Consider the following 922,746-nt stretch of genomic DNA (forward strand, 5'->3'; position numbering starts at 1 on the left):
TTTCTCCCGCTACGATGCCTTCGTCTTTCCCACGCTGGGAGAGAACTTCGGATTCGTCATCGCCGAAAGCCTGTCCGCCTCCTGTCCGGTGATCTGCTCGGATGAAACGCCCTGGACTGATGTTCTCAACGACGGAGGAGGCCTGGTCCTCGACGAACTCGCTCCCGCCGACCTGGCAAAGGAACTCGATCGCTTCGCGGCCATGACACCGAGCGAGCGCCTTGACGCACGCGAGCGAGCTGGAGACGCCTACCGGGCGTGGCGGCGGGCTGTCGGCAACGACAACCTGCTGGACCGGGTACGGACACACGGATTGATTCCGTCGGGTGCGGGTGTGTGACCCACCGGCCGCACCGGGTCGGGGGAGGAGATCCCTCGTGACGTGGGACGGGGAGTGGGCGGGATTCCAGCGATCGGCAAGGCCGCCCCTGGGCAGGTGTGCGGACGATTCGACCCGCCGCTGGGAGAAGACCAGCGCAGCCAGGTGCCACCGCGACAACGGTCGCTACCAGGCGCCCGTGACGCCGGGTTGCGGGACCTACGGTATGCCCCTCCACGCCGTCCTCCGACCAGCGGAAGCGGCAAGTCAGGGTAAAACTCGCCTTTCCCGATCGGTGGTTTCCGGAAAAAGCCGCATATCGGCCATAATGCCACCTAAGCTGTCAGAGCGCATCCGCCAGGCACGCGAGGCAGGGGCAGGCGCTGCGGCCACGGCCGCCCCTGGTCCAGGTCCACCGCAGCGCGGCCGGTGCGCCGCTGCTCGGATCCAGAACCCGGGCACTGGCTCTGTTCTCTCTGAACCATCTGTCGAAGGGCTGCCGCCGAGGCGGCAGCACACGTCGTAAAGGACCAGGCTTTGAAGATCACCGTTATCGGCTCCGGGCATCTCGGAGCCCCCCACGCTGCCGGCATGGCAGACATCGGCCACGACGTCGTCGGTGTCGACATCGACCTGGCGAAAGTCGCTGCCCTCAATGCCGGGCGAGGCTGGTTTCACGAACCCGAACTCGACGACCTGCTGTCCCGCAACATCGGCACCGGAAGACTTCGGTTCACCACCGACCTCACCGACGCCGCGGCGCACGGCGAGGTGCACTTCCTGGCTGTCGGTACCCCGTCCGGTCCCGACGGCTCCTACGACCTGTCCCAACTCACCGCAGCCGTCAGCGCGCTCGCTCCGCATCTGCGCCGTCCATGCCTGATCGTCGGCAAGTCCACCGTGTCACCCGGCACCGCCCGCGCCGTGGAGGCCCTGGCCCGCCGGCTCGCTCCGGCCGGCGACGCGGTCGAGGTGGCCTGGAACCCCGAGTTCCTCCGCGAAGGCACCGCCGTCGCCGACACCCTTACGCCCGACCGGATCGTCATCGGCGTCAGCTCCGCGGAAGCCGAAAAGTCCCTCCGGGCGCTCTACGCGCCGATCATCAAGAGCCACGGATGCCCCCTTGTCGTCACCGACCTCGCCACCGCGGAAATGGTCAAGGCCACCGCCAACGCCTACCTCGCCACCCGGATCAGCTTCATCAACGCTGTCGCCGAGATGAGCGCCGCCATCGGCGCCAACGTCACCGACCTCGTCGAAGCCATCGGCTACGACACCCGCATCGGGCATCACTACCTTCAGCCCGGCCTCGGCTTCGGCGGTGGCTGCCTCCCCAAAGACCTGCACGCCTTCACCCACCAGGCCGACAACACCGGCAGCACCGAAGCCGCCGCGCTGCTGCGCGCCGTCGACACCGTCAACCGGCACCGGCGCCACCGGGCCGTCGAACTCGCCCGCGCGGTCCTCGACGGAAAACTTGCCGGCCGCCGCGTCGCCGTCTGGGGTGCCGCGTTCAAAGCCGGCGTCGATGACGTACGCGATTCACCCGGCCTGGACGTCGCCGTACGACTCCACCAGGCCGGCGCCCACGTCGCCGTCTACGACCCCCAAGGCATGGCCCAAGCCCGCCACACCGCCCCGGCACTCAGCTACGCGCCCACCGCTGCCGATGCCGCCCAAGACGCCGACCTCGTCCTCGTCACCACCGGTTGGCCCGAGTTCCGCAGCCTCGACCCGTATGCCATCGGCGACAGGACCGCCGTCCGCCGGATCATCGACACTCAGGGGGTGATCGTCGCGGCTCGATGGCGCGCCGCCGGTTGGAGCGTCACCGACATCAGCTTCCGACCCGCCTCTCAACAGGCGCAGCGAAGCCCGGCCTGCCAGCTCGTCTGAAGGAACGGCGGCCCGAAGCCTCCGCCGTCGACGTCCCCTCGTTCGCACGCGTCAGGCGGTGTCGACGTCGGCGGCGAGCCCGATTCACCTGCGGCCACAACGGACCGTGCGACGGACGCCCGGCGCATACCAGGGGTTGCGCACCGGCCGCATCAAGATTGACCGAGTTGTTGGTCCAAATATGGCATAGCAGGCTAATCACCTCATTATAGTTTCTATACATCGGTCGGCATGAGGTCTGCCGTCCGTTCTGTTTCGCGCCGCGCCCAGGGCAGGAGTCGTGTGATCTTCGCGTTCCAGTCTGGTTCACTGCCGATCCCGGCTGCCGTCCGCCAGACCGTCGCCCGGTACGACGCCTTCGTTCCTCCCGTCCTCGGTGAGGGCCTCGGACCCGCCACCGCGGAGAGCAGCGCGCGGGCTGGCTGCTCTCTGCCGATGTGGAGCGAACCATGACCACACTCACCCGGGGCGCGCGACGGGCGAAGACGTCCAACGGAGTGCGACTTGCCGTTGTCGCCACGTCGACGTTCAACGTCGTCTCGACCGGGACTGCCGGTATAGCGGGCATCGTCATCGCGCGGTCGCTGGGGCCGAGCGTCAGGGGCGAGTACGCGGCCATCATGGCCTGGTTCGTGCTCCTGCTGGTGGTCGGCGGGCTCGGCCAGTCAGCGGCGACGACGTTCTTTGTCGCCCGCGATCCCGGTCGGGCTCCCGAGTACGTGGCCGTGTCCCGGAGCATTGTGGTCGTTTCCGGGGCGGTGACACTCGCCGTCGGGATGATCGCCGCCCCGCTGCTCGGTTCGGACAGCGGGACCGTGGTGTGGGCCTACCGGCTGATGTTCGCCACCTGCCTGGCCGCGTTCGTGGGTCTCAGTTACACGTTCGCGCTCCAGGGGTCGAGCATCGGTCGGTGGAATCTGACGCGGATCTCCCAGCCGGTCGGGTACCTGGTAGTGGTCGTCGCGCTACACGCCACCGGCCAGCTCACCCTGATCACCGTGTTGGCGGCATTCTCCGCCACGACGGTGGCCCAGACGGTGCTGGCCTACGGGTTGTGCGCACGCGGCCGGCTCACCGGGGGTCGGCCGAGTCTCGTCCTGGTCCGTCCGATGGCGCGTTACGGTGTCGGGCAGCTCGCGGCCACGATACCGCTGGTGGTGATCGCCCGGCTCGACCAGTTGGCCCTTTCGGTCACCGACGACCCGTCCGCGCTCGGCAACTACGCGGTGGCTGCCTCGCTGACCGCACTCGCCGTCCCGGTCGCGGCGGGGCTGGGCTATGTCGCGTTCCCCCGAATCGCCGCGCAGCGAGGTCCGCGGTCGGCGACGACGCGGCTGCAGTGGCGGGCCGTGGCCGTGAGCGGTGCCATCGCCGTCGCGCTGATGCTCCCGCTGGCCGCGCTCGCGCCCTGGCTGGTCCCGACGGTGTTCGGTCCGGGTTTCGACAACGCCGTCGTGCTGGTGGTCCTGCTGGCCCCGGGCGGCGTCTTCATGGCTTGCCAGCAGGTGTGCGCGGACCTCCTTCGTGGACACGGCCGGCCGCTCGCCGCCGGGCGGGCCCAGGCGGTCGCCGCCGGGGTGATGGTCGTACTGCTCGGCACGCTGATGCCGGTCCTGGGTCCGCCGGGCGCTGCCCTGGCCTCCAGCATCTCGACGGGCGTGGCGTTCCTGCTGCTTCTCCGCGCGCTGAGCCGCGCCCTGGCTGCGGACGAACCGAAAGAGTCGGTGCCATGATTGTCTTCGTTGTCGGGTGTCCGAGCCCGTACACACTCCCGTGCTCAACCGGCTGCACGACGAACTCGGTGGAGAGCTGTCAGTCTGCTACCTCTGCGGTACCGACACCTCGCACGGCTGGGGCGAGATTGCCGCGACGCACCGCTACGTCGCGCTCGACCGTCCCGGCGGACGGGCCGCGTTCGCGCGCGCACTGCTGTCGTCGAGGCTGCGAACCGTCTGCGTGTACGGGTACCGGGGCGGGGCCCGGGTGGTGGCGGCGAACGTCGCCCGGCTCCGTGGCGTCCCGCTGGTGTTGCGGGGAGCGGCCGATGTCCGTACCGAGTGGTCGCGGCGGGCGTTTCTCCGGCTCGTCAAACGCTGGTATCTGCGGGCGCTCCTGGGACAACCGGAGCTGTGGACCAACGGGTCGGCGAACACCGCGTACTGGAATCTGCTCGGCCTGCAACGCCACCACACCATTCCATACGCGCTACAGCGCCTGCCGGGGGGCGAGTCCGGCGCGGCGGCGCTGCGCGCCGAGTTGGGGTCGCGGATCGTCTCGTCTTCACCTTCGTGGGCAGGCTCGAACCGGTCGAGGCAGTCACCGACCTGCTGCGGGCATATGACATCGTGCGGGCCGATCCACCGGCGCTCGCCGCCGCCATGCTCGCCGAGTACCGTCAGGGACCGCGCCGGGCCCGCGCCTGCAATGTGCGGACACCGCCCGGGACATGGCGGAACGGCTACGCGAACTCGCCCGATGCAACGTCGAGACGGTCAGGGCTTGATGAAGATCGCCGTGTCCCAGACGCCGGAACAGGTCCAGATGTGCCTCCACTGCCCGACGGCGCGGGCCACCTCCGCCCACACCTGACTCGCCGGCCCCTGTGCCGGCCTTCTCGCCCCCGGAGAGCGGGAGAGCGACGGGAGGAACCTCTCGACGTTGTCGACGATGAGTAGACCACCCGGGCGGAGCTTGCCGAGAGAGAGCTGGGCGCAGGCGTCGCGGTAGATTCCGTCGACGAGCGCGAAGTCGAGGCTGCTGTCGTCGAAGCGCAGCAGCGTTCGGACGTACTCGCTCTCGGCACCCCGGTCGAACGGCACGTCCGGTGCCGCGAACAGATGGTCGACGTTGTGGACGCCCTGCGCCTTCAACCTCGCGGAGACCGTGCCGTGCCACACGTCGTCGTGCTCCACGCTGGTCAGGTGCCGCACCCGTTGCGACAGCCACAGGGTACTGCGGCCAGAACCGAACTCCACGCCCTGGTCGCTCGGGCGCAGCATGGTGGAGAGGATCTGCGTGGCCTGCGGGGTGAGCCATGGCGCATCGGGATGGCTGCGGCTGTAGCGCAGCTCGCGCGTGCGGTCGAGGAAATAGCGGGGGGTCCAGTGGCCAAAGCTGCGCATCTGTCCTCCGGTCACCGGTACTCGGGCAGGACGGCGAACATGTCCCGCGAACTGACGCCCGACACCTCCGTGTCCCGGAGCACGCCGAGGTGGTCCGGACGGGCGAACTGATAGCCGTACCCGGCGAGGATGGCGGCGACGGGGCCGCGGTCCTCACCCAGCACGGACCTGCTCCTGGCGTTCCATTCGATCTGCAGCACGCCGATGCGCCGTTGCTCCAGTGCCCGACGGGCGCCGTCGAGAACCAGCCGCTCGGCGCCCTCGACGTCGATCTTCACCCCGACCGCGAACCGGCTGCCGAGAATGTTGTCCAGGGTGTCGACCTCGATCGTGTCGCCCACCGCCCCCGGTTCGAGTCGGAGGTGGTTGGTGGTGTCTTCCCCGGTACTCAGCGTGCATTGGCCCGGGTGGTCCGCCAGCCCACACTCCCGCACCGTGATGGCGAATTCGTTGAGCCTGACGTTGGCGTGGAGCCGCCGTACCGCCTCCGGAGAGGGTTCGATCGCGATGACCTCGGCGCCGCAGTCGCCGGCCCACAGGGCGTAGGCGCCGACGTTGCTGCCGACGTCGACGAACAGGTCGCCGGGCCGGAGGATGCGTCGCCACGCCTGCATTTCGTTCCAGTCCGGAGGGTTGGCGTACACCACCTTCGACGCCGCCGCGCAGTGCAGCTCGGCCCACATCCGGCCGCTGCGACCCACGGTTGTCAGTGTCCGCAGGCCGATCCGCCCGCGGAGCTGGAAGCGGGCCGCTCGAGTGATGCTGCTGAGCTGCCGGCCACGGTTGGCCGGATGCGTCCAGGCGTAGGTGAGTACCTGCCGGATCTGCCGAACGGCAGTGTCGGGCCGGACCATTCAATTCTCCTGTCGGTAATCAGGAACCACACAACGATGAGCACCGCGAGCCGCATGCCGGCACGTACGGTGAAGGTGAAGGTGCCCCAGACCAGGTCGGGCAGGCCCGCGGCGATGATGACCGCGGTGGCGTACGCCAGAAGCGCGTGCCGGCCCATGAGCGGGCGGGCTGAGGCCCGGGCCAGGAAATGGTCGGCCGCCCGCACGACGAACCCCACGACGGGCACCATGAGCACCAAGCCGACGAGGCCGAAGTTGTAGAGCCACTCGCCCTGGAACAGCGCCGCGTCGGAGTGGCCGCTGTTCGCTAGCTCGGGGTGCAGGATCGGCACCAACTCCGCACCGAAGCCCGACGGCTTGGTCGGCCAGACGGCGCGCGGGACGAGCGAGACCGCCGCTGCCCAGAAGGTGTGGCCCCAGGCGTGGGCAAGGAAACCGGCATCATTGTGACTCAGCAGGTCGCCGAAGCTGCCCAACGGACTCGCCACGGACTCGAGCCCGGTGCCGGTGATCTGTGCACCTGGATGATTCGCCCGCACCGCGTCCATGCGCATGTTGGCCATCATCAACAGGATCGGTACCGAGCCGGGGATGACCAGGGCCTTCACCAGTCGGGTCCGCGTTCGCCGTGCTATCACGATCAGCAGGGCGAAGCCCAGCGAACCGAGCATCAGCCGACCGTAGCTGTTGGAGGTGACCACCGAGAGCGCGAACCCTCCCGCCGCCAGCAGACAGCCGAGCAGCGGCGGCCGGCGCTCGTCGCCCAGAAGGCCGATCGCGACCAGCAGCGCGCCGACGAAAACGGCGGCCTGGCTCAGGTGGCGCAGCGACCCGAGAAACTCGAGCGAGGCGACTGCGGCACCACAGGCGACAAGGATTCCGATCCAGGTGAGCCGGTGCAGGAACGCCGGATCGACAGGACGTGGCCCGGACGGCTCCGGCGGCGGCTCCTTTGTCCAGAACAGCAGCCAGGTGGTCACATGGCCGAAGTAGCACAGCACCAGCGCACGCAGCAGGGACTCCTCGTCGGTGCTGCCGGAGAGCAGGTACAGCCCGGCGAACCCGACGAAGAGAGCGAACGCGAAGTTGTAGATGCCGACCGCGCTGACGGTGGTTCCACCGTGGCGCCAGTAGACCCACAGCCCGAAGAGCAGGGCGGCACTGGAGAGTACGAAGATCGCGCGGGTGTGGCCGACCGCCGGTACGTCCGAGTCGAGCAACACGCCGAGAAGCCCGAAAAGGTACCATCCGGCCCCCGCTGCCGCGACCCGGAATACCGTGCGCTTCCGGTCCGGGCTCTCCGCTGGAGGGGGTGTGCCGGCCGTCGCGATGGCGAGGGCAGGCCGGGACCCGGGACGGCGGAGCCCGATGTGGACGGTCACCCGGCCAGTACTCCGTGTCGGACGACCGGCAGCGCACCGTCGGCGTGCGCCGCGACCACGACGGCGTCGGTGACCGCCGCCGGCACGAGCGGCCTGGCCTTGATGATCACGTCGAGCATGCTGCGAATCCCTCCAACCCGGATAACGAACCAGCGAAGCACCGAGTCAGCATAGAGCGTGCTTTCCGAACGATAAGGAGATATACGAAAAACCGCCTGTGAGTGGCTATGCCGGAGCTGAGCCGACAAAGCGCCCGGTGGGAGCGAGGCGAATGCGCGCCGGATCCGTGACCGTCTCACCTTCACCAGAACGTGACACTGTATGGTTTGCGATCTGGCCGGCGATCCGGTGCTGGCGTGCCGAGATGTCGAGGGTGGTATGGAGTTCTTGGGTAGTCCCGAGCTGTGGGTCGCGTTCGCGACGCTGCTGCTGCTGGAGGTCGTGCTGGGCATCGACAACGTGGTGTTCATCTCGATCCTGGCCGGTCGGCTGCCCGAGCACCAGCAGGCGCGCGCCCGCACCATCGGCCTGTCGCTGGCCCTGGTGACCCGGCTGCTGCTGCTGGCGTCACTGTCCTGGGTGATCGGGCTGACCGCGCCGCTGTTCACGGTCTTCGGGCAGGAAATCTCCGGCCGTGACCTGATCCTGTTGCTGGGCGGGTTGTTCCTGCTCGGCAAGGCCACCTACGAGATACACGAGCATCTAGAGGGCGCCGAACACGGTCGCTCAGCCCGGGGCACGTCGTCGTTCGCGGCGGTGATCGTCCAGATCCTCATCCTCGACATCGTCTTCTCCCTCGACTCCGTGATCACCGCAGTCGGCATGGTGGACCAGTTGTTCATCATGGTGGCGGCCGTCGTGGTCGCAATGGTGATCATGTTGGTCTCGGCCGGCACCGTCAGCCGATTCGTCAACACGCATCCGACGGTCAAGATGCTGGCCCTGTCGTTCCTGCTGCTCATCGGCGCCAGCCTGATCGCCGAGGGCTTCGACCAGCACATCCCCAAGGGATACGTGTACGGCCCGATCGCGTTCTCCATCTTCGTCGAGTTCCTCAACCTGCGGGTACGGGCCCGTCAGCAGCGGAGCGCGGCGCAGCCCGTGCACCTGCACCCCACCTACGTCAAGTCACCCGAGACCGAGACCTCGACCGCCTCGGGCGACTGAGGCTGGTCCCCGTAGTCGCCCGTCGACCATCTGACCGGCGGTGGCCCCCCGACCGGAGGCAGGGACAGCCGTGGACGCGTCGCCTGGTCGGCGGGGCCTGGGACCGGCCGTCGGGTCGGCCGCGCGGATGTCGTCGGGCCGTAACACCTGCCGCTGTACAGTTTCCGCAGGATCCGGACGAGGCAGGGAGGTGGACCGTCGACGCGACCTTGTTGCGGATCGGGGAGGTCGCCGCTCAAGCCGGCGTCTCGCCGCGCACCGTCGACTTCTACACCAGTCTCGACCTCATCGCCCCGGCTGCCCGTTCCGGCGGGAACTACCGGCTCTACGACCCTGAGGTGATCGAGCGGATCACCACGATCCGTGCTCTGGAGGCTCACGGTGTGCCGTTGCAGGAGATCGCGGCGGCGCTGCGTCAGCCCGTAGCCGACGACCTCGACGCCAGGCTCGACCAACTCGACAACGCCCTGCATGCCCTGCAGGCCGCCGCGCGACACAGTGACGAACACGCCCACGGCCTGCTCACCGCGATCACGACCCGCGCCCACGCCCTCATCGCGACCGCCCTCGACCTCACCGCCGGGCTACCCCCGCCGGCCTGACCGTCCCGTCGACCGCACGGCGGAGCAGCCGGCGGTTCATCGGGCCGGCGGCGGTCGTGGCGGCGCGAGCGGCCCACGACGAACCCTGGTCGCTCGGCCCGACAGGCAGAGATCCGGAACGCCCACCGGAAACCCGGTGAAACCTTGGTGGACACCGCACTAGCGTGGGGCGATGAACCTCGATCCGGTGATGCACAACCGGGCCGCGTGGGACCGGCAGGTCGACAAGGGCAACGAATGGTCGCGTCCGGTCTCCGCCGCGACGATCGCCAGGGCGCGGGCCGGCGACTGGTCGGTCGTACTCATCGGCTATCAGCCCGTCGACCGGGCCTGGTTTCCGGCTGACCTCACCGGCGTGGACGTGCTGTGCCTGGCGTCCGGTGGCGGTCAGCAGGGTCCGACGCTCGCCGCCGCCGGTGCCCGGGTCACCGTCTTCGACAACTCGCGCCGCCAGCTCGAACAGGACGAGATGGTGGCCCACCGGGACGGCCTGGAGTTGCGGACGGTCCTCGGCGACATGCGCGACCTGTCGGTCTTCGCCGACTCCGCCTTCGATCTCGTCTTCAATCCCGTCTCGAACCTGTTCGTGCCCGACCTCGCTCCGGTGTGGCGGGAGTGTTTTCGGGTGTTGCGCCCGGGCGGTGCGCTGCTCTGCGGTTTCGTCAACCCTGACGTCTTCCTCTTCGACCACGAGGCGTTGGACGAGCGCGGCGAACTGGTGGTGCGCCACCGGCTCCCGTACAGCGACCTCACACACGTCCCGGCGGAGGAACGCGCGCGGTTGTGGGGTGCCGACGCACCGCTGGAGTACAGCCACACGCTGGCCGAGCAGATCGGAGGTCAGCTCGCCGCCGGCTTCGCCGTCGTCGGGTTCGCGGAAGCGCCGCACCACTCCGACGCCACCGCCGGCTGGCTGCCCGGCTACTTCGCGACCCGGGCGGTCAAGCCACCCCGATAGTTCCCCCTTCGACGTGCGGGCCGCCGGCCGGACCTGCGGTGCCGGCCCGGCGCTGGCCGGGTGACTTCGAGGCGTGCGAGACTGGCGGCGCAGGTCATCGGGGGGACGGGATGCCGCTGAAGAACGAGGACCGGCCGTCGGACTCGCCGTACGTCCATCGCGTGTGGCGCAGCCAGGCGTCCGGGGTCGCGCGGATGACCTCGATCGCCACCTCGAACTGGGAGCTGGTGTTCTGGGAGCAGCACGGCCGCGTCCACGCCGCGGTACGCGGTCCGGAGACCACGGTTTCGAGCGTCGAGGTGCCGGACGGGTCGGCGTCCTTCGGGATCACGTTCGCGCACGGCAGTTCGATGCCGCACCTGCCCGCGGCGCGGCTGGTCGACTCCGCCCTGGAGAGCCCGCACGCGACCGCGACCACGTTCCGGCTGCGCGGCGAGGAGTGGCCCATCCCCGACTTCGAGAGTGCGGAGCAGTTCGTCGCCCGGCTGGTGCGGGAGGGCGTGGTCGTGCGGGATCCGCTCGTCGACGAGGTCGTGGCCGGCGGGATGCCGGAGCTCGGCACGAGGTCGGTGCAGCGCCGCGTCGCCGCGGCCACCGGGCTCACCCAGGGCGGCATCCGGCAGATCGAGCGCGCCCGGCAGGCCGCGATCCTGCTCGGCGAGGGCGTCGTACCGCTCGAGGTCGTCAACCGGCTCGGCTACTACGACCAGCCGCACCTCGCCCGCTCGCTCCAGCGTTTCATCGGCCGTACCGCGACCGAACTGCGCCGGCCGGACGCGGTCGCGCAGCCCCTGTCGCTTCTGTACAAGATCGGCGACCCCGCCGGTTCCTAGCCTGGATGCGACGCGGCACCGCGCCGCCGCGGGGGACATCCCCGCACCGCTACCGGCTACCAGGAAGGCACTCCAGTTGACCTCCTCCACCGCCCTAAAGGGCGGGGATTCCCTTGGTCGCCCTTGGGTTTTCCTGCTTCAACACCGACCGCCTCGTCCGGGCGTCCGCCCGTTGAGGTCTTACACCGGCTCCACAGGCCGTAACGGAGAGCCCCTCCGCCAGAATGTTGGGGGCCGCGTTGACGTCACGGTCGTGGATAGTGCCACATCGGCAGGTCCACGTCCGCACGTCCAGCAGCATCCGCTCAGCGAGAACACCACACGTCGAGCAGAGCTTGGACGACGGGAACCAACGGTCCACCACGACCAGGTCCCGGCCGTACCAGTCGGCTTTGTATTCGAGCATGGTGCGGAACTGCCGCCAGCCGGCGTCGCTGATGGCGCGGGCCAGAGGGCGGTTTTTGACCATGTTACGCACGGTCAGGTCCTCGATCACGATCGTTTGGTTCTCACGAACGAGTCGAGTGGTCAGTTTGTGCAGGTGGTCCCGACGCCGGTCGGTGATCCGAGCATAAATCCGGGCCACCTTCAACCGGGCCTTGGCCCGATTCAGCGACCCCTTCTCCTTGCGGGCGAGTTGGCGCTGGGCGCGGGCCAGGGCGGACCGGTCCCTGCGTTCGTGACGCGGGTTGGTGACCTTCTCACCGGTACTCAACGTGAGCAGGCTGTCGAGTCCGGCGTCCACCCCGACGGCCGTGTTGGCGGCCGGGGGCGATTCGATCGCATCGTCACAGGGCAGGGACACGAACCAGCGTCCCGCCGCGTCCTGCGACACCGTCACCGTGGACGGCGACGCACCCTTGGGCAACGGCCGCGACCACACGACGAACGCGCCTTGAAGATGCCGAAGGGCCTGCTGCAATGGCACCGACGACACCTCGTTGAGGAACGCCAGTTCCTCGGTCTTCTTCCACGCCGTGAGCATCGCACTGGTCGCGTTGTAGGTGATCCGTTCCCGCCGCAGGACCCACGCCTCGGTGCGGGCCTGCAGGGCCAGGTTGTAGACCTTCCGGACGCATCCGAACGTGCGCGACAGCTCCACTGCCTGCGCCTCGGTCGGGTAGAAGCGGTACTTGAACGCCCGCTTCACCGCCCTGGACACGGCTCACACGTTAACGCACCAGCCGGTAAGCCCTGCGGTGACGCGCGGGTAGACGCCCATCCGCCCTGGCGGCGGATCGGCTATCCCTGCCCTGCTGCCCGGGTCCTCTCCGGCCTGCAGGCCGGAGAATCCACGGAAGGAATCCGATGACCGAGAACGCCCGCGCGGCCGTGGTGTCCGCCGACGGCACCGTGATCGCGTTCAGCGCGTGGGGCCGGGGCGAGCCGCTGATCATCATCGACGGCGCGACCGCCTACCCCGCGATCAACCCGCTCGACGAGGAGATCGGCCGGCTGCTCGGCGACGAGTTCCGGACCTATGCCTACGACCGTCGCGGCCGGGGCGAGAGCACGGACACCGCGCCGTACGCGGTGTCGCGCGAGATCGAGGACCTCGCCGCGCTCATCACGGTCGCCGGGGCACCGGCGACCGTGTTCGGCTGGTCGTCCGGCGCGGTCCTCGCGCTCGACGCGGCGGCGGCCGGACTGCCGATCAGCCGGCTCGTGCTTTTCGAGCCGCCGTTCGTGGTCGACGACAGCCGTCCGCCGCTGCCGACGGACTACGTGCGGCGCCTCGATGACGCCGTCGCCGACGGCCGGCCCGGCGACGCCGCCGAGCTGTTCCTGACCGCCGCGGCAGGGATGCCCGCCGGGGCCGTCGAGGGGATCCGGCAGAGCGACTTCTGGCCGGTCATGGAGGCGGTGGCGCCGACGATCGCCTACGACGGCCGGATCATCGGAACCACCATGTCGGGGGCGCCGCTGCCCCGCGACCGCTGGGCCGCGGTCAGCGTGCCCACGCTCGTGCTGCACGGCACCGGGACGTTCCCGTTCATCGTCGCCGCCGCCCACGCGCTCGCCGAACTGCTGCCGACCGCGACCCTGCGGGCCGTCGAGGGCGAGCAGCACAGCGCGCCCGCCGATGTACTCGCCGCCGCGCTGCGCGACTTCGCCCACGCCCGCTGACCGACCGCAGAAAGGACCAGACATGGGAAGGATCGTGGTCACCGAGTTCATCTCGCTCGACGGCGTCGTGGAGGCGCCCGGCGGGGAGGACTTCAAGTACCCGAACTGGAGCTTCGAGTTCGACCGCGGCGAGGAGGGCGAGCGGTTCAAGGTCGCCGAGGCGCTCGGTGCCGAGGCGTTGCTGCTCGGCCGGCGTACCTACCAGGGGTTCGCCTCGGCCTGGCCCCAGTACGAGGGCGAACTCGCCGACAAGTACAACGGCATGCCCAAGTACCTCGTCTCGCGCACCCTCACCGACCCCACCTGGAACAACACCCGGGTCCTCTCGGGCGGGCTGGTCGACGAGGTGACCCGGCTCAGGGACGAGGTGACCGGCGACATCTCGGTCGCCGGCAGCATCCAACTCGTCCAGGGGCTGCTCGAACACGACCTCGTCGACGAACTCCACCTGATGATGTTCCCGGTCCTCCTCGGCACCGGGCGGCGACTGTTCGGAGAGACCTCGGACAGGTCGACGTGGAAGCTGACTGACTCGATCACGGTCGGCGAGGGCGTACTCATCACGACCCTCCAGCGGGCTCGGTGACCGTCCGGCGCGCTCGCTCGTTCGCCATGACGGGGTGGTCACCGCGTTTGGCCGGTCGCGCAACGGGTAGCCCGGCGGCGCCGCGTGGCGATCCCGCTATCGTCAGCACGCGTTCCCCACGCTGCCGGGAGGCCGAGATGACCGTCGCGATGCCCGCGATCACGTTGCCGTCGGGCCGGACGATGCCGGTGCTCGGTCAGGGGACGTGGTATCTGGGGGAGAGCCCGGGGAAGCGGCGGGACGAGATCGCGGCGCTGCGTACCGGGCTGGATCTCGGGATGACGATGATCGACACCGCCGAGATGTACGGCAGCGGCTCCTCGGAGGAACTGGTCGGTGCGGCCATCGCCGGGCGCCGCCACGAGATCTTCCTGGTCGACAAGGTGCTGCCGGCGAACGCCACCCGGCAGGGCACGGTACAGGCGTGCCGCCGCAGCCTGCGCCGGCTCGGTACCGACCACATCGACCTCTACCTGCTGCACTGGCGCGGCAGCCATCCGCTGGCCGAGACGGTCGAGGCGTTCGCCGAGCTGGTGGAGGCGGGTGACATCGGGCAGTGGGGGGTGAGCAACTTCGACCTGTCGGATATGGTCGACCTGATGGACGCCGGCGGGGACTCCTGCGCGGCCAACCAGATCCTCTACAACCTGACCCGGCGCGGCCCGGAGTACGACCTGCTGCCGTGGCTGCGCGAGCGCGGGATCCCGGTGATGGCGTACTCGCCGATCGAGCAGGGTCGGTTGTTGGGTGATGCCCAGCTCTCCGAGGTCGCGGCCCGGCACCAGGGCACGCCGGCGCAGGTGGCGCTGGCCTGGGTGTTGCGGCAGGACGCGGTGGCCGCCATTCCCCGGTCGTCGGATCCGGGGCACACCCGGGAGAACGCCGGGGCCCTGGAACTGCGCCTCGGCGAGGAGGACCTGGCCGTACTCGACACGGTCTTCCCACCGCCGGGCGGCCCGCAGCCGCTGGAGATGCTCTAGCCTTCCCCGGCGTCCGGTCCGGCCGGGCAGGGGCCGGACCGGGGCGGAGCCGCCGTGCTCAGTGCTTCCACTGGGCCGAGCCGGCGTCCCAATCGGTGTACGTGTAGGGGTTGTCCCGCACCTTCGTCTCCGGGACGTCCGGGTTCATGCCCTTCGCCCAGGCGTCCTGACCCATCGACTCGACCAGGTACTCGACGGTCCGCTCCACCTCGCGCCGCGCCCGGCCGAGGTCGACGCCGACCAGCCGGTGCTGGTGCTTGACGAGCCGGCCGTCGACCAGGACGGTGTGCACGTCGCCGCGCTGCGCCTGGAAGGCCACGTGGCCGTACGGGTTGAGGATCGGGAACATCACCGGCGAGTCGTCGTTCTTGATCAGTACGATGTCCGCCTTCTTGCCCGGTGCCAGGCTGCCCACCCGGTCGTCCAGGCCGAGGGCGCGGCTGCCGCCCCGGGTGGCCCACTCGACCACCTGCTCGGCGCGCAGGTGGCAGTGCGTGACGGTGTCCTGCCGACCGTGCGCCTCCAGGTGTTCCCGGGAGCGGTCCGCGCCCAGCGTGGCGCGCATGGCGGTGAACAGGTCACCGCTCCACCAGACGCTGGTGTCCATGGAGAGCGAGACCGGGATGTCGTGGTGGCGCAGTTGCCAGGTGGGCGGGTAGCCCTGGCCGGCGCTCTGCTCGCTCTCGGTGGAGACCGAGACCGAGCCGCCGGTGGCGGCGATCCGGTTGTACGAGTCCCGGGTCAGCGTGGCCGCGTGCACGTAGACGGTGGCCGGGGTCATGAAGCCGTTCTCGTGCATCAGCCGGATGCCGTCGTCGTTGGTGGCACCCCAGACCCCGGCGTGGGTGGTGACCGGTACGCCGAGATCGCGGGCGACCTCGAAGGCGGCCCGCTCCGGGAAGGCGGGGTCGCCGGTGACGTCGAAGGCCATCTGAAAGCCGAGCATGTCGCCCTTGCCGGCGATCCGGCGCTCGACGAAGTCACGGAACTCCGGGCTGGCCGCCCACTCCCACGGCCCCTGCTGGATGTTCCCGTACGCCAGGACGAAGCGGCCGGGCACCGCCTCCAGGGCGTCGACCGCGGCGTCCGCGTGCTGCGGGGTCTGCAACCCGTGCGACCAGTCGACGGTGGTGGTGACCCCGGCGTCGATCGCCTCGATGGCGGCGAGCAGGTTGCCGGCGTAGATGTCCTCGGGCCGGAAGAGCTTGCCGGATTCCAGGTAGTACCAGACGAAGTACTGGGTCAGCGTCCAGTCGGCGCCGTAGCCGCGCATCGCGGTCTGCCACATGTGCCGGTGGGTGTCGATCATCCCGGGCATCACGATGCCGCCGCTGGCGTCGATCTCCAGTGCGCCCTCGGGGGCGGTCAGCCCGACACCCACCTCGGCGATGCGGTCGCCGACCACCAGCACGTCGCCGCCGGCCAGCACGGTGTGCGCGTCGTCCATGGTCAGCACCAGCCCGTCGCGCAGCAGCACCGGGCGGTCGGACTCGGTCGTGGCCATCGCCAACTCCTATCGGCGGAGTGATCTACGCGGACGATCGTCCGTATAGCGGGCGCAAACAAGTGGCGCAATTATTGTCCCGGTGTTTCGTGCCTGTCAACGAGCAGCAGTCCGGCTCCGCAGGGCCGGGCTGAGCGGCGCTGACGATCTGCTCGGCGTAGGGTCGGAATACCGGGCGGGTTGCCCTGTTCGGTCGCCCGGCGGGCGGTTGACAGCGATGGCGGGCGCGAACAGACTGTCGGCGACGGACAAACGTCCGCGAGACGGACGGAGGCAGGAGCATGGCGGATCAGCCGGGTACCGGTGACACGCCGGGACCGCTGGCCGGACTGGTGGTGGCGGACTTCTCCCGAATCCTCGCCGGGCCGTACGCCACGATGCTGTTGGCGGACCTCGGCGCCGACGTGATCAAGGTGGAGGGGCCGGCCGGGGACGACACCCGGACCTGGATGCCACCGGTCCGGGACGGGGTGGCCACCTACTACCTCGGGATCAACCGGAACAAGCGGTCGATCGCGCTCGACCTGCGGTCACCGGGGGACCTCGCCGTGGCACACGCCCTTGCTGCCCGCGCCGACGTGATGATCGAGAACTTCAAGCCCGGTGGCATGCGGCGGTTCGGTCTCGACTACGAGTCGGTGGCGGCGGAGAATCCCGGCGTCGTCTACGCCTCGATCAGCGGCTTCGGCACCGGCGCCGGCGCCTCGCTGCCCGGCTACGACCTGATGGTGCAGGCGATCTCCGGGCTGATGAGCCTCACCGGCGACCCGGAGGGCTCGCCGTACCGGGCCGGCATCTCGGTCTTCGACGTGATGGCCGGGATGCACGCCAACATCGGCATCCTGGCCGCGCTGCACCACCGGGCGGCCAGCGGCCGGGGCCAGCACGTCGAGGTCAACCTGCTCTCCTCGGCGCTGTCCGGGCTGGTCAACCACAGCAGCGGCTACGTCGCCGGCGGGGTGGTGCCGTACCGGATGGGCAACGCGCACCCCAGCCTCTTCCCGTACGAGCCGCTGCCCACCGCCGACGGCGAACTGATCGTCATCGCCGGCAACGACGGGCAGTTCCACAAGCTCTGCGAGGTACTCGGCCTCCCGGAACTGGTCGACGACCCCCGGTTCGGGCGCAACCAGGACCGCACCGCCAACCGCGAGGAACTGCGCCCGCTGCTGGTCGAACGGCTGCGTACCCGGACCCGGGACGAGTGGTTCGCCGACCTGATCGCCGCCGGGGTGGCGTGCGCGCCGATCAACACCATCGACCGGGGGGTCGCGTTCGCCGAACAGCTCGGGCTCGACCCGGTGGTGACGGTGGGGGAGGGCGCCGACGCGGTGCCGATGGTCCGCAACCCGATCACCTTCTCCGCGACCCGTCCCCGGTACGACCTGCCCCCACCAGGGCTCGACGAGCACGGCGAGGAGATCCGCGCGTGGCTGACCAAGAACTGAGCTTCCCCACCTCGCTCGGCACCTCCGACGCCGACACCATCCGGCTGCTCGGCCACGACCTGGCCGGCGAGCTGATCGGCAAGGTGGGCTTCGGCGAACTCGCCTTCTGGCTGGTGGCCGGGCGCCGCCCCAGCCCGGCCCAGGTACGCGTCTTCGAGGCGGTCCTCGTCGCGCTCGCCGACCACGGCTTCACCCCGACCGCGATCGCCGCCCGGGTCACGTACCAGAGCGCACCCGAGGCGTTGCAGGGGGCGCTCGCCGCCGGCCTGCTCGGCGGCGGCTCCCGGTTCCTCGGCGTCACCGAGGACAGCGGCCGGTTCCTCGCCGACACCCTGGCCGAGCTGACCGAGGCGCCGACCGACGACGCCGGCTGGGACGACCTCGCCCTGGCCGCCGTCACCCGGGCCCGCGCCGAGCGCCGGCTGGTGCCCGGACTCGGGCACCCGGTGCACAAGGTGCGCGACCCGCGTACCCCGGTGCTGATCGCACTCGCCGAGCGGGAGGGGCTGCGTGGCCCGCACCTGCGGCTGTTCGAGGCGATCGGCCGGGTCCATCCGCGGGTGCTCGGCCGTACCCTGCCGTTGAACGGTGCCGGGGTCTGCGGCGCCGCCCTGGCCGACCTCGGGCTGCCGCCGGAGCTGCTGCGCGGCTTCGCACTGCTGGCCCGGGCCGCCGGGCTCCTGGGCCACCTGGCCGAGGAGCGCCGCACCGGCATCGGGATGGAGATCTACCGCACCGTCGACCGCAACGCCCGCTACACACCCCCCGACCCCGCCTGAGAGGAGCCGCGATGGCCACCATCGCCGCGGTGATCGCCTCCACCCACCATCCGTTCTACTACCGGGCCAGCACCGCACAGGGCGAGGACCGGCCGCCGTTCGCGGACGAGTGGGTACGCAAGATCCTGGCCTTCCGGGAGACGCTCACCCGGGCCAACCCCGACGTGCTGGTGATGGTCGGCTCCGACCACTTCCACCAGCTCTGGCTGGACAACATGCCGCAGTTCCTGGTCGGCAAGGCCCCGTTCTACGACGCGAACTGGTACAACGAGGAACGCGAGTTCGGCCTGCCCCGGATGCTGCTGCGGGGTCAGGAGGAGCTGTCGGCACACCTGCTGCGCGAGGGCCTGGACGCCGGCTTCGACCTGGCGTTCAGCAACGAACTGCGGATCGACCACAGCATCACCTGCCCGATCATCACGCTGCGCCCCGAGGCGGACCTGCCGATCGTGCCGATCTACACCAACATCTTCGCGCCGCCACTGCCGCAGCCGAAGCGGTTCGTGCAGCTCGGCCAGACCATCCGGGAACTGGTCGAGTCGTGGCCGAGCCACCTGCGGGTGGCGATCATCGGCACCGGCCACCTGTCGCTGGAACTCGGCGGCCCCCGCCAGTTCGGCCCGCACGGCCCCGATCCGGAATTCGACCGGAAGGCGGTGGAGTGGATCGCCACCGGCGACCTGGAGCGCTGCCTCGCCGAGGTGACCCTGGAGAGCCTGCACTCGCCGGGCAACGCCACCCACGGCTTCATGGACTTCATGCTGATGATGGGGGTGGCCGGGGCGGGCGCCAAGGCGGACCACGTCGACACCCTCGACCTGTTCCACACCATGGAGGCGTACTTCACCTGGTATCCGAACGGCGTACCGGGCGGGGCGGGGGTGGCGGCGTGAGCAAGTATCTGCTGAACAAGTTCCTCTACACCGTGGACCGGGATCCCGAGCTGGTCGAGCGGTACCGCGACGACCCGCGGGGCATGGTCGCCTGGTGGGAGGCGGAACGGGCCAACGCGGTGCTGAACTGCCACACCGGCGAGGCGAGCACCTGGTTGCGCTTCGACGACGCCGAGCGGGAGGCGCTGGCCAGCCACGACTACGTCAAACTCTTCGAGCTGGGCGCGCACCCGTTCCTGACCCTGACCCTGTTCATCGCGATGTTCGAGCGGGACCACGCCGAACCGCTCGGCTTCCAGAAGCAGTACGCGGCCCGGCTGGCGCACTTCGCGCTGCCGTACCCGGACATCGCCACCTGAGCCGCGGTGCCGCCACCGCCGCCGGTCGGGTCAGTGCCGGACGGCGGTGGCGGCGTCGGCCGTCCCGGCCACCTCGACCTGCGGCCGGGACTGCCAGCGGGCCCAGTCCGCGCTGATCGCGCTGGCCGCCCTGATCAGTTGAGGCAGGTGCTGCTCGACCAGGACCTTGACGCTGGTCTCGGCCGAGTTGACGGTGACGTTCATCGCGGCCCGCACCGCGCCCTGGCCGTCCCGGATCGGCACGGCCACCGAGCGGATGCCCGGGGCGAGTTCGTCGTCGGCGAGCGCCCAGCCCCGGGCCCGGACCTCCCGCAGCATGGCATCCAGCGCGGTCCGGCTGTGCCGGACCTTCGGCTGGACCCCGGAACGGCTGGGCTGGGCCAGTGCCGTGCCGAGCGCGTCCGGGTCGAGCGCGGCGAGCAGCACCTTGCCCTGCGAGGTCACGCTCGCCGGAAACCGGGTGCCGATCTGCACCCGGAGCGCGATGATCTTCGGTACCGCGACCCGGGCCATGTAGACGATGTCCGAGCCGTCGAGCTGGGCCATCGAGCTGGACTCCCCGGTGGCGGCGACCAGGTCCTGCATGTGCGGGCGGGCGATGTCCCACAGCGAGAGCGCTCCGACGTACGCCATGCCGAGCTCCAGCACCCGTGGCGTGAGTTCGTAGCTGCCGGCGTCGGCGCGGACGTAGCCGAGTTCCTCCAGGGTGAGCAGGAAGCGTCGGGCGGTGGGCCGGGCCAGTCCGGCCGCGGTGGCGACCTCGCTGAGGGTCAGTCGGGGATGGTCGGCATGGAAGACGGTGATCACCTTCAGCCCCCGGGCCAGGGCCTCGATGAAGTCCGGTCCTTCGCCACGCTGTGCCATCGTCCGCCTCTATCCGTCGTCGCCGTCTCGGTCCCGCCGCCCGGGTCGCCGTACTGGTCGGCGGGCGAGCGCCCACCAGTTCACCATGTGCCGAACCGGGTCGCCGGACGGTGCCCCCGGCCGTGTCCAGGGCGGACCGGGGCCGTCCCGGGTGCCGTCGGGGTCCGGGCCACCGGTCGATTCCGGACCTCGGCTTGGCCAGCCTGGTGCGACCCCTGGTGGTGTGGCGGCCGAGCTCGTCCAATCGGACGACCGTCGGTGGCTGGCTGCCCGCACCATCTGACCGTCAAGCGAACACCAGTCCGGGCTCAGGCGCAAATGTTTCCTGCTTGAGTCTTGACATCTCCCAGGCACGGGCGGAGATTGTGATGTGCGCCGCGTCCGTGTAGCGGACGGTCGTCCGCAAAACTGGATGCTAAGGGCTCAGTCCTCGGAGGAGAGAGTTATGGCGCCGTCGGCCGCAGCTACAGATCCCGCACCCACCGGTCCCGCCCCGATCCGGCGGCCCGCCGCCCGCGCCGCCCGGTCGGCTCCCATTGCCCGGACCGCCCGGTCGGCTCCCATCGCCCGCACCGTCCGGCCGCCCTTCGTCGCCCGGACCGTCCGGCCGTTCGGGCCGGGTTCGGCAGGTGCGGCGTGAACCTCGGACTGCTCCTGCTCCGCCTGCTCCTCGCGGCGCTGCTCTTCGGGCACGCCAGCCAGAAGCTCTTCGGCTGGTTCCGTGGCCAGGGCCCCACCGGCACCGGCGCCACCTTCCACACCTGGGGCTTCCGGCCCGGCCGGCAGATGGCCCTGCTCGCCGGCCTGGCCGAGCTGGCCGGCGCGGCGCTGATCGCGCTGGGCCTGGCCACCCCGCTCGGCGCGGCGATCGTGCTCGGCACGATGGTGGTGGCCGCCTCGGTCAACCTGCCGAACGGGCTCTGGGCGCACCTCGGCGGCTACGAGGTCGCCTTCGTCTACGGCGCGCTGGCCGTCGTGCTGGCGTACACCGGGCCGGGCGCCTGGTCCCTCGACCACCTGGTCGGGCTGGACGGGTTCGCCGGCTACGGCTGGGGCACTCTCGCCCTGGCCGTCGGGCTGCTCGGCAGCGTACCGCCGTTGCTGCGGCGGCGACGTGCCCTCGCCGCCGGCGACTGACCCGCCGCCCGCGAACGCCGGCCCGCACCACCGGCACAGGGCGGGACTCGCGGCCCTACCGACCTCCGCATCCTCCACCGGACCCGCTGGTCCCCCCACCGGCCCGTCCGCCGACACCGATACCGCCGCCGTGCCGCTGGCCGCCCCGACCGTGGGCCACCGGCGCCGCATCCGAGAGGTGACCCCCGCTGATGAGCGACGAGGAACGACGAGGAGTGTCCCGGCGTTCGGTGCTGCGGGGCGGTGCCGCCGCCGGCACCGCCACGGCGGTCGGCGCCGGCATCGCGGCGGCGCCGGCCGGTGCCACCGGACCCGACCGGGACCAGACGATCCGGGCCGACCTGGTGCTGCACAACGGCCGCATCCACACCATGGACCGGCGCGACCGGGTGGTCAGCGTACTGGCCATCCGGGACGGCCGGATCGTCTATGCCGGCAACGACGCCCGGGCCGCCCGGCACGGCTTCGAGGGCCGGCCCCGCACCATCGACCTGCGCGGCCGCACGGCGGTGCCCGGCCTGATCGACTGTCACAACCACATCGTGCTGATGGGCAACCGGCCGGGGCACCACACGCCGCTGGAGAACGCCTACTCCATCGCTGATGTGCGGTCCAGCTACCGGGACCGGGCCCGCCGGGTGCCGCGCGGCGAGTTCATCACCACCATCGGCGGCTTCCATCCCCACCAGTTCACCGAGGTACGGCTGCCGACCCTGGCCGAGCTGGACGAGGCGCTGCCGCACCACCCGGCGTACCTGTCGGTCGGCTTCGCCGGACCCTCGGTGACCAACAGCCTCGGCCGGCGGTTCTTCGAGGCGGCCGAGATCCCGGTGACGGTCGGGGCGGACGGCGCGATCGCCGGCGGTACCGAGACCGGTAAGGCGACCCTGGCGCTGCGGCGTACCCTCACCGCCGCGCAGCGCGAGCGCGGGGTGCTCGACGCGATGGCGTACGCGGCCAGCCTCGGCGTCACCACCCACCTCGACCAGGGCGCGTTCCAGGCCACCGGCACCCCGGCCGACGGTGCGGCGCACGAGGACAACCACTCGATGCACCTGCCGTTCCCCCACGTCTACGCCCAGGGCCGGGGCATCGTCCGGCTGCGCATCAACTACCTGCACCAGGACACCGACCCCGCCGTACCGGAGTTGACGGCGCGGCTGCGCCACACGTACCCGTTCTTCGGCGACGACATGGCCCGGACCGGCGCCATCGGCGAGTTCATCACGGCCAGCTACTCCGGCGGCCCGGTCTTCCTGGAGGCCGCCCGGCGCAGCGCCCGGGCCGGCTGGCGGATCGAGGTGCACTCGCTGACCGGTACCGACTTCCAGACCCAGATCCAGGCGTTCGAGACGGTGCACGCCGAGACCCCGATCTCCGACCTGCGCTGGGTCGTCGCGCACGTCCCCCGGATCACCCCGGACTACCTCCAGCGGCTGCGGGCGGTCGGCGGCGGGGTCAACCTGACCGGCTGGCAGTACCTGGCCGGCACCGGCCCGGCGGCCGGCCCGCCGTTCCGGACGATCCTGGACAGCGGCATCCCGGCCGGGATGAGTTCGGACGGCATGCAGATCGCGCCGATGAATCCGTGGATCCACGCCTACTACGCGGTGACCGGGAAGAACGCCCGCGGGCAGATGATCAACGCCGGGCAGCAGATCAGCCGGCAGGAACTGCTCACCCTCTACACCCGGGCCAACCAGTGGTTCCTCGGCGGGCCGGACGAACACCTGCTCGGCTCGCTGGAGGTGGGCCGGCTCGGTGACGTCGTGGTGCTCGACGACGACTACTTCACCGTCCCGGTCGAGCGACTGCGGCGGCTGCGCGCGGACCTCACCGTCGTCGGGGGCGCGGTGGTGCACGACGCCGACGACCCGCACTGACCCGCAGCGTGCGCCCCGAAGACCAATCCGACAGCGACGAAAGGTACCCGACAATGCGCAGGCGCTCCCTCGCCGCCGTCGCCACCGTCCTGGCGCTCGGCGTGGCGGCCACCGGATGCGGCAACGGCTCCGGTTCCGGCTCCACCGACGACCCGATCGTGGTCGGCTCCACCCTCTCCCTGACCGGCGCCTTCGCCGCGACCGGGCAGATCCACAAGATCGCCGGTGAGGCGTACGTCGCGCGGCTGAACGCCGCCGGTGGACTGCTCGGTCGTAAGGTCGAGTGGAAGGTGGTCGACGACCAGTCCGACCAGTCCAAGGTCAGCCAGCTCTACGAGCGGCTGATCAGCCAGGACCGGGTCGACCTGATCATCGGCCCGTACGCCACCCCGAACATCCTCTCCGCGATGGCGGTCGCCCAGCGGCACGGGTACGTGATGCCGCAGCACACCGCCGTGCTGGCGCCCCAGCTCAGCTACGAGTGCCAGTTCCCGGCCTGGTCGATCGGCCCCACCCCGAACCGGTTCATCCCGACCCAGCTCTTCGACGCGCTGGCCGGTCAACCTGGGCCGCCGAAGACCGTCGCCGTGCTGACCAGCCAGAGCGGATCGGCCGCCTTCGTCTCCGACGGTTACGGCGCGGACAAGTCCGGCGCGCTGAGCATCGCCCGGGAGCGTGGTCTGGACGTGGTGGTCGACGTGCACTACCCGCCGACGACCACCGACTGGGCGCCGATCGCCGCCCAGGTCCGGGACGCCGATCCCGACCTGGTGATCAACAACGGGCTCGGCGTGGACGCGGTGAACATCCTCCAGGCGATGGCGCAGCTCAACTACCGGCCGAAGCGGATGTTCAGCCTCTTCCCGGCGCCCGGACCGCTGCTCGACCTCGGCGAGGTTTCCGAGGGGGTGTTGTCGGTGTCGATGTTCGAGCCGAACAAGCCGACCCTGGACCGGCTCGGCCCGGCGGCCACCGAGATCGTGAACGACTTCACCTCGCGGGCCAAGGCGGCCGGGCTGCCGTACACGGTCTTCGAGACCCAGGCCGCCGCCTCGTGGAACGCGTGGGAGATCCTGGCCGCCGCGGTCAGGGACACCGGCGGGACCGACCACAAGAAGATGTGCGACTCGCTGCACGGCAAGGGTGCCGACACCACGTTCAGCGGGCACCTGGCCTTCGACCCGAAGGCGCAGAACTTCTGGCCGACCACCCAGGCCATCAAGCAGATCCAGCAGGGTGACTGGGTCATGGTGTGGCCGGCCGACCGGGCCGCCGCACCGCTCGCCCCCGCCCGCCGCTGACCGCGCGTCCGGGCCCCGGCGCCCCCGTCCGGGCCCGGACGCGCCACCCCTGACCGTCCACCCCTGACCGTCCATCCCGGACCGTCCATCCCAGACCATCGATCCCTGACCGCCCGTCGCGCCGCTCGGCCCCGCCGCCCGGTGGCCCCGCCGACCCGACCAGACCCGAGGCGATGTCCCGTATGAACGTCCTCCAGGCCGCCCTCACCGGAGCGCTGATCGGTGGCCTCTATGCCCTGATGGCTACCGGCCTCTCCGTCACCTGGGGGGTGCTGCGCGTCATCAACCTGGCCCACTTCGGCCTGATCCTGATCGGTGCGTACCTCACCTTCCAGATCGCCACCTCGTGGCGGCTCGACCCGATCCTGACGCTGGTGGTGACGGTGCCGCTGATGTTCGTGGCCGGCGCCGCGATCCAGTGGCTCTTCGACCGGCTCCGGCTGAGCGAGTTCAACTCGCTGCTGGTCAGCTTCGGGCTGCTGAGCATCACCATCCAGGTGGTCAGCAACGTCTGGAGCGCCGACTTCCAGCGGATGCCGGCCGAGGTCAACCCGTACGCCACCGGCTCGGTCTCCCTCGGCCGGCTGGTCTTCCCGGTCACCACCCTGCTGGCGTTCGGCCTCGCCCTGCTGGTGGTGGTCGGCGCGCACCTGGTGCTGCGGCGTACCTTCGCCGGCCGGGCGATGCGGGCGATCGCCCAGGACCGGGCGGTCGCCGGTGCCTTCGGGGTCGACCACCGCCGGCTCAGCGTCCTGCTCGGCGGGGTGGTCGGCGCCACGGCCGCGCTGGCCGGCATGGTCTTCGCACTCTCCAACGCGCTCACCCCGGAGACCGCGTACGAGTGGTTCGGCACCGTCTTCGCGGTGGTGATCCTCGGCGGGATCGGCGAGGTGGTCGGTACCTTCGCCTCCGGCATCCTCGTCGGAGTGCTCTCCGGCGTCGTCTCCGCGGTCTGGTCCCCGGCCACCGCGCCGTTCGTACTCTTCTCGGCGATCATCCTGGCCCTGCTGCTGCGCCCGCAGGGACTCTTCGTGGCCGGAGGTGTCCGGTGATCCGCCGTGGTGGGGTCGGGCTGCTGGTGGCGTTCCTGGTGCTGGCCGCCGTCGGCGCCTCCGCCGACCAACTCGGGATCGCGTCGTTCTATCTGGTGCTGCTCGGCTCGATCTGCTTCTGGATCGCCCAGGCGACCAGTTGGAACCTACTCAGTGGATACAGCGGCTACTTCAGTTTCGGCCAGGCCGCGTACGTCGGGGTCGGCGCCTACACCGCCGCCGTGCTCAGCGGGCGGCACGGCGTCGACTTCTTCCTCACCCTGCCGCTCGCGGCGGTGCTCTCCGGACTGCTCGCCCTCGGGGTCGGTGCGGTGGCGTTCCGGCTGGGCTCGCTGCGGGGCGAGATCTTCGCGCTGCTAACCCTCGCCGTGCCGTTCATCCTGGCCGCGTTCGCCCGGATCAACCGGTCGATCGACGGGGGACAGGGGGCGAGTGTCCCGGTCCCCGAGCTACCGGGGCTGGTCGGCTCGTTCCAGCAGTTCCAGTTCCTGCTGGCGCTGCTGATCGCGACCATCGCGGTGGCGGTCGCGTACGTCGTCCAGCACACCCGGTCCGGTTCCGCGCTCGCGGCGATCCGGGACGCCGAGGACGTCGCCGAGGTGACCGGGGTGGCGACGTTCCGCTACAAGATGCTGGCGATGCTGCTCAGCGGCGTACTCGGCGGGGTGGCGGGCAGCGTCTACGCGCTACAGATCGGCTTCGTCACCGTCGAGAGCGTCTTCGGGCTGACCATCCCGCTCTTCGTGATCGTGATGGGGGTGCTGGGCGGCCGGAGTCACTGGCTCGGTCCGGTGATCGGCGCGGTGCTGATCGTCACCCTCCAGGACCGGCTCTCCTCGTACGGCCTGGACGCGTACAACATGATCATTCTCGGTGGCATCCTCGCCCTGCTGGTCGCGCTCGCCCCCGACGGCCTGTACGCGCGGCTGCGGGCCCGCCCGCTGGTCGCGCTCGGCACCCTGGTCGGGGTGAGCGGCGCCCTCGCGGTGCTCCGGGTCTGGGGCGAACTGCTGGACTGGCTGGTCGTCGGGATGCTCGCCGCCAGCCTGGTCGCCATCGTGCTCGGCTCGCCCCGGGTCTCCGCCCGACTGGGACTGCGCCCACCCGGCCACCGGACCCGGACGGCAACCCCGTCCGCTGCGACCGATGCCGCTGCGGCCGACACTGCCGTGACCGGTGCGGCTGCGGCGGGCGCCGTTCCGTCCGCTGCGACTGCGGCCGAGACTGCGTCGAGCGACGACGCCGCGTCGGATGGGGCTCGGATCGACGACGTCGCGCCGGATGGGGCTCGGATCGACGACGCCGCGCCGGACGGGGCTCGGATCGACGACGTCTCGCCGGATGCCGGCGCGCCGGAGGCCGCGCCGGGCCACGCCGCCGCGACCCGCCTTCCCACTGTCCTTCAGACCCGTACGGCCCCGATCCGGGTCACCGGCCCGCGAGGGGGCGGGCCCGGTGCGGTGCTGGTCGAATGCCGCGGGGTGGCCAGGTACTTTGGCGGGGTGCACGCGCTGGAGGAGGTGACCCTGGACATCCGGGAGGGCGAACTGGTCGGTCTCGTCGGCCCCAACGGCTCCGGCAAGACCACGCTGGTCAACCTGCTCTCCGGCACGATCCGGCCGACCCGGGGCACGATCCGGATCGGCGGGCAGGACATCACCCGACTGGCGCCGCACCGGATCGCCCACGTCGGGATGGCCCGGACTTACCAGATCCCCCGCCCGTTCGACTCGATGACCGTCCGGGACAACGTGGCGATGGCCATCATGTTCGGGCGTACGCCGATGTCGCTGCGCCGGGCCCGGCCGATCGCCGAGCGGCACCTCGGCACGGTCGCGCTCGGGCACCTGGCCGACGCGTACCCGAGCAGCCTCAACCTGCACCAGCGGCAACTGCTGGAGATGGCCCGGGCCGTCGCCGCCAACCCCCGGGTGCTGTTGCTGGACGAGGCGCTGGCCGGACTCAACCCGGCCGAGGTGGACAACGCGGTGCGGGTGGTCCGGCGCATCCACGACAGCGGCATCACGATCGTGATCGTCGAGCACCTGCTACGGGTACTCAACCAGCTCGCGACCCGGCTCGTGGTACTCGATCGCGGTAGCTGCCTGGCCGACGGCGATCCGCAGACCGTGCTGAACGATCCGGCCGTGGTCCGCGCCTACCTGGGAAGGCAAGCCCATGTCTGAGCCGTTGTTGCGGGTGCGGAACCTCGACGTGCGGTACGGCGACGCGCAGGCGCTCTGGGACGTCGCCGTCGAGGTGCGCGCGGGGGAGACGGTCTGTGTCGTCGGCCCGAACGGCGCCGGAAAGTCCACTCTGGTCAACGCGGTCGCCGGGATCCATCCGGCGCACCGGGGGGAGATCAGCGTCGGCGGTACCGACATCACCCGGCTGCGCGGCCACCGGGTCTGCACGCACGGGGTGGCGGTCGTCCCGGAGGGACGGCGGATCTTTCCCCGGATGTCCGTGCTGGACAACCTCATGCTCGGCGCGTACCGGCGAGGTGCCCGCCGGGAGTACCGGGTCACCCTGGCCGAGGTCTACGAGATCTTTCCCCGGCTCGCCGAACGCGCAGGCCAGCTCGCCGGCAGCCTGAGCGGGGGAGAGCAGCAGATGCTCGCGATCGGCCGGGCGCTGATGGCCCGGCCGCGCCTGCTGCTGCTCGACGAGCCGTCGCTGGGGCTCGCGCCGGTCCGGGTTGACGAGGTGTACGACGCCATCGTCCGGATCAACGCGGGCGGGGTGAGTGTGCTCGTGGTGGAGCAGGACGTGCAGCGGGCCCTCGACGTGGCCAGCCGGGCGTACCTGCTTGGCGAGGGGCGGGTGGTGCTGAGCGGCCCGGCCGACGAGTTGCGGGACAGTGCCGAGGTACGGCGCAGCGTACTCGGCTTGTGAGCGGGACGGGCTACGGCGCGACAGGACCGGATCGAACAGGCCGGTGATCGCAGGTGCGGCAATGGCGAGACACACTCGACCAGCAGGCTCGCACGGTGCTCGCCATGTACACTGCTCCCAGCCCTCGAACCAGCCGCGCACCACCTCTCGGCACACCACTGCGGAGGCATGATCTTGCGGATGAAAGTGAAGGAAATCGGCGTACTTGATCTTTAGGCCCGCAGGTCAAGAAGCCTGCTCCCCGCGCACGCGGGGGTGATCCCTAGACCTGAGAAATAGCGGCACGGGCCGCCGCCTGCTCCCCGCGCACGCGGGGGTGATCCACCCCCGCCGGAGTCCCTCCAGACGATGTTGGCCTGCTCCCCGCGCACGCGGGGGTGATCCCGCAGCCAACAAGGGCGACCTACACCAGGGCCCCTGCTCCCCGCGCACGCGGGGGTGATCCCGCGCTCTACAAGCGGATCAAGGGCAACAAGGGCTGCTCCCCGCGCACGCGGGGGTGATCCCCGGCCCGACAATTAACCAGGCTCGGAAGGAAACTGCTCCCCGCGCACGCGGGGGTGATCCCGCGGTTCTGCACGGGAACACGGCACAGGTTGACTGCTCCCCGCGCACGCGGGGGTGATCCCAGCCGCGCGTACCTATCGGACTCGGCCGGCACCTGCTCCCCGCGCACGCGGGGGTGATCCGTTCGACGGCCGAGCCAGCAAACCGGCTGTCGACTGCTCCCCGCGCACGCGGGGGTGATCCCCCGGTCGGCCGGGGCTGGTTGGCCCGCTCCGCCTGCTCCCCGCGCACGCGGGGGTGATCCGAGATCCGGCCAGACGTCAGCCCGAATCGGGACCTGCTCCCCGCGCACGCGGGGGTGATCCGACTGCAACTCCGTGACGGCGTCGGCGGTCGCACGCCGGGCCTGCTCCCCGCGCACGCGGGGGTGATCCCAGGTCCAGGATGTCGGCGGTCACGAACCCGTCCTGCTCCCCGCGCACGCGGGGGTGATCCCTCGGACAAGTTCACGTACAAGATCCGGCACGTCTGCTCCCCGCGCACGCGGGGGTGATCCTCGCCGGGCCAGCTGGAGCACCCAGTCGGCGAGCTGCTCCCCGCGCACGCGGGGGTGATCCGATCTTCGGCCGTGAGCCGGCGCTCGTCATCGGCTGCTCCCCGCGCACGCGGGGGTGATCCTGCAATCCCTGTACCGGGAGTTGGACCGGCCCACCAACCTGCTCCCCGCGCACGCGGGGGTGATCCCGCGGCACTCGGCGTCGAGTCCGGCCCGCTCACCTGCTCCCCGCGCACGCGGGGGTGATCCCCAGCGCTCCAGGTCGTCGCGGGTGACCTCGCCCTGCTCCCCGCGCACGCGGGGGTGATCCGCTCAGGACGTCGCACGCGACGCCGACTTTCGCCTGCTCCCCGCGCACGCGGGGGTGATCCGGAGGGATCGCGTATGCGATTGCTGTCCGCACATCTGCTCCCCGCGCACGCGGGGGTGATCCCCCGTCGGGCAGGATCGTGGATCCGGAGCCCCGCTGCTCCCCGCGCACTCGGGGGTGATCCTGGGTACGCGTACTTATTTGATTGGCGTGACTACTGCTCCCCGCGCACGCGGGGGTGATCCCGTTGCGGTCGGGCTTCCGGGTGCAGGCGTTAACTGCTCCCCGCGCACGCGGGGGTGATCCCCCCACCCCCAACCCGCGCCCGCTGTTCGAGCTCTGCTCCCCGCGCACGCGGGGGTGATCCCTGAAGGCCGTGGCCCTGCACGGTGGCAGCCTCCTGCTCCCCGCGCACGCGGGGGTGATCCGTACGGGATCGCGATCCACAACACGGCGAACGACTGCTCCCCGCGCACGCGGGGGTGATCCGCAGGTGGACCGGATCGACCGCTACTTCCTCGACTGCTCCCCGCGCACGCGGGGGTGATCCCGTAGTAGCCGAGCTTGCCGCCGGCCGGAACCTCTGCTCCCCGCGCACGCGGGGGTGATCCTCCGTGGCCGTAGCCGGCCATGGCCATCGGAGTCTGCTCCCCGCGCACGCGGGGGTGATCCCCGCGCGCCGGCTACCGCCATGGCGAGGTGCTGCTGCTCCCCGCGCACGCGGGGGTGATCCCAGGAACTCGACGCGGTCTCCCGGGTACGGCCGCTGCTCCCCGCGCACGCGGGGGTGATCCCTACGACGAGCTGGGGCACACCGCCATCTCCCCCTGCTCCCCGCGCACGCGGGGGTGATCCTCGGTCTCGTGCCCGGACTGACTGAACAGGTCCCTGCTCCCCGCGCACGCGGGGGTGATCCACGGGCAACCGAGATCGTGGCGGCGTACACCGGCTGCTCCCCGCGCACGCGGGGGTGATCCCCGCGACGATATCGACGCGCGGCTCGACCACGTCTCCCCGCGCACGCGGGGGTGATCCGCAGGACCTCGCGTAGGTGGCCACAGAGATCCCCTGCTCCCCGCGCACGCGGGGGTGATCCGTGGGCCGACAACAGCCCGAACCCGGAGGTGATCTGCTCCCCGCGCACGCGGGGGTGATCCGCGGCGATCCGCTCTTGGCGGTCGGCGAGGATCCTGCTCCCCGCGCACGCGGGGTGATCCCCGGCGGCCGGTGAACCTCGCTCAGCGCGTATACTGCTCCCCGCGCACGCGGGGGTGATCCCTGGCGGTGTGCTCCTTGACCACCCGGATCCGGCTGCTCCCCGCGCACGCGGGGATGATCCCGGACGGACCAGGCTGTGGCGAATGAACGACTACTGCTCCCCGCGCATGCGGGGATGATCCTCGATCGGTTGAGACAGACGGGAAGCGTGATGACTGCTCCCCGCGCATGCGGGGATGATCCCCAGCGTGACCCGGCAGCTAGCGACGACCCATCCTGCTCCCCGCGCACGCGGGGATGATTCCTTGGCCGCGATCATTGCGGCGCGATTCCCGGCTGCTCCCCGCGTACGCGGGGATGATCCGCAGATCAAGGTGTGGGACCTGCCCCGGGCCGCCTGCTCCCGCGCACGCGGGGATGATCCCGATCAGGGCGGCGTCCTCACGGCGGATCAGCACTGCTCCCCGCGCACGCGGGAGTGATCCGCGGGGGCGGACGGGCCGGTCGGAGAACAGGGCCTGCTCCCCGCGTACCCGGGGGTGATCCGGACACGATGGACAGCGGCGTGGACTGATGGATCTGCTCCCCGCGTACGCGGGGGTGAACCAAGATGGCGACGAGCGCCGTTGGTACACCTGTCTGCTCCCCACACACGCGGGGTGATCCTGAGGTGATGATGTGGGCAAACGCAGCCATCGCCTGCTTCCCGCATGCGGGGATGATCCACGTTGGGGCGCCGCTCCGGTAGTCATCCACTCCCCGCTCCCCGTCCGGGGGCGATCCACTGTGGCCGCCGCCAGCAGCGGACGGCGCGCCTGTGCTGAGCTGGACGCCGTCACCGCGACGTGGTCGAGGTGCGCGCTCGGCACAAGGACGGGCATCAAGGATGGGACGATGGCGGAGGATGCCGAGTGGCTGGCTGCGGCCCTGCCGGAGGCGGCCAGGTTGCCAGCCACGATGTCCGCCCCGTGCCGGCGTGGGCGCGACAGTGATTCTTGGCAGTACCAGCGGTGTACCGTCCAAGGTGGGTGGGCGCCGGAGTAGTGGATGGCGCCCCGCCGCCCAGACCGCTAGCTGGGAGACGCGATGCAGACCACTATCGGCGAGCACCTCGCCCGGATCCGCCGCCGGGCCGAGCTGACCCAGGAGCAACTGGCTGAGGCGTCCAGCGTCTCCGTCGAGACCATCCGCGCCCTGGAACAGGGCAAGCGGGCGTCTGCCCGGATGGCGACCCTGGCTCGGCTGGCTCGGGCGCTGGGCGTACCCACGTCGGCTCTGCTTGGCAGTGCCGCGCGGGCTGCCGCGCTCCGTGAGCCGGGTGCCCGTCCGCTGGGTTTGGTCGAGATCCGGCGGGCGCTTACTCCGGTACGAGGGCTGGATGGGCAGCCGGTCGATGACCAGGCCGAGCGCCGGCCGCCGTCCGCTGCCGGACTGCTGGCATCCATCCGGGAGACCGGCCGGCTCTACCACGCCAACGACTACGCCGCGATGCTCACTGTGCTGCCCGGTCTGCTCGGCGAGGCTGGCGCGCTCGTCGCCAGCACGGACGGCGAGGCGCAGGCCGAGGCGTACGGGCTGCATGCTTACGCCCACGGGCTGGCGGGTCGGCTGATGATGCAGCTCCGTCAGAGCGACCTCGCGCATGTTGCGCTCGCTGCGGCCGTTGACTCTGCCGCGCAGTCCGGCGACCGGGTGATCGGGGCGACGGTGGTCCGTTCCCTGTGCCGTTTACTGCTGCGGCAAGGGCGTGTCGTCGAGGCCGAGCGGCTGGCGGTCCGGACGGCCGACGCGGTCGAGCCCCGCATGTCCCGAGCGCGGCCGGAGGAGTTGGCGGTCTGGGGCGATCTGCTGGTCAGCGCCGCTGCGGCGGCTGTCCGGGACAACCGGGACGACGATGCCCGTGAGCAACTTGATCTGGCGGAATCGGCGGCAGTTCGGCTTCGCGGCCGGCACCACGATTTGCTCAACGTCGCCTGCACGGACCTGTCGGTGGCGTCGGTGGCGATGATGCGGGTCGAGGTGGCGGCGGTCGCCGGCCAGCCGGATCGGGCCCTGTCCCTGTCGACCGGAATGCAGCCGTCCCCGATTGTCGCGCCGTCGTCGTACCAGCGGCACCGGCTCGACGTGGCGTCGGCGTACGTGCAGACCGGCCGGTACGGTGACGCGACCGACGTGCTGGTGGACCTGCGGGACCGTGCGCCGGCGTGGCTGCGGCATCAGCGGTACGCCCGCGACATCGTGACCGACCTGGCGGTGGCTCGGCGTCGGGCGATGACGAAGGAGTTGGCAGAGCTGGCCGATCTGGTCGGTTGCTGATAGTGGAACCGGTGGCGATTATCGCGGACTGCTCCCCGCGCACGCGGGGGTGATCCGGTGGTCCACTCCTCGGGGGTGTAGAACTGTGTCTGCTCCCCGCGCACGTGGGGGTGATCCCGAGACGCAGCGCGTGCGTGACCGGCACTGCGACTGCTCCCCGCGCACGCGGGGGTGATCCCAGTTCCAGGCTCTTGGCGCGAAGACCGCGCACCTGCTCCCCGCGTACGCGGGGGTGATCCTGAACAGGCCACCGGCTACTCCTTCCCCTCGGCCTGCTCCCCGCGCACGCGGGAGTGATCCCGAATCCACCATCCGCTGTTGGATTGGGCGCGCGGATGCCGCACCCGTACCGGCGATAGGCATTTGGATACAGCCCGGGCCCGTGGTCCCGGCCGGTCGTGCTGCTCGGAAGGCTCCACTCCGTGCACGCGTGGATGCGAATCAGCCTTTCGGCTCTCGAGAGGTTCCCGGACGCGACGCCCGCCCCACGCGTGGGCGCGACAGCAATCCCACCGGTGTACCGTCCAACGTGGTGGGCGCCGGAGTAGTGGATGGCGCCCCGCCGCCCAGACCGCTAGCTGGGAGACGCGATGCAGACCACTATCGGCGAGCACCTCGCCCGGATCCGCCGCCGGGCCGAGTTGACCCAGGAGCAACTGGCTGAGGCGTCCAGCGTCTCCGTCGAGACCATCCGCGCCCTGGAACAGGGCAAGCGGGCGTCTGCCCGGATGGCGACCCTGGCTCGGCTGGCCCGGGCGCTGGGCGTACCCACGTCGGCTCTGCTTGGCAGTGCCGCGCGGGCTGCCGCGCTCCGCGAGCCGGGTGCCCGTCCGCTGGGTTTGGTCGAGATCCGGCGGGCGCTTACTCCGGTACGAGGGCTGGATGGGCAGCCGGTCGATGACCAGGCCGAGCGTCGGCCGCCGTCCGCTGCCGGACTGCTGGCATCGATTCGGGAGACCGGCCGGCTCTACCACGCCAACGACTACGCCGCGGCACTGACCGCGATGCCCGCCCTACTGGCCGAGGCGCGGGCGCTGGTCACCGCGACCGACGGCGACGCGCAGGCCGAGGCGTATGGGCTGCATGCCCACGCCCACCAGCTTGCCGGCCGGCTGATGATCCAGCTTCGCCAGAGCGACCTTGCGCATGTCGCGCTCATCGCCGCTGTCGACTCCGCTACCCAGTCCGGCGAGCCAGTGATTGGCGCGACCGCGATCCGATCGCTGTGCTGGTTGCTGGTTCGGCAGGCTCGGGTGGTGGAGGCTGAACGGCTCGCAGTCCGGACCGCCGACGCGGTCGAGCCTCGGCTGTCCCGGGCCCAGCCGGCGGAGTTGGCCGTGTGGGGCGACCTGCTGGTTCGGGCGGCTTCTGCGGCGGCCCGCGACAACCGGGACGACGACAGCGCGGAGATGCTCGACCTCGCCGAAGCGGCTGCGGTGCGGCTCGGCGGCCGGCGACACGAGCTGGTCGACCTTGCAGGCACCGAGTTGTCGGTGACAACAGTGGCGATGATGCGTGTGGAGACCGCAGTACTCGCCGGGGACGCCGGCCGGGCATTAAGACTGGCCGCCGAGGTGGAGCCATCGGCGTCGGTGACGCCGTCGTCGTACCAGAGGCACCGGCTCGACGTGGCGTCGGCGTACGTGCAGACCGGTCAGTACGGTGACGCGACCGACGTGCTGGTGGACCTGCGGGACCGTGCGCCGGCGTGGCTGCGGCACCAGCGGTACGCCCGCGACATCGTGACCGACCTGGCGGCGGCTCGGCGTCGGGCGATGACGAAGGAGTTGGCAGAGCTGGCCGATCTGGTCGGTTGCTGATACCGGTACGTCTCGTACTACTCGCCGCGCCGCTTTGTCCTTCTGGTACGCCACCAACCTTCACCCTACGTAGTCGTGGGTGCACCCTCAGGGCAGGGACGCTGACCGTGTTGTACGGCCATCCGGTGTCCCGGCCGGTCGGGCCAGCCATCCCCCGTGGGTGGCCCGACCGGCGTCCGCCATCCGCCCATCTGAGCGGCGCTCCGTGACCTGTGCTCCGGGACGTCGTGGCGCGTAGGGAGCCCGCCGTGGACCAGGAACAGATCCAGGAACAGATCCGGGAGCAGATCCAGGAACAGACCCAGCAGCAGATCGACGAGCAGATCGCGGCCCAGCATCTCGCCGGCGAGCGGTGCGAGGAGTGCGCGCCCCGGGGTGGCTGTATGCGGATGCTGGCCGTGTGGCGCCGACGTGAGGCCCGAGCCGACCTCGCTGCGGCTTTCGCCGTGCGGACCGAGGTGACGGGGTGGTGATCCGCATGGTGCGGCGTTGGCTGGCCGTTGAGTGGCCGGTGCCGGTGGAGTGCGCGTTCGCTCGGCTCGTCCTCGGCACGCACGCGTTGCGGGAGTGCGGCTGGTGTGGGCCGGACGGCTGCCCGCTCTGGTCGTGGGCGGTCGAGGCGCACCGGCGGGAGCACGCGGTGCGGGTGCTGCTGGGCGGGACGCTGCCGGCGGCGGTGACGGCCGGAGATGTCCGCGCGGCGCTGGACCGGCTGTCGTGAACGGGCCGGAGGGTGCGCCGGGGCTGGCGGTCGACTGGGCGTGGGCGTCGATCGTCGCGCATGCCCAGGGGGAGCACTGTGGTGGCTGTCGGGACAGGTGGTGTCCCACGGTCGAGTGGGCCTTGTGGCTGGTGATCACGGATCGGCTGGTGTCGCCGGACCCGGAGCGACGGCGGCTCGTCACGGTGATGGCGCGGCAGGTGATGTTGGCGCACTGGCCACGGACGGTGGACGGCTGCCGGCCGTGCGGGTTGCCGGACTGTGGGCGGATCCAGTTGGCGGCGACGTGGCTCGAGGTCGTCGGAGATCCGGCGGTGCCGGACAGTGTTTCACTCCTGCGGCCGTCGGCGACACCGAGCGTGGAGGAGCTGCGCCGGATCACCGGTATGGACTGAGGTGGAGACGTGGTGGGGCGCTGCATCCGCCGGGGTGGGCTCAAGCAGGGGTTGCCGGTGCCGAAAGGCCGAGGTCGCCACCGGTGAGACCGTCGGCGATCTCGCGGGCCAGCACGGCTCCGCTTGCCGCAGCCCGTTCGAGCATGGTCCGAAACTCGACGAGCTGGCGGAAAGCTTGCCCGTACGCCCGCTGTTGATCCAACGGCATCACCGGGATGGTGAGTCGCCTGATGTCGATGCGCAGGGCGCCGTTGCCGGTGCTGGAGGCTCGACCGGCGATCCGTAGGTTGTCGGTCCGGGAGATGACACCGGCGACGAACCATGGATCGAAGCGGGCCGTGTCGACGCGTACCAGTTGAGTGCCGGGCCCGAGTTCGGCGCCGACCTGTTCCGCGGTGGCCACTCGGGCGTTGATCTTGTGGCCGACGGCGGGGACGAGGATGTCACCGGCGCACACTCGCGATTCCGGCTCGTCGTTGGTGATGCGGGTGACCGAGCCGGTGGCCGGGCCGCCGGAGAGGATGTCGGCGGCGGTCAACACGGTGGCGCTGGTCGACCGGCTACGGGAGGCGCCGCGCTGGACGGTGATGCTGCCGGATCGGATCAGGTCGGCGATGTCGGCTTGGGGGGCTTCGCGTAGTGGTGCTGTCTCCACCTCGCGTACGGCGGGCAGGCTGCGCCGCAGGTGGTCGAGAAGTTGCTCGAATTCGCCGATCCTGGCGATCGTCTGGGCCGGGCTGGCGGCGAGTTCACCGGCCCGTGGCAGGTGTCGTTGCGGTGTCACGTCGACCTGGTCGTCGAGCATCTCGATGGCGGGTACGGTGCGGTGCACACCGGGTAGTTCCGCGTAGCGATCGGTTCGGTAGGCAGCCCACGCGGTGCCGACGATCTCGGCGAGGGGCCGGCTCGCGGATGCCGTCGTGGCGTCGACTACGAGCAGTTCTCCGGAGTGTGGCTGCTGGGGATCGGGCTGGCTGAGCACCCAGACGTGCAGTCCGATTCCGGTCGGCGGCATCAGGCCGGCGGGGAGGGCGATGACCGCGCGGAGGGCCCCGTGGCGGATCAGTTCGGCGCGGACCCGGCGGCCCGCGGGACGCGATGCGGCAGACGGCGGCATGAGTACCACGGCGGTGCCGGCGGGGGCGAGGTGGGACAGGGCGTGTTGCACCCAGGCGAGTTCGGGTTCGGTACGCGGAGGTAGCCCGTAGGTCCAGCGTGGATCATAGGCGAGGCGGTCGTGACCCCAGTCGTGGATGCCGAACGGAAAGTTCGCCACGACGACGTCGGCCCGCAGCTCGGGCAGGGCGTCGCCGAGCAGGCTGTCACCGACGTGCACGACAGGTGGCTCCGCGTCGTGCCCGGCCTGTCGGGCACGCAGGTGCACGAACCATAGCCGTAGCAGGGTGATCAAGGCGTACTGCGGGTTCAGCTCCTGGGCATAGCAGCGGGTGACCCTGCCGTTGTGCAGGGCGCGGTCGGCGGCCATCCGCAGGATCGAGCCGGTGCCGCTGGTGAAGTCGAAGGTGCGGGCTCCGATGCCGGCGAGAGTGACCATCACGTCGGCGACGCTGGTCGGTGTCCCGGCGAGACCGGACAGCGAGTGTGCCGAGGTAACGTACTGGCTGTGCAGGTACTCGAAGGCCGCCTCGTCGCCCTGTTCGGCGCCGAGCTGGTCGACCGTACGTAACACCGTGCTGAGCTGCGCGTTCCACTGCTTCGGCAACACGTCTCCGACCAGCTTGCCCAGGTTGGCGTCGAGTGTGCGCAAGCGGGTGACGAGCTGTTTCGGAGTCGGCAGAGTGTCGCCGGCGGTCTCGGCCTGGCCGGCGCGGACCAGCAGGTATGCCCCGGCGATGCCGAGCACGTCGTTGATCTGCGACGCCGGCTGATAGCTCTCGATGTGTCGCCAGGCCCACTGCTCGGTGCCGGCCTGGTGCAGCCGGCCGTGTCGCCGTAGCCAGTCCACTATCTCCCGTGCGTCGAACGACGGACTTGTCGGGGTGCCGCCCACCGGTGTCGGGAAGTCTGCATACCGGCGACGCCAGTTGCTCACCGCTGCCCTGCCGACGTTGGCCAGTCGCGCGATGCCGCTGGCGGTCAGGGTGGCCTCGCTGGGGGCCATGCTCGGCTCTCTCGTCACGCGTGAACACTAGCATGAGGGAAACTCTTGTGCACATAGTTCACATCGCCTAACGTGCTTTGTGACGCCGATTCACAAGCATTCCTGGAGGGCCGATGTCACGTCGAGGACGCAGTACCACCATCGGAAAGATCGCGAAGCTCTATCAGGACCGCCGAGTGTCCGAGATGCGGATGCTCGGCGAGTTGCTGCGGCAGGAGCAGCGCGCCAAGCCCGACCGGGCGCAGGGCAGCACGCCCGACAAGGAGTTGTCGCCGTCCGACGTGCGGGAGAGCACACCAGCCCGCTGACCTCACGACAATCCATCCCCCACGATCGAAGGAGGACCATGAACACCCTTGCTCGTACCAACGTCGCCAACCATCGAGTCTCCGTGCTTCCCGCCGATCACGTACGCATCTCGTGGTGCGTGGCGCTACGGCTCCGGCCGTGCGGCCATCACGTCACCCCAGGCGTACGCGCGAGTGCGCCTTGACCCCGCCGTCGGTGCCGCCATCGCGGCGGCCTATGCGGCGGCGCCCGTCCGGGACGAGCGGGCCTTCGCCGCGTACGCCGCGTTCTGTCGAGAGACGGTGCGGCAGTACCACTTCCTGGTGGGACGGGTGGAGTTCGGCGGCCTGGGCGTCACCGTGCGGATCGTTGACGAGGACCCGTATCCGGATGTCGAGTCGATGGTGAGCGACGTACGGCAGCGCCGGCTGAAGGTCTGGGCCAGTGCGGCCAGCGGCAACCCGCATCCGTACCTCAGCGACGGCGAGAACGACATGTTCCGCGCGGTCCACGACGTCTTCGGGCACGCGGCGAGCGGGCGCGGCTTCGACCGGCACGGAGAGGAGGCGGCGTGGTTGAAGCACAGCACCATGTACTCGCGGCTCGCCGGTCGTGCCATGACGACCGAGACGCGTGGGCAGACCTGTGCCCGGATCTTCCTCTCCAGGGGAGGCGGCTTTTCAATGCAGAAGGCGGCGCTGCTGCCCCGGAGGTTCAGCGACTCCCGTCGGGCGTGGATCGAGGCGGCGGGGGTGACGCCGGCCGTCCCGACCTGAGCTGTTCGATCTCCTGGCGCAGCTCCAGCACTGCGGCATGCTCCGGCCCGTCGATCCGGATCCGGTCCTGTAACAGTTTCTGGAACTGCCGCGACGCCCGGTCGTACTCGCCGAGCGCGACGTGGGCGCGAGCGGCACGCAGTAGGAAGTCGAACACCCGAGGCTCGTCGTCCCCGTCACGTTCGGCGAGATGGGCGGCGAGCTGCCTCCAGCGGCGTGCGGCGGCTCGGAACTCGCCGGCGGCGTAGAGCTGCTCCGCATACAGGGCGCCCGGCTCCACGTCCAGTTCGGTCTGTTCGGTGGTCGCGATCGTGGGGCGAGTCTGTGGCGGTACTCGCCCCACGATCGCGGCATACATCTGCACCGCCGCCGCAGCGTCGGTGACTACTCCGGGAAGCGGCGGCAGATCGTGGCAGAACGGGACCAGCGCCGGGTAGACGTCGGCGGCATCGGATGGTCGGTCCTCGGGGCTGGTCGCCAACAGCGTGTGCACCAGGTCGTCGAGCGCCGCAGGCACATCCGGGCGCAGTTCGGCGGGGCGTGGTGGGGGATCGTCCAGCTGGTGTCGCAGCGTCGTCGTGGTGGTCACGTCGTCGAACGGCGGGCGGCCGGTGAGCAGATCGAAGAGCGTGGCGCCCAGACCGTACAGGTCGGTGCGGTGGTCGGCGGGCTTGCCGAGGACCTGTTCGGGGGCCATGTAGCCCACGGTGCCGAGGCTCTGCCCGGTCTGGGTGATCCGCGAGTAGCGGTCGTCGTCGTGCAGGACAGCCAGGCCGAAGTCGAGCACCTTCACCGCGCCGCTCTTGTCCAGCATGACGTTGCTCGGCTTGATGTCCCGGTGCACCAGGCCGAGCTGCCTAGCGGCGAGCAGGACGCCACAGATCTGCGCTCCGATGGCCGCGACCCATCCGATCGGCAGGGGTGCGTGCTCCGCGACCAGGTCGGTGAGGGTGATGCCGTCGATCCTCTGAAGTACGACGTACGGCTGGCCGCCGTGCTCGCCGAGGTCGTGGATCGCGGGTACACCGGGATGGTCGAGCCGTGCGGTCAGCAGTGCCTCGCGGCGGAACCGGCGTACCAGATCCAGGTCCAACATGGCGGCGTTGACGAACTTCACCACGACGGGTCGGTCGAGCAATGTGTCCTGTGCGGGCCAGACCTCACCCATTCCCTTGTGCGCCAACGGGAACCGGCCCAGCTTGTATCGGTCTTTGAGGCTCGTGCCGGGGACCACCGGCCCAGCATAACGGCCGACCGGGCACCGCCGGACACCTCAGGCCGGGTTCGGCGTGGCTTGTTCGGTGAACATGCGCAACGAAGAGATACTTGCAAGCGATGTTCACAAGATGTTTGAATAGGCGCCGGGCGCGAACGCCCTTCGCGGGGGCGGCCCGGTTCATGCTGCGCGATCCGTGCGGCCGAGCGTGTCCGGCTCATGACAGTTCCGCGAAGACGCCCTGATTTACGTCCAAGCGCCGCTGATGGGGGATGGTATGGCTGAGTTGGCCATCGGCCGGGCATTCCTGCCCGCCTATGCCAGGCTGCAACGCCGGGTGCAGCGCGCCGTCGACGCCGCCATCGGGAAGTTCGCCGAGCACACCCACGCGGGGCTGCACCTGGAGAAGCTGACCGGCGCATGCGACCCGAACATCCGGACGATCCGTGTCGACCAGTTCTATCGCGGGGTCGTGCTCTCCCTCGGCCAGGAGAAGTACGCCCTCCTCGACGTCCTGCCGCACGACGACGCCATCGCCTTCGCGGTGAGCCGCCGGTTCACCGTCAACCAGACGCTCGGCGTACTGGAGATGCGTGACCAGGCGGGCATCGAGGAGTTCGCGCGTACCGCGCCGCCGGACCCGCGCGGCGGCGGGCTATTCGACCGGATCTCGACCGCCGACTTCGTACGGCTCGGCGTGGACGAGGACCTGGTGCCACTGTTGCGCGTCATCGCCACCGACCAGCAGTTGGAGAGTCTCGCCGGGCGCCTGCCCGAGACGCAGCTCGACATCCTCCGTGGACTGGCCAGCGGATTGCCCGTGGCCGAGGTCTGGGCGGAGATGGCCGACCGGATCGTGTCGGGGAAGGTGGACACCGACGACCTGCTGACCGCGGCACGCCGTACGCCCGAGCGGATCACCTTCGTCTCCGGTCCGGTCGAACTCGCTGCCATCCTCGCCTACCCGTTCGACCTGTGGCGCACCTTCCTGCACCCGACGCAACGCGACATCGCCTACCGCGACACCTACAGCGGCCCGGCGCTGGTGACCGGCAGCGCTGGTACCGGAAAGACGGTTACCGGACTGCACCGGGCGGTGTTCCTCGCGAAGCGCCTGCCGGACGGGCAGAAGGTCCTGCTGACCACCTTCACCCGTGCACTCGCCGACGCCCTGACCAAGCAGCTGTGCCGGCTCGCCACGGACCCGGCAGTGCGGGCCCGTATCGATGTGATCAGCATCGACAGGCTGGCCTACGAGATCGTCGCCCGGAGCAGCGGAAGGGTCGGCGTCGCTGAGAGCGAGGTTGTCGACCAGTTGTGGGAGGCCGCCGCGAAAAACGGCCCCACCTTCGTCAACCGGGCCGGCCAGGTCACCACCTACAGCGCCGCCTTTCTCAAGCACGAGTGGGAGCAGGTGGTACTGGCTCAGCAGCTGGCCACCCTGGATGCGTACCGCGAGGCACCCCGCAAGGGCCGGGGCGCGGGTCTGCGTGCGGCCCAACGCGAGCAGGTGTGGACCGCACTCGACGGTGTGGTACGGGAGCTGGCAAAACGGCGCCTGCGTACCCACACCCAGCTCGCCGACGACGCGGCCGCGATCCTGCGCCGCTCGCCGGCGCCGTACCAGCACGTCGTCGTCGACGAAGGGCAGGACCTGCACCCGGCGCAGTGGCGCCTGCTGCGGGCGCTCGTCGCGCCGGGGCCGAACGACCTGTTCCTGCTCGCCGACCCCTACCAGCGCATCTACGACAGTCAGGTGTCACTGGCCCAGCTCGGCATCGAGGTTCGTGGCCGCACCCGACGCCTCACCGTCAACTACCGCACCACCCACGAGATCCTGGATCTGTCGGTCAAGGTACTGGGTGGCGATCCCGCCATCGGCCTGGACGGCGAGGGCGACACGTTGCGCGGCTACCGCTCGATCACGCGTGGTGGCGTACCCGAACTCGCCGCCCACGGCGACCGCGACGGCGAGTGCGACGCCCTGGTCGAGCGGGTGGGGACCTGGCTGGAGCAGGGGGTCGAGCCGCACGCCGTCGGCGTGGCGGTCCGCACCGGACAGCTCGTCAAGACAGTCAGCAAGATCTTGAGCGATGCCCACATCGACGTCGCCGACGACAAGCGGGGCACTGACGGGGTTCGGGTGGCGACCATGCACCGCATGAAGGGGCTGGAGTTCCAGTGCCTCGCGGTCGTCGGGCTGGACGCGGGTGTGCTGCCGGCACCGCACGCGCTGACTCCGGCGGCCGAGGACCCGCACGCGCACCGGCAGGACATGCAGCGCGAGCGCTGCCTGCTCTTCGTCGCCCTGACCCGAGCCCGCGACGTGCTCTACCTGTCGCACAGCGGCACGCCGAGCCCGCTGCTGCCGGTGAGCCAATGAACGCCCGAACCGGTGGGACCGGTGGCGCCGGCGGGCCCAAGCTCGGCGATGCCGCGCGCTCCGTCTGGGGCAAGACCGACCGCAGGGGCATCTCGCCGGTCGGTTGGCTGCCGCTGTGGCGGCACCTGGCCGACACCGCCGACGTCGCCGGATCGCTCTGGGACCACTGGCTGAGCCGGGCAGTCCGGCACCGCATCGCCGACGAGCTGCCCGGCGGTGACGCGGACGGTCGCATCCTGACCGTCTGGATCGCCGGGGTGCACGACATCGGCAAGGCCACGCCGGCCTTCGCACACCAGGCGTACGACCTGGCACGGCGGATGCGGGACCACGGGCTCACGTACCAGCCGGACCTGATCCGCGCCGACCGCAGGTACGCCCCGCACGCCACCGCCGGGCACCTGGTGCTGGCGAACTGGTTGCAGGGGCAGGAGTGGCTCGACCCGCATCCGGTCGCCGTCATCGTCGGCGGTCACCACGGTGTCCCGCCGACCGACGAGGGCCTTCGGGACGCCCAGGTGCGTCCGCATCTACTCGGCGACGCGGCCTGGCGGCAGGTGCAGCAGGAGCTGCTGACCTGGATGGCGGAGCGGTCCGGCGCGGCCGAGCGGCTCCCCGGGTGGAGCGACGTCGCGCTCTCCCAGCCCGTGCAGGCCGTCCTCACCGGGCTCGTCATCGTCGCCGACTGGATCGCCAGCAACGAGGAGTTCTTCCCGTACATCCTGGACAGCACGGACGCCGATCGGCTGCACGCCGGCTGGGAGCTGCTGGACCTACCCGTACCCTGGCAGCCCGCCGTGGCGCCGCCGAGCCTGGAGGACCTGTTCGGGGCGCGCTTCACGCTGCCCGCCGGTGCGGTGCCGCGTCCGGTGCAGCGTACGGTCGCCGAGCTGGCCGCGACCATGCCGCTGCCCGGCATGATGATCGTCGAGGCGGCGATGGGGGAGGGGAAGACCGAGGCGGCCCTGGCAGCGGTGGAGATCATCGCTCGCCGTAGCGGGCTCTCCGGCTGCTACCTGGCGCTGCCCACCCGGGCGACCAGCGACGCGATGTACGGGCGGATGCTCTCCTGGCTGCGCCGGCTGCCCGACGCGCAGGTCGGCCGGGGCGCCCGCGACGTGCGGCTGGCCCACGGCAAGGCAGCGCTCAACCCCGAGTACGACCAGCTACGCAGGACACTGCTGCCCAGCGGCATCGCCGAGGACGCGGGCGGTACCGACATCGGTGTGCACGCCTGGCTCGCCGGGTCGAAACGGACCCTGCTCTCCAGCTTCGTCGTCGGCACGATCGACCAGCTGCTCTTCGCCGCGCTGCGCAGCAAGCACCTGGTACTGCGCCACCTCGGCCTCGCCGGCAAGGTCGTGATGATCGACGAGGCACACGCATACGACGTCTACATGGGACGGTTCCTGGACCGGGCGCTGGAGTGGCTCGGCGCATACGGCGTGCCGGTCGTCGTACTCTCGGCGACCCTGCCGGCGCAGCGCCGGGCCGAGCTGATGGCGGCGTACGACGCGGGCCGGCTCGGACCCCTGCCCAAGCTCACCTGGCGCGACCGGGGCAAGCCGAAGATCGACCCGTACGCCCCGCTCCGGACCGACCTGCGATACCCGCTGGTCACGGTCTCCACCGCTGAGCGCGGCGCTACCGCCGTCAGCTCTGCCGACTCCGGACGAGGCGGCGAGGTGACTCTGCGCCGCCTGCCCGACGAGTTGCCCGCACTGGTGGAGCTGCTACGCGACCAGTTGACCGACGGCGGCTGCGCGCTCGTGATCCGCAACACCGTGGCCCGGGTGCAGGAGACCGCTGCTGCGCTGCGTGCCGCCCTCGGCCCCGACACCCCGGTCTCGGTGGCGCACTCCCGGTTCATGGCCGTCGACCGTGCCGCGAAGGACGGCTGGCTGCGCGACACGTTCGGGCCACCCGGCACCGGTGTCCGCCCGCACCGGCACGTGGTGGTGGCCAGCCAGGTCGCCGAACAGTCGCTGGACATCGACTTCGACCTGCTGGTCACCGACCTTGCCCCGGTCGACCTCGTGCTGCAACGCATTGGCCGGCTGCACCGCCATCCGCGCCCCGACCGCCCCGCCCGGCTCGCGACACCCACCTGTTGGATCACCGGCGCCGACTGGACGACCGAACCACCACAGCCGGTCAGCGGCTCCCGCCGGGTCTACCAACCGGCCACACTGCTGCGCAGCGCCGCCGTGCTGCTGCCACACCTGGACGGCACCCCGCTGCGGCTGCCGGCCGACATCGCCCCGCTCACCCAGACCGCCTACGCCGACACGGCGCTCGGCCCGCCGTCCTGGCAGTCCGCGATGGTCGAGGCGGAGGCGAAGCAGCGCGACGAGATCACCACCAAGGAGCTGAAGGCCGACGGCTTCCGGCTGGCCGGCGTCGCCGAGCCCGGGGTACCGCTGATCGGCTGGCTCTCCGGTGGCGTCGGTAACGCGGACGACCGCGTGGCGCAGGGCCACGTCCGCGACACCGACGCCGACTCCCTGGAGGTCCTACTCCTGGTACGCACACCGGACGGCTTGATCCTCCCGCCGTGGATCGACCGGGGCGGAACCCCGGTGCCGACCGGTAGCCTCCCGGGCTGGCCGTTGCCCCGGCTGATCGCGCGCTGCACCCTACCGCTGCCACGTGCGATGACCGCTGCCGACGAGATCGACGACGTCATCACCGAGCTGGAGCGGCGTACCGACCTCACCGCATGGCAGGACAGCCCCTGGCTGGCCGGCGAACTCGTGCTCGACATCGATGAGGACGGGCGCGCCACGGTGGCCGGCTTCGACCTGCACTACGACCCGGACGAGGGACTGCGCGTCAGCCGCGCCGCCACCTGAGTCCACCCCGATCCCAGAAGGAGGTGCTGCCGGTGACCGGCTCACCGCACCCCGCCGAGTTCTCGCTGGTCGACGAGGCGTGGATTCCGGTGCTGGACACCGCCGGTCAGCGCCGGGACGTGTCGCTGCTCGGGCTCTTCGCGCAGGCCGGCGACCTACGGATGATCGCCTGTGAACTGCCCACCCAGTCCTTCGCCATCCTGCGGCTGGCGCTGGCGATCCTGCACCGCACCACCGGTGGCCCACCCGGCGAGGCCGCCTGGCGGACGCTGTGGCGGGACCGGAAGCTGCCGACCGCCGACCTCGCCGACTACCTCGGCGAGTTCCGCGACCGGTTCGACCTGCTGCACCCGAAGCACCCGTTCTACCAGGTCGCCGACCTGCACGCGGCGAAGAGCAACACGTACGGGCTGGAGCGGCTCATCGCCGACGTGCCGAACGGCATGCCCTTCCTGACGACCCGTGCCGGGTCGGGCATGGAGTCGATCACACCCGCCGAGGCGGCCCGCTGGCTCGTGCACTGCCAGGCGTACGACCCGTCCGGCATCAAGACGGGGGCGGTCGGCGATCCACAGGTCAAGAACGGCAAGGGCTACCCGATGGGCCCCGGCTCGGTCGGTTTGTTGGGCGGCGTCCACCTGGAGGGCGCGACGCTGCTGGAGACCCTGCTGCTCAACCTGGTGCCGATCGCGCCCGGCTGGCAGGTGGCCGACGAGCGGGACCTGCCGGTGTGGGAACGCGAGCCGCAGACGGCCGTCGAGGAAGCCGGTTCGACGCGTGGCCCGTACGGGCTGCTCAGCCTCTACACCTGGCAGTCCCGGCGGATACGGCTCTTCGGCGATGCCGGCGGCATCACCGGCGCCATGATCGCCAATGGTGACCGGCTCGACTGGCAAGACCGGCACCTGCTGGAGCCGATGAGCGTCTGGGGACGCAGCGGACCGCGCGAAACCAAACAGAAGCAGACCCCCATCTACCTGCCCCGACCGCACGACCACGGCCGGGCCCTGTGGCGAGGACTTCAGAGCCTGCTGCCGGCGCCGCCGTCGTCCGGCAGCGAAGCGCCGCAACGGCTGTCCCCGATGGTCGTGCAGTGGCTGGCCCGGCTGACCGTCACCGGTGTGGTCGGAGCGGACTTCCAGGCCCGTACCCGGGCCACGAGCGTCACCTACGGCACCCAGCAGGCGGTCGTGGACGAGGTGTTCAGCGACGCGCTGACGATGAACGTCCTGCTGCTGGTCGAAGACTCGGCGCTGCGCGCGACGGCCGTCGACGCCGCCGGTGACGCCGAGGCTGCGGTGAAGGTGCTGCGCCGGCTCGCCGACAACCTGGCCCGCGCCGCCGGTAGCCGCGACACCGACAGTGGCGACGCCGACCGGGCGGCCGAACGCGGGTACGCGCTGCTCGATGGCGCCTTCCGCGACTGGCTGGCCCGGCTCGGCCCGGAGAGTGACCCGGTGGCCGAACGAGCGGCGTGGCAGCGGCTGGTCTGGCGGGCCATTCGCCGGATCGGGGACACCCTGGTCGCCGCCGCTGGCCCGAAGGCGTGGATCGGCCGTGCCGGCACCGACCACGCCGGCAGGGAAGTGCACTACTCCAGTTCGCAGGCCGAGGCGTGGTTCTACGTCGGCCTGGCCAGGGTGCTGCCGATGGCGGCCGAGTCTGCGCGACAGAGGCAGGAGGAATCAGCATGACCGTGGTGGAAGCCGACCAGCCGGCCAGCCCGGCCCGGCGGTCGAGGAGCCGGCGGCGCAAAGACCTTGGCGAGTACGTCGCCGGGACGATCGCCGGCCTGCAAGCGCGGGTGTTGCGCACCGTGCCACAGCCTGAGGCCGTCAGCGCGCTGGCCCGGCTGCGGCGGGGCATCGGACGGATCCCGGGCTTCGACTACACGCTGGAACCGTATCTACAGGTGCCGGAGCGGCTGCTGGGCCGCCGGGCCGCCGACGACGCCGAGGCGACGGACGCCGAGTACGCCGTGCACGACGCGGTGACTCTGTACGCACTACACCAGCAGTCACAGCGGGAGCGGATGCACGTCGAGGGACGCGGGCTGGGGCAGGCCCTGTCCGAACTCGTCCACAAGTCCACCGGGCCGGACGGGGTGCGACGCCGCTTCGCCGCGCTCGGCACCGCCAGCTCCTACCAGGAGAGCATCTACCACCTGCGCAGCATGGTCACGATGCTGCGCGGGCACCAGATCCCACTCGACTACGGCCTGCTCGCCGACGACCTGGCGATCCTGCGCCGGGCGGACGGTCGTTCCAAGGTCCAGGCGATCTGGGGCCGGGAGTTCTTCCGCAGCCGGCCCAGCACTGACGTCCTCTCTCCCGCCGATGTCGACGTCCCCGCCACCGAACTTCCCGAGGAGGAGCCATCATGAGCCGCACCATCATCGACGTCTACGCACTTCAGACAGTGCCGCCGAGCAATCTCAACCGGGACGACACCGGCTCGCCGAAGACCGCCGTCTACGGCGGGGTACGCCGGGCGCGGGTTTCCAGCCAGGCATGGAAGCGGGCGATCCGGCTGGCCTTCGCCGATCTGCTCGACCGCTCCCAGCTCGGCGAGCGGACCAAGCGGGTCGGCGAGTCGCTCGCGGCCCGGATCAAGGCCCTCGACCCGAGCATCACCGGGGAGGAGGCGTCGGCGCTGGCCGCCGAGGTCTTCGTGGCGGGCGGCCTCGCCAAGGCCGACAAGAAGAAGGGCGAGCTGAAGGACGTCGAGTCCGGTTACCTGCTATTTCTGAGCCACCGGCAGTTGGACAACCTCGCCGCCGCCGCGCTGGAGGCGTCTCGCAGCGGCGCCAGCCTCGACAAGGCCCGGTTCAAGGAGCTGGCCAACACGGAGCACTCGGTCGACGTCGCGATGTTCGGCCGGATGGTGGCCGACATGACCGACATCAACGTCGACGCCGCCTGCCAGGTCTCGCACGCCATCAGCGTGCACGCCGTCGACAACGAGTTCGACTACTTCACCGCTGTCGACGACCGGAAGGAGGATGCCGCGGAAACCGGTGCCGGCATGATCGGGACCATCGAGTTCAACTCGTCCACGCTGTACCGGTACGCGACGGTCGACGTCGACGCGCTGCACCGTACCCTCGGCGACGCGGGCGCGACCCGGGCCGCCGTCGAAGCCTTCCTGACCGCGTTCGCCCGCAGCATGCCGACGGGGAAGCAGAACACCTTCGCGCACCGTACGCTGCCCGATGCCGTGCTGGTGCGGCTGCGCGACACCCAGCCGATCAACCTGGTCGGGGCCTTCGAGACGGCGATCCAGGAGACGCACGCCGCCGGGCGGGTCGAGCTGGCGGCGGCCGCACTGGCGAAGCACACCGTGGCCGTCGAGAACGCCTACGGGGAGCGACCGGTCGGCAGTTGGGTCACCCAGGTCGGCGAGAAGACCGCGGTACTGGCCGACCTCGGCAAGGCGGTCAGCTTCGGCGAGCTGGTCACCGGGGTAGGGGAGCAGGTCACCGTCGCGCTCGGGCAGCCGGCATGAGTGTGTTGCTGTTGCGGCTGGCCGGCCCGCTCCAGTCGTGGGGCTCGTCGAGCCGCTTCGCCCGCCGGGGTACCGAGATCGCGCCCACCAAGAGCGGGGTGATCGGCATGCTCGCTGCAGCCAAGGGCGTCCGACGCACCGAGCCGCTCACCGACCTGCTCGGCCTGGAATTCGGGGTACGGCTGGACCAGCCCGGGCAGATCCTGCGCGACTTCCAGACCGCCCGAACTCTCGACGGTCGCCACAGCGCACCGCTGACCTACCGCTTCTATCTCTCCGACGCAGCCTTCCTCGGCGCCGTCAGCGGCGAAGAGGAACTGCTGCACGGCCTGGCAGAGGCGCTGGACCGGCCCCGATTCCCGCTCTACCTCGGGCGGCGGTCATGCCCTCCGGTCGGGCCGATCAGTCTCGGCGTACACGATGAAACGCTTGACGACGCGCTGGCGGAATGGCCGTGGCTCGCCGCTGAGTGGTACCGCAGGCGAGCGTCCCGCATGGTCCGGTTGGAGGTCATCCGGGACGCCCGTCCGGGCGAGCCGGTGACCGAGACCGTGCCCGACGAGCCGGTCAGCTTCGACCCCGCGCATCGGCAGCACACCTGGCGATCGGTGCTGCGTCGGCACGTCGATGTCGCCAACGACCTCGCCGAGCGGGCCGGTGTCGCCGAGCACGACCCGTTGAGCCTGCTGGGAGGCTGAGCATGTTCCTGACCCGATTCCAGATCAACCCGGCCCGGCGGAACGCGCGGAAGCTGCTCTCCTCACCGCACGTCATGCACGCGGCAGTCCGCGCGGCCTTCCCCGTCGCCGAGGACTACGAGCGCGCCGGCACCCGTACGCTGTGGCGGCTCGACACCCCGGCCACCGCGACCGTCCACCTCTTCATCGTCAGCCCGGGGCGGCCGGATCTCACCCACCTGATCGAACAGGCCGGCTGGCCCACCGCCGAGACCGAGCCCTGGGTGACCCGGGACTACGACGGGTTGCTCGGCTCGCTGCACCCCGGACAGCAATGGGCGTTCCGGCTCACCGCCAACCCGACGCACAGCGGGCGGAAGACCGCCGACGCCAAGGAGACGCAGCGCTTCGGCCGGCTGCGCGAGCCCGAGCAGGTCGACTGGCTGGCCGACCGGGCCGAGCGGTACGGTTTCGCCCTGGCCAGCCAGCACGACGGACTTCCCAACCTGCGGCTGCACCGACGCTACACCCAAACCTTCAAGCGCGGCTTGGGTACCGTCACCCTCACCACGGCAACGTACGACGGCATTCTCCAGATCACCGATGCGGACGCCTTCCGGCGGGCGTTGACCGGCGGGATAGGGCACGCCAAGGCGTACGGCTGCGGCCTGCTCACCCTCGCCCCCGTTCCTGCCGCCGCCGCTCCGTGAAGATCCCGGGGGTCCCACCGGCGGAACTTTCGGACCTGAACCGCGCCCAGGATCGGCTCAGCTTCGTCTACCTCGAACGCTGCGTCATCCACCGCGACAGCAACGCGATCACCGCCACCGATGACAAAGGCGTCGTCCACATTCCGGCCGCAACCCTCGGCGTCCTGATGCTCGGACCCGGCACCAGCATCACCCAACAGGCGATGATGCTCCTCGCCGACAACGGCGCCACCGCGGTCTGGGTCGGCGAGCAGGGCGTCCGCTACTACGCACACGGACGCCCGCTCGCCCGATCCAGCCGGCTACTCGTCGCCCAGGCCACCGCCGTCGCACACCGCGACCGGCGGCTCCACGTGGCGCGCGAAATGTATCGGATGCGCTTCCCCGGCGAGGACACCAGCACCCTCACCATGCAGCAACTCCGTGGCAAGGAAGGAGCCCGGGTACGTCGCTGCTACCGCGAGCTGCCAAGCGCACCGGCGTGACTTGGAACAATCGCGAGTACAACCCGGACGACTTCGACGGCGGCGACGCCGTCAACCAGGCGCTCTCTGCCGCACACGCCTGCCTGTACGGCATCGTGCACGCCGTTATCGTCGCCGTCGGCGCCTCACCCGGCCTCGGTTTCGTCCACACCGGCCACGACCGGTCCTTCGTCTACGACATCGCCGACCTCTACAAGGCCGACATCACCATCCCGGTCGCCTTCGACATTGCCGCCAGCGGATCCACCGACATCGGCCCGGACACGCGCCGTGCGGTACGTGACCGGGTCCACGGCGGCGCCCTCCTCGACCGCTGCGTACGCGATATCCGGACTCTGCTGCTGGGCGCCGCTCCTGCCGGTCCTATCGACGAGGAGTGGCTCGACGAGGAGGCGCACGGCGGCACCGTACGCCTATGGGACGAGGGCGGCTACGAGCTTGCCGGCGGGCGGAACTACGGCGAGGAGGTCGACTTCTGATGACCGTCATCATCCTCACCGCCTGCCCCGAAGGGCTACGCGGCCACCTCACGCAGTGGCTGCTGGAGATCTCCGCCGGGGTATACGTGGGACACGTCAACAGCCGGATCCGGCATCGGTTGTGGGTCAAGGTCGTCGAGATGGCCGGACCGGGACGGGCGCTGCTCGTCTACCAACAGCCGGGGGAGCAGCGGTTGTGCTTCGACGTACACGACCACCACTGGCAGCCGGTCGATTTCGACGGGATTACCCTGATCCGCCGCCCCACCCAGCGAAGCACCTTCAACCCCGCTCTGCCCCGGGGATGGAGCAAGGCATCGAAGCGCCGTCGCTTCGGACGGCGCGGCCCGGCGGGTAGAGATACCACGGTGGCCAGCCCGAGAGAAAGTGAAGAAAAATCCGGAAGTTGATCTCTAGGAGCCCAGGTCAAGAAGCGTGCTCCCCGCGCACGCGGGGATGATCCCGCCAGTCACCGACGGCACGCCCGGCACCCGGGGTGCTCCCCGCGCACGCGGGGATGATCCCATGGCTGATGGGCTCTCAGGGGCGGGAGACGCGTGCTCCCCGCGCACGCGGGGATGATCCGCGGAACTCGACACGGCGCGGAAGGCGCTTAGCCTGCTCCCCGCGCACGCGGGGATGATCCCGGGCCGGTAAAGCCACCCGCACCGGGGTACGGCTGCTCCCCGCGCACGCGGGGATGATCCGGACTGCCATGCCCGGGGACCGTCGACGTCCAGCTGCTCCCCGCGCACGCGGGGATGATCCGTTGCGTGCCCATCCGCTCATCCGGATGCTCCGCTGCTCCCCGCGCACGCGGGGATGATCCGCAAACACAAGAAATAGAACAAGGGGGAAGGGATGACCTGCTCCCCGCGCACGCGGGGATGATCCCTCTGGCTCGCCAGCATGGACGGCCACTACAGCCTGCTCCCCGCGCACGCGGGGATGATCCGACTTCCTAGCCTTAAGACCACTATTCCCGGTGCTGCTCCCCGCGCACGCGGGGATGATCCCGCTTCCCGTAGCAGCGGAGTCGCCAGCTCCATCTGCTCCCCGCGCACGCGGGGATGATCCGGCGACGGCGTCCCCTACAACGCGACCATCGACCTGCTCCCCGCGCACGCGGGGATGATCCGTGCCCCGCGTTCCGCTCCGACCACGTTGGGCCCTGCTCCCCGCGCACGCGGGGATGATCCGTTGCTCGCACCGTGCCAGTTCTGCACTGTGCCCTGCTCCCCGCGCACGCGGGGATGATCCCCCCGCCGGCGTACGGCTCAGGCCGGCCGGCGACTGCTCCCCGCGCACGCGGGGATGATCCCTGAGCATCCCGGGAGCCCGGTGGAGTGAACGGCTGCTCCCCGCGCACGCGGGGATGATCCGTTGACCAGGGTGGCCCCGGCAAGGTCGACATCCTGCTCCCCGCGCACGCGGGGATGATCCGGTGGTGCCGGCCGCGTCAGCCGGCGGCGAGACCTGCTCCCCGCGCACGCGGGGATGATCCCTGCTCGGGCACGCCTCCCTGGACTCGACCCGGCTGCTCCCCGCGCACGCGGGGATGATCCGTGTCGGCTTTCCGGCCCGGCTGACCGCATGTGCTGCTCCCCGCGCACGCGGGGATGATCCGATGGTCTGCGTCGTGTACACCCAGCATGTGGCCTGCTCCCCGCGCACGCGGGGATGATCCCGCGTCGAGCGTGGACTGCTGCGACGCCAGAACCTGCTCCCCGCGCACGCGGGGATGATCCGGTCGATCTGTGGGCCGGCCGGTCGGCGGGGGCCTGCTCCCCGCGCACGCGGGGATGATCCCCTCCGACCATCACCCGCCCCGATGGGATCGGACTGCTCCCCGCGCACGCGGGGATGATCCCAGGGCTTCAGCGTTCTCGAACTCCATGTCGCCCTGCTCCCCGCGCACGCGGGGATGATCCGGGTCTGCAACATGTACACCCTGCCGAGGTCGTCTGCTCCCCGCGCACGCGGGGATGATCCCGGCGAACTCGTCGACTCGGCAACGTGGACCGACTGCTCCCCGCGCACGCGGGGATGATCCCCAGCTGGGGACCGCGATGAACAACCTGACGCCCTGCTCCCCGCGCACGCGGGGATGATCCCCAGCTGGGGACCGCGATGAACAACCTGACGCCCTGCTCCCCGCGCACGCGGGGATGATCCCCAGCTGGGGACCGCGATGAACAACCTGACGCCCTGCTCCCCGCGCACGCGGGGATGATCCCGGGTTCCGACCGACGACCAGGATCCGGCGCACCTGCTCCCCGCGCACGCGGGTATGATCCGGTTGCGAAGGTCGCCCGGCGCAACGTCGGCAACTGCTTCCCGCGCACGCGGGGATGATCCCGCCATGCGGATGTTCCTGTCCGGCGACGCCGACTGCTCCCCGCGCACGCGGGGATGATCCCGGCATCGTCAGAAGGTTCGCCACAACATCAGGCTGCTCCCCGCGCAGGCGGGGATGATCCGCGCCCCGCCTCGGATCATCCGGTAGGCGGGGCCTGCTCCCCGCGGACGCGGGGATGATCCCAACCACGCTGTCGCGGTCGAGATCACCGGAGTCTGCTCCCCGCGCACGCGGGGATGATCCGTGGCGGAAGCCGCGTCGGATCTTCGTCAACAGCTGCTCCCCGCGCACGCGGGGATGATCCAGGCGTACGCACTGGCTACCGCGAGGAACTTCACTGCTCCCCGCGCACGCGGGGATGATCCCGCGCCGCACTGGCGGTCGCCCGAGGCGCAGGCCTGCTCCCCGTGCACGCGGGGATGATCCCGCCATGCCCTGCGTCACCAGCAGGACCAGGAACCTGCTCCCCGCGCACGCGGGGATGATCCCACCAACCCCACCTGACCCAGCGGCGTCCCCTGCTGCTGTCCGCGCACGCGGGGATGATCCGCGCGAGGCGACCGTCACCGGGAAGGGCGGCAACTGCTCCCCGCGCACGCGGGGATGATCCCCAGGGAGGACAGCATGATCGACGTCCATGTCGCTGCTTCCCGCGCGCGGGGGGATGATCCCCCATCACTGGACCCGGAGTACGTCGCACGGCTCTGCTCCCCGCGTACACGGGGGTGATCCGATTTAGGATGGTGACGGTCGGTATATGTGGCACCGCTCCCCACGCAGGCGGGGATGATCCCCGTTTTCTCGATATCGACACGACTGACCCGGCCTGCCGCCCGCGCACGCGGGGCTGACCTGGAGTCCGCTGTGCTCGACAAGGTCTGCTCCCTGCGACGCGGGGATGATCCGCAGGCGACCGCGTATAACGAGAACGCGACCGGCTGCTTGCCGCGCATGTGGGGGTGATCCTCGGAGGGATCTTAAACTGGTATGTACCTATGTTTCCGTCCGCGGGCGCGGGACTGATCCCGACCTGGTCCCACTCCTCTGTGGACCGCTGCTCCCCGTGCACGTGAGAGTGATCGCCTGGCACTCTCAGCTCCGGAAGCCGAGAAGCGCAACCCTCCTCTCCGCGCGGGTGATCGGGCCACCGCCAACGCTGGCCGTGCGTCGGGATCGCTGTCCTGGCCCACCGACCGCACGGGTCGGCAGGTGCGCTCGCCCGAGCGGAACCTGATGAGGAAACCGGCGTGCGTCGCGTAGCCAATGCCGGATAGTCGTACGAGCGCTAGGAACGCCGCCCACCCCGGACCGGGGAGGCGATCCGGGGCGGGCGTGGGGTGATGAGGCAGGTCAGCGGTGGCGAGGGAGCCAGTACAGGATCTGTCCGGTGATCAGCGCGGGATGGGTGTCTGGGAGTTCCTCCAGTGCGCGGGCCAGGTGCGCGCCGAGGTAGACCATCAGCCCCACCCGGTTACCCCGGAAAGAGGTCAGGAGTGCCAGGCGGGCCTGCCGACACGGCCAAGGGTCGGCGCAGGCGTGGCAGGCGTACGACCGCGTCGGGAGATGGTGGCCGCTCCGGGCGTGCTTCCGCCGTATGTGCCGATACCAACGCTCCTGTGGGCCGATCACCGGTCATACCCGTTCACCATGCCGAGCGCGGCGCTCCTGCGCCGGGGGGGAGTCCCCCTGCGCGCCCGTTCGCCAGATGTGGGCGGGTCGATGCGTCCCAGTTGGGTCGCTGGTTGGTTATCAGTGCCCGGGCCGGCAGGGGAGGGGCGTCCGGCGCCAGTGCCCGGATTTCGGCTCGCTCCCTTTCGGTCAGTTCGACCGGTGGCGTCGCGCGGGCGGCGACCCGGGCCCCCGGCGAGCCAGCCGTGGCACGGGTGACGGCTCGTAGGGCATGGGTAGGCGTCCGACCGAGTCCGGACAGCGCCAGCGGAAGCCGCAGCGACAGTACCGCCAGAGCCGCCACCACGCGCGGCCATGGCGGGATGTGGCCTTACGGCTGAGCTTCATGATGCCTCCCGTCGGCGGCGTGAATGTGGACGGGGCGGCGCCGGGCTCCGATACACGGGCGCCGCCCTGTGGGCACCTCTCCCGAAATGGAGATACAGGCCCGGTCGGGGTGCTTGTTGAGATCGTGCGCCCTGTGACGAGATAATCACACCGCGCTTCAGTTCGTACTTCAGACGTACGTCACGTCCGCTTTGGAGGCGGCATGAATCGAGAGCTTCAGCGAGCCATGGTCGAGAGCAGCCAAACCGCCGAGTCATTGGCAGGTCAGATCGGAGTTGACCCGAAGACGGCGGCACGGTGGGTAACGCATGGACGGATACCGCAGACACGACATCGGTCCAAGGTTGCTGAGCTGGTCGGCCGAGACGTAGTGGACCTTTGGCCGGACGTTTTGAAGAGGCGGGAGCCCGTTTGGCTGCGCGGATGGATCGAATGGGAGCGTGAGGCAACCGCCCTGCGGTGGTACGAACTGGCATGGGTGCCGGGCCTCCTCCAGACGGAGGCGTATGCGCGAGCAACTCTTGCGGGCGAGTCGCTGACGGCTGAGGAGACCGACAGGCTCGTCTCCTCCCGTGTCAGTCGGCAAGCCATCCTCCATCGCGACCGGCCGCCGCTCTTCGTCGCGGTCATGGACGAGTCGGTCCTTCACCGGCACGTCAACGGCAACAAGGCACTGATGCGCGAGCAGGTCGAGCGGATCATCGCCTGTGCCGACCTGCCGACCGTTCAGGTCCATATCGTGCCGACCAGCGTCGGGATGTATCCAGGACTCGGCGGGCCGTTCATCCTCGCCGACCTTCCCGACGGCGTCCGTGCCGCCCATGTCGACAGTCAGGTCCGCGCACAGATCGTGGATGGCGCGGCCGACATTGCTACCCTTGGACAACGCTGGGAACGCATCCGGGGGAAGGCACTCTCGGAGGAGCAGTCCCTGAACCTTCTTGGGGAAGTGGCAAGATCATGGACGTGACCAAGGCTCGGTGGCGCAAGAGCACGCGTAGCGGCAACAACGGCGGTTCCTGCGTGGAAGTCGCCGACAACCTGCCCGGTGTCGTCCTGGTTCGCGACAGCAAGGACCGCAACGGCGGCAGCCTTACGTTCGACCCGGTGGCATGGCGGTCGTTCGTGGACGACGTGGCCCGGCGCCAGTAGCCGAGCCTAAACCTTTACCGCGTCTTGCCTGCCAGCCCCGGAATAATGATCTTGCCGGCCCTAGTGAACAAAATCGGCGTACTTGATCTATAGAGCCGCAGGTCAGGAAGTCTGCTCCCCGCGCACGCGGGGGTGATCCCAGTCCGGCGGACTCAACATCACGGTAGAGGCTCTGCTCCCCGCGCACGCGGGGGTGATCCTACCATCCTATAGCTTAGAATGCATACTCTTACCTGCTCCCCGTGCACGCGGGGGTGATCCCCGGCGTCTCCCCGTGGCTCGTCGCGGCCGGTACTGCTCCCCGCGCACGCGGGGGTGATCCCGATCACGGTCCGCCGGACAGGATGCAGGACACCTGCTCCCCGCGCACGCGGGGGTGATCCCGGTGGCAAGACGTGTCGGTGCTGCGGAGCAACCTGCTCCCCGCGCACGCGGGGGTGATCCCTCCGTACAGTAGTTGTACGAAGGTTCGTACAACTGCTCCCCGCGCACGCGGGGGTGATCCGACGCTCGCGGCGGCACTCGCGGCCGGCGGGTTCTGCTCCCCGCGCACGCGGGGGTGATCCGTACGTCCAGCCGACCGCCGACGCGCTCGGCCCCTGCTCCCCGCGCACGCGGGGGTGATCCCCCGGCCGGCTCCCCGGCGAGGACGCCGCCGCCCTGCTCCCCGCGCACGCGGGGGTGATCCGTGTTGGCAGTATTCGCGGACCCGACCGATGCGCTGCTCCCCGCGCACGCGGGGGTGATCCGGGTAAACCGTGCCCTGAGCTACGGCGCGTATTCTGCTCCCCGCGCACGCGGGGGTGATCCGTTAGATTTCCGATCGATGGTCGATCCTGAGACCTGCTCCCCGCGCACGCGGGGGTGATCCCTACCTCCACACGCTGGCCCACATCGCCGCCGCCTGCTCCCCGCGCACGCGGGGGTGATCCGGATGTCCGCCGCTGGCATCGCACCGCGCAAACCTGCTCCCCGCGCACGCGGGGGTGATCCGCGCAATGAGCGTTTCCGGACGCTGGTTCCGGTCTGCTCCCCGCGCACGCGGGGTGATCCCGTGAACGTCCAGTGCGTCCGGCGCGGTGCCCCCTGCTCCCCGCGCACGCGGGGGTGATCCCATGGTTCGCGTACAGGATTGAGCCGGCCCCGACTGCTCCCCGCGCACGCGGGGGTGATCCCGTGTCGAGCGTCTACGGTGGCGTAACGGGTTTCTGCTCCCCGCGCACGCGGGGGTGATCCCACGCTCGGCTCTTGCCTGTTCCTGCCGGACCGCTGCTCCCCGCGCACGCGGGGGTGATCCGCTCCGTCCGGTATGCGGCCGAGCCGATCGGCACTGCTCCCCGCGCACGCGGGGGTGATCCCGACGCCACCAAGAGCGAACCCAGGTCCGAACCCTGCTCCCCGCGCACGCGGGGTTGACCCCGAGACGCACCACTGGGTGGCCGGCAACAAGGGCTGCTCCCCGCGCGCAAGCGGGGGTGATCACCGGCCGAACTCGCCCAGACCGGGCTGCCCGGCTCGGAGTGCTGGAAACCCGGTATCGGGACCGGTCGGAGTCCAGTACACATGGAGGATGACCGAGGTGGCGCTGCCCGGCGGTCACACCACGGGTGCCGTACTGATCGATGACGTCGTACACAAGCCGGCCTCGACCTGGACGTCGACAGTGCATGCGTTGTTGCGGTACCTGGAGGATGCCGGTTTCGACGGCGCTCCACGGGCGCTCGGCTTCGACGACCAGGGTCGCGAGATGCTCAGCTACCTGCGCGGCGACACCGTCGGCGACCGGACGCCGTGGCCCGACTGGGTGTTCGCGGAGTCGACCCTGGTCCAGGTCGGCCAATGGCTGCGACGGCTTCACGACGTGACGGTGGGTTTCGGTCCACCGGCGGACGAGAGGTGGTTCATCGGCGACGCGGTGCGGCCGGGGCTGGTGGTGGGGCATCAGGATGCGGCGCCGTACAACGCGGTGGTGGACGGCGGCCGGCTGGTCGGTTTCTGCGACTGGGGTGCGGCCGGTCCGTCGACGCGGGAGTTCGACCTGGCGCTGTCGGCGCTCTGGTGGGTGCCGTTCTGCCCGCCGAACGCGGTTGCGCCGTTGGGCTTCGATCCCTCCGAGGACCGGTCCCGCCGCCTCCACCTCCTGCTCGACGCCTACGGCTACGACGCGGACCGGCGGGAGTTCGGCGCCGTGGTCGTGCACCGCGCCCGGCGGCAGGCTGCCGCCATCCGCCGGATGGCCGACGGCGGGGATCCGGCCGCGACCCGGTTGCTGTTCGTCGCGGACTACTTCGAGTCGGCCGCCGCCGACGTCGAGGCGCTGCCGAACGAGTTCTGGGCGTACTGACCCCGGAGCGGCATCCGCCGTGCCGAGCCTTATGCACCAACCGAGTCTCCCCAGCGATGGTGTTTGTCCGGCCTCTTCGTCGACTGGAGGTACACCCTTTCAATCACCCGCCGTCCTGCCCGGTCATCCTGCTTCGTCGGCGGGCGGCGGCTTCGCGACCACGTCGGGGACCGTCGACCCCAGGCGCAGGCCGTGGTCAGTGCGTCCGGCGGCGCAGCAGGTACGTGTCCATGATCCAGCCCTTGCGCTCCCGCGCGGCCCGGCGTACCTCGACGATCCGTGGCCCGGCCTCGGCGAGCGGGCCGGCGACCAGGATCTCGTCCGGGGTACCGAGGTAGGCACCCCAGTAGATCTCCACGTCCGGCTCGGTGACCCGGGTGAACGTGCAGTGCGCGTCGAGCATCACCACCAGGTCGTCCACTCCGGACGGCCAGCCCTGGGCCAGCAGCCGGCCGGTGGTGACCTGGAACGGCCGGCCGACCCGGTTCAGCCCGATCCGGTGCCGGGCGGCCAGCGTGGCGACGCTGCTCACCCCGGGGATCACCGTGTAGTCGAACTCGACCGTCCCGTCGGCCAGCATCTCCTCGATGACGCCGAACGTGCTGTCGTAGAGCGCCGGATCCCCCCAGACCAGGAAAGCGGCGCAGCCGTCGGCCGGTACCTCGTCGCGGACCAGCGCTCGCAGCAGTTCGGCCCGGCGGCGGCGCCACGCGTCCACCGCGTCCACGTAGGCCGGCGCGGTCCGGTCCCGGTCCGGATCCCGCAGCTCCACCACCCGGTGGCCGGGCTTCGTCGGGTGCCGGCGCAGGATTTCCTGGCGCAGCCCGAGCAGGTCCTGCTTGGCGGCACCCTTGTCCAGCACGAAGAAGACGTCGACCTCGGCGATCGCCCGGACCGCCTCCAGGGTCAACTGGTCCGGGTCACCCGCCCCGATGCCGATGACCAGGATTTTCCGCATGACCGCCGTCCCTAGAGTTTCGCCGACCGGTCCCGGCCGGCCGAGTAGAGGTAGCTGTCCGGGAAACCCTCGGCCGCCAGTACCCGGCCGACGACGATCACGGCGGTCCGGCGTACCCGGGCCTGTTCGACCTGGTCGGCGATGTCGGCCAGGGTGCCGCGCAGCACCAGCTCGTCGGGGCGACTGGCCCGGGCGACGACCGCGACCGGGCAGTCGGCGCCGTAGTGCGGGACGAGCTGCTCGACCAGCTCCCGGGTCCGGCCGACGGCCAGGTGCAGTACCAGGGTCGCCCGGCTGGCGCCGAGTACCACGAGGTCCTCGCTGTCCGGCATCGCCGTCGACCGGGCGCGGGCCCGGGTGAGGATGACCGTCTGCCCGACCGTCGGCACGGTCAGCTCCCGGCCCAGCGTCGCGGCGGCGGCCGCGAAGGCCGGTACGCCGGGCACGATCTCGTACGGCACGCCCGCCTCGTCGAGCCGGCGCAACTGCTCGGCCACCGCACTGTAGATCGACGGGTCGCCGGAGCAGAGCCGGGCCACCTCCCGGCCGGCCCGGTGTGCGTCGACCATCCGGGCCACGATCTCGTCCAGGGTGAGGTCGGCGGTGTCCACCAGTTCCGTATCCGCTGCACACGATTCGAGCAGCTCCGCCGGGACCAGGCTGCCGGCGTAGAGGCAGAGCTGGGCGCGGGCCAGCACCCGCTGCCCGCGTACCGTGATCAGGTCGGCGGCGCCCGGTCCGGCGCCGATGAAGGTCACCGGCACGGCTTGACCACAGCCCACTGCACCAGGGCCCGGGCCGGCTTCCACGCCGTGAAGCCGCCGAGCGGCGCGGCCCGCTCCACGCCGAGCCGGGTCAGGTCGCCGCCGAGTCGCTCGGCACGGATGGTCAACTCGCGTTCCCCCTCGATCGTCACCGCGTGCGCGACCAGCCGGCCGCCAGGGGCGAGCGCCGCCCAGCACGCGTCCAGGACACCCTCGGCGGCCAGCCCGCCGCCGACGAAGACGGCGTCCGGGGTCGGCAGCCCGGCCAGTACCGCCGGTGCCCGGCCGACCACCACCTCCAGCTCCGGCACCCCGAGCGCCGACGCGTTGCCGGCGATCCGCTCGGCCCGGTCCGCCCTCGCCTCGACCGCCACCGCTCGGCAGGTCGGCTCGGTCCGCAGCCATTCGATGCCGATGCTGCCCGAACCCGCGCCGACGTCCCAGAGCAACTCGTCGGGTGCCGGGGCGAGCCGGGCCAGCGCCAGCGCCCTCGCCTCCCGTTTGGTCAACGCCCCGTCGTGGGCGTACGCCTCGTCCGGCAGGCCCGGCAGCGTCGACCGGAGTACGGCGTCCGGTCCGGCCGTGGCGTGCACCGCGACGACGTTCAACGGGTCGACCGGCAGATGCGGCCAGTCCTGGGCGGTCCCGTCGCGGCGGCGCTCCTGCCCGGTGCCGAGCTGCTCCAGTACGGTCAGCGGGCTTGCTCCGTAGCCGGCGTCGGTGAGCAGGCCGGCCAGGGCCGACGGTGTCGACGCGTCCGCGCTGAGCAGCAGGATCCGCCGGCCGGGGGCGAGCACCCGGCGTACCCGGGCCAGGTCGCGGCCGACCGCGCTGACCACGCTGACCCGCTCGACCGGCCAGCCGAGCCGGGCGCAGGCCAGGCTGATCGAGGACGGGTGCGGGAGTACCTCCACCCGGTCGGGGCCGACCAGTTCGACGATCCGCGCCCCGATCCCGAACCACATCGGATCGCCGCTGGCCAGCACGGCGAGCCGGCAGTCGGCGTACGCGTCGAGCACGCCGGGCAGCGCCGGCAGCAGCGGGCTCGGCCAGCTCACCCGCTGCGCCGGCAGTTCCGCAGGGAGCAGGTCGAGCTGCCGGCCGCCGCCGAGCACGACCTCGGCCGTCCGTAACGCCCGCCGGCCGGCCTCGCCGAGCCCGGCCCAACCGTCCGCGCCGATGCCGACCACGGTCAGCCCAGGTCTGGCACTCGTCGCGGTCACGAGCCGGAACGTTAGCCGACCCGCCGGCGCCGGCGCCCCGCCGGGTGAGCCGCGTCATCGTCAGGACGTGCCGTGCGCTCTGCTGCCGCCGATGCCCCCCCGGGTGAGCCGCGTCATCGCAGGTCGACCAGGTCGGTACCCGATTGCCGCGATCCGGGGTCGAGCCGGTCGGCGTGCCCTGTGCCCCGCTGCCGCCGATGCGCATTCGGGCGGGCAACGTCGTCGCGGAGCTGCCTGCACCGCACCGCCGCCGATGCCCGGTCGGCCGGGTTGTGCCATCATCGGCGGCGACGGTGCGGCGAGGAACGCCGGTGGGTCGGTCCAGCAGGGCCGGCGACTCCGGGGCGGTCCCGCCACTGTGACCGGCCGACGGCCGGGAGCCAGACACTCGCCCCCGTCCTGGGCCGGCCCTCCGGGCGGCCCGGTACCGGACCGGTCGCGGGCGTGGACACCCGCGAGGCAGGAGGTTGGCCCCGTGCGGTCGTACCCGTTCTCCGCCGTCGTCGGAATGGACGACATGGCACTCGCGCTCACCCTCAGCGCCGTCTCGCCGGCCATCGGCGGAGTGCTGATCCGGGGCGAGAAGGGGACCGCGAAGTCCACCGTGGTCCGGGCGCTGACCGCACTGCTGCCACCGGTGACCGTCGTCACCGGCTGCCGGTTCTCCTGCGACCCGGCCACACCCGACCCGGACTGCCCGGACGGGCCGCACGATCCGGCGGCGCCGTCGGCGACCCGGCCGGCCCGGCTCGTCGAGCTGCCGGTCGGCGCGACCGAGGACCGGGTACTCGGCGCCCTGCACCTGGAACGGGCACTGCGCGACGGCGTCACCGCGTACGAGCCGGGGCTGCTCGCCTCGGCGCACCGTGGGCTGCTCTACGTCGACGAGGTCAACCTGCTGCACGACCACCTGGTCGACGTGCTGCTGGACGCGGCGGCGATGGGCCGGGCCACCGTGGAACGGGAGGGCGTCTCGATCGCGCACGCCGCCCGGTTCGTCCTGGTCGGCACGATGAACCCGGAGGAGGGCGAACTCCGCCCGCAACTGCTGGACCGGTTCGGCCTGACCGTCGAGGTGGCGGCCAGCCGTGACCCGGCGGTACGCGCCGAGGTGACCCGGCGGCGGCTCGGCTACGAGGCCGACCCGGACGGGTTCGCCGGACGGTACGCGGCGGCGGACGCCGAGCGCGCCGCCCGGATCGCGCAGGCCCGTCGACTGCTCCCCGAGGTACGGCTCGACGACGACACCCTGCACCGGATCGCCATCGTCTGCGCCTCGTTCGAGGTCGACGGCATGCGCGCCGACCTGGTGACCGCGCGTACCGCGATGGCGCACGCCGCCTGGTGCGGGCGTACCACGGTCAGCGGAGTGGACGTCCGCGTCGCCGCCCGGCTGGCGCTGCCGCACCGGCGTCGGCGCGACCCGTTCGACCCGCCCGGCATCGAGCAGGAGCGGCTCGACCAGGCGCTCGCCGAGGCCGGCCTCGACCAGCCCGCCGAGCCGCCCCCGGACGGTGGCCCGCCGCCGCAGGGGCCCGGCCCGGACGAGCCCGACCCGGGTGGCCCGGGCGGTGCACCGCAGCCCGACGACACCGGCCCGGAACCCGGGACCCCGCCGGCCACCGGTCCCGCCGCCGAACCCGACGCCCCGCCGGACGGCGCGGCGAACGGGGCCGGAGACGGCGCCGGACCGGAGCAGCCGGACCGGGTCGGGGTGCCGGCCGCGCCGCTCGGCTCGGCGGAACCGGACGGGGCGGGTACCAGCGCGGCCGGCGGGAGCCGGATGCTCGCCGCCGAGCGGCCGTACCGGGCCCGGCTGCTGGTCGTACCGGGGGTCGGGGCGGGGGTCGCCGGGCGCAGGTCACCGGCGGTCACCACCATCGGGCAGACGATCCGGACCAGGCCGTCCGGGGTCACCGCGGGCAACCGGCCGCACCTGGTCGCCACGCTCTGGGCGGCCGCACCGCACCAGCGGGCGCGCGGCCGGCGCGGCACCGGGCTGGAGTTGCGGCCGCAGGACGTCCGGGTGCCGGTCCGGCAGGGCCGGGAGGGCAACCTGATCCTGTTCTGCGTCGACGCCTCCGGCTCGATGGCGGCGCGGCAGCGGATGCGGGAGGTGAAGACCGCCGTACTGTCGCTGCTGCTCGACGCCTACCAGCGGCGCGACAAGGTCGGTCTGGTCACCTTCCGGGGCGGCGGCGCCGAACTCGCGCTGCCACCGACGTCCAGTGTGGACATCGCCGCCACCCGGCTCGCCGAGCTGCCGACCGGGGGCCGTACCCCGCTGGCCGAGGGACTGCTCCGGGCCGGTGCCGTGCTCCGGGTGGAACGGATCCGGGACCCACGCCGCCGCCCGCTGCTGGTGGTACTGACCGACGGCCGGGCCACCGCCGGCCCGGACGCGGTGCTCCGCTCCCGGTACGCCGCCCGGCTGCTCGCCGGCAACGGCGTCCGCTCGGTGGTGGTCGACTGCGAGGCGGGACGGATCCGGCTCGGCCTCGCCGCCGAACTGGCCGGGGCACTCGGTGCCGAACACCTGCCGCTGGAGCAGGTCGCCGCCGGCACCCTGACCGGCGCGGTGCGGCTCCGCACCGGCGTGCGTACCCGAAGCGGCGCCGGCGCGGAGGCCACCGCCGGCAGCGGCGGGATCGGCCGGAGTGGCTCCGGACCGCGCACCGGATCGGCCCGGGAAAGCGCCGGAGCGGGCCGGGGGAGCGCCGGAGCGGGCCGGGGGAGGGCCGCCTGATGCCGCAGGGACAGCCGGAGACGGTACCCGCCGACGGGCTGACCACCCGGCAGCGCCGCAACCGGCCGCTGCTGATGGTGCACACCGGCGCGATGAAGGGCAAGTCGACGGCGGCGTTCGGGCTGGCCATGCGGGGCTGGCACCAGGGCTGGTCGATCGCGGTCTTCCAGTTCGTCAAGTCGGCCCGCTGGCGGGTCGGCGAGGAATCCGCGCTGCTCGCGCTCGGCAGGCTGCACGAGCAGACCGGCGAGGGGGGCCCGGTGCAGTGGCACAAGATGGGCGCCGGCTGGAGCTGGAGCCGCCGGTCCGGCACCGAGGCCGACCACGCCGCCGACGCCCTGGAAGGCTGGCGCGAGATCCGGCGCCGGATCGCCGAGCAGCGGCACCGGCTCTACGTGCTCGACGAGTTCACGTACCCGATGAAGTGGGGCTGGGTGGACGTCGATGAGGTGGTCGACACCCTGCGGAACCGGCCCGGCCACCAGCACGTGGTCATCACTGGCCGGGACGCCGACGCCCGGCTGGTCGAGGCCGCCGACCTGGTGGTCGAGATGACCAAGGTGAAGCACCCGATGGACGCCGGCCAGAAGGGACAGCGGGGGATCGAGTGGTAACCCGGCTGCCCCGGGTGGTGATCGCGGCGCCCGCCTCCGGGCAGGGCAAGACCACGGTGGCGACCGGGCTGATGGCGGCACTGCGCGACCGGGGCCTGGCGGTCAGCGGCCACAAGGTCGGCCCCGACTACATCGACCCCGGGTACCACGCGGTCGCGACCGGCCGGCCGGGCCGCAACCTCGACCCGCACCTGCAGGGCGAGGAGCGGATCGTCCCGCTACTACGCCACGGCGCGACGGTGCCGGTGCCGGCCGACGTCGTGGTGATCGAAGGCGTGATGGGGCTGCACGACGGCGCCATCGGCCGGGAGGGGTTCGCCTCCACCGCGCATGTCGCCCGGTTGACCCGCAGTCCGGTGCTGCTGGTGGTCGACGTTTCCGGCGCCTCCCGCAGCATCGGCGCGCTGGTGCACGGCTTCGCCGGCTACGACCCGGAGCTGACCATCGCCGGGGTGATCCTGAACAAGGTCGGCTCACCGACCCACGAGGCGGAGGTGCGGCAGGCGGTCGCTCGGACCGGGGTACCGGTGTTCGGGGCGCTGCGCCGGGACGCGTCCCTGGACACCCCGAGCCGGCACCTCGGGCTCGTGCCGGCCGCCGAGCGTGCGGCCGAGGCCCGGCGTACCGTCGACGCGCTCGCCGGGCAGCTCGGCCGGGCGGTGGACCTGGACGCGGTGCTCGCCGTCGCCCGCCAGGCACCGGAACTGCCCACCGGGTGGTGGCGACCGGACGAGGAACTGCCCCGGCTGGCCCCGGTGACGGTCGCGGTCGCCGGTGGTGCGGCGTTCACCTTCCGGTACGCCGAGACCGACGAACTCCTCGCGGCTGCCGGCGTCCGGGTCGTACCCGTCGATCCGCTGCGCGACGAGGAGTTGCCGCCGGACTGCGCGGGGCTCTACCTCGGCGGCGGCTTCCCCGAGGTCTACGCGGCCGAACTCTCCGCCAACGCCCGACTGCGTGGCGCGGTCGCCCGGGCGGCCCGGGCCGGGATGCCGGTGGTGGCCGAGTGCGCCGGGCTGCTCTACCTGTGCCGGGACCTCGACGACCACCCGATGACCGGAGTGCTGGCCGCCTCGGCCCGGATGACCGGCCGGCTCACCCTCGGCTACCGGGAGGCGGTCGCGACCGGCACCAGCCTGCTGACCGACCCGGGAACGGCGGTGACCGGGCACGAGTTCCACCGCACCCAGGTCGAGTACGGTGCCGGCCGGGTGCCGGCGTGGCGGTTCCGGCCCCGGCCGTCCCGCCCGCACGGGCTCGACGCGACGGTCGAGGAGGGCGTGGTCGACCGCAACCTGCACGCCTCCTACCTGCACGTGCACTGGGCCGGGCATCCGGCGCTGGCCGCCCGGTTCGGCACGGCGGCGGCCCGGTACGCCGGAGCGCCGGCCCCGGTGTGGCCGGCGGCCCGGTAGGCCCAGAGCACGCCCCGACCCACCCCCGGCTGATCTGCTCAGCAGGATTGTTGATCAGCGCACCGCCCCGGCTGATAACGCCTATCGTTCGTGCCCTTTCCGAATGCCAACGTGTGGTGCGACAGATGGCTGGCGATGAATTCCAGCGGGAATCTCCCTCGCCTATTGACCTATTCGGCGGACGGCTCGACGTGACGGCCGCCCTGACCGTGGTACGCGACCCATCGCCGATGCGGAGTATGGTCGTAGATGTGGCGAAGTCGGGTGGTTGGTGGTCGTCCATGAGGCGGCGCCCGATCCGGAACCTCGTCTGGGCGGTCTCCGGGTTCGGCCAGCGTCCTGAACACCCGGCCCAGCGGTCCGCGCGAGCACTCCTGGCGGACCAGGGTGACATGACGCCAACCCAGACCGCTCATCATTTGCGCGAGGTGGCGCAGTGGATGGAGCAGGCGGCCGAGAAGACGGCCACGAGAGCACGCGCGATCGAGGCCAAGTACGGCGAGGTGTTCCGGACCGCCCACACGATCTCCGGTGAGTACTACCAGCCGTACCTGGACTACCGGTCCGCGCCCGAGGAGGTCGCCACCGCCCTCCGGCTGCGCAGCCGGGCCCTTGCCCTGGCCCGTACCTACGACCGCCGGGCCAGGAGGCAGGCGCGGTTGGGTGCCCGGGCCGACCTGGCGGTGCTGCACGAGCGCGGCGACACCGCCGGCCTGCTGAAGGCGCTGGGCCACCGCAACCAGGACACCCGGCTGCGCGCCCTCTGGTTTCTGGCCGACCTGCGCCATGACGCTGCCGTGCAGCCGTTGATCGGCCTGCTCGACGATCCCGCGCTGACCGAGCAGGCGGCCAGGGCGCTCGGCCACATCGGCGACCCACGCGCCGTGGAACCGCTGATGTCCCTTGCCCAGCAGACGGGCGGTGCCGGCGATACCGCCGTCATCGCGCTCGGGAACATCGGTGATCCGCGAGCGACCGACGTCCTGCTCAACCGCCTGGCCAACCCCGCCGACTTCACCCTCAACACCGTAGCCAGAGCGCTTGGAAAGCTCGGCGACCCGCGGGCGGTGGAACCCATGCGCGCCGTCCTGAGCCGCCTCCGAGCCACCAGGCAGGAGAACGACGTAGGCAAACGCCTCCAGGCACTCTTCTGCAAATCCATCGAGGACGCGATCGATGAGATCGTCCGCGCGAACGGCCCCCGAGTCGGTGACGATCCTTCCTGAGAAGATCCCTACCGGAGCCTGCCGCGACGCCCGCCGGGCCGGAGTCGTGCTGGGTGCCTGGTGTCCCTTCCCCTGAGTTCAGGCATTGAGGTATGCGAGGACGGCGAGGACTCGGCGGTTGTCGTCGTCGGAGGGCGGCATATCTAGTTTGGTGAGGATGTTGTTGATGTGCTTGCTCACGGCTTTCTCGGTGATGCGGAGCTTGGCCGCGATCGCGGCGTTGGAGCGGCCTTCGGCCATCACGCCGAGCACCTCGCGTTCTCGGGCGGTGAGTACCGCGAGTGGCTCCCGGCGGGCGAGCAGTTGCGAGATCACTTCGGGGTCCATGGCGGTGCCGCCGTCGGCGACCCGGCGGACGGCGGCGACGAACTCGCCGACGTCCGACACGCGATCCTTGAGCAGGTAGCCGACACCGCCGTGCGGGGTGCTGAGCAGTTCGCGGGCGTAGAGGGGCTCGACGTGCTGGGAGAGCATGAGGACGGACAGGCCGGGGATCTGGGCGCGGGCCGCGATCGCGGCTTGCAGACCTTCGTCGGTGAATGTCGGGGGAAGGCGGACGTCGATGACCGCCACTTGTGGCTTGTGTGTGATCAGGGCGGGCAGCAGCGCTGGGCCGCTGTCGACCGCTGCGACGACGTCGAAGTCGAAGGCCTGCAGGAGGCGGGTCAGTCCGTCACGGAGGAGGGCATGGTCCTCGGCGATGACAATGCGCACGGCAGCTCCATGGTGATGACGGTGGGTCCCCCGGGCGGGCTCGACAGCGTGATCGTGCCATCGAACGCGGCGAGGCGGCGTTCGATGCCGCGCAGACCGGTGCCGGAGGCGGCGTCTGCACCTCCTGTGCCGTCGTCCGTGACGACCATCGTCAGTACTCCGTCGGTATGCCGTAACGACACCGATCCGGTGCGCGCGCGGCTGTGCCGGATCATGTTGGTCAGCGTCTCGGCGACGGCGAAGTACGCCGCGGACTCCACGGGTGTGTCGGGCCGGCCAGAAAGGGCGGCGTCGACCGTGATCGGGATCGGCAGGCTGAGCGCCAACGCCCGGACCGCGCCGTCGAGGCCGCGTTCGGCGAGTACCGGCGGGTGAATGCCGCGGACCAGGTGCCGCAGCTCGACGAGCGCTGTTCCGCTGGACTCACGCGCTTCGGCGAGCAGTTCGTGGGCCGCCACCGGGTTCCGGTCGATCAGTTCGTCGGCCAGACCGATCATCATGCCCAGCGAGACGAGGCGGGCCTGGACGCCGTCGTGCAGGTCGCGTTCGATGCGGCGCAGCTCCGCCGCCTGGGCATCCACGGTGTCAGCACGCGTCACCGTCAGCTGGGTGACGCGCAGCCGGAGTTCGGCAGCCCTGGTCGGCGCGAGGAAGAGCCGGGCGAAGTATGCGTCGACGCGACCCAGCCACGGCGCGGCCCACAGGCCGCCGGCGAGGATGACGGCGCCCTGCGGCAGACAGAGCAGTCCCTCACCGAACGTGTCGATGGACCAGATGGCGCCGTAGCCGTACCAGCCGGTGCCGAGCCAGACCCACAACGGTGTCAGGGTCAGACCCGCGAGCCCGTACAACGGCACGACCACACAGATCGTCCCGAGCGTGAACCCGACGATCGCGCCGGGCACGAGCCAGGCAAGATCGCGCCAGGTGGCCGGGTCGGTCACGATCCACCGGAAGCGCTGCCAGCCACCGGCCACGGCCCCATCCGGGGGCGGGTGGTACGGGCGTGTCACAAGGACACCGGTCCGTGAGGCACGTCTGCGTTCGAGATCAGCACGCATCCGGACCAGCGTCATCGTCCAGGGCACCAGCGCCAGACCGAGGAACGGCACCGGCGTCAGGGCCAACACGACAACGGACACGGCGAGCAGCGGTAGGTTGGTGAACGCCAGACCGATCCCGGCCATGCCGGACAGCACGGAGCGCGTACCGCTCCGGGCCCACCGGCCCAACCCTTCGCCAGTCGCGGCCGCGTTCACAGGTCATATTGTGCCCGCGGACTCATGGCTCAATCGTGGTGCTAGCACCTCCGCGATGGAGGACGTAGCGCTCCTGACGACGCGGCATCGAGCGGGTTTGATAGAAACATGACGATCACCATGACGCCGTCGCGGACAACGACCGGCAGCGACTTCGCCGTCCTGTCCCGGCGGATCAGCGGCGAAGGACTGATGCAGCGCCGACCCGCCTACTACGTCGTCCGACTGACTGTCGTCACGCTCATGTTCATCGGCGGTTGGACCGCGTTCTTCATCATCGGCTCATCCTGGTGGCAGTTGGTGACGGCCGCGTTCCTCGCCGTCACGTTCACCCAGGTCGCGCTCGTGGCGCATGATCTGGCGCACCGCCAGGTGTTCCGTACCAAACGTCCCGGGGAATTCGCCGGACGGCTGGCCGGAAACCTCGGGGTCGGGATGAGCTACGGCTGGTGGATGGAGAAGCACACCCGTCACCACAACAATCCCAACCATGACGACCTCGACCCGGACGTCGCGCCCGAGGTGCTCATCTGGGCCACGAAGTCGGCCCTCGGCCGGCGCGGGCTGAAGGGTTTCATCACCCGGCATCAGGCTGCGCTGTTCTTCCCGCTTCTCACCCTGCTCGCCGCCGACCTGAAGGTGTCCAGCATCAAGGCGTTGCGCAACGGCACCGTGAAGCGCCCCGGCCTGGAAACCACGCTGCTGATCCTGCACGCCGTCGGCTACCTCTCGGCACTGCTGATCGTTCTCTCGCCGCTGCAGGCCCTTGCCTTCCTGCTGGTACACCAAGCGCTGTTCGGCGTCTACCTCGGCATGACATTCGCACCGAACCACAAGGGCATGCCGCACCCGACCGGCGACGAGGACTACCTGCGTAAGCAGGTACTGACCTCCCGCAACGTCCGCGGCGGCTGGCTGACCGACACGGCGCTGGGCGGCCTGAACTACCAGATCGAGCACCACCTCTTCCCCGGCATGCCGACCCCCAACCTGCGCAAGGCCCAGCCGATCGTGCAGGCGTACTGTGCCGAGATCGGTGTCGCCTACGAACAGACCAGCCTCATCACCTCCTACCGGCAAGCCCTGCGACACCTGCACGAGGTGGGCGCACCGGCCCGCGCCGAACACGCGGCACGCTGAGCCAGGATTGCGTGTAGCCTTCGGGGTAGCCGCGCCGCACGGACGTGCGCAGCTTGTCGAGCCTGCAACGGTCCCGGTATTCGACAGGGTCGTTGCGTCCCGGCCTACGGTCCAGTCCTCGCCCGCCCTTCAAGCGATTCCTGTCTGAGTTGAGCTGGAGGAGCACGATGGCTCCCAACCTTTCGCCCGTGACCGCGCTCGCACAGCTACCCATCGACACACGTTATCCACAGCCAGCGACAGCCCGGCTCGGTGTGGCCGGAGAGATCGACCTGGCAACCGCGCCGGTGCTCCGCGACAAGCTGCTCACCCTGTTGCGGGATCAGACTCCCGCAGTCCTCATCGTGGACCTCGCCGGGGTTACGTTCCTGGACTGCGCCGGCATCGGCGCGCTCGTCGGCGTGCGCAACGCCGCTGGCGAGGCCGGATGCGAGCTGCGAGTCACCGATCCGCAGCCCTTCGTCCGCCGCGTCCTGGAGGTGAGCGGGTTGCTCGGAGTCCTCACCGTCTCCACCGATCAGCCGCGGCGCCTTCGCCCAAGATCGAAATATCCGTTCGGGACGAGGTCCGCCGCTGCGATCGCGGCGGAGCCACCCGGCGTGGTGGTTGCCGCCTGACCGCGACCCGCTACCTGGGCATCCGATTCCGTCCCGCCAGCCCAGCGCAAGGTGACGAACGGTCAAGGACTCACCCGGAGCCCTCCAGGTCGCCCTCGACCCGGAGGTAGGTTTCCCGCAGCGCCGCCATCGTCGCCGGGTCGGGTTTCGCCCACAGTCCCCGGTCGGCCGCCTCGGAGAGCCGTTCGATGATGTTCCGCAGCGCCCACGGATTGGACCGGCGCAGGAACTCCTGGTTCTCGGCGTCGAGGGCGTACGTCCGCGCCAGGTCCTCGTACATCCAGTCGGCGACGACCCCGGCCGTGGCGTCGTAGCCGAAGAGGTAGTCGACGGTGGCGGCCAGCTCGAACGCGCCCTTGTAGCCGTGCCGGCGCATCGCCGCCAGCCAGCGCGGATTCACCACCCGGGCCCGGAACACCCGGGCGGTCTCCTCGGTCAGCGACCGGGTCCGCACCGCGTCCGGGGTGGTGCTGTCCCCGATGTACGCCCGGGGCGCCTGCCCGGTCAGCGCCCGCACCGTGGCGATCATCCCGCCGTGGTACTGGAAGTAGTCGTCGGAGTCGGCGATGTCGTGTTCCCGGGTGTCGGTGTTCTTCGCCGCCACCGCGATCCGCCGGTACGCGTCCTCCATCTCCTCCCGGGCCGGCCGCCCGTCCAGCCCGCGCCCGTAGGCGAAGCCGCCCCAGACGGTGTAGACCTCGGCCAGGTCGGCGTCGTCCCGCCAGTTCCCGCTGTCGATCAGCGGCAGCAGCCCGGCCCCGTACGCGCCCGGCTTGGAGCCGAAGATCCGGCTCGTCGCCCTGCGCTCGTCTCCGTGCCGGGCGGCGTCGGCCCGGACGTGGGCCCGCAGGAAGTTCTGCTCGTCCGGCTCGTCAAGCCCGGCCACCGCCCGGATCGCGTCGTCGAGCAGCAGCACCACGTGCGGGAACGCGTCCCGGAAGAAGCCGCTGATCCGCACCGTCACGTCGATGCGCGGCCGGCCCAGCTCGGCCAGCGGGACGATCTCGAAGCCGTTGACCCGGCGGGACGCCTCGTCCCAGGTCGGTGTCACGCCGATCAGCGCCAGCACCTCGGCCACGTCGTCCCCGGCGGTCCGCATCGCCGAGGTGCCCCAGGCGGAGAGCCCGACCGAGCGCGGCCACTCGCCGGTGTCCCGCCGGTACCGCTCGACCAGCGAGGTCGCCATCGCCTGCCCGGTGGCGTACGCCAACCGGCTCGGGATCGCCTTCGGGTCCACGGTGTAGAAGTTCCGGCCGGTCGGCAGCACGTTGACCAGTCCGCGCAGCGGCGACCCGCTCGGCCCGGCCGGCACGTACCCGCCGTCGAGGGCGTGCAGCAGGTGGGTCAGCTCGTCGGTGGTCCGGGCCAGCCGGGGTACCACCTCGGTGACGGCGAACTCCAGCACCGGGCGTACCGCCGCGGCGCGCGGATCGTCGGCGCCGAGCACGTCGTGCAGCACGACGGGTACCGCCTCGACCGCCCAGTCCCGGGCCTCCATCGCCTCGACCAGGGCCCGGGCCACCGCCTCGACCCGGTCGACCTCTGCGGTGCCCTGCTGGTCGCCGCCCTCGGCCAGCCCGAGTGCGGCCCGGAGCCCGTCCACGGCGCCGGCCCGGCCGCCCCAGACCTGCCGGGCGCGCAGGATCGCCAGCACCAGATTGATCCGGGCCGCGCCGGTCGGTGGCTCGCCGAGCACGTGCAGGCCGTCCCGGATCTGCGCGTCCTTCACCTCGCAGAGCCAGCCGTCCACGTGCAGCAGGAACTCGTCGAACTCGGCGTCGTGCGGGCGTTGCTCCAGCCCCAGGTCGTGGTCGAGCCGGGCGGCCTGGATCAGCGTCCAGATCTGTCCCCGGATCGCCGGCAGCTTGGCCGGGTCCATCGCGGCGATGTTGGCGTACTCGTCGAGGAGCTGCTCCAGCCGGGCGATGTCGCCGTAGCTCTCCGCCCGGGCCATCGGCGGCACCAGGTGGTCGACGATCACCGCGTGCGCCCGCCGCTTCGCCTGCGCTCCCTCGCCGGGATCGTTGACCAGGAACGGATAGACCAGCGGCAGCGAGCCGAGTACCGCGTCCGGGCCGCAGGAGGCGGAGAGCCCGACGGTCTTGCCGGGCAGCCACTCCAGCGAGCCGTGCTTGCCCAGGTGCACCACGGCGTGCGTGCCGAACTCCTCGTCCAGCCACCGGTACGCGGCCAGGTAGTGGTGTGTCGGCGGCAGGTCGGGGTCGTGGTAGATGGCGACCGGATTCTCGCCGAAGCCACGCGGCGGCTGGATCATCAGCACCACGTTGCCGGCCCGCAGGCAGGCGAGCACGATCTCGCCGTCCGGGTCCCGGGAGGTGTCGACGTAGAGCTGCCCGGGTGGCGGCCCCCAGTGTGCGACCATCGATTCGCGCAGCTCCGTCGGCAGTGCGTCGAAAGAGGGCCGGTAGCGGGACAGCGGGATCCGTACCGGGTTGGCGGCGAGCTGTTCCTCGGTGAGGAACTCCTGGTCCTGGCCACCGGCCGCGATCAGCGCGTGAATCAGCCGGTCGCCGTCCGGCAGCCCGGCGTCGGGGGAGCCGGCGGTCACCGGGCCCACCCCCGGCAGCGCGTCCGGGCCGTCGACCGGGCCGACGTCGTAGCCGAGGTCCCGCATCGTCCGGAGCAGGCGTACCGCGCTGGCCGGGGTGTCCAGCCCGACCGCGTTGCCGACCCGGGCGTGCTTGGTCGGATAGGCCGACAGCACCAGGGCGATCCGGCGCTGCTCGGCCGGGGTGTGCCGGAGCCGGGCCAGCCGGACGGCGGTGCCGGCGACCCGGGCGGCCCGCTCCGGGTCCGCCACGTAGCGGGGCAGCCCGTCGGTGTCGGTCTCCTTGAACGAGAACGGCACGGTGATCAACCGACCGTCGAACTCCGGCACCGCGACCTGGGTCGCCGCGTCCAGCGGGGAGAGGCCGTCGGCACTGTCCGACCAGGACGCCCGGGTCGAGGTGAGGCAGAGCGCCTGGAGGATCGGCACGTCGAGCGCGGCCAGCGCGCCGACGTCCCAGGACTCCTCGGTGCCGCCGGCGGCGGCGTCCGCCGGGCGGGTGCCGCCGGCCGCCAGCACCGTGACCAGCAGCGCGTCGGCCGCACCGAGCGTCGCCAGCAGCTCCGGTTCCGGGGTACGCAGGCTGGCGCAGAAGACCGGCAGCGGCTGGCCGCCCGCCTCCTCGACCGCCTCGGCCAGCGCGTCGACGAAGCCGGTGTTCCCGCTGAGCTGGTGCGCCCGGTAGTAGAGGATGCCGACCACCGGCCCGGTCGCCGGGCGGGGCGGGCGGGGCCGGACGCCCCAGTTCGGCTGCGCGACCGGCGGGGCGAAGCCGTGCCCGGTCAGCAGCACCGTGTCGGAGAGGAAGGCGTGCAGCTCGCGCAGGTTCTCCGGCCCGCCCTGGGCCAGGTAGGCGTGCGCCTGCGCGGCGGTGCCGGCCGGCACCGTGGACCGGGCCATCAGGTCGGCGTCCGGGGTCTGTTCGCCGCCGAGCGCCACCACCGGCCGGGTGCCGGCGCACAACGTGGCCAGCCCGTCGGCCCACATCCGGGCGCCGCCGAGGATCCGCACCACCACCAGGTCGACGCCGTCGACCAGGTCGGTCAGCTCGGCCAGGTCGATCCGGGCCGGGTTCGCCAGCCGGTACGCCGCGCCGCTGGCCCGGGCGGAGAGCAGGTCCGTGTCCGAAGTGGACAAGAGCAGGATGGTGGCAGCGTCCGCCGCAGGCATGGGTGGCTCCTCCCCGGGTCCGCGCCCGTGGTCGTGGTCCGTGTGACGGTGGTCCGGAGTGTCTGGCTCCCGACCCGTACGCAGGTCGGTGACAGTGGCGGGACCGCCCCGGACTCGCACCGGGTTCCTCCGGGTCCACCGCGTGATGCATTTCTCGCCGCCGGCGGGCGCCGAGGACCACGACTCTACGATGAGCCCGTGTCCGTCCTCGCCACCCCGTCCCCCCGGCCGCCGGAGGACCGCTGTCCCGGTGCGCTGCGGGCACACCAGGCCGCCGACGGGCTGCTGGTGCGGGTGCGGCTGCCCGGCGGTCAACTGCGCCCCACCCAACTGCGCGTCCTCGCCGATCTCGCCCGGATCGAGTCCGACGGCGCGCTGGAGCTGACCTCCCGGGGCAACCTCCAACTCCGCCGCCTCGCCGACGACGTCGCGGTACGCCGGGTCGCCGACCGCATCGCCGACGCCGGCCTGCTGCCCACCGCCACCCACGAGCGGGTACGCAACCTGCTGGCCTCCCCGCTGAGCGGGCGGGACCGGGCCGGGCGGCTCGACGTACGCCCGCTGGTGCGGGACCTCGACGCGGCGCTGCGCGGCGCCGCCGACCTGGCGTCGCTCAGCGGCCGGTTCCTGTTCGCCCTCGACGACGGCCGGCACGACGTCGCCGCCCTCGGTGCCGACCTGTGCTGGACCGGTGGCTCGCAGACCCTCTGGCTGGCCGGCACCGACACCGGGCTGCGGGCCGGCCCGGACGACGTCGTCGAGCTGCTGATCGCGGCCGCCCGCGCCTTCCTGCGGGTCCGGGGTGAGCGCCCGGACCTGTGGCGGCTGGCGGACCTGCCGGACGGGCCAGCCCGGGTGACCGCCGCGCTCGGCCGCCCCACCGCCGCGCTCGGCCGCCCCACCGCCGAGGTCGCGGCCCCGACCGGGATGTCCGGTGCCGCTCCGGCGCCGTTCTCCGCTGCGGTCGCGGTCCCGACCGGGAGGTGCGGTGGCACCCCGGCACCGCTGGTGGGCGTCCACCCGGACGGTGTGTTGGTGGCCGGGGTCCGGCTCGGCCGGTTGACCGCCGACCAGGCCCACCTGCTGGCCGACCTCGCCGGCACGGACGAGATCATCGTCACCCCGTGGCGCAGCCTGGTGCTCGACACCGGCGGACCCGATATCGTCGGCCGGCTGGCCACGGCCGGGCTGCTGGTCGACCCGGCCTCGCCCTGGCTCGGCGTGACCGCCTGCACCGGTCGACCCGGCTGCGCCAGCGCCCTCGCCGACGTGCGGGGGGACGTCACCGAGGCGCTGGCCGACGCCGGCCCGATGGGCCGGGCGGCGCTTCCGGTGCACGTGGTCGGCTGCGAGCGCCGCTGCGGCCGACCGGCCGGACCGGCCGTACTGGTGGTCGCCACCGGCACCGGATACCGGATCGAGGCCGGCGGCACCAGCCGACCGGGCACCCCGGCGGCCGCCCTGGTCGCACGGGCAGAAAGGCAGAAGTGAGCTACGAGTACATCCGCGACGGTGCGGAGATCTACCGGCGGTCGTTCGCGACCATCCGGGCCGAGGCCGATCTCTCCGGGCTGCCGCCGGAGATCGCGCCGGTGGTGGTCCGGATGATCCACGCCAGCGGCAGCGTCGACCTGACCGACGACGTCGAGGTCGCACCCGACCTGGTCCGCGCCGGTCGGACCGCGCTGCGGGCCGGCGCGCCGGTCCTCTGCGACGCGGTGATGGTGGCCGCCGGCATCACCCGGGCCCGGCTGCCCCGCGACAACGAGGTGCTCTGCACGCTGCGCGACCCCGAGGTGCCCGAGCTCGCGCGCCGGCTCGGCACCACCCGCAGCGCCGCCGCCCTCGAATTGTGGCGGGACCGGCTCGACGGCGCCGTGGTGGCGATCGGCAACGCCCCCACCGCGCTGTTCCGGCTGCTGGAGATGATCGACGAGGGGGCCGCCCGACCGGCGGCGATCGTCGGCGTACCGGTGGGGTTCATCGGGGCGGCCGAGTCGAAGCAGGCGCTGGCCGGGCACGACGCCGGCATTCCGTACCTGGTGGTGCACGGTCGGCGCGGCGGCAGCGCCATCACCGCCGCCGCCGTCAACGCGATCGCGAGCGAGGTCGAATGAGCGCGACCGAGCCCGGCGGCGCGTCGGTGGGGCCGGCGCGGGTCGGCGCTGGCGGCGGTGAGCGGACGGCCGGCGCGGCCGGCGGCGGTGGGTCGGCTGCGGCCGGCGGTGGTGGGTCGGTGGCGATCGGCGGCGGTGGGTCGGCTGCGGCCGGCGGCCGGCGGCCGGGCACGCTGCGTGGCGTCGGCGTCGGTCCGGGCGATCCCGAACTGGTGACGGTGAAGGCGGCCCGGCTGATCGGCGCCGCCGACGTGATCGCCTACTACTCGGCCCGGCACGGCCGGAGCATCGCCCGGTCCATCGCCGAGCCCTACTTCCGGGACGGCCAACTGACCGAGCCGCTGGTCTATCCGGTCACCACCGAGACCACCGACCATCCGGGCGGCTACGAGGCGGCGATCACCGAGTTCTACGACGCCAGCGCCGAGCGGCTGGCAGCGCACCTGTCGGCCGGTCGGGACGTGGTGGTGATCTGCGCGGGCGACCCGATGTTCTACGGCTCCTACATGTACCTGCACGAGCGGCTGGCGCACCGGTTTCCCGCCGAGGTGGTACCCGGAGTCACCTCGATCAGCGCCGCCACCGCCGTACTGGGCAGGCCGCTGGTCGAGCGGGACGAGGTGCTCACCGTACTGCCCGGCACGCTGCCAGCCGACGAGTTGACCCGCCGGCTGGCCGACACCGACGCCGCCGCCGTACTCAAACTGGGGCGGACGTTTCCGCGGGTACGGTCGGCGTTCGCCGATGCCGGACGGCTGGCCGACGCCTGGTACGTCGAGCGGGCCACCACCGCCACCGGCCGGGAACTGCCGCTGGCCGAGGTCGACCCGGACGGGGTGCCGTACTTCTCCCTCGCCGTGCTGACCAGTCCCACCGGCGACGCGGTCGCGGCCGGCGTCGGCGCGACACCCGGCGTGGCGGCGTCGACCGCCCCGACGCCGGTGACCGAGGGCGGGGCGGTGGCCGAGGGCGGGGCGGTGGCCGGCAGGGTGACCGTGGTCGGCCTCGGCCCCGCCGGCAGCGGCTGGCTCACCCCCGAGACCAGTCAGGCGCTGCGCGAGGCGGAACACCTGGTCGGCTACGGCCCGTACGTCGACCGGGTGCCGCACCGTCCCGGACAGCACCGGCACACCTCCGGCAACCAGGTCGAGATCGAGCGGGCCCGGCACGCCCTGGAGCTCGCCCTGGCCGGCGCCCGGGTGGCGGTGGTCTCCTCCGGCGACCCGGGGGTCTTCGCGATGGCCACGGCGGTGCTGGAGGTCGCCACCACCGACGAGCGGTTCGGCGCCGTGCCGGTACGGGTGCTGCCCGGGCTGACCGCGGCGCAGGCCGCGGCGAGCCGGATCGGTGCCCCGCTCGGCCACGACTTCGCGGTGCTCTCGCTCTCGGACCGGTTGAAGCCCTGGGCCGTGATCGAGCAGCGGTTGGCCGGCGCGGCCGCCGCCGACCTGGTGCTGGCGCTCTACAACCCGGCCTCGGCCAGCCGCCGGTGGCAGGTCGAGGCGGCCCAGAAGGTGCTGCTCCGGCACCGGAGCGCGGACACTCCGGTGGTGATCGCCCGGGACGTGGGCCGCCCGGGGGAGCGGATCACCGTGGTCCCGCTGACCGAACTCGATCCGTCCGATGTGGACATGCGCTGCCTGCTGATCGTCGGCTCGTCCACCACTCGGACGAACCGGCGGGCGGACGGTTCGACCGTGGTCTGGACGCCCCGGACCTATCCCGGCTGACGGTCCCGGCCACCGCCGTACCCGCGGCGCCACGGGTACGGCGGCGGCCCAGCCTCACGGCAGCGCGGTCTCCAGCCAGGCCAGCGCCGCAGCCACCTCGGTGGCCGTCGCCGGCAGGGCGATCGGCGCCGGTCGCTCCACCAGCACCACCGGCAGCCCCAGCTCGCGGGCGGCGACCAGCTTCGCCATCGTGTACGTCCCACCGCTGTCCTTGCTGACCAGCACGTCGATCCGGTGCGCCGTCAGCAGTTCCCGCTCGGTCGCCACCTGGTACGGCCCACGGTCGCGCAGCACCGTCACGTTCTCCGGCAACGGGATCGTCGGCTCGTCGACCACCCGGACCAGCAGCCAGGTGCCGGTCAGGTGCAGGAACGCGCCCAGTCCCTGCCGGCCGGTGGTGACGAAGGCCCGGCGGCCCAGCCGGGGCACCAGCTCGGCGGCGGCGGCGAGATCGGGCACCCGGTGCCACCGGTCCCCGGGACCCGCCGTCCAGCCGGGACGCTCCAACCGCAGGTACGATACTCCGGTCGCCTCGGCCGCCCGGACCGCCGACGACCTGATCCGTGCCGCGTACGGGTGTGTGGCGTCGACGAGCACGTCGACCCGGTGCTCGGCCAGCCAACGGGTGAGTCCGGCCGGTCCGCCGAACCCGCCGATCCGCACCTCGCCGACCGGCAGCCGGGGATCGGCGACCCGGCCGGCCAGCGAGGAGACCACCACGGTGTCGGGACGCCCGACCAGTGCGGCGGCCAGTTCCCGCGCCTCGGCGGTGCCGCCGAGCAGCAGCACCCGGGTCGTCACGGCGCGACCGTAACGGCCGGCTCCGGCCGGGACAACCCGGCGGCCGTCGGGTGGTGACCTCCGACACCCGAGTGGCCGGCACCGACCCGCCACCCGCCGGTCGCCGGAGCGGGTTCCCCGGCCGGTGGACCCGGCGGTGCGGCGTACCGGGCCGGTCCCGGCCCCCGCCGCCCGACCGGTGTCCCGGTTGACCGGCAGGTACCGCCCGGCTACGGTCGACTGGCCATCTGCGGCGGTACGAGGGAAGCCGGTGAAAGTCCGGCGCGGTCGCGCCACTGTGAGCGGTCCCGACCCCGGTCGGGTCCCGCGAGCCAGGACGCTCGGTCGTCGCAGCCTGTCGATGGGGACGCGTCATCCCCGAGGAGGTCTCACGCGCATGTCCAGCCCTGTCCCGGCCCGTCCGCTCAGTCACCCGGTCGTCTCCGCCCGGCTACTGTGGACGGCCCTCGCCGTCGTGGCCCTGCTCGCCCTGCTGACCTACCTGGTCGCGTTCGACCAGGGGGCCGTCTCGCGCAGCGGCACGTACCTGCACGAGCTGATGCACGACGGCCGGCACCTGCTCGGCGTACCCTGCCACTGATCGACGTCCCGCCGTGCCGACGTTCCTGTCCGTACTGCTGCGTGGCCTGCTCGCAGGCCTGGTCGCCGGTCTGATCGCCGGGACCTTCGCCTACCTGGTCGGCGAGCCGCGGATCGACGCCGCGATCGCGATCGAGGAACAGGCGACCCACTCCGCACCCGAGGTCGGGGCCGACCACCACGCCGAGGAACTGGTCGGTCGCGACGGTCAGCGCGCCGGGCTGTTCCTGGCCACCGGGCTGTTCGGCGCCGCGATGGGCGGCCTGCTCGCCACCGGGTACGTCCTGCTACGCCGTCGACTCCGCACCTCCGACGACGGCCGGGCGGCGCTGCTGCTGGCCGGCGCGGCGCTGCTCGGCGCGGTCGTCGTACCGTTCGGCAAGTATCCGGCGAACCCGCCGGCGGTCGGCAATCCGGCCACCATCGACCAGCGGACCGGCAGCTACCTGCTGCTGGTGCTGCTCGGCCTGGTGGCCGTCTGGGCCGGGGCCCTGGCACACCGCTCGATATCCCCGCATGGCTCGGAGGCACTGCGGGCCGCAGCGGGGTTCGGCGCGTTTCTGCTGGTCACGATGGTCGCCTACACCGTGCTGCCGTCGTTCGCGGAGGTGCCGGACGACTTCCCGGCGACCCTGCTGTGGGAGTTCCGGCTCGCCTCCCTGGGCACCCAGGTGGTGCTCTGGACCGGGATCGGCCTGTTCTTCGCCGTGCTGCTCGGCAGGCGGGGCCGGGACCGGCAGCCGTCCGTCGACAGTGGATCCGAGCGGTCCGCCGAGACGCCGGACGGTGCCGAGGCCCCGGCCGGACGGTGAGCCCGACCAGCCTGCACCTGGTCGCGCACGCCCACACCGCCGCGCTGCGGCGGGCGGTGTTCGGCGGTGGCGACGACAGCCTGGATCCCGCCGGCCTGGCGGCGGCCCGCGCGCTGGCCCGCACCGGGCCGGGTCGGCGCGGGCCGTTCGGCCGGATCGACGCCTGCTTCAGTACTCCCGCCGAGGCGGGCCGGCAGACCGCGTACGCGCTCGGCCTGCAGCCCACCGCCGTGCCCGCGCTGGCCGACTGCGACTACGGCCGGTGGACCGGGGTGCCGCTGGCCGAGGTCGGCGCCCGGGAGCCCGACGCGCTGCGGGACTGGCTCGGTATGCCGGACGTCGCCCCGCACGGCGGCGAGTCCGTCGAGGCGCTGCTCGACCGGGTCGACCGATGGCTGACCGGGCAGCGCGACCGCGGTGGGCGGATCGTCGCCGTCACCCATCCGGCGGTGGTCCGGGCCGCGCTGGTCCGGGCGCTGCGACTGCCGGCCGCCACCTTCTGGCGGCTGGATGTGGCGCCGCTGGCGGTGGTCCGGCTGACCGGGCGCGGACCGGGCTGGCAGCTCCGGATTGGCGCCCCGCCCCACGCCGCCGAGGCTGACGGCGCCGACCCGGAATAGCCGGCGGGCCGACCTGGTTCCCCAGGTATATTTGACGCGTCAACGAGATGGGGGACGGTCGTGCGGGCACAGCGGTGCGGCCTGACCCGCCGGCGCGCCCCGGCGGCCCCGTTTTCGGCGCCGCGCTGCGCCGTCCCGAGTTCGAAACGGCCGTCCGCGCCGTACTCCGATAGCGCGACCCGGAACGGCCCGGTCGGGACTATCAGGTGTGTTCCCGCGACCGGTCGGCACCACCGGCTACCGCGATGGCCAGCCCGTCGAGCCGGTCCCGGTCGCCGATCACCTCGATGGTGCGGATCCGCCCCGCCTCGACGGTGAGGCGCAGCGCGGCCATCAGCCGACCGCGCGGGGCGATCACGATCCCCGGAGTGCCGTCGACCCAGGCGGTGCCGCCCATCCGGGCCCGGGCGGCGAAGTGCCGGGTCTCCTCGGCCACTGCCTGAGCCCCGCGCAGGTCGGTCGGCATTCCGGCGGGCAGCAGCACCGGATCGGCCCGGCGTACGACGTCGGGTGCCAGCAGGTCGAGCAGGGTCTCCAGGTCACCGCCCCGGGACGCGGCGAGGAAGGCCGCCACGAGCGGAAGATGCCGGGCGGCGAGCCGCCGCTGCTGCGGGGCGGGGCCGTGCACCCGGTCCCGGGCCCGACTGGCGAGCTTCTTCGCCGCCACCGGTGAGCGGTCCAGCACCCGACCCACCTCCTCGAACGGTACCGAGAAGAGGTCGTGCAGCACGAAGGCGACCCGCTGCGCCGGTGAGAGCCGGTCCAGCACGACCAGCAGCGCCAGCCCGACCGACTCGGCGAGCAGCACCTCCTCCTCCGCCGTCCGGGCCGGGGAGGCCACCGGAGTCGTGTCCGGCAACTCCGGCTCGGGGAGGGCGACCTCGGCCCGGCGGCGCCGGGCGCGCAGCATGTCCAGGCACTCCCGGGCGGTGACGGTGGTCAGCCAGCCGGTCGGGTTGCGCACCTCACGCAGGTCGGCCTGGCTGGCCTTCAACCATGCCTGCTGCACGGCGTCCTCCGCGTCGGACAGCGAACCGAGCAGGCGGTAGGCGACCGCCCGCAGGTGTTGCCGGTCGCGGGCGAACCGGTCGGCGAGGAATTGGCCGGCGAGAAATTGGTCGGCGCTCACGGGTCACCTTCTCCAGGCATCAGACGTCATGGGGGTGACCAGCCCGAGACGACCGTACCCGCCGAGCCGAGGAGAGCGACCCTGTGAGAGTACCGACGATGCCCCGTGTCATCCGCCCGGGCCGACCGGCCGGAGGTGCGCGGTGCTGACCGCGTACGTCGTGGTGGCCGCCCTGACCATTGTGGCCTGCGCCTGGAGCGCCGCCGCCGACCTGGCCCGGACCGAGTTCGTGCTCGCCAACTCCGCCGCGGTGGGCGTGCCACCGTCCTGGCTGCCGCCGCTCGCCGCACTCAAGGCCGCCGGAGCGGCCGGCCTGCTCCTCGGCCTGCTCGGGGTGCCGGTGGTCGGGCTCGCCGCCGCGATCGGCCTGGTGCTCTTCTTCGTCGGAGCGGTGACCGTGCACCTGCGGGCCCGGGTCTTCCGCACGCTGGGCTACGCCGGCGGCTTCCTGGCGCTCGCCGTCGCCTGCCTGGTGCTGGAGGTCGCCGTCGCGCGGTGACGGTACCGCCGACCGGGACGGGGCGACCGCCTTGACAAGCCTGCCGGGGATCCAGAATTCTCAGTGGATTGTATCGTTTCAGCCCGGTCGTAGATCGTCCCACCCGGTGGATCGGGTCGTACCCACATTGGAGACCCATGAGATTTCGAACCAGGCGAGGCCGGCCGGTCGCCGTACTGTCGCGGGCGCTCGTCGCCGGCCTCTCGGTGACCGCGTTGCTGGTCGGCGCTCCGACGCCGGTCTCCGCCCAGCCGGGCGGCGCCGGAGAGCACGGACCCCGCCTCGAACGCCTCGACCGCGGGCTCGTCGCGGTCGCCACCGCCGACGGGGTGTTCCTGAGCTGGCGGCTGCTCGGCGCCGAGGCGACCGGGCGGGGGCGCACCGGCCTGACCGGTGCCGACTTCGCCGTCTACCGGGACGGGCGACGGATCGGCACCGTCACCGACAGCACCAACTATCTCGACCGGGCCGGCACCGCCACCGCCGCCTACCAGGTCGCGGCGGTGGTCCGGGGCCGGACCGGCGCCCGGGGCGCACCGGTGACGGCGTGGGCCGACGGCCATCGCGACCTGCCGCTGCGCAAGCCGGCCGACGGGGTGACCCCGACCGGTGAGGCGTACACCTACTCGGCGTCCGACCTGAGCGTCGGCGACGTCGACGGCGACGGGCAGTACGAGTACGTCGTCAAGTGGGACCCGTCGAACTCCAAGGACGTCTCCCAGGTCGGTTACACCGGGGAGGTCTACCTCGACACCTACGAACTCGACGGCACCCTGCTGCACCGGGTCTCGCTCGGCGTCAACATCCGGGCCGGGGCGCACTACACGCAGTTCCTGGTCTACGACTTCGACGGCGACAACCGCGCCGAGATGATGCTCAAGACCGCCCCCGGCAGCAAGGTCACCCGGTACGACCGGAGCGGCCGGGTCGTCTCCGAGCGGTACGTCACGATGCCCCGCGAGGACGTTCGGGCCGGCTACGCGCACACCGACGACTACCGGCTGAGCCCGGAGACGTACCGGCAGAAGCTCGTCGACCTCTTCCTCGGCTGGCACCGGCACCCGGAGGTGGTGGCCGGGCGCTGGCCGGCGACCCTGGAACAGGCCTTCGGCATCGCCCCGACGTACACCTATCCACTGTCCCGGGCCGACGCCGAGGCGCTGGTCGACCACTTCGTCGACGTCTACGCCCCGGCCCGGAGTACCCGCAACGCGCTGCGGGCGTTCCAGGGCTTCATCGTGGACGGGCCGGAATACCTGACCGTCTTCGACGGCGCCACCGGCCGCGAGTTGCAGACCGTGCACTACAAGCCCGGCCGGCACGACGACGGGCTGATGTGGGGCGACTACGCGATGAGCCGGATCGAGCCGGGCAACCGGGTCGACCGGTTCCTCGCCGGGGTCGCCTATCTGGACGGCCGGCACCCGTCGGCGATCTTCGCCCGGGGCTACTACACCCGGGCCACGCTGGTCGCCTACCGCTGGGACGGCCGGCGGCTGCGCGAGGACTGGTACGTCGACAGCGGTTGGGTGCCGATGACCAACCCGTTCAACGACAGCCCACACGGCCGGGAGGGCACCGACCCGGAGTACGGCACCCTGACCACCCAGGGTGCGCACTCGCTCAGCGTCGCCGACGTGGACGCGGACGGCAAGCAGGAGGTCGTCTACGGCGGTGCCACCATCGACCACGACGGCAGCCTGCTCTACAGCTCCTACGGCGTCCTGCCGCCCGGCAGCGCCAACCCGGGTGCGCGGGCGAAGGTCGGGCACGGCGACGCCATGCACGTCACCGACATCGACCCGGCCCGCCCCGGGCTGGAGATCTTCATGGTGCACGAGGGCGCGACCGGTGCGCCGTACGGCTACGCGCTGCGGGACGCCCGCACCGGCGAGGTGATCTACGGCGGCTACACCGGGGTGGACACCGGGCGTGGCATGGTCGGCGACGTCGTCCCCGCCGAGCCGGGCCTGGAAACCTGGGCGACGGTCGTCGGCGGCCAGCCGGACGGGCCGGGGCTGCGTACCGCCGACGGGGACCTGCTCGGCACCGTGATCCCCGGCACCAACCAGAGCATCCGGTGGGCGGCCGACATGACCACCCAGATCGTCAACGGCGCGGGTGAGGTGACCCCGAGCATCGACGACTGGCAGCGGGGCCGGCTGCTCACCGCCGAGGGCACCCGGACCAACAACGGGACGAAGGGCAACCCGGGACTGGTCGCCGACGTCCTCGGCGACTGGCGCGAGGAGTTGCTGACCCGCACCGTGGACAGTTCGGCGATCCGGATCTACCTGAGTACCGAGCTGACCGACCGCAAGCTCTACACGCTGATGCACGATCCGCAGTACCGGGTCGAGGTGGCCCGGCAGCAGACGACCTACAACCAGCCGTCGTACCCGAGCTTCTATCTCGGCTCGGACATCAACTGGTCCCGGGTGCCGCTGCCGGGACGCTGAGCGGCGGCGGTCCACCCGGCCGGCCCGGGACGGGACCCGGCGCTCCACCCGGAGCGCCGGGTCCCGCCGTTCCCGGCAAACCCCCGGACCACCGCCGGGGCCGGGGAACCAGGTGCCGGGGGCGCGGCTCGTCCCCGGTGGAGGTGGTCAACGATGCGACCCGCCGCATGCTCGCCGCCGTCGCCGTGACCCTGGTCGGGCTGGCCGGCACCCTGCTGCTCGCCCCGACACCCGCCCGGGCCGGCAACTGGGCGGTCACCGTGCGCTGCCGTGCGCCGCACCCAGCGCGTACCCGACCAGCACGACCCAGCTTGCCGCGTCCCCGGCCGCCGACACGGTGGCCCCGATCCACACCCTCCGGAACGCGGCGTTGCCCAGCGGGGAGCCGCTCTTGTCGATCACCCGTGCATGCCTCAGCGGAGCCGCCGGCCGGCGCTGGCGGATTTCGGCCGACTCAGTCCGGGTCGGGTAGCAGCCCCTGCTCACGCAGTTGCTGGCAGTGCAGCTCCGGCGGCGGCTCCGGATCCCAGTCCGAGGGGCGGGGGCCCTCCGGGCCGTCCGGGCCGACCCGGACGAACCGCTCCACCCGGGTCACCCGGCAGCGAACGCCCCGGATCTCGAACTCGTCCGTACGGGGAGCCTCGAACTCCTCCAGCGCCCGGGTGTACGCGGCCCGGATCTCCTCCAGCGACGCGTCCTCGTGCGGCACGATGTCACTGAACCGGAAGGCCGCCGAGTCGCGGGCGGCCTGCGGCGTCGGGTACGTGGTGAACGACCGGGGTTGCCAGCTCCCGTGCACGTACTCGCCGATGGTGAAGCCGACCGGCAGCAGCACCACGTTCGGATGGGTGGCCAGCGCCCGGCGGGAGTCGGCCCGGACGTCGTCGGGGACGATGCCGGCCTTGTAGTACGCGGGGACCATCTCGATCCGCAACAGGCCGTCGGCGAGACCGGTGCTCGCGGCCGGGTCGATGACGAAGCCCTCCTCCTGGCACCGCACGCCGCGCGTCTTGCCCGGCGGGTACGGGTCCGGGTCGGTGGGCCGGGGTGGTTCGGGTCCGTCCGGTCCCATCCGGATGAACGGCTGGGCGCGGATGATCCGGTATCGACGGTCGTGCACGGTGAGGTCGTCGACCACCTCCCAGTCGAGCAGCCGGATCGCCTCCTGGTACTCCCGCCGTTCGGCCGCGTGCCCGGGGTCCTGCGGTGTCTCGCTCAGCAACCGCCGGAAGTACGAGCCGAGGGCGTCCCGGCTGCCCTGTGGCTGGTCGCCGCTGAGGCTGAGGATCCGCCACCGGCCCGCCACCTCCTCGGCGTAGCCGAAGACCGGTGCGCCCCACATCAACTTCGGATAGGCGAGCGACCGGCGCCGGGCGTCGTCCTCGGAGACCGCCGACACCGGATCGTTCCGTTGCGCTATCCGGATCAGCAGATGATCCGGCACCTGCCTACCGTGATGAGTCATGCACGCAGTGTGCCCCGGTCATATGCGATGCGCAGCCCTCCGCACCCGGGCAATGTTGGTACAGATACCACCGCCGACGCGTGGGAGCGCGGCCGCCGACAGGGCGGGCGGAGGGCCTGTACGGACGGGCTTTCCGGGGGCCGCGCCCGGCGCCGCCCGGCTGCCCCAGGACGGCGGGACGCCGGTGGCGATCTGGCCGCCCGTCTGAACTACTGTCGACGGCGGCCGAAATTGTCCTAGGACGCTCTACGCGGAGTACGCCCGGTCACCCGGCCGAGGCCGGGGACATCCCTTCGGGGGGAACACGGATGTAGCGCATCGACCGACTTCGTAGGCTCATCCCAGCGGGTCGAACGGGGAGGAGACCGACATGTCCAGAAAGCTCAGTCGAGGCGCCCGGCGCTTGGTGGTCAGCACGCTGGTGGCCGCGATGCTCGGCGTCGCCGTGGCGCCGGCGGCGCCCGCCTCGGCGTCCATCCACAGTGAACAGTGGTTGCGGACCGGTGTGACCGACCTGCACGCCCTCGGCATCACCGGGGTGCAGGGCCTGGCCCGGGACGGCGTACGCGACAGCTATGCCCGGGCTGGCATCGCAGACCTGGCCACGGATGCGCCGGTACCCCGGGACGGGTACTTCCGGATGGGGAGCAACACCAAGACCTTCGCCGCGGTACTCGTGTTGCAACTTGTCGGCGAGGGGCGGCTCCGGCTCGACGACACCGTCGACCGCTGGCTGCCCGGTGTGGTGGCCGGCAACGGCAACGACGGCCGGCGGATCACCGTCCGGCAGCTCCTGCAGCACACCAGCGGCCTCTACAACTACACTCGCGACCTGCCCGGTCTCTCCTCCGCCGAGGGGTACGCCCGGCACCGGTTCGACCACTACGAGCCCGAGGAGCTGGTGGCGCTCGCCATGGCGCACCCGCCGATGTTCGCTCCCGGTACGAGCTGGGACTACTCGAACACCAACTACATCCTGGCCGGGATGCTGATCGAGCGGGTGACCGGGCGGAGCTGGGCGGCCGAACTGCGGGACCGGATCCTGCGGCCGCTGCGGCTGACCGAGACCTCCACGCCGGGGGACCGGGCGCACCTGCCCGGGCCGCACGCCAGGGGCTACCAGCAGTGGGAGCCGGGTGGGCCGCTGGACGACACCACCCTGTTCAACACCACCATGGCCTACACGGCCGGCGACCTGGTCAGTACCCCCTCCGACCTGGTCCGGTTCTGGCAGGCACTGCAACAGGGCCGGCTGCTCGCCCCGGCCCAACTGGCCGAGATGCGGCGTACCGTGCTCGCCGAGACCTTCCAGGACTTCCTGCCGGGCGCCCGCTACGGGCTCGGCATCATGTGGGCTCCGAACGCCTGCGGCGGCTACTGGAGCCACGGCGGCGACGTGCCCGGGATGAGCACCGTCAACGGTGTCACCACCGACGGCCGGCGGGCGATCGTGCTCTCCCTGACCACCCAGTTGGCCGGGGACGAGGCCGCGCTGGCCGTGCTGCGCCGCGCGGACGGGATCGTGGCGGACGCGCTCTGCGGCAGCGCGGGGTAGCCGCGCCGCGACCGCGCCGGTAGCCGGCGTGCCCACCCGCCCCGTGACCACCGGTCACGGGGCGGGTGGCCGCGTGTCCGGCCGGGGCTGGTCTGCCGAGGCGGCATCGATCGGGGTGGAAGCGTTGACGTGCCGATAGCACGCCGGTAACCTTTGGCCAACCTCCTGCAAAAACAGAACAGATCGATGCTCTGTTTACCACTGCCAAGCGGAACTTCCGTACATGCTGCTCCGCCCCGCTGGTGGTGCTCCTCGGTCCCGAGAGGCCGGCACCACTTCCACCGCGCTGACCCCGGCAACCGATCCGGCCGCCCCCCCGTTCCGCGCACGGCCGGTCTGCCGCCTACCCCCGCCGCCGCGACCGTGGCCCCCCCGCCACCGGCGCGGAACCGTCCCTCAGCGAAAAGGACAGTGATGAGACGCTCCGATCTGGTCCCGACGACGGCGACGACGGTCGCCGCCGCCGTGATCGCCACCCTGGGGTTGTGGGTGCCCGCCGCGCACGCGGCCGGCGCAGCACAGCCCGACCGCCAACAGACCGTCGCGGCCGACCCGGTCAGCCGGCCGGACCTGGCCGCCGCCCTGGCCGAGGTCAATCTCGCCCAGGGCCGCCCCACCCAGGCCAGCGGCCACGCCGACGTCTACGACTCGTCCCGGGCCGTCGACGGTAACCAGGGCAGCTACTGGGAGAGCGTCAACAATGCCTTTCCGGAGTGGATCCAGGTCGACCTCGGCTCGGCGGTCCCGGTCAACCGGGTCGTCCTGAAGCTGCCGACCGCCGGCTGGGGCACCCGTACCCAGACGCTGAGCGTGCAGGGCAGCACCAACGGATCGTCCTTCGGCGACCTGGCCGCGTCCCGGACGTACACCTTCAACCCGGCGGTCGACGGTAACTCGGTGACGATCACCTTCGGGCAGAGCAGCACCCGCTACGTCCGGATCACCATCACCGCGAACAGCGGCTGGCCGGCCGGCCAGGTCTCCGAGCTGGAGGTCTACGGCCCGGACGGCGGCGGTGGCACCGACACCACCCCGCCGAGCGTGCCCGGCACCCTCTCCTACACCCAGTCCGGCACGACGATCGCGCTGAACTGGGGCGCCTCGACCGACAACACCGGCGGCAGCGGCCTGGCCGGCTACAACGTCTACCGCAACGGCGCGCAGGTGGCGTCGCTCGGCGCCGTGACCAGCTTCAGCGACACCCAGCCGACCGACACCACCGTGTCGTACTTCGTCCGGGCCCGGGACGTGGCGGGGAACCTCTCCGGGAACAGCAACACCGTCACCCGGACCGGTACCCAGCCGCCCGGCTGCACCAACGTCGCTCGGGGCAAGCCGGTCACCGCCAGCGGTTCCACCTTCAGCTTCGTACCGGCGAACGCCGTCGACGGGTCGCTCGGCACGTACTGGGAGGGGGCACCGAGCTATCCGCAGACCCTGACGGTGGCGCTCGGCGCCAACCACGCGATCACGGCGGTGCAGGTCAAGCTGAACCCGGATCCGGCCTGGGGCACCCGTACCCAGAACTTCCAGGTCCTCGGCCGAGACCAGGCCGCGACCACCTACACCAGCCTGGTGCCGGCGGCGAGCTACCAGTTCGTGCAGGGCAGCAACGTGGTGGTGGTCCCGGTCAGCGCGACCACGGCGGACGTGCAGCTCCGGTTCAACTCCAACACCGGCGCCCCGTCCGGCCAGGTCGCCGAGCTGGAGGTCTGCGGCACGCCCGCGCCCAACCCGGACCTGGTGGTCACCTCGGCCACCTGGACGCCGGCCGCGCCGACCGAGACCACCCCGGTCACCCTCTCGGCCACGGTCCGCAACAACGGCTCGGCGGCGGCCGCCGCGACCACGGTCAACGTCAGCCTCGGCGGCACGGTCGCCGGCAGCGCCCCGGTGCCCGCACTGGCCGCCGGTGCCTCGGCCACCGTCACGGTGAGCGCCGGTACCCGGCCGATGGGCAGCTACCCGGTCGTCGCGGTGGTCGACCCGACCAACACGATCGTCGAGCAGAACGACGCCAACAACAGCTTCACCGCACCGTCGCCGCTGGTCGTCGACCAAGCCCCCGGCCCGGACCTCCAGGTGACCGGCATCGCCTCGAACCCGCCGAACCCGGCGGTCGGGGCCGCGGTGACCTTCACGGTGTCGGTGCACAACCGGGGTACCGCCGCGACCGGCGCGACCACGGTCACCCGGGTCACTGTCGGCGGCACCACGCTGAACACCAACACCCCGTCGATCGCGGCGGGTGCGACCAGCACCGTGGCGATCAGCGGTAGCTGGACCGCCACCAGCGGCGGGGCCACCATCACCGCCACCGCGGACGCGACCGGTGTGGTCGCGGAGACGAACGAGGGCAACAACGTACGCACCCAGTCGATCGTCGTCGGGCGCGGTGCCGCCGTGCCGTACGTGTCGTACGAGGCGGAGGCCGGCCGTTACCAGGGCACCCTGCTGGAGGCCGACCCGCTGCGCACCTTCGGGCACACCAACTTCGCCACCGAGTCCTCGGGGCGCAGGTCGGTCCGGCTGAACAGCACCGGCCAGTTCGTCGAGTTCACCTCGACCAACGCGGCGAACTCGATCGTGGTGCGCAACTCCATCCCGGACGCACCGGGCGGCGGCGGCATCGAGGCCACCATCAGCCTGTACGTCAACGACACCTTCCTGCGCAAGCTGACCCTCTCCTCCCGGCACAGCTGGCTGTACGGCAACACCGACGACCCGGAGGGGCTGTCGAACAGCCCGGGCGGCGACGCCCGGCGGCTCTTCGACGAGGCGAACGCGCTGCTGGCCCAGTCGTACCCGGCCGGTACCCGGTTCCGGCTCCAGCGGGACAGCGGTGACACGGCGGCGTTCTACATCATCGACCTGGTCGACCTGGAACAGGTCGCCCCCGCCGCCAGCCAGCCGGCGGGCTGCACCTCGATCACCCAGTACGGCGCGGTGCCGAACGACGGGCTCGACGACACCGCCGCGATCCAGCGGGCGGTCACCGACGACCAGAACGGTGTGATCGGCTGTGTCTGGATCCCGCCGGGGCAGTGGCGCCAGGAGCAGAAGATCCTCACCGACGACCCGCTGGACCGGGGCCAGTGGAACCAGGTAGGGATCAGCAACGTCACGATCCGGGGCGCCGGGATGTGGCATTCGCAGCTCTACACGCTGACCGAGCCGCACCTGGTAGTGGGCGGGATCAACCACCCGCACGAGGGCAACTTCGGCTTCGACATCGACGCCAACACCCAGATCTCCGACATCGCCATCTTCGGCTCGGGCCGGATCCGGGGTGGGCCGGGCGGCGCCGAGGGTGGCGTCGGGCTCAACGGCCGGTTCGGCGAGGGCACCCGGATCAGCAACGTCTGGATCGAGCACGCCAACGTCGGGGTCTGGGTCGGCCGGGACTACGACAACATCCCGGCGCTCTGGGGACCCGGCGACGGGCTGGAGTTCACCGGGATGCGGATCCGCAACACGTACGCCGACGGGATCAACTTCACCAACGGCACCCGGAACTCGCGGGTCTTCAACTCGTCGTTCCGGAACACCGGTGACGACGCCCTGGCGGTCTGGGCCAGCCGCTACGTCCGGGACACCTCGGTCGACATCGGCCACGACAACGCCTTCGTCAACAACACGATCCAGCTCCCGTGGCGGGCCAACGGCATCGCGGTCTACGGCGGCTACGGCAACCGGATCGAGAACAACCTGATCTACGACACGATGAACTACCCGGGGATCATGCTGGCCACCGACCACGACCCGCTGCCGTTCTCCGGGCAGACGCTGATCGCCAACAACGGCCTCTACCGCACCGGTGGCGCCTTCTGGGGCGAGCAGCAGAAGTTCGGCGCGATCACGCTGTTCCCGGCGACCCGGGACATCACCGGGGTCACCATCCGGGACACCGAGATCGTCGACTCGACGTACGACGGTATCCAGTTCAAGACCGGTGGCGGCAACATGCCGGGCGTCGTGATCAGTAACGTCCGGATCGACCGGTCCAACAACGGCGCCGGCATCCTGGCGATGAACGGGGCACGCGGCAGCGCGACGCTGTCGAACGTGACCATCACCAACTCGGCCACCGGCAACATCGTGGTCGAGCCGGGGTCGAGCTTCACCATCACCGGTGGGCAGCCGGCCGTCCGGCAACCGCGCAAACCGGCCGTCGACTGACCGTTCTTTTGAGGCATCAGGACCGGGCCTGACCGGCCACGGGCGTGCTCCCGGGTACCAGCACCGGGTGCCGGCCGTGGCCGGTCGGCGTCGCCGGGGCGTCGCGTTCCACCGGACCGGCGGCGGGTCCGCGTCCGCACTCCGGGCCGGTCGGCCGCGCCGTAACCTGGGCGGGTGATCAGCACCCTGGCCGTGCAGAACTACCGGTCGCTGCGCAGCCTGGTCGTGGAGCTGGGCCGGCTCACGGTGGTGACCGGGGCGAACGGCACCGGCAAGTCGAGCCTGTACCGGGCGTTGCGGCTGCTGGCCGACTCGGCCCGCAACGGGGCGGTCGCGGCGCTGGCCCGGGAGGGCGGGCTGCCGTCGACGCTGTGGGCGGGGCCGGAGACGATCGGCCGGGCGGTCCGGGCCGGCGAGCATCCGGTGCAGGGCACGGTCCGGCGCGGCCCGATCAGCCTGCGCCTCGGCTTCGCCGGGGCCGATTTCGGGTACGCCGTCGACTTCGGGCTTCCCCCGCCGTCGAAGAACTCGCTCTTCACGTTGGACCCGGAGATCAAGCGGGAGGCGGTCTGGGCCGGGCCGTTGCTGCGCCCGTCGGCGTTGCTGGCCGAGCGCTCCGGTACCGCGCTGCGGATCCGCGACGCCCGCTCGTGGCGGGCGGTACCGGACGCGGTGCACCCGTTCGACAGCATGCTCAGCGAGTACACCGATCCGCAGCGCGCCCCGGAGCTGCTCACCGTACGCGAACGGATCCGGTCCTGGCGTTTCTACGACCATCTGCGTACCGACGCGGCCGCACCGGCCCGGCAGCCGCAGGTCGGTACCCGGACCCCGGTGCTCGGTCCGGACGGCGCGGACCTGGCCGCCGCATTGCAGACGATCCGGGAGACCGGTGACCCCGACGCGCTGGCATCCGCCGTCGACGCCGCGTTTCCCGGCAGCGAGCTGGCGATCGGCATCGAGGCCGGCCGGTTCGAGGTGCGGCTGCGCCAGCCGGGCCTGCTGCGGCCGCTGGGCGCCGCCGAACTCTCCGACGGCACGCTGCGGTATCTGCTCTGGGTCGCCGCGCTGCTCAGTCCACGCCCGCCGGCGCTGCTGGTGCTCAACGAGCCGGAGACGAGCCTGCATCCCGAACTGTTGCGACCGCTGGCCGGGCTGATCGTGGCCGGCTCGGCGCGTACCCAGGTGGTGGTGGTCAGCCACGCCCGGGCGCTGACCGGCGCGCTGGAGCGCGACGCGGCGGAGCTGACCACGGTCGAGCTGGTGAAGGAGTTCGGCGAGACCCGGGTGGCCGGACAGGGCCGCCTGGACGAGCCGGCCTGGCAGTGGCCGAAGCGATAGCGCGTTGGCCCCTGACCCTCGCGGGCCTTCCCGGCCGCCGCGTCGCCCCGGATGCCCAGCGGCGCCGCCGTCTGGAGCGTCACCGCCGTCCGGTGCGCGCCCGGTCCGACCTCGCCGGCTGGTGCGGCCGCTGGTCCGACCTTGCCGCCGGCTGGTGCGGGCACTATGTCGTGCGCTTATCATAAGAGTTAGTCGATGTGTTCGACGAGCGTCACCCGTAGGCCGGGGTCCGCCGGGTGCCGGCCACGAAGGGTCTAGAGTTTCGCCGTGAAGCGCACCTCCAGGGACATCCGGATCGCCAACCGCTTCGAGGTGCTGCGACGGATCATCGGTGCGCCGATGGTGTCGCGGCAGCAGATCGCCCACGACACGGGGCTCAGCCTCGCCACCGCGGCGAACCTGATCGGTGAGCTGCTGGAGCTGGGGCTGCTGGTCGAGGTGGGTTACCAGGACTCCGGTGGCGGCCGGCCCCGGGGCGTGGTCTCGGTCAACCCGGCCGGCGGCGCGCTGGTCGGCATCGACGTGGCCGAGACGTACGTGCACGTCGACCTCTTCGACGCCGGGTTGGGAGTGCTGGCCAGCGTCGAGGAGGAACTGCACCCGACGGAGAACCGGCCCGAGCAGGTGGTGGCGCACATCGCCTCGGCGGTCGGCGCGGCGTTCGCCTCGGCCGGCGTCGACCCGGAGCGGGTGCTCGGGGTCGGGGTCAGCGTGCCGGGTCAGGTCGACCGCGAGGGCGGGGTCTCGGTGTACGCCCCGAACTGGGACTGGCACGACGTACCGCTGCGCAACCTGCTGGCCGGTTCGCTGGATCTGCCGCTCTATCTGGACAACCCGCTGCGTGCCTGCGTGGTCGCCGAGCTGTGGTTCGGGGCCGGCCGGGGGCGCGACGACGTGGTGGTGGTCAACCTCGGCACCGGGGTCGGCGCCGGGCTGGCCTTCGGCGGCGCGCTCTACCGGGGCGCGACCAACAGCGCGGGGGAGTGGGGGCACACCACGCTGGTGGTCGACGGGCGGCTCTGCCACTGCGGCAGTCGCGGCTGCGTCGAGACGTACGTCGGCGCCCCCGGCATCATGCAGACGCTGCGCGACCTGGCGCCGAACAGTCCACTGCTGCACCCCGAGGACCAGACCGCGACCATCGAGGCGCTCGCCGCCGGGGTGGCCGCCGGAGACCCGGTGGCCGCCAAGGTGGTCACCGAGACCGCCCGCTATCTCGGCGTCGCGGTCGCCGACCTGGTCAACCTGGTCAACCCGGAGGTGATCGTGCTCAGCAGCTGGGTCGCCGCCCGGCTCGGCGAGGCGCTGCTCTCCGAGGTCCGGGCGGTGGTGGCCCAGCACGCGCTGAGCCGGCCGCTCGCCGCGACCGAGATCACGCTGTGCCGGATCCCCGGCAACCCGGTCAGCCTCGGCGCGGCGACCTTCGCCCTGAAACGGTTCCTCGCCGGCATCGGCACCACCGCCGGGGGCCTCATCCGGCAACGCTGACGTCTCCGCCCGCCGTACCCGTCCCGAGGGTCGGGGTCCCGTCGCGGGTCGACGACGACAAGTGCCTGGAGCCCCACCAGCAGGGCGGGATGCCGCTCAGCCCGTACGGAGCACGGCGAAGCCGCGTGGTGGGATCCGGACGCCATCCGGCAGCGGGTCGGCGCCGCGCAGCACGCGGCCGTCGACGGTCACCTCGACCGGGTCGTCGGTGTCGTTGGCCAGGAAGGTGTAGCCGCGGCCGTCGGGATGCCGGCGCCGGACCGCCTCGATCCCGGGCGGCGGAGCGGCCAGCACCGGCACCACGCCGGCCTCGGCGGCCAGCCCGGTCAGCAACCGCCCGAGGTCGGCGTCGGCCAGGTGGGTGCCGAGGTAGTAGGCGCTGCCCCGGCCGTGCCGCCGGCGGGTCAGCGCCGGCCCGCCGGCCAGCGGTCCACCGGCGTACCTCAGCAGCACCTCCGCCGCCTCCGCCGTGGCGAGTTCGGTCCACAGTCGACCGAAGGTGCCGTCGTCGAGCGGCACCCGCTGCCCGGCGTCGAGCGGGAAGAACTCCTCGACCCGCACGCCGAGCAGTTCGCCCCAGGCGCCGTACCCGCCGAGCCGGATCCGGTCGTCGGAGTCGACCGCACCGGCGTACGGCCCGATCAGCACGGTGCCGCCGTCGGCGACGTACCGGGTCAGGTTGCCGGCGTCGGCGTCGCTGACCAGGTGTAGCGCCGGGACCAGCACCAGCCGGTACCGGCGCAGGTCGCCGCCGGGCCGGGCGAAGTCGCAGGTGACGGTGGCGGTACGCAGCACCCGGTGCCACTGTTCGAGCAGCGCCACCGGTTCGGCGTCCACGCTCGGCTGGCTCGGGTGCTGCTGCGCCCAGATGCTCGGCCAGTCGAGCAGTACGGCGACGTCGGCCACCACCTCGCTGCCGACGATCTCGGCCAGCTCGTCGAGTTCGGCGCCGAGCGCGACCACCTCGCGCCACACCTTGGTGTCGGTACCGGCGTGCGGCACCATTCCGGAGTGCCACTTTTCGGCGCCGGACCGGGAGGCCCGCCACTGGAAGTAGAGCACCGAGTCGGCGCCCCGGGCGACGTGCGCGAGCGAGTCCCGGCGCAGCCGTCCGGGCGGCTTGGCGAGGTTGCGCGGTTGCCAGTTCACGGCGCTGGTGGCGTGCTCCATCAGCGCCCACGGCCGGCCGCCGGCCAGCGACCGGGCCAGGTCGGCGATGAACGCCAGGTCGGCGTACGGGTCGGCGCGGTCGGCGCTCAGGTAGTGGTCCATGGCGACCAGGTCGACCTCGCCGGCCCAGGCCCAGAAGTCCACACTCCACCGGTCGACCAGGAAGTTCGTCGTCACCGGCACGCCGGGACTGAGCCGGCGCAGTACGGCGCGTTCGGCCCGGTAGCAGTCGAGCAGTTCGGCGGAGGAGAAGCGGTGGAAGTCGAGCTGCTGGGTGGGGTTGGTGAAGCTTGGGGTCTGCCGGGGCGGCAGGATCTGCGCCCAGTCGGTGTAGTGCTGCGACCAGAACGCGGTGCCCCAGGCGGTGTTGAGCGCGTCCAGGGTGGCGTAGCGGTCGCGCAGCCAGGTCCGGAACGCCTCGGCCGAGGTGTCGCACCAGCAGCGGGCGACGTGGCAGCCGTACTCGTTGTTGACGTGCCACATCGCCAGCGCGGGGTGGCCGGCGTAGCGGGCGGCGAGCCGTTCGACCAGGGCCACCGCCGCTGCCCGGTACGCCGGTGAGCTGGGGCAGTACGCCTGCCGGCTGCCGTACCAGAGCCGGTTGCCGTCCGGGCCGACCGGCAGCGACTCCGGGTGGGCGTGGCTGAACCACGGCGGCGGGGCGGCGGTGGCGGTGGCCAGGTCGGCGGCGATGCCGTGCCGGGCGAGCAGGTCGAGCAGCCGGTCGAGCCAGTCGAAGTCGTAGTGGCCCGGTGCGGTCTCCAACATCGCCCAGCCGAAGACCCCGACGGTGACCAGGCCGACCCGGGCCTGTTTCATCAGCCGGACGTCCTCGGCCCACGTCTGTTCCGGCCACTGCTCGGCGTTGTAGTCGCCGCCGAAGGCGAGGCCGGGCAGGGCCGGGAGATCGAAGGCCATGACCAGATCGTCCGACCTGGACGAGCCGGGCGTCAACCGACCACAGAGCCTTATTCTTTGTCCTTGACGAAGTAGTTTCAGAACCCTAGGCTACGGCTCACCCCAGCGACGCCATCCACCGACTCCGATGCACGCGGCCGCTGTCGGCGCGCGAGAAGGAAGGCTGCACCATGAGCGGTCCCCATCCCGGCCTGTCCCGACGGCGCTTTCTCGGCGGCTCGCTGCTGGTCGTCGGCGGCGCCGTGCTGCCCGCCTGCCAGTCCGACCCGATCGGCGGCAGCGCGGGATCGGCCAAGGTCACCCTCAACCACTGGTACCACGAGTACGGCGAGCAGGGCACCCGGGAGGCCGCACTGCGCTACGCCGCCGACTACACCAAGCAGAACCCGGACGTCGCGGTCAAGGTGACTTGGGTGCCGGGCGACTACAAGACGAAGTGGCAGTCGTCGGTGCTCACCCCGGAGGGCCCCGACGTGTACGAGATCAACGAGGTCACCCCGGACATGGTGGCGCAGCAGCAGGTCACCGCCCTCGACGACATCCTCGGGTCGGCCAAGGCGGAACTCAACCCGCACGCGCTCAGCCCGCTGACCCACGGCGGCAAGGCGTACGGCGTACCGATGATCATCGACGTGATGCTGCTCTACTACCGCAAGAGCCTGCTCGCCGCCGCCGGAGTCGCGGCACCGGCCACCCTGACCGAACTGGTCGGCGCGGCCAAGGCGCTCACCAAGGGCAAGACCAAGGGCATCTTCGTCGGCAACGACGGGCTCGCCGGCATGCGCATCCCGCTGTCGTTCTCGGTCGGACAGAGCCTGCTCACCGACCGCAGGGTCAGCTACGCCACCCCGGAGATCGCCGACGCCTTCGCCGTCGCCCGCCGGATGTTCACCGACAAGTCGATGCTGCTCGGCTACGCCACCGAGTGGTACGACCCGGGCGCCCTCATCACCGGCGCCACCGCGATCGCCTGGGGCGGACTCTGGGCGCTGCCCCGGATCAGCAAGGAACTCGGCGACGACTTCGACCTCGTACCGTGGCCGGCGCACGGCCCGACCGGCAAGCCGGTGGTGATCCTCGGCGGCTGGTCCCAGGTGGTCAACGGCAAGAGCAAGCACGTCGCCGAGGCGAAGAAGTACGTGCAGTGGCTCTGGCTACAGAACAACGAGGTGCAGCAGGACTGGGCGCTCAGCTACGGCTTCCACGTCCCGCCCCGGGCCGGACTGGCCGCCCAGGCCGAGCCGTTGCGGACCGGGCCGGCGAAGAAGGTCGTGGACCTGCTCAACCAGTACGGCACCCGGACCACCGCACTGTGGGCGCCGACGGTCAGCAAGCCGTACGACGACGCCGCCTCCGACATCATCCGCAAGAACGCCGATCCGCTGGCGACGTTGACCGCCGCGGCGGGCCGTTCCCAGGAGGCGCTCGACAAGCTGCCCACGGTCTGAGGCCGAGGTGTCCGTGCGTACCGGTCCGCCGGAGACCGCCCCCGGCCCGGCGGTCCGGCCGGCACCCGCGCCGCCGGGGCGCCGCCGGGTGGACTGGTCGGCCTGGCGGGCCTTCGCCCTGCTGACCGCGCCGCTGCTGGTCGGGCTGCTGCTCTTCAAGTACGTCGCGATGGGCTGGGGACTGCTGCTCAGCTTCAGCAACGCCCGGGGCACCATCGCGCTCGGCGACTGGGCGGGGCTGGCGAACTACCGGACCCTCTTCGGCGATCCGCGGTTCCGGACCTCGCTGTCGATGATCGTGGTCTTCACGCTGGTGATCGTGCCGCTCACCTTCGCGATCGCGCTCGGGCTGGCCGTACTGGTCAACCGGCTGCGCCGGGGCCGGGCGCTGTTCCGGACCACCTTCTTCCTGCCGGCCGCCGTCTCCTACGTGGTCGCCTCGCTGATCTGGAAGATGAGCCTGTTCAGCGGCGTACCGTCCAGCGCGGCCAACTCGCTGGCCGCGCTCTTCGGCCAGGAGCCGACCGCGTGGATCGCCACCGTGGACCCGCCGTTGTACTGGGTCGTGCTGATCACCGTCCGGCTCTGGTTGCAGATCGGCCTCTACATGATCCTGTTCCTGGCCGGGATGCAGGAGATCCCCGGCGAGCTGTACGAGGCCGCCCAGGTCGACGGCGCGGCGGGCCAGTGGCGGCTGTTCCGGCACATCACCTTCCCGCTGCTGCGCAACACCTCGGTCGCGGTGACCCTGCTGCTGGTGATCGCGGCGTTCCAGGCGTTCGACGAGTTCTACAACCTGCTCAGTACCGGCCTGGCCGGCGCGCCCGGTCCGGACGGCCGCCCGCCGCTGGTCTACCTCTACGACGTCTCGCTGGTCCAGCAGGACTACGGCCTCGGCTCGGCGGGCGCGTTCGTGGTCACCCTGCTGATCGTGCTGGTGACCCTGGCGCAGGGCCGGCTGGTCGGATTCGGCCGGAGGGACGGCGCATGAGCGACGACCGCCTTCCGCGCCGCCGCACCGCCCGACCGACCGGCCGGGCCCGGATCGGCAGCTACCTGGCGGCCGTCGTCTTCGCGGTGCCGTTCCTGCTCCCGTTCTATCTGCTGCTGCGCAACTCGCTGATGACCCAGGCCGAACTCGGGGCCCTGGAGTGGCGCTGGTGGCCGGAGCGGATCAGTTTCACCGGCTTCACCGACGCGTTCGACAACAGCACCGCGCCGCTGGGCCGGGCACTGCTCAACTCGGCGCTGGTCGCGATCGTCTCGGCCCCGGTCGCCACGCTGCTCGCCTCGATGGCCGGATATGCGGTCGCCCGGATCCGGGTCGCCGCGGCACGGCCGGTCTTCCTGCTGATCGTCGCGACAATGATGGTGCCCGGCGCGGCCACCTTCGTGCCGACCTTCGTGGTGGTCGGTTCGCTGGGCGGGGTGAACACCCTGTGGGGGCTGATCGTGCCGGGACTGTTCAACGCCCTCGCGGTGCTGCTGTTCCGCGGCTTCTACCTGCGTTTCCCGCAGGAGATCGAGGATGCGGGCCGGATCGACGGCCTCGGCCACCTCGGGGTCTACCTGCGGCTCGCGCTGCCCAACTCGGCGGGCCTGCTCGCCGCGCTCGGCGTGCTCTCCTTCATCGAGCACTGGAACTCGTTCCTCTGGCCGTTGGTGATCGGGCAGGATCCGGCGCTCTGGACCGTCCAGGTGGCGATGTCGACCAACCTCACCGCACAGGCGATCAACCTGCCGGCGCTGTTCGCCAGCGCGGTCGTCTCGGTCGTCCCGCTGGCCCTGGTCTTCCTGGCCGCCCAGCGCTGGATCGTGCGCGGCATCATGGCGACCGGGATCAAGGGCTGACCCACGCCCCGCCGCAGGCGCGCCCGGTCCAGGGTCGTCGGTCGCCTCCGCTGCCATGGGGATCGCCATCACTTCGATGTCCGGAAATGTGTGACGCCACGCCATGTCGGCGGTTCGTCCCAGGGTCGTAACGTCGCGGCAACTTCAGCGTGATCCAGCCCACACCACCGCCGGAGGCCCACCATGCGCCACAGACCCGTCCTGGCCCGCCTCGTGCGGGCCGCCCTCGTGCCCGTACTGGCCGCGGTGGGCGTACTCGCCGTCGCCGGGCCCGCCGGAGCCGCCACCTTCGGCCAGGTGACCGGCTTCGGCTCCAACCCCGGCAACCTCACCATGTACGCCTACCGGCCGGACAACCTGCCCGGCAACGCCCCGGCCGTGGTGCTGCTGCACGGCTGCGCCCAGAACGCCAACGGCTACTTCAGCAACTCCGGCTGGCGCAAGTACGCCGACCAGTGGGGATTCGCGCTGATCGTGCCGGAGCAGAAGTCGGCGAACAACTCCACCTCCTGCTTCAACTGGTTCGAGCCGGGTGACACCGCCCGGGGCCAGGGCGAGGCGCTCTCCATCAAGCAGATGGTCGACCACGCCCGGAGCACCTTCGGCCTCGCCGCCAACCGGGTGTACGTCAGCGGGCTCTCCGCCGGCGGGGCGATGGCCGCGGCGATGCTCGCCAGCTATCCGGACACCTTCGCGGCCGGCTCGATCGTCGCCGGCATCCCCTACCGCTGCGCCACCAGCATGGTCAACGCGTTCAGTTGCATGAACCCGGGTGTCGACCGGAGCCCGGCGCAGTGGGGCGACCTGGTCCGCAACGCGTATCCGGGCTACTCCGGCGCCCGGCCGAAGGTCGCGATCTGGCACGGCACCGCCGACTACACCGTCGGCACCGCCAACAGCGCCGAGTCCCGCGACCAGTGGACCAACGTGCTCGGCGTGTCGCAGACCCCGACCAGCACCTCCAGCCTGCCCGGCGGCACCCTGGAGACCTACGGCGCCGACCAGGTACGCCTCTACCGGGTCGCCGGCATGGGGCACGGCACCCCGGTCGACCCGGGGTCCGGGGCCGAGCAGTGCGGCACCGCCGCCGCGTACTTCCTGGACACCATCTGCTCGGCGTACCGGGACGCGCTCTTCTTCGGCCTCGGCACCGGCACCGACCCCGGTGACCCGGGTGACCCGGGTGACCCGGGAGACCCCGGCGATCCCGGTGACCCGGGCGAGGATCCGGTCTGCGTCACCGCCAGCAACTACGCCCACGTCCAGGCGGGCCGCGCCTACCAGTCCGGCGGGTACGCCTACGCGCTCGGCTCGGGCGCCCGGATGGGCCTCTACAACGTCTTCGCCACCACCACCCTCCAGCAGACCGGCCCCGCCCACTGGGTGATCGGCTGCTGAACGGGCGTGGCCGGTGCCGTCCCCGGGGCCGGCCACCCGGTGGCTCCGGCCGTCCCGACGCGTCCGGAGCCACCGGGCCGGTGACTCAGCCGGCCCGGTCGCCCTTGCCCAGCTCCTGGATCAGGTTGACCAGGTTGCCGTTCGGGTCGTGCAGGTGGACCACCTGTTGGCGGGGCAGGTCGGGGGTGGCGATGATCGGCTGCACGGTTGTCACAGCAGCCTCCTCGGATGCCGTCATACCACTGTCGTCAAGGGGTACGGGCCGGGGGCCGGAACTCATCGGTCTGCCGGCCGCAGCTCGTCCGGCCGCCCGAAGAGGGTGACCAGCCGATCGGCGTCGAGGAACGTGGTGACACCGGCCACCAGGCCGTCAACCACGTCGAGCAGGACCAGCCCGAACGGCAGATAGCCGCCATCGGGGGCCGGCCGGAGCTGCCAGAACGCCGGGGACCCGTTCGCCGCGACCGGGACGAGGCGGGCACCCGCGCACGACGCGTCCGGATCCAGCAGTGCCAGCCGGATCTGGTCCCGGCCCCGCAACCAGAACCGGAACGGCGGCATCGACATCGTGGCGTCCTCGTGCAGCAGTGCCACCAGCGCCTCGACGTCGTGGCGCTCGAACGCGTCGCAGTACCGGGCGAGCAGGTCGCGCTGGGTCCGGTCGGCCGGTCGGAACGGTTCGCCGGGAGCCTGGTCGACCGTCCGTAGCGTCGTCCGGGCCCGCTGCAACGCGCTGGTCACCGACGCCACCGTCGTCTCCAGCAACTCGGCGACCTCCTCGGCCCGCCAGCACAGCACATCGCGCAGGATCAGCACTGCCCGCTGCCGGGCTGGCAGATGCTGCAACGCGGCGACGAACGCCAGCCGGATCGTCTCCCGGCGTACCGCGAGTTCCCCCGGATCGCCGTGCATCGGCAGTGCCGCGCCGTCCGGGACCGGCTGGACGAAGGTCCACTCCGGTGCCGGCGCGCCGATGCCCGGCCCGTCGGCGGCCGCGCCGAGGTCCATGGCCAGCGCCCGACGCTGCACGCTGCGGAGCATGTCCAGGCAGATGTTCGTCGCGATGCGGTAGAGCCAGGTCCGCAGCGAGCCGCGCCGCTCGTCGTACCGGTCGAACGACCGCCAGGCCCGGACCAGCGTCTCCTGGACGGCGTCCTCGGCCTCGAACCCGGAACCGAGCATCCGGTAGCAGTAACCGGTCAGCTCGGTCCGGAACGGCTCCAACCGGGACGTCTCCGCGTCCAGGCCGGATGTGCCCACGGTCGTTTCCACCACCCGTCCGACCCTACCCAGCCCGACCGGCAGCGCCGTGACCACGGATCCGGCCGGGGACCGATGAGTTTCCGGCGCCCACCCCGTATCTCCGGGTAGGGCCGCCCCGGGGCCGGTGGCGGCCGGACAGGAGAACAGTCGATGAACGAAGATCATTTGTGGGCCGAGCTGCGGGCGGAACGCCGGGAACAGGTGGAACTGCTCGCCGCACTCCGCCCGGAGCAGTGGGACGCAGCCACGCTCTGCGAGGGCTGGCGGGTACGCGAGGTCGTCGCACACACCACGCTGCCGTTCCGGAGCTCGTTCGGGCGTACCGTCGTGGAACTGCTCAAGGCCCGGGGAAGCATCGACCGGATGGCCGACCGGTGCGCCCGGCCGACGCCGCCGACCTTTCCGCCGAGCGCCTCCTCGGGACGTTGCGGGACAACATCGGGCACCGCTGGACACCACCGGGTGGCGGCGTGCACGGCGCACTCTCGCACGACGTGATCCACGGACTGGACATCACCGTCGGGCTCGGACTGGATCGCCGGGTGCCACCGGACCGGGTCGGCCTCGTGCTGTCCCGGATGAAACCGAGGAGCGTCGCGTACTTCGGGGTGGACCTCTCCGGGATCGCGCTGCACGCCACCGATCTCGACTGGAGCTACGGCACCGGTAGCCCCCTCCGGGGCCTCGCCCAGGACCTGCTGCTGGTGATCTGCGGGCGTCGGCTGCCCCTCGGCCGGCTCCACGGTGAGGCGGCCGCCCGGTTCTCCGGGCGTCCCGCGCCCGGCTGACCCGCCCCGCCGGCACCGCCGCCCGGGCAGCGCCGCACGACGGCCGGGCCCGCCGTGCCTGGCGGAGGGATCAAGCCTGACCGCCCGGAGCCAGGCACGGCAGGCCCGGCCCACACCCGGATCGCCGCGATGCCGCCGCCATCGCGCTCACCGCCGCGGTCGTCGTCGACGTGGTCGCCGCCGTCGCAGGTCGTCGCTGCCATCGACCAGGGGGCCACCAGCAGCGAATCGGCCCGGCACCGAGCGTCCAGGGCCGCCAGGCGGTCGCTGTTGCGACGGGTTGGCACCTGCTTCGTTGTCGCGTGCGTACATGAGCACGTAACCTCGGCGGAGGCGGTCGCGTCGAGGGCCGCCACCACGGCCGGCCAGCCGGTCCGACAGGGAGGGGCAGCGGCGCATGAGCGACAGCCACGACCACGGTCCCCGACACGAGCACCCGCACCCCCCGCACCGCCACCAGCAGCGCCTCGGGCAGCACCCGCATCGCCACGACCACGGTCACGGCCCGTCCGGGCACCACCCGCGCGAGCCCGATCCCGCGGGCCGGTGGCACAGACTGCGGCACCGTCTCGGGCACCTGCTCACCCCGCACTCGCACGACACCGCCGACAAGGTCGACACCGCGCTGGAGACCTCCCGGGCCGGCCTGCGGGCACTGTGGATCTCGCTGGCCGTCCTCGGTGCCACCGCCGGCTTGCAGGCGCTCGTGGTGGCACTGTCCGGTTCGGTGGCGCTGCTCGGCGACACCCTGCACAACGTCGCCGACGCGCTGACCGCGGTGCCCCTCGGCATCGCTTTCCTGCTCGGCCGGCGGGCCGCGACCCGGGCATACACCTACGGCTACGGCCGGGCCGAGGACCTCGCCGGAATCGCCATCGTCGTGACCATCGCCGCCTCGGCCGCCTTCGCCGGCTACGAGGCCGTCCGCAGACTGCTGGACCCGCAGGACGTCCGGCACCTGCCGTACGTCGCCGCCGCCGCGCTCGTCGGCTTCCTCGGCAACGAACTGGTCGCCCGGTACCGGATCGCCGTCGGACGGCGGATCGGTTCCGCCGCCCTGGTCGCGGACGGACTGCACGCCCGCGCGGACGGGTTCACCTCGCTGGCGGTGCTGCTCGGCGCCGGTGGGGCCGCGCTGGGCTGGCGGTGGGCGGACCCGGCGGTCGGACTGCTGATCACCGCCGCGATTCTGCTGGTACTGAAGGACGCCGCGCGGGAGGTCTACCGGCGGCTGATGGACGCCGTCGATCCGGATCTGGTCGACCGGGCCGAGGCGACCCTGCGGGCCGTGCCCGGTGTCCGGGAGGTGACCGGGGTACGGCTGCGCTGGATCGGCCACCGGATGCACGCCGAGGCCACCCTCGTGGTCGACGCCGAGCTGACCCTGCTCCAGGCTCACGAGGTTGCCGCCGACGCCGAACACCAGCTCAGCCACGCGGTACCACGACTGCGCAGTGCCACCGTGCACACCGACCCGGCCAGCCACCCCGGCGACCATCATCACGCCGAGCTGTCGCACCGGCGGCGGAGTCGGGGCGCGGACCGGCCCGAACCGCTGACCCCCGAGGTCACCGCCTCGGCGGACCGGTCGTGACGGCGGTCCGAGCTCGCTGATCCAGCCGGCGGGGCAAGCCGCGGAGCGCGGACAGCCGGTCGAGGGCGGCGGCGGAACGTGGCCCGCGGGCCAGACGCCGGCCGCGGCCGCCGGGCGGGTCGGCCGGCCGGGACGGCGGGAGTCAGGACGGCCGGGGACGGCGGAGTCAGGCTGGCCGGTCGAGGGGGGCCAACTGGTCCCGGGACTCGGCCGCCTCGGGCACCCCGAGCATCCGGTAGAGGGCGTAGGCCGAGTTCCAGTGTGTCTCGGCGCGCCCGCCGTCACCGGCCGCCTGGTACGCCCGGCCCAGCCCGGCGTGCGCCCGGGCCTGCTCGTACGCGTCCCCGATCTCGGTGGCCAGGCTGAGCGCGGTGCTGTGCTGCGTCCGGGCCGGGCCGAGCCGCCCCAGCAGGTGCAGCGTCTCGCCGAGACTGTTGGTGGACGAGGCTTCGCCGGCCCGCTCACCGACCCGGCGCAGCAACCTGAGCGCCTGCTCCACGAGATCCAGCGCGGACTCGTGGTCGCCCTGCCGCAGGCGTACCCGGCCGAGGCCGTCCAGCGCGAGCGCCTTGCCGGCCTGGTCGCCGACCGCCTCGAACAGGGCCAGTGCCCGCCGGTGCCGGCCGGCGGCGGCGAGCAGCCGTCCGCCGCGCAGGTGCAGGTCACCGAGGCTGGTCAGCGCGTACGCCTCGCCGGTCGCGTCCGCGATCCGTCGGCAGAGCACGGCGGCGGTACGCAGGTGCACCCCCGCCTCGCGGTAGTTGCCCTGCCGCAGCAGTACGTGCCCGAGGTTGCCGCCGGCCCGGGCCTCGCCGGCCGGGTCACCGGCCCGCCGGCAGAGCAGCAGCGCGGCGCGCAGCGCCTCGGCGGCCTCGTCGTACCGGCCCTGGCGCTGCTGGACGTGGCCGAGGTTGCCCAGCGCCCGTGCCTCACCGGCGCTGTCGCCGTTCTCCCGGCTCAGCGCCACCGCCTCGCGCAGCCGGGCGATCGACGGGGCGTACCGGCCCTGCTGGGCGTACATCACGGCGAGTCCGGTCAGCAGGTGCGCCTCGGTGACCCGGTCGCCGGCCTCCCGGGCCGCGGCCAGGGCATGCGTGTGCATCCGTTCTGCCTCGGCGAAGTATCCGCCGCTCTCCAGATAGCGCAGCAGGGTCAGGGTCAGCCGTACCGCATGTGCCGACCGGCCGCGTTCGGCGGCCCGGACCGCCGTGGCCACCAGGGTCGGCCGTTCGGCGTCCAGCCACTCCCGGGCGGCCTGCGGGTCCGGCATCGGCGGCGGCGGGACCGGTGGCCGGTGGACCGGCGCCCGGCGGTGCCGCTCCGCCGGATAGAGCGTGTCGATCGCCGCCGTCGCGGCGGCCAGTTCGTAGTCGAAGAGGCGGTCCAGGGCAGCGTCGGCGGTCGAGGCCGGCTCGTCGGCCGCGCAGCGTTCGGCCGCGTAGGCCCGGAGCAGGTCGTGGAAGGTGTACCGGTGGTTGCCGGCCGGCTGCACGAGGTTCGCCCGGGCGAGCGTGTCGAGCAGGTGCCGGGCCGGCTCCGGCCCGGTGTCGAAGAGCGCCGCGGCGGCGTACCGGTCGATGTCCGGTCCGGGATGCGGACCCAGCATCCGGAAGGCGCGTGCGGCGGCGGGCGGTAGTTGCTGGTACGACCAGGACAGCACGGCCCGTACCCCGGTGCGCGGGTCGCCGCCGGCGTCGAGCAGCCGAAGCCGGTGCTGCTGGTCGGCGAGTTCGGCGACGAGTACCGCCAGTGGTGCGGTGGGTCGGGTGAGCACGAGTTCGGCGGCGACCCGCAGGGCCAGCGGCAGGTGGGCGCAGCGCTCGGCGAGCGCGGCGGCGGCCGCGGGTTCCCGGGCGACCCGTTCGCCGAGGGTGCGCCAGAGCAGTTCGACCGAGTCGGCGCTGGAGAGCAGGCCGAGTTCGATCCGCTCGGCGCCGTCCCGGGCGACCAGCCCGGCGAGGCTGTCCCGGCTGGTGACCAGTGCCGCGCAGGAGGAACTGCCCGGCAGCAGCGGGCGGACCTGCTCCACCGACGCCGCGTTGTCCAGCACGATCAGCATCCGCCGGCCGTCCAGTTCGCTGCGGTACCGTGCCGCGCACTCGTCGAGTCCGAACGGCACCTCGGTGCCGGGTACGCCGAGCGCGCGGAGAAACCCGGCCAGCGCCTCCTGCGGCGGCATCGGCCGGTCGACGTCGTAGCCGCGCAGGTTGACGTAGAGCTGCCCGTCGGGGAACCGGTGCCGGGCGTGGTGCCCCCAGCGCAGTGCGAGGGCGGTCTTGCCGACTCCGGCGGTGCCGGCGAGCACGACGACGGGGACGGTGGACGGCGCCGGCCCGCCGTGCTGCCCGGACCGCACCAGCAGCCTGTCCAGGGTGGAGAGCTCGGCCGAGCGGCCGCTGAATCCGGGTACGTCGGCGGGCAGTTGCGCGGGGGCGGCCGGCGGGTCGTCCGGCCCGGTGCGGCCGCCGGTCGCGATGGCCGGTGTCGCCGTCGGGGGCTCGGCGGCCCGCAGCGCGTCCCGGTAGGCGGTGGCGAGTTCGGGGCCGGGTTCGACCCCCAACTCCTCGACGAGCCGCTCCCGGGTCTGGCGGTAGAGCGCGACCGCCCGGTCCCGGCGCCCCAGCGCGTGGTAGGCCCGGATCAGCAGTCCCTGGGTGGTCTCGTCCAGCGGGCTGCTCGCGGCCACCTCCTCCAGCGCCGGCAGCACGTCGGCGGCCCTGCCGATGGCGATCATGACCTCGCCGTACCGGCGTACCGCCGCCCGGCGCTCTTCGGCCAGCGCGACGACCTTCGGATGCCCGGCGAGCGAGGGGACGTCGACCAGTGGCGCGGCGCGCCACAGCGCGAGTGCCCGCTGCCAGAGCCGGACCGAACCGGTCAGGTCGGCCCGGCGGTGCGCCTCGGCCGCCGCCCCGGCGAGTTCACGGAACACGCAGACGTCGAGGTTGCGGGCCGGTACGCCGACGGCGTACCCGTCGCCGACCCGGGGCAGGACGGCGCTCGCGGTGTGCGTCCGCCGGTCGGGTTCGAGCAGTCGACGGAGGTTCTTGACGTGTGTCTGGATCACGTTGGTGGCGGTGGGTGGCGGCTGACTGTCGTCCCAGAGCGCGTCGATGATCTCGGCCCGGGGGATCGGCCGGCCGGCGGCCAGGGCCAGCAGGCCGAGTACGGCCCGTTGGCCGGGCGAGGAGAAGGCGATCTGGTACTCACCGCGCCAGGCGCGTACCGAGCCGAGGACCTCCAGCCGTACCGTGTCGGCGCCCCCGTCGCCGGAGTCCCCGAAAGCGCCGACACCGTATGCGCTCTCGCGAGCTACGACCATCCCGCCCCCATGCCTAACAGGGTGGCGTGCGGGTGAAACCGTGGCAAGGGGCTCGATACCGGTAGCGGTCATCCGACATTCCGGCAGCCGCGGGCGTCCATGCGTCCGGCGCCCTGGGAGAAGGGGCTGCGGAGTGGCCGGTCCGCCGTACCGGCCATCCGATGTTCAGCGGTAGACGCGTACGTAGTCGACGAGCATCCGGGACGGGAACGGCGTACTCGGGTCGACCGGTCCGGGGAAGTCACCGCCGACGGCGAGGTTGAGGATCAGATAGAAGGGGTGGTCGAAGACCCACGGGCCACGGGTCGACTCCACCGTCTCCTTGCTGGCGTAGAAGACCGTCTGGCCGTCCACCTTGAACGTGATGCCCCGGCTGTCCCACTCCGCGGCCCAGACGTGGAAGCCACCGGCGAAGTCGACCCCGCCCGGCGCCGGGTACTTCTGCCCGTAGCCGCCACCGCCGTTGTACTGCGGTGCGTGCAGCGTCGAGTAGCCCTCCAGGGTGTTCCGGCCGAGCACCTCCATGATGTCGATCTCCCCGTTGTACGGCCACGGCCGTCCGGTGAGGAAGTCGGCGCCCATCATCCAGAACGCCGGCCAGAGGCCGTTGCCCTTCGGCACCTGGATCCGGGCCTCGATCCGGCCGTACTGGACGTGGAACTTGTTGCCGGTGTTCATCCGGTGCGAGGTGTAGTCGCGCCCGCCGGCGGTCTCCCGGCGGGCCTCGATCACCAGAGCGCCGGTGCCGTTCATCGAGGCGTTGTCGTTGTTCGTGTAGTACTGGATCTCGTTGTTCTGCCCGGTGCCGGGATCGATCGTCCACTTGGCCGGGTCGGGCTTGCTGCCGGCGGCACCGTTGAACTCGTCGCTCCAGACCAGGTTGTTGGCCGGGAACGTCGGGTCGGGCGGCATCGCCGGTGGTGCCGTCGGGTTGCCACCGGTGCCGTAGACCTTGAACTCGTAGAGCGAGTAGCCGTACGGGCCGACCCGGGCGGTGCCGTACATCCGGACGTACCGGCCGGTGCCGGTGACGTTCAGCGTCTCCTTGAAGCCCCGGCCACTGCTGGTGGAGTAGATCGGGGTCCAGGTGCTGGCGTTCGCCGAGACCTGGATCTGGTAGGAGGTGGCGTAGGCCGGGTCCCACTGCAACACCACCTGGGTGATGGTGGCGGTGGCGCCCAGGTCGACGTAGATCCAGCCCGGGTCGACCCATCCGGTGGTGGTGCTGGTGGCCCACCGGCTGGCCGGGTCGTTGTCGAAGGCCCGCGCGGGCACGCATTCGAAGCAGGTGCCGTCGTTCTGGTTGCTGGAGGCCACCGCCGGCTTCTGGTACGACAGCAGCACGCTGCCGCCCGGCGGCGGGGTGGTGGTCGGCGGGGGAGTGGTGGTCGGCGGGGTCGTCGGCCCGCTGCCGGTGCGCACCGCGAACTCCCACAGCGAGTAGCCCCACGCGGTCGCCCGGGCGGTGCCGTACATCCGGACGTACCGGCCGGTGCCGGTGACGGTCAGGTCCTGCGTCCCGCCCGTGCCGGTGGTGCTGGTGTGCACGGTGGTCCAGGTCGAGCCGTCGGTCGAGGTCTGGATCTGGAACGCGGTGGCGTACGCCGTTTCCCAGACCAGGGTGACCCCGCAGATCGACTGGGTGCTGCCGAGGTCGACCCGGAGCCACTGCGGGTCGGCGGCGGCGCTGGCCCACCGGGTACCGGTGTTGCCGTCGACCGCGGCGGAGGCCGGATAGGCGGCGGACTCGACCGAGGAGGCGGTGGCCGGCCGGCCCTGCGCGGGGTTGCCGGTGCCGCAGGCGCTGGTGCCGGTCTCGCCGTACACCTGGAACTCCCAGAGCGACACCCCGTACGCGGTGCCCCGCTGGGTCGCGTTCAGCCGGACGTACCGCCCGCTGCCGGTGACGCTGATCTCCTGGTTGCCGCCGGTGCCGGTGCTGGTGCTGTGCACGGTCGTCCAGGTCGAGCCGTTGGTCGAGGTCTCGATCGTGAAGGCGCGGGCGTAGGCGCCCTCCCAGCTCAGCAGGACCCGGCTGACCGGGGTGACGGTGCCGAGGTCGACCTGCAACCACTGCGGGTCGGCGAATCCGCTGGACCAGCGGGTTCCGGTGTTGCCGTCGACCGCGGCGGAGGCCGGATAGGCGGCGGACTCGACCGAGGAGGCGGTGGCCGGCCGGCCCTGCGAGAGTAGGGTCTCGGCCGCCCCGGCGGACGTACCGGAGATGGCGAGGTAGCCGGCGAGCAGGGCCGGGATCGCGACGACCGACCCGGCGAGCGGACGCCAGCGGCGTGGCCGGGGTGGTCGGCGGCGGGGTGGGGACAGAGCGCTGTCCATCAGTGCTCCCTGAGGTGAGGCCCGCGTCGGTTTCGGGCCGGTCGCGGGCTGATGACAATCGGATGGGAGAGCGCTCTCTCGGATACTCTGAATGAATCAGGGATTGCTGTCAATGTGGGGCGGTCCGGGGGGCCAGCTCCGGCTGGATGCCGCCCTGAGTCGCGTGAGCCGCCGTACGTCCGGCCACTCTCCGGCGAGCTGCACAGCGTGACGTTCTCCCGACCGGCGCCCGGCTCTGGTCGATCCGGCGGCACGGGTGACGCTCACTGAGGGGATCCGGCGCACCGTCGACGTGGTACTTCGCGGCGAAGGAGCGGGCGAAGGCATCGACGCCCTTGATTCGACCGCGCCACTCTGGATAGGGTCCAGATACCGGCCGGTCACCTACCGCCGAACGGCCGGTGAACGTCGTCCAGGACGAGAGTTCGGCCACCCGCCCAGCCTGCGGGGCCGCCTCCGGAAGGCGTTCGGCGAACGGGGGTTCCATGGTGGGCAATGCTGCGCGCCATCCGGTGCCCGATGGGTCCGGTCGGCGCCACCGCCGTGCGGGCGATCCTCCGACTCCCTGACATCCGGTCTCGTCCGGCCGATCCGCCGCTGCCTGAACGGGGGTGCAACGATCTCTGCCGAGTCGTCCCGCGACGTGAAAGTCTCCGTCATCCTACCCACCTACAACCGCTGTGACCTGCTGGCCGAGGCCCTGCGGGGCCTTGCCCGACAGAGCCTGCCGACGGAGGAGTTCGAGGTCATCGTCGCCGACGACGGCTCCTCCGACGCGACCGCCGCCGTCGTCAAGTCCTTCTCCGACCGGCTGCGACTGCGCTACCACTTCCAGCAGGACCACGGGTTCCGGGTCGCCGCCGCCCGCAACGCCGGTGCCCGGCTGGCCAGCGCACCGATCCTGGTGTTCCTGGACACCGGCGCGCTGGTCGGGCCGGACTACCTCCGCGAACACCTCGCGGCGCACGGCGACGGCTCCGCGCGCCGTGCGGTGATCGGCTACGCGTACGCGTACCGGCCCGAGGACCCGACGCCCGGCCTGGCGGAGATGGTCGGGCGGCTGCTGCCCGAGCGGGTCCTGGCGGCGTACGCGAACGACCCGTCCATCTTCGACATCCGGCACGGCGCCTTCCTCCGGTGCGGCTTCGATCCCGGACGTCTGGTGGTGCCGTGGATCCTCCTGTGGGCCACGAACTGCTCCATCCGTACCGAGGACTACTGGGCCGTCGGCGGCTTCGACGAGGACTTCCAGCGCTGGGGCGTCGAGGACATGGAGATCGGCCTACGCCTGCACCGCCGGGGGGTGGAGTTCGTGGTCAGCCGCTCCGCCTGGGTCATCGAGGCACCGCACGACCGGGACTGGGAGGGCAACCGGCAGGGCAACCACCACAACATCGGGGTCCTGCTCGGCAAGCACCCCGAACCGGTCGCCGAGATCGGCTGGTCCTTGATCACCAAGGACCTGTACTGGCCGTGGGAGGACGACTACCAGGCGCTGCTGGACTGGACGGCCCGGGCCCGGGACCTCGACGTCACCGCGGAGCTGCGCGAGGCGGCGGCGGGACTGCGCCCCGGTGAGCGGGTGGCGGTCTTCGGCTCCGGGGGCAGCGTGCCCGCGGAGCTCTCCTCGGCGGTACTGGTGGACTTCGACGAGGAGCTGCTGCGGCAGGCACTCACCGGAGGCGGCCGGGTCGGCCACCACGCGATCGGCGTGCGGACACCGCTGCCGGAGCAGTCGGTGGACGTCGTGCTGATGACGTCCCGGCTGACCGGGCTCTGGGACCGGTGGAACCTCGATCTCGTGGCCGAGGCCCGGCGGGTCGGCCGCGAGATCCGTGCCTTCGGGTTCGGGCTTTGACCGGCGTACGGGTGGACCCCGGGACGGCGCTGGCGATCGGCGGTGGCCCCGCCGTACGCGGTCCGGAACGGGCGTGGCCCGACTGGCCCGTACCGGCACCGGCCGCCGAGAGCCACCTCGCCGAGGTCCTGCACGGGGGGCGTTGGGCGATCACCAGTCCACGCCGTGGCGAGCTCTTCGAACGCAGGTTCGCCCGGATGTTCGCCGAGTACGTCGGCACCCGGCACTGCGTACCGACCGACCACGGTTCGAGTGCCCTGGTGATCGCCCTGGAGTCACTGGGCCTGGCGTACGGCGACCCGGTCCTGGTGCCGGCGCTCACCTGGACCGCCTGCGCCACCGCCGTGCTGCGGGCCGGCCTGCTGCCGGTACTCGCGGACGTCGACCCGGAGACCGGCTGCCTGGACGTGTCGGCGCTGCGCGCCGACGACGACGTACGGGCGGTCGTCGCGGTGCACTGGGCGTGCGCGATGGCCGACATCCCGGCGATCGAGGAGTTCGCCTCGGCCCGGGGGATCGAGGTGGTCGAGGACGCGGCGCAGGCGCACGGGGCCCGCTGGCTCGGCCGCCCGGCCGGCTCGCTCGGCCGGCTGGGTTGCTTCAGCATGCAGCACTCGAAGGTGCTCACCTGCGGCGAGGGCGGTGCGGTCGTCACCGACGACGATGCGCTGCTGACCCGGCTGGAGGAACTGCGCGCCGACTCGCGGAGCTGGCGGGACGACGCCCGCCCCGGCGAGCTGGACCTGCGGGAGAGCGCCACGGTGATGGGCGCGAACTTCTGCCTCAGCGAGTTCGGTGCCGCCCTGCTCTGCGCCCAACTGCCGGAGCTCGACGCGCAGAACACCGTCCGGGAGCGGAACTACGAGCGGCTCCGCGAACTGCTCGCCGACGTACCGGGGGTCCGGTTGCTCGCCCGACGGCCGGAACAGGACCGGATCTCGCTCTACGAGGTGCCGGTGGTCTTCGACCCGCTGCCCCCGCACCGGGACAACTCCTGGGTGGCGGCGGCCCTCACCGCGGAGGTCGGGATGCGGGCCTATCCGCCCCGGGTGCCGTTGCAGCGCAGCCCACTGCTGCGTCCGTGGACCAAGCCGGCGCTGGCACCGCTCTCCGAGCGCTTCGTGGCCCGGCACCGGGACCGGGTCTTCCCCGGTGCGGACCATCTCGCCCGGCACGCGGTGCTGCTGCACCACAGCGCGTTCCTGGGCCCGGAGAGCGACATGCTCGACCTGGCGCGGGGTATCGCCAAGGTCGCCGGACACCTTGCGGAAGGCGGCCGGGAATGACGACCGAGGAGGTGGACCGGCCGCCGGAGGCGGATGTCGGAACGGTCACCCCGGGTGTCTCGGTGGTCGTACCGGTGCTGGGCCGGGTCGACGAGACGGCCCGGCTGCTCGCCAGCCTGGCCGTCGCCGCCGCCCGGTGCCCGGAACCCGTCGACGTCGTGGTCGTGGACGACTCGACGCCGGACGACGCGCGGGCACACCGGGCCACCTGCGCCCGGCACGGTGCCCGGTACGTCCGCGGCCCCCGGCACGTCGGGGCGAAGCGGAACCTCGGGGTGTCGCACGCGCGGCACGACCTGCTGCTCTTCACCGACTCGGACTGCCGGGTCTCGCCCGAGCTGTTGCGCAGGTACGTGACCGGCATCCGGCGGGCCCCGGCAGAGGTGGCCGGGATCGCCGGCCCGACCCTGGTGGAGGAGAGCCGGACGGCGGTGTTCCGGATCATGCGGCGCTCGCACCTGCTCAACGGGGACCTGGAGATGCCCCGGGCCGGTCGGTCGCTGCCGTGGGCCACGACCAGCAACCTGTTGCTGCGGCGCGACGCCTTCCGCGCGGTCGGCGGATTCGTCGAGAAGTCCCTCACCGTGGTGGCGGGCGAGGACGTCGACCTGGGGCTCCGGCTGACGGGGCGGGGCTTCACCATCCGCGCCGACCCGGAAGCGACGGTGACGCACGACCGGATGAGCAGCGATTCCGTCCGGTCCGTCTGGCGCCGGTTGTTCGGCTACGGACGCTCGGAGCAGTGGCTCGCCACTCTCCACCCGCAGCGGCGTACGGCGCGGTGCAACCCGGTGGCCGTGCTCGGGCTGGCCGGCGGCGTGGCGGTGGCGACGCTGGGTCGTACCCGGGGGCGCAGCGCCCTGCTCGTGCCGCTGACCGCCGGAGTGGGGCTCGGGCTGCGGGCCTGGCGGCGCCGCCGGCGGGGCGACTCGGCGCGCGGTGTCGCGGACGCGGTCGCCTGCGCCGCACTGGAGTACGCGTTCGATGTCGGTGCGGTGGTGGCCGCCGTGCAACTCCGCCGGCCGGACCTGCTGTTCGCCGGCTTCCGCTCCACGGGCGGCGACGCCGATGAATGAGCGACGGGGAGGCAGCACCGTGCAGGTCGCGGACGTGCGGTTCGGCGAGCGCGGCACCAGTTATCTGTACGGCGTCGACTGCGTCGACCAGATCGTCGAGGCGGTCGCCCGGCTGGCCGGGGGCGCCGAGTCGGTGGTCTTCGTCGTCGACCGACAGGTGCTGGCACACGCCGAACCGGTGCTGGCCGGGCTGGGGCGGCGGATGGCGGTGCACCGCTTCGTGCTCGATGCGGCGGAGCGGCGCAAGCGGCTCTCCGTCGTCGAAACCATTCTTGAGTACGCGGTCGATCGGGGCGCCGACCGCCGCTCGCTGATGGTCGCGATGGGCGGCGGGCTGACCGGAAACATCGCCGGGCTGGCCGCCGCCCTGCTCTTCCGGGGTATCCGGCTCGTCCACCTGCCGACCACCCCGGTCGCCGCCTTCGACTCGGTGCTGTCCCAGAAGCAGGCGGTCAACCTGAGCGCCGGGAAGAACCTCGGCGGGACCTACCTGCCGCCGTCGCTGATCGGCTGTGACCTGACCTGGCTCACCTCCATTCCGCGCGGTGACCTGTTGACCGGGGTCGCCGAGATGGCGAAGAACGTGCTGGCGATGGTTCCGCACGAGGAGCCGACCTTCCTCCGCGCGGTGGCCGGACTGGAGCAGCGGTCGGTCGACTCGTTCGTCGCGCTGTGCCGGCTCGGCATCAAGGCGAAGCTGCCGATGCTCGTCCGGGACCCACGGGAGCGGGGCGAGGCGGTGATCTTCGAGTACGGCCACACCGTGGGGCACGCGCTGGAGATCGTGACCGACGGCGACTTCAGCCACGGTGAGGCGATCGCCTGGGGGATGCTGGTCGCGGCGGAGGCGAGCGCCATGCTCGGCTATCTGGACCGGGGCGAGGTGGACCGCCATCACCGGCTGCTGGCGCGGCTGCGGCTGCCGCCGCCGGCCGGCAGGCTGGGACCGGTGGACCGGACGGTGCTGCGGACGGTGCTGCGGGGCGACAACAAGCGGGGCTACCTCGCCTGCGACGCGGGGGATATCCCGATGGTGCTGCTGGCCGCTCCGGGCGTACCGGTGACGCAGGCGAGCGGCCAGCCGCTCAGCGCGGTGCCGGAGAAGATCGTGCTGGCCGCGTACGACCGGGTGGCGGAGGGGCGGGGGAGGTCGGATGGCTGAGCCGGCGCCGGTCATCCCCGGCGCGACCGTGTCGATGCGCGCGATCGGCGCGCTGGCCGCGCTCTCCGTCTCGGCGTTCTGCTACGTCGCGATGGAGACCCTGCCGATCGGCATCCTCACGCTGGTCTCCGCCGACCTGGAGGTGTCGCTGTCGCAGACCGGGCTGCTGGTCACCGGGTACGCGGTCGCCGTCGCGGTCGTCTCGGTGCCGCTGACGTACGTCACCGCCCGCATCCCGCGCCGACGCCTGCTGGCCGGGCTGCTGGCCGTGCTGGTACTCGCCACGGTCTTCTCCGCGACCGCCCAGGAGTACGAGGTGCTCTTCGCCGCCAGGGTGGTGGTCGCGTTCACCCAGGCGCTGTTCTGGGCGGTGGTGGCGCCGGCGGCGGCGGGGATGTTCCCGGTGCACGTACGCGGCAGGGTCACCTCCGTCGTCTTCGCCGGTGCCTCGCTGGGGCCGATGCTGGGGGTACCGGCCGGCACCTGGGTCGGCCAGCAGGCGGGCTGGCGGGCCGCCTTCCTCATGCTGGCCGGGCTCGCGCTGCTCGCGTTCGTGGCGATCGTGCTGCTCATGCCGTCGGTCCCGGTCGGTCAGACGCACGCCGCGACCGGGACCAGCCCGGATGCCCGCCGGTACTGGATCGTGGTCGTCGCCACCGTGCTCTCGGTCGGCGGCCTGTTCACGGCCTTCACCTACACCGCCGTCTTCCTGACCGAGGTCAGCGGGTTCGCACCGGCGGCCGTCGGGGGGCTGCTGCTGGTCCGGGGCTTGGCGGACTTCGCCGGCATCGCGGCCGGCGGCATCCTCAGCGACCGCCGGCAGCGGCTCGCCATGGTGTCGTCGGTGTCACTGCTGGCGCTCGCCCTGGTCGGCATGTTCCTGCTGGCAGAGGTGGCGCTGGTGGCCGCCGCCCTGCTGGCCGTTTCGGGGTTCGCCATGGGTGCGCTGACGCCGGCCCTGCAGAACCGGGTGCTGGAGGTCGCCCCGGGCAGCTCCGACCTGGCCGCGGCCGGCAACTCCGCCGCCTACAACGTGGGCATCGCCGGCGGATCGCTGCTCGGCGCCGGCATCCTGCCCACGCTGGGCGTACGGGGCACCGCACTGGTCGGCGGCGTACTGGTCGCCGCCGCGCTCGCCATCCTGCTGGCCGAGCCACTGGTCGCGGCCGACCGCCGGGCGCCGGTGGCCGGAGCCGAACCGGCACGGGCGGAACTCTGACCGGTCCGGCCGGCGTACCCGCCGCGGGGCTCGTACCCGTCCGGCGGACCCACCCATACCCATCCAACGAACCGGGAGCGCAGTCCTTGACGCAGAACGCCGAATGGCAGACCGGGTCCGAGCCCGCGGAGTGGACCTGGGACGAACCCGACCCCGGCTGGCACGCGCCGTGCCGCCGGCTGGAAGCGACCGGGCTGACATCGCCGTTGGACCGGGCCGACCTGGCGGGTATCGGAGTGACCGGCATCCAGTTCGGCTCGTGGGACGGGCGGGACCCGGGCTGCCTCAACACCGACGTGATCGGGCTGGTGGACGGGGACACCCGGACCGAGCCGGGCCAGGTGTACAGAGTGGACGGATGCGCGTACTTCGTGCGGCTGGACGCCCGCGACCCGCTGCCGCTGGCGGACGGCTGCGTGGACTGGGCGTACGCCGAGCACTTCATCGAGCACCTGACCCTGGCCGAGGGCATCGGCTGGCTGCGCGAGGTGCGGCGGATCCTCGCCGTCGGCGGATGGCTCCGGCTGACAACGCCGGACCTGCACCGGTACGTGGCCGGATACCTCGACGACGGCGCCGACGGGTTCTTCGCCCGGCACCGGCGCCGGCTGATGAGCCTCGGCGCGAAGCCCGGGGACCTTCCGGAGCGGAAGGCGTTCATGGTCAACCAGATCTTCCAGTTCCACGGGCACAAGTGGATCTACGACCTGGACGAGTTGCGCCACGCCCTCGGCGCCGCGGGCTTCGACCCGGACGCGATCTCGGTCCGGTCGTTCGGTCGCAGCGCCCTGCCGCACCTCGCGGCGTTGGATCGGGCCGTCCGCAACGACGAGACGATGTACGTCGATGTCCGCCGGACGGTCACCGCCGACCCACCGGATCAGTGACAGGCGGGTAGGGCGCGACAGTGTTAAGACTCTTTACAGTACGCCTGCCGGGTCCTTATCATTCGGCGAACGTTCTTTCGTCGATGTCCCAGATCCGTGGCGATCGACCGCCGTCCGTGCCCGCGCCATCCCGGGCCACCGGGACGAGCCGGTGCCTGGCGGGCGGCCGCCCCAGCCGGAGCAGGAGAGCGTGACAATGAATGGTTCGCTGCAGAGGTCTGACCGGTCGGCATCACCCAGCCACAGGCGTACCGCCCGGCACGGGCCGACCCGGCTCGGCCGGGCCGCCCTCGGCATCACCCTCGTGGTCTCCAGCGTCGCGCTGGCCGGTCAGCTCGGCACCCCGGCGGCCCGGGCGGCCGCCGTGCGGAGCGGGGCGGCCCAGGTCGTCCCGGTACCGGCCAGCGCGGTCCCGGTACCGGGGGAGACCTTCACGCTCGCTCCGCAGAGCCGGATCGTGGTCGCGCCCGACGGCGGCGCGGAGACCACCGGAGTCGCCGACGGGCTGGCGGCGCTGCTGCGGCCGTCCACCGGCTATCCGCTACCGGTCACCGCTGCCGCCCCCCGCCCCGGCGACATCGCGCTGCGCCTGGTGGCCGCCGCCGAACTCGGCGACGAGGGATACCGGCTCGACGTCACCGCCGCCGGGGTACGCCTGTCGGCGGCCCGCCCGGCCGGCCTCTTCTACGGCGTGCAGACGCTGCGGCAGTTGCTTCCGCCGTGGATCGAGAGCCGGACGGCCCGACCCGGACCGTGGACGGTCTCCGGAGTCCGGATCGAGGACGTCCCCCGGTACGGCTACCGGGGCGTGATGCTCGACATCGCCCGGCACTTCCAGCCGCCGGCCGTGGTCAAGCGGCTGATCGACCAGGCCGCGGCCTACAAGATCAACACGTTGCACCTGCACGTCGGCGACGACCAGGGCTTCCGGATCGCGATCGACGGCCGCCCGGAACTCACCGAGATCGGGGCGCAGTTCTCCATCAACAACGACCCGGGCGGCCACTGGACCCAGGCCGAGTACGTCGACGTCGTCAACTACGCGGCGGAACGCTTCATGACCGTCATCCCCGAGGTCGACACACCCGGGCACACCAATGCGATCATCATGTCGTACGCCGGCCCGGAGGCGGACCCGGTGCTGCCGGACGTCAACTGCAGCAACCGTACGCCCCCGGTCTGGAACCTCACCGGGGCCGTCGGCTACAGCGCGCTCTGCCCGGAGAGCCCGAACACCTGGGCCATCCTCACCGACATCGTCGCGCAGCTCAGCGCGCTGACCCCCGGCCCGTACTACCACTTCGGCGGCGACGAGGTGCCGGCGTCCATACTCTCGCACGAGCGCTTCGTCGACTTCGTCGACCGCATGGCCGACCTGGTCGCAGCGCACGGCAAGACCGGGATCGGCTGGGCCGAGATCTCGCAGGCGAACTTCGACCGGCCCGGCGCGGCCCCGGCGGTCGCCCAGTTCTGGAACAACGGCAACCCGGCCGGTGCCGGCGGCGACACGGCCCGGCGGGCCGTGCAGAAGGGTATGAAGGTCGTCATGTCGCCGGCCAACCACACCTATCTGGACATGCGGCAGTTCCCCGGCAGCCCGCTCGGGCTCGGCTGGGCCGGCACCCTGGACGTGTCACACTTCTACCACTGGTCCGGCACCAGCAGCGACCCGGGCAGCTACATCCCGGCCCGCACCGTGAACGGCCAGACCCTGCCGGCGGTGACCGACGCGCACATCCTCGGCGTCGAGGCGCCGATCTGGTCCGAGACGCTGCTCACCGGCGCCGACATCGAGTTCCAGGCGTTCCCCCGGCTGCCGGCGACAGCGGAGATCGGCTGGTCGCCGAACGTCCACCCGGAGCGCAACCTGGCCTCCTTCGTCGACCGGGTGGCCGGGCACGGCCTGCGCTGGCAACTCCAGGGCCAGAACTTCCACCCGTCCCCGCAGGTGCCGTGGCGGGTCGACGTGGCGGCGCCGGACGTGCACGGCGACACGCGTACCGTCGGCGGCGCGCTCGCCTCGATCTCCGCGCCGGGGGTCGCGCCCGACCAGGTGACCGCGACCGTCGACTGGGGCGACGGCAGCAGCTCCCCGGCCACGGTCAGCGGTACGGCCGGCACCGTCACCAGGGTCAACGGCCTCTACACCGCCACCGCCAGCCACCGGTACGCCCGGGACGGCGTCTACCGGGCCACCGTCACCGCGACCCGGCCGGGCGGCGCCACCAGCAGCGCCGGGTTCACTGTCACCGTCGACACCTGCACCAGCCGGTTGTCCGGCCAGCACCGTGGGCCGCTGGTGGTCGGGGCCGGGGTGACCTGCCTGGCCGGCGCCACCGTCACCGGCCCGGTGACCGTCCGCCCGGGCGGCTCGCTGATCGCCACCGCGGCGTCGGTCCGGGGGCCGGTGCAGGCCACCGGCGCGACCACCCTCGAACTGCTCGGCGGCTCGGTCGCCGGCCCGGTGACCGTCACCGGCACCACCGGACAACTCGGCATCGAGGGCGTACGGGTCGGCGGCCCGCTCGTGGTCACCGGCACCGGCACCGGCCCGGCGCCGGTGATCGCCGGCAACACCATCGGCGGTCCGCTGGTCTGCACCGGCAACACCCCGGAACCGGTGGACAACGGCGTACCCAACACGGTGCGTGGCCCGGTCACCGGGCAGTGCCGGGACCTCTGACCGGATCCCGGCCTCCGGGAACGAGAATCCCGGGGGCCGGGCCGGTGGCGGAGACCACCGCCGGCACCCTCGACCGCGCCGTGGGCCGTGCTATCCGCCTCCCGGGCTGACCAGGCCGGTCTCGTAGGCGACGACGACGGCTTGGACGCGGTCGCGGAGCCCGAGTTTGCCGAGGATGCGGGCGACGTGGGTTTTGACGGTCGCTTCGGAGAGGTGGAGGCGGGCGGCGAGTTCGGCGTTGCTCAGGCCCTGCGCCAGCAGCCGCAGCACCTCAAGCTCGCGCGGCGTCAGCGTGGAGAGGTCGCGGTGCGGTGCGGCGGGGTCGGCGCTGCGACTGGCGAACCGCTCGACGAGCCGCCGGGTGATGGTGGGGGCCAGCAGCGCGTCGCCGGACCGGACCATCCGGACGGCGGCGACCAGATGTTCCGGAGTGACGTCCTTGAGCAGGAATCCGCTGGCGCCGGCGGAGAGCGCCGCGTAGACGTAGTGGTCGAGATCGAAGGTGGTCAGGATGATCACGCGTGGGTCGCCGGTGGCACCGGTGAGGATCCGCCGGGTGGCTTCCAGCCCGTCCATCTCCGGCATCCGGACATCCATCAGGACGACGTCCGGCAGGGTACGCCGGACCGCGTCGACGGCCTCGGCACCGTTGGTCACCTCGGCGACCACGTCGATGCCGTCGGCGGTCAGGATCATCCGGAAGCCGGTACGGACCAGCGCCTGGTCGTCCGCGACGACGACCCGCAGCGGTGCGGTCATGGCGCCTCCAGCGGGATTCGTGCGGTGACCTGGTAGCCCCCGCGCAGGCGTGGCCCGGTGCGCAGGGTACCGCCGTAGACCGCCAGCCGCTCACGCAGACCGATCAGGCCGTGCCCGTTGCCGGTGGTGGCCGCGACACCGGGGAGGCCGCCGGTGTCGGTGGCCTCGACCCGGAGCTGCTCGGTGCCGTACTCCACCAGGACGGTCGCGCTCGCCCCGGTGGCGTGTTTGACCGTGTTGGTCAGCGCCTCCTGGACCACCCGGTAGGCGGTCAGCTCGATTCCCGGCAGCAGCGGACGGGGTTGGCCGGACACGGTCAGCTCGACCGGTGTCCCGGCGTCGCGCACCCGCTGCACCAGTGCTTCCAGCCGGTCGAGGCCCGGCTGTGGGGTCAGGCCGCCCGTGCCGGCCGGGTCACCGCCGTCGCTGTCCATGGTGAGCAGCCCCATGACGTGGCGCAGTTCGGCCATCGCGGCCCGACCGCCGGCCTCGACGGAGAGCAGCGCGTCGTGGGCCTGGTCAGGGCTGGTCCGCATGACCTTGCGGGCCGCTCCGGCCTGGATGACCATGACGCTCACGTTGTGGGTCACCACGTCGTGCAGTTCCCGGGCGATGCGGGCGCGCTCGTGCTCGGCGGCGCGGCGCAGCGCCTCGGCCTGCTCGTGTTCGAGTCTGGACAGCCGGGCACGATCCTCGTCGGCCCGCCGTTTCCATTGGCGCAGGCCGTTGGCCGCGAGGACGATCGGGATCAGGATCAGGAACGGGACGGCATTGTCCGGGACGGTGGGCACCGCCGACTCCCGGATCTGGGTGTAGAGGAACGCCGCCACGGGCAGGCTCGCCAGCGCCGGCACCCGGTACGGGCTGTACACGGCGGCCGTGTAGGCGGCGATGACGCAGGCGTAGAAGGAGACCCGCAACGCGGCGTTGTAGTCGCTGGCCAGCGGAGCCGTGACGAGGACGGTCCACAGCGCCGCGAGCGGATAGCGGCGGCGGAACACCAACGGCAGCACCACCACGGCGAGCATGACGACCGTCCAGCCGACCTCGTAGTCCTCGATCGGCAGGAACGGGTCCGGCATTGGCGGGCGCGGGGCCCGGGGCGGGTCGGGGTCCAGCGGCGACATCGGGTCCCGCGGTGGGATCGGCTCGGCCAGGTCCTGGTTGTCGAAGCTGGCCGAGGATGCCCGGTGTTCCACGTCCTGCTGGCCGTCGCCCTCGACGATCGCGGCGAGCAGGAGGCCCAGCGCCACGATGACGTCGAACGCCCAGCCGCGCCACGAGAGTGTCGGCAGCGGGCCGGACGGGCGCAGCAGCAGCCGGAGCCGGGCCCACAGCCGGCCGGCCATCGCCCCCTTCATCACCAGGTCATTCTCGCCCACCGTTCCCGGCCCGCGACATCCGCCGGGCTAACCACCCGGGCTACCTCGATGGACTACGCCGCAGGGATGACCCCGATCCGTCTCATCCCGGGGCGGTACCGGATTTGACTCCGGTGGCCGACGCCCGCGGTCCCGGTGCGGACCTAGCTTCGAGCGGCCAAAGCTGCACGAATCAGAAGGAGATCCGCCATGGGCGCACCGGTGATCGAGTTGAACGACGTGAGCCGCAGGTACGACGGGGGGCCACCGGCGCTGGACGCCGTGTCGCTGCGGATCGCGGCCGGGGAGTCGGTCGCGGTCCTGGGGCCGTCCGGCAGCGGCAAGTCCACGCTGCTGAACCTGGTCGCCGGGCTGGACCGGCCGAGCGGCGGCACGGTGACCGTGGCCGGTGTCCGCGTCGACGAGTTGGGTGAGGCCGGCTCCGCCCGGTACCGGCGAGCGAAGATCGGCATGGTGTTCCAGTTCTTCAACCTGCTCGACGACCTGACCGTCGCCGACAACGTCATGCTGCCGGCGCAGTTGGCCGGGATGGCCCGTGGCACCGCCCGGCGCCGCGCCATGGAGCTGCTCGGCATGCTCGGCGTCGACCGGCACGCCGCCGCCTACCCGGGTCGGCTCTCCGGCGGGGAGCGGCAGCGCGTCGCGGTGGCCAGAGCCCTGGTCAACCGACCGGCGCTGCTGCTCGCCGACGAACCGACCGGCGCGCTGGACACCGCCTCCGGCGAGGAGGTCCGGCGCCTGCTGGGCGACCTGCACGCCGAGGGCCAGACCATCGTCCTGGTCACCCACGACCTGGCTCTGGCGCAGTCGTGCGCGACCCGCACCGTCCGGCTCGTCGACGGCCGGGTCGCCGCCGACAGCACGATGGAGCCGGTCCGATGAGTGCGCTGGGCGGGGTGGTCCGGTCCGGCGTGGGGCGTCGCCGGGTGCAGACGGTGGTGGTCGGGCTGGTGGTGATGATCGCGGTGACCGCCGCCGTACTCGGCGGGTCGCTGATGGTGGCCTCCACGGCACCCTTCGATCGGGCGTTCGCCCAGCAGAACGGCGCGCACCTGACCGTACAGTTCGACGGGGCCAGGGCCACGGCGGCGCAACTGTCGGCGTCCGCGCGAGCCGCCGGGGTCGCGGCGGCGGCCGGCCCGTTCCCGACCGCGACGATCACCCCGGCCACCGATCGCGGCGGGCCGGAGCGGCCGATCACGGTGGTCGGGCGGGCCGGTCCGGGTGGACCGGTCGACGCCGTCACGGTGACCGAGGGGCGGTGGGCGACCGCCCCCGGCGAGATCGTGATGCACGCCGACCACCGGCTCCCGAGGAGCCTCCAGCCGCAGGTGGGTGACGCGCTGCCGCTGTCGAGCCCGGCAGGCGGCCCGAGCCTGACGGTGGTCGGCGTGGCCCGGTCGGTCAGCGAGACCGCCGGCGGCTGGGTGGCACCGGAGCAGGTCGCGGCGCTGACCGCTCCGGGGGCGACCGCCGGGTACCAGATGCTCTACCGCCTGGCCGCGAGCGACACCGCCGCCCAGATCGACTCGGGCCGCGCCGCGATCGAGGCGAGCGTGCCCACAGGGGCGTTCACCGGAGCACGGTCCTGGCTCACCACCAGGACCAACAGCGCCGGCAGCACGCTGCTGTTCGTGCCGTTCCTCATCGCGTTCGGGGTGCTGGGCGTACTCATGGCGGTCCTGATCATCGGCAACGTCATCGCCGGGGCGGTCAGCACCGGAACACACCGGATCGGCATCCTCAAGGCCCTCGGGTTCACCCCGCACCAGGTGGTCCGGGCGTACACGGTGCAAGCGCTGATCCCCGCAGTGGTCGGCGCCGTGCTCGGCGTCGTGGCCGGCAACCTGCTGGTCGTCCCGGTCCTGGCGCAGACCAACGAGGTCTACGGCACCACGGACACCGGCGTCACCCCATCGGTCAACCTCCTGGTGCTGGCCGGGGCGCTGACCCTGGTCACGGCGACCGCCTGGGCGGCGGCGTCCCGGGCCGGCAGGTTGCGCACCGTCGAGGTGCTCGCCGTCGGCCGCACCCCCGGCCCGGGCCGGGGTCAGTGGGCCGCCCGGCTGGCCGCCCGACTCCCGCTGCCCCGACCGGTGACCCTCGGGCTGGCCCAGCCGTTCGCCAGGGTGCTCCGGACGGCCACCATCGTCGCGGCGATCGCGTTCGGGGCCGCAGCCGCGACCTTCGCCGTCGGGCTGGGCGCCTCGTTGAACGAGGTCCAGGCCACGGAGAGCCATGGCGACGTCGTCATCCACCCGGGCCGCGCGATCTCCGGGCCGCCACCCGAGGGCGCCCCGCCGGAGCCCCCGAGAGTCGCCCTTGGGCCGCCGCCGTCACCGGACCCCGTGGCCGTGGTCGCGGCTATCACCGCACAGCCCGGCACCGGCCGGTACAGCGGCGTGGCGCACACCGAGGTGACCACGCCGGGACTCACCAGTGCGCTGAACGTCCTCGCCTTCACCGGCGACGGCCACGCCGACAGCTACCAGATGATCTCCGGTAGCTGGTTCGGCCAACCCGGGGAGATCGTGGTTTCCCGACCGTTCCTGACCGCCACCGACACCCGGGTCGGCGACAGCATCGTCCTGACCGACCACGGCAGGCGGATCGACGCCCGGATCGTCGGCGAGGTCTTCAACATCGAGTCCAGGGGCATGCAGGTGCTCACCGCCGCCGCGACACTCGCGGCCAGCCAACCGGACCTGCGGCCCCAGGAATACCACATCACGCTCACCCCCGGCACCGACCCGGCCGGGTACGTCAAGGCGCTGAACGCCGCGCTGGCGTCGGTGGAAGCCACCGCGGAGGTCGTCGAACAGGAGGCGGACGAGATCCTGCTGATCATCAACACGCTGACCGGCCTGCTCACCCTGATGCTGGGCACCGTGGCCGCGCTGGGCGTACTCAACATGGTCGTGCTGGAGACCCGGGAACGCGTCCACGATCTCGGGGTGCACAAGGCCCTGGGGATGACCCCGCGGCAGACCATCATGATGGTCATCGCCTCGGTCGTCGTCACGGGGCTGATCGGCGGCGCCGTCGGCGTACCCGTCGGCGTTGTCATGCAGAGGGTGATCGTGGCCGAGATGGGCAATGCCGCAGGGTTCCACCTGCCCGCCTCGGTCATCGACATCTACCACCCCGCCGAGCTGGTGCTCTTCGGCCTCGGCGGCCTGCTCATCGCCGTGCTCGGCGCGCTGCTGCCCGCCGGCTGGGCCGCACGCACCCGCACCGCCACCGCACTACGCACCGAATAGCCCGGACCCGCGCCGGGCAGACCAGAACCTGCACCCGGACAGCCCGAGCCCGCGCCCGGACAGCCCCGCGGCTTCACCTGGCACGGCAGGGGGGTCCGGTCCGCCCGCCGGGGTGCCGCCCGCGTCGTGACCGCGCGGCGCACCCCGGCAGGCGCGTCGCATCCGTCGACGTGGCGGGCGACCGCCCGGGCGGCGTCAGCCGGGCGCCGGCCCGGTCGAGTCGCGGATCACCAGCGTGTGTCCGGTCGGCCGGCGCCGTGGTCGCTTCGACCGCGGCTTGAGGGCCAGCTCCAGGGCCATCCGGCCCATGTCGGTCATCGGCAGCCGGACGGTGGTGAGACCGGGCGCGAGGTCCGCGGCGACCGAGACGTCGTTGAACCCGACCACCGAGACCCGCTCCGGTACGCCGACCCGGTGCGCCCGCAGCGTCGAGAGCACCCCGATCGCCATCGAGTCGTTCAGCGCCACGATCGCGGTCGTGTCGGGATGTTCCCGCAGGATCCGTTCGGCCGCGATCCGGCCCCCGTCCCGGGTGAAGTCGGTGTGCACGATCGGCAGCTCGTCGAGGGTCAGCCCGTGCCGGCGCAGCGCGGCCGCCACTCCGGCGAGCCGGTCGATCACGGTGGTGAGTCCACCGGTCGCGGCGGCGACCGCGATCCGGCGGTGGCCCAGCGCCAGCAGGTGCTCGCCGAGGGCACGCCCGCCGGCCTCGTTGTCGGGCAGTACCGCGTCCACCCCGAGGGGATGCCGGCCGATCACCGCGACCCGCCCGCCCAGGTTCTGGTACGCCGCCAGTTCGCGCCGCGCCTCGGCCTGGACCCGTGGGTCGTCGTAGCCCGAGCCGGCGATCAGGACGATGCCGACCCGCTGGGCGATGAGGTGCCGCAACTGCCGCAGCTCGTGCTCGGGGTCGCGGCCGGAGTGGCAGATCTGCACCAGCAGGCCCTGTTCGTCGGCGATCTGGATGACCCCGCCGGCTATCTCCGAGAAGTAGGGGTCGTCGACCTGGTGCACGACGAGTCCGACGGTCGAGCTGACGCCGCCGGCCAGGGTGCGGGCGTACGGGTTGGCCACGTACCCGAGTTCCCGGGAGACCTGCCGGACCCGGTCGGCGACCTGCGGGCTGACGCCGTCCCGACCGGCGAGCGCCCGGGAGGCGGTTGCCAGCGACACACCGGCCCGTTCGGCGACGTCGACGAGGCGCAGCCGCCCGCCAGGCTTCGGCATCGGTAACTCCCGGGAAACATCAACGACCGTAGCGGCAACTATTGCAAGTGATGCAGGCCACAGCCTATGGTACGAAAGCGCTTCCGTAAGCGCTTTCGTTACCTCTGCGAAGGAGCGTCAGGAATGACATCCCGAGCGACACGCGGACGATGGGCAACGGCCGTCGGCGCGGCGGTGGCACTTCTGCTGGCGGGCTGTGGCGACGACGGCGGGTCGGGCTCCTCCGACGATCCGATCGTGGTGGGGATCTCGCTCCCGCTGACCGGGGACTTCTCCGAGCCCGGCAAGGGTGTGCAACGCGGCTACGAGGCCTGGGCCAAGATCACTAACGACAAGGGTGGCCTGCTCGGCCGGCAGGTCGAGCTGAAGATTCTCGACGACCAGTCCAACGCCGACCGGGTGGTGGCCGACTACGAGCAGTTGATCGGCCAGGACAACGTGGACATCGTGGTGGGTCCCTTCTCGACCCGCCTCGTCGTCCCGGCCGCCCGGGTGGCCGAGGAGTACGGCATGCTCTTCGTGGAGCCGGCCGGTGCGGCGAAGGAGGTCTTCACGCAGGGCTTCAAGAACCTGTTCTACGCGGCACCGGCGGTCGCCGACGACCACTACAACCACCTCGCCGAATACCTGCTGGGCCTGCCGCCCGGGCAGCGACCGACCACCGTCGCGTACGCCGCCATGGACGACCCGTTCGCACAGGGCACCGCGTACGGGCTGAAGGCGAAGCTGGAGGCGGGCGGGGTGCGTACCGTCGTGAACGAGGTGTACCCGCCGAACACCACCGACTTCGGCACCATCGCCGCCAAGATCGCGGCCTCCAGGGCGGACATGGTGGTGGGCGGCTCGCAGTACCAGGACGGCGTGAACCTCATCGTCGCCCTGCAACAGCTCAACTACCAGCCCAAGCTGGCGGCCTTCTCGACCGCGCCGACCAGCCCCGAGTTCGCCGCCGCGATCGGCAACAAGACCGAGGGCATCCTGGCGCCGACCGGCTACACCCAGAAGGCGCCCTATCCGAGCAACGTCGAGTTCGTGCAGAAGTACACCGAGCAGTTCGGCTCACCGCCGGAGGAGGACGAGGCGAACGCGTACACCACCGGCCAGGTGGTGGCGGCCGCCGTCACTGCCGTCGGCTGCGCCGAGCAGGGGGAGTGCCAACAGAAGCTGGTCGACTGGATCCGCGGCAACAAGGTGGAGACCGTCGTCGGGCCCCTCACCTGGGACGCCACCGGCAAGCCGCAGGGCGCGCACATGATCCAGCAGTGGGTCGGCGGGCAGATCCAGATCGTCCTGCCCACCGAGGCGAAGGAAGTCGACATCGTCTACCCGAAGCCGGCCTGGTGAGGTAACGGATGCCGTCCGGCGCCCTGCTCTTCCAGAGCGTCATCCTGGGCCTGCTGCTGGGTGGGTTGTACGCCCTCCTGGCAGCGGGCCTGACGCTCTACTTCGGCATCATGCGGGTGGTGATGATCGCCCACTCGGCGTTCCTCATCCTCGCCGCCTACCTCGCCTGGTGGTCGCACGCCAGGCTGGGCGTCGATCCGCTGCTGTCGATGGTCGTCACCGTCCCGCTCTTCTTCGGCCTCGGCGTGCTGCTCCAGCGGCTGCTGCTGGCCCGGCTGCGCCCGGTGACCCTGACCATGATGTCGGTGCTGCTCACCTTCGCGATCGCCGTGCTGATCGAGGGGCTGCTCGGCTACGCCTTCAGCGGCACCCAGCGACGGGTCCAGCTCGGGTACGGCTCGGCCAGCCTCGGCCTCTTCGGCGCCCGGATCGCGGTGGTCAAGCTGATCGCGTTCGGGCTCGCCGCCGTCGCACTGCTGACGCTGTACCTGCTGCTCAAGCGGACCAGGTTCGGCTGGGCGCTGCGCGCGACGATCCAGCACCGGGACGCCGCCCGGCTGATCGGGATCGACACCGACCGGATCGCCGGCTTCGGCTTCGGCGTCGGGCTGGCCACCGCCGCCGTCGGCGGTACGGCGCTGGCCCTGGACACCACCATCTACCCGTCGCTGCACTGGCACTGGATCGGTCCACTGATGGCGATCATCGTGGTCGGCGGGCTGGGCAGCGTACCAGGGGCGGCGATCGCCGCGATGCTGCTCGGGCTGATGCAGAGCCTGTTGCAGATCCCGCTCGGCACCACCTGGGCCCAGACCATCTTCTATCTCGCGCTCTTCGCGACGCTGGCGTTCCGCCCGCAGGGATTCTTCGGAGGCCGGCTTGCCCAGCGCTTCTGACCTTCCCACGACGGCAGCGGCGCCGGAGGCCGGGCCGGCCGGGTCGACACCCGGAAACCGGACGGCCGAGCTGCTCCGGGTGGCCGCCATCCTGGCCGTCGCCGCCGCCGTGCTCTCGTTTCCGTCCTGGGCGCCGAACCCGTACATCCTGTCGGCCGGCGTCGTCGTGTTGAACTACGCGGTGCTGTCGACGTCGTGGAACTTCGTCGGCGGGTTCACCGGGTACATCTCGCTCGGGCACGGCGCACTGGCCGGGCTCGGCGGGTACGCCACCGGCCTGCTCGTGGTCCGGGCCGGACTGCCGAGCTTCGTCGCGCTCGCCGCGGCGACGCTGCTGGTGGCGGCGTTCGCGGTCCCGGTCGGGTACGCCGCGCTGCGGGTGCGCGGGGCGTCGTTCGTGATCGTGTCGATCGCGCTGGTGCTGATCCTGCTGCTGGTCTTCCAGAGCTGGGCGTCGTTCACCGGCGGGTCGCGCGGACTGGTCGTGCCGCGCCCGTTCCCGGGGCTGCTCCGGCCCGAGCACCACCGGGTCTTCTTCTATCTCTTCGCCGCCCTGCTCGCGGTCGCGTTGCTGGTCTGGTGGCTGGTCGACCGGTCCCGCTTCGGGCTCGGCCTCAAGGCGATCCGCGAGGACGAGGACAAGGCGGAGTCGCTGGGCACCCCGACCTTCGGGTACAAGCTGGTGGTCTTCGTGGTGTCGGCCGGCTTCACCGGCCTGGCCGGCGGCCTCTACGCGCTCTGGTTCGGCGACCTCGACCCGGTCTTCCAGTTCTCCATCCTGACCGGTTCCTACCTGGTGCTGATGGCGCTGCTCGGCGGGGTACGCCAGCTCTTCGGCCCGCTGGTCGGCGCGCTCGTCGTCGGGATCGGACTGGAGTACTTCAAGGTGGAGTTCGGCAACAGCCCGCTGCATCTGGTCGCCACCGGTCTGTTGCTGGCCCTGGTGGTGATGTTCATGCCGGACGGGGTGCTGCCGGCGGTGGGCGCACTGGTCGACCGGTTCCTGCGGCCGGCGCAGAGTTCGATCCGCGAGGTGACCGCGGCCGAGTTGCATGACCGGGACGCCACCCGACCAGACGGTGGCCTGGCGGTCGACCCGCCGGCCGGGGTGCCCGTCGGCGCCCCCGACGGACGGTCGGCGGAGGAGCGGTCGTGACCGGGCAGCCGAGCGGGCCGACCGGCCCGGCGACAGGTGGCACACGCAGCCCGGCGCAGACCGGGACGGGCAGCCTGGCGACGACCGGGCTGACCAAGGCGTTCGGCGGGGTGACCGCGCTGGACGCGGCCACCGTGACGTTCCGGCACGGGCAGGTCAACGCGCTGATCGGGCCGAACGGCTCCGGCAAGACGACGTTCTTCAACTGCGTCACCGGGATGATCCGGCCGGACAGCGGGCGGACGTCGTACCGGGGCGAGGAGATCACCCGGCGCAGCCCGCACGCGATCGCCCGGGCCGGCATCGGGCGTACCTTCCAGCTCTGCCGGGTCTTCCCCCGGATGTCGGCCCTGGACAACGTCCTCGCGGCGGCCCGACCCGACGGGTTCTGGAGCCAGTTGCGGGGCGCCCGGCGCCGCGTCGAGCTGGACCGGGCCCGGGGCTGGCTGACCCGGCTCGGCATCGAGCACCTGGCCGACGTCGAGGCCCGGAACATGTCCTGGGGGCAGCAGAAGCTGCTGGAACTCGCCGGGGTGCTGATGAGCGGTCCGGAGACCGTGCTGCTGGACGAGCCGGCCGGCGGGGTCAACCCGGCCCTGCTGGACCGGATCGGCGCCCTGGTGCGCGAGCTCAACGCCGAGGGGAGGACCTTCGTGATCGTCGAGCACAACATGGACCTGGTGATGAGCATCAGCGACCACGTCGTGGTGTTCGACCGGGGACGGCCGATCGCCGAGGGGCCGCCGTCGGTGATCCGCTCCGACGAGCGGGTGCTGGGGGCGTACCTTGGCGTCTGAGATCGAACTCGTCGACGTCCAGGCCGGGTACGGGCGGGCGGCCCCGGTGCTGCGCGGGCTCTCCGTCTCGGTCGAGCCCGGCACCGTCGTCTGCCTCGTCGGTCCCAACGGTGCCGGCAAGTCGACGGTGCTCAAGGTGGCCAGCGGGCTGCTCAAGCCACGGTCCGGCCGGATCCTCGTCGGCGGGGTCGACGTGACCGGCCACGGGCCGCAGCGGATGCTCGCCGCCGGGGTGGCGCACGTGCTCCAGGGGCACAGCGTCTTCCGGGAGATGACGGTGGCGGAGAACGTGCTGCTCGGCGGCTACACCCTGCGGGACTCCTCGCTGCTGGCACGGCGGGCCGACTTCGTCCGGGACCTCTTCCCGGTGGTCGGGCAGCGCTGGGACACCCTCGCCGGACTGCTCTCCGGCGGACAGCAGAAACAGGTCGAGTTCGCCCGGTCGCTGATGGTCGAGCCCCGGGTGGTGCTGCTCGACGAGCCGTCGATGGGGCTGGACCCGAAGGCGACCAGCACGGTCTTCGAGCAGGTCGTCCGGATGCGCGACGCCGGCACGGCGGTGCTGCTGGTCGAGCAGAACGCCCGCCGGGCGCTGGAGACCGCCGACCTCGGCTGCGTGCTCGACCTCGGTCGGGTACACATCTCCGGCCCGGCGGCCGAGTTGCTGGCCGACCCGAAGCTCGGCGACCTCTATCTCGGCGGCCGGCCCGGCGAGACGCCACCCGCCGCCGGCACGGCGGCCCGGGCCTCCACCGACCAGGCGGGTGACGACGGCACCCGCGAGCACACCGGGTAGTGCCGCGCCGGGTCGACCCGCCCGGCGCCACCTCGCCGCGACGCACAGAGAGGTGTACGCGATGCCGAGACCGAGACTGCGACACGCCGTCGTCGCCACCACCGCCGCCGCCCTGGCCGGGCTGCTCGCGACGACCGGTACGGCGACACCGGCCCAGGGACACGGCGACCGCCACCGCGCCGTCCACCCCGAACTGCGGCACCGGCTGGTCGCGCACTACGACTTCGACCACCCGCTGCGCGGCGACCCCGCCCGGGAACGCGACCTGGGCCGCTCCGGCACCACGCTCGACCTGGTCAACGGGGGCGCCGCGATGCGGGTGCCGGACCGGGCCCACCGGGGCAGCGGCCGGGCGGTGCAGACCGGGCAGGTCGATCCGGGGGTGGCCGGCAACGACGACTGGAAGGCCGGCGTCTACGCGCCGACCGGGCTGCCCAGCCTGCACGCCTTCAACGGCGCGGCCGGGGCGAGCGTGCTCGGCTGGTTCAAGATGCTCGGCGACGGGCCGGCGCCCAACTCCAACACCGCCGACCCCGGCGACCGGTTCAACGCGATCGGCCTGGCCGGGGTACTCACCGGCGACTCCGACGGGCATGCCGTGCGGGCGCTGCTCGAACTCATCACCGTCGACGGTGAACTGCGGCTGGTCGCCCTCGGCCGGCGGCTGGACGGCGGCGAGTCGCAGACCTTCGCCGCGGCCGCGGACTGGCGGACCCTGCTGCCGGTCGGTGAGTGGGTCTTCCTCGCCGCCACCTTCGACTTCACCGACGGCAGCATGGCGCTCTATCGCAACGGCCGGCCGCTGGACGGCTTCTACACCCGGCCCGACGACCCGTGGCAGGTCGCCGGGCCGGGCCGGCACCGCGCCACCGCCACCGATCCCCGAGGCATCAAGATCGGCGGCAGTTTCCCGCAGGACACCCGGGAGCAGAACCCCTGCGACTGCCGGATGGACTCGCTGATGTTCCTCGACCGGGTCGTCCCGGCCCGCCAGGTCGAGAAGCAGTACCGCCACGTGACCGGAGGACGTTGACCACCACCCACCCAAGTCCCGTCCCGAGAACGGAGTGACCCCGCGTGCGTACTCCCACCCGTCGCCTCCGCAGACCCCTCGCCACCGCCTCGCTCAGCGCCGCAGCCCTCGTACTCTCCACCCTGGTCGGGGCAGCGCCGGCCCGGGCCGCCGACGCGGTCTACGACCCCGTACCGGAACAGCAGATCCAGTCGCACCTCGGGCTGGTGCTCACCGAGTACGCGGCGTTCCCGAAGTCGGAGCCGACGCCGGCACCCACCGACCCGCGCCTGATGCGACAGGCGCGGATCAACACCATCATGGAGCTGCCGGACGGATCGGGCCGGCGGGCGGTACCCGACCTGAACGGCAGCCTCTATCTCGTGCAGGACGGCGTGCCGCACGTCTACCTGGACGTGGCCGGCACCTTCGCGCCGCGCTTCTTCTCCGGCCAGGGGCTCGGCCAGGGCTTCGGATACGTCGCCTTCCACCCTGACTTCGGCCGCAACGGCAGGTTCTACACCGTGCACACCGAGTCGGCCTCGTCCACTCCGGTGGTGCCGGACTACAGCCAGCCCAACACCGGCTACCACGGCATCATCACCGAGTGGACCGCCACCGACCCGGCCGCCGACACCTTCGCCGGCAGCCGCCGGGAGGTGCTGCGGATCGGGTTCGGCGGCCGGGTGCACGGCATCCAGGAGATCAACTTCGATCCGACCGCCCGGCGGGGCGACGCCGACTACGGGCTGCTCTACATCGCGGCCGGCGACGGCGGCGTCGGCGTGCGCAACACCGACCCGCAGAACATGGCGATGCCGCACGGCAAGCTGCTCCGGATCGACCCGGCCGGCAGCAACGCGCCGAACGGGCGGTACGGCATCCCGCCGTCGAACCCGTTCGTCGGCCAGGCCGGCGCGCTCGGTGAGATCTACGCGGTCGGGATGCGTGACCCGCACCGGTTCAGTTGGGACCGGGAGACCGGCAGGATGTATCTCGGGCACATCGGGGAGCACGCCATCGAGGCGATCTACGAGGTGCGGGCCGGCGACAACTTCGGCTGGAGCGAGCGCGAGGGCGCCTTCGTCTTCGACAAGACGTCGACGAACCCGTGTGACCGGATCTTCCCGCTGCCGCCCGACGACGCCAGCTACGGCTACACGTACCCGGTCGCCGCGTACGACCACGAACCCGCGCCGGGCTGGAACTGCACCTCGGACATTGGTGTGGCGGTGGCCGGCGGCTTCGTCTACCGGGGCCGGGACGTGCCGGCGCTGCGCGGCAAGTACGTCTTCGGCGACCTCGTCGACGGCCGGGTGCTCTACACCGAGGTCGACCAGATGCGGCGGGGCCGGGACCTGGCGCCGATCCATCGGCTGGCCCTCTTCGACGCGGCCGGTACTCCGGTGCGGATGCAGGATCTCTCCGGTCCCGGGGCGCCCGGCGACCCCAACCGGGTGGACCTGCGGTTCGGCACCGACGCCCAGGGTGAGCTGTACATCCTGGCCAAGGCGAACGGGAAGATCTGGAAGGTCACCGGCACCCGGGAGTACGCCGGTGGACGGGTCGGCACCACGAAGGTCCGGGACACCATGCGCCCGGGCAACTGGCGCCCGGTCACCCCGGAGAACTGGCGGTTCACCGGCAGCCAGGTGATCCTCGCCGAGGCCGGTACGCAGCGTCCCGGCCCGCGCCGCCCGTTCGAGTACTCGGTGCTGACCGCCGGGCCCGAACTCGGCGCGGTGGAGATCAACGCAGAGGTACGGCTCGACACGCCGGTCGAGGAGACCAACCGGGACGTGATCATTGTCTTCGGCTGGAAGTCCGACACCGAGTTCTACTATGCGCACCTCTCGACCGACAACACGATCTATCCGCACAACGGCATTTTCAAGGTCGACAACGCCGACCGGGAGCGGATCGACTACCAGTGGAACGGGCGGTCCGAAGGGGCGGCCCCGGCCATCACCGACGACCGCTGGCACCGGGTACGCCTGGTCCACCAGCCGGCGACCGGTGAGATCGCGGTCTATCTCGACGGTTCCCGGGATCCCCTGATGACCGCCGCCGACACCACCTTCAGCGCCGGCCGGGTCGGCTTCGGCTCGTTCGACAACATCGGCCGGATGCGCGACCTGACCGTCCGGGGCACACCCGCCTGACCCGTGCCCGCAGCGGGCTCCCTCCTGCCGTCGCCGGGTGGTGGGAGGGGCCCGCGTCCGCCGGGAGTTATTCGCCGCTCACTCGACCAGCAGCGGCAGCAGGCTGAGCGAGTTGACCGCCGTGTGCAGTGCGAAGAGGGCCCAGATGTTGCGGTAGCGAGCCCACAGGTAACCGGCGAGGAGGCCGAAACCGCCGTTCCAGGCGAGCATCACCGCGACCATCTCCCACAGTGGACCGTCCCCGATCCGGTGCACGTGCATGGCGGCGAAGAGCAGCGAGGTGGCGACGATGGCGGACCAGCGTCCGTACAACGCCTCCAGCCGGGTCTGCAACAGGGCCCGGTAGAAGATCTCCTCGGCGAGGCTCGCGGTGACGAAGGTCAGCAGCGTGGCGGCGAGCAGGTAGAGCCGGTCGTACCGGCGGTAGCCGGACATGTCCTGGCTGCCGGCGAGCGGGCTGTAGTAGAGCAGGTAGGCCCAGCCGAGCAGGGCGGGCAGCGGCCCGAGCCAGTACCACCGGGTCGGCACGGCCCGCCGGTGTGCCCGGCCGCCCCGCCAGTCGGTCGGCCAGTACCGCAGCACCAGGGCGGCGCCGCCGAAGAAGAGGACGAGCTTGATCGGGGCGTACCAGATGCCGGGGTCGACGGCGAGCACCACGGCGGGCAGCAGCAGGGCGATCCCGATCAGCCCGATGGCCTGCCGGCGGAGCGCGGGCCGCTCGGCGGCCCCGGCCGCCGGCAGGGCCGGCAGCCGGAGCGGGACCAGCCGGACCAGCAGCAGCCCGACCAGGGTGGCGGCGACGATCCCGGCCAGCGGCTTGGCCGGCGCCTCGGCATCGGCGGAGGTACGCACCTCCGCTCCGCGCAACAGCGCCAGTGCCACCGGGGCGGCGATGAGTAGGGCCAGGCCGACGCCGGTCGAGATCCGTCTCCGCATGGTGCCAGCGTGCTGACCGGAATCGGGCATCTCGTCGCCCGGCGTGACGATTCGTCGGTACATCCTTCGGTCGATGGCGCCGGTCCGGCGGGGGCCGGGCCAGCCCGGAGCAGAAAATGTCGCAGGTGCCGACGACAATGGCGCGGGCTTCGGCTCCGGGTTCCAGGTCCGGCGGTAACGGGTCGGCGGGTTCCGGGCCGTGACATCATCGAGCGGTCGCGACACGGGGGAGGACGAGGCGATGGAGGGCGCCACGGGGGAGGGCCGACCGGGCTGGCTGCGCGGGCCGCTGCGCCCGTTCCGCAACGGGCAGTACCAGCTCCTCGCCGCTGCCCTGACGATGTCGCTGTTCGCCGCCGGGGTGTGGATGATCGCCGTCGTCTGGCAGGTCATCGAGATGGACGGCGGCCCCGGCGAGTTGTCCTTCGTCTCCGCCGCGATGGCCGCCGGCATGCTGGCCACCACGCTGCTCGGCGGGGTACTGGCGGACCGGATCCCACAACGCCGCATCCTGCTGGCGGTTGCCGGTGGCCGGGCGGTCGCCACCGGCCTGGTCTCGGTGCTGGCGCTGACCGACCAACTGCGCCTGTGGCAGCTCGCGGCGGTGGCGCTGTTGATCGGGGTCGGAAACGGCTTTCACTATCCGGCCTACTCCGCGCTGCTGCCGTCGATCCTGCCGCCCGACGACCTGATGCCGGCCAACGGTGTCGAGGGGATGCTCCGCCCGACGATCATGCAGGCCGCCGGTCCCGCGCTGGCCAGCGTGCTGATCGCCGTCTGGTCGCCCGGCGTCGCGCTGCTGGTGGTGACCGTGCTGGAGGTCGCCGGTGTGGCGTTCCTACAGGCCCTGCGCCGGGTGCCGCTGCGGCACGACCAGGCGGTACCGGCGGCCCATCCGATCCGTTCGGCCCTGATCGACCTGCGTGACGGCTTCGCCTATATGGGCCGTACGCCGTGGCTGCTCGCCACGCTCCTCTACGCGTCCCTGCTCATCCTGCTGATTATGGGGCCCATCGAGGTGCTGGTCCCGTTCGTGATCAAGGATCAGGCCGGCGGCGGCCCCGGGGACCACGCGTTGGTGATGGCGGCGTTCGGCATCGGTGGCGCGATCGGCTCGCTGGGGATGGCCGCGTTCCGGATGCCCCGGCGTTACCTGACCATCATGAACCTCTTCTGGGGCCTGGGTTGCCTGCCGCTGGCCGTGGTCGGCGTCGCCGGCCAGGTCTGGCTGATCGCCGTGGCGGTCTTCGCGGTCGGGATCTGCTTCTCGGCCCCGATGGTCATCTGGGGCACCCTGCTCCAGCGGCGCGTCCCACCGCACATGCTGGGTCGGGTCTCCAGCCTCGACTTCTTCGTCTCGCTGGTCTTCATGCCGCTGTCGATGGCCATCGCCGGCCCGGTCAGCACCGGCATCGGCCTCGGTACGACGTTCGCGCTCGCCGGCCTGCTGCCGGCCGCGGTCGCCATCCTCGCGATCGTGCTGGCCCGGATGCCGCAGGACGAACTGGCGCACCCGCTCGACCTACCAGCGGAGGGGACCGGCTCGGCGCAGCGACCGGAGGAGCCGGTCGGACCCGTCGCCGTGGAGCCGGCCGCCCGCGCCTGAGCCGTGCCGTCTCCGGGCCAGCCTCGGCGGCGATTCACCCGGGCAGGCGCGCTGCCCGCCCCACCCGGGTCATCCCGCCCCGCCCCGGCCCGCCCCGGGCGGGGCGTCACCCCGACCAGACCCCGGTCGCGGCGGCGTCCCGGGCGAAGTCGCGGAAGTCCCGGGGCTGGCGACCGAGCGCCCGGCGGACCCCGTCGGCCAGGTGGGCGTTGCGGCCGTCCAGCACCTCCACGAAGAGGTACGTCAGCAGCGCGGAGACGTCCGCCGGCAACTTCTGCTCCGCCAGCACGGCGGCGTACTCCTCGACCGGGATCGTCCGGAACCGGATGTCCCGGCCGGCCGCCTCGGCGATCTCGCCGACCGCCTCGGCGAAGGTCAACAGCCGGGGGCCGGTCAGCTCGTAGAGCTGGCCGACGTGCCCGTCCCCGGTCAGCGCCGCCTCCGCCACCTCGGCGATGTCGTCGGCGTCAACGAAGGGCTCGCCGACGTCACCGACCGGCAGCACCAGTTCGCCGTCGCGCAGCGGCGCCAGCAACTGGCCTTCGCTGAAGTTCTGGTTGAACCAGCTCGCCCGCAGGATCGTCCACTCCGCAGCCGAGTCCTGGACCGCCTGCTCGGCCAGTTGCGCCTCCTCCTCGCCACGGCCGGAGAGCAGGACCAGCCGGCGTACGCCGCCGCGTACCGCGAGTTCGGTGAAGGACCGGACGGTCTCGGCGGCTCCCGGCACCGCGAGATCGGGATAGAAGGACAGGTAGGCGGCGGAGACCCCACGGATCGCACCGGCCCAGGTGGCCCGGTCCCACCAGTCGAACGGCGGTCGGCCGGAGCGGGAGCCGAGCCGGACCGGTACGCCCCGCGCGGTGAGCCGTTCCGCGACGCGGCGCCCGGTCTTGCCGGTGCCGCCGAGGACCAGGGTCAGGGCTGTCGTCTCGAATTCGTTCTGCGTCATGACCGCAAGTCAAGCCGGGCTGGCTGCGACTTCCCATAGCCGAGAATCGCATTTCCATGCGCCAGCGTCTAACCTGGCGGCGTGGATGCGCTGACCGGACTCCTCGACGGCCCCCGGGCCCGGGGCGCCTTCCTGCTCCGTTCGGTGCTCGAACCGCCCTGGTCGCTGCGGATCCAGGATCAGGCACCGCTGACCGTGGTGGTGATGGTCCGGGGCGCCGCCGTCGTGCTGCCCGACACCGGGGAGCACCGGTCCCTCCAGGTGGGGGAGGTGGCGGTGATGCGCGGCCCGGACCCGTACACCGTCGCCGACGATCCGGCGACCGCGCCGCAGGTGGTGATCCATCCCGGGCAGCGCTGCACGACGGTGCACGGCGAGAGCCTGAGCCAGGCCATGGACCTGGGCGTCCGGACCTGGGGCAACCACCCGGACGGCTCGACGGTGCTGCTCACCGGCACCTACCAGTTGGACGGCGAGATCGGTCGGCGCCTGCTCGCCGCCCTGCCGCCCCTGCTGGTGCTGCCCGAGCACGGGCGGCTGGCTCCGCTGGTGCGGCTGATCGGCGACGAGATCGTCAAGGACGAGCCCGGTCAGGAGGCGATCCTGGATCGGCTCCTCGACCTGCTGCTGGTCACGGCCCTGCGCACCTGGTTCGCCCGGGCCGAGGCCGACGCGCCGGCCTGGTACCGGGCGTACACCGATCCGGTGGTGGGGCGGGCGTTGCGGATGCTGCACCACAATCCCGCGCACGGCTGGACGGTGGCGTCGCTGGCGGCCGCGACCGGAGTCTCCCGGGCCGGGTTGTCCCGCCGGTTCACCGAGCTGGTCGGCGAACCACCGATGACCTACCTGACCGGCTGGCGGCTGGCGCTCGCGGCCGACCTGCTGCGTGAGCCGGACAGCACCGTCGCGTCGGTGGCCCGACAGGTCGGCTACGGCAGCCCGTTCGCGCTGAGTACGGCCTTCAAGCGGGAACGGGGCGTCAGCCCGCACCAGTACCGGATCGGCGCGTCGCGCGGATAGCGGAGGCGGCGCACGCGGAGCTTGCCGGAAGGCACGTCAAGCTTGCTGCCACACCCCCGGCGGTCGGCCGTCAGCGGTCGTCGCGCCGGTCGTCGAACGGGTCGTGGCCGAGCAGTTCGAGGAACGCCTCCCGGACGTCGATCCGGATCGACTCGCCGCGCGCGGCATGGTCCCGGATGTGCTGGAACAGCGGCGTCAGCCGGCGGAGCTCGTCGGCGGAGACGATGGCCACCAGCGGGATGTGGTCGTGGCCGCGGTCGATCTCGATGCTGACGATGCCGGCCGCGGGGATCGCCGAGAACCGGAACGGGCCGAGTCGGTCCACCGTCACCGTGGGCGTACCGGTGCCGCCACCGGTACGTGCCGCCCGCAGCGCGATGATCCGTTCGAGCTGGTACTGCGCCAGTTCCCGGAGTGTCGTCGACTTCTCCGGATCGTCGCGGATCGCCCGCAGCCGGCGCTCCACGTCGTCGAGTTCGGCCGAACCGTCGTCTTCCGGCGAGCCTCGCATCACCGAAGGTTATCGATCCGCCCGGTGCGGCTGTCGCACACGAGGTGCGAAAGGCGTCTCTCCGGTGCGGGGGCCGGCACCGCGGAGCGTGGTCTGCGGTCAGAGCGCCGCCACGATGCGGTCGGTGGTGATCGGCAGGTCGCGTACCCGGACCGAGATCGCGTCCGCGACGGCGTTGGCGACGGCGGCCGCCGTCGGACCCTGGGCCGCCTCGCCGGCGCCGACCGACGGCTCCGCCGGGCGATCCACCAGGTGTACGTCGACCTGCGGCACCTCGCTGAACCGCAGGATCGGATAGCTCTCCCAGTCCGCGCTGGTAACCCGCCAGCGGTCGAACCGGACCCGTTCCTTCAGTGTCCAACTGGTGGCCTGGACCGCGCCGCCCTCGATCTGGTTGCGTACCCCGTCGGGGTTGACCACCCGCCCCACGTCGACGACCAGCGTCAGCCGGCGCACCCGTACCTCGTGCTCGGCCTGCACCTCGGCCAGCACCGCGCAGTACGCGCCCCGGTCCTTGTAGCGGGCGAAGCCGATGCCGTACCCGACGTTCTCCTCGGTGCCGCGCCGCTGCCAGCCGCCGAGGTCGGCGGCGATCGAGACCACCTCCCGGGCCCGGGGGTCGGCGAGCTGGGCCAGCCGGTACGCCACCGGGTCCGCCCCGGCCGACAGGGCCAGTTCGTCCATGAAGGACTCGATGGCGAAGACGTTGGTGAACGCGCCCAGCGACCGTAGCGACGAGGAGCGCAGCGCGGTCCGCAGCGCCCGGTGGCCGTGGATCCGGCGCTCCGGGAAGGTGTAGATCGGCCAGGCGTTGCGGGTCGTCCCGCCACCGCCCCAGGCCGGTGGATCGGCCGCCGGTGGCGTCGGGCGGGACCGGTCCCGGTGGGTGGCGGCGAGCAGCCCCGGGCTGCCGGCGTAACCGGGCCGGGCGGTGTGCCCCTGGCTCCACACGTCGTAGGACCAGGTCAGCACCGTACCGTCGGCGGCGACGCCGGCCTCCACCTCGGCCACCATCGCCGAGCCGAAGGGCGCCCAGGTCAGCTCGTCGCGGCGGCTCCACCGTACGTGCACCGGCCGCCCGGGGACGGCCCGGGCGAGCAGTACGGCGTCGAAGGCGGCGTCGTCCGCGCCGTTGTGGCCGTAGCTGCCGGCGCTCTCGACGTGTCGCACGTCGACCCGGTCGGCGTCGAGTCCCAAGGCGGTGCCGATCGCCCGTCCCAGCTCGTGGATGCCCTGGCTGTGGCTCCAGACGCTGACCGCGGAACCGTCCTCGGTCCAGCGGGCGGCGCCGCAGCTCGGCGCCATCGACGCGTGGGCCAGGAATGGCCGGCTGTAGGTCGCGCGCAACCGCCGGACCACCTGCCCGGTGCCAGCGTCCGGCACGGCGTCCGGTGCTGCCTCGTCGGCACCGTCCACCCGCCCGGCGGGGCGGGTCGGCTTCGGCAGTTCGACCGGGCCAGAACCCCCGGTCAGGCCGGACCGACCTGTCGCGCCGGGTCGAGCCGGATCGCCAGGCTGACCGGCGGCGGGCTGGCCCGCCGGCCCGGGACGGCCCGGTTCGGGTACCGGGATCGACTCGGCCGGCCCGTCCCGGAGGAAGCCGGAGATGTCCTCCTCGTCGGGCAGAGTCGGCTCCTCGTGCCAGCGCGCCGTGGCGGCCAGTGCCGAGGCGGCCCGCTCGGCGTTCTCCTCGCCCTCGGCGACCACGCCGAGGAAGTCGCCGTCCCGGACCACCGCCTGCACCCCGGGCAGGACCCGCGCGGCGGCGGTGTCGACCTCGACCAGGGTCGCCGCCGGTGACGGTGGCCGGACCACCCGGCCGGAGAGCTGCCCGGGCAGTGCGAGGTCCTGGATGAAGCGGGGCCGGCCGGAGACCTTGTCGGGCAGGTCCAGCCGGGGCACGCTGGTGCCCACCCAGCGCGCCTGGTGCCTCGGCTTCGGCCGGACCGCCCCGGTCGCCTCGCGGTCGAGGTCGACCCGCTCGGACAGTTCGCCGTACGACGTGTGTCGCGAGCCGTCGGCATCGGTGATCACTCCGTTGTGGACGGCGACGGTGTCCGGGTCGAGGGCCAGGGTCGCCACGGCCTCGGCGACGAACAGCGCCCGTACCTCGGCACACACCTGGCGGACCGCGGCGCCGGAGTCGGCGACGGAGAGGCTGCCGGCGGTCAGCCCCTCGTCCGGGCCCTCGGCGGTACTGGCCGCCGCCATCGTGACGGCGGCGAGGTCGACGTCGAGTTCGTCGGCGGCGAGCTGGGCGAGCGCGGTGAGGATGCCCTGCCCGAGTTCCACCTTGCCGACCCGGACCGTAACGGTGCCGTCCCGGCGTACCGTTATCCAGCGGGCGAGCCGGGGGTTGCCGACCACGCCCCGGGGCAGCGGCGGCGCGGCCGGGGCGGGGTCCCGGCGGTCGACGCTCACCGCTCGACCGTCCTTCCGAAGCCGCCGGCACCGGCGTCGGTGTCGGCCTCGGTGGCGCTCGCCCCGCTCCTGGCATCGCTCGTGCTGGCACCGCTCGTGTCGGTGTCGGTGTCGCCAGCGCCGGTGCTGCCTTCGCCGGTGTCACCTGCGCCGTACCGCCCGGCCCGGACCACGGCCCGGACCATCCGCCGCTGTGCGCCGCACCGGCACAGGTGCCGGTCGAGCGCGGCGGCCACCGTCGACTCGTCCGGCTGTGGATGGTCGGCGAGCAGCGCCGCCGCACTGACCAGGATCCCCGAGACGCAGTAGCCGCACTGTGCGGCCTGCTCGTCGAGGAACGCCCGCTGGACCGGATGCGGTACGTCGCCGTCGGCGAGCCCCTCGACCGTGGTGACCGTCCGGCCGGCGGCCGACCAGAGCGGGATGTCGCAGGAGGGTGCGGGCCGGCCGTCCAGCAGGACGAAGCAGGCGCCGCAGAGGCCCAGGCCGCAACCGAACCGCGCGCCCTTGAGGCCGAGCACCTCCCGCAGCACGTGCAGCAGGGTGCTGTCGGCGTCGGCGTCGACCTGCCGCCGTTCGCCGTTGACGGTCAACTCGAATGTCTGTTCCATGCCCCAGGCTTCCCGGCCACGCCCCCGCGACGATGATCCACAATCGGCTGGAGCAGCCTTGCCTACGTCGGGTCCGGCGTCAACCCGATGGGTCTGGTGTGGATTCCGTGGTGTGCGGCAGCGTGCCGGCGCCGCCCGCCCGCGCGGTTCGGCGGAACCCGCCGGGAGCCGAGCCGTACGCCCGCTTGAACGCGTGCGCGAAGGCGAACTCCGAGGTGTAGCCCACCTGCCGGGCAACCGTGGCCAGCGGTGCGTCACCGTCCCGGAGCAGCCGGGCGGCGAGTGTCATCCGCCACCAGGTCAGGTACGGCACGTGCTGGTCGGGCGGGTCGAGAGTTTCGCCGAGGCCGGGCTCGGCGCGGCGTTGAGCGTGCCGCTTCCGCCGGAGGCCATCGACGCCCTGCCCGAGGGGCCGGACGAGGAGGGGCGCCGTGGCCAGCGGTTCAGCTACCTGGTCGACGCCGTCGGTGCCGACGGGCGCCGGGTCCGGGGCGTCGTGCGGGGGAGCGACACCTACGGCAGTACGGCGATCATCGCCGTCGAGGCGGCCTGCCGGCTCGTCGCGGACGGCGCCCGGCCCGGGGTACTCGCCCCGGCACAGGCGTACGACGCCCGCGACTTCCTCGACTTCCTCGCCCGGTACGGGATCCGGTGGTGGATCGGCGAGGCCGACGGGTGAGCCGGGTCAGTCGCCGGCCCCGGCCGCCGGGGCGGTCGCGGTGGCGCGCCGGAACCGCTCGCTCCACTCCCGGAGCTGGTCGGTCAGCTCGGGCGGGGAGAGCACCTCGAATTCCGCGCCGAGCGAGCCGAGCGCCATCACCGGCCAGTCCAGCGTGTCGGTGGTCATCACCATCCGGCAGTGCCGCTCGTCGACGTACTCGATGGTGGCCCAGCGGGCCAGGCGCTCCTCGACGGTGGCCAGCGGCGCCCGCACCAGCACCTCCACCCGGTACGGCGCGGGCAGGTTCTCGATCCCGGCCCGGACGAACGCGGCGGCGTCCTCGGCGGGCAGTTGCCGGGGGTGGAACCGGGCCCCGGTGCCGCGTGGATCGTTCAGCCGGTCGAGCCGGAAGCTGCGCCAGTCATGCCGAATCAGGTCGTAGCCGACCAGATACCAGCGCCGGCCGAGTGAGACCAGCCGGTACGGCTCGACGTGCCGCTCGGTCCGCTGCCCGTCCCGCGCGGTGTAGTCGAAGCGCAGGCGTTCGGTGTCCCGGCAGGACTGGGCGACGGTGGTGAGGACCGCCGCCTCGACGGTCGGCCCGCCGCCGTCGCCCCAGAACGCCGGTACGGTCATCGCGCGCAGCGCGTCGACCCGGCGCCGCAGCCGGGCCGGCATCACCTGTACCACCTTGGTGAAGGCCCGGATCGACGACTCCTGGATGCCGGCGACCGCACCGTGCGCGGCCGCCTGCAACCCGACCGCGAGCGCGACCGCCTCCTCGTCGTCGACCACCAGCGGGGGTAGCGCGGCGCCCGGGGCGAGTTGGTAGCCGCCGTCGACGCCGCGGTGCGCCTCGACCGGATAGCCCAGTTCGCGCAGCCGGTCGACGTCGCGGCGGAGGGTGCGGACCGAGACGCCGAGCCGGTCGGCGAGTTCGGTGCCGGGCCAGTATCGGTGGGTCTGCAACAGGGAGAGCAGGCGGAGGGTCCGGGAGCTGGTGTTCGCCATGCCGGCAAGTCTGCCCGACATTCAGGCCAGAAACTGGCCGCTATGCCACCTAGCGTTCGGGACATGAGACAACCGACCCTCCGACCGGGGAGCAACGAATGATCGACGCCCGCTCGCTCACCCGGGACTTCGTGGTGAGCCGCGCCCAGACCGTGCACGCCGTCCGGGGCGTCAGCCTGCGGATCGAACCCGGCGAACTGGTCGCGCTGCTCGGTCCGAACGGCGCCGGCAAGACGACCACGATGCGGATGCTCACCACGCTGATCGCGCCGACCTCCGGTACCGCCACCGTCGCCGGCCACGACGTCGTCCGCGAACCCGGCCAGGTCCGCCGGCACATCGGGTACGTCGGCCAGGGCAACGGGGCAGGGCACACCCAGCGGGTCGGCGACGAACTGCGTACCCAGGGCGCGATCTACGGCCTGGACCGGCGTGCCGCCCGGCGGCGGGCCGACGACCTGCTGGAAGCCCTCGACCTCACCGATCTCGCCAACCGGAAGGTCTCGGCCCTCTCCGGCGGGCAGCGGCGCCGGCTCGACGTGGCGATGGGCCTGGTCCACGCGCCGTCCCTGCTCTTCCTCGACGAGCCCTCCACCGGGCTGGACCCGCAGAACCGGGCCAACCTGTGGGACCACATCCTGCGGATGCGTGCCGAGGCCGCGATGACGGTGGTGCTCAGCACGCACTACCTGGACGAGGCGGACTCGATGGCCGAACGGGTCGTGATCGTCGACCACGGTGAGATCATCGCCGACGATTCGGCGGCGGCGCTGAAGGCGAAGCTCGCCGGGGACCGGATCGTGGTCACCGCCGCCGGGGACGACGCCCGACCGCTGGCCCGGCTCGTCGACCGGCTACCCGGCGCCCGGGACGTGGTCTGTGCCGGTTCACGGGTCGAGGCGCACGTCGCCGACGGGCCGGCGGCGCTGCCGGAACTGCTCCGGGCCGCGGTCGAGGCCGGGGTACGGGTCGGCACCGCCCAGGCGTACCAGCCCACCCTCGACGACGTGTTCCTCACCCTCACCGGCCGCAGCCTGCGCGAGGCCGAGCAGGAGACCCCGACCGCGCAGGGCAGCCCGCAGGACCCGCAGACCCGGAAGGACGTTCCGTGACCACCATCAGCGCCACCGCCCCGTCCCCGACCCCGGTTCCGGCGGGCGGCCGGAGCGGTCCGCTCGGCCTGCTCCGCGACATCGGCATCGTGCTGACCCGCGAACTGCGCCCGCTGCGGTACGACCCGTTCTCGGTCATCTTCGGCATGGTGCAGCCGCTGGTCTTCCTCGGCCTGTTCGGGCCGCTGCTGGTCGGCTCGCTCGGCAGCCAGGCCGGTACGACCCTCGGCGCGGGTGGGGTGTGGCAGTGGTTCGTACCGGCCATCCTGGTGATGACCGCCCTGTTCGGCACCTCGGCCACCGGGGCCAACCTGCTGTTCGAGTTCCAGACCGGTGCACACGAACGGATGCTGGTCGCCCCGTTGTCCCGGTCGTCGCTGCTGGTCGGCCGCGCGCTGAAGGAGATGGTGCCGCTGGCCGGACAGGCGGTGATCATCGTCGCGGTGATGATCCCGTTCGGCTTCCGGCTCTATCCGGTCGGCGCGCTGGTCGGGTTGGCGCTGCTCGCGGTCTTCGGCGTCGGGCTCGGCGCGCTGAGCTACTCGCTCGCGATCGCCGTACGCAAGCAGGACTGGATGTTCTGGGCCGTGCAGCAGACCCTGATCTTCCCGCTGATGCTGCTCTCCGGGATCCTGCTGCCGTTGGAGACCGGTCCGGGGTGGATGCGGGTCGCGGCGCACGTCAACCCGTTGGCCTATCTCGTCGACGCCGAGCGCGCCCTGTTCGCCGGTGAGATCGGCTCCACGACCGTGCTCTGGGGCTGGGTCGCGGCGCTGGTCACCGCCGCTCTCGGCCTGACCGTCGGGGTACGGGCGATGGCCCGCAGCGCCGCCTGAACCGGTGGCCCGCCGGGGCGGGACGGCGCGGGTCCGTCCCGCCCCGGCATCGGCTGGAGCGTCAGTTCGCCCGGTGCGACACGGGTCGCGGGCGGACATCGGCGCTGAGCTGGGCGTACGCGCTCGCCCGAACCCGGTGGCGGAAAATGTCGCCGCGGCCGTCTATCTTCTCGGGGCATCGAACGAGAAGGGCGGGGTCGTGGGAACGATCGAAGTCGGGTGGGAGCGGCGCAGCGTCGCCCGGGTGTTGCCGGCGGTACAGCCCCGAAAGCTGGCGAAGGTGCCCTTCGTCGAGCTGGCGGACGGGCGGTTGCAGGGCGTCGTGTCGAGCGGTTCGGACATCGAACGGGTCTACGTCTCGTCGATCGCCGCCGGCAGCCACGCCTTCAACTGCAGCACCAACAACAACCGCCCGTGCGGCGGGTTGCGCGGCGCGCCCTGCAAACACCTGCACGCACTGCTGGACGAGGCCACCCTGCAGTACGGCGTCGAGCGGGTCGCCCGCTACCTGCGGATCGACGTGGCCGACGGGGACTCCATCGGTGCCGACCTGGCGGACCGGCTGGACGGCAGCCACGAGCCGACACCGGCGGCGGTGGTCTTCAGCCGCTTCCTGCGGCACCTGGCCTACCTGGAGGTGCCGGACAGCATCGAGCCGCTGCCCGAACTGCACTGGTTTCCGGCGATGGGGACGGTCGACTGATGCTCGCTACCCAACTGGCCGTGCTCGACGATGTCGAGCCCGGGATCGAAGAGGCGCTCGACCTGGTCGGCGGCTTCGACGACGGCTTCACCCACGGCTTCGCCCGACTGGGTGAGCAGCCCAGGGCGGCGCTGGCCGCGCTGGCCGACGCCCTCGCGGTGACCCCGCTCGGTGACCGGGTGCACGAGGCCGTGGAGAAGGTGGTCGCGGGGTCACTCGCCGACGAGCACCTGACTGCGCTGGCCGGCGGGCGGACGGCACTGCTCGGCGCGGTGCACGACGCGCTGCTCGCCCGGCTGGACACCGCACTCGGCCGGTCCCGGGCGAGCTGGGAGGCAGCCGCGCCGGCCGATCCCACGCCGTCGGCGCCGGACAACGTGCTGGCCGGGTGCCGGTCGTGGCTTCGCGAGCTGGCCATCGCGGGCTGGCGCGGCGTCGACCACGACCTGGTCGCCGCCTCCGCGCAGACCCTGGACGCGGCGCTGGCCGTGCCGTCGCTCCGCCGGCTGGCGGTGCTCCTCGACGGACTGGCGGCCGAGCTGCGCGGCTGCTGCCCGGTGGCGACGATGGACCGGCTCCCGGCCCGGCGCTGGGCCGACCTCTGGACCCGGGCCCTGCTGCTGGCCCAGCCCGGCGGCCGGCCGGACGCCCCGGCCGCCGTCACCGTGGTCTCCGGCCGGCTGCTACCGCTCGGGGCGGACGTGCACGAGCACGGCACCGCGATCCAGGTGCAGGTGCACGGCGTGCTCGAACCGGCCGGTGGCGCCCCGCCCCGGCTGGTCCGGGCCAGCGTCTCGGCCGCGAAGGTGGAGACCATCGTCGGCCCGGCGGTCTGGCGACTGCTCGCCGGTCATCCGGTGCTGCTCGGCGCGCTCGCCCAGCGGCACGCCTTGGAGATCACCGACCTGCCGCTGCTGCCCGGTGGTGACCTGCTCTGGCGGGACGGCCAGGCCCGGCCGGCGGAGCCGGCCGACCCGTTCGCCACCGCCCGGCTGCGGCTGCCCGAGGCGATCGCACCGGCGGCCCCACCGCTGGACCGCCATCCGGTACGCATCGCCGAACCCGTCCTGCTGGAGGGCTACTCGGCCACCGCCGACGATCGGGGCGGGCTCGTCCTGGAACTCGGCGGGCAGTCCCTACCGGTCGACGTGTCCCGGCTGCCGGCCTGCGCGCCGCTCACCCCGGAACTGGTGGCCAAGTCGTCGGCCTGCCTCGGTCTGCTCCGCTGGGATGCCGGCCGCTGGCTGCTGCAACCGCTCGCCGTGCGATACACCGTGAAACGCGCGACGGCGGAGGCGCACACCGGAGACTGGGCGCTCGGCCCCACCGATCCCAAGGCGGTCAAGGCCGAGGCGAGGTCCGGCGACGCGGTGGCCGTACTCCGCGAGCGGGCAGGACGGTTGCTGCGTCGATGAACGAGCACAGTGGACAGCCGAGCAGCGCGACCCTTTCGCATGAGAACCGGCGACAGGTGCTCTACTGGCGCCTGCTGGCCCGGCTGTTCGACGCGGACGAGCAGCCGGCGCTGGAGTCGGCCAGCGTGGCGATCGTCGACGACCTCGGCCTGCCGGCGGCACTGCTGGATCCGGCGGTCTCGGTGGACACCATCGTGCAGCGCTTTCCCGATCTGGCCGCCGACCTGCGGGACCTGATGGCGCCGCCGTCCGCCGACGCAGCCAGCGATCCCGAGTCACCGGGCGAGGCCGGCCCGATCGAGCGGGTCGGCACCGCCGAGGTACGCCGGGCCGCCCTGGTGTCGAAGCTGCTGCTCAACATCTTCGCGACCGGTTCGGGCAACGTCACCGCCACCCAGTTGGCCCGCTGGCAGTCCGATGCCGGTTGGTTCGAGCAGGCACTCGGACTGGAGCCGGGGCAACTGCGCGGCGGCCGGGCCGGCGCCGGGGGCGGCCCCGGCGTGGGCACCGAGCCCGGCAACGGTGAGCTGGCCGGCGTACTGGCCGGGATCGAGGGCGACCTGGTGCGCCGGATGCAGTTGCGCGAGGTACTCGGCAACAGCGCCCTGGCCAGCAAGTTGACCCCGAGCATGTCGCTGATCGAGCAACTCCTGCGCGACAAGCACAACCTGTCGGGCGTGGCGCTGGCCAACGCCAAGGCGCTGATCCGGCGCTTCGTCGACGAGGTCGCCGAGGTGCTGCGTACCCAGGTGCAGCAGACGAGTGTCGGCACCATCGACCGCTCGGTGCCGCCGAAGCGGGTGTTCCGCAACCTCGACCTGGAACGCACCATCTGGAAGAACCTCACCAACTGGAGCCCGGAGGACCAGCGGCTCTACGTCGACCGGCTCTACTACCGGCAGACCGCCCGGCGGACCACCCCGGCCCGGTTGATCGTGGTGGTCGACCAGTCCGGGTCGATGGTGGACGCGATGGTGAACTGCACCATCCTGGCCTCGATCTTCGCCGGGCTGCCCAAGGTCGACGTGCACCTGGTGGCGTACGACACCCGAGCGCTGGACCTGACGCCGTGGGTGCACGACCCGTTCGAGGTGCTGCTGCGCACCAAGTTGGGGGGCGGGACCGACGGCACAGCCGCCCTCACCCTGGTCCGGCCGAAGATCGCCGAGCCCCGCAACACCGTGGTCGTCTGGATCTCCGACTACTACGAGTCGGATCCGCAGGGCGTCTTCGACGGCCTGGCGGCGATGCACCGCAGCGGCGTCCGGGTGATCCCGGTCGGCTCGGTCAGCAGCGGCGGCCAGCAGAGCGTGAACCCGTGGTTCCGGCAGCGTTTCAAGGATCTCGGCGCGCCGGTCCTCTCCGGCCACATCCGCAAGCTCGTTTTCGAACTCAAGAATTTCCTCAGCTAGGAGACCCCCCGAATGACCGACATGTTGCGTGCCCCCGCCGAGGTGAAGTACGCCGAGGAACTCGACTGGCTGGAGTCGGTCGACGACGGCCCCAAGCCGTTCTCCTGGCGGCTCAGCCCGCGGATGGTCCGGCTCTTCGTGCTCGGCTCCGAGCGGGCCGACGGCCTCGACCGGGAGATCTCGCAGAAGTGGTTCGGCGACCGGAGTTTCGTCGAGCGCAGCATCGTGACCCTCGCGTCGGACCGGGGCCTGCTGCTGATCGGCGACCCCGGCACCGGCAAGAGCTGGCTCGCCGAGTTGCTCGCCGCCGCGATCTGCCGCAACTCGACCCTGGTGGTGCAGGGCACCGCCGGCACCACCGAGGACCACATCAAATACTCGTGGAACGTCTCGATGGTGATCGCCCGGGGCCAGTCCCGGGAGTCGATGATCCCGTCACCGATCATGACGGCGATGGAGAAGGGCGTGATCGGACGGTTCGAGGAGCTGACCCGGTCGACCAGCGACGTGCAGGACGCGCTGATCTCCATCCTCTCCGAGAAGTACGTCTCCATTCCCGAACTCGACGACGACAACATCGTCTTCGCCCAGCCGGGCTTCTCGATCATCGCCACCGCGAACAGCCGGGACCGGGGCGTGAACGACCTCTCCTCGGCACTCAAGCGCCGGTTCAACTTCGTCCGCATCCCGGTCGTGACGAACAAGCGCAGCGAGGCCGAGATCGTCCGGTTCCGTACCACCGAACTGCTGCGCCGGCACCGGATCGAGCTGGACGTGCCGCCGACGCTGCTGGACATCCTGTTGCAGAGCTTCGCGGACCTGCGGGCGGCGGCGGCCGCGGCCGGCAGTGACGACGAGAAGCTGGAGTCGGCGCTCTCCACCGCCGAACAAATCGGGGTACTGGAGGACGCGATCCTGCACAGTCACTTCTTCGGCGACCGTACCCTGCGGGCCGCGACGCTGGCCGGCTCGCTGGTCGGCTCGCTGGCCCGGCGTACCCCGGAGGACCTGGCGATCCTGAACAAGTACTGGCACGGTGTGGTCGAGCCGCGCAGCAAGTCCGACGGCGGGTCGTGGCCGGAGTTCCTCCAGGGCGGTCGTGAGGCGATCGCGACCCTGTCATGAGCATCGAAGTAGACGGGTCCCGGGCCGGGGCTCCGGACCGGTCGGCGGGGACGTTCACCCCGCTGCGCTCGCAGCTACAGGCCGCGGCGACCGCGTTCGGCGGTGGTCCGGACGCGGTGGCCGAGATCCTCACCGGCATCGTCGACGACGTCGACCGGGCGCTGGGGGAGGAGCTGGAGATCTTCCCGGTCTGCCACCACTCACCCGCCTCCGCGCTGGCGATGGCCCGACGGCTGCGGGAGAAGCAGCCCGCGGTGATCTATCTGGAGTTGTGCGAGGACCTGCGACCGCTGCTGGAGGAGTTGCGCAACTGCAAACTGCCGGTGGCGTTGCAGGCGTTCGCCTCCGAGCTCGACGGCTTCCCGTCGGCCTGGGCACCGCTCAACATCGTCGCCCCGATCAGCGAGGCGTCGGCGGAATACCAGGCCATCGCGTACGCGCTGGACAACCCGGAGGTCGAACTGGTCCTGGTGGACCGCTCGGCGGACCACGTCTTCCAGTGGACACCCACCGAGTCGTCCGATCCGGCGGCCGACGCCGGCCCGGAGCCGGCCGACGCCGCCCCGGACGACGCCGGCGGGCAGCCGCCGGAGGAGGCGGCCCTGCACGGCGAGGCGGTCGGGATCGGCATCGGTGACCTGCGTCCCCGGTTCGCCGAACTCCGGTCCTACCTCTTGCACCACGGCAAGGTGCGGCACTGGTCCGAGTGGTGGGACCAGTACGTGGAGCAGCCCCTCGCCGACGCCGACTACGACACGTACCGGCAGGTGATGGTGTTGATCGGCAGCCTGTTCCGGCGGCTGCGTCCACCGGCCGGCCCCGGTCACGACGACCGCGACGAGGACCGAGAGCGCTACATGTGGACCCGGATGCGCCAGCACATGGCGGCCACCGGCGTCGACCGGTCGCGCTGCCTGTACGTCTGTGGCGCCTTCCACGCGGCCAGCCCGGTCGAGGAGTTCGGCACCGCACCCGGCACACCCGACTGGGAGATCAGCCCCCGCACCGGCACCCGGTGGCTGTACGGGCTCATCCCGTCCAGCCACTCGGCGATCGAGCGGCAGTTCGACCTCGCCCCCGGGTCGGTCTCGATCGCCCAGGCCGGCTGGGCCAAGGCGGTCGGCCGGGGCGGCGTCACGCCGTACCACCTGGCCGGGCAGGTGGCGGGCCGCAAGCGGGGCAGGGCGAAGAAGCAGGTTCCGGCACCGGCGGCACCGGCGCCGGTCACCGACCGGCTCTCGGGGTTCCTGTCCCGACCACCGGTGCTGGACGACGTCGACGAGGCGGAGCTGCTCGGCTGGTGCGTCGACATCGTGCGGCTGGCCCGCCGCAACGGCTACCTGGCCAGCACCGCCGACGCGATCGCGGTCTTCGAGACCTCGATCCTGCTGGCCGGGATCCGCAACCGGGCCCGACCGACGCCCTACGACTTCGCCGACGCGGCGGTCACCTGCATCGAGAAGGACGTGGTCCCCGGCCGGCGGGACGTACGCCGGCTCTGCGACATCCTGCTCGGCGGCGACCGGATCGGCCAGGTCGGGTACGATGCCCTGCCGCCGCTGGCCCGGGACGTCTTCGACCGGCTGGCGCCGCTGGGGCTCGCCCTGGAGACCCGCACCATCCAGCGGGCCCTGCTGGACCTGACCGCCCGCCCGGAGCTGGCGTCCTGCTCGGACCTGCTCTGGGTGCTGCACCGGCTGCTCCCGGACGGAGTCGTCCGCCCGATCATGGGGGAGCGGCGGCTCGGGGAACGCTCCATCCAGGAGAGCTGGGATCTGGGCCTGGGCCGGCACCAGCGCGCGGTGATCGAGCTGGGATACGAGGGCATCACCGTCGAGCAGGTGCTGGAGAAGCGGCTGCGCCGCTCGGTCTGGGCGCCGGACGCGACCGCCGCGGCGGCGCTGGCGGCGGTGGAGGACGCGATCCTGTTCCTGCCCAGCCGGCGGTTCGTCGACGAACTCGGTGCGCGGGCGGTCGAACTGCTCTCCGCCGAGCGGACCGTGGACGACGCGCCGGAGGTGCTGCGCCGGATCCGCCGGCTGCTGGCGCACTACCGGAACACCGAGCCGGAACTGCCGGCCTGGTGCGAGTCCTTCGTCACCACCGGGTACGCGCACTACTGCACCCTGCTGCCGACGGCGTTCGTGGACGACGAGATTGGGGTACGCCAGGTCGGTGCGATGCTCGGCTTCCTCTTCTCCATGGAGAGCCTGGCGTTGTCCCTCGGTTGCGACCGTGCCCAACTGGAACTGGCGGTGCGGCAGTCGCATCCGGAGGCTCCGGCGAAGGTGGCGCTGCTCTGGGCCGCCCAGTCCCAACTGGGGCTGCTCACCGTGGCACAGCTCCGGGCACGGTGTGCCGAGCTGTTGACGAATCCGTTGGTCGTCCCGGCGTTCCCGCACTATCTGAGCGGCTTCGTGCAGGCGCTGGAGCCGGTGCCGTCGCTGGCCTCGTTCGTCGTGGAGATGATCTCCGAGGCGTTCGCCCAGCTGCCGGATCCGGTGCTGCTGCCCTGGCTGCCCAAGCTGATCACGACGTTGCGGGAGCAGGCACGGGAGCTCGTTCCGCTGCTGGTCAGGGAGGCCGGACGAACGTTCCCGGGCAGTCTCGCCGCGCTCGACGCGTGGGTGCCGCCGTGGTCGACCGACCCGACCGCGCCCGCCTCGGCGCTGCCGGGCGACGGGGCGGGCGGTACCCCGGTGTCGTCCTGCGGGCCAGCGGTCGGGTTGCTGCGTGACCATCCGGCCACCTGCGACGCCGTTGCCGAGCTGTTCGGTTGCGATACCGGCTGGCAGCCGGCGGGGCCTCCGGCGGGCGGGTCACGGTCGAGCGAGGCGGCGGTGCTGCTGGACACGCATCCGGCGACCACGTCCGCCGTCGCCGAGCTGCTCGCCGGGACGGCCGGCTCCCGGTGAACCGGTGAACCGGGGCCGGTGCCGGTGCCGGAGGACGTGATATCGGTGGTCGATGCGGCCGCTGTAGAAGCCAGCCGATCGAACGGGCGGTGACGATAGCCGCTTCGATCTCCTGTCGGCTGCAGCGGCCGCGAAAAGGCCCAGTGCCAACAGCGGCCACCGCCTCGATGTGGTGAACACCGCCACCGGCAGGGCGACGAGGGGCGCGGCCTCTACCGAGCTGGTACTCCGACGACCGCGCCCGTACGCGCGGCCCGCGTGATCCCCCAGTCGTACAGCGCCTGAAGCACCGGTGCCAGGCTGAGACCCTCCTCGGTCAGCCGGTACTCCACGTGCGGCGGGTTCGTGCCGTGGTCGTCGCGGGCGACGAGTCCGTCGGCCTCCAACTCGCGTAGCCGCTGGGTCAGCATCTTCTCGCTCACCCCGGGCATTCGGCGGCGTAGCTCGCCGTACCGGTGTACGCCCTCCTTGAGATGGGCCAGGATCACCGGTCGCCATTTGGCGCCGATGACATCGACGGCGAGTTCCACCGGGCAGCCGTATCGTTTGCGCGTCGAAGGGCCCGTCGAAGCACGCACCGAATGGTGCGTACTTGTCCTTTCCGGGTCCGGATGCTGGGCTCTGTTCATGGTGATTGAGTACATCAGGTACCGCGTACCGCCGGAGCGGGTGGGCGGGTTCGAGGCGGCGTACGAGCGGGCCGCCGAGATTTTGCGGACGGCGCCGCAGTGCGTGGACTACGAGCTGAGCCGCTGTCTGGATGATCCCGCCTGCTATGTGCTGCGGATCAGGTGGACGTCGACGGACGACCACCTGCGTGAGTTCCGGGGCGGCCCGCTGTTTCCGAAGTTCCTCGCCGAGATCAGGCCGTATGTCGAGGACATCGAGGAGATGCGGCACTACAGCGGTACCGCGGTCGTCGGCTCCGGTGGCGCCGCCCCCTCCGTACCGCCGTCGCTGTACGAGTGGGCCGGCGGCTCGGACGTGTTCGCGAAACTGTGCGACGCCTTCTATCGGCTGGTCCGCGCCGACGAACTGCTCGCGCCGATGTTCGCGCGGATGGACCCTGAGCACCCCCGGTACGTGGCGCTGTGGCTTGCCGAGGTCTTCGGGGGACCGACCGCCTACACCGAGGGACGCGGCGGCTACCGCCACATGCTCGGCAAACACCTCGGCAGGGCGATCAGCGAGGTACAACGCCGACGGTGGGTCAACCTGATGATGGACGCCGCCGACGAGGTCGGCCTCCCGGACGATCCGGAGTTCCGTGCGGCCTTCGCCAGCTACCTGGAGTGGGGTACCCGGCTGGCACTACAGAACTCCCAACTCGATGCGGACCCGGTCCGGGAGGCACCGGTACCACGTTGGGGCTGGGGCGTGGCCCCGCCGTACCAGGGCTGAGTCGTGCCGCTGGCTCTGGTGGGCGCGCTCGTCGTCGTCCGCCTCGACGACATCGCCGCACTGTTTCTGCCCGCCACCGTCTCGCCAGGAGCGTGACGACCGGTCCACCGCCATGCCGTCGACCTGGTCGCCGCCTGCGGATCAGCGGCACAGGTCGACGGCATGGCGTCGAAGTGCGGTGGTTACGGTCAGCCCGGCAGGGTCAGCTGCGCCGGGGTCGACCGCTGGGTGGTGGTGCCGTCGCCGAGCTGTCCCGACGTGTTGTTCCCCCAGCACCACAGGCTGCCGTCGCTGCGGACCCCGCAGCTGTGATAGCTGCCGACGACGGCGCTGGTCCAGGTGGTGGCGGTGCCGACCCGGGTGGGGGCGAACCGGTGGGTGGTGGTGCCGTCGCCGAGCTGTCCGGCCGTGTTGTTGCCCCAGCACCACAGGCTGCCGTCGGTGCGGACCGCGCACGGCGCGTCGTTGCTCGTGTTGACCCGGGCCCAGGTGGTGGCGGTGCCGGCCTGGACCGGGCTGGTCCGGTAGGGGCCGGTGACCCCGAGCTGTCCGTACCCGTTCTCACCCCAGCACCAGAGGGTGCCATCGGCGCGGACCGCGCAGGTGAAGGTGTATCCGGCTGTCACCCCGGTCCACGTCGAGGTGCCGACCTGGGTCGGAGTCGTCCGGTAGCTCAGGGTGCCGAGACCGAGCTGTCCACTCGAACTGTCACCCCAGCACCACAGGGTGCCGTCGGTGCGGACGGCGCAGCTGTGCCCGCGGCCGGTCGTGACACTCGCCCAGTTGGTCGCCGTGCCGACCTGCATCGGGGTGGTCGTGCTGGAGACGGAGGAGCCGACACCCAGCTCCCCGTTGCGGTTGATCCCCCAGCACCACAGGGTGCCGTCGGTCCGGACGGCGCAGGTGTGACTGGTGCTGGCGCTGACACTGGCCCAGGTGGTGGCGGTGCCGATGCGTACCGGGGTGTTCCGGTTCGTGGTGGTGCCGTCGCCGAGCTGGCCGTCGATGTTGCGGCCCCAGCACCACAGCGTCCCGTCCGTCTGTACCGCGCAGGTGTAACTGTGGCCAGCGTCGATACTGGCCCAGGTGGTGGCGGTGCCGATGCGTACCGGGGTGTTCCGGCTCGTGGTGGTGCCGTCGCCGAGCTGGCCGCTGTAGTTGCCGCCCCAGCACCAGAGCGTTCCGTCGGTACCGATCGCACAGGTCTGCGCGTAACCTGCGGCGACGCTGGAGACCGCCGGGGCGGCGAGCGAGGCGTTCAGCGGGCCAGGCTCGGCCGGACGGACCCCTGCGGCGGCCGCGCCTACTGTCACTCCGATGGCGAGCGCGGCGATTCCGGTGGATATCGCCGCCCCGGTGATGATGGTTCTCGTCGCACGCCGCCATCGAGTCCATGCCCGACCATCATGATCTTTGCTCACGTACTGCTCTCCCTTGACGATGTCGGTGCCTGGGACGGTGGAGGCGGCATTGCCCTGGTGGGTCGGCAGCGACTCACCAATTCATAGCATCGATCTTCGTCATTGACTAGAGACAATGTTGAATCCCTGGAGCAGTTCTGTGGGATATGGAGCCGCAGGTCGGCATTTTCCCCTATTCGTCCGCTGATCGGACACTCAGGTCGGCGGCCGTTCGGCCGGCCTCGGCGAACGCAGCTCAGCTCACGTCGCGTCGCCTCCGGCCGCCCCGCCGGAGCGGGCCGGCACCGCCCCGGCCGCCGGGTGAGCGACCGGGACGTCGTGGACCGGGCGGTCAGAGGGTGCGGGTCGAGGTCTTGACTCCCGCGACGAAGGAAGACCAGGTGTACGGCGGGAAGGTGAGCACCGGTCCGCCGGGATCCTTGCTGTCGCGTACGGCGACGACGCCGACCAGGTTGTCAGCGACCTCGACACACTCGCCACCGTTGTCGCCGCTGCGCGTGCTCTTGCGCCACGTGGCGCCGGTCAGGTTAGCCATGATGGACCTCCGCAGCGATCTTCTCGATCATGTGTATTGATTGTCCCTCATCCAGTGCAAGAGCGGTCAGCCCGCTCCAGACGGTTTCGTAGGCGGCCAACTCGCTTGGCCGATCAAGATAGAGAGCCCCGGTCAGTGACTCGCAGTAGATGACTGGCGGCTCCGGGGTGTTTCGATTGCCGGCTGGGAAGTTCAGCATCACAAAGGTGCCGGCGACGGCGCCATGATGCAGCCCGATGGCCAGCGGCAACACGCGGATAGAGACGTTGGGTCGAGCGTCGACCCTGAGTAGGTGGCGAAGCTGAGCTGCCATCGTTTCGCGGCTGCCGACGATCCGCAACAGGGCAGCCTCGTGGATGATCAGCTCCACCCTGGGTGGAGATGGCAGGCGGCGGTTTAGCAGGGACTGTCGTTGCAGTCGAACCTCAACGGCCCGGTCTAGCTCCTCCTGACTGATCATCTGCTGATGTTGATAGACCGCCAGCGCGTACTCTCTCGTCTGGAGCATGCCCGGCACCATCGCGTCGTAGAAGAAGCGCAGTCGCGAGGAGGCGGACTCCAGGCCGACGTACAACTCGAACCACTCCGGGATGGCGTCGCCGTACGCGTGCCACCAGCCCTTCGCCTTGGTCTGGCTGGCCAGCCCGACCAGCGCGGTGACCAGGTCCGGCCGCACGTCGTAGAGCGCGCACATCGCCTTGACGTCAAGCCCCCGGACCACCCCGAGTCCACTTTCGATCCGCCAGATCTTCTGTCGGCTGCACTCCAGGGCGTCGGCCGTCGCGTCCAGGGTCACGCCGGCCTCGGTACGCAGTTGCTTGAGGGTGCGCCCGAGTTGGCGGCGGGGCACGGTCGAGCCCATGTCCTCGGTCATGTGATCACTTCCCACGGTCGATTCTGCAACATCCTGCCGCCTCCGGTGAAACGTCTATCTGTTTCCCACAAATAAGTCAATGGCTGCCGACTGTTTCTCGCGAGAATTGGTTGCCAGCCACACCGCACAGGCTACAAGATGGCGTGCGAAAGACGACCGTCCAAACAGTCTCTCGCATCGGCTACCGTGCCGGTCGACAAATCATCGGCGAAAGGATGCTGCTGTCGTGCGCGCAATTGTCTGTCACATCCACTCCGCCCGCCGCCACCGCAGTGACCGACATGGACAGGCGGAGAACCGGTCCGCTCGGGATGTACGACGATGACCCGGCCGAGCACCGACGACCGGGCCCTCGTCACCACCTGCCCGAGCTGCGACGGGCTGACCTTCATCCTCACCGCCTGCGCCTGTCTGGAGTACGGCGATCGGCTCCTGGTCACCGACGAGCCGGCGCCCCGACGGCCGTACCGGGATTGCCGGGTCTGTCGCGGCCTCGGCCGGGTCGGCCGTCCCTGCCAGCGGTGCGGGCAGCGCGGGGAGCGGCGGGCGCAGCTCGTGCTGACGGTGGCCAACCTGGACACCGGTGAGGTCGCCTCGGCCAGCGTCGTCCCGGGCGCGGTCACGCCCCGCCCGGCGCCCGACGGCGGCTGGCAGTTGCCGCTGTCGCCCCTGGTCGGCGAGCTGGCCGAGGCCGTCGGCGCGGCCACCTGGGCAAGCTGTTCCGGCGGCGCGGTCACCTGGACGAGCTACTCCCTTGGCGTGAGCACCCGGTCGAGCTGTTCCGGGCGGCCGGCCGCAGCCCTCGCGGTGCGGCTGCCCGACGAGTGGAGCCCCGAGCTTCCCGACGACCAGCGGTCGGCATTGCAGAGCCGGGCCATCGCCGGCTATCCCGGCGAGAGCTGGCAGGTGTTCCTCGGTCGCAGCGTCGCCCCACCGCCGGTCGCCCCGCAGCGGCGACTCGACCAGCTCCGCGCCCTCGCCGACCGGCTCTGTCTCGACCTTGTGCTGGAGGCTCGTCGGCTCTGCCACGACGACCTGCTCTGGGACGTCCGGTTCGACCTGCCCGGAGCGGCGGTGCCGGCGAACCTGCGGGGCAGCGCCGCCAGTCTGGCCGACGCGCTCGGCGACGTCACCGTGGCGTACGCGATCTCCGGGCTCGCGGCGCGCGGGATGGCCGCGCCCGCCCGCTATCTCGTCCCGACCGCCGACCCGGCCCCGGGTCCGGCCCGCGACCTGGCCCAGATCGAGCGTCGGGTCATCGCCGACTGCACCGACCTGCGCAGCGGAGAGTCGCTGCCCGGCGCGTGCGCGATCTGGCGGGACGGGCACTGGTGGCACAGCAGCCTGCGGGTCGCCGGTCACCGCGATCGGTTGGTCGAGCGGGAGACCGGACAACTCGTACACCGGCGCACGGAACTGCTGCGGCGGGGCTGGGAACCGCCCGACCCGGCCCGGTTGGGTGACACGATCCCGTGCACCCCCTGCCCGGACTGCGAACCGGCCGAGGGCCAGCGGGTCTGTCCGTGCGCCGTCGATGCCGCCGCCGATCCGGACTGTGCCGGCTGCGGCGGCAGCGGCCTGCGTAGCGGGGTGTCGAGCTGCCACACCTGCCGGGGCAGTCGCCGGAGCTATCAGGGACTTGTCGTCACCCTCACCGATCTGGCCGACCAGGTCACCCACCTGACCTGGCGGGCTGGGGATGTCGCACCCGCGTCGCCGGTCGGACTCCGCGCCGACGGCACCCCGGTGGTCCAGCTTCCCGACCGGTTCCGGCTGGCCGGCCATGCCGCCGCTTTCGGCGTACGGCCGGATGACCTCACCGAGGCCGACGGCGGCTGGCCGGTCGATCACGAACTGTGCCGTGGGATGGTCTCCGGTGAGGTGACCGGGGTCGAGCCGTTGACCCGCTATCTCGCCCAGGCTGGCCGGGGCAGACCCGGCGCTCGGCTGATCGTGTCGGCCGCACCACCCGAGGTGCCGGCACTGCCGCAGTTGATCCGGCTCGCCCACGGCCTCGGCCTGGCGGTGGAGGTCTCGGTACGCGACGACCGGTCGCCCGCCGACAACCCGCTCCGGACCCAGGGCCTCTGCTGGCGCGCCGAGATCACCGTTGCCGACCCGGCGCGGGCGGCAGCGGCCGAGGTCGTCTTCCCGAGCCGGCCGACCCTGGCCGGCGCGATCGCCTACGCCCTCGACTACCTGCCGAGCGTGCTGGCCGAGGCGGTACCGGACGAACCGACCCGACCGATCGCGACGCCGTGCTCCGGAATGTCGGAGCCGATCGCCGATCCGGAGCCGATGCTCCGCCGGCTCGGCGCGGACCATCCCGGGCGGTGGGTCACGGTCCGCTTCGGTCCGGCCGGCTCCCGGATCGAGGTGCCAGAGCAGATCGACCCGCGAGAGTGACTACTCGGCAGGCGCGGCCTGCTCCGAGGAGCCGACCTCGGACGGGCACGCCCTGCTCCGATCTCGACAACGGAGCGATCCTCGTGACATCGTCGGTGTCCGCCACCATCCGGGCTCCGGGGACGAGACGGAGAGACGATGTCTGCGCTGAGGTTCCTCGCTCGCCGTCGGCGTACCGCTGACCGCACCGTCCACACCGGCCGGCTCGACCGAGGGCGCTGGTCGAGCCCGCAGGTCGGGACGGGTCGGGTGGCGAGCAGGCCCCGCAGCCACCGGGGTGTCACCGCCGGGCTCGGAATCGCCCTGACCGTCGTCCTCACCGCAGGTGTGGCGACACCGGCCGCCGCCTGGACCGGCGGCACCGGGCAGCGGCTCGACATCGAGATCCTCTCCAGCCGGCCGGACCAGGTCAGTGGTGGCGACGCACTCGTCCGGGTCACGCTCGGTGGCCGGGTCGACCCGGGTACGGTCCGGGTCACCCGCAACGGCACCGACGTCACCCGCGCGCTCCAGGTCGACGGCCGCTCGCTGCGCGGCGTGGTCGACGGGCTCCGGGACGGCGCCAACCTGCTCCGGGCGAGCGCCCGGTCGGCCCGTACCGCGACGCTTGCCGTCCGCAACCATCCCGTCTCCGGTCCGATCTTCTCCGGGCCGCCGCAGTACCCGTTCCTCTGCCGCACCGAGCAGAACGGGCTCGGCGCACCGCTGGTGGACAACCAGGACGGGCAGGGCATGCGGGTACGCGGCCCGGACGGCGAGGTCGTCGGCTGGAGCCGGGACTGTGCCGCCCCGACCGTCACCGACCGGCTCTACCGGGCCACCGACGGCACGTTCAAGCCGATGCCCTCGGACGGCACCCGGCCGGCCGACCTGACCACCACCCGTACCCTGGACGGCCGGACCGTCGACTACGTCGTACGCCGGGAGCGCGGCACCATCAACCGGTTCGTCTACTCGATCGCCGTGCTGGAGGCGAACTGGAACCGGCGGGTCATCTACCGCTTCGACGGCGGGGTGGCGATCGGACACGACCAGGGGCGGCTCCCGGGTGGGCACCTTTACCACGAGGGACTCTCGCTCGGCTACGCCGTCCTCTACTCCACCGGCACCCGCACCGCCACCCACTACAACCTGGTGCTCGGTGGCGAGACCGCGCTGATGCTGAAGGAACACTTCGTCGAGGAGTACGGCGTCCCGCTCTACACCGTCGGGGTCGGCGGTTCCGGTGGCGGCATCCAGCAGTACGTCTACGGCCAGAACTACGGCAACCGGGTGATCGACGCGGCGATACCGCAGTACTCGTACCCGGACATGGCCACCCAGACCATCCACGTCGGCGACTGCGAGCTGCTCGAGTACTACATGGACGTCACCGATCGGGCGAACCCGAAGTGGCGGGACTGGGAGAACCGGACCTGGCTGATCGGCATGAACGCCAGCGCGACGGTGCCGAACCCGTACCTCGGGGGTGCGCCCGGCTCCACCGAGTGCATCGAGGGCTGGCGCGGGCTGACCCCGCTGGCGCTGAACCCGCGCTGGTCGCCCGGTGACCCGCTCTGGGCCCAGATGGACCCGCCGGGTGTCGCGGAGACGGTGCAGTGGTCGCACTGGGGCGACCTGGTCAACATCTACGGCACCGGCCCGGACGGGTACGCCCGATCCACCTGGGACAACGTCGGCGTCCAGTACGGGTTGTCGGCGCTGACCTCGGGTCGGATCACCCCGGCCGAGTTCCTCGACCTGAACGCCCGGGTCGGCTCCTGGAAACCGCAGTCGGAGATGGTGCAGGAGGGCTGCCCGTTCACCCCGGCGGCCTGTGCCGACCCGGCCCAGTTCGACCCGTGGTCGTCCCGGAACATGCGACTGTCGCCGGACGGCGGCCGGACACCGGCACCGCGTACCACGGGGGACCGGCAGGCGATCCGAGCCGCGTACGAGTCGGGGATCGTCTTCACCGGCGACATCGACATCCCGATCATCGACTGGCGGCACTACCTCGAAGACCAGTTGGACATGCACAACTCGCACCAGTCCTTCGCGTCCCGGCAGCGGATGCGCGAGTACGACCGGAACGCCGGCAACCAGGTCATCTGGTTCACCGACGCCCGGCCGGCCGAGGCGTTCGACCAGACTCCAGAGGCGCTGGCGGTGATCGACGACTGGATGGCCAACCTGCGTACCCGGCCGTGGCGGGGTGTGCAGGGCAACAAGCCGGCGCTGGCCGTGGACCGCTGCTTCAGCACCACCGGTACGGAGATCGCCCGGGGCGACCACGTCTGGGACGGCATCCTCGACAACCGACCCGACGGCGCCTGCACCCGGGAGTTCCCGCTCTACGGCACGTCGCGCACCGTCGCCGGTGGTCCGATCGAGGGCGGCGTCTACGCCTGCGACCGGCAGCCGGTCCGGGTGGCGATCGCCCGGGGACTCTACGGGTCGTGGCGCCCGACCGACGCCGAGCGGCGGCGCCTCGAACAGATCTTCCCGACCGGGGTCTGCGACTACCGCTGACCCGGAACCCCACGCCCCGCGCCTGCCGGCCGACGGCACGCCGCGACTCCCTCGGCGCCGCGCCCGGCCCGGCGGTCGGAAAATCGCTCGTGGATGTGTCCTTCGTCGAAACGCAATCATGTATCAGGGCGCCCAGTCGTCCGTACTGCAACCATTGAGTCGGCAATCCAACCAATTGATATCGCTGCCAATCGCCGCCGTGTCCCGGACGCCGTTCTCCGGTTGGACGTACAGACATCTGACACTCCCGGTCCTGGTTGGCGGCTGCGGTCGACCAGGTCATCGGGCACGGCGCAGAAGGAGCGATGACGGTGCGCGGAGCGGCGGGCGCGGATGAGAAGCAGATATTCGAGCGTCGAGAATCGGCGGTGCGGAGCTATTGCCGCCAATTCGACTGCGTATTCGACACGGCGGAGGGAAGCGTGGTCCGGGACGTCACCGGCCGCGAGTACCTCGATTTCGTCGCCGGTGCCGGTTCGCTGAACTACGGGCACAACGACCCTGACATGCGGGACGCGCTGATCGCCCATCTGGAACAGCGCGGGATGTCGCACTGCCTCGACCTGTCCAGCTCGACCAAGGGTGCGTTCCTCACCGCGTTCGAGTCGTTGGTGCTGCTGCCCCGGGGGCTGGACTACCGGGTGCAGTTCACCGGCCCGACCGGGGCGAACGCTGTCGAGGCGGCGCTCAAGCTGGCCCGCAAGGTGACCGGGCGGACCAACGTGGTCGCCTTCACCAACGGCTTCCACGGCGTCTCGCTGGGCGCGCTGGCGGCGACCGGGAACCGGCACCACCGGGTCGGCCCGGAGCTTCCGCTGCCCGGGGTGACCCGGATGCCGTACGACGGATACCAGGGCGCCGGGATCGACACCGCCGACCTGCTGGCGCGGATGCTGCCGGACCCGTCCAGCGGGCTGGACGCGCCCGCCGCGATCCTGCTGGAGACCGTGCAGGGCGAGGGCGGCCTGAACGTCGCCTCGGCCGGCTGGCTGCGGCGGATCGCCGAGTTGGCCCGCAGCAGCGGTGCGCTGCTGGTGGTCGACGACGTGCAGGCGGGGTGCGGTCGTACCGGCACGTTCTTCAGCTTCGAGCCGTACGGGATCGTTCCGGACCTGGTCGTGCTCTCGAAGTCGATTTCCGGGTTCGGCCTGCCGATGGCGCTGCTACTGATCCGTCCCGAGTACGACCTCTGGCAGCCCGGCGAGCACAACGGCACGTTCCGTGGCAACGCGCACGCCTTCGTCACCGCGCGGGTGGCACTGACGAAGTTCTGGTCCGGTGACGACTTCACCGCCGACGTGGCGCGCCGTGCCGACCTGCTCGCGCGCCGGCTGGCCGAGGTGGCCGACGCCGTGCCGGGCGCGGTGGTGAAGGGACGCGGGATGATGCGTGGCGTCGACGTCGGCTCGGGGGAGCTGGCCTCGGCCATCAGCCAGCGCTGCTTCGCGGACGGCCTGATGCTGGAGACCGCCGGCTCGCACGACCAGGTGGTCAAAGTGCTGGCGCCGCTCACCACTCCGGACGAGCTGCTCGACAACGGCCTCGACATCCTGCTGGCGGCGGCCCGCGCCACCGCGCCGGCGGAGCCGGCCGCCGGATCGGACCAGGAAGACCGAGCGGAGCCGGCCGTCGGGTCGGAGCGGGACGACCAGGCGGAGCCGGCCGTCGGGTCGGAGCGGGACGTGTGGGGCTCCTCCGGCCTGGTGCCGGCGTGACCGGGCCGGCCCCGGTGGCGCCGGGTGCCGCTCCCGCCGTCGCGCCCCGCACCCCGGTCCCGGCCACCCGGCCCGGCGCCGGCCTGGTGCTGACCGCGCCGGGCGCGGACAACCGGGTCCGCTGGCGACCGGGTGACCGCCTGCACCACCTCTTCGAGCAGCGCTGTGACCGCTTCGCCGCCGAGGGTGATCCCGGGCACCTCGCCGTGGATGACGGCGGGCGCCGGCTGACCTTCGCCGAACTCGACGCCCGGGCCAACCAGTTCGGCCGGCTTCTGCTGGCCCGGGGCGTGCGACCGGGCGACCGGGTCGGGTTGCTCCTGGACCGGTCGGCCTTCGCCTATCTGGCCATGCTTGCGGTCTCCAAGATCCACGCGGTGTACGTCCCGGTGGACGCCAACTTCCCGGCGGACCGGATCGGCTTCGTCGTCGCCGACGCGGGAGTCGGGACGATCGTCACGCTCTCGACGCTGGCCGACCGGGTCGACGGCGTCACCGGCACGGTGATCCGGATCGACACCGACCCGGACCTCGACCGGTACCCCCACCACCGGATCGCGCCGGACGAACGCGGGCCGGCCTCGGGCGACCTGGCGTATCTCATCTACACCTCCGGCAGTACCGGTCGGCCCAAGGGCGTCGCCATCGACCAGGCGAACATCTGCAACTTCGTCCGGGTGGCCGTGGAGTGCTACGGGCTGCGCCCGGACGACCGCGTCTACCAGGGGATGACGATCGCCTTCGACTTCTCGGTCGAGGAGATCTGGGTGCCGCTGGTCTCCGGCGCGACGCTGGTGCCGAGTACCGCGCCCGGGGCGCTGGTCGGCAGCGACCTGGCCGGCTTCCTCACCCGGCAGCGGGTCACCGCACTCTGCTGCGTACCGACGCTGCTGGCGACGATCGAGGAGGAGCTGCCGGAGCTGCGGTTCGTGCTGGTCTCCGGCGAGGCATGTCCGGCGCATTTGGTGGAGCGGTGGCACCGGCCGGGCCGTACGCTGCTCAACGTCTACGGCCCGACCGAAACGTCCGTCACCGCCACCTGGACCCGGCTGGAGCCGGACCGGCCGGTGACGATCGGGGTGCCGCTGCCGACGTACTCGGTGGTGATCCTGGATTCCGACCACCGGGTCCTGCCGGCCGGCCAGACCGGAGAGATCGGCATCGCCGGGGTCGGCCTCTCACCGGGGTACGTCAACCGGCCCGACCTGACCGCCCGGGCCTTCATCCCGGACCAGGTAGGTATCCCGGGCAATCCCTCGGGACGGATCTACCGGACCGGTGACCTCGGCCGGATCAGCTCGGACGGGCAGCTCGAGTATCTGGGCCGGATCGACAGCCAGGTCAAGGTGCGCGGGTACCGGATCGAGCTGACCGAGATCGAGTCGGTGCTGCTGCGGCTGCCGGAGGTGGCCCAGGCGGCGGTGACGACGTACCAGCCGGAGCCCGGGGTCGTCGAACTCGCCGCCTTCTACACCCGGCGGGCCGGTGCGGCGGCGCTGGACAGCGCGGCGGCACTGGCCGCGCTGCGGACCCGGCTGCCGGGCTACATGGTCCCGGCCTATCTGGAGGAACTGCCGGAGCTGCCGACGCTGCCCAGCGACAAGGTGGACCGCAAGCGCCTGCCAGCCCCGTCCGGGCCGCGTGCGCTGCCGGCGACGCCGGTGGTCGCCCCGGTCGGGCCGACCGAGGGCGCGCTCGCGGAACTCCTCGCCGACCTGCTGCGGGTGGACCGGGTCTCGGTCCGGGACGACTTCTTCGCCGACCTCGGCGCCGACTCGCTGGTGATGTCCCGGTACTGCACCCGGCTTCGGGAACGGCTCCGTGCCGACGTCTCGATCAAGGACGTGTACCTGCATCCGACCGTCCGCGCCCTGGCCACCGTCGTCGGGGCGGACACCCCGGCGACACCACCCGAACCGCCGCGCCCGGCGCACCGGGTGCCGAGCAACCTTGAGTGGTACGGCTGCGGGGTGCTGCAGACCCTCTTCGGGCTGGGCTACCTCGTGCTGCTCGCCGCCGTGGCGCTCGCCGGGTACACCTGGATCACCGACGGCGCCGGCGCGGTCGACGTCGCGCTGCGGTCGCTGAGCTTCGGGGCGGCCTGGTTCGTCGTGCTGGCGGTGCTGCCGGTGGCGCTGAAGTGGCTGCTGGTCGGGCGGTGGCGGCCCGGCACCTTTCCGATCTGGGGGCTGCGCTACCTCCGCTTCTGGGTCGTCAAGCGGATGATCCGGGCCAACCCGCTGGTGCTCTTCGTCGGATCGCCGGTCTACAACCTCTACCTGCGCGCGCTGGGCGCGAAGATCGGCCCGGGTGCCCTGGTGCTGTCCCGGTCGGTGCCGGTCTGCACCGACCTGATCGAGATCGGCGCCGGGTCGGTCGTCGGCCGGGGCGCGAGTTTCCTCGGCTACCGGGCCGAGGCCGGCTGGATCACCACCGGCCCGGTCCGGCTCGGCCGGAACGTCCAGGTCGGCGAGGGCAGCGTGCTCGACCTCGACACCGTACTCGGCGACGGCGCGCATCTCGGGCACGCCTCGTCGCCGCGTGCCGGGCAGGTGGTACCGGCCGGAGCGCGGTTCCACGGGTCGCCGGCGGTGCCCGGCGGGAGCGGCAACCCGGTGGCGGAGCCCCGGCACTGCTCGGCGGTGCGCCGGGGCGGCTACGGCACCGCCCAGCTCCTCGGCCGGGTAGTGGTCGACACCCAGGTGCTGGTCGTACTCGCCGCCGTGGCCTTCGCGCTGGACATCAGTACGGTCTCCGGGTCGTTGCTGATGTTCGTCGGTGGCATCCTGCTCGGCGCGCTGCTGGTGCTCGCCGTGCCCCGGCTGGCGAACCTCTTCCTCGCCGCCGACCGGTCGTATCCGCTCTACGGCTGGCGGTGGATCTGCTTCCAGACGGTCTCCCGGTTCAGCAACGTCCCGTACTTCAACCTCCTCTTCGGAGACAGCTCGTACGTGATCGGCTACCTCCGGGCGATCGGCTGGCGGTTCCGGCAGGTACGGCAGACCGGCTCGAACTTCGGCTGCGGGCAGCGGCACGACACGCCGTTCCTCTGCGACGTGCGCGGCGGGGTGCTGGTCTCCGACGGGCTGTCGATGGGCAACGCCCGGTACTCACACACCTCGTTCGCGCTGTCCCGGGTCACCATCGGCGCGGAGAACTTCCTCGGCAACCGGGTCGTCTTCCCGGCCGGGGCGCGGGTCGGCGACAACTGCCTGCTGGCGACGAAGGTGATGGTACCGGTCGACGGCCCCGTCCGGTCCGGCGTCGGGCTGCTGGGCTCCCCGCCGTTCGAGATCCCCCGGTCGGTACGCCGGGACGCCGGCTTCGACGACCTGAGGGCCGGGGACGGGTTCCGCCGCCGGCTGTCCCGGAAGAACCGCTCGAACCTGCGCACCATGGGCTGGTACCTGCTCAGCGGCTGGCTGCTCTTCTACCTCTCGATCCAGACCGTGGTCCGGGTCGAGAGCATCCACGACGGCGCCCGGCCGAACCTGGTCACGTTCAGCGCCGGGCTTCTGCTCGCCCTGCTGCTGATCGTCGGCTACTCGGCCCTGCTGGACTGGCTCTGCCTCGGTTTCCGCCGGCTGCGCCCGTTGCGCTGTTCGATCTACGACCCCCGGTACTGGCGGCACGAGCGCTACTGGAAGCTCACCGGGGTCGGGCACCTCGGCCTGTTCAACGGCACCCCGCTCAAGCCGCTGCTGCTGCGCCTGCACGGCGTACGGGTCGGCCGGCGGGTCTTCGACGACGGCTGCGGGATACCGGAGCGGACCCTGGTGCGGATCGGTGACCACTGCACGCTGAGCGAGGGGTCGACGCTGCACTCCCACTCGCTGGAGGACGGCACGTTCAAGACGGACCGGATCCGGCTCGGTCGCGGCTGTTCGGTCGGCACCGGCGCGCTGGTGCACTACGGCGTCGAGCTGGCCGACGCGGTGGTGGTGGCTCCCGACTCGTTCGTGATGAAGGGCAGCAGCCTGCCGGCCGGCACCGTCTGGCGGGGCAACCCGGCCCGCCAGGTGTCGGGGCCGGGCGCCGCCCCGATCGGCGGTCGGCCGGCGGAGTAGCCGGGACGCCGACCGGCCACGGAGGACGGACCGTGGCCGGCGTCCTGGCCGGAGTCTGGCGTCCTGGCCGGAGTCTGGCGCGGAGCCCTGGTCGGAGCGCGTTTGACAGCCGATACATAACGGTTAAGCTATAACCGTTATCTATCGGCCGGCAGGGCTCGTGCCACGGGTGGCCGGCACCGCCACCAGGGGAGGGACGACCCATGACCGAGCACGCCGTCCGGCCCGCCGCGACCGCCGCGCCGCCGGACGTATCCGGAAGGACCGTGACCGACGGCGGCGGGCGTCGCTCGCTCGCGCCAATCGCCTGGCGACCGCTCGGCGCCGTCGCCGGCCTGGTCGCCGCGTTGCTGCTGGCCACCAATGGCGGCTACGGCTACCACCGCGACGAGCTCTACTTCCTGATGCTCCGTCCCGATTGGGGCTACCGGGACCAGCCGCCGCTCACTCCGGCGATCGCCCGGCTGGCCGACACGCTCTTCGGCGGCTCGCTCTGGGGCCTGCGGGTGCCGGCCACCCTCTTCGTGCTGGCGGCGCTGCTACTGGCCGCCCTGCTCGCCCGGGAACTCGGCGGCGGCGCACTCGCCCAGACCCTCGCCGCGTTCGGCCTGGGCACCGGGGCGACCACGCTGATCTTCGGGCACGTGCTGCTGACCGCCGGCTTCGACCTGGTGGTCTGGCTCGGCATCGTGCTCTGCGCCGCCCGGGCACTGCTGCGCGACCAGCCGCGCTGGTGGCTGGCGGCCGGAGCCGTACTCGGGATCGGGCTCTACAACAAACTGCTCGTGGTGCTGCTGCTGATCGGGCTCGGTGCCGGCCTGCTGGCGGTGGGACCGCGCCGGATCCTGGCCGGTCGCTGGCTCTGGGCAGGTGTCGCACTCGCCCTGCTGATCGGCGCGCCCAACCTGGTCTACCAACTCACCCACGAGCTGCCCCAGGCCGACATGGCCACGGCGCTCGCCGACGACAGGGGTGCCGAGTCGCGGAGCACGTTCGTGCCCTTCCAGTTCCTGCTGATCGGACCACCGCTGGCAGCGGTCTGGATCGCCGGCCTGGTCGGGCTGCTGCGTCGCCGACCGTGGCGGCCGGTACGCGCACTCGCCGTGGCGTACCTGGTGGTCTGCGTACTGGTGCTGGTGTCGGGCGGTCAGCACTACTACTCGTACGGGCTGCTCGGCGCGCTCTTCGCCGCCGGCTGTGTGGTGCTGGCCGACTGGCTGCGGCGGGGGCGACGGCGGCTGCGCGCGACCGTGGTCGGCACGGCATACCTGGTCAACGCGCTGGCGAGCGCGGTAATGGCACTGCCGCTGCTCCCGGTCGAGGTGCTCGGGGACTCGCCGGTGCCCGGGATCAACGTCACCGCCGCCGACTCGGTCGGCTGGCCCCGCTACGTCGACCAGGTGGTCCGGGCGTACGACGAACTCCCGCCCGCCGACCGGGCCGCGGCGGTCGTGCTGACCGCCAACTACGGCGAGGCCGGCGCCCTCAGCCGGCTCGGCGCCGACCGGCTTCCCCCGATCTACAGTGGACACAACGAACTGGGCTACTACGGCCCGCCGCCGGAGTCGGCGACGGTGCTGGTGGGAGTCGGGGTGGGCGAGGTGGGCGAACTCCGCCGATACTTCGGCGAGTGCCGGATCGCCGGACGGCTCGACAACGGAGTCGGGGTCGACAACGAGGAGCAGGGCGTGCCGATCGTGGTGTGCCAGGACCGCCGGCTGGCCTGGGCCGAGCTGTGGCCCCGGATCCGGCACTTCGACTGACCGTGAGCATGGCGGGGGTCGGTTCGTCGGTGCTGACCTGATCTGCCGGCAGTAGTGGGTGTGACCCTTGGCCTGACTGGCCTCGTGCCTTCGAGCTGACGTGTCCGCCCGCTGCTGCCGGCGCCGGCCCGGGGCTGACACGGGACAGTGCCCCGGCGGCCGTTCTGGTTTGATACGGCGGTAGCGGTGCGGATGGCACCGCACCGTCACGTGCCGGTCGTTTGTCGCGAAATCATCCCGTCCCGAGGGCAACCGATGACCGGCAGGCTGCGTCGTGTCAGATGTCGGTCCGGGATTAGGACAGTGAGGGGTACCGGTGCGAAGGCGACTACCGAACCTTTTTCCACCTCCCCTTGCGGTCCGCAGTGGCCGCAGGTGGAGGCTGGGACGCGCGCGCCACGCTGTCCAGGTTGGAATAGGTTGGCTGCTGCGCTCGTGCGTGCTCGTGGTGCTCGTCGGTGCGGGCGCCGCCTGCAGCGAGTCCGATCCGGAGGCCCAGACCCCCGGTCTGGCGGCCCGGGGCACCACCATGACCACGGCGAAGCCGGCCCGGCAGGATCTCGACAACCGGGTCAGCCTGGCCGGCAAGGTCACCATGAACCCGGTATTCGGGGTGGTGGCCCCGGTCGCCGGGCAGATCCGCTACCGCGACGTCGAGCCGCCGGAGAGCCCGCCGAGCAAGGCGACGCGGGTGGCCAGCATCTGGGCGAAGGGCAGATCCCACCGGGTCGACGTACCGGCCGGTGCCGTCTTCGCCGGCCGGCTGGTGGACGACCGGTCCACCGTCGCCGCCGGGATGCCGGTGGTGTCGGCGAAGCGGATCGGGTACGCGCTGGTCGCGGAGATCGACGGGGCTCAGGCGTACCAGATCTCGGACTCGCTGGCGACCGTGCAGGCCCAGATCAAGAACGGCCCCGGCCCGTTCGCCTGCAAAGTCCTCGGCACCATCGCCGCGCTGCCGGCCGGGACGATCCCGGACCCGCCGGCACCGGAACCGTCAACCGGCCCGTCGACCGGCCCCGAGGCGCCCCCGGTCGTGCCGGTCGGCCCGCCACCGGATCCCCGGCAGCCGGTCCAGCCGTCCGAGCCGACCGGCATGCGGGTGGTCTGCACGGCGCCGTCCAACGTCAAACTGATCAACGGTGCCACCGCCACCCTCGAGGTGGTCACCGCCCGGGCCAGGAACGCGCTGGTGCTCCCGGTCGAGGCGGTTGCCGGCGGTCAGGGCCGCGGCAAGGTGGACGTGGTCGGCCCGGACGGCAACCGGGAGACCCGGGACGTGGTGCTCGGGCTCAGCGACGGCAAGGTCGTGCAGATCACGTCCGGGCTGACCGGTGAGGAGACGGTCGCCGTACCCGGCCCCGACCTGCCGCCGGCCAAACCGGCGCAGCCGGGTGGCCCCGCCGACCCGATGGGCGGGAAATGACGGCGCTGCTGGAGCTGCACGGCATCACCAAGACGCTGAAGGGACAGCAAACGCCACGGACCATCCTCGACGGCGTCGACCTGACCGTCGAGAGTGGAGAGAGCGTGGCGATCCTCGGCCGGTCCGGCTCCGGCAAGAGCACCCTGCTCAGCCTGATCGGCCTCTTCGACCGCCCGGACGGCGGCCGCTACCTGCTCGGTGGCCGGGACATCACCCGGCTGCCCGAACGCCGGGCCGCGGCCCTGCGCAGCGCCGAGTTCGGCTTCGTCTTCCAGCGGTTCTTCCTGCTGGGGCACCTCACCGCCGCGCAGAACGTGGCGATGGCCCTGGTCAACGGGCAGGGCTGGCTGTCCCGCGGCAAGCGCCGGGCCCGCACCATGGCCGCACTCGACCAGGTCGGCATCGCCCACCTCGCGAAGCACCGTCCGGCCCGGCTCTCCGGCGGCGAACAGCAGCGGGTGGCGGTGGCCCGGGCCCTGGTCCGGGAACCACGCCTGCTGCTGGCCGACGAGCCGACCGGCGCGCTGGACACCGAGACCGGCAACCTGGTGATCGAGGTGATGCGCTCGGCCACCGAACGGGGCTGCGGGCTGATCCTGGTCACCCACGACCGGGACCACGCCAACAAGATGCGCCGGGTGTTGCGGCTCAGCGACGGGGTGCTCAACCCCGTGCCCACCACCCCGGACGAGGGGTGGACGCCGGAGTCCGCCACGCCCGGGTCCGCCACGCCCTGGACCGATCCGGCCGAGGCGACGCAGGCCGCCCCGTCCGGGACCGCTCCGATCGGCGAGTTGGACGGGGCGACCCGGTGATCCGGCTCTCCGGGCGGTTCCGGTCCGCGCTGATCATCGGCGTCCAGGGCATCCGGGCCCGCAAGATGCGTACCTTCCTGTCGATGGTCAGCCTCTTCCTCGGCGTACTGGCCGTGGTGGTGGTGCAGGCCGGAGCCGAGACCCTCGAACGGGCCCAACTGGCCAACCTCGCGCTACAGGTGGGCAAGGACGGCACCCGCCAGGCGTACCTGCCGGCAAGTCCGGAGAGCGTCCAGGTCAGCACGGACACCCTGGCGAACCGGCCGGACGCGGTGGCGATCTCCACCCGGCGGGCGGTCGTCGGCGAGCCGGGAGTTGCCCCGATCAACCCCGGCGGAGCCCCGTTCGACCAGCCCGGCGGCTACGGTGGCCCGGGCGGCCCGATGTACTGCGACCAGTACGGCTGCCGGCCGATTTTGCCCGGCGGTGACGCGGGGACACCCGTACCGGGTCAGGCGATCGAGCTGACCCTGAACACGCTGACCGGCGACATCCGCCAGTTCAAGCCGTTCCGGAGGGTCTCCGGGCAGTGGCTGGACTTCACCTCGGCGCCGTCCCTGGCGCCCCGGCTGGTGCTCAATCTGGAGGCGGCGAAGGGCTTCAACCGGCACCAGGTACCGGCCGAGATGCGCATCGACGGGGCGACCGCCAACCCGACGCCCCGGATCGTCGGCGTGGTCGACGACGGCAACCCGCAACCGGTCGCCTACTCCCGGGCCGACGAACTGGCGAACTGGTTGTCCCCGGCGACCGGCCCCAGCGAATTCGGTCCCGGACTCCAGGTGATGATGGCTCCGACGGCGGGCGAGCTGGAACGGCTGCTGGTGCTCCGGCTGACCGCGACCGGAATACCGGCGGACCAGATCCACTTCGAGACGATCCAGGCCCGCAAGGAGATCGCCCGGGACCTGGCGTTGATCCGCTGGATCTTCCTCGGCATGGCGAGCCTGGTCCTGCTGATCGGGGTCGCCGGCATCCTCAACGTCGGGCTGGCGACCGTGGGGGAACGGGTCGAGGAGTTCGCGCTGCGCCGGGCGGTCGGCACCTCGCGGCTGCTGCTGGCCGGCATCGTCCTCGCCGAGACCCTGCTCACCGGCCTGCTCACCGCGGCCGCCGCGATCGGGGCGTCCGCGCTCGCCCTGAGCGTGGCCGGTACCCTCTTCGCCGACCAGGCGCCGTTCCTCGAAGACATGGTGTTCCCGTGGCGCGCGGGAGTCGCCGGCGTCGTCGCCGGCCTGGTGGCCGGGCTGCTCGGCGGACTCATCCCGGCCATCCGGGCCGCCCGCATCCCGATCGCGACCGTCATGCGCGCCTGACCGGCGGTACCCCCTTCGGCACGTCCGACCCGATCTCGTCCGTCGCGCGCCGCCGTGTCGGCTTCTGCGCGCTGCCCGCGGAAGTGACCGGGAGATACCTTCCGGTCGGCCGCATGCTTGGCGACCGGCCGGGAACGGCACACGCACCGGCACCGGGTCATCCGGGCCGGCTCGGCGGGACGACTCGGCAGCGAGGGTGGTGGGGGATGAGCGCGAAGAGGCGACCGGTGGACGAGGACCCGGGCGGGCAGCTCCAGCCGGACGACGCGGACGGCGTTCCGGCCGCCCTGGACGGGCAGAACCGTGGTCCGCAGTCGGTCGGGCCGTGGGGGACCACCGGCGGCACCGAGGATCGGGACGCCCCGTGGGGCGCCGCCGAGGACTCACCGCTGGACGAGGGTAGCGAGGAGGCCGGCCTGCCACCCGCGCGACGCGGCGAACGGCGGGCCGACGCGCAGCCGCCCCAACCGTGGGCGCAGGGCGCCGGCAAACACGGGTTCGGCCCGGTCGAGCCGACCCGTACCCCGGAGGCGGGACCGGGCGGCGCCCCGTCCGATCCCGGGCCGGGACGCCGGTTGTTTCCCGACGACACCGCGCTCGACGACCTCCGCAACAACCCGCTGGAGGAGCAGACCGGGATGCACTCCGAAGGCGTCAGCCGGCACGAGTAAGCGCTCACCCCCTGGACGTGACGCCCCGACCACCGCGCTCGACCGGAGGATCAGGGCGTGGCCGAGGGATCGGCGAGTGCCAGGGCCTGGCTGGGGCAGATGCGGATCGCCTCGCGTACCCGGCCGATCGTCTCCGCGTCCTCCGGGTCGCTCCGGAGGACGATCACGGTGCCGTCGTCGTCGCGCTGGTCGAACACCGTGGGCTCGGTGAGTACGCACTGGCCGGCGCCGACGCAGCGGTCGAGATCAGCCGTTATCCGCATCGCGTCTCCTACCAGGTGACCGGGAGGGAGTGCAGGCCGTAGACGGTGGAGTCGTCCTTGAACGACAGCTCGTCGGTCGGCGCGGCCAGCCTGAGGCCGGGAATGCGGGTGAAGAGGGTGTCGAAGACGATCTGGAGTTCGACCCGGGCGAGATTCTGTCCCAGGCACTGGTGGGCGCCGAAGCCGAACGCGATGTGGTGTCGGGCGGCGCGTTCGATGTCGAAGGTGTCGCCGTCGGTGAACGCGGCCGGGTCGCGGTTCGCCACGTTGCCGAGCGTGACGACGCCCTCGCCGGCGCGGATCAGTACCCCGCCGATCTCGACGTCCTGCACCGCGATCCGGGAGGTGACGTACTCGGCGATCGTGAAGTACCGGAGCAGTTCCTCGACGATCTGCGGCGTACTGGCCGGGTCTCTCCGCAGCGCGGCCAGCGCCTCCGGCCGCTCCAGCAGCGTCATCGTGCCGAGGGAGATCATGTTCCCGGTGGTCTCGTGCCCGGCCAGCAGCAGCAGGAACCCCAGACCGGCCAGATCCTCGTGATCGGCCCCCTTGGCCAGTTGCCGGCTCAGCAGGTCGTCCCCGGGCGTCTTCGCCTTCTCCGCGATCAGCGTGGCCATGTAGTCGCGGATCTCCTTGGCCGCGGCGAAGCGCTCCTGGGCCGGGGTCGACCGGAGCAGCAGGTTGGCCGAGCGGTCCTGGAAGAAGTCGTGGTCGGCGTACGGCACGCCGAGCAGTTCGCAGATGACCAGGGACGGCACCGGCAGGGCCAGCGCCGCAACGAGGTCGGCCGGACGTGGCCCGGCGAGGACGGCGTCGACGCAGTCGTCGACGATCTGCTGGATGCGCGGGCGCAGCGCGTTCATCCGCTTGATGGTGAACTCGCCGACGACGGCGCGGCGGGCCTCACCGTGTTCCGGCGGGTCGAGCCCGATCAGCAGCGGCCGCTCGTCGGCACGGCGCTGCTGACCGGGGGGCTGCAACGGATATCCCTCGCGATAGCGGTCGGAGCTGAACCGTGGATCTGTGAGCATGGTGCGGATGTCTTCGAGGCGGCTCAGCGCCCATGCGGTGGAGCCGTCCGGGAGGGTCACCCGGGCCACCGGCTCCTCCCGTTGCAGCCGCAGGTGTTCGGCGGGTGGCGCGTACGGGCAGGTGCGCTTGAGGGGAAGTACCGGAGAAGCGGCCATCGTGTCCTCTCCCATCGCCAGGGATGATCAAGCATACGAAGTTGCTCTCGCCGAACCGAGCGTACCGTCATCCGGAAGTCCCGCCGTCCACGTTGGTGGCCCGGCGCCGCCGGTCCGGCTCAGCCGGCTCCGGTCATGGTGACGATGAGGTTGCCGTACTTGCCGCGGTCCAGGTGGCGGTGTGCCTGTGTGATCCGCTCCAGCGGGTAGCGGTCCGCGATGACCGGCCGGAGCGTGCCGGCCTCCGCCAGCTCCCGCACGAGCTGCAGGTCGCGAGCCTTGTCCGCCGCCTTCCGCAGCCCGGTGAACGCGACGACCGCCTTCTTCCTGCCGAACGCCGCGGTCCACGGCATCTGGACCAGCAGGCCCAGCGACGGCACCGGGCTCAGATAGCGTCCGGCGGGGTTGAGCACCCGGCGGCAGCGCCCGAACGAACTGGTGCCGGCCACGTCGAAGACGACGTCGTAGGTCTGGCCGGCGCGGGTGAAGTCCTCCCTGGTGTAGTCGAGGACCGTGTCGGCGCCGAGCTCGCGTACCAGGTCGAGGTGGGGTGTGCTGCACACCCCGGTGACCCGGGCGCCGAAGTGTCGGCCGAGTTGCACGGCCGCGCTGCCGACACTTCCGGAGGCGCCATTGACCAGGAGTGTCTGGCCGGGGCGCAGTCGGGCCCGGTCCCGCAGGAACGCCAGCGCGGTGCCGTCGGCCAGGGCGACCGCCTCGGCGAAGTCGAGATTGGCCGGCTTGGGCGCGAGGGCACCGTCCTGGTGGACGCGGACGTACTCGGCGTGCGCGCCGAAGTCGGGCCCGGTGATCCCGACGACCTCGTCGCCGACCCGCAGTCGGGTCACGCCCGGCCCGACCGCCTCGACCACACCGGCGAACTCGGAGCCCAACACCGTCCACTTCGGTCGGCGGAGCCCGAAGAAGAGCCGGGAGAAGCCCGGCGAGCCGCGCCGGGCGGTGCCGTCGGTCACGCTGACCGTCGCGGCGTACACCCGGACGAGGACGTCCTCCTCGCCGGGAACGGGTGTCGGGACCTCCTCGACCCGGACGAGGTCGGCGGGACCGTACGTCCGGTACACGGCTGCTCTCATGGCTGCTTACCTCCGGTGTCGGGGTACTGGAAGACCTCTTCGAGCGGCACCGCGAAGACGTGGGCGATCTGGAACGCCATCTCCAGTGACGGCGAGTACCGGCCCTGCTCGATCGCGATGATCGTCTGGCGGGTCACCCCGATCCGCTCGGCGAGCTGGGCCTGCGTCATTTCGCCGGCGGCGAAGCGCAGGGCGCGGATCGAGTTGGTGACCCTGGTGGGCTTGACCACGGCTACATGCCCCTGCGGTAGGCGCGGAGCTTGACCACCGACCCGACCACCGCGGAGGCGACGAAGCCGAGGTAGAGCACGTTCGCGATCCAGAAGTGCTCGGCCTCGAACAGCGCCAGGCCGAGCGCCGCGAGCGCGGCGGCCATCAGCAGCCGCTGCCCGATGCGGTCGCCGAGCCAGTGGATCTCCCTGTCCCGGACGTCGCCGGAGTGGCTCTCGCTCGGGCGGGCGATCTCGACCGCGATGCGGACCACCATCGACGCCACGATCGAGACGCCGATGGCCAGCAGCAGCGTCGACACGTATGTCACCGCGGACACCGGTGTGCCGGCCAGCCGGCCCAGCACCACCGCGAGATAGCCGAGATAGACGGTCACCGCGACCACCAGGTCGACCCAGGTGCCCTTCTCCTCGTACGACATCCTCGCCACCTTCGAGAGGTAAAGAATCTTTGACATGTCGAAGAGTAAAGAACGGCAGACACCATGTCAAGTTTTCTAGACACGACGGGATCGGGTGCGCAGCTCCCCGGCCCGCCGGTGCGTCAGCTTTCGGCGGGCAGCAACCGCAGCCGGCTCGCGGCGTCACCCCAGATCGAGTACCCGTCGACGTACGGCCGCAGCAGCGCCGTCAGTTCCGGATCCCCTCGGCCGTTGAGGTCGTCCGAGGCGATCCGTCGAGCCGTCCCGGCGAGGAAGTCGGCGACCTGCACCCGGGGATCGAGATGCGACTCGGCGAACCTCAGGCCGGTCAACCGGCCGCTCGGGGCGTACCGGAGCAACGCCGGGTCCGGCTTGCCGAACAGTTCCCGCAACTGCGCCACGGACTCGGCGGTCAGCGCGGTCTGGATGTCGTGGACGATCGACACCGGACGGTCCGCCACGCTCCAGTACGAGACCGCCCGGACCAGTGCCGGCAGGATCGGGTTCAGCGCCGGAACCGCCCTCGGATCGGCGTGCAACCGTGCCACCAGAGACTCCAACCGTGGCCGGGCCGCCCTGAGCGGCTCGAGGATCTCGCCGACCGGCCCTGCCGGACCACTCGCCCCGACCATCTCGACCAGCTCGAAGAACGAGTCGACCGAGACCCGTACGCCGCGCCGGTTCCTCGGCCGCAGCAGATAGTTGAACGAGCCCAGCAGCGCGGTCCAGCGCTGCGGCCCGAGCGCGGCCGGACCCTCCCGGTGCAGGGCACGCGCCAGGGCCGTCGCCCGGTGGCCCTGGTGCAGCCCGAGGCTCGCCTCGTAGCCGAGGTCGTCGACCAGCAGGTTGACGAGCTTGCCGACGACGAAGAACGTCTTCTCGGTCAGGTGCACCCGGGCGTACCCGGACAGCGGCCCCTCGGCACCGAGCAACCAGACGAGCACCCGGCGGTGCTTCTCCCGCAGCAGGTGACCGGCCTTGTATTCGGTGGCCGGCGAGCGGATCCGGTCCCGCAACTCCAGGACACAGGTCGTCGCCGTCTCGGTGTCCAGTTCCGTGCTGGCGTGCGCGAAGACGTCGGTGACCCCGCCGACCAGCCGTTCGCCCTCCGAGCCGGATTCGTCGCAGGCGATCTCAAGGGGTTGGTCGGCCGTGTCTGACCCTGCCATCCGGCCTCTCCGTCCCGGTCGTTCCGCCCGGCCACCCGACCCCGCGCCGGTCGACTCGCCCAGCTCGCGCAGATCCAGCCTGCTGATCCGGGCCGAGTCCGGCAAGCGGAATTTCAGGCCGGCACCGCGACCGCCGGCAGCCGCACCGGTCACGGACGGGCCCGGCCCGCGACCGCCCGCGCTCGTCCCGTCGGCCGGCGGCCGTCCGGCTCCGCGTGGCGTGCCGGCCCATCCCGCCGCGCCCCACCGGTGCGGGCCGCCGCGACACCTCTCTCACCGGAGGGCCGTCGCTGGTCGACCCGAGCCATCGACTTTGGTTCAGATGAATTCGCCCAACGGCCGTTCCGGTCACCGGCGCCCACCCGGAACTGTGGCATGGGAAGGCGCGCCGCCCGGCCCGAGACGTGCACCCGGGTCCTCCCGGTGCGGTGACAGTCCCGGGGCCGAGCAGCGTGGAAGCCGTGATGGCGAGCAGCGAGGAGCCGCAGATGCCCGACCCCCGAGTCGTTCCGGCCGATGTCCCGGCGACACCAGCCGGCCCGGACACGAGCGTCCCGGGCCCGCCCCCGTCCCGGTGGCGCCGGATCGGCCCGGTCGTCGCGCTCTGGCTGCTCGCCCCGTGGGCGGCGGAGTGCGCGTGGGGCGGCTTCACCGTCGACGACTACCCGCTGGTCCTGGTCTTCCTGGGGCCGCTCTACGGCTCGGCCGCGCTGCTCATCCGGGAGACCGCCCGGCGGACCGGTGGCGGGTGGCCGGCGATCGTGCTGCTCGGCGCGGCGTTCGGGATGATCCAGGCCGGGCTGGTCGACCAGTCGCTGTTCAACGACGCCTTCCTGGACGAGACCGAGTTCGCCGACGCGGCCGCCGTCGCGCGGGCGACGATGGTACCGGGGCTCGGGTTCAGCGCCCAGAACGCGCTCGGGTATCTCGGCGGGCACGTCGTACTGAGCATCTGCGTTCCGATCGTGATCGTAGAGTCGTTCGTCCGGCCGGCCCGGCGCGCCGAGCCGTGGCTGGGCCGGTTCGGTCTGCTGGTCGCCGGGGTCCTCTACCTGCTCGGCAGCCTGCTGGTCTTCTCCGACGACGGCGGCCGGAAGGGCTTTTTGGCCAGCCCGCTCCAGCTGTCGTTCGCGGCGTTGACGGCGCTCGCCCTGACCGGCGCCGCTCTGCTGCCCAGGTGGCGGCGCGGACGTCGACCGGGCGGGCCCAACGCCCCGGCGGTCGCCCGAGCGCCGCATCCGATCTGGGCCGGGCTGGTGGTGTCCGGTGCCCGGCTCGCCGCCGACCCCGTGCCGAACTGGATCGGCGTCGCGATCGGAGCGGCGGCCAGTACGATCGCCGCAGTGCTGATCGTGCGGTGGTCCCGGCGTACCGGCTGGGGGCAGCGGCATGTCCTGGCCGCCTGGGGGGCCGGGCTGGTGGTGGCGGCGGCCGGGGCGTACGTGGTACCGAGCTACGCGGCCGCGTCGCCGACCCAGGCACTGGTCGCCGACCTCACGGTCAGTCTGCTCACGCTCGCGCTGCTCGGCGGGGCCTTCTGGCGGCTGCGTGCCGAACGGCCCGGCACGTCCGCACCGTTGCCCGGCAGTGCCTCAGCGGGTAGCGGCCGGTTGGTGTAGACGGTGATGCCGTAGCCGGTGCCGTGCCGGACCCAGCCCACCGCGTCGTAGAAGGCGGTGGTGCCGGCGACCTGCGGGACGGTCAGCAGCCACGCCGGCCGGTCACCGGTCAGCGCGGCCAGCAGCCGCCGGCCGAGCCCGCCCCTCCGGACCGCCGGATGGACGGCCAGCTCGGCGACCTCCAGCCAGTCGGAGAGCGTCTCGGCGGCCGGTCCGAGCAGCCGGCGTACCTGCCCGTAGGCGCGGTCGCCGGGGAACGGCGTCGGGGTGGTCAGCCCGACCGCGAACCCGGGAACGGCCCGGTCCGGGCGACCGGTTCCGACGGTCCCGCCGTCGTCGGCCAGGACGGCGGCGAAGCCCGGCTTCCCGGCCCAGTCGGTCAGCAGCTCACCGAACCGGGCGGCCCGCTCGGGGGAGTCGTTCCACGGCGGCGCGCAGAACACCGCCGCGTACGTCTCGACCAGCCGGTCGTGCAGGGCGAGCGCCTCCGGCCCGGTCAGCCGCCGCAGTGCGGGTACACCGGTGCGCTCCGGTCGGGTCACCCGGCCGACCGGTGGGCCCGGACCAGGGTGTCGATCGCCTCCCGGTCGGCGTCGACGACCGGGCGGCGTACCCGCTCGGCCCGGTCCACCGACAGGCCCGGCAGCCGGGCCGTGATCCCCTCCGGGCTGTACAGCACGGCCGGGTCCTGCGGCCCGCCGACGCCGTCCCGCAGATTCTCCACGTCGTGCCCGACCACCAGCAGCACCCCGCCCGGGGCGAGGGCCCGGGCGGCCCGGTCCAGCACGGTGCCGAGCTGCTCGGACGGCAGTTGCAGGTACGCCACCAGCACCAGGTCGAACCGGTCCGGCTCCGGAACGTGGTCGAGCAGGTCCGCGATGACCCACTCCACCTCGACGCCCGCCGCCTCGGCGAGGGTGCGTCCCTTGGCGATCGCGACGGCGGAGAAGTCCACGGCGCTGACCTGCCAGCCCCGGCTGGCCAGCCAGATCGCGTTGCGGCCCTCACCGGCGGCGAGGTCGACGGCCCGGCCCGGTGGCAGATCGGCCAGCTCGGCGTCGACGAACCGGTTGGGTTCGGCGCTCCAGAGCAGCTCCGTCGCGGCGTAGCGGCGGTCCCAGTCCGAGGCGTCCACGATCCGGCAGCCTACCCGCCGCCGGTGACGCTGCGAGCCGGATCGTCGATCAGGTCTTCCGGAGAGCCCGACCGGACGGGGCCGCCCGAAGCCGGAGGTGAGCACGGGGGCGCCTTCCCAGACATTTGCGGCCATGAAGCAGAACGTTCAGCAGCCTAGATCGGAAGGAGGTTTACAGCTTTGAAAAGTTTCGATAGCTTGACCATAACTTTCGGTTCGGCGGCCAAAAGTTGCCAGGAGACAGTTCGGGCGAGGTCGCGGCGCTCTGCGACTCCTCGCCGGCCCCGTCGCTTTGGCCTGCGCCGGGTAGACCGATGGGAGATCCATGCTGGACATGCGATTCCTCCGCGCCGGCCCCGGCCCGGTCGAACCCCGACCGGCCGTCACATCGCCACCGCCGTACCGCCGCCGGCGAGGACGGCGCCCCGGCCTGCGCCTGCTGCCGAGACCGGCCCGCTGTCGAAGAGGGGCCCGGTGTTGAGGAGGATCGGAACAATGGGTAAGCACAGCATCGACCGCCGCGCATTCCTGCGCGGGCTCGCCGGCACCACCGTCGCGGTCGGCGCCGCGACCCTGACCGAGGTGCCGGCCGTGGCCGCCCCGGATGGTCGGGGCGGCGGCGGTCGGCTCATCCCGAAGGAACGGACCGGCATCCAGCTCTACAGCGTGCGTGACAAGATCGCCGAGTACGGCTTCGCCCGGGTCTTCGAGGAACTGTCCCGGATCGGCTACCGCGAGGTCGAGTTCGCCGGTTACACCCAGGGCAGCGTGGGCGCCATCACCCCGCAGCAGATCCGGCGGCTGCTCGACTGCAACGGGTTGCGCGCCTCCGGCAGCCACCGGGGGCTGGGCGACTTCCGGAACAACCTCGACCAGGAACTGGACATCGCCCGTACCCTCGGCATGCGCTACCTCGGCACCGCGCAGGCACCGACCGAGGACCGCACGGTCGACGGTTACAAGGCGGCGGCCGAGGAGTTCAACGGCTGGGGTGCGCGGGCCGCCCGTTGGGGCATCACCATGTACCAGCACAACCACACCATCGAGTTCAGTTTCGCCACCGACCAGCCGTCGGTACGCCTGTACGACGTCTTTCTGGAGCACACCGACCCCCGAGTGGTGGCGCTGGAGATGGACATCCTGTGGGCGTACGGCGGGGCGCGCAAGTACCCCGGGTTCCGGCCGATCGACTACGTGAACGCCCACCCGCACCGCTATCCGCTCTTCCACGTCAAGGACGGGGTACCGCTGCCGGACCCGCAGCAGGGCAACTCGTACGCGGACGTGGAGTTCGGGCTCGGCGAGATCCCGTTCGCCGAGTTCTTCGCGGCGCTGCGCGGGCACGGCCGGCACGGATACCTCTGGGAGCAGGACACCGCGCCGGCCGTACAGCCGAATCCGCCCGGCTCGCTCGGTGCGGCCGAACGCAGCTACCGGCGCATGCGTGCGCTGCGGAGGAAGCGCTGAGCGAGTTGGTGGACGCCGTCGGGGTCGGTGCGCCGCACCGGCTCCGGCGGTCCGGCTCCGGCGGTCGATCCGGTCGGGGCGACGGACCGGTGCTGGCGCGGTGCCGGGCCGAGCTGACCGGGGGATGACCCTCGTGGCCCCGGCTCAGCTCGATGCCCGGGGCAGAAGGGCGTAGACGTCGCCGGATCGACCCAGCGGGCGGAAGCGTTCGAGCAGTCCTGTCAGGTCGGCGGCGTCCAGCCAGCGCTCGCTGGCGAACCGCATCGTCTCGATGGGCGAGTAGTTGTAGCGGTACCCGCCGGCCGTCGTACCCAGCCGGTCCACGATGTCGAGTGCGGTGAGCGCGGCATCGTGTGCCGACGGGAGGTACTCGAACGACAGCGCGGGCAACGGTCGGCTGAGCCCGGCGAGCACGTTCGGCTCGAAACCCTCGACGTCGATCTTGCAGAACGCCGGTACGCCGTACGCCGCGATGAGCTCGTCGAGGGTCGTCACGTCGACCTTCACCGCGCGGTCCCACCGCACCTGCTCGAAGCTGCGGTCCCTCGTCACCGACCGGATCCAGTCCGCCGACATCGTCGAGACCGTCGGGGTGGCGGTGGAGAGTGCCATCGTCGCCCGACCCGGTCGAGCGCCGAGCGCCGCCGGCACGATGCTGACCCTCCGGTCCCGCCGGAAGCCCCAGCGCAGGACGCGCAGGCAGTCTGGCTGCGGCTCGACGGCGACAACCCGGGCGCCCAGCCGCCGCCAGATGCGTACCCGACCGCCCACGTGCGCCCCGATGTCGAATCCGACATCCCCCGGCCGGAGGAACTGGCCGTAGAGTCGTGCGGCCCGGCGCTGGGTGACCGGTCGGCAGTGGTAGAGCAGCAGGGACCGGGCGATACCTCTGGCCCGGGTGAACATGGTCTCAACGTAACAGCGGCGATTGCTCCCCGCCCGCCAACGGGACGCCGGTCAGGCCCAGGTGAGGCGCTGGCGCAGCAGCGACTGCTCGGCGGGGTTGGCGGTCAGTGCCAGGGCGCGCTCGTCGGCGGCGCGGGCCTCGTCCGGACGGCCCAGGTCGCGCAGCAACTCGGCCCGGGTGGCGTGCGGCAGGTGGTAGCCGTCCAGCGGGCCTGCGCGGGGTTGGCGGCGCTCGGCAGGTACGCCTCTGAACAGCAGGTACACCACGGCCAGGACCTCGGCGAGGCGCTCGCCGAGCTCGTCGTCGGCCGGAATCCGGTACGGGATGCCCACGTCGGCGATCTTGCGTTTCGCCCGGGTGATCCGCTGGCCCACCGAGGCAGCGCCGCCGGCTTTCGGTTGGGGTGATGATCGCGGGTTCGGTAGGGTGGGAGCCGGTGTGCCGGGAAGTCTGGTCGGCGGTTCATTCGTCGACCCCACCGGAGGCACCGTGATGGCCACCCCTGGCAGCCGCACGCCGAGCCTGTTCTCCCGGGGGAGTTGGCCCGAGGTCCGCCGGGTCGGTGACATCCTGCGTACCGAGACCGTCGGCGGGGTGTTGCTGCTGATCGCCGCCGTACTCGCGCTGGCCTGGGCGAATTCGCCGTGGTCCGAGGCGTACCGGTCACTCGGCGACTTCACGATCGGTCCGGCCGCCCTGCACCTGGACCTCTCCCTGGCGACCTGGGCGGCCGACGGCCTGCTGGCGATTTTCTTCTTCGTCGCCGGGCTGGAGCTCAAACGCGAGTTCGTCGCCGGGGACCTGCGGGAACCCCGCCGGGCGATGCTGCCGGTCGCGGCCGCCCTCGGCGGCATGACGGTGCCGGCCCTGATCTACACGGCGTTCAACCTCCGGGCCGGGGACGGGGCGCTGGCCGGTTGGGCGATCCCGACCGCCACCGACATCGCGTTCGCCCTCGCCGTACTCGGGGTGATCAACACCCACCTGCCGGCGGCGATGCGCACGTTCCTGCTCACCCTCGCGGTCGTCGACGACCTGCTGGCAATCGTGATCATCGCGGTGTTCTACACCAGCGCCCTGCACTTCGGCTGGCTGCTGCTGGCGCTGGTCCCGCTGGCACTGTTCGGCCTGCTGGTCCAGCGGCGGGTGCGGTCCTGGTGGCTGCTGCTGCCGCTGGCCGCGGTGGCGTGGGCACTGGTGCACGCCTCCGGGGTGCACGCCACGGTCGCCGGGGTCGCGCTCGCGTTCACCGTGCCGGTGTCCCGGCGCACGCCGGGGCCCGGCCCGGGGCTGGCCGAGCACTTCGAGCACCGGTTCCGGCCGCTGTCCGCCGGGGTCGCGGTGCCGGTCTTCGCGTTCTTCGCCGCCGGGGTGTCGGTGGTCGGCGCGGGCGGCCTGGGTGCGTCGCTCACCGACTCGGTCGCCGTCGGGGTGGTGGTCGGGCTGGTCGTGGGCAAGGCCGTCGGGGTCTTCGGGGCGACCTGGCTGGTGCAGCGGTTCACCCGGGCCCGGCTCGCCGAAGGACTCGGCTGGTGGGACGTGTTCGGGCTGGCGCTGCTGGCCGGGATCGGCTTCACCGTGTCACTGCTGATCGGCGAGCTGGCGTTCGGCGCCGGCAGCGAACGCGACGACCACACCAAGATCGGCGTACTGCTCGGCTCGCTGCTATCGGCACTGCTCGCCGCGGTCGTGCTGCGCGCCCGTAACCGGCACTACCAGGGGATCTGCATGGTCGAGGAGCGCGACAGCGACGCCGACGGGGTGCCGGACGTCTACGAGGAAGAGGACCAGAGCACCCGGGGATGAGCCGGGTACCGGCTGCTGGTCGGTCTCTGCGACCCGCCGGGCCCGGCCGCCGTCGGCGGTCGGCTCCTCCGGCGGTCCACATCGGCGAGGTACGCTCCGCCGTGGTGTGCTGGGAACGAGCTGACTACGGCGGGAGGTCCGGCGCCAGTGCGGCGGCCAGCCGGTCGAGCCAGGGCGCCGGATCGGCCCCGGCCGGCGGATGCGCGCCGGGCAGGGCCGACCAGTCGACCGTCCAGCCCCGGACCGCCGCCGGCCGCAGCAGGTCCGGGTCGGGGATCCGGCGCAGCAGCGTACGGAGCAACCGGGCCGGCAGGCGTACCCCGGGCAGTTCGGCGAGCAGCACCGCGTCGTAGAGGTCCTTTCCGGCCGACAGCCCGTCGGTCGCCTGGTCGATGCAGAGCCACTGGAGTTTCCAGGCCAGCGAGAGCTCCGGCGTCGCCGCCCACACCACCGTCGGCGGGTCGGTCCCGTCCCGCCGGGGCACCGCGAGCAGCCGGGGCGGCTCGGGCAGCCGCTCGTCGTACGCGAAATCGAGCTGTACCGTGCCGGAGAGCGCGTCGCCGACCCGCCAGGGCACGAGGAGACGGCTCCCGCCGCCGCCCTCCTCGGCGAAGTCGCGGTATCCCGAGTCGTACGAGTAGCCCCGGGTGTCGTCCTCGATGATCGCGTCCGGGTCGATGCGGAGGTCGCCGCCCGCATCGGGATGCCGGCGCAGCAGTTCGACGACGTCCTGGTGCGGACTGGGCAGCAGCGCGGTCTCCGCGGCCTCGACCCAGTGCAGCCCCTCCGGGGGCAGCCGCGCCGGCAGCCCACCGGTGTCGAAGTCCTCGAACATCCAGGGCTCGTCCGGGGGTACCCCGTGCACCGCCTCCGGCCAGAGCCGGACCGGGTCGAGGCGGTCGATGTAGGGGTGCGGGTGCAGGTCGTCGAGCGGGATCGCTGCGCCCGGCCGGACCACCCAGTCGAGGTCGCCGGGCTCGCGTGCCCGGTCACCCACCCACGACCGCATGGTCATGCTGCCGCGCAGTACCAGGGCATCGCCGCAGGGTGCCGCCGCGACCAGCGCCAGTATGTGATCGAGCACGGCACGCCGGGCCGCCCGCTCGTCGGGCGACCCGACTCCGGCCCCCGCTGGGCTGTCCACGCCGGGCAGGCTACCGGGCCGGTACGACGGGCACGTCCCGCCCGGGCGTAGGCCGCCGGCGAGCGGCGTCAGGCCGGGCGGCGACCGGGCCGGTCGGTCAGGGCGCGGAGCCGGTCGTCGAGGGCGTCGAGATCCGGTACGAACCAGACGTGGTCCGCCTTGTTGGACTCCTCGACCAGGGCGCGCAACGCCGAACTGGTCGCGAGCTGCGCGGAGATGTCGCCGACCACCACCAGCCGCAGCCGGTAGTTGACGAACTTCTGCATGACCTCTCCGGCGAAGCGGGTGCCGAGGGAGAAGAAGCTCGCGTCCAGCCGGCTCGCCGGCACCGCCACCACCGTGGCGCCGAGGAAGGCCGCGCCGATCAGGTCCAGTGCGTCCTGCTCGGTGGCGATCGGCGGGCCGCCCGGGTCGCAGACCAGCACCGACACCCCGGCCCGGTCCTGGATCTCGTCAGGCATCCGCCACCTCCCCGCTGAGCAGGCCGTTGTCGCCGTGAAGCACGGCGTCGAGCAGGTGCAGCAGCTCGGCGGTGGCGGCGGCGTCACCGAGTATCACGATCTTCATTCGGCCTCGTTCCTCGTCGTGGACGGTCTGCACCCGCAGCGGGCGCCCGGGGTCGTGGTGGGTGTTCGCCCCGGCGAGCAGGAAGGTGCCGAGCCGGTCGGCTCCGGACCGGTCGATGCCGTCGATCTGCACGATGCTCGACACCTCCACCGCAGCGGGGCCGCCGGGCCGGGGCGGGCCGGTGCCGGTCAGCGCGTCGAGGTCGGCCCGGGCGATCCGGTACTGCTTGCCGATCCGTACCGCCCGGAGCCGGCCCGAGCGGATGTAGCCACGCACGGTCCGGACGTGCAGGCCGAGCCGGTCAGCCACCTGCTCGACCGAATACATCTCGTTACCCATCAGCATCTAACCTACCCAAGATAGGGTCTGATAGGGAACTTTGTTGGCACCGTCACTCGTGCGGTGCGTTCCATCGGGTGCTCGGACCGCCGCGCCGACGCCGGTCCGGCGACGGGGAGCCGGGGCGCGGCGCGGCGGCACCCGGGCGTGATGTCGATCGCGGCCGATACCTGCCGGCAACGGGCGGGCAAAACGCGGGAAACCCATGGCCCTTACGTTTCGATGCGACTCATCCACTGAGGCGCGCCTAGGGTTCCGTCGCCCCGGACAGGGGCGGGACTGGTCCGAGAGGCGCAGGCGGGGCCGGCGGCGCGGTCGGCGCCGTTCCACGGCGGGACAAAAGCCCGGGAGACAGCCACACCCGGCTGTTCCCGGCCGGGCGACCTTTCCCGGAGGTGCCCATGGGTTTCGCACACGATCAACATCCGCATGGCCGCTCGGACGACCGTCCGGGTGAGCCCGACCCGCTGCTGCACGACAACTACGGTCCGGAGGCCCGCTACGCGGTGCGGCGGGAGGCGGAGCTGCCGACCACCCGGTGGGAGGCCGAGGTCGAGCGCGGCCTGCGGCTCGGACTGCCCGGCGCCGACTCGATCGTGGACCGCCGGATCCCCACCTTCTCCCGTGGCGAGCTACCGCACTTCGCCGGCATCAACACCTTTCTCAAGGCGCCGTACGTCGAGGACGTCACCATCTGTGGCGAGTACGACGTGGCCGTGCTCGGCGCCCCGTTCGACGGCGGTACGACGTACCGGCCCGGGACCCGGTTCGGGCCGCAGGGCATCCGGAAGATCTCCGCGCTGTACGGGCCGTACAGCTTCGAACTCGGCGTCGACCTGCGGGAGTCGATCACGATCGCCGACCTCGGTGACGTCTTCACCATCCCCGGCAACATCGAGAAGACCTTCGACCAGATCTCCAAGGCGGTCAGCCACGTCTACGCCTCGGGTGCCTTCCCGGTGGTGCTCGGCGGCGACCACTCGATCGGCTACCCGACCGTACGCGGCGTCGCCGAGCACCTGGACGGCAACCTGGGCATCATCCACTTCGACCGGCACGTCGACACCCAGGAGACCGATCTCGACGAGCGGATGCACACCACCCCGTGGTTCCACGCCACCGACATCCCGAACGTGCCGCCGAAGAACCTGGTGCAGATCGGCATCGGCGGCTGGCAGGCGCCCCGGCCCGGGGTGAAGGTCGGCCGGGAGCGCGGCACCACCATCATGACCGTCACCGACTGCGTCGAGATGGGGATCGAGGCCGCCGCCCAGAAGGCCCTGGAGGTCGCCTGGGACGGTGCGGAGGCGGTCTGGCTCTCCTTCGACGTCGACTGCCTCGACGCCGCGTTCGTCCCCGGCACCGGCTGGCCCGAGCCGGGCGGCTTCCTGCCCCGCGAGGTCCTCAAGTTCATCCAACTCATCGCCGAGCGGCCGCTCGCCGGCATCGAGGTGGTCGAGTGCTCCCCGCCGTACGACAACGCGGAGATCACCTCGCTCATCGCCACCCGGGTCATCTGCGACACCCTGGGCTGCCTCGTGCGCGCCGGCCACCTCCCCGGGAGGAAGTCATGAGAAGACGCCCGCTGACCCGGCTGTTGGCGGTGGCTGCCTGCACCGCCCTGCTCGGCGCGACGGCCGGCTGCGGTGACGGCGGCGACTCCGGCGCCGCCGGGTCGACGACGGTACGCCTCGGCTTCAGCGCCTGGCCGGGCTGGTTCCCCTGGCAGGTCGCCCAGGAGAAGGGGCTGTTCGAGGCGAACGGCGTCGACGTCGAACTGACCTGGTTCGACAGCTACACCGACAGCCTCCAGGCGCTGAGCACCGGCAACCTCGACGCCAACAGCCAGACCCTGAACGACACCCTCACCTCGGTCAGCGGCGGGGCGAAGCAGACCATCGTGCTGGTCAACGACAACTCGACCGGCAACGACCAGATCATCGCGGCGCCCGGCATCGACGACATGGCCGGGCTGCGCGGCAGGAAGGTCGCGGTGGAGCAGGGCACCGTCGACCACTACCTGCTGCTCCTCGCCCTCGAAAAGGCGGGACTGGCCGAGGAGGACATCACCCTGACCCCGCTGCTGACCGACGCCGCGGCGGCGGCCTTCGTGGCCGGGCAGGTCGACGCGGTCGGGGCGTTCGCGCCGTTCACCACCACCGCGCTGGGCCGGGCGGGGAGCCGGGCCATCGCCACCTCGAAGGACTTCCCGGGAGCGATCCCGGACCACCTCGCCTTCGACAGCGGCTACCTGCGGGACCATCCGGAGCAGGTGCAGAAGGTGGTGCAGACCTGGTTCGACACCCTGGAGTGGATCGCGGCCAACGAGGCCGAGGCGGTGGCGATCATGGCCCGTCGGGGCGGGGTGAGCGAGGCCGACTACCGGACGTACAACGCCGGCACCACGATCTTCACCCGAGAGCAGAACATCGCCGCGTTCACCCCGGGCGGGGACCCGACCCACCTGGACTTCCAGGCCAACCGGATCGCCGAGTTCCTGGTCCGTACCGAGCTGGCTCCGGGCAAGCCGTCGCTGGACGGGTTGCTCGACTCGACGTTCGTGCGCGCGGTGACCTGATGGAGCGCCTGGTCAGCCCCGACACCCCCGAGCGGACGACGGCACAGCGCCCGCCGACCGCCCGGCAACTCTTCGGATCGCTGCCCCGGCGGCGCCCGGCCCGGCCGCCGGGCAGGGTGCTGGCGTTGCGTACGCCGCTGTCGGGCCGGACCCGAACCGTCCTGGTGCTCGCCTCGGTCGCGCTGCCGCTGCTGACCTGGCTGCTGCTCGGCGCGACCGGGGCGGTCGACCCCCGGTTCCTGCCACCGCCGGGTGCGGTCTGGTCGGCCGGGGTCGAGATGGCCGGCACTGGGGAGCTGTTCACCGACGCCTGGGCCACCGTCCGGCGGATCCTCTACGGGTACGGGCTCGGCGTGGCCGTGGCGGTACCGCTCGGGGTGGCGATGGGCAGTTTCGCGGCGGCCCGGTCCGCCCTGGAGCCGGTCAGCGGACTGCTGCGCTATCTGCCGGCGGCGGCGTTCACCCCGTTGCTGCTGATCTGGCTCGGCATCGGCGAGGCGCCGAAGATCGCTCTGATCTTCATCGGCACCGTCTTCTTCAACATGCTGATGGTCGCCGACGCGGTCCGGCAGGTGCCGATCGACCTGGTCAACGTCTCGTACACGCTCGGTGCCCGGGGCGGTGAGGTGCTGCGCAAGGTGATCCTGCCGTACGCGCTGCCTGGGATCGTCGACGCGGTACGGGTGAACTTCGCCGCCGCCTGGGGCCTGGTGGTGGTCGCCGAGCTGGTGAACAGCCAGGAGGGTCTGGGCAAGCGGATCCTGCTCGCCCAGCGGTTCACCCAGACCGACAAGATCTTCGCCATCCTGGTGGTGATCGGGCTGATCGGGGTGACCGCCGACGTCGTACTCCGGATCACCCGGGACCGGCTCGGGCGGTGGGTGCCGTGACGGCCGGGCTGCTCGAACTTGTCGGCGTCGACCGGGTGTTCCGGCGGCACGGCCGGGACGTCCCCGCGCTGACCGACGTCCACCTGCGGATTGCCCGTACCTCCTTCGTCTGCGTCGTCGGCGCCAGCGGCTCCGGCAAGTCCACCCTGCTCTCCCTGGTCGCCGGCCTCGACCGGCCGTCGAGCGGGGAGATCCTGCTCGACGGCAACCCGGTGCGCGGGCCCGGCCCGGACCGGGGCCTGGTGTCGCAGAGCGGCGCGGTCTATCCGTGGCGGACGGTCGAGCGCAACGTCGCCTTCGGCCTGGAACTGCTCCGGATCGACCGGGCGGAGCGGGCCCGCCGGGTCGCCTGGTATCTGGAGGAGACCGGCCTGACCACACTCCGCTCGGCGCTGCCGAAGCAGCTCTCCGGCGGGCAGCGGCAGCGGGTGGCCATCGCCCGGGCACTGGCCTGCGAGCCGGACGTGCTGCTGCTCGACGAGCCGTTCGGCGCGCTGGACGTGCAGACCAAGGAGGACATGCAGCTCTTCATCCGGCGGGTGTGGCGGGACACCGGCACCACCGTGCTGATGGTCACGCACGATGTGGAGGAGGCGGTCTTCCTCGGGCAGCGGGTGGTGGTGCTGGCCAGCGACCCGGGCCGGGTCGCCGCCGACATCACGCTGGACCTGCCGGACGATCGGGATCTCGGCCTCAAGCGGACGCCGGAGTTCCTGACCCTGCGGGCCCGGGTCGAGGACCTGGTCCGGACGTTCCACCACACACCGTGAAACTCGACTACTCCTGATCATGAGGGGGTGAGGACGAGGCTCGCGGTGCGGTTGCGGGCCGGCTCCCGGAACGGGCCCTCGGACTGGTCGGCGGAGCGCAGGGTGAAAGCGGTCAGTGGCAGGTCGCCGGCCTCCGCCAGCTCCCGCGCCGCGACCCGGGCCCGGCTCAGCGCCGTACCCGAGCCGCCGCTGGTGCGTCCGCCCGGCACCGGCACGCTGTGCCCGACCACGGTGACCGTCACGTCGAGGTCGGGCAGGCGGCGGCCGACGGCGGCGAGCATCTCGGCACCGTTCGCGGTCAGCCAGGCGTCGCGGCTGAACAGGCCCTTCCGGAAATAGACCTCCACCGTGTCCGGGCGGCGCTGCACCACCACGCCGGGCAGGGTGACGCCGCGGGCAATAGCGTCGAGCCGGGCGGCCAACGCCTGGGCGGCGGCCGCCCGATCCGCCTCGATCTGCTGGAGCCGGCCCTGCAACTCCGCGGCACGGCGCCGCTCCGCGTCCAATGCCGCGGTGTCCGGCGTGGAGGCGGCCACCGACGCGACGGGCTTCGCGGGCGGCGGGGCTGACAGCGACGGGAGCACGATCGCGGTACCGGCGGCGACCGCGACCACCACCACCCCGGCCGCCGCGAGGCCCACCCGCGGCGCGACCGGACGCGGCCGGCGATCACCGGCGAGGATGGCGGCGACCGCCCGCCGGCCCGCAGCGGCGCCCTCGTGGCCCGGGTCGATCGCCTGGACCGCCGCCCAGGACGCGTCCGCCTCCTGCCAGCGTCCTTGCTGGGCGCGGATCCGGGCGAGCAGGTCGAGGGCGGCCGGCTCGGCGCCGTCCAACGCGGCGAGAGTCTGGGCCGCACCGTCCAGGTCGCCGCGCCGGGCGGCGGCCATGGCCCGGCTCAGCGTCAGGTCGGTACCCAGGTCCGGCGCGGTCACCGGCCGACCAGCCCGATGATCTTCGGCTGCTCCTCGCGCGGCAGCAGCCGGACGAGCCGCGAGTTGACCGCGTCGAGCGCGGGTTCGTCACCAGCGGCCAGCGCTTCCTTGCCTTCCCGGACGAGCTTGCGGGCCTCACCGGACGGCTGCATCCGGCCCTGCTGCTCGCACAGCGCGTAGAACAGGCGTACCGACCAGCCCGGCTGCCGCCGTTCGAGCTCGATGAGGAACTCGGTGACCCGCTCGGTCTCCGCCTTGATCCGCGCCGAGCTGCCGCTGTCGATGGCCTCGTTCGCGCGCCGCTGGAACTCGGCGAGCGCCGACCGGTCGGCGGGGTGCCCCACCTCGGATACCAGCCGGCCGGTTTCGGCGAGCAGGTCACGCAGCTCCCGTACCAGCGCTGGTTGGTCGGCGGCCTCCTCGATGTCGTCGAGCTGCGCCTGCACCTCGCGCAGCCGGTCTTCGGCCGTGGCGGCCGCGCCCGCGTCCACGGCGGCGGCCCGGACCTGTTCCCGCGCGGTGGTCAGGGTGCCCTCGTCGTCGAGCCGCCGCAACCGGTCGCGTACCTCCGGTACCTCCGACGCGTGCGACTCGTGCAGCGCGGCCATCCGCTGCTCGGCCTCGGCCAGCGCGGACGCCAGCTCGTCCGGCTGCGGCGTGCGCACCTCGTCGAGGTTGATCTCCGCCTCGAACTGGGCCTGGATCAGCGGCACGTCGGCGACGACGGTGACGAGGCTGGAGGCGTCCACCTCGAACGTCACCTCGACCTCGGTTCCGGCGGGCAGGTCGATCCGCACGTCCAGCGGGCGGATCTCCAGCATGCCGACCGGGCGGTTGCGGTCGGCGCGGCCCCGTTCGCCCTGCACCACCGGGATCCGGACCACGGCCTCGGCGTCCGAGCGGCGCAGCGCCGCGGCGGTGCGGAACACCTCGCGTGCTCGGGTCGGCAGCGTCGCGCCCTTGCGCAGCAGTGGCGCGAACGCGCGGTCGGCGAGCTGGATGCCGAGCGAGTGGGTCAGCCGGGCACCGCCGAACTCGACCTCCCGGTGCGTGATGGACAGCGAGTCGGGCGACACCTTCTGCGGTACGCCGGACCCGTCCGTGAGTTCCACCGTGAACCGCGAGGTCCGGTGTGGATCGATGGCGACCTCGGTCAGGAAGGCACCCTCGGCGTTCAGCACGACCCGTCCGGTGCGGAACGGCGGCTGCCCGTCCGGGTTGCTGAGCGTCACGCCGTACCCGGTCCAGTCCACCGGTGCGGTGCCGTGCACCTTGCCAGCGACCACGGGTGTGGTGGTCGTGACGCTCGGCTCGTACGCGAGTTGGAGGGCGAACTCGCCGGCGGCCGGTTGGAACGACGGTGGGTCGGGGCGCCGGACGGTACTGGCGAAGATGGCGGCACCGCGGGCGACCACGGTGGTCGGATCCAGGCTGGTGTCGAGCGCGATGCCGAGGCCGTCGCGGCCGTCGGCGAGGCGCTCCCGCAGTCCGGGCGCGAGGGTGGTGCCGCCGACGAGCAGCAGCCGGTCGATGTCGTCCGCACTCAACCCACTGTCGGCGAGCGCGGTGCGGCACAGGTTTGTCGCCCGGGCGTAGAACGGCTCGGCGACCCGGTCGAGCTCGTCCCGCCGGAGCGTGTACTCGAACGTCTCGATGTCACCTCCGCTGACCGTCAGGTCCACCACCAGGTCGATCGCGTCCCGGCGGGAGAGCTGGATCTTGCCCTCCTCGGCGAGCCACTTCAGCTTGGCGAAGTTCAGCCGCCATTCCGGGTTCTCGCGGTGGAAGTCGGCGAAGCCGAACTCGGCCGCGGCGGCCGGGGCCAGGATCCGCTCCACCACCGCCCAGTCGATGAGCTTGCCGCCCAGGTACGGGTCGCCGGCGTGGTTCAGCACCCGCAGGTCGCCGTCCCGCTTGCTCACGACCGCCGCGTCGAACGTGCCGCCGCCGAAGTCGAACACCATCCAGTAGGCCCGGTCGTCCGCGTCGTGGAAGCCGTACGCGAAGGCTGCCGCGGTGGGCTCCTGGACGAGCGGGCACGCGGCGCTGAGCCCGGCGAGCGCCGCCGCCTCCAGCGTTGCCTTGTTCTGGTTGAGCGAGAACGCGGCTGGCACGGTGATGACCGCCGCCTCCGGCGGGCTGCCGCTGTGGTGCGCGGCGTCCGCCCGCAGCGACTTGAGCACCTCGGCGGAGAGCTGCGGCGGCGTCAGCGTGCTGCCGGCCTTGCCGAACCGCTTGCCGGCGTCGGCCAGTCCCATCTCCAGCTTGAACTCGGCGGCCGCGTTTTCCGGGTCACTCTGTACCCGTTCGCGTGCGCGGCGTCCGACGTGCACGACCCCGGGCTTCGGGATCCACACCGCCGACGGGGTGAAGTCCCAGCCGTCGTTGTTCTTGATGACGGCGACGCTGCCGTCCTCCTCCACCACCGCGATCGCGCTGTTGGTGGTGCCGAGGTCGATGCCGAAGTCGATGGTGTCACGCATGCTCGTTCCTTCCGTCAACCTGCTGAGTGGGAGTACCGACGATGACCTGTCCCATCTGGATGAGGCGGCCGTGCAGATAGACGGACGGCCGTACGGTCTCGATGACGGTCTCGGTGCTCAGGGCCGGGTTCTCCTGGTACACCAGGACTTCGAGCTCCCGCCCCGGGTTGAAGACGTCGCCGTCGTGGTCCTGGACGACCAGGCCGGCGTCGGCCAGCGCCTCGGTGGAGGTGCGCAGATACCGGGTGGCCTGGCGGTCGCGGGGCGAGGGCCGCTCGCCGGCCGGGGCGAGCTTTCGCTGGGCCCGCCACAGGTTCGTGACGGCCGTCGCGAGTGCCGCCCCGTCCGGCTGCGCGGGTGGCGCTTCCTTCTCGTCCGGCTGCGCGGGCGGCGCTTCCTTCTCGTCCGGTTGCGCGGGTGGCGCTTCCTTCTCGTCCGGCTTCGCGTTCCGGACCGCCGTCAGCAGATCCTCCAGCCGGGCCCGCTGGGGCTCCGTCCACATCGGAGGCGCAATCCGGAACTCCCGATGATGCCGGCGCTGGCGAAGCTCCTCGCGCAGTCGGGTCATGCGTTTCACATCGTCACCCCTCGTCGCCACAGGTTCAACTTGGGCAGGTAGCGGGCGCGCAGGCCCGGCGACAGTTCGAGCGCCTCCGCCATCAGGCCCGCCGCCCGGTCGAGCTGGCCGGCGTGCCGGGCCAGTGCCAGCGCCTGCTCGGCAAGCCGCAGGGCCCGGGCGTCGGGCGGCTCTTCCCGGCTGCGGGCGGAGTTGCCGCCAAGGCGCCGGCTGCGCAGTCTGGCGGCCAACACGCCGGCGGAGGCCGGCCGATCGGCCGGGTCAACCTCCAGTGTGGACAGCAAGATCTGGTCCAGCTCCGGGTCCACCTCGGGGTGGTACCGGCTGGGCGGCAGCGGCACCCGCGCGAACCGACCCGGCGAGTACGACGACAGCGGCCCACCGTCGTCGTAGGGCAGGCGGTTGGTCAACAGCAGGTACACGATCGTGCCCACCGACCACACGTCGCTGGCCCGCGAGTACCCCTCGCGGCGCAGCACCTCCGGCGCCATGAAGGCGAACGTGCCCTGGGCGCTGGCCAGCATCGTGAACGGGTCGGCGCGCTTGGCGAGCCCGAAGTCGCTGATCCGGATCCGCAGGCCGCTGCCGTCGTATCCGACGAGGATGTTCGCCAGCGTGAGGTCGCGGTGCAGGATCGGCGGGTCCTGTTCGTGCGCGGCGGTCAGGCCGGAGGCGATCTGTTCGGCCGCCTCGACCGCCAGCGCCACCGGCATCGTGGGCGCGTGCGCGCGGATCAGCCGTTCGAGGCTGCCCCCGGCCACGTACTCCATGGTGAAAAATCCCCGGACGCCCTGCGGGGTACGCACGGTGCCGGCGTCGAACACCCGCACGATGTTCGGATGGCCCAATGTGGACAGCAGCCGGGCCTCCTCCAGCAGGGTACGGGTCTCGTCGAGGGAGGCGACCCGCTTGAAGACCTTCATGGCCTGCCAGCCGAGGTACTCGTGGCGTACCCGGTGCACCTCGGCGAACGCGCCCTCACCGAGCAACCGGTCCACCACGAGCGTTTCGGTGACGCGGTCGCCGCTCTCCAGCAGACTCACGAGTCTTCCTTGGGATCTTTGACGATGAGCCGGTACCCGATGCCGGTGATGGTCTCCAGGATGCGCGGCACGGACGGATCCGACTCGATGGCGCGGCGCACCGCGCGTACGACGCCGGCCAGGTCGGCACGGGTGTAGGCGCGGCCCGCCGGCCACTCCTCCCGTGGGCCCCAGAGCGCGGTGATGAGCTCCTCGTGCCCGCACGCGACCGCCGCACCGGCGCTGCTGCGACCCACCATGTACCGCAAAAGCTGGTGGCCCTGTGGCCGCAGCCCGCTGACCGGGGTCTCACCGCTCTCGTCGATCCGGTACGCCCGCGCGGCTACCCAGTCGTACCGCAGGCACGGCCCGCGGTTCGGCACCGCTGGCGCCGGCTCGAACGGCGCGGCCTGCGTGGTGTGCGGGTCGAGCAGCGTCAGCTCCCAGTACAGCGGTTCGCCGTCCGGGGACATGTCGCCGAGGATCAGCAGCGCGTCGCCGTGCCGCAGGCGGCAGCTTCCCACCAGGCGTTCGGTGCGTCCGCTCAGGGAACGGAGCAGCGTGCCGTTGACGCTCGCGTTGTCGGTGACCGTCCAGCCGCCGTCGCGTGAGTCCAGTGTGCAGTGCAGGCGGCCGACCCAGCGCTGCGGGTCCGGCTCCAGGACCACGTCCGGCGTGTGGTCCGCCGCCGTACGCCCGACCGTGATGGGCCCGTCCGTCAGCTCCACGCCCCGGACCCTCCCCTCCGGGGAGGTGACGCGCAACGTCACGCTCGCGCCCGTGCGGGCTTCCGCACCCACCGTCGACTCCTTGTGCGGCACCATGCCGGCCTACCGGGCTCGCCCGTCGAAGGGCTGGTCGTCCTTGCGGTGTGCCACGCAGGCCGCGTACATCCGCTGCTGACTCTGCTCGGTCCACCAATCGGAGCGGACCGGCGTGACCGTGAACGTGCTGGGCACCCGAAGCTGGCTCGCGAGCTGCTGGCACGCCCGGCCCGCCTCCTCCGCCAGCCGCACCCGGGCGGCGTCCTCGGTGAGCCGTGGCCCGGGCGGGGGCCAGTTCAGGGCCTGGTAGCCGAGGATCTCGGCCCAGTGGGGATTGTCGCATCGCACGATCGGCCACACGTTGTCCGCCCCGTCCGGCTCCTGCTTGAGTTCCACACAGTATCCGGCCGGCGCGTTGTGGTCCCGGCCCTGGCGGGACGTCACCGGCCGCGGTACGGCGAGCTGGGCCCCGGTCTGTTGCGAGGCCGCCAGGAACGACCAACGCTCGCCGTCGGCACGCACCACCAGGCACGTCGCGTAGTTGGACACCGAGTCTGGACTGACGACGACGTCCGGGGCGGGGAGGACGACCTCGGTGGTGTACGGATCCGACGACAGTCCGAAGTGGATCGCCTGCTCCCCACAGCTGAAGCGCGCGAGTCCGGCCAGGTAGTCGTAGTCCGCGCCGGGCCAGGACGAGATTGCCTCCCGCAGTCCCAGATAGGCGATCACCTCGCCGGCGTGTTCCTGCCCGCAGGGCACGGTCGTCACCGCCGTGTCGCCGTCGCGCCAGTCGTTCGCGTCCCGGACACAGATGATTTCCTGCGAGACGTCGCCATAGTCGACCGGGTGGATGTCGACCGATTCCGTCCCCGCGTCGGTCACGGCGTTGACGATGAGCACGAGCGCCACCACCACGACCGCGCAGAGAGCGAGGACACCGAGCACCCGGAGCCGCTGCCGCCGCGCCTCGTACTCCTCCCAGTCAGACAGTCGGATCGGCGTGCGGTACCGGAGCGGTCGGCTGGGTGTGTCGTATGAGACCGGCGCGCCGGCCTCCAGATCGGACAGCATGTCGCGGATGGCCACCGCGAGCGCTTCGTCGGTGACCTCGGCGAGGATGCCGCGCAGGAACCTCGCGGCCTCGTACCGCCCGCGGGTCCGGCGGATCTCGTCGACCCTGAACCGGAACTGGTTGAGCGCTCCGTCCGCCTCGTCGAAGCCACGCAGGTTCTCCCGGACCCGGCGCCGGGTCTCCGGGTCGGTGGCGAGCTTCTCCGCCTCCGCCAGCCAGCCCTTTACCTTGCCCTTGTACTGTCCGGTGGCCCGGTGCCGGGCGAGTGCGCAGTTGTTGAGCAGCACCGCGACCTTGTCCCGGACGGCGTCCGTCCGGCGGTGCTCGTCGCGCGGCGCCAACCCCTCCAGCCGGGCCAGCAACGGCTTCACCCGCGCGCGCATCTCGGTCACGATCTCGTCGGCGTCACCCGACTCCAGCCGGCTGTGCAGGTCCCGGACGGCGGACTCCAGCTCCGCATACAGCGGCTCGGCGGCTTCCTCGATCAGCCGGTCGCGTTCCCGGGCGGGCACCGGCCACTCACCCAGGTTCTTCCGCAGCGGAGCGGGATAGGCGGCGGACGCCGCCAGCCGCAGGAGTGGGCGCACCAACGCCACCGGCAACTCCGCGCGCAGCGCCTCCACGGCGGACGCGTCGAGCTGCCTGTCGTCGAGCCGCTCCACCCGGTGGTGCAGGTGCCGCCAGAACGACGCCGACCGGAGCGTCTTCGTCCAGGCCGTCGCCGCCGCCGTCCACTGACCCGGTAGCCCGCCGGCGATGGTCGCGGCCAGCAGGTCGGCCGGCTCCACGTCGAGCGCCGCGGCGTGTGCCCGCACCGCGGCGTCGTGGTCGTAGTGCACACCCGCCGGGCACTCGCACCCGTCCGGCGTACCCCACACGGCGAACACCTCGTGCACCAGGCGGCGGCGCGGATCGCCCAACACCCCGTCGAACGCGGCGCGTACCTCCTCGGTGGTTGCCGAGGAACCCTGCCAGCCCACGTCCGCGCCGACCCGCAGCGCCGCCGTCAACTGCTGCTGCCGCGCTCGTGCGGTGCGCCGGTCCACATCCACCGGCAGGCCGGTGACCCGGAAGGCGTTGCGCCGGTACAGGTCCGGCCCGGCCATTTCCCGCAGGCTGGCGACCGCCACCTCACTCACTCGTGCTCCCCAGGACGACATCGTTCAGGACTCGGATCGGCTCGGCTCTGCTCTCAGGATCGTCGCGTCGCGCGCCGCGCACCACGGCAGACAGTTGGAAACCAGATGTACGGCCTAGGGCAGATCACCACGGATCGGATCCTCGCCGACGCGCTTCAGGTAGTCACCCGGATTGGTGATCGGCCGGCCGTCGTCCCGGTACTTCTGCCGAACCCGTTCCAGGTGGGTCTTCACCGTGCTCTTCTCGATGCCGAGCCGCCGCGCGATGGCGGCGTGCGTCATGCCCTCCGCCACCCCCAGCAGGATCTGCCGTTCCCGAGGTGTCAGCGACGGACCGCGGCGGTCGTCGTCGCTCAGCAGGAACGCGTGCTCCGGCGACGTTGGCGTCTCGCCGCGGTGCACGGCCCGGATCGTGTCCGCCAGATCGTTGAGATCGCGTTCCTTGGGGATGTAGGCCACCGCGCCGGCCTCGGTCGCGGAGACCACCCAGCGGCGGTCCTTCACCACCGAAATGACGATCACCTGGCGGCCGGTGGCGGTCAGTTGCGCGACGTTGTGCGCCGGGTCGGTGAAGTTGCCCAGGTCGAGATCGAGTAGCACGATCGCCGGAGCGTCGGGTCCGGCAAGGTACTCGTCGACGGACGCGGCCATCGCCGTCAAGCGGATGTCGGGCGTGCTGCCGAACCAGTTCGCGAACGACTGGAGCAGCATCTTCTCGTCGTCGATGGCGCCGATGGTTATGACGGTTTCCATGTGATCTCCACGGTGGTGCCCTCGCCGGGCGTACTGGTGATGTCGCACTGGCCGCCGGCCTCGACCACGCGGTGCCGGATCGAGCCCAGCAGGCCGTACCCGCTCCGCGTGGCCGCGGGCACGAAGCCGGCGCCCCGGTCGACGACCGTGACGCGTACCCCGCCGGCGTCGTCGCCTCGGGTCGTCAGCCACGCCTGCCCGGTGCCCGCGTGCTTGCGGGCGTTGTTGAGCGCCTCCCGGGTCGCGCCGAGCAGCGCCTCGGTGACGTGACCGGGCACGCCCGTCGGCAGTTCCGCCGCGTTGTGGTCGATCCGCAGCCCGAGAGCCGCCAGGTCACGCATGACACGCCCGAGCCCGGCGCCGAGGTCCGTCGACATCGCGTCGTCCGACCCGGTGATCAGGGAGCGCAGGTACCGCGCGTCGCGCTCGCACTGGCTGCGGAACCGCTCGGTGTTGAGGTCGATCTGCCCCATCGCGCCCACGGTCAGCGTGGACAGCACCGTGTCGTGCAGGTTCCGGTACTGCCGCCGCCGCTCCCAGTCCCGGGCCTCGACCGACGCCATCCGGGCGGCCGCGTCGGCCGCCTGGCGCTGGGCCGCCAGCGCGGCCGCGTGGGCCTCGTCCGCGGCGCGCGCCGACGAGCGTACCCAGGCCGCGGCGAATCCGGCGGCGACGGTGAACAGGACGAGCGAGCCGATGTTGCCGGTCACGGACGCGAGGAGCGACGGGTCGGCGGCGAGATCCCGCCACACGCCGGCGAGGTAGCAGCCGGACAGCAGCAGGATCGACGGTCCGGCCAGCCAGCGTGGGCTGAACACGACGGCGAGCACGCCGGCCGCGTTCGCTGGCCCGACGGTCCAGTTCGCCCACCCGATCGCGTGGCCGGGCGCGGTCAACCGGCCGATGACCACGAGCGCGACCCCGATGAGCAGGACGTCGGCGACGACGGCGAGCGACGTGATGCGCCGCCCGCGCAGCGCGGCTCCGTAGAGCACCAGCGACCACACGGCGGCCACGGCGTAGAGGCCGAACACGACGCCCGGCCGCAGGTATGCCGACCGGTCGGTGGAGACGGCGGCCGCCCCGGCCGTGGCGTACTGCGCGAGCCGGAGCGCCCCGAACCCGCGGACCAGCACGCGTTCGGCTTGTTCCCGCCCGTTGACCTCCGACACGCTCCCAAGATTTCAAACCCCGGCGATACGCGGAAGTCCGCTCTGCGGCGGACTCCCACGATCAGGACGGTGTCCGGCTAGGAGGGCACCGCCGGCAGGTCCAACGCCGCGACGGCACCGCCGTGCAGGCTGCCCAGCCAGACGGTGGCGCCGTGCCGGCGTACCCCGGTGACCATCGAGAAGCCCGGGACGCATGCCTGGAGGTCGTACCGGACCCGGCCCTCGGCGTCCACCGCCTGCACCCAGGCGGTGTCCGCCGGCTTCGGTTGCAGGAAGTCCGGCAGCGCCCAGACCGCCCGCCGCACGGCGGGATGCCACGGCGAGACCCGGTCCAGCAGCGCGTTCCGGGGCGAGCCCATCGCGATCCAGAGCAGCCCGTCGTCGTCGGGGGCGAGGTTGTCGGGGAAGCCCGGCAGGTTGTCGGCCAGCCGGTCCACCTCTCCGGTACGCGGCCCGGTCAGCCACACCCGGGTCAGCCGGTACGCCCCGGTCTCGGCCACCACCACATACGACTCGTCGGCCGCCAGCGCCACCCCGTTGGCGAACTGGAGCCCGGTCAGCACCTCCTCGGTACGCCCGTCCGGACGCCACCGGAGCAGGCGTCCGGTGCCGGAGTGTTCCAGCAGGTCGGCCTTCCAGTGCGCCAGGGCGAAGCGCTGGGACGAGTCGCTGAACCAGATCGACCCGTCGCCGGCCACCGCCGCGTTGTTGCAGAGCCGCAGCGGTGCCGACCCGACCGGCGTGCCGGCGGCGACGAGGGTGCTGACCCGGGCGGTGTCGGGATCGACCCGGAGCAGTCCACGCCCGGCGTCGCAGACCACCAGCCGGTCGTCACGGTCCACCTCGACGCCGAGCGGCCGGCCGCCGGTCTCGGCGACCACCCGTGGCCCGGTGCCGTCCGTCGACAGCCGCACCAGCCGGCCGTCGGCGAGCCCGGTGTAGACCCGGCCGGCGGAGTCGACCGCGACGTCCTCCGGCCCCTGGCCGGGCAGGGCGTGCAGGCGTACCGGTGGCATCGGGTCGGTGCCGCTGTGCTGACGGGCCCGGGCCGGTGCCCGCTCCGGTCGCCACACGACGGGATCGATCCGGGGTCTGGCCATGGCCCATGGTATCCATCCGGATCGCTGCCCGCGCCGGTCCGGCCACGTCCACCCTGGACAGCTCCGGGCGGGTCGGCTTGACGGCTGCCGCCGGGCAACGATATAAACCATCTGGTTATAGAACTGAGAGGTTACGAAAGATGAGTGCGGACCTGCTCGACGCGACCTTCGCGGCCCTGTCCGACCCGACCCGGCGGGCGATCCTCGCCCGGCTGGCCACCGGCGAGGCCAGCGTCACCGAGCTGGCCGCGCCGTTCGCGATGAGCCAACCCGCCGTCTCCAAGCACCTCAAGGTGCTGGAGCGCGCCGGGCTCGTCTCCCGGGGCCGGGACGCGCAACGCCGGCCGTGCCGGTTGGAGGCCCGGCCACTCAAAGCCGCCCTGGACTGGCTGGAGAACTACCGCGACTACTGGGCCGAGAGCTACCAGCGGCTCGACGGCCTGCTCGCCGAACTCCAGGCCGAGGGCGGCGAGGGGCGGTGACCAGCGGCGACCGGGAGCTGACCGTGACCGCCCCGACCGACCGGGAGATCGTGCTCAGCCGCGCCTTCGACGCCCCGGCCGGGCTGGTCTTCGACGCGCTGACCCGTCCCGACCTGCTCCGCCGCTGGTTCGGCGCGCGGGGCTGGCAGCTCGTCGACTGCCAGGTGGACCTGCGGGTCGGCGGCGCGTGGCGGTTTGTCTCCCGGGGCCCGGGCGGCGAGGAGATGGCGCACGGCGGGATCTACCAGGTGGTCGAGCCGGCCCGGCGGCTGGTCTACACCGAGCGGTACGACGACCAGTCGTACCCGGGCGACACCCTGATCAGCCATCGGCTCGCCGAACGGGCCGGAGTGACCACCCTGACCAGCACGATCCGCTACGCCACGCCCGAAGGCCGGGACCGGGTGCTCCGCTATCCGATGCGGCGCGGCGTGACCGAGGGCTACCGCCGGCTCGACGACCTGCTCGCGGAGCGGACCGCGGCCCGCTGACCGCGAGGACCGCCGGTCCCCGGCACCGGCCGGACACCGATGTCGACACACACAGAGAGGCAGTCACCGTGAACTGGACCCTGGAAGTGGTGATCGTCCCCGTCTCCGACGTGGACCGGGCCAAGACCTTCTACGCCGACCAGCTCGGCTTCCACGTCGACCACGACACCCGGCCCGGCGACGGGGTGCGCATCGTCCAGCTCACCCCGCCGGGCTCGGGCTGCTCGATCGTGATCGGCACCGGCGCCGTGCCGGACATGCCGCCCGGCTCGCTGCGCGGGCTGCAACTCGTCGTCGCCGACCTGGCCAAGGCGCGCGCCCAGCTCGTCGAGCGGGGCGTCGAGGTGAGCGAGATCCAGGTCCTCGGCGAGAATCCGGGGCCCGTCGACAACCCGCTGGACAACGTCGGATTCGTCTTCTTCAGCGATCCGGACGGCAACGGCTGGGCCGTGCAGCAGATCTCCTCCCGGGCTTAGCGACCAAAGATCGTCAGCCGCAATGCGAGCGTACGCGTGCGTGACGGCACACGCTTCTCTGGCGCGAGTCGGCGCTCGGGCGCGCCGCCTGATCGGTCGCTCCGGGTCCCTGACTGGCGATGGCCTCCTCGAAGGAGGGGGCCACCGCCAGCGGGGTTTGTCGCAGGCAGGCTGCGTACCCGAGTAGGTCTTACCCGAGTAGGTCGCGGCGCCGTACCCCGGCGAGCCCGATCCCGACGAGTACTGCCGCGATCAGGGTGAGGGTGGCCAAGGTTAGCGGGCTCGGAGGCCCGTGGAAGGGCAGCACGTGGGCGAACGGGGAGAACGTCGTGAACGTCCATTCGGGCCAGCCCAGATGCTGCCCGAGTTCCACGAGTAGGACGGCGATCAGCGCGCCCCAGCCCACCACGGCGGCACCGCGGTGCAGCAGCCCGAAGCTGGCGACGGTGATGCCGACCATCACCCACACGGCGGGGATCAGGCTCAGGGTGGTGGTGACCATACTGCCGAGTTCGCCGCTGCCCAGCCCGAAGCACAGTCCGAGGATCAGTTGGAGTACGGCGGGGATTGCCAGGGCGATCAGCAGGTGGCTGAGGGCCCAGCGGGTCCGGTCCACGGGAGCGGACAGCAGCGTTTCGGCGTGCCCGACGTTCTCCTCCTGGCCGAGGCGTAGCACTGTCATGATCGCGTAGATGGTGATGGGGAAGCCCATGGCGAAGGCGATGTAGGCGAAGAACGCGTCGCCCGGGTTCGAGGTGCCCATCGCGTCGGCCCATTCCCGCATCCGTGCGCTGCCGGCGTACTCCTCCATCGCATCTGCTCCCACGAACCCCGTGGGCAGTGCGATGGCGATGGCGGCGACCGTCCACACCAGTGCCATCGAGCGGTGCAACCGCCAGGCCAGGCCGAACGGTCCGCTCAGGCTCCTGGCGGCTCTGGCCGGCCCGGGACGTGTTGCCAACAGTCCGGCGCCCAGATCTCTGCGCGCCGAGAGCGCGTAGGCGATCCTGACGAGCGCCACCACCAGCGCGACGACGAGAAGGAACGTCCACCAGCGCTCGTCCGCAAACGGCCGGCTACGTTGCAACCAAGCGTTGGGCACCAACCATCCGAGCCGCCGGACGGCATCGTCGCCCATGTCGAACGCGCCCCGGAGGAAGTGCATCCCCATGAACAGCGCGAACGCGCTCGCCCCCGCCGCGCGGGAACTCTCGGTCAACTGGGCGACCACGGCGGCCAGGGCGGCCGCGAGCCAGACCGCACCCGCGACGACCAGGCCGAACGCGATCGAGCCGGCGTCGGGCAGGCCGGCACCGCGGAGGCCCGCGGCCGACAGCACACCGAGGATCGCGCCCGCTCCGAGTACCACGATCAGCGCCGCGGTGAGCTGCGCGTGACGGCCGACAGCGGCCGAGCCGACGAGTTCCCTGCGGCCGGACTGCTCCTCGCCACGGGTGTGCCGAACCAGGAAGACCGCGGCACCGAGTGCGGCGACGACCGTGGCGCCACCGATGGTCTCCTGCGCGACCAGCGCGGCGGCGGTGTCGTCGTACGCCGGACCCTGGAACAACTTGAACATGGGGACTTCCGCCATGACGTCCCGGTAGCGCTCCTCGCGGGCAGCCGCGTCAGGATAGATCGATTCCATCGAACTCGCCCGGCTGGTCACCAGGCCCAGGGTCAGCGCCATCCAGACGGGCAGCCACACCCGGTCGCGGCGCAGGATCAGCCGGATCAGGACAGGAGTTCCCGCCGTGGCCATTCTCGGGGAGCGGGCCGGACGGTTCGCACGACGGGGGACGAGGGCCACGCTCATCGGACCCCCGTCCTCTCCTGCTCGTCACTGGTCTCTGCCGTGTCCTGGTAGTGGCGTATGAACAGCTCTTCCAGGGTCGGCGGCTGGATGGCGATGTCGCGCAGTCCGAGCGAACCGAGATGTGCGACGACGGTGCCGATGTGTTCCCGGTCGACCTCGCACCGCACCCGATGATCCTCGATCCGCAGCTCGTGGAGGCCCGGCAGAGTGGCCAGGCCCGTCGGCGGACCCGTGACGTCGGCGGTGACCGACGAGCGGGTCAGGTGCCTCAGCTCGGCGAGTGTTCCGGCCTCGACGATCCGGCCGTCCCGGATGATGCTCACCCGGTCGCACAGCGCCTCCACCTCCGAGAGGATGTGGCTGGAGAGCAGCACCGTTCGGCCGCGGCGGCGTTCCTCCTCGACGCACTCGCGGAACACCGCCTCCATCAGCGGGTCGAGGCCGGACGTCGGCTCGTCCAGCAGCAGCAGTTCCACGTCGGAGGCGAGCGCCGCGATCAGCGCGACCTTCTGCCGGTTGCCCTTGGAGTAGGTACGCGCCCTCTTCCTGGGGTCCAGCCGGAACCGCTCGATCAGCTCGTCACGGCGTCGCTGCTCGGCACAGCCGCGCAGGCGCCCCATCAGATCGATCACCTCGCCGCCGCTCAGGCTCGGCCAGAGGGTGACATCGCCGGGTACGTACGCGAGCCTGCGATGCAGGTCGACCGCGTCCTGCCAGGGGTCCTTCCCCAACAGTCGAGCCGTGCCGGCGTCAGCCTGGAGGAACCCGAGCAGGATGCGCAGGGTGGTGGTCTTGCCGGCGCCGTTCGGGCCGAGGAACCCGTGCACCTCTCCCGTGCTGACGTTCAGGTCCACGCCTTGCAGCGCCCGCGATCGCCCGAAGCTCTTCACCAGACCGGCGATCCTGATCGCCTCACTCATCGGCGTCTCCGTTCGTGGGAAGAGAGTTGTGCGGCTGCTTGACGACCGCGTCCCGGATGCCCTCGCCCACGCTGGAGCTGGCGAATTCCCCCACGCTGGCGTAGATGTCGAGCATCGCCGTGGCGACGCGGCTGGAGTTCTCGGGGCTGAGCACGTTCGCACCCATGCGCTGGGACAGGTGGTCGTGCAGGACGATGGTCGACAGGTGCATCGCCGCCATCACCGTCGCGGCATCGCGCACCCTGCTCGATCCCGGTGGAAAGCGGTCGGGCCAGAGTCTGCTCAGGAAGTCCTCCGAGACCGAAGCGCCGGTCGCGAAGAGGGCCGACGCGGCGGGCGTCCTCTCGACCATGGCTCGCGCGATGTAGCGAAGGATCAGCGGGCTTCTGGCGAACAACTCGCCCATGAAGTCGGCGTTGGTGATCTCGCCGCTGATCACGCCGAACTTGTCGAGTCCGTCGAACGCCCCCAGCACGTACTCGTCACAGACCCGTTGCAGGTCGTCCTTGGAGCCGAAATGGTGCTGCAGCAAGCCAGGTGACACGCCTGCGGCCTCCGCGATGCTCTTGATCGTCGCGGCCCTGAACCCTCGCTCGGCAAACTGCGTCAGCGCCGCGTCCCGGATCCGTGCGCGAGCGGTCAGATCCTCCGGTGGCCGGTCGCCCCAACCAGAAACTGGACTCATGACCAGGATGCTATACGTTCATATTGGAAAGTGGAAGATCGTATGGCGTCGCCGTCGGCCGCGCTCCACGTCACCAGCCCATTGACCTCCGGGCACGACTCCCGCCAGCACTGGATGCCCGGTCAGACGTCGGGCGGCGGCGATGTTGGCGACGCCGGCAGTCCGGGGCCGCGTTCGGACATACTCACCACAGCCAGCTTGAACAGCGGCCCACCGCCCTCACCACGCGCCATTGGGGATAGCCGGCCACACCTCGGATGTCGGTACGCCCGCGTAGCATCCGCTGCCGTGACCGCCGTCCAGACGTACCGGTATCTCGGCCCCTCCGCGCTCCGACCCGATGGTCTAGCCCTACAGACCAGTGGCGGGCCGGTGGCCCAACCCCCGGTTCTTCTCCGGGTTCCTGACCACGCCCCGGGCGGCCGCCGCCGGCCTGCTCGCGGTGGCCGAGGTCGCCCGCAGCCGCTACTACCGGCCGGCCGACCCGGCCAGCCTCGACCCGGTGGTGACGGGCAGTCGCGACCGGCTGCGCTTCGAGTCCTTCTCCGGCTGCTGCGGGGTTCGGGCAGTTGCCGCTGTAGTAAGTGATAGAATGCAATGGTGAACTTGAAAGAGTGGGCGAAGCGGGAAGGAGTCCACCCGGTCACGGCGTATCGCTGGTTCCGGGAGGGCAAGCTGCCCGTGCCCGCTCGACGAGTCGGCGGCCTGATCCTGGTAGAGCAGCACGCCGAGGCGTCGTCACCAGAAACCACAGTGGTGTACGGCCGCGTGTCGTGTGCCGATCAGAAGGCCGACTTGGATCGACAGGTCGCCCGGGTAACCGCATGGGCGACTGGGCGGAACCTCGTTGTGTCCCGAGTCGTTACCGAGGTCGGGTCCGCGCTCAACGGACGCCGCAAGAAGTTCCTGGCGTTGCTGCGTGACCCGACCGTCACGACGATCGTGGTCGAACACCGGGACCGGTTCGCCCGTTTCGGCGGCGAGTACGTCGAAGCCGCGCTGGCCGCCCAAGGCAGGCGGCTTCTGGTGGTCGACCCGGCCGAGGTGGACGACCCGGCCGGGGTGGACGACGACCTTGTGCGTGACATGACCGAGATCCTGACGTCGCTGTGCGCTCGTCTGTATGGACGGCGCTGTGCTGCGGACCGAGCCCGCCGCGCCGTCGAAGCGGCCACCGAGGGCGACCCGGCATGAAGACGATTCAGGCGTACCGGTTCGCCTTGGACCTCACCCCGACCCAAGAGCGTGCGGTACTCGCGCACGCCGGGGCGGCACGGTTGGCGTACAACTGGGCGTTGGCTCGGGTGAAGGCGGTCATGGACCAGCGCGCGGCGCAGCGTACCTACGGTGTGCCGGATGGTCAGCTCACCCCGGCGGTCGGGTGGTCGTTGCCCGCGTTGCGCCGGGAGTGGAACGCCGCGAAGGGTGGTGTGGCGCCGTGGTGGCGGGAGTGTTCGAAGGAGGCATTCAACACCGGCCTGGACGCGCTCGCCCGCGCGTTGAAGAACTGGGCCGACTCCCGCGCCGGTAAACGTGCTGGCCGTCCGGTCGGGTTTCCTCGGTTCAAGTTCCGACGCCGCACCACACCGTCCGTGCGGTTCACCACCGGCACGATCCGGGTCGAGCCCGACCGCATGCACGTGACGCTACCCAGGCTGGGCCGATTGAAGCTGCACGAGTCCGCTCGGAAACTCGCACGCCGCCTCGACGCCGGCACCGCCCGGATCATGTCCGCGACCGTCCGGCGCGACGGTGGCCGCTGGCACGTCTCGTTCACCGTCGAGGTCGAACGCGCCGACCAGGTACCGGCCAAGCCCACGTCTGTGGTCGGCGTGGACGTCGGCGTCACGCACCTTGCGGTGTTGTCCACCGGTGAACTGGTGGACAACCCGCGCCACCTCGTTGCCTCGCAGGCCCGGCTAGATGCCTGGGGAAGAGCGCTGTCGCGTAAGAGCGGCCCCGACCGGCGTACCGGACGCCGCCCATCGAAGCGGTGGGAACGGGCGTCCGCGCGGCTTGGTCGTGCGCACGCCCGGGTCGCTCAGCTGCGCCGCGACGGCCTGCACAAGCTCACCACCCGGCTCACTCGTGAGCACGGCACGGTCGTGGTCGAAGACCTCAACGTGGCCGGGATGCTGCGTAACCGGCGGCTGGCCCGGCATATCGCTGACGCCGGATTCGCCGAGATCCGCCGTCAACTCGCTTACAAGACCTCATGGAACGGTGGCCGACTGATCGTGGCCGACCGTTGGTATCCGTCCTCGAAGACCTGCTCGGGCTGCGGCGCGGTGAAAGCCAAGCTGGCCCTGTCCGAGCGTGAGTACGACTGTGAGGCGTGTGGGCTGGTCCTGGACCGGGACCTCAACGCCGCACGCAACCTGGCCGCTGTTGCGGCCGAGTTCGACACCGCCGGGAGTGGCCCGGTGGCAGCACGTGGAGCCGACCGTAAGACCCGTGCACGCGGGCTGGCGGCTGTGAAGCGTGAACCCGGCACGGCGTCCGCCGGTCAGACCGGGACCGTCCCACCGCAAGGCGGGACTACTAATCACGTGCTCACTAAAGTGCACTGAAAGGTAACGGCTGGTCGCCGCGTACGCGCCGAACGACATCGCCGGCACCGCCGACCAGGACCTCCGGGGCGGTGCCGAGATACTGCCGCTGCTCGCCGAGAGCACCGGGGACGGCGGGATGGCGCTCGACCTGGCCCTGGCGTACGGGCTCGGCGCCCGGCACCGGGCCGACCGGGTCGCCGCGGTCGACGCCCTGCTGGCGCTCGCCGCCGCAGGTGAGTTGGATGCCGCCTCCGTGGGTCGGCAACTCGGGGAGCTGGCGTCGGGCGGGATGGTGACCCTGACCCGGACGGTCGAGCCGCTCCGGGATCTGGCCCTGGCCGGTGCCCGACTCAGCACCTGGCGGCTGCTCGCCGCCGCCCTGCCGGCCCTGCTGACCGCGCCGAAGCCGCGCTCCGGCGTATCCGACCTGCTGACCCTGGCGGCGGAGACGGCGACCGCCACCGGCGTCCCGATCGCCGTCCCCGGGCTGGCCGAGGTGGCCGCCCGCCGGGGGTCGAGCCGGCTGTCGACCGAGGCCCGCCGCCTCGTCGCCGCGCTCGACCACCCGGCCGCCGCGGTGACCGGATAGCGCCGCCGCCGCTGAACCTTTGGCAACCCCCCATGCGGTCCGTCGTGCCGCAGGTGGAGGTCCCGGCGCCCGCGCCGCGCGGTTCAGGGTGACATAGGTTCACCGGGTGCCGACTACGCCGGGCCGGCGGGTACCGGCGGCAGCCCGGCGGTCGCGGCCCGTAGCTGCGACTCGGAGAGTTCGTGGTCGGCGAGGTCGCCGGCGAGGTAGGCGCCGTAGGCGGCGAGGTCCAGGTGCCCGTGCCCGCACAACGCGGTCAGGATCACCTTCTCCTCGCCGGTCTCCTTGCACCGCAACGCCTCCTCGATGCAGGCGGCCAGCGCGTGGGTGGGTTCGGGGGCCGGCACGATCCCTTCGGTACGCGCGAACCGCACGCCCGCCTCGAAGCACTCCCGTTGGCCCTTTGCCACCGCCTCGATCAACCCCAGCTCGTAGACGTGCGAGATCAGCGGTGACATCCCGTGGTAGCGCAGCCCGCCGGCGTGGATCGGGTCGGGGATGAAATCGTGTCCGAGAGTGTGCATCTTCATCAGCGGGGTCATCCCGGCGGTGTCGCCGAAGTCGTACGCGTAGACGCCCCGGGTCAACGACGGACAGCTCGCCGGCTCGACGGCCCGGATGGTCACCTCCAGCCGGCCGGCCAGCTTCTCCCGGAGGAACGGGAACGCGAGCCCGCCGAAGTTGGAGCCGCCGCCGGTGCAGCCGACGATCAGGTCCGGCGTCAACCCGACCTTGCCGAACTGGGCGAGCGCCTCCTCGCCGATCACCGTCTGGTGCAGCAGTACGTGGTTGAGCACGCTGCCCAACGCGTAGTTGGTGTCCGGGCTGCCGGCGGCCACCTCGACCGCCTCGGAGATCGCGATGCCCAGCGAGCCGGGTGAGTCGGGCTGCTTGGCCAGCACGGCCCGGCCGGCCGCGGTGAGCTCGGACGGCGACGGGTGGATGACTCCGCCGAACGTCTCGATCATGATCTTCCGGTACGGCTTCTGGTCGTACGAGGCGCGCACCTGCCACACCTCGCAGTCCAGGCCGTACTGCGAGCAGGCGAAGGCGAGCGCGGTTCCCCACTGGCCGGCACCGGTCTCGGTGGTCAGCCGGCGGACTCCCGCCACCGCGTTGTAGTACGCCTGCGGCACCGCCGTGTTCGGCTTGTGCGACCCGGCCGGCGACACGCCCTCGTACTTGTAGAAGATCTTGGCCGGGGTGCCGAGCGCCCGCTCCAGCCGGTGCGCCCGGTACAACGGGGACGGCCGCCAGAGCCGGTAGACGTCCAGTACGTCTTCGGGAATGTCCACGTAGCGCTCGGCGGTGACCTCCTGCTCGATCAGCGCCGTCGGGAAGAGCGGCGCCAGGTCGTCCGGGCCGACCGGCGCCAGCGTGCCCGGGTGCAGCACCGGCGGCGGCGCGGCGGGCAGGTCGGCCACGACGTTGTACCAGCGACGTGGCATCTCCGACTCGTCCAGCAGAATCTTGCTCGGCTCACCCATGGGCACGAATTGAACCGGCCCGAGGCGGTGATGTCCACGGTTGTCGTGCCGTCCCGGCAGTGTCGGGCGGGTCGCCGGCGACCGCCGGGATCCGGCCGACGAGGCCTCGCCGGACCTGCGGCCGATCCCGCCGGCCCACCGTGCCCGGGTGTCAGAGCCGGGCCGGGCCGTACGGGACCTGGCCGGTGCCGAGCCGTCGCAGCCGGGTGCGCACCCGGTCGGCGTCCGGGTGGTGGAGGTCGTCGAAGATCTCCACGGCCTCCCGCCAGGTGTGGCGGGCAATCTCCACTCCACCGTCGGAATACCGCGCATCGCCGAGCCGGACGAGCGTGTCGGCGGTGGCGGGGCGGTTGCCGAGGCTGCGGAACAGCTCCAGGGCCCGGCGGTAGCAGGCGATCGCCTCGGTGAGCTGGCCGAGGTGCCGGTGGGCGTACCCGAGGCTGTTCCAGGTGTGCGCCTCGGCGGGCCGGTCGCCCTGCTCCTGCTGCTCCGCCAGGGCCAGATAGCAGGAGGTGAGGGCGGACTCGTACTCGCCGAGCTGGGCCCGGCACCACCCCACCGAGCTGAGCGCCCGGGCCTGCCCGATCCGGTGTCCCGCCGCCCGGAACAGCTCCAGCGCCTGCTCGGCGTGCCGCAGCGAGTCGCGGTACCGGGACTGCTGCTCGGCGACCAGGGCCAGGTTGTGCTGCACCTGTGCCTGGCCGACGGGGTCGTCCAGCTCCGCGAAGAGCGCGAGGGCCTGCCGCAGGTGTGAGTGACTGTCGTCGTGCCGGCCGAGCCGCAGGTAGGCGATCCCGAGGTAGCGCAGCGCGTACGCCTGGTCGGGCCGGTCGCCGAGCCGGCGCACCGCGGCCAGCGCGCCCTCCAGTACGGCCACCAGGTCGGGCCAGTGGCCGTGCTCGTCGAGGAAGGGTGCGAACGTCCAGGCGAGGGTCCAGGCGTGCGGGAAGTCCACCGGGGAGTTCTCGCCGAGCAGGGCGAGCAGTACCGGTTGCTCGGTGCCGAACCAGGCTCGCGCCTGTTCGGGGCTCTGGAACGTCTCGACGGTCACCCCCGGCTCGGCCGGGGCGGCGCCGATCTCGTCTCGGTGCGGGTGGGTCAGTCGGGCGGCGGCGTACGCGGTGTGCAGGTAGTGGTCGAGCAGCCGGCGTACGGCCTGCTGCCGCCCCGGCTGGGTCTCCCGGTCGCGCGCCAGCTCGCCGGCGTAGGCACGGAGCAGGTCGTGGCAGCCGTACCGGCCGGGGGAGCGTTCGACCAGCAGACTCGCCCGGGCCAGCTCGGCCAGGGCCGGGCGCGCCTGCCCGAGCGGCACCCCGAGCAGGCTGGCCGCGGCGGCGACACCGATCTCCGGCCCCGGGTGCAGCCCGAAGAGCTGGAACAGGCGCGCCGCTCCCGCCGAGAGGGTGTGGTAGGAGCCGGCGAAGACGGCCCGCACGTCCGTACCCGGATCACCGTCGCCGAACCCGTCGAGCCGGCCGTCGGGCCGGCGCAGTTCCTCGGCCAGGGCCCGAAGTGGAAACCCGGGACGGGTGGCGCTCCGGGCGGCCACCAGGGCAAGCGCCAGCGGCAGCCGGGAGCAGCGGGAAATGATCTCGTCGACCGAGTCCGGCTCGGCGGCTACCCGGTCCGCTCCGATCCGCCGGGCCAGCAGGTGCCGGGCCTCGGCGACCGGCGGCAGGTCGAGGGCGAGCGGCTCGGCGCCCACCGCGGCCACCAGACCGGACAACCAGTTGCGGCTGGTCACGATGACCCCGCAGCCGGGGGAGCCGGGCAGCAGCGGCTGGACCTGTGCGGTGTCGCCGGCGTTGTCCAGCAGTACCAGCATCCGCCGGCCGGCGACCAGGCTGCGGTACAGCGCCGCCTGCTCGGCCAGGTCCGCCGGTACGTGCTGCGGTGGAACCCCGAGCGCGCCCAGGAAACTGCGGATCGCCTGGTCCGGCCGTGGTGGGGCCGATCCGGCCGGATCGAAGCCGCGCAGGTTGACGTACAACTGGCCGTCGGGGAAGCGTGCGGCCCGGAGGTGCGCCCACCGCACCGCCAGGGCGGTCTTGCCGACCCCTGCGGTTCCGGAGATCACCGCGACCGGAGGCCCCGGCGGCGAGTCGCCGGTCGGCAACAGGATGGCGTCGAGCCGGTCGAGTTCGGCGGTCCGGCCGACGAAGACCGGCAGGTTGAGCGGCAGTTGCGCCGGCACCACCGGCTGGGCCGCCGGGACGTCGGGATGCGTCCCGGACTGGTCGTCGGCCGGCGGCTCCGCCTGGTCGTCGTCGCCGTGCTCACGGTCCAGCACCGGATCGCCCCGCAGGATGGCCCGGGCCAGTTCGCTGAGCTGGGCCCCCGGGTCCAGGCCCAGCTCGTCCGCGAGCCGCCGCCGGGTCCGGTGGTACGTCTGGAGCGCGTCCTGGCGCCGCCCGGTGCGGTACAGCGCGACCATCAGGTGACCGGCGAGGGTCTCGTCCGACGGGTCGCGTTCGACCAGCTCGGTCAGCTCGCTGAGCAACTCCTCGTGAGCGCCGAGCGCCAGGTCCGTCTCGATCCGCAGCAGCATCGCCGAGCCGCGCAGCCGCTCCAGTCCGGCGCAGACCCGCTCCCGCAGCGGTTCCGGGGCGTCGGCCAGCGGTGTACCGCGCCAGAGGCCGAGCGCCTCGCGGAGCAGGTCGGCCCGGCCGACCCCGGTCAACGAACGCGCCCGCTCGACCAGCCGGGTGAACCGGTGCGCGTCCACCGCCTCGGCGTCAATCTCGATCGCGTACCCGTCGCCGCGCCGGACCAGTGCCTCGCCGCTGCCGTCTCCGGGGGCGTTGAGCGCGGTGCGCAGCCGGGAGACGTACGTGCTCAGCACGGCCGGAGCGGTGTCGGGCGGGTCACCGTCCCAGAGCAGGTCGACCAGGCGGTGGATCGGCACCGGGCGGCCCGCCTCCAGGAGCAGCAGCCCGAGCAGGCAGCGTTCCCGGCGCCGACCCACGGCCACCGGCGCCCCGCGGTGTTCGGCCCGCACCGGACCGAGGATCCGAAAATTCATCATTGTGCTCAACAATCCCTGTGTATCAGACAGAAGCGTCTGGTGTATGTCGGCCATCTAGGGCCCACAGGGTCGACAACTGGTGGGGTCCGTTGGTTGCGGGCACGCCCGAACTACTTCCCGGACGGACGGCGTCGCTGGCCGCACCGCATGCGTGGGGCGGCCGGCGGGCTTCCGCACCCGACCGGGGCTGATTCCTGGTCCTCGCCGTATCCTTCGGTCCGGCGCGGTGCCGGTGGCAGCGGGACCGGGCCGACGGGTTGACGCGCACCCTCGGGAGGCGAGCTGGCGGCCACCGGGCGGGGTGTGGCGCCTCCGGCAGAGCTGCGCCAGGCCGGTCGGATGTCGGGCCACGCCGTGGGAGTCGGCCCGGGTCGGGCCGATCAGCCGCCGACCGTTGAACCTTTCAGCCTGAACCGCGTGCTCACGCACCGCGTCCGACCGTGTGGTCCGCCGGGCGCGAGGGGAGGTGGGGGGACTGCACCCGCACCGGCGGCAGGTACCCGCGCTGCGACGGCCGGGCAGGGCGGCCAACCTGATCGCTGTCGGCGAGGTGGCCGCGCACGTGCTCCGGTTCGGCGTTCGGCCTTCGGGCCGGCGTCCGTGCTGCGGTCCCGGCGGTCAGCCGGGCCGGACGGGCTGTTCGGGCCGGTGGCAGTGTGCGCAGTGCCGGTCGTCCGCCAGCACCGACGGCAGCCACTGCGGTGCCGAGCCGAGCCGGGGATCACGGTTGAGGATGGCCCGGTGCAGGGCGATCAGCTCCGGTCCGGGCTCCACGCCCAGTTGCTCGCGCAGGGCCTCGCGAGCGCGTCCGTACGCGGCCAGCGCCGGTGCCACGTCACCGCGCCGGTACAGCGCCACCATGAGCTGCGCCCACAGCGTCTCCCGGGTGGGATAGGCCAGGGTCAGCCGGCGCAGGTCGCTGACGAGTTCCTCGCTGCCGCCGAGGCCGAGACGTGCCCGCAGATGGCATTCGATCGCTAGCTGCCGCGACTCGTCGAGAGCGCTGAGCCGGGCGGCCAGGGCCGGGCTGCGGGGTACGTCGCTGGCGGCGTCACCGCGCCACAGCGCCAGCGCCGCCGCCAACTGCGTCGCGGCCCGGGCCGGGTCACCAGCGGTGAGCGCCGTACGCCCCAGCCGTAGCCGTTCGGCGAACACCTGTAGATCCAGCTCCTCCGGGCCGACCCGGAGCAGGTAACCGCCGCTGGTGGTGGCCAGCCGGCTCCGGCCGGCCTCCGGCGAGCCGCCCAGCGAGGTACGGAGTCGGGTCGCGTAGGTGCGCAGGTTGGCGATGGCCGACACCGGCGGCGGACCCTCCCAGAGCAGTTCGATGAGGTGGTCGAGGGAGACCGGTCGGTTCGGCTCCAGCAGCAGGGCGGTGAGCAATGTTCGTGGCCGGACGCCGTTCACCCGTACCGGCCGGCCGTCCCGCCACACGCGGACGGGACCGAGTAGGGCGAAGCGCAGCCGAAGGCCGCCTGTGGGTGGCGGTGACATGCGGACCAGCCTGAGCCATTGGACTTTCCACCCACCTTCCGCCGGCCTTCCGGCCGTACCGCCGAGCCCCGGGATGACGGCGGGCCGGGCGGACTCCGGGCAACCGGTCGTCCGCCCGGCACCGCCGGTACCCCGGTCAGTCCTTCGGGCTGCCCTTGGGGGCGGTGTCCCACTCCGGGTTGCCCAGGGTGGTGACCCAGGTCCGTACCTTGGCCACGTCGGCCGGCGCGAAGGCGAGGCTCAGCATCAGCAGCAGTCGCGCCTTCTGCGGCAGCAGGTCGTCCCCGGCGATGATCGGCGAGGTGGTGCTGCCGCCGTAGACGGAGCCGGAGCCGGTCCGGGTGGTGCTGACGAAGACGACCCCCAACGCCCCAGCGGCGCTCCGGGCGCTGCTCTGCGCCGAGGAGATGCCGCCGGCGCCGGTGCCGGCGGTGACGATGCCCTTCACCCCGGCGTCCGCGAAGGCGGTGATCGCCTCCCCACCGGCCTGCTGGTAGCCGTAGACCACCTCGACCCGGGGCACCGCGGTGGGGGCGACCTTGGACAGGTCGAACGGGGTCAACCAGCGCTGCTTCGCGTCGCAGTCCTCGACCCGGGCCGGTGCCCGGCCGACCTTGATGTTCGGCCCGTCGACCCAGCCCAGTACGCCGAGTTCCCGGGACTGGAAGGTGTCCATCCGGTAGGAACTGGTCTTGGTGACGTCCCGGGCGGCGTGGAACTCGTCGCCGAGCAGCAGCACCGTGCCGTAGCAGTAGGTGGACTGGCTGGCCGCCAGCACGATCGAGTTGTACAGGTTGGCGGGACCGTCGGCGCCGATCACCTGCGGCCCGTCCGGGGTGACCGCCGCCCACGGTCGCATGGCGCCGGTGAGCACCACCGGCTTGCGGCTCTGCACGGTCAGGTCCAGCCAGTACGCGAACTCCTCCATGGTGTCGGTGCCGCTGGTCACCACCACCGCGTCGGACTTCCGCAGTGCCGCCTCGACGGCCAGGGTGAGGGCGTGGAACTCGGCGATGGTGTAGCCGCCGGAGCCCTTGTTGCCGAACTGCACCGTCGAGACGTCGGCGATCTGGCCGATCTCCGGCTGGAGCCGGGCCACCAGGTCGCTGATGGCGATCCGGCCGGACTGGTAGTCGGTGAAGCTGCTCCGGGAGGTGGCGACGCCGGAGATGGTGCCGCCGGTGCCGATCACGGTGACCCGGGGCTTCTTCGCCTTGGCCCCGGCCACCGCCTGGGCGTACGCGACGCTGCGGATCTCGGTCGGTCCGGTGACCCCGGAGACGGTGCCACTGATCGGGGGCAGCGCCACGGCCGCCGGTGCGGGGGAGCGGTTGACGACGGAGACGACCGTGGCGGTGAGTGCCGCGGTGAGGACCGGAACCAGTACGGCGGCCAGGCGCCGAGGTGTCGGCCGGAACCGACCCGGAAGGCTGGACAATGCGACCTCCAGTTGGGGGATGGGGGTAACGGGCATCGTGCGAGCTCCGGTTTTCCTCGGCGTTACAAGATCATTTCCCGTCGCCGCCTTTCGGAACGCGCCCGATCCATAGCCGCTATTCGATCTATTTTCGGAGTGGAAGCTGCCGGTTTGGCCGCCTTCGGGCCGAGGCTCGACCAGTCTGGCTGTGACGAGCGGCACAATCGCCTCCGGACAGTGAACCCGGGCGGTCCGGTGGGCTACCCAGGACGGGATGGATGACGTCGACCACGGGCTGCTGCACCGGGTGGCCGCCGGGGATCAGCGGGCTTTCGAGGAGCTGTACGCCCGGCACGGCCAGCCGCTGCTGGCGTACGCCGAGGGCCTGCTCGGCGACCGTGGCCGGGCCGAGGAGGCGCTCCAGGACACCTTCCTGGCCACCTGGCGGGGCGCCGGCTCGTTCGAGGGGCGGTCCACGGTGCGTACCTGGCTGTTCGGCATCTGCCGGCGGCAGGCACTGAGCCGGATGGCCGGACGCCGGCCGGCGCCGCTGCCGATGGAGGCCGCTGCCGAGGTGCCGGCCGGCGAGCCCGGTCCGGAGGCGGTGGCCCTGGCCCGGGCCGACGCCCGGGCGGTGGCCGCCGCCCTGGCCGAGCTGGCCCCGGCGCACCGGGAGGTGCTGGACCTGGCCTTCGGCGCCGGCCTTGCGCACGCCGAGATCGCCGAGGTGCTCGGCATTCCGGTCGGCACCGTGAAAAGCCGGCTGTTCCACGCCCGGGCCGGGCTGGCCCGGGCACTGCCCGAAGCGGCGGCGGTCGGGGTTTCCGGACGGGAGGCGGGACGATGACCCACCCGAGTGAGCTGCTGGCAAGGTTCGCCGCCGGCACCCTGTCGGCCGACCGGGCCGACCGGGTGGCTCGGCACGTCGCCGACTGCCCCGGCTGCGCCGCCGAACTGACCGCCTGGCGGCGGGTGGCCGGCGCCGTCGGTGACCGGGTCGCGGCGGTCGCCCCGCCGCCGCCCGGACTGCTCGGCGCCGTGCTGTCCCGGCTGGCGCCGTCCCGGGCCGCCGCACCGGTCGTACCCCGGTATGCGGCTCCGCTCGGCGGCGCCGCCGCGCGCCGGGCGGTGCGGATCCTGGCCGCCCAGCGACGCCTGGTCGACCGGCGGGTCTGGCCGGTCGCCGCCGTGGTGCTGGCGGCCGGCACCGCTCTCGCCGGCTGGGCGCCACCGGGACTGTCCGAGCAGGTCCTGGCCATCGTGGTACCCCTGGTCGCGGCGCTGGGCGTGGCCGGTGCCTGCGGCAGCGGCACGGACGAGGCCGGCGAGCTGGTCGCGGCGAGCCTGACCGGGGTACGCGCGGTGCTGCTGGCCCGGCTCACCCTGGTGCTCGGCGCGATCTTCGGTGCCGCCTCGGTCGCCTCCCTCGGGCTGGTCTGGTTCGACGCCGGTGCACCGGTGGGGCTCTTCGCCGCCTGGCTCGGGCCGATGGCGCTGCTCTCGGCGGTCAGCTTCACGCTGTCGGTGCTGTGGCGGCCGGCGGTCGGGATCGGGGTCGCGATGGGCCTCTGGGTGCTCCGGCTGCTCGCCGGCTCCAATGCCCTGGACGGGACGGTGGACCGGCTGGTCGAGGCGCTGTGGCGGACCAGCGGGCCGCTGCTGTTGCTGGCGGCGCTGCTGATGGCCGGCACGGTCGTACTCTTGCCGCGCTTGCCGGCCGGAGTCGGACGCCGCGCCTACGGCCGGTGACCGGCGCCGGATGTGGCCCGGGTCACCGGCCGTACCGGTGAACCCCAGCGGCTCGCCGGCCCACCCAGTTGTGTGATGGCCCAATATTCCTGGCATATTCCACTGCGGCGGGCCGGGTCCCGCCACCTGTGGCGGTACGAGGCGCGGCGCGCCGGCTGGGCGGCCGGCGTCGCGCCACCGGCGACGCTGCTGGTCGCGGTGGCGATGGCCCTGCTCGCCGGCAACGGCGGGGCCGGGCGGCGGCAGGTCGGCGACCTGCTGCTCACCGGAGTGGAAGCCCTGCTGCCGCTGGCGGTGGCGATGACCGCGGTGACCCTGGTGGCCCGGGACGGCTGCCGGGAGCTGCAACTCGCCCTCCCCACCCGGTACGCCCGCACCCTCGGCCGCCGGCTCGGGGTGCTGGCGCTGGCCGCCGCGCTCTCCGCGCTGGTCTACTCGGCCGGGCTCGGTCTCTCCGGCTGGTGGATCGGGCCGGACCCGCTCGCCTCGCCGCTGGTCTGGGCCCCACCGACGATCTGGCTCACCGCCCTGGCGGTGCTGCTGGCGGTACTCGCCCGCAGCGTCGTGATGGCCACCAGTGCGGTCGCCGGGCTGTGGCTGTGCGAGCAGGTCTTCGCGTCCCTGCTGGTCGGCCACGACTGGACCCGCCCGCTCTTCCTGTTCACCACCAGCCGGCTCGGGACCGGGGAGGGCTGGCTGACGAACCGGCTGGTGCTGACCCTCACCGGGTTGCTGCTCGCCGCCGCGGTCGCGCTGCTGCTGCGCCGGCCCCATCTGCTGTTGTCCGAGGAGGAGGAGTGAGCGGCATGTCGGAACTGCTCGCGGTCGGCCGGTACGAGTTCCGGATGCAGGCCCGCAAGCGGTCGCTGTGGCTGACGACGCTGGTCCTGGCGACGGTGATGGCGCTGTTCCAGGGTCCGCGCGGGCCCCGCTACCTGCCGGCGGACGCGACGGCACCGGAGGTGATGGCCGGCTGGGCGTTGATCTTCGGCATCGTGGTGCCGCTCGGCTTCGGCATGGTGCTGGCGGACCGGCTGGTCCGGGACCGCCGGCTCGGCACCGCCGCCCTGCTGGAGAGCCTGCCGGTCCGGCCGGGTCTGCTGCTGGCCGGGAAGTACCTCGGCGGGCTCGCCGCGACCGGGCTGCCGGCGCTGCTGGCGATGCTGGTCGCCGGTGGCTACGAGACCGTGCACCGGGGCGAGCCGCTGATGCTCGGCTGGGCGGTACTGGCGTTCGCCGTGGTCATGCTGCCCGGGTTCGCCTTCGTCGCCGGGTTCGCCCTGACCTGCCCGCTGGCCATCTCCGCGCCGCTGTTCCGGGTGCTCTTCGTCGGGTACTGGTTCTGGGGCAACATGCTCGCCCCCGACTTCCTGCCGTCGCTGACCGGCACGCTGGTCACGCCGATCGGTGACTATCCGGCGAGTTGGCTCTCGGGCGAGCTGGCGTTCTTTGCCGGCGCACCCGGCTGGCTCTCCTTCCTGCGCCCCGAACCCGGCGCCGGCAGCGCGCTGCTCAGCGTCGCCCTACTCGTCCTGCTCGGCCTGCTGCCCCTGCTGGTCGCGCACACCGTCCTGTCCCGCCGCCGGCACGCCGCCTGACGCGTCTTGAGAAAGGCTCACTTCGTATGGACATCCAGACCACCGGTCTGACCCGCCGGTTCGGCAGGGTCACCGCGCTGCACTCGGTCGACCTGGCCATCCCGGGCGGCATGTACGGGCTGCTCGGCGCGAACGGTGCCGGTAAGACCACGCTGATGCGGATTCTGGCCGGGGTGCTGCCGCCCAGCGGCGGGCAGGTGCGGGTCGGCGGTCACGACCTGTCCACCGGGGCCGGCCGCCTGGCGGTGCAGCGTCGGCTCGGCTACCTGCCGCAGGACCTCGGTCTCTATCCCGACCTGTCGCCACGGGAGTTCCTGGACTACGTCGGGCTGCTCAAGGGGCTCGACGACACCCGGGCCCGGCGGCGGCAGGTCGACGAGCTGCTGGAGCTGGTGGCGTTGACCGAGGTGGCTGGGCGGCGGATGAAGGGCTTCTCCGGTGGGATGCGGCGGCGGGTCGGTATCGCGCAGGCGTTGCTCGGTGATCCTGCGCTGATCGTGGTGGACGAGCCGACCGCCGGGCTGGACCCGGAGGAGCGGGTGCGGTTCCGGACCCTGCTGGCCGGGCTGGCCGGGAACCGTACGGTGTTGCTGAGTACGCACATCGTGGAGGACGTGGCGCAGACCTGCCAGCACGCCGCGGTGATGGCGGGCGGCCGGGTGGTGTACACGGGGATGGTCACCGACCTGGTCCGGATCGGCGAGGGCGCCACCTGGGAGGTGACCAGCTCCGGCCCGGCGCCGGCGACCGGGGTGGTGGTCTCGGCGATCAGCCGGACCGACGGTACCCACTACCGGGTGGTCAGCCCGACCCGGCCGAGCCCGGACGCGCTGCCGGTGGCACCGTCGCTTGAGGACGGTTACGTCGCCCTGATGCAGCGTTCTGCCAGGCTGCCACAGACAAGCAGGTAAGCACCGACCAGAACAGCGCCTCGATCATCAGATTGGCTGGTCGATCACTGGTGTATGTAGGTAGCGCGCTGTTCCGTCAACGGTGGCAGCCAGTGCCTGCTCAAGGCGTTTCCAAATGTATGGTCTGAGCATCGTTGCCGCTTGTGTCAACGAGTAGAAGCGGAACGCTCTGATCTCCGGATTTGCTGCACGGAGCGGATCGATCTGTCGGCTATCGAGGATGCCACCGTCGAAGACGAACATGAGGCTGTCGTCCCAGGGGCCGTGCGGTGCAACCCAGTCGACCACCAGCATCGGCCCGAGCGAGAGTTCGAGACCCAACTCCTCACGTAGTTCGCGCTCAGCGGCCTGGCGCGGCGGTTCGTTGTGTTCGGCCATGCCCCCGGGAAGGTCCCAGTCTGGCTTGTAGCTTGGGTCCACCAGTAGGATCTCGCCCCGGTCGTTCCGAATGAGAGCATCCGCGCCGACGCGCTTGCGAGCCTGCTTGGCGTTGCCTTCGGCGAGATACTCATGCCAAGCCGCGCGGTCGCGCTCGTAGAGCGGTCGTTCGTTGCTGGTCATAGTGGTCGATGGGCTGCTGGTGGCTCATGCAAGGCACCGGTGGCCCCGATCCAGTCCCGGTCGACCACCGCCTGGTCAAGCCGCTCGATCACTTCGGAAATCTCTCTCCATCCCTCGGAGTAGGACCGGAGCAGCAACGCGACATGCTTGAGTTGGTCAACGAGTACGGCTGAGCCGAGGCTTGTGGTGTACGCGAGTACCTCGCGGATCAGGGCACACGCCTCCTCCGGCCGTCGCTGACCGAGTAGCGCGGTAGCAAGCGTGAGTTCGGCGAAGGCACGGCTACGCACCCGACCAGGCTCACGGCCCGCGAGGGCCCGGTCCACCTGCCTGCCTACCTCAGCGAGGTCGCCTACTCGGAGAAAGCACCACGCTGTCTCGGAGGCGAGTGATGCCTCGTCGAATGGGCTGAGCCACTGCGAGTCGGAGACACACTTGCGCTGGAATGCGATCTCGGCAGCCGTGATTGCCGCGACCGCCTCGACCGGGCGTCCGCTTGCGGCCAACCCGCATGCGCGTACCGCATGCAGTCGAGCCTCAAGTGGGCCATGCGGAGGACCGCTCGAGAGATGTGCTAATCCTGCGTCGGCATGCGTCACCGCATCGCGCGCATTGCCGTGCTGGCGGGCGAAATGGCTGAGGCTCGCGCAGACCTGTGCGGCTAGCTGGGTATCGCCGCTGGCAGCAACGATGGCGCTGGCCTGGGACAGATGTCGATAGGCCGTCATCTTGGCGCCGCTCTCCAGCGCCATCCAGCCGGCCATCTCAGCGAGGCAGGCTACCGGTGCTGATGCCGAGGACGTCTGTGGGCTGGCATCACTCGATGGCGGTGCGCATGGGTACTGAGCGAGATGGGTCGCGACGGTTGCGTACAGATGGGCGCCGCCGAGCTGTCGATCAGCATGACGGAGCGCGTGCATGAAGGGGAGCGCGATGTCGTCAGCTCGGGGCCGCGCCTGTGGCTGTCCGGTGCTGGGCAGCGCGAACCACAGCATCTCGGCAGGCATGCCGAGGAGGAGCGCCCAGTCGACCAGCCGATCGAGGTCGCGTAACCCTGGCCCGTTCTCCAAGCGGCTGAGCTGAGTCTGCGTCTGGCTCATCCATCCGGCCACGAGATCCTGGGACAGCGGCCGTGGACCGTGGTGAGGATGGTGTCGGTATGCCCTGATCACATGGCCGATATGGCGCTCGGCAAAGGCGTCCCGTAGCTCTCTGGCCTGCCAGAACTCGGGCGGCAACGACGGCGGCGCGAAGAGGGAGCTGCTGGTCTGGCTGCTGCACCGCCTACATGATCCGGTGCGGTTGTCTTTCGCCAATCGGGCACCACACCTGCCGCAGGCTGGCGGGGATGTGCGGGACATGTCAGGACTCCCACGTGGGTTGCCAGTTGAGCGTCGGGCAGATGCTGACGAGGTTATCGAACCAATGCGCTTTGCGTATATATCCCACCAACGTTGCGTCATTCTGGCCAGGCCTAATCCCGTACACGATCCACCCACGGCCCGGGGCGGGTGCTGTGGCCAACGGTTTCCGCCATGCCGGCGTGGCGGGATGCCGACCCCGCCCGCCTCGGTGCCGATCCAGTCGACAGGTTCGAGCGACGTCGGGAGGGCACAGGTGTCTTGGTCTGCGGGAGCCGCCCGGAGGGCGGGGTGGGGTGGTGTTGCGGTTGGGGCGCTGGTGGGCGTACCCGATCAGGCTGGTGGTGGTCGGCGGTGAGCGCGGTGTATCCGAGGCTGACCTCGACGGAGATCCGGTCGGTCCGGTTCGGGCGGGGGCCGTGGCGGCGCGGGTTGGACCCGGACGAGGTGTACGGGTTCCTGGCCCGGTTGGCCGACGAGGTGGACCTGCTGCGGCGCGACGTCCGGGTGGCTCGCGCTGACGCGGACCGGGTCAAGGCGGCGTTGCGGAGCTGGCAGACGCGTAACGCCCGGCTGGCCGACAGCCGGTGGCGGGGTGGTCGGCGGTGACGGATCAACCGCTCGGGCGGCCGTCTGCGGCCGTCGAGGTCTCCGACGAGATGGCGGCGCACTTCCGGGACACGATGCTGGCTCACGCCAACGATCCCGACCTCGGGGTCTGCGTGCGGTGTGGGCGGAGCCGGTGCGACGAGTGGCGGTGGGCCTACGAGCGGCTGGTCCTGGCCGGCCGGCTCGCCGACCTGCCGAAATCCGCCAGGCCGGACGATGGTGGCGCGTCCTCGGGCGATGCGGGAGCCGCCGGGTGATGGTGGCGGTGGTGTGGGGGCCGGGCAGGTGGCGGGCGGTGAGCGATATCGCCCAGCTGGACACTCTGCTGGCCGGCCTGGCGGTCACCTCGCGCGGGCCGCACGTGGTCGGGCTGTATCCGCCGAGGTTCCTGGAGCCGGGTTCCCGGCTGGGCGCGCCGCCGGCCCTGCCGTCGTTGCAACTCGGGCTCGGGCATCCGGTGCGGGGGTTGCTCTACTGGGCCGGGCCGACCGGCAGTCTGGGCTACGAGCCGGAGTTGCCCCCGTGGCCGGCCGGGGTCGAAAGGATCGAGTTCGACTACGGCGGCGAACCGATCGCCTGCGGTCCGAAGCTGGCCAGCGTGACCCCGGGCGCAGTTCGCGACGCCGCCCTGGAGTACGCGACCACCGGCGCCCGCCCGACCAGGGTCCGCTGGCGCGACAGTTAGCCCGGCAGTGTCACTCGGGCACCCCCGCCCGCTCTGAACACGGCGGCGAGGCCGCAGCAGAGCGCGAGTCCGCCGGCGACGACGCCGATGCGCACCCAGGGTACGTCGTCGGCGCGCATCGCACCGATGGAGACGCTGGCGGCGAGGCTTACCGCGCTCAGCACGGAAGTCACGATCCGGACGGCGCGATCACCCGGAGAGCTGAGTGACCACCAGACGACCGTCCCGGTCAGCGAGGCAGCGAAGAAGAGCGCGGAGAAACCGATCAGGGGGATGGCGAGCCGCCACCGGTTCCAAGTGCTCACTGATCCTCTTCGGTGCCGTTGCCTGAGGTCGCCTCGTCGACGATATCCGCGTCTCCGAGGTCGCGTATCCGTTGGGGGCCTGGCGCTCGATGGCGTCCCGCTCGTCGGCGGGCAGCTCACGAAGCGTCTTGAGTGCTTGATCGAATGCCGGGCCGAGCGCCTGGCCGTGCCAGGAGTGGGCGGCTGCGGCACGCATGCCCGCGTCGCCGTTGAGCACGGCACGGGCGAAGGAGCCGACGGGGTCCTCAGCATTCCTTGTCGCGGCGAGCTTCGCGAGGACGGCGCGCGCCAGCGGCTGCTGGGCGAGCTCGTCACGGTACGGCTCGGTCATCTTGCTCCCTCATTAGCGGCAAATACACCTAGGTCACTGCCCGGTCACGGCATGTGGTCGAGGTGCGGCCGGCCACGTCTGATTCCACTGCGCGGATGCGCCGCTGGTCAGGTCCAGGGATCGTCGGCCGTAACCGACTCGGCATCCGGGTCCGTGGCCTGCTCGTCCCAGTTGGGCACCGTCGCTTGAGGACGGGTACGTCGCCCTGATGCGGCGCTGACCCAGGTGACGCCGTCCGGGCCGATATCCGAGGCGGCGACAGGGTCGCCGCCATAGGATCTGGGCCGTGCCCCAACTCGTGATCCTCACCGGCCCGATCGCGGCGGGCAAGAACACCGTCGCGGACAGGCTCACCGAACACCTGACCGGGCGTGGCCGCACCGTCGTGGTCGCCGACGTCGATGACGTCGCGGCGATGGTCGGCCCGCCCGGGGCGGGCCGGGCCGACCTGTGGTTCGCGGCCCACGAGGCACACGGTGCGCTCGTCGGCCAGTGGATGCGCTCGAACGTCGAGTATGTCGTCGCGGTCGGACCATTCCACACCGACCAGGAAAAGGCGGCGCTCACCCGCCCGCTCCCGGACGGTGCGGCCGTGCTCTGGGTCGTCATCGACGCTGCGGTATCCGTGACGTTCGCGCGCGCACAGGCCGATCCAGCACGGGGGCTGTCGCGCGAGCCGGGGTTCCACCACCGCGCACACCGCCGCTTCCGCGAGTGGCTGCCGACGATTCCCGCCGACCAGACCTTCGACTCGGAGAAGCTGGACGCAGAGCAGATCGCGTCCGCGATCGCGGAGACCCTGGGCGTTCGATAGCCGTACCCATTCCGAACCGCTCGGCAGCCTGCTCCGATGCTGCCCTACCGGCAGAAGGCCATCGACAAGGCCCATGCCCGGATCCGGTACGGTCAGGGTGGGCGAGGGTGATCTTGCGGTGGTGCGTGTCGGGTCGTCGGGTTGGCACACCCGGCAGAGTACGGAGGCTCACTCTGCCGGGCGAGGTTGTGGGTTACCGTCGGGACGCTCGGGCGAGCGGTTCCCCCGAAGGGAGGGTCTGTGACGCTGGAACAGGGGTCGGTCTTCGCCGGGTACTCCGTCGAGCGGCTCATCGGGTCAGGTGGCACGGGCGAGGTGTACGCGGCGCGGCACCCACGGCTGTCGCGCAGCGATGCGCTCAAGGTTCTGGCTGCGGACCGCGATGGTGGGTCCGGTTACCGGCAGCGGTTCGAGCAGACGGTGGACGCGGTCGCCCGACTGCGGCATCCGAACATCGTGGCAGTCCACGACCGTGGTGAGTTCGACGGGCGACTGTGGCTCGCGATGGATCTCGTCGACGGCCCATCGCTGGCGGAGACACTCCGCGGTTCGCCTGCGGGACTTCCCGCCGCGCAGGTCAGCCACGCCGCCGTGGCGGTGGCCGGCGCGCTGGACTACGCCCACGGTTGCGGTGTGCTCCATCGGGACGTCAAACCCGCCAATATGCTGACCAGCTCCCAGGGGCAGGTCGCGCTGACCGATTTCGGTATCTCGCGGTTGGCGCATGACGAGGCGAGCCCGGCGGGCGCCGGGGTGACGCTCGATACGGTGCGCTACTCCTCTCCCGAGCAGCTTCAGGGCGGCCACCTCGACGGGCGCGCTGACCAGTACTCCCTGGCGTGTACGGTGTTCCGCCTGCTCACCGGTCACGATCCGTACGAGAACGCCAATCCGGTGGCCGTCATCGCCGCACATCTGGGACAGCCGGTGCCGTCCGTTCGACAGTTTCATCCGCACCTGGCTCCCGGGGTCGACGCGGTCCTCGGGCGGGCCATGGCCAAAGACCCGCGGCATCGCTACTCGTCCTGCGGCGAGTTCGCCAACGCACTCTCGGCGAGCCTCGCCACCAGCATTCCCGCCCCCGCGGTGACCACGCGACAACGACCGGCCGAACCGGTGCCGGCCGCGCCCCCACCCGTGCCCGCCTACCAACCGGGTCAGCCGGTCCCGCCGAGTTCTCCGGGACGTACCCGGTGGGCAATCATCGCCGCGGCGCTGGTGGCTTGCGTTGTCCTGGTGGTGGCGGGGGTGTTTGTCGTCACCAGGCTGACCGGCCCGAAGGACCTGGTGGCATGGGACGACACCCTGTATCCACAGGAGATCCCGTCGATCTTCCGCGTGTCGTTGCGCGACGAACTCCTTGATTTGGGGTTCCGCCCGCCGAAGCCGGTGTGGACGACCCCGATCAGGGGTGGCAACACCAACGTCGTCGGCGGCGACTCCGCCATCGTCATGCTCCAGTTCGGCACGTACCTGCTCGGCCTCGACATGCGTACGGGTGCGCAACGCTGGCCCTACATCGATCTGCATGACGCCGCCGCGTCGTGTGCTGTCCGGGAGAACCGGATCGGGTGTGTGGCGCCCGCCGGCAGCGGGTCGGACTCCACGGTCTTCATCCTCGACACCGGCAGTGGCAAGATCCTGAAAACCGTGAAGGTGCCCAACAAGGAGCTGCATTCGATAGAGGTAGCCGGCGATCGCTTCGTCGCCACGACGGGAGGGCTCGACCAGAAGGGCGGGTTTGCCGTCGGATACACCACCGAAGGCGACCAGGTCTGGACACGCGAGGGGCACGACGACATGTACGTGGCGGCCAGCCAGAGGATACTGGTCGACACCGCCTACGACGCCGACGAGGTCGTGTTCGTCAGCACGACGGATGGCCGTGAGGTGCTTCGGTCCACTCGGGTCAGCGAGAGACGCGATCTGAACTGGAACATCTTTCGGGGTGGCATCGCGATCCAGAATCAGGACTGGACCGGTACGGACATCTACGATCTGGACGGGGAGAAGCAGTCGTCCGTGGCGGGCTGGGAGCCGGCGCGTTACCAGAACCGCTATGCGCCGATCTCGCCGCTGCCACTGCTCGCCCGGCTCGGCGAGAGGGCTCCGCACTACCCGGACGAGCATACGCTCGCCGGAGCAAATCCAAAGACCGGACACCTGCTGTGGCGGATATCCGGGCCGGAGTTGTCGACGCAGATCGCGACGGTGGGCGAACACCTCATCGTGGAGGTCGCCGACCCGGACACGCCTCGTGACTCCACGGGCCTTCCGGAGCCGACCGGCGCGCAATTCGTCCGCGTGTACAACTGCATTACCGGCGAACCCATGTCGTCGCCGATCGACATGACGAGGAACACCGCGGTGGAGCCGTATTGGATCGAGTCGGACGGCTTACGGCTCGTCTACACCTATATCGAAGACAAACCGCAATTACCGTATCTCACGGTCGGATACGACATAGCGTCCGGGAAGAAGGCCTGGGAGTTGCCGCTGAAGGAGCGCCCCGAATACATCGGTGGCGGTATCGTCGCCGCCAGCGGCGCCGAGGCCGTCAGTCTCTTCAGGTGACGTCCAGGGCCCTGGCCGAGGCGGTACCGAGGTCAGCGGCAACGGTCGTTCGATAGCCAGGTGTGGCCGGGACCGCCGTATGCGGTCAGCGACCGGTGGAGCCGTCGAGCTGTTCGCGGAGGATGTCGGCGTGGCCGGCGTGCCGCCCGGTTTCTTCGATCATGTGTGTCAGGACCCACCGCATCGACGGCGCGAATCCGCGACCGGGAGGCCGGGGCGCAGGGAGCGTCAGGTCCGCGCAGGTTTCGATGGTCTTGTTCGCGCGTTCGATGGTTCTCCGGTATTCGGCGACCAGGCCGTCGACCGTCTCGTCGGGGGTGGGTTGCATGGTGCGGCGCAGGTTGCCGATCGGTTCGGCGAGGAAATAGAACCGCTCGACGCAGGTCAGATGCTTGATCAGCCCGAGGAGGTTGGTGCCGGAGGGTACGCCGCTGGTGCGGACCTGTGGTTCGGGTACGTCGGCGACCTTGTCCACGATCGCGTTTCGCAGATAGTTGAGGAATCCCAGCAGGGTGGCCTTCTCGTCGGCGCCGGTCGATGGCGGGCCGGTGTCCTTCGCCCGTGGCCTGCGTCTGTGCGGTCGGTCGGTCGGCATCGAGTTTCTCCGGTGTGTGCTTCGGTGGGTGTTTCATTCGCCGGTGCGTTGGATGAGCAGGACGTTGTCGGTGACTGTGGCGGTCTGGCCGCCGGGGCCGGTGGCCCGGCGTCGTGGCATGTCGGCGCGCAGGACGGGCCACTGCTCGGGGTCGAGATCGAGATCGGCGGCGACCTCACCGGGGGTGGGGTAGTGAGCGTGGGGGTCTTGGTTCCACGACCAGGGCGCGGTGGAGCCGTGGTCGACGATCAGGAACAGACCGCCGGGGCGCAGGGCACGCGTGGCGGTGCGCAGTATCCGGCTGCGGTCCAGCGGGAAGGGGGTGTGGAAGTACTGCGCGGAGATGAGGTCGAACGTTCCGGTCGGGAAGCTTCGGGTCAGCTCGTGCTGTTCGGCGGTGACGTACCTGCCGATGCCGAGCTGGTCGGCGCGGGCACGTACCTGTTCGACGGCGGTGTGGGAGATGTCCACGGCGGTGACCTGCCAGCCGTGCTGGGCGAGCCATATGGTGTCGCCGCCGGCGCCGCAGCCCAGATCCAGGGCTGCGCCGGGGCGTAGTGGTGCGGCGGTCTCGACGAGCAGGGGGTTGGCGCGTCCGCCCCAGGTCCGCCGGCTGCGGTAGTGCTTCTCCCAGAACGACTCGGCTTCGGTCTGCGGCTGCCGGTCGGGTTCGCGCGCGGTCACCGGGTTCCTCCGTCAGGGAGGAAGCCCAGCAGTCGAGCGGTGCCGAACGCCGGGGGCAGCCAGTGGCCGGACGCGGATACTTCGACGGCTCGCACGATGCGCAACCACTGTGATCCGGTCATCGACATTCCGGTTGTTGTGACCATCGGCTTGTCACCTCCGCGACCAGCGTTGCCGCAGCCTTCCGGAGTTGCAAGAAAAGTTGCGGATCCGCATCATGGGTTCCGTGGGGAGAGCGGAAGAAGACGTACTCGCCGGAGTCGGGCCGCGGCTGCATGCGCTGCGCCGGGCGCGGGGCGCCACGTTGGCGGACCTGGCCACCGAGACCGGTCTGACGGCCAGCACCCTGTCGCGGCTCGAGAACGGCAAACTCCGCCCCACCCTGGAGCAGCTACTCCCGCTGGCCCGGGCGCACGGCGTCCCGCTCGACGATCTGGTCGCGGCACCGCCCACCGGCGACCCCCGCATCCACCTGCGGCCCGTGCGCCGGTCCGGGTTGACCGTGGTACCCCTGACCAGGCGGGCCGGGGGCATCCAGGCGTACAAGGTGATCTATCCGCCCGCCGGTCGAGCCCCCACGATGAACCTACAGACCCACGACGGGTACGAATGGTTCTACGTCCTCAACGGGCATGTCCGGTTCGTGCTCGACGAACAGGAATTCCACCTCGGCCCCGGCGAAGCCGCCGAATTCGACACCCGAACACCCCACTGGATCGGCAGCGCCGACACCCAACCCGCAGAACTGCTCACCCTCTTCGGCCCACAAGGCGAACGCGCCCACCTGTCACCACACAAGCAATAGCCCGCTGGGACGCGACGCGATCATCCCGGGTAGTCCGTTACGTCGCGCCGATGCGGCGAGTGGCCGTACCGTCCCAAACAGGTCGTGATCGACTCGTGGCGCCGGACGTCGCCCGTCGGGCGACGCTGTCCACCGCAGCTGCGATCTGCCAACCGGACAACACCGTGTGATGACTCGCACTCCGTCACTGGCTACGGCCGGCAAGCCCGTACATCGTCGTGGCGAGCAGCCGGGCGGCCAGGTCGGGGGCGTCGACTGACCGTTCGGCCGCCCACGCAAGTCCGAGGGCGAGCGCGATGACCTCGCTGACGGTCACATCGGATCGGACCGAGCCGGCTGCTTGCGCACGTTCCAGCAGCCGCCCGCCCGCCAAGCGCATCTGGGCGCAGGAGGCATGCAGGCCCGATTCCTCGTTCGCCAGGGCATTCATGATCGACTCCGGCAGGCCCTGATACGTGGCCGATCCGGCAACCAGTTCTTTGAGCCACGTCAGGAGTGCGTCGCCCGGCGCGGGTGAGGCGAGCAGGCCGTTGGCTCGAGCGTGCAGTGCGTCGAAGTTCTCGTTCAGCAGGGCTTCGAGCAGTGCCTCACGAGTGTGGAAGTGGCGATAGAGCGTCCCGATGCCCACACCCGCGCGACGGGCTATGTCACGCAGCGAAGCGTCCGTGCCGTGCTCGGCGATGACCTCCCTCGCCGCAGCCAGGAGCAGGTCACGGTTTCTGCGTGCATCGGCACGAGTCGTCTGCGACAAGATCAGCACCTCACTCAAAGCGGAGCAGCGCTCCTTGACGATCGGAGCAGTGCTCCGTATAGTCGGTATCCTACCGGAGCGGTGCTCCGGTAGCGAGTGAGTCATCGTCCTGTTTCTGGAAGAGTCATGAACCCCACAAGAAAAATTGTCCTCGTCACCGGGGCCACCGGTCAGCAGGGCGGCACCACCGCCCGGCACCTCCGCGCTGGCGGATGGCGGGTGAGAGCGCTGGTGCGCGATCCGGCCAGCTCGGCCGCCCAGGAGGCTGGCCGGGATCGGTGCTGAGCTGGTTCGCGGCGACATGGACGACCGCAAGTCCCTGGATGCCGCTGTCCGCGACGTGTACGGAGTGTTCAGCGTCCAGCCTGCCCTCATCCCGCCGGATTTCGCCGAGAACGAGCTGCAGCGGGGGCTGAATGTCGCAGAAGCCGCCCATCAAGCGGGCGTGCAGCACCTCGTCTACTCGTCCGTGGGCAGCGCCGACCGGGACACCGGCATCCCGCACTGGGACATCAAGTGGCAGATCGAGCAGCACATCCGCGCTCAGGGTGTTCCCGCCACGATTCTCCGTCCGGTCATGTTCATGGAAAATCATGCCGACCCGACGTACGGCCTGACCGGGGAGCATGCGCTCATCCGGGCGATCCCTTCCAACGCCACCGTTCAGCTCATCGCCCTCAGCGACATCGGCGCGTTCGCCGCCCTCGCCTTCGGCGACCCTGAGCGCTACCTGGGCAAGGCGATCGAGCTGGCCGGTGACGAGCTGACCGTCGATCAGATGGTGAGTGCCATCAGCCGGGCAACCGGCCGTACGGTGCCGCTTTTCCCCAGTCACAGGGAGCCTGCCGCCCAGACCGGAGTCGCCGGTGAAGCAGCGGAGAAATTCTCCTACTGCGGCTGGCAGGCGGACATCCCGGCTCTGCGGGCACAGCATCCGGCCCTGATGGACTTCGAGACCTGGCTGGCACGGGAAGGCAAATCCATGATCGAGGCACTGCTCGACCGCACGGAAACCCGCTGAACGCCACCGTAGGCCGCAGAACGGCGACTCACAGCAAATCCTCGCCGACCGTGTTCTAGGACACCTGTGGCTCTGGCACCCGACGCCGGGGACGAGCGTTCCGCACCGGCGGCGGGGCATCGCTCTGCAAGTTCCCGACTCACGCAATGAACCTTTTTCAACCTGGACCGTGTGGCGCTTACGCACCGCGTCCGACCTTGCGGTCCGTCGGACCGCAAGGGGAGGTTGAAAAAGGTTCAATGGCCGCACCATTCGGGGCTCAGGTCCAGTCTCCGTACCGGATCCGCTCGGCGGCACCACCTCGTAAACCAATGACAGGAAGGACAGGAAGCATGCGCGCGATCATTGTCGCCCGGCCAGGAGAGGCAAATGGGTTCGGAGTAGAGCACCTTCCCGATCCCGAACCTGCCGCCGGGCAGGTCCGGATCAGGATGGCGGGGGCCGCAGTCAACCCGGCCGACCTTCATGTCATCGACGGCTGGGGCGGCGAGGTGACGCGAGTTTCCCCTGAGCATCGCCTGGGGGTGGGATTGGACGTGGCAGGCGTCGTCGACATGACAGCTCCTGACGTCCACGATCTCTCCGTCGGCACGCCCGTGGCGGCCTTGACTTTTCCACATGCCTCCCACTCCGCCGCCGGAGCAGCAGCCGAGTACGTGATCGTGCCGGCGGTGGACGCGGCACCAGTGCCCGACGGGGTCGATCTGCTGGACGCAGCCACGGTTCCACTCAATTCGCTGACCGCCGGCCAGCTTCTTGCCCGGGTCGGCCCCTCCCGCGGCAGGCGCCTGCTGGTCACGGGCGCGGCCGGAGGAGTCGGCGGTTATGCGGTCGCCCTCGCGGCACTTGCCGGCTGGGCTGTCACGGGCCTGGCCCGCAGCTCCGACGCTGATTTCCTGACTCGGGCCGGGGCGGCGGAGACGATCACCAGCCTCGAGGGAGCCGCAGGCTTCGACGCGGTGCTGGATGCTGCCCGGCTGAATGATGCGGCCCTACGAGCTGTCCGTGACAACGGAATCTACGTAGGAGTCTTTCCCGGTCTCGAGCCGAAGCCCGAGCGCGGCATCACCATCACCAGCGGAGTCGTGGTCCCCGACGGTCATCGGCTGCGCGAGATCCTGGCTCTGACCGCCCAGGGACGACTCGAGGCCCGCCGCGCCGGCGCTGTGCCGCTGGAGAAAGCTGCGCAGGCTTACCAAGCTCTCCGCGATGGCGGACAGCGCGGCCGGTGGGTGCTGACCCCGTGACATCCCTACCATCGTGCTGCGGGCGGCGCCCTTACTGGATCGTCAAATCCCGAGCTGCCGCCTGCAAGGCACCCCAGGGAAAGAGCTCGGCGGATGTCGGGCCCTGATTGGGCGAGGGCAGTGGGTACAGGTCGGGGTCCAGCAGGATCCTGACGCCCCACGAGCGCAGCCGGGCCACCGCCTCTACGAAGGCTGGGTGCCTTGCGAGGGCGGTGTTTGCCGTGGGAACGGCGATGATCGGGACGCCGAGGCCGATCGCCTCGTTAAGGAGGCCCAGAGCCAAGGTGTCGCTGCTGCCGTATGCCAACTTGTTTATGGTGTTGAAGGTGGCCGGAGCAATGACCATGGCGTCAGCAGGTGGCAGGACATCGGGCTCGTCTGGTTGCTTGTGGTCGAATCGAACGGGGTGACCGGTCTGCGCGGCCAACGCGCTGGTGTTCATGAACTTCAGCGCTGACGGCGTGGCGATGACACATACATCCCAGTCCAGATCCTGGCAGTGTGTGATGAAGGGGGCGAGGTCGCCTGCTGGCCGACCCCCGCAGGCGATGACATACAGCACTGGCTTGCCTGCCACATCGACCACCAATCTTCCTATTCCCTAACGGCTGTCCGTGTGATCAGGCCGCGTATGCCCGCGCTGGAACCCTATGTCGACCTGAACCGCGCGGCGGGTGCGCCCCGACATCCACCTGTGGCCACGACAGACCGCGAGGGGAGGTCGAGAAAGGTTCCGTCGACAGGGCTCGGAACGTCGGGAGCGCACAGATGTCGGCGGTTGCGGGAGCCGCCCGGAGGGCGGGGCGGGGCGGTGGTGCGCCTGGGGAGCTGGTGGGCGTACCCGGATCGGATGGTGGTCCGGCGGCGGGTGCGGTCTATCCGAGGTTGACCTCGGCGGAGATCCGGTCCGTACGATCCGGGCGGGGTCCGTGGCGGCGCGGGCTGACCCGGACGAGGTGTACGGGTTGCTGGCCCGGCCGGCCGACGAGGTCGACCTGACCGGCCACCGGATCGGCCACCACCAGCCGTTCGCGTTCGGCGAGTGGTGCTGTTCGTGCTGCACCACCGCGTCAAGCGGGACGCCGGCAACGACGAGCCCGCCGCCGGCACCTGGCCGGGGGCGGGCTCGCGGCGTGTGTCGGCTCCGGGTCAGCCGTGGGTACGGCACTGTTCGGGAGAGGAAGCCTCAGGAGAGGAAGGAACCGTACCGGCCGTTGAGGATCCTGTCCTTCTGCGCCTGGCTGAAGTGGGTGTTCGGGTAGTTGTAGAAGGACGCCGACATCGGTGTGCCGTCGGTGTAGGTGGAGTCCGGCAGGCCCAGGGCGTGGCCGAGTTCGTGCACCATGCCGCCGTACCAGCGATTCATGTTTCCGTTGATGCCCGCCGCGCCGTCCGCGTCGTGGCCGCTGAGGATGACCCAGCCGTTGCCGCCGCCGCCTCCGGCGCCCTCGCCCTCCGCGCTGATCTCGCCGACGTTGATCCAGCGGCTGTCCGGTGCGCCCAGGCCGAACTTGCGCCTGAGTTCGGCCTGCATGTTGCACACGGTCCACCAGTACTTGTCCCCGCACGCCGGAGTGTTCTCGTACCACGTGCGTAGCTGGTCTCCGTCGACGACCTCCACGACCGGGTCGTTCAGCCGGAACGTCCGGCCCAGCTCCTGCCGGTAGTACCGTTGCGCCTCGCGCATCACGTGCGCGATGCCGTCCGGGTAGCGCTGGTCGTACGCCACGTCGGCGGGCTTGAGCCAGAAGACCCGTACGGTCCCGTTCGGCGGGGCGGCGGAGGCGGCCGGCGGGGCGACGGTGGCCCCGGTGAGGACCGTCGCGACCAGCACGCCCATCGCCATGCCGGCGCGCCAGCCACGCCATCTCGACCGTGTCGGTGGCCGCTTCAGTTCGGTTCTCATTCCTCGTCCTTCCGTTGGCCAGGGCCGGAGCCGGTGGAGGCGGGCGGTGGAACGTGCGCCGCACAGCGCAGCCGACCCTCCGGCATCGTGGGGACCCCGTCGGCCGGCGCCGGTAGCGAAACGGTCCAAGTAGGACGGTCACCGATCGCGTCGTCCGGGCGGCGAGAGCGGCGTCGGCATTCCGGCCGCAGGGTCACTTGGTCTCACCGCCCACCCTGCCGGACGAAAACCTTTTCGGCAACACTTCGACAAAGATCTATGTGAGGAAATCCTCTGGAACATGCGATCTCTCCATGGCGGGGCCTGCGGGTCCACCGAAGGGATCGTTCCGGGCGGCCTCGCCGAAAATGTTTCGGCAACGGATGCCGGGTCGACCGGCGAAGCCGCGGACGGGCACCGGTAGCGGTGGCCGACTGCCGGCCGGGTAGGGCCTGCCCCCTCACGGACGCGGTGGTCAGCAAGATTTCCCGGCCCCGCCAACGCTCCTAGCGTTGTTGGCGACCTCGAACACCGGGGCGTCGACCGCAGTGGAGCGGCGTCGCCAACACCAGAACGGGAGCACCCGCCAGATGGCCGAACACCGCCGTAGAGATCTGCTCCGCGCCACCGCGATCGCCGCGGTCGCCACCGGAGTGGTCGCCCAGCAGGTTCACCGGCCGGCACCCGCCGTCGCCGCTCCGGCCGACGGCTGCCCGCCACCGCTGGGGCCGGTCGCGGTGGGCCCGGACGATCCGCGTTACGCGGATCTGGTCCGCCGGGGCAACCGGCGCTTCGTCGGCGCCCCCGACCAGGTCCGGGTGGTCGGCTCGACCGAACAGGTCCGGGCCGCGGTGCAGGCTGGAGTGCGGGCCGGCCAGCGGATCGCGGTACGCAGCGGCGGGCACTGCTTCGAGGACTTCGTCGACAATCCACAGGTCCGGATGGTCATTGACCTGTCCGGGATGACCGGCGTCTACTACGACCCGCTGCGGTCCGCGTTCGCGGTCGAGGCGGGCGCCACCCTGGGCGAGGTGTATCGCCGCCTCTATCTCGGCTGGGGCGTGACCCTACCCGGCGGTTCGTGCCCCGGAGTAGGCGCCGGTGGGCATGTCGCCGGAGGCGGGTACGGGCCGCTGTCCCGGCTGCACGGCCTGGTCGTCGACCACCTCTACGCCGTCGAGGTCGTCACGGTGGACCAGTCGGGTACGGCCCGTACCGTGGTCGCCACCCGTGACCGGGACGACCCCAACCGGGAACTGTGGTGGGCGCACACCGGTGGCGGGGGCGGCAACTTCGGAGTCGTCACCCGGTACTGGTTCCGCTCGCCCGGGGCGACCGGCGACGACCCGAGCCGGCTGCTGCCCCGGCCGCCCGCATCCGTGCTGACCTTCACGGTCCAGTGGCCGTGGCAGGGCATGGACGAGCGGGGATTCGCCAGACTGGTGCGCAACTTCGGCGACTGGTGCACGCGGCACCGTACTCCCGGCACCCCGCAGGCCCGGCTGTACGGCGAACTGTTGCTGTCCCGCCGGCCGGCCGGCAACCACACGCTGATCGGCCAGGTCGCCGGCGGCGCCGACGGCGCCCGGTTGCTGGACGAGCACGTCGCCGTGCTGGGCGCGGGGGTCGGCGTCGCGCCGGTCCGTAGCCAGGAGGTCCTGCCGTGGCTGGCCACGGCGCTGAGGGGCAACGGCGACGACGGCAAGCAGTGGCGGCTCAAGACCAAGGCGGGCTACCTCCGCCGGGGGCTCACCGACCGGCAGATCGCCGCCGCATACCATCACCTGACCCGGGCCGACTACGACAACCCGGTCGGGTCGCTGAGTCTCAACACCTACGGCGGGCAGATCAACACCGTACCGCCGGCGGCGACCGCCACCGCGCAGCGCGACTCGGTGATCAAGCTGTTCTACCTCGCGGGCTGGGCCGATCCGGCCGAGGATGCCCGGCACCTGGCGTGGATCCGCGAGTTCTACCGCGACGTGTACGCGGACACCGGCGGAGTGCCGGTGCCGGGTGACGTCAACGACGGCTCCTACATCAACTATCCGGACGTCGACCTCGCCGACCCGGCCTGGAACACCTCCGGCGTGCCGTGGCACTCGCTGTACTACGGGGCCAACTATCCCCGGCTGCAACGGGCGAAGGCGCGCTGGGATCCCCAGGACGTGTTCCGGCACGGCCTCTCCGTCCAACCAGGCTGACCACCCCCCCCGCCGCCCCTGCTCGACGCCGGGACCGGAAGCCACGGGTACATCAGGACGGCGGGGACTACGGGTGGCCCGTCGGCAGACCGGCCCCGGGGCTGCCACGGTCGAGCTTGCCGCGGACCGTCTCGGCCTCGGGGCGGCCCAGCCGGTCGAGGATGGCCAGCGCCGCCCGCCAGGCCAGGCGGGCATCGGGTACGGCCCCGGCGGCGTACTGCGCGTCGCCGAGGCGATGCAGGGATTCCGCCTCCTGGGTCCACTGTCCGAGTTCCCGGCACAGCTCGACCGCCTGCCGCAGGTAGCCGATCGCCGAAACGTGGTCGCCGAGCAGGTGGTGGGCGTAGCCGAGGCTGTCCAGGGCGCTGGCCTCGCCGCCCCGGTTGCCGTTCTTCCGGTGCAGCAGGAGGGCCTGTTCGCAGTGCTCGATCGCCTCCTCGTACCGGCCGAGCAACGCCTGGCACCAGCCGACCGAGTTGAGCGCGCTGGCCTGGCCATCCAGGTGCCCCACCTGCTGGAAGAGCTGCAACGCCCGCAGATCGCTGCGAAGCGCGCCGGCCGGGTCGCCCTGCCGTTCGGCCAGCCAGCCCAGGCTGCGGTGGGTGAACGCCTCGCCGACCGTGTCACCGAGTTCGCCGAAGAGATCCAGCGCGCGCCGGTACGCCACCCGCGCGTCGTCGTGGCGCTGCAACCGCACGTACGCGGCACCGAGGAGGCGGTGGGCGTGCGCCTGGGCGGACCGGTCACCGAGGCGGTCGAGCGCCGGCAGCACCCGCCCGACGCTGGCCAACCAGTCGTCCCAGTGCCCCCGGTGGTCGAAGAAGTTCACCAGGGTCCAGGCGAGTTGCCAGGCGGGCGCGTCGAATCCGGTGTCGACCGCCCGCGCGACCACGTCCAGCAGTACGGCGTGCTCGGCGGCGAACCAGGCCAGCGCCGAGTGCTGGTCGGCGAGCTGCTCGGGGACCACCCCGGCGCGGGGCGGCGCGACGGCGATCGGGTCCCGCTGCGGCCAAATCAGCCGGTCGGCGGCGCGGGCCGTGTGCAGGTAGTGGTCGAGCAGTCGGCGTTCGGCGGCCTGTCGTTCGTGCTCCGGGTCCTCGCTGGCCAGCTCGATGGCGTACGCCCGCAACAGATCGTGCCAGGCGTACCGGCCGGGTGACACCTCGGCGACCAGGTGCGCGGCGGCCAGCTCGGTGAGGACCGGGCGGAGCCGGTCGGCCGGCTCGGCGGCGAGGCTGGCCGCCGCCGGCACGGTGATGCTGGGGCCGGGCGGCAGGGCGAGCAGCCGGAACAGTCGAGCCGCCGCCGGGCTGAGGGTGTGGTAGGACCAGGAGAAGACGGTACGGATGTTGGTGGCCGGGGTGGCAGCGCGGAACCCGTCCAGGCCATGGTCGGCCTGGCGTAGCTCGTCGGCGAACGATTCGAGCGGGAAGCGCGGGTTGCCGGCCGCCCGGGCGGCCACGATCGCCAGTGCCAGCGGGAGCCGGCTGCACCGGCTGACGATTTCCGCCACCGCCTCCGGTTCGTCGGCCACCCTCTCGTCGCCGAGGCGGCGGGCCAGCAACTGCCGGGCCTCCGTCTCGGAGAGCAGATCCAGGCCGAGCGGATGCGCTCCCTCGGTGGTGACCAGGTCGGCGAGCTGGTTGCGGCTGGTGACGAGTACGGCGCAGCCCGGCGATCCGACCAGTAGCGGGCGTACCTGGTCGGCGTCGCGGGCGTTGTCCAGCACCACCAGCACCCGCCGGCCGGCCAGCCTCGCCCGGTACAGGCCGGCCTGGGCCGCCTCGGTGACGGGGTACTGCTGCTGGGGTATCCCGAGCGCGTCGAGGAAACCCCGGATCGCCTCACCGGGGCCGAGCGCCGGGCCGGTCTGGTCGAAACCGCGCAGGTTGACGTACAGCTGGCCGTCGGGAAACCGGTCCGCCACCGCGTGCCCGGCCCGGATCGCCAGGCTGGACTTGCCCACCCCCGGCGGCCCGGTGATCACCATCGTCTCGGCCCGGTCGGCCAGGTCGTCGAGCCGCCGCCGGATGTCGGCCAACTCCGCCGCGCGGCCGACAAAGCGTGCCGGATCCGGCGGCAGCAGGTGCGGCGCGACCGGCCCGGCGGGGATCGGCTCGCCGGTGCCGGTGCCGGTGCCGGTGCCGTTGGCGTTGGCGTTGGCGTTGGCGGTGGGGGTGCCGGTGGCGGTGGCGGTGGGGGTGCCGGTGGCGGTGGCGGTGGGGGTGGGGGTGCCGTTGGCGGTGGGGGTGGCGGTGGCGCTTGTGGCGGTGGAGCTGGCGGTGCTGGTCGCGGGTTGGGTTGGGTCGGTCGGAGGGCGGGTGGTGGCGGCGGGCATGGGTCCGGGGACGGCTTCGCCCGGCCCGGCCGTGACGGCGCCGGTCGCTCGGGGCGGCGGACCGTGCAGCGGGACGTCGCGACGCAGGATCCGGCGCTGCAACTCCTGGAGGTCGGGGGTGTCGATGCCTCGCTGGCGCAGCAGGACCTGGCCGGCCCGGCAGAGCTGGGCGGCCTCGTCCACCCGTTGCTCGGCATAGAGGGCGACGGCGAGGAGCCGGCGCAGCCCCTCGTCGTACGGCTCCTCGGCCACCACACCGGAGAGCGCGATGATCACCTCGCTGTACCGGCCGAGCGAGGCGAGCGCCTCGGCATGGGCGAGCCGGGCCGAGCGGTGCAGCGCGGTGAGCCGGGCCGTCTCGTTCAGTGCGAACGGGCGGTCGGCCACGTCGGCGAAGGCCGGTCCACGCCAGAGTCCCAGGGCGTCGTGCAATACGGCGACGGCCTGGCCCGTCTCCTCGGCGTCGAGCGTCTGCAGCAGGCGGCGGGCCCGCGCGTACTCCTGCTCGAACCGGTGTGCGTCGATCTGTTCCGGAGCCAGCTCCAGCCGGTATCCCCGGCCGGAGGGGTTACCGGCGCCACTGATGAGGTCGGCGGCGCCGGGGGAGTCCGGTTGCAGCGCCCGGCGCAGGTGCGACACGTGACTGCGCAGCGTGGCGGGGCCGCCGGGCGGGACCGCATCGCCCCAGAGCAGTTCCACCATCCGGCTGGCCGGCACGCACGTACCCCGGTTGACCAGCAGGATCGACAGCACCTCGACCTGTCGCGGGCCCAATCGGACCGGGACGCCGGCGCGGAGCACCTGCACCGGCCCCAGCACCGAAACCATCAGCATTCCGACCTCGCACTTCGACGGTTTCGCAGCCACGGCAGTGGAAGATGTTGATGTTACCCGGGGGGCTCTCCACGTTCCTTCCACGCTTCCTCCACCGCGGCCATGTGATCCTGAGTAGACGGTGCTCCACGGCAACCGGGGGAGGGAGCGGTCGCGATGGAACTCGCGGTCGGACCGTTGGGGCCGTTGGACATCCGTCAGGACGGGGAGCCGGTCGCGGCGCCGGTCGGCAACCGGTGCCGGATCCTCGTCCTGATGCTGCTCGACGGCGGCGCCGTGTCGCGCAGCAGGATGGCGGCCGAACTGTGGGGACCGGAGGCGCCCCGGTCGGCCCCGGCCAACCTGCGCAGCTACCTGTCCGGGTTGCGGGCATGGCTGGCCGACCGCGCCGACCTGATACGTGACGGCTCCGGATGGCAGCTCGTCCCGCCGTCCCGGGTGCGGCTCACCGTCGATGTGGAGGAGTACGCGGACGTGCTGGTCAAGCGCGGGGAGTACGAAGCGGCCCAGGCGATGCTGCACGAGTTTCTCGGCGACCATCCGCATCGGGAGCGGGCCTGGGGACAGCTCATGGTGGCCTGCTACCGCAGCGGAGACCTGGCGGGGGCGCTCGACGCGTACCGGAGGGCCCGGGTCGCGCTGATCACCGGGTACGGGATCGAGCCGGGCGCCGAACTGGCCACCCTGCACCGCGCGATCCTGCAACGGAAGCTACCCGTCGAGGTGACCGGGTATCCGCCGGAGGCGCTGCCGCACCGGCACCTGCTGCGCCCGCCGGCCCGGATCGTACGCCGGCCGGAGGCCGCCGGGTTCGCCGAGCGGGGGTGACCCAGCCGGGCCCGGTACGCCGGACCGAGCCGACAGAGCGGGTGCCGCGCGCCCGGCCGCCCCGCCGCTTCCTGGGCGGCAGCGGGCACGACAGCCGCCGGTCAGGTCCCGCCACCCGGGTGCGGTGCGCTCGGACGACCGCCGCGGCCCCGGGGCGTCTCGGGCACCCAGGGCGGCTCGTCGGGCAGGGTCACGGTGAAGCTGATCCAACCGTGCTCCCATTGACGGGCACCCGCACCGCCCAAGCGCCCGATCAGGGCCCTGGCCCAACTGCCGGTCGGAGTGGCGGGCAGCTCGTCCACGGGGACACCATCGACGTCCGCCGGCCGGTCCTCGAAGCGGGGAACCGTCGGGCGTCTGCCATGCGGCGGGTGCGGTTGTGCGTCACTGCCAACCGCGACGAAGACCACCGGGCGCACCTTGGCCCCGAAGCTGTCGGACCAGACCGACTGGGACGCCGTCACGACGAGGCGGGTCAGTTGCTCGCCGTCGTCCCAGCCGATCATGAATTGCCACTCGAAGACGCCGTCGAACGCCCGAGGGCCCGTGCGATCGGACTGAGCCTCGAACATCTCGCGGATCACGTTCCGCAGGAATGACGCCGCCCTCTCCGGGAGCACGGGCTACCCCTCTCCGTGTCGAACTCAGCCGGTAGCGAACCCACCCGTCGACATCGCCTGAGCCGAACGGTCAGGAGTCCTGGCCGAGCCGCGCGCCTGGAGACGGTTCGTACGGGGGGTACCCGAGAACCTCGACGAGGTCACCCACCTCCGCGGCGAAGGCCTCGTAGACGTCGTCGTCGAAGTGATTACGCCAATCGCCGGACTTTCCCTTGCGGTAGTGGGAAACCGACCCGGGTGCCTCGACGCGACGCCGCATGGTCGAGAAGCTGTATCGGGACACCAGGGCGGCGAGCTCGGACGGCGGGATGGGAATCCCGCAGTGGCGCATCAGCCGACCCACTTCCTCCAGCTGCTGTTCCCCGGTCAAGTCCTCGTACCGGAACAGGCCGATGGCTTCCGTCTTCGGAGCGGTCGCCCACGACCGAAGCGACCGGAAGGTGCCCTTCGCGGCGAGATGATCGATCACATGAAGCAGGCCCTCCTTGAACGGCTTCTCCTGCAGCACTTTCCGCACCTGCAAAACGTCGCCCATGGCGGTGTGCGAACTCCGATAGGAGAAGTAACCCGAAACGACGATGTCGCGCGGGTCGCGGAGGACGAAGAACGCCCGATAGGGGTCGGGCTTGGGAAGGTTCATGAAGCCTTTGTAGGAGATGAAGAGGGACGAGACCACGCGGTTGGGCGGCAGGGCCTCCGGGTAACGCCACTTGTAGGGGCGCGGATCGTAGGGGAGTAGTCCGGAATAGCGGTAGACGACGGGATCGCTGAACAAAGCTTTGACCCACTGGCTCGCCGTCTTGCGGATCGTGCAGTGGTAGATGTTTCCAAATTCGCTTCGCGACTCTACCGGAACCGAGATTCGCAGTCTGGTGTTGTGGGTCTCAGACATCACTCGTCGCGCCACTACACGCAGTGAGTTGGGCGTGTGGTGCTTGGTGAACGTAACGGCGCGTTTCATCATCGGCAAATCCTCTCCGTACCTGGGCGATGGGGGAACGCGGCAGGACAGTCGGGGACACCTATTGGGGTGGTCCGGGGTCGGGGCACGATCCAGCCTACGAGGCTACATCGAATGACGTTCGGGCCGCGTACCGGCCGGATGTCGATCGGCTCCGCGCGCTCGGCAGGCGCCCTCATCGGGCAACAGCGGCAGTGCGATCCTGGTTGGATGGTCGCCTGGCTGCCCGTACCGCTCGACGCCGGTCGGGTGGTTCTCCGCCGGACCGCTCCGGAAGATCTGGCCGGGCTGGTCGGGCTCTTCTCGGACGGCGAGGTTCGCCGTTTCCTCGGCGGGGCGCTCGATCAGGCGAGCGCAGCGGCGGTGCGCCGGTGCGGCCTGGCTCGGCCGGGAGCAGTGGGGACGGTGGATCCAGCTCGGAATGGTCGTACGCGCGTGCTACAAACCGGCGCAGCAGTTCTCACGGGAGGGGACCGACCATGAACGTGCGCGACGCCGCCAAACGGTGGGCGACCGTCTGGGCCCAGGGCTGGCCGGCGAAGGATGTCGACGGGATCGTCGGTCTACAGGCCGAGGACGGCGAACACTGGGCGTCGATGTTCCGTCCCTACCGTGGCCGTGCCGGACTACGCAGCTACGTCCAGGAGTGCTTCGACGAGGAGACCCGGCCGGCCGAGGTCTGGTTCGGTGAACCGCGGGTCGACGGCGATCTGGCGTCCGTGGAGTACTGGGCGGTGACCTATCCGGACGGTGAGCCACTCACCATTTCCGGCTGCACCCTGCTGCGCTTCGACGAAGCGGGCCTGGTCGCCGAAGCCCGCGACTACTCGCACGTCAAGCAGGGACGCCTACTCCCGCCCGAGGGCCTGTTCGGGTAGGTCCCACCGGGCGCCAGCCGCCGGAGACCTGCCCGATCGACGTCCGCCCTTCGGCTGGGGTGCTGTGGCGACGTCAGGCGGTCGGCGGGCGGGTGTGGGGAAGGCGACGTCAGGCGGTCGGCGGGCGGGTGTGGGTGAACAGGCCGCTGTAGGCGTTCAGCGCAGGCTGGCCGCCCAGGTGGGCATAGAGGACGGTGGCCTGCTCCGGGATTTCGCCGCTGGTGACGAGGTCGATCAAACCGGCCATCGACTTGCCCTCGTAGACGGGGTCGATGATCATGCCCTCGAGGCGGCCGGTCAGCAGGATCGCCTCCAGGGTCGACTCCACCGGGATCCCGTACCGGTCGCCGGCCCATCCGGCCAGGACTGTGATCTCGTCGTCGCGTAGCGGCCGGGCGACGCCGATCAGTTCGGCCGTGGCTGTGGCGATCCGGGTGACCTGGGCGCGGGTCTCCTCGATTTTCGCGCTTGCGTCGATCCCGATGACCCGGCGTCGCCGACCACCGGCCTCCTCCAGGGCGGCGAACCCGGCGATCATGCCAGCCTGGGTCGAGCCGGTGACCGAGCAGACCACGACGGTGTCGAAGAAGACCCCAAGTTCGCGTTCCTGCTGCTCGACCTCGTACGCCCAGTTCGCGAATCCGAGGCCGCCGAGCCGGTGGTCGGAGGCGCCCGCCGGAATCGGGTACGGCGTACCGGCACGTTTCCGCACGTCCTCGATGGCGCGGATCCACGAGTCCTTGAACCCGATGCCGAATCCGGCCGGGTCGAGCCGGACCTCGGCGCCCATGATGCGGCTCAGCATGATGTTGCCGACCCGGTCGCTGACGCTGTCGGGCCAGTCGACCCAGTTCTCCTGCACCAGCACCGCCTTCAGACCCAGCGAGGCGGCGACGGCGGCGACCTGGCGCGTGTGGTTGGACTGGTATCCGCCGATCGACACCAGCGTGTCGGCGCCCTGCGCCAGTATGTCCGGGACGAGGTACTCCAGCTTGCGGGTCTTGTTGCCGCCGTAGGCGAGTCCCGCGTTGCAATCCTCCCGCTTGGCCCAGATCGAGGCGCCGCCGAGGTGGGCGGTCAGTCGCGGCAGCGGGTGGACCGGGCTCGGCCCGAAGGTCAGCCGGTGGCGTGGGAAGTCGGAGAGGGCCACGATCACTCCTCGGCGGTCGGTAGGGTGCGCCAGGTGTCGAAGGCGACCGCTGCCGCCCGGTCCGCGTCCCCGGCGGCGCAGAGCCGGATCAGCTCGTCGTGCCGGGCCAGCGAGGCGCGTCCGGCCAGCGAGGAGAAGCGCAGCCGTTCGGCTCGCCGCAGCACCGGGGTGAACTGTTCGAGGACTGCGGCCAGCGCCCGGTTCGCGGCCACGGTCACCGGGATGGCGTGCAGCTCGTCGTCGGCGCGCAACGCGGCCTCGACGTCGCCCTGCCCTATCGCGGCACCGAACCGGCGGTTCGCCTCCTGCATCGCCTCAAGGTCGGCGTGACTGAGGCTTCCCACCGCCTCCCGTACGGCCAGCTCGTGCATTGCCGCGACCACGTCGCGGGCGTCGCGCACGTCACGCAGGTTCAGCGAGCTCACCGTCGTGGAGCGCCCCGGCCGGGCCACCACCAGACCGGCCTCGGCCAGCCGCAACAACGCCTCTCGGACGGGGGTACGGCTGACGCCGAGCCAGGCCGCCAGCTCCACGTCGCGCAGCTGCTCGCCGGGCGCGAGGCTGCCGTCGACGATGACGTCCCGGAGGCGGTGATAGACGTCGTCGCGTAGCAGGCGTCGGTCGATCGCCGGCGCGTTCTCGGGGACGGGCATGCAATATATTGCACACACCCCAGGTGATCGGGCAAGCCCGCGCGTTCAGTGCACCCACGCCTTGGTGAACTCCAAGAAGAGATTCACATCCCTGGATGTACCTTGTAGGATCATCGCGCGAGCCACCGAGCCACCGAGCCAGCGCAGACAGCACCTCCGTCTTGTCTGCGTTTCCGAGATTCTTCATGTTGGTCGGCGCGTGTTTCCTCGTGGGCCAGGGCATCCCGTCGAGCGACACAGGCGTCGGCGGAATGCTGGAGCACTGATGAAAGCCTCACGAACAGCCCGCCATCTGATATTCGCCGCGGTCGCCGTCCTCGTCACCGGGCTCACGATGGTCGTCGTCAACCAGGCCAGCCCGGCCTCGGCGCACGGGTCGGTCACCAACCCGCCGTCGCGGAACTACGGATGCTGGGAGCGCTGGGGTGACGACCACCTCAACCCCAACATGGCACAGACCGACCCGATGTGTGCCCAGGCCTGGCAGGCGAACCCCAACACGATGTGGAACTGGAACGGCCTGTTCCGGGAGAACGTCGGCGGCAACCACCAGGCCGCCGTCCCGGACGGGCAGCTCTGCAGCGGCGGCCGCACCCAGGGCGGGCTGTACGCCTCGCTGGACGCGGTCGGCGCATGGGTCGCCAAGCCGATGCCGAACAACTTCACGCTGACGCTGACCGACGGGGCCCGGCACGGTGCCGACTACCTGCTGATCTACATCACCAAGCAGGGCTTCGACCCGAGCACCCAGCCGCTCACCTGGGGCAGCCTGGACCTGGTGCTGCGCACCGACAGCTACCCGACCACCGGGCTGTACGAGGCCCAGGTGAACGCGGGCAACCGCACCGGGCGGCACGTCGTCTACACGATCTGGCAGGCGAGCCACCTCGACCAGCCGTACTACCTGTGCAGTGACGTGATCTTCGGCGGTGGCGGCAACCCGACCACCCCGCCGCCGACCACCCCGCCGCCGACCACCCCGCCGCCGGCCGGCAACGGTGCCTGCACCGCGACGTACGCGAAGACGAACGAGTGGGCCGGTGGCTTCGGCGCCCAGGTCACGGTGCGGGCCGGCAACGCCGCGATCTCCGGCTGGACGGTGAGCTGGACCTGGCCCAACAGCCAGAGCATCACCAGTTCGTGGAACGCGTCGATAACCTCGAACGGGTCGTCGGTCACCGCCGCGAACGCCAGTCACAACGGCGCGTTGAGCGCCAACGGCAGCACCAGCTTCGGGTTCAACGGTTCCTGGAGCGGCACGAACACCGCGCCGACCCTGACCTGCACGGCCAGGTAGCAGCAGTCGCGACGGGGATGGCGCCGGTCGGTGCCATCCCCGTCGGGCGTCTTCGCCGCCGGCGGCGGTCCGGCGGGCAGCCGCAGGTCGGGGCGGACCGGTCGACGGGGTCGTGCCGGTCCGGTGGCTCCGGACGGTCAGCGCGAGTAGTACTCGACGATCAGTTGCTCGTCGCAGATGACAGGTATCTCGGCGCGGGCGGGCAGCCGGTTGAGGTGGGCGGTCAGGCCCGACAGGTTGACGTCGAGGTACGGCGCGGGGCGTGCCGGGGCGTGTGCGCCGGCGGCGGCGGCGAGGAACGGCGCCTTGTGGCGGCTGCGTTCGGCGATCACGATGGTGTCGCCGGGCCGCAGCCGGGCCGATGGTCGGTCGACGCGCCGGCCGTTGACCGTGACGTGCTGGTGGGTGACCGTCTGGCGGGCCTGGTAGATGGTGCGGGCGAAGCCGGCCCGCAGGACCAGTGCGTCGAGCCGGGTCTCCAGGTCGATCAGGAGTTCTTCACCGGTCTTGCCGGGTCGGTGCACCGCGCGGTCGAACGCGCGTCGCAACTGCCCCTCGCGCAGGTCGTACTGCGCTTTGAGTCGCTGCTTCTCCAGCAGCCGGACCTTGTAGTCGCTCTCCTTGCGCCGAGCCCGGCCGTGTTGCCCTGGCGGGAAGGGGCGGTTTTCGAAGTAGCGCACGCACTTGGGCGTGAGGGGGATGCCGAGGGCGCGGGAGCGCCTGACCTTCGGGCGTGCCTGGTTCATCCATCACCTCTTGATGTGTAAGGTGAGGCTAACCTAACTGGAGGCGTTCATGTCTGGCAACCAGCTCGCTCCCGTACTGGCCGGCTCCCCGGCCGAACGCCTGCGCTCGCTGCTCGTCGCGGCGAAGTCGCTGAGCCTGCACACGCCCGGACACCGGGCGGACCTGGTCGGCCGGCACCGCCTGCCGGCCGGGCGGTTGATCGTCGAGTTGCCCGCGGTGAGCTGCCTCGCCCGGCACCTGCGGCAGTCGGGCGAGCTGGTGGCACTGGTCGAGGTGACCGATCTGGCGCCCGTCCGGGTGCGTGACCGGGTCCGGGCCCGGGCGACTCTCACCGGCTGGTTGACCGTCGCCGACGGCGTCGCCGACGCCGATGCGGAGCTGCCGGCCGTACTGGAGCTGGCAACGGCCGAACTGGTCACCGCCGGTACCACCGCGTCGATCGATCCGGCGGCGTTCGCCGTCGCCCGCCCGGATCCGCTGGCCGACAGTGAAGCCGAGCTGCTCTGCCACCTCAACGACCACCATCCCGAGACGGTCGCGCGGCTGTCCAGGCTGGTACCGCCGGGCCGGCTCCACGGGGTACGCCAGATCCGTCCGCTGGCGCTGGACCGGTTCGGCATCGTGCTCCGGCTGGAACATCCCAACCATGACTCCGACATCCGGCTCTGCTTTCCGGTGCCGCTGCGCGACGGTGACCACCTGGCGGACGCGGTCCAGGCGATGCTGGACGGCGGCCGCCTCCGGCGGCTCGCCCACCGGGGCGACCGCGATGCTGGCCCGTGGGTCAGCTGACCATCCGGTCGCACAACCGCCACAGTCGATCTGCCTGCTCCGGGTCGATCGCGTGGTGGGCGACGGACGAGGCGAGCTCCGCTTCGTCCGTGGGCTGGACGGTGACCGGCGTGGCCTCCGCACAGTCGTTGAAGTAGCGGCCGGTCACCTGGGACAGCAGCGGTGAGGTGGCGAGCATGACGGAGGTGGCCGCTCCCTGCTGGGGGCTCTTCTGCAGATCGGCGGGAACTCCGAGGTCACCGCCGATGTACTGCTGCAGGCCGGTGGCGATCGCCCCCGGGTTGAGGGCATTGGCCGTTATCCCCAGCCCGACCCAGCGACTGGCCGCACCCACGGCGAAGAGCGCCACGGCGGTCTTCGCCTGCCCGTACGCCAGTTGGGGGTGATACGGGCGGGAGAGGTAGTGGATGTCGGTGAAAACGACGGGGGAGAGGTGGTGGGCACTCGAACTGACCGACACGATCCGGGCGCCTTCGGCCCGGGCCAGAGCGTCACGCAGCCCGACGGCGAGCAGATGGTGGCCCAGGTGGTTGACGGCGAACTGCTCCTCCCAGCCCTGCGCGGTCCGGCGCAGCTCGGGCAGTGCCATCACACCGGCGTTGTTGACCAGGATGTGCAGCGGTCCCTCCCACTCGTCGACGAAGGTCCGGATGGACGAGACATCGGTCAGTTCGAGGCGGGCGACCCGTACCTCGGGGTTTCCGGTCGACCCGACGATGTCGGCCACTGCCTGGCGGGCGTTGTCGTCCCGGGCGGTCACCGTCACCTGCGCGCCCGCGCTGGCCAGTGCCCGCGCCGTCTCCAGACCGATGCCCGAGACGCCTCCGGTGACGATGGCTCGGCGTCCGGACAGGTCGATCCCGTCGATGACCTCCGCGGCGGTGGAGTGCCGCCCGTACGGTGTGACGATCCGTTCCATGATCCGTCTCTCGGTTGGTTCGGTACTGGGAGGGTCCGCCCGGAAACCGCCCGTACCTGCCGCAGCGCGCCCGCAGTGCGGTGCGCGGCAGGCGACCACCGTCGCGACCTGCGATGAAGGGCCGATTCCGATCGCTGCCACTCTTCGCTCCCCATGATCGTCTGCCCTACCGGCCCGGCATTCCCGCCAGAGGGCACTTCAAGCGCTCGCCGACAGGCCATGGTGGGAAACACCGCAGCTCCGGCGGCGGGTCGGTGGCAGGGTGCCGGTTCAGGCACAGGCACCGGAGAGCATGATTCGAGTCGGAATCAGAACGTCGTAGCGGTACGCCGTATATGCCGGATCCAGCCGCTGTATCCCGAGTTCCTCCCTATCGTGGCACTGTGGTGGCCGGCAGACTGAACCGTCTTCAACCTCCCCTTGTGGCGCGGTGGCCCGCAGGGTCGGACGCGGTACGTCAGCGTCGCGCGGTGCAGGCTGACAAGGGTTCACTGCCCGGGCGGCGGTGGTGATCACCCGGCGTGTCGGCAGAGTTCGCGGCGCCCTGGTCGAACGGTGGCGCCAACTGCGGGCGGTCGAGGTGGTGGTGGCGCAGAGCGCCGTGTCGGCGGCGCTGGCCTGGTTCCTGGCCGCCGAGCTGATCGGCAACCCGCAGCCGGTGTTCGCCCCGATCGCGGCCATGGTCACCCTCGGGATATCGGCCGGTCAGCGCCTGCGCCGGGCGGTGGAGCTGGTGTTGGGCGTGACGGCCGGTATCGCGGTCGGCGACGGGCTCATCTATGTGATCGGGACGGGATCGTGGCAGATCGGCGTGGGGGCCGCCCTGGCCATGACGGTAACGATTCTGGCCGGTGGATCGGCGGGGATAGTGTCCCAGGCCGCCACCTCGTCGGTACTGGTGGCCACGTTGCGACCGCCGACGGAGGGCATCTACTTCACCCGTCTGGTCGACGCGTTGATCGGCGGCGCCGTAGCGCTGGCGGTGATGGCCCTGCTGCTGCCGGTGAACCCGGTGACCGTGGTGTCGCGGGTCGCTCGACCGGCTCTCAACGTACTCGTCGAGGGACTCACGGTGACCGCCCGGGGCCTTGCGGAGCGCGATCAGGATCCCGTGCAGGAGGCGCTGGCGGCGCTGACGCGTGGTGAGGAGAAGCTCGACGAGTTCTACGAGGTGCTGCCCCAGGGGCGGGAGGCCGCCACCATCGCGCCGCTGCGCTGGCGGTCCCGTGCCGCGTTGCAGCAGTACGTGAAGGCTGCGGAGTACATCGAGCGCGCCGTCCGTAACGCCCGGGTGCTGACCCGGCGGGCGGTGACCCTGCTGCGCGACGACGAACCGGCGCCGAAGGAACTCGTGGCTTCACTCTGTGGTCTGGCGGAGGCGGCGAAGGTGGTGCAGCGCGATCTTCGCCGCGGTTCGATGCCGAAGGGGGCCGTGGAACTGGTGTGCCACGCCGTGGAACAGGCGAGCGCCGCCTACCGGCAGGGTCTGGGCTTCTCCGGCAGTGTGGTGGTCGCGCAGGTCCGCGCCATCGCCACCGACCTGCTCGGAACGACCGGGCTACCGCATGACGAGGCGGAGCAGGAGGTGCGCCGGGCCGGAGGTACGCCGGGGGACAGCTTCGAGGCCGTGGACGAGCCCCGGGGTGGAGTGGATCGTCGGGGCCGTCCGAGGCGTCCGGGCGGCGACGGGACCTCCTGACAGTGCCGGTCCGGGTGGACGGGCCACGGCGACCGAGCCCCGACCGGCACCTTGTCGGTCGGCGAAAGCCTGTGCGCCGCAGGCTGTCAGTCCCGACAGCAGGAGCAGTCCGGTGGGCAACCGCACGCGTCGTCGGCGGTCGTGGCGGCGGACCGCTCGGTGGCCGGGGACGCGGTCAGCGGGACGGCGCAGCAGGTGTCGCCGCGCCATGCCTCGCGCCCCTCCCGGACCGCGACGGCCGCGATGACCAGCGCGGTGACCGGGTCGGCCCAGGACCAGCCGAACAGGCTGTTGAGGCCGAGCCCGACCAGTAGTACCGCCGACAGGTAGGTGCAGAGCAGGGTCTGCTTGGAGTCGGCGACCGCCGAGCGGGAGCCGAGTTCGCGGCCGGCGCGACGCTGCGCGTACGACAGCAGCGGCATGACCGCCAGTGACAGCGCGGCCAGCCCGAGACCGACGGTGGAGTGTGCGGCCTCGGCGCCGCCGACGAGGGCGCGTACCGACTCGACCGTCACGTAGCCGGCGAGGGCGAAGAACGAGACCGCGATGATCCGCAACGCGATCCTCTCCCGGGACTGCGGGTCGCGGCCGGCGAACTGCCAGGCCACGGCCGCCGCCGAGGAAACCTCGATCACCGAGTCCAGACCGAATCCGATCAGGGCGGTCGACGAGGCGAGGGTGCCGGCGGTGATCGCCACCGCCGCCTCGACGGCGTTGTAGGTGATCGTCGCCGCGACCAGCAGCCGGATCCGTCGAGCGAGCAGGGCGCGGCGGGCCGGCGCCGGCCCGGGCGGTTCGAGCCGCAGCGGCGCGGCCATCAGCAGCAACCCTTCGTCGTGGCGTCGGGACAGGCGGCCGGATCCACCGCCAGCACCAGGCCGAGCAGATCGCCCAGCGCGTGCGCCATCCGGGCATCGACCAGCTCGTAGCGGGTCCGGCGACCCTCCGGTACGGCCACCACCAGGCCGCAGCCGCGCAGGCAGCCGAGATGGTTCGACAGGTTCTGCCGGGTGGTGCCCAGCAACTCGGCCAGCTCGGCCGGGTAGCCGGGCCCGTCCCGCAGGGCCAACAACAGTCGCGCCCGCGTCGGGTCCGACAGCGCGTGACCGAACCGGGCCAGTACCTCGCCGTGCGTCAGCGTCTCCATCCCGCGATAGTACATCCAACGCTGTACTGTCTGTTCCCCGGGGAGGCTATCCGCTGGGTGAATGCCGGAGGTACCCGCCGTGGCGGCCGGGTGTCCACTTGGCGCCATGTCGCCTCTGCGGCACCGCAGGTTGCTGACCAAGGAAATGCTCCGGCCACAGACTCCGACTGTCGCCGTTGACGGCGTCTTCGCGAGAGTCGAAGGAGACCCCGCCATGTCATCTCCGCTGCGTCGTACCGCTGCCGTTCTGGCCGCCGTACTCGCACTCACCGCCGCCGGGCCACCACCGGCGACCGCCGCGCCTCCGTCGACCGTACCCCCGGTCACCGGGTCGCTGGCCGCGCTCGGTGCGGCCGCCGCCGGGTCGCGGGTCACCCTGATCACCGGCGACGTCGTCGAGGTCTCGCCGGCCGGCGCCGGTCGGTACGCGGCCTCGGTCCGCCCGGCGGCCGGACGGGAACGGATCACCTTCCACACCATCGAGGTGGACGGCGGGCTGCGGGTACTGCCCAGCGACGTCGTGCCGTACGTCTCGGCGGGCACTCTGGACGCGGACCTGTTCGACGTCGAGGAGTTGATCGCCGACGGGTACGCGGACGGCGCCGCGGCCAGCCTGCCGCTGATCGTCCGCTACCAGAACCCCGCCGCCGGCGCCCGCACCCTGGCCGGTACGACGAACACCCGGCCGCTGAGCAGCATCGGCGGCGCCGCGCTGGCGGCCGGGAAGGACTCGCTGGCCGGCTTCTGGCAGGCGGTCAGCCCGGCCGCCCCGGCCGGCTCGGCCCGCTCCGCCGGCACACCCGCGCTCGGCGCCGGGATCAGCCAGATCTGGCTGGACGGCCGGGTCCGGCCGGTGCTGGACCGCAGCGTCGCCCAGATCGGCGCCCCGGCCGCCTGGCAGGCGGGCCTGGACGGTTCCGGAGTGAAGGTGGCGGTGCTGGACACCGGGGTCGACCAGACCCACCCGGACCTGACCGGCAAGGTGACGGCGCAGAACTTCACCAGCAGCCCGGACGCCACCGACCAGCACGGACACGGTACGCACGTCGCGGCGACCGTGGCCGGCACCGGCGCCGGATCCGGCGGTACCCGCAAGGGGGTGGCCCCCGGCGCGAGCCTGCTGGCCGGCAAGGTGCTCGGTGACGACGGCGTCGGCTACGACTCCTGGATCATCGCCGGGATGGAGTGGGCCGCCGAGCAGGGCGCGGCGGTGGTCAACATGAGCCTCGGCGGCGGGCCGACCGACGGCACCGACCCGCTCAGCCAGGCGCTGGACCGGATCACCGCCGACACCGGCACCCTCTTCGTGGTGGCCGCCGGCAACGAGGGCGCCAACTACACCGTCGGTACGCCCGGCGCGGCCCGGTCCGCGCTGACCGTCGGCGCGGTGGACCGCGACGAGTCGCTGGCCGACTTCTCCAGCCGGGGCCCCCGGCTCGGGGACGAGGGACTGAAGCCGGAGATCACCGCCCCGGGGGTGGGCATCGTGGCCGCCCGCGCCGCCGGCACCGGCATGGGCACCCCGGTCGACGACCGGTACACCGCCGCCTCCGGCACCTCGATGGCGACGCCGCACGTGGCGGGTGCGGCCGCGCTGCTGGCCCAGGCCCATCCGGAGTGGTCGCCGGCGCGGCTGAAGGACGCGCTGGTCAGCACCGCCCGGACGAACCCGGAGCTGTCGGTGTTCGACCAGGGCACCGGCCGGGTGGACGTCGCCCGCGCGGCCAGCCAGCGGGTATACGCCAGCAGCCAGGTCGACTTCGGCCTGCACACCGACCCGGACACCGCCGCCACCGCCCGGGCGGGTGCGGCTGCGGTGCCGGTCGGCAAGGTCGTCACGTACACCAACGCCGGGCCGGCGCCGGTCACCCTCAGCCTCGCCGTCGAGGTGGCGAACGTCGCCACCGACGTGCCCGAGACCGATGCCGTGACGACCGGTTCCGGTACGGTCACCGTGCCGGCCGGAGGGTCGGTCGAGGTACCCGTCACCGTCGACCTGGCGAAGCTGGACCGGGGACTCTTCGGCGGCTGGATCACCGCGACCGGGCCGGGCGGCGTGCTCGTCAGCACGGCGGTGGGGGTGAGCCTGGACGGCCCCCGGCACAAGGTCACCCTTCGCGCGGTCGGCCGGGCCGGCCAGCCGGTGGCGGTGCCGGTCATCGCCCTGATGGGCGACAACTACCGCTGGGACAACCTGAACTTCCTGTGGGAGGGTGAGAGCAGAACCATCGAGGTCGGCGAGGGTAACTACCTGCTGCACGCGCTGATCGAGGACGGCGGCGTACTCGACGAGCAGGCCACCCTGATCACTGATCCGGAACTGCGCGTCGACCGGGACATCGAGGTGCTGCTCGACGCCCGCAAGGGCACCCCGATCCGGATCGAGACGCCCCGGCCGGCCGAGCAGCAGGCCGTGCTGAGCTACTACTCGCACCGGGTCACCGGCACCGGTCGGCAGATCAGCCACGGCACCATGCACTTCAGCACGATCCAGCAGGTAAACGTCACCCCGACCGGCAAGCTGACCAGTGGGCAGTACGAGTTCTCGTCCCGGTGGCAGCTCGTCGCGCCGATGGTGCGCGCGGAGGTCGCCGGGGTCTCCGGTCCGTTCGACATCAACCTGACCGGGCAGTCCCCGGCGTACGACGGCACCCGTCGGTTCCCCCTCGTCCACGCCGGCCGGGGCACCCCGGAGGAACTGGCCGAGGCGAAGGTGCGCGGCGCGGCGGTACTCATCGAGTCCAGCAACGAACCGGGCGGGGAGGACGCGCCGAGCGAGAGCGAGGTGACCGCGGCGGCGGCCCGGGCCGGCGCGGCGCTGACCCTGATGGTGCGCCCGGCGGACTGGTCGGCGTGGACGGTGTGGCGGCCCCTCGGCGACCGGGAGCCGATCCCGATGCTGGCGGTGGCGCACGACGACGGCCAGCGGCTGATCGCCCGGGCACAGCAGGGACGGGCGACGCTGGACCTCACCCTGACCACCTCCAGCCCCTATCTCTACGACGTGCAGCACGTGGAGCGGAACCGGATCCCGGATCGGATCGTCTACCGGGTGACCCCGACCAACTCGACACGGATCACCACCCGGTACGCCGACAACGGCGGATTCCCCTGGGCGAAGGAGCAGCGGTTCGGATGGCGCCCCTGGCAGACCTATGCATGGAACGACACGTCCCGGTTCGTGGCCACCCCGAAGGAGCGCGAGGAGTGGGTGACCACCGGCGACTCGGTCTGGCAGCACCGGGTGAGCCACGAGTGGCCGTGGAACGAGATGGGCCCGCTCGCCAGCGGGATGGCCGAGCGGCCGACCAGCTACCGTGCCCGTAGGGCCGAGGAGACCTGGCTCGCTCCGGTGGTCCGCCCGGCCTCGCCGCGCGGGATACCGGAGCTGGTCTCCACCCGCACCGGGAACACTCTCGCCCTGCGGGTGCCGGAGTTCGTCGACGCCGAAGGCCACTACACGATCGGCGAGACGTCCCGGGTGGGTGCCACGCTGTGGCGCGACGGGAAGCTGCTGGCCGAGCTGCCCGACGCCCGGCAGGACGTGCCCACCACCGGGCCCGAGGCCGGCTACCGGCTGGCCCTGACCACCGAGCGCGGTGGCGAGGAGTGGGTCTGGGGCACCCGTACCGAGACGGTGTGGGAGTTCCGTTCCGGGCAGCGGTCCGGCGACGAGGCCCGGCCCCTGCCGCTGTTGCAGGTCGACTACGCCGCGCCGGTGGACCTGACCGGGCGGGCCAGCGGCCGGCCGCACACCGTCGGGCTGCACGTCCGGCACCAGGACGGTCACGCCACCGCGAGCGGGACCAGGCTGACCGCCGAGGTCTCCTTCGACGAGGGCGCCACCTGGCGGTCGGTCCGGGTGACCGGGTACGGCAACGCCTACCAGGCGAGCGTTCCGGCCCGAAAGGGCACGGTGTCGCTGCGGGTCCGGGCCACCGACCGGTCCGGCAGCGCGGTCACCCAGACCGTGATCCGGGCGTACGGGCTGCGCTGAGCGGCCTCCGGGCGGGACGGCGCACCGCTGCCGTCCCGCCCGGACCGGCGCACCGCTGCCGTCCCGCCTGGGTTGGTGTCGGTCGCTGCCGTCCCGCCCGGACCGGCGTGGCTGTCACCGCACCAAGGGTGCCGTCCGCTCCGTCAGAGCCAGCCCCGGCGGGCGGCCTGGAAGGCCAGCCCGGTGCGGGTGTCCACCCCGGCCAGCGCCATCAACCGCTCCAGCCGACGCTGCACGGTCCGCCGGCTGACGCCGAGCTGCGACGCGATCGACTTGTCGGGAAAGCCGGCCACGAACAGCGACAGCAGGAACCGCTCGCCGTCGTCCAGCGCATCGTCGGGGGCCGCGTCGGCCAGTCCGCCGCGATCGGCGTCCCAGCGGATCGGGGTCGCCCGGTCCCAGTGGCTCTCGAAGAGCGCCAGCAGCGCGTCCAGCAGCTCACTGCGCCGGATAAGTGCGGCGGTCGGCTCCCCGACGTCGCGCTCGTCGTCCGGTACCAGCGGGCAGATCGCGGTCGACCGGTCGGCGATGGCGATCCGGACCGGCAACGTCGGCAGGGTACGCGCCTCCTCCCCGGCGCGGACACTCTCCGCGATGCTCTCCAGTTCGCCGGGTGACTCCAGTAGCGCCCGTTCGTAGATCGCCCGGTAGCGGACCCCACGGGCCAGCGCCCCGGACTCCTCGGCGTTCTCCGAGCCGGACATGGCCAGCGGGTTGGCCCGGCAGAACCAGAGGATCTCCTCACGGGCCGAGTCCTGCAGGTCGCGCAGCCGGTCACGCAACGCACCCGCGCCGACCACCACCTCCACCAGATGGTCGGCGTTGCGGCGCCGGGCGCTGGTCCGGTACTCCTCGGTCAGCGCGGCCACCGCCTGCCGGGCGTTCTCCAGCGACTCCTGCCGGCGCAGCAGGGTGTTGCCCAGCGCGACGTCCGGCGGCAGCGGCTCGAAGACCGGGTCCGGCCCGGGGCGTGCCATGGCCAGCCCCTTGCTCCGCAGGCCCTCCAACACCGCGCCGGCCTCGTCGAGTGGTACGTCGACCAGCCTGGCGAGGTCGGCGGGTCGGGCCGCGGAGAGGCGCAGCAGCAGCCGGTACGCCTGCTCCTCCTGCGGTCGCAGCAGCCCGGTGTCGTCGAACATGCCCGCCTCCCCGTACTCCCCGCCGACTGCGAAGACTCTACGAAGCGGACGGCATCGCCCGCGCGCGGCCAGGGCTGCTGTCGGGGTGGCTGCCGTGGCGGTGCCGGCCGGGCCGGCAGGGGAACGCCTCGGACGGACGATCGACGGAACGGCAGGGGCATCCACCGGGCCGCCGCCCTCGCCCCGCAGCACAGTCTCGTACCGAGCCGCCTACCGCACATCCCCGGCCTGGAGATGGCCGCCCGGTACGTACCCGGACACGACGAATCGGCCCAAGGTGTTGATCTCCGCCGATCTGGAGGGCGTCTCCGGGATCGTGCACCCCACCGAGACGAATCCGGGCGGCTACGACTACGAACGCGGACGGGCGCTGATGACGGCCGAGGTGAACGCGGCGATTGCCGGGGTGCTGGACGCCGAGCCCGACGCCGAGGTCTCCGTCGCGGACTCGCACGGCCCGTTCCGCAACCTGCTGCCCGAGGACATCGACCGGCGCGCCCGGCTGATCCGGGGCAGGCCCCGCCCGCTGGGCATGGTGGCCGGGCTCGAAGCCGGGGCGGAGGCGCTGCTCTTCGTCGGGTACCACGCCCGCGCCGGTGCCGGGCCGGCCGTGCTGGCGCACACGATCAGCGACGCCGTACTCGACCTGCGGCTCGACGGGAGGTCAGTGGGGGAGATCGGGCTCAACGCTGCCGTGGCCGGTCACTACGGAGTACCGGTGGTGCTGCTCAGCGGGGACGACGCGGCCTGCGCCGAGCTTCGGGACCTGGTGCCGGAGGCGGTGACCGTCGAGGTCAAGCAGGCGCTCGGCCAGGCGGCGGCGGAGACACTGCACCCCCGGGAGGCCCGGGACCGGATTCGCCTGGGCGCCGCCGAGGCGGTCCGGGGACGCCGGCAGGTCCGCCCCGTCGCGACCCCCACTCCGGTACGGATCGAGCTCGACCTGTACGGTCCGTACACCGTCGACCTCGCCACCCTGGTGCCCGGCGTCACCCGGGCGGCCGGCGCCCGCACGCTCGCCTTCACCGGTCGTGACATGGCCGAGGCGTACCGGCTCGTCCAGCTCCTGGTGCAGCTCGCCCAGATCAAGCCCGGCTGATCCGTTCCCGTTCCGAGCAGCGGTGACCGGTCGGACTCCGGTACCTGTTGCCGAACACGCCCGGCTCGCTTGGATCAGCGGTGCCTCACCCCGCGGACCGGCCCGCCGCCAGCTCCGCCAGCAGCTTCTCCACCCGGGTGCGGATCTCGTCGCGGATCGGCCGGACCGCATCGACGCCCTGGCCGGCAGGGTCGTCGAGCTGCCAGTCCTCGTAACGCTTGCCGGGGAAGACGGGGCAGGCGTCGCCGCAGCCCATGGTGATGATCACGTCGGAGGTCTCGGCCGTCTCCCAGTCCAGCAGCTTCGGGACCTGGGTGGTGATGTCGATGCCGACCTCGCGCATCACCTCGGCGGCGGCGGGGTTGACCCGGTCGGCGGGTGCCGAGCCGGCGGACCGTACCTCGACGGTGTCGCCGGCGAGGTGGCGTAGCCAGCCGGCGGCCATCTGGGAACGGCCGGCGTTGTGCACGCAGACGAACAGGACGCTGGGCTTGTCGGACATGATCGCTTCCTTCGAGGTTGGGCGGGGCGGGCGCGCCGGAGGCATTCCGCTGCCGGCTGGGCCGGTGTCCCGGGCGGCGGTGACGCGTTCAGGCAGCCCGGGCAGCCGCCGGTCGAGCAGCGAGCTGCGGAACCGGGGCCGGTAGGGCTGGTTGACGTGCCGGCCGAACGGCCCGGGCCAGGGCTGGTTGTCGGCCCTCGTCAGCCGGACGCCGTGCGCCTGATCCGGCACGGCGTCGTCGGCGGCTCGGGGTGAGCAGCTCACGACGGGCTTCCCGGGGCGGTGCGGAACAGCCGCCGTCGCAGGGCGAGACTGACGTAGACCAGCGCGACGAGGACGGGTACCTCGATCAGCGGTCCGACCACGCCGGCGAGGGCCTGGCCGCTGGTGACGCCGAAGGTGCCGATCGCCACGGCGATGGCCAGTTCGAAGTTGTTGCCGGCGGCGGTGAACGCCAGCGTCGTCGTCCGTTCGTAGCCGAGCCCGATCGCCCGGCCGAGGGCGTAGGAGCCGGCCCACATGACCGCGAAGTAGGCCAGCAACGGCACCGCGATCAGCGCGACGTCCCACGGCTGGCTGGTGATCGCTGCACCTTGCAGCGCGAACAGGATGACGATGGTGAACAGCAGTCCGTACAGGGCGATCGGACCGATCCTCGGCAGGAACGTGTCCTCGTACCAGACGCGGCCCCTGCGGCGCTCACCGACGCGGCGGGTGAGGTATCCGGCGAGCAGCGGGATGCCGAGGAAGATCAGTACATTGCCGGCGATGTCCCAGCCGGAGACCTGCAACGCCGCTCCGGACAGGCCGAGCCAGTCCGGCAGCACCGACAGGTAGAACCAGCCGAGAATGCCGAAGGCGAGGACCTGGAAGACGGAGTTGAGGGCGACGAGGACGGCGGCGGCCTCCCGGTCGCCACAGGCGAGGTCGTTCCAGATGATCACCATGGCGATGCACCGGGCCAGGCCGACGATGATCAGGCCGGTGCGGTACTCGGCGTGGTCGGCCAGGAAGATCCAGGCCAGGGCGAACATGACCGCCGGGCCGACCAGCCAGTTCAGCACGAGGGAGGAGATCAGCAGGCGGCGGTCGCCGGTGACGGTGTCGAGCCGGTCGTAGCGGACCTTCGCCAGCACCGGGTACATCATGACCAGCAGCCCGATGGCGATCGGTAGGGAGATGCCGCCGATCTCGACCGCTTCCAGCGTGGTGTCGAATCCGGGGATCGCCCGACCGAGCAGCAGCCCGGCGACCATCGCCAGGCCGATCCACAGTGGCAGGAAGCGGTCGAGACGGGACAGCCGGGCGACAACCGCGGGTGCCGGTTCGGTGGTGCCGGTGATGGTGGCCATCAGCACTCCCGGCGCGATCCGGCGTTGGCCCGGGCCCGGGCGGCGAGGTCGGTGAGCTGGACGGCGGCGGCTTCCAGGGCGTCGGGCAGCAACCGGTAGTAGGTGAATCGGCCGTGCGGTTCGGCGACGACGAGGCCGGCGTCGCGCAGTTGCCGAAGGTGCCCGGAGACGTTGGGCTGCTTCGCGCCGGTGTCGGCGACCAGGTGGCAGGTGCACGCCGGCCCCTGGGCGAGGAGGTCGACGATCTGCGCCCGGAGTGGGTCGGCCAGAAGTTTGATCACATCAGGCGCGTCTGATATCAGCACGCCCTGATGTAACCATCCGAGGCCATCCCTCGTCCAGCAAGCTCAGGTGAACATCGGATGTACCAGGCGGCACTGGCCAACTCCAGCGACGGCCGGGGTGCCCGTTCAGGCGTTCGCCGGGCTCCCGACTCCGAGGAGGCTGGCGAGCTGGCGCATGATGCCCGGCCGGGCGCGGTAGTAGACCCAGGTGCCCCGACGCTCGGCGTCGACGAGGCCGGCCTCCCGCAGCGTCTTGAGGTGGTGGGAGATCGTCGGCCCGGACAGGTCGAACGCCGGGGTGAGATCGCAGACGCAGGTCTCCCCGGCCGGTGCCGAGGCGATCATCGACATCAGTTGGAGGCGCACCGGATCGCCGAGCGCCTTGAAGGCCGGGGCGAGTGCGCTGGCGGTCTCCGCCGGAATCCGCTGTTCGGTTATCGGCGGGCAGCACGGCACCCCGGTGTTGAGGTCGGTCAGGCTGAGCGCCAGCGACTGCTTCGACATACGTCTAGGTTGACAGGTATCGAATCAGCGTGCAAATCTCTGATTCGAAGAACGTCAAGACAGCTCCGTCGCGGGGAGACGCCGATGCTCCACCTGTTCCGCCGCCGCTCCCCGGAGACGGAAGTCCGGTTCTGTGACGGCTGCGCCGAGGTCACCACCGCCGACCAGCGCGCCCGCCGCCGCTACGAGGAGTGCGGGTGGCGAAGGTGGGTGGCGGAGTCGCGTCAACCAACCCAGATCGGGCGAAGGCAGGCCCCGACCTGCTATTTCGAGCATTCTCAAGATAGGGAGTTGTGATGGGTGACCGACTGGAACATCTGCCGGTAGCGGTGCTCGGCGCCGGGCCCGTCGGCCTGGCCGCCGCCGCCCACCTGCACGAGCGCGGACTGCCGTTCACCGTTCTCGAGGCCGGTGACGGCCCTGCCGCGGCCGTCACCCAGTGGGGGCACGTACGGCTCTTCTCGCCCTGGCGGTACAACATCGACCAGGCTGCCGCCCGGATGCTGCGCGACGCCGGCTGGGTCGAACCCGATCCCGAGATCCTGCCGACCGGCGCACAGCTCGTCACCGAATACCTCCAGCCGCTGGCGGACCTTCCCGGGCTCAAGCCGAACATCCGGTACCGATCCCGGGTCACCGCGGTGACCCGGCTCGGCGTGGACCGGCTCCGCTCCGCCGGCCGGGAGGGTGCGCCGATCCTGATCCGGCTCGGCTCCGGCGAGGACCTGCTCGCCCGGGCGGTCGTCGACGCCACCGGCACCTGGGCGACGCCGAACGTCCTCGGCGCCTCCGGCATCCCCGCGCACGGCGAGACCGATGCGGCCGCGTTCATCGAACACGCCCTACCCGACGTCCTGGGTGTCGACCGGGACCGGTTCGCCGGCCGGCACACCCTCGTCGTCGGCGCCGGCCACTCCGCCGCGAACACCCTGCTCGCCCTCGCCGACCTCGCCACACGGGCCGCCGGGACGAGGGTCGGCTGGGCGATCCGGGCCGGTAGCCCGGCCCGCAGCTACGGCGGGGAGAGCGCCGACGCCCTGCCGGCGCGCGGCGCCCTCGGCACCCGGCTGCGTGAGCATGTCGAAGCGGGCCGGATCGAACTGGTCACCGGATTCTCCGTGCACCGGCTCGTCCCGACGCCCGACGGGCGGGTCGAGGTCTCCGACGGAACCCGTACGCTCGCCGTGCACCGGATCGTCTCGGCGACCGGGTTCCGGCCCGACCACTCGATCAGCACCGAGCTACGTCTCGACCTGGACCCGATCCTGGGCTCCACCCGGGCCCTCGCCCCGCTGATCGATCCCAACCGGCACTCCTGTGGGACGGTGCCGCCACACGGCGTCGACGAACTCGCCCACCCGGAACCGGGCTACTACGCGATCGGGGTCAAGAGCTACGGCCGCGCCCCGACGTTCCTGATGGCCACCGGCTACGAGCAGGCCCGCTCCGTCGTCGCCGCCCTCGCCGGGGACTGGAGGGCGGCCCGGGACGTCCAACTCGACCTACCGGAAACCGGGGTCTGCAACAGCAACCCGATCGTCGACGACGACACCGTCGGCGCGGGCGGCTGCTGCGGCACCCCGACCGCCGACGTCGCCCCGGTCAGCAGCCCACGCGGACTCGCCACCGGCATCTCGGGCGGCCTGATCGCCGCGCCCCTGCCCCTGGTCGAGGTCTCCGCCGCACCCGGCACGGAGGCCGCCGGCGGCTGCTGCGCCGGCTGAAAGCCGTGGTCCTCGGCGCCGCCGTAGCTCCTTGGCTGAGCGCCGGCTGGCGCAGCTCTGCCGTCGGCTGAGCGCCTGCTGGCGCGGCTCCGCACGCCCGAACCGGTGCGCGGACCGTGCCAGCAGATCATCCAGCTCGACTCGCCACCTCCGATATCACCAGGCCCAGGTGTCGGGGCTGGTGTTGGTCACCAGAACGCCGATGCCGTAGTCGCTGATAACCACGGCGGTGTAGCGGTCTTTGTCGTACACGTTGAGTTTGTATTTGTCGCCCTTCTCCGACCACTGCCAGTAGTCGTTCACGCCGGACTGCGGCGAGATGGACTGTTGCCGGGACATGGCGGCGGGTGCCAGGCCGTCCACGTCCAGGCTCTCGGACCTGCTGCCGCCGGTCCAGGTGACATTGCCGGTCAGCGTCTCGCTGGAGACGTTGACCACGAAGAAGTCAAACGACCCGCTGCCTGCCATAGGGCCCTTGTCCGCACCCTCGGATTCCTTCAATCTCTTGATCCCCCGTCTCGGACCCGGCGCCAACCGATCGGGCACCAGATCAGAATAGGGTGATAAAAGCGCGTTTTAGGGTGAAAGTAGACGCCTGGCAGGCGGCCAGGTCGTCGCTTGCGCGTCACGGCTCGGAATCAAGGCCCTGCCTGGTCGATGTCGATCAGGCCGGGCACGGCCCGGCGTGGTCGGCCCAACTCCCTGCCCTGAAGGTCGAGGGGCGCCAGCGCGTCACCGTCCGGCGCGACCGGGTCCACCCCGATGCGGTCGGGCCGCCGCCGGGACGCCGGCCTGGGATCGGTCCGAGGCCGGTGGCGGTGACCCGACCTGCGTACCGCGGCCTGCCAGCGGCGTCCCGACACCAGCTCGGCCAGCAAGGGGAGCGGTTCCGCCGTGCGGATCGCTGCTGGCCGGGTCAGCCCCGCAGTTGCTGGGTGATCGTGCGGTCGGTGATCTGGGTGTCCTTCGCCAGCATGAGCGCCTTGCTGAGGATGACGGCGAGCACCCGGTCGCCCTCGAACGGGAGGAAGACGTCGCCGGTCGAGGAGCTGGCCGTCTGCTTCGGCACGATGCAGAGGTATTGGTCGTTCGGGCTCATCAGGATATTGCCCGAACCCAGGTGGATCTTGTAGGTGCGCAGGTCGCCCCGGACCACGAGGAAACGGCCCTCGACCTTCGCCCGGTCGGCGATGGCCAGCCGGGGGACGAGGCGTTCGAGCATCTCCCGGCGGGTCTGCGCGGTGCCGCTGAGCTCGCCGAAGCTGTAGGACGCCCAGTACTCGCGGAACCGCCCTCCGGGACCACCGTCCTGCCAGGTGGGGTCGTTGCCGACGCTGGCGACGCCGACGAAGAGGTCGACGTCGCGCAGCACCTCGCTGAGCACCAGCGGCGGGATCTCGGCCAGCGGCACCGGGTCGGTCGGCTGCGCGTCCTGGGACACCCACTGCTCGTAGCCGCCGCCACCGGCGTGCGCGTAGTGCTCGGGCGCGCCGATCGGATAGAACCGGACCTGGTCGGTGGCGATCCGCAGGTATGCCCCCGACTCGGTGGTGTCGACCTCCCAGTCGTCGCCGATGCCCTCGATCCAGAACTCCGCGCGCAGTCCCCACTGCGGCAGCTCGCGGGTGGCCGGCTCGTAGGCGTCGTCGACCATCATCCGCAGCTTGTTGCGCCATCCCCGAGCCGCGGTCAGGGCGTGGAACTGGTGCTGGCGCAGGACGTGCGCCGCGTACCGGTTGGAATAGACCCGGGTGTTCTCCTCGGCTGCGGTCAGCAGGTAGACCTCGCGGTGTGCCTGCTTGAACGGCTGGGTCACCTGCTTGGCCTCCAGCCATGCGCGCCAGGCGAGCACCTCGGCCACCTCGCGGCCGATCGGGTGCCACAGCCGGACCGTCTCGCCGGCCGTGATCTCCTTCTCCTCGTGGGTATGCAGAGCACCGTCAGCGAAGGCGCAGGGCACGTCGTCGACGAGCCAGATCAGCCGGCGGGCCAGCGTACCGAGCAGGGGGTGGTCGAGGTAGCGGGCGCGCCAGGCGTCGAACGGCCAGACCCGCTGGGCGAGGAACTGGCGGTCGAGGCGTTCCGTCTGGGCCGAGAGCATCTTCTCGACGTCCTTCACGGCAGCCTTGAAGTCGGCGAGTTGCTCGGGGTGGGCGGACCGCACCGAGGCCGGGATCGACTTGACGATCTTCCCGGTGCTGTTGCGCCAGGTGACAGTGACCGTTCCGGAGGTGGCGTCCAGCGTCGCTGACGCGTCGCCGAAGTGTTCGACCCGCCGGCCCACCTCGGTCAGCCCGTACGCCGGTACGGCGAGTTCCTCGACCTCGTCCCGGGTCAGGCCCAGCGCCGCCGCTCGGGCGTCGAGGGCCGCGTTCAGCTCCTTGAGCGTGCCCTTGAACGTGACCCGGGCGGCGAGCCGGGCGATCTGGGCGAGCGCCTCCTCGGTCGGCACCCGCGACAACGCGTACACGGCGGCGTTGGCGATCTTGGGGCTGCGCGGGCCGAGCCCGGCGACCTTGCGCAGCGCCGTCTCGACGAGCGCGCCGAGCGTCCGTGGGGTCTCGGGGTGGCCGGGCAGGAAGGAGGTCATCCAGACCAGTCCGCGCAGCGGTGTGGTGTTGAACTGGTCGAAGGCCTCGTTGACGTCGTGCTCCCAGCGTGTGCGGTTGAGCCGGATGGTGCGCGGCTGCCCGACCAGGGCGAGCCAGCTCCGCAGCCGGTCACCCGGCTCGGGCAGCTCGTCGAGCAGCCTGCGGGCGGCCGTCTCCCACTTCTGCGACGGTTTGGCGCTCGTCGCGGTGGCCGCGTGCCGGAACAGCTCGTGCCAGCGACGGGCCTCGTCCGGATCGAGCGACGCGACATCGGCCAGGGCGCGGTCGGCCCACGTCTCGCCCGGGCTCAATGCCGGTGTGTCGAGCCTGTCCAGCAACGGCTTGAGTGCGCCGGCCGAGCCCCAGTAGCCGTGCGCGACGGTGCGGCGCATCGTGGCGACGACCTCCGGTGGCAGCGGCCGTCCGGCGTCGAGCAGGAGTTCGGCCATCTGCCGCAGCTCCTCGCCGTCGAAGTAGGCGGTGTGCCGGGCGGCGAAGCCGAGCGCGACGGCGGCCGAATCCGGTGTCGAGGTCTTGCTGTAGGGCCTGACCAGGATCTCCAACAGTTCGTTGGTGACCCGGCGATGGTCGGTCTCGGTGACCCGGCAACACCGGTCGAGGATCGCCATCAGCAGCTCGGGCTTGCGCTCGGGTGCGACGAGCCCGAGCGCGTCGGTCACGTGCCGGCTCTCGTGACCCCAGTGACCGGTGTAGACGGCGGCGTAGGCCAGGGCCTCGTCGGCGAGGCCCTGGACGTCGCCGCGCCGGGCGAGCTCCGCCATCCGATCGCCGTATTCGGGAAAGAGCACCGGGGTCGGCATCAGCCACCCACCAGCGGTACCAGCTTGAGGAAGGTGATCCGGGTGCCTCGGGTCAACTCCACGACCGCGTCCAGCTCGTCGACCTGCCGGTCGTCGACGAGGACGATGAAACCGTTGCGGGAGAACGCCTCCAGCGCGCGGTCGGCCTGTTCCTGCGGGTCGATCCGGCGCGGCTGCCTGAGCTTGAATCCGTTGAGTGTCCGCTCGGTGCCGGTCGGCTGCACCAGCCCGCGGAAGACGTCGCCGCCCTTCGCGTTGTGCTCGGCGACCTCCTGGAAGACGCGGCGGCGGATCACCTCCCGCACCGGCAGGCGTTCCTCGAAGATCTCCAGATGCCATGCGGTGCTGCGCTCGCCCGCGGTCGTCTCGTCGACGAAACTCACCATCGCCATGGCGTCGCAGTCTAGGGTCGCCCCCCGACACGGAGTCGGCCGTGGCGCCGCAGGATCGGATCCGGTGGCCGTTCCGGCACCCCGGCACGGTCTCGGGTCGGCACCGAAGCCCTGTCCGTGCGGGCCGCCCCACCTGCCGGTCGGGCGGTCAGGTGAGGACGTTCGGCGGGGGGACGAGCCGGCGGAAGGACTCGGCCGCCCGTCCGATGTCCACCCAGGCGTCGCGCAGCACCGGCTCGCCGTGGCCGGGCAGCAGTACGTCGACCTCGCGCCCGGCCAATGCGCTGACCGTCTCGGCGTACCGGTCGAGCCGGCAGTCGGGGAGCGCCTGGAGACTCACCCGCCCGCCGGCGAAGAGGCAGTCACCGCTGAACAGGATGCTCCGGCCGGCGCGGCGGACCAGTACGACGAGGTGGCCGTCGCAGTGGCCGGGCGCGTCGAGGATCTCGACGTCCAGGCCGCCGGCCCGGACGACGTCGCCACCGGCCAGTACCCGATCCACTGTGGCCGGTGAGAGCCGGTAGTCGGGCGGGTAGATCCCGACGGCGCGGGCCGCCGCCAGCGAGGTGCGCGACTCGTCGGCGGTGGCCAGCGCCGCCGCCGTCTCGGCGCTGGCCAGCACGGGCAGCCCGGCGGCCCGGATCGCGGCGGCGCCACCGGCGTGGTCGGCGTGGTAGTGCGTGACGATGGCGCCGCTCAGGGCGGCCGGGTCGCAGACCTCGGCGACGGCGGCCAGCCACGCCCGGGCGCCCAGTCCGGTGCCGGTGTCGACCAGGACGCCGCCGCTGCCGTCCCAGATCAAGTAGCAGTGGCAGTCGTGCGGGTCGGTGAGCGCCTCGGGGTGGCTCCCGCTGCCGACCAGCCAGACGGAATCGAACAGGTGCACGGCGCCCATCGCGGTCAACCCGCCGGCGTCGGTTCGCGCCGTACGGCCACGACGTCGACCTCGATCAGGATCCCGGCGAGCGTGCTGCCGACGGTGGTGCGTACCGGATAGGGCGGCCGGAAGCGGTTGGCGTACACCTCGTTGTAAGCGGCGAAGTCGCGGTCGAGGTGTTGCAGGTGCACGGTGGCCTTCACGACGTCGCGCAGGCCCAGCCCGACGGTGCGCAGCGCGCCCTCGACGTTGTCGAGCACCTGCGCGGTCTGCGCGGTGATGCCCTCCGGGACGGTGCCGGTGGCCGGGTCCTGCGGTCCGAAGCCGGCCGTCCAGACCAGGGTGCCGGTGTCGACGACGTGACTGTACGGTCCGGCCGGTTCGGGCAGGTCGGGGCTGGTGTGGGCGGTCCACGTCATGCGTCGGTCTCCTTCGGTTCGGTGCTGGGGCGGTGCAGGTCGGACATGACCTCGTAGCGGTCGTGGCGGTAGCGGGACCGGGAGCGCTGCGCCGGCCGGCGGTTGGGGTCGTAGAAGACGTCGACGATCTCCAGCGCCGGGGCGTGCTCTGGCAGGCCGAGCAGTTGGGCGTCGCGGGACGGCGCGGGCACCGCGCGCACCCGGCGGCGGGCCGCCGCCATCACGACGCCCGCCTTCGCCAGCACCTCGTGCAGCGACCCCTCCAGTTCGGCGGCCTCAAGGACGCGCTGGAACCGGGCGGGGAGGTGGGCGTCCTCCAGGCACATCGGCTCGTCGTCGGCGAACCGCAGCCGTTCCAGCCGGATGACCGGGCTGTCGACCTCGACCCCGAGGTCGAGGGCGACCTCGGGGGAGGCGGGGACCTCCTCGATCGCCACCAGACGGCTGCTCGGCCGCAGTCCCCGGGAGCGCATGTCCTCGGTGAAGGAGGTCAGGTGGGGCCCCATGGCCACGGTGGGTCGGCGGACGAACGTGCCGAGGCCGGGGACGCGTTCCACCCGCCCGTCGGTGGCCAGTGCGTCGAGTGCCTGCCGGACCGTCATCCGGCTGACCTCGAAGCGCACGGCGAGATCCTTCTCCGAGGGCAGCCGGGACCCCACCGGCAGGTTCCGGCACTGCTCGCGGAGAGCGTTCGTGATCGCGACGTGTTTCGGCGTTGACATGAAGTGAGCATCCCGTATCTCCGGCTGGCGGCCGTACCCGGCCAGGTCCGGTCCAGACCCGGGGGCTCCCTTGCTCTTGACTGGTCTAGACCGCCTCGGTATGGTCCGGAACATTATTCCAACACCGCTCGGTCCGTCTAGTCCGCAGCGTCGCCGTCAGCCGCACGAAGAGTCGTGACGATCCGGAAGCTCGCGGAACACCTGAAGGCCGTGAGAGGAGTACCACCTCATGAGGTACGGGAAGTTCAAGCGGCTGACCGCCGTGGCCGTGGTTGCGGTGGCCGGCCTGTCGGTCGCCGCCTGTGGCGGCTCGAGTGGGCCAGCCGGCGACGACAAGACCCTGACCCTGTGGCACATGGAGCAGCCGCCGAACCGGGTCGCGGAGTTCCAGAAGTTGATCGACGGCTACAACGCCACCAACCCGGAGTACAAGGTCCAGGCGCAGGTCCAGGACTGGAACCAGATCTACACGAAGATTTCGGGCGCGGTGCAGTCGAAGACGCAGCCCGACATCCTTTTCACCATCCCGGACTTCACCACCTACGTACGCCCGCTCGGCGCGGTCCGGCCGGTCACCCGGCTGGTGGAGGAGCTCGACAAGGCGCACACCTTCCAGGAGGCGGCCAAGGCCCCCTACCGCGACGACGACCAGTACTGGGCCGTTCCGCTCTACGGCATGGTGCAGATGCTCTGGTACCGCAAGGACCTGTTGGCCAAGGCGGGCATCGCCGAACCGCCGAAGACCACCAGCGAGTTGCTGGCGGACGCCCAGAAGCTCACCACCGGCAACCAGAAGGGCATCGCGTTGCCGGCCGGCAAGAACCTCGCCACCGACCAGGTGCTCTACAGCCTGATGCTGACCGGCGGCGCGGGCAACTTCTTCACCCCCTCCGGTGAGGTCAACTTCAACACCCCGGAGACCGTCCGGGCAATCACCCTCTACCGGGACCTGCTCAAGCAGTCGCCGTCGGACAGCGGCAACTACTCCTGGGGTGAGCCGCAGGCGGCGTTCAACAGCGGCGCGGCGGCGATGGCGATCGAGAAGGGGCAGTACCTGGCCCCGTTCGAGCAGGAGTCCGGGCGCCCCGCGAGCGACCTGGGCTGCGCCCCGATCCCGGTGGCCGACTCCGGCGGCAAGCCGGGCAGCATCTACTACTCCAACGCCGCGATGGTGATGTCCAGCGACGACGCCAAGGCCGCCGGTGCCGAGGCTTTCCTGAAGTACGTCCTCCAGCCGGAGAACTACGGCACGCTGCTCAACGCCGAGCCGGGCCTGTTCCTGCCGTTGACCGCCGACGGTGCCACAGCCGAGTCCTGGACCAGCAACGAGGTCGTGCAGAAGTACCGGGGCTGCGTCGACGCCATGCTCGAACAGTCGAAGACGGGCGCCCTGTTCGGCTTCGTCGACGGCCAGTACGTCGACTCCGTCGGCAAGATCTCCGGGCAGAACGTGCTGGCCCAGGTCGTGCAGCGGGTCTACAGCGGCGGCGAGTCGCCGGAGGCGGCGGTCAAGTGGGGTGACGAGCAGATGCGTGCGGCGGTCGCCAAGTGAACCTTTTTCAACCTGAACCGCGCGGCGCTCACGCACCGCGTCCGACCCTGCGCCGTCGAACCGAAAGGGGAGGTTGAGGTTCAGTGAGCAGCCGCAACGCGGTACCGGGTACCGGGGAGGCCATCCCCGGTACCCGGGCCGCCGGGCAGCCGGCGACGGCGCGCCGCCGTCGCCGGCCCTGGCACACCCACCTGCTCGGGTACGGCCTCGTCGCGCCGCTGGTGCTGGTGATGCTCGGCGTGATCGGCTACCCGCTGCTGAACACCGTGCTGCTCAGCCTCCAGGACCAGGGGGTGGTCGGCAGCAGCTCGACCTTCGTCGGCCTCGACAACTACACCGAGGCGTTCGCCGACGGCGCGTTCTGGGCCTCGGTCGGGCGGTCCGGGATCTGGCTGGCCGGCAACCTCCTGGTGCAGACGATCATCGCCTTCGGCACCGCGCTGCTGATCGGCCGCTCCGGGCGCTGGGCCCGGGCCTCCCGGACCTGGGTACTCATCCCCTGGGTGATCCCCACCGTCGCGGTCGCGGTGATCTGGCAGTGGCTCAGCAACAGCAACTACGGCATCGTGCCGAAGCTCGGTGCCGCGGTCGGCATCGACGGGCTGGGCAGCCCGTTCGGCGACAGTGCCCTGGCGATGCCGGCGCTGATCCTGATGAACAGCTGGCACTGGTTCCCGCTCGGCGCGGTCGTCATCTTCGGCGCGCTGCGGACGATCCCCGGCGAGATCTACGAGGCCGCCCGGGTGGACGGCGCCGACGCCTGGCGGATCTTCTGGCGGATCACGTTCCCGCTGCTCCAGCCGGTGCTCTTCGCGCTCGGGCTGGTCGGTTCGCTCTGGTCGTTCAACATCGTCGACTCGATCTACCTGGTCACCAAGGGCGGGCCCGCCGACGCGACCACGACTGCCCCGATCTTCATCTACAACAAGGCGTTCAACCAGTTCCAGGCGAGCGATGCCGCCGCCGTCAGCGTCATCACGATCATCCTGCTGGCCGCCGTCGCCTTCTTCTACATCCGCGTCGCGAAGCCGAAGGAGGACCTGTGACATCCCCGCTGTCCGTGACGTCCCGGCTGCCGTGGGCGCGGCTGCCGCGCCTCGTCACCTGGGTCGTGCTCACCGCCATCGTGCTCGGGCCGCTCTACTGGATCACGATCTCGGCGTTCAAGGACCGCGAGGAGATCCTGCGTACGACGCCGACGCTGTTCCCGACGGATCCGACGCTGGAGAACTTCCGGCAGCTCTTCACCGCGACGGACTATCCCAGCTACCTCACCAACAGCTTCGTGATCGCGTTGTCCACCGCGCTGTTCACCGTGCTGGTGTCGTTCGCGGCGGCGTACGGGCTCTACCGGCTGCGCATTCCGGGCGGCAACAAGCTGGCCGGGGCGATCCTGGTGGCGTACATGATTCCCGGGACCCTGCTGCTGGTGCCGCTCTACCAGGCGTTCGCCGCGGTGGAGCTGATCGACACCAGGAACGCGCTGGTGATCGTGAACGTCGCGTTCACCGCGCCGTTCTGCACCTGGCTGCTGCGCGGCTTCTTCTTCGCGATCCCCCGGGACATCGACGAGGCCGCCGCCGTCGACGGGGCCGGTCCGGTCCGGATGATGCTGCGGATCGTCCTTCCGCTGCTCGCACCGGGCATCTCCACGGTCGCCGTCTACGCCTTCGTCTTCTCCTGGACCGAGTTCGTGTTCGCCTCGCAGCTCATCGTCAGCGACCAGCTCAAGACCCTGCCCATCGGGCTGAGCGCGATCATGGGCCAGTACACCGTGAACTGGGGGCTGTTGATGGCCGGTACGGTCTGCACGGTCATTCCGGCCATCGTCCCGTTCCTCTTCGCCGGTCGCTACTTCGTCGGCGGGCTGACGGCGGGAGCGGTCAAGTGAACCTTTTTCAACCTGAACCGCGCGGCGCTCACGCACCACATCCGGCCTTAAGGTCCGGCGGACCGCAAGGGGAGGTTGAAAAAGGTTCAGTGAGCGGATCGGCGCCCGCCGGGCGCGCGACCTGGTCGCCGTCGGACGTGACCGCCACCGGGTACGCGGCACGCATCCAGCAGGTCCTCGGCCGCGCCCTGGCCGAGGAACTGCCGGCGGTGCGCCGGGCCGCGGAGCTGGTCGCCCGGTCGTGGACCGCGAAGGGCCTCTGCTACGTCTTCGGCAGCGGCCATTCGCACATCTTCGGGGAGGAGGCGTTCTACCGGGCCGGCGGCGCGGTGCGGGTCTGCCCGATCCTCAAGCCGGCGCACATGCTGCACGAGGGTGCGGTCCGCAGCACCGTGCTGGAACGGGAGCACGGCCACGCCGAGTCGGTGCTGTCGGGTTACCGGCTCGACGGCGACCGTGACGTCCTGCTGATCGCGTCCAACTCGGGCGCGAACCCGCTGCCCGTCGAGGTCGGGCAGGCGGCGAAGGCGCGCGGCCTGCCGCTGATCGCGATCACCTCCCGGCGGTACGCCGCGTCGATCGACCGGCCCGGCCCACGGCTGCACGACATCGCCGACGTGGTCGTCGACAACCACTGCCCGCCCGGCGACGCGCTCGTCGAGCTGGGCCCCGGGCTGCCGTCCGCCGGACCGTCGTCCAGTGTGGTCGGTCTCGCCCTGCTCGACGCGATCATCGTCGAGGCGCTCGGCATCCAGATCCGCCATGGCGAGACGCCGGAGGTGTTCATGAGCGCGAACATGCCCGGCGCCGCCGAGCACAACACCGAGGCGGCCCGCCGGATGTCCGACCTCGTCCCGCACCTGTAGCTAGTCGGCGCACCTGTAGCCCTGTCCCGCATCTGTAGCTCGTCGCACACCTGTCGAAGGGAGACCAACGGTGAAGATCAGTTTTGAGGTCTGGCCGAACATGCCCTGGGGCCGGCTGGAGGCGGCCGGTCCGGCCTGGAACTCCTGGGGGGACAAGCCGGCGACCTGGTGCGTGGAGCAGACCGCCAAGTACGGCTACGACGGCGTCGATTTCATCTTCGCGAAGCTGCTGGAGGTGCCGAAGGCCGAGTACGACCAGCAACTCCTGGACGTGCGCGCCACGGCGGAGCGGGTCGGCATCGACATCGGCTACCTCGGCCACCACACCACGTTCGTCAGCCCCCGGGAGTTCGACCGGGAGCGCGGCATCGAGTCGTTCAAGAAGGCCCTGGACGCGGCGGCCGTACTCGGCGCGAAGTCGGTCTGCACGCTGATCGGCGACGGCTACTACGACCCGCCGCTGAACGTGCTGCTCAGCCGCAAGGACGCCTGGCGGCAGTGCCGGGAGGCGATCACCGAGGTGGCCGCACACGCCTCCGGGCTCGGGCTCAACGTCAGCATCGAACTGTTGCAGGGCACCATCCTCAACCGGGTGGAGCTGATCGAGCGGATGTTCGACGAGGTCGGCGCGAGCAACCTGCGGATGACGATGGACACCGGCGCGTTCTACGTCGCGGTGAAGCCGTTCATGAACGTCAAGCAGGCGATCAAGCGACTCGGCCCGTACATCGACATCGTGCAGATCAAGGACGAGGTGGGGCTGCCGACGATCGTGCACTGCAACCACATCTGGTTCGGCGGCGGGCTGGTCGACTTCCGGGAGACGTACGAGGCGCTCGCGGAGATCAACTTCGACGGGTACGTCAGCGTCGAGTGGGAGGGTTGGCAGGTCGGCGGCACCATCGGGGTCGGCGAGCCGGCCGGAGTGGGCCTCGCCGACTTCGACCGGGTCGCCGAGGAGTCCCTGGAGTACCTGATGGAGTTCGGTTTCGTCCCCCGGCGCAGCCGTTGACCGCCGCCGTGTCCGGCGGTCCCCTGCTGGTCGGAGTCGACCTCGGTACCACCGGGGTGAAGGTGCTGGTGGTCGACTCCGGGACCGGCGCCACGGCGGCCCGGACCTACCGCGACTACCCGTCCGACACCAGCCGGCCGGGGCGGCACGAGCAGGACCCGGCCGACTGGTGGCGCGCGGCGGCCGGCGCGGTGCGGGAGGCGCTGGCCGGGTTCGACCCCGGGGCGGTGGCCGGGGTCGGGCTGAGCGGCCACATGCACGCGGTGGCGCTCTTCGACGACCGGGACCGGCCGGTACGCCCGGCGATGACCTGGGCGGACCGCCGGGCCGTCGCCGAGGTGCGGGAACTGCGCGAGCACGGCGACCTCTTCGGCGAACTGACCGGCAACCCGGTGGTGGAGGCGTTCAGCGCCGCCAAGCTCGCCTGGCTGGTCCGGCACGAACCCGAGGCGGTACGCCGGGCCGTCCGGATGGTCCAGCCCAAGGACGTGCTGCGGCACCACCTCACCGGCGACTGGGGCAGCGACCCCACCGACGCCGCCGGCACCCTGCTCTACGACGTCATCCGGCGGCGCTGGGAGCCGCGGCTGTGGGCCCGCTGCGGGGCCGACGAGCGGCTGGCGCCCCGGGTGCAGGGCTCGGCGGAGATCGTCGGGGCGGTCCGACCCGAGGCGGCCGAGGCGACCGGGCTGCGCGCCGGTACCCCGGTGGTGGCCGGCGGCGGCGACGTCTCCTGCGCGGCACTCGGGGCCGGGGCGGTCGCCGACGGTCGGGTCTACGTCAACGTCGGCACCGCCGCCCAGATCGTCACCCCGGTGCCGGAGCCGCGGGCCGGCGTCGACCGGTTCGTCTTCGCCCGGGCCGGCGAGGACGGCTTCCTCGGCATGGTCTCCTCGTACGCGGCCGGGCTGGCGATCCGCTGGGCCGAGCGGAACCTGCTCGCCAGCGGCACCCCGCAGGTGCCGGACGGCACGGCGGACCGGCTGGCCCGGGGGAGTGGCCCCGGCGCCGGTGGACTGACCTTCCTGCCGTACCTGCTCGGCGCCAGCGCCCCGATCCACGATCCGGCGGTCCGGGCCGCGCTGCTCGGCGCCGCGCCGGAACACGGACCCGCCGACGTCGCCCGCGCCGTACTCGAAGGCGTCGCCTACGCCTGCGCGGCGGCGGTGGAGCAACTCCTCGACGGCGCGGGCGCCGCGACCGAGATCCGGGTCGGTGGCGGGGTGACCCGATCGGCGGTGTGGTGCGAGGCGTTCGCCGCCGTGTGCGACGCACCCGTGCGACGGCTGCGCCAGGACGCCTCGCCGCGCGGCGCCGTCGCGCTGGCCGGGATCGGGGCCGGAGTCTGGCCGGACGTCGCCGCCGCCTGCGCAGCGCTGGACGACAGCGAGCCGCTGACCGCCCCGGCCGAGCACCGGCCCGGCTACCGGCGGGCCCGCCGGCGCTACACCGCCGTCGCGGCGGCCGTCGCCGAACTGCACCGCGACCCGGCCCTCACCGGCGGGGGTGCGGGATGAACCTCTCGCCACCTGAACCGCGCGGCGCTCACGCACCGCGTCCGACCCTGCGGTCCAGCGGACCGCGGGGGGAGGCGGAAAAGGGTTCGATGATCGGGCGGATCGACCCGGACGCGGTGCTGGCGGAGGCCGCCCGGCTGATCGCGATCGAGGGCCACCAGGACCATCCCGGGCAGGAGCGCGCGGTCGCCGACTACCTCGCCGACCGGCTGCGCGGCTGTGCGGCCGAGGTCGAGACCCAGCCGGTGGAGCGCGACCGGGCCAACGTGATCGCCCGGGTGCGCGGCAGCCGGCCGGGCCCGACGCTGATGCTCAACGCGCATCTGGACACCGTGCCGCCCTACGGCATGCCGGACGCGCTGCTGCCCAGGGTCTCCGACGGCCGGCTGTGGGGCCGGGGCGCCGTCGACATGAAGGGTGCCCTGGCGGCGATGATCGCCGTTGTCGAACTGCTCGCCGCGCCGGACGTCACGTTCGACGGCGAACTGCTGCTGACCGCCGTCGCCGGGGAGGAGAACGGCAGCCCCGGGATGCGGGCGCTGGTCGGGGCCGGCGTCCGCGCCGACTTCGCGATCGTGGGCGAGCCGACGATGCTGCGGGTCGGGCGGGCGCACAAGGGCGCGATGTGGGCCCAGGCGACGTTCCGGGGTGTCGCCACGCACGGCAGCGTGCCGCAGGACGGGGTCAACGCCGTCTACCACGCGGCCCGGTTCATCGCCGCGGTCGAGCGGGACCTGGTACCCGCACTCGACCGGCGCCGCCATCCACTGCTCGGCCCGGCGACCGTCAACGTCGGGGTGGTAGCCGGCGGGGACCGCCCGCCGATGGTCCCGGCGTCCTGCGTCGTCCAGCTCGACCGGCGGTGGCTGCCGTCGGAACGGCACGACGAGGTGCTGGCCGAGCTGCGCGCGGTCGTGGCGGAGTTGAGTCAGGCGGACCCCCGGGTGGATGCCACGGTCGAGGAGATGGCCGGTACGGCGACCTTCGTGCACGCCCCGCTCGACTGCCCGGCCGACGACCCGTACCTGCGGATGCTCTGCGCTGTCGCCGCGGACCCGGAGCCGGTCGGGTTGCAGTTCTGGACGGACGCCGCCCTGCTCGCCGCCACCGGCACCCCGGCGGCGGTCTGCGGACCGGGCGACATCGCCCAGGCACACTCCCTGGCCGAGTGGGTGCTCGTCGACCAGTTGCGCGGTGCGGCCGAGGTCTATCGTGCTATGGCGCAGCGGATGCTGTCGGTGCGCCGGCTGGACGCCGAGGCCGAGATGAGGGCATGAAGATGGCCAACAACGAACGGAAGCCCGACGGCCTGCGGGCGGTCGAGCGGACCGTCGCGGTGCTCCGGGCGCTCGCGGAGAGCCCGCCGGGTGCCTCGCTGACCGAACTCGTCAAGGCGACGGAGATTCCGGCGACCACCCTGCACCGGATGCTCGGTGTGCTGCGCGGCACCGCGCTGGTCCGCGAGACGGTCGACGGCCGGTACGCGCTGGCCGCCGGCACGATGACGCTGGCCCGCTCCTATCTCGACGGACTCGACCTGCGCCAGGAGGCGCTGGGGGTGATGCGACCGCTCTCCGCCCAGACCGGCGAGACCTGCCACCTCGGCGTGCTCGCCCTGGTACACGTCGTCTACATCGAGAAGATCGACAGCCCGTCCCCGGTGCGGATGTACAGCCGGGTCGGCCAGACCAACCCGGCGCTGACCACCGCGATCGGTCGGGCCATCCTCGCCCACTCACCGGCGCACGTCCTCGACGAGGTGATCGAGGCGCACGGGCGGCTCTCCGGCGAACCCGTGGTCCGCGCCGACATCGACGCGCTGCTGGCCGGCGTACGGGCCGACGGCTACGCCCGCGACCTGCAGGAGAGTGAACTCGGCATCTGCTGCGTCGCGGCCCCGGTCTTCGACCACACCGGGCACGTCGTCGCCGGGCTGGGCATCTCGGCCCCGGCCACCCGGTTCGACGCCGAGGCCGCCGGCCGGCTCGGCCCGCAGGTCCGGGCCGCCGCCGCGGACCTCTCCGGCCAGCTCGGCTGGAGCGGTGCGCCCACCCGCGCCATCACCGAGCCGCAGACCGGTGCGCCGGCGCGCGGCGTTGCCGACCCCGAGAGCGGTTCGTCCACTCGCGACGTCGCCGGCCCGCAGGCCGGTTCGGGCGGCCGGACGCCGGAGCCGCGTTCCCTGCCGGCTGCGGCGCGCTCGCTACCGACGGCGGCGCGATGAGGGACTTCACCGTCGCGTGTGTCCGGTGCCGGCAGAGCACGGAATTCCCCGCCTACCGCTGCCGGAGCTGCGGGTCACCGCTCGTGCTCGACCTGAACCCGGTCTCCGCCGAGGAGTGCCGGCGCACCGCCGGAAGCGGACTGTGGCGGTACGCCGGCATGCTGCCCCGGACGACGCACGCCGTCACCCTCGGCGAGGGCGCGACACCACTGCTGCCGCTGCGGTACGGCGGTGTCGACGCCCACGTCAAGCTGGAGTCGCTGAACCCGTCCCTCTCCTTCAAGGACCGGGCGATGGCGCTCGCCGCGTCCGCCGCCCTCGACCGGGGACTGGACGGTCTCGTCCTGGCCTCGACCGGCAACGCTGCCGTATCGGCCGCCACCTATGCCGCAGCGGCGGGACTACGCTGCCGGATCTTCTGCGCCACCGGCTCGAACGCGGGGGCGAAGCTGGCGACCGCCCGGGCGCACGGTGCCGAGGTGGAACTGGTCGACGGCCACTACAGCGACGCGTACGCCGCCGCGACCCGCGCCGAGGGGGAGGGCTGGCTCAACGTCACCACCACCTACCGGAACCCGCTGCTGACCGAGGCGTACCGGCCGATCGCGGCCGAACTCGTCGAGGACCTCGGCGCCGTACCGGACGTGCTGGTCGTACCGGTCGGTGCGGGCCCGCTGCTGCGCGGCATCTGGCTCGGCTTCACGGATCTGCGGGACGCGGGCCTGACCAGTACCCTGCCCCGGATGGTCGGGGTGCAGGCCCAGGCATGCGCTCCGCTGGCCCGCGCCTGGGACGCGGCGGACTGGGAGTCGTCGCTGCGCGAGCCCGTCGTGGTCGCCCCGACCGCCGCGACCGCCATCGCCGACGCGCTGCGCGGCTACGAGGATGAGGGCCTGCTGACCCTGGCCGCCGCTCGGGACAGTGGCGGCGCGATCGTCGCCGTCGACGAGCCGGCCATCGCCTCGGCAGCCCGTGATCTGGCCCGGCACGGGCTGTTCGTGGAGCCGGCGGCGGCCGCCGCGGTGGCGGCCCTGCACACCTCCGCCGTCCCCGCGCGGTCGCGCGCCGTCGCCGTGCTCACCGGCCACGGCGCCAAAGAGCCCTCCACCTTCACCGTCCCCGGCGGGCACGGCGCCAGGGAAACCTGCACTGTCGCCGTGCCCGCCGGCCGGGGTGCGCAGGCACCCCCGGCTCTCGCGGTGCCCACCGGCCGGAGTGCGAACACACCGTCCATCCCCGGGAGGGAATCGCCATGACCGGACCGACCGTGGTGATCGCCGGAGTGGGGCGGTTCGGGGCCCTGCACGCCCGGGTCTGGGCCGAGGCCGGCGCCCGGATCGTCGGTCTGGTGGACCCGGACACCGCCCGGCTCGCCGAGGTGGCCCGGGCGCACGGCGTCGAGGCGACCGACACCGACCTCGCCCCGCTGCTCGACCGGGTCCGCCCGGAGGTCGTGCTGATCGCCTCCGACGAGGCCTCACACGTCGGGCTGGCCGTGACCGCCCTGGCGGCGGGCAGCCACGTCTTCGTCGAGAAGCCGCTGGCCCTGTCGGCCGCCGACGCGTGGCGGATCGCCGACACCGCCGAGGCCCACCAGCGGCAGGTCGTGGCGGGGCACATCTCCCGGTTCACCGCACCGATGGCCCGGATGCGGGCCGGCATCGAACGGGGCGCCGTCGGCAGATTGTGCGCGCTGCGGCTGCGCCGGGACTTCAGCCGCGCCTGGTTCCTCAGTTTCGGTGACCGGGTGCATCCGGTCTGGGAGTCCTGCATCCACGACATCGACCTGGCGATCTCGTTCGCCCGTACCCCGGTACGCCGGGTCGTGGCGATGCGCAGCGGCGCGGCCGGTGACGCGGCGCCCAGTGTGGTCAGCGCCCTCCTCGAATTCGACAACGGGGTGATCGCGACGGTCGAGTCCGCCTGGCTGGTGCCGGCGACCGCGCCCGGCACCCTGGACGACGGTCCGTTGACCCTGGACGGGGCCATCGTGGGCGAGGTCGAGGTGTTGGGCCTGGACGGGATACTCAAGCAGCGGCTGGTCAGCGACGCGCTGGTGGAGTGGACCCGGGCCGGGGTCCAGATTCCGGACCTGTCGCTGTGGCCGGAGGAGGACGGTGTGGTCGGCGGGGCGTTGCGCCGCGAGGTGGGGTACGCCCTCGCGGTGTTCACCGGCCGGCGCGAGCCGGACGTCATGCCGGTCGAGGAGGCGTGCTGGGGCGTCGCGGCGGCCGAAGCCGTCGTCGAGTCGCTGCGTACCGGCGCGCCGGTGGAGCCTAGGCGGCGCTGACCCGGGTGCGAGTGGCCCGCCAGTAGCCGCAGAACATGATGTTCTCCTTCGGCACGCCGGTGCTGACCCAGTGCCGGCGCAGCCCGGTGGCGAGCCCCTGTTCGCCGGCCACCCAGCCGTAGTACGGCGAGTCGGCCGCCGGCAGGTCCCGGGCCGCGGCGAGCGCGAGCGTCCCGGGTACGCCGGGCCGGTCGCCGCGGACCAGCCAGCTCAGCTCGACGCCGGGCGGCGCGGAGAGGGGCTGCCGGTCCGCCTCGGCGGGGACCTCGATGACGGCGTGTCCCCGGGTGTGCGGCGGGAGCGAGGCGAGCACGCCGGCGACCGCCGGTAGGGCGCTCTCGTCGGCGACCAGGCGCACCTGGTCGACCGGCGCGGGCGGATTGAACCCGATGCCCTCGTCCAGGATGGCCACCGGGTCACCGGGGCGGCAGGTCTGCGCCCAGGTGGCGGCCGGACCCGCGCCCGGGTCGCCGGCCGTACCGTGGATGACGAAGTCGACGTCGAGTTCCGGTCCGCTGCCCGGTTCGTTGCGGTAGCCGCGCACCGTGTAGTTGCGCAGCACCGGCCGGGACGACTTGGCGATGGTGAGGAACCGCAGGTACGCGAGGGTGTTCAGCCGGTCCGGCAGTTTGCCGAGCGAGTCGTCGGCGACCGGGATGAACAGCCGGAACCACTGGTCGAATCCCATCGGACGGAACCGTCCGGCGTCCTGCTCGCCGAGGGTCACCCGCTGGAAGTGCGGCGAGATCCGCTCACTGCGCAACACCCGCAGGTGGAGCAGCTCGGACACCTCCGGCTTGACCCTGGTCGCGTTCAGGTTCGTCCTGGCCATCTTCCCCTCGCCTCCGGTCTCCGGTTCGTAGTCGGGTACTTCCAGTGGTCGTCGCGGCACGCTCGGCGCCGGGATCCGGGCGAGCTGGAGCGGTTGGCGCGGCGCAGCGGGCGCGCCCTCAGACGGGTACCACCATCGGGGTGCCGGCGATCGGGTCGGGCACGATCATGCAGTCGAGCCCGAAGACCTTCTCGACCAGTTCGGCGCTGACCACGTCGGTCGGGGCGCCTTCGGCGACGATCGCGCCGTCCGACATCGCGATGACGTGGTCGCAGAACCGACAGGCGAGGTTGAGGTCGTGCAGGACGACGACGATGGTCTTGCCGGACTCGGCGTTCAGCTTGCGGAGCAGCCGCAGCAGTTCGACCTGGTGGTTGATGTCCAGAAAGGTGGTGGGCTCGTCGAGCAGCAGCAGGTCGGTCTCCTGGGCCAGGGCCATGGCGACCCAGACACGCTGGCGCTGACCGCCGGAGAGGTCCCGGATCGGACGGTCGATCAGGTCCGCGGTGCCGGTGGCGTCGAGCGCCCGGGTGACCGCCTCGTGGTCGCGGTCGGTCCAGCGCCGGAACCAGCCCTGGTGCGGGTAGCGGCCCCGGGAGACGAGGTCGGCGACGGTGATGCCGTCGGGCGCGACCGGGGTCTGCGGGAGCAGCCCCAGCACCTTCGCCACGTCGAGGGTGCGCAGGTCGGCGACGGCCCGGCCGTCGAGGTAGACGGCGCCGCCGCGGGCCGGTAGCAGCCGGGCCAGACCGCGTAGCAGGGTGGACTTGCCGCAGGCGTTGGCGCCGACGATCGCGGTGATCCGGCCGTCCAGCACCGTGACGTCGAGGTTGGCGACGACGGTCCGGTTGTCGTATCCGAGGGTCAGGTCCTCGGCGCGCAGTCGGGTCATCCACCCACTCCTTGCCGGTTCGTGGTGGCCAGCAGCCACAGCAGATAGGGAGCACCGACCGCGCCGGTCACCACGCCGGTGGGCAGCGGTGTCGGCAGCAGGTGCACGGCGACGAGATCGGCGGTGAGCAGCAGCGCGGCGCCGACCAGCGCGGCAGGCAGGATCCCGCCGGTGGCCGGGCCGAGCAGGCGGTTGGCGATCGGGCCGGCGACGAGGGCCACGAAGGCGATGGGACCGGCCACCGAGACCGCCAGGGCGACCAGCACGATGGCGGTGGCGAGCAGGCCGGCCCGGCTGAGGTCGGGCCGGGTGCCCAGGGTACGGGCGGCGTCGTCGCCGAGTTCGAGGGCCCGCAACGGTCGCTGGAGCAGTACCGCGACGGGGAGCAGGACGAGCAGGGCACCGGCGAGCAGGCGCAGTTCGTCGGTGCTGGCCTGCCCGACGGAGCCGGTCAGCCAGTGCATCGCCTGGCGGGCCTCGAAGAGCCGGGCCCGGCTGAGCACGTAGCCGATGAGACCGTCGAAGAAGACCGACGCGCCGATGCCGATCAGGATGAAGCGGTAGCCGGTGACCCCGTCGCGCCAGGCCAGCAGATACATGAGCAGGCCGGCGAGGATCGCGCCGCCGAGGGCGAGCCCGCTGACGGCGAGCCCGCCGGCCTGGAGCAGCACGATCCCGGTGACGGCGGCGAGCCCGGCTCCGGAGGTGATGCCGACGAAGTCCGGCGAGGCGAGCGGGTTGCGCAGTAGTTGCTGGAAGATCGTCCCGGAGGCGCCGAGTGCGAGCCCGACCGTCAGGGCGGAGGCGGCGGTCGGCAGCCGCAGGCCGCGCACGACGAAGTCGACGCTGGGGTTGTCGCGCAGGTGCAGTACCGAGGCGACGACCTCACCGGCGCCGAGCCGGAAGCTGCCCACCATCATGGTCAGGACGAAGAGCGCGGCCACGGCCACGGCCAGGGCGCAGGTCACGGCGGTGGAGCGGGCCCGGCGCCGCCGCCGGTTGCCGCGCAGCGCCGAGCCTGCCCCGGTACCGGTCGGTGCGGTGGTCGGGTGGGTCGTCGTCGTGGTCATCCGCTCACACCTCCGAGAGCCGGCCGTACCGGACGATGGTCACGAACGCGGGCGCGCCCAGCACGCCGAGCACCACCCCGACCTGGAGTTCGTCGGGGGCGGCCACGACCCGGCCGAGCACGTCGGCGAGGAGCAGCGCGATCGGCGCCAGCACCATCGAGTACGGCAGGATCCACCGGTAGTCGGGACCGCAGATGAGCCGGGCCACGTGCGGTACGACGAGTCCGACGAAGACGATCGGCCCGCAGGCGGCGGTGGCGGCGCCGGCGAGTACCGCGACCACGGCGAAGGCGGCCGTGCGGGTCCGGGTGACGTGCTGGCCGAGGCCGCGTGCGGTGTCCTCGCCGAGCGCGAGGCCGTTGAGGGCACGCCCGAAGCCGAGTGACGCGGCCAGGCCGAGCAGCAGGAACGGCGCGACCCCGGTCAGGATCGGGGTGTACCGGCCGGCGAGCGAGCCGACCTGCCAGAACCGCAGTTCGTTGAGCGCGTCCACGTTCGTCATCACCATCCCGGTGGTGACCGAGACGAGGCCGGCGGTGACCGCCGCTCCGGCCAGGGCCAGCTTGACCGGCGTGGCGCCCTCCCGGCCCAGTGACGCGATCGCGTACACCAGCACGAGCGCGGCGATCGCTCCGGCGAAGGCGAACCAGATGTAGACACCGACGCCGCGTACCCCGAGCACCGTGATGGCGAAGACGACCAGGACGGCGGCACCGGAGTTGATGCCCATGATCCCGGCATCGGCGAGCGGGTTGCGGGTGACGCCCTGCAGGATCGCCCCGGCGACGCCGAGCGCGGCGCCGACCAGGATGCCGAGCAGGGTACGGGGGACCCGCAGCTCCAGCGTGACCGTGCTGGCGATCGACCCGTCGTCGCCCAGGTTGCCGAGGGCGCGCAGCACCTCGGAGAGCCCGATGGAGCGCGAGCCCATCGTCACGCTCAGGAACGCGACGGCGACGAGGAGCAGGCAGAGCGCGGCGAGCCCGGGCCAGAGAGCCGAGGCCCGCCGCCCGCCGCGTCCCGGGGCGCGCGTCGGGACGCGGCTAGCTGCCGACATTCGGATCCGCGGCCTTGACCGCCTCGGTCAGCTTGGTCAGTTCGGTGGCGAAGTCGCCGTAGGTGTGCAGCCAGAATGCCGGCCAGGAGACGGTCGCGCCGGCCTTGGCCGCCTTGATCTTGAACCAGGTCGGCTGCTTCTTGCCCCACTCCGCGTTGGCGGTGGGGGTGAAGGAGCGGCCGTCCCACAGGATCAGGTCCGGCTGGTACTTGTCCGCGTTCTCCCAGCTCAGGTTCTCCCAGTACGGGAAGCCGGGGTCCGGGCTACCCGGGTTGATCACTTTCAGTCCCCAGCCCTGCAGGTCCAGCAGCTCGGGCGCGTACTCGGGGTTGGCCACGTACACCTTGTCGTCGGCGGGCGACATCGCCGCGACGGTCAGCCCGGGCTTGCCGGCGGTCGCGGCCTTGAAGGCGGTGACCGCCTCCTCGAAGCGCTTCTTGTGCGCCGCGATCTCCGGCTTGTCCACGTCGGCCCCGAGGCTCTCGGCGAGATCCTCGTACCCCTCGGCCAGCGCGACGATCGACTTGCCCTGGCTGACACCGACGACGGGGGCCAGTTCGGCGAGCTTCTTGCTCTTCTCGTCGACGCCTTCCTCCAGGCCGCTGTGCGCCTTCTCCGCCGGCCACCAGTCGCCGACGATGAGGTCCGGGCGCAGCGCGGCGGCCTTCTCGACGTCGATCTTCCCCCACTCCTCGCCGAGGATCTCGATCCCCGCCAGGTCGAGGTTGCGCAGGTTGGGGTCGGTCTTGACCGACTCGTCGGCGAAGATGCCGACCGGCTTGATGCCGAAGGACATCAGCGCGGCCGCCTCACCCGCGTGCGCGATGATCCGGGTGGGGGTCTTGTCCGCCTTCACGACCTGGCCGGAGCCGTCGGTGAAGGACCAGGGACCGCCGGCGGCGGGGGTGTCGGCGGTGTCGGAGTCGCTGCCGCAGCCGGCGAGCACGACGCTCAACGCGGTCACGGCCAGGACCGGACGCCATGCGCGCATGGTGGTGGTTTCCGTTCTCTCGGGTTCGACCGAGCCTCGGCGGCTCGGTGGTTAGGTTAGGCTAAGCACAGCAGTACCTCTTGGCTAGCCGACATGATCCGACTCACCCGAAGATCCAGGTCCCGGCAGGCTGCTCGGACGAGGTGCCGGACGCCCTAAGGCCGTCCGGGCCGGTCGCCGACTCCGCTGGCTACGGCATTCCCCGGGGCGTCGGCAGGTGAGCTACGCCGGCTTGACTTGATCAAAGGTTGGCTAACCGCCCGGATGCTGCCGGTCGTCGCGCTGGTCGGGGCGATCCTGGTCAGCCTGGCCGGCACGCTCGGTCGGACGCCCATCGCACCCGCGCAGATCCCGGCCGGCCTGGTCACGGCCATGGTCGGTGCGCCGTACTTCGCCTGGCTGCTCTGGCGTTTCCCGCGCCGTGACGCCGGCCGCACGATGACGCACCCGGTACGGGCGGCCCGGGGGAGAGAGGCCGGTTGCCGCCGGTACCCCTGACCGGAAACCGGCACGGCAGATAACCCGATCCCGCGGACCGGGACGCCGCCTCGACACGTCCCGGCCCGCAGGGCCTCGACGACCGCCCCGGCTGGTGGGCGCCGGCACCGGACCTGCGCCCACCTCCGCTGGTCAGGGTCGTCAGTTGCGGGTGCGGCCGAGGTAGAGGTTGCGGGCGCGGTAGAGGGTTTCGGCGGTCGGCCCGGGTGAGCCGGAGGAGCCTTCCATCTGGAGGTTGATGATCAGCCACATCGGTTTGCCGACGAAGTGGGATCCGCGGTGCTGGCCTTTCCACTGGCCGTCAAGGTAGTAGTGGATGTCGACGTCGGTCGTGTTGACCTTGGTGATCCAGACCCGGTATTCGTGCCACGCGGCTGGGTTCGACACCGCGACGATGGTGTTGTCCCATGCCCCGTCGTAGGTGTTGAACCAGTTGCGGGCGTCGCCCTTGTACTCCAGGATGTCGCTTTCCGGTGGCCAGCTGTTGGCTCCGGTGAGCCAGAACGCCGGCCAGGTGCCGCGGGTCGACGGTGCCTGGAATTCGCCTCTGACCTCGTAGTTGGGAAACTGGTCGTTGACGAGTACCTGGTCTTTGGCGTGGATGGCGCCGGAGTGGTAGCGGATCGGCAGGTGTGGGTCGGCCGAGCTGGTTCCTTCGTCCCAGGTGATGCGGGTGGCTTTGATGTTGAGCTGTCCGCTGGGGGAGAGGTAGACGTGGTTGTTGTCGGTGGCGCTGGCGTACATGCGGGCGCTGCCGTTGTGGTCGGAGCCCCAGGGGTAGCGGAAGTTCCATTCGGCGATGAGCGCGTCGCGGTTGGCGAACGATGACCCGTTGATGAGTGTCTCCCAGGTGGCCGCCCGGGCAGGCGGTTGGGCGAGCACCATGGTGCCGGCGAGCAGGATGGTGAGGGCGAGGCCGCCGCGGACGGTCCGGATCATTGCCACCACCTCGGTGATTCTGGTCCGGTACGCCACAGTGGCCGGCCCGGTTCGGTGGTCGCCGGTGCCGGGGGCGCGGCGTTGCGTGGGCAGACGGGTCTTGTTTCGATCATTGCTTCTCCGCCTTTCTGTGGTCGGGTGGCCGAGGGCCTTCTGGTGCCGTCCTGGCGCATCCCCGGCCCGGCCCTCCCGCGGTGGCACCGGCCTCCGGCTGGCTGCCCCTCCGGACCGCGGGTGTTGACGGTCCGGCAACACCTTGGTAATCGAGCGTGCACCGGCACACCAGATCCTGAACCGATTCAACCATGGAGATACATAAATGAACATCACTGGCTGTGTCGACATGTGTGATCGGCGCTGGAATCATTTGCCCGGCTCGGGATCGATGTGACGGAGTCGATCAATAGCTGGCCGCCGAAGCCCATGCTTGACGGTCGGCGTCGCCGGCCCTAGCGGGCGGACCCTTCCTCGGTAACACCGCCGTAACAGGGAGTACCGATCTCCCTCGTGGGGCGGGCCGGTGCCCGGCCGGTGCCGTCGCTGTCCCGGCTCGATAGCCGGGCGGCGAGGTGGACGTGTTCAGGTGCGCTGCGGCGCGGTCGTCGGTGGGTCGAGCGCGGCGCGCAGGCTGAACCGGCTGTTGGCCCACACGACGTACAGCAGCGGCGTCGCCGCCGCCAGGCCGAGCGCGATCGCGGGCCGGGCCACGAAGAGCTGCGTCAGCAGTGCGAGGACCAGCAGTGACGCGGCGCTGAAGTACCAGCGACGTACCGCGAGGTACCCGCAGGCGCGGGCACGTCGCGAAGCCGCGCGGCGGGCCGCGCGGCCATGGTCACCAGCCCCAGTGGCGCGGTGGCGGCGGCGAGTACGGTGAGCATGGCCAGGATCGGCAGCAACCGGCGAGGCCGAGTGTCAGCGCCGTCGCGGCGCCGATGACAGCCGGTACTGCGGCCTTCATCCCTTCCTCCTTATGTGAGGGGCCCGGGCGGGCCCGTACTGCTAGCAGGTCGCCTGACGGCGGGCCTGGCCCGTCCCGTGTCCAGGCGGGTCGTCGTGCTGGCCCCGTCCGGCCAGTCCACCCCCACGTGGAGGCCGTCGGCGTCTTCGTCCAGCACGACCTGACACGGCTGCCTGGGAGTCGAGGCCGCGAACTCCTCGGACAGTTCGACGAGGGTGGCGATCCACTCCCCTGGCTGGACGGGGTGGTCCAGCCAGGGCACGACCAGCCCGCCGGCCAGGGGCCCGCCGTGCGTGACGGTGGTGGCGCCGGCCGTTCCGCCGCCATGGACTGTCTCGAGCCAGCTGATCAGGCCGGCCCCGGTCACGGTCGCGACATTGCCGCCGAAGGCGGCCGTCGCATCACCGGCAAGGGCCCAGCCGCCGATCCGCAGCCGCAGCGCAGCCGCCTCGACGCCGTCGGCGAGGCCGTCGACGCGGGTCAGGCGTAGCTCCCAGGGGCCGCGAACCAGCGAGTACACGGTGAGGTGCCCGGCCGGTCGGGACTGGCCCGTGCGGCCGCCGCCGTGGTCACGTTGGCCCGGAGCTGGGTCGACCCAGTGGGCGAGCGCGCGCGACCCGGCCACGCCGACGCCGTTGCCGTCGACCTGCTGGGTCAGTAGGCGCATGCCGGCGCGGTGGGTGGCCCGGCCCGCGCCGTCGACGAGGGTGACGGACTGGTCGAGCGGATTGACCCAGCCGCTCTCGTCAAGGACCGGGCTGGTGGCGGTGGAGTAACCGAGTCGGGCGTAGAGCGGGGAGTCGCAGACCGTCGCGCCGTCCAGCGCGTGGTCGGTGCCGTGGTTGACGACGCGGACGATTCCGTCGGCGCGGGTGGCCGAGACCAGCCAGCCCGGCGCGCGTATGGCCCGTACCGCGTCGTGCTCCTCGACCGGAAGCGGCCGCTCGGGCTCCGTCCACACCGGATGGTCGGCGGGCAGTGCGATGCCGAGCAGGCCCTTGCTGGCCCAGTACGGCGAGCCGGGGCCGGAGTATGCCTGGGCCAGCCGCGGCCACGGCCCGTGCCAGCCGAGAGTGAGCAGGCCACGCTCGTCCGGGGCGCCGCGGTCGACGAAGTGGCGCACGATGCCGGTGGCGGCGCGGCGCAACTGGCCGAGGCTGACCGAGGGCACGCGGGCGATCGTGCCGACCCAGAACGGCGCTGCGGCGGCGAACCGGTAGATCAGGCTCCGCCCCTGGATCAGCGGCGACCCGTCGGCGCCCACGAGGGCGACCGCGTCCCGCAGGAACCGGTCGAGGCCGGCCACATCCCGCTCGCGGCGCTCCGCGGCCAGGTCCGCCGCGCCGGCCATCCGGGCCCACAACGTCGGATACAGGTGCAGGGCCCACCCCACGTAGTGGTCGTAGGCGCGCTCCGGCCCGTCGGACATCCAGCCGTCGGCGCGGGCGAATCCGTCGTGGGTGGCCAGATCCTCGGCCATCTCGTCGAGCGCGTGTGGCCCGCCCACCGAGCGCAGGAACGTCTGCACAACCAGCCGGAACCAGACCCAGTTGATCCGCGGGTAGGTGTGGTCGCCGACCGCCGGAGCGAGGTAGTCCACCACCCGCTCCCGCACCGCGGACGGCAGCCGGTCCCAGATCCACGGGCGGGTCATGTCCAGGATCAGGGCGATCGAGGCGGCCTCCACCTTCGCCTGGGGGTGCTCGTCCAGCCGCACCCAGCGCTCCGGTGAGGCCGGATCGGTGCCGGCGGCGATGCCGGTCGCGTACCGGTCGACGAGGTCGTCCACGCCAACCCCGCGGGCACCGGCGATGCGGAAACCAGCCAGCAGAAATGTGCGGGCGAATCCCTCCAGGCCGTCGACGGCCCGGCCGTAACCGCCCTCCGGGCCGGGAAAGGTGACGAGAGCTTGTCCGGGCGACGTGAACGGCTGGGCGGCGGCGAGAATCCGGTCGGCGAGGGCCAACCAGTCATTGCGGCGCCAGCTTGCGGCCATCCCGGCGCCCGAGCGTCTCCCCGGTGCCGTCTGGCCGGTGGTGTCGGAGATCATCCGCGGTCCTGTTGCATCGATCCACCTCCATGGCACGTGGCGACTGGATGTCGCCCGCACATGTACCGGCAACGGCCGGGTTTCCGAAGTACAGGGCTCAGCACAGAGTGAGTCGATGACGCTATCAAACCGGGATGACCATCTTCGATCAGAAGAGCGCATGCGTCGCGTGCTCTCGTGCCGGCTCGGACCGCCTCGCCCCCATGCGCGGGCCCGCTCCGCTGTGCGGCGGCGCCTGCGCGACGCCCAATGAGGAAACCGGTCTCCGGGCTCGGCGGCACCGGCAGCGAAGTTCCGATCGACCTCGAAACGTCGAAGACCATCGATGCCGCCGCGGGTAGGGCACGCAAAGCCCAACCTGGCCACCTCGCACGTCGACGGCTGACCGGCGCATCAGCCCAGGCGTTGAAGACGGCGGCGGGCGTCCTCGGCCGCCGGGTCACCCAGATCGTCGTAGATCTGCGCCGCCCGCCGCCACGCGGCCGCCGCCCCGGGCAGGTCGGCAATCGCTTCCCGCGTGTCGCCGAGCCGGATGAGCGTTTCGGCCTCGTGGTACCGGTCCGCGGAGTCGCGGAATAGCTGGATCGCCTGTTCGTAGCAGCTCAGGGCCCGGCCGTGTTCGCCGAGGCGGTCGTACGCGAAGCCGAGGCTGTCCAGTGTCGCCGCCTGGCCGTTGCGGTCGCCGCTGCGTTCCTGCTGGGCGAGGGCCTCCATGCAGCTCGCGATGGCCCCGGCGTAGTCGCCCCTGCTGGCGTACAACCAGCCGATCGCGTTCAGCGTCCGGGCTTCCCCGGAGCGGTTGCCGGCTAGCCGGTAGAGCCGGAGCGCTTCGCGGGCATGCGCGAGCGCCTCGTCCAGCCGGCCGAGCAGGTAGCAGAGTTCGCAATAGTTGTGCAGGGTCTGGGCCTGGCCGGTCGGATCGCCGAGGCGTTCGTGCAGATCGAGGGCGCGCCTCAGCCGGTACTCGGCGGTGTCGTGCTGGCCGAGTCGAGTGAACGCGCGGGCCAGCAGCCGGTTGGCTGCGGCCTGCCCGGCGACGTCGTCGATCTTTTCCGCGGCTGTGAGTGCGACCTGCTGGACAGCGAGTTGGTCCTGCCAGAGGCCGCGCGGTGCAAGGAACGCGTTCAGCGTCCAGGCGATCTGCCAGGCGTACGCGTCGAATCCGGTCTCGGCGGCCTGGGAGACCAGGCGTAGCAGTACGCGGTGCTCGGCGGTGAACCAGGCGAGCGCGGTGTCGTGATCCGTCGCCGGGCTGCTCAGGTGGGTCGGCAGCGCTGGCAACGGATCGATGGGCGCCCATTGCGGCTGGAGCAGCAAGGCGGCTGGATAGGCGTTGTGTAGATAGTGGTCGTACAACCGGTGCCGGGCGGCCAGCCGTTCGTCGGCGTGTTCCGACGACTGTGCAAGCTCGGCCGCGTAGCTTCGAAGGAGGTCGTGGAAGGCATACCGGCCTGGCACGTGTTCTGTCAACAGGTGGAGCCGGGTCAGCTCGCGCAGCGGCGGTACGACGGCCGGCACGGTCGCCCCGGCGAGTGCGGCGGCGGTATCGGGGGTCAGGTCGGGGCCGGGATGCAGCCCCAGCAACCTGAACAGTCGTGCCGCGTCCCGGCTCAGAGCCAGGTATGACCAGGAGAAAACACGCCGAGCATCCCCGTCGGCCAGGGCGTCCAGTCTCGCTTCGGCCGAACGCAGCTCGGCGGCGAAGGCGTCGAGTGGGAACGAGGGGTGCGTGGCGACGCGGGCCGCCACCATCGACAGGGCGAGTGGAAGTCGACCGGTGGCGGCGATGATGCCGGCGACCGCGGCCGGTTCGGCGGCGAGTCGGTTGGAGCCGAGCCGGCCGGCCAGCAGGCTCATCGACTCCTCGGTGGTGAGCACGTCCAGCGTCAGGGGTACGGCGCCCTCCGCGGCGACCAGGCCGCTGAGCCGATCGCGGCTGGTGACCACGACCGCGCAACCGCCGGCACCGGGCAGCAGGGGGCGTACCTGGGCGGAGTCGCGTGCGTTGTCGAGCACCACGAGCATCCGGCGAGAGGACAGCAGGCCACGGTAGAGCCCGGTACGGGTCTCTACACTCGACGGAATCTTGGCCTGGGGCACGCCGAGGGCCTCGAGGAGGCCGAGCAGGGCATCGGCCGGGGACACCACGTCGGCTTCGTCGTACCCGCGAAGGTTCACGTAGAGCTGGCCGTCGGGGAAGTGCCCGACCACCCGGTGTGCCCAGTGCAGCGCCAGGGCGGTCTTACCGACCCCGGCCATGCCGGACACCGCGGAGATGACCACCGTCGGCTGCTCTTGTGCCCCCTCGTCGAGGAGCGCGTCGAGGCTGGCGAGCTCGACGCTGCGGCCGACGAATCCCGGCACCGCGAGAGGCAGTTGCTCGGGACGTCCGCTGAGCGGGTCCGACAGTGCGACGTCGCGTACCGGCTTGTCCGGACCGGTCGCCGGTGCCGCAGCCAGGTTCGGGCGGTGGTGCAGGATGTCGTTGTGCAACTGGGTTAGCTGCGGCGCCGGGTCCAGACCGGTCTGCTCGGCCAGCACATGCCGGGCCTGCCGGAAGGCGTCCAGCGCGCCGGCCACATCGCCGATGCGGTACAGGCCGAGCATCAGCTGACCCCACGCCCGTTGCCGCAGCGGTTGCCGGTCGAGAAGGGCACGTAGCCGGTGGACCACCTCGGCCGCCGAGCCGAGCGCCAACATCGCCTCGGCGTAGTCCTCCTCGGCGACCATTCGCCGTTCCTCCAACTGTTCGACCCGCCGGGCCAGCAGTGGATGCAGCGGCAGATCGGACAGCGCCGCCCCACGCCACATGCCGACGGCGGCGGCGAGCTCGGCCTCGGCCCGGGCCGGGTCTCCGGCGGCGAGAGCGTCCCGGCCACGGGACGCGGCCGCGTCGAACCGGTCCAGATCCCGCTCCTCGGACCCCACCCGGACCCGATAGCCACCAGCCGCGGCGGAAATCCCCTCCCAGGACTCGCCGCCACCCAGCGAACGCCGTAACCCCCGCACGTAGGTACGCAGGTTTGCCGCCGCTGACGGGGGTGGCTGGTCGGCCCACAACACCGCGGCCAGCTCATCGGTGCCGACAACTTCATTGGGCCGCAACAGCAGGGCCGCCAGCAGCAGACGTTGCTTCACCGAGCCCAGCGGAACCGGCCGACCCTCGCGGGAGACCGTCAGCGGGCCAAGAAGGTCAAAACGCAAGGAGCACCGTCCCGTTAGAGTTTCTGGCAAGATGATCTGTGGGGTTCCGTCTCTAGCGGACGATGGTCTGCGATCTTCCGTCGTGAGGCGGGGTAAGCAGCCGCCGTGGATCGTGCCGGACGGGCTGCGGCAGCGCATCGAGCGGTTGCTGCCGAAGCCCGAACGCAACCCACGGTATCCAGGCCGTAAGCCGATTCCGACCGGCAGGTGCCGGGCGGGATCGTGTTCGTGTCGCACGCCGGAATCCAGTGGGAGTTCCTGCCTCAGCGGTTGGGGTTCGGGTCCGGGCGGCCAGCCCCGGCCCAAGAGCGGACCGAGCCCGGTTGACCGTGCCCGGCCGGGTTCGAAGCACCACGTCCGGACCGAGGGCGCCGCTGTCCCGCTGGTGGATCGCCCGTCGCGGCCAACCCCACCGCTCCGGGCTGGCCGGGTACATCCACGAAGTCTTCCTCGCCCTCGCCACCTGCATCATCACCTACTGACACGTCACGCGACTGTGTTAGGACCTCTTGTAGCCGCCGAGGACCGGGATTGGGTTCGACGGCACCACGAGCCGAAGCGCAGATTCCGGACCGGTTGAGTGCCTGGACATGGCGCCCGCTGTCCGTTTCGAGCCTTGGGCCGGCGTCATCGCGTGCGTAGCGCTGCCGCCCGAATGATGACCGCTATCCGTGGCCGATGTACGCCGCCCGGAGGAATCCACCGGTCCTGCCGGCGAAGCACGTCGTGGCGGAAAAGGTCGTGGTGGACGGGGACCTCCAGGGGCCGTACATGTCGTAGTTCGGCAGGTTATAGACCCGGCCCGGGTTGCACCTCAGAACAAGACGGTACGCACCCTGCCCCGCGGTGCAACGGGCCATCCGGCTGTCGACCGTGCCAGTCGGGTGCGGCAGAATGGAGCAGTTCGAGGCGTAGGCACTGGCCGGCGAAGGCGCAGCCAGGATCAGCACGGCCGCTGATGCCACCGATACCAGGCCTGCGGCTACCCTGCGTCCAATGGACGTCGACCGTGTCTCCACACGGGCTTCCTTCCGCTCTGGATGATCGCCGCGACGCTCGCTGACGAACCGTCGACCCAGCCATCCCATTGCATCCCCGATAGGCCGACAACCCAACGAATCCGCAGAAATCTGAGGATGCCCGGCCCGTCACCGGGGTGGCCAGCCAGGGCAGGCAGGCACCGGCCAGGTGGCAGGCGACGAAGACCCGGGGGAGGCTGGTGTCTCGGCCGTAGGCCGCTGATGATCGGATGCGGTGTCCTGTGCCGTCCCCTCGCCAAGATCGATGCGCTGGGCTGGAAGGCGATCGCCGGCTCGCGCTACTGCCCCGGTGCCTGGCCGACTCCGGCGGGTGGTGGCCGATTCGCTGGCAGCTCCCCTACACCTTCGCTCGCCGAGCAGGCCGGACTCTTCCACGGCGGGCCGCAGCCACCGATGCCTGCTGGCCGAGCTCTGCCCGGCCTGCCAGCGCACCCCCGGTAGCCGGATCTCCGAACGATCCGGTGGCCCGGCTGGGTCATCCGGTTCCTGCCGCTGCGCGGCGCGCACACCGATGATCTGGCCGTCGACATCCCCAGCGCGCTGCTGATCCCCGGCAACCCGGCCAGCAACCTGCACGTCGCCGGCGAACTCGACCCTAGGCGGAACCACCTCAGCAGGCCCGGCATCGACGAGCCACTGATCTGGAACCCGCTGCATCGAATCTTGCCGGGCTTCACCTGACCGGGGCGAGAAGCGAGCCACATCGACATGTACGCGTTGCAGCAGTTGGTCATCGTCGGCGGGCGGGGTGGGTGTGCCGGTGATCTTGTTACCGGCATGAATGCCTGGTGTGGCTCGTCGAATCGCCTGCCGCTGATGCCGCTGGTTGGGACAGTAGGTGGGTGAGGGGTGGCAGTGGGGAGATGGCCTCGGATGGCGCGTTCGGGTCCGGTGGACGGGTCGAGGCCGCGAAGCATGGCGGGGTGACGCGCTCGGAGTTCTTCCTCGATCTGGTCTTCGTGTTCGCCTTCTTCAACGTCACCCATCTGATGTCGCAACGATCAGCCACGGAGGCGTTGCTTCACGGAGGGTTGGTGGTGCTGCTCCTGTGGCGCAGTTGGGTCGGGTACGCCTGGGTCGGGAACCTGGTCCGGCTCGACCGCAACGGGCTGCCGGTCGTCGTGTTCGCGACGGCTACCACGATTCTGCTCGTGGCGGTCGCGATTCCGGAGGTGTTCATCGGTCATTCTTCTGGCTTGACCGGCCCCCTCGTGTTCGTCGTCGGCTTCCTGGCGGCCCGCGTCGTATCCATATTGATCATCTCTGCTGCGAGACGAGGCGCGCAGAGATCGTCCGCTGCGGCCCGACGCGCATGGCTGCCGCTGGCCGGTAGCCTGCCGCTACTGCTGTCTGCCGTCTTGCTGCCCGCTCACCTGCCGCCCGGACGGGGCGCGGAGATTCTTCAGCTTCTGCTTTTCGCGGTCGCGATCGTCATCGACTATCTGGGGCTGCGGGCGCCGGGAGTCGGGACGTGGCAGGTGACGTCGGCTCGGCACTGGGCCGAGCGGCACAACCTGATAATGCTGATCGCGCTCGGCGAGACGATCATCTCGATCGGAACGAGTCGAGGACTCGTCGGCGACGATCCCATTACCGGATCGGTGCTCGCCGGGTCGGTGCTCGCTCTTGTCGTGGTGGTGTTCCTGTGGTGGGCGTACTTCGACATCGCGGCGCCCGCCGGGGAGGTCGCGTTGAAGTCCACCCCACGGCGCGAACGGTCACGTCGGGCCCGAGATGCCTACACGCTGTTGCATCTGCCGATGGTCGCCGGGCTCATCCTGGTGGCGTTCGGGTTCAAGAAGGCGCTGGGCGGAACGCCGGCCGGTCACACCGAGCGGTGGGGCGTGACGGACCTGATGGCCCTCTACGGCGGCGTGGTCCTGTACCTGATCGGGTTGGTGGCGTTCGAGTGGCGCACCGTCCGGCGGATCGGTCGCGGACCCGTGTTCGGTCTTGTCCTCGTGGCGGTGCTGGCGGCACCGGCTCGCTACCTGACAGCGCTGGAGTCGCTCACACTCCTGGCCGTCGCTCTGTTCTGTGTGGTGGTCGCCCATCTGACAGTGCTACGACACCGGCACCGCGAGCTACATCGCGCCGTCGCGCCGACAGTCGGTCGGGAGGTCGACGCCACCCCAGAGGAACTCTTCCTGGATCTGGTCTTCGTGTACGCATTCCTCCAGGTCACCGTGCTGATGACCCGACATCCGTCGGTGCCCGGAGTGATCCTGGGACTGGCCGTCCTGGCGCTGCTGTGGTGGTCGTGGGTCAACTACACCTGGCTCACCACGACGATCCGCGGTCCGGAGAACAACCTGCGACTGCGTCTGGTCGTACTGGCCGCGGTGGCGCTGATCCTCACGCTCGGCGTCGCCGCACCCCAGACGTTCAGCCACGTGTCCGGAGGATTGCCCGCGCCGCTGATCGTCGTCACCTCGTACGGGGCGGTGCGCCTGCTCCACCTGGCGTCGTTTTGGTGGGTGCTCCGCCATGACGTCGCCCTCCGTGCCATCGTCGTTCGCGCGGCCGTACCGACCGGAGTAGGGATCGCCCTGCTGCTGTCGGCAGTGTCGATCGCCCTGGCCACCGGCGACCCGCTCACACCTTTCACCGCAGTGTGCTGGGCCGCCGCCATCGCCATCGACGTGGGCGGCGGATACCTCATCGGATCCCGCAGCTGGCGACTGCGCTCCGTCAGCCGATGGATGGGCCGCTACAACCTGATAATTCTCATCGCGCTCGGCCAGGCCGTCATCTCTACCGGTATCGCCGCCAGCGGCCCGCACATCTCGATACCCACATTCGTCGCGGTCGCGCTCAGCGCCACCCTGTTGTCCGCGATGTGGTGGACCTACGTCGGCACCGACATCGTCATCGGCCAGCGGTTCACCGAACTCGCCCAAAGTCACCAAAGAGGTGCGTTAGCCCGAGACGCCTACGCATACCTCCATCTGTTCCTTGTCATCGGCCTCGTTCTGGTCGCCTTCGGGTTGCGCACGACCTTGCCGCAGCAGGGACGGAACTCCGCCTCGCTCGCCATGTTCGGACAGGCCACCCTCACCTGCGGAATCATCGTCTACCTCTTGGCCGACCATTTCGTCTGGCAGCGCGCCCGCCGCCGGATCGCTCGCCGACGTGCGGCGAACCTGGTCGTCGCCGCGCTCGCCCCGGCAACCGTACTTCTGCCGATTCTGTGGGCGTTGGCCGCGCTCGCGTCGGCGCTGTTCGCCGCGCACCTGCTCGGACGCACGGCAACCCCACCGCTGGACACGGTACTCGACCATCGGACATGAAGAAGGGTTCTAACGACTTCTGGGAGTGAGCCGGAGTAATGGTCGAGACCTGCGGATCGGCGTGACTCAAGCCGGTCGAGCAGCTTCAACGGCATTCCGATACTGCTCCTCGGATCCGGTCACCAGCCCTCGAGCGTACGCCGCGACGCCCAGGCCCGTGGCGGTGCCGCTGGTTTCTGCCGTGAGTCGTGGACGGTGGGCCTCGGCAGCATTGCCTCCTGAGGGGCATTCCAGGGGGCTATCGTGACCCCATACCCTGGTGCCGGATTCAAGGGGCTTCCTTCGCCAGTTCGGCGATCCGGGCCCAGGCCGGTGAGGCAGCGCCGGCCGCCGCGCCGGCCAGCCGGGTGATTGTCGGGTTGGGCGGCGGTCCGGCTTCGGCTTCTTCTCCGGCGTACCAGCGCCGGGTGCGTTCGGCCAGCGCGGGGAGGCGCGGATCGTCCGGTGACCAGTCGAAGGCGGCGTCGTAGTCGAGATACAGCGCGGCGAACTCGGGATCGGTGATCGCCGCCACTTTGTCGGCGATCCAGGCCGCCGCCTGCTGCGGCGCCACCGACTGGAGCAGGATCCACAGGTCGCGCTCGAGTAGTACGCTGCGCTCGCTGACCCCTATCTGGCGTAGCCGCTCCAGATAGCCGGCGACCTCTGCCGAGACGAACAAGCGGTCCCCGCTGTGGAGTTGAGCGATTCGCTGCCGGATCCGGCGGATCTCCTCGGCTCGCTTCCGCAGATTCCGGTCGATCTCGTCGAGGGCCGCGGCGAACCGCTCCGGGCCGGCCCCGAGTAGTTCCTTGATCCGGGCCAGCGGCACCCCGGCCTCAACCAGTGTCCTGATCTTGACGAGCTGGATCGCGTGCTCGGCGTCGTACCTCCGGTAACCAGATGAGTCGCGTGGCGGCTCGGGCAGCAGGCCCCGGTCGTGGTAGACCCGTACCGCCTTGATCGTCACGCCGGCGTAGTCGGCGAGCTGGCCGATGGTGAGCAGGTGCCGCTCGCCGGCCAGCTCATCGCTCATGCACCGCATCGTGTCAGACGGACGAACGCCGGGACATCCGACCGCCGGCGCACCGGTACGCCGCCCCACCGTGGTAGGACACCAGATAGTGCGACGGCAGCCCCTCCAGCGGGAGCCCAGCCGGGGCGAAGAGATCCTTCCCGACCGGCACGTAACGCAGCGGCGGCGCCGTGAACGAGCCACCAACAAAGCCGGTGAAGATCCGCTCCTGCACCTCGTCTGCCGGCTCGTAGGTCACCTGCTCCTCCAGCCCGCCGTCCACAACGCGTACGTCGACCCGGAGCTGGTTCGAGCGGTACGTCCCCGCGTACGGCTGAAGATCGATCGCCTCGGGCGCGTAGGCCGGCGTCGGCACCGTGCCGAACAGCCCGGCGAGCCAGCGCAGCAACTCGTCGTGCAGCGCAAGCGCCCGCGGATCGTTGCCGTACGCGGCGAACACCAGGTCGTGCTCCGGCATGACGACCAACAGCGCCACCCCGCCGGGCGAGGCCCCGGACATGCTCAGCACTGTCGTGCCGCCGAGTGAGTGCACCAGCCAGCCGAGGCCAACGGGCGAGGTGTTCGGCGTACCCGGATCGTGCGTGACCGACTGCATGCGTGCGACCGACCTCGCCGAGAGCACCCGCGTGCCCGACGGCGCCAAGCCGTCGCCGAGATGGACCCGCCCGAAGGCGAGCAGGTCGTCGATGGTGCCGATCGGCGTACCGCCCGCCGGTCCCCACGTCTGCGGCAGCATGAACATGCTGGTCGGCCGGATGCCACCGCTGGTCGGATCGGGGAAGTGCCCGATCGCGGTGGAGCGCAGGATGGCCCGCTCGGCGGAGGTGCAGGCACCGGCCATCCCCGCGGCCGCGAAGACGTCACGCTCGAGCAGTTCGGGGTACGGCCGGCCGGTCACCACTTCTAGCAGCCGGCCGGCGACGATCATGCCGCCGTTGGAGTAGCTGATGTATTCGCCCGGCTCGAAGAGAACGCCACACTCGCGGCCGAGCCGCTCAAGGTAGATCTTGAGGGCGTCGCGGCCGACCGCGTCGGGAAAGAACAGGTCGGCGTCGATGCCGCTGGTGTGGGTGACGAGGTGGCGGACGCGGATCTTCTCGGCCGCGTCGGGTGTAGCGAGCCGGAACTCCGGCAGGTAGTCAACGACCGGCGCGTCGAGGCTGAGAGCGCCCCGCTCGACCTGCTGAAGCACCAGCGTCGTTGTCATGATTTTGGTGATGGACCCGAACAGGAAATTGGTGTCCTCGCTCATCGGCACTCCGGTGGCGGCGTTCGCCACACCGTGAGCGACCACGGCCTGCTCTCCGGCGTGATAGATGCCGGCGAGGAATCCGGGAACCTGGGTCGCCTCGCAAAAATTGGCGGCCCGCTTGCTGATGTGTGCGATCTCGTTCATGTCATCGATCCTCGAACCCTGCCCCTGGGGCAAGGTCAAGCCCCATCTACCGGGCGATGCTCGCCGCCTCCCGCAAGCACAACCGCCGGCTGGCCTCCGAGGTGATCGGCGAACTCGTCGTCACTTCCCGGACCCGCCACACCCCGGCCTCAACACCCCCCGCCGCGACCACTTGGCACAGCGGGGTGCCAGAGGTGCGCACCCGATCAGGCCAGGGCGACGGGGCGCTACCCGCCGGCCGCCAACGCGAGGAGCCGTACCCGTGCGACCGCCACGACAGCGTTTTGGGCGCTACCGCGATTCCCACCGGCAAGGGCTGGCCTCTCCCACCGGTAAGGCTGTCTTGCCGCCGTGTCGACGCCTTGATCCCGCGCCTTAGCGTGGCAAGGTGCAGCACCCCGAGTGACACCGCCGTCCGAGATGAGCCGCCGGCTCACGTTCCTGTTCGCGGTTGCGGCGGGAGCGGCCATCGGGAACATGTACTGGGCGCAGCCGCTGCTCGGCTTTATCGCAGGCGATCTACGCGCCACGACCGCGACGGCCGGTTGGCTCGTCACCGCGACGCAGGTCGGGTACGTCGTCGGTGTGCTACTGCCCGTGCCGCTCGGCGACGTCGTCGACCGCCGCCGGTTCGTCCCGGTGATGCTGCTGACGTCGGCCGCCGCGCGCCGGCCGGCAGCGGACCCGTTCCGGCCACCACCAGCCGTGGCGGACGGCGTCCCGCGGTCACTCGGGCGACCTGTCCGAGGCGTCGTTCGTCGATCACCAGGACCGCCGGTGCGCAGTCGGCGAGCAGGGCCGCCAGCTCGCCCTCGGTGCAGTGTGGATTGAGTGGGACGCCGACAGCCGTGGCCCGGACCGCCGCGAAGAGCACCTCCACCAGGTCGACACCGCTGTCGAGGCAGAACGCCACCCGGGCGCCACGTTCGATGCCGAGACCGGCGCCGAGACGCGCCGTACGCCGCTTCAACTCGCCCCACGTCACGGCGCGCCGGTCGTCTGCGTACGCCGTCCGGTCTCCGTACCGCCGGGCGTTGTCCCGCAACAACAGCGGGATCGGCTTGATCACGTCCCGCTCGCCGGTCGGCGTGTCCCTTTGCCCTTCGACGTCCCAGACACCCCGTATAGTCCTGATCCTCGCATTTGGACGCCAGGGCCGACAGCACAGTGCCGCCGAGGTCGGTGACGGCCTCCCCGATGATGGTGATCGCTGCCGCGCTCGCGGCGCGCCTCTCGGTGCGGACGGCTACGGCCTCGTGCGCCGGGCGGTACGGAAGGTCACCCGCCCCCGCCGGACCGGCTCATCCGATCGGGCATACGCCTCTCGTCCGGTCTGTCTTCGACCAGCTCGCCGGTGGCGTGATGGCGGACGGGTATCGGATCGATGAGTTCGCCGACGAACTCGCCGTTGACGTGGTCGACGAAGCCGATGAGAGCCCATCCTCCGTCGAGGTCGGGGACCAGCCGGGGGGCGTACAGGTGTGGGTGCGGAAACGGTTGTGCTGACGCGATGTCCCAGGGGCCGTTGATGGTGGGGCCGGTGGCGGTCCAGATTCGGTGCTCGCCGCGCTCCGCGGTTGCCACCGCGTTGGTGCAGAACAGCAGGAGGGGCTGGCCGTCGACGACCGCGACCTGGGGAACCTCGAGGTGCCCGAATCCGGCTGGGGCGGACAGCGGCGGCTGGACGGTCCAGTTGACCAGGTCATCGGAGGTCGCGTGGCCGATGACGCCGCGCTCGGCCGCCGTCCCGTGGTTGGCCCGGGCGGTGATGAGCATGTGCCAGCCGGTGCCGGTGGGGTCGGGGAAGACCCAGGGATCGCGCCAGGCCTGTTCGTACCACTGGCTCGGGTCGAGGAGTTCGTACCAGGTCGGGTCGGCCTCGACGAGGGGAGCCGTGCCGTGCCGGTGCCAGGTGGTCATGTCGTCGGAGACGGCCAGGCCGATGCGTTGGACCAGCCCATCCTCGGCGCGGCTGACCCCGGTGTAGAACAGGTACCACCGGCCGTCCGGTCCCCGTACGGTGCTTCCGGTCCAGGTGGCCAGGTCGTCCCAAGCAGGTGCGTCGGCGGGGACGAGCGCGTCGGCGACCAGGCGCCATGATCGCAGGTCGGTGGAGATGGCGTGGCCGATGGCGGCGCGCAGGTGGCGGCGGTGTGGGTCGAGCAGGGCACGGGAGGCGCGCAGGAAGAACGCGTGCCGCAGCCCAGCGTCGTCCTGCACGTACCAGCTGTCCCACACCCAGTGGTCTGGCAGACGTAGCATGGCCGGAAAGTTAGCAGATAAATCGGTTTAGCTAGAGAGCGCCGTGGCTCGGCCCGGTGCGTACGGCTTACGACGCGGGCGCGGCGATGGAGCCGCGTCGGCGCAGCGGCATGGGGACGAGGATCGGTTCCGTGGTACGGCCGTCGAGGAGGATTTCCACCGCGCGGCGCCCCATCTGTTCGTGTGGCAGGGCGGCGGTGGACAGGCCGGGGCGCAGCCAGGTGGCGATGGGGTCGTCGTCGAAGGAGACGACGGAGATGTCGGTGGGAACGGCCAGCCCGGCCTCGCCGAGTGCCTGGTAGGCGCCGAAGGCCAGCCGGTCGTTCATGCAGATCACCGCGCTCGGGCGTGTCGGCTTGCTCAGGAGACCGCGCATGGCGGCATAGCCGTGTTCGGGTAGCCAGTCGGTGCAGAATGCCTCGGCGAGCAGGGTGGCGCCGGCGGCCGACAGGGTGTCCCGGATTCCGCGCAGGCGCGCCCGCGCGGCGAGGGAGACCTCGGGGTCACGCTCCTTGAGCCGGGCACGGCCGATGAGCGCGATCCGGTCACGGTGGCCCTGTTCGAGAAGTGCGGTGGTGACGGTTCGACCGGCTCGCTCGTCGTCGGGCAGCACGCAGGGCAGGGTCTCCGGGCTGGTGGCGTTGAGCAGCACCACGGGACCGCTCCCGATGGCCGGCGGCACTGCCAGCCGTCGGGTCGCCATCGCCGCGTAGATGACCCCGTCGACCTGGCGGTCGAGCATCGCCTCGATGGCGTACTGCTCGAACGCCGCATCGCCTTGCGTCTCGGCGATGAGCAGCACGTGGTCGCGTTCGCGGGCTGCGTCCAGCGCGCCGCGGATGAGGCCGCCGGCGAACCGGGTGGTGGCGACGATGTCGGAGACGAACGCGATGGTGGCCGTCTTGCGGGTACGCAGGCTGCGCGCGGCGACGTTGGGCCGGTAGCCGAGCTCCTCCGCGGCCGCGAAGACGCGCTGGTGCGCTTCGGCGGAGAGTCGGGTGCCCTCCCGCCCGTTGAGCACCATCGACGCGGCGGTCTTGGACAGCCCGGCGCGCCGCGCGACATCGGCCAGGGTTGCTCTGGTGCGGCCCATCGGTCCTCCGATCGAGGCGGTTGATCCGACACCGCCCCCGCCCATCATGCTGCGTCGGCGGACGGTGTCCAGTGTCGGCCGTCGGCCCGGTTGTCTGAACCAGCGGCTCCGAGCCGTTGCGGCTTGTCCTTGACAGCTCCGCGCCCCGCGTCCATGCTCTGCTAAATCAGTTTAGCTCAGGTTGTGCTCCAGGGGAGGCACCCCACGCTCCCTCACCTGGAGAGAGGACATGGTTGGTACTGCGCGCCTGGGTCACGGTCTCGCTCGCGACGTGAACCAGATGGCGGCCCCTCAAGCTGTCGTCGCGGGTCCGATGGAACTTGCCACGACAACCGCTGGCCGGCGAGGCGCGCGCGGAGGAGTCAAGGAGCCGTAGGAATGTACGGATTTTCGACGAAGTACTCGCGGCGCAGGCTGGTGTTGCTTGCTTCGCTACTGACTGCCGCTGTGACGGCTACTGCTTGTGGTGCTCCTGGCGCAGATCAGGAATCCTCGGGTGATTCCGCCGCACCGGTCCGCACCGAGCTGGGAACCGAGCCGATCACTCTGGAGATGTACGCGGAGACCGGCTTCCCACTGGCGAAGGCGCTGGCCGACGAGTTCACCAAGCAGCACCCGAACGTGACGTTCAACGTCCGGGAGGACCAGTTCACGGTGATCGTGGAGAACGCCCCCCGGGTGCTGGCCTCGGACAAGGCGCCGGACATCATTCGGCTGCCCACCATGGTCGACCTGGTCAAGGACGGGCTGCTGAAGAATCTGGACCCCTACTTCACCGCGTACGGCTGGGATGCGTTCCCTGCCTCGCAGCTTGTGCAGTTGCGTGTCGCCGAGGGAGGTCGTCCGCGCGGCACCGGTTCGCTGTACGGGATGGGACTCGGCTACAGCGTGACCGGAGTGTTCTACAACAAGACCCTGGCCGAGCGGGTCGGCATGACCCAGCCGCCGGCCACCATCGCCGAGTTCGAGGAGCTGCTGGCCAAGGCCAAGACCGCCGGTGTGCAACCGATCATGCAGTTCAACAAGAACACCGCCGGAATCAACTTCCCCCACCAGGCGCTGCAGAACCAGTTCGGGGACCCCGCCCAGATCGCCGACTGGATCTTCCAGAAGCCGGGCGCGACGTTTGACACGCCGGCCGCGCTGAAAGCCACCCAGGGCATCCAACGGTGGGCGCGGGCCGGGTACTTCCCGAAGGACGCGAACGCCCTGGACTACACCGCGATGATGGGTGAGTTCCAGAAGGGCAACGGCCTGTTCATGTTCAACGGTGACTGGGAGTCGGGCAACCTCGACAAGTCGATGAGCGGGAACGTGGGCTTCTTCCTGTTCCCCACCGAGTCCGGCGGTGGCAAGCACGTGGCGATGTCCGCGCCCAACACCTTCGGCGTCGGCGCGAAGGCCAAGAACCCGGACGCCGCCGCCTTCTTCCTCAACTGGGTCCACACCAACGCCAAGGCCCGGGAGATCTCGGTGACCGTCGGCGGCTCCCACCCTGGCGGCCCGTCCGGCCTGGCTGTCCCGGCCGTTGCCGAGGGAAGCGTGTTGGCCCAGACGCTCAAGGCGTCGCAGCAACTCGGGGCGGAGAACGGGGCGGTGGATTTCACCGCGAACGCCACCGGTGGCATCTTCGCGGCGGCGATCACCCCCGAGATGCAGAAGCTGGTGGCCGGCCAGCAGACCCCGGAGGGGTACGTGAAGGCGGTCCAGGCCGAGTACGAGAAGGAACTGTCCCGATGACGTCTGCCGCTGGCAGCGCCCGGACCAGTCGGGCGGGGTTGTCGGACCGCCCGTCGCTCGTGCGGCCCCACCGACGTCGGTGGGGCCGCACGGCCCGGTGGAGCGGCTGGCTGTACGTGCTGCCCGCCATGATCATGTACGCCGTCTTCGTCCTGCGCCCCCTCGCGTTGACATTCCAGTACTCGCTCTACCACTGGAACGGTATCGGCGTGGCCCGGTGGGCGGGCCTGGACAACTACCTCACGGTGTTCACTGACAGTGATCTGTTGAAGATCATCTCGAACGCATTCGTTCTGATCATCTTCTTCAGCCTCGTCCCGGTCACGCTCGGCCTGCTGGTCGCCAGCCTCGTCCGACGGATCAGTGCGGGCCCGTTCGGCACCGCCGTGCGTACCATCCTGTTCCTGCCGCAGGTGATCCCCCTGGTAGCGGCCGGTATCGCGTGGAGCTGGCTGCTGTCGTCGAACGGCCTGGTCAACCAGGCGCTCCGCGCGGTCGGCCTGGGCGGGCTCGCCCGCGCCTGGCTCGGCGACTTCGACACGGCGTTGCCCGCTGTCGGGGTCATCGGCGCATGGGTCCTGCTCGGCCTCTGCACGATCCTGATGGTTACCGGTATGAGCAAGATCGACCCAGCGCTGTACGAAGCGGCCCGCATCGACGGCGCCGGACCGGTACGCGAGTTCCTCGCCGTCACGCTGCCCGGCCTGCGACACGAGATCGGGGTGTGCCTCACCGTGACCGTGATCGCGGCCCTGGCCAGCTTCGACATCGTCTACATCTCCACCAGTGGCGGCCCGGGCCTGCAAACCACCGTGCCGGGTCTGGAGATCTACCGGCTCGCGTTCTCTCAGCGCCAGGTCGGGCTCGCCTCGGCGCTGGCCGTCGTGCTCATGATGCTGGTGCTGGCGTGTGTACTGCCGATCCAGCGGTTGACTCGGGAGGACAAGGGATGAACCTGAGTCGACGCGAGTGGCTGACCGGTCGCGTCTTCCTGATCGCGCTGGTCCTCGTCACACTCCTGCCGTTCGTGAGCATGCTGTCGGCGGCGTTGCAGCCCCGCGGCACGGTACCCAACGGGCTGGCGTGGCCGTCGGATCCGCAGTGGGGGAACTTCGTCGACGCGTTCACCGTCGCGAACATGGCCGCGCTGCTGCGCTCCAGCCTGCTGATCGTGGTCGGGGTCGTACCGATCTCCGTGGTGATCGCCACCATGGCCGGGTTCGGGCTCGGTCAGCTCCGGGTCCCCGGCGGCAGGTTCGCCTTCGGTCTCCTCCTGCTCGGCCTGACCCTTCCCTTCGAAGCGGTGATCACCCCGATCTACTACCAGATGCGAGACCTCGGCCTGCTCAACACGCGTTGGGCGATCATTCTGCCGCTCATCGCGCTCTACATGCCGTTCGCGGTGTTCTGGATGCGGGCGCACTTCAGCAACGTGCCGACCGAACTCTCCGAGGCGGCACGGATGGACGGCAGCAGCACCTGGCAACTGTTCTGGCGGATCCAGGTGCCGCTCGCGCGGCCGGCGATCGCGTCCCTGACGATCCTGTTGTTCCTGTGGACCTGGAACCAGTTCCTGCTCGCCATCGTGCTCGTCGACGACGCCACCAAACGTACCATGGCCGGTGCCCTCGGCGCGTTCCAGGGCCAGTGGGGCACCGACCTGGTGCTGCTGTGCGCCGGATCGCTGCTCATCCTCACCCCGACCCTCATCGTGTTCCTGATCTTCCAGCGCCAGTTCATCAAGGCGCTGCTCCAGGGATCCGTGAAGGGATAGCCGTTGACGACACGTCCGCGGCTCCGCGGCGACGTCAGGACGGCTTCGGTCGGGTGGCGGACGTGCTCGTCGACAACTTCACAGATCGGCTTTGGGTGCCCGTCGTGTTTGCACCGGCGAGTGGCCCGTCCTCGGCAGAGCAGGACGGGCCGACCGGGTACTACGCCGACGGTTTCGTCTGGCCCAGCAGCCAGCGTAGGATCCCGCGATCCTCGTACGTCGGTCCGAACGCCGCGTGGTAGTCCGGCAGCGAGAAGGCCTCGTCCTCGTACTCGGTGTAGCGCACGAGAGCGGCCGCCTGCTCCGGGGTCTTCCCCCGCCCCGTGTACGCGTCGCGCAACGCCGCGGCAGAGTTGCGCGCTCCCGAGACGTTGAGCAGGTGGTCGTGGACGCCGTGCGTGATCCAGAGCGGAATCTCGGCGTTCGCGATCGCGGCCGCCTGCTCCGCGCTGACCTGAAAACCACCGGTGAGCAAGCCGGCGGCGAACAGCTCCGGACGTTTCGCGAATGCCTCCCACAGCAGTCTGGAGCCGTAGGAGACGGTCGTCGCGTACACCCGTCGGGTGTCCACGCCGAAGTCGCGGACGAACTGGTCGAGCAGCTTGACCAGCAGGTCGGCCTCGGTAGCGGCACCGACCCGCTGGTTCTGCGGAGCCAGGACGATCACGTCCTCACTGCTGCCGGTCCAGCTCGGCTGTAGCCACGCGGTCGCGGGGATGTCGGCGGCGATCTGGACTCCCAGGTTGTCTCCGTCCCAGCCCATGCCGTGACCGGGCAGGACAACGACGAGTGGATATCTTCTGCCGGCCTGGTAGTCCTTCGGCAGGTGGTAGTGGTAGGGCAGCACCATCCCGCCGCTCAGGAACGAGCCGTACGTGAACTCGTCGACGAGTAGGTTGACCGGCTTCCCGGTGACGCCGAGAGAGCGGTGCGGCGCGGCTTTGGCGAGCACCGGACCCTTACCCGACCCGTGCCCCGGTTGGCCGTGGACGTCCTTCCGCTGCACCACCCGAGTCGGGAGTTCAGGATTCACCTTCACGGTACAGAGGAAGGTCGGGCACTTGGAGACGATGACCGTCCAGCCGCCGGGGTCGGCGGGATTCAGCTCGACGATGACGTACCTGCCCGGCACCGATCGGCGGTCCGGGCGGGTCGTCGGTGCGCTGTTGGTGTAGGTGTGGGTTACGGTCCGGTCGGCCAGCTTCGGGAGGTCCTCGATGGGGTTGAACCGGAAGTTGTAGATCGTGTCCGACACTCCGAACGTCGTCTTGTCCACCGTGCGTGGGTTGACCGTCGCGCCGTACTCGACCGCCACCGCGGACACCTTCTGCCCGTATGTGTAGACCGTGGTGATCGGCGTGACGCTCCGGACACCCTTCTCCGAGGTGCTCGGGTCACCCAGGCTTCCGTACGCCGTACCCGTAGCGGCGAGCGTCAGCACGGAGACGAGCGTGCCGACCACCCCTTTTCGTAGCTTCATCCAGATCCCTTCCTCCCGGACGCGGCCGCCCGGCCAGCGCAGCCGGCCCGAACACACCGCCCGCGCCCGGCGGCTGTCCGGAAAGCGTTCGGCTAAATTGATTTAGCAGGAGAATGCGCCCCGCCCAATGCCATGTCAAGACGTAGGGACGGCATGGTCCTGAAACCTGGGATTCATTCCGGCCGTCGGCCTGTTCTCCGGTCGGGGGAGCGATGGCTGGTCGCGTTCGGCCGGCGAGACCGCGGCGCCCGCGTGACGCGTACGTCGCCGCCGGAGTCGATCCCGCTGGAGCGGCGGACCTGATCCGCTACCCGGAGTTCCTGAAGCGTACGCCCAGCCGGACTACCACGCGGCCGTCGGCCCGGCGTACGAGGACTCGTCGATCCTCCGGTGGCTCCTCGCGCGATAGCAGACTGGTCCGGTGTGGAGGAGCGGAGCGCGCTCCTCCACACCGGACTCGTCTAGCTACCGACCCTGTCGCCGATGGCGCGGGCTGCCTCCGATCTCACCGGCCCGGGTGCCCGGCCGTCGCGGATGGTTCAGGTGTTGCGGACGAGCCGCCAGCGGTTGTCGGCGCTGCCGTTGTCGGGGTCCTGCACGGCTTGCGCTCCCCAGGCGGTGGAGCCGTTGAGGATGCCGAGCAGCTTGCCGCTGTGCACGTTGCGGATCTTGTAGGTCCCGTCGCCCTGTTCCAGGAGCGTCCACAGGTGGTCGGCGGTACCGTTGTCGGACCATTGCAGGACGCGGGCGTTGTCGGCGGTGGACATGTCCTGCACACCGAGCACCTTGCCGCTGTTGGCGTTGCGTAGCTTGATGGCGCTGCCCTCGGTGACGACCACCCAGTTGTGGTCGGCGGTGCCGGTGTCGCCCCACTGGACGGCGAGTCCGCCGTCGGCGGTGGACATGTCCTGGATGCCGAGGACCAGGCCCGTGCCGACGTTGACCAGCCGATGGCTGGCAGCAGCGGGGTCGCCGCCGTTGGTGCTCCAGTAAACCGTGTAGTTGTGCCCGTGCGCGTCGTAGAAGGGACCCAGGTTGACCGTGCCGCCGTTCGCGGCGGCGGTGAAGGCCAGCGACGTGCCGCTGGTCCGGGTGACCGACGAGACGGTGAGTGCCGGCAGGGCGTTCAGGGCGGTGTTGCCGTAGTTCCCGGAGAGCACGACCGGGCCGTAGGTGACCGCGGCGACATTCGGGTTGTCGTTGGCGGCCTGCATGATGACCCGCATGGGCAGGCGGACGGTGATGGTGTCACCCGCGGACCAGGTGCGGGTGATGGTGGCGTAGCTTCCCGGGGTGGTGGCGATGCTCTGCACCGTGCCGTTGACACTGATCGTCGCACCGGTGGTCCAGGCCGGGATCCGTACCCGGATGCTCCACGAACCGCTCATCGTGCCGGACAGGGTGAGGGTGCTGGTGTCGCTGACCGGGTAGCTGGTGGTCTGGGTCACGGTGATACCGCGCTGGGCCCAGTTGAGTACCGATGGCATGAACAGGTTCACGGACAGCGTGGTGCCGTTGTGGAAGTAGATGGAGTCCATCAGCGCCGTGTTGACCTCGATACCGGTGCCCTGGCAGCACCAGAAGGAGTTGTAGTCGGTGCTCCAGGTGCCGCCGCCCCACGCCGGACCCACGCCACGTCGGCCGCCCGGGTTGAGCGGGGTGAAGTAGGTGATGTGCCCGTGGCTGTCGGCCGGATTCTGCGCCCCGATGATGTGGTTGAGCAGGGCCCGCTCGTAGAAGTCGAAGTACGCCGCCCGGTTGGGGTCCAGCAGCCACAGCTCCCGGGTCAGCTTGAGCATGTTGTAGGTGTTGCAGTGCTCGCAGGTGTCCTGGCGGAGGTACCCGGCGATGGCGTTCGGTGGGCGGAAGTGCTCGGCCTGGCTGTTGCCGCCGATCACGTACGTGTGCGCGCCGACGCAGATGTTCCAGGCGTTGCCGGCGATGTCCCGGTAGCGGGTGGTGCCGGTGGCCTTGTACTCCCGGGCGGCGCCCACCCACTTCGGGACCTGCGTGTTGGCGTGCAGCCCGTTGAGCTGGTCGGAGTTGGCCGCCAACGGGTTGAACACGGCGGCGTGGTCGAACCGTTGCGCCGTGGTCAGCCAACGGCCGTCGCCGGTCTGCTGGTAGATGTCGGTGAGTACGGCGTTCATCCCGCCGAACTCGGTGCCGAGCATGTTCTGCATCTGGCTGGAGGTCAGCCGGCCGGTGCGCCAGTCGACCCACCCGGCGAGCGCCAGCAGCACGTCGCGGGCCTGGTTGTTGCCGAGGTGGCGCCACACGTCGAGCAGGCCGGCCAGGGTCTTGTGGATGACGTAGTACGGCACGTTGCCGTTGCTCAACGTGCGCGCCTCGAGGGCGGTGAAGTCCGCTTCGGGGAAACCGGAGAGGTAACCGGTGTTGAAGCCGGCGGCGCCGTTGTTGGCCTGACACTTGGCGAGTTCGGCCACCATGTAGTTGGCCTTGTCCCGGCAGGTGGTGTCGCCGAGCACGGCGTACGCCTGCGCCCAGGCGGTCAGGAAGTGCCCCTGCATGTGCGTGCGGAAGGGAAACGACGGTGCGTCCCAGCCGCCGTTCGAGGCGGCGCCGTTGGTGGACAACCGGTGGTTGGCCCGGAAGTTGTAGAGCAGCCGATCGACGTTGACGAAACGCAGGTAGCTCATCGTCCTGTTCTGGTTGTCCAGCCATCGGCTGTCGGTCAGCCGTACCTGGCCCAGCTCGAACGGGTACGCGGAGACCCCGATGTCCGGCCGGACCGGGGGGAGCGCGGCGGCTGCCCGGGCACCAGCGATCGCCGGCCCGGCGGCTGTGGCGACAGTGGCGGTACCGGCGGCTGTCGCGACGGTGGCGGCGCCGGCGGCCTGCAACAGCCGGCGCCGGCTCATGGGGGGTAACGGCATGGTGGTTCTCCTGTAGCGCGGAGTGGCCGGCCGGGCGGGACGGCGGCCACTGGTCGGTCAGGGCGGGCGGGGAGCCGGGCCGGGCGGCAGATGCCCCGGCCCGGCGGTGGTGCCTACGAGGTGACGCGGAAGGTGGCGTCCTGCCGATCCGCCGCGCTGGAACTCGCGCTGAGCGGGTCGATGCGCAGCAGGTAGCCGGCGTGCCGAAGGTAACGGTCGGGCACGTTGTACGAGCGGAACGACGACCACGAGTTGTCGGCCAGCCCCGCGGTGCGGTAGAAGGTGGCGTCGGCGCGGAAGGTCGAGCTGTTGTCGTTAGGGTCGAGCCGTGCAACGTAGCCGCTGTGCCGGATGTAGTGGCCGGGGCGGTTCACCGACTCGAAGGAGACGCCGGCCGAGTCGGCGAGGCCGGGGACCGTCCGCCACATCTGGTCCTGGTACGGCTCGAACGGGTACGGGTCGATCCGGACCGCGTTGTTGGCGTGCCGTACGAAGTAGTCGGGGAAGTTGGAGGACTTCAGCCGGACCCAGTTCGGGGTACCCCAGCGGCTGACCGCAGCGTTGTATTCGGCGTCGGTGATCCCGGCGATCGAGCCGTGCTTGGAGTTCAGCGGCGGGGTGTAGTCGCGCTGGTTCAGCACCGACCACGAGTTGCCGCCGACGTTGCTGGTGGACCATAGGTACATGTCGTTGTTGACCGGGGAGAACGAGTCACCCCACAGCCACCAGGCGCCGCCGTCGTTGCGCGGGACCAGGTGCGCTCCCTCGATGGCGTTGCCCTGCCGCAGGCCGCTGGTGTAGGTGGTGAAGCTGTTCGGCGCGCCGGTGCTGGACCGCGCCCCGTACAGGTTCCCGTTCGAGAGGTTCTTGTAGAACAGGTACGTGACGCCGCCGCTGACCCGGATGTCCGCGTCGAGAATGGGGAATCCCGGGCTGAAGTAGGTCTGCGGCCCGCTGACGGTGCGGAAGTCGGAGGTGTAGTTCACCAGGAACAGGTCCGTGGTGGTGTTGGCCGAGTAGACGATGGCGTACTGGCCGCGCCCCGCGTCCCAGAAGACCGTGGGCGCCCAGGTGTGGACGTTGGTGTATGTGTGCATGCGGAGCCGCCGGTACCCGGTGAAGCTCGTCAGGTCCGTCGAGTCGTACACGTGTAGGTACTGGCTGTTGCGGTCGAAGTTGGTGCCGTACAGGTCGGTCGCGACCACCACGAAGGTGCCGTCCTGCTTGCGGAAGATGTAGGGGTCGCGCAGACCCAGGTCGCCAGCGGTCGGCGTGACGACCGGATTGTTCTGGTTCAGCGGGGTCCAGGTGAGCCCGTCCCGGCTCACCGCGACGTGCAGGCCGTAGTTGGCGCCGCTCTGGTTCGGCGACTCGGTGAAGTAGGTCATGGCGTAGCCGGTGTATGTCGCGGCCAGCGCGGCTCTGGGGCTGACGGCCAGACCGGTCGCGGTGAGTGCCGTGGAGGCGAGGGCCCCCAGGGTGAACTCTCGTCGGGTTATCGCCACGATGTTGACCTTTCTGACCACCTGGCGTGCGGTCGAACGTGGGGCGGCAGCGGTGGAGACCCTTCCTCGTTGCCCGAACCTGTCGTCGCGGGCAGGCGTCGGACCGAGCGGGTCTCAAGGCGCTTCCGGAGCCCACGGAAGCGCTAGGCGTTGTCCGGGCGGCCGGCGAACCGGCGGTGCCGTCAGGGACCGCTCAGACCGACGTTGTTACCTGACCGGTAGCGGACGGGCAAACGTCGGTGATGTCATACGCAGGCATCGATGTGAGCGGTAACATACCTCCTCCGGTAGCGCGCCCGCAAGCCTGCCGTTGCCGGTACGACACACGACCGAAGTCCGGGCGAAAAGGTAGAAGTATGATCACGTTCCCGTCTGGTGGCCGTATCCCGCCCCCGTATGGGCCGGCGGGAGCGCTCGCCCCCAGGAGGCGGTAGTGGGCGATGGCAACGGCGGCAGAAAGCGATTGCCTGGCTGTATCGATCGTGCAGCGCCGTCACAACTTGACGGCGAGCATGTTATCGCTCACAGTCGATGGGCGAGGGCGACGTGAAAGGCGGCTCACCGGGCGGGCCACCTCGTCGTACCTCCGCTCGGGGCGTGCGTCAGGGCATCCGCACACCCTGTGAGCGTTCTACATCAGCCGGTGGGGCGGGCCGCTCCCGTGCGCTGCGGTGTACCCACCGGTCGGGCGGTCAGCCCGAGTATCGCCAATTGGAGGGGATCATGGGTATTTTAGGCGGGTTTTCACGGCCTGCGCCGCCGCGGTCGAGGTGGTTGCCGCGGGTTGTCGCGGCGGTGGCGGTGGCGGTGTTGGTGGGCAGTGGTGCCGCGGCGGTGGGTTCGGTGCCGGCCGCTGCGGCGACGGTGGACACCAGTGCCTGGTACGTGTTGGTCAACCGGAACAGTGGCAAGGCGTTGGACGTTTACAACCTGGCCACCAGCGATGGTGCGCGGATCACGCAGTGGACGCGGAATGACGGTAACCAGCAGCAGTGGCAGTTCGTGGACTCCGGTGGTGGTTACTACCGGTTGAAGTCGCGGCACTCGGGCAAGGTCCTGGATGTGTCCAACTTCTCCACCGCGAACGGTGCCAGCATTGTGCAGTGGGCTGATCACAACGGGACCAACCAGCAGTTCCGGTTGGCTGACTCGGATGGCGGTTACGTGCGGTTGGTCAACCGGAACAGTAACCGGGTGGTGGAGGTGCAGAACGCCTCGACAGCCGACGGCGGAAACGTGGTGCAGTACGACGACTGGAACGGTGCCAACCAGCAGTGGCAGCTCGTCCGCGTCAACGGCGGCGGCGACCCCACCACACCGCCGCCCAGCGGCTCGTACACGAACCCGGTGGTGTGGCAGGACTTCGCCGATGTCGAGGTCATCCGGGTGAACGACGCCTACTACATGACGGCCTCGACCATGCACTACTCCCCGGGCGCGCCGATCCTGCGTTCGTACGACCTGGTGAACTGGGAGTTCGCCGGCCACTCGGTGCCGAGCCTGGCCGAGTTCGAGAACAACGCCTACAGCCTGACCGGCGGGCGGGCGTACGTGCGGGGTATCTGGGCCTCCACCCTCGGCCACCGGCGCAGCAACAACACCTTCTACTGGATCGGCTGTACCGAGTTCAACCGTACCTACGTCTACACCGCCAGCACGGCGGAGGGTCCCTGGACGAAGCGTTCCCGGATCAACAACTGCTACTACGACGCCGGCCTGCTCGTCGACGACAACGACACCATGTACGTCGCGTACGGCAACGGTACGATCAGCGTCGCGCAGCTCTCCGCCGACGGCCTGTCCCAGGTCCGCGCGCAGCAGGTGTTCCAGACCCCGTCGAGCGTCGGCACCCTGGAGGGCGCCCGATTCTACAAGCGCAACGGCAGCTACTACATCTGGCTCACCCGCCCCGCCAACGGCCAGTACGTCCTCAAGGCCGACAACCCGTGGGGCCCGTACGAGATGCGCCAGGTGCTGCTCAACATGCCAGGTCCGATCTCCGGTGGCGGCGTGCCCCACCAGGGCGGCCTCGTCCAGACCCAGACCGGCGCCTGGTACTACATGAGCTTCGTCGACGCCTACCCCGGCGGCCGGGTCCCCGCTCTCGCCCCGATCACCTGGAGCGGTGACGGCTGGCCCAGCATCCAGACCGTCAACGGCGGCTGGGGCGTCAGCTACCCCAACCCGCTGCCCACCCGGCAGGTCAAACCTCTCACCGGTTCCGACACCTTCACTGGTACGACCCTCGGTCCGCAGTACGAGTGGAACCACGTCCCCGACAACACCCGCTGGTCGCTCAACAACGGCCTGCGCCTACAGACCGCCACCGTCACCAACGACCTCTACAGCGCCCGTAACACCCTGACCCACCGCATCCAGGGACCATCCTCGACCGCCACCATCGAGCTGGACTACTCCACGATGCGCGACGGCGACCGGACCGGCCTGGCCATGCTCCGGGACCAGTCAGCCTGGATCGGTGTCAAACGCGACAACGGCACCACCCGGGTGGTGATGACCGACGGCCTCACCATGGACAGCAGTTGGAACACCACTGGCACCGGCACCGAACGCGCGTCCGCCGCCGTCTCCGGCGGCCGGATCTGGCTACGCGTCAACGCCGACATCCGACCCGGCAGCGGTCGGCAGGCCCGCTTCTCCTACAGCACCAACGGCACCAACTTCACCAGCCTCGGGTCGGCCTTCACCCTCAACAACGCCTGGCAGTTCTTCATGGGCTACCGCTTCGGCATCTTCAACCACGCCACCCAGTCACTCGGCGGCTCGGTCACCGTAAGCCGATTCGACCTCACCACCCCGTGATGGTTACCGCGCGAGTCCGGTCCGGCATCACCCCGACCCGTACCCCCGGCTGACCCGTACGGGTCCGTCGACCGGCGGGTCGTCCGACGCGGGACCCCGGTCACCTCGACCGGGGTTACCCGGCGGCGACACTCACCTGAGACAGCCGGTCGCGGACGGCCGGTACGACCCTGTGCGGCAGGAGGGGCACCACGAGCGGCACGGCGAGCGATGCCCGGCCCACGGCTACCACCTGTCGGCCGCCGGAGGGCAGGCCGGGGATAGCTTCCGGAGACAGGCCCTCGGATCCACAGAGCTTCAGCGGAAGGGTCTGGGGTGGGGCCCGGTCGGGCTCCACCCCAGGTCTCCGCTGACGGTCAGGCGAGGGCGCAGGCCGCGCCGTTGAGAGTGAATGAGGTTGGCCTGGAGGTGTTGCCGGTGTGGGTGGCCTGGAAGCCGATGCTGACCGATGCGTTGGGTGCGATGGAGGCGTTGTAGGAAACGTTCCTGGCCGTCACCTGTCCGGAGGCCGGTGAGTAGCTGGCGTTCCAGCTTGAGGTGATGACCTGCCCGCTCGGCAGGGCGAAGACGAGAGACCAGCCGTTGACCGCCGTGGTGCTGGTGTTGGTGATGGTGATGCTCTCGGTCAGGCCCGTGTTCCAGGCATTTATCGTGCTGGTGACTCGGCACTGGCCGGTGGAAGGCGTCGGTGTTGTCGGGCCCGGTGTCGGGGTGCTTGGGTCCGGTGTCGGGGTGCTCGGGCCCGGCGTCGGCGTGCTTGGGAACTGTGTGAAGAACGTCCACGTCTCTTGGGGAAGCCAGGCCGTGTTGGAGCCGGCGTCCTGCGGAGTGGGGGTGTGGCCTCCGTCGAACGCGTACCAGGCAACCGGGTGCCCGGCCGAGCATCCCGAGTAGTGGAACTCCGTGTGCGTGCCGCTGCCCTGCGCCGGCTCGGGCGGGCTTGCCGCAGTGCAGCCGTTGTTCCTGACGAACCTGTCGCGCATCGATCGTCCGCCGGAGATGCTGAGCACGTTGTCACTGAGACCGTGCGCCTGAAGGTAAGCGATGGGCTGGGTGCCGCCATTGCACCCGCTGATCACGCCACCGGCGTAGATCGCGACGGCGCGGAAGACGTTTGCCCGGGCACACGCCAGCGCATAGCTCATACCGCCGCCGTAGCTGAAACCCAGGGAGTACAACTGCGTCGTGTCGACGCAGAGGGCATTCTCGATGGTTCTGATCATGTCGTCGGTGAAGGTCACATCCTCACCGCCGGAGTTGGCCCAGCCATTGTTGAGGCCCTCGGGTGCGACGAAGATCGTGCTGTTGTTCGCCAGTGGCAGGAGGCCGTAGTAGCTCTGGCTCACCACCGAGTTGGCGTTGCCGCCCAGCCAGTGGAATCCGAAGACCAGCCGGTAGAGGCGGTTGTTGTCGTAGTTGTCGGGAACCCTCAGCACGAAGCTCCGGGTTTTTCCGCCGCTCTGTATCGAATGCGTGCCGCTCGTCAGCGTTGGTGCCCTACCGCATCCGGCGGTGGCCGCGAGGATGCCTGCTCCGGTGCCCGACCCGGCTGCGCGCGCGTCGTGCGGCGTGGCGGCACCGGACGGCATCGCGGTCGCTACCAACATCGCGGCGCCCGCAGCGGCTGCGGCGGCCGACAGCGCCAGCATCGTCGGGCGATGTCTGCGCCCTGCTCTCCCAATCAACGTTCCTCCTTCAGGTTGCGCCATCAGCACCCAGGCATATCGACCGGCCGGGGTCCGCGTGGCCGATGTCGGCCGCGCACCGATGGCGGTATCCGCTGGCGTGGCACCGGCACAGTTGCGTCCGACGGCTCGGGTGGGTGTGAGCCACAGTGCGGGATGCCCTTTACGGTCCCCCGTTCGTGAGACAAGGCAGCGCACCCACCGAGCCCAAGGCCAACCACTCCGATGCCATCGATGATGGTCAGTAAATATAGGAGACGGTATGACGACCGTCAATGGAAATGCCAAGCATTCGATAGTGGGGCAGTCAGGGCCTGCCCGTCGGTCCTGCCGTGCGGGGGCGGCGGTGCTGTCCGGCCGTTCTCGATCTACATACTGCTCCCCTGTCGGTGTGGATCCGTCCGGCCGCGGCGGCCACCGGGACCGGTGTGGCCGCGGCTCGGCGGGCTCGGTGGGCAGGGCGACGGGCGGGACCCGGCACCCTGCCCTGAGGTTTGCGCTGTGCGGCGCCTGGTGGGACAACGCACCCTCGCCCGCACTCGCACCCATGCTTCGCAAGCACTTCGCCCCCGTCGGGTGGCGGCGAACTCGGGTTCGCCAACCGCCTCCACGATGCGGGCGGGCCGATGGGTTCCGAGGGCGGTCACCCGGAAGGGCGATCCCGCTGCGAACTCAAAGACACTTTATTGACGACCGTCAGCCAAGTTGCTAGCTTGATTCAATGATGACTATCAATGAAAGGAGCGGGCGCCGACTCCGGGTGGCACTCGTCGCGTTGGCTTCCACCGCGCTCGCGGCGACCGCCGGGATCGTGCTCGCTTCGCCGGCCACGGCGGCGTCCCTGGTCGAGGTGACCAGCTTCGGTGACAACCCGGGCGGCATGCGGATGCACGTGTACGTGCCTGACTCCCGTCCCGCCAACCCGCCGATCGTGGTGGCGATGCACGGCTGCGGCGGCTCGGGTCCAGGCTTCTACTCGGGCAGCGAGTTCGCCTCGCAGGCTGACCGGTACGGGTTTATCGTGATCTACCCGACCGCGACCCAGCAGGCGGGCTTCGGCAACTGCTTCGACGTCTGGTCGGCGGCGTCCAAGCGCCGGGGCGGCGGGAGCGACCCGGTGTCGATCGTGTCGATGGTGACGTACGTCCAGCGGCAGTACGGCGGTGACCCGAACCGGGTCTACGCGACCGGTAGTTCGTCCGGCGGCATGATGACCAACGCCATGCTCGCGCTCTACCCGGACGTCTTCAAGGCGGGTGCGGCGTTCATGGGGGTGCCGTTCAACTGCTTCGCCAACGCGGCCGACTTCCCGCCGCAGAACAGCCAGTGTGTCAACGGGCGGATGGACCGGACGCCGCAGCAGTGGGGCGACGCCGTGCGCCAGGCGTATCCCGGCTACACCGGTGCCCGCCCGCCTATCCAGTTGTGGCACGGCACCAACGACACGCTCGTGCCGTTCCAACTGCTTCAGGAGGCGGTCGACCAGTGGACCAACGTACACGGCCTGAGTCTCACGCCGACCTCCACGGACACGCCCCAGGCGAACTGGAACCGGCGGCGCTGGACCAGCGGCGGTGTCACGCTGCTTGAGGCGATCAGTGTCAACGGTGCCGGCCACAGCCTGCCGATGAGTGGCATGGCACAGGCGGCGGTGCAGTTCTTCGGCCTCGCCGGCGGAACGCCGACCCCGAACCCGACCACCGGCACGCCCACATCCTCGCCGAGCGTGCCGCCGACGACCACTCCACCGCCGTCCGCAGGTGCCTGCCGGGTCGGCTACACGGCCAATAGCTGGACCGGCGGCTTCACCGCCAGCGTGACGGTCGCCAACACTTCGACCACCGCCGTCAACGGCTGGACTGTGCAGTGGAACTGGCCGGGCAACCAGCAGGTGACGAACGCCTGGAACGCCACGGTCAGCCAGTCCGGCGCGCAGGTGACGGCTCGCAACGTCTCGTACAACGCCGCGATCGGAGTCGGGGCGAGCGTGACGTTCGGCGTCCAGGGCACCTACAGCGGAGCGAACCAGGCGCCGACCCAGTTCACGCTCAACGGCGCGGTGTGCAGCCAGTGACGGCGCAGACAGTGTCGGCGGCAACGCCCACTGTCACATGACGCAGGGCCGGGCGAGTTCGACCAGGCCGGCGCCGAGCACCACGGCGCCGGCCCGGTCCACGCTCTCGAACCGGTATCCGTGACCGTCTGCCCAGACCCGTGTGGTGAGGGCGTCACCGGGCGCGACCGGCCGGGTGAAGCGGCAGCTCAGCCGCGCCGGCTCGGCCCCGCCGGCGAGCACGGTGTGGCCGGCGACGGCGAGACTGGCCAAACCGTGCACGATGACGCCGGGCAGCCCGGCGCCGCGGGCGAACGTGTCGTCGAGGTGGATCGGGTTGCGGTCGCCGGAGGCGTCGGCGTAGCGACGCGGCAGGTCGAGCGGCAGAGGTGCGGTCGCGGTACGCAGCGGCGGGCCGCTGGGCGCGTCGGCCGGCAGGGCGGGGGAGGGCGCGCCCAGCCGCAGGTCGGTCGGTACGCCGCGGTAGAACTCGGTGACGTACTGCTCGTTCAGGAGCGCCCCGTGGGCGTCGTACGTCTGCACCCCGATGGTGGCGACCGTGCCGCTGCGCTTGCCGTGCAGCCCGAGCACGGCGGCGCGGACGGTGACCGTCTCGCCGACCGGCAGCCGGCGGTGGAAGAAGATGTCCTGCTGGCCGTGCACGACCCTGGCGCGCAGCTCGGTGGGGGCGGCGGTGTCGGCGACCATGAGGACCAGGTCCATGGCGGGGACGACGGCGTAGACCGGGGAAGGCCCGCCGACGGCGTCGGCGTAGGCAGCGACGCCGACCGGGGTGACATCGAACGGGCGTGGCTCGCTCCAGCGGCCGACGACGGATTCGTCGAACGACGTCATCAGTCGGTCACCTCCAACACCACGGCGCCGGCGGTGTCACCGGCCGCGCATCCGGTGAACAGGCCGCGTCCGCCGCCCCGGGCGTGCAGCGCGGCGACGAGCTCGGCGATCGCACGCAGGCCGGTGGGCCCCTGCGGGTGCCCGTAGACCAGGCTGCAGCCGTACGGGTTCATCCGGTCCAGCGCGAAGCCGGTCTGCCGGGCGAAGTAGAGGTCGTTGACGGCGAACGGGTTGTGCGTGGTCACCACGTCGATGCCGGTGATGTCGAGGCCGGCGGCGGTGAGCGCGGTGCGGGCGGCCGGCAGTGGCGCCCGGGGCATCCGGGCTCGGTCGGTGCGGGCGAAGCCGGTCGCGAGCAGTCGTGCGATCCCGGTACCGCCGCTGAGTTCGCGGGCCCGGTCGACCGTGCTGAGCACCGCTCCGGCGGTGCCGTCGCCGGGATGGGTCTGCGACCCGTACGTCACGACGCCGTCCGGCCGGACGGGGGAGAGCGCGGCGAGCCCGTCGGCCGTAGTGTCGTGCACGCCGTGGTCGTCGTCGACCACCACGCCGCCGCGCCGGCCCGGCACGTGCACCTCCACCAGATAACCGGAGCGCCGGGCGGCGGATGACCGGTACTGCTCGTGGCGCAGCAGCGTGACAGCGTCGATCTCGGCGCGGGAGTAACCCTCCTCGGCGGCCACGTGCTCGGCGGTGTCGAGCATGGACTGGCCGGTGTTGGGGTCGTGCCGCATCGGGTCCAGCACCCAGTGCTCGGTCCGGGGCGCCGCGCCCGGGCTGCGCTGGGCCGACCAGACCAGCAGCGGGCCGTTGCTCGTGCGGTCGGCGGCCAGCGCGAGCACGGTACGGTGGGCGTCGAGTTCGACCTGGACGGCGGCGGACTGCACCACCGCCACCGAGGTGGCGCAGGCCTGAGCGATGGTCGGACCGGTGACGGTGTCGAGCCCGAGCCGCGGGGTGATGGTGGTGACGCCGTAGAAGGATGCCGGCTGCGGCACGGTGGTGCCGAAGGCGACCTGGCTGATCTCGGAGGTCGGCATCCCGCCCCTGGTCAGCGCCCGGCCGGTCACGTCGACCGCCAGGTCCACGCTGGACATCTCGGCGAGCGGACCCTGCCAGCGGCAGAACGGCGAGGACCAGACCAGGTTGACTGGCATCGCCACGTCGGAGAGCCGCATCACCGGTTCCTGGCGAGGTCGGCGGGTTGTCTGGCGGGTGGCATCTCAGCTCATCCCTTCGGCCTGCCCACCGGCGACGGTGAGTACCTGGCCGTGGACGAAGTTCGACCACGGCGAACAGAGCAGGAAGATCCCGCCGGCCGCCTCCGCCGGGGTGGCGGGCCGGCCCAGCGGGATGCGCGCCGCGGCCTGTTCCCGCACGGCGCCGGGGATGCCCAGCGGGATCCGGTGGTCACCGTGGTCGAAGGTGCCGGCCTCGGCGGCGTCGGCGGTCAGCCGGGTCTGTACGAAGCCGAACGCCACCGCGTTGACGTTGATCTTCAACGGGCCCCACTCCTTGGCGAGCGTCCTGGTGAGGCCGATCAGCGCCGCCTTGGCGGCGGCGTAGTTGGCCTGGCCGACGTTGCCCATCGTGCCGGCGATCGAGGTCACGTTGACCACCTTGCGGAAGACCTCGCCACCCTCTGCGGCGTCGCGCTTGGCGGCCTCGCGCAGCACTGGCGCGGCGGCGCGCAGCAGCCGGAACGGCGCCGTGAGGTGGATGTCGAGCATGGCGGTGAGCTGCTCGTCGGTCATCTTGTGGAAGATGCCGTCCCAGGTGTAGCCGGCATTGTTGACCACGATGTCGAGCCGCCCGTACTCGTCCACCGCGCGGGCGACGACCTTGGCCGGCGCCGTCGGCGCGGTCAGGTCGGCCGCGACCGCTACGCCGCGACCGCCGAGTGACTCGACGGTGCGGGCGAGGGCGTCGCCGTCCAGGTCGGCGCAGACCACCCGGGCACCGTGCTCGGCGAGCAGTTCCGCGGTCGCCCTGCCGATCCCGCGCGCCGCGCCGGTGACCACCGCGACCCGGTCCGCCAACAATCCGCTCATGCCGGCACTCCGCTTCGCTCCGTGCCGTCATGAGGCACCGTCGCACTGAGCTGGCCGATTCGCTCGCTCCGCTCGCTCATGCCGGCACTCCGCTTCGCTCCGTGCCGTCATGAGGCACCGTCGCACTGAGCTGGCCGATTCGCTCGCTCCGCTCGCTCATGCCGGCACTCCGCTTCGCTCCGTGCCGTCATGAGGCACCGTCGCACTGAGCTGGCCGATTCGCTCGCTCCGCTCGCTCATGGCTGTCCTTCCCGCGTCGCCGGGGCGAGCTCCGCCGCCAGCACGTCCTGCCAGGTCCGGCGGGCCGTCAACTTGTCGAACTTGCCGGTCGCCGTCGTCGGCAGCGTGTCGACGAACCGGACGATGTCGGGCAGCCACCAGCTCACCACTCGGGGGCGCAGGTGCGCGACGAGCGCGTCGGCGGTGACCTCGGCGCACGCGACGACGAGCGCGGCGGGCCGTTCGCCCCAGGTCGGATGCGGTACGGCGATGACCATGGCCTGGGCCACCGCCGGGTGATCCATGAGGTGGTTCTCCAGTTCGATCGAGCTGATCCATTCGCCGCCCGACTTGACCAGATCCTTGGCGCGGTCGAGCAGGCGGAGGTAGCCGTCGCCGTCGACGGTGCCGATGTCGCCGGTGCGCAGCCAGCCGTCCCGGAACCGGGCGGTGTTGGCGTCGTCCTCCGGCTGGTGGTACGACTCGGTGACCCACGGCCCGCGTACCTCGATCTCACCGGCGGACCGCCCGTCGTGCGGCAGCACCACGCCGTCCGGGTCGACCACCCGCAGCTCTACCCCGGCGGTTGGCACCCCCTGGGTGGCGTGCAGCGCCTGCCGGAATTGCTCCGGCCGATCCTCCAGGTGCCGGCGGACCATGGTCAGGTTGCCGGACGGCGACATCTCGGTCATGCCCCAGCCCTGCCGCATCGCGACGCCGCGCCGCTGGTAGCGCTGGATCAGCTCCAGCGGGATCGCCGAACCGCCGCAGAGGATCCGGTCCAGGCTGGCCAGGTCGTCCGGGCCCGGTGCGAGCTGGTCGACGGCGAGCCAGAAGGTTGGCACCCCGGCCGCGACGGTCACCCGCTCGTCCCGGACGAGGCGTACGACGGTGGCCGGGCTGGTGTCGGAACCGGCGAGGACCAGACCGGCTCCGGCCAGCGCCGCCGAGTACGGCATGCCCCAGGACAGGGCGTGGAAGAGCGGGGTCAGCGGGAGCACGATGTCGCGTTCCCGGATGGCGAACGAGTCGACGAACAGGCCGCTCATCGCGTGCAGGGCCAGTGACCGGTGCGAGTACACCACGCCCTTCGGACGGCCGGTGGTGCCACCGGTGTAGCAGAGGCACGCCGCGCTCCACTCGTCCACCTCCGCCGGCTCGTCCTCCGGCGCGCTCGCCAGGAGCTGCTCGTAGTCGGTCGCGTCGGCGAAGTCCGGATGCGGTGCGCTGCCGTCCGGCAGCACGACGTAGTGCCGGACGCCGGGGAGCCGGCTCCGGATCGGCGCGAACTGTCCCGTCAGGGACGCCGTCACGAAAATCATCCGGTCCTCGGCGTGCGCGGCGATCGCCGCCACCTGGTCCGGGTGCAGGCGGGTATTCAGTGGTTGCAGCACCGCTCCGGCCAGTGGCACGCCGTAACACAACTCCAGGTGGGGTAGTCCGTTGCAGGCGTACGTGCCGACCCGGTCGCCCGGGCGGACACCGAGCGCGGCCAGCGCGTTGGCCAGCCGGTGTGCCCGACTGGCCAGCTCGGGCCAGCCGCACTCCGCCCGGCCGGCCTCGGTGTATCCGACCAGCCGGGCGTGCGGGCCCATCGCGGTGGCCCGGCGCAGCATCATCCCGACGGACAGCGGCATCGAGCCCATGGTGCTCCGCATGCCTCAGCCCTCCGCCGCCCCGGTCCCGGTCAGCAGCGCGCGGAGCCGATCCGGCCACGGACTGCTCAGGCCCGTGTCGGCATCGATCCACACCACGGTCAGCGTCCCCCGGGCCAGCGTCGTGCCGTCCCGGGCCACCGTGAAGGCGTAGCGCAGCGAGGCGCGCCCGACGTGTTCCACCGCCAGGGTGGTCTCGGCGATCTCGCCGAAGTGCAGGGCTGCCAGGTAGTCGACCGTGAGGTTCACCCGGGGCATCCAGCGGGCGTCCGCCGCCGTGACGCCGAGCTGGTCCTGCAGCTCCTTCTCGGCGCTCTCAACGAACCGCAGGACCACCCCGTAGTGCCACCGGTCCGCCGGGTCGGTGTCCGACCACTCGAGACGACGGCGCACGACGATCGACGCTGGCTCGGCCATCCGGTCTCCCCGCTGGTCCCTGTAGCTGCTGTCGCCCGATGCAAACGCGTGGCCCGACGTCCTCGAGCCTGGACCGAGTCTGACTATCTACGTGCCTAGCGTCAAGACTAGTGTCATGTATCGCCCGTCCGGCTGGTGTGGGTGCGCACCAGCGCGGCGAGGACGGGGTCGTGCCCGGCGACCACCTGGACCACGCGCTGTTCGGCCAGTCCGGTCAGGCCGTCGTACAGCTCGACGAAGAGCGCCCGGGCCGCCGCCCGGGGCCAGTGCGCCGGAAGCAGCTCGGTCGGCAGCTCCGGGTCGAGGCTCGGCATGGTGCGCCAGTCGTCCATCAGGGCGGTCCGCGCGACGAGGGCCTCGGCGGTACCGATCCGGCCGGTGCGCCACCGTCGCCGGACCGGCTCGTACGCGGCGAGGATCCGCTCGTACTCGGCCCGCAGGGCGGCCAGGTCCCAGGCGTTGATGGGATGGCCGCCGGTCGGCCCGCCGTCGGCCAGCTCGGCGGTGAAGACGGTGGCCCGGTCGATGTCGAGCTCGGCGAGGATCGCCGTCACCTCGGTCACTCGTTCGTGCGGCGAGACCCAGAGCCCGTCGTAGAGCGGCGCGAAGCCGTGCCAGCCGAGCCGGGTGCGCAGGGCGTGCCGCCGGGACCTGTCGTCCTCGGGCACCGAGAACGCGGCCACGGTCCACCGGCCGGTCCAGGGTGTCCGCTCGGTGCCGAATGACAGGATGTGGCCACGACCCTCGGCGAGCACCCCGGCGGCCCGCTCGCTGAGGGCGTACGAGGTGCGTCGGCCGGACTTCGACTGCTCCAGCAGCCCGCGCCGGGCCAGCCGGCTCAGCGCGGCGCGGGCGCTGACCTCGGTGATATCGAACTCGCCGAGCAGTGCGACCAGGGCCGCCGAGGGCAGCGGGGCGCGCTGGCCATACCAGTAGTCGCCGAGCAACGTCAACAGCAGGTGTTGCGGGCTGCCGCCGGCCTGCACGCGCGGCAGGTCGGCCGGGGGCGACGCGGACTGCATCGACATGCGGCAGACTCTACAGATTCCGCATCGTCCGACAGCCGGTCAGCCTGCTTCGACCGACGCCGAGCGTCCGGCGGGCCGGATCCCCGTGCTGCTCGCCGTCGCCTGCCCCGGCGACGCGGATCGCCGGGTGGAACCGGTCGGCGGAGGCGAGAGGCGCGCCGTCTCGGAACGAGAACGTTAGGCATGAATGTTGACCGGCGTGCGATAGATGTCTAGCGTCTCCGTGACAGGGCTTTCCCTCGCGGTGGGAGGCAATCGTGCGACGAACCGCCGTATCCGCCGTCGCGCTCGTCGTGGCGGTCGCCACGGCCGGCTGCGGCGGCGACTCATCCACCGGAGACGGTGCCGGCCCGATCAGGGTCGGCCAGATCGTCTCCCTGACCGGCAACTACGCACCGCTCGGCACGGAGAACGAGAAGTCCGTGGCGCTCGCGGTCGAGCAGATCAACGCGGCCGGCGGGGTGCTCGGCCGCACGGTGGAGCTGATCGTCCGCGACGACAAGAGCCAGCCCGACCAGTCGGTGCTGGCCTTCAACGACCTGCGCAGCCGCGAGGTCGCCGCCGTGATCGGCTCACCCTTCTCCAACTCCGCGCTGGCCACCATCCCGCTGGTCGACCGGGAGAAGATCCCGTACATCTCGCTCACCCCGGCCGACGAGCAGGTCGACCCGGTGCACCCGTACGTCTTCGTCGTGCCGGCCACCTCGGCGACCTATGCGGACCGGATCCTGCAGTACCTCAAGGCGCAGGACATCACCAGGATCGCCGTCGCGTACGACGGCCGCAGCTCGTACGCCAAGGCTGGCTTCGACGGCACCCGGGAGAAGGCGCCCGGTCACGGCGTCACCCTCACCGCCAGCCCGGAATTCCAGACCACCACCACCGAGTTCTCGGCTGTCTTCAACCAGGTCCGCTCCTCGGGGGCGCAGGCGCTCGTCGTCTGGGCCACCGGCGCTCCCGGCGTGGCGCTGGCCAAGCAGTACGCCACCGCCGGGCTCGACGTGCCGGTGGTCTTCACCGGAGCACAGGCCAGCAAGCTCTGGCTGGACCCGGTCGGCCCGGCCGCCGAGGGCGCGGTGGTGGCCAGCTCGATCGGCGTGGTCGGCGACACCCTCCCCGACGGCGAGCAGAAGCAGGCGATCGACGAGCTGGCCGGTGCGTTCCGCGGCAAGTACGGATACCCGCCACCCCAGTTCGCCCAAGACGGCTACAGCGGGATGCGGCTGCTCGTCGCCGCGATCGAGAAGGCCGGCGGCACCGACCGGGAAAAGATTCGGGACGCTCTGGAAGGGCTGACGGTGACGACTCCGAACGGCACCTACACCTACAGTGCCACCGACCACGCCGGCCTCAAGGCCGACTACATTTCCGTCAACACGGTGCGGGGCGGCGCGTTCGTCCCCACCGACTGGGCGCGGGAGCAGCTCGCCGCGGTGGCGGGCAAGTGACCGAGCCGCTGCTGCGGGTCGCCGGTGTGTCGCACGCCTTCGGCGGGGTGTACGCCGTGCGAGAGGTCGACATCGACGTCGCGCGCGGAGAACTGCGGGCCGTCATCGGGCCGAACGGCGCCGGCAAGTCCACCCTGTTCAACCTGGTCGGCGGTCAGCTGGCACTGCGTACCGGCGCGATCGTGCTCGCCGGCACGCGCGTCGACCGGCTTCCGGCCCACCGTCGGGCCCGGCTCGGGATCGGTGTCGTCTTCCAGAGCGCCCGGATCTTCCGCGGCATGACGGCGCTGGAGAACGCGATGGTTGGCGCGCACGCCGTCACCGGAGGCGGCTTTGTCGGCGCCGTGTTCCGACTGCCGGTGCACCGCCGGGAGGAGCGGGAGATCCGCCAGCGCGCCCGGGAGGCGTTGGCCCGGGTCGGCCTCGCCGGCTGGGCCGACCGGCCGGCGGAGTCGCTGCCGCTGGGGCAGCAGCGCGCGCTCCAGGTGGCCCGCGCGCTCTGCGGCCGACCCCGCCTGCTCCTGCTCGACGAGCCCGCGGCCGGCCTGCGCGCGGCCGAGCGGGACGCACTGGCCCGACTCTTCGAGGAGTTGAAGGCGAGCGGCCTGACGATGGTGATCATCGAGCACGATGTCGCCTTCGTGACCCGGCTGGCCGACCGGGTCACCGTGCTCGACCTCGGCCGCGTGATCGCCGAGGGCACCCCCGCCGCGATCCGGGCCGATCCGGCGGTCGTCGCCGCGTACCTCGGGACAGGGGCGCCCGCGTGATCGACGTCGTCGACCTCACCGTCCGGTACGGCGTCGCGGTCGCGCTGCACGCGGTCAACCTCACCGTGGCGGACGGGGAGATGGTGGCGCTGATCGGCCCCAACGGCGCGGGAAAGTCCACACTGGTCAACACGCTCTCCGGGATCCAGCGGCCGGCCGGTGGCACGGTGACGATCTCCGGCCGGCTGGCCCATGTGCCGGAGGGACGCCAGGTCTTTCCCGATCTGACCGTCGACGACAACCTCCGGCTCGGCGGCTGGCGCATCCGCAACCGCGACACCGGCCCGATCTACGAGATCCTGCCCGGCCTGACCCCGCTGCGTCGCCGCCGCGCCGGTCAGCTCTCCGGCGGGGAACAGCAGATGGTGGCCGTCGGTCGGGCGCTGATGGCCCGGCCGGACGTGCTGGCGGTCGACGAGCTCTCCCTCGGCCTCGCCCCGCTCGTCGTCGCCGACCTGGTGCGGCACCTGCGGGAGCTGAACGCCGAACACGGTCTCGCCGTGCTCCTCATCGAACAGAACGCCCGACTCGCCCTCGACCTGTGCAGCCGGGGATACGTGCTGGAGGCGGGGCGGGTCGTCGCCGCCGGGACCGCGGCGGAACTGGCCGCCAGCCCACGGGTGGCCGACGCCTATCTGGGAGTGGCCGGGTGAGGGAGTTCCTCCAGTACCTGATCACCGGCGTCGGCGGCGGATGCGCGTTCGCGCTGGTCGGCAGCGGTCTCGTCGTCGTCCACCGGGTCACCCGGGTGGTCAACTTCGCCCAGGGTTCGTTCGCGGTGATCGCCGCGATGACCGCGTCGACACTGCTGGCCAGCGGGCTTCCGCACGGCCTGGCCGAGGTGTCCGCCGTGGCGGTCGGGGCCGGTGCCGGGCTGCTCGTCGGGCTGGTCGCGATCGGCAGGCCGGGTACGCCGCCCGGCGCGTCACTGATCATCACGCTCGGGCTGGCCGTTTTCGCGTACGCGGTCGAGGTGCTGATCTGGGGTGACCAGCCTCGGTCGTTCGCCGGTGTACCCGGCTCGGTCGAGTTCGGTGGCGTCCGCTTCCAGGCGCATTACCTGCTCATCATCGGCGCGACTGCCGTCGTCTTCGCCGGCACGGCCGCGCTGTTCGCGCGCACCGACATCGGCCGGGCGCTGTCGGCCTGCGCGTCCAACCCGTACGCCGCGAAGGTCGTCGGCATCGACGTCGTCCGGATGGGGCTGCTGGCCTTCGGCATCGGCGGTGCGCTCGGCGGGCTCGCAGGAGTGCTCGTCACGCCGATCCAGCTCGTCACCTTCGACTACGACGTCACGCTGATCGTCGGTGGCTTCGCTGCCGCCGTCTTCGGCGGGCTGATGCGGCCGTTGCACACCCTCGTCGGTGGACTGCTGCTGGGCGTGGCCCAGTCCTTCGTCGCTGGTTACGCCAATGCCGCGTACCAGATGGAGGTGGCGCTGGTGCTGCTGCTCGCCGTGATGATGAGGCAGGCCGCGCGGGCGCCGGTGGCCGAGCAGGAGCCGGCCTGATGGCGCGGCGGGCGCCGGCGGTGGCGGTGGCGGCGGGCACGCTCGCCCTGCCGCCGCTGCTGTCCGGCAGCCACCTGACCGTCTACATCCTGCTCGGCCTCGCCGTGATGGTCACCGTCGGGCTGTCGTTGCTGATGGGGTACGCCGGCCAGATCTCCCTCGGACAGGCGTCCTTCTACGCGATCGGCGGCTACACGGCCGGTCTGCTCAGCGTGCACAGCCTGCCACCGGCGCTCGGCCTGCTCGCCGCACCACTGGTCTCCGCCGCGTTCGCGGTCGTCGTGGGGGTACCGCTGCTGCGGCTGCGCGGTCACCACCTCGCCTTCGCCACCCTCGCCATGCAACTGATCCTGCTGTCCCTGGTCGCCCGGGCCGACTGGGCGGGCGGTGCCATCGGACTGCAGGGCATCCCACGGCTGTCGGTCGGCGGCTACGAGTTCGCCGACGACATCTCCTACGCCTACCTGGTCTGGGCCGCCGTCGTGCTCACGCTGCTGGTGGCCCGCAACATCGTCGCCTCCCGCCCCGGCCGTGGCCTGCACGCCCTGGCCAGCAGCGAGACCGCCGCGGCGGCCTGCGGCGTGCCGGTAGGGCGCTACCGGCTCACCGTCTTCGCGCTCTCCGCCGCGTTCGCCGGCCTGGCCGGCGGCATCTACGCCTTCTATCTCGGCTACCTCGCGCCGGGCTCGTTCCCGGTGCTGCTCTCCATCGAGTACGTGGTGATGGCCGTCGTCGGCGGGCTCGGCACCCTGTGGGGCGCCCTCGTCGGCGCCACCGCGATCATCCTGCTCGTCCAGGTACTCAACACGCTCGGCACCCAGCCCGGCATGCCCGGCTACGCGCCGAGCGTGCTGTCCTACGCCGTCTACGCGGTCCTGCTCGTGCTGGTCGTGATGTTCCTGCCGCACGGCATCGTGCCTGCGGTACGCGACCGGTTGACCCGCAGGACGTCGCGCGGCACCGGGTAGCCCGGCGGCCGTCATGCCGCTGCCGGGACCGGCCCCGGTCCGCCCTGCGGGTCGGCCGTGGCTACGGGCTGGCGCAGCTGAGTGACGGGGTCGGCGGTGTCCCGCCGCCGAGGAAGCCGAAGGTGGTGGAGCCGGACGCCGGCAGCGAGCCGTTGTACGGGGCGTTCCGCACCGAGACTGTCGAGCCGCTGACGCTCAGTGTACCGTTCCAGACCTGACTGACGGTCTGGCCGCTGCCCAGGATCCACCGGACGGTCCACCCGCTGATCGCCGAGCCGCCCGCCGTCACCGTGATCTCACCCTGGTAGCCGCCCTGCCACGAGTTGGCCGTACGGTAGGTCGCGGCGCATGCGGCGGCGGCCGGCGGGGTGGTGTTCGGCGGGGGAGTCGGGGTGTTCGAGGGTCCGGCGGAGGGGGTGCCGGTCGGCGGTGTGGTCGGGGCGGTCGGTGGCAGGAACGGGCAGGTGCCGCGGTATGTGACCACCCCGGTCGAGTCCAGCAGCGGGCAGAGGAACTGGCTGTACCGGGTGTCGTTGTCGAGGAACAGCTTGACGAACGGCAGCATCGTCCGGATCATCACGGCGTTCGACCGGCCGACCGGGAAAAGATGGTCGGCGCCGGCGATCTCCAGGTACGCGCTCTCCGTGGCGGCCGGCAGACTGCCGTAGAGGCCGTTGAGGTAGGTCGGGGTGACCACGGTGTCGCCCTGCCCGGCGAAGACCATTGTCGGAACCCGGTCGTTGGCCAGGTTGGACGACGGCAGGTACGGCGCGATCCCGACCGCGGCCTTCAACGACGGGCGCCGGATGGCCGCGTTGAGGGCGCCTCCGCCGCCCATGGAGTGGCCGGAGACCGCGAGCCGGTTGGGGTCGACCCGGTCACGCACCGGACTCTGTTGTGTGAGGTAGTCCAGCGCGGCGAGCAACTGGGTGCCCCTGGCGACGTCGAAGTCGTTGCGGCTGTTGGTCTCGATGCCGATCACGACGAACCCGTGGGACGCGAGCCACGGCCCCATCCAGGCGAGTTCGGCGGAGAACAGCGCGGTGTAGCCCGGCGAGATGGCGATCGCACCGAAGGTCCCCTGGCTGGTGTCCGTGGGGTAGTAGATCGCGCCGCCGGCGAAGCCGTACCCGGCCGGGACGCCGACCGACGCGGTGGCGAAGGGGCCGGTCACCGCCGCGACGCTGGCCCGGGTGGGATCCGGACCCCGCTGGTACGGGTTGTCGGCGGCTGACGCCGAGCCGGCCGTCACCGCCACCGTGGAGACCATCCCGAGGGCTACCGCCACCCCGGCCGTGACGAGCGTGAGCAGTCGGCCTCGGGCCCAGGGTGCCGCCCGGCGGACCTTGCTACCCCCGGAAGGGAACGGTCCAAACGTCTGTCCTCGCACTGTCGATGCCTCCTTGCTGGGTGGGCTGGTGTGGGCATGCCTGGCCCTGGGGCGGCCGGCCCCATCGACGACGAGTGGAGACCCTGTGCTGGCCTCTGGCAGCTCGATCGTCGATGGGGCTGTCCCACGGAGGGTGGCGGAGCCGGTCAGCGGGCGGAACTGGTCCGGGTCAGCAGGTCGGTGAACGTTCGGAGTCGACACCCGTCGGGACGGGTCCGGGAGACCATGCTGATCCTCCGGCGGTGGGCGGGAAGTCGCGACGTCATGCCCGGGTCCACCGTTGGTTGGCGTCGCCGTGGCAGGACCAGACGATCACGGCGGTGCCGTTGGCGGTGCCGGCGTTGTCGGCGTCCAGGCAGAGCGAGGGGAACCGGACGCTGCTGACGGTGCCGTTGCCGTTCTGGACCCACTGCTGGTTGGTGCCGCCGTTGCAGTCCCAGATCTGCACCCGCGTGCCGGCAGCGGCGTCCAGCGGGATGTCCAGGCACTTGCCGAGCAGTTGGAGGGCCTGGCCGGACTGGGTGAACTGCTGGTTGGCCCCACTGTGGCAGTCCCAGATCAGCGTGCCGGTGCCGTTGGCCGTGTTGCCGTTGTCGAGATCCAGGCACCGGCCACTGGCCTCGCCGCGCAGCCGGAAGGTCGTCGGCGGGTTGGTGATACCGCCGCCACTGACCCGGTACACGACGGTGCCGTGTGCGGGCACGCTGGCCGAGATCGTACCGGTGCTGCTCGAGGTGGCGTTGGTCCAGGTGTCACGCAGCGTGAACGAGCTGCCGGTCTTGCCGATCGCCGCCGCGGTCGTGGAGATCGTCGTGGTGGCACCGCCCTGGTTGAACAGCGCCACTGCCACGTCACCGTTGGACAGGCGCTTGGCCAGCACCCGCCGGGTGCCGTCGAAGGACACCTGGACCGCCTGGAGGGCCAGCGAGTCCTGGTTGATCGCGATGAGGTTCTGGTTCTTCATGATGGCCTGGGTGCTCGCGTTCATGCTCCGCACGTCGTTGCCGGCGATCAGCGGGGACGCCATCATCGCCCACAGCGCGAAGTGGCTGTGCATCTCCGTGTCGGTCATGCCGCCCCGGCCGACCTCCATCATGTCCGGGTCGTTGAACGCACCCGGCCCGGCGTAGTGGGCCAGCGGCACGGTGACGTTGACGATGTTCTGGATGCCCATCGGGTACCCGTTGCTCTGGCCGGTGTCCCACGCGTTGGTGATGTCCTCGGTGGTGCGCCACATGTTGGCCACGTCGCCCCAGTTGCGCATGGGCCCGGTCTTGGCGTGGATGCTGTTCGGGTTGATGCTGTACACGATCGGCCGGCCCGTGGCGGCCAGCGCGTCGCGCATGACGGCGAAGGTGCGTACCTGGTCGTCGATGGTGCCGGTGGGTGAGCACCAGTCGTACTTCAGGTAGTCCACGCCCCAGGCGGCGAACTGGCGGGCGTCCTGGGCCTCGTGCCCCTGGGCGCCGGTCGCCCCCGGGTAGCTGCCGAAGTACTGGGCGCAGGTGCGGTCCAGCGGCGCCTGGTAGATGCCGAAGAGCAGACCTCGGGCGTGCAGGTAGTCTCCGAGCGCCTTCATCCCGCTCGGAAACCGGGACGGGTTGGCCTGTAGGTTGCCCTGCGCGTCCCGGGTCGAGTTCATCCAGCAGTCGTCGACCACGACGTACTTGTAGCCCAGGTCCCGCATGCCGGAGCTGACGATGGCATCGGCCATCTGCCGGATCAACGTCTCGTTGATGTTGCAGCCGAAGGTGTTCCAGCTGTTCCAACCCATCGGCGGGGTCCGGGCCACCCCGTTGTTCAGGGCCTGTGCCGGTCGCGGCGAGGCGGTGGGCTCGACGACGGCCAGTCCCACCGCCACCAGAGCTGTGGTCAGCACAGCCAACAACCTCGTACCTGCGTTCATTGAGCCTCCAGCGGTCTACAGGGGACGGGCGGCAACGCACGTCCCGGAACAAGGCCGGTCGGACTTCGCAACCGGGCCGGTTCTGGGGTCGGGGAATTGCCGCCCCCGTACCACTCGGGCGAAGTCGCACCCGCGCACCCGGTCGGCGTGACGCCGGGTAGGGTCTATGGGCGAATATCGATGTGAGCGGTAACATACGCTGCCGTGCTAGGAAACGCAAGGTGGAATCTCGGCGCGGCGGATACCGTGTTGAGCAGCCTGACGAGGTCACCGGACCGTCTCCACCGTCTCCTTCCGTCGTGGTTCCCGGGCGAATCACGAATCGTGCTCGATTGGCACAACTCCCGTCGCCGGGTTGACGTCCGACGGGCGGTGGCTGTCGCCGAAACGGCTCCGCCCCGCCCGGCCATCGTCCGTGGGCTAGCCATCGCCAGACCTACGCGGCGGCCCCTCGGCGACGCACGACCTGGACCGTGTGTGGCCGGCTCCCATAACAAGAAGTTGCTGTGATGTTTTTCTTCCCGCACTTCGTCGTGACCATCGGGAAAGTGTTATGAACCGGGCTCGTCGAAAGTCCGGGCTCCGGAGTGGATTCTGTATTGATCAGGTTTCGCGTACGCACACCCGCGCACCTCTTGAAGGCGATGAAACAATCTGGCAATCTTCCCTACACCGATGTGAGCGCTGCTCCCCCTTCCCGCCTATGGGCTTGGGGCCTAGATGGCTATGTATGTTAACGCTAACATCCTTGGTAGGTAGGCGGCGGTTGTGAGGGAGGACCGATGAAGTGTCCGTCGTCGGCCACGCCGGTAGCGCGGGTGAGGCGACTGGTGGTTGCCTCGCTGTCGCCACGGAGCTTCGAGGTCGCTGTCTGGGCGGGCCACGACCGGTCGTCCCAGGGGGGTGTTCGATGATCGTTAGGAGTGGGATGCGGATCCCTGCGTCTGTGGTGCGGGTGGTGGCGTCGATGTCCGGCGGGTCGTCGCCGGCGGGTCGGCTCGACGGGGCGGGGTTGGCGGCGTTGGCCGGCGTGGCAAGGGTGGACGCGCGCGGCCGGAGCCAGGTCGAGGCGCGGCCAGGGCGACTGCCCGGGTCGGTCGTCGGCACCGGATTCCTGAAACTCGCCGGCGTACTCCGCCGGGCGGGAGCGAGGGTGCTGCCCGAGGGTTCGGGCCGGCGCGGCCCCTCGCTCGCCCTGGTGGGCGTGCTGCTGTGCGCCGGCCTCCTCTCCGTCGGAGGCCATGCGAACGCCGGTGTCGCCTGGTCGCCCGAGCCGGGGTACACGTCGACCGACATCGGCGACGGCAGGTATTCGGTTCCGCTGCTTCGCTCCGACGTTCCGGACATCAGTGTGGAGCGCGTCCCGGCGGCCGAGAACGACGAGGGTCGGGACATCTACTACATGATCAGTACGACGATGCACCTGAGTCCGGGTGCGCCGATCATGAAGTCCTACGATCTCGTGAACTGGTCGATCGTCAACTACGTGTTCGATCGGGCGAGCATCGGAGATTCCTTCTCGCTGCGCAACGGCCAGAACTCGTACGGCCAGGGCCAGTGGGCGTCGTCACTGCGCTATCGCAACGGCGTGTTCTACGTGGCCTTCAACACCAACAACCTCGGCGGCGCGTACATCTACCACACGGATGACATCGAGGATGGCGCGTGGCAGCGCACCGCTCTGGGGCGCGGTCTCCATGACCCGTCGCTCTTCTTCGACATCGACGGCACGCCGTACGTCTTCTACGGTTCCGGCGGCACCAGCGCGGTGCGTCTCAACACCGACCTGACCGCCATCGCGCAGGACTATCCGAACATCTTCACGGCCAACGACTACGCGGGCCAGCCGTTCATCGGTGGCCTGTTCGAAGGAGCGCAGTTCTACCACATCGACGGCTACTACTACGCGGTCATCATCACCTGGCCGCCGGGGCAGGGACGTCAGGTGGTCATGTTTCGCTCGCCACACCTGCTCGGCCGCTACACGTCGCCGGGTGGTGTGAACAGCTACGAGGCGCGTGGGGTGCTCAACTCGAACGGGTTCGCGCAGGGCAGCCTCGTGCCGATCTCGCGCGAGGGTGGCGGAACCGACTGGTACGGCATGTTCTTCCGCGACACGTTCCCGGTCGGACGTATCCCGGCGCTCATTCCCGCCAGGTGGCAGGACGGGTGGCCGACCTTCGGCAACAACGGGGTCGTGCCCGTGGACGGACTGTTCGACAAGCCGATCGACCTGCGCCCGGCAGAGGACCTCGTCGAGCGTCAGCGGAGCATCGTCGCCTCGGACGACTTCTCCAACGACGCGCCGCACAAGGCGTACATGGACGAGGAGTGGACGATCCCGAAGCCGCCGGACATCGACGAGTCGCTCATCGGTGTCGAGTTGCTGGAGAACCCCGGTTTCGAATCCGGGGCAGTCGGCCCGTGGGCCGCGCAGTTCGGCGCGACGCTCGGCTTGGACGAGACCGACCCGGCCGCCGGATCGGCGGCGTTGCGGGTGAGCGACCGCACGGTCAACGGCTCCGGCCCGAACCAGTTCGTGAACGGGAAGCTGCAGCACGGCGTGACCTACACCGTGTCGGCGAAGGTCAAGTACGCGTCAGGGCCGAGTAGTGTGCGGTTCAACCTCGCCGCGGACTGGGGCTCGGGCGTGCAGGTGATGGCGTCCGGAAGTGTGCCGGTGGGGCAGTGGACGACGGTGTCGGGCCAGTACACCGTCCCGACGACGGCGAACCTCGACAACGCCAAGTTCGCCGTGGAGACTCCGTGGGCGAACCCGCAACCGCCGTCGTCGAGTGTCGAATACCTGATCGACGATGTCTCGATCATCGGACAGCCGGTGACGGCCGAGCAGCCGGCCGAGGAGGAAATCGTCTCCAACGGGTCGCGGCTGGACATGGCGTGGCAGTGGAACCACGCGCCCGACAACCGGTACTGGTCGCTCACCGACCGGGACGGCTGGCTGCGGCTGACCACCGGCAAGGTGGTCACCGGCCGGTACGTATACACAAAGCTGTCCAACCGGTCCGAGCTGGCCTGGTTCGAGGAAGCCAGGAACACCCTGTCGCAGCGTACCTTCGGGCCGCGGCAGTCGGTCGAGACCAAGATGGACATTTCTGGCATGAAGAACGGCGACGTCGCGGGCCTGGCGGCCTACAACCGTGGATTCTCGTACGTCGCGGTCAAGCGCGTCGGCGACGCGAACACGCTTGGCGTGGTCAACCGGGGGCAGCCCTTCGCGGTGGACCTCGACCAGGCGACGCTCGAGAACTTCCTACCGGGCACGACGGTGCCGCTGGGAGACGCGACCGAGGTGTACGTGAAGGCGGATCTCGACTTCGCGTCGCCAGCGGGGCAGCTCTGGACGACGTTCTACTACAGCCTCGACGGACTGACGTGGCGCCAACTGGGCGGCCGCGTCGGCCCCCAGACGCTGGATGGGAGCCTCGCGCACTTCATGGGACATCGGGTCGGCCTGTTCAACTACGCGACGCTGGCGACGGGCGGGCGGGTCGACTTCGACTACTACCTGCTCAGCGACACGCTGACCGCGCAGGGCCAAGCGCTGGACAGGAACGACCTCGACGCGGCTGTCGCGCACGCGGAGGCGCTCCGCGAGGCCGACTACCCAGCGGACGCCTGGGCCGCGATGCAGACCGCCCTCGCCGCCGCGTTGACGGCGCGCGCCGGTGAGTTCGGCACCCAGAACCAGATCGACGCGCCGGAGCGGGCACTCAGCTATCAGCTGGCCCGGCTCGGCATGCTCAGGGCCGCTCCCGGGTTGCCTGTCACGGTGACCGTGCAGGCGAGGTGTCTCGCCGGTAGGGCGTACGTCGCCGTGCAGGCGCGCAACGACCACGACAGGCCGGTGGACATCGTGCTGGAGACCGGGTACGGCATGCGGTCGTTCGTCGATGTCGTGCCGGGTGCGAGCGCCTACCAGGCGTTCGGTACCCGGGCGACCTCGGTCACGGCCGGATCGGCGACCGTCCGGGTCACCGGGAGTGTCGCCGGCGAGGACGTGACGACCGTTCGGACCGGAGAACATCCCGGCGTCGACTGCGCCGGATAGCCGGCCGCGACGGCGGACGGTTGCGGCCGGCTCCGGTCACCGCCGCGCCTCGACCCTGCCCTACGCCGGTGACGAGTGCCCCGATCCCCGTCCAGGCCCGCACCCCACCGGTCCGGGGTGACTGAGAGTCCAGATGCCAGTCAGAGATCAAGGAAGGTGTCACTTGAAACAGCGCTCGCGAGGGGCGGTGCGTCGACGGTTCGCCGCGATCACCACCATCGGCGTCGTGCTGGCCGCAGGACTGGTCACCACGCCGGTGCCGGTACAGGCCGCCGAACAGAATCTCATCCTGAACGGCGGGTTCGAGGAGGGTCTCGCCAACTGGTTCGTCAACAACGGCAACGCGAACGACAGCGCCACCCTCGCGCCTACCACGGACGCCTATTCCGGTGCGGGCGCCGCGCTCGTCAGCAACCGGGTGACCACCGGATCCGGCCCGATGCAGGACCTCAGCGGCAAGGTGCAGGCAGGACAGACATACAGCCTCACCGCCCGCCTGAAGTACGCGAACCCGGACTCGCCCGAGACGAAGCAGTTCTTCGCCACGATGCACTACGGCGGTGGTACCTACACCAACCTGGTGAGCGTGGTGGCGACGCGCGGCCAGTGGGCGCAGTTCAGCGGGACGTTCACGATCCCGGCCGGACAGAGTGTGTCGACGGCGCGCCTCTTCTTCGAGACGCCGTGGACGAGCGCTCCTTCCTCGGATCCTCACCTCCACCTGATGGACTTCACGCTCGACGACGTGTCGGTGATCGGCGCTCCGCCGCCTCCGACGCCGTCGAAGACCATCGAGGTCGTCGGTAAGCTGCCCGGAGAGCACAACCCCCTGATCGGGCACAAGTTCGGTGCCGACGGGTTCGGGTTCGTGCACGGCGGCCGGGTGTACATGTACCTGACCAACGACACCCAGGGTTATGCGCCCGACCCGGTCACCGGCATCTCACCACAGATCAACTACGGCGACATCAACCGGATCACGGTGATCTCCTCCGAGGACCTCGTGAACTGGACGGATCACGGTGAGGTTCAGGTCGCTGGACCGAACGGCGTGGCGCCGTTCACCAACAATTCCTGGGCGCCTGGCATGGCCAGGCACGTCGTGGACGGGGAGGAGAAGTTCTTCCTGTACTACGCCAACGGTGGCGGTTCGAGCAATGTGATCACAGGCGAGTCGCCGCTCGGTCCGTGGGCCAGCGAGCGCACGAGCACTTTGATCAACGGCGGTACCCCCGGTGCCGAGGATGTCGCGTGGAAGTTCGACCCCGCGCCGCTCGTGGACGACGACGGCGAGGAGTACCTCTACTTCGGGGGCGGTCCCGCGTCGACGAGCATGCCGCCGGCCGAGCGCTTCAACAACCCGAAGAACCTCCGGGCGATCGAACTCGGCGACGACATGGTCTCCACCGAGGGGTCGGCGGTGGTAGTCGACGCCCCGGTCGCCTTCGAGGCGGGCCATGTCTTCAAGCGCGAGGGCAGGTACTACTTCTCGTACTCCTCGCACTTCGGCGGGAACGACTTCGGCGGCAACCAGACGCCACTGCCCGGCTACCCCGGCGGCGGTCAGATCGGTTACATGATCTCCGACGACCCGATGTCGTGGCCGAAGGAAACCTACGCGGGCGTGCTCTTCCCGAACCAGTCACAGTTCTTCGGCGCCGGCACCGGTGGCAACAACCACCAGTCGGTGTTCGAGTTCGAGGGCAAGTACTACTTCACGTACCACGCCCCGACGCTGAACAAGCGCATCAACGGGAACACCACCCAGGGCTACCGCAGCCCGCACATCCAGGAGCTGACCTTCAACCCGGACGGCACCATCCAGCAGGTCGTGGGCACGTACGGCGGTGTGGACCAGGTCAGGAACTTCGACCCGTTCCGGGTGTTCGAGGCGGAGACCCTCGGCTGGAGCAAGGGCATCGCGACCGCGAAGGTCGACGGCGGGTCGACCCAGTTCGGTGCGGAGGCGCCGAACCTGGTGGTCCGGGACGTCGACGACGGCGACTGGACGGCGCTGTCCTCCGTGGACTTCGGTGACGGTGGTGCCCGGAGCGTGACGGCGAAGGTGCGCGCGCTGGCCGCGGGCGCCCGGATCGAGGTGCGGCTGGATACTCTCGCAGGTCCTGTGGTCGGCACCGTCCCGGCCGGCACGCCGACCGCGCAGTGGGCCGAGGTGACCGCCGAGCTCGAAGGCGTCAGCGGCGTGCACGACGTCTACTTCACCTACCACGGCCCGGCCGGTGAGGATCTTTTCGAGATCGACTCCTGGTCCTTCGCGGCGACGGGTACCCAGCCCGAGCTGCCCGTCACGGCCACCGTGCAGGCACGATGCCTCGCCGGTAGGGCGTACGTCGCCGTGCAGGCCCGCAACGACCACGACGGGCCGGTGGACATCGCCCTGGAGACCGCGCACGGCGCGCGGTCGTTCGCCGATGTCGCGCCGGGCGCGAACGCCTACCAGGCGTTCGGCACGCGGGCGACCTCGGTCGCGGCCGGGTCGGCGACCGTCCGGGTCACCGGGAGCGTCGACGGCGAGGACGTGACGACCGAGCGAACCGTGGAACACCCCGGCGTCGACTGCACCGGATGACCCTGACCGCCCCCGACCAACCACCTCGCCGGCAACAACAGCTTGACAACGGAGGAGCGAATGAAGATACGGAAACGGCGGCACCTGCTCGCGGCCTGCGCCGCCGGCGCCGCCCTGGCCGGAGCGACGGCGTTGCCGCCGCCTGCCGCGGCCGAGCCTGGTGACGACACCGACGTGCAGGTGACGGTCGATATCGACGAGATTCACGAACCGGGCGTGCTCGCCATGTCCATCGCGGGCAACGCTGTCGCGCTGTCCGAGAACGGCTCGACCCTGCTGGTCCGCCAGTTCGTCGGCACCCTGCCCACCGTGACGGTTACCGACACCCGCAACCCGGACGAGGTGCCCGAGGGCGCCGCCTGGGCGGTACTGGGCAGCGCGACCGATTTTGTCGGTGCGGCTGGTCAAGCACCGATCAGCGCCGGCCACCTGGGCTGGAAGCCGCGCCTGCTCGACGGTGGCGACACCGGCCTGGTCGCCGAAGGTGATGAGGTCGTGACCGTCCTCGACGAGGAGACCCAGCCCGGCAACAACGTCGGTCTGGTCGACCAGGAGTTGCTGGTGTCGACCTTCGACTCCGGAGCCGTAGCCGGTGATGCGTACTCGGTCAACGCCGACCTGTACCTGCGCACTCCGGCGGATGTCGCCGCCGGCGAGTACGCCTCAACGCTCACCCTCTCACTGTTCGAGTAGTGGCTGGGCGGGGCCCGCGCGGGCCCCGCCCAGATCCACCGAAGGGGCTGCTCCGGATGACCACCCCGCTACGCCGGGCGCTGACGGTACTCATCGTCGCGACCCTTGCCGCCCCGGTCACCCCGGCCGTCGCGGCGGAACCGGGCACCACCGTCACCTGGACGGTCCAGCCGGCCGATCCGAGCGGGCCAGACGGCCGTCGGTGGATCGAACTCACCCTCGATCCGGGGCAGGTGGTGACCGAGCACCTGGCGGTACGGAACTTCAGCTCCGCGGTCGTCGTCTTCTCCCTGACGTCCGCCGACGGCTACCTCACGGACAAGGGGCGCTTCAACATGCTCCCGTCCGGCCAGGCTTCGGTGGCCGGCGGCACGTGGATCGACGTACAGCAGGCGGTGACGGTCGGGCCGAACGAGACGAAGGTGGTGCCGTTCACGATCACCGTGCCGCAGGACGCCACGCCCGGGGACCACCCGGCCGGCATCGCCGCGTCGGTCATCAGTACCGGCGGCACGGTCAACGTCGAGAGCCGGGTCGGGTTCCGGGTCATGATGCGGGCCAGCGGCACGGTCCGGGCAACCGTGGCGGTCAAGGACCTCACCGCCAGGTACACACCGTCGTGGAATCCCTTTCGGGGCGGCACGATCCGGGTCCGATACCTCCTGTCGAACGACGGCAACGTCCGGACGAGCGGCACGAGCCGCCTGGCGGTGACCGAGCTGTTCGGCCTGACCGGCCAGCACTCGACCGCCGACGTCGAGGAGATGCTCCCGGGCGGCAGCCGGCTGGTCGAGTCTCGCCTCCACCCTGTCTGGGCACTCGGGCAGCTACGGACGACCATTGCCATGACCCCCGAACCTCTCGGCAGCGACCAGTCCGGCGCCGAGATCCACCAGACCCGGGCCTCCGTGACGACCTGGGCCTTGCCCTGGTCGCAACTCGCGCTGCTGCTACTGCTGGGCGTACTCGTCATCGGGTTCCGAACCTCGGCTCGGCGCCGCCGTCGCCGGTTGACCCAACTGCTCGCCCGTGCCCGGGAAGAAGGCCGGGCGGAGAGCCGGGCGCGCTCGTAGCCGGCGCCTCCGCCCGGCGCCGGCCCGGTAACCCGGCCGGGGAGACGGATTGACATGAGTCGTTTGACGTATGACGATGTGAGCGCTAACTTTTCAGGCGCGGGTCAGGTGGCTGCCGGGAGCCCTGACGCACCGCCGCGATTCGCGCGGACTCGCCGCATCGCCGGCTCATGGCAGGGCCGGACGTCCGGGGGTGGCGGCCGCGCGGATGCCGCGGATCACCTCACGTGCCGACGCCACCACCGGACGCCGGCACCACCCCCCTGGGTGCACGCGTCCGTTCTGCTCGCGTGCGACCCCGACCGAAGGAGCGGATATGAAGGCCACCGGTGAGGCTCGTCCCGCCTCTCCACAGAGACATCGCTGGCGGTCAGGGCTGGCCGTCGCGGCGGCGGCCGTCGTCGCGGCCGGGACGCTCGTCGCGGTGAACGCCGCGCCCGCGTCGGCGGCGACCGTGGACACCAACGCCTGGTACGTCCTGGTGAACCGGAACAGCGGCAAGGCACTGGACCTGTACGCCTCGGCCACCAACGACGGCGCGCGGATCAGCCAGTGGACGCGGAACAACGGCGCGAACCAGCAGTGGCAGTTCGTGGACTCGGGCGGCGGCTACTACCGGCTGAAGTCCCGGCACTCCGGCAAGGTCCTCGACGTGCACAACTGGTCGACCGCCGACGGCGGTGCGATCGTGCAGTGGTCCGACCTCAACGCGACGAACCAACAGTTCCGGCTGGCCGACTCCGACGGGGGGCACGTGCGGTTGATCAGCCGGCACAGCGGCAAGGTCGTCGAGGTGCAGGGCGCATCCTCGGCGGACGGCGGGAACGTCGTGCAGTACTCCGACTGGAACGGCGCGAACCAGCAGTGGCAGCTGGCCCGCGTCGACGGCGGCGAGCCGCCGCCGGGTGGCACCGGCTGTGGCAAGGCCCCGACGCTGTCCAGCGGCACGTACACGATCCAGAGCAACGGCAAGAGCCGGTCCTTCATCCTGCGGATGCCGGCAAACTACAACAACAGCAACCCCTACCGGCTGATCTTCGCATTCCACTGGCGGGGCGGCACCATGCAGGACATCTCCTCGGGCGGCACCAGTGGGGCCGCCTGGTCCTACTACGGCCAGCAGGAGCAGTCGAACAACAGCGCGATCCTGGTCGCGCCGCAGGGGCTCGGCAACGGTTGGGGCAATGCCGGCGGCGAGGACGTGACATTCGTCGACGACATGATCCAGCGGATCGAGAGTGACCTCTGCGTCAACCCGAGGCAGCGCTTCGCGCTCGGCTTCAGCTGGGGCGGCGGCATGAGCTACGCGCTCGCCTGCGCCCGGGCGAACGTGTTCCGGGCCGTCGCGGTCATCGCTGGAGCGCAGATCAGCGGGTGTAGCGGCGGTACCCAGCCGATCGCGTACTTCGGGCTGCACGGCATCTCGGACAACGTCCTCAACATCTCCCAGGGGCGGTCGCTGCGGGACACGTTCGTCCGGAACAACGGTTGCACCGCCCAGAGCCCGCCGGAGCCGGGGGCGGGCAGCCGGACGCACGTCACCACCACCTACTCGGGATGCCGGTCCGGCTACCCCGTGCAGTGGGCCGCGTTCGACAACGGACACATGCCCGGTCCGGTGGACGGGAGCTATGCCGAGAGCGGCGTCACCACCTGGACCAAGGGTGAGATCTGGCGGTTCTTCGCGCAGTTCTCCTGAACAGCTCGGCAGACCTGACGGGCGGGCTCGTGGCGAGCAGGGGGTGCCGGCACCCGCTGCGGACCGGGAGCCCGTCCGTTCGGCGATATGTCACCGCTGGAGGCGGCTCGGCTTGCCCGGTCCGCTGCGGCGGACGAGCCAGGCCTCGGTGATGTGGGTGAACATTGCCTCGGCGGCGCCGTCCGGGTCGTGGGCGGCGATGCGTTCGTAGATGCGCCGGTGCCCGCGGTTGGACGCTACGCACAGCGAACGTTCGGTCCGGCCCATGTACCGGGAGGTGTTGACGACCTGACTCTCCAGCGCGCGTACGACACCACGGGCGATGCGGTTGCCGGACGCCTGCATGATCGTGTCGTGGAAGGCGCGATCATGTTCGTGGTAGGTGACGTGGTCGTCGACGAGTTCGTCCATCCGCTTCACCTGACCGCGTAACCGCTCGATGGTCTCCTGGTCCGCCAGTCGGGCGGCGACGTTCGCCATGTCGGACTCGAGCACCCGCCGGGTGACGACGAGATCGTCGAGGATGGCGAGGCTGTCGTCCTCGGCGATGGTGGCCGCGAGGACGAGTTCGTCGAGCATGTCCCACGACGACGGCGGGGTGACCATGGTGCCGGCGCCCTGGCGGACCTGTACCAGCCCCTTCTCCTGAAGGATCTTCACCGCTTCCCGGACGACGGTCCGGCTCACGGAGAAGGTCTCGCAGAGCACCGGCTCGGGCGGGAGCGACGTCCCGGACGGGTGCGTCCCGCGGACGATCCGCTCCACCAGCTCGGCGGTGACGGCCCGGGCGAGGTTGGTCGGTCGTCGCGTCCAGGCCGGGGGCGCTGCAGCATTCAAGGCGGTCTCCTGCGATCGCGTCATGTCCCCTCCGGGTGGCTCGCCGCGCTGTTAGCCCGGTGTCCGTGGTCAGTGTACGGCCGACCGTTGACGGGCAGACATCATACGAGTTACGTTTCCGCGTAATGATGACGCCTGACGGTCGGTTCGCCGGCCACCCCTCATTCAAAGGGTGACAACGATGAAACAGCGAGCAATGTGGCCGGCCGTCCTCGTTGTGGGACTGGCGCTGGCCGGCTGTGGAAGTGCCACAGGGTCGGACTCGTCGCAGGGCGGGTCGGAGGGCAAGCTGGTGGTGTGGGACTGGAAGTCTGGCGAGGCTTCCGCCGCACCCTACATCGAGAAGGCGAAGGCGGACTTCGCGAAGAAGCATCCGGACGTGACGGTCGAGTTCGTCGCGCAGCCCTTCGACCAGTACTACACGCTGCTCGGTGCGGCGATCCAGTCCGGCAAGGGCCCGGACGTCATCCTGTTCAACGGAGGCGGTCAGATCCGTGACCGGGTGGACGCGCTGGTGCCGCTGGACGAGTACGTGGCCGAGGACAAGCAGCGGCTGGCCGGTTGGGACGCGTTCACCAAGGACGGCAAGATCTACGCCGGCCCGGTGACGTTGCAGGGGCACCCCATCTACTACAACAAGGCGCTCTACCAGAAGGCCGGGCTCGATCCGGCGAGTCCGGCCACCACCTGGAGCGAGTTCGTCGCCGACTGCGCCGCCATCGCCAAGGCCGGCGCCAAGTGCTTCGCCCTCGGCAACAAGGAGGGTGCCGGCATCCAGTTCTGGCTCTCGGGCCTGGCGTCGGGCATCCTCACCGCACCGGAGTACGACAACTGGGTCGCCGGGAAGCGCGACTGGACCTCGCCCAACGTCAAGCGGGTCTTCCAGCTCTGGAAGGAGGCCGGCGACGCGGGTCTGAACAACGACGGGGCCAACTCGACCGCGATGTTCAACGACTCGTTCGCGCTCTTCCAGTCCGGCAAGGCCGCCCACGTCATCGGGCTGATGTCGGACGTGGGGCACTGGAAGGACTTCAACGAGTTCCTGACGGCCGACAAGCTCGGCGTCATGGACGCCCCGGTCGTCACCGCCGGGACCACCCCGAGCCTGCCCTACGACGGCGGTATCGGCTACGGGGTCGCCAAGTGGACGAAGGACCCGAAGGTGGCCGCCGACCTGGTGCGGGCGCTGACCTCGACCGACGCGTTGAAGGCATTCTACGCCGGCGCCGGTGCGATCGCCGCCGACACCACGATCGACGTGTCGCAGGGCGGCCCGGCCGTTGCCACGATCGTCTCCGAGATCAAGGGCGGCAAGCCCGCCCTGCACGTGGCGCTCTCCTCGAAGACCCTGGACCTGATGGGTCGGCTCTCCCAGCAACTCCTCAGCGGCTCGATCACCGTCGATGAGGTGGTGAAGCAGCTGGCCGCTTCCGACCAGGCGGGCTGAACCCGTGCCGATCGGAAATGTACCGCCGTCGGTCCGTCCGGCCCAGGCCGGACGGACCGACGGGGCGGCGGCCGGGTCCGCCACCCGGCGCGGCAGCGCTCGTACCCGGCGTGCCGGTGGCTTGCGGTCCGAACGCTTGGCTCCGTACGTCCTGGTGGCCCCGGCCGTCCTGATCATCGTGGTGCTGCGGCTCTACCCGCTGCTGCTCGGGGTCAACTTCTCCTTCACCGGCGACGGTGAGCGGAACGGGGTGGCGGTCGGTCTCGACAACTACCTGGAACTGCTCCGGGATCCGCTGTTCCGGACCGCGCTGGGCAACGTGGGACTGCTGGTGCTGCTGCTTCCGGTGGCGGTGGCGATCCCCGGGCTGCTCGCGACGTTCATCTACCTCCGGGTACCCGGTCACCGGCTCTACCGCGGTGTCTACTTCTTTCCCGCAGTGCTCTCCCCGGTCATCGTCGGCGCGATCTTCAACCTCCTGCTCGCCTTCGACGGCCCGGTCAACGCCGTTCTCGGGTCGGTCGGCGTCGGTCCCGTGGACTGGCTCGGCAACCCGGACGTCGCGATGTTCATGGTGGTCGGCGTGCATGTCTGGGCGACCTTCGGGATGGGCCTGGTGGTGTTCCTCGCCGGCTTCGCCACCCTGGACTCCGCGCTCCTGGACGCGGCCCGGGTGGACGGGGCGTCGCTACCCAAGGTCATCTGGCACGTGATCGTCCCGGGCCTGTCCCGCACCATCCAGTTCGTCTTCGTGACCACGATGATCGGGATGCTGACCTCCATGTTCGGCCTGCTCTACGTCATGACCAGCGGTGGCCCGGAGGGGTCGACATACCTGCCGGAGTACTACATCTGGATCCAGCAGGGACAGATGAACCGGCCGGCCCTCGCGTCGGCCGCGTCGACGGTCCTCTTCGTGATCATGATCGTCGTGGGGCTGCTGCAGATCAAGCTGCTCAAGCGGGCGGCGAGGGAGGCCTGATGTCCCGCATCCGTCTGGGCCGGTGGCTGGTCGCCATCCCGATGGCACTGCTCGCGCTGGCGACGGTCTACCCCCTGCTGTTCACCGCCAACGTCGCGATGAAGACCCGGCGTGACTACATCCTCGACCGGTTCTCCCTGACCGACGCGCTGCGCTGGGAGAACATCAGCACGGCCTGGAACAGCGTCGGCATGGGCCGGTACTTCGTCAACTCCCTGATCGTGGTGACGTCGTCGGTGCTCCTGCTGCTGCTGTTCGGCTCGATGGCCGGCTTCGCCCTGAGCCAGTTGCGGTTCCGCGGTTCGACGGCGCTGTTCCTGGGCTGCCTCGCGGGACTCTTCGTGCCGTTCCAGGTGATCATGGTGCCGCTCGCCCGGATCATGGCGGACGGTGGCCTCATCGACACGTACCCCGGGCTGGTCCTCGTCTACGTGGCCCAGTTCCTGCCCTTCACCGTCTTCCTGATGACGAGCTACTACAAGAGCATCCCGCCGGAGATCGTCGACGCGGCCAGGATCGACGGCAACAGCGTGTACGGCGTGTACCGGCGGATCATGCTGCCCCTGGGCACCCCGGCGCTGCTGTCGGTCGGCATCCTCGACGCCCTGTTCTGCTGGAACGACGTCCTCATGTCGCTGGTGATGATGCCCTCGGCCGACCACCGGACCCTCATGGTCGGCGTGACCTCGTTGCGGGGGCAGTACTCCGACGACATCCCCACCTTCGCCTCCGGGGTCCTGATCGCCGCTGTTCCCGTCCTGGTGGTCTACCTGTTCCTCCAGCGCCAGATCGCCGACGGCGTCGCCGCCGGCTCCACGAAGGGCTGACATGCGGATCACCGGATATCGGACACTCACCACTGTTCAGGAATGGGGGCGGCCCGTCGGCGACGCCAACGGCGTCTTCGCCGACGGGGTGGTCCCGGTGTCGATCGTCATCGTCGAGACCGACGAGGGCATCTCGGGGGTCGGCCTCGGGCCGCACGTGGAGATCGAGCGGATCTTCGCGGCCATCGACGGCGAAGACCCGCGCGCCGTGACGACCCTCTACGACCGCATGCTGCGGCACACCTTCAAGGCGGGCCACGCGGGCCCGGTGTTCGGCACCATCGGCGCGCTCGACACCGCCCTGTGGGACATCAAGGCACAGGCGGCCGGCGAGCCACTGTGGCGGCTGTTGGGCGGACGTGACCGGCGGATCCCCGCCTACGCATCCGGCCTGGACATCGGGCTGACCGACGACGAACTCGTCTCGACCTACGAGGTCTACGCCCGGTACGGCCTGCGGGCCGCCAAGGTCAAGGGCGGCCTCGACATCGAGCGCGACCGGCACCGCCTCTGCCTGGTGGGGGAGGTGCTGACCGAGGCCGGGCACGGCCTGCGGCCGGGTCTGATGCTCGACGTGAACGAGGCCTGGACCCGCAAGCAGGCCGTCCGGCACGTCTGCGAGCTCGAACGCACCCTCGACCTCATCTGGATCGAGGAGCCGGTCCGGCGCTGGGACGCCGAGGGCCACGCCGCGGTCGGCCGGGGCATCCGTGCGTCGGTCGCCACCGGGGAGAACCTCACCGGGCTCGAGCAGTACCGCCCGCTGATCGCCGCCGGTGCGGTCGACATCGTGCAGATGGCTGCCGTCTGGGGGGTCACCCATTTCCTGCGGGCGTCCGCCCTGGCACACGCCCACGACCTGCCGGTCAGCCCGATCGGTAACAGCCCGGTCGGGCTGCTGCACGCCGCGACCTCGGTGCCGAACCACCTGACCAGCGAGTTGCAGGACCTAACGCCACCGGTCGGCGTCTCCATCGACCTGCACGTCGAGGACGGTGCCTTCGTGCTCGGTGACTCGCCCGGCCTGGGCGTCCGGGTCGACGAGGACCGGATCCGAGCCACCACCCGGCGCCCGGAGGCGCCGATGTCCGAGGGCCCGCACGTCCGGCCGGAGCGGGCCGGACGGCGACTGCTGGCCGGGGTCGACGGCATCGCCCCCGCACCGGAGTTCGCCGGCGCGCCGCTGCACCGCCACAACGACGTGTCGCCCACCGCACGCCACTGACCAGCACCGGGTCCGCGTACCGAAGGACATCCGCGTGCTCAATCGCCCGTACCACCCATCACCAACGTCAGCGTGAGCTGAGCCAGCAAGGGGAGGTCCTGGGTGCACCGCCACGGCGGCGCATCCACGAGCAATGCCCGGTCGGGACGACCGACGTACCGGCCGCCGAGACGGAGGATCGATGAAGGCAGTGGTCTACCGGGGAGCCCGCCAGCTCGGGATCGAGGAACGCGACCCGGAACCGCCGGGTCGTGGTCAGGTGCGGATCGCGGTGGCCTACACCGGGATCTGCGGTACCGACCTGCACATCTACCACGGGGACATGGATGCCCGGATCGGCGCCTCGGCGATCATCGGACACGAGATGTCCGGGCGGATCGCGGCCGTCGGAGCGGAGACCACCGGCTGGTCCGTCGGCCAGGCCGTCACCGTGATGCCGACCCGATCGTGCGGGGAGTGCGCCGCCTGCCGGCGCGGCAATTCCCATATCTGCCACGCCATGAACTTCCTCGGCATCGACTCGCCGGGCGCCATGCAGTCGTCCTGGAACGTCCCGGCGGACCTGGTCCTGCCGCTGCCCGAGGAACTGCCGCTCGACCACGCGGCGCTCGTCGAACCGGTCGCGGTCGCGGTGCATGACGTCCGGCGGGGAAACGTGACCGCCGACGACCAGGTGGTCGTGATCGGCGGCGGGCCGGTCGGGGTACTGATCGCCACCGTTGCGCGGGGCTGCGGCGCGCGGGTGCTGCTCGTCGAGCCGGATCCGTTCCGGCGTGCCGCCGCGGGCGGGATGGGGATCGAGGCCGTCGACCCGGGGACGACCGACGTCGTGGCGCTGGTAAACGACCGCACCGACGGCGCGGGCGCCGACATCGCCTTCGAGGTCTCCGGCTCCGCGGCCGGCGTCGCTACGGCGGTGGACGTGCTGACCACCCGCGGCCGGCTGGTGATGGTGGCGATCCACCCCCGGCCCCGGGAGGTCAACCTGCACCGGTTCTTCTGGCGCGAGCTGGAGCTGCTCGGCGCCCGCCTGTACCAACGGGGCGACATGGCGGAGGCGATCCGGTTGGTCGCGTCCGGCGCGATTCCGGCGGAACGGCTCATCTCCCGGGTCGAGCGCGTCGAAGCCGTGAACGCCGCGTTCACGGCCCTGGAGGGCGGCGGCGTGCTGAAGGTGCTGCTTGACTGGCGGGAGGACAACCGGTGACCACCTTGTTCGACCTGTCCGGCCGGACTGCCGTCGTGACCGGCGCCCGGCGCGGCATCGGCCTGGCCATGGCCGAGGCGCTGGCCCTGGCCGGCGCCGACGTCGTCGGCGTCTCCGCCCAACTGGAACCGGACGGCAGCGAGGTGGGACGCCGGGTACGGGCGGCCGGCCGCCGGTTCACCGCACTGCGGGCCGATCTCGCCGACCGGGCGGCGGTGCACCGGTTGGCCCGGGACCTCACCGCGCTCGGGCCGATCGACATCCTGGTGAACAACGGCGGCACGATCGCCCGTACCCCGGCCGCGGATCACCCGGACGAGATGTGGGACCACGTCATCGAGGTGAACCTGACGAGCCAGTTCGTGCTGAGCCGGGAGATCGGCCGGACGATGGTCGAGCGCGGTCGAGGGAAGGTCATCTTCACCGCGTCGCTGCTGAGTTTCCAGGGTGGCATCACCGTTCCCGGCTACGCCGCGTCGAAGTCGGGCGTGGCCGGGCTGACCAAGGCGCTGGCGAACGAGTGGGCGCCCCGTGGGGTGAACGTCAACGCCATCGCACCCGGTTACATCGCCACCGACAACACCCGGGCGCTCCGCGACGACCCCGACCGTGACCGGGCCATTCTCGCCCGGATTCCGGCGGGCCGCTGGGGTCGCGCCGACGACCTCGGCGGCGCCACCGTGTTCCTGGCGTCGGCGGCGTCGGACTACGTCAACGGGATCGTGTTGCCCGTCGACGGCGGCTGGCTGGGCCGATGACGGGCGGTCAGGTGCCGGGACACCCCGGCATCATCGACGCGCACCACCACCTCTGGGTCCGGGCCCGGCATCCGCAGCCGTGGATCGACCCGGTGGCCATGGCGGCCATCGACGCCGACTTCGAACCTGTCGACCTCGCCCCGCTGGCCGAGAGCGCCGGGGTCACCGGGACGGTCGTGGTGCAGTCCATCGCGTCGGAGGCGGAGACGGAGGACCTGCTGGATCTCGCGGCCGACAGCACACTCGTCCGGGGGGTCGTCGGTTGGGTGGACCTGACCGCGGACGACGCCGCCGACCGCATCGACCGGCTGCGGGCGGGACGGGGCGGGGACCGGCTCGTCGGCATCCGCCACCTCGTCCAGGGGGAAACCGACCCGGCGTACCTGGACCGTCCGGACGTGCGCCGGGGGATCGCGGCGGTGGCCGCCGCCGGCCTGGCGTTCGATCTGCTGGTCCGCCGGCACCAGCTACCCATGGCCGCGCGTCTGGCGCACGACCTGCCCGAGGTGCGGTTCGTCCTCGACCACCTGGGCAAGCCCACACTTGGCGGGCCGGAACTGGCGGACTGGGCCCGGGACCTGCGGACGCTGGCCGCCGCGCCGAACACGACGGCGAAGCTCTCCGGCCTGGTGACCGAGGTACGACGGTCGCCTTGGACGCCGGAGGATCTTCGACCGGCCGTGGACGGCGCTCTCGACGCGTTCGGGCCGGACCGGCTGATGTTCGGCTCGGACTGGCCGGTGTGCCTGCTCGCCACCTCGTACCGGCGGTGGGTCGAGGTCCTGGCGGAGTTGCTGGGCGACCTCGGCGCAGCCGACCGGGCGCTGATCTGGGAGCAGACGGCGCGGCGGGTCTACCGGCTGGGGGCGTCGTGAGGACGCTCGCACTGCCGCGCCGCCCGGGGGTACGGCTGACCGAATTGGGTTTCGGCGCTTCCCAGGGCGGCAACCTGTACCGGGCGACCACGGACGAGGAGTTCGCCACAGCGGTCGACACCGCGTGGGACGCGGGAGTCCGGTACTACGACACCGCGCCGCACTACGGACTCGGGCTGTCCGAGCGACGGCTCGGTGCCGCGCTGCGGCACAGACCGCGCGACGAGTACGTGGTGTCGACGAAGGTGGGCCGCCTACTCGTACCCACGCCGGAGGACGCGCACCGGCGTGACCCCGAGGGGTTCGACGTCGCCGCGAGCCACCGACGGGTGTGGGACTTCAGTCGTGACGGTGTCCGCCGGTCAATCGAGGCGAGCCTGGACCGTACCGGCCTGGGCCGGATCGACGTCGTCTACCTCCATGACCCCGACGAGCACTGGGAGCAGGCCGCGACCGAGGCCGTACCCGCCCTGGTCGAGCTGCGCGATCAGGGCGTCGTACGCGCCATCGGGGCCGGAATGAACCAGTCGGCGATGTTGGCCCGGTTCGTGCGGGAGACCGACATCGACGTGGTGATGTGCGCAGGGCGGTACACGCTGCTGGAGCAGGGCGCGGCCGATGACCTGCTGCCCGCCGCCGCGAACGGTGGGGTGGGCGTGGTGATCGCGGGCGTCTACAACTCAGGGCTGCTGTCCCGGGACCGGCCACCGGTCGACGCGCGCTATGACTACCGGCAGGCCCCGCCGGAGGTGGTCGGGCGGGCCCGGCGGATCGCCGAGGTCTGCGAGACGTACGGCGTCACCCTGCCGCAGGCGGCGCTCGCCTTCGTCCGCCGGCATCCGGCCGTGGTCTCGACGGTGGTCGGTGTGCGCAACGGACCTCAGGTGACCGAGGCCGCGCGACGGTCGGCGGCCACCGTGCCGGACGAACTCTGGGACGCGTTGGCGGCAGCCGGCCTGCTCGCCGCGCCGCAACCCGGGTAGGGCGGCCCGGCCCGTCCCGGTCGACGCCGAGGTCCCGGTCGGGACCGGCTCCGTGTTGTCGGATGCCGGTCCCGACCGGACCGTCACTGCTCACCGCGGCAGCCGCGGTCCCGTCACGCCGGGGTGAACCGCCACTGCTGGTTGGTGCTGCCGAGGCAGTTCCACTGCAACAGCCGGGCTCCGTCGCTGGTGGCGCCGCCGTTGACGTCCACGCAGTGCCCGCTGGGCACGCTCTTCACCGTGTACACCCCGGAGGTTCCGGTGGGCGTGGCGGTGAACTTCTGCTGGTTGCCGTTGTTGCAGGTGGCCTGCTGGAGGAAGGCTCCCGGCGCGGTGGAGCCGCCGGTCACCTCGACGCACTTGCCGCTGTGCACCGCCTTCAGGTAGACCGCACCACCACCGGCGTCGACGGCCTGCCACTTCTGGTTGTTGCCGCCGGTGGCCGCCCACTGGTGGATCTGGGCACCGTCGGCGGTGGAGACGCCGCTGACGTCCATCAGCTTGCCGCTGTGCTGCGCGGTGAGCGTCCAGGTCCGGCCCGCTACGCCGTCGGTGCTGGGTACGCCGACGCCGGTGCCGCCGAAGGTGAACGAGTCGAGGTCGAACCAGTTGTTCGTGCTGCCCTTGAACACCAGGTAGAGCGTATGGGTTCCGGCGAGGGCGGCCACGTTCACCGCCGGCGTGGACTGGTAGTTGTCCCAGCCGCCGGTGCTGGGCACCGGGGTGGTGGCCAGCAGCGTGCCGGTCGGCGAGCCTGCGCGCAGCTCGATGGAGCCGCCGCCGGACGGCGACGACAGCCGGTAGCTGACGTTCGTGATGCCCGACAGGCTCATCGGGTTGAACGCCACCCAGTCGTTGTTGGAGATGTCGCCGACCCGCTTGGCGCTCTCCGCGCCGGCCTGGTCGACGACCCGGGTGCCGGACTGGCTGGTGTAGTACTCGGCCTGCTTGTGCTTGGGCTGCAGGAGAACCTTGGCGTAGCCGGTGAGCGGCGCCGCGCCACCGGTTCCGCCGTTGTCGGTGTACCGGGCGTTGAGGACGTAGTACAGGTTTGCGCCGTCGGGATGGCCGCCCAGCAGTTCGGTGGCGATGGTGCCCGAGCAGCCCGGGTAGTCGGTGGTCTCGTGCTCGTGGTCGTCGTGGCCGAGGGCCGGTTTGACGAACACCTTGGTGCAGTCGATGGTCCCGCCGTCCGGATCCGAGACGGTGACCGTGTACGAGACGCGGTCGCCGAAGTTGAGCATGCCACCGTTGGTCGGGACGGTGATGGTGACCACCGGTGCGGAGTTGCCGACGGTGATCTGCACGTTGGCGAAGGCGGTCTTGCCGGTGTTGTCGGTGACCTTCAGCTGTGCGGTGTAGTTGCCGTTGGTGGTGTAAGTGTGTGACGGGTTGGCCGCCGTGGAGGTGGCGCCGTCGCCGAAGGTCCACTGGTAGCTGAGGGTGTTGCCCGGGTCGGGGTCGGTCGTGCCGGCGCTGCTGAACTGCACGGTCAGCGGCGCGTTTCCACTGGTGGGCGTGCCGGTGGCCTTGACGACCGGTGACCGCCCGCCCTGGATGTAGTCGATGCGGTAGAGCCCGGAGTCGTTGTTGCCGCCCCCGAAGTTGGAGCCCCACTCCAGCAGGTAGAGCGAGCCGTCCGGGCCGAACTCCATGTCCATCGGCTTGATGAAGTTGCCGGCGGGCAGGAACGGGTTGGTTCGGGTGACGGCCGTCGCGGAGTCGAAGTGGACTTCCTTGATGTAGTTACGGGTCCACTCGTAGAAGAAGTGCACGCCGTCGTAGTAGGGCGGGAACTTCGTCGCGGACGGGTTCGCCGCGTCGTAGCGGTAGACCGGTCCACCCATCGGGCCCGAGCCGCCGGAGCCGAGCTCCGGGAACGTCGGTGAAGTGCCGTAGCCGTACCACATGTTCGGGGCGACGATCGGCTTGAGGCTGGTCAGACCGGTGTTGTTGGGCGAGTTGTTCACCGGCGCGGAGCAGTTGAACTTCGCGCCGACGACGCCGGTGTCCGGGTTGTACGGGGCGTAGGGCTGGTTGTCGCCGTGGCAGAACGGCCAGCCGTAGTTGCCAGCGGACTTGATCACGTTGAGTTCGACGAGCCCTTCCGGGCCGCGGTTGGTGGTGGGGGGATTCCGGTCGGGCCCGTAGTCGGCCAGGTAGACCCAGCCGTTGGCCGGGTCGATCGAGAAGCGGAACGGGTTGCGGAAGCCCATCGCGTAGATCTCCGGCCGGGTCTGCGCCGTTCCCTGTGGATAGAGATTGCCCGCCGGGACGGTGTAGCCGCCGCTGGCCGAGGGCCGGATCCGCAGGAGCTTGCCTCGCAGGTCGTTGGTGTTGCCGGCGGTCCGGGCGGCGTCGAGGTTGGCCTTGCCGGACCGCCAGTCCAGCGGAGCGTAGCCCTGCCAGTTGGGGTCGAGGTTCGGCGGCGTGTCGTCGCCGGTGCCGATGTAGAGGTTCCCGTCCGGGCCGAACTCGAGGTATCCGCCGGTGTGCCCGGGCTCCGGGAACGTACGGTCGCGGTACGCGGGGATGTCGATGATCCGGACCTCGCTGGAGAGGTTCAGCGTGTCGCCGGTGAGCGTGTAGCGGGAGACCCGGTTGACGTCGGTCGTGCTGCTCGCCGGCGAGTGGTACAGGTACACGTAACCGTTGCTGGCGAAGTTCGGGTCGAGCGCCATTCCGGTGAGGCCGTCCTCGCCGCCGGTGTAGACGCTGAGCGTGCCGGCGGTGACGGTGGTGTTGGTGGACGGCTTGAAGATCTTCAGTTGCCCGCCCCGCTGGACGTAGAGCACCCGTCCGTCGGGTGCCACCGCCAGCGCCATCGGGTCGACGGTGTTGTCGTCGAGGGCACGCTTCTCGAAGTTGCCCCAGACGGTGCCGCCGCAGTCGCCGGGCTCGTTGCCGGCGGCCCACTTGACGCCGCCGAGGACGTGGTTGCGGAAATTGGTCTCGCTGTAGGACTCGGCGGCGTGCCCCATCGCGGTGGCCCAGACCCGGCCGCCGCTGACGTTGCGGCACCAGGAGATCGGATGGTCCGGACCCATCGCCCGGGAGCCGGGGTTGTACGTGCGTTCGTCGGCGGTCACCAGGACATGGACGTCGCCGCGCGGGTTCTTGTCGAAGTTGTACCACTCCTCGCTGCGGTTCCAGCGGTCCGGGAGGCTGGCCGTCGAGGGGTGTTTCTTGTCGGCGACGATGGCGGTGCCGGGTAACACGCCGGGGGAGTGCTCCGGCATGTGGGCACCGGCGTTCACGGTCTGGTCCCACCACGGGTACTCGCCCTCGATGCCCATGTCCGTGGCGTTGTGCACGGCGACGATGCCCTTGCCGCCGGCGAGGAACCCCTCCACCGCCTGGCGCTGGGCCGCCGAGGTCCACACCATGCCCGAGGTCTGGAACATGATGAGGACGTCGAAGGTCGCGAGATTGGCCGGGGTGAAGACGTTCGAGTCCTCGCTGTGCACCAGTTCGAAGTTGTTCGCCGCCGCCTGCTGCTGGAACATCGAGATCCCGGCGGGGATCGAGTCGTGCCGGTAGCCGGTGGTCTTGGTGAACAGCAGGGCGCGGAAGGCGGGAGCCGCCGACGCCGGGGGAACGAGCGCGAGCGACAGTAACAGGCCGGCGAGCACTCCTATGATCAATGTGTTGCGACGCATGCCGTCTCCTAGTTCGGGCGGGCGAGGGTGTTGCGGCCACGGGCCCGGCGGCGCGTCAGGTTGTGCCTGGCCACGCGTAGGGGCACGGGTGTGCTGGTCGGTCGTCGTGCCGTCCGCCGCAACGGCAGTCAGCCCCGCAGGACATCACACAACGTGACGTAGGGAGTGTCCTCGTCCCGTGTCTGCAAGGTGTCGGGATGCGGGCTCTACATCAACGATCATCGATGTCTGCACGTGCATCTCACGTCGTCCCGAGGTGGGGGCGGCCGTGTCTGGCCCCTCGGTCCGGCGCCGCTGCCGATCGAGTGGCGGGCCCGGCAGTCGCCTCAGGTCGAGGATTGCGGAGCCGCATCCAAACATCTATCTTCATACGTGTGATGTTTCGCTCGTGTCAAGCGAATGTTTGCAACGCACGAACGTAAGCCCCCCACGCCGCGCCCGAAAGTTCGTCTTCGCCCGAGCAAACGACTCGGCGCGCGGTGAACGAATACGTCGTTGACTACTATCTGTAAGGGCCTTTTCCGATGTCAGATCCACGACCGGCGCCGCTGCTCGCCCTGCGCGGCATCGGTAAGTCCTTCCTCGGGGTACGCGTCCTCGACGGTGTCGACCTCGACGTCCTGCCGGGCGAGGTGCACGCCGTCGTCGGCGAGAACGGCGCCGGGAAGTCCACCCTCATGAAGATCGTCTCGGGCGGCTACGTCCCGGACGAGGGCAGCATCGAGTTCGCCGGTGAGCCACGCGCGTTCCGTGGTCCGCGCGACGCGCAGCGGGCCGGCATCGGCATCATCCACCAGGAGTTCAACCTGCTGCCGGAGCGCACCGTCGCGGAGAACGTGTACCTGGGCCATGAGCCGGTACGCCGCGGGCTCGTAGACCGCCGGGAGATGCTGCGCCGCACCGGGCAGCTGCTCACCTCGATCGGGGAGACCGCGCTGCCGCCCGACGCCCGGGTGGGACGTCTCGGCGTCGCGCAGCAACAGGTCGTCGAGATCGCCAAGGCGCTCGCTCTCGACGCGCGGCTGCTCATCATGGACGAGCCCACCGCGGCGCTGGCCGACCACGAGGTCGAGCTGCTGTACGGGCTGGTACGCCGGCTCCAGGAGCGGGGCATCGGCCTGCTGTACGTCTCGCACCGGCTCGCCGAGGTCTTCGACCTGTCCGGTCGGATCACGGTCCTGAAGGACGGCCGCCGGGTGACCACCGTGCGGACCGCGGACACCACCGCCGACGAGCTGGTGCGGCACATGGTCGGCCGGGAACTGTCCAGCTACTACCCGGACCGGGCCGGTCCCGAGGACCGGGGTCCGGTCCGGCTCACCGTCCGGGCCGGCGGAAACGGCAAGCTGCGCGGCGTGGACCTGGAACTGCGCGCGGGTGAGGTGCTCGGCGTCGGCGGCCTCCAGGGTGCCGGGCGGTCGGCGCTGGCCCGTGCGCTCTTCGGGGTGGCCCCGTTCACGACCGGCGAGGTCACGCTCGACGGCACACCGGTCCGACTGCGCTCGCCGCGCGCCGCGATGCGGGCCGGCATCGCCTACGTCACCGAGGACCGCAAGGGCGAGGGCATCGTCGCCCGGCAGTCCGTACTCGACAACGCACTACTGGCCAGCCGGGCGGTCTTCGCGGCCCGGGCCGGCCGCGCCGCCCGGACCGTGCGGGTCCGCGAGCTGCTCGCCGCGGTGGAGGTCCGGGCCGTCGACGACGACCAGGAGATCCGCTTCCTCTCCGGCGGCAACCAGCAGAAGGTCGTGCTGGCCCGGTGGCTCGCGCTCAACCCGCGGATCCTGCTCTTCGACGAGCCGACCCGGGGCATCGACGTCGGGGCGAAGGCGGCCATCCACGATCTCGTCCGCCGCCTCGCCCGCGACGGGGCGGCGGTTCTGATGATCTCGTCCGACCTGCCGGAGCTGCTGGGAATGAGTGACCGGATCGTGGTGCTGCGCGACGGCCGCGTCGCGGGCGAGTTGCCCGCCGGCGCGACCGAGGAGGACGTCCTCGCCCTGGCGGTCGGGACCGTGCGGGAGGCGGCCGCGTGAGCGTGAGGAGTGAGCCGGGTTTGCGAGCCCCGCAGTCGCGAACAGAGGCGGTCCAGTGAGCGTGAGGAGTGAGCCGGGTTTGCGAGCCCCGCAGTCGCGAACAGAGGCGGCCCAGTGAGTGGCCTTCCGCTCCTGCCGGCCCGGCGGCCCGTACCGGGTGTGTTCGTGGCACTGACCCTCGTCCTCGCGATCGGCTGGCTGGTCGTGATGATCGACGGCGGCCAGCTGTTCAACCAGTCGACGACGGTGAGCCTGCTGCACGTCGCCGCCGGGCTCGGGCTCGTCGCCGTGGGCCAGACCCTGGTCATCCTCGGCGGCTCGCTCGACCTGTCCGTGGCGTACGTGATCAGCCTCAGTACCCTGGTCGCGGCCGAGACGATGGATGGCCGCAGCGGCGCGCTGCTGCCGGGGGTCGGCCTGGCGCTCACCGTCAGCGCCGGCATCGGGCTGCTCAACGGGCTGCTCGTCACCAAACTACGGATCAACCCGTTCATCGCGACCCTCGGCGTCGGGCTGCTGCTCAAGGGGTACCTCGACAACGGTTACGACGGCCCTGCCGGCACCACCGCCCCCGCCCTCGTGCAGTCCCTCGGATACCAGCGCGTCGGTCCGGTACCGCTCTCCTTCCTGCTGCTGGTCGCCGTCACCGGGGCGGCCTGGTTTGCGCTCTCGCGGACCCGGTTCGGCCACCACCTGGTCGCGGTCGGCGGTGACCCGGAGGTCGCCCGGCTCTCCGGCGTCCGCAACGACCGGATCCTCGTCACCGCCCACGTGCTCTGCGCGCTCTGCGCCGGGCTCGCCGGGATCTACCTCGCCAGCCGGCTCGGCTCGGGTGCGCCCCGGGTCGGCACCGAGGGTCTCTACGACCTGGAGTCGATCGCCGCGGTGGTGATCGGCGGCACCGCTCTGGCCGGCGGACGCGGCGGTGTCATCGGCACCGTCGGCGGGGTGCTGCTGCTCGCCAGCATCGACGCCATCTTCAACCAGCTCGAGGTGGACGCCTTCTTCAAGCAGGTGATCCGCGGTGCCGTCATCATCGCCGCGGTCGCCGTCTACGCCCGCCGGGCCCTGCGGAAGGCGGACTCCTAGCCATGCAGACCGTCCAACGCCCCCCGCTCCCGCTGCGGATCCTGCGGTCCCGCGCCGGTGGCGTCCTGCCGATCCTCACGATCCTCGCGGTGCTGCTGGTGCTCGTCGCCGTCCGGCAGCCCGACTTCCTGGCCCCGCCGTCGCTGATGTCGTTCCTCGGCCGCTCGGCGCCGATCATCCTGCTCGCCGCCGGCCAGTACTTCGTGATCGTCTCCGGCGAGTTCGACCTCTCCGTCGGCTCCCTGGTCACCGCCCAGGTCGTCGTCGCCGCCCGGCTCATCGACAGCGACCCGTCCCGAACCTGGCCGGTGGTACTGGTGCTGCTCGGCGGTGGCGCGTTCGTCGGGCTGGTCAACGGTCTGGTCACGACGCGGCTGCGGGTGCCCTCGTTCATCACCACCCTCGGCATGTTCCTGATCCTCGTCGGCGCGGTGTACCTCTGGTCCGACGGCGCTCCGAAGGGCGGGCTCTCCGAGGAGTTCCGCCGGTTCGGCCGGCGCGCGTTCGAGGACGTACCGGTGCTCGGCCGTCTGCCGTACGCCCTGGTCGTCCTGCTGGTCCTCGCGGTGCTGGCCGTGCTGCTGATGCGTTCCGACTTCGGCCGCACCCTGGTCGCCGTCGGCGACAACCCGCGCACGGCCGAGCTGAGCGGGGTGCGGGTCTGGCGTACCCGGACCGCTGCCTTCGTCCTCAGCGGACTCGCGGCGGCGGTCGCGGCGATCCTCCTCGGCGGCTACAGCGGCGTCTCGTTCCAGGCCGGCGCCGGCCTGGAGTTCGGGGCGATCACCGCGGTCGTCCTCGGCGGCGTAGCGCTGGGTGGCGGTCGCGGTTCGGTGGTCGGCGCGATGCTCGGCGCGTTGACCCTCGAACTGCTCTTCGCCCTCATGAACTTCTACGGCGTCTCCGGCGCCCTCAGATCGACCGTCCAGGGCGCGATCATCCTGTGCGCCGTGGCGGTCTCGGCTTTGCGTTTCTCGTCCAGATAGGGGATTTCCAGTGAAACGTCATTTGGCGGCCGTGGTAGCGGTCACCCTGCTCTCGCTCGTCGGCTGCGCCACCGACGAGCCAGCCGCGACCCCGTCGGGCACCTCCACCGGCGCCACCGGGTCGGGCACGGGGGAGCAGTCGAAGTTCTTCGTGCAGGCCGACTACGACAACGAACTTGCACTGCTCGCCGCCACCCCGACCGGCCCGGCCGACAAGCCGTGGGAGCAGGCGCTCAACCCGACGATGGTGGACACCGCAAAGTTCAAGAAGCCCGGCCCGTACAAGATCTGCTTCTCCAATGCCGCACTGAACAACCCGTGGCGACAGGTCGGGTTCAAGACCATGCAGGCCGAGGTCGAGGCGCAGCGGGGCCGGATCAAGGAGTTCGTCCACGTCGACGCCGAGGGCAAGGACCAGAAGCAGATCGCGGACATCAACGACCTGCTCGGCAAGGGCTGCGACGCGCTCATCGTCTCGCCGAACACCACCGCCACGCTCACCCCGGCCGTCGAGGCGGCCTGCCGTGCCGGCCTGCCGGTCGTCGTCTTCGACCGTGGCGTCAACACGAAGTGCCCGGTGACGTTCATCAACCCCGTCGGCGGGTACGGGTTCGGCCACGTCGGCGCCGAGTTCGTCAGCCAGCAGATGAAGCCCGGCGGCAAGCTGCTCGCCCTGCGGATCCTGCCCGGGGTCGACGTGCTGGAGACCCGCTGGTCCGCCGCGAAGGTCGCCTTCGACAAGGCGAAGGTCGACGTCGTCGGCGTCGAGTTCACCGACGGTGACCCGGCCAAGACCAAGAAGATCGTCGACGACTACCTCCAGCGGCACGGCACGATCGACGGCGTCTGGATGGATGCCGGTGCGGTCGCGGTGGCGGCGGTCGAGGCATTCCAGGACGCGGGCAAGCCGGTGCCGCCGATCAACGGCGAGGACCAGCTCGACTTCCTGAAGATCTGGAAGGACAAGAACCTCACCGCGATCGCACCGACCTACCCGACCTACCAGTGGCGTACGCCCGTCATCGCCGCGCTGCGGATCCTCGACGGCCAACAGGTGTCCAGCCCGTGGAAACTGCCCCAGCCGACAGTCACCCGGGAGAACCTGGACCGCTATCTCGACCCGGACATGCCGCCGCTGCACTACGCCATGTGTGGCTGCACCGACCTGCCCGGTTATCCGCAGCGCTGGAAGTAGGCTCCGTTGCACGCCATCGGTGTCAATCCCTGGGTGTGGGCCTCGCCGGTCGACGACGAGGCGCTGGCCGAGCTGATTCCACGGATCGCCGCGTTTGGCTTCGACGCGGTCGAGCTGCCGATCGAGCAACCCGGCGACTGGGATCCGGTCCGCACCCGGGACCTGCTGGCAAAGCACGACCTGGCTGTGGCCGGCGTCTGCGCGGTCACCCCACCCGGGCGTGACCTCGTGGACGCCGCCCCGGCCGTCGTCGATGCGACGGTGGCGTACCTGAAGGGCTGTGTGGACAGCGCGGCCGTCGTGGGTGCACCGTGCGTCGGAGGACCGGTCTACGCCGCGGTGGGCCGGACCTGGCGGATGAGCCCGACGGCCCGGGCGGCCTGTTACGCGGACTTCCGTCGGGCGTTGGCGCCGGTCGCTGAGCACGCCGGGGAGCGGGGCGTCTCCATCGGTGTGGAGGCGCTCAACCGCTACGAGACGAGCGTCGCCAACACCGTCGAGCAGACGCTGGAGCTGCTCGACGGCTTGCCGCCGAACGTCGGGATCATGATCGACACGTACCACATGAACATCGAGGAGGCCGACCCGTACGCGGCCGTCGTCCTGGCCGGCCCGTACATCAAGCATGTCCAGGTCAGTGGCACCGACCGGGGCGCTCCCGGTGCGGACCATCTCGACTGGCCCCGCTTCTTCGCCGCGTTGGACGCCACCGGTTACCGGGGGGCGGTCTGTATCGAGTCGTTCACGGCTGAGAACGAGACCATCGCCACCGCCGCGTCGATCTGGCGTCCGCTCGCCCCGTCACAGGATCGGCTCGCCCAGGACGGCCTGACCTATCTCCGGCGGATCCTCCGCTGACCCGCCGGCTCTCGCGCTCGCCGACGCCGTGCCGTGGACCGTTGGTCCGGCGGACGCCACCCGGGGACGGCCGCTCCGGGTGGTCCGATCGATTCTTGCAAAAGACATCATTCGTATGATGAACTTCTAGCAGTCGAGTTCACTGGTGTCGCCTCCGCGGCGCGGCGGTCCGTTCCCGGCCCGGCCGCCCGGCCGCGCCTGCTGCCGGTGGCGACTCGTGCTCAGCGCCGACACCCGCGCAGCGTCGAACAGTCACATCTGGACCATCGGCCACACCGCACCACCCCCATTCAGGTAAGGAGACCTCCCGTGTCCGTACCCTCAGTTCCCGCTGCCCGGCGGCGGGTGCTGGTCGGAGCCGCGGCGGCGTTGGCCACCGTGGCCACCGCGACCGTGGTGGCCACCTCGGCCGTCCCCGCGCTCGCGGCCACCACCACCCTGTACGCCTCCCCATCGGGCAGCGGCACCGCGTGCACCGTCGCCGCGCCGTGTTCCCTGACCGGGGCGCAGACCGCGGTCCGATCCCGCACCGGTTCGATGTCCGGCGACATCGTGGTCGAGCTGGCTGACGGGGTGTACCGGCTCAGCTCCCCGCTTCGGCTGACGGCCGCCGACTCCGGCACGAACGGCTACCGGGTGACGTGGCAGGCGGCCCCGTCGGCCCGTCCCGTGATCAGCGGTGCCCGGGCGGTCACCGGCTGGTCCGTCGTCGACGCCGGGCGGAACATCTGGCGGGCCAATGTCGGCGCCGGTGTCGACAGCCGGCAGCTCTACGTCAACGGCGCCGTCGCCACCCGGGCCCGCACCCAGGTCAACCGGGCCGATTTCACCGCGGACAGCACCGGCATGAGGTTCACCAACAGCGCGTTGGGCTATCTGAACAACCTGGCCAACGAGAACCGGATCCAGATGGAGAGCGTCAACTCGTTCACCGATCGGTACGTCTCGGTGCAGAGCATCGGTGGAAACCTGATCACGATGCAGCAGCCGGGTTGGAGCAACAACAACTTCGGGTACGACACCTTCACCAGCCCGCACCGGGCGGGTCCGCTCTACCTGAGCAACGCCTACGAGTTCCTGGACGCGCCCGGGGAGTGGTATCTCGATCCGACGAGCGGTGCCCTGTCCTACATCCCACTCGCCGGCCAGAACATGAGCAACGTCAGTGTGGAACTGCCGACACTCCAGTCCCTGCTGAACATCGGGGGCAGCTACGACGCACCCGCCCACCACATGACCTTCAGCGGGATCACGTTCACCGGAACGAGCTGGCTCGGGCCCAGCAGCAACCAGGGCTACGTGGACCAGCAGACCGGCGCCTACATCGCGGGCAACTGGAGCTGGCCGAGCTTCACCTCCTGCCACAACGGCTGTCCGCAGTTCGAAGCCACCCGGCCGAACTGGCTCCAGTCGCCCGCCGCCGTGCAGGTCTCGGCCGCCAACAACATCACCTTCACCGACTCCCAGTTCGTCAACCTCGGGCAGACGGCCGTCGGCATCGGCAACGACCCCAGCGCCCACGCTAGCGGGGTCGGGCTCGGCGCCAGCAACATCACCATCACCAGGTCCGAGATCGCCCGCAACTCGGCCGGCGGCATCGTCGTCGGCGGCGTGCGCGCGGACGCGCACCACCCCAGCGACCAGCGGATGGTCAACCGGGACATCACCATCAGCAACAACCGGCTCCACGATCTCGGCATAGAACACCGGGGCATCGTGTCGGTGCTGACCACCTACGTCACCAACGCCACCGTCTCGCACAACGAGGTCTACAACATGCCGTACACCGGCATGTCGATCGGGTACGGCTGGGGCTCCAACGACGCCGGGGGCAGCGACCACTACGCCGACCGCGGCCTGTACAACTACCAGCCGCGCTACACCACGGCCACCACCGCGTCCAACAACCGGCTCGTCGGCAACTATGTGCACGACGTCATGCAGCAGATGAACGACGGCGGCTGCATCTACACGCTGTCGGCCAACCCGGGCGGGCTGATCAGCGACAACTACTGCCTGCGGACCAACGGCTACTTCGGGATCTACTTCGACGAGGGCTCCCGCTACTACACCGCCCGCAACAACGTCTTCTCCGCCACCGGCACCTGGGCCACCGCCAACTACTGGTTCGCCGAGAACATGGGCAACTTCACCGTCACCAACAACTGGTCGACCAACGGCAGCACCAACGTCACCAACGGCGACCGGGGCAACGTCGTCTCCGGCAACGTCACCGTGACCAACGGCAACTGGCCCTCCGGCGCCCAGGCCGTAATGACGGCGGCCGGGCCGCAGAGCGGCAGTGGGCAGCAGAACGTGCAGATCGTCGGGGGTCAGTCCGGCCGCTGCCTCGAGATCGGCGGATCGAGTACGACCAACGGCACCCAGGCGCAGCTTTGGGACTGCCACGGCGGGACGAACCAGCGGTGGACGTACACCGCGGGCAAGCAGCTGACGGTGTACGGCAACAAATGCCTGGACGCCAACGGCCAGGGCACTGCCAACGGCACCCTGGCGATCATCTGGGACTGCAACGGCCAGGTCAACCAGCAGTGGAACGTCAACGCCGATGGCACCGTCACCGGCGCGCAGTCCGGGCTGTGCCTCGACGCGAGCGGCTCTGGCACCGCGAACGGCACGAAGGTCCACCTCTGGGCCTGCCACGGCGGCACCAACCAGCAGTGGAACCTGCGTAGCTGACACCAGAGGGTGGGTGGGGCCGGGCCGGGGGCGCGGTCCCACCCACCGGCTTCCTCCGGTGGCGGCTACCTGCGGCGCGGGCCGACCCAAGGGAGCCTCGCGATGCACGAACAAAGTGGATTTTGTCGCTCGCGGGTGGACCTGACCGGGACCTCGCCAACGGGTGTAGGGAGTATGCCAGCCAGCGGGGTTGACGAGACGAACCTGGTCGTGGCCGCACGGGCCGGCGATTCCCGGGCGCTCGACGAACTCTTCGCGGCGTACCTGCCGCTTGTGTACAGCATCGTGCGCCGAGCCTTGGGCGAGCTGTCCGATGTCGACGACGTCGTGCAGGACATCATGTTGCGCGCCCTGCGGGAGCTGCGGGCGCTGCGCTCTCCGGAAAGCTTCCGGCCGTGGTTGGTGACGATCGCGACGCGCCAGGTCAGTACCCACCGGGACCGGCGGCAGGCCGACGCCGAACGGACCGGGCCCCTCGCCGAGGTGACGGAGACGCCGGATGCCGACGCGGAGGGACTGGCCCTGCTCCGCGTGGAGCTTTCCCGCCAGCGGGGGCAGGTGCTACGCGCCAGTTCCTGGCTCGACCGGCACGATCGGAGGCTGCTGTCGCTGTGGTGGCTGGAGACCGCAGGGCTGCTGACCAGGACCGTCCTTGCCGCAACACTGGCAACAAGCGTGGCTCACGCCGGCGTACGCGTCCAGCGCATGCGCAACCGGCTGGAGCTGAGCCGCTCACTCGTCGCCGCGCTGGAAGCGCGGCCCAGGTGCGCACAGCTCAGCGTCGCGCTGGAGGAGTGGGACGGCGTACCGAGCCCGCTGTGGCGTAAACGCATCACGCGGCACACCCGGTCCTGTCCGGTCTGCCCGCGTCGTGGGCAACCGGTTCCCCTCGAGCGGCTGATCGTTGGCCTCGCACTGCTTCCCGTCCCGCTGGCGCTGTCGGCCCTGGTGCTCTGCCCGGCGGATGGGGCCCGCCCGCGGGGGCGGCGGGCCCCGGTCGCCGGTCGGCGATAGTTGACGGCGGTGATGTTGGCCTGCACGGCATCCCCGGTCCTGTTCGTCGGACAGCCGGCAACCATGGCACCGTCGTAGAAGGTGCCGGCGCTGCGGTTCGCTTCTCCGTTGGGTCGCAGCAGTCTCCGCCGCTGCCCGGGACGATGGCGTCGCGCTTCTTCATGGGGCTTGACCTGAACCCGGGTACCGCTGCCGGGTCGACCCGGCCGACGGCTGTGGCTTCGTCCGGACGGTTCCTCGCGGCCCCGGCCCTATCGTCGGAGTAGGTGCCGCCTGGCGTATCGCTACGAGGGGCAAGCCGCGACCATATGCCACCGGTACTCATAACAGGAAACTGCTGTTGTTTTACGCCTCCACCATGTGAACTCTGCGATCGGAAAAGTGTTATTGACGGTGCTGGTCAATAGTCCACACCTGTTGTGAACTGCGCGGTCGTCGGATTTCGCGTAGGCCTCCCGAGTACCTCTTGAAGGATGCAAAACAATCTGGCAATCTCCATACATCGATGTGAGCGCTCTTCTGTCGCCTGGTCTTGGCGCCTCGGACTAGGAGAGTAGAGAGTGTTAGCGCTAACAGACGGGCTGCCGAGTCGCAAGGGAGGATCGATGGGGTACGTGTCATTGAACCTTTTTCAACCTCCCCTTGCGGTCGCACGAACCGCAAGGTCGGACGCGGTGCGTGAGCGCCGCGCGGTTCAGGTTGAAGAAGGTTCACTGGTCACGTCCCCGGCGGCGCGAGGTCCGGCTTACGCCTGGCGCCGCCGCCGGTCTCGCCTGAGGAACGCATCGGCGGCGGACCCGACCGACCTGGCGAACTCACCCTCCGGCCCCGCCGCGCTGGGCCCAACCCCTTCAGGTGGCGACGGACCCCCGCCCCGGTAACGATGTCGAAAGGTTACTGACCGATGAACGAGCTCGGATACCCGACCAGACCTCCCGGGCGACGGTGGTGGACGAGAGCGGTCCTGTCGCTGCTGGCGACCGGGTTGTTCGGGGCCGGCATGGCACTGCAGATCGCCGGTCCCGCCAGTGCCGGCACCACCTTGGGTGCCTCGGCGGCAGAGAAGGGCCGCTACTTCGGCGCGGCCGTCGCGGCCGGCAGGATGGGCGACAACACGTACATGACCATCCTGAACCGCGAGTTCAACAGCGTCACCGCCGAGAACGAGATGAAGTGGGACGCGACCGAGCCGCAACAGGGCCGGTTCAGCTACACGAACGCGGACCGGATCGTCAACCACGCCCGGTCGCGGGGCATGTCCGTGCGGGGTCACACCTTGTTGTGGCACGCACAGCAGCCGGGGTGGGCAGAGGGCATGTCCGGCAGCGCGCTGCGCAACGCCGCGATGAACCACGTCACCCAGGTCGCCACCTACTTCCGGGGGAAGATCCACTCCTGGGACGTGGTGAACGAGGCGTTCGCCGACGGCGGCAGTGGCGGACGGCGGGACTCGAACCTGCAGCGCACCGGGAACGACTGGATCGAGGCGGCCTTCCGCGCCGCGGACGCCGCCGACCCGGGCGCCAAACTCTGCTACAACGACTACAACACCGACGGGATCAACGCGAAGTCCACCGGCATCTACAACATGGTGCGCGACTTCAAGGCCCGTGGCGTTCCGATCGACTGCGTCGGCTTCCAGTCGCACCTGAGCAACTCGGTGCCCGGTGACTACCAGGCCAACCTGCAACGCTTCGCCGACCTCGGCGTCGACGTGCAGATCACCGAGCTGGACATCTCCGGCTCCAACCAGGCCGCCGTCTACGGCACCGTCACCCGAGCCTGCCTCGCCGTGGCCCGCTGCACCGGCATCACCGTCTGGGGTATCCGCGACACCGACTCCTGGCGCACCGGGCAGAACCCGCTGCTCTTCGACGGCAACGGCAACAAGAAGCCTGCCTACGACACGGTCCTCGCCGCCCTCAACAGCGGCAGCGTCCCCAACCCGGGGCAGGTCGACACGACGGCCTGGTACGTGCTGGTGAACCGCAACAGCGGCAAGGCGGTGGACGTCTACAACCAGGCCACGAACGACGGGGCGCGGATCACCCAGTGGGCGCGCAACGACGGTGCGTGGCAGCAGTGGCAGTTCGTGGACTCCGGTGGAGGCTACTACCGGCTGAAGTCCCGGCACTCGGGCAAGGTGCTCGACGTCACCAACGCGTCCATGGCGGACGGTGCCGCGGTCGTGCAGTGGGCTGATCACAACGGAGCGAACCAGCAGTTCCGGCTCGCCGACTCGGCCGGCGGCTACCTCCGCCTGATCAACCGCAACAGCGGCAAGGCCCTGGAGGTGCAGAACGCGGATGTCAACGACGGCGGGAACGTCGTGCAGTACACCGACTGGGGCGGCAACAACCAGCAGTGGCAACTGGTACGTGCCGGATAGGCGGACTGCCAGGACAGGGCAGAGCCAGGCACGCCTCGCAGCCTCGTACGGCAACTCCGCCTGTTGCCGGTCTGCACCGGGCAGGGCCGGAGCGCGGACTCCAGGCACGGCCGGCAGCGGCATCAACGCCGACATGTCCGCTGCCGCCGTGACCTTGGAGGGCCGGCGCGGAGAGGGCAAGCTCCGCGCCGGCCCAGCCGGCGACCACCACCTGCGACGAATCGACCGCGCTTGAGGCGAGCGTGGTTCCCGAGGAGGTAACCATGAAATCCGCAATTTCCGGCCGTGTCGCGGTCAGGCGCGGCGCGGCCTTGATGTCCGCGCTGCTGTGCCTCGCGGTGTTGCCTGGGGTGGCCCGGGCGGACAACCCCATCGTGCAGACCATCTACACGGCCGATCCGGCGCCACTGGTACACAACGGCCGGGTGTACCTCTACACCGGTCACGACGAGGACGGCTCGACCTACTTCACCATGCGCGAGTGGCGGGTCTGGTCGTCGGCGGACATGGTGAACTGGACCGACCACGGCTCTCCGATGAGTCTGGCCACCTTCAGTTGGGCCAGCGCCGACGCGTGGGCTGGGCACACCATCTACCGCAACGGCAAGTTCTACTGGTACGTGCCGGTCAAGAACCGGGCGACCGGCCGGATGGCCATCGGGGTCGGTGTGTCGGAGAGCCCCACCGGGCCGTTCCGAGACGCGCTCGGTCGTCCACTCGTGGAGAACGGGGAGATCGACCCGGCCGCTTTCATCGATGACAACGGGCAGGCGTACCTGTACTGGGGCAACCCCAATCTGTGGTACGTGCGGTTGAACGCCGACATGATCTCGTTCTCGGGCGGCGCGACGCAGATCCCGCTGACGGCGGCGGGATTCGGCGCCCGTAGCGGGAACGCGAGTCGCCCGACCCTCTACGAGGAGGCGCCCTGGGTCTACAAGCGGAACGGGCTGTACTACAACGTCTTCGCGGCGGAGTGCTGCTCGGAGTTCATCGGTTACTCGACGGCCCCTGGGCCGACCGGGCCGTGGACCTACCGTGGGACGGTCATGCCCCGGCAGGGTGGGAGTTTCACCAACCACGCCGGCGTCATCGACTTCAACGGCGGCTCGTACTTCTTCTACCACAACGGTGCTCTGCCGGGCGGCGGCGGCTTCACGCGATCCGTGGCGGTGGAGAGGTTCCACTACAACTCCGACGGCACGATCCCGACGATCAACATGACCGCGACGGGAGCTCCGCAGGTCGGGACGCTGAACCCCTACGTTCGGCAGGAGGCCGAGACGATCGCCTGGGAGACCGGTGTGGAAACCGAGCCCGCCAGCGAAGGGGGCATGAACGTCGGCTGGATCGAGAACGCGGACTGGATCAAGGTCAAGGGTGTGGCCTTCGGCGCCGGCGCCGGCTCCTTCAGCGCCCGAGTGGCCTCGGCAACCAGCGGCGGCCGCATCGAGCTGCGGCTGGGCGGTACCAACGGCACTCTCGTGGGCACCTGCACCGTGCCGGGTACCGGAGGCTGGCAGACCTGGACGACCGTCACCTGCCCGGTAAGCGGCGCGGCCGGCACCCACGACCTGTACCTGCGGTTCGTCGGCGGCAGCGGCTACCTGCTCAACATCGACTGGTGGCAGTTCCAGCAACGGTAGTGAGTTGGCGCCGACCACGGCAACACGGGCGACAACAACCTCGCCCGCGACGCCGTCAGCGCACCGTCGATCCCTGGTCCGGCCGTCGCAGTCACGGCAATGCTCGTACTGACGGCGGCCGGCACGGCGCTGACCGGCGGCTTCAGGAGTACTGTGGCGGCTGCGGAGGTCGCCGTCGCCGGCGCGCCACCTGGCACCACGTTTCCCGCAACGCCGATCGGGAGCGATCGCAATCCCACCTCGGCGGTACGCACCGCCGTACCCTGGCTTCAACCTCCCCCTGCGGTCCGGCGGACCGCAAGGTCGGACGCGGTGCGTGAGCGCCGCGCGATCCAGGTTGAAAGGTTCAGTGTCGGTGTCGATGAACTCGTGGACCGGTGGTTTCGTGGCCACGGTACGGGTGACCGCCGGTCCGGCCGGCACCAGGGGAGTGGACGGCCACCGAGTTCGGGTTCCTTGGTCAGCCTTTGAACGCACCTTCCATGATTCCCTGCACCAGGCGCCGCCCGACGAAGACGAACAACACCAGCAGCGGCAGCGTGGCCAGGAACGAGCCCGACATGGCCAGGCCCAGGTCGATGTCCCGGCTGTTCTGCAGGGCCTTGATGGCGATCTGGACGGTGTACCGCTCCGGGGACTTCAACACGATGAACGGCCACAGGAAGTCGTTCCAGGCGTTGACGAACCCGAACAGTCCGAGGACGAATGCCGCCGGGCGGACCAGCGGGAACGCGATGCGCCAGAAGATCTGCCAGGTCGTCGCGCCGTCCACCCGGGCGGCGTGCAACAGGTCGTCGTCGATGATGCTGCTCATGTGTTGCCGCATCCAAAAGATGCCGAAGGCGCTCACCAGCCCGGGGACGATCAGGGCCTGCAGGGTGTCCACCCAACCGAGTTGCGACATGATGAGGTACTGCGGGATGACGGCCAGCTGGGCCGGTACGGTCATGGTCAACACGACGATGAGGAACAGCGTGTTGCGGCCCGGGAAGTGCAGCTTGGCGAAGGCGAAGCCGGCCAGCGCGCACAGCACCGCCTGGCCCACGCCGATTGCGGTGGAGACGATCAGGCTGTTGGCGAGTGCCCGCACGAACGGCACGGTGTCGAAGACCAGATTCGCCAGGTACAGGAAATTGCCGCCGGGCAGGACGTGTGGTGGAAGGCTGGTCGCGGTGGCCGTGTCCGTCGTGGACACCACGAACATCCAGTAGAGCGGGAACACGCTGAGGAACACCATGACGCCGAGCGCCGCGTACGCCACGAACGGGACCCGGTTGACGCTGCGTCGGCGGTGCGGTGCCCGTTCGGTGGTCGACAATGTGGATGCGGGGTTCATGGGCGCTCCGAGCGGGTCCGGGTGACCAACAGGTAGTTGATCGCGGCGACAATCACGACCATGACGAACAGCGCGACGGCGATCGCCGCGCCATAGCCGAAGTGGAACCGGCCGAATCCCTGCTCGTAGAGGAAGAGGGTGAGGGTCTGGCACTGCCGTGCCGCTCCACAGGTAAGTCCACCCACCGGGTTGACCAGCAGTGGCTCGGTGAAGATCTGCAGCCCACCGATCGTCGACGTGACGACGGTGAACACGATGATCGGCCGCAGAGCGGGGATGGTGATGTGGCGGAACTGCTGCCAGCCGTTGGCGCCGTCCACGGCGGCGGCCTCGAACAGCTCGCGGGGAACTGCCTGAAGCGAGGCGAGATACAGCAAGGTGTTGTATCCGGTCCACCGCCAGGCGACCATCGCGGCGATCATGAGGTGGCTACCCCACACCGACGCCGTGAAATCGACGTGCTCGAAGCCCAGCAGTTCGAGAAACCAATTGAGCATGCCGTAGTCGCGGTCGAAGAGTTGGGCGAAGACGATGGTCGTCGCCGCCACGGAGGTGATGTAGGGAACGAGCACCGACATCCGGAACAGCGTGGCCGCCCGCAGCCGTACGTGGTTGAGCAGGTGCGCCACGCCGAGCCCGAGCAGCAACTGCGGAACCGTCGACAGGACCCAGATGCTGAACGTGTTGCGCATCGCGCCCCAGAACCGGGGGTCATCGACGAGCTGAGAAAAGTTGGCCAGCCCCACGAAGTGCCGTTCGCCGATGGGGTCCCAGTCAAACAGGGCGACATAGAACGTGAACAGCAGCGGGAAGAGACCGAAGACGAAGAAGATCAGGAAGAACGGCGCCACATAGGCGTAGGGCGCCAGTCGCTCGCGCAAGCCCTGCTGGACGTGCCGGTACCGGGTTGGCCGTGAGGTGGCCTCCGCGGCCGTGGCCGGGCTGAGCGTGGTGGTCACAGCGGTTACCTTCCCGACGTGCGGCGGTCGGCTCGGCGCCGACCGCCGCGCACCAGTCGTCCGTTCAGCCGCGGAGGGCATTCTTGACGTTGGTCAGCGCGGTGTTCCACGCGTTGGCCGGGTCGACCTTGCCCTGCTCGACGCTGGTGAGGGTGTTGAGCAGTTCGGATCCGATGGCGGCGTCGTCGGGACCGATATAGAACGGCTTGATGTTCACGACGGACTGGGTGTAGATCTTGCCGATCGGTGCGCCGGAGAAGAACGGGTCGGTCTTGCCGATGAGCTGCGCGTCGGAGTAGACGGACGGTGTCGTGGGCAGTGACCCCTGCGACAGGAAGTGGGCGAGCTGTCCGGCCGGTGACTGCATCTCGGCGATGTAGGCCCACGCTGCCTTCGGATTCTTGGCACGCTTGGGGATGGCGAGATAGCTACCGCCCCAGTTGCCCGAGCCACCGGGGATGGTGGCGATATCCCACTTGCCGGCGGTACCGGGCGCGTTGGTGCGGATGGAGGTCAGCATCCACGACGGCGCGGACACGACGGCGAAGTCACCCTTGCTCATGCCCGCTGTCCACCCGGTCGAGAACGTGCTCTGCTTGGCGGAGATGCCTGTCGCGGAGACCTTCAGCGTCAGGTCGAATGCGGCCTTGACCTGTGGGTTCCGGTCGTACGACAGCTTGTGGCCCGCGTCGTAGTAGCGCTCTGTGCCCTGGTTGACCGCCTGGAAGAAGATGCTCGTCGGCGTGTTGTCCAGGAATGGCTTGCCGGTCGCCTGGACGTACTGCTTGCCGACCTCCGTGAACGCGTCCCAGTTCGGCCACAGCTTGGATACCTGGTCCCGATCGGTGGGCAGACCGGCAGCTTGGAACAGGTCCTTGCGGTACGCGATCGCCATGCCGCCGACGTCGGTCGGTATCCCGACCACCTTGCCGTCCTCGGTCATCGACTGCTTCATCACCCAGTCGAGGTAGTCACCCTTCATCTTGTCGGCGCCGAGAGTGGAAAGGTCCACGAAGTTCTCCGGGGACTGCATGAACTTCGGCAGGTCGTCACCCTGGATCAGCACGAGGTCGGGCACCTTGCCGCCGGCCAGTGCCGCGGTGAGCGCCTGGGCGGTCTCGCTCGTGCTGCCCACCTCGGTGAGCTTGATGGGCACGTCCGGGTGTGCTTTCGTGTAGGCCTCGACGTCGGCCTTCTGGTTGATCCCGGTGAACGACCAGAACTCGAACCCAGACGAACCGGAGTCGCCGTCCGATCCTCCCGAACAGCCGGAAACCAGCATCACGGCTGCGGCGAAGACGGCTGCGGTGGTGATGACGCGCTTCACGCGGCCCTCCATACGGTGTGCGGTCCGGCGGTCTGGCGTGACCGCAATGAACCAGGTGAATCAGCTACCGGCCGGTACATCGCCTGGCGGAGATGATGACTTGCCCACCTGCGACTCGGGTGCGAGCCACGGCCCCATCGGCATGGCGTTCGCGACGAAGCCGAATTCAAGACTTCGATTGATATCGATCTATTTCGTATGACGTATGAGGATACTCACCACCACACACATCGTCAACGACCTGCCAGTGCTGAGGCTAGATTTCAGTCGTGACCTGCGACGTCAGTAGCCTGCTCGGCCCTTCGCCGGCACCGGCGTCCGGGCAGCCCTGGGCGGCCTAACGCTCCCCGGCCCCTCGCTCGGAGATCAGGACGGTCTCGCTCTCTGCGTGACCCGGGCGGGCTCGGCCTTGCGCCGAGCCCGCCGCTCCAGTTCCGCCCCATCCTGATCGCGAACCGTGACAACGCTCACCCGAATCGGCCTGCGCCGTTGTCGGTGGACGTCAGGAACACCCGAGCCGGACCTGGGTGTCACGCGCCGCTAGCGCTGTAGTGTCAGCAGGCCCGGCCGGTAGGGCAGCAGGCCGTAGTCGCCGCCGGAGTTGGGGGAACGGCCCTGGTAGAGCAGTTGCAGGTTGCAGGGGTCGACGGTCATGGTCTGATCGGCGTTGCTGCGGATCAACTCGCCGTGGCTGATGTCGTTGGTCCAGGTGGCGCCGCTGTTGGCCTTGCCAGCGAAGGGGTTGCTCTCGGTCGCGGCCTGCGGGGTCCACGAACCGTTCAGGCTGGTGGCTGTGAACGAGCGGAAGTAGCGCCCCTGCGAGCCGATCGCCTCGACGAGCATGAGGTACCGGTTCTGACCCTGGAGCTTGTAGACCTGAACTCCTTCGAACAGGTTGTTCGTCGAGTCACTCATGATCACCGTCGACGAGGAGCCGAAGCTTCCCGGGAAGTTCCCGATCGGCATGCTGGCCCGGTAGATCCGGCCGTTGTCCCCGGCGAAGAACAGGTACATGTTCGAGCTGTCGCCGATGACCGCCTGGTCGATGGGACCCGTACCGGAGTCGGAGATGCTTCCGGAGAAGAGCGTCTGCGGCGACGACCAGCCGTTCGCGTTGGTGGGGTCGCTCGACGTCCGGTAGGAGAAGGCGGGCCCGCCCCACTGATAGGCCAGTACCCAGATGTTCCGCGGGGCGAAGTAGAAGAGCGATGGCGCAACAGTGGACGAGGACATCGCGTTCTGACTGGCCGAGCCCATCTCGGACCAGTTCGAGAAGAGGCCGAAGTTCATCGAGCCCCAGGTCGTTCCCGTGTCGTGCGTCGTGGCGTACACGAGGTGCCTGCCGTTGTAGGGGGCGTAGGTGAAGTCCTTGAGCGAGACCCACCCCGACCTCGGGGTCGCCAGTTGGCCCGTCGATGACCAGCGGTACGACGACGGAAGATTGCACGTGCCGGTCGGCGGCGGTGTGGTCGGGTTGCCGCCACCGTCGACGCGGACGAGTTGCCACTGCTGGTTGTTGCCGTTCCAGTCGTCGTACTGCACGATGTTTCCGCCGTCGGTGGTCGAGGCGCCCTGTACCTCCACCACCTTGTTGCTGTTCCGGTTGATCAACCGGACGTAGCCACCGTCGGAGTCGGCCAACCGGAACTGCTGGTTGGCTCCGTTGCCGTCGCTCCACTGCACGATGCTGGCACCGTTGGCGGTCGACCAGTTGTAGACGTCCAGCACCTTGCCGGAGAGCCGCGACCGCAACCGGTAGTAGCCGCTGCCCGAGTCCACGAACTGCCACTGCTGCTGGTTGCCGTTGTTCCGCGCCCACTGCACGATCCGGGCACCGTCATTCGTGGCCAGGTTGTACACGTCCAGCGCCTTGCCACTGTTGCGGTTGATCAAGACATACCATGCGTTCGTGTCGACTGTCGCCGCGGCGGCGGGTGTGGACAGCACCACCGCGGCGGCACCACCGAGCACCACCGCCGCCACGCCAGCGGCGACGACCCGCGTCAACCACCCACGCCGCCGCGACGGCGGCACGCTCGATGGAGACCCACCAGAGACGAACATGATCCTCCTCCAATGACCAAGAGCCGACCGGTCTACCCCGAAGATGGATGTGCCGCCACACATGACCGGCGCGTGCCTCGAAATGTGCGCGCCAACTGGCGTCCGCGCGCCGTCACGCACGCCTGATCCAAGGGCCGACGAAGCAGGCTCGCCCGGTAAGCCACAGGCGTCGTCGTCCCTGACCATCGACTGTGAGCGATAACATGACGTTCGTCAAGTCGTAACGCCCCCGCGTTCACCGGCCGGGTGGCGCACCACAGCCACCGGACAAAGAGGTACACGGGCATGCGGACGCGAAACCCGACCAATGCGGAGTCCGCCTCGGGCAGGACTTTCGACGGGTGCGGTTCATAACACTTTCTCGACGCCTGTGACGCGAAGTGACGAAGAGCAGAACATCACAGCAGTTTTCTGTTACGAGAACCGGTGACGCGCAGTCGCGGGCCGCCCCACCTGCTGAGCGTCCGGTGCGTACGCCCGAGCGACGGCCAGCCCACCGACGGCGGCGGGGCCTGGCCGGAGCCGTTTCGACGAAAGCCGCTGCCGGCGGACGGCCAACTCGGCGACAGGAGCTGTTCGGCCCGGGCAGGATTCGTGGTTCACGCCGGACGCCGCAACGGAGAAGATACGGTCGAGCGCGATTCCGGTGACCCATGTCGGAGGTACCCATTATCCGACTCTCCAGAAATGCCATCCTGCGGTTCATGGCGCGACCCAGGATGTTATCGTTCACATCGAGATCGGCCTATGGGTGGGCCCGACCCGGCGCGACGCCGGCTGCGGGTGCACGGCGCGGCTTTGCCCGAGTGGAAGGGGACGGCAACCTCCCGGGTCAGGAGCCGGCCCGGTTCTCCGCCCCGGTTGCGACGTCCAATGGCCAGTTCGATCAGGTTGAAGATCTGTGGGCAGCTCGAGGCGGGCCAGGGACAGCCTAGTTTTCATCGTGCCGCGGCCGGTTGGTCGTCCGGCACGCCCCGTAGGAGCGTTCCGCGGTCTCCGCTGGTCCATCACCGCCTTCACCCTGGCGAGGGCCCGGCCGCAGCTCGCCAACGCCGCCCGAGGCGGCGAGCGTCCAGACCGCGCCGACCCGAGGATCACACGGGTCGCCGTTACCTGCCTGGGTCGCGCAGGTAGCGCAGCACCTCGGCCACCGAGTCACCGCCTACCAGCTCGATCACCCGCATACCCGCGCCGCCTCCCGGGTTGTCGATCTCCGCCGACCAGCGGTACCGGCCGGCGGGTCCGCGTCAAGATCACACAGCTCGGCCGCGGGGCGGCGGGCGGCCGGCCCGTCAGCCGGTCGAGTCGGCGTATGATGGCCGCCGACCGCTCCGAGCTGCCCCGACCTCGCCGAATTCCGGAGCGGACGAGCCCGGGAACAGACAGGAGGCCGGCGAATTGAGTCAGTGCTGCGGCCCGCCCAGAGAGCCCGGTCAGCCGGCGCTGGCCACGGTCGACCTCGACGTGCCGCGGCGGGACCCCGGCCAGGTGGCGAGGGGCATGATCGCGATACCGGCCGGGTCGTTCTGGATGGGCGGCGACGATGCGGACGCGTTCCCCGCGGATGGGGAGGGCCCGGTGCGCGAGGTGCAGGTGTCGGCCTTCCGGATCGACCCGAAGGCGGTGACCAACGCCGCCTTCGCCGCGTTCGTGAAGGCCACCGGCTATCTGACGGAGGCCGAGCGGTTCGGCTGGTCGTTCGTGTTCCACAAGTTCGTGGCCGAGCCGGCCCGGGGCGCGGTGCTGGACGCCCGGGTCCCGGGAGCGCCCTGGTGGCTGGGTGTAGAGGGGGCGGACTGGCGGCACCCGGAGGGCCCCGGTTCGCACGTGGGCCAACGCGGGAACCACCCGGTGGTGCACGTCTCGTGGGCCGACGCGACGGCGTACGCCACCTGGGCCGGAAAGCGGCTGCCCACCGAGGCGGAGTGGGAGAAGGCCGCTCGCGGCGGCCTGGACCGCAAGCGGTACCCGTGGGGGGACGAGTTCACTCCGCGCGGGCAGCATCGGTGCAACACCTGGCAGGGGCGGTTTCCGGCCAGTAACACCGGCGAGGACGGCCACCTCGGCACTGGGCCGGTGAACGCCTACCGCCCGAACGCATTCGGCCTCTACAACATGTCCGGCAACGTGTGGGAGTGGTGTGCGGACTGGTTCAGCGTCGACTGGCACGCCGCGCCGTCGGAGGCCACCCGGGTCGATCCCCAGGGACCGCCCACCGGTGACAGCCGGGTGATGCGCGGCGGCTCCTACCTGTGCCACGTCTCCTACTGCAACCGGTACCGGGTAGCTGCCCGCACCCACAACACTCCGGACAGTGCCAGTGGCCACCTCGGCTTCCGGTGCGCCATCGACGAACCGGACGCCCAGCCCAGGGGGTGAAGTCCAGGTTCTACCAGTCCCGGCACTGCCCGGTGACGGCGCCGGACACCCTGTCGGGCGCCCCGCTGGCACCGGGGGCGGGCCCGTTCCGGCCTCGGGCCGGGCTACGAGCGCTCATCCCGCCAGCCTGGCGGGCTGGATGACCGGGGCCGGCTTGCCGGCGGCGAGGATGAATTCGGTCGGCTGCTGGCGGAGCTGATCGGCGATCGACGCGTGCGACGGTTGGCCGGCCGGGGCGGTCGGGGAACGCGTCGGTCGGGCGGGTTCCACTGGTGTTCTCCCGTCGTACGGGGTGTTACGGGCTGAGTACGGCTAACGGTTCCGGCTGCCGGTTGAGTTCGGGTATCAGCGCCTTGGTGTCGTCGAGCCAGCGCGACAGCGGTTCGCGTAGCCGGGCGGCGACCTCGGGGCGCCGGGCAGCGAGATCGATCTGCTTGGCGGGGTCGCCAAGGATGTCGTGCGGCCGGGTGGGATCGCCTTCGAACGACGCGATCAGTTTCCACCGGCCGTCCCGGATCGCGGCCGACGGACACCCGACCTGGTTGCTGTAGTGCGGGTAGTGCCAGAAAAGCGGGCCGCGTGCGAACGGCTCGCCGCGCCAGGCCGGTCCGAAGTCCACACCGTCGATGTGCTGCTCCCGTATGGGGGGCAGGCCGGTGGCGGCCAGCACCGCCGGGTAGAAATCGGACCCGTCACCGGCTCGCTGATCCGCGTACCGGCGGCCACCACCCCGGGCAAGATGACGATGGTGTCCCCGGCGTCGCCGGTGCGGTCGAGGGCGTCGAGCAGCCGGCCGATGTCGCTGTCGAGGTTCTCCACCAGGACGTGGAAACTCGGCCCCACGGCCGTACCGCGTGCGGACCTCTCTGGACGGCAGGCGGTGGACGACCGTGCGGTCCGAAGTGGCTGCACCGAAGTCAGACAACATCCCGGCGGTCACGCCGACGCGGGCGCGCTATGTGCGGCTACGCGTCACCCAGGGGTGGTACCCCAGCCAGCCTGGTCACAACACTCGACTGGCCGAGTTCGCCGGCTACCCGGACCCGGCCATCGAGCGGGGAGGTCGACGTTGACTCTCGCCACAAGACCCCGCTGCACCCTGGCTGCGGCCTGCACCGTCGTCGCGTTCGCGTCGGTCGCCGGGGAGGTGCCGCGCGACAAGCCGTTGGACGAGGTACCGGCCTCGCGGAACGGCGCGGACATCACCGGCTCCTTCCGGGCCGACGCGGACGCACACACTTTCACCGGCCTGGTCGACCGGCTCCGCCCGGAGACGATCGCCCCGGTTGCCGCAACCCGGTGCCCCGGCATCGGAGTGGTTGGTCGAGCTGCCCCTGTCCGTCAGTATGGCGATCCCGGCACGTTGAGTTCGACCTGGTACAGACCGAAGTTGCCCCACGTTCCGGAGGTAATGAACAGGGTCCGGCCGTCGGGGCCGCCGAACGCGGCGTTGGTGGTGTTCCGGCCTGCGGAGATCGTGCCCAGCTTTTCGCCGGTGGGTGCGAAGACGTGGATCCGGCCGTCGTTGTAGGACGCCCAGTAGATGTTGCCGGCGCAGTCCACCGTGGCGCCGTCCGGGCCGGCCAGGCTCGCGAACACGGTGCGTTCGCTAGCGCTGCCGTCCGGCAGCAGGTCGTACCTGAAGATGGTGTTGTCGGCGTTGCCGCCTACGTAGAGGGTCGTCTCGTCCGGCGACAGCACGACGCCGTTGGGCTGGGCCACGGTGCCGTCGACGAGGAACACCTCACCGTCGTTCACCCGGAAGACCCCTGTCATCCCGGCCAGTTCGTCCGGCCGGTTGCCGCGTTGGAAGTTCGGGTCGGTGACATAGATGGTCCCGTCGGCGCGGACTGTGAGGTCGTTCGGGGAGTTGAACCGTCGTCCCTGGAAGCCGCTCGCCAGTAGGCTGCGGCTTCTGTCGGACAACAGGTATGACGACACGCTGCGCTGGTCGTGCGTGGCGGCGACGATTCGGGTGCCGTCTCCGGTCAGGGCCAGCCCGTTGCTGCCGGCGTTCTCGAGGAACACGTCGAACGTGGCCGGCGGAGTGAACCGGCGGATCGTTGAAGGCTGCACGTTCTCCGGGCCCGTACCGCCGCGCAGGTCGGAGAGGAGCAGTTGGCCCGACCCGGCGAGCCAGACCGGTCCCTCCAGGAAACTGAAGCCGCCGCTGATCCTCGTGGCCGCTACGGTGGCGGCGGGCAGCGGTGACGGGTAAGAGGCGCCCGGGGTGCAGGGACCAGTCGGGCCAGCGAGGACTTTGGCCGGGTCGCCGGCGCTCACGGTGTCACCGGCATCCGCCGGGTCACGGGTGACCGTGGTGCTGATGGTCAGGGCCGTCAGCAGCGTCAGGGCGCCGGCCAGGGCGGCGCGGGCAGATCGTCGGGGCATTGGTCGATTCCAATCAGGGGGTGGGACCTGTCAGGGGTGGGACCTGCTCTTTCGTAGGGCCGGCGCGGACTCCAGCGTCCGGCCGGTGGGTCGCGGTGTAGCAGGTAGCCGTCGTGCGCGCGGTGATCAGTTGGGCCTTCGCGGCGCCGTCCGACCGGCTGGCAAAGGTGTACGTGCGGTTGCGCACCGTCTGCGGGATCACCACGCTCACCGTGCTCACCGAGTCCAACGGTCCCTGGGTCAAGGTACGGGTCAATGCCGTTCTCCGGTGCGGACCGCCCACCGCCAGCGGCGCTGGCCCGCCGCGGTCAGCGCGAGCGTGAACATGCCCGACCGGGTCCATCAGCGTGCACGCATGGTGCCTCCCCGCGAGCCACGTCTATCGACATCTATGTATACACGATGCCATCGGGGGTGGTGCACGGCCCCGCTGCGCAGAAGCGTCGGCATGGCTGCCAGATCGTTGAACAATATCGATATGCCGCTTCGCCACGGCCACCGCCCGCCAGCTCGGGGCAGTGCGGAGTTGTCACGAAGGCTGTGACCTGGCAACGGAGGCGGCGAGGTCACGCAACGCCACCTTCGAGAACTTGCCCGTCGCGGTCCTGGGGATCTCGTCGATGACTACGAGAAGCTGGATGAGATCCGTCGGGGTCATTGCCGGACCCGGAAGCATGAGCTCGGCCCCGGCGAGCACCGCCGCGTAGGGCAGCCCCCAGGCGTTGACGTGGAACATCGGCACCACGGGCATGACGACATCCCGCTCCGAGTTGGCGAAGCTGTCGACGCCCAGCAGCAGCATCGCGTGTAGGACGATGGAGCGATGGCTGTAGAGCACGCCCCTCGGTCGCCCGGTCGTGCCGGAGGTGTAGCACAGGCGCGCGGCGTCGTTCTCGTCAACGCGCGTTGCCGCTGCCGGTTCGAGGGTGTCCCCGCCGTCGGCGTATGACGAATCCTTCGTCAGGCGGAGACGGCCTCACCGGTCGGTCGTCGACCCGAGATGGACGCGCTGATCGTCCGCGTCGAGCACCAGGCTCGCCGGCCACTGGTCCCAGGTGCGACCGAGTCCGCGATGCTGCGGTGATCCCTTGTTGACGAATTTCCGGATGCTGGCGATCATCAGGTCCGACAACCTCAGTCGCCCGGGCTGGTTCTGCTGGCTGAAGGCGTACGAGAACACGTTGCGCCCGAAGTTGCGGAACACGAAGGGCAGGTCGATCGCGTGTACCGCGCCGTACACCTGGTCGAATGGCGCGGGCTCTTGATTCCAGTCGAACCTGTAGTGATAGAGCGATCGATTCCCGCTGCGAGCCAACGCGTTCAGTGAGTCCCGGTTGATGCCGGTGAAGACGGACTCGGTAAGTGCCGCAGCAGCATCGTTCCAGCCCTCGGGCTTGTCTACCGGAAGGTATTCGTCCCTGAGTAGATCGGAGGTGGTCAGGGTGCCGGGGTTATCGGGATCGAACAGGTACTGAACGGTGAACCTATCGTAGTCACTCGGCTTGTGCGCGCCGATGGAACTGCCGAACAGCTTCCCTTCCTCGAGGGTGTTCCCGGCGAGTACGGGCACATCGCGATCCACCCCGGACTCGAGCACTGCGTACGGGTCCGACGGGATCACCGCGCCGTCGGCGATGACCGCCGGCGTTGCGTCGAGTTGGTGCCTGACGAGCACCCGCACCAGGTCGTCGGCGGAGAGCGAACGAAGCAGATCGATGTCGCTCTTGCTCGAAGAGGGGTGGTCGCTCTTCACGGCCTGCATGACGCGGTCAGCGTAAGCCCTCGCGTTGGCCACACTTCGGGTGCTCAGGCCGCCGCTGAGTGGGATTGCCTTGTCGACCATCCCTCGCGCCAGCGGGGACACGAGCAGGGACCAGACGTTTACCGCACCCGCCGACTGGCCCATGACGCTGATGTTGTCGGGGTCGCCACCGAACTTCCGGGCGTTCTGGTCGATGAACCGGAGTGCATCGACAAGGTCGAGAGTGCCGAAGTTGCCGGACGCCGACAGGGGGTCGCCGTCCCCTAGCCCTTCGGCGCTCAGCCAGCCGAAGATCCCCACCCGGTAGTTGACGGTGACGACCACCGCCCCGGCCCGCCTGGCCAGCTCTCGCCCGTCGTACATCGGATCCGCCGAATAGCCGACGACATTGCTTCCGCCGTGGATGAAGAACACGACGGGCAGGTTGCGCTGTGACGTCGACGGACGGAAGACATTCAGTGTCAGGCAGTCCTCCTCGCCGACGGGCTGCCGCAGTCCATCGCGTACGGCCAGGTCGTAGAACGGCCCGTTCGGGGACGGGCTGAAGAACCGTCCCGGCTGTGTGCACCCCGACCCGTACTGCTGGGCGCGCCGGACATCTGCCCAGGGCTGGTGGGGCTTCGGCGGCCGCCATCGGAGATCGCCCACCGGCGGCGCGGCGTATGGGATTCCCAGCCACGAGTACGTCCCGCTCGACCGGCCCTCGTCTCGCCCGACGATCGGACCCAGCGTCGTCCGGACGAGGGTCGGCTCCTTTCCATGCTGGACGGCGTCGGCGGACGCACGGGCGAACGGCATGGCGGTCAGGACCGCGGTCACAAGGACGACGCCGAGGATCGGACGGAGTGGAGACGACCTTGCGCGACGGCGCTTGGCCGGTTCACGGACGATGACGGCCCCGGACGGCACAGCAGGCATGGGCACTGCCTCCTTGGGTTCGTACCTGGCACGCAGTGTCGTTGAGCCGCGCTATCAGTGCCACCACGTGCCACCAACTGTCGCATGTATCTCTTCCGCCGTGCAAGAGCGCAGCTGCTTGCCTGCCCAGGCCGTCGGCCCCGCTCCGCGCTGAACCGGTCGTGGCGTCCGCGGCGCAGGGCCACGCTGCTCCCTGGTCGGGCGGCCTGGCGGCTGGCGCGCAGGTCGGCCTCGTCCACGCGGGCAGCCTGACCGCGGAGCCGGCGGCGAACGCGGCGGGTACGCCTTCCCCGTGCGGCAGGCTCGCCACATAGCTGGACGGCGGCGCACAGCCGTGAGTCGCCGTCGGCCAGGCATCGCCCTGGTTCTCCGGCACCTCGACGTTTCCTCTGCTCGGCCCTTGCGGGCGCTTGTGACGCATGGCACAGTAGTGGCACTCAGTGCCGTCTATGAACGCCCTGGCGGCACAGCGTGCTCAGGCAGGAGGTCCGCAATGAGCCACGTGCGGCGAGTTCGTGGGAGATTGAGCCGAATCCCTGCCGGGCTGGTGCTCGGCACCGCGTTGATGAGCGCGACGGCGGTCCTCGGGCCTGCGCCTGCCGCCGCGGTGGGTGTGACCCCCAGATGCGCGGAGTTGGCGGGGAGAGTGATCCCGGCGTCGGCAATCAGTTTGCCGACCAATGGCGGCCGCGTCGAGTCGGCATCCCTGGTAACCCAGATTGTGAGTGGCGAGACCATCGAGTACTGCAGCGTCGGCGCAGCGCTCTTTCCGATCGATCCCTCCGCGCCGGACATCAGGCTGCAAATCGGCATGCCTGTCGGCTGGAACCGCAACGCAATGATGTTTGGCGGCGGCGGATACAACGGAACAATTCCCAGCCTCGCGCAGAACGTGCCATTCGGCCGTGCCGATCAACCGACGCCTCTGGCTCGCAGGTATGTCACGTTCGCAAGTGACTCCGGCCACCAGGCAGGTCCCGCGGGGTCCCTGGACGGGTCCTTCGGCATGAACGACGAGGCACTTCGGAATTTCGCCGCCGGCGATGCGCTCAAGAAGACCCGCGATGCCGCCATGTACCTCATCCGGCATAGCTACGGTGCAGAGCCCAGTCGAGCGTACTTTGCGGGCGGCTCGACAGGCGGCCGTGAGGCTCTTGTCGTCGCGCAACGGTGGCCGGACGCCTTTGATGGCATCATCTCCGCCTACCCTGCTTGGAATAACACGGCCGAAGTCCTCCATCTTGGATACCTTGCGCGAGTGATGTCCCGTCCTGGCGCATTCCCCGGGCCCGAGAAGCAGACCCTTCTCTACAACAGCGTCATGGAGGCATGCGACGGGCGGGACGGTCTCGAGGACAAGGTCATCTCGAACCTCGACGGCTGCGACTTCGACCCCCGAGTGCTCCGCTGCCCCCAAGGTGCCGATGCTGGGCCGACATGTCTCTCCGATCCGCAGATCACGTCGGTGATTGCCGCATCCACGCCGTTCAGTTGGCCGTACCGAATCGCCAGTGGTGAGCGGTACTATCCTGGCTTTCCTCTCCTTTCGGGTGCTGACATGAGAACGCCGATTCTTGGCTTCGGCACCTCCGCGCCCGCCAACCCCATGCCGGTGACAAGTGGATATGGGTCCCAGTACTGGGACCAGTGGGTGAAATACTTCCTGACCAGGGACGCCGGCTACAACTCGCTCGACATCGACCCTCGGCGACCTGGGAAATGGCTTCTCCGGATCAGTTACCTTTCCACCATCCAAGATCGCAATAACTCGGACCTTCGGCCCTTTGCGCGCTCCAGCGGAAGGCTGCTTCTGCTCCACGGTTCCGCGGACGAGTTGGTCTCCCATCGCTCCACGAACGACTATTACCGGCGAGTGCTTGACACGGTAGGGCCACGGCAGGCACAAGAATTCATGCGATATTATCTCGTGCCGGGTGCGAATCACGCCAACTTCGGCGCGCCCGCATTTGCCGCCAACTGGGACTCGCTCTCCGTTCTCGAACGCTGGGTCGAGGAAGGACGGCCGCCTGTCAAGCCGGTGGTTGAAGACGGCACGAGCGGCAGAACACGCCCGCTCTGCGAGTACCCGCGCTGGCCGAAGTACCGCTCGGGTGATCCCGACAGTGCCCAAAGCTTCGTGTGTTCGCGTTGACGTCACCCGACCACGCGCCGTGGCTGTGAAGGACGCGGGTCCGATCGGGCACGGCGCGACCGGTCGCATCGCGTTCGGGTGCCGCGATCGCGCTCCGCGTCGTCCGCTCGCGCTACTGCTCCGAGCCGTGCGAGGAAGGCATTGTCACACCATCGACGAGACGAGTTGGGCGGGCGGGGTCAACCCCAGGCGTCGATGCCGCTCGCCAGTGAACCTTTCAACCTCCCCTCGCGGTCCGTCGGAGCCGAAGGCAAGGGTCGGGGCGCTGGCGCCGCGCGGTTCAGGTGGAGAGGGTTCGGTGACCAGCCGCGGGACAGAGCCGCGCGAACCTGTGCGACTGAGAAGGGACTGACATGCCTCGACCGCTAGCGCTGCTCCTCGCCCAAGGGAGTGCAGCCGAGCTGACAACAGTCGCGAGTGCTTGCGCCCAGCTACCTGTCAGACAGGCGCAGGAGGCTGGTTCGGCAGTGTTCCGACGGACCACGGTTCAGGGCATCTCCGCTGCCGTGCGTCCGGCATGCACCACCGTTGGTTTCCGGCGTGTGGCACCCACGACGTGCCCCACCGCGGGTGTCCGGAGCCCGCAGATCACCCGGGGTCCGCAGGTCACCTGGAAGGAATCGGTGTGACGACAAGCGGTCGGGTGGCGCTGCGCACGCAGGCCCTGACGAAGGTGTTCCGCGGCTTCCGCGCGGTCGACTCGGTGGACCTGGAGGTTCGTGAGGGCAGCGTGCACGCGCTTGTGGGTCCCAACGGTGCGGGGAAAACCACGCTGTTCAACCTCTTGACCGGCTTCGTGTCCCCGACGTCCGGGGCGATCACGGTGTTCGACGAGGACGTCACCGGCCAACAGCCCGAGCAGGTGGCGCGCCGTGGTGTGGCCAGGTCGTTCCAGATCACCAGCCTCTTCGAGACCCTGACGAGCCGCGAGCACGTGGAGCTCGCTCTCCAGGGGCTCACCAGGCAGGGGTTCCGGTTCTGGCGGTCCGAGAAGCTACTCGGCAGGAATCGCGCCCGTGTGGACGAACTGCTCGCCCAGGTGGGACTGATGCCGCTGGCGGAGAAGCCGGTCGGGCTGCTCGCCTACGGGCAGAAGCGCGCGCTGGAGCTGGCACTGGTGCTGGCGCTGGACCCACGGGTGATGCTCCTCGACGAGCCGACGGCCGGGATGGGGATCGAGGACGTCGACCGCACCATCACGCTGGTCCGTCGCATCGCGGCCGGTCGCACGGTGGTGTTCGTCGACCACAACATGCACGTGGTCGGCAGCCTGGCCGACCGGGTGACGGTGATGCAGCAGGGCAGGGTCCTGGCGGAGGGTGCCTACGACGAGGTCCGCAACGACGAACGGGTGATCACCGCTTACCTGGGCGAGGCCGACCATGCTTGAGGTCACCGGTCTGAAGGCGTGGTATGGCGAGGCGCAGGCGCTGCACGAGGTGAGCATGCGGGTAGGCGAGGGCGAGGTCGTCACCCTGGTCGGACGCAACGGCGCCGGCAAGACCACCCTGGTGCGGTGTTTGATCGGCCTACATCGGCAGGTCGGCGGCACCGTCTCCTTCCTCGGCCGCGACGTCACCCGCATGCCAGCCCACCAGAGGGCCCGCGCCGGCATGGGCTGGGTCCAGGACGACCGCGGCATCTATGCGAGCCTCACCGTCGAGGAGAACCTGCTGCTTCCGCCCAAGGTCTCCGACCGGGCATGGACACTGGAGCGAGTCTACGAAGCATTCCCGGTGCTCGCCGACCGCCGCAAGGCGCCGGGCACCACGCTGTCGGGCGGGGAGCAGCAGATGCTGGCCATCGCCAGGGCGCTTCGGACCGGTGCCCGTCTGCTGCTGATGGACGAGCCCTCCGAGGGCTTGGCCCCGGTGGTCGTGGCCCGGATCCGGGCGATCATCCACCAGATCAAGGCCACCGGCGTCGGCGTGCTGCTTATCGAACAGAACGTCAAGTTCGCAGCCACCGTGGCTGACCGGCACTACCTACTCAGCCAGGGCCGCATCGTCGAGACCCTCGACAACTCCGACTTCCAACGGCGCGAGGGCGAGCTGCTCAAGCACCTCGGCATCTGATCGGTCGACCAGGCGACGCGACACATCGGACACGACACGAGGAGAGCCACCATGAAGGGCAAGCGAATTCGGGCCGGTGCCGCGACCATGACGGGAGTACTGCTCCTCGGCGCCTGCGGTGGCGGCGGCCCCGGGGGATCGGGTGGTGATTTCACGGACGGCAAGCTGGTTCTCGCGGTGCTCAACGACCAGTCCGGCGTCTACAAGGACGCGTCGGGACCCAACACCGTCAAGGCGGTCAAGATGGCGGTGGCCGACTACCAGAAGAAGTACGGCGACAAGGCGGTCGTCGACGACATCGAGGTGACGTCAACCGACCACCAGAACAAGCCGGACATCGCCAACACCAAGGCTCAGGAGCTGTACGAGCGCGGGGGTGCGGACGTCATCCTCGACGTGCCGACCTCGTCTGCGGCTCTGGCCGTCGCCAACCAGGCGAAGAACCACAAGAAGCTCTTTCTCGACGTGAGCGCGGCAACCACCGAACTGACCGGCGCGCAGTGCAACAAGTACACCTTCCAGTGGGCGTACAACACCTACATGCTCGCCAACGGCACCGGCACCACCGTCACGCAGAACGGCGACAAGAACTGGCACATCATCTACCCCGACTACCAGTTCGGCCAGGACATGACCAAGTCCTTCACCGAAGCGATCAAGAAGGCTGGCGGCACGGTGCAGGGCACCATCCCGACGCCGTTTCCGAACGACAACTTCGCGACCTTCCTCACCAAGGCCGGCAGCACCAATCCCGACGTGATCGGTACGATGCAGGCGGGCGGTGACCTGATCAACGTGGTCAAGCAGTTCAACGAGTCGGGGTTGAAGGATAAGGGCATCGATTTGGCCGTTGGGCTGATGCTCATCACCGATATCCACTCGTTGGGCGTCGACCAGTTCGCCGGCACGTTGTTCACCGACGCCTGGTACTGGAACATGGACGACGAGTCGCGCGCGTGGGCGGACCGGTTCCGCGATGAGACGGGGACCCGCCCGACCTTCGAACATGCTGGCAACTATTCCGCGGCGCTGCAGTACCTGGAGGCGGTCCAGGAGGCCGGCACCGACGACGCCGACGCGGTCGTCGGCAAGCTTGAGGGCAAGAAGATCAACGACGTGTTTCTGCGCAACGGCGAGATCCGGGCCAAGGACCACCTCGTTGTCCATGACGCGTACCTGGCCCGCGTCAAGGAGCCGTCGCAGGTGAAGGAGGAGTGGGACTACGAGGAAATCGTGACCACCATCCCCGCGGCGAAGGCATTCCCTCCCGCCGAGGCGTCCAACTGCCCGAAGTGAGCGGGTGGTCCGGTTTTACAAGCCTCGGGCGCCCCTCGGCGCCCAGGGTCAGCACCGGGGAAAGGAACCCATGAACGCAGTGCTGCAGTACGCCGTCCAGGGCCTGGCGGCCGGCAGCTTCTACGCGCTGGCCGCCCTGGGACTGGCGATCATCTTCGGTGTCCTGGGCGTGGTGAACTTCGCCCACGGCGCGTTCTACATGCTCGGCGCGGTCACCTCAGCCGTCCTGCTCGACACCCTCGGTCTCACCCTGTGGTGGTCGCTGCTGGCGGTGCCGGTGCTGATGTTTGTCTTCGGCGTCGTGGTGGAGCGGTTGCTCGTGCAGTGGCTGCTCCGGCTCGACCCCCTCTACAACTTCCTGCTCACCTTCGGCCTCACGCTGATCCTCGTCGAGTTGGTCAAGCAGAGGTACGGAGTCTCCGGACTGCCGTACAAGCCGCCGGACGCGCTTCAGGGACGCGTCGACCTAGCCGGCGTCGTGCTGCCGCGCTACCAACTGTTCGTCTTCCTGTTCTCCGTGGCCATCTGTGTGCTCGTCTGGCTGGTGATGACGCGGACCAGGGTTGGCATGATCGTCCGGGCGTCAACCGAGAAGCCCGAGCTTGCCCGTGCCCTGGGCATCAACGTGGGCCGCTGGGTGACTCCGGTCTTCGGCTTCGGCGTCGCGCTCGCTGGCCTGGCCGGCGTGCTCGCCGCGCCGTTCCGCGCGATCACGGCCGACATGGGCAACAACTTCGCGATCATCCTCTTCGCGGTCGTGGTCATCGGGGGACTCGGGTCGATCGTCGGCGCCGTGGTCGCGGGGTTCATGGTGGGCCTGGTGGAGGCGTTCGGTCAGGCCTACGCCCCGACGTTCGCGCAGATCCTGATCTTCGTCCTGATGGCCCTGATCATCCTGGTCCGCCCCGCCGGGTTGTTCGGACGCAAGGAGGCGACGGCATGACCCAGTCCGTGGTTACCCCGGCCCCGGTCACCGAGGCGCACGCCGCCATCGCAGGGGGCGGCTCGAGGCGATGGGTCCTGTTGGTGGCCGGCCTGGTGGCAGCGCTGGCGCTGCCATGGTTCGTCTATCCGCCGGTAGCGATGGACATCGTGGCGATGGCGCTGTTCGCGATCGCCCTGGACATCCTGCTCGGCTACACCGGGCTGCTGTCCTTCGGACACGCTGCGTTCTGGGGCAGCTCGGCGTACGTGACGGGCCTGATCGCCACGCACTACGGTGTGCCGTTTCCGGTGGCCGTCCTCGGCGGCGCACTGTTCGCGATGGTCCTCGCCCTCCCCGTCGGCTATCTGTCGGTGCGCCGGTCCGGGATCTACTTCGCGATGGTGACCCTCGCCTTCGGACAACTGGTCTACTTCATCGGGTACCAGTGGAGCGACCTGACCGGTGGCGAGAACGGGCTGCAAGGCGTGCCCCGGTCGTTTTTCGGCATCGAGCTGGTGGAGACCGAGTCGTTCTACTTCTACTATGCGGCATTGCCGATCCTCCTGCTCGGCATGTGGGCAGCCTGGCGGATCGTGCACTCACCGTTCGGACGGGTCCTGGTGTCGATCCGCGACAACACCCAGCGAGCGCGGGCGCTCGGCTACGAAGTGGAGAAGTACAAGGTCATCGCCTTCGTGCTTTCCGCCGGACTGACCGGCCTGGCCGGCGGCACGTTCGCCATCAACCACGGCTTCGTGGCGCTGACCGAGCTGCACTGGAGCACCTCCGGCGAAGTCGTGCTGATGACGGTGCTGGGCGGCATCGGCACGCTGTGGGGAGGGGCCCTGGGTGCGTTCCTGGCCGTGATGCTCGCCGACTACCTCGCCTCGTCCGGTTTCGACGGCATCGACCTGGTTACCGGCTCGGTCTTCGTCCTCGTGGTGCTGCTGTTCCGCCGTGGAATCTGGGGGACCGTTCGTCACCAATGGCTGGCCTGGCAGCAGCGCCGTACGTCGTCGCGCCGCACTTCGGCCAGTGCTGGCTCGGCGAGGCGCAGGCCGTGAGCCGCCGCGAGCGCAGCGCAGGGTTATAGAGTTCGGCAAACCTCACGATGCGCGGGAGCTGAACTTCGCGCAACACCACGTCAGGAGAGGGCACCTGTCGGTGACTTCGCGGAGAATACTCGAGACCAAGTATCGGATCTCGGAAACGGCGATGGCCTTGTTCCTTGAGGAGGGGTACGCAAACGTTACTGTCGAAGCCGTTGCGGAGGCATCGAGCGTGTCTCGTCGTACCGTTTTCCGGCACTTCGAGAGCAAGGACGAACTCGCGTTTCCGGATCACACCGAACGCCTCGGGCTCGTCGAGCGATGCCTTGTCGAGTCCGCTCCTGGTACGGACCCGGTAGAGGCCGTCATCGCGGCCACCGAGGAGTCACTGCGCGATTTCCTCAGCCGGCCCGAGCTCGTCCTCCGGCGATACAAACTGACGCGCGTCGTCCCCGAGTTACGGAAGCGGGAGGTCATCGAACATGAGCGATACGTGACGCTCACACGCTCGTTCCTGCGGGATCATCTTCCGGCCGACGCCCCGTCCTTCCAGTCGATGGCCCTTGCGGCCCTCATCGACGCGATCCACCGGTCCGCGCTCGGAAACTGGGTACGCAGCGGAGGCGCGACCGACGCCGCCGCCGAGTTGGATGCGGGCATGGAATGGATCCGTCGCCTCATGGTCCACCAGTCGACATTCTCCACCTCTCCGCTGCTCCTCGCGTTGCTCCCTGACACGCCGCAAACCCGCCGCGTCTTGACCTCGTTGAGAGACGCGGCGGAGGAACTGCTTTAGCCAGGCGGATAGGATCATGAATGGTCCTTTTTCGACCCCCCTTGCGGTCCGGCGGACCGCAAGGTCGGACGCGGTGCGTGAGCGCCGCGCGGTCCAGGTTGAAAAAGGTTCAATGGGTACCGCGTGACCCATGCCTGGAAGGACGCCCGGGTTACCGAGATCTGGGCAGGCCGAACGAAACCCATGAAAGAGCTCATCGGCCGTTGTCAAGGCCCGTGAGGAGGAGCAGGAGTTGCCGAATCTGACGTTCGACTTCGCGGGGAGAACCGCGATCGTGACCGGAGCGGCGCGCGGGCTCGGATTCGAGTTCGCCCGCCTTTTCCACGAGTCCGGGGCGAAGGTGTTCCTGGTTGACGCCGACGCCGACGCGGTCGCGCTGGCGGCGGACGAGGTGGGCGCGGTCGGGGTCGCCTGCGACGTCACCAGCACCGAGGCCGTTGAGGCCCTGGTGAACCGGGTGGTCACGGCGGCCGGCCGGCTGGACATCGTCGTCAACAACGCCGGCATCCTCCGGGACCGTCGACTCTGGAAGCTGTCGGACCAGGACTGGGCTGAGGTGCTCGACGTCCACCTGGGCGGAACGTTCCGGCTGACCCGTGCCGCCGTTCCGGTGTTCCGGGAGCAGCGGTACGGCCGCGTCATCAACGTGACCTCGTACACGGGTCTGCGCGGCAACATCGGGCAGGCAAACTACGGTGCAGCCAAGGCCGGGATCATCGGCTTCACCAAGACCGTGGCCAAGGAACTCGCGGCGTTCGGCGTCACCGTCAACGCCATTTCGCCCAACGCCGAGACGCGGATGATCGGCTCGATTCCCGAGGAGAAGCGTCAGGAACTTGCCGCCGCCATCCCGCTCGGCCGGTTCGCGGCGCCCAGCGAAATGGCTGCGGCCACGGCGTTCCTCGCCTCCGAAGAGGCCGGATACATCACCGGAGTTGTCCTTCCCGTGGACGGAGGAATCTCGATATGACCAGCCCGGACCAGCGGATCGTGATCGTCGACGGCGCCCCTACCCCGACCGGCAACTACGGCGGGGTGTTCAAGGACCCGCCCGCTCACGAACTGGGTGCCGTTGCCGACAGGGCGGCACTGACGCGCTCGGCGGTGCCGGCCGACGCCATCGAGGAGGTCGTGATGGGCTGCATCGGCCAGGTCGGGCCCGACGCCTACAACGCTCGTCGGGTGGCCATCGCCGCCGGACTGCCGGTCTCCACACCCGCCTACACCGTCAACCGGCTGTGCGGTTCCGGACTCCAGGCCATCTGGTCGGCGGCCATGGAGATGCGCTGGAATGGCCTCGACTTCGCTCTCGCCGGCGGTGACGAGTCCATGACCCGGATGCCCTTCTACGACTTCGAGGCGTACGCGATTCTGGATGGCACGCTGATTCCGATCGACCGCGTCGCCGACCAGAAGCCGTACTACTCCGGCAAGCACAAGCGGCACGGGTGACCGTGCAGGTCGTCGCCGATGCTGCCGGCCGGCTCGTCCGGGCCTCGCCGGCACTGCCGGGCTCGGCGCACGACCTTACCGCCGCCCGCATACACGGCATCAGCGACGCGCTGACCAGCGCGGACGTGATGACCTTCGCCGACAAGGGCTGCCAGGGCGCACGGGCAGCGTGCGCACGCCGTTCAAGCGGCGCCGCTTCCGACCGAAGCTGTCGTGCCGGCAGAAGGCAGTGAGCCGGGCGCATGCGAAATCCGTGCCCGCGGCGAACGCGCCATCGCCACGCTCAGGACCTGGAAAATCCTGGCCAAGCTACGCAGCTGCCCACGCTGACCACTGCGATCGTGCAGGCCCTCCTCGTCCTGCACCACGTCGAAGCGAACCGCTATGCAGGATGAAAGTGGTTTTACGATCATCGCATGATCGATACTGAGGTGACGGTGCGTCGGGCCTCCGACGCGGATGCGCCCGCCCTGGCCGGGCTGCGCTGGCGGCGGGCGATCCAGGAGCGCGGCTACCAGGGCGACAACCTGGACGAGTTCGTCGCGACGCTCGGCGATTGGATGCGCGGCCACCCCGAGCACCGGGCGTTCGTGGCCGAGGCCGCCGGAGAGGCGATCGGGATGGCCTGGCTGGCAGTACTCGACCGTGTGCCCACGGCAAACAAGTACGCCCGGCGCGGCGGCGACGTGCAGTCCGTGTTCGTCGTCCCTGAGCTGCGCGACCGCCGGGTCGGCGCGCTGCTGATGTCGGCCGTGCTGAACGAGGCCCGTCGCCTGGAACTGGAGCACGTGACGGTGCACTCCAGCACCCGGGCGGTGCCTTTTTACGAGCGCAACGGCTGGGGTCACGATCCCGAGTGGCTCAGCTGGGCCTCTGAGGCGTAGAGCCGCCGCCCGTGCCGGCCCACCCAATCGGCCCCCGGTACATCGGGTCGCTGGCCCGACGCAGCGCGTCCCGCGGGTCGGCGTCGTGCGGCGGCAGTGCGATGCCAAGCTACGCAGCTGCCCACGCCGAGCCACTGGACACCGACCCTTCCGCCCAGCAGGACCCCTCCGCCTCGGAGGTTCCGGCGGGGCGCCACGAGGACCCGGAAGCCGACCTGGACGACCTGTCCGCGAAGCTCCGGGCGGAGAACGGCGCCCTTCTCGGTGGGATGTCGGACGAGGAACTGCGGCGCGGCGTCCGGGTCGGCAAGAAGAACATCGAGATCAAACGGCAGCACCGGCTCGGTGTGTTCGAACGGGACCTGCTGCTCTTCGTCGCGGAGGACGCCCGGGCGCGCAACTCCGGCGGCCACCTCTGGGAGCCGTACGCGCGGCAAGATCACCGAGGTCGATCTGCCCTGTACCCATACCAACAGGGTGCACCGACATGCTGGGCCGGGTCTGGGCGGCCATCGCCGCCTGGCTGCAAGCTTGACGACCCGCGATCTAACCGTTAGTGAGCGTTTTAGATGTGGGTTACTCGGGTGTGTTGAAGGTACGGCGGGGTTGGCGGGTGGCGGGTCCGCTGCGGGTGAGGCGGTTGAGCATGCCGGTGATCGCGGCCCAGCGGATCATGTGTTCAGCGGTGGCGGGATCGGTCTCGTAGTCGCGGGCCAGGCGGCGGTGCAGCATCAACCAGCCCAGGGTCCTCTCCACCACCCACCTGCGCGGATGCACGGCGAAACCCTTCTGGTCGGCGGGCTTACGCACGATCTCCACCGTGGTGCTCAAGGCGTTCTTGGCCCAGTCGACGAACCGGCCGGCGAACCCCTGGTCGGCGAAGACGTGCCGGATCGGGGTGGTCGCGTACGCGGCGAGCAGCGCTGCTTTGCCGCCGTCGCGGTCCTGCCAGCAGGCGGCCAGGACCCAGACGGTGACCAGCAGGCCGAGGGTGTCGGTGACGATGAACCGCTTCCTGCCGTTGATCTTCTTGTTCGCGTCGTAGCCGCGACTGTCCGCGGGGACGGTGTCCGCGGCTTTCACACTCTGCGAGTCGATGATCCCCGCCGTCGGCTCCGCCTCGCGGTCGTGGGCGAGGCGGACCTGCTCGCGCAGCTCGGTGAGGATCCGTTCGGTCACACCCCGCTTGTTCAGGCGTTTGAAGTGCCCGTACACCGTCTGCCACGGTGGGAAGTCCGTCGGCAGGTACCGCCACGGGCAGCCGGTACGCAGCACGTACAGGATCGCGTCGATGACCGCCCGGCGGGGATGCTTCTCCGGCCTGCCCATCCACTTCTGGCCAGGCAACATCGCCTCGACGATCTCCCACTGGGCGTCAGTCAGGTCAGACGGGTACCGCCGCACTCGCTCCATACCCGACTACCGAGCCACTCACCCTCATCGATCGGACCCACTGTGCGACACGCCCGACCAACACACATCTAAAACGCTCACTTAGACCTGCGGTATAACGGTTATAGGGGGCCCGATGCAGCAGGAAGTAGTGCTGGCCATGCTGGCCAAGGAGCCCTCGTATGCCTACCAGTTGGGGGCCCGGCTGCGAGACGCGCTCGGCCCGCTCGGTGACGCGATGAACGCCGGGCAGGTCTACGTCACGCTGACCCGGCTGGAGAAGGCCGGCCTGCTGGAGGTCGAGCGGCCCGCCGACGCCCGCGACCGGACAGAGCGCAAGAGGTATGCGCTGACCGCCGACGGCCAGCAGCGGGTGGCCGAGTGGATCACCGAGGTGAGCTGGCCGAAACCGAACCTCGCCGAGTTCCACCTCAAGCTGGTCGCGGCCGCGTCGGCCGGGCTGGCGGATCCGATCACCATCGTCGACGCCCAGCGCCGCGAGTTGCTGCGCCGGCTGCGCGACGCCCAGCGCGCCGCCATGGCCGAGCCGGATTACTCGGACGCCGCGCTGTTGCTGGAAGGCGTCGTGCTCCGGCTCCAGGCGGACCTGCGCTGGCTCGAGGCATGTGAGAAGAACTGGACCCACCGAAGGAGTGGATCGTGAGCGACGCCGCCGACACGCCTGTGCTTCGCGCCCGCGGGGTGCAGAAGGAGTACGGCAAGGGGGAAGGACTGGTGCGCGCCGTCGACGGGGTCGATCTCGACATCGCCGCCGGAGAGACGGTGGCGATCATGGGGCCGAGCGGCTGCGGGAAGTCCACCCTTCTGCACCTGCTCGGCGGGCTGGACCGGCCCTCGGCCGGCGAGGTGTTGCTCAGCGGCCGCCGCATCGACAACATCAGCGAGAAGGCCCTGGCCCGGATGCGACGGACCGACATCGGCTTCGTGTTCCAGTCCTTCCATCTGATGGAGGAACTCACCGCCGTGGAGAACGTCGAGCTGTCGGCGCTGCTGGCCGGGCGCTCACCGCGGGCCGCCAGACGGCGCGCGGAGGAACTGCTCGAGCAGGTCGGGCTCACCGGCCGGGCGCGATTCCTGCCCTCCCAGCTCTCCGGTGGCCAGCGGCAGCGGGTCGCGGTCGCCCGGGCGCTGAGCAACGAACCACTGGTCGTGTTCGCCGACGAACCGACCGGCAACCTGGACAGTGCCGCCACCCTGGACGTCCTGCAACTCTTCGAGGGACTGCACGGCTCCGGTCAGACGCTGGTGATCGTCACGCACGACGCGCGGATCGCGGCCACCGCGGACCGGATGATCTCGATGCGCGACGGCGTGTTCGTGGACGAGACCAGGTTGACCGGTGGCACCACCGGCGAACTCCGCGCCTTCGCCGGGCTGGAGGACTGAGCCGATGGGCCGCATTCTGCTCGTGGTCCGCCTCGCCGTGCGCGACCTCCGCCGGCGCCGCACCGAGGCCGCGCTGCTCCTGCTCGCCATCCTGGCAGCCACCACGACGTTGACGCTCGCGCTCGTCCTCGGTGACGCGGCCCGCGACCCGTACGAGAGCACCCGGAAGGCGACCAACGGACCCGACGTGGTCGCCAACGGCCAGACCGCCGGGCTTCCCCGGCTCGAAAGCCTGACCACCGCGGCCGGAGTCACCGACCACAGCGGACCGTTCCCGGTCACCTCCGGGAAGCTCCAGGCAGCCGACCGCACCTCCGACGTGCAGATCGTGGGCCGCGATGCGGCGCCCGCGTCGGTCGATCGGCCCGAGGTGACGCAGGGCAGCTGGGTCAGCGACGGCGGCGTGGTGATGGAAGCCGCCTTCGCCAGCGCGCTCGAGGTACGCGTCGGTGACTCGGTCACCCTGGCCGACCGGTCGTTCAAGGTCGTCGGGTTCGCGGTCACCGCCGCCATGCCGCCCTATCCGGGGTCGTCCTGCATCGTCGTCAAACCCGGTTGCGTCAACGGCGTCATCACCGAGGGCCAGACGCTGCCAGCGGGATTGCTGCACAATCCCGGGCTGGTCTGGCTCACCCAGGCGGACGTCCGGAGCATCGCCCCGGATCCGAACTCCCTCTCCTACGTGTTGAACCTGAAACTCGCCGATCCGAACGGGGCCCAGGCGTTCATCGACGCGAACTCCGGCGGACCGGGCCGCGCCGCCGCCATGCAGAGCTGGCAGGACATCCTCACGGACGCCATCGAGCTGGCCAGAGACTCTCAGATCCTGCTGCTGATCGGTACCTGGCTGCTCGGCCTGCTCGCCGTGGCGAGTCTCTCGGTGCTGGTCGGCGGTCGGATGGCCGATCAGACCAGGCGTGTCGGGCTGCTGAAGGCGGTCGGCGGCACACCGAGCCTGGTCGCCGCCGTCCTGCTCGCCGAGTATGTCCTCGTGGCCCTCGTCGCGGCCGTGGGCGGGCTGGCGATCGGCACGCTGACCGCGCCGTTGCTGACCGAGTCCAGCGCTGGCCTCGTCGGCAGCGCGGGTACGCCACCGATCACCATGGCCAGGGTCATCGTGGTGACCGCCGTGGCACTCGCCGTCGCGGTGGTCGCGACCGCTGTGCCGGCCGTGCGTGCCGCCCGCTCCAGCACCGTCAACGCGCTGGCCGACGCCGCCCGCCCGCCCCAGCGGATGGGCTGGCTCATCGCGATCTCGGCGCGACTGCCCGTCCCGCTGCTCCTCGCCCTGCGGGTCGCCGCCCGCCGGCCGCGCCGGGTCGTGCTGGGGGTGGCCAGCATCGCGGTCACCGTCAGCGGCATCTACGTCCTGCTGGTGCTCAACGCCTTCCTCGCCACCCAACCACTCACCGGCGGTTACGGCGAGAGCCAGGTGCGGGTACTGCGCCACGTGCTGCTCACCTGGACGGTCATCCTGCTCACCCTGGCGGCGGTCAACGCGATCGTCATCACCTGGGCGACCGTGCTCGACAACCGGCACTCCTCGGCGCTGGCGCGTGCCCTCGGCGCGACTCCCAGCGAAGTGACCGGCGCACTGGCCGCCGCGCAGGTACTGCCGGCGTTCGTCGGTGCCGTCCTGGGCGTCTTCCCGGGAGGCTTCGCACTGTTCGCCGCCATCAACGGGATCACCGGCGGCGACAGCGACAGGGCCACGCTTCCCTCGCTGTGGCAGCTGGCCGTCCTGGTGCTGGCGACCCTGCTCGTGATGGCGGCACTCACCGCCGTTCCCGCCCGCCTCGGCGGCCGCAGGCCGGTGACCGACACGCTGTGAGGGGGTCCGCCGTACAAATGCGGACACCTACCAGCTGAAGCAGATCGACGAGTTCCTGGGCTGGTGCTCCGACAACGGCATTACCGCCGAGCATCTGTTCAACAAGCGAGAGTGGACCTGGTAGCGCACCGAGATGCCCTACCTGAACACGAACGGCATCCGGCTCGCCTACCAGCGCTCCGGTCAGGGGATCCCGTCCTTCTGATCATGGGTACGGGGGCGGCCGGCCATGTCTGGAGCCTGCACCAGACTCCGGCGCTGCAACGGGCGGGATACCCGACGGTCACCTTCAACAACCGTGGCATCCCCCTCGGACGCCCCCACGGGCAGGTACTCGCTTGAGGACATGGTCGCCGACACCAGGGACTCATCGAAGCGTTGGACCTGGCTCCGTGCCGAATCGTCGGTACCTCCATGGGGCGCACTCGTCGCGCAGGAGCTGGCGATCGGCTGGCTGCGGCTGGTGCGGTGCGCGGTCCTGATCGCCACCCGGGCCAGTTCGGACGCCATCCGGCGGGCACAGGTGGCGGCCGACCAGGCGCTGTTGGAGGCGGCGTCCGGGTACCGCGTAAGTACGACGCCTGCGTTTGCTGCATCGCAACGTGGGTCAGCTCATCCTGCTGGCCGGCACGCTCGACGACGTCGTCGGACGGTTCCTGCTGTCGATGGTCTCGGCGGCCGCCGTCAAGGGCGTCAGCGCCGGACAGATTTCGCTCTCCCTGCTGTACCTGGTCGGCTTCGTCGTCTTCGCCGTCCTGCTCGGCCGACCGGTGGTACGCACGCCGGGTCATGACGATCGCGGACCGGTCGGACGACGGCGGCCCGAGCGTCTCCGCGGCCGTCGTCGTGATCCTGCTGGGCGCGGTGTGCACCCACGCCCTGGGCATGGAGCCGGTCTTCGGCGCGTTCGTCGCCGGTTATCCTGATCGGCCTGCCGGGCGCTGCCAACCAGATCAAGCCGGCATCGTTGCGTACGATCGTCACTGCGGTGCTCGCCCCGCTCTTCCTGGCCACCGCCGGACTGCGGATGGACCTCACCGCACTCGTGGACCCGACCGTCGCACTCGCCGCACTGGCGGTGCTGATCACCGCCATCCTCGGCAAGTTCGCCGGCGCGTCCCTCGGTGCCCGGCTCCCGGCTCAGCCGCTGGGAAGGCATGGCAACCGGCGCCGGTATGAACGCCCGTGGCGTGGTCGAGGTCATCATCGCACTGACCGGCCTGCGACTCGGTGTGCTCAACACGGGTTGCGGTGGCGCGTGGTCGGCCGACAAGCTCGGCGTCGGCTCTACCGAGCAGGTATCGCGGTGATGTTCACGCTCGCACGGGACGAGGTCGAGGCTTCGACGCGGCCACTCAGCCGCCGGCGGTGTACCCGTTCTGGCACCGGATCGCCCTGGCCACCAACCGGCGCGACCCCGCCGAAGCCCCGTTCTCGACGGCTACCGTGCGGCGATGAGCTCGAGCAGCATCGCCTGACCGGGATTGAGCAGGGGAAGCGGCACGCCTTCCCGGGTCAGGACCCGGCCGGACAGCACGATGCCACGCTCTGCGCGCGAAAACCAGCCGGGGTCGGCGACCTGGTGCCGTGCGGCCGGTCCCGTCTCCGGACGCGTGCGCAGCAGGTAGTGCCGATCCGGGTCCAGTCCCGGCAGCGCCGACCGCGCCGTATGCGCGGCCGGGCTGGTGTGCAGGCGGACCCAGGCGAAGACCGCGTGCGCCGCGTCGTCGCTGACCACACCGTGCAGGAGCGCGCCGGCGTCGACGTGGTCCGCGCGGACCGTGCGGCCGCTGTGCAGCAACGGGCGGAGCTCCTTGTAGAGCCGCGCCCAGCGGGCCAGGCCATCCAGCTCGGCCGGCCCGCATGACGTGAGGTCCCACTCGATGCCGGCGTGCCCGAACAACGCGGTGACGAGGCGGAACGACAGCGCGGTTGACCGTTGGGTGGTGTGCGCCCGCATCGGGCCGACGTGGGTACCGAGTAGCTCGGGCGGCAGCAGCGTCTGCGTCCACCGCTGGATCAGCTGACGCTCGATCGGATCGTTGGTGTCGGAGACCCAGACCCGGTGGGTGCGCGACATGATCCCGAGGTCCGCCCGGGCACCGCCGCTGGCGCAGCTCTCGATTTCGAGTGCCGGGTGCCGGGCGCGGAGCTGGTCCAGGAGTCGGTACACGGCCAGCGTGTGCTCGTGGACGCGCGGCGCCCCGGCGGCGCCGCGCGCGGCGTGCAGGTCGCGGTTGTGGTCCCACTTGATGAAGTCCACGGCGCAGTCGGTGACGACCGCGTCGATGCGGTCGAGCAGGTAGGCGGCCACGGCGGGCTGGGAGAGGTCCAGGGCGAACTGGTGGCGCCAGCGCAGGTCCGGCAGTTCGCCGAGCAGCCACTCCGGATGGGCACGGGCGAGGTCGGAGTCGGGGTTGACCATCTCGGGCTCGAACCACAGGCCGAACTGCATCCCCAGCTCGTGTACCCGGTCGCTGAGGCCGCGCAGCCCGTGCGGCCACACGGTCTCGTCCACAGACCAGTCGCCCAGCCCGGCCGTGTCGTCGCGACGTCCCCGAAACCAACCGTCGTCCAGGACGAACCGCTCGACCCCGATGTCGGCGGCCCGCTTGGCCAGCTCGGTCAGCCGCTCCAGGTCGTGCTCGAAGTAGACCGCCTCCCAGGTGTTGAGCACGAGCGGGCGTGGTGTCGAGGGGTGCGCGGGCAGCGCGCGGACGGACCGGTGGATGCGGTCGGTGACGCCGTCGATGCCGCGGTCGCCCCAGGCGAACAGGACCTCCGGGCTCTGGTACGCCTCGCCGGGCCCCAGCAGGATCTCGCCGAGGTCGAGCAGCTCGCCGCCACCGATAACGGCCGAGTGGACGCCGGCGCCTTCGGGGAGGCGTTCGACGATCTGTTCCTGGTTTCCGCTCCACGCGATGTGCGCCGCCCAGATCTCGCCGGACCGGAAGGAGAAGCCGGGGGTGCCGGCGAGGGTGAGGAACGCGGAGTCATGGCCGGGCCGGCCGCGGCGCGAGGAGCGTGTCCAGGTGCCGTCGCCGATCCGACGGCGCTGCGGATGCCGTTCGCCGCTCCAGCGCCCGGTGAAGTCGAGCACCTCCGTCGCGCGCGCCGGCAGCGGCAGGAGCAGCCGCAGCGCGCTCACGGTGAGTTCCTGGCCGGCGGTCGCGTTTCGGATGACCGCCGTGGCGTGCAGCACTCCGGCGGCGTCGAGGCGGTATTCGTAGGTGATCTCGGCCTGCCGCTCCCGGTCGGACAGGACGAACCGGGCGCTGGTCGGCTCGGCCGTCGTCTCGACGAGGGTCAGCGGCCCGCCACTGGCCCGCCCGACCTGCAACTCAACAGCGGCGGTTCCGGACCAGCCGTGCTGCCGGCTGGCGGCGATCGAGAAGGAGCGCGGCGCGTCCAGGGAGCTGTTGAGCACGGCGGGCGTACCGGTCGTGAGCAGGCCCTGCACGTCCGCGTCGCCGTCGAGGGCGGCCCCCCAGTGCGCGACTGCGGGAAGACCCCAGCGGTCCGGAGCCAGCAGCAGGCTGACGCCGCCGCCGCGTAGGTGGACCCATTCGGTTGAGGAGCTCGCCATGAACATCCACTATTCCTTGACGACGTTAACTATGTTTCTTGACAGTGTTAAGTAATGATGCCTAGGCTCCGCCGTGAGTGCAAATCAAGGCCAGTTCGGCCGGCATAGGAGCCTGACGACCCCGATGGATCTTCATCAGCCTGTAGACATCTCCCCCGACGCGACGACGTCGCTCGGTGGTCTCGCGATTACGCTCCGGCCGGCCGGAGACCATCTCACGCTCGAGGCGAGCCATCGCGGCCGGGCGGTGTTCGCGCGCGTGGAGCTCGGGATCACCGTCGACGGTGTGCGGCTCGGTCCCCACTCGGCGGTCGTCGACGTGTCCCGCCGCCGGGTGCGCGAGACCTACCGCAAGTACACCGGCAAGGTCGTCGGCACCCTGGACGTCGACCACCAGGAGACCGCGTACACGCTGCGGGACCCGGGCGGGCGCCGGTGGGGTCTGGTCGTACGGGTAGCCCGGGACGGGTTCGCGTTCCGGTACGTCGTGCCCGAGGCGGGCGTCCTTGGCGCGGAGCTGACCCGGTACGTGCCGCACGGCGCCGGCCGCGCCTGGCCACTGGAGTACCAGACCTGGTACGAGACTCCTCGCTTCGGCAGCGACCTGGACCACCTCGCGGACGGCGACTACGGGTTCCCGCTGCTGCTGACGGCCACGCCGGAGTCCTTCGTGCTGATCAGCGAGTCAGACATCGACGGCCGCAGCTCGGGGGCGCACGTGCGCTACACCGGCGGCGCCTTCGCGCTGGTCACCGCCGACGACACCGCCGAGGTCGAGGCTGGGCATGCCACGCCGTGGCGGGTCGCGATCGTCGGCGACCTCGCCGAGATCGTCGCGTCTCACCTGGTCGAGGATCTGGCACCAGCCGCCACCGGGCACCTCACCCTGCCGCGGCCCGGCCGGGCAGCCTGGTCCTGGTGGTCCAGCCAGTACTCCGGCGCCTACCTCGACGACCAGAAACGGTTCACCGACTTCGCCGCCGAGCAGGGCTGGGAGCACCTGCTCGTCGACTGTGGCTGGGACCCGACGTGGGTGCCGGAGCTCGTCTCCTACGCCAGCGCCCGGGGCGTACAGGTACATCTGTGGAGCTCGTGGAAGGACCTCGACGGGCCGGAAGCCCTCGCGAAGCTCGCCTTGTGGCGGTCCTGGGGAGTCGCCGGGATCAAGGTCGACTTCATGGAGTCCGAGTCACGCGAGCGCTACCGGTGGTATGACGCGATCATTGCGGAGACCGCTCGCGTCGGCCTCGTCGTCAACTTCCACGGCTCGGTCATCCCCCGCGGCTGGGCAAGGACCCATCCGCACGTGGTCAGCTACGAGGGGATCCGCGGCGCCGAGTACTACGTCTTCTACCAGGAGCCGCTGACCGCCGCGCACAACGTGATCCAGCCGTTCACCCGCAACGTCGTCGGCGCGATGGACTACACGCCGGTGGCGTTCAGCGCGCCGCGGCGGGAGACCAGCGACGCCCACGAGCTTGCGCTCGCCGTCGTCTACGAGTCCGGCATCACCCATTTCGCCGACGACCCGGGGGAGTACACCAAGCGTCCGGCGGCGGCCACGTTCCTCGCCGAGCTCGCGCCGGCCTGGGAGGAGGTGCGCCTGCTCGACGGGCACCCGGACCGGCGCGCGGTCATCGCCCGTCGCGGCGGCGACCGCTGGTTCGTCGGCGCGATCAGCGCGACCGGCCCGGAGCGGGTCACCCTCTCGGTGGCCAGCCTTGTCGACGGCCCGGCCGACGTCCTGCTCGTCACCGACGACGGCACCGGAGGGCTGGCGGAGACGATCCTGCGACAGGTGACCGAGCCGATCCCGGTCGACCTCGCGCGCAACGGCGGCTACGCCGCGATCGTGGCACCCGCGGGCGCGCCGCTGGTCCGCGCCGCTGCCAACCCCAGGTACGCGCTGCCGCGCATCGAGCCCGCGGTAAGCGTCGTCGGTGACGACGGGACGGCGGTCCTCGACGCCGATCCCCGCGCGACCCTGCGCCTTGCCCCCGGATGGACCGCCGTCCCGGGCGCCCATCGCGGGCAGTGGACGGTCCGGGCCCCGGCCGGGGTCCGCCCCGGTGACCGGGTCGTCGTCGCTGCCGAGATCCCCGGTGCCGACGGCGTACCGGCGGTCGCGCACGCCCAGGTCGTCGCGCCGCTGTCGCCGGGAAGCCATCCGCTGTCCACCATGCCGTTTCTGCGCTGCCGCAACGAGGTCGGCCCGGTCGAGCGCAACGCGGCCAACGGCGGCGGCGACCCCCGCGACGGCGGTCCACTCACCGTCGCCGGCGTCGTCCACGAGGAAGGGCTGGGCGTCAGTCAGCGCTCCGCTGTGGAGTTCGCACTCGCCGGCGGCCCGCGCCTGCTGACCGGTGCCGTGGGCGTCGACGACGAGACCCCGGACGCCACCGTGGTCGCGCGCATCCTCGTCGATGGGGTCGAGCGCCACAGGTTCGCGCTCCACGGCGGCGAGGCGCCCGTCGCGTTCGAGGTCACGGTCGAGGGCGCGGCAACGCTCGAGCTGCGTACCGAGCCCGGACCGGACGGTGTCGAGGCGCACGTCGACTGGCTGCGGCCACAGCTCGTGGTCTAAGCGAAGGACGCCAGAGTTTCCCCGGCACCCACGGAGCCGGGTCTCGATAGAGGAAGAGGTAACCCGATGAGGAAATGGCTGGCGGCCGCACTGGCCGCGGCGCTTCTGGCCGGATGCTCGTCCGAAAGCGGCGACGACGGCCCGGTCACGCTGACGTACGCGGTGTGGGGCCAGAACGACGCCATGCAGCAGCTCGTCGACGCGTTCGAGGCGAAGCATCCGGACATCCAGGTCGAGCTCCAGGTCAACCCGTGGACCGACTACTGGACCAAGCTCCAGGTCGCCGCTCAGGGCAGCACCGCCCCCGACGCGTTCTGGATGCTCGGCGACCGCTTTCAGACGTACGCGTCGAACGGGCAGCTACTGCCGCTCGACGACGCCATCGAAAAGGCGAACGTCGACCTGGGCGTGTATCCGAAGGTACTCGTCGACCTGTTCACTTTGAACGGCAAGCACTACGGGTTGCCCAAGGACTTCGACACGATCGGGCTCTGGTACAACAAGGAGCTCTTCGACGCCGCCAGCGTCAAGTACCCCACCCCGGAGTGGACCTGGGCCGACGTCCAGGCGGCCGCAGCGAAGCTGACCAACAAGAACACCGGCGTGTACGGCATCGCGGCGCCGTTCAACCGCCAGGAAGGCTTCTACAACACCATCGCGCAGGCCGGCGGGTACGTCGTCTCTCCCGACGGCAAGAAGTCCGGCTACGACGACCCGAAGACCCAGGCCGGCATCCAGTACTGGATCGACTTCGTCCAGAAGGGACAGTCGCCGACGCCGCAGCAGTTCGCCGACACCGACGCGACCGCCCAGTTCGAGAACGGCAAGGTGGCGATGTACTACGGCGGCTCGTTCTACGCGACTCGCTTCTACGAGAACGCCGCGCTCCGCTCGAAGATCGACGTCACCGCTCTGCCGAAGGGCGAGAAGCGCGCCACCGTCATCAACGGCATCCAGAACGTCGGGTATGCCAAGTCCAAGCACCCGGAGCAGCTGCGCGAGCTGCTGCTGTTCCTCGGCAGCGAGGAGGCCGCGAAGATCCAGGGTGACACCGGCGCGGTGATCCCGGCGTACCGGAACACCCAGCAGGCGTGGGTCGACTCGATGCCGGAGTTCAACCTCAAGGCGTTCCTGGACCAGGTGCCGGACAGCGTGGTCTACCCGGTCTCGGCGAACACGGCCGTCTGGAACGAGTTCGAGGAAACCCACCTCACGCCCGCCTGGGAGGGCAAGCAGACGGTGCAGCAGGCGGCCAACAGCCTGGCCGCCGAGATGAACGAAGCGCTCGCCAAGGAATGACCGTCACGACCAGCGGGCGTGGCGCCGCCAGGCGTCCCGCCCGCCCTCACCGCAGAGCCGCGTGGATCGGCCTGGCCTACGTCGCGCCGGCGCTGGCCGGGCTGCTCGCGCTCTACATCGTGCCGCTGTTGAACACGTTCTACCTGAGCCTGTCCGAGACCGGACCGTTCGGCGGCAGCACGTTCACCGGCCTCGACAATTACCGGGAGCTGGCCGGCGACGGCGAGTTCTGGCGCGCGCTGCGCAACAGCGCCGTCTACACGGTGATCGTGCTGCTCGGCATCCCGATCGCCGTCGTCGTCGCCACGCTCATCCACTCGGTCCGCCGCTTCGGCAACCTCTACCGCGTGCTGTTCTTCCTGCCCGTGGTCACGCTGCCGGTCGCCATCGGCATGGTGTGGCGGTACATCTACAACGGCGAGTTCGGGGTGCTCAACCAGGCGCTCGGCCTGGTCGGCATCGACGGACCGAACTGGGTCGCCGACCCGGACGTGGCGATCTACGCGGTGTCCGTGGTGGGCATCTGGATGAGTCTGGGCACCAATATCATCATCCTCGGCGCGGGCCTGCGCGGCATCCCGAAGGAGTTGCTGGAGGCGTCCGCCATGGACGGAGCCGGTCGGGTGCGGCAGTTCTTCTCAGTCACGCTGCCGCTGCTGTCGCCGAGCATCTTCTTCGTCTCCATCCTGTCGGTCATCTCGTCCCTGCAGATGTTCGACCTCATCTACGTGATGATCGGCCGTGGCTCCACCGCGGAGATCGGGACGCAGACCGTCGTGTACCGGTTCTTCCAGAAGGCCTTCGTCGAGTACGACCAGGGCTACGGCGCGGCCAACGCGATCGTCCTGCTGATGCTCATCATGGCGATCACCGCCATCCAGTTCCGGCTCCAGAGGAAGTGGGTCTTCTATGGCTGAGAACGCCGTGCGCCGCCGCCGCGACCCGTGGGTCGTCCACGTGCTACTCGCGCTCGCGGCCGCCGTGATGGTCTTCCCGTTCGTCTGGCAGGTGCTGACGGCCTTCAAGACGGTCCCGGAGTCGCGGGCCGTACCTCCGGTGTTCGTGCCGTCCGGGTGGCAGGTCGAGGCGTTCACCCGCTTCTTCGACACGCTGCCGGTCGGCGGGCTCTTCGTCGTCTCGATCGCCGCGCTGGTGCTGCGCGTCGCCGGGCAGGTGCTGGTCTCGGCCCTCGCAGCGTACGGGTTCGCCCGCTTCGACTTCCCCGGCAGGAACGTCCTCTTCGCGCTGTTCCTGATCATGTTGATGGCGCCCAGCCAGCTGTTCCTCATCGCCCAGTTCGACCTGATGAAGGACCTGAAACTGCTGGACACGCTGCCGGCGATCGCGATCCCGGGCTTGTTCTCGGCGTTCGGCACGTTCCTGCTCCGGCAAGCGTTCCTCGGCATACCGGCGGAGTTCGAGGAGGCGGCGCGGCTCGACGGCGCCAACTCGTTCCAGATCTTCTGGCGCATCATGCTGCCCATGGCCGGGCCGACGCTCGCCGCGCTGGCCCTGCTCACGTCGCTGTATTCGTGGAACGACCTGCTCTGGCCACTCGTGGTCACCTCGTCGAAGGAGAACATGACCCTTCCGGTCGGCCTGGCCAACCTCCAGGGCCAGTACGCGACCGACTATCCGACACTCATGGCAGGATCCTTTCTCGTGTCACTGCCGTTGATCGTCCTGTTCCTCGCGCTGCAACGGCAGTTCTTTGCCGGCATCGCATCGAGTGGCCTCAAGGGATGAAGGACTTCGCGCGTATCCCGGTCAGTTCGCCGGCGTCCGTCGCGGTGTTCCGCCGCATCCTCACGCACGGGCCGGTGGGGCGGGTCGACATTGCCCGCACCACCGGGCTGTCCCAGGCGGCGGTCACCAAGGCCGTCACCCCGCTGATCGCCGCCGGGTTCGTCGTCGAGGCCGAGCAGCCCCGGCCCGAGGCCGGCGTCGGTCGGCCCATCAACCCGCTCGCCGTCTCGCGCGACCGGGCGTTCATCGCCGGCGTCAAGATAACCGCCGAACGCAGCTACGCGGTCCTTACCAACCTGGGCGCCGATCCGATCGCCCACGTCGAGGTCGCGAACGCCAGCTCCGACCTGGCCGACGTGCTGACCGCGGTGGAGCGGCTCATCCAGCAGCTACGCGCCCACTCGCCCGGTGGCCGCCTCGACGGCATCGGCGTCGCCGTCTCCGGAGACGTCGACCGCACCACTGGCACCGTGCGCGACTCCCCACTGCTCGGCTGGCGCAACGTACAGCTCAAGGAGCGCATCGAGGCCCTCACCAGCACGCCCGTTACGGTCGAGAACGACGTCCGCGCGCTGACCGTCACCGAGATCCTCTTCGGCGCTGGCCGCGACGCCACCTCGCTGGCCGTCGTGACGATCGGCGCCGGCATCGGCTGCGGCCTGTTCCTCAACGGGCGCATCGTGCAAGGCACGCACGGCGTCTCCGGCGAGATCGGACATCTCCCGCTCGCATCCGAGGCCCTCGTCTGCAGCTGCGGTCGGCGGGGATGTGTCGAGACGGTCGCCTCGACCCAGGCCATCGTCGACCGGGTCCGGTCCGTCAGCGGTCGCGCCGACCTGACCATCGACGACGTCTTCGCGCTCGCCCACGACGGCGACAAGGCGGCGGTGGAGGCTTTCGCGGCCGCCGGCAGCACGATCGGCGCGGCGCTGGCCGCCCTGGTCAACCTCGTCGGCCCAGAGCTGGTCATCATCGCCGGCGAAGGCGTCACCGAGTACGACCTGTACGCCGACCGCCTCCGCAGCACCTTCGGCGAGCACGCGTTCGGTGCGGCCATCGACTGCGAGATCGTGCTCACCGCACACACGTTCCACGACTGGGCCCGGGGCGCCGCCGCCTGCGTCATCGAGGAAATGGCGGCCGGCTCGCTCTGACACCGCTCCTTGCGGCGCACCGCGAGCCGGTTTCGCCCGACGCTCTACGCCGTACTCCGTGGACTTCAACGTCTACTCCTCCGTCTGGCCGGCGCCTGCCCCAGCTCTCCTCTGCTCGATCGGGGCCGGCCGTGCCAGGCCTGCGTCGAGGGTGGTCCGCTCCAGGCGGCGCGGCGCCGCTGCAAGGACGGGTCGCTGTCCCGCAGCGGGCTGCTCGCGGCCGAGTCCTGGCCGCACCGCACCGTCAAGGCGTACGACCCGGTTCGGCTGTTCGTCAGCCCGAGTCGGTTCCTCGCCGACGTGCTGCGTCGCGCTGGCGTCTGTCCGGACCGGCTGCGCGTGCTGAACCACTTCGTCGATCTGGACGCCGAGGCCGGTCCGGCACCCTCCGACGGGACGGGGCCGATCGCCGCGGCCGGCGGGGACCGGTACCACCCCGGGACCGGCCCGGCCGACCGGTCCGGCGGCGTCGTACCCGACCGGCCCGGTGGTGATGGACGCGTTCGGGCAGGCCAAGCTGCGGCACCCGGCCGGCCAGTGGCTCGACGTACGGTACGAGGATCTCCTCGCCGCGCCGCGCGAACAGGTCGGCCGGATGCTCGACTTCCTCGGCAGGCGGCCAGCCGGGTTGCGGCGATACACCCGTACGCCTGGACGTGAGCACTGCTTTCCTGGCAATGCTCTTGTCCCTTCACTCTTTCAGACGGTGCGCGGCTTCTCAGGGCTCGTAGTCGGCCTCGCTGTACCCGTGCGCCTCCAGCACGGCGAGTAGTAGTTCATGCCACGCCTTCTCGTCGCTGTCGCGCCAGCGGTGCTTCCGCGGGCACTGCCAACTGGGCGGCTCGTCCCCGACGATGCAGCCGCCGAGTGCAATCTCCCCGTGGTCGGCGGCATCACGCGCTTCCGGAACCGGCAGGCCAAACAGCAGCGGCACACCCGGCGCACCGCACTCAGGGCAGGTGGAGATCACGTCGAGAGGGTATTGGGCCGTACCTCTTCTGTCGCCACCCGGTCGCAGGGCCGCTCGGGGAGGACGGCAGGCGGCGGTCCCGCGGACGCCGCCCTACCCCGGCGCCCCGCCACGATGTGACACGTCGTTCGAGCCGGCGTCGAACGGCCGACCAGTTCGACACTCCCAACCGGGCGGGGCGGTCAGCGAAGATTTCAGTCGCGGGCCACGGCGTAGCCGAGGATCACGGCAGCAGACACGACGATGTGGCCTGGGGCGAGGTCCTGGGCTGTGGTGGCGGCAGCCTCGGCGTGGCTGCGGTAGCGGGCAGTGCCGGGCTGTTCCGGGTCGACGTCCTCGACGTGCAGGACCGCGCCGACGCGGACGCCGGCCGCTTCGGCGTAAAGGTCGGCCTTCGCGCGGGCTGCGGCGACCGCCTTGCGCCGGGCCTCGGCCCGCAGTTCGCGCTTGGCGACGACATCGAAGTCGACGCCCTCGATCTCGTTGGCGCCGGCCGCGACGACATCGACGAGCAGCGGCTCAACGTCGTCCAGCGCGCGAGACTCGACCGCGAAGGCAGCTTGGCACTGGTAGCCGACGAACTTGCGGGTGCCGTCCACGTACTCGGTAGCGGTCTTCAGGTCCAACCGCGAGCCCTCGACCGCCGCGTCGCTGATCCCGTGCGCCCGTAGCGCGCCACGCACGGCCCGTACGGCGGCGCGGGCCGCTTCGAACGCGGCGTTCGGGGTTTGCTCCACACGCACGACCTTGAACCGCACCCGTACGAGTTCCGGGACGGCTTTCACACTCGCCGCGCCGAACGCGGTGATCCCCCATGGGCGTTCCACCATCTGCATGATTGCCGATCCAACCAGATCGTCCGCGCCGCGTCGCACCGGCAGTGGACGTCCTGGTAAACCGTGGACGTCCTGGTAGACGGTGGCCCGGCCTGGTAGACGGTGGCCTGACCGAACCCACAACCCGTCACCGTCGAGGTTGCCGAGACCGAGCGCCACAGCGGCTAGAAAGGTACCGCCGGCATCCCACGAACGGGCGGCGATGAGGTCCTTGCGAGCGGGGACGGTCATCCGCAACGTGACTGTCGCGGGAGAGTCGAGGTGAGGGGACGCAAGCGGTGGTGATCGGTGCGGACGGTGTCGGCCAGGACGTCGGCGTCGAAGCGGTCGTCCTTGTTACCGGCTGCGCCGTAGCGGCGGCGCAGGTGCTTGATCTGTTGCGGGGCAATCACGAAGACCGTGCGCCCTGCCTCGAGGAGGGCCTCGAGGAGGGCCCGTCGGGGCGTTCGATACCGACCTCGAGTACACCGGTCTGCTGCAGGCAGTGCAGCAGCTTCCGCAGCCCGGTAGCGGTGTGCTCGACGATCATCCGTTCAACCTCGACACCGTCGGGGCCAACAATCGCGAGGGCGTGTTCGGTGCTGGCCCAGTCGGCGCCCGTGGTTGGTCGACGCATCGGGGGGTCGTGTTCGACACTTATGGTGTTTTTCTTGCTGTTGCAGCAGCAGGTGGGCACCTGGTGGTCTCAGGACGCGGAAGCCGATCGCTCACTGATCGGCGCTCGACGGCGCTTAGCCCTGTCGCCAGTCATACGTGTCCTGGGATCACCGGGCCCCGCGGAACTCATGCCGGACCTCTCACGGGTCAAGCGCGCAATGCGGTGGCCCGGTGGGGACCAGGTGCGCCGACGACCCGACACCGCCGGCACCAGACACGGTGCCCGACGAGACCGCCGACAGGAAGAGTCTGCGCAGTGAGCGTGTACCTGATCCCGCGGTCTTGGCGACCGTGATCTGTTGGCCGCTTAGCGGGTCGGGATGCTCGGCACATCGTCGCGTTGTCTTCCGGTGGTGGGCGGCTCGGATTTCCGACGCGCGGTGCTGATGGCGGGGTGTGCGGTCAGTTCCATCCTGTGGCGTTGCAGGACACCGTGTGGCAGTCCTCGCAGATGAAAAGGCTGCGCCAGCCGTCGCCGTACTCGCGGATCCGGTTCTCGACCGAGACGACGTGGAACATCAACCGTCCGCAGGAGGGGCAGGACGGATTCGCGTAGAGCCCGATCGGTGGACCGCCGGCAGTGCCGACGAGGCCCGGCGTGAGCTGGATGTGGCCGTTGCAGTAGACGAGGTCCGCGTCGTAGGGCCGCAGTTCCACCGAGGCCAGCCCAAAGCCGGGGACCTCCAGCGAGCGATAGGTCTCCTCTTCCTCGGCGGCGGGCGGCTGGTCGAACGTGACGGCCGCGCTGCGGTAGCGGCCGTAGTCGTCGATGCCTGCGTGGAGAGTCCACATGCAGGTAGCTCGTGTTCCGACGAGGTGGACACGGTTGGCCGGCCAGGGTGGCAGGCCCGGCACGTCTGCGTGGCGCAATGACAGGTAGTGCCAGGAGATCGGGGTGGCCGAGGGGTTCTGCGCTACCTCTTCGACCGGCAGCCCTACCGGGTGATCCACGGCAGCGAGTTTTCCCGGTTCGTTGATCGGCTGCAGCCACACCGCGCGCCGCTGTGGCGAGAACCGGTACTGTGCTGGTCCGGTGGCGGGCACCCAAATTCCGGAGAGCTCATACTCCTCGCGATCTCCGCCGTTGCGCACGTCCTCCGCGACCGCGGTCAGGGCGGCAGCGGTGCCGATCGCGGCGAGTGCCCACGCGTCACCGAACGACCGGTCACTACGTAGCCTTTGCGCCAGGTGCTCCACGCATTGAACCTTTTTCAACCTGGACCGCGCGGCGCTCCCGCACCGCGTCCGACCTTGCGGTCCGCCGGACCGCAAGGGGAGTTGGAAAGGTTCAATCACCACCGATCCCACACCGCGACCGGCGGCCGGTCACCCATCACCAGGTTGACCAACCTCCCTGGGCAGTACACCTAGGCGGGGACGACACGATCTGGCCGGTCGTGGAGGTCCTGGAACAGGCCGCCTTCGACCAGCGCCCCTTTTGACGTCGGCGTCATCAACGTCCACTCCGCCAACCCGGCCGGCGCCGCGAAGATCGCACAGGTCCTACGGCACTGGGGGTATCGCGTCCGCGTCGCGTCGGGCTCCACGGACGTCGGCTATCTCGACGGCCCCGCGTGAGCTGACCGGCTCGAACGCGCCGCCCGACGGCTGTCACACTCGGACGGCGGCAGATGCGGATGCGATTCCGGCCGCGCGGCGAGACTGGACCGGGGTCACAGTTGCCAGGTGCTATTCGCCTTCCAGCCGACCAGAGTTGCCGCGGAATGGCCGTCCTCCGTCGGTCGTCGGTAAGGCTGCGATTCTCGCAGCCCAGCGGTCGACGTAGGTCTTCATCCCGTCGGCATTGCGCGGAATGCTCAACCAGTCCCAGGCAGCGTCGCGAATCTCCCGTTGGGCGATCATCTCGGTGCCATCGTCGTAGTGGAACGGGTAGCCGTCGACGATGTCCGACAAGTCTGCATAGATGCTGTACAGCGCGCCGGCATTCCCCACGTCGTCCGTGAGGAGCAGCTCGACCAGCGCACACTTCAGCTCCTCGACGACCCCCACCGGATCTTCTCTGCCCTTCAGCACTCGATGCATGTATCCATCGATGAGGTCGATCACAGCAGTCAAGGAAGACGATACGGCGTCGGTCACCCTCCCATGGTCGCTTGCCGTGTCACCCGCGCCGCTCCTGACCCCGGCAGCGCGCAACGTTCCAGGGCCACGATGCCGCGAAGAGACGAAAAGATTGAGTGGCACTCTCGTCGGCAACGTCGTACGCGCGGTATGCGTCCGATGTGACGTCGGATGCCTGCTGCCATGCAGGCGGCGGTGTCGGGCTGTGCGGATGCAGCGGCGGCATTCTGGTCCCGCGAACGGCGGTGGAGGTGCTTCAGTGAACCTTTTTCAACCTGGACCGCGGCGCTCACGCACCGCGTCCGACCTTGCGGTCCGCCGGACCGCATGGGGATTGAAAAGGGTTCAGTGGTGTGTGAGTGAGTGTTTGAGAAGGGCTATGCGGGCTGCTGGCGGTAGGTACGGCGTTGTTGGCGGGTGGTGGATGCGCCTCGGTGAGGCGGCGGGTCATGGTGTTGATCGCGGCCCAGCGGATCATCGCCTCCGAGGTGGCGGGGTCGCGTTCGTAGTCGCGGGCGAGTCGGCGGTGGGCGGTGAGTCAGGCGAAGGTCCGTTCGACCGGCCATCGTCGGGGGATCAGGACGAAGCCTTTCTGGCCGGTTGGTTTGCGGATGATGTGCAGGGTGGTGGTCAGGATTCGGGTGGCCCAGTCGACGAGGCGGCCGGCGAAGCCGGCGTCGGCGAGGACGTACCGGACCGGTGTGGTGAGGTAGAGGCTGAGCGGGGTGGTCTTGGCGCCGTCGCGGTCCTGGACGCTGGCGGCGCAGACCATGACGACGAGGATGAGTCCGAGGGTGTCGGTGACGATGAACCTCTTGCGGCCGTTGATTTTCTTGCCGGCGTCGTAGCCCCGGCTGTCGCGGCCGACGGTGTCGGCGGCCTTGACGCTCTGGGAGTCGATGATCCCGGCGGACGGCTGTCGGTTGCGGCCCTGCTGCACACGGACCTGTTCGCGGAGCCGGTCGAGGATGTGCTGCGTGACCTCCTCCTGTTCCCAGCGGACGAAGTGCCAGTAGACGGTCTGCCATGGCGGGAAGTCGGCCGGGAGTTGCCGCCAGGAGCAGCCGGTACGCACGACGTAGAGGATCGCGTCCACGATCGCCCGACGGGAGTGCTTCTCCGGCCGGACGCCAGGCCGTGGTGGTGGGAGCAGCCCGGCGATGTGACGCCACTCGGCGGTGGTCAGATCGGAGGGATACCGACGCTTACGGGGCATGCCAAGGGCAACGAGGCATCCACGGTCATCGGCCGCACGCCGAGTCCGACGTACCCCTCTTCAAAGACTCACTCAGTACCATGACGCCGTGGCAGACCCCCAATCCCGAGGCGACATCCGCCCGCCCGGCATCAACGCCGACGAGCGAACCACGCTGACGGCGTTCCTCGACTACCTACGCGAGGCGGTGGCGGCCAAGGTGGCCGGCGTCCCTGACGAACAGGCCCGCAGGCCGGGGGTTGCTTCCGGTACGAGTCTGCTCTGGCTGGTGAAGCACCTCACCGCCACCGAGCTCAACTGGTTTGTGTGGGCGTACGCCGGTGAGGATGTGCCGAAGTGGGACGACCAGGCGCCGGCCACTGAACCCGCAGCCGAGCTGCTCGCCGCGTACCGGGCAGCGGTGGACCGCAGCAACGCGATTCTCGCCGCCTGTACCGACCTGGACCGACCAGGCATCCGGTCCCTTCGGGAGACCACGCCGCCGTCCATGCGCTGGCTGCTCGTACACATGATCGAGGAGACCGCGCGGCATGCCGGGCACGCCGACATCCTGCGCGAGCAATTCGACGGGGCGGTGGGCCGGTAGAACTAGGGCGTGTCTCGTGGATCTGTTGGGGATGAGGGTGTAACACGTTTGTCGTGTCTGGACGGTTCGAGCTCACCGACGCCGAGTGGGAACTGCTCAAGCCCCTGCTGCCTGCAGATCCGCCGCGTGGTGGCCGGTGGCGTGATCACCGTACGACGATCTCTGGAGTCTTGTTCCGGGAACGGACCGGCATCACCTGGCGGGACCTGCCCGCCCGGTTCGGCCCGTGGAAGACCGTCTACCAGCGCAAACGTCGCTGGACCCTCGACGGGACCTGGGCGAGGATCTGCGACGCGCTGCGTACCGACTGCGATGCCGAAGAGGGCGATGACTGGACCCTCGGCGTGGACTCGACCGTGGTCCGGGCGCATCAGCACGCCGCTGGTGCTCGCCGTGACCTGCCCAGAGAGCTGTCCGAGCAGGCCGGCGATGGCAAAGGGGGCGGACGGGATCGGGCGAATCGGGTGATCGTGAGGCGCTCGGCCGGTCCCGCGGCGGACTGAGCACGAAGCTGCACCTGGCCGCCGACCGCCGGTGCCGGCCGATCAGCCGGACGCTGACCGCTGGGCAGCGCCACGACAGCGTCGGGTTCGCCAAGGTCATGGACGGCATCCGCATCCGGCGCCGGGTGGGCCGGCCTCGCGCTCGGCCGGGCCGGCTGCTTGCCGACAAGGCGTACACGAACAAGAAGATCCGGGCTGAGCTGCGTCGGCGCCGGATCACGGCGGTGATCCCGGAGAAGAAGGACCAGGTCGCCGCGCGGGTGTCCAAGGGCAGCCGCGGTGGGCGCCCGCCCGCCTTCGACCGTGAGCTGTACAAACAGCGCAATGTCGTCGAACGGGCAATCAACAAGCTCAAGCAGTTCCGGGCCGTGGCCACCCGCTACGACAAGAGAGACTTCATGTACCAGGCCGCCGTCGACGTCGCCACGATGAAGATCTGGCTACGCGACCTCGCCCGAGATCCACGAGACACGGCCTAGTAGGACTTTGTTAGGTCGTTGTGGTGTGTCGCTTGTAGGTGTCTGCTGGTGATGCTTGGCTGGCGGGTGTGGATAAGGGTGGGCTAGCGCGGGTCCGGGATCAGCTGCAGGAGTTCGCCTCGGGGGTGTTCGCCGGGTTGTCTCGGGTGGATCAGCGCGAGACGGGTGTGCGGTATCTGCGCGGGTTGATGCTGGATGGGCGTCGTAAGTCGATGCAGCCGATGGCGGCTCGTCTCGGGGTGGATCATCAGCAGTTGCAACAGTTCCTGACATCGTCGACGTGGGACGTGGTCGGTGTGCGACGGCGAGTAGCGAGGACCGCCGTGCAGGTGGTGGCGCCGAGGGTGTGGGTCGTCGACGACACCGGGTTCGCCAAGGACGGGCCAGCATCGGCGTGTGTCGCCCGGCAGTACTCCGGGACGCTCGGCAAGGTCGGCAACTGCCAGATCGCCGTCAGTGTGCACGCGGCCTCCGATGTCGCGTCGGCGGTGCTGGACTGGCGGTTGTTCGTCCCGGAGTCCTGGGATGAGACCTGCGTGCCGGATGAGGCCGGGAAAGTCGCCAACACTCACGCCCGTCGACTGCGCCGGCAGCCAGTCACCCTGGACGAAGCGGGGAAGAAGAAGCCTCACCTGCGCAAAGAGGCGCCGCGCGAGGAACAGATCGCGCAGATCCTGCGCCGCAGGGCGGCGTCGAAGGTGCCCGACGGCGAACGCTACCGGCCGAAATGGCTGATGGCCTTGGAGATGATCGACGAACTGGCCGGCTGGGACCTGTATCCGCCGTTACTGACCGCCGATGCCGGGTACGGCCAGGTCGCCGAGTTCCGGCAAGGCCTGACCGACCGCGGCATCGCCTACATCGTGGCCACCACCTCGAGCACGACCGCCCAGCCCGGCCATGCCGAACCTGTCGAGGTCGCCTACGCCGGAGTCGGGAAACATCCCACGCCGCGATATCCGCATCCGGCCCGCAGTATCAAAGACCTCGCCCTCGACCACGGCGCTGAGCGCGCCGTACTCGTGCACTGGCGGCAACGACTACCCGCAGCTGACAGCGCGGACGACCGACCCGCCGACACGCTGTCCGGACACTTCTTCGCCCTGCGGATCCGCCCCGCCGGCAGAACCGTCCGAGAAGGCCTTCCCCAGCACGGCGACGGCGTCCTGCCCGACTGCTGGCTGCTCGTGCAATGGCCACCCGGCCACGACGAACCCACCGACTACTGGCTGTCCGACCTGCCCACCGACACCACCCTCAGCGACCTGGTCCACCTGGCGAAAAGCCGCTGGCGCATCGAACACGACTACCGCGAACTCAAAACCGGCCTCGGACTCGACCACTTCGAAGGCCGCTCCTGGATCGGCTGGCACCGCCACGTCACCCTGGCCAGCGCCGCCCAGTTGTTCCTCACCCAGACGCGGCTAACCGACCCAAAAGCAACCGGGCGGCCCTGAGCCTCTACGCCGTCCTACGGCACCTGCAATACCAACTCGCCACCTGGCTCGGCTTCTGCCCACACTGCCACCAACCCGTACCGACCTAACAAAGTCCTACTAGATCAGTGCATCCGCTCTTGGCGAGCCCATACAGGCATCAACTTGCCCCCACGGCGTGCGCTACTCAGTAGTGAGCGAGGACCTGCGCGACAGGGTGGCCGAGAAGATCAGCCACCCTGGCAAGTTCCTCGGCATCGAGTTCGTAGTTCGCCCGAGTCGGGTTCATGGCACTTACTTCGAACCGCGCAAAGCCAATCGGCTCCTCGTAGCGCAGGCTATCCAGCGTGACCACGGCACAGCAGCAGGGCACTGTCACGTCCAAGTGGTCGAAGCTCTGGCCAACTTCCCTGACCAGCTCGCCGAGCCATGGCAAGCCGATATCGCCGTCGCAGCGTGGGCACGTGATCTGGGTGGTGTACTCGCCGGCGTCGATCAGGGTCACCCGGTCGTAGAACTTCGGCCTCACATCTTCGACAGCGTCACCGAGCCCTGAGAACAAGCTCGCCACGTAGGCAACGGCAGCGGCTGCGGCCTCGGGCGTGGGCTGCCAGCCCGGGTCGGTTGGGATCAACCGAATGCATCCATCGCTCACAGTGTTCAGGATGCCCGGTGCCGTTGAGGCATGATCAGTCGGGTAGTCGCTCGCCTGCACGCTCATCGGCAAGTTCCGGACGTCGGCGACGTCGGAGGTCGGCCACGGGGCGTGACGGCTCCGGCTGGTGGTGGCGCACGTGTCGTCGGCGCCTGATCCGGATGCGGTCGGCTGCCATCGCCTGGGAGGTAGCGGTGCCGGCGTCGGTCAAGGCCGATTGCCAGGCAGTTGACGGTAGTGTCGGTGGCGCCGGTAGGGCGCTCCGACTAGGAGCCGGGTGGCGAGGTCCCAGACATGCACGCTGCTGTCCTCACCGGCTGACGACCACGACGTGACGACCGTCGAGTTCGGTCAGCTTCACATCGAGTACTGCGCCGCGATGATCTCGATCTTGCGTTGCGGTGGGCGGTGCGGCAGCTTCATCAGACAGCTCCGCTCGCCAGGAGCCGCCGACCTGTCGGGCGCGTCCTCGCAGCGGTCTTGACCGCCTGTCCTTGGGCCTGTTGGATTATCATCGGGCGATGAACGATTCAGGTCTGGGCGCGCCGCAGACGCTACTGGCCAATGTCTTCACATTGGGCGTTCGTGATCTGGGGCGGCAGCGCGACTTCTATCGGTCCCTCGGATTTCCGCAGGTTGTCGACGATGCCGACTTCGCCGCCTTCCAGCTGCACGGAGCAGTCCTAGCGTTGTTCCCGGCGGAGAAGCTCGCCGCCGATGGACGCGGCGACCAGGAACTCGGCCGCGGCGGTATCCGGTTCACCATTGGCATCGTCGTGCGTCAGGCGGCCGAAGTCGATCGCCTTGCGGATCAGTTCGGAGCTGCCGGAGGGCGCATCACGAAGAAACCGACGAATGCTGAGTTCTTTCCTGGCCGGTCCGCGTACGTCGCCGATCCGGAAGACAACTTCTTCGAGATCGTGTGGGCCGAACCAGACAATGCCATCGTGGCGGCGGCGTACCGAGCAGCGCGTCTCACGCCGCCGGCCAGACAGTAGAGGCTGAGGCCGGAGCCCTTCGGCAAGTCAGGACGACGCCCGCCATGACGGCGCGCGCTCGACGGCATGACCGTGCGCCACACGCCAGCCGGAGCCGTCACTCTGTATGACTTGTAGGCGACGGTGTCACCGCGCCCGTTCGGCGGCAGATCCGTGCACCGGATATTCGGGGCCGTGATACCGGCTTCTGCTGTTCCGACCTTCGACGCTGCGGACATCTACGGTAAATGTCGGAGGTGCCCGTTACGGTGCCGCCGTGATCAAGGGATGGGATGCGATCGACTGGGCGGACTATGAGGGTGCCTACGGACCGGCGACCGAGACACCCGACATCCTCCGGGCCATCGCGTCGACGGACCCGCAGACCGCAGCCGACGGCCGGTTCGAGTTCTATTCCAGCCTTCACCACCAGGGCACCGTCTACCCGGCGACTGTCCTTGTGGTGCCGTTTCTCGTGGAGTTGGCCGGTCGGCCCGGCGTCCACGGCCGAGCCGACCTGCTGTCCAGCATCGGGCAGCTGTGTGATCCGGACCAGACCAACGGGGAAGCGCAGCCGTCCGTCCACGCCGCTGTCGCCGCCCTGAGCGACACGCTGCTACCCGGCCTCGACGACCCGGATCCGCAGGTCAGAGAGGCCACCGCCTACGCCCTCGCCCGCAGCGGTCCACACCGTGCGGCGGCACTGCGGGCATGCTGGGCGGTGGAGGCCACGCCGACGGTCCGGGCCTCGCTGCTGCTCGGCATGGTGCTTCACGAGACGGCCCCGTCGGCCGATCTGCTGCGCGCGGCCCTGGCGGAGCCGTTTCCCGTGCCGCAGGCGGCGGCGTTCGCCTTCGCGAGGGCCGGGCTACCAATGGGCGCCGACGATGTGAAGGCGGTGGCGGCGGCATGCGACCACGGCGAGTTCTGGCGAGGACCGTGGCAGGAAGAGGTGGCGGGACAGCCGCCGCGGGACCTCACGCGGCTGCTCGATGCCGACAGCGTCGCAGCGCTGACCGACGCGCTGCTCGCCCGATCTGCCCCGTCCGCTCGACATGGTGCCGCCGTCGGCCTGGAGCATCGGTTCAGGGTGTCGCGATCCGCGTCAACCGCGCTGATGGACCAGCTCGCGCGGCTGCTGGCCGATCCGGACGACAAGGTTCGCGCGGCCGCGGTCGACGCGGTCGATGCGGCCGGCTTTTCCGCGGCGGCGGTCGCCGATCGCCTGGCCACGATCGCCGGCGACGCGGCCACGGCCGCAACGGCCGACGAGCGGGGCCGTTGGGCAGCGGAAACCGCACTCACCGTCCTTGTTCGGCTCGGTGACCCCCGCTGGAAGGAACCGGCCATGGCCGTCTGGTCGACCGGCCGCGACCCGTATGCCGTCGACCTATTCGAAGATCACCCACCGGCCTTCGACCAGGATGTTCTTGCCATGGTCCGGCGACGCCTGACCGTGCACTGCACCACGCCCCGCAACGAGCGGCACAGCCTCCTGACCGCCGCCACGGCGGATGGGCCCCCCAATGCGCCGATCGACCTGGTTCAGCTTCTGCACACGTGGGGACCGGCAGCCAGTGACGCGGTTCCGGAGATCCTCGCCGCGTACGAACACGCATCCGGTGTTGCAGCAGGTGCCCTGGCGGCGATCGGACCGGCAGCGCTACCGGCCGTGCCGGCGCTGCGCGACCGCGCCGTCGACGGTGACATCCGCGCAGGACACGCCGTCTGGCGCCTTACTGGCGACGCCGCCCCACTTGTCGGCGCCGTCGTCACCCACCTCACGCGGTACCGTCACGGCCTCGCATGGGACCTTCGGCTCGCCGCTGACGCCGGGACCGACCTGGCACCTTTGGTACCCCACCTGCGGGCTTGGTTGGCCGACACGACGCGTACCGATCCTCACGAACGGATCGCACTCGCCGAGATGCTGTGGCGCGCCACCGGCGACCCAGCGCAGGCGTTGCCGACCGTGGCCGCCGTTCTCGACAGCGACCGGGGCAGCGACGCCGCCGCCCGACTCGCCGCAGCCCTTGCCCCGGCCGGCGCGAACCTCGCCCCCGGCCTGTGGCACCTGCTCACCAGCGGCAACTGGTGGAGCAAGCCGGACGCGGCACGCGCACTGTGGCGACTCGGCACGCCCCCAGGCGAACTGGTCGAGGCGTTGCTGGCGGCAATCGCGAAATCCGATGGCCGGCCCGACGCGGTGACGCTGCTCGTCGACATGCGTGCGGTCACGGCCGTACCCGGCCTCGTCGAGCTAGCCGAGCGCGACGAACGGGTGGTCCGCCACGGCAACGCGGATTACGTCTGGCGGGACGACACGCTGCGTCGTCACCTCCGGACAGCTGTCACCGTCCTCACAACCTGACAGGGAAACGGCTGGGCTTCCCCCTGAGATGTGGACACCCTGAAACTGGACGTTGGTCCAGAGGAAGGGGTGTCCCCGTTGGGGCGTCCATCGAAGTACACGGAAGAGTTCCAGCGTGACGCGGTTGACCTGGTCCGTTCGTCGGGTCGGCCGATCAACCAGGTCGCCCGCGAGTTGGGGATGAGTCACGAGACGCTGCGGAACTGGGTCCGTAAGCAGGAGCGGCAAACCGGCACGGGTCCGGCATCGGGTGGGGACGCTCTGTCGGTGGCGGACAAGGACGCGGAGATCGCCCGGCTGCGGCGTGAGGTGGCTGAGCTGCGGCAGGAGAAGGAGATCCTGCGCAAGGCAGCCGCGTATTTCGCGAAGGAGATGGATCGGTGACCAGCCGCTTCCGGTTCATCTCCACCCACCGCGCCACCTGGAGCGTCAAGCGGCTGTGCCGGATCCTGGCCGTGTCCCGCTCCGGGTTCTACCGCTGGGCCGCCAGCGAACCCGCACGGCAGGCCCGCGCCGCCGCCGAGGACGCCCTCGCCGAGCAGATCAGGATCATCCACGCCGACTCCGGTGGCGCCTATGGGTCCCCGAGGGTGACCGTCGAGCTGCGCGACCGGGGTGTGCGGGTCAACCGCAAGCGAGTCGAGCGGATCATGCGGCAGCGGGAGATCGTGGGCCGGCACCTACGCCGCCGCAAACGCACCACGATCCCGGATCCGGCCGCCCCGCCGGCGCCGGACCTGATCGGCCGGGACTTCACCGCCACGACACCGGACCAGCGGTGGTGCGGCGACATCACCTACCTCCGCGTCGGCGGCGGCTGGCTCTACCTGGCCACCGTCATCGACATCGCCACCCGCCGCCTGATCGGCTGGTCGATCAACACCCACATGCGCACCAGCCTGATCATCGACGCCCTGGACGCCGCAGTCGCCGCCCGGAGCGGCCGAGTCGACGGCGTGATTTTCCACTCGGACAGGGGCGCCCAATACGTCAGCCGCGACTTCGCCGACGCCTGCCAACGGCACGGCATCCGCCGCTCGATGGGGCGGATCGGATCCTCGTACGACAACGCCCTGGCCGAGGCGTTCTTCGCCACCCTCAAACGAGAGTTGGATGTCGACCACCACCGCTGGACCACCGAACCCGACGCCCGCCGCGACGTGTTCCGGTGGATCGCCTTCTACAACCACCGGCGCCGCCACTCCGCACTCGGCTACCTCAGCCCCGCCGACTACGAACAAACCCTCACACCGGCTACCCTGCAACAGATCGCGGCATAACCCGGTGTCCACATCCCGGGGGGAACCTCAGTCGGCCCCCGGCCGTTAGCTGGACAGCGAACCGTCGGGCGGGACAGATGTCGAACGACGAGGTGGCTTTCGCCGCGCCCGCCAGTACCGGAAGACTCGGGCACGGTTTGCTGGGCTGACAAGCACGACATCTTCCGAGCCGCCGCGACTGTCGTTGAGCTACACCCGGCGCTGTTCCACGGTCTGCAGGTCGCGTTCTGGTGTCATGCCAGTTCGGCGGACCGTGGCATGTCGAGGAGAGGGCGGGATACCCTGCCTGCGGTGCCTCGAAACGCGTGACCGGAGGAGTCGATGCTGGGATGACGGCAGGGCGACCGATGCCCACCCAGGACGACGTGCTCGGGTACTTCAACACGCTGTCGAACTGGGGACGGTGGGGCGACGACGACGAGCTCGGGACTCTGAACCACATTACCGACGACGTCCGGCTGGCGGCGGCGCGGGCCGTGCGCCACGGCAGGAGCGTGTCGTGCGCATGGGAGGTTGCCGTACCGGAAGAGATGGAGCGGTCGACGACGACGTGCCCGTGCGCCGCCGACATGCCGGGTGCCGAGGACATGCCGCTGCCCGGATTCCGCGCCGATCGGCGCTGGGGCTTTTCGTCCGAGCGGCTCGGCATCACGTTCCACGGCAACACCGTCACCCACGTCGACTCGCCGTGCCACATCTTCTGGGACGGCATGATGTACAACGGGCGGTCGCACTCGTTGGTCGACGCCGCGACGGGATCGGGGTGGGCGGCCGTCACGGCGGCGGCGAACGGGATCATCACGCGTGGTGTCCTGCTGGACATTGCGAGGGTCCGTGATGTGCCGTGGTTGGAACCGGGGCAGGCCGTGTTTCCCGACGATCTCGAGGAGGCCGAGCGTCGGCAGGGTGTGCGGGTGCGATCCGGCGATGCGGTACTGCTGCGGACCGGCCATGGCCGCGTCCGGCACGAGGCCGGTACGGCCAGCGGTTTCACGCAGGCCGGCTGGCACGCGTCCTGCCTGCCGTGGCTGCATGAACGGGAGGTCGCGCTGATCGGCGCTGACACCCCCCAGGACGTTCAGCCGTCGGGGTACGAAGAGGTGTTGATGCCGCTTCACGCCGTCAGCCTCGTCGCGATGGGTCTGTGGCTGCTCGACAACTGCGACCTGGAGGTGTGCGCGACGACGGCTGCCGAGCTCGGCCAGTGGGACTTCCACCTCGCGGTCGCGCCGGTCCGCTTCGCCGGTACGTCCGGCAGCCCGGTCAACCCGATCGCCACATTCTGACCTGAGTGGGCTCAAATTAGTGCGCACTTCCTGTATCCGGTGCCTGGCCTGGAGACCGGCACCAGCGCCCGGCTCGTAGCCGGAATGGTCGGCCTTTTCCGCGTCCCTGCCTTGCCGTCAGGTCGGCGGAGCGGCTTCGGAGAGCAGATGGACCAGCGACGTGGCTACCGTAGCGAGAACCTGTTCTTGATGGTGTTCGGTAAGCCCGCTCAGTGGTCGCCCAGCGTCGTTGAACGCTTGGAACTGACCAATTTCTGAATAGGGGAAGTAGCTTGGCTTGATTATCAAGGGAAGGACTTGGCATCCATCCAGGCGTGCCGCCTCCAGCAGGTTCGGCAACTCGACCTCCTGCACGAAGGATGACGCGAAGAAATCGGCCGTTACGATCAGGATCGCTGCCCTGGCGCGAGAGAGCGCCGCTTCCAGTTCCTCTCGCCACAGCTCACCCGGGTTGAGTCGGGTGTCTGCCCACACGTCAACGATTCCCTTGCGGATCAGTGGACTCAAATGTATTTTGAGTCGATCCAGCCAGTCGGCGTCCCGATGACTATAACTAATAAACACTTGATTGCGTCGCCCGAGGGTTCTCTTGCCTACCGCCCGGGCAAGTTCATCGCGCCGCTGCTGCCGCAGGTAGATCAAGAACTGCGGGTCTTCCACAACCAACTGCCGCGAGCGCACGTCAAGGTAGAGGTGCTCACCCAAGACTTCGTCATCGAAGCCGACAGGGAACCTCTGGAGTAGGTGGGCCTCGATCGCGATCGTCAACTCAGGTTGATGACCGGCCACTTCGTCGAGGTGCAACACCCCATCAGTTGAACTCAACCTCAGCAGCAACTCTATACATGCCTGATGCCGTTCGCCGTCCAGAGACGCGAACGCCTCAACCGCCTTCTGATACTTCATGCGCAACGCAAATTCGAGGTGACTTAGTGCGTCCTCGAGACCGTGGACGACACGAGTGGGCGTCGGCTGAGTTTCGACGATGTCATTCTGCGTTGCCAGGAACCAGCACAGCATCTGAGCAGTACTTAAGCTGCCCCCCGCCAATTCGACGATCCGCTCCGCCTCGTCAAAAGAGACATTCAGTGCCGCCTCGCCCTTGCGGATCATACGTAAGACGAGATCCCCTCCCACTTTACGCAGGACGAAAAGCTGGATCCGGGTGGCCAGATCGGACGCAACGTCGACCAAACGACGACCGGTTCCTGGAATCCCCGCAATGATCAGTCGATGATCGGCTGACTCCTCGTCAGCGAGGAGTTTGAGGTAGTGAGTCAGAGATGCTTGCACTTCGGGAGACAGTCGATGAAAGTCATCAACCGCCACAATGCCCGACCCCAACATCGCCGGCAGTGCGCGTATTCGTTCGAGGTCGTCTCGTTTCCGGGCGCTCAGTACGACGATTTCGCGACCTTGGGCACGTTCCATCTGAACTGCCTGCTGCAAATAGGTGCTCTTGCCGGTCCCGGATGGTCCCTCGATCACGATCCCTAGACCGGGTTGCCGCAGCGCCATGCGGAACAGCGAGAAGTCCGAAGGCTCCACAAAGGTCACCGTGGGTGTGCCACTCCGTTTGAAGACGTCGTTGAGCTGGTAGGTGGGGATGGCTTCACCCCTACTGGTCGACCTTGTCTCAGACTTCTCGCCTTCATGAGCCTCCGTCATCGCACCTCCAGCGTGCTGAGCCGAGCGGGCGCCGCTGGGTCGTGTGGCCGGCTCATTTTCGAGGTCTGGTAAATCGTCGGGGTCGGCGTCGGGTAGCCAGGTGAGTACCTGACCGGCTCGGCGTCGGAAGCCGGGATCCGGGTCGTCGCGGGCCAGTTCGGTGAGGAGTTCTCGGGTCTGGTGGTCGTCGCCGAAGTGGGTGCCGAGGGCTTGCACGGTGGCGGCCCGTACCGACCAGTCCTGGTCGCGTAGCCGTTCCACGAAGAGGGTACGGACTTCGGGATGTTCGGCGAGGCGTTCGCCGAGTACTCGGAGTGCCTCGCGGCGTACTTGTACGTCCTTGTCGTTGCCGGCCCGTTCGATCAGCAGTTCGCGTACGGCCCGGTCGGCGCCGAAGTGTTCGCCGAGGATGCGTACGGCCACGGTGCGGATCTGTGGGTCCTCGCCGGTGGCCCGGGCCATCAGGACTTCGCACTGCTCGACGTCGGTGCCGAGCCGGGTGGCGAGTTCGACGGCGGCTTCGTGTACGAGTTCGGCGTCGGGGTCGTGCCGGATTCGTTCCAGTAGTGCCTCTCGGACGTCGGCGTCGATGCCGAGCCGCTGTACCAGTAGGCGTACGGCGGCGAGCCGGAGCCGGGCGTTGCTGTCGTCGTGTACTCGTCCGGTGAGTAGGTCGTGTACGTCGTCGCGGGACGCGCCGCGTTCTACCACTGCTGTGGCGGCGAGGGCGAAGACGGCGGCGTCCGGGTCGTGGTGTGCCCGGTCGACCAGTACGTGGTGGACCTGTTCGGATAGTTGCGGCTCTCGGGTCAGTGCGCGGAGTGCGGCGAGCCGTACCTCGGCGTCGGGGTCGTTGCGGGCTCGGTCGAGGATCACTTCCCGGGTGGCGGGATCGCGGCGTGCGGTGTCGGCGAGGGCGTTGACGGCGGCGAGGCGGACGGTCGCGTCGGAGTCGTCTCGGGCGAGCCCGGCGAGTACCTCGGAGACGGCGGAGTCCATTCCGACTCGCTCGATCAGGGCTCGGGCGGCGACCAGCCGGATCCGGGCGTCCCGGTCTCGTAGGGCGAGTTCGCCGAGTGCGGCGCCGACCGAGGCTTCGGCGCCGATGTCGTCGGTCAGGGCTCGGGCGGCGAGCAGGCGTACGTCGGCGTCCCGGTCGTGGCGGGCGGTGGTGACCAGCAGCTCGATCAGCGCGGGGTCCCGCTCGAAGGACTCCACCAGGATGCGGAGCGCGGTTCGGCGGACAATCGCGTCGGAATCGACGCGGGCGCGACTGACCAGCATGTCCCGCACGATGCCGGTATCCGGAGGCTGCCAATGGAGCAGGGCGCGCGCGGCGACCCGCAGCACCCCTGGGTCAGGGTCCGAGCGGACCCGATCGATGAGCAGGGCGCGAACCCCCCGGTCGGCGGCGAGTCGGTCGCCGAGAATACGAACGCAAATACGGCGGGCAGCGGGCTCAGTGTCGTCTCGGGCCCGTTCGATGAGCAGGTCGCGGACCTGGCCGGTAGCGCCGAAGCGTCCCATCAGGACCTGGGCGGCGGTACGGGTCACCTCGGCGTCGGGGTCGGTACGCAGGCAATCGACGAGCACTCTGCGGAATTCCTCGTCTCCGACGTAGCCGCCAAGAGCCTGGACGGCGCTCAGGCGTACGCTGGCGTGCCCGTCGGCGCGGGCCCGCTCCCGTAGAAGTTCCCGGACGTGGGGTTCGTCACGGAAGCGTTCGCTGAGGGCCTGTACCGCGGCGAGCCGCACCCCGGCGTACCCGTCCGCGCGGACCCGGTCGACGAGCACGTCCAGAACCTCGGGGCCAAACCGCTCGCCGAGGGCCTGCACCGCCGCCAGCCGCACCCCGGCATGGATGTCGGAGCGGGCGCGTTTGGCCAGGACGCCCAGCACCCGCGATGCCGCAGCCTGATGCGCCGGGCTGTCGACCGCCGCAGTGGCGACCTGGGCGGCCTCGGCCAGGCCGGCGACCGAGGCGTAGGAGGCGGGGCTGTCGTCCATGGTGGCGAGCACGTCGTCGAAGAGGTCGTCGATCCGTTCGGCCGGGGTGGAGAGCATCGCGGCCAGCCGGGCGGCGTGGGTGGAGACCGGGTGCCAGACGATCCGGACGCCCCGGCGGCGGTACCAGGAGAGGTAGATCTTGCGGCCGGGCCAGTTCGGCCCGATCGCCTTGGCGGCCGGCAGGATCTCCTCGTCGATCAGCCGGGCGGTCTCCCGGTCGTCGATCGAGACGCAGTGCTCCAGCAGCAGGATGAGCTGCCGCAGCAGTGTCTCCGCCGGCTTGGCGGCGGCGCTGTGCAGGTTGCGGACCTCGGCCAGGCACTGCACGGCCAGCGCCAGGTTCCACGGCGGCGGGGCGAAGTCGGCCGGCGGCCAGGGCTGGTTGACCTCGGTGGTGAGCAACTGGATGAGCTGCGCGGTGTGGTTCTGGTGCAGCGCGCCGGCGAGCAGCCGGAGCACCTCCCGCCAGGACAGGTCGGCCCAGTGCTGCCGGAAGAGGTCCTTGAGCTGCTCGAAGGAGAGCACCTGGTCGTGTTGGAACTTGGCCAGGATGGCGTCGGCGCAGAAGAACTCCAGGAAGGTGCGGTGCACGAAGCCGTAGACCTGCGGACCGTACCGGCTGAGGATGAAGTTCCGATCCCGAAACTCATTGACCATCTCCCCGGCGATCACCCCTGCAGTCACGCGGTCCCGCTGGTAGCGCTCGACCAGGTACTGCTCGAAGACCTCGGATAGCTCCGCGCCACTGATATGGTTCACGGCGCTCCCGCGGTCGGCCGACTGCATCCGGTACGCCAGCCGGCGCAGCAGCTCCTTCTTGTCCTCCGGGTCCAGGAAGCCGGCGGCCGGGGATTCCTCCCGCAGGTGCCGGTCGGTGTCCCACTGCGCCACCAGCACGGTGGCGGCGTGGTCGTAGAGCTTCCAGCGCTCCCGGGGCAGCGGCTGGTGCTTGCCGATGATCGCCAGGATGGTCAGCAGCAGCGGGTTGCCGGCGAGTTCCCGGATCGCGTGCGAGTGCCGCATCGCGTCCAGCAGCCGGGCCCGCTGGGCGTGCGCGTCCTCCGGCCGGTCCCGGATCGCCAGCCGGTACCAGCTCGACAGGAAGTCGCCGGTCTGCTCCTCGTCCAGGTCCTGCAACGTGTAGTGCACGAACCCGACACTGGTCAGGATCCGCCGCGAGTAGCCGATGATCCGGGACGTGACGATCATCCGTACCTGCGGGTGGTTGGCGGCGAAACCGGCGATCTGCCGGGCCACCTCCTCCCGGCGGTGCCGGTCGAACACCTCGTCCAGGCCATCCAGGACCATCACCGCCCGGCCGCCGACCCCGAGGTGCCGCAACAGCGCGCTCCGCTCGATGCCGAGCCCATCGGTGCTGGCCCGGTGGTCGAGATAGTCGACGAAGTTCTCGCACTTGCCCTCGGCGGCCAGGGTGATGAACGAGCGCAACTCGATCAGCAGCGGCAGGTGGTCGGCGAGCGCGGTCAGCCGGTCGTCGACCGGCCCGCCGGTGAGGCTGAGCGTCACGTACCGGGCAACGGTCGACTTGCCCGAGCCGGGATCGCCGAGCAGCACGATCGCCCGCTGCTCCGGCGCGCCGAGTACGTCGAAGAGCCGCTGCAGCGGCTTCGCCCGGTACGACTCGTGCAACTGCACCAGCTCCCGGGGGTCCACCTCCTCCGGCACGTCCTCGGTGCCGATCCGCCCCTCGGACTGCATCCGCCGCAGCCACTCCCGGGGCAGCTCGGCCGGGGGCGGATCCTCGCGTACCCACTGCTCGACGAAGACCGACATCAACTGGATCCGGAGGTAGTCCTCGGTCTGCTCCGGGGTCAACGCGTCCAGGTCCAGCACCCCGTAGTGCTGCCGCAACCGGAGCAGGTACTGCTTGAGCGTGTCCCGGCTCGGCGTGTGGACGCCCCCGGCGTCGGTGAGGAAGTTCGCCACCGCCGCGGTCACCATCGCGGCCAGGGCGGCCGGATCCCGGAAGGTGCTGCACATGTGCCGGTCGGCCAACTCCGCCCGGAGCGCCTCGATCCGCTCCGCGTCCCGGCCCCGGTCGACGAAACTGCGCGGCCAGGGCGCCTCCTCGTCCAACAGGAAGATCAGACACGGCTTGCCGCCGGTCAGCGCCTCCCGGTATTCCAGCTCGGTGATCGAGCGGTCGTAGCCGGCCGGGATGAAGCCGTACCGCCAGGCGAAGATACCGACGTAGACGTCACACTCGGCGACGTCGGCCAGGCAGCGTTCGAGCGGGCGCCGGTCCTCGGCCACGTACGACTCCATGGCCATGTCCTCGACCCGCAGCCGGCGCAGCGCCAGCTGGACGGCGGCCCGGCACTCCTGGAGATCCCGGAAAGTGGCCGAGACGTAGACCTTGGTCACGGCGGCTCCTAGGGGACGGCGTGAGCGACTACAGAAGGTAGCAGAATCAGACAATACGTGGTTAGCCCTGCTCTTTCACGATGCGTGAGTAGTGGTTGATGTCGATGCCATGGGCACGCAGCGAACGGAGGCGGGTCAGGAACTCCCTGGTGCAGCCGGCGGCCCACGCCGGTGCCCTCCCGTTGTCCTGAAGCCGGCCGCCGGATCCGCCCGCCGGCTTCAGGGCTAACCCGGATGGCTGGTCCGGCCCCAGGACGGACCCTGGGGCCATGAGCGGGATCGAAGAGAAGTACCAGGAACTGCTGCATCCGGGCTGGGGGCCGGCCGTGCCGCTGCCGGTCGTACCCCTGCCCGTCCCCGGCACCCACGGACGCTTCTTCGGGTACGTGCTGTCCACCGGCGTCGCGGTCACGATCTACGAGCACCCGGACACCGGCACGTTCGAGGTGCACGGGGCGATCCTGGCCCGCTACCTCGAGCTCGGCGGCCCGCTGGCCCTCGGTTTCCCGGTCAGCGACGAGGTCGACGACGTCGTCGGCGGGCAGCCGGTAGGCCGGGTGAGCCACTTCCAGCACGGTTCGATCTTCTACCACAACGGCACCCTGGTGGAGCTGAGGGCGCTCAGCGCCCCCGGCGCGGCGTTCGAGATCGTCGACGGCATCGACGTCTCCTATGCCCAGGGGAACATCGACTGGCCGGCCGTCGGCCAGGCCGGTCTCGGCTTCGCCTACATCAAGGCCACCGAGGGCGACAACCACACCGACAACCAGTTCGCCCACAACTGGGCTGGCAGCGCCGGCCGCGTGCCGCGCGGCGCCTACCACTACTTCCATGCCCGCACGACGCCCGACGCGACCCGCGCCCAGGCCGACCACTTCAGCAACGTCGTGACGGCGGCGGGCGGCGGCGCCGAGCTGCCGCCGGCAGTCGACGTCGAGACGCTGCCGTACGGGGTGACCGCGGAGCAAGCCGTGGCGTCGCTCCAGTTCTTCATCAGCATCGTGTGGCAGGCGACCGGACAGCGTCCGCTGATCTACACGTACCCGTCGTTCTGGACCAGCCAGATGCGCGGGAACGCCGCCTTCGACGGTAAGCACCACCTGTGGATCGCGAGCTACGGCCGGCCGCTGGGCCACGGCGCCCACGCCACCCGGCCCAACGGCCCGCTGCTGCCGCGCGGCTGGTCGGACTACTCGGTCTGGCAGCACGCCATCGGCGCCGGCATCCCCGGCATCCCCGGCATCGCCGGCCTCGTGGACCGCAACACGGTCGCGGTGCCCGGCGGCCAGAGCCTCGTCGACTTTCTGCACTGACGGGAGACACCATGGACACCTTCCTCGGCCAGCCGATCACCGGCGGCGTCAACGCGACCATGGCTCAGGTCCTCGCCGCGGTGGAGGACGACCTGTGGCGCACGTGGAAGGCCTCGCCGGACGAAGGGGACTTCCACACCTGGGCCGGCTTGGTCGAGCCGAGCATCGGCACCCGGCCCGGCGACGGCCGCCACGCCACCGGCGCGGCCGTCGATCTCAACGTGACCGAGTGCCCGTACATCGTCACGCGCACCGGTGAGACGTACGGCGGCGAGGCGGCCGCGCACGACCAGCAGGAAATGCGCCGGCGGGTGGTCGAGGTCTACGACCGGGCGGTCGCGTTCTTCACGGTCAGCGGCCGGCGATCCGACACCAGCATCCGGGTCAACGACACGATCGAGGTCACGTACGACCGGTTCCGCGAGCTGTCCGACGCGCTGGTGTTCTACCTGTCCTGGGCGGTCTCGGCCGCTCACGTACGGGTGAACCGGCCACCCATCGCCGACGCGCATGCCCTGCCCGACGGCCATCCGGCGCTGCGCGCGATCCCCGCACCCGAGCTGGCCCAGCCGGCCGACGCCGCCATCCCGGCGATCGAGTTCCTCTACGCCGACGAGTTCTGGGCCCAGAACCACCAAGGCTGGCCGTACGGGCCGGAGCAGCAGTACTGGCAGATGCTGCGCGACTACGAGACCGTGCGCACTCCGCTGCTCCACGGCAACCCGGCCCAGCCGATCACGGCGACGCGCAACCCGGCCCACGGGTTCCTCCAGCTCCGTAAGGAGCTGGTGTGCTCACTGATCCATGTGGGTGACGCGATCATCGGCACCCGCCGGATGCGGTGGGGCGCCAGCGACTTCGGCGCTCGGGAGAGCGGCGACGTCATGCACTTCGACTTGGGATAGCGCTGAAGGGAGAAAGGTGATGACCGACAGGAAGACCATCGACGAACGACTGGACGTGGCCCGTACGGTCGGGCTCGTGGCCGAGCTGCGGGCGGCTGTCCCGGTTCTCGGCGGATCGGCCGACGACCGGGCCGCGGCGCGCGAACGGCTGGGCCACACCCTGGACGACTACGTGGCGGCCACCACACGGCTGGCCGACGTACTGTCCGACCGGGCCGACGAGGTGCGGTCCAAGCTGGACGCATTGCAGGAGAAGCGCACCGCCCTCGGCGAGCCGGACGCCGCCCACGCGTTCGAGAACGCGATGGTGCAGATCCGCACGCTGATCGACCAGACCACCGACGGCGACGTCGCCGCGTTTGCCAAGCTGATCGCCGGCCGGGTGGCGACGGCCGCGACTCAGCTGCGGACCGAGACAGAAGGGAAGGGCGGGCAATGATCACCGTGGTCGACCGATTTGGACAGGCCATCGGCTACATCGACGAAGCCGCGATCCTGCCGGAAGGCGGCGGCGACGGCACCGGCGGCGTGGGACTGCTGGAGGGGCTACTCGTCGTCGGACTGGCGATGCTGGCGCTCTAACGGCCGATGGTGCAAGGGGTGGCACCGGCGCCATGCTGGTGCCACCACGCCACGAGAGGATCCGCGATGACCATCGAATGGCTGCCCCAGGGAGCCGTCTCCCCGGTCGTCGCCGGCCGCGACGGCTGGTTCCGGCCGGACGAGCTCCTGGTCGGGGTGGAGGTCGAACCCCATCTGCCCGACCTGCTGGCCGCCGCGGACGTGTCGGCCGAGCCGTACGTACCCGGCCACACGCCTTGGCGGGACCGGGTGGCCGGGCCCGACTACGGCGACGTCAACGAGCGTCTGGCCGCGGCCGAGGCTCACCAGCGGCTGTGGACGGTAACCGACCGTCGCGGCCGCGACCTGCCCGACCTGGCGGCCGCGTTGCGAGCGCGCGGGGCCAGTGTCCAGCTCAACCACGTGTTCGTCGGCGAAGACTGGTACCACGGCGGCCCCGGCGACCGGCCGCGGCCGGTGCCACCGCCGACGCACTGGCCGCTCGCCCCAGGAGAGGCGAACGGCGCGGCGCACGTGGCGGTCCTCGACACCGCGATGCCACCGCAGTGGCGTGAGCTACCCGGTGGCCTGCGGGCGCTCGTCGTCGAGCGGTTCCCGGTGCCGGACCGGATCGGCAACCCACTGGACGAGAACGAGGACGGGCGGCTGGACCGGCAGGCCGGGCACGGCTTCTTCATCTGCGGCCTGGTCGGCCGGGTCGCACCGGCGGCGGGCGTCGCGGTCTCCACCGTGTTGCACGCCAGCGGCGAAGGTGACGAGGCACGGATCGCGCTGGCCCTGCTGGAGGAGGCGACCGCACCCATCGTCAACCTCTCGCTGGGCGGCTACACCGAAGGCGACACCCCACCGGCGGCGCTGATCGCGGCCGTGCGCCGGATCCTCGCCGCCGGCCGGGTCGTGGTGGCGGCGGCCGGCAACGACGGCGAGGGCGCCGAGCGCGCCGAGCGGCCGTTCTGGCCGGCTGCCATCAAGGGCGTGGTCGCGGTTGGCGCCTATCAGACGGTCGAGGGCGGGCCGGCGCCGGCGCCGTTCACCAACCGGGGGCCGTGGGTCGACGTGTACGCGCCAGGCGTCCGGCTGTGCAGCGCCTACGTCGACGGGCACGAGGACGAGGCCGGGTCGGCCTTCACCGGCTGGGCCAGTTGGAGCGGTACGTCGTTCGCTGCACCCCTGTTCGCGGCCGAGCTGGCCCGGCGGTTGATCGCCGACCCCGCCGGTGGCACCGCGGCCGCGCACCGCGACCGGCTGCTGGCCGAGCTGCCGTCGGTGCCGTGGCCCGGCTTCACCGGCCGGTTGCTGCCGGCCGGCGACATCGAGAGCACCTGGTAGTCAGCCGCCGAGGCAGACGAAGCTCGCCGCCGCGGCGAAGGCGGCGTGGTCTGGACCGGCGCCGGCCCGGGCGGCGGCCAGTGCGGCGGCCGGGCGTTGCCCCGACCGCAGGCACCGGTGGAAGTCGCGCATCAGCGGCTCCGTCGCCCCGTCGGCCACCGGCAGGACGGTCGCGACGACCGATCGCGTGCCGAGCGCGAGCAGGGCCGACGCCAAGCCGAGCAGCTCGTCGCCGGCCCGCACGGCGGCGACGCCGGACTGGCAGGCCGGCAGTACGACCGTGTCTGGTGCCGTGGCCAGCCGCTCGAGGTCGTAAACGGTCAGTGGGCCGTCGGCCAACGTCAGGGCCGACAGCAGCGGGTTGTCCACGCGCAGAACACCGTGGGCAGCAACGTGGGCGAGCGCAGCGCCGTCCATTCCGGACAGCACCGACTCGACCGTCGCCGCGCCGTCGAGCAGGGCCGTACCGCCGGCCAGACCCGCTACCTCCTGGCGGGCGCCGGGCAGCCCCGGACCGGCGGCGAAGAGCCGGTGTCCGGGGCGCACGGACCGGCGCTCGGCCCGCAGCCAGGCGGCCGCCGACGGAGCCAGCGTCACCGGCCGCCCCGACACGCTGGGGAGCAGCCCCCACGGCACGGCGTGCAGCAGGCCGGTAGGTACGACGACCAGCGGCCGGTCGCCGACCGCACGCCGCAGCGGGGCCAGGAGCAGCCGGTCGAGCGCTAGGCCGGCCGCCTCGGCCAGGTGCCGCATGCGGTCGGCGGCCGCCGGCGGCCCGAGGCCGAGGGCGAGCCGGCGCAGCGTGAAGTGGGACGCCTCCAGCGGCGCGGTCACCACCGCGGCCGGGCCCAACCGGTGCAGCGTGCAGCGTCGGCCCGCAAGAGAGACCGCCAGCAGCTCGTCGCGATGGCGGACGTACGCCACGAGTGCCCGCTCGCCCAGCTCCGCCGCCAGCGCGGCCGGGTCGGGGGGAAGGTCCACCGGCCGGTGCAGCGGTCCGCCGGCCGTGCGGCTGATCCGCACCACCCGGCTCTCGGCGGCCGCCCGCGCCGCCGCGGTGGGGCCGGCCGGGCCCGCCTCGGCCGCGAGCCGGCGCAGGTCGGCCAGTGCCGCGGCGAGCTCCGGGTCGTCCGGCGGACGGACCGGACGCAGCCGCAGCGCTCGCGCCCGCGACCGTTCGGCCCAGACGAGCACCGCCCGCGCCGGGCCGGAGGCCACCACCAGGTCGAGCCCGTCGGCGGCCAGCGTATGACCGAGCCCGGCCACGTGGGCCCGCATGTCGGTCGCCCCGAGTACCGCCTGGGCGTCGTCGAGTTGGCGCAGGCCGGCCCGGAGCGCGCTCAGGGCGCCGGGCCGGTCGCCGGCGGCCCGGCGCCGGTCGGCTTCGGCGTGCCACCAGCGCACCCGCAGGTCCAGGGGCGCGGTTGCCCGCCGTGGCCGGACGCGCCGGAGCTGGGCAGCGGCCGCCGCGGGGTCGCCGGCGCCGAGCGCGAACCGGGCCGCCACGACCCGCGCGTCCTGCTCGGCGCCGCGCCAGCCGGCCGCGGCCAGCGCCTCGGCGCAGGCCAGTGCGTCGCGCAGGCCGGCCCGGGGCCGGGCCGACGCCGCGCGCAGCGCGGCGAGCCGGGCCAGCAGGGCCCAGCCGTCGCGGCCCTGGCGGGCGAACGCCCGGCCGGCCGCGCGGGCCTGCGCCACCGCCTCGGCCGGACGGCCGTCGGCCACGGCCGCCTCGGCCAGCAGCAGCCGCGCCTCGGCCAGATCGGTCGCGTGCCCGCTGGCCCGCAGGGCCGCCACCGCCCGGACGGCCGAGGCGTTCGCCTCGGCGGTCAGCCCCACCGACATGAGCACCTGGCTGCGGTTGAGCCACAGCTGCGGCCGCGGCGTGCCGGCCCGGGCGTGTGCCGCCTCGGCCCGGTCGAAGCCGGCCAGCGCGGCCGGTACGTCGCCGCGGTGGGCGGCCACCGTGGCCCGGTTCCACTCGGCGTCCGCCGCGAAGCGGTGCAGACCCAGCTCGGTGTAGAGGGCCGCGGCCCGCACCAGGTCGGCGTCGGCCGCCTCCAGCGTGCCGCGATGTTTGTGCAGCAGGCCGCGGTTGTTGAGGGCCCGCGCCTCCCACAGTGTGTCGCCGGCCGACCGCAGGGCAGGCAGCGCGGCGGCGTACCCGGACAGGGCCTCGGCCAGCCGCCCGGTCCGCTGCAGGATCAAGGCCCGCTGAGCCGCCAGCCGCACGGCCGGCAGCCCGTCGAGCGCGGCGGCGGCTCGGTCGGCCTCGGCCAGCGCCGCCCGCAGCCGGCCCCGGTCGACCAGCACGAATGCGAGACTCATCCGCGCCTCCGCCGCGGCGTCGGCGACGGGCCCGGCGCTACGCACGGCGACCCGGAGGCGGCGCTCGGCCGCAGCCGGATCGCCCAGCTCGCGCAGCGCGAGCGCGGCCGCCCGGTGGGCCCGGGAGACGGCCGCGCGATCTGCCCCGTCGGCCCGTACGGCCGCGTCCGCCGTCTCCAGCGCGCGGCGGGGATCCGCGCCGACCAGATCCAGCGCGCGAGCGGCGAGCGCGGCGGCAGCCGACACGTTACGGCGCGATCCAGCCGGTCGAGATACCGCCGGCCGGCCGGCCCGGCAGTCGCACCCGCAGCGGCCCGTCCGGCAGATCGGCCACCGTGAACCAGCCGGCTTCGTCGAGCGGGGCGGCGTGCGGGCCATCGCTCGCGTCGACGACGGCCTCGCTCGCGTCGACGACGGCCTCGCTCGCGTCGACGACGGCCTCGCTCGCGTCGACGACGGCCTCGCTCGCGGTGCTGGCGACCAGGCCGCGCACCGCCAGGCGGCCGGCGGTGCGTTGGATCTGGAGGTCGATCGTCGTGTCGGCGTGGGCGAAGGACAGGAGCCGGGGCTGGTCGTCGCCGCGGACCACCTGCACGGCGGTGTCGAGCGCGGAGTCGGCCAGCAGGGCGGCAAGCTGGTCGTCGAGCCTGCGGGTCGACAGCGCGTGCCGCGCGCTCGCCACGACGAGTTCGGGCGGCGGGTCGGCGGCCGCGGCGACCCGGGTCAGCTCGGCCAGCAGCTCGTCATCCGTCACGGCGGTCTCCTATGGCCAGTTGCGTTTCGGCCAGCGCGCGGCGCAACGCGGCCAGGCAGCGTTGCCGGGCCGGGCCGATGCTGCCGATCGGCATGTCGAGGGCGGCCGACACGTCGGCGTAGGCCGGCGGCGGCACCGCCATCAGCACGCGCAGCAACTGCTGGCATCGGCCCGACAGCGTGTGCAGGGCCCGCCAGAGGCCGGCGTCGCGCTCCACCCGCAGCATCCGGGCGTCGACGGGCGGGCCCGGGTCGGGCACGGAGGCGAGCCAGTCGTCGACCGCCGCCGGCCGCTCCCGCCGGCGCCGCAGTAACTGCAGACACTCGCGGCGGACGGTCGTGGCCAGCCACGCCCCGAGCCGGTCCGGGTCGACGACGTCGTCGAGGTGTTCGACCAGGCGCAGCCAGGTGAGCTGCACGACGTCGGCCGCGTCGGCCGCGTCGAGCCGGAAGCCGCGCGCCACGGACCACAGCAGACCGGTGTACCGGTCCACGATGGCATCCCAGGCCCGCTGGTCACCGCTACGAGCCGCCGCTAGGACCTCGGCCTCCATCGCTCACCTCCACGGCTTGCTTACCAGATACCTGCGACGGCGCCCCTGATCCGTCCGGTCCGTCTCGGCGATTGGAAAAAGACCGCCGCTCGACGGATCAGGCGCGCACCGGGCCGCATCTACTTGGCGTACCGACGTGGGAGGAAGAGCATGCGTACGGACCTGCACCAGGCGGCCCGCCCGGCCGCGACCCGCATCATCCTGGCCGGCACCGGTCTGGCCGGCGAGGCACTCGCCGCGGCGCTGCGCGGATCCGGCTGCACCGTCCGTCTCGTGACGCCGACCCTGGCCGCTCTCGATGCCGTCATGCGCCGGGTGGCGGCCGACGTCGTGGTCGTCGACCGGCGCGGCGCGGCGGCGGAACACATGACCGACACGCTCGTCGGGCTGCGCCGCACGCACCGGCTGGTCGTGCTGGCCGACCGCACCGACGAGCACCTGCTTGCGGCCCTGCTCGCGACCGGCGCCGACGGCCTTGGCTACCTCGTCGAGGAGGACGTCATCGGGCTGCCGGCGTTCGTCGCCGCGGTCCGCGCCGTCGCGGCCGGTCGCAGCGCGGTGGCGTCGAGTCTGCGGGCCCGGTGCGCCAACGCCGGACCACCGCCGGCGTGGCGCGATCCGGTCACCGCGCTGAGCGACCGCGAGCGCGAGGTGCTCGAGCTGATGGCCGCCGGCCGGTCCAACCAAGGCATCGGCGAGCGGCTGTTCCTCACCCCGAAGACCGTCGAGTCGCATATCCGCAGCATATTCGCGCGGCTTGATCTCGAACCGGCACCCGGCGACCACCGGCGGGTCCTCGCCGTGCTCACGTACCTCCACCGCGCGGCCACCGCCGCGGGCTGACTCCCAAGGAGTGGCTGACATGTCTGACGAATGGTTCTCGCGGCTCGGGTCGTCCGACGCCGCCGGTGCCAACGCGGCCGGCGACCTGTGGATCGCGCCGTCGCTCCTCGCGCTGGTCGAGCCCGACGTGGCCTGGCTGGGGCTGCGGGAGCTGCATCACGCGGCGATCGGCACCGAGGGGTTCCGTTACGTGACCGACGCCGGCACGCTCTGGCCGGACGACGCGTTCACCGCGTACAGCAACGGGCTGTCGGCGGTGCTGGGCCAGATCGGCGTGACCTCTCCGGCCGTCGGCAACCACCTGCTCGGCTCGATCTGTGACACCGTCGACCTGTACGGCGGCTTCGACGGGCTCGAGTCGGCCGCCGCCGCGGCGTTCCAGTCCGCATCGCGGCTGGGCGGCGTGACGGCGGAAATGGACCAGTTCCAGTGGCTGGCGTGCGAACAGGACCCCACACGCCCCACGGCCGGCTCGGAGCCATCGTTGCGGTAGCCATACGGGGTCGACGAGTCGAACGAGACCGGGGCCGCCGGCGGCGAGGCGGCGCGTCTCGAAGCCCAGCGTCAGCGCCAGCTCTCGATTCGTTCGAGGTCGTCCACGCCTCCGCCGAACGCAACAGAGCCCTCCTGGCCAGGCTGGCCGGCGCCGGCCCAACCTGCCAAACCCCGCGCACGTGGGCCGGCGGACTCCGACGACAATCCCCTCTCGCGGGAAGGGAAGCCGGCGATCACGCCATGTTGCCAGCCGAGCGTCTGCGGTCAGGCGGGGACGACGACTCCTTCGTCGATCAGCTCGCGTACGAGCCGGCGGGCCCGGTCAAGACCGATCGAGGCGCGGAGTTCCTCGACCGCGACCACGGTGCCGGGGTGGTCGATCATCTGCATGATCGTCTCGGTGACCGGATCGGGAAGGTGAAGGTCGTGGTCGCCGAGATGCAGGACGGTGCCGTCCACGCCCTTGGTGCTCGCCAGGACCGTGCCCGGTACGTACGTCACCACCTCGACGTCGTGGCTGAGCGCGCCCACGGCAGAGCTGACGGCGGGGCGGCGCGGCCCTGACAGAGTGCGCAGCGCACTGGCGCGCAGCGACTGCGCGAGGCGCTCGACGTCGAGGTCGGCCAGCCATCGCGTGAAGCGCTCGGTGACCTCGCCCGCGGCGCTGTCGATGCCGTGGGCGATGAGCCCGGGCGGGAGCGAGGTGCGGAACTCGGGATCCTCGGCCGCGAGGTCCAGGAGCCGTTCGAGCAGCCAATGCCGGGTGAGCTGGAGTACGCCCACACTGATGTGCAAGGAGGCGCCTTCTTCGGCGTACCCGTTGTGAATCCAGCCCCGGGGCACCCAGAGCACGTCGCCGGGTGCGAGGCGGACCCGCAGGAACGGGTCCCCCTGTTCAAACCGGGTCCGCTCGGCGGGTGGAACCCGGACGCGCCCCCAGCGGTGCCGGGGTAGCGGGTCCGGCAGAAATGGCTGGTGCAGTTCCCAGGTCTTGTGCCCCACGGTCTGCACGATGAACACCGCCTCGGTGTCCCAGTGGTGCGCGAAACCCTGACTGCTCGGCGGGGTGAGAAAGGCGTGCGCATACAGCGGGTGACCGAGTTCGGCCGACAGCAGCCGACAGAACCGACTGAGCGGTTGCCAGCTGCGGTGCAGACCCATGAGTAGGAGAGTGTGCCCGGCGCGTAGGTGCGCGCCGACCCGGCGGGCGTCGACAGCTCCGGCAGCGTCCGGAAACGCCGCTAGGTCGGCGCTGACGAGGCTGCCCGGCTTCGCCATCACGTTGTTCTTGGTCATCGTCACCGACGACGCGGGGAGGCCCTGGTCGCTTATCAGCCGGTCGACGTCCTCGACGTCGAGGAGCGCGGCCAGCGCGACCGGGTCGCCATGATGGACCTCGGGCGTCTGGGGCCATTGTTCGATGAAATTCTCCGGCCGGGCCGTAAGGCACTCCAGCGCGCTGTTCATGCCACCTCCGCAAGAATGACTCGTGTCTTGCCCGCTCGCCATCATGTGATGATCTCGCTGGTCGCGCAAGGGCGGGGACCGGTGTAGCAGGACTACGCCTTTGGGTGCACGCCGTCGTAACAGAATGGCTGATACCTTCGTCGAATACCGCTGGCGAAATTTCTGCGCCTTCCCATTGTTGATTTCCTTGGCTTACCGTGCTCAACGGAAGATCTTCCGGTCATGCGAATTTCAAGCAAAGGAGAAAGGTGTGAATACTTCGGACGATCTCGACTTCGACCTGCAGGACCTGCCGATGGACGTGTTCGACCTGGCCGAAAGCGGACTCACGATCGAGTCGCTGACGGCGGGTCACGGCATGCCCGAGCACGGCGCGTCGCTGCCCTTCTGCTCGTGCAGCGCGAGCTGCAGCTGCTGCCCGAGCAGCAGTAGCTGACCTTGTTTACGGCTGTGCCGCCGGTCGGCGACCGGCGGCACAGCCCTTGGCCGGGAGGGGCTATGGGCGCAAGCGTTGGCACGATGACGGACGAGGGCGTGGTCCTCTCGAGTGGCGCACGTGTGGACTCGCCTCCGATCCTGCGCCTTGCGGGGTTGCCTGCGGCGACTCTGGGCCGGCTGCGCCTGGTGGAGTCGTTCCGGCGCGCCGAGGAACAGGCGCGGTTGCGGCGGTGGCTGGTCCTGGAGGGACACGCGCTGTCGGACGCCCTGTTCACCGAGATCGGGGCGCTCGAACACACCGCCCTGAAGCCGAGGCTGGTCGGTTTGCGCAGGGCGGTCTACCGATCGAGGCGGCCACGCGACGAGGAGTGGAACGAGGCGATCGCGGGGCTGCTCGCCTCCGACGTCGCCGAGCGGATCTCCGCCTGGCTGTCGAAACTGGACACCCTGGATCGGAGCGTCGCCGAATTGCCGACGATCCTCGCCGCCGAGATCAGTGACCGGGAGCGGGTTCTGCGCGATGTGGCCGGGAATCCCGGTTTCCGTCGAGCGCTGTCACAGGCCAGCCCCGCGCTGCATGTGGAACTTGCCAAATGGCTGGCGGATCCGGCGCACCGGCCGAGGGCTCAGAGCATGGCCCGGCTCGCGAAGTACGTGGGCCGGGCGGCGGCAAAGACCAGTCCGTACAGCACCTTCACCGTCACTGGCCTGGGTGTCTGGGTGGATGGCTCGGCACCGGAGGTGTTCGCCGCCAAGCCACCGATCAGCGGGGTCCTAGAACTGGACGGCTTCCTGCTGCAGAGCATGATTCGGGCCCTACGCGACACTCCCGTGCTGAGAGCATCGCTGCGGGTGCGGGCGAACCCGAGTGTGACCAGGTCGCAAGGAAAGATCACCTTCTCCGGGCTGCCGCCCCGCGAGCCGATCGTGACCATGGCGGAGACCCCCGCGATCCGCGCCTGCCTGCGCACCCTGGAGGAGGATCCGCCGTGCACGCTGAGCGGGCTACAGGAACGGCTCGCCTCCGGCGCCAGGGCGCGCGACGGCGTTCGGCCGTTCCTGGACGCGCTGGTGCGGGCAGGCCTGCTGATTCTTGAGCCGCCGGTCACGGATCAGGCCCTCGATCCGCTGTCGGACCTGATCGCCTGGGTCACCGCACACGGTGGCGAGGAGCTTGTTGACGTCGCGGTACTGCTCGACCGGCTGCGCACGGAGGCCACCATGCCGGTGCCGGTGGAGGACGTCGACGCGCACTGCGCCCGCCAGGACCGCCTGCGTGACGCGATCGCCGGCATCGTCACGCGCCTCGGGCTTCCCTTCCAGCCGGTGGCCGAAATGAGCAAGGCCGTCTTCCACGAGAACGCGGTGTTCCGTGAGTCGCCGGTCGAATGCTCGACCGGGCGCTGGCGTCCGGCACTGGAGGACCTCGACGCCGTACGGCGGTGGCTGGCGATCTTCGACCCGGCGCTACCGCTGCGGCTCGCACTGGGCGACTACTTCCGGGAACGCTTCGGCTCGGACGCCCAGGTCTCGATCCTGGAACTGTGCCGAGCGGTCCACGAGGAGATCGCGCGCGAGGATCGGGCCGGCGGATCCCCCTCCGGGCAGGAGGTGGCGCGGTTCCTGCGCGCGTCGCCGCTGGCCAACAGCACCGCCCTGGTCGCCAGTCCGCTGAGCAGGTTGCGGGAACTCGGCCGGATACAGGAGGCCGCCCGGCGCGGCGTGCTTGGTCCCCCGGAGCCTGACGGCGTCATCCGCACCGCGGTCGCGGAGCTGCGGGCCATGGCGGCCGGCTGGCCGGAGTGGGTCACTCCTCCGGGGTCGCTGGGCTGCTACGTGCAGGTGATCGAGAGAGGACCACAGCTTGCGCTCGCGCTGAACGTGGCGCACTCGGGGTACGGGCGGGGGCGCAGCCGTACGACGCGGTTCACCACGCTGGCCGGAGGGACGGTCCCGCCCGGCCGGGCCTGGCACGCCGAGCCCGGCGAGAAGATCTTCGCGGAGTTGAGCGGGACCTTCTCGTCGGCGTTGAACGTCCGTACCTCCAGCACCGATCACGAGATCGACTATCCGTTCACCGTCACCGGTCGGCCCGCCTCCGAGCGGCTGCCGCTCGGGGATCTGACGGTGGTCCAGGATCCGAGGACCGGTCTGGCGAACATCGTCTCGACCCGGCTGCGAAAGCAGGTCGTGCCGCTGCATCTGGGAATGATGGCCGACGTCCTGCTGCCGCCCATCGCCCAATTCCTGAGCTGGTCCTTCGGAGTGACCTACTACCTGCACCCCAGTTTCTCGCCGCTGGCGACCGATGCCGATCTGGCACCCCCCGATTCCCTCACCACCCAACCCCGGGTGGAGACCGGCCGGGTCGTACTGCGTCGGGCGCGGTGGCGGGTGCCCACCGCACAGGTGCCCGCTCGCCAGAAGGCAGAGACCGATGCCGACTATCTGGTGCGTCTGGTCGGTTGGCTTCACGCGCATGGAATCCCGGACCGCTGCTATGTCCGCATGTGGAACGACGGGCTCTGGGGCAACGATCCGGCAGACGACAAGTGGGGCAAGTGGGTGATGGATAAGTCTCGCAAACCCGTCTATATCGACTTCGCAAACTGGCATTTGCTCGCGGTTTTCGAACGGATGCTGCGGGCACCGGGACCGGTCATGGTGTTCGAGGAGGCGCTGCCCGCGCCGGGCGACGCCACGGGACTCGCCGATGAGCCGGCCGCCGCCGAGTACCTCATCGAGATTTCGGACCGAGGGTGAGATGGAAGAGACCAACTGGGTCAGCGCCCACGCCTTCTACCAGGGAGACCAAGACCACCTGCTGGTCAACGCGGTCGATCCGCTGGTGACGGAGCTGATGTCCGGCGGCCGGGCACGTGGATGGTTTTACCTGCGGTACTGGGATGGCGGCCCGCATGTCCGGTTGCGCGTGCTACCGGCCGCCGGCGCCGACTCCGACGAGATCAGGGAAACTGTCGACAGGCGATTGGCAGCCTACTTCCGGGACAATCCCTCCACGCCGGTGATGACCGAGAACGCCTACGCGGAGAGCGCGGCCATGCTGGCGGAATGGGAGCAGACCGAGCCGCTCTTCAGGTCACTGCAACCCAACGACTCGGTCGTCCACGTCCCCTATCGCCGGGAGCACAATCGCTACGGCTACGGCGCCGCGATCGAGGCGGTGGAACGGCATTTCGTCCAGTCCAGCACTGTGGCGATGAGGCTGCTGAGGCAGGGGGCCTCGCCACGGGAGCGGTCGACCGCCGCGTACGCCATGATCCTCATCGCCTGGCTGAGCTGTGAACCGGATCCCGTACGACTACGGAACCGGATCGACTTCGGACGCGGGTACCAGGGCCGGGTGGCGCCCTTTGATCTGCCGCAGCCCTCGGCACAGCAGCTCGGCACGGCGGTGTCCGTGGCCCGGAAGATGCGGGCGCTGGTGGCGGCCAGCGCGCGGCACACCGACGCGGGAACACTGGCCAGCTGGGCCCGGTCGGTCGCGGTGCTGCGTGACGCGCTTGAGGACCAGCTGACCATGGGCACGCTGGACCCCCCGGATTCGGGCTGGGAGGGACCCGGGGGCATCGTCACCGCCGGACCGGACACCTCGGTCCTGACCATCATCGACATCTGCGCGCACCTGGTCTGCAACCGGCTCGCCGTCTCCCTCCCGGCGGAGATCTCACTGCGCCAGCTCGCCGGGGCGGCGATGTCGGCGCTCGCCGAGGGGAACTGAACCATGCGATGGCACTGTTTTCAGATTTACTACCACGCCGAGGAGAAGGATCGGCTCATCCTGGACGCGATCCGTCCGGTGGCGCGGCGGCTCGGCGGCCAGGTCGAGTCCGTCTACTACCTGCGGCACTGGATCCGCGGTCCGCACGTGCGGCTCTACGTCCGCTGCGAGCAGGACGTACTGGAAACGCTCGTCCGTCCGGCGGTCGAGGAGCTGGTCGGTCGCTTCCTGGCCGAGTCGCCCTCCACCGTCCGACTGGATCCGCAGGAACACCTGCCGATGCACCGGCGCCTGGCCGAGCTGGAGTCGGAGAGCGGGGACCTGCTCCCGTGGTATCCGGACAACTCAATCCAGTTCACCACCGAAGCGGACCCCCCGCCGTCCGAGGCGACATCCGCCGGTCTACTGGCGGATTTCTACTCGGACACCACCGAGCTCGCCTTCCGGATGACCGAGGACATCGCCTCCGGCGCACAGCGGCTGGGGATCGCGTTCAATCTCATGATCGCCACGGCGCACTCCCTGTCGGGGGTCGGGCTCGCCCGCGGAAGCATCTCCTTCCGCTCGCACGCCGAGGCGTTCCTGCACGGATTCCCGGAGGGCGAGGGCCTGCGCGGCGCCTGGGACGAGCACTACCGCCGCAGCGCCTCGGCCCTGGGCGGACGCCTTCGGGCCCTGGTCTCCGAGCTGGACGGCGCGACGTCGGCCGTACCGTACGTCCGTGACTGGCTCGACGCCCTCCATCCGTACCGGGATCGGGCCAGTCGGCTGGTCGGCTCCGGGCTGCTGACGGAGAAGGCCCCGCCGCCCGGCGCCAACATCGTCGACCTGACGCAGGTCAGTCCGTTCCATCGGGAACTGTTCGCCAGCAGCGCCTGGCAGGAGCAGACCGAGGCCACCGAGTGGTTCCTGAGCTACAAACTGGTGCTCAACTACACCTACCTGCACCTGACCCGGCTGGGCGTCAGCCCGGTCGAACGGTTCCTGCTGTGCCACCTGGCCGCTTGTGCGGTGGAGCAGGCGCACGGAATGTCGGCGGTGGAGCTGATCAGGACTCTCGCCGACCCGTCGATGGCTGGCGCGGAGGCGGCGCGATGATCGAGTCGTTGGAAACCGCAGCGATCACCGAACGCCTCTCGCTGGTTTCCGGCGTCTACAGCGTGATCAGCGAGGATGGCCGGCTGCAACTGCTGGCCGGCTCTCGGGCCGAGACGTTCGGCGCCGCAGAGACGTGGAAGCGCGACCTTCTCCAACAGCTCGCCACGGTACCGTGTCCGGCCCGGGAACTGGCGGTGCAGGGAGATGCCGCCGGCTTCCTGGCGGCGCTGCGCGCGGGAGGATGGCTGCAAATCGAGGTCGGCCGGGAGGCAGGACGGTCGTACAGCATCGAGCCGACCAGGCGCCCGGCCGCCGCGTCGCCGCCGATGCCCGACGCCCTCCTGCTGTCGCGGTTCGCGGTCGTGCACCGGGAACGAGACGGGCGGGACCTGGTCATCGAGTCGCCACTGGCCGGGGCCCGAGTCCACGTCCATGACCCCGCATTGTTCGCCCTGCTGACGGGGGAGACGCCCACGCTGATCGGTCCGGCAGAGGCGTCGCGGGTTCTCGCCGACAGGTTCCTGCACGACCTCTACCGGTGCGGACTGGCGGTACCCGCGGCCAGCGCCGAGGACGAGGCGTTCCACCTCCGCCAGTGGAGCGCTCATGAGCTGTGGTTTCACCAGCGCAGTCGGATCGGGCACCGGGACCGGCTGGGCAGCGGGTACGGCCGCACCCGCTGGGCCGATGGACTGTTCGAACCGTTGCCCGCCCGGCACGAGCCCTATCCAGGACCTGTCGTCACACTGCCCACCCCCGACCTGGAGCGGCTGCGGCGCCTCGATCCTCCGCTCGCCGCGGTCATGGAGGATCGCCGCTCCATCCGTGCCCATGACGATGACGCGCCGATCACGCTGGAACAGCTCGGTGAGTTCCTCTACCGGTGCGCGCGGATGCGGGTCGACTCCGGTCCCGAGGGCGAGCGGCAACTCGGTCGGCCGTATCCGTCCGGCGGGTCAGTGTACGAACTGGAGTTGTATCCCGTCGTACGCCTGGCCTCTGGGCTACCGGCCGGGGTGTACCACTACGACGATCACGACCACGCGCTCCGGCTGGTCCAGGGCCCCGGGCCTGGCATGGCCCGGCTGATCGCCGCGGCCCGCCGCGGCACGTTCGAACAGTTGATCCCGCAGGTACTGATCGTCGTGGCGGCTCGTTTCGGGCGGCTGGCATGGACCTACGAGCAGATGCCGTACTCGCTGGTTCTCAAACACGTCGGCGTGCTCTACCAGACGATGTACCTCGCCGCCACGGCCATGGGTCTGGCTGCCTGCGGGCTCGGCGGCGGCGATCGCGAGACGCTCAACGAGGTGACGGGCGTCGGCTACACGGCCGAGAGCGCCGTGGGCGAATTCCTGCTCGGCAGCCGCCCCGCCACGCGATGAACGGAAGACCGGAGACGATGGGCCTACTGTTGCGTCCCGACACCTACTACACCAGCTCGGAAGGCGGACTGTACCTGCTGACCTACGAGGGTCCGGTCATCGTGGGCGGCGAATCGGCACATCCCCTGCTGGCCCGGCTGGCGCCCTATCTGGATGGCCGCTACTCCCTGACCGACCTGACCGCGAACCTGACCGGCCAGCGGCGGGACATGGTGCGGCAGCTGATCGGCGTGCTCATCGCGAAGGGTGCGATCACCCCAGATGGCGAGGCGCCGTCCGGAAGTCCTGAGCAGGTCGACGGCTACCACAATGAAATCTCCTTCCTCAGCTACCTCACAGACTCCGCGCTCCAGACGTTCCAGGACTACCGCGCCGAGACGGTCGCGGTGGTCGGGCAGGCGGATCTGGTGCCCGCCGTGGCCGCTGCCGCACTCCGCTCGGGACTGGCACAGGTTCGCATGGTGACGCGGAAAGAGGTCGGATGGGACGTCATGCTGACCGAGGCCGAGCGTGGCCGCCGCGACCCGGGGCAGCACATCAGCCGTACCCCACTGGACGCCGAAGCGGACGCGGACGCCATTGCGGCGGCGCTGCACGGCGCGGGCCTCGTCCTGCACGTCCGCGACCGCCCGACGGTCGACCAGGTGCGGCTGCTGGAACAGGTCTGCGCGGCCTCGCACACCGACCTCCTGCAGGCGCTTCTGCTGGAGGACACCGTCTGGTTCCTGTCCTCCGGCCCACGCGCGGGAGCCGGCGCGCGATGGCCGTCCGTCGCGCGTCGGCGCCTCGCGCGCCACGCCGCCGTCGATGGAGCGGCCTGGCGGGAGCAGGCGGGCAGCGCGGCCCGCTCCGTTGCCGCCGCCCAACTGGTGTTCCGGGCGTTCCGAACGGTTACCGGAGCGGCCCGGCCGGAACCGGCGGGGATTGTGCGTCTCGACCAGACCACCCTCAGCAGTGCGGTCCACGCCGCCGTGCCGCATCCCTTCGAAGCGGAGGCCGAGGCGCCGACCGCCGCGTCGCTACTCGGGCGCATCGAGGAACGCCGCGCCGCCGCGCCCCTCGACCAGGAGACCTTCTCCCGGCGCGCCGCCCGCTGCATGGACGATCGGCTGGGGGTCTTCGGGCGACCCGTGGAAGGCGACCTCGGCCAGCTTCCCCTGCACGTGTGCCAGATTGAGGTGTCGGATCCGGTAGGGCTGTCCGGTCAGTGCCCCGACCCACTACGCGTCTTCGGCACCGGCCTGGACTTCGCTTCCGCCCGCCTCGCCGCCGGGCTCAACGCGTTCTCGGCCTACGGGTCGCTCATGCTCGACCCGCGCCGGCTGGTCGGCATCGACCACGAGCCGGTCTTCGCTCCGGACGTGGACCCGGATCTGGCCCTGCTCGACGACCGTTTGCGTGCCGGCTACCTGCAGGGCTGCACGCTCACCGACGGCCGGATTCGCCTCGTGCCGGTGTCGCGGGCCTTCCCGGCGCTGCGCCCGGCCCATCGAGCTCGACCGGTCCCGCCCGGGATTGCCTCGGCGTACAGTTGGCAGGAGGCCGTGACGGCCGGCACCCTCGCGCAGGTCAGGCGGTTGACCCTCGGCGAGATGACCGCAGCCCGGCGACCGTTTCCCCGAATCGACATGGACGCCGTTCCCCTTGATCCGGTCGGGACGCGCTACCGCGGGATCCTGGCGGCCGTGCCCGAGGAGGTCGTCGTTCAGGACATCACGGGAACGCTCTCGGTGCCGACCGTGTTCTGCCGGGTAGGCCGCGAGGCGCGGGGTTGCGCCAGCGGTCTGTCGATGGCCGAGGCGCTTCGCGACGCCCTTGCCGAGGCGGTCGTGTCCTACCAGTCGTTGCTGCACGGCCAGCCCGCCTACGCGCCACCATCGATTCCCGCGCCGTCGATTCCCGCGCCCGCGTCCTCGCACGGCGAGGCCCGCCGGAAATCCGGCTCCGATCCGCTGGACCTCGACGCCGTCGTGGCCATCCTGACGGCACATGGCCGGGAGCCCGTGGTCGTACCGCTCGACCACGATCCGGAAGTGAGCGCGGTGATGCCCAACACCGTGCACATGGTGGTGGCCCGTGGTTGAGGTCAGACTGTTCGGTACGGGCACCCTCGCCGACGCCATCGCCCGCGGCATCGGCCGGCCCGGCGACGTGATTGGAACGGCCGAATGCCGCCCCGTTGCCGGGGCTGCCGGAGGGATACCGGGCGGCACCGCGTCGGCGACCGCCGAGACCGTCATCGTGACCGCGACCGACGCCTGGGACATCGGCGACCGTGCGGCGGTACGCGCCGCGAGCACCGAACAGCGGCTGTCCTGGCTGCCGGTATACACGGAGCTGGGCCGGGTGGTGATCGGGCCCCTGGAACGCGCGGGTGAGCCTGGCTGCGTGGACTGTGCGGAACTGCGGCGCCGGCGCAACCGCCTGCATTCCCGCGCACATGAGGCCGTGATCGCCGAGAACCGCCCGATGTTGAGTACCCGGGCCTCCGCGTGGCTCACCGGCCTGGCCGCCGATGTCGTCGCCGCACTCGTCAACGACGAGATCGCGCGGCTGAACCGGGATCCGTCCGCGCCGCGGACACGATGCGCTCTGATCTGTCTCGATCTGAAGACCCTGGAGGTGACCCGCCACCCGTTCCTGCCCGATCCGACCTGCCTGGTCTGCGCGGACCTCCCGGAAGACAGCGCCGCGACGGCCGGAATCGTGCTGCAACCCCGCGGGAAGAGCGCCCCCGACCGCTACCGGACCCGGACACTGGCCGAGCACCAGGATTCGCTGGTCGCCACCTACGTGGACCCCGAGTGCGGGCTCATCAGACTGCTGGCCCGGGACAACAACGCGGGTTCGGTCGTGGCGGCGGCCTGGATGGGACTGTGGGACGGCGCGACGGAGGGCGGCTACGGACGGACCCGCAGCTACCGGTCCAGCGAGCTGGTCTCGATCTTGGAGGCGCTGGAGCGGCACGGCGGAATGCAGCCGGGGGGCAAGCGGACGACGGTGCACGGCAGTTACGCCGATCTGCGCGATCGAGCCCTCGACCCCAGGGAACTCGGCCTGTATCCACCGGACCGCTATCGCATCGAGGGATTCCGCTACCGACCGTTCGACGTCGACCAACGGTACCGCTGGGTGTGGGGACAGTCGTTTCGGCGCGATGAACCGATCCTGGTGCCCGAGGCCTACGCCTACTACCGCATCCATCGCTCCGACAACGAACCGGCGCCCTTCGTGTACGAGATCTCCAACGGCTGCGCGCTGGGCGGATGTCTGGAAGAGGCGATACTCCACGGCATTCTCGAGATCGCCGAGCGGGACGCGTTCCTGATGACGTGGTACGCCCGTATGACGGTGCCGTCGATCGACCTGCGCTCTTCTCGCCGCCGGATGGTTCCCCTGATCGCCGAGGCGATCGAGGCGGAGACCGGCTATACGGTCAAGGCTTTCGACATCACCCTTGAACAGGGCGTTCCCTGCGTCTGGGCGATGGCGGTGGACCCGTCCGACGACGACGAACGACCCAAGGTGGTCTGCGCCGCCGGCTGCCACCTTGATCCGGAAACCGCGGCCGAGAACGCGTTGAGCGAACTGGGGTCGATACTGGTCGACCTCATGCGCCGCTACCCGGGACAGCGGGACCACGCCGAACGGATGGTGCAGGACGCGTCGCTGGTGACGGAGATGGCACACCACTCGCTGCTGTACGGCACGCGTGCCGCCTTTGCGCGCTTCGACTTCCTGATGCGCTCGTCGCGTTCCGTGACCTTCTCCGAGATGAGACAGCCCGAGGGGTTCCGGAACGCCGATCTCCGCGACGACCTCCAGGAACTGATCCGTCGCTATCTCGACGAGGGCATGGACGTGATCGTCGTCGACCAGACCACGCCCGAACAACGCGTACAAGGGCTCTCCTGCGCCAAGGTGATCATCCCCGGAACTCTGCCGATGACCTTTGGCCACGCCCTGCGCCGCGTGGACGGGATACCTCGGCTCTACGAGATACCGCACCGGCTCGGATATCGCGGGCGACGCCTGGAGCCCTCGGACATCAATCCGCACCCTCACCCGTTTCCGTGAGAAGCCCCTCGTGATCAAGGAGCCTTCCAGGATGTACCTGCAGTTCGTTCTCTGGGATCTGAGCAAGTCGAACGTCTCCGTCGAGGACCTGCGCGGTTACCTCCGTGATTACGCCGTCGAGGCGTACTCCCAGTTACCGGGGATGCGGCTGAAGATGTGGTTCGCCAACCCCGACCGCCAGGTGTGGGGCGCGGTCTACCTGTGGGACGGAGCCGAATACATGGACGGCCCGGCACAGGTGAGCCGAGCCGTCGAGCTGATCGGGTACCCGCCAACCTCGGTGAGCGTCTTCGAGTTGGAGGCCGCTGCGGAGGGCAACAGCGCCTACGACGGTCTCATGACCCTCGGCCGGGCCTTCGGCTGAGCCCGTCAACCCGGGTAGTCGTTCACGTCCTACCCGTGTGGTCATGGTGGCGGGCAGCAAGGCGAGACCGAGGGCAACGATACCGGCGCGGAAACGCGCCGCTCGCCAGGACCATCACGATCATGGTGGAAACGATTCACTGAGCCTTTTTCAACCTGGACCGCGCGGCGCTTACGCACCGCGTCCGACCGTGCGGTCCGTCGGACCGCACGGGGAGGTTGAAAAAGGTTCACTCTGGAGGTCCAGCGCGCCGGTTGCCGCCTGTCCCCAGCTCGAGCAGGCCGCGACCGAACGCCTTCCGGATAGCCTGGACGCGTGACGTGACGTCGAGCTTGGCGTAGACATTCGTCAAGTGTCGCTTGACCGTCGTCTCGGTGATGAACAGCTGCTCGGAGATGCGCCGATTGCTCATGCCCGCGGCCACCAGCCGCATGATCTCAATTTCCCGGTTCGTCAACGGACCAGGGGCCGCTGTGGCCGGCCGCAGCTTGCGTAGCTCGCCGACGGGGGCCGAGAGGATGAAGCGATCCTCCTTCCGGTGCACAGCGTGAATGACGCAGACCAGTTCGTCCAGTTGCACGCCCTTGGCGAGACAGGCATGCACGCCCGAGGTGAGCACCTTCCACAGGAAGAGATGATCGGTGGAATCGGTCAGGACGACGATCTTCGAGCCGGGCCGCTCGTCAAGGATGGACGAGACCAACGTGTCGGGGAAGTCGTTACTGGCGTCGGTGATCAGAATCGTGGTGTGCGACGCCTCCCCGGCGAGAAGCGGGGGCGCGGTGACGGACGGGCGGCGGTCGTACACAAAAAAATTTGGCACCTTTCTGAGCAACTCGGTGAGGCCGTGCTGAAGCAGCGGCGTTTCGGTCACGATCTCCATCGTCATCTGCTGTGGGCAACGCAGGAAAACATCTCGCGAGTCCGCGCCCGAATTCTCCAAAGTCAACATTGTGCTCCCCGTATAATGTGCCGACCGAGGACTTGGTCTGGCGGCCCGCGACGGGCGATGGCCCGCATGACCGCCGCAGAGCCCTTCGACGGCTAGTGGAGGTCCATTCGGCGAAGCATGGCCATGGCGTCGTCGCGCTTGGCGTCCGGGGCATCCGTGTCGAGGAACTCCCGTAACGCCACCAACTCCGTGTCGCTGAGCTCCTCCCGCACGACCGGTAGCCGCAGAATCCCGGCATAGGTGCGGTCTGGGAAGTAGAGCGCCTTGGCCGCCGTCAGCAGGGTCGCGGCGCTATCCGAGGAGATCACTCCGCCGTCCACCGCCGCGGCGATCGCTACCCGAATGTTGACCATCGGCTCGCACAGGGCGCGCAGCGAATCCGGGTCGAAGGTGATCGCCACCTCGTCGTCGGCGTCGATCGTGCCTGACCGGTACAGCTCGAAGACCTGTCCGACCCCCACCATGCCCTCCGTGGCCAGTTCGGCAGCGCGCAGAGCCCCCATGCTTGAGGAACCGAACACCTGCACCGGCTCAGGATGCCGGTCAATGGCCCGTAGTACCTCCTTAGGGGAGATCATCAGCCCCTGCAGGAACTGGCCGTCCACGATGCCGATGTGGGTTGGCGGTTCCGGCTCGGCGAGCAGGATGTCGATGTCCCCACGCTTGACCGGAGGGCGCACTTCCACCGGCGCGAGTTCGGCGATCGTGGCCGCGTCGATGCTGGGCCCGGCGAAGACGACGGCGCGGGTCATCGTCCGGCTCCGGCAGCCTGGGTCGCCCGTTCACGCGGCTTCGCCACCAGCTTCAGCGCCTCGTTCCAGCGTGCGTTCGCCCGCTGACCGAGCCTGCTCTGATCGATCGCCCAGGACTCGAGCCCTGGAACGATCACCCGGACCACGTGCACCGGGAAGCCCGGCGGCGTGCGGTCGACCACGATCACCCTCTCCAGTCCCTCGTCCCGCAGCCGTCCGAGCATCAGCCGGATGTCGGCCATGACGTCGTCGTTCGGGAAGCTACGCACATCGCCGAAGCGCACCGGTGAATCGGACTCCCGCCATGGCCACACCGAGGGGTCCACCTTCCCACCGCGGGATACGTGGTGGCTCCAGTTGTCGACCTCGGCCGTGGGCAGACTGATGTCCTCGCGCATCCCCTGGATGTCCACGGCCCGGCTCTGGGCGAGTTCGGTCAGCGCTCGGATGACCGCGACTTCGGCGTCGGGATGCGTCCCGTACCCGGAGTGACTGGGAGAAAAGGTCTCGGCCAAAGACTCGCTGACCACGGCGGCAAAGGTCGGAATTCCTACCGAGGAGGTGATGTCTCTGATGATCAGCGATATTCCCGCCCCCTGGATCCGCTCGGCGAACCAGCGTGCCGACTCGGGAAGAGTTGTCAGATCCACACTTGGGGTGCTGTCCTCCAGCGAGGTCACCGCGCCCGAAGGTGTGGACGCGCCGAGCTTGTTCCGCATCATGTGGGTGAGGCGGTTGCTGACCAGATCCGCCAACGTCAGGGCATCGCGTTCGATGACCTCGCAGAGAGCGTGGCAGATGGCCTCCTCGAGCGAGTTGCCCGATGCCAGCCCGTTACTGGTATTGATGGCGAAGCACTGGACCTCGTGGAAGCGGATGTAATAGCCGGCCAGGCAGAGCGGCACGTAGACCGGCTCATCGCGTAGCAGGTCGTAGCCTTGCGTCCACGAGATCGGCACGTCCGGACGGTAGGCGTGGCCTGGCGCGAGGTTGTGGTCCGCAGGGTTCAGCACCGGCTGCCCGGTGGCGTCCAGATCGGTGTACGAGGCGATGCGATCTGCCGTCCTGGGCTGCCAGGCCGCGAAACGCTCCACCGCCTCCATAATCGCCGATGCCTTTGCGTCGTCGTGGGTGCGTCCCTTGCCGTTATAGACCGAGAGCAGGTCATGGGATCGCGGCACGATGGCGTTGTAGACGGGAATGCCGATGCGGTCCAGCCACGTGATGTCGGCGACCCGGGATACTCCAACGGTCCGTAATAGGGGAGTGACGCGCTCAAGGGTCTGGAGCGTGGGAACCTCGCGGGTGGGCCCAATCTTGGGGACGCGCTCGCGCAGCTTCAACGGACCACCACCGTCGGTCTGACGGGTGCGGCAATAACGGTGAAGCTGAAAAGGTGGCCGGGTTCACGCATCTATCAAGCTCTCCTCTCCGTAAGGACGTGGCTGATTCAGATTGCGTCGCACGCTTCTTTAAATTTCGAATGGACGAACTCCGGCCGGAGCATATTGCAGATGTTACGGTGGAGACCATAAACGATCATGATACACAACCACATATACCGCTGATACATACGATGTCTGGCAGGCGTCACCATGACCGTGGCCAGGCCCGAGTGAACGGCGGTCGGCGATAGTCTGTCCGGCAGGACGCGAATCGCACAGATTTCGCTTGGTTGACCGCGTTTCCGGGCGACCCCGGCCGGTATCGACCCCACTCCTTCATGGATGACACAGGGCTACTCATGCCGCCGTCTGTACGTGCTCGTCAACCCAAAGGCGATCACGTTCGGTAGCTGACCACTGGGCTGAGCGGTATCCCGAACCGCCGGGGAAGATCCGCTCCCGTGCCTCGTCGAGGAACTGGCGCTCACGCTCGCAGTGGATCCCGGCAGCGGCAGATCCCGTAAGATCGCCTTCGGAAACCCCTGGTCATGGCCGTGGCAGACTGGTCGGACCAGCTGGACGGGTGTCGGGGAGTGGCTAGAGATGATCGAAATCCGTAGCTTCGCGGAAACGGACCGCGCCGCGCTGCGTGAGCTGTTCGGCCGGGCGGGCGAGGGCTCTCCGTCTTCCTTGTTGTGGGGGCACGAAGCGTCGGAGGCCACCATGTACCTGGAACCGTACATGAGCCAGGAACCAGACTCGTTGTTTGTTGCCGTGACCGGTGGCCATGTCGTCGGCTACCTGGCAGGGTGCCTAGACAGCTCGACCTTTCCCAGCGAGAAAAAACGCATGGAGAAGGCGATCGTGAAGTATCGGCTGGTATTCCGACCCAAGCCCGCGGCCTTCTTCGCTCGCGGCATGGTCGACATGGCGTCGGCCGCGATCCGGCGAAAGCCCACCGCAAGGGGCTTCGACGATGCCCGTTGGCCGGCCCATCTGCACATCAACGTGACGCCCCTGGCGCGGGGAACCGGCGCCGCCGACGGCCTGATGGAGCGATGGTTCGATCGACTCATCCAGACCGGCTCATCCGGGTGCTATCTGCAGACCTTGGCCGAGAACACGCGTGCGGTGCGGTTCTTCGAACGCGTCGGCTTCGCCAAACATGGTCCGACTCCATTGGTCCCCGGTGCCAGGCAGGGCGGCAGGCAACTCCACCAGCAGACGATGGTCTGGCAGCCGTGACTGCCGCGGTCGCAAGAAGTCACCGTAGGATCGCTGCGCTCGGCGACGGTGAGGACGGTGCCGGGCCGAGTCGTTGCCGGGCCTGCCGCCGGGCGCTGCCGGACGGGGCGGTGACGGGTAGGGCGGGCAGACCGGCGACGAGTTTCGACCCCACCTGTCGGTAGCCGAGATCGGCGAACCAGCAGCCGGCCAGCAGCAGGTACACCACGCCCCGGGCTGGCAGCAACCGGATCCGTTGCTGGGTACGCCGGGTCGCGGCCAGTATCTCGTCGACATCAACCACCCCTTGACCAGCCACGCCCACGCCTAACTCGCGTTCCTGCTCGGAGGGGCCGGCGAGCAGGGCCTCCAGGAGCGCTGCCGGTGCGGAGGGGGTCGGGACCTGGCGGGTCACTACGACGAGCCGGTCGTCGCGGACGTAGTGGAGCCGCTCGCCCACCGCACCGGTCGGCGATGCGGTGGGTGCCGTCACGGGCGGAAACCCACCTGCTGAGGGCTCGACCGGGCGGGGGACCGGGTCCGGTCGCACGCCGCACCCGGCTAGCGTCACGAGCGCGACCATGCCCTCCATCTCCGCGATCGACGTCCAAGTGAACACCGCACTTCATGCTGACGATCTTCTATGGAATGTGCGGAACCAAACTGGTGTTTCCGCCGACTATCTCCCTGGTGTGTCGTGACGGCTGGAGAGGGTGGGCTGGTGGAACGCAGACGTTTCATGGTCGGGGTCGGCGCGGTGGCGGCTGGCGTGGGAATGGCCGCCGGCCCAGGGATGGCCCGGGCGTCGGGGCCGTTGCGGGTGCAGATCGTGATGTTCGACGGCGTGGAGGAACAGGACTTCGCCGGACCGTACGAGGTCTTCTCGCTGGCCGGTCGTCTGTCCGGTGGCGAGATCCAGGTCTCCTACGTGACCGGCGGGCGGCCGCGTACGGTGACGGCGGCGTTCGGCACGAGGGTAGCGGTGGAGCGGGGCTGGTCCCCCGAGACCGCTGACCTCCTCGTGGTGCCCGGCGGTGGTTTCGGCCGGCCGGAGGAACCGGGTATCTGGCCCGAGATCAACAAGGGTGATCTGCCGCGCAAGCTGGCTGCCGCCCGACGTCCGGGGCTGACGATCGCATCGCTGTGCACCGGCGCGATCATCCTTGCCGCCGCGGGCCTCACCGCCGGCCGGCCGTGCACCACCCATGGAGGCGCGAAGGCCGAGCTGGCCGCGCGTGGCGGGCTGGTGAAGAACGCTCGGGTCGTCGACGACGGCGATCTGGTGACGGCCGCAGGCATCACGTCCGGCCTGGAGCTTGCCCTGCACCTGGTGCGGCGAGAGGTGAGCGCCGACGTGGCCACCCGTACCGAAGGCGTACTGGAGTACGAAGCCCGCGGCACCGTCTGGACCATCTGACCGCCAACCTCCTGGAGGCCCTCGTGTCGACTACCGCGACACCGTCATCGGAGCCGGAAACCCCGATCGCACCGCCCGCCGCCGCCAGCACGCCGCCGGGTGCACCGGCCGCGCGCCGGCGGTCGATCGGACCGCTGGTGCTGCGGCTGCACTTCTACGCCGGAGTCCTGATCGCGCCGTTCCTGGTCGTGGCCGCGCTGACCGGCCTGGCGTTCGTGTTCACACCACAACTGGACACCCTGGTCTACGGACCCGAGCTGCGCGTCGACGCAGGCGGCGCACCCGCCCGCCCGCTGGCCGAGCAGGTAGTCGCGGCCCGCGCCGCCCATCCAGACGGTGACCTGGCGTCGGTGATCCCGCCGGTGGCGGCGACCGACACCACGAAGGTGGTCTTCAACCTGCCGCACCTGGGAGAGAAGCAGCACACGGTGTACGTGGACCCGTACACGAACGAGGTGCGCGGCACCCTGACCACCTGGTTCGGGGAGACGCCGCTGATGACGTGGCTGGACGACCTGCACCGCAACCTGCACCTGGGTGTGGTGGGGCGGCACTATTCCGAGCTGGCGGCGAGTTGGCTGTGGGTGGTCGTCCTGGGTGGCCTGGTCCTATGGCTGCGCCGGCAGTGGACCGGCCGACGCAAGCTGCGTCGCACCGTCCTGCCCGACCTTGCCGCGAATCCAGGTGTGCGCCGTACCCGCAGCTGGCACGCGGCCACCGGGATATGGCTCGCGATCGGGCTGCTTGCGCTATCCGCGACCGGGTTGACGTGGTCGCGCTATGCCGGCGGGAATTTCGACATCGTCCAGAACGAGCTCAACGCGCACAGCCCCACCCTGGAGACCGCTCTGCCCGGCGCCGCCCCGGCTGCTGGCGCCGACAGCGGCGGGCATCACGGCGGCGGCACGACGACCGGAGATTACGACCCGACCGATGTCGACAGGGTCGCGTTGATCGCCCGCGAGGCTGGCGTGGACGGGAAGGTGATTGTCTCGCCGCCCGCAGGGCCGGGCACGGCGTGGGTGGTGGCGCAGGACGACCCCTCCTGGCCGTACGGCTGGGACCGCGTTGCCGTCGACCCGGCCACCGGCAGCATCGTGGCGCGCTCCGACTTCGCCGACTGGCCGCTGCTGGCGCAGCTGTCCAAGCTGGGCGTCGCGTTCCACATGGGTTTCCTGTTCGGGATCGTCAACCAGATCCTGCTGGCCGCGCTCGCCGTCGGGCTGCTGTGCGTGATCGTGTGGGGGTACCGGATGTGGTGGCAGCGCCGCCCCACCCGCGCCGACCGGCGTGCGCCGCTGGGCGCCCCGCCCGGTCGTGGCGCCTGGCGGCAGGCGCATCCGCTGGCGGTGATCGTCGTGCTTGCGATTGCGGTCGCGGTGGGCTGGGCGTTGCCGATGCTCGGTGTCACCCTCGGTGCGTTCCTCGTCATCGACCTGGTCCTCGGCGTGGTCCAACGCCGGCGGGCGCGGCGGGTGGTACCGACATCGCCCGCACCCGTCCGGAGCTGATGGCCGGCCGGCATCGGTCTGCCGGTCGGCCCGACTCCGCACCCAAGGTACTGGCCGGATCGGTCGCGGTACCGCCTGTACGGCAGGGCGGCCCAACACGGAGTTCCAGAGGGTCCCGGTGCCCGGGTCGTACGCGGAGCCTTACCGGCGCCGGACGACGACGCAGACCGGGTGTCGCGGCCGCGGGAGTGAGGGAACAGGTGGCAGTTTCGATCCATTGGGTGCCGCGGCGCCCGTGGGACATGCGGGGGATGAGGGTCGCGGCACGATGACCGGCATGAACGGCGATGCGACCGTCACCGAGTTGGCGCTGGCCGCGGGCCGTGGCGACCGGGAGGCGGCTGCGGCGTTCGTGGCCGCGACCCAGCGGGACGTGTGGCGGTTCTTGGCCCACCTGTCCAGTCCCGCCGAGGCGGACGACCTGACGCAGGAGACCTACCTGAGGGCGCTGCGCAGCCTGCCGAAGTTCGCCGGCCGCTCGTCGGCCGCCACCTGGCTGTTCACCATCGCTCGCCGGGTCGTGGTCGACCAGGTCCGCGCCGCGGCGGCCCGGCCCCGGCTGGTCGCGGGCGGCGACTGGCAGAGGGCCGCCGATACCGGCCGGGCTGGTGGGGCCGGGCGGTTCGAGGAAGGCGTGGTATTGCGCCACCTACTGGATGGTCTGTCAGCGGAGCGGCGGGAGGCGTTCGTGACCACCCAGGTTCTCGGGCTCTCGTACGAGGAGGCCGCCCGGGTATGTGACTGCCCGGTGGGCACGATCCGGTCCCGGGTCGCCCGGGCGCGGGAGGACCTGGTCGCCGCGATGGCCGAGCCGCCCCGCAGGCTTCGGGCCGTCTGACGTCAGGCGGCCCGGCGTTCGTCGGCCCGGCGTTCGTCGGCCCGGCGTTCGTCGGCCCGGGCGTGTGCCGTTCCCGTCGCCGGGTCTGGCCGGAGATCGGCCGCAGGTGTGGCACCGGTGGCTCGGGGGCGAAGGTGACCGGCCACCACCGGTGGCGGTCCTGTCGATCGCGGGTGGTGCGCCGGACGAGCGGCGGCAACCCCGGGAACCACCACGGACGGCTCCGTCCCGGCCCTGGGCAGCGCCACGATCGCCGACGGGTAGCACGCCGACCCGTCCGTCGACGTACCCAGCGCGCCCACAAGCCCCGTTAGCGGATCACCCCTGGTTCCCTCTCACCGCTCTCGCGCCTGTCGCCCCACCCGCCACGGCAGACGGACGGCAGGAGGGTCCGCACCGCCGAGCCCCGGGTTTGTTGGCCCGGACCCTGACCGGCTCGGCCAAGCGGATCAACGGGCCGGAACCAACCACCGATCCACGACGACCAGTAGTAGAACGAGAAGCGAGAACCGGAGGAAATGCAGATGCGCAGGTCGGTATCACCCGGCGTACGCCGCTGGGCGGTCAGGTTCGCTGTCACCGTGGCGGCGGTGCTCGCCGCGACAGGCTGCGGCGGAACCGCAGACACCCCAGGGGCCGCGCCCAGCCCGGCCCCGTCGGCGACCACCGACAGCGCCGTGTTCATGGTGCGGGACCCGTGGATCAAGGCGGCCGACAAGGGTATGACGGCGGCCTTCGGGACCCTGGTCAACAACACCGCCAGCGATGTCACCATCACCGGTGTGAGCACCAGTGTCTCACCGATGGAGCTGCACGAGATGACGATGAAAGACGGCAAGATGGTGATGCAGCCCAAGACCGGCGGGATCACGATCAAGGCCGGCGGCAGCCATGTGCTGGAGCCCGGCGGCGACCATCTGATGCTGATGGAGCTGAGCAAGCCGGTCCGGGCCGGTGACGAGCTGACCTTCACTCTCACCTTCGCCGACGGGACGACCACCGGGTTCACCGCGGTGGCCAAGCCGTTCACCGGCGCCGAGGAGAGCTACGACCCGAGTTCGGGCATGCCGATGACCCCCGGGCAGCAGATGACGATGAGCCCGGCGCCGTGACCGAACCTGCCGAAACCCGCACGGTGAGCCGGCGGCGCCTGCTCACTGGCGGTGCCCTGGGAGTCGGTGGCGCGGTCGCCGGGGCGGCGGCGGGTGTCGCCGCGACCGCCGCCGGCCGGCAGCCACCGGCACCGGCACCGGTCGACCCGGGCGCCGCCACCGCCGTCGGTACGGATGTCGAGCCGTTCCACGGCGCGCGGCAGGCCGGTATCGCCACGGACCCGCAGGCGCACGCGGCATTCGTCGCCTTCACCCTGCACCGGGGAGTCGACCGGGCGGCGCTGGGCCGGCTGATGCGGCTGCTCACCGACGACGCTGCCCGGCTGACCCAGGGACGGGCGCCGCTGGCCGACACCGAACCGGAACTCGCCGTACTGCCGGCCCGGCTCACCATCACCTTCGGGTTCGGCCCCGGCCTGTACGTGGCGGCCGGCCGGGAAGACCGTCGGCCGCCGTCCGTCGCCGAACTGCCGGTCTTCGAGATCGACCGGCTGCAACCGGCCTGGTCCGGTGGTGACCTGCTGGTGCAGATCTGCGCCGACGATCCGCTGACGGTCACGCACGCACAGCGGATGCTGGTCAAGGACGCCCGTCCGTTCGCCGCCGTCCGCTGGGTGCAGCGCGGCTTCCGGCGCAGTCGTGGTGCGCAGGCCGACGGGCACACCCAGCGCAACGTCATGGGCCAGCTCGACGGCACCGCCAACCCCCGCCCCGGCAGCGCCGCCTTCGAGCAGTCGGTATGGGTCGGCGACGGCCCGGACTGGCTGCGCGATGGCAGCACCCTGGTGCTGCGGCGGATCCGGGCCGAGTTGGAGACCTGGGACAAGCTCGGCCGGGCCGACAAGGAACTCGCGGTCGGCCGGCGCCTGGACACCGGCGCGCCGCTGAGCGGCCGGCATGAGCAGGATGAGCCCGACTTCTCGGCCGTGAACGAGGCAGGGCTGCCAATCATGCCGGACTTCGCGCACGTGACCCGGGCCCGGGTGATGGACGACCGGCTCAAGATCCTGCGCCGGCCGTACAACTACGACGGGGTGCCGGACGCCGCCGGGCGGGCCGACAGCGGCCTGATCTTCGCCGCCTACCAGGCCGACATCGAACGGCAGTACCTGCCGATCCAGCGCCGGCTCGCCGAGCGGGACCTGCTCAACGACTGGATCACCCCGATCGGCTCCGCGGTCTTCGCGATCCCACCCGGCTGCGAGCCCGGTGGCTGGATCGGCGAACAGGTGCTGGGGTGACCGGCGCGATGCCGAGCAACGACGAGGAAGGACGGCCGATGCGAGGCGTCGGATGGCGGCTGGTGGCGTTGGCCGTACTCACGGTCACCGGCGCAGTGGCGGGCGGGCTGCTGGCAGCCCGCCCGGCGGCTGCGCACGCCCAACTGCTGGGCAGCGATCCCGGGGCCGACTCGACCGTGACCACACAACTCGACGAGATCACGCTCACCTTCAACGAACTGGTCCGGGGAAACTTCAGTACCGTGGTGGTCACCGGTCCGGACGGGGTCCGGCACGGCGCCGGCCAGCCACGCGCGGTCGACAAGCGGGTACACCTGCCCGTCGAGCCGGTACGGTCCGGAAGCTACCGCGTCGCGTACCGGGTGGTCTCCGCCGACGGGCACCCGATCCAGGGACAGTTCCGGTTCACCGTCGCGCTGGCTCCGGCACTGGAGCCGACCGGCGCCCCGGCCGGCCCGCCGGCAACCTCCGACGGCCCGTCCGCGTCGCCGGCCGCCGGGGTGCCGACTGCGGATCCCGGCGCCGGAGCCGGGCTGTGGGGGGCCGGTGCGGCCGGGCTCGGCGTTGCGCTGGTCGGCGCCGGGTTCGTCCTGGTGCGCCGACGGCGCCGGACCTCGGCGCGGTGAGTGCCGGATCGCGGCAGAGCACGGCCACCTCCGGTCTGTCGGTCTCCCGCCCGGCCCGCAGACACGGCTGGCTGCCCGCCGGTGCCGGGCTGGCCGGGCTCGGCGTGCTCTTGCTCGCGCTCGCCGCCGGAGACGGTCTCAACGCCACCATGATCACCGGCCTGCCCGACCCGGGCCCGGTCACCCGCTACGCCCTGCCGATGGTCCGGCTGCTGGGCGACGCGCTGGCCACCCTCACCGTCGGGCTGGCGGTGACCGCCGCGTTCCTGCTACCCGGCGACGGCCCCAGCGTCTCCGCACCGGGGTACCTGCTGCTGCGTCGGGTCACCGCGCTGGCCGCCGGCTGGGCGGCCACCGCCCTCGTCTTGATCGTGCTGACCGTCTCGGACCTGCTCGGCGCCCCGTCATCGCAACTCGGTGCCGCGACCGTGGTCAGCTTCGCCACCTCGATCTCCCAGGGACAGGCCCTGCTGCTCCAAGCCGGGCTGGCCGGGCTGGTCGCGGTACTGGCCTGGACCGGCGTGTCCCGGACGACCGCCGCGACCACCGCCGGATTCGCCCTGGTGGCGGTACTGCCGCCCGCGTTCACCGGGCACGCCGCCGGCGCCGGCAACCACCAAGTCGCGGTGACCAGCCTGGCGCTGCACATCCTCGCCGCCACCGTCTGGGTCGGTGGGCTGGCCGCGCTGCTGGTGGTGCGCCGTCACCGGCTGCTCGCCGACGCCGCCGCCCGGTACAGCCGGCTCGCCTTGGCCTGCTGCGTCGGGGTCGTACTCAGCGGCCTGACCAACGCCTGGGTACGCCTCGGCGCCTGGGACCAGCTCTGGCAGTCCCGCTACGGCTGGCTGATCCTCGGCAAACTCGCCGCCCTGCTGGCGCTCGGCGGGCTCGGCGCGGCACACCGCCGCCGTACGCTCCCCGCGCTGCGCGCCGGAGAACGCGCCGCGTTCGTCAGGCTCGCCGCCGGGGAACTGGTGGTCTTCGCCGCCACCTTCGGCCTCGCGGTGGCGCTGTCGCGCAGCCCTACCCCGATCCCGACCGACCCGGTCGACGCGGACCCGCTCGTCGAACTGCTCGGCTTCACCCCACCCGCCCCGCCCACCCCGGGCCGGCTGCTCGGCGACCCGCTGCCGGACATGTTCTTCCTCACCGGCTGCGCCCTCGCGGTGGCCGGATATCTCGCCGGGGTATGGCGGCTGCACCGCGCCGGACACCGCTGGCCGCCTACCCGCACCGCGAGCTGGCTGGCCGGAATGCTGCTACTCGTCGCGGTCACCAACCTCGGCATCGCCCGCTACGCCTACGTGCTGTTCAGCGCGCACATGGTCCAGCACATGGTGCTGTCGATGGCGGTGCCGATCCTGCTCGTCTGCGGCGCCCCGATCACCCTGGCGTTACGGGCGCTGCGCCGGCCCACCGACCGGCAGATGCGCGGCGCCCGGGAATGGCTGCTACTGCTGATCCACAGTCGACCGCTCCGGCTGCTGACCCACCCGCTGATCGCTCTCGGCATCTACAGCGCCAGTCTCTTCGGCCTGTACTTCAGCGACCTGCTCGGCACCCTGATGCGCTACCACCTCGGCCACCTGGCCATGCTGACCCACTTCGTCGCCACCGGATACCTGCTCTTCTGGGTACTCATCGGCGTCGACCCGGGACGGCCACGACTCGCCCCACCCCTGCTGGTGATCATCCACTTCGCGGCCATGATGGCCCACGGCTTCTTCGGCCTGGTCCTGATGCAGTCGAGCACCGTCATCGCCCCGGACTGGTACACCGCCGTGCACCCCGACTGGGCATCCTCCCTGCTGGTCGACCAGCGCCTCGGCGCCGGCATCGCCTGGGCCTTCGGTGAACTCCCGGCCGCCATCGTCATGATCATCCTGCTCCGCCAGTGGGCCCGTGCCGACCAGCGTGAACAGGTCCGACTCGACCGGGCCGCCGACCGGGCGGACGCCACCGGAGAGGAGGACGACCTGGCCCGCTACAACGCCTTCCTCCGCGCCGCCGCCCGCGGCTCCCACGGCAGTCGCGCCGACGACCGGTACGCTGCCACCACCCGGGACGAGGAGTAGGCAGACCTCGCCCCGCTCCCGCCTGGCTGGTCTGGGCCTGTCGGGCGGCGTCGGCGAGCAGTCCCGGCGCCAACTGCTGGCGTTCCGGTCCCGGGGGAGAAGCCGGCCGCCGTGATTACCTTTCCGGTCTCGACCACCCGCTACGGCACGGCGGCGGCACCGAATTCCGAGGACACCACGCTCACCGGCACCCGGCACGACGAGTCCGGTACGGGTGCCATCGTCCAGGTGTGCCGGGCTACGGCGCACTCCGTGATTGACGGTTACGCCGTTTCGGCTGTTGACGACGCCCGATCGCGCGCCTGCGGTACCTCGGAATGAGCCGGCAGGTCAGTCGGTGCCGGCCTCCATCGCGGCGTGGTCGAGCAGCTTGTCGACGTCGGAGACCTCGCCACGGGAGGCGATCGCCTCGGCGCCGCCCTCGGGCATCGCGCCGATCAGCCCGGTCGAGGTCGGCTGGGCCGTACCGAGCAGCGCCGGGTGCGGACTGCCCCCGACCATGCCGAGTCGGGCGTACTGCTCGAGCTTGGCACGCGAGTCGGCGATATCGAGGTTGCGCATGGTGAGCTGGCCGATCCGGTCGACCGGGCCGAAGGCGGAGGCCTCCGTCCGCTCCATCGACAGTTTGTCCGGGTGGTAGCTGAACGCCGGGCCGGAGGTGTCCAGGACCGAATAGTCCTCGCCGCGTCGCAGGCGCAGGGTCACCTCGCCGGTGACCGCCGTACCGACCCAGCGTTGCAGCGACTCGCGCAGCATCAACGCCTGCGGGTCCAGCCAGCGGCCCTCGTACAGCAGCCGGCCGAGCTTCCGTCCCTCGGTGTGGTAGCTGGCCAGGGTGTCCTCGTTGTGGATCGCGTTGACCAGCCGCTCGTACGCCGCGTGCAGCAACGCCATGCCGGGCGCCTCGTAGATGCCCCGGCTCTTGGCCTCGATGACCCGGTTCTCGATCTGGTCGGACATGCCCAGGCCGTGCCGGCCGCCGATGGCGTTGGCCTCCAGCACCAGGTCGATGGCGGAGGCGAACTCCTTGCCGTTGACGGTTACCGGCCTACCCTGCGCGAACCCGATGGTGACGTCCTCGGGGACGATCTCCACCGCCGGGTCCCAGAACCGCACACCCATGATCGGATCGACGATCTCGATCCCGGCGTCGAGGTGCTCCAGAGTCTTGGCCTCGTGTGTCGCGCCCCAGAGGTTGGCGTCGGTCGAGTACGCCCGCTCCACGCTGTCTCGGTAGGGCAGGCCGTGGGCGAGCAGCCACTCCGACATCTCCTTACGGCCGCCGAGCTCACCGACGAAGTCGGCGTCCAGCCACGGCTTGTAGATCCGTAGCGAGGGGTTGGCGAGCAGGCCGTACCGGTAGAACCGCTCGATGTCGTTGCCCTTGAAGGTGGAGCCGTCCCCCCAGATCTGCACGCCATCCTCAAGCATCGCGCGCACCAGCAGGGTGCCGGTGACGGCGCGGCCGAGGGGCGTGGTGTTGAAGTAGGTACGGCCACCGGACCGGATGTGGAAGGCGCCGCAGGCCAGGGCGGCCAGCCCCTCCTCGACCAGCGCAGCCCGGCAGTCGACCAGCCGGGCGACCTCCGCGCCGTACGCCATCGCGCGCCCCGGCACCGATTCGATGTCGGGCTCGTCGTACTGGCCGACGTCGGCGGTGTACGTGCAGGGCACTGCGCCCCTGTCACGCATCCACGCGACCGCTACCGAGGTGTCGAGGCCCCCGGAGAAGGCGATCCCGACACGTTCACCGACAGGCAGGGAGGTGAGTACCTTGGACACGATCAACAGTATATGCACAGTCTCGCATGATCATGCATCCGGGGGTACTGCTCCGGAGCGTCCGTGGCGGACAGGACGGCGTGAGATCCCGATCAACCCGACCGGACAGTCGGGCGATAGGGGAGTGCGGGCACGCGCAGGAGCCAGGTCGTTACAGCCGGCGATTGACCGGTCCGCCACAGGTCGGGAACATGACGTGCCCTCTCTGGTTAACATCCCACGTTGGACGTAGGATGTTGCGTCACAACCTCCTCTTGGCAGGAAGGGCGACGACATGCAGGCTGGTCATCCTCCGCAGGGTCGTATCGGGCGCCTCCGGTGCCGGCGGGCGGGTGCCGTGTCGGTCCTCGCCGGCCTGCTCCTCAGCGGATTCGGCGCCCCGGCGGGCGCGGTCCCGGAAGGCCGGCTCGTCGCCGGCGCGATCGGCGACAACGCGCCGTTCGTGGCCGAGCAGGTGCTCTACAAGCAGGGCGACTTCGGCTACGCATGCTTCCGGATTCCCGCTGTGGTGCGGGCGACGAACGGCATGCTCCTGGCGTTCGCCGAGGGGCGGGTCAAGGACTGTGGCGACGACGAGGACATCGACCTCGTGCTGCGCCGCTCCGCCGACGGCGGTCGGACGTGGGGGCCGCTCCAGGTGGTCTCCGAGGGCAACGGCACCACCCACGGCAACCCGGTGCCGATCGTCGACGAGCGTACCGGCCGGGTGGTGCTGGTGAGCACGCACAACGGCGCGGAGCCGTGTCCGAACGGCTGCGACCGGGATCCCTGGGTGCAGCACAGCGACGACCACGGGGCGACCTGGACGGCTGCCCGGGAGATGACCGAGGGCAAGCGTCCGGAGTGGAACTTCTGGTACGCCACCGGCCCGATGCACGGCATCCAGCTCGAGCACGGCCCGCACGCCGGGCGGCTGGTCGTCGGGGCGAGCTTCGAGAGCTGGGACCGGGTCGGCGCGCACGTCTACGGCTCGCACCTGCTCTACAGCGACGACAGCGGACTGACCTGGAACATCGGCGCGGAGACCTCCCGCGACGACGGTACGGTCATCGCCCAGGAGCTCACCGTCGTCGAGCTCACCGACGGGCGGATCTACGCGTCGGCCCGCGAACGCGGCACTGACCGCGGCAACCGGGCGTACGCGATCAGCAGCGACAGCGGCGAGACCTGGGACGCGCCGTTCCGTACCGTGCCGGCGCTGGCGACGACGGACGTGCAGGCAGCGCTGCTGCGGTTCGACGGCGACCGCATCCTCTACTCCTCGCCGATGCACCCCGGCGCCCGGGAGGCGATGGGGATCCGTTCCTCCTACGACGAGGGGCGCAGGTTCGAGACCTGGGACCAGGGCAAGGTCTTCTACTGGGGCCCGTCGGCATACTCGGACATGGTGCGCCTGGACGGTGACGAGGCGGCGCTGATGTACGAGGCCGGCACCGTCACGCCGTACGAGCAGATCCGGTTCGCGCGGTTCAACGAGGCGTACCTGGATACCCCGAACGGCGTCCCGCCCGGCATCCCCGGACCGCCGGCACCCGGGCCGACCACCCCGGACGAATCGCCGTACCGCAACGAGGCGTACGTCCGTGGCGGTGCGCAGACCACCGACGGGCGGTTCGGCAACGGGCTGAGCCTGGACCGGGTCGACGACCGGGTGGAGGTGGAGTTCGACGACTCGATCGACCTCGGCGGGCAGGACTTCACGCTGACCTCCTGGATCCGGTACTCGGACCGGACCGGCGCGCACGCGATCCTCTGGTTCCACCGGGTGGACCGGGGCACCAACCCGCCGGCGCTGTGGCTGCGGGCCGAACCGGCCAGCAACCGCATCCGGGCGATCCTCGCGGTCGACCGGTTCGACGTCACCGTGCAGTCGCAGAGCGCGTACAACGACGGGCAGTGGCACTTCGTGGTGCTGCAACGGGCGCGCGGCGAGCTCCGGCTGCTGGTGGACGGCGTCCAGGTCTCGTCGGCGCCGGCACCGGCCGGCTCGCTGACCCTCGGCAAGGAGTTCGGCACCGGCGGGCTGCACATCGGGCAGCGGATCGACGGCGTGGACCGCTTCCGGGGCACGCTGGACGAGGTACGCGTCTACCGGCGCGCCCTCACCGACACCGAGCTGGACCTGGTCCAGCGGCGGAACCTCCCGGTCGGTGGCAAGCTCGGGCTGCGCCTTCCGTTCGACAGGGTCACCTGAGCGACCCGGGATCGCGTGGCGATGGCGCTCACACCGCCGTGGGCGCCATCGCCCCGCCTCGACGGCGTCCGGAAACCGGTCATGGACCGTCCGAACGGCGAGGACGTCCTACCTCATGCTCCGCCCGTGACAGATTCCACGGTACGAAGATCGAAGGGGAAACCCGTCCGATGACCATGCCCAACAAGATCATGTTTGGTGGCGACTACAACCCCGAGCAGTGGACCGAGGACGTCTGGGTCGAGGACATGAAGCTGATGGTCGACACCGGCGTCTCGCTCGTCTCGGTCGGCATCTTCTCCTGGGCGAGCGTCGAGCCGCGCCCCGGCGAGTACGACTTCGGCTGGTTCGACCGGGTGATGGACGGCCTCGCCGACGCCGGAATCGGCGCCAGCCTCGCCACCATGACCGCCTCGCCGCCGCCCTGGCTCGCCCGGCTCCACCCGGAGACGCTGCCCGAACGGGTCGACGGCGTCCGGCTGTGGCCCGGCGGCCGGCAGCAGTACTGCCCGTCCAGCCCGATCTACCGGCGGTACGCGGGCCGGCTGGTCGAGCGGCTCGCCGGCCGGTACGCCGGGCACCCGGCGCTGCGGATGTGGCACATCGGCAACGAGTACGGCTGCCACGTGCGGGCCTGTTACTGCGACGTGTCGGCCACCGACTTCCGCGACTGGCTGCGCGACCGGTACGGCGACCTCGACACGCTCAACGAGGCGTGGTCCACCACGTTCTGGTCCCAGCGGTACGGCGACTGGGCGGAGGTACTGCCGCCGCGTACCGCGCCCACCTTCGCCAACCCGGCACAGAAGCTGGACTTCGCCCGGTTCAGCAACGACGCGATCCTCGCCTGCTATCTGGCCGAGCGCGACGTGGTCCGGCGGCACACCCCGGAGACTCCGGTGACCACGAACTTCATCGGCCTGGTGCACAAGCCGATCGACTCGTACCGGTGGGCCGCCGAGCAGGACGTGGTCAGCCTGGACAGCTACCCGGACCCGTTCGACCCGCGGGCGCACACGGCGGCCGCCTTCGGCTACGACCTGGTCCGCTCGGCCCGCGGCGGGCAGCCGTGGCTGCTGATGGAGCAGGCGCCCGGCGCGGTGAACTGGCGGGTGCGCAACGCCCCCAAGGGCCCCGGACTGATGCGCCTGTGGAGTTGGCAGGCGGTGGCACAGGGCGCCGACGCGGTGCTCTTCTTCCAGTGGCGGCAGGCGGTCGGCGGCGCCGAGAAGTTCCACTCGGCGATGGTGCCGCACGGCGGGACGCGGACCCGTACGCACCAGGAGATTCGGGCGCTCGGCCGGGAGCTGGCCCAGGTCGGCGAGCTGGCCGGCACGCGGGTCCGGGCCGAGGTCGCGCTGGTGCACGACTGGGCCAACTGGTGGGCGCTGGAGTCCGACGCCCACCCGGCCGCGCTGGACCTGCTGGAAACGGCGCAGGCGCACTACGACCCGCTCTTCGACGCGCACGTCAGCTGCGACGTGGTGCCGCCGACCGCGGACCTCTCCGGATACCGGCTGGTCGTCGTGCCGAACCTCTACCTGATGTCCGCCGAGGTCGCGCAGCGGCTGCGCCGGTACGTCGACGGTGGCGGGCACCTGGTCGTGTCGTTCTTCACCGGCATCGTGGACGAGTGCGACCGGGCGTACCAGGGCGGCTACCCGGCGCCGCTGCGTGACGTGCTGGGGTTGCGGGTGGACGAGTTCTGGCCACTGCCCGCGGACGGCACCGTCGCGCTGGAGTTCGGCGCGCGGCAGCACACCGGCACGGTCTGGTCGGAGTGGGTCGAGCTTGAGGGAGCGGAGGCGGTCGCGACCTTTGCCGGCGGGGAGCTGGCCGGCCGGCCAGCGGTCACCCGGTACCGGTACGGCGCCGGGGTGGCCTGGTATCTCGCGACCCGCCCGGAGCCGGTGATGATGCGGGCGGTGCTGGACCGCGCCCGCGCCGAGGCCGGGGCGGCGCCGGTGCTGCCCGACCTGCCGGACGGGTTGCAGGCGGTGGTCCGGCACGGCGACGACCGGTCGTACCTGCTGCTGCTCAACCACGGTGCCGAGCCGGTGACGGTACCGCTTCCCCGCCCGGCGGTAGACCTGCTCGGCGAACGTGACCGGACGGTCGACACGGTGACCGTCGCGCCGCGCGGCGTGGCGGTACTCCGGTCCTGAGAGGACGCTGGTGCCCCGCCCGCCCCGGTGGTGGGGCGGGGCACTACGCCTCCGGGAAGAGTTCGGGCAGCCGCTCCCGGGCCAGCGGTCGCAGCCGCTCGGCGAGTGCGGGATCGACCGAGCCGTACGGCCAGCGGACCCGGGTGCCGATGTCGGCCCAGTCGCCGACGTGGGCGAGGAACTTGTCGAGCGCGGAGTTGGCGTACCCCCCGCGCTGGAGCGGCTGGACGTGTTCGGTGAAGAACGCGTGGATCCGGCGCTCCACGTCGAGCGCGGCGACCGGTCGCTCGGCCATCATCCGTTGCCACGCCATCGCCCCGGCCGGGCTGAGTGCGGCGATGTTCGAGTACGAGCCGGCGGCGCCGTGCCGGCGGCCGGTCGCCAGGTCGTGGCCGGCGACGAAGATCGCGATCCCGGCCGCGTCCCGCCGCATCCGGGCGTACCATTCGGCGTCGCCGCCGGCGACCTTGATCCCGATGAGCGTGCGGACCTCGCGGCGGATCACCGGGTACAGCTCGGCCGGCACCTGGGTCTTGGCGTGCGGCGGGTTGTAGAGCACCAGCGGCACCGGGTCGGCGACGGCCGCGACCCGGGCCAGGAACCGCAGCACCTCGCTGCCCGACATCGGCAGCCAGTCCGGCAGCGTCACCTGGATCGCACCGGGCCGGAGCGTACGGGCCCGGGCGACCCGGGCCAGGCAGGTCTGTGCGCTCATGTGGCTGGCCCCGATCTGGAACGGCACGCCGCGCCGCTCGCAGCGCCGCGCCAGCAGCTCGTTGACCCGGTCGTACTCGTCCTCGCCGAGGGTGTGGAACTCGCCGGCGGTGCCGTGCGCGTACAGGCCGTCGAGCCCGGCGGCGACGAGGATGTCCAGGGCCGGGTCGAGACGCGCCCAGTCGATCGACTCGTCGGCGCGGATGGGGAGCAGTATCGTACCCCAGGTGCCGCCAAGCGTCTCCGACGTCAGTATCTCCACGATGCCGCTCTCCCTGGTCGACGAGACGTCCTATGTTCGCCCCGGATCGGCGGCGAGCGGGCAGGCAAGCGGCCGAGCGGGCAGGTGAGCCAGGTACGTCCGGCTGATTTCCATCCGGTACGGGCGGTGCCGCCGGTGTTACTTCCCGCACCGCCTGGCCTTCCGGGTTCGAGAGGTGGGATGTTATGACCCGAGGTTTCGACGAGCCTGGAGGCAGCATGCGTACGCGTAACGGTGGGTCGCTACAGGAGCGCATCGTCGCCCTGATCCACGAGCGCCGTCTGGCTCCCGGCGCGCCGATGCCGACCGAGCCGCAGCTGATGGACCTGCTCGGGGCGAGCCGCAACAGCGTGCGCGAGGCGGTGCGGGCCCTGCAGGCACTGGGCATCGTCGAGATCCGGCACGGCTACGGCACGTTCGTCGGTCAGGCGTCACTCGACGTGCTCACCCCGTCGCTGGCGTTCCGGGTGCGCTCCGGACCGGGCGGCGGGATCCGCGCGCTGCACGACCTGGTCGAGGTCCGTGAGCTGATCGAGACCGGGCTGATCGGCCAGGTGGCGCAGATCGTCAGCGGTCCCCGGATCGCCGCGCTGGACGCCCTGGTCACCGCCATGGACCGGGACCTGGAGGCCGACCGGGCGTTCCACTCGCTGCTCTACGAGTCGTGCGGCAACGAGCTGGTGCTCCAGCTGATCGGCCTGTTCTGGGACGTCTACCACCAGGTCGAGCCGGCGCTCGGTCCGCCGGAGGAGCGGACCGCGGAGATCGTGGTCAACCACCGCCGGATCGTGGCGGCGCTGCGCGCCCGGGACCCGGAGGCCGCCCGGGAGGCGATGCGGCTGCACTTCCGCGACGTGAAGGCACGCATCGCGCGGGCGGAGGCCCGGCCGGTCGAGGCGCTGACCGAGCCGGCCTGACCCCCGCCGGGTGGGCGGCCGGGCCCGGTCACACCAGGCCGGCGGCGGCAAGGTACTCCTTGACCCGGGCGACCTCGTCGGGGTTCAACGGGATCTGCGGCAGCGCCGTGGTCGGGTGCGCGATGATGCCGCGCAGGTGCAGCGCGGCCTTGAAGGCGCCCAGCGCCGAGGAGCTCATACCGATCCGGCCGGCGCCGACGTTTACGAGCTGGAACAGGCGCAGCAGGCGCTCCTGCTCGGAGCGGGCCGCCTCCCAGTCCCCCTTGCCCGCCGCCCGGAACAGCCTCGCGTACCCGTGCGGGTCGACGTTGCCAAGGCCCGGCACGACACCGTCGGCTCCCATCCACAGCGCCGAGTCGACGGTCAGTTCGGAGCCGGTCAGCACGCTGAACGCGCCGATTTCCGGGCGGTCCCGGCGCCCGAGGATCACCCCGCGCAGCCCGGCCTCGTCACCGCTGGAGTCCTTGACCCCGGCGAGCGTCCCCTCGGCGGCCAGCTCCAGCACCAGGTCGGTGCCGAGCTTGCTGTGTACCGAGACGGGCAGGTCGTACGCGTACAGCGGAAGTCCGCCGCGGGCCGCGATGGTCCGGAAGTGCAGGGCGATCTCGTCCGGGTGGGTCCGGGTGTAGAAGGGCGCGGTCGCCACCAGGCCGTCCGCGCCCGCCTCGGCCGCCACCCGGGCGTGGTCCAGCACCCGCAGCGCGGTCGTGTCGATGACGCCGGCCAACACCGGGACCTGCCCGGCGACGTGCCCGATCACCGTCTCCAGCACGACCTTGCGGTGACCGTCCGGCAGGTACGCGACCTCGGAGGTGGAGCCCAGCACGAAGAGCCCGTCCACACCGCCGGCCAGCAGATGGTCCACCAACCGGGCCAGCGACCCGGTGTCGACGTCGAGGTCCGGGGTCAACGGGGTGGACACCGGGGGGATGACGCCGGTGAGGGCGCTGGCGGTGGTCATGGGCGCTCCTGTGCTTGGCTGATCAGTTCGAGGTCGCTCGCCCCGTCCAGTACGGGGTGATGGCATCGGAACAGGTGGTCGTCGGGCCGGTCGGTGCTGGTCTGTACCGGCGGCATCGCCGAGGCGCAGACCTCGTCCGCCTTCCAGCAGCGGGTCCGGAAGGGGCACCCGCTCGGCGGCCGGGTCGCCGACGGCACCGGGCCGACCAGCGGGATCGGGTCGATCGGGGAGAGCAGCCCGGGCGTGGCGGAGAAGAGCGCCCGGGTGTACGGGTGCCGGGCGTGCTGCGGTACCGCCTGCGCGGGCGTCTGCTCCACGATTCGCCCCAGGTACATCGTGACCACCCGGTCGCTCATCCGGCGGACGGTCTGGATGTCGTGCGAGACGAAGACCAGTGCCAGGCCGAGCCGGTCCTTCAGGTCCAGCAGCAGGTTGAGGATCTGCGCCCGGACCGAGACGTCCAGCGCGCTGGTCGGCTCGTCGGCGATGAGCAGCTCCGGTTGCAGCGCGAGTGCCCGGGCGATCGCCACCCGCTGCCGCTGGCCGCCGGAGAGCTGGCTGGGCAGCAGGTCGGCCGCGCTGGACGGGAGGCCGACCAGGTCGAGCAGCTCGCGGACCCGCTCGTCGCGCTCCCGGCGGGTGCCTCGGCGGTGGACGTCCAGCGGGTCGCGCAGGATCGTCCGGACCGGCAGCCGGCGGTTCAGCGCGGTGGACGGATCCTGGAAGACCATCCCGGTGGTCGATCCGATCACGGACCGGCGCCGGGAGGTCGCCATCGACCAGACGTCCTCGCCGCGGAACGACACCGCGCCGTCGGTCGGCCGCTGCAGTCCGACCAGTACCCGGGCCAGAGTGGACTTGCCGCAGCCCGACTCGCCGACCACCCCCACCGTCTCGCCAGCGGCGATGGTCAGGTCGGCGCCGGTGAGCGCGTAGACCCGGTCCCGGGAGAAGATCCCGCCGGACCGCGCCCGGTGCACCACGTGTACGTCGTGCAGCTCCAGCAGGGTCGCCGCCATCAGCGTGCCTCCGTTCCGACGGCCACCGGCGTCGCGATCTCGATCGCCGGATGGTGGCAGGCGACCGCGTGCCCGTGCACCGCACCGGTAAGCCGTGGCGCCTCGGTACGGCAGATCTCGGTGGCCATCGGGCAGCGGTCGGCGAATCGGCAGCCGGCCGGGAAGTCGGCCGGGGAGGGGACGACCCCGCGGATCTGAGTGAGCCGCCGCGCACCCGCCTCCAGCGAGAGCACCGAGCCCAGCAGCCCGCGGGCGTAGTGGTGGGCCGGAGCGCCGACCAGCGCCGCGGTGACGCCGGTCTCGACGATCTGCCCGCCGTACATCACCACCACCCGGTCGGTGACGTCGGCAACCAGGGCCAGGTCGTGGGAGACCAGGATGAGCGCGAACCCGAGTTCGGCGCGGAGCCGCAGCAGCAGCTCGATCACCTGCGCCTGTACCGTCACGTCCAGCGCCGTGGTCGGCTCGTCGGCGACGATCAGCTTCGGGTCCCGGGACAGGGCCATCGCGATGAGCACCCGCTGCCGCTGCCCTCCGGAAAGCTCGTGCGGGTACGCCGAGAGGGTCCGGGCCGGGTCCAGCCCGACCATCTCCAGCAGCTCGGTCGGGGTACGCCGGCCACCGCGCCGGACGACCTGCTTGAGCTGCGCCTTGATGGTCATCGCGGGGTTCAGCGAGGAGAGCGCGTCCTGGTAGACCATCGCCATGTCGTGTCCCATCAGCCGCCGGCGGGCCGAGCGGGACAGCTTCAGCAGATCCTTGCCGTCGAACCGGATCTCGCCGCCGATCCGGGCGCCCCTCGGCTGCAACCCCATGATGGTCAGCGCGGTCAGCGACTTGCCGCAGCCCGACTCGCCGACCAGGCCGAGTACCTCGCCCGGCCGGACGTCGAACGAGATGCCGGCCACGATGTCCACCCCGGCGTGCCGGCCCTCGAAGCCGATGGCCAACTCCTTCACCTGGAGCATCGGCGGACCGGACGGGAGCGGCCGGGCGCGTTCGGCCAGCCGCCGCGCCGCCTCGGCCAGGCCGGGCAGCTCGGTGAGCTCGCCGGACCCGGGGGCGGCCTGCTCCCACGCGTCGCCCTCGGCGGGCTTCTTCGCGCCGGGCACCCGCCGGGCCGTCGGTGCCGCCCAGGCGTCGGAGACCCCCTCGGAGAGGATGTTCAGTGCGAGGACGGTGACCAGGATCAGCAGGCCCGGGAAGACGGTGGCCCACCAGCCGCCGAGTAGCACCATGTTCTTGCCGTCGGCGATGACGCTGCCCCAGGACGGGTCCGGCGGCCGGACCCCGGCGCCGATGAACGAGAGCGACGCCTCGAAGACGATCGCGTCCGCGACCATCACCGTGCAGAACACCAGCACCGGCGCGGCGCAGTTGATCGCCACGTGCCGGATCACGATGTACGGCGTGCGGGCGCCGATGACCTTCTCGGCGTCCACGTAGTCCTCGCCGTACTGGGCCAGCACGTTGGCCCGGACCACCCGGGTCACCGAGGGCATGTAGAGGAACGCGATCGCGAGCACGAGCACCTGGATGCCGCCGCCGAAGACCGCCACCAGCACGGCGGCCAGCGCGATGCCGGGGAAGGCCATGATGACGTCGAGCGTCCGCATGACCCCCTCGTCGACCCACTTGCGGGAGGTGGCCGCGACGGCACCGAGCACCGCGCCGACGACCAGGGCCAGGGCGGTCGCACCCAGGCCGATGATCAGCGACCACCGCGCCCCGTACAGCAGCCGGCTGAGGATGTCCCGGTTGGCGCTGTCCAGCCCCATCCAGTGCTCCGCCGACGGGGCCCCGTCGGCGGTGGCCGCCTGTTCCAGCGGCGAGTACGGCGCCAGCAGCGGGGCGAAGAGCGCGGCGAGCGCGATGAGGAGGACGACGCCGAGCGAGATCCAGGCCGGTGCGGAGAGCCGCTTGAAGTTGATGCCCGGCCGGGCGAGACGTCTCGTCAGTCCTGGTCGCATCAGGCTGCGCTCCGAAGTCGCGGGTTGACCAGTAGATAGAGGATGTCGACGACCAGGTTGACCACCACGAACCCGGTCGCGATCGTCAGCACCACGCCCTGGACCACGGCCGGGTCCCCGTTGGTGACACCGTCGATCATCAGCTTGCCCATGCCGGGCAGGGAGAAGATGGTCTCGATGACCACCGCGCCACCGAGCAGGTAGCCGACCCGCAGACCTAGCACGGTCAACGGGTTGATCAACGCGTTGCGCAGCACGTTCCGGCCCACCACGACGATCGGCGGCAGACCGCTGCCGATGGCGGTCCGGACGTAGTCCCGGTCCAGTTCCTCGACCATCGACGTCCGGACGATCCGGGTCAGTTGGGCCGCGACCGGCAGCGACAACGACAGGGCAGGCAGGGTCATCGACCGCAGCCACCCGCTGACCGAGTCGGCGGGGTTGACGTAGCCGCCGGTCGGAAAGAGGCCCTGCTCCACGGCGAGGTACTGGATCATCAGCAGGGCCAGCCAGAACGCCGGGGCGGCCACCCCGCCGAGCGACACGACCCGGATGAGCTGGTCGGGCCAGCGGTCCCGGAAGATCGCCGCGGTGACCCCGAAGACCAGCGCGGTGAGTACGCCGACCAGCAGGCCCAGGAAGGTGAGCTGGAGGGTCAGCGGCAGCGCGGTCAGCACCGAATCCAGTACCGGCGCGTTGGTGAGCACGCTGGTGCCCAGGTCACCCTGTGCCAGATCGGCGACGAACCGCACGTACCGCAGCGGCAGCGGATCCAGCAGGCCGTTCTCGACCTGGAACTGGTGGATCTGCTCGGGGGTGGGGTTGGCGCCCGCGAAGTAGGCGTACTCCGGCTTGTTCTGCGAGAACCGCATGACGATGAAGACGAAGAGGATCACGCCAAGCAGGAGCGGGATCAGGATGAGTATGCGGCGGACCAGCATTCTGGCGATCGCTGCCACGGTCGGACTCCTCGGCGATGAGTGCCGCGGCCGGCGGGGGGACGCCGGCCGCGGCACTGGCGATCAGCGGCGCTGTGCCTGTAGCAGGTTGAACCCCGGGTACGGCTGCGGGCGGATCCCGGAGATCTTCTTCGGGTCCCACGCGGTCATCAGCTCGGTGTGCACCACCGGGTAGAGCACCGCCTGCTCGGCGACCATGTCCAGGTACTGGCGGGTCAGGGCGAGCTTCCTCGCCTCGTCCGGCTCCCGGATCGCCTGGTCCATCAGGTCGAAGATGCTCTTCGCCGCCGGGCTGGTGTCCCACCGGGTGTACTTCATCCAGGTGCCGCCCGAGGTGTAGTTGTAGCGCAGGATCAGGTCGGCGTCGATGCCGAACTGGTTGGGGTTGGAGGCGGCGGCGACCACCTGGTAGTCCTGCGACTGGTCCATCTTGGTGAACAGCGCGCTGGTGTCCTGCGGCTGGAGCGTCGTCTTGACCCCGATCGCGTTCCAGGAGTTCGCGACGGTCGGCAGGCAGTCGCTGATCCAGCTCACGTTGACCGCCATCAGGGTGACCGACAGGTTGGTGACGCCGGCGGCGGCAAGCAGCGACCTGGCCTTGTCCGGGTCGTAGTTGTAGACGGTCTTCGCCCTGGCGTAGGACGGGTTCTGCTCGTTGAGGAAGCTGGTGGCCGCCGTACCGTGCCCTTTGAGCGCGACCTCGATCATCTTGCCGGTGTCGATGGCGTAGAGCAGCGCCTGCCGTACCCGTACGTCGTCGAACGGCTTGGCGCCGGTGTTGAACATCAGGAACATGTGGTTCATGCCCTTGCCGCCCTCGACGGTCAGTCCGGAGTCCTTCAGTTGGGCGATGTTGGCGTAGGGGATGTTGTCGGCGATCTGCGCCTCGGCATGTGCGCCGGAGATCTTCGCGACCCTGGCGGCGGCATCCACGATGGACAGCCAGTTCATCTTCTTGAACTGGGCCTTGCGCGGGCCGTTGTAGTCGGCGAACGCCTCGAAGGTGGTGTTCGACTTCGGGTTGTGCGCGGTCATCCGGTACGGGCCGGAGCCGACCGCCTTGCCGCCCTTGGCCGCGTCCCAGCCGCCGGGCGCACCGAAGACGTGCTTCGGCATGATCTTGGCGATGGCGAGGCGCTTGAGGGCGTCCGGGAAGGGAAAGTTGAAGACCACCTCGACGGTGGTGTCGTCGACCTTCCTGACCTCCTTGAGCCAGGCGCCGAAGAAGCTGTAGAGCAGCACCTTCGCCTGGGGGTCGAGGATCCGCTGGAAGGTGAAGACGACGTCGTCGACGGTGACCGGCTGCCCGTCGTGCCACTTCGCACCCTGACGCAGGGTGAGCTTCCACGAGGTCGCCGCCGGGTCGGCGGGCAACGCGGTGGCGAGCGCCGGGTACGGCTCGCGGGTGATCGGGTCGGTCTCCACGAGACCCTCGTAGATGTGCCCGATCGCGGCCATGGAGAAGGCCGAGGCCGTCATGGTCGGGTCCCAGCTCTGGTCGTTGCCGTACCCGATCACGGCGGTGACCAGGTCTTTGTCGTTAGCGGCGCCGACCGAACCGGTCGAGGCGGGGCCGGACTCGCAGGCGGAGACAGTGGCCGCGATGGTCGCCGCCGCGCTTAGCGCTCCGCTGTAACGCAGGAAGTCGCGACGGCTGAAGACGGGCCGAGATACCGGGGCGCTCACGGTGCCTCCTACAAGGCGTCGGCAGTTATGTGTGCGATGGAAGTTGGACGTCCCACATCCCATGTTGGCATTAGACTGGAGGCTAGAGGTCGATCAGTGTGCGGGTCAAGAGAGGGTTACCTGGAGATGTCAGCACGGTTTCGCCATGATCGGCAGGCGGTCACAGCGGCGTCACGACCTGCCGCCGAACATCGTCGTAGGACGTCCAGTCCGGATACGGCCCCGATCCGCCAGGCCAGCCGGCGTCGCCTCGGCGGGACGCCATGACCGACCGCCCGACCCAGCGGGAGCGCGCCGCGCCCGACCGCCGGGCCCGACCCCGGCTGAGCCGCGCGGTCGAGGTCCAGGAGGCGGTCAAGGACCTCATCCTCGAACGCCGGCTCGCGGCCGGGGACCCGCTGCCCACCGAGTCGGAGCTGATGAAGGACCTGCGGATCAGCCGCAACTCCGTGCGGGAGGCACTCAAGGCGCTGCAGGCCGTCGGCATCGTGGACATCCGGCACGGCTTCGGGATGTTCGTCGGCCGGATGTCGCTCACCGGCTTCGTCGACGAACTGGCGTTCCACAGCCGGATCACCCTGCAGGACGGGCGCAACGACCTCGGCTATCTGACCGAGATCCGCGAGGTCCTGGAGAGCGGGCTGGTCCAGCGGCTGATCGACCGGCCGCAGGAGCTCGATCTGGCGCCGGTCGCCGAGGTGACCGAGCGGATGGAGGCGGAGGCGCTGGCCGGCATCGTCTCGCCGGAGACGGACCGGCTCTTCCACGAACTGCTCTACCGGCCGCTGGGCAACCCGCTGGTCGGCCGCCTGCTCGGCGCGTTCTGGGAGGTCTTCTACCAGCTCCGCGGCGAGCTGGGGACCCCGGACGAGACGCCGGCCGACGTCGCGCGCCGGCACCGCGACATCTACACCGCGATCGCCGCCGGGGACAAGGCGGCCGCCGTCGCCGCGATGCACGCCCACTTCGACGGGGTACGTGGCAAGCTCGCCCGCCTCAACCAGCCGACCGACGATCCGGTGGCTGAAGCTCAGTAAGCTCCGTTCCATGGGCCACGGTCAACCTCCGTCAGTACCGGCCGGGACGCCACCGGCGGGCCTGCCCGGCCCGTCGCCCGGCAGGCGAAAGGTCGTCGCGGTGCTCGTGGCGGGCGGGCTGGCCCTGGCCGTTCTCTGCGGTGCCGGGATCGCGCTGCTGACCGTCGTGGTCCGTGATCGGATCTCCGACGTCCCGCGCGGCAGCACCACGATCACCGTGGAGGCGATCGCCCCCGTCGCCGACGACGCGCTCGAACGGACCAGGCGGGCACTCGCCGGCCGGGCCGAGGCCGCTGGGTTGGCCGATCCGTCGGTGCAGCGGTCCGGCGACCGCAGGATCGTGGTGCGGGTGGCCGGTGCCCACCAGGAGGAGAAACTGCGCGCCCTGGTGGCCGTCGGCGAACTCGAGTTCCGTCGCGTACTCGCCACCACCACGCAGCGATCCGACGCCTCGGCCGCCGGCACCCCGCCGGTGCCGGGCCCGCAGACCGCACCGCCGCCCAGCCGGGACCAGGTGATCACCAAGCTCGGTCGGGCGTACGAGGTCGCCCAGTCGCTCGTCCGGGATCGGCCCGCTCCGGAACAGATCGATCCGGTGACGCGGGAGGCGCTCACCCCCTTCGAGGCGCTCTCCGGCGCCGAGGTCGCGGTGCTGCCGCCCGAGGTGGGATATGTGGTCCCGACGGTGACTTGTGCGCAGTTGCTGGCACGCCCGGTCGACGTGGTCACCGCGCCCGGCGAACGGACCGCCACCTGCGACCGGGCCGAACCACCGAGTAGGTATCTGCTCGACTCCGCCGCTGTGTCGGCGGCGGACATCAGCAAGGCGACGGCGACCCTGGAGACACATGGTCAGTGGGTGGTGACGATCGGCTTCACGTCGGTCGGGCAGCAGCGGTTCACCGAGCTGACCAGGACGGCGTCAGGTGCCGGGGACGGCGCGAACCAGGTGGCCATCGTCGTGGACGACGTGGTGGTCTCCGCGCCGACGATCCAGACCGTACTCACCGGCGACGCCCAGATCGTCGGGAACTTCACCCGGTCGACGGCGGAGGCGCTGGTGAGCCAACTGCGCTCGGGGCCGCTTCCCGTCGCGCTGAGGGTTGTCGACCTGACCAGCGATCCGGGCTAGCCAGCATGAGGTGGCCGGCTCCAGTTCCGCCCAGTAGCCGATCTCGTGGGTCTTCCACGCCGAGCCGGGGGAGCCACACCGGAAGGAGCCGGTTGCCACGGGGAACGACGAAGCCCTCCGGCACCGAGCACGAAGCCCGGCGCCGGGGGCGCGTCGTACCGCGGGCCCGCGATGAACCTTTTTCAACCTCCCCTTGCGGTCCGACGGACCGCAAGGTCGGACGCGGTGCGTAAGCGCCGCGCGGTCCAGGTTGAAAAAGGTTCAATCAGGTGGAGGCGACCGTTGGACGGGCGGGCCTGACCGTTGCTGGGTGGTACCGGTGTTGCGAAGCCGCCGTCGGCGGCCATTCCGGGAGTGCTGGTTCGTTCAACAGGTGCGGCGTGGGGCCGATTCATAGTCCCCAGCCGTACCGGACGCGGTCACGGCCGGACGCATTGCGGACCGTCAGGTTGAGATTGGTGCCGCTGCCGCTCAGGGCGAACATCGAGTAATGGTCGTAGCCGAGGCTTCCGGTGGGCTTGCCGCCGAGCGCGGGCCAGTAGGTGCCGCCCATCTGATTGTCACGCATGACCTGTGTGATGGCGCGAATGTGACGCACGAAGTTGTCGGTGCTGCTCGCGTTGGCGTAGTCGAGGCCGGTGGACATCGGCGCGCCGTACTCGGTCACGACCGCGCGGGAGGCGCAGTTCCCGAGGCGGGTCTGAATGTGGCTTCGGAAGGCGTCGTACGTCATCGCGCCGTAGAAGAAGGCGTAGTGGTGGAAGGACAGCAACGTTCCGCTGAAGCGGCTGTCGTTGCAGACGTCCCGTAGGTCTTGGCTGTAGCCGGTGCCGCCGATGAGCGTCCGGCCGGGCACCGCCGAGTAGTGGTAGCTGAGCCAGTTCGCCGCGACGTTGCGCCAGTCCGCCGAGCTGTAGCCGTGGGGCTCGTTCATCGGCTCGAAGTAGACGTTGGTATTGGAGCCGTAGGTGCTGGTCACGCGGGACCACATCGTGTTCCACGCAGCGATGTTCGTGATCCTGCCGCCGGAGGCGGCGCCGTCCTCCCAATAGGCGAGGATGACCTTGAACCCGCGGGCGGTGGCGGCATCGATGGCGCCCCGGTAGTTGTTCCACCATGTCGTGCCGACGGTGTGGGTGTTGATGGGCAGCCGGACGGTGTTGACCCCCATCGCCGCCATGTCGTCGTAGAGGGCGTTGGCCTTGGCGCGCACAGTCGCGTTGCTGTCGGACTGGCTCAGGCCTTGGACGACGAGCGGGCCGGTGCTGAAGTTGTCACCCAGCACGGCCCAGTTCATGCCTCTGAACTGGTTGGTGGCCGCACTGGCCGGTGATGCGCCGCTGACGGCGGCGACCGGAATCAGCGTCACCGCGGCCAGAGCGCCGATGAGGATGCGACCCAGTGAACCTTTTTCAACCTGGACCGCGCGGCGCTCACGCACCGCGTCCGACCTTGCGGTCCGCCGGACCGCAAGGGGAGGTTGAAAAAGGTTCAGTGATCGCCGACGGGACGTCGATACCTCATCATGTCGAGTGTTGTTCATGGTTTCGACCGATCTGATGGCCTGTTGGATCGCCAAGGTCTCGTCCTTCCTCACGGGGATCCTGTTGCCAAGTACGGCGGATCCGTGCCGTCCTGCTTGTGCGTGGCTGCCCGCTCGGTGTGCGCCGGTGCGCCGACTCGGACTGGCGGCGACCGTGCCGGCGGCCGCGACGCCCCAGCAACATGTGTTTAATCCAATGTGAACTGTCGCGCCATTTATCGAACCAACGGTCAGAAACTGACATAGACGAACATGCGATGGGTGGGGCGATTCCCCGGCTTTACCTCAGGTCACGGCCCCGTGGCAGTCGGCGTTGCGTTCGTGGCGCCCGTGGCGGCCAGGGTTCGTCGCCGTGGGCACCCGGACCGCCCGTCCAGGGGTCACGACTGGGTGCGTGTCCATTGTTGGTTGGTGCCGTTGCCGCAGGTGTATTGGGTGATGTCGGTGCCGTCGGTGGTGCCGGCGCTGACCACGTCGAGGCATTTGCCGCTGTGTCGGGCTCGTAGTTGGTGGTAGTTGCCGGTGGTGATCCATTGCCACTGTTGGTTGGTGCCGTTGCCGCAGGTGTACTGGACGATGTTCGCGTTGTCGGCGGTGGAGGCGGAGGCGACGTCGAGGCATTTGCCGCTGTTTTGGTTGATGATCCGGTAGTAGCCGTTGCCGGCGTCCTGGAATTCCCATTTCTGGTTTCCGCCGCCGTTCCAGCCGTATTGCTTGACCTCTGCGCTGTTGGCGGTGGAGTTGCTTACCACGTCCATGACTTTGCCGCTGTGCCGGGCGGTGATGCGGTAGTAGGGCGGTGACTGGCCGGTGATGGTGCCGGTGTCGGTGTCGATGGTGATCGACGGGTACCAGGTGAGGCTCATGCTGGTGGTGGAGGGGAAGGTGATCGGTAGCCAGACGTACTGGGAGTCGTTGACCGGTCCGTTCCAGGCGCCGGCCCAGCGGTCGCCCATGTAGAGGTAGCTGGTGGTGGTGGTGCCTTGGATCGGGAGGACGAACGTGGGCTGGGATCGGAACGTGGTGGAGTCGCCGACGTTGGTCCAGCCGGTCCATGGGCCGGAGATGCTCGGCGCGGTGGCGTACCGGGCCTGGTTGGGGTTCCAGCCGGTGGCTGCTGAGGTGAGGAGGAAGTAGGTGTTGCCCCGCTTGAACATCGCGGGTGCTTCACGGTGAGCGTCGTTCCAGAAGTTGCCGACCAGGCTGGACACGCTGAGGAAGTCGGCGGTGAGTCGGTAGATGTGTAGGTCGTAGTTTTCGTCGGCGGCGGAGATCATGTAGGCGGTGCCGTTGTCGTTGTAGAGGGTGATGTCTCGGGACATGTGTTGTCCGAGTGGTCGGAAGCTGCCGTGGTAGGTGTAGGTGCCGTCGATGGTGGTCGAGGAGGCGACGGCGGCGCGGGCTTCGCTGTAGTTGGATCCGTTCTCCTTGTGCATCCACATCACGTACCGGCCGGTGCTGGTGTTGTAGATGACCTTCGGTCGTTCGATGTTGGCGACCTGGAGTTCGGTTGCGGATGACTGGGTGAGGACGTTGTTGCGGAATTCCCAGTCGCGTAGGTTCGTGGAGCGGTAGACGGAGACCGCGCGGAAGGTGTTGTCCGGGTTGCGGTTTTCGCCGAACCAGTAGTAGTGGTTGCCGACCTTGAGTACGCCGCCGCCGTGGGCCTGTAGCGGGTTGCCGCTGGTGTCTGTGAACTGCGTGCCGTTGGTGATGGTGACCGGTGTCGCCTGGGCGGGCGTGCCTGTCCCGGTCACCACGGTCATGACCGCTGCCGCGGTGACGGCGAGTGACATTCCGAGCGATAGGAAACACCTGCTCCGTCTCACTTTGTGTCCCTTCTGTTTGGTTTCTGTGGTCGGGTGGCCGAGGGCCTTCTGGTGCCGTCCTGGCGCATCCCCGGCCCTGACCCTCCGGCGGTGGCACCGGCCTCCGGCTGGCTGCCCCTCCGGACCGCGGGTGTTGACGGTCCGGCAACACCTTGGTAATCGAGCGTGCACCGGCACACCAGATCCTGAACCGATTTATCCATGGAAGTTGATAAATGAACGTCGGTGGTTGCCGCGACGTGTGTTGCTGGTACTAGGATTCTTTGCCCAGCTCAGGGGCGTGGCTGGAGGCCCTCCAATAGATTGTGGACTATGTCTTCCCTGGGCGGTCGGCGTCGTTGCGGGCACGTGGCGGCGGTGTCAGCACGGCGCGCCGGCTCGCGGATCGGCCACCAAACCGACTCGGATCGTCCTCCGGGGACGGTCGCCTCGTCGGTCCGTCCGGGCCTGCGTCGCCCCGAACGACGGCGGCCCGTCGTTTTGAGCAGGACCTCGATGGGGCATATCCGTCAGTCAGCGGAAGGGAGCGGACGAGATGAGTGACCTCACCCGGGACGGCCCGGCTGGTCCCGCGCAGGCGTCGACCGCCGAACTGGTCCGCCAAGCCGCCGAGCAGATCTCGCGCCTGGTCCGGGACGAGCTGGCGCTGACCAAGGCGGAGATGACCGAGAAGGGTCAGAGAGCGGGCCTCGGTGCCGGCCTGTTCGGCGGCGGCGGGCTGGTCGCCCTGTACGGGGTGGCGGCGCTGCTGGCCAGCGTCATCCTCGCGATGGTCGAGGCGATGCCCGGCTGGCTGGCCGCGTTGATCGTGTCCGTGGTGCTCTTCGCCGCCGCCGCCGGGCTGGCCCTCGTGGGCCGCCGGCAGGTGCGGCAGGCCAGCCCTCCGGTCCCCGAGGAAGCGGTCCGCAGCGTCAGGGCCGACATCGATGAGATGAAGGAGAGGGCACACCGATGAGCACGAGTACCGGTAAGAGCGGGCATACCCGCACCACGGCCACAGGCGTGCCGGCTGTACCGCCGACGGACGACCCGGACGTGATCCGTGCCGACATCGCCCAGACCCGGGCCGAGCTGGGCGACACCGTCGAGCATCTGGCGGAGCGGGCGGACGTCAAGACCCGTGCCAAGGAAAAGGTCGCCGAGGTCAAGGGCCAAGCCGGGCAGGTCAAGGACCGAGCGGCGGATACCGCCCAGGCGGCCGCGGCGGGCGCGAAGGACGCCGTCCAGGTCACCGCCGTGCGGGCTAAGGAGGCCACCCGGCGCACCGTCGGAAAGGCGCGACAGCGGCCGGCGCAGTACGTCGGCGTGCTGGCCGGGCTCGTCACCGCCCTGGCAGCGGTGCTGCTGGTGCGCCGCCGCCGCGCGGCCAAGGGTGCCCGGCTGCGGCGGTGGTGGTCGCGGTAGAGGCAGCCCGCTACGAGACCTGAGAGGCAGGCTCCGCGATGGTGGACAACAGCACCGACCGCGCCTATCGCGACCACCAGACCGCCGACGGCGAACCGACCGGCGGGGGTCGGGGCGCGTCGGCGCCGCAGGCCGGCTCGCACGGGGCGGGACAGGCTCCGGACCAGCCCACCAAGCTCGGTGTACGGGGCTGGTGGGGCGTCCTGCGGCGTACCGTGCGCGAGTTCGGCGACGATCGCCTGACCGACTGGGCCGCCGCGCTCACCTACTACGCGGTGCTGTCGATCTTCCCCGGCCTGCTGGTCCTGGTCTCGGTGCTCGGCCTGATCGGCGACTCGGTACTTCAACCGCTGATCGACGACATGGGCAGGATCGCGCCCGGCCCGGTCGGCGAGATCCTGAAGACCGGGGCGCGCAACCTCATCGAGGCGCAGGGCACGGCCGGACTGTTCGCCGTCATCGGCCTGGTCGTCGCGCTGTGGTCCGCGTCCGGGTACATCGCCGCGTTCATGCGCGCGTCCAACGCCATCTACGACGTACCCGAGGGCCGCCCGATCTGGAAGACCCTGCCGATCCGGGTCGCGGTCACCATCGTGGTCGGGATCCTGCTGGCGGTCAGCGCTCTGACGGTCGTCTTCACCGGCAAGCTCGCCGAGTGGGTCGGTGACGCCCTGGGCGCGGGCTCGGCGCTGATCACCGGCTGGAACGTCGCCAAATGGCCGATCCTGGTGGTGCTGGTCAGCCTGATGTTCGCCATCCTGTACTGGGCCGCGCCCAACGCCCGCCAAGGCGGCTTCCGGTGGATCACCCCCGGCGGGCTGGTGGCCGTCGTCGTCTGGATCATCGCCTCGGCCGGGTTCGCGTTCTACGTCGCCAACTTCGGCACCTACAACAAGACCTACGGCACCCTGGGTGGCGTCGTCATCTTCTTCGTCTGGCTGTGGATTTCCAACCTGGCGGTGCTGCTCGGCGCCGAATTCGACGCCGAACTGCACCGTGGCCGCGCCATTGCCGGCGGGCACCCTGAGGACGAGGAGCCGTTCGTCGAACTCCGCGACACCAGGAAGATCAAGAAAGGCAGAGACAGGGGTCTGGCCTGATCGGCCGGCGTTGAGTGGTGGTTGTAGGTTCACCCCATGGTGTCGAGCCCGGCGCACCGTCCGTTGATCTTTCTCGACGTGGACGGACCACTGATCCCGTTGGTCGCACGGCCCGCCAACCCTGGACGTCCCGCACGCCCCGCCGGGTCGAGTCCACCCGACACAACGGGGAACCCGCTCCTTGACCGGCTCCGTCCGGAGGATGGGCGGATGCTCCTGGAGTTGGGATGCCAGCTGGTCTGGGCGACGACGTGGATGGCGGACGCCAACGACGTTATCTCGCCGCGGATCGGCCTCCCGGAACTGCCGGTCGTGGAATGGCCCGACTCGGACGACGAGCCGCGGGCCGGCCTGCACTGGAAGACGATGTACCTGACCCGGTGGGCAGCCGGACGTCCGTTCGTCTGGCTGGACGACGAGATAACCGACGCCGACCGGAGATGGGTCTCGACCGAGCATCCATCGCGGGCCCTGCTGCATCGCATCGACCCCTACATCGGCTTGACCGGGGCAGACCTCGCACTGGTTCGCCGATGGCTCGCGGAGTGACGACAGACCTTCGGTTTCGTCCTGGCAGGCCATGGGAACGAGGTAGGCATGCATCCGCACCAGCCGGCCGTGCCCGGCATGCCGACCGAGCCGCTGCCCATCGCCCAGGTCAACCCGGGAATGTCGGTGGTGGACGCCGCAGGCGAAGCCGTCGGGACGGTCTCCGCCGTGCAGCAGCCCGGCACCGACGTGCGGCCGGATGCGCCAGCCGGCGAGGCGGAACGCCTGATGGCGACCGGATATCTGCGGGTCGATGTCGCCGGGCTGATGGCCGGTGACGCCTACCTCGGCGGCGACCAGGTTGCCGACGTGTCGGAGGCCGATCCGGGCGTGGTGACGCTCACGGTACTGCGCGGTGCACTGGCTCGGGCAACCTGACGTCCGAGGTCAGAACGTGTGCCGGTAGAGGGAGCAACCCCGGCACACGTCGGGTGGGTCGTCGCCGGAGAGACGCCGGCGGAACTCGCGGTACGCATCGCCGTACCAGATCTGGGAGAAGCTCTGCTCGGCCAACCGTCCCAGCGACACCCGGTCGTCGCCCATCACCATGCAACAGGGCTGTAGCACGCCGGTGCTGGTGACGTAGGCCGCCTCCCAGGGCCAGGAGCAGCCCCGGCCGTCGGGCACCCCGGTCACCGGTGGCGTGCCCGGGCGCGGCAGACGCAACCGTACCCGGTGGTCCCGCGCCACCCGCCTCGCCTCGTCGAAGACGGCGGCCGCCCGGTCGCCGTCCTGCCCGGTCCACAGCGCCTGCTCCGCAGTGAACCGGCGGATCTCGTGGTAGCGGCCGGTCGGGTCGGTGTCCGAGAAGCTGTGCGACAGGTTCTGCACGTGCAACTCGTCCACGCCGAGGCGGCCGAGCAGGCGCACCAGGTCGGGTAGTTCGGCGACGTTGTCGCGCATCGCGACGAAGACCACCCGGACCCACGGGGTGCTGCTGCCGGCAGCGCGTCTGGCCCGGACGAGCCCGGCGAGGTTCGAGACGACGGTGTCGAAGTCAGCCGTGTCGCGGACGGCCTGGTAGGTGGTTGCCGATGCGCCGTCGAGCGAGACATGGAGCCAGTCGACCCCGCTGTCCACCAGCTCTTCGGCCCGGTGGCGGTTGAGCAGGGTGGCGTTGGTGTTGAACCCGACGACGATCCGCCGAGCGACCGCCGCCATGATCATCTCCATCAGGTACGGCGACAGGAGCGGCTCGCCGAGTCCCTGGAGGGTCAGCCGGTTCAGAGTGGGCACCTGGTCCAGGATCCGGTGGAACAGCTCCGGCCGCATGGCACCGGCGAGCTTGTTCACCGGCGGCCGGTACCGCACCAGGCACATGACGCAGCGCAGGTTGCATGCCGAGGTGATCTCGAGCTGCACGTGCGCCGGCAACGGCGGGTGCAGAGCGTCGGCCGGCATTTTCTCCGATGCCCCATATCTATCCGAGCAAACCTGCCTGCCCCGCGCACGGTCGAGCATGATCGCGCTCGGACGGCCAGCGCGGCGGTTGGGTCGATCTTCGGCGGCATGACCAGCACTGAACCTTTTTCAACCTGAACCGCGCGGCGCTCGCGCACCGCGTCTGACCTTGCGGTCCACCGCACCGCAAGGGGAGGTTGAAAAAGGTTCACTCTGTGTGGTGGTGGCGATCCGAGACGTACGGGAGTCGGAACCGGTGTGACTGGCCGGAGCGCCGGGGTAGGGGTATCCGGAAAGACCGATGAGAGAAGAGGTTGTCATGGATGTGCAGTTCCTGCGTCCGCTCTTCGACCGCCGGGGACCGTGGGCGTCCGTCTACCTGGACGCGACCCGGTCCGTCGAGAACGCCGACCGCCAGGTCGATCTGCGGTGGCGCGCGCTCCGCGACCGGCTGGCTGGTCAGGGCGCCGACGAGGGCACCCTGAACGCCATCGACAGCGCCCTCCGGGACCAGCCGAACCAACCCGGCCAGTACGGGTTGGCGGTGTTCGCCCAGGCCGGCGAGATTGTCATGGTCGAGCCGCTGCCGGCAGCTCCGCCCAGCGACGAGGCCCGTTACGAGGCGCTGCCCCACGCGATGCCGCTGCTCGCCCAGCGGGGCGAGGAGGTGTCCTACGTCCGGGTGCTCGCCGACCGTACCGGAGCTGACCTTGAGGGGCTCGCGGTCGGCAGGGCGCCTCGGCGCCGTACCGTCGAGGGCGGCGAAGATTTTCCACTGCGCAAGGTGCGGGTCGGCGGGTGGTCGCACCGCCGGTACCAACGGGCTGCCGAGGAGTCCTGGGAGCGCAACGCGGGGGACATGGCCGCCGCCGCGGTCGACCTGGCCGAGTCCGTCGGTGCCGAGGTGATCGTCCTCGGCGGGGACGTGCGGGCAGTGCAGACGTTCGTCGAACAACTACCCAAGCGCTGGCAGGACAGGGTGGTACGGACCGACGCCGGCTCGCGGCGTGCCGGAGCCGACCACGACGCCTTGGACGACGTGACGGTCCAGGCCATCGCAGACGTGGCGGCTCGCCATGTCCGGGAGACGATCGACCGGTATCGGGCCCAGCGCGGTGACCACGCCGCGGCCACCGGCCTCGTCGACCTGGTCTCCACGCTCCAGCGCGGACAGGTCGACACCGTACTGCTGGTCAACGACTCGTCCTCCACGGACACCCTCTGGATCGGCCCTGACGACCCGAGCCTGATCGCGGTGGACGAGGAGACGCTGCGCGACGCCGGCGTCCAGGAACCGCAGAAGGTACGCGCAGACGCCGCGCTGCTGCGGGCGATCGTCGGCACCGGAGCCCGTCTCGTCCTGGTCGGTCCCGGCGAGGCCCCGCTGGAACACGGCGTCGGCGCTGTCCTGCGCTACGCCGACGCCAGCACCGCCGCCTCCTCGTGAGATCCGGCCTCCTCCGGCGGCGGCCGGATCCCACAGCCGGCCGCCGCCGCGAACTCCTGCCCCGGTGTCAGGCGAACGGCCCGGTGCGGCCGCCGAGGTGCGGGTGGAGCGGCTCGCCGGGCTGGGAGGTTCCAGCGCTGGACCGGGTGCTGCTGCCGCGCGTCGGCCCTGGACGACGTGCTGGCGTGCGCCTACGTGCCACCGGGGCGGGCCGGTCGCCGGGTCAACGACTACGGCAGTAGCCGAGGCGGTGGTCCGCGTGGCGGGTGGCCCAGACGACGACGACCAGCGCCACCGCCCATAGTGGATAGTTCATCGCGATCTTCGAGGCCGTCAGCCAGCCGACCTCGTTCTGCGCGTAGAGCCGCTGCAACACGATGAACCGGGCCGCGAACACGGCCGCGAGCACAGCGGTGGCGATGTCGTACCGTCGCAGCGACGGACGGTCCCGGCGCCACCACAAGCCGACCCCCTGCATGGCGCTCCAGAGCACGCCGACCAGCGGCCGGCGTAGCACGATCGAGATGACCAGGGCGACGGACGCCAGGAAGTACCACCAGATGTCGGCCAGGAAGAAGTCCCGAGCCTCTCCGCTGCGTGCGGCGAGGATCCCGGAGATCGCCACGCCGACGAACCCGCCGAATGCCGGACGCAGCGGCTGGCGACGCAGCACACGCACCAGGGTGACGAGCACACCGGTGCCGACGGCGATGGCTATCGCCGGGTACAGGCCCCACCACGAGTTGCTGATCACCAGCACCGTGGGTGGCAGGGACGACTGGATCAGCCCGGTCAGGCCGCCGGTACGCTCCCACACCGTTGTCGTCGCCGCCTTCGGAGCGGGGCGGTCGCTGTCTGTGTTGTTGTCGGACGGCATCGGGCTCCCCTTCCCTGAGCCTTTTTCCACCTCCCCTTGCGGTCCGACGGGCCGCAAGGTCGGACGCGGTGCGTAGGCGCCGCGCGGTCCAGGTCGAAAAAGGTTCACTGTGGATGTGTCTGACTCGCGGCTGCGGCGCGATTTCCCTGCTCGATCGACCGCCTCGCCCGTGCCGGGTCGTCGCCGTAGCCGATCAGCAGCCGGAAGGTCATGTCGTCGAGGACGAACCGCGCCTGCTCGTCCGGCAGGAGCTCGGCGACCGTCATGGTGACCATGCCGTGTCGCATGCTCCATATCTGGGCCGCCCAGACCGGGACCAGAGACGCATGCGCAGCCGGGAAGCGACCAGCGGTCACGCATCGGCGTATCACCGCGACCAGCCGCTCGTAGGTCGCGGCGCCGAGGTTGTCGTCCTCCGGTGGGGGGTCGAGGAACATCGCCCGGTACAGGTGATGGTTTGCCACGCCGCTGGCGAAGAAGACCGCGCCGGCCGCGACGAGGTCGGCGACCGGGTCGTCCGAGGCCGGCACCGCGTCGAGTCGCGCGTCGAGGCGGCCGAACGCCTCCTCCCGGACCGCCCGCCGAACCTCGGCCATGCTCTGGAACCGGCTGAAGACGGCCATCGTCGAGGAGCCGATCTCCGCCGCCAACCGGCGGCTGGTCAGCGCGGCGGGACCCTCCTGGGCCAGCACCCGCGCGGCCGCTTCGACCAGCATCGTACGCACCCTGGGATCGGCCGGTCGAGGACTCATACCCGCAGCATACCATTGTTATATAACGTCGGTACAAGAACCTTGGGGCGACTTTTACTCATTCCTCCGAAAGTTTCGATGGCTTGATCCAAAGTGGTACGGTCAGCGACCTATCTTTTGTGCTGCGAGATCGATCCGACCGGTTCATCGGAAGGAAGCTGCCCGACCGCTGTCCTACCGGATCCGCACTCATCAGGAGGAACCGTGACCGCTCCGAACCGACGGCACCCGCGCGGTCGAGCCGCGCTCGCGGGTGCCGCTCTGGCGATCCTTTCTGCCGCCGCCACCGTCACCCCGGCCATGGCCGCGCCCGTCGCCGCCGACATCCCGCCACAGGAACCCGGCGTCACCCTGCGCTCCTTCGACATGGGCGTCCCGCTGTCGGCGCTGTGCACCCTCAAACCGGCCCAGACCCCGAACGTCGACAAGCTCATGCCGCAGATCAACTGGTCCACCACCGACGAGTTCGGCCTCTCCGACCGGTTCATCAGTCATGCCGTCGCCAACCTCGCCGCGCCCGTCGACGGCAGCTACACGTTCCGGCTCACCAGTGACGACGGATCACGGCTGACCATTGGCGACCAGGTTGTCGTCGACCACGACGGTCTGCACGGCGAGACCTCCGCGGAAGGGTCCGTCACCCTGAGTGCCGGCCCGCACCCGTTGTTCGTCGAGTTCTTCGACAACGGCGGCGGCCAGGTACTGCGGCTCGAGTGGCGCGTCCCCGGCACCGACCACTTCGAGCTCGTGCCGACCTCCGCGCTGAGCACCGACGCGGGCGTCGTGCGTGTCACGGCGCCGGGGTGGAAGTACTGCGAGGGCGCCACCGACTCGGCCGGCGACGGCCTGCCCCTCGACCGGGTGCACCCCGGCTACACCCTTACCGACCTGCGTCCACAGGGGGTCCAGCCACAGGTCACCGGCATGGCCTTCATGCCCGACGGCGACCTGGTGATCTCGACCTGGGGCGGCACCGACAACGCGACCGGCGAGGTCTACGTGGTCGAGGGCGCCACCGGCCGGACCGGCCCCGAGCAGGTGACCTACCGCAAGTTCGCGGAAGGGCTGCGCGAACCCCAGGGCGTTGCCGTGGTCGGCGGCACGGTGTACGTCAGCCAGAAGCACGAGCTGACGGCCCTGCGCGACACCGACGGCGACGGCGCCGCGGACAGCCGCCGGACGGTCGCCACCTGGCCGTGGGGCGGCAACTTCCACGAATTCGCGTTCGGCCTGCTCTATCGGGACGGATACTTCTACCTCAACCTGTCGGTCGCCATCAACCTGGGTGGCGCCACCACGGTTCCTCAGCCCGCGCCGAACCGGGGTACCTCGATCAAGGTGAACGCCAGGACCGGGAAGATCACGTACGTCGCCGGAGGGCTGCGTACCCCCAACGGAATCGGCTGGGGCCCCCGGGGCGAGGTCTTCGTCACCGACAACCAGGGAGGCTGGCTACCCGCGTCCAAGCTGGTCGAGATCAAGCAGGGCGGGTTCTACAACCACTACACCACCCCGGCCGGCCCGTTCGACGACGAGCCGGTGACGCGTCCCATCGTCTGGCTTCCGCAGAACGAGATCGCCAACTCGCCATCCACCCCGGTGCTGCTGCGGCAGGGGCCGTACCAGGGGCAGCTGGTCGTCGGCGACGTGACCTACGGCGGCCTGCAGCGCGTGTTCCTCGAGAAGATCGAGGGCCAGTACCAGGGCGCGGTGTTCCGGCACACGCAGGGCTTGGAGTCCGGCGTCAACGAGGTGGCCCTCGGCCCCGACGGCGCGATCTACGTGGGCGGCCTGGGCGCTGGCGGCAACTGGGGCCAGGAGGGCAAGCTCACCTACGGCCTGCAGAAGCTGACGCCCAACCGCAGCTCGGTGTTCGAGGTCAAGCAGATGCGCGCGTCGCATGTCGGGTTCGAGCTGGAGTACACCGAGCCGCTGTCGACCGAGACCGCGCAGGAACTCGCGGATGCCTACCAGGTGACGCAGTGGCGCTACGGTGCGACGAGCCAGTACGGCGGGCCCAAGCTGGAGCTGGAGACGCTCGACGTCACCAGGGCCGAGCTGTCGCGGGACCGCCGTACCGTCAAGCTCAAGATCCCGGGCCTGAAGGAGAACCGCGTGGTGCACGTGCGCTCACCTCGCCCGTTCAGCTCCGCCGACGGCGAGGAGCTGTGGAACACTGAGGCCTGGTACACGCTCAACGAGATTCCGGGTCGCGTGGTGCAGCCGCAGACGTTCTTCGAGGCCGAGGAGGGCCGGACCGCCGGTGTCGGCATGGCGACCGACCACGCCGGCTACTCCGGTGCGGGCTTCGCCGCCGGGTTCGCCCAGGACGGCTCGTCGACCAGGATCGCCGTCGACGTCCCGGCGAGCGGGACGTACGACCTGGCGATGCGCTACAGCAACGGCCCGAACCCCTACTCCGGCGAGAAGCAGCTCAGTCTGTACGTCAACGGCGAACGGGTGGAGCAGACGGTCTTTCCCTCCACCGTGACCTGGAAGGAGTGGGGCACGGTCACCACGAGCGTGCGCCTGGGCAAGGGCCGTAACGTGATCGAATACCGTAAGGAGGCCACGGACTCCGGACACGTGAACCTCGACGTGCTCGCCGTCCGGCCGCACGGCAAGCGCATCACCTTGTTCAACGGCCGTGAGCTCACCGAATGGCAGCACAGCGACGGGCGTGAACCAGAGTGGACGGTCGCCGACGGTGCCATGACGGTGCGCAACGGAGACCTGCGTACGGTGCAGGCCTTCGGCGACTTCCGCCTGCACGTCGAGTTCAACCTGCCGCTGTACCCGCCGGACGTGACCGGCCAGGCGCGCGCCAACAGCGGCGTGTACCTGCAGGACCGCTACGAGATCCAGGTGCTGGACTCGTTCGGCATCGACCCGCCGCAGACCAACGACTCCGCAGCCATATACCTGCAGAAGGCTCCCGACGTGAACGCGGCGCTGCCGCCCCAGCGCTGGCAGACGTACGACATCGTCTACCGGCAGGCCCGCTACGACGCGGCCGGCAACAAGGTCGAGAACGCGCGCGTCACCCTGGTCTGGAACGGTGTCACGGTGCACGACGACGTCGAGATCCTCGGCCCCACCGGCGGCAGCCGGCCCGAGGGTCCGGCCTCGGGCGCCATCCGGCTGCAGGACCACGGCAACCCGGTCCAGTACCGCAACATCTGGGTCGAGCCGCTCGACCAGTAGCAACGCCTGCGGCCACAACGTGGGCGGCCGGGACTGGTTCGCCAGTCCCGGCCGCCCACGTCTGCTGCGGGCCGGGCTGCCGATGCCTACCTGCCGGGTGTCGGGGTCGGACCGGTGCTCTCGCCCGGAACGCCCAACGGGACGATCGTGCAACGTTCCTCGTCGAGCGGAACGATGTTGACCTGCGTGGCGGCCACCTCGTCGCTGCTGTCCATGGCATACGCGGTCAGCGCCAACCGCTCGTCCGTATCCAGCCGGCCGGGATGGACGATGAAGCCGTACCCGTTGCTGTCCAGGCCCTTTTCGGACATGGAGAAGTCAGTACGTATGGTCTGCTGCGCGCAGACCGTGCCGGCAGCCGCCGGCCGGCCACCCGGCTGATGGCACGCCTTTCACGTTCGCCGCAGATCAGCCAGGAGGACGTTCCGGGCGATGCCGTACGTCCAGGCCCGGACGGTTCCTCTCGTTGGCCGGTAGCGGGGGGCGCCATCGATGGCGGCCAGGAACACGTCGGCGGTCAGGTCCGCGACCCGCTCCGGCTCCCGAACCCGCCGGGCCAGGTAGTTCTGCACGATGTCGAAATGCGCCCGGTAGTACGCCCGGTCGGACGAACCGCAAGGTCGGACGCGGTGCGTGAGCGCCGCGCGGTTCAGGTTGAAAGGTCCAATGACGGTGCCCCCAGCGCGCCAGGTCGGCGTGCTGGGGGCCAGGGCTCGGGCTCGAAGTAGGGCGAGGTGGGGAACGCTCGTCGGTGTCCGGGCCGTCTCCGGCCGCATGGCGTCGATCGACACCATGCGGCCGGGAAGAACGGGTCAGACTCCCAACGAGCGCAGTTGGGGTAGCGCGGACAAGGCCGTGGGTCGGCTGGTGTTGCGGGTGGCGGAGTTCTCGGCCTGGGCGCGGACGGGTTCGGCCGGGGCGGTGACCCACTGGGACTGGCCCCAGTCGCCGTTATAGGCGGTGCACTCCCACCACTTCTCGCGCGGCAAGCCCGGCTCCTTGAGGCCCTTCTTCACACAGTTCGTCGGGGTGAGCTTGGCGACGACCGCCTCGTAGCTGCGGATCTGGTCCTGGATGACCAGGTTGATGCCGTTGGGCAGGCCGGCGCGGCCCCGAGCGGCGATCACGATGGCGAACAGTGCGGGCAGGACGTGACCGATGTTGTCGACCGCCTGCGGGGTCTGGACGGTGCTGACGTACGCGGTCGCCAGCGTCGCGCAGCCCGTCGCGTTCTGCGCCCAGAGCTGCCGCACCGTGTTCGACATGTTCTCGATGTCGGCGAACTCGATGGTGTGCTGGCGGGCGCAGGCCTGCACCTCGGCGCTGGCGATCAGGTCGGTGTGGGCGATGATGTCGTTCTTCGCGGCTTCGACGGCAGCGACGATCTGCTGGACCGCCGCCTTCAGCGAGGCGTCCTCGGAGCCGCCGCCGGACAGCAGGTGCCCGGCGACCGCGACGACGAGGCTGGTCCAGTCGAAGACCATGGCCCGCACGTCACCGGTGCGCGGCGCGGCCTGGGCCGGTACGGCGGGGACCACCGTGACCGCGACGGCCAGGCCGGCGGCGATCAGGCAGTTGCGCAGTCGTTTCCTCACGTTGCTCTCCTACTGTCCCTGTCCGGCGAGGATGTGTTTGGCCGCCGCCCAGCTGGAGTTCTTGGCGGCTTCGAGCTTGAGGTTCTCCAGGTTGACCGGCCCGCTGTGCCAGGTGTCGCCGACCTTGTGGTCGACGGCGTAGGCCGTCTGGCCGTTGGCCGCCGTGCACTCGTGACGGACGTAGATCCGGCCCGGAATGGGTTCGGGGTCGCTGACCCGGGTGCACGTCGGTTCCAGGTCGGCCACGATCTTCTGGTTGAGCTGGCGGTACACGGCCGCGATGTCGCCGAGCCCGCCGGTCCAGCCGGCATCGGTGCGGGTGGCCAGCAGGATCGGGTAGAGCACCTGTGCGCCGAGGCCGATCTGGTCCTTGGCCTTCTTTCCGACCGCCCCATACTTGTTGCTCGCGTTCTGCGCGTAGCGGCCGACCTCCATGGCGAACATCTCCAGGACGATCTCGTTGTCCCGGAAGTTGTGGTAGTCAAGCATGTCGATCTTGACCGAGTCGGCGTGCCCCAGCACCTCGGCCGCCTCGATGCCGTCGATGTGCTCGTTCACCTCGTTGTGTAGACCGGTGAGCGCGCCGGTCACGATCCGGACGAACTCGACGATCTGTTCCGGCGTCGCGCTGCCCGAGCGGTAGATGTTCCAGGCGATCAGGGACGCGTCCACGATCGGGCCGCTGATGCCGTCGGCGTTGGCTCGGGCCGGTTGCGCGGTCCCGGCCAGCAACATTGCGAGCGCGACGGCCGGCGCCGCGATGCCACGTAAGAGTTTCCTCCACATGGCGCAGAGTGTCTCGGCACCGGACGGGGCGCGTCTTCGTGAGCCGAGCGCAAGTCCGTGGGGACGTTTGTCAGTCCGCGTAGTGCGCCACAGCGAGCGTGCGCGCTACCGTCGCACTCAGCAGCCGGACCCCGACGGTCGAGCCGGGATCGATGCCGGTGACCTCGCGCACGCGGCGCAGCCGGTAGTCCAGCGTGCGCGGGTGGATGTGCAGCGCGGTGGCGGTGCTCGTCCGGTTCATGTCGTTGGCGTAATAGGCGCGCAGCGTCGCCACCAGGTCCGGGCCGGTGGACAGCGCCTTCGCGTAGCTGCGCAGCCACCCGTCGAGTGCCGGCGTGCGCGCCACCGCCATCTCCACGAACAGGTCCGCGATCTCCGGCAACCGGTCCGGACGGTCCTGCGGCGGCGCCACCCGGCTCGCCTCGCGGGCCCACGCCAGCGCCTCGGCCAGTCCGCCCACCACGCCCTCCGCCGAACCCACCCCGCAGGGCTGGCCGATCAGCGCCGTCGCATGGCGTACCCGCTGAAGGATCCTTGCTTTTGGCGTACTGCCGGGTGTGAGCACCGCGAGCTCGTCGGCGGCGAGCCAGGTCACCGGGATCCGGTCGGCGGCGAACGCGGCGACCACCTCGGACTGCGTCTCCGGAGCCGCCGGCTGCGCCATTCTCAAGATCGAAATGTGGTACCGCCCGGCGAGGCGCAGGTCGGCGACGAACGGCTCCACCGGCTCGTCGGCGAGCAGGGTGCGGGCCAGGATCTCCAGCCGCGTCGACAACATCCGCGCGGTACCCACGCCACGGGTGTAGCCGCGCAGGTAGGCGCTTCGAGCCCGGACGCCCTGGGTACCGAGCCAGCCGACCATCCGCAGCAGGTCGGTGACGTCCTCGGGGCGGGCCAGATCGTGCACCTCCCGCACCATCATCGCGGTGTGCAGGCCGAGTACCTGCTGCTGCGAGGGCACCGACAGTCCCACCTCGGCCCGCTGGCGGCCGACCGCGGCGATGCCCACCAGGTCCTCCTGGGTCAGCGGCAGCTCGGCCGCGGCGAGGACGAGCGAGCGGCGCCGGATGAACACCGCGAAGTCGTACATCCCGATGCGGTCGTCGACGCCGGGCGACATCGCCTGGTACTCACTGACCTCGTTGGTGTACGTCTCGACCGCGTGCCGCGCGTTGACCTCGACCCGTTCGCGCAGGGCGTTGAACAGTGCACTCATCGGTGTGCTTCCTCTCCGTCGCAGATGCTTCGGAGCAGTGGCGGTTGCGGATGGGTCGCCACGTCATCGACCGTAACAGATACGGAGTGCTCGCTCGCCCTCGCGGGTGAAGCGCCTGGCCGAGCCAGGCGCTTCGGACCCGAGCGGGTTTACCGGCAGGATGCGCAGGTCCGGGTACACCTCGTCGTCGGGCGTCGAGTCGGCGTCGCCGAAGACCGGTGACCGACCTTCGGAGGCTCTGGATCCTCCGGAGATAGTTTGCTCTCTAAACTATTGACAAGCTGCATACATCGATGTGAATCTCTGTTTCAGGGCACCGCCGCCGGAGCCGGGTGGTTGGTGCGGGAGCGCCGGGCAGCCTCCCGCGTACTCGCTCGTGCAATCGACGTCTGGGGATTCCCATGTCTTCACTCGCCCAACAACTCAACCCGGCCCGGCGTCGCGCCGCGATGGTCCTGCGGCTCGTCGCTCTCGCGGTGGCCGGGGCCGTCGCGCTCACCGTGGCCCTGGTGGTCACGCAGGACACCGCGAGTGCCCACGGTTCGACGATCAACCCGGCCTCGCGCAACTACGGCTGCTGGAAGCGCTGGGGCAGTGACTTCCAGAACCCGGCGATGGCCACCCAGGACCCGATGTGCTGGCAGGCCTGGCAGGCCGACCCGAACGCCATGTGGAACTGGAACGGCCTGTACCGCGACGGCGTCGCCGGCAACCACCAGGCCGCCGTGCCGAACGGACAACTGTGCAGCGCCGGGCAGACCGGCGGCATCCGGTACGCCGCGCTGGACAACCCGGGTAACTGGCAGGCCACGAGCGTCGGCGCCAACTTCGGTGTCAAGGTCCACGACCAGGCGCTGCACGGGGCGGACTACTTCCGGATCTACGTCACCCGGCAGGGGTTCAACCCGCTCACCCAGCGGCTGGGCTGGAACAACCTCGAACTGGTCCGGGAAACCGGCCGGTACGCGCCGGGTGCCGGCACCCGGGAGAACGACCCGGTGCTGAACGGCGTCTCCAACACGATCAACGTCAGCGCGCCGGGGCGCAGCGGTCGGCACATCGTCTACACCATCTGGAAGGCCAGCCACTCCGACCAGACCTACTACTGGTGCGCCGACGTCAACTTCTGAGCCGGGAACCGGTGGCCGGCCGCCCGCCGTCCTCCGGCTCGGGCTGCTCGCCCGGCGGGAGCAACGGGGCACCGACCAGAGCCGCACCGCGGCCTGATCATTGAACCTTTTTCAACCTGGACCGCGCGGCGCTCACGCACCGCGGCCGACCTTGCGTCCGCCGGACCGCAAGGGGAGGTTGAAAAAGGTTCATTCCGCGATGGTCAGGCACGGGCCGGGTCCGCGCCGCGCGTGGGCCCGGCCCGTGCTCCGCCGGGTGACTGGTCGGGTCGACACGCACCGAGGCACGCGACGAAAGCACCATGCCGACGACGCTATGCACCGGCCGAGGCTGCCGCCATGAGGTGGACCGCCGACCGCAACGGCAAAACCCCACCAGTAGGGTGCGGAAAACCACACCCGTAGCCGGTTCCTATGATCGCCGTCCAGACGTACCCCTCACACTGCGGGAGCGATCTGATCATGGAGCCGATCACTGGCTGGGAACCCACCGTCGCGGGCATCCTGCGCCTGCCGTCCGGGCGCCTGGTGCGTGGCCGTGGCCTGCGCCGGCCCCTGCCGGCGGGGCCGCCGCCAACCTTGGGCGTGTACCTGTTGGGTCGCACGCCACCGCCGGTCGGGTGGGAGAGCCGGTGGTTGCGCTGGCCCGACTTCTGGCTGCCCAGCGACCGTCAGCAGGCGGCGAGGACGCTGCGCGAGGCGTGGGAGCGCGCCGCGACCGAGCGCGTCGAGGTGGCCTGTGGCGGCGGGCGCGGGCGCACCGGTACCGCGCTGGCCTGCCTCGCCGTGCTCGACGGGGTACCGGCGGACGAGGCGGTCGGGTTCGTCCGGCGGCACTACGACAAGCACGCCGTCGAGACACCCTGGCAGCGGCGGTACGTCCAGCGCTTCGCCGTCGCCGCTATGCCGTGACGCTCCGATTGCTCCCGGACCAGCGCGTCGCGCCCGGCCCGCAGCCACGTCTCGACGGGTAGGCGGCAGTCCTCGGTCACCCAGGCCGGGCCGGGGCACGGCGGCCGGAGACGGTGACACCGAACTGACCGATCCTCGCCGACCACCGGTACCCTCGCCTGCCGCGGAACCGCGTCCGTACACTCCCGGGGTGACCCCGTCCTCTCCCGGCACCGCCGACCAGGTTTCTCCAGACGGCCCGCGCTCCGGCATACGCCCGGCCTGGCTGCTGATCGGGCCCGCACTCGCCGCCTCGCTGGGTGCCTTCCTGCTCACCCTCACCGTCGGGCCGGAATGGGCCGCGATGCGGCGGGACATGGATCTGCCGGCCTCGGCGATCTTCTGGGTCTTCGTCGCCTACCTGTTGCCGGCGCTACTGGCGGTTCCGGTCGGCGCTCTGCTCGGCCGACGGTGGCCGACTGCCGTCGGATTGCCCGCGATCGCCCTGATGGTTCCCGGATCGGTGCTGATCACGTTGGCCTCGGGGAGCGGCTCGCTGCTGCTCGGCCGCGCGGTGGCCGGGTTCGGGGCCGGTCTGGCCTGGGGCGTGACGGCCGTGCTGATCGCGCAGGCGGGCCCACGGCGTGTGTGGGCGGCGCCGCTCGTCGCCGGCGCGGTGGTGCTGGGGCTGGGTTTCGGACCCGTGGCTGGAGCGCTGTTGGCGCGGACGCTCAGTTGGCGGTGGTCTTTCATGCTGGCCGTGCCGTTCGGGGTGGTGGTGTTGCTGGTGATCGCGGTGAGCGGGATCATCATGCTGATACGGCGCGCGTCCACGCCGACTCAGCCACCGGCCGCACCGCTGGCCTGAACCACAGCCGTACCCCGGGACGCCGTCTCAGGGCGGGCGCTAACGATGCAGCAGTGCGGCGGCTCCGTCCGCCACCGCTCTGGCCAGCTCCTCCAGACGGCACCGCGCCGTTTCGGCATCGTCGGCGAGTACCACGATGTCCACCCGCCCGGAGGACGCGAGATGACCCACGTTGTGCACGAGCAGATCACCGCGCCCGGTGGACGGATTCCATAGCCTGTCATCCAATCGTTCGATCAGGACGTGGAACGGTACCGCGCGAAGCTCTGGGTGCCGCAGGAAGCCGAAGGCGTACGGTAGTTGCCCGTGGTGAGGAAAGAGGCGGTCCACCATGGAGCTCAGCACCGAGCCGCCGCTCCACCTGGCGTTGCAGTCGACGACCCGAACGTCCGCGTCCGCGAAGGACCGGCCGGTAACGATGAAGTCGAACGAGAGCCGCCCGACATATCCCAGTCCTTGCAGGAGTACCGCGATCGTCGAAGCCTGGCGGCGCAGGCGGCGCACGATCTCGTGCGGAAGAGTGCCGGCGACGCCGCCACCGAACTGGGACCGTTCGGGATCCGTGAAAAGCTGATCGATGACGCGGCCGCAGATCGGTGCCGCTGCTTCCCCCGGGGGGATCCTGACCTCGATGCTGGGTGAGGCGATTGTTTCCTCCCAGCCGGTCACCAGCACCGGAGAACCGTCGCGCAGATCCAGGTCGCGGTACACGTCGGCGGCCCAGTCGGCGAGAGCCTTGCGGTTGAGTCGACGCAGGGCGTCGGTGGCGAAGAAGCGCATTCCCAGGCCGCCGGCCGAATCTGGTATCCGTACGGCGAGCTTGGACGAGCGCCGGGAGATTTCCTGGACTGCGGCCGGGAACTCGGCGAAGCGTCGTGTCACCCGCAGCCGGGGGATCGCCTCGGCGCCGAGCAGCTCCGCGGCCGTGCTGAGGAACCAGGACTTGTCATTTGCCAGCCGGCACAACCGGGGCGGCGGTCCGAGCACCGGCACCGGCCGGTGCGCCGCCCGGGACAGCCGCTCGGCGAGCTGCCATGCCGCTTCGCACGCGTGGTAGGGATGCAGATAGGCGCCACGGCGAGCGGCTTCGACCAGGGCGGCCGACGTACGGCTGTCGTTCCAGGCCGCCGTGCACAGGTCCGCTCCGGAGTCGGGATGGAGCCATACCGGGTCACCCAGTCGAAGACGGCCTGAGTAATACTCGTCGAAACCGGATGGCGGACGTGGCCGACAGACGATGACGTCGCCGTCTCCGGCGCGCAGCCGGGCTCTCAGTTGAAACCCGTCGGGATATGAAATCTGACTCATGAGCCGGATCGCGCTGTAATCATCGAACAGGACAGCCGGCCCGACCGAGGCCCACGTCCCGTGATCTGCCGTCGCTTCTTTCTGCGCGCGTAGTTCCGGATCGCTGTGGAGAATCTCCGCTGCCATCTGCCGAGCCTTGCGCCGTTGCTCCGGTGTCGGATCAGCCGGTTCCTGCCGCTGCGGAGCTGTTCCTTCGCGGGGTTGCGATGACCGCATCTGATCCTCATCTCGCCCGGTGCGTTGAAGAGAAGGGATTTCCTCGTGTCCCGATCTTCCCGTACGGTCCCGTCGGGTCGATGGTAGAGGAATCCGTCGATACCTGCGGGTAGGGATGTTGCTGCGGTAACGCCCACGGCGTCCGGCGGCGGCACGGTCGCCGCCGTCCGTCGTACGCTGCACTGACCGTGCCGGCATCGACGCGCTCGTGACCGACGTCTTACCTGGGCGAGAGGCTGATTACGTGGGAACACCAGCACGCAGCATGCCTGTCGTCGGCGTGCTCGCCTGTAGCAACCAGAGCGCCACCGGCACTACCTACTCCCGGGTCAACAGGACCGTCGTCAGTCAACTCGCCCGGCACGCCGGCGTTGCCAGTGTGTTGATTCCGGCGGCCGAGCCGGACCTCGCCGGCGCCGTCCTGTCCGTCCTCGACGGCCTCGTGCTGCCCGGTGGCCCTACCTTCGTGCACCCAGCCGGTTACGACGCAGCCGTGCCGGTCCAGCCGAGCCGCGAGTACGACCGCGCCCGCGATGCCGTCGCCGGTGCGCTGCTCGCCGCCGCCGCGCACCTGCCCGATCTGCCGGTGCTCGGAAGCTGCCGGGGGATGCAGGAGATCGCCGTGCACAGCGGCGGACAACTGCGCGACACCGATCCCACCGACAGCCACCGGCGGCTACCGGATGACAACGGCGACAGGTGGGGCCCGGCCCACCCGGTCACCCTCACCCCCGGCGGCCTGCTGGCCGACCTGCCCGGTCTGCCACCCGGCGATCAGTTCCTGGTCAACTCCCAACACTCGCAGGTCGTCGCCCGGCTGCCAGACACCGTCGACATCGAAGCGATCGCGCCCGACGGTGCGGTCGAAGCCATCAGCATCGACCGGCCATACCGGTTCGTACTCGGCGTTCAATGGCACTTTGAACAGCACACCGCCGGCAGCCCGCTGGACCTGGCCGTCCTGGCCGAGTTCGGCCGGCGATGCCGGACCCGGCACGGCGGCAGGCCCGCAGGCTGATCCGGCCTGCCGCCCACCCTGACGCCGTGCTGGTGGCGGTGCTGGTCGCCGCCGAGGTCCCACGATTCCCCGGAGTGGCGGTTACCTGGCGCCGGTTGGCCCGGGCCGAACGACAGGTGCCTGCTGCCGGGTGCGCCAGCGCCACCCTCATGGTCAATTGCGACCGGTCACCACGAGCCCGGTGGGCCGGCATCGCGATCAACTACTCAGCTCCGGGGGAGCCTCGACGAGGATCTGCCGGCGGCCGGTGTCGTCTTGCGCCGGGGATGCGTCGAGGCGATATCATGTGCCAGCGTACGCATTCTCGGCTCCCCGAGCGCTGACGACGATGGTGCGGGCTTCGCCTTTGGGACACAATATGTTGGACTCGGAGTCGGCGTGAAGAGACAACCGGCACTCGCGCTGTATCTCAACGTCGCGCTGATATTGGCGACGAGCCTGCTCGGTCTGATCGGCAACTATCTGACCAGCCTGAGTGAACCGCCCACCTATCTGCGGTTGCTCCAGTCCGTGGCGATTCCGGCGTTCATCGCCATCGTGGTGCTACTCATCATCGGACAAATCGTTCTCCACGTCGTGACGAATCCGAAGGCGAAGCGCTCCGACTGGGATCCGCAGCGGCCGCCGTACCCCGGTCTGGAGCCCTACCGGGAGGAGGACTCCGCCGTCTTCTTCGGCCGGGACCAGCAGGTCTCGGACATCGTCCGGCGGATGCTCACCGCCTCGGCCGAGCCCCGGGAACGGCTGCTGGTGGTGGTGGGCGCATCCGGCAGCGGAAAGTCCTCGCTGGTGCAGGCGGGGGTCGTCCCGACGCTCAAGACACGGCGGTGGATCCCCCTGGCCACGGTCAACCCGGGCAGCGCGCCGGTGGGAAACCTGGCCAACGCCATCGCCGAGGCCCTCCCGGAGCCCATCGCCGCGCCGGTCATCGTCCGGGCGATGCGGCAGGATCCGGCCAGCGCGACGAACTACCTTGCCGAGATCCGTCGAGGACATCGACGCAGGTTCGGCCACCTCCTCCTGGTGATCGACCAGTTGGAGGAGCTGTACACGCTCGCCGGCGAGAGCGACCGGCAACTCTTCCTCGATGTCGTCGAGCGCCTGCTGCACGCCGACTCCCGGTTGTCGGTGATCGCCAGCATGCGCATCGAATACCTGACGCAGTTCCTCGACAGCGACAAGGCGGCGCTGTTCCAGAATCCGGTCGCGATCGGTGCCATCAAAACGGAGTACCTCAGCACGATCATCGAGGAGCCGGCCCGGATCGCCGGCCTGACGTTCGAGGCGAACGTCGTCAACCGGATCACCGCCGACGTCGGCACGACCGACGCGTTGCCGCTGCTGGCGTACCTGCTACAGGAACTCTTCTTCGAGGCCCGGCCTGGCGCCACGGTGAGTATGCACGCGTACCTCGCCACCGGCGGGGTCGGTGGCGCGCTCACCCGGCAGGCGGATCAGGCCGTCACCGAACTGCGCGGGGAAGGTGGCATCGCCCCGATCCTGACGACTCTGCTCCGGTTCGTCTCGCTCGACTCCAGCGAGGCGACCAAGCGGCCGGTACGGCTGCGGGAACTGAGCCCCGAGCAGCGCCGCATCGTCGCCGCGTTCGTGGACGCGAGGCTGCTGGTCAGCAAGATGCAGGACGGCGAACCGGTCGTCGAGGTGGCGCACGAGGCGCTGTTCCGGCTCTGGGCGCCGCTGCGGCAGGAGGTCGAGACACGGGCCGAGCACCTGCGTCGGCGTTCCGAGTTGGAGCGGTGGGCGGCCGACTGGCAGCACTCCGGGCGCAGCGACGACTACCTGCTGACCGGGCAGCGGCTGATCCTGGCCGAGCAGTGGCTCGTCGGCCTGGAGGCGCTCGGCCAGGCGAGTGACGTGGTCCGGGCCCTGATCCAGCAGTCGAAGCGCCGGGACATCGCCTTCCTGCGCCGCGTGTCGGAGAACATCGGCCGGTACGTCCTCGCCAACGCGGAGCGGTTCCCGGAGCTGTCGATCCTGCTGTCGATCGCGGCGATCGCCGAGGCGCCCGTCACCCCCCTGATCGAACGCGCCCTGATGTCCGCGCTCGCCTTCAGCCACCTGCGCCGGGTGTTCGCGGGACACACCGATACCGTTCGGGCGATCGCCTGGTCCCCGGACGGCCGCCTGATCGCCACCGGCTCCCGGGACAGGTCCACCCGGGTCTGGGATCCGGACTCCGGCCGGACGGTCGCCGAGTTCACCGGGCACGACGCCATGGTGGAGGCCATCGCCTGGGCGCCCGACTCGCGCCGGGTCGCCAGCGGTGCCCGGGACCGTACGGTGAAGCTGTGGCGGGTGGGCGCGGACGAGTCACCGCCGACCCTCTACGGCGCCGGCGACATGGTCCGAGGCGTGGCCTGGTCGCCGGACGGCGAGTACGTCGCCGCGGGCGCACAGGATCACCACATCCACGTGTGGCGGACGGACACCGGCGAACAGACCGCCACGCTGCGCGGGCACACCGGCGATGTCTACGGTCTCTCCTGGTCGCCGAAGGGCACGCTGCTCGCCTCGGCCTCGCACGACCGCACCGCCATCGTCTGGGACCTCACCGCCGGCCAGCAGCAGACGGTGCTGCGGGGGCACACCGACTTCATCGAGGGCCTGGCCTGGTGCCCGGAAGGACGGCGGCTCGCCACGGCCTCCGGCGACCAGACGATCCGGATCTGGGACGTCGCCGACGGCCGCCAACTGCTGCTGATCCGCGGGCACACCGACTTCGTCTGGGACGTGTCCTGGTCGCCCGACGGGCGGTCGCTCGCCTCCGCCTCCAGCGACCGCACCGTACGGATCTGGGACGTCAGCGACGCCCGGGAGATCGCGACCCTGCGCGGGCACGAGGACGCCGTGTGGGGCGTGGCCTGGTCGCCCGACGGTACCGCGCTCGCCTCCGCCTCCAGCGACCGCACCGCCCGGGTCTGGTCGGTACTGCCGCACGGCGCCGAACGGCAGTCGTTCACCGGGCACACCGGCGGGCTCCGCGCGGCGGTGTGGGCGCCGGACGGGGCCCGGATCGCGACCGCCTCGGACGACGGATCGGTCCGGGTCTGGAGCGTGGCGTCCGGAGTGGCCAGCACCTTCACCGGGCACACCGGAACCGTCTGGGGCGTGGCCTGGGCTCCCGACGGTCAGCGCCTCGGCTCGTGCTCGAACGACGGCTCGGTGCAACTGTGGCGCCCGGGTGGCGTCGAGCCGTACCTCCGGCTGGACGAGGAGACGATCTGCGAGGGTCTGATGTGGGCCCCGGACAACACGCGGATCGCCACGGCCTGCCGGGACGGCACGACCTCGATCTGGAACGCCACCACCGGACGCCGGCTGCTGCAACTGCGCGGCCACACCGACTGGGTGGTACGCCTCGCCTGGTCGCCGAGTGGGCGCATGATCGCCACGACCTCGGACGACCGTACCGCCCGGGTCTGGGACAGCTCCACCGGTGAGGAGATCGCCGTCCTCCGCGGGCACCACAACTGGGTGGACGGCGTCGCCTGGTCACCGGACGAACAGTTCGTCGTCACCTGCTCGGCCGACTGGACCTCCCGAATCTGGGATCCCCGGACCGGTCGGCACGTCCGGACGCTCGAAGGCCACGAGGGGCGGGTACGGGCCGTTGCCTGGTCGCCGACCGGTGACCAGATCGCCACCGGCTCCTACGACCGCACCGTACGGGTGTGGAGCGCGCAGCACGACACGGAGCCGCAGGTCGTCGGCGTACACGTGGACCGGGTGACGTCGGTGGCGTGGTCGACCGACGCGGGGACGCTGCTCACCGCGTCGCTGGACAAGTCGGCCCGGCTCTGGCCGGTCCAGCCCGACCTCGACGACCTTCGGAGCCGGGCCCGCCATCGGGTGTTCCGGGAGCTGTCCGCAGCCGAGCGGCAGTCGCACATGCTTCCGCTGCCGGACGACCTGTCCGCGCAGCACTGAGCCCCTCAGCGCCGGTCGCGCTCGCTGTGCCGGGTCAGCCGCAGGACGGAGTCCAGCAGGACGGCGGCGGCGCCGGGGTCACGGGTGTCGACCACCGGCACGGCGTGGTGATCTCCCTCGTGGAACGGCTTGCGCCCGAATACCGAGAACCCGGCCAGCGTGGCCGGGATGCCGACCCGGCGGCCGAGGTCCGCGATCGTCTGGAGTTCGTCGGTCACCGGTGGGACCGGGAGGCCGGGAAACATCGCCCGGACCTGACGATCGGTGTCGTGGCACATGACGATCGCATCGGGGGCGGCCCCGTAGAGGAGATTGACCGCGTTGCCGCCGTAGACGCGGTGCAGGGTCGACGCCTGTCCCTCGACGACGACGAGTTCGTGCCCGGCGCTGGCCAGGCGGTGTACGGCATGCTGTACGGCGCCGGTGATGAAGTCCGCGAAGATGCGGTCGACCTGCACCACCGCGTCGGCACCGCACATGGCCGCGATCTGCCCGGTCGCCAGGAAGGCACTGCGCATGCCCCGGGAGAGCGCCTCCCGGTGTACGGCCAGGGCGGTCGTCATCTTTCCGACCGCGCAGTCGGTGCCGGTCGTCAGCAGCACGGTGGCGTCGACCGACAGGCCGGCCGACAACGTTTCCCGGGGGCCGTCGCCCCTGATGTCGACCAGTTCGACACCGGCGGCGGCGGCCAACCGGACCAGCTCGGGATCGTCGTTCAGCCGGGCGTGGGTGCTGCAGATGACGTTGAGCCCGTGCCCGACCGCGTCGACGACGAAGGCTCTCAGCCGGGCGGGGACGACGGTGTAGGCGTCCATCGAGTTGACGCCGATCACCACGCTGCGGGCACCAGCACCTCGGGCCGCGGTGAGATCCGGCAGCACGGGCACCCCGAGCGGTCCGACGCCGAGGACCTCGCCGGCATCGGCACCGGCATGACGCGCGTCGACCACGCAGGCGACCGTCCAGCGGGCACCGGTCAGGATCAGGCCGGATGCCGTCTTGGTGCCGGGCAGGCCCAGCCGACCATCGGTCCACACGGCGACGGGATCCAGGTCGGACGAGTTCGCTCCCACGTTCTCAGCGGGTGCTTCCATGCGCTCGAACGCCCTCCCAGCTCGTCTTCAACCTCGGCTGCCCACCCTGGAGTGCCGTGTCATCGAGCCCACTGCCCGACAACGGCACAGACCTTTCGAACGCTCGGTGTCATGTCGGGTCGGCACCGTGCCGAGCGCGAAGTGGCCGGCACCTGTCCTACCATAGACCGGCGGCGATGCAGGCGAGCGCCGCGTCCAGCACCGGCGGTGCTCCGATCGGGGACATGGCAGAGCTGCCACCCAGTCCTGGCAGCGTGGCGAAGGAGCATTCGACAATGGATCGGCTCGTGGCAGTCTTCGGCGTCGGCCTGGTCGAGGCGGACACGCCGATCGTGCACGCCGACGATCCGGGATTGCTGCGCGGCGACGGGGCGTTCGAGGCGTGGCTCCTCGCCGCCGGAGCGCCCGTACTGCTGCCCGCCCACCTGAACCGGCTGTACCGGTCGGCAACGAGCCTGGAGCTGTCGCTGCCGGAACCCGACGCACTGCGTACCTTCGTCCTCGACGTGGCAGCGGCCTGGCCCCGCGACGTCGAGGCCGTCCAACGCCTGGTGTGTACGCGGGGACGGGTCGGCACCGGCCGCCCCACCATCTTCACCACCGTGGAGCCCGTGCCGCCGTGGACGTCGCTCAACCGGCAGCGCGGCCTTCGTCTCGTTACCGGCACCGTCGGGTTCCCGGTCCATGAACGCGGGAATGCGCCGTGGCTGCTGGGCGGCGTGAAGTCCCTGTCCTACGCCGTGCACACCGCGAGCCAGCGGTGGGCAGCCAACCGGGGTGCTCAGGAGATGCTCTGGCTCAGTTCCGACGGTTACGCACTGGAGTGCCCCAGCTTCAACCTGGTCTGGATCCGGTCCTCGACGATGTTCACCGTGCCGGGCTGGTCCGGCATCGTCGCCGGTACGACGGAGGGCGCGCTCATCACCCAGGCACACCTGCTCGGCCTGGCCACCGACGAGGCCCTGGTGACCCCGGAGGAGTTGCTGCGCGCGGACGGCGTGTGGCTGACCGGATCGCTGAGCGGAATCCTGGCCGCCACCGAACTCGACGGACGCCCGCTGACCCGATCTCCCCTGCTCGGCGAGGCCAGGCGGCTGATCGGCTATCCGGAGACCTGACGGGAACCGTCCGAGGTCAGAGCACCGGTTCGACGGTGCGGATCTCCTCGGCGAGCAGGTACTCGTGGGGGTCCAGGCCCAACTCGACGCGCTCCGGCGAGCGCCAGTAGTCGGCGTTGGCCTCCTCGAACGACTGCGGGCCGGGGTGCGACACGACCCAGATGTGCTGCTGACGCTCGGCATCGACCCAGGACCCCGAGATCTCGAAGCCGAAGCGTCGGCGCAGTGGCACGACGAGCGTCCGCCACGCCTCCACCCACGCGTCGAGCCGCCCCGGTCGGGCGGTGTAGATCCGCAATTGCGTCGTCACGTCCCACCGCCGCCTCGGCAACCACAACGGAACTCGGGGCCTGACAATACGCCGACTCGGGGTACGGCGCAGCTGAGGTCTGTCGACGCCCGCAGCCGGCCATGTGCCTGGGCGGTACGCGGAGGGCGCGTTCACCGGCGGCGAGCAGGTCCTGTTCGAGGGACGGGGCGGGTGGTGGCAGGCGTCGATGGCCCAGCCGAGGCATGCTGGCGGCGCCCTTGCCCCCGGGAATGGTCCGCAGCGTCGGCGCCACGGTCGTGGCCGGTAGCTCGGCGCGACAGCGGGCACCGGCGCGCCGGTCGTCGAGACGACGCTGCGGGCGCCACCCGGCCGATGATGTCAGGACAACGCCCATGGTGAGCGGAGAATGAGCAGGGATGATCGGCCACACACCTGGAACGGTCGTGCTGACCGGAGGGACCAGCGGGATCGGCGCGGCGACAGCACTGCGCATCGCCAGATCGGCCCGGTGCCTGTTCGTGCACGGTCCGGAGCCGCATTCGGCGGTACAGTCGCTGGTCGAGCGAATCCGTGCCGCCGGGCGGGCCGAGGTGGTTTACGCGCAGGCCGACTTCGATCGACTCGACGACGTCGTGGCGCTGGCCCGGCAGGTGGCGAGCGCCACCGACCAGGTCGATCTGCTGATCAACAACGCGGGTCGTCCCGGTGCGGAGAGCCGCCGGTGCAGCGCGGACGGCTACGAGGCGACGCTGCAGACCAACTATCTGGCGGCCGTGTTACTCACCGAACGGCTCGTACCACGGATGCCCGCGACGGGCCGGGTGGTGCACGTGTCCTCCGCGACCCATCTCTCCGCCCACCTCGACCTCGACGACCTGCAGTTCCAACACGGCTACCAGCCGGCTGCCGCGTACGCGCGGTCCAAGCTCGCGCTGGTCGCCCACGCCGTTCGCCAGTCCGGGCACTACCGGCCCGGGATCGTCAGCGTCCATCCGGGGGTCATCGACACCCGGCTGCTGCACGCGATGTTCGCGGTCCAGGGCAAGGACGCGTCGTACGGGGCCGCGAACGTCATCCACGCCGCCAGTGACCCCGGCGTGCCGAGCGGGGCCTATCTGGACGAGAACCGGGTGGACGAACCGGCCGGACAGGTCCGCACGGCGAGCTTTCGAGACGATCTCTACCAGCGCACCATGGTTCTGCTCGACCCCTGGCTCGACGGCTCTAGGGCCTGGTCGGACCCGGCGTAGGTACTGCCGCATCGGCTGCGTGGCGGGCCGGAAGGACGGATCCTGCTGTGCGTGGCGGAGTAGTACGCCGTCGAGCCGGCCGGCACCTACCCGGTGCCGGCCGGTCCTGACGTGATGTCGTTTCCGTCACCGGTGAGGATGCACACCACATCGGAACCCGGTGAACGTCGGCGGGCGTTAGTAGGTGAAGGTCCAGAGGAAGTAGAAGCCGGGGCCGGTGGGGCCGTACTGGCGGTACTCGCAGTAGTACCAGCTCCACAGGCCGGTCTGGACACCTTCGCTGCCGTAGCTGTTGCAGAACTGGCCGTCGGAGTAGACACCACGCAGGGTGCCGCCCGGCGGGTCCGCAGCCGCCGGAGCGGCGCCGATCCCGAGCAGCCCGCCCAGTGCGAGCGCCAGCGCCGCTACCAGGGTCGCCCGTCTGCGTCCGCGCATGAGACTCCTTCCGTTACCGTCCACAGTGCAGAGCGACTCCCCGTCGAGCCGGCGCCCGGGACATCGAAGTTCGTAAAAGTCAGGCTCACATGGGAATGCATGATCCGGCTCACGACAACGGGTGATGATGTGGCGACGATCCGTCAGCGCGGTCTCCGTCGAACGGGCATCCGCCCTGACGGCGTGGGGGTCGGCCCCGGGCGGCCCCGGCGCGTCCGGCGGTCGCATCGACATGCCGACACACTCACGTCGGTACTTCCGGGCGCCTTCGCGTCGCGGCGTCGCCGTCGCGTACCGCGACGTCCGGCTGGCGGCGGTTGGGCGCGCAGAATTGGTGCGAGGAGGGCCTTGTGGAGATTCGGTTCGACGTCGGCGACGAGCGTGGTCGGGTGTGGGTGGAGGTGGTACCCAACACCGACCCGGTAGCCGTCGGTAAGAGCGAGCGGGACCTGGGCATGCCGGTGTGTACTGCCTCCGTCGAGTTCAGTGCCCGCGGCTACCGGTCGCTGCTGGGCTGGGTGCAGTTGGTTCGGGAGCCGAGTGCGGCGGACCGGTTCGAGGTCGACCCGTTCGACCTGTTCGCCGATTCCAGCGCACCGTTTGCCTGGTACGGGGTCCGGCCGGTGTTGTTCGACGCTCCCTCCCGGTGGCGTACCGGTACCGTGCAGTGGCAGGCACACAGCTTTTTGACGATCGGTCCCTGGGACGGCGACCGGCGGCTCGTTGTCCCCCTGGTCGGGTTCGCCTGGGGCTACCGCCAGGATTCGCACGGTGAGCTTCACCTGTCGCCGCTGCGCCTGCTCGGACCGGCCGACTGGAACGGCCACCGTCCTTACCTGGCCGAGCGGTACCCGACCTGGACGTTCGACGACGGCGGTCCGCTCGCGCGACGCCCCGGCACACCGCGTACTGGCGGTGAGAAGATCATCGCGGATGGTGGTACCTGATCGACGGAAAGATCCTGAGCGCCGAGGTGCGGTCGGTGGTCCCGCCCACCGCCGGAGCGGGTCTGATCGCGTTCCTGGTCGCGTACCGGCCGTCACCGCCTTCCTGGCTGCCCCGATCCTGGTGCTCCTCGCCGGAAACCTGGGCAGCGAAGCGGTAGGGCGGCGCCGGCGTCGCCGTCCCGGCCGGCCGGGCAGCCCCGCACGCTGGGTATCCGACAGACCGGATCCCAACCCCCAGGGCGACGCTACGATTTTCTCGACGCCGGGCAGAACCGCAGGCCAGCCTCCGGGATCGGGATTTGGAACGGTAAAGCGAGCGCCGCACGCACCTGGAAACTGGTTCGGCTCACTTTGTGCAATCGGAACGGATCAGTTCGGGTGCGCATGACGTATTTGCGGAGTCGGTCGGTTCTTGCCCGGCCACGTATCTATCGTTGATCATTTGATCCGGTCGGGGGAAGGGATCGTGCGCATGGCATGCGCGTTGAACCTTTTTCAACCTGGACCGCGCGGCGCTCACGCGCCGCGTCCGACCTTGCGGTCCGCCGGACCGCAAGGGGAGGTTGAAAAAGGTTCATTGTGGACACGGTCCATCGGAACGCCGCGTACCGGCCGTCCAGGCTGCGTTCAGTCACGATCCAGTCGCGCCTGGCATTGTCGGCCAATCCAACGACATTGAGTGAGTACTCGTGATGCTGGTACGGGATCCGAATGCGGAATCTCTGCACGGCAAGATCCAGCCAAGGGCTGAGCCGGAACGGATTCTCCACTGCGGAGGCGAAAGGGATCCGGCGCGTTCGTCGCGCAGGCCCGGTACGTGGCGCGTTCGCCACCGGTCACCGACTTGACCGCAATTCGGGTAAGTCGCCCGAAGTTTCTTCCAACGATCAGGGAATATTCGTGGACGGCGTAGCCGAACCGAATTTCCCGAACGGCACAGTCGACATCTGGCGAGATGTCGGTGTCCGCGGCAGGGAGGGGGCAATCCGTGGACCGCATCCGGACACCACTGGTCGCACGATCCGGCCTGGTCCAGCAGATCATTACCGCGCTGACCACCGACCGGGGGGCCGTACTGGTGGGGCAGCGGGGGACCGGCCGTACGACTCTCGTCGAGATAGTGACCCGGCAACTGTCGACCGACCGCTACGCCGTGACCCGTACCACCGCCACCGAGGCGGGACGTCCGATTCCGTTCGGACCGTTCTGCCAGCTGTTTCCGGTCACCGGTGACCCCGTCCTCGTCCCGGGCAGGATCCGCGCCGAGCTGGTGCGACGTGGACGATCGCGTACGCCCCTGCTGGTCGTCGAGGACGCGCACTGGATGGACGACCGGTCGGCGAGTACCCTGCTCGGCCTCGCGCACGACAGTCACATCCGGTTGATGGTCACCACCCGGGCCGACGTGGCGACGCCCGACGCCGTCGTGGCGCTGTGGAAGGACCGGCATCTGCGTCGGGTCGACCTGCCACCGCTGGACCCGGCGGAGACGGCGACGCTGATGCAGGCGATGCTCGGTCACGCGGTCGCCTCGACCACCGTGCAGCTGGTCTACCAGTGGACCGGCGGCAACCCGCGCCTGGCGACCGAGCTGGTCCGGCACGGCACCGCCACCGGCCGCCTGGTCCGCGACCGGGGCCTGTGGTGGTGGCGTGGTCCGCTCAGCGTGCCACCGCATCTGGTCGAGCTGTTCCTGCCCGAACCCAACCGGCTCACCCCGACCCACCGGGACGCGCTGGCCGCGCTCGCCGTGAGCGATGACCTGCCGATCGAGCTGATCGACCGGGTCGCCCCGGATGCCGTCGAGGAACTGGAGGATCTGGACCTGTTGCGGACCACGGACACCGAGGACGGGGTGTCCGTGGGATTCAGCCATCCGTTGCTGCAGGCGATCGCCTGGGCACAGGTGTCACCGGCCCGGCGGCGCCGGGCCGCGTCGGCGCTCGTCGAGGCGGCGCGCGAGGTCGGTGGTACGGCACCGGATCCGGTCACGGTCGCCCGCTGGCAGGTGGCCGTGGGTGGGCCGGTCACCGCGGCGGTGTTGACGGATGCCGCCCGCCGGATACGGCCGCACGATCCGGAGCAGGCGCTCCGGCTGGCGCGGATCGCGTTCGGCCGGGACCGGTCCGCACGCGCCACGGTCGTGCTGGCCGACGCGCTCGCCGAGCTGGGTACCGGACGCGAGGCGCAGTCGATACTTCACCAGGCGACCGCGTCCGACCGTTCGGCCGCCGGACGCATCGTGCTCTCGGCGGCGCTCGCCCTGCACCGCTGTGTGACCGAGCGTGACCCGGCGTCGGCCCACGCCGACCTGCGGGCGCTGCGCGCCGTCGCGTCGCCGGACGCACCCGAGGTCGACGTCGTGGACGGCGCCGACGCGCTGGTCCTGCTGGTCGGTCAGCGCCCGACCGAGGCCATCCGGGTCGCCGACAGGCTGCTGCGCCGGCTGCCCGGCGCCGGGTCGGCCGGCGGCTCTGCCGCACTGCGGTGCCGGATCGCCCGTACCGTGGCGCTGGCCCTCGTCGGCCGCACCGACGAGGCGGCCGCCGCCGGCGCGGCGGTGCTGGCCGATGCCGGCGGCGGCGCCGGGGCCCCGGACACGGCGGGTCTGGCCGCGGCGGCCCTGTCCCTGATCGGGCTGTGGCGGGACGGCAGCGCGTCGCTGCCGGTCACCGATCCGATCCTCGGGCGCTGGCCGAGGCCACCGGGGACGGTACCCGGAACCCGGCTACGTGCCGTCGACTGGCCGCTGCTGGTCGGGTACGCGCGGCTGCTCCGTTCCGAGTACCCCGCCGCGATCGAGCCGCTGCGCGAGGCGCTGGCGCAACAGGCCGTCGGTTTCCGGCCGTTCCGGTCGGAGGCGTCGGCGTGGCTCGCCGTGTCGCTCGCCGCGGCCGGGCAGCCGCACGACGCGCAGCGGGTGCTGGACGTGTACCCGCCGGACCGGCTGGCGGTGCTGCCGGGCCTGCGGCCGTGGGCGGACGGGGCGGTCGCTGCTGCCCGCGGCGACACCCGGTCCGCCGGGCGGCGCCTGGAGGAAGCGGTCGCGGCGGCACACACGGCGGGTTGCTGGAGCGTCGAGCTGCAGTATCTGACCTGGGCGGCGCGGCTGCCGCCGGCCGACCAGCCGGTCGGGCTGGCCGACCGGGTCGCCCGCTGTCTCCGGTACGTGGACGCGAGGCGGCTGGTGACCGAGGCGCGCGGCGAACTGGCGCTGCTCAACCGCGACCGGGCGGGCCTGCTCGAACACGCCACCGGGCTCGCCGAGATGAGGCTGCACCGGCCGGCGTGGCGGCTGGCCGAGGCCGCCATCAGGGTGTCGTCCGGGCGCGACCAGGACTACGCCCGGGCCGTCGCGCTGGCCGGTCGGCTCCGTGGCGCCCTCGGCCTGCCCGCACCGAACCTCGCGTCGCCGACCCTGACGGCCCGGGAGAACGAGGTCGCGGCTCTCGCCGCCACCGGCCTGCCCAATCGGGAGATCGCAACCCGGCTGGTCGTGTCGGCCAGGACCGTCGAGAGCCACCTGGCCCGGGTGTACCGGAAACTCGGCATCGGTTCCCGTCGTGAGCTGCGGGCGGACTGGTTCAGCCGGGCGGCGGAGGGCGGGTCGGGCTCGCCGGCCACCCCGGACACCTACCTGGTCTGACCCGAGCCCGCCCCGACCCCGCCCCGGGTCGCCGCCGCAGCCGACTCCAGGACCGTCGGGCCGGCGACGTACGCGGCGGCGTGCAGCGCGTACATCTCCGCGTAGCGGCCGGCCCGGTCGACCAGCTCGGCGTGCGGGCCGTACTCGACTATCCGGCCCTCGTGCAGGACCACGATCAGGTCCGCGTCGCGCACCGTGGTGAGCCGGTGCGACACCACGACGGTGATCGGCGCGTCGGCGGCCGATCCGCCCGGCGAGAGGTACCTGCGCAGCAGTTCGGCCTCGCTGTCCGGGTCGAGGCTTGCCGCCGGCTCGTCGAGCAGCACCACCGCGGGCGCGGTCCGCATCCGGCCCCGGGCGAGCGCGAGCTTCTGCCACTGGCCGGACGACAGGTCGGTACCGTCCGGAAACGTCCGGCCGAGCCGGCTGTCGAGGCCGGCGGGCAACGCTGCCACCATGGTGGCAGCGCCCGCCGCTTCCAGCGCGCTGCCCACCGCCTCCCGGTCGTCGATCGCGCTGAGCCGGCCGACACCGACCGACTCCCTGGCCAGCAGCTCGAATCGGCAGAAGTCCTGGAAGACCGCGGTGACCCGGCTCCGCCACAGCTCCGGATCCACCTGCGCCAGATCCTGCCCGCCGAACGTGATGCGCCCGGTCGACGGCGGGTAGAGGCCGGCCAGCAGCGCGACCAGGGTGGACTTGCCGGCACCGTTGTCACCGACGACCGCGACGGTGGCGCCGGCCGGCAGCCGGAGGTCGATCGGGCCCAGCGCCGGAGTCGCCTCGCCGGGGTACCGGAAGCTGACACCGTCGAGGACGAGGTCGCCGCGCTCGGGCAGGTCCCGGCTCCGCCCGACGGTGGCTCCGGCGTGCGGGTATCCGGCCAGTCGCTGGTAGAGCGCGACGGTGTGCAGCGAACGACGCAGCCATCCGATCAGGAAGCTCAGTCCGGTGGTGGCGCCGACCAGCCGGGTGCCGAGCAGCAGCACCAGGACGGCCTCCCCGGCCGACGCGGTGCCGGAGAGCACGGACCGGGTGACGATGTACAACCCACCGACGAGCGCGACGCAGAACAGCAGCCAACCGGCCGCCACCGCGACCGCGCCGCGCGCCCGGGCGGCTTCCCTGCGGCGCGCCGAGACGGCGAAGGCCTCCCGGTGCCGGGCGGCGATCTCGCCGCCCAGCCGGTACAGCCGGACCTCGGGGGCGGCGGCCGGATCGGTGGCCAGGGTCAGCAGCGCCGCGCGTTGGCGGTCGGCCTCGGCGCCGGCCACCTCGGCCGCGGCGACGATGCCTGCCTGCCAGCGAATGGCGAGGGCCAGCGGCACGATGAACACCGGCAGCAGGGCCAGCACCGGACTGACGACGGCCATCAGGGCCACCGCGCCGACGAACCGGGCCAGCAGGCCGGCGTTCTCCACCAGCGCCGCGAACGCACCGCCGAACTCGGTGCGGCGCTGCCGTACCAGCTCGGCCGTGTCGAGGAACTCGGGGTCGTGGTAGTGGCTGACGTGGGCGGGACCGGAGCACAACGCCATCAGACGGCGGTCGAACTCGAGCCCGACCCGCTGCTGGAGCACCTGCCGGAGGTCGGTGGCGACCGCGCTCGCCTGGTGCACGAAGACGGTGACGAGGACGAGGACGAGACCGCCGGTCAGCGCCTCGGTGACCTGCCGGGCGACCGCGCCGTCGACCATGCTGCGCAGCCCCAGTGCCTGCGCCGCCGCGACGATGTTGAACAGCGGGACGAAGATCATGACCAGTACCGCGCGTCGCGGGTCCGCCCGGACCGCGACGCCCACCACCAGGCGGGCGGCGCTCAACCAGCTACCCACGACGGCCTCCTGCCGGATCGGTGAAGGGCGCGGACTGCACCCGGAACATCTGGGCGTACCGGCCGTCGGCCGCGAGCAACTCGTGGTGGCTGCCGTACTCGCTCACCCGGCCGCCCCGTACCACCGCGATCCGCTCGGCCAGCCGGACGGTGGCGAACCGGTGTGACACCAGGATCGTGGTGATGCCGGCGGTGATCTCCAGGAACCGTGCGTAGAGTTCGTACTCCGCCTCGATGTCCAGGTGCGCGGTGGGTTCGTCCAGGATGAGGAGCCTGGCGCCCTGCCGCACCGCGTAGAGCGCCCGGCTCAGCGCCAGCCGCTGCCACTGTCCGCCGGACAGCTCGGTCCCGCCGGTGTAGGCGCTGGTCAGCGGGGTGTCCCAGCCGTCCGCCAGCCCCTGCTCCACGCCGAGGAAGCCACCGAGCCGGGCGGCCTCGACCACCGCCTCCCTGGTGCCGGCCGCCTCGACGGCGCCGAAGGCGATGTTGTCGCGTACCGAGAACGGGTACCGGCCGAAGTCCTGGAACACGACCGCCAGTTGCCGGCGCCAACTCGCGAGATCGTAGTCGTGCAGGTTCCGCCCGTCGACGAGGATCCGGCCGGCGTCCGGCCGGTAGAGCCCGGCCAGCAGCTTGGTGATGGTGCTCTTGCCGGCGCCGTTGTCCCCGACGATCGCCAGCGAGGACCCGGCCGGGATGACCAGGTCCAGGTCGTCGAGGACGGCGCGGGCGTCGCCGGGATATCCGAAGGAGACCCGCTCGAAGCGGATCTCCCGGTGCGGCAGCCCGGTCGCGGCCTGCCCGGCGACGGCGGGCCGCTGGCCTCCCAGCGCACTCACGGCGAGCGCCGGCGGTACCGCCGCACTGGCCAGGTGCAGCCGCCGTTGCAGGTCGCCGGTGAACCCCAGGGCGAACAGACCCAGTAGCGCCTGGAGGGCGATGGTCAGGTGTCCGACCGACGGGTCGCCGGTGCTGGCCCCGTACGCCAGCGGTACCACCACGGCGACGTGTGCCGCCAGCAGCAGCCCGCTCGCCGCCAGGTGCCGCCGGCCGTCGGTGGTCTTGCGGCGCATCTCGATGATGCCGTCCCACCATTCCCGGGTGAAGCGTTCGGCGAGCCACTGGTGCAGGCCGAACAGGCGTAGCTCCTTGGCCGACGGCGCGCTCACCGTGATGTCGCGCAGGTACGCCGCGTGCCGTAGCTGAACGGTTCGCGCGGTGTTGGCGACGACGGCGCGGGCCATCTCCTTCTCCTGCCAGCGGCCGGTGACGACCCAGGCGGCACCGAGTACGACCGGCATCCACCACTGCCCGGCCCAGCCGAGCAGGACCGCGGAGGCCAACCCGGTGAGCCGGAGCGGGACCAGCGCGGCCAGCGCGTTGACGGCCTGTCCCGGGGCGTGGCCGCCGATCCCGACCCCGCGCGCCTGCTCGATCTGGTCGGCGACGTCCGGATCGTCCAGGTGCGCGACCCCGGCGGGGCGCAGTGCGCCCTCGACGGTGCGCTGCGCCAGGCTGCCGTCGACCGCGGTACTCAGCTTCGCGGTGACCATCGCGCGGATCGGCTCCAGGGCGATGTCCAGGACGAGGGCCAGCCCCAGGAGGGTGAGCCCCAACCACGCCGCCCGGGACGCCGCCGGACCACCGCCGGCGGTCAGCGCCGTGACCAGTCGGCCGATCGCCAGCGGCAGCAGCACGACGCCCGCGACCTGTCCGGCGACGAGCGCGGCGAGCAGCGCGGTGAGCGGGGCGTTGACCCGCGGCAGCTCGCGGACGAGCGCCGACACACTGCCGGGGCGGCGGGTCACGCCGGCTGTCGGTGAGGTCGACACGGGCACACTCCTTGCGACGTCGACGGGTTCGGTCCAGCGCCGCGGTGGCCACCCGCGCGGGGTGGCCACCGCCATCAGGCACCTGGCCCCTTACGAGGCGTCGACCGGCGGGTAAGCGCGCATGATCCACCTCCTCTGCTGGCGACGGACAGTGCACCGTGGCGGCCGCCACGCCAGAACGCTAGGTGCCACGGCGCACCGGGGAATCGGTAGTCGGGTACGCAACCGCCGTGCCGGCGCCACCGAGGGCCGGCCGGTACGCGTACGCCGTCGGGGGCCGGACCTGCGTATCCGGTGGTCCCGCTTGCGTATCCGTCGCCGATGTCCCGGGCGGTTCGCCGCCCATACAGTTCCGGCGACCGCACTGCCGATTCCTTCGGGAGACCCGTCTCATGAATGTCGACGCAGGTCCCAACGTCCTCATCTGGGACGTCACCTTCGCCTGTCCACTGCGCTGCTCGCACTGCTACACAGAGTCGGGCCGGCGGCGTCCGCAGAATCTCAGCCACGAGGAGATGCTGAAGGTGGCGGACGCGCTCATCACCTTCCGGCCGATCATGATCACGCTCTGCGGGGGTGAACCGCTCACCGTGCCGCGCATCGTGGAGGTGGTGGAACGGTTCGCCGCGGCGGGCGTACGGGTCTTCCTGTACACCAGTGGTTGGTCACTGCCCGAGCGGACGGTCCGGGACCTGGCCGGCATGGTCGCCAAGATGGTGGTCAGCGTCGACGGTGCCACGGCCGAGGTGCACGACCGGATCCGTGGCCGCGCCGGCTCCTTCGACCGGGCCATGGCCGCACTGGCACTGCTCGACGCGGAGAGCGCCCGGCGTGTCGCCGCGGGGGAGTCCCCGCTGCGGTACGGCATCGACAACGTGGTGGTCCGCAGCAACTACCACCAGCTCGATGAGATGTGCAGCTCCGTCGTGCCGAGATTCCCGCACCTGAGCGAGGTGGCGTTCGGTGCGGTGGTGCCCACCGGCCTGGCCAGCCGGGTGTCGTACGGCGAGCACGAGATGCTGACCGACGAGCAGGTCGCGGCACTGGTCGACGAGGGGACGAGGCAGCGGCTCCAGCAGGCCGTGCCGGCCTCGGTCACCGTCACCACCACGGACAACTTCGGCGTGCAGATGCACCCCGACTACATCGCCAGCCACCCCGACTTCCGTCCGCTGGAGATCGAACCGGACGGCGAGGTGCGGGCGATGCCGATCTACGAGGGCACCGTCGGCAGCCTGCTGACCGAGGACCCCTTCGTGCTCTGGGAACGCGCCCGCAGCCGGTGGCACGACCCCTTCGTGCTGGAGTGCCTGCGCGCAATCCGCACCAGGACGGACTGGGCCGAGGCGGTGCGCCGGATCGACTACCGGTTCGGCTCGGACGAGGTCCGCGCCCGGATCGACCGCCGCCCGGTCTTCGATCCGGACCAGCCGCAGCGGCGGCTCGCGCTGCGACCGGTCCGCGGCTGAGTCCTCGCCCTCGCGAAGGCGCCGGGGCCGGGGCCGGACGGGCCGGCCCCGGGCCGTGACGTGTCCGTCAGGAGGTGGCGATCCTGACCGCACCGACGTCGTCGGCGCTGGCCGGCGGGGCGCCGAACCGGGCTCAGGATCTGGCGACCCGGCGGGGGTGCCCGGAAATCGGCCGACTCCCCGCCGCTCGCCTCAGGACGCCGGCGTCGCGGTGATGCAGGTGAGCACCCGGCCCTGCCCACGGACCTCCATCGAGCTGGTGGTGGTGAACCCCTGGGCGCGGAGCAGCCGCTCGGTCGAGGTGAGGTTTGCCCCGGGGTGCACGGAGCTGGGCCGCTCGCCGAACACGTAGAGCCGCCCGCCGGGAACCAGCAGGTTGCGCATCCGATGGATCTGCCGCGTCGCCGCACCCAGCCAGAACAGGTTGACGTTCACGGCGAAGATCTTGGTGAAGTACCGGGTCGGGAGGTCCGCCGACTCGAACTCGGCGAGTCGGATCTCGGCCCTGCCCGAGCGGATGTGGCTCGCGTTACGTTCGGTCGCGAGCCGGGTCATCGTCGCCGCGCGATCGATCGCGACGATCCGGCCGGTGACGAGCCGGCTGGCGACCAGGGAGACGGCCACTCCGCGCCCGCACCCGATCTCCAACAGGCGGTCGTGCGGGGCGACAGCCATCGTCTCCACTGCCCAACGCTGCCGGTAGGTGGCCGCGAGGGCCTGGGCCGACGCGTCTGGCAACGGGACGGGGTCACCGGCGAGGAGACCCGGATCGCGGGTCGGGAGGGTACATCTCACAACGTCACTCGCCGGTCCGGGTTCTGCTCACACACCCGATTTCACCTCTCTGGATCGCCGGATGCACCGTGTCCTCGGTCACGTGGGGCCGGGCCGAGCATCCGGGCAGGACATCGCCGGGCGCGCCGAGCGGATGGCGCCGGGGTGCGTCAGGCCGGCTACGAGCTGCGGCGGGCCCCGTTAGCCCTGCGGAGCTGGGCCGCGCGTCGGCGGGAACGCTGGGCGTAAGAGTTCCCCCGGTTGACTAAGGGTTCCCCTGGTCGATTACGAGTTCCCCCGGTCGACGAACAGAAACTGGCCAACCAACGGCAGGCCGCTGGCCGCCCACGGGCGTCCGGGCACCGACCACCGGCGATCCACTCGATTTCGGGTGAACCCGGATTGAAGGGGCGATATCAGTCGCGCAGGGTGATGTGGTGCTTGTCCGCCAAGGTTTCTCGACGTCGGGCACGTCGTCCGGCTTGGGCGGCGAGACGGGCCAGCCGAACCGCGGTCACCGGGACGTCGGCCGGCGGAGAATGGCGCGGTCGGCAGCGGGTTCCTCGGTGTGGTCCCGGACCGGCCGCACCGGCCGGCGGCCGCGAGCGCCCCCTTCCCAACCCGCACCACGTTCTCGAGGTTCGCCAGGAACCCGCCGGTCCGGTACGCGAACTGGGTCGCCCGCTTCGCGCGGGAGGCGGCCGCGCCGTAGCCGCCGATGCCGCCGGCGACGGTCGTGATGGTCGCGCCGGTCGCCGGGGATCTGCCCGCAGTCGACCGCCGTGCCGTCCGGCGCGTCGGTCAGCCGACCGAGCGCGTCCAGCTCCACAGAAAAGGCCGCCATGGCTTCTCCCCCACCAGTGTCGACAGCACGCTGTGCCGCCGGTCCGGCAGCTCGCCTGTCAGCGAGCGTCGCAACGTGGCGCTGCCCGCCGGGGCGAGGCCGCGGCTGGTCGCGATGTGCTGAGCCGGCGTGGGGTAGAACCATGCAGGAGGAGCTGCCCAGATTGCGCCCAGACCCTGCACAGTCGCCGCCAGGGAAACGTTCCGGGTCGAGCAGCGCGACCTGCGGTTGACCCCGGACACGCCTTCGGGGAGGACCAGGGCGTTCCCGGGTATGTCGGCCGTCCCCCACCTCGCCCAGCCGGCTTTGCGAATCCGGTCTTATCCGTCCTAACTATCGCAGATACTCCATCCCGTACGGCATTTCCGGGCAGGGGAGCGGGGGAGACGTGAGTCGAGACGACGGAATCGGGGGCGCCATGGGTCCGCCCGCACCGAGCGGGGCCACCCAGATCCAGCTGACGCTGACCGTGAACGGCGCCGACCACGGGCTGCGGCTCGACAACCGGAGCACCCTGCTCGACGCGCTCCGTGACGACCTGGGCCTGGTGGGCACGAAGAAGGGCTGTGACCAGGGTGCCTGTGGGGCGTGCACGGTGTTGCTCGACGGCCGGCGGGTGCTCGCCTGCCTCACCCTCGCCGCCCAGTGCGAGGGCCGGCAGGTGACCACGATCGAGGGCTTGGCCGGTGACGGGCGGCATCCCCTGCAGGAGGCGTTCCTGCGCCACGACGGGTTCCAGTGCGGGTACTGCACTCCCGGTCAGATCATGTCGGCGGTCGCCCTGCTCCGCGAGGGGCGCGCGGGTTCCGACGAGGAGATCCGCGAGTTCATGAGCGGCAACATCTGCCGCTGCGGCGCGTACCCGAACATCCTCGCAGCCATCCGCGAGGTCGCCCGCGCGGGGGTGGCGTAGCCGTGCGGGCCTTCGAGTATCTGCGCCCCGACGACGTGGGTGCCGCGGTGGCGCTGGTCAGCGCCGACCCCGCGGCCCAGTTCCTCGCCGGCGGCACCACCCAGGTCGACCTGATGCTCAAGGACGGCATTCTCGATCCCGAGCGGCTGGTCGACATCACCCGGCTGCCGCTCAACGGGATCACCGCCGACGACCGGACGCTGCGGGTCGGCGCGCTGACCACCATGGAGGAGATGGCCGCCGACCCGACGGTGGCCCGGCGTCTCCCGCTGGTCCGCACGGCGTTGCTCGCCGGGGCGTCGCCGCAGTTGCGCAACATGGCGACGATCGGCGGGAACCTCCTGCAACGGACCCGCTGCCGCTACTTCCGGGATCCGACCGTGCCGGACTGCAACAAGCGGCGGCCGTCGTCGGGCTGCGCCGCCATCACGGGTGCGGCGGCCCGGATGCACGCCATCCTGGGGGCGGGCGAGAGCTGTATCGCGTTGCACGCCTCGGACCTCTGTGTACCGCTGGTGGCGCTGGACGCGGTGGTGCAGGTACGCGGTGTCGACGGCGAGCGGGAGATCCCGCTGACCGAGTTCTACGTGCTGCCGGGCGACCGGCCGGACATCGAGACGGTGCTGCGCCACGGTGACCTGGTGACGGGGGTTTCGGTGCCGCTGCTGCCGCCGGCAGCCCGGTCGGGCTACCTCAAGGTGCGCGACCGTGCCTCGTACGAGTTCGCCCTCGTCTCGGTCGCCGCCGTGCTCGTGGTCGAGGACGGCATGATCACCGAGGCCCGGGTCGGCCTCGGTGGGGTGGGGACGGTTCCCTGGCGGGCCTGGGCCGCCGAGCGGGTGCTGACCGGCGCCCCGGCTGTCGCCGAGACGTTCCGGTCGGCGGCGGCCGCCGAACTCCAGGAACCGTTCGTCGTGCCGGGCACGGCGTTCAAGCCGGAGCTGGCCCGGCGGACGATCGTGCGGGCGCTGGAGACCGTCGCGGGGTACCAGCCGTGACCATGACCGAGCCGACCACGTTCGTCGGGGCCGGTGTCGACCGGGTGGACGGGCCGCTGAAGGTGGCAGGCGCGGCGGCGTACCCGTCCGACGTCAGTTATCCCGGGATGGTCCACGCCGCACCGGTGCGCAGCACCATCGCCGCCGGCCGGATCAGCAGCATCGACACCACCACCGCCGAAGCCATGCCCGGAGTCCTGGCGGTGCTCACCCACCACAACGCCGCACGGCTCAACCGGGGACCGGAGAACAACCTCGGACCGACCCCGCCCCCGCCGCTGCAGGACGACCGGATCCTGCACAACGGGCAGTACGTGGCGGTGGTGGTCGCCGAGCGGCCGTACCAGGCAGCGGCGGCGGCCCGTGCCGTCACCGTCGGCTACGAGCGCGCCGACCCGGTGCTGGAGATCGACGACCCGCGCGGTGAACTGCGTACGAACCCGTTCGACACCGACGCCGAGCGGGGCGACGTCGCCACCGCGCTCGGCTCCGCCGAGGTCGTGCACGAGGCGACCTACAGCACGGCGGAGAACACCAACAACCCGTTGGGGCCCTTCGCGACAGTGGCGGCCTGGGACGGCGACCAGGTCACGGTCCACGACTCGACCCAGTGGACCTCGAACGTGCGGACCACCGTGGCCGAGGTGTTCGGGCTGCCGGAGCCGGCGGTCCGGGTGTACGCGAAGTACGTCGGCGGCGGCTTCGGATCCGGTCTGCGGGTGTGGCAACACGTGATCCTGGCGGTGCTTGCCGCCCGTACGGTGGGCCGGCCGGTGAAGCTGGTGCTCTCCCGTCCGGAGATGTTCACCGGTGTCGGGCACCGGCCCAACACGGTGCAGACGATCAGGCTCGGCGCCCGCCGGACCGGTGAGCTGGTCGCGATCGACCACGAGTCCGTGCAGACCGTGGCGATGGGGGACGAGAACATGGAGCCGGTGGCGTCGGTCAGCGGCAACTCGTACGCCTGCCCGAACGTGGCGCACCGGGACCGGCAGCGGCGGCTGCACATCCCCTGTCCCGGCTCGATGCGGGCACCCGGCGAGGCCCAGGGCAACTTCGCGCTGGAGTCGGCGCTCGACGAACTCTCCTACCGGCTGAACCTGGACCCGCTGACGCTGCGGATGCGCAACTACGCCGACACGCAGCCGCAGTACGGCCTGCCGTGGTCGAGCAAGGCGCTGCGCGAGTGCTACGAGGTGGGGGCGGAGCGGTTCGGCTGGTCCCGCCGGGAGCCCGGGGTCGGCGCGATGCGGGACGGCCGGTGGCTGGTCGGGTACGGGATGGCCGGGGTGAGCTACCTGTGGTGGCAGGTGCGCTGCGAGGCCCGGGTCAGCATCGGCCGGGACGGCACCGCCTACCTGAGCAGTGCCGCCACCGACATCGGCACCGGCACCTATACCGTGATGTGGCAGCTCTCGGCGGAGCTGCTCGGGCTGGAGTTGGCGCAGGTCCGGTTCGACCTGGGCGACTCGGAGATGCCCTGGTCGCCGCAGGCGGGCGGGTCGGGGCTGACCGGCGCGCTCGGCAACGCCGTGTATGCCAGCTGCCGTGAGCTGATCCGGCGGTTCCTCGACACCGTCGCGGACGATCCCGAGTCGCCACTGCGCGGCTGCACGATCGACGACGTCGCGGTCAGCGGCGGGCGCATCCACCACCGTGCCAACCCCGGGCAGGGCGAGAGCTACCTCGCGATCCTCGCCCGACACGGGCTCGACGAGCTGACCGCCCAGGCGGCGAGCGCCCCGCCCGAGGCGCAGCAGGTGGGGATGGCGCCGGCCGGCGCGTTCGGGGCGAAGTTCGTCGAGGTGCACGTCGACCCGGATCTGGGACTGTTGCGGATTCCCCGGGTGGTCTCGGTGATAGACGGGGGCCGGATCCTCAACGAGAAGCTGGCCCGTAGCCAGATCATCGGCGGGATCGTCGGCGGAATCGGCCAGGCGTTGTTCGAGGAGACCCGCACCGACGCCCGGACCGGCCGGATCGCCAACGCCAACCTCGGCGACTACCTCGTCCCGGTGCAAGCGGACATCGGCGAGGTGGACGTGGTCTTCGTCGGCGCACCGGACCGGCTGACCCCGGTCGGCACCAAAGGGGTCGGCGAGGTCGGGCTGCCCGGCGTACCCGCCGCGATCGCCAACGCGGTCTACCACGCCACCGGCAGACGCATCCGTTCCCTGCCCATCACCATCGACCAACTCCTCTGAGAGCCACGCCGAGCTGGTCTGACCGGCCCCGTTCGGGCGGCCGGCGTCAGTCGCGCACGGTGATGTTGTGCCGGTCGGCCAGGTTCTGCTCGAAGTCGGCCACGTCGGAGGCGTACCGCGCCATCCACTCGTCCGAGAGGATCTCGGGGTTCTCACTTACCTGGCTCATGAGGGCCGCCATCCGTTCGCCGTAGGCCATCGAGCGGGCGGCCCCGGTGAGCGTGATGTTGCCGGCGAGTACGTCCCGGGCCATGTCCCGCAGCACGTCGTCGTCGCCGTTCTCGGCCAGCCACTCCAGGCTGGCGTGGGTCAGCTCGTCGTCGATCTGCTGCCGGGTCATCTCGACCGGTCGCCCGTCGCCGACCGCACTCCAGTGCTGTTCGTCGGTCATTTCGGCGCCACCGGTCCGATGAAGTCGGGGTCGCCCGGTTTGGGCTTCGGCGGAGGGACGACCGGCCCGACGAAGCCGGGCTCGCCGGGCCGCACCCTCGGGTCGTGCGCGTCGCCGGGTCCGGCCGGTGCCACCGGACCGACGAAATCAGGGTCGCCCGGCTTGGGTGGCAGGACGGGACCGACGAATCCGCGGTCCCCGGGGCGTGGACTGGCGGAGTACGGCGAGGTGGGCAGCGCGATCTTCGGTGCGGTCCCCGGACCGGCCACACCCGCGGTCGCGGCGAGCGCCCCCTTCCCGACCTTCACCACGTTCTCGAGGTTCGCCAGGAGCTTGCCGGTCTGGTACGCGAGCTGGGTCGCCTGCTTCGCGCTGTACGCGGCGGCACCGTAGCCGATGATGCCGCCGACGACGGTCGTGATGGTCGCGGTCCCGGCCGCCACCTTCACGGTGATCTCGATCAGCTTGTCGATCAGGGTCGACAGGGCCACTCCGAGCGCGTCGAAGATCTCCCACGCCTGGCGGGCGAGTTCCCGATAGGTCCTGGCGACGTGCTGGTACTGCGCGCTCCGCTCGGAGACGGCCCTGCCGAGCACCACGAGATGGTCGCGCGCGCGGTCGGCGGCGTTGCCCGTCCAGATCGCGGGAACGTCATGGGCGAACCAGACCAGGTTGTCGCCGAGGATGTCCATCGCGGCCGCGCACTTGTCCATGGTGTCCGCCGCTTCGACCAGACCGTCCCAGTCGCCGCTGGCGCGCTTGAGGACGAACTCGAAGATGTCGTAGCCGAACAGTTGGTGCACCAGCCCACGGATGTTACCGGTGATGCTGACGCTGTCCGTCATGGCGTTGTACTTGTACTTGTAGTCCACCTGGGTGTGCGGCTCGTTGCGGGTCAGCCGGCCCTCGGCGGTCTGCCTGGTGGTGAAGAGCGCGTTCCCGCCCCGCGGTCTCGGCGCGTTCTGGAAGTACCGGGCCGCGTTGCCGCCCAACCCGTCGAGCATCCCGTCGAGGCGCTGGGCCTGCTGCTGATCGGTGTCGCCGTACTGCTTGGCGGCTCTGCTGACTCCGATGGCGCTCTCGTTCAACAGCCGGGAGACGTGGCGGGGCAACGCCTGTGCCCAGGTGTAGGTGTTCTCGAGTTCGGTCTTGAGATCGCCGAGCAGGCCGACGCCGCCCGCCACCTTGCCGTTCTCGCGGGCGTGCCACTCGATCTGTCCGCAGTCGACCGCCGCGTCGTCCAGCGCGTCGCTCAACCGCCTGAGCCCGACCAGTTCGACGGAGAAGTTCGCCATGACTCTCCGATCAGTGTCGACGGCACCGCGTGCCGCCGGTGTCCGATCCCTCGCCCGCCAGCGGGGCGTTGCAGCGTGGCGCGGCCCGCCGGGACGAGTGGGTGGCTGGCCGTAGGTGATGAGCCAGCGTGGGAGGAACTCTGCATGAGGGTGCGCCCAGATCCCGCCCAGATCCCGCCCACAGTCCGCCGCCAGATCCGCCGGCAGGGTGCGTCGGTGGGGACCCTCCGCCTCGGGGAGCCGTGCACGGGCCGGCCGGACTGGATGCGCGGAGGTGGTCGCGACGGCTCGGGCACCAGGTTGGGTACGGGCATCGTCCCGGTCCACCGACGGGGATGAATCGGGATTGACGGATGATACGTACTCATAGGAAGTTGCTGATCTTCGGTGTCAGGCGGAGCCGGGCCGGGTAGGAGCGCCGCTATGCGCGTACTCGGGATCAACGCGATCTTCCATGACCCGGCGGCCGCACTGGTCGTGGACGGCACGGTGCGGGCCGCCGCCGAGGAGGAGCGGTTCAGCCGGCGCAAGCACGGAAAGCGACCGGTGCCCTTCTCCGCGTGGGAACTCCCGGAACTCTCCGCCGCCTGGTGCCTGCGGCAGGCCGGCCTCGACCCGGCCAGCCTGGACGCGGTGGCGTACTCGTTCGACCCCGGCCTGTGCCGGGACGCGGCCGAGCTCGGTCTGGCGGACCCGTGGGACTGGCTGCGGGTCGAGTACGCCACACGAGCGCCGCAGTTCCTCGCCGAGGTGCTGCCCGGCCTCGACCCGGAGATCGTGCGGTTCGTGCCGCACCACGTCGCGCACGCGGCCTCGGCCGGCCTGGCCGCGCCCCCGGACCCGGCCGGCCCGACCAGCGCGGCGGTACTCGTGCTCGACGGGCGGGGCGAGACCGCCAGCCACCTCGGCGGGGTGTATCGGGAGGACCGGCTGCGGCAGCTCGCCGCCCAGCAGTTGCCGCACTCGTTGGGCCTGCTCTACGAGGACCTCACCCGGCACCTCGGCTTCCTGCACTCCAGCGACGAATACAAGGTGATGGCCCTCGCCTCGTACGGCCAGCCCCGCCACCTCGGGCTGTTGCGCGACATGGTCCGCGCCACCGACGACGGCGGCTTCACCGTCGAGCGGATCGACTGGGCCTCGCTCGCCAAGGCACGCGCCGCCGACGGGGAGATGACCGGCGAACACGCCGACCTGGCGGCCAGCGTGCAGGCCCGGCTGGAGGAGGTGATCCTCGACCTGGCCCGCTGGCTGTACGAGGCGGCCGACGGTCCGGCCACCCTGACCATGGCCGGCGGGGTCGCGCTGAACTGCGTGGCCAACGCCCGCATCGCCGCCGAGGGGCCCTACCAGCGGGTGTGGGTGCAGCCGGCGGCCGGTGACGCGGGGACCGCACTCGGCGCGGCGCTGCACCTGGCCAGCGTGCTCGGCGACACCACCACCCCGATGCCCGGCGTCGACCTCGGCCGGGGCTGGACCGACGAGGAACTGGAGGCCGAGCTGCGCCGCGCGGCGCTGCCGTACCGGCGACCGGACTCGATCGCCGCCGAGGCGGCCCGGGTACTGGCCGGCAACGGCGTCGTCGCCTGGTTCCAGGGGGGCAGCGAGTACGGGCCGCGGGCCCTCGGGCACCGTTCGCTGCTGGCCCACCCCGGCGACCCGGACACCACCCGCCGGATGAACGACGTCAAGGGTCGCGAGCAGTTCCGCCCGATCGCCCCGATGGTCCGCGCCGAACGGGCCGCCGAGATCTTCTCCGGCGTGCTACCCAGCCCGTACATGCTCTTCGTACACCGGGTCGCACCGGCGTGGCGGGACCGGATCCCGGCGGTGGTGCACGTCGACGGCACCGCCCGGGTGCAGACCGTCGACCCGGAGACCGAACCGCTGGTGGCGCAGATGCTGGCCGAGTTCGAGCGGCTCACCGGCCTGCCCGTGGTGGTCAACACCTCGCTCAACACCGCCGGCCGGCCGATGGTCGACACCCCGCGCGAGGCGATGGAACTGTTCGGCTCCGCACCGGTCGACCTGCTCGCCATCGGCCCGTACGCCGTGCACCGCGGCGACCTCGGAGCACAGCGGTGATCAGCGTCGTCGTGCCGACCCTCGGCCGGGACAGCCTGACCGACCTGCTCGCCACCCTCGCCCAGCAGGTGCACGACCGGCCGGAACTCGAGATTCTCCTGGTCGACGACCGGCCCGCCGGCGGTGCCGAGCTGGCCGTACCGGGGGCCCTCGCGCCGTACACCAAGGTGCTGCGTGGACGCGGTGCCGGCCCGGCGTCGGCCCGCAACCTCGGCTGGCAGGCGGCCCGGCATCCCTGGGTGGCGTTCCTGGACGACGACGTGCTGCCGGCACCGGACTGGCTGGACCGGCTCCGGGCCGACCTCGCCGTGCCGGACCGGGTCGGCGGGGTGCAGGGTGTCGTACGCGTGCCGCTGCCGTCCGATCGCCCGCCGACCGACTGGGAACGGGTGACCGCGGGCCTCGCCGACGGCGAATGGATCACCGCGGACATGGCCTACCGGCGAGCCGCGCTGGCCGCCGTCGGCGGCTTCGACGAACGGTTCCCCCGGGCCTACCGGGAGGACGCGGAGCTGGCCCACCGGGTGCGGCTGGCGGGCTGGCGGCTGCTCCGGGGTACCCGGACGGTCGTCCACCCGGTGCGGCCGGAGAGCCGCTGGATCAGCCTGCGCGCCCAGCGGGGCAACGCCGACGACGCCCTGCTGCGCCGGCTCTACGGTCCGACCTGGCGTACCGACCTGGGCGTGCCGGCGGGACGACGCCACCAGCACGTGACGCTCACCGGCGCTGCGGTGCTGACCGCCGTCGCCCTGGCCGGCGCGGTGGCCACCCGCCGGTCCCGGGCCGGCCGCCCGTTCGCCGCCACCGCGGCCCTGGCCGGTGCGGCCTGGCTGTCCGGTACCGCCCGGTTCGGGTATGCGCGGATCGCGCCGGGGCCGGGTACCCGCTCGGAGGTCACCACGATGCTGGTGACCAGCGCCGTCATTCCGCCGCTCGCCGTCGCCCACTGGGTGCGGGGCTGGTGGCGCAACCGGAACGAGACGCCGCGCCCGGTCCGGCGGTACCCGGGGGAGCTGCGATGACCGGGCGGGAAAGCCGGCCACGTCCCCTGTTCGACGCCGTCCTGCTCGACCGGGACGGAACCCTGATCGAGGACGTGCCCTACAACGGGGACCCGGAGAAGGTACGTCCGATGCCCGGCGCCCGGGAGGCGCTGGCCCGGCTGCGCGCCGCCGGGCTGCGACTCGGCGTGGTCACCAACCAGTCCGGGCTGGCCCGTGGCCTGTTCACCGCCGCCGAGATGGCCGCGGTCAACGCCCGGGTCGAGGAACTGCTGGGCCCGTTCGACACCTGGCAGATCTGCCCGCACGGCGACGGTGACGGCTGCCGGTGCCGCAAACCCGCACCGGGGCTCGTCGAGGCTGCCGCCCGGGCGCTCGGCACCGATCCGCGCCGCTGCGCGGTGATCGGCGACATCGGCCGGGACATGACCGCCGCCACCGCGGCCGGCGCCACCGGCATCCTGGTACCCACGCCGGTGACCCGCCCCGAGGAGGTCGTGGCCGCCTCGGCGGTCGCCGCCGACCTCGCCGACGCGGTCGACCAACTGCTTCGCCGCCAGACACTGAACCTGCCGGGAAGAGGTTCACCAGTGCGCGCCGAACCGGCCACCGGCCGGCTGCATCTGGGAGCAGGACACCGCGCCGGCCGTACAGCCGAATCCGCGTCGACGGCCGCGCGGCGGGCCGGCGGGCGACCCGGCACGGTGCTGGTGGCGCGCAGCGACTCGGCCGGGGATGTCCTGGTCACCGGGCCGGCGATCCGGGCGGTCGCCGCCGGGGCGGACCGGGTCGTCCTGCTCTGCGGGCCCCGGGGCCGGGCCGCCGCGCGGCTGCTGCCCGGCGTCGACGAGCTGATCGAGTGGCCACTGCCCTGGATCGACCCGGCACCCGCCCCGGTGCGGCCGGAAGCGATGCGCGAGCTGACCGCCCGGCTCGCCGCCGTCGACGCGGACCAGGCGCTGATCTTCACCTCGTTCCACCAGTCCGCCCTGCCCTTGGCCCTGCTGCTGCGGATGGCCGGGGTACCCCTGGTCGGCGCGATCGGTGACGACTATCCGGGCAGCCTGCTGGACCTGCGCCACCGGGTGCCGGCCGGGGTGCCCGAGCCGGAGCGGGCGCTGTCGCTGGCCGCCGCCGCCGGCTTCGAGCTGCCGGCCGGCGACGAGCCCACGCTGCGGCTGCGGGCCGACGCGCTGCCCGCGCGACCGCCCGTGGACGTCCGGACCGGCGACGTGGTCGTGCACCCCGGTGCGTCGGTGCCGGCCCGGGCCTGCCCGCCGGGGCGGTGCGCCGACATCGTCGCCGCGCTCACCCGTGCCGGTCACCGGGTGCTGGTCACCGGCGGCCCGGGCGAGCGGGACCTGACCGCGCAGGTGGCGGCGGCCGGCGGCGGCATCGACCTCGGCGGCCGTACCTCGCTGAGCGAACTGGCCGCGATCCTGACCCGCGCGGCCTGCGTCGTGGTCGGCAACACGGGCCCGGCGCACCTGGCCGCGGCGGTCGGCACACCGGTGGTCAGCCTGTTCGCACCCACCGTCCCCTTCGAGCAGTGGGCACCCTACCGGGTACCGGTGGTACGCCTCGGCGATGCCGGCGCGGGCTGCCGGGACAGCCGCGCCAGCGTCTGCCCGCTGCCCGGTCACCCCTGTCTGGCCGGTGTTGACGCGGCCGAGGTGGTGGCCGCCGTCGACCTGCTGGTCACCCGGCCACTGCCCCCGGCACCGCCGGCCGGGTCCGGACACCCGGCCGGGTTCCACGGCACGACACCAGGAGGAGCACGGTGAACATCCTGCTGTGGCACGTGCACGGCTCGTGGACCACCGCGTTCGTCCAGGGCAAGCACCGCTACCTGGTCCCGGTCACGCCGGATCGGGGGCCGTACGGCCTCGGCCGGGCCCGGACGTACGACTGGCCGGAAACGGTGCACGAGATCGCTCCGGAGCGGCTCGCCGCCGAGCCGGTCGACCTGGTGATCGCGCAGCGGCCGGAGGAACTGGAGCTGGCCGAGAAGTGGCTGGGCCGGCGCCCCGGCCGGGACCTGCCGGCGATCTACGTCGAACACAACACCCCGAAGGGCGACGTACCGAACACCCGGCACCCGATGGCCGACCGCGACGACCTGCGCGTCGCCCACGTCACCCACTTCAACGCCCTGTTCTGGGACACCGGCGCCACCCGCACCACCGTCGTCGAGCACGGCATCGTCCCACCACGGGTCCGGTACGACGGCAGCCTCGACCGGCTGGCGGTGGTGACCAACGAACCGGTCCGTCGCTGGCGGGTCACCGGCACCGACCTGTTTCCACACTTCGCCACGGTCGCCCCGCTGGACGTCTTCGGCATGGGCGTCGACGGGCTTCCCGAGGCGATCGGCCTGCCCGGCGACCGCCTCGGCACCTACGACCTGCCCCAGGCACGGTTGCACGAGCAGCTCGCTCGACGGCGGGCCTACCTGCACCTGTGCCGCTGGACATCGCTCGGGCTCAGCCTCCTGGAGGCGATGACGATCGGCATGCCGGTCGTCGTGCTGGCCACCACGGAGGCGGTCGCCGCCGTACCGCCCGAGGCGGGCGTCCTCGCCAGCAACCTCGACACCCTGCGGGACGCCGCCGCGTGGTTGATCGCCGATCCGACCGCCGCGCGGGCGATGGGTGAGCGTGCCCGGCAGGCCGCCACCACCCGCTACGGTCTCGACCGGTTCGTCGCGGACTGGGACCGACTGCTTCAGGAGGAGCAATGCGCATCGCGATGATCTCCGAACACGCCAGTCCGCTCGCCGAACTCGGCGGCCCGGACGCCGGCGGACAGAACACCCATGTGGCCGAACTCGCCGCCGCCCTGGCCGACCAGGGACATGACGTGCACGTCTACACCCGGCGAGACCAGCCGCACCAGAGCCCGGTGGTGCCGATGCGGGACGGGGTCAGCGTGCTGCACGTGCCGGCCGGCCCACCCGAGCCGGTGCCAAAGGACGAGCTGCTGCCGTACATGACCGACTTCGGCCGGTGGCTCACCCGGCACTGGCAGGACGGACTGTGGCGCCCGGACGTGGCCCACGCGCACTTCTGGATGAGCGGCCTCGCCACGCTCGCCGCCGCCCGGCAGACCGGGGTGCCGGTGGTGCAGACCTACCACGCCCTCGGCACCGTCAAGCGCCGCCACCAGGGCCTGGCCGACACCAGCCCGCCGCAGCGGATCAGGTACGAGCGGATGCTCGGCCGGGCGGTCGACCGGGTCATCGCGCAGTGCCGCGACGAGCTGGCCGAACTGATCCGGATGGGCGTGCCGCAGTCCACCATCACCGTCGTCCCCTCCGGGGTCAACCTGCGCATCTTCACCCGGGACGGTCCCGCCGCCGGCCGCGACCCGGGCCGGCCCCGGCTGCTGGGCGTCGGCCGGCTGGTCGAACGCAAGGGCTTCCAGGACGTCCTCCGGGCCCTGCGGATGGTGCCCGAGGCCGAGTACGTGCTGATCGGTGGCCCCCCGGCGGCGCGGCTCGCCGGGGACGGGTTCGCCAACCGGCTACGCGCGCTGGCCGAGTCGGAGGGGGTCGCCGACCGGGTACACCTGGTCGGGTCGGTACCCCGCGACGAGATGCCGCGGTGGTACCGGTCGGCCGACCTCCTCGTCACCACACCCTGGTACGAACCGTTCGGGTTGACTCCGCTGGAGGCGATGGCCTGCGGGGTACCGGTACTCGGCACCGCCGTCGGCGGCCTGGTCGACACGGTCGTGCCCGGTCTCACCGGCGACCTCGTACCGCCCCGTGACCCGGAGACGTTGGGAGCGGTGTTGCGGCATCTCCTCGCCGACCCGCAGCGGCGGCACCGCTACGGTCTCGCCGCCGTCGACCGGATCCGTACCGGCTATTCGTGGAGCCGGACCGCGGCCCGGCTCGGTGCCGTCTACACCGCCGTGTGCGGCACCCCCCAGACCAGCGGGGCGGTGGCGTGATGTCCGAGCAACTGCTGCTCGACGCGCACCTGACCCAGCTGTCCCGAGCCATGCCGGGCTACCGGGACGCCGCCCGGCGCCTCGGCCGGTGGGGCGCCCATCTCGCCCGGATCCTGTCCGACGGCGGCCGTCTGCTCGCCGCAGGCAACGGCGGCAGCGCCGCCGAGGCCCAGCACCTCACCGCCGAGCTGGTCGGCAAGCTCCGCGACGACCGCGTACCGCTCTCCGCGATCGCGCTGACCGCCGAGACCTCCTCGCTGACCGCGATCGGCAACGACTACGGCTTCGCCGAGGTGTTCGCCCGGCAGGTACGGGCACACGGTCGCCCCGGCGACGTGCTGTTGCTGATGTCGACCAGCGGTCGCAGTGAGAACCTGCTCGCGGCGGCCCACGCCGGCCGGTACGCCGGGCTGACCTGCTGGGCGTTCACCGGACCGGCGCCCAACCCGCTGGCCGACGCCTGCACCGAGGCCCTGGCGGTGCCGTCCCCCGAACCACAGGTGGTGCAGGAACTGCACCTGGTCTCCACCCACCTGCTCTGCTCGTACGTCGACCAGGCCATGCCCCGACTGCGGCCCGCCGGCCCGGGCCGGCCACCCGGCGCCCGGGACGGCTCGGCGCCACCGCCCAGACCGCACAACGGGCGCGGACCGTCCACCCCCCGACGGCTGCTCAGCGTGCTCTCCGGCGAGGAGGCGCGTTCATGAGTGAACGGAGCGAGCGAATCAGTCAGCTCAGTGCCGGTGTGCCTCATGACGGCGCGGAGCGAAGCGGAGTGCTGGTATGAGTAGGCCGCTTGTCGTGGTCGGGGACACCCTGCTGGACCGGGACGTCGACGGCCGGGTCGACCGGCTCTGCCCGGACGCCCCGGTGCCGGTCCTGGACGAGGAAACCGCCACCTACCGGCCGGGCGGTGCCGGACTCGCCGCCCTGCTCGCCGCCGCCGACGGGCGGGACGTCGCGCTGATCACCGCGCTGGCCGACGACCCGGCCGCGGCTCGACTGACCGGGCTGCTCACGGGCGCCGGCGTGCGGCTCTACCCGCTGCCGCTGTCCGGCGCCACTCCGGAGAAGATCCGGCTGCGGGCCGGCGGCCGGACCCTGCTCCGGCTGGACCGGGGCGGTGCCGCCCCACCGCCGGGCGAACCGCCGGCCGCCGCGCTGGAGGTCCTGGCCGAGGCGGGAGCCATCCTGGTCAGCGACTACGGACGCGGCGTGGCCGGACTGTCGGCGATGCGCCAGGCGCTCGCCGGGAGCACCGGGCCGGTGGTCTGGGACCCGCATCCGCGCGGACCGGCGGCCGTTCCGGGTTGCCGTCTCGTGACGCCGAACGAGGGGGAGCTGTTCCGGCTCACCGGTGACGCGGTCACCGGGCCGCGCCTGTCCGGGCTGGCCCGGGCGGCCCGGGTGCTGCGGGACCGATGGCGCGCCGCCGCGGTCGCGGTCACGATGGGCGGGGACGGCAGCCTGCTCTGCCACAACGGCGGGGCCCCGCTGGTCGTACCGGGGCCGGTGAGCGCGGCCGGCGACACCTGCGGCGCCGGTGACCGGTTCGCCGTCGCCGCCGTCGCCGCGCTGGCCGACGGGGCGCTGCTGTCGGAAGCGGTGCAGGAGGCGGTCCGGCTCGCCTCGACCTATGTCGCGGAAGGCGGCGCAGCCACGCTATCCGGCGCGGCCGCCGGAGGCGGGCCGGGCGCCGCCGCCACGGGTGACCGCGATCGTCCAGCCGGCACAGCCGGAGCCGACGGCGGCGGGCGGGAGGCCGCCTCCGCCGTCCTGACGCGGGTACGCGCGAACGGCGGGACGGTGGTCGCCACCGGCGGTTGTTTCGACCTCCTGCACGCCGGTCACCTGGCCACCCTGCAGGCCGCCCGACGGCTCGGCGACTGTCTCGTCGTCTGCCTCAACTCCGACCGCAGCGTCGCCGAGCTGAAGGGGCCCGGGCGGCCACTCACCCCGCAGGCCGATCGGGCCCGGCTGCTGGCCGCGCTGGACTGCGTCGACGCCGTCGTGGTCTTCGACGAGTCGACACCGCACGCGGTGCTCTCCTGGCTCCGTCCGGACATCTGGGTCAAGGGCGGCGACTACGCCCGTGGCGCCGACCCCGACCACCCCGACCTGCCCGAAGCCGAGCAGGTACGGCGCTGGGGCGGGCAGACCGTGCTCGTTCCCTACCTCGACGGGCGCTCCACCTCCGGCACCATCGCCGCCGTCCGGGCCGGCGGCCGTCAACTCGCGGAAGGACGACGATGAACAAGCTGAGCGGCAAGGCGATCCTGGTCACCGGCGGCGCCAGCGGACTCGGCGCCGCCGTGGTGACCGCGGTGCAGAAGGCGGGCGGGCGGCCGTACGTGCTGGACCGGCAGGCACCGGCCGACGAGGTGCCCTGGATCCAGTGCGACCTCGCCGACACCCGCGCCGCCGAGCGGGCCACCCGGCAACTCGCCGAGCAGGCCGGCGGGCTCGACGGCGTGGTCACCGCGGCCGGCACCGACACGCCCGGGCGGCTGGCCGACGTACCCGCCGAGATCTGGGAACGGGTCGTCACGGTCGACCTGTTCGCCACCGCCGCGGTCGTCCGTGCCGCGCTGCCCGCGCTGGAACGCTCGCACGGCACGGTCGTCACCGTCGCCTCCACCCTCGGCGTCAAGGCGGTCAGCGACGCCACCGCCTACTGCGCCGCGAAGTTCGGCGTCGTCGGCTTCACCCGCGCACTCGCCGCCGAACTGGCCGGCACGGTCGGCGTCACCCTGCTCATCCCGGGCGGCATGCGCACCGCGTTCTTCGACGGCCGCGACGAGCAGTACCGCCCCGGCGCGGACGCGATACTCAACGATCCCGGCCACGTCGCCGACGCGGTACTCTTCGCGCTCTCCCAACCGCCGGGCTGCGCCGTACGGGAGCTGGTGGTCTGCGCCGACCGGGAGAGCTCGTACCCGTGATCCTCGCGCTGCGCGCCCTCGGCATCGGCGACCTCGCCACCGCCGTACCGGCCCTTCGGGCGCTGCGGGCCGCCGTCGGCGGAGACCGGTTGGCGTTGGCCGCACCGCGCTGGCTCGCGCCCCTGGTCGACCTGATCGGCGGCATCGACGAGCAGATCGACGTCGACGGGCTGGGGCCGTACCGGTGGCCGCCGCTGGCGCCGGGATGGGCGGTGAACCTGCACGGGCGCGGCCCGCAGTCGCACCGGTTGCTGCGCACCGCCCAGCCCCGGCACCTGATCGCGTACGCCTGCGCCGAGGCCGGACACCACGTCGGCCCGGTGTGGCGACCCGACGAGCACGAGGTGCACCGCTGGTGCCGCCTGCTCGACTGGTACGGCATCGCCACCGACCCGGATGAGCTGGCGCTGCACCGGCCGACGCCGGGCGATCTCCCGGTCGGGGTCAGCATCGTGCACCCCGGTGCGAAGGCTGCCGGGCGGCGCTGGCCGGCCGACCGGTTCGCCGCCGTGGCTCGGGAACTGGCGCGGCGGGGACACCGGGTCGTGGTTACCGGCGCACCCGGCGAGCGTGGCCTCGCCGAGGAGGTCGCCGCCCGGGCCGGACTGCCCGGTTCCGCCGTGCTGGCCGGGCGCACCGACGTCGGTGAGCTGGCCGCGCTGGTCGCGTACGGCCGGCTGGTGGTCGCCGGTGACACCGGCATCGGCCACCTCGCCACCGGCTACGGCACCCCGTCGGTCCTGCTCTTCGGCCCGGTGCCGCCGGCGCTGTGGGGACCGCCGGTCGACCGGCCCTGGCACCGTGCCCTCTGGGCCGGCCCGGCGGTGGGGTGGCGGCATCCGCCCGCCGTGCCCGCTGCCCGGCGGCCGGATCCCGGCGCGTCGGGGCGACCGGAACCTGTGCACCAGTGGGGGAGACGACCGGCGGAGGCCGGGCCGCATCCGGCATTGGCGGCACTTGGCGTGCCGGATGTCCTGGCGGCGGTGGAGGAGGTCGAGCGGGCGGGACGCGGGGCGGTCACCGCGCGCTGACGGACCGGGTCGGCCGGCTCGCCGGCGGCGGACCGTGGGCCGGGCCATCGGTGGCGGACCCGTGGCATGCTTTCGCGTTCACTGGCTGCCGCGCGAGCGGCCCGCCTCCGTCGCGGTCCGGCGGCCCGCCTCCGTCGCGGTCCGGCGGCCCGCCTCCGTCGCGGTCCGGCGGCCCGCCTCCGTCGCGGTCCGGCGGTCGGGCCGGCGACGTGGGCGCCATCGGCGTGGGTCGATGCGGTCGGCTGGCCCGCGCTCCGGCCCGGTTTCGGAGTTCGCCGCCGTGGCGGCCTGTCGGTGCGACATCATGGCCGAAGCGGACCTTGGTTGCGGTGCGGGGCAGGGGCGGCGAGGGTGATTGCGAGGTGGCCGGGTGCGGGACGTGACGGCGGCGCCGCCGCTCACCGGTTTCGAACCGTCGGGCCTGGCCGAGGTCGTGTGGGACAACGCCCGGCAGGATCCGGAGGCTGTGCAGTTCGTGCGCCCGGATCCGGATCCTCGCTCGTGGCCGGCGCAGGGGCCCGGCAGCGACGGGGCCGTGTCGGTGTCCTGCCGGCAGTTCCGCGATGACGTGCAGGGGCTCGCGCGGGGGCTCATCGCGGCGGGGGTCGGGCCCGGCGATCGGGTCGCGTTGATGAGCCGTACCCGCTATGAGTGGACGCTGGTCGACTACGCGCTGTGGTCGATCGGGGCGGTCACGGTCCCGGTGTACGAGACTTCCAGTCCGGAGCAGCTCGGATGGATGCTGTCCGATTCCGGCGCGGTGGGATGCGTCGTGGAGACTGCCGAGCACGCCGCGATGCTCGCCGACCTCCGCGGAGACCTGCCGGCGTTGCGGCAGGCCTGGCGGATCGACTCCGGTGACCTGATCGAGCTGGTCGCGCGTGGCCGCGCCGTCGACGACGCGCAGCTGGAAACGCGTCGTCGGGCGGTCACCGCCGCAGATGTGGCGACGATCGTCTACACCAGCGGTACGACCGGACGGCCCAAGGGATGTGTGCTGACGCACCGCAACATCTCCTGCGACGTGGCCGGCGCGACCGCGGTGCTGTCGCAGTTGCTGCATCCGGGCGCGGCGACGGTGCTGTTCCTGCCGCTCGCCCACGCGTTCCCCCGGCTGATCCAGGTCGGCATGGTGCGTACCCGGGCCACCTTGGTACACAGCGCCGACACCGCCGGAGTGCTCGATCAACTGCGCCGGTATCGTCCGACGTTCATTCTCGCGGTGCCCCGGGTGTTCGAGAAGATGTACGCCCGGGCCCGGCAGACGGCCGACGACGCCCACCGCGGATGGTTGTTCAGCGCGGCAGACGCCGTTGCCGTCCGGCACAGCCGCGCGGTGCAGACCCAGCGCGGCCCGGGGCCGCTGCTGCGGCTGGCCCGCCTGGTGTTCGACGCCCTGGTGTACCGCAAGCTACGCGCCACCCTCGGTGGGCGTTGCCGGATGGCGATCGTCGGCGGTGCCCCGCTCGGCGAGCGGTTGGGCCACTTCTACCGGGGCGCCGGCGTGACGGTGCTGGAGGGGTACGGATTGACCGAGACGTCGCCCGCGCTGACGGTGAACCTACCGTCGGCGATCCGGATCGGCACCGTGGGGCGCCCGCTCCCCGGCGTGGAGATCCGCATCGCCGACGACGGCGAGGTTCTCGCCCGCGGCGAGGTGGTCTTCGCCGGCTACTGGAACAACGCCGATGCGACCCGCGACACCTTCAGCGACGGCTGGCTGCGTACCGGCGATCTGGGCAGTATTGATGACGATCGCTACCTGAGTATCACCGGACGCAAGAAGGAAATCCTCGTCACCGCCGCCGGGAAGAACCTCGCCCCGGAGCCGGTCGAAGAGAAGATCCGGCAACACCCTCTCGTCAGCCAGTGCATGCTCCTCGGCGACGATCGTCCCTACGTCGCCGCACTCGTCACCATCGACCCGCAGGCATGGCCGCGTTGGCGCGCCACACACGGCCGCCCCGACAGATCCGTCGCCGACATGCGTGACGACCCGAAACTCCGGCGCGAGATCCAGGCTGCGGTCGACCGGGCCAACGAGACAGTTTCGCGGGCGGAACAGGTGAAGACCTTCCGCATCCTGCCCCGGGAGTTCACCGAAGCCGACGGCGAACTCACCCCCACCCTGAAGATCAAACGCGAAGTGGTGGAGGACCGCTACGCGGCAGATGTCGAGGCGCTGTACCGGGGTCACTGACCCCGTCGGGCAGCCCGGCATCTGTTACCGCGCGACCTCGGCGAGCATGCCCGGCCCTGCGGCACCGGCTCGGACGGGCCCGCCGTCCCCTCGCCCTCGACCGGGTGCACGCGACGAGCAGACAGGCGCCGGACTTCATCCCCCGCCGCCGGGCGCCGGGTCGTCGTGGTTGCGCACCATCGCGGCGAAGGCGGCGTGCAGCGCGGCCACGAACTCGCTCGCGGTGTGGGCCAGTGTCTCGTCGAGCAGAATGCCCACGTTCGTCGTGTCGCCCCAGCGCAGCACACCGACGCCGATCGGCACGCCGTCGGCCAGTGCGACGACCGGGGTGACGGCGCGTACGGGCGCGCCGGCCAGCCGCTGCGGACACGGCGAGCGCTCGCTCAGGTAGGAGACGATGACATTGAGGAAGCGGCGGCTGTAGACCCGGCGGGCCAGGGCGCCGTGGACCGGTGCCGGCAGTGCACCCATGGCCCGCATGACGAGCGTGGCGGCGATCGGCTGTCCGCTCGCCACACTGCTCCGCAACCGGTCGCTTACCTCGGCCAGACGCCGCAGCGGTGGCAGCGGCCCGACCGGCAGGTCGAGGGCGATCGCCCCGGTCCAGTTTCCGTGGGTCCGCGAGCGGTTCCGCGGATCCATGGAGACCGCGAACATGGCTCGCAGGCCGGTCGGGGCCGCCGTCGGGCGGTAGGTGTTCCCGAGCGCGTCGGCCAGCAGCGCGCACACCAGCTCGCTGACGTGCGCGCCGTTTGCCCGCGCCGTTCGACGCAGTTCCTCGCTGGGCAGGGTGGTCGCGACAAAGACCCGACCCGGAGTGCGGAGCGGACGGTTGACGGGCGTACGGGGAGCCCGCCCGGCCACGGCCAGTCGCGCCAGTCCGCGCATCGCGCCGAGAGTACGCCGGCTGCCCGTCCTGGCCGCCCCGAACAGTGCCGACCCGGGGTGCCGGATCCGGGGCCGGCGACTCGGCCCGGGGGGTTCGCCGTGGACGTCCGCCCCGGGGGCCGGATCGAACAGGCGCTGCACCGTACCGATCACGGACAGGCCGTCACCGAGGCTGTGGTGCAGCTTTACCGCGAGCCGGGTACGGCCGCCGGGCAAGCCGGTGACCAGGAGCATCTGCCACAACGGTCGGTGCATCGGGAGCGGCTGCGACCAGAAGAGGTCGATCGCCGAGTCGGCGGCGCTCTCCCCGGAGCCGGCCGGCAGGTGGTGCTCGTCCACGTGGTCCGCCGGATCGACGCAGGGGTCGACGACCCAGCCGGGCCGCCGCCACCGGCCGCGCTCCGACAGCCGGCGGCGCAATGTGGTGATCGCGGGCAGCCTCTGGGCCAGCAGGTCGATGATCTCGTCGCGTTCGACGGGACGACCGTCCGGCAACGGGTCGAGTTCGATTACCGCGCCGATCTGTTGCGCGACCGTCGGGGACTGGACGTGCAGGAAGAAGGCGTCCTGGGCGCGAAGCGGCCAGCTTGGCGGCCGTCGGGGTCGGCGCCGCCGCGAGTCCGCGGTCCCGGGGCCGAGCCCGGCGGCCGGTGACGTCCGCACGGCCGGTACCGGGGTCGAGGAGGGCGCGGGCGGTGCCGGGGTCGACGGCGGCGGGGTCGAGGCAGCCAGGGCGAGTAGGCCGAACTCGGCCAGGCAACCCCCACCGTCGAGCCCTTGCTGCGGGCGGGGCGAGGACGCGCGTTGCGCCGCCAGCCGAACCCGCCGCAGCAGGTCGGGCAGGTCCTCGGAGGTCTCGGTCAGCCCGCAGGCCGTCATCAGCGCGGCATTCGCGGCACCGTGTGCGGCGATGGGACGGTACATCAGCATCGGGGTACCGGTCGCCCACGCCTCCAGCGCGGTCGCGCCGCCGGCGTTGGTCACCAACAGGTCGGCGGCGCGCAACAGGGCAGGCATGTCGTCGACCCAGCCGAGCACCATGAGCCGGTCTGCCGGTGCCCCCAGCCGGCTGAGCCGGTCGACGAGCTGCCGGTTGTGCCCGCACACCACGACCACCTGCACCGGGCCGGCGAGCGTGGCCAGGCCCCGGACCGCCTCCTCCACCGCTCCGAAGCCGAAGGAGCCGCAGGCGACCACGACGACGTACCGGGAGGCGTCCAGCCCGAACCGGTGCCGGGCGGCGGCCTGGTCACCGGGGCGGAAGCGTTTCAGTACCGGCGGTGGGCAGACGGCGATCGGTGCCCCGGGTGCGGCGGCGTCCGCCAGCGGTACCGCCTGCGGGTGGACCACCAGGTTCAGGTCGAGCTGCGGATAGACCCAGAACGGGTGCGGGGCGAAATCCGACACCCAGGCCCCGATGGGTACCCCGAGCCCGCGGTGGCGACGCAGCCAGGCCAGCCCAGCACTGCCCAGCGGGTACGTGGAGATGACGAGGTCGGGGTCGAAGGACTCGATCCGGGGACCGAGCCGGCGCCCCGCCCAGGCCCCGGTGAACGCCTTCGACGCCCGAGCCAGCCAGGGGTACCGCCACAGCGAGCGGAAGAAGAACTCGTACAGCCAGGGGGTCAGCTCCACGTTGGTGACGTAGACGCGGCGGAAGGCCGCCCCCACGCCGGGCCCCATCACGTCGAGGGTGTCCAGCCACCGCACCGTGCTGCCCGGCCACAACTCCAGAATCCGCTCCTGTAGCGCCCGGCCGGTCGCGTCGTGGCCACCGCCGATGTCGGCCGAGACCACCAGTACCCGACGCGGGGTCATTCCCGGGACGGGCGGGGTCGACGGCGGGTCCGGCAGCCGACGGCTGACCACGCCACGGAGTGCGCTGCCACCTCCATCAGTCATGCCGTCTCCTCGTTGAGCGGCCCCGGGCCGACCGCCCCCGATCCGGGTCAGCGGTGCGGATCGCCCTGGGCGCGGCGGGACTTCCGTCGTCCATGCTCAGATTGTCATGACGGGGACGGACCGGTCTGCCAGACCTGGTTGAGCGAGAAAGCCAGGCTCGGCGCCTGCCAGGCGGCACCGGCGGCGCGCAGCGCCCGGTACCCGCCGTCCCCGCCCGGATCGGGTGAGCGGCCGTCGAGAAACGCGATCAGGAGCCGCTGCGTCCTCGCCCTGCCGTAGTCCATGGCGTGGCGCTCGGGAACGATGACGACCGGGATCCGCGGGTCGGGGCCTGGCGGGTTCGTGATGGCGTCGACCAGGGGCAGGAACGCGATCATCCGTACGTCGGCCACCGGCTGGAGCATCCGGTCCCGGTACCGCGGCGCCTCGTCCAGCAGTGACCGGGCGAAGGGGTTGTCGCTGCCGAGGTCCGAGCCGCCGGTCGTGGCGACCACCCCGAAGATGATCCGCAACTGCCACCCGGTCGCGATGCCCCACCCGGCCGGTGCCCGGGCCGGCGGATAGTAGACGCGGGCGGGCTGCGGAAGTGGGCTCAGCAGGGCGACGGCGTCGACGTCGGGGTGCGGGTCGTCGTCCAGGTAGGCGCGCACCACCAGGGTCCCCTCGCTGTGCGCGAGCAGCGCCACCGGCCGGTCGGTCCGCCGCCGTACCTCGATCACCTGGGCGGCGAGGAGTTTCGCGCTGCGGGTGAGCGGCTGGTGCGTGTCGGCGGGGGAGTAGGGCAACGGCTGGCCCTGCCGGTCGAGCCCGGCATAGGAGAACCTGCGTACCGGCAGCGATGCCCGGCCCGCCGGGTCGGGGAGGTGTCCGGTCGAGCCGTCGTAGCGGGAGTCGTACCCGCCGACGTACAGCAGCGCCTGCTCCGGCGCGACGTCACCGTCCCGCTGCACCAACGGCGGTGGCGGCCGGGCCGCGGCACGGGAGCCCGACCGGGCCAGCAGCCCGCTGCCGGCGAGGGCGAGCAGTAGCAGCACCACGGCGGCCGGTACCGTCGGCAGCCGCGGCAGGCGCGATCGGCCCAGCACCGCGCTTCTGACCAGCGCCTGCCACAGCGGTGCGTTGACCGCGCCCGCGGCGGCGGCCAACGGCACCGCCGCCCAACCGGGGGCGAGGCCGACGGCCAGGGCCCCGACGGTGAGCGCCCCGAACGTGGCCGCCGCCCAGAGCACCGCCCCCGGCGGCGGCAGCCCACGCCACCACGCTCCCGTCATCGGCCCCCGTTGCAGCAGCAGGGCCAGGACGAGCAGCGCGAGCACCGCACCGATCGAGAACCACGACAGCGCGGTGGCACCGGCGGCCACGGTGATCGACGTCCACGGCGCGAGCGCGAACGCGGTCACCGCGGTGACGGCCAGACCGGTACGGATCAGCCGGCGTACCGGTGGACGGGGTCGTTCCGGCGGCCACGCGACGATCACGATCGCGACCGTGAGCAGCGTCCGGACCACGATCGCGGCGAGCAGCGCGACGGCGAAGGTGAGCCACGAGTCGTGGTACACGAAAACCCAGCGCAGATCGTGGAAGACGCCGAACGGGTTGGCCGCGGCGGCCTGTGGGGCCATCCCGAGCGCGGACCGGTTCGCGGTCCAGCCGAGGAGCGCCGCCTCGACCGCGGCGGGACCAGCGGTCAGGGCGAGCAGGAGCGGCACCCGACTCCGTAACCCGCGCCGCCCGACGCCGCTCGCCTCGACCACTCGCTCACGTCCGTTCCACCCCACGCCTCCGCCCGGCGTGCCGGCTACCCGCGGCCGGGACGGGTAAACCCGGCGCCGGCCGTGCCGGTCGTGCGAAGGTTTGCCGGCGCTGCGACAGGGAACGCCCCGGGGCGGCCAGCCCGGCGCCGGCGGCTCCGGTTGGGTAGGCGTCGTCAGCCGGCCCGGACCATGGCGTGGACACCGGCCGAGGAGACGCGATGCCCGGACCTACCCGCCGGTGAACCAGGGCGCGCAGCTGGCGCTCGGTACGACGCTCGCGGTGGCCGCCGCCGCCGCGTTCGGCACGTCGTCGGTCCTCCAGTACCGGGCGAACCAGGGGGTACCGCAGGAGCGGGTGGCCCGACCGAAGCTGCTGTGGCGGCTGCTGCACCGGCGCAACTGGCGGTGGTCCGTCCTGCTGGCAGCGGCGGCCTTCGGCCTACAGGCGGCAGCACTCACCCTCGTTCCGTTGATCCTGGTGCAATCGGTCCTGGTGACCGGCCTGCTGTGGTATGTCCTCCTGCTCGCCGCAGTGGAACGCCACCGCCCGGACGGACCCATCGTGCTGGAGTCGCTCCTCTGCCTCGTCGGCCTCTCCGCGTTCCTGCTGATCGCCGCTCCTGCCGCGAACCGCGGCCGGGGCCTGGACTCGATCCAGGACGGGGCGTGGCTGGCGGCCGGTCTCGTCGGGGCCGTCGCCGGCTGCCTGCTGCTCGCCGCCCGACTGGGTCGCCGGTGGCGCCCACTTCCTCTGGCGGCCGCCGCCGGCACCTGCTACGGCGTCACGGCCGGTCTGATCAGCAGCCTCGCGCACACCTTCGACGACGGACCCGTCGCCGTGCTGGGGCACTGGCAGACGTACGGCATCGTGGTGCTCGGCCCGGTCGGCGTGCTGCTGAGCCAGAACGCGTACCAGGCGGGGCCCCTCGGCGCGCCGGCACTGGCGACGTTCACCGTCACGGATCCCCTGGTCTCCATGGCGGTCGGGCTGCTCTGGCTGGACGAGCGGATCCGGACCGGCGCCTGGAGCCTGCTCGGCGAGCTCGCCGCGCTCGGCGGACTCGTCGTAGGCGTCTTCCTGCTCGCCCGACGTGCCCCGCGGGCGAATGATCGCGCCGCGGCCGCGCGGGGGTCGCCGGAGGCCGTGGACGCCGGCCCGGGGGAGAGCCCGGGCGCACCGAACGGGGACGTCACCGGCGCCGGTGACCGGGAACGGCGGGCCGGAGAGTAGTCCTCCGTCGGACCGGACCAGCCGAGCGGGCCGCAGCCCCTCCGGGGGCTCTGCCTCGGCGTGGCCGCCGGTCTCACCCGGCTACCGCCGTCGCCGCGCTGTGCCCGGGGTGAGGGCCACCCCCGGCGGGACGGCTCAGGTGCGACTCGATGGCCTCGATGACGCGGGGACGGAGGTCGGCCGCGCGGATGACGGCATCGACGGAGCCGACCTCGACCGCGCGCTGGATGTTGTGCACGCGATCGAACTCTGCCGCCACCTCGCCGAGCTTCTCCGTCCGGACCGACGTGCGGAGCTCGTCGAGTTCCGCGGTCAACGCGGCGCGGTCGGCACCGGAGGCGGACGCGACCCGGGCCTCCAGGTCCCGTACCCGCGGGTCGGCGGCGGTGCGGGCGTCGACGTCGCCGGCGAACACCACGGCGGCGGCCGGAGCGCCGCCGAGCACCGAGGCGAACGAGCCTTCCAGGGCCAGCACGGTCATCTCGGGGTTCAGCGCCTTCGAGAAGACCACGAACGCGCCGCCGTGGTATCGCGAGATCACGCAGAACACGATCGGTCCGCGGAAGTTGACGATCGCCCGGCCGATCTCGGCGCCGTACTCCAGTTGCAGCTTCCGCATCGACTCGGGCGAGCCGTCGAAGCCGGAGAGGTTCGCCAGCACCACCAGCGGGCGGTTGCCGCTGGCCGCGTTGATCGCCCGCGCGGCCTTCTTCGAGGACGCCGGGAACAGCGTGCCCGCGGTGTAGGTGTCCGGGCCGTCGGTGGGCGGGAAGCCGCGCCGCGGCACGGTCCGGGACTCGATGCCGAGCAGGCACACCGGGATGCCACCGAGATGCACGTCCTGTACCACCGCGGTCTCCGCGTCCGCCATGCCCGCCCAGCGTTCCAGCACGGGGTGGTCCTGGTCGGCCAGCGCCCGCATCACGGTGCGGATGTCGAACGGCTTCTTGCGGTCCGGGTTGGCCGCCGCCGAGAAGATCTCGCCGACCGTGCCGAAGTCGCTGCCGGGTACGGCATGCGGGAAGTCGGAGATGTCGCGGTCGGTGGGGTCGGTGGTGGTCGCTCGGCGCGGCGCCGCCTCGCCCGGGGCGACGTAGGTGTGCTCGTAGTGCGACATCAGCACGTCCCGGGCGGCGGTGAGGTTCGGCGCCCAGTACTGCGCCTGTCCGTTCGGGCCCATCACCCGGTCGTAGCCGCCGATGCCGAAGTTGTCCTCGGCGGAGACACCGCCGGAGAAGTCGAGGGCCTGCTTGCCGGTGAGCACCATCGCCGAGTCCGGCGTCATCACCAGGATGCCCCTGGTGTGCATGAGCATCGTCGCCTCGGCGTTCCAGTACGGCTGCGCACCGACGTTGATGCCGGTGACGACGATGTTGATCTCACCGCCCTGCTGGGTGAACTCGACGATCCGCTTGAGCGCGGCCGCCACCCAGTCCATGTTCTCGGTGCCCGACGTCATGGAGATCCGGGCGCCGGAGGAGAGCGTGTACCACTCCAGCGGCACCCGCATCCGCTCGGCCAGGTCCAGCGCGGCGATCACGCGACGGCACTCCGGCTCCGACAGCGCACCCAGCGACTTGGTGGGGTCGCCGAGCAGCACGACCCGGGTGACGCCCTGCGGGTGCCGTGCGGTCGGCGTGCTGACCACGCCGGCGACGATCGCCGCGGCGTTGCGCCCCTTCGGCCGGTCGACCGGCACCAGCGTGTGGTCGCCGTCGAGGTCGTACTCGACGAAGTCGCCGAGCAGGCCGGTCAGCTCGTACGGGTACACCGTGTTGCGGCTGCTTGCCCGCAGCACCTTCAGCCGGTAGTCGTCGAGCGGTTCGACCGGCTCGACCGGCGGCTCCCCGACGGTCAGCTCGGCACCGCCGGTGACGTCGAAGGAGATCCGTACGGCGATCTTGGTCAGCTCGCCGGTCCGGCGGTCGCGCTGCCGCGCGATGAACAGGATCTCCTCCAGCCCGGCGCCCGCGGTCGTCGGGCGTACCCGCCCGGCGATCATCTCCATCTCCTCGCGGGTCAGGTCGCTCGGCGGCCAGACGTAGATCACGATCCGGTTGGTGTTGAAGCGGGTCTTCGACGGCCGCCGCGACTGTGCGCGGCGGATCGAGTCGAGGCAGGCCGCCACGGTGTCCTCGGTCGTCGGCAGCGCGACCAGCCGGCCGTCGTGCTCGCGCAGCTCGGTCAGGTCGCGGACCTGCGCGAACGCGACGAGACGCTGGTCGGACGGGTTCTCCCGGGCCACGCACTGGAAGAGGTAGACCTCCTCGTCCGACGACGGCAGTCGGGTCAGGTCGAACTTGTGCAGCCGCTCCAGCTGCATCCGCTGCGCGATGTACGGGTGCAGGCCGCGGATCAGCCGGTCTTCGGTCATCCCGCTACTCGACGGCCGGAACGTGAAGTGGTGGTGCATCACCGCCCCGCGCCGCCCCGCCACGGTGGTGGTGAGCCGGCGAACCTGTGGCGGCAGCGGGTGCGCGCCGATGACCTTGAGCAGTTCGGCGACCATCGCGTCGAAGTCCTCCGGCTGGTGCTCCCAGCCGAGGTAGAGGTCGGCGTCGACGGCGTCCCCGCCGGCCGCCAGTTCGGCGAGCCCGCGCAGGGCGCCACCGAGCGCGTCGAAGCGCACCGCGGTGGAGACCAGGCGCGAACCCGCGCGTTCGGCGACCACGAACGTACAGCCCGCGACCTCGCGGGTGTTGACGCCGGTGAGCCCCTTGTTGCCGTAGTAGCGCCGGGTCAGCACCTCCAGCATGACCGCGTGGTCGAGGTGGTCGCGGTGGAGCCGCCGGCCGAGCAGCCGTACCAGTGGCTCGGTGCTGCGTACCATCTCCGCGATCCGCTCGGCGCGGTCCGGCGCGTCCGGCTGCGCGTCCAGGTGCCGCAGGTGGGTGCGGACCCGGTCGTAGACCAGGGCGCGGTTGCGCCGCAGCAGCGGCTGGGCGAACCAGGCGAACACCACGCCGCGGGCGAGGTCGGCGACCACCGGGAAGCGGACCTGCGTCGCGGCCACCAGCCGCTCCAGCGCGAGACCGGCCGGCTCGCGCAGGGTCTCGTCCGGCGGCGGCTCCCGCAGCCACGCGCGCAGCAGCGTCGCGATCACGGTCGCGTCGGCGGACGCGCGCTGCTGGGCGAGGAAAATCCGGAACACGGCGGCTTCGAGTGCGGGGGAGCGCTCCAGTTCGGTGACACCGTAGTGTCCGAGCGCCCGGGCGAGCTTGGCCTGGAAACCACTCGGCAGTCCGGCCCGCTCGACGTCGAGGCTCTGCAGATAGGTGTGGAAGTACTCGCGGGCGCTGTGCACGTGGGCCTCGCCGCCGCCGTCCTCGCCCGAGGGTCGGTTTCGGCTCAGCTCGGTGAGGTTGGCGAACACGTCGATGAGGTCGAGCTCCTCGGCCAGCGGCCGGTGGCCCTGCTCGATGGCCGCCCGCCGGGTGGCGAGGTAGTCGTCGAGTACCCGGCGGTCGTCGTGCGGGTCGACGTCGAAGCCGAGCAGCAGGCCGCGCAGGTCCTCCTGGCCGCGCCGGGTGCGCTGACGCGCCGGAATCTGCTCGGGCGCGGTCGGCAGGTCCAGCTCGACGGTGGCGGCGGCCGGCGCGTCGTCGGCCCCGTCACCGAGCGGCTCCAGGCGCAGCAGCGGTGCGTCGGCCTGCACCTGGCTGCCCACGGAGACGGCGCATTCCTTCAGCCGCGCCTTGAACGGCGCGCGCAGCACCGTCTCCATCTTCATCGCTTCCAGCACCAGCACCGGTGCGCCCGCCTCGACCTCGGCACCGACCGGCAGCGGCGTGGCGACGACCAGCGCGGGCATCGGGGAGCGGACGACGCCGCCCTCGTCCCGGCTGACCCGGTGCGTCACGCCGTCCACCTCGACCAGGTGGGTCGGCCCGTGTGTCCCGGTGAGCAGGCGGTACCGGTTGCCGTTGACGACAATCTGTCCGCTGTGCCGGTCGAAGCGGTCGAGTTCCACGTCGGCGGTGTGCACGCCGCCGCCCGACTCGATGCCGACCCGGAACCGGTGCGGGCCGATCCGCGCCACGCGCAGGCGGTAGCCGACGCCGCGCAGCTTGAGGTCCAACGGTCGACCGCCGGAGTGCTGCACCTGCGGGCGCCCGCCGGACGCCGTCTCCAGCAGCCGCCGCCGCTCGGCGCGTTCCTCCTCCTCGTACGTCTCGATGGCGGCCGCCGCCAGCGCGACGGCGGAGTGCCGGTGCGCGACCAGCCTTCCCTCGCCCCGGACCCGGTCGATCCAGCCGGTGTCCGCGCTCGCGTCGATCACCTCGGGCTGGTCGAGCAGGTCGAGTACGAAGCTCTTGTTCGTCGCGCCGCCCTCGATGACCACCGTGGTCTCCGCCAGCGCCCGGCGCAGCCTGCCGAGCGCCTCGCCGCGGTCACGGCCGTAGGCGATGATCTTCGCGATCATGGAGTCGAAGTCGGCCGGGATGGTGTCACCCTCGCTGACGCCGGTGTCCACCCGGATGCCCGGCCCGGCGGGCAGGTCCAGCCGCACGATCCGGCCCGGCGAAGGCGCGAAGTCGCGATCCGGGTCCTCGGCGTTCAGCCGGGCCTCGATGGCGTGCCCGCGCTCCACCGGCGGCTCGCCCTCGAGCCGCCCGCCCGAGGCCACGTGCAGTTGCGCCTTGACCAGGTCGAACCCGGTGGTCGCCTCGGTGATCGGGTGCTCGACCTGGAGGCGGGTGTTGACCTCCAGGAACGCGAACAGGCGGTCACCAGGGTGATAGAGGAACTCGACGGTTGCCGCACCCCGGTAACCGACCGCCACGGCCAGCCGTTCGGCCGACGCCTTGAGCTCGGCGGCCTGCGCCGGGCTGAGTACCGGCGACGCCGACTCCTCGACGACCTTCTGGTTGCGCCGCTGCACCGAACAGTCGCGGACACCGAGCGCCCAGGCGGTGCCCTGACCGTCGGCGATCACCTGGACCTCCACGTGCCGGGCACCGGTGACCAGGCGCTCCAGGAACACGACGCCGCTGCCGAACGCCCGCGCCGCCTCCTGGCGGGTCCGCTCGAAGGCGTCGGAAAGCTCGGAATCGTCCCTGATCACCCGGATGCCGCGGCCACCGCCGCCCGCGGTCGCCTTCAGCATCAGCGGGTAGCCGATCTTGGCCGCCGCTTCCAGCGCGGCGTCCAGGGTCTCGACCGCGCCGCGGCTCCACGGCGCGACCGGCACGCCGACCTCTTCGGCGATCAGCTTCGCGCCGATCTTGTCGCCCAGTTGGCGCATGGCGTCCGGGTTCGGCCCGACGAAGGTGACTCCGAGCTTCTCGCACAACTCCGCGAACGCCGGGTCCTCGGCGACGAAGCCCCAACCGACCCACGCGGCGTCGGCCCCGGACCGCACGAGCGCCCGCTCCAGCGCCGCCATGTCGAGGTACGGACGCGCGGACGCGGGACCGAGGTAGTGGCCGAGATCCGCCTCCCGTACGAACGTGGCGGTGCGGTCGACGTCGGTGTAGAGGGCGACGGTCTCGATCCGCGTCCCGGTCTCCGCAGCCAGCTCTCGGACCGCGTGGATGAGCCGCATCGCGGCCTCTCCACGGTTGACGATGGCGATACGGCTGAACACCCGACCGACCCCTCTGGTAGACCCATCCGAACTCGCCGCGGGACGGCTGTCCCCGGCAGTGATCACCCTTCTGCCTGCGGACCGGCGGCGCCATGTCGTACGCACCGAACAGTACGCGGCCCGGTTTGTAGGAACCCGACAAAACCTTTTGGCCGTCCCCACCGCAGTCGAGACCGCAGTCGAGACCGCAGCCGACAGCACCGGCGCTGCCCACCCGCAGATGTGATCATGCTCTCCCGGCTCGACCCGGTGCTCGGGCCACCACCGGACACCCCTCCGTCGCCCGGGCCGCGGCGTCGCCCGTGGTCAGTCGGACTCTACGCTCACGGACGGGACCGCCCGGCCCGCTCCGCCCGATGGTGTGGGGTCGGGGGCGCGGCGGAGGTTGCGGACCGCGGAGGCGAGCAGCAGATGGTCGCACGGCTCGGCGCGGAGGTCCTGCCGCGCCCCGCCCCGGCTCCGGGCGTGCGGATGCAGGTGGGGCTCGTCGAGGATGACGGACTACTCGTACGGCTGCCTCGGCGGGTCGATCCGCCGCCACGACTCGACCTCGACATAGGGAATATCCACATCGCTCACCGGATCCTTGCCGAGCCGTGTGGTGTACCGGCCGACCACCTCCACCCAGCTGTCCGGTGGCAGCCAGGTCGGCGCGTCGCCGGACATGCCGAGCTTGATCGGGCGGCCGTCGGCGGCGCAGCAGGAGAGGGTCATCCGGGCCAGGATCGCCTCCCCGTCCGGGCCGGGCGCGGTGAATCCGGTGAGCTGGATCCGCCGGTCACCGAGGGTGGTGCCCTCGTCGAGGATGGCCCGGCCCGCATAGTCCAGCAGCGTGAGCGGCACCGGATCGCCCTCCGGCAGCGGCGGGAACTCGTCGATCTCCTGGCCGGTCAACGCGGTCCCGGCCTGCCCGGCCGCGAAGGATCCCAGGGCCGGTGGGGAGATCAGCAGCAGTCCGAGCGCGGGCAGGATGAGCAGCCAACCCACCCACGGCTCGCGGTGGCCGTGCCCGCCGCCACCCGGTCCCGGCCCGCCGCGGTGCTGCTCCTGGCTGTCGTGACCGTGCTCGGCGTGCGCGTCGGAATCGTCGCCTCCGCCCCTCAGGTCGTACCAGAGCGTGGTCAGCGCGGCGGCCACCAGCAGGACCCCGGCGGCGATCAGGAACGGGCGCAGCCCCTCCTTGACGTACCGCAGGTAGACGTCGGTGACGCTGGCCTTGAGTACCGAGCCGCCGAGCAGCAGCAGCACAACCGCCTGCGCCTGCCGGTTCACCTCGGCACTCCACGTCGACTACCGGTCACAGGACCACCGCTCCCACTCCGACGCTCACCAACACCGCGACGACGAACGTCGCCGGCGCGAACCGGGCCGCGAACCGGCGGCCGAAGACGCCGGTCTGCATCGAGATCAGTTTGAGGTCGACCATCGGGCCGACGACCAGGAACGTCAACCGGGCCGAGAGCGAGAACTGGGACAGCGAGGCGGCCACGAAGGCGTCGGCCTCGGAACAGATCGAGAGCAGGACCGCCAGTACGGCGAGCGCGAGCACGGACAGCACCGCATTGTCGGCCAGGCTCTGCAACCACCGCTCGGGCACCAGCACGTTGATGCAGGCCGCCGCCATCGCGCCGAGCACCAGGAACCCGCCCGCGTGTACGACGTCGTGCCGGACCGCCGCCCAGAACGCCCGCCCCTTCGACAGGTCCGCCAGCTCCGGGCGGTACGGCAGCCGGATCCAGTCGGCCCGACCCAGCCGCAACCAGAGCCAACCCATGATCATCGCGACGACCAGGCTGGCCACCGCCCGCCCGACCACCATCTCGGGGTTGTTCGGGAAGGCGACCGCGGTGGCGGCCAGCACGATCGGGTTGATCGCCGGAGCGGCGAGCAGGAACGCCAGCGCGGCGGCCGGGGTGACCCCGCGCCGGATCAACGAGCCGGCGATCGGCACCGAGCCGCACTCGCAGCCGGGCAGCACCACCCCGGCCGCGCTCGCCACCGGTACGGCCAGCGCCGGATGCCGGGGCAAGGCCCGGGCCCAGAACGACCGGGGCACGAAGACCGCGATCACCGCGGAGAGCACCACCCCGAAGACCAGGAACGGCACCGCCTGGACCATCACCGAGACGAAGACCGTGGTCCAGGTCTGCAACCGCGGGGTGGACAGCGCCGACGCCACCGGCCCGGAGAACACGACCAGCAGGATCAGCAGCACGGCGAGTATCTCGATCGAACCCACCCGGTCGCCCAGCCGGCGTCTCCGAGGGCGGTCGGGTTCCTCCGTCCCGTCTGCCGATCCGGCAGGCCGAGCCTCCACCCGATCCGGCACGGTCACGGCAACGACATCCCTTCGACAGGTGGAAACCGGCCACTCACCCTAACCGGCAGCACAGTGTCCGTCACGGTGTTCGGTGCGGGGTCGCCCGGCGCGGTCGAGGCTATCTGCCTTCCGGAGCGCCGTCGGCGGTCAACGCACCCTGACCCGGCGCCGCAGGCAGGAAGACGTGGGCGTGCCCGTGTCCGGCATCGACGTTGAGGACGTCGAGTTGGGTGGCGGCGGTCGACCAGGTGGCGACCGCGATGTCCCGCTGGCGCCCGGCCAGTTCCAGCAGCGCCGGACGGTTGGCCGCCGGCGCGGCCCGCGCGGCCGCGTAGGTGTCGACGGCGAGGTCGAGCGCCCGGACGGCCGCCGCGAGACCGGAACGGGCGATGTTGACCCCGGTACCGGCCGACGGCGGATCCGCGAAGCCGTCCACCGCCTTGCCGGTGGCCGTCTGCCAGCCGGTCACCTCGGCCGGGGCGGCAAGTGGTCCGGCCGCTGCGCCGCCGACCGGCACCGCCGTGGCCAGCCCGTCGAGGACGGGTACGAGGCTCTGCTGAACCTGTCTGGCCTGGGCGGTGAGGTCGACGATCTGCGCGACGTCCCGCCGGGCCTCCTCGGCGCGCAACTGCGCCACCGGGTCGGCCGAGGGCGCGTCGTCGCCCGCCGTGACGGCGCCGATCGGGCCGGCGAGCAGCGCCCCGAGCGCGAATGCCAGGGCGAGCAGCAGCAGTAGCCGGCGTCCGGCGGGTGCCGGGGCGGCGGGCGCTGCGGATCCACGCGATCCCGAGCGCAGCTTGGTCCGGTTGCTCATCTCTCTCCCCGACGGTGTGCTGGGGACGGCCGCCGACGCGCACTCCGCAGTGGACGATCAGAGCCGGCCGGCCGCAGGATCGGGTCTCGGTCGAGGCGGCTGGTCGTCGGCTTGGCCCGACCCGGCTGGCGCCGGGCCGATCGCTCGCCTTTGGCAATCACGGCTGGGCGGTACCGGCCGCGCGTCCGGTCGTACATGGCTGGGAGCGTACCGGTCCGGTACGCCGTGCCGTAGAGTTCGCCGGCCACGATCGTCGATGGCGCCGACCGGGGAGACGACCTGACGGCTGCCCGGCTCGGGCTCGCTCGCCCCGCTGACGACGCCACCAGGGCGCGCGAGCTGCCCGGGCGGCGCCGAGCTGTCGATGGCATGGCAGGATCGCCGCCATGACCTCGCCGCAGTGGCTCGACCGTTATCTCGCCGGGCGACGGGACCAGGTCTGGCATGAACTGCGCCAGGCCGGTCGCGCCGTTCGACAGGATCCGGACCTTGCCGGCGAAGCGCGGCTGGTCTGCGACGAGATGGCCCGGCGGGCCCGGCAGAACGTCGAGGTACTCGTCGAACGACTCACCGCCGACGGTTACCGGTTCCACACCAACGACGACGAACAGAGCCCGGTGACGCCACACGTCGCCCCGACCGCGACGGCGGCGGAGCACGCGGATTGGCTTGCGGAACGGTTCGGCGACGTTCCCATGACGGTCCTTTCCTGGACCCGGTTGGTCGGAGACGTCTGGCTGGTAGGAAGCCACCCGCAGTGGGAGACGTCGGCATCCGGCGACCCCCTGGTCGTCGAACTGGAGGGGGCGCGTCACCCCGACTACCCGCCAATCCGGCACTACTTCGATGCGGAATGGAACGGTTGGCGGGAACATTCCGAGGAGGACCCGGACGCCGGTCTGTTCGTGCTTCCCCTCGCGCCCGACCGGCTGCACAAGGAGAACGTCAGTGGCGGCCCGCCCTATGGGATCGTGCTTCCCGACGGCTGTGTGGACGGGCTCTTCGCCGGCGAGACGACCATGCCGTTCGTCTCCTATCTGAACCAGGTCTTCAGCCACGGCGGTTTTCCGCGGTGGACGGGATCGCAGGACGAATGGCGCATCAGGCGGGCCCTGGCCAAAGATCTGCTACCGCTCTGATTCGGTCGGCTGTCGCTCGCCGTCGACGCCGCCGCGGAGAACCGGTCAGGAATCGAGAAGCTCGGGTCGGTAGGCCGCGGCTAGCCTGACCTCCTCGGGGGTTGCCCGTCGTCGTCCGAGGAGGTCCCGTTGACCTGGAACAAGTGGATTCGGCAGAGCCACCGCTGGCTCGCCGTCGCCTTCACGCTCTCCGTCATCGTTGTCATCGTCGCCGTCGGAGCACAGCAGGAACCCGCCGCCTGGGTGTTCTACCTGCCGCTGCTCCCGCTCGTCCTGCTCATGTTCACCGGTCTGTACCTGTTCGTGCTGCCGTACATCACCAGGTGGCGCGGCGGGCGGCGCGCTGTTCGCGGGGGCTGACCCGGGTCAGCGCGGGAACGGCAGCGCCAGGTCCGAGATCCGCCGGTACTCCATCGTGGAACTCTCCCCGGCGACTCTCAGCAGCTCAGCGGTGGCAGCGTGATGCGGGCCGACGTCCGCCGGGACAGGACTCCTTGGCGGTCCGCACATCGTCCCAGAGTTGCCGCCGCGACCGCAGGTCGGGCTCTGGCCCGGGATGGGTGAGACGGTGCCACGTGCCGGGGTCGCGGCTGCCGTACACCGCGGTCAGGTAGGCGACGATCGCGGAGTCGAGGTCGAGTCCGCCGGCGCCGAGGTCCTGTCACGCCCCGGTTTCGTGGTGCGGGGTGTTGACCGGCTTCGACTCCGGTGACCCATGCTGGCGTAGGAAGACACTGAGCACGATCAGTGTGCCGACGGCGAGGAATTCGCTCTGCCAGTTCTGCATGGACTGGAACCAGAATTCGCTGCTGCCGAGGAACTGCCATGCGGTGATCGGCGGCGCTCCGGTTTCCAGCGCCTGCTGTTCGTTGTATTCGGCGGTGCCGCTGAGCAGGTGCAGGACGAAGGAGGCGCCGAAGAGCAGGAAGAGTGCGATGGACAGGCTGTTGCGGTACAGCGCCAGCAGCAGGCCACCGGCGCGTACCGGCCAGGGGGAGCTCGATTTCGCCTTGACCGGGTTGTCGCCTGGCCGGTCCTGGTCCGGATCGGGCTTGGACTCGGCCGACCCGCGTTGCACCAGATAAACCGTGAGCAGCACGTACGCGCCCATCTGGAGGAATTCCGACTCCCAGTTCTCGAACACGGCCTCGGCGAAGTGTCCCGTGCCGAGGTAGTCGAGATAGCCCTCGGCACGCGCGCCGGCCTGGACCAGTTCGTCGTTGTGGGTCTGCCAGCCGAAGAGGCTCTGTAGGGCGAGGAAGATCAGGAAGGCGCCGAACATCGTCACGGCCAACCCGTGGTCGCGCAGCCAGTGGCGGGCCCGGGTGGCGGGCTGCGGACCCGCCTGGCGCCGCGCTCTGGTCCGCCCTGGTGTGACGGTCTGTTGTCCCATGCCGGGACCTCCTTTCCCCCCGGAGGTGCCCTTCCCGGGTCAGGGAATCCCTCCTGCCCGGGCCTTGCTTCCCTGCACGGATTCGCGGAAAACCTGGTCACGGCGTGTCGCGGCGTGTCGCGGCCGGGGCGGGCGGAGCCGGGCGGCGCGCGCGGGTGATCGGCGTCGGGCGGTCAGCCGGCCGGCGGAAAGGGGTCGTGCTGATAGACGTGTACGGTCTCGATCCGCCCGAAGGGCTTGTGCACGACGAGCCGGCTCGGCTGATTCGCTCGCGCCACGTCACGGCCGGCGACGACCGCGCTCACCTTGCTGCCGTAGCGCCCGACGACGAAGCTACCCAGCAGGCGGTATGGGAAAACGGCGATCCATGCCGATGGATATATGTCACCGTGCCGGTGGGGCTTGCGGACCTTGGCGTGCCGGAGCGGGCCGGGGGGTAGAAGGGCGGGCATGACAGCGATGGTGAGACATGCGGTTGCGTCGCTCTGACCTCGGCGCCCCCGGTTACCGCCGCCGACGACGGGGACGTGGGGTGACGTTTCTCGACTCCGCAGGGCGGGCGATCACCGACTCGGCACAGCTGCGCCGGCTGCGTGGCCTCGCCATCCCGCCGGCCTGGCGGGAGGTGTGGATCTCGCCCGACCCCCGGGGTCACATCCAGGCCACCGGCATCGACGAGGCCGGGCGCAAGCAGTACCTCTACCACCCGGTGTGGCGACAGCGGCGGGATCGTGAGAAGTTCGCGCACGTCCTGGAGGTGGCCGGACACCTCCGTCGGCTGCGGAAGCAGGTCGAGGACGATCTGCGCGAGCGCGGCCTGACCCGGCCGCGGGTACTGGCCGCCATCGCCCGCCTGCTGGACCTCGGGATGTTCCGGATCGGCGGTGACCAGTACGCGGCCGGGGAGGCGCCGACGTTCGGTGTCGCGACGCTGCGTCCAGAGCATGCTCGGGGGGTCGCCGGCTGCGTGGTACTGGAGTTCCCGGCCAAGGGCGGAGTGGAGCAGAGCCGGCGGGTGACCGATCCGGACCTCTGCCAGGTACTGCGGGACCTGCGGCGCCGTCGTCGGGGTCGGGACCGGTTGTTCGGCTACTGGGAGCGGCGGCGCTGGTGGGACGTACGTGCCGAGGACGTCAACGACTACCTCCGGGAGGCCAGCGGCACCGACATGACGGCGAAGGACTTCCGCACCTGGCACGGGACCGTGCTCGCGGCCACCCGCCTGGCCGCGGCCGGGCCACGGAACTCGGAGGTGAAGCGGCGACGGGTCGTGGCCGGGGTGATGCGGGAGGTGGCCGAGCTACTCGGCAACACCCCGGCGGTGGCCCGGGCCTCGTACGTCGACCCCCGCCTTCTCGACCTCTACCGGGACGGCCGGCTCGGGCCGCTGGCGGGAACGTCCGGCCAGGCCGCCGAGCAGGCCGTGCTCGGCCTGCTCGGCGACTGATCCCGCCACGCCCACCCATCCGACGCCAGCAGAGGAATCCACCCGGGCGAGCAGCCCCGTCCCGGTACCCGCTCGGCGGGCCGCCCAGAGCGCTCGCCGGCCCGGTCAGCGTCGGCGTACCTCGCCCATCGTCTCCTGGGTCTGCCCGCGCAACTCCTCCGCCGACGAGCGGGCATGCTCCCGCATCTCGCCCGCGTGCTGACCGGCGCGGGAACGGACCGACTCGACGGCGTGCTGGGCCGGTTCCCGTAGATTCTGCTGTGTCTGCCGGGCCATGCCGCTGGCCTGCTGCTTGAGCTGGTCGGAATGCTCGGCGACCTCGTCCCGGAGCCGGCCGGCCACCCGCTGCTCCGCCGGACTGGCCGGCAGCAGCGCGGAGGCGAGCACACCGAGCCCGAACGCGACGAGGCCGGCGGCCAGCGGGTGCCCTTCCGGCACCTGCCGGGTCTGCTGTCCCAGCGCCTGAGCCCGATGGCCAGCCGAGGAGAGTCCGGCCTGTGACGCCTCACGAGCCCGCTGCATGCTGCCGCGCGCCTGCTGGGCACCGCCTTGCGCCTGGCCGGCGATGTTCTGGCGGGCGCTCTCGGCGCTACCCATCACCGTCTCCCGCGCCCGCTGCCAGGCGTTCCGGGCCCGGCCAACCTGCTGCTGCGCCATGTTGCGCGGGTTCATCCGGTCGCCGAGCGCGTTCAGGTTCTCACCCAGGCGATCCTGGGTACGGTCGGCGTCGGCCCGGATCGAGCCTGGGTCGGTACTCATCCTTGTCCCCCCGATCGATGCTGTGTCCGGTCCCGCATGGCGGAAGGCATCCGCCGGATCGACTCGGACGTCTGCGGCAGCGGCCGGAGGCTACGCGCCTGACGCCTGGCCACCCCGACGAGAACCGCGGCGACCACTGCCCAGACCCCCGCGACGACCAGCGCCCCCCAGCCCTGGTCCATCACGTTCGACAACCCCCACCACAGGGCGTACGACAGGAAGAGCAGCACCATCAACGCGCCCAGCGCGGCGCCGCCGAACATCCCGGCGACCCGGCCGGCGGTGCGCATCTCCTGCCGTAGCTCCAGTTTCGCCAGCTGGATCTCCTGGCGGACCAGGGTCGACGTGTCGCGGGTGACGGCACCGAGCAGTTCGCCGATCGAGGCGCGGCTGGGGTCCTGCTCCCGCTCCGCGCCGAGCCCACCCGCCGAGACGCTCATCGCCGTACCTCGCTGGTCCGTCCGTCACCGGACCCGCCACGCTGTCCGGCCCCCGCCTCCGGGAGCGGGCTGCCGTGCGGTTGACCACCCATCCCGGCCGGCTGCCCGAGCATCCCGCCGGGCCGGACATCCGGCTCCGTCCGCCTCCCGTCGGGATGGGGACCGGACGGCCCACCCTGCAACGCGTCCCGGGTCCGGGTCAGCCGGCCCGCGATCACCCCGGCGACGGCGGCCCCGGCGAGGAAGAGTCCGGGATTGCGGCGGGCGTAGTCGCGCACGTCGTTGAGTACCATCCCGGGTTCGCGCTGGTCGAGCCACTGAGCGGCCTGCTGGACGCGTTCGGACGCGTGCCGGACCAGGTCCGTGCCGACCCCTGGGCGGTCGCTGCGCTCGGACATCGCCCGCAGTTCGTCGCCGAGGGCCCGCAGGCCGGAGGCGGCCCGCTGCTGCTGCGCGCCCGCCTGTTCCTTGAGTTGGCCCGACGCCTGCCCCATCAGATCCTTGGCCTGGCGTCCCGCCTCGGCCGCGACGTCCCGGCCCCGGTCGGCGGCGCTGTGTGCCAGACCTCCTCCGGTCTGTGTCAACCGCTGTCCGGTCTCCGTGGCGCCCTGCCGGGCCACCTGGGTCTTCGACCGGTGACCGTCACCAGACGGGTCAGCAATCCTGTCCTGTGTCATCTCCGCCCCCAGCTTCGCCCGCGGTGTCGACGGCCGGATACCCCGCTGACCGGCTGTTATACCGACATGTGCCGACCGCGGGAGACCGTGACCGGGCCGGGTGGCGCGAGTCGGGCCTTCGCGGACGGGCAGCGGGGGGCGATAGTTCGCCCGGTTGCCCATCTCCGTCGTCATGGTCCGTTACCGGCCACCGGAGGCGGTCGAGGCCACCCCGGTGTGGTCAGTGTGCGGCAGGCGCTGACCGTTCAGATCAGCGCGCCGGGTAGGGCTGCGCCGCCAGCAGATGCGCCAGGTGTGCGGCGTTGCGGGCGAGGGCCCTGGTCGCGCTGCCGGTGGTGTCCGGCTTCGGTCCGGCATCCCGGTAGTCGGTGCCGCCCATGGCCTCGCCGACCCAGTAGGTGGACGCGGCGGCGGCGACGCTGAACCCGACGTCGTTGAGCGCCTGGAGTACCTCGGCGGTGACGTGGTGCGCCCCGTCCTCGTTGCCGACGACGGCAACCGCGCCGACCTTGCCGTACGTGCGCAGCCGGCCCTGGTCGTCGGTCTCGGACAGTTCGGCGTCGAGGCGTTCCAGCACCAGCTTGCAGACGCTCGACGGCTGTCCCAGCCAGATGGGGGTCGCCACCACCAGGATCTGCGCGTCCATCAGCTTGGCCCGGATGGTCGGCCACTCGTCGCCGTCGCCTTCGTCGGTGGATACACCGAACTTCACCTTGTGGTCCACCACCCGGATGAGTTCGCCGTCCACGTCGTGGTCGGCCAGTGCGGCGAGTACCTCCCGGCCCAGCAGTTCCGCACTGGACGGCGCGGGGGAGGGCTTGAGGGTGCAGCACAACACCAGGGCACGAAGGGTTCCCACAGGTCTGCTCCTGACTCGAATCTCATCGGCTGACCGGTGTGCTCCTACCGCACCACCCGAGCCGAATCGTCCGATTCCACCTTCCCCGTCCGGGCGGGCGACGAGACCGCCGCCGACGGGTCGGGTGGGCGAGGCCGCGCCGCCGTCGGGCTATTCGGCGACGACGAGCGCCTGGGGGGCCGCCTGCTTCATCCGGGTACGCAACCAGCCGAGCTGGACGCTGGTCTCGGCGGCGCAGGACCGGACGACCTCGAGCAGGTCCCGGTCCCGGACGCCCTGGGCGGCCTGCCCCACGACGGTCCAGCAGATGTCGGACTCGGCGGTCATCAGATAGAGGTCCTGAAGGTCGCGCAGCAGGCCGAGGCCGCCGCCCCGGGTGCCCCGGAACAGTTCGGAGTGCAGCCGGTCGGGTTCGTCCGGAGCCGACTCGGAGTAGCGGTGGGCGAACGGCTCCAGCCGGCGGGCCTGTGCCGCGCACTGCCGGGCGAGCCGCTGGCAGGTGTGCCGGATGTCGGGCTCGTCGCCGTGCTCCCGCGCCACCTCCCGGTAGGCGCTGTCGAGATTGGCCAGGGTCCGGTGCAGCAGGCCGAGATAGTGGGCGAGGTGCATGTCAGTCCCTGCCCTCGACGGTGGCGGCGACCTGTGCGCTCGGACCGCCGGTGGTGGCCGGCACCGCGCCGTCGGCCGGGGCGGCGGCCCCGACGGTGGGGGCCGGTGCGGTGTTGCCGTCCGCGTCCGCGACCTTGACCAGCCGGACCGCCGAGATCTTGAAGATCGGCTGTTTCGACACCGGATCCCAGGCGGTGAGAGTCAGCTCGTTGGCGGCACGTTCGTATCCCCGGCCCCGCCCGGCCGGAGTGTCCCAGTAGCCGTAGTGGAAGGGCACGAAGATGGTGCCGGGCCGGCCCGGACAGACACGTGCCCGGGCCACGAGCACCCCTCGGGACGACTCGACCCGCACCAGGTCACCCTCGGCCACCGACAGCCGATCGGCGTCGGCCGGGTCGACCTCGACCCACCCCTGCGGAGCGGCGTCGGCGAGCTGCGGCACCCGGCCGAAGTGGCCCCAGCCGCCCGGGCCGGCGAGCAACTCCCGGGACCGGGCCACGATCCGGCCCATCGCGGTCTCCCAGTCGGTCTCCACCAGGTCGTCGCCGTCCCGGACCAACGGCCGCCGTAGCCGGTCGGGGTGGTTGTTCGCCTGCCAGCCGTAGAGGTCCTTCGGGTCCAGCCGGCCGTGGTTGACCCGATCCGTCGCCCGGCCCCGTACTCCGACGATCCGCCCCCCGCGAACCGCGATCTCCATCGCGTCACCGTTGGAGTGCAGCAGCGACGCCGACCGGACCCACCGCTCGACGTCCTCCTCGGATAATCCCGGTTCGAGGAACATGTCGACCCGTACCGGCCAGGCCGGTTCTCCCGACACCTGCCCGATCCCGCCGGCCTCCCGCGGCCCGTACGGTGTCCGGACGCCCCAGGGATCCGCGATGCGGTCGGTCACCTCAACCTCCACGGCCTGCTCGACCAGGTCGGGCCCGCTCCCTCGACGAGGGACGCCGAACAGACCCGGCAGGTACAACAACCGTCTCCGCTACCCCGTCGCCGGCGGACGAAACCGCCAGCCGGTCGCGTCGCGATCGGTGACTGGACCCGCGCGACCGGTGGCGGCCAGCCGTACCCACCTCCTCGACGACGCCCATCGCCTCGTGTCCCAGACGGCAGACGGCGCAGATCACGCCTCAACGACGTACCGAGCGTGCCAACCGGACGGCCGGGTGGAAGTAGTCACCCGGGTCGGCCGGACACGCGGGGGAGGGGGCACACCATGCGGAAGAGGTCAGGCCTGGCGGCACTGTTGGCGTTTGCTCCTCGGCGTCGCCGCTTGTGGCGGGGTCGGCGGCACCGCAAGGGATGACGACGGCGCGGAATCGCCTGCTCTCGATGCCGCGACGGGCATCGAATCCCGGGCTTCTGGGTAGGAGGCTCGGCAAAGGCCATCCGTGGAGAAGGTGATTGGGTATGACAACCGCACGGGAAATCATGACGCCGAACCCGACCTGTGTCGGCGAAGGCGAGGACATGGTGACCGCCGCCCGCCGGATGTCGGAGCTCGGCGTGGGTTCGATGCCGATCTGCGGCGGCGACAACCGGCTCAAGGGCATGCTCACCGACCGCGACATCGTGGTGAAGGTACTCGCCCAGGGGCGTGATCCGCGCAGTGTGACGGCGGGAGAACTCGCCCAGGGCAAGCCGGTGACCATCGGGGCCGACGACGACGCCGAGGAGATCCTGCGAACGATGGGCAGCCACCAGGTACGCCGGCTCCCGGTGATCGACGGGCACGACCTCGTCGGAGTGGTGGCCGTGGCCGACGTCGCGCGAGCCCTGCCGGACCGTCCCGTCGGTGACCTGGTCGACGCCATCTCGCAGCACTGACCCCGACAGCAGGACGCCGGGCGGTACGGCGCATCCGGGGAGCCGGCCGCCCGCTCGCTCCCATCCGGGCTCGACGGTACCGGCACCGTCGAGCCCGGTTGGCACCTTCGGGCGGCGAGCCGGTCAGCGGCGAGGCGCGGCCCGGGATCAGGTGCGCGCGGGCGGCAGCGGTGTGGTGGCCGGCCCGTGCAGTACGGCGCCGTCGACATCGAAACGGGAACCGTGGCACGGGCAGTCCCAGGTCTTCTCGACATCGTTGAACGCGACGACGCAGCCCAGGTGGGTGCAGGTCGCCGAGACCGAGTGCAGGTCGCCGGAGTCGTCACGGTAGACCGCACAGCGCCGCCCGCCCATCCGGATCACGGCCCCGTCGCCGGGTGCGAGCTGCTCGGGGGAGTCGGCGTAGCTGGCCGGTCGCAGCCGGTCTCCGACGAACCGCCTGGCGACCTCGGCCGCGGCTTTGATCAGGGGCACCGCCTCGACCACGGGATGCAGGCGGCGGGGGTCGTACAGCTTGCTCCAGGGCGGCGGGTCCGTTCCGTCGATGAGAGCGGTCAGCAGCCGGCCGGCCAGTACTCCGTTGGTCATTCCCCAGGCGTTGAAGCCGGTCGCCACGTAGACGTGCGAGGCGCCCGGGTGTAGCAGGCCGATGTAGGGGATCCGGTCGGTGCTGGTGTTGTCCTGAGCCGCCCAGTGGTATGCCAGCGTGTCGACCGGGAAGTGTTCACCGGTCCAGCCGGCGAGCCTGTCCAGGCGCTCGCGCACTCCCGGCGTTCCTGGCTGGAACGACTCGCCGGTCACGATGAGCAGCCGGCGCCCGTCGCCGTACGGGGCGGTACGGACCGAACGGGTGTTCTCCTCCGGCGTGACGTACATGCCGGCCGGGTCGTCACCGGCGTCGATGACGGCGGCGACCACGAGTTCACGGTGTGGTACCAGCCGGGTGAACAGGCCCGCCCGGTCGAAGATCGGGTAGTGGGTCGCGACCACGACGTCCCGGGCCGTCACCGTGGCACCGCTCTCGGTGCCGAGCCGGCACGGCTCGCCCTCGGTCAGGTCGACGACGCGGGTGCGTTCGAAGATGCGTCCGCCCCGGCGGACGAGGTCGGCGGCCAGCCCGAGCAGGTAACGGCGGGGATGGAACTGGGCCTGCCGGTCGACGCGGATGGCGGCACCGATCGGGTACGGCAGCCCGGACTCGGTGACCAGCGACGCCGGCAGGCCGGCGACGCGTGCCGCCTGGACCTCGGCCTCGATCTGGCCGCGTTTCCCCTCGGACAGGTAGGTGTAGGCGGGCAGTCGCTCCAGGTCGCAGTCGATGCCCAGGTCGAGGGCTGTCGCGGCGACGTGCTCGATGGCGTCGAGTTGGGACGTCGCGTACCAGCGGGCGGCCTGCTCGTCGAGTTTCGACCGCAGGTGGGCGTAGACGAGGCCGTGTTGGGCGGTCAGTTTCGCGGTCGTGTAGCCGGTGACCCCGGTGGCGATCCGGTCGGCCTCGAGGACCGCGACCGCGGCCCCGGTCCGGGCCAACTCCCAGGCCGTGCAGAGGCCCGCGATACCGCCGCCGATCACCGCCACGTCGACCTCGACGTCGTCGGCCAGCGCGGCGAACGAGGTCGCCGCCGTCGAATCCATCCAGTACGACTCCGCCGAACCCGGTTCATGCGTCATGTCGTCGCTATACCCGCGCCCGCTGACGGCCACGCTCACGGCGCGGCGCCCAGTCCCAACCCTCGCCGCTCGTCCTCGCCGTACCCTCGCCGCTCGTCCTCGCCGTCCTGATCCGCACGGTGCAACGGGCCCCATTCTTCGGATCGTTGTCCCCGGATCGCCAGGTCGGCCTCGCGGAGTGCCTTCTCGCCCACCCACGCGACCGGTCGGCGGCAGATCACCAGCGGTTCGTTGTCCGGTCCCCGTCCGCACTCCCGGCCGGTCAGCACCCAGGGGGAGGCTCCCGGGCCGCGGAGTTCCCGGACATGGCAGTAGTCGTAGAGACGCCGGGCGACCCAGAGATGCAGCGAGCGGTCACCCCACCACGGCTCGACCCGCAGCGGGTTGGCGGACAGGCCCGGCAGTGGCACGCCGGTGAGCGCGTCCCGGCTGGTCTGCCGGGACGCACCCCGCCCGACGTGGTCGGCGTCCGGGCCGTGGGACCACCGCACGTACAGTTCCTCGTCCGCGGGCGCCTGCCGCACCAGTTCGGCCAACTGGCAAAGCTCCTCGATCAGGTACATCCCTGCGGTCGCCTGCTGATCCATGCCGTCACTCTGCCCCCGCACCGGCCAGGTCATTCCTGGTACGCCCGAGCTGTGCCGTCGGGCGCCGCCGTCCGGGCCGCCGCCGGTCCTCCCTCGGCAGATCCTGGCCGTCCGGACGGCGTCGGCGTGCCCGCTTCACCCGTGCGCCGGGGCCTCCGGCCTCGTTTGCCTGCCGCGGCCTCCGGCCTCATCCGGGTGCCGGGGCCTCCGGACCGGGCTGAGCCGGTGGCGGCACGGGCGCACCAACACCGGGCCGGGCCGCCCGGATGGCGGTCACCGGCTGCCCGGCAAGCCGGCGTCGGGGGGCCCGACCGGGTGGTGCGACGGGTTCCGGGCCGGGGTCGGGGAGTTCCGGCAGCGGCAGCAGACGGGGGCGGCGCGGTCGGAGGTGCACCCGCGTCCCGTGGTGGCGCAGCCGGATTCCGTGCTCGTCGGTACCGTCCCGCAGCAGGTAGGTCGCGGTGTTCCCGGTGACCGTGACCCGGAGCCGGCGGCCCCGCCAGCGGAGCGAGAACTCCAGTCGGGTCAGTGCCGCCGGCAGCCGAGGCGCGAACGCGAGTTCGCCGCCGCCGTCCCGGAGTCCGCCGAAGCCCGTCACCAGCGCCAGCCAGACGCCGGCGAGGGCGGCGATGTGCAGGCCGTCGCGGCTCTGCCCGGCGAGACCGTGCAGGTCCTGTAGGGCCGACTCGGCGAGGTGGGCGTAGCCGAGTTCGAGGTGCCCGAGTTCGGCGGCGAGGATCGCCTGCGCGCTCGCCGACAGCGACGAGTCGCCGACGGTACGCCGCTGGTAGTAGGCGAAGTTGCCGGCCTTCTGCTCCGGGGTGAACAGCTCACCGCAGTGCTGCATCGCCAGCACGACGTCGGCCTGCTTGATCACCTGTCGACGGTAGAGCTCCAGATAGGGGTAGTGCAGCAGCAGCGGGTACTCGTCGGCCGGGGTGCCGGCGAAGTCCCACTCCTCGAGCGCGGTGAACCCGGCGCACTGCTGGTGCACCTCCCGTCCGTCGTCGTACGGAAGGTGCATCGCCTCGGCGGCCGCCCGCCAGGCGTCCAACTCCGCCTGCTCGACGCCGAGTTGCCGGGCCCGGTCCGGCAGCAGTTCGGCCGCCCCGACGGCACCGAGCAGGTTGCGCCGGGCCATGACGTTGGTGAACAGGTTGTCGTTGCCGAGCGCGGTGTACTCGTCCGGCCCGGTGACACCGTCGATGTGGAAGCCGCCCGCGTCGTCGAAGTGGCCCACCCGGTTCCAGAGCCGGGCCGTCTCGACCAGCAGTTCCAGCCCGGCGTCCCGGAGGAGGGCACGGTCGTCGGTGACGGCGACGTACCGCAGCACGGCTGCGGCGATGTCGGCGTTGACGTGCAGCGCCGCCGTACCGGCCGGCCAGTACCCCGAGCACTCCCGTCCGTCGATGGTCCGCCATGGGAAGGCCGCACCGGCCAGCCGCAGCTCGCCGGCCCGCTCCCGGGCCCGGTCGAGGGTGGCGTGCCGCCAGCGCAGCGCCGCCGCGGCGGCGTCCGGCCGCAGGTAGGTCAGGACCGGCAGCACGAATGTCTCGGCGTCCCACATGGTGTGGCCGTCGTATCCGTTGCCGGTCAGCCCCTTGGCCGGCAACGGACGCTCACCCGCCCGGGCGGTGGCCTGCAACAGGTGGAAGAGCGCGAATCGTACGGCCTGCTGGAGCTGCGGATCGCCGTCGACGACCACGTCCGCGTCGGCCCAGAACCCGTCCAGGTAGCCCTGCTGGTCGGCGCGGAGTCCAGCCCAGCCGCCCCGTGCCGCCTCCGCGACCGCCGTACCCGCGTCGGCGATCAGCGCGTCGAGCGGTCGCTGCCCGGACCAGGCGTACCCGACCAGTTTCGTCACCCGGAGTCGCTGCCCCGGCGCGAGCCGGGTCTCGACGGCGACCCGCACCAGGTCCGGGCCGCTGTCCACGTCGACCTCCGCTCCCGCTGCGTCGAGCAGGTGCGTGACGGCGGCGACGATCCGGTGCCCGCTGCGCCGTGCCCGATGCGCCAGGACGCCACCGAGGCCGTCGGTCACGTGCCGCTCCGGCAGCAGCGGCCGTTCGAGGACGGTCGGCGCCCTCGGGTCCTCGGTGTCCTGCTCGGGCAGTGCCGGGTTGGCCCGAAGCTCCGAGTGCAGCCGGATCCGTACCGGCCGGTCGGTGGCGGCGACCTCGTAGCGGATCGCCAGCACCGCGGGGTGGACGAACGAGACCAGCCGGGTGCTGTGCACCTCTACCGCCGCACCGGACGGGGCGGTCCAGCCGAACGACCGTCGAAGGGTGCCCTCACGCAGGTCGAGGATCCGTTCATGCCGGTCCGTGCCGTCGACCGTCGGGTCGACCGGGTGGCCGGCCACGAACAGCCGGACCCGGGTCCCCTCCGGCGCACCGACCAGCACCTGGTTCCGCTCCGGAAAGGCGTAGCCGCCCTCCGGGTAGGTCAGCTCGCATTCCTCGTAGCACGAGTTGAGGTAGCTGCCCGGGTTGCCGCTGGCCCCGCCCTCCTCCAGTACGCCACGGACGCCGAGCTGGCCGTTGGCCAGCGCGAAGACGGACTCCAGGTCGGCCAGCGCGGTGTGGTCGAGGCCGTCCTCGCGGACCTGCCAGGTCGGCGCGTCCGGATCCGGGTGCCCGGTCCGGGCTCGTGGTATCGATATCGTCGGCTGCCGCTCCCCACGGGTGGGCCCGGTGTCGACGCTCACGCCTCGCCGCCGATCAGCCGATCGTCACCGGACTCGGGAGCGAGGTCCGCCAGCCGCTTCCGTACCGCAGCGCCGCCGAGCGCGGGGCGGCCTCCGGGATGCCCGACACTGGCCCCGGCGGCGGCCACCGCGTACCGGGCGGCGTCCGGCGGCGGATCACCGCGCAGCAGCGCCACGGTGAGCGCGGCGGTCAGCGCGTCTCCCGCGCCGGTGGTGTCCACGACCTTCTCCTCGCTGAGCGGCACCAGCAGATGCCCCCGGCCCCAGCGACGGTCGTCCCAGACGAAGAGGTTTCCTGCCGGCCCGAGGCCGAGCACGACCAGACCCGGGCCGGCGCGGAGGAGTCGCTCGGCAGCGGCGCGGACCCGATCCGGGTCGTCGGCGGAGGCACCGGTCAGCAACTCGGTCTCCCGGTCGTCCGCCCGCAGCACGTCGGCGGCCGCCAGCAGCGGCTGGCGGTGCTCGTCGTCGGCCGGCGCGCCGTCGAGCACGAGCAGCCGGCCCGCCTCCCGGGCGAGCCGCGCCGCCGCCAGCGCCGCCGGTGGTGGCTGCTGGAGCTGCACCAGTACGCCGTCGGCGGTGAACGCCTCCGCCGCCTCCCGCACGTCCGCCTCGGTCAGCAGCATGTCGTCGGGCAGGTGCTGCAGGTAGCGCCAGCCTCCCTCGGCGTCCAGCGCCTCCACGATCAGCCCCGTGTCCGCCCCGACCCGGCGGCGTACCCGCGACACATCGACACCGTCCCGGCGCGCCTGCGCCAACAGGTCCGTACCGACCCGGTCGTCGCCGGCCACGGCGAGCAGGATCGGACGGGCACCGAGCTGGGCCAGCGCGACCGCCTGGTTGGCGCCCTTGCCGCCGAGCATCTCGCGGCGGCACCGGACGTCGGCGGCGCTGCCGGCCGGTGGCATCCGGTCGACCACCAGTACGAGATCGCGGGCCAGTTGTCCGACCACCAGAACCTGCGGGACAGCGCTCACGGACCTTCAGCTACCCAGAACCGACCCGCGCTACTCGACTGGGCATCACAACGGCGTCCGGCGCGTGCTCCGGTACCGCGTCGGACGAAGCACATCGGGAGCCCGCTGGCGAAGCTGGGCCTGCCGGCGGACGAGGACGACCATCGCTGGGCCCGGCGGTCCTGATCTACCTGAACGGCCGACCGGCTGCCCGGTGCAGGGTCTCAGGTGCCGTCGCCCATGACGGCGAGCAGGCCGGTCAACTCCAGGACCCGGCGAACGTTTCTCTGGCAGTTCACCACATTCAGACCGGCGTCTTGTTTGACCGCCCGGTTGTAGGCGTGCACGAGTGTGGCGATACCGCTGGAGTCCAGGAAGGTGACCCTGGTCAGGTCGACCGTGAGTCTGTCGGGCTTCTGGTCCAGCAACTCGTCCAGACAGTCTCGTAGGTTGTCGGCGGTGCTCATGTCCACCTCGCCGTCGGCTGCCACCCGGATCCCGGTGCCGTCGCGTACCACCGTCAAGGACAGAACGGCCGCGGTGGAACCGAGTTCCGGGGACATCTCCCGCCTTCCGTCCGTCATCGCATCATAATGACACCTGTGGCGGCCCGTGAGGCGCAGCTCGGCGCTGGCCGGCCGATCTGGTCCCACATCGGAGCCAGGATGCGGGAGGCCGGCATCGTCATTCGATCAGGACGGCGCCCCTTGGACGTCCGGATGTGACAGTCGGTAACGTTCACCTTCGGCGGCGGCCTGGAGACCCGCACGCTGCCGGTAGGCGACCGCGAAGCCGGCAAGCAGGGTGGTGGACACGACCAGGAACGCGGCCCTGGTGCCGATGTGGTCGTTGACCAGCCCGCTGCTGGCCGAACCTGCCGCCAGCCCGAGTTGGCCGGCGGTCTGCTGCCAGCCGTAGCTCTCCGCGCTGCGGTGCGGTGGCACGGTCCGGACCATGAGTTCGTCGGTGGTGGCGAGCCACGGCGCCAGCGCGAGGCCGAAAGCCAGCAGGGCGAGACCCATCTGGGGCACGGTGCGCGGCAACAGCAGCGTGCCGGAGGTGAGCGCCAGTGCCGCCAGCAGGGCCAGGTAGCTGACCACGACGCCGCCGGAGCGGCCCCGTTTCACCAGCAGCAGCCCACCCACCAGGCTCGCGGCCGACCAGACCGCGATCAGCAGCCCGGTCTGGTTCGGACGGCCGTTCTCCGTGGCGAAGGCGGGGAGCAGTACCCACATGGCGCCCATCCCGACCATGTACGCGAAATGCACTCCGACCAGCGTGAGTACGGCCACCCGGGCCGGCCCCGTCCAGGCCGGGGCGGCCGGCTCGGCGCGGCTGCCGAAGGGTGGGATGATCGCGGCGTCGAGGAGCAGTGCGATGGTGCCGACCGCGGTGAACGCCAGCAGTGCCGCTGCCGGACCGACGTAGCCGAGGATCACCGTTACGGCCAGCGGGCCGGCGACGTACAGCACCTCCTGCCCGACCGCGTTGAGCGCGTAGGCCCGACTGAGCGCGGAGGCGGGTACCAGGGCCGGCAGGATCGCGCGGCTGCTGCTGGTGACCGGAGGCGTGGCCAGACCAGCCACGGCGGCGAGGGTGAGGTAGCCGGCCGGGGTGGCGGCGAAACTGAGCCCGATCAGTGCCGAGGCGTGCAGCATCCCGAATCCGAGCAGGACTCTCCGATGCCCCAGCCGGGTGAGCAGCCGGCCGGCCAGCGGGGCGCTGGTGGCGAGGCCGACCCCGCAGGCGGCGCCGGCGGCGCCGGCGACGGCGTAGCTACCACTGTTGTGGTGGCCGAGCAGCACGACCAGTAGTTGTCGCAGGGCGATCGGTAGCTGGGCGAGGTTGGTCGCGGCGATGACGGCGAGGCTGCGACGCGGTAGATTCATAAGTTATGAATGTTCCCGCCGACGACGCGCCAAACCTGCTCGGCGCGCTGAGTCTGCTTATCGAAGGCACGGTCCGGGCGGCCGTGACCGCCGAAGCGGGAGCCGCCGGGTCACTGCCCGAGGCGCTGGTAGTGCTCAAGGACCAGCCGGGAGCCACCGCGGAGTGGCTCGGCCACGTCCTCGGCCTCTCCCAACCGGGGACCGCACACCTCGTCCGCCGCCTCGTCCAGTCGGGCTGGATCGAGCGACGACCCGGCAGCGACGCACGCAGCTATCTCCTGCACCTCACTGCTGCCGGGCTGCGGATCGCCGAGCAGGTACTGCGGGCCCGACGCCAGGTCCTGACCGAGCTGCTCGCACCGTTGTCCGCCGAGCAGCGCCGGCAGTTGACCGGCATCGCCACGGCCCTCCTGCGGCCGCAGCCGGCCGACGAGCGGTGCCTGGCCCGGCTGTGCCGGCTCTGCGACCGGGCGGCGTGCACGGAGTGCCCGGTCTACGCGGGATACACGGATCGCAGGCCGGAGGGCTCCGGGTAGCCGGCCCACCACGGACGCTCGGACGGCTCCGCTCCGCGGGAGGGCTAATCACAGCAAAATCGGGTATTCACGCGGAATGTCCGAGGCCGCCATCGCCGACTACGGTCTGCTGTCTGACTGCGCGTCGGCGGCGTTGGTCAGCCGGGGCGGCTCAATCGACTGGTGGTGCCCGGGCCGGTTCGACGCGCCGTCGGTGTTCGGCCGGCTGCTGGACCCGGACGCCGGACACTGGGCCCTCTGCCCGGTGCCCGGATCGGAACCGCGGACGGAGCGGGCGTACGTCGACGGTTCGCTGGTGCTGCGGACCGTGCACCGTACCGGCACCGGCAGCGTCGCGGTCACCGACGCGCTGCTGGCGGAGCCCGGGGTGCATGCACACGACCTCGGACGGAATTCTCCGATGGTGCTGGCCCGGGTCGTCGAAGGACTCACCGGCACGGTACGGATGTGCTGCGAGTACGTCCCGAGACCGGAATACGGGCTGATAGTTCCGTACCTGCACTGCCGCGACGGGCAGGTGCTCACCACCGCCGGCCCGCTGGCCCTGGCCCTGCGCGCCCCGGTGCCGCTGGACTGTGCGCGCGGGCGGGCGGTTGGCGAGTTCGACGTCGCCGCCGGTCAGGTCTTCGGCTTCGACCTGGCGTCCGCGCCGGCCGACGGCCCACCGCCACGGCAACTGGATCCGGTACCGGCGCTGCGGGACACCGTCGAGGCCTGGCGGGCGGGGGAGGATCTGCACCAGTACAACGGTCGTTACCGCGACCTCGTGCGGCAGCACGCGTTGATCGTGCAGGGCCTGACCTACCGGCCCAGCGGGGCGGTGGTCGCCGCCGTCACGACGTCCCTGCCGGAGCGGCTCGGCGGCACCGACAACTTCGACTACCGCTACGCCTGGCTGCGGGACTTCTTCCTGACCATGCGGGCGCTCTGGGTCACCGCCTGCCCGGAGGAGACCGGCCGGCTCTTCGACTGGGCGGCCCGCTCGGCCGGCCGTACCGGTGACGAACCCGTGCCGGTCATGTACGGGGTGACCGGCGAGCGGAACCTGGCCGAGTACTCCCTCGACCATCTGCGCGGCTACGCCGGCAGTCGGCCGGTCCGGGTCGGCAACGGCGCCTGGCAGCAGCGGCAGCACGACGTGCCCGGCGAGGTACTGCTCTGTGCGTACCTGCTCCGTGACCGACTCGGCGACGTCACCGAGGAGCTACGGGCGTTGCTGGTCGGCCTGGCCGAGCAGGCCACGCACTGGCGGGAACCGGACGCCGGCATGTGGGAGGAACGCGGCCCCGGACGGCACTACCTCGCGTCGAAGGCGCTGTGCTGGGGCGCGCTGGACAGCGCGGTGAAACTCGCGCCGATCCTCGGCCCGCGCGCCGATCCGGAGCGGTGGACCGCCGTCCGCGACGAGATCCGGCGCACGGTGCTGCGCGACGGCTGGAACGAGCGCGTCGGTGCCTACACCGGAACCATCGGATCGTCGGAACTGGACGCCTCGGTGCTGATCCTGCCCGGGACGGGCATGGTGGCGGCCTCCGATCCGCGGATGCGGGCCACCATCGAGGCCATCGCGACAGACCTGACGACGGAAGGACTGGTCCGCCGCTGGCCGGACGATCCGGCCGGCTTCGTGATCTGCACGTTCTGGTTGGTCGAATGCCTGGCGATGGCCGGCGAGACCGAACGGGCCGCCGCCCTCTTCGAACGCACCGCCGCCCGCGCCAACGACCTCGGGCTGTTCGCCGAACAGATCGACCCCCGCACCGGCGCGCACCTTGGCAACACCCCGCTGGCGCTGTCCCACGTCGGCCTCATCGGAGCCGCCTGGCGGCTCACCAAGCCCACCTTCATCTGAACCCGCCTGGCCTGACCCCGCCTCCGGGAAGCGCGCCGGCAACGGGCGCGGCCTCCTCCGGCACCCTTCGGCACGCGCGGTCGTCACCGGCGGCGCGCCGGTGACGCCAGCCGTTCGACGGCGCCGAGCACCAACTCCCAGAACGCCTCGACGTCCAGGTGCAGTGCCACGTTGGCGTTGTCCGGCGTGGCGGTTCGGTGGTGCAGGTCGACCACGGTCGCGCCCCGGGTGTGTGTCCCGGCCAGTTCCACCGCGACCGGCGCCGGTACGCAGGTGACCATCGACGCGTCTATCACCCGGGCAACGGCGATCGGATCGTGCAGCGGCGGATCGGCCAGCCCGAACACGTTCTGGTACGTCGCCGCGAAGAACGTCATGAGGTCGATGCAGATCCGCGCGAGGTCGGTGTCGAGCCGCCGGAATCTCGCGATGACGTCCGGCGTCACCAGCGCCTGGTGTGTGATGTTCAGTCCGCACATCGTCACCGGCAGGCCGGAACGCAGCACGATCTGGGCGGCTTCCGGATCCACCACCACGTTGAACTCGCCGTACGGCGTGACGTTCCCGCGTCCGGTCGAGCCACCCATGAACACGATTTCGCGGATCTTCGGCGCCACCTCGGGGTGGTCCCGCAGCAGCGTCGCGATGTTGGTGAGCGGTCCGGTGGGGACGAGCGTGACGGGTTCCGGATGATCGAGCAGGATTCGGCGGATCAGCGCGACGGCGTGCTCGTCGAGGACTGGCACCGTCGGTTCGCCCAGAGTCGGGCCGTCGAGCCCGCTCGCCCCGTGGATCTCCGGCGCCACCCGCAGTTCGCCGGCGAGCGGCCCGGCGCATCCGGCGGCGATCGGCACATCGGTGATGCCGGCGGCGGTGCAGATCCGCCGCGCGTTCACCGTGGTCTTGTCGAGGGTCTGGTTGCCGGCGACCGTGGTGATGGCGAGTAGGTCGATCCGGGGGTCGGCCGCGGCCAGCAGGAGGGCCAGCGCGTCGTCATGGCCCGGGTCACAGTCGAGGATTACCGGAGTGGTCACCGAACACAACCCGCTTCCGAGGTCGACGACAGCGGTTCGCCCAACCGTACGGCAAGGTGCGCCGCTGGCCGGCTCCGGCCGGCGCGGATGGTAGGAGTCGAGGGTTGCCGAAGGGTTGGCGATGCTGCGGCCAGGTGGGAACCGGAGACCGGCTCAGTGGTACGGAGTGGACGCCGCTCGCCTGTGGAACCGATGCCCGTCGCTCGGGCACGGTGTGTGGCTGACCGGCGTTCCTGGGCTACGGGACGGTGACGCCGTACGCGGCGAGGATCTCCATGATCGGCTGGTAGTACGTCGTCCCACCGGTGGTGCAGTTGCCGCTGCCGCCGGAGAGGATGCCGAGGATGGTGCCGGTCGATGCGGAGTAGAGCGGGCCGCCGCTGTCGCCCGGCTCGGCGCAGATGTTGGTGCGGATGAGCCCGAAGACGCTGCCCTCGGCGTAGTTCACGGTCTGGTTGAGGCCGGTCACCGTGCCGCAGCGCACGCCGGTGGTGGCTCCGCTGCGGCAGACGGCCTGACCGACGTACGCGTTGCCGGCGCCGGTGATCGGCAGCAGTTGCGGGTAGGTGTAGACCGCGCTGGGATGGCTGACCGCACCGGTGTAGCGCACGATGCCGTAGTCGTTGCCGGGGAAGCTGCTGCCGGCGTTGGGGCCGAGCGGGATCGTCCGGCCGCTGTCGGCGTACCAGGTCGAGGCGGCCCGGGTGCAGTGCCCGGCGGTGACGAAGTAGGACGTGCCGCCGGCGCGTACGTTGGCGCCGAGGGAGCACCGGCCGGCGGCGCCGTAGATGGCCTGTCCGCCGGCGATGAGTAGGCGTAGGCGGCCGGGTTCGCGGCGGAACGCCGCTCCGGAGCGGTCGGCGACGGCGCGCAGTACCCGGGCCTGGGCGTTGTCGACCGACTCGTCGACGGTGAGCGTGGTCCGGCCGGTCGCCGGATCGACACCCCACGCGGTTCCGGCGGTCCGCACCTCGGCCACGGTGGCCGGACCGGGTGAGGAGCTGCCGTGCTCGTGTGCGGCGGCCGGGGTGGCGGGCAGCAGTGCGGTGAGCGTGAGGACGAGGACCGGTACGAGGCGCATCCCGCAACCCCCGATTGTCGACGGTCGATGTACTGCCCAGGATCCGTCCTCGCCGCTATGGTTTCAAGCCCCGGCGCGCGAGCGGGTCGCCCCGGGGCCCGCTGCCGACGCTGGCGGTCGTGGGCGATGTCGAGCCCGGGTCCGCTCATCGCGGCCCGGCGCCTCGTCGCAGCCAATCGGCCCACTCGTCGGCCTCCTCCAGCCGGGCGAATCCGTTCAGCGCCGCGGCAGCCAGCCCGGTCGGCAGCGAACCGGGGCCGCGTAGCTCCCGCCACTGGGCCAGGTTGAGTTCCAACACCCGGAGACCGGGCACATCCCTGATCCGGTGCAGGTCACTCACCTCGGTCCCGGACAGGTCGACGTGGACCAGAGCGGGGAGGTCGACCAGCGGCGCGATCGAGACCGGGGAGCGGGAGGCGAGCCTCAGCCCCCACAGGGTCGGATGCCCGCCGAGTTGCGAAAGGTCGAGCTCGGCGGCGTCGATCGACAGCCACTCGACCGGCACGTCGGGCGGGAGTGCCGTCGTGACCGCCGTCGCGCGGTTTATCGAGACACTGCGCAGCCGGCCGAGCGGCGCCAGGTCCGCCAGGTGGAGGGCAGTCGCGTCGTTGAGGTACAGCTCCTGCACGTCGAACCCCGTGACGACGTCGGCAACCCGCCGCTCGCCCACCCGCTCGGAGTGGTTGTACGGCGGATGAGCCGAGACACGCCGCGCAGTACCGTCGTCCCGCAGCGTCCCGAGACGGTCGTGCAGCGCCGCCGTCACGGACTCGGCGACATAGCCCACCGGCCCATGGAAGTCCCTGCCGTACTGGATGAGCTGCCCGGAGGTTCCCTCCGGCCCAGGATCGAGGTCGACCATGCAGAAGTTGCCGCCCCGGTCGGTGCCGACCTCCACCCACCAGTCGTTGCGGGACACCCGCCGTACCCGGCCGGGCGGGTACGCCTCGTAGACGACCGGGAACACCGCGAACAGATCGTCGTTGCCCAGGAACGCTCCGGGCCCACCGTCCAGGTACTCGGCCACCACGGATTTCAACGGCAGCAGCGCTCCCGCCCCGAGTAGCCCGTACTCCTCACCGCCGGACACGGTCCGGTACAGGGCCCGGAGGTCCTCGGGCAGCCGCAGGCCCATGGCCGACTCGGCGGCCCGGATCTCCTCTTCCGAATGCCCGGCGCCGAATTCGGGCGTGTCCCCGGTCTGCCGGGTGTACTCGCGCACGAACTCCGCGACGAGGGCACGGACGGTGGCGAGTACCTCCGGATCGGTGGGCCGCTCGGTGACGGCGACGTTGGGCGGCGCCGGCATCGGCGAGACCGGGTGGTGGGGGTGCCGGTAGTCGGGGTCCAGCACCAGCCGCACCGGCGCCACGGTGGGCAGGTCGAAGGTGTACCGCAGCTCGGCGCGGCCAGACCCGTCGCGGGCGAGTTCGACGACGAGCGGGCGGTCCTCCCCGTCCGGGCGTACCGCTTCGTCCACCCGGCGGAGCAGGTCGTGCAGGGCGAACCCGGTACCCGCGACCGCCGACCGCCCGGCGGCGTCGAACGTGTGCAGCGAGCTGCCGCCCCGTGGCCGGTACCGCCCTTGCAGGACCGCTATGTCGCTGCGGCCCAGCGCCGACGCCATCTCACCGATCAGCCCCCGCAGATCCGTCATCACCAAACCCTCTCCGCACAGCCATGAGCCACGGACCACGAGGTACGAGGCATGCACACGATAGCGAGCAGCAGCACCATCCGGTCTGTCGCCGGGAGCGGTATCCACCGTCGGTCCTGGCGATGCACGGATACCTTCGGCCTGGTAATTCGCCAGGGTCCGTTTCTCGACGCAATGGGAAGCGGTTCTATCGTGACGTGGTGACAACTCAGGTGATCGTGCTGAATGGCGGATCGAGCTCGGGTAAGTCGGGAATCGCCCGGTGCCTGCAGGCGGTCCTACCGGATCCATGGCTTGCCATCGGGGTCGACACACTGATCGATGCGATGCCCGCGTCCATGCAGGCGACGGATGGGGGCATCGAGTTCACTTCGGATGGCGGGGTGAAAGTCGGGCCGGAGTTCCGGTTGCTTCAGACGGCGTGGATGGAGGGAGTCGCCGCGATGGTCCGTGCCGGCGCCCGGGTCATCCTCGACGAGGTTTTCCTCGGTGGAGGGGGGTCGCAGCAGCTCTGGCAGAAGGTCCTCGGCGGGCTGGACGTGTTCTGGGTCGGCGTCCGGTGTGAGGGTTCGGTCGCCGCGGGCCGTGAGGTCGCCCGGGGAGACCGGGTCCGGGGAATGGCCGTGTCACAGGCGGAGATGGTCCACCAGGGCGTCGCCTACGACCTGGAGGTGGACACGACGCATACCGAGTCCCTGGCGTGTGCGCGGACCATCGCCGCACGGCTCAGGTGACCCGAGCCGACCGGCGCCGGCCGACCGGCGCGCCGCGCGGTGTCATGAGCAGTCGGCGACCCCATCGACCTCCGGCGCATCGGCGGCCGGGGCCGAGCGGCGGGCGGCGAACAGCGCGGCGAAGCCGTCGAGTAGGCAGTGCAGGCCGAATTCGAAGGTCTCGTCCCAGCCCGCGTCGAACGCGTCCGCGCTGAGTGCGGCCATCGCCGGATAGTCTCCGGAGGCCATGGCCCGCTCCAGCACCGGAAGGTGCTGGCTCCAGAACTCCTCGTCGCTGACGCCGCTCTCCTCGGCCGCGGCGAGGTACAGGATCCGGTGCCGGGCGTAGCCGGTGACGAAGCCGTCGAGCGCGATCATCACGCCGATCCGTTCCTGGCTGGTCAGGCCGAGACCGGTCAGCGCGGCGACGACGATCTCGGCCCCGGCGAGGCTGTTCGGGCCCATCACCGGCCGGGTCCAGTTGACCTGGAGCAGCCAGGGGTGCGCCAGGTGCAGCCGGTAGGAGTCGTGGGCTACTGCCGTCAGCAGTTCCCGCCAGCCCTTCTCCGCGGCCCGGACCGCCTCCTCGCCGGGCCCGCTGACCCTGTCCAGCATCAGTGCGAGGAGTTCCGCCTTGCCGGGGACGTACCGGTACAGCGTCATCGCGCCGACCCCGAGCTCCGCGGCCACCCGCCGCATGGAGATGGCGGCGGTGCCCTCCCGGTCGGCGACGGCGATCGCCGCGTCGACGATCTTGTCCAGGGTCAGGGTCGGTTTCGGTCCCCGGGCGGGGCGCTCGCCGGTGCCCCAGAGCAGTTCGATGCTGCGTCGCAACTGCTCGGTGGGGGTGAGCTCGCTCGTCATGGTGCCGTCAGCCTACAAGTCGGTTGTGATCTGGGTACAGCGTACGCTAATCTCCGTACACCGTACCCAGTCTAGGGAGGGTTTCCCTTGCCCACGTCTGACTACGTCGTCCTCACCGAGGGCCTGCAGAAGCGATATCGCGACACCGAGGCACTGGCCGGGCTGGACCTCGCCGTGCCGCGCGGTCTGGTCTACGGCCTGCTCGGCCCCAACGGCGCCGGCAAGACCACCGCCGTGCGCATCCTGTGTACGCTGCTCCGGCCGGACGGCGGGCGCGCCGAGGTCGCCGGCTACGACGTACGGACCCAGGCCCGCCTGGTACGCCGCCGCATCGGCCTGACCGGGCAGAACACCGCGGTCGACGACAACATCAGTGCCCGGCAGAACCTGGTGATGTTCGGCCGCCTGTTCCACATCGGCGCGGCCGCCGCCCGGCAACGGGCTCAGGAACTGCTGGACCAGTTCGGCCTCTCGCACGCGGCGGACAAGACGCCGAAGAAGTTCTCGGGTGGGATGCGACGCCGGCTGGACCTCGCATCCAGCATGATCCTCGCGCCTGACGTGCTGTTTCTCGACGAGCCCACCACCGGACTGGACCCGGCCGGGCGACGCGAGGTGTGGCAGGCGGTGGGAGAGCTGGCCTCGCGCGGCACCACGGTGGTGCTCACCACCCACTACCTCGACGAGGCGGACCGGCTCTGCGACCGGATCGGGGTCATCGACCACGGCAGGAACCTCGTCGAGGACACCCCGAGCGGGTTGAAGCGCCGGATCGGCAACGAACGGCTCGAGGTCGTCGCGGCCGAACCGGCCGACCTGCCGGCGATCGGCGCGCTCGTGGGCAGGGTCGCCGCCGCCGGGCGTACGGCCACGGTGGACGACGCCGTACTCGCGGTCAGCGTCCCGGTGGACAACGGCGTGGCCGCCCTGACCGAGGTCGCCTCCGAACTGCGCGAGCGGGGCATCGCCGTGGCCGACCTGGGGCTGCGGCGCCCCACCCTGGACGAGGCCTTCCTGCACCTGACCCAAGAACGCCGGAATGCCGGCGCGCACACCGACGAGAAGCGTCCGACCGCCTACCTGGAGGCCAGCAGATGACCACGGTCCACCTCGCGCCGGATCCCAGCGACACCCTCGGTAGCCGGATCAAGTGGGCGGTCGTCGACTGCTGGACCATCCTGATCCAGGAAATGGCGCACCTCGTCCGGCAGCCCTCCAACTTCGCCTGGCAGCTCGGCTTCCCGATCGTCATGGTGCTGATGTTCGTCTACGTCTTCGGCAGCGCCATGGACGTCTCGGGGCAGGGTGCCGGCACCGGCTACCTGGAGTTCGCCATGCCCGGTCTCTTCGCCATGACGATGGCCTTCGGCTTCATGAACACCGCCTTCGCGGTAGCCATGATCAAGGAGCGGGGCTTCATCGACCGCTTCCGGTCCATGCCCATGGCCTCGTCCGCGGTGGTCACCGGCCGTGGCCTGGCCGACGTCATCCACGCCACGGTGGACCTGGCCATCCTGGTCGTCATCGCGCTGGTCCTCGGCTGGCGCCCCGGCGGCAGCCTCGCCGCGACCCTGACCGCCTTCGCGCTGCTGCTGTGGCTGCGGACGGCCCTCATCTTCGTCGGAATCCAGCTCGGGTTGATGCTGAAGAACACCGAGGCGGCCGGGAACCTGTTCGCGCTCGCCTTCCCGTTCGGCATGGTCTCCTCGGTCTTCGCGCCACCGGACCTGATGCCGGGCTGGCTCGGCGCGGTCGCCGCCTGGAATCCGGTCTCCTCCACGGCCGGGGCGATCCGGGAGTTGTTCGAGTCCCCGGCGGTGGCCAGCGGCTACTGGATCGAGGAGCACGCCGTCACTACTGCCGTACTCTGGCCGGCGGTCATCACCGCGATCTTCCTGCCCCTGGCGGTACGCCAGTACCAGCGCCTCGGCCGCTGACCACGAGCGGCGACCGGTCAGCCTGCGACGAGGTCCATGCGGAGGAACTCGGTGATGCGCAGCAGCTTCGGTGGGCGCGCCACATCGGCGGGGAGGGGCTGGAACGCCTCGACCTCCCCGCCGAGGCGTGGGGCGGTGAGTTCCACCTCCCTCCCCGCGACCCGGAGCCGCGCACCGCCGGCCGCCAGCACGTTCTGTACCCAGTCCGAGCGCGATGCGTACACCAGGACGAACAGGTAGCCGCCGTACCTCACAGAGATGATCGTCGACCATGGCCTGCGGGCGGGTTACGACCCCGCACACGAGTTCGGCTACGGCCTGGATCTGATCCTGGATGCGCTCGAAGCACGCCGGAGGTAGGTCCGGTACCGCTACGACCTGACCAGGCCGGTCGGCGACCGGGTCCCGGTCAACCCGCCGGCGCTGAGGTGGGCGACGGCGGTGTCGGGCCGCTGACGCCACCGGCGGGCATGCCAGGTCCGCCACCGCGCACCGGCGGTGGCGGACCTGGTCCGCCGGCTCGGCTGCCGCCGACATCGGCACCGTGGCGCGGAATTGGCGTATTGTCCTGCGACAACGGTTGCTACATGAGCGGAGGCATGGTGGGCAAGGGCTCGTCGGACGCGGGACCGGGGATCGTCATCGACGCGTCGTCGCCGGTGCCGCCGTTCGAACAGTTGCGTGTGCAGTTCGCCCGGCAGATCCAGGATCACACCCTGGTCGTCGGCACCCGCCTGCCGCCGATCCGCCAGCTCGCCGCCGATCTCGGCCTGGCCGCCAACACGGTGGCCAGGACCTACCGGGAGCTGGAGGAGGCGGGACTGATCGAGACCCGGGGCCGGGCCGGCTCCTTCGTGTCGGCAGCCGGTGAGCAGGCGCGCGAACGCGTGCGACGCGCCGCCGCGGAGTACGCGGCAGTGGTCACCAGCGCGGGCATCGACCCGGACGAGGCTGTCCGGATCGTCCAGGCGGCGTTGACCACGGGTACGCCGGCCACTGCCGGATGACCCCGTCGCCTACCGCCAACGGGCTGCCGGGGGCGAGGCTCAGGCGCCCCGGGTGATCCGCAGGGTCAACACGTCGGTCCGGACCGTGATGTGCCCGTGGAACAGCGCCAACCCCTCGGCGTTGTAGCCGATCTGGGTGGCGCTGACCAGCGGGTGCCCGATCGGCACCTTGAGCCGTCCGACGGCTGCCTCGTCGGCGAGTACGGCGGCGAACTCGATCTCGGCCCGGCGTACCGGCATCCCGGTCGCACCGGCCAGGAACTCGAACATGTCCAGGTCGATGCTGACCAGGCCGGACGGGTCGAGTTCGCGGTCGCCGACCCGCAGCGGCAGGTGGTCGCGGATCCAGGCCGCCGCGACGCCGTCGACGGCGAAGAGCCGGTCGACCCGCCAGACCGGTGAACCGACGTCCAGCCCGAGGATCTTGGCGCAGTCGTCCGGGCACTCGGCCCGGCTCACCGCCGCGTCCTGGAGTGCCGGCCGGTGCCCGGAGGCGGTGATCCGGTCCCGCAGCGCGGTGACGTCGCCGATCGACACCGGTACCCGTTCGGTCGGCTCGCTGACGAAGGTGCCGACACCCCAGGTCCGGGTGAGTACGCCCTCGGCGGCGAGCTGCCCCAGCACCTCTCGCACGGTGGCCCGGCTGACCGCCAGCCGGTCGGCCAACTCGCGCTCGTTGGGCAGCTTGTCACCGGTCCGGAACTCGCTGCCGATCAGATCGCGCAGTTGGCTCTGCGCGGTCTGTAGCGCGGTCTCGCGCCGAGCCATCAACCCTCACCTCTTCGCTCCGCCGCGCCAGCCATGGCGTACGGAGTGTAGTAGCTGGGCGCCCACCCGAGCGGGTGCACGCCAACCACCCGACGTCGTTACCAGACCTGTTCCAGTACCCGGATGGTGTTGCCACCGATCACCTTGGCGATCTCGTCGTCCGAGTAGTCGTGCTTGACCAGCCAGCCGACGATGTTCCCGAACGCCTCGCCCGGGTTCTCCACCCCGGAGACGTACTCGACCCGGGGGTGCTCGGGCTTGTTGCCCGCGTCCTTGCCGTAGTTGCCGGCGTACACCTTGTGCACCCCGACGTGGTCGCCGAACATCGTGTCCGGGCCGAACGTCACGTGGTCGATGCCGACCAGGTCGACGCAGTAGGTGAAGTGGTCCATCACCGATTCGAGGGAGTGCTCCAGGTGCGCCTCGGACAGGGTGGTGTGCGGGGCGGCCTCGATGCCGATCACCCCACCCCGCTCGGCGCAGGCCCGGATCACCTCGTCCGGCTTCATCCGCGAGGTGTTCCACACCGACCGCGCCCCGGCGTGGGTGATGAAGACCGGCACCCGGCTCGCCTCGATGGTGTCCAGGCAGGTCTGGTCGCCGGAGTGCGAGACGTCGATGGCGATGCCGAGCTTGTTCATCCGGTCGACCGCGCGCCGGCCGAAGTGGGTCAGCCCGCCGTCCCGGGCCTCGGACAACCCACCGCCGAGCATGTTCGCCTGGCTGTACGCGATGCCGAGCTGCCGCACCCCGAAGCCGTAGAGGATGTCGATCCGGTCGAGTTCGTTCTCGATCGGGCTGCTGCACTCCAGGCCGGCGACCAGAGCCAGCCGGCCGTCCCGCTTCGCCGCCCGGATGTCGGCGAGCGAGGTGGCCAGCGTGACGTAGTCCTGCTGGTAGAGGTCGCTCATCCGCATCCCGAGGGCGTAGATGAGGTCGTTCCACTTCCAGCCGTTTTCGCTGGTCACGCAGGAGGCGCCGGCCATGAAGTTGTCGAAGACGGCGGTCAGGCCGGACCGGGCCAGCCCCTCGTAGCCGGTCCGCTGCCGGGCGGTCCGGTTGTAGGCGCGCAGCTCGGTGACGTCCGCCGGCAGGATCACCGGGTGCTCGTGCAGGGAGATCGCGATGTGCTCGGCGAGCAGGCGCGTGACCCGCTGCCGCTGCGTGTCGGAGAGCCCGAGGTCGTGCTCGGGTACCCGACCGATCTCCGGGGCCAGCTCGAAGACCCGGTAGTCGGCATCTGGCTCCAGGTACGAGTAGGACTTGTGGCCCTGGTACCGGGACGCGGGTTCTTGCAGCAACACTTTCTCCTTACGCGACGGAACGGTGCGTGGCTAGGCGGCGGCCAGCGGGTAGTGGCAGGCGACCGCGCGGTCGCCGCCGGCCAGCGGTGGTTCGGTGATGGCACAGGTCTCGGTCGCCTGCCAGCAGCGGGTGCGGAACCGGCAGCCGGATGGCGGGTCGACCGGGCTGGGCGGATCGCCGGTGAGGAGAATCCGTGTCCGCTCCGCCCGGCCGACCGGCTCGGGGACCGGCACCGCCGACAGCAGTGCCTTGGTGTACGGATGGGCCGGCGCGTCGTACAGCATCGGCTCGGGGCCGCTCTCCACCAGCTTGCCGAGGTACATCACCGCCACCCGGTCGGAGATGTGCCGGACCACCGACAGGTCGTGCGCGATGAAGACGTACGCCACGCCCAGCTCCCGCTGGAGCCGTTCCAGCAGGTTGACCACCTGGGCCTGGACCGAGACGTCGAGCGCGGAGACCGGCTCGTCGCAGACGATCACGTCGGGTTGCAGGGCCAGTGCCCGGGCGATGCCGATCCGCTGCCGCTGCCCGCCGGAGAACTGGTGCGGATAGCGGTCCAGGTGCACGCTCGGGTCGAGCCCGACCAGGTCGAGCAGCTCCTTCACCCGGTCCAGCCGGCGCCTGCGGTCCAGCACGTCGGGGTGGATCTCGAACGGCTGGAGCAGGATCTCCCGGATCGTCCGGCGCGGGTTCAGCGAGGTGTAGGGGTCCTGGAGCACGATCTGGATCCGCCGGCGCAGCGCCCGCAGGTCCCGCCCCCGGGCGGCGTGCACCACCGCGTCGCCGAAGCGCACCTCGCCTGCGGTCGGCCGCTCCAGCCCGACCAGCATCCGGGCCAGGGTGCTCTTGCCGCAGCCGGACTCGCCGACGATGCCGAGCGTCTCGCCCCGGCGCAGCGTGAAGGAGACCCCGTCGACGGCCTTGACCACCCCACCGGAGGTGAACGGCAGCCTCCCCTTCACCGGAAAGTGCCGGACCAGGTTGTCGACCCGCAGCACCAGGTCGTCATCTGCGGACATGCAGCAACTCCTCCCGGTGGTGGCAGGCGCTGGCGCGGCCCTCGGGCAGCGGCTCCAGCGCCGGCAGCGTGGCCCGGCAGACGTCGTCGGCGCGCGGGCAGCGCAGGTGGAACGGGCACCCGCTGGGCAGCCGGGCCGGGTTCGGCGGGGCGCCGGGGATGGCGTACAGCTCCTCGTCGCGCCGGTCGATCCGGGGCATCGAGGCGAGCAGCCCCTCGGTGTACGGGTGCGCCGGACCGGCGAAGATCTGCTGCACGGTGGCCCGTTCGACGATCCGGCCGGCGTACATCACCGCCACGTCGTCGGCAACCTCGGCCACCACGCCCAGGTCGTGGGTGATCAGTAGCAGTGCCATCCCGCTGTCCCGCTGGATCTCCGCGATCAGCTCCATCACCTGCGCCTGCACGGTCACGTCCAGCGCCGTGGTCGGCTCGTCGGCGATCAGCACGTCCGGCTCCAGCGCGATGGCCAGCGCGATCATGATGCGTTGCCGCATCCCGCCGGAGAACTGGTGCGGATAGTCGCGTACCCGGTCCTTCGCGGCCGGGATGTGCACCCGGTCGATCAGCTCGACGGCGCGCCTGCGCGCCTGCGATCGGGAGAGCCCCCGGCGGACCCGGAGCAGTTCGCCGAGCTGCTCGCCGACCGGGTAGACCGGGTTGAGCGCGGCCATCGCGTCCTGGAAGACCATGCCGATCTCCTCGCCGCTGACCCGGTCCCGCTGTTTCGGGGTCAGGGTCAGCAGCTCCCGGCCGCGCAGCCGGACCGAGCCGCTGACCCGGGCCGGCGGCATGTCGAGGATCCCCATCACCGCCTGCGCGGTGACGCTCTTGCCGGAGCCGGACTCGCCGAGGATCGCCAGGGTCCGGCCGGACTCCAGGGCCAGCGACACCCCGTTGACCGCGTGCACCGCGCCGGCCGACCCGGTGCCGCCGCCCGGCCCGGGGAAGCTGACCCGCAGCTCCTCCACCTCCAGCAGGGCCATTACCGGATCCCGGCCGAGTCGAGGAAGTCCCGCACGGTCCGCTGGAACAGCTCCGGCTCCTCCAGTTGCGGCGAGTGCCCGGAGTGCTCGAAGACCACCAGTTCGGCGTTCGGGATCAGGTCGGCGATCACCTGCGAGGCGGCCACCGGAGTACGCCAGTCGTGCCGGCCGACGGTGACCAGGGTCGGGCAGGTGATCGAGGGAAGCTGCGGCTTCAGGTCGTAGCGCGGCATGTTCTGCCCGAACGCGGCGTTGTGGGTCCGGTAGTGGAACCGGGTCGCGTGCAGCTTCGCGGCGTCCTTGGCCGGGTCGTGCCGGTGATCGTAGAGCGGCAGGATCGCCTTCCAGTACTCCCGGAGCTGCTCGTTGCTCTCGAACCGGCCGGTGCCGATCCGGTCGATCGCCCACTGCGGGATCACCGTCCGGTCGGTGTTCCTGGCCTTCTCGACCGCGAGTTCGTTGTGCCCGCTGTCGGCGGCGGTGTCCCGCAGGATCAGCGCGGCGACCCGGTCCGGATGTGCGACGGCGTATTCGAGGGAGATGAAGCCGCCGTACGACCCGCCGGCCATCACGATCCGCTCGTAGCCAAAGTACTCCCGGATCGCGTCGACGTCGGCGACCCACTGGGCGTGGGTGAACGGCTCGTCGTCGCTGGACTCCCCGGAGCCGCGTGCGTCGAAGACGATCACCCGGTACCGGTCGGCGAACGGCCCGAACGACCGCTTCGGCTCGGACCGGGAGCCGAGCCCGGGCGCGCCGTGGTGCACGATCATCGCCGGTGCGTCGACCGGTCCGAACGCCTCGACGACCAGCTCGGCACCGTTGATCGTCAGCCGGCCGGAAAAGTCGGACGAGTTGTCGACCGTCATCGGACCTCCTCGATGATGTTGGATGCGAGATCGCGCGGATAGCCGGTCAGCCGGCGCGGCCCGGCCTCCTCGACCAGTACGGTGTCGGAGATCCGGTAGCCGGCGTGCCCGGGTACGTAGACGCCGGGCTCGCTGGAGAGCAGCATCCCGGGTTCCAGCACGGTGTGGTCGCCGTCCTCCACCCAGGGCGCCTCGTGGTTCTGCAACCCGATGCCGTGCCCCTGCCGGTGCCGGATGTAGTCGCCCAGACCGTGCCCGCGCAGCACGTCCAGGCAGATCTTGTTCACCTCGGCGCAGGTCCGGCCGGCCCGCATCGCCTCGGTGCCCACCTCCTGCGCCTCCCGGTCCGCCTCGTAGTAGCGCCGCTGTTCCGGGGTCGGCTCGCCGACGACGAAGGTGCGCTCGCTCTCCACGAACCGGCTGGCCACCGCCGCGCCGAGGGAGAGGATCAGGGTGTCGCCGGGCCGGACCCGCCGCCGGGTCGGCAGGCCGTGCGGCAGCGCCGAGTTCGGGCCGGCGTAGACCAGCCCGCCGGCCAGTTTGGTGGTGTAGACCACCAGGTCGTAGTCGGCGTACATCCGGTCGGTGCCGTACCCGATGACGTGCCGGGCGATCTCGTCCTCGCGGGGGAGTGCGGCTCCCCGGCGCAGCGCGTCCGCGATCAGTTCCCGGCCGGCGGCGAGCATCTCGTCGCAGATCCGCGCCGCCGCCTCGTGGCACGGGATCTCCTCGGGAAATTTGCGCAGCCGCAGCTTCGCCACCGCGTCGGTGGTGACCAGCGTGCTCCCGCCGAGCGCCCGGGACAGCGCCCGGTACGCCCCGATCGACAGCCCCGCGCTCACCCCGACCTGCTTCGCCCGCCGGCCGGACAGCGCCGTGCCGAGGGTCTGTTCGGCGCTCACCACCCCGGGGAACTCGACGTAGCTGACCGTCTCGACGCCGACGCCCTGCCCGGCGGCGTACTCCTCGTCGAGTCGGGGGATCACCAGCAGCGGGTCGCCGTCGCGGGGCATCCAGAGGTAGACCGGCCGTTCGGTGGCGATGTAGAAGAACCCGGACAGGAACGCCACGTCGGCCGGGGAGGTGGCCAGGAACCCGTCGAGGCCGCGTACGTCGAGCGCGTCGGCGAGCCGGGCCCGGACGGACGAGTAGAAACTGTCGGGCAGACGCACGGGTCAGCCTCCGTTCCGGCGGGGGTCTCGGATGTCGTTGAACCGCATGCCGGCGACCGTCGCGGCGAGCACCAGCAGCAGGATGGCCAGCGACGGGAAGAGGGTCTGCCACCAGGCGATGGCCACCACCCCGCTGCGCTGGGCATTGAGCAGGATCCGCCCCCACGACCAGGCGTCCGGGTCACCGAGGCCGAGGAAGCTCAGCCCGGCCTCGGAGATGACCGCCCGGGACGCGGTGAGCAGCACGCTGACCACGATCAGCGGGACCACCGCCGGCAGGATCTCCCGGGTGACGATCCGCCATCCGCTGGCGCCGAGTACCCGGGCACCGTCGATGTACGGCATCGCGCTGACCACCAGCCCCTGCGAGCGGATCAGCCGGGCCACCTCGGGCCAGGCGAAGACGCCGATGATCAGCGTCAGCGTCCAGACGCTCGGGTTGACGATCGCGGCCAGCATGATCATCAGGGGCAGCGTGGGCAGTGCCAGCATCACGTCGGTGACGACCGTGCCGACCGCGTCGACCCGGCGGAAGTAGGCCGAGGCGAGCCCGATCGCCGTACCCAGCACGATGGCGATCAGCGAGGCCGCCACCCCGATCAGCAGGCTGGTCCTGGTGCCCCAGACCACCTGGGCGAAGATGTCCTGCCCGAGATCGTCGGTGCCGAACAGGTGCGCGCCGGACGGCGACCGCAGCACGTCCGGGCTGGTCCCGCCCGGTTCGTCGGCGATCAGCGGCGCGAAGGCCGCGAGCAGCACCATCACGACCAGCACCGCCGCGGCGAGCAGCCCGGACGGCTGCCGGAAGAACGTCCGCCAGGCCGACCGGGCGCCGATCGCCGGCTCCGCGGTCGGAGCGGTCGCCTCCGCCTCGGTCACCAGTGGCGCACTCATGGCTGTGCCTCTTTCGCTCGTGACTGCGGGGCTCGCAAACCCGGCTCTCCTCGCATTCCGCCGCGACCTGTGGAGGTTTCCGCTCCGCCGCGTCCCGCCCGGGCGGCCCGGGAAACCTTCGGTCCCACCCGAGCCGCCCCGGAACGCTCGCTCCTTGGGCTCACAGCCGGATCCTGGGGTTGAGCACCGCGTAGAGCAGGTCGGTGAGCGCGTTGGCGACCACCACGGTGATGGCGAGCATGATGAACGCTCCTTGCAGGACGGGATAGTCGCGTTGTCCGACCGCCTCGTAGATCAGCCGGCCGACGCCGGGATAGGCGAAGACGGTCTCGGTCAGCACGGCGCCGCCGACCAGGGTGCCGAGTTGCAGCCCCATCAGGGTCAGCGCCGGCAGGATCGCGTTGCGCAGGCCGTGTTTCCACAGTCGGCGCCGGGCGGACAGGCCCCGCGCCCGGGCCGCCCGGATGTAGTCCTCGCCGAGTACGTCGATCAGGTTGGTCCGCAGGGTCAGCGCGTACGGGCCGAGCTGCACCAGCACCAGCGACGCGACCGGCAGCACCAGGTGGTGCGCCAGGCTCAGGTACGCCGCCACGCCCCGGGTGTCCGGGTCGATCGCCCCGCCGATCGGAAACCAGCCGAGCCGGGCGCCGAGCCAGACCAGCAGCAGCATCGCCACGCTGGGCACGAAGAGGGCGTGCCCGGCGATGCCGAAGCCCTGGAGCAGCTTGTCCGGCCAGCGGCCCCGGTGCGCGGCTGCGGACACCCCGATCGGGATGCCGACGGCGATGGTGAGTAGGAACGCCACCCCGGCCAGCAGCAGGGTCCAGGGCAGCCGGTCGAGCAGGATGTCGGCGACCGGCTGGATCTGCCGGAACGAGATGCCGAAGTTGCCGTGCAGCAGTTCGCGCAGGTACGAGACGTACTGTTCCAGCAGCGGCCGGTCCAGCCCGTACGTCTCGAGCAGCGCCGCCCGCATCTCCGGCGTCATGTCCCCCTCGACCATCAGGGTCGTGGGGTCCCCCGGCAGCAACCGGAGCAGGAAGAACGTCGCGGTGATCGCTATCCAGACGGTCAGTACGGCCTTCAGCGCCCGGTTGAGCACGAAGCGTGCCACGTGGGGGACCCCTCCCTTCTACCTCGTCGCGCCGGTCAGCCGACCGGCTTGACCTGGGCCAGCGAGTACGCGGTGACCATGCCGAGCAGGTCGGACGGCGAGGCCACGAAGCCGGTGAACTTGCTGGCGTTGTAGGCGAACTGGAAGTTCTCCACGTAGAGCGGCGTCAGGTACGCCTGCTCGTGTACCACCTTGTCGATGTTCTTGATCTTCGTGGCGAACGCCGCCGGATCGGTGGTGGCCGCCGCGTCGTTGATGAGCTGGTCCATCTCCGGCGACTTGAGCAGGTTGTAGTTGATCCCGCCCGGGTTGCTGGAGAGGTAGGTGCTGCGGAGTTGGTCCATCGGGTTGTCGAAGACGCCCCACTGGGACGCGTCGATGTCGTACTCGCCGTCCTTGGTGCGGGAGAGGAAGGTGTTCCGCTCCACGCACTCGTTGGTCAGCTTGATGCCGGCCTTCGCCGCGCTCTCCCGGAAGAGCTGCACCACCCGGGTGAGGTTGGCGTTCGACTGGTCGCAGGCGACGCCGAGGTCCAGGCCGTCGAAGAGGCCGTCACCGTTGCCGTCGGAGTAACCGGCCGCGGCCAGCTTGGCCTTCGCCCCGGCCGGGTCGAACGGGTACGGCTGGATCTCGGTGTTGTCGTAGTCGGCGAAGATCGGCGAGATCGGTCCGGACATCTCCTTGGCATCGCCCTGGAGCACCGACGAGATGATCGACTTGGTGTCCACCGCCATCGACAGCGCCTGCCGGACCTCCTGCTTGGCCAGGTCCTTGTTGTTCATGTTGTAGGTCAGGTGGGCGAAGCCGAGCGCACCGACCTTGGTCAGCTTGATCTTCGAGTCGTTGGCGAAGGTCTTCGCCGCGGACGCCGGCACCGGGGTGCCCATCAGGTCGATGTCGCCGTTGCGCAGCGCCAGCATCATCGTGTTGACGTCCGGGTAGAGCCGGAACTCGACCTTGCCGACCGCCGGCTTGCCACCGGGCGCCAGCGGGTACTTGTCGTTGCGCTTCATCACGTACCGCTGGCCCTTGGTGGCGCTCTCCAGTACGAACGGCCCGGCACCGACCCAGTTGGAGTCGTTGGCGAACTTCGACAGGTCACCGGCGGAGGAGAAGACGTGCTTCGGCACGATCGACATCCAGAACCCGACGCCCTCGGCGAACGGCGCGTACGGCTGGGAGAGGTGGAACTTCACCGTGGTCGGGTCGGGTGCCTCGATCGAGGTGACCCAGGTCAGCTTGGCGGCCACGTTGCCGAGCTTGTACTTCATGATCGATTCAGCGCTGAACTTGACGTCCTCGGCCACCACCGGCTTGCCGTCGGTCCAGGTGAAGTCGTCGCGCAGCCGGAAGACCGCGGTCTTGCCGCCGTTCTCGTAGCTGTACTCCTTGGCCAGCTCCGGCGCCTTCTTGGCGTTGGCGTCGATCCGCAGCAGGTGCGGGTACATCGCGTTGAGGATCCAGGAGTCGGTCTTGCTCAGTGACTGGAGCGGGTTGAAGTTCGACACGTCGGTGGTGGTGCCGATCCGCAGTACGTCGCCGCCGCCGGAGCTGTCCCCGGACGACGAGTTGCCCTCGTTGAGCCCGCACCCGGACAGGCCGAGCGCGGCCGCCGCGCCGAGCGTGACGGCGACCCGCCACCGGCGGGTACGGCCGGAAATGGTCCTGCTCACCAAACCTCCCGAAGAACGCGAATGATGTTGCCGCCGATGACCTTGGCGATCTCGTCGTCGGAGTAGCCGTGCGTGACCAGCCAGCCGACGATGTTGCTGAAGCACTCGGCCGGGTTCTCCAGGCCGGAGACGTACGGCACCCGGGGGTGGTCGACGGCGCCGTGCGCCTTGCCGATCGCCAGGTGGCCGGTGAAGCTGTCGTGCAGCCCGACGTGGTCACCGAAGTTGGTGTCCGGGCCGAACGCCACGTGGTCGATGCCGACCAGTTCGACGCAGTAGACGAAGTGGTCCATCACTGACTCGATCGAGTGGTGCGGATGCGCCTGCGAGAGCGTGGTGTGCGGGGCGGCCTCGATGCCGATCACCCCACCCCGCTCGGCGCAGGCCCGGATGACGTCGTCCGGCTTCATCCGGGGGGTGTTCCAGACCGCGCGGGCGCCGGCGTGGGTGATGAAGACCGGTACCCGGCTCGCCTCGATCACGTCCAGCGAGGTCTGGTCGCCGGAGTGCGAGACGTCGATGGCGATGCCGAGCTTGTTCATCCGGTCGACGGCGCGCCGGCCGAAGTGGGTCAGCCCGCCGTCCCGGTCCTCGGAGAGCCCCGAGCCGAGCATGTTGGCCTGGCTGTACGCGATGCCCATCTGGCGTACGCCGAAGCCGTACAGGATGTCGATCCGGTCCAGTTCGTTCTCGATCATCGTGGCCGCCTCCAGCCCGGCCACCAGGGCGAGCTGGCCGTTCCGCTTGGCGGTGAAGATCTCCTCCAGGGTGGTCGCCACGACCACGTAGTCCTGCTTGGCGATGTCGGCGAAGCGCAGCCCGATGTCGTAGATGACGTCGTCCCACTTCCAGGCGTGCTCGCTGGTCACGCAGCCGGTGCCGTTCATGAAGTTGTCGAACACCGCGGTCATGCCGGACCGGGCCAGGCCCTCGAAGCCGAAGGAGTTGCGCCCGGTCCGGTTGTAGTCCCGCAACTGCGTCACGTCGGCAGGCAGGATCTTCGGGTGCTCGTGCAGCGAGATCGCGGCGTGCTCGCGCAGCAGCCGGGCGACCCGGTCGGACTGCTCGTCAGTCAGGCCGAGGTCGTGCGCGGGCACCCGACCGAGTTGTGGGGCGAGGTCGAACACCTTGAAGTCGACCTGTGGGGTCAGATAGTCGAACGACCGGTATCCCGTATAGCGGGAAGCACGTTCCTGCACTAGTCAGCTCACCTCGGAACACTCAGAGGCATGAGGATGGAGGTCTGACCTCCTGCCTTTCGGGGACCGTACGTGAGATCACTGCGCATTGGGAAGATCTCGTGATCCGACCGTTATCTACCGGGGTGTCGTTGGACGCTGCCGGAAACCCGCTGGTAACAAGGCTTGTCGTGTCGGAACAGGGGCGCGACGAGGGGTCGGCGCAGCCGGGTCGACTGCCTGGCGAGCGTGAAGATCGGTTCTCTGGAGGTCTGACCACTGCCGATCGGGGCGGGCCGACGGGCCACTCGGCCGACCGCTGGAGCTGACCCGGGCACCAGATTCTGGGACGCGGGAGCGCCGGTGGCGGCGCCGCCGGGACCGGACCAGCGGGGCCGGGAGGCTTGCCGGCAGGGGAGCCCTACGTCCCTCCTTGCCAAAGCGGCAAGGATAGTTGCTGGGATCGCGCTTCCTCGTCACCGTTGAAGCAAGAGCAACACGGCGGTTGCCACCGGCTTCTTTCGGACGACTTCACCAGGAGCAGAACGATGAGCGAGGCCCACGACCAGCATGGATCGCCGCACGCGGATGACTCCGCGTTCGGGCCGCAGTGGTGGGAGCGCCACTACCAGGAGCACACGGCGAAACACGGCTCGCCGAGTCCTCAGTTGGTGGCCGAGGTGAAGGGCCTTCCCGCCGGGTCGGCCCTCGACGCGGGCTGCGGACGCGGAGTCGACGCGCTCTGGCTTGCCCGGCAAGGCTGGCAGGTGACCGCGGTCGACGTCTCACCGACGGCCGTCAGCGACGCCAAGGACTTCGCGCACCACGAGCCGGACATCGCCGCACGCATCTCCTGGGTCGTGGCCGACCTGACGACCTGGCAACCGCCCCAGCAGTACGACCTGGTGGTCAGCCAGTACGTCCACCCCGCCATTCCCTTCGGTGAGTTCGTTGCCCGGCTGGCCCAGGCTGTCGCCTCCGACGGCACGCTTCTCGTAGTCGGCCACGATCATGCCGATGAGCACTCGGCGGCCCATGCTCCGGACAGGGCGTCGATCGGTCTGGACGCCGTCACCGGCTCCCTGACCAGAAAGCTGTGGGAGGTCGACGTGGCGGAGTCGCGGACACGTTACGTCGGGCACGGCTCGACCCGGATGAGCATTCGCGACCTGGTGGTCAGGGCCCATCGCAAGCCGATGTGAGGGCGCTTCCGCCCGAAGCGACCGCTCGGGCCGACCCATGGTGCCAGTTCCGAGCCACCTGAGGACTGCGACCCGACTCGGCGCAACGACGCGGCGTGCCGGGTCGAGCCGTGCCGGCTCCGCTGCTCAGGGCTGTCCGCCGGCAGCGCTGGGCACTAGTCGGTGGGCAGCGGCTCGTCGTCCGGCGGGCGAAGCGCCGAGACCGGGCGCTCCGGATCCGTGGCGACCAGGCTGAGCAGAAGCGCGAGGTCGGTGACCAGGCTCTCGACCGTCTCCGGCGCGAAATGGCGCAGGTCGTACCTGGCGTGCAGCCCGAGCCGCTCGCCAGGCACGACGAGCAGGTTGAACGGGTGGTGCGACGCCGACCACCGGCCGTCGAAGCGTACGGAGAGAGTCGACGCGTCGGCCGTACCGGTGAACAGGTCGTTGTCCATCGGGTACGTCTCGAAGTCGAGCACGGTCTCGAACAGCGGCACCCCGGCGGGCAGCCCGGCCCAGGACCGGACCAGTGCCGGCGGCACGTGGTCGAACGGGCGGGCCAGTGCCTGGCGTGCCTGCAACCCGCGCAGCCACACCCCGACCGGCTGGTCGGGCCGGATCCGGACCCGGACCGGCACGGTGGTGGTCAGCGGGCCGACCAGGGCCTCCGCCGCCGTCCCGGCCGCCCGGCCGGCGACCGTCGAACCGATGACGATGTCGCCGGTGCCGGCGCGGGCGGACAGCAGCCTCGCCCAGCAGCCCTGGATCACCGTTCCCAGTGCGATCCGCTGCTGACCGATGGCCTCGTGCAGCAGGTAGGTGTCCTCGCTGGTCAGTTCGAGGGAGTATTCGTCGAACGCGTCCGCCGGCTCTCCCCGCCAGTCCGGCGGATCGCTCTGGAGTGGACCGCACGCGGGCCGGTCGGACAACTCCGCGCGCCAGAAATCCTCCGCCTCGGCAAGGTCGCGGGCGGCGGCCCAGGCGATGTGGTTCCGGAACGGCGCCGGAGCCGGCAGCGGGGCGTCCCGGCCCTCGATCGCCGCCCGGTAAGCGGTCAGCACCTCGCGGAGCAGGATCGGCAGGCTCCAGCCGTCGACGACCAGGTGGTGGGCCGTCCAGACCAGCAGGTGCTCGGTCTCGGAGACGCGGAGCAGGGCGAACCGGGACAGCGGCGGGTCGTCCAGGGTGAAACCCCGGACCCGGTCGGCGGCGAGGAACTCGGCGAGGCCGCGCCGGCGCTGACAGGCCCGGATCGTCCGTAGGTCGTCGAGGTGCCATTCGGGTGCCGGCGGCTCGGCCACGACCACCTGGACGGGCTCCTCGGCCCCGTGCCGGACGAAGCCCGTGCGCAGCACCTCGTAGCGGGCGATTACCTGGTGCCAGGCCCGCTGGAACTCGGCGACCCGCAGCCGGCCACGGATGACGAGCCGTACCTGTTCGAGGTCGCGCGCCGGATCCACCTCGTCGGAGGCCGGGTGGAGTATGCCGCGCTGGACCGGCGAGAGGGGGTAGCCGTCCCGTACGTCGACCGAACTGGTCATCCCGTCACCTCCTGAGGCCGGGTGGACGCGGCCGGAGACCCCGGGACGACCACCGGGCCTGGCGCGGCCTGCACCCGCGACGCGAGAAGAACTGAGCGGCTCATGTGGGCAGTGACAACTCCCTGTTCGCGCACCTGCCGGTACAAGGGACGACAGCGCACGGAAACATGGAGATCCATGATTCGACGCCGAGTGTCGCCGACGTTACCAGGGGTGGCGCGGCGCTGTCTCCCCGCCGCGCGTGCGATCGGATCCGGGGCCTTTTCGGCGAAATTGTGCCTGCTCGTCGTTCCGCTCTGCGGAACGGTGCTCGCCTTGATCATCGCGTCAATCCGTTCGGTGAGCCTCGGGCACACCACACTCCCGCCGAATCCGGACGGCTGCGCTATCCCGCCTGCTCCGACGGGCCGGCAAGGTACTCGCGCCAGGTGATCCGCCCCCGGTTGCCGGTCGAGGGCACCAGCGCACCCGCCCGGAAGGCGCGGCCGAGCCGGCCCGGCACCGGCAGCCGGAGCATCCGACGCCGGATCCGCCGCGCCGCCAGCCATTCCCGGACGAGCGTGCCGCCGTCCAGTTCCGCCGGCCCGCCGAACTCCTCGGTCGCCCCGGCGGGTGCGGCGGTGACCCGCCAGCGCAGGTGCGCGGCGACGTCGGCGACGTCGACCGGCTGCGCCGTGATTCCCGGATCGACGGGCAGCACCGGCAGCCAGGCCAGCCGGGACAGCGCCTCGGCCAGGAACCCGTGGAACTGGGTGACCCGGAGCACCGTCCACGGCACCGGGCCGGCCGCGACCGCCGCCTCCGCCTCGATCTTGATCCGGAAGTACGGCCACGGCACACGGTCGGCTCCGACGATCGACAGGTACACCAGGTGCCGCACCCCGGCCCGGGCGGCGGCCTCGACCAGCCGGCGCGTGCCGGCCGCGTCGACCTGGCGGGTGTAGCTGCCCTGGTAGGGCGCGGCGGCAAGGTGGACGACCGTGTCGACCCCGTCGACCGCGGCCGGTAGCCCGTCCCCGGTGACCAGGTCGAGCCGGACCCGGCGCACCTCGCCGCCGGCCGGCCGGTCCGGGCCGGGTTTCCCGGTCGGCGCCGGCGCCCGGCCGGCGGCCCGTACGGCGTGCCCGGCTCCGGCCAGCTCCGGGGTGAGTACCCGGCCCAGCCGCCCGGTCGCCCCGGTGATCAGGATTTCCATGGATGTCTCCGCAGGTCGTCGGATCGGGCCGACCCGGACCGACGGTCGGCGGGCGGGCCACGGTGGCGTCGCGGAAAGGACGGGCGACCACCCGTCGTTGTGACCGCGCCTCGGGCCCGCGCCACGTCAATGCCGGCGGGGAACGGGCGACCGTCGCCGTCCCGCTCGTTCCACCTTCCCCCACCCGTCACATGGCGGGTGCGGGAGGATGTCGACACGCCGACACGACATCTTGGGGTATGACTTTCGGGCCGTCCCTATATATGGTGTTGATCGTAGCTGGTTCGGCCGCCGCCCGGCGGTCGAGGCAAGAGGGAACCCGGTGGGAGTCCGGGACTGCCCCGCAGCGGTGAGTGGGAACGACCGCCGTCATCACGCACTGGGTCGTCCGGCCGGAAACCGGACCGCCTGGGAAGCGACGGCCAGTAGGCGAACCCGGGTACGCCCGCGGCCGGCCCACGAGTCCGAAGACCTGCCAGCGCGCCGCGTACGAGCCCGTACGCGGCGGTCCGAGGCCGCGCGGGACGGCCGACGCCACCGACGTACGCCAGCGCGTGCCCGTCGGCGTCTCCGCGCGGGCTCCTCCACCGGAGGAGCCGAGTGCGCGAGGAGAGAGTTGTGACGGTCACCGAGGCCACGCCGAACGGGGCAGCGCCGGGAGACGCCGAGCGGTCGACGATGTCGGGAACCGCCGGTCACCGTGCCGGCCGGGACGCCGGACCGCCGCGGGTCCGGGACCGCGACGGCGGCACCGCGACGGCCGACGTCGCCACGATCGCCCGCGCGCTGCGGCACGAGGCCGACGACCTCCCCGACGTCGACCCGGTACGGGTGGCGACCCGGGCGGTCAACGGCCTGCCCGACGGGGCGACCGCCGCCGAACTGCACCGGCTCTGCGTGCAGACCGCCGCCGACCTGATCGGGGAGGAGCCCCAGTACTCCCGGTTGGCTGCCCGGCTGCTCGCCGGTTACCTCGATCAGGAGGTCCGGGGGCAGGGCGTCGGCTCGTTCAGCGAGTCGATCCGACTCGGGCACCGGCACGGCCTGATCGGCGACGAGACGGCCGAGTTCGTCCGGGCGCACGCCGACGAGCTGGACGGCGCCGTCGACCCGGCCGCCGACCGGCGCTTCGAGTACTTCGGGCTGCGGACGGTCTACGACCGGTACCTGCTGCGGCATCCGGTGGACCGGCTGGTGCTGGAGACCCCGCAGTACTGGCTGCTTCGGGTCGCCTGCGGGCTGTCCCGTACCCCGGACGAGGCGATCGGCTTCTACCGGCTGATGGCCTCGCTGGCCTACCTGCCCAGCTCACCGACGCTGTTCAACTCGGGCACCCGGCACACCCAGATGTCCTCCTGCTATCTGGTCGACTCGCCCCGGGACGAACTGGACTCGATCTACGACCGGTACGCGCAGGTGGCGCGGCTGTCCAAGTTCGCCGGTGGGATCGGCATCGCCTGGTCCCGGGTCCGCTCCCGGGGCGCGTTGATCAGGGGCACCAACGGTGCGTCCAACGGGATCGTCCCGTTCCTGCGTACCCTCGACTCGTCGGTCGCGGCGGTCAACCAGGGCGGTCGGCGCAAGGGCGCGGCCTGCGTCTATCTCGAACCGTGGCACCCGGACGTCGAGGAGTTCCTGCAACTGCGGGACAACACCGGCGAGGAGGCCCGGCGGACCCACAACCTGAACCTGGCCAACTGGATCCCCGACGAGTTCATGCGGCGGGTCGAGGCGGACGGGACGTGGTCGCTGTTCGACCCGGACGAGGTGCCGGAGCTGCCCGACCTGTGGGGTGCGGAGTTCGATGCGGCGTACCGGGCCGCCGAGGAGCAGCGCCGCTACGTCCGCCAGGTCCGGGCCCGTGACCTCTACGGCCGGATGATGCGCACGCTGGCCCAGACCGGCAACGGCTGGATGACCTTCAAGGACACCTCGAACCGGCTGTGCAACCAGACCGCCGAGTCGGGCAACGTGGTGCACCTCTCCAACCTCTGCACCGAGATCCTCGAGGTCTCCAGCGACACCGAGACCGCCGTCTGCAACCTGGGTTCGGTCAACCTGGCCGCACACCTGGCCGCCGGCCCGGCCGACCCGGGCGGTGCAGCCGCCGCACCGGACGGGATCGACTGGGTACGGCTGCGGGAGACCGTCCGGACCGCGGTGACCTTCCTGGACCGGGTTATCGACATCAACTACTACCCGAGCCGGGAGGCGGCGGCGAGCAATCCGCGCTGGCGGCCGGTCGGGCTCGGTGTGATGGGGTTGCAGGACGTCTTCTTCGCGCTGCGGCTGCCGTTCGACTCGCCGGCCGCGAAGGAGCTCTCCACCCGGATCGCCGAGGAGATCTACCTGACCGCGCTGGAGACCTCGGCCGGGCTGGCCGAGCGGTTCGGCGCCCATCCGGCGTACCCGCAGACCCGGGCGGCGGCGGGGCAGCTCCAACCCGACCTGCACGGAGTGGCCGGCCGCCAGACCGCGCGCTGGGCCGCGCTGCGCGACCGGATCTCGGCGTACGGGCTGCGCAACTCGCTGCTGGTCGCGATCGCCCCGACGGCCACCATCGCGTCGATCGCCGGCTGCTACGAGTGCATCGAGCCGCAGGTCTCCAACCTGTTCAAGCGGGAGACGCTGAGCGGGGAGTTCCTCCAGGTCAACACCGCCCTGGTGGCGGAGCTGAAGGCACGCGGGCTGTGGACGGAGCGGATCCGGACCGCGATCAAGCGGGCGGACGGCTCGGTGCAGGGCATCGAGGAGCTGCCGGCGCAGGTGCGCGAGCTGTTCCGTACCGCCTGGGAGCTGCCGCAGCGGGCGCTGATCGACCTGGCCGCCGCCCGGGCACCCTACGTCGACCAGTCCCAGTCGCTGAACCTCTTCATGGCCGCGCCCGACATCGGCCGACTCAGCTCGATGTACCTGTACGCCTGGAAGTCCGGGCTGAAGACGACCTACTACCTGCGCTCCCGCCCGGCCACCCGGATCCAGCAGGCGACGGTCGCGGTGCCGCAGGGCTCCCGACCCGCGCTCGCCGCGGTGACGCTGCCCGGCGCGGACTCCCCGGACGCGGTGTCGGCCTGCTCGCTGGAGAACCCGGAGTCCTGCGAGGCCTGCCAGTGACCTCCGCCGCCACCCCGACGACCGACCCCGCCACCACCGACCGATGCCCCAGCGACCGTGAGGGACCCATGCTGCTCGACCCCGGAATGGACCTGACCCTGCGCCCGATGCGCTACCCGCACTTCTTCGACCGGTTCCGGGACGCGATCAGGAACACCTGGACCGTCGAGGAGGTGGACCTGCACGCCGACCTGGCCGACCTGGACCGGCTCTCCCCGGCCGAGCGGCACCTGGTCAGCCGGCTGGTGGCGTTCTTCGCCACCGGCGACACGATCGTGGCCAACAACCTGGTGCTCAACCTCTACCAGCACGTCAACTCGCCGGAGGGCCGGCTCTACCTGTCCCGCCAACTCTTCGAGGAGGCGGTGCACGTGCAGTTCTACCTCAACCTGCTCGACACGTACGTGCCGGACGACGAGGAGCGGTTCGCCGCCTTCGCCGCGATCGAGAACATCCCGTCGATCCGCCGGAAGGCCGAGTTCTGCTTCAGGTGGATCGACTCGGTCTTCGAGCTGCGTGCGCTGAAGACCCGCGACGACCGCCGGGCCTTCCTGCTCAACCTGATCTGCTTCGCCGCCTGCATCGAGGGGCTGTTCTTCTACGGGGCGTTCGCGTACGTCTACTTTCTCCGCTCCCGCGGGCTGCTGCTCGGGCTCGCCTCCGGCACCAACTGGGTGTTCCGGGACGAGTCGATGCACATGGCCTTCGCTTTCGACGTCGTCGAGACCGTACGCGGGGAGGAGCCGGACCTCTTCGACGACGAGCTGCGCGGACAGGTCCGCGAGATGCTCGCCGAGGCGGTCGAGTGCGAGGTGCAGTTCGCCGAGGACCTGCTCGAACACGGAGTCTCCGGACTCTCCCTGCGGGACATGCGGGAGTATCTCCAGTACGTCGCGGACCGCCGGTTGGCCCAGCTCGACATCGAGCCGCTGTACGGGTCGGCGAACCCGTTCGCCTTCATGGAGTTGCAGGATGTGCAGGAGCTGTCCAACTTCTTCGAGCGGCGGGTCTCGGCGTACCAGGTGGGGGTGACCGGCACGGTACGGTTCGACGACGACTTCTGACCCGCCACATTGCGCGCGCGCGGCGTGCCGGTCGGCCGCCGCGCGCGTACCGGTCCGGCGGACCGCGCGGCCACCGGTAGCCTGGCCGGGTGACCGGAGCGCCGCAGACGGAAGACCGAGCCCCCCTCTCCGCCGCCTCGCTGTTCGACGCGCGGTTCATCGCCGACCCCTATCCCGGGTTCGCCGCCCTGCGCACGGCCGCCCCGGTGCACCGGCTCACCCTGCCGGACGGCGCGAACGTCTGGCTGGTGACCCGCTACGCCGACGTCCGTGCCGGGCTCGCCGACTCGCGGCTGTCGCTGGACAAGGCGAACTCCACCGACGGGTGGAAGGGTTTCTCGCTGCCGCCGGCGCTGGACGCCAACCTGCTGAACATGGATCCGCCGGACCACACCCGGATCCGCCGGTTGGTCCGGCACGCCTTCGGGCCACAGCGGATCGCCCGGCTGCGGCCGAAGATCGAGGCGGCGGCCGAGCGGCTGCTGGACCGGATCGCCGCGGCCGGGCGGGCGGACCTGGTCGCCGAGTACGCCGGTCCGCTGCCGGTCACCGTCATCTCCGACCTGCTGGGGGTGCCGGAGGCGGACCGGGCCGCGCTGCGTGGCTGGACCGACGTGATGCTCGCCCCGCCGACCGACGATCCCCGCTCGGCTGGCCGGGCGGTCCTGGCGATCCAGGACTTCCTGGTCCGGCTCATCGCCGACAAGCGACGGAACCCCGGCGACGATTTGCTCACCGCGATGATCGCGGCCCGGGACACCGGTGCGGACGACGCCGCTCGTGGCGTCGACGGTGCCGCTTCGGGCGCGCCGGATGGCCCCGGCCCGACGGCCGGCGGCGGCGCCGCGGACCCGGGCCGGCACAGCGGCGCCGACCGGTTGAGCGAGGACGAGCTGACCTCGCTCGCCTTCCTGGTGCTCTTCGCCGGCTACGAGAACTCCGTGCACGTGATCGGTACCGGCCTGCTCGCCCTGCTGCGCAACCCGGAGCAGTTGGCGCTGGCGCGTGCCGGTGCCGAGCCGTCGCCGGCCGCCGTCGAGGAACTGCTCCGCTATGAGCCGCCGGGCACGGTGGCGTTGCGCCGCTTCGCGGTCACCGATCTCACGATCGGCGGGGTCACGATCCCGGCCGGGGCCACGGTGCTGCTCTGCGTCGCCGCCGCGAACCGGGATCCCGAGCGATTTGCCGATCCGGACGCGCTCGACCTGGAGCGGCCGGACAACGCCCACCTGACGCTCGGGCACGGCATCCATTACTGCGTCGGTGCGCCGCTGGCCCGGCTGGAGGCGCAGATCGCGATCGGGGCGGTCCTGCGCCGGTTTCCGAAGCTGGCCCTGGCGGTCGACCCGGCCGAACTGGCCTGGCGGCCGTCGTTCCGGACCCGAGGGCTGAGCAGCCTGCCGGTCACCTTCTGAGCGGCGCTCACCGGCCGGGCCGCCGGCGGCGGTCATGCTCGGCCCGGGACCCGAACGGTTCGAGGGCGGGACCGGGCGCCGCGCCCACTCGTGGCGGACGGCGCCGCGTGTCATGCGTAGCCGACGGCGCCGCGCGTCACTCCTAGCCGACGGCGCCGCGCGTCACTCCTAGCCGACGGCGCCGCGCGTCACTCGTAGCGGACCAGGTCGGCGGCCCGGGTCCGGGCCAGCGGGCCGGCGGCCAGGACGCCGGCGAACGCGCCGGCCAGGGTGGTTGCCGGCACGGTCGCGGCGAGCAGCATGGCGGAGGGGAGTTCGGCGAGACCGGGACCGGCGCCGATGCCGACCAGCACCTGGTCGGTGAGCAGCCGAAACACCAGTAGACCGATCGGCAGGCCGGCGAGCGCGGCGGCGAGGCCGAGCGCGGCACCGCCGGTCGCGGACTGGGCGAGGGTCTGCCGGACGGTGAACCCGACCGCGCGGAGCACTCCGAGGGTACGCGCCCGCTCCCGGGCACCGGTCAGCAGCGCGGCGGCCAGGTTGGCCAGGCTGACCGCCAGGACGAGGGCGGCCAGCAGGCGCATCGCCACGGTGTACGTACCGAGGTCGTCGGGGTCGGACGTCCGGGCGTGCACCGTGACGCCGGGGCCGAGCCGGTCCCGCAGCGCGGCGGCCAGCGCCTCCGGCGTACCGGCCGGGCCGGCCGAGACCAGGTACGCGTCCGGCGGTACCCCCGGCAGCATCTCGGCCCGGTACATCAGCAGTTCCCCGGTGTCCTCGGTCTCGCTGTACCAGCCCACGACGGTCAGCCGCAACGGGGTGTCACCGGCCCTGACCTCGATCGTGTCGCCGACCTGGAGTCCGAACCGGCGCAGCAGGCCGTACCCGGCGATCGCCTCGCCGGGTGCCCGCAGCGGCCTGCCCTCCCGGACCAGGAACCTGGCGTCGGCCGGATCCCCACCGATCGCGCGGGACAGGAACGTCTGGTCGCCGAGGGTGGTCCGCCGGTCGAGCTGGCTGTACCAGCCGGCGGCGTCCGGGGTACCGGCCAGCGCGGCGGCCAGGGTGGCCGGGTCGGTGCCGTCCGCCACCACGACGGCGTCGTAGGGGTCACCGGTCCGGGCCGGCTCGGCGATCAGCCGGTCCACGGTGGCGGTGAAGCCGACCCCGACGACGACCGCCGCCACGGCGACCGCCAGGGCGGCGGCGGTCAGTGCCGAGCGCCCGGGACGGGTGAGTACGGCACCGAGACCGTACCGGCAGGCGGGGCCGAGCCGGAGCCGGTCGAGCATCCGGGTGACCCGGGCCGGGACCGCGCCGCGCGGCGGGGCGTTGCTCAGCACCTCGGAGACCGGTTGCCGGACCGCCCGCCAGGCCGGTAGTACGGTGGCCGCGGCGAGCACCGTGCCGACCAGCAGGGCGGAGCCGAGCAGCGACAGCGGCGCGATCCGCAGGCCCGGCCGGCCGAGCGCGCCACCGAGGCCGAGCTGGAGGAACGGGGCGAGCAGGGTGCCGGCCACCCAGCCGGCGAGTACGCCCGCCGCGCCGAGCAGCAGCGCCTCGGTGAGCAGACCGATGATCACCTGCCGGGTGGTGTAGCCGATCGACTGGAGCAGCGCGATCTCCCGCCGCCGGGCCATCAGCCGGGCGGTGGCGGTACCGGCGACCACGAACGCGGCGGCGAGCAGGACGAAGATGCCGAAGCCGGCCAGCGAGGCGCCGAAGATCCGGTCCCCGACGAGGATGTCCGCCCTGGTGTCCGGCCACGGCTGGACTCCCTCGACGCCGTTGCGGGTGCCGACCCGGGCGGCCACCGCGTCAGCCTGGCCGGGGTCGACCAGCCGGGCGACCAGCAGCGCGGTCCGCCCACCCGCCGTCGATCGACCGGTCCCGGGCGACCCGGCCGGATCACCGGCGCCCGGCGGGTCCGGGGTCGGAGCGGCACTCGGCGGGATCGGGTTCGGGCCGGCGCCCGGCGGCAGGGGATCACCGGCGCCCGTCGGTGTCGGGCCGGTCGTCGTGGTCGGACCGGCGGTCGGCTGCGGGGTGAGCGTGGCCAGGGTGGCCGGATCGACGAAGAGCCGGATCGGGTCACAGTCCGGATAGAAGCAGTCCGTCAGGTCGACCGCGGTGCCGACCACGGTCAGGGTCGCGGGCCGACCGCCGACGGTCAGCCGGACGCGGTCACCCGCGCGGATGCCGGCCTCGGCCGCGGCGGCCTGGTCGAAGACCACCTCCCCGGCTACGCCGGCCGCCGGCCACGCGCCGGTACGCAGCAGCGGCCGGCCCACCGGAGACGTACCGGTGACCAGGGTGGTGATCCGGGCGTCGACCGATTCCCGGCCGAGCGCGACCGCCGCATCGAGGTACGGGCTCACCGGGGAGGTCACCGCGAACGCCGGGTCCAGGCGTACCGCCTCCAGCGCCTCCGGAGTGCCGTAGACGACCAGGTCCGGGCGGCCGGCGTCGTGGTAGACCCGGTCCACCTCCGTACCGCCCTGATCCCGCACCGACAGCCCGGCGACCACGCCGGTGGTGGCCAGCGCGGCGACCAGCGCGGTGGCGATCGCGGTGGCCCGGTTGCCGCCGCGCAGGCCGGAGCGGGCGAGCCGGAGGACGGCGGACACGGCTCAGCCCTCCAGGTTGATCAGGTTGCCGAACGCCGGCCGGCGGGCCGAGCCGGTCAGGTCCCGCTCGTCGGCGATCTGCCCGTCGAGCATGGTCACCACCCGGTCGGCGGCCGCCGCGACCCGGTGGTCGTGGGTGACCAGCACGATGCTCTGACCCTCCTCGTGGCGTCGGCGCAGCAGGTCGAGCACGGTCTCGGCGGCGGCCGAGTCCAGTGCCCCGGTCGGCTCGTCGGCCAGCAGCACGTCGGGGCGGTGCACCACGGCGCGGGCCAGGGCCACCCGCTGCTGCTGGCCGCCGGAGAGTTCGGCCGGCGCGGCGTCGGCGGCCTCGGCGACGCCCAGCTCGTCGAGGACCTCCAGCACCCGGCGGCGCGCGTCCCGGCGGCCGACGCCCTGGAGCACGAGCGGCAGCTCCACGTTGCCGGCCACCGTCATCGTCGGCACCAGGTTGAGGAACTGGAAGACGAAACCCACATGCCGGCGGCGCAGCATGGCCCGTTCGCTCTCCGAGCGGGTGTCCAACCGGTGGCCGGCCAGCCACACCTCGCCCCGGTCGGGGCGGTCGAGCCCGCCGAGCAGGTGCAGCAGGGTGGACTTGCCGCAGCCGCTCGGCCCGGTCACGGCGACCCAGTCGCCGGCCGCCACCTCGATCGAGACGTCCCGCAGGGCGGCCAGCTCCCGTACGCCGCCGTGGTAGGTGCGTACCAACCCGCGGGCGCGCAGCAGGGGGTCACTCATCGCCGTCTCCCTTCCAGGAGGTCTTGAGGTCGATCTGCGCGAGTTGCTGCTGGCACGCCTCCAGCCAGCGCAGCTCGGCCTGAAGGTGCAGCGCGGTCGCCTGCACCAGCAGGCCGCTGACGCTCGCGGCGGCGGTGCGGGCCGCCTGCCGGTCGAGTTCCCGGAGCGCCTCCAGGCAGCGCTGCCGGTGGTCGGTGATGACCGTCCGGGGATCCACGTCGGGCAGCAGTGGCGCGGCCAGCCGGGCGGCGACCAGCCGGAGCAGCACGTCCGGCTTGACCAGCGGGGGATCCGAGGGAGCGGAGAGCCACTCGTGCAGCGCCGCCGTGCCGGGTTCGGTGAGCCGGTAGACCTTGCGGTCGCGCCGGTCGCCGCCGGACTCGGTGGTGTGTGCGACCAGCCCGTCCCGTTCCAGCCGGCCCAGTGTCACGTAGATCTGGCCGATGTTGACCTCGCCGCCGGCGTCGGCGAACAGCTCGTCGTAGCGCCGACGCAGCTCGTAGCCGTGGGCCGGGCCGGCGGCGAGCAACCCGAGCACAACGTGTTTCATCCACCGACCTCCGATGCCTAGCCGCTAAAGTTTAACCGTTAGGTATTGATGGTCAAGTCAGGCCGCGCGGCGCCGACGTGTCTTCTCGACCCCTACCCGCGCCCGATCGGGCGTGCCGGCGCGGCCGGCCGGCGATAATTCCGGTCGACCCGGGCGGACGAGGGCAGGGAGGCCGGATGACCGGGACCGATGCCGGGCCCCGACACCCCGGAGGTTCACCATCCGGACAGCCGCTGCCCGACTGCTGGTCGCCGGAGCGGGGTTGGATTCCAGGTCGATCCACGGGCGGAGCCGCGCCCAGCGGCACGGCACCGCCTCGACCGACGGGAGACGACATTGGCACGTACCCTTTCCGCGCTCGGCCTGGCCGGCGCGTTGCTGGCGACCGCCGTGGCGGTGCCGGCCAGCCAGGCCGCCGCGCACGACGACCGGGCGCGGCCGGTGGCCGGTGACCGCCCGCTGGTGATCGCGCACCGCGGCGCCAGCGGCTACCGTCCGGAGCACACCCTGGAGGCCTACCGGCTGGCGATCCGGATGGGCGTCGACTTCATCGAGCCCGACCTGGTCTCGACCCGGGACGGGGTGCTGGTGGCCCGGCACGAGAACGAGATCTCCGGCACCACCGACGTCGCCGCGCACCCCGAGTTCGCCGCCCGGAAGACCACCAAGACCATCGACGGAACCCCGGTGACCGGCTGGTTCACCGAGGACTTCACCCTGGCCGAGCTGAAGACGCTGCGGGCCAAGGAGCGGCTGCCGCAGGTACGGGTGACCAACACCGCGTTCGACGGCCAGTTGCCGGTGCCGACCCTCCAGGAGGTCATCGACCTGGCCCGCAGCGAGAGCCGCCGGCTGGGCCGGACCATCGGCATCTACCCGGAGACCAAGCACCCCAGCTACTTCCAGTCGATCGGGCTGCCGCTGGAGGAGCCGCTGGTGCGGGTACTGCGGAAGAACGGCATGACCGACAAGAAGGATCCGGTGATCATCCAGTCCTTCGAGACCGCCAACCTCCGCAAGCTGAACAAGCTGACCGACGTACGGCTGGCCCAGTTGCTGGACGCGGCCGGCCGCCCGTACGACTTCACGGTGGCCGGTGACCCGCGTACCTATGCCGACCTGGTCAAGCCGGAGAACCTGCGCTGGATCGACAGCTACGCCGACGGCATCGGGACGAACAAGAACCTGCTGGTGCCCCGGGACTCCAGCGGCAAGCTGCTCGCCCCGACCACCGTGGTCCGGGACGCGCACCGGGCCGGCCTGGTGGTGCACGCCTGGACGTTCCGGGCGGAGAACCAGTTCCTGCCGACCGACTTCCGGATCGGCACCGACCCGAACGCCCGGGGCGACATCATCGCCGAGTACGAGCTCTTCTACGGACTCGGCCTGGACGGGGTGTTCAGCGACCACCCGGACACCGCCGTAGCGGCCCGGGCCGGGCTGGCCTGACCTGGCCTGACCGGAGGAGCACCGCGAGCCGTACGGCGCCGGTGGGCGGCTGCCCCGGGCGGGTCGTCGCCCACCGGGCCGTCGTTATGCCCGAGCGGAGGCCGGCGGTCGTGGTATGACTGCCGAGTGACGGGGCAGATCGGGACAAGGCGGACGGTCCGTGGCGGCCGATGACCGACGCGGACACCTCGGCGACTCCAGAAGCCAGGGGCGGGCCACCTTCCTGGAGCTCTTCCTCGATCTGGTGTACGTCTTCGCGCTCACCCGGCTCTCCCAGCGGCTGACCGACGACTTCACGGTCAGCCGCCGGACCCTGGCCTCCGAACTGGGACAGACCCTCCTCGTCCTACTCGCCCTCTGGCAGGTCTGGCTGCTCACCGCCTGGACGACGAGCCGGTTCGACCCCCGCCGGATCGAGATCCAGCTCGTGGTCATCGCCTCGATGTTCGGTGCCATGATCATGGCGGTGTCGTTGCCGCAGGCCTTCGGGGAGCGCGGCGTGATCTTCGCCAGCACCTACGTCGCGGTCCAGATGAGTCGCCCGCTCCTTCTGCTGATGGCGCTGCGCGGGCATCCCCGCAACGCGGAGTCGATCCGGATCCTCTGCTGGACGACGATCGCCTCGGTGGGCTGGATCGCCGGGGCGCTCAGTGGCGGCACCGGCCGGGGGATCCTCTGGACGGCGGCCGTGGTCGTGGAGTTCCTCGGCGCCGCACTGCGCTGGCGGACGCCGGGCGTGGGCCCCAGCAACGCCGGCAACTGGGTCGTCAGCGCGGAGCACCTGGCCGAGCGCTACCAGCAGGTGCTGCTCATCGCGCTCGGCGAGGCGATCCTGGTCAGCGGCTTCGTGCTCAGCCCCGTCGGCTTCGCGGTCGAACGTACCGCGGTCTTCGTGGCGACCTTCGTCACCACCGTGCTGTTCTGGCGGATCTACTTCTACCGACCCGGGCCCGCGCTAGCCGAGGCCATCCGCCAGAGCCGTAACCAGCTCCGGTTCACCCGGGTCACCGGATACACCCACCTGGTCATGGTCTGCGGGATCGTCACCACCGCGGTCGGGTACGGCCTGCTCATCAACGATCCGTACGCCGAGCACGACATGGCCTGGATCGGGACCATCTTCGGTGGTCCGGTGCTTTTCCTCGCCGGGCGGATGTGGGACGAGCGCGAGGCACACCGGAAGGTCTCGGTGACCCGCTGGTACGCCCTGCTGGCGTTCGCCCTGCTCACCCCGGTCGCCCTGGTATTGCCCCTGCTCGCCGCGCCGTTCCTCGCCACCGCGGTCATGGCCGGGGTCGTGGTCGCCGACGCGCTGCGCGACCCGGGGCAGTTCGCGATCGAGCCGAATCCTCCGCTCTGACCACGAGCGCGTCCAGGAAAAGCTCGGGAGAAAGTCCAGGAGAAGTTCAGGAGAGTCCAGGAGAAGTCCAGGAGAAGGAGTCGACCATGGCGGACGAGGCACCCGACTACTTCCGGCCCGGGGCCGGGGCGGTACTCACCACCCTGCTGATCGTCCGGGACGTCGACCGGTCCCGGGAGTACTACCAGCGGGTGCTCGCCGCCACCTGCGTGCGGGAGCGCGACCCCTGCGTCCTGCGGTTCCACAACAGCTACCTGGTGCTCAACACCGAGGGCGGCCCGACCGACGACAAGCCGACGGTCAACGCGCAGGCCCCGGCCGACTCGAACACGCTCGGCTGCGCGATGAACATCCGGGTGACGGACGTCCGGCAGGTCTACGCCGAGTGGTCGTCCCGGGGCGGCGAGTTCCTCACCGAGCCGAAGGACCACGGCGCCGAGATCCGCTGCTACCTGCGGGACCCGGACGGCTACCTGATCGAGGTCGGCCAGGGCACCGGCATCCTGGCCGAACAGGACCGGGCTTCCCGCTGATCGAAGCCTCCCCGGCCCGGCGGGGTTCGGTGCCCCGCCGGTGCCGGAGGCGTCGCGGGGACGGTTCGGTGCCCCGCCGGTGCCGGATCCCGTCCGGGAGGTCGGCTCGCCATGGTCCGTCCGGTCCGCCGTCGCCGGCCGTGGTCGGAGATCTGTGATCAACGGTGGCGACGGCGGTCGACCGGAGCTGGCAGGATCGTCGTCAGTCGACGGACGGGAGGAACGATGCTGCTGCCGGCACTGGGTGGGGTATTGCCGGACCGGCCGGACGCGGTCCGGGTCGACGGTGAGGCGGCCTCCTGGGAGGAGCTCCGGACCGCCGCCGCCGGGGTCGCCGGCCGGCTGGTCGGGGCGCCGGCCGTCGCCGTGTACGCGACCGCGTCGCTCTCCGGGGTGATCGGGGTGCTCGGCGGGCTGATGGCCGGGGTACCGGTGGTGCCGGTGCCGGCCGACTCCGGGCCGGTGGAACTGGCGCACATCCTCACCGATTCCGGAGCAGCGCTGCTGCTGGCGGACACCCCGCCGCCGCACCCGGTGCCGGTGCCGGTCGAGCCGGTCCGCGCCGCCGGGTCGGCGCCGTCCGTCACGCTCCCGGAGCCATCGGGTACGGCCACCGCGCTGATTCTCTACACCAGCGGCACCACCGGGGCGCCCAAGGGCGTCCTGCTGGCCCGGGACGCGATCGCGCACGACCTGGACGCGCTGGCCGAGGCGTGGGCGTGGACCCCGGACGACACCCTGGCGCACGGGCTGCCGCTGTACCACGTACACGGGCTGGTCCTCGGCGTACTGGGGGCGTTGCGGGTCGGTTCCCGGCTGGTGCACACCGGCCGACCCCATCCCGACCGGTACGCGGCGGCCGGCGGGACGCTGCTGTTCGGCGTACCGACGGTGTGGTCGAGGATCGCGGACGATCCCGGATCGGCCCGGGCCCTGGGCGCCGCGCGGCTGCTGGTCTCCGGCAGTGCGCCGCTGCCGGAGCCGGTCTTCGCCCGACTGGCCGGGCTGACCGGGCACCGCCCGATCGAGCGGTACGGCATGACCGAGACCCTGATCACCGTCAGCACCCGGGTCGACGGCGACCGCCGGCCCGGACACGTCGGCCTGCCGCTGCGCGGCGTCGAGACCCGACTGGTCGACGACGCCGGTGCAGTGTTGCCGGCCGACGGGGAGAGCATCGGGGAGCTCCAGGTCCGCGGCGCCACCCTCTTCGCCGGCTATCTCGGGATGCCGGAGGCGACCCGGGCGTCGTACGCCCCGGACGGCTGGTTCCGCACCGGTGACGTCGCGACAGTGGGGCCGGACGGGCAGCACCGGATCGTCGGGCGGGCCAGCGTCGACCTGATCAAGAGCGGCGGATACCGGATCGGCGCCGGTGAGGTGGAGAACATGCTGCTCGCCCACCCCGGTGTCCGGGAGGCGGCGGTGGTCGGCGCCCCGCATCCGGACCTCGGCCAGGAGGTGGTGGCGTACGTCGTCGGTGACGGCGTGACCGCCCAGTCGTTGATCGACTTCGTCGCGTCCGGGCTGTCCCGGCACAAGCGGCCCCGCCGGGTGCACCTGGTCGACGCGCTGCCCCGCAACGCGATGGGCAAGGTGCAGAAGCGGCAGTTGCTCGCATAGGTGGTTGACGAGCTGACCAGGGGTGCCGCGGTCCGTGCTGGCGCGGTTGCGATCCCGCTCGCTGCCCGACCGGGTACCGCCGGCCGTGCCCGTCCACCCGGCCGCCTCGCCGACGCGTGATCCACTCGGTGGGTCCGGACCGGGCGCGGGTAGCGTGGTCGGGGGCACACCGCCGAGGAGGCGGTCGCCGGCCAGCCGGCGCGGGGTGCCATGGTGACGGCAGGCTCGTCGGGAGATCCGACGGCGTCGTAGCGGACCGGAGGAGCGCGCGTGCAGACCCGCACTGATCTCGTCGAGGACCTGATGGGGCGCTTCCCGCACATCCCGCGCGAGGCGGTCCTCAAGGAGGACCTGCTGCGCGGTGGCATGGCGTTCGACGACTCGGCGCTGACCGACAACGAGAACGGCGAGGTCAAGCCGAAGTCGTACTTCATCTTCTCCTTCGACCACCGGACCCTGCCCGAGCTGGGCTCGGCGGCGCTGCGCCGGCCGCCGGAGGAGATCGTCCTGACCGGCGGCCCGTACGAGCTGCGCCGTACGGTGGTGTCGGTGCGGGTCAACCCCGACTCGCCGTACCGGGTCAAGGACGGCGGCGACGGGGTGCTCCGGCTCTATCTCGACGACCGGCCGATCGCCGACGTCGGGCTGCCGCCGATGCCGGAGTACTACCGGCACACCCTCGCGGGCGGCAAGTCGGTGATGGAGGTCGCCCCGACCATCCAGTGGGGCTACCTGATCTACCTCACCGTCTTCCGGGTCTGCCAGTACTTCGGGGCCAAGGAGGAGTGCCAGTACTGCGACATCAACCACAACTGGCGCCAGCACAAGGCGGCCGGGCGGCCGTACACCGGGGTGAAGCCGGTGGACGAGGTGCTGGAGGCGATGGAGATCATCGATCGGCACGACACCCTCGGCGCCTCGAAGGCGTACACCCTGACCGGGGGTAGCGTCACCTCCAAGGTCGACGGGCTGGCCGAGGCCGACTTCTACGGCCGGTACGCGAAGGCGATCGAGGAACGGTTCCCCGGGCGGTGGATCGGCAAGGTCGTCGCCCAGGCCCTGCCAAAGGCCGACGTGCAGCGGTTCCACGACTACGGGATCCGGATCTACCACCCCAACTACGAGGTCTGGGACAAGCGGCTCTTCGAGCTCTACTGCCCGGGCAAGGAGCGGTACGTCGGTCGCGAGGAGTGGCACCGCCGGATCCTCGACTCCGCCGAGATCTTCGGGCCGCGCAACGTCATCCCGAACTTCGTGGCCGGGATCGAGATGGCCGAGCCGTTCGGCTTCACCACGGTGGACGAGGCGATCGAGTCGACCACCGAGGGGTTGCAGTTCTTCATGTCCCGGGGGATCACCCCCCGGTTCACCACCTGGTGCCCGGAGCCGACCACGCCGCTGGGCCGGACGAACCCGCAGGGCGCACCGCTGGAATACCACATCCGGCTGCTGGAGGCGTACCGGGCGACGATGGAGGCGAACGGGCTGAGCAGCCCGCCCGGGTACGGCCCGCCCGGTGCCGGCAACGCGGTCTTCTCGGTCAGCTCCTTCATGGACACCCTGCCGCCGAACTGACGTCCGCGGGCTGCCCCTCCGCCGACCGGCGGCGCGGGCGGTCAGCTCGGACTCGGCCGGCCCGAGGCAGATGCGATGAGCCGAGGCAGCCGCCGCCGCATCTCGGCGTCGTCGCAGTCGAACGGTCCGGCCGACCGTCGGTCGACCCGCACCGGTACGACGACTCCGAAGCTTGCCGGGCTGTTGGATCATGTCATCGAGGCGTTCCCGGGGCGGGAGGAGCGGCATGGCGCAGGTGGACGGCGCGGACCGGCGTAACGGCCCTGCCGCCGACGGGCGAGCGCCGGACGACCGCCCGGGATGCCCGCCGAGCCCGCCGACGTCGCCGGACGGCCGTCTCCGGCCGGCGGATAACCTGGTGCCGTGACCACCGGTGGGGGATGGGCACCGGCTGGCGACGGGTGGCCCGATCCGGTCGTGCTGTCCAGGCCGAGGCTGATCAGGCGCCTCGACCAGCTCTCCACCCGCCGCGTCGTGGCCGTCGTCGCCAACGCGGGCGCCGGCAAGACGACCCTGCTGCGGGACTGGGCGGACCGACGGCGGAGCGCCTGGCACACCCTCGGTCCGGCCGATCGCGATCCGCAGCAGCTCTTCGCCGCCGTCGCGGCGGCGCTGCGCTCCGCCGGCATCCAGGTACCCGTCCCGAACACCCGGGACGACCCGTCGGTACTCGCCGGACTGCTCGTCGAGGCTCTGGCCGCCGCCGGCCCGGCTGCCACTGCGACCACCGGCCCGGCTGCCGGCACCACTGTCCGCCCGGCCGGGGGCAGCATGGCCGGTACGGCCGCGGCTGTCGAGACTGTCAGCGCCGGATCGGCTGCCGGCGCCGGCCCGGCCGGGTCCGTCGCCGGGGCGATCCGCCTGGTGCTCGACGACGCACACCTCCTGGACGGCGGCCCGAGCGCGAGCCTGCTGGCGGCGCTCGCCACCCGACTGCCCGCCGGCACGGTGCTGGTGGTCGCCGGACGGGGCCCGGTGCCGTTCCCGGCCGGCCCGCTGCGATCCGCCGGCCGGCTCGGCGAGGTCACCGCGGCGGACCTCGCACTCACCCCGGCCGAGGTACGCCGGATGCTGGCTGCCGCGGGTGCGGCGGGGCAACACCCGATCGTCCGGCGCAGCGCGCTCGACTGTGCCGACTCACCCGGGGTGGTCGCCGCGATCGCCGGCCTCGCCACCGAGTGCGGTGCGGGACGGGAACACCCGGCCACCCGCCCCCGAGAGGTCGGGGCGCTGGCGCCGCCGGGCCTGGGCGAGGTCTCCTCGACGCTCGACGAAGCCGACCTGGCCGCACTCTGGACACTGTCGGCGATCCGCCGGGCCGGTCCGCCCGGCCGGGGCGCCGGGGCGTACGACCGGGCGTTGCGCGAGCTGGCCGATCGGCGCCGGCTCGCCGCCGGTCATCTCGCCCCGCTCCGGGCGACCCGGCTGGTCCTCGGTGGACCGTCCGGGATACCCGACGCCGACCTGGTGCTCGCCGAGTCGGCGGTACGCGACGGGCAGCACGACGAGGCGCTGCGCCACCTGGCGGCCGTACCGGCCGGGATGCCGCTGCCGGCGGCGCTGGCCTGGCAGCTCGGCACGCTGCTGCACCGGCGCGGCGAGTTCGACGACGCGGAGGCGCTGCTCGAACGGGCGGCCCCCGGCATCGGGGCGTCCGGGGGCGGGCCGTCCGGGCTGGCGGACCAGGCGCAGGTGATGGCGGGACGGGCGGCGGTGCGGTGGGCCCGGGGAGACGGGGCCCGGACCAGGGAACTCGCCGACGAGGCGGTCCGGTTGGCCGAGGAGAGCCGGGACGACGCGGCGATCGCGGCCGCGTACGTGGCCCGGGCGCTGGCCGCGTTCAGCGCCGGGGACCGGGCCGGCAACGAGCACGCGTACGCCCGGGCGCTCGCCGCGGCCGTCCGGGCCGGTGACCTCGCCCAGCAGTTGCGGATCCACTGCAACGTCGGCTCCCGGCTCGTGGAGGAGGGCCGGTACCGGGCGGCGACCGAGGAACTCGGCGCGGCGATCCGGCTCGGCGAGCGGACCGGGCAGCGGCTGCTGCTGGCGCTGGCCCTGCACAACCGCGCCGAGGCGTGGCTGGGGCTCGGCGACCTGGCCAAGGCCCGGACCGACTCCGACTCGGCGCTCAGCCTGTGGCAGCGCGACGGGTCGCCGCTGGCCGCGTTCGGGCTGCTGCTGACCGCTCGGGTGCACCGGGTCTGCGGCTCGACCAGCCAGGCGGTGGCCGCCTACCGGGCGGCGCTGGAGATGGCGGAACCCGACGGCAACGCGCAGGTGCTGATGGAGGCGTGTGCCGGGCTGGCCCGCACCCGCTACGCCGACGACCCGGCGGCGGCGGCCGAGTACGCCCGCCGGGCCCTGGCGATGCCGAGCGCCAACGGACCGACCGTGGCCGAACTCGCCGCCGGTTGGCTGGCACTCTGTTCGGGGGACGTCGCCTCGGCCCGCCGGCACGCCGAGCGGGCCCGGGCCGAGGCGGGACCCCGGCGCGACCCGGCCGGGCTGGCCGAGGCGATCGAACTCGCCGCGCTCGCCACCGGACTGGCCGGCCCGGCGGGTCCGGCCGCCGGCGGAAGCGGCTCCGGCGCCGGCCGGATATCGGGCCGTCCGGCGGTGGGGCTGGTCGAGGCGGCACAGATCTGGGCCGATGCCGGCAACGAGGTCGCGCTGGCCACGAACGCGCTGCTGCGGGCGCGGCTCGGGGCGGACCGGCCGGCCGAGGAGGTCGCCTACCAGCGGCTGCACCGGCTCGGCGTACGCGAGGGGGCCTGGCATGTCGCCGGGCCGCTGGCGGCGATCGGACCGGCGCCGGTGCCGGAGGTCGAGGTGCAGACCCTGGGGCACTTCGTGGTCCGGCTGGCCGGGGTGCCGGTACCGGCGGCGGCCTGGCAGTCCCGCAAGGCACGGGAACTGGTGAAGGTGCTGGCCGGTCAGCTCGGCCGGCCGCTGGGTCGGGAGACCCTGGCCGCCGTGCTGTGGCCGGAGACGGCGTCGGAGGTGGCGCTGCGCCGGCTGTCGGTGCTCGTCTCGACCGTCCGCGCCGTGCTGGACCCGGAGCGGCGACACCCGGCCGACCGATACCTGGACACCGACCCGGCCACGGTACGGATCAACCCGGACCAGGTGTCGGTGGACGCGGTGCGGTTCCACGACGCGGCCCGGTCGGCGATCGCGGCGGACGGTGCGAGCCCGCCGGACGGGCGTACCCGGGTGAACGGGGGCGCGCCGGTGGGGGAGCGGGACGAGGTGGGCGGCGTCGAGATACTGGGCCGGCTGGAGGCGGTCGCCGGGATGTACACCGGGGACTTCTGCGACGACGGCGAGGTGACCGGGGACTGGGTGGCCCGTCCGCGTACCGCCCTGGCCGAGTTGCACCGCGAGCTGATCCGCCGGTTGGCCCGCCGGTGCCTGCGAACGGGCCGGCCGGAGGCGGCGGTCGGCTGGTACCTGCGGCTGACCACCGAGGACGGCTACGACGAATCGGCACACCTGGGGCTGGTCACCGCGCTGTCGGCGGCCGGGCGGCACGGCGAGGCGGCCCGGCGCTACCAGGACTACCTCGACCGGATGCGGGAGATCGAGGTGCAGCCGGCGGCCTTTCCGGCGGTCACCGCCGCAGCCGCCGGCCCCCTGAACGATTCCTGAACCGCCTCCGAACATCGCCGCCCATCATGGAGCCCGGACGGCGGGGTGCCGGCCGGGACGCCACGTCCCGGCTCCGGGTCCGGCCGGCGGCGGCTGGCGCGGCCCGCCGGTGGCGGCCCGCCCGACGCGGCGGGATCGAGCGCGGAGGCGGCGGATGACCGGTTGGCGGCGGTGCGGATCGCTACTCCTGGTGGCCGTCCTGCTGGCCGGCGTCGCGGCGTGCGGCCTCCGGCCCGGCGGCGGCGAACCGGCGGGTGGGGCCGCCGCGAGCGAGGCGGGCCGCACCTACGGATACGGCCCGAGCCGCGACCGGTCGATCAAGTACCAGCCGGACGTGGTGCTCGTCGAGGGCGGACCGGAGGCGATCCGGTCGGCCAGCGCGGACGGGACGACCTGGGTACTCGACGCCGACGCGCCGGGCGCCGACGACCTCGAACCGGGCCGGATCATGTACGCCACCAGCCGAGCGGTCGGCCGGGTGGTGCAGGCGCGGCGGACCGGGGACGACCTCGCCGTCAGCCTGGCTCCGGTGACGCTGACCGAGGTGTTCCGGGACGCCCACTTCCGGACCGATCGGCGGTTCGACGAGGCTGACCTGGCGTACCAGGAGGTCCCGAACCTGCCCGGGGCGGTGAGCGTGCCGGCCGGGACGCGGTCGCCGGAGGACGCCGTCACCCCGATCGGGCTCGGCGGCGGCGCCGGGCCCCGGCCGCCGGCCGTTCCGGCTGCGCTGACTCCTCCGGCCCCGGTCTTGGCGCGGGAGGAGGCCGGCACCACCGTGCTCGCGATGAATCCCGTGCGGCTCGCCCCGGCCGGTGGCGGCCGACTGCCACCGGCGCGGGAACGGAACTTCACGGTCAGCGTCGGCGACTGGGAGGCCCAGCCGTACCGGACGCCGGGCAAGCTCGGACTGAAGATCGGGTACGCGGCCAACGAGAACCTCAAGGTCTACATCGACTTCGCGATGAACGTCGCCGACCTGCGGATCCGGGCCGACGTGCCGATCTCGAACGGGCGGATCGGCAGCAGCACGTTCGCGGTCGACGGCATCCGGAGCATCTCGGTCGACGTCTCGGCCGGCGCCGCGAACGGCGCGGACGACAACAAGAAGGTCCGCGTCGAGGTCCCGGTCGAGATCAACATTCCGGTTCCGGGTGAGCCGCTGGTCTACAGCAACACCTGGAAGTTCATCGTCAGCACCGGCCTGAGCGGCCGGAACACCACGGTGAAGGCGGCCGGGGAGTGGGCGGTCAACGGCACCCTCGGCATGGTCGGCGGTACGGTGCAGAAGCCGACCCTCTCGGTGGTCCGCAGCATCATGGACTCGATCACCGGCATCTCGATCGGCCCCAGCGGGCTCGCCTTCGCCGTGGAGACGAAGATCCAGTTCGGCCTCGGCATCCCGGCGGCGTTCGCCGGCCCGTACGCCAAGCTCGTGGTCGACCTCGGCGTCACCAACGGCTCGGCGCTGGGCGCCCCGCTGGCCCGGTGCGTGTCGGCGAGCCTGAACGCCAAGGTCGGCGGCGGGTTCGGGATCACCGCCTCGTCGGTCGCGGTCGAGGCGCTGCAGAAGCTGCTGCCGGCGAAGCTGAAGTTCGAACTCGAGAGCGAGAAGTTGTGGCCGATCCACCGGGCGGCCCAAACCCTGCCGAACGTCCCGCTCTGCGTGGGCTGAAAGGAAGCTCCCTGATGATCGTCCGTAGCCGCCTGGTGCTGGTGACCCTGACGGCGCTCGCGCTCGCCCTCTCCGGCGGGTGCGGCCGGTTCGGTGGCGGCGACCCGCCGGCGGTCCCGCAGGACGCCCCGCCGGTCGCCACCGGTGCCGAGCCGGCGACCGAGCCGACCTCGGCGGCACCGGCGGCCGCGTCGCTGGACCCCTGTGCACTGGTCACCAAGGCGGAGGCCGAGAAACTGGCCGGTACGCCGCTGGAGGACGCCGTACCGATCCGCGAGACGTGCAGCTACACGGGGCCGGTCACCGGCCCGACCGCGCAGGTGGAGGTCTACGTCGGGGACGGGGCGAAGAAGTTTCTCGACATCGAACGCGAACTGGGGCACGAGATCTGGCCGCTGCCCGGAGTCGGCGACGAGGCGTACGCCGAGGATGGTGCCGTCTTCGTCCAGAAAGGCGGCCAGTGGGTCGCGGTCAAGCTGGTACTGCTGAACGACCCGAAGGAGAGCCGCAAGCCGCTGGAGGAGGTGGCCGGCACCGTCGCCAGCCGGATGTGAGCGGTGAGCCCGGTGGGTGGCGCATCCCGAGCTCCCGACCGGGTCACTCCGAGGCGGTGTTCGTGGTCGATGGGACGCCGTCGGTACAGGTGACGGTCATCTGCACGGTGCGGTTGCCGTGCCGGAACTTGACCATCGTGGCCGGCGCCGGACCCGGTTCGACCTCGTCGATCCGGTAGGGGCGGTTCGGTGTCCAGGAGAGCAGCCGGGCGTCGCCGTCGGTGCAGGCCGCCTGGACCGAACCGCCGTCCGAGGTCAGGGTCTTCTCCTCCGGCGCCGGAGTCGGTGGCGGTGGGGACTCCGGCGCCGACGGCTCCGGCTCGCCCGGCCCGGTCGGTGTCGGGCCGCCCGGTTCCCCGCCCGGCTGACCCCCCGGGGGAAACCCGGTCAGCGGACCGGGCGCCCGGCTGCCGGTCGGTATCCCCGGGACGTTGGCGAGCGGCGTCAGCGGATCCGGCCATGGCGGTGGGGAGACGGAGCCGCCACCGGTGCGCCCCGACGGTCCGGTCTCGGCGGCCGGCCGGCCGCTCGGACCGGGCTCCGCCGCTCCACTGTGCCGGCCCGGTCCCGAGCCGAGCGGATCGGCGAGCCAGAGCAGCAGCGCGGTGACCGCGACGGCCGCCGCGCCGGTCGCCAGCACTCCGGCGCGGAACTGGGCGCCTCGGCTGCCGGCGGCCCGAGGCACCAGCACGGTCGAGGGTTCGCCGTCGACCGCGGCCGGGGCCAGCGAGTGGGCGAGTTCGTCGTCGACGATCCGCACCCCGGCGGCCCGGGCGAGCACGGCGGCCACCTCCCGGGCCGCCGGACGCCGTTCCGGGTCCTTGTCGAGGCAGCGTCGACACAGCTCGGCGACCTTCTCCGGTACGTCGGGCAGCGGGGGCAGCGGCGCCGGTTCGACGTACACGTGGGCCCGCAGCATCTGGGTCGCGGTCTCCGCGCTCCAGGGCGGGCGTCCCACCAACAGGCGGTAGAGCAGAACTCCGACGCCGTACACGTCGGAGGCGGGCACGACGGCGTCGCCGCTGATCCGTTCCGGTGCGAGATAGCCGGGGGTGCCGAGCAGTTCGTCACCCCACTCGTCCGCGTCGCCCGGTCCCACCGCGGCGGCGATGCCGAAGTCGACGACCTTCGCCCCGGACGGCGTCACCATCACGTTGCCGGGCTTGATGTCACGGTGCACCAGGCCACGGTCGTGGGCAGCGGCCAGCGCCGCCGCCACCTCGGCACAGATCCGGAAGACGGCCTTCGGCGGCAGCGGCCCGGCCGCGAGGCGCTGTTCGAGGGTGCCGCCCTCGACGAGCTCCATCACCACGTACGGGATGCAGGTCAGGCCGGTGACCGACTCGCCGAAGTCGTACACCTGGGCGATGTTGGGATGCGACAACGCCGCCGCGGCCCGCGCCTCGTGCCGGATCCGGCGTCGCGAGACCGGGTCCCGGGCGTGCGGGCCGGCCAGCAGCTTGACCGCGACCGGCCGGCCGAGCACCTCGTCACGGGCCCGCCAGACCACCGCCATGCCGCCCCGGCCGAGCTGATCTTCGAGCCGGTAGCGGCCGCCGAGTATCTGCTGCGCCTCCACGCGGACAAGTCTGCGCTGCCCGGCTCCGCCCCGCCCGGCCCACACGCCGACCGTACCGGCATTGTCATCGATTGGGCAGCAACTCGACCGAACGGTCGAGGGCGGAACCGGGCGGCGGTCGACGGGACGGATGCGATCGTCCGAGCGATCCCGGGTGTGCGCGATGCCCTACAGCGTGCTATTCGGGCAGGTGGATCGGCACGCTGGTGACCACCACACCGGGTACGTCCCGCAGCGCGCGACGTAGCCGCAGCTCGGTCCGGGTGTGCAGCAGTTGGTGCCACAGATGCCGGACCACGATCTCCGGCACCACCACGGTCAGGGTGACCTCCGGGCGGACGGAGTGCAGGGCCGCGACGTACTGGGCCAGGGGTGCGATCACGGTCCGGTACGGCGAGATGATCGTCTCCAGCCGCAGGTGGTCGCCCCAGGTCTCCCACTGCCGGCGGAACCGGTCGGCCTCCTCCTGCTCCGGACTGAGATGCACGGCGAAGGCCGGCTGCCCGAGCGAGGCCGCGTACGCCAGCGCCCGCAGTGCGGCCAGGTTCAGCCGGGCCACCGGTACGACCACCAGGTGCCGTACCTCGCCCGGGCTGAGATCGACCCGCAGGTCACCCGGCCCGCTCGTCTCCTCCACCTCGTTCGGCCGGCGGGCCTCCTCCGCCGCGCCGCTCCGCGCGGTCGCACCCCCTACTCCTGACCGAGGCTGTGCGGGTTCGGGGCCGCCGTCCGGCCGGGCCGGGTCGGTGCCGGGGGCCGCTGTCGGCAGGGTCAGTGCCTGCCGCATCGCGTCGTAGTGCCACCGGATGTGCAGGCAGAGCAGCACCAGCACCGGCACGGCGACCACCACCACCCAGGCACCCTCGAAAAACTTGGTGATCGCGGCGGTGACCAGGACCAGGGCGCAGAGCACCGCGCCGGTCGCGTTCAGCGCCGCCCGCCAGCGCCAGCCACGCTCGCGGCGTCGGCGCCAGTGCATCACCATGCCGCTCTGGGAGAGGGTGAAGGCCAGGAAGACCCCGACGGCGTAGAGCGGGATCAACGACTGGGTGTAGCCGCCGAATGCCACGAAGATCAGGGCCGCCGCCACGGCCAGCGCGACGATGCCGTTGCTGAACGCGAGCCGGTCTCCCATGTGCAGGAATCGTCGGGGGGCGTACCCGTCCCGGGCCATGAAGAAGAGCAGCCGGGGGAAGTCGTTGAACGCCGTGTTCGCGGCCAGCAGCAGGACCAGGGTGGTGGCGGCCTGGATCACCGCGTACCACGGCCCGGTGCGGAACGTCTCGCGGGCCAGCTGGGACAGCAGCGTCTCGTCGGCCCGGGGTACCAGCCCGTTGAAGTGGATCAGGAGGGTCAGCCCGGTGAAGAGCACCACCAGGATGCCGACCATCCAGGTCAGCGTCGTCCGCGCCTGCCGCCACTCCACCGGCCGGAACGCCGGGACCGCGTCGGCGACCGCCTCGATCCCGGTCATCGAGGCGGCACCGGAGGCGAAGGCCCGGAGCACCACCAGCAGGCCGAGCCCCTCGACCGCGCCGACCGGCGGTGGTGGAACCGGTTCGAATCCCCGGCCCGCCGCCCGGACCAGACCGACGACGAAGAGCAGTCCGATGGCGGCGATGAAGAGGTACGTCGGCGCGGCGAAGAGCCTGCCGGCCGCCCGTACCCCGCGCAGGTTGCCGGCGAGCAACCCGGCGATCACCAGCAGCCCGAGCAGCACCGCGTACGGGGTCAGCCCGGGCAGCGCCGAGGTGATCGCCTCCACCCCGGCCGCCACCGACACCGAGACGGTCAGCACGTAGTCGAGGAACAGCCCGGCCGCGGCGGTGAGCCCGAACCGGGGACCGAGGCTGTCCGAGGCCACCAGGTAGGAGCCGGCGCCGTGCGGATAGGCGTAGACCGTCTGCCGGTACGAGGTCCCGACCGTGATCATCAGAACCACCAGCGCGGCGGCGATCGGCAGGGAGAGGTTCAGCGCGCCACTGCCGGCCAGCACCAGGATGGCGATCATCGCCTCCGGCCCGTACGCCACCGAGGAGAGCAGGTCGGAGGAGAGCACCGGAAGAGCGACCAGCTTCCGCATCCGCTCCTGGAGCACCGCCGCGCTGGCCAGCGGCGGTCCGAGCAGGGCGCGTCGGAGGGTGCCGGCGGCCCGGCCGAACCGGCTGCCGGTGGCGCTCGCCGAGCCCGTCGCGGTCAACTGCCCCGGCCGCTCGGTCGGGAACATCTCGATCTGGCCCAGCCGGTGGAAGCGGCCCGGCGCCGGCCGGTGCCGGTACTGTTCGAGACTCGGATCCAGCGGCAGTACGGCGTCCCGGGGTGGATGGTCCCGCAGGTCCGCCCGCCACCGCCGGCCGACGTCGTGCAGGGCGGCCAGCTCCGTCTCGGTCAGCGGCGGGAACTCGGCCGACGGGCTGAAGGTGATCGTCGGGTGCTCCGGCGGCGTCGCACCGGGCCCGTTCCGCTCCTGCCGCCCCACCATCTCCGCCTCAGTCCGGCACCGCTCCCGCCTCGCACTGTCACCGATCCGGCTCGCCCGGGGCATGGGAATGGCGATACTCGGCCGGAAAGTATCGGTCGAGGCGCGGGGGCGGCCCGGTGGCGGCGCCGGGTGCGGGACCGCAGTGATCCCGGTGGGGCGCTAACGCACGTACTGCCGCCAGACGGCCAACAGGTCGTCGGCGTCGAGCGTGCTGCCGTGGGTCACGGTCAGGTCGCCGATCATCGCCGACGTGTCGTCGTCCCAGTAGATCACGAACTGGTCGGCGCGGAAGACGTACCGGATCAGGGCACCGGATCGGGGGCGGCTGGCCGTGTACGGTTCCCGCGTCCCGCCCTGATCCCTCACCCGCTGGGTCCGGGCCCGGTCCCGCTCGGTCTGGTCGGCGAGCGCCCGGAACTGGACCTCCCAGCCGTCCCCGGTGCAGGCGACGTACTCGGTGGCGGTCCCGCCATAGGTGTCCGGCGGGCGCTGTTCGCAGCCGCTCACGTCGTCCAGCCACGGGCGGGCGAACTCGCGCAGCGGCGAAGACTTGATCACCTGCTCGTTCGCCCGTCCGGTCCGGCTCAGGTCGGAGTCCGGACCGGTCGCCCAGACCGCGACCAGCACGGCGACGACCAGCAGTACCAGCGCGGCGGCGCCCGCACCGATCCAGACACTCCGGCGGCGACGCCGGTCGTCCGCGGCCGGCCCGTTCGGGGAGATCGACTTTGCTGCGTCAGCCGACCGGTCCGGCCCGGGCCCGGGCGGCGGCGGTGGGTGACCCGGCAGCGGCGGTTCGATGGTCGCCGAACCGGCCACGCTGCCGACCGTCCGCGACTCGGCGCCGGCCGCCGAGGCGGCGGGCGGGGCGCCGATCCCCGCCACGCCACCCCGCGCGGCGGTCGGGGGCGTACCGGGCGGGGTGCCGACCTCGGCGGTGAGCAGCGCGCCCTGGGCGACGACCAGCTCGGGCTGCTCGACGACGGTGGGCACGATGCCGAGCCGCCGGTGCAGGCGGGTGGCCACCAGCGGGACCCGGCTCGCTCCGCCGACCAGGAAGAGCCCGGCGATGCGCCCGGCGTCGATACCGCTGCTGGAGACCGTCGCCGCCGTCAGCGCCACGCTCCGCTCGATCGCCCCGGCCGCCGCCGCCTCGAACTCCTCCCGGGTGACGTGCACGTCACGCTCGAAGATCGGCAGGCGCAGCCCGGCCGTGCTGCGCCGGGACAGCTCCTCCTTGGCCGCCCGGGCCTCTTCCCACAGCGACCGGTGGTGCAGCAGGTCCGGCCCGGATCCCGGCTGGCTCAGCCGGCGCCACCGCACGTCGTCCGGCCCGGCCGGTACGACGGCAGCGCGGACCCGCTCGACGACGACGTCGTCCAGGTCGAGGCCGCCGAGGTCGGAAAGGCCCTGGCTGGCGGCGACGTCCCAGCCGTCGGGCCGGCGCCGGAGCACCGCCACGTCGAAGGTGCCGGCACCGAAGTCGTAGACCACCACGGCGTCACCGGTCCGCACCGGCCGGGCGAGGACCGTGGTGAAGTGCGTGGCGGCCGCGGTGGGCTCGGCGACCAGGGCGGGCGGGGGCAGCCCGGCCCGCGCGGCGGCGTCGACGAGGACCTGCCGGCGCCGGGGCCCCCAGGCCGCCGGATGGGTGAGGACGAGTTCGTGGACCGCGCCGCCGACCACCCGTACCGCCTCGTCGGCGCAGCGCCGCAGCACGGCCGCGACCAGGTCGACGACCGCCACCTCCGTCCTGCCGAGCAGGATGACGCCCTCGTCGATCCGCCGTTTCGGGTGCGGCTCCAGGCTGCCCGGCTCCGTACGCCCGGCCCGTAGCGCGTCCCGGCCGACCCGCAGCCGACCGTCGGAGTCGACGAACACCGCCGACGGAAGCAGTGGCGAGGCGTCGAAGAGGAGTGGCCGCCCCTCACCCCCCTGCCACTGGCACACCGCGACCGTGTGGGACGTACCGAAGTCGATCGCGAGCCGGGCGCTGACCACGGGTCACGACAATAGCGAACCGGCGCCCATCGCAGCGGCCCCGACCTTTCCGGCAACCGCTCGCCGGCCCTGTCCAGGGCAGCGGGCCGCGGCCCGACCAGGGGGCTGGCCGGGCCGCGGCGCAGGGCGGGCGGATGGTCTCCGCCGTGCGCGGTCAGTCGGACGAGTCGGCCGACCCGCCGGAGTCGGCGGAGCCGCCCGAGTCGGCCGAGCCGCCGCCGCTGCTCTTCTTCCGCACCGGTGCCGGGGAGTCGTCCGGGCTGTCGTCCACCACCTTCGCCTTCGGCTTCGGCTTGACCGCCGGCTTCGCCTTCGCGGGCGAGTCCGCCGCCGAGGCGTTGACGCTGTCCGCCGACTCGGGCGACGGGTCGACCCAGCCCGGGTCCCCGGGACTGTCGCCGGCCGAGTTCGCCGAGTCGAACGGCGACTGGTGAGCGCTGTCGGCGGACTCCGGCGAGTCGTCGACGGCGCCGGAGTCGTACTGGCCGCCCTGCAACTGGATCGGCTGGACCTTGTCCCGCAGCTCGATCCCGTCGCTGGCGGTCGCCGCACCGGCGGTGAGACCGGCGACCAGCGCGGCGGCACCCGCGCCGCCGATGACGATCTGCCACGTACGGTTGATGCTCATCTCTTCCTCCTCGATGATCTGCTCTGGTTACAGCCTCCGGCCCGCGGATGAGACAGTCCTGACGCCGGGATGAGACCTGACTCATCGACCTCGACGCTCTCCGGCCGACCCCGACGGCTCTCCGGCCGACACCTCGCCGGCCGCACGGCCCGCTCGGTCAGCCGCGCCGGCGGAGCCGTCGGGCGCTGTCCAGCCAGAGTTCGGCCAGTTCCAGCCGGGCCCGGACACCCGCCGGCCAGTTCCGCTCCTGGACCCGGTGCGGACCGGTGGCCAGGGAGAGCACCACCGCCGCCGTGCGGTAGCGCAGCTCGGCGGGGTCGACGACCTGCTCGAACGCGGCCAGATAGCCGGCACCGGCCCGCTGGATCGCGGCCGCCCGGTCCCGGTGCATCAGGGCCAGCACGGAGAGGTGCCCGAGCAGGCAGCCCAGGTCGTCCAGGCGCTCGCCCGGTCCGGCGGTGTCCACGTCGAGCAGACCGGTGATCCGGCCCCCGGCAACCAGTAGTTGGCCCTCGTACAGGTCGCCGTGCACCACGGCCGGTGGACCGGGGGTCGACTCGTCGGTCAGCGCCGCGGCCAGCGCGGTGGCCTGGTCGGCCACCCTGGGCAGGGCGGTGGCGAGCACCGAGGCGTAGTGCGGAGCCTTCTCCCGCCAGGAGCGTCGGGGCCGGTCCCGGGTCAGCTCAGCCGGGAGTTGGTCGAGCAGGTGCAGCAGGGCCCGCCCCGAGGGCAGCGGCGCCCGGCCGCGCAGCGCCTGGCGCAGGCTCTGCCCGGGCAGCGCCTGGAGCACCAGCAGCCCGTCGGGGGTGTAACCCAGGCTGGGTGCGGCCGGCACCCCGGCCCGGACCAGCAGCCGGTGCCGGTCGTGCAGTTCGGACACCTGCTGGGGGCGGACCACCTTCAGGAAGACACAGCCGCCCGCCCCGACCGCCTCGATCACCGCCCGCCGCCGGGGCCGGTAGGCGCGTACCCGCAGGTTCACCGGGCCGTCGCCGAGGCCGAGGTCGCGCAGCAGGGCGGCGACGGCCCCCTCGTCGTACGCGCTGCGCAGCGCCGGCAGCGCCGGGTCGTACGGGAAGCGCCATGCCGCCACCCGGTCGGTGCCGTTGCCCAGCACCACCGTGCCGGCCGGGGCGCGTCCGGTGCAGGCGGCCAGCCGCTCCTCCCGGACCCGCCCGTCCGGCCAGCGGATCCGGGCCTGGTACGCGGCGGTGACCCGGCGGCCCGGCTGGTGCTCCACCTGGACGGTCCGCCAGTCGAGCAGTTCACCGCCGGAGGGTCGCAACGCGGCCCGGAGTACGTCCTCGGCGGCCGCTCCGGTGAGCAGGGCGAGCTGGCGGTCGCCGCTTCGCCCGGTCGGGATGGTACTGGTCGTCGACATGCCAGCGACGATCCCGCCCGGCCGTGAGGTGGCGGTGAAACGACCATGAGAATCCGCTCAGCCACCGCTCCGCCCACCTCAGCCACCCGCCGGAGACTGGGCACGCCCGAGCGGAGAGGGTGGCGCCGGGGGAGGGGGCGGAGAGGATCAGGCGGTCAGCCGGTAGCCGATGCCGCGTACCGTCTTGATCCGGTCGGTGCCGAGCTTGCGGCGCAGGTATCCGATGTAGACGTCCACCACGTTCGAGCCGGGGTCGTGCGCCAGGCCCCAGACCCGGTCCAGCAACTGCTCCCGGCTGAGCACCTGACCCGGATGCCGCAGCAGCGTCTCGGCGAGCAGGAACTCCCGGCCGGTCAGCTCGATCGGGTCGCCGTCGACCGTGGCCGTACGCCGGACCAGGTCGAGCCGGACCGGCCCGGCCTGCAACACCGTCGGGGTGGCCTGGCCATGCTCGCGCAGCCGGGCCCGGACCCGGGCGAGGAGTTCCTCGAAGCTGAACGGCTTGGTCATGTAGTCGTCGGCGCCCAGGTCGAGCCCGGCGACCCGGTCCGGTACGGCGTCCCGGGCGGTCAGCACGATCACCGGCAGCCGTTCGCCCCTGGCCCGGATCTGGGCCAGTGCCGCCAGCCCGTCCTGCCCGGGCAGTCCCAGGTCCAGGATCAGCACGTCGTAGTCGCCGCTGCGGGCCGCCGCGGCCACCTCCACCCCGTTGGTCACCACCGTGGCGACGTAGCCGGCCGCCCGCAGCCCCTTGGTCAGGAACGAGGCGATCCGCGGCTCGTCCTCGGCGATGAGTACCCGGTTCACCGGTCGCCCCCGGTCGTCGGCGGCCGTACCGCGCCAGCCGGCAGCACCAGGGTGAAGGTCGACCCGGCGCCGGGCACGCTGTCCACCGCGACCGTGCCCCGGTGCGCCTCGGCGATCGCGGCCACGATGGCCAGCCCGAGGCCGGAGCCCTCGGCATGCCGTCGCGGCGCGTGCGCGGCGCGGGCGAATCTGGCGAAGATCCGTTCTCGGTCCTCGGGCTCGATGCCGATCCCGGTGTCCCGGACCGAGAGCAGTACCCGGCCCGGCTGCCCTGGCGTCCCGGCCCGGGCGGATAGCTCGATCGTGTCGCCGACATCGGTGAACTGGACGGCGTTCTGGGCGAGCTGCATCAACGCCTGGGTGAGCCGCTGCCGGTCGGCCCACACGGCCGTCTCGGCCAGCTCGCCGAGCCGCCAGTCCCGGTCGCCCAGGGCGACCGCCTTGGCGTAGACGTCGTGCAGCATCATCGCGACCTCCACCTGCTCGGGATGCAGAAAGTCGGGCTGTTCGGCGCGGGCGAGCATCAGCAGGTCGTTGACCATCCGGTTCATCCGGTCCAGCTCGTCGGTGATCAGCGCGACCGTCTCGGCCCGCTCGTCCGGGTCGTCGCCCATCAACTCCAGGTGGCCCCGGACGATGGTGATCGGGGTACGCAGCTCGTGGCCGGCGTCGGAGACGAACGCCTGCTGGGCGGCGAACGCCCGGTGCAACCGGCCAAGCATCCCGTTGAAGGTGTGCGCCAGGTCGGCGACCTCGTCGGTGCCGGTGACCTCGATCCGCCGGGAAAGGTCGGTCTCCTCGATGGTCCGGGCGGTCTCGGTGACCGTCCGCAGCGGACGCAGCGCCCGGCCCATCGCCAGGTAACCGCCGGCGGCCACCACCACGATCACCAGCAGGCAGGCCAGCGCCATCAGGCGTACCGCGCGGTCGATCTCGGCCCGCCGTTCGGCGCCGAACTCGAGTACGACCACCTGGCCGCGTACCGCGCCGTCGATCACCACCGGTACGGCCAGCCAGCGCGCCGAGCCGGCCGGAGTGTCGGCGATCCGCCCGTACGCGCTGTCGGCCAGCCCGGTCTACCTGCCCAGCAGGGCCGCGTCGCCGCTCGGGTCGTACGGCGGGTTCGCCGTCGCCCGGTAGAAGGCGCCGTCGACGAAGACGAGTACCAGTTCACCGGTCTGCGGCTCGTTGCGCAGCAGGTAGGTGTCGGCGATGGCCCGCAGGTCGGTGCCGAACGGCTGCCCGCTGGCCGGATCCCGACCGCCGACGAGCCGGCGGAACTCGGTGACCTCCTGGCGCATGTCGGCGGCGATCCGGTTCTCCAACTGGTTGAGCAGCACCTGCCGGATCACCACCACCGAGGCCAGGCTGGCGACGGCGAGCAGCGCCAGGGCCCAGCCGAGCAGCCGGAGCCGCAGCCCGAGCGCCGGTCGCCAGCGCCGGCCCGGCGGCTCAGTCGTCGTCGCCGTCGTCGTCACCGCCATCGGCATCGTCGCCGTCGTCGCCGGAGCTGTCGTCGTCCCGGTCGTCCTCGTCGTCGGTGCCGGTGCCATCGTCCCCGTCGTCGACACCGCCTCCGTCGTCCGCTCCGTCGTCGGAACCGGTTCCGTCGCCTCCGGCGTCGTCATCATCGCCTCCGCGCTCGGCTGGGCCGAGGCTCTCGTCGTCGACCGGGCCGGCCGCATCGTCGCCCCCGTCGGTCGTCGTGGTCTGGGTGGCCGGACTGATGATCTGGATCACCGGCACCCGGTCGTGCGGCAGCAGCGCCGGCAGACCGACTCCGGCGAGCAACCCGGCCAGCGCCCCCAGCCCGACTCCGGTGGCGACCTTCTGCGCGCTCATGCCGCCCAGGCTGCCGGAGTCGGATGACGTCCCGATGAGGGATGGATGAGAAGCCTCTCATCGTCGGGGCCGGGCGGGCCGGCAAACGGCGGGAAGAGCGTAGATAAAAACATGCACCTTCGGCTGAGCCCGTACGTACGGACCGTTCCGATACTGGCCGGTATCGCCGTGGGTCGATCGTGGGGGCGGGCACCGGACGTGCCCGGGCGCACGACGTGGTGGCCTGCCTGGACGCCGGGGCTGACGACTATATGACAGGACCGATCCGGCTCGACCTCTGGTTCCGGCAGGTCACCGTGCGCGGTCGGGACGTGGCGCTGACCGGCCGGGAGTTCGTGCTGCTGGATACGCTGATCCGGCACGCAAGGAGCTCGGCGGGGACGTCATCGAGACGTGCGCGGCTTCGGCTACCGGCTGCGTACCTCCTGACCTGCGACGCGGTCGCCCCGGTCGGACGGGCCGGGTACGTCCCGGATCCCGGGCCGTCCGCTGTTGCGCCGGTCAGTAGCATCGAGCCATGCCACACCAACCCCAACTCGCGGAGTCCGACTCCACCGAGGCCATCGCGGTGACTCCGGACGGGAGCTCCCCGGACGCACCGGCTCCCAGGCGGCGGCGCCGCACCAGGCGGATAATCCTCATCACGCTGCTGGTGTTGGCACTGCTCGGCGGTGGTGGAGCGGTCGCGGCAGGCATCTACGTCCACTCCCTCGAGTCCGGCATCGAACGGGTGGAAGCGTTCGACCAGGTACCCGAGGAGTCCCGCCCGGTCAAGGTGGCAAAGGACGCCAAGAACATCCTCATCCTGGGCAGCGACACCCGCGACCCGGCCAACACCGGCGGCTCGCGCAGCGACACCATCATCCTCGCCCACCTGCCGGCTGACCGGTCGAGCGCCCAACTCGTCTCGATCCCCCGGGACACCTGGGTCAACGTGCCGAAGTCCAAGGACGGCAAGCACGGCGGCCGGGACGCCAAAATCAACGCGGCGTACGCCTGGGGCGGCATCCCGTTGATGGTGCAGACGGTCGAGAAGTTCACCGGCGTCCGGGTCGACCACGTCGCGATCGTCGACTTCTCCGGCTTCAAGGAGATCGTGGACGCGCTCGGTGGCATCCAGCTCACCGTGGAGGAGAGCTTCACCTCGACGCACTCGCTGCTGCCCACCGGCCGCCGCGAGTTCAAGAAGGGCCCGCAGGTGATGGATGGCGCAGAGGCGCTGGACTACGCCCGGGAGCGCTACGCCTTCAAGGACGGGGACTTCGCCCGGATCCGGCACCAGCAGCAGGTCATCCGGGCCATCCTGGACAAGGCCGCGTCCGGCGGCACCCTGGCCAACCCCGCCAAGCTGAACTCCTTCATCAGGGCCTCCGCCGACGCGGTCTCGGTGGACAAGACCCTCTCCCTACTCGACATGGGGATGGAGCTGCGGCACCTGCGCAGCGGCAACCTGACCTTCATCACCAGCCCCACCAAGGGCACCGGTCGGGTCGGCGACGAGAGCGTCGTGTTCGCCAAGACGGACCAGGTGAAGACCTTCTACGACGCCGTTCGGCGCGACGCGGTACCCGAGATCCTGAATGGAGCGAAGTGACCGCTCCGGCCGGTGCGGGACCCTCGCGGCCGTATCCTGCACCGGGCGTCCCGTAGGGGAGGTCGTCGTCACGGGGGAGGAAACAGATGTCGACGTGGCCGTTGGCACCGCACGATCCGGTGGTCGGCCTGCCCGACACCGGTCCGTCGGACCGGCCGCCGGCCGTGCGCGCCATCGACGCCGTCGAGCCGGTGACCGACCTGCCGGCGGTGCCCCGGCCCCGCACCGGGCCCGGGTCGAGCCCGGCGGATCGGGCCCGGGCCGGCATCGACACGACCGCGGTGCTGCCGTACGCCGGGTCCCGCGCCTCGGTGCGCACCCGCCGGCTGCGGGCCTGGATGGTGACCGCCCCGGTCGACCTCGCCGCGCTGCTCGGACCGCTGCTGCTCACCGGTGACCGCTACTGGCGAGGGACCGTCTTCACCGCAGGGCTCACCGTGGCCATCTTCGCCGCCGGCGGGCTCTACCGGGCGCGTCGGCACATGAGCATCCTCGACGAGCTGCCGAGTCTCTGCGGCCGGCTGCTCGCCTCCGCCGCGATCGTCGCCATCATCGCGGCGATGCGGCACGGCTCGGTCGAATACATGACCGGGTTCATGCGGGGCGTGGCGCTCTCCGCCGGGCTGGTCATCGTCGGGCGGGCGATCACCCGGCGGGCGGTGCTGATCGCCCGCAAGCGGCGGTGGGTGGAGCACAACGCCATCATCATCGGCAGCGGTCCGATCGCCGCCGAACTCGCCCGGCTGCTGCGCCGCTATCCACAGTACGGCTTGCGCTTCGCCGGCTGCGTCGACGCCGAGGAGCGGCCCGGTCCCGCCTCGCCACCGCTGATCGGCACCCTGGACCAGCTCGCCGACCGGATCCGGATGGTCGAGTGCGACGTACTCGTCGTCGCCGAACCCGACTACCCGGAGACCGGACTGATGGAGCTGCTGGCCCGCCCGGAGTACGCGAACTGCGACATCTGGAGCGTGCCCCGGCTCTGGGGCTCCCGCTCGCCCGGAGGGCTGCCCGACCACATCGGTGCGATCCCGGTGGTGCAGATCCGGCACACCAGCCTCTCCGGTGTGCGCTGGGCAATCAAGCGCGCCTCCGACATCGTCTTCTGCGTCGTGGCGCTGGTCATCCTGAGCCCGGTCCTGCTGCTCTGTGCCCTCGCCACCTGGCTGGAGGGCGGCCGGGGGATCTTCTTCCACCAGGAGCGGATCGGCCGGTACGGCAAGCCGTTCGACGTCATCAAGTTCCGCACCATGCAGCCGGCCGACGAGCTGGAGTCCCGGACCCACTGGTCGATCGCGGACGACCGGCGGATCGGCCCGGTCGGCCGCTTCATGCGGCGTACCTCCCTCGACGAGCTGCCCCAGCTCTGGAACATCCTGCGCGGCGACATGACCGTGGTCGGCCCCCGCCCCGAGCGGCCGTACTTCGTGGAGAAGTTCTCCGCCGAGCACCCCGACTACGCGATGCGGCACCGGGTGCCGGTGGGGCTGACCGGGCTCGCCCAGGTGAGCGGATTGCGCGGCGACACCCCGATCTCCGACCGGGCCCGGTTCGACAACTACTACATCGAGAACTGGTCGCTCTGGCTGGACACCAAGGTACTGCTCCGGACGGTCATCGAGGTGTTCCGGGGTGGCGGCCGGTGAGCCGTCGTCGTCGGCGGTGAGCCCGCACCCGCGGGCGAGCGGTCATCCGGCGGGCAGGAACGGCAGCGGGGTCACCTGGTAGCCCTCCAGGTAGCGGGCCGGATCGGCGCCCAGCACCGAGCCGAGGAGGGTGCCGAAGACCTGCCGGAAGTCGACGGTCGCCTTGAGATCGCCGTCGTCCAGGTCGGTCAGGCTCGGCTGCTCGCCGTAGAGGCCGCCGGTCACCTGGCCGCCGAGCACCAGGACCGGGCCCGCGGTGCCGTGGTCGGTGCCGTCCGAGGCGTTCGCCCGGACCCGCCGCCCGAACTCGCTGTAGACCACCACCGTGACCTGCCGGCCGGCCTCGGTCTGGCCCATCCGCTCCACGAAACCGGTCAGCGCTTCGTCGAGCTGGGTCAGCAGCATCTCGTGCCCGACGATCTCGCCGGCGTGGGTGTCGAACCCGCCGAGGCTGACCGAGTACACCCGGGTCGGCACGTCGGCCTCGACGCAGCGGGCGACCAGCGCGAGCTGCGCGGCCAGCGCGCTCGACCCGCCGGTACCGGTCGCCGGGCCGGTCGGCCCGCTCTCGGCCTGGGCCGTCTCCCGGGAATGTCGCACCAGGTGCTCCACCCTCAGCAGGTCCGCGTAGGAGGCGGCGGCCCGGGCCTGCATCGCCGGCTCGCCCTGCTGCGGACCGCCCAGTGCCGCGACGAGGCCGGTGTCGATGCCGGACGGCAGCTTGAGGCCGCCGAGACTGACACAGGCGCCAGCCCGGGTCTCCCCGGCGAGCAGCGGCGGCAGCACCGGCTCGAAACTCACCGCCGTCTCCGGGGTCGCCTTGGTGCCGTCCAGCCAGCGCCCCACCCAGCCGCTGTAGATGGGCACCCCCGGCGACGCGGTCTGCCAGATGTCCATCGACCGGAAGTGGCTGCGGTCCGGCTTCGGATAGCCGACCCCGAGGACGACGGCGAGGCGCTTGGAGTCCCAGAGCCGCTTCAGCCCGCGCAGTTTCGGGTTGAGCCCGAGCGCGTCGTCGAGAGGCAGCACCTTCTCGGCCGGGTACGCCAGCTCCGGCCGCAGCCCGTGATAGTGGCGATCCGCGTACGGGATGACGGTGTTCAGGCCGTCGTTGCCGCCGTAGAGCGTGACGAGTACCAGTTTTCGGCCCGGGTCGGCCGGGGCGGCCTGGGACGACGACTTCTCCAGCAGCTCGGCGAGGCCCAGGGCGGCTCCGGTCGTCGCCAGTGCACCGGCACCGACGACACCGGAGGCGAGGAGGAAACGGCGTCGGGTCAGCGCGTCCATCTCAGGTCACCAGGTATTCCGGGCTCGACAGGCCGAGGATCAGCAACTGGCGGGGGTCCTTGACATCGCGGAGCACCTTGTAGGTCCGGTCGGTCCAGCCGTCCACGCAGAGGATGTGCGCCACGTCCTCCGGGGTCAGCCGTCCGGGTTGGTGCAGCCCGGCCAGCTTGCCGGCGAGATTCATCCTGACCTGGGCGGCGGCCGAGGTCAGCCAGGCGGTGCCGGCCGGCCACCCGCCGACGCTGGGCGGCGCGAACGGCAGCTGCCCGAGCGCGCGCATCCCGTGCACGATATCCATGGCGGTCTCGACCGGCAGGCCGCTGATCCGCAGGCCGAGCTGCCGCATCGCCCCGACCAGCCACTCCACCGGCTGCTTGACCAGGCTGTGCGCGGTCGCGCCGAAGGACTCGTCCTCGAAGAGCGCCCGCAGCATCGCCATCGGCGCGGGAAACGCCTCGGCCATCTTCTCCCGGACCCGCTCCGGAATGGGCTCGCTGTGCGAGGCGTACCGGAACCACATCCGGGTGGCGATGAACCGGGGGCACTCCGGTCGGGTCAGCAGCAGGTTGACCAGGCTGTGCGCGTCGAACTTGGCCGTCTGGCCGAGGATGGTCTTGCGGCCCGGATCGTGGCGCTTCCGGTCGAAGACCGGGGCCTCCTCCTCCAGGACCGTAAGCCAGCCGGTGAGCGCCCGGCCCGCCTCCCGGACGTCCCGCTCGGTGTACTGCCCGATGCCGAGCAGGAACAGCTCGAAGAGTTCCCGGGCGAGGTTCTCGTTGGGTGCGCCCTTCTTGTTGTGCTGCCCGTCCAACCAGTAGATCAGCGCCTGGTCGACGATCATCCGGTGGGCGAGGTCCACGATGTCACGGGCGCCGCGCAGGGTCCGGTGCTGGGTCAGCAGGTACTGGGCGCTTCGCACCTTGTCGACCGAGGTGGCCCAGTGCCCGTGCCAGAAGAAGACCAGCTTCTCCACGGCCTGGTGGCTCGCCACGGTCATCCGGTCCAGCCACCACCGTTGGATCAGCTCGGCCTGCGCCTTGCGCTTGATATCGGCCTGGATGTGCTGGGCCCGGGTCGGATTGGGCAGGTTGGCGTGCGGATCGGGGCCGAGCTTCGGCACCGGGGAGCTGGTCGCGCCGACATCCGGCCCGAGCGGAGCCAGCAGACCGGAGAGCGTCTCCGGGTAGCCCGACTGGCGCGCCGCGGCGAGCTCGGCCGCGGTCGGGCCGAACCCGGCCCGGCGCAGGAGCAGCGCGACGTCGCCGGTCATGAAGGCAACATAGGCGAGAAGCGGCGGCAGCGGCAAACCTCTGCCCGGCAACGGGATGACCAGCCGGTCCGGTCGAAACTGGATAAAGCGGAGCGCCACCGAGGCCGGCTGCCGCCCCGTCCCGCCGCTCCCCTAGGGTGCCCTGGTGCGACAGCGCGCAGCCATTGACAGAATGACTCACCCTACGGTCGATCGAGTCTTCCTCGGCAGCGTCCGGTGCGCGCTGCCCGAACAGGCCGGAAGAGACAGGTGACGACGACACGACCGCGTGGTGGCGGCGCCGGGGGCGGGCCGCCCCGGCCGACGATGCTGGTGCTGGGCACCGCCGAGTGGAGCGCGCAGATCGCGACGAACCAGCACTACGTGGTGCGGGAGTTCGCGCGGGACTTCGAGACCCACTTCGTCGAGTCGCTCGGCCTGCGCCGGGTCCGGTTCGACGCCCGGGACCTCACCCGGATCGCCCGCCGGGTCCACAACTCCGTCCGGGGGCACGCCGGGACCGCCCACCGGCCGGTACCGGAGCGGGCCACGATCGTCTCGCCGCTGATCGTGCCGGTGCACCGCCGGCCCACTCGGCTGGTCAACCGGCTGCTGCTGGAGCGGGCCGTCGCGCGGTGGCGGGACACCCCCCGGCCCCGGGGCCTGTGGACGTTCACCCCGGTCACCTACGGCCTCGAACGGTACGCCGACTTCACCGTCTACCACTGCGTCGACCTGCTGGGCGCGTTTCCCGGGGTGGACGCGGTCGCCGTCGCGGCCGGAGAACGCCACCTGGCCGGGCAGGCCCGGTGCGCCATCGCGACAAGTGACGCCGTCGCCGCGCACCTGGCGGAGGTCGGCTTCCCGGACGTCCGTACGCTGCCGAACGTCGCCGACGTCGACGTCTTCGCCGCGGCCAGCCGTCCCGCCGCGCAGCGCCGTCCGGCGGCGCTGTTCGCCGGAAACCTGTCACCGCACAAGCTGGACTATCCACTGCTCCGTGCCCTGGCCGATGCCCTGCGCGGCCGGGCCGAGCTGCTGCTGGCCGGCCCGGTCGCGGCCGGCGGTGGTGGCTTCGACACCGAGCTGGCCGAGCTGGAACGGCTCGGCGCGCGGTATCTCGGCGTGCTCGGCATCGACGAGCTGGCCGAGGTGGCCGGCACCGCCACGGTGGGCCTGGTGCCGTACGCCCTGAACCCGTACACCACCGGGGTCAGCCCGCTCAAGTGCTACGAATACCTGTCGGCCGGGCTGACCGTGGTGAGTACCGCCGTGCCGGACGTGGTCCGGGCGGCCCGGGGCACCGACGCGATCGGCGTCGCGGACTCCGCCGACGACTTCGTCGCCCGGGTGCTGCGCGCCATCGAGCCCGGGCCGGATCCGGCGATCGCCGCCCGGGTCGAGCACGCCCGCAGCTTCGGCTGGCAGGCCCGGGGCGAACTGCTGCGGAGCATCGTCACCGGAGCGGGCGGGGCGCGGCCGGCGCCGACGACGGGATCGTTGCATGCCTAGCCCGCTGCCCGCCGCCCGGCGGCTGGTCGACGGGCTCGCCACCGCCGCCGCCGATCCGGCCCGGCTCGCGGTGCTGGCGACCGTCGTGTTGGTCCTCGCCCTGCCACAGATCTACCCGCTGCCCCGGGGCAGCGTCGATATCGCCCTCGGCACGACCGTCGCGCTGCTGCTCGCCCCGGTGGTCCTGTTCGCCGCCCGGGGCGAACTGGTCCGCCGGCTGCTCCGGCTGGCCCTGGTCCGGATCGTGCTGCTCCTGCTGGCGCTCCGGCTGCTCACCCTGGCCTGGTCACCCGAGCCGCGCGCCGGGTTGCAGTTCATCACGCTGCTCGGCCAGTTCGTCGTCACGCTGGTGCTGATGTCGGCGGTGGCCCGCGGTGGCACCGCGCCGCTGCGCAGGCTGCAACTCTGGTACTGGCCGTGGGTGCTGCTCGAGGCCGGCCTGGTCGTCGCCTTCCGGCTGCTGCCCGGGCTGGAGGACGCCTTCCTGCACTCGATCGGCGGCTACTTCGCCGGCCAGAACACCGTCGCGGCACTCTTCGGCGACAACCCGAACAACGTGCTGGACCCGGCGAAGGCCGGTGGGGTGTTCATCAACGCGAACGTCGCGGCGATGTTCCTCGGGATCAACGGCCTCGCCGCGTTCGCGCTGGCGGCGCTGACCGGCGCCCGTCGGGTCCGGGTGGTCGGGGTGGTGGCGCTGGTCGCGGTGCTGTTCACCGGCTCGAAGTCGGCCACGGTGCTGGTGGTCGCGCTGCCGGCCGCCGCGTACGGCTTCCACCGGCTGCGCCGGTACGCGACCCCGGTGCTCCGGCGGTACCTGCTGATCGCCGCCGTACCCGTGGGCGCGGCCGTGGCCCTGCTGCTGACCCTTAACCGCGGTTTCCTCGACGCCATGCTGGAGGCGTTCGTCGGGCGTGCCGCGATCTGGCAGTTCGGCGCGGAGGCGTTCCGGGACAGTCCGCTGCTGGGATTGGGCTACGGCGGCTGGAACCTCGGCTTCGCCGCGTACGCCGACGAGCACGACATCTGGCGGGTCTTCCCGCCGCACAACATCCTGCTCGGGGCCTGGGCGGTGACCGGGATCGCCGGGCTGCTGCTCACCGTCGCGTTCTTCGTCGCGACCTTCCGGCTGGTCGCCCGGCTCCTCGCGGTCCACGGGCAGGCCCGGCAGGTGTACGTCGTCTGCGTCGGCGCGGCGCTCGCCTGGATCCTGGTGCAGGGGCTGGGGGAGAACACCGACATCTTCGGCGACATCCACCTGATCCCGATCGTCTCCCTGCTGCTCGCCTACCTGATCCGGCCCGTCACCGACGAGTCGTCCGCCGCCGAGTCGTCGGCCGCCGAGGAGTCACCTGCCGCCGAGGAGTCCGAGGACAATGTCAGCCACCCCGACCGTGGGCGTCGTACGACACCAGCCGTTCCGGCCGTCGGAGACGTTCATCACGAGCCAGGCCCTGGCGATGCGGAGCTTCCGGCCGTTGTTCGTGGCGAGGGATCCGGTCCCGAGCCTGCTGCCCACCGGCGCGGCTAGCCCCGCGACGGGGTCCGACCCGGCCGGTGCCACTCCGCAGGCCGGACCGGCCGGTGTCGCGTCGCCACCCGACTCGGTCAGCGTCGCCGACTTCGGCCGGGCCGCACTGCTGGCGTACACGCTGACCCGGTGGTCGGCGCCGTTGCGCCGGCCGCTGGCGGAACGGGGGACCGCGCTGCTGCACGCGCACTTCGGGGTGGAGGGCGTCTACGCCGCCCCGCTGGCCAGAGCGCTGGGCGTCCCGCTGGTGACCACCCTGCACGGCTTCGACGTGACCATCACCAAGTCCCGGCTGGTCGCGTCGAGGAAACCGTCCTGGCTGAACTACGTCGCCTGGCGGGGCGAGCTCTTCGACGTGGGCGCCACCTTCCTCTGCGTCTCCGAGCACATCCGGCGCAAGGCGGTCGACTGGGGCTATCCGGCCGACCGGCTCGTCGTGCTGCCGACCGGGGTGGACGTCGACCTGATCCCGTACGCCGGGGTCGCCGAGCCGCCCCGGATCCTGCACATCGCCCGGCTGGTGGAGAAGAAAGGGACGGCGGACCTGTTGCGGGCATTCGCGGCGGTACGCCGGGCCGTACCCGAGGCCGAGCTGGTGATCGTCGGCGACGGGCCGCTGCGGGAGCGGCTCGACGGGCTCGCCCGGGAACTCGACGTGTCGGCGGCGGTCCGGTTCCTGGGCGCGCGGTCGCACGCCGAGGCGCTCGACTGGTTGGGCCGGTCCCGGGTGCTGTGCCAGCCGAGCGTGACCGCGGCCTCGGGGGACCAGGAGGGGCTGCCGACGGTGTTGCTGGAGGCGGCGGCGAGCGGGCGGCCGGTGGTCGCGACCGCGCACGGCGGGATAGCGGAGGCGGTGACCGACGGTGAGACCGGCTTCCTGGTGGCCGAGCGGGACGTCCCCGCGCTGGCCGAGCGGCTCACCGCCCTGCTCCGCGATCCGCAGCTCTGCCAACGGTTCGGCGAGGCGGGCCGGCGGACGGTCGTCGAGCGGTACAACCTGCGCCGGCAGACCGACAGGTTGGAATCGCTGTACAGGACCCTCGGATGATCGAGTCGATACTGGTCTTCTCCCGGGCCACCCCCCGGCACCACATCGGGGGGATGGAGATCCTCTCCTGGAGCCTCGCCGCCGAGCTGGCCCGGCACGTCCGGCAGGTTCGGGTCGTCACCACCGCCGTACCGGGGGTCGACGGGCCGTTCACGGCGGACGGCGTCGAGGTGGTGCCGCTGGCCGGTACCCGACCCGGCCGCTACTCGGCCGCCTGGTGGCGGGAGTCCCGGGCCTACTGGACGTCGCTCGCCGCGCCGCCCGGGGCGGTGCTGTCGGTGAGCGCCGGGGCGTACGCGGTGGCCCGGGCGCGGGCGCGGCACCCGGGTACGCCCTTCGTGCTACAGGCGCACGGCACCTCGATGATGGAGATCAGTTCAAAACTGCGGGCCGGTAGTCCCCGGTTGCTGGCCACCGCGCCGAAGAACGCGGCCTGGCTGCTGCGGGATCTGGCCCGGTACCGGGACTTCGACCGGATCGTCGCAGTCGGTGCACGGGTGGTCGACTCGCTGGCCGCCCGGCCGCAGCGCTGGTTCGCCCCGGCGGACCGGGTCCGGCACATCCCCAACGGCGTACGTCCGGCGGACCACGCCGCGGACCTCCGGGCCCGGCGGGAACTCCGGGCGGCGCTCGGGGTCGACGAGCGGGTGACGGTGGTCGGCTGTGTCGGCCGGCTGCACGCGCAGAAGCGACTGGACCGGGTGCTGCGGGCCGCGGCGGTGCTGCGCGACCGGGGACACGCCGCCCGGTTCCGGTTTCTTCTGGTCGGGGGCGGGCCCGACGAGAGCCGGCTACGTGGACTGGTCCGGGACCTCCGGTTGGCGGACCTGGTCACGTTCGTCGGGCAGGTTCGGCCGGACGAGGTCGGGCGATACCACGCGGCCGCCGACGTGGCCCTGCTCACCACGGCCCACCTCGAGGTGGGGCTGCCGATGGCGATCCTGGAAGCGCTGGCCAGCGGGCTGCCCTGTGTCGTGTCCCGGGGCATCGCCGGGCCGGCGGCGCTCGACTCCGCGGTGCACCCGGTCGACACCGACGATCCCGGTGCGCTCGCCGACATCCTGCACGGCATGCCGCCGGTACCCGTACCGCGGTCGAGCCTGCTGCCGGACGAGCTGACCCTGGCGCACTGCGCCCGGAGCTATCTGGCGCTGCTCGCCGAGCTTCGAGGCCGGTACGTGGCACCGTGACCAGGATCTTCTTCCGGCTGGTCCTCGGCGGGGTGACCGGCAAGCTGCTCGGTCTGCTCCGCGAGGTCCTGCTGGCGGCGCTGTTCGGCGCCGGACGGGCGGTGGCGGCCAACCGGGTCGCGCTGACCGCCACGCTGATTCCGGTCAACTTCTTCACCGCCGACGCGCTGTCGGCCGGCTTCCTGCCGTTGTACGTGCGGTACCGCCAGGAGCGGCCGGCCATGGCCCTGGTGCTCTACCACACCGTACGGTCGCTGCTGGGCGCGTTCTCGCTGCTGCTCACCGTGGCGCTGCTGTTCGGCCGGGCGGCCTGGGTCGACCTGCTGGCGCCGGGCCTGGATCCGGAGACCGCCGCGCTCGCCGCCACGATGCTCGGGATAGCGGCGCTGTCGGTGCCGTTCTACGTCCAGTACGGCCTCTACACCCTGGTCGGACTGGCGCACGACGACGTACGCCTGATCAACATCCGCCCCTCGGTACAGAGCCTCGGCCTGATCGGCGCGACGCTGCTGGCCTACCTGACCGGCGACGTCGCGATCCTGGCCTGGGGCTTCACCGTGCCGTACGTCCTGCTCTGGGCCTGGGCCGCCTACTGGGTCCGGCGCCGGGGCTACCTCGCCGCGGTGGACGATCCGGGCCCGGCGCTCCCGGCCGGCACGGCCCGCCGGCTGGCGCTGGGGATGTTCTGGCGGCGGCTCCGGCCACTGCTGCTGATCCCCGTGATCCTCCAGGGGTCGATCGGGGTCGAACGTGCGGTCGGCTCGCTGCTCGGCATCGAGGTGGTCGCGGCGACCGAGTACGCCCGGTTCGTCGTCGACTCCTGCATGGCCCTGCTCGCCGCCCCGCTCGGGCTGGCCGGCCTGGCGTCGTTCGCCCGGATGGACCCGGCCCAGGTGGCCGGCGGGCTCCGGCGGCTGCTACCTCCGGTGGTCTTCGTGACCGTGCCGCTCTCGTTGATCCTCTGTCTCAACAGCACCGGCATCGTCACCCTGCTGTACGCCCGTGGCGAGTTCGACGACCAGGCGGTCCGGATCTCCGCCACGCTGCTGCTGGGCTTCGCCCTCGGCATCTGGGCGCAGGTGATCGGCTACACCCTGGTGAAGGTGCTCAACGCCCGGGGCCGGAACCTCCAGGTCGCGATCGTGATGGCGGTCTCGTACACCGCCGCCGCCGGGCTGAACCTCCTGCTGTTCCGGCACTGGGGGGCGTTCACCCTGGGCGCGGCGGCATCGGTCGGCGGACTGCTGATGTTCCTCGTCTCGGCGCGCCTGCTCGGGGTGCTCGGCTACAGCCTGCGGCTGGTCGCCACGCTGCTGCCCGGGGCGGTCGCGGCCGCCGGGCTCGGATACCTGCTCGCCGGTCCGGGCCTGCTGCGGCTGGTCGGCTCCTGCGTCGGGATCCTGCTGGTCTGGGTGGGCCACGCCGCGCTGGTGCCGGCGCTGCGCCGGACCTACCTGGTGGGCATCTGGGCCCGGGCGCGCGGGCTGGGTGTGCGGGACAGGCCCGGAAAACCCCGTGACCGTGACCGGACTCCGTCGGATGGAGCATCAGCATGAGAGCCGAAGAGGTACACGACCGGCAGGCGCGATCCGCCCCGGACGGTGCCGCCGTCGACGGGCCGGCGTCGCTCGACCATCTCGCCGACCGGTCGGTGGCGGTGGTGCACGAGTGGTTCGGCGCCACCGGCGGCTCGGAGAACGTCTTCCGGCAGATCGCGGCGCAACTGCCGCACGCCGAACGGTTCGTGCTGTGGAAGGACGAGGGAGTCGACGAGCCGGACCTTCGGGAGTCGTGGCTGGCCAGGACACCGCTGCGGCGTACCAAGGCGGTGGCGTTGCCGGTGATGCCCCTGGTCTGGCGGACGCTGAGCCGCGAGCGGTTCGACGTCGTCGTCTCTTCCAGCCACGCCTTCGCGCACACCGTGCGGCTGGGCGTACCGGAGCGGACCCGCTACCTGAGCTACGTCCACTCACCGGCCCGCTACCTCTGGAGCCCGTCCTTCGACGGTCGCGGCGCCAATCCGTTGCTGGCCGCCCCGAGAAGGATCCTGCAGGCCGTCGACCTGCGGCTGAGTCGGCACGTGCACAGCTACGCCGCGAACTCCCGCGAGGTGCGGGACCGGATCCGCCGCTACTGGGGCCGGGACGCTGTGGTGATCAATCCGCCGGTGGACACCGACTTCTTCTCCTCTCCGCCGGAGCCGGAGCGCCACCAGTCCCGGGAGTACCTGCTCGGGGTGGGGCGGTGGATCCCGTACAAGAACTTCGATCTGATCATCGCGATCGCCGGGGCCGCCCGGCTTCCGCTGGTGGTCGCCGGGTCCGGGCCGGAGGAGGCGAACCTCCGGCGCGCCGCCGCCCGGGCCGGGGTCGCGGTCAGCTTCGAGGTCCAGCCCGACCGGGAGCGGCTGCGGCAGCTCTACTGGGGCGCGAAGGCGCTGCTCTTCCCGGTCCACGAGGACTTCGGCATCATCCCGGTGGAGGCCCAGGCCTGCGGCACGCCGGTGCTGGGGCTGCGCCGGGGAGGTCTGCTGGAGACCGTCGTGGACGGCCGGACCGGGCTCCTCGTCGATTCCGTGACCGCGGCCGACTACCTGCCCCTGCTCCGCCGCCTCGACGAGCTGGACCGGGACCGGCTGGTGGCGCACGCCGCCGGCTTCTCCCAGCAGGCGTTCTCGGCTCGGGTGCGCCGCTGGATCGCCGAGCAGACCGCTCGGTGAGCGGCCGGCGGGCGGCGAGGCCCGGTCAGAAGACCAGCGTCTCGCGCAGGTAGGTCGCCACCCGACGCAGCTCCTGGGCACCGTTCTCCGGGGCGGTCATCCGGAGCACCAGTTGGCGGTCGACCCTGTCCTCGCTGGTACCGCTCTGGAAGTACGCCACCACGACCAGCCCGTGCCGCTGCTCGCCGTTCTCCTGCAGCGTGTTCGTCTCGAGGAACGCCGAGTTCTGGCCGCTGCGGATCCACCGCTTGCCCCAGGCCTCCTCGGCCTGCCGCATCGCGACCTGCTGCGCCTCGTCACAGGGCTGCGCGCAGTCCCGTACGACCAGCTCCCCGCCGTACTCCGGCTTGTCGCTGCCCGGCGGCACCCCGCAGTTGTACTTGGTGAAGCCCTGCGCCCGGCCGGAGAGCACGCACTGCCAGCTCGCCGGCACCTTGACGGTGAACGTCAGGCCCTCCAGGTCCGGCAGGGTACGCACGTTGTCCCGCTCGGTGAAGGTCGGCCACTTCGCCGGCCACGCCCCGGCGGTGGGCGGCTCCAGACCCGGCTGCAACGGCGGGTTGGTCGGTGCCGGCGGCGGCAGGCTGCTCGCGGTCGGCTTCGCCTCGGGCGGCGGGTCGTCGCCGCCACCGCCCGAGAGGCTCACGGCGAGGATGGTCCCGCCACCGGCCAGCACCAGCACGATCACCGCCGCGATGGCAATCCAGAGCCAGTTGCGCCGCGGCTTCGGTTCGGAGGGGACGATGTGCCGCACCGGTGAGTAGAGCGGGTCGTGCCCGGACGCGTTCGTCGACAGGTCGGCCGGGTATGCCCGCGGCATCTCCGGCAGCGGCTGCGGCGGCCCGGAGACCGAGTCCGGCGGCACCGAGATCTGGTACGGCGGTGCCGAACTCTGGTCCGGCGGCACCGAGATCTGGTACGGCGGTGCCGAACTCTGGTCCGGTGGCACGGAGACCTGGTGCGGCGGTGCCGAACTCTGGTCCGGTGGCGACGACGTCTGGTGCGGTGGCGACGACGTCGGGGTCGCGTTCACCGGCGGCGCCGGCTGTGGGGGCCCGGCCTGCCACGGGTTGGGCGGCGCCACGCCCGACGTCAGCCTGGTCGTGGGGGTGGCCAGTTCGTCGTCGTCCGGCACCGAGGAGCCGTTCGCCGTTCCGGCGGCCGTCGGCGAGGAGACGGCGGTGGTCTTCATGGTCGGGGAGTCGCCGTCGCCCAGTCCCTCCTGCGCGGGCCGGCACTCCATGCCCAGCGCCGCGAAGAGTCGTTCGCCACCCTCGGTCTCACTGGCGGCGTAGGCGACCCAGGGTGCGGGCGCGGCGAACTCGGCGTGCACGTAACGAGGACCGCCCGCACCGGGCTGCGCCAGCGCCTGGGCGGTGCCGACGAAAGCGTCCCGCCAGCGTTGGTCACCCGCGACGGCGGCGTCCAGCACGGCCACCGTGTACGAGTTGCCCTGCCCGTCGATGGCGGACCAGACGCTGCCTACCTGGCACAGGCTGACCGCCTCGATGAACTGGTACGGACCCACTGGCTGCATCCCAACCCACTTCCGCTTCGCTCTGTGCGGATCCTAGCGAGGCGAGACCAGTGCACCCGAGGCCCCTCCGGAGGCCCGGTGGTCGTGTCGTGCCCGCCGCAGTCGTCCGGTGATAGTACATGAGTACTGACTCAGGGTGTCGGGCGCCACAGGAGCGATGTGGACAGTGCCGGGAAGGTCGCCGAGCTGCTCAGCCCGGTTCCTGGTGGAGTTCGGCGAGCAGCCGCTCACCGGCGGGCCAGGGGCCGTGTCCGCTCGCGGTCTCGACATGTCCGACGTCGCCCGCGTCGAACAGCTCCGCACCCCAGTCCTCGGCGTACTCCATGAACTGTGCGAACGTCGTGTACGGGTCGGTACGGCTGGCCACCATGATCGACCGAAACGGCAGCCGGGTACGCGGTACCGGGCCGTAGACGCTGTCGTCCGGTGGACGGTTCGGGTCGGGTTCCCAGGCCGGGTCGAGGTAGGGCGGGGTGACGAGCAGGGCCCCCCGGACCGGGCCGGTGTGCCGGGCCGCCCAGGCCGCGACGGTGAGGCAGCCGGCGCTGTGTGCCACCAGCACCGCCGGGTCCGGTGCCGCGCAGACGGCCTCGTGCAGCGCGGCGACCCGGTCTGCCAGGGTGAACGGCGGACCGGGCGGATAGGGTGCCCACCGGTATTCCGGATGTGCGTCGGCCCAGCGTCGCAACCAGTGTTCCGGCTTCGGGCGACCGCGTCCGGGCACCAGCAGGGTCCGGGTCAGCGTCCGCATTCCAGGGTCGGTAGTCACACCGCCAAACTAGTCCTGGCTATCTCGGTGGCTCACGCGGCGCCGAACGGGGCAGAATGACCGGCATGACCGCGCCGACTCCAGACTGGATCCGCGTCCTGGCGTTCGAGAACACCGGTCGGCTGCACCCGGCGGCCGCGCTGCGCGGTTGACTGCGTGACCGGGGCATTGACTGGATGCCCTTCGACTCCGACGACGTCCGGTGCGGGTTGGCCTGCGGCCCCGGACCGGACGGCCGGTGGCGTGGCTGGTACGACGTCCGGGTGCGGGCGGAGGCCCTGCGCCGGCTCGGGTTGCATCCGGACCAGCCGACCTCGACGGTCACCGGAGCGTCTCCACCAGCGTGGTGGCACGCCGCCGCCGAGCGGGCCGCCCGCTGACCGGCGACCCGGACTGACGCGCGAGGGCCGCTGACCGTCGTCGGGCCGTCGGTCCGCTCAGCGGCTCATCGCCGCCAGCACTTCCCGGGAGGCCCGTTCGGCGACCCGGCAGGCCTCGGCACAGATCCGGCAGTGCTCGTGCATCTTGGCGTGCCGCTCGCACTCGTCCGCACAGGACCGGCAGGCGGTCGCGCACGCCTCCAACAGGCTGCGGCTGAGGTTCGCGTCGTAGCCGGTGTGCCGGGACAGCACCCGCGCGGTGGTGGAGCAGACGTCGGCGCAGTCCAGGTCGGTCCGGATGCACTTGACGAGCTGGGCGACGTCCGCCTCGCTCAGGCAGGAGTCCGCGCACGAGGTGCAGGCCTGGGCGCAGGCGAGCAGCGCGTCGATCGACCTGGCCAGCAGGTCGCGGTCGAGGTTGATCTCTCCCGGGTACGTGGCCAGCATGGGCCGGGTGGCGGCAGTCATTTCGCGTCTCCTCGCGTCGGCGGTCGGCTCCGCGTTCGGTGGCCGTCCATCTGCCGATACCCGGTGCCGCCGAGGTCCATTCGGGCTTCGGTCGACCGGTCGGCATCCCCGTGGCGCACTGTCGAGCTGCCCCGTTTGGGTGCCCGCCGACCCCGGAGCCGCGCTCCGCCCTTCGGTGTCCCGTCGGTGCCGCCTGCTCCCGCCTGGTGTCGCCTGCTCCCGCGCTGTGCCGCCCGGCCCGCCTGTGCCCGGTGCCGCCCGGGTTCCGCGCGCTGTGCCACCCGGTTCCGCTTTCGGTCGGGCGCCTAGACTTGGGTCCGTAGCGCCATGTTCCGGACTTCTCTCCGGAGGCGCCGTGTTCCGCGCCGATCTGCCGGCGACCTGCGGAGGAGCGGAGGAGGCGGATATGGACGCCGCAACGGGTGGTACCGACAACACCCCGTCCACCTTCGCCCAGGAGGGCACGGCACTGTTCCTGATGAGCGCCTGCCTGGCCGGGACCCGCTGCGCGTACGACGGTGGCGCCGCGAAGGAGGAGGTGGCGCCCGGCGCCGACGCCCGGGTCCGGCTGGTCTGTCCGGAGGTGATGGGCGGGCTGCCGACCCCGCGCGACCGTGCCGAGATCGTCGGTGGGGACGGATTCGACGTACTGGACGGCCGCGCCCGGGTGCTGACCCACCGGGGCGAGGACGTGACCGAGGCGTACCTGGCGGGTGCCCGGCGGACCCTGCGGATCGCCCAGGCATCCGGGGCGGTCGGGGCGGTACTCCAGGACTACAGCCCGTCCTGCGGCTGCCGGCAGATCAGCGACGGGACGTTCCGGCGGAACCGGATCGCCGGCCAGGGGGTCACGGCGGCCCTGCTGCTCCGCAACGGGTTCCAGGTCGTGGCGCATCACGAGTACGACGCGTCGGCGCCGTTCCCGTCCGCTCCGGCGGCGCCCCCGGAGTGAGCGCCGTGCCGCGCACCCGACAGGCGCCCCGGCAGGCGACCGTCGCGCGGCACCGGGTCGGCCGCGGCGACCGTTCGACGTTCCGGACCGACCGTTCGACGCCTCAACGCACGACCTGCGGATCTGCGCGCTCCCGTTACTGAAGCGTTACGGTGTACGGTTTGACTGCTCCAATGTTAGCGGTAACACTCGGCTCGCGACGTGATCGCGACCAGACCGTCGGGGCTGGCAGGAGCCATGCCCCAAGTAGGAGAGGTGGACATGCCGCCGGCCACGCATCCGCAGATCTGGTTCCTCACCGGGAGCCAGCACCTGTACGGTCCGGAGACCCTCGACCAGGTCGCGTCCCAGTCGCAGCAGATTCTGCGCACGCTCACCGGCTCCGGTCAGATCGTCGCGGACATCGTCTGGAAGCCCGTACTGACCGAGGCGTCGGCGATCCGCGCTGTCCTGCTGGAGGCGAACGCCGACCCCGGCTGCCTCGGCGTGATCGCCTGGATGCACACCTTCTCGCCGGCCAAGATGTGGATCACCGGCCTGGACGCGCTGCGCAAGCCGCTGCTGCACCTGCACACCCAGCTCAACGAGGCGCTGCCCTGGGAGTCCATCGACATGGACTTCATGAACCTCAACCAGGCCGCGCACGGCGACCGCGAGTTCGGGTTCATCCAGACCCGACTCGGACTGGCCCGCAAGACGGTCGCCGGGCACGCCTCCGACCCGACCGTGGTGGCCCGGATCGACGAGTGGGCCCGCGCCGCGCTCGGCCTCGCGCACCTGCGCAACCTCCGGCTGGCCCGGTTCGGCGACAACATGCGCGACGTCGCCGTCACCGAGGGCGACAAGGTGGAGGCGGAGCTGCGGTTCGGCGTCTCGGTCAACACCTACGGGGTCAACGACCTGGTCGAGGTGGTGGACCGGGTCGCCGACCAGGAGGTCGAGCGGCTGGTCGGCGAGTACGCCGACACCTACCGGCTCGCCCCCGAGTTGGCCAAGGACGGCGACCGGCACGAGTCGCTGCGGTACGCGGCCCGGATCGAGGCCGGGCTGCGGGAGTTCCTCGCCGAAGGCGGCTTCGGGGCGTTCACCACGAACTTCCAGGACCTCGGCGGACTGCGGCAACTTCCCGGGCTCGCCGTGCAGCGGTTGATGGCCGACGGCTACGGCTTCGGCGGCGAGGGCGACTGGAAGACCTCGACGCTGCTCGCCGCGGTCAAGGCGATGGGCGTCGGGTCTTCCCGGGGCACCTCGTTCATGGAGGACTACACCTACCACTTCGGACCGGGCGAACCGAAGATCCTCGGCGCGCATATGCTTGAGGTCTGCCCCAGCATCGCGAGTGGGCGCCCGTCGTGCGAGATCCACCCGCTCGGCATCGGCGGCCGCGAGGACCCGGTCCGGCTCGTCTTCGACGCCACTCCCGGTCCCGGGGTGGTGATCGGGATGGCCGACCTCGGCGAGCGGTTCCGCCTCGTCGCCAACGAGATCGAGGTGGTGCCGCCGGACGAGCCGATGCCCCGGCTCCCGGTCGCCCGTGCGGTGTGGAAGCCGGCGCCGTCGCTGAGCACCTCCGCCGAGTCGTGGCTTACCGCCGGGGGGCCGCACCACACCGTGTTGACCCAGGCGGTGGGCGCGGCCACGCTGCCCGACTTCGCGGACATGCTGCACACCGAGCTGGTGCTGATCGACGAGCGGACCACGACCGCGGACTTCCGGGACCGGCTGCGCTGGAACCAGGCATACCACCGACTCGCCCAGGGGCTGCCCGGCCGGGGCTGACCCTGACCCGCAGGGCCCGCGCCGGGGCAGCATCGCCCGGGCGGGCCCGCCCCGCCACCTCGCCGGCCGTCCCGTGACCCCGGGCCGGCGGCGGACCGGAAACCCGCACGCCGTACCAGGAAATGGAGGACCAGATGAAATTCGTCCGGCTCGCGGCGGTGGCCAGCGCCGCCACGCTCGCCGCCGCGCTCACCGCGTGCGGATCGAGTACCAAGACCGTGGACCAGGAGGCCGGCTCCGGCGACAACGCCGGGGCGCTCGTCGGGGTCACCATGCCGACGAAGTCCTCCGAGCGGTGGATCCACGACGGCAACAACGTCAAGGCGGGCCTGGAGAAGCTCGGCTACACCGTCGACCTCCAGTATGCCGAGAACGACATCCCGGCCCAGGTGAACCAGATCGAGAACCAGATCACCAAGGGCGCCAAGGTGCTGATCATCGCCTCGATCGACGGCACCGCCATCACCACCCAGTTGCAGAACGCGGCGGACAACAAGATCCCGGTCATCGCGTACGACCGGCTGATCCGCAACAGCCCGAACGTCGACTACTACGCCACCTTCGACAACTTCAAGGTCGGGGTGCAGCAGGCGACCTCGTTGCTGGTCGGGTTGAAGCTGAAGAACGAGGACGGCAGCGACGGCACCGCCAAGGGACCGTTCAACGTCGAGCTGTTCGCCGGCTCGCCGGACGACAACAACGCCACCTTCTTCTTCAACGGCGCGATGTCGGTGCTCCAGCCGTACATCGACAAGGGCACCCTGGTGGTCAAGAGCGGGCAGAAGGACTTCAAGACCGTCGCCATCCTGCGCTGGGACGCCGGTACGGCGCAGCGCCGGATGGAGGACCTGCTGACCAAGACGTACAGCGGCGGCACCAAGGTCGACGGGGTGCTCTCGCCGTACGACGGGCTGTCGATCGGCATCCTGTCGGCGCTGAAGAGCAACGGCTACGGCACGTCCGGGCAGCCGTACCCGGTCGTGACCGGGCAGGACGCCGAGGTGGCCTCGGTGAAGTCCATCATCGCCGGTGAGCAGTACTCGACCATCTACAAGGACACCCGGCAGCTTGCCGAGGTGGCGGTCAAGATGGCCGACGCGGTGCTCAAGGGGAGCAAGCCCGAGGTCAACAACGAGAAGGACTACGACAACGGCAACAAGGTCGTGCCCTCCTTCCTGCTCGATCCGGTGATCGTCAACAAGGCCAACTACAAGGCCATGCTGATCGACACCGGGTACTACAAGCCGGAGCAGCTCCAGTAGTACGGTCGCGGCGGTCGCCCCGGGTCGATCCCCGAGGCGGCCGCCGCGCCATGCCGGCCCGACCGGTGACACCGGCCCACCCACCGACCCTGGAGGCGATCCGTTGGCATGACCGACGACATTCTGCGGATGCGGGACATCACCAAGACCTTTCCCGGGGTACGGGCCCTGCACGAGGTCAGCCTCTCGGTGCGCCGGGGTGAGATCCACGCGATCTGCGGCGAGAACGGCGCCGGGAAGTCCACCCTGATGAAGGTGCTGTCCGGGGTCTATCCGCACGGCTCGTACTCCGGGGAGATCTTCTTCGACGGCGAGCCCTGCGAGTTCGCCGACATCCGGGACAGCGAGCGGCGCGGGATCGTCATCATCCACCAGGAGCTGGCGCTCTGCCCGCAGCTCTCGATCGCCGAGAACATCTTCCTCGGCAACGAGCGGGCCAGCCGTGGCCTGATCGACTGGAACCGGACCAACCACGAGGCCGCCGAGCTGCTGGCCCGGGTCGGGCTCTACGAGAACCCGGTGACCCAGGTCAGCGACATCGGCGTCGGCAAGCAGCAGCTCGTCGAGATCGCCAAGGCGCTCTCCAAGCGGGTCCGGCTGCTCATCCTCGACGAGCCCACCGCGGCGCTCAACGACCGGGACTCGGCGCACCTGCTCGACCTGCTGCGCGGCCTGCGCGACCAGGGCATCACCTGCGTGATCATCTCGCACAAGCTGAACGAGATCGCGGCGATCGCCGACCGGATCACCATCCTGCGGGACGGCCGGACGATCGAGACCCTGGATCCCGAGTCCGACGAGGTGACCGAGGACCGGATCATCTCCGGGATGGTCGGCCGGGACCTCGACCACCGGTTCCCGCCGCGCGAGCCGCGGATCGGCAGCGAGGTGCTGCGGATCGAGGACTGGACGGTGCACAGCCCCAGCCAGCACGGCCGGGTGGTGGTCTCGAACGCCAACCTCACGCTGCGGCGCGGCGAGATCGTCGGGCTGGCCGGGCTGATGGGCGCCGGCCGTACCGAACTCGCGATGAGCGTCTTCGGGCGCTCGTACGGGACGAACATCTCCGGCCGGCTGGTCAAGGACGGCCGGGAGATCAGCGTACGGTCGGTGCGGGACGCGATCCGGCACGGCATCGCGTACGCGACCGAGGACCGCAAGCGGTACGGCCTCAACCTGATCGAGGACATCAAGCGGAACGTCTCGGCCGCCGGCCTGACCAAGCTGGCCCGGCGCGGCTGGGTCGACGACCACCGGGAATACCAGGTCGCCGACGAATACCGGGCCAGCATGAACATCAAGGCGCCGAGCGTGCTGAGCGTGACCGGCAAGCTCAGCGGCGGCAACCAGCAGAAGGTCGTACTCTCGAAGTGGATCTTCACCAATCCCGACGTGCTGATCCTCGACGAGCCGACCCGGGGCATCGACGTCGGCGCCAAGTACGAGATCTACTCGATCATCAACCGGCTCGCCGACGAGGGTAAGGCCATTCTGGTCATCTCGTCGGAGCTGCCCGAACTGCTCGGCCTCTGCGACCGCATCTACACCCTCTCCGCTGGCCGGGTCACCGCCGAGGTGCCGCGCGCGGAGGCGACCCAGGAGTACCTGATGCGGTACATGACCAAGGGCCAGGCCGACCACGGCGACGCCCGCACCAGCTCGGACGACCCGGGTCCGGCGGACGCCGCCGGCCGGCCGGGCGACCCGACGAACGGACAGGAGTAGACCTCGATGAGCGCCACCGCACCCACCAACGCCGACGTCGCGGTGAGCGGGCCCGGTCTCGGTGAACCGTCCGCCCCGGCCGGCGGCTCCGGCCGCCGGCTGTCGGTGAACCTGCGGCAGAGCGGCATCTACGTCGCCTTCGCGCTGATCGTGCTGCTCTTCTCGGTGCTGACCGACGGGGCACTGCTCCAGCCGCAGAACATCTCCAACATCGTCGTACAGAACTCGTACGTGCTGATCCTGGCGATCGGCATGATCCTGATCATCATCGCCGGGCACATCGACCTCTCCGCCGGCTCGGTGGTGGCGGTCACCGGGGCGATCGCGGCGGTGCTGATGGTCGAACACGACGTACCGTGGCCGCTGGCCCTGCTGATCACCCTCGTCGTCGGCGGGCTGATCGGTGCCTGGCAGGGCTTCTGGATCGCCTACTTCGGCATCCCGGCCTTCATCGTGACCCTGGCCGGCATGCTGCTGTTCCGGGCGCTCACCCTGACCGTCCTGGGCAACCAGGGCATCGGCCCGTTCCCGGACCCGGTGCGTACCCTCGCCAACGGCTTCACCGAGGGCTACCTGGGCAACGTCGGGCTCGGCCCGCTGGGCGGGGCCGACCTGTTCAGCCTGCTGGTCGGGATCGCGGCTATGGCCGGCATCGTGCTGGTGCAGTGGCGTAGCCGGGTGGCCCGGCTCGGCTACCAGCAGAGCGTCGAGCCGCTGCCGCTCTTCGTCCTCAAGCTCGCCCTGGCCGGCGTCGTGGTGATGACGGTGATCGTGCAGCTGGCCCGGTTCAAGAACCTGCCCTGGGTGCTGATCCTGCTCGCGGGGCTGATCCTGGCGTACTCGCTGCTGACCAACCGGGCCGTCTTCGGCCGGCAGATCTACGCCGTCGGTGGCAACCTCCAGGCCGCGACCCTGAGCGGCGTCAAGGTCAAGTCCGTGATCTTCTGGATCTTCGTCAACATGGGCGTACTGGCCGCGCTTGCCGGGGTCATCTTCGCCGGCCGGCTCAACCAGGCCGGGCCGACCGCCGGCAACGCCTTCGAACTCGACGCCATCGCGGCGGCGTTCATCGGCGGGGCGGCCGTGCAGGGCGGCGTCGGCAAGGTGGTCGGGGCGATCACCGGTGGCCTGATCATGGGCGTCATCAACAACGGCATGTCGTTGATGGGTGCGCCCAGCGAGCGAGTGATGCTGGTCAAGGGCGCGGTACTGCTCGCGGCGGTGGCCTTCGACGTCTGGACCAAGCGGCGCGCCGGAGCCTCCCGGTAGTACCGGCTTCTCGTCGATCGGGCAGCGCGGGCTCGTCGTCGGTCCGGTAGCGCGCTCGTCGTCGGTCCGGCTCGTCGTCGGTACGGCGAGCCGCGCGGCGTCGGAGGGCCATGGCGCTTACGGTGGAAATCCGGACGAACCATCAGGATCGTGGTGGCGCCGGAGCTGGGCGTGCCCGATGCCGTGCGACCCACTCGGGAGTCGGGAGGCGGGCCGGTGGCCGATCCGGGACGCGCCCCGGCGAGCGGGCCCGCACCGGGGAATCCCGACTGAGATGGACTGGGCTGGATGGGCACTGTTCGGTGTGGTGGCCACCGCCGCGCTGACCGCGGCGATGATCACGGCGCAGCTCGCCGGGCTCACCCGGGTCGACCTGCCGCTGATCCTCGGCAGCCTGGTCACCGAGGACCCGGACCGGGCCCGGGTCGCCGGGTTCTTCCTCCACCTCCTGGCCGGTCAGGGATTCGCGCTCGGCTACGCCGCGACGTTCGCCCTGCTCGGGCGGGCCACCTGGTGGCTCGGAGCGCTGCTCGGCGTACTGCACGTCGGCATCACGCTGACGGTGTTGCTACCGCTGCTTCCGGGCGTACATCCCCGGATGGCGTCGGCGCGGGCCGGTCTGTCCAGTACGGCGGTGCTGGAGCCGCCGGGCCTGCTGGCCCTCAACTACGGCGTGCAGACTCCGCTGGTCACGGTGGCCATGCACGTCCTCTACGGGTCCGTCCTCGGCCTGCTCCTCCAGGCCCGGTGAGCCGGACCCCGGCCGGAGCGGCCGTGCACCGCGCCGACGGCGAACCGGCACACCGGGCCGACGGCGGAGCGGCACACCGGGCCGACGGGTTCCGGTCGGGGTGCCGGCGAGGGCCGCGATGACCAGCGAACCGGCCGCCGACCCGGGGCTGCCACCGATCGCGGACTACGGGCTGCTCGGGGACACCCGCACGGCGGCCCTGGTCTCCAGTGCCGGTGCGATCGACTGGATGTGCGTACCCCGGTTCGACGGCGCGCCCCTGTTCGGCCGGCTCGTCGGCGGCGCGGCGGCGGGCACCTTCCGGATCGGCCCGGCCCGACCGGCCGAGGTGGTCGAGCGGCGGTACCGGCGGCACACGGCAACCCTGCGGACGACCTGGGCGGTCGGCGACCGGCGGCTCACCCTCACCGAGGGGATGGTGGCCGAGGTCGCCGGACGGATGCTCCCGGCGATGCTCCTGGTCCGACGGCTCCACGCCGCCGGAGGTCCGGCCGAGGCCGTCGTCGAGTTCGACCCCCGGCTCGGCGCCGACCACCGGCCGCCGCGGGTACGCCGCCGCCGGTCACTGCTCGTCTGCGAATGGGGCTCGCTCGCGGTGTCACTGACCTGCGCTCCCGGGCGCCTCGTCGAACCCGGCCGACCGGCCCCGGTGACCGTCCACCCGGACCGACCGGTCACCTTCGTACTGGTCATGGCGCACCGGGAACCACTGCTGTACGTCGATCCGGAGGCGGCCTGGGAGCTGCTGCGCGCGGACGAGGCGCACTGGCGGGCATGGATCGCCGACGTCGATCCCGACCTCCCGTTCCGGGACGCGGTGGCGCGCAGCCTGCTCACGTTGCGGCTGTTGACGTACTCGCCGTCGCATGCCCCGGTCGCCGCACCGACCACCTCGCTGCCGGAGCAGCCCGGCGGGGTACGGAACTGGGACTACCGCTACGTCTGGCCCCGCGACGCCAGCATCTCCGTCGCCGCCTTTCTCGGCGTCGGCAAGCCCGACCAGGCGCGCGGCTTCCTCGCCTGGCTGTTGCGGGCCAGCCGGTTGCAGCGACCGCGGCTACCGGCACTGTTCACCCTGGACGGACTGCGGGTGCCGGGGGAGCGGCGGCTCGACGGCTGGCCCGGCTACGCCGGCAGCACCCCGGTACGCCTCGGCAACGGCGCGGCCGGCCAGCACCAGCTCGACGGCTACGGCTGGGTCGTCGATGCGGTCTGGGTGTACGCCCGGGCCGGACACCGCCTCGACGCGGAGACCTGGCGGGCCGTACGCGGCTTCGCCGAGGTGGTCGCCCGGCGGTGGCGGGAGCCCGACGCCGGCATCTGGGAGCTGCGGCACGCCACCCACCAGGTGCACTCCAAGCTGATGGGTTGGCTCGCGCTGGACCGGGCACTGCGGATAGCCGAGACCCATGCACTTCCTGAGCGGCAGCGGCGGCGCTGGCGCGACGCCCGGCAGGCGATCGCCGACGACGTGCGGGCGCACGGCGTCGACCCGGAGCGGTCGAATCTCGTCCGAGGCTACGGCTCCCGGGAAGTCGACGCGGCGCTGCTGGTGCTACCGCTGCTCGGCATCGAGGACGCCGGCTCGTCCCGCGTCACGCGCACCATCGAGGCCATCCGCAGCGACCTGGACGCGGGCGGTCCGCTGCTCTACCGCTACCCACCCGGCCGCGACGGCCTGCCCGGCGCGGAGGCCGCCTTCCTGCCCTGCTCGTTCTGGCTGGCCCAGGCCCTCGCCGCCACCGGACGGCGGATCGAGGCGGTCGAGCTGTTCCAGGCACTCCTCGACCGGGCGAGCCCGTTGGGTCTCTACGCCGAGGAGATGGACCCGGCCACCGGCGCCCACCTCGGCAACTATCCGCAGACCCTGACCCACGCCGCGCTCGTCCAGGCGGTGCTCGCGATCCGGTCCGCACCGGCCGGGTAGCCGGGGCACCCCCGCCGATCCGCTCTGTGCCGGTCTTTGGGCGTCGCCGACGGCCGGGCATTCGGTCGGTCGGGGTTCAGCCGCCGGATCGACCAACCGTGCTTGCGACGGGGCGGTGCTGGCCGAGCCGGTCGAGGACGAAGGTGAGAAAGGCGTGCACCTGCGCCTCGTCCAGCGTGTCGCCGGCGGTCCGGCCCCGGGCGTAACCACGCAGTGCCGCCTGGATCAGCGGACCGAACTCCGGTGCGGCTCCGGCCGCCCACTGCGCCGCCGGCCGCTTCGCGTACCACCGGCGGTGGCTCGCGTACCGCAGCGAGCGGCAGCCGTTGAGCACAGCGTTGTCACCGAGGTCGAGGTCCGCGTGCAGCCGCGCCTCGACCGACTCGACCAGCACCGGCAGCAGCGCGTCGAACGGTACCGGCGCCAGCAACGTCGCGGGCGGCGGACCGAGCAGCGCGAGGCCCTGCTGGCTGCTGATCGACCGGTCGATCGGGTACCAGAACACCGCCTCGTCCTCGCTCGCCCCGAAGCCGACCTTCGGCGGCAGTTCCCGTCCGGTGTTGAGGTTGAGCGCGAAGCCCGCGCCGCTACCGGCGCCGGCCACCGCCGACCGTTCGTACAGTACGAACTCCAGGCCGGTGGCGGGGCAGGGCAGCACGTCGTGGGACAACTCGGCGGCGAGCGTCTCCAGTACCGCCGGACCGGCGCGCTCGACCACGGCGATCAGGTCGATGTCGCTGCGCCCCGGCGAATAACCGTCCAGCGCCAGGGATCCGGTCGGGTAGACGCCGAGCAGCGCGTCCCCGAGTACGGTGCGCAGCCGGTCCAGCACCCGGGCGAGGTAGGCGCTCACGTCGGACGGAAGGGTCGATGTCACGGCGATACCCTGCCATCCCGGCAGAGCGCCTCGCCCGCCCGGGTGAGCCAGGCGTACGGCGAGGGGGCCCCGGGGGTGCGGAGGTTTCGTACGATTCCCAACATCCGACGACCGCTCGCCCCCCAGACCCGAAGGAACACCGTGGACTCGTCCCTCGCGATCCTCATCGGCGGCACGGCCCTCTGCGCCGGCGCGGTCGCCTACCTGGTTCTGCTTCGCGACCTCGGCCCACGGCGCGCCGCCGGGGCCGCCGGAGCCGTGACGATCGGCGTCACCGCGAGTTTCCTGCTGATGCTCTACCTCGCCACGCTCGCCCTTCCGGCCGTGCTGGGTTTCGTCGCCGTCTTCGCCGCCGGTGTCGCCTACCCGGTCTTCCTGCGCGACCTCGGTCCACGCCGGGCCGGTGTGGCGGCCGCGGGTGCGGCCGCCGTCGTCACCGCGAGTTTCCTGCTCGTGCTCTACCTCGCCGTGATCGCCTTCATCGCCGCCATCGGCGTGTACCTGCTGCTGCGGGTCCGGATCCGGATCGCCCCCGCGCTGGTCCTCATGGCGACCACCCTCGGCGGGCTGCTCGCCGCCTCCGGGCTCGTCTTCTGGGTCAGCCTCACCTACGTCATGTGACTCGCTTACCCACGTCAGTGACGCTCACTTCACGTCAGTGACGCTCACCCGCGTCATGTGATGCCGGGCCCGTCCCGCGCGGCGGATCACCTGTTCCCGATGGCCTGCCGGGCGGCCGCGACGAGGGCGGGGAGCACCTGGGCGGCGGTCCCGCGCAGGTTGATCGCGCAGACCTGGTCGAGCGGTGTCGGTTCCGGGTTGACCTGGATAACGGTGGCGCCGGAGCGTGCCGCGATCCGGGGAATCTCGGCGGCGGGATAGACGACACCAGAGGTACCCACCGTCAGCAGGACGTCGCAGCCCACGGCGGCGTCGACCGCCGCCGTCAACGCCGCCTCGGGCAGGGCCTCCCCGAACCACACCACGCCGGGACGCACGAGTGCGCCGCAGCGGGCGCAACGGGGCGGTGGCACCCGGCCACCCTCGTCCGGTTCGACGGTCTCGCCGTGCTGCGTCGTCTCCGGCAGGGCCGCCGGGTGAGCGGCCTCGGCGATGCAGCGGGGCGCGAAGAGGCTGCCGTGCAGATGGACGGGGGACCGGGAGCCGGCCCGCTCGTGCAGGTCGTCGACGTTCTGGGTGACGACCACGGTGCCGGGGATCAGAGCCTCGATGGCGGCCGTGGCGAGATGCCCGGGATTGGGGTTGGCTCGGCGTACCCGGGCGCGCCGCCATTCGTACCAGCCCCAGACGAGGTCGGGATCGGTGTGGAACGCCTCCGGGGTGGCGAGTTGCATGGCGTCGAAGCGGGCCCAGAGCCCGGTGAGATCGTCACGGAAGGTCGGCACACCGCTTTCGGCCGACATCCCGGCGCCGGTGAAGACGACGACCCGACGTGCCTGGCCGAGGCGTGCGGCGGCATCGGGCGGCAGGACGTACTCCATCCGCGAGATCTTGCCATCACTCGGCGGTGTGCTGTCTGCGGCGGCGGGTATCGACTTCGCGACCCTGGTTCGGGCCGGGTCGACGCCGATCGGCGACGATCCGGACGGGGCGGACGCCGCCGGCCCGGAGCGAAGTGTGCGACGCTGGTCTGAATACGATCCCGGCCCGTCGGCCGTCGCTGGTGGCGAGGTGGTGTTGGACGAGGCGCGGCCCCCACTCGCGTCAGCGGACGGCGTGGACGCGGGCGCGTCCGGCGGCCCGGCGGCGGGCCCGTACCCGGTCGACGACCGCCGGATCCGCGGTCTCGACCTGACGGTGGTGCGGCACGGCCAGAGCACTGCGAACGTGGCGTTCGCCGCGGCCGAGGTGGCCGGTCGGGCCGAGACGGGTCTGGTCGGCCGGGATCGGGACATTCCGCTGTCGCCGTTGGGCGAGCGGCAGGCCGCCGCGGTCGGGCGGCGGCTGGTGGGACTACCGGCGGGCCGGCGGCCGGAGGTGGTGATCTGTTCGCCGTACCGGCGGGCGCGGCAGACCTGGCGGTTCGCGGTGGCGGCGGCCGACGCGGCTGGTGTCCGGCTGCCGGAGCCACTGGTCGACGACCGGTTGCGAGACCGCGAGATGGGCGAGCTGGAGCTGCTGACGAGGGCCGCGATCGGGGTACGGTTCCCGGACGAGGCCGCCCGGTGGCGGGAGACGGACGAACTCCGGTACCGCCCGCCCGGCGGCGAATCCCTGCTCGACGTCGGCGCCCGGCTCGCGCCGCTCCTCGCCGACCTGCGCACCTCCCACGCCGGCCGGCGACTGCTGCTGGTCGCCCACGACTCCGTGGTACTCATGCTGCGTCACCTGATCGAGCGGCTGTCGCTGGCCGAGCTGCGCGCCGTGGTCGCCGCCGGTCCGGTCGCCAACGCCTCGTTCACCGCCTGGTCCGATGTGGACGGGGACGACGGCCCGGTGCTGGTGGAGTACGACGTCGTCGACCATCTGCAGGCCGATCCCTCCTGACGGCTGCCAGCGACCCGGTTCGGCGGAGGTGCCGGCTCGGGACAGAGGCGTCGGGTCGGGTACGACTTTTCGGCGGCTCGTCGGTCGGCGGCCGTAGGCTCGGTCGTCATGGCTTCCGCATCTACGCCGCGACGGGAGCCGCCGGCCGCCCGGAACCGTGGCGGCGCGACGACCTGACCGACGTGGTGCTGCTCGTCGGCCCGGCGCAGGCGTACCGCGACGGACGGTGGCGGGTGATGTGCGTACCGGTGGACCTGGTCGCCGAGGTGACCGACCCGGCGCGGCTGCGGTTCGACCCGCCGGTGCTGCCGGATCCCGGCCTTGCCCGCCGCTACGTGGAACTGTTCGAGCTGTTCGAGGAGCCGACCCCGGCATTGGCCTGCGAGACGGGCCTGTTCGACCTCGTGCTGGCGCTGACCAAGGCCGCCGCGCCGCTGGCCGAGGCGAGCGTGCTGACCGGCTTCCACGACCAGGCGCACTTCGCCCGCACCGTCGCCCGGACGTACGGGATGACTCCCCGCCAGCTCCGTGACTCGTGGACGGGACGGCCCGGCCCGTACCGGAAGCAGGTCCGCCGGCTCTGAGCGTGGGGATGCCCGGACGCCGCCGGTCTGACGCCGGGCGTCGTTCCTGACGCCGTGCTGGCCGGCGGCACGGCAGAACGGCCGCAGCGCGGTGGTGACTGTCGCTAACCTATTGACAATCGATAGGTAGCGAGTGATAGTCGATGTATGTTTACCGAACATCGGGCGGTAGCCCCGCTCCGAGTACTCCTGGTGTTGCTGTTCGGGGTCCTGGTCATGTTCCAGACCTTCTCCCTGCCCGGACAGTTCGCGCACATGGCCGAGGAGTCCCCGGACCTCGCGTACCTGCGGTGGCCGATGACCGCCGTCTCGGTGTTCTGGGTGCTGTGCGTCCAGGTGGTGATCGTGGCCACCTGGAAGCTGCTCACCATGGTCAAGAACGACCGCATCTTCAGCGAGGCGTCGCTGGCCTGGGTGGACGCGATCCTGTGGGCCATCGCCGCCGGCTGGGTGGTGCTGGTGGGCGTGCTCCTCTACGTCGGTTTCAACTCGGACGACCCCGGGCTGCCCCTGCTGCTCTTCCTGATGTCGATCGGTGTCGCCGTGCTCGGGCTTCTGATGGTCGTGATGCGTGCACTGCTGCGTCAGGCCACCACGCTGCGTACCGATATGGAAGCGGTGATCTGATGCCCATCGTCGTGCGCATCGACGTCGAACTGGCCAAGCGCAAGATGAGCGTCGGTGAGTTCGCCGAGCGTGTCGGGCTCACCCCGGCGAACGTGGCCGTGCTGAAGAACGGCCGGGCCAAGGCTGTCCGGTTCAGCACCCTGGAAGCCATGTGCCGGGTGCTCGGCTGCCAACCCGGTGACCTGCTCGAGTGGGTCGAGGAGGAACCAACCCCAACCGTCGGACCCGGTGCAGGGTCCGGTGCCGGAACGGAGATCCCATGAAGTACCTGCTCGTCATCGGCGCCATCGTCGCCGTCGCGATCGGCGCCGCCGGAATCGTGTACGGGGGGTACGACGACTCGCCCGGCCTCCAACTCCTGAGCGCCCTGCTCATCATCGGTACGCTCGCGTACGGCGTCCGGGTCGTCCGGCGCAGCCGGTAGCGGTACAACCGTCGACGTCGACCGCCGGGGGCGAACGTGTGCCCGGCGGTCGAGTGCCGGGTCACCGCGACGAGTCGCGCCCCGGCTCCAGTTCCGAGATCCGGGCGATGTTCTCCGCTTCGTCGGGATCGGGCCGGGGCGTCTCGAAGAACGCCCGGGCGACCTCGACGGCGACGTCGGGCGCCAGCCGCTTGAGGCTCAGCGCGAGCACGTTCGCGTCGTTCCAGAGCCGCGCGCCGGTCGCGATCCACGGCTCCCAGGCGAGTGCCGCCCGTCGTCGTCGGTGCCGAAGGCGATTCGCATCCGGTCAGCATAAGGGCCGCTCCGGCTCTGCCGGATGCCGTGCGGTGACCGGTCGAGCGGAACGTAGGTCCTGGTCCAGCGGCCCTCTGCGGCACCCCGGCCGCCGTCCTCCCCGCTGGCCCTGGTCGGCCCGTTCCCAGTGAAAGCGGACTGTAAGCGGCTTCTGGAAGTGTCGTCCCCAGGTCGAGGAGGTGCCCCGGCACCGACCGGGTCGGGACGAGGCCCACGTGACGGCGCACCCACGGCGGATCGGGGCGTGCTACTCGACGCCGCGCTCGGCATCCTCGCCCCCAGATCCGCCCGGTGGTTAGGAGCAGAACCGATGCCGACATCCTCCCCGTCCGTCATGCCGCAGGCCCGATTCGACGACGCCTTCTACGACGTGCCGAACCAGCGCCCGGCGGTACCGGTCGCGCTGCGGGCCGTCTCCGTCCGTAACCAGCAGGTCCTGCTGCACGTCACCGACGAGCTGGTCGGGGGTACGCTGCCGCTGCTCTGCGACGTGGACGTCCGGGTCTCGCTCCGCGCCGAGCAGCGCGGCATCCACATGTCCCGCATCCAGACCGCGCTGGCGACGTCGGCTGGTCGCCTGCTCACCGACTTCGCCGTCGAGATCGCCGAACGCGTCCGGGACAGCCAGCAGCAGGAGGTGGTCGAGGTACGCCTGCGGGCCCGGGTACCGCTGATCACCCGGACCCGGGTCAGCGGCCTCTCCTCACCCGACACCGTCGAGATCTCGGCCGGCGCGACCGCCGGAGCCGAACCCGAGGTCCGCCAGGGCGTCACCGCCACCAACATCACCGCCTGTCCCTGCATGCAGGGTTACGCGCTGACCGACCTCATCGAGCAACTCGGCGTCAGCCCGGAGCGCGGCGTCGACCTGCTGCGGCAGGTGCCGATCGCCACGCACAGCCAGCGAGGCAGCGTCCGGCTGAGCGTGTTGGCCAGCGACACGACCGGACTGCCCGGCTACCCGCACCTGTACCGGGTACTGGCCGAGCACACCACGCTCACCCAGGAGTTGCTGAAGCGGCCCGACGAGTACGACCTCGTCCGCCGCGCGCACCTGGCTCCGCAGTTCGTGGAGGACGTCGTGCGCTCCGTCGCGAGCGGGTTGGTCCGGTCGCTGCCATCCGAGGACGTGTCCCGGCTCGGGGTCGACGTGACGGCGGAGAGCTACGAATCCATCCACGGACACGACATCGCCGCCCGGCTCAGCGCCCCGGGCCACGAACTCGCCGGTCTGCTCGCGGCTCCCGCCCGGGACGCCTGACGACGGCGGCGCACGGGACCACACCCATCAGGACGACGGTGCCACGCCCGCCAGCAGCAGCGGGACCGCGAGAGCCAGGAAGCCGGCAGAAAGGGGCGCCGGGCCGGGTCCCCGATCGCCCATCCCACCGCCTCCACATCGGACTGCCGCGTCACGCTCTGCCGCCATCCATCTCGGTTGGCTGTCATCGGCCGACCACGGTCGGTACCCGGGGCCGGGTGCGTTGGATCAGCACGACGCAGGCCAGTACCACCAGCGCCGCCCCGATCGAGGCCGGGGTGACCGTCTCGGCGAGCAGCAGCGCCGACCAGGCCAGGGTGAGCACCGGCTGCGCGAGCTGGATCTGGCCGACCTGTGCGATGCCGCCCCGGGCCAGACCCGCGTACCAGGCGAAGAAGCCGAGGAACATGGAGACCAGGGCGAGGTAGCCGAACGCGAACCAGGTCACGGCGTCGGCGTGCGGGGGATCGGCCAGGGCGGCGACGACCGTGACGGGGCCGGTGACGGGCAGCGAGATCAGCAGGGCCCAGCAGATCGTCCGGGCGCCGCCCAGCTCCCGGGCGAGTACGCCGCCCTCGGCGTACCCGAGGCCGCAGAGCACGACCGCCGCGAGCAGGAACAGGTCGGCCGGGGACAGCGCACCCTGCACCGCACCGCTGGCGGCGAGGAAGGCGAGCACCGCCAGCAGCCCGGCGGCGCTGGCGACCCAGAACAGCGGCGGGGGGCGCTCGCCGGCCCGCAGTACCGCGAAGACGGCGGTCATCGCGGGCAGCACCGTGATGACGACCGCGCCGTGCGCGGAGGTCTGGGTGACGAGCGCGAGCGAGGTGAACAGCGGGAAGCCGACGACGACGCCGAGGGCGACGATCGACAACCGCCGCCACTGACCGCGGGTCGGCCGCGGCGCGCGGGTGACCCGCAGGTACGCCCAGGCCAGCAGCGCCGCGCCGACGGCCCGGCCGAAGGCGACGAACCACGGATCGAGCTGTCGCACCGCGACCCGGGTGGCCGGCAGCGACATGCTGAAGGCGAGCACGCCCAGGGCACCGAGGGCGAGGCCGACGACGCGATCCGCCGTTACCGCAGTCTTCACAGTAGCGCTACTCTGAGCCTTCATGAACCACGGTAACGCTGCCGAACGCGTTGTCCAAGATCTGCGTGGCCTCGTGGCTGTCGCGGCCCCCGGCACGCGGCTGCCCTCGGTCCGCGACCTGACCGCCCGGCACCACGCCTCGCCGGTCACCGTGGCCCAGGCGATCCGGCACCTGGTGGCGGAGGGGCTGGTCGAGGCGCGATCCGGCAAGGGCACCTTCGTGGCCGCCCCGCCGCAGCGCAGAGGCGCCCCCGACCTGTCCTGGCAGACCGTCGCGCTCGGCCCCCGCCGGCCCGGCGAGGAGGAGATGCAGGCGTTACTCGCGTTACCGCCATCCGGCGCGATCCCGCTCTCCGGCGGGTACCTCGACGCCGATCTCCAGCCGGCCGCCGCGCTCGGCGCCGCGCTCACCCGCGCCGCCCGGCAATCCGCGTCCTGGCAGCGCGGACCGGCCGAGGGGCGCGAGGACCTGCGCGCCTGGTTCGCCCGGGAGGCCGGGGCCGGGCTGCGCGCCGACGACATGGTCATCTGCCCCGGCGGGCAGGCCGGGCTGTCGACGGCGCTGCGTGCGCTCAGCACACCCGGCGACACCCTGCTCGTCGAGTCGCCGACCTACCTCGGCGCACTGGCCACCGCACAGGCCGCCGGCCTGCGGGTGGTGCCGGTACCCGCCGACGCCGACGGCGTACGGCCTGACCAGCTCGCCGCCGCGTTCGCCCGTACCGGCGCCCGGCTGTTCTACTGCCAGCCGCTGCACGCCAACCCGCACGGCGCGACACTGGCAGCCCACCGCCGGGCCCGGGTCGCCGAGGCGGTACGCGCCGCCGGGGCGTTCCTGATCGAGGACGACTACGCCCGCGACCTCACCATCGACGGGGAGCCCCCGCCGCCGCTGGCCGCCGACGACCCCGACGGGCACGTCGTCTATCTCCGCTCACTGACCAAGTCGACGGCTCCCGGGCTGCGCGTCGCCGCCATCGGCGCCCGTGGCCCGGCCGGTGCCCGGCTGCGTACCGCCCGGCTGCACGACGACCTCTTCGTCGCCGGTCCGCTGCAACAGGCCACCCTGGAGTTCGTCAGCGCACCCGCCTGGGCACGGCACCGCCGGGCCCTGCGCACCGCGCTACGGGCCCGCCGGGAGGCGCTGCTGACCGCGCTCCGCCGGCACCTGCCGGAACTCGCCGAGCAGCCGGTCCCGCGCGGTGGCATGCACCTGTGGACCCGGTTGCCCGAGGGCACCGACGACGTCGGGCTGGCCACCGCCGCGGCCGCCGAGGGGGTGGTCGTCTTTCCCGGCCGTCCCTGGTACGCCGCCGAACCACCGGCCCCACACCTACGCCTCAGCTACGCCGCCGCCCCGCCCGAGCTGATGGACGAGGCCGTCCGCCGCCTGGCCCGGGCCCTCCGCACCCGCTGAACCGGACACCGCGCACATCGAGCGACGGCGGCCCGCGCCCGGCGGTCACCCGAGCGGCGCGGCTCCGTCCAGGTGACAATGCCAGCCGAACGCCCTCGGTTCCGAGCAGCGCACAGGGGTTGCGGAGGTTTCATTGATACCGTCCGTTGCGTGTTCGCCACGCCAGCCGCCCTCGGCATCGACTTCGGCACCTCGCACACCGTGGCCGCGCTACGGATGCCGAACGACCGGATCGAGTCGCTGCTCTTCGACGCGTCACCGCTGCTGCCCTCGGCGGTGTTGGCGCAGCCGGACGGCCACCTGCTGGTCGGTCACGACGCGCTGCGCAGCGCACGGCTCGACCCCGGCCGCCTGGAGCCCAATCCCAAGCGTCGTGTCGACGACGGGACATTGCTGTTGGGCGATGTCGAGACACCGGTCGGAGAGGCAGTCCGAGCGGTGCTCGCCCGGGTGGCCCAGACCGCGCAGCGCGCGCTCGGCACCGTACCCCGGCCGGTGGTGCTGACCCACCCGGCGAGTTGGGGTATCCAGCGTCGTGCGGTACTGGCGGAGGCGGCGACCGGGGCGGGGCTGGGCAGGGTCCGGCTGGTGGCCGAGCCGGTCGCCGCGGCGCTGTACTTCACCGAGGTACTCGGCCGCCGGGTGATGCCGGGCAGCAGCCTCATGGTGTACGACCTCGGGGGCGGGACGTTCGACGTCAGCGCGGTGCGACGGACGGCCGACGGCGGCTGGGCGGTGCTGGCCACGGCCGGGCTGGACGATGTCGGTGGGGTGGACGTCGACGCCGCGATCGTAGACTGGATGGTCGCGCACGCCGGCATCGAGGCTCCCGCGGGCTCCACCGCACTCGTCGCGCTTCGTTGGCGACAGCTCGTGCAGCAGGAGGCGCGGGCGGCCAAGGAACAACTCAGCCGGGCCGCCACGGCACCGATCGTCCTGCCTGGACTGGATCGCGACATCCACCTCACCCGGGACGAGTTCGAGCAGTTGGCCCGGCCGCTGCTGGAGCGGACGGTGGCCCTGACCACATCGACGCTCGTCGCCAGCGGCGTCGCCGCCGATCAACTGGCCGGGGTCTTCCTGGTCGGCGGGTCCAGCCGGATCCCGCTGGTCGGCACCATGCTGCACCGGGCACTCGGGGTGGCGCCGACGGTCATCGACCAGCCGGAGCTGGTCGTCGCCCACGGCAGCCTCCGGGTTCCCTCCGATGTAGACGCCGCCGCGCCTCGTCCGCCGGTGCCGGTCCAGACCCAACCGGCACCGGCCAGCGCGGCGCCCGTCGTGCCGCCGCCGACAGCGGTCGTGCCACCGACGGCACCGGTCGTGCCGCCCGGTGCGGGGGCCGCCTCGCCGCTGGCAGCGGCCGTGCCGGGTGCGGCAGCCGCCACACCGACCGCAGGGCGGCCGGCCACGGCCGACCCGCCCTCGCCGGCACGCCGGCCAGCGGTCGCCCTCGCCATCGTGCTGCTGCTCGGCGCCCTGGTGGGCGCCGCGATGATGGCTTACCCGCTCGTTGCCGGGTTCGACGATCCGATCCCCCACTGGACACGCCGGTACGCCTGGCAGCTCCTGCCCGTGGCGGGCCTGCTGGCCGGGCTCTGCACCCGTCGGCGTGGCACCGCCTTCGCCGCGCAGGCAGTCGCCGGTGTCGTCGCCGGGTTCGTCGGCATCGCGGTGGCGCGGTTCGACCAGAACGACGAAAACGACTTCGACCTGCCGTGGGGGACTCCGGTTAATCTCTACTACTGGGAGGACAACCCCGACATCTGGTTCGTGACGCTGGTCGGCGGTTGCCTCGCCGCCGGTCTCGCCATCGAGGCGGCGCTGGCCGCGACCACCCGGTTGGGCAGCCGCGGCACGATCGTCGCCATTGCCGTCGCCGCCGGCATGCTGCCGAGCCCGCTACTGCTCTGGGCCTTCGACTGGTACGCCCATCCACCGCTGAGCCGGGCGGTGGTCGACGCGCTGTTCGCGTACCCCTTCCTCCTGCTGCTGGCCTGGCCCGCAGCATGGCTCGCCGGGCGGCCGTCGCAATGAGGCATCAGTAGCATCGGTGAGGGATCAGGAGCCTTCGGGACGATGGCGGTGGGCCGGTCAGGGCACGACGATGCTCGCGGACGAGGCGGCGCCCCGAACGGGCGTACACCTCGGTTTGCAGCAGGCCCGGGGATCAGGCTGAGGTCGAAATTGCGAAGGGTGGCGGTCCAACCGTTCCGGCGATCGGTCCGCCCGCTCCGCTGTCCGACCCCGCTCCCGGTTCGCTGTCTGGCGAGGCAGTGGCCGGGGGGTCAGCGCGTGCCGGAGTGCGGCAGGGTCTCGCGGAGGAAGTCGACGAGCAGGGCGGCGACCTCGGCGGGTCGTTCCAGGCTGGGCAGGTGGCCGGCCCAGGGGAGTTCGAGGTGCCGCGCCTCCGGCAGCAGCTCGGGTAGCCGGGCGGCGATCTGCCGGGAGTCTGGCAGGTCGTGGCGGCCGGAAACGGTGAGGCAGGGTGCGGTGATCTGGCCGAGGTCGGGCTCGCCGAGATCGAGACGCGGAACGTCCTCGGCGGCGGCGAGTTGCACCTCGAAGGCGTGCCGCTGCATGTCGCGTACCCGATCCCGGGTCGCCTCGTCGGCCTCCGGCCCCAGCCAGGTCGCGACGTTGAGCTCGACGGCGGCCGCGAGGTCGCCGGCCTCGATCAGCTCGTCCTCGCGTTGGTCGAAGTCCGCCAAATCCGGGCCTGGCCGATGCCCCGGCATGCCGGGGCAGAGCAGCGCCATGCTGCTCACCCGGCCCGGCCAGCGGGCGGCGACTTCCAGCCCGACCCGGCCGCCGAACGAGGCGGCGACCAGCGCCACCCGCTGCACGCCGAGCGCGTCCAGGAGGTCGCGCACGTCCCGAGCCTCGGAGTACGGCCGATCCGGCACCGGCGTCTCGCCGAAGCCCCGGAAGTCGCAGCGGATCACCTGGTATCCGGCGTCGCGCAGGGTGAGCCACTGCGGATCCCACATCCGGCGGTCGCAGACCGAGGAGTGCAGCAGTAGTACGGCCGGGCCGGTGCCGTCGACATCGTGGCAGAGGGTCATCGGGGGACACCCTAGGCCGACCGGCTCCGCAGTCACCAGCGAATATCGCCATCCCGTCGGTCTGGTCCGGACTGGCTCGCTAGGCTGGCCGAGGACGGCAAACTCGACAATTCACGCAATTGTCGGCGAGCGCGCGATGCCCTCGTCCGATGCGTGCCGGTCGACGCCACCCGCCGGCAGCGGCGGGCGAATCACGGGGGAAGGGGAGAGTCGGGTGCCCTATCTGACTGTCGGCGTGGAGAACTCCGCGCCCATCGATCTGCACTACGAGGATCATGGCGCCGGGCAGCCGGTCGTGCTCATCCACGGCTTTCCACTCAGCGGTGCGGCCTGGGAGAAACAGATCAACCCGCTGCTCAACGCCGGCTACCGGACCATCACCTACGACCGTCGCGGATTCGGCACGTCGAGCCAGCCGGCGGTGGGCTACGACTACGACACCTTCGCTGCCGACCTCAGCATCCTGATGAACGAGCTGGACCTCACCGACGCCATCCTCGTCGGCCACTCGATGGGTACTGGCGAGGTGGCGCGCTACATCTCGAACTACGGCTCCGCCCGGGTGAACCGGGCCGTCTTCATCGCGCCGATCCCGCCGTTCCTGCTCAAGACGGAGGACAACCCGGAAGGTGTCGACCAGAGCCTCTTCGACGGCTTCATGCAGAGTGTGATCACCGACCGGGCCAGGTACCAGACGTCGTTCCTGAACGACTTCTACAACCTCGACGAGAACCTCGGCAAACGGGTCAGCGAGGAGGTGGTCCGGATGAACTGGAACGTGGCGGTGAGCGCCTCGCCGATCGGTACGCTGGCCTGCATCCCCACCTGGCTCACCGACTTCCGCCAGGATCTGCCCCGGATCGACGTACCGGCGTTGATCATCCAGGGCGACGCGGACCGGATACTGCCCTATCCGGTGACCGGGCAGCGGATGCACGCGGCGATGCCGAACAGCCAGCTTGTCACCCTGAAGGGTGCACCGCACGGCATCCCGTGGACCCATGCCGACGAGATCAACCAGGCGTTGCTCGACTTCATCAGGACCCCCGTCGACGCGCTCCTCTGAGCAGGTCCGTCCCGGGGCGGCCGTCGTCCGGGTCGACCCGACCGTCCGGCGCCGCGCGGCGCCGGACGGTGCGTGCCACGACCCGGGCGCGACGAGCGTCGAGGGTCGAGGGCGGTCGGCTGTCAGGAGTCGGCGCGGTCGGCCGTCACGGCTCAGGGGCGATGAGCCGCTGGTCGCTCGCGTCCCGTACCAGGATCGCCTCGACCGGGCAGGACTCGGCCGCGTCGACCACCGGGTCGGCCGGGTCGACGGTCTCGGCCAGCGGGGTCGAGAACCCGTCGACGAGCCGGAAGTGCCCGGGCGCCATGCCGGCGCAGATCCCCGAGCCGATGCAGCGGTGCGGATCGACGCTGACCCGCCAGGCGGTGCTCACCAGGTCACCGGCAGCGCGAGCGGTCCGCGTACCAGCAGGCCGCTCTTCCACGGCACCTCCGGCTCCGGTACCGCCAGCCGCAGGCCGGGCAGGCGGCCGACCAGGGTACCGATCGCCACCTGCAACTCCATCCGGGCGAGCTGCGCCCCGACGCAGTGGTGCACGCCGTGGCCGAAGCCGACGTGCGGATTGACTTCCCGGCCCAGGTCGAGCCGGTCCGGGTCGGCGAAGACCGTGGCGTCCCGGTTGGCCGAGCCGACCGCCGGCAGTACCGGCTCGCCGGCCCGGACGAGTACGCCGCCGAGCTCGATGTCCTCGGTCGCGTACCGGGGGAAGGCGGCCGCCGCCCCGAGGGGTACGTAGCGCATCAGCTCCTCGACGGCGCTCGGGATCAGCGTGGGATCCGAGCGCAGCCGGGCCAGCTCCGACGGGTTCTCCAGCAGTACGTAGACGAAGTTCGGGATCTGGGTCACGGTCGTCTCGTGCCCGGCCGCGAGCAGGCCGGCGGCGAGCTGCACCAACTCCTGTTCGGTGAGCCGGTCCTCGTTCTCGTCCCGGGCACGGACCATCGCGCCGAGCAGGTCGTCGATCGGCTCCCGGCGGCGGACCGCGACCAGTTCCCCGATGTAGCCCCAGAGGCTGTCCAGGTATTCCTGGATCTGCTCCGGGCTCAGCGAGGTGGTCGAGACGATCGCCTCCGACCAGGTGTGGAACCTGTCCCGGTCGGCGAACGGGACGCCGAGCAGCTCGCAGATGACCTGGATCGGCAGCGGGGTGGCGAAGTGCTCGACCAGGTCGACCGGTGGACCGGCCTTGACCATCTCGTCGACCAGGCCGTCGGCGATTTCCTGGGCACGGGTCCGGAGCAGTTCCACCCGGCGCGCGGTGAACGCCTTCGCCACCAGCCGGCGCAGCCGGGTGTGGTCGGGTGGGTCCATTCCGAGCATGCCCAGCTCCGGCTGCCGGGGCATGGTCCGGGGCTGGTCGCGCCCGGCCCCCGCAGCGCGGCTGAACCGGGCGTCGCCGAGCACGACCCGGACGTCCTCATAGCGGGTGGCGAGCCAGGCCTCCTCGCCGAACGGGAGCTGTACCCGGACCAGCGGCTCGTCGCGGCGCAGTCGGGCGTAGCGCGGGTCGAGGTTGAGCCGGTCGGGGGCGGCGAACGGGTACGGGCGGGCGGTGACCTGCCGGCTGTCCGTCATCTCGGATCCCTCCGTCGAGCGGGCGCGGTCGGCGCGACGGTCGGTGACGATCGGCTTGACCCGTGGTGATCAGTACGACCGGACCATCGGCGCCGGGTAAGGCACTGATGGCGGATAGTAGCGAATTACACTGATCAATTCCATTGGTCACATTGGACGATCATCCGCCCGGTTCCGTCCGCCAGTCGTGGCGGACCGCCGCTGACCCGTCAGGCGTTCAGGTACGTCAGCACGGCCAGCACCCGCCGGTTGTCGTCCTCCGACGGCGGCATGCCCAGCTTGCTGAAGATGTTGTTGATGTGCTTGCTGACCGCCTTCTCGGTGACGAAGAGCCGGCCCGCGATCGCCGCGTTGGACCGCCCCTCCGCCATCAGGCCGAGTACCTCCCGCTCCCGGGTGGTGAGTGCGTGCAGCGGCTCGGCGCCGGAGCGGTTGGCCAGCAGCTCGGCGATGACCTCCGGATCCATCACCGTGCCGCCGGCGGCCACCCGCCGCACCGCATCGACGAACTGGCCCACATTGGAGACCCGGTCCTTGAGCAGGTAGCCGATCGCACCGGTCCGGTCGGCCAGGAGTTCCCGGGCGTAGAGCTGCTCGACGTGCTGGGACAGCACCAGGACCGGCAGGCCCGGGATCCGGGTACGCGCCTCGATCGCCGCCTGGAGCCCCTCGTCGGTGAAGGTCGGCGGCAGCCGTACGTCGACCACCGCCACGTCGGGGCGGTGGTCGAGCAGCGCCGGCAGCAGGGCCGGTCCGTTGTCGACCGCGGCGACCACCTCGAAGTCGAACGCCTGGAGCAGCCGGGTCAACCCGTCTCTGAGCAGGGCGAGGTCTTCGGCGATGACAACTCGCACGGCAGCTCCATGGTCACGGTCGTGGGCCCGCCGGGCGGGCTGGCCACGAACATCGTGCCATCAAAGGCGGCGAGCCGTCGTTCGATCCCCCGCAGGCCGCTGCCGCCGGCCGGGTCGGCCCCGCCGACGCCGTCGTCGCCGACCGCCATGACCAGCCGGCCGTCCCCGTGCCGCAGCCGTACCCAGGCGGTGCGCGCGGCGCTGTGCTTGGCGACGTTGGCCAGCAGTTCGGCCGCGGTGAAGTAGACCGCCGACTCGACCGGGGCCAGCGGCCGGCCCGGCAGGTCGACGTCGACCTTCACCGGCAGCGGCAGCTTCAGCGCGAGCGCCCGGACCGCACCGGCCAGCCCGCGCTCGGCGAGTACCGGCGGATGGATGCCCCGGACCAGGTCCCGCAGCTCGCCCAGGGCCTGCCCGCTGGCCTCCCGGGCCTCCGCCATCAGCCGTTGGGCCGCCTCCGGATCCCGGCTCATCAGCTCCTCGGCGAGCCCGATGCTCATGCTCAGCGCCACCAGCCGGGCCTGGGCCCCGTCGTGCAGGTCCCGCTCGATCCGGCGCAGCTCGGCGGCCTGCGCGTCGACGGTCTCCGACCGCGTCTCGGTGAGCTGCCGGACCCGCTGGTGCAGCGCGGCCGACGCGGTCGGCGCCAGCAGCGCCCGGGTGAAGCCGGCGTGCATCCGGTGGATCAGGTCGCCGGTGAAGACGCCGAAGAGCAGGATCAGGGCACCCTGCGGCACCGCCAGCAGCGCCTTGCCCAGGCTGTCGGCCGGCCAGACCGCGCCGTAGCCGTACCAGGCGTCGAGGGCCCAGAGCAGCACCGGCACCCCGAGCAGCCCCTCCAGGCCGTAGACCACCAGGCAGACCGGGAGCAGCCCGAGCACCAGCCCGGCCGGTATCGACGCCAGCAGCCAGAGCAGGTCCCGCCAGGTGGCCGGATCGGTCACCACCCACCGGTACCGGGACCAGACGGTCATCCGCTCCGGCGGCGGCCGGTACGGGCTCGGCACCTCCCGGCCGGTCCACCACCCCGCGATCCGGCGGTTGAGGCCGGCGAGCTCGCGTACCGCGGCGGTCACCGCCGGGAAGGCGAAGAAGCCCGCTCCCAGCACGGTGAAGACGAGGGAGAGCACCGAGAGCACCAGCAGGGCGATGTTGGCGCTGACCGAGAGTACGGCGAGCAGCAGCGCCTGGCCGGCCTGGATGAGCCGGCGCCGGAGCCCCGGTGGTAGCCGGGCGGTGGTCGCGGAGTCCATGGGCCCATTCTGGTCGACCCGTCCGACTCCGATCTGTGGTGTTAAGACCACCGTCGTTCGGGACGTGCCACCCCTGCCGCCGGCCCCGCCAGCCCGTTGGATCGATGGCATGACCGATCGGGCCCGCTGCCCGCCGCGACGCCAGCCGGTCGAACCAGCAGCCATACCAGGTTCCGGGAGGAACATGCCATGTCCAGGCACCGATTGACCCCTTTTCCGGCTGAACCGCGCGACGCTCGCGCCCCGCGTTCGACCTCGCGGTCCACCGGACCGCAAGGGGAGGTGGAAAAAGGTTCATTGGCCGGCGTCGTCGCCGGTCGGCGCGCCAAGTTCGCGATGCTGGCCCTCTGGGTGGTCATCGCCGCGGTCGTCGGCCCGCTCGCGCTCAAGCTCACCGAGGTACAGCAGAACGACAATCTCGGCGCGCTGCCCGGCGGTGCCGAGGCGAGCCGGGCGGCCGCGCGGGCCGAGGCCGCGTTCCCCGGACCGGACGCGCTGGTCGCGGTCGCCGTGTACGCCCGGGACACCGGCCTCACCGGGGCCGACCGGGCCAGGGTCGCGGCCGACCGGGCGGCGTTCGCCCGGTACGCGGTCGACGGGATCGTCCCGCCCGAGCTGCCCAGCGACGACGGCCGGGCGCTGCTGCTCTCCTTCCCGCTCGCCGGCACCGACGAGGCGCAGTCGGCGGCGGTCGGCGAGATCCGGCAGCGGCTGGGCGACGGCGGGCCGGACGGCCTGCGTACCGCGCTGACCGGCTCGGCCGGGGCCGAGGGGGACCTCTTCGACGCGTTCGGCGGGATGGACAGCACGCTGCTGTTCGCCACGATCGGCGCGGTGGCGCTGCTGTTGCTGGTCACCTACCGCAGTCCGGTGCTCTGGTTGATCCCGCTGCTCACCGCCGGGCTGGCCAGTCAGGTGGCCAGCGCGGCGGTCTACCTGCTCGCCGAGTACGGCGGGCTCACCGTCGACTTCCAGAGCCAGAACATCCTGACCGTGCTGGTCCTCGGCGTCGGGATCGACTACGCGCTGCTGATCGTCGCCCGGTACCGGGAGGAGTTGCGGCGGCACGAGGATCGGCACGAGGCGATGGCGCTGGCGCTGCGCCGCTCCTTCCCGGCGATGTGCGCCTCGGCCGCCACGGTCGGCGCCGGACTACTCTGCCTGCTCGCCGCCGAGCTGCCGTCGACCCGGGGTCTTGGCCCGGTCGGTGCGGTCGGCATCGCCGCCACCCTGGTCGCGATGGCCACCCTGCTGCCGGCGGTGCTGGTGCTCTTCGGCCGCTGGGTGTTTTGGCCGTTCGTGCCCCGTTACACGGCCGGCCTGGCCGGGCACGACGTCGCCGAGGACCACCGTGGCTGGGCCCGGGTGGCCCGGTTCGTTGAGCGCCGGCCCCGGACCACCTGGATCGGCAGCACGCTCGCGCTCGGGGTACTCGTGCTCGGGATCGGCAACCTCAGCATCGGCCTGCCCGGTGACGAGTTCTTCACCCGGGAGGTCGGTTCGGTCACCGGTCAACGGATGGTCGAGACGCACTGGCCGGCCGGCCAGCTCGGGCCGGCGGAGATCGTGGCCGGTGCGGGCAGCGCCGACCAGGTGGCCCAGGTGGCCCGGGGCGTCGACGGGATCGCCGAGGTCGGCCCGGCGGAGCGCTCCGCCGACGGCCGGTGGGTACGGATTCCGGCGGTACTGGCCGACGACCCGGGCACCGAGGCGGCGAAGGAGAGCGTCGACCGGCTGCGTACCGCGCTGCGGGCGGTGCCCGGTGCAGACGCGTTGGTCGGCGGCGAGACCGCGTACCAGTTGGACACCGACCGGGTCACCGCCCGGGACGACCGGGTGGTGATGCCGCTGATCCTGCTTGTCGTCTTCCTCGTGCTGGTGGTGCTGCTCCGGGCACTGGTCGCGCCCCTGCTGCTGATGGCCAGCGTGGTGCTGTCGTACATCGCCGCGCTGGGTGCGGCCGGGCTGATCCTCGACGCGCTGGGCCACCCGAGGCTCTGGGTGGCGCTGCCGTTGCAGACGTTCCTGTTCCTGGTCGCGCTGGGCGTGGACTACACCATCTTCCTGATGACCCGGGCCCGGGAGGAGGTCGCCGTGCTGGGGCACCGGCGGGGCGTACTGCACGCGCTGACGGTCACCGGGGGAGTGATCACCAGCGCCGGGGTGGTGCTGGCGACCACCTTCGCCGCGTTGAGTGTGATGCCGCTGGTGCCGTCGGTGCAGACCGGGGTGATCGTCGCGGTCGGCGTACTCATCGACACGTTCCTGGTGCGCAGCCTGCTGATTCCGGCGCTGGCGCTCTCGGTCGGACCCGCCACCTGGTGGCCGGGCCGGCTGTCCCGGCGCGCGGCGCCGCCGACCGCGCCGACATCGGTCGATCCGGCCCCGGCGGCCGTGGTGTCGCGCTGACCAGTGCTGCCGCCGACTGCCGGCGTCGCCCGGCCGACCACCTCCGTCACGGGGGAGGGAGGTCAACCGGGCGGCGCCGGTCGGGCGCGTCGCTGCCGGGCGGCCTCGTAGAGCGCGACCGTGCCGGCGGTCGCGGCGTTCAGCGAACTCGCCGAGCCGGCGATCGGGATCCGGAGCATCCGGTCGCAGGACTGCCGCCAGGCGGCGCTGAGCCCGGAGGTTTCGTTGCCGACCAGCAGCACGGTGGGGCCGGTGAGGTCGTGTTCGGCGATCTCCACCTCGCCGGCCTCGTCGGTGCCGAGGACCTGCACCGGCAGCCCGCGCCCGCGCAGCGCCGTCACCCAGTCGAGCACGTCGCGGTGCGACCCGGTACGGACCACCGGGATCGCGAAGAGCGAGCCGGTGCTGGCCCGGACCGCCCTCGGGTCGTACGGGTCGGCGGCGTGCCCGACCACCACCAGCCCGGCGGCGCCGAACGCGTCGGCGGAGCGGACCAGCGTGCCGATGTTGCCCGGTGCGGTGGGCCGGTCGAAGACCACCACCAGCGCGTCCGGTCCGGTGGGGATCCGGTCCAGCCGGTCCGCCGGCAGACCCACCACGGCGATCAGTTCGGGCTGGTCCTCGTCCTTGCCGCCGAGTTCCCGCAGCAGGTCGGGGGCGACCGCGACCCGGCTGCCGGTGGTCTGGTCGAGCAGGTCCCGGGCCCACCGGGACAGCGGCACCCCGTCCAGGTGCAGCAGGGCGTGCACCGGCCAGCCTTGCCGCACCGCCAGGCTGATCGGCCGGACACCCTGCACCAGGAACTCGCCGGCCCGCTGCCGCTTCGTCCGGTTGGTCAACAGCGCCGACCACTGCTGGAAGCTGGCGTTGCGGGTGGTGACCCGCAGCGCCCTTCCCGCCCGCGCCGAGCCGGCCCGACCGGTCGACCCGGCTCGGTCGGTCTGGCCGGCTCGGTCGGGGGAGTCGGTCCGCGCGGAGGTCCGTGGCCGGCCGGCCGGGCTCCGGCCGACGCCGTCTGCACGCACCGGACGACGATACCGCCGGCCGCCCCGGCCTACGACCGCAGTACCGCGACGAGCGTGTCGTTGACCGTGGCCACCTCGAAGTGCTCCGGCGTCACCAGCCTGCGGGGGAAGCTGATCTCCTGGCGGGCGGTGCCGAACGGGAAGTCGTCGGCGTGGAACCTGAAGACCAGCCGATCTTCGACGACGTGCAGCACCACCACGTCGATCCGGTCGTACGGGTTGTCCCGGAGCCGACCGGCGAACTCGGCCGGGGTGCCCGACCGGGCAAGCTCCGTGAGGAAGGTGATCCGTCGGTTGAACTGGGCGGTCGGGTGGCTGTAGTTGGCGTTCCACTGCACGAACCCGTAGTACGGGTTGAGCGCCATCAGGTCGGAGTGCCCGGTCAGCACGACCGGATGCCCGGTGCCCCGGTACCGGCCGTCGATGAACGCGCTCAGCTTGGCCGGCGGCGTTCCCCACGCCTTCGCGTCGGGCTCGTGGAACGGCGGCAACTCGCCGTTCGGCAGGGCACGGTTGTGCGCGTTGCCGATGTCCGCCAGCACCAGGTTGACGAAGCGGTCACCGGCGAAGATCGCCAGCAGTACGCCGAGGGTCGCGGCTACCCGCCAGACGTGCTCGGCGGAGAATCTGCCGGCGGCGTACCGGACCGCCCGGACCGCCGCCAGCGCGGCCGCGGCCAGCAGCACCGTCGGCACCAGTTCGCGCATCCGGAACGACATCAGCGGCGTGCCGGCGACCAGGAACAGGAAGCCGATCACGTGCCAGGCGTACAGCGCGAGGAGCACGGTGAGCAGTGCCCGGGACAGTGCCTCCCGGGCGGTCACCACCAGGAAGACGAGGCCGACCAGGCACAGCACGCCGAGCACCGACGGTTCGAGCATCGGCAGGGCCAGCTTGCCCGAGTTCAGCGTGATCCACCGGTTGTTCAGCGACTCGAAGTGCGGCGCGGTGAGGAAGTTCCAGGCCAGCGGCGCCCAGTACGGCGACGAGCCGAGCGCGGCGATCCCGAGGATGCCCATCGGGCGGCCGACCTCCCGCCAGTTGACCCGGCCCTGCCAGCGGGACCAGGCGAGTTGCAGGAGCAGCACGATCGGCAGGACGAAGAAGAAGTAGTAGTAGACGGTGAACAGCACCGCGCCGATCGCGCCCAGCAGCAGCGGGGACCAGCGCCGCAGGCCCGGCCGGGTCAGTCCGGGCCCGATCTGGAGCCACCACGGCACCAGGGCGACCAGGACGAGCCAGGCGTACGTCTCGGTGAGGTTGGGGACGATCAGCGGTGTCGCCGAGATGAGCGCGGCGACCCGGGCGGTCACCACCCGGCGCCACAGCAGGTACGACACCAGCGGTGTGAGGAACGAGACCGCGATGCTGCCGTACTTGAGCATCCACCACGGCGGCAGCCCGGCGAGGTCGGCGGCCCGACCCAGCACCCAGAAGTACGCCGGTGCGTAGTACGCCGGCAGGCCGCGGTAGGTGTAGTCGGCGCCCCACCACGAGTCGGCGAACCGGGTGACCGCCTCGGTCCGGAACATCTGGTCGCCGTCGAGGGCGTACAGGTCGTACGGGGTGCCGTGCAGGCCGACCACGACGGTCAGCGCGCCGAGCCCGCCGAACAGTGCCGGGAGCAGGTCGGAGTCCCACGACTGTCCCCGGCGCCGGGCCCACCACACGGAGCCCGCGGCGAGCACGGCGACGACGATCGGAGCGGCCCGCATCCCGTACTGGACCCGGCCGGAGTACGGGTTGAAGTTGGCGGCCTGGGCCAGCGCCTCGGTCGCCAGCACGAGAATCCCGACCGCGGCGGCGAAGAGCAGCGGTCTGACCGCGACGAGCCCTCGGCGTACCCCGGTCCGGGCGGGCGAAACGGCGCCGGTGTCCGGTCCGCCCGGGGTGGTCGCCGGCTCGTCGACCTGGTGCGGCGCGGAGTCCGGAGCGGCCCGGCCCCGGTCGGCGTCGGGCTGCTCCGGGCCGGTAGGGGGGCCGACCGGCTGCTCTGGAGATTCGACCGGATTGTCGAGGGCGCGCTGCATATGGGCTCCAGCAGGAGAAGTCAGGGAGAGGAGAGCCCTCGTAGGGTAGCGGGATGATCAACTCCCGAGCCGCTCGTACCCGGTGGCCGAGTTCATTTGGTCGCGCCGCTGGTGAACCCGTTGTAGATGAAGCGCTGTAGCAGCAGGAAGACGATCAGCGTCGGGACGATGACCAGGATGACCCCGGCCGAGATGACCTCCCACTGCGCCCCGAACGGTCCCTTGAACCGGAACAGCGAGGTGGAGATGACCCCGAGGTCCCGGTCCGGCATGTAGAGGAACGGGATGTAGAACTCGTTGTACATGGTGATCCCCTTGATGATCACGACGGTCGCGATCGCCGGCTTCAACAGGGGAAGGATGATCCGGAAATAGATCGTGAGATGGCCGGCGCCCTCGATCGCGGCGGACTCGTCCAGGTCCCGGGGAATCCCCCGGAGGAACTGCTGGAAGATGTAGATCGAGATGATGTCGGTGCCGAGGAAGAGCACGATCGCCGACCACCTGGTGTTGAACAGGCCGAGATTCTCCACCACCTGGAAGGTCGCCACCTGGGTGGTCACCCCGGGCACCAGGGTGGCCAGCAGGAACAGCAGGATGATGGTCTTGCGGAACCGGAACTCGAACCGGTCCAGGGCGTACGCCGCCATCGAGCCGATCAGCACCGTACCGGCCAGCGACACGGCCAGGATGATCGACGTGTTGACGAAGGCCCGCAGCATGCCGCCCTGGGTGAACGCCGTGACGTAGTTGTCGAGGTTGAACCAGTTCCCCGGCGGGTCGAACGGCGCACCGTTGATGAATTCCTCGTTGGTCTTCAACGAGGCCATCAGCAGCACCAGCAGCGGCGCCAGCACCACCAGGGAGGCGACGACGAGGGAGGCGTACTTGAGGGTCAGCGCGATCCGGGCGCCGAGCGTACCCAGGCCGGTGGCGGCCCGGGCCCGTCGCCGCGGTGGTGTGCCGGGGGAGCGGAGGGCGGGCAGGCTCACGACAGGTTCACCTTCTCGTCGGGCACGACCCGGCGCTGGATCCAGGTAAGCAGCAGGATGATCAGGAGGAGTACGACGGCCATCGCCGAGGCCAGCCCGACCTTGTAGTACTTGAACGCCATGTCGACGGTCTGGATCACGAACGTCTCGCTGCCGTTCGCCCCGCCGGTCATGATGTACGGGATCTCGAAGACCGACAGCGATCCGGAGACCGCCAGGACGAACGACAGTCCGACGATCGGCCGGATGCCGGGCAGGATCAGGTAGCGGAACTGGTGCCACCGGTTCGCCCCGTCCATCTCGGCCGCCTCGTAGAGTTGGGCCGGGATCGATCCGATGGCGCCGAGGAAGAGTACGAAGTTCAGCCCCAGGTAGCGCCAGATCGACGTACCGGCGAGTGAGTAGTTGATCACGTCCGGGTCGCCGAGCCACTGCTGCGACAGGTCGCCGAGCCCGAAGACCCGCAGCGCCGAGTCGAGGGTGCCGCCGGGCTGGAAGAAGTAGAGGAAGACCATCGCGATCGCGACGCCGTTGATCAGGTAAGGGAAGAAGATGATCCCCTTGAAGAGGTTGCGGAACCTGACGTTGAAGCTGAGCACGGTGGCGAAGTAGAGCGCCAGCGCGATCTGCAGCACCGACGCGCCGACGTAGTAGAGGCTGACCCGGAGCACCTCGAAGAGTTCCGGGCGGGTCGCGATCTCGACGTAGTTGTCGACGCCCACGAACTCCTTGCTCGGGCTCAGGCCGTTCCACGAGGTGACGCTGTAGCCGAACATGTTGAGCACCGGGACGTAGGTGAAGACCGCGAGCAGCGCCACCGGCACGAGCAGGAAGAGGTACGGGGTGAGGGTCCTGCGCCGGCGCGGCACCGGCCGGCGCGGGCCGGTGGGACCGAGCCTCCGCCGCGGCAGCGCACCGGTCGACCCGGAGAACCGACTTGCGGTGTTCGTCGGAGTTGCCATCTAGGAACACAAACCTTCCGGGTCGGACCGGGCCGTTCGTCGTCGCGCCGGCCGCTACCCGACCTTCGACCTCGTCTCCGCCCACTTCCTGTTCAGGTCGGCGAAGATCTGTTCCTTGGTCTCGCGCCGCGCGCCGCGCGCCGCGTCCACGATCCGCTGCCGGTACGTGCCGTCGTAGAGCGCGATCTCGGCGGCGTTGCCGACCTTCTCGGCCAGCCCCTCCTCGCCCTTCGGCGCCGGGTTGAATTCGATGAACTCGGTGCCGGCGGCGGTCAGGTCGGCCAGGGTGCTCGGCATCGCCTGGTCGATCACCGGTGAGATCCCGCCCTGGTCGACGGCGTAGTTCGACTCGTCGGCGAACCAGTCGACCCAGGCCCGGGCGGTTGCCTTGTTCTTCGAGTTGACGTTGATGCCGTTCTTGTAGTCGCCGCTGATGACACTGTGGAACGTGCCGTCGACCTGGGTCGGGAACGGCAGGTAGCCGATGTCCGTCTTGGCGGTGGCGGCGTCCTGCATCTGCACGATGGACCAGGAGCCCAGCATCATCGTGGCGACCTTGCCGGTGCCGAGCATGCCCTTGGACTGCTCCCAGTTGGTGGTCGTCGGGTCCGGCTCGGTCAGCCCGCGCTGTACGGCGTCGAAGAGCAGCGAGTCCATGATGTGGTGTTCCTTGCCGGGCGCCCACGGGGCGTCGTCCTTGCCCAGCTTGATCGCCGCGTCCGGGTCGCCACTGATCCCGCCGCGATTGCCCTCCCACTGGCCCAGCGGCCACTTGTCCTTGTAGTTGGTGTAGAGCGGGATCGCGTCGGTCTTCTCCTTGATCGCGGCCAGCGCGCCGAGGAACTCCTCCGGCGTCTTCGGCGGCGCGGTGACGCCCGCCTGCTGCCACACCTTCTTGTTGTAGACGAAGCCCTGCGCGTTGCCGGTGATGGCGAGACCGTAGACCTTGTCCTCGAAGCGCTGCTCGGTGCGGACGAAGCGGTATTTCTTCTCCAGGTCGGACACGGTGCCGAGCGGCTCGAAGAAGGTCGGCAGCAGGTCGGCGGTGACCGAGTTGGGGATGGGGAGCACGTCGCCGTACTCCTTGGTGTTCATCCGGATCCGGACCTCGCCCTCGTAGTCCGTGATCGCCTCGAACTTGACCGTGGTGCCCGGGTACTTCGCCTCGAACGTCTTCTTGTAGTCCTGGAAGACGGTGTCGACGATGTCGGTGCGCTGGGTCAGCACCGTGATCTCGCCGGTGACGGCGCCGTCGCTGCCGCCCTCGTCGTCGCCTCCGCCGCAGCCCGTCGCCACGGCCAGCACGAGCGCGAGGGCGGCACCGGCGATTCCGTACTTTCTCATATGCGCGTCCCACCTTTCGGTGTCCACATTGACATTGCACGGGCGTAGTGGCGCGCCTCGGGGAGGGTGGGATAGGCGTCGCGACTTGCAGGGAACGTACACGCGGGTTACAGCCGTGTCAACGACGTGACAACGCCTTAGGGGAGCTGAACTGTTAAGTGGATAAACCGGTTCAGGCGGAGCCTCCGATGTATACCGCGTGACCAGCGAGGGAGACCCGGAAACCCCGGTCCACAGGGTGCGGGCGGGCTCGCCGTGAACCGGTTTAGGGTACGGCCGCCGGGCCGCCTCGCTGGACGATCCCGAGAGAGCGGCGCAGATACCCGGACTCAGCGACGGCCGACGCTATGTCTTTGCCCGTTGGTCGGGTCGACAAGGCGACCGTAGGGGTAGCTAATGTGGCGGTATCGGCCCCGGTGGGCCCCAGGCAGAAGTGACGCCGAATGGTCCGTCGAATCGTCCCGGCGGGTGACGCGGTAGCGGGGGCGCTAGCCGCTGGCGCCTCGTTGCCGGCGCCAGGTCTCGACGACCCGCTCGACGTCGAAGGTCGGCAGCACCACCGGCGGTCCGTCGACCAGGCCGCGCCGGGCCAGCACGATCCGTTCGTTGAGCGCGGTCACGATGGCCCGGACCGCCGGCTCCGACGACTCCCGGGCCAGCCGCTGTGGCAACTGCTCCGCCTCCTTGCGGATCCGCAGCGAGGCCGGGCCGATGTCGGTCAGGTTCTCCCGGCGTACCCAGTCCCGGATCCACCAGTTTTCGTCGTACGTGCCGCCGTGTCCCGGTAGCGGCTTGCCGGCTCCGGGGAGGTTGTCGAACTCGCCGCGCTCCTGGGCCTCGCGGATCTGGCGTTCGACCCGGGACTCGTGTCTGCTCGACATCGATCGTCCTCCCGTCCCGCCCCCGTCGGCCTGGGCATATGTCCTCGCACCAATCCTAGGCCGGCCCGGCGGAACACCCCTTTGCTGTGTGCGGGCTCAGCAACGTGGTCGATGCGGCCCCGCCCGTGTCATGCTGCACCCACCCGGGGCGGCGATGTCGTCGGCGTACCCGGAGATCCCGCCGACCGAGCTGAGGAGTTTCCCGCCGTGTCAGCCAGCGAAGCGGCACCCGCGGTACCGGTCGCACCCGCCCGGCGGTTGCTGCGACCACTGCTGTTCGGCCTGACCCTGACCGCCGTCCTGGCGCTGCTGTTCGGGGTGCCCTGGTGGACGCTGCTCGCCGCCGGCGCGCACTGGCCCACCCCGTTCTTCGCCGCCGGCACGGCGCTGTTCGCCGTGGCCCTCGTCGCGTTTCCGGTGCTGATGTACCTCGGGCACGGCCGGGGGCGGGACTGGGCGGCCCGGACCGGCGACACCCTGCTCGGCGTGGTCTGGGTGCTCTTCGTCTGGGCGGCGCTCGGCAACCTGCTGCGGGCCGGGCTGGCGGTCGGCGGCGTCGCCGACCCGGCCCGGTCCCGGATCACCGCCGCCGCGGTCGCGGTCGTCTCGGTGGTACTGCTCGCCTGGGGGTACGTCGAGGCCATGCGGCTGCCCCGGGTCCGCCGCGTGGAGGTGCCGATCGGTCGACTCGGCCCGGGGCTGGACGGTCTCCGGATCGTCCTGCTGACCGACACCCACTACGGGCCGATCGACCGGGCCGGCTGGTCGGCGCGGGTGGTCGCCGCCGTCAACGAGCTCGACGCCGACATCGTCTGCCACACCGGAGACATCGCCGACGGCACCGTCGCGCAACGCCGGGCCCAGGCCGCGCCGCTCGGGCAGGTGCGTGCCCGGCTGGCCCGGACGTACGTGACCGGGAACCACGAGTACTTCGGCGAGGCGCAGGGCTGGCTCGACCACATGCGGGACCTCGGGTGGGAGCCGCTGCACAACCGGCACCTCGTGGTCGAGCGGAACGGCTCCCGGCTGGTGGTGGCCGGGGTCGACGACGCGACCGCCGGCTCGTCCGGGCGCCCCGGACACCGTCCCGACCACGCCGCCGCGCTGGCCGGGGCCGACCCGGACCTGCCGGTGGTGCTCCTCGCCCACCAGCCGAAGCAGGTCGGTGCGGCGGTCGCGCACGGCGTCGACCTGCAACTGTCCGGGCACACCCACGGCGGGCAGATCTGGCCGTTCAACCTCCTGGTCCGGCTCGACCAGCCGGCCGTGCGGGGGCTGAGCCGGCACGGCGACCGGACCCGGCTCTACACCAGTCGCGGCACCGGCTTCTGGGGGCCGCCGTTGCGGATCTTCGCACCGAGCGAGATCACCCTGCTGACCCTGCGCCGCCCGTGAGCCGCCCGGTCGCCCCCGGCATGACGGGCGGCCCGTCGGGGTAGGAGTCGCACCGACGGAGTTCCTCACCGCCGGAGGTGGCCCGGTGACCAGTCGCATCGCCCAGTGGACCCTCGACGTGCGCGACGTCGACCTGATGGCCCGGTTCTGGTCCGAGGTGCTGGGCTACCGGATCGAGCCACGGGACGACGGCAGCGCGAAGCTGTGGCCTCCGGACGGGGCGCCGATCACGGCGCCGAGCATCTGGCTGCAACCCACGGCGCCGGAGAAGGTCGGCAAGAACCGGCTGCACGTCGACCTCGGGATGGACCGGGGCGACCCCGTCGCGGAGGTCGAACGGTTGATTACTCTCGGTGCGAGGCGGGTGGACGTGGGGCAGCGCGGAACCGAGCCGTTCGTCGTACTGGCCGATCCGGAGGGCAACGAGTTCTGCCTGCTCGACCGCCCGACCCGCCGTGCCTGACCCGAGCGTCCAGCGGGTGGTGGTCGAATTGCCCATAGATTGATGCTGGTGTATTTTCCCTGGCAGGATCCGACCGGATTTGGGCGGACCCGGCAGAGGGAGCGCGCATGTCCGTATTCGGCACATCCACCCTACGGCGGGGACTCTGCGTGTTCGCACTGGCGGCGATCTGTGCCTGGAGCGCCGCGCCGCACCGGTCGGCCGCCGCGACCGCCCCGTCGTTGCCGGCCGCCCCCGATCACGCGCTGTACGCGACGCTGCTGCCCGCCGCCGGGGAGGTCGAGACCCCGCAACTCGCCGTCCGGTGGCCGGGCCGGCCCGGTGCGGCGTTGAGCGTCTCCCTGGGAAACGCCGGGCGGTACACCCCGCTGGTGGCCGACCGGGTGCTCGACACCGGCGCGAACCTGGTCGCGCTGCCGCTGCCCGCCGAGGCGGCCGGCGCGATCCGACTGCTGATCCGGGACGTCACCGGGGCGGTGTTGCACCGCTCGACCCGGGACCTCGGCGCACTCCGGCAGACCTCCGCGTTCGGCTGGTCCGCGGGCGACACCCGGGCGGCCGCCGCCCCCGGCCTGTACGCGGGCGGCAACTTCACCCAGGCCGGCGGCGCCGCGGTCGACCGCCTCGCCACCTGGAACGGCTCCGCCTGGTCGAGGCTGGGCGGCGGGCCGGACGGCTCGGTCACCGCACTGGTCGTCTACGACGGCGACCTGATCGCCGGCGGCAGCTTCCTCACCGCCGGCGGGGTACGGGTGAACGGCATCGCGCGCTGGGACGGCACCACCTGGTCGCCGTTGACCGGCTCCGCCGGCACCGGGGTGATGACCACCTCGCTCGACTTCGTCGACGCGCTGACCGTCTTCGACGGGGACCTGATCGTCGGTGGCCAGTTCCTCCGGGCCGGCGGGGTGACCGTCAACCACATCGCCCGGTGGGACGGCGCCGAGTGGTGGCCACTGACCGGGTCCGGCGGCACCGGAGTGGACGTACCCTCGGTCTGGGACCTGACCGTGCACGACGGCGCGCTGATCGTCGGCGGCGGGTTCAGTCAGGCCGGCGGCACGGCGGCCAACCGGATCGCCCGGTGGACCGGCAGCGCGTGGTCGACGCTCGGCACCGGCTTCAACGGCGACGTGCTGGCGCTGGCCGTCTTCGACGGCGCGTTGGTGGCCACGGGTGGGTTCACCCAGGCTGGCGGCACCGCCGCCGGCTACGTGGCCGAGTGGACCGGCGGCGGGTGGGCCGCCCTCGGTGCCGGGCTGAACGCGGAGGGGCGGGCCCTCACCGTCTTCGGCGCGGCGCTGGTCATCGGCGGCACCTTCACCGAGGCGGGCGGGGCGGCAGCGAACTACCTGGCCCGGTGGGACGGCTCCGGGTGGTCCGCGCTGGGCGGTGGCACCGAGGACATCGTGCTGGCCCTGGCCGTCCACAATGGCCGCCTGATCGCCGGGGGCTTCTTCACCCGGGCCGGCGGGATTGCGGTGAACCACGTCGCGGGCTGGAACGGCAGCGCGTGGTCCGCCCTCGGCGGCACGGCCGGAGTCGGCACCGACGCCGGGGTGTACGCGCTGCACACCGTCTGACCGCCTTCCCCGGCCACCCCGCCGACGCGGCGGTCCCACCCGCGCGGGCGTCGGCGTTTCGGCGGTGATCCCACGCAGCCAGTCCTGACAACTCGGTGGTATCACGCTCATCGGACATCTGCCCGCGCCCGGAGAGCCGTGGCCGAGGGGCGCTCAGCGGCGCGCGGCCACGCTCTCCGGCACTCCGTCGGCGTACGCGTCGACGAGCTGCCGCTCGGCGGTGCGCAGGTAGTCGTCGAGCGCGGCGTGCGCCCGTTCCACCTCGCCACCGCGGATCAGCTCCAGCAACTCCCGGTGCCGTTCCAGATAGGGCTGGTGGAAGGTCTGCGGCGCGGCCATCACGTGGAACGCCAGCCGGATCTCGGCCAGCGCCTGGCGCATGATCTCCTCGATCCGGGGACTGCCGGTCAGGCCGGCGATGGCCTGGTGGAACTGCATGTTGGCGGTACCGACGTCGAACCACCGCTGCTGCGCCGCCGCCTGCTCGCCCTCCACCAGCGCGGCCTCCAGCGCCTCCAGCGCCTCGGCGGAGCTGTTGCCGGCGTTGCTGATGGCCGCGCACTCCAGCACCCGGCGGACCCGGTAGATGTCGACCACGTCCTGCACGTCGAGCACCCGGACGAAGACGCCCCGGTTGAGTTCGTGCACGACGAGCCGTTCGTGCATCAGTAGTCGGAACGACTCCCGCAGCGTGTTGCGGGAGACCCCGAGCGCCGCCCCGATCATCTCCTCGGAGAGCCGGGTGCCCGGCAGCAGGGCCCCTTCGGTGATCCGCGCCCGGAGTATCTCCGCCACCCGCTGCGCGGTGCTCGCCCGGGTGATCAAAGAGCGGTCGTCCTGGAGCTTCGCCAGCCACGTCACCCGGTCATTGTCCTTCATGCCGTCGGGCCCACAATCGAGAGAAGGTCCATGATGCGACGAGGGTACAAGTCAACATGACCATTGACGGATTGTTCAACAGTCTGCCAACCTGAACTCACGGCGTTCACCACAGTCCCCCAGGAGGTGCGATGTCGGTCATCCTCGATCTGAACAGTGACCTCGGCGAAGGCTTCGGGGTCTGGCAGCTGGGCGACGACATGGCACTGCTCTCCGTCGTGACCAGCGCGAACGTCGCCTGCGGCTTCCACGGCGGCGATCCGACGATCATGCGCCGGGTCTGCGCCGAGGCGATCAGCCGGGACGTCTCCATCGGTGCCCACGTCGGCTACCGGGACCTGGCCGGCTTCGGCCGCCGGGCCATCGACATCGAGCCCGACCGGCTCTCCGACGACGTGCTCTACCAACTCGCCGCGCTGGACGGGATCGCCCGCAGTGAGGGCGGCCGGGTCCGGTACGTCAAGCCGCACGGCGCGCTCTACAACCGCACCGTGACCGACCAGGCGCAGGCCGCCGCGGTGGTCACCGCCGTCTCCGCGTACGACCCGAGTCTGCCGATCCTCGGCCTGCCCGGCTCGCAACTGCTGCGCCAGGCCGACGAGGTGGGGCTGAAGACCGTCCGGGAGGCGTTCGCCGACCGTGGCTACCAGGCCGACGGCAGCCTGGCCAAGCGCGGCAGTCCAGGGGCGCTGGTCACCGATCCGGACGCGGTCGCCCGGCGCTGCGTCAAGATGGCCACCACCGGGCAGGTGACGGCCGTCGACGGCGCCCCGGTGTCGGTACGCGCCCGGTCGATCTGCGTGCACGGCGACACCCCGGGGGCGGTCGAACTGGCCCGCCAGGTGCGCACCGCATTGCAGGAGGCGGGCGTCAGCCTCGCCTCGTTCGTCTGACCTTCCGCCGAACCACCAGCACGCCCGCTGGATCGGTGACCGTCGGCCCGGCTGCCACCGCGCCGACGGTCACCGGCTCCCGCACCTCAACGGCTGCCGCCCGATGCCGCGGGCGGCCGCCTCAACCAAGTGATGCGCCGGCTCCACCTTCCGGTTGGCCTTCCAGATCCGGAACCGGCGCGGCTATCGAGGAAAGGTCGAAGATCACCTTGGATGTGCAGAAGTTGACTCAGAGTGTACGCGGCCGGCTGAGGCTGATCACCGCCACGGGCATCGGTGCCGCCCTGCTGCTCATGCCGGGCACCGCCGGAGCGCAGCCCGCCGGGGACGCCGGCCCGGCGGGGGAGTGCTACGACCGCACCCGCCCGACGACGTACGAGGAGACCCGGATCGACACGCCCGCCCAGCCGGGCGGGGTGCAGGTGCCGAGCACACTGATCGAGGTCGGTGGCTTCACCCCGTTCGTCACCCGGCTCACCGCCGAGCTGTGCGGGGTGCGGTCGGTTGACCAGGCCGACAAGCTGCTCAGGTCCCGCGGTGCCGAGCTGTGGCGGACCGCCGTCGAGCGCGCCCAGGGCACGCGCTGGATGGGCAGCATCGAGCGGTACGACGACCGCCCGCTCTACTGGTCGCGGCTGACCGCCACCCGTGACCTTCGACAGTGGACGCCCCGGTTCCGGCTCACCGACACGATCCGGGCGGCCCTGCTGAAGACCTTCGAGTACGCCTCCCGGGGCATCTCGTCGACCGACTTCTCGACCAGCCGCTCGGTGACCCGGGTGCTGGTCAGCGGCTTCGACCCGTACCAGCTCAACGGGGAGATCCGCCGGTCCAACCCGTCCGGCGCCTCGGCGCTGCAACTGGACGGGCAGGAATACCGGGTCGGTGACCGGACCGTGCAGATCCAGGCCGTCTCGCTGCCGGTGACCTGGAGCGGTTTCGACCTCGGCTACGTCGAGGACGCCTTCGGGCCGCACCTGACCCGGAACAGCCGGGAGCGCGCCGACCTGATCATGACGATCAGCCAGGGCGGCCGGGCCCGGATGGCCATCGAGCAGTGGGCCGGGGCCTGGCGCGGCGGCAGCCCGGACAACAACAACGAGGGCACCGCCGAACTCGTCCCGCAGGTGACCAACTGGCCGCAGCCGGCCACCGATCCGGAGTTCATCGAGACGACCCTGCCGTACCAGCAGATGATCGACGCCGGCACGACGCCCTGGCCGACCGCGCTCAACCCGCGGATCTGCGAGTGGACCGGGAACACCAGGCCGGACCCGACCAAGGTCTCCTGCCACGACAACGGCCCCTCCCCGGACGCGCAGGCGCAGGCCGGCGGCGGCGGAAACTACCTCTCCAACGAGAGCATGTACCGGTCGAACCGGCTGCGACTCGCCCTCGGTGCCACCGATGTCCCCGGCGGGCACCTGCATATCTCCTCGCTCGTGTATCCGCAGAACCCGCTGGACATCATCGACGCGCCGTTCGCCGCCGACCGCGCGCAGACCATCGAGCAGACCGTCGCCCTGGTGAAGGCCGCGGGCGCGGCCGTCTCCTGAGCCGTCGGCCGGGCCCGGGGTACCGGCAACCCCCGGGCCCGGCCGGCACACCTCCATCTCGAAGACCCCGCTGCGCGCCCCGAGAAGGACGGCGCCGGGCCTTCGCCATCGTCTTCGCCTAGAAAGGCATGACCATGCGCAAGATCACCAGCATCGCGGCGGCAGTCGTCCTCACCGCCGCGCTCGCCGGCTGCGGCGGATCCGACGGTGCCGGCGCGACCGACGAGGTCAAGCTCGCCGGACTGTGGCCGCTCAGCGGACCCAACGCCACCCAGGGCACCGACGTGCTGCACGGCGCCGAACTGGCGGTCGAGGTCATCAACGACGACCACCCCGGGCTGGACCTGCCGCTCGGGCCCGGCACGGGGTTGCCCGGGCTGGGCGGCGCACCGGTGAAGCTGATCACCGGCGACACCCAGGGCAAGCCCGAGGTGGGGGCCGGAGAGGTCGACCGGCTGGTCACCGGCGAGAAGGTGGCCGCGGTGATCGGCTCGTACCAGTCCGGGGTGACGCTGACCGCCAGCCAGCGGGCCGAGCGGCTCGGCGTACCGTTCGTCAGTGAGGCGTCCACGTCGGTGGCGCTCACCGAGCGGGGCCTGAAATGGTTCTTCCGGACCGGGCCGACCGACGAGACCTTCGCCCGGTCGATGTTCGACTACCTCAAGGCCCGGCAGGCGGCCGGCGCCCAGATCCGCTCGGTCGGCGTCTTCCACAGCAACGACCAGTTCGGCAACGACGGCGCCGGGGTGACCGAGAAGGTCGCCGCCGAGGCCGGCCTGCCGGTGACCGTCAACGTCGGGTTCGACCCGAGCGCTGCCGACCTGGGCTCCCAGGTGGCGCAGGTGCGCGGCAAGAACCCGGATGTGCTCTTCGTGCTCGCGTACACCGACGCGGCGATCAAGCTGATGAAGACGCTGGACCAGTTGAACTACTACCCGCCGGCGCTGCTCGCCTACGGCACCGGGTTCGCCGACCCGGCGTTCGCCACCGGCCTCGGGGCACTGGCCAACGGTGCGTCCACCCGGGCGGCCTGGTCCGGCGAGATCGCCGAGAAGCGGCCGGCCGCCAAGACCGTGGCGGACCTGTTCCAGCAGCGGTACGGCGCCCCGATGACCGAGAACTCGGCGCGGGCCTTCACCGCCGTACTGGCGCTGGCGCAGGCGATCGACACCGCCAAGTCGGTCGAGCCGGCGAAGATCCGGGACGCGTTGCGCGGGCTGAACATCCCCGGTGAGAAGACGATCATGCCGTGGACCGGGATCACGTTCGACGACAAGGGACAGAACACCGGTGCCGCCGGGGTGGTGGAGCAGATGATCGAGGGGAAGTACCGGGTCGTCTTCCCGGCCGAGCTCTCCTCGGTCGCGCCGATCTGGCCGATGAACCGGGCCCAGCAGTGAGCCGGCGGACCGGCGGGCACCCCGGGGAGGCGGCATGACCGACCTGCTCCAGTCGGTGGTCAACGGGCTGCTGATCGGCGCGGTCTTCGCGCTGGTCGCGGTCGGCCTGACCCTTATCTACGGCGTGATGGACGTGATCAACTTCGCGCACGGCGAGATGGTCATGCTCGGCATGTACACCTCGTTCTTCGCCTGGTCGCTGCTCGGCCTCGACCCGCTGCTGTCGATCCCGCTCGCCGGGGTGTCGATCGCACTCACCGGCGCGCTGATGTATTTCGGCGCGGTCGGCCGGGTGCTCGGCAAGTCCCCGCTGGCCCAGGTCATCGTCACCTTCGGGTTGCAGGTGTTCCTGCGCGGGCTGGCCCAGTTCCTCTGGACCCCGAACACCCGGACCGTGCCCCGGCCCTGGGCCGCCGGGCTGCGCTGGGAGATCGGCCCGGTGGTGATCGGCGGACCGCAGGTCATCATGGCGGTCGGCGCGTTGCTCGCCACCGGCGCGGTCGCGTACTTCATGAACCGGACCCGGCTCGGCGGCGCCGTACGGGCCGCCGGGGAGGATCCGGCGGCGGCCTCGCTGATGGGCATCGACCCGCGCAAGATGTACGCGCTCTGCTGGGTGATCGCCGGCCTGGCCACCGGCGTCGCCGGAGCGCTGCTGATGAACTCCTACTCCGCCTCGCCCACCGCAGGGGTGAGTTTCGTGCTGATGGCCTTCGTGGTGGTCGCGTTCGGCGGCTTCGGCAGCATCACCGGGGCGGCCCTGGCCGGCCTGCTGGTCGGAGTCGCCCAGGGCGTCGTCGGGCTGTACGCCCCGAGCTACACCCTCGCCGCCGCGCTCGCCCTCTATCTGGTGGTCGTACTGCTGCGACCGCAGGGACTGCTGGGGACCAGATAACGCTTCCCGACGGCTGAAGCCGGGGGATTCCTGGCTCAGACCGTACCCGACCGCCCTCCTGGAAGGAGGTGATCGCGTGTCTTACGTCGTCGGCGCCAGCACGGTCGCGCTCTGCCGTGGCGAGGATCGTCCTCGCGGCGTTCCGATTCCGACACGCGGTATATCCGCAACTGTGGCACCGGAAGACTCCGAAGGTGCACCACCTCTTCCGCGCCCGCGAGCATCCCAGCCGCATCCGACAGTTCTGGTCCCGCAGAGGAGTCGACGCCATGCCGACAACCAACGCAACGCCTGACCGCCCTTTCCTTCCCATGGCTGAAGCCAGGGGTTTCTCGGGCGGCTTCTGATGAGCGCCCCGACCGTACTGGACCGGCCCCCGCCGGCCCGGCTGCCCGTCGCGGCGGCTCGGCGACTGCCGTCCTGGAGCACCGCCGTGGTGATCCTGGCGGCGCTGGCCGGGTACCCGCTGGTCTTCGCGGACTCGGCGGCACACAACATCGGCATCCTGGCGCTGACCTTCGGGATCGCGGCGACCGGCTGGAACCTGCTCGGCGGCTACACCGGGCAGATCTCCTTCGGGCACGCGCTCTACTTCGGCACCGGCGCCTACACCACCGCGCTGCTGGTCGGGCAGGGCTGGTCGCCCTGGCTGGCGATCGCGCTCTCCCTGCCGCTGGCCGCGCTGCTCGCCGCCGCCGTCGGCTGGCCCTGCTTCCGGCTGCGGCACCACTACTACTCCATCGCGACCATCGCGGTCGCCGAGATCGTCTTCATCCTGGTCACCAACCTCCCCGGGCTCGGCCAGGCGAACGGCTGGGAACTGCCGGTGGTCGAGCAGTCCCTGGCCAACCTCCAGTTCTCGCTGCTGGACAAGCGGCCGTACTACTACGTGGCGCTCGGCTTCTTCTGCCTCGCCGCGCTGGCGGTCTGGCTCTTCCTGCGCGGCCGGGCCGGCAACTACGTCCGGGCCATCCGGGACGACCAGGAGGCCGCGGCGGCGGTCGGGATCAACGTGCACCGCTACAAGCTCGCCGCCGCGGCGCTCTCCGGCGCGGTCACCGCGCTGGCCGGCGGCTACTACGTGATGTACGTGCTCTTCGTCGACCCGCCCTCCGGGCTCGGCCTGGACCTGTCGGTGTCGTTCACCCTGATGGCGGTGCTCGGCGGGGTCGGCCGGTTCTGGGGGCCGCTGCTCGGCGCCTGGGTGCTGGTCTTCGTCCAGGACGTCACCCGGCAGGAGTTCTCCGGCAGCGGCCGCTCGATCGACCTGCTGCTCTACGGCGCGCTGATCGTGCTGGTCTCGATCACCGAGCCGGGCGGCCTGCTCGCCATCGGGCAGCGGCTCTGGGCGCCGATCGCCCGGCGGCTGCGCCGTACCCGTGCCGGGAAAGCCGCTCCGGAGCCGGCCGGGTCTGCTGAGGTGAAGTCGTGACCAGGTGCGGCGGGAACAGCGGGTGGCCGGGTCACGGCCCCGACGGGTCGGACGAGGTGGGGCGATGACCGGGACGCTGCTGAGGATCGACAACCTCTCCTGCCGGTTCGGCGGCCTCTGGGCCAACCGTGACGTCAGCTTCGAGGTGGCGCAGGGGGCGATCGTCGGGCTGATCGGGCCCAACGGCGCCGGCAAGAGCACGCTCTTCTCGATGGTGGCCGGCGCCCAGCGGCCCACCTCCGGCCGGTTGGAGTTCGACGGCCGGGACGTCACCGGTTGGCCGCCGCACCGCGCCGCCCGGGCCGGCGTGGGACGTACCTTCCAACTCATGCGGGTGTTCGGCTCGATGAGCGTGCTGGACAACCTCAGCACGGCGGCGTTCGCCCGGCACCCCCGGCTGCGCGACGCCCGGCGGCGGGCCGGCGAGGTCGCCGAGCTGACCGGGCTCGGCCCGGTGCTCGACTCGCCGGCCGCGTCGCTCACCGCCGCCTGGAAGAAGCGCCTGGAGATGGGGCGGGCGCTGGCCACCGAGCCGAAGCTGCTGCTCCTCGACGAGGTGCTCTCCGGGCTGACCCCGACCGAGGCGCGCGAGGCGGTCGAGATCGTCCGCACCATCAACCGGGGCGGCGTCACCATCCTGATGGTGGAACACGTAATGGAGGTCATCATGCCGCTCTGCCACCGGGTGGTCGTGCTGCACTACGGGCAGAAGATCAGCGAGGGCACGCCGGAGCAGGTGGCGCACGACCCGACGGTGGTCGAGGCGTACCTGGGGAAGGCGCTGTAGATGCTGACCGTGCAGGATCTCCATGTGGACTACGCCGGGGTCGTCGCGCTGCGCGGCGTCGACCTGCGGGTCGAGGCGGGTGAACTGGTGGCGCTGGTCGGCGCGAACGGGGCCGGCAAGAGCACTCTGCTGGCGGCGGTCTCCGGGCTGCACCGCCCGGTACGCGGCAGCGTGACCTTCCTCGACGAGGACGTCAGCGGGCTGCCGGCGTACCGGATCGCGCGCCGGGGTGCGGTGCTGGTGCCGGAGGGGCGGCGGCTCTTCGGCCACCAGACCGTGGTGCAGAACCTGCTGCTCGGCGGCTACCACCGCACCGCGCCGGAGCGGGAGGCCGACCTGGCCCGGGTCTACGACCTCTTCCCGGTCCTCGCCGAGCGCTCCGGCCAGCGCGCCGGGACTCTCTCCGGCGGCGAGCAGCAGATGGTGGCGCTCGGCCGGGCGCTGATGAGCCGGCCCAAGCTGCTGATGCTGGACGAGCCCTCACTCGGCATCTCACCGAAGTTCACCAGAATGATCTTCGAGGTGCTGGCCGAGATCCGTCGCGCCGGTACCACCATGCTGCTGGTCGAGCAGAACCTGCGGGCCGCGCTGGAGCTGGCCGACCGGGCGTACGTGCTGCAGACCGGCGAGGTGGTGATGTCCGGCCCGGCCGACGAGCTGGCCGCCTCCGACGAGGTACGGCGCTCGTATCTCGGGCTGTGAGTTGGGTGAACTGGTACGACGGGGAGTGTGCGACGGTGCGGATCATTCCGGTGGGGCTGCGTGCGCTGCTGGTGGAGGTGACCGAGCCGGCGCACACCGCCGCGCTGGTCGCCGAACTGCACCGGCGGCGGGACCGGGGCGAACTGGCCGGCGTGCAGGACGTCGTACCCGGTGAACTCACCGTGCTCGTCGACGGGCTCGACGATCCGGCGGAGCTGGCCGGGCGGCTCGCCGGCTGGCAGCCAGCCTCGGCTCGGCCGCCGGACGGGCCGCTGGTCGAGGTGCCGGTCCGGTACGACGGCGCCGACCTGGCCGAGGTGGCCCGGCACTGGCAGGTCACCGAGGCGGAGGTGGGGCGGATCCACAGCGCGCCGGAATACCGGGTCGCGTTCTGCGGCTTCGCCCCCGGCTTCGGCTACCTGACCGGCCTGCCGGAGCGCTACCACCTGCCCCGGCGGGCGGTGCCCCGGACCCGGGTACCGGCCGGTTCGGTCGCGCTGGCCGGCGGCTACGCCGGAATCTATCCCCGCGACTCGCCCGGCGGCTGGCAACTGCTCGGCAGCACCGACCTGGTCCTCTTCGACCCGGACCGGGACCCGGTCGCCCTGCTCACCCCGGGCGCCCGGGTCCGGTTCCGGGACGTCGACGCCGTCGGCGGACGGGACGGGCGGGCCGGTGCGCGGGCGCGGCACGGCGCCGGGCGCGGCGAGACGCCGGCATGACCGGACGCTTCGTCGAGGTGGTCCGGCCCGGCGTACTCAGCACCGTGCAGGACCTCGGCCGGCCGGGACACGCGCACCTCGGGGTACCCCGCTCGGGCGCCCTCGACCTGCCGGCGCACCTGCTGGCGAACCGGCTGGTCGGCAACCCGCCCGGGGCGGCGACGATCGAGACGACCGTCACCGGCGTCGCGGTGCGGGTCGGCCGGGCCGGCACCGTGGCGGTGACCGGAGCCTGGGCGCCGGTCACCGTGGACGGGCGCCCGGCGAGCTGGTCGGCCCCGGTTTCGGTGCCGGCCGGAGCCCACGTCGAGGTGGCCGCCGCCCAGCGCGGGTTGCGCAGCTATCTCGCCTTTGCCGGTGGGATCGCGGTCCCGCCGGTACTCGGCAGCCGGTCGACCGACCTGCTCTCCGGGCTCGGCCCCGCGCCGCTCACCGTCGGCGACCGGCTGCCACTGGGCGAGGTGCCCGGGCCGCCCGCACCGGTCGACGTCGCCCCGACCGGCGCCCTGGCCGAGGAGCTGACCCTGCGGGTCCTGCTCGGCCCCCGGGCCGACTGGTTCACCGACGACGCGGTACGCATCCTCGGCGCCGGGTGCTACCACGTCTCCACCCTCAGCAACCGGATCGGGGTACGCCTCGACGGGCCCGCGCTGCCCCGGCGGATCGGCGGGGAACTGCGCAGCGAGGGCGTCGTCCTCGGCGCGGTGCAGGTGCCGGTGGCCGGCTCGCCGGTGATCTTCCTCGCCGACCATCCGACCATGGGCGGCTACCCGGTGATCGGTGTGCTGCACCCCGACGACCTCCCGCAGGTCGCCCAGGCCGCCCCGGGCAAGCCGGTACGGTTCCGGGTCGTCGAGCCCCGGTGGCGGCGGGGTTAGACCGGAGACAAGATCATGCTTGGATGGCAGCAGCGGCCGGGTACGCCGCCGCCGCGGAGAGGAGCAGACGTTGACATCCTCCACCGTCCTAAAGGGCGGGGATTCCCTTGGTCGCCCTTGGGTTTTCCTGCTTCGACACCGACCGCCTCGTCCGGGCGTCCGCCCGTTGAGGTCTTACCCCGGCTCCACAGGCCGTAACGGAGAGCCCCTCCGCCAGAATGTTGCGGGCCGCGTTGACGTCACGGTCGTGGACGGTCCCGCATCGGCAGGTCCACGCCCGCACGTCCAGCGGCTTCCGTTCAGCAAGAACACCACACGTCGAGCAGAGCTTGGACGACGGGAACCAACGGTCCACCACGACCAGGTCCCGGCCGTACCAGTCGGCTTTGTATTCGAGCATGGTGCGGAACTGCCGCCAGCCGGCGTCGCTGATGGCGCGGGCCAGAGGGCGGTTTTTGACCATGTTACGCACGGTCAGGTCCTCGATCACGATCGTTTGGTTCTCACGAACGAGTCGAGTGGTCAGTTTGTGCAGGTGGTCCCGACGCCGGTCGGTGATCCGAGCATAAATCCGGGCCACCTTCAACCGGGCCTTGGCCCGATTCAGCGACCCCTTCTCCTTGCGGGCGAGTTGGCGCTGGGCGCGGGCCAGGGCGGACCGGTCCCTGCGTTCGTGACGCGGGTTGGTGACCTTCTCACCGGTACTCAACGTGAGCAGACTGTCGAGTCCGGCATCCACGCCGACGGCCGTGTTGGCGGCCGGGGCCGATGTGATCACATCGTCACAGGGCAGGGACACGAACCAGCGTCCCGCCGCGTCCTGCGACACCGTCACCGTGGATGGCGACGCACCTGCGGGCAACGGCCGCGACCACACGATGTCCAACGGCTCGGCCATCTTCGCCAAGGTCAGCCGGCCGTCGCGCCAGCGGAACGCGCTGGTGGTGTACTCCGCCGACTTGCGCGACTTCTTTTTGGACTTGAAGCTCGGGTACCGGGCGCGCTTGGCGAAGAAGTTGACGAACGCGCCTTGCAGATGCCGAAGGGCCTGCTGCAATGGCACCGACGACACCTCGTTGAGGAACGCCAGTTCCTCGGTCTTCTTCCACGCCGTGAGCATCGCACTGGTCGCGTTGTAGGTGATCCGTTCCCGCCGCAGGACCCACGCCTCGGTACGGGCCTGCAGGGCCAGGTTGTAGACCTTCCGGACGCATCCGAACGTGCGCGACAGCTCCACTGCCTGCGCCACGGTCGGGTAGAAGCGGTACTTGAACGCCCGCTTCACCGCCCTGGACACGCCTCACACGTTAACGCACCAGCCGGTAAGCCCTGCGGTGACGCGCGGGTAGACGCCCATCCGCCCTGGCGGCGGATCGGCTATCCCCCCAGCTCCGCTCCGCAAGGGTGCCGTTTCCTCTCCGGCCTGAAAGCCGGAGTATCCACGGAAGGAATCCGATGACCGTGACCACCCGTCCCGGCTTCCACCTGGCGATCCCGGTCGACGACCTGGCCCGGGCGCGCGCCTTCTACGGCGGCGTGCTCGGCCTCGCCGAGGGACGTTCGGCGGATGCCTGGGTCGACTGGGACTTCTACGGCCACCAGGTGGTGACCCACGTCGTACCGGCGGCCCGGCAGGCCGACGCGGGGCGCAACCCGGTGGACGGGCACGACGTACCGGTGCCGCACTTCGGGCTGATCCTCTCGATCGACGACTTCCACGCCCTGGCGGACCGGATCCGGACCGGCGGCGGCGAGTTCGTGATCGAGCCGTACCTGCGGTTCGCGGGCGAGCCGGGGGAGCAGTGGACGATGTTCTTCCGCGACCCGGCGGGCAACGCCCTGGAGTTCAAGGCGTTCCGGGACGAGTCCCAGATCTTCGCCAAGTGAGCCGAAAACCGCTGGACAGCGTACGGCGGCCGGCCTAGCGTCTGCCGCGTCCGTGCCGATCCCGACGTGCGAAGAGGTGCATTTCATGAGGGTCCTGCCCGCCCCGAGCGGCAACTCCGGGACGACCGCACCAATCCTCATCACCTCTTCGCACGTAAGGAATATCAGGAGTGGACCTACCGCGTAGCTTCACCATCCGGGAGAGCGGCCACCGCATCCACAACCCGTTCGACAGCACCAAGCTGGCCACCCTGGGCGAGGCGCTGCGGCTCCCGCCCGGCGCCCGGCTGCTCGACCTCGCCTGCGGCTCCGGCGAGATGCTCTGCACCTGGGCCCGGGACCACCGGGTGACCGGCACCGGGGTGGACATCAGCACGGTGTTCCTCGCCGGGGCCGAGGCCCGGGCGGTCGAACTCGGCGTCGCCGACCGGGTCGAGTTCGTGCACGGCGACGCCTCCGGGTACGTCGCCGACGCCCCGGTCGACGTCGCCGCCTGCCTCGGCGCCACCTGGATCGGCGACGGAGTCCCCGGCACCGTCGCACTCCTGCGCCGCAGTCTCCGCCCCGGCGGGATGATGCTGGTCGGCGAACCGTACTGGCGGCGCGAGCCGGCCGACCAGGCATGCGTCGAGGCGTGCCACGCGACCAGCCGGGACGATTTCCTGCCGCTGCCCGAGACGGTCGAACGATTCTCCGCGCTCGGCGCCGACGTGGTGGAGATGGTCCTCGCCGACCCGGACAGCTGGGACCGCTATGCCGCGGCACAGTGGCTGAACCTCCGGCGCTGGCTCGACGAGAACCCCGACGACGAGCTGCACGCGGAGCTGCGCGCGGAACTCGACACGGCTCCGGTGCGGCACGTCCGATACCAGCGAGAATATCTGGGCTGGGGCGTCTTCGTACTGATGGACCGCTGAGTCCGGGCGGGCCGTGCTCCGGCGGCGGAGCACGGCCCGACGGGCGGGGCGCCACGCCCGACCGTCGTTGCGGGTACGACAGATATTGACCGTCCGGGACGCACCGGGGTTACATGATTCGGTGACCTCGTTCGAGGTGATCAGTATGGGGCGGGTGGGGGTGGACATCTATCCACTCCAGACCAACGCCCGGCTGCCCGACGTCGAGACGTTCGGAAAGTTCCTCGGCGGCAGCGCCACCAACGTCGCCGTGGCGGCGGCCCGGCACGGCCGGCGGGTCGCCATGGTCACCCGGACCGGCGCCGACCCGTTCGGCGACTACGTGCACCGCGCGCTGCGCGAGTTCGGCGTGGACGACCGCTGGGTGAGCGCCGTCGCCGGCCTGCCGACCCCGGTCACCTTCTGCGAGATCTTTCCGCCCGACGACTTCCCGAGCTACTTCTACCGCTATCCCAAGGCGCCCGACCTGGAGATCCGCCCCGAGGAACTGGACCTGCCCGCGATCCGGGCGGCCGGAGTCTTCTGGTTCAGCGGCACCGGGCTCTGCGAGCTGCCGAGCCGGGACGCCCACTTCGCCGCCCTCGGCGCCCGGGGACGTGCTCCGAACACCGTCTTCGACCTGGACTACCGGCCGGGATTCTGGTCCTGCCGGGAGGATGCCCGGGCGGCGTACGAGTCGGCGCTGCGGTACGCCACCGTCGCGGTCGGCAACCTCGACGAGTGCGCCACCGCGGTGGGGGAGCGCGAGCCGCACGCGGCGGCCGAGGCGCTGCTCGCCCGGGGCGTACGGCTGGCGGTGGTGCGGCAGGGCCGGGCCGGAGTACTCGCCCGGACCGCCGACGAGCTGGTCGAGGTGCCGCCGGTGCCGATCGAGGTGGTGAACGGGCTCGGCGCCGGGGACGCCTTCGGCGGCGCGCTCTGCCACGGGCTGCTCGCCGGCTGGCCGCTGGACCGGACCGTCCGGTTCGCCAACGCGGCCGGCGCGCTCGTGGCGTCCCGGTTCGCCTGCTCCGCCGCGATGCCGACCAGTGCCGAGGTCGACGAGCTGCTGGCCGAGCCCCGGCACCCGGTCGGTTAGCCGGTCAGGGCTGGGCGCGCAGCCCGGCCGGGTCCGCGAGCCGCTCCCGGAACGAGGCCGTGGTGTTGAGCAGTGGGAACGGCTCCGCCGGCACGTCGACGCCGAGGAAGTCGCAGAGCGGCTCCCAGCCCTGCGCCACGTCGAACTCTCCGAGCCGCTCGGCCGGTACGGTCGCGCGCACCTCCGCGACGTGGTCCGCGTAGACCTTCAGGGCGTGCTCCCGGTCGTCGAACCGGCCGCCGAAGGTCCCCTGCCAGACCAGCGCCTCCGTCAGCTTCGGCTGGTCCAGCAGCTCCGGATGGGCCGCGAACGCCTCGCGCAGTCCCGGCGGCGCGGACTCGGGGTCCATGGTCCGGGACCGGTAGATGGTGCTGTGGACGCTGTCGTACCAGCGCTCCGGATCGCGTACGGTCAACAGCACCCTGGCCTCGGGATAGACCTCGATCAGCTCCCGCCAGAAGTAGACGCTCGGCCAGTCCACGGTGCTGTGGTAGCCGTCCAGCAGCCTGGACCAGTCCACCGGCCCGCCCTGGGCCGCCCGCAGCCAGTCACCGATGGTCCTCGGGTGTTCGAACAGCTCGGCCATGTGGTGGCACGGGCCGAAGCCGAGCAGTTCGAGCGCCTCCTTCGTCGACCTGGTGCCGGTACGCCCGAAGCCCACCCCGATGACCCGCACCTCGCCGCCTCCCTGCCCCAGCCGTCCGTACCGTCCCAGTCAACAGGGTCGGCCGGTCGAGCGGAACGACCGGCCGGACGCGATTTCAGGGCGCCGGCCGGTCCGCCAGGTCGGCGGGATCGACGCCGAGGGTCGAGAGCAGGCCCGCGTGACGGAGGGTGTCGACCCGGTCCGGTAGCTCCCGGTCGATCCAGTCGGCCCTGACATCCTGACCACGACCACGCAACCACTCGATGATCTTCAACTTGTCGATTTCCACTGGTCCCTCTCCTCGTACGCGATTTCGGTCGGCTGCCGTAGATCATGGGCCGGATCTTGTCCGGCCCGCCGCCGAGGGCAGCCGCCGGTCTGCCATCGAGCCTGATCCGGCCGGTGCTGAGCTCCGACGTTCCGTCGCGTTCGGGTGAGCGCGTTGGCGGGCCAGGCTCAAACAGTACGCCGTGCCGGAGCGTCGATGGGCGGCGTGGATCCGCCGGCGGCGGCGTGCCGTACCGAGCCGGCCGGAGCGACGGTCGGCGGATCCGGTGGCCGGGTACGCCGGCACGGCCTACCCCGGGCGCCCGGGCGCGTACCCCCGATCGCCGCGAAAGCGGCACTGGCCGGCCCGTTCTCCGGCCGACGACGAATTCCGACATTGCGGGCGTACGGGGAATCTGGTTCGGGGCTAGGCTGACGTCGTTCCTGGACCCCGGCGCTACGGGTTTACGAACTCCGCGCACCACCGCCGAGATGAGGGTCCAGCGATGACACGGTTCGCCATCCGGGCGCGGTCGAACGGCACCGAATCGGCTCCCTGAGCCCCCTGGACGGCCGTCGGCGGAAGCCTTTCTCGCCACCCGCCCCGGCCCGGCGGCTTACGCCATCGCGACCGCCGAGCACCCTTCGGCCCCCACAGCACCGGCCCGGACTCAGCACGCCAGCCGCCCGGGTCGGACGGTACGGGATCCTGGGCTTCGGTTCGAGGCCCAGGATTCCGCCACCGTCGTCGCACCCGGGCGAGGCCGCCGGAGGACCACCGGCATCCGGCATCCGGCTGTCGTCCCGAGCCCGCCCGTACTGATCGACAGCCTGGTAGCGGACCGTCGGCCGGCGAGCCGGCTCGCCGACGAAGCACCAGCCGCCGGCCGAGCGTCGGCGAACCGGGCCGGCGTCCGCCAGCGCCCTCGGTGGCGTGCGTTCTGTCGGTGAGCAGGACGCCGGGCCACGCCCGGCCAGTGCCGCCCGGCCAGTGCCGCCGGGACGACTGCTCGGATACCGGCCGAGCGCCCCTACCGCACCCCTGGACCGAGAAGGATGGCTTGAAGATGCTTACCGCAGCTCAACGCGAGACGAGGGTTCCCTCGGCACCACCCTCGACACCTCGACTGTCGCTTCCGTCCGCCCGAACCCGCCAGGCGGTCCTGGACGGCGGTTGGTGGCCCCGGTCCTGGGATCCGGTGGCTGAACTCCCCGGACTTGTGCTGGCTCTCTCCGCCCGCTACGGACGGATCCGGAACGTGGTACTCAACAGCGGAGCATGGGACACGCGGTTCCGCCGACTCGCGGCCGGCGACGACGTCGTCCGGGTGGGCTGGTTCAGCTCGCTGGATACCGCACTGCTGATCGCCACCACCGACCGTGGAGACCAGCTCGACCTGCTCGTCGTGCCGCCCGGCACCACGGCTGCGGCGGCCGAGCGGGCGATGGCCACGGCAGCCGATCCGACCAACACGATGCACGCGCCGGCGATCCTCGCCGAGGGCGCCGGTGGGGCTCCTCGAACGGAGAGCACCGGGCCACGAGGGCGGTGACAAGCCGGGCGGACCATCACGGGTCCGCCGACGGGCGGGTCAACCCGTGCCGACCGGCGCCGCCCGTCCAGGCGCCCGGTCGAAGGTCCGCCTCGCGATGTCGAGCGGCGGCCGTCGGCTCCGTCTGTCTCGGGAGAACCTTCCACACCCAGGACGGGAGACGACGATGAGCAGAGTGTTCTTCACGGTGGGCATGTCCCTGGACGGCTATCTCGCCGGTCCGAACGCCCGGCCGGACAACCCGCTCGGCGACGGCGGTACCCGGATCCACGAGTGGGTCTACCGGACCGCGACCTTCCGGGAGCGGCTGCGGCTCGGCGGCGGTGGCGGCGAGACCGGCAGCGACGACGACCTGGTCCGGAACACCTTCGCCCGGACCGGGGCGAGTGTGATGGGCCGACGGATGTTCGACGAGGGCGAGGTCGCCTGGCCCGAGGAGGCGCCGTTCCGGTGCCCGGTCTTCGTGGTCACCAACCGGGCCCGCGAGCCGTGGGTCCGCAGCGGCGGTACCACCTTCACCTTCGTCACGGACGGCATCGAGAGCGCCCTGGCACAGGCCCGGGCGGCGGCCGGCGACCGGGACGTCCGGATCTCGGGCGGCGCCAACCTGATCCGGCAGTACCTCGCGGCCGGCCTGGTCGACGAGTTCGACGTCGACCTGGCGCCGGTGCTGCTCGGCGGCGGCGTCCGGCTCTTCGACGGCATCCCCGGCGCGGCCGGACTCAGGATCGAGGCCACCGAGCGGGTCGCCCACCTCCACTACCGCGTCGCGAGCTGATCCCGGACCCCGAGAAGCCGAAGGAGTACGACGAGATGACCAAGACCGACACCCTGGCCGTACCCGGCGCGACGCTGTACCACGAGGTGCGCGGCACCGGCCCGGTCCTGCTGCTGATCTGCGGCGGCGTGTACGACGCCGCCGGCTACGCCGCGCTGGCCGAGTCGCTCGCCGACCGGTACACGGTGCTGACCTACGACCGGCGGGGCAACTCGCGCAGCCCGCTGGCCGGGCCGCCGCAGCCGCAGCGGATCGAGGTGCACGCCGACGACGCGTACCGGCTGCTCACCGCGATGGGCGTCACCCCGGACGCACCGGCGTACGTCTTCGGCAACAGTTCCGGCGGGATGATCGGGCTGGACCTCGCCGCCCGCCACCCCGACCTGGTACGGGTGCTGGTCGCCCACGAGCCGCCGGTATTCGAACTGCTGCCCGACCGCGACCGCTGGCGTGCGGTGCTGCGCGACGTGGCGGACGCCTTCGCCGGGCAGGGGCCCGAGGCGGCGAACCAAGTCCTCTCCGCCGCGTTCGCCGCCGACCGGCCGGCACCGGAGTCGGCCGCTGCGGAGCCGGCCACCCCGGAGCCGGAGCGGATGCCCGGTGGCGCGGAGCGGCCGGCGGGCGAGCCGGATCCGGAGACCGCCGCGATGCTGGCCCGGATCGGTCGGAACATGGAGTTCTTCATCGGCTACGAGGTGCCGCCGTTCGGCGGATACGTCCCGGACGTCGATGCCCTGTCCCGCGGATCGACCCGGGTCCGGCTGGCGGTGGGCGAGGCGTCGACCGGCGAGCCGCCGTACCGGACGGCGGTGGCGGTGGCCGAGCGGCTCGGCGAGGCGCCGGTGGTCTTCCCGGGTGACCACGGTGGCTTCGGCGACCGGTCCGGCGCGTTCGCCGCCCGGCTGCACGAGGTGCTCACCGCCGACTGAGGGGGTGCGGCGCTGGCACCGTCCCGGTGCCAGCTTCCACCCAGCCCCGCTCCCACCCGGCCCGGCGCCCCGCTCCCACCCGGCCCGGCGCCCCGGCCGGGGCTACCCCTCCCCGGCCGGGTCGGTCAGCAACTCGGTCGCGCCGGCCCGTTCGGCCAACCGGGCGCAGCCGGCCGGGTCCCGTTCGCCGTCGGCGACCACGACGTCGTAGCGGAGCCGTAGTTCGGTGCCGGGTGCGAACGGGTACTCCCGGTCGAAGAACGGGGCCGGGCCGAGACAGCCGTACGGCTCGGTGCGGACGAACCACCGGGTGGGTGCGCCCGGGTTCGCCGGATCGTCCCGGAAGACCAGCGTCGACGCCAGGGTCTCGGCCGGCCCGATGCCGTCGTGCCGGCCGACGAAGCCGAGCCACGGACCCCGCCAGCCCATCAGTTCGTCCGCGCCGACTCCGGTCGGGGTCACCACCCGGCCGCCCCGGAACGAGCGCGGTCCCTGCCAGAAGAGTCCGCCGTAGCCGGCGTTGTCCCGGCCCTGGGTGGTCGGGCTGCCGATCGTGATCACCGTGTCGCCGTCGTTGCGCAGTACGGTCTCGAACCGCAACCGCCACGCGCTCTGGTTGGCCCACACCGCCACCGCCAGTCGACGTCGCTCGGAGACCACCGGGCGGCCGTTTCGGCCCACCCAGCGCAGCCGCTCCACCAGGCGTACGGCGTCGGGGTCGCAGCGTAGCGCCGGGAAGTCGAGGTGCTCGACCACCCCGATGTTGTCGAGCTTGCGGTACCCCTGGCCGCGCAGATAGGTCGACCCGCCCCAGAAGTTGTCCGGCCCGACGTGGGAGATGCCGAAGCAGAGCCCCTTGTGCCAGAGGTGGTCGTGCGGCCGGTACAGGCTGACGACGTTGCCGGCGAGGGTCCGCAGCGGGTGGAAGTAGGGTCGCGGCGCCTCCTCCCGGGGCTCGGCGGGGGTGTAGACGTAGTGGAACAGCTCCGCACCGCGCCAGCCGACCCGCACCGACCGGCCGACGTCGTGGCTGACGGCCAACCCGCTGCCCGGACCGCCGGCGGTCCCACCCGCGTCCGAGCCGGTGGCGGCGGGCAGCGGCGGGCGGGCCGCCGGGACGGGTACGGCCGGTGGCGGTGCGGCCGCGGCGGGCACCGGTGGACTGCTCACCATCGCGGTCCGTCCCCCTGCATCCGCCGGTAGAACGGCGAGTTCTCACCCAGGTCGTCCGGGCGGACGGGTCTGCGGGTGAACGCCGACGCGTACACCCCGGCGACGAGTCGCATCGTCCGCCGGGTCTCCGCCGAGGTGACCGGCGGCGGGGTACCGGCACGCAGGCTCCGGACCACCTGGGCGAACTGCGCCTGGTGACTGCTGCGGACCCCGGCGGCGCCGGTCCGCCAGGCCGCGACCACCTCCTCGGCGTACTCCGGTGCCGGGGTGATCCGCCAGTCGTCGTCGCCGTAGCCGTACAGGTGGGTCAGCTCGACCGTGGCCCGCTCGAAGTCGAACCGCAGGTAGCTCTCCTCGCGGATCGACAGCAGGCTGTTCACCACACTGGCCACCGCGCCGTTGGCGAAGCTGACGTGTGCCATGCTCAGGTCCTCGGTCTCGGACCGCCTGGCCTGCTGCCGGGCCAGGGCGGAGACCTCGGTCCAGTCGCCGAGGATCGCGCAGAGCAGGTCCATCTGGTGGATGCCGTGGCCCATCGTCGGCCCGCCGCCCTCGGTGTCCCAACGCCCGCGCCACTCCACGTCGAAGTAGGACTGCGGGCGGAACCAGGTGGTGTGGCAGACCGCCATCAGCGGCCGGCCCAGCACGCCTGCGTCGAGCAGGGCGCGCAGCCGCAGCGCGCCGGTGCCGAACCGGTGCTGGAAGACGGTGGCCAGCGCCGCCCCGTACCGCTGCTCCGCCTCGGCCAGCTCGTCGAGCTCGCCGAGGTTCAGCGTCGGAGGCTTCTCGACCAGCACGTTGGCGCCGGCCCGCAGACCGGCGAGGGCCAGTTGGTGGTGCGAGCCGGGCGGGGTGCAGACGTGTACCAGCTCGGGCTGCTCCTTCTCCAGCAGGCTGGCCACGTCGGGGTGCCGGGCCGGTACGTCGTACCGGTCGCAGAACGCCGACAGCCGGCCGGCGTCGGTGTCGACGGCACCGACGAGGCGTACCTCGTCGCCGAGTTGCCGCAGCCCCTCGGCGTGCAGCCGGGCGATGTTTCCGGTCCCGACCACGGCGACGCGGATGGGTTCCACAGGTGCTCCTTAGCGAGGTGGTGCAAGGGTGCTCAGTCGCGACGGGCGCGCAGCGGGTCGTAGGGGGAGAGGAAGCCGCACATGCCCAGCGTCGTCTGTTCGGGTGGGACGATCCGGGTGACGGTGGCGTCGGCGAGGTGGCTGTGGTCGCCGCGCCGCAGCGCGTCGAGCTGCGCTCCGGTCTGCCGGCTCACCGCCGCCGGTCCCTGCTCCCAGCGCTCCTGCCAGGCGTCGAGCTGCGGGCGTACCAGGGCGGCGGCGGCCGCGTAGAAGTTGTCGAGCGCGGCGGTGTCGCCGGCCGCGCACCGGCGGCGGAGTTCGGCGAACCCCTCGATGGCGAGGTCGCGCCGGGCCCGGGCCCGTTCGGCCGAGGGCGGGTCAGATCCGTCCGGCCCGGTCAGCGAGACCGCCCGCCGGTACGTCGGCACATCGGCGAGCTGTTCCGGTGGCAGGGTGAGGACCGCGTCGCCGGCCTCCGGCAGCCCACTGTTCTGCATGATCACGACGACCTGGAGCGCGCCGTCGTCGTTGACCGCCCGGTGGATGGTGCCCGGGGTGAACCAGAGCACGTCGCCCGGGGTCAGCGGCGATTCCTCGAAGCCCCGCCGGGTCAGGGTCTGTAGCCGACCCCGGCCGCCCACCACGACGTAGCACTCGGTGCAGCACAGGTGCACGTGCGGCGTGCCGCCGTGCAGGCCGTCGTCGGTCTGCCAGGGATAGACCCGCAGGTTGGTGATGCCGACGGCGCCGGGGAAGGGCGGCGGTGTGCCGTCGTCGGCGGTCACGGGGCGTGCTCCGCGGCGAACGCCTCGATCTCCGCCCGCTCCCAGGCGCGGTCGGCGAAGACCACCCGGTGGTTGAGCCGGAGGGTCTCGTCGGGGGCGAGGACCACCTCCTCGTCGAAGGCGGGCGAGGGGTTGACGGCCGGGAACGGGGTGTTGCGGACGAACCACTTCAGCGGTACGGCCGCGCTGGAGGTGCCGGCGAAGACGAGTACGGTGCCACCGCCGTCGACCTCGTCGTGCTCGGCGGTGTACGCCAGCCACGGGGACTGCCGCCCCATGGTCTCCGGGCCGCCGCCGTCGGCGGTGATGATCTCGCCACCGGTCCAGCCGCGCGGCCCCCGCCAGAAGAACCCCGTGTAGCCGGCGTTCGGCCGGCCGTGCGTGGTCGGGCTGCCGACCCGCAGCTCCGCGCCCCGGATGTTGCGCAGTTCGGTACGGAAGTCGAGCGTCCAGGTGCCGCGCCCGGGGTCCACCCCGTGGATCCGCAGTTCCCGCCGCTCCGCGACCCAGTCTTCGTCGGTCGAGGTGATCCAGGTCAGCGACTCCCGCAGGGTCAGCTCGGTCGGGCTGACGTCGACCAGGTCGAAGGCGTCGTGCCGCATCCGGCCGACGTTGTCCCGCGCGCGGTAGCCCTCGCCGTGCACGTACGAGTTGCCGCCCCAGAAGTTCTGCCCGGACAGGTGCGAGATGGTCATCTGGAGCCCCTTGTGCCACCGGTGGTCGTTCGGCCGGTACGCCGAGACCAGGGCTCCGTCGAGGGTGCGCAGCGGGTGCAGGTAGGGCTTGCGCGATTCGAAGGCCGGCACCGGGGGGTCGTACACATAGGTCGCGATGTCCACGCCGTCCGCGTTGACGACGATCTGACGGCCGTGTTCGTGCGTGACGGTGAGCCGGCCGGTGGTGTTGGACGCGGAGGTCATGGAAGCGACGGTGCCTTTCGGTGGCGTGCGGTAACCGCTTTCCCGAGCTAACCGCCTTCCCTCTGCAACGTCAAGATCCAGCTCGGCCTGAAAGACTTTCGGCCGCCGCTCGGTCTCCGCTGCCGGCCGGTCCGACCCGCGCAGGCGGCGACGACGGGCGTACGGTGTCCGGCGCCGTCACCGGCCGGGTGGTGCGGTGGTAGCCGGTGGCCGCCACCGCCAGCGTGATGCCCCAGGCGAGGAAGACCAGCTCGGTCCCGGCCACCGCCCAGCCGGCGCGTAGCTCCGCCCAGGTGGTGGCCCCGGTGGCCAGCGCCCCGGCCAGCATCCCGATGCCGATCAGCCCGTACGCGATCAGCGCCACCGCCGTCACCCCGGCCGGCACGAAGGCCAGCGCGGGCGGTACCCGGCGCCCGGCCAGCCCCGGCAACCAGCGGGGGAGGACCTGTCCCCACCGGGCGGCCAGCCCGAGGGTGAGCAGCCCGCCGAGCAGCGGAGTCAGGGTGAGCAGCAGTCCGGTCAGCGGCCCGATGTCCTCGACCGCCCGGCGCAGCTCGTCGGCGGGGATGCCCAACGGGACGCCCAGCAGCCAGCAGGCGTGCGGCACGGTGAAACCGAGCACCGGCAGCAGGCAGGCGGCGTACGCCCAGCGGCGGGTCCAGCCGGGCACCGGTCGTGGCTCGGGACGGCCCGCCGGGGCGTGCCGGCGGGCCGTTCCCGAGGTGGCCGCCGCCGCGAACGACAGCCCGCCACCGAGCAGCAGCAGCCGGCCCAGCAGGTCGGCCCAATCGGAGGGCCGGCCGGCGAGGGCCACCGGGATCTGGAACAGCAGATGTCCCGGGAAGGCGAGCACCAGCAGCGTCACCGCCCCGACCCAGGCACCGAGCGAGGCGACCCGGCCGGGCCGGAGCACGGCCACCGCCGCCACGACGACTCCGACGGCGCAGAGCAGCACCGATCCCCAGCCGGACCAGAACGGCAACGTCGCCAGCCGCTCCGCTCCGCATCCGTCGGCGAGTTCCGCCGGCTCCGGTGAGCGGGTACGGTCGCACGCGGTGTAACCCCACCGGCCACCGGCCGCCCAGTAAAGCCGGAGCAGCCCGTACCCGAGGGCGAAGCCCAGTGCGACCAGCGCCCTGCCCCGCCGTCCGATCCTCGATGTCGCGATCATGCCTCGACTGTGCGGCAGGCGGCGCACGGCGTCCTCCCGCGCCGGAGGGAACCCGTCCCCCACGCCGGAGGAGGGGCGGCCGGAGGAAGGAGTACGGGCGCCGCGACGCCACTGTGGACCGGATCGCGCCGGCCCGGCGGTAGGGTGCGGATGCCGGGCGGGGTCGCCGGCCCGGCCGCCACGCCGACCACCTCTTCGGGGCCGCCACCATGACCAAGCGATCGTCCGGAACCGTCACGCTGATGGATGTGGCCCACAAGGCCGGGGTGTCGGTCGCGACCGCGTCGCGGGTGCTCAACGGCAGCGGCACCCGACAGGTGCGGGCGGACCTGATGGACCGGGTGCTCGCCGCCGCCGCCGCGCTGGACTATTCCGCCAACGCACCCGCCCAGGCGATGGCCCGGGGCCGCACGAACGTGGTCGGGCTGCTGGTCCACGACATCGCGGACCCGTTCTTCTCGTCCATCGCGGCCGGCGTGATGCGCGCCGCCGAGCGGCACGGCAGCATCGTGATGATGTACAGCACCACCGGGCGGACCGAGCGGGAACTCGACTACCTGGCGACCCTGCGCGGCCAGCGGCCCCGCGCTGTCATCCTGGCCGGCAGCCGGACCGCCGACCGGGCGCTGCGGGACCGGCTCGGCGTCCAGTTGCGGATCCTGGAGGAGGCGGGCGCCCGGGTCGCGCTGATCAGCCAGCACGTCCTGCCGATCGACACCGTACTGCTGGAGAACCGGGAGGGGGCCAGACTGCTCGCCCGGCGGCTGGTCGAGCTGGGGCACCGGCGGTTCGCCGTGCTCGCCGGACCGCGGCACCTGCTCACCGCCCGGGACCGGCTCGCCGGGTTCCAGGCCGGACTCGCCGACAGCGGTGTCACGCTGCCGAGGACCCAGGTGGCGTACGGCGAGTTCACCCGGGACGGCGGTTACGCCACCATGCGGGAGCTGCTCGCCCGCGATCTCCGGGCCGGTTGCGTCTTCGCGGTCAACGACGTGATGGCGGTCGGCGCCATCTCGGCGCTTCGCGACCACGGGGTGCCGCTGCCCGGCGGGATGGCGGTGGCCGGCTTCGACGACATCGTCACGCTCCGGGACGTCACGCCGTCGCTCACCACGGTGCGGCTGCCGCTGGAGGAGGTCGGCGCCGCGGCCCTGGAACTCGTCATGCAGCCCCGGGCCGCACGGCCCCGGCTGCGCCGCATCCGTGCCGAGGTGGTCGTCCGGGCCAGCACTCCCGCGCTGCCCTGACCCGCCGGGCAGGGGAGCGCGGTCGTACCGCTCGGCGCCGCCCCGCTGCCGGCGGCGACCGGCCGGTGCGCCGGTCGACCGTTCAGAGCTGTCGCCACCAGGTCTGCTCCACCAGGTCGTGGCCGAAGCTGTGGTGCGGAGCCTGTTCGCGCAGCTCGAAGCCGGCCTTCTCGTAGATCCGCCGGGCGTCGGCGAGTACGTCGTTGGTCCAGAGCATGATCTCGCGGTAACCGGCTCCGCGGGCGAAGCGCAGGCACTCGTCGACCAGCCGGCTGCCGATGCCCAGCCCGCGGGCCTCCGGCTCGACCAGCAGCAGGCGCAACTGGGCCACCTCGTCGTCCCGGCGGACGCAGAAGACGCAGCCCACCGGCGCGCCGTCCAGCTCGGCGATCCAGGCCTGCTCGCGGCGGGGGTCGCGCCCGTCGACGTACTCGGCGACGATCCGGGCGACCAGGGCCTCGAAGGTGATGTCCCAGCCGTACTCCTCGGCGTACCGGACGCCGTGCCGGTGCACCACCCAGCCGAGGTCGCCGGGGCCGACCGGCCGCAGCAGGTACGCCCGGGGTGGCACCGCCTCGCCGAGCAGGCTACGGATCGTGCGCATCGCCTCGACCAGCCGTTCCCGGTCCGTCCCCGACAACCGGGTCAGCAGGCTCTCGATCTCGGTCTGGGTCCGCTCGTTCAACAGGTCGTACGCGGCCCGCCCGGCCTCGGTCAGCGTGATCACCTGCCGGCGGGCGTCGACCGGTGACTGGCTGCGCTCCACCAGTCCGTCGGCGGCGAACCGGGACAGGATGCGGCTCAGGTAGCCGGGGTCCAGCGCCAGTTCGCGGCGGAGTGCCGGCACCTCGGTCGCCGGGCGCTGGGCCAGCTCGTAGATCACCCTGCCGTCGGTGAGCGAGAAGGGCGTGTGGACCAGTCCCTCGTCGAGCGCGCCGATGATCCGGGTGTAGAAGCGGTTGAAGTCGCGCACCGCGCTCGCCTGTGGGGCCAGAGGGGACGTCATCTGCCTATTTCAACAAATCCTTTGCCGATGTCAAGGGTTTTGCTGGCCCCGGGCCGACCGCCGTCAGGTCTCCGCGCCCCGGTAGTTGTACAGCTCGTCGACGAACCGGCGGCGCAGCGGCGGAAGTCGGCTGGTCACGCTGAAATAGCCGCGCGCGGCAAGCATCGCGAACCGGCCGATGACCGGCTTGTAGATCGGGTCGTCGCCGTTGGTGCCGTTGGTCCGCAGCGAGTCGGCGACCCGGGCGAAGCCGTACCGGATCATCTCCGTCTCGTAGTCCGCGATGCTCCCGAGCAGCGGCTTGGCGCCGGCCGCCGCCGCGACCAGTTGCCGGTGCAGCAGCGCGGCGTCCCGCAACGCGGTGTTGGCGCCCACCCCCCGCCCCGGCGTCATGGTGTGGATCGCGTCGCCCAGCAGGGTCACGTTGCTGCTCGGCCAGGGCTCGACCGGTACCGAGGTGGCGACCTTGATCGGGATGACGCTGCCGGTGTCGCTCTGTCGCAGCAGCTCCCGCAGGTTCGGATGCCAGTTCCGGGTCAGGTCCCGGGCGACCTCGGCGAGGCGCTCGCCGCGCAACTCCAGCACGTCGGGCGGGAAGCGGTCGGCGGCGCTCCAGATGATCAGGTTGATGCAGTCCCGGGTGTTGTCGAAGAGCAGCCCGGGCCACTGCCCGATCAGCCGGGCGTCGGTGACCCCGACCCCGGGCTTGACCGAGCCGCGCTGGTCCCACTTGAACTCCATGACGTGCAGTACGCCCATCACGCCGCCGGCACCGAAGATCAGCGAGATGCCCCGGTGCATCTCCTCGGTGAGCAGGCTCCGGGTCTGCTCGGTCAGCGGGATCTTGCTGGCGATGTTGATGCTCCCGGCGTCCCTGACCTCGGCGTGCGGCAGGTACTGCCGGCGTACCGCGGAGTGCGTGCCGTCGGCGGCGACCAGCAGGTCCCCGGTGGCCGAGGTGCCGTCGGCGAAGTACGCGGTGACCCGGCCGTCGTCGTGCTGCGCGTAGTGCGTGAACGTCTTGCCGAAGTGCACCACGTCGTCCATGCCGGTCAGCAGCACCTGGCGCAGCGTCATCCGGGAGACCGACTGGTCGATGCTGGTCGGGTCGGCCTCGGGGCGCAGCGCGAAGGAGGCCGTACGGTGCAGTTGCTCGGTCAGCACGTTGAAGTACCGGGGCGCCTGGGCACAGGTGGCGAGGAACGTCGTGAACAGTTCCGCCGGCAGGCACTCGCGCAGCGCACGGCAGCCGGTCGGATTGATCCCGACCCGGTAGCCGAGCAGGCCGTCGCCACGGTCGCGGTACCGCTCGTAGACGGCGACGCTGATGCCGGCCCGCCGGAGGCCGTGCGCCAGGCACATGCCTCCGGTACCGGCACCGATGACGATCACATGTATCGGGCTGGTGCGCATCAGGTCCCTTCCGCGGCCGTCGCATCCGGGCCGTCCCAGCGGTAGAAGCACCGCGCCATCGCGTCGCGCGGCGACCGCCAGTTCGGCGAGTACGGCGAGATGTACGCACCCAGCCGCTGTTGCACGCTGACGAAGAGCGGATGCCGGTTCGCCTGCTCCAACCGGGCCGGCGCGGAGTCGTCGGTCTCCATCAGGTGCAGGCAGAGATCGTCGAGGTGGTAGAGCGAGCGGTGCCGCACACCGGTGACGGTGTGCAGGTCGGTGTTGTCGGACTCCGCGAGGATCTTCGCGATCTCCTCCTCGGTGCCCGGGACGATCCTGCCCACGATCAGTACGCGATTCATTGGACTCCTTAGCTGGCTGGCCGGACCGGGCCCGGTGCGACCCGGACAACCCGCCGGCCGTCTGATCGGGCCCGATCACCATGCCGGCGGTGACGTCATCCGACCGTCACCGACCGCCGTCACCGTCGCCGTCCTCTGTGACGCTGCGGTGACGCCGCCGCGCCAGGACGGCGCGCCGCGCCGGCGCGCCGGAGAGACCGGCCGCCGTGCGGGGGACGGCGGGGCTGGGGATCAGCGCCGCACCGGCATCGCCGGCAGTGCCGACCGGTCGGGGTACGCCGCCGCGCGCCCCGGCGACGGCCGGGCACCCGACAGGCGGGCCCCCCTCGGCCGGGCGATGGGTGCGAGCAGGTCACTGAGCAGGGCGGACATCGCCTCGGACGGCTCTAGCTGAAGTTCGCGGAGCAGCAGGTCACGGTAGACGTAGAAGGCCTGGAGCGCCTCGTAGGCGTTGCCCTCGTCGAGGTGGATCTCGACGATCAGGCGGTGCGGCGTCTCGCGCAGCGGTTCGGCGCGGACCGCCTCGAGAGCGGCCTGCAACGCCTCGCCGTGCTGCCCGGCGTGCAGGTGACCCCGGGCGATGTCCTCCAGCATGTGCAGGCGGAGCTGGCGCAGTCGCTCCCGCTCCAGCAGCACCCACTCGTCGTACCAGCCGGGGAGCAGGTCGTGCCGCCCCGCGCTACGGAGCTTCGCCGCCCAGCGGGGGTCACCGCCGTCGCGTACCCGCTCGGCGGCCCGGACGAGGTCGTCGATGTCCAGCCGTACCGCCGGATCGAGCCGGACCGTGTCGCCGGTGGTGAGCACCGGGCAACTGCCCTCCTGACGAAGCCGCCACAGCGCGGTACGCAGGGAGGACATCGCCCGCTCCTCCGGAGTGTCCGGCCACAGCAGGCCGGCCAGGTGTGCCCGGGTCGCGCCCGGCCGCAACCCGACCAGCGCGATGATCCGTTGCAGTCCACGGGGTACGACCACCGGAGTCCCGTCGTGCAGCAGGTTGAAGCCGTCCAGCAGGAACAGGTGGATCGTCCGACCGAACTGGCGCGGTGACGGGTGGGCCGGTGCCCGGCGTGCCCCGTCGCGCGGCTCGCTCTCGTCAGGAGTCACGGCCCACCCTCCTGCACCCGGAACCCGTGTCCCGAAGTCCGCCCTGCCCGGACCGCCCCGCCCAGCTCTCCGGTATGCCGATGCCGCTCGGGGGGCGCCGTGCCCGTTCAGGCACCGACACCGCAAAGCGTGACGAACGTTATCAATCGCCGTTACGCTCGGTCAATCCGCCGGTCGGCAATCCGACCTAGCCGTTCGGTCCCTGCACAACGGCTCTGAGCTGGGCATAAGCGGTCGCACTCGGGTCGCCGCAGCGCCCGTCCGGGCCGTTCCGTCCCGGCAGGGTGGGGCATTGTGCCCGACCGCCGTCACCAGAGCGTCACCGTGTCGGGGAGCAGTCGTACGCGATCGGGTGACATTCCGTTGACACCCGGTGGGCAGGGTGGTCACCAGTCGTTCGGACGAGGTCGCAGTCGGGGGAGAAGCCGGGGGAGAGGCTCTTGTCGCGGCCGGGTGCCGGAGTCACCCATCCGGATCGCGGGAATCGCCCAGGGAGGCTGCGTCATGGATCGCTCACTGATCGTCGCGAAGGTCGTGCCGGCCGCCGAAGGACAGGTCGCGCAGATCTTCGCCGAGTCGGACCGGACCGAGCTGCCCCGACTGGTGGGCGTACGGCACCGCTCGCTCTACCGGCTGCACGACCTGTACGTGCACCTGATCGAGACGGAGAGTCCGGGTTCCGCCGCCGTGGAGAACGCCCGCCGACACCCCGAGTTCGTCCGGGTCAGCGAGCGGCTGGCCCCGCACGTCACGCCGTACCTGGCGAACTGGCGGGTGCCGGCGGACGCCATGGCGCGCTGCTTCTACCGCTGGGACGCCCCGACCCACCTGGGGGTACGGCGATGACCGGGGACACGCCGACCGGCACCATCCCGCGCCGGAGCGGGTACGCCGGCCTCGACCAGCAGCCGTGGACCCGCTGCCGCTCCTGCCCGGCGCTGCTCTACCGCAAGCGGCTGCGGCGCAACCTCGACGTCTGCCCGGAGTGTGGTGACCACCGCCGGCTGGACGCGCCCGAGCGGATAGCCCAGCTCGTCGACCAGGACACGTTCCGGCAGTTGCCCGGCCCGGCGACCCAGGTCGACCCGATCGGGTTCGTCGACTCGATGCCGTACCCGCAGCGCCTCGCCGCCGCCCGGGCGGAGACCGGCCTGGCCGAGGCGGTGCTCTGCGGTACCGCGACGCTCGGCGGGTACGGCCTGGTGCTGGCCGTGATGGACTTCCGGTTCCTCGGCGGCAGCCTCGGCTCGGTCACCGGGGAGCTGATCACCCGGGCCGCCGAGCACGCCCTGACCAACCGCCTGCCGCTGTTGCTGGTCACCGCGTCCGGTGGCGCCCGGATGCAGGAGGGCGTGCTGGCGCTGATGCAGATGGCCACCATCAGCCAGGCGATCGCCGCGCTGCGCGAGGCGGGGCTGCTGACCGTCAGCCTGGTCACCGATCCCACCTACGGCGGAGTGGCCGCGTCCTTCGCGACCTGCACCGACATCGTGCTCGCCGAGACCGGTTCCCGGCTCGGCTTCGCCGGTCCCCGGGTGATCCGGGAGACCATCCGGCAGACGCTGCCGGCCGACTTCCAGACCACCGACTTCCTGCTCCGGCACGGCCAGGTCGACATGGTGGTGGAGCGGCGGGCGCTGCGGGCCAGGCTGCGCTGGCTGCTCGCCGCCGCCGCGCCGGCCCCGGGCCGTCCGGCCCGGACGGCGCCGACGCCGGACCGTGCGACCGGAGCACCGCCGCCGAACGGCCTGGCGGGCGCCGCGGCCGGCCCGGCCGCCCGGGCGTGGCGCGGGGACACCGGCCCGGACGACTGGACCGACGCCTGGCGGATCGTCCGGTCCGCCCGGCACACCGGCCGGCCGACCACGCTGGACTACCTGGCCACCGCCTTCGACGGGTTCGTCGAGCTGCACGGTGACCGGCTCGGCGTCGACTGCGCGGCGATCGTCGCCGGGCTGGCCCGGCTCGGCGACCGGTACGTCGCCGTGGTCGGGCACCAGAAGGGGCACCAGCCGAGGGAGCTGCGGGCCCGCAACTTCGGGATGGCCAGCCCGGCCGGCTACCGCAAGGCGATGCGGGTGATGCGACTCGCCGCCCGCCTGGGACTGCCGGTGGTGACGCTGATCGACACGCCGGGCGCCTACCCGGGGGTGGAAGCCGAGCAGCAGGGCCAGGCCGCCGCGATCGCCGAGAGCATCCTCGCGATGACCGGGCTGCCGATCCCGGTCGTCGCGGTCATCATCGGCGAGGGCGGCAGCGGCGGGGCGCTCGCGTTGGCCGTGGCGGATCGGGTACTGATGCTGCGCAACGCGGTCTACTCGGTGATCAGCCCGGAGGGCTGTGCCGCGATCCTCTGGCACGACCGGGCCGCCGTGCCGCAGGCCGCCGACGCGCTCCGGCTGACCGCACCCGATCTGCTGCGGCTCGGGGTCGCCGACGAGATCGTCGCGGAGCCGCCCGGGGGTGCGCACCGGGATCCCACCGCCGCGGCCCGACTGCTCCGCCGGGCGCTGCTGGAGAACCTGGCGCCGCTGCTCGACGTGCCCGCCGGGGAGTTGGTCCGGCGTCGTCGTCGGCGTTTCCGCCAGTACGGTGCGGCGGCCAGCGTGCTGCCGTCGGAAGCGGGTCCGGCGTGACCGCCGCGGCGATCCCCGAACAGCCGGGCCCGGGCGGACCGGCGCGACCGGCAGCGGGAGAGCGGGCCGCCGGCGACGGACGCGTGCCAGGGCCGGACGTCCCGGACAGCCGGCCGGTACGCCCGGACGCCCCGGACGGCGCGCGGGACCGGGGCGACGCCACCGGGCAGTCCGACCGGGGCACGGAACCGCCCGTGCCGGCCGACCGGCGGGCGGAACCGGCCGTGCCGGCCGACCGGGGGACGGAACTCGCCGAGCTGCGCCGGCAGGCGGGCCGGCTGCTGGCCGAGACGGCCGGACCGGTATGCCGGATCCACCTGCGCAGCGGCGACACCGTGCTGGAGATCGAGTGGTCCGGCGTACCCGGTTCGCCGGGACCGGCCGACGCACCCGGCCACGCCCCGGCGGACGCCGCCACCCGTACCGCGTCGCCCGCCGGCGTCGATGGGATGGCCGACGGTGACGGCCGCCGGACCGTCGTCGCGCCGATGGTCGGCACCTGCTACCGGGCCGCCGAACCCGGCGGCGCTCCGTTCGTCGAGGTTGGGGACAAGGTGGAGCCCGGTCAGGTGGTCTGCATCGTCGAGGCGATGAAGCTGATGAACGAGGTGGTCGCCGACCAGGCCGGCCGGGTCGCCGAGGTGCTCGTCCGGGACGGCGAGCCGGTCGAGTTCGGGCAGCCACTGATCGCCCTGCTACCCGCGTGACTTCCAGGACGGTGCGGCGGTGTTCGAGAAGATTCTGATCGCCAATCGTGGCGAGATCGCGCTCCGGGTGGCCCGAGCCTGCCGTGAGCTGGGCGTACGTACCGTGGCGGTGTATTCGGTCGCGGACCGGGACTCGGCCGTCGTCCGACTGGCCGACGAGGCGGTCTGCATCGGGCCGCCGGAAGCCCGGCAGAGCTACCGCAACGCCGCCGCCATCGTCGAGGCGGCCCGCCGGACCGGGGCACAGGCCGTGCACCCGGGTTACGGGTTCCTCTCCGAGGACGCCGACTTCGCCGAGATCTGCGCCGACAACGGGCTCGTCTTCATCGGACCGTCGCCGGAGGTGATGCTCGCACTCGGCGACAAGGCGCGAGCCCGGGCGCTGATGCGGGAGGCCGGGCTGCCGCTGCCACCCGGCAGCCTGGCGACCGTCGAGACGGCGGCGAGGGCGCGCGACGTCGCCGACGAGATCGGCTATCCCGTGATCATCAAGTGCGCCGCCGGAGGCGGTGGACGCGGGATGACGGTGGTCTGGTCGGCCGACGAGTTCGGCCCGGCGTACGAGCGGACCAGGATCGCCGCGCAGGCGGTCTTCGGCGACGACCGGGTCTACCTTGAGCGGTACCTCGTCCAGGCGCGGCACGTCGAGGTGCAGGTGCTCTGCGACGGATACGGCAACGGCGTACACCTGGGCACCCGGGACTGCTCGGTGCAGCGGCGGCACCAGAAGCTGGTCGAGGAGGGCCCGGCGCCCGCGCTGTCGGCCAATACCCTCGACGCGCTCGCCGGGTCCGCGCTGGCCGGCGCGTTGCGCGCCGGGTACACCGGGGCCGGGACCTTCGAGTTCCTGGTCGACGAGGCCGAGCGGTTCTCGTTCATCGAGGTCAACTGCCGGATCCAGGTCGAACATCCGGTCACCGAGATGATCAGCAGGGTCGACCTGGTGCACGAGCAGTTGCACATCGCGGCCGGGGTGCCGCTGCGGCTTCGCCAGGAGGACGTCCGGATCTCCGGTGTCGCGGTGGAGTGCCGGGTCAACGTCGAGGACCCCGACCGGGGGTTTGCGCCAACCCCCGGCCGGTTGAGCAGGTTCGTCCCGCCGAGCGGGCCGTTCACCCGGGTGGACACGCACGGCTACCCCGGCTACCTGGTGGGGCCGTACTACGACTCGCTGCTCGCCAAGGTGGTGGTCTGGGCGCCCGAGCGGGATCTGGCGCTCGGCCGGATGGAACGGGCGTTGCACGAGTTCGACGTCGAGGGGCCCGGCGTACGCACCACCATCCCGTTCCTGCGCCGGGTGCTCGACGACGCGGGCTTCCGCAAGGGGAGGTACTCGACCGGACTGGTCGACCGGCTGCTCGGCGGCGCCGAACCGCCGCCCGACCCGGTCCGGGCCGGTTCCGCCGTTCCCGAAGCCTCCGCCGCCGCTGCCGTTCCCGCTGCCCCTGCCGTCGCGCGGAGCGCCCTACCCACGACCGCGAACCATCCGAGGAGGAGCAGATGAGTGTGAGGCACGAGGAACCGACGTGGACCGGGCCGACCCAGCGGGAGCCGGTTCCGGCGCCGGTGACGGCGGCGGAGATCAGCGCGATCCTGGTCCGGCACTGCGGGCTGGACGGCACCGCCGCGGCCGCCGCGCCGAACGCCTCGCTGGAGGAACTCGGCATGGACTCGCTGGCGCTGCTCGAATTGCAGGCGGTGGTGGCGGACCGCTACCGGGTCCAGCTTCCCGAGGAGGCCGGGCGGCTCAGCATCGTGGAGGTGGCCGAGGTGGTGGCCCACCAGTACCAGCCGGCAGCGGCTCCCGCGCCCGGGGCCGGCCGGCCGGGCCACACCGAGAACGATGTACTGATCGCGGCCCCGTTGCCACTCGTGTGGGAGCTGACCAACGACGTCGCGGGCTGGACCGGGCTGTTCACCGAGTACCAGTCGGTGGAGATCATCGAGCGGCGCGGCGACACCGTACGGTTCCGGTTGACCATGTATCCCGACGAGAACGGGGTCACCTGGAGCTGGGTCAGCGAGCGTACCGCCGATCCGGTGCGCCGGGAGGTGCACGCCCACCGGGTGGAGACCGGACCGTTCGAGTACATGCGGATCCACTGGCGCTACGCCGAGGTGCCGGGCGGCACCCGGATGACCTGGACCCAGGATTTCGAGATGCGCCCGACGGCGCCGGTGACCACCGCCCAGATGACCGACCGGATCAACGCGAACAGCCGGGTCCAGTTGGACATCATCCGGGACAGGATCGAGCGGATCGCCGCCGAGCTGGAGGCGACCGCGCCGGCACCGGCCGCGTCGACCGCCGGGGCCGGCGATGAGTGAGCCGGGTCGCCGGTTGGTGGCCGCCCGCGACATCGCTCCGGACCGCCGCCGAGGTGGCGAGATCCGGGTACTGCTCGGCCCCCGCACCGTGGGCAGCGGGTCGGGTTTCCTGGGGGTGGCGAACCTCGCCCCCGGTGAGCGGATCGCTGAGCACTACCACCCGTACAGCGAGGAGTTCCTCTACGTCGCCCGGGGCGCGATCGTGGTGGACCTGGACGACGAGCCGGTGCCGGTCGGCACCGGGGAGGCGCTGTACGTGGCGGTGAACGTCCGGCATCGGCTGCGCAACGTGGCCGACGAACCCGCCGAGGTGGTCTTCCAGCTCGGTCCGCTGGCCCCGCGCCCGGAACTCGGGCACGTCGACACCGAACCGTCCGCCGCCGAACCGTCCGCCACCGAACGGTCTGCCACCGACCCGGCGGCCGGTCGGCCCGGGGCCGGTGTCCCGGCGGCACAGCCGGACGGTGCCGACCGGATGGCGCGGAGATCTGGCGTGGAGCGGGTGGCGCGGCCCGACGGTGCGGGCCGAGCGGCGGCGGGCGCGGTGGCCGCCGGGCCGGAGACCGGGCCGTGACCCGGCGCCGCAGCGTGGTGACCGGGATCGGAGTGGTCGCGCCGGGCGGGGCGACCCGGGACGAGTTCTGGGCGACCATCACCGCCGGGCGCACGGCGACCCGCCGGATCAGCTTCTTCGACCCGTCACCGTTCCGCTCCCAGGTGGCCGCCGAGTGCGACTTCGACCCGGTCCGCGCCGGGCTCGGCGTCGCCGAGCGACAGCGCGCCGACCGGTACGTCCAGTTCGCGCTGGCCGCCTCGATCGAGGCGCTGGCGGACAGTGGGCTGGAGCTGACCGACGCGCTGCGGGAGCGCACCGGAGTGGTGCTCGGCTCGGCGGTGGGCGGCACCATGCTGCTGGAGCGGGAGTACGTGCAGGTCAGCGACTCCGGTGCGGACTGGCTGGTGGATCCGAACCGGGCCGGCCCGTTCCTCTACCAGGCCCTGATGCCGAGCAGTCTCGCCGCCGACGTCGCCTGCCGGCACGGTACGCACGGTCCGGCCCAGGTGGTCTCCACCGGCTGCACCTCCGGCATCGACGCGATCGGCTACGGCCAGCAGCTCATCTCGGACGACGAGGCGGACGTGGTGCTGACCGGCGCCTCGGACAGTCCGATCTCGCCGGTCACCGTCGCCTCGTTCGACGCGATCAAGGCGACCACGCCGGACAACGACGATCCGGCGCACGCCTCGCGGCCGTTCGACCGGGACCGGCACGGGTTCGTACTCGCCGAGGGCGCCGCCGTGCTGGTCCTGGAGGAGGCGGAGCACGCCCGGCGGCGCGGGGCGCGGGTCTACTGCGAGGCCGCCGGATACGCCAACCGGAGCAACGGCTACCACATGACCGGGCTGCGTCCGGACGGTGTGGAGATGGCGCTGGCCATCGACGACGCGATGGCGCAGGCCCGGTGTGATCCGACGGACGTGTCGTACGTCAGCGCGCACGGCTCGGGCACCCGGCAGAACGACCGGCACGAGACGGCCGCCTTCAAGCGGGCGCTGGGCGCGGCGGCGTACCGGGTGCCGATCAGCTCGATCAAGTCGATGGTCGGGCACTCGCTCGGGGCGATCGGTGCGATCGAGATGGCGGCCTGCGCGCTGGCGATCGAGCACGGCGTGGTGCCGCCGACCGCGAACTGGGCCAACCGGGACGCCGAGTGCGACCTGGACTACACGCCGAACACCGCCCGGGAGCTGCCGGTGCGGGTGGCGCTCTCCGTCGGTAGCGGCTTCGGCGGATTCCAGTCGGCGATGGTCTTCACCCGCTTCGACGGGCCGGACCGGTGACCGGTCGGGCGGGCGGGGACGGGGTACGGCGGGCGGTGATCACCGGGATCGGCGTGGTGGCGCCGAGCGGGATCGGCGCGGACGCGCACTGGAAGTGTGTGCTGGCCGGGCAGAACCGGATCCGGCCGATCACCCTTTTCGACCCGGAGCGCTATCCCAGCCGGCTGGCCGGTGAGGTGGCCGACTTCGACGCGCTGCACTACGCCGACAACCGGCAGTTGGTGCAGACCGACCGGTGGACGCACCTCGGGTTCGCGGCGGCCCGGCTCGCGCTCGCCGACGCCGGACTGCCGGAGACGGCCGACGATCCCTACGGGTACGGGGTGACCCTGGCCAGTTCCTCCGGCGGCAACCTCTTCGGGCAGCGGGAACTGCAACGGCTCTGGCGCGGCCCGGCCCGGACCGTCGGGGCGTACCAGTCGATCGCCTGGTTCTACGCGGCGAGCGTCGGTCAGCTCTCGATCCGGCACCAGTTCAAGGGCCCGTGCGGGGTGCTCGCCGCCGAGTCGGCCGGTGGGCTGGACAGCCTGGCGCACGCGGTACGGCTGGTCCGGCGCGGTACCCCGGTGGTGCTGGCCGGCGGCACCGAGTGCCCGCTGAGCCCGTACGCGCTGACCTGCCAGATGCGCAGCGGACTGCTGAGCACCTGCCCGGAGCCGGCGTTGGCGTACCGGCCGTTCGACGTGGCGGCCAGCGGCTACGTACCGGGGGAGGGCGGGGCGGTCTTCGTGGTGGAGGACCTGGCGCACGCCCGGGCCCGGGGGGTGCACGGCTATGCCGAGGTGGCCGGCTGGGGTGCCAGCCACGACGCCCGGCACACCGACCGGCTCGCCGCCGGAGACCCGGTGCAGTACGCCCGGGCGATCCGGCTCGCCCTCGACCGGGCCGGGGTGGCGCCGGCCGAGGTCGACGTCGTCTTCCCGGACGCGCTCGGCGTGCTCCGTTACGACCGCAGCGAGGCCGAGGCGCTGCGGGCGGTGTTCGGGACGCGGCCGCCACCGGTGACCACGCAGAAGCCGCTGACCGGTCGGGCGCACCAGGGCGGGTCGGCGCTGGACGTGGCGACCGCGCTGCTCGGCATCCGGCACGGGGTGCTGCCGCCGACCGCCGGGCTGGACCGTCCGGCGCCCGGTTGCGAGCTGGACTTCGTTCGGGAGTCCGGACCCCGGCGGGTGGACGTGGCGCTGGTCGGGGCGCGCGGATTCGACGGTTTCAACAGCGCCGTGGTGGTCCGGCGCGGCCCGGCGTAGGCCGGGGGAGCTTGCAGAGGAGGACCGGGATGTCGAAGGCCAGGGTGCTGTTCCTGATCCGGGTGCCGCGCGAGCGCACCGAGGACTTCCTGAAGGCGTACGAGCAGATCCGTTACCAGGTCGCCGAAGGGGTGCCGGGGCATCTGGTGGACCAGGTCTGCGAGGCGTCGAGCGATTCCGAGCAGTGGCTGATCACCAGCGAGTGGGAGTCGCTGGCCCACTTCGAGGCGTGGGAGCGCAGCCCCGGGCACCGGGAGCTGGCCGCGCCGCTGCGCGCCTGCATCACCGAGGCCCGGTCGATCCGGTTCGTGGTCCGGGAGGAGACCTCGGCCGGCCGCCGCTGACCCCGGCCACCCTCGTGGCGGGTGGGCGGGCCCGACAGCTTTCAGATTGATGGATGTGGATGTAAGTTGAATCCATTCATCTGGGAGCGCCCGGTGGCGCCCGGCGCGAGGAGAAGCCATGCCCGTCCCGTCGTCCCGTCGGGCCGCCCTGGCGGTGTCACTCGTCCTCGGGGTCGCCGTCGCGGCGGCGGTCCCGCCGGGCCCGGCGGTCGCGGCGGCCCCGGGCGTGACCCGGCTCGGCGACACCCAGCTCGACCCGAGCGCGCTCTACTTCGTCTCCTACGACGGGCTGGTCAACAACAACTCGTACGGCGACGGCATCGTCAGCCACGCCGGCTACCAGTACGCGGCCTGGTACACCTCGACCCGCAACGCCGTCCTCGCCCGCCGGCAACTGCCGTCCGGGGCGTGGCAGACCCTCCAGTTGCCGCACCGGTTGACCACCAACGACTCGCACAACTCCATCGCGCTCGGCATATCCCCGGGCGACGGCCGGCTGCACGTCGCGATGGACACCCACGACAGCGAGATCCACTACGTCAAGTCCGAGGCCGGGCTGGTCTCCGCGCCGGGCTCGCGGAGCTGGCTGGCCAGCCGGTTCGGTGCGGTGCAGCGCAGCCTGGACGGGGTCGGACTGGGCGCGATGACGTACCCGCAGTTCCGCCTCGCGCCCGGCAACCGGCTCCAGTTCAGCTACCGGACCGGGCGCTCCGGCAACGGCACCAACGAACTCGCCGAGTACGACGGCTCCACCTGGCGCCGGCTCGGCCGCTGGCAGTCGGCGACCGGCTCGTACAGCGCGAACGGCGCCACCAGCACCACCCGGAACATGTACCTGCACGGACTGACCTACGGTCCGGGTGGCCGGCTGCACGCCGCGTTCACCTGGCGGGAGGGCAACTCCGCGGTCACCTGCAACAGCGGCGGCCTGACCAACCACGACACCGGGTACGTCTACAGCGACGACCAGGGACGGACCTGGCGCAACAACGCCGGAACGGCGGTCGGCACCACAAACTCCGGCAGCCTGGTGTCGATCTCCAGTCCGGGGCTGGTGGTCGACCCGCTGCCGCCGAACTACGGGCTGATCAACCAGGAGAGCCAGGACGTCGACTCGACCGGCAACCCGCACGTGATCATCAGCTACGTACCCGGCCGGTTCACCTCGTGCGTCACCGCGTACGCCTCGGCACGCCGGGCCAACGGCCGGGCCTTCCACCTGTTCCGCAACTCGTCAGGGGCCTGGCGCAAGACGGAGATCCCGGTGCCGCTGAACGCGACCGGCCGTTCCCAGATCGTGCTCGACGCCGCCGACAACGCCTACGTCGTGCTGCCGTACGGCCGGATCGTCACCGCCAGCCGGGCCAGCGGCTACACCGACTGGACCGTACGCTTCGACGGCGCCGGGCTGAACGCCTTCGGTGAGGTGATCGTGGACCGGACCCGGGTGGAGAGCGACGGCGTGCTGTCGATCCTCTACCAGCGCGCCTCCAGCGGCACCACGCCGTCCCCGATCCGGGTGGTCGACTTCCGGCTCGGCTGACGCCAGCGGCCGTGACCCGCCGCTCGCCCGTTCGGCGCACCTGACGGCGCGTTCGCCGCTGCGGCGTGCGCCCGACCGTCAGGCGCCCACGTCGGCACATTCAATGGAATCGATCGAAGGTGATGGATGCATTGGAGGTGAGTGCCCATGTCGGCGACCCTGCGCCGGTGTGCCGGTGCGCTGCTGGCGGCCGTACTGGTGACCGTGGCGATCCTGCTGCACACCGGCAACCGGGTGGAGGCGGCGGCCGGGGTCCGGGTGCTGCCGCTCGGCGACTCGATAACCGACGGCTTCAACGTGCCGGGCGGATATCGGATCGACCTCTGGCAGAAGGTGGTGGCCGGCGGCTACACCGTCGACTTCGTCGGTTCCCAGGCCAACGGCCCGGCGAGCCTCGGCGACCGTGACCACGAGGGCCACTCCGGCTGGCGGATCGACCAGATCGACGCCAACATCGTCAACTGGCTCAATACCTACCAGCCGCGCACCATCCTGCTGCACATCGGCACCAACGACATCTTCCAGAACCGCGACCTGCCCAACGCCCCGAACCGGCTGGCCGCGCTGATCGACCGGATCACCACCACCGCGCCGGAGGCGAAGCTGTTCGTCGCCACCATCGTCCCGGCCGGGTCCGCGAGCACCGACGCCCAGGTGCGCAGCTTCAACGCGGCCATCCCGCAGATCGTGCAGACCCGGGCGAACGCCGGGCGGCAGGTCTACCTGGTCAACATGTACGCCGCGCTGACCACCGCCGACCTGGCCGACGGCGTGCACCCCAACGCGACCGGTTACAGCAAGATGGCCACCACCTGGTACAACGCCCTGCTGGCGGTGCCCGGCAGCCTCACCGACGGCGGCACCACCCCGACCCCCACGGCCACGCCCAGCACCGCGCCGACCGGCGGTCCCACGACCCCGCCGACCAACCCGCCGGCCGGCTGCACCGCAACGGTCTCGCTGAACTCCTGGAACGGCGGCTTCGTCGCGACGGTACGGGTCACCGCCGGCTCCGCCGGCACCACCGGCTGGACGGTCAACGCCACCCTGCCGTCCGGCACCACGATCACCAACGCCTGGAACACCCAGCGCAGCGGCAGCAGCGGCGCCGTCCAGTTCACCAACGTGAGCTACAACGGACGGATCGCCGCCGGGCAGTCGACGGAGTTCGGCTTCCAGGGCACCGGCAGTGGCGCCGGTCTGACGCCGAGCTGCGTCGCGAGCTGACCGCCGCGCGAGGCGCCGGACACCGGTTCCGGACTGCTCGTCCGAACCGTGTCGATCGCGACCCGCCGGCGTCTCGACCCGACCCACCTGTCCCGGGCAGGACCCGGGGCAGGTGGGTCGTTCGTGCGAGCCGTCACCGGTGAACCCCTTCGAGCTCCCCGTCCGGTCCGCCCTGGCCGGAGTTGATGTTGGTTCAGGTGGAGAGTGGTCAGTCTGGTGGGATCCAGTCGAGGAATCGGGCGGTCAGCGCCGCCGGGTCGGCGCGCGGCTGGTCGGTCAGCGCGACGACCAGCCGGATGGTCAGATGATGGCGCAGCCCACCCGGGTTGTCGCGGTACATGGCCAGCAGCACCAGTCGGGCCCGGCTGCACGGCCACGGTGCCCCACAGGCCCGGCACCGGAACAGCGGACGGGTGTGGGTGTGCGCCCGGAATCTCGCGTACGGCCGCAACATCACGAGTCGGCCCGCCCCGGGGGTGGTGAGCTGATCCGTACTCCTTCCAGGCGGCTGAGTTCGACCGCTGCCGTCACCATGCCGGGCACGGCCGGCTCAGCCCGGCACGCGTCCGGCATGTCGTGACCGGGCGGCCGGCGGGGCCGCCAGCCGGGCGTTCCGGCCCGCCCTCCGGCCGACCGCTGGTTGCCGGCCCGGACCCGGGCCGGCGGCACCGCCGACACCAGGTCGGTTTCCGGGTACGCGGCGCGGTCCAGCGGCGGCACCGTCGGCGCGTACGGCACCGGCACCAGGTCGACCGAGTCGGGACAGCGCCAGCGGTAGCCGCAGCGGCAGTATCGCCACAGTTGACGCCAGTCCCGTCGGTGTTGCGGACTGATTCGGTGTGCTCGTTTCATCTCGTCTCCCGTCGCCGAATGGGAAACGGGGGCGGCGTCGTGATATTTCCAGCGCCCCGACACCGCCCCCGTCGGCAACACCCGCCCGTCCTTTGATTGTTTCGGCTTTCCGGATCCGGCCGGATGTGCTCACACCGCCGTCCTGGACCAGGCGGTGATCGAGCGGGGCGCCGAAGAGGCCAGGCCGATGATGGCCGAGCAGTTGGCCCGGATCGTGGTCTGCGCGCAGTTGCCGAACGTGCAGCTCCAGGTGGTGCCGACCCGGGTCGGCATGTATCCCGGCTACGGCGGGCCGTTCACGCTCGCCGACCTGCCGGACAACCGGCGGGTGGGTCACGCGGACAACCAGCTCGCCGCGCGAATCGTCGACGGGGCCGACGAGATTGCTACCCTCGTCGGAAGATGGGAGCAGATCCGGGGTTACGCACTCCCGGTGGACCAGTCACTAGAGCTGATCAAGAAGGTAGCGACGTCATGGAGCTGACCGGCGCCGTCTGGCGCAAGAGCACCCGCAGCGGCAACAACGGCGGCGATTGCGTGGAGGTGGCCCGCAACCTGCCCGGGGTGGTCGGCGTACGGGACAGCAAGGACCCGCAGGGGCCGGCGCTGGTGTTCGGGTCGGCGGCCTGGCGCGGCTTCGTCCAGGGCCTGTCGGCGCGCTGACCGCACCGGGGGTGCGCCGGTCCCCGTGCTCGCTGGCGTTGTCGGCGAGGATCAGCCAGGCTCGACCCTCCGGTACGTCGCGTCGTCGAAGTCGGCGTACGCCCCGTCGGCACCCAGATCCTGTACCCAGAGCCCGACGAAGGCGCCGGTGAAACCCCACGCCTCCGGCTCGCCCTCTCCGGTGCTCCTCGACGTGTACTCGTCGGAGAGGATCGTCGCGTCCAGCGCGACGGGGAGTCCCTGCCACTCGTCGCCGGGCTCGGCCCCCTCCGATGTGGAGCGGAACGAGTAGCCGAACCTGACGAGCGGGCCGTCGAGGTGCACGCGCAGGCGTACCCGGTCGACCCCGGTGGCGTCGACCCGGCATCCGGGGTGCTCGACCAGTCGACCCGTGTCGCAGGAGAGCACGTCCAGCACCCGACGGCCGTCGTCGGCCACGCTCAGGTAGAGGTAGTGCCAGTTGCCGCTGTTGTAGTACGCCGTGATGCCGGCGAGCTGCCGGAAGGTGCGCGGCCGGAACTCCATGGTGGCGTCGAACACGCAGTGTTTGGCGGTCACCCGGCGGGCGACGATGCTCGGGCGCTGCCGGCCCACCGGGGACTGCCCGCCGTAGACGCGCAGGTGCGACGGCCGGGCGTCGAGCCGTACCCAGTCGGGGGTGGCGGGACGGCGCAGGGTCGACCAGTCGGGTCCCAGCACCGGACCGTCGAAGTCGTCGCGCGCGACGTACCCCTCGGGCCGGTCCCCGGCGGTCCCCGCCGGACGGTGGCCGGACGTCGTCGCGCCGACCGGTGCCGGCACGGTCTCGGCCGGAATGCCACCGTCGATGCGCGGCCAACCGGCCTCGTCCCAGGTCACCGACTGGATCGCCGTCTCCCGCCCGAGCACGCACCGGCCCAGCGGCGAGTACGGCCGCGCGACCAGGTGCGCCATGAACCACTGCCCGTCCGGGGTGCACACCAGGCTGCCGTGCCCGGCCTTCTGCAACTCCAGGTCCGGGCGCCCGGCGGAGGTGAGCAGCGGTCCACCCGGTGCCACCTGGTAGGGGCCGGTCAGCGCCCGTGACCGGGCGACGGTGACCTGATGCGTCCAACTGGTGCCGCCCTCGGCGGTGACCAGGTAGTACCAGCCGTCCTTGCGATAGATCCGCGGCGCCTCGGTCAGCCCGGCAGCGGTACCCTCGAAGATCATCCGCTCCTCGCCGACGAGCCTGCCGGCCGCCCGGTCGTACCGCTGGAGCTGGATGCCGGCGAACCGGTTCCGCCCCGGGCGCCAGTCGGCGGCCATGGAGAGCAGCCAACTGCTGCCGTCCTCGTCGTGGAACATCGACGGGTCGAAGCCGCGCGCGTGCAACGCCACCGGGTCGGACCACGGCCCGGCGAGGTCGGTGGCGGTGGTCAGGTAGTTCTGCGAGTCCCAGTACCCCCCGGCGAAGCTCGACACGTCGGTGAAGACGAGATAGAACATGCCGTCCCGATAGCTCAGGTCGGGTGCCCAGACCCCGGCCGAGTCGCCGGCACCGCCGAGGTCGAGCAGCCGGCGTTCGGTGAGGATGCCGCCGAGCGGTCGCCAGTGCACCAGGTCGGTGGAGTGGTGCAGGCGTACCCCCGGATACCACTCGAAGGTCGAGGTCGCGATGTAGTAGTCGGAACCGACCCGCAGGATGCAGGGATCCGGGTGGAAGCCCGGCAACACCGGATTGCGGATCAGGCCCTGCTCGCGCAGCACGGCCCCCGGTTCTGTTCTCGCGGATGTCATGTCGTCCCTTCCCCGTGGCCGGAGTCCTCGTCCGGCGTCAGCCAACCGCAATCATGCACATCAACATCCAGGAATGGGATCCCGACGCCGAGACTTCGACAGCGCCGTCGCGGCGGGTCGGCCCGGAGGGATCGACGACGTTCCGTTCCGGGGCTGGCCGGGCGTGCCGGATCGGTGCGACCCTCCGACGATCTTCCGAGCCGCTGACGGCTCTCCACGCCGCCGCTACCAGTGCTGATATCCGAAAGGATATCGGTGGATCGCCCCGATGGTCTTGGACGGCGCGGGTCGGCCGGTGATTGGGTTTCCGCACTCGACCGCCCGGTCGGGGGTGCCGGCGCTGCCCAGGCGCACGCACGCCCGGGCCGGGCCCGATCGGAGGGGAAACTCATGCCCGAAACTCGACTCGACCGCCGGGGCCTGCTCCGGACCGCCGCCGTCGGTGCCGCCGCGACCGGGCTCGCCGCCACCGCCTCGCCGGGACTCGGCACAGCCGCCGTCGCCGCGCCACGCCCGGCTCCGGCCGGTCGTACCAGGTCGCGGCGTGCCCGCGCCGCCGCGACGTTCCGCTGGTTCGGTACGGCCGGGTGGCGGATCGACATCGGCACCCGGACGGTACTGGTCGACCCGTACCTGAGCCGGTACCAGACCGGACTCTTCGAGGGCGGGGCGGACCTGGCCACCCCACTGACCGTCGCCACCGCCACCGTCGACGAACACGTGGGCCGGCCCGAGACGGTACTGGTCACCCACTCGCACTGGGACCACTTCAACGACGTACCGCACATCGCGACGACGACCGGGGCGCGGGTGCTCGGCACCATGACGACGTACCAGCTCGGCCTGGCCTCCGGCATCCCGTCCGGGCAACTGGGGCTGGTGAAGGGCGGCGAGGTGCTCGACTTCGGTGACTACACCGTCGAGGTGGTCGCCTCGCTGCACAGCCGGAACGCGGCGTACTCGATCGGCATCCCCGGACTGCGACTGAGCCGGCCGCCGAAGCCCGCCACCGTCGCCGACCTGCCGGAGGGCGACACCCTCGCCTATCAGTTGACCGTCAAGGACGGTCCGGCGGTCTTCTTCATGGGCGCCAGCGACTTCGTGGAACGCAACGTGACCGGGCTGCGGCCCGACATCGCGATGATCGCGATGGCCGCCAGCACCTCCACCCACGAGTACCTGCCCCGGCTGCTCGCGGCGCTGGACTATCCCGAGATCGTGGTGCCGGTGCACTGGGACAACTTCGAGACCGAGTTGCGGAATCCGCCGCCGATCGCGCCGGCCGACCGGCCGCGGTTCGAGGCGATGCTCACGGCGATCCGGAGGGCGGCGCCGAGGAGCCGGATCGTCGTTCCGGAGTACCTGACCGGCTACACCTTCGGCTGACCGGTGCCGCGCGCACGCACCCGCCCATCCGCGATATCGGGATTGATATTGTTCCTGCTCAGCAGCCTGCCCGCACCGCAACAGGAGCCCGGCGGCGTACTCGACGAGACCCCGCAGGGGTCAGGAAGGCAGCGCATGACGATCGGCGTCCCGCCGTCCCACCCCGGGCGGATGCGCCGGCTCGGCACACTGCTCGGCACGGCCGCGCTCCTCGCCGCGTGTGGTACCCCGAGCAGGCCGCCGATACCGGAGCCGACCCTGACCGCCGATCCGTCGCCGACCGCCGTCGAGTGTCCCGACGGCTTCCTGATCACCGCCGGTGAGGTAGAACCCGCGCTCGGCCTGCGGGCGCTCGGGATCGAGCTGCGCAACTGCGGCACGGCTCCATACCGGCTCGACGGTTATCCGGCGGTGCGGGTACTGGATCAGGAGCGGCGGGCGCTCGATGTCACGATCGGCAACGGGTCGGCGCCGGTGAGCAGCCCGGACAGCTACGACGTGCCACCCCGGCCGGTGGTGCTGCGGCCCGGCGAGACGGCGAGGGCCCGGGTGCTCTGGCGGAACACCGTCACCGAGTCCACCGAGCCGGCCACGAACGCGAGCTATCTGGAGATAACGCCCGCGCCCGGCTCACCGGCCCAGCTCGTCGCGCCGCGGGGCGGGATCGACCTGGGCACCACCGGCCGGCTGGCGGTGAACGTCTGGCGGTGAGCGTCGGGCGGTGAACCTGCGGCGGCGCGGGATAGGACCGGCTGGACACCATCCGGCCCGGCCGCTTGTGGCGACCGGGCCGGATGCGGTGCCGGGATCAGGCCGGAAGCCGCCAGACCTGGTTGGCGCCGCCGAAGCAGTCCCAGATCTGTAGCCGGGTGCCGTCGGCCGAGCTGTTGTCGGTGGCGTCCAGGCACTTGTTCGAGGCCGGGTTGCGCAGGGTGCCGTTACTCTGCGCCTGCCAGACCTGCGCGCCGGTGCCGTTGCAGTCGTAGAGCTGCACCTTCGCGCCGTTGTTGGTCGCGGCGGCGGTGATGTCGGCGCACTTGCCGAGCGCCCGCAGGGTGCCGTCGGTGCCGACCGTCCAGCGCTGGGCGTCGCTGCCGTTGCAGGTGTAGAGCTGGATCGCCGTGCCGTTCGCGGTGGAGGCCGCCGCGACGTCGACGCACTTGCCGCCGATGCCGGTGATCTGGCCGGTCCGGCCGCTCGGCGGCGGGTCGCCACCGCCCATCACCGTGTCGTAGATGGCGCTGACCAGCGAGGTCGCGTTGTTGGTGTCCTGGGACAACTCCCAGTTCATCATCCCGCCGGCATTGGCCATCGCCCACTGGGTCTTGCGCTTCACCGTCGGGATGCCGTTGTAGCACTGCTGCGCCCCGCCGGCCGTGGTGCAGTCCCGGTTGGCGTTGGCCGGGTCCATCGCGACCAGAGCGGAGTAGGTGTAGTAGCCGGGCCGGCTGTAGAACGGTACGCCGAGCACCGCCTTGCTGGCCGGCAGGCCGCGCGACTTCCAGCCGTTCACCGCGTTGATCGACCAGTCGTAGTTGGCGTGCGGGCTGCCGCCGTCGTACGCCATGATGTTCAGCCAGTCGACGTAGCCGAAGACGGCCGGCTGCACCCCGTTGACGGTACCGCCCTCGGAGACCACCGCGGCGGTGAGCAGCTTGCCCCGGCTGCGGAGCTGCCCGCTGAGTTGCTGCATCAGCGCGGTGAAGTTGTTCGCCGAGGTGCCGGGGTCCGGGTACTCCCAGTCCATGTCGACACCGTCCAGGTTGTACTGCGTCACGAAGCTGATCACGCTGTTCACGAACGTGGTCCGGCTGGAGGCGTTGGACGCCAGTGCCTCGAAGGCCGAGTCGTCCCCGTTGTTCCAGCCGCCGATCGCGATCGACACCTTGACGTTGCTGCTGTGCGCCCGCGACACCAGCGAGGAGAGCTTGCTCGGGTTCTCCACGGCCCGCAGCGTGCCGTTCGCGTTCGGCAGTACGAACGCGTAGTTGATGTGGGTCAGCTTGTTGTACTGGATGGCGTTGACGTCGCCGGCCCAGCTCGGCAGGTAGCCGACGCTCTTGAAGTTGTTGGGCAGCACGACGGCCTCGGCGGGGGCGAGCGGTGCGAGCGCGATGGCCGTGCCGGTCGCGGCGGTGGCGAGCGCGAGTGCTCCGGTGAACAACCTGGACCGGATGCCGGGGCGGCGTCCCGGCGGGCGGACCCGCTCGGCGCTCAGGGTAGGTGACATCGACGTTCCCTTCTGTCGCAGGCGCCTCAGCGGCTCGATCCGACCTGGTGGGGGTGGGGTCGCTGCGACACCGGCGGGGCGGCAGCGAGATGCGGCGCCGGCACCGGGCGAAGCGGGATCGGGATCGATGTTGCTGAGTTGCTGAAACATTAGGAAAGTTAACTAATAAAGTCAATGCACCGTTTCAGGTGAGCCGAGGGCGTTCGGCTGGTCGGGTGACTGGGGACCACCGCGCGTCGCTCGGCGGGCATCGTCCCGTCGTCGCCCGGGCGGGCATCCGTCCCGCCGTCGCTCAGACACTCACCCCGTCCGGCCCGTGGTGAGTGTCTGGGTGCGCCCGAGGCCCGCCGTGCTCCTTGCTGGGCACATGGACGGGGCAGCTCGACAGTGTGCCTACCAGGTTCGGTACCGGGGCGGGGACGCCGGGCCGGGCGGCGGTTCAGCGCGGGCGGAGGCCGTCGAGCAGCAGGTCGCAGACGGCGTCGAGCTGCCGCTCGATGTCCGGGTCGGCCCACTGGGCGCAGTGCGTCGGATCGTGGAACCGTACGGTCGCGTGCAGCACCGCCCGGGCGGCCCGCGGCACGTCGTCGACGGCGAAGTCGCCGCCGGCGACCCCGTCCGCGATGATCCGGGAGAGCTGCGCGACCAGCCCGTCCAGCGCTGCGGCGATCACCGTGCTGGCCTCGCCGACCAGCACGATATAGGTGGCGAAGAGTTCCGGGTCGTCGAGCGCCGTCACGCGCTTCGCCCCGTGCAGCGTGTGCAGCCAGGACCGCAGCCGCTCGGGCGCCGGCGCGGTGCTGGCGGTCACCCCCGGCAGCTCGGCGTGCACCCGGTCCAGCCAGCGGTCGGCCACCGCCTCGCGCAACGCCGTCTTGCTGGCGAAATGCCGGTAGACGCTGCCGTGGCTCACCCCCAGCGCCCGGGCGACGTCCACCACGGTCGCCTTGGCCGGGCCGAAGCGGCGGAGGACCTCCTCCGCCGCTTCGAGGATCCGTTCCGGGGTCAGCGTCGAGTCGGCCATGGGCACTATTTCACCGTTCGCTGTCCAGGTGCTCCATCAGGGGGGCGGCGTAGCGTGCGCCGGCGGCGGAGTCGACCGGTACGGCCCGCTCGATGGCGGCCAGGTCGTCGGCGTCGAGCTTCAGGTCGAGCGCACCGAGCGACTCGGCCAGCCGGTCCCGGCGCCTGGCCCCGACCAGCGGCACGATGTCGTTGCCCCGGCTGAGCACCCAGGCGATCGCGACCTGCGAGACGGTGGCCCCGCGAGCCTGCGCGACCTCGCGCAGCGCGTCCACCAGCAGCAGGTTCGCCTGGAGGTTGTCCCCGCTGAACCGGGGGCTGAACGAGCGGAAGTCGCCGGGGGAGAGCTGGCGGTCGGCGGTCCAGTGCCCGCTGAGCAGCCCTCGGGACAGCACCCCGTACGCCGTCACGCCGATGCCCAGCTCGCGACAGGTGGGCAGGATCTCCGCCTCGACCGTCCGGGACAACAGCGAGTACTCGATCTGGAGGTCGGCGATCGGATGTACGGCCTGGGCCCGCCGGATCGTCGCCGCGCCGACCTCGGAGAGGCCGATGTGGCGTACCCGGCCGGCGGTCACCTGCTCGGCGATCGCGCCCACGGTCTCCTCGATCGGCACCGCCGGGTCGAGCCGGGAGAGCCGGTACACGTCGACGTAGTCGGTGTCGAGCCGGCGCAGGGTGTACGCGAGGAAGTTCCGTACCGCCTGCGGGCGGCCGTCGATGCCGCCCCAGCCGCCCTCCGGGTCGCGCAGCGCGCCGAACTTGACACTGATCGCGACCTGGTCGCGATCGCGGTCGCGCAGCGCGCGACCGAGCAGCATCTCGTTGTGCCCGGCGCCGTAGAAGTCGCCGGTGTCCAGCAGCGTGACTCCCGCGTCCAGGGCCGCGTGGATCGTCGCGACGCTCTCCGTCTCGTCGGCGGGCCCGTAGAGGTCGGACATCCCCATGGTGCCGAGGCCGAGGGCGGAGACCGTGGGGCCGTTGCTGCCGAGTGTCCGGTTCTCCATGTTCTGCTCCTGTCCGTGGTTGCCGGCCGCTGCTCCGGCGGGCCGGCTGCCGGGTTCCGGCGATGTCTGGGTGCGGCGACTCCAGGCTGGCCGGTGACCGGGCCGGGCGCCGCCGCTTCAGCAAGTATGGACTAACGGATGACAGAATCCAAATTTTGTCAGCCCCCTCGCGCGACGCTGGTCTGATCGGCCGGTTATCGGTCCAGGGCAGGGGTAGGAGAACTTCGGTGGGGGGAGACGCCTCGGTCAGGAGGAAGCCATGAAGACCACCTGGAAGCCCGTCGACCAGCACGGAGTCATCAGCAGCAAACAGTCGCGGGAGCTGCCGGACAGCGCGTTCGCCTTCCCTGGCAAGCGCAAGGAGCCGCTCACCGACGCGTCGCACGTGCGCAACGCGATCGCCCGGTTCGACCAGACGCACGACGTCAGCGACGCCGAGCGGGACCAGGCGTTCGCGAACATCCTCGCGGCGGCGAAGCACTACGACATCCAGGTCGCCGAGTCCGACTGGCGGCAACTGGGCACGCGTCCGCACACGCCGAACCCGGCACACGGCGGACGCAGCTCGCGCGGTTGAGCAGCGCGGGCATCGCCCGGTGCGGTCAGGCCGCCCGGTGGTGGGTGCGCGCCTGAGCCGTCCCGGGCCGGGCCCGGACCAGCCGCAGGCGCGGCGGTGCCGGTGCCGGCTCCTCCTCGAACGTCGCCCGCCAGCCCGGCCCGGTCCGCTGTTCGTGCCGGGTCGGCGGCTCGCCCGACTCGATCGCCGGGCGGGACAGACCGAGGATGATCAGATAGCCGGCCAGGATCAGCCCGTGACTGAGGATCCGGTTGGGGTCGACCCGGCCGGCGATCGCGTCGTTGACCGAGAGCAGGGTCAGCACGGCGACGAACGCGGTCAGCGTGGGTACCAGGCCCAGCGGCCGGGTACGGCGCAGCGCGATCCAGGCGAATCCGGCGCCGAGCGCGACGTTCCAGGCTGCCGACTCGTGCCACAGGTGGTCGGGGCCGCCGCCGAGCACGACCTCAAGGCCGTGCGGATGCCCGGTCGAGCCGATGCCGGCGATCTGGGCCGCGCCGAGCAGGAACTGGGCGACGCCCACCACCCCGAGCGCGAGCCGGAGCGTACTGGCCAGCCGGGTCGCCCGACCCGGCCCGGGAGCGGCCGCGAGGAGCCGGTCGTCGATCTCCATCGGTGGCGGTACGACGCTGGTCCGGGCGAGCCTGTTCAGCGCCGTCGCGCTCTCCCACCAGCTTCGGCACTCCGCGCAGCCGGCGAGGTGGCGGTCCAGCCCGGCCCGCTCGACCGGATCTTCCTCGCCGTCCAGCCGGGCCGACAGGGCTTCTCGATACTGTTCGCACCGCACACACTCATAGTCGGGCCTGACGGTCCGCCGGTTCCCCCGGGGGTAAGCATTCCGCCGCCGACCTTGCTCGACCGGGGCCTCACCAGCATGATCGACCCGTTCGGCGATCAGATGCCCACCGGGGGTATTCGAGGTGGACACCGGTACCGGTAGCTTTGGGGCATGCCTCCCCCCGGCGTCGAGAGCGACGAGATCACCAGGCTTGCGCTGGCCGCCAAGGCCGGCGACCGCTCGGCGGCAGCGGCCTTCATCCGGGCGACCCAGCACGACGTGCAGCGGTTCGTCTCCCACCTGGTGGGTGCCGGCGAGGCGGAGGATCTGGCCCAGGAGACCTACCTGCGGGCGATGCGCGCACTGCCCCGCTTCGCGGCCAGGTCGTCGGCGAAGACGTGGCTGCTCTCGATCGCCCGGCGAGCCTGCGTCGACCACGTCCGGACCGCCATGCGCCGTCCCCGGGTCGCGTCGCTGCCGGACTGGCAACTCGCCGCCGACGCCGAGCTGGCCCGGGGCAGCACCGGCTTCGAGGGCGCCGTGGAACTGGCCCGGCTGCTGGCGGACCTGCCGCCGGACCGCCGGGAGGCGTTCGTCGCCACCCAGGTGGCCGGGCTGAGTTACGCCGAGGCGGCGGAGGTCTGTGACTGCCCGGTCGGCACCATCCGGTCCCGGGTGGCCCGGGCCCGGGAGGACCTGGTCGCGGCCATGCGCGCCGACGGCTCCGGCCGCCGGCTCCGCTCGACGAGCTGACCCGCCCACGCGACCGCCCGGTCCGCCGCCGTAACCGGCGGGGTGCCGGCCACCGGATCAGGACAGCGCGGCCTCCACCGCGCCGGGCTCGGGTCCGGAGATCGGCAGGCAGACCCGGAAAGTGGTACGCCCCGGCTCGGACTCGACCCGGATGTCCCCGTGGTGCTTGTTGACCACGATCCGGTACGAGATGTCCAGCCCCAGCCCCGTGCCGTCGCCGATCGGCTTGGTGGTGAAGAACGGCTCGAAGATCCGGGACCGGACGGCGGCCGGGATGCCCGGTCCGGTGTCGACGATCTCCACCACGATCGAGTCGGCGTCCCGCCCGGTGCGTACGGTCAGCACACCCTCCTCGCCGATCGCGTAGAGCGCGTTGTCGACCAGGTTGGTCCACACCTGGTTGAGTTCGGCGGCGTAGACCGGGATCGCCGGCAGGCTGCGGTCGTACTCCTTCACCACCTGGACACCGGGCTTGATCTTGGCGCTGAACATCGCCAACGTGGCGTCGAGCAGGTCGTGCACGTCGACCGTCCGGTGCGGGGCCCGGTCCAGTTGCGAGTACTGCTTCGCTGCCCCGACCAGCCCGGTGATCCGGCTCAGCGCGTCGTCGATCTCGCCGAGCAGCAGTTCGGTCTCGACGGTGTAGGTCAGCCAGCGGATCGCCGGCTCCAGGTCGTCCGGGCGTACCGCCGTGCCGACCTGTTCCAGCCAGGGCACGTCGATGCCGCCGGCGGTCAGCGTCGGGGCGAGGTCCCAACCGCCGGTGACGTCGTGCTCGTCCAGCCAGTCGGCCAGGGCGTCCTCGGCGTCGCTGGTCTCCAGCGGGGAGAGGGTGGGCGCGGTGGCGGCCTGCTTGACGGCGGCCTCCTGGAGTTCGACCAGGCGTTGCAGCCGCTCCCCGTCGAGCCGGCCGTCGGCGATCATGGCCAGCTTGTGCCGCATTCCGGCGACCCGGTCCCGGAGCACCGAGGTGGCCCGGACGGCGGCGGCGGCCGGATTGTTCAGCTCGTGCGTCAGCCCCGCCGACAGCGAGCCGAGGGCCAGCAGCCGTTCCCGCTCGCCCACCACGGTCTGGGTGGTCCGCATGCCGATGAAGAGCCCGTCCAGCAGGTGCATCGCCATCGGGAACCAGCGCCGCATCGCCGTGCTGATCACCTCGGCCGGCAGCACGAAGAGCGTCACGCCGGTGATCGCCCGCATCCCGTTCAGGTAGGTCTGCACCCGCTGCTCGTTCAGGTACGGCTGGGTCGCCCCGCCGTACACGCCGCGCTGGTCGGTGCGGGTGATCTCGACCTGGTCGCCCTGCACCAGCCGGATCAGCGAGACGGTGCCGTCGAGCAGCACGTAGAAGCAGTTCGCCTCGGCGCCCTCGACGAAGACGTCGGCCCCGGCCGGCAGCCGCTGCACCCGGCCGTGCTCGTGGATGTAGCCGAGCTTCTCCGCGTCCAGCGACTCGAACAGGAACAGCGTACGCAGTTCCTCGATCGCCAGCCGTTCGTCCGATCCGGTCATCTCGTCACCCGATTCGTGTTCGTGAGCCGTCTCCCGCCCGAAAGAGCTTCACCGCGCGGCCAGATAGCTCACTGTGCCGCCAGATACTGGTGGGCCAGGGAGACCACCATCGCACCCTCGCCGACGGCCGAGGCGACCCGCTTGATCGAGTCGGCCCGGACGTCCCCGGCGGCGAAGACCCCGGGCAGGCTCGACTCCAGCGGGTACGGGTCGCGGGGCAGCGACCAGCCGGCCGGCCGCCGGCCGTCGCTGCTCAGGTCGAGCCCGGTCAGTACGTAGCCCCGGGCGTCCCGGGCCACCACGTCGGCCAACCAGTCGGTACGCGGTTCGGCGCCGATGAAGACGAAGAGCCAGGACGCCTTCACGGTCCTCCGCTGCCCGGCCCGGTTGTCGCAGATGACAAGCTGCTCCAGGTGGTCGGTGCCCTCGCCGCCGACCACCTCGGAGTGCGGGTGCACCTCGATGTTGTCGATCCGTTCGATCTGCTCGATCAGATAGTGCGACATCGAGCGGTGCAGGTCGGGGCCGCGTACCAGCAGGTGCACCCGGCGGGCGTGCCGGGCGAAGTAGACCGCCGCCTGCCCGGCCGAGTTCGCCCCGCCGACGATGTAGACGTCCTGACCGGCGCAGTTCGGTGCCTCGGTCGACGCCGAGCCGTAGAAGACGCCCCGACCGGTCAGGTCGGCCAGTCCGGGCGCGGTGAGCTGACGGTAGGAGACCCCGGTGGCCAGCACCACCGTGTGGGCGGCGATCGACGAGCCGTCGCTGAACCGGAGCAGCCGGGTGGCGCCGGCCGCCTCCAGCCCGATCACGTCCCGGGCGGCCAGCAGCTCGGCGCCGAACTTCAGCGCCTGCCGGCGGGCCCGGTCGGCGAGCTGCGATCCGGAGACTCCGTCCGGGAAGCCGAGGTAGTTCTCGATCCGGCTGCTCTGCCCGGCCTGACCGCCGGTCGCCTGCCGCTCGACCAGCACCGTGCGCAGCCCCTCGGAGGCGCCGTAGACCGCCGCGCCGAGCCCGGCCGGGCCGGCGCCGACCACCACCAGGTCGTAGAAGTCGGCGGCCGGGGTGGTGGAGAGCCCGCACCGGTCCGCCAGTTCGGCCTCGGTCGGCTTGACCAGCGCGGTGCCGTCCGCGGTGATCACCACCGGCACGTCGGCCGGGTCGGCTCCGGCGGCGGCCAGCAGCCGCCCGCCCTCCGGCTCGTCGGCCAGCAGCCAGCGGTACGGCACCAGGTTACGGGCGAGGAAGTCGCGGACCTCGAACGACGGCGCGGACCAGCGGTGGCCGATCACCCGTACCTCGTCCGGGGCGGCCTCCGGGGTCGCCGCCCACGCCTCCAGCAGGCTGTCCAGCACCGGATAGAGCTTCTCCTCCGGCGGATGCCAGGGCTTGAGCAGGTAGTGGTCGAGGTCGACGACATTGATCGCGTCGATCGCCGCGTTGGTGTCCGCGTAGGCGGTCAGCAGCACCCGGCGGGCGGTCGGGAAGAGGTCCATTGCCGCTTCGAGGAACTCGATGCCGTTCATCTGCGGCATCCGGTAGTCGGCCAGCAGCACCGCGACCTGGTCGCCACGGAGTTTGATCTCCCGGAGCGCGGTCAGCGCCTCCTCGCCGGAGGAGGCACGGACCACCCGGTACCGGTCGCCGTAGCGCCGCCGTACGTCCCGGGCGACCGCGCGCGACACCGCCGGGTCGTCGTCGACCGTCAAGATCACCGGGTTCGCCATGGCACCAATGAAAGCATCCGGAACGGGCCTTGACGAACGTCGATAGCGACCCGTCGGTAGCGTCGGGCGGTCAGTCCCGATTCGCTTGGATCAGCCGGATGCCGCCGACCGGCGGCCGGTCCAGGGTGGCCAGCGCCGCCGGTGCCTCGGCCAGCCCGATCGTCTGGGTGACCAGTTCCGCCGGTCGGAGCACCCCGGCGCCGACCAGCGCCAGCAGTTCCGGGTACGCGTGCGCGGCCATCCCGTGGCTGCCGCGCAGCTCCAACTCGTACGCGATGACCCGGTCCATCGGCACCGCCGGGTGCCCGTTCGCGGCCGGTAGCAGCCCGACCTGTACGTGCCGGCCCCGGCGCCGCAGGCTCTCGATCGACCCGGCACAGGTCGGCGCGCTGCCCAGCGCGTCCAGCGACAGGTGCGCGCCGCCGCCGGTCAGCTCGCGGACCGCCCCGGCCACCGCCCGCGGGCCGGGCAGCGTGCCGGCATCCAGGCAGGCGGTGGCACCGAACCGGCGGGCCAGCTCCAGCGCGGCCGGGCTGACGTCGACCGCCACCACCCGGGCGCCGCTGGCCACCGCGATCATCACCGCGGAGAGTCCCACCCCACCGCAGCCGTGTACCGCCACCCACTCGCCGGCGGCCACCCGGCCCTGCGCGACCACCGCCCGGAACGCCGTGCCGAACCGGCAGCCGAGCGCGGCGGCAGCGGCGAAGCTCAGCTCGTCGGGGAGCCGGACCAGGTTCACATCGGCGTGCTCGACCGCGACGAGGTCGGCGTACGAGCCCCAGTGGGTGAAGCCGGGCTGGGTCTGCCGCTCGCAGACCTGCTGGTCCCCGGCAAGGCAGGCGGGGCAGGTGCCGCAGGCGCAGACGAACGGGGCGGTGACCCGGTCACCGGCCTGCCAGCCGCGCACCGCCGGACCGACCGCCGCAACCACACCGGCGAACTCGTGTCCCGGCACGTGTGGCAGGCGGATGTCCGGATCGTGCCCCTGCCAGCCGTGCCAGTCGCTGCGGCACAGCCCGGTCGCCCCGACCTCGATCACCACGCCCGCGGGGCTCGGCACCGGATCGGGCACGGTACGCAGCTCTGGTCGCCCGCCGAACTCCTCGAAGACCACTGCCCGCATGTCGATCATCCTCACACGCGTCGACCCGGACACGGTCGGGCCCCGGCCATCGGCTCGCGACGGACAGGGGGCCGGCTCGACCGGATCGAGCTCAGGAGCGGCGCTGGTCAGGATGGACCGCAAGGGGAGGCCGAAAAAGGCTCGTCGGCTGGCCAACGGGACCTCCTGGCGGGTCGTCGAGGTGAGTGGTTACACATCAGTGAACATTTAGTATTGGCGAGGATCTACCCAAACGAGCGCTCAACTGGCACCCTTTAACCGCAATTATCCGGTCCGCTGGGGACGTCGCAGTCTACCGGGACCGGACGCGGAGACCTCGCCGCGCGACGCGGCCCGGATCGGGGTCGGTGACGCGGCGTGACGGTCGGCCAGCGGCTGTGACCAGGCAGCAAGGTGCAGGTGGCAACTTGCAATCTGGCATCTTGCCGGCCTCCGGCCGCGGGTGGCCGACGTCGCGCCGGAGCGCCAATACAATGGCACAAACCGATACCTTGACTTACCGTCTGCCGCAGCGCATCGTGAGATTCCAGATGTCGTTGAGAGTTACGGGACAGCTCATTCCCAGTGGGCCAACTATTGCCACCGGGGCCCTGCCATCGGAACCCTGCGACAGCGCCCGAGCGTGGGCCAGGAGGCGGCCATGGAACTCAGCCCGTTCGCTGGTACCTATCTGACCGACCCGGCCACGGTGTGGCGAGATCTGCTGGACCGCCCGGAGAGCGTGCACTACGCCGAGGACCTGGGCATGTGGTTGATCAGCCGGCACGAGCACGTCCGGCAGGCGTTCGGGGACGCGGACAGTTTCGGCAACGCCCTCACCCTGGCCCCGGTCTACGAGATGTGTCCCGAAGCCCTCGCGATCGTGATGCGGCTCGACGTGCCGCCGACGACGGCCGCGGCCGACTCCCCGGTGCACACCCGCACCAGGCGGGCACTGCGGGCCACCTTCGCCAACACCGGCCCCCGGGTCGCCGCCCAGTACGGGCCGATCGTGCGGCGCCGGGTCGACGAACTCGTCGCCGCCATCACCGCCCGCCGGGGCGAGGTCGTCGACCTGATCCCCGAGTTCACCGCCCTGCTTCCCCTGCTGGTGGTGCTGGACATCCTCGGGGTACCCGACCGGGACACCGCCCGGATCCGGCAGTGGGCCGACGGGCAGATCGCCCTCGTCTGGGGCCAGCCCGAACCCGCCGAGCAGGTACGTCTCGCCCAGGGCCTGCTCGACTTCTGGCACTACTGCCAGGACCTGGTCAACCAGCGCGCCGAAGGCGACCTCGACGGCGACGACTTCATCTCCCGGGCCCTGCGCTACCGCGACGGCGACGACGAGATCCTCACCGTCGCCGAGGTCGCCTCCATGGCGTTCAACCTGCTCGTCGCCGGCCACGAGACCACCGCCGGACTCCTCGCCCACGGCCTGGAACAGGCACTGTCCGTGCCGGGCCGGTGGGAACGCATCGCCGACGACCCGGCCAGCGTCCCGGCCTTGCTGGAAGAGGCACTGCGGTTCGGCCCCGCCATCGACGGCTGGCTGCGGGTGACCCTGCGACCGGTCACCATCGACGGCGTCACCATCCCCGCCGGGCAACGGTGCCTGCTCCTCATCGGCGCCGCGAACCGCGACCCGGCGACGTTCACCGGTCCGGATCGGTTCGATCCGGACCGGGACGACGTGAAGGATCATCTCTCCTTCGGTTACGGTCCGCATTTCTGCATCGGTGCCGCACTCGCCCGCCTTGAGGCCCGGATCGCGCTCGTACGGCTCGCGGAGGCAATTCCCGGGCTGCGTCTGGTGCCGGGGCACGTAAGTACCTACAAGCCCAATGTCGCGTTCCGTGCGCACCGGGTGCTGCCTGCGGTCGTCGATATCGGCAGTGTGCCGAGGGAACGGCAGGAAGATCCACCGGACACGCTTACCGCCCGCGCCGCCTAGCCGATCCCGTGCCGACCGGCTAATTCGCGTCCCGAGTCCGGCCCGCCGATACCGACCCCGCTCGACGGCAGGGTCGGCTCAGGGCATCCGGGTACGCCGGACCGGGGGCGTCGGAGTCGGCCGGCCCGGATCACGCTCTGTCAATGAGCCGCGAGGGATCGATCGACGTCGTCACATCGACGGATGACCGGAGTCTCCGGTCTCCGACCGATGATTGCGGAGTGTCGCCATTCGCCGCTCGCGGCGGAAGGGATGAATCCGGGCAACCGGTGGTGGTCCGTTCCCTTGTAGATCGTTTTCGTACCGTCAAGTAGATCAGCGTGCGAGGTTTTTCACTTACCGTCAACGATAGGTGGCGCGTAAGGCTTCACACTCGTCGCTCCGGAGGTAAGAATTGGCCCCGGCAAATGCCGGGTCATGATCTGTTCCGCGCGTCTCATGATCTGGTGCGAGTGATCGGATCGCTGACCAACGAAGGTGAGCAAATGGACGCTGCGTCGTCAGGTACCGCCGAGTCGATGGCCACCCGACAGTTCCAGCGCGAACTGCGCCGCTGGCGCACCCGCAAGGGGCTGACCCAGCGCGCCCTCGCCGACCGCGTACGGTTCAGCCGGGAGACGGTGGCGGCGGTGGAGGCGGGTCGCCGGTACGGCAGCCAGGAGCTCGCCGTGCGTTGTGACGACGTACTCGGGACCGGAGGTCTGCTCACCGCGCTCTGGCCGCAGGTGGCGGTCGAGCAGATCGCCGCGGACGGACGGCGGGGGCCGCGCGGCGCCGCGCCCGTCCGCGCGGAGCCGGCCGGGGCCGACCCCGAGCCCACCGTCGGGGAGCGACAGTCCGTGGTGGACGCGATCGACGAGCTGCGGGACCTGATCGACCAGATGTTGCGGGTGCACTTCCCGGCGGAGTCCGACCGGCGGCCGGAGGAGGCGCACCGGCTCACCGAGGAGGCGCACCGCCTCGCGGCGCAGGTGCACCGGTTGCACGGCGACGACGCCGGTCATCCGGACGCCCCGCCGCCAACGGAGGAGCCCCGGCAGCCGGTGGCCGAGGGCCACCGACCGGCCGGCGAGGCCCGGCGGCCCTTTGCCGAGTCACACCGGCGAGGTCGGGTCGGCGCGCTGCGCCGCCGGCACTGAACCGCTCTCACCTGACTTGTCGTGCACCACCAGACGCGGGTCGGCCAGCGCGTCGACCGACCTCCCAGGTATCGCTTCCTGCGGAAGTAACTGCCTGTTCATCGGCGGGTACAGATAGTGGTACGAGCTGTTTGTACCACGGTTAACCCTGTTGCCCGGCCCCGCCGGTCCGGCGCAATGGGACTTGCTAACTGCAAGATGCAGATCTCCTCGATGACGAGCCGTGGGAGTCAGTCTTGGCCTCGACCACCCGATCCCACGCGGCCCGACCCCAGCCCGTACGCCGGCGCGGCTGGAAGATCGCCTCTCGGATGCGCATCATCGTGGCCGCGCCGTTGGTGGCGGTCGTCGGGTTCGCCGGACTGGCGCTGGCAGACAGCGCCCGGCAGGCCGAGCAGGCCAGCGACCTCGGCGTACTGGCCCAACTGGGCACCGAGGCCGGCCGGCTGGCCTACCAGCTCCAGCGGGAACGGGCGGCCGCGGCCGACCTGTTGACCGCCGCCGCCCCCCGGCAGCAGGACACCTACGCCCGGCAGGCAGCCGCCACCGACGAGATCGTCGCGCGCTACCAGCGGCAACGGGCGCTCGCCCCCGAGCCGGCCGCCGGGCCGGGCAGCGTACTGGCCCGGATCGACAACGCGCTGGCCGACCTGTCGCCGCTGCGGACCCAGGTGCGTACCGCCGCGCACGCGGCCGTCTCCGCCACCACGTTCAGCTACCGGATCATCATCGCCGACCTGCTCGCGTACCGGGAGTCGATCGCCCAGGGCGTCGTCTCGGCCGAGGTCGCCGACGGGATCCGGGCCGCCGCCGCGCTGTCGAAGACCGCGGAGGCGCTCGGCCAGCAACAGGTGGCGGTGCTGCGGGCGATCGCCGCCGGCCAGCTCACCCCGGCGATGCAGCAGGACATCACCGCCGCCCGGACCGGCTTCACCGAATCCAGCCTGGCCTTCCTCGGTCTCGCCCCCGGCCAGTGGCAGGTCTGGTGGGAGCAGGCCGGCAGCGGCAAGGAGGCGCTCACCCTGCAACGCCTCCAGGACCAGGTCTCCCGGGCCGAGATCGGCGCCCCGCTGGAGGTCGAGACCAACGCCTGGATCGGTGCCACCCAGGGCTGGGCCGCCCGGCTGTTCGAGGTGCAGCAGCGGGTCGACTCCGCCGTGCTGGCCGAGGTGGACGCGGCCCGGGTGGAGCAACGCTGGCGGGCCGTCGCCGAGGGCGCCGCGATGGCGGTCGCGCTGCTGCTGACCGTACTGGTCACCTGGGCGGTCGCCCGGCAGATCACCCGGCGGCTGCGCCGACTGCGGGACGCGGCGCACTCGGTGGCGTACACCGAGCTGCCGGCGATGGTCGCCGAACTGCGCAGCCTGGACAGTGCCGGCATCCATCCGGAGGCCCTGGCCCGGGCGTCCGGCTCCACCCTGGAGGCGTCCAGCGGTGACGAGATCGGCGAGGTGGGCCAGGCGTTCGCCGCGGTGCACCAGGCGGCCGTGCGGACCGCCGCCGAGCAGGCGGTCATGCGGGCCAACACGGCGGACATCTTCGTCCACCTCAGCCGCCGCGAGCAGCGGCTGGTGGACGCGGTACTGGCCCAGGTGGACAAGGTCGAGCAGGACGAGACCGACCCGGAACGGCTACAGCAGCTCTACACCCTGGACAGCCTGGCGACCCGGATGGGGCGGATCAACGCCAGCCTCCTCGTGCTCGGCGGTGTGGGCGTCGGGCGGGTACGCCACGAGGACGTACCGATGCAGAAGGTCGTGCAGGCGGCGCTGTCGCAGATCGAGCACTACACCCGGGTCCGGATCGGCGTCGTCGACCCGGACGTGGCGGTCGCGGCCGACAAGGTCGACGAGGTGGTGCACCTGCTCGCCGAGCTGATGGACAACGCGACCGCGTACTCGCCGCCGGAGACCGAGGCATGGGTGACCGCGCGCAGCCTCGGCGACCGGGTCATCGTGCAGGTCAGCGACGAGGGTGTGGGGCTCTCGCTGCAACGGCTGGCACAGCTCAACGACCTGCTGGCCCGGCCGCCGGCCACCGACGTGGCGGCGGTCCGGGCGATGGGTCTGGTCGTGGTCGGCCAGCTCGCCGGTCGGCTCGGGGTGGCGGTCGAACTGCGGCCCGGCCCCAAGCTCGGCACCATCGCCGAGATCTCGCTGCCGGCGACGCTGATCCGCCCTGTCCCGCCGGAGACCCAACTGCTGGCGCCCGGCCGGCTGTCGACGATGCCGGAGGGCCGGGTACGCGGCACCGCCGTACCGGTCTCCTCGTCGACCGTCACCCCGAACGGCCCGGCCCGGCGGCCGGCCTCGGAGCGGGCGCTGCCGTCCGGGTCGGTCTTCCGGCCGACGGCCCAGCGGGCCGACCGGGGTGAGGACCCGACCCAGGAACTGGTCATCTTCGAGCAGGTCAACAACTGGTTCCGCACCGACCGGTCGGGCACCCCGGTCGGGGCGCCCCCGGGCAACGGTGCGGGCAACGGCGCGAGCAGCCCAGCGGGAGGAAGTCCCGAACCGGTCGGCCCGCCGGTCGGTGCCGCCAAGGGTACCGGCGGATCCAACGGTGGCTACGCCACGACGGGCTGGCAGACCCGGGGCGACGAGGGATGGCGGGCCGCCACCGGGCTGGCCAACCCGGACATCTCCGGGACCACCCCGTCCGGGCTCCCGATCCGTCAGCCGCAGCGGCACCTCGTGCCGGGCGGCGTCGCCCCGCCACCCGAACAGCAGCCGGTCTCGGAGCACCGCGACCCGGCCGAGGTGGCCAACGCGATGGCCGCCTACGCCCGGGGCGTGGCCGCCCGCCGTCCCAAGCTGGTGAACGCCTCGGCGACAAGCGACGCGACAGGGAGTACTACGTGAACCAACGAGATCTCGGCTGGATGCTGGACAGTTTCGTCGAGCGGGCCCCGGAGGTCAGTCACGCCATCGCCATCTCCAGCGACGGCCTGATGGTGGCGTCCACCCGGAACCTGCCCCCGGACCGGGCCGACCAGCTCGCGGCCACCGGCAGCGGCCTGGTCAGCCTGCTCCGGGGCGCCGCGGGCTTCTTCGAAGCGGGCGCGGTGATCTCCAACGTCACCCAGCTCGAGGGCGGCTTCATGTTCTCGATGGCGTTCAACGACGGTGCCTCGCTGCTGGTCCTCGCGGCGCCCACCTGCGACGTCGGCAAGGTCTCCTACGAGATGACGGAACTGGCGAACCGGATTGGAGACGTACTGACGCCGGCCGCCCGCGCCGCGGTGGCGCAGGGACGCTGACGGCGGCGCGGCGCCCGGTGTGCGGAGCCAGTTCCGACACACCGTGCCGCCGCACCGCCGGGTGGCCGGGTCGGCCTCCCGCGAAAGTCGTCGTCCCGGCACCCCCTCCGGCCGGCTCCGCCAACTCGGCGGCCACCACCCCACGACCACACCTTCCCCACAACCTTCCCTCACCCCTCGACTGGAGAAGTCATGCCTTTCCCCACCGGTACGAGCCGGCGTCGCGCCCTGACCGGCGCGCTGCTCGCCCTCGGGTTGACCGTGGCCGGCAGCGCCTGCAACAGCGGCGACGACGCCGGCGGCACGCCGGGCACGATAAAGATCGGTCTGCTCGCCTCACTGTCCGGCACCTACGAGGCGGTCGGCACGGAGATCCGCGACGGCTTCGAGCTCTACCTGCGGATGCACGACGGCAAGCTCGGCGGCCACAAGGTCGACCTGATCGTCGCCGACGAGGGCAACGGCGCGCAGACCGCCGTACCGGCCGCCACGAAGCTGATCAAACAGGACCGGGTGCAGGCGCTCACCGGCATCGTCGGCGGCGGCTCGGTGGCCGGGGTCGCCCCGGTGCTCGCCGAGGCGAAGATCCCGTTCGTCGGTTCCAACGGCAACCCGGGGCTGAAGGACGTCTCCCGGTCCTGGTTCACCTCCTACCTCTCCGACGAGCCGGGCGCGGCGATCGCCGAGTACGTCCGGGACAACGTCAAGGGCGAGGTCTTCGCGATCGGCCCGAACTACCAGGGTGGCTGGGACGAGCTGCGCGGCTTCACCGACACCTTCAAGGAGATCGGCGGCAAGCTCGCCAACCCGGACGGCAAGACACTGTGGACGCCGTTCCCGCAGACCACCAACTTCCTGCCGTACTTCGCGAAGATCAAGGCATCCGGGGCCGAGGCGGTCTTCACCTTCTACGCCGGTACCGCCGCCGTCGACTTCGTGAAGCAGTACGCCCAGTCGGAGATCAAGGACCTGCCGCTCTACGCCGCCGGCTTCCTCACCGAGGGCGGCGTGCTGAACGCACAGGGCGAGGCGGCCCGGAACATCTACTCCGTACTCAACTACTCGCCCGACCTGGACAACGCCGAGAACCGCTCCTTCGTGGCGGCCTGGAAGGAGAACCACGACGGTTCGCCCACCACCTACGCGATGGCCTCGTACGACGCGGCGGCGGTGCTGGACAAGGCGATCGGCGCGGCCGGCGACAACCCCACCCCGGAGGAGATCAACAAGGCGATCGCCGGGCTCGGCCAGATCGACAGCCCGCGCGGTACCTGGCAGTTCTCCAAGGAGACACACTCGCCGGTGCAGAAGTGGTATCTGCGGCAGGTCCGGCAGGACGGGCGGGCACTCTCCAACACCGTCGTCGGTGACCTGGCGACCGTGGGCGGATGATGCTCCAATCGGCGCGGGTGCTCGGCCCGGTCGACCCGTACCTGATCCCGGCTCTGGACGGTGTCGCCTACGGGTTGCTGCTCTTCGTCGCGGCGTCCGGGTTGGTGTTCTGCTTCGGCGTGGCGAACATCCTCAACCTGGCGCACGGGCTGCTGTACGCGATCGGCGCGTACCTCGCCGCGGCGTTGCTGGACGGCGGCTGGGGCAGCCTGCTGCTCGCCCTGGGCGTGGGGACGCTGGCGGCGGCCGGTGCGGGAGGTCTGCTCGCGGGCCTGCTCGCGCCGGTCGCCCGGCGTGACCACCTGACCCAGGCGCTGCTGACCTTCGGGGTCGCGTTGGCCGGGGGCGCCCTGCTGGTCACCGCGTTCGGTCCGGACAGCCTTCCGGTGCACATCCCCGCCGCGCTGGACCGTTCGGTGGAGGTGGCCGGGCACCGGTACGCGGCGTACCGGCTGGTCTTCATCGGGGTGGCCGCGCTGATCGCGGTGCTGCTCTGGCTGGCGGTGGCCAAGACCCGGGCCGGGATGCTGGTCCGGGCGGCGGTCGACGACGCCGACATGGTCGCCTGCCTCGGGGTGAACCCGGCCCGGATCCGGCTCGGCGTGCTTGCCGCGGCCGGCGCGCTGGCCGGCGCCGCCGGGGTGCTCGGCGCGCCGATCATCGGCCCGGCGCCGACCACCGGCGACACCGTGCTGCTGCTCTCCCTGGTCGTGGTGGTGCTCGGCGGCCTCGGCTCGGTCCAGGGCACCCTGGTGGCCGCCCTCGCCGTCGGCGAGATCCAGAGTCTCGGCGTCGCGCTGGCGCCGACGGCCGCGCCGTTCCTGCTCTTCGCGGCGATGGCCCTGGTGCTCGCCGTCCGGGCCCGCGGGCTGCCCGGCCGGTTCCTGCGGCTGCGCCCAGGGGGTACGACGTGACCCCGGCCGCCCGGCGGTGGCTGCTCCGGGCCGGGGGAGCCGGACTGCTCCTCGTCGCCGTCGCGGTGCCCTGGTCCGTGGACGCCTACACCACCTCACTCCTCGCCCGCACCCTGGTGCTGGGTCTGGTCGGGGTGAGCGTGGCGCTGCTGACCGGGCTGGCCGGGCTGCCCACGCTCGGCCAGACCGGGCCGTACGCCGCCGGTGCGTACGCCAGCGCCCTGGTCGCGATGCACGTCTCGTCGGTCGGGGTGGTGCAGGTGCTCACCGGGGCGGCGGCCGGCGCGCTGTTCGCCCTTCTCACCGTGCCGCTGGTGGTGTACGCCCGAGGCGTGGTCGTCCTGATGATTACCCTGGCCATCGGTGAACTGACGGTGACCGCCGCCGGTCGGTGGACGTCCGTCACCGGAGGGACCGACGGGCTCGCCGGAATCCCGGCGATCCAGCCCGTCTGGGGCATGGCTCCGCTGGCCAGCGACCGCGCACGCTATCTGTACACGCTGGTCGTCGTCGGGGTGGTGATAGCGGCCATGGTGATGCTGTTGCGTACGCCGGCAGGGCTGCTGTTGCGGGCCAGCCGGGACGACGAGGCGCGGACCCGCGCCTCCGGACACCGGGTCACCGGCTACCTGGCGGTGACCTTCGTCGGGGCCGGCGCGGTGGCGGGGGTCGCCGGCTCGCTGCTGATCACCGCGCAGCAGTACGTCTCGCCGGCCGACTTCGGCTTCGACGTCTCCGCACTGCTGCTGCTCGGCGTGGTGATCGGTGGTGCGGCGTCGATCGGCGGCGCGATCGTCGGCACCGCCCTGGTGATCGCGGTACGGGACTGGCTCTCCGGCCTGCTGCCCGGGTACGCGCCGCTGCTGCTCGGCGGTCTCTTCGTGCTGACCGCCTATCTCTTCCCCCGTGGCGTGGCCGGTTTCTCGACCGAGCTCGCCAACCTGGTCAGGTCCCGTTCGCGGGGCCGGACCGGGCCGGGGGATCGCCCCGGGACGGGAATCCAGGGCCGCCCGTCCCGGGGCGAACCCGTCGCGGCGGCGGGGGAGGGGACCCGATGACGACACTGCTGAGCGCCGAGGCGGTGGTCCGCCGGTACGGCTCGCTGGTCGCGGTGGACCGGGTGGACCTCCGGGTCGCCGACGGCGAGCGGCACGCCCTGATCGGGCCGAACGGTGCCGGCAAGACCACCCTGCTCGACCTGATCGGCGGGGCGACCCGGGTCGACGGCGGGCGGATCCGCTTTGCCGGCCGGGACATCACCCGGCTCGGCCCGGCCCGGCGGGCCCGGATCGGGATCGGCCGGATCCACCAGCGGCCGGCCGTCTGGCCGTCGCTGACCGCACTGGAGAACGTCGTGGTCGCCGGCTGGCATCAGGCCGGCGGGTTCTGGGGCGTACGCACCCGGAACCGGTACCGGCGGCGGCTGCGCGAGCCCGCGCTGTCCCTGCTCGACCGGGTCGGACTCGCCGGCACGGCGTCGACCACGGCGGCGCACCTGTCGCACGGCGAGCGGCGCCAGTTGGAGATCGCCATGGCGTTGGCCGGTCGTCCCCGCCTGCTGCTGCTCGACGAGCCGGCCGCCGGACTCTCCGGTGTGGAGGTGCACCGGCTGGCCGAGCTGCTGGCGGAACTACCCCGGGACGTGTCGGTGCTGCTGGTGGAGCACCGGCTGGACCTGGTGTACGCGCTGGCCGACACGGTCACCGTGCTGCACGACGGCCGGCTGGTCGCCAGCGGCGAGCCGGACGAGATCCGCCACGCACCCGCCGTCCGGCGGGCGTACGCCGAGGCGGTGCGGTGATGCTGCGGGTGCAGGGCCTGCGTGCCGGCTACGACGGCGGTACGGTGCTGCACGACGTCGACATCGAGGTGCCGGCCGGTACGGTGCAGGCGCTGGTCGGCCGCAACGGCGCCGGCAAGAGCACCCTGGTGCACGCCGTCGCCGGGCTGCTGCGGCCGTACCGGGGAATCGTCTCGGTCGACGGCGCGGACCTGGCCGGCAAGCCGGCGCACCGGGTGGCCCGGGCCGGCGTCGGCCTGGTGCCGCAGGGACGCCGGGTGTTTCCCCGGCTGACCGTCTCCGAGCACCTGACCCTGGCCGCCTCGCTGCGCCGCCGCGGCACGGCGCAATCAGGTCCGAACTGGACGGTCCCCGGGGTGCTGGAACTGCTGCCCCGGCTGGCCGAGCGGCTGGGCCACCGGGGCAACCAGCTCTCCGGCGGCGAGCAGCAGATGCTCGCCATCGCCCGGGCCCTGCTCACCCAGCCCCGGGTGCTGCTCCTCGACGAACCGGGCGAGGGGCTCGCCCCGGATCTGGCGGCCCGGGTCCGGGAACTCGTGACCCGGCTCGCCGGGGCCGGGTTGTGCATCCTGCTCGTCGAACAACAGCTCCAGCACGCGATCGAGGTCGCCGACCGGATCGCGGTGCTGGACTACGGCCGGCTGGTCTTCGCGGACTCGACGGCCGCCGTGCGCGCCGACCCCGCCCCGGTAGAGGCGGTACTCAGTGTGGCGGGCGCGGCCACGCCGGCAGGGACCGGACCGGTCCCGTCCGGCCAGGAGTCGACGGCCCCGACCGGGCCGGACTCCGCCCGCTCCGGGCCAACGGGAGGCCCGGGCACGCTCGTGCCTGATTCCGACCCCTCGGCAGACCCCAGGTCCGCCCCGACCACATCCTCTTCCTCATCCGCACCCTGAGAACCGTCGGATCCCGACGTTCGTCGCACCGCTGACTCCGTGTCGGCACCGGTACCCCCATGTTCCTCCGGTGCTGACGCGCGATGACGTGTGCCCGGATAGTCGTCACAGATCATCACGAAGGAGGTACCGATCGTGACTGCCACCCCTGTCAAGAGCAGCTACGCGTTCGACAACCGCTCTCCGGAGGCCGAGGCGCAGATGCGGGCGCTGGAGTCGTTTCTCGATCCGATAACGGCGGAGCGGCTCGCCCCGGTGCTGACCCCCGGGGCGAGGTGTTGGGAGCTGGGTGCGGGCGGCGGTTCGATCGCCCGGCACATGGCCCGGGTGGTCGGCCCCACCGGACTGGTCATCGCGACCGACATCGAACCGTCCCGGCTGGAGCCGGAGGGAAACCTCGTGGTACGCCAGCACGACGTGCGGACCGGAGCGCCGGAGGGCGGCCCGTTCGACGTCATCCACGCCCGACTGGTCCTGCTGCACCTGCCGGAGCGGCGGCGGGTACTCGCCGAGCTGATCGGTGCGCTGGCGCCGGGCGGCTGGTTGGTGGTCGAGGAGTTCGACTGCACCGCCGGACTGCGGGTGCTGGCCGCCCCGACCGACGACGCGGCGAAGCTCTTCCAGCAGGTGATGGAGGCGACCCTCGACATCCTCCAGGATCGGGGCGCCGACCTGGCCTGGGCGCAGGACGTACACACCGAGATGGTGCTGGCCGGGCTGACCGACGTGGACACCATCACCCACTCGCAGAGCTGGCCGGGCGGGTCGACCGGGGCGTCGCTGCACGAGACGAACTCCCGACAGCTCGAACCCCGGCTGCTCGCCACCGGGCTCTCCCCGAACCAGTTGGAGGGGTTCCGGGAACTCGCCAAGGACCCGGCCTTCGCCTCGTTGTCGTACCAGTTCGTCTCCACCCGGGGCCGGCGGCCGGGCCGGGGCTGTGTGAACTGAGCATCTTTCCGCGCCAGCGGGCGGTGGGTCGGGGCCGACGGCGGCCGCTCCCTCCCCGGCGGCATGACCGCAGGACCCGCCGACCCGGCTGGCCGGTCCGGCGGTCGACCGGAGCGCTACGGTCGACCGCCGGACCACCGCCCTCCAGGAGTGCTGGATCCTCCAGGAATGCTGAGGGCGGAGGCGCTCCGGACCGAGGTACTGTTTCGCAGGCTGTCGAGCTGCCCCGCCTGTGCACCCGGGTCTGCGTGGCACCGACTGCCATCGATCAGAGACCCGCCCCGGGGCGCCGAAGGGGAAGCGGCGACCCGAGGCGGGCCGGTCGGGTGACGAGGTGGTCAGCGGCGGCGGGGCACCCAGTAGAGGATCTGCCCCGCGAGCAGTGCGGGATGCGTGTCGGGCAGCTCGCGCAGCGCGCGGGCGAGATGCGCGCCGAGGTACACCATCAGGCCCACCCGGTCGTGGCGATACGCGGTCACCAGCGCCAGCCGGGCGGGCCGGCAGGGCCACGGGTCGGTGCACCTGCGGCAGCGGTACGACGGGTGCGTCGGGATGTGCTTACGCCAACGCTCCTGCGGGCCGATCACCGGTCACACCCGCGCACCATGCCGAGCGCGGTACTCCTGCGCGGGCGTCAGCCCGCCCGGGCGACCGTTCGCCAGGTACGAGCGGGTGGGCGCGTCCCATTGGGGCCGACGGTTGCTGGCCCGAGCCCGGGCCGGCGGCGGGTCCGGGGTGGCGGGTGGCGGCGTGGCCGACAGAGTACGGATCTCGGCCCGCTCCACCTCGGTCAACTCGACCGGGGGCGGTGGCTGGTAGGGCGTGGGTACCAGTTCGAGGGAATCCGGGCAGCGCCAGCGCGAGCCGCAGCGGCAGTACCGCCAGAGCCGGCGCCAGTCCCGGCGGTGGTAGGGCCGTGGTCCGGTCAGATGCCGGAGCAGCCTCTTCATCACAACCTCCTCGGGGAGTTGGAGGGGAGCCGGTCCCGGTGGGGGTCGAGACCGGCTCCCGGGGCGAGTTCCACCCGGGCGCCTGGCGGTCACCGAGCAGTTCTGCTGGGTGACACTCTGCTGTGGACAGCACTAGGCTCGGAAGGCGATCGAGCAGGTCACGGCGCAGGTCTGCTGAGCCGCCGGCGGTGCCTGGCGAACGCCTGGTGATCTAGACAGAGTTCTGGAGGTCCGATGGAACACGAGGACGATTTCGCCTTCATCCGCGACCAGCTCCGCCGGCAGCGAGCCCTTCGCGGCATGCCGCAGGACGAGTTCGGCAAGCGGACGAACTATTCGGCCTCGACGGTGTCCGCCGTGGAGACCGGTACGCGAGCGATCGACATGCCGTACGCCACCCGCGCCGACGAGATCCTGGAGACCGGCGGTCTGTTCGTGCGGTTGCTGAAGAAGGCGCAGCGGTTCAGCGAGCCCTCCTGGTTGGAGCGCTGGCTGGACGCCGAGCGCACCGCCACGCAGCTCCGGAATTACCACCCCAGCCTGATCCCTGGCCTGCTCCAGACCGAGAACTACGCCCGCGCGGTGCTGCGCCTCGAACCCACCCGGCCCGAGGCGGAGCTGGAGAAGCTGCTCGCGTCCCGCCTCGAACGGCAGGAGATCCTGACCCGCGACCAGCCACCCCTGCTGATCGCCGTCCTCGAAGAATCGGCGCTGCGTGTCCGGGACGCCATCATGGCCGAGCAGTACAGGCACCTGCTGCGGATGGCCGAGCTGCCCCACGTCCAGTTGCACCTGATCCCCGCCGACGCCGGGCTGCACGTCGGCCTCAACGGGCAGCTCTCCCTGGCCAGGTCCGCCGACGGCTGCTGGGTGGGAAGCATGGAAAACCAGCTCGCCGATTCCATCGTCGACGACGAGGAGAGCATCGCTACGCTCCTCACGCGGTGGGAGGGTGTGCGCGGCGTAGCCTTGCCGGAGAGCCTGTCGCTCGTCCTGTTGAAGGAAATTGAGAGCCAGCATCGACCTCAGTAGCGCCCGGTGCGGAAGTCGTCCCCCAGCGGCACCAACGGTGGCGGGTGTGTCGAGGTGGCCGACAACCTGCCTGGCGTGGTTGCCGTACGCGACAGCAAGGACCCGGCGGGTCCGGTGCTGACCTTCGGGCCGGAGGCGTGGCGAGCTTTCGTCAGCCTCGCTGCCCGGGAGGGCTAGGCGTACTGCCCGCAGACGTTGGATCGGCGCCTAGCCGTGTGCTCCACCATGGACAACGGTATGGTGGCCAGATTTTGGTGTCCGACTGGCCAATGCCAGCACGCATCGTCGTAGCTGAAGATTTACGTCAGTCGATTTATCGCCCCGTCGCCGCAAGGAGAAGCATGCGAAAAGTCACTTGGCTCCGCCGGCTCGGTGTCGTCTCAGCGGCGGTGGCGGTCGGCCTGTCAACCGCGCCCGTGGCCGCGCACGCCGACGAATATGACACTCCCCGCAGCGCCACTGCCGATGGGGCGGGCAACAGCTACGCTGCCGGGATCAGTGCAGCCGAACAGCGGGCCCGGGCCGCCGTCCTCGCGGTCGGACGAGACTGCACCCCTGGGACCTACAACACCTTTATGATCTACATGTCTCCGGGTGGCGGCACATGGGTTTTCAGGTCGACCCACGAAGCGATGTGCGTCGACTGATCAAGTTTCAACCTGATCGGCCTCCGCCGGGTTGCCGGGGCTGGTAGCCCCGCTGCCCGCAGCGGAGGCCGTTCCGCATTGGCGCGCAGTCCATATCCGGGACCTTCTTGTCGAGAAGATGCCTGCCGCGCTGGTTGTCGAGAGATCCGCGCGGATGTGGCTCAGCCGGTCGACGAGGTCTGCGTTATTCCAACCGACTCGTCCTCCTCGTGGTGACCACGGGCGCCGTGTCATGGCGATCACGCAGGCCATCCTCGTCCCCGAACCGCCGACGACGCCCGCCACCCACGACGAAGATAGCTTCATGAAGTGGGGCTTGGCTGTTGATCGTGGGACGGCCGGCGGCGTGGAACCGACCGGTACCCCGGCCCGTCTTATGGGCATGAGAACGTGGCGAGGTGTCCGGATAACCTGTGTCGGCGCACTGCTCCTGCTGGCCGCCGCCTGTGCCCGCGAGGGCACCGGCTCGGGTGGTGACGGACCGGGCGGAGGGTCGGGCGGCGACTCGGGTCCCGCCGACCCGAACGGTGTAGTGCTCCGGGTGGAACAGGTCGGCGGATTCCTGGCGCCGGCCTCCCGGCTGACCCGGGTGCCGATGGTGACCATCTACGCGGACGGCCGGGTCATCACCGAGGGTCCCCAGCTCGCCATCTATCCCGGGCCGGCGCTGCCGAACCTCCAACAGCAGCGCCTCACGCCGGAGCAGGTCGACCGGCTGGTCGAGCAGGCCCGGGCCGCCGGGGTCGGCACCGCCACCGATCTCGGCCGACCCTCCGTCACCGACGTCCCGTCGACCCGGTTCACCGTGTCGTCCGCCGCCGACACGGACGAGCTGGAGGTGTACGCACTTTCCGAGGGCGGGCAGAACGCGTCGGGGCTGACCGAGGCGCAGCGGGCCGCCCGGGCCGAGTTGCAGAAGTTGCTCGCCGCGCTCACCGACCTGGCCGGCTCGCTGGGCCAGGACAAGGTCGACCAGCCGCAGCCGTACCGGGCGGAGGCGGTCGCGGCGGTGGCGATCCCGTGGCGCCCGGACGACAACGGGTTGGCCGCCCCACCGGAGATCGCCTGGCCGGGCCCAGCGCTGCCGGGGTCGCCGCCGTCGTCCGGCCTCGACCAGGGCTGCGTCGAGGTACGCGGCGCCGAGGCGACCGCACTGCTGGGCGCCGCCGCCAAGGCGAACGCCCGCACTCCATGGACCTCCGGTGGTGACCGCTGGCAGGTGGGCCTGCGGCCGTTGCTGCCGGACGAGACCGGCTGCGCCGACCTCGCCGTCGACTAGGGCCACCCCGGCGGGGAGTCGTCTGGGAGTCGGCCTTGGGCGGTTGTCCCGGCGCCTCCGGTCACCGGCCACCCGTCAGGGTGGCCCGGCCGTGTGGCGCCGTCCAGTCCAGGTCGGGTCCGGCCGGAACGATCCGGGTGGGGTTCAGCCAGGGGTGGGTGACGAAGTAGTGGCGCTTGATCTGCGCGAAGTCGGTGGATTCGCGGAACGCCGGTCGCTGGTAGAGGTCGCGGGCGTACGCCCACAGGTGGGGGTAGTCGACGATTCGGCGCAGGTTCGCCTTGAAGTGGGTCGCGTAGACCACGTCGAACCGGGCCAGGGTGACCCAGAGTCGTACGTCGGCCTCGGTGAGCCGGTCGCCGAACAGGTAGCGTTGCCCCGCCAGCCGTGCGTCGAGGACGTCCAGCGCCTCGAACAGGTCGCGCACCTCCCGCTCGTACGCCTCCTGTGAGGGGGCGAACCCGCACCGGTAGGGGCCGTCGTGGACCCGGGTGTAGAGGAACTCGTGCAACTCGTCGATCTCCGTACGCAGCCCAGCCGGGTAGAGGTCGACGTCCTCCGTCGCCCACTCGTCGAACGCGGTGGCGAGATCCGTACTCAGCACCCGGTAGTCGTTGCAGACGATCCGGCCCGTCCTCCGGTCCCAGAGCGCGGGTACCGACACGTGGCTGTCGTACTCCGGATCCGTGGCTTCGTACGCCTCCGACAGGAAGGCGAAGCCGTTCACCTCGTCCGGGCCATGTCCGTCCCCTTCGCGGAACGCCCAGCCCCGGCCATCCCGGATCGGATCCACCAGCGAGACCGACACGACGTCGGTGAGGCCCTTCAGCCGCAGGACGATGGTCGAGCGGTGGGAGAACGGGCAGGGCGCCGCCGCGTACAGGTGGTAGCGCCCCGGCTCGGCGCGGAACCCGCTCGATCCGTCCGCGGTGATCCGGTTGCGAAATGCCGGCTCGGCCCGTTGCAGCGGCTGGCCGGCGCGGTTCTTCGGCAGGTAGGGACCGAACTCGTCGAAGTCGACAGGGCTGGCGGTGCGGACGGCGACGGACATCGCGGGAACTACCTCCGGTGGTCGTGCGGAGCGGGCGGCCATGCCGAACCGGCGCCCGTGCGGGGCGGCGGAATGTCGGCCCGGCGGCCGGGCGTGGACGACGGTGTCCAGCGGGGTACGGGTCGGCGGGCGGCCAGCACGTCGGGCTGGCCCTCTCCGACGATACGACCTCGCCTCGGGCTGACGACGACGCCCGGTGACACGCCGTCAGGCCGGCGGACTCGCCGGATCGGACCCACGGAATTGTGCCCAGGGCGCACAATGGGTGCCGCGGCGGCTACGGGACGGGTTCTGCGGCGATGTCCGGGCTGGGCCTGACGCCGTCGGTGTCCACCCGCCCGTCAGGGCCCGGCCGGAGGCGAGTCGATGGAGCAGCAGAGACGTTTCGCGGTGGATCCGCCGGAGACGAGCGCGAGTAGCATCCCCGGTCCGCAGTTGCTCGGTCGGCTCTACCGGCCCGATCCGCGGGACTGGGACATCCCGCGCCTGCTGGAGATCGCCGAGCCGGCCGAGTCGATCCGGCAGATGACGGTGGAACAGGTGCTCACCGAGACGCCGTACTTCTCCGACTGGCGGGCATACCTGGTCTTCTGGCGCTGGTTGCGCAGCCAGCGGCAGCCGACGGTGGCCCCGGCGGCGGCCCGGGACAGGGCGCCGGCCTGGGAGTTGACCGTCCAGCTCGACCAGGGCCAGACCGGGCACTGCGTCGGGTTCGGCTGGGCGGGCTGGGTGGACGCGATGCCGGTGGCCGGCACGTACCAGAACGCCGACGGCCACGCCCTCTACTACGAGGCCAAGGTGATCGACGGCGAGCCCGGCAAGGAGAACGGCTCGACGGTCCGGTCCGGAGCGCTCGCCGTCCGGGAGCGGGGCCGGCTCGCCGCGTTCGCGTTCGCGCACACCACGGCGGAGATCGACGAGTGGATCGACAACCAGGGTTCGGTCGTGGTGGGCACCGCGTGGACCGCCGACATGTTCAACCCCGACGAGAACGGGTTCGTCAAGCCGACCGGCCAGGGAGCGGGCGGGCACTGCTATCTGATGCTCGACCGGATTGAGTCCGAGGACGCGTACCTGTTCCAGAACTCCTGGGGTGCGGCGTGGGGCTGGGGCGGTCGGTTCAAGATGAAGCGCGGCGACTTTGACGGCCTGCTTCAGAACGAGGGAGAGGCGTGCTGTGCGGTGGAGCTGCCGCACTGACCGGCCGGGGCGGGCCGCCCACCGCACCCGGGATCGGAGACTGGCATGGCGCGCGTTGACTTGACCGAGGCGGACGGCGGCCGGTCGTACCCGGCGGCGCCGGGGGACCTGGTGGTCGTCCAGCTCACCGAGACGCCCAGTTCGGGCTACCGGTGGCAGCTCGACGCGGTGGACACCGCCGTGCTCGCGCCGGCCGGGGACGCGTTCCGGCCGGGGCAGCAGGGGTTGGGTGGGGCCGGGACCCGGCACCTGCGGTTCACCGCCACCGGGACCGGCCGGACGGCGCTGCGGCTGGTGCTGCTGCGCGGCTGGGAGCCGGGGGAGCGCGCGGCGCGGCGGTTCGAGGTTACCATTCACGTCACGGGTGCCGGACCGGTCGTATCGCCGACCGGCTGAAATGGAACTTTTCCAATTTGCGCAGCGCGGCGCGTTTACCGCGCCTTTCACCTGCGGGTCGGGACGGACCGCAAGGGGAGCCGAGAAAGGCTCAATGGAAGCCTATTGACAGACATCAATGTAAATGGATAGCGTGACTCTGCCGTGGGACCCAACAGCTATTCCTGCCAGTCGCAAGGAGAGTCCCATGTCCAATGCCCGAGTCACCGACGTCGTCACCACGCTGTTCCGGATCGTGCTCGGCCTGCTGTTCGCCATGCACGGCGCCGCCTCCCTCTTCGGGATCTTCGGCGGTAACCGGGGAAGCGGCGAGGCGGTCGCGATCGGCACCTGGCCCGGGTGGTACGCCGCCCTCATCCAGCTCGTCGGCGGACTGCTGGTCCTGGTGGGCCTGAGCACCCGCCCCGCCGCGATCATCTGCTCCGGCTCGATGGCGTACGCGTACTTCGTGGTGCACCAGCCCGACGCGCTGCTGCCGCTGAACAACGGCGGCGAGACCGCGGCCCTGTTCTGCTGGTCCTTCCTGCTGGTCGCGGCCCTCGGCGCCGGACGGTGGTCGCTGGACGCCGCGCTCGCCCGCCGTCGGGGCGTGGCCCAGGAGCCGGCCACGGTGGCCGCCACCCGCTGAACCTCTTCAACCTCCCCTTGCGGTCGCACGAACCGCAAGGTCGGACGCGATGCGTGAGCGCCGCGCGGTTCAGGTTGAAAAAGGGTTCACTGATCAGACCTCGGGGAGACCGACGTAGTTCTCCGCCAGGCTGGTGGCGTACGCCCGGGACGAGGTGACGTAGCGCAGCGTCGAGAGCTGCAACTTCGCCTCGTACGGGTCGTCGGTCCGCAGCCGGTGCAGCAGCGAGGTCATCCACCAGGAGAAGTGCTGGGCCCGCCAGACCCGACGCAGCGCGGTGTCGGAGTAGGCGTTCAGCAGGTGGTCCCGACCCTCCCGGTAGAAGGCGGCGAACGCGTCGCCGAGCAGCGTGACGTCGGCCAGCGCCAGGTTCATCCCCTTGGCGCCGGTCGGCGGCACGATGTGCGCCGCGTCGCCAGCCAGGAAGAGCCGTCGCCACCGCATCGGCTCCACCACCAGGCTCCGCATCCCGGTGAGGCTCTTCTCCAGGATCGGCCCCGTGTTGAGCGTCCACCCCGGGACCGTCTCCAGCCGGGTGCGCAGCTCCGACCAGATCCGCTCGTCGGGCCACTGGGCGAGGTCGGTCTCCGGCTCGACCTGGAGATAGAGCCGGGAGATCTCCGGAGAGCGCATGCTGTAGAGCGCGAACCCCCGGTCGTGATGGGCGTAGATCAGCTCCTCGGTCGCCGGGGCGGCCGCAGCCAGGACCCCGAGCCAGGCGAAGGGATAGTCGCGGTCGTACTCGGTCAGCTCGCCGGCCGGTACGCTCGGCCGGCTCACCCCGTGCGAGCCGTCGCACCCGGCGACGAAGTCGCAGTACAGCTCCTCGGCACGGCCCTGGTGCCGGAACCGGATCACCGGCGAGTCGGAGTCGAGCCCGCCGAGGCGTACGTCCGCGACCTCGAACCGGAGGTCGCCGCCGGCGGCCGTACGGGCCGCGATCAGGTCCTTCACCACCTCCTGCTGGCCGTAGACGGTGATCGCCCGCCCGGTCAGCTCGGTCATCGCGATCCGGTGCGCCGCACCGCCGAAGCGCAGCTCGATGCCCTCGTGCCGGAGCCCCTCCCGGTCCAGCCGAGCACCGAGCCCGGCACGCCGGAGCAGGTCGACCGAGCCCTGCTCCAGCACACCGGCCCGGATCCGGTGCTCGACGTACTCCCGGCTGCGGCACTCCAGCACCACCGACTCGATGCCGGCCCGGTGCAGCAGGTGCGACAGCAGCAGACCCGCCGGCCCGGCCCCGACGATCCCGACCTGGGTACGCATCATTCACTCCCTGACCTCTCGCGACTTTTCCGAACCACCGGGCCGGCACGTCACACCTGCCGGTCCCGGCCCGCGCCGAGCGCGCTCACCGTCATCACCGCCGTCACCACCGCCAGGGCGGCGAGCGGCAGGCCCCACCCGGTGGCGACGTCCCGCAGCGCGCCAACCAGCACCGGAGCGGTGGCACTGAGTAGATAGCCGACCGACTGCACCGCGCCGGAGAGTTCCCGGGCCGACCCGGGGGTGCGGGCCCGGAGCACCAGCAGGGTCAGGGTGAGGCTGATCGCGGCGCCCTGGGCGAGCCCGGCCGACACCGTCCAGAGTGGATACAGCGAGGGGAGGGCGAGCAGGCCGAGCACGCCGACCGCCCAGCCGGCGCAGATCACCAGCGCCAACCCCCGCTGGTCCGGCCGGCGGACCGCCAGGGTCGGCACCACCAGCGCGGTGCCGATCCCGAGCAGGTTGAACATCGCGAGCGCCGCCCCCGCCCGGGTCGGCTCGACGCCCTGGTCCCGCAGCATGCTCGGCAGCCAGGTGAGCAGCGCGTAGTAGAGCATCGACTGGGTAGCCATGAAGATGGCGAGCTGCCAGGTGACCCGGGACCGCAGGACGCTGCGCCGGGATCGGGGCGGCTCCGGGACCGGCGCGGTGTGCCGGCGGCGTACCTGGGGGAGCCAGCCGAGCGCCGCGACCGCGGCCAGCCCGCCCAGCGCGAGCAACGAGCCCCGCCAGCCCAACCCCACCGTGTACGCCAGCGGCGCGCTCACCGCCGCCGCCAGCGTCGCCCCGGTGGTCAGCGAGGCGGTGCTCAACCCGGTGGCCAGGCCCGGCCGGCTCGGAAAGTGCTGCTTGACCGCACTGGGCACCAGGACGTTGCCGACGGTGATCCCGGCGCCGACGATCGCGGTGCCGAGCAGCATCCAGCCGGCGTGCGGCAGCGTCCGGGTCAGGCTGCCCAGCACGATGCCGAGCATCGCGGCGAGCAGGGCCAGCTCGATGCCGATCCGGCGGCCGAGCAGCGCGGCGAGCGGGGAGAGCAGCCCGAAGCAGAGTACCGGCAGAGCGGTGAGCAGCCCGGCCGCGCCCCGGCCCAGGTCGAGGTCGACCTGTAGCTCGGGCAGCAGCGGCGGGACCGCCGCGATCGCCGCCCGCAGGTTCAGCGCCAGCAGCACCACCCCGAGCAGGGTCAGCCAGCCGCCCCGGCCCAGCCCGCTCCGGCCGCCGGCCGAGCCCGCGTCGCTGCCCCGGGCGGCCGAGCCCGCGTCGCCGCCTGGCTCGGCGGCCCGGGTGCCGGGGACCGGAGACTCGTGGTTCAGAAGGGGTACCTCGTGATGTCGCCCTGCACGGTCACCCACTGGGTCTCGGTGAACGCGGCGAGGTTGGCCGCCGGCCCGCCCAGCCGGGGCCCGTTGCCGGAGGCGGCAACCCCGCCGAACGGGGCGACCGCCTCGTCGCTGACCGTCTGGTCGTTGATGTGCACGATGCCGCTCGGTACCCGCTCGGCGAACGCCATCGCCTTCATCACGTCCCGGCTCAGGATGCCGAGCGAGAGGCCGTACTCGCTGTCGGCGGCGAGCTTCGCGGCCTCGTCCAGGTCGCCGAAGCGCAGTACCGGGGCGACCGGACCGAAGACCTCGTGCGCGTACGCCGGGGTGGCCGGGGTGACCCCGGAGAGCACCGTCGGCCGGTAGAAGAGGTTCTCGTACGTCCCGCCGGTCACCAGGGTCGCCCCCGCGTCGACGCTGCCGGTGACCAAAGAGTGGATCTTGTCCCGTTGCCGCTCGTCGATGATCGGCCCGAGCGCGACATGCTCCCGGGCCGGGTCGCCGACCGGCAGGTGCGCCGCCTTCTCGGCCAGCCGGTCGACGTACTCGTCGGCCAGCGACTCGTGCACCAGGTGCCGGCCGGTGGTCATGCAGATCTGTCCCTGGTGCAGGAACGAACCCCAGGCACCGGCGGAGACCGCCAGGTCCAGGTCGGCGTCGTCGAGGACCACCAGCGCCGAGTTGCCGCCGAGTTCCAGCAGTACCCGCTTGAGGTGCCGGGCGGCGGCCTGCCCGACCTGGCGGCCGGCCGACGTCGAGCCGGTGAAGCTGATCAGGCGTACGTGCGGATCGGCGACCAGCGCCTCGCCCGCCTCCGGCCCACCCGGCAGTACGTGCAGCACCCCCGGCGGCAGGCCCGCCTCCTCGAAGATCCGGGCGACCGCGACCCCACCGGTCACGGCGGTCCGCGGATCGGGCTTGAGCACCACCGCGTTGCCCAGGGCCAGCGCCGGGGCGACCGAGCGGACCCCGAGGATGATCGGTACGTTGAACGGGGAGATCACCCCGACCACCCCGACCGGCAGCCGGCGGGCCAGGCTGAGCCGGGGCTGTGCGCTCTGGATGATCTCGCCGAGCGGGTGCGAGGCGAGCGCCGCCGCCTCGTAGCACTCCTGCGCGGCGGTGTCCGTCTCCAGGGTCGCCTTCGGCGGCACCGAACCGGTCTCCCGGACGATCCAGTCACCGACCTCGGCCGCGTGTTCCTCCCACAACTGTCCGGCCCGGCGCAGCACGGCGGCGCGCTTGTCGTAGGGGGTCGCGGCCCAATCGCGCTGGGCCTGGACGGCGCGGGCGGCGGCCCGGGCCACGTCGGCGGCGTTGGCGATGCCGGTACGGCCGATCTCGTCGCCGGTGGCCGGTTCCCGTACGGCCGCGTCGCCGCCGTCGGCCCGGACCCAACCGTCGCTGTATATCCTGCCGTGCCAGTCGGCCGAGTCGAGAAGAGTCACGGGAAACCTCCTTGGGGTGGTGGCGGTGCGCCGCCTCGTCGGGCGGACAGGGGGTCAGGGCGCGAAGTGCGGCTTCGGGCTCATGGCGACGTCGAGCAGCAGCGGTTCGGTCCGGTCGGCGAGGGTCGGCACCACCTCGTCCAGCACGGCGAGGAGTTCCGGGTGGGTCCGGATCCGCCGGGCGGGACAGCCGAACGACCGGGCCAGGCCGTGCACGTCGACCTCGTCGAACGCCGGCCAGGGCGGCTTGCCGCCGTACTGCTCGGTGAGCTCGTCCAGCACCGCGTACCGGCCATTGGAGAGGACCACGTAGAGCACGCCGCAGCCGTACCGGACGGCGCTCCACAGCCCCTGGACGGCGTAGAGCGAGGCGCCGTCGCCGAGGATCGCCACCACCGGGCGGGTCGGGTCGCCGAGCCGGAGCCCGGCCGCGGCGGGCAGCCCGAACCCGAGGCCGCCCATCGCCGCGCTGACGAAGCCGCGTGGCTGCCGGGCCGGCAGCATCCGGTGCAGGTCCGGCCGGGTGGACGGGGTCTCCTCGACCAGTACGACGTCGGCCGGCAGCCGCCGGGCCAGCGCGGCGAAGACGTGCGCCGCCCGGAGCGGCTCGCCGGGCGCCGGTGGCGCGACCGGAGCCGGGTCCGGGCGGTCCGGGGCGGGACGGTCCCGCTGCGCCACCCGGGTGGCCAGCGCGGCGCAGCAGACGGCCGGGTCGGCCAGCACCGCGAGGTCCGCCTCGCTGCGGTGCACCTCCTCCGGCTCGGCCGAGACCACCGCGACGGTCAGGCCGGCCGGGAGCAGCGGGCCGGGCTCGTAGACGTACTGCCGGAAGGCGGCGGCGCCGACCACCAGGGCCAGGTCGTGCCCGGCCAGCGTGGCGCGGAGCTGGGACCGGGCGGCCGGCAGGTGACCGGCGAACCGGGGATGGTGCTGCGGAAATCCGGCCCGGGCGCCGAACGCCTCCTGCCAGACCGGCGCGCCGATCCGCTCCGCCAGTGCGGTCAGCGCGTCCCAGGCCGCCTGGTCGTCCGCTCCGGCGCCGACCACCAGCACCGGGGCGGTGGCCGCGTCGACCAGCCGGGCCAGCTCGTCGACGGCGGGACCGGGCGCGGGGGCCCGCGCGCGGACCTGCTCCGGTGCGGCCCGGCCGAGCGACGGGTCGACCTCGGCGGTCCAGTCGTCCATCGGCACCACCACCAGGGCCGGGCCGCGGCGCAGGGTCGCCTCGTGCCAGGCCCGGCGTACCGCCGCCGGCACGTCCTGGGCCAGCACCGGCTGCTCCACCCACACCGGGTACGGGGTGCCGAGCTGGTCGAGCCGGCCGGCGAGGAACGGCTCGGCGGCCAGGTGCCGGCGGTCCTGCTGCCCGACGAGCACCACCAGCGGCGCCCGGTTGACCCGGGCGGTGGCGAGCGCCCCGACGGCGTTGCCGAGTCCCGCCGTGGTGTGCAGGTTCACCACCGCCGGCCGCCCGGTGGCCAGCGCGTAGCCGGTGGCCATCCCGACCACGGAACCCTCGTGCAGGGCGAGTACGAAGGTCAGGTCGTCGGGCAGGTCGGCCAGGAACGCCAGCTCGGTCGAGCCCGGATTGCCGAAGACCCGGTCCACGCCGTACCGGCGCAGCACCGCCAGGGTGGCGTCCCGGACCGTGGTCATCGGGTACCGGTCGGCTGGCGTGCTGGCGTGCCGGTCGGGGCGTCCACCGGGCCGGGGTCGGTGGTCCAGCCGCTCTTGGCCCGTTGGATCTGGCCGAACACCTGGGCCCGCAGTTCGGCGAAGCGGGCCGACGACCGGGTGCCGAGCTGGTCCCGCTCGGCCGGCAGGTCGATCGCCACGTCGTCGAGTACCACGGTCGGCGACCCGGAGAGCACCAGCACCCGCTGGCCGAGATAGACCGCCTCGTCGATGTCGTGCGTGACGAACAGGATGGTCACGCCGAGCCGCTCCCACAACGACCGGACCAGGTCCTCCAGGTCGGCCCGGGTCTGCGCGTCGACCGCCGCGAACGGCTCGTCCATCAGCAGGATGTGCGGCTCGTACGCCACCGCCCGGGCCAGCGCCACCCTCTGCTGCATGCCGCCGGAGAGCTGCCACGGGTAGGCGCCCGGCACGTCAGCGAGGCCGACGGCGGCGAGCGCGGTGTGCACGAGTTCCTGGCGGCGGGACCGGCTCAGACTCTTCTTCTGCTTCAGTGGCAGCTCGACGTTGCGCTGCACGGTCATCCACGGGAAGAGACTGCGGCCGTACTCCTGGAAGACCACGGCCATGCCCGGCGGCGGACCCTGCACCGGGGCACCCTCCAGGACCAGCTCCCCGGAGGTCGGCGGGAGCAGGCCGGCGATGCACTTGAGCAGGGTGGTCTTGCCGGCGCCGGAGGGGCCGACCACGCAGACCAGTTCTCCGGCACCGACGGAGAAGGTGAGATCCCGGACCGCCTCGACCGACCGGCCGCGTCCGGTGTAGACCTTGCGCAGCCCGCGGACGTCGAGCAGCGGTGCGGTGTCACCCTGGGGGAGGTCTGTCGAGTTCATCGCTGCCCATCGTCTCGTTGTGAGTGCCGGAGGCCGAGGTACCAGTGCAGGGCCGACCGCTCGAAGAGCCGCAGCAGCATGGCGAGCAGGAAGCCGAGCAGACCCAGCAACAGGATGCCGGTCCACATGTCGGTGACCGCGAAGGTGCGCTGGAACTGGATGATGGTGAAGCCCAGCCCGTTGTTCGCGGCGAACATCTCGCTGATCACCATGAGGATGATGCCGACCGACAGGGCCTGGCGTAGCCCGGTGACGATCTGCGGGGAGGCGGACCGGACCACCAGGTGCCAGAGCCGGGCCGGACCGCGGATGCCGTAGCAGCGGCAGGTCTCGGTGAGCACGTCGTCGACCGCCCGCACCCCCTCCACCGTGTTGAGCAGGATGGGCCAGACGCAGCCGGAGAGCACCACCAGCACCTTCATGGTGTTGCCGAAGCCGGCGAAGAGCATCAGCACCGGCACCAGCACCGGTGGCGGGATGGCCCGGAGGAACTCCAGCACCGGTTCGCAGAATGCCCGGACCCGCCGGAAGGAGCCGATCAGGACGCCGAGCCCGACGCCGACGGCGACGGCGAGGAGGAATCCGGCGGTGAGCCGCAGCAGGCTCGGCAGCACGTCCGCGCGCAGCCGGTCGCTGCGCAACCAGACGTCGTCGAAGCTGGCCAGGATCTCCGACAGCGGGGGGAGGTAGAAGGTCTCGCTGTCGGCCGAGAGCACCCACCAGAGAGCGAGCAGCCCGAACGGCAGGCCGAAGACGGCGGCGGTCCACCACAGGGCCCGACCGAGGGTCAGCACTATCCGCCGCCCGGCGCCCGGTCGCTGTCGTCCGAACGCGCCACCGTTCACCGGGTGCCCTCGCCGCGTACCGAGGGGTGCCAGGAGAGCACCGCGCGTTCGAGTTGCCGGGCCAGTACGTTGACCGCCACCCCGAGCAGGCCGGTGACGATGATCAGGGCGTACATCGAGTCGACCGCGCCGCCGGACTGGGCCCGGTTGATCTCGTTGCCCAGCCCTGGCGCCCCGATGATCAGCTCGGCGGTGATGGCCAGGATCAGCGCCACGGCGGCGGCGAGCCGGACCCCGGTCAGCAGGTACGGCAGCGCGGTCGGCCAGAGCAGGTGCCGGATCCGGGCCCACCGGCCCAGCCCGAAGGTGTACGCGGTGTCCCGGGCGACCGGATCGACGTCCCGGACGCCGTAGAGCACCTGGACGAGCACCTGCCAGAACGCCGCGTAGACCACCAGCAGCAGCACGGAGCGCAGGTCGGTGCCGAAGAGCAGCACGGCGAGCGGGATCAGCGCGACCGAGGGGATCGGCCGGAGGAACTCGACGGTCGAGGCGGTGAACTCGCGCAGCACCGGTACGGTGCCGAGGACGAAGCCGACGACAACGCCGAGCGCGACCGCGATCGCCAGGCCGAGGAACCAGCCGCGCAGCGTGTCGGTGACCGCCGCCCAGAACCGGGACTCGCCGAGCAGTTCGCCGAGGGCGACCGCGATCTCGCTGGTCGGCGGCAGGTAGTTCGCCGAGACCAGCCCGAGCCGGGGCACCGCCTCCAGGACGAGCAGGAAGGCGGCGAAGCCGAGCAGTCCGAGCAGGGCGGTGTCGCCGCGCGGCCGACCGGTGCCGCCGGACCGGCCGGCCGGGGCCGGTGCGGTCGCGGCGGGCGGCGGTACGGTGGCGGCTGGGGTCACGGGAGCAGTTCCGAGACGTCGACCTTCTCCTTGATCAGCCCGTCGCTCAGCATCAGGTCCGCCAGGGTCTGCACCGAGGCACGGTTGATCTCGGCGGGCCAGGCCGGCAGGGTGATCTTCGCGGCCACCGCCGGGTCGATCTGGGTGTACGTCTGCAACACCTGGCGCGCCTCGTCCGGGTGCTCCTGGGCGTACTTCAGGGACTTGTCCATCGCGGCCTTGAACCGCTTGGTCAGGTCGGCCTTCTGGTTGATGGTCTGCTCGGTCGAGAAGTACGCCGCCACCGTCATGTTCGGGATGGCCTCGGCGAAGTTGTAGGCGACGACCCGGGCGCCCTGGTTCTGCGCGATGGTGAAGAACGGCTCGACGACCATCGCCGCATCGACCCGCTTGCCCAGCACCGCGGCCGGCATCTCCGGGAACGGCAACTCGGTCCACTTGATGTTCGACGGGTCGCCGCCGGCCTTGCGGATCGACGCCCGGGTGGTGGTGTCGGTGATGTTGTTCAGGTTGTTGATCGCGATGTTCTTGCCGGCCAGGCCGGCCGCGTCGGTGATCGGGCTGTCCGGCGGCACCACGACGCCGCCGAAGTCGGCGCCGGGCTTTCCGGTGGAGGAGTTCCCCACCGTGATCGCCTTGACCGGGATCTTCTGCGAGCGGGCGGTGATCAGCGAGACGACGTTGCCGAAGGCGAAGTCGAACTGCCCGCTCACCACGCCGGTCACCGCGATGGAGCCGCCGGTGGTGTTGACCACCTCGACCTCGATGTTCTGCTCCTTGAAGAAGCCCTTGCTGTTGCCCAGGTGCAGCGGGGCGACGTCGACGATGGGGATCGCCCCGACCTTCACCCTGTCCACGCCGCCGGAGCCGTCCCCGGGTGAATCGTCGGAGGAGGAGCCGCAGGCCGCGACGGCGAGGAGGGCGGCGAGGGCGGTGGTGGTGGCGGCGAGACGGCGCATCGGGTCTCCCGGCGTCCGGCGGTCCTGTCGGGACCGGGCTGAATGGCTCACGGCGGAGCCTCGGGGGTGGTGGTGGTCGCTAGCCGAACGAATGTTCTCATTTGGAACGTTGGCACAGTGACCGAGTTCACGTCAACAAGCGCCCCACAACTTCTCCGCAACGTCGCCGAGCGGTGCGCCGAGCGGCACCGGGACCTCGTTGACGGATCGTGGCCCGGGGATTACGTTCGTCATAAGCACGGGAGTCCGCATATCGAACGTGTGGTGATTGGTGGACCGGACGCGACGAGGGGCACCTGACGACCCGCCGTCCCGCCGCCGGTAGCGTCGGGTCGGCCCGGCGATCGGCGGCAGTAAGGAGACATGGTGACCAACGACGTCTACGTCCTCGACGCCGTACGGACCCCGATCGGGCGGTACGGCGGCGGCCTCGCCGGGGTACGCCCCGACGACCTCGCCGCGCACGTGCTGCGGGAGGTGACCCGGCGCAGCCCCGACCTCGACCCGGCCCGGATCGACGACGTACTGCTCGGCAACGCCAACGGCGCCGGCGAGGAGAACCGGGACGTGGCGCGGATGGCCGTACTGCTCGCCGGGCTCCCGCCGACGGTGCCCGGCGCGACCGTCAACCGGCTCTGCGGCTCCGGCCTGGAGGCGGTGATCGGGGCGGCCCGGGCGATCGCGGTCGGCGACGCCTCGATCTGCGTCGCCGGTGGCGTCGAGTCGATGACCCGGGCCCCCTGGGTGCTGCCCAAGCCCGAATCCGGCTACCCGCGCGGGCACGAGACCCTGCACTCCACCACCCTCGGCTGGCGGATGGTCAACCCGGCGATGCCGGCCGAGTGGACCGCCTCGCTCGGCGAGTGCACCGAGATCCTCGCCGAGCGGTACGGCATCTCCCGCGACGAGCAGGACGCCTTCGCGGTACGCAGTCAGCGGCTCGCCGCGCGGGCGTGGGCCGACGGGGCGTACGCCGACGAGGTCAGCGCGGTACCCGGCACCGAGGTGGAGACCGACGAGAGCATGCGCCCGGGTACCAGCACCGAGGCGCTGGCCCGGCTCAAGCCGGTGTTCCGGCCCGACGGCACGGTCACCGCCGGCAACTCCTCCCCGCTCAACGACGGGGCGAGTGCCCTGCTGCTCGCCGACCGGGCCGGTGCCGAGGCGGCCGGCCGGACCCCGCTGGCCCGGATCGTCTCCCGCGCGGTCGTCGGCATCGAGCCGCAACTGTTCGGCATCGGCCCGGTACGCGCCGCCGAGGAGGCACTGCGCCGGGCCGGCGTCGGCTGGTCGGACCTGGCGGTGGTGGAGCTGAACGAGGCGTTCGCGGCCCAGTCGCTGGCCTGCCTGGCGCAGTGGAAGGAACTCGACCCCGAGATCGTGAACCCGCAGGGCGGGGCGATCGCCCTCGGCCACCCGCTCGGTTCCTCCGGATCGCGCATCCTCGGCTCGCTGGCCTGGCAACTGCACCGCCGCGGTGGTGGGCTTGGCCTTGCCGCCATCTGCATCGGCGTCGGCCAGGGCCTGGCCGTCGTACTGGAAGCCTGACGGGAGGACGGCCATGACCACCGAGCACATCCGTTCCGCCGAGCCCGAGCTGCCGGCGGGCGGGCCGACCAGCCCCGGCGGGCTGGTACTGCCCCGCTACCGGCACGACGACCCGGACACCCACCCGCCGATGCTCTTCCCGGACTACGGCTCCACCAACCTGCGCGCCCCGCGGCAGCCGCTCGCCCTGCTGCCGCAGCGGCTGACCGAGGTCACCGGGCCGCTGCTCGGCGAGGGCCGGCTCGGCGAGCTGGACCACGACCTGACCCGGCAGCACGCCGGGGAGCCGCTGGGCCAGCGGATCATCGTGCACGGCCGGGTGCTGGACGGCAACGGCCGTCCGGTGCCGCACACCCTGGTGGAGATCTGGCAGCCGAACGCCGCTGGGCGCTACCGGCACGCGGGCGACAACTGGCCGGCACCGATCGATCCCAACTTCACCGGGGTGGGTCGGACGCTGACCGACGCCGACGGGCACTACCGGTTCGTCACCGTGCAACCGGGCGCCTATCCCTGGCGGAACCACCCGAACGCCTGGCGGCCGGCGCACATCCACTTCTCCCTCTTCGGCCAGGCGTTCACCCAGCGGCTGGTCACCCAGATGTACTTCCCCGGCGATCCGCTCTTCTTCCAGGACCCGGTCTTCAACTCGGTCCGCGACCCGCTGGCCCGGGAACGGCTGATCTCCCGGTACGACCACTCGGTGACCGAGCCGGAGTGGGCGCTCGGCTTCGAGTTCGACCTGGTGCTGCGCGGCCGGGAGGCCACACCCTTCGAGGACGGCGACGACGATGACTGAGCACACCGACCTGACCCCGACCTTCGGCACCGGCCCGGCCGTCGACACCACTGCGGCGCCGGCCGCCACGGCAGCACTCGCCCCGGCGCCGCCGCTCGGCTCGACACCCGCGCAGACGGTGGGGCCGTACCTGCACATCGGCCTGCTCTGGCCGGACGGCCCGGACGTGGTGCCGGAGGGTACCCCGGGAGCGATCTGGATCCGCGGCCAGGTCTTCGACGGCGCCGGGGCGGTGGTGCCGGACGCGCTGGTGGAGACGTGGCAGGCGGACCCGGACGGCCGGTTCGACCATCCGGACGATCCCCGGGGAGCCCGGCCGCCGGCAGTGCCCGGATTCCGGGGCTTCGGCCGCAGCGCCACCGACGCCGACGGCCGGTACGAGATCCGTACCCTCAAGCCCGGCGCCCTGCCCGGCCCGGACGGCGAGACCGAGGCACCGCACCTGAACCTGTCGATCTTCGCGCGTGGCCTGCTGCACCGGCTGGTGACCCGGCTCTACTTCCCGGACGAGGAAGCGGCGAACGCCGCCGACCCGGTGCTCGGCACGATCGACCCGGCCCGCCGCGCCACCCTGGTGGCCCGGCCGGCCCCGGACGGGCTTTGCTTCGACATCCACCTTCAGGGTCCGGATGAAACCGTCTTCTTCGCGGTCTGAGCCGGGGCCGACGCACGGCGCCGGCAGCGGCTCGGCGATCGGGGCGCCCGTCGCCGGCAGCGGCTCGGTGACCTGGGCGCGCGGCGGGCTGCTCAGCGGGCTCTCCGGCGCCGCCGAGGTGGACGCCGAACTCACCGACCGGGCACTGCTGACCGCGCTGCTCGACGTGGAGCGGACGCTCGCCGAGGCCGGCGCCGAGTGCGGCGTCGTGCCGGAGCCGGCGGCGGAGGCGATCGCGCGGTGCTGCCATCCGGACCGGTTCGACCTCGCCGCGCTCGCCGAGGGGGCCGACGCCGCCGGCAACCCGGTGGTGCCGCTGGTCCGCCAGCTCACCGAGGCGGTACCGGCCGCCGCCCGGCCCTGGGTACACCACGGCGCGACCAGCCAGGACGTGCTGGACACCGGACTGGTCCTGCTCGCCAACCGGGCCGGCGAGCCGCTGCTGCGCCAGCTCGACGCCGCACTCGACGCCGCCGCCGGGCTCGCCGACCGGCACCGGGACACCGTGCTGCTGGCCCGTACCCTCGGCCAGGCCGCCGCGCCCACCACCTTCGGGCTGAAGGCCGCAGGCTGGCTGCTCGCCCTGCTGGACGCCCGGACCCGGCTGGCCGCCGCCCGATCCGGGCTGCCGGCACAGCTCGGCGGGGCGGTCGGCACGCTCGCCGCGCTGGGTCCGGCCGGACCGGAGGTGACCGCCCGGCTCGCCGCCCGGCTCGGCCTCGCCGCGCCCCGGCTGCCCTGGCACACCCGGCGGCAACCGCTGCTCGACCTGGCCGCCGCGCTCGGCAGCCTGCTCGCCGCCGCCGGCAAGGTCGGCCTGGACGTCGGGCTGCTCGCCCAGACCGAGCTGGCCGAGGTCGCCGAGGGCGGCGGCTCGGGCCGGGGCGGCTCGTCGGCGATGCCGCACAAGCGCAACCCGGTGGACGCCGTGCTGCTCGGCGCGGCCGCCCGGCGCGGGCCGCACCTGGTCGGCACGCTCTTCGCCACCGCCGTCCAGGAGCACGAGCGGGCCACCGGCGGCTGGCACGCCGAGTGGGAGCCGCTGCTCGACCTGCTCCGGCTGGCCGGCGGGGCGGCCGCCCGGACCGCCCGGCTGCTGTCCCGGCTCGACGTGCACCCGGAGCGGATGCGGCACAACCTCGACGCGCTCGGCGGCCGGGTACTCGCCGAGGCGGTCGCCGCCCGGCTCGCCCCGGCGCTCGGCCGGGCCGACGCGCACGACGTGGTGGCCCGGGCCGTCACCGCACCGGACTTCAAGGCCGCGCTGCTGGCCGACCCGACCGTCCGGACCCACCTCGCCGAGCGGGAGCTGGACCAGGCGCTCGACCCGACCAACTGGCTCGGCTCGGCCGGCACCTTCGTGGACCGGGCGCTCCGGGATTACCGGGCGTCCGGGGTGGACCGGAAATCGGAGAATTCGACATGACATCCCGGCTGCACGCCTGCGTCGACGGGCCGGCCGCCGCGCCGGTGCTGGTCCTCGGCAGCTCGCTCGGCACCTCCGGGGCGATGTGGCAGCCGCAGTTGCCGGCGCTGACCCGGCAGCACCGGGTGGTCCGGTACGACCACCTCGGGCACGGCGACTCCGACGTACCGGCCGGCCCGTACACGATCGCGGATCTCGGGCACGCCGTCCTCCGGCTGCTGGACGACCTCGACCTGCCCCGGGTGTCGTACGCCGGACTCTCCCTCGGCGGGATGGTCGGGATGTGGCTCGCCGCCAACGCGTCCGACCGGATCGACCGTTTGGTGCTGCTCTGCACCTCGGCCCGGCTCGGCCCGGCCCAGGGCTGGCGGGACCGGGCCGCCGCGACCCGGTCCGGCGGGGTCGAGGCGGTCGCCGACACGGTCGTGGGGCGCTGGTTCACCAGAGGTTTCGCCGCGAGCCGGCCGGAGGTGGTCGCCGCGTACCGGTCGATGCTCACCGCGACTCCGGCCGAGGGGTACGCCGGCTGCTGCGAGGCGATCGCCGAGATGGACCTGCGCGACGACCTGGCCCGGATCACCGCGCCGACCCTGGTGGTCGCGGGCGCGAACGATCCGGCGACTCCGATCGCGCACGCCCGGGTGTTGGCCGACCGGATTCCCGGCGCCGGGCTGCGGGTGGTCGGCGACGCCGCCCATCTGGCCAATGTGGAGCAGCCGGACCGGGTCGGCCGGCTGATCCTCGACCACCTCGGCGGCGGAGCCGACCCGGCCGGGGCCATGCCGACCGGGATCGCGTCGACCGGTGCCGACGCGGTCGAAACGGTGCCGACCGCGTCGGACCCGACCGGGGCGGACCGGAGCGGGGCGGACCGGAGCGGGGTCGAGCAGCCGGGGCGGAGCGGGTGGAAGGAGCGGGCGGATGGATGACCGGGACCGGCACGCGGCCGGCATGGCGGTCCGGCGCGAGGTGCTCGGCGACGCGCATGTGGACCGCGCCGTCGCCGGCACCGACGAGTTCACCGCGGACTTCCAGGACCTGATCACCCGGTACGCCTGGGGCGAGATCTGGACCCGGCCGGAGCTGGACCGGCGCACCCGCAGTTGCATCACCCTGGCCGTGCTGGCCACCCTGCACCACGACGAGGAGCTGGCGATGCACGTCCGGGCCGCGCTGCGCAACGGGCTGACCCGGGAGGAGGTCCGCGAGGTCCTGCTCCAGGTGAGCGTCTACGCTGGCGTTCCAGCGGCGAACCGGGCATTCAAGGTCGCCCAGGAGACTCTGCGGCAGGAGGACGGGTGACCGAGGTGACCGAGGAGACGGCCCGGACCGGTGAATTCGTCCAGTCGTTGGAGCGGGGACTCGCGGTCATCCGGGCGTTCGACGCCGACCATCCGCAGCTGACCCTGAGCGAGGTGGCCCGGGCGACCGGACTGACCCGGGCGGCGGCCCGACGCTTCCTGCTCACCCTGGTCGAGCTGGGTTACATGCGTACCGACGGGCGGCTCTTCTCGCTGCGCGCCCGCATCCTCGAACTCGGGTACGCCTACCTGTCCAGCCTGAGCCTGCCCGAGGTGGCCCAGCCGCACATGGAGAGCCTGGTCGCCGAGGTACACGAATCCTGCTCGATGTCGGTGCTCGACGCCGACGAGGTGGTCTACGTGGCGCGGGTGCCGACCAAACGGATCATGACGGTGGCGATCAGCGTCGGCACCCGTTTCCCGGCGTACGCCACCTCGATGGGGCGGGTACTGCTGGCCGCCCAGCCGGCACAGTGGCTCGACAACTACCTCGACACCGCCGAGCTGCGCCCGCTCACCCGGCGTACGGTCACCGATCCGGCGCGGTTGCGGACGATCCTGAACCGGATCTGCAACCAGGGCTACGCGATCGTCGACCAGGAACTGGAGGAGGGGCTGCGGTCCCTGGCGGCGCCGATCCGGGACGCCGACGGCGCGGTGATCGCGGCGCTGAACGTCTCCGCACACGCCAGCCGGGGCAGCTCCGAGGTGATCCGCAAGGAACTGCTGCCGCCGCTGCTCGCCACCGCGAAGCGGATCGAGGAGGACCTGCGGGGCGGTCAACTGCGCTAGCGGCCGTCCCGCAGGTCGGCCAGGCGGGTGGCGGAGAAGCTGATCTGGTCGAACCAGACCGGGCAGCCGGCGCCGGTCGGTGACTGCGTTGAGAGGCCGAACCGCAGCGGTGTCGCTGCCGGGTCGAGCCGGAAATGCCGGACGAACTCCCACCACGTCCCGTCGGTGCTGGCGTGGAACGCCCAGGCCGGGCCGAGTCGGGAGATCCGCAGCCAGAGCGGGGCGGCGTCGTCGACCACGAATCCGTTGGCGTCGTCGGAGACGTCGCGGCTGATCACCGACACCACCATGGCGGCGCCCTGCGGTGAGCGCTCGTACGCGAGTTTGGCCCAGTGCCGGGGCCCGGAGTAGAGCAGTAGGCAGCCGGCGTCGTAGCTGTCGGCGAAGCCGACCCTGACCCGGGCCGAGAACTGGAAGTCGCCCTCGGGCGCCGCGGTCAGCAACCGGGGAGCGGAGAGCACGGGCTCGCCGCCGGCCGGGTCGACGAAGAGGTCGGTCTGGGCCGGTGCGCTGACGGTGAGCCCGGTGATGCCGTCGCGTGCCCAGTCGGGCGGCGCGATCTCCCAGTCCAGCGGTGTCGGTAAGCCGAGGTCGATCTGCTGCATCCGAGCAGGATGCCAGAAACCACCCACCTGGTGGGCCCGGGCGGGCGCGGGTCGGCGGGAAAACCACCGCTCCGCCGGGGTTTACCCCTTGGTTGAGCGGCGATTCCCCGGGTAATGGCGGTTCTCGCCGCGACGCGGCGTGACCATCCAGGGCGAAAGTCTCGGGACAGGAGCGGAGGGAATGGGGTGGGGGGAGCATGGTACTGAGGCGTCGAGCGGTGTTGTTGGTGATGCTCGTGATGCCCGCCATACCACTGGTTCTGGCGGGCTGTACGGGCAATCCGTTTGAGCGGGTCGGTCGGCCGGCACCGCCACCACCGAAGCTGGCGATTACCCCCGCACCGGATAGCCGGGATCTGCCGACGAGCGTCGAGATCGGTACGGCGGTGACGGACGGGAAGGTCGCCAACGTGGTCGTGACCGATGCCGCTGGCACCCGGGTCGATGGCGCGATGCGCGCCGATGGTACGAGCTGGATGCCGAGCAAGGCGTTGGCGAACAAGCAGACCTACACCGCCGAGGTAACCGCCAAGAATGACGCCGGGAAGGCGGTCACCCAGAAGACGACCTTCAGCACCATGGACAAGCCGGCTAAGCGGACCGTGACCAACCTTAATCTGCAGAGTGACCAGACCTACGGCGTGGCGATGCCCATAACGGTGTCATTCGACTCCGACGTCCCGAAGGACGCCCGTGCCGGGATCCAGCGACGGCTGCTGGTCAGCACCGACCCGCCGCAGCCGGGCGTCTGGTCGTGGGACGAGAACGGCCGGCAGGTCTCCTACCGCGCTCCCGACTTCTGGCGCCCGGGGACGACGGTCACCGTCCGGGCCGCGCTGGACGGGGTACCGATGGGTGGGGGGAGCTTCGGCGACACCGACCGCTCCGGTACCGCGAAGATCGGCAACCGGGTCTTCCTGGAGATCGACAACGCCACCAAGCAGATGTCGGTGTTCAAGGACGACGTGCTGGTCAAGAAGATCCCGGTCAGCCTCGGCAAGAGCAGCACGCCGACGTCGAGCGGCAAGATGGTGATCATGGAGAAGCACGAGTCGACGGTCTTCGACACCACGGGTTCCCCGGACCCCTATGTGGTCACCGTCTCCAACGCGCAGCGACTGACCTGGGGTGGCGAGTTCATCCACGCGGCCCCGTGGTCCGTTGGCGAGCAGGGGGAACGGAACGTCTCGCACGGCTGCACGAACGTGTCGGACGAGAACGCGGAGTGGCTGATGGAGACGACCAGGATCGGTGACCTGGTGACGATCAAAGGTACCGAGGTCACCCTCGACCAGGGCAACGGCTGGACCGCCTGGAACGTGAGCTGGGACGAGTTCGTCAAGGGCAGCGCCCTGCCGGTCCCCGCCGACCTCAAGCCGGCGTCACCGGCTCCGGGGGGACCGGCGAACGGTGGACCGCCGGCCGCCGACAAGCCGCCCGCGTCGCCGACCCCGTCGTCGAGCAGCGGCGGCCGGTAATCCGGCCGAGGCAGCAACCCGGGCGCCACCGACGACGGTCGTCGTCGGTGGCACCCGACGTTCCGGCGGGTGGCCGGGTCGGTGCCCATTCCGGCCGGGCGTACCGGCGGGAATCGGGACGCCGCACCCGGCCCCGCCCGCTCACCGGCTGTTGTACGCCTGCACCACGTTCGACGGAATCCGACCCCGCTCGGAAACCTCGTAGCCGTTCTGCACGGCCCATTCCCGGATGGCGCGGTTCAGGTCGCGGTCACTTCGCGTCGGGCTCGTGGCGGCGCCACGCCGACCCGACCGACGGCTTTCGACCGAGCCGCGTCCAACCCGGCTGCCCGCGTGGATGTAAACGTCCAGCGCCTTCCGGAGCTTGCCGGCGTTCTTATCCGACAGGTCAATCGTGTAGTTGACGCCGTCCAGGCCGAACTCGACAGTGCGGTCGGCCTCGCCGCCGTCGAGGTCGTCGGTCAGAAGTGTGATTACCTGCTTCGCCATGGTCGATTACTCCTCGTGAACATTTATTGCTAGGAGTCGAGTTTGACTGATCGCATGCCAATTCTGCAAGACATTGGCTATTTCTCGCGCGTCGGCGGCGACCGCCGGGACTTCAGTTCTGGCGTGACGCGCGCGGTATCCCGCCCGGGAAGGCTTCCGTGGTATACCGGTGGAGCACCGTCGCGGCAGGTGGGAGCCCTGTCATTGCGGGCCGGGCGCGCTATGTCGATTAATCCGGCCGTACGCATTCCGGGTGCCGGCGCTGCCGGCGCGCCGCTCAGCCGGGCGCCGGTCCGGAACTCGTCCGGGCGACGAACCGGGGAGTCAACGAGATCCGGCGGTTGGTCCGGACGCCGCTTTCGAGTTGTTCGATCAGCAGTTCCAGGCTGCGCCGGCCGAGTTCGGCGAAGTCCTGCCGGATCGTGGTGAGCGGCGGCAGGAAGTAGCTCGACTCCGGTACGTCGTCGAAGCCCACCACGCTGACCTCCTGCGGCACCCGGCGGCCGGCCTCGTGCAGCGCCCGCAGCGCGCCCAGGGCGATCTGGTCGCTGCCGCAGAAGATCGCGGTGACCGTCGGATCGGTGGCGAGTAGTCGGCCGTGCTCGTAGCCCGCCCGGGCACTCCAGTCACCGGTTCGGGGTGCGGGCACCGGGGCGCCGGCGGCGTGCAGCGCCGCCCGCCAGCCGTCGGTCCGGTCCCGCGCCTCCGGCCAGTCGGGCGGGCCGGCGATGTGTTGCACGGTGGTATGGCCGAGTCCGAGCAGGTGCCGGGTCGCCATCGCGGCGCCGGTGGCGTTGTCGATGCAGACCATCGGCACGTGTTCGCCGCCGCCACCCACCCCGACCACGGCCAGCCCGGCCGGTGCCTGGGCCAGCGCGGTGCCCACACTGCTCTGCGGGGCGATCGCCACGATCCCCTCCACGGACTGTTCGCAGAGCCGGTCGACCGCGTCCAGCACCGACTCCCGGTCCAGCGCCCGTACGCTCGCCACGCTGACGAAGTAGCCGGCGGCCCGGGCGGCCTGTTCGAGGCCGTACAGAGTGGAGGCCGGGCCGAAGAGCGTGGTCTCGTAGGCGATCAGTCCCAGGGTGCGGGACCGGCGGGTGACCAGGGTGCGGGCCGCCGAGTTGCGCCGGTAGTTCAGTGCCCGCATCGCCGCGAGCACCCGGTCGCGGGTCTCCGGCCGGACGTTCGGATGGTCGTTGAGGACCCGTGAGACGGTCTGGTGGGAGACCCCGGCCAGGCGCGCGACGTCGCGCATCACCGAGCCCCGGGTACGGGGCGGCGGGCCGCCGGGCTGGTCACCGGCGTCGATACGGTCAGCTGTCAACGGCCGCTCCTTCGTCTCGGCCGGCCGTCTGGCGGTGGAGGTCCGGCGACGTCCAGCATCACGGATCCATACCGTCGCCGGAAGTACCCCTTGACGGCCGGCATGAGAACGTTAACACTCACGAAACAGGAAGCCCTGTGGATCGTCCGGCGTGCCCTGAAGGTCGGCGTTCTCCGTGGCAGACTGGGCCGAATCCAGCAAACTCCGGCATCGCGCAGGTGGTGGCGAGGGGTGCCGGTCGGTCTTGCGTGTGAACGGTAACTACGACAGACAACGATGTTCCCAGGCGAGGAGGAAACGGTGCTGAAAAAGATCTCCGCCGTTGTACTCGGCGGACTGATGGTGACCGCGTTGGCCGCCTGCGGAGGCGACGGCGGCGCGGGCAGCGGCTCCGGAAACGACGATGGCAAGATCACGCTGGGCTTCGCCCAGGTGGGCGCCGAGAGCGGTTGGCGTACCGCGAACACCAAGTCCATCCAGGACTCCGCCAAGGAGGCCGGGATCGACCTCCAGTTCTCCGACGCGCAGCAGAAGCAGGAGAACCAGATCAAGGCGATCCGGTCGTACATCACCCAGAAGGTCGACGTGATCGCCTTCTCGCCGGTGGTGGAGTCCGGTTGGGACACCGTGCTCCGCGAGGCGAAGGACGCCAAGATCCCGGTCATCCTGACCGACCGGGCGATCGACTCCCCGGACAAGACGCTGTACAAGACCTTCATCGGGTCCGACTTCGTACTTGAGGGGAAGAAGGCCGGTGAGTGGCTGGTCGCCGAATACCAGGGCAAGACCGAGCCGGTGAACATCGTGGAGTTGCAGGGCAGCACCGGATCGGCGCCGGCCAACGACCGCAAGTCCGGCTTCGCCGACGTCATCAAGGCGGACCCGAAGTTCAAGGTGATCGCCTCGCAGACCGGCGAGTTCACCCGGGCCAAGGGCAAGGAGGTCATGGACGCGTTCCTCAAGGCGCACAAGGACATCGATGTGCTCTACGCGCACAACGACGACATGGGTCTCGGTGCGATCGAGGCGATCGAGGGCGCCGGCCTGAAGCCGGGTGTCGACATCAAGATCATCACTGTCGACGCGGTGAAGGACGGCATGCAGGCGCTCGCCGACGGCAAGATCAACTTCATCGTCGAGTGCAGCCCGCTGCTCGGCCCACAGCTGATGGACCTGGTGAAGAAGGTCGTCGCCGGTGAGACCGTGCCGGATCGGGTGGTCACCGAGGAGACCACCTTCACCCAGGAGCAGGCCAAGGCCGCGCTGCCGAGCCGGCAGTACTAGCCGAGGATCCCGCACCGCGACGACGCGACGGACGGAGGAGGGCGGATGGAGACGTCGGGGGAGCCCCGGGCGATCCTGACCATGGCCGGCATCGGCAAACGGTTCCCCGGCGTACGGGCACTCGACGAGGTCGACTTCCGGCTCTTCCCCGGCGAGGTGCATGCGCTGATGGGTGAGAACGGCGCCGGGAAGTCGACACTGATCAAGGTGCTGACCGGGGTGTACGACGTGGACGAGGGCGAGATAGTCCTCGACGGCACCCCGGTCCGCTTCGCCGGCCCGTTGCAGGCGCAGCAGGCCGGGGTCAGCACCGTCTACCAGGAGGTCAACCTCTGCGCCAACCTCTCCGTCGCGGAGAACATCCACATCGGCCGGGAACCGCGCCGCTTCGGCGCCATCCACTGGAGCGAGCTGCGGCGTCGTTCCCGGCGGCTGCTCGACGGGCTGGGGCTGGACATCGACGTCACGGCCCCGCTCGGCAGCCTCTCCCTGGCGGTGCAGCAGATGGTCGCGATCGCCCGGGCCATCGACATCTCCGCCAAGGTGCTGATCCTGGACGAGCCGACCTCCAGCCTGGACGCCGACGAGGTCGGGCAGCTCTTCCGGGTGATGCGCCAACTCAAGGGGGAGGGCATGGCGATCCTGTTCGTCAGCCACTTCCTCGACCAGGTCTACGAGATCTCCGACCGGATGACCGTGCTGCGCAACGGTCGCCGGGTCGGCGAGTACGCCACCCGGGAGCTGAGCCAGCTCGACCTGGTCAGCGCGATGATCGGCAAGGAACTCGCGGCGCTGGAGGAGTTGGAGGAGCAGCCCCGGCGCTCGCTGGCCGTCCTGGAGCGGGGTCAGCCGGTGGTCGAGGCGGCCGGGCTCGGCCGGGGCGGCGCGGTCGCCCCGTTCAGCCTGTCCATCCACCGCGGCGAGGTGGTCGGGCTGGCCGGGCTGCTCGGCTCCGGGCGTACCGAAGTGGCCCGGTTGCTCTTCGGCGCGGACCGGGCCGACGCCGGAGAACTCAAGGTGGACGGCGAACCGGTGGCCATGCGCGGCCCGCGCACCGCGATGGCCCGGGACATCGCCTTCTGCTCCGAGAACCGGCGCACCGAGGGGCTGGTCGCCGACCTCACCGTCCGGGAGAACATCATCCTGGCCCTCCAGGCCGCCCGGGGCTGGTCCCGTCCGCTGCCCCGGCGCCGGCAGGACGAACTGGTCGACAAGTACGTCAAGGCGCTGCGCATCGTACCGGCCAACCCGGAGGCGCTGGTCGGTCAGCTCAGCGGCGGCAACCAGCAGAAGGTGCTGCTGGCCCGCTGGCTGATCACCGAACCGCGGCTGCTGATCCTGGACGAGCCGACCCGGGGCATCGACGTCGGCGCCAAGGCCGAGATCCAGCGGCTGGTGGTCACGCTCTCCGACGGCGGGATGGCGGTGCTCTTCATCTCCGCCGAGCTGGAGGAGGTGCTCCGGCTCAGCCACAAGATCGCCGTCCTGCGGGACCGGCGGATGGTCGACGAACTGGCCAACGACGACGAGGTGACCGCCGACCGGATCATGGCGATCATCGCCAGTGGCCACGGTTCGGCGCCACCGGACGAGGCTGGCCAACCGCACGATCCGGACGTGACCGTCGTCCGGGAGGAGGTGTGATGGCCAACCTCGTACGGCACCGGTTCTTCTGGCCGGTGCTGACCCTGGTGGTCCTGCTCGTCAGCAACCTGTTCTTCACCCCAGACTTCTTCGCCGTCGACGTCCGCCAGGGGCACCTGTACGGCAGCCTGGTCGACATCGTGCGGTTCGGGGCGCCACTGATCCTGGTCTCGCTCGGCATGACCCTGGTGATCGCCACCGGCGGCATCGACCTCTCGGTCGGCTCGGTCGTGGCCATCTGCGGCGCGCTGGCCTGCCTGCGGATCAGCGAGCTGGGTGACCAGAACAGCGTGCTCGGCGTGCTGGCCGCAGTCGGACTCGCCCTCGGGCTGGCCCTGCTGCTCGGTGCCTGGAACGGCCTGCTGGTCGCCCAGTTCGGCATCCAGCCGATCATCGCCACCCTGATCCTGATGGTCGCGGGCCGGGGGCTGGCCCAACTCATCACCGACGGGCAGATCATCACGATCAACAGTTCGCCGTACAAGTTGATCGGCGGCGGCTACTGGCTGACCGTGCCGTTCTCGATCCTGGTCGCGCTGCTGGTCTTCGGGCTGGCGTTGCTGCTCACCCGGCGTACCGCGCTCGGCCTGCTGATCGAGTCGGTGGGCGGCAACGCCGAGGCGAGCCGGCTGGCCGGCATCCACGCCCGCCGGATCATCTTCACCGGGTACGTCTTCGCCGCCTTCTGCGCCGGGGTCGCCGGTTTGATGATCAGCTCGAACGTCTCCAGCGCGGACGGCAACAACGCCGGCCTCTGGATCGAGCTGGACGCCATCCTGGCGGTGGTGATCGGCGGTACGTCACTGGCCGGTGGCCGGTTCTCCCTCGGCGGTACGGTGCTGGGCGCGTTGATCATTCAGACCCTCACCACCACGATCTACACCATCGGCATCCCGCCGGAGACCACCCTGCTGTTCAAGGCGCTGGTCGTGACGATCGTCTGCCTGCTCCAGTCGCCAGCCTTCCGGGCCAAGGTCTTCGGCCGGCGCCGGAGACCACCACTGCCACCCGCTCCGGAGCGCGAGTCGCAACCGAAGGTGGAGGTGCCGGCATGACCGCCGTTCCGGGTACCGTGCCGAACGGGCGGGCGCGGATGCTGCGGCCGCAGCAGAAGTACCTTCCGCTGCTGGCCACCTCCGCCCTGCTGATCCTGATGTACAGCGCCGGGGTGCTGCGCTACGAGGGCTTCTCCGACACCCAGGTGGTGCTGAACGTCTTCGTCGACAACGCGTTCCTGCTGGTGGTCGCGGTCGGCATGACGTTCGTGATCCTGACCGGTGGCATCGACCTCTCGGTCGGTTCGGTGGTGGCGTTGACCACGATGCTCTCCGCCTCGCTGCTGGAGGAGCGGGGCTGGTCGCCTTATCTGGTGCTTCCGCTGGTGCTGTTGCTCGGCGCCCTGCTCGGCTTCGCGATGGGCTGCATCATCCACTACTTCGAGATCCAGCCGTTCATCGTCACCCTGGCCGGCATGTTCCTGGCCCGTGGGCTCTGCTACACGATCAGCACCTCGTCGATCACCATCGACGATCCGTTCTGGACCTCGGTCGCCCAGCAACGGATCCGGTTCGGCGGCTTCTTCATCTCCATCAGCGTGGTGATCGCGCTGGTGGTGGTGGCGATCGGCATCTACGTGCTCGGCTACACCCGGCTGGGCCGCAACACGTACGCGATCGGCGGCAACCCGCAGTCGGCGCTGCTGATGGGCCTGCCGGTCGGGCGTACCCGGATCGCGGTCTACACGATCAGCGGGTTCTGCTCGGCGCTCGGCGGGCTGCTACTCAGCTTCTACATGCTCTCCGGCAACAACGGGCACGCGGTCGGCCTGGAACTCGACGCGATCGCCGCCGTGGTGATCGGCGGCACGCTGCTGACCGGCGGCTCGGGTTACCTGGTCGGCACGGTGCTCGGGGTGCTGGTGCTGGGGCTCATCCAGACCATCGTCACCTTCCAGGGCGATCTCAGCTCCTGGTGGACCAAGATCGTGATCGGTGTGTTGCTGTTCGTGTTCATCGTGCTGCAGCGCACCGTGACCCGGCGGCAGACGTAGGTGTGACCCGCCCGGCCCGGCGGGCGCCGGCCGACCGGACCCGGCCTGGTGGTAGCGCTAACACCATGGTTGGCTGGCGGGTAGCGGGGGCTCCGGTGGGGCGCAGCGAGCCGGTCCACCGGGCGCGGGCGGCCGGTGAGGGAGAACAGGGAACGTCCAGGAGGGACACGAGTGAGCGCTAACGGTGCGGACCGGTACGTGGTGGGTGTCGACTTCGGCACGCTCTCCGGCCGGGCGGTGGTGGTCCGGGTCTCGGACGGCGCCGAACTCGGCTCGGCGGTGCACGAGTACCAGCACGGGGTGATCGACGACCGGCTGCCGGAGACCGGGGCCCAACTGCCCGGCGGCTGGGCCTTGCAGATGCCGGAGGACTGGCGGTCGGTGCTGCGTGAGGCGGTGCCCAAGGCGCTCTCGGCCGCCTCGGTGGCCCCGGAGGCGGTGATCGGGATCGGTACCGACTTCACCGCCTGCACCGTGCTGCCGACCCTCGCCGACGGCACCCCGCTGAACGAGGTCCCCGGGCTCGCCGACCGGCCGCACGCGTACCCGAAGCTGTGGAAGCACCACGCCGCGCAGCGGCACGCCGACCGGATCAACGACCTGGCCGAGCAGCGCGGCGAGCCGTGGCTGCCCCGGTACGGCGGCCGGATCTCCGCGGAGTGGCAGTTCGCCAAGGCCCTCCAGGTGCTCACCGAGGATCCCGAGGTCTACGCCCGGACCGAGCGGTGGATCGAGGCGGCCGACTGGATCATCTGGCAGCTCTGCGGCGAGGAGACCCGCAACGTCTGCACCGCCGGCTACAAGGGCATCCACCAGGACGGGCAGTACCCGTCCCGGGACTACCTCGCCGCACTGCACCCCGACTTCGCCGACTTCGTCGAGACCAGGCTCGCCCACCCGCTCGCCCCGCTCGGCGGGCTGGCCGGCCGGCTGACCCCCGAGGCGGCGGCCGCCACCGGGCTGCCGGCCGGGATCGCGGTCGCGGTCGGCAACGTCGACGCGCACGTCACCGCCGCCGCCGCGAACGCCGTCGAGCCCGGCCAGTTGCTGGCCATCATGGGCACCTCGACCTGCCACGTGATGGTCGCCGACACCCTCGCCGAGGTGCCCGGGATGTGCGGCGTGGTGCAGGACGGCATCGTGCCCGGCCGGCTCGGCTACGAGGCCGGACAGAGCGGCGTCGGGGACATCTTCGGCTGGTTCGTCGAGCACTGCGTACCGGCCGGCTACGCCGAGGAGGCGGCCCGGCGGGGGATCGGGGTGCACGAGTACCTGACCGAGTTGGCTGCCGCGCAGCGCCCCGGCCAGCACGGTCTGGTCGCCCTGGACTGGCACAACGGCAACCGCTCGGTGCTGGTCGACCACGACCTCTCCGGAGTGATCGTCGGGCAGACCCTGGCCACCCGGCCGGAGGACCAGTACCGCGCCCTGATCGAGGCGACCGCCTTCGGGACCCGAACCATCGTCGCCGCCTTCGTCGACGCCGGGGTGCCGGTGACCGAGTTCATCGTCGCTGGCGGCCTGCTCAAGAACGCCTTCCTGATGCAGGTCTACGCCGACGTGCTGCGCCGGCCGCTGTCGGTGATCGACTCCGACCAGGGGCCCGCGCTGGGCTCGGCGATCCACGCCGCGGTGGCCGCCGGGGCGTACCCGGACATCACCGCCGCGGCCGCCGCGATGGGCAAGGTCCGGCGGGGCGTCTACCAGCCCGACCCGGCCAGCGCCGACGTGTACGACCGGCTCTACGCCGAGTACGAGCGGCTGCACGACTACTTCGGCCGGGGCGGCAACGACGTGCTGCACCGGCTGCACGCGCTACGCGAGGAGGCGCGCCGATGACCAGCGGCGGACTCACCGGCACGATCAGCGACGCCGTCGCCCGGATCCGTCAGGAGGTGTGCCGGCTGCACGAACAGCTCACCCGCTGGGAGCTGGTCACCTGGACCAGCGGCAACGTCAGCGCCCGGGTGCCGGGCGCCGACCTGATGGTGATCAAGCCCAGTGGGGTGTCGTACGACGACCTCACTCCGGAGTCGATGGTGGTGACGACCCTGGACGGGGACGTCGTCGACGGCAACCACTCGCCGTCGAGCGACACCGACGCGCACGCGTACGTCTACCGGCACATGCCGCGGGTCAACGGGGTGGTGCACACGCACAGCCCGTACGCCACCGCCTGGGCGGCCCGGGACGAGGCGATCCCGTGCGTGCTCACCGCCATGGCCGACGAGTTCGGCGGGGAGATCCCGGTCGGCCCGTTCGCGCTGATCGGCGGCGACGACATCGGCAAGGGCATCGTCGCCACCCTGGAGGGACACCGCTCACCGGCGGTGCTGATGCGCAACCACGGGGTCTTCACCATCGGGGCCAGCGCCAAGGCGGCGGTGAAGGCGGCGGTGATGTGCGAGGACGTCGCGCGTACCGTGCACATCGCCCGGGCCGGCGGCCCGCTGGTGCCGATCGAGCCCCGGCACATCGACGCCCTCTACGAGCGCTACCAGGGGGTCTACGGTCAGCGTTGACGTCCGGGCGGCGGCGGAGTCCGGGGCGGTCGCGCCCGCCCCGGGCTGGTGCGCCGGCCGCCGGACTGGCATGCTCGCGCCAGAATGTTCCCCGGGCGGGCGCGCCCGTGCCCGCCGTCCACCCGCGACCCCTGGTGGTGCCTGTTGACCGGATCCCGTCGCCCGTCCGACGACCTGCCCGGGGCGGTCGCCCCGACGCCTGCCGGGGCGGGCGTCCCGGTGCCGCCGGTGCCGGGGGAGTGCCAGGTGTGGCGGCTGCCGATCGGTCCGGCGCACTGGGCCGGGCTCGACGTGCTCGACGACGAGGAGCGGGAGCGGCACGCCCGGTTCCGGCGGATCGCCGACCGGGACCGCTACCAGGCCGCCCATGTCGGGGTGCGGATGCTGCTCGGGCACTACCTCGGTGTGCCGGCCGGGCAGCTCGGCTTCTCCCGGCACTGCCGGCACTGCGGCGCCGGGCACGGCAAGCCGGTGGTCGACCGTCCCGCCACCAAACTCGACTTCTCACTCACCCACTCCGGCCAGTGGGTCGCCGTCGCGGTGGCCACCGACCCGGTCGGCCTGGACGTGCAGGAGCTGACCGACGGTACCGACGTGGCCGCGTTGAGCGGTAGCGTGCTGTCGCCGGCCGAACTGCGCTGGTGGACCGAGCAGCCGGCGGAGTCCGCCCGACGGGCGTTCTTCGGGTACTGGGCCCGCAAGGAGGCGCTGCTGAAGGCGACCGGGCACGGGCTGGCCGTACCGATGAACCGGATCACGCTGACGCCGCCGGACGAGCCGGCCCGGCTGGTCGACTGGGCCGCCGAGCGTCCCCTCGACGGCCCGGTGCAACTGCACGACCTCGACGCCGGTCCGGACTACACCGCCGCTGTCGCGGTGCTCTCCAGCCTGCCGGTCCGGATCAGCCGGGCGGAGTTCCCGGCGGCGCTGGCGGCCGGCCCGGCCGCACCGGGTGCGGCGGGTGCCGGATCAGACCGGTGGACCGGCCTCGATCTGCCGGCGTAGCCGGGCGAGCCAGTCACCGTCCGGGCTCTCCGGGCCGACCACCAACCAGGTGACCCCGGCGGCGGCGTACTCCTCGACCGGCACCGCCGGATCGTGCGGCACCACGATGTCCCGGTCCGGCCCGAGTACGGCGCGCACCTCGACCACCTGCGCCGGGGTCAGCCCGCCGACCGCGTCGGGGCCGAGCGCGAACACCCCGTCGTACCGGGCGGCCCGGTCGAGCGGGCGCCGGTGCGGCCAGGTCGCGGCGACCCAGATCGGCGGCCGGGGTCGCTGCACGGTGTCCGGGCCGAGCCGGGCCCGGACCCGGAACAGTGGACCGTCGTGTGCCACCTCGCCGCCGCGCAGCAGCCCGTCCAACACCACCAGTGCCTCGTCCAGTGCGGCCGCCCTGGCCCGCGGGTCGGCCGACTCGCCGAATCCGGTGAAGTCGGTCTCCGGTACGCCGAGGCCGACCCCGACCACGGCCCGGCCCGCGCTGAGCTGGTCGAGCGTGATCACCTCCTTGGCCACCTTCCACGGACGCCGCCGGGCCAGCGGGGTAACCATCGCGCCGATCCGGACCCGTTCGGTGGCGGCGCCGATCGCGCCGAGCAGTACCCAGGGATCGTGCACCGGCGTGCCGTCGGCACCGAGGTGGTCCCAGAGGAAGAAGCCGTGCCAGCCTGTCCGGTCGGCCGCGACCGCGGCGTCGATCAGGTCGGCCGGCGATCCGGCGGGCGGGAGGGATATCGCGTACCGCATGCCATAGGTCTACCGGTCGGCGCCCGCCCTGTCTGCCCCGTCGCCCAGCGGCGCGACGGCGCCGCAGCGGTGGGCCGCTGCCCCCGGCCGTAGGCCGGGGGCAGCGGAGGTGTGGTCCGCCATCGGATCGCGTCACGCCGAACAGATCGCGTACGCCGTGACGGTCCAGTTGCCGGCGAAGGCGCCGTTCTCGGCGCCGGTCGCGGTGGCGGTGGGCAGGCCGACGTTGGGGCGCAGGTCGTCGATGACCACCGCGCCGACCGCCCCGTTGAGTTCGGCGCCCACCCCGTGTGCCCGGGTACCGGCCGGGCAGGCCGCGGTGGTGACCGACGCCGCGACCGGCGACCCGGCCGCGCTGGTCGCGACCCTGCGCACCATGTTGGCCGAGGCGTTGCCGCAGATCGCGTACCCGGTGATGTTCCAGTTGCCGGCGAAGGCGCCGTTCTCGTACCCGGTCAGCGTCGCCCCGGTCAGTGCGGCGTTCGGGGTGAGATCGTCGAGGAAGACGTTGCCGCCGGCACCGTTGAGTTCGGCACCGAGGCCGTAGAGCCGCAGGCCGGCCGGGCAACCGGCGAAGACCGACTTCGGGCTGACCGAGTTGGTCGCACTGGTGAAGTGCACGCGTTGCAGGTTGAGCGTGTTGACGCCGCAGATCGCGTAGCCGGTGACGTTCCAGTTGCCGGCGAAGGCGCCGTTCTCGACGCCGGTCACGAGCACGTTGGTCAGGGTGAGACTCGGGGTGATGTCGTCCAGGGTCACGTTGCCCCCACCACCGGTGATCTCGCCACCCGCACCGTAGACCCGCTGCCCGGCCGGGCAGTTGACCACGACGCTCTTGCTCGCGATCGAGTTCGTGGCGCTGGTGACGGCGATGCGGACCGGGGCCGCCACCCGGGTGCCGGAGTCGGCCGCCCGGGCCGGACCGGCGGCGCTGATCGCGCCCGCCACCATGATCAGGGCAAGGGTCGACACGACACCGCGCCGAACCCTGGTGTTATTGACAGCCATCGCTGCGGATCTCCCTTCGTCGCCCGCCGCCTGAGCTGGCGGTGGCGCACGGTCCAGCCTGGTCAGACCCGTCACGGTGCGGTCCGGGTCCGATCAGGGCCGGATCAGGGCGGGCGGTCACCGGGGCGCGACGTCCGTGCGGGGCGGCCACGGCCGCACCCGGCGCCCCGAGGGTCCGTGTCGGGATTCCGACTTTCGCTGGCATATGCCCGCTCTGTGCCGACATGCTGGCGCCCGGAGCCCCCGACCGTGTCACGTCCGGTTACCGGGGGAGGTGCAGCAGGGTTGCGTACGCCGCCCCGGCAACCGCCGATCCGTCCGCTGCCCGCCGGCCACCCGTCGATCTGGCCGCCGACCGCCGGCCAGCCGCCGGCCCGGGGGACGGCGCCACCTCCGCCATGGTCGTCGGGCTGGCGCTGCGTCCTCGTCGCGGCGGCGGCCGGCTACGGCAAGACCACGGCGGTACGCCGGATGCTCGCCCCGGACACCAGCCGCTGGTACACCAGGGCGGAGTGGACGCCCGTGCTCTGCGGTACCGACGGCGGGCCGCTCCAGGTCGACCTGAGCAGGCTGCCAGGGTCCACCGACGGGCCGGCCGGCGACGACCGGTGGCTGGTGCTCGACGGCGTGGACCCGCTGCCTCCGCCACGGCTGCGGGCGCTGCTGGCCGCGGCGTACCGGTTGCCCGACCGGGTCCGCCTGGTGGTGATCACCCGTCGCCCGCCCGCGGCGGCCCTGGTCGGCGGTGGGCTCCGCCGCGGCGACCTGGGCCTGCTCGGGCCGGTGGACCTTGCGCTGTCCCGGGTGGACGTGGCCGCGCTGTTGCGGGACCGCTACGACCTGCCGGATCCGGCGCTGACCCGGGCGGTGCACCGGGCCACCGCCGGCTGGCCGGTACTGGTGCACCTGCTGGCCCAGACGCTGCGGGACCTCGGTGACCGGGACGACGGGCCGCCCGGGTTTGCCGCCGCCGCTGCCGGAGCCGTGGCGTACCTGGCCGGCGAGGTCTTCCGGCAATTGCCCGCCGACGCCGCCCGGGTGCTCCGGCAGGCGGCCCGGGTCGACCCGGCGCATTCCGACCTCCTCGCCGGATCCGACCCGCGCCGCACCGGTCGCCTGCTGCGCTGGTTGGCCGCCGCCGGTCTCCTCGGCCCGGAGCGGCCGGACGGCGCCGGGCATCCCGCCATTCCGCTGGTGACCGAGGCGGCGCGCCGGCACTTCCCGCTGTCGCCCGCGCGGGCCGCCGCATTGCACGACCGGGCGGCCGACTGGTACGCCGGGCGCGGACTGCCGGCACCGGCCCTGCACGGCTACCTGGCGGCCGGACGGGTCGGCCCGACCGTCCGACTGCTCCGCCGGTACGGCGCGCGGCTGCTGGCCGACGGCGAGGCCGTCCTGGTCAGCGCCGCTGTCGGTACGCTGCCGCCGGCCCGGTGCCCGGCGCCGTTGCGCCAGTTGCACGGCGACGCGCTGCGGATGGCCGGCGCGGCCGCGTCGGCGATCGAGGTGTACCGGTCGCAGGCCGCCCGGTGCGCCGCCCTGCCCCCGGCACTGGCCTGGCGGTACGGCCTGGTCCACCTGCTGCGGGGCGAGCCGCTGGCCGCGATCGCGGTCTTCGACCGGGCGACCGCCGGGGCTGGCCGGACCCCCGACGAGGCGCTGCTGCTGGCGTGGGCCGGGTGCGCGTACGCGCTCTCCGGCGACGTGGCGACGGGGCGGGACCGGGCCCGCCGGGCGTTGGCGGCGGCGTCCGCCATACCGGGCGCGGGTCGGCTGGGCGAAGCGGCAGCGGCCCGGCCACCGGCACCGCCCGGCTCCGTACCGCCGCCCGGTTCCGTACCGCCGTCCGGGCCGGACCTACCGGTCGGGTCGGCGTTGCGTACGGCACAGGCGGTGGTGACCGCCGCAGTGGCGGCCGGCCTGACCGCGCGGCTGGCCGGTGACCGGGCGACCGGGGCCGGACAGCTCGCCGAAGGAGTGCGGCTGGCCGACGCCGCGGGTGATCTCGGCCTGGCCGCCTGGGCGCGGCTCAACCTGGCGGTGGCCCACTCCGGCGCGGTCCGCTATCGGGAGGCGGCGACGGTGGCGGGCGAGGCCGTCGAGCTGGCCGAGGAGGCCGAGTACCCGGCGATGCTGGCGCTGGCGCTGGCGGTCCGGGGCACCGCGCTGGTCCGGCTCGGGCGGCTGGCCGAGGCGGTCGCCGAGTACGAGCGCTCGGTGGCCCTGCACCACCGGCTCGGCTCGGCGTACGCGGCGGTGCCGCTGGCCGGGCTCGGCCGGGTGCACCTGCTCTGCGGCCGGGACAGTCTGGCCCGGGCCGCCTACCAGGAGGCGGTGCAGGTGAGCGAGCCGACCGGGAACGTGTTCGCGCTGGTACCCGCGCTGGCCGGGCTGGCCCGGGTCACCGCCGGGACGGATCCGGCCCGCGCCACCGCGCTCGCCGAGCGGGCCGTCCGGCTGGCTCCCGGCCCGGACGGCGGCCCGGCCCGGTGCGCGCTGGGCTGGGTTGCGGTGGCCGACCGGGACCTTCCCCGGGCGGTGCTGCTCGCCGCCGAGGCCGAGGAGCACGCGCGGCTGCACCAGGACCGGGCCGGGCTGGCCGAGGCGCTGCGGCTACGAGCGGCCGCCACCGCCGACCCGTCGTCGGCCCGGCAGGCGCTGGTGGAAGCCGGGGCGATCCTGCGGGAGGCCGGGGCGGGAGTCGACGCGGACCGGGTCCGGGTACTGCTCGGCCGGTTGCCCGGGGCCAGCGTGGAGGAGCGGATCGACGCCGAGATCGCCGCCGCCCGGCTCGTCGAGGTCGAGGTGGTGGTTCCGGCACCGGCCGTCGCCGCCGGGACGGTGGCGGTACGCACGCTCGGCCGGTTCGAGGTACGCATCGACGGTCGACCCGTGCCCACCTCGGCCTGGCAGTCCCGCAAGGCCCGGGACCTGCTCAGGATCCTGGCCGCCCGGTGGGGTCGACCGGTCTCCCGGGAGCGGCTCGGCGAACTGCTCTGGCCCGGGGAGCCGCCGGAGCGGCTCGGCCATCGACTCTCGGTGCTGCTCTCGCTGCTGCGCGGGGTGCTGGATCCGGACCGGCGCGGTCCGGTCGACCGGTACGTGGTCGCCGAGCGGGCCAGCCTCGCGCTGGACGTCACGCACGTCGATCTCGACGTGCAGCTCTTCCAGGCCGAGGCGCTGCTCGGGCTGCGCCGGTTGGAGCGCGGGGATCGGGTTTCGGCGCAGGACGTACTCGCACTGGCCGAGCGGCGTTACCTGGGCGACTTCCTGGCTGACGACCCGTACGACGACTGGGCGGTGCCGGTCCGGGAGGAGATGCGCCGGCTCTACCTGCGGGCGGTCCGGACCCTGGCCCAACTGGCCCGGCATCGGGGCGACCCGGAGCAGGCGGCGCACCACTTGCGGCGGGCCCTGGAGATCGACCCGTACGACGAGCGGACCCACGAGGAGCTGATCTCGGTGCTGAGCGCGGCCGGCCGGTACGGCGAGGCGGACGAGGCGTACCGGCGCTACCGGCGGGCGATGGCGGTGCTCGGCGTACCGGCCCGGCTACCGCGTTGACCCGGCGGTTCAGAGCCCGAAGACGTCCTCCTCGGCGCCCTGCCGGACACCGTCCACGAAGCCCCGGAAAGCCGGGTCGTCCCGGTCGGCGGTCACGCTGGTCACCTGTTCACCGGTCGCCTCGGCGACGGCGTCCACCAGCGGGGGATAGCTGAGGTCGAGGTCGGCCAGTTCGTCGTCGTCGGCCTCGGCGAGATTGATCACGTCCTGGAGCTCGTCGGCATCGGTCTCCGGGTCACCGGCCCAGGCTTCACCCAGCTCGTAGCACTCGTCGTACAGCGCGCGCTGGTCCTCGGTCCAGTCGTCGTCGTAGTTCCTCACGCCGTACTCCCTTCCCCGCCCACCACCTGAGCATGCCCCCACGGGTGCGGAAGGGTCCCCTGTTATCGGTTTTTGCCCGCCTGACCGGGCCGGCGGCGCCCGGCGGGACTATCCGCGGTCGGTCTGGGTAACCGCGTCGGTCCGGGCGGCCGCGCGGGCGGCGCCGAGCGAGGCGACCGGGCCGGTCGACTCCCGGACGACCAGCCGGCAGGGCTGCCGGATCACCCCGGCGGCCCGTTCGCCGTCCAGCGCGGCGAAGAGCTGCTTGACCGCGGTCGCGCCGAGCTGTTGCAGGTTCAGGTCCACGGTGGTCAGTGGCGGCCGGCAGTCGGCGGCGAAGACCTCCCAGTTGTCGTACCCGACGATGGCCACGTCGTCCGGGATCCGACGGCCGAGGTCGAGCAGGGTCTCGGCGACCCCGGTGGCGATCTGGTCGTTGCCGCAGAAGACCGCGTCGATGTCCGGATCGGCGGTGAGCAGCATCCGGCCGGCATGCCGGCCCCAGCGCTGGGACCACTCGCCGTAGAGCGGGTCGCCGCCGGCCAGCGGCAGGCCCGCCTCGGCCAGCACCGCGTGCAGGCCGGTCACCCGGTCGCGGGCGGCGCGGTAGGTCTCCGGGCCGGTGATGTGCCCGATCCGGCGGCGGCCGAGGGCGACCAGGTGCTCCACGGCCAGCCGTGCCCCACCGGCGTCGTCGGCGAGCACGGAGAGGTCGTTCGGGTCGTCGGACTCGCCGTAGACGTAGACGACCGGGACCGGGATGTCCCGGGTCAGCGAGGGGCGGATGTCGTTCGAGTCGCCCAGGATGATGAAGCCGTCCACCTGGCGGGCCAGCAGCGTACGGATGTAGTGCCGGCGCCGGATCACGTCCCCCCGGGCGTCGCAGAGCAGTACGCACATCTGCTCGTTGCCGAGCGCGTTCTCGATGCCGAGCAGCACCGGGAAGGCGAACCGCTCGCCGAGCTCGTCGGTGAGCAGCCCGATGGTCCGGGTGCGTCCCGAGATCAGCCCCTTGGCCAGGGCGTTGGGGTGGAAGGAGAGTTCCTCGGCCGCCTCCAGGACCCGGCGGCGGGTGGCCGGGGCGACCTCGTCCCGGGCGTTCAGCGCCTTGGATGCGGTGGCCACCGAGACCCCGGCCCGCCGCGCCACGTCGGTCAGGGTCACTGATTGAGAGCGTTGTCTGACCACCGAAATCCTTTCGGAGCGTCTTTCGAAAAGGCCGAGCAACCAGGATTGTAGTCTAGGCCCACTACGCCGCAATTTGCCCCTTCGTGGGAAGGGTCGGCAGCCGGGCGGTCTACTCGCTGTCTTCCGAAAAGGTTTTCGGATGTGGCTTCGGCCGACCCCACCACACCGGTCGACCACCCGGGCGGACCCGCCTCCCGGTGCGCCCGACCGAGTCGACCGGACGCCCGAAGGCACGAGCCGGTGTTAGCCGGCTGAAAGCCGCGTGCGGTCTACTTGAGACGTGACCTGGGGGGAGCGTTCGGCAGTCGCCGTGGTGGGTATGGCGTGCCGCTTTCCGGGAGGGGACGACGTCGACGGGTTCTGGGCGCTGGTCCGGGACGGTCGGGTGGCCACCGCGCGGGTGTCGCCCGGCCGCTGGCGGCACGAGTACCTGCATCGGCCCGACGATCCGCGGCACGCCGACTCGGCGTACACCGACGTGGTCGCCCACCTGTCCGACGTGCGGACCTTCGACGGCCAGCGGTACGGGTTGGCGCCCCGGCGGGTGGAGGTGACCGATCCGCAGCAGCGGCTACTGGTCGCCCTGACCGACGCCGCGTTGCGGGACGCGGCCCTGCCGGAACTGCCCGTCGAGCGGACCGGTGTCTACGTCGGCGCCTCGGTCAGCGAATACCGGGAACTGCTGACCAGCCGGCTCCGGGCCGGACAGATGGCGGCCGGTGACCTCGGCGAGCCGCTGGACCCGGCGCTGGCCGAGGCGGCGGTGGGTGGAGTGGTGCCGATGCGGGCGTTCACCATGGCCGGATCGATGTTGAACATGGCGGCGGCCACGGTGAGTTCGGTCTTCGACCTGCGCGGGCCGAGCCTGGTGGTGGACGCCGCCTGCGCGTCGTCGCTGCTGGCGGTGCACGAGGCGGTCGGACACCTGCGCTCGGGCCGCTGCGACCTGGCCGTCGCCGGTGGGGTGTACCTGAACCTCGTCCCGGACAACCTGGTCGCGTTCTCCCGGATCGGCGCCCTGTCCCGCTCCGGCGTGTGCCGGCCGTTCGACCAGCGGGCGGACGGGTTCGTGCTCGGCGAAGGGGCGGCCGTGGTGCTGCTCAAGCGGCTCGACGACGCGCTCCGGGACGGCAACCGGGTGCACGGGGTGGTCCGGGGGGTGGGGTGCGCCAACGACGGTCGGGCCGACGGGCCGATGACGCCGCGCCTGGCGGGACAGGTGTCGGCCCTGCGCCGCGCATACGACGACGCGGGGATCGAGCCGTCCGGGATCGGGTTCGTCGAGTGCCACGGCACGGCCACCCCGACCGGCGACGCGGTCGAGCTGGCCGCGCTGCGCGCGGTGTTCGGCGAGGACGCCGACCCGTACGTGTCGTCGGTCAAGGCCAACATCGGGCACGCCATGTCGGCCTCCGGCATCGCCGGTCTGGTCAAGGCGCTCCTCGTGCTCGGGCACGGCGTCGTACCGCCGCAGGTCGGTTGCGAGGAGCCCGTCCCGGGACTCGGCGCGCTACGGCTGGTCGGCCGGTCCCGCCCGTGGCCCGCCGCGCCGGACGTTCCCCGGCGGGCCGCGGTCAACTCGTTCGGCTTCGGCGGCACCAACGTGCACGTCGTACTCGAGCAGGGCCGGCCCGGTGCGCTGGCCGCCCGACCGGCGCCCACCGGTGGGTCCGGGCGGGCGCTGTGGGCGGTGACCCCGGGACCGGACCCCGGCCGGGGCCGGCCCACTCCGGCGGCGGGCGTGCCGACCCCGGCCCACCCGCCGGACGACGACCTGCTGGCGGCGATCGCCTCGGTCAGCGACCATCCGCGCGATACGCTGCGCGCCGGGCAGTCCCTGGTCGCGGACCTCGGGTTCGACTCCCTGATGCTGGCGGAGCTGGAGGAGAAGCTGGCGCAGCGGTACGACCTCGCCGGTGAGCTGCCCGCGGAACTGCTCGGCCGGGACACCACCATCGCCGACCTGCACGCCTCGCTGGCGGCCCGGGACCGCCCGCGGCCCGGCTCCGGTGCCGGTGCCGGAGCACTGCCCAGTCCCGATGCCGGGGCCGGAGCGCTGCCGGAGCTGGCCGCCCTCGCGCATCGCCGCGCCCTGCTCGACGAACTCGGCCTGCCCAACCCGTACTTCGTCGCGCACGACGGTGCGCTCGGCGCGACCACCACGGTCGACGGGGTCGAGCTGGTCGACTTCTCCGGATACGACTACCTGGGCCTGGCCACCGACCCACGGGTGGTGGCGGCCGCACAGCGGGCCGTGGCGCGGTTCGGCACCTCGGTCTCGGCCAGTCGGGTCGCCTCCGGCGAACGGCCGCTGCACGGCGAACTCGAGACCGAGCTGGCCCGGCTGCTCGGCACCGAGGACGCGCTGGCGATGGTGAGCGGCTACACCACGAACCTCAGCGTGCTGGGCCATCTGCTCGGGCCCGACGACCTGGCCGTGCACGACGCGCTCGCGCACGACAGCATCGTGCACGGCATCCGGCTCTCCGGCGCGACCCGCCGGCGCTTTCCGCACAACGACCTGGCCGCGCTGCGCCGGATCCTCGACGCCGACGCGGGCCGGTACCGGCGGGTCGTCGTGGCGGTGGAGGGCGTCTACAGCATGGACGGTGACCTCGCCGACCTGCCGGAACTGGTCCGGCTGCGCCGCCGGTACGGCTTCCTGCTCTATCTGGACGAGGCACACAGCATCGGCGTGCTCGGGCGTACCGGCCGGGGCGCCGGCGAGCACTGGCAGGTGGAGCCCACCGACGTCGACCTCTGGATGGGTACCCTGTCCAAGGCGCTGGCCAGTTGCGGAGGGTACGTGGCGGGCCGCGCGAAGCTGGTCGACTATCTCCGGTACACCACGCCCGGTTTCGTCTACAGCGTCGGGATCCCGCCCGCCGCTGCGGCCGCCGCGCTCGCCGCGGTGCGGGTGCTGACCGCCGACACCGGACCGGTCGCACGGCTGCACCGCAACGCCGCGCTGTTCCGGGCCCGGGCCACCGCCCGAGGTGTCCGGACCGGCGGTGCCGGCACCCCGATCGTCCCGGTCGTCACCGGCGGCTCGGCCCGGACCCTCCGGCTCGGCGCGCGGATGCGGGAGCGGCGGATCAACGTCCAACCGATCGTGTACCCGGCGGTCCCGGAAGCCGCCGGACGGCTACGGTTCTTCGTCAAGGCGGCACACACCGCCGACCAGATCGAGGCGGCCGTCGACGCCCTGGCCGCCGAGCTCGGAGATACCCAGTAGAGCCGCGGGACCGCGGCGGCCGGTCTGCTTCGAGCACTCGATCAGCCACGGTCACGGTGGTGAACTCCCCCGGTGTCGGCGAGCTCGGTTGCCACCTCCCGGATGGTTGTCCGCAGCCAGCGGTGTACCGGGTCGAAGTCGAGGCGCGGATGCCAGGTCATGTAATACAGCATGGTGTCGATCTCGGGCGGCGCGTCGAGGATCCTGATCGCGCTGGTCTCGGCGTAGATGCCGACGAGCCGGCTTGGCATCGTCAGGATGAGGTCCGTGCCGGGGAGCACGAGCGGGCCGGTGGCGTGGAGGGGCAGGGTCAGCCCGGCCCGGCGGGGGGTGCCGTGTGCGGCGAGGACGCGGTCAATCGCCGGTTGCCGGCCGTTGACCAGGTCGATGATCAGGTGCCGAGAGGCAAGGTATTCCTCCAAGTCGATGCCTTCCCGATCGGCGAGGGGATGGGCGGCGGAGAGCATGCAGACGAAGCGGTCGGTGAAGAGTCGTTCGCTGCGTAGCTGGTCCGGCGCCTGGGTGCCCAGAAAGGCGAGATCGACCGCGCCGTGCTCCACCTCGGTGAGGATGTCGCGGTGCCACGCGTGGAACTGCAACGTGGATCCGGGCGAGCCGGCCGCGATCTTGTGGGCGAGGCCCGGCCCGAGCACCGCCTGAGCGTAGTCGGAGGCCGCGAGCTTGATCAGTTGGGCGGTCGTGGAGGGGTCGAAGTCCTCACCGGCGAAGATGTCCTCCAGTTGCGGGATCGCGGTCGACAAGCGGTCGAGGATCCGTTCGCCACGAGGGGTGATCTGGTAGCCGTTCGTCGTGCGAACGAGAAGGTCGTCGTCGAGGGTCCGCCGGAGGCGTTGGAGAGCCCGGCTCATCGCCGGCTGGCTCAGGCCGGCGCGTAGTGCGGCGCGGGAGACGTGCCTCTCCTCGAGCAAGGCGATGAGCGCGGGGAGCAGGTTGAGGTCGACCCTATCAATATGCGTGACCCGCATCCGAGGCATTATAGGTATGCACCTGCTCGCACCAGGATCGCAATGGCGACGTCAGCCTCCACCTGGTCTCCGGCGTGGCGCTGCCGAGGTAGCTAGCGTGCTCAACCGCAGGAGCAGGACGCCGCGTGGCGCGGCTGTCAACAACCCGATGGACCGGGGTGGCCGCACCGCCGCCCCGTTTCCAGTGGTCCTGGACGGTTGTGTGCGGTGTGTTAACGTGCCGAACTGTGCGTAGCTGGTAGTGACCCTCTTCCTGATGGAATGGAGTCCTGGATGGATCTACGGGTCTGCCTGACGGGGTCGGATGACGATAAGCTCGCCGGCCTCGACGCCCTGCGGGACCTTCAACTGGAATTGGTCGACGATCCCGCCTTCCGTGGTCGGGTCATCCTGGTAGAGCGGCCGGCGGATCCCGGCACCCTCGGACCGGTCCTGGAAGGGCTCCGGATTCTGCTCGAACCGCAGACCCTTACACCGTTGCTAGCTGCCCTGGTCACCTATCTGCGGATCCGTTCGCGGGACCGCACCAGCGACCTAGAGCTGACCGTACGGAGGACGGACGACTCCACCGAGATCAAGCTGTCCGGCCAGCGGATCCGGCAGCTGGACGCCGTGGCGCTGGCGGCCGAGCTGGAGCGCCACGCGGAGCGTCTGGACGGTGGAGCCCAGCGCTTGGAAGGCGGAGCCGAGCGTCCGGACGGTACCGACGCCCCGGCGACGTGACGTCACTTGGGTCGCCGGCCACCAGGGTGGTGGTCGTCGGCACGGCACACCACCGCGATCCGGGCAGGCTGCCTGATGTCGAGGCGGTCGCCACCTCCATCGCGGACCTGGAGCGCTGCCTGCTCGATCCGGAGATCTGCGGGGTACGGCCGGAGAGTCTCCGCGTACTGCTGGATCCGCCGGATCCCGGCGCGCTGGACGACGTCATCCGGCAGGCGGCCGTCGAGGCGGAGGATGTGTTCCTGCTGTACTACCTGGGGCACGGGCTCGTATCCGAGAACGCGCTGTACCTTGCCACCCAGGCGACGGCTGACATCTCCCGGACCCGGGCGTCGACGGAGGCGCTGGAGTTCGCCGCCGTCACCGGAGCGCTGCGGCACTGCCGCGCCGCGACGATCGTCGTGGTGCTCGACTGCTGCGACGCGGGCCGGGCCCACCTCGGCGGCCTTCGTGGGGACTGGCTGCTCCTCGCCTCCACCCGCCGGTCCGTACAGGCTCTCGCCCCCGAGGGGGCCCGGCACACCCTGTTCACCGGTGAGCTGCTGAGCATCCTGACCGAGGGTGATCCGCAGGGGCCGCCACAGCTCACGCTGGCCCGGGTGACCGATCTCCTCCGCGGCCGACTCCAGCCGGCTGGCCAGGCGCCGGTGGCCCGGTACGAGGGCGGCGCGGGCCGGCTCGTACTGGCACCGAACCGCGCGTACCGGCCACCGCGCCTCGACAACCCGCCGCCGGAGGATCTCGACGGCGCCGAGGAGGTCTGTCCGTACCTGGGGTTGAACGGTTACGACACGGCGGACGAGCGGCTGTTCTTCGGCCGCCGCGAGATCACGGAGACGCTGCTGCGAGCCGCCTCCACGCGTGTCTTCGGTGCGGATCCGCTGATCGTGGTTGGCGCCTCCGGGGTGGGCAAGTCCTCCCTGCTCCGGGCCGGACTCCTGCCCGAGATCAAGAAGGGGGCACTGGGTGTCCCAGGCTCGGCGGGCTGGGTCCACCTCGTCATGACGCTGGGCGCCGGCCCGGGGCGCGCCGACCCGATGGACCTGCTGGCCGAGCAGCTCGCCACGCTGACCGGGCGGGACGATCCGGACGACCTGCGGGTACGGCACGCGCTGGCGACCGAGCCGCGGCGCGAGGTCGGCCGGCTCCTCGACGGACGGAAGCTCGTGCTCGTCCTCGACCAGTTCGAGGATCTGTTCATCCAGCATCCGAACCGGGCGGCGGAGTTCGTCGCCACGGTGACCGGGTTGATCGGCCCGGACGAGTCCGCGCCGGTCGCCCTCGTCGCGCTCGGCGTCCGCGCCGACCATCTCGGCCACTGTCTGGAACTTCCCGAGATCGCCCGCGCGGCGCGCAACGCGCTGACCGTACCGCCGATGGCGCCGGACGAACTCCGCGAGGTGATCACCGGTCCGGCGCGGGTGGCCGGGCTCGCCGTCGACGACGAACTGACCCGGGTCGTCCTGCGCGACCTCGACCTCCACCCACGGTCCGAGCGCCGGGCCGCGGTGCTTCCGCACCTCTCGTACGCGCTCCTCGCGACCTGGCAGAAGCGCACCGGCCGGCGGTTGACCGCGAACGACTACCTGGCGGCCGGCGGCATCGACAGCGCGATCGCCCTCCGGGCCGACGCCATCTACCGCGAGTTGGACGAGCCGGGGCAGCGGGCGGCGCGAAACATCTTCCTACAGATGGTCCTCACCTCCGAGGACGGCGAGGACACCACCCGGATCGCCGCCGTGCAGGAGTTGGTCCTGGACGGAGTGGGCGCGACCGTGCTGGACGCGTTCGTCCGGGCCCGGCTGGTGACGGTGCACGGTGAGTCCGTCTACGTCCACGAGGCCCTGTTGAAGGCGTGGCCGAGGCTCCGGGAGTGGATCGACGACGACCGGGAAGCGCTCCGGGCCCGGGCGCGCTTGCGGCAGGCGGTCCGCGAGTGGGAGCGCGACGGAGCGGACCGCTCGCTCCTCTTCGGAGGCGCCCGGCTGGAGGCCGCTCTTCCGTGGCTTACCGACGACAACGTCCGGCTGACTGATCCGGAACGGGCGTTCCTCACCGCGAGCAAGAACCGGCGGCGAGCCGAGGTGCGCCGGCTCTACCAGGTGATCGCGTTCCTGACCGTCCTGCTCATCCTGGCCGTCGTCGCGATCGGTTACGCGTTCGACCAGCGCGGCAGGGCGGACGCCAACGCCCGGGAGGCGACGGTACGGCAGCTCCTCGCCGTGGCCGACACGATCAGGGACAGCGATCCGCAGGCCGCGCTGACCTTCGACCTCGCCGCACTGCGCCTGGCCCGGACCGCCGAGAACCGGTCCAATCTCGTCACCGCCCTCGTCGGCGCGCACTACGGCGGAACGGCGCGTACCCCCGCCGTCGACTCCAGCTACTCCGACGTCGTCGCGACCGCCTTCAGTCGGGACGGCGCGATGGTCGCGATGGCCCACGACGACGACACGGTGTCCGTCTGGCCCATCGCGGGCCGCCACGTCCTCGACCCGCACCTGGTGAAGTTCAGGACGAACGGCGCGAACCACCTCCGGTTCAGCGACGACGGTCGGTCGCTGGCCGTTGTGGGCGACCGCGCCGACCGGGACAACGTCACCGACGCTCTGGTGTGGTGGGACATCTCAGACCCGAAGCGCCCATACCGGGCGCGTACCGTCGTCGGGGGCCGGCTCCTCGCGCTCGCTCCGGACGGCAGGACCGGGGTCCGCGCCGGCGCCGGCGGTCCGGTCCTGGTCAGGGTGGACGGGGCCCGCCTGGTCGACACCGCTCCGCTCGGCCGGGGCATCGGCAAGGTCGCGGGAATCAGCCAGGACGGCAGGCTGATGGTGACCGAGGGGACGTACGGCGGCGGGCACACGATCTGGGACATCGCCGACCCGTCCCGGCCGGTACGCCTGGCCGACTTCCAGCAGAGCCTGCCCCAGCGTGAGATCACCATGGTGAGCAACAGCCCGTGGCAGAGCGCCTCGTTCAGCGCGGACAACACACTGGTCGCCATCGCGTCGAACCTCGGACCGGCCGTGCTGGTGGACATCTCGAATCCGCGCCGGCCGAGGCAGGTGAGCGACCTGGCCAACCCCGCCGTCGTCTCCACCGTGTCGACGGTGGCGTTCAGCCGCTGGGGTCGTACGCTCGCGGTCGGCGGCATCGGCCAGGTCGTGCGGCTCTGGGACGTCAGCGACCCGGCACATCCACGGGTCACCGCGACCCTCGGCGGTGCGGGTGGCGACGTCACCTCCCTGGCATTCTCTCCGGACGGTCGCTCGATCGCCTCCGGCGGCATGCACGGCGGGACGGACCTGTGGAATCTCGGACCGGCCGATCCGGCTCCGGTGAGCTACGAGGCCGGTGGCGTCGGCGTGACCGCCGGGTTGGGCGCCGACGGCCATACCCTGGTCACCGGCGGACTAGCCGTGCACACCACCGTCCGAGACATCGCCGCCCCGGCCCGGACGGCTGTCTCGACCACCGTGCCCGCCAGCCGGGTGGGAGTCGTGGGGGTGGCGATCAGCCCCGACGGCCGCACCGTCGCCGAACGGAATCTCGACGGCACCACCACGCTGTGGGACACCGCCCGGCGGGGCCACCCGCGACTCCTCCGGACCCTTCCGACCCGCGGCGCCTCCGACCTGTTTCCCGAGACCCGGCGGCTGGTCCGGTTCAGCCCGGACGGTCGTACGCTCGCGGTCAACGACCCGGTCTCGGATCCGGAGAATCCCGTCTTCGAGCTGTGGGACGTCACCGACCCGCGGCAGCCGCGCCCGTTGACGAGCATCGCCGGCACCACCAACGAGGAGTCGTTCACCGCTCCCGCGGCGGCGTTCTCCCCGGACAGCCGGCTCTTCGTGACCGAGCGCAAGGGCGAGGTTACGCTCTGGGATATCGCCGACCGGCTCCGTCCCCGGATGGCCGGTACGCTGCCCACGCCCGGTGGGGCTGTGACGTTCGGCGGCGACGGACGCCTCCTCGCCGTCGTCACCGGCGAGGGCACCGAGGTCTGGGACGTCGGCGATCCGGCGCACCCCCGCATGGTGTCCAGCGCGCCGTACGGCGGCAAGACGGTCGCCTTCAGCCCGGATGGCCGGGTCCTGGCCACCGGCGCCGGACGGACCGTCGTGCTGATGTCGGTCGCGGAGCCCGGCCAGGCAGGCGGGGTCGTTCCGCTGCACGGGCACAGCAGGGAGGTCTTCGCCGTCACCTTCACGCCCGGTGGACACCTTGTCTCGGTGGACATCGAGGGCGGGCTGAAACTCTGGAACGCCGACGGGTTGCTGACCATCCTGGCCGAGCCGGAGTGGGCGGCGTGCGCGCTGGTCGATCCGGGTATCGGGCCCGAACGGTGGCAGAGATATGTGCCGAACCAACCGTTCGAGAACGTGTGCCCCGAGCGGTTCAGCCGGGTCTGCGAGCGGTTTGGGATGCACGAGACCTGTTGGGTCGAGCAGGTGCCTCCGACGGGCCGCCGGCGGCCGGGGTAGCCGTCGCCGTCGCAGCCTCGGCCGCCACCGCTCTCAGCCAGCGCCGTGCCCGTCGCACCAGGACGATCGCACCGAGTGCCAGCAGGCCGACGATCCCGATCATGGTGAGGCAGGCCAGCACGACGGGAGTGGCGATCCGCTCGCCGCGCGGCGCCAGGCCAGCCGCCTGGTAGGCGTTCGGCGTACCGACGAACTGCGGCCTCGCCTCGTCGGCCAGGACGGCGAAGACCCGGCCCGAGATCCCGTCGGCCGCCACCAACAACAGTTCTCGGCCGTTGTCGCTAGCAACCAGCACCCGGTCGGCGGGTACGACGACGTTGCGGGGCGCGCGTTCGGCGGCCGAGGCGGTGACGTACCGCTCGTGGAACGGCCATCCGTTGATGTCCAGGCGTTGCCGCTCGTCGCAGCAGCTCACCCGGTCGCCGGGCAAAGCGATCACCCGCATGACGTGTGACGGACGAGCCGCCTGCGACCCGCTCAACCGTCCGCCGAGCGCGGCCCGGATCGCCGAAGCGCGGATCAGCACGACGTCGCCGCGTCGCGGCGACGACACCCGGTCGGCGAGGATACGATCGCCCGGCCGAAGGGTAGGGGCCATGTTCTCCTCTAACCCATCCAGTTCGGCGTAGCTGCCGGTGAGCGGGGTGCCGACCAGCCCGCCCAGGCACAGCGCCGCAGCGACGAGGACCAGCCGGAACGTCCACCCGCGCCGCGCGTACGTCCGGAGGCGCAGGAGGCGCGGCCAACGGGTCCGACGCCGACCCGACGGGTCCCCGACCTGCTCGCTCGCGCGATGCCGACGTCGCACGGACCGGACCGCACCGGTCACGGCCACACCCAGCAGGCCGGACAGGCCGGCCGCCGCGACGGCCGCCCAGATCGTCGGCGCGGGGATCCGCCGGTCGGCGCGTGCCAGCTTCGGGTCCCGAAACGCGTCGGGGGTACCCGGAAATCGGGGTTTCCACCGCGGGTCGACGACCATGAACGCGCGACCCACGACTCCCTCCGCCCCGGTCGCACGGAGCAGGCCGCGGCCGTCGTCGAGCAGCACCACCATCCCCTCCGGTAGCGGGTAGGGGACGGAGAAGCCCAGGCAGCTCTGTGCGATGTACGCGGCGTCCGGATCCCGCTCGGCGCTCGGCGGCCCCCCGGCGGAGTCCCGGACGACCACGCCGTTGACCCGGACCCGCTGTTGCCCGTCGCAGGTCACCTGGTCGCCGGCCTCGGCGATGAGCCGCGAGATTATCAACCAGTCGCGCGAGTCGGCGGTGTACCGGACCACGACGAGGTCTCCGGGCCGCACCGGCGATGCCGCGTCAACGACGAGGTGGTCACCCGAGCGCAGGGCCGGCTCCATGGCAGGTCCGGCGACATAACTGAACTGGGTGGTGGCGAAGACGCCGGCCAGACCACCGAGCAGACCGCCCAGGCACAGCGGCACGGCACCCCAGACCAGCCAGAAGAAACCACTCTTCCGCGACAACCTTGCCATAACGACCCGAAACATCGCGGTCAGGCCGGTCCGTGACACGAACAGACTCTACGCCCGAAGCAGCCCGTTCTCGCAGAGCCGCCCGTCCGACCTTATCCGCCGCACGGCCGGTCCGGCGTCTCGTCGCGGCCGGCGCGCGCCAGAAGGAGGCGTGCCAACCGCCCTGATCAGCGGCGACGATGCGTCCTGCGCATACGTCCAATACGAACAATGCATTGGTTATGCCGGCAACCGGCGTGGACACTTCGACTATGAATGAGTGATTGCTCAGTCAACCGGGAGAAGCTCATGCCTGACGACGTCCGCGTGGCTGTCGGTGACGAGGCGGCCAAGTCCGTTGCGCAGCCGCGTGAGGCCCACGGCGGACTCCTCGGAGGGTGCACATCACGGCCGACACGAAGATCGCCTGGGTGGTGGATCTGCCCGCCGGCAAACGTCCGCCGCCACCCAGATCGACCCAGGCCACGACGGCAGCGAAGTAATCTCCCGCCGGCAACGACCGCGTCCGCCGAGTTCTACCACCGCGGCGGCCGCGCGGAACTGCTGCCCGGGTACGCCAGCCCCTGACCACCAGCCTGCCTCATATGCGCGGTCCGCAGGCAAAGCGTCCGATGCGCCTGCGCGTCCAGCGCGGACGCCCCTTTGATGTCGCCGACTCGTCGCTGGGTCGCGCCACCGAACGCATCGCCGAACGGCGTAACACGAATTGCCGATTTCACAATGAACCTTTTCAACCTCCCCTTGCGGTCCGGCGGACCGCAAGGTCGGACGCGGTGCGTGAGCGCCGCGCGGTCCAGGTTGAAAAAGGTTCAATGGAGGAATTGATGATCAAGAGACAGGTTTATGTTGCTGTGGGCGCCAGCGTCGCGCTCTCTCTCGCGGTCCTGGCCGGCGTGGCTCGGGCCGGTTCGGAGGATGCGGCACCCGCGCGGCAAGCAGCCGTCGAGGGGGGTCATGCGGCACATCTGGCTGCCGCGGCGCCTACCGTCGGACCGACCGTCACGCCGGTCTACGGGCGGGGCTGGCGTGCTCTGGCTCCCATCGCGGGCGGGCCGCGCCAGGAGCACAGCGTCGTAGCGATCGGTTCGGACGTGTACGTGGTCGGTGGGATCAAGCCGGATGGGGCGGGTGGTCTCGTCACCGTCACCGACGTCGAGGTTTACGACACGCGCCGGGACCGCTGGCGGCGGTCCGCGCCGCTGCCGGTGGCGATGAACCATCCGAACGCGGCAGTCGTGGGTGGCAAGTTGTACGTCCTCGGTGGGCTGTCCGGTGGCGCGTCCTGGGAGGCGCTCGGGAACAGTTTCGTGTTCGACCCGGCGACGAACCGATGGAGTTCGCTGCCGCCGATGCCGGCCGATGTCCGGCGGGGCAGCGCGGCCATCGGCGTCTCCGGCAGCAAGATCTACCTTGCCGCCGGGATGCGGACACTGACTCCCGGCCCAGGCGGGTTGCAGGACACCGTGGCGACAGTGAACTCCTACGACGTCGTCACCCGCCGCTGGGCACGGCTGCCTGACCTGCCGGAGGCCCGCGACCACGCCGGCGGTGCCGTCGTCGGCACCACCTTGTTCGTCGTCGGCGGACGCGACCGCGGGCAGGTCAACGTCCGTGACACCGTGTTCGCCCTGGACCTTGGCGGCGGCAGCTGGAACGCTCGGGCCTCGATGCCCACCGCCCGAGGCGGCATCGCCACCGCCGTGATCGGGACCACCATCTACACCTTCGGCGGAGAAGGCAACGTCGTCAACGGCGTCAACACCGTTTTCCCGCAAACGGAGGCGTACGACGCTCGCCGTGACCGCTGGCAACGGCTGGCGCCCATGCCGATTCCCCGCCACGGCGGCGCGGCGGTCGCCGTGGGCGACAGCATCTACCTGCCCGGCGGCGGCAACCGCGGCGGCGGAGCACCGATGGACGTCAACGACGCTTTTCGACCCGGTCATAGGTGACCGCCGTGCATGACAAAGGAAAGACGCCGAGCGGAGGCCATCTGGGTCACGCTGGATCGTGTCCGGCGTGGCGTACGCGACGCCTCTGACGTCAGCGAAGAGAAACCGCACAGGCTGCCCGTCGAGCGGCCCGCCGACGCCGGCCCTTCTCGAACACGCGCACGCCCTCCGTCAGATCGACCTCGGATATTGCGTGCGTCTCGCTGGTGAGCACGTCTGAGCTCAGGCGGAGCCGGCCGCCTGCTGGTTCCACATCGTGATCACGACGCCGACGACGAAGACTTGCACCGGCAGCGGCAGGCCCGGCAGGTCGGCGGCGACGTCACCGCGCCAGAAGCTCGTCTGCCGCACCGAGCCGACCCGACGGCCGGCGGCGTGCAGTTCCTGCTCGCTGCTGAACAGCGAGGCGCGCTGGAAGTGGTACGTCTGCCCGTCGGCCTCGACCGTCCACCGCTTGCGGCCGACCCGGTCCGCCGAGGCGACCGCACCGCCCGCCGCGTCGAGCAGGGTGTAGCGGTTTCCCCAGGCGTTGCCGCGCACCTCGTAGCGCCGGCCCTCCAACTCGAAGTCGCCGCCGTTGCGCCAGAAGGCGTTATCCCAGGTCGTCACGGCCCGGTCCCGGACACTGATCTCGTATCGGCTGCGCCACGCGCTCACCCTGCGGGCCTTCAACACGTCGTCAGGCTAACCCCAGTGGGCGAGCCCCAACCGGCAGCGGCAGCGGCTGACCGTCAGCCTGGGCCGCACCCCCCTCCGTCAGCAGGCCGTGGTGGCCACGCAGAGCCGGCTGGCGGTGCGTTTCGCCAGCTCCCGCAGGCGCTGCGGATCCTCGACGTAGAAGCTCGTGATCGCGACCAGGTCGGCCACCCGGACGACCGCGGCGAGCACGACCTGCCGGTTGAACACCTCTCCGGTGGCGGTCTCCCGATCGTCGATCTGGGTTCGGACCATCAGCGACTCCTCACCGGCGAAGTTCCGGTCGATCACCGACGCGGAGCGCTCCGCCTCGGCCGGGCGGCTCGGCGTGGAGTTCTCGGTCGCGGTGCGGTAGACCGCGCAGGCCGAGACCGTCCGGGTCACGTCGGTCATCACCTGCCGGGCGACCTCGCCGGGAAACCGTCGCGCCTCGGTGAAGACGTACGTGTGCCCCTCGTCGTCGCCCTTCCTGGCCACGATCTGGCCGCGCATGAACAGGTACGTCCGGTAGGCGTCGATGTTGAGCGAGGCGTACCGGGGGCACGCGTCCTCCTGGGCGAACTGCCAGGTCGGATACTCCCCGGCCAGATAGGTGTGCGCGTTGTCGATCTCGAAGTCCGGCCCGACGTCGGAGGGTTGCAGCATCGCCTCGATCGGGATCGCGTCGCCCTGGAATTCGACGTCCGGTCCGACCGGCTGCGGCCGAAGCAGCGTCCAGGCGCTCCCGAGCAGGGCGACGACGGCAAGCGTCGCGCCCGCCACGGCACGGATCCGCCGGCGCGTACCGCGCCGCCGGATCCGTGCCGCCTCCGCCCAGTACAGCGTGGACAGTTCCCGGTCCAGCCGGCCCGCCAGCTCGTCCAGCCTGTCGGTCATGACACCGCACCTTCCGGCTCGTCGGTCAGCAGCTTCGCCAGCGTCGCGCGGCCCCGGGACAGCCGCGCCTTGACGGTTCCGACCGGTACGCCGGTCTCCCGCGCCGTCTCCGCCACGCTCAGGCCGAACAGGTAGTGCAGGGCGAGCGCCCGGCGCTGCGCCTCCGGTAGCTGTCGCAGCGCCTCGACGATCTCCAGGGTCTCGGTGGACGGCGCGGCTACCGGCACGGGCGGACCGTGCCGGACATGTGCCCGGATCCGGCTGCGCAGGCCACGCCACCGGCTGATGGCGAGCCGGGTGGCGACGACGCGTACCCACGACTCCGGGTCCTCGTACCGGCCCACGGTCGACCAGCGCTGCCAGGCCCGGACGAATGCCTCGTGGACGACGTCCTGCGCCTCGGCGAGGTCGCCGGTCATGACGTACACGAATCCGACCAGGCGTTGCCGGGTGCTCCGGTAGAAGTCGTCGAAGTCATGGCCGTCACTCACCCGGTCCTCCGCGAAAATGCATGCGGGTTATACGCGCATGCCCACCCGGGAGGTTGCGTCGCGACGTGAGGTTTCCGGCCTGCCCGGCCGAGCCCGAACCACGTCCTGATCTCCCATCGGCGGTACCGGGCCGAAGTCACCGGCGAACACCGGTCGATCCCCTCCGGTCGAGCCCCGGGGCGCTGGTCGACGGTGCTCCGCCGGTGTCGGTCAGCGCGCGGCGACCACGCCGAGCAGTTCGAGGTACACGTCGAGGAAGAGCCCGCCCTTCAGCTCCGCGCTCGGGCCGGCGCCGAGGAGGCCCACCTCGGGGTCGTAGGTGACCCCGCCCTTCGGACCGACCGGGAGGACGATGGCGTCCGCCGCCGCCCGATAGGTGGCCAGGGCGGCACAGCCACAGTGGGAGCCACAGCACACCTTCCGGGGAGTTGGTCGCGGTTGTATCTCCGCGTCACCGACTCTGCGGGCCGCGACGAGGGGTAGGAAGGCCGGACAGATGGTGGTAGGGACAGGGATACCGTCCGGGCGCCGTACCGCTGTTGGGTTCGACGAGTAAGCGACAACGAGCTGGGGTTGCTCCTCCTGTCCCGCCATTACCGTGATCACTCCGTCGAGGTGGGGCTGCCGGCGGGTCCCCGGCGACGCACCTCGGGACTGCGCCGGGCCGAGGTCGCGATGCTCGCCGGAGTCAGCGTGGAATACCTCATCCGGCTCGAACAGGGCCGGGACCGGCACCCGTCGCCGCAGGTCCTCTCCGCCCTCAGCCGAGGACGACCAGCGGCTGGTGGTCTACCTGCCCGCCGACGCGGCGACCGGCGGCGCGCTCGACCGGCTGCCCCGTCGCCGGCCGCACGGCCTGCGGGTCGTGTCCGGCTGACCCTGCGCGTGCGGAGCGCCGAAGGGCCGGCTGGAAGAATCCTCCCATGATCCGAATTCGACCCACCGGTGTCGACGACGCGGTCGTGCTGGCCGAGGCGTACCTGGCCAACCGCAGCTTTCTGGCCCCCTGGGAACCCGTCCGGCCGGAGAGCTTCTTCACCCCCGCCGGTCAGCGTGCCCGGCTCGAACAGGCGACGGCAGACCGGGAGAGCGGCACCGGCTACGGCTGCGTGATCGAGTACGACGGGCAGGTCTGCGGCACGATCACGCTGTCGTCGATCCTGCGCGGGCCGGCACAGTCCGCGAACCTCGGCTACTGGGTGGCGAAGTCCGTCAACGGGCGCGGAGTCGCGACCCGGGCGGTGGGTCTGATCCTCGACATCGCCTTCGGCGAACTGGACCTGCACCAGGTGATGGCCGGAACACTGCTGCACAACACCGGGTCACAGCGGGTACTCGGGCGCAACGGGTTCGACCGGATCGGCGTCGCCAGGGCACACGTCGAAATCGCGGGGGAGTGGCAGGACCACATCCTCTTCCAACGCCTGACCGACCGCTGATCCGGCCCCGCCTCAGGCCCGGCGACGCCACCGGGGCGGGGCAGGACACCGCCACCGGTCGTGCGTGGCGATGGTGGTGACCGTACTCACCCGGCCACTCGATGACCAGCAGGTATCAGAAGCACTCTCGCCCGGGCCTGAGTCGAGCGGCTCGGCGAGCGAGGCCCCGGGTCGCAGCTCGGCGTGGGAGGTCTGGGACGTCGACTCCCACATCCGGATCGTCAACCGGCAAATCGAGCAGGCTCGGGCGATCGGCAACCTGTCCATCCTCCCGGACGCGTTGAGCACGCTGGCCGGTCCGCGTCTCACATCGATATCGGTGTCATTGCCTGGCGTCACGGGAAGTGGTGGAGGCCGCTACACGTGCCGGCGACAACCGGCCGGTGAGCAGGATCCAGGCACAGATGGCCGCGAGCGGGACCAGGCCCAGCAGGTCGGCGGATGCCGGGTCGAGGCCGCCGGCGTCGATCAGCAGGGCGGCGGAGAGCGTCCCGATGACCATGTTGTTCCCGGCGTGGGCAAGGCAAGCGACCCAGACGCTGCCGGAGCGCAGGAACAGCCAGGCAAGGATCACGGCCTGGGCGACGATCAGGAGAGTCCAGGTGACGATCCCGAGCAGCGGGCTCGCGTAGCCGGCGTAGTCGGTGAAGACCAACGGGTAGTGCCACGCGGCCCAGACGAGACCGGTGATGAGCGCGGCGCGGGCGGGGCTGCGACCGACCCGCTGTTGGAGGTAGCTTCGCCAGCCGAACTCCTCACCCCAGAACAACGGAGTCAGGACGACGGGGGCCACGAGCACCAGCAGCGTGGCGGGGCCGGGGAGGTCGGCCAGGTCGGGCTCGTACAGCCCGAGGGCGGTGGCCAAGCCGACGGTCACGGCCAGCACCAGCACGGGGCCGATCCAGGCGATCAGGTAGTAGCGTTTCGCGGCCCGCAGACGCGGCGCCAGGCCGGCGTCGGCGAAGCCTTCCCTGGTGACCCAACGGCGTACGACGACGGCCGCGACCGCCGGCCCGAACGCCATCGGAAGCCCCATGGTCAGCTGGGTCACCGGGTCGGCTATCGACCAGCCGAGCACCGCGTGCGCGACGAAGACGGCCGCCCACGCCAGTCCGAAAGCAATGAGGAGATAGCTGAGCACACCCTTGGATCCCATGGCCTGGAACGCAACCACCGATCCACGTCGGACGTCGTCACACCAAGGCGCCAAAGACGCCGTCATACCTGAGAGCTACGGTCACCCGATCGGGCGCACCGGCAGGCGACGACCACGAAGGGACCAGGGTCAGGCCGCCGCCCGCGCGTCGTGCAGCAGCCGGAGCTGGCCGAGCTCGGCGACGTTCTTCATCAGCTCCGCGTTGACCCAGGCGACCATGTGCGCGACGGTGTGCGCCGGGTCGCCCTGCCACGGGAACGGGGCTGTCTCGTCGAGGTCCGCCTCGGTGAGTCCGTCGAGCACCGACAGCCATTCGGCGCGGAGGGCGCGCAACCAGGCGACCGTCGCCACGGCGTCGCCGGGCCAGTCGACCTCGGCGCGGTCCGGTGGGGTCCGCCCCCGTGCGTGGTCGACGGTCACGCTCCACCACCACCCGATGTGCCAACTGAGCCAGCCGACGGTGGGAACCGGGACCGGATCCGGCTCGGTGTCCGACCAGTCCGGCCGCCATCGGCCGGCGCCGTCCGGACGTACCGTCCAGAAGTGTGCGGCCGGCTGCCACAGCAGGTGGGCGGGCTCCAGCCGCTCCAGGTGGTATTCGAACAGCGACCAGGTCAGGTCGAACTGCCAGCGCAGCAGTTCGGAACGGGACGTCGACACCCGGGCGATCCTCGCATCGCGGCGGCGGTGGGGCGAGCGGTTATCCCACCGGTACATCCTTCGGTGCCGGCGGATGCCGGTTCAGAGCGGCTTGACGTACCGGTGGCAGGGGACCGGAATCGTGCCGTCCCCGATCACCGCTGGATAGTCGAACAGCCCGTCGTCGATCCAGCCGGACCGCTGGTAGAACCGTCGGGCCCGGCTGTTCCCGGGGACGACCGCCAACCAGGCCCGCCGGTGACCACCGGCGGCGACCAGCCGCTCGGCCTCGGCGAGCAGCCGGCCGGCGACACCGCTGCCGCGATGTGACGCGGCGACGTACACCTGCTCGACCTCCTCGCCGACCACCATGACGAAACCCGCCACCTGCCGGTCCGGGCCGGCGACCGCCACCACGGTGTCGCCGACGCGCTGCGCGGCCCGTGCCCGGAACGACTCCGGGGTACGCACCGCGACGAGAGCCTCCGGCACGTGCCCCAGATGCCCGTCGCGCCAGCCGGCCGCCCAGATCGCCGCGACCGCCTCGGCGTCTGCGGCGGTGGCCGGACGCAGGTCGATCTCCGGTATCGAGTCGATCTCCGACATCGGGCGAGGGTAACAGGAATGTCCGGGGGCGCCGGTGGCGTCGCCGTGGTGAGCGCACCTGGTGAGGTACCTCCGGAGACCGTCGACCGGGCCTCCACGACGGCGGGCCGGTGCACCACCGGCGGCGCGCGGGTCACCTGGATGGCGCAGGGCGAGGATCACCCGGCGCCGGGCGTCCCGGTACGTGACGCCGGCCCGGCTCAGGGTCGTTGACACCGAGCCGGGCAGGCGGTCGTGGCGGAGCAGCGCCAGCAGCAGGTGTCCGGAACTGATCTCCCGGTGCCGCAGGGCGATCGCCTCGCGCAGGCACAGTTCGACGACCTTCCTGGCTCCCGCGTCGAGCGGCCCGGCGAGCCAGCCGTGCCGGCGCGGTCGCTCCGGCGGTCCCGGGCGGTCGAGCAGCGCGGCGGAGCCGAACTCCTGCTCGATGCGCCGGAACACCTCCTCGGCGTCGACGCCGACGGCGCGGAGAGCGCAGATCTCGTCGTCGGTGAGCCGTCTCCGGCCGGCCGGTCGGGTCACCGCCGCCCGGAGCACGGTGGTGGTGACGCCGTAGCCGGCCAGAATCCGGCCACCGGTGCCCCGGCCGTCGGCGGCGAGGCCGAGCAGCAGGTGTTCGGGACCGGCCCGGGCCGCCCCGGTCTCGGCCGCGATCTCGACGGCGGCGGAGAGGGTACGGCGGGCGTCCGCGGTGAACCGCTCGAACATGTTCCGCTCCCACGGGTTGGCCGGTCCGGGTGTTCCAGGTCTCTCGGACGGAGGCCCGACAGGTGATGCCGGAGGCGCCCGCCGCGCCCGCCGGCGGTCGGGTCCGGTCGGGCACCGCGGGTCCAGCGGCACCCGGCAACGCTGTCAACCTAGATTGACAGCATCGTTTCTGTCAACCGGGGTTGACGGAACGGGTGGCCTCGTGACCGCCGTGGCGGCCCTGGACCCGCTCCCGCCGGCAGCGGTCAGTCGCGGGGCGGAGGTGGACCTAGGACCACCCCGCTCCGGGTGGCAGGACGTGTGACCGGCCGCCCCGTCGGCGCGACGATTCCAGGTATGACAACGAAGCTTTCCCGCCGCAACGTGCTCGTCGCCGGTCTCGCCGTCGGTGCCACCGCCGGTACCTCGCTGGCCGCCGGCACGGCGACCGCGGGCCCGGGCCGGGAGTCCGCGCACTCCGGATCCGCCGCACCGGACGCGGTGATCGCGTTCACCGCCGCCACCGTGATCGACCCGGCGTCCGGGCGGGTCCGACCTGACACGACCGTGCTGGTACGCGGCGACAGCATCACCGAGGTCGGCCGGACCGGCCAGGTCCGGGTGCCGCACGGCGCCGCCGTGGTCGACCTGCGCGGCAGGTTCCTGATCCCCGGCCTGGCCGACATGCACACCCACGGGTACGCCGAACAGATCGATCCGGCGCTCTGCGTGGCCAACGGGGTGACCACGGTCCGGGAGATGTCCGGTACGGCTGCCGTGCACGACTGGCGGCGCCGGATCGAGGCGGGCACCCTGCTCGGTCCGCGCTACACGATCGGCAGCCGGATCGTCGACGGTGCACCGACGATCTGGGATCCGACGATGCTCAGCGTGCTCTCGGTGGCCGACGCCGAGCAGGCCCGGCAGGCGGTCCGCCAGGTGGTGGCGGAGGGGGCAGATTTCGTGAAGGTCTACTCCCGGCTGTCGCCGTCGTCGTACCGGGCGATCGCCGCCGAGTGCCGTCGGCTCGGTGTCGAGTTCGCCGGCCACTGCCCGGACGAGCTGCCGATCACCGAGGCGGCCACGCTGGGGCAGGCGAGCGTCGAGCACGTGTTCTGGACCGCCATCGACACGTCGAGTGCGGAGGAGCAGCTCCGGGCCCGGATCGGACGGATCCGGCTGGAGACCGGCGACTACAGCGGCTGGTTCGCCGCGATCCACCCGGTGGAATGGCTCGCCGCGCAGACGTACAGCCCGGCCAAGGCGCGTCGGGTGTTCGCGCGGCTGGCTGGCCGTCGTACCCGTCAGGTGCCGACCCTCGCCATGCACCACGGGCTGGACAACGCGCGCACCCTCGACCTGTACGCCGATCCGCGCGTCCGCTACCTGCCCGCGCCGATGCTCGCCGGCCAGCAGTACGCCCTCGACGAGCTGTATCTCAAGGACCGCTCTCCGGCGGAGGACCCGGAGTGGGCGGCGATGTTCGCGCACCGGCTCCGGATGGTCGGCGAGCTGCACCGGGCCGGGGTACCGCTGATGGTCGGCACCGACGTCGGCACCTGCGGATTGTTCCCGGGCTTCTCGGTCCACGACGAATTGCGGTACCTGGTCGAGGCCGGGCTGAGCCCGATGGCCGCGCTGTACGCCGCGACCGCCGAACCGGCGAGCTTCCTCGGTGCCCGTACCGGCCGCATCGCCCGGCAGGCCGCCGCCGACCTGGTGGTGCTGGATGCGAATCCGCTCACCGAGATCGGCAACACCCGGCGGATCGACGGGGTGGTGGTGCGGGGCCGCTACCTCGACCGGGCGGCGCTGGACGGTCTGCTGCGCGGGGTCGAGGAGGCGGCCGCCGCGATGTCCGAGGAGGCGCCGGGTGGCGCGGTCGCGGCGGTCGGCTGCCCCTGTCACGGCGCCGCCGCGACCGGGGCGCGGACCCGGGCGGCGTGACCCCCGATGCCGTCGGTTTGGCCATGTCGTCGGCCTGGCCGGGGCGACCGCGCGCCCGGTCGGGCCGGCCCGGCACGGTCAGCCCAGCCGGTGTCGGTGCGCTGCCGTCCGGACCGGTCGGGCTCGCCCGGTCAGCTCCGGCCGGCCGGCGGCGCGGCGGTGCTCTGCCGGATCACCAGGGTCGGCTCGATCGGCGTGGCGCTGTGCAGCACCGGGACCGGCCCGCCCGTCCGGCCGGTGGCGTCGAGCAGTTGCAGCAGGGTCGCCATGCCGCGCCGGCCCACCTCGTCGAAGTCCTGCCGGACGGTGGTCAGCGGCGGCAGCATGAACTCCGCCTCCGGGATGTCGTCGAAGGCCACCACGCTGATGTCGGCCGGTACCCGGACGCCCCGCTCGTGCAGGGCGCGCAGCAGACCGAGCGCCATCTGGTCGTTGGCGACGAAGACCGCGGTGACGTCCGGGTTGCCGGCCAGCGCGGTACCGGCCGCGTACCCGGACCGGGCGCTCCAGTCCCCGGAGATGATCGGCGGTACGGCGGCGCCGGCCTCCTCCAGCGTCTGCCGCCAGCCGATGATCCGGTCACCCGCCTCCAGCCAGTCGCTCGGGCCGGAGACGTGCCACACGGTGCGGTGTCCGAGTTCGAGCAGGTGCCGGACGGCGAGTCGGGCCCCGGCGACCTGGTCCACCGAGACGGACGGCAGCCCGCTGTCCTGGCCGGCCTCGACGGCCACCGCCGCCATGCCCTTGGGCAGGCTGTGCAGCGCGGCGGCGGCCGCCATCTGCGGCGCGATGATGATGACCCCGTCCACACCCTGACCGTCCAGCGCCTCGACCGCGCTGAGTACGCCCCGGCGGTCGACCTTCTCCAGCGTGACGATGCTGACCCCGTAACCGGCGGCCCGGGCGGCGCGCTCGATGCCGAGCAGTGTGGAGGCCGGGCCGAACAGGATGGTGTCGAAACTCACCACTCCCAGCACCCGGGAGCGGCGGCTGGCCAGGGCCCGGGCCATCGCGTTCGGCCGGTAGCTCAGCTCGGCCATCGCCCGGACCACCCGGTCCCGGGTCTCCGGCCGGACCCGTGGATGACCGTTGATCACCCGGGAGACCGTCTGGTGCGATACTCCGGCGAGCCGGGCCACGTCGGTCATCACCGCCGGGCGCCCGGTCCGCGACGGCGTGGTCACGTGGTTCTCCTCCGCCAGCACAATCCCGCTACCACCTTCCACCCCCGCCGGCGACGCCGGACGTTCGATCCAGGTTAGCCCTATCACCCTGGTCGACGTTCGCGACGGCGCGTCTTCGGCCAGGTTACGTTTCGGGTCCACCAGGCGATGTCGATCTCCGGTCCGGCGGAGTCGTCGGCGCCGCCGATCCCTGCCGTCCGCCCGCCGGCCCCGCCCCGAGCGGTCGGCAGCACCAGGTCGGCCCGCCGGACCGCGCCACGCCCGCGCTCGCCCCGGGCGCTCGACGGCTCTCCCCGCGGCCGCGCGACCGGCCCGGTCGCCACTGCGGCGTGCCCGGCGTGCCGGTGCTCCCCGGCTGCCCGGCGGTGCCGGGCTGCCCGGCTGCCCGGTATGAGGCAACTGCTATGCGCCGGCCGGCGGGTCGGGGACCTAGATTAATGAGCATCGATCGAGGGCGTCGGATCCTCATCTTCCCCGCTCCCATAAGGAGTCGTCATGCTCAGACGCCACCTCCTCCGGGCCACGCTCGGCCTGCTGACCCTGGCCACCTCGCTGGTCGGGGTCCAGGTCGCCGCCGCGCCGGCCACCGCCGCGCCGGTGCGCACGGTCTACTACGACGCGAGCCGGGCCGGGGAGTTCACCACCAACTTCACCCAGGCCGCCCAGATCTGGAACAGCAGCGTCAGCAACGTGCGGCTGGTCGCCGGCACGCCGGCGACGGTGACGATCTACGTCGACAGCGGCTGGCCGCGGGCGTACGTCACCGGGCTCGGTTCCGGACGGGTCTACATGGGTTGGCAGGCCGTGAACCAGGGGTACGACCGGACCCGGATCGCGACCCACGAACTCGGGCACATCCTCGGGCTGCCCGACCGGCGTACCGGACTCTGTTCGGATCTGATGTCCGGCAGCAGCGCCCCGGTCTCCTGCCGCAACGCGTACCCCAGCGCGGCCGAGGCGGCCCGGGTCGACGCGCTGTTCGCCGGCGGCCTCGTCCCCGGGTACGCCGGCGGCGCGGCGGCGACCGTCGCCGGAACGTACGTCTGGACCACCGGCTGACCGCCGGGCGGGCCGCGCCGCAGCACCCGGCGCGGCCCGCCCGGGTCGACTCCCGGTCCGGGCGGTCCGGCACGCCGCCCGGGCCGTTGCCGTGCCCGGCTCTCCGGGCGGGCACCTGGACCGGTCCTGGCGGGGCCCTGGCCGCCGGGTCTCCCGGAGCGGCACCGCGGGAGTTCCGGATCCGAGCGACTGGCTACAGTGGACCGCGCACGAGGTGGTCGTCGGTGGCGGCCGGTAGGGTCGCCGACACCGGCGGGCCGCCCCCCACCGGTTGAGCCGATTGGTTACCTTGAAGCCGGTCGTTCAAGATCTGACCGCCTGGGCCACGTCCGGTCGGCTGGTTCCCGGTGCGGTGTTGGGGAGGTTTCGGGTGGGTTCGCACGGGTCGGCGGTGGCTGTCCCGCCAGGCCGGTTGGCCGTTCCGCCGCAACCCCGCCCGCCGGACATGCTGCGCCGGATCACCACGCCGTTGCGCCGCACGCCCGGCCGGTTCACCGCGATCCTGGCCGGAGTGGTCGTGCTGGGCCTGCTCACCGGCGTGGTCGCGTTCGTCGGCGTACGGCAGCGCGCGGACCTGGTCCGCGGCGTCACCGCCCGCAGCGGCGAGCTGGCGGTGGCGGCACAGAGCCTCTACCGCGCGCTGTCCGACGCCGACGCCACCGCCGCGAGCGCCTTCCTCTCCAACGGTCTCGAACCGCCCGCGCTGCGCGACCGCTACCAGCGTGACCTGGCCGACGCCGCCTCGGCGCTGACCGTCGTCTCGGCCGCGGTCTCGGACGACAGCCGGGGTGCCGCGGCGGTCGCCCGGATCACGGCACGGCTTCCGGTCTACAGCGGGCTGGTGGAAACCGCCCGCACCTACAACCGGCAGGGCCTACCGCTGGGCGTCGCCTATCTGCAGGAAGCTTCCGGCCTGATGCGCGACGAACTGCTGCCCGCCGCCCAGGAGCTCTACGCGACCGCCTCGACCGAGCTGGACAAGGCGCGGGACCGGGCGGCCGGCTTCCCCTGGGTGGCGGTGCTGCTCGCCCTGTTCACCCTGGCGGCGCTGGTGCTGACGCAGATCCACCTGACCCGGCGTACCAACCGGCTGCTCAACGTCGGGCTGCTGGTCGGCACCGGTGCCACGGTACTGCTGATGGCCTGGCTGACCGGGTCGGCGCTGGTCGCGGCCGGAAACCTGCGGGACAGTAGGGACTCCGGTTCGGCCCAGGTCAACCTGCTCGCCGAGGCCCGGATCGCCGGTTTGCAGGCCCGTGCGGACGAGGCGCTGACCCTGGTCGCCCGAGGCAACGGCGCGGCGTTCGAGGAGAACTACGGTGTCGTGATGGAGCGACTCGCCGGCGCCGACGGCTCGGGCGGACTGCTGGCGCAGGCCCGGGCGGCCGCTCCGGACGACACCACCCGGCAGGCGGTCGAGGCCGCTATCGCCCGGAGCAGGGAGTGGTCGGCGGCGCACCGCAACGTGCGGACCCTCGACGACAGCGGCGAGTACGCCAAGGCGGTGGCCGCCACGGTGGGCACCGGCGAGCAGACCACGGCCGCCATCTTCAACCAGTTCGACGAGGCGCTCGCCCTGGCCATCACCCACAACGGAGACCGGTTCGAACGCGAGGCGGTCAGCGCCGGCCGGGCCCTGACCGGGGTCGACATCGGTATCGTCGGACTGAGCCTCGTCCTGCTGATCGGGGCCGCGGTGGGCATGCAGCAGCGGATTGTGGAGTATCGATGAGACACCGGCATCTCGCCGGCCGGTTCCTCGCCGGCATCCTCGTGGTGGTGGCCACGGCGGGTCTCGCCGGATGCGGCACGGACGAGCCGACGCTCCCCGACGGCCAGATGCATGCCGACCCGCCCCGGCCGGTCGGCATGCAGGATCCGGCGGTCGTCCCGACCGGTCCGGCGGCGTCGTCCGGCTCGTGCAACCCCCGGGCCAGCCTGCGGCCGTCCGGCACGCTGCCCCGTCCCCGGCAGATGCCGTCCGGCACCGCGATGGCCGAGATCGTCGAGCGTGGACGGTTGATCGTCGGCGTCGACCAGAACAACTACCAGTTCGGGTTCCGCGATCCGCGGACCGGTCAACTCACCGGCTTCGACGTCGACATCGCCCGGGAGATCGCCCGGGGTCTCTTCGGCGACCCGGGCCGGATCCAGTTCCGGGCGATCAGCTCGGCCGACCGGATCAAGGTGGTCAAGGAGGGCACCGTCGACATGGTGGTCCGGACCATGACGATGAACTGCGAACGCTGGCAGGAGGTCAGCTTCTCCACGGAATACTTCACCGCCGGCCAGCGCGTTCTGGTCAACCGTGGCTCCGGGGTGAAGACCATCGAGGACCTGCGGGGCAAGAAGGTCTGCGCGGCGGCCGGCAGCACCTCGATCCGGAACATCGCGGAGAAGGGCACGGTGCCGGTCTCGGTGGTCAACTGGACGGACTGCCTCGTGCTGCTCCAGCAGAACCAGGTCGTCGCGGTCTCGACCGACGACAGCATCCTGGTCGGGCTCGCCGCGCAGGACCCGAACACCGAGGTCGTCGGCCCGCGGTTCAGCGACGAGCCGTACGGGGTGGCGATCTCCCGCGAGGCGCCGGAACTGGTCCGGTTCGTCAACGGCGTACTGGCCAAGATCCGCTCCGACGGGACCTGGACCCGGCTCTACACCCGATGGTTGACGTCGCTGGGCCCGGCGCCCGCGCCACCGGTCGCGCGTTACCGGGACTAGCGTGTCTCGTGGACCTTCCGGCGCAGTGGCGGGGCATCGGCGGTCACCCGTCGGCGCCGGCCGGCACCACGAGAGGCGGTTGGTCGCGCCGATGACCGTGCCGCCGCCGTCCCCGATGGGCCGTGCCGAGGTCGACCGGCTGCTCGGCGCGCTCGGCGCGGCACACGAACGGGCCTCGGCCGCGCTGTACGCCCTGGACGGCCGGCCCGCGCTCGCCCTGCTGCGGGACACCCGGCCGACCGGCGAGACCGCCCGGGTCGGCGCCGACGTGCTCGCCCGGACCGGCGCGCTCTGGTCCCAGTTCGCCGCCTTCGGTGCCCTGCTCGGCCAGGCCCGCGAGGTACGCGCCCGGCGGTCCCGGCCCGGCGACATCGAGTTGCGGGAACTCGGCGAGTTGCTCGGTGCCCCGCTGGTCGCGCTCGACGCCGACGGGACGGTGCTCGACGACCCGGCCGCCGCACCGGCACAACGGATCCGGTTGTCCGCACTCGCGCGCCGGATCGAGACCGAGGCCGCCGCACTGGCCGGCACCCTCGCCCGGCTGGAAGCCGCGCGGTCCCGGCTCGCCGGATGGTTCGGGCAGCTCACCGACGCGCTGCGGCGGCTGCGGGCGGACGCCGTCGCGCTGAGCGGGGCGGAGCGACCCGGCGATCTGGGGGATGCCCGCTGTCCGGCCGCAACCGATGCCGCGCCGTCGTTGCGAGACGAACTCGACCGGCTCGACCGGGCGGTCGAGGAGGCGTACCTGGCTGCGCTCGCCGACCCGCTCGGCGTGACCGGGACCGGACCGACCGCGACCGCACTTCGGGACCGGTTGCGGCGGTTCGAGATCGAGGTCGCCGCCCTGACCGGTCGGCTCGCCGAGCTGACCGAGGTACGCGACGGCTACTCCGGACGGGTCGCGCGGTTGGCGACCGAACTGGACGAACTCGCCAGGGCCGCCGCCGAGACGGCCCGCACGCATGCCCTGGCGCAGGACAAGATCGCCAATTCGGCGCTGCCGGACCCGTCGCCGGATCCAACTCCGGCGTTGCGTGCCCAGTTCGCCCAGCTCGGCCAGGTGCACCGGGAGCACCGGTGGAGCCAGGTCGGCACGGAACTGGCCGCGCTCGAACGCGGCGTGGCGGCCGCCCGCCGCCGGATGGCCGAGTCGCACGAGGCGGCGGACGGGCTGCTGCGGCGGCGTGCCGAACTGCGGGGGCGGCTCGACGCGTACCGGGCCAAGGCGGGTCGACTCGGCCTGATCGAGCACCCCGAGCTTTCCGGGCGGTACCGGCGGGCCCGTGACCTGCTCTACACCAGCCCGTGCGATCTGTCGGCGGCGACCCGGGCCGTGGTCGCGTACCAGCGTCATCTCAACGATCTTGCCGAGCGCCCGGCGCCCGGTGCGAAGGGAGCCCTTCCATGAGCACCCGCTGCCTGCGGCCCGGTTGCCCAGGCTCCTACCTGCCCGACGGCTACTGCGACGAGTGCGGTCGGCGCGCACCGGCCGGATCGGCGGCCGCACCCGAGAACACCGGCCCGGCGGCTACCGGTCAGCCCGGGACGGCTACCGGTCAGGCTGGGACGGCTACCGGTCAGGCTGGGACGGCTAGCGGCCAGGTGGCGGCGTCTGCCGGTACCGGCCGGTCCGGGGCGCCCACCGGGGCGGGCCGGGCGTCGGTGCCGACCGGAACCGGCCGGGCGTCGGTGCCAGCCGCCGCAGTGGGCGTCTCCACGGGCACCGGCCCGGGACTCGCGCCGTCCGGGCACGGCTCGGTGCCGGGACAGGCCGGGGCGCCGCCCGGCCAGGCGCCGATCTCCACCGGCCCCCGGCCCGGGCCAGCGTCGACGGGGCAGGGACCGGCGTCGGCCGGACGGGGCCCGGCATCGACCGGCACCGGGCGGGGACCGGCCTCGACCGGGAGCAGCACCATGCCGAGCCGGGGCACCTCGAACTCCGGCTCGCGGGGTTCCAGCCGCTCCCGGAGTGCGTTCCGGGGTGGGCTCGGCGCCGGCCTGGTCGACATCGCCCGGGTGCCGCTGCGCGACCCGGCGACAGCGGTGATGGCCGAGCCGAAGGTCGCCGAGTCGCGACGGTACTGCGTGAGCTGCGAGAAGCCGGTGGGACGGGGCCGGGACGACCGCCCGGGTCGGGCCGAGGGCTTCTGTCCGCACTGCGGCACCCAGTTCTCCTTCCTACCCCGGCTCGGCCCGGGCGACGTGATCAACCGGCGGTACGAGATCCTCGGCGCACTCGCGTACGGCGGGCTGGGCTGGATCTATCTCGCCCGGGACCGCAACGTCAGTGACACGGTCAGCGACCGCTGGGTGGTGCTCAAGGGACTGATCAACACCTCGGACGAGGACGCGATGGCCTCGGCCGTGGCGGAGCGTCGCTTCCTGGTCGAGCTGGACCACCCCAACATCGTCAAGATCCACGACTTCGTGGAGCACCCCGACCCGCGCACCGGCACCCCGGTCGGCTACATCGTGATGGAGTACGTCGGCGGCCAGTCGCTGCGGGACATGCTGCTGGCCCGGCGCCGGGACACCGGCCAGCGCGCCCTGCCGTTGCCCGAGGTGATCGCGTACGGGATCGAGATCCTGCCGGCGCTGGACTACCTGCACGACCGCAACCTGCTCTTCTGCGACTTCAAGCCGGACAACGTCATCCACGCCGAGGAGCAGCTCAAACTCATCGACCTGGGCGCGGTACGGCACGTCGACGACAGCGCCAGCGCGATCTTCGGCACGCCCGGCTACCAGGCGCCGGAGGTCGGCACCCTCGGTCCCTCGGTCGCCTCCGACATCTACACCGTCGGCCGGGCGCTGGCCGTGCTCAGCCTCGACTTCCGGGGCTTCTCCACCACGTACGCCAACCGGCTGCCGGAACCGGCCGACGCGCCGCTGTTCGCTGCCGAGATGTCGTACCACCGGCTGCTGCGCCGGGCCACCCACCCCGATCCGGACCGGCGCTTCCAGAGCGCCGGGGAGATGAGCGAGCAACTGCTCGGCGTACTGCGCGAAGTGCTCTCCGCCGCCGACGGTGTGCCCCGGCCGGCGGTGTCCCGGCAGTTCACGCCCGAGCGGCGTGCCTTCGGCACCGAGGCCGGCGAGGTCGGCCGGGCGGTGGCGGGCCGGGCCTGGGGCGCCGGGGGCGGTGTCCCGCCCGGTGCGATCGCCCCGGCGCCGCCGGTGGTCGCCGCCGCGTTGCCGCTGCCGCAGGTCGACGTGCTCGACCCGGGCGCCGGCTTCCTCGCCTCGCTCGGCGCGACCGACCCGGCGGAGCTGGTCCGGCAGCTCACCGCGGCGCCGGTCCGCAGTGTGGAGGTGGCGCTGCGGCTGGCCCGGGCCCGGATCGAGGGCGGCGACCTGGCGGGGGCCGCCGCGGACCTGGACCGGCTGGCCGCAGCCGACCCGTTCGACTGGCGGGTGGACTGGTACCGGGGCCTGGCGGCGCTGACCGCGAACCGTCCCGCCGAGGCCCGGGTCGCCTTCGACGCGGTCTACGACGTCCTGCCGGGTGAGCCGGCGGCCCGGTTGGCGCTGGCGGTGAGCGCCGAGTGCACCGGCGACCGGGAACTGGCGACCCGGCTCTACGACCGGGTGTGGCGGGTCGACCACGGCTACCTGAGCGCCGCGTTCGGGCTGGCCCGGATCCGGTTCCTGGTCGGCGACCGCGCGGGTGCGCTCGCCGTACTGGACCAGGTGCCGGACAGTTCGAGTCAGCACGTGGCCGCGCAGGTCGCCGCCGTCCGGGCCAGCCTGCCCGGTCTGGCGGCGGGCACCACCGGGCCGGACGACCTGCTACGGGCATCCGCCCGGCTGGAACGGCTCGGCCTTGACGTGGAACGGCAGACCCGGCTCACCATCGAGGTGCTGGAGGTGGCCCTGGCCTGGGTACGCAGCCGGTCGGCGCCCACCTCCGCGGCTCGGGTGCTGGGGCACGAGCTGTCCGAGCGCGGCCTGCGGTTCGGGCTGGAACGGGCGTACCGGACACTGGCCCAGCTCTCCCGCGACCCGGAGCTGCGGATCGCGCTGGTCGATCACGCGAACGCGGTCCGACCGAGGACACTGGTGTGACCGCCGTCGGAGCCGGCGCCGCCGGAAGCATGCCGAAACCCTGTCCCGAGCACGGCGCGCCCGACGACCCGGCACACCGGTACTGCGAGGTCTGCGGCCGGGAGTTGGAGCGCGTACCGCTGGGGGAGCCGACCGGGTCGTCCGGCTGGGCCGCCCCGGCGACCGGCTCGTTCGCTCCGGCCGAGTCACCCCGGTCGGCCACCGCGACCACGACCGGCCGGGCGGAGGCATCCGGCTCGGTCGAGGTGCCGGAGTCGACCGAACTGCTCCGGCTGGCCGACCTTTCCGGGCCGACCGCGCTGTCCCGGCTGGAGGCGCTGGCCGGGCCGACCGGATCGTCGAGGCCGAGCGGACCGAGTTCCACCGGATCGTCGAGTCAGACCGGATCGTCCGCGCCGTCGAGTCCCACCGGCCCGTCCGCACCGTCGGGACCGCCCGGAACCGATGGGCGCGATCGGGCCCCGGTACCGGCTCCACCAGCCGCCTCCGACTGGCGCGCCGATCCGGGCGGTCAGCCGGCGACGACGAGTTGGAGCAGCGCGTCCGGTGTCGCAGCGGTACCGCCGGCGAGCCGGGGTGCGGCCACTCCGTCCGGTGCACCGGGCTGGGGTGCGTCGACACCGTCCGGCGCCCAGAGCCAGCCGGGGGAGCGGGGTGGGTTCGTACCGCCAGCCGCGCACCCCGGTGCGGCCGGCCGGGCCGTACCCGCACAACCCGGCGCACCGGAAAACCAGGCCGGCTATCCGCCGCCACCCGCGCCGCCGGATTGGGCGGGGCCGCCGGTGCCACCGGCCCCGCCCGGTTGGTCTGGGCCGCCGGCACCACCGGCCCCGCCCGGTTGGTCCGGGTCGCCGGCACCATCCGCCCCGTCCGGCTGGACCGCCCCGGCCGCACCGGCCGGTTCATCCGGGTGGACCGGTGCGGCGCCGTCGCCCGGCCCGGCCAGCCCACCCGGCACCTGGCTCTCGTCCCGTGCGGTCGGCCAACCATGTCCGGGCTGCGGTACCCCACCCTCCGGCGACTCCGGTCACTGCGACCACTGTGGACGGCGCTCGTCCGTGGGCCGGGACCGTGCCGACCTGGATCTGGGGTCGGTCGCCGCCGTCACCGACCGGGCACGGCGGCGGCGCAATGAGGACGCGGTCACGGTCGGCCGACTGGGCCAGACCATCGCGGCGGTGGTCTGTGACGGGGTGTCGACCTCGCTCCGCGCCGACCTCGCGGCGCACGCGGCAGCGGAGGCAGCTCTGGCCACGATGCTCTCCGCACTGGGCAACGGCGCTGCCGCACCCGATGCCGTGGTGGCCTCCGGCCGGGCCGCGGCCGAGGCTGCCCGGGCAACCGCACTGCACGACGACGGGCAGGTGCCGCCGAGTTGCACCTTCGTCGCCGCCGTCGTCACCGCGGGCTCGGTCACGGTCGGCTGGATCGGTGACAGCCGGGCCTACTGGCTGGGCCCGGACGGCGCGGTGCACGAGGCGGTCTGCCTGACCGTGGACGACTCGGTGGTCGGCCAGATCCGGGCCGGGCGGCCGGTGCCGCCCGGCGCCGAGCAGGATCCGACCTCCAAGGCGCTGATCCGGTGGCTCGGCGCGGACTCCAGCGACGCCGAGCCGCAGGTGGTGACGTTCCAGCCGGGGCGGCCGGGGCGGCTGGTGATCTGCTCGGACGGGCTCTCGCACTACCTGCCGAACGCGGCGGCGTTGGCGGCCCGGATACCTGGACCGGGCGGTGCCACGCCGATCGCGATCGCCCAGGACCTGACCAGGTTCGCGGCGGAGGCAGGTGGACACGACAACATCGCCGTCGCGGTCCTGCCGTTCCCGCCCGCCGCAGGTTCGGGGGGAGCGGGCGGGTGAGCGGGGTACCGCAGTTCGTCGCCGAGGTGGACCACAACGAGTACCTGCCGGCCGGCGGCCAGGTGGTGGATGCGATCCTGACGGTGACCGCGTCCGGTCCGGACCTGCGTAATCCGGCGACCGTCCCGACGGCGGCGCAGGTGATCATGATCGACACCTCGGGCTCGATGGCGATGCCGCCGACGAAGCTCGCCGAGGCGAAGCGGGCCACGGCGGTAGCGATCGACACCCTGCGCGACGGCGTGGCCTTCGCGGTGGTCTCCGGGAGCGCGGTCGCCCGGATGGTCTACCCGGTGCAACCGGGGATGGTGCCGGCGAACGCGCAGACCAGGGCGGCGGCGAAGGTGGCGGTGGCCGGGTTGCGGGCCGACGGCGGCACCGCCATCGGCCGCTGGCTGGACCTGGCCAACTGGCTCTTCGCGAGCCGCCCCACCGAGGTACGACACGCGATCCTGCTCACCGACGGGCGCAACGAGCACGAGACGCCCGAAGACCTGCGCCGGATGCTGGCCGTCTGTGCGGGCCGGTTCGTCTGCGACAGCCGGGGCATCGGCAGCGGCTGGGTGGCCAGCGAGCTGCGTACCATCGCCTCGGCCCTGCTCGGCACGGCCGACGGGCTGGAACACCCGGCGCAGTTGCCGGCCGCGTTCCAGGCGATGACGGCGGCCGCGATGGGCAAGCGGGTGGCGGACGTCGCGCTGCGGATCTGGAGTCCGGCCGGCTCGACCGTACGCACGGTCAAGCAGGTCTTTCCGCACGTGGAGGAACTCACCGCACGCCGCTTCCCGGTCAGTGCCCGGATCGGGGACTATCCGACCGGCGCGTGGGGAGCGGAGACGCGCGAATACCACATATCCGTGACCCTCGAACCCGACGTGGTCGGTGAGGAGGTGCTGGCCGCCCGGGTCAGCCTGGTCGCCGCCGGCCAGGTGCTGACCGAGCGGCTGATCCTGGCCAGGTGGACCGACGACACCGCGCTCTCCACCCGGATCAGCCCGCAGGTGGCGCACTACACCGGGCAGGCCGAACTCGCCGCCGCGATCCAGGAGGGGCTGCGGGCCCGGGAAACCGGCGACGTGGACGCCGCGACCGCCCGGCTGGGACGGGCCGTGCAGTTGGCTGCCGAGTCGGGACACGACGAGACCGCGATGCTGCTCGGCCGGGTCGTCGACGTCATCGACGCGCCGACCGGCACCGTGCGGCTCAAGCGGCAGGTGGCCGCGCTGGACGCCGAGCTGGCCGACGTGCGGTCGGTGAAGACCGTGCGGGTGAAGAAGGAGCAGGGGTGAGCCGGTGACGGCGGCCACCTGCCCCCGGGGACACGAGTCGTCCACGGTGGACTACTGCGACGTCTGCGGCGTACCGATGCCGCGTCGCGGCGCCGGCCCGGCTCCGGACGGCGCCGCAGGACCGCTTCCGGCGCCGGAGGTCGGCGTACCGGTGGAGCCGGCGGGCGGTGCAGCGGAAGCCGCGCGGGAACCGACCCCGGCCGTGCCGTGCCCGGTCTGCGGCACCCCGCAGGTGGGGCGGTTCTGCGAGGAGGACGGCTACGACTTCCTGCTCGCCCCGCCGGTCGTCCCCGCATCGGCCGGTACCGCACCGGAGGCCGGCAGCGAGGCGCCCGGGCCGGGCGCCGGCTGGCAACTGGTGGTGGACGCCGACTCCGAATACTTCGACCTCGTCCGATCGTTCGGCGGTACGGACGCCGGAAGCCTCACCTTCCCCCGCTTCGTCGTGCCTCGCCGGTTCACCCTGGAACCCCGGCAGTTGCTGGTCGGTCGCCGCAGCCGATCCCGAGGCGTACACCCGGATATCGACCTGATCGGCCCGCCCGTGGATCCCGGGGTCTCCCACCTGCACGCGCTGCTGCTCCCGCAGCCGGACGGTTGGGCCGTGGTGGACCTGGAGTCCGCCAACGGCACCTATCTGAACGATCCGTCGACGCCACCGATCGTCGCGAACGCCCCGGTCCCGCTCGGTGACGGCGACCGTGTCTACCTCGGTGCCTGGACCCGATTGACGATCCGGGCCGACCAGGCGAACTCTCTCCCCTGAACCGCGCGAAAGGTTCACTGACCGGCGGCCCCACCGATCGACGTATCCGGCTGGGCTATCTAGGATGGGCCGTCAATGTTCCCACCATCGGCAGTCTCTTGTCCGTCGTAGTCAGCCGTTCTCGGCGCGGCCCGCCCGACCATTCCGACAACCCTGGAATGCGCTACGCCGTCCGGTGAGGACGGTGCTCCGCTCCGACGACCGCGACAACCGGTCCGCCGGGCCGGCAGCGCGGCGCCGGGCGCCAGCCCACGAGGACTGGTCGAGAGGAGCAACTCCATGCCATCAGCAGGTCCCGTGAGGATTCTCGGGGCGTACGCGGTCGGCCTGGCCCTGGTCGCGGCACCGGTACCGGCCCGCGCCGCCACGGCCGCGCCGCCGCCGGGCATCGTCGTGCAGGACGGCATGACCCAGCCGGTCTTCTCGTTCGAGGAGGCGATCGAGGAGCGGGTGTGGGTGGAGACCCCGCTCGACACCGACCACGACGGCCGGCGCGACCGGGTGGTGGCGGACATCTCCCGGCCCCGGGAGACCGACACCGAGGGCCTGCGGGTACCGGTGATCCTGGAGCACTCGCCGTACTGGAAGGACACCTGGGGCGACGTCCCCTATCCGAGCGTCCTCGTCGATGACCTGCCGCAGAGCGCGTCGCCCGGCGCGTCCGCCCGGCGGGCCGAGCAACCGGGCATCCGGCGGGCCAAGGCGAACCTGCCCGGCCAGCTCGACGACTACTACGTGCCGCGTGGCTACGCGGTGGTGCTGGGGCAGAGCGTCGGCACCGGTGACTCCGACGGCTGCCCGACCAGCGGTGACTCGGCCGAGACGCTGGGTACCAAGGCGATTATCGACTGGCTGGGCGGGCGGGCCCGGGCGTACGACGCCAGCGGCGCACCCGTGCGGGCCGGCTGGACCACCGGCGCGGTCGGGATGACCGGGGTCTCCTACAACGGGACCCTGCCGAACATGGTGGCGACCACCGGCGTCGAGGGGCTCAGGACCATCATTCCGGTCGCCGCGATCAGCAACTGGTACGACTACTACCGGGCCAACGGCCTGGTGGTGGCGCCCGGCGGATACCAGGGTGAGGACGCCGACATCCTCACCATGTACACCGCCGGGCGAGCCCGCTCGGCGGGGACCTGTGCCGACGAGATCGCCGAGATCGCCGAGGAACAGGACCGGGTCACCGGCGACTACACCAGGTTCTGGCGGGAGCGCGACTACCTGCCCGGGGCGCGCAAGGTCCGGGCCAGCGTCTTCGTCGTACACGGGCTCAACGACTGGAACGTGAAGACCGGGCAGTTCGCCGACTGGTGGGACCAGCTCGACCGGTACGGCGTGCCGCGCAAGCTGTGGCTGCACCAGGGCGGCCATGGTGGACCGGGCAGCGCCGCCACGGTGACCCTGCCGGACGGGCGGTCGTGGACCTACAAGCAGACCGAGAACCGCTGGTTCGACTACTGGCTGTGGGGCGTCGACAACGACATCATGGCCGAGCCGAGGGCGGTGGTGCAGCGCGAGGACCGGGTCTACGCCACGTACCGGGACTGGCCGGACCCGGCTGCCCGGGAGGTGTCGTTGGGGCTCTCGGCGAGCGACGCGACCGCGCCGGGCCGACTGGTCGGGCACGGTGGGCGGGGTCGGGCCGCGCAGAGCCTGGTCGACTCGGGACGGACCGTCACCCCGGCCGAACTGGTGGCCGGACCGGACACCGCCAACCCGAACCGGCTGGTCTACACCTCCCCGGCGCTGGGCCGGGACGTACGGATCTCGGGCCGGCCGGAGCTGCGGGTACGGCTCTCCGTCGACAACCGGACGGCTGCGAACCTGACCGGCTACCTGGTCGACTACGGACCGGTCGGCTCGACCGAGGCGCCGGTGGTGGTGAGCCGGGGCTGGCTGGACCCGCAGAACCGGACCAGCGAGGCGCACAGCCGGCCGCTCCGGCCGGGGCGCCTCGCCGACTACCGCTGGACGATGGAGCCGAAGGACTACGTGTTCCGCTCGGGGCACCGGTTCGGTCTGGTGATCTTCTCCAGTGACCAGGAGTACACGCTGCTGCCGCTGCCCGGCACCCGGCTGACGGTGCTGCCGACGTCGAGCAGCCTGACCCTGCCGGTGGTGGGTGGCCGGACCGCGCTCGGTTTCTGAGCGCGGTCCGGGCCGGGGTCACCGGCCCCGGACGCCGACGGCGTCCGGGGCCGGTCTGCCGGGGTGGACGTGCCCCGGCCGGGTCGAAACGGGTCAGAACCTCGAGGTCAGAACTTCACGTCGACCAGGTCGACCACGAAGACGAGGGTGGCGCCCGGCTTGATCCGGTTGCCGACACCCTGGTTGCCGTACCCGAGCTGCGGCGGGATCACCAGCTTGCGCCGGCCGCCGACCCGCATCCCGAGTACGCCCCGGTCCCAACCCTCGATGACCTTGCCGCCACCCACCGGGAAGCTGAACGGCGAGCCGCGGTTCCACGATGAGTCGAACTCGTCGCCGGTGTCGAACGAGACCCCGACGTAGTGCACCACGGCCCATTGGCCCGGCTGGACCTCCTGGCCCGTGCCGATCGTTATGTCCTCGATGACGAGGTCGGCCGGCGGCGGACCGTCGACCAGACCCACGGTGGGCTTTTCCATCCGGGTACCTTAACGCCGGACCGGGACCGTGATCACTTTACCCGGTGGAGTGTCGCGGCAGGTGAGCGCCGCAACCGCCGTCGGGACACGGATCGTCGGCACCCGGGCCGGGCCGGAACGTGGCGTGTCTCGATGTCCGTGGGTTCGCCAACCGGTCCGCGGTCGGTACGCTGTCGGCTCGGGAAACCGGTGCGGACACCAGGCTGGCCAGTACGAGTGGCCGGGGTCGGGCCGGGACGGCGAACACCGAGCTGGCGGAGTGTGACGGTGACACAACCGGACTGGACGTCCGACGACATCGATATCGACCGCCCCAGTGCCTCACGGATCTACGACGTGTGGCTCGGCGGATCGCACAACTTCGAGGTCGACCGGGAGATCGCCCGGAAGACCGAACTGGCCTGGCCCGACGCGGTCCGGTACGCCCGGGCCAACCGGGCCTTCCTGGGCCGGGCGGTGCGGTTCCTTGCGGCGCAGGGCATCCGGCAGTTTCTGGACATCGGCTCCGGCATCCCGACCGCGAACAACGTGCACGAGGTCGCCCGGCACGTCGACCCGGAAGCCCGGGTGGTCTATGTGGACATCGATCCGGTCGCGGTGGCGCACAGCCGGGCGATCCTGGCCGGCGACGACCGTACCGCCGTCCTCCAGGCGGACCTGCGGCGGCCGCAGGACATCCTCGACCAGGTCCGCGACGGCGGCCTGCTCGATCTGAGCCGACCGACCGCGCTGCTGCTGGTCGCGCTGCTGCACTTCGTGCCGGACGCCGACGACCCGCACGGGGCGATAGCCCGGTTGACCGAGGGGATGCCGTCGGGCAGCTATCTGGTGGTGACCCAGGGCGCGCACGGGGCCAGCGAGGAGTCGGACGAGGAGATCAGGGAACTCTACCGGCGTACCCCGACGCCGTTGACCGCCCGGGACCGGGCCGAGACCGAGCGGTTCTTCACCGGCTTCGAGCTGGTCGAGCCGGGGTTGGTGAACCTGCCGGACTGGCGTCCGGACCCGGCCGAGACGGTCGACGACCGCTACCGGGGCGCCCTCATCTACGCCGGAGTGGGACGCAAGCGGTGACCCAGCCGGGCCAGGTGCCTGGGCCGGCGTCCGCCGCCCTCGACGAGTTCGCCCAGCACTGGGCCCGGGCGATGGCCCAGATCAGCTACGTCCCGGTGCGCCTGGACGAGCTGCGGCAGGTGCTGCTCGGCTACGCCGAACGGATGGCCGGCTCGCCCGACGGCCCGGCCGCGGCCCGGGAGGTCGGTGCCGCGCTGGTCGCCGACGGCTACACCAACGTGTCGGCGTTGCACGCCACCGTCGCCGCCCTGGCCGCACACTTTCCACCCCACGACGCCGCGCCGGAGCTGCCCGGCGAGACGCCCGATCGGGTCGGCCGGACCGAGTTGCTGGGCGCGGTCGCCGCCGGGTACGCCCGGGCGCTGCGCGAGCGGACCCAACGCGAGCTGGAGTCGATCATCAGGGCGGTGCTGACCGCCCGACGTACCGCCGAGCGGGCCTGGGCGGCCAGCGAGGCGCGGTTCGAGGCCCTCTTCGTCTCCTCGGCCAGCGGGATCTGCGTCGTCGACCCGGAGAACCGGATCGTGCAGGCGAATCCCGCCCTGGCCCGGATGCTCGACCGTCCGGTCGCCGAACTGGTCCGGCGGCGGCTGACCGGGCTGGTCCAGGCCCCGCACCGGGCGGCGGTCGGCCAGGCGCTCGACGAACTGCACGCCGGCCGCCGGACGCACGCCGAACTCGACGCGGCCTTCGGCCGTCCGGACGGCGGCACCGTCTGGCTGCGGCTCTCGCTGGCCCCGGTGCCGCACGGCGAGGTGACCCACCTGGTCGTCACGGCGCAGGACGACACCGAGCGTTACCACCTACAGTCCGCGCTCTCCCATCAGGCGCTGCACGATCCGCTGACCAACCTGCCCAACCGGGCCCTGGTGCTGCGCCGGCTCGACGAGCTGATCGACGGGCTCGGCCCGGACGAGCACGTCGGGATCTGCTACCTCGACCTCGACGGGTTCAAGACGATCAACGACTCGTTCGGGCACGCGGCCGGCGACGACGTGCTCCGTACCGTCGCGGCCCGGCTCGCCGGGTGCGTCGCCGGCCCCGGCTGGCTGGCCGGCCGGCTCGGTGGCGACGAGTTCGTCATCGTCGCCGCCGACCCGGACCCGACCCGGCTGGTACGGGTCGCGGAGCGGGTGGTGTCGGCGGTCCGGCAGCCGATCCCGGCGGCCGGACACCAGCTCTCGGTCTCGGTCAGCATCGGGGTGACCGACGACCGGATACCGCACAGCCAGCCGAGCGATCTGATGCGGGCCGCCGACATCGCGTTGTACTGGGCGAAGGCGGCCGGCGGCGACCGCTACGAGATCTACGACGCGAACCGGCACGACGCGCAGGCGCTCCGGTCGACGCTCGCCAGCGGGCTCCGCTCGGCCCTGCACCGGGACGACTTCACGCTGCGGTACCAGCCCATCGTGCGGCTCGCCGACGGGGTGCCGATCGGCGCCGAGGTGCTGCTGCGGTGGACCCATCCCGAGCACGGTCCGGTCGCCCCGGAGATCTTCATCGATCTCGCCGAGGAGATCGGCCTGATCGGGCAGTTGGGTCGCTGGGTGCTGACCCGCGGCTGCCAGCAGGCCGCCCGCTGGTACCGGGATCTCGGCGAGCGGGCGCCGTTCGTCAGCGTCAACCTCTCCGCCCGGCAACTGCATGACGTCGGCCTCGCCGACGAGCTGCTGCGTACCCTCGACGAGGTCGGGCTGCCGGCCTCACAGTTGCAGCTCGAACTGACCGAGAGTGCCCTGCTCGGACCCGCCCAGGGACCGGCCGACGCGCTGAGAGCGCTGGCCGCGCACGGCGTACGGGTCGCGGTGGACGACTTCGGCACCGGCTACTCGAACCTCGCCTACCTCCGTCGACTCCCGGTACGGGAGCTGAAGATCGCGGGCGCGTTCATCGAGGGCCTCACGCCCGGGCACCCCGGTACGCCGGCCGACCGGCAGATCGTGGCCAGCGTGATCGCGCTCGCGCACGGGCTCAACCTGACCGTCACCGCCGAGGGGGTGGAGACCCGGGAGCAGGCCGAACTGCTTCGCTCGATGGGCTGTGACCACGCCCAGGGCTGGTGGTTCGCCCGGCCTGGTGAACCGGACGTACTGCACCGGATGGTCGTCCGGGAGGGCGGAAAACCGGTTGATCCGGTCCCCACGTACTGAGCTAGGGTGGCGGGGTGTCTGGCACCTTTCACGCCCTGATCCGCGGGTCCCTGACCGGGACGTGCACCGCCGACGGGGCGCCCCTGCTCCTGATCCGCCCTCGGGCCGGCCGCTCCGCCCTGGTCGGCTGAGCGCGGGAGCATCCAGGTTCGATCGCCGACGCCGCTGACGCGGCGCGGTCGAACGCCAGTTCCGTCCTTCCGGCGGCGCGCCGCGCCGTGACCCTCCACCTGTCCGCCCGACGTACCGCGTCGTCGCGGCCGGTGCGGGTCACCCGCGTCGACGACCTGTGACGCCGTTCGCGTCGACAGCCTGTGACGCCGTTCGCGTTGATTGACGCGCGGCGCCGTTGCCGTCGACGACGCGTGACGCCGTTGCTGTCGAGGACGCGTGAGCGCGCGGCGCCGGCATCTCCGCACGTCCAGGGTCACCCGAGTCCTGATCCATCCGGGACAGGTCGTGGCCGCTGCGCGCCCGCCTGTCCCACAGACCGGCCCGGAGTGCCCGGGCGGGAGGACACGGCCGTGCCGCATCACCATCCCAATCGAGACAACCGTCCCGGTGCCCGCCGGGCGAACCCGCCGGTCCGCCGGCAACCCGACCGGCCCGTCAGGCCGGCGGGGCCGCGTACCGGGCAGGACCGGTCGCGCCGGGTGCTCGGGCAGAACTTCCTGCGCGACGAGCAAACCATCGCGCAGATTCTCGCCTCGGCCCGCCCGGACCCGGCCGGGCTGATTCTTGAGGTCGGCGCGGGGCAGGGGGCGCTGACCAGGGAGCTGGTCCGGCGGTGCCGGCGGGTCGTCGCGTACGAGATCGACCCGGCGCTGGTCGCCCGGCTCGGCGAGGAGTTCCGGTCCGAGCCGGGGCTCCGGCTCGTGCACGCCGACTTCGTCGCGGCCCGGCCGCCCACCGAACCGTTCGCGGTGGTCGGCAACATCCCGTACGCCTCGACCAGCCGGATCGTCGACTGGTGCCTGGACGCCCCCCGGCTGACCACCGCCACCCTGGTCACCCAGCTCGAGTACGCCCGGAAGCGCTGCGGCGACTACGGCCGGTGGACGCTGCGTACCGTGCAGACCTGGCCGTGGATGAACTGGCGGCTGGCCGGCCGGATCCCCCGGGAGCGATTCCGGCCGATGCCCCGGGTGGACTCCGGCATCCTGCGCCTGGAGCGCCGGGCGGTGGAGCTGCTGCCGGCGCACCAGCTCGCCGACTACGAGCGGTTCGTCGCGCTCGGCTTCAGCGGGGTGGGCGGCTCGCTGCGGGCCTCGTTGCACCGTGGCTATCCGGCGCGCCGGGTCGACGCGGCGCTGCGGGCCAACCGGGTGCCGGCCGACACCCTGGTCGGGTACGTCTGGCCGGAGCAGTGGATCGCGTTGTTCCAGGCGATCCATCCGCACCGGCGGTGAGCTGACGAGGCCGGGGTGGACGACCCGGGTCGGCGCTGTCGGTGGCGCGTCCGCCGACGGCGCCGGGCCCGGTGAACGGTCGGTAGGTGATGCGGGCTACTGGCCGGATGCGTTCCGACGAGGTACCGGTGCGGGCCGGTGGCCGGGACTCTACCGCGACCGCGCCGTCCTCAGCGGACGATGCCGGAGCCGAGCGCCGCTTCGGACTACCGGCCGCCCCGGAGTCCGGACGTGCCGACCGGGCGCAGGCCGAGCCCGTCGAGTGCGTGGGCGAGGCGATCGTTCTCGGCCCGGAGGAAATCGCCGAACCCGGCACCGTCCAGGTACGCGTCGGTCCAGCCGTACTTGGCCAGTACCGCCCGCCACTGCGCCGAGCCGTGCAGCCGGGCGACCATCTCCCGCATCGCCGCGACGTCGTCCCCGTCCAGTCCGGGCGGCGCGACGATGCCCCGCCAGTTGCTGAAGACGACGTCGACTCCGCGCTCCCGCAGGGTCGGCGCGACGGTGCCGGTGAGCCGGAACTCGCTGGTCACGGCGAGTACCCGGAGCTGGCCGGAGGCGATCTGGTCGGCGTACTCGCTGCGGCCGGAGACGCCGAAGTCGACCTGGTGGTCGAGGATCGCCGCGAGCAGGTCGCCGCCGCCGTCGAACTGCCGGTAGCTCACCTGCCGGGGCGGGATGCCGACCGCGTCCGCGATCAGCATCGGGGCGAGGTGGTCCGGCCCGCCGGCGGACGAGCCGCCACCCACCGGCACCCCCGCCGGATCGGCCCGCCAGGCCGCGATCAGCCCGCCGATGTCCCGGAACGGCGAATCCCGGGTCACCACCACGATGGCGGGCTCCTCGATCAGCCGGGCGATCGGGGTGGTGTCCTGGAGCGTGAACCGGGCCCCGGAGGCGTACTGGCTGCCCACCACGCCGAGCCCCATCAGCATCATCAGGTCCGGGTTTCCCCGCTCGTAGCCGAGCCGCCGTAGCCCGACGACGCCACCGCCACCGGGCAGGTTGAAGACCTCCACGGCACGGGCGATCCCGGCGTCCGCCAGTGCCTTGGCGGCGGTGCGTGCGGTCACGTCGTAGCCGCTGCCGGGCGCGTTGGGGACGAGCAGCCGCAATTCGGTGGTCCCGTCGGCGAGGCGTCCGGCGCAGCCCGACACGGCGATCAGCACCACGGCGAGGCCGGCGGCGACCGCACCGGCCAGCCTTCTCGTCGTCGGATATCTGGTGCGGGCCATCCGCCGATCCTGGCCGGCCGGCGCCCGGTTGTCACCACCCGTGACCGGACCAGTTTGCCGGTTGACGTCGGGGCTGGTCAGGTGAGAGCTTCCCGGTTGCCCGGCCGGATGCCGTGGCGGGGCCGGCGAGGGCGTCGGAACCACCCCGGGGAACGAACCGGACGAGGAGGAGCGATGCGGCAGCGGATGTCCCTGGCCGGTCAGTTCCTGCTGCTGCAACTCGGCATCGTCCTGCTCGTCGTCTGCACCGTGGCGGCCGTCTCGATCGCCGAGTCCGACGCGGCGTTCCGCCGGGACGAGGGCTCCCGGCTGCGCTCCGTCGGGGAGAACGCGGCGATCAACCGGACCGTACGGATGGGCATCGGCGACCCGCACGGTCAGGAGGCGCTGGCGGCGGTGGCGGAGAGCGCCCGGGCGGTCTCCGGCGCGACGTACGTGCTGATCGCCGACGCCACCGGCAAGCTGGTCACCGGCCCGGACGCCGGATCGCCGATGGTGCTCGGCAGCAGTGACGGCCTCGCCGGCCGGTCCTGGGTCGGTGTGGTCGACGACGGATCCAAGGCGCTGGTCGCGCACGTGCCCGTGCTCGACGAACAGGACGGCCGGTTCCTCGGCCTGATCGTGGTCGGCCAGACCTATCCGACGCTGCCCGAGCAGCTCGCGGCCGGCCTCACCAATCTGCTCACCTACCTGCTGCTCGGCGGGGTGCTCGGGGTGGCCGGGTCACTGCTGCTGGCCCGGCGGGTGAAGCGGCAGACGCTGGGGCTGGAGCCGCGCGAGATCACCGGCCTGGTCGAGCACCGTGAGGCGATGCTGCACGGCATCAAGGAGGGCGTGCTCGGCACCGACACCGCCGACCGGGTGACCCTGGTCAACGACGAGGCGGTCCGGCTGCTCGGGCTGGCGGCCCTGCCGGTGGGCCGATCGCTGCACGCCGAGCCGATGGAGCCCCGGCTCCGGGACGTACTCACCGGCAAGGTCACCGGGGTCGACCAGATCGTCCTGAGCGACGACCGGGTACTGGTGCTCAACCGCCGGCCGGTACTGGTCCGGGGCCGCCGGGTCGGGTCGGTGACCACGCTGCGGGACCGGACCGAACTGACCGCGCTCCGCCGGGAGCTGGACGCCAGCCGGCACACCACCGAGGCCCTGCGGGCCCAGGCGCACGAGTTCTCCAACCGGCTGCACACCATCGCCGGACTCATCGAACTCGGCGAACACGACGAGGTGATCCGGTACGTCACCCGGGCCAGCCAGGTGCACGAGAAGCTGAACCGGGACGTCACCGAGCTGGTCCGCGACCCGGCACTGGCCGCGCTGCTGATCGCCAAGGCCAGCCTCGCCGCCGAGCAGGGTGTCCGGCTCGCGGTCTCGCCGGAGTCGGACCTGCCCGCGGTCGACGAGCAGCTCGCCACCGACCTGGTCACGGTGGTCGGCAACCTGGTCGACAACGCGCTGGATGCGGCCGGCTCCGGTGGCCGGGTGGAGGTCGCGCTCGCCCGGGTCGACGCGGAGGTCGTGGTCCGGGTCGACGACTCCGGCCCGGGAGTGCCCCCGGAACTGGTCGAGGCGGTGTTCCGGCAGGGTTACAGCAGCAAGGATCCGGCCCGGGGTCACCACGGGCTGGGGCTGGCGCTGGTCCGGCTGATCTGCCAGCGCCGGGGCGGCAGCGTCGAGGTCGACGGCGCGTCGTTCCGGGCCCGGCTGCCGCTGCCCACCAGGGACCCGGCCCGGGTGGCCGCGCCGCCCGCTGAGGACCTGGCCCAGGAGGCCACGCCGCCCGGCAGCGACCCGGTCCGGGACGCTTCGCTGCCCGGGAGGGCGCCGGCGTGATCCGGGTACTGGTGGTCGACGACGACTTCATGGTGGCCCGGGTGCAGCGGGGCTTCGTCGAGCGGACGCCCGGCTTCACCGTCGTCGGGGTGGCGCACACCGGCGCGGAGGCGCTGGACGCGGTGCACCGGCTGCGCCCCGATCTGGTACTGCTCGACATCTACCTGCCGGACCTCTCCGGGCTGGAGGTGCTGCGCCGGCTGCGCGAGGGCGAGGTGGTGGTGGACGTCCTCGCGGTGACGGCGGCCCGGGACGTCGACACGATCCGGACCGCGCTGCGCGGCGGAGTGGTGCACTACCTGATCAAGCCGTTCAGCTCGGAGGCGCTGCGCGACCGGCTGGAGCGGTACGCCGCCGCCCAGCAGCGGCTGGCCGGCTCGGGAGAGGTGGCCCAGGAGGACGTCGACCGGCTCTTCGTCGCGCTCCGGCCGGCCCCGATCGACCTGCCGAAGGGGCTCACCCAGCCGACCGCCGATCTGGTCGCCACGGCACTGCGGTCGACCGACGGCGATCTGTCCGCGACCGAGTGCGCCGACCGGGTCGGGCTGTCGAGAGTCAGCACCCGGCGCTACCTGGAGCACTTTGTCGGGGCCGGCAAGGCTGGGGTGAGCCTGCGGTACGGCTCCGCCGGCCGACCGGAGCGACGCTACCGGTGGACCGGCGGAACCTGAGAGGCGTGCGGGGTGGCACGCCGAACGATGCCTAGTCGTCCTCGCCGAAGGCGAGCCGTCGCGCGCTGGTCGGCCGGCCGCGCAGCCGGGCGACGATCCGGGGCAGGAACGGCACCAGCACCGCCACCACGACCAGCCCGAGCAGTACGGCGGTGAGCGGCCGGGTGACGAAGACGCTCAGGTCCCCGTTGGAGAGCACCAGTGTGCGGCGGAACTGGAGTTCCATCATCGGGCCGAGGATGGCGCCGAGGATGACCGGTGCGATCGGGAACTCGAAGTGCCGCATGAAGAACCCGACCACCCCGATCCCGTACGCGATCAGCACCTGGGTCACGCTGTTGGTGGCCGCGTAGACGCCGAGGGTGGCGAAGACCAGGATGCCGGCGTAGAGGATCGGCCGGGGGATCTGGAGCACCTTCACCCAGAGCCGGATCAGCGGCAGGTTCAGCGCCAGCAGCAGTACGTTGCCGACGTAGAGCGAGGCGATCAGCGCCCAGACCAGCTCCGGGGACTTGTCGAAGAGCTGCGGCCCCGGCTGCACGTTGAAGATCTGGAACGCCGCCAACATCACCGCCGCGGTCGCCGAGGTGGGGATGCCGAGGGTGAGCAGCGGCACGAGTACCCCGGAGAAGGCCGCGTTGTTCGCCGCCTCCGGCCCGGCGACCCCCTCGATCGCCCCCTTGCCGAACTCGGTCCGGTTCTTCGCCCGGTGCCGCTCGTAGGTGTACGACAGGAAGGTCGGGATGTCGGCGCCGCCGGACGGCAGCGCGCCGAACGGGAAGCCGACGGCGGTGCCGCGCAGCCACGGCCGCCACGACCGCGCCCAGTCCTGCCGGCTCAGCCAGCCGAAGCCGCCCCGGGCCGGTTCGAGCGGGGTGACCCGGTCGGGTAGCTGTCCCAGCCGGCTCGCGACGTAGAGCGTCTCGCCGATGGCGAAGAGCCCGACGATGATCACCACCACGTCGATGCCGTCCAGCAGTTCCAGGGTGCCGAAGCTGAACCGGGCCTGCCCGGTCAGCTCGTCGAGCCCGACCAGGCCGAGCAGGAGGCCGAGGCAGAGCGAGATCAGGCCACGGACCAGCGAGCGGCCGACCAGGGCGGTGACCGCCACCATCGCCAGCAGGGCCAGCGCGAAATAGTCCGCCGCGCGGAACTCGACCGCGAGCGCGGCCACCGGCTTGGCGAAGAGGGTCAGCAGCAGCGTCGAGATGGTGCCGGCGACGAACGAGCCGATCGCCGCCGTCGCCAGCGCCGCCCTGGCCCGGCCGCGCCGGGCCATCTGGTACCCCTCGATCGCGGTCGCCACCGAGGCGGACTCGCCCGGGGTGTTCAGCAGGATCGACGTGGTGGAGCCGCCGTACATGGCGCCGTAGTAGATGCCGGCGAACATGATGAACGTGCCGATCGGGTCGTCCAGGTTGAAGGTGACCGGCAGCAGCAGGGCGATGGTCAGTGCCGGGCCGATCCCGGGCAGCACCCCGACGAAGGTGCCCAGGGTGACGCCGATCGCCGCGTAGAGCAGGTACTGCGGCTCCAGGACGGTGCCGAAGCCGCCGAGCAGGTCGCCGAAGACGTTCACAGCGGCAACACCCCGGCCGGCAGCGTGATGTCGAGTCCCTGGGTGAAGCCGTAGTAGACGCCGACCGCGAGCGGGACCGCGACCGCGACGTCCCGGAGCCAGTGCCGGCTGCCGAGGATCCGGGCGCAGGCCACGAAGAAGACCGCCGAGGCGAGCACGAAGCCGGCCGGGTCGAGCAGCAGCACGTAGCCGAGCAGCGCCGCGCTGAGCAGCACCGGCGGGAGCCAGCGTACGGCCGCCGCCGGCTCGGCATCCCGCTCGGCCGCGCCGGTCTGGCCGGCTGTGGCGTCCCGCTCGGCTGTGCCGGTCTGTCCGGCTGTGGCGTCCTGGTCGGCGGTGGCGCCATCGAGGGTGCCGGGGGAGCGGTGCGGGGCCCCGGCGCTGGTCGGCTCGACCCGGGCAGGTGTGCGGAACTGGGCGGCCAGATACCACCCGGCCAGCACCACCCAGCCGGTCGTCACCACCAGCGGGGCCAGCCACGGCCCGGAGACCGAGTAGTCCCCGTCGGCCGCCCGGTACGCCGTCCAGAGCAGGAACAGCCCGCCCGCCAGCAGCACGCCGCCGAGGATCCGGGCTCCCCGAGGGGCCGGGACGGGGGCGGCCGGCTCGACCGCCCCCGTCCCGGTCTGCGACTCCGACGGCATCAGCCGGCCAGGCCGATCTCGGTCAGGACCTCGGTGATCCGCTTGCTCTCCTGCGCGAAGTACGCCTCCGCCGCGTCGCCGCTGCGGTAGAAGTCGTCCCACTTCTGCGCGGCCAGCGTCTGCTTCCACTGCTCCGAGGCGTGCAGCTTGTCGACCAGTTCGATGATGGCGGCCCGCTCGCCGTCGGAGATGTCCGGTGCGGCGACGAGGCCGCGCCAGTTCATCAGCTCGACGTCGTACCCGGACTCCTTGATGGTGGGGGCGGGCTTGCCGGCACCGACGTCGATGCCGGTGGCGCCGGAGACCGCGAGGGCCCGGACCTGGCCACCGGCGACCAGGTCGGCGTACTCGCTCGCGCCGGAGACCGCCGCGGTGAGGTCACCGGAGAGCAGCGCGGCCTTCGACTCGCCGCCGCCGGAGTAGGCGACGTACTTCATCGCCTTCGGATCGGCGCCGGCCGCCTTGGCGAGCAGCCCGACGAGGATCTGGTCGGTGCCACCGGCGGAGCCGCCACCCCAGTTGATCGACGCCGGGTCGGCCTTGGCGTCGGCCATCAACTGTTGCAGCGTGGTGTACTTCGAGTTCGCCGGTACGACGATGACCTCCTGCTCGGCGGTGAGCGTGGCGATCGGGGTGGTCTGCCCGAGGTTGACCGGGGACTTGTTGGTCAGCACGCCGCCGATCATCACCAGGCCGGTCACCATCAGGTGGTGGGCGTCGCCCCGGTTCTTCGTCACCAGCTGGGACAGGCCGAGGGTGCCGCCTGCACCGGTCACATTGGTCACCTCGACGGACTCGGTGACCAGTTTGCCGTCGGTCAGCGTCTTCTGTAGCGCGCGGGCGGTGCTGTCCCAGCCGCCGCCGGGCGCGGCCGGCGCCATCAACTGGATCGTCCGGGTCGGATACTTCACGGCTGCGGTGTCGCCGCCCCCGTCGCGGCCACAGCCCACCGCGGCGAGTGCGATCAGCGGTACGCAGGCGAGCGCCGCGACCCGCCGCCGGCCACCCGTACCCCGCCCGGGGGCACCCGGCGGGCGGGAGCCGCCCCGGAGCCGGCCCGGCGCGTTCCGAAGGTCTGTCATCGGTCTCTCCTCGACATGCGTAGCTGTTGCCGCAGCGTTACCGCTGGGTTGCGTAGATGCTTCCGGTCGAGGTGACGGCCGTCACCGTTACGGTCATGGAGTTCGTTGTGGTCTTTGTGGTCCCGCGCCGCTCGCACTCCGGGGCGGGCGACACCGGCTAGCGGTCGGCGTCGATATCTGGTAGGAATTTTCCAAACATCGCGGCTGCGAGTAAGGATTCCTCCAGGAGGCTCGGATGAAGAGAACCATGGCGGGCCTGACCGGCCTCGCCGCCGTGGTCGCCGGCTCGACGATGGCGGTCCTGCCGGCCCGGGCCGGCCTCGTCGAGGGCCCGATCGCGCCGGAGGGCAGCCGGACGGTCAGCTACCAGGGATACCGGGTCGTCGTGCCGGAGAGCTGGCAGGTCGTCGACCTCGCCGCCCGACCGCACGCCTGCGTCCGGTTCGACCGCCCCGCCGTCTACCTCGGCCATCCGGGCGACCAGGCCGAGTGCCCCGCCCGACTCGTCGGGCGGACCGCGGGGCTGCACCTCGAACCGATCGACACCCGCTCGGCGGACCGGCTGCCGGCCGCCACCGTCACCACGGCCGGCGCGGCGACCGTGGCCGCGCCGCCGTCCCAGGACGACGCGATCCAGGTCGCGGTCCAGGACGCGGGTGTGCTCGTCACCGCCGTGCACACGCCGCTGACCGAGGGCCTCGCCCGGCGGATCCTCGCCGCCGCGACCCTCGGACCGGACGCGGTACCGCTGGCGCCGTCCGTCCTCGGCGCGCTGACCCGACCCGCCGCCCCGGTCGCCCCGCTGGCGGCGGCCGGCCCGCAACCCGGCACCTTCCTCGGCCGGGGCTTCGACACCTGTGCCGCCCCCTCCCAGTCCACCATGAACGCCTGGCGGGCCAACTCGCCGTACCGGGCCGTCGGGATCTACATCAGCGGGGCCAGCCGCTCGTGCTCCCAACCCAACCTGACCGCGACCTGGGTGACGAACCAGACCAACAACGGTTGGCGCCTGATCCCCATCGAACTCGACCGTCAGGCCCCGTGCGGCACCCGGACGCCGAAGATGTCCAGCGACCCGGCCACGGCGCGATCCCAGGGCGCCAGCCGGGCGACCAGCGCGGTGAACGCCGCACAGGCCCTCGGCATCCTCGCCGGCAGCACGATCTACAACGACATCGAGCACTACCCGTCGAACGCGTCATGCAGGGCCGCCGTGCTGTCGTACCTGTCCGGCTGGACGGAACGGCTGCACGCGCTCGGCTACCTCTCGGGGATGTACTCCAGCGGCTCGTCCGGGGTCGCGGACCTGTGCGGCGCGTACAACGACCCGGCCTACACCCGGGTGGACCAGCTCTGGTTCGCCTGGTGGAACGACGCGGCGAACCTCGACGCCGGCCCGTACTGCCCGGCGGAGTACTACGCCAACCACCAACGGCTGCACCAGTACGCCGGTGACGTCTACGAGACCTGGGGCGGGGTGCAGATGCGGATCGACCGCAACTACCTCGACGTCTCCGCCGACGGTGGCGGCCAGCCGCCGGTCTGGAGCAGCATCGTCGACAACAGCACCGCCGGGCGGTTCACCGCCAGTGCCAGCTGGGGAACGTCCACCTACTCCAGCCAGCGGTACGGCGCCGACTACCGCTTCGCCGACCCCGTCCTGGCCAGCGACGTCGCCTGGTACAGGGTGAACGTCCCGGAGACGGCCAGCTACGAGGTCTCGGTCTGGTACGCGGCCAACCCGGACTACAACGACGCCACCCCGTTCGTCGTCGCCACCACCAGCGGCAACCAGACGGTACGGGTGAACCAGCGCCTCACCGGTGGCCAGTGGGTGTCGCTCGGCGTCTTCACGCTGGCCGCGGGGGACGGCGACCGGGTGGGTGTGAGCCGGTGGACCAGCGGCACCGGCTACGTCATCGCCGACGCGATCCGGGTCACCCGGGTCTGAGCCGCGACGCCGGCGGGTTCCGGCGGGTTCGGTCAGGGGCGTTCGCCCACCCCGGTGCCGGCCTCGGCGAGCCGGCCACCGTTCAGCCGGGGCGTCAACGGTGCCGTCGGCATCCCACCGGTGGTGCGCAGCCCGTGCAGGAACTCCTCGATCGCCTCACGGGCGGTGTGCCGGGGTGTCCAGCCCAGTTCGGTCCTGGCCCGGGTGGTGTCCATGACCGGCAGCCGGAGCACCGCGTCGAGCAGGTGCGGGGAGGCCGGCACCAGGTGCAGGTGCCAGGCCAGCGCGAGTGCGGCCCGGACCGGCCCGGACGGCAGCCGTACCGGGCGGGCCCGCAGGATGTCGGCGAGCAGCCGCCCGTCGACGACCGGCTCGGCGGCCACGTTGAACGCCCCGCGCACGTCGCGCAGCACCGCCAACCGGTACGCCTCGGCGGCGTCCGCCGAGTGCAGGGCCTGGAACCGCAGCCCCGGCAGGTCGGGGAGCACCGGTAGGATTCCCGGCCGCACCAGCCGGCCCGGCAGCAGCGGACCGGTGAAGAGTCGACGCTGCTGGCTGGCGGATTCCCGCTTGAAGATGAACCCGGGCCGCAGCCGTACCACCCGCACCTCCGGATGCCGCTGCTCGAAGGCGTCGAGGACCCGCTCCAGGTACGCCTTCTCCCGGGTGTATCCGGCGATGGGCCAGCCGTCGGTCGGCCAGCTCTCGTCCACCGGCCGGTCCTTCGGCCCCGGCGAGTACGCCCCGACCGACGAGGCGTACACCAGCGCCGGTACGCCGGCCCGGGCCACCGCGGCGAAGACCCGCCGCCCGCCGACGGCGTTGACCCGCCAGGTGGTGAGCGGTCGGTGCGTGGGCTGGAAGAGCCAGGCGAGGTGCACCACCACGTCGGCGCCATCGAAGATCTCGACGAGGTCGGCGGCGACGATGTCCGCCTCGGCCCACTCGGTCTTCGGGGCCCGCCACCGGGGTGGCCGCCGCGCCACCCCGACGATCGTGCCGACCGCCGGGTCCCGGCCGAGCGCCTCGACCAGACTCGTCCCCACATTGCCGGTCGCGCCGACCACCACCACCCGCAGCCCCGACCCGGTGCCACCCCGTGCCGGCGTCACCGGTCGGCCCCGCCGTCCCGGCCACCGGCGACCCGCCGTACCCCGATGATCCGCCGACCGCGTCGGCACCCGGCCACCCGAACGTTCATGGCGGTAGCCGTTCCCGGGCGGCGGGCGGGTAAACGTCGATCGCGCCGACAAACCGGAGATCCGGCGTCGGTTGCTGGCGCCCGGGATCCGGGTGGGGGTACCCCCGTCCCACCGGCGCGATACGCATCTACCTGCGTCAATTCCGATTTCGGCGGGACCGGCCGATGCGCGTTGACAGTCCCGACCCGGCCAGTAACATAGATGTATATCAATCGATGGTGATACACCGGCACCCCCGCCGGGGTCACCCGCCCGGCCGCTCCGGTGACCGGTGCGGCTCGCGCCCGCCACCGGACGGGCAAGCCCCGGTCCCCGCCGTCCGGCACACCCGCCTGCCGGGGTCCACGTTCCCCGTCGATCCATCCACCATCGTTCGGAGGACCAGCAATGCGCCTACACCGTCCCCGGTCCCGGCTGTGGTCAGCCGTGACCGTGGCAGCCGTGGTCGTCGCCAGCGGAGCGGCGATCACCGTCGCCGGACCCGCGGCGGCCGCCGCCGGCTGCGGCGTCACCTACACGGTCGGCTCGCAATGGCAGGGCGGCTTCACCGCGACGGTCACCGTCACCAACGTCGGCGACCCGATCAGCTCCTGGACGCTCACCTGGAGCTACGACGCCGGCCAGCGGGTAACCCAGGCCTGGAACAGCACCGTCTCGCAGAGCGGTAGCCAGGTCACCGCCCGCAACGCCACCTACAACGGCAGCATTGCCACCGGAGCGAGCGTCTCGTTCGGCTTCAACGGGTCCTGGAACGGCAGCAACCCCGCGCCGACCAGCTTCGCCGTGAATGGCACCGCCTGCACCGGGGCTCCCGGCCCCAACCCCAGCACCGGACCGACGACGCCACCCAACACCCCGCCGCCGACCTCGGCGCCGCCGCCCGGCAACCCCACCTGGGGCAGCGCGCTGCCACCGGCGGGAGCGGAGACCAGCCGGGCGTACGACCTGATCGCCACGGCCAACGAGAAGGGGTACCTGCCGAGGTCCGGTGAGTGCTCTGTCGAGATCCACGCCCGCTACTGGACGTACGGCCCCGACGGCAAGGTCTACCCGACCTGGCACCCGACCCGGGATCCCAGTGGCTGCAACTTCGGTCACGAACACGGTGACGACCCGCGCAACTCGGACCTGTACAGCACCGTCGGCTGGCCCGCCTTCGGTTACACCAGCGAGGTGATGCTGGACAACATGCCGGAGAACAGCCACCGGCACGAGGACCACGTCGGGCACAAGGTGCTCTCGGTCAACAACACCAACGTGATCCAGGGTGACAACGGCACCAGCTTCTTCCCGCCGCAGGGCACCACGATCGCCGTCTGCGACACCCTGCTCAAGTTCCACCAGGGCACCCACTCGCCGGACGCGTTCAGCAACAACGTCCACGAGCTGCTCTTCAACCAGCGCTGCACCGCGAGCAACGGTGGCCAGGTCACCGAGGCGCGGTACAACGCGATGATCCCGCTCGGCCGGGCCGGCGGCTTCAGCCCGAGCGAATGCCCGGGCTTCGGCGGCGCGTTCATCAACGTCGCGCCCCCGGTGCCGGCGGACTCGCCGTCGGACACCCGCTCGCTGGGCCGGCTGATCACCGAGCCGGGCTGTGTGCAGGCGATCCGCGAGGGTCGCACCCACCAGGACCCGCTCTACCCCAACCCGGTGCCGTTCACCGTCTCCGACATGGACGACTTCTGGTTCTCCGATTTCCAGGTGACCGGGTCCGGGCTGAACTTCCGCCTCGCACCCCTGTTCTACGTGGTCAACCCGTCCCGCTACTACGACCCGACCAAGCCGAACAACCTGGGCCGGATCGTGGACCTGTGCTACACGGACCTCGCGGGTGGCGACTACTGCAACCAGGCCCGGCAGGCCGGGCAGAACCTCGCCTGGGACGACCCGCGCTCGCCGTTCAAGGGCACCCTGCGGGAGTTCCGGCCGGGCACCTTCCAGGTGCAGAACAGCGGCCCGACCACGGTCTACACCGACGTGTACGGCCGCAACGCCTCCAGCACGCCGTTCGCCGGCTCCATCCAGCAGTACTTCTCCGGTAACCAGTCGTCGACCATGTACGTCCGTGGTGCGACCAGGGACTGGGCTGCCAACGGGGTGCACGCGCCGAACTGACGGCAGCACCACCCCATCCGGGCCCGCGGCGGATCCGTCCGTCGCGGGCCCGGCCCCGCACCGGCCGGCAGTTCCCTCCGCCGGCTGCCACCGGACCCGGCCGGGTCAGGACTGCCGGATCGCCTCGCCCGCGATCTCGATCCGCACGCTCTTTCCGACCAGCACGCCGCCGCTGTCCAGGGCCACGTTCCAGACCAGCCCGTAGTCCGCACGCTCGATCTCGGCGGTCGCGCTGAACCCGAAGATGTCCTGCCCGTACGGGTCGCGCCGGGCGCCACCGAACTCCACCTGAAGGTCGACGGGTCGGGTGATCCCCTTGACGGTCAGCTCTCCGGTCAGCACGAACCGGCCGGACGTCCGGTCGGCCTGCGCCGGGACGGTGACCTCGCTGCGTCGACCCGGGCGCTGGCTGCGCAGCCGGGCCCAGTAGAAGATCGAGTCGTTCCGGTCCGGCTGCCACCTGATCCCGGTGCTGCGGTACTCAAGGGTGGGATACCGCACCACGTCGAGGAAGTCGGCGCTGCTCAGGTGCGTGTCCCGGTCGGCGTTGCCGGTGCCGATGCTGGCCGCCCGGATCGTCGCGGTCACCGAGGATTCCAACGGGTCCGGCTCGACGAGGATCTGCGCGGTCGCCTCGCCGAACTCACCGCGTACCGGGCTCACCATCATGTGCCGGGCGAGGAACCCGACCCGCTTGTGCGCGGGGTCGAGGAGGTAGGTGCCGGGGGCCGGAATCGTCATGCCCTGCCAGGAGCGTGTGGCGGAACCGGTCATGCTGGTGCTTCCCCCCGGACGGCTGCTGCGCGGTGCGGTGATCTTCCCGCTCACCGGTTCCACAGAGTAGTCAGAGGACCGGCATTACTCTCCTGACCTGGGCGGTGCCCGTGAGGATCATCACTTTCGGTAGCAGTGGCGCGTCTCACTGGCGCACGCCCGGGTGATCGGCGCCACCGTCGACCGCGCCGGCGGGGCAGGGCGCCGCTGCCCGGCCAGCACCGAGGTCGCGGAGACCCCCGGAGCCGGCAGTTCGCGCGGCAGCGGCACGGCGGGCAGCCCGTGGTACGCCTTCATCGGTGTCGGCCGGGAGCCGGGATCGTTCGGCACGAGGTCGTGCCGGCCCCGCGGATCGTCGACGGGCACGTCCCCGCCCCGGCCCGGCTCGTACGACGTCAGCCGGTGCAGCAGCCCGGCGCCCGATTCCAGATCCACCGCCCCATGCTCGCCGGGTCCGCCCCCGGGGTGACCTCAGTACTGCAACGCCGTCGCCACGTCCCGGCCGATCCGTTCGACCGCCGTGAGGTCGAGCCCGTAGAGCACGTAGCGGCCGTGCCGTTCCACCCGCACCAGTCCCAGGTCGCGCAGGACCCGCAGGTGCCGGGAGACCTGGGGCCGGGTCATCGACAGCCGGTCCGCCAGGTCGGCGGTGGTCATCGCCTGCCGGGCGATCAGCCGGCACAGGCGTACCCGACGCGGGTCGGTGAGGGCCAGCAGGCGGCTGCGGGCCAGCGTGACCCCGACCTCCGGCGCCTCGACCGGAAAGTGCACCACCGGCGGCAGCCCCGGCTCGTTCTTCACCAGCAGGTGCGGTGCGCCGTACCGGGTGGGGATGAGCAGGACCGGCGTACGGGACGGACTGATCACCGCGTGGTGCACCTTGTCGAAGACGACCCGGGCCGGCCCGGTCGACGGGGTGGCCGTCCGCGCGGTGGACGGGCTGAGCCCGATCAGGGCGGCCGTCGGACCCTCGTCGGCCAGGCGCTGGCGCACCCGGTGCGCGGCCCGGGTGAGCAGGGGCTCGGTCTCGGTCCAGAGGTCGCCGAAGTAGACCCGGTGGCACAGGTCGAGGAAGTCGAGTACGTCGGCGCGGAGCGCCTCGGGGTCGCGCAACAGGTCCTCGGCGAGACCGAGGTGCGGCTCCGGCAGCCGGGACGCGGCCTGCCGCAGCGCGCCGGCCTGTGCCGGGTCGTGCAGCACCCGGCCGAAGGCGAAGCCGTGGTAGCCGCTGGCGCAGGTGAACGCGGTGAGTTCGGCGAACCGGTGCAGCGGGAGCCGGGCCAGCGGCGCGGCCGGTGCCGTCGTGCCGAGCCGTGGATAAGCCGTACCGAGCCCGGGATAGAAGGCCCGCCAGCGCGGCGCCGTCCACAGTGGTGCGAACCGCAGCAGCCCGGCCCGGAAGGCGGGCGGGGCGGCCCGGCAGACCTCGGCCGCCCAGGACGCGTGCTCGGGATGGTGGAGGTGGCCGGTCAGCACGTGCAGGCTCGCCGCCAGCTCGGCCAGCGGTGACACGACGACGGGAAATCGGTCGGGGCCCACCCCCGCCAGGAGGATCACAACCGACATGACGGTGAGTGTATGGTCGGCAACCCGTCACGCCCGCACCTCGGCCTGCGCCGCGAACTCCGCCCGCGCCGCCGGCAGCAGCTCCGCCCGGGTGAGCAGTTCGGCGACCACCCGGGCCAGTCCGGTCGCCGCGATCTGGGTGCGGTCGTGCGCGAAGGGCGTCGCCGCCGCCTCGCGCATCGCCGCCGAGTGGCTCGGCGTACCGGGGTCGGCGATCTGGATGTACGGGTGGATGACCGGCAGCAGCGTGGAGAGGTTGCCGATGTCGGAGGAGCCCGCCGGGGCGTCCGGGTCACCGGGCAGGATCTCCACCCCGAGCGCCCGTACCGCCGCACCGAACCGCTCGGCGAGCACCGTGTTGTTGCGGCGTTCGGCGTACATCGGGCCGGTCTCGCGGACCGCCGCGGCCGTCCCGGTGGCCAGCGCCGCGCCGTCGGCCGCGTTACGGACCCGTTCGACCAGCGCCTCGACCGAGGTTGCCGTCCGGTCTCGGACGTACAGGTCCACGGCGGCGTGCGCCGGTACGACGTTCGGGGCCGCTCCGCCGTCCGAGACGATGCCGTGCAGCCGTACGGTGGGCGGCACGAACTGGCGCATCGCGTCGACGGCCTGGAGGAACAGTTGGGCTCCGGCCAGCGCGCTGCGGCCCAGCCAGGGGGAGATCGACGCGTGCGCGCTGGTCCCGGTGAAGGCGACCCGAAGGTGCGCCGCGGCCAGTCCGGGGCGGGCGGTCAGCGAACGGTCGCCGGGATGGAACATCAGCGCCGCGTCGACGCCGTCGAAGACCCCGGCCTCGGCCAGCCGGACCTTGCCGGCGCCGCCCATCTCCTCACCGGGGGTGCCGAGCACCGCGACGGTGCCCGGATGGTCGGGCAGCGCGCGGACGACCGCGATCGCCGCCGCGGCGGCACCGGCCGCGATGAGGTTGTGCCCGCAGCCGTGCCCGACACCCGGCAGCGCGTCGTACTCGGCGAGAACCGCGACGTACGGCCCGGGACGGCTGCCCGCGTGCTCGGCCGCGAAGGCGGTCTCCAGCCCGCCCAGTGGCGCCCGCACCGTGAAACCCGACGCGGCGAGCCAGTCGGTCAGCAGCTTCCGGGCGTGGAACTCGGTGAACTTCAGCTCCGGCCGCGCGTGGATGGCGAGGCTGACCGCCTCCATCCGGGGCCGGAGCGCGGTGAGGGCGGTGGAGAGGATCTCCAGCGCGGGGGTTGCGGTGGACACGGTGGACATGGGGACTCCCGTCGTAACCGGCGATCAGGGCGGCGCGCGGTGGAGCAGTGCCGCGCCGTCAGGTACTCCGAGACTGCGACCGCCCGGGCCCGGGTGGCCGCGGATTGCCGCGGCCGAGGTAACCGTCGCCGGAGGGCCGGGTGGCTCGCCCGCGACCCATCTCCGGCAGCGTGGTGAGAAAAACACGCAACCGTGTCGCGGGTACGATGTCGATCTCGTCGCGCACCGTCTTGCGCCGGACGGTCCTCTCGCATTGGAGCCTGGCCATGGCCGACCTGGATCCCGAGCTCGCTGCCAGGTTGCAGTTCGAGGTGCCGCACGCGGCGCGGATCTGGAACTACTGGATGGGCGGCAAGGACAACTTCCAGGCCGACCGGGCCGCCGGGGCCGCCGTCGCAGAGGTCTACCCGGAGATCGTCGTCATGGCCCGGCAGTCCCGGCGCTTCCTCATCCGGGCCGTGCGCTACCTGGCCGCCGAGGCGGGCGTCCGGCAGTTCCTCGACGTCGGCACGGGCCTGCCCACCATGCAGAACACCCACGAGGTCGCCCAGCAGGTCGCGCCGGAGTCCCGGATCGTCTACGTCGACAACGACCCGATGGTGCTGGTGCACGCCCGCGCCCTGCTGGCCAGCACCACCTCCGAGGGGCTGACCAACTACGTGCACGCCGACTACCACGATCCGGAGAGGATCCTCGCGAAGGCGGCCGAGGCGCTCGACTTCCGGAAGCCGGTCGCGGTGATGTTCATGGGCGTACTGGGCTACGAGCCCGACCTGGACGTCGTACGCTCCATCGTGGGCCGGATACTGGAACCCGCCGCCTCCGGCAGCCACCTGGTGCTCTGGGACGGCAGCGACACCAGCCCGGCGGTGGTCGACGGCGCCGACAAGCTGGTGGAGAGCGGCGGAGCTCCCTACATCCTGCGCAGCCCCGAGCAGCTCACGAGTTGCTTCGAGGGCCTGACCATGGTCGAACCCGGCCTGGTGCCGATCACGCAGTGGCGCCCGGACGACGCCGAGGCCGAGCACATCGACGCCTACGGCGCGGTGGCCCGCAAGCCCTGACCGAGGTCCCCGGCGGCCCGGGGGAGTTTTCCGACACTGCCATTCTGGCGACAGAACAATATGAACATTCCTCGATAGCTTCGGTGTGGCACTCGAGAGCCGGTCCTGATTTGCTTCGCATCAGATGGGACATCCATGCGACTACGACCATCTCTTCGGACCACCACCGCGACGATCGTCATCCTGGCCGCCACCGTCCTGTCGTCGACGCTGACGACCGCGGGCGCCGCGGCCGCACCCGTGGACCCGGCCGGGGTCAGCTCGACGTCGGTCACGCTCAGCCCGGAGGCCGCCGCGCTGGGCAGCACTCCGGAGATCGCCCTCGCCCGGTTCTGGACGAAGGAGCGCATCGCCGCGGCCAGGCCGGCCGACAACGGCGTCTCGCTCGCCGAACTCCGCAAGACCGCGCAGAGTTCCGTACTCGGTGAGACCGCCGTGGCCGGTCTGCCGCCGCGCGCCGCCGCGACCAACCTGCACGGCCAGTCCGGTGCCGGGCCGGCCAAGGCCGCCCGGGGCGACGCGTCCGTGATGGCGGGCCCGACCGGTACCTCCTGGCCGTGGCGGCACGACTTCGTGTCGCTGACCAACGGCAAGGTGCTCTACGAGCACAACGGAGGGCTCTGGCACTGCTCGGGCGTGGTCGTCAGCAGCGAGGCCCGCAACACCGTGTTCACCGCGGGACACTGTGTGCATGAAGGCTCCGGCGGTGGCTGGCAGAACACCAACTGGACCTTCATCCCGGACTACTACTACGGGGACCGGCCGCTCGGCACCTGGACCGCCCGGGAGTTGTGGTCGCTCAACGGCTGGATCAACGACGGCGACCGGGCGTACGACGTCGGGGTCGCGGTGATGCACCTGAACGCCGGGCGCCGGCTCGCCGACGTCACGGGCAGCCAGGGCATCCGGATCAACGGGCCGTCGACCCCGTCGGTGTGGCACTTCGGGTTCCCGCTGAACTCCCCGTTCGACGGCGAGGACCTGATCACCTGCGACGGCGCGACGTCGCTCCGGTACGTCCTCTGGGGCGACCTCAAGCTGGCCTGCACCATCCAGGGCGGTGGCAGTGGCGGCGCCTGGTTGGCCGACTTCAACGGTGACTCGGGCTACACGATCAGCGTCAACAGTTACCACGTCGGCAACGACCTGACGCAGATCTACGGGCCGTACTTCGGTGACGGGGTCTCGAACCTCTACGCTGCGGTGCGTAATCTGAGCTGATGCGTTCCGTACGCCGCCGGGTTGCCGCCATGGTCGTGCTCTCGACCGTGGCGGCAACGCCGGCGGCGTGTGCGGGCGCGGACCGCAGCGGCGGCGGGCCGGCCTCGTCCCGGGTGGTTCCGGCGCTGAGCCTCACCCTGGAGCGCAGTCCGGCACCCGGCGACCGCGAACTGCGGATCCGGGTGGCGATGTCGGCGCTGGCCGACGGCATCGACCGGGTCGAGCAGCGCCGCGACGGTGACCAGGTGGGCCTGCTGGTCTGGGTGCGGGAACGGGCCCCGGGCCCGGCCGAGGAGGTGCCGAACTCGGCGCGGGTCGAGAGCACCGCCGTACCGCTCGGCGCGCCGGTCGGCACCGCCCGGGTGGTCGACCTGTCCACCCAGCCGCCGCGGCCGGTCCCGGTGGTCCCGGCCGGCTGACCGTCGGCGCCCGCCGGTGGCGGCACCGGGCGGCTGCCGTCACCGCGCTGCCCGACTGACATTCGTCACGGGTGCGACCGGGTGCGCTGCACGGAAAGCGGTGATCGGTGGCACTGCCGACGGTGACCGGTGTCCCGAAGAATCGAGCCATGAACCAGACGATGACGGCCACCGACCCGGGACTCGCGCCGCCCGACCCGACCGTCGTCCAGGTCAGCGACCTACGACGACGGTACGGCGGCAGCGGCGGCTTCGAGGCGGTGCGCGGGGTCTCCTTCTCGGTCGGCCAGGGCGAACTGTTCGCGCTGCTCGGCACGAACGGTGCGGGCAAGACCTCCACCCTGGAACTGGTCGAGGGGCTGGACCGGCCCAGCGGCGGCACGGTCCGGGTCTTCGGGCGGGACCCGTACCGGGACCGGGCGGCGGTGCGGCCGCGCACCGGGGTGATGCTCCAGGAGGGCGGCTTTCCCGCCGACCTGACCGTGGCGGAGACCGCCCGGATGTGGGCCGGTACGCTGCCCGACCCGCAACCGGTCGACCGGGTGCTGGAGCTGGTGGACCTGCGCCACCGGGCGCGTACCCAGGTCAAGCAGCTCTCCGGCGGCGAGCGACGCCGGCTCGACCTGGCGATGGCCATCCTCGGCCGGCCGGACGTGCTCTTCCTCGACGAGCCGACCACCGGGCTGGACCCGGAGAGCCGGCACAACACCTGGCAGTTGGTCCGGGCGCTGCTCGTCGACGGCCTCACGGTCCTGCTCACCACGCACTATCTCGCGGAGGCGGCGGAACTCGCCGACCGGCTGGCGATCATGCACCAGGGCCGGATCGTCACGGCCGGTACCGTCGCCGAGGTGGTGGCCGCGCACCCGGCGCGGATCAGCTTCGCGCTGCCGGACGGGCTCGACCCGGCGGAGTTGCCGGCGCTGCCCGGGGCCCAGTCGCCGCCGGCCGGTGCGCCGGCCGCGCCCTCCGGCCGGCTGACCCTCTACACCGACGCGCTGCAGCCCGCGCTGACCACGCTGCTGGGCTGGGCCAACGGGCGCGGCCTGGACCTGGCCGGGCTGGACGCCCGGTCCGCGTCCCTGGAGGAGGCGTTCCTCGCGGTGGCGCATTCCGGTGGATCGGTCGAGGAGGAGGTCCGATGACGGCACCGGCGGAGGTGACCAGTGGCGGCGGCCCTCTCCGGCGGCTCGGGCTCGGCCCGGTGAGCCTGCGCCGGATCGGCGCGCTCGGCCGGGCGGAACTGGTCCTGCTGCTGCGCAACAGGACCGCCGCGACCACCGCGCTGCTGCTGCCGCTGGCCACGGTGGGGCTCTTCTCGACCTTCCTCAGCGGCGACGGGCACGTCTCCACCGGAGCGCTGCTCGCCACCAGCATGTTCGGCTTCGTCCTGCTCTACGTCGTCTACTACAACCTGGTCACCACCTACGTCGCCCGGCGCGAGGAGCGGGTGCTCAAGCGGCTGCGTACCGGGGTGGTCACCGACGGCGAGATCCTGGTCGGCACGGCGGTCCCGGCCCTGGTGCTGGCCCTGGCCCAGGTGGTGCTCACCGTCGTCGCGGCGACGGTCTTCTTCGACCTGCCGATGCCGGTCAACCTTCCGCTGCTGCTCCTCGCGGTCCTGGCCGGCGGTGCCGTCTTCGTCCTGCTCGCGGCCGCGTCGTCGGGCTTCACCAGGACGGTGGAGACCGCACAGATCACCACGATGCCGGTGCTGATCCTGTCGATGATCGGGTCGGGCTTCACCGGATCGGTGGACTCGCTCCCGGACGGGGTCGCCAGGGTGTTCCAGATGCTGCCGCTGACTCCGGTGCTCGAACTGGTCCGGCTCGGCTGGGTCGGCACCACCGGCGCCGAGGCGCCGCGCGACTTCGTCGGCGTACTGGCCGAGGCGGGGCGACCGGCGCTGATCATACTGTTGTGGCTGGCCGTCGGCGTCTCGGCGACCCGCCGCTGGTTCCGCTGGGACACGCGACGCTAGTCCAGGTCGGACGCAGGGAGGTCCCGGATGCGTGAGCTGGTCGGCTGGTGGACCGGACGCGGTCAGCCCGAACGGTTCGACCTGGTCACCCGGGCCACCCTCTATCTGGTCTCGGCGACCGAGCCGATCGCGCTGTTCAACGCGACCGGTGCCGGGTGGCCGACGGCCGGCCGGATCGCGGTACTCGGGTTCGGCACCACACACATGGTGCTCTGCCTGCTCGCCGTACGGGCCGGGGTCGACCACTTCCTCGGCCGCCGGGACCGCCCCACCCGGCTGGTCGTGGCCGCGGGGTGGCTGGCCCTGGTCACCATCGTCGCCGCCGAGGTGACCAACGCCCTGACGGGCGCGCAGCCCGGCTCCGCCGGGTGGACGTTGCCGGTGACGGTGCTGGTCTCGTGCTATTTCCTCGGCGCGCTCTGCACCGTGGCCCCACCCCGGTACGCCTTCGGCGGGGCCGTCGGGCTGGCCGGCGTCGTACTGCTGGTCGGACTGGTCGACCGGGCGCCGGCCGGGTTGCTGCGCTCGTCGGTCTGGGCGCTGTTCTTCGGCTTCCTCGTGCTGCTCTCCACCTTCCGCTGCTCGCTGTGGATGCTCGGGGTGCTCTGGGAGCTGGACCGGTCCCGGGGAAACCAGGTCCGGCTTGCGGTGGCCGAGGAACGGCTGCGGTTCGCCCGGGACCTGCACGACGTACTCGGCCGGAACCTGGCGGTGATGGCGTTGAAGAGCGAACTGGCCGCGCAGTTGGCGAAGCGGGACCGGCCCCGGGCCGTGGAGGAGATGCTGGAGGTGCGCCGGATCGCGCAGGACTCGCTGACCGAGGTACGCGAGGTCGTCCGGGGTTACCGCTCCACCGACCTGGACGCGGAACTGGCCGGCGCCCGCGCCGTGCTCACCTCGGCGGGGGTGCGGTGCCGGGTGTTGGGGGAGGGGCACGACCTGAGCCCGCAGGCGCAGAGCGCGCTCGGCTGGGTGGTCCGGGAGGGCACCACCAACGTGTTGCGGCACAGCGAGGCGTTGACCTGCACCGTCTCGGTGCGCCGGGACCGACCGGCGGCAGACCCGGACCGACCCGGAGCAGCCGACGACGCCTCTTCCCGGTACGCCCCCGATCCGCCCGACGGCGCGTGCCTGGTGACCCTGGTCATGGAGAACGACGGCGTACGTCCCGGCGGCCCGCCGGTGTTCGGCAACGGCCTGCTCGGGCTCAGCGAGCGGCTGGCGCCGTTCGGCGGCCGGGTGACCGCCACCCGACCGGGCCCGGACCGGTTCCGGCTGACCGCACAGTTACCGCTGACCGCGGCGCCGCCGTCCGCCGAGGCACGCTCCGGTGCGGTGTCCGGCGATGCGGTGCCCGCCGAGGCGCGCTCCGGTGCGGTGTCCGGCGATGCGCCGTCCGGCGGGGCCCCGTCCGGCGAGGCGCCCGACTCCGTCCCGGCACAGTGGAGCCGATCGTGACCGGCCGGCCAGGACCGCCGGAGCCGGAACCCGCCGTGCGGGACGGCGAACGGATCGGGGCTGGCTCGCCGGAGCCGATCCGGATCCTGCTCGCCGAGGACGAGCACCTGATCCGTGGCGCCCTGACCGCGCTGCTCGGGCTGCATGACGACCTGGTGGTGATCGGCCAGGCGGCAACCGGTACCCAGGCGCTCTCGCTGGCCCGGGCGCTGCGGCCCGATGTGGCCCTGCTCGACCTGCAGATGCCGGAGCTGGACGGCATCGCGGTCGCCGAGGCGATCCGGGCCGAGGTGCCGGGCTGCCGGACGATGATCGTCACCAGCCACGGCCGGCCCGGGCACCTCAAGCGGGCGCTCGCGGTCGGGGTACGGGGCTTCCTGCCGAAGACGGTCTCCGCCGAGGTGCTCGCCGACGTGGTCCGCAGCGTGCACCGCGGCGGCCGGTACGTCGATCCCCAGTTGGCCGCCGAGGCGATCAGCGCCGGCGACAGCCCGTTCACGCCCCGCGAGGCCGACGTGCTGGAGTTGGCGGCGGACGGCGCCCCGATCGAGGAGATCGCCCAGCGGATCTCGCTCTCACCAGGGACGGTGCGCAACTATCTCTCCTCGGCGGCCGGCAAGGTCGGTGCCGCCAACCGGCACGAGGCGGTGGCCATCGCCCGCCGGTACGGCTGGCTCTGACCCGCCGCGCCGGCACGGTGTTCGGCCACCCGCTCGGCGGTGCGACCGTGGCCGGGTCGCGCAGCCGGGCTGGCCGCGGTCAGTGCACCCGGACCGGGCCGGCGGCGTCGATCCGGGCGGTCACCTCCAGCCGGCGCGGCGCCAGCCCGGAGGTGGCCCGGAACCTCTCGACCGCCGCTGCCACGTGTTCCCGGACGGCGGTCAGCCCGGCCCGGGAGTTGAGCTGCAACTCGATCCAGAGTTCCGGCCGGGGCGCCGTGCCGGCCAGCGTGACCGAGGCCCGGCGGACCTGCGGATCCCGGGCGAGGTCGCGTTCGAGGCCGCGGGCCAGCCGGGCACCCCGGACGCGGGTGGCGCCGGGCAGCGCCGGACCGGCGGCCGCGGTCTGACCGGTGACGGACCGCAGGTCGAGGTCGCCCAGCACCGGGTACCGGCGGGCCCGGAGCACCCGGCCGAGCAGCTTCGACCCCAGCCAGGCGAAGAAGGTGCCGAGCACGCCGAGGATGACCAGACCCCACGGGTCGAGATCGCGCCAGGTGCGGAGCAGACCCGACCAGAGCAGCGGTGCCTGGTTGTCGACGCCGGCCAGGTGTCCGAGGCTGGCGATCAGCCCGACCACGCCGATGGCGGTGAGCACCAGGCCGACCACCGTCCAGAGCACCCGGATGGCGCTGTTCGTCATGCCGGCTCTCCAGGCTGCCGCATCAGCCCTCCACCCGGGGTACGTCGGTCCGTGGCCGGCTGCCCGACCGGATCATCTGCACGCCGACGTGGTCGTGCGGCGAGGCGCCGAGGCGTTCCAGTTCGCGCCGGACGGTGAACTCCACCGCCATGCTGACCGAGGCGTCGCCGACCGCCCGGATCCGGGTCCGCCAGCCGAGGCCCTCGCGGCGGACCCGGGCGCTCGCCGACTCGACTCCGGGTACCGCGTTCGCGGCCGTCGCCAGTTGCCGTTCCACCGAGCGGCGCTGCAGGTGCCAGCCGTCGGCGAGCCGGGTGGGTAGCCGGTCGGGCTTCCAGCGGATCAGCTGTCCCCACAGGATCAGCAGCCCGAGTACGCCGGCGGCGACGATTCCGGTCCGCACCCAGGGATCCTCCAGCCGGGTACCGGTCAGCGTGCGGTACCAGGCCGCCCGGTCGACGACCACCGACTCCCGGTGCAGGGCCACCGCGAAGACCTCCACGATCAGCAGCAGCCCGCCGCCCAGCAGAGCGCAGCCGAGCAGCAGGGCGGCGAGCCGGTTGACCAGGCGCATCTCAGCTCCCGTCCACCGGGACCGGCAGGTCGATGTCGTCGACGACCACCTCCACCGACGGCTGCTGACCGAAGCCGGCCAGTACGCCCCGGACCGCCACCTGGATCTGCTCGGCCACCGGGGCGATCGGCACCGGGCCGAGCCCGACATGCACCTCGACCGGGTCCCCGAGCCGGATGCCGACGACCTTGCCGCCGGGAAACAGGGTGGCCACCTCCACGCCGGTACCGGCGGTCAACCCGGTCACGCCGGGAACCCCGAGTACCGCGTCCCGGATCTTCCCGGCGACCGTGGCCTGGTCGGCGACGGTGACCGGTGCGGCCTCGGGAGCCGGGGTGGCGGTCGCCCGGCCGCTCTCCGGAGTCGCCGTCCCGGTGTTCGGGGCCTCCGCGGTCGCCGGGTTGGTCCGCGGCGAGGTGCGGCGGTTACGGGTGTCGCGGCTGTTCGTCGCGCGGCCGGACTCGGCGGTGGTCCGGCCGTTGCGGCTGGTGCCGCTCTGCACCGCTCGGCTGGTGCCGCTCTTCGCCGCCCGGCTGGTCATTGCGCCCGCTGCTGGCCGTCGTCGCCGTCCTGGTCGCCCTCGACGAAGACGTCGTCGACGTTGATGTTCACCTCGACGACGCGCAGGCCGGTCATCGCCTGTACCCGGTCGACGACGTTGCGGCGTACCGCCTCGGAGACCTCGACGATGCTCTGGCCGTAGAAGGTGACGATGTCCAGGTCGATCGCTGCCTCGCGCTCGCCAACCTCGACGGAGACGCCCTGCCGGATGGTCTCGCTGCCGCCCGGGACGAGACCGCGGAGCTGTCCGACCCGCCGGGCCAGGCCGGCACCCATCGAGCGGACGCCCGGAATCTCCCGCGCGGCGAATCCGGCGATCTTGGCGACCACGCCCTCCGCGATGCGGGTCTTGCCGGACTCGGTGGTCAACTCGGCCCGGGCAGGTCCACCGCCGTCCGGCGTGGCCATCGGGCCCGGCGTGGCCGCCTGTGTCCGGTTGTCGCTCCTGGTGGCGGTACTGCTGTCAGCCATCGCCTGTCCTCATCTCCTGCCGATGCCGGGTCGATCCGGTGCGGGTGGCCTGCACCGCTCAGCGCCGTCGGGACGCGGTCGCCCGGTCGGCCAGGCCGGCAACGCTGAGATCACCGTCGATCACCCGTACGGCGAGCCACCCGAGCAGGCCGGCGAGCACGGCACCCGCCGCCGCTCCGAAGCCGGCGACGGCCCATACCGCCGCGACGAGGAAACCGACGACGAAACCGAACTGTTGGCGTGACATGCGTTCCTCCCCGGCTGGGTGCGGCAGGTCGGCAGTGCTTACACGCTGGGGGAGAACTCGAACCCCGCCGAACCGACGACATATGTGATCTGCGTCACTCCGCGTGCGGTGATCATGAGCGTCCGGGGTGGCGGGTAGCGTGACCGGGTGCGGCTCACCAAGTACACCCACGCCTGCGTACGGCTCGAACACTCCGGCGGGGTCCTGGTCATCGATCCCGGCGTCTGGAGCGAGCCGGCGGCGCTGCGCGGTGCCGACGCGGTCCTCGTCACGCACGAGCACACCGACCACGTCGACGTGCTGCGGCTGGCCGGCCTCGGCGTCCCGGTCTACGCCCCGGCCGGGGCGGACATCCGCGACCTCGACCTGCACCCCGTCGCACCGGGGGAGGAGTTCACCGCCGCCGGCCTGCGGGTACGCGCCTTCGGCGGTCGGCACGCCACCATCTACGGCGGCCAGCCGGACTGTCCCAACCTCGGATACCTCGTCGAGGGGCAGGTCTATCATCCCGGCGACTCGGTGCACCAGCCGGACGTGCCGGTGCAGACGCTGCTCGTACCGGTGCAGGGGTCCTGGCTGAAGACCGCCGAGGCGATCGACTTCGTCCGGGCCGTCGCACCCGAACGGGCGTACGGCATCCACGACGCGCAGGTCAACGACCGGGGGCTGCAGAGCGTGCACGGGTGGCTCGCCGAGGAAACTGGCGGCTGCTACCGCTGGCTCACCCCGGGCGAGACGGCCTGACGCACCACCGCCGGCAGGGCGGTACGCCCGGCAGGCGGACCGGTCCGCCGCTGGTCACCTGGTGCGGCCGGGTCCGGCCGGGGTGCCGGGCCGCTCGGTCCAGCTGTCCACGATCGCCGCGACCAGCGCGACCACGACGAAGCCGATGGTGGCCAGCAGGGCGTCCCGAAACGCCCGCGACCAGCCGTCGTGGGTGGCGGCCAGGGTGCTGAAGAAGATCGCGCCGACTCCGGCGATGCCGGCGGCGGCGCCGATGCGCTGGCCGGTCTGCAACATTCCGGCCGCGCTGCCGGCCTGGCCGACCGGCACCTCGGAGAGGGTGAGGTTCTGGTTGGGCGTGATCACCAGCCCGCTGCCGAGCCCGGCGACCAGCAGCGGCAGGGCGGTCGCCAGCGGCGCGCCGCGCCCGGGCACGAAGTGCAGGGCCAGGATCACGGCGCCGAGTCCGAGCGCCACGGTGGCCAGGCCGATCGCGACCAGCGGCCGGCCGAACCGGTTGACGATCCGGCCGCCGAGTGCCGCGGTGACCGCCGAGCCGAGCGCGAACGGCGTGATCGCCAGGCCGGCCTCCAGGGCGGTGTAGTGCAGCCCGGCCTGCAGATAGAGGGTGAAGAGGAAGAAGACCGCGACGAAGCCGCCGAAGTAGAGCAGCCCGATCAGGGTGCCGAGCGAGTACGACCGGAGCCGGAACAGGGCCAGGTCGAACAGCGGCTCCCGGCGGCGCCGGTACCGCAGTTCCCAGCCGACGAAGCCGAGCAGCACCAGCAGCCCACCCGGGATCAGCAGCCACTTGAGCGGCCCGTGCCACTGCCGTTGTTGCACCAGCGGCAGCAGCAGCAGGACGACACCGAGTCCCAGCAGCAGTACGCCGAACGGGTCGAGATCCTTCCGTCCGGCCCGCCGCCCGGGACCGGCCGGCAGCAGCCGCCAGGCAAAGGCGATCGTGGCGATGCCGACCGGGACGTTGACGAAGAAGACCAACCGCCAGCCGAGATGTTGGCCGCCGAGCTCGATCAGGGCGCCGCCGAGCAGTGGACCGACGCCGGTGGAGATGCCGATGGTGGCGCCGAGCAGCCCGAACGGACGGCCCCGGGCCGCGCCCCGGTATAGCTGCTGGATCAACCCGATCACCTGGGGGTTCACCAGTCCGGCCGCCGCGCCCTGCAGCAGTCTGGCGCCGATCAGCCAGGCCGGCGACTCGGCCAGTCCGGCCGCCGCGCTGGTCAGGGTGAACAGCGCGAGACCGAGCATGAAGACGTTGCGTCGGCCCCGGGCGTCACCGAACCGGCCGGCGGGGACCAGCATCAGGCCGAAGGTCAGCGCGTAGCCGGAGAGGATCCACTGGAGATCGCTCGGGTCGGCGTGGATGGCCCGGTCGATCGAGGGGATCGCGACGTTCACGATGCTCACGTCCAGCAGCGTCATGAACGCGGCGACCAGTCCGATGGTCAGGATCTGCCGGCGCCGCCGGACGGCTGTCCGCTCGTCCAGCCCGGCCAGTGGATCCGGTTCCAGTGTTGCCGGTCCGGCCCGGGCGACCGGGCCGGACCGGCCGGCACGATCCGGTGGATTGCCTTGTGCCGCGCTCAATCGGGCCTCGCTGACTGGTGCCGCGTCCGAGTCGTGGGCCGCGAACGGTGACCACCGGGGACAGACTAGCGCAAACCGCCCCAATGTACGGTCGCTGACCTGCCCGGTGGTTCGTCGTCCCGCCGCCCGGCCCGATCGGCCGGGCAGCTCAGGTGAGCTGCTGCGAGCACCAGCGCGGACCGAAGTCCAGACCCTCCATCGGGGAGTCCTCGCGGTGCAGCAGGTTCTTCTCGCCGAGCACGTGCAGCGGCGTCGTCAACTGGTCCGGTGGCAGGCCGACCTCCTCCGCGATGGCCTCCGGGAACGGCACCTGTCCCCGGGCCTCCAGGGTGGTGACCGCCTGGTACACCCGCTGTTCGATGTCGGTGAGATGTAGCTGTTGCATGGTGACCTCCTCGCCCGCACACCGCGCACGGGCAGTTCGCGAGGCCGCGATTACCCACCGAGACGGCGTTGATGCACTCGGGTAACAGATCCGCCACGATCGTCGGCCGGCGTCCCGTTCCCGGAGCCGACCGGGCGGTCGCCTAGGCTGCTACCCGTGATCTGGGACGTGGCCGTGATCGGGGCTGGACCGGCCGGGCTCTCCGCCGCGTTCGCCGCCGCCCGGGCCGGAGCGCGGACGGTGGTGCTGGAGAAGTCCGAGCACCCGCGCTACAAGACCTGCGGCGGTGGTCTGATCGGCACCTCGCTGGCGGCCGCCGCCGCGCGGATCGAGGTACCCGCCGACGACCGGGTGGACCGGGTGACGTTCACCGCCGACGGCCGGCGGGAGTTCACCCGGCGGCACCGGCCGGGGCAACTCCTCACGATGGTGCGGCGGGAGGAGTTCGACGACCGGCTGCGGGGCGCCGCCGTCGGCGCGGGCGCCGTACTCCGGCAACGGATCGCGGTGCGTGGGATTGAGCAGGACCCCGACGGGGTACGGGTCCGGCTCGCCGACGGCACCGAACTGCGTGCCCGGGTGGCGGTCGGCGCCGACGGCTCGGCCGGGGTCACGGCCCGCCAGGTGGGGGTGGAGTACGCGCAGGTCGACCTGGGGCTGGAACTGGAGATCCCGATCCCCGCCCCGCTCCAGCAGCGCTGGCGCGGCCGGTTGCTGCTGGACTGGGGCCCGCTGCCCGGGTCGTACGCCTGGGTCTTCCCCAAGGGCGACCGGCTCACCGTCGGCGTGATCGCCGCGCGGGGCGAGGGAGAGCGGACCCGGCGCTACCTGCGGCGGTTCGTCGAGCGGCTGGGCCTGTCCGGCCTGGAGCCGGCGCACGACTCCGGGCACCTGACCCGGTGCCGGGCCGACAACTCCCCGCTGCGGCACGGCCGGGTGCTGGTCGCCGGGGACGCGGCCGGCCTGCTGGAGCCGTGGACCCGGGAGGGGATCAGCTTCGCGCTGCGTTCCGGTGCGCTGGCCGGCGCGGCCGCGGCCGGCGGTGACCTCGACGGGTACGTCCGGGCGGTGCACGACCAGCTCGTCCCGCCGATGCGGGCCGGGCACCGGATTCTCGCCGCCTTCTCCCGGCATCCGCAGGTCTTCCACACCGCCCTGGCCACCCCGCCCGGCTGGCGGATGTTCACCGCCTTCTGCCGGGGCGAGACCAGCTTCGACCGCACCCTGGAACGCCGCCGGGTACGCGCCGCGCTGGCTCTGCTCGGCTGACTGACCCGCCCCGGCGGCGCCCACCTGCGGCTATCTGCCGGCGGCGACCGCCCGGTCGTCCTGGTACGGCCGGAAGCGGCGCAGCCGTAGCGAGTTGCCGACGACGAAGACCGAGGAGAAGGCCATCGCCGCACCCGCGATCATCGGGTTGAGCATCCCGATCGCGGCCAGCGGCAGCGCGGCGACGTTGTAGGCGAACGCCCAGAACAGGTTGCCCCGGATCACCCGTAGCGTCGCCCGGGACAGCCGGATCGCGTCGACGGCGGCGGTCAGGTCACCGCGTACCAGGGTCAGGTCGGCGGCCTCGATCGCGACGTCCGTACCCGTGCCCATGGCCAGCCCGAGATCCGCCTGGGCGAGCGCGGCGGCGTCGTTGACGCCGTCCCCGACCATCGCCACCACCCGGCCCTCGGCCTGGAGCCGTTTGACCACGTCGAGCTTGTCGGCCGGCAGCACCTCGGCGATCACCTCGTCGATGCCGACCTCGGCGGCGACCGATCGGGCGACCGCGTCGTTGTCGCCGGTGAGCAGCACCGGGGTGAGGCCGAGCCGGCGCAGCCCGGCGACCGCCTCGCGGCTGGTCGGCTTGATCGCGTCGGCCACCACCAGCGCCCCCCGGACCCGGCCGTCCCAGCCGGCCAGCACCACGGTCCGGCCGGCGGCCTCGGCGTCCGCGACCGCCGTGCCGAGCGCGGCGGGCAGCTGGAGGTCGTGGTCGGCCAGCAGGCGCGCCCGGCCCACCGTGACGGCGCGGCCGTCGACGGTACCGGTCACGCCGAGCCCCTCGACGTTGGCGAACCCGCCGACCTCCGGATGCGGCCCGGTCCGCTCGGCGGCGGCGCTGGCGACCGCGCGGGCGATCGGGTGCTCGGAGGCGTTCTCCAGGGCGCCGGCCAGCCGCAGCAACTCGTCCGGGTCCTGGCCGTCGGCCGGGAGGATCTCGGTCAGCGTCATCCGCCCGGTGGTGACGGTGCCAGTCTTGTCCAGCACCACGGTCTCCACCCGCCGGGTCGACTCCAGCACCTCCGGACCCTTGATCAGGATGCCGAGCTGGGCACCCCGGCCGGTGCCGACCAGCAGCGCGGTGGGGGTGGCGAGCCCGAGGGCGCACGGGCAGGCGATGATCAGCACCGCGACGGCGGCGGTGAACGCCGCGGTGACGCCGTCCCCGGAGCCGAACCAGAAGCCGAGGGTGGCGACGGCGAGGGCGATCACGATCGGTACGAACACCCCGGAGATCCGGTCCGCCAGGCGCTGCACCTGGGCCTTGCCGGTCTGGGCCCGTTCGACCAGGGTCGCCATCTGGGCGAGTTGGGTCTCCGCACCGACCCGGGTGGCCCGCACGACGAGCCGACCTCCGGCGTTGACCGTCGCCCCGACCACCTGGTCGCCCGGGCCGACCTCCACCGGCACCGACTCCCCGGTGAGCATGCTGACGTCGACGGCGGACGACCCGTCCTCGACCACACCGTCGGTGGCGATCTTCTCGCCGGGGCGGACCACGAAGCGGTCGCCGACGGCGAGCTGGCCGACCGCGATCCGGCTCTCGACGCCGTCGCGGAGCACCGTCACCTCCTTGGCGCCGAGTTCGAGCAGGGCCCGCAGGGCGGCACCGGCCCGGCGCTTGGACCGGACCTCGAAGTAGCGGCCGGCGAGGATGAAGAGCGTGACCCCGGCCGCCGTCTCCAGGTAGATGTTGCCGGCCCCGTCGCTCGGACCGATGTCGAGGCTGAACGGATGCGTCATGCCGGGCGTACCGGCGGTGCCGAGGAAGAGCGCCCACACCGACCAGCCGAACGCGGCGAGCGTACCGAGCGAGATCAGGGTGTCCATGGTGGCGGCGCCGTGCCGCAGGTTGATCCAGGCCGCCCGGTGGAACGGCAGCCCGCCGTACGCGACGACCGGCGCGGCGAGGGTGAGCGAGAGCCACTGCCAGTAGTCGAACTGCCAGGCCGGCACCATCGCCAGGGCGATCACCGGTACGGTCAGCACCAGCGACACCAGCAGCCGGGTCCGCAGCGTCCGCAGCTCGTCGACGGGTGCCGCCGACTCCGACCCGGGATCGTCGGCCGGTCGGGGCGGCGGTGGCAGCGCGGCGGTGTAGCCGGTCTTCTCCACCGTGGCGATGAGCTCGTCCGGGGTACGGGTGTCGTCGAAGGTGACCGTCGCCTTCTCGGTGGCGTAGTTGACCGTGGCGGTCACTCCGTCCAGCCGGTTGAGTTTCTTCTCGATCCGGCTGGCGCAGGAGGCGCAGGTCATCCCGCCGATCTTCAGTTCGATCCGGTTGGGCGCCATGGGTGGTCGTCCGGCGGCCGGTGCCATTCCTGCCTCCTGGGCTAGTTGTGTCCGTGGCCGGGCTCGCCGTGCCCCGGCTCGTCCGCTCCGGTGGTGGCCGTCGGCGCGGGCGGGTCGGGTGTCGCACCGCCGCCCGGGGCGCCGGTGGGTGCTGGCTGGGCCGGCGTGCCGGCGGTCAGGGTGAACTCGGCGGTCCGGACGGTGCCGCCGTGCTGGAAGTCGAGATACAGCCGGTAGCTGCCGGCCGAGGGGACGTCGGCGAAGAAGGTGATCTCGGGACCGGGGGGCGTCCGCCCGTCACCGGGCTCGCCGTCCGGGTGTACGTGCAGGTACGCCAGGTCACCCTCGCGGAGCGCGACCAGGTGGCCGTACGCGCCGAGGTAGGGCTGCAGGTCGGTGACCGGTCGCCCGTCGCGGCTGACGGTCAGGGTCAGTTCGCTGGTCTGTCCCGGCGTCAGGGCACCGTCCAGGCGTACCTGGTATCCGTCCACCTCGGCGGTCGGGACGGGCGCCGGCAGCGGCCGGGGTTGGAAGTCGCCGCCCACCGCGACGTCGAGCCCGAGGGTCAGTGCCTCCGCGCCGCTGGGCGTGAAGTCGGCGAACGCCCGCCAGCTCCCGGGACCGCTCAACGGCGAGGCGACCCGCCAGGTCCCGTCGGCGGCCATCTCCGGGTGCACGTGCCGGAAGCCGGACAGGTCCCGGCGGGCGACGATCAGGTGCATGCGCTTGTCGTGTTCCACGTCGTAGCCGGTCACCGGCTGCCCGTCCGGCCCGATGATCCGGAACGCGAACTCGCCGGCCGGGGCCGGTACGCCGGTCAACGTGTAGCCCCGGTCGGAGACGAGCAGCCCGCCCGGTAGCCGCGGTGCGGTGCTCGCCCCGGTGCCGGTGCCGTGTCCGGTGGAGTGGGCGGAGTCGGTCGAACTGCTGGAGTCGGCGGTGCGTACGGGACCGGCGAGCTGGCCGGCCCCGTACGCCGCGCCGAACACTGTCGCGAGCCCGAGCGCGAAGGCGCCCAACTTCGTCGCGGTGTTCATCGTGCTACCTGATTTCTGCTGGATCGAGCACGGTCATGAGGTGACGAGTTCGTAGCCGGCCTCGTCGACGGCGGCGCGGAGCTGCTCCGGGTCCACCGGGTCGTTGCTGGTGACGGTGACCGCGCCGGAGGCCAGGTCGACGCTGACCTCGGTCACGCCGGGGATCGCCCCGACCTCGGTGCTGACGGCGCTGACGCAGTGGCCGCAGGTCATCCCCTTGACCTGGTAGCTCTGGGTGATCATTGCAGTTCTCCCTTCCCGGACCCAGCCTATACCCGAGGGGGGTATCTGCCGGGCGAATTTACCCCTCGGGGGTATCCGTATACCAGGACCGTAGCATACCCCTGGGGGGTTAGCTATGCTTGGCGCATGACGACACCTGCGGAAAACCCGACTCGCGGCTACACCGCCAGCAAGGACCAGTTGCTCGCGCGGCTGCGCCGGGTCGAGGGGCAGGTCCGCGGGATCGAGCGGATGGTCGAGGACGACCGCTACTGCATCGACGTGCTGACCCAGATCTCCGCCATCCAGGCGGCGCTGGACAAGGTCGCGCTCGGGCTGCTCGACGGGCACGCCCGGCACTGCATGCACGAGGGCGCCGCCGAGGGCCGGGCCGACGAGATGGCCACCGAGATGATGGCCGCCGTCGGGCGCCTGATGAAGCGCGGCTGACCGGTCAACGTCGAGCCGGGTCGGCCCGGCCCTCCGGACCGGGCGTCGGGAACAGGTCGACCTGCTCGCCGAGTTCCACGTCCCCGGCCAGGTGGGCCGGCGCCGGCCGCTCGGTCGCCGGCAGCCTTGAATACCGCCGCCCGGATCCCTCCCGGTCCGGCCGGGAGGTGACCCGGAACGGCACCATCGCGATCGGTGCCGGTGGCGGCTCGAATCTGCGGTCGCCCCAGCGCAGCCAGATGGCGATCCGGCCGGCCGCCGCCTCCAGCCTGAGCTTGTCGACCGAACGCTGCCGGTCGGAGTGGTCGACCTCGACCACCACCGGCGCGCCGTCCGGCCGTGCACAGCCCACATCCACTATGGAGTGCCGGTGCTCGTACGGCGGTGGCAGCGGCATCACGCTGGCGGCCCGCCGGTACACCCGCCAGCCCTGTGCCATGGCCCAGGCCGCCACCGAGTCGATCAGCAGCACGGTGACCTCGTCACTCGTCTGGTCGGTGAAGGTCAGCCGGCCCAGCCAACCAGTCAACGCGGCGCCGATCCGGGCGCCCTCCTCGGCCTGGTCCACGAAGCGACGGTACCGCGCGGGTGGCGGGTAATCCTCCGGTGCGGGCGTTGATGTCGCGTCACGAGCCCCTGTGGTGTCAGGTTGAGCGACGGTGGTGGGGGCCCAGCAGGCCATACCGCGCCCGTCGTCGGAGCGTGTGGCGCGTCACCCCAGCGCGGGCAGGACGACCCGCTCCAGCAGCGTCACCGGAGTCCGCCACTGGTCGGGGTCGTCGTAGTTGCCGGCGGTGATGGCCACGGCGAGATCCAGGCCCGGTAGGACGATCAGGCGTTGACCACCGTTGCCGATGCCGGAGACGACTCGATGGCCGGCGATGGTTTCCAGGTACCAGTGGTATCCGTACTCGCCGCCCCAGCCGGTCGGCAGGCGGGGCCGGAACATCGTGTCGAGCCAGCCGGCGGGTACGATCCGGCGGCCGTCCCACGCTCCTCCGGCGAGCACCAACTCGCCGATCCTGGCCAGGTCACGCGGCGTGAGCCGGAGACCGGACGCGGCCGAGGCCACCCCGTCCGCGCCGGTCGTCCACTCGAGGTCGTGGATGCCCAGCGGTGCGAACAGGGCCGTCCGGCCGTACTCCGCCAGCGGCTGCCCGGTGCCGTCGGCGATGAGCCGGCCGAGCAGCGCCGTCGCGCCTCCGCAGTAGGTCCAACGGGTACCGGGTGGCTCGACGACCGGCCGGGACAACACGTAGCGGTACCGGTCCGGCGCCAGTTCCATCGCGATCTCGGCGTTGGTCGGGTTGTCGTACGGAAGCTCTTCGCGCCATTCCAGGCCGAGGGACATCGTCAACGCGTGCTCGACGGTGAGCCCGGCCCGTGCGGAATCGGCCGCCAGGTCAGGGTACTCGGGGAACTGTCGCAGCAGCGGCGCCCCGGTGTCGGGGACCAGGCCGTCGCCGAGCGCGATGCCGTACAGCAGCGCGGTCACGCTCTTGGTGACCGACCGGACATCGTGCAGCGTCCTCGGCCCGAACTCGACGACGCCCAGCGAGGTGTTCCAGACGAAGTCCTCGCCCACGCCGTAGTACTCCAGCAGGGTCTCGCCGCCACGGACCGCCACGGCGGCGTGCAGCCCGTCGATCCGACCTTCCCGGAGCGTCTCTGCCAGTCGGTCGTGCAACTCCGTCATGGGGCACCTCCTCGCAGGGCAAGGACTCCCATGATCCGGCACGCAGGCGAGGGACCGGGACCCCGAACCGGGCCGCAGGCGCGGTCAGGGGGTGAGGATGACTTTGCCGGTGACGGTTCCGGATTCGGCGAGGCGCAGGGCGTCGGCGGCGCGGGCGAGGGGGAAGGTCCACGCCACCGTCGACACGGCGTGACCACACCGGTCGACGATCTCGGTACTGCTACGGCTTCGTTCCGGACTCCGGCTTCGGGACGAGCGGCGCGCCGCGCTGCCGGAGACCGCCCGGTGGATCGGAGACGGGGCGTACCGGACCGCGCCGCCCGGCCCGGCGCAGGTGGACCGGGAGGTAGCCGAGACCGGCGAGGCCGACCAGTACGTAGAGGTTGCTGTAGAGCAGGCCCCAACCCCGGAAGTGCAGGTCCCAGCCGTGCAGGCCGGCGAGCACCCAGCTCGTGCCGGCGACGAAGACGAGCCAGCTCAGGCCGGCGGCCGCGAGCCCGAGCCGGCTGCGGCACCACCAGGCCCGGACGGCCAGCAGCACCAGCGCGGGTACGCACCAGACCCAGTGGTGGTGCCACGAGACGGGCGAGACCAGGACGCCGGTCGTCGCGCAGGCGAGAACGCCGAGCAGTTGCTCCCCGGCCCGGGCGCAGTACGCCGCGACCGCCATCCCGAGCGCCGCGACCAGGAGGGCCACCGGTAGCCAACCGGTACCCGGATCGGCGGAGTCGGTCAACCGGGCCAGCGCGCCGGCCAGCGACTGGTTCAGGATCGTCCGGGGATCGGCGGTGACCCGCGAGGTGTCGAAGAGCGCGCCCGTCCAGAACCGTACCGAGTCGTCCGGCCGCCAGGCGAACCCGAGCGCGACCGTGGCGGCGAACCCGCCGACCGCGGTGCCCGCCGCCCGGAACCGGCCGGTGGCGAGCAGGTAGACCACGAATACCAGCGGGGTGAGCTTGATCCCGGCGGCGATCCCCACGCCGAGGCCGGACCACCGGCGCCGGGGGTCGCCGGTCAGGTCGCGCAGCACGAGCAGCATCAGGAAGAGCCCGACCTGGCCGGCCTGGAGGTGCCCGGAGACCGCGAACATCGGCAGCGCGGCGGCACCGCCGGCCAGCGTCGCCAGTGCGCGGCGTTCCGCCGGCACGCCGGTGGCGCGGAGCGTGAGCCGGACGGCCGCCAGCAGCGCGAGGACCGAGGCGAAGGTCCACAGCCCGACCGCGACCGGCACGCCGAGCGGCACGAGCGGCTGGAACAGCAGGGCCGCGAACGGCGGGTAGGTGAAGCCCAGCGCGATGCCGTCCGTGCCCCGGTGGCTGGCCTGGTAGAGACCGCCGTCCCCGGACGCGGCGGCCGAGGCTCCCGCCTGGTACGTCGCGAGGTCGCCCCAGAAGCTTCCGGTGCGGTGCTGCACCGCCACCGCAGCGGCGGCGACCAGCAGCGGAAGCAGCACCAGACCGGCTCTCGGGTACGCCTGCCGGCGCGGGCGGCGGCGCGGCCCGGCCGGTGCCGACGGGGCCGGTGTGCGCGGGTCCGGCTGGCGGCGCGGCGGTGGATGGCCGGCCTCGTCGGGGTTGGCGCCCAGATAGGTACTGGTCACGGCGCTTCCTCCGAATCCGCGGAGCTGGTCGCCCGCGGCCGGGATCCGGGCAGCGGTAAGGACAGAAAGTATCGATCTCTCCTCGACCGTGCCTGGACCGAATCTTGATCACGCACGGTTCCCACCCGCGGAACGCGCCGGCGACGCCGCGCCCCGGAACCCGGACCGCTCCGCCCCCGCCGGTCCGGTCCGGTTCCCTGGCTACCGCGTTGGGCCGGTCGGTTCCCCGGCCACTCCGCCCCGGGTAGCGCGGCGGCGGATCCGGTAGCCGATCGCGAGCCCAGCCCAGAGGACGGCCAGCCAGACCGTGAGCTGGACCAGGTAGTTCCGGTCCTGGAGTCCCGGATTGGGCGGTGCCGGTGCCGGCCGCCACAGCAGCGGCACCGCGATCAGCAGCAGCGTCGCCGTGACGGTCAGGCCGGCACCGATCCAGGTACGGGCCGTCCGGTCGGTCACCAGGCGGCCGAGGACGAGTCCGACGAGTCCGATCAGCGGGGCGACCAGCACGTCGTGCAGCAGCGGACCGGCGACCAGCCAGGGGAGGACCGGCCCGGGCCGGGGCATCAGCGATCCGCCGTACGCCGCCACTGCCGTGCCGAGCCCGACCAGGGCGATCCGGACCACTCCGGTACCGCCCGTCCGGCCGTCGGCACCGCCGTCCGGCGCCGGCCGATTCCCCGCGCTCCTGCCGGCGCGGCTCATCCGAGCACCTCCAGCCGGGTCACCCACTTGGTCTGCAGCACCCCGGGGCGGTTCGGCGCGATGATCCGGCACGGGTACCCGTGGTCGGGCTGTAGCACCTCCCCGTTGATCCGCAGGGCGAGCAGGGTGAGCGGATCGGCGACGTGCACCGCCGGCAGCGTGCTGGTCGCGTACAGCCCGGCGGTCTCCAGCGAGGCGACCCGTACCGGGCGGTCGGCGGGCGCGCCGACGGCGGCGAGCAGGTCGACCACCGGTACGCCGGTCCAGTCCGCCACGGCGCTCCAGCCCTCCACGCAGGCGATCGGTAGCCGTCCGGTCCGCTGTGGCAGGGCCGCGAGGTCGGCGAGGCCGAGACCGTGCCGGCCGCCGGCCCAGACGATCTCCAGGCGCCAGTCGGCCGGTACGACGATTCCGGCGGCGGCCGCGGTGCGGTTCACCGGTACGCCCTGCGGGCCGCCGGCCGAACGCCAGGCCAGCGCGGAGACGTGCCGGAGCCACGGCACCGTGACCCCGGCGGTGGCCAGTACCGCCACGCCGCTCGCGCCGGCGGCGGTGCGCAGGAAGGCCCGGCGGCCGGGTACCGGCTCCCGGTCGAGCCGGCTGGCCAGCGCCGCTCGGATCACCGGCAGCTTGACCCCGACATGCACCAGCAGCGCCCCGATGGCCAGCCAGGCCACCGCGTAGTGCGCGGCGGGGAAGAAGAACCGCCACGGGTAGGACTGAGCGACGTTGAACAGCCCGGTGGCCAGTTCGAAGAACGCGGCGCAGACCAGCACCAGGATGGCGAGGCGTTCGAGTCCGTGCCCGACCAGGCGGGCGGGCCGGCGCAGCGGCGGACGGGCGAACAGCCGGGGATAGACGCTCCACAGCTTCGCCAGCAGCAGCGGAATCGCCGCGATCCCGGACAGCACGTGCACGCCCTGGGTCACCCGGTAGAGGCTCGCCGGGCGGGTCGGCCAGCCGAACCAGTCCGGCGGGTGCGCGACGGCGTGGCTGAGCAGCCCGGTGACGAAGCAGAGCCCGAACGCGACGCCGAGCCAGCGGCCGAGCCGGGCCGCCACCAGCGGCGAGTGGGACGGCCCGGTGAAGTCCTCGGGGCGCGGCACCGACCGGGCCAGCCGGCGGATCGGACCGGTTGGCCCGGCCGGGCGCCGAACCGGTCCTCCGGATCGTCGGCGGATCATCGGCGTACCAACTCGGCGAACCAGCGGTCGCGGCAGCGCAGCAGCTCCGTAACCCGCAGTCCGGTGCCGGCGGCGACGCGCTGCACCGACTCCGCCCCGACCCGGGCCCAGCGGAACGCGGGCCCGCGCCGCAGGCTGCGGTCCGGTCCGGTCGAGGCGACGTGCGCGAGGCCCTGCCACAACCCGGTGCCGGGCGGCTCCACCTCGGCGAACACGGTGCCGCCCGGGGCGAGCAGCGTGGCGCAGCGGCGCAGCAGCGCCACCGGGTCACCGCCGATGCCGATGTTCCCGTCGATCAGCAGGGCGTGTGCCCAGCGTCCCTCACCCGGCAGCGGAGCGAAGATGTCGCGGCGCAACGCCGCCGCGCCACGGGCTCGGGTCAGCCGTACCGCGTGGGCCGAGCTGTCCACCCCGAGCGTCACCACGCCGCGTCGGGCCAGTACGGCGGCCAGCCGGCCCGGCCCGCAGCCGAGGTCGATGGTGGGGCCGAGGCAGCGCGCCACGATCGGTGCGACGGCCGGTTCCGGCGGGCCGTGCCAGCGGCGGACCGGCAACGGGTACGCCGCCGCGTCGGTGTGCACCAACCAGTGCTCGGCGCGGTGGGTGTCGGCCGGGACGCCGCATCCGCCGGGTCGACGGGGTCCGGCCGGCGGCCGTCCACGCCCGGCCGGTGGTGCGAGCGGGCCGTCGAAGCCACCCGAGGAGTCGCTCCGGTTCATCGGCGCGCCCGGTGGCCGGCCGCCGCGACGTCAACCGCGCGTACGGCTCGGGTGAAACGGCTGCCGGGCAGCCCGGCCGCGACCGCCTGGGCGGCGGGCCAGTCGTCCACGTCGCGCAGCACCGGCAGGGCGGCGACCCGCACGCCCCGGTCCCGCAGCGCGGCCAGGGTCAGCCGCCCGGTGTCGGCGGTGGACATCGGCACCGGCCGAAGCACGGCCGCCTGCGCCGGGTCGTGCAGGCCGAGGGCCCACCAGCCACCATCGGCGGCCGGCCCGAGCACCGCGTCGGCGCCGGCGAGCCGGTGCAGCGCGTCGGTGAGCGTGCCGGGGCACACCTGCGGGGTGTCCATGCCGATCTGCAACACCGGCATCCCCGGGAAGGCCGCGCCGACCTCGGCGTGGGCGTGGGCGAGCCGGTCGGCGAAGGTGTCGCCGTGCTGGCGCAGCAGATGCCAGCCGGCGAGTGCGGCCGTCAGCTCGGCCGAGCACTCCGCGTCGGAGAACCGGCCGGTGTGTGCGAGCACCGGGACGGTCGCGGCGGTGGTCCGTACCGCCGCGAGGGTGTCCAGCAGGGCGGCCGCCGCGATCCGGGCCGCCTGTCGGGGGGTGGCCGGCGGGCAGAGCCGGGTCTTCGCCAGCCCGGCCACCGGTGCCTTGGCGACCACGAGCAGCACGTTCATCGGCCGGCGCCGGCAGTGGAGCGCAGCACTCCGGCGAAGTCCCGGGTGGCGCGGAGGGTGCCGCGTACCGAGCCGGAGACCTTCGAGGTGGTGCCGGCGGCCCGGGGCGCGTACGCCGTGTCCAGCTCGACGATCCGCCACCCGGCCGCCGCCGCCCGCAACAGCAGCTCCAGCGGATAACCGAAGGCCCGGTCCGCGACGCCGAGCCGCAGCAGCGCCGTACGGCGGCCTACCCGGATCGGGCTGATGTCGCGCACCGGTACGCCCCGGCGGCGCAGCAGCGCGGCGACCAGCGCGTTGCCGGCCCGGGCGTGCCACGGCCAGGCCGCCGCCGATACCGGTCGACGGCGGCCCACGGCGAGGTCGGCCCGGTCGGCGAGCACGGGCGCGACCAGCCGGGGCAGCTCGCCCGGATCGAACGACCCGTCCGCGTCGAGGACGCAGACCAGTTCCGCCTCGGCCGCCAGCAGTCCGGCGTGCACCGCCGCGCCGTAGCCGCGCCGAGACTCGGAGACGACCCGTGCCCCGTGCGCGGCGGCGACCTCCGGCGACCCGTCGGTGGAGCCGTTGTCCACCACCACGGCCTGGTAACCGGGCGGGAGCGCGGCGAGTACGGCGGGCAGGGCGGCCGCTTCGTCCAGACACGGCAGCACCACGTCGATCGTTGTGCTCATGTCCGGCGACGCTAGGCGCCGCACCGCCCGCCGGGGATGCCTGGCGGGCTTACGGATCCCTTACGCCGCAACGGGTCTTACGACTTCCTGACGTCCGGCCGGATCACCTTCCGCCCCGGCTGCCAAACTCGTATCGTCGGCCGTCGCCATGACCATGCTGAACCGGCCGGTACGACGCCGGCACGCCGACGCGGTCGTCGTCACGGTGGAGGCGGCGCTGCTCGCCGCCGCGATCGGGGTCGGCGCACTGCTCAACGCCCGGGGCGTCCACCTGTACGCTGACGCGGCCCCGCTCTACGCGACCTGGCGACCGCACCTCGGCCCCGGCACCCCGGCCGCGCTGCTGGTCGCCGCGCTGGTGATCGGACGGGGCCCGGGCTGGGCCCAGAGCGCGTCGTGGCCCCGGCTGCTCGCCGTCGGCTATCTCGGCGCGCTGGCCTGGACACTGTCGCTGGCTCTGGTCGACGGCTGGTCCGCCGGGCTGGCCCGACGGCTGACCGCGCAGGCCGAGTACCTGCACGAGGTTCCCCGGGTGGCCGATGTCGGCGCGATGCTGGCCGGGTTCACCGGCCGGATCCTCGACTTCCAGCCAGACTCGTGGTCCACGCACACCGCCGGGCACCCGCCGGGGGCGTTGCTGATCTTCGTCTGGCTGGACCGGATCGGTCTCGGCGGAGGCGCCGCCGCCGGGCTGGCCTGTGTGCTGCTCGGGGCGACGGTGGCCGTCTCGGTCCCGGTGACGCTGCGGGCGCTGGGCGCCGAGGACGCGGCCCGGGCGGTGTGGCCGTTCCTGCTGCTGTTCCCCGGTGCGGTCTGGGTCGGCGCCTCGGCGGACGGGATCTTCGCCGGAGTGGTCGCCGCCGGGCTGGCACTGCTGGCGGTGCGTGGCCGGGGTACGGCGGCGCTCGGCGGGCTGCTGCTCGGCTTCGCGCTCTACCTGTCGTACGGGTTCGTGCTCGTCGGGCTGCTCGCGCTGGCCGTCCTGGCGCTGCGTACCCGGGACCGGGCCGGTGCCGGCGTGCTGGCCGCGCTCGCGGTCGCCGCCGTGGTCGCGGGGTTCACCGCCGTGGGCTTCCGCTGGTGGGACGGCTACCACCTGGTGGTGCGGCGGTACTACCAGGGTTGGGCGGCGGCCCGCCCGTACGGGTACTGGATCTGGGCGAACCTGGCCGCCCTGCTGCTCTCCGCCGGCCCGGTGGTCGGGCCGGCACTCCGCCGCGCGGTGCTGGCCGGGTGGCCCGGGCGGCCACGCCCGGCGGGCCGGGCGGACGACGCCGGGCGCGACGGCCGGGCGGGTGAGGATCGGGCGGACGACGCCGGGCGCGACGGCCGGGCCGGTGAGGTCGGGTGCGAGGATCGGGCAGGCAGGGCCGGGTGCGAGGTCCGGGCGCGGCCGCGCCGCCGCCGGGGCGGATCCGGAGGCGCGACGGTGTGGCTGCCGATCGCGGCGGCCGTGGCGGTGCTGGTCGCGGACCTGTCCGGATTGAGCAAGGCCGAGGTCGAGCGGATCTGGCTACCGTTCGGGGTCTGGCTGCTGGTCGCCACCGCGCACCTGCCCGCCCGGCAGCGGCGCTGGTGGCTCGTGGTCCAGGCGGTCACCGCGCTGGCGGTCAACCACCTACTGTGGACGGTGTCTTGACCGTCGCCGGTGCCCGCAGCGGGGCGGCGGCGAACTCGGCGACACCGTCGGCGAACGGTATCCGGGCGGTGAAGCCGAGCAGCCGGGCCGCCCGGGCGGGATCGGCGACCACGTGCCGGACGTCGGCCGCCCGACCGCCGCCGACCACGACCGGCTCGGGACCGCCCGTCACGGTGGCCAGTTCGCGGGCCAGGTCCCCGACGGTGTGCGGCTCGCCGGAGCAGACGTTCACCGCCACCACCGGATCCGGTGGGGAAGTGGTCAACGCGAGCAGGTTGGCCCGGGCGACGTCGCTGACGGAGACGAAGTCACGCCGCTGCCGTCCGTCCTCCAGCACCTGTGGCGGCCGGCCGGACGCGAGCGCCGACCGGAAGATCGACGCCACCCCGGCGTACGGGGTGTCCCGGGGCATCCGGGGTCCGTAGACATTGTGGTAGCGCAGCGCCCAGACCTGCCCGTCGGTCTGCCGGGCCCACGCCCCGGCCAGGTGTTCCTGGGCCAGCTTCGTCGCCGCGTACGTGCTACGCGGTTCCAGCGGGGCGTCCTCGGGCACCAGACCCGGAATCAGCGGAACCGCGCACCGGGGACAGACCGGTTCGTAGCGGCCGGCGGAGAGGTCGGCAGCCCGTCGCTCGGCCGGCCGCACCACCCCGTGCTCCGGGCAGTGGTAGCGGCCCTCGCCGTAGACCACCATCGAACTGGCCAGCACCAGCCGGCGTACGCCCGCGCCGTGCATCGCCGCCAGCAGGGTCGCGGTGCCGAGGTCGTTGTGGCCGGCGTACCGGGGAGCGTCGGCGGGGTCGAGACCGTGTCCGACCATGGCCGCCTGGTGGCAGACGGCATCCACGCCGCGCAGCAGCCCGGCCAGCAGGTCGAGGTCGCGGACGTCACCGACGACCGGCCGGTGCCGGTGCGCCCAGTCCGGCGCCGTCGGGCCGTGCGCCTCCGGAAGCAGCGCGTCCACGGCCACGACCTCGTGGCCGTGCGTGACGAGCAGGTCGGCGACGTGCGATCCGATGAAACCGGCGGCTCCGGTGACGAGTATCCGCATTCCGGTCACGGTATGCGCCGCCGACGCCCCGCACCGGAGGTCCCGGCGCAGCCGTAAGACTCCCGCAAGATCTCGGAAGCCCGGCTCCTCTCGGGGCCTGGCTACGCTGGCCGGGTGGGATCGGCGGGAGGTCGGTGGTGACGCAACGCGTGCTGGTGGTGGACGACGACCGGACCATCAGCGACGTGGTCTGCCGCTATCTGCGGCACGCCGGCTACCAGGTCAGTCACGTCGGCGACGGGGCCGCGGCGCTGGCCGCCGTCGCCCGCCAGGCGCCCCATCTGGTCGTACTCGATCTGATGCTGCCGACGGTGAGCGGCCTACAGGTCTGCCGTGAGCTGCGCAGCCGGCCGGACGGCATCCCGATCGTGATGCTGACCGCGCTCGGCGAGGAGGCCGACCGGGTGCTCGGCCTGGAGTTGGGCGCCGACGACTACCTGAGCAAGCCCTTCTCCCCACGCGAGCTGGTGTTGCGGGTGCGGTCCGTGCTCCGCCGCACCGGCGGCGAGCCGGCACCGGACCGGCCGGAGCGGCTCGCCGACGGCGACCTCGAGGTGCGTACCGGCCCTCGGGTGGCGGTGCTGCGCGGTGCCGAACTCGCGCTGACCCTGCGGGAGTTCGACCTGCTGGTACACCTGATGCGGCATCCGTCCCGGGCGTTCACCCGCGCGGAACTGCTGGAACAGGTCTGGGGCTGGAACTTCGGCGACCACTCGACCGTGACCGTGCACGTACGGCGGCTGCGGGAGAAGATCGAGACCGATCCGGCCGAGCCGCGCCGGATCGTGACGGTCTGGGGTGTCGGCTACCGGTACGAGCCAGCCGATGCGTGACCTCGTACTCATCTTCACGATCGCGCTCGCCGCGGCTCTGGCCATCGGCGCCGCCGGGGCACTGCTGCTGCGGCGACTGCGGCACACCTCGATCACCGTGCACCTCTACGTGCTGCTCACCGTCACCGTGCTGGCGGTCGTCGGCGGCGTGGCCGTGGTCGCCGAGGCGATGTTCCTGTCCCCGCACGACCTGGAGGTCGTCCTGATCACGGTCGCGGCGGCGGCGGTGGTCAGCCTCGCCGTCGGTGGGCACTTCGGCCGGCGGCTGGCGGCCGCGGCGGTCTGGACCGCCCAGGCCCGTGACCGGGAACGGCAGCTTGAGAAGGGGCGTCGCGATCTCGTCGCCTGGGTCTCCCACGACCTGCGTACCCCGCTGGCCGGGCTGCGGGCGATGGCTGAGGCGCTCGAGGACGGGGTGGTGCACGATCCGGAGACCGTCGGCGAGTACCACCGGCGGATCCGGACCGAGACGGACCGGATGACCCGACTCGTGGACGACCTGTTCGAGCTGTCCCGGATCAACGCCGGGGCGCTGCGGCTGTCCCTGACCGCCGTACCGCTCGGTGAGGTGGTCTCGGACGCGCTCGCCACGACCGCCCCGCTCGCGGCGGCCCGACGGATCCGACTCGTCGCCGCCGAGTCCGGCTGGCCCACCGTCGTCGCCAGTGAACCGGAACTCGCCCGGGTGGTCGGCAACCTGCTCCTCAACGCGGTCCGCTACACCCCGGAGGACGGCACGGTACGCGTCGAGGCCGGTCGGGAACGGGACGCCGCCTGGCTGGCGGTGACGGACAGCTGCGGCGGAATTCCACCGTCCGACCTACCCAGACTCTTCGACGTCGCGTTTCGGGGCGAACCGGCGCGTACCCCCGGACAGGGCGTCGGGGTCGGCGGCAGCGCCTCCGGTGGACTCGGCCTCGCCATCGTGCACGGACTGGTCGAGGCGCACGGTGGGCACGTCGACGTACAGAACACCGCCGGGGGCTGCCGGTTCGTCGTCCGGCTCACCGCCGCCTGATCGGGATGATCGACGCATTACCGGGCAATCCGGATGACCTGCCCGATTCGGTCCGGGCTCCATGATCGAGTCGACCTCGGCGGAATGTTGGTGGGCTGCCGGTCGTTACATCTCACGTACGGCCGAGTGCCACCGCCTGTGACCTGGGCTGGTGGTCGGGTCTCCGGGAATGATCCGGGGCCGCCGGTCGTTACATATGGTGTTCGCTCGAGTACCAGCATCCCCCGCGAGGTGCCGGGCGTTCTGTTGTCCCTTGGAGACCGGCGTGAGCGTGTGTCTCGGGACGAGTTTTCCAATGACACCCCGGATGCCTCCGGTGGGTGTTGTTCCCCCGATTGGAAGGTGGACCATCATGAACACGACTCTGTTCAGCCGATGGCTCCCGGCCGTCGAGCAGACTTCTCTGGTTCGTAGGACCGCTCTGGGTGTGGCTGGTCTGGCGTTCGTTGGCGGCGCTGTTGCTGGCCCGGCGGTGGCCGCGCAGGCTGCTGCGGAGCATGCCGGGTCGCCGGTGTCGCAGTCGGTGATGCAGGCCGACAAGGACCACAAGGGCGACAAGGGCGACAAGGGCAAGAGCGACAAGAGTGACAAGGGCAAGGATCGTAAGAGTGAGCGTAAGCCGTCGCGGGACCGGTTGGTGCCGCGTGGTGTGCAGGGTGAGCAGTCGAGGATTGCGGTGTCGGGTGAGCAGTCCGACAACGTGCGGGCGATTGTGAAGGCGACGAAGAAGGCTGGTCTGGACGAGCGTGCCGCGGTGATCGCGGTGGGTACGTCGCTGCAGGAGTCGAAGTTGGAGAACCTGGGTCATCTGGGTGATCGCAACGATCATGACTCGCTGGGGCTGTTCCAGCAGCGTCCGTCGTCGGGTTGGGGTTCGCCGGATCAGATCACGGATCCGGAGTACTCGACGACCGCGTTCCTGAAGGGTCTGAAGCAGGTTGATGGTTGGCATGATCTGCCGTTGACGGTGGCGGCGCAGAAGGTGCAGGTGTCGGCGTACCCGGACGCGTACGCGCAGTGGGAGGACCAGGCTGCTGACCTGGTCGCCAACGCCTGGAACAACAGCTAACCGAACAAGCAAGCGACGCATCCGCTGGCCGGGTCCCCGCCACCGGGGACCCGGCCAGCGGCGTCTCCGCACCGGTTGTCGGCCCCGGCCCGCACCCCGAAGCCGTCTCACATGTCGGTTAGCCCGCACCGCCCCCGGCGTCTGACCGGTCAGTCGGCGGCGGCAGGTGCGTCGGAAGTCCTTTCAAGAAATCTGGCGACTGAATTGTGGATGTCTTCGATGGTTCTGGTCCATACAAAGGGGTTCGGGCTGTTGGCCCAGGTGTCGACCCATCCGCGGACGTCTCGGTTGCCGGGGCGCCGACCCGGGTGCCCGCCGGGCCCGAGGAGATCCTCGGCGGCCAGGGCGAACCAGCGTTCCACCTGGTCGAGCCAGGACCAGCCGGCCGGTGTGAGGTGGACGTGGAAGCGGGAGCGCCGGTCCAGCCACGTCCCGACCGTCGGCGCCCGGTGGAGGTCCTGGTTGTCGCAGACGACGTGCACCTCCAACCCGGCGGGCACGGCCCTCTCGATCGCGACGAGGAACCTCCGGTATTCGACGCCTCGGTTACGGCGGTGCCGTTGGCCGGTCACGATGCCGTCAGTGGGGTCGAAGGTGCCGAACCGGCTGGCCGGGCCGGGGCGCCACAGGTCCGGTACCGGATTTCGGGGCGTCGCCGGGTTGGTCGGCTGGCAGCGGTCTCCGGCCCGCGTCGGTGATCCAGGGTCCACGCCGAGCACGACCGCCCGGTCCGGCGGGTTGTGGTAGAGGCCGACCACGTCGACGACCCTGGACACGAACGCCGGATCGGTGGCGAGCGTGAACCCGTCCTGGACGTGCGGCTTGAGGTCGAACCGCCGCCAGATCCGCCCGACCGTCGACGGGGAGAGTCCGCTGTGCGCGGCCATCGACGCCCGGGACCAGCGCCGCGCGTCCTGCGGCGTCGACTCGAACGTGGCATGCAGCACCCGCTCGACCTGGTCCGCCCGGACCGACGGCCGGCCGGCGCGCCGCTTGTCGGCGAGCCCGGCCATCCGCTGCGCCGCGAACCGGGACCGCCACTTGCCCACCGTGGGCAGTGAGACGCCGAACCGGGCCGCGACCTCGGTGTTCGTGGCGCCGTCGGCGCACGCCAGCACGATCCGGCAGCGCAGGGCGTACGCCTGCGTGGAGTGTGCCGCGCGGGCCCCCCGGATCAACAGGGCTTGTTCCTCGTCGGTGAGCACCAATTCGATCTTTCCCCGCCCCCGTGTCATGGGCTCGATTATACATCGACGCAAACGAATTAAAGGCGCGTTCCCGTCGCAGGTGTCACCAATGATCGATAACGCGATATCCGCTTCTGGACAGCACGCGGAAGTCGTCGGTATGTTTCCGACCAGTGCCCGAGGTGAGGGAAGTCCGCTGTCGCAACGTCGCGGTGGCCCCCGTGGAATGACATGGAGACCGCCTTAAGTGACCACCAGCGATCTGCAACTACAGATGACATCGATCTGCGCGGAAGTGCTGAATCGGTCTACTCTCGGACCGGACGACGATCTGATCGAACTCGGCATGGACTCGGTCGCCGCGGTGGAGATCGTCACCCGGGTCGAGACGACCTACGGGGTGGACGTCGTCGACGTCATCTTCGACACCCCCACGGTGACCCGCCTCTGCGACGTCGTTTCCGGGGCCACCCGACGTGGCGAACCCCATGCCGCCGCCTAGCCCGCTGGCCGAGCCGGATCTCGCGGTCACCACCAACCTGCTCGACCTCGTCTCGGACGCCGCCGAGGCGTACGGCGACCGTCCGTACCTGCTGCCGGCCGAGGAGGGCGGCCCCGCCGTCACCTTCGCGGACGTGCTGACCTTCACCAGGGGCTGCGCCGCGCTCCTCGACGAGTACGACGTGCCGCCGGGGGCCCGGGTCGCGACGGTCATGCACAACTCGCCCCTGGCGGCGCTGCTGTTCCTCGGCGTCATCGCCGCGCAGCGCACCCTGGTACCACTGAACCCGAAGTCCGGGGCGGGCGAACTGGACGCACTCCTGGCCCACTCCGGGCCGGTGTTCGGGTTCGGACCCGCATCGACGCCGGCACGGCTGCGGGCGGATCTGCGCTGGAGATCCGTCGACGACGAGGCGGCGGTCCTCGCCGACATCCTGGCCCGGGGCGCGGCGTACCGGGGGGAACTGGCCGGACGCGGCGACGACGGCGGTCGCGATGCCGAGATCGTCTACACCTCGGGATCCACCGGTACGCCCAAGGGCGTCGTGCTGTCCCACCGGGCCCTGCTCGCCAACTCGCTGGCGATGGTGCACTGGGCGGACGCCGGCCCGGACGACGTCCTGCTCAACGTCGTCCCGCTGTTCCACGCCGGCGGCCAGGGGTTTCCGACCCTGACCCCGCTCTGGTCCGGCGGCCGGACCGCCTGCGTACGCTCGGAGCTGGCGATGGTGCGGTTCTGGCACTACGTCGACCGCTACCACCCCACCTGGACCCTGGTGGTCAACGCCTACCTGGCGAACCTGGTCGAACGCCCGGAACGACCGGCCGCGAGCCGGCTCAAGGGCGTCCTGGCCGGCGGCTCGGCGCTCAGCCCGGAACTGATCCACCGGTTCGAGGGCACCTTCGGCATCCCGGTCTACCAGGTGTACGGCATGACCGAGATGACCTCGCTGACCACCGTGGAACCGCGGGACCGCAAGCCGGGCGAGCCGCGTACCGCCGGAGCGCCGGTGTCGTTCGCCCGGGTCCGGGTCGTCGACCCGGCCGGCCGCGACGTTCCGGCCGGCGAGAACGGCGAGGTGCTGCTGAGCGGCCCGAGCATCTTCACCCGGTACGAGAACGCGCCCGAGCTGACCCGGCAGCGGCGCGGTGACGGCTGGGTCCGCAGCGGTGACCTGGGACATCTCGACGATAACGGCGAGCTGTCCATCGTCGACCGGATCGACAGCATGGTCATCGTCAGCGGCGAGAACGTCTATCCGGCCGAGATCGAGAACGTCGTGCCCCAGCTCGAAGGCGTCGAGGATGCCGTGGTCGCCGCCCTGCCGCACCCGGTGACCGGTGTGGAGCTGGTGCTCGTCTACCGCCTGCTCCCCGGCGCGGTCGCCCGGGAGGACGAGTGGCGCGGCACGCTGCGCAGGAACCTCAGCACCTTCAAGGTGCCGCGCCGGTTCGTCGCCATCGAGGAGATCGGGGTCGACAGCTTTCCGCGTACGCCACTCGGAAAGATCCAGCGACCGGAGGTCCAGCGACTGGCGATCGCACACCTGACCTGAAGCGGTATGGCGACCGCACTCCGGAGGAACGGGGGGACATCTGTAAAAAGGGTGTGGCGGGCAAGTTACAACAACGTTTAGCGACGAGAATGCAGATTCCTTTTTGGTCCCAATAGTGTGTGGTTGTCGACGCGAGGTGGTTCTCCATGTCAGTCCAGATCTTCGACGACGAGGAAGTCGTAGTCCGCACCCCTGAAGAGCTGAAGCGCATGCCTCGCGGCTATCAGAAGGCGCTGATCAGCCAGATCATGATCAATACGGAGGGCGAGCTCTCCGGCGGGGACGACTACACCATGATGTTCCTGCCGCTGGCCCCGAACGCCGAGGAGCGCCAGGTGTGTGCGGAACGCGCGGCGGAGGAGTACGACCACTACAAGATCGGCAAGCGCGTACTCGCCGAGATCGGCATCGACACCTCGCACATGGAGAGCCAGACGATCGAGGAACGCCGGCTCTTCGCGGACAAGCGGCTGCACGAGTGCACGACCTGGGCCGAGCGGGGGATCTACTCCTACATCGGCGAGGAGAGCGCGCTGATCATGATCAAGGAGTTCGCGCAGGGCAGCTACAAGCCCTGGGCCGACGCCGTCCGGACGATCATCCTCGACGAGAAGATCCACATCGCGCACGGCGCGCGGGTCTGCCGCAACCTGGCGACCACCGAGGAGGGTCGCGCGCAGTTGCAGGCCGGGCTGAACCGGCTCTGGCCGGTCTTCCGGGACCTCTTCGGCACCCCGGAGTCCGAGCGCGCCAAGCGGGCGGTCCGGTACGGGCTGCGCAGGACCACCAACGCCGAGGCGCTGGCGCAGTGGGAGAAGACCGTGACCCCGCGCATCCACGCCCTCGGCCTCGTCGTGCCCGACTGAACCTCTCAGCCCGAACATCGCGCGGCGCACGCGCCCCGACCTGCCGCCTGCGGCCACGGCGGACCGCGGGCAGAGGTCGAAGAGGTGCACCTGCGCGCCGAGCAGCCGGACCCGAGGACCCGAAAGGACGTCGTGCCATGCCCACGCCGATCGTGATCAATCCACGGACACCGTCCCGCCGGGAGGCGAAGGCCAAACTCCAGTCGCTGCTGGCCGGCCGCCCCGACCTGGCCGAGCGGCTCCAGGCCGTCCGGGACATCGGGCTGCGGGTCAGCGCCTGCGAGGTGCACCTCACCACCACCTGCAACATCCGCTGTAAGGGATGCTGGTATTTCGAGGGAGGCTTCGACGGGGCCGTCCGGGAGACCTCGGACCCGGTGCTGATCGCCGAGTTCGTCGACTCGCTCGTCGCCCGGGGTGTCACCCAGGCGACCCTGATCGGCGGTGAGCCGACGCTGGTACCCGCGCGGATCGCGCCGTTCGTCGAGCGGCTGCCGTACATCACCATCTCGACCAACGGGCTGCGGCCGGTGCCGCGCGCCGGGCTGGAGAACGTCGCGGTCGCGATCAGCCTGTTCGGCGGCGGCCCGCTGGACGACGCCCTGCGCGGGTACCGGGTGAACGGCTCGGCCTTCTCCGGGCTCTTCGAGACCGCGCTCGGGCACTACCGCAACGACCCGAGGGTGATCTTCGTCTTCGCGCTCTCCGAGGAGGGCCTCCAGTACGTCGAGCCGACCGTGCGGGCGATCCGGGACAACGGCAACCAGGTCACCTTCAACTTCTACTCCGCGCACGGCAGCGACCACGCGCTGCGGATCGAGAACGAGCGGCGCACCCTCGACGAGGCGTTGCGAGTCAAGGAGTCCTATCCGGAGACCGTGGTCAGCCACCCGTACTTCATCGAGACGCTCATCTCCGGGCGTACCCACTGGGGCGGGCAGTTCGGCTACGACGTCTGCCCGAGCATCAGCGTCGACCACCCCGACCACGCCGAGCGGATCCGCAACGGCAATCCCGTGCTGGACGGCTTCGCGGTCTACGGCGCCGACTACCAGACCCTCCAGTTCTGCTGCACCTCCGGCAACTGTGCCGACTGCCGGGACAGCCAGGGCGTCTACAGCTGGCTGCTGGTCAGCATGAACCGGTTCCTCGACGACGTGGGCCGGCTGGAGACCTGGCTGGACCTGGCCGAGAGCTACTGGCGGCAGTGGTACTGGGCGCAACTGCACTCCGCCAACTTCGCCCGCCGCGCACCGATGGCGGCCTAGCCACCCGATCCGACCGAAGGAGCCCGCTTATGTCCTCGCCATCGACCTCCGTCACCGCCTCCGCCGTCGAGGAGCGCCTCCGCGCCGAGCTGATCGACCTCGGCGTCGAGGAGGAGGCGATCACCCTGGACGCCAAGTTCGACAAGCTCGACATCGACTCGCTGGACGTCGCCGACCTGATGGCCATGGTGGCCAAGGAATACAAGGTGGAGATCCCGCGCAGCGAGCTGGCTGACGTCACGATCGGGCAACTCGTCGAGCGGATCGTGGCGGGCGTGTCGCGTTGACCTCGCTGCTGAGCCTGGACAAGCGCACCTACCTGGTCACCGGGGTCCTGAACAACGAGTCGATCGCCTGGCACGTGGCGGCCGCGCTGCAACGGGAGAACTGCGAGGTCGTGCTGACCTCGTACGGGCGGGTCGCCCGGATCACCCGCAAGGTGGCGGAACTGCTGCCGTCCCGCCCCGAGGTGCTGGAGCTGGACGTCATGTCCGACCAGAGCGTCGACGCGCTGGCCGGCACGGTCGAACGCCGCTGGGGGCACCTCGACGGGGTGGTACACAGCATCGCCGCCGCACCGCCGGAGGCGCTCGGCCCGGGGTTCGGCAGTACGCCGGCCGGCGAGGTGCTCGACGGGTTCCGGGCATCGTCGTACTCGTTCCAGCAGCTCAGCACCGCACTGGCGCCGCTGCTGGCGCGGGCGCCCGGCGGTGGTGCGGTGGTCGGGCTGACCGTCGACTCCGCCCGGGCGCTACCCGGCTACGGCTGGATGGGCGTCTACAAGTCGGCACTGGAGGCGATCGCCCGCTATCTGGCGATGCACCTCGGACCGTCCGGCATCCGGGTCAACCTGGTGGCCGCCGGCCCGATCGAGACGGTTTCGGCGCGCGGCGTGGGCACCTTCGCCGCGCTCGCCGAGCAGTACGAGCGGTGGGCGCCGCTCGGCTGGGACCGGGCAGACCCGGCCCGGGTGGTCGGGGCCGTGCTCTTCCTGCTCTCGGACCTGTCCCGGCACACCACCGGGCAGGTGGTGCACGCCGACGGCGGGATGCACGCCGTCTTCGGCGGAGTCGACCCGGCCGCCGGCAGCACGGCGTCGCGGCCGGATGTCACGGCCGGCTGACCACATACCGCGGGGAGGGAACGTGCGTCTCGTCGTCAAGGGGACGAGCGAACCGCTGGTGGGCGAACTCGACGTACCGGCGTCGAAATACCACGCCCACCGCGCGCTGATGCTGGCGTCACTGGCCGACGGGACCAGCCGGATCCACGGCGGCTGCGGCGCCGGCCACGTGCAGCACACCATCCGGGCCCTGCGCGACCTCGGCACCTCGGTCACCGTCACCGGCGACACCTTCCTGGTACGCGGCGGCCGCTACCGGCCGCGCCGCCCGGACATCTCGGTCGGCAGCTCCGGTACGACGCTGTATTTCCTCACCGGGCTGACCGCGCTGGCCGAGACCCCGGTCACCATCACCGGCCAGAAGTACTTCCGGCGCCGGCCGATCCGGCCGCTGCTCGACGCGCTGGCCGGAATCGGCGTGGAAATCACCTCGGCGGACGGGTTCCTGCCGATCCGGGTCGCCGCCCGCCCGCCGGCCGGGGGCCGGGTGGAGATCCCCGGCACCCTCTCGCAGTGGATCTCCAGTCTGCTGCTGGTCGGCGCGTTCGCGACCGGCCCGACCGTGGTCGAGGTGGTCGGCCCGTTCAACGAGCGCAGCTACGTGGACCTGACGATCGCGATGATGCGGCGGTTCGGCCTGCACGTGGCGGTGCACGGCGGCGGGCGGCGGTTCGAGATCGAGCCCGGACAGCGGCCCACCCCGGCGGTGGTGCACCTGCCGCCGGACGTCGGCGCGGCGGCGTTCGGCCTGGCCGCGACCGCCCTGCACCCCTCCGACGTGCTGTTCCGCAACCTGCCGGCGGTCGCTCCCGGCGAGCTCGACCATCCGGAGGCCGACCTCTTCGCCAGCCTGCGGGTGATGGGCCTGCCGCTGCTGCGCGACCCGGCGACCGGCTTCCTCCGGGTCCGGCACGACGGGTCCAGGCTCGATCCGGTCCGCGTCGACTGCCGGGCCGTCCCCGACATGCTGCCGGTACTCAGTGTGCTCGGCGCGCACGCGTACGGCAGCACCGTACTGGAGCACGTCGCGCACGTCCGGCTCAAGGAGTCCGACCGGGTCACCGCGATGCTGCAACTCAACCGGATGGGCGGGCGGCTGCGGCTGGACGGCGACCGGCTGGTCTGCGAGGGCGTCCCGCGGTTGCGCGAGGCGGACCTGTCGTCGTTCAACGACCACCGGGTGCTGATGGCGCTGGCGGTGGCCGCCACCCGGGCCGGCGGGCAGAGCCGGTTGACCTATCCGAACGCGCACCGGATCTCCTATCCGCAGTTCCTCGACCAGATGAACTCGATCGGCCTGAACATGTCGGTGGACCGCTCCCGGGTCACCCGTACGCCGCGCCGGCCGGCCCTGCCCACGCCGGCCCGGCTGGCCGCGACCCCGGTCTCCGAGCTGGTCCGCCGGCACGCCCGGCAGCGCCCGTACGCCGACGCGGTGGTCGAAATCGAGTCGCCGGGCCGGCCCGGTGGGGTACTGAGTTGGCGCGACCTCGACCGGCGGGCCGACCAGGCGGCGACCCTGCTGCTGGAGCTCGGTGTCGCCCCGGGCGACGTGGTCGCCTGGCAACTGCCGAACTGGTCCGAGTTCGTGGTGCTCGCGCTGGCCGCCACCCGGATCGGGGCGGTCTGCTGCCCGCTGATGCCGTTCTTCCGGGAGCGAGAGGTCGAGTCGCTGCTGCGCCGGTCCCGGGCCCGGGTACTCGTGATCTGCGCCGAGTTCCGGGGCCGGGCGTACGTCGCCGAGACCGCATCGGTGCTGGACCGGCCCGACCCGCCGGAGGTGGCCCACGTACTCGTGGTCGGCGGCACCGGTCCGCTGCCGGCCGGCACCGGCGGCGTACGGTGGCAGCGGTTCGCCGAGGCGCTGGCCCGGCAGCGCCCGCACGCCGCGACCCTGGCCGCCCGGGCACCCGCCCCGGACGCCCTCGCGCAGCTCCTCTTCACCTCCGGCACCTCCGGGGAGCCGAAGGGCGTGCTGCACCGGATGGCGACGCTGACCCGGGCCGCCGCCATGCAGGCCCGGCACCTCGGACTGACGGCGGAGGACCGGCTCTTCATCCCCTCGCCGCTGGCCCACCAGACCGGTTTCCTCTACGGGATGTGGCTCGGCGTCGTCCTCGGCGCCCCGATGGTGCTGCAACCGATCTGGGACGGCCCGGCCGCCCTGACCGCGCTGCACCGTACCGGCGGCACCTTCGTGCAGGCCGCCACCCCGTTCCTGGCCGACCTGGTCGAGGCGGTCGAGGACGGCGGCAAGCCGCCGCCGGCCCTGCGGGTCTTCGTCGCCACCGGCGCCGCCGTGCCGCGCGCGCTGGCCGAGCGGGCCACCCGGACCCTGGAGGCGGCCGTCTGCGGGGCCTGGGGCTCCACCGAGTCCTGCCTCGGCTCGCTCTCCGCGCCCACCGACGAACCCGCCCGGGCCTGGGGCACCGACGGCCGGGCGTTGTCCGGGGTACGGCTGCGGGTGACCGACGAGCACGGCAACGTGCTGGCCGCCGGGGCGGAGGGCAACTTCGAGGTGGCCAGCACCTGCCTCTTCGCCGGCTACCTGGACCATCCGGAGTGGACGGCGGCGGCGCTCACCCCGGACGGCTGGTACCGCAGCGGCGACCTGGCGGTGATCGACGAGGCGGGCTTCGTCCGGATCACCGGCCGGGTGAAGGACGTGATCAACCGGGGCGGCGAGAAGATCCCGGTGGCCGAGGTCGAACAGTTGCTGCACGGCCACCCCGCCGTCCGCGAGGTCGCGATCGTCGCGATGCCGGATCGGCGGCTCGGCGAGCGGGCCTGTGCCTTCGTCGTGCCGAGGCAGCCGTTCACCTTCGCCGAGCTGCGGCGGTTCCTGGACGAGCACCGGGTGGCCAAGCAGTACTGGCCGGAGCGGCTGGAGACCGTGCCCGAACTGCCCCGCAACGTGGTGGGCAAGGTGCAGAAGTACGTGCTGCGGGAGCGGCTGCGCAACACACTCGGCGAGGAGGAGCAGTGAACGGCAACGACGACCCCTCGTTCGCGACCCTGGTACGCGAGGTCGAGTCCTTCGTACGCGGACCCGGCGAGGAGTACGCGGCGACGATCGAGCGTGCCCGGGAGGTCCCACCCGAACTCTGGACCGAGCTGCGCGACCGGGGCTACCTCCGGCTGGCCGCCCCCGCCGAGTACGGCGGCGCCGGCCTTTCCTTCAGCCGCTACCTGGAACTGCTCGAACTCTTCTCGATGTCGCACGCCTCGCTGCGGATGATCGTGCACGTCTGCAACGGCGTCTGGCGGGCGATGGACCAGTTCGCCACCGACGAGCAGCGCAAGCGGTTCGTGCTGCCGCAGGTCGCCGGGGACCTGCGGGTGGCGTTCACACTCACCGAGCCGACCGCCGGCACCGGGGCGGACCTGCGCGCCAGCGTGGTCCGGGACGGCGACACCTACCACCTCTCCGGCGAGAAGCACCTGATCACCTTCGGGGCGAGCTGCGACTACTGGCTGCTCTTCGCCCGGCTCGCGGGCACCAGCGGCAAGGACGGCACCGTCGCCCTGATGGTGCCCCGGCAGGTGCCCGGGGTTCGGGTCGAGCCGATGCCGGACACCATGGGCGTACGCGGCACCGATCACGCCCACCTGGTCTTCGACCGCGCGCCGGTACCGGTGGCCAACCGGCTCGGCGAGGAGGGCGCCGGGCTGGCGGTCGCGCTCGGCGGCTTCCTCACCCCGAGCCGGATCGGGGTCGCGATGACCTGCGTCGGCCTGGCCCGCCGGGCCCAGGAGCTGGCGGTCGCGCACGCCGGCCGGCGGGTCACCTTCGGCAAGCCGCTCGCCGCCCGCCAGGCGGTGTCGTTCGCGCTCGCCGAGAACGCCGCCGACATCGAGGCCGCCCGGCAGCTCACCCTGCACGCCGCCCGGCGGTGGGAGACGGGCGGGACCGACGCCGGGGCGCTCTCCTCGATGGCGAAGCTGGTCGCGGTGGAGATGCTGACCCGGGTCACCGACAAGGCGCTCCAGGTGCACGGCGGGATCGGCTACTGGGAGAGCAGCCCGATCGAACGCGTCTACCGGGACGCCCGCGCCCAGCGGTTCGAAGAGGGCACCAACGAGATCCAGAAGACCGTGATCGCCCGAGAGATCCTGGGAGGGATCCGGTGACCAGTTATCAGGGTACGACCGCGTTGATCACCGGCAGCTCGCGCGGCATCGGGCGGGCGCTGGCGCTGACCCTGGCCCGGGGCGGCGGCACGGTGGTGGTCAACTACAAGAAGAACGCGGAGCTGGCGGAGCAGACCCGCAAGGAGATCATCCAGCTTGGCGGCACGGCGCTCACCGTCGCCGCCGACGTCGAGCAGCCCGAGGAGATCGACCGGCTCTTCGCGGCGGTGGAGGCGGAGTTCGGCCGGCTCGACTTCTTCGTCTGCAACGCGGCGGCCAGCTCCTTCAAGAACATCCTCGATCTGAAGCAGCACCACCTCGACCGCTCCTACGCGATGAACACCCGCTCCTTCGTGCTCGGCGCCCAGCACGCGGTACGGCTGATGCGCGACGGCGGGCGGATCGTGGCGCTCTCCAGCTACGGCAGCATCCGCGCCTATCCCACGTACGCGAACCTCGGCGCGGCCAAGGCCGCCATCGAGGCGTGGGTCCGCTACATGGCCGTCGAGTTCGCCGGCCGGGGCATCAACGTCAACGCGGTGAACGGTGGCATCATCGAGACCGAGTCCTCCGAGTACTTCTACCAGGTCCCCGGGATGGCACCGCTGGACACCGTGCTGCCCCGGATCCCGAAGGGCCGGATGGGCAGCGCCCAGGAGGTCGCCGACGTCGTCGCGTTCCTGCTCTCCCCGGCGGCCGAGTACGTCACCGGGCAGACGCTGGTGGTCGACGGCGGGCTGTCGATCGTCGCCCCGCCGTTCACCCAGGACCTGAGCGCACCGCTGGTATGAGCAGGCTCGAACACGTCTTCCGGGCCGGCCGGATCGGCCGGCTGGTGCTGCCGCACCGGGTGGTGATGGGCGCCATGCACCTCGGCTGGGAGACCCGGGACGACGGGGGAGCGGCGCTGGCCGCGTTCTATCTGGCCCGGGTCCGGGGCGGTGCCGGGCTGATGGTCACCGGCGGCACGGCGGTGAGCCCGGCCGGTGCCGGCGGTCCCGGGTACGGCGTGCTGACCGACCCGGCGTTCCGGCACCGGCTGCGCCGGGTCGCCACCGAGGTGGCCCAGGCCGGTGGCCTGCTCGCCCTGCAGCTCTTCCACGCCGGCCGGTACGCCAAGCCGGGCCCGGCCGGCCCCCGGCCGGTCGCGCCGTCCGCGGTGTTCAGCCCGTTCTCCCGGCAGCTTCCGGAGGCGCTGCCCGGTGCAGAGGTGGAGCGCACCGTCCGGGACTTCGCCCGGGGCGCCGTGCAGGCCCGCGAACTCGGCTTCGCCGCAGTGGAGATCATGGGCTCCGAGGGGTACCTCGTGGACCAGTTCCTCTCCCCGCTGACCAACCATCGCGACGACGAGTGGGGCGGCGACCCGGTACGCCGGATGCGGTTCGGTGTCGCCGTGGTCCGGGCCGTCCGCGAGGCGGTCGGTCCCGACTTTCCAGTGATCATGCGGATGACCGGCGCCGACCTGATGGCCGGGGGCACCGACCGGGAGACCGTACTCCGGTTCGCCCGCGCGCTGACCGACGCCGGGGCCGACGCCCTGAACGTCGGGGTCGGCTGGCACGAGTCGCCGACCCCCACCGTCCAGGCGGTGGTGCCGCCGGGGCACTGGGTACCGGTCGCCACGGCCGTCAAGGCGGCGGTCGGCACGGTACCGGTGATGGCGAGCAACCGGATCACCCGGCTGACCCAGGCCGAGGCGGTGCTGGCCGGTACCTCCGTGGAGTTCGTCTCGATGGCCCGGCCGTTCCTCGCCGATCCGGCACTGGTCGACCGGACCCGCCGGGGCCTGCCGGTCAACGTCTGCGTCGCCTGCAACCAGGCCTGTATCGACCGCTCGCTGGTCGACAGCCCGGTCTCCTGCATGGTCAACCCGGCCGTCGGGCGCGAGCCCGTGCCGGCGGCGGAACACGGCGGGCGGCCCGGCACGGTCGCGGTACTCGGCGCCGGCCCGGCCGGGCTGACCGCCGCCCACCGGCTGGCGCTGGCCGGGCACCGGGTGACGGTCTACGAGGCGGACCGGGACCTCGGTGGCCAGTTCCGGCTGGCCTGCCGGGTGCCGGGCAAGGCCGACTACGCCGACGCGATCGGTTACCTGGTCGCGGAGCTGACCCGGCTCGGCGGCGACATCCGCACCGGCCGGCCGGTCACCGCCGCCGACCACGGCCTGCTCAGCGGCTACGACGGGATCGTGCTGGCCACCGGGGTACTGCCGAGACCGGTGCCGATCCCCGGTGCCGACCTGCCGCACGTGTGTGACTACGCCTCGGCGTTCTCCCCCGGAGCGCTGGGGGAGCGGGTGGTGGTGGTCGGCGGCGGCGGCGTCGCGGTGGACCTGGCCCACCTGGCCAGCCATCCCGGGTCAGACCGTCCGGCCCGGCAGGTGACGGTCCTGCACCGGGGCGACCGGCTCGGGCCTCGGCTGGGCCGGTCGACCCGGTGGGCGATCCTCGCGGCCCTGCGGGACCAGGGGGTGCGGATCCTGCCGGGGGTCCGGGACCTGCGGATCGATGCCGACGGGGTGCACCTGGTCGATGCCGAGGGGACGCCCCGGACGGTGCCCGCCGACACGGTGGTGATCGCCGCCGGCCAGCTCCGCAACGACGCCCTGGTGGCGACGGTACGCCACACCGGGGTCTGGTACCGGGTCGTCGGCGGCGCCCGGGACACGTCGGGGCTGGACGCCGTCCGGGCGTTCGACGAGGGCTACGCCGCCGCACAGGCGTTCTCCGGCGTACGCGGACGAGACCGGGTCGAGGAGCAGGTATGAGCAGTTCGGAGCGGGCTTCCGCGCTCGGGGTGCTCCGGCGGGTCGCCGCCGACCGCTGGCGGATCCTCCGGCTGCTGCCCCGGGCCGGGTGGCCGGCGGTGACCGTCGCGGCACTCAACAACCTGCTGCTGGCCGCCGCACCGGTGCTGTTCGTCGTCGAGACGAGCCTGCTGGTCGGCCGGCTGCCCGCCGCGGTCCGCGACGGCGTCGACTCGGCCGCCTTCGACCGGCTGGTGACCGCGTTCGTGGTCGCGGCCGGGGCGCTGTGCGCGCAGCAGTTGCTGGCGCAGCTCCAGACCGCGACCGGGCTGCTGGTGCAGCGCCGGATTGACGGCGAGGTCGCGGACGAGCTGATGGACGCCGCGCTGAGCAGCGTCAGCATGGCGCCACTGGAGGAGCAGGCCCGGCTCGACCAGCTCACCGAGGCGTCCCGCGAGGTCGAGCACGGCATCCAGAGCCCCGGGGCGGCCTGCGCAGGGATGCTGGCCCTGGTCGCCCGCTACGGGCAACTTGCCGGGTACGCGGCCGTGGTCGGCGCCGTCTTCTCCTGGCCGGCCGGGATCGGGCTGCTCGTCGCCGTCCTGGTGTTCCGGCACGGCCAACGCGGCGGCCTGCGCAAGTACGCTGCCATCTACGGCTCGATCGTGCCCCGGGTACGGAAGCTGAGCTACTTCCGTGGCGTCGCCACCGGCCTGCCAGCGGCCAAGGAGATCCGGATCTTCGGCCTGCTGCCCTGGCTGCGCGACCAGTACCGGTCGGCGTACCTGGACTGGATGCGTCCGGTCTGGGCGGAGCGGCGCCGGGTCTACCTCAAGCCCTACTTCGGGTACACCGCGCTCGGGCTGCTGGTCGTGGTCGCGCTGCTCGCCGCGCTGGGCCGGGGCGGTGCGACCGGGCAGGTCGACCTCACCCAACTGGCACTGGTCGTCCAGGCCACCCTGGCGGCGATCCAGCTGGGTGACTTCTATCCGGAGGCCGACGTGCAGACCCAGTTCGGCATGAACGCCTACCGGGCGGTGCGGGACTTCGACGCCGGGATGCGCGCCTCGGCCGACCCGGCCGCGGCTACCGGACCGCCCGGCACCGCCGCACCCGCGCCGCGACCCGGCGCCGGACCGACCGTCCCGGCCGCGATCAGCTTCGAGTCGGTGTCGTTCCGCTATCCGCACCGGGCCACCCCGGTCTTCACCGACCTGGAGCTGACCCTGCGCCCCGGGGCCTGCACCGCGATCGTCGGGCTCAACGGCGCCGGCAAGACGACCCTGGTCAAGCTGCTGACCCGGCTGGCGATCCCGGACTCGGGCCGGATCACGGTCGACGGGCGCCCGATCGACGAGATCCCCACGGCCCGCTGGCGGCGGAGCCTCGCCGTCATCTTCCAGGACTACCTGCGCTACCCGAGCAGCGCGGCGGAGAACATCGCGCTCGGCGCCGTCGAGTACGCCGGGGACCGGGCCGGCATCCGGGCCGCCGCCGAGGCCGCCGGCATCCTCGACGCGCTCGACGCACTCCCGCTCGGCCTGGAAACGCCACTGAGCAGCCAGTTGCGCGACGGGGTGGAGCTCTCCGGCGGCCAGTGGCAGCGGCTGGCCATCGCCCGCGCGCTGTTCGCCGTCCGGCACGGTGCCTCGGTGATCGTGCTCGACGAACCGACGGCGAGCCTGGACGCCCGGGCCGAGGCACGCTTCTTCGACGAGGTGGTCGCCGCCACGGCCGGGGTGACGAAGGTGCTGATCTCGCACCGGTTCGGCACCGTCCGCCGGGCGGACCACATCGTCGTACTCGCGCAGGGGCGGGTCGCCGAGGAGGGTACGCACGAGGAACTGCTGCGCCGGGGCGGCCGGTACGCCCGGCTCTTCGCACTTCAGGCGGCCCGGTTCCGCGACGGGCCCGACCGTGCCCCGGTGGGCACCGCCGGAGAGCGGAGGGTCGGATGAGTCGAGGACTGCTGTCGGCCGCCTGGACCCTGTGGCGGACGTCGTTGCGGCAGGACCGGCGCAAGGCGGTCACCGCGCTGGCCCTGGTGGTCGCCGGTGCGGCGGCCTGGCCGCTGGTGGCGGTGCTGCTGCGTACCCTCTTCGACGCCGCGAGCGCCGGGCGCCCGGTGGCGGCGAGCCTGGCCGGGATCGGCGTGGCCGTGCTGCTGATCTCCGGACTCACCCTCGGGCACTTCGCGCACATCGCCTACTTCGAACTCTCCGAACTGGACGTGCTGCACCTGCACCAGGAGCTAATGGCGGCCACCAACGGGTCGCCGGGGATGGCGCACCACGAGCGGCCCGACCTCGCCGACAAGGTCGCGGTGCTGGAGCAGGACATCGAGCAGTTGCGGGTTGGCCTCCAGGCGGTGCTGACCGGGGTCGGGCTGGCCGTCGCCATGGCGCTGACCACGGCGGTACTCGGCTCGCTGCACCCGCTGCTGCTGCTCCTGCCGCTGGTCGCCGTACCGCCGCTGCTGGCCGGCCGGTGGGCGGAGCGGATGGTGGACCGGAGCCGGGAGGCCACCGCCGAGACCATCCGGCGGGCGCTCGGGCTGTTCCGGCTGGCCACCTCCGCCGCCGCCAGCAAGGAGCTGCGGGTCTTCGGCCTGGAGAACGAGGTGCGGCACCGGCACCGTGGACTGTGGCAGGACGCCACCGGCCGGCTGTGCCGCAGCCAGACCGTGGCGAGCCTGGTCCGGATGCTCGGCCAGTCGGCCTTCGCGGCTGGCTACATCGTCGCGGTACTGGTCATCCTGCGCGACGCCGTCGCCGGGCGCCGCAGCGCCGGTGACGTCATCCTGGTGATCGCGATCGCCGCCCAGGTCAACCAGCAGGTGGCCGCGGCGGTCGGGGTGTTGCAGGACCTCCAGCGGCTGCGCAGCGTCTACCAGCGGCTCGACGAGGTGCACGAGCTGGTCCGGGCCGACGAGCCAGCTCCCGCCCGGTCGCCCGGCACCCTCGACCCGCCGCCGGACCGGCTGCGCGACGGCATCCGGCTGGTCGGCGTCGCCCTGCGGTATCCGAGTGCGGACCGGACCGTGCTCGCCGACCTCGATCTGCACCTGCCGGCCGGCAGCACGGTCGCGGTGGTCGGCGAGAACGGCGCCGGCAAGACCAGCCTGGTCAAGCTGATCTGCGGTCTGCTCCGGCCGACCGCCGGCCGGATCCTGGTGGACGGCGCCGACCTGGCCGAGCTGTCGGCGCCGGGCTGGCACGAGCGGATCGCGGCCGGCTTCCAGGACTTCGTGCGGTTCGAGCTGCCGGCCCGGCACACCGTCGGCCTCGGCGACCTGCCCCGGCTCGACGACGAGGCGGCGGTGCGGACCGCGTTGGACCGGGCCGGCGCCGGCGACCTCGCCGGAGCGCTGGAGGCGGGCCTGGACACCCCGCTCGGCAAGAGCTACACCGACGGCGTCGAACTCTCCGGCGGCCAGTGGCAGAAGCTCGCCCTCGGCCGGGCGCTGATCCGGGACGACCCGCTGCTGGTGGTGCTCGACGAGCCGACCGCGGCGCTGGACGCCGAGGCCGAACACGCGCTGTTCGAACGCTACCGGCAGCAGGCCGCCCGGGTCGGCCGGCGTACCGGTGCGGTCAGCGTCTTCGTGTCGCACCGGTTCTCCACCGTCCGGCTCGCGGACCTGATCGTGGTACTCGCCGACGGCCGCGTCGAGGAGGTCGGCAGCCACGCCGAGCTGGTCGGCGCCGGCGGCCGGTACGCGGAGATGTTCGACCTGCAGGCCAGGGCGTACCGATGACCAGGGCAGCCGATCCCGCCCGACCCAGGGTAAGGAGGAGATCGCAGTGACCAGTGCGACGTACACCGGGGAGTTCGACCCGTTCTCCCCGGAAGCCATGGACGACCCGTACCCGGCGTACGCCGAACTCCTCCGGCACGAGGAGCCGCTGTACCTGGAACAGCGGGACATGTGGCTGGTGATCCGCTACGACCACGTCCGCGCGGCGGCGAAGGACCACCCGGGCCTCTCCTCGGCCGAGGGGATCGCCTACCACCGTTCGGCGCTGCCGGTGCTCTTCGGCATCGACCAGCCGGACCACACCCGGCTGCGCGGGCTGATCAGGCACGCCTTCTCGCCCCGGGGCGTGCAGGTCTGGCGCACCTTCATCGAGCGGGCCTGCGGCGAGCTGCTCGACGAGGCGGTGGCGATGGGCGACGTCGATCTCGTCCAGCAGGCGATGATCCCGCTGCCGGTTCGGGTCATCACCACCATCGTCGGGGTACCGGGCGACGACCTCACGACCCTCAAGCTCACCGCCGGAGTGCTGGAGAGCTTCATCCCGAACGCCCGGGTCGGGCCGCGCGCCGAACTCGAACCAGACGATCCCGCCGAGTCGGCACTCCGGCTCAAGGCCGCCAAGCAGACGCTCTCCGCCGTCGCCGGCCTCACCGGCTTCCTGCGTGGCGTCCTCGAACAGCGGCGCGCCCAGGCACCCCGGGGCGACCTGGTCTCGAAGCTCTTCGCGGTGGAGCAGGACCGGGTGAGCGAGGACGAGATCCTCTGGCTCTGCCTGACCCTCCTGGTCGGCGGCCAGGAGACGATGACGCACTTCCTGGGCAGCATGGTGGACGCCCTGCTGCACCACCCCGACCAGTTCCGGATGGTGCGCGAGCGGCCCGAGCTGATCCCGGCGACGATCGAGGAGACCGCCCGGTTCTATCCGGCGGTGCAGAACGTCTTCCGGACCGCCACCACCGATGTGCTGGTCGGCAACACCCGGATCCCGAAGGACGCCCGGGTGGAGCTGTCGTTCGCGGCGGCGAACCGGGACCCGCGCCGCTTCCCGGACCCCAACCAGTACCGGATCGACCGGATCACCGACGGCCACCTCGGGTTCGGGGCCGGCATCCACACCTGCGTCGGCGCGCACCTGGCCCGGCTCCAGGCGGCGACGTTCCTGCGCCTGCTCATCGAGCGCACCGACGACATCGAGCTGATCGGCGAGCTGGTCAAGGTGCAGAGTCCGGCGTTCCGGGGGCTCGACCACCTGCCGCTGCGGCTGACCCCGAGGTCCGGCCGTCCGCGCCGGCCGGCGCGGACGGCCGGACCGGAACGTCCTGAGCGGGAGAAGCCGAGTGACTGACGTGACCGAGACCGAGACCGGCCGGGCCGGTACCGCGACGGGGCCGGACTGCGTCCGCCTCGACTTCGCCGCGGGCGAGCCGGCCACCGCGCCGTTGACCTGGGCCCAGCGGGTGATGTGGGGCCCGATCCAGTGGTTCGGCAAGGAGGCGAACCAGTTCAACCTCACCGGTACGCTGGTGCTCGCCGCGCCGACCGACCGGGCCCGGGTGCTGTCGGCCCTGCGTACCCTGGTCGAGCGGCACCAGGCGTTGCGGAGCCACTACGTCGACGCCGCCGACGGGCCCCGGCAGCGGGTCGCCGCCTCGGGTTCCCTGGACGTCACGGTGCTCGACGACCGGGCCGAGCCCGCCCAGGTCCTCGACGAGCTGACCGCGCGGCTGGCCGACGCCGCGTTCGACCACGAGGTCGAGTGGCCGCTTCGGCTCGGCTGGACCGTCGACCGGACCGGCCTGGTGACCGGGATCGCGCTGGTCGGATCGCATCTGGCCCTCGACGGCTGGGCGTTCACCACCCTGGTCGACCTGCTGCGCGAACAGCTCGCCGACGATCCGGCGGACCCGCATCTCGGCGGGGGTGCGGGTGAGCACGAGTCCGCGGACGACCGGCAGCCGAGCCGGGCGGGGTCCGGGGCGGCACCGACGCGCACGCCGGTCGGACCGGCCGGTGCCGGTTTCCAGCCGGTCGAGCAGGCCGTCCTGCAGTCCTCACCCGACGGCGAACGGCAGGGCCGGCTCGCGTTGCGGCACTGGGAGGACGCCCTGTCGGCGGCGCCGGCCTCGATGTTCGACCTGCCCCGGGCGGAGACCGGCGACCATCCCATCGAGCGGCACCTGCTGGACTCCGTCGCGGCCGCCGAGGCGGCGTCCTGGCTCGCGGCGCGTACCCGGACGTCCTTCTCCAGCGTGTTGCTCGGGCTGACCGCGATGATCCTGACCGCGTACAACGGCCACCACACCTGCGTACTCAAGCTGATCGCCGGTAACCGGCTCGACCGGCGCAGCCGCGAGCTGATCGCGATCAACGCCCAGGACGCCTTCCTGGCGTTCCCGGTGCCGGAGACCGACCTGCTCGACACCGTCCGGCAGGTGCACCGTCCCGCCTTCGACGCCTACCGCCGCGCCCAGTACGACCCGGTCGCGCTGGACGCCCTGCTCGCGGAGACCGGCCGGCGCCGGGGGGTCGGCTTCGACCTGTCGGCGTACTTCAACAACGGGCACCGGGGCAGTGACTGGCCGGCGGCCAGCCCGGACCTTCCGGCGGTGCGGCTCGACCGGCTCCGCCGGGAGTCCCGGTACACCCGGCTCGACCCGCTGTCCAAACACGACATGAAGTTCATGGTCGCCGCCAGCAACCCCGGCGGCGGGGTGTGCCGGCTCGGGCTGCTGGTCGACACGGCGTACCTGCCGGGGGCGCTCGGCGAGGTGATCGTGCGGGGGATCGAGACGCTGCTCTGCGCTGCGGTCACCGGCGAGGTCCGGTCCGCCGACATCGCCGCCCGGATCGGCATGACGCCCGCCCGGCGGGGCCCGGACTGGGTGCGTACCCCGGACGGTTGGGTCCGCCCCGACGACATTGCGGAGCTGGTACGCGAGGCTGCCGGTGGTGCCGCGACTGGGGTGTTCGCGCCGGACCGGGCCGATCCCCGGGGCGCCCGGGAGCTGACCGCGTACGTCGCCGCCGGGCGGATCTCGCCCGAGGAGCTGCACCGGCGGGTACTCGACGCGTTGCCCGGCCGGCCCGGCCTGGTGGCGCCGGCCGAGTACGTGATCTGCGAGCCGGTCCGCCGGGTCGGCGCCGGCTTCGACGCGTGGCGGGACGCCACCGTCGTCGCCACCGGATCCGGGCGGTCCGGGTGAGCGGGCGGGGACCGGAATCATTATCGTGGGTCGATCTCAGGTGCACCTGTGGCGACCGGTAGTGTGCGCTGAGTAGTTGGAGGGATGTCGGTGCAGAACGGGAGTTCTCGGGGGATGATCGCGGACGGCGTCGTCATCACCGGCATCGGCGCGGTCACGCCGCTCGGCCTCGACCGGGACAGCACCTGGCAGGGTCTGCTCGCCGGCAAGTCGGGCGTCGGCCCGATCACCACGTTCGACGCGGGTGACCTGGCCACCAGGATCGCCGCCGAAGTGCGCGGCTTCGTACCGGAGGAGCACTTCACCGCCAAGCGGATGCGCCGGATGGCGCGGTTCAGCCAGTTCGCGGTGGTCGCCGCGCGGGAGGCGGTCGCCGACGCCGCGCTCACCATCGCCCCGGACCTGGCCGAGCGGGTCGGTGTGGTGGTCAACGCCGCGGTCGCGGGCTTCGACACGGTCGAGGCGGCCACCCGCAGGCTGACCGGGCCCGACCCGGCCGCGCCCGGCGCCCACTTCGTGCCGGCCTCGCTGACCAACATGCCCGCCTGCGAGGTCGCCATCGACCTCGGCGCGCACGGTCCGGTGAACGCCAGCGCGCTGGCCTGCGCCAGCGGCACCTACGCGCTGCTGGACGCCGCCCGGCTGATCCGGGCCGGCGAGGCCGACGTGGTCGTCTGCGGTGGCACCGACGCGGCGATCACGCCGGTGATGTTCGCCGGCCTGGTCAGCATGGGGGCGATGTCGGAGCGCAACGACGACCCGAGCGGCGCCAGCCGGCCGTTCGCCGCCGACCGGGACGGGTTCGTCTTCGGCGAGGGCGCGGTCGTGATGGTCCTGGAGTCGGCCGCGCACGCCCGGCGACGCGGCGCGACCTGGTACGCCGCCGTCGCGGGCGGGGCACTGACCTCCGACGCCTTCCACGTCAGCGCGCCCCGGCCGGGCGGGGCGCACGCCGCCGCGGCGATCCGGCAGGCCCTCCGGCGCGCCGGGGTACGCCCCGAGGCCGTCGACTACATCTGCGCACACGGCACCTCCACGAAGGCCAACGACCTGACCGAGACCGTCGCGATCCGTTCGGCGCTGGGCGGGGCCGCCGACCGGGTCGCGGTCAGCGCTCCGAAGTCGATGCTCGGCCACCTGATCGGGGCCGCCGGTGCGCTCGGCGCCATGGTCTGCGCCATGGCGATCCGGGAGCGGCTGGTGCCGCCGACCATCAACCTGCACCAGCCGGATCCGGAGTGCGATCTGGACTACGTGCCGCACCAGGCCAGGGAGATGCCGGTGCGGACCGCACTGACCAACGCGTTCGGCTTCGGCGGGCAGAATTGCGTCGCCGTGTTCACCGCTGCACCCTCGCCGGGAGATTGCGAATGACAGTTCAGTTTCCGTTGACCCGTACCGACCACCCGACTCCGGAGCAGACCCGGAAGGAGATCCTCGCCGATCCCGGGTTCGGCCGGTACTTCACCGACCACATGGCGACGGCCGTCTGGACGCCGGACGCCGGATGGCACGACCACCGGGTGACCGCGCTGGCGCCGTTCACCCTGCACCCCGGCTCGGCGGTACTGCACTACGCGCAGGAGATCCTCGAAGGACTCAAGGCGTTCCGGCACGCCGACGGCAGCGTCTGGCTGTTCCGGCCGGCGCTCAACGCCCGCCGGTTCGCCGCGTCGGCCCGCCGGATGATGCTGCCCGAGATGGACGAGGAGACCTTCGTCGAGAGCGTCGCCGCGCTGGTCCGCGCCGACGACGCCTGGGTGCCGGGGTACGGCGGCGAGCAGTGCCTCTACCTCCGGCCGTTCATGTTCGCCTCGGAGGCGTTCCTCGGGGTACGCCCGGCGAAGCACGTCAGCTACTGCGTGCTGGCCTGCCCGGCCGGGCCGTACTTCCGCAACGGCGTCACCGGGGTGACGCTCTGGATCAGCACCCGGTACAGCCGGGCGTCGATCGGCGGCACCGGCGCGGCGAAGTGCGGCGGCAACTACGGCGCCAGCCTGGCCCCGCAGGCCGAGGCGGTGGAGCACGGCTGCGACCAGGTGCTCTACCTGGGCGGGGAGAACCGGCGCAATATCGACGAGTCGGGCACCATGAACGTCTTCTTCGTGACCCGGGACCAGCAGCTCGTCACCCCGACCCTCGGCACCATCCTGGACGGCGTGACCCGGGACAGCGTGCTCAGGCTGGCCGCCGAGCACGGGCTCGCGCCGGTCGAGCGGTCGATCGACATGGCCGAACTGCGCGACGGGCTGGCCAGCGGATCGATCACCGAGGCGTTCGCGGCCGGTACCGCCGCGGTGATCACCCCGATCGTCGGGCTCAAGTGCGAGGAGTTCTCCAGCACGGTCGGCGACGGCAAGCCGGGCACGTACACCCAGCAGTTCCGCGAGCACCTGCTGGACATCCAGTACGGCCGGACCGCCGACCCCGCCGGCTGGATGTACCGGGTGAGCTAGTGAGCGCACCGATCGCCGTCGTCGGGATGGCCGTCCGCGCGCCGGCCGGGGTGAGCAGCCTCGACGCGTACTGGTCGGCCGTCGTGCACGCCCGTGACCTCACCGGCGAGCTGCCCGCCGACCGGCGTGGCGCGTTCGGGGCGCAGTGGGACGGCATGGTGACCCGGGGCGGTTACCTGGACGCCCCGTTCGACTTCGACCCGAAGTTCTTCGGCATCTCGCCGAAGGAGGCCCGGGTGCTCGACCCGCAGCACCGGCTCCTGCTGGAGGTGGTGTGGGAGGCGTTCGAACACGCCGCGATCCCGGTCGCCGACGTGGCGGCGGGCACCGGCGTCTTCGTCGGGATCACCGGCCGGGACTACCGGCAGTGGCTCTCCGGCGAGCCGAACCCGTACTCGACGATCGGCAACGGGCACAGCTTCGCCGCCGGCCGGGTCGCGTACACCCTCGGGTTGCACGGGCCGGTCTTCGCGCTGGATACCGCCTGTTCGTCGTCGCTGGTGGCGGTGCACCAGGCAGGCCGGGCGCTGGCGGCCGGCGACTGCGACACCGCGGTCGCCGGCGGGGTCAACCTGATCCTGGCGCCGAGCACCACCCGCTGGGTGAACCAGACCGGCGCGCTGTCGCCGGACGGCCGCTCGCGCCCGTTCGACGCCGCCGCGAACGGGTTCGTCCGGGGCGAGGGGTGCGGCATGCTGGTGCTGAAGCGGCTGGCCGACGCCCGCCGGGACCGGGACCGGATCCTCGCGGTGCTGCGCGGCACCGGGATCAACCACGACGGTCGGACGTCGGCGTTCACCGCGCCGAACATGTCGGCGCAGGCGAAACTCATCGACTCGGTGCTGGCCGCCGCCGGGGTCTCCGGGCAGGAGATCGGCTTCCACGAGGCGCACGGCACCGGGACCCCGCTCGGCGACCCGGTCGAGATGGCCGCGATCGTCGCCGCGCTGGGCCGCCGCGACGACCGGCCGCTCTACGTGGCCTCGGTGAAGGGCAACGTCGGGCACACCGAGGCGGCGGCCGGGGTACTCGGGCTGGTGAAGGCGATCCTCTGCCTGGTCCGGCGCACCATCGCGCCACAGGCGAACTACCGGACACTGAATCCCCGGATCGACCTCTCCGGGACCGGCATCGACATCCCGGTCGAACCGGTGCCCTGGGACGGCCGGCTCGGCGCCTGCGCCTCGACCAGCTCGTACGGGATGAGCGGCACCAACGCGTACGCGGTGCTCTCCCCGGCCCCGCCGGTCGACCCGGCGGTGGAGCTGCCGGCGGCACCCGGGTTCCTGGTCTCGGCCGCCACCCCGGCCGCGCTGGCCGCGTTGGCCCGCCGCTACGCCGAGCACCTGGGCACGCTGCCCGACCGCGATTTTCCCGCCTTCGCCGGCACCGCCACCGCCGGACGTACCCGGCTGAAGCACGCGGTCTGGGTACGCGCCGCCGAGCCGCGCGACGCGGTGCCGGCGCTGACCGCGCTCGCCGCCGGCTCGGCGCATCCGGCCGTCCGCCCGCTCGACGCCGACGAGCCGGTGCCGACCCCGCCGGGCCGCGCGGTCGTCTCCCTGCCGGGCTATCCGTGGCAGCGCGGTAGCTATCTGGCCACCGTCTCGGCGTGACCGTCGGCCAGCGCCAGCCGGGTGGCCCGGGAGGGGAGCGCGAAGTGCAGCGTCGAGATCGCGACCAGGTGCTCACGACGGTCGCTGACCCGGACCTCCACCACCGCCGACCGGCTGGCCAGCTTGACCACCTCGGCCGCGACCCGCAGGATTCCGGGCTCGGCCGGTTCGAGGAAGCTGACGCTGCTGTGCGCGAGCGCCATCGCGGGCGTCGGGCCGACCAGGACGTTGACCGCGACGAAGCCGGTCAGGTCGATCGCCCAGAACATCGCCGGTCCGGAGATCGCGCCGTCCAGCCGGCGTTCCAGGCCGTGCGGGCCGGCGGCGCAGACCACCCGGGCACCGTCGACGGTCTCGATCCGCAGCCGGTCGGTGCCGGAGATGACCTCGGCGAGCCAGGCCCGCGCCTCGTCGAGCGGCATCACCGCTTGGCTGCGCATAGAGAACACTATATGCGTCGACCAGGCGGCCGCCGGGACGACGCGGCGCCGACGCACCGGGCGCGGCAACCTGGGCATCGATTGGCATGGATTGCGTCGGGGCGCGCCGGAGCGTACCGTGCGTCCACGAGCCGGATCATCCAGTAACGCGCCAACGGACTGTGCCCATCCCACCCCCGAGAGCAGGGCAGCGATCGTCGGGGGCCCGCGCCGGTGGCCAGTCCGCCCTGCCCCGGTACCGGGGCCTCAGCTCGAGGTAGGTCATGAAGAGACGACTCGCTGCCTTCGGCGCCGTCCTGCTCGCGGTCGCCAGTTCCGTCCTGATCTCCGTCGGACCGGCGGATGCCGCCGTCGGCCTGCACGTCAGCGGCCGGAACATCGTCGAGGCGAACGGCCAGACGTTCGTCATGCGCGGCGTCAACCATCCGCACGTCTGGTACACCAACCAGACCAGCTCGTTCGCCAACATCAAGGCGCTCGGTGCCAACACCGTGCGCGTCGTACTCGGCAGTGGCCAGCGGTGGGGCCCGTCCACCGACGTCGGCGCCGTGATCTCGCTGTGCAAGCAGAACCGGCTGATCTGCGTCCTGGAGGTGCACGACACCACCGGCTACGGCGAGGAGGCGGCAGCCGCCTCACTCGACGAGGCGGTCGACTACTGGATCAGCCAGAAGAGCGCACTGGTCGGCCAGGAGAACTACGTCGTCATCAACATCGGCAACGAACCGATCGGCAACACCGACGCGGGGCAGTGGACCGCCGCCACCACCGGGGCCATCGCCAGGATGCGCGCCAACGGCTTCCAGCACCTGCTGATGGTCGACGGACCCAACTGGGGCCAGGACTGGCAGTACGTCATGCGGGACAACGCCCAGGCGATCCTGGACGCCGACAGCCAGCGCAACACCGTGCTGTCGATCCACATGTACGCGGTCTTCAACACCGCCGCCAGCATCACCGACTACCTCAACCGCTTCCAGTCCAACGGCTGGCCGCTGGTCATCGGCGAGTTCGGCTGGCGGTTCAACTCCGGCGAGGTGGACCACGAGACGATCCTGTCCGAGGCGAACGCCCGTGGCCTGGGCTATCTCGGCTGGTCGTGGAGCGGCAACACCGACCCGATCCTCGACATGGCCACCAGCTTCGACCCGACCCAGCTCACCACCTGGGGCGAGCGGATCTTCAACGGCGCCAACGGCATCAGGGCGACCGCCCGGCAGGCCACCATCTACGACAGCGGGACACCCGGCCCGACCACTCCGCCGGTCACCCCCACGGCCACGCCGCCGGTGACCCCCACCGGCACCCCGCCGGGCGGGAGCCGTGGCTGCACCGCCACGTACGCCGTGGCCGGCCAGTGGGCCGGTGGCTTCCAGGGCGACGTACGGGTGACCGCCGGTAGCTCGGCCATCAGCGGTTGGACGGTGACCTGGACCTTCGCCAACGGCCAGCGCGTCTCGCAGGTCTGGAACGCGACCGTGACCAGCAGCGGGTCGGGCGTGACCGCCCGCAACGTGAGCTACAACGGCAGCCTCGCCGCCGGGGCGAGCACGACCTTCGGCTTCCTCGGGTCGTGGACCGGCACCAACAGCGCGCCCACGCTGTCCTGCACCGCGAGCTGAATCGGCGGGCGGTACGGCCCGGGTCGGGGCGATCCGGCCCGGTCGTACCGCCCGCGCAGCTCCGACCGGCGAGTTCGGTGACACCCGGGACCGGGCCGACCGCCGCCGGGCCCCGGGAGCGCCGCCGAGCCGCCCGCACCTATGCCGCCGGTCGGAGCGGGCCCCGCCGCCGACGACTACCGAGCGCCGCCGGCGCCCACCGGTCCGCCGCCCGCGACTACCGGTCCGGCTGCTGCCGCCCGCCGGCCGCCGCCGGGTAGACCCGGGTCTCGGTCGCCTTGACCGCCGCCCAGAGCGGCTGCCCGGGGGCCAGCCGTAACTGGGTGGCGGCCGCCGGGGTGATGTCGGCGGCGACCTGGATCGGGCCGGTCAGGTGGATCCGCAGGTTGTCGCCGTGGCGTTGGATCGCCGAGATGGTGGCCGGCCAGATGTTGCGGGGGCTGCCGTCGGGACGGCCGGGGTAGAGGGCGACGGCGGAGGGCGGGAACGCGACGAAGACCTCTCCGTGCGGGTGGTCGGTGGTGGTGAGGGAGAAGTCGTCGCTGATCCGTACCGCGTCCCCGTCGGCCCGGCCGCGATAGAGGTTGAGCCCGACGAGTCGGGCGACGTAGTCGGTGCGGGGCTGTGCGGTGATGGTGGCGGCGTCGCCCTCCTGGACGACCTGGCCGTCCTCGACGATCACCAAGCGGTCGGCCAGGACGAGGGCGTCGAGCGGGTCGTGCGTGACCAGCAGGGTGGCGCCGGGATGCTCGGCGAGGTGGCGTTGCAGTTCGGTACGGGTGTCGAGCCGGGTCCGGGCGTCGAGCGCGGCGAGTGGCTCGTCCAGGAGCAGGAGTGCGGGGTCGACGGCGAGGGCGCGGGCCAGGGCGACCCGTTGGGCCTGCCCGCCGGAGAGCTGCCGTGGTTTCCGCCGGGCCTGTCCGGCCAGGCCCATCCGGTCGAGCCACTCGGCGGCGCGCAGCCGCGCCTGCCGGCGGTCGGCGCCGTGCCGGCGTGGCCCGAAGGCGATGTTGTCGAGCGCGCTGAGGTGTGGAAAGAGCAGGTAGTCCTGGAAGACCACGCCGATCGACCGCCGTTCGGGCGGGGTCCAGCGGTCCAGGTCGGGCCGGTCGAGGTCTCGGCCGGCGAGGGTGAGGCGCCCACCGCTGAGCGGCAGCAGGCCGGCGAGCGCCCGGAGCGCGGTCGTCTTGCCGGCACCGTTCGGGCCGAGCAGCGCGACGACCTCGCCGGCGCCGATCCGTAGCGGAAGGTCGAGCCGGAAGGCACCCCGGTCGGCGACCAGGTGCGCGTCGAGCAGCGGCGTGCCGGCCTCGGCGCCGGCCCGGGTCACGGAGACGGCGGTCACGGGCTGGTGATCCAGCGGTCCCGGAGGCTGGCCAGGATGGCCACCGAGACGACCAGCAGCAGCAGACTCAGCACGATCGCCGCCTCCAGGTCGGTCTCCAGCGCCAGGTAGACGGCGAGCGGCATGGTCTGGGTCCGGCCCGGGAAGTTGCCGGCGAAGGTGATGGTGGCGCCGAACTCGCCGAGCGCCCGCGCCCAGCACAGTACCGCCCCGGCCGCGATCCCCGGGGCCACCAGCGGCAGCGTGACGTGGGTGAAGGTGGTCCACCGGCCGGCGCCGAGGGTGGCCGCCGCCTCCTCGTAGCGGGTGTCGGCGCCACGCAGCGCCCCCTCGACAGCGATGATCAGGAACGGCATCGCGACGAACGCCTCGGCCAGGACCACTCCGGCGGTGCTGAACGGCAGGGTGATCCCGAAGGTGCTGTCGAGCCAGCCGCCGAGCAGCCCCCGGCGACCGAAGACGAGCAGCAGGGCGACGCCGCCGACCACCGGCGGCAGCACCAGCGGGACGGTGACCAGCGCGCGTACGACCCGGCGGCCGGGGAACTCGACCCGGGCGAGCAGCCAGGCCAGTGGTACGCCGAACAGCAGGCAGAGCAGGGTGGCGAGGGTGGCGGTCTGTAGCGACAGCCGGAGCGCGGCGAGTACTCCCGGCTCGGTGAGCCGGTGCGGGAGGGTGCTCCACGGTGTGCGTACCAGCAGGCCGATCAGGGGCAGCACCAGGAAGAGCAGGCCGAGCGCGGCCGGGATGAGCAGCGCGGCCGGCACCCGGCCGGTACGTCGTCGCCGCCGCGGCGACCGGCTCTTCCCGGCCGCGGTCGCCGCGGGTACGTCGTCGAGGAGGGACACCGGCTACGGCGCCTGGAATCCGGCGGCGGTGAGTACGCCCCGGGCGGCGTCGGAGCGCAGGTAGCCGACGAACGCCTGCCCGGCCGCCTTGTTGGGCGCGTCCTTCAGCACCACGATCGGATAGTCGTTGACCGCACCGGCCGACTCGGGGAACTCGATCCCGTCGACCTCGCCGGCGGCGGCCCTGGCGTCGGTCCGGTAGACCAGCGCCGCGTCGACCTCGCCGAGCCGCACCTTCGCCAGCGCCGCCTTCACGTCCTGCTCCAGGGTGACCGGCGTGAGCGTCACCCCGGCGGTGGCCAGAGCCTTCTTGGCCGCCGCTCCGCACGGCACCTGCTCGGCGCAGAGCGCCACCTTGGTGCCGGGCCTGGTCAGGTCGGCCAGCCTGGTCACCGCACCGGGGTTGCCCTTCGGTACGGCGATCACGAGTTGATTTCGCACGAACGTGACCGGGGTGCCGTCGCCGTTACCGGCGTCGGTGACGGTCTTCATGGTGGCCGGCGCGGCGGCGGCGAACACGTCCGCCGGCGCGCCCTGGTTGATCTGGTTGGCCAGCGCGGAGCTGCCGGCGAAGCTGAAGGTGACCCGCACGCCCGGGTTGGCGGCCTCGAAGTCCCGGCCGAGCTGGGTGAACGACTCGGTCAGCGACGCCGCCGCGAAGACGGTGACGTTTCCGGAGACCCGGGTGCCGCCGCCGTCCGGTGCCGGGCTTGCGGCGTCGTCGCCGTTGCCGCAGCCGGAGAGCCCCAGCACCGCCAACGTGGTGAGCGCGGCAAGGGCGGTACGGGATAGTGCTGCTCTCACGGATTGGTCCTCCCTCGGCTGCCGGCGGTCGTCGCTGGCTTCTCCACCACGACCGTGGTCGACTTGATCACCGCAACCGCCACCGACCCGACCTCCAGGCCGAGGTCGTCGACGGCTTCCCGGCTCATCAGCGACACCAGCCGGAACGGCCCCGCCTGGATGTCCACCTGGGCCATCACCGCGTCCTTGACCACGGCGGTGACGATGCCCCGCAGCCGGTTTCGCGCCGACGACT

Annotated in this window: 767 protein-coding genes, 15 pseudogenes, 3 CRISPR repeat arrays and 4 riboswitches (2 of these 789 cut by a window edge); of the genes and pseudogenes, 449 read left to right on the forward strand and 333 right to left on the reverse strand. The window is 71.6% G+C overall.

Annotation, left to right across the window (positions count from 1 at the left end):
- From ACSMXO_RS16440 to ACSMXO_RS16450, 3 genes are all read left to right on the forward strand, one after another.
- On the forward strand, window positions 1-340 hold the 3' end of the coding sequence (locus ACSMXO_RS16440; protein WP_455418398.1) for a glycosyltransferase family 4 protein. The gene continues 764 nt to the left of window position 1, outside the view; 340 of the gene's 1,104 nt are visible here — the last part of the coding sequence; the start codon falls outside the window, past its left edge; it ends in the stop codon at window positions 338-340.
- A gap of 516 nt (window positions 341-856) precedes the next feature.
- Complete coding sequence (locus ACSMXO_RS16445) at window positions 857-2,215, forward strand: UDP-glucose dehydrogenase family protein (RefSeq protein ID WP_455418399.1); 1,359 nt, start codon at window positions 857-859, stop codon at window positions 2,213-2,215.
- Window positions 2,216-2,664: 449 nt separating this feature from the next.
- Window positions 2,665-3,948, forward strand: a complete 1,284-nt coding sequence (locus ACSMXO_RS16450) for an oligosaccharide flippase family protein (protein ID WP_455418400.1) — start codon at window positions 2,665-2,667, stop codon at window positions 3,946-3,948.
- A gap of 759 nt (window positions 3,949-4,707) precedes the next feature.
- Here ACSMXO_RS16450 and ACSMXO_RS16455 read toward each other — a convergent pair.
- The 4 genes from ACSMXO_RS16455 to ACSMXO_RS16470 form a co-directional block, all read right to left on the reverse strand.
- The gene (locus tag ACSMXO_RS16455; RefSeq protein ID WP_455418401.1) at window positions 4,708-5,337 is read right to left on the reverse strand and encodes a class I SAM-dependent methyltransferase; all 630 of its coding nucleotides are present in this window, start codon (window positions 5,335-5,337) and stop codon (window positions 4,708-4,710) included.
- A gap of 11 nt (window positions 5,338-5,348) precedes the next feature.
- The gene (locus ACSMXO_RS16460; RefSeq protein WP_455418402.1) at window positions 5,349-6,038 is read right to left on the reverse strand and encodes an FkbM family methyltransferase; all 690 of its coding nucleotides are present in this window, start codon (window positions 6,036-6,038) and stop codon (window positions 5,349-5,351) included.
- 5 nt (window positions 6,039-6,043) lie between these two features.
- Window positions 6,044-7,414, reverse strand: a complete 1,371-nt coding sequence (locus tag ACSMXO_RS16465) for a hypothetical protein (protein WP_455418403.1) — start codon at window positions 7,412-7,414, stop codon at window positions 6,044-6,046.
- 155 nt (window positions 7,415-7,569) lie between these two features.
- Window positions 7,570-7,692: a hypothetical protein gene (locus ACSMXO_RS16470; protein ID WP_346256711.1), complete on the reverse strand. Its 123-nt coding sequence runs from the start codon at window positions 7,690-7,692 to the stop codon at window positions 7,570-7,572.
- Window positions 7,693-7,951: 259 nt separating this feature from the next.
- On the opposite strand from ACSMXO_RS16470, the gene ACSMXO_RS16475 reads away from it, so the two are divergent.
- The 4 genes from ACSMXO_RS16475 (at window position 7,952) to ACSMXO_RS16490 (ending at window position 11,133) form a co-directional block, all read left to right on the forward strand.
- Entirely contained in the window at window positions 7,952-8,740 is a 789-nt protein-coding gene (locus ACSMXO_RS16475) for a TerC family protein (RefSeq protein WP_455418404.1), read from the forward strand.
- A gap of 212 nt (window positions 8,741-8,952) precedes the next feature.
- On the forward strand, window positions 8,953-9,342 hold the full coding sequence (locus tag ACSMXO_RS16480; protein ID WP_318403139.1) for a MerR family transcriptional regulator: 390 nt from the start codon (window positions 8,953-8,955) through the stop codon (window positions 9,340-9,342).
- 172 nt (window positions 9,343-9,514) lie between these two features.
- On the forward strand, window positions 9,515-10,300 hold the full coding sequence (locus ACSMXO_RS16485) for a class I SAM-dependent methyltransferase (protein WP_455418405.1): 786 nt from the start codon (window positions 9,515-9,517) through the stop codon (window positions 10,298-10,300).
- 110 nt (window positions 10,301-10,410) lie between these two features.
- Window positions 10,411-11,133, forward strand: coding sequence for an AraC family transcriptional regulator (locus ACSMXO_RS16490; protein ID WP_455418406.1), 723 nt, complete (start codon window positions 10,411-10,413; stop codon window positions 11,131-11,133).
- 94 nt (window positions 11,134-11,227) lie between these two features.
- On the opposite strand, the gene ACSMXO_RS16495 is transcribed toward ACSMXO_RS16490, so the two are convergent.
- The gene (locus tag ACSMXO_RS16495) at window positions 11,228-12,295 is read right to left on the reverse strand and encodes an RNA-guided endonuclease InsQ/TnpB family protein (protein ID WP_455418407.1); all 1,068 of its coding nucleotides are present in this window, start codon (window positions 12,293-12,295) and stop codon (window positions 11,228-11,230) included.
- A gap of 146 nt (window positions 12,296-12,441) precedes the next feature.
- Here ACSMXO_RS16495 and ACSMXO_RS16500 point away from each other — a divergent pair, with 146 nt between their 5' ends.
- The 3 genes from ACSMXO_RS16500 (at window position 12,442) to ACSMXO_RS16510 (ending at window position 14,826) form a co-directional block, all read left to right on the forward strand.
- Complete coding sequence (locus ACSMXO_RS16500) at window positions 12,442-13,260, forward strand: alpha/beta fold hydrolase (protein WP_455418408.1); 819 nt, start codon at window positions 12,442-12,444, stop codon at window positions 13,258-13,260.
- A 22-nt stretch (window positions 13,261-13,282) separates the two neighbouring features.
- The gene (locus ACSMXO_RS16505) at window positions 13,283-13,846 is read left to right on the forward strand and encodes a dihydrofolate reductase family protein (RefSeq protein ID WP_346256717.1); all 564 of its coding nucleotides are present in this window, start codon (window positions 13,283-13,285) and stop codon (window positions 13,844-13,846) included.
- A gap of 137 nt (window positions 13,847-13,983) precedes the next feature.
- Window positions 13,984-14,826, forward strand: a complete 843-nt coding sequence (locus ACSMXO_RS16510; RefSeq protein WP_346256718.1) for an aldo/keto reductase — start codon at window positions 13,984-13,986, stop codon at window positions 14,824-14,826.
- Between the two features lie 58 nt (window positions 14,827-14,884).
- On the opposite strand, the gene ACSMXO_RS16515 is transcribed toward ACSMXO_RS16510, so the two are convergent.
- Window positions 14,885-16,330, reverse strand: coding sequence for an amidohydrolase family protein (locus ACSMXO_RS16515; protein WP_455418409.1), 1,446 nt, complete (start codon window positions 16,328-16,330; stop codon window positions 14,885-14,887).
- A 281-nt stretch (window positions 16,331-16,611) separates the two neighbouring features.
- Between ACSMXO_RS16515 and ACSMXO_RS16520 the strand changes: the two genes are divergently transcribed.
- From ACSMXO_RS16520 to ACSMXO_RS16535, 4 genes are read left to right on the forward strand one after another with little or no spacing between them, the layout of a single operon-like run.
- The gene (locus ACSMXO_RS16520) at window positions 16,612-17,778 is read left to right on the forward strand and encodes a CaiB/BaiF CoA transferase family protein (RefSeq protein ID WP_455418410.1); all 1,167 of its coding nucleotides are present in this window, start codon (window positions 16,612-16,614) and stop codon (window positions 17,776-17,778) included.
- Window positions 17,760-18,557, forward strand: a complete 798-nt coding sequence (locus ACSMXO_RS16525; protein WP_455418411.1) for a citryl-CoA lyase — start codon at window positions 17,760-17,762, stop codon at window positions 18,555-18,557. The genes ACSMXO_RS16520 and ACSMXO_RS16525 overlap by 19 nt, the downstream gene beginning before the upstream one ends.
- A gap of 11 nt (window positions 18,558-18,568) precedes the next feature.
- Window positions 18,569-19,450 (forward strand): DODA-type extradiol aromatic ring-opening family dioxygenase, encoded by an 882-nt coding sequence (locus ACSMXO_RS16530; RefSeq protein WP_346256722.1) that lies wholly within the window; start codon window positions 18,569-18,571, stop codon window positions 19,448-19,450.
- Window positions 19,447-19,809, forward strand: a complete 363-nt coding sequence (locus ACSMXO_RS16535) for a hypothetical protein (RefSeq protein ID WP_346256723.1) — start codon at window positions 19,447-19,449, stop codon at window positions 19,807-19,809. The genes ACSMXO_RS16530 and ACSMXO_RS16535 overlap by 4 nt, the downstream gene beginning before the upstream one ends.
- Window positions 19,810-19,839: 30 nt before the next feature.
- Here ACSMXO_RS16535 and ACSMXO_RS16540 read toward each other — a convergent pair whose 3' ends face one another.
- Entirely contained in the window at window positions 19,840-20,673 is an 834-nt protein-coding gene (locus ACSMXO_RS16540) for an IclR family transcriptional regulator domain-containing protein (protein WP_346256724.1), read from the reverse strand.
- Window positions 20,674-21,309: 636 nt separating this feature from the next.
- Between ACSMXO_RS16540 and ACSMXO_RS16545 the strand changes: the two genes are divergently transcribed.
- The 11 genes from ACSMXO_RS16545 (at window position 21,310) to ACSMXO_RS16595 (ending at window position 36,784) form a co-directional block, all read left to right on the forward strand.
- Window positions 21,310-21,810 (forward strand): DoxX family protein, encoded by a 501-nt coding sequence (locus ACSMXO_RS16545; protein ID WP_346256725.1) that lies wholly within the window; start codon window positions 21,310-21,312, stop codon window positions 21,808-21,810.
- Between the two features lie 191 nt (window positions 21,811-22,001).
- Window positions 22,002-23,693 (forward strand): amidohydrolase, encoded by a 1,692-nt coding sequence (locus tag ACSMXO_RS16550; RefSeq protein WP_455418412.1) that lies wholly within the window; start codon window positions 22,002-22,004, stop codon window positions 23,691-23,693.
- A gap of 53 nt (window positions 23,694-23,746) precedes the next feature.
- Window positions 23,747-24,994, forward strand: coding sequence for an amino acid ABC transporter substrate-binding protein (locus ACSMXO_RS16555; RefSeq protein ID WP_455418413.1), 1,248 nt, complete (start codon window positions 23,747-23,749; stop codon window positions 24,992-24,994).
- Between the two features lie 173 nt (window positions 24,995-25,167).
- A complete protein-coding gene (locus tag ACSMXO_RS16560) occupies window positions 25,168-26,046 on the forward strand; it encodes a branched-chain amino acid ABC transporter permease (RefSeq protein ID WP_346256728.1) in 879 nt (292 codons plus the stop codon).
- Window positions 26,043-28,232, forward strand: coding sequence for a branched-chain amino acid ABC transporter ATP-binding protein/permease (locus ACSMXO_RS16565; RefSeq protein ID WP_455418414.1), 2,190 nt, complete (start codon window positions 26,043-26,045; stop codon window positions 28,230-28,232). Before ACSMXO_RS16560 ends, ACSMXO_RS16565 begins: the two co-directional genes overlap by 4 nt.
- Complete coding sequence (locus ACSMXO_RS16570; protein ID WP_455418415.1) at window positions 28,225-28,941, forward strand: ABC transporter ATP-binding protein; 717 nt, start codon at window positions 28,225-28,227, stop codon at window positions 28,939-28,941. The genes ACSMXO_RS16565 and ACSMXO_RS16570 overlap by 8 nt, the downstream gene beginning before the upstream one ends.
- A 234-nt stretch (window positions 28,942-29,175) precedes the next feature.
- A CRISPR array of direct repeats spans window positions 29,176-31,897; the repeat unit is 28 nt; unit sequence CTGCTCCCCGCGCACGCGGGGGTGATCC.
- Window positions 31,898-32,618: 721 nt separating this feature from the next.
- Entirely contained in the window at window positions 32,619-33,848 is a 1,230-nt protein-coding gene (locus tag ACSMXO_RS16575; RefSeq protein WP_455418416.1) for a helix-turn-helix transcriptional regulator, read from the forward strand.
- A 590-nt stretch (window positions 33,849-34,438) separates the two neighbouring features.
- Window positions 34,439-35,668 carry a helix-turn-helix domain-containing protein gene (locus tag ACSMXO_RS16580; protein WP_455418417.1) on the forward strand — a complete coding sequence of 410 codons (1,230 nt, stop codon included), beginning with the start codon at window positions 34,439-34,441 and terminating at the stop codon, window positions 35,666-35,668.
- 248 nt (window positions 35,669-35,916) lie between these two features.
- Window positions 35,917-36,141 carry a hypothetical protein gene (locus tag ACSMXO_RS16585; RefSeq protein ID WP_455418418.1) on the forward strand — a complete coding sequence of 75 codons (225 nt, stop codon included), beginning with the start codon at window positions 35,917-35,919 and terminating at the stop codon, window positions 36,139-36,141.
- Entirely contained in the window at window positions 36,135-36,389 is a 255-nt protein-coding gene (locus ACSMXO_RS16590) for a hypothetical protein (protein WP_455418419.1), read from the forward strand. Before ACSMXO_RS16585 ends, ACSMXO_RS16590 begins: the two co-directional genes overlap by 7 nt.
- Entirely contained in the window at window positions 36,386-36,784 is a 399-nt protein-coding gene (locus tag ACSMXO_RS16595; protein WP_455418420.1) for a hypothetical protein, read from the forward strand. Before ACSMXO_RS16590 ends, ACSMXO_RS16595 begins: the two co-directional genes overlap by 4 nt.
- A 40-nt stretch (window positions 36,785-36,824) precedes the next feature.
- Here the strand turns inward: ACSMXO_RS16595 and ACSMXO_RS16600 are convergent, their stop codons facing one another.
- Complete coding sequence (locus ACSMXO_RS16600; protein ID WP_455418421.1) at window positions 36,825-38,924, reverse strand: HsdM family class I SAM-dependent methyltransferase; 2,100 nt, start codon at window positions 38,922-38,924, stop codon at window positions 36,825-36,827.
- A gap of 95 nt (window positions 38,925-39,019) precedes the next feature.
- Here ACSMXO_RS16600 and ACSMXO_RS16605 point away from each other — a divergent pair, with 95 nt between their 5' ends.
- Together ACSMXO_RS16605 and ACSMXO_RS16610 are read left to right on the forward strand one after the other, a co-directional pair.
- Window positions 39,020-39,214, forward strand: a complete 195-nt coding sequence (locus tag ACSMXO_RS16605; protein WP_455418422.1) for a hypothetical protein — start codon at window positions 39,020-39,022, stop codon at window positions 39,212-39,214.
- 174 nt (window positions 39,215-39,388) lie between these two features.
- The gene (locus ACSMXO_RS16610; RefSeq protein ID WP_455418423.1) at window positions 39,389-39,970 is read left to right on the forward strand and encodes a hypothetical protein; all 582 of its coding nucleotides are present in this window, start codon (window positions 39,389-39,391) and stop codon (window positions 39,968-39,970) included.
- Here the strand turns inward: ACSMXO_RS16610 and ACSMXO_RS16615 are convergent.
- On the reverse strand, window positions 39,909-41,204 hold the full coding sequence (locus tag ACSMXO_RS16615; RefSeq protein ID WP_455418424.1) for a protein kinase domain-containing protein: 1,296 nt from the start codon (window positions 41,202-41,204) through the stop codon (window positions 39,909-39,911). The two genes, ACSMXO_RS16610 and ACSMXO_RS16615, sit on opposite strands and share 62 nt — an antisense overlap.
- A 259-nt stretch (window positions 41,205-41,463) precedes the next feature.
- Here ACSMXO_RS16615 and ACSMXO_RS16620 point away from each other — a divergent pair, with 259 nt between their 5' ends.
- The 12 genes and pseudogenes from ACSMXO_RS16620 (at window position 41,464) to ACSMXO_RS16675 (ending at window position 60,147) form a co-directional block, all read left to right on the forward strand.
- Entirely contained in the window at window positions 41,464-43,569 is a 2,106-nt protein-coding gene (locus tag ACSMXO_RS16620) for a UvrD-helicase domain-containing protein (RefSeq protein WP_455418425.1), read from the forward strand.
- Complete coding sequence (locus tag ACSMXO_RS16625; RefSeq protein WP_455418426.1) at window positions 43,566-46,421, forward strand: CRISPR-associated endonuclease Cas3''; 2,856 nt, start codon at window positions 43,566-43,568, stop codon at window positions 46,419-46,421. The genes ACSMXO_RS16620 and ACSMXO_RS16625 overlap by 4 nt, the downstream gene beginning before the upstream one ends.
- Before the next feature lie 32 nt (window positions 46,422-46,453).
- A complete protein-coding gene (gene casA, locus ACSMXO_RS16630; RefSeq protein ID WP_455418427.1) occupies window positions 46,454-48,115 on the forward strand; it encodes a type I-E CRISPR-associated protein Cse1/CasA in 1,662 nt (553 codons plus the stop codon).
- Complete coding sequence (casB, locus tag ACSMXO_RS16635; RefSeq protein ID WP_455418428.1) at window positions 48,112-48,804, forward strand: type I-E CRISPR-associated protein Cse2/CasB; 693 nt, start codon at window positions 48,112-48,114, stop codon at window positions 48,802-48,804. The genes casA and casB overlap by 4 nt, the downstream gene beginning before the upstream one ends.
- On the forward strand, window positions 48,801-49,925 hold the full coding sequence (cas7e, locus tag ACSMXO_RS16640; RefSeq protein ID WP_455418429.1) for a type I-E CRISPR-associated protein Cas7/Cse4/CasC: 1,125 nt from the start codon (window positions 48,801-48,803) through the stop codon (window positions 49,923-49,925). Before casB ends, cas7e begins: the two co-directional genes overlap by 4 nt.
- Window positions 49,922-50,623, forward strand: coding sequence for a type I-E CRISPR-associated protein Cas5/CasD (cas5e, locus tag ACSMXO_RS16645; protein ID WP_455418430.1), 702 nt, complete (start codon window positions 49,922-49,924; stop codon window positions 50,621-50,623). The genes cas7e and cas5e overlap by 4 nt, the downstream gene beginning before the upstream one ends.
- A gap of 2 nt (window positions 50,624-50,625) precedes the next feature.
- Entirely contained in the window at window positions 50,626-51,312 is a 687-nt protein-coding gene (cas6e, locus tag ACSMXO_RS16650; protein WP_455418431.1) for a type I-E CRISPR-associated protein Cas6/Cse3/CasE, read from the forward strand.
- A pseudogene (gene cas1e / locus ACSMXO_RS16655) lies at window positions 51,309-52,276 on the forward strand (type I-E CRISPR-associated endonuclease Cas1e). The gene cas6e and the pseudogene cas1e overlap by 4 nt, the downstream one beginning before the upstream one ends.
- A complete protein-coding gene (gene cas2e / locus ACSMXO_RS16660) occupies window positions 52,276-52,686 on the forward strand; it encodes a type I-E CRISPR-associated endoribonuclease Cas2e (RefSeq protein WP_455418432.1) in 411 nt (136 codons plus the stop codon). Before cas1e ends, cas2e begins: the two are co-directional and overlap by 1 nt.
- Window positions 52,687-52,711: 25 nt before the next feature.
- Window positions 52,712-55,367: a CRISPR direct-repeat array (repeat unit 28 nt; unit sequence CTGCTCCCCGCGCACGCGGGGATGATCC).
- A gap of 1,486 nt (window positions 55,368-56,853) precedes the next feature.
- Window positions 56,854-57,621 carry a DUF5753 domain-containing protein gene (locus ACSMXO_RS16665; protein ID WP_455418433.1) on the forward strand — a complete coding sequence of 256 codons (768 nt, stop codon included), beginning with the start codon at window positions 56,854-56,856 and terminating at the stop codon, window positions 57,619-57,621.
- Complete coding sequence (locus tag ACSMXO_RS16670; RefSeq protein WP_455418434.1) at window positions 57,612-57,803, forward strand: DUF397 domain-containing protein; 192 nt, start codon at window positions 57,612-57,614, stop codon at window positions 57,801-57,803. Before ACSMXO_RS16665 ends, ACSMXO_RS16670 begins: the two co-directional genes overlap by 10 nt.
- Window positions 57,804-57,914: 111 nt before the next feature.
- Window positions 57,915-59,222: a CRISPR direct-repeat array (repeat unit 28 nt; unit sequence CTGCTCCCCGCGCACGCGGGGGTGATCC).
- A 151-nt stretch (window positions 59,223-59,373) separates the two neighbouring features.
- Entirely contained in the window at window positions 59,374-60,147 is a 774-nt protein-coding gene (locus tag ACSMXO_RS16675; RefSeq protein ID WP_455418435.1) for a phosphotransferase, read from the forward strand.
- Between the two features lie 196 nt (window positions 60,148-60,343).
- Here the strand turns inward: ACSMXO_RS16675 and cobF are convergent, their stop codons facing one another.
- From cobF to cbiE, 3 genes are read right to left on the reverse strand one after another with little or no spacing between them, the layout of a single operon-like run.
- The gene (gene cobF / locus ACSMXO_RS16680; RefSeq protein WP_455418436.1) at window positions 60,344-61,105 is read right to left on the reverse strand and encodes a precorrin-6A synthase (deacetylating); all 762 of its coding nucleotides are present in this window, start codon (window positions 61,103-61,105) and stop codon (window positions 60,344-60,346) included.
- An 11-nt stretch (window positions 61,106-61,116) separates the two neighbouring features.
- Window positions 61,117-61,869: a precorrin-4 C(11)-methyltransferase gene (gene cobM / locus ACSMXO_RS16685; protein ID WP_455418437.1), complete on the reverse strand. Its 753-nt coding sequence runs from the start codon at window positions 61,867-61,869 to the stop codon at window positions 61,117-61,119.
- The gene (gene cbiE, locus ACSMXO_RS16690) at window positions 61,860-63,092 is read right to left on the reverse strand and encodes a precorrin-6y C5,15-methyltransferase (decarboxylating) subunit CbiE (protein ID WP_455418438.1); all 1,233 of its coding nucleotides are present in this window, start codon (window positions 63,090-63,092) and stop codon (window positions 61,860-61,862) included. The genes cobM and cbiE overlap by 10 nt, the downstream gene beginning before the upstream one ends.
- 508 nt (window positions 63,093-63,600) lie before the next feature.
- Between cbiE and ACSMXO_RS16695 the strand changes: the two genes are divergently transcribed.
- From ACSMXO_RS16695 to ACSMXO_RS16710, 4 genes are all read left to right on the forward strand, one after another.
- Window positions 63,601-65,838 carry a magnesium chelatase subunit D family protein gene (locus ACSMXO_RS16695; protein ID WP_455419252.1) on the forward strand — a complete coding sequence of 746 codons (2,238 nt, stop codon included), beginning with the start codon at window positions 63,601-63,603 and terminating at the stop codon, window positions 65,836-65,838.
- Window positions 65,838-66,452: a cob(I)yrinic acid a,c-diamide adenosyltransferase gene (gene cobO, locus ACSMXO_RS16700; protein ID WP_346256735.1), complete on the forward strand. Its 615-nt coding sequence runs from the start codon at window positions 65,838-65,840 to the stop codon at window positions 66,450-66,452. The genes ACSMXO_RS16695 and cobO overlap by 1 nt, the downstream gene beginning before the upstream one ends.
- Window positions 66,446-67,867, forward strand: coding sequence for a cobyrinate a,c-diamide synthase (locus tag ACSMXO_RS16705; protein ID WP_455418439.1), 1,422 nt, complete (start codon window positions 66,446-66,448; stop codon window positions 67,865-67,867). The genes cobO and ACSMXO_RS16705 overlap by 7 nt, the downstream gene beginning before the upstream one ends.
- 440 nt (window positions 67,868-68,307) lie before the next feature.
- Window positions 68,308-69,093, forward strand: a complete 786-nt coding sequence (locus ACSMXO_RS16710) for a HEAT repeat domain-containing protein (protein ID WP_455418440.1) — start codon at window positions 68,308-68,310, stop codon at window positions 69,091-69,093.
- A gap of 78 nt (window positions 69,094-69,171) precedes the next feature.
- On the opposite strand, the gene ACSMXO_RS16715 is transcribed toward ACSMXO_RS16710, so the two are convergent.
- Entirely contained in the window at window positions 69,172-69,807 is a 636-nt protein-coding gene (locus ACSMXO_RS16715) for a response regulator transcription factor (RefSeq protein WP_346256737.1), read from the reverse strand.
- The gene (locus tag ACSMXO_RS16720; protein WP_455418441.1) at window positions 69,759-70,994 is read right to left on the reverse strand and encodes a sensor histidine kinase; all 1,236 of its coding nucleotides are present in this window, start codon (window positions 70,992-70,994) and stop codon (window positions 69,759-69,761) included. Before ACSMXO_RS16720 ends, ACSMXO_RS16715 begins: the two co-directional genes overlap by 49 nt.
- 180 nt (window positions 70,995-71,174) lie before the next feature.
- On the opposite strand from ACSMXO_RS16720, the gene ACSMXO_RS16725 reads away from it, so the two are divergent.
- Both ACSMXO_RS16725 and ACSMXO_RS16730 read left to right on the forward strand, forming a co-directional pair.
- Complete coding sequence (locus ACSMXO_RS16725) at window positions 71,175-72,206, forward strand: fatty acid desaturase family protein (protein ID WP_346256739.1); 1,032 nt, start codon at window positions 71,175-71,177, stop codon at window positions 72,204-72,206.
- A 188-nt stretch (window positions 72,207-72,394) separates the two neighbouring features.
- Window positions 72,395-72,823 carry an STAS domain-containing protein gene (locus ACSMXO_RS16730; protein WP_455418442.1) on the forward strand — a complete coding sequence of 143 codons (429 nt, stop codon included), beginning with the start codon at window positions 72,395-72,397 and terminating at the stop codon, window positions 72,821-72,823.
- Window positions 72,824-72,893: 70 nt separating this feature from the next.
- On the opposite strand, the gene cobN is transcribed toward ACSMXO_RS16730, so the two are convergent.
- Window positions 72,894-76,562: a cobaltochelatase subunit CobN gene (gene cobN / locus ACSMXO_RS16735; RefSeq protein ID WP_455418443.1), complete on the reverse strand. Its 3,669-nt coding sequence runs from the start codon at window positions 76,560-76,562 to the stop codon at window positions 72,894-72,896.
- A gap of 56 nt (window positions 76,563-76,618) precedes the next feature.
- A riboswitch (cobalamin riboswitch) is annotated at window positions 76,619-76,692 on the reverse strand.
- Between the two features lie 68 nt (window positions 76,693-76,760).
- Here cobN and ACSMXO_RS16740 point away from each other — a divergent pair.
- The 3 genes from ACSMXO_RS16740 to ACSMXO_RS16750 are packed head-to-tail and all read left to right on the forward strand — an operon-like array spanning window position 76,761 to window position 80,409.
- Window positions 76,761-78,053, forward strand: coding sequence for a precorrin-3B synthase (locus ACSMXO_RS16740; RefSeq protein WP_455418444.1), 1,293 nt, complete (start codon window positions 76,761-76,763; stop codon window positions 78,051-78,053).
- On the forward strand, window positions 78,050-78,679 hold the full coding sequence (locus tag ACSMXO_RS16745; protein ID WP_346256743.1) for a precorrin-8X methylmutase: 630 nt from the start codon (window positions 78,050-78,052) through the stop codon (window positions 78,677-78,679). Before ACSMXO_RS16740 ends, ACSMXO_RS16745 begins: the two co-directional genes overlap by 4 nt.
- Entirely contained in the window at window positions 78,676-80,409 is a 1,734-nt protein-coding gene (locus ACSMXO_RS16750; RefSeq protein ID WP_455418445.1) for a precorrin-2 C(20)-methyltransferase, read from the forward strand. Before ACSMXO_RS16745 ends, ACSMXO_RS16750 begins: the two co-directional genes overlap by 4 nt.
- 54 nt (window positions 80,410-80,463) lie before the next feature.
- On the opposite strand, the gene ACSMXO_RS16755 is transcribed toward ACSMXO_RS16750, so the two are convergent.
- Window positions 80,464-81,210 (reverse strand): cobalt-precorrin-6A reductase, encoded by a 747-nt coding sequence (locus ACSMXO_RS16755; RefSeq protein WP_455418446.1) that lies wholly within the window; start codon window positions 81,208-81,210, stop codon window positions 80,464-80,466.
- Window positions 81,211-81,409: 199 nt separating this feature from the next.
- Window positions 81,410-81,552, forward strand: a riboswitch (cobalamin riboswitch).
- 34 nt (window positions 81,553-81,586) lie between these two features.
- Here ACSMXO_RS16755 and ACSMXO_RS16760 point away from each other — a divergent pair.
- Genes ACSMXO_RS16760 through ACSMXO_RS16770 form a run of 3 tightly spaced genes read left to right on the forward strand, consistent with a single transcriptional unit; the run spans window position 81,587 to window position 83,221 of the window.
- Window positions 81,587-81,790: a CbtB domain-containing protein gene (locus ACSMXO_RS16760; protein ID WP_346256746.1), complete on the forward strand. Its 204-nt coding sequence runs from the start codon at window positions 81,587-81,589 to the stop codon at window positions 81,788-81,790.
- A gap of 13 nt (window positions 81,791-81,803) precedes the next feature.
- Entirely contained in the window at window positions 81,804-82,601 is a 798-nt protein-coding gene (locus tag ACSMXO_RS16765) for a CbtA family protein (protein ID WP_455418447.1), read from the forward strand.
- Window positions 82,598-83,221, forward strand: coding sequence for a histidine phosphatase family protein (locus ACSMXO_RS16770; protein ID WP_455418448.1), 624 nt, complete (start codon window positions 82,598-82,600; stop codon window positions 83,219-83,221). Before ACSMXO_RS16765 ends, ACSMXO_RS16770 begins: the two co-directional genes overlap by 4 nt.
- A gap of 202 nt (window positions 83,222-83,423) precedes the next feature.
- Here the strand turns inward: ACSMXO_RS16770 and ACSMXO_RS16775 are convergent, their stop codons facing one another.
- Window positions 83,424-84,350 (reverse strand): sigma-70 family RNA polymerase sigma factor, encoded by a 927-nt coding sequence (locus ACSMXO_RS16775; RefSeq protein ID WP_455418449.1) that lies wholly within the window; start codon window positions 84,348-84,350, stop codon window positions 83,424-83,426.
- A 142-nt stretch (window positions 84,351-84,492) separates the two neighbouring features.
- On the opposite strand from ACSMXO_RS16775, the gene ACSMXO_RS16780 reads away from it, so the two are divergent.
- Together ACSMXO_RS16780 and ACSMXO_RS16785 are read left to right on the forward strand one after the other, a co-directional pair.
- Window positions 84,493-84,849, forward strand: a complete 357-nt coding sequence (locus tag ACSMXO_RS16780) for a DoxX family protein (protein ID WP_455418450.1) — start codon at window positions 84,493-84,495, stop codon at window positions 84,847-84,849.
- 137 nt (window positions 84,850-84,986) lie between these two features.
- Window positions 84,987-87,308 carry a rhamnogalacturonan lyase family protein gene (locus tag ACSMXO_RS16785; protein ID WP_455418451.1) on the forward strand — a complete coding sequence of 774 codons (2,322 nt, stop codon included), beginning with the start codon at window positions 84,987-84,989 and terminating at the stop codon, window positions 87,306-87,308.
- Window positions 87,309-87,563: 255 nt separating this feature from the next.
- On the opposite strand, the gene ACSMXO_RS16790 is transcribed toward ACSMXO_RS16785, so the two are convergent.
- Both ACSMXO_RS16790 and ACSMXO_RS16795 read right to left on the reverse strand, forming a co-directional pair.
- On the reverse strand, window positions 87,564-87,710 hold the full coding sequence (locus ACSMXO_RS16790) for a hypothetical protein (protein WP_455418452.1): 147 nt from the start codon (window positions 87,708-87,710) through the stop codon (window positions 87,564-87,566).
- 52 nt (window positions 87,711-87,762) lie between these two features.
- Complete coding sequence (locus ACSMXO_RS16795; protein WP_455418453.1) at window positions 87,763-88,752, reverse strand: DUF5954 family protein; 990 nt, start codon at window positions 88,750-88,752, stop codon at window positions 87,763-87,765.
- A gap of 391 nt (window positions 88,753-89,143) precedes the next feature.
- On the opposite strand from ACSMXO_RS16795, the gene ACSMXO_RS16800 reads away from it, so the two are divergent.
- From ACSMXO_RS16800 to ACSMXO_RS16815, 4 genes are all read left to right on the forward strand, one after another.
- On the forward strand, window positions 89,144-90,328 hold the full coding sequence (locus ACSMXO_RS16800) for a serine hydrolase domain-containing protein (RefSeq protein WP_455418454.1): 1,185 nt from the start codon (window positions 89,144-89,146) through the stop codon (window positions 90,326-90,328).
- 414 nt (window positions 90,329-90,742) lie between these two features.
- Window positions 90,743-94,507: a CARDB domain-containing protein gene (locus ACSMXO_RS16805; RefSeq protein WP_455418455.1), complete on the forward strand. Its 3,765-nt coding sequence runs from the start codon at window positions 90,743-90,745 to the stop codon at window positions 94,505-94,507.
- Window positions 94,508-94,681: 174 nt separating this feature from the next.
- Window positions 94,682-95,848 (forward strand): AAA family ATPase, encoded by a 1,167-nt coding sequence (locus ACSMXO_RS16810; RefSeq protein ID WP_455418456.1) that lies wholly within the window; start codon window positions 94,682-94,684, stop codon window positions 95,846-95,848.
- 267 nt (window positions 95,849-96,115) lie between these two features.
- Entirely contained in the window at window positions 96,116-97,336 is a 1,221-nt protein-coding gene (locus ACSMXO_RS16815; RefSeq protein ID WP_346256757.1) for an ROK family protein, read from the forward strand.
- A gap of 96 nt (window positions 97,337-97,432) precedes the next feature.
- On the opposite strand, the gene ACSMXO_RS16820 is transcribed toward ACSMXO_RS16815, so the two are convergent.
- On the reverse strand, window positions 97,433-99,424 hold the full coding sequence (locus ACSMXO_RS16820; protein WP_455418457.1) for a beta-galactosidase: 1,992 nt from the start codon (window positions 99,422-99,424) through the stop codon (window positions 97,433-97,435).
- Window positions 99,425-99,594: 170 nt separating this feature from the next.
- Here ACSMXO_RS16820 and ACSMXO_RS16825 point away from each other — a divergent pair, with 170 nt between their 5' ends.
- The 4 genes from ACSMXO_RS16825 to ACSMXO_RS16840 all read left to right on the forward strand — a co-directional run bounded on the left by ACSMXO_RS16825 (window position 99,595) and on the right by ACSMXO_RS16840 (window position 104,121).
- Window positions 99,595-100,872: an ABC transporter substrate-binding protein gene (locus ACSMXO_RS16825; protein WP_455418458.1), complete on the forward strand. Its 1,278-nt coding sequence runs from the start codon at window positions 99,595-99,597 to the stop codon at window positions 100,870-100,872.
- A 13-nt stretch (window positions 100,873-100,885) separates the two neighbouring features.
- The gene (locus ACSMXO_RS16830) at window positions 100,886-101,863 is read left to right on the forward strand and encodes a carbohydrate ABC transporter permease (protein WP_455418459.1); all 978 of its coding nucleotides are present in this window, start codon (window positions 100,886-100,888) and stop codon (window positions 101,861-101,863) included.
- Window positions 101,860-102,723, forward strand: coding sequence for a carbohydrate ABC transporter permease (locus ACSMXO_RS16835; protein WP_455418460.1), 864 nt, complete (start codon window positions 101,860-101,862; stop codon window positions 102,721-102,723). Before ACSMXO_RS16830 ends, ACSMXO_RS16835 begins: the two co-directional genes overlap by 4 nt.
- 183 nt (window positions 102,724-102,906) lie before the next feature.
- Window positions 102,907-104,121 (forward strand): extracellular catalytic domain type 1 short-chain-length polyhydroxyalkanoate depolymerase, encoded by a 1,215-nt coding sequence (locus ACSMXO_RS16840; RefSeq protein ID WP_455418461.1) that lies wholly within the window; start codon window positions 102,907-102,909, stop codon window positions 104,119-104,121.
- A gap of 85 nt (window positions 104,122-104,206) precedes the next feature.
- Here ACSMXO_RS16840 and ACSMXO_RS16845 read toward each other — a convergent pair whose 3' ends face one another.
- Together ACSMXO_RS16845 and ACSMXO_RS16850 are read right to left on the reverse strand one after the other, a co-directional pair.
- A complete protein-coding gene (locus tag ACSMXO_RS16845) occupies window positions 104,207-104,335 on the reverse strand; it encodes a hypothetical protein (protein WP_455418462.1) in 129 nt (42 codons plus the stop codon).
- A 62-nt stretch (window positions 104,336-104,397) separates the two neighbouring features.
- The gene (locus ACSMXO_RS16850) at window positions 104,398-105,396 is read right to left on the reverse strand and encodes a sigma-70 family RNA polymerase sigma factor (RefSeq protein WP_455418463.1); all 999 of its coding nucleotides are present in this window, start codon (window positions 105,394-105,396) and stop codon (window positions 104,398-104,400) included.
- Window positions 105,397-105,534: 138 nt separating this feature from the next.
- On the opposite strand from ACSMXO_RS16850, the gene ACSMXO_RS16855 reads away from it, so the two are divergent.
- From ACSMXO_RS16855 to ACSMXO_RS16865, 3 genes are all read left to right on the forward strand, one after another.
- Complete coding sequence (locus tag ACSMXO_RS16855; protein WP_455418464.1) at window positions 105,535-105,882, forward strand: maleylpyruvate isomerase N-terminal domain-containing protein; 348 nt, start codon at window positions 105,535-105,537, stop codon at window positions 105,880-105,882.
- Window positions 105,879-106,172 carry a hypothetical protein gene (locus ACSMXO_RS16860; protein WP_455418465.1) on the forward strand — a complete coding sequence of 98 codons (294 nt, stop codon included), beginning with the start codon at window positions 105,879-105,881 and terminating at the stop codon, window positions 106,170-106,172. The genes ACSMXO_RS16855 and ACSMXO_RS16860 overlap by 4 nt, the downstream gene beginning before the upstream one ends.
- Window positions 106,173-106,569: 397 nt before the next feature.
- Window positions 106,570-107,766 carry a cation diffusion facilitator family transporter gene (locus tag ACSMXO_RS16865; protein WP_455418466.1) on the forward strand — a complete coding sequence of 399 codons (1,197 nt, stop codon included), beginning with the start codon at window positions 106,570-106,572 and terminating at the stop codon, window positions 107,764-107,766.
- 166 nt (window positions 107,767-107,932) lie between these two features.
- Here the strand turns inward: ACSMXO_RS16865 and ACSMXO_RS16870 are convergent, their stop codons facing one another.
- Complete coding sequence (locus ACSMXO_RS16870; protein WP_455418467.1) at window positions 107,933-111,088, reverse strand: AfsR/SARP family transcriptional regulator; 3,156 nt, start codon at window positions 111,086-111,088, stop codon at window positions 107,933-107,935.
- A 165-nt stretch (window positions 111,089-111,253) separates the two neighbouring features.
- Entirely contained in the window at window positions 111,254-113,425 is a 2,172-nt protein-coding gene (locus tag ACSMXO_RS16875; RefSeq protein WP_455418468.1) for a discoidin domain-containing protein, read from the reverse strand.
- Window positions 113,426-114,068: 643 nt separating this feature from the next.
- On the opposite strand from ACSMXO_RS16875, the gene ACSMXO_RS16880 reads away from it, so the two are divergent.
- From ACSMXO_RS16880 to ACSMXO_RS16910, 7 genes are all read left to right on the forward strand, one after another.
- Entirely contained in the window at window positions 114,069-115,283 is a 1,215-nt protein-coding gene (locus tag ACSMXO_RS16880; RefSeq protein ID WP_455418469.1) for a glycosyltransferase, read from the forward strand.
- Entirely contained in the window at window positions 115,280-116,569 is a 1,290-nt protein-coding gene (locus ACSMXO_RS16885; protein WP_455418470.1) for a DegT/DnrJ/EryC1/StrS family aminotransferase, read from the forward strand. Before ACSMXO_RS16880 ends, ACSMXO_RS16885 begins: the two co-directional genes overlap by 4 nt.
- Entirely contained in the window at window positions 116,566-117,645 is a 1,080-nt protein-coding gene (locus ACSMXO_RS16890) for a glycosyltransferase (protein WP_455418471.1), read from the forward strand. Before ACSMXO_RS16885 ends, ACSMXO_RS16890 begins: the two co-directional genes overlap by 4 nt.
- The gene (locus ACSMXO_RS16895; protein ID WP_455418472.1) at window positions 117,638-118,807 is read left to right on the forward strand and encodes a 3-dehydroquinate synthase family protein; all 1,170 of its coding nucleotides are present in this window, start codon (window positions 117,638-117,640) and stop codon (window positions 118,805-118,807) included. The genes ACSMXO_RS16890 and ACSMXO_RS16895 overlap by 8 nt, the downstream gene beginning before the upstream one ends.
- Window positions 118,800-120,026 carry an MFS transporter gene (locus ACSMXO_RS16900; protein ID WP_346256773.1) on the forward strand — a complete coding sequence of 409 codons (1,227 nt, stop codon included), beginning with the start codon at window positions 118,800-118,802 and terminating at the stop codon, window positions 120,024-120,026. The genes ACSMXO_RS16895 and ACSMXO_RS16900 overlap by 8 nt, the downstream gene beginning before the upstream one ends.
- Window positions 120,027-120,112: 86 nt before the next feature.
- Window positions 120,113-120,913: a class I SAM-dependent methyltransferase gene (locus ACSMXO_RS16905; protein ID WP_455418473.1), complete on the forward strand. Its 801-nt coding sequence runs from the start codon at window positions 120,113-120,115 to the stop codon at window positions 120,911-120,913.
- Between the two features lie 196 nt (window positions 120,914-121,109).
- Window positions 121,110-123,596: a family 20 glycosylhydrolase gene (locus tag ACSMXO_RS16910; protein WP_455418474.1), complete on the forward strand. Its 2,487-nt coding sequence runs from the start codon at window positions 121,110-121,112 to the stop codon at window positions 123,594-123,596.
- 90 nt (window positions 123,597-123,686) lie between these two features.
- On the opposite strand, the gene ACSMXO_RS16915 is transcribed toward ACSMXO_RS16910, so the two are convergent.
- Both ACSMXO_RS16915 and ACSMXO_RS16920 read right to left on the reverse strand, forming a co-directional pair.
- Entirely contained in the window at window positions 123,687-124,355 is a 669-nt protein-coding gene (locus ACSMXO_RS16915) for a response regulator transcription factor (RefSeq protein ID WP_346256776.1), read from the reverse strand.
- Window positions 124,352-125,737 carry a sensor histidine kinase gene (locus ACSMXO_RS16920; protein WP_455418475.1) on the reverse strand — a complete coding sequence of 462 codons (1,386 nt, stop codon included), beginning with the start codon at window positions 125,735-125,737 and terminating at the stop codon, window positions 124,352-124,354. Before ACSMXO_RS16920 ends, ACSMXO_RS16915 begins: the two co-directional genes overlap by 4 nt.
- A 189-nt stretch (window positions 125,738-125,926) precedes the next feature.
- On the opposite strand from ACSMXO_RS16920, the gene ACSMXO_RS16925 reads away from it, so the two are divergent.
- Together ACSMXO_RS16925 and ACSMXO_RS16930 are read left to right on the forward strand one after the other, a co-directional pair.
- Window positions 125,927-126,619 (forward strand): ABC transporter ATP-binding protein, encoded by a 693-nt coding sequence (locus tag ACSMXO_RS16925; protein WP_346256777.1) that lies wholly within the window; start codon window positions 125,927-125,929, stop codon window positions 126,617-126,619.
- Complete coding sequence (locus ACSMXO_RS16930) at window positions 126,616-128,997, forward strand: FtsX-like permease family protein (RefSeq protein WP_455418476.1); 2,382 nt, start codon at window positions 126,616-126,618, stop codon at window positions 128,995-128,997. Before ACSMXO_RS16925 ends, ACSMXO_RS16930 begins: the two co-directional genes overlap by 4 nt.
- Window positions 128,998-129,192: 195 nt before the next feature.
- On the opposite strand, the gene ACSMXO_RS16935 is transcribed toward ACSMXO_RS16930, so the two are convergent.
- On the reverse strand, window positions 129,193-130,224 hold the full coding sequence (locus ACSMXO_RS16935; protein ID WP_346256779.1) for a LacI family DNA-binding transcriptional regulator: 1,032 nt from the start codon (window positions 130,222-130,224) through the stop codon (window positions 129,193-129,195).
- 174 nt (window positions 130,225-130,398) lie between these two features.
- On the opposite strand from ACSMXO_RS16935, the gene ACSMXO_RS16940 reads away from it, so the two are divergent.
- The 7 genes from ACSMXO_RS16940 to ACSMXO_RS16970 all read left to right on the forward strand — a co-directional run bounded on the left by ACSMXO_RS16940 (window position 130,399) and on the right by ACSMXO_RS16970 (window position 138,387).
- Window positions 130,399-131,568, forward strand: coding sequence for an amino acid ABC transporter substrate-binding protein (locus ACSMXO_RS16940; protein ID WP_455418477.1), 1,170 nt, complete (start codon window positions 130,399-130,401; stop codon window positions 131,566-131,568).
- Between the two features lie 8 nt (window positions 131,569-131,576).
- Entirely contained in the window at window positions 131,577-132,464 is an 888-nt protein-coding gene (locus ACSMXO_RS16945) for a branched-chain amino acid ABC transporter permease (RefSeq protein WP_455418478.1), read from the forward strand.
- Complete coding sequence (locus tag ACSMXO_RS16950) at window positions 132,448-133,620, forward strand: branched-chain amino acid ABC transporter permease (protein ID WP_455418479.1); 1,173 nt, start codon at window positions 132,448-132,450, stop codon at window positions 133,618-133,620. Before ACSMXO_RS16945 ends, ACSMXO_RS16950 begins: the two co-directional genes overlap by 17 nt.
- A complete protein-coding gene (locus ACSMXO_RS16955) occupies window positions 133,617-134,417 on the forward strand; it encodes an ABC transporter ATP-binding protein (RefSeq protein WP_346256783.1) in 801 nt (266 codons plus the stop codon). Before ACSMXO_RS16950 ends, ACSMXO_RS16955 begins: the two co-directional genes overlap by 4 nt.
- Complete coding sequence (locus ACSMXO_RS16960) at window positions 134,407-135,213, forward strand: ABC transporter ATP-binding protein (RefSeq protein WP_346256784.1); 807 nt, start codon at window positions 134,407-134,409, stop codon at window positions 135,211-135,213. The genes ACSMXO_RS16955 and ACSMXO_RS16960 overlap by 11 nt, the downstream gene beginning before the upstream one ends.
- 61 nt (window positions 135,214-135,274) lie before the next feature.
- Window positions 135,275-136,246: a LamG-like jellyroll fold domain-containing protein gene (locus ACSMXO_RS16965; RefSeq protein WP_455418480.1), complete on the forward strand. Its 972-nt coding sequence runs from the start codon at window positions 135,275-135,277 to the stop codon at window positions 136,244-136,246.
- 44 nt (window positions 136,247-136,290) lie between these two features.
- Entirely contained in the window at window positions 136,291-138,387 is a 2,097-nt protein-coding gene (locus ACSMXO_RS16970) for a PQQ-dependent sugar dehydrogenase (protein ID WP_455418481.1), read from the forward strand.
- Window positions 138,388-138,465: 78 nt separating this feature from the next.
- On the opposite strand, the gene ACSMXO_RS16975 is transcribed toward ACSMXO_RS16970, so the two are convergent.
- The gene (locus ACSMXO_RS16975) at window positions 138,466-139,323 is read right to left on the reverse strand and encodes a CPBP family intramembrane glutamic endopeptidase (RefSeq protein ID WP_346256787.1); all 858 of its coding nucleotides are present in this window, start codon (window positions 139,321-139,323) and stop codon (window positions 138,466-138,468) included.
- 241 nt (window positions 139,324-139,564) lie between these two features.
- Here ACSMXO_RS16975 and ACSMXO_RS16980 point away from each other — a divergent pair, with 241 nt between their 5' ends.
- Window positions 139,565-140,929, forward strand: a complete 1,365-nt coding sequence (locus ACSMXO_RS16980; RefSeq protein WP_455418482.1) for an MFS transporter — start codon at window positions 139,565-139,567, stop codon at window positions 140,927-140,929.
- A gap of 106 nt (window positions 140,930-141,035) precedes the next feature.
- On the opposite strand, the gene ACSMXO_RS16985 is transcribed toward ACSMXO_RS16980, so the two are convergent.
- Window positions 141,036-141,878: an NmrA family transcriptional regulator gene (locus ACSMXO_RS16985; RefSeq protein WP_455418483.1), complete on the reverse strand. Its 843-nt coding sequence runs from the start codon at window positions 141,876-141,878 to the stop codon at window positions 141,036-141,038.
- Window positions 141,879-141,959: 81 nt separating this feature from the next.
- On the opposite strand from ACSMXO_RS16985, the gene ACSMXO_RS16990 reads away from it, so the two are divergent.
- Window positions 141,960-142,901 carry an AraC family transcriptional regulator gene (locus ACSMXO_RS16990; RefSeq protein ID WP_455418484.1) on the forward strand — a complete coding sequence of 314 codons (942 nt, stop codon included), beginning with the start codon at window positions 141,960-141,962 and terminating at the stop codon, window positions 142,899-142,901.
- Between the two features lie 70 nt (window positions 142,902-142,971).
- Here the strand turns inward: ACSMXO_RS16990 and ACSMXO_RS16995 are convergent, their stop codons facing one another.
- The 4 genes and pseudogenes from ACSMXO_RS16995 to ACSMXO_RS17010 form a co-directional block, all read right to left on the reverse strand.
- Window positions 142,972-143,412, reverse strand: a complete 441-nt coding sequence (locus ACSMXO_RS16995) for a hypothetical protein (RefSeq protein ID WP_455418485.1) — start codon at window positions 143,410-143,412, stop codon at window positions 142,972-142,974.
- A 99-nt stretch (window positions 143,413-143,511) separates the two neighbouring features.
- Window positions 143,512-145,833, reverse strand: coding sequence for a molybdopterin cofactor-binding domain-containing protein (locus tag ACSMXO_RS17000; RefSeq protein WP_455418486.1), 2,322 nt, complete (start codon window positions 145,831-145,833; stop codon window positions 143,512-143,514).
- Window positions 145,830-146,444 carry a (2Fe-2S)-binding protein gene (locus ACSMXO_RS17005; protein WP_455418487.1) on the reverse strand — a complete coding sequence of 205 codons (615 nt, stop codon included), beginning with the start codon at window positions 146,442-146,444 and terminating at the stop codon, window positions 145,830-145,832. The genes ACSMXO_RS17000 and ACSMXO_RS17005 overlap by 4 nt, the downstream gene beginning before the upstream one ends.
- Before the next feature lie 79 nt (window positions 146,445-146,523).
- Window positions 146,524-146,751 (reverse strand): annotated as a pseudogene (locus tag ACSMXO_RS17010) (helix-turn-helix transcriptional regulator); the annotation flags it as partial.
- A gap of 6 nt (window positions 146,752-146,757) precedes the next feature.
- Between ACSMXO_RS17010 and ACSMXO_RS17015 the strand changes: the two are divergent.
- Window positions 146,758-147,123 (forward strand): hypothetical protein, encoded by a 366-nt coding sequence (locus ACSMXO_RS17015; protein WP_455418488.1) that lies wholly within the window; start codon window positions 146,758-146,760, stop codon window positions 147,121-147,123.
- 6 nt (window positions 147,124-147,129) lie between these two features.
- On the opposite strand, the gene ACSMXO_RS17020 is transcribed toward ACSMXO_RS17015, so the two are convergent.
- Window positions 147,130-148,116, reverse strand: a complete 987-nt coding sequence (locus ACSMXO_RS17020) for a helix-turn-helix transcriptional regulator (RefSeq protein ID WP_346256796.1) — start codon at window positions 148,114-148,116, stop codon at window positions 147,130-147,132.
- A gap of 98 nt (window positions 148,117-148,214) precedes the next feature.
- Here ACSMXO_RS17020 and ACSMXO_RS17025 point away from each other — a divergent pair, with 98 nt between their 5' ends.
- From ACSMXO_RS17025 to ACSMXO_RS17055, 7 genes are all read left to right on the forward strand, one after another.
- Entirely contained in the window at window positions 148,215-149,228 is a 1,014-nt protein-coding gene (locus tag ACSMXO_RS17025) for an ATP-binding cassette domain-containing protein (RefSeq protein WP_455418489.1), read from the forward strand.
- A complete protein-coding gene (locus tag ACSMXO_RS17030; protein WP_455418490.1) occupies window positions 149,225-150,064 on the forward strand; it encodes an ABC transporter permease in 840 nt (279 codons plus the stop codon). Before ACSMXO_RS17025 ends, ACSMXO_RS17030 begins: the two co-directional genes overlap by 4 nt.
- A gap of 199 nt (window positions 150,065-150,263) precedes the next feature.
- A complete protein-coding gene (locus ACSMXO_RS17035) occupies window positions 150,264-150,767 on the forward strand; it encodes a hypothetical protein (RefSeq protein WP_455418491.1) in 504 nt (167 codons plus the stop codon).
- Complete coding sequence (locus ACSMXO_RS17040; protein ID WP_455418492.1) at window positions 150,767-152,182, forward strand: hypothetical protein; 1,416 nt, start codon at window positions 150,767-150,769, stop codon at window positions 152,180-152,182. Before ACSMXO_RS17035 ends, ACSMXO_RS17040 begins: the two co-directional genes overlap by 1 nt.
- The gene (locus ACSMXO_RS17045) at window positions 152,179-153,594 is read left to right on the forward strand and encodes a VWA domain-containing protein (RefSeq protein ID WP_455418493.1); all 1,416 of its coding nucleotides are present in this window, start codon (window positions 152,179-152,181) and stop codon (window positions 153,592-153,594) included. The genes ACSMXO_RS17040 and ACSMXO_RS17045 overlap by 4 nt, the downstream gene beginning before the upstream one ends.
- Before the next feature lie 12 nt (window positions 153,595-153,606).
- Entirely contained in the window at window positions 153,607-154,719 is a 1,113-nt protein-coding gene (locus ACSMXO_RS17050; protein ID WP_346256802.1) for an ATP-binding protein, read from the forward strand.
- On the forward strand, window positions 154,716-157,634 hold the full coding sequence (locus ACSMXO_RS17055) for a DUF5682 family protein (RefSeq protein WP_455418494.1): 2,919 nt from the start codon (window positions 154,716-154,718) through the stop codon (window positions 157,632-157,634). The genes ACSMXO_RS17050 and ACSMXO_RS17055 overlap by 4 nt, the downstream gene beginning before the upstream one ends.
- Window positions 157,635-157,846: 212 nt before the next feature.
- Here the strand turns inward: ACSMXO_RS17055 and ACSMXO_RS17060 are convergent, their stop codons facing one another.
- Window positions 157,847-158,164, reverse strand: coding sequence for a winged helix-turn-helix transcriptional regulator (locus ACSMXO_RS17060; RefSeq protein WP_455418495.1), 318 nt, complete (start codon window positions 158,162-158,164; stop codon window positions 157,847-157,849).
- Window positions 158,165-158,261: 97 nt separating this feature from the next.
- On the opposite strand from ACSMXO_RS17060, the gene ACSMXO_RS17065 reads away from it, so the two are divergent.
- Window positions 158,262-159,035, forward strand: coding sequence for a globin domain-containing protein (locus tag ACSMXO_RS17065; RefSeq protein ID WP_455418496.1), 774 nt, complete (start codon window positions 158,262-158,264; stop codon window positions 159,033-159,035).
- Window positions 159,036-159,223: 188 nt separating this feature from the next.
- Here ACSMXO_RS17065 and ACSMXO_RS17070 read toward each other — a convergent pair whose 3' ends face one another.
- The 3 genes from ACSMXO_RS17070 to ACSMXO_RS17080 form a co-directional block, all read right to left on the reverse strand.
- Complete coding sequence (locus ACSMXO_RS17070) at window positions 159,224-160,456, reverse strand: RCC1 domain-containing protein (protein ID WP_455418497.1); 1,233 nt, start codon at window positions 160,454-160,456, stop codon at window positions 159,224-159,226.
- A gap of 331 nt (window positions 160,457-160,787) precedes the next feature.
- Window positions 160,788-160,991: a DUF397 domain-containing protein gene (locus ACSMXO_RS17075; protein WP_455418498.1), complete on the reverse strand. Its 204-nt coding sequence runs from the start codon at window positions 160,989-160,991 to the stop codon at window positions 160,788-160,790.
- A complete protein-coding gene (locus ACSMXO_RS17080; protein ID WP_455418499.1) occupies window positions 160,984-161,865 on the reverse strand; it encodes a helix-turn-helix domain-containing protein in 882 nt (293 codons plus the stop codon). Before ACSMXO_RS17080 ends, ACSMXO_RS17075 begins: the two co-directional genes overlap by 8 nt.
- 321 nt (window positions 161,866-162,186) lie before the next feature.
- Between ACSMXO_RS17080 and ACSMXO_RS17085 the strand changes: the two genes are divergently transcribed.
- The 9 genes from ACSMXO_RS17085 (at window position 162,187) to ACSMXO_RS17125 (ending at window position 178,555) form a co-directional block, all read left to right on the forward strand.
- On the forward strand, window positions 162,187-164,271 hold the full coding sequence (locus tag ACSMXO_RS17085; RefSeq protein WP_455418500.1) for a hypothetical protein: 2,085 nt from the start codon (window positions 162,187-162,189) through the stop codon (window positions 164,269-164,271).
- 138 nt (window positions 164,272-164,409) lie between these two features.
- Window positions 164,410-166,782 carry a DUF6351 family protein gene (locus ACSMXO_RS17090; protein WP_455418501.1) on the forward strand — a complete coding sequence of 791 codons (2,373 nt, stop codon included), beginning with the start codon at window positions 164,410-164,412 and terminating at the stop codon, window positions 166,780-166,782.
- A gap of 305 nt (window positions 166,783-167,087) precedes the next feature.
- Window positions 167,088-168,497, forward strand: a complete 1,410-nt coding sequence (gene ectB, locus ACSMXO_RS17095) for a diaminobutyrate--2-oxoglutarate transaminase (protein ID WP_455418502.1) — start codon at window positions 167,088-167,090, stop codon at window positions 168,495-168,497.
- Window positions 168,494-172,564 carry a Pls/PosA family non-ribosomal peptide synthetase gene (locus tag ACSMXO_RS17100; protein ID WP_455418503.1) on the forward strand — a complete coding sequence of 1,357 codons (4,071 nt, stop codon included), beginning with the start codon at window positions 168,494-168,496 and terminating at the stop codon, window positions 172,562-172,564. Before ectB ends, ACSMXO_RS17100 begins: the two co-directional genes overlap by 4 nt.
- Window positions 172,565-172,767: 203 nt before the next feature.
- Window positions 172,768-174,327: a glycosyltransferase family 39 protein gene (locus tag ACSMXO_RS17105; RefSeq protein ID WP_455418504.1), complete on the forward strand. Its 1,560-nt coding sequence runs from the start codon at window positions 172,768-172,770 to the stop codon at window positions 174,325-174,327.
- Window positions 174,328-174,766: 439 nt separating this feature from the next.
- Complete coding sequence (locus tag ACSMXO_RS17110; RefSeq protein ID WP_455418505.1) at window positions 174,767-175,753, forward strand: efflux RND transporter periplasmic adaptor subunit; 987 nt, start codon at window positions 174,767-174,769, stop codon at window positions 175,751-175,753.
- Complete coding sequence (locus tag ACSMXO_RS17115) at window positions 175,750-176,568, forward strand: ABC transporter ATP-binding protein (RefSeq protein WP_455418506.1); 819 nt, start codon at window positions 175,750-175,752, stop codon at window positions 176,566-176,568. Before ACSMXO_RS17110 ends, ACSMXO_RS17115 begins: the two co-directional genes overlap by 4 nt.
- Window positions 176,565-177,884: an ABC transporter permease gene (locus tag ACSMXO_RS17120; RefSeq protein ID WP_455418507.1), complete on the forward strand. Its 1,320-nt coding sequence runs from the start codon at window positions 176,565-176,567 to the stop codon at window positions 177,882-177,884. The genes ACSMXO_RS17115 and ACSMXO_RS17120 overlap by 4 nt, the downstream gene beginning before the upstream one ends.
- Before the next feature lie 206 nt (window positions 177,885-178,090).
- On the forward strand, window positions 178,091-178,555 hold the full coding sequence (locus ACSMXO_RS17125; protein ID WP_455418508.1) for a hypothetical protein: 465 nt from the start codon (window positions 178,091-178,093) through the stop codon (window positions 178,553-178,555).
- Window positions 178,556-178,605: 50 nt separating this feature from the next.
- On the opposite strand, the gene ACSMXO_RS17130 is transcribed toward ACSMXO_RS17125, so the two are convergent.
- The 6 genes from ACSMXO_RS17130 to ACSMXO_RS17155 all read right to left on the reverse strand — a co-directional run bounded on the left by ACSMXO_RS17130 (window position 178,606) and on the right by ACSMXO_RS17155 (window position 182,920).
- A complete protein-coding gene (locus ACSMXO_RS17130) occupies window positions 178,606-178,818 on the reverse strand; it encodes a ferredoxin (RefSeq protein ID WP_455418509.1) in 213 nt (70 codons plus the stop codon).
- A gap of 8 nt (window positions 178,819-178,826) precedes the next feature.
- Window positions 178,827-180,005, reverse strand: coding sequence for a cytochrome P450 (locus ACSMXO_RS17135; RefSeq protein ID WP_455418510.1), 1,179 nt, complete (start codon window positions 180,003-180,005; stop codon window positions 178,827-178,829).
- A gap of 119 nt (window positions 180,006-180,124) precedes the next feature.
- Window positions 180,125-181,099: an NAD(P)-dependent alcohol dehydrogenase gene (locus ACSMXO_RS17140; RefSeq protein ID WP_455418511.1), complete on the reverse strand. Its 975-nt coding sequence runs from the start codon at window positions 181,097-181,099 to the stop codon at window positions 180,125-180,127.
- A complete protein-coding gene (locus ACSMXO_RS17145; protein WP_346256820.1) occupies window positions 181,096-181,329 on the reverse strand; it encodes a helix-turn-helix transcriptional regulator in 234 nt (77 codons plus the stop codon). Before ACSMXO_RS17145 ends, ACSMXO_RS17140 begins: the two co-directional genes overlap by 4 nt.
- 2 nt (window positions 181,330-181,331) lie before the next feature.
- Window positions 181,332-181,787, reverse strand: coding sequence for a hypothetical protein (locus tag ACSMXO_RS17150; RefSeq protein ID WP_346256821.1), 456 nt, complete (start codon window positions 181,785-181,787; stop codon window positions 181,332-181,334).
- 86 nt (window positions 181,788-181,873) lie between these two features.
- The gene (locus tag ACSMXO_RS17155) at window positions 181,874-182,920 is read right to left on the reverse strand and encodes a hypothetical protein (protein ID WP_455418512.1); all 1,047 of its coding nucleotides are present in this window, start codon (window positions 182,918-182,920) and stop codon (window positions 181,874-181,876) included.
- A 488-nt stretch (window positions 182,921-183,408) separates the two neighbouring features.
- Between ACSMXO_RS17155 and ACSMXO_RS17160 the strand changes: the two genes are divergently transcribed.
- On the forward strand, window positions 183,409-184,539 hold the full coding sequence (locus tag ACSMXO_RS17160; protein WP_455418513.1) for a hypothetical protein: 1,131 nt from the start codon (window positions 183,409-183,411) through the stop codon (window positions 184,537-184,539).
- Between the two features lie 538 nt (window positions 184,540-185,077).
- On the opposite strand, the gene ACSMXO_RS17165 is transcribed toward ACSMXO_RS17160, so the two are convergent.
- Window positions 185,078-185,674, reverse strand: a complete 597-nt coding sequence (locus tag ACSMXO_RS17165; protein ID WP_455418514.1) for a class I SAM-dependent methyltransferase — start codon at window positions 185,672-185,674, stop codon at window positions 185,078-185,080.
- Window positions 185,675-186,169: 495 nt separating this feature from the next.
- Here ACSMXO_RS17165 and ACSMXO_RS17170 point away from each other — a divergent pair, with 495 nt between their 5' ends.
- Complete coding sequence (locus ACSMXO_RS17170; RefSeq protein ID WP_455418515.1) at window positions 186,170-187,141, forward strand: sugar phosphate isomerase/epimerase family protein; 972 nt, start codon at window positions 186,170-186,172, stop codon at window positions 187,139-187,141.
- A gap of 144 nt (window positions 187,142-187,285) precedes the next feature.
- On the opposite strand, the gene ACSMXO_RS17175 is transcribed toward ACSMXO_RS17170, so the two are convergent.
- Both ACSMXO_RS17175 and ACSMXO_RS17180 read right to left on the reverse strand, forming a co-directional pair.
- The gene (locus tag ACSMXO_RS17175; protein WP_455418516.1) at window positions 187,286-188,047 is read right to left on the reverse strand and encodes an FkbM family methyltransferase; all 762 of its coding nucleotides are present in this window, start codon (window positions 188,045-188,047) and stop codon (window positions 187,286-187,288) included.
- Window positions 188,048-188,098: 51 nt separating this feature from the next.
- A complete protein-coding gene (locus ACSMXO_RS17180; RefSeq protein WP_455418517.1) occupies window positions 188,099-188,422 on the reverse strand; it encodes a hypothetical protein in 324 nt (107 codons plus the stop codon).
- A 118-nt stretch (window positions 188,423-188,540) separates the two neighbouring features.
- Here ACSMXO_RS17180 and nhaA point away from each other — a divergent pair, with 118 nt between their 5' ends.
- Complete coding sequence (nhaA, locus tag ACSMXO_RS17185; RefSeq protein ID WP_455419253.1) at window positions 188,541-189,854, forward strand: Na+/H+ antiporter NhaA; 1,314 nt, start codon at window positions 188,541-188,543, stop codon at window positions 189,852-189,854.
- 124 nt (window positions 189,855-189,978) lie between these two features.
- Here the strand turns inward: nhaA and ACSMXO_RS17190 are convergent, their stop codons facing one another.
- From ACSMXO_RS17190 to ACSMXO_RS17200, 3 genes are all read right to left on the reverse strand, one after another.
- The gene (locus ACSMXO_RS17190) at window positions 189,979-190,998 is read right to left on the reverse strand and encodes a nucleotidyl transferase AbiEii/AbiGii toxin family protein (RefSeq protein WP_455418518.1); all 1,020 of its coding nucleotides are present in this window, start codon (window positions 190,996-190,998) and stop codon (window positions 189,979-189,981) included.
- 68 nt (window positions 190,999-191,066) lie between these two features.
- On the reverse strand, window positions 191,067-191,459 hold the full coding sequence (locus ACSMXO_RS17195) for a DUF4180 domain-containing protein (RefSeq protein WP_455418519.1): 393 nt from the start codon (window positions 191,457-191,459) through the stop codon (window positions 191,067-191,069).
- Window positions 191,452-191,904: a helix-turn-helix domain-containing protein gene (locus tag ACSMXO_RS17200; RefSeq protein WP_455418520.1), complete on the reverse strand. Its 453-nt coding sequence runs from the start codon at window positions 191,902-191,904 to the stop codon at window positions 191,452-191,454. Before ACSMXO_RS17200 ends, ACSMXO_RS17195 begins: the two co-directional genes overlap by 8 nt.
- A gap of 236 nt (window positions 191,905-192,140) precedes the next feature.
- Window positions 192,141-192,257: riboswitch (guanidine-I (ykkC/yxkD leader) on the forward strand.
- 48 nt (window positions 192,258-192,305) lie between these two features.
- Here ACSMXO_RS17200 and ACSMXO_RS17205 point away from each other — a divergent pair.
- From ACSMXO_RS17205 to ACSMXO_RS17220, 4 genes are read left to right on the forward strand one after another with little or no spacing between them, the layout of a single operon-like run.
- The gene (locus tag ACSMXO_RS17205) at window positions 192,306-193,478 is read left to right on the forward strand and encodes an agmatinase family protein (protein ID WP_455418521.1); all 1,173 of its coding nucleotides are present in this window, start codon (window positions 192,306-192,308) and stop codon (window positions 193,476-193,478) included.
- Window positions 193,475-194,482: an ABC transporter substrate-binding protein gene (locus tag ACSMXO_RS17210; RefSeq protein WP_455418522.1), complete on the forward strand. Its 1,008-nt coding sequence runs from the start codon at window positions 193,475-193,477 to the stop codon at window positions 194,480-194,482. The genes ACSMXO_RS17205 and ACSMXO_RS17210 overlap by 4 nt, the downstream gene beginning before the upstream one ends.
- Window positions 194,482-195,372 (forward strand): ABC transporter permease, encoded by an 891-nt coding sequence (locus ACSMXO_RS17215; protein WP_455418523.1) that lies wholly within the window; start codon window positions 194,482-194,484, stop codon window positions 195,370-195,372. The genes ACSMXO_RS17210 and ACSMXO_RS17215 overlap by 1 nt, the downstream gene beginning before the upstream one ends.
- Window positions 195,360-196,142 carry an ABC transporter ATP-binding protein gene (locus ACSMXO_RS17220; protein ID WP_455418524.1) on the forward strand — a complete coding sequence of 261 codons (783 nt, stop codon included), beginning with the start codon at window positions 195,360-195,362 and terminating at the stop codon, window positions 196,140-196,142. The genes ACSMXO_RS17215 and ACSMXO_RS17220 overlap by 13 nt, the downstream gene beginning before the upstream one ends.
- A 17-nt stretch (window positions 196,143-196,159) precedes the next feature.
- Here the strand turns inward: ACSMXO_RS17220 and ACSMXO_RS17225 are convergent, their stop codons facing one another.
- The 9 genes from ACSMXO_RS17225 to ACSMXO_RS17265 all read right to left on the reverse strand — a co-directional run bounded on the left by ACSMXO_RS17225 (window position 196,160) and on the right by ACSMXO_RS17265 (window position 207,162).
- Window positions 196,160-197,077, reverse strand: coding sequence for a hypothetical protein (locus ACSMXO_RS17225; RefSeq protein WP_455418525.1), 918 nt, complete (start codon window positions 197,075-197,077; stop codon window positions 196,160-196,162).
- Window positions 197,074-199,560 (reverse strand): Hsp70 family protein, encoded by a 2,487-nt coding sequence (locus tag ACSMXO_RS17230; protein ID WP_455418526.1) that lies wholly within the window; start codon window positions 199,558-199,560, stop codon window positions 197,074-197,076. Before ACSMXO_RS17230 ends, ACSMXO_RS17225 begins: the two co-directional genes overlap by 4 nt.
- Complete coding sequence (locus ACSMXO_RS17235) at window positions 199,553-200,128, reverse strand: hypothetical protein (RefSeq protein ID WP_455418527.1); 576 nt, start codon at window positions 200,126-200,128, stop codon at window positions 199,553-199,555. The genes ACSMXO_RS17230 and ACSMXO_RS17235 overlap by 8 nt, the downstream gene beginning before the upstream one ends.
- A gap of 5 nt (window positions 200,129-200,133) precedes the next feature.
- Window positions 200,134-201,180: a serine/threonine-protein kinase gene (locus ACSMXO_RS17240; protein ID WP_455418528.1), complete on the reverse strand. Its 1,047-nt coding sequence runs from the start codon at window positions 201,178-201,180 to the stop codon at window positions 200,134-200,136.
- Window positions 201,177-201,959 (reverse strand): FHA domain-containing protein, encoded by a 783-nt coding sequence (locus tag ACSMXO_RS17245; protein ID WP_455418529.1) that lies wholly within the window; start codon window positions 201,957-201,959, stop codon window positions 201,177-201,179. The genes ACSMXO_RS17240 and ACSMXO_RS17245 overlap by 4 nt, the downstream gene beginning before the upstream one ends.
- A 30-nt stretch (window positions 201,960-201,989) precedes the next feature.
- Window positions 201,990-204,137 carry a hypothetical protein gene (locus ACSMXO_RS17250; protein ID WP_455418530.1) on the reverse strand — a complete coding sequence of 716 codons (2,148 nt, stop codon included), beginning with the start codon at window positions 204,135-204,137 and terminating at the stop codon, window positions 201,990-201,992.
- Between the two features lie 114 nt (window positions 204,138-204,251).
- Window positions 204,252-204,890: a LuxR C-terminal-related transcriptional regulator gene (locus ACSMXO_RS17255; RefSeq protein WP_455418531.1), complete on the reverse strand. Its 639-nt coding sequence runs from the start codon at window positions 204,888-204,890 to the stop codon at window positions 204,252-204,254.
- Complete coding sequence (locus tag ACSMXO_RS17260; protein ID WP_455418532.1) at window positions 204,875-206,062, reverse strand: sensor histidine kinase; 1,188 nt, start codon at window positions 206,060-206,062, stop codon at window positions 204,875-204,877. The genes ACSMXO_RS17255 and ACSMXO_RS17260 overlap by 16 nt, the downstream gene beginning before the upstream one ends.
- Before the next feature lie 77 nt (window positions 206,063-206,139).
- Entirely contained in the window at window positions 206,140-207,162 is a 1,023-nt protein-coding gene (locus ACSMXO_RS17265; RefSeq protein WP_455418533.1) for an SMP-30/gluconolactonase/LRE family protein, read from the reverse strand.
- 140 nt (window positions 207,163-207,302) lie between these two features.
- Here ACSMXO_RS17265 and ACSMXO_RS17270 point away from each other — a divergent pair, with 140 nt between their 5' ends.
- The 3 genes from ACSMXO_RS17270 (at window position 207,303) to ACSMXO_RS17280 (ending at window position 208,611) form a co-directional block, all read left to right on the forward strand.
- Window positions 207,303-207,644: an ArsR/SmtB family transcription factor gene (locus tag ACSMXO_RS17270; protein ID WP_455418534.1), complete on the forward strand. Its 342-nt coding sequence runs from the start codon at window positions 207,303-207,305 to the stop codon at window positions 207,642-207,644.
- A complete protein-coding gene (locus ACSMXO_RS17275) occupies window positions 207,641-208,135 on the forward strand; it encodes an SRPBCC family protein (protein WP_455418535.1) in 495 nt (164 codons plus the stop codon). Before ACSMXO_RS17270 ends, ACSMXO_RS17275 begins: the two co-directional genes overlap by 4 nt.
- A gap of 68 nt (window positions 208,136-208,203) precedes the next feature.
- On the forward strand, window positions 208,204-208,611 hold the full coding sequence (locus ACSMXO_RS17280; protein ID WP_346256847.1) for a VOC family protein: 408 nt from the start codon (window positions 208,204-208,206) through the stop codon (window positions 208,609-208,611).
- Window positions 208,612-208,801: 190 nt separating this feature from the next.
- On the opposite strand, the gene ACSMXO_RS17285 is transcribed toward ACSMXO_RS17280, so the two are convergent.
- The 3 genes from ACSMXO_RS17285 to ACSMXO_RS17295 are packed head-to-tail and all read right to left on the reverse strand — an operon-like array spanning window position 208,802 to window position 212,032.
- Window positions 208,802-210,373, reverse strand: coding sequence for an ABC transporter permease (locus ACSMXO_RS17285; RefSeq protein WP_346256848.1), 1,572 nt, complete (start codon window positions 210,371-210,373; stop codon window positions 208,802-208,804).
- Window positions 210,374-210,423: 50 nt separating this feature from the next.
- Window positions 210,424-211,347 (reverse strand): ABC transporter ATP-binding protein, encoded by a 924-nt coding sequence (locus tag ACSMXO_RS17290; protein WP_346256849.1) that lies wholly within the window; start codon window positions 211,345-211,347, stop codon window positions 210,424-210,426.
- Entirely contained in the window at window positions 211,340-212,032 is a 693-nt protein-coding gene (locus ACSMXO_RS17295) for a TetR/AcrR family transcriptional regulator (protein ID WP_346256850.1), read from the reverse strand. Before ACSMXO_RS17295 ends, ACSMXO_RS17290 begins: the two co-directional genes overlap by 8 nt.
- 361 nt (window positions 212,033-212,393) lie before the next feature.
- On the opposite strand from ACSMXO_RS17295, the gene ACSMXO_RS17300 reads away from it, so the two are divergent.
- The 4 genes from ACSMXO_RS17300 (at window position 212,394) to ACSMXO_RS17315 (ending at window position 215,173) form a co-directional block, all read left to right on the forward strand.
- A complete protein-coding gene (locus ACSMXO_RS17300) occupies window positions 212,394-212,636 on the forward strand; it encodes a hypothetical protein (RefSeq protein WP_455418536.1) in 243 nt (80 codons plus the stop codon).
- Entirely contained in the window at window positions 212,633-213,226 is a 594-nt protein-coding gene (locus ACSMXO_RS17305) for an IS607 family transposase (RefSeq protein ID WP_455418537.1), read from the forward strand. Before ACSMXO_RS17300 ends, ACSMXO_RS17305 begins: the two co-directional genes overlap by 4 nt.
- Complete coding sequence (gene tnpB, locus ACSMXO_RS17310; protein ID WP_455418538.1) at window positions 213,223-214,602, forward strand: IS607 family element RNA-guided endonuclease TnpB; 1,380 nt, start codon at window positions 213,223-213,225, stop codon at window positions 214,600-214,602. Before ACSMXO_RS17305 ends, tnpB begins: the two co-directional genes overlap by 4 nt.
- A gap of 118 nt (window positions 214,603-214,720) precedes the next feature.
- Window positions 214,721-215,173, forward strand: coding sequence for a hypothetical protein (locus ACSMXO_RS17315; RefSeq protein WP_455418539.1), 453 nt, complete (start codon window positions 214,721-214,723; stop codon window positions 215,171-215,173).
- A 113-nt stretch (window positions 215,174-215,286) separates the two neighbouring features.
- On the opposite strand, the gene ACSMXO_RS17320 is transcribed toward ACSMXO_RS17315, so the two are convergent.
- The 4 genes from ACSMXO_RS17320 to ACSMXO_RS17335 form a co-directional block, all read right to left on the reverse strand.
- Window positions 215,287-216,660 (reverse strand): TrpB-like pyridoxal phosphate-dependent enzyme, encoded by a 1,374-nt coding sequence (locus ACSMXO_RS17320; protein WP_455418540.1) that lies wholly within the window; start codon window positions 216,658-216,660, stop codon window positions 215,287-215,289.
- Between the two features lie 151 nt (window positions 216,661-216,811).
- Window positions 216,812-219,685 (reverse strand): AfsR/SARP family transcriptional regulator, encoded by a 2,874-nt coding sequence (locus ACSMXO_RS17325; protein WP_455418541.1) that lies wholly within the window; start codon window positions 219,683-219,685, stop codon window positions 216,812-216,814.
- A 618-nt stretch (window positions 219,686-220,303) separates the two neighbouring features.
- The gene (locus ACSMXO_RS17330; protein WP_455418542.1) at window positions 220,304-221,179 is read right to left on the reverse strand and encodes an AfsR/SARP family transcriptional regulator; all 876 of its coding nucleotides are present in this window, start codon (window positions 221,177-221,179) and stop codon (window positions 220,304-220,306) included.
- A 136-nt stretch (window positions 221,180-221,315) separates the two neighbouring features.
- Complete coding sequence (locus ACSMXO_RS17335) at window positions 221,316-222,653, reverse strand: asparaginase (RefSeq protein WP_455418543.1); 1,338 nt, start codon at window positions 222,651-222,653, stop codon at window positions 221,316-221,318.
- A gap of 217 nt (window positions 222,654-222,870) precedes the next feature.
- Between ACSMXO_RS17335 and ACSMXO_RS17340 the strand changes: the two genes are divergently transcribed.
- From ACSMXO_RS17340 to ACSMXO_RS17360, 5 genes are all read left to right on the forward strand, one after another.
- Window positions 222,871-223,443 (forward strand): RNA polymerase sigma factor, encoded by a 573-nt coding sequence (locus tag ACSMXO_RS17340; protein ID WP_455418544.1) that lies wholly within the window; start codon window positions 222,871-222,873, stop codon window positions 223,441-223,443.
- Window positions 223,440-224,345, forward strand: coding sequence for a zf-HC2 domain-containing protein (locus ACSMXO_RS17345; protein WP_455418545.1), 906 nt, complete (start codon window positions 223,440-223,442; stop codon window positions 224,343-224,345). Before ACSMXO_RS17340 ends, ACSMXO_RS17345 begins: the two co-directional genes overlap by 4 nt.
- Window positions 224,346-224,420: 75 nt before the next feature.
- Window positions 224,421-225,146: a hypothetical protein gene (locus ACSMXO_RS17350; protein ID WP_346260184.1), complete on the forward strand. Its 726-nt coding sequence runs from the start codon at window positions 224,421-224,423 to the stop codon at window positions 225,144-225,146.
- The gene (locus ACSMXO_RS17355; protein ID WP_455418546.1) at window positions 225,143-225,943 is read left to right on the forward strand and encodes an ABC transporter permease; all 801 of its coding nucleotides are present in this window, start codon (window positions 225,143-225,145) and stop codon (window positions 225,941-225,943) included. Before ACSMXO_RS17350 ends, ACSMXO_RS17355 begins: the two co-directional genes overlap by 4 nt.
- A 26-nt stretch (window positions 225,944-225,969) precedes the next feature.
- The gene (locus tag ACSMXO_RS17360) at window positions 225,970-226,854 is read left to right on the forward strand and encodes an ABC transporter ATP-binding protein (protein WP_455418547.1); all 885 of its coding nucleotides are present in this window, start codon (window positions 225,970-225,972) and stop codon (window positions 226,852-226,854) included.
- A gap of 27 nt (window positions 226,855-226,881) precedes the next feature.
- Here ACSMXO_RS17360 and ACSMXO_RS17365 read toward each other — a convergent pair whose 3' ends face one another.
- Window positions 226,882-227,415, reverse strand: a complete 534-nt coding sequence (locus ACSMXO_RS17365) for an NUDIX hydrolase (RefSeq protein ID WP_346260187.1) — start codon at window positions 227,413-227,415, stop codon at window positions 226,882-226,884.
- Window positions 227,412-228,731, reverse strand: coding sequence for a helix-turn-helix domain-containing protein (locus tag ACSMXO_RS17370; RefSeq protein ID WP_455418548.1), 1,320 nt, complete (start codon window positions 228,729-228,731; stop codon window positions 227,412-227,414). Before ACSMXO_RS17370 ends, ACSMXO_RS17365 begins: the two co-directional genes overlap by 4 nt.
- 399 nt (window positions 228,732-229,130) lie before the next feature.
- Between ACSMXO_RS17370 and ACSMXO_RS17375 the strand changes: the two genes are divergently transcribed.
- The 3 genes from ACSMXO_RS17375 to ACSMXO_RS17385 are packed head-to-tail and all read left to right on the forward strand — an operon-like array spanning window position 229,131 to window position 230,070.
- Window positions 229,131-229,385, forward strand: a complete 255-nt coding sequence (locus tag ACSMXO_RS17375) for a DivIVA domain-containing protein (RefSeq protein WP_455418549.1) — start codon at window positions 229,131-229,133, stop codon at window positions 229,383-229,385.
- Window positions 229,382-229,642: a hypothetical protein gene (locus tag ACSMXO_RS17380; RefSeq protein ID WP_455418550.1), complete on the forward strand. Its 261-nt coding sequence runs from the start codon at window positions 229,382-229,384 to the stop codon at window positions 229,640-229,642. The genes ACSMXO_RS17375 and ACSMXO_RS17380 overlap by 4 nt, the downstream gene beginning before the upstream one ends.
- Window positions 229,643-229,680: 38 nt before the next feature.
- Entirely contained in the window at window positions 229,681-230,070 is a 390-nt protein-coding gene (locus tag ACSMXO_RS17385; RefSeq protein ID WP_455418551.1) for an Imm1 family immunity protein, read from the forward strand.
- Here the strand turns inward: ACSMXO_RS17385 and ACSMXO_RS17390 are convergent.
- Both ACSMXO_RS17390 and ACSMXO_RS17395 read right to left on the reverse strand, forming a co-directional pair.
- Window positions 230,067-230,234: a hypothetical protein gene (locus ACSMXO_RS17390; RefSeq protein WP_455418552.1), complete on the reverse strand. Its 168-nt coding sequence runs from the start codon at window positions 230,232-230,234 to the stop codon at window positions 230,067-230,069. The genes ACSMXO_RS17385 and ACSMXO_RS17390 overlap by 4 nt on opposite strands.
- A 25-nt stretch (window positions 230,235-230,259) precedes the next feature.
- On the reverse strand, window positions 230,260-230,706 hold the full coding sequence (locus ACSMXO_RS17395) for a hypothetical protein (protein WP_455418553.1): 447 nt from the start codon (window positions 230,704-230,706) through the stop codon (window positions 230,260-230,262).
- Between the two features lie 286 nt (window positions 230,707-230,992).
- Between ACSMXO_RS17395 and ACSMXO_RS17400 the strand changes: the two genes are divergently transcribed.
- Window positions 230,993-231,520, forward strand: a complete 528-nt coding sequence (locus tag ACSMXO_RS17400) for a hypothetical protein (protein ID WP_455418554.1) — start codon at window positions 230,993-230,995, stop codon at window positions 231,518-231,520.
- Window positions 231,521-231,760: 240 nt separating this feature from the next.
- On the forward strand, window positions 231,761-234,094 hold the full coding sequence (locus ACSMXO_RS17405) for a serine/threonine-protein kinase (protein ID WP_455418555.1): 2,334 nt from the start codon (window positions 231,761-231,763) through the stop codon (window positions 234,092-234,094).
- A gap of 85 nt (window positions 234,095-234,179) precedes the next feature.
- On the opposite strand, the gene ACSMXO_RS17410 is transcribed toward ACSMXO_RS17405, so the two are convergent.
- Entirely contained in the window at window positions 234,180-234,689 is a 510-nt protein-coding gene (locus tag ACSMXO_RS17410; protein WP_455418556.1) for a DinB family protein, read from the reverse strand.
- Window positions 234,690-234,722: 33 nt separating this feature from the next.
- Window positions 234,723-235,373 carry a class I SAM-dependent methyltransferase gene (locus ACSMXO_RS17415; protein ID WP_455418557.1) on the reverse strand — a complete coding sequence of 217 codons (651 nt, stop codon included), beginning with the start codon at window positions 235,371-235,373 and terminating at the stop codon, window positions 234,723-234,725.
- A gap of 226 nt (window positions 235,374-235,599) precedes the next feature.
- On the opposite strand from ACSMXO_RS17415, the gene ACSMXO_RS17420 reads away from it, so the two are divergent.
- Window positions 235,600-236,178 carry a helix-turn-helix domain-containing protein gene (locus tag ACSMXO_RS17420; protein WP_455418558.1) on the forward strand — a complete coding sequence of 193 codons (579 nt, stop codon included), beginning with the start codon at window positions 235,600-235,602 and terminating at the stop codon, window positions 236,176-236,178.
- Window positions 236,179-236,362: 184 nt separating this feature from the next.
- On the opposite strand, the gene ACSMXO_RS17425 is transcribed toward ACSMXO_RS17420, so the two are convergent.
- On the reverse strand, window positions 236,363-236,947 hold the full coding sequence (locus ACSMXO_RS17425) for a TetR/AcrR family transcriptional regulator (RefSeq protein WP_455418559.1): 585 nt from the start codon (window positions 236,945-236,947) through the stop codon (window positions 236,363-236,365).
- Between the two features lie 108 nt (window positions 236,948-237,055).
- Between ACSMXO_RS17425 and ACSMXO_RS17430 the strand changes: the two genes are divergently transcribed.
- The 3 genes from ACSMXO_RS17430 (at window position 237,056) to ACSMXO_RS17440 (ending at window position 239,197) form a co-directional block, all read left to right on the forward strand.
- Window positions 237,056-237,214 carry an NmrA family NAD(P)-binding protein gene (locus ACSMXO_RS17430; protein WP_455418560.1) on the forward strand — a complete coding sequence of 53 codons (159 nt, stop codon included), beginning with the start codon at window positions 237,056-237,058 and terminating at the stop codon, window positions 237,212-237,214.
- Between the two features lie 16 nt (window positions 237,215-237,230).
- The gene (locus ACSMXO_RS17435; protein WP_455418561.1) at window positions 237,231-237,950 is read left to right on the forward strand and encodes an NmrA family NAD(P)-binding protein; all 720 of its coding nucleotides are present in this window, start codon (window positions 237,231-237,233) and stop codon (window positions 237,948-237,950) included.
- Window positions 237,951-238,282: 332 nt separating this feature from the next.
- Window positions 238,283-239,197: an alcohol dehydrogenase catalytic domain-containing protein gene (locus ACSMXO_RS17440; protein WP_455418562.1), complete on the forward strand. Its 915-nt coding sequence runs from the start codon at window positions 238,283-238,285 to the stop codon at window positions 239,195-239,197.
- 31 nt (window positions 239,198-239,228) lie between these two features.
- On the opposite strand, the gene ACSMXO_RS17445 is transcribed toward ACSMXO_RS17440, so the two are convergent.
- Window positions 239,229-239,783, reverse strand: coding sequence for a flavoprotein (locus ACSMXO_RS17445; protein ID WP_455418563.1), 555 nt, complete (start codon window positions 239,781-239,783; stop codon window positions 239,229-239,231).
- A gap of 600 nt (window positions 239,784-240,383) precedes the next feature.
- Entirely contained in the window at window positions 240,384-241,103 is a 720-nt protein-coding gene (locus ACSMXO_RS17450; protein ID WP_455418564.1) for a hypothetical protein, read from the reverse strand.
- 569 nt (window positions 241,104-241,672) lie between these two features.
- Here ACSMXO_RS17450 and ACSMXO_RS17455 point away from each other — a divergent pair.
- A complete protein-coding gene (locus ACSMXO_RS17455; protein WP_455418565.1) occupies window positions 241,673-243,286 on the forward strand; it encodes an FAD-binding oxidoreductase in 1,614 nt (537 codons plus the stop codon).
- Between the two features lie 67 nt (window positions 243,287-243,353).
- Here ACSMXO_RS17455 and ACSMXO_RS17460 read toward each other — a convergent pair whose 3' ends face one another.
- A complete protein-coding gene (locus ACSMXO_RS17460) occupies window positions 243,354-246,491 on the reverse strand; it encodes an AfsR/SARP family transcriptional regulator (RefSeq protein ID WP_455418566.1) in 3,138 nt (1,045 codons plus the stop codon).
- A 123-nt stretch (window positions 246,492-246,614) separates the two neighbouring features.
- On the opposite strand from ACSMXO_RS17460, the gene ACSMXO_RS17465 reads away from it, so the two are divergent.
- On the forward strand, window positions 246,615-247,286 hold the full coding sequence (locus ACSMXO_RS17465; protein WP_455418567.1) for an AfsR/SARP family transcriptional regulator: 672 nt from the start codon (window positions 246,615-246,617) through the stop codon (window positions 247,284-247,286).
- Window positions 247,287-247,387: 101 nt separating this feature from the next.
- Here the strand turns inward: ACSMXO_RS17465 and ACSMXO_RS17470 are convergent, their stop codons facing one another.
- The gene (locus ACSMXO_RS17470) at window positions 247,388-247,906 is read right to left on the reverse strand and encodes a hypothetical protein (RefSeq protein ID WP_455418568.1); all 519 of its coding nucleotides are present in this window, start codon (window positions 247,904-247,906) and stop codon (window positions 247,388-247,390) included.
- Window positions 247,907-247,976: 70 nt separating this feature from the next.
- A complete protein-coding gene (locus ACSMXO_RS17475) occupies window positions 247,977-248,870 on the reverse strand; it encodes a sulfotransferase domain-containing protein (protein WP_455418569.1) in 894 nt (297 codons plus the stop codon).
- 476 nt (window positions 248,871-249,346) lie between these two features.
- Between ACSMXO_RS17475 and ACSMXO_RS17480 the strand changes: the two genes are divergently transcribed.
- Window positions 249,347-249,745 carry a nuclear transport factor 2 family protein gene (locus ACSMXO_RS17480; protein ID WP_455418570.1) on the forward strand — a complete coding sequence of 133 codons (399 nt, stop codon included), beginning with the start codon at window positions 249,347-249,349 and terminating at the stop codon, window positions 249,743-249,745.
- Between the two features lie 109 nt (window positions 249,746-249,854).
- On the opposite strand, the gene ACSMXO_RS17485 is transcribed toward ACSMXO_RS17480, so the two are convergent.
- The gene (locus ACSMXO_RS17485) at window positions 249,855-250,895 is read right to left on the reverse strand and encodes a 1-aminocyclopropane-1-carboxylate deaminase (protein WP_455418571.1); all 1,041 of its coding nucleotides are present in this window, start codon (window positions 250,893-250,895) and stop codon (window positions 249,855-249,857) included.
- 2 nt (window positions 250,896-250,897) lie between these two features.
- Window positions 250,898-251,548 (reverse strand): GntR family transcriptional regulator, encoded by a 651-nt coding sequence (locus ACSMXO_RS17490; RefSeq protein ID WP_346260208.1) that lies wholly within the window; start codon window positions 251,546-251,548, stop codon window positions 250,898-250,900.
- Between the two features lie 265 nt (window positions 251,549-251,813).
- On the opposite strand from ACSMXO_RS17490, the gene ACSMXO_RS17495 reads away from it, so the two are divergent.
- Complete coding sequence (locus ACSMXO_RS17495) at window positions 251,814-252,845, forward strand: lytic polysaccharide monooxygenase auxiliary activity family 9 protein (protein ID WP_455418572.1); 1,032 nt, start codon at window positions 251,814-251,816, stop codon at window positions 252,843-252,845.
- Between the two features lie 137 nt (window positions 252,846-252,982).
- On the opposite strand, the gene rpsD is transcribed toward ACSMXO_RS17495, so the two are convergent.
- Window positions 252,983-253,591 carry a 30S ribosomal protein S4 gene (rpsD, locus tag ACSMXO_RS17500; RefSeq protein WP_346260210.1) on the reverse strand — a complete coding sequence of 203 codons (609 nt, stop codon included), beginning with the start codon at window positions 253,589-253,591 and terminating at the stop codon, window positions 252,983-252,985.
- Between the two features lie 49 nt (window positions 253,592-253,640).
- On the opposite strand from rpsD, the gene ACSMXO_RS17505 reads away from it, so the two are divergent.
- Complete coding sequence (locus ACSMXO_RS17505; RefSeq protein WP_455418573.1) at window positions 253,641-254,384, forward strand: DUF2470 domain-containing protein; 744 nt, start codon at window positions 253,641-253,643, stop codon at window positions 254,382-254,384.
- Here ACSMXO_RS17505 and ACSMXO_RS17510 read toward each other — a convergent pair.
- A complete protein-coding gene (locus tag ACSMXO_RS17510; RefSeq protein ID WP_455418574.1) occupies window positions 254,377-255,303 on the reverse strand; it encodes an SDR family NAD(P)-dependent oxidoreductase in 927 nt (308 codons plus the stop codon). The two genes, ACSMXO_RS17505 and ACSMXO_RS17510, sit on opposite strands and share 8 nt — an antisense overlap.
- A gap of 508 nt (window positions 255,304-255,811) precedes the next feature.
- Here ACSMXO_RS17510 and ACSMXO_RS17515 point away from each other — a divergent pair.
- Entirely contained in the window at window positions 255,812-257,002 is a 1,191-nt protein-coding gene (locus ACSMXO_RS17515) for an FUSC family protein (RefSeq protein WP_455418575.1), read from the forward strand.
- Between the two features lie 86 nt (window positions 257,003-257,088).
- On the opposite strand, the gene ACSMXO_RS17520 is transcribed toward ACSMXO_RS17515, so the two are convergent.
- Window positions 257,089-257,820: a cation diffusion facilitator family transporter gene (locus ACSMXO_RS17520; RefSeq protein ID WP_455418576.1), complete on the reverse strand. Its 732-nt coding sequence runs from the start codon at window positions 257,818-257,820 to the stop codon at window positions 257,089-257,091.
- A complete protein-coding gene (locus tag ACSMXO_RS17525) occupies window positions 257,820-258,149 on the reverse strand; it encodes an ArsR/SmtB family transcription factor (RefSeq protein ID WP_455418577.1) in 330 nt (109 codons plus the stop codon). The genes ACSMXO_RS17520 and ACSMXO_RS17525 overlap by 1 nt, the downstream gene beginning before the upstream one ends.
- Before the next feature lie 214 nt (window positions 258,150-258,363).
- Between ACSMXO_RS17525 and ACSMXO_RS17530 the strand changes: the two genes are divergently transcribed.
- On the forward strand, window positions 258,364-262,146 hold the full coding sequence (locus ACSMXO_RS17530) for a S8 family peptidase (RefSeq protein ID WP_455418578.1): 3,783 nt from the start codon (window positions 258,364-258,366) through the stop codon (window positions 262,144-262,146).
- 143 nt (window positions 262,147-262,289) lie between these two features.
- On the opposite strand, the gene ACSMXO_RS17535 is transcribed toward ACSMXO_RS17530, so the two are convergent.
- The gene (locus ACSMXO_RS17535) at window positions 262,290-263,285 is read right to left on the reverse strand and encodes a helix-turn-helix domain-containing protein (RefSeq protein WP_346260216.1); all 996 of its coding nucleotides are present in this window, start codon (window positions 263,283-263,285) and stop codon (window positions 262,290-262,292) included.
- A 277-nt stretch (window positions 263,286-263,562) separates the two neighbouring features.
- On the opposite strand from ACSMXO_RS17535, the gene ACSMXO_RS17540 reads away from it, so the two are divergent.
- Window positions 263,563-264,384, forward strand: coding sequence for a M55 family metallopeptidase (locus ACSMXO_RS17540; protein WP_455418579.1), 822 nt, complete (start codon window positions 263,563-263,565; stop codon window positions 264,382-264,384).
- An 85-nt stretch (window positions 264,385-264,469) separates the two neighbouring features.
- Here ACSMXO_RS17540 and ACSMXO_RS17545 read toward each other — a convergent pair whose 3' ends face one another.
- From ACSMXO_RS17545 to ACSMXO_RS17560, 4 genes are all read right to left on the reverse strand, one after another.
- The gene (locus tag ACSMXO_RS17545; RefSeq protein ID WP_455419254.1) at window positions 264,470-264,886 is read right to left on the reverse strand and encodes an arsenate reductase ArsC; all 417 of its coding nucleotides are present in this window, start codon (window positions 264,884-264,886) and stop codon (window positions 264,470-264,472) included.
- Between the two features lie 260 nt (window positions 264,887-265,146).
- Window positions 265,147-266,238 carry an ACR3 family arsenite efflux transporter gene (gene arsB / locus ACSMXO_RS17550; protein ID WP_455418580.1) on the reverse strand — a complete coding sequence of 364 codons (1,092 nt, stop codon included), beginning with the start codon at window positions 266,236-266,238 and terminating at the stop codon, window positions 265,147-265,149.
- Window positions 266,238-266,543, reverse strand: a complete 306-nt coding sequence (locus ACSMXO_RS17555; RefSeq protein WP_346260219.1) for an ArsR/SmtB family transcription factor — start codon at window positions 266,541-266,543, stop codon at window positions 266,238-266,240. Before ACSMXO_RS17555 ends, arsB begins: the two co-directional genes overlap by 1 nt.
- Window positions 266,544-266,648: 105 nt before the next feature.
- Window positions 266,649-267,026, reverse strand: a complete 378-nt coding sequence (locus ACSMXO_RS17560; RefSeq protein ID WP_455418581.1) for an ArsR/SmtB family transcription factor — start codon at window positions 267,024-267,026, stop codon at window positions 266,649-266,651.
- A gap of 84 nt (window positions 267,027-267,110) precedes the next feature.
- On the opposite strand from ACSMXO_RS17560, the gene ACSMXO_RS17565 reads away from it, so the two are divergent.
- Complete coding sequence (locus tag ACSMXO_RS17565; protein ID WP_346260221.1) at window positions 267,111-267,323, forward strand: hypothetical protein; 213 nt, start codon at window positions 267,111-267,113, stop codon at window positions 267,321-267,323.
- Window positions 267,323-268,750, forward strand: coding sequence for an FAD-dependent oxidoreductase (locus ACSMXO_RS17570; RefSeq protein ID WP_455418582.1), 1,428 nt, complete (start codon window positions 267,323-267,325; stop codon window positions 268,748-268,750). Before ACSMXO_RS17565 ends, ACSMXO_RS17570 begins: the two co-directional genes overlap by 1 nt.
- Window positions 268,751-268,906: 156 nt before the next feature.
- On the opposite strand, the gene ACSMXO_RS17575 is transcribed toward ACSMXO_RS17570, so the two are convergent.
- The 6 genes from ACSMXO_RS17575 to ACSMXO_RS17600 all read right to left on the reverse strand — a co-directional run bounded on the left by ACSMXO_RS17575 (window position 268,907) and on the right by ACSMXO_RS17600 (window position 274,572).
- Window positions 268,907-269,251 carry a hypothetical protein gene (locus ACSMXO_RS17575; protein ID WP_346260223.1) on the reverse strand — a complete coding sequence of 115 codons (345 nt, stop codon included), beginning with the start codon at window positions 269,249-269,251 and terminating at the stop codon, window positions 268,907-268,909.
- A gap of 415 nt (window positions 269,252-269,666) precedes the next feature.
- Window positions 269,667-272,162, reverse strand: coding sequence for a DUF4132 domain-containing protein (locus ACSMXO_RS17580; RefSeq protein WP_455418583.1), 2,496 nt, complete (start codon window positions 272,160-272,162; stop codon window positions 269,667-269,669).
- A complete protein-coding gene (locus ACSMXO_RS17585) occupies window positions 272,162-272,554 on the reverse strand; it encodes a hypothetical protein (protein WP_455418584.1) in 393 nt (130 codons plus the stop codon). Before ACSMXO_RS17585 ends, ACSMXO_RS17580 begins: the two co-directional genes overlap by 1 nt.
- A gap of 148 nt (window positions 272,555-272,702) precedes the next feature.
- Entirely contained in the window at window positions 272,703-273,449 is a 747-nt protein-coding gene (locus ACSMXO_RS17590; RefSeq protein WP_346260226.1) for an MBL fold metallo-hydrolase, read from the reverse strand.
- 5 nt (window positions 273,450-273,454) lie between these two features.
- Window positions 273,455-273,850, reverse strand: a complete 396-nt coding sequence (locus tag ACSMXO_RS17595; RefSeq protein WP_346260227.1) for a RidA family protein — start codon at window positions 273,848-273,850, stop codon at window positions 273,455-273,457.
- Window positions 273,847-274,572 (reverse strand): GntR family transcriptional regulator, encoded by a 726-nt coding sequence (locus tag ACSMXO_RS17600; protein ID WP_455418585.1) that lies wholly within the window; start codon window positions 274,570-274,572, stop codon window positions 273,847-273,849. The genes ACSMXO_RS17595 and ACSMXO_RS17600 overlap by 4 nt, the downstream gene beginning before the upstream one ends.
- A 229-nt stretch (window positions 274,573-274,801) precedes the next feature.
- On the opposite strand from ACSMXO_RS17600, the gene ACSMXO_RS17605 reads away from it, so the two are divergent.
- The 10 genes from ACSMXO_RS17605 (at window position 274,802) to ACSMXO_RS17650 (ending at window position 285,924) form a co-directional block, all read left to right on the forward strand.
- Window positions 274,802-276,124, forward strand: a complete 1,323-nt coding sequence (locus ACSMXO_RS17605; protein ID WP_455418586.1) for an ABC transporter substrate-binding protein — start codon at window positions 274,802-274,804, stop codon at window positions 276,122-276,124.
- 83 nt (window positions 276,125-276,207) lie between these two features.
- Window positions 276,208-277,170 carry a carbohydrate ABC transporter permease gene (locus ACSMXO_RS17610; RefSeq protein ID WP_346260230.1) on the forward strand — a complete coding sequence of 321 codons (963 nt, stop codon included), beginning with the start codon at window positions 276,208-276,210 and terminating at the stop codon, window positions 277,168-277,170.
- Window positions 277,167-278,015 (forward strand): carbohydrate ABC transporter permease, encoded by an 849-nt coding sequence (locus tag ACSMXO_RS17615; RefSeq protein ID WP_346260231.1) that lies wholly within the window; start codon window positions 277,167-277,169, stop codon window positions 278,013-278,015. Before ACSMXO_RS17610 ends, ACSMXO_RS17615 begins: the two co-directional genes overlap by 4 nt.
- Window positions 278,016-278,104: 89 nt before the next feature.
- Window positions 278,105-278,881 carry a sugar isomerase domain-containing protein gene (locus ACSMXO_RS17620; RefSeq protein WP_455418587.1) on the forward strand — a complete coding sequence of 259 codons (777 nt, stop codon included), beginning with the start codon at window positions 278,105-278,107 and terminating at the stop codon, window positions 278,879-278,881.
- Between the two features lie 70 nt (window positions 278,882-278,951).
- Complete coding sequence (locus ACSMXO_RS17625; protein WP_346260233.1) at window positions 278,952-279,893, forward strand: sugar phosphate isomerase/epimerase family protein; 942 nt, start codon at window positions 278,952-278,954, stop codon at window positions 279,891-279,893.
- 8 nt (window positions 279,894-279,901) lie between these two features.
- A complete protein-coding gene (locus ACSMXO_RS17630; protein ID WP_455418588.1) occupies window positions 279,902-281,410 on the forward strand; it encodes a xylulokinase in 1,509 nt (502 codons plus the stop codon).
- Between the two features lie 89 nt (window positions 281,411-281,499).
- Entirely contained in the window at window positions 281,500-282,687 is a 1,188-nt protein-coding gene (locus ACSMXO_RS17635) for a M20 family metallopeptidase (protein WP_346260235.1), read from the forward strand.
- A complete protein-coding gene (locus ACSMXO_RS17640) occupies window positions 282,684-283,634 on the forward strand; it encodes an IclR family transcriptional regulator (RefSeq protein WP_455418589.1) in 951 nt (316 codons plus the stop codon). The genes ACSMXO_RS17635 and ACSMXO_RS17640 overlap by 4 nt, the downstream gene beginning before the upstream one ends.
- Window positions 283,631-284,890, forward strand: coding sequence for a pyridoxal-phosphate dependent enzyme (locus tag ACSMXO_RS17645; protein ID WP_455418590.1), 1,260 nt, complete (start codon window positions 283,631-283,633; stop codon window positions 284,888-284,890). Before ACSMXO_RS17640 ends, ACSMXO_RS17645 begins: the two co-directional genes overlap by 4 nt.
- Window positions 284,887-285,924: a Gfo/Idh/MocA family protein gene (locus ACSMXO_RS17650; protein ID WP_455418591.1), complete on the forward strand. Its 1,038-nt coding sequence runs from the start codon at window positions 284,887-284,889 to the stop codon at window positions 285,922-285,924. The genes ACSMXO_RS17645 and ACSMXO_RS17650 overlap by 4 nt, the downstream gene beginning before the upstream one ends.
- On the opposite strand, the gene ACSMXO_RS17655 is transcribed toward ACSMXO_RS17650, so the two are convergent.
- From ACSMXO_RS17655 to ACSMXO_RS17675, 5 genes are all read right to left on the reverse strand, one after another.
- Window positions 285,911-286,756: a siderophore-interacting protein gene (locus ACSMXO_RS17655; RefSeq protein ID WP_455418592.1), complete on the reverse strand. Its 846-nt coding sequence runs from the start codon at window positions 286,754-286,756 to the stop codon at window positions 285,911-285,913. The two genes, ACSMXO_RS17650 and ACSMXO_RS17655, sit on opposite strands and share 14 nt — an antisense overlap.
- A 118-nt stretch (window positions 286,757-286,874) precedes the next feature.
- A complete protein-coding gene (locus ACSMXO_RS17660) occupies window positions 286,875-287,648 on the reverse strand; it encodes an ABC transporter ATP-binding protein (RefSeq protein WP_346260240.1) in 774 nt (257 codons plus the stop codon).
- A complete protein-coding gene (locus tag ACSMXO_RS17665) occupies window positions 287,645-288,718 on the reverse strand; it encodes a FecCD family ABC transporter permease (RefSeq protein ID WP_455418593.1) in 1,074 nt (357 codons plus the stop codon). Before ACSMXO_RS17665 ends, ACSMXO_RS17660 begins: the two co-directional genes overlap by 4 nt.
- A 4-nt stretch (window positions 288,719-288,722) precedes the next feature.
- On the reverse strand, window positions 288,723-289,775 hold the full coding sequence (locus ACSMXO_RS17670) for a FecCD family ABC transporter permease (protein WP_346260242.1): 1,053 nt from the start codon (window positions 289,773-289,775) through the stop codon (window positions 288,723-288,725).
- Entirely contained in the window at window positions 289,762-290,766 is a 1,005-nt protein-coding gene (locus ACSMXO_RS17675; RefSeq protein WP_455418594.1) for an ABC transporter substrate-binding protein, read from the reverse strand. The genes ACSMXO_RS17670 and ACSMXO_RS17675 overlap by 14 nt, the downstream gene beginning before the upstream one ends.
- 264 nt (window positions 290,767-291,030) lie before the next feature.
- Here ACSMXO_RS17675 and ACSMXO_RS17680 point away from each other — a divergent pair, with 264 nt between their 5' ends.
- Complete coding sequence (locus ACSMXO_RS17680; protein ID WP_455418595.1) at window positions 291,031-291,264, forward strand: iron chelate uptake ABC transporter family permease subunit; 234 nt, start codon at window positions 291,031-291,033, stop codon at window positions 291,262-291,264.
- 141 nt (window positions 291,265-291,405) lie between these two features.
- On the opposite strand, the gene ACSMXO_RS17685 is transcribed toward ACSMXO_RS17680, so the two are convergent.
- The 4 genes from ACSMXO_RS17685 to ACSMXO_RS17700 all read right to left on the reverse strand — a co-directional run bounded on the left by ACSMXO_RS17685 (window position 291,406) and on the right by ACSMXO_RS17700 (window position 298,349).
- Complete coding sequence (locus tag ACSMXO_RS17685) at window positions 291,406-292,203, reverse strand: glycoside hydrolase family 16 protein (protein ID WP_455418596.1); 798 nt, start codon at window positions 292,201-292,203, stop codon at window positions 291,406-291,408.
- 579 nt (window positions 292,204-292,782) lie between these two features.
- On the reverse strand, window positions 292,783-292,911 hold the full coding sequence (locus ACSMXO_RS17690) for a hypothetical protein (RefSeq protein ID WP_455418597.1): 129 nt from the start codon (window positions 292,909-292,911) through the stop codon (window positions 292,783-292,785).
- A gap of 260 nt (window positions 292,912-293,171) precedes the next feature.
- Window positions 293,172-295,211: a DUF2264 domain-containing protein gene (locus ACSMXO_RS17695; protein WP_455418598.1), complete on the reverse strand. Its 2,040-nt coding sequence runs from the start codon at window positions 295,209-295,211 to the stop codon at window positions 293,172-293,174.
- 393 nt (window positions 295,212-295,604) lie between these two features.
- Window positions 295,605-298,349, reverse strand: coding sequence for a BTAD domain-containing putative transcriptional regulator (locus tag ACSMXO_RS17700; RefSeq protein ID WP_455418599.1), 2,745 nt, complete (start codon window positions 298,347-298,349; stop codon window positions 295,605-295,607).
- Window positions 298,350-298,738: 389 nt separating this feature from the next.
- On the opposite strand from ACSMXO_RS17700, the gene ACSMXO_RS17705 reads away from it, so the two are divergent.
- Together ACSMXO_RS17705 and ACSMXO_RS17710 are read left to right on the forward strand one after the other, a co-directional pair.
- On the forward strand, window positions 298,739-298,897 hold the full coding sequence (locus tag ACSMXO_RS17705) for a hypothetical protein (RefSeq protein ID WP_346260305.1): 159 nt from the start codon (window positions 298,739-298,741) through the stop codon (window positions 298,895-298,897).
- Between the two features lie 1,421 nt (window positions 298,898-300,318).
- On the forward strand, window positions 300,319-302,745 hold the full coding sequence (locus ACSMXO_RS17710) for a low temperature requirement protein A (RefSeq protein WP_455418600.1): 2,427 nt from the start codon (window positions 300,319-300,321) through the stop codon (window positions 302,743-302,745).
- A gap of 268 nt (window positions 302,746-303,013) precedes the next feature.
- Here the strand turns inward: ACSMXO_RS17710 and ACSMXO_RS17715 are convergent, their stop codons facing one another.
- The 5 genes and pseudogenes from ACSMXO_RS17715 to ACSMXO_RS17735 form a co-directional block, all read right to left on the reverse strand.
- Window positions 303,014-303,760 carry a MerR family transcriptional regulator gene (locus tag ACSMXO_RS17715; RefSeq protein WP_455418601.1) on the reverse strand — a complete coding sequence of 249 codons (747 nt, stop codon included), beginning with the start codon at window positions 303,758-303,760 and terminating at the stop codon, window positions 303,014-303,016.
- Between the two features lie 13 nt (window positions 303,761-303,773).
- A complete protein-coding gene (locus ACSMXO_RS17720) occupies window positions 303,774-305,156 on the reverse strand; it encodes a serine hydrolase domain-containing protein (RefSeq protein ID WP_455418602.1) in 1,383 nt (460 codons plus the stop codon).
- Between the two features lie 553 nt (window positions 305,157-305,709).
- Window positions 305,710-306,225, reverse strand: coding sequence for an AMP-binding protein (locus ACSMXO_RS17725; RefSeq protein ID WP_455418603.1), 516 nt, complete (start codon window positions 306,223-306,225; stop codon window positions 305,710-305,712).
- Window positions 306,226-306,434: 209 nt separating this feature from the next.
- Window positions 306,435-307,427, reverse strand: a pseudogene (locus ACSMXO_RS17730) (hypothetical protein); the annotation flags it as partial.
- 58 nt (window positions 307,428-307,485) lie between these two features.
- Entirely contained in the window at window positions 307,486-308,511 is a 1,026-nt protein-coding gene (locus ACSMXO_RS17735) for a LacI family DNA-binding transcriptional regulator (protein WP_455418604.1), read from the reverse strand.
- Window positions 308,512-309,063: 552 nt separating this feature from the next.
- On the opposite strand from ACSMXO_RS17735, the gene ACSMXO_RS17740 reads away from it, so the two are divergent.
- From ACSMXO_RS17740 to ACSMXO_RS17750, 3 genes are read left to right on the forward strand one after another with little or no spacing between them, the layout of a single operon-like run.
- Window positions 309,064-310,251, forward strand: a complete 1,188-nt coding sequence (locus tag ACSMXO_RS17740; protein ID WP_455418605.1) for an ABC transporter substrate-binding protein — start codon at window positions 309,064-309,066, stop codon at window positions 310,249-310,251.
- On the forward strand, window positions 310,248-311,204 hold the full coding sequence (locus tag ACSMXO_RS17745; protein WP_455418606.1) for a carbohydrate ABC transporter permease: 957 nt from the start codon (window positions 310,248-310,250) through the stop codon (window positions 311,202-311,204). The genes ACSMXO_RS17740 and ACSMXO_RS17745 overlap by 4 nt, the downstream gene beginning before the upstream one ends.
- Entirely contained in the window at window positions 311,201-312,025 is an 825-nt protein-coding gene (locus ACSMXO_RS17750; RefSeq protein ID WP_455418607.1) for a carbohydrate ABC transporter permease, read from the forward strand. The genes ACSMXO_RS17745 and ACSMXO_RS17750 overlap by 4 nt, the downstream gene beginning before the upstream one ends.
- Before the next feature lie 160 nt (window positions 312,026-312,185).
- On the opposite strand, the gene ACSMXO_RS17755 is transcribed toward ACSMXO_RS17750, so the two are convergent.
- The 3 genes from ACSMXO_RS17755 to ACSMXO_RS17765 form a co-directional block, all read right to left on the reverse strand.
- Window positions 312,186-313,505: a hypothetical protein gene (locus tag ACSMXO_RS17755; RefSeq protein WP_455418608.1), complete on the reverse strand. Its 1,320-nt coding sequence runs from the start codon at window positions 313,503-313,505 to the stop codon at window positions 312,186-312,188.
- 539 nt (window positions 313,506-314,044) lie between these two features.
- Window positions 314,045-316,402, reverse strand: a complete 2,358-nt coding sequence (locus ACSMXO_RS17760; RefSeq protein ID WP_455418609.1) for a beta-L-arabinofuranosidase domain-containing protein — start codon at window positions 316,400-316,402, stop codon at window positions 314,045-314,047.
- A gap of 113 nt (window positions 316,403-316,515) precedes the next feature.
- Complete coding sequence (locus ACSMXO_RS17765; RefSeq protein WP_455418610.1) at window positions 316,516-317,907, reverse strand: glycoside hydrolase family 43 protein; 1,392 nt, start codon at window positions 317,905-317,907, stop codon at window positions 316,516-316,518.
- Between the two features lie 723 nt (window positions 317,908-318,630).
- Here ACSMXO_RS17765 and ACSMXO_RS17770 point away from each other — a divergent pair.
- Window positions 318,631-320,730, forward strand: a complete 2,100-nt coding sequence (locus tag ACSMXO_RS17770; protein WP_346260257.1) for a family 43 glycosylhydrolase — start codon at window positions 318,631-318,633, stop codon at window positions 320,728-320,730.
- Window positions 320,731-321,086: 356 nt separating this feature from the next.
- On the opposite strand, the gene ACSMXO_RS17775 is transcribed toward ACSMXO_RS17770, so the two are convergent.
- Entirely contained in the window at window positions 321,087-322,379 is a 1,293-nt protein-coding gene (locus ACSMXO_RS17775) for a cellulose binding domain-containing protein (RefSeq protein WP_455418611.1), read from the reverse strand.
- 757 nt (window positions 322,380-323,136) lie between these two features.
- On the opposite strand from ACSMXO_RS17775, the gene ACSMXO_RS17780 reads away from it, so the two are divergent.
- On the forward strand, window positions 323,137-324,489 hold the full coding sequence (locus ACSMXO_RS17780) for an extracellular catalytic domain type 1 short-chain-length polyhydroxyalkanoate depolymerase (protein WP_455418612.1): 1,353 nt from the start codon (window positions 323,137-323,139) through the stop codon (window positions 324,487-324,489).
- A gap of 33 nt (window positions 324,490-324,522) precedes the next feature.
- Here ACSMXO_RS17780 and ACSMXO_RS17785 read toward each other — a convergent pair whose 3' ends face one another.
- The 6 genes from ACSMXO_RS17785 to ACSMXO_RS17810 all read right to left on the reverse strand — a co-directional run bounded on the left by ACSMXO_RS17785 (window position 324,523) and on the right by ACSMXO_RS17810 (window position 330,693).
- Window positions 324,523-325,323 carry a MaoC/PaaZ C-terminal domain-containing protein gene (locus tag ACSMXO_RS17785; protein WP_455418613.1) on the reverse strand — a complete coding sequence of 267 codons (801 nt, stop codon included), beginning with the start codon at window positions 325,321-325,323 and terminating at the stop codon, window positions 324,523-324,525.
- Window positions 325,323-326,501, reverse strand: a complete 1,179-nt coding sequence (locus ACSMXO_RS17790) for a thiolase family protein (RefSeq protein WP_455418614.1) — start codon at window positions 326,499-326,501, stop codon at window positions 325,323-325,325. The genes ACSMXO_RS17785 and ACSMXO_RS17790 overlap by 1 nt, the downstream gene beginning before the upstream one ends.
- Window positions 326,502-326,546: 45 nt before the next feature.
- Entirely contained in the window at window positions 326,547-327,374 is an 828-nt protein-coding gene (locus tag ACSMXO_RS17795) for an SDR family NAD(P)-dependent oxidoreductase (RefSeq protein WP_455418615.1), read from the reverse strand.
- A gap of 236 nt (window positions 327,375-327,610) precedes the next feature.
- Entirely contained in the window at window positions 327,611-329,251 is a 1,641-nt protein-coding gene (locus ACSMXO_RS17800) for a long-chain-fatty-acid--CoA ligase (RefSeq protein WP_455418616.1), read from the reverse strand.
- A gap of 3 nt (window positions 329,252-329,254) precedes the next feature.
- Window positions 329,255-329,665 carry an acyl-CoA thioesterase gene (locus ACSMXO_RS17805; protein ID WP_346260264.1) on the reverse strand — a complete coding sequence of 137 codons (411 nt, stop codon included), beginning with the start codon at window positions 329,663-329,665 and terminating at the stop codon, window positions 329,255-329,257.
- A 113-nt stretch (window positions 329,666-329,778) separates the two neighbouring features.
- Window positions 329,779-330,693 (reverse strand): PaaX family transcriptional regulator, encoded by a 915-nt coding sequence (locus tag ACSMXO_RS17810; RefSeq protein ID WP_455418617.1) that lies wholly within the window; start codon window positions 330,691-330,693, stop codon window positions 329,779-329,781.
- A 257-nt stretch (window positions 330,694-330,950) separates the two neighbouring features.
- Between ACSMXO_RS17810 and ACSMXO_RS17815 the strand changes: the two genes are divergently transcribed.
- From ACSMXO_RS17815 to ACSMXO_RS17835, 5 genes are read left to right on the forward strand one after another with little or no spacing between them, the layout of a single operon-like run.
- Window positions 330,951-332,141, forward strand: a complete 1,191-nt coding sequence (locus tag ACSMXO_RS17815; RefSeq protein ID WP_455418618.1) for an ABC transporter substrate-binding protein — start codon at window positions 330,951-330,953, stop codon at window positions 332,139-332,141.
- A complete protein-coding gene (locus tag ACSMXO_RS17820; protein ID WP_346260267.1) occupies window positions 332,138-332,911 on the forward strand; it encodes an ABC transporter ATP-binding protein in 774 nt (257 codons plus the stop codon). Before ACSMXO_RS17815 ends, ACSMXO_RS17820 begins: the two co-directional genes overlap by 4 nt.
- On the forward strand, window positions 332,908-333,564 hold the full coding sequence (locus tag ACSMXO_RS17825) for an ABC transporter ATP-binding protein (RefSeq protein ID WP_346260268.1): 657 nt from the start codon (window positions 332,908-332,910) through the stop codon (window positions 333,562-333,564). Before ACSMXO_RS17820 ends, ACSMXO_RS17825 begins: the two co-directional genes overlap by 4 nt.
- Window positions 333,561-334,421 (forward strand): branched-chain amino acid ABC transporter permease, encoded by an 861-nt coding sequence (locus tag ACSMXO_RS17830; RefSeq protein ID WP_455418619.1) that lies wholly within the window; start codon window positions 333,561-333,563, stop codon window positions 334,419-334,421. The genes ACSMXO_RS17825 and ACSMXO_RS17830 overlap by 4 nt, the downstream gene beginning before the upstream one ends.
- Window positions 334,421-335,389, forward strand: coding sequence for a branched-chain amino acid ABC transporter permease (locus tag ACSMXO_RS17835; protein ID WP_346260270.1), 969 nt, complete (start codon window positions 334,421-334,423; stop codon window positions 335,387-335,389). Before ACSMXO_RS17830 ends, ACSMXO_RS17835 begins: the two co-directional genes overlap by 1 nt.
- Before the next feature lie 61 nt (window positions 335,390-335,450).
- Here ACSMXO_RS17835 and ACSMXO_RS17840 read toward each other — a convergent pair whose 3' ends face one another.
- The gene (locus tag ACSMXO_RS17840; protein ID WP_455418620.1) at window positions 335,451-336,677 is read right to left on the reverse strand and encodes a poly(ethylene terephthalate) hydrolase family protein; all 1,227 of its coding nucleotides are present in this window, start codon (window positions 336,675-336,677) and stop codon (window positions 335,451-335,453) included.
- Window positions 336,678-337,041: 364 nt separating this feature from the next.
- Window positions 337,042-338,685, reverse strand: coding sequence for a glycoside hydrolase family 27 protein (locus ACSMXO_RS17845; protein ID WP_455418621.1), 1,644 nt, complete (start codon window positions 338,683-338,685; stop codon window positions 337,042-337,044).
- A gap of 928 nt (window positions 338,686-339,613) precedes the next feature.
- Between ACSMXO_RS17845 and ACSMXO_RS17850 the strand changes: the two genes are divergently transcribed.
- From ACSMXO_RS17850 to ACSMXO_RS17870, 5 genes are all read left to right on the forward strand, one after another.
- Window positions 339,614-342,757: a beta-xylosidase family glycoside hydrolase gene (locus tag ACSMXO_RS17850; protein WP_455418622.1), complete on the forward strand. Its 3,144-nt coding sequence runs from the start codon at window positions 339,614-339,616 to the stop codon at window positions 342,755-342,757.
- 163 nt (window positions 342,758-342,920) lie between these two features.
- Window positions 342,921-345,347: a family 43 glycosylhydrolase gene (locus ACSMXO_RS17855; protein WP_455418623.1), complete on the forward strand. Its 2,427-nt coding sequence runs from the start codon at window positions 342,921-342,923 to the stop codon at window positions 345,345-345,347.
- Between the two features lie 60 nt (window positions 345,348-345,407).
- Window positions 345,408-346,040: a hypothetical protein gene (locus tag ACSMXO_RS17860; protein ID WP_455418624.1), complete on the forward strand. Its 633-nt coding sequence runs from the start codon at window positions 345,408-345,410 to the stop codon at window positions 346,038-346,040.
- 56 nt (window positions 346,041-346,096) lie between these two features.
- Window positions 346,097-347,113: a hypothetical protein gene (locus ACSMXO_RS17865; protein ID WP_455418625.1), complete on the forward strand. Its 1,017-nt coding sequence runs from the start codon at window positions 346,097-346,099 to the stop codon at window positions 347,111-347,113.
- Between the two features lie 316 nt (window positions 347,114-347,429).
- Complete coding sequence (locus ACSMXO_RS17870) at window positions 347,430-348,812, forward strand: RICIN domain-containing protein (RefSeq protein WP_455418626.1); 1,383 nt, start codon at window positions 347,430-347,432, stop codon at window positions 348,810-348,812.
- Between the two features lie 90 nt (window positions 348,813-348,902).
- Here ACSMXO_RS17870 and ACSMXO_RS17875 read toward each other — a convergent pair whose 3' ends face one another.
- Window positions 348,903-349,649, reverse strand: coding sequence for a FadR/GntR family transcriptional regulator (locus ACSMXO_RS17875; protein WP_346260278.1), 747 nt, complete (start codon window positions 349,647-349,649; stop codon window positions 348,903-348,905).
- Between the two features lie 181 nt (window positions 349,650-349,830).
- Here ACSMXO_RS17875 and ACSMXO_RS17880 point away from each other — a divergent pair, with 181 nt between their 5' ends.
- From ACSMXO_RS17880 to ACSMXO_RS17915, 8 genes are all read left to right on the forward strand, one after another.
- On the forward strand, window positions 349,831-351,096 hold the full coding sequence (locus ACSMXO_RS17880) for an ABC transporter substrate-binding protein (RefSeq protein WP_455418627.1): 1,266 nt from the start codon (window positions 349,831-349,833) through the stop codon (window positions 351,094-351,096).
- A 136-nt stretch (window positions 351,097-351,232) separates the two neighbouring features.
- Window positions 351,233-352,078 carry a carbohydrate ABC transporter permease gene (locus ACSMXO_RS17885; protein WP_455418628.1) on the forward strand — a complete coding sequence of 282 codons (846 nt, stop codon included), beginning with the start codon at window positions 351,233-351,235 and terminating at the stop codon, window positions 352,076-352,078.
- Complete coding sequence (locus ACSMXO_RS17890) at window positions 352,078-352,905, forward strand: carbohydrate ABC transporter permease (RefSeq protein WP_455418629.1); 828 nt, start codon at window positions 352,078-352,080, stop codon at window positions 352,903-352,905. Before ACSMXO_RS17885 ends, ACSMXO_RS17890 begins: the two co-directional genes overlap by 1 nt.
- A gap of 1 nt (window position 352,906) precedes the next feature.
- Window positions 352,907-354,130, forward strand: coding sequence for a mandelate racemase/muconate lactonizing enzyme family protein (locus ACSMXO_RS17895; RefSeq protein ID WP_455418630.1), 1,224 nt, complete (start codon window positions 352,907-352,909; stop codon window positions 354,128-354,130).
- Window positions 354,131-354,311: 181 nt separating this feature from the next.
- The gene (locus ACSMXO_RS17900; RefSeq protein ID WP_455418631.1) at window positions 354,312-355,337 is read left to right on the forward strand and encodes a zinc-dependent alcohol dehydrogenase; all 1,026 of its coding nucleotides are present in this window, start codon (window positions 354,312-354,314) and stop codon (window positions 355,335-355,337) included.
- Entirely contained in the window at window positions 355,334-356,095 is a 762-nt protein-coding gene (locus tag ACSMXO_RS17905) for an SDR family NAD(P)-dependent oxidoreductase (RefSeq protein ID WP_455418632.1), read from the forward strand. Before ACSMXO_RS17900 ends, ACSMXO_RS17905 begins: the two co-directional genes overlap by 4 nt.
- Window positions 356,092-356,970 (forward strand): amidohydrolase family protein, encoded by an 879-nt coding sequence (locus tag ACSMXO_RS17910; protein ID WP_455418633.1) that lies wholly within the window; start codon window positions 356,092-356,094, stop codon window positions 356,968-356,970. The genes ACSMXO_RS17905 and ACSMXO_RS17910 overlap by 4 nt, the downstream gene beginning before the upstream one ends.
- Window positions 356,967-357,953: an aldo/keto reductase gene (locus tag ACSMXO_RS17915; RefSeq protein ID WP_455418634.1), complete on the forward strand. Its 987-nt coding sequence runs from the start codon at window positions 356,967-356,969 to the stop codon at window positions 357,951-357,953. Before ACSMXO_RS17910 ends, ACSMXO_RS17915 begins: the two co-directional genes overlap by 4 nt.
- A gap of 113 nt (window positions 357,954-358,066) precedes the next feature.
- Here ACSMXO_RS17915 and ACSMXO_RS17920 read toward each other — a convergent pair whose 3' ends face one another.
- Window positions 358,067-361,612: a ThuA domain-containing protein gene (locus ACSMXO_RS17920; protein WP_455418635.1), complete on the reverse strand. Its 3,546-nt coding sequence runs from the start codon at window positions 361,610-361,612 to the stop codon at window positions 358,067-358,069.
- A 524-nt stretch (window positions 361,613-362,136) separates the two neighbouring features.
- Between ACSMXO_RS17920 and ACSMXO_RS17925 the strand changes: the two genes are divergently transcribed.
- The 9 genes from ACSMXO_RS17925 (at window position 362,137) to ACSMXO_RS17965 (ending at window position 375,525) form a co-directional block, all read left to right on the forward strand.
- A complete protein-coding gene (locus tag ACSMXO_RS17925) occupies window positions 362,137-363,648 on the forward strand; it encodes a sugar ABC transporter ATP-binding protein (protein WP_455418636.1) in 1,512 nt (503 codons plus the stop codon).
- A 165-nt stretch (window positions 363,649-363,813) separates the two neighbouring features.
- The gene (locus ACSMXO_RS17930) at window positions 363,814-364,737 is read left to right on the forward strand and encodes an ABC transporter permease (RefSeq protein ID WP_346260289.1); all 924 of its coding nucleotides are present in this window, start codon (window positions 363,814-363,816) and stop codon (window positions 364,735-364,737) included.
- A gap of 2 nt (window positions 364,738-364,739) precedes the next feature.
- Window positions 364,740-365,723 (forward strand): ABC transporter permease, encoded by a 984-nt coding sequence (locus ACSMXO_RS17935; RefSeq protein WP_455418637.1) that lies wholly within the window; start codon window positions 364,740-364,742, stop codon window positions 365,721-365,723.
- A 10-nt stretch (window positions 365,724-365,733) separates the two neighbouring features.
- Window positions 365,734-366,918, forward strand: coding sequence for an ABC transporter substrate-binding protein (locus ACSMXO_RS17940; RefSeq protein ID WP_346260291.1), 1,185 nt, complete (start codon window positions 365,734-365,736; stop codon window positions 366,916-366,918).
- Between the two features lie 6 nt (window positions 366,919-366,924).
- Window positions 366,925-367,776 (forward strand): sugar phosphate isomerase/epimerase family protein, encoded by an 852-nt coding sequence (locus ACSMXO_RS17945; RefSeq protein ID WP_455418638.1) that lies wholly within the window; start codon window positions 366,925-366,927, stop codon window positions 367,774-367,776.
- Window positions 367,777-368,085: 309 nt separating this feature from the next.
- Entirely contained in the window at window positions 368,086-370,476 is a 2,391-nt protein-coding gene (locus ACSMXO_RS17950) for a ricin-type beta-trefoil lectin domain protein (protein WP_455418639.1), read from the forward strand.
- A gap of 174 nt (window positions 370,477-370,650) precedes the next feature.
- Entirely contained in the window at window positions 370,651-371,490 is an 840-nt protein-coding gene (locus tag ACSMXO_RS17955; RefSeq protein ID WP_455418640.1) for an RNA polymerase sigma factor, read from the forward strand.
- Window positions 371,491-372,394: 904 nt separating this feature from the next.
- Window positions 372,395-373,879 (forward strand): endo-1,4-beta-xylanase, encoded by a 1,485-nt coding sequence (locus ACSMXO_RS17960; RefSeq protein WP_455418641.1) that lies wholly within the window; start codon window positions 372,395-372,397, stop codon window positions 373,877-373,879.
- Between the two features lie 263 nt (window positions 373,880-374,142).
- The gene (locus ACSMXO_RS17965; RefSeq protein ID WP_346260295.1) at window positions 374,143-375,525 is read left to right on the forward strand and encodes a glycoside hydrolase family 43 protein; all 1,383 of its coding nucleotides are present in this window, start codon (window positions 374,143-374,145) and stop codon (window positions 375,523-375,525) included.
- Between the two features lie 460 nt (window positions 375,526-375,985).
- Here ACSMXO_RS17965 and ACSMXO_RS17970 read toward each other — a convergent pair whose 3' ends face one another.
- The 4 genes from ACSMXO_RS17970 to ACSMXO_RS17985 all read right to left on the reverse strand — a co-directional run bounded on the left by ACSMXO_RS17970 (window position 375,986) and on the right by ACSMXO_RS17985 (window position 381,211).
- Entirely contained in the window at window positions 375,986-376,861 is an 876-nt protein-coding gene (locus tag ACSMXO_RS17970) for a carbohydrate ABC transporter permease (RefSeq protein WP_455418642.1), read from the reverse strand.
- Window positions 376,858-377,820, reverse strand: coding sequence for a carbohydrate ABC transporter permease (locus ACSMXO_RS17975; protein WP_455418643.1), 963 nt, complete (start codon window positions 377,818-377,820; stop codon window positions 376,858-376,860). The genes ACSMXO_RS17970 and ACSMXO_RS17975 overlap by 4 nt, the downstream gene beginning before the upstream one ends.
- 64 nt (window positions 377,821-377,884) lie before the next feature.
- A complete protein-coding gene (locus ACSMXO_RS17980) occupies window positions 377,885-379,147 on the reverse strand; it encodes an ABC transporter substrate-binding protein (RefSeq protein ID WP_455418644.1) in 1,263 nt (420 codons plus the stop codon).
- A gap of 540 nt (window positions 379,148-379,687) precedes the next feature.
- Window positions 379,688-381,211: a non-reducing end alpha-L-arabinofuranosidase family hydrolase gene (locus ACSMXO_RS17985; protein ID WP_455418645.1), complete on the reverse strand. Its 1,524-nt coding sequence runs from the start codon at window positions 381,209-381,211 to the stop codon at window positions 379,688-379,690.
- Between the two features lie 1,500 nt (window positions 381,212-382,711).
- Here ACSMXO_RS17985 and ACSMXO_RS17990 point away from each other — a divergent pair.
- Window positions 382,712-383,590 (forward strand): formylglycine-generating enzyme family protein, encoded by an 879-nt coding sequence (locus ACSMXO_RS17990; RefSeq protein ID WP_455418646.1) that lies wholly within the window; start codon window positions 382,712-382,714, stop codon window positions 383,588-383,590.
- Between the two features lie 114 nt (window positions 383,591-383,704).
- Here the strand turns inward: ACSMXO_RS17990 and ACSMXO_RS17995 are convergent, their stop codons facing one another.
- Window positions 383,705-383,860: a hypothetical protein gene (locus tag ACSMXO_RS17995; protein ID WP_455418647.1), complete on the reverse strand. Its 156-nt coding sequence runs from the start codon at window positions 383,858-383,860 to the stop codon at window positions 383,705-383,707.
- Between the two features lie 25 nt (window positions 383,861-383,885).
- Window positions 383,886-384,260, reverse strand: a complete 375-nt coding sequence (locus ACSMXO_RS18000; RefSeq protein ID WP_455418648.1) for a hypothetical protein — start codon at window positions 384,258-384,260, stop codon at window positions 383,886-383,888.
- A 172-nt stretch (window positions 384,261-384,432) separates the two neighbouring features.
- Between ACSMXO_RS18000 and ACSMXO_RS18005 the strand changes: the two are divergent.
- Window positions 384,433-384,663 (forward strand): annotated as a pseudogene (locus ACSMXO_RS18005) (discoidin domain-containing protein); the annotation flags it as partial.
- A gap of 268 nt (window positions 384,664-384,931) precedes the next feature.
- On the opposite strand, the gene ACSMXO_RS18010 reads toward ACSMXO_RS18005, so the two are convergent.
- Window positions 384,932-385,981 (reverse strand): SMP-30/gluconolactonase/LRE family protein, encoded by a 1,050-nt coding sequence (locus tag ACSMXO_RS18010; protein WP_346262894.1) that lies wholly within the window; start codon window positions 385,979-385,981, stop codon window positions 384,932-384,934.
- A gap of 113 nt (window positions 385,982-386,094) precedes the next feature.
- Here ACSMXO_RS18010 and ACSMXO_RS18015 point away from each other — a divergent pair, with 113 nt between their 5' ends.
- Window positions 386,095-386,304 carry a hypothetical protein gene (locus ACSMXO_RS18015; RefSeq protein WP_455418649.1) on the forward strand — a complete coding sequence of 70 codons (210 nt, stop codon included), beginning with the start codon at window positions 386,095-386,097 and terminating at the stop codon, window positions 386,302-386,304.
- A gap of 206 nt (window positions 386,305-386,510) precedes the next feature.
- Here ACSMXO_RS18015 and ACSMXO_RS18020 read toward each other — a convergent pair whose 3' ends face one another.
- Complete coding sequence (locus ACSMXO_RS18020) at window positions 386,511-386,945, reverse strand: AMP-binding protein (protein ID WP_455419255.1); 435 nt, start codon at window positions 386,943-386,945, stop codon at window positions 386,511-386,513.
- Between the two features lie 12 nt (window positions 386,946-386,957).
- Window positions 386,958-388,661 carry a carboxylesterase/lipase family protein gene (locus ACSMXO_RS18025; protein ID WP_455418650.1) on the reverse strand — a complete coding sequence of 568 codons (1,704 nt, stop codon included), beginning with the start codon at window positions 388,659-388,661 and terminating at the stop codon, window positions 386,958-386,960.
- 493 nt (window positions 388,662-389,154) lie between these two features.
- On the opposite strand from ACSMXO_RS18025, the gene ACSMXO_RS18030 reads away from it, so the two are divergent.
- The 12 genes and pseudogenes from ACSMXO_RS18030 to ACSMXO_RS18085 all read left to right on the forward strand — a co-directional run bounded on the left by ACSMXO_RS18030 (window position 389,155) and on the right by ACSMXO_RS18085 (window position 399,847).
- Window positions 389,155-390,813, forward strand: coding sequence for a tannase/feruloyl esterase family alpha/beta hydrolase (locus ACSMXO_RS18030; RefSeq protein ID WP_455418651.1), 1,659 nt, complete (start codon window positions 389,155-389,157; stop codon window positions 390,811-390,813).
- Between the two features lie 625 nt (window positions 390,814-391,438).
- A complete protein-coding gene (locus tag ACSMXO_RS18035; RefSeq protein WP_346262898.1) occupies window positions 391,439-392,203 on the forward strand; it encodes an ABC transporter ATP-binding protein in 765 nt (254 codons plus the stop codon).
- The gene (locus tag ACSMXO_RS18040) at window positions 392,196-392,888 is read left to right on the forward strand and encodes an ABC transporter ATP-binding protein (RefSeq protein WP_346262899.1); all 693 of its coding nucleotides are present in this window, start codon (window positions 392,196-392,198) and stop codon (window positions 392,886-392,888) included. The genes ACSMXO_RS18035 and ACSMXO_RS18040 overlap by 8 nt, the downstream gene beginning before the upstream one ends.
- A 51-nt stretch (window positions 392,889-392,939) precedes the next feature.
- A complete protein-coding gene (locus ACSMXO_RS18045; protein ID WP_455418652.1) occupies window positions 392,940-394,184 on the forward strand; it encodes an ABC transporter substrate-binding protein in 1,245 nt (414 codons plus the stop codon).
- A 70-nt stretch (window positions 394,185-394,254) separates the two neighbouring features.
- Entirely contained in the window at window positions 394,255-395,127 is an 873-nt protein-coding gene (locus ACSMXO_RS18050) for a branched-chain amino acid ABC transporter permease (protein ID WP_346262901.1), read from the forward strand.
- Window positions 395,124-396,173 (forward strand): branched-chain amino acid ABC transporter permease, encoded by a 1,050-nt coding sequence (locus ACSMXO_RS18055; RefSeq protein ID WP_455418653.1) that lies wholly within the window; start codon window positions 395,124-395,126, stop codon window positions 396,171-396,173. The genes ACSMXO_RS18050 and ACSMXO_RS18055 overlap by 4 nt, the downstream gene beginning before the upstream one ends.
- Before the next feature lie 100 nt (window positions 396,174-396,273).
- The gene (locus tag ACSMXO_RS18060; protein ID WP_346262903.1) at window positions 396,274-396,954 is read left to right on the forward strand and encodes a TetR/AcrR family transcriptional regulator; all 681 of its coding nucleotides are present in this window, start codon (window positions 396,274-396,276) and stop codon (window positions 396,952-396,954) included.
- Window positions 396,955-397,186: 232 nt separating this feature from the next.
- The gene (fabG, locus tag ACSMXO_RS18065) at window positions 397,187-397,924 is read left to right on the forward strand and encodes a 3-oxoacyl-ACP reductase FabG (RefSeq protein ID WP_455418654.1); all 738 of its coding nucleotides are present in this window, start codon (window positions 397,187-397,189) and stop codon (window positions 397,922-397,924) included.
- Window positions 397,921-398,292 (forward strand): annotated as a pseudogene (locus tag ACSMXO_RS18070) (thiolase family protein); the annotation flags it as partial. The gene fabG and the pseudogene ACSMXO_RS18070, both read left to right, overlap by 4 nt.
- A 21-nt stretch (window positions 398,293-398,313) precedes the next feature.
- Window positions 398,314-398,801, forward strand: a pseudogene (locus ACSMXO_RS18075) (transposase family protein); the annotation flags it as partial.
- 21 nt (window positions 398,802-398,822) lie between these two features.
- Complete coding sequence (locus ACSMXO_RS18080) at window positions 398,823-399,290, forward strand: GNAT family N-acetyltransferase (protein WP_455418655.1); 468 nt, start codon at window positions 398,823-398,825, stop codon at window positions 399,288-399,290.
- A gap of 101 nt (window positions 399,291-399,391) precedes the next feature.
- Window positions 399,392-399,847 carry a hypothetical protein gene (locus ACSMXO_RS18085; protein WP_455419465.1) on the forward strand — a complete coding sequence of 152 codons (456 nt, stop codon included), beginning with the start codon at window positions 399,392-399,394 and terminating at the stop codon, window positions 399,845-399,847.
- A 15-nt stretch (window positions 399,848-399,862) separates the two neighbouring features.
- Here the strand turns inward: ACSMXO_RS18085 and ACSMXO_RS18090 are convergent.
- Window positions 399,863-400,731 (reverse strand): annotated as a pseudogene (locus tag ACSMXO_RS18090) (IS5 family transposase); the annotation flags it as partial.
- Between the two features lie 87 nt (window positions 400,732-400,818).
- Between ACSMXO_RS18090 and ACSMXO_RS18095 the strand changes: the two are divergent.
- The 5 genes from ACSMXO_RS18095 to ACSMXO_RS18115 all read left to right on the forward strand — a co-directional run bounded on the left by ACSMXO_RS18095 (window position 400,819) and on the right by ACSMXO_RS18115 (window position 405,230).
- Window positions 400,819-401,346 carry a PadR family transcriptional regulator gene (locus tag ACSMXO_RS18095; protein WP_346262907.1) on the forward strand — a complete coding sequence of 176 codons (528 nt, stop codon included), beginning with the start codon at window positions 400,819-400,821 and terminating at the stop codon, window positions 401,344-401,346.
- On the forward strand, window positions 401,343-402,089 hold the full coding sequence (locus ACSMXO_RS18100; protein ID WP_455418656.1) for an ABC transporter ATP-binding protein: 747 nt from the start codon (window positions 401,343-401,345) through the stop codon (window positions 402,087-402,089). The genes ACSMXO_RS18095 and ACSMXO_RS18100 overlap by 4 nt, the downstream gene beginning before the upstream one ends.
- A gap of 4 nt (window positions 402,090-402,093) precedes the next feature.
- Window positions 402,094-403,920, forward strand: coding sequence for an FtsX-like permease family protein (locus ACSMXO_RS18105; protein ID WP_455418657.1), 1,827 nt, complete (start codon window positions 402,094-402,096; stop codon window positions 403,918-403,920).
- 587 nt (window positions 403,921-404,507) lie between these two features.
- On the forward strand, window positions 404,508-404,846 hold the full coding sequence (locus ACSMXO_RS18110) for a hypothetical protein (RefSeq protein WP_455418658.1): 339 nt from the start codon (window positions 404,508-404,510) through the stop codon (window positions 404,844-404,846).
- Window positions 404,847-405,077: 231 nt separating this feature from the next.
- Window positions 405,078-405,230, forward strand: a complete 153-nt coding sequence (locus ACSMXO_RS18115; RefSeq protein WP_455418659.1) for a hypothetical protein — start codon at window positions 405,078-405,080, stop codon at window positions 405,228-405,230.
- A gap of 131 nt (window positions 405,231-405,361) precedes the next feature.
- Here ACSMXO_RS18115 and ACSMXO_RS18120 read toward each other — a convergent pair whose 3' ends face one another.
- Entirely contained in the window at window positions 405,362-407,506 is a 2,145-nt protein-coding gene (locus ACSMXO_RS18120) for an alpha-galactosidase (protein WP_455418660.1), read from the reverse strand.
- Between the two features lie 124 nt (window positions 407,507-407,630).
- On the opposite strand from ACSMXO_RS18120, the gene ACSMXO_RS18125 reads away from it, so the two are divergent.
- From ACSMXO_RS18125 to ACSMXO_RS18150, 6 genes are all read left to right on the forward strand, one after another.
- Entirely contained in the window at window positions 407,631-410,090 is a 2,460-nt protein-coding gene (locus ACSMXO_RS18125) for a glycoside hydrolase family 97 catalytic domain-containing protein (RefSeq protein WP_455418661.1), read from the forward strand.
- Window positions 410,091-410,156: 66 nt separating this feature from the next.
- The gene (locus ACSMXO_RS18130) at window positions 410,157-411,389 is read left to right on the forward strand and encodes an ABC transporter substrate-binding protein (RefSeq protein WP_455418662.1); all 1,233 of its coding nucleotides are present in this window, start codon (window positions 410,157-410,159) and stop codon (window positions 411,387-411,389) included.
- On the forward strand, window positions 411,386-412,306 hold the full coding sequence (locus ACSMXO_RS18135) for a carbohydrate ABC transporter permease (protein WP_346262915.1): 921 nt from the start codon (window positions 411,386-411,388) through the stop codon (window positions 412,304-412,306). The genes ACSMXO_RS18130 and ACSMXO_RS18135 overlap by 4 nt, the downstream gene beginning before the upstream one ends.
- Window positions 412,299-413,135: a carbohydrate ABC transporter permease gene (locus ACSMXO_RS18140; protein ID WP_346262916.1), complete on the forward strand. Its 837-nt coding sequence runs from the start codon at window positions 412,299-412,301 to the stop codon at window positions 413,133-413,135. Before ACSMXO_RS18135 ends, ACSMXO_RS18140 begins: the two co-directional genes overlap by 8 nt.
- Window positions 413,132-414,289, forward strand: coding sequence for an ROK family protein (locus ACSMXO_RS18145; RefSeq protein ID WP_455418663.1), 1,158 nt, complete (start codon window positions 413,132-413,134; stop codon window positions 414,287-414,289). Before ACSMXO_RS18140 ends, ACSMXO_RS18145 begins: the two co-directional genes overlap by 4 nt.
- A 493-nt stretch (window positions 414,290-414,782) precedes the next feature.
- Complete coding sequence (locus ACSMXO_RS18150) at window positions 414,783-415,061, forward strand: sulfotransferase (protein WP_455419256.1); 279 nt, start codon at window positions 414,783-414,785, stop codon at window positions 415,059-415,061.
- Here ACSMXO_RS18150 and ACSMXO_RS18155 read toward each other — a convergent pair.
- The 4 genes from ACSMXO_RS18155 to ACSMXO_RS18170 all read right to left on the reverse strand — a co-directional run bounded on the left by ACSMXO_RS18155 (window position 415,008) and on the right by ACSMXO_RS18170 (window position 417,949).
- A complete protein-coding gene (locus ACSMXO_RS18155; RefSeq protein ID WP_455418664.1) occupies window positions 415,008-415,259 on the reverse strand; it encodes a hypothetical protein in 252 nt (83 codons plus the stop codon). The two genes, ACSMXO_RS18150 and ACSMXO_RS18155, sit on opposite strands and share 54 nt — an antisense overlap.
- 194 nt (window positions 415,260-415,453) lie before the next feature.
- A complete protein-coding gene (locus tag ACSMXO_RS18160; protein WP_455418665.1) occupies window positions 415,454-416,326 on the reverse strand; it encodes an SIMPL domain-containing protein in 873 nt (290 codons plus the stop codon).
- On the reverse strand, window positions 416,323-416,487 hold the full coding sequence (locus ACSMXO_RS18165) for an IS110 family transposase (protein ID WP_455418666.1): 165 nt from the start codon (window positions 416,485-416,487) through the stop codon (window positions 416,323-416,325). The genes ACSMXO_RS18160 and ACSMXO_RS18165 overlap by 4 nt, the downstream gene beginning before the upstream one ends.
- Window positions 416,488-417,154: 667 nt before the next feature.
- Window positions 417,155-417,949, reverse strand: a complete 795-nt coding sequence (locus tag ACSMXO_RS18170; protein WP_455418667.1) for a hypothetical protein — start codon at window positions 417,947-417,949, stop codon at window positions 417,155-417,157.
- 158 nt (window positions 417,950-418,107) lie between these two features.
- Between ACSMXO_RS18170 and ACSMXO_RS18175 the strand changes: the two are divergent.
- Window positions 418,108-418,330 (forward strand): annotated as a pseudogene (locus ACSMXO_RS18175) (cyclic-phosphate processing receiver domain-containing protein); the annotation flags it as partial.
- A 111-nt stretch (window positions 418,331-418,441) separates the two neighbouring features.
- Here ACSMXO_RS18175 and ACSMXO_RS18180 read toward each other — a convergent pair.
- Window positions 418,442-418,852 (reverse strand): hypothetical protein, encoded by a 411-nt coding sequence (locus ACSMXO_RS18180; RefSeq protein WP_455418668.1) that lies wholly within the window; start codon window positions 418,850-418,852, stop codon window positions 418,442-418,444.
- 271 nt (window positions 418,853-419,123) lie between these two features.
- Window positions 419,124-420,050: pseudogene (locus ACSMXO_RS18185) on the reverse strand (IS5 family transposase).
- Between the two features lie 88 nt (window positions 420,051-420,138).
- Between ACSMXO_RS18185 and ACSMXO_RS18190 the strand changes: the two are divergent.
- From ACSMXO_RS18190 to ACSMXO_RS18200, 3 genes and pseudogenes are all read left to right on the forward strand, one after another.
- A complete protein-coding gene (locus ACSMXO_RS18190) occupies window positions 420,139-420,636 on the forward strand; it encodes a DinB family protein (protein WP_346262923.1) in 498 nt (165 codons plus the stop codon).
- Window positions 420,637-420,689: 53 nt separating this feature from the next.
- Window positions 420,690-421,618 (forward strand): annotated as a pseudogene (locus tag ACSMXO_RS18195) (IS5 family transposase).
- Window positions 421,619-421,686: 68 nt separating this feature from the next.
- The gene (locus tag ACSMXO_RS18200) at window positions 421,687-423,075 is read left to right on the forward strand and encodes an IS701 family transposase (protein ID WP_455413970.1); all 1,389 of its coding nucleotides are present in this window, start codon (window positions 421,687-421,689) and stop codon (window positions 423,073-423,075) included.
- 166 nt (window positions 423,076-423,241) lie between these two features.
- On the opposite strand, the gene ACSMXO_RS18205 is transcribed toward ACSMXO_RS18200, so the two are convergent.
- Entirely contained in the window at window positions 423,242-423,775 is a 534-nt protein-coding gene (locus ACSMXO_RS18205) for a hypothetical protein (RefSeq protein WP_455418669.1), read from the reverse strand.
- A 455-nt stretch (window positions 423,776-424,230) separates the two neighbouring features.
- On the opposite strand from ACSMXO_RS18205, the gene ACSMXO_RS18210 reads away from it, so the two are divergent.
- The 4 genes from ACSMXO_RS18210 to ACSMXO_RS18225 all read left to right on the forward strand — a co-directional run bounded on the left by ACSMXO_RS18210 (window position 424,231) and on the right by ACSMXO_RS18225 (window position 429,623).
- Window positions 424,231-424,707, forward strand: coding sequence for a VOC family protein (locus tag ACSMXO_RS18210; protein ID WP_346262926.1), 477 nt, complete (start codon window positions 424,231-424,233; stop codon window positions 424,705-424,707).
- A gap of 256 nt (window positions 424,708-424,963) precedes the next feature.
- Window positions 424,964-427,057: a hypothetical protein gene (locus tag ACSMXO_RS18215; RefSeq protein ID WP_455418670.1), complete on the forward strand. Its 2,094-nt coding sequence runs from the start codon at window positions 424,964-424,966 to the stop codon at window positions 427,055-427,057.
- Between the two features lie 78 nt (window positions 427,058-427,135).
- Window positions 427,136-428,337, forward strand: a protein-coding gene (locus ACSMXO_RS18220) for an IS3 family transposase (protein ID WP_455413926.1) whose coding sequence is annotated in 2 segments (ribosomal slippage) — window positions 427,136-427,373 and window positions 427,373-428,337 — 1,203 coding nt in all. Because the reading frame shifts where the segments join, the coding sequence is not laid out codon by codon here.
- 347 nt (window positions 428,338-428,684) lie between these two features.
- Window positions 428,685-429,623 carry a cyclase family protein gene (locus ACSMXO_RS18225; RefSeq protein WP_455418671.1) on the forward strand — a complete coding sequence of 313 codons (939 nt, stop codon included), beginning with the start codon at window positions 428,685-428,687 and terminating at the stop codon, window positions 429,621-429,623.
- A 117-nt stretch (window positions 429,624-429,740) separates the two neighbouring features.
- On the opposite strand, the gene ACSMXO_RS18230 is transcribed toward ACSMXO_RS18225, so the two are convergent.
- On the reverse strand, window positions 429,741-435,683 hold the full coding sequence (locus ACSMXO_RS18230) for a HEAT repeat domain-containing protein (RefSeq protein WP_455418672.1): 5,943 nt from the start codon (window positions 435,681-435,683) through the stop codon (window positions 429,741-429,743).
- Between the two features lie 269 nt (window positions 435,684-435,952).
- Between ACSMXO_RS18230 and ACSMXO_RS18235 the strand changes: the two genes are divergently transcribed.
- From ACSMXO_RS18235 to ACSMXO_RS18255, 5 genes are all read left to right on the forward strand, one after another.
- On the forward strand, window positions 435,953-436,996 hold the full coding sequence (locus ACSMXO_RS18235) for a GH25 family lysozyme (RefSeq protein WP_455418673.1): 1,044 nt from the start codon (window positions 435,953-435,955) through the stop codon (window positions 436,994-436,996).
- Between the two features lie 11 nt (window positions 436,997-437,007).
- Window positions 437,008-437,901, forward strand: a complete 894-nt coding sequence (locus ACSMXO_RS18240; RefSeq protein WP_455418674.1) for a hypothetical protein — start codon at window positions 437,008-437,010, stop codon at window positions 437,899-437,901.
- Window positions 437,902-437,920: 19 nt separating this feature from the next.
- Window positions 437,921-438,340, forward strand: a complete 420-nt coding sequence (locus ACSMXO_RS18245) for a hypothetical protein (protein WP_346261546.1) — start codon at window positions 437,921-437,923, stop codon at window positions 438,338-438,340.
- Window positions 438,337-438,483 carry a hypothetical protein gene (locus tag ACSMXO_RS18250; protein ID WP_346261545.1) on the forward strand — a complete coding sequence of 49 codons (147 nt, stop codon included), beginning with the start codon at window positions 438,337-438,339 and terminating at the stop codon, window positions 438,481-438,483. The genes ACSMXO_RS18245 and ACSMXO_RS18250 overlap by 4 nt, the downstream gene beginning before the upstream one ends.
- A gap of 66 nt (window positions 438,484-438,549) precedes the next feature.
- Window positions 438,550-439,812 carry a S8 family serine peptidase gene (locus tag ACSMXO_RS18255; protein WP_455418675.1) on the forward strand — a complete coding sequence of 421 codons (1,263 nt, stop codon included), beginning with the start codon at window positions 438,550-438,552 and terminating at the stop codon, window positions 439,810-439,812.
- Here the strand turns inward: ACSMXO_RS18255 and ACSMXO_RS18260 are convergent, their stop codons facing one another.
- From ACSMXO_RS18260 to ACSMXO_RS18270, 3 genes are read right to left on the reverse strand one after another with little or no spacing between them, the layout of a single operon-like run.
- Window positions 439,813-442,383 (reverse strand): CHAT domain-containing protein, encoded by a 2,571-nt coding sequence (locus ACSMXO_RS18260; protein WP_455418676.1) that lies wholly within the window; start codon window positions 442,381-442,383, stop codon window positions 439,813-439,815.
- A gap of 1 nt (window position 442,384) precedes the next feature.
- On the reverse strand, window positions 442,385-442,891 hold the full coding sequence (locus ACSMXO_RS18265; RefSeq protein ID WP_455418677.1) for a hypothetical protein: 507 nt from the start codon (window positions 442,889-442,891) through the stop codon (window positions 442,385-442,387).
- Window positions 442,881-443,444 (reverse strand): RNA polymerase sigma factor, encoded by a 564-nt coding sequence (locus tag ACSMXO_RS18270; protein WP_346261541.1) that lies wholly within the window; start codon window positions 443,442-443,444, stop codon window positions 442,881-442,883. Before ACSMXO_RS18270 ends, ACSMXO_RS18265 begins: the two co-directional genes overlap by 11 nt.
- A 150-nt stretch (window positions 443,445-443,594) precedes the next feature.
- Here ACSMXO_RS18270 and ACSMXO_RS18275 point away from each other — a divergent pair, with 150 nt between their 5' ends.
- Together ACSMXO_RS18275 and ACSMXO_RS18280 are read left to right on the forward strand one after the other, a co-directional pair.
- Complete coding sequence (locus tag ACSMXO_RS18275) at window positions 443,595-444,287, forward strand: helix-turn-helix transcriptional regulator (protein WP_346261540.1); 693 nt, start codon at window positions 443,595-443,597, stop codon at window positions 444,285-444,287.
- Between the two features lie 19 nt (window positions 444,288-444,306).
- Window positions 444,307-444,780, forward strand: coding sequence for a hypothetical protein (locus ACSMXO_RS18280; protein ID WP_455418678.1), 474 nt, complete (start codon window positions 444,307-444,309; stop codon window positions 444,778-444,780).
- 266 nt (window positions 444,781-445,046) lie between these two features.
- Here the strand turns inward: ACSMXO_RS18280 and ACSMXO_RS18285 are convergent, their stop codons facing one another.
- A complete protein-coding gene (locus ACSMXO_RS18285; protein WP_455418679.1) occupies window positions 445,047-446,249 on the reverse strand; it encodes a JmjC domain-containing protein in 1,203 nt (400 codons plus the stop codon).
- Between the two features lie 124 nt (window positions 446,250-446,373).
- On the opposite strand from ACSMXO_RS18285, the gene ACSMXO_RS18290 reads away from it, so the two are divergent.
- The 8 genes from ACSMXO_RS18290 to ACSMXO_RS18325 all read left to right on the forward strand — a co-directional run bounded on the left by ACSMXO_RS18290 (window position 446,374) and on the right by ACSMXO_RS18325 (window position 457,353).
- Window positions 446,374-446,685, forward strand: coding sequence for a thiomuracin/GE37468 family thiazolyl RiPP peptide (locus ACSMXO_RS18290; RefSeq protein WP_455418680.1), 312 nt, complete (start codon window positions 446,374-446,376; stop codon window positions 446,683-446,685).
- A 14-nt stretch (window positions 446,686-446,699) separates the two neighbouring features.
- A complete protein-coding gene (locus tag ACSMXO_RS18295; RefSeq protein WP_455418681.1) occupies window positions 446,700-449,450 on the forward strand; it encodes a lantibiotic dehydratase in 2,751 nt (916 codons plus the stop codon).
- A gap of 1 nt (window position 449,451) precedes the next feature.
- Complete coding sequence (locus ACSMXO_RS18300; protein ID WP_455418682.1) at window positions 449,452-450,429, forward strand: lantibiotic dehydratase C-terminal domain-containing protein; 978 nt, start codon at window positions 449,452-449,454, stop codon at window positions 450,427-450,429.
- 3 nt (window positions 450,430-450,432) lie between these two features.
- Window positions 450,433-451,527, forward strand: a complete 1,095-nt coding sequence (locus ACSMXO_RS18305) for a thiopeptide maturation pyridine synthase (protein ID WP_455418683.1) — start codon at window positions 450,433-450,435, stop codon at window positions 451,525-451,527.
- Window positions 451,524-452,912 carry a SagB family peptide dehydrogenase gene (locus ACSMXO_RS18310; RefSeq protein ID WP_455418684.1) on the forward strand — a complete coding sequence of 463 codons (1,389 nt, stop codon included), beginning with the start codon at window positions 451,524-451,526 and terminating at the stop codon, window positions 452,910-452,912. Before ACSMXO_RS18305 ends, ACSMXO_RS18310 begins: the two co-directional genes overlap by 4 nt.
- A 17-nt stretch (window positions 452,913-452,929) precedes the next feature.
- Entirely contained in the window at window positions 452,930-454,996 is a 2,067-nt protein-coding gene (locus tag ACSMXO_RS18315; RefSeq protein WP_455418685.1) for a YcaO-like family protein, read from the forward strand.
- Window positions 454,997-455,153: 157 nt separating this feature from the next.
- The gene (locus ACSMXO_RS18320) at window positions 455,154-456,989 is read left to right on the forward strand and encodes a TOMM precursor leader peptide-binding protein (protein ID WP_455418686.1); all 1,836 of its coding nucleotides are present in this window, start codon (window positions 455,154-455,156) and stop codon (window positions 456,987-456,989) included.
- Between the two features lie 31 nt (window positions 456,990-457,020).
- A complete protein-coding gene (locus ACSMXO_RS18325) occupies window positions 457,021-457,353 on the forward strand; it encodes a hypothetical protein (RefSeq protein ID WP_455418687.1) in 333 nt (110 codons plus the stop codon).
- Window positions 457,354-457,582: 229 nt separating this feature from the next.
- On the opposite strand, the gene ACSMXO_RS18330 is transcribed toward ACSMXO_RS18325, so the two are convergent.
- From ACSMXO_RS18330 to ACSMXO_RS18340, 3 genes are all read right to left on the reverse strand, one after another.
- On the reverse strand, window positions 457,583-458,236 hold the full coding sequence (locus tag ACSMXO_RS18330; RefSeq protein ID WP_455418688.1) for a LuxR C-terminal-related transcriptional regulator: 654 nt from the start codon (window positions 458,234-458,236) through the stop codon (window positions 457,583-457,585).
- A 161-nt stretch (window positions 458,237-458,397) separates the two neighbouring features.
- On the reverse strand, window positions 458,398-459,057 hold the full coding sequence (locus ACSMXO_RS18335; protein WP_346261527.1) for a TfuA-like protein: 660 nt from the start codon (window positions 459,055-459,057) through the stop codon (window positions 458,398-458,400).
- Window positions 459,054-460,400 carry a YcaO-like family protein gene (locus ACSMXO_RS18340; RefSeq protein WP_455418689.1) on the reverse strand — a complete coding sequence of 449 codons (1,347 nt, stop codon included), beginning with the start codon at window positions 460,398-460,400 and terminating at the stop codon, window positions 459,054-459,056. Before ACSMXO_RS18340 ends, ACSMXO_RS18335 begins: the two co-directional genes overlap by 4 nt.
- Before the next feature lie 645 nt (window positions 460,401-461,045).
- Here ACSMXO_RS18340 and ACSMXO_RS18345 point away from each other — a divergent pair.
- Complete coding sequence (locus ACSMXO_RS18345) at window positions 461,046-461,687, forward strand: GNAT family N-acetyltransferase (RefSeq protein ID WP_455418690.1); 642 nt, start codon at window positions 461,046-461,048, stop codon at window positions 461,685-461,687.
- 19 nt (window positions 461,688-461,706) lie between these two features.
- Here ACSMXO_RS18345 and ACSMXO_RS18350 read toward each other — a convergent pair whose 3' ends face one another.
- On the reverse strand, window positions 461,707-462,159 hold the full coding sequence (locus tag ACSMXO_RS18350) for a transposase domain-containing protein (protein ID WP_455418691.1): 453 nt from the start codon (window positions 462,157-462,159) through the stop codon (window positions 461,707-461,709).
- Between the two features lie 339 nt (window positions 462,160-462,498).
- Between ACSMXO_RS18350 and ACSMXO_RS18355 the strand changes: the two genes are divergently transcribed.
- From ACSMXO_RS18355 to ACSMXO_RS18385, 7 genes are all read left to right on the forward strand, one after another.
- A complete protein-coding gene (locus ACSMXO_RS18355) occupies window positions 462,499-463,083 on the forward strand; it encodes a DJ-1/PfpI family protein (protein ID WP_455418692.1) in 585 nt (194 codons plus the stop codon).
- A 23-nt stretch (window positions 463,084-463,106) separates the two neighbouring features.
- The gene (locus ACSMXO_RS18360) at window positions 463,107-464,594 is read left to right on the forward strand and encodes a PepSY-associated TM helix domain-containing protein (RefSeq protein WP_455418693.1); all 1,488 of its coding nucleotides are present in this window, start codon (window positions 463,107-463,109) and stop codon (window positions 464,592-464,594) included.
- 277 nt (window positions 464,595-464,871) lie between these two features.
- A complete protein-coding gene (locus ACSMXO_RS18365) occupies window positions 464,872-465,432 on the forward strand; it encodes a sigma-70 family RNA polymerase sigma factor (protein WP_455418694.1) in 561 nt (186 codons plus the stop codon).
- A gap of 524 nt (window positions 465,433-465,956) precedes the next feature.
- Window positions 465,957-466,544 (forward strand): copper chaperone PCu(A)C, encoded by a 588-nt coding sequence (locus ACSMXO_RS18370; RefSeq protein ID WP_346261521.1) that lies wholly within the window; start codon window positions 465,957-465,959, stop codon window positions 466,542-466,544.
- Between the two features lie 23 nt (window positions 466,545-466,567).
- A complete protein-coding gene (locus tag ACSMXO_RS18375) occupies window positions 466,568-467,785 on the forward strand; it encodes a Dyp-type peroxidase (protein ID WP_455419257.1) in 1,218 nt (405 codons plus the stop codon).
- 38 nt (window positions 467,786-467,823) lie between these two features.
- Complete coding sequence (locus ACSMXO_RS18380) at window positions 467,824-468,411, forward strand: copper resistance CopC family protein (protein WP_455418695.1); 588 nt, start codon at window positions 467,824-467,826, stop codon at window positions 468,409-468,411.
- Window positions 468,408-470,486: a cytochrome c oxidase assembly protein gene (locus ACSMXO_RS18385; protein WP_455418696.1), complete on the forward strand. Its 2,079-nt coding sequence runs from the start codon at window positions 468,408-468,410 to the stop codon at window positions 470,484-470,486. The genes ACSMXO_RS18380 and ACSMXO_RS18385 overlap by 4 nt, the downstream gene beginning before the upstream one ends.
- 330 nt (window positions 470,487-470,816) lie before the next feature.
- Here the strand turns inward: ACSMXO_RS18385 and argG are convergent, their stop codons facing one another.
- Window positions 470,817-472,268 carry an argininosuccinate synthase gene (gene argG / locus ACSMXO_RS18390; RefSeq protein WP_455418697.1) on the reverse strand — a complete coding sequence of 484 codons (1,452 nt, stop codon included), beginning with the start codon at window positions 472,266-472,268 and terminating at the stop codon, window positions 470,817-470,819.
- A gap of 337 nt (window positions 472,269-472,605) precedes the next feature.
- On the opposite strand from argG, the gene ACSMXO_RS18395 reads away from it, so the two are divergent.
- Together ACSMXO_RS18395 and ACSMXO_RS18400 are read left to right on the forward strand one after the other, a co-directional pair.
- Window positions 472,606-474,462, forward strand: a complete 1,857-nt coding sequence (locus ACSMXO_RS18395; RefSeq protein WP_455418698.1) for an exo-alpha-sialidase — start codon at window positions 472,606-472,608, stop codon at window positions 474,460-474,462.
- A gap of 170 nt (window positions 474,463-474,632) precedes the next feature.
- A complete protein-coding gene (locus ACSMXO_RS18400; protein ID WP_455418699.1) occupies window positions 474,633-476,627 on the forward strand; it encodes a beta-galactosidase in 1,995 nt (664 codons plus the stop codon).
- A gap of 43 nt (window positions 476,628-476,670) precedes the next feature.
- Here ACSMXO_RS18400 and ACSMXO_RS18405 read toward each other — a convergent pair whose 3' ends face one another.
- Window positions 476,671-477,603: a dihydrodipicolinate synthase family protein gene (locus tag ACSMXO_RS18405; RefSeq protein WP_346261515.1), complete on the reverse strand. Its 933-nt coding sequence runs from the start codon at window positions 477,601-477,603 to the stop codon at window positions 476,671-476,673.
- A 218-nt stretch (window positions 477,604-477,821) separates the two neighbouring features.
- Here ACSMXO_RS18405 and ACSMXO_RS18410 point away from each other — a divergent pair, with 218 nt between their 5' ends.
- Entirely contained in the window at window positions 477,822-478,520 is a 699-nt protein-coding gene (locus ACSMXO_RS18410; RefSeq protein ID WP_318393707.1) for a FadR/GntR family transcriptional regulator, read from the forward strand.
- A gap of 28 nt (window positions 478,521-478,548) precedes the next feature.
- Here ACSMXO_RS18410 and ACSMXO_RS18415 read toward each other — a convergent pair whose 3' ends face one another.
- The 5 genes from ACSMXO_RS18415 to ACSMXO_RS18435 form a co-directional block, all read right to left on the reverse strand.
- Window positions 478,549-479,481, reverse strand: a complete 933-nt coding sequence (locus tag ACSMXO_RS18415) for a dihydrodipicolinate synthase family protein (RefSeq protein ID WP_346261513.1) — start codon at window positions 479,479-479,481, stop codon at window positions 478,549-478,551.
- A complete protein-coding gene (locus ACSMXO_RS18420) occupies window positions 479,478-480,500 on the reverse strand; it encodes an oligopeptide/dipeptide ABC transporter ATP-binding protein (RefSeq protein ID WP_455418700.1) in 1,023 nt (340 codons plus the stop codon). The genes ACSMXO_RS18415 and ACSMXO_RS18420 overlap by 4 nt, the downstream gene beginning before the upstream one ends.
- Window positions 480,500-482,470 (reverse strand): dipeptide/oligopeptide/nickel ABC transporter permease/ATP-binding protein, encoded by a 1,971-nt coding sequence (locus ACSMXO_RS18425; protein ID WP_455418701.1) that lies wholly within the window; start codon window positions 482,468-482,470, stop codon window positions 480,500-480,502. The genes ACSMXO_RS18420 and ACSMXO_RS18425 overlap by 1 nt, the downstream gene beginning before the upstream one ends.
- Complete coding sequence (locus tag ACSMXO_RS18430) at window positions 482,470-483,429, reverse strand: ABC transporter permease (protein WP_346261510.1); 960 nt, start codon at window positions 483,427-483,429, stop codon at window positions 482,470-482,472. Before ACSMXO_RS18430 ends, ACSMXO_RS18425 begins: the two co-directional genes overlap by 1 nt.
- Window positions 483,430-483,492: 63 nt before the next feature.
- Window positions 483,493-485,115: an ABC transporter substrate-binding protein gene (locus ACSMXO_RS18435; RefSeq protein ID WP_346261509.1), complete on the reverse strand. Its 1,623-nt coding sequence runs from the start codon at window positions 485,113-485,115 to the stop codon at window positions 483,493-483,495.
- Between the two features lie 263 nt (window positions 485,116-485,378).
- Here ACSMXO_RS18435 and ACSMXO_RS18440 point away from each other — a divergent pair, with 263 nt between their 5' ends.
- Together ACSMXO_RS18440 and ACSMXO_RS18445 are read left to right on the forward strand one after the other, a co-directional pair.
- Window positions 485,379-486,152 carry a FadR/GntR family transcriptional regulator gene (locus tag ACSMXO_RS18440; protein WP_455418702.1) on the forward strand — a complete coding sequence of 258 codons (774 nt, stop codon included), beginning with the start codon at window positions 485,379-485,381 and terminating at the stop codon, window positions 486,150-486,152.
- A 100-nt stretch (window positions 486,153-486,252) separates the two neighbouring features.
- Window positions 486,253-487,284, forward strand: coding sequence for a SecDF P1 head subdomain-containing protein (locus ACSMXO_RS18445; RefSeq protein WP_455418703.1), 1,032 nt, complete (start codon window positions 486,253-486,255; stop codon window positions 487,282-487,284).
- 391 nt (window positions 487,285-487,675) lie between these two features.
- Here ACSMXO_RS18445 and ACSMXO_RS18450 read toward each other — a convergent pair whose 3' ends face one another.
- Window positions 487,676-488,881: a glycoside hydrolase family 5 protein gene (locus ACSMXO_RS18450; RefSeq protein ID WP_455418704.1), complete on the reverse strand. Its 1,206-nt coding sequence runs from the start codon at window positions 488,879-488,881 to the stop codon at window positions 487,676-487,678.
- Window positions 488,882-489,207: 326 nt separating this feature from the next.
- Complete coding sequence (locus ACSMXO_RS18455) at window positions 489,208-490,593, reverse strand: RICIN domain-containing protein (RefSeq protein WP_455418705.1); 1,386 nt, start codon at window positions 490,591-490,593, stop codon at window positions 489,208-489,210.
- Between the two features lie 598 nt (window positions 490,594-491,191).
- Between ACSMXO_RS18455 and ACSMXO_RS18460 the strand changes: the two genes are divergently transcribed.
- Genes ACSMXO_RS18460 through ACSMXO_RS18480 form a run of 5 tightly spaced genes read left to right on the forward strand, consistent with a single transcriptional unit; the run spans window position 491,192 to window position 494,087 of the window.
- Window positions 491,192-491,611 carry a phage holin family protein gene (locus ACSMXO_RS18460; RefSeq protein ID WP_455418706.1) on the forward strand — a complete coding sequence of 140 codons (420 nt, stop codon included), beginning with the start codon at window positions 491,192-491,194 and terminating at the stop codon, window positions 491,609-491,611.
- A complete protein-coding gene (locus ACSMXO_RS18465) occupies window positions 491,608-492,060 on the forward strand; it encodes a DUF3618 domain-containing protein (RefSeq protein WP_455418707.1) in 453 nt (150 codons plus the stop codon). Before ACSMXO_RS18460 ends, ACSMXO_RS18465 begins: the two co-directional genes overlap by 4 nt.
- 38 nt (window positions 492,061-492,098) lie before the next feature.
- Window positions 492,099-493,160 carry a YihY/virulence factor BrkB family protein gene (locus tag ACSMXO_RS18470; RefSeq protein ID WP_346261502.1) on the forward strand — a complete coding sequence of 354 codons (1,062 nt, stop codon included), beginning with the start codon at window positions 492,099-492,101 and terminating at the stop codon, window positions 493,158-493,160.
- 36 nt (window positions 493,161-493,196) lie between these two features.
- Window positions 493,197-493,709 (forward strand): HAD domain-containing protein, encoded by a 513-nt coding sequence (locus tag ACSMXO_RS18475; RefSeq protein WP_455418708.1) that lies wholly within the window; start codon window positions 493,197-493,199, stop codon window positions 493,707-493,709.
- A gap of 48 nt (window positions 493,710-493,757) precedes the next feature.
- Complete coding sequence (locus tag ACSMXO_RS18480) at window positions 493,758-494,087, forward strand: hypothetical protein (protein ID WP_455418709.1); 330 nt, start codon at window positions 493,758-493,760, stop codon at window positions 494,085-494,087.
- A 9-nt stretch (window positions 494,088-494,096) separates the two neighbouring features.
- Here ACSMXO_RS18480 and ACSMXO_RS18485 read toward each other — a convergent pair whose 3' ends face one another.
- On the reverse strand, window positions 494,097-495,110 hold the full coding sequence (locus ACSMXO_RS18485; protein ID WP_455418710.1) for a radical SAM/SPASM domain-containing protein: 1,014 nt from the start codon (window positions 495,108-495,110) through the stop codon (window positions 494,097-494,099).
- A gap of 319 nt (window positions 495,111-495,429) precedes the next feature.
- Between ACSMXO_RS18485 and ACSMXO_RS18490 the strand changes: the two genes are divergently transcribed.
- A complete protein-coding gene (locus ACSMXO_RS18490; RefSeq protein ID WP_455418711.1) occupies window positions 495,430-496,557 on the forward strand; it encodes a baeRF2 domain-containing protein in 1,128 nt (375 codons plus the stop codon).
- A gap of 223 nt (window positions 496,558-496,780) precedes the next feature.
- On the opposite strand, the gene ACSMXO_RS18495 is transcribed toward ACSMXO_RS18490, so the two are convergent.
- Complete coding sequence (locus ACSMXO_RS18495) at window positions 496,781-497,434, reverse strand: DUF3159 domain-containing protein (protein ID WP_455418712.1); 654 nt, start codon at window positions 497,432-497,434, stop codon at window positions 496,781-496,783.
- Window positions 497,435-497,538: 104 nt separating this feature from the next.
- Window positions 497,539-498,186, reverse strand: coding sequence for a TetR/AcrR family transcriptional regulator (locus tag ACSMXO_RS18500; RefSeq protein WP_346261496.1), 648 nt, complete (start codon window positions 498,184-498,186; stop codon window positions 497,539-497,541).
- A gap of 204 nt (window positions 498,187-498,390) precedes the next feature.
- On the opposite strand from ACSMXO_RS18500, the gene ACSMXO_RS18505 reads away from it, so the two are divergent.
- Window positions 498,391-501,390, forward strand: a complete 3,000-nt coding sequence (locus ACSMXO_RS18505; protein ID WP_455418713.1) for a family 16 glycoside hydrolase — start codon at window positions 498,391-498,393, stop codon at window positions 501,388-501,390.
- Window positions 501,391-501,476: 86 nt separating this feature from the next.
- Here ACSMXO_RS18505 and ACSMXO_RS18510 read toward each other — a convergent pair whose 3' ends face one another.
- The 5 genes from ACSMXO_RS18510 to ACSMXO_RS18530 all read right to left on the reverse strand — a co-directional run bounded on the left by ACSMXO_RS18510 (window position 501,477) and on the right by ACSMXO_RS18530 (window position 504,987).
- A complete protein-coding gene (locus ACSMXO_RS18510; RefSeq protein WP_455418714.1) occupies window positions 501,477-501,701 on the reverse strand; it encodes a hypothetical protein in 225 nt (74 codons plus the stop codon).
- 81 nt (window positions 501,702-501,782) lie between these two features.
- A complete protein-coding gene (locus tag ACSMXO_RS18515) occupies window positions 501,783-502,184 on the reverse strand; it encodes an RNA polymerase sigma factor (protein WP_455418715.1) in 402 nt (133 codons plus the stop codon).
- Window positions 502,185-502,202: 18 nt separating this feature from the next.
- Window positions 502,203-502,985 (reverse strand): hypothetical protein, encoded by a 783-nt coding sequence (locus tag ACSMXO_RS18520; RefSeq protein ID WP_346261492.1) that lies wholly within the window; start codon window positions 502,983-502,985, stop codon window positions 502,203-502,205.
- A 9-nt stretch (window positions 502,986-502,994) separates the two neighbouring features.
- Window positions 502,995-503,771 (reverse strand): hypothetical protein, encoded by a 777-nt coding sequence (locus ACSMXO_RS18525; protein WP_455418716.1) that lies wholly within the window; start codon window positions 503,769-503,771, stop codon window positions 502,995-502,997.
- A gap of 70 nt (window positions 503,772-503,841) precedes the next feature.
- Entirely contained in the window at window positions 503,842-504,987 is a 1,146-nt protein-coding gene (locus ACSMXO_RS18530; protein ID WP_455418717.1) for a PucR family transcriptional regulator, read from the reverse strand.
- Between the two features lie 401 nt (window positions 504,988-505,388).
- On the opposite strand from ACSMXO_RS18530, the gene ACSMXO_RS18535 reads away from it, so the two are divergent.
- The 3 genes from ACSMXO_RS18535 to ACSMXO_RS18545 all read left to right on the forward strand — a co-directional run bounded on the left by ACSMXO_RS18535 (window position 505,389) and on the right by ACSMXO_RS18545 (window position 507,876).
- On the forward strand, window positions 505,389-506,117 hold the full coding sequence (locus ACSMXO_RS18535) for a lytic polysaccharide monooxygenase auxiliary activity family 9 protein (RefSeq protein ID WP_346261489.1): 729 nt from the start codon (window positions 505,389-505,391) through the stop codon (window positions 506,115-506,117).
- 462 nt (window positions 506,118-506,579) lie between these two features.
- Complete coding sequence (locus ACSMXO_RS18540; protein ID WP_346261488.1) at window positions 506,580-507,029, forward strand: protein-tyrosine phosphatase family protein; 450 nt, start codon at window positions 506,580-506,582, stop codon at window positions 507,027-507,029.
- Window positions 507,030-507,219: 190 nt separating this feature from the next.
- Window positions 507,220-507,876 carry an MFS transporter gene (locus ACSMXO_RS18545; protein ID WP_346261487.1) on the forward strand — a complete coding sequence of 219 codons (657 nt, stop codon included), beginning with the start codon at window positions 507,220-507,222 and terminating at the stop codon, window positions 507,874-507,876.
- A 39-nt stretch (window positions 507,877-507,915) separates the two neighbouring features.
- Here ACSMXO_RS18545 and ACSMXO_RS18550 read toward each other — a convergent pair whose 3' ends face one another.
- Window positions 507,916-509,310, reverse strand: coding sequence for a hypothetical protein (locus ACSMXO_RS18550; RefSeq protein WP_455418718.1), 1,395 nt, complete (start codon window positions 509,308-509,310; stop codon window positions 507,916-507,918).
- Between the two features lie 355 nt (window positions 509,311-509,665).
- Here ACSMXO_RS18550 and ACSMXO_RS18555 point away from each other — a divergent pair, with 355 nt between their 5' ends.
- A complete protein-coding gene (locus ACSMXO_RS18555) occupies window positions 509,666-510,418 on the forward strand; it encodes a gamma-glutamyl-gamma-aminobutyrate hydrolase family protein (RefSeq protein ID WP_455418719.1) in 753 nt (250 codons plus the stop codon).
- A gap of 378 nt (window positions 510,419-510,796) precedes the next feature.
- Window positions 510,797-514,366 (forward strand): nSTAND1 domain-containing NTPase, encoded by a 3,570-nt coding sequence (locus tag ACSMXO_RS18560; protein ID WP_455418720.1) that lies wholly within the window; start codon window positions 510,797-510,799, stop codon window positions 514,364-514,366.
- 5 nt (window positions 514,367-514,371) lie between these two features.
- Here ACSMXO_RS18560 and ACSMXO_RS18565 read toward each other — a convergent pair whose 3' ends face one another.
- Entirely contained in the window at window positions 514,372-515,460 is a 1,089-nt protein-coding gene (locus tag ACSMXO_RS18565; protein ID WP_346261483.1) for a DUF1611 domain-containing protein, read from the reverse strand.
- A 275-nt stretch (window positions 515,461-515,735) separates the two neighbouring features.
- On the opposite strand from ACSMXO_RS18565, the gene ACSMXO_RS18570 reads away from it, so the two are divergent.
- Window positions 515,736-516,578 carry an aminotransferase class IV gene (locus tag ACSMXO_RS18570; RefSeq protein ID WP_455418721.1) on the forward strand — a complete coding sequence of 281 codons (843 nt, stop codon included), beginning with the start codon at window positions 515,736-515,738 and terminating at the stop codon, window positions 516,576-516,578.
- 16 nt (window positions 516,579-516,594) lie between these two features.
- On the opposite strand, the gene ACSMXO_RS18575 is transcribed toward ACSMXO_RS18570, so the two are convergent.
- Window positions 516,595-516,888 (reverse strand): NIPSNAP family containing protein, encoded by a 294-nt coding sequence (locus ACSMXO_RS18575; protein WP_455418722.1) that lies wholly within the window; start codon window positions 516,886-516,888, stop codon window positions 516,595-516,597.
- A 404-nt stretch (window positions 516,889-517,292) separates the two neighbouring features.
- Here ACSMXO_RS18575 and ACSMXO_RS18580 point away from each other — a divergent pair, with 404 nt between their 5' ends.
- Window positions 517,293-518,099, forward strand: coding sequence for an SDR family NAD(P)-dependent oxidoreductase (locus tag ACSMXO_RS18580; protein WP_455418723.1), 807 nt, complete (start codon window positions 517,293-517,295; stop codon window positions 518,097-518,099).
- A 177-nt stretch (window positions 518,100-518,276) separates the two neighbouring features.
- Here ACSMXO_RS18580 and ACSMXO_RS18585 read toward each other — a convergent pair whose 3' ends face one another.
- Window positions 518,277-518,534: a hypothetical protein gene (locus tag ACSMXO_RS18585; RefSeq protein WP_455418724.1), complete on the reverse strand. Its 258-nt coding sequence runs from the start codon at window positions 518,532-518,534 to the stop codon at window positions 518,277-518,279.
- Between the two features lie 350 nt (window positions 518,535-518,884).
- On the opposite strand from ACSMXO_RS18585, the gene ACSMXO_RS18590 reads away from it, so the two are divergent.
- Together ACSMXO_RS18590 and ACSMXO_RS18595 are read left to right on the forward strand one after the other, a co-directional pair.
- Window positions 518,885-519,481 carry a hypothetical protein gene (locus ACSMXO_RS18590; RefSeq protein ID WP_455418725.1) on the forward strand — a complete coding sequence of 199 codons (597 nt, stop codon included), beginning with the start codon at window positions 518,885-518,887 and terminating at the stop codon, window positions 519,479-519,481.
- Between the two features lie 988 nt (window positions 519,482-520,469).
- Window positions 520,470-523,127 carry a LuxR C-terminal-related transcriptional regulator gene (locus tag ACSMXO_RS18595; protein WP_455418726.1) on the forward strand — a complete coding sequence of 886 codons (2,658 nt, stop codon included), beginning with the start codon at window positions 520,470-520,472 and terminating at the stop codon, window positions 523,125-523,127.
- On the opposite strand, the gene ACSMXO_RS18600 is transcribed toward ACSMXO_RS18595, so the two are convergent.
- Entirely contained in the window at window positions 523,115-524,962 is a 1,848-nt protein-coding gene (locus ACSMXO_RS18600; RefSeq protein ID WP_455418727.1) for an ABC transporter ATP-binding protein, read from the reverse strand. The genes ACSMXO_RS18595 and ACSMXO_RS18600 overlap by 13 nt on opposite strands.
- A complete protein-coding gene (locus ACSMXO_RS18605) occupies window positions 524,955-526,793 on the reverse strand; it encodes an ABC transporter ATP-binding protein (RefSeq protein ID WP_455418728.1) in 1,839 nt (612 codons plus the stop codon). Before ACSMXO_RS18605 ends, ACSMXO_RS18600 begins: the two co-directional genes overlap by 8 nt.
- Window positions 526,794-527,185: 392 nt before the next feature.
- Between ACSMXO_RS18605 and ACSMXO_RS18610 the strand changes: the two genes are divergently transcribed.
- Window positions 527,186-528,262, forward strand: a complete 1,077-nt coding sequence (locus ACSMXO_RS18610) for a radical SAM protein (protein WP_455418729.1) — start codon at window positions 527,186-527,188, stop codon at window positions 528,260-528,262.
- Window positions 528,263-528,454: 192 nt separating this feature from the next.
- Here ACSMXO_RS18610 and ACSMXO_RS18615 read toward each other — a convergent pair whose 3' ends face one another.
- Complete coding sequence (locus ACSMXO_RS18615) at window positions 528,455-529,000, reverse strand: class I SAM-dependent methyltransferase (protein ID WP_455418730.1); 546 nt, start codon at window positions 528,998-529,000, stop codon at window positions 528,455-528,457.
- Window positions 529,001-530,298: 1,298 nt separating this feature from the next.
- On the opposite strand from ACSMXO_RS18615, the gene ACSMXO_RS18620 reads away from it, so the two are divergent.
- Genes ACSMXO_RS18620 through ACSMXO_RS18630 form a run of 3 tightly spaced genes read left to right on the forward strand, consistent with a single transcriptional unit; the run spans window position 530,299 to window position 533,995 of the window.
- The gene (locus tag ACSMXO_RS18620) at window positions 530,299-530,793 is read left to right on the forward strand and encodes a (2Fe-2S)-binding protein (RefSeq protein WP_455419258.1); all 495 of its coding nucleotides are present in this window, start codon (window positions 530,299-530,301) and stop codon (window positions 530,791-530,793) included.
- Window positions 530,794-530,795: 2 nt separating this feature from the next.
- On the forward strand, window positions 530,796-531,791 hold the full coding sequence (locus ACSMXO_RS18625; RefSeq protein WP_455418731.1) for an FAD binding domain-containing protein: 996 nt from the start codon (window positions 530,796-530,798) through the stop codon (window positions 531,789-531,791).
- 2 nt (window positions 531,792-531,793) lie between these two features.
- A complete protein-coding gene (locus ACSMXO_RS18630; protein WP_455418732.1) occupies window positions 531,794-533,995 on the forward strand; it encodes a xanthine dehydrogenase family protein molybdopterin-binding subunit in 2,202 nt (733 codons plus the stop codon).
- Window positions 533,996-534,041: 46 nt separating this feature from the next.
- On the opposite strand, the gene ACSMXO_RS18635 is transcribed toward ACSMXO_RS18630, so the two are convergent.
- Together ACSMXO_RS18635 and ACSMXO_RS18640 are read right to left on the reverse strand one after the other, a co-directional pair.
- Window positions 534,042-534,386 (reverse strand): hypothetical protein, encoded by a 345-nt coding sequence (locus ACSMXO_RS18635; protein WP_455418733.1) that lies wholly within the window; start codon window positions 534,384-534,386, stop codon window positions 534,042-534,044.
- Window positions 534,383-535,681, reverse strand: a complete 1,299-nt coding sequence (locus tag ACSMXO_RS18640; RefSeq protein ID WP_455418734.1) for a hypothetical protein — start codon at window positions 535,679-535,681, stop codon at window positions 534,383-534,385. The genes ACSMXO_RS18635 and ACSMXO_RS18640 overlap by 4 nt, the downstream gene beginning before the upstream one ends.
- Window positions 535,682-536,104: 423 nt before the next feature.
- Here ACSMXO_RS18640 and ACSMXO_RS18645 point away from each other — a divergent pair, with 423 nt between their 5' ends.
- From ACSMXO_RS18645 to ACSMXO_RS18690, 10 genes are all read left to right on the forward strand, one after another.
- Window positions 536,105-537,766: a carbamoyltransferase family protein gene (locus tag ACSMXO_RS18645; protein WP_455418735.1), complete on the forward strand. Its 1,662-nt coding sequence runs from the start codon at window positions 536,105-536,107 to the stop codon at window positions 537,764-537,766.
- On the forward strand, window positions 537,763-538,788 hold the full coding sequence (locus ACSMXO_RS18650; RefSeq protein ID WP_455418736.1) for a glycosyltransferase family 2 protein: 1,026 nt from the start codon (window positions 537,763-537,765) through the stop codon (window positions 538,786-538,788). The genes ACSMXO_RS18645 and ACSMXO_RS18650 overlap by 4 nt, the downstream gene beginning before the upstream one ends.
- A complete protein-coding gene (locus tag ACSMXO_RS18655; RefSeq protein WP_455418737.1) occupies window positions 538,785-540,551 on the forward strand; it encodes an HAD-IIIA family hydrolase in 1,767 nt (588 codons plus the stop codon). The genes ACSMXO_RS18650 and ACSMXO_RS18655 overlap by 4 nt, the downstream gene beginning before the upstream one ends.
- On the forward strand, window positions 540,548-541,519 hold the full coding sequence (locus tag ACSMXO_RS18660) for a glycosyltransferase (RefSeq protein WP_455418738.1): 972 nt from the start codon (window positions 540,548-540,550) through the stop codon (window positions 541,517-541,519). The genes ACSMXO_RS18655 and ACSMXO_RS18660 overlap by 4 nt, the downstream gene beginning before the upstream one ends.
- Window positions 541,504-542,721, forward strand: a complete 1,218-nt coding sequence (locus ACSMXO_RS18665; RefSeq protein ID WP_455418739.1) for a glycosyltransferase — start codon at window positions 541,504-541,506, stop codon at window positions 542,719-542,721. Before ACSMXO_RS18660 ends, ACSMXO_RS18665 begins: the two co-directional genes overlap by 16 nt.
- On the forward strand, window positions 542,718-543,428 hold the full coding sequence (locus ACSMXO_RS18670) for a D-sedoheptulose-7-phosphate isomerase (protein ID WP_455418740.1): 711 nt from the start codon (window positions 542,718-542,720) through the stop codon (window positions 543,426-543,428). The genes ACSMXO_RS18665 and ACSMXO_RS18670 overlap by 4 nt, the downstream gene beginning before the upstream one ends.
- A gap of 76 nt (window positions 543,429-543,504) precedes the next feature.
- Window positions 543,505-544,974, forward strand: a complete 1,470-nt coding sequence (locus tag ACSMXO_RS18675; protein ID WP_455418741.1) for a PfkB family carbohydrate kinase — start codon at window positions 543,505-543,507, stop codon at window positions 544,972-544,974.
- Window positions 544,971-545,663, forward strand: coding sequence for an SDR family oxidoreductase (locus ACSMXO_RS18680; protein ID WP_455418742.1), 693 nt, complete (start codon window positions 544,971-544,973; stop codon window positions 545,661-545,663). Before ACSMXO_RS18675 ends, ACSMXO_RS18680 begins: the two co-directional genes overlap by 4 nt.
- Window positions 545,660-546,694, forward strand: a complete 1,035-nt coding sequence (locus ACSMXO_RS18685; protein ID WP_455418743.1) for a glycosyltransferase family 9 protein — start codon at window positions 545,660-545,662, stop codon at window positions 546,692-546,694. Before ACSMXO_RS18680 ends, ACSMXO_RS18685 begins: the two co-directional genes overlap by 4 nt.
- Window positions 546,695-547,064: 370 nt before the next feature.
- Entirely contained in the window at window positions 547,065-548,894 is a 1,830-nt protein-coding gene (locus ACSMXO_RS18690) for an AMP-dependent synthetase/ligase (protein WP_455418744.1), read from the forward strand.
- Between the two features lie 135 nt (window positions 548,895-549,029).
- Here the strand turns inward: ACSMXO_RS18690 and ACSMXO_RS18695 are convergent, their stop codons facing one another.
- Window positions 549,030-551,684, reverse strand: coding sequence for a wax ester/triacylglycerol synthase domain-containing protein (locus ACSMXO_RS18695; RefSeq protein ID WP_455418745.1), 2,655 nt, complete (start codon window positions 551,682-551,684; stop codon window positions 549,030-549,032).
- Window positions 551,685-551,788: 104 nt separating this feature from the next.
- Window positions 551,789-553,393 (reverse strand): esterase/lipase family protein, encoded by a 1,605-nt coding sequence (locus ACSMXO_RS18700; protein WP_455418746.1) that lies wholly within the window; start codon window positions 553,391-553,393, stop codon window positions 551,789-551,791.
- A gap of 283 nt (window positions 553,394-553,676) precedes the next feature.
- Here ACSMXO_RS18700 and ACSMXO_RS18705 point away from each other — a divergent pair, with 283 nt between their 5' ends.
- On the forward strand, window positions 553,677-554,669 hold the full coding sequence (locus ACSMXO_RS18705; protein ID WP_346263224.1) for a DMT family transporter: 993 nt from the start codon (window positions 553,677-553,679) through the stop codon (window positions 554,667-554,669).
- A gap of 73 nt (window positions 554,670-554,742) precedes the next feature.
- Here the strand turns inward: ACSMXO_RS18705 and ACSMXO_RS18710 are convergent, their stop codons facing one another.
- From ACSMXO_RS18710 to ACSMXO_RS18725, 4 genes are all read right to left on the reverse strand, one after another.
- A complete protein-coding gene (locus ACSMXO_RS18710; RefSeq protein WP_455418747.1) occupies window positions 554,743-560,256 on the reverse strand; it encodes an ATP-binding protein in 5,514 nt (1,837 codons plus the stop codon).
- Window positions 560,257-560,757: 501 nt separating this feature from the next.
- The gene (locus ACSMXO_RS18715; RefSeq protein ID WP_346263222.1) at window positions 560,758-561,528 is read right to left on the reverse strand and encodes a TIGR03943 family putative permease subunit; all 771 of its coding nucleotides are present in this window, start codon (window positions 561,526-561,528) and stop codon (window positions 560,758-560,760) included.
- Between the two features lie 25 nt (window positions 561,529-561,553).
- Entirely contained in the window at window positions 561,554-562,507 is a 954-nt protein-coding gene (locus ACSMXO_RS18720) for a permease (RefSeq protein ID WP_346263239.1), read from the reverse strand.
- Between the two features lie 187 nt (window positions 562,508-562,694).
- Window positions 562,695-563,390, reverse strand: coding sequence for a hypothetical protein (locus tag ACSMXO_RS18725; RefSeq protein WP_455418748.1), 696 nt, complete (start codon window positions 563,388-563,390; stop codon window positions 562,695-562,697).
- A gap of 386 nt (window positions 563,391-563,776) precedes the next feature.
- On the opposite strand from ACSMXO_RS18725, the gene ACSMXO_RS18730 reads away from it, so the two are divergent.
- Together ACSMXO_RS18730 and ACSMXO_RS18735 are read left to right on the forward strand one after the other, a co-directional pair.
- A complete protein-coding gene (locus ACSMXO_RS18730; protein WP_455418749.1) occupies window positions 563,777-564,529 on the forward strand; it encodes a hypothetical protein in 753 nt (250 codons plus the stop codon).
- 129 nt (window positions 564,530-564,658) lie between these two features.
- Window positions 564,659-564,889 (forward strand): hypothetical protein, encoded by a 231-nt coding sequence (locus tag ACSMXO_RS18735; protein ID WP_455418750.1) that lies wholly within the window; start codon window positions 564,659-564,661, stop codon window positions 564,887-564,889.
- A 301-nt stretch (window positions 564,890-565,190) separates the two neighbouring features.
- On the opposite strand, the gene ACSMXO_RS18740 is transcribed toward ACSMXO_RS18735, so the two are convergent.
- Both ACSMXO_RS18740 and ACSMXO_RS18745 read right to left on the reverse strand, forming a co-directional pair.
- Window positions 565,191-565,922 carry a DUF6766 family protein gene (locus ACSMXO_RS18740; RefSeq protein WP_455418751.1) on the reverse strand — a complete coding sequence of 244 codons (732 nt, stop codon included), beginning with the start codon at window positions 565,920-565,922 and terminating at the stop codon, window positions 565,191-565,193.
- Window positions 565,923-566,095: 173 nt separating this feature from the next.
- On the reverse strand, window positions 566,096-566,374 hold the full coding sequence (locus ACSMXO_RS18745; protein ID WP_455418752.1) for a DUF2188 domain-containing protein: 279 nt from the start codon (window positions 566,372-566,374) through the stop codon (window positions 566,096-566,098).
- 17 nt (window positions 566,375-566,391) lie between these two features.
- Here ACSMXO_RS18745 and ACSMXO_RS18750 point away from each other — a divergent pair, with 17 nt between their 5' ends.
- A complete protein-coding gene (locus ACSMXO_RS18750) occupies window positions 566,392-567,369 on the forward strand; it encodes a DNA topoisomerase IB (RefSeq protein ID WP_455418753.1) in 978 nt (325 codons plus the stop codon).
- Between the two features lie 105 nt (window positions 567,370-567,474).
- Here the strand turns inward: ACSMXO_RS18750 and ACSMXO_RS18755 are convergent, their stop codons facing one another.
- The 6 genes from ACSMXO_RS18755 to ACSMXO_RS18780 all read right to left on the reverse strand — a co-directional run bounded on the left by ACSMXO_RS18755 (window position 567,475) and on the right by ACSMXO_RS18780 (window position 571,605).
- A complete protein-coding gene (locus ACSMXO_RS18755) occupies window positions 567,475-568,128 on the reverse strand; it encodes a DUF3618 domain-containing protein (protein WP_346257352.1) in 654 nt (217 codons plus the stop codon).
- Window positions 568,125-568,568 (reverse strand): phage holin family protein, encoded by a 444-nt coding sequence (locus ACSMXO_RS18760; protein WP_346257353.1) that lies wholly within the window; start codon window positions 568,566-568,568, stop codon window positions 568,125-568,127. Before ACSMXO_RS18760 ends, ACSMXO_RS18755 begins: the two co-directional genes overlap by 4 nt.
- The gene (locus ACSMXO_RS18765) at window positions 568,565-569,245 is read right to left on the reverse strand and encodes a hypothetical protein (RefSeq protein WP_346257354.1); all 681 of its coding nucleotides are present in this window, start codon (window positions 569,243-569,245) and stop codon (window positions 568,565-568,567) included. The genes ACSMXO_RS18760 and ACSMXO_RS18765 overlap by 4 nt, the downstream gene beginning before the upstream one ends.
- A 250-nt stretch (window positions 569,246-569,495) precedes the next feature.
- Window positions 569,496-570,104, reverse strand: a complete 609-nt coding sequence (locus tag ACSMXO_RS18770) for a flavodoxin family protein (protein WP_346257355.1) — start codon at window positions 570,102-570,104, stop codon at window positions 569,496-569,498.
- A 150-nt stretch (window positions 570,105-570,254) separates the two neighbouring features.
- Window positions 570,255-570,713 carry a hypothetical protein gene (locus ACSMXO_RS18775; protein ID WP_455418754.1) on the reverse strand — a complete coding sequence of 153 codons (459 nt, stop codon included), beginning with the start codon at window positions 570,711-570,713 and terminating at the stop codon, window positions 570,255-570,257.
- A gap of 1 nt (window position 570,714) precedes the next feature.
- Window positions 570,715-571,605, reverse strand: coding sequence for a molybdopterin dinucleotide binding domain-containing protein (locus tag ACSMXO_RS18780; RefSeq protein WP_455418755.1), 891 nt, complete (start codon window positions 571,603-571,605; stop codon window positions 570,715-570,717).
- A gap of 518 nt (window positions 571,606-572,123) precedes the next feature.
- Between ACSMXO_RS18780 and ACSMXO_RS18785 the strand changes: the two genes are divergently transcribed.
- Window positions 572,124-572,540, forward strand: a complete 417-nt coding sequence (locus ACSMXO_RS18785) for a CBS domain-containing protein (protein WP_346257358.1) — start codon at window positions 572,124-572,126, stop codon at window positions 572,538-572,540.
- Between the two features lie 147 nt (window positions 572,541-572,687).
- On the opposite strand, the gene ACSMXO_RS18790 is transcribed toward ACSMXO_RS18785, so the two are convergent.
- The 6 genes from ACSMXO_RS18790 to ACSMXO_RS18815 all read right to left on the reverse strand — a co-directional run bounded on the left by ACSMXO_RS18790 (window position 572,688) and on the right by ACSMXO_RS18815 (window position 580,350).
- Window positions 572,688-574,211 (reverse strand): FAD-dependent oxidoreductase, encoded by a 1,524-nt coding sequence (locus ACSMXO_RS18790; protein WP_455418756.1) that lies wholly within the window; start codon window positions 574,209-574,211, stop codon window positions 572,688-572,690.
- A 35-nt stretch (window positions 574,212-574,246) separates the two neighbouring features.
- Window positions 574,247-574,798 (reverse strand): DUF6098 family protein, encoded by a 552-nt coding sequence (locus ACSMXO_RS18795; protein ID WP_455418757.1) that lies wholly within the window; start codon window positions 574,796-574,798, stop codon window positions 574,247-574,249.
- Between the two features lie 187 nt (window positions 574,799-574,985).
- Complete coding sequence (locus ACSMXO_RS18800) at window positions 574,986-577,505, reverse strand: glycoside hydrolase family 65 protein (protein WP_455418758.1); 2,520 nt, start codon at window positions 577,503-577,505, stop codon at window positions 574,986-574,988.
- Complete coding sequence (locus ACSMXO_RS18805) at window positions 577,502-578,482, reverse strand: PfkB family carbohydrate kinase (protein WP_455418759.1); 981 nt, start codon at window positions 578,480-578,482, stop codon at window positions 577,502-577,504. The genes ACSMXO_RS18800 and ACSMXO_RS18805 overlap by 4 nt, the downstream gene beginning before the upstream one ends.
- A gap of 203 nt (window positions 578,483-578,685) precedes the next feature.
- Entirely contained in the window at window positions 578,686-579,045 is a 360-nt protein-coding gene (locus ACSMXO_RS18810; protein WP_346257363.1) for an STAS domain-containing protein, read from the reverse strand.
- A 108-nt stretch (window positions 579,046-579,153) separates the two neighbouring features.
- The gene (locus ACSMXO_RS18815; RefSeq protein ID WP_455418760.1) at window positions 579,154-580,350 is read right to left on the reverse strand and encodes an MFS transporter; all 1,197 of its coding nucleotides are present in this window, start codon (window positions 580,348-580,350) and stop codon (window positions 579,154-579,156) included.
- 5 nt (window positions 580,351-580,355) lie between these two features.
- Here ACSMXO_RS18815 and ACSMXO_RS18820 point away from each other — a divergent pair, with 5 nt between their 5' ends.
- A complete protein-coding gene (locus tag ACSMXO_RS18820; RefSeq protein ID WP_346257365.1) occupies window positions 580,356-580,886 on the forward strand; it encodes a MarR family winged helix-turn-helix transcriptional regulator in 531 nt (176 codons plus the stop codon).
- Between the two features lie 76 nt (window positions 580,887-580,962).
- Window positions 580,963-582,738, forward strand: a complete 1,776-nt coding sequence (locus ACSMXO_RS18825; RefSeq protein ID WP_455418761.1) for a glycoside hydrolase family 15 protein — start codon at window positions 580,963-580,965, stop codon at window positions 582,736-582,738.
- Window positions 582,739-582,821: 83 nt separating this feature from the next.
- Here the strand turns inward: ACSMXO_RS18825 and ACSMXO_RS18830 are convergent, their stop codons facing one another.
- From ACSMXO_RS18830 to ACSMXO_RS18840, 3 genes are all read right to left on the reverse strand, one after another.
- Complete coding sequence (locus ACSMXO_RS18830) at window positions 582,822-583,772, reverse strand: nucleoside hydrolase (RefSeq protein ID WP_455418762.1); 951 nt, start codon at window positions 583,770-583,772, stop codon at window positions 582,822-582,824.
- A 238-nt stretch (window positions 583,773-584,010) separates the two neighbouring features.
- Window positions 584,011-584,853, reverse strand: coding sequence for a S1 family peptidase (locus ACSMXO_RS18835; protein WP_455418763.1), 843 nt, complete (start codon window positions 584,851-584,853; stop codon window positions 584,011-584,013).
- Between the two features lie 145 nt (window positions 584,854-584,998).
- Entirely contained in the window at window positions 584,999-586,510 is a 1,512-nt protein-coding gene (locus ACSMXO_RS18840) for an SMI1/KNR4 family protein (RefSeq protein ID WP_455418764.1), read from the reverse strand.
- A gap of 200 nt (window positions 586,511-586,710) precedes the next feature.
- Here ACSMXO_RS18840 and cpt point away from each other — a divergent pair, with 200 nt between their 5' ends.
- Window positions 586,711-587,244, forward strand: coding sequence for a chloramphenicol phosphotransferase CPT (gene cpt / locus ACSMXO_RS18845; protein ID WP_346257370.1), 534 nt, complete (start codon window positions 586,711-586,713; stop codon window positions 587,242-587,244).
- A gap of 42 nt (window positions 587,245-587,286) precedes the next feature.
- On the opposite strand, the gene ACSMXO_RS18850 is transcribed toward cpt, so the two are convergent.
- A complete protein-coding gene (locus ACSMXO_RS18850; protein ID WP_455418765.1) occupies window positions 587,287-588,087 on the reverse strand; it encodes a TetR/AcrR family transcriptional regulator in 801 nt (266 codons plus the stop codon).
- 87 nt (window positions 588,088-588,174) lie between these two features.
- Between ACSMXO_RS18850 and ACSMXO_RS18855 the strand changes: the two genes are divergently transcribed.
- Window positions 588,175-589,185 carry an ATP-binding cassette domain-containing protein gene (locus tag ACSMXO_RS18855; RefSeq protein WP_455418766.1) on the forward strand — a complete coding sequence of 337 codons (1,011 nt, stop codon included), beginning with the start codon at window positions 588,175-588,177 and terminating at the stop codon, window positions 589,183-589,185.
- Window positions 589,182-590,024 carry an ABC transporter permease gene (locus ACSMXO_RS18860; RefSeq protein WP_455418767.1) on the forward strand — a complete coding sequence of 281 codons (843 nt, stop codon included), beginning with the start codon at window positions 589,182-589,184 and terminating at the stop codon, window positions 590,022-590,024. Before ACSMXO_RS18855 ends, ACSMXO_RS18860 begins: the two co-directional genes overlap by 4 nt.
- Before the next feature lie 17 nt (window positions 590,025-590,041).
- Here ACSMXO_RS18860 and ACSMXO_RS18865 read toward each other — a convergent pair whose 3' ends face one another.
- Window positions 590,042-590,278: a hypothetical protein gene (locus tag ACSMXO_RS18865; protein WP_455418768.1), complete on the reverse strand. Its 237-nt coding sequence runs from the start codon at window positions 590,276-590,278 to the stop codon at window positions 590,042-590,044.
- Window positions 590,279-590,611: 333 nt separating this feature from the next.
- On the opposite strand from ACSMXO_RS18865, the gene ACSMXO_RS18870 reads away from it, so the two are divergent.
- Window positions 590,612-591,031: a GntR family transcriptional regulator gene (locus tag ACSMXO_RS18870; RefSeq protein WP_455418769.1), complete on the forward strand. Its 420-nt coding sequence runs from the start codon at window positions 590,612-590,614 to the stop codon at window positions 591,029-591,031.
- Between the two features lie 39 nt (window positions 591,032-591,070).
- Here ACSMXO_RS18870 and ACSMXO_RS18875 read toward each other — a convergent pair whose 3' ends face one another.
- The 10 genes from ACSMXO_RS18875 to ACSMXO_RS18920 form a co-directional block, all read right to left on the reverse strand.
- Complete coding sequence (locus ACSMXO_RS18875; protein WP_346257376.1) at window positions 591,071-591,799, reverse strand: GntR family transcriptional regulator; 729 nt, start codon at window positions 591,797-591,799, stop codon at window positions 591,071-591,073.
- Window positions 591,800-591,897: 98 nt separating this feature from the next.
- Window positions 591,898-593,100: a dipeptidase gene (locus tag ACSMXO_RS18880; RefSeq protein ID WP_455418770.1), complete on the reverse strand. Its 1,203-nt coding sequence runs from the start codon at window positions 593,098-593,100 to the stop codon at window positions 591,898-591,900.
- A 33-nt stretch (window positions 593,101-593,133) separates the two neighbouring features.
- Complete coding sequence (locus ACSMXO_RS18885) at window positions 593,134-594,126, reverse strand: ABC transporter ATP-binding protein (protein WP_346257378.1); 993 nt, start codon at window positions 594,124-594,126, stop codon at window positions 593,134-593,136.
- Window positions 594,113-595,111: an ABC transporter ATP-binding protein gene (locus tag ACSMXO_RS18890; protein ID WP_455418771.1), complete on the reverse strand. Its 999-nt coding sequence runs from the start codon at window positions 595,109-595,111 to the stop codon at window positions 594,113-594,115. The genes ACSMXO_RS18885 and ACSMXO_RS18890 overlap by 14 nt, the downstream gene beginning before the upstream one ends.
- Window positions 595,111-595,980 carry an alpha/beta fold hydrolase gene (locus ACSMXO_RS18895; protein WP_346257380.1) on the reverse strand — a complete coding sequence of 290 codons (870 nt, stop codon included), beginning with the start codon at window positions 595,978-595,980 and terminating at the stop codon, window positions 595,111-595,113. The genes ACSMXO_RS18890 and ACSMXO_RS18895 overlap by 1 nt, the downstream gene beginning before the upstream one ends.
- A complete protein-coding gene (locus ACSMXO_RS18900; protein WP_455418772.1) occupies window positions 595,977-597,152 on the reverse strand; it encodes a M24 family metallopeptidase in 1,176 nt (391 codons plus the stop codon). Before ACSMXO_RS18900 ends, ACSMXO_RS18895 begins: the two co-directional genes overlap by 4 nt.
- Before the next feature lie 3 nt (window positions 597,153-597,155).
- Window positions 597,156-598,046: an ABC transporter permease gene (locus ACSMXO_RS18905; protein WP_346257382.1), complete on the reverse strand. Its 891-nt coding sequence runs from the start codon at window positions 598,044-598,046 to the stop codon at window positions 597,156-597,158.
- Window positions 598,047-598,206: 160 nt separating this feature from the next.
- Window positions 598,207-599,160 (reverse strand): ABC transporter permease, encoded by a 954-nt coding sequence (locus tag ACSMXO_RS18910; protein WP_346257383.1) that lies wholly within the window; start codon window positions 599,158-599,160, stop codon window positions 598,207-598,209.
- A gap of 35 nt (window positions 599,161-599,195) precedes the next feature.
- Complete coding sequence (locus ACSMXO_RS18915; protein WP_455418773.1) at window positions 599,196-600,833, reverse strand: ABC transporter substrate-binding protein; 1,638 nt, start codon at window positions 600,831-600,833, stop codon at window positions 599,196-599,198.
- Complete coding sequence (locus tag ACSMXO_RS18920) at window positions 600,830-602,032, reverse strand: dipeptidase (protein ID WP_346257385.1); 1,203 nt, start codon at window positions 602,030-602,032, stop codon at window positions 600,830-600,832. The genes ACSMXO_RS18915 and ACSMXO_RS18920 overlap by 4 nt, the downstream gene beginning before the upstream one ends.
- Window positions 602,033-602,559: 527 nt before the next feature.
- On the opposite strand from ACSMXO_RS18920, the gene ACSMXO_RS18925 reads away from it, so the two are divergent.
- Complete coding sequence (locus tag ACSMXO_RS18925) at window positions 602,560-603,213, forward strand: class I SAM-dependent methyltransferase (RefSeq protein ID WP_455418774.1); 654 nt, start codon at window positions 602,560-602,562, stop codon at window positions 603,211-603,213.
- 155 nt (window positions 603,214-603,368) lie between these two features.
- On the opposite strand, the gene ACSMXO_RS18930 is transcribed toward ACSMXO_RS18925, so the two are convergent.
- Both ACSMXO_RS18930 and ACSMXO_RS18935 read right to left on the reverse strand, forming a co-directional pair.
- Entirely contained in the window at window positions 603,369-604,733 is a 1,365-nt protein-coding gene (locus ACSMXO_RS18930) for a condensation domain-containing protein (protein ID WP_346257387.1), read from the reverse strand.
- A gap of 385 nt (window positions 604,734-605,118) precedes the next feature.
- On the reverse strand, window positions 605,119-605,928 hold the full coding sequence (locus ACSMXO_RS18935; protein ID WP_455418775.1) for an SDR family oxidoreductase: 810 nt from the start codon (window positions 605,926-605,928) through the stop codon (window positions 605,119-605,121).
- A gap of 263 nt (window positions 605,929-606,191) precedes the next feature.
- Window positions 606,192-606,422, forward strand: a riboswitch (cobalamin riboswitch).
- A gap of 184 nt (window positions 606,423-606,606) precedes the next feature.
- On the opposite strand from ACSMXO_RS18935, the gene ACSMXO_RS18940 reads away from it, so the two are divergent.
- The 3 genes from ACSMXO_RS18940 to ACSMXO_RS18950 all read left to right on the forward strand — a co-directional run bounded on the left by ACSMXO_RS18940 (window position 606,607) and on the right by ACSMXO_RS18950 (window position 611,521).
- Complete coding sequence (locus tag ACSMXO_RS18940) at window positions 606,607-609,042, forward strand: ribonucleoside-diphosphate reductase subunit alpha (RefSeq protein WP_455419259.1); 2,436 nt, start codon at window positions 606,607-606,609, stop codon at window positions 609,040-609,042.
- Between the two features lie 68 nt (window positions 609,043-609,110).
- Window positions 609,111-610,106: a ribonucleotide-diphosphate reductase subunit beta gene (locus ACSMXO_RS18945; protein WP_455418776.1), complete on the forward strand. Its 996-nt coding sequence runs from the start codon at window positions 609,111-609,113 to the stop codon at window positions 610,104-610,106.
- A gap of 89 nt (window positions 610,107-610,195) precedes the next feature.
- Window positions 610,196-611,521: a cytochrome P450 family protein gene (locus ACSMXO_RS18950; RefSeq protein ID WP_455418777.1), complete on the forward strand. Its 1,326-nt coding sequence runs from the start codon at window positions 610,196-610,198 to the stop codon at window positions 611,519-611,521.
- Between the two features lie 188 nt (window positions 611,522-611,709).
- On the opposite strand, the gene ACSMXO_RS18955 is transcribed toward ACSMXO_RS18950, so the two are convergent.
- From ACSMXO_RS18955 to ACSMXO_RS18965, 3 genes are read right to left on the reverse strand one after another with little or no spacing between them, the layout of a single operon-like run.
- Window positions 611,710-614,148, reverse strand: a complete 2,439-nt coding sequence (locus tag ACSMXO_RS18955) for an FtsX-like permease family protein (protein ID WP_455418778.1) — start codon at window positions 614,146-614,148, stop codon at window positions 611,710-611,712.
- A gap of 3 nt (window positions 614,149-614,151) precedes the next feature.
- Entirely contained in the window at window positions 614,152-614,889 is a 738-nt protein-coding gene (locus ACSMXO_RS18960) for an ABC transporter ATP-binding protein (RefSeq protein WP_455418779.1), read from the reverse strand.
- Window positions 614,882-615,439, reverse strand: a complete 558-nt coding sequence (locus tag ACSMXO_RS18965) for a PadR family transcriptional regulator (RefSeq protein ID WP_346257393.1) — start codon at window positions 615,437-615,439, stop codon at window positions 614,882-614,884. The genes ACSMXO_RS18960 and ACSMXO_RS18965 overlap by 8 nt, the downstream gene beginning before the upstream one ends.
- A 336-nt stretch (window positions 615,440-615,775) precedes the next feature.
- Between ACSMXO_RS18965 and ACSMXO_RS18970 the strand changes: the two genes are divergently transcribed.
- The 8 genes from ACSMXO_RS18970 to ACSMXO_RS19005 all read left to right on the forward strand — a co-directional run bounded on the left by ACSMXO_RS18970 (window position 615,776) and on the right by ACSMXO_RS19005 (window position 627,856).
- Complete coding sequence (locus ACSMXO_RS18970) at window positions 615,776-616,888, forward strand: glycerophosphodiester phosphodiesterase (RefSeq protein WP_455418780.1); 1,113 nt, start codon at window positions 615,776-615,778, stop codon at window positions 616,886-616,888.
- 160 nt (window positions 616,889-617,048) lie between these two features.
- Window positions 617,049-618,248: a low temperature requirement protein A gene (locus ACSMXO_RS18975; protein WP_455418781.1), complete on the forward strand. Its 1,200-nt coding sequence runs from the start codon at window positions 617,049-617,051 to the stop codon at window positions 618,246-618,248.
- 86 nt (window positions 618,249-618,334) lie between these two features.
- Window positions 618,335-618,781 carry a VOC family protein gene (locus tag ACSMXO_RS18980; RefSeq protein WP_455418782.1) on the forward strand — a complete coding sequence of 149 codons (447 nt, stop codon included), beginning with the start codon at window positions 618,335-618,337 and terminating at the stop codon, window positions 618,779-618,781.
- A 225-nt stretch (window positions 618,782-619,006) separates the two neighbouring features.
- Window positions 619,007-620,404, forward strand: a complete 1,398-nt coding sequence (locus ACSMXO_RS18985) for an acyl-CoA synthetase (RefSeq protein WP_346257397.1) — start codon at window positions 619,007-619,009, stop codon at window positions 620,402-620,404.
- 270 nt (window positions 620,405-620,674) lie between these two features.
- On the forward strand, window positions 620,675-621,979 hold the full coding sequence (locus ACSMXO_RS18990) for a radical SAM protein (RefSeq protein ID WP_346257398.1): 1,305 nt from the start codon (window positions 620,675-620,677) through the stop codon (window positions 621,977-621,979).
- 363 nt (window positions 621,980-622,342) lie between these two features.
- A complete protein-coding gene (locus tag ACSMXO_RS18995) occupies window positions 622,343-625,627 on the forward strand; it encodes a BTAD domain-containing putative transcriptional regulator (protein ID WP_455418783.1) in 3,285 nt (1,094 codons plus the stop codon).
- A 154-nt stretch (window positions 625,628-625,781) separates the two neighbouring features.
- A complete protein-coding gene (locus tag ACSMXO_RS19000; protein WP_455418784.1) occupies window positions 625,782-627,302 on the forward strand; it encodes a hypothetical protein in 1,521 nt (506 codons plus the stop codon).
- A gap of 14 nt (window positions 627,303-627,316) precedes the next feature.
- Window positions 627,317-627,856 carry a hypothetical protein gene (locus ACSMXO_RS19005; RefSeq protein ID WP_346257401.1) on the forward strand — a complete coding sequence of 180 codons (540 nt, stop codon included), beginning with the start codon at window positions 627,317-627,319 and terminating at the stop codon, window positions 627,854-627,856.
- Between the two features lie 43 nt (window positions 627,857-627,899).
- On the opposite strand, the gene ACSMXO_RS19010 is transcribed toward ACSMXO_RS19005, so the two are convergent.
- The 9 genes from ACSMXO_RS19010 to ACSMXO_RS19050 form a co-directional block, all read right to left on the reverse strand.
- Complete coding sequence (locus tag ACSMXO_RS19010) at window positions 627,900-629,435, reverse strand: serine/threonine-protein kinase (protein ID WP_455418785.1); 1,536 nt, start codon at window positions 629,433-629,435, stop codon at window positions 627,900-627,902.
- Between the two features lie 178 nt (window positions 629,436-629,613).
- Window positions 629,614-631,917, reverse strand: coding sequence for an APC family permease (locus ACSMXO_RS19015; protein WP_455418786.1), 2,304 nt, complete (start codon window positions 631,915-631,917; stop codon window positions 629,614-629,616).
- Between the two features lie 159 nt (window positions 631,918-632,076).
- On the reverse strand, window positions 632,077-633,918 hold the full coding sequence (locus ACSMXO_RS19020; RefSeq protein ID WP_455418787.1) for an Hsp70 family protein: 1,842 nt from the start codon (window positions 633,916-633,918) through the stop codon (window positions 632,077-632,079).
- A gap of 154 nt (window positions 633,919-634,072) precedes the next feature.
- On the reverse strand, window positions 634,073-634,546 hold the full coding sequence (locus ACSMXO_RS19025) for a hypothetical protein (protein ID WP_455418788.1): 474 nt from the start codon (window positions 634,544-634,546) through the stop codon (window positions 634,073-634,075).
- A 157-nt stretch (window positions 634,547-634,703) separates the two neighbouring features.
- The gene (locus ACSMXO_RS19030; RefSeq protein WP_455418789.1) at window positions 634,704-635,927 is read right to left on the reverse strand and encodes a phosphotransferase; all 1,224 of its coding nucleotides are present in this window, start codon (window positions 635,925-635,927) and stop codon (window positions 634,704-634,706) included.
- 147 nt (window positions 635,928-636,074) lie between these two features.
- Window positions 636,075-636,734, reverse strand: coding sequence for a response regulator transcription factor (locus tag ACSMXO_RS19035; RefSeq protein ID WP_346257407.1), 660 nt, complete (start codon window positions 636,732-636,734; stop codon window positions 636,075-636,077).
- Window positions 636,731-637,732 (reverse strand): sensor histidine kinase, encoded by a 1,002-nt coding sequence (locus tag ACSMXO_RS19040; protein WP_455418790.1) that lies wholly within the window; start codon window positions 637,730-637,732, stop codon window positions 636,731-636,733. The genes ACSMXO_RS19035 and ACSMXO_RS19040 overlap by 4 nt, the downstream gene beginning before the upstream one ends.
- A gap of 78 nt (window positions 637,733-637,810) precedes the next feature.
- Window positions 637,811-638,218 carry a hypothetical protein gene (locus ACSMXO_RS19045; protein ID WP_455418791.1) on the reverse strand — a complete coding sequence of 136 codons (408 nt, stop codon included), beginning with the start codon at window positions 638,216-638,218 and terminating at the stop codon, window positions 637,811-637,813.
- Complete coding sequence (locus ACSMXO_RS19050; RefSeq protein ID WP_455418792.1) at window positions 638,187-638,576, reverse strand: hypothetical protein; 390 nt, start codon at window positions 638,574-638,576, stop codon at window positions 638,187-638,189. The genes ACSMXO_RS19045 and ACSMXO_RS19050 overlap by 32 nt, the downstream gene beginning before the upstream one ends.
- A gap of 517 nt (window positions 638,577-639,093) precedes the next feature.
- On the opposite strand from ACSMXO_RS19050, the gene ACSMXO_RS19055 reads away from it, so the two are divergent.
- Together ACSMXO_RS19055 and ACSMXO_RS19060 are read left to right on the forward strand one after the other, a co-directional pair.
- On the forward strand, window positions 639,094-640,170 hold the full coding sequence (locus ACSMXO_RS19055) for an LCP family protein (RefSeq protein ID WP_346257410.1): 1,077 nt from the start codon (window positions 639,094-639,096) through the stop codon (window positions 640,168-640,170).
- 191 nt (window positions 640,171-640,361) lie between these two features.
- Window positions 640,362-641,816 carry a sugar transferase gene (locus tag ACSMXO_RS19060; protein ID WP_455419260.1) on the forward strand — a complete coding sequence of 485 codons (1,455 nt, stop codon included), beginning with the start codon at window positions 640,362-640,364 and terminating at the stop codon, window positions 641,814-641,816.
- Window positions 641,817-641,858: 42 nt separating this feature from the next.
- Here the strand turns inward: ACSMXO_RS19060 and ACSMXO_RS19065 are convergent, their stop codons facing one another.
- Both ACSMXO_RS19065 and ACSMXO_RS19070 read right to left on the reverse strand, forming a co-directional pair.
- On the reverse strand, window positions 641,859-643,103 hold the full coding sequence (locus tag ACSMXO_RS19065; protein WP_346257412.1) for a DUF1501 domain-containing protein: 1,245 nt from the start codon (window positions 643,101-643,103) through the stop codon (window positions 641,859-641,861).
- Window position 643,104: 1 nt separating this feature from the next.
- The gene (locus ACSMXO_RS19070) at window positions 643,105-644,373 is read right to left on the reverse strand and encodes a DUF1800 domain-containing protein (RefSeq protein ID WP_455418793.1); all 1,269 of its coding nucleotides are present in this window, start codon (window positions 644,371-644,373) and stop codon (window positions 643,105-643,107) included.
- 249 nt (window positions 644,374-644,622) lie between these two features.
- Here ACSMXO_RS19070 and ACSMXO_RS19075 point away from each other — a divergent pair, with 249 nt between their 5' ends.
- Genes ACSMXO_RS19075 through ACSMXO_RS19100 form a run of 6 tightly spaced genes read left to right on the forward strand, consistent with a single transcriptional unit; the run spans window position 644,623 to window position 652,352 of the window.
- A complete protein-coding gene (locus ACSMXO_RS19075; protein WP_455418794.1) occupies window positions 644,623-645,864 on the forward strand; it encodes a glycosyltransferase in 1,242 nt (413 codons plus the stop codon).
- Window positions 645,857-647,395 carry an O-antigen ligase family protein gene (locus ACSMXO_RS19080; RefSeq protein ID WP_455418795.1) on the forward strand — a complete coding sequence of 513 codons (1,539 nt, stop codon included), beginning with the start codon at window positions 645,857-645,859 and terminating at the stop codon, window positions 647,393-647,395. The genes ACSMXO_RS19075 and ACSMXO_RS19080 overlap by 8 nt, the downstream gene beginning before the upstream one ends.
- Window positions 647,349-648,443, forward strand: coding sequence for a glycosyltransferase (locus tag ACSMXO_RS19085; RefSeq protein WP_455418796.1), 1,095 nt, complete (start codon window positions 647,349-647,351; stop codon window positions 648,441-648,443). The genes ACSMXO_RS19080 and ACSMXO_RS19085 overlap by 47 nt, the downstream gene beginning before the upstream one ends.
- Window positions 648,440-649,633, forward strand: coding sequence for a glycosyltransferase family 4 protein (locus tag ACSMXO_RS19090; RefSeq protein WP_455418797.1), 1,194 nt, complete (start codon window positions 648,440-648,442; stop codon window positions 649,631-649,633). Before ACSMXO_RS19085 ends, ACSMXO_RS19090 begins: the two co-directional genes overlap by 4 nt.
- A complete protein-coding gene (locus ACSMXO_RS19095) occupies window positions 649,630-651,189 on the forward strand; it encodes a lipid II flippase MurJ (RefSeq protein WP_346257418.1) in 1,560 nt (519 codons plus the stop codon). Before ACSMXO_RS19090 ends, ACSMXO_RS19095 begins: the two co-directional genes overlap by 4 nt.
- Window positions 651,186-652,352 (forward strand): glycosyltransferase, encoded by a 1,167-nt coding sequence (locus ACSMXO_RS19100; RefSeq protein WP_455418798.1) that lies wholly within the window; start codon window positions 651,186-651,188, stop codon window positions 652,350-652,352. Before ACSMXO_RS19095 ends, ACSMXO_RS19100 begins: the two co-directional genes overlap by 4 nt.
- 25 nt (window positions 652,353-652,377) lie before the next feature.
- Here the strand turns inward: ACSMXO_RS19100 and ACSMXO_RS19105 are convergent, their stop codons facing one another.
- On the reverse strand, window positions 652,378-653,889 hold the full coding sequence (locus ACSMXO_RS19105) for a hypothetical protein (RefSeq protein ID WP_455418799.1): 1,512 nt from the start codon (window positions 653,887-653,889) through the stop codon (window positions 652,378-652,380).
- A gap of 190 nt (window positions 653,890-654,079) precedes the next feature.
- The gene (locus ACSMXO_RS19110) at window positions 654,080-654,658 is read right to left on the reverse strand and encodes an RBBP9/YdeN family alpha/beta hydrolase (protein WP_346257421.1); all 579 of its coding nucleotides are present in this window, start codon (window positions 654,656-654,658) and stop codon (window positions 654,080-654,082) included.
- A 176-nt stretch (window positions 654,659-654,834) separates the two neighbouring features.
- On the opposite strand from ACSMXO_RS19110, the gene ACSMXO_RS19115 reads away from it, so the two are divergent.
- On the forward strand, window positions 654,835-655,038 hold the full coding sequence (locus ACSMXO_RS19115; RefSeq protein ID WP_346257422.1) for a hypothetical protein: 204 nt from the start codon (window positions 654,835-654,837) through the stop codon (window positions 655,036-655,038).
- A gap of 57 nt (window positions 655,039-655,095) precedes the next feature.
- On the opposite strand, the gene ACSMXO_RS19120 is transcribed toward ACSMXO_RS19115, so the two are convergent.
- The gene (locus tag ACSMXO_RS19120) at window positions 655,096-655,506 is read right to left on the reverse strand and encodes a four-helix bundle copper-binding protein (RefSeq protein WP_455418800.1); all 411 of its coding nucleotides are present in this window, start codon (window positions 655,504-655,506) and stop codon (window positions 655,096-655,098) included.
- 406 nt (window positions 655,507-655,912) lie between these two features.
- Between ACSMXO_RS19120 and ACSMXO_RS19125 the strand changes: the two genes are divergently transcribed.
- The 7 genes from ACSMXO_RS19125 to ACSMXO_RS19155 all read left to right on the forward strand — a co-directional run bounded on the left by ACSMXO_RS19125 (window position 655,913) and on the right by ACSMXO_RS19155 (window position 665,171).
- A complete protein-coding gene (locus tag ACSMXO_RS19125; RefSeq protein WP_455418801.1) occupies window positions 655,913-656,458 on the forward strand; it encodes a DUF523 domain-containing protein in 546 nt (181 codons plus the stop codon).
- A 237-nt stretch (window positions 656,459-656,695) separates the two neighbouring features.
- Window positions 656,696-658,237, forward strand: coding sequence for an L-arabinose isomerase (gene araA / locus ACSMXO_RS19130; protein WP_455418802.1), 1,542 nt, complete (start codon window positions 656,696-656,698; stop codon window positions 658,235-658,237).
- Between the two features lie 134 nt (window positions 658,238-658,371).
- Complete coding sequence (chvE, locus tag ACSMXO_RS19135) at window positions 658,372-659,499, forward strand: multiple monosaccharide ABC transporter substrate-binding protein (RefSeq protein ID WP_346257426.1); 1,128 nt, start codon at window positions 658,372-658,374, stop codon at window positions 659,497-659,499.
- Between the two features lie 108 nt (window positions 659,500-659,607).
- Window positions 659,608-661,224, forward strand: coding sequence for a multiple monosaccharide ABC transporter ATP-binding protein (gene mmsA, locus ACSMXO_RS19140; protein ID WP_455418803.1), 1,617 nt, complete (start codon window positions 659,608-659,610; stop codon window positions 661,222-661,224).
- Window positions 661,225-661,230: 6 nt separating this feature from the next.
- Window positions 661,231-662,493: a multiple monosaccharide ABC transporter permease gene (gene mmsB / locus ACSMXO_RS19145; RefSeq protein ID WP_455418804.1), complete on the forward strand. Its 1,263-nt coding sequence runs from the start codon at window positions 661,231-661,233 to the stop codon at window positions 662,491-662,493.
- 274 nt (window positions 662,494-662,767) lie between these two features.
- A complete protein-coding gene (locus ACSMXO_RS19150; RefSeq protein ID WP_455418805.1) occupies window positions 662,768-663,244 on the forward strand; it encodes a hypothetical protein in 477 nt (158 codons plus the stop codon).
- Window positions 663,245-663,362: 118 nt separating this feature from the next.
- Window positions 663,363-665,171, forward strand: a complete 1,809-nt coding sequence (locus ACSMXO_RS19155; RefSeq protein WP_346257431.1) for a glycoside hydrolase family 15 protein — start codon at window positions 663,363-663,365, stop codon at window positions 665,169-665,171.
- A gap of 76 nt (window positions 665,172-665,247) precedes the next feature.
- Here ACSMXO_RS19155 and ACSMXO_RS19160 read toward each other — a convergent pair whose 3' ends face one another.
- Window positions 665,248-666,048, reverse strand: a complete 801-nt coding sequence (locus tag ACSMXO_RS19160; protein ID WP_455418806.1) for an aminoglycoside adenylyltransferase domain-containing protein — start codon at window positions 666,046-666,048, stop codon at window positions 665,248-665,250.
- Window positions 666,049-666,189: 141 nt separating this feature from the next.
- Between ACSMXO_RS19160 and ACSMXO_RS19165 the strand changes: the two genes are divergently transcribed.
- Window positions 666,190-666,669 carry a hypothetical protein gene (locus tag ACSMXO_RS19165; protein ID WP_346257433.1) on the forward strand — a complete coding sequence of 160 codons (480 nt, stop codon included), beginning with the start codon at window positions 666,190-666,192 and terminating at the stop codon, window positions 666,667-666,669.
- Window positions 666,670-666,755: 86 nt separating this feature from the next.
- Here the strand turns inward: ACSMXO_RS19165 and ACSMXO_RS19170 are convergent, their stop codons facing one another.
- Window positions 666,756-667,550 (reverse strand): SIR2 family NAD-dependent protein deacylase, encoded by a 795-nt coding sequence (locus ACSMXO_RS19170; RefSeq protein WP_455418807.1) that lies wholly within the window; start codon window positions 667,548-667,550, stop codon window positions 666,756-666,758.
- A gap of 10 nt (window positions 667,551-667,560) precedes the next feature.
- On the opposite strand from ACSMXO_RS19170, the gene ACSMXO_RS19175 reads away from it, so the two are divergent.
- The 5 genes from ACSMXO_RS19175 (at window position 667,561) to ACSMXO_RS19195 (ending at window position 670,191) form a co-directional block, all read left to right on the forward strand.
- The gene (locus tag ACSMXO_RS19175) at window positions 667,561-668,556 is read left to right on the forward strand and encodes a histidine phosphatase family protein (RefSeq protein WP_455418808.1); all 996 of its coding nucleotides are present in this window, start codon (window positions 667,561-667,563) and stop codon (window positions 668,554-668,556) included.
- Window positions 668,557-668,738: 182 nt separating this feature from the next.
- Window positions 668,739-669,140 (forward strand): helix-turn-helix domain-containing protein, encoded by a 402-nt coding sequence (locus tag ACSMXO_RS19180; protein ID WP_455418809.1) that lies wholly within the window; start codon window positions 668,739-668,741, stop codon window positions 669,138-669,140.
- Window positions 669,141-669,287: 147 nt separating this feature from the next.
- The gene (locus ACSMXO_RS19185; protein WP_455418810.1) at window positions 669,288-669,767 is read left to right on the forward strand and encodes a DUF2975 domain-containing protein; all 480 of its coding nucleotides are present in this window, start codon (window positions 669,288-669,290) and stop codon (window positions 669,765-669,767) included.
- Window positions 669,767-670,030 carry a helix-turn-helix domain-containing protein gene (locus tag ACSMXO_RS19190; RefSeq protein WP_346257439.1) on the forward strand — a complete coding sequence of 88 codons (264 nt, stop codon included), beginning with the start codon at window positions 669,767-669,769 and terminating at the stop codon, window positions 670,028-670,030. Before ACSMXO_RS19185 ends, ACSMXO_RS19190 begins: the two co-directional genes overlap by 1 nt.
- A complete protein-coding gene (locus ACSMXO_RS19195) occupies window positions 670,027-670,191 on the forward strand; it encodes a hypothetical protein (RefSeq protein WP_346257440.1) in 165 nt (54 codons plus the stop codon). Before ACSMXO_RS19190 ends, ACSMXO_RS19195 begins: the two co-directional genes overlap by 4 nt.
- Before the next feature lie 61 nt (window positions 670,192-670,252).
- On the opposite strand, the pseudogene ACSMXO_RS19200 reads toward ACSMXO_RS19195, so the two are convergent.
- A pseudogene (locus tag ACSMXO_RS19200) lies at window positions 670,253-670,465 on the reverse strand (RpiB/LacA/LacB family sugar-phosphate isomerase); the annotation flags it as partial.
- 351 nt (window positions 670,466-670,816) lie between these two features.
- Here ACSMXO_RS19200 and ACSMXO_RS19205 point away from each other — a divergent pair.
- Entirely contained in the window at window positions 670,817-671,767 is a 951-nt protein-coding gene (locus tag ACSMXO_RS19205; protein ID WP_455418811.1) for a GTP cyclohydrolase, FolE2/MptA family, read from the forward strand.
- A 184-nt stretch (window positions 671,768-671,951) separates the two neighbouring features.
- On the opposite strand, the gene ACSMXO_RS19210 is transcribed toward ACSMXO_RS19205, so the two are convergent.
- Complete coding sequence (locus ACSMXO_RS19210) at window positions 671,952-672,860, reverse strand: DMT family transporter (RefSeq protein WP_455418812.1); 909 nt, start codon at window positions 672,858-672,860, stop codon at window positions 671,952-671,954.
- A gap of 22 nt (window positions 672,861-672,882) precedes the next feature.
- On the opposite strand from ACSMXO_RS19210, the gene ACSMXO_RS19215 reads away from it, so the two are divergent.
- Together ACSMXO_RS19215 and ACSMXO_RS19220 are read left to right on the forward strand one after the other, a co-directional pair.
- Window positions 672,883-674,277 carry an aminotransferase-like domain-containing protein gene (locus tag ACSMXO_RS19215; RefSeq protein ID WP_455418813.1) on the forward strand — a complete coding sequence of 465 codons (1,395 nt, stop codon included), beginning with the start codon at window positions 672,883-672,885 and terminating at the stop codon, window positions 674,275-674,277.
- 150 nt (window positions 674,278-674,427) lie between these two features.
- A complete protein-coding gene (locus tag ACSMXO_RS19220) occupies window positions 674,428-676,314 on the forward strand; it encodes an Hsp70 family protein (protein ID WP_455418814.1) in 1,887 nt (628 codons plus the stop codon).
- Between the two features lie 251 nt (window positions 676,315-676,565).
- Here ACSMXO_RS19220 and ACSMXO_RS19225 read toward each other — a convergent pair whose 3' ends face one another.
- Window positions 676,566-677,342, reverse strand: coding sequence for an alpha/beta fold hydrolase (locus ACSMXO_RS19225; RefSeq protein WP_455418815.1), 777 nt, complete (start codon window positions 677,340-677,342; stop codon window positions 676,566-676,568).
- A 214-nt stretch (window positions 677,343-677,556) separates the two neighbouring features.
- Here ACSMXO_RS19225 and ACSMXO_RS19230 point away from each other — a divergent pair, with 214 nt between their 5' ends.
- Window positions 677,557-678,408: an alpha/beta fold hydrolase gene (locus ACSMXO_RS19230; protein WP_455418816.1), complete on the forward strand. Its 852-nt coding sequence runs from the start codon at window positions 677,557-677,559 to the stop codon at window positions 678,406-678,408.
- A 145-nt stretch (window positions 678,409-678,553) separates the two neighbouring features.
- On the opposite strand, the gene ACSMXO_RS19235 is transcribed toward ACSMXO_RS19230, so the two are convergent.
- The 4 genes from ACSMXO_RS19235 to ACSMXO_RS19250 form a co-directional block, all read right to left on the reverse strand.
- Window positions 678,554-678,781 carry a ferredoxin gene (locus ACSMXO_RS19235; protein WP_346257448.1) on the reverse strand — a complete coding sequence of 76 codons (228 nt, stop codon included), beginning with the start codon at window positions 678,779-678,781 and terminating at the stop codon, window positions 678,554-678,556.
- A complete protein-coding gene (locus ACSMXO_RS19240) occupies window positions 678,778-679,983 on the reverse strand; it encodes a cytochrome P450 (RefSeq protein ID WP_346257449.1) in 1,206 nt (401 codons plus the stop codon). The genes ACSMXO_RS19235 and ACSMXO_RS19240 overlap by 4 nt, the downstream gene beginning before the upstream one ends.
- Window positions 679,984-680,192: 209 nt before the next feature.
- Window positions 680,193-680,837, reverse strand: coding sequence for a response regulator transcription factor (locus ACSMXO_RS19245; RefSeq protein WP_346257450.1), 645 nt, complete (start codon window positions 680,835-680,837; stop codon window positions 680,193-680,195).
- Window positions 680,789-682,090 carry a sensor histidine kinase gene (locus tag ACSMXO_RS19250; RefSeq protein ID WP_455418817.1) on the reverse strand — a complete coding sequence of 434 codons (1,302 nt, stop codon included), beginning with the start codon at window positions 682,088-682,090 and terminating at the stop codon, window positions 680,789-680,791. Before ACSMXO_RS19250 ends, ACSMXO_RS19245 begins: the two co-directional genes overlap by 49 nt.
- 282 nt (window positions 682,091-682,372) lie before the next feature.
- Here ACSMXO_RS19250 and ACSMXO_RS19255 point away from each other — a divergent pair, with 282 nt between their 5' ends.
- Window positions 682,373-684,499, forward strand: a complete 2,127-nt coding sequence (locus ACSMXO_RS19255; RefSeq protein WP_455418818.1) for an MMPL family transporter — start codon at window positions 682,373-682,375, stop codon at window positions 684,497-684,499.
- Window positions 684,500-684,561: 62 nt separating this feature from the next.
- Here ACSMXO_RS19255 and ACSMXO_RS19260 read toward each other — a convergent pair whose 3' ends face one another.
- From ACSMXO_RS19260 to ACSMXO_RS19285, 6 genes are all read right to left on the reverse strand, one after another.
- Window positions 684,562-685,386, reverse strand: coding sequence for an RNA methyltransferase (locus ACSMXO_RS19260; RefSeq protein ID WP_346257597.1), 825 nt, complete (start codon window positions 685,384-685,386; stop codon window positions 684,562-684,564).
- A 167-nt stretch (window positions 685,387-685,553) separates the two neighbouring features.
- Window positions 685,554-687,554 (reverse strand): arabinofuranosyltransferase, encoded by a 2,001-nt coding sequence (locus ACSMXO_RS19265; RefSeq protein WP_455418819.1) that lies wholly within the window; start codon window positions 687,552-687,554, stop codon window positions 685,554-685,556.
- 92 nt (window positions 687,555-687,646) lie between these two features.
- Entirely contained in the window at window positions 687,647-688,546 is a 900-nt protein-coding gene (locus ACSMXO_RS19270; RefSeq protein WP_346257454.1) for a carbohydrate ABC transporter permease, read from the reverse strand.
- Entirely contained in the window at window positions 688,543-689,508 is a 966-nt protein-coding gene (locus ACSMXO_RS19275) for a carbohydrate ABC transporter permease (RefSeq protein ID WP_346257455.1), read from the reverse strand. The genes ACSMXO_RS19270 and ACSMXO_RS19275 overlap by 4 nt, the downstream gene beginning before the upstream one ends.
- Window positions 689,509-689,562: 54 nt before the next feature.
- Window positions 689,563-690,852, reverse strand: coding sequence for an ABC transporter substrate-binding protein (locus ACSMXO_RS19280; RefSeq protein WP_455418820.1), 1,290 nt, complete (start codon window positions 690,850-690,852; stop codon window positions 689,563-689,565).
- Window positions 690,853-691,340: 488 nt separating this feature from the next.
- Complete coding sequence (locus ACSMXO_RS19285; protein ID WP_346257457.1) at window positions 691,341-691,733, reverse strand: DnaJ family domain-containing protein; 393 nt, start codon at window positions 691,731-691,733, stop codon at window positions 691,341-691,343.
- Window positions 691,734-691,940: 207 nt separating this feature from the next.
- Here ACSMXO_RS19285 and ACSMXO_RS19290 point away from each other — a divergent pair, with 207 nt between their 5' ends.
- The 3 genes from ACSMXO_RS19290 to ACSMXO_RS19300 all read left to right on the forward strand — a co-directional run bounded on the left by ACSMXO_RS19290 (window position 691,941) and on the right by ACSMXO_RS19300 (window position 695,174).
- A complete protein-coding gene (locus tag ACSMXO_RS19290; protein ID WP_455418821.1) occupies window positions 691,941-693,128 on the forward strand; it encodes a metallophosphoesterase in 1,188 nt (395 codons plus the stop codon).
- Window positions 693,129-693,213: 85 nt separating this feature from the next.
- Window positions 693,214-693,591, forward strand: coding sequence for a VOC family protein (locus tag ACSMXO_RS19295; protein ID WP_455418822.1), 378 nt, complete (start codon window positions 693,214-693,216; stop codon window positions 693,589-693,591).
- A gap of 107 nt (window positions 693,592-693,698) precedes the next feature.
- The gene (locus ACSMXO_RS19300; RefSeq protein WP_455418823.1) at window positions 693,699-695,174 is read left to right on the forward strand and encodes a hypothetical protein; all 1,476 of its coding nucleotides are present in this window, start codon (window positions 693,699-693,701) and stop codon (window positions 695,172-695,174) included.
- 153 nt (window positions 695,175-695,327) lie between these two features.
- Here the strand turns inward: ACSMXO_RS19300 and ACSMXO_RS19305 are convergent, their stop codons facing one another.
- Window positions 695,328-696,035, reverse strand: coding sequence for a GntR family transcriptional regulator (locus ACSMXO_RS19305; protein WP_346257461.1), 708 nt, complete (start codon window positions 696,033-696,035; stop codon window positions 695,328-695,330).
- A gap of 149 nt (window positions 696,036-696,184) precedes the next feature.
- On the opposite strand from ACSMXO_RS19305, the gene ACSMXO_RS19310 reads away from it, so the two are divergent.
- The 9 genes from ACSMXO_RS19310 (at window position 696,185) to ACSMXO_RS19350 (ending at window position 705,318) form a co-directional block, all read left to right on the forward strand.
- Window positions 696,185-696,946: a LamB/YcsF family protein gene (locus ACSMXO_RS19310; protein WP_346257462.1), complete on the forward strand. Its 762-nt coding sequence runs from the start codon at window positions 696,185-696,187 to the stop codon at window positions 696,944-696,946.
- A 224-nt stretch (window positions 696,947-697,170) separates the two neighbouring features.
- A complete protein-coding gene (locus ACSMXO_RS19315; RefSeq protein WP_455418824.1) occupies window positions 697,171-698,502 on the forward strand; it encodes a hypothetical protein in 1,332 nt (443 codons plus the stop codon).
- Window positions 698,503-698,630: 128 nt separating this feature from the next.
- The gene (locus ACSMXO_RS19320) at window positions 698,631-699,902 is read left to right on the forward strand and encodes an ABC transporter substrate-binding protein (protein WP_455418825.1); all 1,272 of its coding nucleotides are present in this window, start codon (window positions 698,631-698,633) and stop codon (window positions 699,900-699,902) included.
- A gap of 34 nt (window positions 699,903-699,936) precedes the next feature.
- Window positions 699,937-700,797 carry a branched-chain amino acid ABC transporter permease gene (locus ACSMXO_RS19325; RefSeq protein ID WP_346257465.1) on the forward strand — a complete coding sequence of 287 codons (861 nt, stop codon included), beginning with the start codon at window positions 699,937-699,939 and terminating at the stop codon, window positions 700,795-700,797.
- A gap of 346 nt (window positions 700,798-701,143) precedes the next feature.
- A complete protein-coding gene (locus tag ACSMXO_RS19330) occupies window positions 701,144-702,229 on the forward strand; it encodes a branched-chain amino acid ABC transporter permease (RefSeq protein WP_455418826.1) in 1,086 nt (361 codons plus the stop codon).
- A gap of 64 nt (window positions 702,230-702,293) precedes the next feature.
- Window positions 702,294-703,016: an ABC transporter ATP-binding protein gene (locus ACSMXO_RS19335; protein ID WP_455418827.1), complete on the forward strand. Its 723-nt coding sequence runs from the start codon at window positions 702,294-702,296 to the stop codon at window positions 703,014-703,016.
- Window positions 703,017-703,718: an ABC transporter ATP-binding protein gene (locus ACSMXO_RS19340; RefSeq protein WP_455418828.1), complete on the forward strand. Its 702-nt coding sequence runs from the start codon at window positions 703,017-703,019 to the stop codon at window positions 703,716-703,718.
- Between the two features lie 35 nt (window positions 703,719-703,753).
- Entirely contained in the window at window positions 703,754-704,440 is a 687-nt protein-coding gene (gene pxpB, locus ACSMXO_RS19345) for a 5-oxoprolinase subunit PxpB (RefSeq protein ID WP_455418829.1), read from the forward strand.
- The gene (locus ACSMXO_RS19350; RefSeq protein ID WP_455418830.1) at window positions 704,437-705,318 is read left to right on the forward strand and encodes a 5-oxoprolinase subunit C family protein; all 882 of its coding nucleotides are present in this window, start codon (window positions 704,437-704,439) and stop codon (window positions 705,316-705,318) included. Before pxpB ends, ACSMXO_RS19350 begins: the two co-directional genes overlap by 4 nt.
- Window positions 705,319-705,406: 88 nt before the next feature.
- Here the strand turns inward: ACSMXO_RS19350 and ACSMXO_RS19355 are convergent, their stop codons facing one another.
- Complete coding sequence (locus ACSMXO_RS19355) at window positions 705,407-706,615, reverse strand: RNA-guided endonuclease InsQ/TnpB family protein (RefSeq protein WP_455418831.1); 1,209 nt, start codon at window positions 706,613-706,615, stop codon at window positions 705,407-705,409.
- Window positions 706,616-706,773: 158 nt separating this feature from the next.
- On the opposite strand from ACSMXO_RS19355, the gene ACSMXO_RS19360 reads away from it, so the two are divergent.
- From ACSMXO_RS19360 to iolC, 3 genes are all read left to right on the forward strand, one after another.
- Window positions 706,774-707,205, forward strand: a complete 432-nt coding sequence (locus tag ACSMXO_RS19360; RefSeq protein ID WP_455418832.1) for a VOC family protein — start codon at window positions 706,774-706,776, stop codon at window positions 707,203-707,205.
- Window positions 707,206-707,375: 170 nt separating this feature from the next.
- Complete coding sequence (locus ACSMXO_RS19365) at window positions 707,376-708,122, forward strand: SAM-dependent methyltransferase (RefSeq protein ID WP_346257472.1); 747 nt, start codon at window positions 707,376-707,378, stop codon at window positions 708,120-708,122.
- Window positions 708,123-708,243: 121 nt separating this feature from the next.
- Window positions 708,244-709,200, forward strand: a complete 957-nt coding sequence (gene iolC, locus ACSMXO_RS19370) for a 5-dehydro-2-deoxygluconokinase (protein WP_346257473.1) — start codon at window positions 708,244-708,246, stop codon at window positions 709,198-709,200.
- A gap of 4 nt (window positions 709,201-709,204) precedes the next feature.
- On the opposite strand, the gene ACSMXO_RS19375 is transcribed toward iolC, so the two are convergent.
- Window positions 709,205-709,876, reverse strand: a complete 672-nt coding sequence (locus ACSMXO_RS19375; RefSeq protein WP_455418833.1) for a sulfotransferase family protein — start codon at window positions 709,874-709,876, stop codon at window positions 709,205-709,207.
- A gap of 85 nt (window positions 709,877-709,961) precedes the next feature.
- Window positions 709,962-710,135 carry a hypothetical protein gene (locus ACSMXO_RS19380; protein ID WP_346257475.1) on the reverse strand — a complete coding sequence of 58 codons (174 nt, stop codon included), beginning with the start codon at window positions 710,133-710,135 and terminating at the stop codon, window positions 709,962-709,964.
- A 1,045-nt stretch (window positions 710,136-711,180) separates the two neighbouring features.
- On the opposite strand from ACSMXO_RS19380, the gene ACSMXO_RS19385 reads away from it, so the two are divergent.
- The 3 genes from ACSMXO_RS19385 to ACSMXO_RS19395 all read left to right on the forward strand — a co-directional run bounded on the left by ACSMXO_RS19385 (window position 711,181) and on the right by ACSMXO_RS19395 (window position 713,373).
- The gene (locus tag ACSMXO_RS19385; RefSeq protein WP_455418834.1) at window positions 711,181-711,666 is read left to right on the forward strand and encodes a DUF5994 family protein; all 486 of its coding nucleotides are present in this window, start codon (window positions 711,181-711,183) and stop codon (window positions 711,664-711,666) included.
- 166 nt (window positions 711,667-711,832) lie between these two features.
- A complete protein-coding gene (locus tag ACSMXO_RS19390; RefSeq protein WP_346257477.1) occupies window positions 711,833-712,444 on the forward strand; it encodes a dihydrofolate reductase family protein in 612 nt (203 codons plus the stop codon).
- 35 nt (window positions 712,445-712,479) lie between these two features.
- Window positions 712,480-713,373 (forward strand): alpha/beta fold hydrolase, encoded by an 894-nt coding sequence (locus ACSMXO_RS19395; RefSeq protein ID WP_455418835.1) that lies wholly within the window; start codon window positions 712,480-712,482, stop codon window positions 713,371-713,373.
- A 102-nt stretch (window positions 713,374-713,475) separates the two neighbouring features.
- Here the strand turns inward: ACSMXO_RS19395 and ACSMXO_RS19400 are convergent, their stop codons facing one another.
- The 5 genes from ACSMXO_RS19400 to ACSMXO_RS19420 form a co-directional block, all read right to left on the reverse strand.
- Window positions 713,476-714,546, reverse strand: coding sequence for a DUF6807 domain-containing protein (locus ACSMXO_RS19400; protein ID WP_455418836.1), 1,071 nt, complete (start codon window positions 714,544-714,546; stop codon window positions 713,476-713,478).
- On the reverse strand, window positions 714,540-715,619 hold the full coding sequence (locus tag ACSMXO_RS19405; RefSeq protein WP_455418837.1) for a Gfo/Idh/MocA family protein: 1,080 nt from the start codon (window positions 715,617-715,619) through the stop codon (window positions 714,540-714,542). Before ACSMXO_RS19405 ends, ACSMXO_RS19400 begins: the two co-directional genes overlap by 7 nt.
- Before the next feature lie 32 nt (window positions 715,620-715,651).
- Window positions 715,652-716,404, reverse strand: coding sequence for a cupin domain-containing protein (locus tag ACSMXO_RS19410; RefSeq protein ID WP_455418838.1), 753 nt, complete (start codon window positions 716,402-716,404; stop codon window positions 715,652-715,654).
- The gene (locus ACSMXO_RS19415) at window positions 716,401-717,324 is read right to left on the reverse strand and encodes a DUF6807 domain-containing protein (RefSeq protein ID WP_455418839.1); all 924 of its coding nucleotides are present in this window, start codon (window positions 717,322-717,324) and stop codon (window positions 716,401-716,403) included. The genes ACSMXO_RS19410 and ACSMXO_RS19415 overlap by 4 nt, the downstream gene beginning before the upstream one ends.
- Window positions 717,325-717,394: 70 nt before the next feature.
- On the reverse strand, window positions 717,395-718,495 hold the full coding sequence (locus tag ACSMXO_RS19420) for a hypothetical protein (protein WP_455418840.1): 1,101 nt from the start codon (window positions 718,493-718,495) through the stop codon (window positions 717,395-717,397).
- A gap of 242 nt (window positions 718,496-718,737) precedes the next feature.
- Between ACSMXO_RS19420 and ACSMXO_RS19425 the strand changes: the two genes are divergently transcribed.
- Window positions 718,738-719,742: a LacI family DNA-binding transcriptional regulator gene (locus tag ACSMXO_RS19425; RefSeq protein WP_455418841.1), complete on the forward strand. Its 1,005-nt coding sequence runs from the start codon at window positions 718,738-718,740 to the stop codon at window positions 719,740-719,742.
- 82 nt (window positions 719,743-719,824) lie between these two features.
- Here the strand turns inward: ACSMXO_RS19425 and ACSMXO_RS19430 are convergent, their stop codons facing one another.
- The 4 genes from ACSMXO_RS19430 to ACSMXO_RS19445 all read right to left on the reverse strand — a co-directional run bounded on the left by ACSMXO_RS19430 (window position 719,825) and on the right by ACSMXO_RS19445 (window position 723,528).
- Window positions 719,825-720,748 (reverse strand): bifunctional helix-turn-helix transcriptional regulator/GNAT family N-acetyltransferase, encoded by a 924-nt coding sequence (locus tag ACSMXO_RS19430; protein ID WP_455418842.1) that lies wholly within the window; start codon window positions 720,746-720,748, stop codon window positions 719,825-719,827.
- Between the two features lie 63 nt (window positions 720,749-720,811).
- The gene (locus ACSMXO_RS19435; RefSeq protein ID WP_455418843.1) at window positions 720,812-722,161 is read right to left on the reverse strand and encodes an FAD-dependent oxidoreductase; all 1,350 of its coding nucleotides are present in this window, start codon (window positions 722,159-722,161) and stop codon (window positions 720,812-720,814) included.
- On the reverse strand, window positions 722,161-722,505 hold the full coding sequence (locus ACSMXO_RS19440) for a TcmI family type II polyketide cyclase (RefSeq protein WP_346257488.1): 345 nt from the start codon (window positions 722,503-722,505) through the stop codon (window positions 722,161-722,163). Before ACSMXO_RS19440 ends, ACSMXO_RS19435 begins: the two co-directional genes overlap by 1 nt.
- A 231-nt stretch (window positions 722,506-722,736) precedes the next feature.
- On the reverse strand, window positions 722,737-723,528 hold the full coding sequence (locus tag ACSMXO_RS19445; protein WP_346257598.1) for an AfsR/SARP family transcriptional regulator: 792 nt from the start codon (window positions 723,526-723,528) through the stop codon (window positions 722,737-722,739).
- A 585-nt stretch (window positions 723,529-724,113) separates the two neighbouring features.
- Between ACSMXO_RS19445 and ACSMXO_RS19450 the strand changes: the two genes are divergently transcribed.
- From ACSMXO_RS19450 to ACSMXO_RS19500, 11 genes and pseudogenes are all read left to right on the forward strand, one after another.
- Window positions 724,114-724,455 carry a TcmI family type II polyketide cyclase gene (locus tag ACSMXO_RS19450; RefSeq protein WP_346257489.1) on the forward strand — a complete coding sequence of 114 codons (342 nt, stop codon included), beginning with the start codon at window positions 724,114-724,116 and terminating at the stop codon, window positions 724,453-724,455.
- Window positions 724,452-726,245, forward strand: coding sequence for an acetyl-CoA carboxylase carboxyltransferase subunit alpha (locus ACSMXO_RS19455; RefSeq protein WP_455418844.1), 1,794 nt, complete (start codon window positions 724,452-724,454; stop codon window positions 726,243-726,245). Before ACSMXO_RS19450 ends, ACSMXO_RS19455 begins: the two co-directional genes overlap by 4 nt.
- A gap of 83 nt (window positions 726,246-726,328) precedes the next feature.
- A complete protein-coding gene (gene accB / locus ACSMXO_RS19460) occupies window positions 726,329-726,952 on the forward strand; it encodes an acetyl-CoA carboxylase biotin carboxyl carrier protein (protein ID WP_455418845.1) in 624 nt (207 codons plus the stop codon).
- A 19-nt stretch (window positions 726,953-726,971) separates the two neighbouring features.
- A complete protein-coding gene (locus ACSMXO_RS19465; protein WP_455418846.1) occupies window positions 726,972-728,456 on the forward strand; it encodes an acetyl-CoA carboxylase biotin carboxylase subunit in 1,485 nt (494 codons plus the stop codon).
- The gene (locus tag ACSMXO_RS19470) at window positions 728,453-729,280 is read left to right on the forward strand and encodes an SRPBCC family protein (RefSeq protein ID WP_455418847.1); all 828 of its coding nucleotides are present in this window, start codon (window positions 728,453-728,455) and stop codon (window positions 729,278-729,280) included. The genes ACSMXO_RS19465 and ACSMXO_RS19470 overlap by 4 nt, the downstream gene beginning before the upstream one ends.
- Window positions 729,273-729,650: pseudogene (locus tag ACSMXO_RS19475) on the forward strand (cupin domain-containing protein); the annotation flags it as partial. The gene ACSMXO_RS19470 and the pseudogene ACSMXO_RS19475, both read left to right, overlap by 8 nt.
- Window positions 729,651-729,850: 200 nt before the next feature.
- Entirely contained in the window at window positions 729,851-731,122 is a 1,272-nt protein-coding gene (locus tag ACSMXO_RS19480; RefSeq protein ID WP_455418848.1) for a beta-ketoacyl-[acyl-carrier-protein] synthase family protein, read from the forward strand.
- Entirely contained in the window at window positions 731,119-732,372 is a 1,254-nt protein-coding gene (locus tag ACSMXO_RS19485) for a beta-ketoacyl synthase N-terminal-like domain-containing protein (protein ID WP_346257495.1), read from the forward strand. The genes ACSMXO_RS19480 and ACSMXO_RS19485 overlap by 4 nt, the downstream gene beginning before the upstream one ends.
- A gap of 29 nt (window positions 732,373-732,401) precedes the next feature.
- A complete protein-coding gene (locus ACSMXO_RS19490) occupies window positions 732,402-732,716 on the forward strand; it encodes an antibiotic biosynthesis monooxygenase family protein (protein WP_318396411.1) in 315 nt (104 codons plus the stop codon).
- A gap of 118 nt (window positions 732,717-732,834) precedes the next feature.
- Window positions 732,835-734,259, forward strand: coding sequence for a BNR repeat-containing protein (locus ACSMXO_RS19495; RefSeq protein WP_455418849.1), 1,425 nt, complete (start codon window positions 732,835-732,837; stop codon window positions 734,257-734,259).
- Window positions 734,260-734,406: 147 nt separating this feature from the next.
- Window positions 734,407-735,486, forward strand: a complete 1,080-nt coding sequence (locus ACSMXO_RS19500) for a GDSL-type esterase/lipase family protein (RefSeq protein WP_455418850.1) — start codon at window positions 734,407-734,409, stop codon at window positions 735,484-735,486.
- Window positions 735,487-735,694: 208 nt separating this feature from the next.
- Here ACSMXO_RS19500 and ACSMXO_RS19505 read toward each other — a convergent pair whose 3' ends face one another.
- Both ACSMXO_RS19505 and ACSMXO_RS19510 read right to left on the reverse strand, forming a co-directional pair.
- Window positions 735,695-735,940 carry a hypothetical protein gene (locus ACSMXO_RS19505; RefSeq protein WP_455418851.1) on the reverse strand — a complete coding sequence of 82 codons (246 nt, stop codon included), beginning with the start codon at window positions 735,938-735,940 and terminating at the stop codon, window positions 735,695-735,697.
- On the reverse strand, window positions 735,940-736,338 hold the full coding sequence (locus ACSMXO_RS19510) for a hypothetical protein (RefSeq protein ID WP_455418852.1): 399 nt from the start codon (window positions 736,336-736,338) through the stop codon (window positions 735,940-735,942). The genes ACSMXO_RS19505 and ACSMXO_RS19510 overlap by 1 nt, the downstream gene beginning before the upstream one ends.
- Window positions 736,339-736,471: 133 nt before the next feature.
- Here ACSMXO_RS19510 and ACSMXO_RS19515 point away from each other — a divergent pair.
- Window positions 736,472-736,822: pseudogene (locus ACSMXO_RS19515) on the forward strand (Scr1 family TA system antitoxin-like transcriptional regulator); the annotation flags it as partial.
- Window positions 736,813-737,001 carry a DUF397 domain-containing protein gene (locus ACSMXO_RS19520; protein WP_346257501.1) on the forward strand — a complete coding sequence of 63 codons (189 nt, stop codon included), beginning with the start codon at window positions 736,813-736,815 and terminating at the stop codon, window positions 736,999-737,001. The pseudogene ACSMXO_RS19515 and the gene ACSMXO_RS19520, both read left to right, overlap by 10 nt.
- Window positions 737,002-737,052: 51 nt before the next feature.
- On the opposite strand, the gene ACSMXO_RS19525 is transcribed toward ACSMXO_RS19520, so the two are convergent.
- Window positions 737,053-738,759: a glycoside hydrolase family 43 protein gene (locus tag ACSMXO_RS19525; protein ID WP_455418853.1), complete on the reverse strand. Its 1,707-nt coding sequence runs from the start codon at window positions 738,757-738,759 to the stop codon at window positions 737,053-737,055.
- Between the two features lie 390 nt (window positions 738,760-739,149).
- Here ACSMXO_RS19525 and ACSMXO_RS19530 point away from each other — a divergent pair, with 390 nt between their 5' ends.
- Both ACSMXO_RS19530 and ACSMXO_RS19535 read left to right on the forward strand, forming a co-directional pair.
- Entirely contained in the window at window positions 739,150-740,145 is a 996-nt protein-coding gene (locus ACSMXO_RS19530) for an MBL fold metallo-hydrolase (RefSeq protein ID WP_455418854.1), read from the forward strand.
- A gap of 48 nt (window positions 740,146-740,193) precedes the next feature.
- On the forward strand, window positions 740,194-740,856 hold the full coding sequence (locus tag ACSMXO_RS19535) for a DUF4232 domain-containing protein (RefSeq protein ID WP_455418855.1): 663 nt from the start codon (window positions 740,194-740,196) through the stop codon (window positions 740,854-740,856).
- A gap of 97 nt (window positions 740,857-740,953) precedes the next feature.
- Here ACSMXO_RS19535 and ACSMXO_RS19540 read toward each other — a convergent pair whose 3' ends face one another.
- From ACSMXO_RS19540 to ACSMXO_RS19550, 3 genes are all read right to left on the reverse strand, one after another.
- The gene (locus ACSMXO_RS19540; RefSeq protein ID WP_455418856.1) at window positions 740,954-742,375 is read right to left on the reverse strand and encodes a glycosyl hydrolase family 18 protein; all 1,422 of its coding nucleotides are present in this window, start codon (window positions 742,373-742,375) and stop codon (window positions 740,954-740,956) included.
- Between the two features lie 439 nt (window positions 742,376-742,814).
- Window positions 742,815-743,399, reverse strand: coding sequence for a TetR family transcriptional regulator (locus ACSMXO_RS19545; RefSeq protein WP_346257506.1), 585 nt, complete (start codon window positions 743,397-743,399; stop codon window positions 742,815-742,817).
- A 10-nt stretch (window positions 743,400-743,409) separates the two neighbouring features.
- Window positions 743,410-744,405, reverse strand: a complete 996-nt coding sequence (locus tag ACSMXO_RS19550) for an aldo/keto reductase (protein WP_346257507.1) — start codon at window positions 744,403-744,405, stop codon at window positions 743,410-743,412.
- 259 nt (window positions 744,406-744,664) lie between these two features.
- Between ACSMXO_RS19550 and ACSMXO_RS19555 the strand changes: the two genes are divergently transcribed.
- Window positions 744,665-744,982 carry a DUF6582 domain-containing protein gene (locus ACSMXO_RS19555; protein ID WP_346257508.1) on the forward strand — a complete coding sequence of 106 codons (318 nt, stop codon included), beginning with the start codon at window positions 744,665-744,667 and terminating at the stop codon, window positions 744,980-744,982.
- A gap of 25 nt (window positions 744,983-745,007) precedes the next feature.
- Here the strand turns inward: ACSMXO_RS19555 and ACSMXO_RS19560 are convergent, their stop codons facing one another.
- Complete coding sequence (locus ACSMXO_RS19560) at window positions 745,008-745,769, reverse strand: zf-HC2 domain-containing protein (protein ID WP_455418857.1); 762 nt, start codon at window positions 745,767-745,769, stop codon at window positions 745,008-745,010.
- Between the two features lie 162 nt (window positions 745,770-745,931).
- Here ACSMXO_RS19560 and ACSMXO_RS19565 point away from each other — a divergent pair, with 162 nt between their 5' ends.
- Complete coding sequence (locus tag ACSMXO_RS19565) at window positions 745,932-746,513, forward strand: sigma-70 family RNA polymerase sigma factor (protein ID WP_346257510.1); 582 nt, start codon at window positions 745,932-745,934, stop codon at window positions 746,511-746,513.
- Between the two features lie 57 nt (window positions 746,514-746,570).
- On the opposite strand, the gene ACSMXO_RS19570 is transcribed toward ACSMXO_RS19565, so the two are convergent.
- The 3 genes from ACSMXO_RS19570 to ACSMXO_RS19580 form a co-directional block, all read right to left on the reverse strand.
- The gene (locus ACSMXO_RS19570; RefSeq protein WP_455418858.1) at window positions 746,571-748,025 is read right to left on the reverse strand and encodes an ATP-binding protein; all 1,455 of its coding nucleotides are present in this window, start codon (window positions 748,023-748,025) and stop codon (window positions 746,571-746,573) included.
- Between the two features lie 68 nt (window positions 748,026-748,093).
- On the reverse strand, window positions 748,094-749,752 hold the full coding sequence (locus ACSMXO_RS19575) for an FAD-dependent oxidoreductase (RefSeq protein ID WP_455418859.1): 1,659 nt from the start codon (window positions 749,750-749,752) through the stop codon (window positions 748,094-748,096).
- A gap of 70 nt (window positions 749,753-749,822) precedes the next feature.
- Entirely contained in the window at window positions 749,823-750,878 is a 1,056-nt protein-coding gene (locus ACSMXO_RS19580; RefSeq protein ID WP_455418860.1) for a zinc-dependent alcohol dehydrogenase family protein, read from the reverse strand.
- Window positions 750,879-751,518: 640 nt separating this feature from the next.
- Between ACSMXO_RS19580 and ACSMXO_RS19585 the strand changes: the two genes are divergently transcribed.
- The 10 genes from ACSMXO_RS19585 (at window position 751,519) to ACSMXO_RS19630 (ending at window position 763,163) form a co-directional block, all read left to right on the forward strand.
- Entirely contained in the window at window positions 751,519-752,811 is a 1,293-nt protein-coding gene (locus tag ACSMXO_RS19585) for a cytochrome P450 (RefSeq protein ID WP_455418861.1), read from the forward strand.
- Between the two features lie 485 nt (window positions 752,812-753,296).
- Window positions 753,297-753,950, forward strand: a complete 654-nt coding sequence (locus tag ACSMXO_RS19590) for a helix-turn-helix transcriptional regulator (RefSeq protein ID WP_455418862.1) — start codon at window positions 753,297-753,299, stop codon at window positions 753,948-753,950.
- Between the two features lie 311 nt (window positions 753,951-754,261).
- On the forward strand, window positions 754,262-756,811 hold the full coding sequence (locus ACSMXO_RS19595; RefSeq protein ID WP_455418863.1) for a nitrate- and nitrite sensing domain-containing protein: 2,550 nt from the start codon (window positions 754,262-754,264) through the stop codon (window positions 756,809-756,811).
- 20 nt (window positions 756,812-756,831) lie between these two features.
- Window positions 756,832-757,209 (forward strand): roadblock/LC7 domain-containing protein, encoded by a 378-nt coding sequence (locus ACSMXO_RS19600; RefSeq protein ID WP_318396450.1) that lies wholly within the window; start codon window positions 756,832-756,834, stop codon window positions 757,207-757,209.
- A gap of 192 nt (window positions 757,210-757,401) precedes the next feature.
- Entirely contained in the window at window positions 757,402-758,601 is a 1,200-nt protein-coding gene (locus ACSMXO_RS19605) for an ABC transporter substrate-binding protein (protein WP_346257517.1), read from the forward strand.
- Window positions 758,598-759,515 carry a branched-chain amino acid ABC transporter permease gene (locus tag ACSMXO_RS19610; RefSeq protein WP_346257518.1) on the forward strand — a complete coding sequence of 306 codons (918 nt, stop codon included), beginning with the start codon at window positions 758,598-758,600 and terminating at the stop codon, window positions 759,513-759,515. Before ACSMXO_RS19605 ends, ACSMXO_RS19610 begins: the two co-directional genes overlap by 4 nt.
- Complete coding sequence (locus ACSMXO_RS19615; RefSeq protein WP_455418864.1) at window positions 759,512-760,573, forward strand: branched-chain amino acid ABC transporter permease; 1,062 nt, start codon at window positions 759,512-759,514, stop codon at window positions 760,571-760,573. The genes ACSMXO_RS19610 and ACSMXO_RS19615 overlap by 4 nt, the downstream gene beginning before the upstream one ends.
- Window positions 760,570-761,316: an ABC transporter ATP-binding protein gene (locus ACSMXO_RS19620; RefSeq protein ID WP_455418865.1), complete on the forward strand. Its 747-nt coding sequence runs from the start codon at window positions 760,570-760,572 to the stop codon at window positions 761,314-761,316. Before ACSMXO_RS19615 ends, ACSMXO_RS19620 begins: the two co-directional genes overlap by 4 nt.
- The gene (locus ACSMXO_RS19625) at window positions 761,316-762,212 is read left to right on the forward strand and encodes an ABC transporter ATP-binding protein (protein ID WP_346257521.1); all 897 of its coding nucleotides are present in this window, start codon (window positions 761,316-761,318) and stop codon (window positions 762,210-762,212) included. Before ACSMXO_RS19620 ends, ACSMXO_RS19625 begins: the two co-directional genes overlap by 1 nt.
- 135 nt (window positions 762,213-762,347) lie before the next feature.
- Window positions 762,348-763,163: a class I SAM-dependent methyltransferase gene (locus ACSMXO_RS19630; RefSeq protein ID WP_346257522.1), complete on the forward strand. Its 816-nt coding sequence runs from the start codon at window positions 762,348-762,350 to the stop codon at window positions 763,161-763,163.
- 338 nt (window positions 763,164-763,501) lie between these two features.
- On the opposite strand, the gene ACSMXO_RS19635 is transcribed toward ACSMXO_RS19630, so the two are convergent.
- Entirely contained in the window at window positions 763,502-763,750 is a 249-nt protein-coding gene (locus ACSMXO_RS19635) for a hypothetical protein (protein WP_346257523.1), read from the reverse strand.
- A 3-nt stretch (window positions 763,751-763,753) separates the two neighbouring features.
- The gene (locus ACSMXO_RS19640; RefSeq protein ID WP_455418866.1) at window positions 763,754-764,113 is read right to left on the reverse strand and encodes a hypothetical protein; all 360 of its coding nucleotides are present in this window, start codon (window positions 764,111-764,113) and stop codon (window positions 763,754-763,756) included.
- 234 nt (window positions 764,114-764,347) lie between these two features.
- Between ACSMXO_RS19640 and ACSMXO_RS19645 the strand changes: the two genes are divergently transcribed.
- The 4 genes and pseudogenes from ACSMXO_RS19645 to ACSMXO_RS19660 all read left to right on the forward strand — a co-directional run bounded on the left by ACSMXO_RS19645 (window position 764,348) and on the right by ACSMXO_RS19660 (window position 767,071).
- The gene (locus ACSMXO_RS19645) at window positions 764,348-765,145 is read left to right on the forward strand and encodes a helix-turn-helix domain-containing protein (RefSeq protein WP_455418867.1); all 798 of its coding nucleotides are present in this window, start codon (window positions 764,348-764,350) and stop codon (window positions 765,143-765,145) included.
- Window positions 765,132-765,322: pseudogene (locus tag ACSMXO_RS19650) on the forward strand (DUF397 domain-containing protein). Before ACSMXO_RS19645 ends, ACSMXO_RS19650 begins: the two are co-directional and overlap by 14 nt.
- 164 nt (window positions 765,323-765,486) lie before the next feature.
- On the forward strand, window positions 765,487-765,792 hold the full coding sequence (locus tag ACSMXO_RS19655) for a hypothetical protein (protein ID WP_346257527.1): 306 nt from the start codon (window positions 765,487-765,489) through the stop codon (window positions 765,790-765,792).
- Between the two features lie 382 nt (window positions 765,793-766,174).
- Complete coding sequence (locus ACSMXO_RS19660) at window positions 766,175-767,071, forward strand: hypothetical protein (protein WP_455418868.1); 897 nt, start codon at window positions 766,175-766,177, stop codon at window positions 767,069-767,071.
- A 61-nt stretch (window positions 767,072-767,132) separates the two neighbouring features.
- Here the strand turns inward: ACSMXO_RS19660 and ACSMXO_RS19665 are convergent, their stop codons facing one another.
- Window positions 767,133-768,122 (reverse strand): glutathione S-transferase family protein, encoded by a 990-nt coding sequence (locus ACSMXO_RS19665; RefSeq protein WP_455418869.1) that lies wholly within the window; start codon window positions 768,120-768,122, stop codon window positions 767,133-767,135.
- Window positions 768,123-768,488: 366 nt separating this feature from the next.
- On the opposite strand from ACSMXO_RS19665, the gene ACSMXO_RS19670 reads away from it, so the two are divergent.
- The 3 genes from ACSMXO_RS19670 to ACSMXO_RS19680 all read left to right on the forward strand — a co-directional run bounded on the left by ACSMXO_RS19670 (window position 768,489) and on the right by ACSMXO_RS19680 (window position 770,346).
- On the forward strand, window positions 768,489-769,322 hold the full coding sequence (locus ACSMXO_RS19670; protein ID WP_346257530.1) for a C1 family peptidase: 834 nt from the start codon (window positions 768,489-768,491) through the stop codon (window positions 769,320-769,322).
- Window positions 769,323-769,367: 45 nt separating this feature from the next.
- A complete protein-coding gene (locus ACSMXO_RS19675) occupies window positions 769,368-769,718 on the forward strand; it encodes a protease inhibitor I42 family protein (protein ID WP_346257531.1) in 351 nt (116 codons plus the stop codon).
- A gap of 187 nt (window positions 769,719-769,905) precedes the next feature.
- Window positions 769,906-770,346 (forward strand): DoxX family protein, encoded by a 441-nt coding sequence (locus tag ACSMXO_RS19680; protein ID WP_346257532.1) that lies wholly within the window; start codon window positions 769,906-769,908, stop codon window positions 770,344-770,346.
- 93 nt (window positions 770,347-770,439) lie between these two features.
- On the opposite strand, the gene ACSMXO_RS19685 is transcribed toward ACSMXO_RS19680, so the two are convergent.
- From ACSMXO_RS19685 to ACSMXO_RS19720, 8 genes are read right to left on the reverse strand one after another with little or no spacing between them, the layout of a single operon-like run.
- Entirely contained in the window at window positions 770,440-771,615 is a 1,176-nt protein-coding gene (locus tag ACSMXO_RS19685) for a 4-hydroxybenzoate 3-monooxygenase (protein ID WP_455418870.1), read from the reverse strand.
- A gap of 47 nt (window positions 771,616-771,662) precedes the next feature.
- Window positions 771,663-772,967, reverse strand: a complete 1,305-nt coding sequence (locus ACSMXO_RS19690; protein ID WP_455418871.1) for a CynX/NimT family MFS transporter — start codon at window positions 772,965-772,967, stop codon at window positions 771,663-771,665.
- The gene (locus ACSMXO_RS19695; RefSeq protein WP_455418872.1) at window positions 772,925-774,385 is read right to left on the reverse strand and encodes a benzaldehyde dehydrogenase; all 1,461 of its coding nucleotides are present in this window, start codon (window positions 774,383-774,385) and stop codon (window positions 772,925-772,927) included. The genes ACSMXO_RS19690 and ACSMXO_RS19695 overlap by 43 nt, the downstream gene beginning before the upstream one ends.
- Window positions 774,386-774,439: 54 nt before the next feature.
- Window positions 774,440-776,041, reverse strand: a complete 1,602-nt coding sequence (locus ACSMXO_RS19700) for a thiamine pyrophosphate-binding protein (protein WP_455418873.1) — start codon at window positions 776,039-776,041, stop codon at window positions 774,440-774,442.
- Complete coding sequence (locus ACSMXO_RS19705) at window positions 776,038-776,916, reverse strand: ABC transporter ATP-binding protein (RefSeq protein ID WP_455418874.1); 879 nt, start codon at window positions 776,914-776,916, stop codon at window positions 776,038-776,040. Before ACSMXO_RS19705 ends, ACSMXO_RS19700 begins: the two co-directional genes overlap by 4 nt.
- Window positions 776,913-777,710 carry an ABC transporter permease gene (locus ACSMXO_RS19710; RefSeq protein ID WP_455418875.1) on the reverse strand — a complete coding sequence of 266 codons (798 nt, stop codon included), beginning with the start codon at window positions 777,708-777,710 and terminating at the stop codon, window positions 776,913-776,915. The genes ACSMXO_RS19705 and ACSMXO_RS19710 overlap by 4 nt, the downstream gene beginning before the upstream one ends.
- Window positions 777,711-777,757: 47 nt before the next feature.
- Complete coding sequence (locus ACSMXO_RS19715; protein ID WP_455418876.1) at window positions 777,758-778,609, reverse strand: ABC transporter permease; 852 nt, start codon at window positions 778,607-778,609, stop codon at window positions 777,758-777,760.
- Entirely contained in the window at window positions 778,606-779,568 is a 963-nt protein-coding gene (locus tag ACSMXO_RS19720; RefSeq protein ID WP_455418877.1) for an ABC transporter substrate-binding protein, read from the reverse strand. The genes ACSMXO_RS19715 and ACSMXO_RS19720 overlap by 4 nt, the downstream gene beginning before the upstream one ends.
- Before the next feature lie 363 nt (window positions 779,569-779,931).
- On the opposite strand from ACSMXO_RS19720, the gene ACSMXO_RS19725 reads away from it, so the two are divergent.
- Genes ACSMXO_RS19725 through ACSMXO_RS19755 form a run of 7 tightly spaced genes read left to right on the forward strand, consistent with a single transcriptional unit; the run spans window position 779,932 to window position 786,089 of the window.
- Window positions 779,932-781,116: a thiolase family protein gene (locus tag ACSMXO_RS19725; protein ID WP_455418878.1), complete on the forward strand. Its 1,185-nt coding sequence runs from the start codon at window positions 779,932-779,934 to the stop codon at window positions 781,114-781,116.
- 13 nt (window positions 781,117-781,129) lie between these two features.
- Entirely contained in the window at window positions 781,130-781,915 is a 786-nt protein-coding gene (pcaH, locus tag ACSMXO_RS19730) for a protocatechuate 3,4-dioxygenase subunit beta (protein WP_455418879.1), read from the forward strand.
- Entirely contained in the window at window positions 781,908-782,570 is a 663-nt protein-coding gene (gene pcaG / locus ACSMXO_RS19735; RefSeq protein ID WP_346257543.1) for a protocatechuate 3,4-dioxygenase subunit alpha, read from the forward strand. Before pcaH ends, pcaG begins: the two co-directional genes overlap by 8 nt.
- Entirely contained in the window at window positions 782,545-783,996 is a 1,452-nt protein-coding gene (gene pcaB, locus ACSMXO_RS19740; protein ID WP_455418880.1) for a 3-carboxy-cis,cis-muconate cycloisomerase, read from the forward strand. The genes pcaG and pcaB overlap by 26 nt, the downstream gene beginning before the upstream one ends.
- Entirely contained in the window at window positions 783,993-784,925 is a 933-nt protein-coding gene (pcaD, locus tag ACSMXO_RS19745) for a 3-oxoadipate enol-lactonase (RefSeq protein ID WP_455418881.1), read from the forward strand. Before pcaB ends, pcaD begins: the two co-directional genes overlap by 4 nt.
- Window positions 784,918-785,298: a 4-carboxymuconolactone decarboxylase gene (pcaC, locus tag ACSMXO_RS19750; RefSeq protein ID WP_346257546.1), complete on the forward strand. Its 381-nt coding sequence runs from the start codon at window positions 784,918-784,920 to the stop codon at window positions 785,296-785,298. Before pcaD ends, pcaC begins: the two co-directional genes overlap by 8 nt.
- Window positions 785,295-786,089 (forward strand): IclR family transcriptional regulator, encoded by a 795-nt coding sequence (locus tag ACSMXO_RS19755; RefSeq protein WP_346257547.1) that lies wholly within the window; start codon window positions 785,295-785,297, stop codon window positions 786,087-786,089. Before pcaC ends, ACSMXO_RS19755 begins: the two co-directional genes overlap by 4 nt.
- On the opposite strand, the gene ACSMXO_RS19760 is transcribed toward ACSMXO_RS19755, so the two are convergent.
- Window positions 786,086-786,694 (reverse strand): DUF1349 domain-containing protein, encoded by a 609-nt coding sequence (locus ACSMXO_RS19760; protein WP_455418882.1) that lies wholly within the window; start codon window positions 786,692-786,694, stop codon window positions 786,086-786,088. The genes ACSMXO_RS19755 and ACSMXO_RS19760 overlap by 4 nt on opposite strands.
- Window positions 786,695-786,891: 197 nt before the next feature.
- Between ACSMXO_RS19760 and ACSMXO_RS19765 the strand changes: the two genes are divergently transcribed.
- On the forward strand, window positions 786,892-788,172 hold the full coding sequence (locus tag ACSMXO_RS19765) for an Ig-like domain-containing protein (protein WP_455418883.1): 1,281 nt from the start codon (window positions 786,892-786,894) through the stop codon (window positions 788,170-788,172).
- A 141-nt stretch (window positions 788,173-788,313) separates the two neighbouring features.
- Here the strand turns inward: ACSMXO_RS19765 and ACSMXO_RS19770 are convergent, their stop codons facing one another.
- Both ACSMXO_RS19770 and ACSMXO_RS19775 read right to left on the reverse strand, forming a co-directional pair.
- Entirely contained in the window at window positions 788,314-788,661 is a 348-nt protein-coding gene (locus ACSMXO_RS19770) for a histone-like nucleoid-structuring protein Lsr2 (RefSeq protein WP_318401017.1), read from the reverse strand.
- A gap of 277 nt (window positions 788,662-788,938) precedes the next feature.
- Window positions 788,939-789,922 carry a LacI family DNA-binding transcriptional regulator gene (locus tag ACSMXO_RS19775; RefSeq protein WP_455419261.1) on the reverse strand — a complete coding sequence of 328 codons (984 nt, stop codon included), beginning with the start codon at window positions 789,920-789,922 and terminating at the stop codon, window positions 788,939-788,941.
- Between the two features lie 408 nt (window positions 789,923-790,330).
- On the opposite strand from ACSMXO_RS19775, the gene ACSMXO_RS19780 reads away from it, so the two are divergent.
- The 7 genes from ACSMXO_RS19780 to ACSMXO_RS19810 all read left to right on the forward strand — a co-directional run bounded on the left by ACSMXO_RS19780 (window position 790,331) and on the right by ACSMXO_RS19810 (window position 798,496).
- Window positions 790,331-791,275, forward strand: coding sequence for an ABC transporter substrate-binding protein (locus ACSMXO_RS19780; protein WP_346257599.1), 945 nt, complete (start codon window positions 790,331-790,333; stop codon window positions 791,273-791,275).
- Between the two features lie 45 nt (window positions 791,276-791,320).
- On the forward strand, window positions 791,321-792,919 hold the full coding sequence (locus ACSMXO_RS19785) for a sugar ABC transporter ATP-binding protein (RefSeq protein WP_455418884.1): 1,599 nt from the start codon (window positions 791,321-791,323) through the stop codon (window positions 792,917-792,919).
- Window positions 792,919-793,974 (forward strand): ABC transporter permease, encoded by a 1,056-nt coding sequence (locus tag ACSMXO_RS19790; protein WP_346257552.1) that lies wholly within the window; start codon window positions 792,919-792,921, stop codon window positions 793,972-793,974. Before ACSMXO_RS19785 ends, ACSMXO_RS19790 begins: the two co-directional genes overlap by 1 nt.
- Complete coding sequence (gene yjfF / locus ACSMXO_RS19795) at window positions 793,971-794,969, forward strand: galactofuranose ABC transporter, permease protein YjfF (RefSeq protein ID WP_346257553.1); 999 nt, start codon at window positions 793,971-793,973, stop codon at window positions 794,967-794,969. The genes ACSMXO_RS19790 and yjfF overlap by 4 nt, the downstream gene beginning before the upstream one ends.
- Before the next feature lie 171 nt (window positions 794,970-795,140).
- Window positions 795,141-796,808: a ribulokinase gene (gene araB / locus ACSMXO_RS19800; RefSeq protein ID WP_455418885.1), complete on the forward strand. Its 1,668-nt coding sequence runs from the start codon at window positions 795,141-795,143 to the stop codon at window positions 796,806-796,808.
- Window positions 796,805-797,491: an L-ribulose-5-phosphate 4-epimerase gene (locus tag ACSMXO_RS19805; RefSeq protein WP_346257555.1), complete on the forward strand. Its 687-nt coding sequence runs from the start codon at window positions 796,805-796,807 to the stop codon at window positions 797,489-797,491. Before araB ends, ACSMXO_RS19805 begins: the two co-directional genes overlap by 4 nt.
- A 144-nt stretch (window positions 797,492-797,635) precedes the next feature.
- Window positions 797,636-798,496 carry a 4'-phosphopantetheinyl transferase family protein gene (locus tag ACSMXO_RS19810; protein WP_346257556.1) on the forward strand — a complete coding sequence of 287 codons (861 nt, stop codon included), beginning with the start codon at window positions 797,636-797,638 and terminating at the stop codon, window positions 798,494-798,496.
- Here the strand turns inward: ACSMXO_RS19810 and ACSMXO_RS19815 are convergent.
- Both ACSMXO_RS19815 and ACSMXO_RS19820 read right to left on the reverse strand, forming a co-directional pair.
- Complete coding sequence (locus tag ACSMXO_RS19815; RefSeq protein ID WP_455418886.1) at window positions 798,461-799,240, reverse strand: LLM class flavin-dependent oxidoreductase; 780 nt, start codon at window positions 799,238-799,240, stop codon at window positions 798,461-798,463. The two genes, ACSMXO_RS19810 and ACSMXO_RS19815, sit on opposite strands and share 36 nt — an antisense overlap.
- 132 nt (window positions 799,241-799,372) lie before the next feature.
- Window positions 799,373-800,212 (reverse strand): hypothetical protein, encoded by an 840-nt coding sequence (locus ACSMXO_RS19820; protein WP_346257558.1) that lies wholly within the window; start codon window positions 800,210-800,212, stop codon window positions 799,373-799,375.
- A 321-nt stretch (window positions 800,213-800,533) separates the two neighbouring features.
- On the opposite strand from ACSMXO_RS19820, the gene ACSMXO_RS19825 reads away from it, so the two are divergent.
- On the forward strand, window positions 800,534-803,812 hold the full coding sequence (locus tag ACSMXO_RS19825) for a BTAD domain-containing putative transcriptional regulator (RefSeq protein ID WP_455418887.1): 3,279 nt from the start codon (window positions 800,534-800,536) through the stop codon (window positions 803,810-803,812).
- A gap of 9 nt (window positions 803,813-803,821) precedes the next feature.
- Here the strand turns inward: ACSMXO_RS19825 and ACSMXO_RS19830 are convergent, their stop codons facing one another.
- Together ACSMXO_RS19830 and ACSMXO_RS19835 are read right to left on the reverse strand one after the other, a co-directional pair.
- Window positions 803,822-804,133: a hypothetical protein gene (locus ACSMXO_RS19830; RefSeq protein WP_346257560.1), complete on the reverse strand. Its 312-nt coding sequence runs from the start codon at window positions 804,131-804,133 to the stop codon at window positions 803,822-803,824.
- 108 nt (window positions 804,134-804,241) lie between these two features.
- Window positions 804,242-805,321 (reverse strand): LacI family DNA-binding transcriptional regulator, encoded by a 1,080-nt coding sequence (locus ACSMXO_RS19835; RefSeq protein WP_455418888.1) that lies wholly within the window; start codon window positions 805,319-805,321, stop codon window positions 804,242-804,244.
- A gap of 280 nt (window positions 805,322-805,601) precedes the next feature.
- Between ACSMXO_RS19835 and ACSMXO_RS19840 the strand changes: the two genes are divergently transcribed.
- Window positions 805,602-808,556 carry an aminotransferase class I/II-fold pyridoxal phosphate-dependent enzyme gene (locus ACSMXO_RS19840; RefSeq protein ID WP_455418889.1) on the forward strand — a complete coding sequence of 985 codons (2,955 nt, stop codon included), beginning with the start codon at window positions 805,602-805,604 and terminating at the stop codon, window positions 808,554-808,556.
- Window positions 808,557-808,597: 41 nt separating this feature from the next.
- Here the strand turns inward: ACSMXO_RS19840 and ACSMXO_RS19845 are convergent, their stop codons facing one another.
- Window positions 808,598-809,542 (reverse strand): LysR family transcriptional regulator, encoded by a 945-nt coding sequence (locus tag ACSMXO_RS19845; protein WP_455418890.1) that lies wholly within the window; start codon window positions 809,540-809,542, stop codon window positions 808,598-808,600.
- 273 nt (window positions 809,543-809,815) lie between these two features.
- On the opposite strand from ACSMXO_RS19845, the gene ACSMXO_RS19850 reads away from it, so the two are divergent.
- Complete coding sequence (locus tag ACSMXO_RS19850; protein ID WP_455418891.1) at window positions 809,816-810,265, forward strand: effector-associated constant component EACC1; 450 nt, start codon at window positions 809,816-809,818, stop codon at window positions 810,263-810,265.
- The gene (locus ACSMXO_RS19855) at window positions 810,262-814,749 is read left to right on the forward strand and encodes a caspase, EACC1-associated type (protein ID WP_455418892.1); all 4,488 of its coding nucleotides are present in this window, start codon (window positions 810,262-810,264) and stop codon (window positions 814,747-814,749) included. The genes ACSMXO_RS19850 and ACSMXO_RS19855 overlap by 4 nt, the downstream gene beginning before the upstream one ends.
- Here ACSMXO_RS19855 and lepB read toward each other — a convergent pair.
- Entirely contained in the window at window positions 814,664-816,280 is a 1,617-nt protein-coding gene (gene lepB, locus ACSMXO_RS19860) for a signal peptidase I (protein WP_455418893.1), read from the reverse strand. The genes ACSMXO_RS19855 and lepB overlap by 86 nt on opposite strands.
- 545 nt (window positions 816,281-816,825) lie before the next feature.
- On the opposite strand from lepB, the gene ACSMXO_RS19865 reads away from it, so the two are divergent.
- The gene (locus ACSMXO_RS19865; RefSeq protein WP_455418894.1) at window positions 816,826-818,193 is read left to right on the forward strand and encodes a Kelch repeat-containing protein; all 1,368 of its coding nucleotides are present in this window, start codon (window positions 816,826-816,828) and stop codon (window positions 818,191-818,193) included.
- A gap of 222 nt (window positions 818,194-818,415) precedes the next feature.
- Here the strand turns inward: ACSMXO_RS19865 and ACSMXO_RS19870 are convergent, their stop codons facing one another.
- The 4 genes from ACSMXO_RS19870 to ACSMXO_RS19885 form a co-directional block, all read right to left on the reverse strand.
- On the reverse strand, window positions 818,416-818,868 hold the full coding sequence (locus tag ACSMXO_RS19870) for a hypothetical protein (RefSeq protein WP_455418895.1): 453 nt from the start codon (window positions 818,866-818,868) through the stop codon (window positions 818,416-818,418).
- 81 nt (window positions 818,869-818,949) lie between these two features.
- A complete protein-coding gene (locus ACSMXO_RS19875) occupies window positions 818,950-819,765 on the reverse strand; it encodes a hypothetical protein (RefSeq protein ID WP_455418896.1) in 816 nt (271 codons plus the stop codon).
- Window positions 819,762-820,256: a SigE family RNA polymerase sigma factor gene (locus tag ACSMXO_RS19880; protein ID WP_346257567.1), complete on the reverse strand. Its 495-nt coding sequence runs from the start codon at window positions 820,254-820,256 to the stop codon at window positions 819,762-819,764. The genes ACSMXO_RS19875 and ACSMXO_RS19880 overlap by 4 nt, the downstream gene beginning before the upstream one ends.
- Window positions 820,257-820,466: 210 nt before the next feature.
- Entirely contained in the window at window positions 820,467-820,673 is a 207-nt protein-coding gene (locus ACSMXO_RS19885; protein ID WP_455418897.1) for a hypothetical protein, read from the reverse strand.
- 198 nt (window positions 820,674-820,871) lie between these two features.
- On the opposite strand from ACSMXO_RS19885, the pseudogene ACSMXO_RS19890 reads away from it, so the two are divergent.
- Window positions 820,872-821,012 (forward strand): annotated as a pseudogene (locus ACSMXO_RS19890) (helix-turn-helix domain-containing protein); the annotation flags it as partial.
- 167 nt (window positions 821,013-821,179) lie between these two features.
- Entirely contained in the window at window positions 821,180-821,695 is a 516-nt protein-coding gene (locus ACSMXO_RS19895) for a GNAT family N-acetyltransferase (RefSeq protein ID WP_455418898.1), read from the forward strand.
- 322 nt (window positions 821,696-822,017) lie between these two features.
- On the opposite strand, the gene ACSMXO_RS19900 is transcribed toward ACSMXO_RS19895, so the two are convergent.
- The 3 genes from ACSMXO_RS19900 to ACSMXO_RS19910 form a co-directional block, all read right to left on the reverse strand.
- Window positions 822,018-822,851 (reverse strand): CPBP family intramembrane glutamic endopeptidase, encoded by an 834-nt coding sequence (locus tag ACSMXO_RS19900; RefSeq protein WP_455418899.1) that lies wholly within the window; start codon window positions 822,849-822,851, stop codon window positions 822,018-822,020.
- Window positions 822,852-822,980: 129 nt separating this feature from the next.
- A complete protein-coding gene (locus tag ACSMXO_RS19905) occupies window positions 822,981-823,511 on the reverse strand; it encodes a DinB family protein (RefSeq protein WP_346257572.1) in 531 nt (176 codons plus the stop codon).
- 81 nt (window positions 823,512-823,592) lie between these two features.
- Window positions 823,593-824,804 (reverse strand): GNAT family N-acetyltransferase, encoded by a 1,212-nt coding sequence (locus ACSMXO_RS19910; RefSeq protein ID WP_455418900.1) that lies wholly within the window; start codon window positions 824,802-824,804, stop codon window positions 823,593-823,595.
- A gap of 336 nt (window positions 824,805-825,140) precedes the next feature.
- Between ACSMXO_RS19910 and ACSMXO_RS19915 the strand changes: the two genes are divergently transcribed.
- On the forward strand, window positions 825,141-826,730 hold the full coding sequence (locus tag ACSMXO_RS19915; RefSeq protein ID WP_455418901.1) for an amidohydrolase family protein: 1,590 nt from the start codon (window positions 825,141-825,143) through the stop codon (window positions 826,728-826,730).
- Between the two features lie 131 nt (window positions 826,731-826,861).
- Here ACSMXO_RS19915 and ACSMXO_RS19920 read toward each other — a convergent pair whose 3' ends face one another.
- Window positions 826,862-827,878 carry a substrate-binding domain-containing protein gene (locus ACSMXO_RS19920; protein WP_432891818.1) on the reverse strand — a complete coding sequence of 339 codons (1,017 nt, stop codon included), beginning with the start codon at window positions 827,876-827,878 and terminating at the stop codon, window positions 826,862-826,864.
- Window positions 827,879-828,409: 531 nt separating this feature from the next.
- On the opposite strand from ACSMXO_RS19920, the gene ACSMXO_RS19925 reads away from it, so the two are divergent.
- The 4 genes from ACSMXO_RS19925 (at window position 828,410) to ACSMXO_RS19940 (ending at window position 833,102) form a co-directional block, all read left to right on the forward strand.
- Complete coding sequence (locus ACSMXO_RS19925; RefSeq protein ID WP_432885075.1) at window positions 828,410-828,973, forward strand: snapalysin family zinc-dependent metalloprotease; 564 nt, start codon at window positions 828,410-828,412, stop codon at window positions 828,971-828,973.
- Between the two features lie 370 nt (window positions 828,974-829,343).
- Window positions 829,344-830,705 (forward strand): hypothetical protein, encoded by a 1,362-nt coding sequence (locus ACSMXO_RS19930; RefSeq protein ID WP_455418902.1) that lies wholly within the window; start codon window positions 829,344-829,346, stop codon window positions 830,703-830,705.
- Window positions 830,702-831,694 carry a transporter substrate-binding domain-containing protein gene (locus tag ACSMXO_RS19935; protein ID WP_455418903.1) on the forward strand — a complete coding sequence of 331 codons (993 nt, stop codon included), beginning with the start codon at window positions 830,702-830,704 and terminating at the stop codon, window positions 831,692-831,694. Before ACSMXO_RS19930 ends, ACSMXO_RS19935 begins: the two co-directional genes overlap by 4 nt.
- Window positions 831,695-831,785: 91 nt before the next feature.
- The gene (locus tag ACSMXO_RS19940) at window positions 831,786-833,102 is read left to right on the forward strand and encodes a hypothetical protein (protein ID WP_455418904.1); all 1,317 of its coding nucleotides are present in this window, start codon (window positions 831,786-831,788) and stop codon (window positions 833,100-833,102) included.
- Between the two features lie 169 nt (window positions 833,103-833,271).
- Here the strand turns inward: ACSMXO_RS19940 and ACSMXO_RS19945 are convergent, their stop codons facing one another.
- A complete protein-coding gene (locus ACSMXO_RS19945) occupies window positions 833,272-833,625 on the reverse strand; it encodes a hypothetical protein (RefSeq protein ID WP_455418905.1) in 354 nt (117 codons plus the stop codon).
- Here ACSMXO_RS19945 and ACSMXO_RS19950 point away from each other — a divergent pair.
- The 5 genes from ACSMXO_RS19950 to ACSMXO_RS19970 all read left to right on the forward strand — a co-directional run bounded on the left by ACSMXO_RS19950 (window position 833,609) and on the right by ACSMXO_RS19970 (window position 841,824).
- Complete coding sequence (locus ACSMXO_RS19950; RefSeq protein WP_346257582.1) at window positions 833,609-835,759, forward strand: serine/threonine-protein kinase; 2,151 nt, start codon at window positions 833,609-833,611, stop codon at window positions 835,757-835,759. The two genes, ACSMXO_RS19945 and ACSMXO_RS19950, sit on opposite strands and share 17 nt — an antisense overlap.
- The gene (locus ACSMXO_RS19955; RefSeq protein WP_455418906.1) at window positions 835,756-837,618 is read left to right on the forward strand and encodes a protein phosphatase 2C domain-containing protein; all 1,863 of its coding nucleotides are present in this window, start codon (window positions 835,756-835,758) and stop codon (window positions 837,616-837,618) included. Before ACSMXO_RS19950 ends, ACSMXO_RS19955 begins: the two co-directional genes overlap by 4 nt.
- Window positions 837,615-838,907 (forward strand): VWA domain-containing protein, encoded by a 1,293-nt coding sequence (locus ACSMXO_RS19960; RefSeq protein ID WP_455418907.1) that lies wholly within the window; start codon window positions 837,615-837,617, stop codon window positions 838,905-838,907. Before ACSMXO_RS19955 ends, ACSMXO_RS19960 begins: the two co-directional genes overlap by 4 nt.
- Window positions 838,908-838,911: 4 nt before the next feature.
- Window positions 838,912-839,673, forward strand: a complete 762-nt coding sequence (locus tag ACSMXO_RS19965; RefSeq protein ID WP_346257585.1) for an FHA domain-containing protein — start codon at window positions 838,912-838,914, stop codon at window positions 839,671-839,673.
- 297 nt (window positions 839,674-839,970) lie between these two features.
- The gene (locus tag ACSMXO_RS19970) at window positions 839,971-841,824 is read left to right on the forward strand and encodes a Xaa-Pro dipeptidyl-peptidase (protein WP_455418908.1); all 1,854 of its coding nucleotides are present in this window, start codon (window positions 839,971-839,973) and stop codon (window positions 841,822-841,824) included.
- Between the two features lie 107 nt (window positions 841,825-841,931).
- Here ACSMXO_RS19970 and ACSMXO_RS19975 read toward each other — a convergent pair whose 3' ends face one another.
- A complete protein-coding gene (locus ACSMXO_RS19975; protein WP_130462889.1) occupies window positions 841,932-842,303 on the reverse strand; it encodes an FKBP-type peptidyl-prolyl cis-trans isomerase in 372 nt (123 codons plus the stop codon).
- Between the two features lie 267 nt (window positions 842,304-842,570).
- Here ACSMXO_RS19975 and ACSMXO_RS19980 point away from each other — a divergent pair, with 267 nt between their 5' ends.
- From ACSMXO_RS19980 to erm, 3 genes are all read left to right on the forward strand, one after another.
- On the forward strand, window positions 842,571-843,377 hold the full coding sequence (locus ACSMXO_RS19980; protein WP_346257587.1) for an SAM-dependent methyltransferase: 807 nt from the start codon (window positions 842,571-842,573) through the stop codon (window positions 843,375-843,377).
- A complete protein-coding gene (locus tag ACSMXO_RS19985; protein ID WP_455418909.1) occupies window positions 843,374-845,530 on the forward strand; it encodes a putative bifunctional diguanylate cyclase/phosphodiesterase in 2,157 nt (718 codons plus the stop codon). Before ACSMXO_RS19980 ends, ACSMXO_RS19985 begins: the two co-directional genes overlap by 4 nt.
- 653 nt (window positions 845,531-846,183) lie before the next feature.
- Complete coding sequence (erm, locus tag ACSMXO_RS19990) at window positions 846,184-846,939, forward strand: ErmE/ErmH/ErmO/ErmR family 23S rRNA (adenine(2058)-N(6))-methyltransferase (protein ID WP_455419262.1); 756 nt, start codon at window positions 846,184-846,186, stop codon at window positions 846,937-846,939.
- Window positions 846,940-847,145: 206 nt separating this feature from the next.
- Here erm and ACSMXO_RS19995 read toward each other — a convergent pair whose 3' ends face one another.
- Window positions 847,146-848,174: a Bug family tripartite tricarboxylate transporter substrate binding protein gene (locus ACSMXO_RS19995; protein WP_455418910.1), complete on the reverse strand. Its 1,029-nt coding sequence runs from the start codon at window positions 848,172-848,174 to the stop codon at window positions 847,146-847,148.
- Between the two features lie 174 nt (window positions 848,175-848,348).
- Between ACSMXO_RS19995 and ACSMXO_RS20000 the strand changes: the two genes are divergently transcribed.
- Window positions 848,349-850,007 carry an ATP-binding protein gene (locus ACSMXO_RS20000; RefSeq protein WP_455418911.1) on the forward strand — a complete coding sequence of 553 codons (1,659 nt, stop codon included), beginning with the start codon at window positions 848,349-848,351 and terminating at the stop codon, window positions 850,005-850,007.
- The gene (locus ACSMXO_RS20005) at window positions 850,004-850,678 is read left to right on the forward strand and encodes a response regulator (protein ID WP_346257592.1); all 675 of its coding nucleotides are present in this window, start codon (window positions 850,004-850,006) and stop codon (window positions 850,676-850,678) included. Before ACSMXO_RS20000 ends, ACSMXO_RS20005 begins: the two co-directional genes overlap by 4 nt.
- Before the next feature lie 31 nt (window positions 850,679-850,709).
- On the opposite strand, the gene ACSMXO_RS20010 is transcribed toward ACSMXO_RS20005, so the two are convergent.
- From ACSMXO_RS20010 to ACSMXO_RS20020, 3 genes are all read right to left on the reverse strand, one after another.
- A complete protein-coding gene (locus tag ACSMXO_RS20010) occupies window positions 850,710-852,257 on the reverse strand; it encodes a tripartite tricarboxylate transporter permease (protein ID WP_455418912.1) in 1,548 nt (515 codons plus the stop codon).
- Window positions 852,254-852,814 carry a tripartite tricarboxylate transporter TctB family protein gene (locus tag ACSMXO_RS20015; RefSeq protein ID WP_455418913.1) on the reverse strand — a complete coding sequence of 187 codons (561 nt, stop codon included), beginning with the start codon at window positions 852,812-852,814 and terminating at the stop codon, window positions 852,254-852,256. Before ACSMXO_RS20015 ends, ACSMXO_RS20010 begins: the two co-directional genes overlap by 4 nt.
- 86 nt (window positions 852,815-852,900) lie before the next feature.
- A complete protein-coding gene (locus tag ACSMXO_RS20020) occupies window positions 852,901-853,983 on the reverse strand; it encodes a Bug family tripartite tricarboxylate transporter substrate binding protein (protein WP_455418914.1) in 1,083 nt (360 codons plus the stop codon).
- Between the two features lie 685 nt (window positions 853,984-854,668).
- Here ACSMXO_RS20020 and ACSMXO_RS20025 point away from each other — a divergent pair.
- A complete protein-coding gene (locus ACSMXO_RS20025; RefSeq protein WP_455419263.1) occupies window positions 854,669-855,934 on the forward strand; it encodes a glycoside hydrolase domain-containing protein in 1,266 nt (421 codons plus the stop codon).
- Between the two features lie 32 nt (window positions 855,935-855,966).
- Here the strand turns inward: ACSMXO_RS20025 and ACSMXO_RS20030 are convergent, their stop codons facing one another.
- On the reverse strand, window positions 855,967-857,046 hold the full coding sequence (locus ACSMXO_RS20030) for an NAD-dependent epimerase/dehydratase family protein (RefSeq protein ID WP_455418915.1): 1,080 nt from the start codon (window positions 857,044-857,046) through the stop codon (window positions 855,967-855,969).
- A gap of 516 nt (window positions 857,047-857,562) precedes the next feature.
- Here ACSMXO_RS20030 and ACSMXO_RS20035 point away from each other — a divergent pair.
- Window positions 857,563-859,254, forward strand: coding sequence for a cellulose binding domain-containing protein (locus tag ACSMXO_RS20035; protein ID WP_455418916.1), 1,692 nt, complete (start codon window positions 857,563-857,565; stop codon window positions 859,252-859,254).
- Between the two features lie 105 nt (window positions 859,255-859,359).
- Here ACSMXO_RS20035 and ACSMXO_RS20040 read toward each other — a convergent pair whose 3' ends face one another.
- The 4 genes from ACSMXO_RS20040 to ACSMXO_RS20055 all read right to left on the reverse strand — a co-directional run bounded on the left by ACSMXO_RS20040 (window position 859,360) and on the right by ACSMXO_RS20055 (window position 862,827).
- Complete coding sequence (locus tag ACSMXO_RS20040) at window positions 859,360-860,028, reverse strand: YceI family protein (protein WP_346263125.1); 669 nt, start codon at window positions 860,026-860,028, stop codon at window positions 859,360-859,362.
- Between the two features lie 120 nt (window positions 860,029-860,148).
- On the reverse strand, window positions 860,149-860,463 hold the full coding sequence (locus ACSMXO_RS20045) for a hypothetical protein (RefSeq protein WP_455418917.1): 315 nt from the start codon (window positions 860,461-860,463) through the stop codon (window positions 860,149-860,151).
- A 36-nt stretch (window positions 860,464-860,499) separates the two neighbouring features.
- Window positions 860,500-861,594, reverse strand: coding sequence for a DUF5937 family protein (locus ACSMXO_RS20050; RefSeq protein WP_455418918.1), 1,095 nt, complete (start codon window positions 861,592-861,594; stop codon window positions 860,500-860,502).
- Window positions 861,595-861,621: 27 nt separating this feature from the next.
- A complete protein-coding gene (locus tag ACSMXO_RS20055) occupies window positions 861,622-862,827 on the reverse strand; it encodes an amidohydrolase (protein ID WP_455418919.1) in 1,206 nt (401 codons plus the stop codon).
- A 266-nt stretch (window positions 862,828-863,093) separates the two neighbouring features.
- Between ACSMXO_RS20055 and ACSMXO_RS20060 the strand changes: the two genes are divergently transcribed.
- The 7 genes from ACSMXO_RS20060 (at window position 863,094) to ACSMXO_RS20090 (ending at window position 869,650) form a co-directional block, all read left to right on the forward strand.
- Window positions 863,094-863,891 carry an SAM-dependent methyltransferase gene (locus ACSMXO_RS20060; RefSeq protein ID WP_455418920.1) on the forward strand — a complete coding sequence of 266 codons (798 nt, stop codon included), beginning with the start codon at window positions 863,094-863,096 and terminating at the stop codon, window positions 863,889-863,891.
- Between the two features lie 135 nt (window positions 863,892-864,026).
- Entirely contained in the window at window positions 864,027-865,112 is a 1,086-nt protein-coding gene (locus ACSMXO_RS20065) for a trypsin-like serine peptidase (RefSeq protein ID WP_346263130.1), read from the forward strand.
- On the forward strand, window positions 865,112-865,531 hold the full coding sequence (locus tag ACSMXO_RS20070; RefSeq protein ID WP_455418921.1) for a hypothetical protein: 420 nt from the start codon (window positions 865,112-865,114) through the stop codon (window positions 865,529-865,531). The genes ACSMXO_RS20065 and ACSMXO_RS20070 overlap by 1 nt, the downstream gene beginning before the upstream one ends.
- Before the next feature lie 149 nt (window positions 865,532-865,680).
- Window positions 865,681-866,676 (forward strand): ABC transporter ATP-binding protein, encoded by a 996-nt coding sequence (locus ACSMXO_RS20075; protein WP_455418922.1) that lies wholly within the window; start codon window positions 865,681-865,683, stop codon window positions 866,674-866,676.
- Window positions 866,673-867,512, forward strand: coding sequence for an ABC transporter permease (locus tag ACSMXO_RS20080; protein WP_455418923.1), 840 nt, complete (start codon window positions 866,673-866,675; stop codon window positions 867,510-867,512). The genes ACSMXO_RS20075 and ACSMXO_RS20080 overlap by 4 nt, the downstream gene beginning before the upstream one ends.
- Before the next feature lie 27 nt (window positions 867,513-867,539).
- Window positions 867,540-868,970, forward strand: coding sequence for a sensor histidine kinase (locus tag ACSMXO_RS20085; RefSeq protein ID WP_455418924.1), 1,431 nt, complete (start codon window positions 867,540-867,542; stop codon window positions 868,968-868,970).
- A gap of 53 nt (window positions 868,971-869,023) precedes the next feature.
- A complete protein-coding gene (locus ACSMXO_RS20090; protein WP_346263158.1) occupies window positions 869,024-869,650 on the forward strand; it encodes a response regulator transcription factor in 627 nt (208 codons plus the stop codon).
- Between the two features lie 79 nt (window positions 869,651-869,729).
- Here ACSMXO_RS20090 and ACSMXO_RS20095 read toward each other — a convergent pair whose 3' ends face one another.
- Genes ACSMXO_RS20095 through ACSMXO_RS20115 form a run of 5 tightly spaced genes read right to left on the reverse strand, consistent with a single transcriptional unit; the run spans window position 869,730 to window position 872,185 of the window.
- Window positions 869,730-870,332, reverse strand: coding sequence for a hypothetical protein (locus tag ACSMXO_RS20095; RefSeq protein ID WP_455418925.1), 603 nt, complete (start codon window positions 870,330-870,332; stop codon window positions 869,730-869,732).
- 22 nt (window positions 870,333-870,354) lie between these two features.
- Window positions 870,355-870,906: a DUF6286 domain-containing protein gene (locus ACSMXO_RS20100; protein ID WP_455418926.1), complete on the reverse strand. Its 552-nt coding sequence runs from the start codon at window positions 870,904-870,906 to the stop codon at window positions 870,355-870,357.
- 1 nt (window position 870,907) lies between these two features.
- Window positions 870,908-871,447 (reverse strand): hypothetical protein, encoded by a 540-nt coding sequence (locus ACSMXO_RS20105; RefSeq protein ID WP_455418927.1) that lies wholly within the window; start codon window positions 871,445-871,447, stop codon window positions 870,908-870,910.
- Window positions 871,444-871,938 carry an Asp23/Gls24 family envelope stress response protein gene (locus ACSMXO_RS20110; RefSeq protein WP_455418928.1) on the reverse strand — a complete coding sequence of 165 codons (495 nt, stop codon included), beginning with the start codon at window positions 871,936-871,938 and terminating at the stop codon, window positions 871,444-871,446. Before ACSMXO_RS20110 ends, ACSMXO_RS20105 begins: the two co-directional genes overlap by 4 nt.
- 58 nt (window positions 871,939-871,996) lie before the next feature.
- Window positions 871,997-872,185, reverse strand: a complete 189-nt coding sequence (locus ACSMXO_RS20115) for a hypothetical protein (RefSeq protein WP_455418929.1) — start codon at window positions 872,183-872,185, stop codon at window positions 871,997-871,999.
- Between the two features lie 147 nt (window positions 872,186-872,332).
- On the opposite strand from ACSMXO_RS20115, the gene ACSMXO_RS20120 reads away from it, so the two are divergent.
- Complete coding sequence (locus ACSMXO_RS20120; protein WP_455418930.1) at window positions 872,333-872,929, forward strand: MBL fold metallo-hydrolase; 597 nt, start codon at window positions 872,333-872,335, stop codon at window positions 872,927-872,929.
- A 54-nt stretch (window positions 872,930-872,983) separates the two neighbouring features.
- On the opposite strand, the gene ACSMXO_RS20125 is transcribed toward ACSMXO_RS20120, so the two are convergent.
- Together ACSMXO_RS20125 and ACSMXO_RS20130 are read right to left on the reverse strand one after the other, a co-directional pair.
- A complete protein-coding gene (locus tag ACSMXO_RS20125; RefSeq protein WP_455419264.1) occupies window positions 872,984-874,354 on the reverse strand; it encodes an MFS transporter in 1,371 nt (456 codons plus the stop codon).
- A gap of 313 nt (window positions 874,355-874,667) precedes the next feature.
- Window positions 874,668-874,904 (reverse strand): hypothetical protein, encoded by a 237-nt coding sequence (locus ACSMXO_RS20130; RefSeq protein WP_346263141.1) that lies wholly within the window; start codon window positions 874,902-874,904, stop codon window positions 874,668-874,670.
- Between the two features lie 156 nt (window positions 874,905-875,060).
- Between ACSMXO_RS20130 and ACSMXO_RS20135 the strand changes: the two genes are divergently transcribed.
- On the forward strand, window positions 875,061-876,173 hold the full coding sequence (locus ACSMXO_RS20135) for a geranylgeranyl reductase family protein (RefSeq protein WP_455418931.1): 1,113 nt from the start codon (window positions 875,061-875,063) through the stop codon (window positions 876,171-876,173).
- A 30-nt stretch (window positions 876,174-876,203) separates the two neighbouring features.
- Here ACSMXO_RS20135 and ACSMXO_RS20140 read toward each other — a convergent pair whose 3' ends face one another.
- From ACSMXO_RS20140 to ACSMXO_RS20150, 3 genes are read right to left on the reverse strand one after another with little or no spacing between them, the layout of a single operon-like run.
- Window positions 876,204-878,495 (reverse strand): heavy metal translocating P-type ATPase, encoded by a 2,292-nt coding sequence (locus ACSMXO_RS20140; protein WP_455418932.1) that lies wholly within the window; start codon window positions 878,493-878,495, stop codon window positions 876,204-876,206.
- A gap of 14 nt (window positions 878,496-878,509) precedes the next feature.
- Window positions 878,510-879,505, reverse strand: coding sequence for a hypothetical protein (locus ACSMXO_RS20145; RefSeq protein WP_455418933.1), 996 nt, complete (start codon window positions 879,503-879,505; stop codon window positions 878,510-878,512).
- Window positions 879,506-879,538: 33 nt separating this feature from the next.
- Window positions 879,539-879,748 carry a heavy-metal-associated domain-containing protein gene (locus ACSMXO_RS20150; RefSeq protein WP_346263145.1) on the reverse strand — a complete coding sequence of 70 codons (210 nt, stop codon included), beginning with the start codon at window positions 879,746-879,748 and terminating at the stop codon, window positions 879,539-879,541.
- A 126-nt stretch (window positions 879,749-879,874) separates the two neighbouring features.
- Here ACSMXO_RS20150 and ACSMXO_RS20155 point away from each other — a divergent pair, with 126 nt between their 5' ends.
- The gene (locus ACSMXO_RS20155; RefSeq protein WP_455418934.1) at window positions 879,875-880,177 is read left to right on the forward strand and encodes a metal-sensitive transcriptional regulator; all 303 of its coding nucleotides are present in this window, start codon (window positions 879,875-879,877) and stop codon (window positions 880,175-880,177) included.
- A gap of 4 nt (window positions 880,178-880,181) precedes the next feature.
- Here ACSMXO_RS20155 and ACSMXO_RS20160 read toward each other — a convergent pair whose 3' ends face one another.
- From ACSMXO_RS20160 to ACSMXO_RS20200, 9 genes are all read right to left on the reverse strand, one after another.
- Window positions 880,182-880,745 (reverse strand): hypothetical protein, encoded by a 564-nt coding sequence (locus ACSMXO_RS20160; RefSeq protein ID WP_346263146.1) that lies wholly within the window; start codon window positions 880,743-880,745, stop codon window positions 880,182-880,184.
- Between the two features lie 144 nt (window positions 880,746-880,889).
- Window positions 880,890-881,873, reverse strand: a complete 984-nt coding sequence (locus ACSMXO_RS20165; protein WP_455418935.1) for a serine hydrolase domain-containing protein — start codon at window positions 881,871-881,873, stop codon at window positions 880,890-880,892.
- An 84-nt stretch (window positions 881,874-881,957) separates the two neighbouring features.
- The gene (locus ACSMXO_RS20170) at window positions 881,958-882,059 is read right to left on the reverse strand and encodes a zinc-binding dehydrogenase (RefSeq protein ID WP_455418936.1); all 102 of its coding nucleotides are present in this window, start codon (window positions 882,057-882,059) and stop codon (window positions 881,958-881,960) included.
- A 34-nt stretch (window positions 882,060-882,093) separates the two neighbouring features.
- Entirely contained in the window at window positions 882,094-883,473 is a 1,380-nt protein-coding gene (locus tag ACSMXO_RS20175) for a glycosyltransferase 87 family protein (protein WP_455418937.1), read from the reverse strand.
- Window positions 883,474-883,674: 201 nt separating this feature from the next.
- The gene (locus tag ACSMXO_RS20180; protein WP_455418938.1) at window positions 883,675-884,175 is read right to left on the reverse strand and encodes a hypothetical protein; all 501 of its coding nucleotides are present in this window, start codon (window positions 884,173-884,175) and stop codon (window positions 883,675-883,677) included.
- Complete coding sequence (locus ACSMXO_RS20185; RefSeq protein WP_455418939.1) at window positions 884,172-885,281, reverse strand: molybdopterin-dependent oxidoreductase; 1,110 nt, start codon at window positions 885,279-885,281, stop codon at window positions 884,172-884,174. The genes ACSMXO_RS20180 and ACSMXO_RS20185 overlap by 4 nt, the downstream gene beginning before the upstream one ends.
- Window positions 885,282-885,355: 74 nt before the next feature.
- Window positions 885,356-886,078 carry a class I SAM-dependent methyltransferase gene (locus ACSMXO_RS20190; protein ID WP_455418940.1) on the reverse strand — a complete coding sequence of 241 codons (723 nt, stop codon included), beginning with the start codon at window positions 886,076-886,078 and terminating at the stop codon, window positions 885,356-885,358.
- On the reverse strand, window positions 886,075-886,758 hold the full coding sequence (locus ACSMXO_RS20195; RefSeq protein WP_455418941.1) for a TIGR04282 family arsenosugar biosynthesis glycosyltransferase: 684 nt from the start codon (window positions 886,756-886,758) through the stop codon (window positions 886,075-886,077). The genes ACSMXO_RS20190 and ACSMXO_RS20195 overlap by 4 nt, the downstream gene beginning before the upstream one ends.
- Window positions 886,755-887,432: a glycosyltransferase family 2 protein gene (locus ACSMXO_RS20200; RefSeq protein ID WP_455418942.1), complete on the reverse strand. Its 678-nt coding sequence runs from the start codon at window positions 887,430-887,432 to the stop codon at window positions 886,755-886,757. The genes ACSMXO_RS20195 and ACSMXO_RS20200 overlap by 4 nt, the downstream gene beginning before the upstream one ends.
- Window positions 887,433-887,580: 148 nt before the next feature.
- Here ACSMXO_RS20200 and ACSMXO_RS20205 point away from each other — a divergent pair, with 148 nt between their 5' ends.
- Window positions 887,581-889,071 (forward strand): hypothetical protein, encoded by a 1,491-nt coding sequence (locus ACSMXO_RS20205; protein ID WP_455418943.1) that lies wholly within the window; start codon window positions 887,581-887,583, stop codon window positions 889,069-889,071.
- On the opposite strand, the gene ACSMXO_RS20210 is transcribed toward ACSMXO_RS20205, so the two are convergent.
- The gene (locus ACSMXO_RS20210; RefSeq protein WP_455418944.1) at window positions 889,043-890,122 is read right to left on the reverse strand and encodes an NAD-dependent epimerase/dehydratase family protein; all 1,080 of its coding nucleotides are present in this window, start codon (window positions 890,120-890,122) and stop codon (window positions 889,043-889,045) included. The genes ACSMXO_RS20205 and ACSMXO_RS20210 overlap by 29 nt on opposite strands.
- A 137-nt stretch (window positions 890,123-890,259) precedes the next feature.
- Between ACSMXO_RS20210 and ACSMXO_RS20215 the strand changes: the two genes are divergently transcribed.
- From ACSMXO_RS20215 to ACSMXO_RS20225, 3 genes are all read left to right on the forward strand, one after another.
- The gene (locus ACSMXO_RS20215; protein WP_346263156.1) at window positions 890,260-890,955 is read left to right on the forward strand and encodes a response regulator transcription factor; all 696 of its coding nucleotides are present in this window, start codon (window positions 890,260-890,262) and stop codon (window positions 890,953-890,955) included.
- On the forward strand, window positions 890,948-891,973 hold the full coding sequence (locus tag ACSMXO_RS20220; RefSeq protein ID WP_346263157.1) for a sensor histidine kinase: 1,026 nt from the start codon (window positions 890,948-890,950) through the stop codon (window positions 891,971-891,973). The genes ACSMXO_RS20215 and ACSMXO_RS20220 overlap by 8 nt, the downstream gene beginning before the upstream one ends.
- A gap of 352 nt (window positions 891,974-892,325) precedes the next feature.
- Window positions 892,326-893,042, forward strand: a complete 717-nt coding sequence (locus ACSMXO_RS20225) for a hypothetical protein (protein WP_455418945.1) — start codon at window positions 892,326-892,328, stop codon at window positions 893,040-893,042.
- Between the two features lie 149 nt (window positions 893,043-893,191).
- Here ACSMXO_RS20225 and ACSMXO_RS20230 read toward each other — a convergent pair whose 3' ends face one another.
- The gene (locus ACSMXO_RS20230; protein WP_455418946.1) at window positions 893,192-894,277 is read right to left on the reverse strand and encodes an IS630 family transposase; all 1,086 of its coding nucleotides are present in this window, start codon (window positions 894,275-894,277) and stop codon (window positions 893,192-893,194) included.
- A gap of 199 nt (window positions 894,278-894,476) precedes the next feature.
- On the opposite strand from ACSMXO_RS20230, the gene ACSMXO_RS20235 reads away from it, so the two are divergent.
- From ACSMXO_RS20235 to ACSMXO_RS20315, 17 genes are all read left to right on the forward strand, one after another.
- A complete protein-coding gene (locus ACSMXO_RS20235; RefSeq protein ID WP_346262646.1) occupies window positions 894,477-894,731 on the forward strand; it encodes an acyl carrier protein in 255 nt (84 codons plus the stop codon).
- Window positions 894,718-896,286, forward strand: a complete 1,569-nt coding sequence (locus ACSMXO_RS20240) for a class I adenylate-forming enzyme family protein (RefSeq protein ID WP_455418947.1) — start codon at window positions 894,718-894,720, stop codon at window positions 896,284-896,286. Before ACSMXO_RS20235 ends, ACSMXO_RS20240 begins: the two co-directional genes overlap by 14 nt.
- 146 nt (window positions 896,287-896,432) lie before the next feature.
- Complete coding sequence (locus ACSMXO_RS20245; protein WP_346262648.1) at window positions 896,433-897,152, forward strand: Phenylacetic acid catabolic protein; 720 nt, start codon at window positions 896,433-896,435, stop codon at window positions 897,150-897,152.
- A 137-nt stretch (window positions 897,153-897,289) separates the two neighbouring features.
- The gene (locus ACSMXO_RS20250; protein WP_346262649.1) at window positions 897,290-898,420 is read left to right on the forward strand and encodes a radical SAM protein; all 1,131 of its coding nucleotides are present in this window, start codon (window positions 897,290-897,292) and stop codon (window positions 898,418-898,420) included.
- Between the two features lie 29 nt (window positions 898,421-898,449).
- A complete protein-coding gene (locus ACSMXO_RS20255; RefSeq protein WP_346262650.1) occupies window positions 898,450-898,707 on the forward strand; it encodes an acyl carrier protein in 258 nt (85 codons plus the stop codon).
- The gene (locus tag ACSMXO_RS20260; RefSeq protein ID WP_346262651.1) at window positions 898,704-899,543 is read left to right on the forward strand and encodes an SDR family oxidoreductase; all 840 of its coding nucleotides are present in this window, start codon (window positions 898,704-898,706) and stop codon (window positions 899,541-899,543) included. Before ACSMXO_RS20255 ends, ACSMXO_RS20260 begins: the two co-directional genes overlap by 4 nt.
- 22 nt (window positions 899,544-899,565) lie before the next feature.
- Window positions 899,566-902,529, forward strand: coding sequence for a 3-phosphoshikimate 1-carboxyvinyltransferase (aroA, locus tag ACSMXO_RS20265; RefSeq protein ID WP_455418948.1), 2,964 nt, complete (start codon window positions 899,566-899,568; stop codon window positions 902,527-902,529).
- On the forward strand, window positions 902,526-903,674 hold the full coding sequence (locus ACSMXO_RS20270; RefSeq protein WP_346262653.1) for an acyl-CoA dehydrogenase family protein: 1,149 nt from the start codon (window positions 902,526-902,528) through the stop codon (window positions 903,672-903,674). The genes aroA and ACSMXO_RS20270 overlap by 4 nt, the downstream gene beginning before the upstream one ends.
- Window positions 903,671-904,465, forward strand: coding sequence for an SDR family oxidoreductase (locus ACSMXO_RS20275; RefSeq protein WP_346262654.1), 795 nt, complete (start codon window positions 903,671-903,673; stop codon window positions 904,463-904,465). The genes ACSMXO_RS20270 and ACSMXO_RS20275 overlap by 4 nt, the downstream gene beginning before the upstream one ends.
- The gene (locus tag ACSMXO_RS20280; RefSeq protein ID WP_455418949.1) at window positions 904,462-906,441 is read left to right on the forward strand and encodes an FAD-dependent oxidoreductase; all 1,980 of its coding nucleotides are present in this window, start codon (window positions 904,462-904,464) and stop codon (window positions 906,439-906,441) included. Before ACSMXO_RS20275 ends, ACSMXO_RS20280 begins: the two co-directional genes overlap by 4 nt.
- Window positions 906,438-908,378, forward strand: coding sequence for an ATP-binding cassette domain-containing protein (locus ACSMXO_RS20285; RefSeq protein WP_455418950.1), 1,941 nt, complete (start codon window positions 906,438-906,440; stop codon window positions 908,376-908,378). The genes ACSMXO_RS20280 and ACSMXO_RS20285 overlap by 4 nt, the downstream gene beginning before the upstream one ends.
- A complete protein-coding gene (locus ACSMXO_RS20290) occupies window positions 908,375-910,177 on the forward strand; it encodes an ABC transporter ATP-binding protein (protein ID WP_455418951.1) in 1,803 nt (600 codons plus the stop codon). Before ACSMXO_RS20285 ends, ACSMXO_RS20290 begins: the two co-directional genes overlap by 4 nt.
- A 46-nt stretch (window positions 910,178-910,223) precedes the next feature.
- Window positions 910,224-911,522 carry a cytochrome P450 gene (locus tag ACSMXO_RS20295; protein WP_455418952.1) on the forward strand — a complete coding sequence of 433 codons (1,299 nt, stop codon included), beginning with the start codon at window positions 910,224-910,226 and terminating at the stop codon, window positions 911,520-911,522.
- Complete coding sequence (locus tag ACSMXO_RS20300) at window positions 911,515-913,380, forward strand: hypothetical protein (RefSeq protein WP_455418953.1); 1,866 nt, start codon at window positions 911,515-911,517, stop codon at window positions 913,378-913,380. The genes ACSMXO_RS20295 and ACSMXO_RS20300 overlap by 8 nt, the downstream gene beginning before the upstream one ends.
- A 114-nt stretch (window positions 913,381-913,494) precedes the next feature.
- Window positions 913,495-914,754 (forward strand): beta-ketoacyl-ACP synthase II, encoded by a 1,260-nt coding sequence (gene fabF / locus ACSMXO_RS20305; RefSeq protein WP_455418954.1) that lies wholly within the window; start codon window positions 913,495-913,497, stop codon window positions 914,752-914,754.
- Window positions 914,751-915,836: a branched-chain amino acid aminotransferase gene (locus tag ACSMXO_RS20310; RefSeq protein ID WP_346262661.1), complete on the forward strand. Its 1,086-nt coding sequence runs from the start codon at window positions 914,751-914,753 to the stop codon at window positions 915,834-915,836. Before fabF ends, ACSMXO_RS20310 begins: the two co-directional genes overlap by 4 nt.
- Window positions 915,836-917,452: a beta-ketoacyl [acyl carrier protein] synthase domain-containing protein gene (locus ACSMXO_RS20315; RefSeq protein ID WP_455418955.1), complete on the forward strand. Its 1,617-nt coding sequence runs from the start codon at window positions 915,836-915,838 to the stop codon at window positions 917,450-917,452. Before ACSMXO_RS20310 ends, ACSMXO_RS20315 begins: the two co-directional genes overlap by 1 nt.
- Here ACSMXO_RS20315 and ACSMXO_RS20320 read toward each other — a convergent pair.
- On the reverse strand, window positions 917,428-917,892 hold the full coding sequence (locus tag ACSMXO_RS20320) for a PaaI family thioesterase (protein WP_455418956.1): 465 nt from the start codon (window positions 917,890-917,892) through the stop codon (window positions 917,428-917,430). The genes ACSMXO_RS20315 and ACSMXO_RS20320 overlap by 25 nt on opposite strands.
- A 263-nt stretch (window positions 917,893-918,155) precedes the next feature.
- On the opposite strand from ACSMXO_RS20320, the gene ACSMXO_RS20325 reads away from it, so the two are divergent.
- On the forward strand, window positions 918,156-919,514 hold the full coding sequence (locus tag ACSMXO_RS20325; RefSeq protein ID WP_455418957.1) for a cellulase family glycosylhydrolase: 1,359 nt from the start codon (window positions 918,156-918,158) through the stop codon (window positions 919,512-919,514).
- Window positions 919,515-919,731: 217 nt separating this feature from the next.
- Here the strand turns inward: ACSMXO_RS20325 and ACSMXO_RS20330 are convergent, their stop codons facing one another.
- The 4 genes from ACSMXO_RS20330 to ACSMXO_RS20345 all read right to left on the reverse strand — a co-directional run.
- On the reverse strand, window positions 919,732-920,859 hold the full coding sequence (locus ACSMXO_RS20330) for an ABC transporter ATP-binding protein (RefSeq protein WP_455418958.1): 1,128 nt from the start codon (window positions 920,857-920,859) through the stop codon (window positions 919,732-919,734).
- Complete coding sequence (locus tag ACSMXO_RS20335) at window positions 920,856-921,626, reverse strand: ABC transporter permease (protein WP_455419265.1); 771 nt, start codon at window positions 921,624-921,626, stop codon at window positions 920,856-920,858. Before ACSMXO_RS20335 ends, ACSMXO_RS20330 begins: the two co-directional genes overlap by 4 nt.
- An 84-nt stretch (window positions 921,627-921,710) precedes the next feature.
- Window positions 921,711-922,511, reverse strand: coding sequence for a molybdate ABC transporter substrate-binding protein (gene modA, locus ACSMXO_RS20340; RefSeq protein ID WP_455418959.1), 801 nt, complete (start codon window positions 922,509-922,511; stop codon window positions 921,711-921,713).
- A protein-coding gene (locus tag ACSMXO_RS20345) for a TOBE domain-containing protein (RefSeq protein WP_455418960.1) crosses the window boundary here: on the reverse strand, window positions 922,508-922,746 show its 3' portion. Its footprint extends 187 nt past the window's final position; the window shows 239 of its 426 coding nt (coding positions 188-426); its start codon lies off the right edge, out of view; it ends in the stop codon at window positions 922,508-922,510. Before ACSMXO_RS20345 ends, modA begins: the two co-directional genes overlap by 4 nt.

Source organism: Plantactinospora sp. DSM 117369, from assembly GCF_053764795.1.

What these genes read in the sequence shown, in the direction of transcription:
- ACSMXO_RS19940 (WP_455418904.1), top strand. Translation starts at nt 831,786, where the DNA reads ATGACCGTGCCGCCGCCGTCCCCGATGGGCCGTGCCGAGGTCGACCGG.
- ACSMXO_RS17890 (WP_455418629.1), top strand. Translation starts at nt 352,078, where the DNA reads ATGTCCCGCATCCGTCTGGGCCGGTGGCTGGTCGCCATCCCGATGGCA.
- ACSMXO_RS20195 (WP_455418941.1), bottom strand. Translation starts at nt 886,758, where the DNA reads ATGAACGTGCTGCTCGTGGTCGCCAAGGCACCGGTGGCCGGGCTGGCG.
- nhaA (WP_455419253.1), top strand. Translation starts at nt 188,541, where the DNA reads ATGGCCACCCCTGGCAGCCGCACGCCGAGCCTGTTCTCCCGGGGGAGT.
- ACSMXO_RS17910 (WP_455418633.1), top strand. Translation starts at nt 356,092, where the DNA reads ATGACGGGCGGTCAGGTGCCGGGACACCCCGGCATCATCGACGCGCAC.
- ACSMXO_RS18745 (WP_455418752.1), bottom strand. Translation starts at nt 566,374, where the DNA reads ATGCCCGCCCTTCTACCCCCCGGCCCGCTCCGGCACGCCAAGGTCCGC.
- ACSMXO_RS17025 (WP_455418489.1), top strand. Translation starts at nt 148,215, where the DNA reads ATGATCGACGCCCGCTCGCTCACCCGGGACTTCGTGGTGAGCCGCGCC.
- ACSMXO_RS17755 (WP_455418608.1), bottom strand. Translation starts at nt 313,505, where the DNA reads ATGAAGCTACGAAAAGGGGTGGTCGGCACGCTCGTCTCCGTGCTGACG.
- ACSMXO_RS19440 (WP_346257488.1), bottom strand. Translation starts at nt 722,505, where the DNA reads ATGAATCGCGTACTGATCGTGGGCAGGATCGTCCCGGGCACCGAGGAG.
- ACSMXO_RS17530 (WP_455418578.1), top strand. Translation starts at nt 258,364, where the DNA reads ATGTCATCTCCGCTGCGTCGTACCGCTGCCGTTCTGGCCGCCGTACTC.
- ACSMXO_RS17130 (WP_455418509.1), bottom strand. Translation starts at nt 178,818, where the DNA reads ATGCGGATAACGGCTGATCTCGACCGCTGCGTCGGCGCCGGCCAGTGC.
- ACSMXO_RS20085 (WP_455418924.1), top strand. Translation starts at nt 867,540, where the DNA reads ATGCGTGAGCTGGTCGGCTGGTGGACCGGACGCGGTCAGCCCGAACGG.
- ACSMXO_RS17920 (WP_455418635.1), bottom strand. Translation starts at nt 361,612, where the DNA reads ATGCGTCGCAACACATTGATCATAGGAGTGCTCGCCGGCCTGTTACTG.
- ACSMXO_RS19530 (WP_455418854.1), top strand. Translation starts at nt 739,150, where the DNA reads ATGCCCGAAACTCGACTCGACCGCCGGGGCCTGCTCCGGACCGCCGCC.
- ACSMXO_RS19920 (WP_432891818.1), bottom strand. Translation starts at nt 827,878, where the DNA reads ATGACCGACGTGGCCCGGCTCGCCGGAGTATCGCACCAGACGGTCTCC.
- ACSMXO_RS16760 (WP_346256746.1), top strand. Translation starts at nt 81,587, where the DNA reads ATGTCCAGCCCTGTCCCGGCCCGTCCGCTCAGTCACCCGGTCGTCTCC.
- ACSMXO_RS18420 (WP_455418700.1), bottom strand. Translation starts at nt 480,500, where the DNA reads ATGGCGGCGACCCTGCTGGAGCTGCACGACGTACACGTGGTGCACCGG.
- ACSMXO_RS17685 (WP_455418596.1), bottom strand. Translation starts at nt 292,203, where the DNA reads ATGATCCGGACCGTCCGCGGCGGCCTCGCCCTCACCATCCTGCTCGCC.
- ACSMXO_RS17065 (WP_455418496.1), top strand. Translation starts at nt 158,262, where the DNA reads ATGGTGATTGAGTACATCAGGTACCGCGTACCGCCGGAGCGGGTGGGC.
- ACSMXO_RS19590 (WP_455418862.1), top strand. Translation starts at nt 753,297, where the DNA reads ATGGACGCTGCGTCGTCAGGTACCGCCGAGTCGATGGCCACCCGACAG.
- ACSMXO_RS16555 (WP_455418413.1), top strand. Translation starts at nt 23,747, where the DNA reads ATGCGCAGGCGCTCCCTCGCCGCCGTCGCCACCGTCCTGGCGCTCGGC.
- ACSMXO_RS19555 (WP_346257508.1), top strand. Translation starts at nt 744,665, where the DNA reads ATGAAGACCACCTGGAAGCCCGTCGACCAGCACGGAGTCATCAGCAGC.
- ACSMXO_RS19285 (WP_346257457.1), bottom strand. Translation starts at nt 691,733, where the DNA reads ATGTCGAGCAGACACGAGTCCCGGGTCGAACGCCAGATCCGCGAGGCC.
- ACSMXO_RS18695 (WP_455418745.1), bottom strand. Translation starts at nt 551,684, where the DNA reads ATGACTGATGGAGGTGGCAGCGCACTCCGTGGCGTGGTCAGCCGTCGG.
- ACSMXO_RS19450 (WP_346257489.1), top strand. Translation starts at nt 724,114, where the DNA reads ATGGATCGCTCACTGATCGTCGCGAAGGTCGTGCCGGCCGCCGAAGGA.
- ACSMXO_RS17590 (WP_346260226.1), bottom strand. Translation starts at nt 273,449, where the DNA reads ATGGGCGCCGTGCACCTGTTCGATTCCGTCTGGCTGGTCGGCAGCGGG.
- ACSMXO_RS17605 (WP_455418586.1), top strand. Translation starts at nt 274,802, where the DNA reads ATGAGGTACGGGAAGTTCAAGCGGCTGACCGCCGTGGCCGTGGTTGCG.
- ACSMXO_RS19705 (WP_455418874.1), bottom strand. Translation starts at nt 776,916, where the DNA reads ATGAACTCGACAGACCTCCCCCAGGGTGACACCGCACCGCTGCTCGAC.
- ACSMXO_RS20320 (WP_455418956.1), bottom strand. Translation starts at nt 917,892, where the DNA reads ATGCGCAGCCAAGCGGTGATGCCGCTCGACGAGGCGCGGGCCTGGCTC.
- ACSMXO_RS19720 (WP_455418877.1), bottom strand. Translation starts at nt 779,568, where the DNA reads ATGCGCCGTCTCGCCGCCACCACCACCGCCCTCGCCGCCCTCCTCGCC.
- ACSMXO_RS20165 (WP_455418935.1), bottom strand. Translation starts at nt 881,873, where the DNA reads ATGACGGAGTTGCACGACCGACTGGCAGAGACGCTCCGGGAAGGTCGG.
- ACSMXO_RS17710 (WP_455418600.1), top strand. Translation starts at nt 300,319, where the DNA reads ATGGCCTCGGATGGCGCGTTCGGGTCCGGTGGACGGGTCGAGGCCGCG.
- ACSMXO_RS19280 (WP_455418820.1), bottom strand. Translation starts at nt 690,852, where the DNA reads ATGAGAAAGTACGGAATCGCCGGTGCCGCCCTCGCGCTCGTGCTGGCC.
- ACSMXO_RS18135 (WP_346262915.1), top strand. Translation starts at nt 411,386, where the DNA reads ATGACCGTCACGACCAGCGGGCGTGGCGCCGCCAGGCGTCCCGCCCGC.
- ACSMXO_RS20290 (WP_455418951.1), top strand. Translation starts at nt 908,375, where the DNA reads ATGAGTCGAGGACTGCTGTCGGCCGCCTGGACCCTGTGGCGGACGTCG.
- ACSMXO_RS19080 (WP_455418795.1), top strand. Translation starts at nt 645,857, where the DNA reads ATGCCTAGCCCGCTGCCCGCCGCCCGGCGGCTGGTCGACGGGCTCGCC.
- ACSMXO_RS17455 (WP_455418565.1), top strand. Translation starts at nt 241,673, where the DNA reads ATGGCCGAACACCGCCGTAGAGATCTGCTCCGCGCCACCGCGATCGCC.
- ACSMXO_RS16910 (WP_455418474.1), top strand. Translation starts at nt 121,110, where the DNA reads ATGAATGGTTCGCTGCAGAGGTCTGACCGGTCGGCATCACCCAGCCAC.
- ACSMXO_RS17660 (WP_346260240.1), bottom strand. Translation starts at nt 287,648, where the DNA reads ATGACCCGACTGCGCGCCGAGGACCTGACCCTCGGATACGACAACCGG.
- ACSMXO_RS18335 (WP_346261527.1), bottom strand. Translation starts at nt 459,057, where the DNA reads ATGACCCGCGCCGTCGTCTTCGCCGGGCCCAGCATCGACGCGGCCACG.
- ACSMXO_RS19595 (WP_455418863.1), top strand. Translation starts at nt 754,262, where the DNA reads ATGCGCATCATCGTGGCCGCGCCGTTGGTGGCGGTCGTCGGGTTCGCC.
- ACSMXO_RS18500 (WP_346261496.1), bottom strand. Translation starts at nt 498,186, where the DNA reads ATGAGTCCTCGACCGGCCGATCCCAGGGTGCGTACGATGCTGGTCGAA.
- chvE (WP_346257426.1), top strand. Translation starts at nt 658,372, where the DNA reads ATGAAATTCGTCCGGCTCGCGGCGGTGGCCAGCGCCGCCACGCTCGCC.
- ACSMXO_RS19845 (WP_455418890.1), bottom strand. Translation starts at nt 809,542, where the DNA reads ATGCGGGTCACGCATATTGATAGGGTCGACCTCAACCTGCTCCCCGCG.
- ACSMXO_RS18635 (WP_455418733.1), bottom strand. Translation starts at nt 534,386, where the DNA reads ATGACCGACGAACAGCACTGGAGTGCGGTCGGCGACGGGCGACCGGTC.
- ACSMXO_RS18130 (WP_455418662.1), top strand. Translation starts at nt 410,157, where the DNA reads ATGAGGAAATGGCTGGCGGCCGCACTGGCCGCGGCGCTTCTGGCCGGA.
- ACSMXO_RS18570 (WP_455418721.1), top strand. Translation starts at nt 515,736, where the DNA reads ATGGATCGGCTCGTGGCAGTCTTCGGCGTCGGCCTGGTCGAGGCGGAC.
- ACSMXO_RS17365 (WP_346260187.1), bottom strand. Translation starts at nt 227,415, where the DNA reads ATGACCAGCAACGAACGACCGCTCTACGAGCGCGACCGCGCGGCTTGG.
- ACSMXO_RS17020 (WP_346256796.1), bottom strand. Translation starts at nt 148,116, where the DNA reads ATGGCGAACACCAGCTCCCGGACCCTCCGCCTGCTCTCCCTGTTGCAG.
- ACSMXO_RS19310 (WP_346257462.1), top strand. Translation starts at nt 696,185, where the DNA reads ATGTCGGTCATCCTCGATCTGAACAGTGACCTCGGCGAAGGCTTCGGG.
- ACSMXO_RS20070 (WP_455418921.1), top strand. Translation starts at nt 865,112, where the DNA reads ATGCGTTCCGTACGCCGCCGGGTTGCCGCCATGGTCGTGCTCTCGACC.
- ACSMXO_RS18945 (WP_455418776.1), top strand. Translation starts at nt 609,111, where the DNA reads ATGCTGCTCGACCCCGGAATGGACCTGACCCTGCGCCCGATGCGCTAC.
- ACSMXO_RS19250 (WP_455418817.1), bottom strand. Translation starts at nt 682,090, where the DNA reads ATGGACTCCGCGACCACCGCCCGGCTACCACCGGGGCTCCGGCGCCGG.
- ACSMXO_RS17655 (WP_455418592.1), bottom strand. Translation starts at nt 286,756, where the DNA reads ATGGCCAGGACGAACCTGAACGCGACCAGGGTCAAGCCGGAGGTGTCC.
- ACSMXO_RS17230 (WP_455418526.1), bottom strand. Translation starts at nt 199,560, where the DNA reads ATGCGTGACACCATCGACTTCGGCATCGACCTCGGCACCACCAACAGC.
- ACSMXO_RS16620 (WP_455418425.1), top strand. Translation starts at nt 41,464, where the DNA reads ATGGCTGAGTTGGCCATCGGCCGGGCATTCCTGCCCGCCTATGCCAGG.
- ACSMXO_RS19215 (WP_455418813.1), top strand. Translation starts at nt 672,883, where the DNA reads ATGAACCACGGTAACGCTGCCGAACGCGTTGTCCAAGATCTGCGTGGC.
- ACSMXO_RS18885 (WP_346257378.1), bottom strand. Translation starts at nt 594,126, where the DNA reads ATGTCCGCAGATGACGACCTGGTGCTGCGGGTCGACAACCTGGTCCGG.
- ACSMXO_RS17105 (WP_455418504.1), top strand. Translation starts at nt 172,768, where the DNA reads ATGACCGAGCACGCCGTCCGGCCCGCCGCGACCGCCGCGCCGCCGGAC.
- ACSMXO_RS19340 (WP_455418828.1), top strand. Translation starts at nt 703,017, where the DNA reads ATGCTGACCGTGCAGGATCTCCATGTGGACTACGCCGGGGTCGTCGCG.
- ACSMXO_RS17465 (WP_455418567.1), top strand. Translation starts at nt 246,615, where the DNA reads ATGGAACTCGCGGTCGGACCGTTGGGGCCGTTGGACATCCGTCAGGAC.
- ACSMXO_RS20310 (WP_346262661.1), top strand. Translation starts at nt 914,751, where the DNA reads ATGACAGTTCAGTTTCCGTTGACCCGTACCGACCACCCGACTCCGGAG.
- ACSMXO_RS19815 (WP_455418886.1), bottom strand. Translation starts at nt 799,240, where the DNA reads ATGCGGTACGCGATATCCCTCCCGCCCGCCGGATCGCCGGCCGACCTG.
- ACSMXO_RS20220 (WP_346263157.1), top strand. Translation starts at nt 890,948, where the DNA reads ATGCGTGACCTCGTACTCATCTTCACGATCGCGCTCGCCGCGGCTCTG.
- ACSMXO_RS16895 (WP_455418472.1), top strand. Translation starts at nt 117,638, where the DNA reads ATGAATGAGCGACGGGGAGGCAGCACCGTGCAGGTCGCGGACGTGCGG.
- ACSMXO_RS17960 (WP_455418641.1), top strand. Translation starts at nt 372,395, where the DNA reads ATGAACGAGCTCGGATACCCGACCAGACCTCCCGGGCGACGGTGGTGG.
- ACSMXO_RS17005 (WP_455418487.1), bottom strand. Translation starts at nt 146,444, where the DNA reads ATGGAACAGACATTCGAGTTGACCGTCAACGGCGAACGGCGGCAGGTC.
- ACSMXO_RS19935 (WP_455418903.1), top strand. Translation starts at nt 830,702, where the DNA reads ATGAGACACCGGCATCTCGCCGGCCGGTTCCTCGCCGGCATCCTCGTG.
- ACSMXO_RS16490 (WP_455418406.1), top strand. Translation starts at nt 10,411, where the DNA reads ATGCCGCTGAAGAACGAGGACCGGCCGTCGGACTCGCCGTACGTCCAT.
- ACSMXO_RS16510 (WP_346256718.1), top strand. Translation starts at nt 13,984, where the DNA reads ATGACCGTCGCGATGCCCGCGATCACGTTGCCGTCGGGCCGGACGATG.
- cas6e (WP_455418431.1), top strand. Translation starts at nt 50,626, where the DNA reads ATGTTCCTGACCCGATTCCAGATCAACCCGGCCCGGCGGAACGCGCGG.
- ACSMXO_RS17775 (WP_455418611.1), bottom strand. Translation starts at nt 322,379, where the DNA reads ATGCTGGCGCTGTCGGCCGCCGCAGCCGCTGCGGGCGCCGCGATGTTG.
- arsB (WP_455418580.1), bottom strand. Translation starts at nt 266,238, where the DNA reads ATGGCCACCATCACCGGCACCACCGAACCGGCACCCGCGGTTGTCGCC.
- ACSMXO_RS17990 (WP_455418646.1), top strand. Translation starts at nt 382,712, where the DNA reads ATGATCGCGATACCGGCCGGGTCGTTCTGGATGGGCGGCGACGATGCG.
- ACSMXO_RS18550 (WP_455418718.1), bottom strand. Translation starts at nt 509,310, where the DNA reads ATGGCAGCGGAGATTCTCCACAGCGATCCGGAACTACGCGCGCAGAAA.
- pcaB (WP_455418880.1), top strand. Translation starts at nt 782,545, where the DNA reads ATGAAACCGTCTTCTTCGCGGTCTGAGCCGGGGCCGACGCACGGCGCC.
- ACSMXO_RS17640 (WP_455418589.1), top strand. Translation starts at nt 282,684, where the DNA reads ATGAAGATGGCCAACAACGAACGGAAGCCCGACGGCCTGCGGGCGGTC.
- ACSMXO_RS18530 (WP_455418717.1), bottom strand. Translation starts at nt 504,987, where the DNA reads ATGAGTGCACTGTTCAACGCCCTGCGCGAACGGGTCGAGGTCAACGCG.
- ACSMXO_RS20140 (WP_455418932.1), bottom strand. Translation starts at nt 878,495, where the DNA reads ATGGCACCGGCCGCCGGACGACCACCCATGGCGCCCAACCGGATCGAA.
- ACSMXO_RS18355 (WP_455418692.1), top strand. Translation starts at nt 462,499, where the DNA reads ATGTTCGACGGCGTGGAGGAACAGGACTTCGCCGGACCGTACGAGGTC.
- ACSMXO_RS18210 (WP_346262926.1), top strand. Translation starts at nt 424,231, where the DNA reads ATGAACGATTCAGGTCTGGGCGCGCCGCAGACGCTACTGGCCAATGTC.
- ACSMXO_RS17795 (WP_455418615.1), bottom strand. Translation starts at nt 327,374, where the DNA reads ATGAGCGGATTGTTGGCGGACCGGGTCGCGGTGGTCACCGGCGCGGCG.
- ACSMXO_RS20105 (WP_455418927.1), bottom strand. Translation starts at nt 871,447, where the DNA reads ATGACCAGCCGGGCGGCGAAGAGCGGCACCAGCCGAGCGGTGCAGAGC.
- ACSMXO_RS16530 (WP_346256722.1), top strand. Translation starts at nt 18,569, where the DNA reads ATGGCCACCATCGCCGCGGTGATCGCCTCCACCCACCATCCGTTCTAC.
- ACSMXO_RS17520 (WP_455418576.1), bottom strand. Translation starts at nt 257,820, where the DNA reads ATGGCCGCGCCGCTGCGGCTCGAACCGCCCGGGCCGGCGCCGGCCCGC.
- ACSMXO_RS16670 (WP_455418434.1), top strand. Translation starts at nt 57,612, where the DNA reads ATGGACGTGACCAAGGCTCGGTGGCGCAAGAGCACGCGTAGCGGCAAC.
- ACSMXO_RS18740 (WP_455418751.1), bottom strand. Translation starts at nt 565,922, where the DNA reads ATGGGACAACAGACCGTCACACCAGGGCGGACCAGAGCGCGGCGCCAG.
- ACSMXO_RS18940 (WP_455419259.1), top strand. Translation starts at nt 606,607, where the DNA reads ATGTCGGGAACCGCCGGTCACCGTGCCGGCCGGGACGCCGGACCGCCG.
- ACSMXO_RS17200 (WP_455418520.1), bottom strand. Translation starts at nt 191,904, where the DNA reads ATGGGTAACGAGATGTATTCGGTCGAGCAGGTGGCTGACCGGCTCGGC.
- ACSMXO_RS17650 (WP_455418591.1), top strand. Translation starts at nt 284,887, where the DNA reads ATGACCGGACCGACCGTGGTGATCGCCGGAGTGGGGCGGTTCGGGGCC.
- ACSMXO_RS20060 (WP_455418920.1), top strand. Translation starts at nt 863,094, where the DNA reads ATGGCCGACCTGGATCCCGAGCTCGCTGCCAGGTTGCAGTTCGAGGTG.
- ACSMXO_RS17160 (WP_455418513.1), top strand. Translation starts at nt 183,409, where the DNA reads ATGCCCGACCCCCGAGTCGTTCCGGCCGATGTCCCGGCGACACCAGCC.
- ACSMXO_RS16975 (WP_346256787.1), bottom strand. Translation starts at nt 139,323, where the DNA reads ATGCGGAGACGGATCTCGACCGGCGTCGGCCTGGCCCTACTCATCGCC.
- ACSMXO_RS18370 (WP_346261521.1), top strand. Translation starts at nt 465,957, where the DNA reads ATGCGCAGGTCGGTATCACCCGGCGTACGCCGCTGGGCGGTCAGGTTC.
- ACSMXO_RS17320 (WP_455418540.1), bottom strand. Translation starts at nt 216,660, where the DNA reads ATGGGTGAGCCGAGCAAGATTCTGCTGGACGAGTCGGAGATGCCACGT.
- ACSMXO_RS16625 (WP_455418426.1), top strand. Translation starts at nt 43,566, where the DNA reads ATGAACGCCCGAACCGGTGGGACCGGTGGCGCCGGCGGGCCCAAGCTC.
- ACSMXO_RS19550 (WP_346257507.1), bottom strand. Translation starts at nt 744,405, where the DNA reads ATGGAGAACCGGACACTCGGCAGCAACGGCCCCACGGTCTCCGCCCTC.
- ACSMXO_RS16720 (WP_455418441.1), bottom strand. Translation starts at nt 70,994, where the DNA reads ATGGCCGGGATCGGTCTGGCGTTCACCAACCTACCGCTGCTCGCCGTG.
- casB (WP_455418428.1), top strand. Translation starts at nt 48,112, where the DNA reads ATGACCGTGGTGGAAGCCGACCAGCCGGCCAGCCCGGCCCGGCGGTCG.
- ACSMXO_RS19205 (WP_455418811.1), top strand. Translation starts at nt 670,817, where the DNA reads ATGCCGACATCCTCCCCGTCCGTCATGCCGCAGGCCCGATTCGACGAC.
- ACSMXO_RS16675 (WP_455418435.1), top strand. Translation starts at nt 59,374, where the DNA reads ATGACCGAGGTGGCGCTGCCCGGCGGTCACACCACGGGTGCCGTACTG.
- ACSMXO_RS17255 (WP_455418531.1), bottom strand. Translation starts at nt 204,890, where the DNA reads ATGGAAACCGTCATAACCATCGGCGCCATCGACGACGAGAAGATGCTG.
- ACSMXO_RS17780 (WP_455418612.1), top strand. Translation starts at nt 323,137, where the DNA reads ATGATGACTATCAATGAAAGGAGCGGGCGCCGACTCCGGGTGGCACTC.
- ACSMXO_RS17450 (WP_455418564.1), bottom strand. Translation starts at nt 241,103, where the DNA reads ATGAGAACCGAACTGAAGCGGCCACCGACACGGTCGAGATGGCGTGGC.
- ACSMXO_RS19760 (WP_455418882.1), bottom strand. Translation starts at nt 786,694, where the DNA reads ATGCAGCAGATCGACCTCGGCTTACCGACACCGCTGGACTGGGAGATC.
- ACSMXO_RS19300 (WP_455418823.1), top strand. Translation starts at nt 693,699, where the DNA reads ATGTCCGTATTCGGCACATCCACCCTACGGCGGGGACTCTGCGTGTTC.
- ACSMXO_RS17865 (WP_455418625.1), top strand. Translation starts at nt 346,097, where the DNA reads ATGACCACCCCGCTACGCCGGGCGCTGACGGTACTCATCGTCGCGACC.
- ACSMXO_RS19605 (WP_346257517.1), top strand. Translation starts at nt 757,402, where the DNA reads ATGCCTTTCCCCACCGGTACGAGCCGGCGTCGCGCCCTGACCGGCGCG.
- ACSMXO_RS16570 (WP_455418415.1), top strand. Translation starts at nt 28,225, where the DNA reads ATGTCTGAGCCGTTGTTGCGGGTGCGGAACCTCGACGTGCGGTACGGC.
- cobN (WP_455418443.1), bottom strand. Translation starts at nt 76,562, where the DNA reads ATGCCTGCGGCGGACGCTGCCACCATCCTGCTCTTGTCCACTTCGGAC.
- ACSMXO_RS17860 (WP_455418624.1), top strand. Translation starts at nt 345,408, where the DNA reads ATGAAGATACGGAAACGGCGGCACCTGCTCGCGGCCTGCGCCGCCGGC.
- ACSMXO_RS17150 (WP_346256821.1), bottom strand. Translation starts at nt 181,787, where the DNA reads ATGTCAAAGATTCTTTACCTCTCGAAGGTGGCGAGGATGTCGTACGAG.
- ACSMXO_RS18930 (WP_346257387.1), bottom strand. Translation starts at nt 604,733, where the DNA reads ATGACCAGTTCGGTCGACGTACGGGACGGCTACCCCCTCTCGCCGGTC.
- ACSMXO_RS19320 (WP_455418825.1), top strand. Translation starts at nt 698,631, where the DNA reads ATGACCATGCGCAAGATCACCAGCATCGCGGCGGCAGTCGTCCTCACC.
- ACSMXO_RS17670 (WP_346260242.1), bottom strand. Translation starts at nt 289,775, where the DNA reads ATGTCGGCAGCTAGCCGCGTCCCGACGCGCGCCCCGGGACGCGGCGGG.
- ACSMXO_RS19680 (WP_346257532.1), top strand. Translation starts at nt 769,906, where the DNA reads ATGTCCAATGCCCGAGTCACCGACGTCGTCACCACGCTGTTCCGGATC.
- araA (WP_455418802.1), top strand. Translation starts at nt 656,696, where the DNA reads ATGCCCCAAGTAGGAGAGGTGGACATGCCGCCGGCCACGCATCCGCAG.
- ACSMXO_RS17695 (WP_455418598.1), bottom strand. Translation starts at nt 295,211, where the DNA reads ATGATCTCCGACACCACCGGCCAGACGGCACCGGGGAGACGCTCGGGC.
- ACSMXO_RS18870 (WP_455418769.1), top strand. Translation starts at nt 590,612, where the DNA reads ATGAGCGGAGGCATGGTGGGCAAGGGCTCGTCGGACGCGGGACCGGGG.
- ACSMXO_RS19675 (WP_346257531.1), top strand. Translation starts at nt 769,368, where the DNA reads ATGGCGCGCGTTGACTTGACCGAGGCGGACGGCGGCCGGTCGTACCCG.
- ACSMXO_RS16980 (WP_455418482.1), top strand. Translation starts at nt 139,565, where the DNA reads ATGGAGGGCGCCACGGGGGAGGGCCGACCGGGCTGGCTGCGCGGGCCG.
- ACSMXO_RS18120 (WP_455418660.1), bottom strand. Translation starts at nt 407,506, where the DNA reads ATGGCGAGCTCCTCAACCGAATGGGTCCACCTACGCGGCGGCGGCGTC.
- ACSMXO_RS17505 (WP_455418573.1), top strand. Translation starts at nt 253,641, where the DNA reads ATGTCTGGCAACCAGCTCGCTCCCGTACTGGCCGGCTCCCCGGCCGAA.
- ACSMXO_RS16865 (WP_455418466.1), top strand. Translation starts at nt 106,570, where the DNA reads ATGAGCGACAGCCACGACCACGGTCCCCGACACGAGCACCCGCACCCC.
- ACSMXO_RS19435 (WP_455418843.1), bottom strand. Translation starts at nt 722,161, where the DNA reads ATGCGCACCAGCCCGATACATGTGATCGTCATCGGTGCCGGTACCGGA.
- ACSMXO_RS19490 (WP_318396411.1), top strand. Translation starts at nt 732,402, where the DNA reads ATGTCGAAGGCCAGGGTGCTGTTCCTGATCCGGGTGCCGCGCGAGCGC.
- ACSMXO_RS17770 (WP_346260257.1), top strand. Translation starts at nt 318,631, where the DNA reads ATGGGTATTTTAGGCGGGTTTTCACGGCCTGCGCCGCCGCGGTCGAGG.
- ACSMXO_RS16475 (WP_455418404.1), top strand. Translation starts at nt 7,952, where the DNA reads ATGGAGTTCTTGGGTAGTCCCGAGCTGTGGGTCGCGTTCGCGACGCTG.
- ACSMXO_RS16785 (WP_455418451.1), top strand. Translation starts at nt 84,987, where the DNA reads ATGAGATTTCGAACCAGGCGAGGCCGGCCGGTCGCCGTACTGTCGCGG.
- ACSMXO_RS18725 (WP_455418748.1), bottom strand. Translation starts at nt 563,390, where the DNA reads ATGAGCAACCGGACCAAGCTGCGCTCGGGATCGCGTGGATCCGCAGCG.
- ACSMXO_RS20250 (WP_346262649.1), top strand. Translation starts at nt 897,290, where the DNA reads ATGCCCACGCCGATCGTGATCAATCCACGGACACCGTCCCGCCGGGAG.
- ACSMXO_RS19540 (WP_455418856.1), bottom strand. Translation starts at nt 742,375, where the DNA reads ATGTCACCTACCCTGAGCGCCGAGCGGGTCCGCCCGCCGGGACGCCGC.
- ACSMXO_RS18835 (WP_455418763.1), bottom strand. Translation starts at nt 584,853, where the DNA reads ATGCGCCTCGTACCGGTCCTCGTCCTCACGCTCACCGCACTGCTGCCC.
- ACSMXO_RS17410 (WP_455418556.1), bottom strand. Translation starts at nt 234,689, where the DNA reads ATGCCGACCGACCGACCGCACAGACGCAGGCCACGGGCGAAGGACACC.
- ACSMXO_RS17080 (WP_455418499.1), bottom strand. Translation starts at nt 161,865, where the DNA reads ATGACCGAGGACATGGGCTCGACCGTGCCCCGCCGCCAACTCGGGCGC.
- ACSMXO_RS16515 (WP_455418409.1), bottom strand. Translation starts at nt 16,330, where the DNA reads ATGGCCACGACCGAGTCCGACCGCCCGGTGCTGCTGCGCGACGGGCTG.
- ACSMXO_RS19600 (WP_318396450.1), top strand. Translation starts at nt 756,832, where the DNA reads ATGCTGGACAGTTTCGTCGAGCGGGCCCCGGAGGTCAGTCACGCCATC.
- ACSMXO_RS18440 (WP_455418702.1), top strand. Translation starts at nt 485,379, where the DNA reads ATGACCGACCGCCCGACCCAGCGGGAGCGCGCCGCGCCCGACCGCCGG.
- ACSMXO_RS19045 (WP_455418791.1), bottom strand. Translation starts at nt 638,218, where the DNA reads ATGGCGGTGACGACGACGGCGACGACGACTGAGCCGCCGGGCCGGCGC.
- ACSMXO_RS16945 (WP_455418478.1), top strand. Translation starts at nt 131,577, where the DNA reads ATGCCGTCCGGCGCCCTGCTCTTCCAGAGCGTCATCCTGGGCCTGCTG.
- ACSMXO_RS16965 (WP_455418480.1), top strand. Translation starts at nt 135,275, where the DNA reads ATGCCGAGACCGAGACTGCGACACGCCGTCGTCGCCACCACCGCCGCC.
- ACSMXO_RS16750 (WP_455418445.1), top strand. Translation starts at nt 78,676, where the DNA reads ATGAGCGCGACCGAGCCCGGCGGCGCGTCGGTGGGGCCGGCGCGGGTC.
- ACSMXO_RS19225 (WP_455418815.1), bottom strand. Translation starts at nt 677,342, where the DNA reads ATGACCCTCTGCCACGATGTCGACGGCACCGGCCCGGCCGTACTACTG.
- ACSMXO_RS18225 (WP_455418671.1), top strand. Translation starts at nt 428,685, where the DNA reads ATGCCCACCCAGGACGACGTGCTCGGGTACTTCAACACGCTGTCGAAC.
- ACSMXO_RS17715 (WP_455418601.1), bottom strand. Translation starts at nt 303,760, where the DNA reads ATGAGCGATGAGCTGGCCGGCGAGCGGCACCTGCTCACCATCGGCCAG.
- ACSMXO_RS20000 (WP_455418911.1), top strand. Translation starts at nt 848,349, where the DNA reads ATGCGGCAGCGGATGTCCCTGGCCGGTCAGTTCCTGCTGCTGCAACTC.
- ACSMXO_RS20110 (WP_455418928.1), bottom strand. Translation starts at nt 871,938, where the DNA reads ATGGCTGACAGCAGTACCGCCACCAGGAGCGACAACCGGACACAGGCG.
- ACSMXO_RS20065 (WP_346263130.1), top strand. Translation starts at nt 864,027, where the DNA reads ATGCGACTACGACCATCTCTTCGGACCACCACCGCGACGATCGTCATC.
- ACSMXO_RS17635 (WP_346260235.1), top strand. Translation starts at nt 281,500, where the DNA reads ATGATCGGGCGGATCGACCCGGACGCGGTGCTGGCGGAGGCCGCCCGG.
- ACSMXO_RS16925 (WP_346256777.1), top strand. Translation starts at nt 125,927, where the DNA reads ATGGGCGCACCGGTGATCGAGTTGAACGACGTGAGCCGCAGGTACGAC.
- ACSMXO_RS18010 (WP_346262894.1), bottom strand. Translation starts at nt 385,981, where the DNA reads ATGCCCCGACGATCTGCCCGCGCCGCCCTGGCCGGCGCCCTGACGCTG.
- ACSMXO_RS17175 (WP_455418516.1), bottom strand. Translation starts at nt 188,047, where the DNA reads ATGTTCACCCGGGCCAGAGGTATCGCCCGGTCCCTGCTGCTCTACCAC.
- ACSMXO_RS18140 (WP_346262916.1), top strand. Translation starts at nt 412,299, where the DNA reads ATGGCTGAGAACGCCGTGCGCCGCCGCCGCGACCCGTGGGTCGTCCAC.
- ACSMXO_RS20050 (WP_455418918.1), bottom strand. Translation starts at nt 861,594, where the DNA reads ATGTCGGTTGTGATCCTCCTGGCGGGGGTGGGCCCCGACCGATTTCCC.
- ACSMXO_RS19055 (WP_346257410.1), top strand. Translation starts at nt 639,094, where the DNA reads ATGCCACACCAACCCCAACTCGCGGAGTCCGACTCCACCGAGGCCATC.
- ACSMXO_RS17495 (WP_455418572.1), top strand. Translation starts at nt 251,814, where the DNA reads ATGAAAGCCTCACGAACAGCCCGCCATCTGATATTCGCCGCGGTCGCC.
- ACSMXO_RS16505 (WP_346256717.1), top strand. Translation starts at nt 13,283, where the DNA reads ATGGGAAGGATCGTGGTCACCGAGTTCATCTCGCTCGACGGCGTCGTG.
- ACSMXO_RS19505 (WP_455418851.1), bottom strand. Translation starts at nt 735,940, where the DNA reads ATGTTGCGGCCGTACGCGAGATTCCGGGCGCACACCCACACCCGTCCG.
- ACSMXO_RS16825 (WP_455418458.1), top strand. Translation starts at nt 99,595, where the DNA reads ATGAGCGGTCCCCATCCCGGCCTGTCCCGACGGCGCTTTCTCGGCGGC.
- ACSMXO_RS19430 (WP_455418842.1), bottom strand. Translation starts at nt 720,748, where the DNA reads ATGACGTCCCCTCTGGCCCCACAGGCGAGCGCGGTGCGCGACTTCAAC.
- ACSMXO_RS19790 (WP_346257552.1), top strand. Translation starts at nt 792,919, where the DNA reads ATGGCCAACCTCGTACGGCACCGGTTCTTCTGGCCGGTGCTGACCCTG.
- ACSMXO_RS20255 (WP_346262650.1), top strand. Translation starts at nt 898,450, where the DNA reads ATGTCCTCGCCATCGACCTCCGTCACCGCCTCCGCCGTCGAGGAGCGC.
- ACSMXO_RS17850 (WP_455418622.1), top strand. Translation starts at nt 339,614, where the DNA reads ATGCGGATCCCTGCGTCTGTGGTGCGGGTGGTGGCGTCGATGTCCGGC.
- ACSMXO_RS18040 (WP_346262899.1), top strand. Translation starts at nt 392,196, where the DNA reads ATGCTTGAGGTCACCGGTCTGAAGGCGTGGTATGGCGAGGCGCAGGCG.
- ACSMXO_RS17315 (WP_455418539.1), top strand. Translation starts at nt 214,721, where the DNA reads ATGGCGCTCGACCTGGCCCTGGCGTACGGGCTCGGCGCCCGGCACCGG.
- ACSMXO_RS19150 (WP_455418805.1), top strand. Translation starts at nt 662,768, where the DNA reads ATGGACTGGGCTGGATGGGCACTGTTCGGTGTGGTGGCCACCGCCGCG.
- ACSMXO_RS18315 (WP_455418685.1), top strand. Translation starts at nt 452,930, where the DNA reads ATGGGCCTACTGTTGCGTCCCGACACCTACTACACCAGCTCGGAAGGC.
- ACSMXO_RS17115 (WP_455418506.1), top strand. Translation starts at nt 175,750, where the DNA reads ATGACGGCGCTGCTGGAGCTGCACGGCATCACCAAGACGCTGAAGGGA.
- ACSMXO_RS18840 (WP_455418764.1), bottom strand. Translation starts at nt 586,510, where the DNA reads ATGACGGATCTGCGGGGGCTGATCGGTGAGATGGCGTCGGCGCTGGGC.
- ACSMXO_RS20040 (WP_346263125.1), bottom strand. Translation starts at nt 860,028, where the DNA reads ATGACCGGTTCCGCCACACGCTCCTGGCAGGGCATGACGATTCCGGCC.
- ACSMXO_RS19400 (WP_455418836.1), bottom strand. Translation starts at nt 714,546, where the DNA reads ATGGTGAGCAGTCCACCGGTGCCCGCCGCGGCCGCACCGCCACCGGCC.
- ACSMXO_RS17900 (WP_455418631.1), top strand. Translation starts at nt 354,312, where the DNA reads ATGAAGGCAGTGGTCTACCGGGGAGCCCGCCAGCTCGGGATCGAGGAA.
- ACSMXO_RS19125 (WP_455418801.1), top strand. Translation starts at nt 655,913, where the DNA reads ATGGACGCCGCAACGGGTGGTACCGACAACACCCCGTCCACCTTCGCC.
- ACSMXO_RS17135 (WP_455418510.1), bottom strand. Translation starts at nt 180,005, where the DNA reads ATGGCCGCTTCTCCGGTACTTCCCCTCAAGCGCACCTGCCCGTACGCG.
- ACSMXO_RS18030 (WP_455418651.1), top strand. Translation starts at nt 389,155, where the DNA reads ATGAGCCACGTGCGGCGAGTTCGTGGGAGATTGAGCCGAATCCCTGCC.
- ACSMXO_RS18980 (WP_455418782.1), top strand. Translation starts at nt 618,335, where the DNA reads ATGGCGGACGAGGCACCCGACTACTTCCGGCCCGGGGCCGGGGCGGTA.
- ACSMXO_RS18750 (WP_455418753.1), top strand. Translation starts at nt 566,392, where the DNA reads ATGCGGTTGCGTCGCTCTGACCTCGGCGCCCCCGGTTACCGCCGCCGA.
- ACSMXO_RS19415 (WP_455418839.1), bottom strand. Translation starts at nt 717,324, where the DNA reads ATGACCTCCGCGTCCAACACCACCGGCCGGCTCACCGTCACGCACGAA.
- ACSMXO_RS18455 (WP_455418705.1), bottom strand. Translation starts at nt 490,593, where the DNA reads ATGACCGTGGTGACCGGGACAGGCACGCCCGCCCAGGCGACACCGGTC.
- ACSMXO_RS19185 (WP_455418810.1), top strand. Translation starts at nt 669,288, where the DNA reads ATGTTTACCGAACATCGGGCGGTAGCCCCGCTCCGAGTACTCCTGGTG.
- ACSMXO_RS17195 (WP_455418519.1), bottom strand. Translation starts at nt 191,459, where the DNA reads ATGCCTGACGAGATCCAGGACCGGGCCGGGGTGTCGGTGCTGGTCTGC.
- ACSMXO_RS18895 (WP_346257380.1), bottom strand. Translation starts at nt 595,980, where the DNA reads ATGACGGTCGACAACTCGTCCGACTTTTCCGGCCGGCTGACGATCAAC.
- ACSMXO_RS18815 (WP_455418760.1), bottom strand. Translation starts at nt 580,350, where the DNA reads ATGAATCTACCGCGTCGCAGCCTCGCCGTCATCGCCGCGACCAACCTC.
- ACSMXO_RS17835 (WP_346260270.1), top strand. Translation starts at nt 334,421, where the DNA reads ATGGCGCGGCGGGCGCCGGCGGTGGCGGTGGCGGCGGGCACGCTCGCC.
- ACSMXO_RS18960 (WP_455418779.1), bottom strand. Translation starts at nt 614,889, where the DNA reads ATGAGTGACCCCCTGCTGCGCGCCCGCGGGTTGGTACGCACCTACCAC.
- ACSMXO_RS19420 (WP_455418840.1), bottom strand. Translation starts at nt 718,495, where the DNA reads ATGATCGCGACATCGAGGATCGGACGGCGGGGCAGGGCGCTGGTCGCA.
- ACSMXO_RS17585 (WP_455418584.1), bottom strand. Translation starts at nt 272,554, where the DNA reads ATGGCGATGGTGAGTTTCGTCGACGAGACGACCGCGGGCGAGCGCAGC.
- ACSMXO_RS17965 (WP_346260295.1), top strand. Translation starts at nt 374,143, where the DNA reads ATGAAATCCGCAATTTCCGGCCGTGTCGCGGTCAGGCGCGGCGCGGCC.
- ACSMXO_RS19625 (WP_346257521.1), top strand. Translation starts at nt 761,316, where the DNA reads ATGCTGCGGGTGCAGGGCCTGCGTGCCGGCTACGACGGCGGTACGGTG.
- ACSMXO_RS19645 (WP_455418867.1), top strand. Translation starts at nt 764,348, where the DNA reads ATGGAACACGAGGACGATTTCGCCTTCATCCGCGACCAGCTCCGCCGG.
- ACSMXO_RS18935 (WP_455418775.1), bottom strand. Translation starts at nt 605,928, where the DNA reads ATGGAAATCCTGATCACCGGGGCGACCGGGCGGCTGGGCCGGGTACTC.
- ACSMXO_RS19025 (WP_455418788.1), bottom strand. Translation starts at nt 634,546, where the DNA reads ATGAGCATCAACCGTACGTGGCAGATCGTCATCGGCGGCGCGGGTGCC.
- mmsB (WP_455418804.1), top strand. Translation starts at nt 661,231, where the DNA reads ATGAGCGCCACCGCACCCACCAACGCCGACGTCGCGGTGAGCGGGCCC.
- ACSMXO_RS17805 (WP_346260264.1), bottom strand. Translation starts at nt 329,665, where the DNA reads ATGGCCGAGCCAGCGTCGATCGTCGTGCGCCGTCGTCTCGAGTGGTCG.
- ACSMXO_RS17935 (WP_455418637.1), top strand. Translation starts at nt 364,740, where the DNA reads ATGCAGACCGTCCAACGCCCCCCGCTCCCGCTGCGGATCCTGCGGTCC.
- ACSMXO_RS18300 (WP_455418682.1), top strand. Translation starts at nt 449,452, where the DNA reads ATGGAAGAGACCAACTGGGTCAGCGCCCACGCCTTCTACCAGGGAGAC.
- ACSMXO_RS19155 (WP_346257431.1), top strand. Translation starts at nt 663,363, where the DNA reads ATGACCAGCGAACCGGCCGCCGACCCGGGGCTGCCACCGATCGCGGAC.
- ACSMXO_RS19545 (WP_346257506.1), bottom strand. Translation starts at nt 743,399, where the DNA reads ATGGCCGACTCGACGCTGACCCCGGAACGGATCCTCGAAGCGGCGGAG.
- ACSMXO_RS19875 (WP_455418896.1), bottom strand. Translation starts at nt 819,765, where the DNA reads ATGACCGACAGGCTGGACGAGCTGGCGGGCCGGCTGGACCGGGAACTG.
- ACSMXO_RS17340 (WP_455418544.1), top strand. Translation starts at nt 222,871, where the DNA reads ATGGATGACGTCGACCACGGGCTGCTGCACCGGGTGGCCGCCGGGGAT.
- ACSMXO_RS19240 (WP_346257449.1), bottom strand. Translation starts at nt 679,983, where the DNA reads ATGACGGACAGCCGGCAGGTCACCGCCCGCCCGTACCCGTTCGCCGCC.
- ACSMXO_RS19725 (WP_455418878.1), top strand. Translation starts at nt 779,932, where the DNA reads ATGGTGACCAACGACGTCTACGTCCTCGACGCCGTACGGACCCCGATC.
- ACSMXO_RS18095 (WP_346262907.1), top strand. Translation starts at nt 400,819, where the DNA reads ATGCAGCAGGAAGTAGTGCTGGCCATGCTGGCCAAGGAGCCCTCGTAT.
- ACSMXO_RS17750 (WP_455418607.1), top strand. Translation starts at nt 311,201, where the DNA reads ATGAACCTGAGTCGACGCGAGTGGCTGACCGGTCGCGTCTTCCTGATC.
- ACSMXO_RS17645 (WP_455418590.1), top strand. Translation starts at nt 283,631, where the DNA reads ATGAGGGACTTCACCGTCGCGTGTGTCCGGTGCCGGCAGAGCACGGAA.
- ACSMXO_RS17760 (WP_455418609.1), bottom strand. Translation starts at nt 316,402, where the DNA reads ATGCCGTTACCCCCCATGAGCCGGCGCCGGCTGTTGCAGGCCGCCGGC.
- ACSMXO_RS16820 (WP_455418457.1), bottom strand. Translation starts at nt 99,424, where the DNA reads ATGGCCTTCGATCTCCCGGCCCTGCCCGGCCTCGCCTTCGGCGGCGAC.
- ACSMXO_RS19995 (WP_455418910.1), bottom strand. Translation starts at nt 848,174, where the DNA reads ATGGCCCGCACCAGATATCCGACGACGAGAAGGCTGGCCGGTGCGGTC.
- ACSMXO_RS17720 (WP_455418602.1), bottom strand. Translation starts at nt 305,156, where the DNA reads ATGAACGAGATCGCACACATCAGCAAGCGGGCCGCCAATTTTTGCGAG.
- ACSMXO_RS19325 (WP_346257465.1), top strand. Translation starts at nt 699,937, where the DNA reads ATGACCGACCTGCTCCAGTCGGTGGTCAACGGGCTGCTGATCGGCGCG.
- ACSMXO_RS18540 (WP_346261488.1), top strand. Translation starts at nt 506,580, where the DNA reads ATGGAGCCGATCACTGGCTGGGAACCCACCGTCGCGGGCATCCTGCGC.
- ACSMXO_RS16665 (WP_455418433.1), top strand. Translation starts at nt 56,854, where the DNA reads ATGAATCGAGAGCTTCAGCGAGCCATGGTCGAGAGCAGCCAAACCGCC.
- ACSMXO_RS19335 (WP_455418827.1), top strand. Translation starts at nt 702,294, where the DNA reads ATGACCGGGACGCTGCTGAGGATCGACAACCTCTCCTGCCGGTTCGGC.
- ACSMXO_RS17395 (WP_455418553.1), bottom strand. Translation starts at nt 230,706, where the DNA reads ATGACCGAGCCGTACCGTGACGAGCTCGCCCAGCAGCCGCTGGCGCGC.
- ACSMXO_RS20210 (WP_455418944.1), bottom strand. Translation starts at nt 890,122, where the DNA reads ATGCGGATACTCGTCACCGGAGCCGCCGGTTTCATCGGATCGCACGTC.
- ACSMXO_RS20240 (WP_455418947.1), top strand. Translation starts at nt 894,718, where the DNA reads ATGCCGCCGCCTAGCCCGCTGGCCGAGCCGGATCTCGCGGTCACCACC.
- ACSMXO_RS20200 (WP_455418942.1), bottom strand. Translation starts at nt 887,432, where the DNA reads ATGAGCACAACGATCGACGTGGTGCTGCCGTGTCTGGACGAAGCGGCC.
- cas2e (WP_455418432.1), top strand. Translation starts at nt 52,276, where the DNA reads ATGACCGTCATCATCCTCACCGCCTGCCCCGAAGGGCTACGCGGCCAC.
- pcaD (WP_455418881.1), top strand. Translation starts at nt 783,993, where the DNA reads ATGACATCCCGGCTGCACGCCTGCGTCGACGGGCCGGCCGCCGCGCCG.
- ACSMXO_RS17235 (WP_455418527.1), bottom strand. Translation starts at nt 200,128, where the DNA reads ATGACCCGACTGCGCGAGGAGCTTCGCCAGCGCCGGCATCATCGGGAG.
- ACSMXO_RS18345 (WP_455418690.1), top strand. Translation starts at nt 461,046, where the DNA reads ATGATCGAAATCCGTAGCTTCGCGGAAACGGACCGCGCCGCGCTGCGT.
- ACSMXO_RS17350 (WP_346260184.1), top strand. Translation starts at nt 224,421, where the DNA reads ATGGCCCAATATTCCTGGCATATTCCACTGCGGCGGGCCGGGTCCCGC.
- ACSMXO_RS17040 (WP_455418492.1), top strand. Translation starts at nt 150,767, where the DNA reads ATGCTCGCTACCCAACTGGCCGTGCTCGACGATGTCGAGCCCGGGATC.
- ACSMXO_RS17985 (WP_455418645.1), bottom strand. Translation starts at nt 381,211, where the DNA reads ATGTTCGTCTCTGGTGGGTCTCCATCGAGCGTGCCGCCGTCGCGGCGG.
- ACSMXO_RS19850 (WP_455418891.1), top strand. Translation starts at nt 809,816, where the DNA reads ATGGATCTACGGGTCTGCCTGACGGGGTCGGATGACGATAAGCTCGCC.
- ACSMXO_RS16930 (WP_455418476.1), top strand. Translation starts at nt 126,616, where the DNA reads ATGAGTGCGCTGGGCGGGGTGGTCCGGTCCGGCGTGGGGCGTCGCCGG.
- ACSMXO_RS19265 (WP_455418819.1), bottom strand. Translation starts at nt 687,554, where the DNA reads ATGCAGCGCGCCCTCGACAATCCGGTCGAATCTCCAGAGCAGCCGGTC.
- ACSMXO_RS20115 (WP_455418929.1), bottom strand. Translation starts at nt 872,185, where the DNA reads ATGTCACGCCAACAGTTCGGTTTCGTCGTCGGTTTCCTCGTCGCGGCG.
- ACSMXO_RS16805 (WP_455418455.1), top strand. Translation starts at nt 90,743, where the DNA reads ATGAGACGCTCCGATCTGGTCCCGACGACGGCGACGACGGTCGCCGCC.
- ACSMXO_RS20095 (WP_455418925.1), bottom strand. Translation starts at nt 870,332, where the DNA reads ATGACGAACAGCGCCATCCGGGTGCTCTGGACGGTGGTCGGCCTGGTG.
- ACSMXO_RS19805 (WP_346257555.1), top strand. Translation starts at nt 796,805, where the DNA reads ATGACCAGCGGCGGACTCACCGGCACGATCAGCGACGCCGTCGCCCGG.
- ACSMXO_RS17215 (WP_455418523.1), top strand. Translation starts at nt 194,482, where the DNA reads ATGGAGCGCCTGGTCAGCCCCGACACCCCCGAGCGGACGACGGCACAG.
- ACSMXO_RS18535 (WP_346261489.1), top strand. Translation starts at nt 505,389, where the DNA reads ATGTCTTCACTCGCCCAACAACTCAACCCGGCCCGGCGTCGCGCCGCG.
- ACSMXO_RS19510 (WP_455418852.1), bottom strand. Translation starts at nt 736,338, where the DNA reads ATGAAACGAGCACACCGAATCAGTCCGCAACACCGACGGGACTGGCGT.
- ACSMXO_RS16835 (WP_455418460.1), top strand. Translation starts at nt 101,860, where the DNA reads ATGAGCGACGACCGCCTTCCGCGCCGCCGCACCGCCCGACCGACCGGC.
- ACSMXO_RS19620 (WP_455418865.1), top strand. Translation starts at nt 760,570, where the DNA reads ATGACGACACTGCTGAGCGCCGAGGCGGTGGTCCGCCGGTACGGCTCG.
- ACSMXO_RS18730 (WP_455418749.1), top strand. Translation starts at nt 563,777, where the DNA reads ATGACCTCGCCGCAGTGGCTCGACCGTTATCTCGCCGGGCGACGGGAC.
- ACSMXO_RS20100 (WP_455418926.1), bottom strand. Translation starts at nt 870,906, where the DNA reads ATGCGCCTGGTCAACCGGCTCGCCGCCCTGCTGCTCGGCTGCGCTCTG.
- ACSMXO_RS18495 (WP_455418712.1), bottom strand. Translation starts at nt 497,434, where the DNA reads ATGCCGTCCGACAACAACACAGACAGCGACCGCCCCGCTCCGAAGGCG.
- ACSMXO_RS18765 (WP_346257354.1), bottom strand. Translation starts at nt 569,245, where the DNA reads ATGACACAGGACAGGATTGCTGACCCGTCTGGTGACGGTCACCGGTCG.
- ACSMXO_RS16935 (WP_346256779.1), bottom strand. Translation starts at nt 130,224, where the DNA reads ATGCCGAAGCCTGGCGGGCGGCTGCGCCTCGTCGACGTCGCCGAACGG.
- ACSMXO_RS17430 (WP_455418560.1), top strand. Translation starts at nt 237,056, where the DNA reads ATGAACCCCACAAGAAAAATTGTCCTCGTCACCGGGGCCACCGGTCAG.
- ACSMXO_RS18755 (WP_346257352.1), bottom strand. Translation starts at nt 568,128, where the DNA reads ATGAGTACCGACCCAGGCTCGATCCGGGCCGACGCCGACCGTACCCAG.
- ACSMXO_RS16605 (WP_455418422.1), top strand. Translation starts at nt 39,020, where the DNA reads ATGTCACGTCGAGGACGCAGTACCACCATCGGAAAGATCGCGAAGCTC.
- ACSMXO_RS17880 (WP_455418627.1), top strand. Translation starts at nt 349,831, where the DNA reads ATGAAACAGCGAGCAATGTGGCCGGCCGTCCTCGTTGTGGGACTGGCG.
- ACSMXO_RS19195 (WP_346257440.1), top strand. Translation starts at nt 670,027, where the DNA reads ATGAAGTACCTGCTCGTCATCGGCGCCATCGTCGCCGTCGCGATCGGC.
- ACSMXO_RS18310 (WP_455418684.1), top strand. Translation starts at nt 451,524, where the DNA reads ATGATCGAGTCGTTGGAAACCGCAGCGATCACCGAACGCCTCTCGCTG.
- ACSMXO_RS19470 (WP_455418847.1), top strand. Translation starts at nt 728,453, where the DNA reads ATGAGTGTGAGGCACGAGGAACCGACGTGGACCGGGCCGACCCAGCGG.
- pcaH (WP_455418879.1), top strand. Translation starts at nt 781,130, where the DNA reads ATGACCACCGAGCACATCCGTTCCGCCGAGCCCGAGCTGCCGGCGGGC.
- ACSMXO_RS16470 (WP_346256711.1), bottom strand. Translation starts at nt 7,692, where the DNA reads ATGCTCGACGTGATCATCAAGGCCAGGCCGCTCGTGCCGGCGGCGGTC.
- ACSMXO_RS17265 (WP_455418533.1), bottom strand. Translation starts at nt 207,162, where the DNA reads ATGGCCAGACCCCGGATCGATCCCGTCGTGTGGCGACCGGAGCGGGCA.
- ACSMXO_RS18850 (WP_455418765.1), bottom strand. Translation starts at nt 588,087, where the DNA reads ATGACGAGCGAGCTCACCCCCACCGAGCAGTTGCGACGCAGCATCGAA.
- ACSMXO_RS18400 (WP_455418699.1), top strand. Translation starts at nt 474,633, where the DNA reads ATGACCATGCCCAACAAGATCATGTTTGGTGGCGACTACAACCCCGAG.
- ACSMXO_RS18810 (WP_346257363.1), bottom strand. Translation starts at nt 579,045, where the DNA reads ATGACGGACGGAAGGCGGGAGATGTCCCCGGAACTCGGTTCCACCGCG.
- rpsD (WP_346260210.1), bottom strand. Translation starts at nt 253,591, where the DNA reads ATGAACCAGGCACGCCCGAAGGTCAGGCGCTCCCGCGCCCTCGGCATC.
- ACSMXO_RS20190 (WP_455418940.1), bottom strand. Translation starts at nt 886,078, where the DNA reads ATGAACCGGAGCGACTCCTCGGGTGGCTTCGACGGCCCGCTCGCACCA.
- ACSMXO_RS17870 (WP_455418626.1), top strand. Translation starts at nt 347,430, where the DNA reads ATGAAGGCCACCGGTGAGGCTCGTCCCGCCTCTCCACAGAGACATCGC.
- ACSMXO_RS17560 (WP_455418581.1), bottom strand. Translation starts at nt 267,026, where the DNA reads ATGTCGAAGCAGTCGCTGGCGCTCAGCCTGACCGACCTCAACACCGGG.
- ACSMXO_RS16840 (WP_455418461.1), top strand. Translation starts at nt 102,907, where the DNA reads ATGCGCCACAGACCCGTCCTGGCCCGCCTCGTGCGGGCCGCCCTCGTG.
- ACSMXO_RS19385 (WP_455418834.1), top strand. Translation starts at nt 711,181, where the DNA reads ATGCTTACCGCAGCTCAACGCGAGACGAGGGTTCCCTCGGCACCACCC.
- ACSMXO_RS19525 (WP_455418853.1), bottom strand. Translation starts at nt 738,759, where the DNA reads ATGACATCCGCGAGAACAGAACCGGGGGCCGTGCTGCGCGAGCAGGGC.
- ACSMXO_RS20155 (WP_455418934.1), top strand. Translation starts at nt 879,875, where the DNA reads ATGACGACACCTGCGGAAAACCCGACTCGCGGCTACACCGCCAGCAAG.
- ACSMXO_RS18485 (WP_455418710.1), bottom strand. Translation starts at nt 495,110, where the DNA reads ATGCCGGCCGACGCTCTGCACCCGCCGTTGCCGGCGCACGTGCAGCTC.
- ACSMXO_RS18325 (WP_455418687.1), top strand. Translation starts at nt 457,021, where the DNA reads ATGTACCTGCAGTTCGTTCTCTGGGATCTGAGCAAGTCGAACGTCTCC.
- ACSMXO_RS19520 (WP_346257501.1), top strand. Translation starts at nt 736,813, where the DNA reads ATGGAGCTGACCGGCGCCGTCTGGCGCAAGAGCACCCGCAGCGGCAAC.
- ACSMXO_RS17270 (WP_455418534.1), top strand. Translation starts at nt 207,303, where the DNA reads ATGAGTGCGGACCTGCTCGACGCGACCTTCGCGGCCCTGTCCGACCCG.
- ACSMXO_RS19390 (WP_346257477.1), top strand. Translation starts at nt 711,833, where the DNA reads ATGAGCAGAGTGTTCTTCACGGTGGGCATGTCCCTGGACGGCTATCTC.
- tnpB (WP_455418538.1), top strand. Translation starts at nt 213,223, where the DNA reads ATGAAGACGATTCAGGCGTACCGGTTCGCCTTGGACCTCACCCCGACC.
- ACSMXO_RS17525 (WP_455418577.1), bottom strand. Translation starts at nt 258,149, where the DNA reads ATGGAGACGCTGACGCACGGCGAGGTACTGGCCCGGTTCGGTCACGCG.
- ACSMXO_RS17740 (WP_455418605.1), top strand. Translation starts at nt 309,064, where the DNA reads ATGTACGCGGAGACCGGCTTCCCACTGGCGAAGGCGCTGGCCGACGAG.
- ACSMXO_RS19500 (WP_455418850.1), top strand. Translation starts at nt 734,407, where the DNA reads ATGTCGGCGACCCTGCGCCGGTGTGCCGGTGCGCTGCTGGCGGCCGTA.
- ACSMXO_RS18250 (WP_346261545.1), top strand. Translation starts at nt 438,337, where the DNA reads ATGATCACCGTGGTCGACCGATTTGGACAGGCCATCGGCTACATCGAC.
- ACSMXO_RS17790 (WP_455418614.1), bottom strand. Translation starts at nt 326,501, where the DNA reads ATGCGGCTCTCCGACGTGGCGATGCCAGTCAACCTGGTCTGGTCCTCG.
- ACSMXO_RS17810 (WP_455418617.1), bottom strand. Translation starts at nt 330,693, where the DNA reads ATGTCGATGCAGTCCGCGTCGCCCCCGGCCGACCTGCCGCGCGTGCAG.
- ACSMXO_RS20230 (WP_455418946.1), bottom strand. Translation starts at nt 894,277, where the DNA reads ATGACACGGGGGCGGGGAAAGATCGAATTGGTGCTCACCGACGAGGAA.
- ACSMXO_RS18890 (WP_455418771.1), bottom strand. Translation starts at nt 595,111, where the DNA reads ATGGCCCTGCTGGAGGTGGAGGAGCTGCGGGTCAGCTTCCCCGGGCCG.
- ACSMXO_RS20180 (WP_455418938.1), bottom strand. Translation starts at nt 884,175, where the DNA reads ATGAGCCGCGCCGGCAGGAGCGCGGGGAATCGGCCGGCGCCGGACGGC.
- ACSMXO_RS18425 (WP_455418701.1), bottom strand. Translation starts at nt 482,470, where the DNA reads ATGCGACCAGGACTGACGAGACGTCTCGCCCGGCCGGGCATCAACTTC.
- ACSMXO_RS18785 (WP_346257358.1), top strand. Translation starts at nt 572,124, where the DNA reads ATGACAACCGCACGGGAAATCATGACGCCGAACCCGACCTGTGTCGGC.
- ACSMXO_RS19570 (WP_455418858.1), bottom strand. Translation starts at nt 748,025, where the DNA reads ATGACCGGATCGGACGAACGGCTGGCGATCGAGGAACTGCGTACGCTG.
- ACSMXO_RS17570 (WP_455418582.1), top strand. Translation starts at nt 267,323, where the DNA reads ATGGGTGACCGACTGGAACATCTGCCGGTAGCGGTGCTCGGCGCCGGG.
- ACSMXO_RS18645 (WP_455418735.1), top strand. Translation starts at nt 536,105, where the DNA reads ATGCGCGTACTCGGGATCAACGCGATCTTCCATGACCCGGCGGCCGCA.
- ACSMXO_RS18285 (WP_455418679.1), bottom strand. Translation starts at nt 446,249, where the DNA reads ATGAACAGCGCGCTGGAGTGCCTTACGGCCCGGCCGGAGAATTTCATC.
- ACSMXO_RS20150 (WP_346263145.1), bottom strand. Translation starts at nt 879,748, where the DNA reads ATGATCACCCAGAGCTACCAGGTCAAGGGGATGACCTGCGGCCACTGC.
- ACSMXO_RS20080 (WP_455418923.1), top strand. Translation starts at nt 866,673, where the DNA reads ATGACGGCACCGGCGGAGGTGACCAGTGGCGGCGGCCCTCTCCGGCGG.
- ACSMXO_RS18270 (WP_346261541.1), bottom strand. Translation starts at nt 443,444, where the DNA reads ATGGAGGCCGAGGTCCTAGCGGCGGCTCGTAGCGGTGACCAGCGGGCC.
- ACSMXO_RS17325 (WP_455418541.1), bottom strand. Translation starts at nt 219,685, where the DNA reads ATGATGAATTTTCGGATCCTCGGTCCGGTGCGGGCCGAACACCGCGGG.
- ACSMXO_RS17600 (WP_455418585.1), bottom strand. Translation starts at nt 274,572, where the DNA reads ATGTCAACGCCGAAACACGTCGCGATCACGAACGCTCTCCGCGAGCAG.
- ACSMXO_RS16540 (WP_346256724.1), bottom strand. Translation starts at nt 20,673, where the DNA reads ATGGCACAGCGTGGCGAAGGACCGGACTTCATCGAGGCCCTGGCCCGG.
- ACSMXO_RS18150 (WP_455419256.1), top strand. Translation starts at nt 414,783, where the DNA reads ATGGACGCGTTCGGGCAGGCCAAGCTGCGGCACCCGGCCGGCCAGTGG.
- ACSMXO_RS17785 (WP_455418613.1), bottom strand. Translation starts at nt 325,323, where the DNA reads ATGACGTCGTTCGACGAATCCGTCGTCGGCCGCTGGAGCGAGCCACGC.
- ACSMXO_RS18045 (WP_455418652.1), top strand. Translation starts at nt 392,940, where the DNA reads ATGAAGGGCAAGCGAATTCGGGCCGGTGCCGCGACCATGACGGGAGTA.
- ACSMXO_RS19670 (WP_346257530.1), top strand. Translation starts at nt 768,489, where the DNA reads ATGGAGCAGCAGAGACGTTTCGCGGTGGATCCGCCGGAGACGAGCGCG.
- ACSMXO_RS16710 (WP_455418440.1), top strand. Translation starts at nt 68,308, where the DNA reads ATGGAGCAGGCGGCCGAGAAGACGGCCACGAGAGCACGCGCGATCGAG.
- ACSMXO_RS18025 (WP_455418650.1), bottom strand. Translation starts at nt 388,661, where the DNA reads ATGCCTGCTGTGCCGTCCGGGGCCGTCATCGTCCGTGAACCGGCCAAG.
- ACSMXO_RS16800 (WP_455418454.1), top strand. Translation starts at nt 89,144, where the DNA reads ATGTCCAGAAAGCTCAGTCGAGGCGCCCGGCGCTTGGTGGTCAGCACG.
- ACSMXO_RS19785 (WP_455418884.1), top strand. Translation starts at nt 791,321, where the DNA reads ATGGAGACGTCGGGGGAGCCCCGGGCGATCCTGACCATGGCCGGCATC.
- ACSMXO_RS17510 (WP_455418574.1), bottom strand. Translation starts at nt 255,303, where the DNA reads ATGGAACGGATCGTCACACCGTACGGGCGGCACTCCACCGCCGCGGAG.
- ACSMXO_RS16915 (WP_346256776.1), bottom strand. Translation starts at nt 124,355, where the DNA reads ATGACCGCACCGCTGCGGGTCGTCGTCGCGGACGACCAGGCGCTGGTC.
- ACSMXO_RS18675 (WP_455418741.1), top strand. Translation starts at nt 543,505, where the DNA reads ATGAGTAGGCCGCTTGTCGTGGTCGGGGACACCCTGCTGGACCGGGAC.
- ACSMXO_RS17970 (WP_455418642.1), bottom strand. Translation starts at nt 376,861, where the DNA reads ATGAACCCCGCATCCACATTGTCGACCACCGAACGGGCACCGCACCGC.
- ACSMXO_RS17155 (WP_455418512.1), bottom strand. Translation starts at nt 182,920, where the DNA reads ATGGCAGGGTCAGACACGGCCGACCAACCCCTTGAGATCGCCTGCGAC.
- ACSMXO_RS16725 (WP_346256739.1), top strand. Translation starts at nt 71,175, where the DNA reads ATGACGATCACCATGACGCCGTCGCGGACAACGACCGGCAGCGACTTC.
- ACSMXO_RS17435 (WP_455418561.1), top strand. Translation starts at nt 237,231, where the DNA reads ATGGACGACCGCAAGTCCCTGGATGCCGCTGTCCGCGACGTGTACGGA.
- ACSMXO_RS19425 (WP_455418841.1), top strand. Translation starts at nt 718,738, where the DNA reads ATGGATGTGGCCCACAAGGCCGGGGTGTCGGTCGCGACCGCGTCGCGG.
- ACSMXO_RS19895 (WP_455418898.1), top strand. Translation starts at nt 821,180, where the DNA reads ATGATCCGAATTCGACCCACCGGTGTCGACGACGCGGTCGTGCTGGCC.
- ACSMXO_RS17290 (WP_346256849.1), bottom strand. Translation starts at nt 211,347, where the DNA reads ATGAGTGAGGCGATCAGGATCGCCGGTCTGGTGAAGAGCTTCGGGCGA.
- ACSMXO_RS19275 (WP_346257455.1), bottom strand. Translation starts at nt 689,508, where the DNA reads ATGGCAACTCCGACGAACACCGCAAGTCGGTTCTCCGGGTCGACCGGT.
- ACSMXO_RS19575 (WP_455418859.1), bottom strand. Translation starts at nt 749,752, where the DNA reads ATGGCGAACCCGGTGATCTTGACGGTCGACGACGACCCGGCGGTGTCG.
- ACSMXO_RS17535 (WP_346260216.1), bottom strand. Translation starts at nt 263,285, where the DNA reads ATGTTCGACGACACCGGGCTGCTGCGACCGCAGGAGGAGCAGGCGTAC.
- ACSMXO_RS16455 (WP_455418401.1), bottom strand. Translation starts at nt 5,337, where the DNA reads ATGCGCAGCTTTGGCCACTGGACCCCCCGCTATTTCCTCGACCGCACG.
- ACSMXO_RS18055 (WP_455418653.1), top strand. Translation starts at nt 395,124, where the DNA reads ATGACCCAGTCCGTGGTTACCCCGGCCCCGGTCACCGAGGCGCACGCC.
- ACSMXO_RS18760 (WP_346257353.1), bottom strand. Translation starts at nt 568,568, where the DNA reads ATGAGCGTCTCGGCGGGTGGGCTCGGCGCGGAGCGGGAGCAGGACCCC.
- ACSMXO_RS17845 (WP_455418621.1), bottom strand. Translation starts at nt 338,685, where the DNA reads ATGAACGCAGGTACGAGGTTGTTGGCTGTGCTGACCACAGCTCTGGTG.
- ACSMXO_RS18640 (WP_455418734.1), bottom strand. Translation starts at nt 535,681, where the DNA reads ATGGCGAACTTCTCCGTCGAACTGGTCGGGCTCAGGCGGTTGAGCGAC.
- ACSMXO_RS19350 (WP_455418830.1), top strand. Translation starts at nt 704,437, where the DNA reads ATGACCGGACGCTTCGTCGAGGTGGTCCGGCCCGGCGTACTCAGCACC.
- ACSMXO_RS17045 (WP_455418493.1), top strand. Translation starts at nt 152,179, where the DNA reads ATGAACGAGCACAGTGGACAGCCGAGCAGCGCGACCCTTTCGCATGAG.
- ACSMXO_RS17055 (WP_455418494.1), top strand. Translation starts at nt 154,716, where the DNA reads ATGAGCATCGAAGTAGACGGGTCCCGGGCCGGGGCTCCGGACCGGTCG.
- ACSMXO_RS18470 (WP_346261502.1), top strand. Translation starts at nt 492,099, where the DNA reads ATGGTGGACAACAGCACCGACCGCGCCTATCGCGACCACCAGACCGCC.
- ACSMXO_RS18275 (WP_346261540.1), top strand. Translation starts at nt 443,595, where the DNA reads ATGCGTACGGACCTGCACCAGGCGGCCCGCCCGGCCGCGACCCGCATC.
- ACSMXO_RS18115 (WP_455418659.1), top strand. Translation starts at nt 405,078, where the DNA reads ATGGCAACCGGCGCCGGTATGAACGCCCGTGGCGTGGTCGAGGTCATC.
- ACSMXO_RS18465 (WP_455418707.1), top strand. Translation starts at nt 491,608, where the DNA reads ATGAGCACGAGTACCGGTAAGAGCGGGCATACCCGCACCACGGCCACA.
- ACSMXO_RS18655 (WP_455418737.1), top strand. Translation starts at nt 538,785, where the DNA reads ATGACCGGGCGGGAAAGCCGGCCACGTCCCCTGTTCGACGCCGTCCTG.
- pcaC (WP_346257546.1), top strand. Translation starts at nt 784,918, where the DNA reads ATGGATGACCGGGACCGGCACGCGGCCGGCATGGCGGTCCGGCGCGAG.
- ACSMXO_RS17360 (WP_455418547.1), top strand. Translation starts at nt 225,970, where the DNA reads ATGGACATCCAGACCACCGGTCTGACCCGCCGGTTCGGCAGGGTCACC.
- ACSMXO_RS16695 (WP_455419252.1), top strand. Translation starts at nt 63,601, where the DNA reads ATGGACGACATGGCACTCGCGCTCACCCTCAGCGCCGTCTCGCCGGCC.
- cobF (WP_455418436.1), bottom strand. Translation starts at nt 61,105, where the DNA reads ATGCGGAAAATCCTGGTCATCGGCATCGGGGCGGGTGACCCGGACCAG.
- ACSMXO_RS17580 (WP_455418583.1), bottom strand. Translation starts at nt 272,162, where the DNA reads ATGCCGACCCCGGTGCTCTTTCCCGAATACGGCGATCGGATGGCGGAG.
- ACSMXO_RS17595 (WP_346260227.1), bottom strand. Translation starts at nt 273,850, where the DNA reads ATGACGTGGACCGCCCACACCAGCCCCGACCTGCCCGAACCGGCCGGA.
- ACSMXO_RS18380 (WP_455418695.1), top strand. Translation starts at nt 467,824, where the DNA reads ATGCGAGGCGTCGGATGGCGGCTGGTGGCGTTGGCCGTACTCACGGTC.
- ACSMXO_RS19665 (WP_455418869.1), bottom strand. Translation starts at nt 768,122, where the DNA reads ATGTCCGTCGCCGTCCGCACCGCCAGCCCTGTCGACTTCGACGAGTTC.
- ACSMXO_RS20225 (WP_455418945.1), top strand. Translation starts at nt 892,326, where the DNA reads ATGAACACGACTCTGTTCAGCCGATGGCTCCCGGCCGTCGAGCAGACT.
- ACSMXO_RS19640 (WP_455418866.1), bottom strand. Translation starts at nt 764,113, where the DNA reads ATGAAGAGGCTGCTCCGGCATCTGACCGGACCACGGCCCTACCACCGC.
- ACSMXO_RS17075 (WP_455418498.1), bottom strand. Translation starts at nt 160,991, where the DNA reads ATGGCTAACCTGACCGGCGCCACGTGGCGCAAGAGCACGCGCAGCGGC.
- ACSMXO_RS19005 (WP_346257401.1), top strand. Translation starts at nt 627,317, where the DNA reads ATGATCGTCCGTAGCCGCCTGGTGCTGGTGACCCTGACGGCGCTCGCG.
- ACSMXO_RS17735 (WP_455418604.1), bottom strand. Translation starts at nt 308,511, where the DNA reads ATGGGCCGCACCAGAGCAACCCTGGCCGATGTCGCGCGGCGCGCCGGG.
- ACSMXO_RS18515 (WP_455418715.1), bottom strand. Translation starts at nt 502,184, where the DNA reads ATGGTGTCGATCGACGCCATGCGGCCGGAGACGGCCCGGACACCGACG.
- ACSMXO_RS18305 (WP_455418683.1), top strand. Translation starts at nt 450,433, where the DNA reads ATGCGATGGCACTGTTTTCAGATTTACTACCACGCCGAGGAGAAGGAT.
- pcaG (WP_346257543.1), top strand. Translation starts at nt 781,908, where the DNA reads ATGACTGAGCACACCGACCTGACCCCGACCTTCGGCACCGGCCCGGCC.
- ACSMXO_RS18205 (WP_455418669.1), bottom strand. Translation starts at nt 423,775, where the DNA reads ATGAGCGTGCAGGCGAGCGACTACCCGACTGATCATGCCTCAACGGCA.
- ACSMXO_RS18620 (WP_455419258.1), top strand. Translation starts at nt 530,299, where the DNA reads ATGGGTCCGCCCGCACCGAGCGGGGCCACCCAGATCCAGCTGACGCTG.
- ACSMXO_RS17545 (WP_455419254.1), bottom strand. Translation starts at nt 264,886, where the DNA reads ATGTCCGACAAGCCCAGCGTCCTGTTCGTCTGCGTGCACAACGCCGGC.
- ACSMXO_RS17330 (WP_455418542.1), bottom strand. Translation starts at nt 221,179, where the DNA reads ATGTCACCGCCACCCACAGGCGGCCTTCGGCTGCGCTTCGCCCTACTC.
- ACSMXO_RS20205 (WP_455418943.1), top strand. Translation starts at nt 887,581, where the DNA reads ATGACCATGCTGAACCGGCCGGTACGACGCCGGCACGCCGACGCGGTC.
- ACSMXO_RS19775 (WP_455419261.1), bottom strand. Translation starts at nt 789,922, where the DNA reads ATGCGCGACGTCGCGCGCCTGGCCGGGGTCTCCCACCAGACCGTCTCA.
- ACSMXO_RS17490 (WP_346260208.1), bottom strand. Translation starts at nt 251,548, where the DNA reads ATGCCCGTCCCCGAGAACGCGCCGGCGATCGACCGACGCCTGCTACGC.
- ACSMXO_RS20020 (WP_455418914.1), bottom strand. Translation starts at nt 853,983, where the DNA reads ATGACAGACCTTCGGAACGCGCCGGGCCGGCTCCGGGGCGGCTCCCGC.
- ACSMXO_RS19330 (WP_455418826.1), top strand. Translation starts at nt 701,144, where the DNA reads ATGAGCGCCCCGACCGTACTGGACCGGCCCCCGCCGGCCCGGCTGCCC.
- ACSMXO_RS18665 (WP_455418739.1), top strand. Translation starts at nt 541,504, where the DNA reads ATGCGCATCGCGATGATCTCCGAACACGCCAGTCCGCTCGCCGAACTC.
- ACSMXO_RS20130 (WP_346263141.1), bottom strand. Translation starts at nt 874,904, where the DNA reads ATGCAACAGCTACATCTCACCGACATCGAACAGCGGGTGTACCAGGCG.
- ACSMXO_RS16855 (WP_455418464.1), top strand. Translation starts at nt 105,535, where the DNA reads ATGAACGAAGATCATTTGTGGGCCGAGCTGCGGGCGGAACGCCGGGAA.
- ACSMXO_RS17140 (WP_455418511.1), bottom strand. Translation starts at nt 181,099, where the DNA reads ATGAGAGCAGCCGTGTACCGGACGTACGGTCCCGCCGACCTCGTCCGG.
- ACSMXO_RS20055 (WP_455418919.1), bottom strand. Translation starts at nt 862,827, where the DNA reads ATGTCCACCGTGTCCACCGCAACCCCCGCGCTGGAGATCCTCTCCACC.
- ACSMXO_RS18410 (WP_318393707.1), top strand. Translation starts at nt 477,822, where the DNA reads ATGCGTACGCGTAACGGTGGGTCGCTACAGGAGCGCATCGTCGCCCTG.
- ACSMXO_RS19050 (WP_455418792.1), bottom strand. Translation starts at nt 638,576, where the DNA reads ATGAGCGCGCAGAAGGTCGCCACCGGAGTCGGGCTGGGGGCGCTGGCC.
- ACSMXO_RS19565 (WP_346257510.1), top strand. Translation starts at nt 745,932, where the DNA reads ATGCCTCCCCCCGGCGTCGAGAGCGACGAGATCACCAGGCTTGCGCTG.
- ACSMXO_RS17285 (WP_346256848.1), bottom strand. Translation starts at nt 210,373, where the DNA reads ATGGCCACGGCGGGAACTCCTGTCCTGATCCGGCTGATCCTGCGCCGC.
- ACSMXO_RS18585 (WP_455418724.1), bottom strand. Translation starts at nt 518,534, where the DNA reads ATGCGCGGACGCAGACGGGCGACCCTGGTAGCGGCGCTGGCGCTCGCA.
- ACSMXO_RS16875 (WP_455418468.1), bottom strand. Translation starts at nt 113,425, where the DNA reads ATGGACAGCGCTCTGTCCCCACCCCGCCGCCGACCACCCCGGCCACGC.
- ACSMXO_RS17475 (WP_455418569.1), bottom strand. Translation starts at nt 248,870, where the DNA reads ATGATGAAACGCGCCGTTACGTTCACCAAGCACCACACGCCCAACTCA.
- ACSMXO_RS19100 (WP_455418798.1), top strand. Translation starts at nt 651,186, where the DNA reads ATGAGAGCCGAAGAGGTACACGACCGGCAGGCGCGATCCGCCCCGGAC.
- ACSMXO_RS18415 (WP_346261513.1), bottom strand. Translation starts at nt 479,481, where the DNA reads ATGACCACCGCCAGCGCCCTCACCGGCGTCATCCCCCCGGTGTCCACC.
- ACSMXO_RS19065 (WP_346257412.1), bottom strand. Translation starts at nt 643,103, where the DNA reads ATGGACGCGCTGACCCGACGCCGTTTCCTCCTCGCCTCCGGTGTCGTC.
- ACSMXO_RS17480 (WP_455418570.1), top strand. Translation starts at nt 249,347, where the DNA reads ATGAACGTGCGCGACGCCGCCAAACGGTGGGCGACCGTCTGGGCCCAG.
- ACSMXO_RS20145 (WP_455418933.1), bottom strand. Translation starts at nt 879,505, where the DNA reads ATGAACACCGCGACGAAGTTGGGCGCCTTCGCGCTCGGGCTCGCGACA.
- ACSMXO_RS18365 (WP_455418694.1), top strand. Translation starts at nt 464,872, where the DNA reads ATGAACGGCGATGCGACCGTCACCGAGTTGGCGCTGGCCGCGGGCCGT.
- cobO (WP_346256735.1), top strand. Translation starts at nt 65,838, where the DNA reads ATGCCGCAGGGACAGCCGGAGACGGTACCCGCCGACGGGCTGACCACC.
- ACSMXO_RS17085 (WP_455418500.1), top strand. Translation starts at nt 162,187, where the DNA reads ATGACCCGGCCGAGCACCGACGACCGGGCCCTCGTCACCACCTGCCCG.
- ACSMXO_RS16520 (WP_455418410.1), top strand. Translation starts at nt 16,612, where the DNA reads ATGGCGGATCAGCCGGGTACCGGTGACACGCCGGGACCGCTGGCCGGA.
- ACSMXO_RS18985 (WP_346257397.1), top strand. Translation starts at nt 619,007, where the DNA reads ATGCTGCTGCCGGCACTGGGTGGGGTATTGCCGGACCGGCCGGACGCG.
- ACSMXO_RS18290 (WP_455418680.1), top strand. Translation starts at nt 446,374, where the DNA reads ATGGCTGATACCTTCGTCGAATACCGCTGGCGAAATTTCTGCGCCTTC.
- ACSMXO_RS18480 (WP_455418709.1), top strand. Translation starts at nt 493,758, where the DNA reads ATGCATCCGCACCAGCCGGCCGTGCCCGGCATGCCGACCGAGCCGCTG.
- ACSMXO_RS19780 (WP_346257599.1), top strand. Translation starts at nt 790,331, where the DNA reads ATGGTGACCGCGTTGGCCGCCTGCGGAGGCGACGGCGGCGCGGGCAGC.
- ACSMXO_RS18860 (WP_455418767.1), top strand. Translation starts at nt 589,182, where the DNA reads ATGACCACGGTCCACCTCGCGCCGGATCCCAGCGACACCCTCGGTAGC.
- ACSMXO_RS16550 (WP_455418412.1), top strand. Translation starts at nt 22,002, where the DNA reads ATGAGCGACGAGGAACGACGAGGAGTGTCCCGGCGTTCGGTGCTGCGG.
- ACSMXO_RS18255 (WP_455418675.1), top strand. Translation starts at nt 438,550, where the DNA reads ATGACCATCGAATGGCTGCCCCAGGGAGCCGTCTCCCCGGTCGTCGCC.
- ACSMXO_RS19115 (WP_346257422.1), top strand. Translation starts at nt 654,835, where the DNA reads ATGCCCTTCGACTCCGACGACGTCCGGTGCGGGTTGGCCTGCGGCCCC.
- ACSMXO_RS16870 (WP_455418467.1), bottom strand. Translation starts at nt 111,088, where the DNA reads ATGGTCGTAGCTCGCGAGAGCGCATACGGTGTCGGCGCTTTCGGGGAC.
- ACSMXO_RS19580 (WP_455418860.1), bottom strand. Translation starts at nt 750,878, where the DNA reads ATGCGGGCAGTGGTCTTCGAGGAGTTCGGCGGGCGACCAGAGCTGCGT.
- ACSMXO_RS19120 (WP_455418800.1), bottom strand. Translation starts at nt 655,506, where the DNA reads ATGACTGCCGCCACCCGGCCCATGCTGGCCACGTACCCGGGAGAGATC.
- ACSMXO_RS17335 (WP_455418543.1), bottom strand. Translation starts at nt 222,653, where the DNA reads ATGCCCGTTACCCCCATCCCCCAACTGGAGGTCGCATTGTCCAGCCTT.
- ACSMXO_RS19660 (WP_455418868.1), top strand. Translation starts at nt 766,175, where the DNA reads ATGAGAACGTGGCGAGGTGTCCGGATAACCTGTGTCGGCGCACTGCTC.
- ACSMXO_RS19900 (WP_455418899.1), bottom strand. Translation starts at nt 822,851, where the DNA reads ATGGGATCCAAGGGTGTGCTCAGCTATCTCCTCATTGCTTTCGGACTG.
- ACSMXO_RS16995 (WP_455418485.1), bottom strand. Translation starts at nt 143,412, where the DNA reads ATGCGAGGCTCGCCGGAAGACGACGGTTCGGCCGAACTCGACGACGTG.
- ACSMXO_RS17565 (WP_346260221.1), top strand. Translation starts at nt 267,111, where the DNA reads ATGCTCCACCTGTTCCGCCGCCGCTCCCCGGAGACGGAAGTCCGGTTC.
- ACSMXO_RS18875 (WP_346257376.1), bottom strand. Translation starts at nt 591,799, where the DNA reads ATGGCTCGGCGCGAGACCGCGCTACAGACCGCGCAGAGCCAACTGCGC.
- ACSMXO_RS19610 (WP_346257518.1), top strand. Translation starts at nt 758,598, where the DNA reads ATGATGCTCCAATCGGCGCGGGTGCTCGGCCCGGTCGACCCGTACCTG.
- ACSMXO_RS18790 (WP_455418756.1), bottom strand. Translation starts at nt 574,211, where the DNA reads ATGACGCATGAACCGGGTTCGGCGGAGTCGTACTGGATGGATTCGACG.
- ACSMXO_RS18680 (WP_455418742.1), top strand. Translation starts at nt 544,971, where the DNA reads ATGAACAAGCTGAGCGGCAAGGCGATCCTGGTCACCGGCGGCGCCAGC.
- ACSMXO_RS16560 (WP_346256728.1), top strand. Translation starts at nt 25,168, where the DNA reads ATGTCCCGTATGAACGTCCTCCAGGCCGCCCTCACCGGAGCGCTGATC.
- ACSMXO_RS18825 (WP_455418761.1), top strand. Translation starts at nt 580,963, where the DNA reads ATGTCCGAGGCCGCCATCGCCGACTACGGTCTGCTGTCTGACTGCGCG.
- ACSMXO_RS18235 (WP_455418673.1), top strand. Translation starts at nt 435,953, where the DNA reads ATGAGCGGGATCGAAGAGAAGTACCAGGAACTGCTGCATCCGGGCTGG.
- ACSMXO_RS18905 (WP_346257382.1), bottom strand. Translation starts at nt 598,046, where the DNA reads ATGAGTGCGCCACTGGTGACCGAGGCGGAGGCGACCGCTCCGACCGCG.
- ACSMXO_RS17745 (WP_455418606.1), top strand. Translation starts at nt 310,248, where the DNA reads ATGACGTCTGCCGCTGGCAGCGCCCGGACCAGTCGGGCGGGGTTGTCG.
- ACSMXO_RS18125 (WP_455418661.1), top strand. Translation starts at nt 407,631, where the DNA reads ATGGATCTTCATCAGCCTGTAGACATCTCCCCCGACGCGACGACGTCG.
- ACSMXO_RS18330 (WP_455418688.1), bottom strand. Translation starts at nt 458,236, where the DNA reads ATGGAGATCGTGACCGAAACGCCGCTGCTTCAGCACGGCCTCACCGAG.
- ACSMXO_RS19070 (WP_455418793.1), bottom strand. Translation starts at nt 644,373, where the DNA reads ATGACCGGCGACGTCGCGCTGCTCCTGCGCCGGGCCGGGTTCGGCCCG.
- ACSMXO_RS18460 (WP_455418706.1), top strand. Translation starts at nt 491,192, where the DNA reads ATGAGTGACCTCACCCGGGACGGCCCGGCTGGTCCCGCGCAGGCGTCG.
- ACSMXO_RS19105 (WP_455418799.1), bottom strand. Translation starts at nt 653,889, where the DNA reads ATGCAGCCAGTGGGTCCGTACCAGTTCATCGAGGCGGTCAGCCTGTGC.
- ACSMXO_RS17675 (WP_455418594.1), bottom strand. Translation starts at nt 290,766, where the DNA reads ATGCGCGCATGGCGTCCGGTCCTGGCCGTGACCGCGTTGAGCGTCGTG.
- ACSMXO_RS17170 (WP_455418515.1), top strand. Translation starts at nt 186,170, where the DNA reads ATGGGTAAGCACAGCATCGACCGCCGCGCATTCCTGCGCGGGCTCGCC.
- ACSMXO_RS17680 (WP_455418595.1), top strand. Translation starts at nt 291,031, where the DNA reads ATGCTGCCGGTCGTCGCGCTGGTCGGGGCGATCCTGGTCAGCCTGGCC.
- ACSMXO_RS19190 (WP_346257439.1), top strand. Translation starts at nt 669,767, where the DNA reads ATGCCCATCGTCGTGCGCATCGACGTCGAACTGGCCAAGCGCAAGATG.
- ACSMXO_RS20285 (WP_455418950.1), top strand. Translation starts at nt 906,438, where the DNA reads ATGAGCAGTTCGGAGCGGGCTTCCGCGCTCGGGGTGCTCCGGCGGGTC.
- ACSMXO_RS17895 (WP_455418630.1), top strand. Translation starts at nt 352,907, where the DNA reads ATGCGGATCACCGGATATCGGACACTCACCACTGTTCAGGAATGGGGG.
- ACSMXO_RS19000 (WP_455418784.1), top strand. Translation starts at nt 625,782, where the DNA reads ATGACCGGTTGGCGGCGGTGCGGATCGCTACTCCTGGTGGCCGTCCTG.
- ACSMXO_RS18630 (WP_455418732.1), top strand. Translation starts at nt 531,794, where the DNA reads ATGACCGAGCCGACCACGTTCGTCGGGGCCGGTGTCGACCGGGTGGAC.
- ACSMXO_RS16575 (WP_455418416.1), top strand. Translation starts at nt 32,619, where the DNA reads ATGCAGACCACTATCGGCGAGCACCTCGCCCGGATCCGCCGCCGGGCC.
- mmsA (WP_455418803.1), top strand. Translation starts at nt 659,608, where the DNA reads ATGACCGACGACATTCTGCGGATGCGGGACATCACCAAGACCTTTCCC.
- ACSMXO_RS17925 (WP_455418636.1), top strand. Translation starts at nt 362,137, where the DNA reads ATGTCAGATCCACGACCGGCGCCGCTGCTCGCCCTGCGCGGCATCGGT.
- ACSMXO_RS19495 (WP_455418849.1), top strand. Translation starts at nt 732,835, where the DNA reads ATGCCCGTCCCGTCGTCCCGTCGGGCCGCCCTGGCGGTGTCACTCGTC.
- ACSMXO_RS16985 (WP_455418483.1), bottom strand. Translation starts at nt 141,878, where the DNA reads ATGACGCAGAACGAATTCGAGACGACAGCCCTGACCCTGGTCCTCGGC.
- ACSMXO_RS17125 (WP_455418508.1), top strand. Translation starts at nt 178,091, where the DNA reads ATGAGCGCGAAGAGGCGACCGGTGGACGAGGACCCGGGCGGGCAGCTC.
- ACSMXO_RS19700 (WP_455418873.1), bottom strand. Translation starts at nt 776,041, where the DNA reads ATGACCACGGTCCGGGACGCCACCCTGGCGGTGCTGCGCCGGTACGGC.
- ACSMXO_RS18160 (WP_455418665.1), bottom strand. Translation starts at nt 416,326, where the DNA reads ATGACCGTCCCCGCTCGCAAGGACCTCATCGCCGCCCGTTCGTGGGAT.
- yjfF (WP_346257553.1), top strand. Translation starts at nt 793,971, where the DNA reads ATGACCGCCGTTCCGGGTACCGTGCCGAACGGGCGGGCGCGGATGCTG.
- ACSMXO_RS18280 (WP_455418678.1), top strand. Translation starts at nt 444,307, where the DNA reads ATGTCTGACGAATGGTTCTCGCGGCTCGGGTCGTCCGACGCCGCCGGT.
- ACSMXO_RS19015 (WP_455418786.1), bottom strand. Translation starts at nt 631,917, where the DNA reads ATGGTGGGGCGGCAGGAGCGGAACGGGCCCGGTGCGACGCCGCCGGAG.
- ACSMXO_RS19455 (WP_455418844.1), top strand. Translation starts at nt 724,452, where the DNA reads ATGACCGGGGACACGCCGACCGGCACCATCCCGCGCCGGAGCGGGTAC.
- ACSMXO_RS20245 (WP_346262648.1), top strand. Translation starts at nt 896,433, where the DNA reads ATGTCAGTCCAGATCTTCGACGACGAGGAAGTCGTAGTCCGCACCCCT.
- ACSMXO_RS19090 (WP_455418797.1), top strand. Translation starts at nt 648,440, where the DNA reads ATGATCGAGTCGATACTGGTCTTCTCCCGGGCCACCCCCCGGCACCAC.
- ACSMXO_RS20325 (WP_455418957.1), top strand. Translation starts at nt 918,156, where the DNA reads ATGAAGAGACGACTCGCTGCCTTCGGCGCCGTCCTGCTCGCGGTCGCC.
- ACSMXO_RS17800 (WP_455418616.1), bottom strand. Translation starts at nt 329,251, where the DNA reads ATGCGGAGCACCATGGGCTCGATGCCGCTGTCCGTCGGGATGATGCTG.
- cas7e (WP_455418429.1), top strand. Translation starts at nt 48,801, where the DNA reads ATGAGCCGCACCATCATCGACGTCTACGCACTTCAGACAGTGCCGCCG.
- ACSMXO_RS18145 (WP_455418663.1), top strand. Translation starts at nt 413,132, where the DNA reads ATGAAGGACTTCGCGCGTATCCCGGTCAGTTCGCCGGCGTCCGTCGCG.
- ACSMXO_RS19030 (WP_455418789.1), bottom strand. Translation starts at nt 635,927, where the DNA reads ATGTCGACGACCAGTACCATCCCGACCGGGCGAAGCGGCGACCGCCAG.
- ACSMXO_RS17205 (WP_455418521.1), top strand. Translation starts at nt 192,306, where the DNA reads ATGGGTTTCGCACACGATCAACATCCGCATGGCCGCTCGGACGACCGT.
- ACSMXO_RS19950 (WP_346257582.1), top strand. Translation starts at nt 833,609, where the DNA reads ATGCCGAGCCGGGGCACCTCGAACTCCGGCTCGCGGGGTTCCAGCCGC.
- ACSMXO_RS18820 (WP_346257365.1), top strand. Translation starts at nt 580,356, where the DNA reads ATGAATGTTCCCGCCGACGACGCGCCAAACCTGCTCGGCGCGCTGAGT.
- ACSMXO_RS18050 (WP_346262901.1), top strand. Translation starts at nt 394,255, where the DNA reads ATGAACGCAGTGCTGCAGTACGCCGTCCAGGGCCTGGCGGCCGGCAGC.
- ectB (WP_455418502.1), top strand. Translation starts at nt 167,088, where the DNA reads ATGACGGTGCGCGGAGCGGCGGGCGCGGATGAGAAGCAGATATTCGAG.
- ACSMXO_RS18080 (WP_455418655.1), top strand. Translation starts at nt 398,823, where the DNA reads ATGATCGATACTGAGGTGACGGTGCGTCGGGCCTCCGACGCGGATGCG.
- ACSMXO_RS17210 (WP_455418522.1), top strand. Translation starts at nt 193,475, where the DNA reads ATGAGAAGACGCCCGCTGACCCGGCTGTTGGCGGTGGCTGCCTGCACC.
- ACSMXO_RS19395 (WP_455418835.1), top strand. Translation starts at nt 712,480, where the DNA reads ATGACCAAGACCGACACCCTGGCCGTACCCGGCGCGACGCTGTACCAC.
- ACSMXO_RS19685 (WP_455418870.1), bottom strand. Translation starts at nt 771,615, where the DNA reads ATGATGCGTACCCAGGTCGGGATCGTCGGGGCCGGGCCGGCGGGTCTG.
- ACSMXO_RS19655 (WP_346257527.1), top strand. Translation starts at nt 765,487, where the DNA reads ATGCGAAAAGTCACTTGGCTCCGCCGGCTCGGTGTCGTCTCAGCGGCG.
- ACSMXO_RS16900 (WP_346256773.1), top strand. Translation starts at nt 118,800, where the DNA reads ATGGCTGAGCCGGCGCCGGTCATCCCCGGCGCGACCGTGTCGATGCGC.
- cas5e (WP_455418430.1), top strand. Translation starts at nt 49,922, where the DNA reads ATGAGTGTGTTGCTGTTGCGGCTGGCCGGCCCGCTCCAGTCGTGGGGC.
- ACSMXO_RS19915 (WP_455418901.1), top strand. Translation starts at nt 825,141, where the DNA reads ATGACAACGAAGCTTTCCCGCCGCAACGTGCTCGTCGCCGGTCTCGCC.
- ACSMXO_RS18610 (WP_455418729.1), top strand. Translation starts at nt 527,186, where the DNA reads ATGAATGTCGACGCAGGTCCCAACGTCCTCATCTGGGACGTCACCTTC.
- ACSMXO_RS19360 (WP_455418832.1), top strand. Translation starts at nt 706,774, where the DNA reads ATGACCGTGACCACCCGTCCCGGCTTCCACCTGGCGATCCCGGTCGAC.
- ACSMXO_RS17665 (WP_455418593.1), bottom strand. Translation starts at nt 288,718, where the DNA reads ATGACCACGACGACGACCCACCCGACCACCGCACCGACCGGTACCGGG.
- ACSMXO_RS17955 (WP_455418640.1), top strand. Translation starts at nt 370,651, where the DNA reads ATGCCAGCCAGCGGGGTTGACGAGACGAACCTGGTCGTGGCCGCACGG.
- ACSMXO_RS19865 (WP_455418894.1), top strand. Translation starts at nt 816,826, where the DNA reads ATGCGCGGTCCGCAGGCAAAGCGTCCGATGCGCCTGCGCGTCCAGCGC.
- ACSMXO_RS16890 (WP_455418471.1), top strand. Translation starts at nt 116,566, where the DNA reads ATGACGACCGAGGAGGTGGACCGGCCGCCGGAGGCGGATGTCGGAACG.
- ACSMXO_RS17090 (WP_455418501.1), top strand. Translation starts at nt 164,410, where the DNA reads ATGTCTGCGCTGAGGTTCCTCGCTCGCCGTCGGCGTACCGCTGACCGC.
- ACSMXO_RS19975 (WP_130462889.1), bottom strand. Translation starts at nt 842,303, where the DNA reads ATGGAAAAGCCCACCGTGGGTCTGGTCGACGGTCCGCCGCCGGCCGAC.
- ACSMXO_RS18490 (WP_455418711.1), top strand. Translation starts at nt 495,430, where the DNA reads ATGGATGTGCAGTTCCTGCGTCCGCTCTTCGACCGCCGGGGACCGTGG.
- ACSMXO_RS19765 (WP_455418883.1), top strand. Translation starts at nt 786,892, where the DNA reads ATGGTACTGAGGCGTCGAGCGGTGTTGTTGGTGATGCTCGTGATGCCC.
- ACSMXO_RS18105 (WP_455418657.1), top strand. Translation starts at nt 402,094, where the DNA reads ATGGGCCGCATTCTGCTCGTGGTCCGCCTCGCCGTGCGCGACCTCCGC.
- ACSMXO_RS18475 (WP_455418708.1), top strand. Translation starts at nt 493,197, where the DNA reads ATGGTGTCGAGCCCGGCGCACCGTCCGTTGATCTTTCTCGACGTGGAC.
- fabF (WP_455418954.1), top strand. Translation starts at nt 913,495, where the DNA reads ATGATCGCGGACGGCGTCGTCATCACCGGCATCGGCGCGGTCACGCCG.
- ACSMXO_RS16500 (WP_455418408.1), top strand. Translation starts at nt 12,442, where the DNA reads ATGACCGAGAACGCCCGCGCGGCCGTGGTGTCCGCCGACGGCACCGTG.
- ACSMXO_RS18525 (WP_455418716.1), bottom strand. Translation starts at nt 503,771, where the DNA reads ATGTGGAGGAAACTCTTACGTGGCATCGCGGCGCCGGCCGTCGCGCTC.
- ACSMXO_RS18245 (WP_346261546.1), top strand. Translation starts at nt 437,921, where the DNA reads ATGACCGACAGGAAGACCATCGACGAACGACTGGACGTGGCCCGTACG.
- ACSMXO_RS20125 (WP_455419264.1), bottom strand. Translation starts at nt 874,354, where the DNA reads ATGACGCTGCTGGACGTGAGCATCGTGAACGTCGCGATCCCCTCGATC.
- ACSMXO_RS17295 (WP_346256850.1), bottom strand. Translation starts at nt 212,032, where the DNA reads ATGAGTCCAGTTTCTGGTTGGGGCGACCGGCCACCGGAGGATCTGACC.
- ACSMXO_RS20075 (WP_455418922.1), top strand. Translation starts at nt 865,681, where the DNA reads ATGAACCAGACGATGACGGCCACCGACCCGGGACTCGCGCCGCCCGAC.
- ACSMXO_RS18565 (WP_346261483.1), bottom strand. Translation starts at nt 515,460, where the DNA reads ATGGAAGCACCCGCTGAGAACGTGGGAGCGAACTCGTCCGACCTGGAT.
- ACSMXO_RS18795 (WP_455418757.1), bottom strand. Translation starts at nt 574,798, where the DNA reads ATGGATCAGCAGGCGACCGCAGGGATGTACCTGATCGAGGAGCTTTGC.
- ACSMXO_RS19910 (WP_455418900.1), bottom strand. Translation starts at nt 824,804, where the DNA reads ATGTTCGAGCGGTTCACCGCGGACGCCCGCCGTACCCTCTCCGCCGCC.
- ACSMXO_RS19925 (WP_432885075.1), top strand. Translation starts at nt 828,410, where the DNA reads ATGCTCAGACGCCACCTCCTCCGGGCCACGCTCGGCCTGCTGACCCTG.
- ACSMXO_RS18240 (WP_455418674.1), top strand. Translation starts at nt 437,008, where the DNA reads ATGGACACCTTCCTCGGCCAGCCGATCACCGGCGGCGTCAACGCGACC.
- ACSMXO_RS16450 (WP_455418400.1), top strand. Translation starts at nt 2,665, where the DNA reads ATGACCACACTCACCCGGGGCGCGCGACGGGCGAAGACGTCCAACGGA.
- ACSMXO_RS18085 (WP_455419465.1), top strand. Translation starts at nt 399,392, where the DNA reads ATGCCAAGCTACGCAGCTGCCCACGCCGAGCCACTGGACACCGACCCT.
- ACSMXO_RS18775 (WP_455418754.1), bottom strand. Translation starts at nt 570,713, where the DNA reads ATGCACCTCGCCCACTATCTCGGCCTGCTGCACCGGACCCTGGCCAAT.
- ACSMXO_RS18965 (WP_346257393.1), bottom strand. Translation starts at nt 615,439, where the DNA reads ATGAAACACGTTGTGCTCGGGTTGCTCGCCGCCGGCCCGGCCCACGGC.
- ACSMXO_RS18555 (WP_455418719.1), top strand. Translation starts at nt 509,666, where the DNA reads ATGCCTGTCGTCGGCGTGCTCGCCTGTAGCAACCAGAGCGCCACCGGC.
- ACSMXO_RS17345 (WP_455418545.1), top strand. Translation starts at nt 223,440, where the DNA reads ATGACCCACCCGAGTGAGCTGCTGGCAAGGTTCGCCGCCGGCACCCTG.
- ACSMXO_RS20280 (WP_455418949.1), top strand. Translation starts at nt 904,462, where the DNA reads ATGAGCAGGCTCGAACACGTCTTCCGGGCCGGCCGGATCGGCCGGCTG.
- ACSMXO_RS16485 (WP_455418405.1), top strand. Translation starts at nt 9,515, where the DNA reads ATGAACCTCGATCCGGTGATGCACAACCGGGCCGCGTGGGACCGGCAG.
- ACSMXO_RS16580 (WP_455418417.1), top strand. Translation starts at nt 34,439, where the DNA reads ATGCAGACCACTATCGGCGAGCACCTCGCCCGGATCCGCCGCCGGGCC.
- ACSMXO_RS17050 (WP_346256802.1), top strand. Translation starts at nt 153,607, where the DNA reads ATGACCGACATGTTGCGTGCCCCCGCCGAGGTGAAGTACGCCGAGGAA.
- ACSMXO_RS17440 (WP_455418562.1), top strand. Translation starts at nt 238,283, where the DNA reads ATGCGCGCGATCATTGTCGCCCGGCCAGGAGAGGCAAATGGGTTCGGA.
- ACSMXO_RS18510 (WP_455418714.1), bottom strand. Translation starts at nt 501,701, where the DNA reads ATGTCCGAAAAGGGCCTGGACAGCAACGGGTACGGCTTCATCGTCCAT.
- ACSMXO_RS18925 (WP_455418774.1), top strand. Translation starts at nt 602,560, where the DNA reads ATGAGCGAGGCCCACGACCAGCATGGATCGCCGCACGCGGATGACTCC.
- ACSMXO_RS19170 (WP_455418807.1), bottom strand. Translation starts at nt 667,550, where the DNA reads ATGGAGTACGTCCTGCCGCCCGATGCCGCCGCACGCCTCGGCCAGGCA.
- ACSMXO_RS19585 (WP_455418861.1), top strand. Translation starts at nt 751,519, where the DNA reads ATGGAACTCAGCCCGTTCGCTGGTACCTATCTGACCGACCCGGCCACG.
- ACSMXO_RS19770 (WP_318401017.1), bottom strand. Translation starts at nt 788,661, where the DNA reads ATGGCGAAGCAGGTAATCACACTTCTGACCGACGACCTCGACGGCGGC.